At 28.7% G+C, this 922,746-nt stretch carries 979 protein-coding genes, 31 tRNA genes, 1 rRNA gene, 3 other RNA genes and 1 riboswitch (2 of these 1015 running past the window's edge); of the genes, 501 read left to right on the top strand and 513 right to left on the bottom strand.

What is annotated here, in order from left to right:
* Both CR143_RS06035 and CR143_RS06030 read left to right on the top strand, forming a co-directional pair.
* A protein-coding gene (locus CR143_RS06035; protein WP_099340924.1) for an FtsK/SpoIIIE family DNA translocase crosses the window boundary here: on the top strand, window positions 1-343 show its 3' end. 1,778 nt of this gene lie to the left of the window's left edge; the window shows 343 of its 2,121 coding nt (coding positions 1,779-2,121); its start codon lies off the left edge, out of view; it ends in the stop codon at window positions 341-343.
* Window positions 344-348: 5 nt separating this feature from the next.
* Complete coding sequence (locus tag CR143_RS06030) at window positions 349-900, top strand: LolA family protein (protein ID WP_099340923.1); 552 nt, start codon at window positions 349-351, stop codon at window positions 898-900.
* Between the two features lie 3 nt (window positions 901-903).
* Here CR143_RS06030 and CR143_RS06025 read toward each other — a convergent pair whose 3' ends face one another.
* The 9 genes from CR143_RS06025 to CR143_RS05985 all read right to left on the bottom strand — a co-directional run bounded on the left by CR143_RS06025 (window position 904) and on the right by CR143_RS05985 (window position 5,929).
* Window positions 904-1,422 (bottom strand): GNAT family N-acetyltransferase, encoded by a 519-nt coding sequence (locus CR143_RS06025; RefSeq protein WP_099340922.1) that lies wholly within the window; start codon window positions 1,420-1,422, stop codon window positions 904-906.
* 1 nt (window position 1,423) lies between these two features.
* The gene (locus CR143_RS06020; RefSeq protein ID WP_099340921.1) at window positions 1,424-1,780 is read right to left on the bottom strand and encodes a histidine triad nucleotide-binding protein; all 357 of its coding nucleotides are present in this window, start codon (window positions 1,778-1,780) and stop codon (window positions 1,424-1,426) included.
* Entirely contained in the window at window positions 1,770-2,096 is a 327-nt protein-coding gene (hisE, locus tag CR143_RS06015; RefSeq protein WP_099340920.1) for a phosphoribosyl-ATP diphosphatase, read from the bottom strand. Before hisE ends, CR143_RS06020 begins: the two co-directional genes overlap by 11 nt.
* Window positions 2,097-2,098: 2 nt before the next feature.
* Window positions 2,099-2,857, bottom strand: a complete 759-nt coding sequence (gene hisF, locus CR143_RS06010) for an imidazole glycerol phosphate synthase subunit HisF (protein ID WP_099340919.1) — start codon at window positions 2,855-2,857, stop codon at window positions 2,099-2,101.
* Between the two features lie 5 nt (window positions 2,858-2,862).
* Window positions 2,863-3,576: a 1-(5-phosphoribosyl)-5-[(5-phosphoribosylamino)methylideneamino]imidazole-4-carboxamide isomerase gene (hisA, locus tag CR143_RS06005; RefSeq protein WP_099340918.1), complete on the bottom strand. Its 714-nt coding sequence runs from the start codon at window positions 3,574-3,576 to the stop codon at window positions 2,863-2,865.
* Window positions 3,573-4,217: an imidazole glycerol phosphate synthase subunit HisH gene (hisH, locus tag CR143_RS06000; protein ID WP_099340917.1), complete on the bottom strand. Its 645-nt coding sequence runs from the start codon at window positions 4,215-4,217 to the stop codon at window positions 3,573-3,575. The genes hisA and hisH overlap by 4 nt, the downstream gene beginning before the upstream one ends.
* Window positions 4,218-4,228: 11 nt before the next feature.
* Window positions 4,229-4,816 (bottom strand): imidazoleglycerol-phosphate dehydratase HisB, encoded by a 588-nt coding sequence (gene hisB / locus CR143_RS05995; protein WP_099340916.1) that lies wholly within the window; start codon window positions 4,814-4,816, stop codon window positions 4,229-4,231.
* Window positions 4,817-4,890: 74 nt separating this feature from the next.
* Window positions 4,891-5,328 carry a Smr/MutS family protein gene (locus CR143_RS05990; RefSeq protein ID WP_099340915.1) on the bottom strand — a complete coding sequence of 146 codons (438 nt, stop codon included), beginning with the start codon at window positions 5,326-5,328 and terminating at the stop codon, window positions 4,891-4,893.
* Window positions 5,315-5,929 carry a Tim44/TimA family putative adaptor protein gene (locus CR143_RS05985; protein WP_099340914.1) on the bottom strand — a complete coding sequence of 205 codons (615 nt, stop codon included), beginning with the start codon at window positions 5,927-5,929 and terminating at the stop codon, window positions 5,315-5,317. Before CR143_RS05985 ends, CR143_RS05990 begins: the two co-directional genes overlap by 14 nt.
* Window positions 5,930-6,044: 115 nt before the next feature.
* Here CR143_RS05985 and CR143_RS05980 point away from each other — a divergent pair, with 115 nt between their 5' ends.
* Window positions 6,045-6,503 (top strand): protein-export chaperone SecB, encoded by a 459-nt coding sequence (locus CR143_RS05980; RefSeq protein WP_099340913.1) that lies wholly within the window; start codon window positions 6,045-6,047, stop codon window positions 6,501-6,503.
* Here the strand turns inward: CR143_RS05980 and dnaQ are convergent.
* From dnaQ to CR143_RS05955, 5 genes are read right to left on the bottom strand one after another with little or no spacing between them, the layout of a single operon-like run.
* The gene (gene dnaQ, locus CR143_RS05975; RefSeq protein WP_099340912.1) at window positions 6,481-7,152 is read right to left on the bottom strand and encodes a DNA polymerase III subunit epsilon; all 672 of its coding nucleotides are present in this window, start codon (window positions 7,150-7,152) and stop codon (window positions 6,481-6,483) included. The genes CR143_RS05980 and dnaQ overlap by 23 nt on opposite strands.
* A complete protein-coding gene (gene coaE / locus CR143_RS05970; protein WP_099340911.1) occupies window positions 7,145-7,729 on the bottom strand; it encodes a dephospho-CoA kinase in 585 nt (194 codons plus the stop codon). Before coaE ends, dnaQ begins: the two co-directional genes overlap by 8 nt.
* On the bottom strand, window positions 7,722-8,549 hold the full coding sequence (aroE, locus tag CR143_RS05965) for a shikimate dehydrogenase (protein ID WP_099340910.1): 828 nt from the start codon (window positions 8,547-8,549) through the stop codon (window positions 7,722-7,724). The genes coaE and aroE overlap by 8 nt, the downstream gene beginning before the upstream one ends.
* Window positions 8,539-9,126: a nucleoside triphosphate pyrophosphatase gene (locus CR143_RS05960; RefSeq protein ID WP_099340909.1), complete on the bottom strand. Its 588-nt coding sequence runs from the start codon at window positions 9,124-9,126 to the stop codon at window positions 8,539-8,541. The genes aroE and CR143_RS05960 overlap by 11 nt, the downstream gene beginning before the upstream one ends.
* Entirely contained in the window at window positions 9,126-9,941 is an 816-nt protein-coding gene (locus tag CR143_RS05955) for a pyruvate, water dikinase regulatory protein (RefSeq protein WP_099340908.1), read from the bottom strand. The genes CR143_RS05960 and CR143_RS05955 overlap by 1 nt, the downstream gene beginning before the upstream one ends.
* Window positions 9,942-10,217: 276 nt before the next feature.
* Here CR143_RS05955 and hemE point away from each other — a divergent pair, with 276 nt between their 5' ends.
* The 4 genes from hemE to rho all read left to right on the top strand — a co-directional run bounded on the left by hemE (window position 10,218) and on the right by rho (window position 14,010).
* Complete coding sequence (gene hemE, locus CR143_RS05950) at window positions 10,218-11,231, top strand: uroporphyrinogen decarboxylase (RefSeq protein ID WP_099340907.1); 1,014 nt, start codon at window positions 10,218-10,220, stop codon at window positions 11,229-11,231.
* Entirely contained in the window at window positions 11,228-12,241 is a 1,014-nt protein-coding gene (gene hemH / locus CR143_RS05945; protein WP_099340906.1) for a ferrochelatase, read from the top strand. The genes hemE and hemH overlap by 4 nt, the downstream gene beginning before the upstream one ends.
* Entirely contained in the window at window positions 12,241-12,672 is a 432-nt protein-coding gene (gene hemJ, locus CR143_RS05940; RefSeq protein ID WP_099340905.1) for a protoporphyrinogen oxidase HemJ, read from the top strand. The genes hemH and hemJ overlap by 1 nt, the downstream gene beginning before the upstream one ends.
* Window positions 12,673-12,738: 66 nt before the next feature.
* Window positions 12,739-14,010: a transcription termination factor Rho gene (rho, locus tag CR143_RS05935; RefSeq protein ID WP_099340904.1), complete on the top strand. Its 1,272-nt coding sequence runs from the start codon at window positions 12,739-12,741 to the stop codon at window positions 14,008-14,010.
* Window positions 14,011-14,017: 7 nt separating this feature from the next.
* Here rho and CR143_RS05930 read toward each other — a convergent pair whose 3' ends face one another.
* Window positions 14,018-14,671 (bottom strand): LON peptidase substrate-binding domain-containing protein, encoded by a 654-nt coding sequence (locus CR143_RS05930; RefSeq protein ID WP_099340903.1) that lies wholly within the window; start codon window positions 14,669-14,671, stop codon window positions 14,018-14,020.
* Window positions 14,672-14,762: 91 nt separating this feature from the next.
* Here CR143_RS05930 and CR143_RS05925 point away from each other — a divergent pair.
* The 4 genes from CR143_RS05925 (at window position 14,763) to CR143_RS05910 (ending at window position 16,784) form a co-directional block, all read left to right on the top strand.
* Window positions 14,763-14,837: transfer RNA gene (locus CR143_RS05925), tRNA-Gly, on the top strand.
* A 56-nt stretch (window positions 14,838-14,893) separates the two neighbouring features.
* Window positions 14,894-15,721 carry an FkbM family methyltransferase gene (locus CR143_RS05920; protein ID WP_204524600.1) on the top strand — a complete coding sequence of 276 codons (828 nt, stop codon included), beginning with the start codon at window positions 14,894-14,896 and terminating at the stop codon, window positions 15,719-15,721.
* Between the two features lie 3 nt (window positions 15,722-15,724).
* The gene (locus tag CR143_RS05915; RefSeq protein ID WP_099340902.1) at window positions 15,725-16,441 is read left to right on the top strand and encodes a hypothetical protein; all 717 of its coding nucleotides are present in this window, start codon (window positions 15,725-15,727) and stop codon (window positions 16,439-16,441) included.
* A 4-nt stretch (window positions 16,442-16,445) separates the two neighbouring features.
* Window positions 16,446-16,784, top strand: coding sequence for a 4a-hydroxytetrahydrobiopterin dehydratase (locus CR143_RS05910; RefSeq protein ID WP_099340901.1), 339 nt, complete (start codon window positions 16,446-16,448; stop codon window positions 16,782-16,784).
* Here the strand turns inward: CR143_RS05910 and purH are convergent.
* Genes purH through CR143_RS05880 form a run of 6 tightly spaced genes read right to left on the bottom strand, consistent with a single transcriptional unit; the run spans window position 16,774 to window position 23,198 of the window.
* Window positions 16,774-18,333, bottom strand: a complete 1,560-nt coding sequence (gene purH / locus CR143_RS05905) for a bifunctional phosphoribosylaminoimidazolecarboxamide formyltransferase/IMP cyclohydrolase (RefSeq protein ID WP_099340900.1) — start codon at window positions 18,331-18,333, stop codon at window positions 16,774-16,776. The two genes, CR143_RS05910 and purH, sit on opposite strands and share 11 nt — an antisense overlap.
* 24 nt (window positions 18,334-18,357) lie before the next feature.
* On the bottom strand, window positions 18,358-20,010 hold the full coding sequence (locus CR143_RS05900; RefSeq protein ID WP_099340899.1) for a heparinase II/III domain-containing protein: 1,653 nt from the start codon (window positions 20,008-20,010) through the stop codon (window positions 18,358-18,360).
* Entirely contained in the window at window positions 20,011-20,676 is a 666-nt protein-coding gene (gene rpe, locus CR143_RS05895; RefSeq protein ID WP_099340898.1) for a ribulose-phosphate 3-epimerase, read from the bottom strand.
* A gap of 19 nt (window positions 20,677-20,695) precedes the next feature.
* Entirely contained in the window at window positions 20,696-21,037 is a 342-nt protein-coding gene (locus tag CR143_RS05890) for a hypothetical protein (RefSeq protein ID WP_099340897.1), read from the bottom strand.
* Between the two features lie 53 nt (window positions 21,038-21,090).
* The gene (locus tag CR143_RS05885) at window positions 21,091-22,926 is read right to left on the bottom strand and encodes a sodium:solute symporter family protein (RefSeq protein ID WP_099340896.1); all 1,836 of its coding nucleotides are present in this window, start codon (window positions 22,924-22,926) and stop codon (window positions 21,091-21,093) included.
* A gap of 2 nt (window positions 22,927-22,928) precedes the next feature.
* Window positions 22,929-23,198: a DUF4212 domain-containing protein gene (locus CR143_RS05880; protein WP_099340895.1), complete on the bottom strand. Its 270-nt coding sequence runs from the start codon at window positions 23,196-23,198 to the stop codon at window positions 22,929-22,931.
* Between the two features lie 111 nt (window positions 23,199-23,309).
* On the opposite strand from CR143_RS05880, the gene CR143_RS05875 reads away from it, so the two are divergent.
* Both CR143_RS05875 and CR143_RS05870 read left to right on the top strand, forming a co-directional pair.
* The gene (locus CR143_RS05875; protein ID WP_099340894.1) at window positions 23,310-23,933 is read left to right on the top strand and encodes a hypothetical protein; all 624 of its coding nucleotides are present in this window, start codon (window positions 23,310-23,312) and stop codon (window positions 23,931-23,933) included.
* 3 nt (window positions 23,934-23,936) lie between these two features.
* Window positions 23,937-24,104, top strand: coding sequence for a DUF1674 domain-containing protein (locus CR143_RS05870; protein ID WP_099340893.1), 168 nt, complete (start codon window positions 23,937-23,939; stop codon window positions 24,102-24,104).
* Window position 24,105: 1 nt separating this feature from the next.
* On the opposite strand, the gene acs is transcribed toward CR143_RS05870, so the two are convergent.
* The 3 genes from acs to tsaD form a co-directional block, all read right to left on the bottom strand.
* Window positions 24,106-26,043, bottom strand: coding sequence for an acetate--CoA ligase (acs, locus tag CR143_RS05865; protein WP_099340892.1), 1,938 nt, complete (start codon window positions 26,041-26,043; stop codon window positions 24,106-24,108).
* Window positions 26,044-26,067: 24 nt separating this feature from the next.
* A complete protein-coding gene (locus tag CR143_RS05860) occupies window positions 26,068-26,481 on the bottom strand; it encodes an EVE domain-containing protein (RefSeq protein ID WP_099340891.1) in 414 nt (137 codons plus the stop codon).
* A gap of 97 nt (window positions 26,482-26,578) precedes the next feature.
* Window positions 26,579-27,652 (bottom strand): tRNA (adenosine(37)-N6)-threonylcarbamoyltransferase complex transferase subunit TsaD, encoded by a 1,074-nt coding sequence (tsaD, locus tag CR143_RS05855; RefSeq protein ID WP_099340890.1) that lies wholly within the window; start codon window positions 27,650-27,652, stop codon window positions 26,579-26,581.
* A gap of 76 nt (window positions 27,653-27,728) precedes the next feature.
* Between tsaD and hemC the strand changes: the two genes are divergently transcribed.
* From hemC to CR143_RS05840, 3 genes are read left to right on the top strand one after another with little or no spacing between them, the layout of a single operon-like run.
* Entirely contained in the window at window positions 27,729-28,700 is a 972-nt protein-coding gene (gene hemC / locus CR143_RS05850) for a hydroxymethylbilane synthase (RefSeq protein ID WP_099340889.1), read from the top strand.
* Entirely contained in the window at window positions 28,669-29,361 is a 693-nt protein-coding gene (locus tag CR143_RS05845) for a uroporphyrinogen-III synthase (RefSeq protein ID WP_204524599.1), read from the top strand. The genes hemC and CR143_RS05845 overlap by 32 nt, the downstream gene beginning before the upstream one ends.
* Window positions 29,362-29,371: 10 nt before the next feature.
* Window positions 29,372-30,238 carry a bifunctional 5,10-methylenetetrahydrofolate dehydrogenase/5,10-methenyltetrahydrofolate cyclohydrolase gene (locus CR143_RS05840; protein ID WP_099340887.1) on the top strand — a complete coding sequence of 289 codons (867 nt, stop codon included), beginning with the start codon at window positions 29,372-29,374 and terminating at the stop codon, window positions 30,236-30,238.
* Here CR143_RS05840 and CR143_RS05835 read toward each other — a convergent pair.
* Genes CR143_RS05835 through CR143_RS05825 form a run of 3 tightly spaced genes read right to left on the bottom strand, consistent with a single transcriptional unit; the run spans window position 30,224 to window position 32,970 of the window.
* The gene (locus CR143_RS05835) at window positions 30,224-31,414 is read right to left on the bottom strand and encodes an argininosuccinate synthase (RefSeq protein ID WP_099340886.1); all 1,191 of its coding nucleotides are present in this window, start codon (window positions 31,412-31,414) and stop codon (window positions 30,224-30,226) included. The genes CR143_RS05840 and CR143_RS05835 overlap by 15 nt on opposite strands.
* Window positions 31,415-31,417: 3 nt before the next feature.
* Window positions 31,418-31,930, bottom strand: a complete 513-nt coding sequence (locus tag CR143_RS05830) for an invasion associated locus B family protein (RefSeq protein WP_099340885.1) — start codon at window positions 31,928-31,930, stop codon at window positions 31,418-31,420.
* On the bottom strand, window positions 31,921-32,970 hold the full coding sequence (locus CR143_RS05825; protein WP_099340884.1) for an NADP(H)-dependent aldo-keto reductase: 1,050 nt from the start codon (window positions 32,968-32,970) through the stop codon (window positions 31,921-31,923). The genes CR143_RS05830 and CR143_RS05825 overlap by 10 nt, the downstream gene beginning before the upstream one ends.
* Window positions 32,971-33,079: 109 nt before the next feature.
* Here CR143_RS05825 and CR143_RS05820 point away from each other — a divergent pair, with 109 nt between their 5' ends.
* On the top strand, window positions 33,080-33,835 hold the full coding sequence (locus CR143_RS05820; protein ID WP_204524598.1) for a Bax inhibitor-1/YccA family protein: 756 nt from the start codon (window positions 33,080-33,082) through the stop codon (window positions 33,833-33,835).
* 44 nt (window positions 33,836-33,879) lie between these two features.
* Window positions 33,880-34,461: a peroxiredoxin gene (locus CR143_RS05815; protein ID WP_099340883.1), complete on the top strand. Its 582-nt coding sequence runs from the start codon at window positions 33,880-33,882 to the stop codon at window positions 34,459-34,461.
* On the opposite strand, the gene CR143_RS05810 is transcribed toward CR143_RS05815, so the two are convergent.
* From CR143_RS05810 to CR143_RS05800, 3 genes are read right to left on the bottom strand one after another with little or no spacing between them, the layout of a single operon-like run.
* On the bottom strand, window positions 34,458-34,586 hold the full coding sequence (locus CR143_RS05810) for a DUF2256 domain-containing protein (protein WP_099340882.1): 129 nt from the start codon (window positions 34,584-34,586) through the stop codon (window positions 34,458-34,460). The genes CR143_RS05815 and CR143_RS05810 overlap by 4 nt on opposite strands.
* Window position 34,587: 1 nt before the next feature.
* Entirely contained in the window at window positions 34,588-34,932 is a 345-nt protein-coding gene (locus CR143_RS05805) for a DUF2794 domain-containing protein (protein ID WP_099340881.1), read from the bottom strand.
* On the bottom strand, window positions 34,929-35,474 hold the full coding sequence (locus CR143_RS05800; protein WP_099340880.1) for a septation protein A: 546 nt from the start codon (window positions 35,472-35,474) through the stop codon (window positions 34,929-34,931). The genes CR143_RS05805 and CR143_RS05800 overlap by 4 nt, the downstream gene beginning before the upstream one ends.
* Between CR143_RS05800 and CR143_RS05795 the strand changes: the two genes are divergently transcribed.
* The 15 genes from CR143_RS05795 (at window position 35,458) to CR143_RS05725 (ending at window position 48,799) form a co-directional block, all read left to right on the top strand.
* Window positions 35,458-36,225 carry a DUF3108 domain-containing protein gene (locus tag CR143_RS05795; RefSeq protein WP_099340879.1) on the top strand — a complete coding sequence of 256 codons (768 nt, stop codon included), beginning with the start codon at window positions 35,458-35,460 and terminating at the stop codon, window positions 36,223-36,225. The genes CR143_RS05800 and CR143_RS05795 overlap by 17 nt on opposite strands.
* 40 nt (window positions 36,226-36,265) lie before the next feature.
* The gene (gene hspQ, locus CR143_RS05790; RefSeq protein ID WP_099340878.1) at window positions 36,266-36,595 is read left to right on the top strand and encodes a heat shock protein HspQ; all 330 of its coding nucleotides are present in this window, start codon (window positions 36,266-36,268) and stop codon (window positions 36,593-36,595) included.
* Between the two features lie 170 nt (window positions 36,596-36,765).
* The gene (gene ccmC / locus CR143_RS05785; RefSeq protein ID WP_099340877.1) at window positions 36,766-37,464 is read left to right on the top strand and encodes a heme ABC transporter permease CcmC; all 699 of its coding nucleotides are present in this window, start codon (window positions 36,766-36,768) and stop codon (window positions 37,462-37,464) included.
* Window positions 37,461-37,655 (top strand): heme exporter protein CcmD, encoded by a 195-nt coding sequence (gene ccmD, locus CR143_RS05780; RefSeq protein WP_099340876.1) that lies wholly within the window; start codon window positions 37,461-37,463, stop codon window positions 37,653-37,655. Before ccmC ends, ccmD begins: the two co-directional genes overlap by 4 nt.
* A gap of 56 nt (window positions 37,656-37,711) precedes the next feature.
* On the top strand, window positions 37,712-38,146 hold the full coding sequence (ccmE, locus tag CR143_RS05775) for a cytochrome c maturation protein CcmE (RefSeq protein WP_099340875.1): 435 nt from the start codon (window positions 37,712-37,714) through the stop codon (window positions 38,144-38,146).
* A gap of 4 nt (window positions 38,147-38,150) precedes the next feature.
* Entirely contained in the window at window positions 38,151-40,034 is a 1,884-nt protein-coding gene (locus CR143_RS05770) for a heme lyase CcmF/NrfE family subunit (protein WP_099340874.1), read from the top strand.
* Entirely contained in the window at window positions 40,024-40,542 is a 519-nt protein-coding gene (locus CR143_RS05765) for a DsbE family thiol:disulfide interchange protein (RefSeq protein WP_099341015.1), read from the top strand. The genes CR143_RS05770 and CR143_RS05765 overlap by 11 nt, the downstream gene beginning before the upstream one ends.
* Window positions 40,542-40,901, top strand: coding sequence for a cytochrome c-type biogenesis protein (locus tag CR143_RS05760; RefSeq protein WP_099340873.1), 360 nt, complete (start codon window positions 40,542-40,544; stop codon window positions 40,899-40,901). Before CR143_RS05765 ends, CR143_RS05760 begins: the two co-directional genes overlap by 1 nt.
* Before the next feature lie 48 nt (window positions 40,902-40,949).
* Window positions 40,950-41,450: an acyloxyacyl hydrolase gene (locus tag CR143_RS05755; protein WP_099340872.1), complete on the top strand. Its 501-nt coding sequence runs from the start codon at window positions 40,950-40,952 to the stop codon at window positions 41,448-41,450.
* A 9-nt stretch (window positions 41,451-41,459) separates the two neighbouring features.
* Window positions 41,460-42,614, top strand: a complete 1,155-nt coding sequence (locus CR143_RS05750; protein WP_099340871.1) for an alpha-hydroxy acid oxidase — start codon at window positions 41,460-41,462, stop codon at window positions 42,612-42,614.
* The gene (locus CR143_RS05745; RefSeq protein ID WP_099340870.1) at window positions 42,611-43,777 is read left to right on the top strand and encodes a pyridoxal phosphate-dependent aminotransferase; all 1,167 of its coding nucleotides are present in this window, start codon (window positions 42,611-42,613) and stop codon (window positions 43,775-43,777) included. The genes CR143_RS05750 and CR143_RS05745 overlap by 4 nt, the downstream gene beginning before the upstream one ends.
* A 75-nt stretch (window positions 43,778-43,852) precedes the next feature.
* A complete protein-coding gene (locus tag CR143_RS05740; RefSeq protein WP_099340869.1) occupies window positions 43,853-45,334 on the top strand; it encodes an FAD-linked oxidase C-terminal domain-containing protein in 1,482 nt (493 codons plus the stop codon).
* Window positions 45,334-46,548, top strand: coding sequence for an FAD-binding protein (locus CR143_RS05735; RefSeq protein ID WP_099340868.1), 1,215 nt, complete (start codon window positions 45,334-45,336; stop codon window positions 46,546-46,548). The genes CR143_RS05740 and CR143_RS05735 overlap by 1 nt, the downstream gene beginning before the upstream one ends.
* A complete protein-coding gene (gene glcF, locus CR143_RS05730; RefSeq protein ID WP_099340867.1) occupies window positions 46,548-47,846 on the top strand; it encodes a glycolate oxidase subunit GlcF in 1,299 nt (432 codons plus the stop codon). The genes CR143_RS05735 and glcF overlap by 1 nt, the downstream gene beginning before the upstream one ends.
* Complete coding sequence (locus tag CR143_RS05725; RefSeq protein ID WP_099340866.1) at window positions 47,843-48,799, top strand: 2-hydroxyacid dehydrogenase; 957 nt, start codon at window positions 47,843-47,845, stop codon at window positions 48,797-48,799. The genes glcF and CR143_RS05725 overlap by 4 nt, the downstream gene beginning before the upstream one ends.
* Before the next feature lie 6 nt (window positions 48,800-48,805).
* Here the strand turns inward: CR143_RS05725 and CR143_RS05720 are convergent, their stop codons facing one another.
* A complete protein-coding gene (locus tag CR143_RS05720) occupies window positions 48,806-49,399 on the bottom strand; it encodes a YjbE family putative metal transport protein (RefSeq protein WP_099340865.1) in 594 nt (197 codons plus the stop codon).
* Between the two features lie 175 nt (window positions 49,400-49,574).
* On the opposite strand from CR143_RS05720, the gene CR143_RS05715 reads away from it, so the two are divergent.
* The 8 genes from CR143_RS05715 (at window position 49,575) to CR143_RS05680 (ending at window position 56,920) form a co-directional block, all read left to right on the top strand.
* Entirely contained in the window at window positions 49,575-50,744 is a 1,170-nt protein-coding gene (locus CR143_RS05715; protein WP_099340864.1) for a TRAP transporter substrate-binding protein, read from the top strand.
* A 73-nt stretch (window positions 50,745-50,817) separates the two neighbouring features.
* Window positions 50,818-51,381, top strand: coding sequence for a TRAP transporter small permease subunit (locus CR143_RS05710; protein ID WP_099340863.1), 564 nt, complete (start codon window positions 50,818-50,820; stop codon window positions 51,379-51,381).
* A gap of 9 nt (window positions 51,382-51,390) precedes the next feature.
* The gene (locus CR143_RS05705; RefSeq protein WP_099340862.1) at window positions 51,391-52,779 is read left to right on the top strand and encodes a TRAP transporter large permease; all 1,389 of its coding nucleotides are present in this window, start codon (window positions 51,391-51,393) and stop codon (window positions 52,777-52,779) included.
* Window positions 52,780-52,795: 16 nt separating this feature from the next.
* Window positions 52,796-54,124: an amidase gene (locus tag CR143_RS05700; RefSeq protein ID WP_169696847.1), complete on the top strand. Its 1,329-nt coding sequence runs from the start codon at window positions 52,796-52,798 to the stop codon at window positions 54,122-54,124.
* Window positions 54,121-54,312, top strand: a complete 192-nt coding sequence (locus tag CR143_RS05695; RefSeq protein WP_099340860.1) for a hypothetical protein — start codon at window positions 54,121-54,123, stop codon at window positions 54,310-54,312. The genes CR143_RS05700 and CR143_RS05695 overlap by 4 nt, the downstream gene beginning before the upstream one ends.
* Before the next feature lie 18 nt (window positions 54,313-54,330).
* Window positions 54,331-55,236, top strand: coding sequence for a DMT family transporter (locus tag CR143_RS05690; RefSeq protein ID WP_239923097.1), 906 nt, complete (start codon window positions 54,331-54,333; stop codon window positions 55,234-55,236).
* Window positions 55,233-56,108 (top strand): NAD(P)-dependent oxidoreductase, encoded by an 876-nt coding sequence (locus tag CR143_RS05685; protein WP_099340858.1) that lies wholly within the window; start codon window positions 55,233-55,235, stop codon window positions 56,106-56,108. The genes CR143_RS05690 and CR143_RS05685 overlap by 4 nt, the downstream gene beginning before the upstream one ends.
* A complete protein-coding gene (locus CR143_RS05680; RefSeq protein WP_099340857.1) occupies window positions 56,108-56,920 on the top strand; it encodes an alpha/beta hydrolase in 813 nt (270 codons plus the stop codon). The genes CR143_RS05685 and CR143_RS05680 overlap by 1 nt, the downstream gene beginning before the upstream one ends.
* On the opposite strand, the gene ftsY is transcribed toward CR143_RS05680, so the two are convergent.
* Both ftsY and dapF read right to left on the bottom strand, forming a co-directional pair.
* Window positions 56,917-57,831 (bottom strand): signal recognition particle-docking protein FtsY, encoded by a 915-nt coding sequence (gene ftsY / locus CR143_RS05675; RefSeq protein WP_099340856.1) that lies wholly within the window; start codon window positions 57,829-57,831, stop codon window positions 56,917-56,919. The two genes, CR143_RS05680 and ftsY, sit on opposite strands and share 4 nt — an antisense overlap.
* A 6-nt stretch (window positions 57,832-57,837) precedes the next feature.
* Window positions 57,838-58,662, bottom strand: a complete 825-nt coding sequence (gene dapF, locus CR143_RS05670; protein ID WP_099340855.1) for a diaminopimelate epimerase — start codon at window positions 58,660-58,662, stop codon at window positions 57,838-57,840.
* A gap of 178 nt (window positions 58,663-58,840) precedes the next feature.
* Here dapF and ffh point away from each other — a divergent pair, with 178 nt between their 5' ends.
* From ffh to lpdA, 19 genes are read left to right on the top strand one after another with little or no spacing between them, the layout of a single operon-like run.
* The gene (gene ffh, locus CR143_RS05665) at window positions 58,841-60,202 is read left to right on the top strand and encodes a signal recognition particle protein (RefSeq protein WP_099340854.1); all 1,362 of its coding nucleotides are present in this window, start codon (window positions 58,841-58,843) and stop codon (window positions 60,200-60,202) included.
* A 10-nt stretch (window positions 60,203-60,212) separates the two neighbouring features.
* Window positions 60,213-60,665, top strand: a complete 453-nt coding sequence (rpsP, locus tag CR143_RS06440) for a 30S ribosomal protein S16 (RefSeq protein WP_099340853.1) — start codon at window positions 60,213-60,215, stop codon at window positions 60,663-60,665.
* Between the two features lie 5 nt (window positions 60,666-60,670).
* The gene (trmD, locus tag CR143_RS05655) at window positions 60,671-61,357 is read left to right on the top strand and encodes a tRNA (guanosine(37)-N1)-methyltransferase TrmD (RefSeq protein WP_099340852.1); all 687 of its coding nucleotides are present in this window, start codon (window positions 60,671-60,673) and stop codon (window positions 61,355-61,357) included.
* 10 nt (window positions 61,358-61,367) lie between these two features.
* The gene (gene rplS, locus CR143_RS05650; RefSeq protein WP_099340851.1) at window positions 61,368-61,886 is read left to right on the top strand and encodes a 50S ribosomal protein L19; all 519 of its coding nucleotides are present in this window, start codon (window positions 61,368-61,370) and stop codon (window positions 61,884-61,886) included.
* A 16-nt stretch (window positions 61,887-61,902) separates the two neighbouring features.
* Complete coding sequence (leuC, locus tag CR143_RS05645; protein ID WP_099340850.1) at window positions 61,903-63,303, top strand: 3-isopropylmalate dehydratase large subunit; 1,401 nt, start codon at window positions 61,903-61,905, stop codon at window positions 63,301-63,303.
* Complete coding sequence (gene leuD / locus CR143_RS05640; protein WP_099340849.1) at window positions 63,303-63,905, top strand: 3-isopropylmalate dehydratase small subunit; 603 nt, start codon at window positions 63,303-63,305, stop codon at window positions 63,903-63,905. The genes leuC and leuD overlap by 1 nt, the downstream gene beginning before the upstream one ends.
* Window positions 63,905-64,999, top strand: a complete 1,095-nt coding sequence (gene leuB, locus CR143_RS05635) for a 3-isopropylmalate dehydrogenase (RefSeq protein WP_204524597.1) — start codon at window positions 63,905-63,907, stop codon at window positions 64,997-64,999. Before leuD ends, leuB begins: the two co-directional genes overlap by 1 nt.
* Window positions 65,000-66,013 (top strand): aspartate-semialdehyde dehydrogenase, encoded by a 1,014-nt coding sequence (locus CR143_RS05630; protein WP_099340847.1) that lies wholly within the window; start codon window positions 65,000-65,002, stop codon window positions 66,011-66,013.
* A 9-nt stretch (window positions 66,014-66,022) separates the two neighbouring features.
* A complete protein-coding gene (sdhC, locus tag CR143_RS05625) occupies window positions 66,023-66,394 on the top strand; it encodes a succinate dehydrogenase, cytochrome b556 subunit (protein WP_099340846.1) in 372 nt (123 codons plus the stop codon).
* Window positions 66,394-66,726 carry a succinate dehydrogenase, hydrophobic membrane anchor protein gene (sdhD, locus tag CR143_RS05620; protein ID WP_099340845.1) on the top strand — a complete coding sequence of 111 codons (333 nt, stop codon included), beginning with the start codon at window positions 66,394-66,396 and terminating at the stop codon, window positions 66,724-66,726. The genes sdhC and sdhD overlap by 1 nt, the downstream gene beginning before the upstream one ends.
* Complete coding sequence (gene sdhA / locus CR143_RS05615; protein ID WP_099340844.1) at window positions 66,723-68,504, top strand: succinate dehydrogenase flavoprotein subunit; 1,782 nt, start codon at window positions 66,723-66,725, stop codon at window positions 68,502-68,504. The genes sdhD and sdhA overlap by 4 nt, the downstream gene beginning before the upstream one ends.
* Entirely contained in the window at window positions 68,504-69,295 is a 792-nt protein-coding gene (locus tag CR143_RS05610) for a succinate dehydrogenase iron-sulfur subunit (RefSeq protein ID WP_099340843.1), read from the top strand. Before sdhA ends, CR143_RS05610 begins: the two co-directional genes overlap by 1 nt.
* 59 nt (window positions 69,296-69,354) lie before the next feature.
* Window positions 69,355-70,851, top strand: coding sequence for a CoA-acylating methylmalonate-semialdehyde dehydrogenase (locus CR143_RS05605; RefSeq protein ID WP_099340842.1), 1,497 nt, complete (start codon window positions 69,355-69,357; stop codon window positions 70,849-70,851).
* Between the two features lie 4 nt (window positions 70,852-70,855).
* Window positions 70,856-71,842 (top strand): malate dehydrogenase, encoded by a 987-nt coding sequence (gene mdh / locus CR143_RS05600; RefSeq protein ID WP_099340841.1) that lies wholly within the window; start codon window positions 70,856-70,858, stop codon window positions 71,840-71,842.
* Window positions 71,843-71,848: 6 nt separating this feature from the next.
* Entirely contained in the window at window positions 71,849-73,009 is a 1,161-nt protein-coding gene (gene sucC / locus CR143_RS05595) for an ADP-forming succinate--CoA ligase subunit beta (RefSeq protein WP_099340840.1), read from the top strand.
* A gap of 1 nt (window position 73,010) precedes the next feature.
* The gene (sucD, locus tag CR143_RS05590; RefSeq protein WP_099340839.1) at window positions 73,011-73,886 is read left to right on the top strand and encodes a succinate--CoA ligase subunit alpha; all 876 of its coding nucleotides are present in this window, start codon (window positions 73,011-73,013) and stop codon (window positions 73,884-73,886) included.
* Window positions 73,887-73,911: 25 nt separating this feature from the next.
* Window positions 73,912-76,854 carry a 2-oxoglutarate dehydrogenase E1 component gene (locus CR143_RS05585; protein ID WP_099340838.1) on the top strand — a complete coding sequence of 981 codons (2,943 nt, stop codon included), beginning with the start codon at window positions 73,912-73,914 and terminating at the stop codon, window positions 76,852-76,854.
* A 4-nt stretch (window positions 76,855-76,858) separates the two neighbouring features.
* Complete coding sequence (gene odhB, locus CR143_RS05580; RefSeq protein WP_099340837.1) at window positions 76,859-78,034, top strand: 2-oxoglutarate dehydrogenase complex dihydrolipoyllysine-residue succinyltransferase; 1,176 nt, start codon at window positions 76,859-76,861, stop codon at window positions 78,032-78,034.
* 3 nt (window positions 78,035-78,037) lie between these two features.
* A complete protein-coding gene (gene lpdA, locus CR143_RS05575; protein WP_099340836.1) occupies window positions 78,038-79,435 on the top strand; it encodes a dihydrolipoyl dehydrogenase in 1,398 nt (465 codons plus the stop codon).
* A gap of 1 nt (window position 79,436) precedes the next feature.
* Here lpdA and fsa read toward each other — a convergent pair whose 3' ends face one another.
* Window positions 79,437-80,090, bottom strand: coding sequence for a fructose-6-phosphate aldolase (gene fsa / locus CR143_RS05570; protein WP_099340835.1), 654 nt, complete (start codon window positions 80,088-80,090; stop codon window positions 79,437-79,439).
* Window positions 80,091-80,144: 54 nt separating this feature from the next.
* Between fsa and priA the strand changes: the two genes are divergently transcribed.
* The 6 genes from priA (at window position 80,145) to atpC (ending at window position 86,986) form a co-directional block, all read left to right on the top strand.
* Window positions 80,145-82,112: a replication restart helicase PriA gene (gene priA, locus CR143_RS05565; RefSeq protein WP_099340834.1), complete on the top strand. Its 1,968-nt coding sequence runs from the start codon at window positions 80,145-80,147 to the stop codon at window positions 82,110-82,112.
* Window positions 82,113-82,203: 91 nt separating this feature from the next.
* Window positions 82,204-82,734: an ATP synthase F1 subunit delta gene (gene atpH, locus CR143_RS05560; protein ID WP_099340833.1), complete on the top strand. Its 531-nt coding sequence runs from the start codon at window positions 82,204-82,206 to the stop codon at window positions 82,732-82,734.
* A gap of 2 nt (window positions 82,735-82,736) precedes the next feature.
* Window positions 82,737-84,272 carry a F0F1 ATP synthase subunit alpha gene (gene atpA, locus CR143_RS05555; RefSeq protein ID WP_099340832.1) on the top strand — a complete coding sequence of 512 codons (1,536 nt, stop codon included), beginning with the start codon at window positions 82,737-82,739 and terminating at the stop codon, window positions 84,270-84,272.
* Window positions 84,272-85,156 carry a F0F1 ATP synthase subunit gamma gene (locus CR143_RS05550; RefSeq protein ID WP_099340831.1) on the top strand — a complete coding sequence of 295 codons (885 nt, stop codon included), beginning with the start codon at window positions 84,272-84,274 and terminating at the stop codon, window positions 85,154-85,156. Before atpA ends, CR143_RS05550 begins: the two co-directional genes overlap by 1 nt.
* Before the next feature lie 7 nt (window positions 85,157-85,163).
* Window positions 85,164-86,588 carry a F0F1 ATP synthase subunit beta gene (atpD, locus tag CR143_RS05545; RefSeq protein ID WP_099340830.1) on the top strand — a complete coding sequence of 475 codons (1,425 nt, stop codon included), beginning with the start codon at window positions 85,164-85,166 and terminating at the stop codon, window positions 86,586-86,588.
* Between the two features lie 5 nt (window positions 86,589-86,593).
* Window positions 86,594-86,986 carry an ATP synthase F1 subunit epsilon gene (atpC, locus tag CR143_RS05540; protein WP_099340829.1) on the top strand — a complete coding sequence of 131 codons (393 nt, stop codon included), beginning with the start codon at window positions 86,594-86,596 and terminating at the stop codon, window positions 86,984-86,986.
* Here atpC and CR143_RS05535 read toward each other — a convergent pair.
* From CR143_RS05535 to metW, 12 genes are all read right to left on the bottom strand, one after another.
* Window positions 86,983-87,450 (bottom strand): RNA pyrophosphohydrolase, encoded by a 468-nt coding sequence (locus CR143_RS05535; protein ID WP_099340828.1) that lies wholly within the window; start codon window positions 87,448-87,450, stop codon window positions 86,983-86,985. The genes atpC and CR143_RS05535 overlap by 4 nt on opposite strands.
* Window positions 87,447-88,592: a S41 family peptidase gene (locus tag CR143_RS05530; protein WP_099340827.1), complete on the bottom strand. Its 1,146-nt coding sequence runs from the start codon at window positions 88,590-88,592 to the stop codon at window positions 87,447-87,449. Before CR143_RS05530 ends, CR143_RS05535 begins: the two co-directional genes overlap by 4 nt.
* Before the next feature lie 2 nt (window positions 88,593-88,594).
* Entirely contained in the window at window positions 88,595-89,038 is a 444-nt protein-coding gene (locus tag CR143_RS05525; RefSeq protein WP_099340826.1) for a 23S rRNA (pseudouridine(1915)-N(3))-methyltransferase RlmH, read from the bottom strand.
* On the bottom strand, window positions 89,038-89,394 hold the full coding sequence (gene rsfS, locus CR143_RS05520; protein ID WP_099340825.1) for a ribosome silencing factor: 357 nt from the start codon (window positions 89,392-89,394) through the stop codon (window positions 89,038-89,040). Before rsfS ends, CR143_RS05525 begins: the two co-directional genes overlap by 1 nt.
* Entirely contained in the window at window positions 89,384-89,947 is a 564-nt protein-coding gene (gene nadD / locus CR143_RS05515) for a nicotinate (nicotinamide) nucleotide adenylyltransferase (RefSeq protein WP_099340824.1), read from the bottom strand. The genes rsfS and nadD overlap by 11 nt, the downstream gene beginning before the upstream one ends.
* A gap of 18 nt (window positions 89,948-89,965) precedes the next feature.
* Window positions 89,966-91,228 (bottom strand): glutamate-5-semialdehyde dehydrogenase, encoded by a 1,263-nt coding sequence (locus CR143_RS05510; protein WP_099340823.1) that lies wholly within the window; start codon window positions 91,226-91,228, stop codon window positions 89,966-89,968.
* Window positions 91,229-91,232: 4 nt separating this feature from the next.
* Window positions 91,233-92,345 (bottom strand): glutamate 5-kinase, encoded by a 1,113-nt coding sequence (proB, locus tag CR143_RS05505; RefSeq protein ID WP_099340822.1) that lies wholly within the window; start codon window positions 92,343-92,345, stop codon window positions 91,233-91,235.
* On the bottom strand, window positions 92,346-93,314 hold the full coding sequence (obgE, locus tag CR143_RS05500; RefSeq protein ID WP_099340821.1) for a GTPase ObgE: 969 nt from the start codon (window positions 93,312-93,314) through the stop codon (window positions 92,346-92,348).
* Window positions 93,315-93,367: 53 nt separating this feature from the next.
* Window positions 93,368-93,622 carry a 50S ribosomal protein L27 gene (rpmA, locus tag CR143_RS05495; RefSeq protein ID WP_017969825.1) on the bottom strand — a complete coding sequence of 85 codons (255 nt, stop codon included), beginning with the start codon at window positions 93,620-93,622 and terminating at the stop codon, window positions 93,368-93,370.
* A 10-nt stretch (window positions 93,623-93,632) separates the two neighbouring features.
* Window positions 93,633-94,040, bottom strand: coding sequence for a 50S ribosomal protein L21 (rplU, locus tag CR143_RS05490; protein WP_099340820.1), 408 nt, complete (start codon window positions 94,038-94,040; stop codon window positions 93,633-93,635).
* Window positions 94,041-94,122: 82 nt separating this feature from the next.
* Complete coding sequence (gene gloB / locus CR143_RS05485) at window positions 94,123-94,884, bottom strand: hydroxyacylglutathione hydrolase (protein ID WP_099340819.1); 762 nt, start codon at window positions 94,882-94,884, stop codon at window positions 94,123-94,125.
* A gap of 13 nt (window positions 94,885-94,897) precedes the next feature.
* Window positions 94,898-95,500, bottom strand: coding sequence for a methionine biosynthesis protein MetW (metW, locus tag CR143_RS05480; protein ID WP_099340818.1), 603 nt, complete (start codon window positions 95,498-95,500; stop codon window positions 94,898-94,900).
* Between the two features lie 218 nt (window positions 95,501-95,718).
* Here metW and hisC point away from each other — a divergent pair, with 218 nt between their 5' ends.
* The gene (hisC, locus tag CR143_RS05475; protein WP_099340817.1) at window positions 95,719-96,798 is read left to right on the top strand and encodes a histidinol-phosphate transaminase; all 1,080 of its coding nucleotides are present in this window, start codon (window positions 95,719-95,721) and stop codon (window positions 96,796-96,798) included.
* On the top strand, window positions 96,791-97,693 hold the full coding sequence (locus CR143_RS05470; RefSeq protein ID WP_099340816.1) for a prephenate/arogenate dehydrogenase family protein: 903 nt from the start codon (window positions 96,791-96,793) through the stop codon (window positions 97,691-97,693). Before hisC ends, CR143_RS05470 begins: the two co-directional genes overlap by 8 nt.
* Here the strand turns inward: CR143_RS05470 and CR143_RS05465 are convergent.
* From CR143_RS05465 to argH, 4 genes are read right to left on the bottom strand one after another with little or no spacing between them, the layout of a single operon-like run.
* Window positions 97,690-98,379, bottom strand: coding sequence for a lysophospholipid acyltransferase family protein (locus tag CR143_RS05465; RefSeq protein WP_099340815.1), 690 nt, complete (start codon window positions 98,377-98,379; stop codon window positions 97,690-97,692). The two genes, CR143_RS05470 and CR143_RS05465, sit on opposite strands and share 4 nt — an antisense overlap.
* Entirely contained in the window at window positions 98,380-99,615 is a 1,236-nt protein-coding gene (lysA, locus tag CR143_RS05460; protein ID WP_099340814.1) for a diaminopimelate decarboxylase, read from the bottom strand.
* Window positions 99,615-99,752, bottom strand: a complete 138-nt coding sequence (locus tag CR143_RS06380; protein WP_169696846.1) for a hypothetical protein — start codon at window positions 99,750-99,752, stop codon at window positions 99,615-99,617. The genes lysA and CR143_RS06380 overlap by 1 nt, the downstream gene beginning before the upstream one ends.
* The gene (gene argH / locus CR143_RS05455; RefSeq protein WP_099340813.1) at window positions 99,749-101,137 is read right to left on the bottom strand and encodes an argininosuccinate lyase; all 1,389 of its coding nucleotides are present in this window, start codon (window positions 101,135-101,137) and stop codon (window positions 99,749-99,751) included. The genes CR143_RS06380 and argH overlap by 4 nt, the downstream gene beginning before the upstream one ends.
* 27 nt (window positions 101,138-101,164) lie before the next feature.
* Here argH and CR143_RS05450 point away from each other — a divergent pair, with 27 nt between their 5' ends.
* Entirely contained in the window at window positions 101,165-101,716 is a 552-nt protein-coding gene (locus CR143_RS05450; protein ID WP_099340812.1) for a TlpA family protein disulfide reductase, read from the top strand.
* On the opposite strand, the gene CR143_RS05445 is transcribed toward CR143_RS05450, so the two are convergent.
* Complete coding sequence (locus tag CR143_RS05445; RefSeq protein ID WP_099340811.1) at window positions 101,713-101,913, bottom strand: twin transmembrane helix small protein; 201 nt, start codon at window positions 101,911-101,913, stop codon at window positions 101,713-101,715. The two genes, CR143_RS05450 and CR143_RS05445, sit on opposite strands and share 4 nt — an antisense overlap.
* Before the next feature lie 49 nt (window positions 101,914-101,962).
* Here CR143_RS05445 and CR143_RS05440 point away from each other — a divergent pair, with 49 nt between their 5' ends.
* Both CR143_RS05440 and CR143_RS05435 read left to right on the top strand, forming a co-directional pair.
* Window positions 101,963-102,628 (top strand): alpha/beta hydrolase, encoded by a 666-nt coding sequence (locus CR143_RS05440; RefSeq protein ID WP_099340810.1) that lies wholly within the window; start codon window positions 101,963-101,965, stop codon window positions 102,626-102,628.
* 44 nt (window positions 102,629-102,672) lie between these two features.
* On the top strand, window positions 102,673-103,242 hold the full coding sequence (locus CR143_RS05435) for an HNH endonuclease (protein ID WP_099340809.1): 570 nt from the start codon (window positions 102,673-102,675) through the stop codon (window positions 103,240-103,242).
* Here CR143_RS05435 and CR143_RS05430 read toward each other — a convergent pair.
* Genes CR143_RS05430 through CR143_RS05420 form a run of 3 tightly spaced genes read right to left on the bottom strand, consistent with a single transcriptional unit; the run spans window position 103,239 to window position 104,853 of the window.
* Window positions 103,239-103,778, bottom strand: a complete 540-nt coding sequence (locus tag CR143_RS05430) for a demethoxyubiquinone hydroxylase family protein (RefSeq protein ID WP_099340808.1) — start codon at window positions 103,776-103,778, stop codon at window positions 103,239-103,241. The genes CR143_RS05435 and CR143_RS05430 overlap by 4 nt on opposite strands.
* Window positions 103,757-104,236, bottom strand: a complete 480-nt coding sequence (locus CR143_RS05425; protein WP_099340807.1) for a disulfide bond formation protein B — start codon at window positions 104,234-104,236, stop codon at window positions 103,757-103,759. The genes CR143_RS05430 and CR143_RS05425 overlap by 22 nt, the downstream gene beginning before the upstream one ends.
* Window positions 104,233-104,853 carry a YqaA family protein gene (locus CR143_RS05420; protein WP_099340806.1) on the bottom strand — a complete coding sequence of 207 codons (621 nt, stop codon included), beginning with the start codon at window positions 104,851-104,853 and terminating at the stop codon, window positions 104,233-104,235. Before CR143_RS05420 ends, CR143_RS05425 begins: the two co-directional genes overlap by 4 nt.
* A 230-nt stretch (window positions 104,854-105,083) precedes the next feature.
* On the opposite strand from CR143_RS05420, the gene CR143_RS05410 reads away from it, so the two are divergent.
* Window positions 105,084-105,169, top strand: a tRNA-Leu gene (locus CR143_RS05410).
* Between the two features lies 1 nt (window position 105,170).
* Here CR143_RS05410 and CR143_RS05405 read toward each other — a convergent pair.
* On the bottom strand, window positions 105,171-105,752 hold the full coding sequence (locus tag CR143_RS05405; protein ID WP_099340805.1) for a YqaA family protein: 582 nt from the start codon (window positions 105,750-105,752) through the stop codon (window positions 105,171-105,173).
* Window positions 105,753-105,839: 87 nt separating this feature from the next.
* Between CR143_RS05405 and CR143_RS05400 the strand changes: the two genes are divergently transcribed.
* Window positions 105,840-107,573 carry an AMP-dependent synthetase/ligase gene (locus tag CR143_RS05400; protein WP_099340804.1) on the top strand — a complete coding sequence of 578 codons (1,734 nt, stop codon included), beginning with the start codon at window positions 105,840-105,842 and terminating at the stop codon, window positions 107,571-107,573.
* 2 nt (window positions 107,574-107,575) lie between these two features.
* Here CR143_RS05400 and CR143_RS05395 read toward each other — a convergent pair.
* The 8 genes from CR143_RS05395 to CR143_RS05360 form a co-directional block, all read right to left on the bottom strand.
* Window positions 107,576-107,652: transfer RNA gene (locus CR143_RS05395), tRNA-Arg, on the bottom strand.
* 363 nt (window positions 107,653-108,015) lie between these two features.
* On the bottom strand, window positions 108,016-108,822 hold the full coding sequence (locus CR143_RS05390) for a CarD family transcriptional regulator (protein WP_099340803.1): 807 nt from the start codon (window positions 108,820-108,822) through the stop codon (window positions 108,016-108,018).
* 44 nt (window positions 108,823-108,866) lie between these two features.
* Complete coding sequence (gene fdxA / locus CR143_RS05385) at window positions 108,867-109,208, bottom strand: ferredoxin FdxA (protein ID WP_099340802.1); 342 nt, start codon at window positions 109,206-109,208, stop codon at window positions 108,867-108,869.
* 76 nt (window positions 109,209-109,284) lie between these two features.
* Window positions 109,285-111,786 (bottom strand): helicase-related protein, encoded by a 2,502-nt coding sequence (locus CR143_RS05380; protein WP_099340801.1) that lies wholly within the window; start codon window positions 111,784-111,786, stop codon window positions 109,285-109,287.
* A gap of 118 nt (window positions 111,787-111,904) precedes the next feature.
* A complete protein-coding gene (locus CR143_RS05375; protein WP_099340800.1) occupies window positions 111,905-112,654 on the bottom strand; it encodes a C40 family peptidase in 750 nt (249 codons plus the stop codon).
* 63 nt (window positions 112,655-112,717) lie between these two features.
* Window positions 112,718-113,116 carry an EF-hand domain-containing protein gene (locus CR143_RS05370; RefSeq protein WP_099340799.1) on the bottom strand — a complete coding sequence of 133 codons (399 nt, stop codon included), beginning with the start codon at window positions 113,114-113,116 and terminating at the stop codon, window positions 112,718-112,720.
* Window positions 113,113-114,588 carry an AmpG family muropeptide MFS transporter gene (locus tag CR143_RS05365; RefSeq protein ID WP_099340798.1) on the bottom strand — a complete coding sequence of 492 codons (1,476 nt, stop codon included), beginning with the start codon at window positions 114,586-114,588 and terminating at the stop codon, window positions 113,113-113,115. The genes CR143_RS05370 and CR143_RS05365 overlap by 4 nt, the downstream gene beginning before the upstream one ends.
* Window positions 114,589-114,630: 42 nt before the next feature.
* Window positions 114,631-115,155 (bottom strand): c-type cytochrome, encoded by a 525-nt coding sequence (locus tag CR143_RS05360; protein WP_099340797.1) that lies wholly within the window; start codon window positions 115,153-115,155, stop codon window positions 114,631-114,633.
* Between the two features lie 106 nt (window positions 115,156-115,261).
* Between CR143_RS05360 and kdsB (CR143_RS05355) the strand changes: the two genes are divergently transcribed.
* From kdsB (CR143_RS05355) to truA, 9 genes are all read left to right on the top strand, one after another.
* Window positions 115,262-115,999: a 3-deoxy-manno-octulosonate cytidylyltransferase gene (kdsB, locus tag CR143_RS05355; RefSeq protein WP_099340796.1), complete on the top strand. Its 738-nt coding sequence runs from the start codon at window positions 115,262-115,264 to the stop codon at window positions 115,997-115,999.
* Entirely contained in the window at window positions 115,992-116,828 is an 837-nt protein-coding gene (locus CR143_RS05350; protein WP_099340795.1) for a prephenate dehydratase domain-containing protein, read from the top strand. The genes kdsB (CR143_RS05355) and CR143_RS05350 overlap by 8 nt, the downstream gene beginning before the upstream one ends.
* A 49-nt stretch (window positions 116,829-116,877) precedes the next feature.
* An RNA gene (ffs, locus tag CR143_RS05345) (signal recognition particle sRNA small type) lies at window positions 116,878-116,972 on the top strand.
* Window positions 116,973-116,977: 5 nt separating this feature from the next.
* A complete protein-coding gene (locus tag CR143_RS05340) occupies window positions 116,978-118,681 on the top strand; it encodes a DNA polymerase III subunit gamma/tau (protein WP_099340794.1) in 1,704 nt (567 codons plus the stop codon).
* Window positions 118,681-118,998 carry a YbaB/EbfC family nucleoid-associated protein gene (locus tag CR143_RS05335; protein WP_099340793.1) on the top strand — a complete coding sequence of 106 codons (318 nt, stop codon included), beginning with the start codon at window positions 118,681-118,683 and terminating at the stop codon, window positions 118,996-118,998. The genes CR143_RS05340 and CR143_RS05335 overlap by 1 nt, the downstream gene beginning before the upstream one ends.
* 2 nt (window positions 118,999-119,000) lie before the next feature.
* Window positions 119,001-119,609: a recombination mediator RecR gene (gene recR, locus CR143_RS05330; RefSeq protein ID WP_099340792.1), complete on the top strand. Its 609-nt coding sequence runs from the start codon at window positions 119,001-119,003 to the stop codon at window positions 119,607-119,609.
* Window positions 119,610-119,653: 44 nt separating this feature from the next.
* Window positions 119,654-120,184 carry a peptide deformylase gene (gene def, locus CR143_RS05325; protein WP_099340791.1) on the top strand — a complete coding sequence of 177 codons (531 nt, stop codon included), beginning with the start codon at window positions 119,654-119,656 and terminating at the stop codon, window positions 120,182-120,184.
* A 7-nt stretch (window positions 120,185-120,191) separates the two neighbouring features.
* Complete coding sequence (fmt, locus tag CR143_RS05320; RefSeq protein ID WP_204524596.1) at window positions 120,192-121,112, top strand: methionyl-tRNA formyltransferase; 921 nt, start codon at window positions 120,192-120,194, stop codon at window positions 121,110-121,112.
* Window positions 121,113-121,850 carry a tRNA pseudouridine(38-40) synthase TruA gene (gene truA, locus CR143_RS05315; protein WP_099340789.1) on the top strand — a complete coding sequence of 246 codons (738 nt, stop codon included), beginning with the start codon at window positions 121,113-121,115 and terminating at the stop codon, window positions 121,848-121,850.
* Window position 121,851: 1 nt separating this feature from the next.
* Here the strand turns inward: truA and CR143_RS05310 are convergent, their stop codons facing one another.
* Genes CR143_RS05310 through rpmH form a run of 9 tightly spaced genes read right to left on the bottom strand, consistent with a single transcriptional unit; the run spans window position 121,852 to window position 128,721 of the window.
* Window positions 121,852-122,778, bottom strand: coding sequence for a histone deacetylase family protein (locus tag CR143_RS05310; RefSeq protein WP_099340788.1), 927 nt, complete (start codon window positions 122,776-122,778; stop codon window positions 121,852-121,854).
* Complete coding sequence (dapE, locus tag CR143_RS05305) at window positions 122,775-123,935, bottom strand: succinyl-diaminopimelate desuccinylase (RefSeq protein ID WP_099340787.1); 1,161 nt, start codon at window positions 123,933-123,935, stop codon at window positions 122,775-122,777. Before dapE ends, CR143_RS05310 begins: the two co-directional genes overlap by 4 nt.
* 1 nt (window position 123,936) lies before the next feature.
* Window positions 123,937-124,755, bottom strand: a complete 819-nt coding sequence (gene dapD / locus CR143_RS05300; protein WP_099340786.1) for a 2,3,4,5-tetrahydropyridine-2,6-dicarboxylate N-succinyltransferase — start codon at window positions 124,753-124,755, stop codon at window positions 123,937-123,939.
* A complete protein-coding gene (locus CR143_RS05295) occupies window positions 124,755-125,423 on the bottom strand; it encodes a pyrimidine 5'-nucleotidase (RefSeq protein WP_099340785.1) in 669 nt (222 codons plus the stop codon). The genes dapD and CR143_RS05295 overlap by 1 nt, the downstream gene beginning before the upstream one ends.
* Window positions 125,423-126,277, bottom strand: a complete 855-nt coding sequence (argB, locus tag CR143_RS05290; RefSeq protein WP_099340784.1) for an acetylglutamate kinase — start codon at window positions 126,275-126,277, stop codon at window positions 125,423-125,425. Before argB ends, CR143_RS05295 begins: the two co-directional genes overlap by 1 nt.
* Window positions 126,277-127,971, bottom strand: coding sequence for a membrane protein insertase YidC (gene yidC / locus CR143_RS05285; RefSeq protein WP_099340783.1), 1,695 nt, complete (start codon window positions 127,969-127,971; stop codon window positions 126,277-126,279). Before yidC ends, argB begins: the two co-directional genes overlap by 1 nt.
* Window positions 127,961-128,230, bottom strand: a complete 270-nt coding sequence (yidD, locus tag CR143_RS05280; protein ID WP_099340782.1) for a membrane protein insertion efficiency factor YidD — start codon at window positions 128,228-128,230, stop codon at window positions 127,961-127,963. The genes yidC and yidD overlap by 11 nt, the downstream gene beginning before the upstream one ends.
* Entirely contained in the window at window positions 128,230-128,583 is a 354-nt protein-coding gene (rnpA, locus tag CR143_RS05275) for a ribonuclease P protein component (RefSeq protein WP_099340781.1), read from the bottom strand. Before rnpA ends, yidD begins: the two co-directional genes overlap by 1 nt.
* 3 nt (window positions 128,584-128,586) lie before the next feature.
* Entirely contained in the window at window positions 128,587-128,721 is a 135-nt protein-coding gene (rpmH, locus tag CR143_RS05270; protein ID WP_099340780.1) for a 50S ribosomal protein L34, read from the bottom strand.
* Between the two features lie 81 nt (window positions 128,722-128,802).
* Between rpmH and CR143_RS05265 the strand changes: the two genes are divergently transcribed.
* Window positions 128,803-129,519: a TVP38/TMEM64 family protein gene (locus CR143_RS05265; protein WP_099340779.1), complete on the top strand. Its 717-nt coding sequence runs from the start codon at window positions 128,803-128,805 to the stop codon at window positions 129,517-129,519.
* Window positions 129,516-130,460 (top strand): nucleoside recognition protein, encoded by a 945-nt coding sequence (locus CR143_RS05260; RefSeq protein ID WP_099340778.1) that lies wholly within the window; start codon window positions 129,516-129,518, stop codon window positions 130,458-130,460. Before CR143_RS05265 ends, CR143_RS05260 begins: the two co-directional genes overlap by 4 nt.
* Here CR143_RS05260 and CR143_RS05255 read toward each other — a convergent pair.
* Complete coding sequence (locus CR143_RS05255; protein WP_099340777.1) at window positions 130,450-131,652, bottom strand: MFS transporter; 1,203 nt, start codon at window positions 131,650-131,652, stop codon at window positions 130,450-130,452. The genes CR143_RS05260 and CR143_RS05255 overlap by 11 nt on opposite strands.
* Before the next feature lie 69 nt (window positions 131,653-131,721).
* Here CR143_RS05255 and CR143_RS05250 point away from each other — a divergent pair.
* The 9 genes from CR143_RS05250 (at window position 131,722) to phoB (ending at window position 139,696) form a co-directional block, all read left to right on the top strand.
* Window positions 131,722-131,798, top strand: a tRNA-Arg gene (locus tag CR143_RS05250).
* Window positions 131,799-131,855: 57 nt separating this feature from the next.
* Window positions 131,856-132,308, top strand: coding sequence for a DoxX family protein (locus CR143_RS05245; RefSeq protein WP_099340776.1), 453 nt, complete (start codon window positions 131,856-131,858; stop codon window positions 132,306-132,308).
* A gap of 148 nt (window positions 132,309-132,456) precedes the next feature.
* A complete protein-coding gene (locus CR143_RS05240; protein ID WP_099340775.1) occupies window positions 132,457-133,656 on the top strand; it encodes a sensor histidine kinase in 1,200 nt (399 codons plus the stop codon).
* Between the two features lie 132 nt (window positions 133,657-133,788).
* A complete protein-coding gene (locus CR143_RS05235) occupies window positions 133,789-134,793 on the top strand; it encodes a substrate-binding domain-containing protein (protein WP_169696845.1) in 1,005 nt (334 codons plus the stop codon).
* Window positions 134,794-134,890: 97 nt separating this feature from the next.
* A complete protein-coding gene (pstC, locus tag CR143_RS05230) occupies window positions 134,891-136,276 on the top strand; it encodes a phosphate ABC transporter permease subunit PstC (protein WP_099340774.1) in 1,386 nt (461 codons plus the stop codon).
* Window positions 136,269-137,540 carry a phosphate ABC transporter permease PstA gene (gene pstA, locus CR143_RS05225; protein ID WP_099340773.1) on the top strand — a complete coding sequence of 424 codons (1,272 nt, stop codon included), beginning with the start codon at window positions 136,269-136,271 and terminating at the stop codon, window positions 137,538-137,540. The genes pstC and pstA overlap by 8 nt, the downstream gene beginning before the upstream one ends.
* A 1-nt stretch (window position 137,541) precedes the next feature.
* Complete coding sequence (gene pstB, locus CR143_RS05220) at window positions 137,542-138,309, top strand: phosphate ABC transporter ATP-binding protein PstB (protein WP_099340772.1); 768 nt, start codon at window positions 137,542-137,544, stop codon at window positions 138,307-138,309.
* Window positions 138,310-139,011 carry a phosphate signaling complex protein PhoU gene (phoU, locus tag CR143_RS05215; RefSeq protein ID WP_099340771.1) on the top strand — a complete coding sequence of 234 codons (702 nt, stop codon included), beginning with the start codon at window positions 138,310-138,312 and terminating at the stop codon, window positions 139,009-139,011. It abuts the gene before it with no gap.
* Between the two features lies 1 nt (window position 139,012).
* Window positions 139,013-139,696 (top strand): phosphate regulon transcriptional regulator PhoB, encoded by a 684-nt coding sequence (gene phoB / locus CR143_RS05210; protein WP_099340770.1) that lies wholly within the window; start codon window positions 139,013-139,015, stop codon window positions 139,694-139,696.
* Between the two features lies 1 nt (window position 139,697).
* Here the strand turns inward: phoB and CR143_RS05205 are convergent, their stop codons facing one another.
* Entirely contained in the window at window positions 139,698-140,213 is a 516-nt protein-coding gene (locus CR143_RS05205; protein WP_099340769.1) for a GcrA family cell cycle regulator, read from the bottom strand.
* Window positions 140,214-140,358: 145 nt separating this feature from the next.
* Between CR143_RS05205 and CR143_RS05200 the strand changes: the two genes are divergently transcribed.
* Genes CR143_RS05200 through CR143_RS05185 form a run of 4 tightly spaced genes read left to right on the top strand, consistent with a single transcriptional unit; the run spans window position 140,359 to window position 143,970 of the window.
* Window positions 140,359-141,168 (top strand): ABC transporter permease, encoded by an 810-nt coding sequence (locus tag CR143_RS05200; RefSeq protein ID WP_099340768.1) that lies wholly within the window; start codon window positions 140,359-140,361, stop codon window positions 141,166-141,168.
* Between the two features lie 5 nt (window positions 141,169-141,173).
* The gene (locus CR143_RS05195) at window positions 141,174-142,337 is read left to right on the top strand and encodes an aspartate aminotransferase family protein (RefSeq protein ID WP_099340767.1); all 1,164 of its coding nucleotides are present in this window, start codon (window positions 141,174-141,176) and stop codon (window positions 142,335-142,337) included.
* Window positions 142,338-142,339: 2 nt separating this feature from the next.
* Window positions 142,340-143,269, top strand: a complete 930-nt coding sequence (gene argF, locus CR143_RS05190) for an ornithine carbamoyltransferase (RefSeq protein WP_099340766.1) — start codon at window positions 142,340-142,342, stop codon at window positions 143,267-143,269.
* Window positions 143,266-143,970, top strand: coding sequence for a sugar phosphate nucleotidyltransferase (locus tag CR143_RS05185; protein WP_099340765.1), 705 nt, complete (start codon window positions 143,266-143,268; stop codon window positions 143,968-143,970). Before argF ends, CR143_RS05185 begins: the two co-directional genes overlap by 4 nt.
* Here the strand turns inward: CR143_RS05185 and gpmA are convergent.
* Window positions 143,963-144,682: a 2,3-diphosphoglycerate-dependent phosphoglycerate mutase gene (gene gpmA, locus CR143_RS05180; protein WP_099340764.1), complete on the bottom strand. Its 720-nt coding sequence runs from the start codon at window positions 144,680-144,682 to the stop codon at window positions 143,963-143,965. The genes CR143_RS05185 and gpmA overlap by 8 nt on opposite strands.
* A gap of 33 nt (window positions 144,683-144,715) precedes the next feature.
* On the opposite strand from gpmA, the gene cutA reads away from it, so the two are divergent.
* On the top strand, window positions 144,716-145,036 hold the full coding sequence (gene cutA / locus CR143_RS05175) for a divalent-cation tolerance protein CutA (RefSeq protein WP_099340763.1): 321 nt from the start codon (window positions 144,716-144,718) through the stop codon (window positions 145,034-145,036).
* A gap of 25 nt (window positions 145,037-145,061) precedes the next feature.
* Window positions 145,062-145,664: a transglycosylase SLT domain-containing protein gene (locus CR143_RS05170; protein ID WP_099340762.1), complete on the top strand. Its 603-nt coding sequence runs from the start codon at window positions 145,062-145,064 to the stop codon at window positions 145,662-145,664.
* Here CR143_RS05170 and CR143_RS05165 read toward each other — a convergent pair.
* From CR143_RS05165 to msrA (CR143_RS05150), 4 genes are all read right to left on the bottom strand, one after another.
* Window positions 145,654-148,761 carry an efflux RND transporter permease subunit gene (locus CR143_RS05165; RefSeq protein ID WP_099340761.1) on the bottom strand — a complete coding sequence of 1,036 codons (3,108 nt, stop codon included), beginning with the start codon at window positions 148,759-148,761 and terminating at the stop codon, window positions 145,654-145,656. The genes CR143_RS05170 and CR143_RS05165 overlap by 11 nt on opposite strands.
* Window positions 148,762-148,768: 7 nt before the next feature.
* Complete coding sequence (locus CR143_RS05160; RefSeq protein ID WP_099340760.1) at window positions 148,769-149,641, bottom strand: efflux RND transporter periplasmic adaptor subunit; 873 nt, start codon at window positions 149,639-149,641, stop codon at window positions 148,769-148,771.
* 66 nt (window positions 149,642-149,707) lie between these two features.
* Entirely contained in the window at window positions 149,708-150,529 is an 822-nt protein-coding gene (locus CR143_RS05155; protein WP_099340759.1) for a rhodanese-like domain-containing protein, read from the bottom strand.
* Window positions 150,529-150,984: a peptide-methionine (S)-S-oxide reductase MsrA gene (gene msrA / locus CR143_RS05150; RefSeq protein ID WP_099340758.1), complete on the bottom strand. Its 456-nt coding sequence runs from the start codon at window positions 150,982-150,984 to the stop codon at window positions 150,529-150,531. The genes CR143_RS05155 and msrA (CR143_RS05150) overlap by 1 nt, the downstream gene beginning before the upstream one ends.
* Before the next feature lie 59 nt (window positions 150,985-151,043).
* On the opposite strand from msrA (CR143_RS05150), the gene CR143_RS05145 reads away from it, so the two are divergent.
* Together CR143_RS05145 and CR143_RS05140 are read left to right on the top strand one after the other, a co-directional pair.
* A complete protein-coding gene (locus tag CR143_RS05145) occupies window positions 151,044-151,913 on the top strand; it encodes a DMT family transporter (RefSeq protein WP_099340757.1) in 870 nt (289 codons plus the stop codon).
* Window positions 151,914-151,919: 6 nt separating this feature from the next.
* Window positions 151,920-152,546: a DNA-3-methyladenine glycosylase family protein gene (locus tag CR143_RS05140; protein ID WP_099340756.1), complete on the top strand. Its 627-nt coding sequence runs from the start codon at window positions 151,920-151,922 to the stop codon at window positions 152,544-152,546.
* On the opposite strand, the gene CR143_RS05135 is transcribed toward CR143_RS05140, so the two are convergent.
* Window positions 152,543-152,833 carry a DUF1330 domain-containing protein gene (locus CR143_RS05135; RefSeq protein ID WP_099340755.1) on the bottom strand — a complete coding sequence of 97 codons (291 nt, stop codon included), beginning with the start codon at window positions 152,831-152,833 and terminating at the stop codon, window positions 152,543-152,545. The two genes, CR143_RS05140 and CR143_RS05135, sit on opposite strands and share 4 nt — an antisense overlap.
* A gap of 14 nt (window positions 152,834-152,847) precedes the next feature.
* Window positions 152,848-153,738 carry a glycosyltransferase family 17 protein gene (locus CR143_RS05130; RefSeq protein ID WP_099340754.1) on the bottom strand — a complete coding sequence of 297 codons (891 nt, stop codon included), beginning with the start codon at window positions 153,736-153,738 and terminating at the stop codon, window positions 152,848-152,850.
* A gap of 88 nt (window positions 153,739-153,826) precedes the next feature.
* Here CR143_RS05130 and CR143_RS05125 point away from each other — a divergent pair, with 88 nt between their 5' ends.
* Together CR143_RS05125 and gshB are read left to right on the top strand one after the other, a co-directional pair.
* Window positions 153,827-155,167 (top strand): glutamate--cysteine ligase, encoded by a 1,341-nt coding sequence (locus tag CR143_RS05125; protein ID WP_099340753.1) that lies wholly within the window; start codon window positions 153,827-153,829, stop codon window positions 155,165-155,167.
* On the top strand, window positions 155,151-156,098 hold the full coding sequence (gshB, locus tag CR143_RS05120) for a glutathione synthase (protein ID WP_099340752.1): 948 nt from the start codon (window positions 155,151-155,153) through the stop codon (window positions 156,096-156,098). The genes CR143_RS05125 and gshB overlap by 17 nt, the downstream gene beginning before the upstream one ends.
* On the opposite strand, the gene CR143_RS05115 is transcribed toward gshB, so the two are convergent.
* The gene (locus CR143_RS05115; protein WP_099340751.1) at window positions 156,090-158,165 is read right to left on the bottom strand and encodes a S9 family peptidase; all 2,076 of its coding nucleotides are present in this window, start codon (window positions 158,163-158,165) and stop codon (window positions 156,090-156,092) included. The genes gshB and CR143_RS05115 overlap by 9 nt on opposite strands.
* 158 nt (window positions 158,166-158,323) lie before the next feature.
* Between CR143_RS05115 and CR143_RS05110 the strand changes: the two genes are divergently transcribed.
* Entirely contained in the window at window positions 158,324-159,106 is a 783-nt protein-coding gene (locus CR143_RS05110) for an AsmA family protein (RefSeq protein WP_099340750.1), read from the top strand.
* On the opposite strand, the gene CR143_RS05105 is transcribed toward CR143_RS05110, so the two are convergent.
* Window positions 159,099-160,028 (bottom strand): glycosyltransferase family 9 protein, encoded by a 930-nt coding sequence (locus CR143_RS05105; RefSeq protein ID WP_099340749.1) that lies wholly within the window; start codon window positions 160,026-160,028, stop codon window positions 159,099-159,101. The genes CR143_RS05110 and CR143_RS05105 overlap by 8 nt on opposite strands.
* 97 nt (window positions 160,029-160,125) lie before the next feature.
* Here CR143_RS05105 and CR143_RS05100 point away from each other — a divergent pair, with 97 nt between their 5' ends.
* The gene (locus CR143_RS05100; RefSeq protein ID WP_099340748.1) at window positions 160,126-160,998 is read left to right on the top strand and encodes a dihydrodipicolinate synthase family protein; all 873 of its coding nucleotides are present in this window, start codon (window positions 160,126-160,128) and stop codon (window positions 160,996-160,998) included.
* Window positions 160,999-161,079: 81 nt separating this feature from the next.
* The gene (locus CR143_RS05095) at window positions 161,080-162,330 is read left to right on the top strand and encodes a hypothetical protein (RefSeq protein ID WP_099340747.1); all 1,251 of its coding nucleotides are present in this window, start codon (window positions 161,080-161,082) and stop codon (window positions 162,328-162,330) included.
* A 49-nt stretch (window positions 162,331-162,379) separates the two neighbouring features.
* Here the strand turns inward: CR143_RS05095 and CR143_RS05090 are convergent, their stop codons facing one another.
* A complete protein-coding gene (locus CR143_RS05090) occupies window positions 162,380-163,075 on the bottom strand; it encodes an outer membrane beta-barrel protein (RefSeq protein ID WP_099340746.1) in 696 nt (231 codons plus the stop codon).
* 189 nt (window positions 163,076-163,264) lie between these two features.
* On the opposite strand from CR143_RS05090, the gene CR143_RS05085 reads away from it, so the two are divergent.
* Window positions 163,265-164,185, top strand: coding sequence for a DMT family transporter (locus CR143_RS05085; RefSeq protein ID WP_099340745.1), 921 nt, complete (start codon window positions 163,265-163,267; stop codon window positions 164,183-164,185).
* Window position 164,186: 1 nt separating this feature from the next.
* Here CR143_RS05085 and CR143_RS05080 read toward each other — a convergent pair whose 3' ends face one another.
* Genes CR143_RS05080 through CR143_RS05065 form a run of 4 tightly spaced genes read right to left on the bottom strand, consistent with a single transcriptional unit; the run spans window position 164,187 to window position 167,881 of the window.
* Complete coding sequence (locus tag CR143_RS05080) at window positions 164,187-164,963, bottom strand: 2-keto-4-pentenoate hydratase (RefSeq protein ID WP_099340744.1); 777 nt, start codon at window positions 164,961-164,963, stop codon at window positions 164,187-164,189.
* A 6-nt stretch (window positions 164,964-164,969) separates the two neighbouring features.
* Window positions 164,970-166,280, bottom strand: a complete 1,311-nt coding sequence (locus CR143_RS05075) for a TRAP transporter large permease (protein ID WP_099340743.1) — start codon at window positions 166,278-166,280, stop codon at window positions 164,970-164,972.
* On the bottom strand, window positions 166,277-166,819 hold the full coding sequence (locus CR143_RS05070) for a TRAP transporter small permease (protein WP_099340742.1): 543 nt from the start codon (window positions 166,817-166,819) through the stop codon (window positions 166,277-166,279). Before CR143_RS05070 ends, CR143_RS05075 begins: the two co-directional genes overlap by 4 nt.
* A gap of 54 nt (window positions 166,820-166,873) precedes the next feature.
* The gene (locus CR143_RS05065) at window positions 166,874-167,881 is read right to left on the bottom strand and encodes a TRAP transporter substrate-binding protein (protein WP_099340741.1); all 1,008 of its coding nucleotides are present in this window, start codon (window positions 167,879-167,881) and stop codon (window positions 166,874-166,876) included.
* Between the two features lie 152 nt (window positions 167,882-168,033).
* Between CR143_RS05065 and CR143_RS05060 the strand changes: the two genes are divergently transcribed.
* Together CR143_RS05060 and CR143_RS05055 are read left to right on the top strand one after the other, a co-directional pair.
* Complete coding sequence (locus CR143_RS05060) at window positions 168,034-169,482, top strand: NAD-dependent succinate-semialdehyde dehydrogenase (RefSeq protein WP_099340740.1); 1,449 nt, start codon at window positions 168,034-168,036, stop codon at window positions 169,480-169,482.
* A 4-nt stretch (window positions 169,483-169,486) separates the two neighbouring features.
* Entirely contained in the window at window positions 169,487-169,879 is a 393-nt protein-coding gene (locus tag CR143_RS05055) for a rhodanese-like domain-containing protein (protein WP_099340739.1), read from the top strand.
* Here the strand turns inward: CR143_RS05055 and CR143_RS05050 are convergent, their stop codons facing one another.
* The 4 genes from CR143_RS05050 to CR143_RS05035 all read right to left on the bottom strand — a co-directional run bounded on the left by CR143_RS05050 (window position 169,880) and on the right by CR143_RS05035 (window position 172,291).
* A complete protein-coding gene (locus tag CR143_RS05050) occupies window positions 169,880-170,329 on the bottom strand; it encodes a hypothetical protein (protein WP_099340738.1) in 450 nt (149 codons plus the stop codon).
* Window positions 170,330-170,473: 144 nt separating this feature from the next.
* Window positions 170,474-170,959 carry a YajQ family cyclic di-GMP-binding protein gene (locus CR143_RS05045; RefSeq protein WP_099340737.1) on the bottom strand — a complete coding sequence of 162 codons (486 nt, stop codon included), beginning with the start codon at window positions 170,957-170,959 and terminating at the stop codon, window positions 170,474-170,476.
* Window positions 170,960-171,146: 187 nt separating this feature from the next.
* Window positions 171,147-171,404 (bottom strand): hypothetical protein, encoded by a 258-nt coding sequence (locus CR143_RS05040; protein ID WP_099340736.1) that lies wholly within the window; start codon window positions 171,402-171,404, stop codon window positions 171,147-171,149.
* Window positions 171,404-172,291: a DMT family transporter gene (locus tag CR143_RS05035; RefSeq protein WP_099340735.1), complete on the bottom strand. Its 888-nt coding sequence runs from the start codon at window positions 172,289-172,291 to the stop codon at window positions 171,404-171,406. Before CR143_RS05035 ends, CR143_RS05040 begins: the two co-directional genes overlap by 1 nt.
* A 242-nt stretch (window positions 172,292-172,533) precedes the next feature.
* On the opposite strand from CR143_RS05035, the gene mgtE reads away from it, so the two are divergent.
* Complete coding sequence (gene mgtE / locus CR143_RS05030; RefSeq protein WP_099340734.1) at window positions 172,534-173,913, top strand: magnesium transporter; 1,380 nt, start codon at window positions 172,534-172,536, stop codon at window positions 173,911-173,913.
* On the opposite strand, the gene CR143_RS05025 is transcribed toward mgtE, so the two are convergent.
* Together CR143_RS05025 and CR143_RS05020 are read right to left on the bottom strand one after the other, a co-directional pair.
* A complete protein-coding gene (locus CR143_RS05025; protein ID WP_099340733.1) occupies window positions 173,910-174,746 on the bottom strand; it encodes a 23S rRNA (adenine(2030)-N(6))-methyltransferase RlmJ in 837 nt (278 codons plus the stop codon). The genes mgtE and CR143_RS05025 overlap by 4 nt on opposite strands.
* Before the next feature lies 1 nt (window position 174,747).
* The gene (locus tag CR143_RS05020) at window positions 174,748-175,143 is read right to left on the bottom strand and encodes an HIT domain-containing protein (protein ID WP_099340732.1); all 396 of its coding nucleotides are present in this window, start codon (window positions 175,141-175,143) and stop codon (window positions 174,748-174,750) included.
* Between the two features lie 27 nt (window positions 175,144-175,170).
* Between CR143_RS05020 and CR143_RS05015 the strand changes: the two genes are divergently transcribed.
* The 4 genes from CR143_RS05015 to CR143_RS05000 are packed head-to-tail and all read left to right on the top strand — an operon-like array spanning window position 175,171 to window position 177,955.
* Complete coding sequence (locus CR143_RS05015) at window positions 175,171-175,497, top strand: nucleotide pyrophosphohydrolase (protein WP_099340731.1); 327 nt, start codon at window positions 175,171-175,173, stop codon at window positions 175,495-175,497.
* Window positions 175,497-175,925, top strand: a complete 429-nt coding sequence (locus CR143_RS05010) for a DUF192 domain-containing protein (RefSeq protein ID WP_099340730.1) — start codon at window positions 175,497-175,499, stop codon at window positions 175,923-175,925. The genes CR143_RS05015 and CR143_RS05010 overlap by 1 nt, the downstream gene beginning before the upstream one ends.
* 43 nt (window positions 175,926-175,968) lie before the next feature.
* The gene (locus tag CR143_RS05005; RefSeq protein ID WP_099340729.1) at window positions 175,969-177,474 is read left to right on the top strand and encodes an MmgE/PrpD family protein; all 1,506 of its coding nucleotides are present in this window, start codon (window positions 175,969-175,971) and stop codon (window positions 177,472-177,474) included.
* 10 nt (window positions 177,475-177,484) lie between these two features.
* Complete coding sequence (locus CR143_RS05000; protein WP_099340728.1) at window positions 177,485-177,955, top strand: thermonuclease family protein; 471 nt, start codon at window positions 177,485-177,487, stop codon at window positions 177,953-177,955.
* Window positions 177,956-178,098: 143 nt separating this feature from the next.
* On the opposite strand, the gene lptB is transcribed toward CR143_RS05000, so the two are convergent.
* From lptB to CR143_RS04980, 4 genes are read right to left on the bottom strand one after another with little or no spacing between them, the layout of a single operon-like run.
* The gene (gene lptB / locus CR143_RS04995; protein ID WP_099340727.1) at window positions 178,099-179,142 is read right to left on the bottom strand and encodes an LPS export ABC transporter ATP-binding protein; all 1,044 of its coding nucleotides are present in this window, start codon (window positions 179,140-179,142) and stop codon (window positions 178,099-178,101) included.
* Entirely contained in the window at window positions 179,132-179,752 is a 621-nt protein-coding gene (lptC, locus tag CR143_RS04990) for an LPS export ABC transporter periplasmic protein LptC (RefSeq protein ID WP_099340726.1), read from the bottom strand. The genes lptB and lptC overlap by 11 nt, the downstream gene beginning before the upstream one ends.
* Window positions 179,752-180,711, bottom strand: coding sequence for a KpsF/GutQ family sugar-phosphate isomerase (locus CR143_RS04985; RefSeq protein ID WP_099340725.1), 960 nt, complete (start codon window positions 180,709-180,711; stop codon window positions 179,752-179,754). Before CR143_RS04985 ends, lptC begins: the two co-directional genes overlap by 1 nt.
* Window positions 180,712-181,323 carry a ribonuclease D gene (locus CR143_RS04980; protein ID WP_099340724.1) on the bottom strand — a complete coding sequence of 204 codons (612 nt, stop codon included), beginning with the start codon at window positions 181,321-181,323 and terminating at the stop codon, window positions 180,712-180,714.
* Window positions 181,324-181,370: 47 nt separating this feature from the next.
* Here CR143_RS04980 and CR143_RS04975 point away from each other — a divergent pair, with 47 nt between their 5' ends.
* Window positions 181,371-182,291, top strand: a complete 921-nt coding sequence (locus CR143_RS04975) for a complex I NDUFA9 subunit family protein (RefSeq protein WP_099340723.1) — start codon at window positions 181,371-181,373, stop codon at window positions 182,289-182,291.
* On the opposite strand, the gene CR143_RS04970 is transcribed toward CR143_RS04975, so the two are convergent.
* Complete coding sequence (locus CR143_RS04970) at window positions 182,288-183,052, bottom strand: undecaprenyl-diphosphate phosphatase (RefSeq protein ID WP_099340722.1); 765 nt, start codon at window positions 183,050-183,052, stop codon at window positions 182,288-182,290. The two genes, CR143_RS04975 and CR143_RS04970, sit on opposite strands and share 4 nt — an antisense overlap.
* A 220-nt stretch (window positions 183,053-183,272) precedes the next feature.
* Here CR143_RS04970 and CR143_RS04965 point away from each other — a divergent pair, with 220 nt between their 5' ends.
* From CR143_RS04965 to CR143_RS04955, 3 genes are read left to right on the top strand one after another with little or no spacing between them, the layout of a single operon-like run.
* Window positions 183,273-184,724 carry an NAD(P)-dependent oxidoreductase gene (locus CR143_RS04965; RefSeq protein WP_099340721.1) on the top strand — a complete coding sequence of 484 codons (1,452 nt, stop codon included), beginning with the start codon at window positions 183,273-183,275 and terminating at the stop codon, window positions 184,722-184,724.
* Window position 184,725: 1 nt separating this feature from the next.
* Window positions 184,726-189,240 carry a glutamate synthase large subunit gene (gene gltB / locus CR143_RS04960; RefSeq protein ID WP_099340720.1) on the top strand — a complete coding sequence of 1,505 codons (4,515 nt, stop codon included), beginning with the start codon at window positions 184,726-184,728 and terminating at the stop codon, window positions 189,238-189,240.
* Window positions 189,224-190,120 carry an NAD-dependent epimerase/dehydratase family protein gene (locus tag CR143_RS04955; protein ID WP_099340719.1) on the top strand — a complete coding sequence of 299 codons (897 nt, stop codon included), beginning with the start codon at window positions 189,224-189,226 and terminating at the stop codon, window positions 190,118-190,120. Before gltB ends, CR143_RS04955 begins: the two co-directional genes overlap by 17 nt.
* On the opposite strand, the gene CR143_RS04950 is transcribed toward CR143_RS04955, so the two are convergent.
* Window positions 190,097-190,849, bottom strand: coding sequence for an alpha/beta hydrolase (locus CR143_RS04950; RefSeq protein WP_099340718.1), 753 nt, complete (start codon window positions 190,847-190,849; stop codon window positions 190,097-190,099). The genes CR143_RS04955 and CR143_RS04950 overlap by 24 nt on opposite strands.
* Before the next feature lie 26 nt (window positions 190,850-190,875).
* On the opposite strand from CR143_RS04950, the gene CR143_RS04945 reads away from it, so the two are divergent.
* The 10 genes from CR143_RS04945 to CR143_RS04900 all read left to right on the top strand — a co-directional run bounded on the left by CR143_RS04945 (window position 190,876) and on the right by CR143_RS04900 (window position 201,992).
* Window positions 190,876-192,015: a glycosyltransferase gene (locus CR143_RS04945; protein WP_099340717.1), complete on the top strand. Its 1,140-nt coding sequence runs from the start codon at window positions 190,876-190,878 to the stop codon at window positions 192,013-192,015.
* A gap of 10 nt (window positions 192,016-192,025) precedes the next feature.
* Window positions 192,026-193,942, top strand: a complete 1,917-nt coding sequence (gene thrS / locus CR143_RS04940; RefSeq protein ID WP_099340716.1) for a threonine--tRNA ligase — start codon at window positions 192,026-192,028, stop codon at window positions 193,940-193,942.
* A gap of 10 nt (window positions 193,943-193,952) precedes the next feature.
* Window positions 193,953-194,513, top strand: coding sequence for a translation initiation factor IF-3 (infC, locus tag CR143_RS04935; protein WP_099340715.1), 561 nt, complete (start codon window positions 193,953-193,955; stop codon window positions 194,511-194,513).
* 69 nt (window positions 194,514-194,582) lie between these two features.
* Window positions 194,583-194,789, top strand: coding sequence for a 50S ribosomal protein L35 (rpmI, locus tag CR143_RS04930; RefSeq protein ID WP_099340714.1), 207 nt, complete (start codon window positions 194,583-194,585; stop codon window positions 194,787-194,789).
* A gap of 3 nt (window positions 194,790-194,792) precedes the next feature.
* Entirely contained in the window at window positions 194,793-195,149 is a 357-nt protein-coding gene (rplT, locus tag CR143_RS04925; protein WP_099340713.1) for a 50S ribosomal protein L20, read from the top strand.
* A gap of 30 nt (window positions 195,150-195,179) precedes the next feature.
* Complete coding sequence (gene pheS / locus CR143_RS04920) at window positions 195,180-196,247, top strand: phenylalanine--tRNA ligase subunit alpha (RefSeq protein WP_099340712.1); 1,068 nt, start codon at window positions 195,180-195,182, stop codon at window positions 196,245-196,247.
* Entirely contained in the window at window positions 196,244-198,637 is a 2,394-nt protein-coding gene (gene pheT / locus CR143_RS04915; protein ID WP_099340711.1) for a phenylalanine--tRNA ligase subunit beta, read from the top strand. Before pheS ends, pheT begins: the two co-directional genes overlap by 4 nt.
* Window positions 198,638-200,446, top strand: coding sequence for a translation elongation factor 4 (gene lepA / locus CR143_RS04910; RefSeq protein ID WP_099340710.1), 1,809 nt, complete (start codon window positions 198,638-198,640; stop codon window positions 200,444-200,446).
* 5 nt (window positions 200,447-200,451) lie between these two features.
* Window positions 200,452-201,240 (top strand): class I SAM-dependent methyltransferase, encoded by a 789-nt coding sequence (locus CR143_RS04905; protein WP_099340709.1) that lies wholly within the window; start codon window positions 200,452-200,454, stop codon window positions 201,238-201,240.
* Window positions 201,241-201,293: 53 nt separating this feature from the next.
* Window positions 201,294-201,992 (top strand): class I SAM-dependent methyltransferase, encoded by a 699-nt coding sequence (locus tag CR143_RS04900; RefSeq protein ID WP_099340708.1) that lies wholly within the window; start codon window positions 201,294-201,296, stop codon window positions 201,990-201,992.
* 7 nt (window positions 201,993-201,999) lie between these two features.
* Here CR143_RS04900 and CR143_RS04895 read toward each other — a convergent pair whose 3' ends face one another.
* A complete protein-coding gene (locus CR143_RS04895) occupies window positions 202,000-202,638 on the bottom strand; it encodes a CmcI family methyltransferase (protein WP_099340707.1) in 639 nt (212 codons plus the stop codon).
* A 73-nt stretch (window positions 202,639-202,711) separates the two neighbouring features.
* Between CR143_RS04895 and CR143_RS04890 the strand changes: the two genes are divergently transcribed.
* The 5 genes from CR143_RS04890 to CR143_RS04870 all read left to right on the top strand — a co-directional run bounded on the left by CR143_RS04890 (window position 202,712) and on the right by CR143_RS04870 (window position 206,451).
* Window positions 202,712-203,518 (top strand): glycosyltransferase family 17 protein, encoded by an 807-nt coding sequence (locus CR143_RS04890; protein ID WP_099340706.1) that lies wholly within the window; start codon window positions 202,712-202,714, stop codon window positions 203,516-203,518.
* A 44-nt stretch (window positions 203,519-203,562) separates the two neighbouring features.
* A tRNA-Ser gene (locus CR143_RS04885) sits at window positions 203,563-203,652 on the top strand.
* Between the two features lie 24 nt (window positions 203,653-203,676).
* Window positions 203,677-204,510, top strand: a complete 834-nt coding sequence (locus CR143_RS04880; protein ID WP_099340705.1) for a class I SAM-dependent methyltransferase — start codon at window positions 203,677-203,679, stop codon at window positions 204,508-204,510.
* 11 nt (window positions 204,511-204,521) lie between these two features.
* Window positions 204,522-205,379 carry a DUF4422 domain-containing protein gene (locus CR143_RS04875; protein WP_099340704.1) on the top strand — a complete coding sequence of 286 codons (858 nt, stop codon included), beginning with the start codon at window positions 204,522-204,524 and terminating at the stop codon, window positions 205,377-205,379.
* A 22-nt stretch (window positions 205,380-205,401) separates the two neighbouring features.
* Window positions 205,402-206,451 carry an NAD-dependent epimerase/dehydratase family protein gene (locus CR143_RS04870; protein WP_099340703.1) on the top strand — a complete coding sequence of 350 codons (1,050 nt, stop codon included), beginning with the start codon at window positions 205,402-205,404 and terminating at the stop codon, window positions 206,449-206,451.
* Window positions 206,452-206,475: 24 nt separating this feature from the next.
* Here the strand turns inward: CR143_RS04870 and rfbA are convergent, their stop codons facing one another.
* Both rfbA and rfbB read right to left on the bottom strand, forming a co-directional pair.
* Window positions 206,476-207,339 carry a glucose-1-phosphate thymidylyltransferase RfbA gene (rfbA, locus tag CR143_RS04865; RefSeq protein ID WP_099340702.1) on the bottom strand — a complete coding sequence of 288 codons (864 nt, stop codon included), beginning with the start codon at window positions 207,337-207,339 and terminating at the stop codon, window positions 206,476-206,478.
* Complete coding sequence (rfbB, locus tag CR143_RS04860) at window positions 207,336-208,343, bottom strand: dTDP-glucose 4,6-dehydratase (RefSeq protein WP_099340701.1); 1,008 nt, start codon at window positions 208,341-208,343, stop codon at window positions 207,336-207,338. Before rfbB ends, rfbA begins: the two co-directional genes overlap by 4 nt.
* Window positions 208,344-208,408: 65 nt before the next feature.
* Between rfbB and CR143_RS04855 the strand changes: the two genes are divergently transcribed.
* On the top strand, window positions 208,409-209,263 hold the full coding sequence (locus tag CR143_RS04855; RefSeq protein ID WP_099340700.1) for a glycosyltransferase family 2 protein: 855 nt from the start codon (window positions 208,409-208,411) through the stop codon (window positions 209,261-209,263).
* Here the strand turns inward: CR143_RS04855 and CR143_RS04850 are convergent.
* The 3 genes from CR143_RS04850 to aceE are packed head-to-tail and all read right to left on the bottom strand — an operon-like array spanning window position 209,260 to window position 214,982.
* Window positions 209,260-210,363: a serine hydrolase domain-containing protein gene (locus tag CR143_RS04850; RefSeq protein WP_099340699.1), complete on the bottom strand. Its 1,104-nt coding sequence runs from the start codon at window positions 210,361-210,363 to the stop codon at window positions 209,260-209,262. The two genes, CR143_RS04855 and CR143_RS04850, sit on opposite strands and share 4 nt — an antisense overlap.
* A 2-nt stretch (window positions 210,364-210,365) precedes the next feature.
* Window positions 210,366-211,907: a 2-oxo acid dehydrogenase subunit E2 gene (locus CR143_RS04845; RefSeq protein WP_099340698.1), complete on the bottom strand. Its 1,542-nt coding sequence runs from the start codon at window positions 211,905-211,907 to the stop codon at window positions 210,366-210,368.
* A gap of 6 nt (window positions 211,908-211,913) precedes the next feature.
* Complete coding sequence (aceE, locus tag CR143_RS04840; protein ID WP_099340697.1) at window positions 211,914-214,982, bottom strand: pyruvate dehydrogenase (acetyl-transferring), homodimeric type; 3,069 nt, start codon at window positions 214,980-214,982, stop codon at window positions 211,914-211,916.
* A gap of 135 nt (window positions 214,983-215,117) precedes the next feature.
* Between aceE and CR143_RS04835 the strand changes: the two genes are divergently transcribed.
* The gene (locus CR143_RS04835; protein WP_099340696.1) at window positions 215,118-215,975 is read left to right on the top strand and encodes a glycosyltransferase; all 858 of its coding nucleotides are present in this window, start codon (window positions 215,118-215,120) and stop codon (window positions 215,973-215,975) included.
* Here CR143_RS04835 and CR143_RS04830 read toward each other — a convergent pair.
* Both CR143_RS04830 and CR143_RS04825 read right to left on the bottom strand, forming a co-directional pair.
* Window positions 215,972-216,676: a class I SAM-dependent methyltransferase gene (locus CR143_RS04830; protein ID WP_099340695.1), complete on the bottom strand. Its 705-nt coding sequence runs from the start codon at window positions 216,674-216,676 to the stop codon at window positions 215,972-215,974. The genes CR143_RS04835 and CR143_RS04830 overlap by 4 nt on opposite strands.
* A 27-nt stretch (window positions 216,677-216,703) precedes the next feature.
* A tRNA-Thr gene (locus CR143_RS04825) sits at window positions 216,704-216,779 on the bottom strand.
* Between the two features lie 217 nt (window positions 216,780-216,996).
* Here CR143_RS04825 and CR143_RS04820 point away from each other — a divergent pair.
* The 14 genes from CR143_RS04820 to hisG all read left to right on the top strand — a co-directional run bounded on the left by CR143_RS04820 (window position 216,997) and on the right by hisG (window position 226,326).
* Window positions 216,997-217,206, top strand: a complete 210-nt coding sequence (locus CR143_RS04820) for a cold-shock protein (protein ID WP_017943717.1) — start codon at window positions 216,997-216,999, stop codon at window positions 217,204-217,206.
* Window positions 217,207-217,239: 33 nt separating this feature from the next.
* Complete coding sequence (locus tag CR143_RS04815; RefSeq protein ID WP_099340694.1) at window positions 217,240-217,431, top strand: hypothetical protein; 192 nt, start codon at window positions 217,240-217,242, stop codon at window positions 217,429-217,431.
* 123 nt (window positions 217,432-217,554) lie between these two features.
* Window positions 217,555-218,109, top strand: coding sequence for a dCTP deaminase (dcd, locus tag CR143_RS04810; protein WP_099340693.1), 555 nt, complete (start codon window positions 217,555-217,557; stop codon window positions 218,107-218,109).
* A 2-nt stretch (window positions 218,110-218,111) separates the two neighbouring features.
* Window positions 218,112-219,374, top strand: coding sequence for a UDP-N-acetylglucosamine 1-carboxyvinyltransferase (murA, locus tag CR143_RS04805; protein ID WP_099340692.1), 1,263 nt, complete (start codon window positions 218,112-218,114; stop codon window positions 219,372-219,374).
* Complete coding sequence (locus CR143_RS04800; protein ID WP_099340691.1) at window positions 219,367-219,813, top strand: DUF2948 family protein; 447 nt, start codon at window positions 219,367-219,369, stop codon at window positions 219,811-219,813. The genes murA and CR143_RS04800 overlap by 8 nt, the downstream gene beginning before the upstream one ends.
* 1 nt (window position 219,814) lies before the next feature.
* Window positions 219,815-221,101, top strand: coding sequence for a histidinol dehydrogenase (hisD, locus tag CR143_RS04795; RefSeq protein WP_099340690.1), 1,287 nt, complete (start codon window positions 219,815-219,817; stop codon window positions 221,099-221,101).
* Window positions 221,102-221,103: 2 nt separating this feature from the next.
* On the top strand, window positions 221,104-221,322 hold the full coding sequence (infA, locus tag CR143_RS04790; RefSeq protein WP_017943710.1) for a translation initiation factor IF-1: 219 nt from the start codon (window positions 221,104-221,106) through the stop codon (window positions 221,320-221,322).
* Window positions 221,322-221,903 (top strand): Maf family protein, encoded by a 582-nt coding sequence (locus CR143_RS04785; protein WP_099340689.1) that lies wholly within the window; start codon window positions 221,322-221,324, stop codon window positions 221,901-221,903. Before infA ends, CR143_RS04785 begins: the two co-directional genes overlap by 1 nt.
* 9 nt (window positions 221,904-221,912) lie before the next feature.
* Window positions 221,913-222,728, top strand: a complete 816-nt coding sequence (locus tag CR143_RS04780; protein WP_099340688.1) for a glycosyltransferase family 17 protein — start codon at window positions 221,913-221,915, stop codon at window positions 222,726-222,728.
* An 82-nt stretch (window positions 222,729-222,810) separates the two neighbouring features.
* Window positions 222,811-222,886, top strand: a tRNA-Phe gene (locus CR143_RS04775).
* 160 nt (window positions 222,887-223,046) lie between these two features.
* A tRNA-His gene (locus CR143_RS04770) sits at window positions 223,047-223,123 on the top strand.
* Window positions 223,124-223,128: 5 nt separating this feature from the next.
* On the top strand, window positions 223,129-224,565 hold the full coding sequence (gene hisS / locus CR143_RS04765; RefSeq protein ID WP_099340687.1) for a histidine--tRNA ligase: 1,437 nt from the start codon (window positions 223,129-223,131) through the stop codon (window positions 224,563-224,565).
* Window positions 224,565-225,653, top strand: coding sequence for an ATP phosphoribosyltransferase regulatory subunit (locus CR143_RS04760; RefSeq protein WP_099340686.1), 1,089 nt, complete (start codon window positions 224,565-224,567; stop codon window positions 225,651-225,653). Before hisS ends, CR143_RS04760 begins: the two co-directional genes overlap by 1 nt.
* Window positions 225,654-225,657: 4 nt before the next feature.
* On the top strand, window positions 225,658-226,326 hold the full coding sequence (gene hisG, locus CR143_RS04755; protein WP_099340685.1) for an ATP phosphoribosyltransferase: 669 nt from the start codon (window positions 225,658-225,660) through the stop codon (window positions 226,324-226,326).
* A gap of 73 nt (window positions 226,327-226,399) precedes the next feature.
* Here hisG and groL read toward each other — a convergent pair whose 3' ends face one another.
* Together groL and groES are read right to left on the bottom strand one after the other, a co-directional pair.
* Complete coding sequence (gene groL, locus CR143_RS04750) at window positions 226,400-228,070, bottom strand: chaperonin GroEL (protein ID WP_099340684.1); 1,671 nt, start codon at window positions 228,068-228,070, stop codon at window positions 226,400-226,402.
* A 26-nt stretch (window positions 228,071-228,096) separates the two neighbouring features.
* Complete coding sequence (gene groES / locus CR143_RS04745) at window positions 228,097-228,393, bottom strand: co-chaperone GroES (protein ID WP_017969980.1); 297 nt, start codon at window positions 228,391-228,393, stop codon at window positions 228,097-228,099.
* Window positions 228,394-228,595: 202 nt separating this feature from the next.
* On the opposite strand from groES, the gene aptA reads away from it, so the two are divergent.
* Genes aptA through CR143_RS04710 form a run of 7 tightly spaced genes read left to right on the top strand, consistent with a single transcriptional unit; the run spans window position 228,596 to window position 236,468 of the window.
* The gene (aptA, locus tag CR143_RS04740; protein ID WP_099340683.1) at window positions 228,596-229,960 is read left to right on the top strand and encodes an omega-aminotransferase AptA; all 1,365 of its coding nucleotides are present in this window, start codon (window positions 228,596-228,598) and stop codon (window positions 229,958-229,960) included.
* 10 nt (window positions 229,961-229,970) lie between these two features.
* Complete coding sequence (locus CR143_RS04735; protein ID WP_099340682.1) at window positions 229,971-230,825, top strand: TIGR01459 family HAD-type hydrolase; 855 nt, start codon at window positions 229,971-229,973, stop codon at window positions 230,823-230,825.
* Window positions 230,826-231,746, top strand: a complete 921-nt coding sequence (locus CR143_RS04730) for a bifunctional riboflavin kinase/FAD synthetase (protein WP_099340681.1) — start codon at window positions 230,826-230,828, stop codon at window positions 231,744-231,746.
* Window positions 231,746-234,490 (top strand): isoleucine--tRNA ligase, encoded by a 2,745-nt coding sequence (gene ileS, locus CR143_RS04725; protein ID WP_099340680.1) that lies wholly within the window; start codon window positions 231,746-231,748, stop codon window positions 234,488-234,490. The genes CR143_RS04730 and ileS overlap by 1 nt, the downstream gene beginning before the upstream one ends.
* 1 nt (window position 234,491) lies before the next feature.
* Complete coding sequence (gene lspA / locus CR143_RS04720; protein ID WP_099340679.1) at window positions 234,492-234,971, top strand: signal peptidase II; 480 nt, start codon at window positions 234,492-234,494, stop codon at window positions 234,969-234,971.
* Window positions 234,968-235,279 carry a DUF3035 domain-containing protein gene (locus CR143_RS04715; protein WP_099340678.1) on the top strand — a complete coding sequence of 104 codons (312 nt, stop codon included), beginning with the start codon at window positions 234,968-234,970 and terminating at the stop codon, window positions 235,277-235,279. The genes lspA and CR143_RS04715 overlap by 4 nt, the downstream gene beginning before the upstream one ends.
* A gap of 4 nt (window positions 235,280-235,283) precedes the next feature.
* Complete coding sequence (locus CR143_RS04710; protein WP_099340677.1) at window positions 235,284-236,468, top strand: phosphoglucose isomerase-related protein; 1,185 nt, start codon at window positions 235,284-235,286, stop codon at window positions 236,466-236,468.
* Here the strand turns inward: CR143_RS04710 and rsmD are convergent.
* Window positions 236,460-237,026 carry a 16S rRNA (guanine(966)-N(2))-methyltransferase RsmD gene (gene rsmD / locus CR143_RS04705; RefSeq protein ID WP_099340676.1) on the bottom strand — a complete coding sequence of 189 codons (567 nt, stop codon included), beginning with the start codon at window positions 237,024-237,026 and terminating at the stop codon, window positions 236,460-236,462. The two genes, CR143_RS04710 and rsmD, sit on opposite strands and share 9 nt — an antisense overlap.
* Window positions 237,001-237,741, bottom strand: a complete 741-nt coding sequence (locus tag CR143_RS04700; protein WP_099340675.1) for a pseudouridine synthase — start codon at window positions 237,739-237,741, stop codon at window positions 237,001-237,003. The genes rsmD and CR143_RS04700 overlap by 26 nt, the downstream gene beginning before the upstream one ends.
* 1 nt (window position 237,742) lies before the next feature.
* On the opposite strand from CR143_RS04700, the gene CR143_RS04695 reads away from it, so the two are divergent.
* Window positions 237,743-238,198, top strand: a complete 456-nt coding sequence (locus CR143_RS04695; protein WP_099341013.1) for a nucleoside deaminase — start codon at window positions 237,743-237,745, stop codon at window positions 238,196-238,198.
* Here CR143_RS04695 and purD read toward each other — a convergent pair.
* Entirely contained in the window at window positions 238,195-239,460 is a 1,266-nt protein-coding gene (gene purD, locus CR143_RS04690; protein WP_099340674.1) for a phosphoribosylamine--glycine ligase, read from the bottom strand. The two genes, CR143_RS04695 and purD, sit on opposite strands and share 4 nt — an antisense overlap.
* Window positions 239,461-239,487: 27 nt before the next feature.
* Between purD and xseA the strand changes: the two genes are divergently transcribed.
* Genes xseA through CR143_RS04675 form a run of 3 tightly spaced genes read left to right on the top strand, consistent with a single transcriptional unit; the run spans window position 239,488 to window position 241,670 of the window.
* Window positions 239,488-240,675 carry an exodeoxyribonuclease VII large subunit gene (xseA, locus tag CR143_RS04685; RefSeq protein WP_099340673.1) on the top strand — a complete coding sequence of 396 codons (1,188 nt, stop codon included), beginning with the start codon at window positions 239,488-239,490 and terminating at the stop codon, window positions 240,673-240,675.
* 11 nt (window positions 240,676-240,686) lie between these two features.
* Window positions 240,687-240,878: a DUF2093 domain-containing protein gene (locus CR143_RS04680; protein ID WP_099341012.1), complete on the top strand. Its 192-nt coding sequence runs from the start codon at window positions 240,687-240,689 to the stop codon at window positions 240,876-240,878.
* The gene (locus CR143_RS04675; protein WP_099340672.1) at window positions 240,879-241,670 is read left to right on the top strand and encodes a M23 family metallopeptidase; all 792 of its coding nucleotides are present in this window, start codon (window positions 240,879-240,881) and stop codon (window positions 241,668-241,670) included.
* 5 nt (window positions 241,671-241,675) lie between these two features.
* Here CR143_RS04675 and CR143_RS04670 read toward each other — a convergent pair whose 3' ends face one another.
* From CR143_RS04670 to ubiA, 6 genes are read right to left on the bottom strand one after another with little or no spacing between them, the layout of a single operon-like run.
* Entirely contained in the window at window positions 241,676-242,551 is an 876-nt protein-coding gene (locus CR143_RS04670; RefSeq protein ID WP_099340671.1) for a lysophospholipid acyltransferase family protein, read from the bottom strand.
* Entirely contained in the window at window positions 242,551-243,537 is a 987-nt protein-coding gene (gene lpxK, locus CR143_RS04665) for a tetraacyldisaccharide 4'-kinase (protein ID WP_099341011.1), read from the bottom strand. The genes CR143_RS04670 and lpxK overlap by 1 nt, the downstream gene beginning before the upstream one ends.
* Before the next feature lie 4 nt (window positions 243,538-243,541).
* Window positions 243,542-244,777, bottom strand: coding sequence for a 3-deoxy-D-manno-octulosonic acid transferase (locus CR143_RS04660; RefSeq protein ID WP_099340670.1), 1,236 nt, complete (start codon window positions 244,775-244,777; stop codon window positions 243,542-243,544).
* Complete coding sequence (locus CR143_RS04655; RefSeq protein WP_099340669.1) at window positions 244,777-246,510, bottom strand: ABC transporter ATP-binding protein; 1,734 nt, start codon at window positions 246,508-246,510, stop codon at window positions 244,777-244,779. Before CR143_RS04655 ends, CR143_RS04660 begins: the two co-directional genes overlap by 1 nt.
* Window positions 246,511-247,830 carry a TldD/PmbA family protein gene (locus tag CR143_RS04650; protein WP_099340668.1) on the bottom strand — a complete coding sequence of 440 codons (1,320 nt, stop codon included), beginning with the start codon at window positions 247,828-247,830 and terminating at the stop codon, window positions 246,511-246,513.
* Window positions 247,823-248,689: a 4-hydroxybenzoate octaprenyltransferase gene (gene ubiA, locus CR143_RS04645; RefSeq protein WP_099340667.1), complete on the bottom strand. Its 867-nt coding sequence runs from the start codon at window positions 248,687-248,689 to the stop codon at window positions 247,823-247,825. Before ubiA ends, CR143_RS04650 begins: the two co-directional genes overlap by 8 nt.
* 37 nt (window positions 248,690-248,726) lie before the next feature.
* Here ubiA and CR143_RS04640 point away from each other — a divergent pair, with 37 nt between their 5' ends.
* On the top strand, window positions 248,727-249,446 hold the full coding sequence (locus CR143_RS04640; protein WP_099340666.1) for an RsmE family RNA methyltransferase: 720 nt from the start codon (window positions 248,727-248,729) through the stop codon (window positions 249,444-249,446).
* Here CR143_RS04640 and tldD read toward each other — a convergent pair.
* Window positions 249,443-250,870, bottom strand: coding sequence for a metalloprotease TldD (tldD, locus tag CR143_RS04635; protein WP_099340665.1), 1,428 nt, complete (start codon window positions 250,868-250,870; stop codon window positions 249,443-249,445). The two genes, CR143_RS04640 and tldD, sit on opposite strands and share 4 nt — an antisense overlap.
* Window positions 250,871-250,997: 127 nt before the next feature.
* Between tldD and coxB the strand changes: the two genes are divergently transcribed.
* From coxB to thrC, 7 genes are all read left to right on the top strand, one after another.
* Window positions 250,998-251,789: a cytochrome c oxidase subunit II gene (coxB, locus tag CR143_RS04630; RefSeq protein WP_204524594.1), complete on the top strand. Its 792-nt coding sequence runs from the start codon at window positions 250,998-251,000 to the stop codon at window positions 251,787-251,789.
* Window positions 251,790-253,388 (top strand): cytochrome c oxidase subunit I, encoded by a 1,599-nt coding sequence (ctaD, locus tag CR143_RS04625; RefSeq protein WP_099340663.1) that lies wholly within the window; start codon window positions 251,790-251,792, stop codon window positions 253,386-253,388.
* 8 nt (window positions 253,389-253,396) lie between these two features.
* The gene (locus CR143_RS04620; protein WP_099340662.1) at window positions 253,397-254,314 is read left to right on the top strand and encodes a heme o synthase; all 918 of its coding nucleotides are present in this window, start codon (window positions 253,397-253,399) and stop codon (window positions 254,312-254,314) included.
* A 97-nt stretch (window positions 254,315-254,411) separates the two neighbouring features.
* Complete coding sequence (locus CR143_RS04615; protein ID WP_099340661.1) at window positions 254,412-254,960, top strand: cytochrome c oxidase assembly protein; 549 nt, start codon at window positions 254,412-254,414, stop codon at window positions 254,958-254,960.
* Window positions 254,960-255,754, top strand: coding sequence for a cytochrome c oxidase subunit 3 (locus CR143_RS04610; protein WP_099340660.1), 795 nt, complete (start codon window positions 254,960-254,962; stop codon window positions 255,752-255,754). The genes CR143_RS04615 and CR143_RS04610 overlap by 1 nt, the downstream gene beginning before the upstream one ends.
* Before the next feature lie 9 nt (window positions 255,755-255,763).
* Window positions 255,764-256,417 carry an SURF1 family protein gene (locus tag CR143_RS04605; RefSeq protein WP_099340659.1) on the top strand — a complete coding sequence of 218 codons (654 nt, stop codon included), beginning with the start codon at window positions 255,764-255,766 and terminating at the stop codon, window positions 256,415-256,417.
* Window positions 256,414-257,814: a threonine synthase gene (gene thrC / locus CR143_RS04600; protein ID WP_099340658.1), complete on the top strand. Its 1,401-nt coding sequence runs from the start codon at window positions 256,414-256,416 to the stop codon at window positions 257,812-257,814. Before CR143_RS04605 ends, thrC begins: the two co-directional genes overlap by 4 nt.
* On the opposite strand, the gene rnhA is transcribed toward thrC, so the two are convergent.
* From rnhA to ispH, 3 genes are read right to left on the bottom strand one after another with little or no spacing between them, the layout of a single operon-like run.
* Entirely contained in the window at window positions 257,798-258,232 is a 435-nt protein-coding gene (gene rnhA, locus CR143_RS04595; RefSeq protein ID WP_099340657.1) for a ribonuclease HI, read from the bottom strand. The genes thrC and rnhA overlap by 17 nt on opposite strands.
* Window positions 258,232-259,191: a homoserine kinase gene (locus CR143_RS04590; RefSeq protein ID WP_099340656.1), complete on the bottom strand. Its 960-nt coding sequence runs from the start codon at window positions 259,189-259,191 to the stop codon at window positions 258,232-258,234. Before CR143_RS04590 ends, rnhA begins: the two co-directional genes overlap by 1 nt.
* Window positions 259,191-260,141: a 4-hydroxy-3-methylbut-2-enyl diphosphate reductase gene (gene ispH / locus CR143_RS04585; protein WP_099341010.1), complete on the bottom strand. Its 951-nt coding sequence runs from the start codon at window positions 260,139-260,141 to the stop codon at window positions 259,191-259,193. The genes CR143_RS04590 and ispH overlap by 1 nt, the downstream gene beginning before the upstream one ends.
* Window positions 260,142-260,288: 147 nt before the next feature.
* Between ispH and CR143_RS04580 the strand changes: the two genes are divergently transcribed.
* Complete coding sequence (locus CR143_RS04580) at window positions 260,289-260,528, top strand: CDGSH iron-sulfur domain-containing protein (RefSeq protein WP_099340655.1); 240 nt, start codon at window positions 260,289-260,291, stop codon at window positions 260,526-260,528.
* On the opposite strand, the gene CR143_RS04575 is transcribed toward CR143_RS04580, so the two are convergent.
* Genes CR143_RS04575 through CR143_RS04540 form a run of 8 tightly spaced genes read right to left on the bottom strand, consistent with a single transcriptional unit; the run spans window position 260,525 to window position 266,588 of the window.
* Window positions 260,525-261,022, bottom strand: coding sequence for a F0F1 ATP synthase subunit B family protein (locus CR143_RS04575; RefSeq protein WP_099340654.1), 498 nt, complete (start codon window positions 261,020-261,022; stop codon window positions 260,525-260,527). The two genes, CR143_RS04580 and CR143_RS04575, sit on opposite strands and share 4 nt — an antisense overlap.
* Window positions 261,015-261,590, bottom strand: a complete 576-nt coding sequence (locus tag CR143_RS04570; protein WP_204524593.1) for a F0F1 ATP synthase subunit B — start codon at window positions 261,588-261,590, stop codon at window positions 261,015-261,017. Before CR143_RS04570 ends, CR143_RS04575 begins: the two co-directional genes overlap by 8 nt.
* 30 nt (window positions 261,591-261,620) lie before the next feature.
* Window positions 261,621-261,848, bottom strand: coding sequence for a F0F1 ATP synthase subunit C (locus CR143_RS04565; RefSeq protein WP_017943645.1), 228 nt, complete (start codon window positions 261,846-261,848; stop codon window positions 261,621-261,623).
* A 26-nt stretch (window positions 261,849-261,874) separates the two neighbouring features.
* Window positions 261,875-262,609, bottom strand: coding sequence for a F0F1 ATP synthase subunit A (locus CR143_RS04560; RefSeq protein ID WP_099340652.1), 735 nt, complete (start codon window positions 262,607-262,609; stop codon window positions 261,875-261,877).
* 4 nt (window positions 262,610-262,613) lie between these two features.
* Window positions 262,614-262,886 carry an AtpZ/AtpI family protein gene (locus tag CR143_RS04555; RefSeq protein WP_099340651.1) on the bottom strand — a complete coding sequence of 91 codons (273 nt, stop codon included), beginning with the start codon at window positions 262,884-262,886 and terminating at the stop codon, window positions 262,614-262,616.
* Between the two features lie 6 nt (window positions 262,887-262,892).
* On the bottom strand, window positions 262,893-265,535 hold the full coding sequence (locus tag CR143_RS04550; RefSeq protein ID WP_099340650.1) for a chromosome segregation SMC family protein: 2,643 nt from the start codon (window positions 265,533-265,535) through the stop codon (window positions 262,893-262,895).
* Window positions 265,532-266,137 carry a thioredoxin domain-containing protein gene (locus CR143_RS04545; RefSeq protein ID WP_099340649.1) on the bottom strand — a complete coding sequence of 202 codons (606 nt, stop codon included), beginning with the start codon at window positions 266,135-266,137 and terminating at the stop codon, window positions 265,532-265,534. Before CR143_RS04545 ends, CR143_RS04550 begins: the two co-directional genes overlap by 4 nt.
* Before the next feature lie 7 nt (window positions 266,138-266,144).
* The gene (locus CR143_RS04540) at window positions 266,145-266,588 is read right to left on the bottom strand and encodes a DciA family protein (RefSeq protein WP_099340648.1); all 444 of its coding nucleotides are present in this window, start codon (window positions 266,586-266,588) and stop codon (window positions 266,145-266,147) included.
* Between CR143_RS04540 and CR143_RS04535 the strand changes: the two genes are divergently transcribed.
* Window positions 266,587-267,633, top strand: coding sequence for an A/G-specific adenine glycosylase (locus CR143_RS04535; RefSeq protein ID WP_099340647.1), 1,047 nt, complete (start codon window positions 266,587-266,589; stop codon window positions 267,631-267,633). The genes CR143_RS04540 and CR143_RS04535 overlap by 2 nt on opposite strands.
* A complete protein-coding gene (locus tag CR143_RS04530) occupies window positions 267,626-268,825 on the top strand; it encodes an FAD-dependent monooxygenase (RefSeq protein ID WP_099340646.1) in 1,200 nt (399 codons plus the stop codon). Before CR143_RS04535 ends, CR143_RS04530 begins: the two co-directional genes overlap by 8 nt.
* On the opposite strand, the gene CR143_RS04525 is transcribed toward CR143_RS04530, so the two are convergent.
* The 3 genes from CR143_RS04525 to CR143_RS04515 form a co-directional block, all read right to left on the bottom strand.
* Complete coding sequence (locus tag CR143_RS04525) at window positions 268,809-269,879, bottom strand: site-specific DNA-methyltransferase (protein WP_099340645.1); 1,071 nt, start codon at window positions 269,877-269,879, stop codon at window positions 268,809-268,811. The genes CR143_RS04530 and CR143_RS04525 overlap by 17 nt on opposite strands.
* A gap of 76 nt (window positions 269,880-269,955) precedes the next feature.
* Window positions 269,956-270,546, bottom strand: a complete 591-nt coding sequence (locus CR143_RS04520; protein ID WP_099340644.1) for a ribonuclease HII — start codon at window positions 270,544-270,546, stop codon at window positions 269,956-269,958.
* Window positions 270,546-271,208 (bottom strand): uracil-DNA glycosylase, encoded by a 663-nt coding sequence (locus tag CR143_RS04515; RefSeq protein ID WP_099340643.1) that lies wholly within the window; start codon window positions 271,206-271,208, stop codon window positions 270,546-270,548. Before CR143_RS04515 ends, CR143_RS04520 begins: the two co-directional genes overlap by 1 nt.
* Before the next feature lie 3 nt (window positions 271,209-271,211).
* Between CR143_RS04515 and CR143_RS04510 the strand changes: the two genes are divergently transcribed.
* The 5 genes from CR143_RS04510 (at window position 271,212) to CR143_RS04490 (ending at window position 275,568) form a co-directional block, all read left to right on the top strand.
* Window positions 271,212-272,933, top strand: a complete 1,722-nt coding sequence (locus CR143_RS04510; RefSeq protein ID WP_099340642.1) for a tetratricopeptide repeat protein — start codon at window positions 271,212-271,214, stop codon at window positions 272,931-272,933.
* Window positions 272,911-273,786 carry a 4-(cytidine 5'-diphospho)-2-C-methyl-D-erythritol kinase gene (locus CR143_RS04505; protein WP_099340641.1) on the top strand — a complete coding sequence of 292 codons (876 nt, stop codon included), beginning with the start codon at window positions 272,911-272,913 and terminating at the stop codon, window positions 273,784-273,786. The genes CR143_RS04510 and CR143_RS04505 overlap by 23 nt, the downstream gene beginning before the upstream one ends.
* 21 nt (window positions 273,787-273,807) lie before the next feature.
* A tRNA-Gln gene (locus tag CR143_RS04500) sits at window positions 273,808-273,881 on the top strand.
* Window positions 273,882-273,898: 17 nt separating this feature from the next.
* On the top strand, window positions 273,899-274,369 hold the full coding sequence (locus CR143_RS04495; protein WP_157780310.1) for a GNAT family N-acetyltransferase: 471 nt from the start codon (window positions 273,899-273,901) through the stop codon (window positions 274,367-274,369).
* An 8-nt stretch (window positions 274,370-274,377) separates the two neighbouring features.
* Window positions 274,378-275,568: a tRNA nucleotidyltransferase/poly(A) polymerase family protein gene (locus CR143_RS04490; protein WP_099340639.1), complete on the top strand. Its 1,191-nt coding sequence runs from the start codon at window positions 274,378-274,380 to the stop codon at window positions 275,566-275,568.
* 7 nt (window positions 275,569-275,575) lie between these two features.
* On the opposite strand, the gene greA is transcribed toward CR143_RS04490, so the two are convergent.
* Genes greA through CR143_RS04475 form a run of 3 tightly spaced genes read right to left on the bottom strand, consistent with a single transcriptional unit; the run spans window position 275,576 to window position 277,361 of the window.
* Window positions 275,576-276,052, bottom strand: a complete 477-nt coding sequence (gene greA, locus CR143_RS04485) for a transcription elongation factor GreA (RefSeq protein WP_099340638.1) — start codon at window positions 276,050-276,052, stop codon at window positions 275,576-275,578.
* Window positions 276,053-276,060: 8 nt separating this feature from the next.
* Window positions 276,061-276,903 carry an oxygen-dependent coproporphyrinogen oxidase gene (hemF, locus tag CR143_RS04480; RefSeq protein ID WP_099341009.1) on the bottom strand — a complete coding sequence of 281 codons (843 nt, stop codon included), beginning with the start codon at window positions 276,901-276,903 and terminating at the stop codon, window positions 276,061-276,063.
* A gap of 2 nt (window positions 276,904-276,905) precedes the next feature.
* Window positions 276,906-277,361 (bottom strand): tRNA (cytidine(34)-2'-O)-methyltransferase, encoded by a 456-nt coding sequence (locus CR143_RS04475; RefSeq protein WP_099340637.1) that lies wholly within the window; start codon window positions 277,359-277,361, stop codon window positions 276,906-276,908.
* Between the two features lie 76 nt (window positions 277,362-277,437).
* Here CR143_RS04475 and petA point away from each other — a divergent pair, with 76 nt between their 5' ends.
* From petA to CR143_RS04460, 3 genes are read left to right on the top strand one after another with little or no spacing between them, the layout of a single operon-like run.
* Window positions 277,438-277,965: a ubiquinol-cytochrome c reductase iron-sulfur subunit gene (gene petA, locus CR143_RS04470; RefSeq protein ID WP_099340636.1), complete on the top strand. Its 528-nt coding sequence runs from the start codon at window positions 277,438-277,440 to the stop codon at window positions 277,963-277,965.
* 9 nt (window positions 277,966-277,974) lie between these two features.
* Complete coding sequence (locus CR143_RS04465) at window positions 277,975-279,276, top strand: cytochrome b (protein ID WP_099340635.1); 1,302 nt, start codon at window positions 277,975-277,977, stop codon at window positions 279,274-279,276.
* Window positions 279,276-280,058: a cytochrome c1 gene (locus CR143_RS04460; RefSeq protein WP_099340634.1), complete on the top strand. Its 783-nt coding sequence runs from the start codon at window positions 279,276-279,278 to the stop codon at window positions 280,056-280,058. Before CR143_RS04465 ends, CR143_RS04460 begins: the two co-directional genes overlap by 1 nt.
* Here the strand turns inward: CR143_RS04460 and ychF are convergent.
* Genes ychF through lgt form a run of 7 tightly spaced genes read right to left on the bottom strand, consistent with a single transcriptional unit; the run spans window position 280,035 to window position 286,083 of the window.
* A complete protein-coding gene (gene ychF, locus CR143_RS04455) occupies window positions 280,035-281,114 on the bottom strand; it encodes a redox-regulated ATPase YchF (RefSeq protein ID WP_099340633.1) in 1,080 nt (359 codons plus the stop codon). The genes CR143_RS04460 and ychF overlap by 24 nt on opposite strands.
* Before the next feature lie 6 nt (window positions 281,115-281,120).
* Complete coding sequence (gene pth, locus CR143_RS04450; RefSeq protein WP_099340632.1) at window positions 281,121-281,678, bottom strand: aminoacyl-tRNA hydrolase; 558 nt, start codon at window positions 281,676-281,678, stop codon at window positions 281,121-281,123.
* Window positions 281,679-281,685: 7 nt separating this feature from the next.
* Entirely contained in the window at window positions 281,686-282,447 is a 762-nt protein-coding gene (locus tag CR143_RS04445; protein WP_099340631.1) for a 50S ribosomal protein L25/general stress protein Ctc, read from the bottom strand.
* A gap of 56 nt (window positions 282,448-282,503) precedes the next feature.
* A complete protein-coding gene (locus CR143_RS04440; protein ID WP_099340630.1) occupies window positions 282,504-283,436 on the bottom strand; it encodes a ribose-phosphate pyrophosphokinase in 933 nt (310 codons plus the stop codon).
* A 37-nt stretch (window positions 283,437-283,473) separates the two neighbouring features.
* Window positions 283,474-284,238, bottom strand: a complete 765-nt coding sequence (pgeF, locus tag CR143_RS04435; RefSeq protein ID WP_099340629.1) for a peptidoglycan editing factor PgeF — start codon at window positions 284,236-284,238, stop codon at window positions 283,474-283,476.
* Window positions 284,238-285,308, bottom strand: coding sequence for a class I SAM-dependent methyltransferase (locus tag CR143_RS04430; protein WP_099340628.1), 1,071 nt, complete (start codon window positions 285,306-285,308; stop codon window positions 284,238-284,240). Before CR143_RS04430 ends, pgeF begins: the two co-directional genes overlap by 1 nt.
* Window positions 285,280-286,083: a prolipoprotein diacylglyceryl transferase gene (gene lgt / locus CR143_RS04425; protein ID WP_099340627.1), complete on the bottom strand. Its 804-nt coding sequence runs from the start codon at window positions 286,081-286,083 to the stop codon at window positions 285,280-285,282. Before lgt ends, CR143_RS04430 begins: the two co-directional genes overlap by 29 nt.
* A 47-nt stretch (window positions 286,084-286,130) precedes the next feature.
* Between lgt and CR143_RS04420 the strand changes: the two genes are divergently transcribed.
* Window positions 286,131-286,361, top strand: a complete 231-nt coding sequence (locus CR143_RS04420; protein ID WP_099340626.1) for a hypothetical protein — start codon at window positions 286,131-286,133, stop codon at window positions 286,359-286,361.
* Here the strand turns inward: CR143_RS04420 and CR143_RS04415 are convergent.
* The 3 genes from CR143_RS04415 to CR143_RS04405 are packed head-to-tail and all read right to left on the bottom strand — an operon-like array spanning window position 286,344 to window position 288,766.
* Complete coding sequence (locus CR143_RS04415; protein WP_099340625.1) at window positions 286,344-287,654, bottom strand: sensor histidine kinase; 1,311 nt, start codon at window positions 287,652-287,654, stop codon at window positions 286,344-286,346. The genes CR143_RS04420 and CR143_RS04415 overlap by 18 nt on opposite strands.
* Window position 287,655: 1 nt before the next feature.
* On the bottom strand, window positions 287,656-288,336 hold the full coding sequence (locus tag CR143_RS04410; RefSeq protein ID WP_099340624.1) for a response regulator transcription factor: 681 nt from the start codon (window positions 288,334-288,336) through the stop codon (window positions 287,656-287,658).
* Window positions 288,329-288,766, bottom strand: a complete 438-nt coding sequence (locus tag CR143_RS04405; RefSeq protein ID WP_099340623.1) for a MarR family winged helix-turn-helix transcriptional regulator — start codon at window positions 288,764-288,766, stop codon at window positions 288,329-288,331. Before CR143_RS04405 ends, CR143_RS04410 begins: the two co-directional genes overlap by 8 nt.
* Window positions 288,767-288,849: 83 nt before the next feature.
* Here CR143_RS04405 and CR143_RS04400 point away from each other — a divergent pair, with 83 nt between their 5' ends.
* Window positions 288,850-289,731 carry a branched-chain amino acid aminotransferase gene (locus tag CR143_RS04400; protein WP_099340622.1) on the top strand — a complete coding sequence of 294 codons (882 nt, stop codon included), beginning with the start codon at window positions 288,850-288,852 and terminating at the stop codon, window positions 289,729-289,731.
* 6 nt (window positions 289,732-289,737) lie between these two features.
* On the opposite strand, the gene pgsA is transcribed toward CR143_RS04400, so the two are convergent.
* The 5 genes from pgsA to uvrB are packed head-to-tail and all read right to left on the bottom strand — an operon-like array spanning window position 289,738 to window position 295,439.
* Complete coding sequence (gene pgsA / locus CR143_RS04395; protein WP_099340621.1) at window positions 289,738-290,289, bottom strand: CDP-diacylglycerol--glycerol-3-phosphate 3-phosphatidyltransferase; 552 nt, start codon at window positions 290,287-290,289, stop codon at window positions 289,738-289,740.
* On the bottom strand, window positions 290,286-292,136 hold the full coding sequence (uvrC, locus tag CR143_RS04390) for an excinuclease ABC subunit UvrC (protein ID WP_169696844.1): 1,851 nt from the start codon (window positions 292,134-292,136) through the stop codon (window positions 290,286-290,288). Before uvrC ends, pgsA begins: the two co-directional genes overlap by 4 nt.
* A complete protein-coding gene (locus tag CR143_RS04385; RefSeq protein ID WP_099340619.1) occupies window positions 292,123-292,539 on the bottom strand; it encodes a dihydroneopterin aldolase in 417 nt (138 codons plus the stop codon). Before CR143_RS04385 ends, uvrC begins: the two co-directional genes overlap by 14 nt.
* Window positions 292,532-293,287 carry an SDR family oxidoreductase gene (locus tag CR143_RS04380; protein WP_099340618.1) on the bottom strand — a complete coding sequence of 252 codons (756 nt, stop codon included), beginning with the start codon at window positions 293,285-293,287 and terminating at the stop codon, window positions 292,532-292,534. The genes CR143_RS04385 and CR143_RS04380 overlap by 8 nt, the downstream gene beginning before the upstream one ends.
* A 1-nt stretch (window position 293,288) precedes the next feature.
* Window positions 293,289-295,439, bottom strand: coding sequence for an excinuclease ABC subunit UvrB (gene uvrB, locus CR143_RS04375; protein ID WP_099340617.1), 2,151 nt, complete (start codon window positions 295,437-295,439; stop codon window positions 293,289-293,291).
* 23 nt (window positions 295,440-295,462) lie between these two features.
* On the opposite strand from uvrB, the gene CR143_RS04370 reads away from it, so the two are divergent.
* Window positions 295,463-296,683, top strand: a complete 1,221-nt coding sequence (locus tag CR143_RS04370; RefSeq protein WP_099340616.1) for a pyridoxal phosphate-dependent aminotransferase — start codon at window positions 295,463-295,465, stop codon at window positions 296,681-296,683.
* 2 nt (window positions 296,684-296,685) lie between these two features.
* On the opposite strand, the gene trxB is transcribed toward CR143_RS04370, so the two are convergent.
* Complete coding sequence (gene trxB, locus CR143_RS04365; protein ID WP_099340615.1) at window positions 296,686-297,627, bottom strand: thioredoxin-disulfide reductase; 942 nt, start codon at window positions 297,625-297,627, stop codon at window positions 296,686-296,688.
* Between the two features lie 47 nt (window positions 297,628-297,674).
* On the opposite strand from trxB, the gene CR143_RS04360 reads away from it, so the two are divergent.
* Together CR143_RS04360 and CR143_RS04355 are read left to right on the top strand one after the other, a co-directional pair.
* Window positions 297,675-298,619, top strand: coding sequence for a mitochondrial fission ELM1 family protein (locus CR143_RS04360; RefSeq protein WP_099340614.1), 945 nt, complete (start codon window positions 297,675-297,677; stop codon window positions 298,617-298,619).
* Between the two features lie 5 nt (window positions 298,620-298,624).
* Window positions 298,625-299,281 carry a hypothetical protein gene (locus CR143_RS04355; RefSeq protein ID WP_099340613.1) on the top strand — a complete coding sequence of 219 codons (657 nt, stop codon included), beginning with the start codon at window positions 298,625-298,627 and terminating at the stop codon, window positions 299,279-299,281.
* Here CR143_RS04355 and carB read toward each other — a convergent pair.
* Both carB and carA read right to left on the bottom strand, forming a co-directional pair.
* Window positions 299,278-302,493 (bottom strand): carbamoyl-phosphate synthase large subunit, encoded by a 3,216-nt coding sequence (carB, locus tag CR143_RS04350; RefSeq protein ID WP_099340612.1) that lies wholly within the window; start codon window positions 302,491-302,493, stop codon window positions 299,278-299,280. The two genes, CR143_RS04355 and carB, sit on opposite strands and share 4 nt — an antisense overlap.
* The gene (gene carA / locus CR143_RS04345) at window positions 302,486-303,679 is read right to left on the bottom strand and encodes a glutamine-hydrolyzing carbamoyl-phosphate synthase small subunit (RefSeq protein WP_099340611.1); all 1,194 of its coding nucleotides are present in this window, start codon (window positions 303,677-303,679) and stop codon (window positions 302,486-302,488) included. Before carA ends, carB begins: the two co-directional genes overlap by 8 nt.
* 129 nt (window positions 303,680-303,808) lie before the next feature.
* Between carA and CR143_RS04340 the strand changes: the two genes are divergently transcribed.
* The 4 genes from CR143_RS04340 (at window position 303,809) to CR143_RS04325 (ending at window position 308,080) form a co-directional block, all read left to right on the top strand.
* On the top strand, window positions 303,809-304,273 hold the full coding sequence (locus CR143_RS04340; protein ID WP_099340610.1) for a GatB/YqeY domain-containing protein: 465 nt from the start codon (window positions 303,809-303,811) through the stop codon (window positions 304,271-304,273).
* On the top strand, window positions 304,270-306,030 hold the full coding sequence (gene dnaG, locus CR143_RS04335) for a DNA primase (RefSeq protein ID WP_099340609.1): 1,761 nt from the start codon (window positions 304,270-304,272) through the stop codon (window positions 306,028-306,030). The genes CR143_RS04340 and dnaG overlap by 4 nt, the downstream gene beginning before the upstream one ends.
* 55 nt (window positions 306,031-306,085) lie before the next feature.
* The gene (gene rpoD / locus CR143_RS04330; RefSeq protein WP_099340608.1) at window positions 306,086-307,957 is read left to right on the top strand and encodes an RNA polymerase sigma factor RpoD; all 1,872 of its coding nucleotides are present in this window, start codon (window positions 306,086-306,088) and stop codon (window positions 307,955-307,957) included.
* Window positions 307,958-308,003: 46 nt separating this feature from the next.
* Window positions 308,004-308,080 (top strand) — tRNA-Ile (locus CR143_RS04325).
* Window positions 308,081-308,082: 2 nt separating this feature from the next.
* Here CR143_RS04325 and CR143_RS04320 read toward each other — a convergent pair.
* Together CR143_RS04320 and CR143_RS04315 are read right to left on the bottom strand one after the other, a co-directional pair.
* Window positions 308,083-308,682 carry an MlaC/ttg2D family ABC transporter substrate-binding protein gene (locus CR143_RS04320; protein WP_099340607.1) on the bottom strand — a complete coding sequence of 200 codons (600 nt, stop codon included), beginning with the start codon at window positions 308,680-308,682 and terminating at the stop codon, window positions 308,083-308,085.
* A gap of 18 nt (window positions 308,683-308,700) precedes the next feature.
* Window positions 308,701-309,456: an MlaA family lipoprotein gene (locus CR143_RS04315; RefSeq protein ID WP_099340606.1), complete on the bottom strand. Its 756-nt coding sequence runs from the start codon at window positions 309,454-309,456 to the stop codon at window positions 308,701-308,703.
* 96 nt (window positions 309,457-309,552) lie between these two features.
* On the opposite strand from CR143_RS04315, the gene CR143_RS04310 reads away from it, so the two are divergent.
* From CR143_RS04310 to ligA, 21 genes are all read left to right on the top strand, one after another.
* The gene (locus tag CR143_RS04310; protein WP_099340605.1) at window positions 309,553-310,275 is read left to right on the top strand and encodes an N-acetylmuramoyl-L-alanine amidase; all 723 of its coding nucleotides are present in this window, start codon (window positions 309,553-309,555) and stop codon (window positions 310,273-310,275) included.
* A 40-nt stretch (window positions 310,276-310,315) separates the two neighbouring features.
* An RNA gene (gene rnpB / locus CR143_RS04305) (RNase P RNA component class A) lies at window positions 310,316-310,679 on the top strand.
* Between the two features lie 221 nt (window positions 310,680-310,900).
* The gene (gene mraZ / locus CR143_RS04300) at window positions 310,901-311,341 is read left to right on the top strand and encodes a division/cell wall cluster transcriptional repressor MraZ (protein ID WP_099340604.1); all 441 of its coding nucleotides are present in this window, start codon (window positions 310,901-310,903) and stop codon (window positions 311,339-311,341) included.
* 35 nt (window positions 311,342-311,376) lie between these two features.
* A complete protein-coding gene (gene ftsZ, locus CR143_RS04295) occupies window positions 311,377-312,834 on the top strand; it encodes a cell division protein FtsZ (RefSeq protein ID WP_099340603.1) in 1,458 nt (485 codons plus the stop codon).
* A 27-nt stretch (window positions 312,835-312,861) separates the two neighbouring features.
* Window positions 312,862-313,884 (top strand): 16S rRNA (cytosine(1402)-N(4))-methyltransferase RsmH, encoded by a 1,023-nt coding sequence (rsmH, locus tag CR143_RS04290; protein ID WP_099340602.1) that lies wholly within the window; start codon window positions 312,862-312,864, stop codon window positions 313,882-313,884.
* Window positions 313,877-314,146, top strand: coding sequence for a cell division protein FtsL (locus tag CR143_RS04285; protein WP_099340601.1), 270 nt, complete (start codon window positions 313,877-313,879; stop codon window positions 314,144-314,146). The genes rsmH and CR143_RS04285 overlap by 8 nt, the downstream gene beginning before the upstream one ends.
* Complete coding sequence (locus CR143_RS04280) at window positions 314,136-315,836, top strand: peptidoglycan D,D-transpeptidase FtsI family protein (RefSeq protein ID WP_099340600.1); 1,701 nt, start codon at window positions 314,136-314,138, stop codon at window positions 315,834-315,836. The genes CR143_RS04285 and CR143_RS04280 overlap by 11 nt, the downstream gene beginning before the upstream one ends.
* On the top strand, window positions 315,826-317,226 hold the full coding sequence (locus CR143_RS04275) for a UDP-N-acetylmuramoyl-L-alanyl-D-glutamate--2,6-diaminopimelate ligase (protein ID WP_099340599.1): 1,401 nt from the start codon (window positions 315,826-315,828) through the stop codon (window positions 317,224-317,226). Before CR143_RS04280 ends, CR143_RS04275 begins: the two co-directional genes overlap by 11 nt.
* Before the next feature lies 1 nt (window position 317,227).
* Window positions 317,228-318,577 (top strand): UDP-N-acetylmuramoyl-tripeptide--D-alanyl-D-alanine ligase, encoded by a 1,350-nt coding sequence (locus CR143_RS04270; RefSeq protein ID WP_099340598.1) that lies wholly within the window; start codon window positions 317,228-317,230, stop codon window positions 318,575-318,577.
* Entirely contained in the window at window positions 318,577-319,665 is a 1,089-nt protein-coding gene (mraY, locus tag CR143_RS04265; RefSeq protein ID WP_099340597.1) for a phospho-N-acetylmuramoyl-pentapeptide-transferase, read from the top strand. Before CR143_RS04270 ends, mraY begins: the two co-directional genes overlap by 1 nt.
* Window positions 319,665-320,966: a UDP-N-acetylmuramoyl-L-alanine--D-glutamate ligase gene (gene murD, locus CR143_RS04260; protein ID WP_099340596.1), complete on the top strand. Its 1,302-nt coding sequence runs from the start codon at window positions 319,665-319,667 to the stop codon at window positions 320,964-320,966. The genes mraY and murD overlap by 1 nt, the downstream gene beginning before the upstream one ends.
* Window positions 320,963-322,087 (top strand): FtsW/RodA/SpoVE family cell cycle protein, encoded by a 1,125-nt coding sequence (locus CR143_RS04255; RefSeq protein WP_099340595.1) that lies wholly within the window; start codon window positions 320,963-320,965, stop codon window positions 322,085-322,087. Before murD ends, CR143_RS04255 begins: the two co-directional genes overlap by 4 nt.
* On the top strand, window positions 322,087-323,163 hold the full coding sequence (locus CR143_RS04250; protein ID WP_099340594.1) for a UDP-N-acetylglucosamine--N-acetylmuramyl-(pentapeptide) pyrophosphoryl-undecaprenol N-acetylglucosamine transferase: 1,077 nt from the start codon (window positions 322,087-322,089) through the stop codon (window positions 323,161-323,163). Before CR143_RS04255 ends, CR143_RS04250 begins: the two co-directional genes overlap by 1 nt.
* Window positions 323,163-324,569: a UDP-N-acetylmuramate--L-alanine ligase gene (gene murC, locus CR143_RS04245; protein ID WP_099340593.1), complete on the top strand. Its 1,407-nt coding sequence runs from the start codon at window positions 323,163-323,165 to the stop codon at window positions 324,567-324,569. The genes CR143_RS04250 and murC overlap by 1 nt, the downstream gene beginning before the upstream one ends.
* Entirely contained in the window at window positions 324,559-325,467 is a 909-nt protein-coding gene (murB, locus tag CR143_RS04240; protein ID WP_099340592.1) for a UDP-N-acetylmuramate dehydrogenase, read from the top strand. The genes murC and murB overlap by 11 nt, the downstream gene beginning before the upstream one ends.
* Window positions 325,464-326,384, top strand: coding sequence for a D-alanine--D-alanine ligase (locus CR143_RS04235; RefSeq protein ID WP_099340591.1), 921 nt, complete (start codon window positions 325,464-325,466; stop codon window positions 326,382-326,384). Before murB ends, CR143_RS04235 begins: the two co-directional genes overlap by 4 nt.
* Window positions 326,381-327,049, top strand: coding sequence for a cell division protein FtsQ/DivIB (locus CR143_RS04230; RefSeq protein ID WP_099340590.1), 669 nt, complete (start codon window positions 326,381-326,383; stop codon window positions 327,047-327,049). Before CR143_RS04235 ends, CR143_RS04230 begins: the two co-directional genes overlap by 4 nt.
* Before the next feature lie 3 nt (window positions 327,050-327,052).
* On the top strand, window positions 327,053-328,285 hold the full coding sequence (gene ftsA, locus CR143_RS04225; RefSeq protein WP_099340589.1) for a cell division protein FtsA: 1,233 nt from the start codon (window positions 327,053-327,055) through the stop codon (window positions 328,283-328,285).
* A gap of 65 nt (window positions 328,286-328,350) precedes the next feature.
* A complete protein-coding gene (gene lpxC / locus CR143_RS04220; protein WP_099340588.1) occupies window positions 328,351-329,268 on the top strand; it encodes a UDP-3-O-acyl-N-acetylglucosamine deacetylase in 918 nt (305 codons plus the stop codon).
* A 49-nt stretch (window positions 329,269-329,317) separates the two neighbouring features.
* Window positions 329,318-330,142, top strand: coding sequence for an outer membrane protein assembly factor BamD (locus CR143_RS04215; protein ID WP_099340587.1), 825 nt, complete (start codon window positions 329,318-329,320; stop codon window positions 330,140-330,142).
* A gap of 6 nt (window positions 330,143-330,148) precedes the next feature.
* Window positions 330,149-332,200, top strand: a complete 2,052-nt coding sequence (ligA, locus tag CR143_RS04210; RefSeq protein ID WP_099340586.1) for an NAD-dependent DNA ligase LigA — start codon at window positions 330,149-330,151, stop codon at window positions 332,198-332,200.
* On the opposite strand, the gene CR143_RS04205 is transcribed toward ligA, so the two are convergent.
* Together CR143_RS04205 and CR143_RS04200 are read right to left on the bottom strand one after the other, a co-directional pair.
* A complete protein-coding gene (locus CR143_RS04205) occupies window positions 332,171-333,904 on the bottom strand; it encodes an aminopeptidase P family protein (protein WP_099340585.1) in 1,734 nt (577 codons plus the stop codon). The two genes, ligA and CR143_RS04205, sit on opposite strands and share 30 nt — an antisense overlap.
* Complete coding sequence (locus tag CR143_RS04200; RefSeq protein ID WP_099340584.1) at window positions 333,897-336,137, bottom strand: ATP-dependent helicase; 2,241 nt, start codon at window positions 336,135-336,137, stop codon at window positions 333,897-333,899. Before CR143_RS04200 ends, CR143_RS04205 begins: the two co-directional genes overlap by 8 nt.
* 126 nt (window positions 336,138-336,263) lie before the next feature.
* On the opposite strand from CR143_RS04200, the gene CR143_RS04195 reads away from it, so the two are divergent.
* Window positions 336,264-337,670, top strand: coding sequence for an AsmA family protein (locus CR143_RS04195; protein WP_099340583.1), 1,407 nt, complete (start codon window positions 336,264-336,266; stop codon window positions 337,668-337,670).
* On the opposite strand, the gene fumC is transcribed toward CR143_RS04195, so the two are convergent.
* Window positions 337,667-339,055, bottom strand: coding sequence for a class II fumarate hydratase (fumC, locus tag CR143_RS04190; RefSeq protein WP_099340582.1), 1,389 nt, complete (start codon window positions 339,053-339,055; stop codon window positions 337,667-337,669). The two genes, CR143_RS04195 and fumC, sit on opposite strands and share 4 nt — an antisense overlap.
* A 60-nt stretch (window positions 339,056-339,115) precedes the next feature.
* Here fumC and CR143_RS04185 point away from each other — a divergent pair, with 60 nt between their 5' ends.
* Both CR143_RS04185 and CR143_RS04180 read left to right on the top strand, forming a co-directional pair.
* Window positions 339,116-339,868, top strand: a complete 753-nt coding sequence (locus CR143_RS04185) for an SDR family NAD(P)-dependent oxidoreductase (protein ID WP_099340581.1) — start codon at window positions 339,116-339,118, stop codon at window positions 339,866-339,868.
* Window positions 339,869-340,174 (top strand): (2Fe-2S) ferredoxin domain-containing protein, encoded by a 306-nt coding sequence (locus CR143_RS04180; RefSeq protein WP_099340580.1) that lies wholly within the window; start codon window positions 339,869-339,871, stop codon window positions 340,172-340,174. It begins immediately after the preceding gene.
* Window positions 340,175-340,177: 3 nt separating this feature from the next.
* Here CR143_RS04180 and metZ read toward each other — a convergent pair whose 3' ends face one another.
* The 3 genes from metZ to metF are packed head-to-tail and all read right to left on the bottom strand — an operon-like array spanning window position 340,178 to window position 344,516.
* Window positions 340,178-341,353: an O-succinylhomoserine sulfhydrylase gene (metZ, locus tag CR143_RS04175; RefSeq protein WP_099340579.1), complete on the bottom strand. Its 1,176-nt coding sequence runs from the start codon at window positions 341,351-341,353 to the stop codon at window positions 340,178-340,180.
* Window positions 341,350-343,632: a 5-methyltetrahydropteroyltriglutamate--homocysteine S-methyltransferase gene (gene metE / locus CR143_RS04170; protein WP_204524591.1), complete on the bottom strand. Its 2,283-nt coding sequence runs from the start codon at window positions 343,630-343,632 to the stop codon at window positions 341,350-341,352. The genes metZ and metE overlap by 4 nt, the downstream gene beginning before the upstream one ends.
* Entirely contained in the window at window positions 343,629-344,516 is an 888-nt protein-coding gene (gene metF, locus CR143_RS04165) for a methylenetetrahydrofolate reductase [NAD(P)H] (protein ID WP_099340578.1), read from the bottom strand. Before metF ends, metE begins: the two co-directional genes overlap by 4 nt.
* Window positions 344,517-344,697: 181 nt before the next feature.
* Between metF and CR143_RS04160 the strand changes: the two genes are divergently transcribed.
* From CR143_RS04160 to msrA (CR143_RS04140), 5 genes are read left to right on the top strand one after another with little or no spacing between them, the layout of a single operon-like run.
* Window positions 344,698-345,315 (top strand): LysE family translocator, encoded by a 618-nt coding sequence (locus CR143_RS04160; RefSeq protein WP_099340577.1) that lies wholly within the window; start codon window positions 344,698-344,700, stop codon window positions 345,313-345,315.
* On the top strand, window positions 345,312-346,007 hold the full coding sequence (locus CR143_RS04155; RefSeq protein ID WP_099340576.1) for an AzlC family ABC transporter permease: 696 nt from the start codon (window positions 345,312-345,314) through the stop codon (window positions 346,005-346,007). Before CR143_RS04160 ends, CR143_RS04155 begins: the two co-directional genes overlap by 4 nt.
* Window positions 346,008-346,010: 3 nt before the next feature.
* Window positions 346,011-346,340, top strand: coding sequence for an AzlD domain-containing protein (locus tag CR143_RS04150; protein WP_099340575.1), 330 nt, complete (start codon window positions 346,011-346,013; stop codon window positions 346,338-346,340).
* On the top strand, window positions 346,341-347,258 hold the full coding sequence (glaH, locus tag CR143_RS04145; protein WP_099340574.1) for a glutarate dioxygenase GlaH: 918 nt from the start codon (window positions 346,341-346,343) through the stop codon (window positions 347,256-347,258). It begins immediately after the preceding gene.
* Entirely contained in the window at window positions 347,255-347,824 is a 570-nt protein-coding gene (msrA, locus tag CR143_RS04140) for a peptide-methionine (S)-S-oxide reductase MsrA (protein ID WP_099340573.1), read from the top strand. The genes glaH and msrA (CR143_RS04140) overlap by 4 nt, the downstream gene beginning before the upstream one ends.
* Window position 347,825: 1 nt before the next feature.
* Here msrA (CR143_RS04140) and CR143_RS04135 read toward each other — a convergent pair whose 3' ends face one another.
* Window positions 347,826-348,218: a PaaI family thioesterase gene (locus tag CR143_RS04135; RefSeq protein ID WP_204524590.1), complete on the bottom strand. Its 393-nt coding sequence runs from the start codon at window positions 348,216-348,218 to the stop codon at window positions 347,826-347,828.
* Window positions 348,219-348,222: 4 nt separating this feature from the next.
* Entirely contained in the window at window positions 348,223-348,624 is a 402-nt protein-coding gene (gene msrB, locus CR143_RS04130) for a peptide-methionine (R)-S-oxide reductase MsrB (protein ID WP_099340571.1), read from the bottom strand.
* Between the two features lie 160 nt (window positions 348,625-348,784).
* Here msrB and CR143_RS04125 point away from each other — a divergent pair, with 160 nt between their 5' ends.
* Genes CR143_RS04125 through acnA form a run of 4 tightly spaced genes read left to right on the top strand, consistent with a single transcriptional unit; the run spans window position 348,785 to window position 354,897 of the window.
* Window positions 348,785-349,726: a TAXI family TRAP transporter solute-binding subunit gene (locus CR143_RS04125; protein ID WP_099340570.1), complete on the top strand. Its 942-nt coding sequence runs from the start codon at window positions 348,785-348,787 to the stop codon at window positions 349,724-349,726.
* A 19-nt stretch (window positions 349,727-349,745) separates the two neighbouring features.
* Entirely contained in the window at window positions 349,746-351,833 is a 2,088-nt protein-coding gene (locus CR143_RS04120; RefSeq protein ID WP_099340569.1) for a TRAP transporter permease, read from the top strand.
* A 43-nt stretch (window positions 351,834-351,876) separates the two neighbouring features.
* A complete protein-coding gene (locus CR143_RS04115; protein ID WP_204524589.1) occupies window positions 351,877-352,218 on the top strand; it encodes a DUF1850 domain-containing protein in 342 nt (113 codons plus the stop codon).
* A 15-nt stretch (window positions 352,219-352,233) separates the two neighbouring features.
* Entirely contained in the window at window positions 352,234-354,897 is a 2,664-nt protein-coding gene (gene acnA, locus CR143_RS04110) for an aconitate hydratase AcnA (RefSeq protein ID WP_099340567.1), read from the top strand.
* Between the two features lie 9 nt (window positions 354,898-354,906).
* On the opposite strand, the gene CR143_RS04105 is transcribed toward acnA, so the two are convergent.
* Both CR143_RS04105 and pxpB read right to left on the bottom strand, forming a co-directional pair.
* The gene (locus CR143_RS04105; protein ID WP_099340566.1) at window positions 354,907-355,863 is read right to left on the bottom strand and encodes a 5-oxoprolinase subunit C family protein; all 957 of its coding nucleotides are present in this window, start codon (window positions 355,861-355,863) and stop codon (window positions 354,907-354,909) included.
* Complete coding sequence (gene pxpB, locus CR143_RS04100) at window positions 355,863-356,540, bottom strand: 5-oxoprolinase subunit PxpB (protein ID WP_099340565.1); 678 nt, start codon at window positions 356,538-356,540, stop codon at window positions 355,863-355,865. The genes CR143_RS04105 and pxpB overlap by 1 nt, the downstream gene beginning before the upstream one ends.
* 50 nt (window positions 356,541-356,590) lie before the next feature.
* Here pxpB and CR143_RS04095 point away from each other — a divergent pair, with 50 nt between their 5' ends.
* Window positions 356,591-357,364 (top strand): LamB/YcsF family protein, encoded by a 774-nt coding sequence (locus CR143_RS04095; protein ID WP_099340564.1) that lies wholly within the window; start codon window positions 356,591-356,593, stop codon window positions 357,362-357,364.
* Between the two features lie 57 nt (window positions 357,365-357,421).
* On the opposite strand, the gene CR143_RS04090 is transcribed toward CR143_RS04095, so the two are convergent.
* Window positions 357,422-358,687, bottom strand: coding sequence for an ABC transporter substrate-binding protein (locus tag CR143_RS04090; RefSeq protein WP_099340563.1), 1,266 nt, complete (start codon window positions 358,685-358,687; stop codon window positions 357,422-357,424).
* A 64-nt stretch (window positions 358,688-358,751) separates the two neighbouring features.
* Between CR143_RS04090 and CR143_RS04085 the strand changes: the two genes are divergently transcribed.
* From CR143_RS04085 to CR143_RS04070, 4 genes are read left to right on the top strand one after another with little or no spacing between them, the layout of a single operon-like run.
* Entirely contained in the window at window positions 358,752-359,618 is an 867-nt protein-coding gene (locus CR143_RS04085; protein WP_099340562.1) for a branched-chain amino acid ABC transporter permease, read from the top strand.
* A gap of 3 nt (window positions 359,619-359,621) precedes the next feature.
* The gene (locus CR143_RS04080; protein ID WP_099340561.1) at window positions 359,622-360,644 is read left to right on the top strand and encodes a branched-chain amino acid ABC transporter permease; all 1,023 of its coding nucleotides are present in this window, start codon (window positions 359,622-359,624) and stop codon (window positions 360,642-360,644) included.
* Window positions 360,641-361,366 (top strand): ABC transporter ATP-binding protein, encoded by a 726-nt coding sequence (locus CR143_RS04075; protein ID WP_099340560.1) that lies wholly within the window; start codon window positions 360,641-360,643, stop codon window positions 361,364-361,366. Before CR143_RS04080 ends, CR143_RS04075 begins: the two co-directional genes overlap by 4 nt.
* Window positions 361,356-362,063, top strand: a complete 708-nt coding sequence (locus CR143_RS04070) for an ABC transporter ATP-binding protein (RefSeq protein WP_099341007.1) — start codon at window positions 361,356-361,358, stop codon at window positions 362,061-362,063. Before CR143_RS04075 ends, CR143_RS04070 begins: the two co-directional genes overlap by 11 nt.
* On the opposite strand, the gene CR143_RS04065 is transcribed toward CR143_RS04070, so the two are convergent.
* Window positions 362,060-362,848 carry a putative hydro-lyase gene (locus CR143_RS04065; RefSeq protein WP_099340559.1) on the bottom strand — a complete coding sequence of 263 codons (789 nt, stop codon included), beginning with the start codon at window positions 362,846-362,848 and terminating at the stop codon, window positions 362,060-362,062. The two genes, CR143_RS04070 and CR143_RS04065, sit on opposite strands and share 4 nt — an antisense overlap.
* Window positions 362,849-362,887: 39 nt before the next feature.
* Between CR143_RS04065 and CR143_RS04060 the strand changes: the two genes are divergently transcribed.
* Window positions 362,888-363,631, top strand: a complete 744-nt coding sequence (locus tag CR143_RS04060; protein ID WP_099340558.1) for an SDR family oxidoreductase — start codon at window positions 362,888-362,890, stop codon at window positions 363,629-363,631.
* 112 nt (window positions 363,632-363,743) lie between these two features.
* Here CR143_RS04060 and CR143_RS04055 read toward each other — a convergent pair whose 3' ends face one another.
* Both CR143_RS04055 and aroC read right to left on the bottom strand, forming a co-directional pair.
* Window positions 363,744-364,484, bottom strand: coding sequence for a rhomboid family intramembrane serine protease (locus CR143_RS04055; protein ID WP_099340557.1), 741 nt, complete (start codon window positions 364,482-364,484; stop codon window positions 363,744-363,746).
* 3 nt (window positions 364,485-364,487) lie between these two features.
* Window positions 364,488-365,573 (bottom strand): chorismate synthase, encoded by a 1,086-nt coding sequence (gene aroC / locus CR143_RS04050; RefSeq protein ID WP_099340556.1) that lies wholly within the window; start codon window positions 365,571-365,573, stop codon window positions 364,488-364,490.
* A 33-nt stretch (window positions 365,574-365,606) separates the two neighbouring features.
* On the opposite strand from aroC, the gene pdxH reads away from it, so the two are divergent.
* A complete protein-coding gene (gene pdxH / locus CR143_RS04045) occupies window positions 365,607-366,239 on the top strand; it encodes a pyridoxamine 5'-phosphate oxidase (protein ID WP_099340555.1) in 633 nt (210 codons plus the stop codon).
* Here the strand turns inward: pdxH and CR143_RS04040 are convergent.
* On the bottom strand, window positions 366,236-367,006 hold the full coding sequence (locus CR143_RS04040; protein ID WP_099340554.1) for an NAD(P)-binding domain-containing protein: 771 nt from the start codon (window positions 367,004-367,006) through the stop codon (window positions 366,236-366,238). The genes pdxH and CR143_RS04040 overlap by 4 nt on opposite strands.
* Before the next feature lie 133 nt (window positions 367,007-367,139).
* A riboswitch (glycine riboswitch) is annotated at window positions 367,140-367,224 on the top strand.
* A gap of 95 nt (window positions 367,225-367,319) precedes the next feature.
* Here CR143_RS04040 and gcvT point away from each other — a divergent pair.
* The 5 genes from gcvT to CR143_RS04020 are packed head-to-tail and all read left to right on the top strand — an operon-like array spanning window position 367,320 to window position 372,341.
* On the top strand, window positions 367,320-368,444 hold the full coding sequence (gene gcvT, locus CR143_RS04035; RefSeq protein WP_099340553.1) for a glycine cleavage system aminomethyltransferase GcvT: 1,125 nt from the start codon (window positions 367,320-367,322) through the stop codon (window positions 368,442-368,444).
* Window positions 368,445-368,446: 2 nt separating this feature from the next.
* Window positions 368,447-368,827, top strand: a complete 381-nt coding sequence (gene gcvH / locus CR143_RS04030) for a glycine cleavage system protein GcvH (protein WP_099340552.1) — start codon at window positions 368,447-368,449, stop codon at window positions 368,825-368,827.
* On the top strand, window positions 368,827-371,688 hold the full coding sequence (gene gcvP / locus CR143_RS04025) for an aminomethyl-transferring glycine dehydrogenase (RefSeq protein WP_099340551.1): 2,862 nt from the start codon (window positions 368,827-368,829) through the stop codon (window positions 371,686-371,688). The genes gcvH and gcvP overlap by 1 nt, the downstream gene beginning before the upstream one ends.
* Window positions 371,689-371,847 (top strand): hypothetical protein, encoded by a 159-nt coding sequence (locus CR143_RS06375; protein ID WP_017971456.1) that lies wholly within the window; start codon window positions 371,689-371,691, stop codon window positions 371,845-371,847.
* A gap of 2 nt (window positions 371,848-371,849) precedes the next feature.
* The gene (locus tag CR143_RS04020; RefSeq protein WP_099340550.1) at window positions 371,850-372,341 is read left to right on the top strand and encodes a TspO/MBR family protein; all 492 of its coding nucleotides are present in this window, start codon (window positions 371,850-371,852) and stop codon (window positions 372,339-372,341) included.
* Here CR143_RS04020 and CR143_RS04015 read toward each other — a convergent pair.
* Window positions 372,325-373,338 carry a polyprenyl synthetase family protein gene (locus CR143_RS04015; RefSeq protein ID WP_099340549.1) on the bottom strand — a complete coding sequence of 338 codons (1,014 nt, stop codon included), beginning with the start codon at window positions 373,336-373,338 and terminating at the stop codon, window positions 372,325-372,327. The genes CR143_RS04020 and CR143_RS04015 overlap by 17 nt on opposite strands.
* An 86-nt stretch (window positions 373,339-373,424) precedes the next feature.
* Here CR143_RS04015 and CR143_RS04010 point away from each other — a divergent pair, with 86 nt between their 5' ends.
* From CR143_RS04010 to CR143_RS03990, 5 genes are all read left to right on the top strand, one after another.
* Window positions 373,425-374,237 (top strand): S49 family peptidase, encoded by an 813-nt coding sequence (locus CR143_RS04010; RefSeq protein WP_099340548.1) that lies wholly within the window; start codon window positions 373,425-373,427, stop codon window positions 374,235-374,237.
* 2 nt (window positions 374,238-374,239) lie between these two features.
* Entirely contained in the window at window positions 374,240-375,169 is a 930-nt protein-coding gene (locus CR143_RS04005) for a glycine--tRNA ligase subunit alpha (protein WP_099340547.1), read from the top strand.
* Window positions 375,169-377,235 (top strand): glycine--tRNA ligase subunit beta, encoded by a 2,067-nt coding sequence (glyS, locus tag CR143_RS04000; protein WP_099340546.1) that lies wholly within the window; start codon window positions 375,169-375,171, stop codon window positions 377,233-377,235. Before CR143_RS04005 ends, glyS begins: the two co-directional genes overlap by 1 nt.
* Before the next feature lie 2 nt (window positions 377,236-377,237).
* Window positions 377,238-379,904: a pyruvate, phosphate dikinase gene (ppdK, locus tag CR143_RS03995; protein ID WP_099340545.1), complete on the top strand. Its 2,667-nt coding sequence runs from the start codon at window positions 377,238-377,240 to the stop codon at window positions 379,902-379,904.
* Between the two features lie 206 nt (window positions 379,905-380,110).
* A complete protein-coding gene (locus tag CR143_RS03990) occupies window positions 380,111-380,368 on the top strand; it encodes a hypothetical protein (protein ID WP_099340544.1) in 258 nt (85 codons plus the stop codon).
* Between the two features lie 72 nt (window positions 380,369-380,440).
* Here the strand turns inward: CR143_RS03990 and CR143_RS03985 are convergent, their stop codons facing one another.
* Genes CR143_RS03985 through CR143_RS03965 form a run of 5 tightly spaced genes read right to left on the bottom strand, consistent with a single transcriptional unit; the run spans window position 380,441 to window position 388,379 of the window.
* Window positions 380,441-381,676, bottom strand: a complete 1,236-nt coding sequence (locus CR143_RS03985) for an MFS transporter (protein ID WP_099340543.1) — start codon at window positions 381,674-381,676, stop codon at window positions 380,441-380,443.
* Window positions 381,677-381,710: 34 nt separating this feature from the next.
* Window positions 381,711-383,645, bottom strand: a complete 1,935-nt coding sequence (locus CR143_RS03980) for an acetoacetate--CoA ligase (RefSeq protein ID WP_239923093.1) — start codon at window positions 383,643-383,645, stop codon at window positions 381,711-381,713.
* Between the two features lie 9 nt (window positions 383,646-383,654).
* Window positions 383,655-386,300 carry a TRAP transporter large permease subunit gene (locus CR143_RS03975; RefSeq protein ID WP_099340541.1) on the bottom strand — a complete coding sequence of 882 codons (2,646 nt, stop codon included), beginning with the start codon at window positions 386,298-386,300 and terminating at the stop codon, window positions 383,655-383,657.
* Window positions 386,301-387,209 (bottom strand): TRAP transporter small permease subunit, encoded by a 909-nt coding sequence (locus CR143_RS03970; protein WP_099340540.1) that lies wholly within the window; start codon window positions 387,207-387,209, stop codon window positions 386,301-386,303.
* A gap of 48 nt (window positions 387,210-387,257) precedes the next feature.
* Window positions 387,258-388,379, bottom strand: coding sequence for a TRAP transporter substrate-binding protein (locus tag CR143_RS03965; RefSeq protein WP_157780309.1), 1,122 nt, complete (start codon window positions 388,377-388,379; stop codon window positions 387,258-387,260).
* A 139-nt stretch (window positions 388,380-388,518) separates the two neighbouring features.
* Between CR143_RS03965 and CR143_RS03960 the strand changes: the two genes are divergently transcribed.
* The gene (locus CR143_RS03960) at window positions 388,519-389,292 is read left to right on the top strand and encodes a 3-hydroxybutyrate dehydrogenase (protein WP_099340539.1); all 774 of its coding nucleotides are present in this window, start codon (window positions 388,519-388,521) and stop codon (window positions 389,290-389,292) included.
* On the opposite strand, the gene CR143_RS03955 is transcribed toward CR143_RS03960, so the two are convergent.
* Window positions 389,293-390,324, bottom strand: coding sequence for a methionine synthase (locus CR143_RS03955; protein ID WP_099340538.1), 1,032 nt, complete (start codon window positions 390,322-390,324; stop codon window positions 389,293-389,295).
* A gap of 91 nt (window positions 390,325-390,415) precedes the next feature.
* Between CR143_RS03955 and CR143_RS03950 the strand changes: the two genes are divergently transcribed.
* Window positions 390,416-391,669: a putative Na+/H+ antiporter gene (locus tag CR143_RS03950; RefSeq protein ID WP_099340537.1), complete on the top strand. Its 1,254-nt coding sequence runs from the start codon at window positions 390,416-390,418 to the stop codon at window positions 391,667-391,669.
* On the opposite strand, the gene CR143_RS03945 is transcribed toward CR143_RS03950, so the two are convergent.
* Window positions 391,662-392,504, bottom strand: coding sequence for a sulfite exporter TauE/SafE family protein (locus tag CR143_RS03945; protein WP_099340536.1), 843 nt, complete (start codon window positions 392,502-392,504; stop codon window positions 391,662-391,664). The genes CR143_RS03950 and CR143_RS03945 overlap by 8 nt on opposite strands.
* Before the next feature lie 46 nt (window positions 392,505-392,550).
* Between CR143_RS03945 and CR143_RS03940 the strand changes: the two genes are divergently transcribed.
* Window positions 392,551-393,759 (top strand): MFS transporter, encoded by a 1,209-nt coding sequence (locus CR143_RS03940; protein ID WP_099340535.1) that lies wholly within the window; start codon window positions 392,551-392,553, stop codon window positions 393,757-393,759.
* A gap of 221 nt (window positions 393,760-393,980) precedes the next feature.
* On the opposite strand, the gene CR143_RS03935 is transcribed toward CR143_RS03940, so the two are convergent.
* Together CR143_RS03935 and CR143_RS03930 are read right to left on the bottom strand one after the other, a co-directional pair.
* On the bottom strand, window positions 393,981-394,439 hold the full coding sequence (locus CR143_RS03935; protein WP_099340534.1) for an MJ0042-type zinc finger domain-containing protein: 459 nt from the start codon (window positions 394,437-394,439) through the stop codon (window positions 393,981-393,983).
* The gene (locus CR143_RS03930) at window positions 394,436-394,765 is read right to left on the bottom strand and encodes a hypothetical protein (protein ID WP_099340533.1); all 330 of its coding nucleotides are present in this window, start codon (window positions 394,763-394,765) and stop codon (window positions 394,436-394,438) included. The genes CR143_RS03935 and CR143_RS03930 overlap by 4 nt, the downstream gene beginning before the upstream one ends.
* A gap of 139 nt (window positions 394,766-394,904) precedes the next feature.
* Here CR143_RS03930 and CR143_RS03925 point away from each other — a divergent pair, with 139 nt between their 5' ends.
* From CR143_RS03925 to CR143_RS03915, 3 genes are read left to right on the top strand one after another with little or no spacing between them, the layout of a single operon-like run.
* Window positions 394,905-395,294, top strand: a complete 390-nt coding sequence (locus tag CR143_RS03925) for an SxtJ family membrane protein (RefSeq protein ID WP_099340532.1) — start codon at window positions 394,905-394,907, stop codon at window positions 395,292-395,294.
* On the top strand, window positions 395,294-395,446 hold the full coding sequence (locus tag CR143_RS06370) for a DUF5989 family protein (RefSeq protein WP_017969599.1): 153 nt from the start codon (window positions 395,294-395,296) through the stop codon (window positions 395,444-395,446). Before CR143_RS03925 ends, CR143_RS06370 begins: the two co-directional genes overlap by 1 nt.
* 7 nt (window positions 395,447-395,453) lie before the next feature.
* Window positions 395,454-397,289: a carbamoyltransferase family protein gene (locus tag CR143_RS03915; RefSeq protein WP_099340531.1), complete on the top strand. Its 1,836-nt coding sequence runs from the start codon at window positions 395,454-395,456 to the stop codon at window positions 397,287-397,289.
* On the opposite strand, the gene CR143_RS03910 is transcribed toward CR143_RS03915, so the two are convergent.
* Together CR143_RS03910 and CR143_RS03905 are read right to left on the bottom strand one after the other, a co-directional pair.
* The gene (locus tag CR143_RS03910) at window positions 397,290-398,444 is read right to left on the bottom strand and encodes an SGNH/GDSL hydrolase family protein (RefSeq protein ID WP_099340530.1); all 1,155 of its coding nucleotides are present in this window, start codon (window positions 398,442-398,444) and stop codon (window positions 397,290-397,292) included.
* An 18-nt stretch (window positions 398,445-398,462) separates the two neighbouring features.
* A complete protein-coding gene (locus tag CR143_RS03905) occupies window positions 398,463-398,990 on the bottom strand; it encodes a TIGR00645 family protein (protein WP_099340529.1) in 528 nt (175 codons plus the stop codon).
* A 215-nt stretch (window positions 398,991-399,205) separates the two neighbouring features.
* Here CR143_RS03905 and CR143_RS03900 point away from each other — a divergent pair, with 215 nt between their 5' ends.
* A complete protein-coding gene (locus tag CR143_RS03900; RefSeq protein ID WP_099340528.1) occupies window positions 399,206-400,693 on the top strand; it encodes a DEAD/DEAH box helicase in 1,488 nt (495 codons plus the stop codon).
* On the opposite strand, the gene nadC is transcribed toward CR143_RS03900, so the two are convergent.
* From nadC to nadA, 3 genes are read right to left on the bottom strand one after another with little or no spacing between them, the layout of a single operon-like run.
* A complete protein-coding gene (gene nadC / locus CR143_RS03895) occupies window positions 400,686-401,534 on the bottom strand; it encodes a carboxylating nicotinate-nucleotide diphosphorylase (protein WP_099340527.1) in 849 nt (282 codons plus the stop codon). The two genes, CR143_RS03900 and nadC, sit on opposite strands and share 8 nt — an antisense overlap.
* 3 nt (window positions 401,535-401,537) lie before the next feature.
* Entirely contained in the window at window positions 401,538-403,133 is a 1,596-nt protein-coding gene (locus tag CR143_RS03890) for an L-aspartate oxidase (RefSeq protein WP_099340526.1), read from the bottom strand.
* A complete protein-coding gene (nadA, locus tag CR143_RS03885) occupies window positions 403,133-404,149 on the bottom strand; it encodes a quinolinate synthase NadA (protein ID WP_099340525.1) in 1,017 nt (338 codons plus the stop codon). The genes CR143_RS03890 and nadA overlap by 1 nt, the downstream gene beginning before the upstream one ends.
* An 82-nt stretch (window positions 404,150-404,231) precedes the next feature.
* On the opposite strand from nadA, the gene CR143_RS03880 reads away from it, so the two are divergent.
* Window positions 404,232-404,317, top strand: a tRNA-Leu gene (locus CR143_RS03880).
* A 5-nt stretch (window positions 404,318-404,322) separates the two neighbouring features.
* On the opposite strand, the gene ygfZ is transcribed toward CR143_RS03880, so the two are convergent.
* A complete protein-coding gene (gene ygfZ / locus CR143_RS03875; RefSeq protein ID WP_099340524.1) occupies window positions 404,323-405,207 on the bottom strand; it encodes a CAF17-like 4Fe-4S cluster assembly/insertion protein YgfZ in 885 nt (294 codons plus the stop codon).
* Between the two features lie 39 nt (window positions 405,208-405,246).
* On the opposite strand from ygfZ, the gene CR143_RS03870 reads away from it, so the two are divergent.
* A complete protein-coding gene (locus CR143_RS03870) occupies window positions 405,247-406,560 on the top strand; it encodes a dihydroorotase (protein ID WP_099340523.1) in 1,314 nt (437 codons plus the stop codon).
* Here CR143_RS03870 and CR143_RS03865 read toward each other — a convergent pair.
* The 5 genes from CR143_RS03865 to crtI all read right to left on the bottom strand — a co-directional run bounded on the left by CR143_RS03865 (window position 406,557) and on the right by crtI (window position 412,915).
* The gene (locus tag CR143_RS03865) at window positions 406,557-408,452 is read right to left on the bottom strand and encodes a propionyl-CoA synthetase (RefSeq protein ID WP_099340522.1); all 1,896 of its coding nucleotides are present in this window, start codon (window positions 408,450-408,452) and stop codon (window positions 406,557-406,559) included. The two genes, CR143_RS03870 and CR143_RS03865, sit on opposite strands and share 4 nt — an antisense overlap.
* A gap of 89 nt (window positions 408,453-408,541) precedes the next feature.
* The gene (locus tag CR143_RS03860) at window positions 408,542-409,456 is read right to left on the bottom strand and encodes a Brp/Blh family beta-carotene 15,15'-dioxygenase (protein WP_204524588.1); all 915 of its coding nucleotides are present in this window, start codon (window positions 409,454-409,456) and stop codon (window positions 408,542-408,544) included.
* Window positions 409,457-409,472: 16 nt separating this feature from the next.
* Entirely contained in the window at window positions 409,473-410,603 is a 1,131-nt protein-coding gene (locus tag CR143_RS03855; protein WP_099340520.1) for a lycopene cyclase family protein, read from the bottom strand.
* A 6-nt stretch (window positions 410,604-410,609) separates the two neighbouring features.
* The gene (locus CR143_RS03850; RefSeq protein WP_099340519.1) at window positions 410,610-411,443 is read right to left on the bottom strand and encodes a phytoene/squalene synthase family protein; all 834 of its coding nucleotides are present in this window, start codon (window positions 411,441-411,443) and stop codon (window positions 410,610-410,612) included.
* Complete coding sequence (gene crtI, locus CR143_RS03845) at window positions 411,440-412,915, bottom strand: phytoene desaturase family protein (RefSeq protein ID WP_099340518.1); 1,476 nt, start codon at window positions 412,913-412,915, stop codon at window positions 411,440-411,442. Before crtI ends, CR143_RS03850 begins: the two co-directional genes overlap by 4 nt.
* Before the next feature lie 144 nt (window positions 412,916-413,059).
* Here crtI and CR143_RS03840 point away from each other — a divergent pair, with 144 nt between their 5' ends.
* The gene (locus tag CR143_RS03840; RefSeq protein ID WP_099340517.1) at window positions 413,060-413,761 is read left to right on the top strand and encodes a bacteriorhodopsin-like; all 702 of its coding nucleotides are present in this window, start codon (window positions 413,060-413,062) and stop codon (window positions 413,759-413,761) included.
* Window positions 413,762-413,771: 10 nt separating this feature from the next.
* On the opposite strand, the gene CR143_RS03835 is transcribed toward CR143_RS03840, so the two are convergent.
* Complete coding sequence (locus tag CR143_RS03835; protein ID WP_099340516.1) at window positions 413,772-414,773, bottom strand: enolase C-terminal domain-like protein; 1,002 nt, start codon at window positions 414,771-414,773, stop codon at window positions 413,772-413,774.
* Between the two features lie 36 nt (window positions 414,774-414,809).
* On the opposite strand from CR143_RS03835, the gene CR143_RS03830 reads away from it, so the two are divergent.
* On the top strand, window positions 414,810-415,130 hold the full coding sequence (locus tag CR143_RS03830) for a 2Fe-2S iron-sulfur cluster-binding protein (protein ID WP_099340515.1): 321 nt from the start codon (window positions 414,810-414,812) through the stop codon (window positions 415,128-415,130).
* Between the two features lies 1 nt (window position 415,131).
* The gene (locus tag CR143_RS03825; protein ID WP_099340514.1) at window positions 415,132-416,151 is read left to right on the top strand and encodes an NAD(P)/FAD-dependent oxidoreductase; all 1,020 of its coding nucleotides are present in this window, start codon (window positions 415,132-415,134) and stop codon (window positions 416,149-416,151) included.
* On the opposite strand, the gene CR143_RS03820 is transcribed toward CR143_RS03825, so the two are convergent.
* On the bottom strand, window positions 416,137-416,985 hold the full coding sequence (locus CR143_RS03820) for a glycosyltransferase (protein ID WP_099340513.1): 849 nt from the start codon (window positions 416,983-416,985) through the stop codon (window positions 416,137-416,139). The two genes, CR143_RS03825 and CR143_RS03820, sit on opposite strands and share 15 nt — an antisense overlap.
* Window positions 416,986-416,989: 4 nt before the next feature.
* On the bottom strand, window positions 416,990-418,363 hold the full coding sequence (locus tag CR143_RS03815) for a glycosyltransferase family 39 protein (RefSeq protein WP_099340512.1): 1,374 nt from the start codon (window positions 418,361-418,363) through the stop codon (window positions 416,990-416,992).
* 68 nt (window positions 418,364-418,431) lie between these two features.
* On the opposite strand from CR143_RS03815, the gene dksA reads away from it, so the two are divergent.
* The gene (dksA, locus tag CR143_RS03810) at window positions 418,432-418,848 is read left to right on the top strand and encodes an RNA polymerase-binding protein DksA (protein WP_099340511.1); all 417 of its coding nucleotides are present in this window, start codon (window positions 418,432-418,434) and stop codon (window positions 418,846-418,848) included.
* On the opposite strand, the gene CR143_RS03805 is transcribed toward dksA, so the two are convergent.
* Window positions 418,845-419,471 carry a glutathione S-transferase family protein gene (locus tag CR143_RS03805; RefSeq protein WP_099340510.1) on the bottom strand — a complete coding sequence of 209 codons (627 nt, stop codon included), beginning with the start codon at window positions 419,469-419,471 and terminating at the stop codon, window positions 418,845-418,847. The genes dksA and CR143_RS03805 overlap by 4 nt on opposite strands.
* 41 nt (window positions 419,472-419,512) lie before the next feature.
* Between CR143_RS03805 and CR143_RS03800 the strand changes: the two genes are divergently transcribed.
* The 5 genes from CR143_RS03800 to alaS all read left to right on the top strand — a co-directional run bounded on the left by CR143_RS03800 (window position 419,513) and on the right by alaS (window position 426,365).
* Window positions 419,513-420,112 (top strand): 2-hydroxychromene-2-carboxylate isomerase, encoded by a 600-nt coding sequence (locus CR143_RS03800; protein WP_099340509.1) that lies wholly within the window; start codon window positions 419,513-419,515, stop codon window positions 420,110-420,112.
* A gap of 10 nt (window positions 420,113-420,122) precedes the next feature.
* Complete coding sequence (locus tag CR143_RS03795) at window positions 420,123-421,031, top strand: hypothetical protein (protein WP_099340508.1); 909 nt, start codon at window positions 420,123-420,125, stop codon at window positions 421,029-421,031.
* On the top strand, window positions 421,032-422,378 hold the full coding sequence (locus tag CR143_RS03790; RefSeq protein WP_099340507.1) for a TolC family outer membrane protein: 1,347 nt from the start codon (window positions 421,032-421,034) through the stop codon (window positions 422,376-422,378).
* Window positions 422,379-422,489: 111 nt separating this feature from the next.
* The gene (recA, locus tag CR143_RS03785) at window positions 422,490-423,584 is read left to right on the top strand and encodes a recombinase RecA (protein WP_099340506.1); all 1,095 of its coding nucleotides are present in this window, start codon (window positions 422,490-422,492) and stop codon (window positions 423,582-423,584) included.
* Between the two features lie 102 nt (window positions 423,585-423,686).
* A complete protein-coding gene (gene alaS, locus CR143_RS03780; protein ID WP_099340505.1) occupies window positions 423,687-426,365 on the top strand; it encodes an alanine--tRNA ligase in 2,679 nt (892 codons plus the stop codon).
* Here the strand turns inward: alaS and CR143_RS03775 are convergent.
* Complete coding sequence (locus CR143_RS03775) at window positions 426,362-427,576, bottom strand: NADP-dependent isocitrate dehydrogenase (RefSeq protein ID WP_099340504.1); 1,215 nt, start codon at window positions 427,574-427,576, stop codon at window positions 426,362-426,364. The two genes, alaS and CR143_RS03775, sit on opposite strands and share 4 nt — an antisense overlap.
* Window positions 427,577-427,639: 63 nt before the next feature.
* On the opposite strand from CR143_RS03775, the gene CR143_RS03770 reads away from it, so the two are divergent.
* From CR143_RS03770 to CR143_RS03720, 11 genes are read left to right on the top strand one after another with little or no spacing between them, the layout of a single operon-like run.
* On the top strand, window positions 427,640-428,290 hold the full coding sequence (locus CR143_RS03770; RefSeq protein ID WP_099340503.1) for a phosphatidylserine decarboxylase: 651 nt from the start codon (window positions 427,640-427,642) through the stop codon (window positions 428,288-428,290).
* A gap of 14 nt (window positions 428,291-428,304) precedes the next feature.
* On the top strand, window positions 428,305-429,063 hold the full coding sequence (locus CR143_RS03765; RefSeq protein WP_099340502.1) for a CDP-alcohol phosphatidyltransferase family protein: 759 nt from the start codon (window positions 428,305-428,307) through the stop codon (window positions 429,061-429,063).
* A complete protein-coding gene (locus CR143_RS03760) occupies window positions 429,060-429,959 on the top strand; it encodes a glycosyltransferase (RefSeq protein ID WP_099340501.1) in 900 nt (299 codons plus the stop codon). The genes CR143_RS03765 and CR143_RS03760 overlap by 4 nt, the downstream gene beginning before the upstream one ends.
* 2 nt (window positions 429,960-429,961) lie before the next feature.
* On the top strand, window positions 429,962-430,600 hold the full coding sequence (locus tag CR143_RS03755; RefSeq protein WP_099340500.1) for an RlmE family RNA methyltransferase: 639 nt from the start codon (window positions 429,962-429,964) through the stop codon (window positions 430,598-430,600).
* Window positions 430,601-430,630: 30 nt separating this feature from the next.
* Window positions 430,631-432,085 carry an IMP dehydrogenase gene (gene guaB / locus CR143_RS03750; protein ID WP_099340499.1) on the top strand — a complete coding sequence of 485 codons (1,455 nt, stop codon included), beginning with the start codon at window positions 430,631-430,633 and terminating at the stop codon, window positions 432,083-432,085.
* Window positions 432,086-432,087: 2 nt separating this feature from the next.
* Window positions 432,088-432,513 carry a tetratricopeptide repeat protein gene (locus CR143_RS03745; protein WP_099340498.1) on the top strand — a complete coding sequence of 142 codons (426 nt, stop codon included), beginning with the start codon at window positions 432,088-432,090 and terminating at the stop codon, window positions 432,511-432,513.
* Window positions 432,513-434,075, top strand: coding sequence for a glutamine-hydrolyzing GMP synthase (gene guaA / locus CR143_RS03740; protein ID WP_099340497.1), 1,563 nt, complete (start codon window positions 432,513-432,515; stop codon window positions 434,073-434,075). The genes CR143_RS03745 and guaA overlap by 1 nt, the downstream gene beginning before the upstream one ends.
* The gene (gene panB, locus CR143_RS03735) at window positions 434,066-434,878 is read left to right on the top strand and encodes a 3-methyl-2-oxobutanoate hydroxymethyltransferase (RefSeq protein WP_099340496.1); all 813 of its coding nucleotides are present in this window, start codon (window positions 434,066-434,068) and stop codon (window positions 434,876-434,878) included. Before guaA ends, panB begins: the two co-directional genes overlap by 10 nt.
* Window positions 434,878-435,510 (top strand): tetratricopeptide repeat protein, encoded by a 633-nt coding sequence (locus CR143_RS03730; RefSeq protein ID WP_099340495.1) that lies wholly within the window; start codon window positions 434,878-434,880, stop codon window positions 435,508-435,510. Before panB ends, CR143_RS03730 begins: the two co-directional genes overlap by 1 nt.
* On the top strand, window positions 435,511-436,812 hold the full coding sequence (locus CR143_RS03725) for an outer membrane protein assembly factor BamB family protein (RefSeq protein WP_099340494.1): 1,302 nt from the start codon (window positions 435,511-435,513) through the stop codon (window positions 436,810-436,812).
* Window positions 436,812-437,645 (top strand): GTPase, encoded by an 834-nt coding sequence (locus CR143_RS03720; RefSeq protein ID WP_099340493.1) that lies wholly within the window; start codon window positions 436,812-436,814, stop codon window positions 437,643-437,645. The genes CR143_RS03725 and CR143_RS03720 overlap by 1 nt, the downstream gene beginning before the upstream one ends.
* A 1-nt stretch (window position 437,646) precedes the next feature.
* Here CR143_RS03720 and purF read toward each other — a convergent pair whose 3' ends face one another.
* The 8 genes from purF to rpsF form a co-directional block, all read right to left on the bottom strand.
* The gene (gene purF, locus CR143_RS03715; protein WP_099340492.1) at window positions 437,647-439,098 is read right to left on the bottom strand and encodes an amidophosphoribosyltransferase; all 1,452 of its coding nucleotides are present in this window, start codon (window positions 439,096-439,098) and stop codon (window positions 437,647-437,649) included.
* A 3-nt stretch (window positions 439,099-439,101) separates the two neighbouring features.
* Window positions 439,102-439,650 (bottom strand): CvpA family protein, encoded by a 549-nt coding sequence (locus CR143_RS03710; RefSeq protein ID WP_099340491.1) that lies wholly within the window; start codon window positions 439,648-439,650, stop codon window positions 439,102-439,104.
* Window positions 439,643-442,099, bottom strand: coding sequence for an efflux RND transporter permease subunit (locus tag CR143_RS03705; protein WP_099340490.1), 2,457 nt, complete (start codon window positions 442,097-442,099; stop codon window positions 439,643-439,645). Before CR143_RS03705 ends, CR143_RS03710 begins: the two co-directional genes overlap by 8 nt.
* A 1-nt stretch (window position 442,100) precedes the next feature.
* Entirely contained in the window at window positions 442,101-443,183 is a 1,083-nt protein-coding gene (gene alr / locus CR143_RS03700) for an alanine racemase (protein ID WP_099340489.1), read from the bottom strand.
* Between the two features lie 6 nt (window positions 443,184-443,189).
* Entirely contained in the window at window positions 443,190-444,629 is a 1,440-nt protein-coding gene (locus CR143_RS03695; protein WP_099340488.1) for a replicative DNA helicase, read from the bottom strand.
* Window positions 444,630-444,710: 81 nt separating this feature from the next.
* Window positions 444,711-445,169, bottom strand: a complete 459-nt coding sequence (gene rplI / locus CR143_RS03690) for a 50S ribosomal protein L9 (RefSeq protein ID WP_099340487.1) — start codon at window positions 445,167-445,169, stop codon at window positions 444,711-444,713.
* A 2-nt stretch (window positions 445,170-445,171) separates the two neighbouring features.
* Window positions 445,172-445,453 carry a 30S ribosomal protein S18 gene (gene rpsR, locus CR143_RS03685; RefSeq protein ID WP_099340486.1) on the bottom strand — a complete coding sequence of 94 codons (282 nt, stop codon included), beginning with the start codon at window positions 445,451-445,453 and terminating at the stop codon, window positions 445,172-445,174.
* Complete coding sequence (rpsF, locus tag CR143_RS03680; RefSeq protein ID WP_099340485.1) at window positions 445,453-445,785, bottom strand: 30S ribosomal protein S6; 333 nt, start codon at window positions 445,783-445,785, stop codon at window positions 445,453-445,455. The genes rpsR and rpsF overlap by 1 nt, the downstream gene beginning before the upstream one ends.
* A gap of 124 nt (window positions 445,786-445,909) precedes the next feature.
* Between rpsF and fabD the strand changes: the two genes are divergently transcribed.
* The 4 genes from fabD to gmk are packed head-to-tail and all read left to right on the top strand — an operon-like array spanning window position 445,910 to window position 448,470.
* Complete coding sequence (fabD, locus tag CR143_RS03675; RefSeq protein ID WP_099340484.1) at window positions 445,910-446,839, top strand: ACP S-malonyltransferase; 930 nt, start codon at window positions 445,910-445,912, stop codon at window positions 446,837-446,839.
* A complete protein-coding gene (gene fabG / locus CR143_RS03670) occupies window positions 446,826-447,566 on the top strand; it encodes a 3-oxoacyl-ACP reductase FabG (RefSeq protein WP_099340483.1) in 741 nt (246 codons plus the stop codon). Before fabD ends, fabG begins: the two co-directional genes overlap by 14 nt.
* 56 nt (window positions 447,567-447,622) lie before the next feature.
* Window positions 447,623-447,862 (top strand): acyl carrier protein, encoded by a 240-nt coding sequence (locus CR143_RS03665; protein WP_099340482.1) that lies wholly within the window; start codon window positions 447,623-447,625, stop codon window positions 447,860-447,862.
* Between the two features lie 5 nt (window positions 447,863-447,867).
* A complete protein-coding gene (gene gmk, locus CR143_RS03660) occupies window positions 447,868-448,470 on the top strand; it encodes a guanylate kinase (RefSeq protein WP_099340481.1) in 603 nt (200 codons plus the stop codon).
* Here the strand turns inward: gmk and rsmA are convergent.
* Genes rsmA through CR143_RS03630 form a run of 6 tightly spaced genes read right to left on the bottom strand, consistent with a single transcriptional unit; the run spans window position 448,441 to window position 455,294 of the window.
* Window positions 448,441-449,235 carry a 16S rRNA (adenine(1518)-N(6)/adenine(1519)-N(6))-dimethyltransferase RsmA gene (gene rsmA, locus CR143_RS03655; RefSeq protein WP_099340480.1) on the bottom strand — a complete coding sequence of 265 codons (795 nt, stop codon included), beginning with the start codon at window positions 449,233-449,235 and terminating at the stop codon, window positions 448,441-448,443. The two genes, gmk and rsmA, sit on opposite strands and share 30 nt — an antisense overlap.
* Window positions 449,228-450,196, bottom strand: a complete 969-nt coding sequence (locus CR143_RS03650) for a PdxA family dehydrogenase (RefSeq protein WP_099340479.1) — start codon at window positions 450,194-450,196, stop codon at window positions 449,228-449,230. The genes rsmA and CR143_RS03650 overlap by 8 nt, the downstream gene beginning before the upstream one ends.
* Window positions 450,193-450,807: a hypothetical protein gene (locus CR143_RS03645; protein ID WP_099340478.1), complete on the bottom strand. Its 615-nt coding sequence runs from the start codon at window positions 450,805-450,807 to the stop codon at window positions 450,193-450,195. Before CR143_RS03645 ends, CR143_RS03650 begins: the two co-directional genes overlap by 4 nt.
* Window positions 450,808-450,847: 40 nt before the next feature.
* Window positions 450,848-453,118 carry an LPS-assembly protein LptD gene (locus tag CR143_RS03640; RefSeq protein WP_099340477.1) on the bottom strand — a complete coding sequence of 757 codons (2,271 nt, stop codon included), beginning with the start codon at window positions 453,116-453,118 and terminating at the stop codon, window positions 450,848-450,850.
* Entirely contained in the window at window positions 453,108-454,202 is a 1,095-nt protein-coding gene (locus tag CR143_RS03635) for an LptF/LptG family permease (protein WP_099340476.1), read from the bottom strand. The genes CR143_RS03640 and CR143_RS03635 overlap by 11 nt, the downstream gene beginning before the upstream one ends.
* Window positions 454,203-455,294, bottom strand: coding sequence for an LptF/LptG family permease (locus CR143_RS03630; protein WP_099340475.1), 1,092 nt, complete (start codon window positions 455,292-455,294; stop codon window positions 454,203-454,205).
* A 28-nt stretch (window positions 455,295-455,322) separates the two neighbouring features.
* On the opposite strand from CR143_RS03630, the gene CR143_RS03625 reads away from it, so the two are divergent.
* Both CR143_RS03625 and ndk read left to right on the top strand, forming a co-directional pair.
* Entirely contained in the window at window positions 455,323-456,789 is a 1,467-nt protein-coding gene (locus tag CR143_RS03625) for a leucyl aminopeptidase (RefSeq protein ID WP_099340474.1), read from the top strand.
* A 1-nt stretch (window position 456,790) separates the two neighbouring features.
* Window positions 456,791-457,192, top strand: a complete 402-nt coding sequence (gene ndk / locus CR143_RS03620) for a nucleoside-diphosphate kinase (protein ID WP_099340473.1) — start codon at window positions 456,791-456,793, stop codon at window positions 457,190-457,192.
* 3 nt (window positions 457,193-457,195) lie between these two features.
* On the opposite strand, the gene purN is transcribed toward ndk, so the two are convergent.
* Window positions 457,196-457,774, bottom strand: coding sequence for a phosphoribosylglycinamide formyltransferase (purN, locus tag CR143_RS03615; RefSeq protein WP_099340472.1), 579 nt, complete (start codon window positions 457,772-457,774; stop codon window positions 457,196-457,198).
* On the bottom strand, window positions 457,749-458,801 hold the full coding sequence (gene purM / locus CR143_RS03610; RefSeq protein WP_099340471.1) for a phosphoribosylformylglycinamidine cyclo-ligase: 1,053 nt from the start codon (window positions 458,799-458,801) through the stop codon (window positions 457,749-457,751). Before purM ends, purN begins: the two co-directional genes overlap by 26 nt.
* A gap of 101 nt (window positions 458,802-458,902) precedes the next feature.
* On the opposite strand from purM, the gene CR143_RS03605 reads away from it, so the two are divergent.
* Complete coding sequence (locus tag CR143_RS03605; protein ID WP_099340470.1) at window positions 458,903-459,565, top strand: P-loop NTPase family protein; 663 nt, start codon at window positions 458,903-458,905, stop codon at window positions 459,563-459,565.
* Here CR143_RS03605 and CR143_RS03600 read toward each other — a convergent pair.
* The gene (locus tag CR143_RS03600) at window positions 459,558-460,418 is read right to left on the bottom strand and encodes a ribonuclease D (RefSeq protein WP_099340469.1); all 861 of its coding nucleotides are present in this window, start codon (window positions 460,416-460,418) and stop codon (window positions 459,558-459,560) included. The genes CR143_RS03605 and CR143_RS03600 overlap by 8 nt on opposite strands.
* 40 nt (window positions 460,419-460,458) lie before the next feature.
* Here CR143_RS03600 and aspS point away from each other — a divergent pair, with 40 nt between their 5' ends.
* Window positions 460,459-462,249, top strand: coding sequence for an aspartate--tRNA ligase (aspS, locus tag CR143_RS03595; protein ID WP_099340468.1), 1,791 nt, complete (start codon window positions 460,459-460,461; stop codon window positions 462,247-462,249).
* On the opposite strand, the gene CR143_RS03590 is transcribed toward aspS, so the two are convergent.
* A complete protein-coding gene (locus tag CR143_RS03590) occupies window positions 462,246-463,091 on the bottom strand; it encodes a TSCPD domain-containing protein (protein ID WP_099340467.1) in 846 nt (281 codons plus the stop codon). The two genes, aspS and CR143_RS03590, sit on opposite strands and share 4 nt — an antisense overlap.
* A 127-nt stretch (window positions 463,092-463,218) precedes the next feature.
* Between CR143_RS03590 and CR143_RS03585 the strand changes: the two genes are divergently transcribed.
* Entirely contained in the window at window positions 463,219-463,578 is a 360-nt protein-coding gene (locus CR143_RS03585; RefSeq protein WP_099340466.1) for an NADH:ubiquinone oxidoreductase subunit NDUFA12, read from the top strand.
* A gap of 2 nt (window positions 463,579-463,580) precedes the next feature.
* On the opposite strand, the gene accC is transcribed toward CR143_RS03585, so the two are convergent.
* The 3 genes from accC to aroQ are packed head-to-tail and all read right to left on the bottom strand — an operon-like array spanning window position 463,581 to window position 465,802.
* Entirely contained in the window at window positions 463,581-464,921 is a 1,341-nt protein-coding gene (gene accC, locus CR143_RS03580) for an acetyl-CoA carboxylase biotin carboxylase subunit (RefSeq protein WP_099340465.1), read from the bottom strand.
* Complete coding sequence (accB, locus tag CR143_RS03575; RefSeq protein ID WP_099340464.1) at window positions 464,922-465,362, bottom strand: acetyl-CoA carboxylase biotin carboxyl carrier protein; 441 nt, start codon at window positions 465,360-465,362, stop codon at window positions 464,922-464,924. It abuts the gene before it with no gap.
* A complete protein-coding gene (gene aroQ, locus CR143_RS03570; RefSeq protein ID WP_099341005.1) occupies window positions 465,362-465,802 on the bottom strand; it encodes a type II 3-dehydroquinate dehydratase in 441 nt (146 codons plus the stop codon). The genes accB and aroQ overlap by 1 nt, the downstream gene beginning before the upstream one ends.
* Before the next feature lie 45 nt (window positions 465,803-465,847).
* On the opposite strand from aroQ, the gene thiS reads away from it, so the two are divergent.
* Both thiS and CR143_RS03565 read left to right on the top strand, forming a co-directional pair.
* Window positions 465,848-466,051: a sulfur carrier protein ThiS gene (gene thiS / locus CR143_RS06390; protein WP_204524586.1), complete on the top strand. Its 204-nt coding sequence runs from the start codon at window positions 465,848-465,850 to the stop codon at window positions 466,049-466,051.
* The gene (locus CR143_RS03565; protein WP_204524585.1) at window positions 466,052-466,822 is read left to right on the top strand and encodes a thiazole synthase; all 771 of its coding nucleotides are present in this window, start codon (window positions 466,052-466,054) and stop codon (window positions 466,820-466,822) included.
* Here the strand turns inward: CR143_RS03565 and CR143_RS03560 are convergent, their stop codons facing one another.
* Window positions 466,823-468,742, bottom strand: a complete 1,920-nt coding sequence (locus tag CR143_RS03560; RefSeq protein ID WP_099340463.1) for an Rne/Rng family ribonuclease — start codon at window positions 468,740-468,742, stop codon at window positions 466,823-466,825.
* Window positions 468,743-468,920: 178 nt separating this feature from the next.
* Between CR143_RS03560 and prfB the strand changes: the two genes are divergently transcribed.
* Together prfB and CR143_RS03550 are read left to right on the top strand one after the other, a co-directional pair.
* Window positions 468,921-470,016, top strand: a protein-coding gene (gene prfB, locus CR143_RS03555) for a peptide chain release factor 2 (RefSeq protein ID WP_099340462.1) whose coding sequence is annotated in 2 segments (ribosomal slippage) — window positions 468,921-468,986 and window positions 468,988-470,016 — 1,095 coding nt in all. Because the reading frame shifts where the segments join, the coding sequence is not laid out codon by codon here.
* Window positions 470,016-472,316, top strand: coding sequence for a YhdP family protein (locus CR143_RS03550; RefSeq protein WP_099340461.1), 2,301 nt, complete (start codon window positions 470,016-470,018; stop codon window positions 472,314-472,316). Before prfB ends, CR143_RS03550 begins: the two co-directional genes overlap by 1 nt.
* On the opposite strand, the gene tyrS is transcribed toward CR143_RS03550, so the two are convergent.
* On the bottom strand, window positions 472,309-473,550 hold the full coding sequence (gene tyrS / locus CR143_RS03545; protein ID WP_099340460.1) for a tyrosine--tRNA ligase: 1,242 nt from the start codon (window positions 473,548-473,550) through the stop codon (window positions 472,309-472,311). The genes CR143_RS03550 and tyrS overlap by 8 nt on opposite strands.
* A gap of 48 nt (window positions 473,551-473,598) precedes the next feature.
* Here tyrS and CR143_RS03540 point away from each other — a divergent pair, with 48 nt between their 5' ends.
* Entirely contained in the window at window positions 473,599-474,693 is a 1,095-nt protein-coding gene (locus CR143_RS03540; protein ID WP_169696843.1) for an anhydro-N-acetylmuramic acid kinase, read from the top strand.
* Here the strand turns inward: CR143_RS03540 and CR143_RS03535 are convergent.
* A complete protein-coding gene (locus CR143_RS03535) occupies window positions 474,690-475,346 on the bottom strand; it encodes an alpha/beta hydrolase (protein WP_099340459.1) in 657 nt (218 codons plus the stop codon). The two genes, CR143_RS03540 and CR143_RS03535, sit on opposite strands and share 4 nt — an antisense overlap.
* A gap of 131 nt (window positions 475,347-475,477) precedes the next feature.
* Between CR143_RS03535 and CR143_RS03530 the strand changes: the two genes are divergently transcribed.
* The 9 genes from CR143_RS03530 to CR143_RS03490 are packed head-to-tail and all read left to right on the top strand — an operon-like array spanning window position 475,478 to window position 482,791.
* On the top strand, window positions 475,478-475,948 hold the full coding sequence (locus tag CR143_RS03530; RefSeq protein ID WP_099340458.1) for an Rrf2 family transcriptional regulator: 471 nt from the start codon (window positions 475,478-475,480) through the stop codon (window positions 475,946-475,948).
* A complete protein-coding gene (locus CR143_RS03525) occupies window positions 475,945-477,081 on the top strand; it encodes a cysteine desulfurase family protein (protein ID WP_099340457.1) in 1,137 nt (378 codons plus the stop codon). The genes CR143_RS03530 and CR143_RS03525 overlap by 4 nt, the downstream gene beginning before the upstream one ends.
* Window positions 477,071-478,513, top strand: coding sequence for a Fe-S cluster assembly protein SufB (gene sufB, locus CR143_RS03520; RefSeq protein WP_099340456.1), 1,443 nt, complete (start codon window positions 477,071-477,073; stop codon window positions 478,511-478,513). Before CR143_RS03525 ends, sufB begins: the two co-directional genes overlap by 11 nt.
* A complete protein-coding gene (sufC, locus tag CR143_RS03515; protein ID WP_099340455.1) occupies window positions 478,513-479,256 on the top strand; it encodes a Fe-S cluster assembly ATPase SufC in 744 nt (247 codons plus the stop codon). The genes sufB and sufC overlap by 1 nt, the downstream gene beginning before the upstream one ends.
* A 5-nt stretch (window positions 479,257-479,261) precedes the next feature.
* Window positions 479,262-480,485 (top strand): SufB/SufD family protein, encoded by a 1,224-nt coding sequence (locus tag CR143_RS03510; protein WP_099340454.1) that lies wholly within the window; start codon window positions 479,262-479,264, stop codon window positions 480,483-480,485.
* On the top strand, window positions 480,482-481,684 hold the full coding sequence (locus tag CR143_RS03505; protein WP_099340453.1) for an aminotransferase class V-fold PLP-dependent enzyme: 1,203 nt from the start codon (window positions 480,482-480,484) through the stop codon (window positions 481,682-481,684). The genes CR143_RS03510 and CR143_RS03505 overlap by 4 nt, the downstream gene beginning before the upstream one ends.
* Window positions 481,684-482,154: a Fe-S cluster assembly sulfur transfer protein SufU gene (gene sufU, locus CR143_RS03500; protein WP_099340452.1), complete on the top strand. Its 471-nt coding sequence runs from the start codon at window positions 481,684-481,686 to the stop codon at window positions 482,152-482,154. Before CR143_RS03505 ends, sufU begins: the two co-directional genes overlap by 1 nt.
* Window positions 482,154-482,459, top strand: coding sequence for an iron-sulfur cluster assembly protein (locus CR143_RS03495; RefSeq protein WP_099340451.1), 306 nt, complete (start codon window positions 482,154-482,156; stop codon window positions 482,457-482,459). Before sufU ends, CR143_RS03495 begins: the two co-directional genes overlap by 1 nt.
* Window positions 482,456-482,791 carry a HesB/IscA family protein gene (locus tag CR143_RS03490; protein WP_099340450.1) on the top strand — a complete coding sequence of 112 codons (336 nt, stop codon included), beginning with the start codon at window positions 482,456-482,458 and terminating at the stop codon, window positions 482,789-482,791. The genes CR143_RS03495 and CR143_RS03490 overlap by 4 nt, the downstream gene beginning before the upstream one ends.
* Here the strand turns inward: CR143_RS03490 and CR143_RS03485 are convergent.
* Window positions 482,781-483,554, bottom strand: coding sequence for an NAD kinase (locus CR143_RS03485; RefSeq protein WP_099340449.1), 774 nt, complete (start codon window positions 483,552-483,554; stop codon window positions 482,781-482,783). The genes CR143_RS03490 and CR143_RS03485 overlap by 11 nt on opposite strands.
* A 36-nt stretch (window positions 483,555-483,590) precedes the next feature.
* Between CR143_RS03485 and zapE the strand changes: the two genes are divergently transcribed.
* Window positions 483,591-484,646: a cell division protein ZapE gene (zapE, locus tag CR143_RS03480; RefSeq protein ID WP_099340448.1), complete on the top strand. Its 1,056-nt coding sequence runs from the start codon at window positions 483,591-483,593 to the stop codon at window positions 484,644-484,646.
* Window positions 484,647-484,662: 16 nt separating this feature from the next.
* A complete protein-coding gene (locus CR143_RS03475) occupies window positions 484,663-485,544 on the top strand; it encodes a DMT family transporter (protein WP_099340447.1) in 882 nt (293 codons plus the stop codon).
* 85 nt (window positions 485,545-485,629) lie between these two features.
* On the opposite strand, the gene CR143_RS03470 is transcribed toward CR143_RS03475, so the two are convergent.
* Window positions 485,630-486,160 (bottom strand): 5'-methylthioadenosine/S-adenosylhomocysteine nucleosidase family protein, encoded by a 531-nt coding sequence (locus tag CR143_RS03470; RefSeq protein WP_099340446.1) that lies wholly within the window; start codon window positions 486,158-486,160, stop codon window positions 485,630-485,632.
* 30 nt (window positions 486,161-486,190) lie between these two features.
* Here CR143_RS03470 and CR143_RS03465 point away from each other — a divergent pair, with 30 nt between their 5' ends.
* Together CR143_RS03465 and CR143_RS03460 are read left to right on the top strand one after the other, a co-directional pair.
* Window positions 486,191-486,718 (top strand): adenine phosphoribosyltransferase, encoded by a 528-nt coding sequence (locus CR143_RS03465; RefSeq protein ID WP_099340445.1) that lies wholly within the window; start codon window positions 486,191-486,193, stop codon window positions 486,716-486,718.
* A 253-nt stretch (window positions 486,719-486,971) separates the two neighbouring features.
* Window positions 486,972-487,382 carry a fasciclin domain-containing protein gene (locus CR143_RS03460; protein ID WP_099340444.1) on the top strand — a complete coding sequence of 137 codons (411 nt, stop codon included), beginning with the start codon at window positions 486,972-486,974 and terminating at the stop codon, window positions 487,380-487,382.
* Window positions 487,383-487,472: 90 nt separating this feature from the next.
* Here the strand turns inward: CR143_RS03460 and CR143_RS03455 are convergent, their stop codons facing one another.
* The 4 genes from CR143_RS03455 to CR143_RS03440 all read right to left on the bottom strand — a co-directional run bounded on the left by CR143_RS03455 (window position 487,473) and on the right by CR143_RS03440 (window position 490,862).
* Window positions 487,473-488,003: a hypothetical protein gene (locus tag CR143_RS03455; RefSeq protein WP_099340443.1), complete on the bottom strand. Its 531-nt coding sequence runs from the start codon at window positions 488,001-488,003 to the stop codon at window positions 487,473-487,475.
* On the bottom strand, window positions 487,975-488,562 hold the full coding sequence (locus CR143_RS03450) for a hypothetical protein (RefSeq protein ID WP_099340442.1): 588 nt from the start codon (window positions 488,560-488,562) through the stop codon (window positions 487,975-487,977). Before CR143_RS03450 ends, CR143_RS03455 begins: the two co-directional genes overlap by 29 nt.
* A 365-nt stretch (window positions 488,563-488,927) precedes the next feature.
* Window positions 488,928-490,061, bottom strand: a complete 1,134-nt coding sequence (locus CR143_RS03445) for a ligand-gated ion channel (RefSeq protein WP_099340441.1) — start codon at window positions 490,059-490,061, stop codon at window positions 488,928-488,930.
* Between the two features lie 189 nt (window positions 490,062-490,250).
* Complete coding sequence (locus tag CR143_RS03440; protein ID WP_099340440.1) at window positions 490,251-490,862, bottom strand: hypothetical protein; 612 nt, start codon at window positions 490,860-490,862, stop codon at window positions 490,251-490,253.
* 220 nt (window positions 490,863-491,082) lie between these two features.
* Between CR143_RS03440 and CR143_RS03435 the strand changes: the two genes are divergently transcribed.
* On the top strand, window positions 491,083-492,618 hold the full coding sequence (locus CR143_RS03435) for an MORN repeat-containing protein (protein ID WP_099340439.1): 1,536 nt from the start codon (window positions 491,083-491,085) through the stop codon (window positions 492,616-492,618).
* Between the two features lie 12 nt (window positions 492,619-492,630).
* On the opposite strand, the gene CR143_RS03430 is transcribed toward CR143_RS03435, so the two are convergent.
* Window positions 492,631-493,290 (bottom strand): PrsW family intramembrane metalloprotease, encoded by a 660-nt coding sequence (locus tag CR143_RS03430; RefSeq protein WP_099340438.1) that lies wholly within the window; start codon window positions 493,288-493,290, stop codon window positions 492,631-492,633.
* Between the two features lie 85 nt (window positions 493,291-493,375).
* On the opposite strand from CR143_RS03430, the gene CR143_RS03425 reads away from it, so the two are divergent.
* Entirely contained in the window at window positions 493,376-494,095 is a 720-nt protein-coding gene (locus CR143_RS03425; RefSeq protein WP_099340437.1) for a hypothetical protein, read from the top strand.
* A 15-nt stretch (window positions 494,096-494,110) separates the two neighbouring features.
* On the opposite strand, the gene CR143_RS03420 is transcribed toward CR143_RS03425, so the two are convergent.
* Complete coding sequence (locus CR143_RS03420; RefSeq protein WP_099340436.1) at window positions 494,111-494,845, bottom strand: surface-adhesin E family protein; 735 nt, start codon at window positions 494,843-494,845, stop codon at window positions 494,111-494,113.
* A 134-nt stretch (window positions 494,846-494,979) separates the two neighbouring features.
* On the opposite strand from CR143_RS03420, the gene CR143_RS03415 reads away from it, so the two are divergent.
* From CR143_RS03415 to CR143_RS03400, 4 genes are all read left to right on the top strand, one after another.
* Entirely contained in the window at window positions 494,980-495,354 is a 375-nt protein-coding gene (locus CR143_RS03415; RefSeq protein ID WP_099340435.1) for a hypothetical protein, read from the top strand.
* A 138-nt stretch (window positions 495,355-495,492) separates the two neighbouring features.
* Entirely contained in the window at window positions 495,493-495,939 is a 447-nt protein-coding gene (locus CR143_RS03410; protein ID WP_099340434.1) for a hypothetical protein, read from the top strand.
* Window positions 495,936-497,198 (top strand): S1C family serine protease, encoded by a 1,263-nt coding sequence (locus CR143_RS03405; protein ID WP_099340433.1) that lies wholly within the window; start codon window positions 495,936-495,938, stop codon window positions 497,196-497,198. Before CR143_RS03410 ends, CR143_RS03405 begins: the two co-directional genes overlap by 4 nt.
* Before the next feature lie 118 nt (window positions 497,199-497,316).
* Window positions 497,317-497,392: transfer RNA gene (locus tag CR143_RS03400), tRNA-Thr, on the top strand.
* On the opposite strand, the gene CR143_RS03395 is transcribed toward CR143_RS03400, so the two are convergent.
* Together CR143_RS03395 and CR143_RS03390 are read right to left on the bottom strand one after the other, a co-directional pair.
* Complete coding sequence (locus CR143_RS03395) at window positions 497,393-497,764, bottom strand: hypothetical protein (protein ID WP_099340432.1); 372 nt, start codon at window positions 497,762-497,764, stop codon at window positions 497,393-497,395.
* A 6-nt stretch (window positions 497,765-497,770) separates the two neighbouring features.
* Window positions 497,771-498,745: a quinone oxidoreductase family protein gene (locus CR143_RS03390; RefSeq protein ID WP_099340431.1), complete on the bottom strand. Its 975-nt coding sequence runs from the start codon at window positions 498,743-498,745 to the stop codon at window positions 497,771-497,773.
* 33 nt (window positions 498,746-498,778) lie between these two features.
* Here CR143_RS03390 and CR143_RS03385 point away from each other — a divergent pair, with 33 nt between their 5' ends.
* From CR143_RS03385 to lpxB, 35 genes are all read left to right on the top strand, one after another.
* Entirely contained in the window at window positions 498,779-499,231 is a 453-nt protein-coding gene (locus CR143_RS03385) for a tetratricopeptide repeat protein (RefSeq protein ID WP_099340430.1), read from the top strand.
* A gap of 111 nt (window positions 499,232-499,342) precedes the next feature.
* Window positions 499,343-499,711 (top strand): NADH-quinone oxidoreductase subunit A, encoded by a 369-nt coding sequence (locus CR143_RS03380; protein WP_099340429.1) that lies wholly within the window; start codon window positions 499,343-499,345, stop codon window positions 499,709-499,711.
* Window positions 499,708-500,226, top strand: coding sequence for a NuoB/complex I 20 kDa subunit family protein (locus CR143_RS03375; protein ID WP_099340428.1), 519 nt, complete (start codon window positions 499,708-499,710; stop codon window positions 500,224-500,226). The genes CR143_RS03380 and CR143_RS03375 overlap by 4 nt, the downstream gene beginning before the upstream one ends.
* A gap of 2 nt (window positions 500,227-500,228) precedes the next feature.
* Window positions 500,229-500,813: an NADH-quinone oxidoreductase subunit C gene (locus tag CR143_RS03370; RefSeq protein ID WP_099340427.1), complete on the top strand. Its 585-nt coding sequence runs from the start codon at window positions 500,229-500,231 to the stop codon at window positions 500,811-500,813.
* Entirely contained in the window at window positions 500,813-501,988 is a 1,176-nt protein-coding gene (locus tag CR143_RS03365; protein ID WP_099340426.1) for an NADH-quinone oxidoreductase subunit D, read from the top strand. Before CR143_RS03370 ends, CR143_RS03365 begins: the two co-directional genes overlap by 1 nt.
* On the top strand, window positions 501,985-502,581 hold the full coding sequence (gene nuoE, locus CR143_RS03360) for an NADH-quinone oxidoreductase subunit NuoE (RefSeq protein WP_099340425.1): 597 nt from the start codon (window positions 501,985-501,987) through the stop codon (window positions 502,579-502,581). Before CR143_RS03365 ends, nuoE begins: the two co-directional genes overlap by 4 nt.
* Window positions 502,582-503,853: an NADH-quinone oxidoreductase subunit NuoF gene (gene nuoF / locus CR143_RS03355; protein ID WP_099340424.1), complete on the top strand. Its 1,272-nt coding sequence runs from the start codon at window positions 502,582-502,584 to the stop codon at window positions 503,851-503,853. It begins immediately after the preceding gene.
* Window positions 503,854-505,890, top strand: a complete 2,037-nt coding sequence (gene nuoG / locus CR143_RS03350; protein ID WP_099340423.1) for an NADH-quinone oxidoreductase subunit NuoG — start codon at window positions 503,854-503,856, stop codon at window positions 505,888-505,890. It begins immediately after the preceding gene.
* Window positions 505,890-506,891, top strand: coding sequence for an NADH-quinone oxidoreductase subunit NuoH (gene nuoH / locus CR143_RS03345; protein ID WP_099340422.1), 1,002 nt, complete (start codon window positions 505,890-505,892; stop codon window positions 506,889-506,891). Before nuoG ends, nuoH begins: the two co-directional genes overlap by 1 nt.
* Complete coding sequence (gene nuoI / locus CR143_RS03340; RefSeq protein WP_099340421.1) at window positions 506,888-507,379, top strand: NADH-quinone oxidoreductase subunit NuoI; 492 nt, start codon at window positions 506,888-506,890, stop codon at window positions 507,377-507,379. Before nuoH ends, nuoI begins: the two co-directional genes overlap by 4 nt.
* The gene (locus tag CR143_RS03335; protein WP_099340420.1) at window positions 507,376-507,996 is read left to right on the top strand and encodes an NADH-quinone oxidoreductase subunit J; all 621 of its coding nucleotides are present in this window, start codon (window positions 507,376-507,378) and stop codon (window positions 507,994-507,996) included. The genes nuoI and CR143_RS03335 overlap by 4 nt, the downstream gene beginning before the upstream one ends.
* Window positions 507,989-508,300: an NADH-quinone oxidoreductase subunit NuoK gene (gene nuoK / locus CR143_RS03330; RefSeq protein WP_239923090.1), complete on the top strand. Its 312-nt coding sequence runs from the start codon at window positions 507,989-507,991 to the stop codon at window positions 508,298-508,300. Before CR143_RS03335 ends, nuoK begins: the two co-directional genes overlap by 8 nt.
* Window positions 508,301-510,205 (top strand): NADH-quinone oxidoreductase subunit L, encoded by a 1,905-nt coding sequence (gene nuoL, locus CR143_RS03325; RefSeq protein WP_099340419.1) that lies wholly within the window; start codon window positions 508,301-508,303, stop codon window positions 510,203-510,205. It begins immediately after the preceding gene.
* Window position 510,206: 1 nt separating this feature from the next.
* Complete coding sequence (locus CR143_RS03320; RefSeq protein WP_099340418.1) at window positions 510,207-511,685, top strand: NADH-quinone oxidoreductase subunit M; 1,479 nt, start codon at window positions 510,207-510,209, stop codon at window positions 511,683-511,685.
* On the top strand, window positions 511,682-513,091 hold the full coding sequence (gene nuoN / locus CR143_RS03315) for an NADH-quinone oxidoreductase subunit NuoN (RefSeq protein WP_099340417.1): 1,410 nt from the start codon (window positions 511,682-511,684) through the stop codon (window positions 513,089-513,091). The genes CR143_RS03320 and nuoN overlap by 4 nt, the downstream gene beginning before the upstream one ends.
* Complete coding sequence (locus tag CR143_RS03310) at window positions 513,092-513,790, top strand: biotin--[acetyl-CoA-carboxylase] ligase (protein WP_099340416.1); 699 nt, start codon at window positions 513,092-513,094, stop codon at window positions 513,788-513,790.
* A complete protein-coding gene (locus tag CR143_RS03305; protein WP_099340415.1) occupies window positions 513,787-514,548 on the top strand; it encodes a type III pantothenate kinase in 762 nt (253 codons plus the stop codon). Before CR143_RS03310 ends, CR143_RS03305 begins: the two co-directional genes overlap by 4 nt.
* Window positions 514,548-516,218, top strand: coding sequence for a ribonuclease J (locus CR143_RS03300; protein ID WP_099340414.1), 1,671 nt, complete (start codon window positions 514,548-514,550; stop codon window positions 516,216-516,218). Before CR143_RS03305 ends, CR143_RS03300 begins: the two co-directional genes overlap by 1 nt.
* A 12-nt stretch (window positions 516,219-516,230) precedes the next feature.
* A complete protein-coding gene (locus CR143_RS03295) occupies window positions 516,231-516,473 on the top strand; it encodes a DUF1467 family protein (RefSeq protein WP_204524584.1) in 243 nt (80 codons plus the stop codon).
* A complete protein-coding gene (gene proS / locus CR143_RS03290) occupies window positions 516,473-517,795 on the top strand; it encodes a proline--tRNA ligase (RefSeq protein ID WP_099340412.1) in 1,323 nt (440 codons plus the stop codon). Before CR143_RS03295 ends, proS begins: the two co-directional genes overlap by 1 nt.
* A 1-nt stretch (window position 517,796) precedes the next feature.
* Window positions 517,797-519,020 (top strand): lipoprotein-releasing ABC transporter permease subunit, encoded by a 1,224-nt coding sequence (locus tag CR143_RS03285; RefSeq protein ID WP_099340411.1) that lies wholly within the window; start codon window positions 517,797-517,799, stop codon window positions 519,018-519,020.
* Window positions 519,013-519,693: an ABC transporter ATP-binding protein gene (locus CR143_RS03280; RefSeq protein ID WP_099340410.1), complete on the top strand. Its 681-nt coding sequence runs from the start codon at window positions 519,013-519,015 to the stop codon at window positions 519,691-519,693. Before CR143_RS03285 ends, CR143_RS03280 begins: the two co-directional genes overlap by 8 nt.
* Window positions 519,694-519,697: 4 nt before the next feature.
* Window positions 519,698-523,123, top strand: a complete 3,426-nt coding sequence (gene dnaE / locus CR143_RS03275; RefSeq protein ID WP_099340409.1) for a DNA polymerase III subunit alpha — start codon at window positions 519,698-519,700, stop codon at window positions 523,121-523,123.
* 122 nt (window positions 523,124-523,245) lie between these two features.
* On the top strand, window positions 523,246-524,043 hold the full coding sequence (gene rpsB, locus CR143_RS03270) for a 30S ribosomal protein S2 (RefSeq protein ID WP_099340408.1): 798 nt from the start codon (window positions 523,246-523,248) through the stop codon (window positions 524,041-524,043).
* An 11-nt stretch (window positions 524,044-524,054) separates the two neighbouring features.
* Window positions 524,055-524,972, top strand: coding sequence for a translation elongation factor Ts (gene tsf, locus CR143_RS03265; protein ID WP_099340407.1), 918 nt, complete (start codon window positions 524,055-524,057; stop codon window positions 524,970-524,972).
* Between the two features lies 1 nt (window position 524,973).
* Window positions 524,974-525,522 carry a ribosome recycling factor gene (gene frr, locus CR143_RS03260; RefSeq protein WP_099340406.1) on the top strand — a complete coding sequence of 183 codons (549 nt, stop codon included), beginning with the start codon at window positions 524,974-524,976 and terminating at the stop codon, window positions 525,520-525,522.
* Window positions 525,519-526,211 (top strand): polyprenyl diphosphate synthase, encoded by a 693-nt coding sequence (gene uppS / locus CR143_RS03255; protein ID WP_099340405.1) that lies wholly within the window; start codon window positions 525,519-525,521, stop codon window positions 526,209-526,211. Before frr ends, uppS begins: the two co-directional genes overlap by 4 nt.
* Window positions 526,204-526,818, top strand: coding sequence for a phosphatidate cytidylyltransferase (locus CR143_RS03250; RefSeq protein ID WP_099340404.1), 615 nt, complete (start codon window positions 526,204-526,206; stop codon window positions 526,816-526,818). The genes uppS and CR143_RS03250 overlap by 8 nt, the downstream gene beginning before the upstream one ends.
* Window positions 526,815-527,954, top strand: a complete 1,140-nt coding sequence (locus tag CR143_RS03245; RefSeq protein ID WP_099341002.1) for a hypothetical protein — start codon at window positions 526,815-526,817, stop codon at window positions 527,952-527,954. Before CR143_RS03250 ends, CR143_RS03245 begins: the two co-directional genes overlap by 4 nt.
* A complete protein-coding gene (gene bamA, locus CR143_RS03240) occupies window positions 527,951-530,179 on the top strand; it encodes an outer membrane protein assembly factor BamA (RefSeq protein WP_099340403.1) in 2,229 nt (742 codons plus the stop codon). Before CR143_RS03245 ends, bamA begins: the two co-directional genes overlap by 4 nt.
* Before the next feature lie 18 nt (window positions 530,180-530,197).
* On the top strand, window positions 530,198-531,178 hold the full coding sequence (gene lpxD / locus CR143_RS03235; protein ID WP_099340402.1) for a UDP-3-O-(3-hydroxymyristoyl)glucosamine N-acyltransferase: 981 nt from the start codon (window positions 530,198-530,200) through the stop codon (window positions 531,176-531,178).
* A gap of 17 nt (window positions 531,179-531,195) precedes the next feature.
* Window positions 531,196-531,636 carry a 3-hydroxyacyl-ACP dehydratase FabZ gene (fabZ, locus tag CR143_RS03230; protein ID WP_169696852.1) on the top strand — a complete coding sequence of 147 codons (441 nt, stop codon included), beginning with the start codon at window positions 531,196-531,198 and terminating at the stop codon, window positions 531,634-531,636.
* The gene (gene lpxA / locus CR143_RS03225; RefSeq protein ID WP_099340400.1) at window positions 531,636-532,412 is read left to right on the top strand and encodes an acyl-ACP--UDP-N-acetylglucosamine O-acyltransferase; all 777 of its coding nucleotides are present in this window, start codon (window positions 531,636-531,638) and stop codon (window positions 532,410-532,412) included. The genes fabZ and lpxA overlap by 1 nt, the downstream gene beginning before the upstream one ends.
* Entirely contained in the window at window positions 532,413-533,219 is an 807-nt protein-coding gene (locus CR143_RS03220; protein ID WP_099340399.1) for an LpxI family protein, read from the top strand.
* Window position 533,220: 1 nt separating this feature from the next.
* Window positions 533,221-534,330 (top strand): lipid-A-disaccharide synthase, encoded by a 1,110-nt coding sequence (lpxB, locus tag CR143_RS03215; RefSeq protein ID WP_099340398.1) that lies wholly within the window; start codon window positions 533,221-533,223, stop codon window positions 534,328-534,330.
* Window positions 534,331-534,333: 3 nt separating this feature from the next.
* On the opposite strand, the gene gltA is transcribed toward lpxB, so the two are convergent.
* From gltA to CR143_RS03175, 8 genes are all read right to left on the bottom strand, one after another.
* Window positions 534,334-535,620, bottom strand: coding sequence for a citrate synthase (gene gltA / locus CR143_RS03210; protein WP_099340397.1), 1,287 nt, complete (start codon window positions 535,618-535,620; stop codon window positions 534,334-534,336).
* A 12-nt stretch (window positions 535,621-535,632) separates the two neighbouring features.
* The gene (gene gltX, locus CR143_RS03205; RefSeq protein WP_099340396.1) at window positions 535,633-537,051 is read right to left on the bottom strand and encodes a glutamate--tRNA ligase; all 1,419 of its coding nucleotides are present in this window, start codon (window positions 537,049-537,051) and stop codon (window positions 535,633-535,635) included.
* Window positions 537,052-537,098: 47 nt separating this feature from the next.
* Entirely contained in the window at window positions 537,099-537,776 is a 678-nt protein-coding gene (lexA, locus tag CR143_RS03200; RefSeq protein ID WP_099340395.1) for a transcriptional repressor LexA, read from the bottom strand.
* A gap of 83 nt (window positions 537,777-537,859) precedes the next feature.
* On the bottom strand, window positions 537,860-538,630 hold the full coding sequence (gene trpC, locus CR143_RS03195) for an indole-3-glycerol phosphate synthase TrpC (RefSeq protein ID WP_099340394.1): 771 nt from the start codon (window positions 538,628-538,630) through the stop codon (window positions 537,860-537,862).
* A complete protein-coding gene (gene trpD / locus CR143_RS03190; RefSeq protein WP_239923104.1) occupies window positions 538,630-539,625 on the bottom strand; it encodes an anthranilate phosphoribosyltransferase in 996 nt (331 codons plus the stop codon). The genes trpC and trpD overlap by 1 nt, the downstream gene beginning before the upstream one ends.
* Window positions 539,625-540,197 carry an anthranilate synthase component II gene (locus CR143_RS03185; RefSeq protein ID WP_099340392.1) on the bottom strand — a complete coding sequence of 191 codons (573 nt, stop codon included), beginning with the start codon at window positions 540,195-540,197 and terminating at the stop codon, window positions 539,625-539,627. Before CR143_RS03185 ends, trpD begins: the two co-directional genes overlap by 1 nt.
* A complete protein-coding gene (gene trpE, locus CR143_RS03180; protein ID WP_099340391.1) occupies window positions 540,198-541,658 on the bottom strand; it encodes an anthranilate synthase component I in 1,461 nt (486 codons plus the stop codon).
* Between the two features lie 2 nt (window positions 541,659-541,660).
* Entirely contained in the window at window positions 541,661-542,287 is a 627-nt protein-coding gene (locus CR143_RS03175) for a SurA N-terminal domain-containing protein (protein WP_099340390.1), read from the bottom strand.
* A gap of 45 nt (window positions 542,288-542,332) precedes the next feature.
* Between CR143_RS03175 and tpiA the strand changes: the two genes are divergently transcribed.
* The 8 genes from tpiA to CR143_RS03135 are packed head-to-tail and all read left to right on the top strand — an operon-like array spanning window position 542,333 to window position 548,848.
* Window positions 542,333-543,088 carry a triose-phosphate isomerase gene (gene tpiA, locus CR143_RS03170; protein ID WP_099340389.1) on the top strand — a complete coding sequence of 252 codons (756 nt, stop codon included), beginning with the start codon at window positions 542,333-542,335 and terminating at the stop codon, window positions 543,086-543,088.
* Between the two features lie 3 nt (window positions 543,089-543,091).
* Window positions 543,092-543,397 carry a preprotein translocase subunit SecG gene (gene secG, locus CR143_RS03165; protein WP_099340388.1) on the top strand — a complete coding sequence of 102 codons (306 nt, stop codon included), beginning with the start codon at window positions 543,092-543,094 and terminating at the stop codon, window positions 543,395-543,397.
* Window positions 543,398-543,451: 54 nt separating this feature from the next.
* A complete protein-coding gene (locus CR143_RS03160) occupies window positions 543,452-545,086 on the top strand; it encodes a CTP synthase (protein WP_099340387.1) in 1,635 nt (544 codons plus the stop codon).
* Entirely contained in the window at window positions 545,083-545,910 is an 828-nt protein-coding gene (kdsA, locus tag CR143_RS03155; protein ID WP_099340386.1) for a 3-deoxy-8-phosphooctulonate synthase, read from the top strand. The genes CR143_RS03160 and kdsA overlap by 4 nt, the downstream gene beginning before the upstream one ends.
* Before the next feature lie 2 nt (window positions 545,911-545,912).
* Window positions 545,913-547,175, top strand: coding sequence for a phosphopyruvate hydratase (gene eno / locus CR143_RS03150; RefSeq protein ID WP_099340385.1), 1,263 nt, complete (start codon window positions 545,913-545,915; stop codon window positions 547,173-547,175).
* Entirely contained in the window at window positions 547,172-547,477 is a 306-nt protein-coding gene (locus CR143_RS03145) for a hypothetical protein (RefSeq protein WP_099340384.1), read from the top strand. The genes eno and CR143_RS03145 overlap by 4 nt, the downstream gene beginning before the upstream one ends.
* On the top strand, window positions 547,474-548,397 hold the full coding sequence (lipA, locus tag CR143_RS03140) for a lipoyl synthase (protein ID WP_099340383.1): 924 nt from the start codon (window positions 547,474-547,476) through the stop codon (window positions 548,395-548,397). Before CR143_RS03145 ends, lipA begins: the two co-directional genes overlap by 4 nt.
* Window position 548,398: 1 nt before the next feature.
* The gene (locus CR143_RS03135; RefSeq protein ID WP_099340382.1) at window positions 548,399-548,848 is read left to right on the top strand and encodes a type II toxin-antitoxin system RatA family toxin; all 450 of its coding nucleotides are present in this window, start codon (window positions 548,399-548,401) and stop codon (window positions 548,846-548,848) included.
* Here CR143_RS03135 and CR143_RS03130 read toward each other — a convergent pair.
* The 3 genes from CR143_RS03130 to ispD are packed head-to-tail and all read right to left on the bottom strand — an operon-like array spanning window position 548,835 to window position 550,856.
* Window positions 548,835-549,323, bottom strand: a complete 489-nt coding sequence (locus CR143_RS03130) for a CinA family protein (protein WP_099340381.1) — start codon at window positions 549,321-549,323, stop codon at window positions 548,835-548,837. The two genes, CR143_RS03135 and CR143_RS03130, sit on opposite strands and share 14 nt — an antisense overlap.
* Window positions 549,314-549,691 carry a phosphatidylglycerophosphatase A family protein gene (locus CR143_RS03125; RefSeq protein ID WP_239923107.1) on the bottom strand — a complete coding sequence of 126 codons (378 nt, stop codon included), beginning with the start codon at window positions 549,689-549,691 and terminating at the stop codon, window positions 549,314-549,316. Before CR143_RS03125 ends, CR143_RS03130 begins: the two co-directional genes overlap by 10 nt.
* 58 nt (window positions 549,692-549,749) lie before the next feature.
* Window positions 549,750-550,856 carry a 2-C-methyl-D-erythritol 4-phosphate cytidylyltransferase gene (ispD, locus tag CR143_RS03120; protein ID WP_099340379.1) on the bottom strand — a complete coding sequence of 369 codons (1,107 nt, stop codon included), beginning with the start codon at window positions 550,854-550,856 and terminating at the stop codon, window positions 549,750-549,752.
* 5 nt (window positions 550,857-550,861) lie between these two features.
* On the opposite strand from ispD, the gene CR143_RS03115 reads away from it, so the two are divergent.
* The 11 genes from CR143_RS03115 (at window position 550,862) to CR143_RS03065 (ending at window position 561,266) form a co-directional block, all read left to right on the top strand.
* Window positions 550,862-552,634: a sensor histidine kinase NtrY-like gene (locus CR143_RS03115; protein WP_099340378.1), complete on the top strand. Its 1,773-nt coding sequence runs from the start codon at window positions 550,862-550,864 to the stop codon at window positions 552,632-552,634.
* A complete protein-coding gene (locus CR143_RS03110) occupies window positions 552,631-553,974 on the top strand; it encodes a sigma-54-dependent transcriptional regulator (RefSeq protein ID WP_099340377.1) in 1,344 nt (447 codons plus the stop codon). The genes CR143_RS03115 and CR143_RS03110 overlap by 4 nt, the downstream gene beginning before the upstream one ends.
* Window positions 553,975-553,976: 2 nt before the next feature.
* Entirely contained in the window at window positions 553,977-555,008 is a 1,032-nt protein-coding gene (gene gap, locus CR143_RS03105) for a type I glyceraldehyde-3-phosphate dehydrogenase (RefSeq protein WP_099340376.1), read from the top strand.
* A 56-nt stretch (window positions 555,009-555,064) separates the two neighbouring features.
* A tRNA-Arg gene (locus CR143_RS03100) sits at window positions 555,065-555,141 on the top strand.
* Window positions 555,142-555,153: 12 nt separating this feature from the next.
* The gene (locus CR143_RS03095; protein ID WP_099340375.1) at window positions 555,154-556,176 is read left to right on the top strand and encodes a glycerol-3-phosphate dehydrogenase; all 1,023 of its coding nucleotides are present in this window, start codon (window positions 555,154-555,156) and stop codon (window positions 556,174-556,176) included.
* Window positions 556,176-556,451, top strand: coding sequence for a GIY-YIG nuclease family protein (locus CR143_RS03090; protein ID WP_099340374.1), 276 nt, complete (start codon window positions 556,176-556,178; stop codon window positions 556,449-556,451). Before CR143_RS03095 ends, CR143_RS03090 begins: the two co-directional genes overlap by 1 nt.
* Window positions 556,452-556,525: 74 nt before the next feature.
* Window positions 556,526-557,557, top strand: coding sequence for an amino acid ABC transporter substrate-binding protein (locus tag CR143_RS03085; RefSeq protein WP_099340373.1), 1,032 nt, complete (start codon window positions 556,526-556,528; stop codon window positions 557,555-557,557).
* 58 nt (window positions 557,558-557,615) lie between these two features.
* Window positions 557,616-558,800, top strand: coding sequence for an amino acid ABC transporter permease (locus CR143_RS03080; protein ID WP_099340372.1), 1,185 nt, complete (start codon window positions 557,616-557,618; stop codon window positions 558,798-558,800).
* Window positions 558,801-558,805: 5 nt separating this feature from the next.
* Entirely contained in the window at window positions 558,806-559,852 is a 1,047-nt protein-coding gene (locus CR143_RS03075; RefSeq protein WP_099340371.1) for an amino acid ABC transporter permease, read from the top strand.
* Window positions 559,852-560,589: an amino acid ABC transporter ATP-binding protein gene (locus CR143_RS03070; protein ID WP_099340370.1), complete on the top strand. Its 738-nt coding sequence runs from the start codon at window positions 559,852-559,854 to the stop codon at window positions 560,587-560,589. Before CR143_RS03075 ends, CR143_RS03070 begins: the two co-directional genes overlap by 1 nt.
* Before the next feature lie 5 nt (window positions 560,590-560,594).
* Window positions 560,595-561,266, top strand: coding sequence for a DUF6134 family protein (locus CR143_RS03065; RefSeq protein ID WP_099340369.1), 672 nt, complete (start codon window positions 560,595-560,597; stop codon window positions 561,264-561,266).
* 1 nt (window position 561,267) lies between these two features.
* Here CR143_RS03065 and CR143_RS03060 read toward each other — a convergent pair whose 3' ends face one another.
* From CR143_RS03060 to CR143_RS03045, 4 genes are read right to left on the bottom strand one after another with little or no spacing between them, the layout of a single operon-like run.
* A complete protein-coding gene (locus CR143_RS03060) occupies window positions 561,268-562,452 on the bottom strand; it encodes an SAM-dependent methyltransferase (protein WP_099341001.1) in 1,185 nt (394 codons plus the stop codon).
* Window positions 562,445-563,209: a DUF1365 domain-containing protein gene (locus tag CR143_RS03055; RefSeq protein WP_099340368.1), complete on the bottom strand. Its 765-nt coding sequence runs from the start codon at window positions 563,207-563,209 to the stop codon at window positions 562,445-562,447. Before CR143_RS03055 ends, CR143_RS03060 begins: the two co-directional genes overlap by 8 nt.
* Window positions 563,209-564,438, bottom strand: coding sequence for an NAD(P)/FAD-dependent oxidoreductase (locus CR143_RS03050; protein ID WP_099340367.1), 1,230 nt, complete (start codon window positions 564,436-564,438; stop codon window positions 563,209-563,211). The genes CR143_RS03055 and CR143_RS03050 overlap by 1 nt, the downstream gene beginning before the upstream one ends.
* Window positions 564,435-565,859 carry a cryptochrome/photolyase family protein gene (locus CR143_RS03045; protein ID WP_169696842.1) on the bottom strand — a complete coding sequence of 475 codons (1,425 nt, stop codon included), beginning with the start codon at window positions 565,857-565,859 and terminating at the stop codon, window positions 564,435-564,437. The genes CR143_RS03050 and CR143_RS03045 overlap by 4 nt, the downstream gene beginning before the upstream one ends.
* 84 nt (window positions 565,860-565,943) lie before the next feature.
* On the opposite strand from CR143_RS03045, the gene CR143_RS03040 reads away from it, so the two are divergent.
* Window positions 565,944-566,294, top strand: a complete 351-nt coding sequence (locus tag CR143_RS03040; RefSeq protein ID WP_099340365.1) for a helix-turn-helix domain-containing protein — start codon at window positions 565,944-565,946, stop codon at window positions 566,292-566,294.
* Between the two features lie 7 nt (window positions 566,295-566,301).
* Here the strand turns inward: CR143_RS03040 and CR143_RS03035 are convergent.
* Both CR143_RS03035 and CR143_RS03030 read right to left on the bottom strand, forming a co-directional pair.
* A tRNA-Asn gene (locus CR143_RS03035) sits at window positions 566,302-566,377 on the bottom strand.
* Between the two features lie 45 nt (window positions 566,378-566,422).
* Window positions 566,423-566,496: transfer RNA gene (locus CR143_RS03030), tRNA-Cys, on the bottom strand.
* A 97-nt stretch (window positions 566,497-566,593) separates the two neighbouring features.
* Here CR143_RS03030 and CR143_RS03025 point away from each other — a divergent pair.
* From CR143_RS03025 to CR143_RS03005, 5 genes are read left to right on the top strand one after another with little or no spacing between them, the layout of a single operon-like run.
* Window positions 566,594-567,217: a protein-L-isoaspartate O-methyltransferase family protein gene (locus CR143_RS03025; protein ID WP_157780308.1), complete on the top strand. Its 624-nt coding sequence runs from the start codon at window positions 566,594-566,596 to the stop codon at window positions 567,215-567,217.
* Window positions 567,217-569,862, top strand: coding sequence for a valine--tRNA ligase (locus CR143_RS03020; RefSeq protein ID WP_099340363.1), 2,646 nt, complete (start codon window positions 567,217-567,219; stop codon window positions 569,860-569,862). Before CR143_RS03025 ends, CR143_RS03020 begins: the two co-directional genes overlap by 1 nt.
* A 2-nt stretch (window positions 569,863-569,864) precedes the next feature.
* Window positions 569,865-571,580, top strand: coding sequence for a dihydroxy-acid dehydratase (gene ilvD, locus CR143_RS03015; protein WP_099340362.1), 1,716 nt, complete (start codon window positions 569,865-569,867; stop codon window positions 571,578-571,580).
* Window positions 571,581-571,587: 7 nt separating this feature from the next.
* Window positions 571,588-572,463 (top strand): AEC family transporter, encoded by an 876-nt coding sequence (locus CR143_RS03010; protein WP_099340361.1) that lies wholly within the window; start codon window positions 571,588-571,590, stop codon window positions 572,461-572,463.
* Window positions 572,463-573,848 (top strand): mannose-1-phosphate guanylyltransferase/mannose-6-phosphate isomerase, encoded by a 1,386-nt coding sequence (locus tag CR143_RS03005; protein WP_099340360.1) that lies wholly within the window; start codon window positions 572,463-572,465, stop codon window positions 573,846-573,848. Before CR143_RS03010 ends, CR143_RS03005 begins: the two co-directional genes overlap by 1 nt.
* Here CR143_RS03005 and xth read toward each other — a convergent pair.
* Both xth and CR143_RS02995 read right to left on the bottom strand, forming a co-directional pair.
* Window positions 573,845-574,621 (bottom strand): exodeoxyribonuclease III, encoded by a 777-nt coding sequence (gene xth / locus CR143_RS03000; protein WP_099340359.1) that lies wholly within the window; start codon window positions 574,619-574,621, stop codon window positions 573,845-573,847. The genes CR143_RS03005 and xth overlap by 4 nt on opposite strands.
* Complete coding sequence (locus tag CR143_RS02995; RefSeq protein WP_099340358.1) at window positions 574,621-574,938, bottom strand: HesB/IscA family protein; 318 nt, start codon at window positions 574,936-574,938, stop codon at window positions 574,621-574,623. The genes xth and CR143_RS02995 overlap by 1 nt, the downstream gene beginning before the upstream one ends.
* Window positions 574,939-574,964: 26 nt before the next feature.
* Here CR143_RS02995 and CR143_RS02990 point away from each other — a divergent pair, with 26 nt between their 5' ends.
* The 12 genes from CR143_RS02990 (at window position 574,965) to secF (ending at window position 585,832) form a co-directional block, all read left to right on the top strand.
* The gene (locus tag CR143_RS02990; RefSeq protein WP_099340357.1) at window positions 574,965-576,107 is read left to right on the top strand and encodes a deoxyguanosinetriphosphate triphosphohydrolase; all 1,143 of its coding nucleotides are present in this window, start codon (window positions 574,965-574,967) and stop codon (window positions 576,105-576,107) included.
* Window positions 576,104-577,825 carry an arginine--tRNA ligase gene (argS, locus tag CR143_RS02985; protein WP_099340356.1) on the top strand — a complete coding sequence of 574 codons (1,722 nt, stop codon included), beginning with the start codon at window positions 576,104-576,106 and terminating at the stop codon, window positions 577,823-577,825. The genes CR143_RS02990 and argS overlap by 4 nt, the downstream gene beginning before the upstream one ends.
* A gap of 264 nt (window positions 577,826-578,089) precedes the next feature.
* A complete protein-coding gene (locus CR143_RS02975) occupies window positions 578,090-579,043 on the top strand; it encodes a glycoside hydrolase family 3 N-terminal domain-containing protein (protein ID WP_099340354.1) in 954 nt (317 codons plus the stop codon).
* Between the two features lie 21 nt (window positions 579,044-579,064).
* Window positions 579,065-579,829, top strand: a complete 765-nt coding sequence (locus CR143_RS02970; protein WP_099340353.1) for a segregation and condensation protein A — start codon at window positions 579,065-579,067, stop codon at window positions 579,827-579,829.
* Window positions 579,830-579,831: 2 nt separating this feature from the next.
* Window positions 579,832-580,488, top strand: coding sequence for an SMC-Scp complex subunit ScpB (gene scpB / locus CR143_RS02965; RefSeq protein ID WP_099340352.1), 657 nt, complete (start codon window positions 579,832-579,834; stop codon window positions 580,486-580,488).
* 41 nt (window positions 580,489-580,529) lie between these two features.
* Window positions 580,530-580,724 (top strand): twin-arginine translocase TatA/TatE family subunit, encoded by a 195-nt coding sequence (locus tag CR143_RS02960; protein WP_099340351.1) that lies wholly within the window; start codon window positions 580,530-580,532, stop codon window positions 580,722-580,724.
* 8 nt (window positions 580,725-580,732) lie between these two features.
* Entirely contained in the window at window positions 580,733-580,975 is a 243-nt protein-coding gene (tatB, locus tag CR143_RS02955; protein WP_099340350.1) for a Sec-independent protein translocase protein TatB, read from the top strand.
* Between the two features lie 11 nt (window positions 580,976-580,986).
* Window positions 580,987-581,760, top strand: coding sequence for a twin-arginine translocase subunit TatC (tatC, locus tag CR143_RS02950; protein WP_099340349.1), 774 nt, complete (start codon window positions 580,987-580,989; stop codon window positions 581,758-581,760).
* Window positions 581,747-583,021, top strand: coding sequence for a serine--tRNA ligase (gene serS, locus CR143_RS02945; RefSeq protein ID WP_099340348.1), 1,275 nt, complete (start codon window positions 581,747-581,749; stop codon window positions 583,019-583,021). Before tatC ends, serS begins: the two co-directional genes overlap by 14 nt.
* Before the next feature lie 64 nt (window positions 583,022-583,085).
* Window positions 583,086-583,367 carry a preprotein translocase subunit YajC gene (gene yajC / locus CR143_RS02940; RefSeq protein WP_099340347.1) on the top strand — a complete coding sequence of 94 codons (282 nt, stop codon included), beginning with the start codon at window positions 583,086-583,088 and terminating at the stop codon, window positions 583,365-583,367.
* A gap of 8 nt (window positions 583,368-583,375) precedes the next feature.
* Window positions 583,376-584,950, top strand: a complete 1,575-nt coding sequence (secD, locus tag CR143_RS02935) for a protein translocase subunit SecD (protein WP_099340346.1) — start codon at window positions 583,376-583,378, stop codon at window positions 584,948-584,950.
* The gene (gene secF, locus CR143_RS02930; RefSeq protein WP_099340345.1) at window positions 584,951-585,832 is read left to right on the top strand and encodes a protein translocase subunit SecF; all 882 of its coding nucleotides are present in this window, start codon (window positions 584,951-584,953) and stop codon (window positions 585,830-585,832) included.
* On the opposite strand, the gene CR143_RS02925 is transcribed toward secF, so the two are convergent.
* Both CR143_RS02925 and uvrA read right to left on the bottom strand, forming a co-directional pair.
* Window positions 585,829-586,428: a urate hydroxylase PuuD gene (locus CR143_RS02925; protein ID WP_099340344.1), complete on the bottom strand. Its 600-nt coding sequence runs from the start codon at window positions 586,426-586,428 to the stop codon at window positions 585,829-585,831. The two genes, secF and CR143_RS02925, sit on opposite strands and share 4 nt — an antisense overlap.
* Before the next feature lie 27 nt (window positions 586,429-586,455).
* Entirely contained in the window at window positions 586,456-589,344 is a 2,889-nt protein-coding gene (gene uvrA / locus CR143_RS02920; protein ID WP_099340343.1) for an excinuclease ABC subunit UvrA, read from the bottom strand.
* Between the two features lie 83 nt (window positions 589,345-589,427).
* On the opposite strand from uvrA, the gene ssb reads away from it, so the two are divergent.
* From ssb to CR143_RS02900, 4 genes are read left to right on the top strand one after another with little or no spacing between them, the layout of a single operon-like run.
* Window positions 589,428-589,880 (top strand): single-stranded DNA-binding protein, encoded by a 453-nt coding sequence (gene ssb / locus CR143_RS02915; RefSeq protein WP_099340342.1) that lies wholly within the window; start codon window positions 589,428-589,430, stop codon window positions 589,878-589,880.
* Between the two features lie 9 nt (window positions 589,881-589,889).
* On the top strand, window positions 589,890-592,577 hold the full coding sequence (gene gyrA, locus CR143_RS02910; protein ID WP_099340341.1) for a DNA gyrase subunit A: 2,688 nt from the start codon (window positions 589,890-589,892) through the stop codon (window positions 592,575-592,577).
* Window positions 592,577-592,867: an ETC complex I subunit gene (locus tag CR143_RS02905; RefSeq protein WP_099340340.1), complete on the top strand. Its 291-nt coding sequence runs from the start codon at window positions 592,577-592,579 to the stop codon at window positions 592,865-592,867. Before gyrA ends, CR143_RS02905 begins: the two co-directional genes overlap by 1 nt.
* Entirely contained in the window at window positions 592,860-593,831 is a 972-nt protein-coding gene (locus tag CR143_RS02900) for a putative transporter (RefSeq protein WP_099340339.1), read from the top strand. Before CR143_RS02905 ends, CR143_RS02900 begins: the two co-directional genes overlap by 8 nt.
* On the opposite strand, the gene CR143_RS02895 is transcribed toward CR143_RS02900, so the two are convergent.
* Window positions 593,828-595,897, bottom strand: a complete 2,070-nt coding sequence (locus CR143_RS02895; RefSeq protein WP_099340338.1) for an ATP-dependent DNA helicase RecG — start codon at window positions 595,895-595,897, stop codon at window positions 593,828-593,830. The genes CR143_RS02900 and CR143_RS02895 overlap by 4 nt on opposite strands.
* 37 nt (window positions 595,898-595,934) lie before the next feature.
* Between CR143_RS02895 and CR143_RS02890 the strand changes: the two genes are divergently transcribed.
* Window positions 595,935-596,186 (top strand): FAD assembly factor SdhE, encoded by a 252-nt coding sequence (locus CR143_RS02890; RefSeq protein WP_099340337.1) that lies wholly within the window; start codon window positions 595,935-595,937, stop codon window positions 596,184-596,186.
* A gap of 18 nt (window positions 596,187-596,204) precedes the next feature.
* Here the strand turns inward: CR143_RS02890 and CR143_RS02885 are convergent.
* A tRNA-Ser gene (locus CR143_RS02885) sits at window positions 596,205-596,294 on the bottom strand.
* Window positions 596,295-596,336: 42 nt separating this feature from the next.
* On the opposite strand from CR143_RS02885, the gene CR143_RS02880 reads away from it, so the two are divergent.
* From CR143_RS02880 to CR143_RS02835, 10 genes are read left to right on the top strand one after another with little or no spacing between them, the layout of a single operon-like run.
* Window positions 596,337-597,332, top strand: a complete 996-nt coding sequence (locus CR143_RS02880; RefSeq protein WP_099340336.1) for a lytic murein transglycosylase — start codon at window positions 596,337-596,339, stop codon at window positions 597,330-597,332.
* 1 nt (window position 597,333) lies between these two features.
* Window positions 597,334-598,005 (top strand): hypothetical protein, encoded by a 672-nt coding sequence (locus CR143_RS02875; protein WP_099340335.1) that lies wholly within the window; start codon window positions 597,334-597,336, stop codon window positions 598,003-598,005.
* On the top strand, window positions 598,005-599,162 hold the full coding sequence (locus CR143_RS02870) for a D-alanyl-D-alanine carboxypeptidase family protein (protein ID WP_204524612.1): 1,158 nt from the start codon (window positions 598,005-598,007) through the stop codon (window positions 599,160-599,162). Before CR143_RS02875 ends, CR143_RS02870 begins: the two co-directional genes overlap by 1 nt.
* On the top strand, window positions 599,159-599,794 hold the full coding sequence (gene tmk, locus CR143_RS02865) for a dTMP kinase (protein WP_099340333.1): 636 nt from the start codon (window positions 599,159-599,161) through the stop codon (window positions 599,792-599,794). The genes CR143_RS02870 and tmk overlap by 4 nt, the downstream gene beginning before the upstream one ends.
* Window positions 599,781-600,722 carry a DNA polymerase III delta subunit-related protein gene (locus tag CR143_RS02860; protein ID WP_099340332.1) on the top strand — a complete coding sequence of 314 codons (942 nt, stop codon included), beginning with the start codon at window positions 599,781-599,783 and terminating at the stop codon, window positions 600,720-600,722. The genes tmk and CR143_RS02860 overlap by 14 nt, the downstream gene beginning before the upstream one ends.
* Complete coding sequence (gene metG, locus CR143_RS02855; protein WP_099340331.1) at window positions 600,722-602,242, top strand: methionine--tRNA ligase; 1,521 nt, start codon at window positions 600,722-600,724, stop codon at window positions 602,240-602,242. Before CR143_RS02860 ends, metG begins: the two co-directional genes overlap by 1 nt.
* Window positions 602,239-603,009: a TatD family hydrolase gene (locus tag CR143_RS02850; protein ID WP_099340330.1), complete on the top strand. Its 771-nt coding sequence runs from the start codon at window positions 602,239-602,241 to the stop codon at window positions 603,007-603,009. Before metG ends, CR143_RS02850 begins: the two co-directional genes overlap by 4 nt.
* Window positions 602,996-603,781 (top strand): MBL fold metallo-hydrolase, encoded by a 786-nt coding sequence (locus CR143_RS02845; protein WP_099340329.1) that lies wholly within the window; start codon window positions 602,996-602,998, stop codon window positions 603,779-603,781. The genes CR143_RS02850 and CR143_RS02845 overlap by 14 nt, the downstream gene beginning before the upstream one ends.
* Window positions 603,781-605,892, top strand: a complete 2,112-nt coding sequence (locus tag CR143_RS02840; protein ID WP_099340328.1) for a glycosyltransferase — start codon at window positions 603,781-603,783, stop codon at window positions 605,890-605,892. Before CR143_RS02845 ends, CR143_RS02840 begins: the two co-directional genes overlap by 1 nt.
* A gap of 13 nt (window positions 605,893-605,905) precedes the next feature.
* Window positions 605,906-606,919 (top strand): glycosyltransferase family 4 protein, encoded by a 1,014-nt coding sequence (locus tag CR143_RS02835; protein WP_099340327.1) that lies wholly within the window; start codon window positions 605,906-605,908, stop codon window positions 606,917-606,919.
* 9 nt (window positions 606,920-606,928) lie between these two features.
* Here CR143_RS02835 and CR143_RS02830 read toward each other — a convergent pair whose 3' ends face one another.
* Entirely contained in the window at window positions 606,929-607,846 is a 918-nt protein-coding gene (locus CR143_RS02830) for a site-specific integrase (protein ID WP_099340326.1), read from the bottom strand.
* An 89-nt stretch (window positions 607,847-607,935) separates the two neighbouring features.
* Here CR143_RS02830 and CR143_RS02825 point away from each other — a divergent pair, with 89 nt between their 5' ends.
* Window positions 607,936-608,307 (top strand): cyclophilin-like family protein, encoded by a 372-nt coding sequence (locus CR143_RS02825; RefSeq protein WP_099340325.1) that lies wholly within the window; start codon window positions 607,936-607,938, stop codon window positions 608,305-608,307.
* Window positions 608,308-608,433: 126 nt separating this feature from the next.
* On the opposite strand, the gene CR143_RS06385 is transcribed toward CR143_RS02825, so the two are convergent.
* From CR143_RS06385 to CR143_RS02805, 4 genes are all read right to left on the bottom strand, one after another.
* Window positions 608,434-608,586, bottom strand: a complete 153-nt coding sequence (locus CR143_RS06385) for a hypothetical protein (protein ID WP_157780307.1) — start codon at window positions 608,584-608,586, stop codon at window positions 608,434-608,436.
* Window positions 608,587-608,876: 290 nt separating this feature from the next.
* Window positions 608,877-609,446 (bottom strand): hypothetical protein, encoded by a 570-nt coding sequence (locus tag CR143_RS02815; protein ID WP_099340323.1) that lies wholly within the window; start codon window positions 609,444-609,446, stop codon window positions 608,877-608,879.
* A gap of 84 nt (window positions 609,447-609,530) precedes the next feature.
* Window positions 609,531-609,929 (bottom strand): hypothetical protein, encoded by a 399-nt coding sequence (locus CR143_RS02810; protein ID WP_099340322.1) that lies wholly within the window; start codon window positions 609,927-609,929, stop codon window positions 609,531-609,533.
* A gap of 8 nt (window positions 609,930-609,937) precedes the next feature.
* Window positions 609,938-610,537: a DUF502 domain-containing protein gene (locus CR143_RS02805; RefSeq protein ID WP_099340321.1), complete on the bottom strand. Its 600-nt coding sequence runs from the start codon at window positions 610,535-610,537 to the stop codon at window positions 609,938-609,940.
* 62 nt (window positions 610,538-610,599) lie between these two features.
* Here CR143_RS02805 and CR143_RS02800 point away from each other — a divergent pair, with 62 nt between their 5' ends.
* Window positions 610,600-611,433 carry a M48 family metallopeptidase gene (locus CR143_RS02800; protein WP_099340320.1) on the top strand — a complete coding sequence of 278 codons (834 nt, stop codon included), beginning with the start codon at window positions 610,600-610,602 and terminating at the stop codon, window positions 611,431-611,433.
* 235 nt (window positions 611,434-611,668) lie between these two features.
* Here CR143_RS02800 and CR143_RS02795 read toward each other — a convergent pair.
* The 5 genes from CR143_RS02795 to CR143_RS02775 form a co-directional block, all read right to left on the bottom strand.
* Window positions 611,669-611,744: transfer RNA gene (locus CR143_RS02795), tRNA-Lys, on the bottom strand.
* A gap of 48 nt (window positions 611,745-611,792) precedes the next feature.
* Window positions 611,793-612,908, bottom strand: a complete 1,116-nt coding sequence (tgt, locus tag CR143_RS02790; protein ID WP_099340319.1) for a tRNA guanosine(34) transglycosylase Tgt — start codon at window positions 612,906-612,908, stop codon at window positions 611,793-611,795.
* Between the two features lie 11 nt (window positions 612,909-612,919).
* Window positions 612,920-613,483: a peptidylprolyl isomerase gene (locus CR143_RS02785; protein ID WP_099340318.1), complete on the bottom strand. Its 564-nt coding sequence runs from the start codon at window positions 613,481-613,483 to the stop codon at window positions 612,920-612,922.
* A complete protein-coding gene (gene coaD, locus CR143_RS02780; protein WP_099340317.1) occupies window positions 613,483-613,977 on the bottom strand; it encodes a pantetheine-phosphate adenylyltransferase in 495 nt (164 codons plus the stop codon). The genes CR143_RS02785 and coaD overlap by 1 nt, the downstream gene beginning before the upstream one ends.
* A gap of 7 nt (window positions 613,978-613,984) precedes the next feature.
* Window positions 613,985-614,061: transfer RNA gene (locus tag CR143_RS02775), tRNA-Pro, on the bottom strand.
* 128 nt (window positions 614,062-614,189) lie between these two features.
* Between CR143_RS02775 and CR143_RS02770 the strand changes: the two genes are divergently transcribed.
* On the top strand, window positions 614,190-614,582 hold the full coding sequence (locus CR143_RS02770; protein WP_099340316.1) for an iron-sulfur cluster assembly scaffold protein: 393 nt from the start codon (window positions 614,190-614,192) through the stop codon (window positions 614,580-614,582).
* A 3-nt stretch (window positions 614,583-614,585) separates the two neighbouring features.
* Entirely contained in the window at window positions 614,586-615,140 is a 555-nt protein-coding gene (locus CR143_RS02765) for a glutathione peroxidase (protein ID WP_239923103.1), read from the top strand.
* A 1-nt stretch (window position 615,141) separates the two neighbouring features.
* On the opposite strand, the gene CR143_RS02760 is transcribed toward CR143_RS02765, so the two are convergent.
* The 9 genes from CR143_RS02760 to CR143_RS02720 form a co-directional block, all read right to left on the bottom strand.
* Window positions 615,142-615,975, bottom strand: coding sequence for a fumarylacetoacetate hydrolase family protein (locus CR143_RS02760; RefSeq protein WP_099340315.1), 834 nt, complete (start codon window positions 615,973-615,975; stop codon window positions 615,142-615,144).
* A 9-nt stretch (window positions 615,976-615,984) separates the two neighbouring features.
* Window positions 615,985-616,059: transfer RNA gene (locus tag CR143_RS02755), tRNA-Glu, on the bottom strand.
* A gap of 78 nt (window positions 616,060-616,137) precedes the next feature.
* The gene (gene recJ / locus CR143_RS02750) at window positions 616,138-617,889 is read right to left on the bottom strand and encodes a single-stranded-DNA-specific exonuclease RecJ (RefSeq protein WP_099340314.1); all 1,752 of its coding nucleotides are present in this window, start codon (window positions 617,887-617,889) and stop codon (window positions 616,138-616,140) included.
* Window positions 617,886-618,833, bottom strand: coding sequence for a class II fructose-bisphosphatase (glpX, locus tag CR143_RS02745; RefSeq protein ID WP_099340313.1), 948 nt, complete (start codon window positions 618,831-618,833; stop codon window positions 617,886-617,888). The genes recJ and glpX overlap by 4 nt, the downstream gene beginning before the upstream one ends.
* A complete protein-coding gene (locus tag CR143_RS02740; RefSeq protein WP_099340312.1) occupies window positions 618,830-620,137 on the bottom strand; it encodes a homoserine dehydrogenase in 1,308 nt (435 codons plus the stop codon). Before CR143_RS02740 ends, glpX begins: the two co-directional genes overlap by 4 nt.
* Complete coding sequence (gene argC / locus CR143_RS02735) at window positions 620,137-621,168, bottom strand: N-acetyl-gamma-glutamyl-phosphate reductase (protein WP_099340311.1); 1,032 nt, start codon at window positions 621,166-621,168, stop codon at window positions 620,137-620,139. The genes CR143_RS02740 and argC overlap by 1 nt, the downstream gene beginning before the upstream one ends.
* 57 nt (window positions 621,169-621,225) lie before the next feature.
* Window positions 621,226-621,636: a 30S ribosomal protein S9 gene (gene rpsI / locus CR143_RS02730; RefSeq protein WP_099340310.1), complete on the bottom strand. Its 411-nt coding sequence runs from the start codon at window positions 621,634-621,636 to the stop codon at window positions 621,226-621,228.
* A 3-nt stretch (window positions 621,637-621,639) separates the two neighbouring features.
* Window positions 621,640-622,095 carry a 50S ribosomal protein L13 gene (rplM, locus tag CR143_RS02725; protein WP_099340309.1) on the bottom strand — a complete coding sequence of 152 codons (456 nt, stop codon included), beginning with the start codon at window positions 622,093-622,095 and terminating at the stop codon, window positions 621,640-621,642.
* Between the two features lie 60 nt (window positions 622,096-622,155).
* Window positions 622,156-623,181: a COX15/CtaA family protein gene (locus tag CR143_RS02720; protein ID WP_099340308.1), complete on the bottom strand. Its 1,026-nt coding sequence runs from the start codon at window positions 623,179-623,181 to the stop codon at window positions 622,156-622,158.
* Window positions 623,182-623,224: 43 nt separating this feature from the next.
* On the opposite strand from CR143_RS02720, the gene CR143_RS02715 reads away from it, so the two are divergent.
* Complete coding sequence (locus CR143_RS02715; RefSeq protein WP_099340307.1) at window positions 623,225-623,497, top strand: chorismate mutase; 273 nt, start codon at window positions 623,225-623,227, stop codon at window positions 623,495-623,497.
* Window positions 623,498-623,500: 3 nt separating this feature from the next.
* Here the strand turns inward: CR143_RS02715 and CR143_RS02710 are convergent, their stop codons facing one another.
* The 5 genes from CR143_RS02710 to rpmF are packed head-to-tail and all read right to left on the bottom strand — an operon-like array spanning window position 623,501 to window position 625,586.
* Entirely contained in the window at window positions 623,501-623,692 is a 192-nt protein-coding gene (locus CR143_RS02710) for a 50S ribosomal protein L33 (RefSeq protein ID WP_099340306.1), read from the bottom strand.
* 1 nt (window position 623,693) lies between these two features.
* Window positions 623,694-624,080 carry a MerR family transcriptional regulator gene (locus CR143_RS02705; protein WP_099340305.1) on the bottom strand — a complete coding sequence of 129 codons (387 nt, stop codon included), beginning with the start codon at window positions 624,078-624,080 and terminating at the stop codon, window positions 623,694-623,696.
* Complete coding sequence (locus CR143_RS02700) at window positions 624,061-624,372, bottom strand: integration host factor subunit alpha (protein WP_099340304.1); 312 nt, start codon at window positions 624,370-624,372, stop codon at window positions 624,061-624,063. Before CR143_RS02700 ends, CR143_RS02705 begins: the two co-directional genes overlap by 20 nt.
* Window positions 624,373-624,382: 10 nt before the next feature.
* On the bottom strand, window positions 624,383-625,381 hold the full coding sequence (plsX, locus tag CR143_RS02695) for a phosphate acyltransferase PlsX (protein ID WP_099340303.1): 999 nt from the start codon (window positions 625,379-625,381) through the stop codon (window positions 624,383-624,385).
* A 25-nt stretch (window positions 625,382-625,406) separates the two neighbouring features.
* The gene (gene rpmF, locus CR143_RS02690) at window positions 625,407-625,586 is read right to left on the bottom strand and encodes a 50S ribosomal protein L32 (protein WP_017970077.1); all 180 of its coding nucleotides are present in this window, start codon (window positions 625,584-625,586) and stop codon (window positions 625,407-625,409) included.
* A gap of 124 nt (window positions 625,587-625,710) precedes the next feature.
* Here rpmF and CR143_RS02685 point away from each other — a divergent pair, with 124 nt between their 5' ends.
* Complete coding sequence (locus tag CR143_RS02685; RefSeq protein WP_099340302.1) at window positions 625,711-626,157, top strand: hypothetical protein; 447 nt, start codon at window positions 625,711-625,713, stop codon at window positions 626,155-626,157.
* On the opposite strand, the gene CR143_RS02680 is transcribed toward CR143_RS02685, so the two are convergent.
* The 10 genes from CR143_RS02680 to hemA all read right to left on the bottom strand — a co-directional run bounded on the left by CR143_RS02680 (window position 626,154) and on the right by hemA (window position 635,408).
* The gene (locus CR143_RS02680) at window positions 626,154-628,256 is read right to left on the bottom strand and encodes a sodium-translocating pyrophosphatase (protein ID WP_169696841.1); all 2,103 of its coding nucleotides are present in this window, start codon (window positions 628,254-628,256) and stop codon (window positions 626,154-626,156) included. The genes CR143_RS02685 and CR143_RS02680 overlap by 4 nt on opposite strands.
* 115 nt (window positions 628,257-628,371) lie before the next feature.
* Window positions 628,372-628,752, bottom strand: a complete 381-nt coding sequence (locus CR143_RS02675) for a transcription antitermination protein NusB (RefSeq protein ID WP_099340300.1) — start codon at window positions 628,750-628,752, stop codon at window positions 628,372-628,374.
* On the bottom strand, window positions 628,752-629,174 hold the full coding sequence (ribH, locus tag CR143_RS02670) for a 6,7-dimethyl-8-ribityllumazine synthase (protein WP_099340299.1): 423 nt from the start codon (window positions 629,172-629,174) through the stop codon (window positions 628,752-628,754). Before ribH ends, CR143_RS02675 begins: the two co-directional genes overlap by 1 nt.
* Entirely contained in the window at window positions 629,171-630,226 is a 1,056-nt protein-coding gene (ribB, locus tag CR143_RS02665; protein WP_099340298.1) for a 3,4-dihydroxy-2-butanone-4-phosphate synthase, read from the bottom strand. Before ribB ends, ribH begins: the two co-directional genes overlap by 4 nt.
* A gap of 2 nt (window positions 630,227-630,228) precedes the next feature.
* On the bottom strand, window positions 630,229-630,822 hold the full coding sequence (locus CR143_RS02660; protein ID WP_099340297.1) for a riboflavin synthase: 594 nt from the start codon (window positions 630,820-630,822) through the stop codon (window positions 630,229-630,231).
* An 8-nt stretch (window positions 630,823-630,830) separates the two neighbouring features.
* Window positions 630,831-631,889 carry a bifunctional diaminohydroxyphosphoribosylaminopyrimidine deaminase/5-amino-6-(5-phosphoribosylamino)uracil reductase RibD gene (gene ribD / locus CR143_RS02655; protein ID WP_204524611.1) on the bottom strand — a complete coding sequence of 353 codons (1,059 nt, stop codon included), beginning with the start codon at window positions 631,887-631,889 and terminating at the stop codon, window positions 630,831-630,833.
* Window positions 631,890-631,914: 25 nt separating this feature from the next.
* Window positions 631,915-632,373, bottom strand: a complete 459-nt coding sequence (gene nrdR / locus CR143_RS02650) for a transcriptional regulator NrdR (protein ID WP_099340295.1) — start codon at window positions 632,371-632,373, stop codon at window positions 631,915-631,917.
* A gap of 5 nt (window positions 632,374-632,378) precedes the next feature.
* A complete protein-coding gene (glyA, locus tag CR143_RS02645; protein WP_099340294.1) occupies window positions 632,379-633,677 on the bottom strand; it encodes a serine hydroxymethyltransferase in 1,299 nt (432 codons plus the stop codon).
* A gap of 2 nt (window positions 633,678-633,679) precedes the next feature.
* Entirely contained in the window at window positions 633,680-634,123 is a 444-nt protein-coding gene (gene rpiB, locus CR143_RS02640; protein ID WP_099340293.1) for a ribose 5-phosphate isomerase B, read from the bottom strand.
* A gap of 64 nt (window positions 634,124-634,187) precedes the next feature.
* Complete coding sequence (gene hemA, locus CR143_RS02635; RefSeq protein ID WP_099340292.1) at window positions 634,188-635,408, bottom strand: 5-aminolevulinate synthase; 1,221 nt, start codon at window positions 635,406-635,408, stop codon at window positions 634,188-634,190.
* 78 nt (window positions 635,409-635,486) lie between these two features.
* Here hemA and hemB point away from each other — a divergent pair, with 78 nt between their 5' ends.
* Window positions 635,487-636,470, top strand: coding sequence for a porphobilinogen synthase (gene hemB, locus CR143_RS02630; protein WP_099340291.1), 984 nt, complete (start codon window positions 635,487-635,489; stop codon window positions 636,468-636,470).
* Here hemB and CR143_RS02625 read toward each other — a convergent pair.
* From CR143_RS02625 to dapA, 13 genes are read right to left on the bottom strand one after another with little or no spacing between them, the layout of a single operon-like run.
* Complete coding sequence (locus CR143_RS02625) at window positions 636,459-636,914, bottom strand: flavin reductase family protein (protein WP_204524610.1); 456 nt, start codon at window positions 636,912-636,914, stop codon at window positions 636,459-636,461. The genes hemB and CR143_RS02625 overlap by 12 nt on opposite strands.
* Window positions 636,915-636,918: 4 nt before the next feature.
* Entirely contained in the window at window positions 636,919-639,171 is a 2,253-nt protein-coding gene (gene parC, locus CR143_RS02620; RefSeq protein ID WP_099340289.1) for a DNA topoisomerase IV subunit A, read from the bottom strand.
* Entirely contained in the window at window positions 639,161-639,811 is a 651-nt protein-coding gene (gene recO, locus CR143_RS02615; protein ID WP_099340288.1) for a DNA repair protein RecO, read from the bottom strand. The genes parC and recO overlap by 11 nt, the downstream gene beginning before the upstream one ends.
* Window positions 639,808-640,641 (bottom strand): GTPase Era, encoded by an 834-nt coding sequence (gene era, locus CR143_RS02610; protein ID WP_099340287.1) that lies wholly within the window; start codon window positions 640,639-640,641, stop codon window positions 639,808-639,810. The genes recO and era overlap by 4 nt, the downstream gene beginning before the upstream one ends.
* Window positions 640,634-641,314: a ribonuclease III gene (rnc, locus tag CR143_RS02605; protein ID WP_099340286.1), complete on the bottom strand. Its 681-nt coding sequence runs from the start codon at window positions 641,312-641,314 to the stop codon at window positions 640,634-640,636. Before rnc ends, era begins: the two co-directional genes overlap by 8 nt.
* Window positions 641,311-642,036, bottom strand: coding sequence for a signal peptidase I (lepB, locus tag CR143_RS02600; RefSeq protein ID WP_099340285.1), 726 nt, complete (start codon window positions 642,034-642,036; stop codon window positions 641,311-641,313). The genes rnc and lepB overlap by 4 nt, the downstream gene beginning before the upstream one ends.
* Window positions 642,033-642,425, bottom strand: coding sequence for a holo-ACP synthase (acpS, locus tag CR143_RS02595; RefSeq protein ID WP_099340284.1), 393 nt, complete (start codon window positions 642,423-642,425; stop codon window positions 642,033-642,035). The genes lepB and acpS overlap by 4 nt, the downstream gene beginning before the upstream one ends.
* Window positions 642,422-643,156: a pyridoxine 5'-phosphate synthase gene (locus CR143_RS02590; protein WP_099340283.1), complete on the bottom strand. Its 735-nt coding sequence runs from the start codon at window positions 643,154-643,156 to the stop codon at window positions 642,422-642,424. Before CR143_RS02590 ends, acpS begins: the two co-directional genes overlap by 4 nt.
* Window positions 643,157-643,741, bottom strand: coding sequence for an orotate phosphoribosyltransferase (gene pyrE / locus CR143_RS02585; RefSeq protein ID WP_099340282.1), 585 nt, complete (start codon window positions 643,739-643,741; stop codon window positions 643,157-643,159). It lies immediately after the preceding gene.
* Complete coding sequence (locus CR143_RS02580) at window positions 643,719-645,437, bottom strand: bifunctional (p)ppGpp synthetase/guanosine-3',5'-bis(diphosphate) 3'-pyrophosphohydrolase (RefSeq protein WP_099340281.1); 1,719 nt, start codon at window positions 645,435-645,437, stop codon at window positions 643,719-643,721. Before CR143_RS02580 ends, pyrE begins: the two co-directional genes overlap by 23 nt.
* A gap of 21 nt (window positions 645,438-645,458) precedes the next feature.
* Entirely contained in the window at window positions 645,459-645,962 is a 504-nt protein-coding gene (gene folK / locus CR143_RS02575) for a 2-amino-4-hydroxy-6-hydroxymethyldihydropteridine diphosphokinase (RefSeq protein WP_099340280.1), read from the bottom strand.
* Between the two features lie 2 nt (window positions 645,963-645,964).
* The gene (gene smpB / locus CR143_RS02570; protein ID WP_099340279.1) at window positions 645,965-646,432 is read right to left on the bottom strand and encodes an SsrA-binding protein SmpB; all 468 of its coding nucleotides are present in this window, start codon (window positions 646,430-646,432) and stop codon (window positions 645,965-645,967) included.
* 3 nt (window positions 646,433-646,435) lie between these two features.
* The gene (gene dapA, locus CR143_RS02565) at window positions 646,436-647,320 is read right to left on the bottom strand and encodes a 4-hydroxy-tetrahydrodipicolinate synthase (protein WP_099340278.1); all 885 of its coding nucleotides are present in this window, start codon (window positions 647,318-647,320) and stop codon (window positions 646,436-646,438) included.
* Window positions 647,321-647,381: 61 nt separating this feature from the next.
* On the opposite strand from dapA, the gene CR143_RS02560 reads away from it, so the two are divergent.
* Window positions 647,382-649,700 (top strand): lytic transglycosylase domain-containing protein, encoded by a 2,319-nt coding sequence (locus CR143_RS02560; protein ID WP_099340277.1) that lies wholly within the window; start codon window positions 647,382-647,384, stop codon window positions 649,698-649,700.
* Here CR143_RS02560 and CR143_RS02555 read toward each other — a convergent pair whose 3' ends face one another.
* Window positions 649,701-650,444 (bottom strand): hypothetical protein, encoded by a 744-nt coding sequence (locus tag CR143_RS02555; RefSeq protein WP_099340276.1) that lies wholly within the window; start codon window positions 650,442-650,444, stop codon window positions 649,701-649,703. It abuts the gene before it with no gap.
* A gap of 5 nt (window positions 650,445-650,449) precedes the next feature.
* Window positions 650,450-650,544: transfer RNA gene (locus CR143_RS02550), tRNA-Ser, on the bottom strand.
* A gap of 150 nt (window positions 650,545-650,694) precedes the next feature.
* On the opposite strand from CR143_RS02550, the gene CR143_RS02545 reads away from it, so the two are divergent.
* Window positions 650,695-651,657, top strand: a complete 963-nt coding sequence (locus tag CR143_RS02545; protein WP_099340275.1) for an SDR family oxidoreductase — start codon at window positions 650,695-650,697, stop codon at window positions 651,655-651,657.
* Between the two features lie 149 nt (window positions 651,658-651,806).
* On the top strand, window positions 651,807-652,130 hold the full coding sequence (locus CR143_RS02540) for a DMT family transporter (RefSeq protein ID WP_099340274.1): 324 nt from the start codon (window positions 651,807-651,809) through the stop codon (window positions 652,128-652,130).
* A 4-nt stretch (window positions 652,131-652,134) separates the two neighbouring features.
* On the opposite strand, the gene CR143_RS02535 is transcribed toward CR143_RS02540, so the two are convergent.
* The 9 genes from CR143_RS02535 to gatC are packed head-to-tail and all read right to left on the bottom strand — an operon-like array spanning window position 652,135 to window position 660,281.
* Entirely contained in the window at window positions 652,135-652,836 is a 702-nt protein-coding gene (locus CR143_RS02535; protein WP_099340273.1) for a pirin family protein, read from the bottom strand.
* A gap of 6 nt (window positions 652,837-652,842) precedes the next feature.
* Complete coding sequence (typA, locus tag CR143_RS02530) at window positions 652,843-654,663, bottom strand: translational GTPase TypA (RefSeq protein ID WP_099340272.1); 1,821 nt, start codon at window positions 654,661-654,663, stop codon at window positions 652,843-652,845.
* A gap of 54 nt (window positions 654,664-654,717) precedes the next feature.
* Complete coding sequence (locus CR143_RS02525; RefSeq protein WP_099340271.1) at window positions 654,718-655,014, bottom strand: TIGR03643 family protein; 297 nt, start codon at window positions 655,012-655,014, stop codon at window positions 654,718-654,720.
* The gene (locus CR143_RS02520) at window positions 655,015-655,494 is read right to left on the bottom strand and encodes a peroxiredoxin (RefSeq protein ID WP_099340270.1); all 480 of its coding nucleotides are present in this window, start codon (window positions 655,492-655,494) and stop codon (window positions 655,015-655,017) included.
* A complete protein-coding gene (gene trhO, locus CR143_RS02515) occupies window positions 655,491-656,399 on the bottom strand; it encodes an oxygen-dependent tRNA uridine(34) hydroxylase TrhO (RefSeq protein ID WP_099340269.1) in 909 nt (302 codons plus the stop codon). The genes CR143_RS02520 and trhO overlap by 4 nt, the downstream gene beginning before the upstream one ends.
* A gap of 1 nt (window position 656,400) precedes the next feature.
* Window positions 656,401-657,060, bottom strand: coding sequence for an O-methyltransferase (locus tag CR143_RS02510; protein WP_099340268.1), 660 nt, complete (start codon window positions 657,058-657,060; stop codon window positions 656,401-656,403).
* A 1-nt stretch (window position 657,061) separates the two neighbouring features.
* Window positions 657,062-658,528, bottom strand: a complete 1,467-nt coding sequence (gatB, locus tag CR143_RS02505) for an Asp-tRNA(Asn)/Glu-tRNA(Gln) amidotransferase subunit GatB (RefSeq protein WP_099340267.1) — start codon at window positions 658,526-658,528, stop codon at window positions 657,062-657,064.
* The gene (gene gatA, locus CR143_RS02500) at window positions 658,525-659,991 is read right to left on the bottom strand and encodes an Asp-tRNA(Asn)/Glu-tRNA(Gln) amidotransferase subunit GatA (protein WP_099340266.1); all 1,467 of its coding nucleotides are present in this window, start codon (window positions 659,989-659,991) and stop codon (window positions 658,525-658,527) included. Before gatA ends, gatB begins: the two co-directional genes overlap by 4 nt.
* Window positions 659,992-659,993: 2 nt before the next feature.
* On the bottom strand, window positions 659,994-660,281 hold the full coding sequence (gene gatC, locus CR143_RS02495; protein WP_099340265.1) for an Asp-tRNA(Asn)/Glu-tRNA(Gln) amidotransferase subunit GatC: 288 nt from the start codon (window positions 660,279-660,281) through the stop codon (window positions 659,994-659,996).
* Between the two features lie 37 nt (window positions 660,282-660,318).
* Here gatC and ruvX point away from each other — a divergent pair, with 37 nt between their 5' ends.
* The 6 genes from ruvX to CR143_RS02465 all read left to right on the top strand — a co-directional run bounded on the left by ruvX (window position 660,319) and on the right by CR143_RS02465 (window position 666,757).
* A complete protein-coding gene (ruvX, locus tag CR143_RS02490) occupies window positions 660,319-660,798 on the top strand; it encodes a Holliday junction resolvase RuvX (RefSeq protein WP_099340264.1) in 480 nt (159 codons plus the stop codon).
* A gap of 57 nt (window positions 660,799-660,855) precedes the next feature.
* Window positions 660,856-661,803: an aspartate carbamoyltransferase catalytic subunit gene (locus CR143_RS02485; protein WP_099340999.1), complete on the top strand. Its 948-nt coding sequence runs from the start codon at window positions 660,856-660,858 to the stop codon at window positions 661,801-661,803.
* A complete protein-coding gene (gene pyrC, locus CR143_RS02480) occupies window positions 661,800-663,089 on the top strand; it encodes a dihydroorotase (protein ID WP_099340263.1) in 1,290 nt (429 codons plus the stop codon). Before CR143_RS02485 ends, pyrC begins: the two co-directional genes overlap by 4 nt.
* Window positions 663,089-663,649: a glycerol-3-phosphate 1-O-acyltransferase PlsY gene (gene plsY / locus CR143_RS02475; protein ID WP_099340262.1), complete on the top strand. Its 561-nt coding sequence runs from the start codon at window positions 663,089-663,091 to the stop codon at window positions 663,647-663,649. Before pyrC ends, plsY begins: the two co-directional genes overlap by 1 nt.
* An 86-nt stretch (window positions 663,650-663,735) precedes the next feature.
* Window positions 663,736-666,303 (top strand): type I DNA topoisomerase, encoded by a 2,568-nt coding sequence (gene topA, locus CR143_RS02470; protein WP_099340261.1) that lies wholly within the window; start codon window positions 663,736-663,738, stop codon window positions 666,301-666,303.
* Window positions 666,296-666,757: a RidA family protein gene (locus CR143_RS02465; RefSeq protein ID WP_099340998.1), complete on the top strand. Its 462-nt coding sequence runs from the start codon at window positions 666,296-666,298 to the stop codon at window positions 666,755-666,757. The genes topA and CR143_RS02465 overlap by 8 nt, the downstream gene beginning before the upstream one ends.
* Here CR143_RS02465 and CR143_RS02460 read toward each other — a convergent pair.
* From CR143_RS02460 to CR143_RS02440, 5 genes are read right to left on the bottom strand one after another with little or no spacing between them, the layout of a single operon-like run.
* On the bottom strand, window positions 666,754-667,077 hold the full coding sequence (locus CR143_RS02460; RefSeq protein WP_099340260.1) for a hypothetical protein: 324 nt from the start codon (window positions 667,075-667,077) through the stop codon (window positions 666,754-666,756). The genes CR143_RS02465 and CR143_RS02460 overlap by 4 nt on opposite strands.
* 2 nt (window positions 667,078-667,079) lie before the next feature.
* Window positions 667,080-669,374: an ATP-dependent Clp protease ATP-binding subunit ClpA gene (gene clpA / locus CR143_RS02455; RefSeq protein ID WP_099340259.1), complete on the bottom strand. Its 2,295-nt coding sequence runs from the start codon at window positions 669,372-669,374 to the stop codon at window positions 667,080-667,082.
* Window positions 669,375-669,683 carry an ATP-dependent Clp protease adapter ClpS gene (gene clpS, locus CR143_RS02450; protein ID WP_099340258.1) on the bottom strand — a complete coding sequence of 103 codons (309 nt, stop codon included), beginning with the start codon at window positions 669,681-669,683 and terminating at the stop codon, window positions 669,375-669,377.
* A complete protein-coding gene (locus CR143_RS02445; RefSeq protein WP_099340257.1) occupies window positions 669,676-670,992 on the bottom strand; it encodes a UDP-glucose dehydrogenase family protein in 1,317 nt (438 codons plus the stop codon). Before CR143_RS02445 ends, clpS begins: the two co-directional genes overlap by 8 nt.
* Entirely contained in the window at window positions 670,989-671,798 is an 810-nt protein-coding gene (locus CR143_RS02440; RefSeq protein ID WP_099340256.1) for a sugar phosphate nucleotidyltransferase, read from the bottom strand. The genes CR143_RS02445 and CR143_RS02440 overlap by 4 nt, the downstream gene beginning before the upstream one ends.
* Before the next feature lie 24 nt (window positions 671,799-671,822).
* Between CR143_RS02440 and panC the strand changes: the two genes are divergently transcribed.
* Together panC and lipB are read left to right on the top strand one after the other, a co-directional pair.
* Complete coding sequence (gene panC, locus CR143_RS02435) at window positions 671,823-672,632, top strand: pantoate--beta-alanine ligase (protein ID WP_099340255.1); 810 nt, start codon at window positions 671,823-671,825, stop codon at window positions 672,630-672,632.
* Complete coding sequence (gene lipB, locus CR143_RS02430) at window positions 672,632-673,252, top strand: lipoyl(octanoyl) transferase LipB (protein ID WP_099340254.1); 621 nt, start codon at window positions 672,632-672,634, stop codon at window positions 673,250-673,252. The genes panC and lipB overlap by 1 nt, the downstream gene beginning before the upstream one ends.
* On the opposite strand, the gene CR143_RS02425 is transcribed toward lipB, so the two are convergent.
* From CR143_RS02425 to CR143_RS02215, 43 genes are all read right to left on the bottom strand, one after another.
* Window positions 673,231-674,160 carry an RluA family pseudouridine synthase gene (locus tag CR143_RS02425; protein ID WP_099340253.1) on the bottom strand — a complete coding sequence of 310 codons (930 nt, stop codon included), beginning with the start codon at window positions 674,158-674,160 and terminating at the stop codon, window positions 673,231-673,233. The genes lipB and CR143_RS02425 overlap by 22 nt on opposite strands.
* Window positions 674,160-674,540, bottom strand: coding sequence for a fluoride efflux transporter CrcB (gene crcB / locus CR143_RS02420; protein ID WP_099340252.1), 381 nt, complete (start codon window positions 674,538-674,540; stop codon window positions 674,160-674,162). Before crcB ends, CR143_RS02425 begins: the two co-directional genes overlap by 1 nt.
* Window positions 674,541-674,547: 7 nt before the next feature.
* Window positions 674,548-674,988, bottom strand: a complete 441-nt coding sequence (gene rplQ / locus CR143_RS02415; protein ID WP_099340251.1) for a 50S ribosomal protein L17 — start codon at window positions 674,986-674,988, stop codon at window positions 674,548-674,550.
* A gap of 5 nt (window positions 674,989-674,993) precedes the next feature.
* A complete protein-coding gene (locus tag CR143_RS02410) occupies window positions 674,994-676,007 on the bottom strand; it encodes a DNA-directed RNA polymerase subunit alpha (protein WP_099340250.1) in 1,014 nt (337 codons plus the stop codon).
* A gap of 24 nt (window positions 676,008-676,031) precedes the next feature.
* Entirely contained in the window at window positions 676,032-676,508 is a 477-nt protein-coding gene (gene rpsK / locus CR143_RS02405) for a 30S ribosomal protein S11 (protein ID WP_099340249.1), read from the bottom strand.
* A 4-nt stretch (window positions 676,509-676,512) separates the two neighbouring features.
* Window positions 676,513-676,893, bottom strand: a complete 381-nt coding sequence (gene rpsM / locus CR143_RS02400) for a 30S ribosomal protein S13 (RefSeq protein ID WP_099340248.1) — start codon at window positions 676,891-676,893, stop codon at window positions 676,513-676,515.
* A gap of 54 nt (window positions 676,894-676,947) precedes the next feature.
* Window positions 676,948-677,601 (bottom strand): adenylate kinase, encoded by a 654-nt coding sequence (locus CR143_RS02395; protein WP_099340247.1) that lies wholly within the window; start codon window positions 677,599-677,601, stop codon window positions 676,948-676,950.
* On the bottom strand, window positions 677,601-678,911 hold the full coding sequence (secY, locus tag CR143_RS02390; protein ID WP_099340246.1) for a preprotein translocase subunit SecY: 1,311 nt from the start codon (window positions 678,909-678,911) through the stop codon (window positions 677,601-677,603). The genes CR143_RS02395 and secY overlap by 1 nt, the downstream gene beginning before the upstream one ends.
* An 8-nt stretch (window positions 678,912-678,919) precedes the next feature.
* Window positions 678,920-679,396, bottom strand: coding sequence for a 50S ribosomal protein L15 (gene rplO / locus CR143_RS02385; protein ID WP_099340245.1), 477 nt, complete (start codon window positions 679,394-679,396; stop codon window positions 678,920-678,922).
* A 3-nt stretch (window positions 679,397-679,399) separates the two neighbouring features.
* A complete protein-coding gene (gene rpsE / locus CR143_RS02380) occupies window positions 679,400-679,897 on the bottom strand; it encodes a 30S ribosomal protein S5 (protein ID WP_099340244.1) in 498 nt (165 codons plus the stop codon).
* A gap of 3 nt (window positions 679,898-679,900) precedes the next feature.
* Window positions 679,901-680,239, bottom strand: coding sequence for a 50S ribosomal protein L18 (rplR, locus tag CR143_RS02375; RefSeq protein WP_099340243.1), 339 nt, complete (start codon window positions 680,237-680,239; stop codon window positions 679,901-679,903).
* Window positions 680,240-680,241: 2 nt separating this feature from the next.
* Window positions 680,242-680,778 (bottom strand): 50S ribosomal protein L6, encoded by a 537-nt coding sequence (gene rplF, locus CR143_RS02370; protein ID WP_099340242.1) that lies wholly within the window; start codon window positions 680,776-680,778, stop codon window positions 680,242-680,244.
* A gap of 3 nt (window positions 680,779-680,781) precedes the next feature.
* Window positions 680,782-681,177, bottom strand: a complete 396-nt coding sequence (rpsH, locus tag CR143_RS02365; protein ID WP_017969421.1) for a 30S ribosomal protein S8 — start codon at window positions 681,175-681,177, stop codon at window positions 680,782-680,784.
* A 9-nt stretch (window positions 681,178-681,186) separates the two neighbouring features.
* On the bottom strand, window positions 681,187-681,492 hold the full coding sequence (gene rpsN / locus CR143_RS02360; protein WP_099340241.1) for a 30S ribosomal protein S14: 306 nt from the start codon (window positions 681,490-681,492) through the stop codon (window positions 681,187-681,189).
* A complete protein-coding gene (rplE, locus tag CR143_RS02355) occupies window positions 681,493-682,131 on the bottom strand; it encodes a 50S ribosomal protein L5 (protein ID WP_099340240.1) in 639 nt (212 codons plus the stop codon).
* Window positions 682,128-682,466, bottom strand: a complete 339-nt coding sequence (rplX, locus tag CR143_RS02350; protein ID WP_099340239.1) for a 50S ribosomal protein L24 — start codon at window positions 682,464-682,466, stop codon at window positions 682,128-682,130. Before rplX ends, rplE begins: the two co-directional genes overlap by 4 nt.
* Window positions 682,463-682,831: a 50S ribosomal protein L14 gene (gene rplN / locus CR143_RS02345; protein ID WP_017943915.1), complete on the bottom strand. Its 369-nt coding sequence runs from the start codon at window positions 682,829-682,831 to the stop codon at window positions 682,463-682,465. Before rplN ends, rplX begins: the two co-directional genes overlap by 4 nt.
* Window positions 682,832-683,068 carry a 30S ribosomal protein S17 gene (gene rpsQ / locus CR143_RS02340; protein WP_099340238.1) on the bottom strand — a complete coding sequence of 79 codons (237 nt, stop codon included), beginning with the start codon at window positions 683,066-683,068 and terminating at the stop codon, window positions 682,832-682,834.
* Complete coding sequence (gene rpmC, locus CR143_RS02335; protein WP_099340237.1) at window positions 683,068-683,259, bottom strand: 50S ribosomal protein L29; 192 nt, start codon at window positions 683,257-683,259, stop codon at window positions 683,068-683,070. The genes rpsQ and rpmC overlap by 1 nt, the downstream gene beginning before the upstream one ends.
* Complete coding sequence (gene rplP / locus CR143_RS02330) at window positions 683,259-683,675, bottom strand: 50S ribosomal protein L16 (protein ID WP_099340236.1); 417 nt, start codon at window positions 683,673-683,675, stop codon at window positions 683,259-683,261. Before rplP ends, rpmC begins: the two co-directional genes overlap by 1 nt.
* Window positions 683,659-684,357 (bottom strand): 30S ribosomal protein S3, encoded by a 699-nt coding sequence (gene rpsC / locus CR143_RS02325; RefSeq protein ID WP_099340235.1) that lies wholly within the window; start codon window positions 684,355-684,357, stop codon window positions 683,659-683,661. Before rpsC ends, rplP begins: the two co-directional genes overlap by 17 nt.
* A complete protein-coding gene (rplV, locus tag CR143_RS02320; protein ID WP_099340234.1) occupies window positions 684,357-684,737 on the bottom strand; it encodes a 50S ribosomal protein L22 in 381 nt (126 codons plus the stop codon). The genes rpsC and rplV overlap by 1 nt, the downstream gene beginning before the upstream one ends.
* The gene (gene rpsS / locus CR143_RS02315; RefSeq protein ID WP_099340233.1) at window positions 684,724-685,029 is read right to left on the bottom strand and encodes a 30S ribosomal protein S19; all 306 of its coding nucleotides are present in this window, start codon (window positions 685,027-685,029) and stop codon (window positions 684,724-684,726) included. Before rpsS ends, rplV begins: the two co-directional genes overlap by 14 nt.
* 2 nt (window positions 685,030-685,031) lie before the next feature.
* The gene (gene rplB, locus CR143_RS02310) at window positions 685,032-685,859 is read right to left on the bottom strand and encodes a 50S ribosomal protein L2 (RefSeq protein ID WP_099340232.1); all 828 of its coding nucleotides are present in this window, start codon (window positions 685,857-685,859) and stop codon (window positions 685,032-685,034) included.
* A gap of 2 nt (window positions 685,860-685,861) precedes the next feature.
* Entirely contained in the window at window positions 685,862-686,164 is a 303-nt protein-coding gene (gene rplW, locus CR143_RS02305; protein WP_099340231.1) for a 50S ribosomal protein L23, read from the bottom strand.
* Window positions 686,161-686,787: a 50S ribosomal protein L4 gene (gene rplD / locus CR143_RS02300; protein WP_029167800.1), complete on the bottom strand. Its 627-nt coding sequence runs from the start codon at window positions 686,785-686,787 to the stop codon at window positions 686,161-686,163. The genes rplW and rplD overlap by 4 nt, the downstream gene beginning before the upstream one ends.
* A 4-nt stretch (window positions 686,788-686,791) precedes the next feature.
* The gene (gene rplC / locus CR143_RS02295) at window positions 686,792-687,574 is read right to left on the bottom strand and encodes a 50S ribosomal protein L3 (RefSeq protein WP_099340230.1); all 783 of its coding nucleotides are present in this window, start codon (window positions 687,572-687,574) and stop codon (window positions 686,792-686,794) included.
* 3 nt (window positions 687,575-687,577) lie between these two features.
* Window positions 687,578-687,886 carry a 30S ribosomal protein S10 gene (rpsJ, locus tag CR143_RS02290; RefSeq protein WP_017943904.1) on the bottom strand — a complete coding sequence of 103 codons (309 nt, stop codon included), beginning with the start codon at window positions 687,884-687,886 and terminating at the stop codon, window positions 687,578-687,580.
* 3 nt (window positions 687,887-687,889) lie between these two features.
* A complete protein-coding gene (gene fusA / locus CR143_RS02285) occupies window positions 687,890-689,965 on the bottom strand; it encodes an elongation factor G (RefSeq protein WP_099340229.1) in 2,076 nt (691 codons plus the stop codon).
* A 4-nt stretch (window positions 689,966-689,969) separates the two neighbouring features.
* Window positions 689,970-690,440 carry a 30S ribosomal protein S7 gene (gene rpsG, locus CR143_RS02280; RefSeq protein ID WP_099340228.1) on the bottom strand — a complete coding sequence of 157 codons (471 nt, stop codon included), beginning with the start codon at window positions 690,438-690,440 and terminating at the stop codon, window positions 689,970-689,972.
* 2 nt (window positions 690,441-690,442) lie between these two features.
* Window positions 690,443-690,814 carry a 30S ribosomal protein S12 gene (gene rpsL / locus CR143_RS02275; RefSeq protein ID WP_099340227.1) on the bottom strand — a complete coding sequence of 124 codons (372 nt, stop codon included), beginning with the start codon at window positions 690,812-690,814 and terminating at the stop codon, window positions 690,443-690,445.
* A 192-nt stretch (window positions 690,815-691,006) separates the two neighbouring features.
* Window positions 691,007-695,167: a DNA-directed RNA polymerase subunit beta' gene (rpoC, locus tag CR143_RS02270; RefSeq protein ID WP_099340226.1), complete on the bottom strand. Its 4,161-nt coding sequence runs from the start codon at window positions 695,165-695,167 to the stop codon at window positions 691,007-691,009.
* Between the two features lie 3 nt (window positions 695,168-695,170).
* Complete coding sequence (gene rpoB / locus CR143_RS02265) at window positions 695,171-699,253, bottom strand: DNA-directed RNA polymerase subunit beta (protein WP_099340225.1); 4,083 nt, start codon at window positions 699,251-699,253, stop codon at window positions 695,171-695,173.
* Between the two features lie 49 nt (window positions 699,254-699,302).
* On the bottom strand, window positions 699,303-699,677 hold the full coding sequence (gene rplL, locus CR143_RS02260) for a 50S ribosomal protein L7/L12 (protein ID WP_099340224.1): 375 nt from the start codon (window positions 699,675-699,677) through the stop codon (window positions 699,303-699,305).
* A gap of 19 nt (window positions 699,678-699,696) precedes the next feature.
* On the bottom strand, window positions 699,697-700,206 hold the full coding sequence (gene rplJ / locus CR143_RS02255) for a 50S ribosomal protein L10 (protein WP_099340223.1): 510 nt from the start codon (window positions 700,204-700,206) through the stop codon (window positions 699,697-699,699).
* Window positions 700,206-700,898 (bottom strand): 50S ribosomal protein L1, encoded by a 693-nt coding sequence (gene rplA / locus CR143_RS02250; RefSeq protein WP_099340222.1) that lies wholly within the window; start codon window positions 700,896-700,898, stop codon window positions 700,206-700,208. The genes rplJ and rplA overlap by 1 nt, the downstream gene beginning before the upstream one ends.
* Entirely contained in the window at window positions 700,898-701,323 is a 426-nt protein-coding gene (gene rplK / locus CR143_RS02245; RefSeq protein ID WP_099340221.1) for a 50S ribosomal protein L11, read from the bottom strand. Before rplK ends, rplA begins: the two co-directional genes overlap by 1 nt.
* Window positions 701,324-701,325: 2 nt before the next feature.
* Entirely contained in the window at window positions 701,326-701,853 is a 528-nt protein-coding gene (gene nusG, locus CR143_RS02240) for a transcription termination/antitermination protein NusG (protein WP_169696840.1), read from the bottom strand.
* A gap of 3 nt (window positions 701,854-701,856) precedes the next feature.
* On the bottom strand, window positions 701,857-702,042 hold the full coding sequence (gene secE / locus CR143_RS02235; RefSeq protein ID WP_099340219.1) for a preprotein translocase subunit SecE: 186 nt from the start codon (window positions 702,040-702,042) through the stop codon (window positions 701,857-701,859).
* A 13-nt stretch (window positions 702,043-702,055) separates the two neighbouring features.
* Window positions 702,056-702,131: transfer RNA gene (locus tag CR143_RS02230), tRNA-Trp, on the bottom strand.
* A 5-nt stretch (window positions 702,132-702,136) separates the two neighbouring features.
* Window positions 702,137-703,324: an elongation factor Tu gene (gene tuf, locus CR143_RS02225; protein WP_099340218.1), complete on the bottom strand. Its 1,188-nt coding sequence runs from the start codon at window positions 703,322-703,324 to the stop codon at window positions 702,137-702,139.
* A gap of 42 nt (window positions 703,325-703,366) precedes the next feature.
* Window positions 703,367-703,440: transfer RNA gene (locus tag CR143_RS02220), tRNA-Gly, on the bottom strand.
* A gap of 65 nt (window positions 703,441-703,505) precedes the next feature.
* Window positions 703,506-703,591: transfer RNA gene (locus tag CR143_RS02215), tRNA-Tyr, on the bottom strand.
* A gap of 194 nt (window positions 703,592-703,785) precedes the next feature.
* On the opposite strand from CR143_RS02215, the gene rlmB reads away from it, so the two are divergent.
* Window positions 703,786-704,523 (top strand): 23S rRNA (guanosine(2251)-2'-O)-methyltransferase RlmB, encoded by a 738-nt coding sequence (gene rlmB, locus CR143_RS02210; protein WP_099340217.1) that lies wholly within the window; start codon window positions 703,786-703,788, stop codon window positions 704,521-704,523.
* On the opposite strand, the gene CR143_RS02205 is transcribed toward rlmB, so the two are convergent.
* The 5 genes from CR143_RS02205 to CR143_RS02185 form a co-directional block, all read right to left on the bottom strand.
* Window positions 704,520-705,146 carry a MarC family protein gene (locus tag CR143_RS02205; protein ID WP_099340216.1) on the bottom strand — a complete coding sequence of 209 codons (627 nt, stop codon included), beginning with the start codon at window positions 705,144-705,146 and terminating at the stop codon, window positions 704,520-704,522. The two genes, rlmB and CR143_RS02205, sit on opposite strands and share 4 nt — an antisense overlap.
* A gap of 17 nt (window positions 705,147-705,163) precedes the next feature.
* Window positions 705,164-705,241, bottom strand: a tRNA-Asp gene (locus CR143_RS02200).
* A 92-nt stretch (window positions 705,242-705,333) separates the two neighbouring features.
* Window positions 705,334-705,669: a gamma-glutamylcyclotransferase family protein gene (locus CR143_RS02195; RefSeq protein ID WP_099340215.1), complete on the bottom strand. Its 336-nt coding sequence runs from the start codon at window positions 705,667-705,669 to the stop codon at window positions 705,334-705,336.
* 7 nt (window positions 705,670-705,676) lie between these two features.
* Window positions 705,677-705,751: transfer RNA gene (locus CR143_RS02190), tRNA-Val, on the bottom strand.
* A gap of 13 nt (window positions 705,752-705,764) precedes the next feature.
* Window positions 705,765-705,840: transfer RNA gene (locus CR143_RS02185), tRNA-Val, on the bottom strand.
* 366 nt (window positions 705,841-706,206) lie between these two features.
* Here CR143_RS02185 and CR143_RS02175 point away from each other — a divergent pair.
* On the top strand, window positions 706,207-707,034 hold the full coding sequence (locus CR143_RS02175) for a sulfite exporter TauE/SafE family protein (protein WP_099340213.1): 828 nt from the start codon (window positions 706,207-706,209) through the stop codon (window positions 707,032-707,034).
* A 51-nt stretch (window positions 707,035-707,085) separates the two neighbouring features.
* Here the strand turns inward: CR143_RS02175 and CR143_RS02170 are convergent, their stop codons facing one another.
* From CR143_RS02170 to CR143_RS02155, 4 genes are all read right to left on the bottom strand, one after another.
* Window positions 707,086-708,594 (bottom strand): glycosyltransferase family 39 protein, encoded by a 1,509-nt coding sequence (locus CR143_RS02170; protein WP_157780306.1) that lies wholly within the window; start codon window positions 708,592-708,594, stop codon window positions 707,086-707,088.
* A 79-nt stretch (window positions 708,595-708,673) separates the two neighbouring features.
* Window positions 708,674-708,976, bottom strand: a complete 303-nt coding sequence (locus CR143_RS02165) for a hypothetical protein (protein WP_099340211.1) — start codon at window positions 708,974-708,976, stop codon at window positions 708,674-708,676.
* Window positions 708,973-710,232, bottom strand: a complete 1,260-nt coding sequence (locus CR143_RS02160; RefSeq protein WP_099340210.1) for a hypothetical protein — start codon at window positions 710,230-710,232, stop codon at window positions 708,973-708,975. Before CR143_RS02160 ends, CR143_RS02165 begins: the two co-directional genes overlap by 4 nt.
* A gap of 26 nt (window positions 710,233-710,258) precedes the next feature.
* Window positions 710,259-711,164 carry a GDP-mannose 4,6-dehydratase gene (locus tag CR143_RS02155; protein ID WP_099340209.1) on the bottom strand — a complete coding sequence of 302 codons (906 nt, stop codon included), beginning with the start codon at window positions 711,162-711,164 and terminating at the stop codon, window positions 710,259-710,261.
* 58 nt (window positions 711,165-711,222) lie between these two features.
* On the opposite strand from CR143_RS02155, the gene CR143_RS02150 reads away from it, so the two are divergent.
* Genes CR143_RS02150 through CR143_RS02140 form a run of 3 tightly spaced genes read left to right on the top strand, consistent with a single transcriptional unit; the run spans window position 711,223 to window position 713,944 of the window.
* A complete protein-coding gene (locus CR143_RS02150) occupies window positions 711,223-712,446 on the top strand; it encodes a class I SAM-dependent methyltransferase (RefSeq protein ID WP_099340208.1) in 1,224 nt (407 codons plus the stop codon).
* Window positions 712,446-713,171, top strand: a complete 726-nt coding sequence (locus CR143_RS02145; protein WP_099340207.1) for a glycosyltransferase — start codon at window positions 712,446-712,448, stop codon at window positions 713,169-713,171. The genes CR143_RS02150 and CR143_RS02145 overlap by 1 nt, the downstream gene beginning before the upstream one ends.
* On the top strand, window positions 713,171-713,944 hold the full coding sequence (locus CR143_RS02140) for an FkbM family methyltransferase (protein WP_099340206.1): 774 nt from the start codon (window positions 713,171-713,173) through the stop codon (window positions 713,942-713,944). Before CR143_RS02145 ends, CR143_RS02140 begins: the two co-directional genes overlap by 1 nt.
* A 4-nt stretch (window positions 713,945-713,948) precedes the next feature.
* Here the strand turns inward: CR143_RS02140 and CR143_RS02135 are convergent, their stop codons facing one another.
* The 6 genes from CR143_RS02135 to CR143_RS02110 form a co-directional block, all read right to left on the bottom strand.
* Complete coding sequence (locus tag CR143_RS02135) at window positions 713,949-715,187, bottom strand: hypothetical protein (RefSeq protein WP_099340205.1); 1,239 nt, start codon at window positions 715,185-715,187, stop codon at window positions 713,949-713,951.
* A 63-nt stretch (window positions 715,188-715,250) separates the two neighbouring features.
* Complete coding sequence (lon, locus tag CR143_RS02130) at window positions 715,251-717,662, bottom strand: endopeptidase La (RefSeq protein WP_099340204.1); 2,412 nt, start codon at window positions 717,660-717,662, stop codon at window positions 715,251-715,253.
* An 81-nt stretch (window positions 717,663-717,743) separates the two neighbouring features.
* Complete coding sequence (gene clpX, locus CR143_RS02125) at window positions 717,744-719,027, bottom strand: ATP-dependent Clp protease ATP-binding subunit ClpX (RefSeq protein ID WP_099340203.1); 1,284 nt, start codon at window positions 719,025-719,027, stop codon at window positions 717,744-717,746.
* Between the two features lie 111 nt (window positions 719,028-719,138).
* Entirely contained in the window at window positions 719,139-719,753 is a 615-nt protein-coding gene (locus CR143_RS02120) for an ATP-dependent Clp protease proteolytic subunit (protein ID WP_099340202.1), read from the bottom strand.
* Window positions 719,754-719,779: 26 nt separating this feature from the next.
* Entirely contained in the window at window positions 719,780-721,246 is a 1,467-nt protein-coding gene (gene tig, locus CR143_RS02115) for a trigger factor (RefSeq protein ID WP_099340201.1), read from the bottom strand.
* Between the two features lie 8 nt (window positions 721,247-721,254).
* A tRNA-Leu gene (locus tag CR143_RS02110) sits at window positions 721,255-721,338 on the bottom strand.
* A 123-nt stretch (window positions 721,339-721,461) separates the two neighbouring features.
* Between CR143_RS02110 and CR143_RS02105 the strand changes: the two genes are divergently transcribed.
* A complete protein-coding gene (locus CR143_RS02105) occupies window positions 721,462-722,085 on the top strand; it encodes a glutathione S-transferase (protein ID WP_099340200.1) in 624 nt (207 codons plus the stop codon).
* Window positions 722,082-722,324, top strand: a complete 243-nt coding sequence (locus CR143_RS06455) for a DUF6111 family protein (RefSeq protein ID WP_099340199.1) — start codon at window positions 722,082-722,084, stop codon at window positions 722,322-722,324. The genes CR143_RS02105 and CR143_RS06455 overlap by 4 nt, the downstream gene beginning before the upstream one ends.
* A gap of 2 nt (window positions 722,325-722,326) precedes the next feature.
* On the opposite strand, the gene CR143_RS02095 is transcribed toward CR143_RS06455, so the two are convergent.
* Window positions 722,327-723,814, bottom strand: a complete 1,488-nt coding sequence (locus CR143_RS02095) for an NAD(P)H-hydrate dehydratase (RefSeq protein ID WP_099340198.1) — start codon at window positions 723,812-723,814, stop codon at window positions 722,327-722,329.
* Window positions 723,815-723,964: 150 nt separating this feature from the next.
* Between CR143_RS02095 and glnA the strand changes: the two genes are divergently transcribed.
* Together glnA and CR143_RS02085 are read left to right on the top strand one after the other, a co-directional pair.
* A complete protein-coding gene (gene glnA / locus CR143_RS02090) occupies window positions 723,965-725,374 on the top strand; it encodes a type I glutamate--ammonia ligase (RefSeq protein ID WP_099340197.1) in 1,410 nt (469 codons plus the stop codon).
* Between the two features lie 108 nt (window positions 725,375-725,482).
* Window positions 725,483-727,420, top strand: a complete 1,938-nt coding sequence (locus CR143_RS02085) for a DNA gyrase/topoisomerase IV subunit B (protein WP_099340196.1) — start codon at window positions 725,483-725,485, stop codon at window positions 727,418-727,420.
* 1 nt (window position 727,421) lies between these two features.
* On the opposite strand, the gene CR143_RS02080 is transcribed toward CR143_RS02085, so the two are convergent.
* The 4 genes from CR143_RS02080 to CR143_RS02065 form a co-directional block, all read right to left on the bottom strand.
* Complete coding sequence (locus tag CR143_RS02080; RefSeq protein ID WP_099340195.1) at window positions 727,422-727,787, bottom strand: hypothetical protein; 366 nt, start codon at window positions 727,785-727,787, stop codon at window positions 727,422-727,424.
* A gap of 5 nt (window positions 727,788-727,792) precedes the next feature.
* A tRNA-Leu gene (locus CR143_RS02075) sits at window positions 727,793-727,879 on the bottom strand.
* Window positions 727,880-727,938: 59 nt separating this feature from the next.
* On the bottom strand, window positions 727,939-728,499 hold the full coding sequence (locus tag CR143_RS02070) for a uracil-DNA glycosylase (protein ID WP_099340194.1): 561 nt from the start codon (window positions 728,497-728,499) through the stop codon (window positions 727,939-727,941).
* Window positions 728,499-729,245 carry a competence/damage-inducible protein A gene (locus tag CR143_RS02065; RefSeq protein WP_099340193.1) on the bottom strand — a complete coding sequence of 249 codons (747 nt, stop codon included), beginning with the start codon at window positions 729,243-729,245 and terminating at the stop codon, window positions 728,499-728,501. The genes CR143_RS02070 and CR143_RS02065 overlap by 1 nt, the downstream gene beginning before the upstream one ends.
* Window positions 729,246-729,268: 23 nt before the next feature.
* Between CR143_RS02065 and sfsA the strand changes: the two genes are divergently transcribed.
* From sfsA to grxD, 9 genes are read left to right on the top strand one after another with little or no spacing between them, the layout of a single operon-like run.
* A complete protein-coding gene (gene sfsA, locus CR143_RS02060) occupies window positions 729,269-729,967 on the top strand; it encodes a DNA/RNA nuclease SfsA (protein WP_099340192.1) in 699 nt (232 codons plus the stop codon).
* Complete coding sequence (gene map, locus CR143_RS02055; RefSeq protein WP_099340191.1) at window positions 729,964-730,734, top strand: type I methionyl aminopeptidase; 771 nt, start codon at window positions 729,964-729,966, stop codon at window positions 730,732-730,734. Before sfsA ends, map begins: the two co-directional genes overlap by 4 nt.
* 33 nt (window positions 730,735-730,767) lie before the next feature.
* On the top strand, window positions 730,768-732,063 hold the full coding sequence (gene purB / locus CR143_RS02050; RefSeq protein WP_099340190.1) for an adenylosuccinate lyase: 1,296 nt from the start codon (window positions 730,768-730,770) through the stop codon (window positions 732,061-732,063).
* A complete protein-coding gene (gene purC, locus CR143_RS02045; RefSeq protein WP_099340189.1) occupies window positions 732,063-732,851 on the top strand; it encodes a phosphoribosylaminoimidazolesuccinocarboxamide synthase in 789 nt (262 codons plus the stop codon). The genes purB and purC overlap by 1 nt, the downstream gene beginning before the upstream one ends.
* Before the next feature lie 4 nt (window positions 732,852-732,855).
* Window positions 732,856-733,101 (top strand): phosphoribosylformylglycinamidine synthase subunit PurS, encoded by a 246-nt coding sequence (purS, locus tag CR143_RS02040; RefSeq protein ID WP_099340188.1) that lies wholly within the window; start codon window positions 732,856-732,858, stop codon window positions 733,099-733,101.
* Complete coding sequence (gene purQ, locus CR143_RS02035) at window positions 733,098-733,772, top strand: phosphoribosylformylglycinamidine synthase subunit PurQ (RefSeq protein WP_099340187.1); 675 nt, start codon at window positions 733,098-733,100, stop codon at window positions 733,770-733,772. The genes purS and purQ overlap by 4 nt, the downstream gene beginning before the upstream one ends.
* A 2-nt stretch (window positions 733,773-733,774) precedes the next feature.
* Window positions 733,775-735,967: a phosphoribosylformylglycinamidine synthase subunit PurL gene (purL, locus tag CR143_RS02030; RefSeq protein WP_099340186.1), complete on the top strand. Its 2,193-nt coding sequence runs from the start codon at window positions 733,775-733,777 to the stop codon at window positions 735,965-735,967.
* A gap of 2 nt (window positions 735,968-735,969) precedes the next feature.
* Window positions 735,970-736,200, top strand: coding sequence for a BolA/IbaG family iron-sulfur metabolism protein (locus CR143_RS02025; protein WP_099340185.1), 231 nt, complete (start codon window positions 735,970-735,972; stop codon window positions 736,198-736,200).
* A gap of 1 nt (window position 736,201) precedes the next feature.
* The gene (gene grxD, locus CR143_RS02020; RefSeq protein ID WP_099340184.1) at window positions 736,202-736,519 is read left to right on the top strand and encodes a Grx4 family monothiol glutaredoxin; all 318 of its coding nucleotides are present in this window, start codon (window positions 736,202-736,204) and stop codon (window positions 736,517-736,519) included.
* Here the strand turns inward: grxD and rpsD are convergent.
* Genes rpsD through CR143_RS01980 form a run of 8 tightly spaced genes read right to left on the bottom strand, consistent with a single transcriptional unit; the run spans window position 736,512 to window position 745,527 of the window.
* Complete coding sequence (gene rpsD, locus CR143_RS02015) at window positions 736,512-737,129, bottom strand: 30S ribosomal protein S4 (RefSeq protein ID WP_099340183.1); 618 nt, start codon at window positions 737,127-737,129, stop codon at window positions 736,512-736,514. The two genes, grxD and rpsD, sit on opposite strands and share 8 nt — an antisense overlap.
* Before the next feature lie 52 nt (window positions 737,130-737,181).
* A complete protein-coding gene (locus CR143_RS02010; protein ID WP_099340182.1) occupies window positions 737,182-737,913 on the bottom strand; it encodes an RNA methyltransferase in 732 nt (243 codons plus the stop codon).
* Window positions 737,913-739,517 carry a citramalate synthase gene (gene cimA / locus CR143_RS02005; RefSeq protein WP_099340181.1) on the bottom strand — a complete coding sequence of 535 codons (1,605 nt, stop codon included), beginning with the start codon at window positions 739,515-739,517 and terminating at the stop codon, window positions 737,913-737,915. The genes CR143_RS02010 and cimA overlap by 1 nt, the downstream gene beginning before the upstream one ends.
* On the bottom strand, window positions 739,517-740,866 hold the full coding sequence (gene cysS, locus CR143_RS02000; RefSeq protein WP_099340180.1) for a cysteine--tRNA ligase: 1,350 nt from the start codon (window positions 740,864-740,866) through the stop codon (window positions 739,517-739,519). Before cysS ends, cimA begins: the two co-directional genes overlap by 1 nt.
* A complete protein-coding gene (gene nadE / locus CR143_RS01995) occupies window positions 740,859-741,602 on the bottom strand; it encodes an NAD(+) synthase (RefSeq protein ID WP_099340179.1) in 744 nt (247 codons plus the stop codon). The genes cysS and nadE overlap by 8 nt, the downstream gene beginning before the upstream one ends.
* A gap of 57 nt (window positions 741,603-741,659) precedes the next feature.
* Complete coding sequence (locus tag CR143_RS01990) at window positions 741,660-743,036, bottom strand: class II 3-deoxy-7-phosphoheptulonate synthase (RefSeq protein WP_099340178.1); 1,377 nt, start codon at window positions 743,034-743,036, stop codon at window positions 741,660-741,662.
* Between the two features lie 49 nt (window positions 743,037-743,085).
* Complete coding sequence (gene glmS, locus CR143_RS01985) at window positions 743,086-744,906, bottom strand: glutamine--fructose-6-phosphate transaminase (isomerizing) (RefSeq protein WP_099340177.1); 1,821 nt, start codon at window positions 744,904-744,906, stop codon at window positions 743,086-743,088.
* A 9-nt stretch (window positions 744,907-744,915) separates the two neighbouring features.
* The gene (locus CR143_RS01980; RefSeq protein WP_099340176.1) at window positions 744,916-745,527 is read right to left on the bottom strand and encodes a DapH/DapD/GlmU-related protein; all 612 of its coding nucleotides are present in this window, start codon (window positions 745,525-745,527) and stop codon (window positions 744,916-744,918) included.
* Between the two features lie 131 nt (window positions 745,528-745,658).
* Between CR143_RS01980 and CR143_RS01975 the strand changes: the two genes are divergently transcribed.
* From CR143_RS01975 to CR143_RS01965, 3 genes are read left to right on the top strand one after another with little or no spacing between them, the layout of a single operon-like run.
* Window positions 745,659-746,330 (top strand): HAD family hydrolase, encoded by a 672-nt coding sequence (locus tag CR143_RS01975; protein WP_099340175.1) that lies wholly within the window; start codon window positions 745,659-745,661, stop codon window positions 746,328-746,330.
* Between the two features lie 2 nt (window positions 746,331-746,332).
* Window positions 746,333-747,238 (top strand): methylisocitrate lyase, encoded by a 906-nt coding sequence (gene prpB, locus CR143_RS01970; protein ID WP_099340174.1) that lies wholly within the window; start codon window positions 746,333-746,335, stop codon window positions 747,236-747,238.
* A 2-nt stretch (window positions 747,239-747,240) separates the two neighbouring features.
* Window positions 747,241-748,368, top strand: a complete 1,128-nt coding sequence (locus tag CR143_RS01965) for a bifunctional 2-methylcitrate synthase/citrate synthase (RefSeq protein ID WP_099340173.1) — start codon at window positions 747,241-747,243, stop codon at window positions 748,366-748,368.
* Window positions 748,369-748,375: 7 nt separating this feature from the next.
* Here CR143_RS01965 and CR143_RS01960 read toward each other — a convergent pair whose 3' ends face one another.
* Entirely contained in the window at window positions 748,376-749,404 is a 1,029-nt protein-coding gene (locus tag CR143_RS01960) for a ribonucleotide-diphosphate reductase subunit beta (RefSeq protein WP_169696839.1), read from the bottom strand.
* On the bottom strand, window positions 749,395-751,335 hold the full coding sequence (locus CR143_RS01955; RefSeq protein ID WP_099340171.1) for a ribonucleoside-diphosphate reductase subunit alpha: 1,941 nt from the start codon (window positions 751,333-751,335) through the stop codon (window positions 749,395-749,397). The genes CR143_RS01960 and CR143_RS01955 overlap by 10 nt, the downstream gene beginning before the upstream one ends.
* Window positions 751,336-751,509: 174 nt before the next feature.
* On the opposite strand from CR143_RS01955, the gene CR143_RS01950 reads away from it, so the two are divergent.
* Window positions 751,510-752,964, top strand: coding sequence for a phosphomannomutase/phosphoglucomutase (locus CR143_RS01950; protein WP_099340170.1), 1,455 nt, complete (start codon window positions 751,510-751,512; stop codon window positions 752,962-752,964).
* On the opposite strand, the gene CR143_RS01945 is transcribed toward CR143_RS01950, so the two are convergent.
* Together CR143_RS01945 and CR143_RS01940 are read right to left on the bottom strand one after the other, a co-directional pair.
* On the bottom strand, window positions 752,961-753,449 hold the full coding sequence (locus tag CR143_RS01945; RefSeq protein ID WP_099340169.1) for a hypothetical protein: 489 nt from the start codon (window positions 753,447-753,449) through the stop codon (window positions 752,961-752,963). The genes CR143_RS01950 and CR143_RS01945 overlap by 4 nt on opposite strands.
* A gap of 12 nt (window positions 753,450-753,461) precedes the next feature.
* Complete coding sequence (locus CR143_RS01940; RefSeq protein WP_099340168.1) at window positions 753,462-754,637, bottom strand: pyridoxal-phosphate-dependent aminotransferase family protein; 1,176 nt, start codon at window positions 754,635-754,637, stop codon at window positions 753,462-753,464.
* Between the two features lie 38 nt (window positions 754,638-754,675).
* Between CR143_RS01940 and CR143_RS01935 the strand changes: the two genes are divergently transcribed.
* Window positions 754,676-757,585, top strand: coding sequence for an FAD-binding and (Fe-S)-binding domain-containing protein (locus tag CR143_RS01935; protein ID WP_099340167.1), 2,910 nt, complete (start codon window positions 754,676-754,678; stop codon window positions 757,583-757,585).
* On the opposite strand, the gene dusA is transcribed toward CR143_RS01935, so the two are convergent.
* From dusA to dctP, 5 genes are read right to left on the bottom strand one after another with little or no spacing between them, the layout of a single operon-like run.
* Window positions 757,586-758,581: a tRNA dihydrouridine(20/20a) synthase DusA gene (gene dusA / locus CR143_RS01930; protein ID WP_099340166.1), complete on the bottom strand. Its 996-nt coding sequence runs from the start codon at window positions 758,579-758,581 to the stop codon at window positions 757,586-757,588. It lies immediately after the preceding gene.
* Entirely contained in the window at window positions 758,568-759,881 is a 1,314-nt protein-coding gene (locus CR143_RS01925; RefSeq protein ID WP_099340165.1) for a malonyl-CoA decarboxylase domain-containing protein, read from the bottom strand. The genes dusA and CR143_RS01925 overlap by 14 nt, the downstream gene beginning before the upstream one ends.
* A gap of 7 nt (window positions 759,882-759,888) precedes the next feature.
* Window positions 759,889-761,199 carry a TRAP transporter large permease gene (locus tag CR143_RS01920; RefSeq protein ID WP_099340164.1) on the bottom strand — a complete coding sequence of 437 codons (1,311 nt, stop codon included), beginning with the start codon at window positions 761,197-761,199 and terminating at the stop codon, window positions 759,889-759,891.
* 2 nt (window positions 761,200-761,201) lie between these two features.
* Window positions 761,202-761,702: a TRAP transporter small permease gene (locus CR143_RS01915; RefSeq protein ID WP_099340163.1), complete on the bottom strand. Its 501-nt coding sequence runs from the start codon at window positions 761,700-761,702 to the stop codon at window positions 761,202-761,204.
* A 49-nt stretch (window positions 761,703-761,751) separates the two neighbouring features.
* Entirely contained in the window at window positions 761,752-762,750 is a 999-nt protein-coding gene (dctP, locus tag CR143_RS01910) for a TRAP transporter substrate-binding protein DctP (RefSeq protein ID WP_099340162.1), read from the bottom strand.
* Window positions 762,751-762,830: 80 nt separating this feature from the next.
* Here dctP and CR143_RS01905 point away from each other — a divergent pair, with 80 nt between their 5' ends.
* A complete protein-coding gene (locus CR143_RS01905) occupies window positions 762,831-763,991 on the top strand; it encodes a CaiB/BaiF CoA transferase family protein (protein ID WP_099340161.1) in 1,161 nt (386 codons plus the stop codon).
* On the opposite strand, the gene rpoZ is transcribed toward CR143_RS01905, so the two are convergent.
* Complete coding sequence (gene rpoZ / locus CR143_RS01900) at window positions 763,992-764,456, bottom strand: DNA-directed RNA polymerase subunit omega (protein WP_099340160.1); 465 nt, start codon at window positions 764,454-764,456, stop codon at window positions 763,992-763,994.
* Window positions 764,457-764,565: 109 nt separating this feature from the next.
* Here rpoZ and CR143_RS01895 point away from each other — a divergent pair, with 109 nt between their 5' ends.
* On the top strand, window positions 764,566-765,435 hold the full coding sequence (locus CR143_RS01895; RefSeq protein ID WP_099340159.1) for an NAD(P)-dependent oxidoreductase: 870 nt from the start codon (window positions 764,566-764,568) through the stop codon (window positions 765,433-765,435).
* A 10-nt stretch (window positions 765,436-765,445) separates the two neighbouring features.
* Window positions 765,446-766,054: a pyridoxamine 5'-phosphate oxidase family protein gene (locus CR143_RS01890; RefSeq protein WP_099340158.1), complete on the top strand. Its 609-nt coding sequence runs from the start codon at window positions 765,446-765,448 to the stop codon at window positions 766,052-766,054.
* Here the strand turns inward: CR143_RS01890 and CR143_RS01885 are convergent.
* Window positions 766,051-766,569, bottom strand: a complete 519-nt coding sequence (locus tag CR143_RS01885) for a gamma carbonic anhydrase family protein (RefSeq protein WP_099340157.1) — start codon at window positions 766,567-766,569, stop codon at window positions 766,051-766,053. The two genes, CR143_RS01890 and CR143_RS01885, sit on opposite strands and share 4 nt — an antisense overlap.
* Before the next feature lie 41 nt (window positions 766,570-766,610).
* Between CR143_RS01885 and CR143_RS01880 the strand changes: the two genes are divergently transcribed.
* Window positions 766,611-767,165 carry a thioredoxin family protein gene (locus CR143_RS01880; RefSeq protein ID WP_099340156.1) on the top strand — a complete coding sequence of 185 codons (555 nt, stop codon included), beginning with the start codon at window positions 766,611-766,613 and terminating at the stop codon, window positions 767,163-767,165.
* Between the two features lie 4 nt (window positions 767,166-767,169).
* Window positions 767,170-768,267 (top strand): glycosyltransferase family 4 protein, encoded by a 1,098-nt coding sequence (locus tag CR143_RS01875; RefSeq protein ID WP_099340155.1) that lies wholly within the window; start codon window positions 767,170-767,172, stop codon window positions 768,265-768,267.
* Here CR143_RS01875 and CR143_RS01870 read toward each other — a convergent pair.
* Window positions 768,257-769,168 carry a glycosyltransferase family 9 protein gene (locus tag CR143_RS01870; protein ID WP_099340154.1) on the bottom strand — a complete coding sequence of 304 codons (912 nt, stop codon included), beginning with the start codon at window positions 769,166-769,168 and terminating at the stop codon, window positions 768,257-768,259. The two genes, CR143_RS01875 and CR143_RS01870, sit on opposite strands and share 11 nt — an antisense overlap.
* A 29-nt stretch (window positions 769,169-769,197) precedes the next feature.
* On the opposite strand from CR143_RS01870, the gene CR143_RS01865 reads away from it, so the two are divergent.
* On the top strand, window positions 769,198-769,596 hold the full coding sequence (locus tag CR143_RS01865) for a DUF6165 family protein (protein WP_099340153.1): 399 nt from the start codon (window positions 769,198-769,200) through the stop codon (window positions 769,594-769,596).
* Here CR143_RS01865 and CR143_RS01860 read toward each other — a convergent pair.
* The 5 genes from CR143_RS01860 to mnmA all read right to left on the bottom strand — a co-directional run bounded on the left by CR143_RS01860 (window position 769,593) and on the right by mnmA (window position 772,502).
* A complete protein-coding gene (locus CR143_RS01860) occupies window positions 769,593-770,390 on the bottom strand; it encodes a carbon-nitrogen hydrolase family protein (RefSeq protein ID WP_099340152.1) in 798 nt (265 codons plus the stop codon). The two genes, CR143_RS01865 and CR143_RS01860, sit on opposite strands and share 4 nt — an antisense overlap.
* A gap of 12 nt (window positions 770,391-770,402) precedes the next feature.
* Window positions 770,403-770,479: transfer RNA gene (locus CR143_RS01855), tRNA-Met, on the bottom strand.
* Between the two features lie 46 nt (window positions 770,480-770,525).
* Window positions 770,526-770,951, bottom strand: a complete 426-nt coding sequence (locus tag CR143_RS01850; RefSeq protein WP_099340151.1) for a secondary thiamine-phosphate synthase enzyme YjbQ — start codon at window positions 770,949-770,951, stop codon at window positions 770,526-770,528.
* A gap of 23 nt (window positions 770,952-770,974) precedes the next feature.
* Window positions 770,975-771,166 carry a hypothetical protein gene (locus tag CR143_RS01845; RefSeq protein ID WP_099340150.1) on the bottom strand — a complete coding sequence of 64 codons (192 nt, stop codon included), beginning with the start codon at window positions 771,164-771,166 and terminating at the stop codon, window positions 770,975-770,977.
* A gap of 199 nt (window positions 771,167-771,365) precedes the next feature.
* On the bottom strand, window positions 771,366-772,502 hold the full coding sequence (gene mnmA, locus CR143_RS01840) for a tRNA 2-thiouridine(34) synthase MnmA (RefSeq protein WP_099340149.1): 1,137 nt from the start codon (window positions 772,500-772,502) through the stop codon (window positions 771,366-771,368).
* Window positions 772,503-772,554: 52 nt separating this feature from the next.
* On the opposite strand from mnmA, the gene CR143_RS01835 reads away from it, so the two are divergent.
* The 5 genes from CR143_RS01835 to CR143_RS06360 all read left to right on the top strand — a co-directional run bounded on the left by CR143_RS01835 (window position 772,555) and on the right by CR143_RS06360 (window position 774,611).
* Entirely contained in the window at window positions 772,555-772,731 is a 177-nt protein-coding gene (locus CR143_RS01835) for a DUF3553 domain-containing protein (protein WP_099340148.1), read from the top strand.
* On the top strand, window positions 772,718-773,497 hold the full coding sequence (locus CR143_RS01830; RefSeq protein WP_099340147.1) for a 3'(2'),5'-bisphosphate nucleotidase CysQ family protein: 780 nt from the start codon (window positions 772,718-772,720) through the stop codon (window positions 773,495-773,497). Before CR143_RS01835 ends, CR143_RS01830 begins: the two co-directional genes overlap by 14 nt.
* Window positions 773,498-773,527: 30 nt before the next feature.
* Window positions 773,528-773,791: a hypothetical protein gene (locus CR143_RS01825; RefSeq protein WP_099340146.1), complete on the top strand. Its 264-nt coding sequence runs from the start codon at window positions 773,528-773,530 to the stop codon at window positions 773,789-773,791.
* A 200-nt stretch (window positions 773,792-773,991) separates the two neighbouring features.
* A complete protein-coding gene (locus CR143_RS01820; RefSeq protein ID WP_099340145.1) occupies window positions 773,992-774,441 on the top strand; it encodes a hypothetical protein in 450 nt (149 codons plus the stop codon).
* An 11-nt stretch (window positions 774,442-774,452) separates the two neighbouring features.
* Window positions 774,453-774,611 (top strand): hypothetical protein, encoded by a 159-nt coding sequence (locus tag CR143_RS06360; protein ID WP_169696838.1) that lies wholly within the window; start codon window positions 774,453-774,455, stop codon window positions 774,609-774,611.
* Here CR143_RS06360 and CR143_RS01815 read toward each other — a convergent pair.
* Window positions 774,586-775,146, bottom strand: coding sequence for a regulatory protein RecX (locus tag CR143_RS01815; protein WP_099340144.1), 561 nt, complete (start codon window positions 775,144-775,146; stop codon window positions 774,586-774,588). The two genes, CR143_RS06360 and CR143_RS01815, sit on opposite strands and share 26 nt — an antisense overlap.
* Window positions 775,147-775,166: 20 nt before the next feature.
* Here CR143_RS01815 and CR143_RS01810 point away from each other — a divergent pair, with 20 nt between their 5' ends.
* Entirely contained in the window at window positions 775,167-775,661 is a 495-nt protein-coding gene (locus tag CR143_RS01810) for an ABA4-like family protein (protein WP_099340143.1), read from the top strand.
* Window positions 775,662-775,702: 41 nt separating this feature from the next.
* On the top strand, window positions 775,703-776,287 hold the full coding sequence (locus CR143_RS01805; protein ID WP_099340142.1) for a 2-hydroxychromene-2-carboxylate isomerase: 585 nt from the start codon (window positions 775,703-775,705) through the stop codon (window positions 776,285-776,287).
* Here CR143_RS01805 and CR143_RS01800 read toward each other — a convergent pair whose 3' ends face one another.
* Window positions 776,288-776,680 carry a rhodanese-like domain-containing protein gene (locus CR143_RS01800; protein WP_099340141.1) on the bottom strand — a complete coding sequence of 131 codons (393 nt, stop codon included), beginning with the start codon at window positions 776,678-776,680 and terminating at the stop codon, window positions 776,288-776,290.
* 49 nt (window positions 776,681-776,729) lie between these two features.
* On the opposite strand from CR143_RS01800, the gene CR143_RS01795 reads away from it, so the two are divergent.
* Entirely contained in the window at window positions 776,730-777,188 is a 459-nt protein-coding gene (locus CR143_RS01795) for a peroxiredoxin (protein ID WP_099340140.1), read from the top strand.
* Here CR143_RS01795 and serB read toward each other — a convergent pair.
* The 11 genes from serB to folE all read right to left on the bottom strand — a co-directional run bounded on the left by serB (window position 777,181) and on the right by folE (window position 786,549).
* Complete coding sequence (gene serB, locus CR143_RS01790) at window positions 777,181-778,065, bottom strand: phosphoserine phosphatase SerB (RefSeq protein ID WP_099340139.1); 885 nt, start codon at window positions 778,063-778,065, stop codon at window positions 777,181-777,183. The two genes, CR143_RS01795 and serB, sit on opposite strands and share 8 nt — an antisense overlap.
* On the bottom strand, window positions 778,058-779,650 hold the full coding sequence (serA, locus tag CR143_RS01785; protein ID WP_099340138.1) for a phosphoglycerate dehydrogenase: 1,593 nt from the start codon (window positions 779,648-779,650) through the stop codon (window positions 778,058-778,060). The genes serB and serA overlap by 8 nt, the downstream gene beginning before the upstream one ends.
* On the bottom strand, window positions 779,643-780,803 hold the full coding sequence (locus CR143_RS01780; RefSeq protein ID WP_099340137.1) for a phosphoserine transaminase: 1,161 nt from the start codon (window positions 780,801-780,803) through the stop codon (window positions 779,643-779,645). The genes serA and CR143_RS01780 overlap by 8 nt, the downstream gene beginning before the upstream one ends.
* A gap of 73 nt (window positions 780,804-780,876) precedes the next feature.
* Window positions 780,877-781,548, bottom strand: coding sequence for a CADD family putative folate metabolism protein (locus CR143_RS01775; protein ID WP_099340136.1), 672 nt, complete (start codon window positions 781,546-781,548; stop codon window positions 780,877-780,879).
* 164 nt (window positions 781,549-781,712) lie between these two features.
* Window positions 781,713-781,988, bottom strand: a complete 276-nt coding sequence (locus CR143_RS01770; protein WP_099340135.1) for an HU family DNA-binding protein — start codon at window positions 781,986-781,988, stop codon at window positions 781,713-781,715.
* A 148-nt stretch (window positions 781,989-782,136) separates the two neighbouring features.
* A complete protein-coding gene (rseP, locus tag CR143_RS01765; protein WP_099340134.1) occupies window positions 782,137-783,243 on the bottom strand; it encodes an RIP metalloprotease RseP in 1,107 nt (368 codons plus the stop codon).
* Between the two features lie 3 nt (window positions 783,244-783,246).
* Window positions 783,247-783,867, bottom strand: a complete 621-nt coding sequence (locus CR143_RS01760; RefSeq protein WP_099340133.1) for a LysE family translocator — start codon at window positions 783,865-783,867, stop codon at window positions 783,247-783,249.
* 24 nt (window positions 783,868-783,891) lie between these two features.
* Window positions 783,892-784,782 carry a LysR family transcriptional regulator gene (locus CR143_RS01755; protein ID WP_099340132.1) on the bottom strand — a complete coding sequence of 297 codons (891 nt, stop codon included), beginning with the start codon at window positions 784,780-784,782 and terminating at the stop codon, window positions 783,892-783,894.
* A gap of 2 nt (window positions 784,783-784,784) precedes the next feature.
* Window positions 784,785-785,783: an MDR family oxidoreductase gene (locus CR143_RS01750; RefSeq protein ID WP_099340131.1), complete on the bottom strand. Its 999-nt coding sequence runs from the start codon at window positions 785,781-785,783 to the stop codon at window positions 784,785-784,787.
* Window positions 785,776-785,943 carry a zinc-finger domain-containing protein gene (locus CR143_RS01745; protein ID WP_099340130.1) on the bottom strand — a complete coding sequence of 56 codons (168 nt, stop codon included), beginning with the start codon at window positions 785,941-785,943 and terminating at the stop codon, window positions 785,776-785,778. Before CR143_RS01745 ends, CR143_RS01750 begins: the two co-directional genes overlap by 8 nt.
* Complete coding sequence (gene folE / locus CR143_RS01740) at window positions 785,944-786,549, bottom strand: GTP cyclohydrolase I FolE (RefSeq protein WP_099340129.1); 606 nt, start codon at window positions 786,547-786,549, stop codon at window positions 785,944-785,946. It lies immediately after the preceding gene.
* A gap of 71 nt (window positions 786,550-786,620) precedes the next feature.
* Between folE and hisI the strand changes: the two genes are divergently transcribed.
* Genes hisI through CR143_RS01725 form a run of 3 tightly spaced genes read left to right on the top strand, consistent with a single transcriptional unit; the run spans window position 786,621 to window position 788,087 of the window.
* Window positions 786,621-787,079 carry a phosphoribosyl-AMP cyclohydrolase gene (gene hisI, locus CR143_RS01735; protein WP_099340128.1) on the top strand — a complete coding sequence of 153 codons (459 nt, stop codon included), beginning with the start codon at window positions 786,621-786,623 and terminating at the stop codon, window positions 787,077-787,079.
* Complete coding sequence (locus CR143_RS01730; RefSeq protein ID WP_099340127.1) at window positions 787,079-787,714, top strand: putative 2OG-Fe(II) oxygenase; 636 nt, start codon at window positions 787,079-787,081, stop codon at window positions 787,712-787,714. The genes hisI and CR143_RS01730 overlap by 1 nt, the downstream gene beginning before the upstream one ends.
* Window positions 787,707-788,087: a DUF2237 family protein gene (locus tag CR143_RS01725; protein WP_099340126.1), complete on the top strand. Its 381-nt coding sequence runs from the start codon at window positions 787,707-787,709 to the stop codon at window positions 788,085-788,087. The genes CR143_RS01730 and CR143_RS01725 overlap by 8 nt, the downstream gene beginning before the upstream one ends.
* Window positions 788,088-788,182: 95 nt before the next feature.
* On the opposite strand, the gene dxs is transcribed toward CR143_RS01725, so the two are convergent.
* From dxs to CR143_RS01710, 3 genes are read right to left on the bottom strand one after another with little or no spacing between them, the layout of a single operon-like run.
* Window positions 788,183-790,093: a 1-deoxy-D-xylulose-5-phosphate synthase gene (gene dxs, locus CR143_RS01720; RefSeq protein WP_099340125.1), complete on the bottom strand. Its 1,911-nt coding sequence runs from the start codon at window positions 790,091-790,093 to the stop codon at window positions 788,183-788,185.
* Window positions 790,093-790,977 carry a polyprenyl synthetase family protein gene (locus CR143_RS01715; RefSeq protein WP_099340124.1) on the bottom strand — a complete coding sequence of 295 codons (885 nt, stop codon included), beginning with the start codon at window positions 790,975-790,977 and terminating at the stop codon, window positions 790,093-790,095. Before CR143_RS01715 ends, dxs begins: the two co-directional genes overlap by 1 nt.
* A 2-nt stretch (window positions 790,978-790,979) precedes the next feature.
* The gene (locus tag CR143_RS01710; RefSeq protein WP_099340123.1) at window positions 790,980-791,234 is read right to left on the bottom strand and encodes an exodeoxyribonuclease VII small subunit; all 255 of its coding nucleotides are present in this window, start codon (window positions 791,232-791,234) and stop codon (window positions 790,980-790,982) included.
* Between the two features lie 44 nt (window positions 791,235-791,278).
* Between CR143_RS01710 and CR143_RS01705 the strand changes: the two genes are divergently transcribed.
* The 3 genes from CR143_RS01705 to CR143_RS01695 are packed head-to-tail and all read left to right on the top strand — an operon-like array spanning window position 791,279 to window position 793,756.
* Window positions 791,279-792,235, top strand: coding sequence for an L-threonylcarbamoyladenylate synthase (locus CR143_RS01705; RefSeq protein ID WP_099340122.1), 957 nt, complete (start codon window positions 791,279-791,281; stop codon window positions 792,233-792,235).
* Entirely contained in the window at window positions 792,228-792,965 is a 738-nt protein-coding gene (locus CR143_RS01700) for an ABC transporter ATP-binding protein (RefSeq protein WP_099340121.1), read from the top strand. The genes CR143_RS01705 and CR143_RS01700 overlap by 8 nt, the downstream gene beginning before the upstream one ends.
* Window positions 792,962-793,756 (top strand): ABC transporter permease, encoded by a 795-nt coding sequence (locus CR143_RS01695; RefSeq protein WP_099340120.1) that lies wholly within the window; start codon window positions 792,962-792,964, stop codon window positions 793,754-793,756. The genes CR143_RS01700 and CR143_RS01695 overlap by 4 nt, the downstream gene beginning before the upstream one ends.
* A 5-nt stretch (window positions 793,757-793,761) precedes the next feature.
* Here CR143_RS01695 and CR143_RS01690 read toward each other — a convergent pair whose 3' ends face one another.
* The 3 genes from CR143_RS01690 to CR143_RS01680 are packed head-to-tail and all read right to left on the bottom strand — an operon-like array spanning window position 793,762 to window position 796,564.
* Window positions 793,762-795,165 carry an NAD(P)(+) transhydrogenase (Re/Si-specific) subunit beta gene (locus CR143_RS01690; protein ID WP_169696850.1) on the bottom strand — a complete coding sequence of 468 codons (1,404 nt, stop codon included), beginning with the start codon at window positions 795,163-795,165 and terminating at the stop codon, window positions 793,762-793,764.
* Entirely contained in the window at window positions 795,165-795,467 is a 303-nt protein-coding gene (locus CR143_RS01685) for a proton-translocating transhydrogenase family protein (protein WP_099340118.1), read from the bottom strand. Before CR143_RS01685 ends, CR143_RS01690 begins: the two co-directional genes overlap by 1 nt.
* Complete coding sequence (locus CR143_RS01680) at window positions 795,467-796,564, bottom strand: Re/Si-specific NAD(P)(+) transhydrogenase subunit alpha (RefSeq protein ID WP_099340117.1); 1,098 nt, start codon at window positions 796,562-796,564, stop codon at window positions 795,467-795,469. Before CR143_RS01680 ends, CR143_RS01685 begins: the two co-directional genes overlap by 1 nt.
* 188 nt (window positions 796,565-796,752) lie before the next feature.
* Between CR143_RS01680 and CR143_RS01675 the strand changes: the two genes are divergently transcribed.
* A complete protein-coding gene (locus tag CR143_RS01675) occupies window positions 796,753-798,423 on the top strand; it encodes a formate--tetrahydrofolate ligase (protein WP_099340997.1) in 1,671 nt (556 codons plus the stop codon).
* 6 nt (window positions 798,424-798,429) lie between these two features.
* On the opposite strand, the gene CR143_RS01670 is transcribed toward CR143_RS01675, so the two are convergent.
* The 11 genes from CR143_RS01670 to CR143_RS01620 all read right to left on the bottom strand — a co-directional run bounded on the left by CR143_RS01670 (window position 798,430) and on the right by CR143_RS01620 (window position 810,061).
* Window positions 798,430-798,741 carry a hypothetical protein gene (locus CR143_RS01670; protein ID WP_099340116.1) on the bottom strand — a complete coding sequence of 104 codons (312 nt, stop codon included), beginning with the start codon at window positions 798,739-798,741 and terminating at the stop codon, window positions 798,430-798,432.
* A complete protein-coding gene (locus tag CR143_RS01665; RefSeq protein WP_099340115.1) occupies window positions 798,699-799,727 on the bottom strand; it encodes a branched-chain amino acid ABC transporter permease in 1,029 nt (342 codons plus the stop codon). The genes CR143_RS01670 and CR143_RS01665 overlap by 43 nt, the downstream gene beginning before the upstream one ends.
* 3 nt (window positions 799,728-799,730) lie before the next feature.
* Window positions 799,731-800,636 (bottom strand): branched-chain amino acid ABC transporter permease, encoded by a 906-nt coding sequence (locus tag CR143_RS01660; protein ID WP_099340114.1) that lies wholly within the window; start codon window positions 800,634-800,636, stop codon window positions 799,731-799,733.
* Window positions 800,629-801,426 (bottom strand): ABC transporter ATP-binding protein, encoded by a 798-nt coding sequence (locus tag CR143_RS01655; RefSeq protein ID WP_099340113.1) that lies wholly within the window; start codon window positions 801,424-801,426, stop codon window positions 800,629-800,631. The genes CR143_RS01660 and CR143_RS01655 overlap by 8 nt, the downstream gene beginning before the upstream one ends.
* Window positions 801,427-801,448: 22 nt before the next feature.
* The gene (locus tag CR143_RS01650; RefSeq protein ID WP_099340112.1) at window positions 801,449-802,261 is read right to left on the bottom strand and encodes an ABC transporter ATP-binding protein; all 813 of its coding nucleotides are present in this window, start codon (window positions 802,259-802,261) and stop codon (window positions 801,449-801,451) included.
* 107 nt (window positions 802,262-802,368) lie between these two features.
* Window positions 802,369-803,718, bottom strand: a complete 1,350-nt coding sequence (locus CR143_RS01645; RefSeq protein ID WP_099340111.1) for an ABC transporter substrate-binding protein — start codon at window positions 803,716-803,718, stop codon at window positions 802,369-802,371.
* A 188-nt stretch (window positions 803,719-803,906) separates the two neighbouring features.
* The gene (gene fdhF / locus CR143_RS01640; RefSeq protein WP_099340110.1) at window positions 803,907-806,675 is read right to left on the bottom strand and encodes a formate dehydrogenase subunit alpha; all 2,769 of its coding nucleotides are present in this window, start codon (window positions 806,673-806,675) and stop codon (window positions 803,907-803,909) included.
* 6 nt (window positions 806,676-806,681) lie between these two features.
* Window positions 806,682-808,331, bottom strand: coding sequence for an NADH-ubiquinone oxidoreductase-F iron-sulfur binding region domain-containing protein (locus tag CR143_RS01635; RefSeq protein WP_099340109.1), 1,650 nt, complete (start codon window positions 808,329-808,331; stop codon window positions 806,682-806,684).
* Window positions 808,332-808,344: 13 nt separating this feature from the next.
* Complete coding sequence (gene fdhD, locus CR143_RS01630) at window positions 808,345-809,181, bottom strand: formate dehydrogenase accessory sulfurtransferase FdhD (RefSeq protein ID WP_099340108.1); 837 nt, start codon at window positions 809,179-809,181, stop codon at window positions 808,345-808,347.
* A 4-nt stretch (window positions 809,182-809,185) separates the two neighbouring features.
* Window positions 809,186-809,662 (bottom strand): HPP family protein, encoded by a 477-nt coding sequence (locus CR143_RS01625; protein ID WP_099340107.1) that lies wholly within the window; start codon window positions 809,660-809,662, stop codon window positions 809,186-809,188.
* Complete coding sequence (locus tag CR143_RS01620; RefSeq protein ID WP_099340106.1) at window positions 809,663-810,061, bottom strand: iron-sulfur cluster assembly scaffold protein; 399 nt, start codon at window positions 810,059-810,061, stop codon at window positions 809,663-809,665. It abuts the gene before it with no gap.
* Window positions 810,062-810,104: 43 nt separating this feature from the next.
* Here CR143_RS01620 and CR143_RS01615 point away from each other — a divergent pair, with 43 nt between their 5' ends.
* Together CR143_RS01615 and CR143_RS01610 are read left to right on the top strand one after the other, a co-directional pair.
* On the top strand, window positions 810,105-810,719 hold the full coding sequence (locus CR143_RS01615; protein WP_099340105.1) for a molybdenum cofactor guanylyltransferase: 615 nt from the start codon (window positions 810,105-810,107) through the stop codon (window positions 810,717-810,719).
* Window positions 810,712-811,953, top strand: a complete 1,242-nt coding sequence (locus CR143_RS01610; protein WP_099340104.1) for a molybdopterin molybdotransferase MoeA — start codon at window positions 810,712-810,714, stop codon at window positions 811,951-811,953. Before CR143_RS01615 ends, CR143_RS01610 begins: the two co-directional genes overlap by 8 nt.
* Before the next feature lie 2 nt (window positions 811,954-811,955).
* Here the strand turns inward: CR143_RS01610 and CR143_RS01605 are convergent, their stop codons facing one another.
* Window positions 811,956-812,480, bottom strand: a complete 525-nt coding sequence (locus CR143_RS01605) for a molybdenum cofactor synthesis domain-containing protein (protein WP_169696837.1) — start codon at window positions 812,478-812,480, stop codon at window positions 811,956-811,958.
* Window positions 812,481-812,515: 35 nt separating this feature from the next.
* On the opposite strand from CR143_RS01605, the gene CR143_RS01600 reads away from it, so the two are divergent.
* Complete coding sequence (locus CR143_RS01600) at window positions 812,516-813,256, top strand: sulfite exporter TauE/SafE family protein (RefSeq protein ID WP_099340103.1); 741 nt, start codon at window positions 812,516-812,518, stop codon at window positions 813,254-813,256.
* On the opposite strand, the gene CR143_RS01595 is transcribed toward CR143_RS01600, so the two are convergent.
* Both CR143_RS01595 and CR143_RS01590 read right to left on the bottom strand, forming a co-directional pair.
* Entirely contained in the window at window positions 813,257-813,499 is a 243-nt protein-coding gene (locus tag CR143_RS01595) for a c-type cytochrome (protein WP_157780305.1), read from the bottom strand.
* An 88-nt stretch (window positions 813,500-813,587) separates the two neighbouring features.
* Window positions 813,588-814,796 carry a sulfite oxidase gene (locus CR143_RS01590; protein WP_099340101.1) on the bottom strand — a complete coding sequence of 403 codons (1,209 nt, stop codon included), beginning with the start codon at window positions 814,794-814,796 and terminating at the stop codon, window positions 813,588-813,590.
* 124 nt (window positions 814,797-814,920) lie between these two features.
* Here CR143_RS01590 and moaA point away from each other — a divergent pair, with 124 nt between their 5' ends.
* Entirely contained in the window at window positions 814,921-815,910 is a 990-nt protein-coding gene (gene moaA / locus CR143_RS01585) for a GTP 3',8-cyclase MoaA (protein ID WP_099340100.1), read from the top strand.
* Window positions 815,910-816,455: a cyclic pyranopterin monophosphate synthase MoaC gene (gene moaC, locus CR143_RS01580; RefSeq protein WP_099340099.1), complete on the top strand. Its 546-nt coding sequence runs from the start codon at window positions 815,910-815,912 to the stop codon at window positions 816,453-816,455. The genes moaA and moaC overlap by 1 nt, the downstream gene beginning before the upstream one ends.
* Here the strand turns inward: moaC and CR143_RS06450 are convergent.
* Entirely contained in the window at window positions 816,447-816,578 is a 132-nt protein-coding gene (locus CR143_RS06450; protein ID WP_157780304.1) for a hypothetical protein, read from the bottom strand. The genes moaC and CR143_RS06450 overlap by 9 nt on opposite strands.
* Between CR143_RS06450 and CR143_RS06400 the strand changes: the two genes are divergently transcribed.
* The 5 genes from CR143_RS06400 (at window position 816,526) to rpoH (ending at window position 819,289) form a co-directional block, all read left to right on the top strand.
* Window positions 816,526-816,756, top strand: a complete 231-nt coding sequence (locus tag CR143_RS06400; RefSeq protein WP_420886325.1) for a hypothetical protein — start codon at window positions 816,526-816,528, stop codon at window positions 816,754-816,756. The two genes, CR143_RS06450 and CR143_RS06400, sit on opposite strands and share 53 nt — an antisense overlap.
* Window positions 816,756-817,196: a molybdopterin synthase catalytic subunit gene (locus tag CR143_RS01570; RefSeq protein ID WP_099340097.1), complete on the top strand. Its 441-nt coding sequence runs from the start codon at window positions 816,756-816,758 to the stop codon at window positions 817,194-817,196. Before CR143_RS06400 ends, CR143_RS01570 begins: the two co-directional genes overlap by 1 nt.
* Window positions 817,197-817,280: 84 nt before the next feature.
* A tRNA-Arg gene (locus tag CR143_RS01565) sits at window positions 817,281-817,355 on the top strand.
* Window positions 817,356-817,367: 12 nt separating this feature from the next.
* Entirely contained in the window at window positions 817,368-818,351 is a 984-nt protein-coding gene (locus tag CR143_RS01560; protein ID WP_099340096.1) for an RluA family pseudouridine synthase, read from the top strand.
* A gap of 38 nt (window positions 818,352-818,389) precedes the next feature.
* On the top strand, window positions 818,390-819,289 hold the full coding sequence (rpoH, locus tag CR143_RS01555) for an RNA polymerase sigma factor RpoH (protein ID WP_099340095.1): 900 nt from the start codon (window positions 818,390-818,392) through the stop codon (window positions 819,287-819,289).
* Here rpoH and CR143_RS01550 read toward each other — a convergent pair.
* From CR143_RS01550 to CR143_RS01460, 19 genes are all read right to left on the bottom strand, one after another.
* A complete protein-coding gene (locus CR143_RS01550) occupies window positions 819,279-820,568 on the bottom strand; it encodes an adenylosuccinate synthase (protein ID WP_099340094.1) in 1,290 nt (429 codons plus the stop codon). The two genes, rpoH and CR143_RS01550, sit on opposite strands and share 11 nt — an antisense overlap.
* A 38-nt stretch (window positions 820,569-820,606) precedes the next feature.
* Complete coding sequence (gene thiD, locus CR143_RS01545) at window positions 820,607-821,401, bottom strand: bifunctional hydroxymethylpyrimidine kinase/phosphomethylpyrimidine kinase (protein WP_099340093.1); 795 nt, start codon at window positions 821,399-821,401, stop codon at window positions 820,607-820,609.
* A 2-nt stretch (window positions 821,402-821,403) separates the two neighbouring features.
* On the bottom strand, window positions 821,404-822,741 hold the full coding sequence (glmM, locus tag CR143_RS01540) for a phosphoglucosamine mutase (RefSeq protein WP_099340092.1): 1,338 nt from the start codon (window positions 822,739-822,741) through the stop codon (window positions 821,404-821,406).
* Between the two features lie 2 nt (window positions 822,742-822,743).
* Complete coding sequence (gene folP, locus CR143_RS01535; protein WP_099340091.1) at window positions 822,744-823,808, bottom strand: dihydropteroate synthase; 1,065 nt, start codon at window positions 823,806-823,808, stop codon at window positions 822,744-822,746.
* 15 nt (window positions 823,809-823,823) lie between these two features.
* Window positions 823,824-825,722, bottom strand: a complete 1,899-nt coding sequence (gene ftsH, locus CR143_RS01530; RefSeq protein ID WP_099340090.1) for an ATP-dependent zinc metalloprotease FtsH — start codon at window positions 825,720-825,722, stop codon at window positions 823,824-823,826.
* A 43-nt stretch (window positions 825,723-825,765) separates the two neighbouring features.
* Window positions 825,766-827,100 carry a tRNA lysidine(34) synthetase TilS gene (gene tilS / locus CR143_RS01525; protein WP_099340995.1) on the bottom strand — a complete coding sequence of 445 codons (1,335 nt, stop codon included), beginning with the start codon at window positions 827,098-827,100 and terminating at the stop codon, window positions 825,766-825,768.
* On the bottom strand, window positions 827,072-828,031 hold the full coding sequence (ybgF, locus tag CR143_RS01520) for a tol-pal system protein YbgF (RefSeq protein ID WP_099340089.1): 960 nt from the start codon (window positions 828,029-828,031) through the stop codon (window positions 827,072-827,074). Before ybgF ends, tilS begins: the two co-directional genes overlap by 29 nt.
* Window positions 828,032-828,112: 81 nt before the next feature.
* Entirely contained in the window at window positions 828,113-828,595 is a 483-nt protein-coding gene (gene pal, locus CR143_RS01515; RefSeq protein WP_099340088.1) for a peptidoglycan-associated lipoprotein Pal, read from the bottom strand.
* Window positions 828,596-828,677: 82 nt separating this feature from the next.
* A complete protein-coding gene (gene tolB, locus CR143_RS01510) occupies window positions 828,678-830,018 on the bottom strand; it encodes a Tol-Pal system beta propeller repeat protein TolB (RefSeq protein ID WP_099340087.1) in 1,341 nt (446 codons plus the stop codon).
* 1 nt (window position 830,019) lies between these two features.
* Entirely contained in the window at window positions 830,020-830,826 is an 807-nt protein-coding gene (tolA, locus tag CR143_RS01505) for a cell envelope integrity protein TolA (RefSeq protein WP_099340086.1), read from the bottom strand.
* A gap of 4 nt (window positions 830,827-830,830) precedes the next feature.
* Window positions 830,831-831,265 (bottom strand): protein TolR, encoded by a 435-nt coding sequence (tolR, locus tag CR143_RS01500; protein WP_099340085.1) that lies wholly within the window; start codon window positions 831,263-831,265, stop codon window positions 830,831-830,833.
* Window positions 831,266-831,913 (bottom strand): protein TolQ, encoded by a 648-nt coding sequence (tolQ, locus tag CR143_RS01495; protein WP_099340084.1) that lies wholly within the window; start codon window positions 831,911-831,913, stop codon window positions 831,266-831,268.
* 80 nt (window positions 831,914-831,993) lie between these two features.
* Window positions 831,994-832,407 (bottom strand): YbgC/FadM family acyl-CoA thioesterase, encoded by a 414-nt coding sequence (locus CR143_RS01490; RefSeq protein WP_099340083.1) that lies wholly within the window; start codon window positions 832,405-832,407, stop codon window positions 831,994-831,996.
* Window positions 832,400-832,897: a RuvC family protein gene (locus CR143_RS01485; RefSeq protein WP_099340082.1), complete on the bottom strand. Its 498-nt coding sequence runs from the start codon at window positions 832,895-832,897 to the stop codon at window positions 832,400-832,402. The genes CR143_RS01490 and CR143_RS01485 overlap by 8 nt, the downstream gene beginning before the upstream one ends.
* Window positions 832,898-832,901: 4 nt before the next feature.
* Window positions 832,902-833,645 (bottom strand): YebC/PmpR family DNA-binding transcriptional regulator, encoded by a 744-nt coding sequence (locus CR143_RS01480; protein WP_099340081.1) that lies wholly within the window; start codon window positions 833,643-833,645, stop codon window positions 832,902-832,904.
* A gap of 4 nt (window positions 833,646-833,649) precedes the next feature.
* Window positions 833,650-834,459 carry a TIGR00282 family metallophosphoesterase gene (locus CR143_RS01475; protein WP_099340994.1) on the bottom strand — a complete coding sequence of 270 codons (810 nt, stop codon included), beginning with the start codon at window positions 834,457-834,459 and terminating at the stop codon, window positions 833,650-833,652.
* Entirely contained in the window at window positions 834,459-835,007 is a 549-nt protein-coding gene (locus CR143_RS01470) for a 5-formyltetrahydrofolate cyclo-ligase (protein WP_099340080.1), read from the bottom strand. Before CR143_RS01470 ends, CR143_RS01475 begins: the two co-directional genes overlap by 1 nt.
* 5 nt (window positions 835,008-835,012) lie before the next feature.
* Window positions 835,013-835,441 (bottom strand): cell division protein ZapA, encoded by a 429-nt coding sequence (locus CR143_RS01465; RefSeq protein ID WP_099340079.1) that lies wholly within the window; start codon window positions 835,439-835,441, stop codon window positions 835,013-835,015.
* Window positions 835,435-835,959, bottom strand: coding sequence for a hypothetical protein (locus CR143_RS01460; protein ID WP_099340078.1), 525 nt, complete (start codon window positions 835,957-835,959; stop codon window positions 835,435-835,437). Before CR143_RS01460 ends, CR143_RS01465 begins: the two co-directional genes overlap by 7 nt.
* Window positions 835,960-836,034: 75 nt before the next feature.
* On the opposite strand from CR143_RS01460, the gene tkt reads away from it, so the two are divergent.
* From tkt to CR143_RS01405, 11 genes are all read left to right on the top strand, one after another.
* Window positions 836,035-838,017: a transketolase gene (gene tkt / locus CR143_RS01455; RefSeq protein ID WP_099340077.1), complete on the top strand. Its 1,983-nt coding sequence runs from the start codon at window positions 836,035-836,037 to the stop codon at window positions 838,015-838,017.
* Window positions 838,018-838,029: 12 nt separating this feature from the next.
* The gene (locus tag CR143_RS01450) at window positions 838,030-839,217 is read left to right on the top strand and encodes a phosphoglycerate kinase (RefSeq protein WP_099340076.1); all 1,188 of its coding nucleotides are present in this window, start codon (window positions 838,030-838,032) and stop codon (window positions 839,215-839,217) included.
* A gap of 27 nt (window positions 839,218-839,244) precedes the next feature.
* Window positions 839,245-840,261 carry a class I fructose-bisphosphate aldolase gene (locus CR143_RS01445; protein WP_099340075.1) on the top strand — a complete coding sequence of 339 codons (1,017 nt, stop codon included), beginning with the start codon at window positions 839,245-839,247 and terminating at the stop codon, window positions 840,259-840,261.
* A gap of 4 nt (window positions 840,262-840,265) precedes the next feature.
* Complete coding sequence (thiE, locus tag CR143_RS01440; protein WP_099340074.1) at window positions 840,266-840,880, top strand: thiamine phosphate synthase; 615 nt, start codon at window positions 840,266-840,268, stop codon at window positions 840,878-840,880.
* A gap of 21 nt (window positions 840,881-840,901) precedes the next feature.
* Complete coding sequence (gene efp / locus CR143_RS01435; protein WP_099340073.1) at window positions 840,902-841,465, top strand: elongation factor P; 564 nt, start codon at window positions 840,902-840,904, stop codon at window positions 841,463-841,465.
* The gene (locus tag CR143_RS01430) at window positions 841,465-842,247 is read left to right on the top strand and encodes an inositol monophosphatase family protein (protein ID WP_099340072.1); all 783 of its coding nucleotides are present in this window, start codon (window positions 841,465-841,467) and stop codon (window positions 842,245-842,247) included. Before efp ends, CR143_RS01430 begins: the two co-directional genes overlap by 1 nt.
* 7 nt (window positions 842,248-842,254) lie before the next feature.
* The gene (locus tag CR143_RS01425) at window positions 842,255-843,421 is read left to right on the top strand and encodes an MFS transporter (protein WP_099340071.1); all 1,167 of its coding nucleotides are present in this window, start codon (window positions 842,255-842,257) and stop codon (window positions 843,419-843,421) included.
* Window positions 843,422-843,488: 67 nt separating this feature from the next.
* Window positions 843,489-843,722 carry a 50S ribosomal protein L31 gene (gene rpmE, locus CR143_RS01420; protein ID WP_099340070.1) on the top strand — a complete coding sequence of 78 codons (234 nt, stop codon included), beginning with the start codon at window positions 843,489-843,491 and terminating at the stop codon, window positions 843,720-843,722.
* Between the two features lie 6 nt (window positions 843,723-843,728).
* Window positions 843,729-844,298 carry a cell cycle transcriptional regulator TrcR gene (locus CR143_RS01415; protein ID WP_099340069.1) on the top strand — a complete coding sequence of 190 codons (570 nt, stop codon included), beginning with the start codon at window positions 843,729-843,731 and terminating at the stop codon, window positions 844,296-844,298.
* 22 nt (window positions 844,299-844,320) lie between these two features.
* A complete protein-coding gene (gene purE, locus CR143_RS01410; RefSeq protein WP_099340068.1) occupies window positions 844,321-844,821 on the top strand; it encodes a 5-(carboxyamino)imidazole ribonucleotide mutase in 501 nt (166 codons plus the stop codon).
* Entirely contained in the window at window positions 844,818-845,861 is a 1,044-nt protein-coding gene (locus tag CR143_RS01405) for a 5-(carboxyamino)imidazole ribonucleotide synthase (RefSeq protein ID WP_099340067.1), read from the top strand. Before purE ends, CR143_RS01405 begins: the two co-directional genes overlap by 4 nt.
* On the opposite strand, the gene CR143_RS01400 is transcribed toward CR143_RS01405, so the two are convergent.
* The 13 genes from CR143_RS01400 to hflK form a co-directional block, all read right to left on the bottom strand.
* Window positions 845,858-846,496, bottom strand: a complete 639-nt coding sequence (locus CR143_RS01400; protein ID WP_099340066.1) for a ubiquinone biosynthesis protein COQ9 — start codon at window positions 846,494-846,496, stop codon at window positions 845,858-845,860. The two genes, CR143_RS01405 and CR143_RS01400, sit on opposite strands and share 4 nt — an antisense overlap.
* A 4-nt stretch (window positions 846,497-846,500) precedes the next feature.
* Window positions 846,501-846,986 carry a rod shape-determining protein MreD gene (gene mreD / locus CR143_RS01395; RefSeq protein ID WP_099340065.1) on the bottom strand — a complete coding sequence of 162 codons (486 nt, stop codon included), beginning with the start codon at window positions 846,984-846,986 and terminating at the stop codon, window positions 846,501-846,503.
* On the bottom strand, window positions 846,986-847,846 hold the full coding sequence (gene mreC, locus CR143_RS01390) for a rod shape-determining protein MreC (protein WP_099340064.1): 861 nt from the start codon (window positions 847,844-847,846) through the stop codon (window positions 846,986-846,988). The genes mreD and mreC overlap by 1 nt, the downstream gene beginning before the upstream one ends.
* 19 nt (window positions 847,847-847,865) lie before the next feature.
* Entirely contained in the window at window positions 847,866-848,897 is a 1,032-nt protein-coding gene (locus tag CR143_RS01385; RefSeq protein ID WP_099340063.1) for a rod shape-determining protein, read from the bottom strand.
* A 13-nt stretch (window positions 848,898-848,910) separates the two neighbouring features.
* Window positions 848,911-850,470, bottom strand: coding sequence for a 2-isopropylmalate synthase (locus tag CR143_RS01380; protein ID WP_099340062.1), 1,560 nt, complete (start codon window positions 850,468-850,470; stop codon window positions 848,911-848,913).
* A gap of 106 nt (window positions 850,471-850,576) precedes the next feature.
* The gene (ilvC, locus tag CR143_RS01375) at window positions 850,577-851,596 is read right to left on the bottom strand and encodes a ketol-acid reductoisomerase (protein WP_099340061.1); all 1,020 of its coding nucleotides are present in this window, start codon (window positions 851,594-851,596) and stop codon (window positions 850,577-850,579) included.
* Window positions 851,593-852,159 (bottom strand): acetolactate synthase small subunit, encoded by a 567-nt coding sequence (gene ilvN / locus CR143_RS01370; protein ID WP_099340060.1) that lies wholly within the window; start codon window positions 852,157-852,159, stop codon window positions 851,593-851,595. The genes ilvC and ilvN overlap by 4 nt, the downstream gene beginning before the upstream one ends.
* Window positions 852,156-853,919: an acetolactate synthase 3 large subunit gene (locus CR143_RS01365; RefSeq protein ID WP_099340059.1), complete on the bottom strand. Its 1,764-nt coding sequence runs from the start codon at window positions 853,917-853,919 to the stop codon at window positions 852,156-852,158. The genes ilvN and CR143_RS01365 overlap by 4 nt, the downstream gene beginning before the upstream one ends.
* A gap of 43 nt (window positions 853,920-853,962) precedes the next feature.
* Window positions 853,963-854,877, bottom strand: a complete 915-nt coding sequence (miaA, locus tag CR143_RS01360; RefSeq protein ID WP_099340058.1) for a tRNA (adenosine(37)-N6)-dimethylallyltransferase MiaA — start codon at window positions 854,875-854,877, stop codon at window positions 853,963-853,965.
* Window positions 854,878-854,887: 10 nt separating this feature from the next.
* Window positions 854,888-856,315, bottom strand: coding sequence for a Do family serine endopeptidase (locus CR143_RS01355; protein WP_099340057.1), 1,428 nt, complete (start codon window positions 856,313-856,315; stop codon window positions 854,888-854,890).
* Window positions 856,312-856,503: a DUF2065 domain-containing protein gene (locus CR143_RS01350; protein ID WP_099340056.1), complete on the bottom strand. Its 192-nt coding sequence runs from the start codon at window positions 856,501-856,503 to the stop codon at window positions 856,312-856,314. The genes CR143_RS01355 and CR143_RS01350 overlap by 4 nt, the downstream gene beginning before the upstream one ends.
* 3 nt (window positions 856,504-856,506) lie before the next feature.
* On the bottom strand, window positions 856,507-857,394 hold the full coding sequence (hflC, locus tag CR143_RS01345) for a protease modulator HflC (RefSeq protein ID WP_099340055.1): 888 nt from the start codon (window positions 857,392-857,394) through the stop codon (window positions 856,507-856,509).
* On the bottom strand, window positions 857,394-858,533 hold the full coding sequence (hflK, locus tag CR143_RS01340) for an FtsH protease activity modulator HflK (protein ID WP_099340054.1): 1,140 nt from the start codon (window positions 858,531-858,533) through the stop codon (window positions 857,394-857,396). Before hflK ends, hflC begins: the two co-directional genes overlap by 1 nt.
* A gap of 70 nt (window positions 858,534-858,603) precedes the next feature.
* Here hflK and CR143_RS01335 point away from each other — a divergent pair, with 70 nt between their 5' ends.
* Window positions 858,604-859,434, top strand: a complete 831-nt coding sequence (locus tag CR143_RS01335; protein ID WP_099340053.1) for an Mrp/NBP35 family ATP-binding protein — start codon at window positions 858,604-858,606, stop codon at window positions 859,432-859,434.
* On the opposite strand, the gene thyX is transcribed toward CR143_RS01335, so the two are convergent.
* Window positions 859,427-860,377, bottom strand: a complete 951-nt coding sequence (thyX, locus tag CR143_RS01330; RefSeq protein ID WP_099340052.1) for an FAD-dependent thymidylate synthase — start codon at window positions 860,375-860,377, stop codon at window positions 859,427-859,429. The two genes, CR143_RS01335 and thyX, sit on opposite strands and share 8 nt — an antisense overlap.
* A 28-nt stretch (window positions 860,378-860,405) precedes the next feature.
* Between thyX and ssrA the strand changes: the two genes are divergently transcribed.
* From ssrA to CR143_RS01315, 3 genes are all read left to right on the top strand, one after another.
* Window positions 860,406-860,705: a transfer-messenger RNA gene (gene ssrA, locus CR143_RS01325) on the top strand.
* Between the two features lie 5 nt (window positions 860,706-860,710).
* Window positions 860,711-860,971 carry a glutaredoxin 3 gene (grxC, locus tag CR143_RS01320; protein ID WP_099340993.1) on the top strand — a complete coding sequence of 87 codons (261 nt, stop codon included), beginning with the start codon at window positions 860,711-860,713 and terminating at the stop codon, window positions 860,969-860,971.
* Window positions 860,972-860,977: 6 nt separating this feature from the next.
* Window positions 860,978-861,694 carry a cytochrome c biogenesis CcdA family protein gene (locus tag CR143_RS01315; protein ID WP_099340051.1) on the top strand — a complete coding sequence of 239 codons (717 nt, stop codon included), beginning with the start codon at window positions 860,978-860,980 and terminating at the stop codon, window positions 861,692-861,694.
* A 2-nt stretch (window positions 861,695-861,696) separates the two neighbouring features.
* Here the strand turns inward: CR143_RS01315 and CR143_RS01310 are convergent, their stop codons facing one another.
* Genes CR143_RS01310 through mrdA form a run of 5 tightly spaced genes read right to left on the bottom strand, consistent with a single transcriptional unit; the run spans window position 861,697 to window position 867,273 of the window.
* The gene (locus CR143_RS01310; RefSeq protein WP_099340050.1) at window positions 861,697-862,653 is read right to left on the bottom strand and encodes a D-2-hydroxyacid dehydrogenase family protein; all 957 of its coding nucleotides are present in this window, start codon (window positions 862,651-862,653) and stop codon (window positions 861,697-861,699) included.
* The gene (locus tag CR143_RS01305; protein WP_099340049.1) at window positions 862,653-863,546 is read right to left on the bottom strand and encodes a DMT family transporter; all 894 of its coding nucleotides are present in this window, start codon (window positions 863,544-863,546) and stop codon (window positions 862,653-862,655) included. The genes CR143_RS01310 and CR143_RS01305 overlap by 1 nt, the downstream gene beginning before the upstream one ends.
* Window positions 863,547-863,552: 6 nt before the next feature.
* Window positions 863,553-864,326: a YdcF family protein gene (locus tag CR143_RS01300; protein WP_099340048.1), complete on the bottom strand. Its 774-nt coding sequence runs from the start codon at window positions 864,324-864,326 to the stop codon at window positions 863,553-863,555.
* A 6-nt stretch (window positions 864,327-864,332) separates the two neighbouring features.
* Entirely contained in the window at window positions 864,333-865,451 is a 1,119-nt protein-coding gene (gene rodA / locus CR143_RS01295; protein WP_169696836.1) for a rod shape-determining protein RodA, read from the bottom strand.
* Complete coding sequence (gene mrdA / locus CR143_RS01290) at window positions 865,444-867,273, bottom strand: penicillin-binding protein 2 (RefSeq protein WP_099340046.1); 1,830 nt, start codon at window positions 867,271-867,273, stop codon at window positions 865,444-865,446. The genes rodA and mrdA overlap by 8 nt, the downstream gene beginning before the upstream one ends.
* 62 nt (window positions 867,274-867,335) lie before the next feature.
* Here mrdA and rpsU point away from each other — a divergent pair, with 62 nt between their 5' ends.
* Window positions 867,336-867,530, top strand: a complete 195-nt coding sequence (rpsU, locus tag CR143_RS01285; RefSeq protein WP_029207103.1) for a 30S ribosomal protein S21 — start codon at window positions 867,336-867,338, stop codon at window positions 867,528-867,530.
* Window positions 867,531-867,553: 23 nt separating this feature from the next.
* Here rpsU and CR143_RS01280 read toward each other — a convergent pair whose 3' ends face one another.
* From CR143_RS01280 to rrf, 4 genes are all read right to left on the bottom strand, one after another.
* Window positions 867,554-867,664, bottom strand: a complete 111-nt coding sequence (locus CR143_RS01280; RefSeq protein ID WP_099340045.1) for an aa3-type cytochrome c oxidase subunit IV — start codon at window positions 867,662-867,664, stop codon at window positions 867,554-867,556.
* 3 nt (window positions 867,665-867,667) lie between these two features.
* Complete coding sequence (gene ykgO, locus CR143_RS01275) at window positions 867,668-867,793, bottom strand: type B 50S ribosomal protein L36 (protein ID WP_017969707.1); 126 nt, start codon at window positions 867,791-867,793, stop codon at window positions 867,668-867,670.
* Between the two features lie 43 nt (window positions 867,794-867,836).
* Window positions 867,837-868,721, bottom strand: coding sequence for an NAD-dependent epimerase/dehydratase family protein (locus CR143_RS01270; RefSeq protein WP_099340044.1), 885 nt, complete (start codon window positions 868,719-868,721; stop codon window positions 867,837-867,839).
* A gap of 26 nt (window positions 868,722-868,747) precedes the next feature.
* Window positions 868,748-868,862, bottom strand: a 5S ribosomal RNA gene (rrf, locus tag CR143_RS01265).
* Between the two features lie 57 nt (window positions 868,863-868,919).
* Between rrf and wecB the strand changes: the two genes are divergently transcribed.
* Together wecB and CR143_RS01255 are read left to right on the top strand one after the other, a co-directional pair.
* The gene (gene wecB, locus CR143_RS01260; protein WP_315861504.1) at window positions 868,920-870,035 is read left to right on the top strand and encodes a non-hydrolyzing UDP-N-acetylglucosamine 2-epimerase; all 1,116 of its coding nucleotides are present in this window, start codon (window positions 868,920-868,922) and stop codon (window positions 870,033-870,035) included.
* Window positions 870,032-870,790, top strand: coding sequence for a glycosyltransferase family 2 protein (locus CR143_RS01255; protein WP_099340043.1), 759 nt, complete (start codon window positions 870,032-870,034; stop codon window positions 870,788-870,790). Before wecB ends, CR143_RS01255 begins: the two co-directional genes overlap by 4 nt.
* Here the strand turns inward: CR143_RS01255 and CR143_RS01250 are convergent.
* Together CR143_RS01250 and CR143_RS06335 are read right to left on the bottom strand one after the other, a co-directional pair.
* Window positions 870,766-871,449: a methyltransferase domain-containing protein gene (locus CR143_RS01250; protein WP_099340042.1), complete on the bottom strand. Its 684-nt coding sequence runs from the start codon at window positions 871,447-871,449 to the stop codon at window positions 870,766-870,768. The two genes, CR143_RS01255 and CR143_RS01250, sit on opposite strands and share 25 nt — an antisense overlap.
* Window positions 871,450-871,451: 2 nt before the next feature.
* Complete coding sequence (locus CR143_RS06335) at window positions 871,452-872,111, bottom strand: hypothetical protein (RefSeq protein ID WP_157780303.1); 660 nt, start codon at window positions 872,109-872,111, stop codon at window positions 871,452-871,454.
* Between the two features lie 64 nt (window positions 872,112-872,175).
* On the opposite strand from CR143_RS06335, the gene CR143_RS06330 reads away from it, so the two are divergent.
* Window positions 872,176-872,319, top strand: coding sequence for a hypothetical protein (locus tag CR143_RS06330; protein ID WP_157780302.1), 144 nt, complete (start codon window positions 872,176-872,178; stop codon window positions 872,317-872,319).
* A 336-nt stretch (window positions 872,320-872,655) separates the two neighbouring features.
* On the opposite strand, the gene CR143_RS01240 is transcribed toward CR143_RS06330, so the two are convergent.
* From CR143_RS01240 to CR143_RS01225, 4 genes are read right to left on the bottom strand one after another with little or no spacing between them, the layout of a single operon-like run.
* The gene (locus CR143_RS01240; RefSeq protein WP_099340040.1) at window positions 872,656-873,588 is read right to left on the bottom strand and encodes a GDP-L-fucose synthase family protein; all 933 of its coding nucleotides are present in this window, start codon (window positions 873,586-873,588) and stop codon (window positions 872,656-872,658) included.
* The gene (gene gmd, locus CR143_RS01235; protein WP_099340039.1) at window positions 873,582-874,628 is read right to left on the bottom strand and encodes a GDP-mannose 4,6-dehydratase; all 1,047 of its coding nucleotides are present in this window, start codon (window positions 874,626-874,628) and stop codon (window positions 873,582-873,584) included. The genes CR143_RS01240 and gmd overlap by 7 nt, the downstream gene beginning before the upstream one ends.
* An 11-nt stretch (window positions 874,629-874,639) precedes the next feature.
* Window positions 874,640-875,317 (bottom strand): glycosyltransferase, encoded by a 678-nt coding sequence (locus CR143_RS01230; RefSeq protein ID WP_099340038.1) that lies wholly within the window; start codon window positions 875,315-875,317, stop codon window positions 874,640-874,642.
* Between the two features lie 10 nt (window positions 875,318-875,327).
* Entirely contained in the window at window positions 875,328-876,599 is a 1,272-nt protein-coding gene (locus tag CR143_RS01225) for a hypothetical protein (protein ID WP_099340037.1), read from the bottom strand.
* Window positions 876,600-876,666: 67 nt separating this feature from the next.
* Between CR143_RS01225 and CR143_RS01220 the strand changes: the two genes are divergently transcribed.
* Window positions 876,667-877,404 (top strand): glycosyltransferase family 2 protein, encoded by a 738-nt coding sequence (locus tag CR143_RS01220; protein ID WP_157780300.1) that lies wholly within the window; start codon window positions 876,667-876,669, stop codon window positions 877,402-877,404.
* On the opposite strand, the gene CR143_RS01215 is transcribed toward CR143_RS01220, so the two are convergent.
* Together CR143_RS01215 and CR143_RS01210 are read right to left on the bottom strand one after the other, a co-directional pair.
* Window positions 877,385-878,119, bottom strand: a complete 735-nt coding sequence (locus CR143_RS01215) for an FkbM family methyltransferase (RefSeq protein WP_099340035.1) — start codon at window positions 878,117-878,119, stop codon at window positions 877,385-877,387. The genes CR143_RS01220 and CR143_RS01215 overlap by 20 nt on opposite strands.
* Window positions 878,116-879,804, bottom strand: coding sequence for an LIC_10190 family membrane protein (locus tag CR143_RS01210; RefSeq protein ID WP_099340034.1), 1,689 nt, complete (start codon window positions 879,802-879,804; stop codon window positions 878,116-878,118). The genes CR143_RS01215 and CR143_RS01210 overlap by 4 nt, the downstream gene beginning before the upstream one ends.
* A gap of 79 nt (window positions 879,805-879,883) precedes the next feature.
* Here CR143_RS01210 and CR143_RS01205 point away from each other — a divergent pair, with 79 nt between their 5' ends.
* Complete coding sequence (locus CR143_RS01205) at window positions 879,884-881,146, top strand: O-antigen ligase family protein (RefSeq protein ID WP_099340033.1); 1,263 nt, start codon at window positions 879,884-879,886, stop codon at window positions 881,144-881,146.
* 11 nt (window positions 881,147-881,157) lie between these two features.
* Here the strand turns inward: CR143_RS01205 and CR143_RS01200 are convergent, their stop codons facing one another.
* The 3 genes from CR143_RS01200 to CR143_RS01190 are packed head-to-tail and all read right to left on the bottom strand — an operon-like array spanning window position 881,158 to window position 884,481.
* On the bottom strand, window positions 881,158-882,168 hold the full coding sequence (locus tag CR143_RS01200) for an MraY family glycosyltransferase (protein ID WP_099340032.1): 1,011 nt from the start codon (window positions 882,166-882,168) through the stop codon (window positions 881,158-881,160).
* A 41-nt stretch (window positions 882,169-882,209) separates the two neighbouring features.
* Window positions 882,210-883,355, bottom strand: a complete 1,146-nt coding sequence (locus CR143_RS01195) for a glycosyltransferase (RefSeq protein WP_099340031.1) — start codon at window positions 883,353-883,355, stop codon at window positions 882,210-882,212.
* A 13-nt stretch (window positions 883,356-883,368) separates the two neighbouring features.
* Window positions 883,369-884,481, bottom strand: coding sequence for a glycosyltransferase (locus tag CR143_RS01190; protein ID WP_099340030.1), 1,113 nt, complete (start codon window positions 884,479-884,481; stop codon window positions 883,369-883,371).
* Window positions 884,482-884,555: 74 nt separating this feature from the next.
* Here CR143_RS01190 and CR143_RS01185 point away from each other — a divergent pair, with 74 nt between their 5' ends.
* From CR143_RS01185 to CR143_RS01175, 3 genes are read left to right on the top strand one after another with little or no spacing between them, the layout of a single operon-like run.
* On the top strand, window positions 884,556-885,686 hold the full coding sequence (locus tag CR143_RS01185) for a glycosyltransferase (protein ID WP_099340029.1): 1,131 nt from the start codon (window positions 884,556-884,558) through the stop codon (window positions 885,684-885,686).
* 12 nt (window positions 885,687-885,698) lie between these two features.
* The gene (locus CR143_RS01180) at window positions 885,699-886,478 is read left to right on the top strand and encodes a glycosyltransferase family 2 protein (protein WP_099340028.1); all 780 of its coding nucleotides are present in this window, start codon (window positions 885,699-885,701) and stop codon (window positions 886,476-886,478) included.
* A gap of 10 nt (window positions 886,479-886,488) precedes the next feature.
* Window positions 886,489-887,469: a glycosyltransferase family 2 protein gene (locus CR143_RS01175; protein WP_157780299.1), complete on the top strand. Its 981-nt coding sequence runs from the start codon at window positions 886,489-886,491 to the stop codon at window positions 887,467-887,469.
* 5 nt (window positions 887,470-887,474) lie between these two features.
* Here the strand turns inward: CR143_RS01175 and CR143_RS01170 are convergent, their stop codons facing one another.
* Genes CR143_RS01170 through CR143_RS01155 form a run of 4 tightly spaced genes read right to left on the bottom strand, consistent with a single transcriptional unit; the run spans window position 887,475 to window position 889,990 of the window.
* On the bottom strand, window positions 887,475-888,008 hold the full coding sequence (locus tag CR143_RS01170; RefSeq protein WP_275655709.1) for a TylF/MycF/NovP-related O-methyltransferase: 534 nt from the start codon (window positions 888,006-888,008) through the stop codon (window positions 887,475-887,477).
* 3 nt (window positions 888,009-888,011) lie between these two features.
* Complete coding sequence (locus tag CR143_RS01165; protein ID WP_099340025.1) at window positions 888,012-888,242, bottom strand: hypothetical protein; 231 nt, start codon at window positions 888,240-888,242, stop codon at window positions 888,012-888,014.
* Between the two features lie 8 nt (window positions 888,243-888,250).
* The gene (locus CR143_RS01160) at window positions 888,251-889,189 is read right to left on the bottom strand and encodes an NAD-dependent epimerase/dehydratase family protein (protein ID WP_099340024.1); all 939 of its coding nucleotides are present in this window, start codon (window positions 889,187-889,189) and stop codon (window positions 888,251-888,253) included.
* A complete protein-coding gene (locus CR143_RS01155; protein WP_099340023.1) occupies window positions 889,190-889,990 on the bottom strand; it encodes a glycosyltransferase family 2 protein in 801 nt (266 codons plus the stop codon).
* A gap of 52 nt (window positions 889,991-890,042) precedes the next feature.
* Here CR143_RS01155 and CR143_RS01150 point away from each other — a divergent pair, with 52 nt between their 5' ends.
* From CR143_RS01150 to CR143_RS01140, 3 genes are all read left to right on the top strand, one after another.
* A complete protein-coding gene (locus CR143_RS01150; protein ID WP_099340022.1) occupies window positions 890,043-890,795 on the top strand; it encodes a nucleotidyltransferase family protein in 753 nt (250 codons plus the stop codon).
* Window positions 890,796-891,776: an NAD-dependent epimerase/dehydratase family protein gene (locus tag CR143_RS01145; protein ID WP_099340021.1), complete on the top strand. Its 981-nt coding sequence runs from the start codon at window positions 890,796-890,798 to the stop codon at window positions 891,774-891,776.
* Between the two features lie 57 nt (window positions 891,777-891,833).
* Window positions 891,834-891,910: transfer RNA gene (locus CR143_RS01140), tRNA-Met, on the top strand.
* Window positions 891,911-891,942: 32 nt separating this feature from the next.
* On the opposite strand, the gene CR143_RS01135 is transcribed toward CR143_RS01140, so the two are convergent.
* Entirely contained in the window at window positions 891,943-892,701 is a 759-nt protein-coding gene (locus CR143_RS01135; RefSeq protein WP_099340020.1) for an FkbM family methyltransferase, read from the bottom strand.
* Between the two features lie 48 nt (window positions 892,702-892,749).
* Window positions 892,750-893,844: a DegT/DnrJ/EryC1/StrS family aminotransferase gene (locus CR143_RS01130; protein WP_099340019.1), complete on the bottom strand. Its 1,095-nt coding sequence runs from the start codon at window positions 893,842-893,844 to the stop codon at window positions 892,750-892,752.
* An 87-nt stretch (window positions 893,845-893,931) separates the two neighbouring features.
* Here CR143_RS01130 and CR143_RS01125 point away from each other — a divergent pair, with 87 nt between their 5' ends.
* The 9 genes from CR143_RS01125 (at window position 893,932) to CR143_RS01085 (ending at window position 901,518) form a co-directional block, all read left to right on the top strand.
* Entirely contained in the window at window positions 893,932-894,441 is a 510-nt protein-coding gene (locus tag CR143_RS01125; protein ID WP_099340018.1) for a dTDP-4-dehydrorhamnose 3,5-epimerase family protein, read from the top strand.
* A 126-nt stretch (window positions 894,442-894,567) separates the two neighbouring features.
* Window positions 894,568-895,344, top strand: a complete 777-nt coding sequence (locus CR143_RS01120; protein WP_099340017.1) for a hypothetical protein — start codon at window positions 894,568-894,570, stop codon at window positions 895,342-895,344.
* Window positions 895,345-895,519: 175 nt separating this feature from the next.
* A complete protein-coding gene (locus CR143_RS01115; RefSeq protein WP_099340016.1) occupies window positions 895,520-896,449 on the top strand; it encodes a glycosyltransferase family protein in 930 nt (309 codons plus the stop codon).
* 125 nt (window positions 896,450-896,574) lie between these two features.
* Window positions 896,575-896,979: a sugar 3,4-ketoisomerase gene (locus CR143_RS01110; protein WP_157780298.1), complete on the top strand. Its 405-nt coding sequence runs from the start codon at window positions 896,575-896,577 to the stop codon at window positions 896,977-896,979.
* Window positions 896,976-897,902 (top strand): SDR family oxidoreductase, encoded by a 927-nt coding sequence (locus tag CR143_RS01105; RefSeq protein ID WP_099340014.1) that lies wholly within the window; start codon window positions 896,976-896,978, stop codon window positions 897,900-897,902. The genes CR143_RS01110 and CR143_RS01105 overlap by 4 nt, the downstream gene beginning before the upstream one ends.
* Before the next feature lie 3 nt (window positions 897,903-897,905).
* Window positions 897,906-899,096 (top strand): class I SAM-dependent methyltransferase, encoded by a 1,191-nt coding sequence (locus tag CR143_RS01100; RefSeq protein ID WP_099340013.1) that lies wholly within the window; start codon window positions 897,906-897,908, stop codon window positions 899,094-899,096.
* 21 nt (window positions 899,097-899,117) lie between these two features.
* Window positions 899,118-899,924, top strand: coding sequence for an NAD-dependent epimerase/dehydratase family protein (locus CR143_RS01095; RefSeq protein WP_099340012.1), 807 nt, complete (start codon window positions 899,118-899,120; stop codon window positions 899,922-899,924).
* Window positions 899,924-900,790 carry a glycosyltransferase family 2 protein gene (locus CR143_RS01090; protein ID WP_099340011.1) on the top strand — a complete coding sequence of 289 codons (867 nt, stop codon included), beginning with the start codon at window positions 899,924-899,926 and terminating at the stop codon, window positions 900,788-900,790. Before CR143_RS01095 ends, CR143_RS01090 begins: the two co-directional genes overlap by 1 nt.
* Entirely contained in the window at window positions 900,769-901,518 is a 750-nt protein-coding gene (locus CR143_RS01085) for a sugar nucleotide-binding protein (RefSeq protein WP_099340010.1), read from the top strand. Before CR143_RS01090 ends, CR143_RS01085 begins: the two co-directional genes overlap by 22 nt.
* Window positions 901,519-901,679: 161 nt before the next feature.
* Here the strand turns inward: CR143_RS01085 and CR143_RS01080 are convergent, their stop codons facing one another.
* Window positions 901,680-902,699 carry a polysaccharide biosynthesis protein gene (locus CR143_RS01080; protein WP_099340009.1) on the bottom strand — a complete coding sequence of 340 codons (1,020 nt, stop codon included), beginning with the start codon at window positions 902,697-902,699 and terminating at the stop codon, window positions 901,680-901,682.
* Between the two features lie 52 nt (window positions 902,700-902,751).
* On the opposite strand from CR143_RS01080, the gene CR143_RS01075 reads away from it, so the two are divergent.
* The gene (locus CR143_RS01075; protein ID WP_157780297.1) at window positions 902,752-903,426 is read left to right on the top strand and encodes a hypothetical protein; all 675 of its coding nucleotides are present in this window, start codon (window positions 902,752-902,754) and stop codon (window positions 903,424-903,426) included.
* Window positions 903,413-904,120: a formyltransferase family protein gene (locus tag CR143_RS01070; RefSeq protein ID WP_099340007.1), complete on the top strand. Its 708-nt coding sequence runs from the start codon at window positions 903,413-903,415 to the stop codon at window positions 904,118-904,120. The genes CR143_RS01075 and CR143_RS01070 overlap by 14 nt, the downstream gene beginning before the upstream one ends.
* On the opposite strand, the gene CR143_RS01065 is transcribed toward CR143_RS01070, so the two are convergent.
* The 3 genes from CR143_RS01065 to CR143_RS01055 are packed head-to-tail and all read right to left on the bottom strand — an operon-like array spanning window position 904,106 to window position 906,976.
* On the bottom strand, window positions 904,106-905,215 hold the full coding sequence (locus tag CR143_RS01065; protein ID WP_099340006.1) for a DegT/DnrJ/EryC1/StrS family aminotransferase: 1,110 nt from the start codon (window positions 905,213-905,215) through the stop codon (window positions 904,106-904,108). The genes CR143_RS01070 and CR143_RS01065 overlap by 15 nt on opposite strands.
* Window positions 905,208-905,873, bottom strand: coding sequence for a formyltransferase family protein (locus tag CR143_RS01060; protein ID WP_099340005.1), 666 nt, complete (start codon window positions 905,871-905,873; stop codon window positions 905,208-905,210). Before CR143_RS01060 ends, CR143_RS01065 begins: the two co-directional genes overlap by 8 nt.
* On the bottom strand, window positions 905,870-906,976 hold the full coding sequence (locus tag CR143_RS01055; RefSeq protein ID WP_099340004.1) for a DegT/DnrJ/EryC1/StrS family aminotransferase: 1,107 nt from the start codon (window positions 906,974-906,976) through the stop codon (window positions 905,870-905,872). The genes CR143_RS01060 and CR143_RS01055 overlap by 4 nt, the downstream gene beginning before the upstream one ends.
* Before the next feature lie 60 nt (window positions 906,977-907,036).
* Here CR143_RS01055 and CR143_RS01050 point away from each other — a divergent pair, with 60 nt between their 5' ends.
* Entirely contained in the window at window positions 907,037-908,698 is a 1,662-nt protein-coding gene (locus CR143_RS01050; protein WP_099340003.1) for a class I SAM-dependent methyltransferase, read from the top strand.
* On the opposite strand, the gene CR143_RS01045 is transcribed toward CR143_RS01050, so the two are convergent.
* Window positions 908,695-910,434 (bottom strand): ATP-binding cassette domain-containing protein, encoded by a 1,740-nt coding sequence (locus CR143_RS01045; RefSeq protein WP_099340002.1) that lies wholly within the window; start codon window positions 910,432-910,434, stop codon window positions 908,695-908,697. The two genes, CR143_RS01050 and CR143_RS01045, sit on opposite strands and share 4 nt — an antisense overlap.
* Window positions 910,434-911,384: a hypothetical protein gene (locus tag CR143_RS01040; RefSeq protein ID WP_099340001.1), complete on the bottom strand. Its 951-nt coding sequence runs from the start codon at window positions 911,382-911,384 to the stop codon at window positions 910,434-910,436. The genes CR143_RS01045 and CR143_RS01040 overlap by 1 nt, the downstream gene beginning before the upstream one ends.
* 152 nt (window positions 911,385-911,536) lie before the next feature.
* On the opposite strand from CR143_RS01040, the gene CR143_RS01035 reads away from it, so the two are divergent.
* The 3 genes from CR143_RS01035 to CR143_RS01025 are packed head-to-tail and all read left to right on the top strand — an operon-like array spanning window position 911,537 to window position 914,136.
* Window positions 911,537-912,280: an SDR family NAD(P)-dependent oxidoreductase gene (locus CR143_RS01035; protein WP_099340000.1), complete on the top strand. Its 744-nt coding sequence runs from the start codon at window positions 911,537-911,539 to the stop codon at window positions 912,278-912,280.
* On the top strand, window positions 912,277-913,032 hold the full coding sequence (kdsB, locus tag CR143_RS01030) for a 3-deoxy-manno-octulosonate cytidylyltransferase (protein WP_099339999.1): 756 nt from the start codon (window positions 912,277-912,279) through the stop codon (window positions 913,030-913,032). Before CR143_RS01035 ends, kdsB (CR143_RS01030) begins: the two co-directional genes overlap by 4 nt.
* The gene (locus CR143_RS01025) at window positions 913,033-914,136 is read left to right on the top strand and encodes a 3-dehydroquinate synthase family protein (protein WP_099339998.1); all 1,104 of its coding nucleotides are present in this window, start codon (window positions 913,033-913,035) and stop codon (window positions 914,134-914,136) included.
* 32 nt (window positions 914,137-914,168) lie between these two features.
* Here CR143_RS01025 and CR143_RS01020 read toward each other — a convergent pair whose 3' ends face one another.
* The 8 genes from CR143_RS01020 to CR143_RS00985 all read right to left on the bottom strand — a co-directional run.
* On the bottom strand, window positions 914,169-914,948 hold the full coding sequence (locus CR143_RS01020; protein ID WP_099339997.1) for a hypothetical protein: 780 nt from the start codon (window positions 914,946-914,948) through the stop codon (window positions 914,169-914,171).
* Complete coding sequence (locus CR143_RS01015; RefSeq protein WP_099339996.1) at window positions 914,923-915,684, bottom strand: hypothetical protein; 762 nt, start codon at window positions 915,682-915,684, stop codon at window positions 914,923-914,925. Before CR143_RS01015 ends, CR143_RS01020 begins: the two co-directional genes overlap by 26 nt.
* Window positions 915,681-916,487 carry a class I SAM-dependent methyltransferase gene (locus CR143_RS01010; RefSeq protein WP_157780296.1) on the bottom strand — a complete coding sequence of 269 codons (807 nt, stop codon included), beginning with the start codon at window positions 916,485-916,487 and terminating at the stop codon, window positions 915,681-915,683. Before CR143_RS01010 ends, CR143_RS01015 begins: the two co-directional genes overlap by 4 nt.
* A gap of 17 nt (window positions 916,488-916,504) precedes the next feature.
* Window positions 916,505-917,569 carry a TIGR00180 family glycosyltransferase gene (locus CR143_RS01005; protein WP_099339994.1) on the bottom strand — a complete coding sequence of 355 codons (1,065 nt, stop codon included), beginning with the start codon at window positions 917,567-917,569 and terminating at the stop codon, window positions 916,505-916,507.
* A gap of 57 nt (window positions 917,570-917,626) precedes the next feature.
* Window positions 917,627-918,844, bottom strand: coding sequence for an SGNH/GDSL hydrolase family protein (locus tag CR143_RS01000; protein ID WP_157780295.1), 1,218 nt, complete (start codon window positions 918,842-918,844; stop codon window positions 917,627-917,629).
* A 162-nt stretch (window positions 918,845-919,006) separates the two neighbouring features.
* Complete coding sequence (locus tag CR143_RS00995; protein ID WP_099339992.1) at window positions 919,007-921,013, bottom strand: hypothetical protein; 2,007 nt, start codon at window positions 921,011-921,013, stop codon at window positions 919,007-919,009.
* Window positions 921,014-921,390: 377 nt separating this feature from the next.
* Window positions 921,391-922,335: a GDP-mannose 4,6-dehydratase gene (locus CR143_RS00990; protein WP_099339991.1), complete on the bottom strand. Its 945-nt coding sequence runs from the start codon at window positions 922,333-922,335 to the stop codon at window positions 921,391-921,393.
* A 6-nt stretch (window positions 922,336-922,341) separates the two neighbouring features.
* On the bottom strand, window positions 922,342-922,746 hold the final stretch of the coding sequence (locus tag CR143_RS00985; protein ID WP_099339990.1) for a glycosyltransferase family 4 protein. 690 nt of this gene lie beyond the right edge of the window; only the last 405 of its 1,095 coding nucleotides appear in the window; the start codon falls outside the window, past its right edge; its stop codon occupies window positions 922,342-922,344.

Here is a 922,746-nt window from a genome sequence, read left to right as displayed (position 1 = left end):
ATCAGCAAGTAGGATTATTAGAATTCATGGTCCTTATGTTTCTGAAAAAGAGATTGAACGAGTTTCAACATTCTTGAGACTGCAAGGAACACCAACTTATATTGAAGAGGTTACTAAAATTGAAGAACAGGAAAATGATGAAGTTGTTTTAAATGCTGATGGGAAAGATGAATTATATAACAAAGCAGTTGAAATAATTAAAAATGAAGGCAAGGCTTCTACTAGTTTTTTACAAAGAAAACTTGGAATTGGCTACAATAGAGCAGCTAGAATTATTGACCAAATGGAAGAAGAAAAAATTATAAGTCCAGCTAATCACGTAGGCAAAAGAGAAATTTATTAACTCAAATGAAACAATTAATTTGTGCTGTTTTAACAGTACTATTATTTTTGTGTAATCAATCAAATGCCTCAGAAAAGATTAAAATAATTGAAAATTTAAGAAAAATAAATTCTTTACAATTTAATTTTACGCAGCTTTCAAGTGATGGGCAGGAAAATGGAAGTTGCATTTTAATCTATCCAAAAAAAATGCGATGCATTTATGATGACCAAAAAAAAGAAATTATAGTTAATGATGATTATTTGTACTTAATCAATAAAGAAGAAAATAAAAATTATAATTACAGTATTAAAGATACTCCTTTAGGAGTTATGCTTGATAAAGAAAGTTTAATAGAAAAATTATCAAATATTGAAAAATTTAATATCACTAATAATTTTATTATTACCACCGTTGAAATAAGTTCTTCTGAAAGCGTTGATATTTATTTTGAGCCGAAAAATTTCACAATTCTTGGTTGGAGAATAAAAAATTATGACAAATCAACACTAGAATTTATGATGAAAAATATCAAAATAAACGTTATTTCTGATGAAAAATTTCAAATTCCAAATTAAAAATTATAAATTTTCAGGGTTAAAGAATATTTTTTCTGTTTTAAAAACAGTCATTCCCCTTGCAAGGTAATTTTTCAAAGCATTGGGATGGTCAAGAGTACAAGTATGCACCCATACTTTATTAATCTTTTCTTTAAAAGAGTTTAATATTGCATCGGTTAATAAATATCCGCCTATTCCTTTACCAAAAAACTCCTTAAATATGCCAAAATATGCGATTTCCATTGAAGGGTTGGTGGGATTGTAAAGTAACTCGTAATATCCAGCTAACTTATTATTGGATTTTAAAATATATAATTTAAAAAAATCCTGGCTTATATAATTGGTCCAATCTCCATCACTCCACTTTAATCTATCCCGCCAAAAAAAATCCTTTCCAATTTCTTTATAAAAAAATTTACAAAGATCGATGGTTGGTTTTTTTTCTAGTAAAATTTCTAAATTTTTTTCCTTACAATTGGATCTAATTAAATCTTTGTAATTAAGAAGATGAAGATAAAACCTATCTATGGACCTTTCCATATTACTTATGGATCATTCTTCCTAATTTTTCTCCACCAAAGATATGAAAATGCAAATGGGGCACTTCTTGACCACCATCTCTGCCATTATTTCCTAAATATCTATACCCCGTTGTAGATACCCCTAAAATATCTGCAACCTTTCCTAAAGCCCTGATTAGACCTTCAATCTCATCACTTTTAGCATTTGCTGCAAAATCGTTCATATCTACATAAGCTCCCTTTGGAATAACCAAAACATGAATTTTGGCCTGGGGGTTTATATCTTTAAAGGCAAGTGCAAATTTGTCTTCATAAATTTTATCACAAGGAATTTCACCTCTTAATATTTTTGCAAAAATATTATTCTTATCGTACATTTTTTTTCCTATTTTTTTTTTCTTGAATTCCAGAAATTTTTTGTCTTCTCTTCAACTCCTTCATAACTGAAGCCAGTGAAATTTTCTTAAATTCTAAAAGAACTAAAAAATGATATAATAAGTCTGCTGCCTCATGAATTATATTTTTTTTATTTGAATATTTTGCTGAAGTAGCAAGTTCCTTTGCTTCTTCCATAAATTTTTTTATACAAAATTTCTTTCCTTTTTTCATTAGGCTTGCTGTATAGGAAATTTTTGGATTTTTGTTCTTTTGTTTTTTTATCTTTTGAATAAGTTGTTCTAGATTTTTAAACATAATTAAATTCTTATTGGTATTCCCTTTTTAATTAAATAGTTTTTTGCATCCATTATTGAATATTCTCCATAATGAAATATTGAAGCAGCTAAAACTGCACTTGCTAAACCTTGATTAAACCCCTCATATAAATCTTCAAGGGTGCCAACCCCTCCTGATGCAATAACAGGAATAGAAACTAAGCTAGATATAGCCTTTGTTAGCTCAAGGTCGTAACCTGACTTTGTTCCATCCTTATCCATGGAAGTTAGAAGTATTTCGCCAGCCCCGCTTTTTTCTGCAATTTTTGCATAATCAATAACATCAATTCCTGTTGCATTTCTTCCACCGTGGGTGAAAATTTCCCATTTATTAGCCCCAACTTTTTTTGCATCAATTGCAATGACAATACACTGTGATCCAAATTTAATAGAACTTTCTTTTATAAAATTATGATTTTTTACTGCTGCAGTATTAATTGAAACTTTATCAGCTCCAGCAAGTAGTAAATTTTTAATATCTTCCACACTAGAAATTCCACCGCCAACGGTTAAAGGAACAAAACAACTTTTTGCAGTAGCGCTAACTTTATCTAATAAAATTTTTCTATTTTCATTGGATGCGGTAATATCTAAAAAGCATATTTCATCAGCTCCACCCTTATCATATATCTTTGCCTGCTCCACAGGATCTCCGGCATCTTTTAAATTTACAAAATTAATCCCTTTGACAACTCTGCCATCTTTAACGTCAAGGCACGGTATGATTCTTTTTTTAAGCATTTTTTTTAAACAAATTTTTTAAGTTCAGTTAAAGAAATTGATTTATCGTAAATTGCTTTACCAATAATAACACCATCAAATAAACCAAATTTATCTAATTGCTGGATATCTTTTATATTAGAAACTCCACCTGAAACGACTAAAGGAATATTTATCTTACTTATTATTTTTTTTAATTGAAGAAAATTGACACCTTGCTTTGTGCCATCTCTATTAATATCAGTGTATATAATTCTTGTTACACCAAAATCTTCTAATTTTTTTGAAAATTGCATTAATTTTATTTTTGTTTGTTTAACCCAGCCTTTCATAGCTAAAAAATTATTTCTAACATCTAACGCTACCGCAATCTGTCCTGGAAACAAAGTGCATGCTTTTTTTAATATTTTGGGATTTTGAATAGCCATGGTTCCAACAACTACAGTTGAAACCCCATTCTTAATCCAAAAAGATATTTGTTTTAATGTTCTAATGCCACCACCTAATTGCACATTTAAACGAGTATCCTTTATAATTTTAATTATAATTTTTTTATTTTTTGATTTTCCTTTCAAGGCTCCATCTAGGTCTACCAAGTGAAGATGGGTAAAACCTTTTTTCTGAAATTCTAAAGCTTGATTAAATGGAGAAGAATTGAAGATAGTTGTTTTATTAAAATCTCCTTTATAAAGTCTTACACACTTTCCATCTTTTAGGTCAATTGCTGGAAATATAATCATAATAAATTCCAATTTAAAAAATTAGATAATAACTTAATTCCATTACTTTGACTTTTCTCAGGATGAAATTGGGTTCCAAAAATATTTTCTTTTAAAATACCTGCAACTACTGGTTTTTCATAATCTGTTATACAAATTACATCTTCTTCATCTTTAGCCTTAAAAGCAAAACTATGCACAAAATAAAAATGGGATAAATTTTTAATATCTAAAAATAAATCATTTTTTTTTAAGACATTTACTTCATTCCACCCCATATGAGGTAATTTTAAATCTTTGTTATTTATTTCTATTTTTTTAACAGAACCTTTAATCCAACCAAATCCTTCTGTGACCTGTTCTTCATAACCTTGTTCTGAAAATAGCTGCATCCCAACACAAATTCCAAAGATTGGTTTTTTTTTAACTAGTACAAATTCATTAAGAGAATCCCATAAACCATTTATATTTTTAACTCCTAATGCACATTGTCTATAAGAACCCTGTCCAGGTAAAATAATTTTATCTGAATCTAAAATATCTTTAGGTTTATTTGATATTTTTATGTTTATTTTTTTACTTATTTGCTCTGCTGCAACCTCTAAAGCTTTTGATACAGAGTTAAGATTGCCGGTCCCATAATCAACGATTGATACATACATTTAAAAAATCTTTAAAGTATTCCTTTAGTTGAAGGCAAAGAATCTCCAGCTCTTGAATCTTTTTCTAATGCAAGACGTAATGCTCTTGCTAAACCTTTAAAACAAGACTCAATGATATGATGACTATTATCGCCATAAATATTTTCAACGTGTAAGGTAATACCAGCGCTTTGGGAAAATGCCTGAAACCATTCTTTAAATAATTCAGTGTCCATTTCTCCAAGTTTTTCCACTTTTAATTTTACATTCCAAATCAAATAGGGTCTGTTCGAAATATCCAAAGAAACTCTACTTAATGTTTCATCCATGGGGATATAAGCGTGTGCATATCGTTTAATACCCTTCTTATCTCCCAAAGCTTTAGCAATAGCCTCACCTATAACAATTCCAGAATCCTCAGTTGTGTGATGCAAATCAATATGCAAATCCCCTTTTGCTTTCAAATTTATATCTACCAAAGAGTGCTTTGATAACTGCTCCAACATGTGATTTAAAAAACCAATCCCTGTATCAATTTTATAAATACCTGTTCCATCTAGATTAATTTCTGCCTCAATGGATGTCTCTTTAGTTTTACGATTAACTTTTGCAATCCTCATATGAATGAATAACCTATATATAGAAAAACTAACCTTATCAATAAATTAGCTTTAATTATTAAAAAAATACTATTCTATAATCTTTTTTTTAATCTCAATAAAAAAGCACCAGATCCGCCTAAACTTTGATCTGGTTCATCCATAGAATTAATAATATCTGAAAAATTATCTTTTAAAAAATTTGGGATTGCATATTTTAATAAACTTAAATCCTCTGACAAATAAGGATTTTCTTTAACCTTGGATCTTAACCCTTTTCCAGTGATAATTAAAATATTTCTTAAATCTTTTTGGTAACAATTTTCAATAACACTTCTTATTTTTACAAATGACTCTTGCAAAGAATATCCGTGTAAATCTATTTTAAAATCAATTTGATCTTGTTTTTTATTTTCTTTAATAGGTTTTTTAAAAATTTCTCCCTTATCACCTTCTAAAAATTTTTTACCTTTAAAATCTTCCCAGGCTTTTATATCTTCAGGATTTAGTAGATCTTTATTATTCTTTGGCATGCACGTCCTGTGCAATTTCAGTTAAATGCCAAGTTGGGTCATCTGAATTTAAATCTTTTGAAAAACTCCAAACATCATTTACTGTTTGAATTTCATCTGGACTTCCTTCAATAATATTATTATCTGCATCTTTAACGCAGGATATAATCTCACTCACAAATCTAGTTTTCACAGTATAAAAACTATCTTTTTTATCAATATTTTCAATTTTTGCTTTTTTAATACCTATAAAAGTAAATTGATTAAGAAGTTTTTTATTTTTTCTATCATCAAGAACAGAAACAAAACTTTTGTAAACTTCAGGTGAAGTTAAATCTTTTAAAGTTTTTTTATCTGCAGATGCAAAAGCATTCACGATCATTTCATAAGCAGCTTGTGCTCCCTTTAAGAAAGTATCTTCTTTAAATTCCTTTGTATTAATATTTTCTTCAACTTTAGAAGATTTTACATCCTCAAATTGAGCATCAACAATCACTGATTTTTTTGCTCTAATTGCGCTATCTTCAGCGCCTTTACCAAGAACATTTCTAAGTCTTAAAATGATTATACCTGCAACGATTGCAAGTAAAACTATATCAATGTAGCCAAAATTATCGTTCATTTAATTATATTTTAGATTAAATATTTAAATATTAATACATTTAAATTTAGGTCAAAATAAATGATATTCAATATAGTAAAGTTATATTTTAATAGTAACAAATCAAACTTGAAAAATGGAAGAAAAAAATAAGGATAATCCTAAATATCAAATTATTGCAAACTACGTAAAGGATTTATCCTTTGAAATTCCATCACCCGATTGTTTTGTTGACGCAGCACAAAATCTTGGAAAATATGAGACAAAAGTTGATATTTCTAACAAGCCACTAAAAAGCGGGATGTTAGAACTTAATTGCAAACTTATTTTTGAAGCTCCAAAAGAGGTTATCAATAAAATTCATGCAGAGGCATGTTTAGCAGTTGTATTTAAAATAACTGATACAGCTTTAAAAGCAGAGGAAGTTAAGAGAATTATACTAGCTGAAATTCCAGATTTATATGCAAAAAAACTTACTGATCTTATTACCGAATTATTTCAAAAATCTGGTTTTAAAGAATTTAAATTTAAAAAAGAAATAAATTTTAATGAATTATATGAGCAACAATCTGCTAATCTAACGCAAAAGCATTAGGAACGTTCTTCTTTAAAAACTTTTTATACTCTTCAAATTTTTCAGGACTAATTGGTACAATAATTCCTTGTCTGTTTTCATTATTTAATCTCATTTGATGATTATCGCCTTTATTACTTAACTCCAGATCAAGGGTTAGTTCTTTTTTATCAATTAATTCAATGTAAACTTTGGATAATAGATGGCAATCCACCAACGCAGAATGCTTTTCTCGGGCCTCTACATTAATTTTATATCTTTTACATAAAGCATCTAAGCTATTACCAACGCCTGGAAATTTTGAACGGGCAATTTGCAATGTATCAACAACATCAGATTTTAAAATTGGTTTTACATTAAGCCTTCTTAATTCATTATTTAAAAAACCAAGATCAAAATCTGCATTATGGATAACAAGTTTTTTATCTTTTATAAAATCAAGAAAATTTTTAACAATTTCTTTAAATTTTGGTTTATTTAACAAAAATTCATCGGAGTAACCATGCACACTAAAAGCATCTGCTGAAACTTTTGTCTCAGGATTTATAAAAGTGTGAAAAATATTTTTTGTAGGAATATGATTACTTAATTCAATGCAGGCAATCTCAACGATTCTATCTTTATCAGCAGATAATCCTGTGGTTTCTGTATCTAAAATAACTTCAATCATTTAAGAGAATCTTATCAAGAATTTTTTTCACCTGCAATTTAACTTTATCTTTAGTGTAATTATCAACTGTAAAATCTGCATAACTTTTTTTTATTTTTTCGTCAGCCTGCTGATTTTCTAATAATTTTAAAAATTGCTTATCTAAATTTCTTCTTTTTTTTATTCTAATTTTAAAAGTATTAGGTTTGGTTTTAACAAAAATAAATATATCAACAAAGTTGAACATTTTATTCTCAATTAATAAAGGAATATCGAGAACTACTAACTTAGTTTTTTTATATTTAGATAGGAATAAAATTAATTTTTTTCTAACAATTGGATGAATAATTTTATTTAAGTATTTAAACTTTTTTGGGTTTTTTTTTAAGGTATCTCTAAGTTCATTTTTATTTATTTTGCCGCGATTAAGTTTTAATTTAAAAAAAATTGAAATCTTCTTATTTATATTTTTATTCCTTTCATAAATTTGGGAAACTACTTGATCCGCTGAAAAGATATTAAATCCTAACTCTTTAAAAATATTAGCAACAAAAGACTTTCCGCTGCCAACGCTTCCTAAGATACCGACTTTAATCATTAATTATTTTTCTAAGTTTTTTGTAAACGACATTGGTTACTTTTGGCTTTTTCTTATTCCAAATATAAAATGCCTTTTGGGCTTGATAAATAAACATATCTAGGCCTGAAAAAATTTTATGCCCGTTTTTGCGTGCATCCCTTAAAAATCTAGTATTTTCGGGGTTATAAACAATATCAACAACATTAATTTTCCTATCAAAAATACTAAAATCAAACTTTAAGTCTTTTTGTCCTTGCATACCTAAACTTGTGACATTGATTAAAATTTGAACTTCATTAAATACCTTTAAATAATCATTCCATTTAATTGGAAAGATCATACCCTTAAATTTTTGCTTTAGAACTTTTAGTTTAGAAAAAGTTCTATTAGTTATATAAATTTTTCTTACGCCTTTTTTAATTAAAGCAAGAATAATAGAAGAAGTTACGCCACCTGCACCAATTATTCCTGCTGCTTTTATTTTAGTCTTAATTTTTTTTAATATGCCAAAAGCAAACCCATAAACATCTGTGTTATCCCCAATTAATTTATTCTTTCTAAGATAAATTGTATTTACCGAGGATGTTTTTTTTGCATCTCCCTCTAAAATATCTAAATATTTAATTACAAGATTTTTAAAAGGAATTGTTACATTAATTCCCTCAATTTGCTTTTTTCTAATTTTATTTAAAATTTTTTTAATTTGCCTATGATCAATTTTTAATTTTTTGTACTCTGAATTAATTTTATTTTTATCAAACCAATATTGGTGAAGCTCGGGAGATAAAGAATGTTTAATAGGATTGCCAATTACTAAAAATTTTTTTTTATTTTTCATTTAATTCAAAATACCTAATTAATGGTTTTATTGGCATCCCCATAATAGAATAGTGGTCTCCCTTTATTTCTTCAAATAAATCCTTGCCCAATCCTTCAATTTGATAAACCCCATACTTCTTAATTGTTTCGAGACCTAATTTTTGTAAATAATCTTTAATATAATTGTCTGAAAATTTTTTCATCTTTAAAGTTACCTGCTCTGTATGCATCCAAATTGTTGAGCCATTTTTGCTTAGACAAATTGAGCTAAATAAAGAATGTAATTTACCATTTAGTTTTTTCATTAAATCAAGTGCCAGATCCATATTATTTGGCTTGCTAAATAGCCTTCCGTCAAAATCTAGAACTTGATCTGCTCCTAAAATAAGATGATTATATATTTTATTACTAATTTTTTTTGCCTTAGTTTCGGCAAGAGCTCTCGAGATATCAAAAGAAGTAAATTTTTCTGCTAATAAAGAATTTTTTATCTCTTCCTCATCAATGTTTGCGGTTTCAACTTTAACATTAAAACCAAAATCATTTAATATTTTTAACCTTATTCCGCTTGCGGATGCTAAAATTACATCTCTCATTAACTATTTTTTATCTCATGAATTTTAATTATGGACGCGGCTGTTTCTTCTACTGACTTTCTGGTTACATCAATTATTGGAATATTGTTTAATTTAAATATTTTTTTACTTTCTTCTAATTCTTCTTTAATTTTATCTAAATCAACATACGAAGTGTGTTTTTCTTCGCTTAATGTATTCAACCTATTTTTTCTAATATCGACCAACCTTTCTGGATCAGCAATCAAGCCAACGATTGTCTTCTTTTTATTTTTTAACACATCTTCGGATATTCTTTGATTGGGAATCATTGGGATATTTGCGGCTTTATATCCTCTATTTGCAAGATAGATGGTTGTTGGGGTTTTGCTAGTTCTGCTTATTCCCAAAATAATTATATCTGACTCTAAAATTGTTTCTAATTTTTGGCCATCATCATGTTCAATACTAAACTGCATAGCTGCAATTTTTCTATAATATTCCTTATTTAGAATATGCTGACCGCTTGGTTTTCGATTTGCTTTACGATTTAGAACTGTTTCAAATTTTGGAATTAAATAATCTAAAACTCCAAAACATGGAATTTTATATCGCTCTGTTTCTTGAGTTAAGAATGAAGTAATTGAAGATTCCACAAGCGTATATAAAACAATTGGGTTTTCTACTTTGTTACATTTTTCTAATAATGTTGTGATTTGCGCATCCGTTCTAACAAAAGAAAAATGGTGGAGAGAATTATTAAAGTTTTCAAATTGAGCTTTTAACGCAAGAAATATTCTATCTAAGGTTTCGCCGGTCGAGTCGGATACTAAAAAAACGTTATATTTTCTGTTCATAAGACTGTGGAAAAATCTTTATAATTATTCTTTATACATTTTTAACTTTAAAATTAGAAAGGGTTAACAGTTAATAAATTATTGTTATTTAATTAATAACATTAATAAGTTTGTTTGTGTTTATTTGAATATTGTTAATAACTTCGTATTACTGTTATAAATTAAAAGTTAGGTTGATATTTTTACTAACAAATTCTGTTAATAAACTGTTGATAAAAATATAAACACACTACTAACATAACCATATACTACTAATATTTTAACTAATATTTATTAATGAGTAGTTCTCTTCAGAAAAGCCTAATATTTAAAAAAAAAAATTTACCTATTTGGTTTATGAGGCAAGCAGGTAGATATTTGCCTGAATATAAAATAATTAGAAAAAAAAATAAAAATTTTATTAATTTTTGCTTAAATATTAAAAACGCAACGAAAGTCTCTTTACAACCTATAGAAAGATACAATTTAGATGCAGCAATTGTATTTTCGGATATTTTATTAATTTTAAAAGCAGCGGGACAAAATATAAAATTTAAAGAAAATATAGGCCCAGTTCTAGAAAATTATAAACCCGAGATATTTTATAATTTAAGCAAAGAAGATTTTATAAAAAAATTAAAAAATATTTATCAAATAATAAAAAATATAAGAAAAAAATTACCCAAAGAAAAATCTTTAATTGGATTTGCTGGAGCGCCGTGGACACTACTAGTTTATATGATTAATAAAAGTTCACCAAAAGGAAATAGGAAATTATTAGTAAATTTAAAAAAAGAGGAGATATTAAAAATATTAAAGAGATTAGAAAATTTAGTTTATATCCACTGTAAAGAGCAAATACTGGCCGGGGCAGACGTTATACAATTATTTGATAGTTGGTCGGGTCTAATAGATAAGAAAGATTTAAAACAATTTTGTATTAATCCAAATAAAAATATTGTTAAAAAAATTAAGAAAGAATTTCCTAGTAAGGGAGTTGTGTGTTTTCCAAAAGGAATAAAGAAGAATATTAACGCTTTTATAAGAGAGGTGGCCCCAGACGGTATTAATCTTGATTATGATATAAGTCTTAATGATTTAAATTTAAATAATAATGTAGTTTTTCAAGGCGGTTTAAACCCAAAATTTTTATTAGGAAGTCAGCAAAGAATGTTTAAAGAAGCAAAGAGATATTTAGATTTTTTTAAAAACAGGCCTTATATTTTTAATTTGGGCCATGGAATTTTGCCGCAAACAAATCCAGAAAATGTTAAAAAATTAGTTGAGTTCGTAAGGGGTTATAATTTATGAGTTTTGACTTAGATAAAATTAATCACCCAAAGGTAAAATTTGGAAAAACTGGCGTCTTGCTTGTTAATCTTGGGACTCCAGATTCGACTAGTTGGTGGGATATTAGAAGATATTTAAAAGAATTTTTATCAGACACCAGAGTCATAGAGGTTAATCCAATTCTTTGGCAAATAATTTTAAATTTATTTATATTAACCTTTAGACCAGCAAAAACAGCGCATGCTTATAAGCAAATTTGGATGAAAGAAACCAATGAATCTCCACTAAGATATTATACAAAAAGTCAAACCAACAAACTAAACAAAAGAATAGGCAACAATTTTATTCTTGTAGATTTTGCAATGCGTTATGGAAATCCGAGCATTAAAAGCAAGTTAGATCTTTTGCAAAAAGAAGGGTGCGAAAAAATTATTGTTTTTCCACTGTATCCACAGTATGCGGCAGCAACTACAGCAACTGTATGTGATGAAGTATACAGAAACTTAATCAAGATGAGGTGGCAACCTAGTTTACAAACTATCCCCCATTACGAATCTGAGCCCCTTTTTATTGATGCTCTTGTAAACAGTATAAAAAAGAAAATTTTAGAAATTAAATGGAAGCCAGATTTAATTTTAGCTTCTTACCACGGGATACCAAAAAAATATTTTACTAAAGGAGACCCATATCATTGCTATTGTCAAAAAACCACACGACTTATAAAGGAAAAATTTAAAGACATACCCATTGAGACCACTTTTCAATCTAGATTTGGACCAGAAGAATGGTTAACGCCTTATACGGATAAAACTTTAGAAGAACTTCCGTCGAAAGGCAAAAAAAATGTACTTATGATTTGTCCGGGCTTTTCATCAGATTGTGTTGAAACTTTAGAGGAAATAGCAATTCAGGGCAAAGAAAGCTTTTTAGAAAGTGGCGGAGAAAATTATGATGTTGTACCCTGCCTAAATGACAATGATGACCATATCCAAATGATGGAACATATTGTTAAAAAATATTTAATAAATTAATGAGTTTATATTTAATCCTTAAGGCCATTCATATCATCGCTGTAGTTTCTTGGATGGTTGGCCTTTTATATCTGCCAAGATTGTTTGTTTATCATGTTGAAAATAATAATGATCAAACATCAAAAGTTTTTAAAGTAATGGAAAAAAGGTTGATGAAAATAATTATGAATCCAGCCATGATTATTACTTGGATTACTGGCTTATCAATTTGGTGGATCTTAGGATTAGAAACTATTTTCTCTTTGTGGCTTTCGCTTAAGTTTATATTGGTGATTGCTTTATCGGGTTACCATGGTTTTTTATCAAAATGTTTGAAAGACTTTGAATTAGATCGAAATGTTAGAAGTTCAAAATTTTTTAGGTTTATAAATGAAATACCAACTATAATACTCATAATTGTTGTGTTTTTGGTTATTTTTAAACCCGCTTGAAATATAATTTATAATTGTTATATTCATCCCACTCTCAAAAGTTTCACAAGACAATCCCAAACATAAATGAACTTACAAGAATTAAAAAATAAGACCCCAGCAGATTTAATTTTAGAAGCAGAAAAACTTGGAATAGAAAACCCAAGCACAATGCGTAAACAAGAAATCTTGTTTGCCATTCTTAAAAAATTTGCCGAAAAAAACGAAAAAATTACTGGAAGCGGAGTTCTCGAGACTCTGCAAGATGGCTTTGGTTTTTTAAGAGCAACTGAGTCGAACTATTTACCCGGACCCGATGATATTTATGTAAGCCCAAGTCAAATTAGAAGATTTGGTCTTAGAAAAGGGGATACAGTCGAAGGAGAGATTAGAGCACCAAAAGATTCTGAAAGATATTTTGCGCTTTTACAAGTTAGCAAAATAAATTTCGAAGATCCTGAAAAATCTAGAAATAAAATTAACTTTGATAACTTAACACCATTATATCCTGACGAACGTATAAATTTAGAAGTAGAATCTAGTAAAGCAGATAAAAAACCAGATCTAACTGCACGATTAATTGATTTAGTAACTCCAATTGGAAAAGGTCAACGAGCTTTAATTGTATCTCCACCTCGAGCGGGTAAAACTGTAATTTTACAAAATATTGCGCACTCCATAACTGCAAATCATCCAGAGATTTATTTAATCGTTTTGCTTATTGATGAAAGACCAGAGGAAGTCACGGACATGCAACGATCGGTAAAAGGAGAAGTAGTCAGCTCAACCTTTGATGAGCCAGCAATGCGACATGTGCAAGTGGCTGAGATGGTAATCGAAAAAGCAAAAAGATTAGCTGAGCATAAAAAAGATGTGGTTATTTTATTAGACTCCATTACCCGATTAGGCAGAGCTTATAATGCTGTTGTTCCAAGTTCGGGAAAAGTATTAACAGGGGGTGTAGACGCAAATGCTTTACAAAGACCAAAAAGATTTTTTGGAGCAGCACGAAATATTGAAGAGGGTGGATCATTAACAATTATTTCAACGGCCTTAATTGAAACAGGATCTAGAATGGATGAGGTTATTTTTGAAGAATTTAAAGGAACGGGTAATGCTGAGGTGATATTAGATAGAAAAATTGCAGATAAGAGAATATTTCCAGCAATTGATATTACTAAATCTGGAACCCGAAAAGAGGATTTATTATTTAAAAAAGAAGATTTACAAAAGATGAATGTTCTAAGACGATTAATTGCCCCAATGGGAAATATGGAGGCAATAGAATTTTTAATTGGTAAATTAAGAGAGACAAAAAACAATGCTGAGTTTTTTGACTCGATGAATAAAACTGTTTAATTGATTTTTAGTGGATCTGTCTTTCAGATCCGGGATTATTTCCAATAATATAAAAATTTATTATTTGATTAATTAGTAAATTTCTCTCAAGTATTGTCTTTGCTTCGAGCAAGCCTTGTTTTTCACTGACAGAAAATGGACAAATCATCGATAATGAATTGATTAACTGATCGGGTTCAACTTTTTCAACAATTTTCCAATCCGTTGATAGTTGATGAATTTTAAAAAGTTTCCTTGCTTTATCGATAAGCTGCAAAACGTCGATCTTATCATTGAATTTTATTTTCTCTAGATCATCTAAAAACTCATCGTACGTTACTCTAAATTTTCTATAAGGAAGATCAGTTTCTGCCTCATCTAAAATTCTAAATCGGATTAAACCTTTTAAATTAATTAAATATCTCCCATCTGCAGTTTTGGTGTGATTTTCAATTTTACCAAGGCAACCAACGCTAAATACTTCAGGTTTTTTTAAATTATAGCTTTGTTTTGTTTGGATCATTCCAATCATCTTGTCTGATGATAAAGCATCTTCAACCATTTTTTTATATCTTGGCTCAAATATATTTAAAGGCAAAATTGTATTTGGAAAGAACACTGCATTTGCAAGTGGAAAAATAGATATTTGTTGAGGGATTTCTTTTTTATTTAAAGTTGTCATTAACAATCAATATAGTGTTTAATTTGCTTTATTCAATTTCACTTTTCAATTGATTAAAATTTATTTTCATTTAATTTCATCAAATTATTAAGCGGGTGTAGCTCAGTGGTAGAGCGAATCGTTGCCAACGATTAGGTCGTGGGTTCAATTCCCTTCACCCGCTCCAAAAATACAAGTAATCATTAATCTTTTATCAAATTATCTCTTTTTCATACTAGCTAATTGGTAAATAGTTTTTTAGTATTTGTAATAAAAACTTATCAAAAAATTGCAAATAAACAAAAATTGAAAATTTTTAACTTAAAGATACTTAAACGTTCAAATTATAATGAACTAATTGCTGAGAATGATAAATTAAAATTTGATTTATTGTTTACTAAACACTTCCCAAAAAAAGCTGGAGAAATATTACGGTACTTGCCTATTTCTAGATCCCAACTAAGGCAAGATTTGTTTGTATTATCACAATTAAATTTCAAAAAAAAAGGTTTTTTTGTCGAATTTGGTGCTGCTGATGGATTTAAATTATCAAATACTTATATTTTAGAAAAAAATTTCAAGTGGAAAGGTATCATATCTGAACCTGCAAAAATTTTTCATAAAAAATTAACCCTTAACCGACATTGTGTTATTGAAAAAAGAATTATTTGGAAAGTATCTAACCAAAATCTTCAATTTAAAGAAACATCTATCCCAGATTTATCTACAATTAGTAAATTTTCTAATTCTGACAATTGGTCCAAAAGAAGGAGCAAAAAGTATAGACAGTATAATCTAAATACAATTTCATTAATCGACTTATTAAAAAAATATAAAGCGCCAAAAATAATTGATTATTTATCGATTGATACTGAGGGAAGTGAATTTGAAATTTTAAAAAATTTTAATTTTAGCATGTTTACTTTTAAAATAATTACCTGTGAGCATAATTTTACTAAAAATAGACAAAAAATATTTAATTTATTAACCCAAAAAGGCTTTGTAAGAAAATTTAAAAATTTGAGTCAATTTGATGATTGGTACATAAATTCAAAATTTGATATTAATTAAAGAATGCAAGAAAAATTCTGCATCTCTTTAAGCAGTATTCCTTCGAGATTTCAAAGCGTAAAGGAAGTTATAAATTCTTTAAATAAACAAACAATAAGACCTGACAATATTTTTTTAAATATACCTTTTTCTTATGAAAGGTTTCCTGAAATTAAAGATGTAAATATCGATATTTTTAAAGACATAAAAGATGATAATTTTAAGATCATTAGATGTAAAGATTATGGCCCAGGCACAAAACTTCTAGGATCTATTAGTTTATTAAAAAATTTTGATTACGTAATATTAGTTGATGATGACCATATTTATCATCCAAGAATGTGTGAAATTTTGAATAAATATTTTAGATTTAATAAAGAACAAGCTTATAGTTTTTTTACCGTAAAAATTTATGATTTAGTAATGGGGCAAGGAGCTGATGGATTTTTAATAAATTCTAATCATTTAGAGGGAATTTTAGATTTTTATAATAAATACGTTAAAAATTATAAATATTGTTTTTTGAATGATGATTTTTGGATCTCCTTTTTTTTAAAAAAATTTAAAAATAAGCAAGTTTGCTCTTTAGAAGATGTTGTAATGAAAGAAATTGATGAAAAATATATATACAAAAAAATTAATTATGAGCAACCATTACATAAAATATATAATAGTATCTTCACAAGGCGTAATTATGCTAAATATGATTATTTAAGAATTCTATTTCAAAAATTTTTTTAAATCTATGAAACTACATCAAAAAAAATGTGTTCCTTGCAGAGGAGATATTCCTCCATTTACCAAAGATCAAATTGATGAATATTTAAATTTTTTATCTGATTGGAAAGCTTTAATTAATGAAAAAAAAGCATTTTATTTATCAAAGGCTTTCAAATTTAAAAATTTTGAAGAAAGTTTAGGATTTATTAATAAATTATCACAAATTGCTGAAGAAGAAGGACATCACCCAGATTTAAAATTTGGTTGGGGATATGCTGAGGTAAATATTTATACCCATGCAATTAAAGGCCTTTCTTTAAGTGATTTTATCTTAGCTTCTAAGATTGATATGATTAGTGTCTAAAATTTCTAATCCCAGTAAATACCATTGCAATTTGAGCTTTATCGGCTGCTGCAATTACTTCATCATCTTTAATTGATCCGCCTGGTTGGATTATACATTTAACACCAACTTTAATGAGTTCATTTAATCCGTCAGCGAATGGAAAAAAAGCATCGGATGCCGCAACACTTCCTTTAACTTTATCTTTGAAAAACTGGGTGGCATTTTCACAAGCAATTTTACTTGAAGCTAATCTATTAGTTTGTCCAGCACCAATCCCAAGGGTTTGATTATTTTTTGCAATAACAATAGCATTAGATTTTACAAATTTACAAACTTTGAATGCAAATATTAAATCATCTAAATCTTTATCACTTGGTTTAATTTTTGTTACAAATTTTAATTCTTTTTTATTAATCTCAATTTGATCTTTGTCTTGGAGTAAAAAATTATCACCTAAAAAAGTATAAGATAAATTATCTTGCTCATTAATATTTTCTAAAGAAATTAATCTTAAATTTTTTTTCTTCTCAAAAATCTCCAAGCTTTTTTTGCTGAAGTTTTTGGCAATAATGACTTCGTAAAATTTTTTGACAATTTCATTTGCTAGTTTTTCATCAACTTCCCGGTTAAAGCTGACAATCCCTCCAAAAGCACTAATAGGATCGCTCTGAAGGGCTAATTCGTAGGATTTAAGGGCATTTTCTGCCATGGCGCAGCCACATGGATTGTTGTGTTTTACAATAACGCAAGAACTGCCTTTTTCACCCAATTCCTTAGAGATAGATACGGCTGAATACATATCTAAATAATTATTATAGCTCAGCTCTTTGCCTTGGATTTGTTTTATTTTTGATAGAAAATCATTTTTATAATTAATTTTATAAACAGAGGCTTGTTGATGTGGGTTTTCTCCATATCTTAATTTATCTCTAAGTTGTCCTGATATTGTAATTTTTTTTGGAAATTTATTATCCCTTAAATTATTCATCCAGTTAGATATTACCGAGTCGTAATAAGCAGTTTCAAGAAAAGCATCGGTTGCAAGTATTTTTCTAAATTCAAAAGATGTAGATCCTTTATTATTTTTTAATTCATTAATTAAATCAGAGTACTGATCAATGCTTGATACCACCGTTGTAAATTTAAAATTTTTGGCAGACGATCTAACCATGGCAGGTCCACCAATGTCGATATTTTCAATCATTGTTTCAAAATCTGCCTTTTCAAGTAATTTTTTTTCAAAGGGATAAAGATTAACAATGAGTAAATTAATAAAATCTATGTCTTCTTTTTTTATCTGATCTTGATGTTCTTTATCATCTGCTTTTGCAAGAAGGCCGCCGTGAATTTTTGGATGAAGTGTTTTTAGTCTGCCGTCTAATATTTCAGGAAACTTTGTATATTCTGATATTTCGGTACATTGAAATCCAAGATCTTTAATGAATTTATAGCTTCCGCCAGTACTGATTATTTCAATATTATTTATTTTTAGGCATTCGAGAACTTCTTTTAGATTTGTTTTATCAGAGACAGAGATTAACGCTTTTTTTATTTTAATCAGTTGCATGAAGGAGCATTGGGTATACGATTTTTATTTGGCTTTTTCTAGATGCCAAATGATGTTTGTATTTTCATTCTCAATGTTACCTTCAAGCAGGATAAATGAGGATTCTCTAATATTATTTGGATTTCCAAAGTAGAGATTTTTTTCAATCTTAGTTGGAATTTGTGGACTTCTAAAGATCCATCCTTCGCCATTAGTTGAACTTAGGAGAATATCATTACCCATGGTTTTTGTGATGCGAATATCAGGATGGATATGAAATCGTACGCTAAAAGTTAAATTTTTATTTTCAAGATTTTTGCAATTTAAATTATCGATTCCTTCGATATGACTTTTGTTCTTAAATAAAGTTATTTGTCGCTCGTGTAATATTTTAAATCTTTCCTGATACCCATCGTGACCAACGATACATTGAACAAATTCTTTATCACTTTTAAATTCTTTTTTAAAAATCTTATGCTTTTCAATAAGAGAATTCCCAAAGTATTTTCTAATTAATTTATTTTTTTGGAATATGCATGATGAAGTATCATTAATAGTAACTGTTGAATGGGCTGCTGTGGAGGAGCTTAAATAGAATAATTCTTCCCCAAGATTTTTTCCTGATCCAGAATTACAAACAAATTTTACTCCATTAGATACAAGTTCAAAGGATAATGGACCTGCCTGATAATTTTTTGAGTGCAACATAGAAGGGGGATTATTGGCATCAATAAAGATTTCAACTTTTTTTGATTTTATTTTTGCATAACCACAAAAGATATTTTCCATATCTTCAAACTCATAACCTCGCGATTCCAAATATTCATAAAATCTTTCAGTGTTTATTTGATTAGCGCCATTAAAAAGAGGAAGATCTCCGTTTGAAAATTTTAAAAATTTAAAACAGATTCCAAGGGAATTAATATAAATATTGATAAAAGCAGGGGTTTGTTTTCTAGATAGTATTAACCATTCCTTAACAAGAACTAAGAAATATAAGGTCCAAAATAAATCCTCAGGATTTTTAGTTTTAATAAATCCATCTTTATTTATAAAATTTGAAATTTCATCCTCTAAATTTTTAAGTCCAAACTGAGTATATTCTTCATATTGCTCAAAGGAATTACCAACTAAAATTAAGGCAGCAAGGGATTTGATCTTTTCAATGCCAGTATTAATTAAATTAATATTTTTAAATAAATGTTTTGCTTGTTTGACAATATTATTAATAACTTTGCTTCTAAAGATAAGATCACTGTTTTTAAAAATAATATCATAACTTGATATCCAATTTATCAAACGTGCAGTTATAATATCCAAGGTCCAATATTTTTCATTATAATTTGAAAAATTATTGATCCATTGATCAACAATAAGACAGCCTAATTCTTTTTCTGTTTTAATATTTAGTGCTGGTAGCCAACTAAAATCATGAAGTTTTTTTGCTTTATCATTTTCTAAATTGGTAATTTTCCAAATATTAGTTGTAAATTTTCTAACGCTATTGAGTACGATTGGATCGTTATTAATTAGATCTTGAATTAAAAATATATTTGAAGACTCATAAATACGGTGAGGTTGAATGCCACCTAACGAAACATTGTAATTGGAACTTTTAAATTTTTTCTCTCTTAGTCGATCTTGAAAACTTTTTTTTAAGGATAAAAGATAAAGGTTAAATGTATTAATATTGGACACTTAAGCGCAATTTCTTAATTTTTGAATGTTATCTTTTAGGGAACCTGAAAAAATTGTAGTTCCTGATACCAAGATATTAGCACCTGCTTTTACTGCAAGAGGAGCTGTTTCAAAGTTAATTCCACCATCAATTTCAATGTCAATTTTAAGTTTTTTATCATTAATCATTCTTCTAAGTTCAGAAACTTTTGGCAAAACTTCACTCATAAAACTTTGTCCAGCAAATCCTGGGTTTACACTCATAATCAAAATAAGATCAATATCATTAATTACATCCATTAAAGCACTAATGGGTGTTTTAGGATTTAAGGACACACCTGCTTTTTTTCCACATGACCTTATAGTTTGAATGGCTCTTTTTAAGTTATCCGTTGCCTCAGGATGAAGGGTAATAATATCAGATCCTGCATCAGCAAAGGCTTTAATATATTTTTCAACAGGCGAGATCATCAAATGAACATCAAAGGGCAGTTTTGTACATTTTCTAATTGCCTTAATAATTGGAGGACCCATGGTAATATTTGGAACAAAGTGACCATCCATTACATCAACGTGAATTAAATCAGCTCCAGCTTTTTCTAAATTTTTAATTTCATCTCCTAAGATACTAAAATCAGCGGATAAAATAGAGGGTGATATTTTTATATTTTGTGCCACAGCACACAATTAAATGAATTTTAGAAATTTAAAACTGCTTTTTAAACAAGTTCATTAAAAAGTAAGTAAATTCACTTTCTAATGGAAACGAAAGCATACCCATCACTGAATAGCCAAGTACCCAAGGCATAAAGTAAAATCTAAACATATAGAAAAACCAAGCCACATACAAAGGTACAAAGATTGGAATTAGAAAACTTGGGGTTATTATTTTAAATATACGCAAAATAGGATCAGTAAGTTTTACGAATATTTTCATGAAAAAAAAATTAGAGTCTTCTTTTTGGAAAAGGGACATTGCGGATCTGCCAATTAATGTCCACATGATGGTTCCTAAAATATAATCAAAGTAATAAATCCAAGGTGACATTGATTTTTGAAAATGTCATGGGGCGAATAAATCGCCCCATGAATAAAAGATTTTTAACTATGCTTGATGATTGTTTTACCGCTAGGAATCCTAAGGTCGTCAACCATCTGCTGAACAGCAGCACTCTCAGGTTTTGTAAGTAAACTTACAACCACCATAGCAATCAAGCTCACGCTAGCACCGATAATTCCAAATCTTAAATTATCAATTCCTAACCATGGAGTTTGATTCATGAACGTAGGTCCTACGTATATTAGGTACCAAGTACCTGATATAAGTCCTGCTAACATTCCTGCTATTGCGCCTGAACGAGTTGCTCTCTTCCACCACACTCCTAAAACTAGTGGCCAGAATAAACCAGACATCGCAAAGTCGAACGCCCAAGCAACCGCTCCTAAGATACCCGTAAGTCTCATCGCAGCGATATAAGCAGCGGCAGCACCAATAACAACTAACAGTGCTCGCGCAACTGTTAATCTTGCTACAATGCTCGCTTTTGGATCGATCATTTTATAGTAGATGTCGTGTGAGATAGCATTTGCAATTGCAAGAAGTAGTCCATCCGCAGTTGACATAGCAGCAGCTAGTCCACCTGCAGCAACTAATCCAGAAATCACGTATGGTAATCCAGCAACTTCTGGAGTCGCTAATACCACCACGTCACCTCTCATGAACCATTCGTTCAATTGAAGGATGCCATCTTTGTTTAAGTCAGCAATAAATACTTGTTTTACCGCAGACCAGTTTTTAACCCACTCTATTGCCTGCACATCAACAATTTTTTTGCCGATAATTGCAGTAGGAAGAGTTGGATCAAGCAACTGAATCTTTGATAAAGTTGCAAGCATCGGAGCTGAGAAGTAAAGCAAGAAGATGAAAAACAACGACCAAGCCACTGATCTTCTAGCTGAAGTCACAGATGGAGTAGTGAAGTATCTCATTAAGATGTGTGGTAACGAAGCCGTTCCAACCATCATACAAATTGCAAGCGAAATATACTTCCATGCTTCCATTGCACCCGCAGGAACTCCCGAGTGAGGCGTTGACATTGAAGATAATCCAGCAGGTACTCCTGCCGCTTTTAAAACATCAGGTGAATTTTTTATCAATCCATACTGAGCTTCTAAAGCTGCTATTTTCTCAACCGTTCCTCCCATTGAAATGTGAGGGAAAATATGTCCTAATTTCCAGCTCATCCAGAATATTGGAATTAAATAAGCTATAATTAAAACAATGTACTGAGCCACTTGTGACCAAGTCACAGATCTCATTCCACCCAACATTGAACATAAAAGGATACTTATTAGACCAACCCAAACTCCAACTTCAAAAGGTACTGCTAATGCACGTGATGCAATTGTACCTGTTGCGTTGATTTGAGCTGTCACATAAGTGAACGATGCGATTAGTAGCACCAACACGGCACAGAATCTTGCAAAGTTTCCACCATATCGAGTTCCAATAAAATCTGGAACTGTATAGCAGCCGAACTTTCTAAGATACGGAGCCATTAGTGATGACACTAACACGTAACCCCCAGTCCAACCCACTAGGAAAGCCATGTAAGTATATCCACCAAAGTATATACCACCAGCCATTGCCACAAAGGATGCACCGGACATCCAGTCAGCAGCTGTTGCCATTCCGTTAAATACGGTTGGAACTTGCCTTCCAGCTAAATAGTATGCTTCCACCTGAGCTGTTCTAGAAAGCCAGCCGATGATTGCATATATCAGGATTGTAAAACTAACGAATAATATTCCGATAGTTTTTGCGCCCATACCTTGCGTTTCAAAGAATGCCATTAAGGCAAAAAATCCAAGGAAACCTAAAGTGTAGATTCCATAAATTTTTGGTAGGTCTTGTATAAATTTACTTTTTTGTGCCATATTTAATCATCCTCCCTGTCTTCATCGGAGAAACCAAATTCACGATCAATTTTTTCTTGTCTATTGTTAGACCAAAAAATCATGACAACAAACGCAACTAATGATCCTTGCGCAGTCATGTAATAGGCTAATGGATATCCAAGAACTTTGATGTGGTTTATTTGTTCACCGAAGGCGAAAACAACAGTTCCGAAGAAAAACCATAACAACATAGTTATGATCATAAGGCTTTTGGTCGCTGCCCAATGGGCTTCTTGTTTTGGCGATGCCATATGTTATCCCCCTTAGTTATTGTTAATATTAACTAAACAAATCCTAATTGAATTTTACCTCAATTAAAAGTTAATATTTCTCTTAAAAAGCATTATAAATATTAACTTTTTATGATTAAAGAATATATAAAACAACTAGAAGGTGTATCCTTTGACTTCTTACTAAACTCATTAAAAAGATTAGTTGTAGGCGACCGGAAGTTAACAAATTTAGAATTAATTAATGAGTTCATCCATAAAAGATCTGCTCATGTAACCCAAAATACATTGTATGGATATTTGCAAACTCGAATTGGAGGAAATTATATTAAAGCTTTTAAAGATGAAAATTATTTAAAATCGATCAATATCTCGAGATGGAATATTTTTGTTGTATCAGTTCAGGATATCTCTTTTTATATTTTTTCTTACCTTTATAAAAATCAAAATTATCAAAAATTTGAGGAGGCAAAAAAAATCTACCATAAAATTTTATTAAGTGAGAAAGAAAATGGTCTTAGTGATGATATTTACGATAATGCCGTTGAAGAGTTTGATAGAAGATTTAAAGAGATTAACTGGGCAACTTTTTGCAATTCAAATCCTTTTGATAAAAGTTCACAAGCACTAATTTATTGGTCACCAATTGCAGATGAATTAAAAAATCTTGATAAAGAAATTGTAGTCAATTCTATGATTAATAAATGGAATAATGTTTGTAGAGATTTTGAAAAGTTAATTCAAAAAATAGATTAATTTATGAAAGAAAAATTTAAAAAAATTGCTGAGCAATCTTTAAAAGAAGCAAATGAGAGAAAAAAAAATAATTATCAAATAAAAAAGAAAAAAGAAATTAATGGTCCAAAAGGATTAGAACCCACTCGTTATGGAGATTGGGAGACCAAAGGGATTACTTACGACTTTTAGATTATTTATTTAATCGATTATCAATTAAACTTTGCACTACCGTCGGATCAGCAAGAGTTGAGGTATCCCCTAAATTCTCAAATTGATTTTCGGCAACTTTTCTAAGAATCCTTCTCATAATTTTACCCGATCTAGTCTTTGGTAGACCTGGCGTGTAATGAATCAGATCAGGGGTTGCAAGAGGTCCAATAATTTTTCTAACTAAATCTTTTAACTCTTTTGTTAAAGACTCTGATCCAGTTTCACCAACTTTTAAAGTGACATAACAATATAAACCTTGCCCTTTAATATCGTGCGGATAGCCAACCACTGCCGCTTCAGCAACTTTTGGATGAGCAACAAATGCACTTTCTATTTCAGCGGTACCAAGATTATGACCTGATACAATGATGACATCATCTACTCGGCCTGTAATCCAATAGTATCCATCTTCGTCTCTTTTGCAGCCATCTCCGGTAAAATATTTCCCATCATGTTGTGAAAAATAAGTATCAATAAATCTTTGATGATCTCCATAAACTGTTCTCATTTGTCCAGGCCAAGAGTCCGACATACATAATCTACCTTCACAAGCACCTTTAAGTTCAACTCCTTTTTCATCAACAACAGATGGTTTTATTCCATAAAAAGGTTTTGTCGCTGAACCTGGTTTTAAATCAATGGCACCTGGCTGAGGTGCTATTAAAATTCCACCTGTTTCCGTTTGCCACCAAGTATCAACAATTGGGCAACGAGAGTCACCAACTACTTTATGATACCAAATCCAAGCCTCAGGATTAATTGGCTCGCCAACGGAGCCTAAAAGTTTAAGAGATTTTCTACTTGTCTTTTTAACCATTGCATCCCCTTCACGCATTAAAGCTCTAAGTGCAGTTGGCGCAGTGTAGAAAATATTTACTTTGTGTTTATCAATTACCTGCCAAAAACGACTTGCATCAGGATAACTTGGAACACCTTCAAAGACTAAAGTTGTTGCTCCATTAGATAGCGGACCGTAAACAATATAGCTGTGACCAGTCACCCAACCAATATCAGCAGTACACCAATAAATGTCTCCATCTTTGTAATCAAAAATATATTGGTGAGTCATCGAGGCATAAACTAAGTAACCGCCTGTTGTATGCAAAGCCCCTTTTGGTTTTCCAGTGGATCCTGAGGTGTAGAGAATAAATAACGGATCTTCTGCATTCATTTCTTCAGGCTTGCAAGTGGTTGACATTTTGGAAGTTAATTCGTGATACCAAACATCACGCTTTGAATCGAAAGGCACGTTGCCACCAGTTCTTTTAAGGACAATACACTTTTTAACATTTGGACATTTTTTTAACGCTTCATCAATATTTTTCTTTAAAGGTATAACTTTTTGACCTCTTAATCCTTCATCAGCAGTTATTACAAATTCCGATTTGCAATCTAAAATTCTGTTAACAATTGAGTCGGGCGAAAAGCCTCCAAATACTACAGAATGAATTGCTCCAATTCTTGTGCAGGCAAGCATTGCATACACACCTTCTGGAACCATGGGCATATAAATAGTAACCCGATCACCTCTTTTAACTCCAATTTCTTTTAATCCATTTGCAAGTTTACAAACTTCATCGCTTAACTCTTGATAAGTAATATTTTTAGATTCTTTTGGATCATCTCCTTCAAAAATAATTGCAGTGTGTTTTGCTCTTTTTGGAAGATGTCTATCAATACAATTATAAGAAACGTTTGTGGTACCATCATAGAACCATTTGATAGAAACTTTTTTTGTGCTGTAAATTACTTCTTTAGTTTTTGTATAGGGCTTGAACCAATGGATTCGCTTTCCCTCTTCTGCCCAGAATTTTTCATTATTATCAATGGAGTTTTTATATTTAGCCTCGTAGGATGATTGATTAATGTAGGAATTTTTGGCCCATTCTGCAGGTACTTTGAAAAGTTTGTCGCTCATGATCCCCTAATCTTTTTTTATTTTTTAAATTCTACCCATCTTGCATATTATTTTCCAGCATTTAGAATCTATTGGCATTACTGATAATCTGCTCTGTTTTATAAGAGGTAGATGTGAAATTTCTTTATTTTCTTTAATATCCATAAGAGAAACAGGCTCTATTAAATCTTTATGATATGCAACTTTAACAGCTACAAATTTTTTCTCTTTATCTGTTGGATCAATAAATGCCGATTTGATAACTTTAACTATTCCAATAATTTTCTTATCTTCATTGGAATGGTAAAAAAAACAATGATCTTCTAGTTTCATTTGTTTTAAATAATTTGCAGCCTGATAATTCCTTACCCCATCCCAAGTAGTTCCTTTAAAGCCTGCTTTTTTTTGATCATTAAATGACCATACCGAGGGCTCAGATTTTATTAACCAGTAGTTCATGTAATATTTTTTTAATTTTTAGGAGGTGTCCGTGTCAAAACAAAGCCAAACTTATTCATATAAATCAACAACTTTTTAAAATTAACAACGTTAAAAACTAATATTTTACCCCCGCTCCTTTTAAAAAAGGCGCCTTAGGATCTAAGGGCCATCTTGGTTTTGCAAGTACCTCAAGGTTGTCCTCAATACCATTTTTAAATCTTTCAATTCCAGCCCAAGCAATCATTGCGGCATTATCACTACAAAGTTCTGTGGGTGGAAAAAAATTTTCAAAGCCCATCTCTTTACTTAATTTATGTAAATTATTTCTAATACTTTTATTTGCCGCAACTCCTCCTGATATTACAAAAACTTTTTTACTTTTTTGGTGTCTAGAACTAAATTCATTCATCGCAGATTTGCATTTAACATTTAAAATTTCATTGATTGTTTTTTGAAAAGACGCCGCAAGATTTTCTCTATCTTTTTCTGATTTTATTTTTGATGATAATTGTAGAATTGCTGTTTTTAAACCTGCAAAAGATAAATTACATCCTGGATGATTCAGGATAGGTCTTGGTAAGACATAAGTATTTTCATTTCCATTTTCTGCAAGTTTTTCAATTTTAGGTCCTCCTGGAAACTCAAGACCAATCATTTTTGCCGTTTTGTCAAAGGTTTCACCAAGTGCATCATCAATGGTTGTTCCAATCCTTTTATATCTGCCAATGCCTTCAACAATTAAAAATTGCGTATGCCCTCCAGAGACTAACAACAGCAAGTAGGGAAATTCTATTTTATTAAAAATTCTTGGCGTCAAGGCATGTCCCTCTAAATGATTAACTGCAAGGAAAGGTTTTTTTAAAATTCCGGCAATACTTTTTCCAGCACTTAAGCCAACCATTAAACAAACTAACAGACCAGGACCTGCCGTTGCTGCAACTCCATCTAATTTTGTAAATTCACATTTACTATCTTCAATTGCTTTTTTAATAATAATATCAATTTTTTCGGCATGAGATCTTGCGGCGTTTTCAGGAACTACTCCTCCAAATTCTAAATGCTCATCAACTTGACTAGAGACCACATTGGATAATATTTTTACATTTCCATCACTATCTTCCCTGACAACTGCAGCAGCAGTTTCATCGCAACTAGTCTCGATTCCAAGGAATGTTAAATCTTTTTTCATAGAAGTATTGAGTGTGATCACCTGTCGCTATAAAAAGTAGCGCTAATATACAGCAAAATGCTATTAAATCAGCAAAATGTTAAGAAATAGAAATATTATCATAGGAACCAGAGGCAGCAGACTATCCCTTGCGCAAACTGAACATCTTCGAGACGAACTTTTGCTTGCTTATCCTGGAGTAAAAGCTGAGCAACTTATTATTAAAATTATAAAAACTTCAGGCGATAAATTTAAAACAGAAAATTTAGGAATGATGGGAGGTAAAGGACTTTTTGTTAAAGAGTTGGAAGAGTCTTTGTTAGAAAAATCAATTGATGTTGCTGTGCACTCATTAAAAGATGTACCAACTTTTTCATCAAATAAATTATCTCTTGCTTGTTTTTTAAAAAGAACAGATGAGCGAGATGCGTTTTTATCTCCAATTGCAAGTTCATTTGCCAACTTAAAATCAGGATCTACAGTTGGGACTTGTTCAGTGAGAAGATTTTCGCAATTAAAAAGACTTCGAAATGATCTAAAAATTGTTCCTATAAGAGGAAATATCGATACCAGAATTAATAAGATGAAAGAGGGAATTTATGACTCCATAGTGCTTGCAGCATCAGGATTAAAAAGATTAGGATTTCATACTGAAGTAAGGGAATATTTTGAGAAAGATGTAGTTATACCATCTGCTGGACAAGGAATAGTAACTGTCCAGTGTAGAGATGAAGACTTAGAATTAAAAGAAATTTTAAAAACCATAAATGATAGAGAAACACAAATTTTAGCTGAGGCGGAGCGTTCTTTATTAAAAACATTAAATGGAGCTTGTGATACTCCTGTTGGAGCAAATGCTATTATCAATGATGACGGCGAGTTATTTTTGCAAGCAGAATTGTTATCTTTGGATGGAAAAAAATCTTTCAGAGCTCATAAAACTGGAATTATAGAAAAAGCAAAAAGTATAGGAATCGATGTGGCTGAAGAGATTTTATCTAAAGCTGGGGAAAATTTTATTATTTCGGAGACAAAACTTGCACATACTATTCACAAAAAGTCAGAATAGTTCTGAGATTTTAATTAATAAATTAATTTTAAAAGGTCATAAGGTAACTAATTTTTCAATATTTAATATTAAACCCATTATAACTTCTGAGATTAATTTTAAAAAATTTACATCTATTATTTTTACAAGTTCCAACTCAATTTATAATTTAAAAAAACTTAGTAATATTGATCATCTTAAATGCTTTTGTGTTGGCGAACAGACAGCTGATACAGCAAAAAAAATTGGATTTAAAAATATACAAGTATGTGGAACAAATTATTTTGAACTGCGTGATTTTATTTTTAAAAACTTCGATAAAGATGAAGAGAAATTTATTTACATTAGAGGAGAATTTATCTCTAATGATTTAGAAAAAGATTTTAAAGAAAAGGGCTATTTCATAGAAAGCGTTATTAATTATACTACCGAACCAAATTTAAATATTGATCCACAATTAATAAAAGATTTAAAGAATAAGTTAGTAGATGTTATTTTTGTTTATTCAAAGAGAGCCGCCGATCAATTACTTAAGATAATTTTAAATAATAAAATTTCAAACGATTTAGATAATTGTATTTTGAATTGTATTAGCATTAACGTTGCAAATACTTTAAAAAGATTAAAGTGGAAAAAAATTAAAATTTTTTCTCCAGGTGAAGAAGAACTATCATTATTATAAAGGATTTTAAGTGATCATAGATGGTAAAAAATTTGCTAGAAAATTAAAACTTAAGATTAAAAAAGAAATTCAATCTATAAAAAAGAAAACAAGATTAACGCCCGGGCTTACTGTTATTCTAATAGGCAACCACGCTCCAAGTGAAATTTACGTTAGAAATAAGGCAATTTCAGCAAAAGAAGTTGGTATTAATTCTAAAGTTTTAAGATTTAAAAATTCTATCTCTGAGACAAAATTAATTTCAGTTATTCAAAAATTAAATAAAGATAAAAAAGTTCACGGAATATTAGTGCAGCTACCTTTGCCAGATCATATTCACGGTCATAAAATTATTGAAGAAATTGATCCTAGAAAAGATGTAGATGGTTTTCATCCAATTAATGTTGGCAACCTATCTTCAGGAAAAGACTCTTTAATTTCTTGCACTCCTCTTGGATGTTATTTGATGATTAAGAGTATTAGAAAAAATTTATCAGGACTTAATGCATTAATGATTGGTAGATCTAATTTAAATGGAAAACCCATGGTCCAGTTGTTATTAAAAGAAGATTGCACTGTTACAATTGGTCATTCTAAGACGAAAAATTTAAAAGAATTATGTAAAAAAGCTGACATTGTTGTTGTTGCGGCAGGCAGAGCAAATTTAGTAAAGGGAGACTGGATTAAAAAGGGAGCCATTGTAATTGATGTGGGAATTAATAGAGTTAAAAAGAAAAATGGTTACAAAATAATAGGAGATGTTGAATTTAAATCTGTAGTTAAAAAAACAAAAGCTATAACACCAGTTCCAGGCGGTGTTGGCCCTGTAACAATTGCGTGTCTTTTAAATAATACTCTAAAAGCTTTTAAGAATATTAATTATTTATCTTCTAAGTAGGCGAGCGTTTTTTTTAATAAAGTTTTCCACTCTTTTTTTATTAAATGTTTTATTTTCCTCAAAGGAAACATTTTTCATTGAATAGATACTTTTATTAGAAATTCTTGAAACAATACTTACGTTTCCCTTATAAATCTTTAATTTAACTGCTCCCTGAACTCGAGATCTTTTTTGGTCAATAATTTTTTGTAATCTTAATCTTTCATTTGAATACCAAAATCCATTGTAAATTAGTTCTGCAAATCTTGACATGACGGCATCTTTTTTATGCGCAGTCTCTTTGTCCAAAGTAAGAGATTCTATAGCTCGATGAGCAAACAAAAGAATAGTTCCCCCTGGTGTCTCATAAACGCCTCGAGATTTTATTCCAATAAATCTATTTTCAACAAGGTCTACTCTGCCAACACCATTTTTTCCGCCAATATTGTTTAGTAGTGTCAGTAATTTGCTTGGAGAACATTTTTTATTGTTAATACTTATTGCATCACCATTTTTAAAACCAATGGTCACATAGGATGGTTTATTTGGAGCTTTCTCTGGCGAAACTGTTCTTTGAAAAATAAACTCTGGCGCCTGTTTTGAGGGATCTTCAAGAATTTTACCTTCTGTAGAAGTATGAAATAAATTATCATCTACAGAGAATGGCGGAGCCCCTTTTTTATCAGATGGTACAGGAATATTATTTTTTTTAGCATATTTAATAAGGTCACTTCTTGATGAAAAATCCCAATCACGCCACGGAGCGATAATTTTAATTTTTGGATTAAAATAATAATAAGCTAGCTCAAATCTTACTTGATCATTCCCTTTGCCAGTTGAACCGTGGGATACAGCATCAGCTTTAAATTTTTTAGCAATCTGAATTTGACGTTTTGCAATAAGGGGTCGGGCAATAGAAGTTCCAAGTAAATAAATGCCTTCGTACAAAGCATTTCCTCTAATCATTGGAAAAATATAATCTTTTACAAAAACATCTTTTAAATCTTCAATAATAATATTTTTAACGCCAAGATTTTTTGCATTTTTAATTATTTTTTTTCTATCGATTTCTTGGCCAAGATCTGCTGTGTAAGCAATTACTTCAGCTTGATAGTTTTCTTGAAGCCAGCGTAAAATTACTGAAGTATCGAGACCCCCAGAATAAGCTAAAACAATTTTTTTAACTTTTTTTCCCATTATTTATGAACTGAAATTACATTTCTTTTTAGCGGCTTCGTATGCATCACTAAATCCATTTAATGAGAATGTATCGATTGTTTTTGTTCCTCTAACTGAGGTTGCGGTAACTTTAGCTTGCGTAGATTTTCTCATAAGTTCTATCAAAGAAATTTCATCTTCATATTTTGTAAGCCAAGCAAAATTATCTTCTGTTTCAAAGTTGAATTCCCTTTTCTCTATGGCAAGATTGACTTTAGATGAGGCTTTATAATTGTAACCACTCGTAACGCTTATTTCATTTTGAATTTTGTCGTTAGTTCTAAAACTTACAAAAATTCGAGACTCTGCCCTATTTAGATTTTTTGGATCAGAGGCTATGGGACTTGATACAGCGTAGCAAACTTGCTGACCATTAATATTAGTATTTTGAGCAGTCCAGTTTTTAAATTGTCCATCTAATTTGATTTGAGAAAATATTTTTTGTTCAAAAGACAAAAGACAAATTATGGAAAATAATAAAACTCTTAGGGACATGGGTTAGAATATTTTAATTGAACATTATTAATGTCTTTTATTACATCATTAGTAAGCGACAGATCAATACTATCAATATTCTTCTTTAGTTGATCCATAGATGTTGCGCCAATAATTGTTGATGTTACAAATTTTTGAATAATGCAAAATTGTATTGCCATCTGCGCAGGATCAATATTGTGTTTTTTAGCAACCTCGCAGTAAGCTTTAACTGCTGGCTCAGTATTTAAAGTTCTGTATCTATCAAATCTATTTCCCCATAAAACTTCTCTTGATCCAGCAGGTTTTTTTCCACCTAAATATTTTCCAGTCAAATGTCCACCACCTAAAGGAGAGTAGGCTAGCAATCCAATTTTTTCTCTAATTGAAATTTCTGAAAGTCCAACCTCATAACTTCTATTTAAAAGACTATAAGGATTTTGAATCGTAATTGGTTTTGGAATATTATGTTTTTCAGCAAGTTTGATATATTGACTTGTGCCCCAAGCAGTTTCATTGGATAATCCATAATATTTTATTTTTCCAGCCTTGATCAAAGACGCCATTGCCTCCATTGTTTCAAGGATTGGAACTACATCTTTAGTTTCAGTATGCTCATATTCAAGTCCACTGAATACATTTAAAGGTCGATCTGGCCAGTGCAATTGATAAATATCTATATGATCTATTTGTAAGTTTCTTAAACTATTTTCGATTGCAGAATTTATTTGTTTTTTATTAAGCCTTGTTTCTTGTTCACCAGGTCTTATCCAATTCATTCCAGATCTTCCAACAACTTTATCTGCAATGATAATTTGATCTCTCTTTTTTGTTTTTTTTAACCATCGACCAATAATTCTATTTGTTTCACCACACGTTTCCTTTGTAGGAGGTATTGAATATAATTCAGCAGTATCAAAAAAATTTATACCTTTAGAAAAAGCATAATCCATTTGCTCAAAACCATCCTGCTCGGTGTTTTGCATGGAGCCCCAAGTCATTGTACCAAGACAAATTTCGCTAACGTTTAAGTCAGTATTAGATATTTTATTAAATTTCATAATTTTTTATTTCAAAAAACCAATGGAATAGCCTTTTTTTAAGCTTCTTGAAAAGAACATATTTTAACATTATGTTTCTGGTCAAACAAACATATAGGTAAAAAAAAATATGAATTTAAAGTACGGTCAGACAAGAGCTACGACACGTGTAGAATCAGGTGCCATAGATCAGGGCCTTAGATCCTACATGTTGAAAATCTACAATTACATGGCATCAGGAGTTCTGGTGACAGGTTTTGTGGCGTTATTTTTATTTAAATATTCGGTAGTAACTAATGAAGCAGGTTCAATTACTGGCTTAACTAGCTTGGGTAATGCGATTTATAACTCTGCATTGATGTGGGTAATTGCTTTTGCTCCACTAGGTATTGTTATGTGGATGAGTTTTGGGCTTGCAAAAATGAGTGCATCAAAAGCGCAAACACTATTCTGGGTTTTTTCAGCTTTAATGGGCGCATCGCTTTCATCAATTTTTATGGTTTACGTTGGAGCAAGTATCGCTCGAGTGTTTTTCATAACAGCAGGAACTTTTGCTGCGATGAGCCTTTACGGATACACAACTAAATCTGATTTAAGCAAGCTTGGATCATTTTTGATGATGGGTTTAATTGGAATTATAATTGCATCAATTGTAAATATTTTTATTAAATCCACTCAGATGGAATTTATAATCTCAATACTTGGTGTTTTAATTTTTGTAGGTCTAACAGCGTATGATACACAAAAAATTAAAGACATGTATTACGATGGCGGAGACTCTGAAGTGATGGCAAAAAAATCTATAATGGGTGCTTTAACTCTTTATTTAGATTTTATTAATTTGTTCATTATGCTTCTTAGAGTATTCGGACAAAGACGAGACTAATTAATTTAATGTTTATAGCCCCAAATGATTGGGGTTATGAATAAATGAACCAATCTAATTTACATAAGCCTGACTGGTCAAAAATACCAGCTCCCGAATTAGACGTATCTCTAGAACACTTAAATAATTTTATAATTCCAGAAATAAAGCTTCTAAGCACAAGTGGAGATGAGATTGATTTATCAAAATTAAATGGACTTAGTATTATTTATGTTTACCCCATGACGGGTCAACCAAATATTGCTTTGCCTAAGGGATGGGATGAAATACCTGGGGCGAGAGGTTGTACACCGCAATCATGTAGTTTTAGAGATAATTTTTCAGAACTTAAAAAATTAAATATTGAAAATATTTTTGGACTTTCAAGTCAGACTACTAAATATCAAAAAGAAATGTCAGAAAGACTTCATCTTCCTTATCCTATTTTATCCGATGAAAAATTGTTGTTCGCGAATGCTTTAAAACTTCCCACCTTTAAAGTGGATAACATGAATTTAATTAAGAGAATTACTTTAATCACAAATAATAATAAAATTATAAAATATTTCTATCCAGTTTTTCCACCCGACCAAAATGTAAATGATGTAATCTTTTGGTTAAAAGAAAGCAAAGTTAATAAGATTTAATTACCAGAACATCGCTTAGAACAATACTTTACAAAGTTCCAATTTTTTTCCCATTTTTTTCTCCATATAAACTCTTTTTTACAACTAGCACAAATTTTTTTAGGTAGTTGATATTTTTTTTTCAAATTACTTAATAACTTTTAGATATTTTTTTGAATACTTTCTTGAAATAATTTTTAAAATAGAATTTAAGTTATCTGAACTTTTTATAACTAAACTACTTGCATCTTTTAGTTGATATTTATTTTTATCTTTTTGATTAAGTATTTTTAATATTTGAAACAAAGGATTTTCCGTTGCTTTTCTATAAATTTCAAAACTAATTATATTTTTACCCATGTAAATTCCATAATCCTTCCATTCGCCAGCTGATACCATGGATCCATATAAATTTAGAATTTCTTGCAGCTCTTTTTTATTGAAAAAATTTTCTTTGTTAAAATCTGTATTTTTAATAAGTCTTAGTTTCATTGATCAATTCTATATTTTTGAATTAACGACACTTGCATTATTGTAAATATTACAGTTATTGGAATTAACCCAAAAACTTTAAATTGTACCCAAAATTCTTCACTTTGTGTTCTCCAGATAATCTCATTTAACAATGCTAAAAAAATAAAAAAATATAGCCAACGCCTATTAAGTATATTCCAACCTTCATCAGTCATTTTTATTGAACCTTCAAATAAATTTTTAAGTAAAGGTTTTTTTAAAATAATTTCTCCATATAAAAGAATAACTGCAAAAATAAGATTCACAATTGTTGGTTTCATGTAAAAGAATATTTTATTATCAAAAAGTAACGTTAAACCACCAAATGCAGTAACGATGATCGCTCCTAACACTGGAATTGTAGGGATTTTCTTATCTATTCTGTAAACAAAAAATACCGATATAATAGTTGCAATAATTAATGGCATTATCGCATAGATCATTCCATGTTTTTTATAAAAATAAAAAAAAATTAATAGTGGACCTAAATCTAAAAAAAATTTTATGAGGCCTTTATTCATTAAGTTTTTAATAATTATTTATTTAATTATTTTAAACATTAATTCATCTTTGGCAAAAGAATTTAAGTACGATGTCCGCGCATATAATTTAAACGTTATGGATATAATTTTTAATATTGATGATGAAATAAATAATAAGATCACCTTTAGTGCCGAAAGTGTAGGGATTGTGGGTTTTTTTGTTAAAGTTTCCGCAAAGTCCAAAGTTGAATTTAATGATAAGGAAAAAAAAACTTGGAAATATGAGTATCGTTATGAAAAACCAACAAGGAATAAATATAGGCTAAATAAAATTAATTTTTCAAAAGAAAAAGTTATTAACTTTGAAACGGACCCACCTAGAAAAGAAGATTTATCAAAAAAAATTCCCTATAATAAAGAGGATTATTTTGGTGTGATTGATCCCATATTTGCAGTTAAAAAATTATTTTTAATTGATAAAAAAAACCTCGATTGTAATAAAAAAATCAAAGTTTTTGATGGTAATATTTTCTTCTATTTGGTGATGAAGAAAGAAAATACACAAATAGATTTTGACTCAGTTTTTTCTAATTATAAGGGAAAATTAAATAAGTGTATTTTAACTTATCAGCCAATATCCGGTCATATTCCAGGGGATCCAAATACCCCTGAACAATTTATAGTGGATCTTTATTTTGGAATTGTTGGGGATAACTATTTTCCAATTTATGCAACAACTAAAGGAAAAAAAGGAATTAGACTTAAGATGTATCTTGATACAATACAGTGACCTATTGAATTTTTTACAAGAATCACTACTTTAAATTTACATGTTAGAAAAAAAACTAAACAAAGCTAAATTCTCAATTGGAGAGGTGGTTAGACACCGTTTGTTTAATTTTAGAGGGGTGATTTATGATGTGGATTTTCAATTTAATAATTCAGAAGAGTGGTATCAATCAATTCCAAAAGCAGCTCGACCTAGAAAAGATCAGCCCTTTTACCACTTATTAGCTGAGAACGATGAGATCACCTACGAGGCTTATGTTTCAGAGCAAAATTTAGTAGGCGATGATCCAAATGAGCCTGTGAGACATCCTTTAGTTAATGAAATATTTAAGGGAAAAAGAGGAAATCTTTATTTTAAGCCATCTAATTAGTTCTACTTTTTACTGCCTTAATTAAAACAATTTTAACGCAAACCTTAGACAGATTAATTTATTAAATTATATTTAATACCTAACTGAGTTATTTTGATCCCCAATCTCCCTTATCTCAGTTAGGTAAACTTCTAATCTTCCCAAACTTGTAGTAAAAAAATTAATCTAGAATGTTTGGAATATTTAAACCAAGGACTTTTTTTAATTTAGCAAATAATAGTATTTTTTGGTTAAAAACAATTTTTGTCTTAACACTCATTGTAGGTTTAATTTTAGCATTAGTTCTTTCTCCAATCGATTATCTACAAAAAGATACGGTGAGAATTATGTATGTTCATGTACCTTCCTCGTGGATTGCTTTATTTATTTTTCTAATTATTGGAGTTTCATCATTTGTAAGTTTAATTTTTAAAATTAGAGTTTTTTCAGTTTATGCAAAAAGTCTAGCCCCTATTGGGTTAGTTTTTTCTCTTATTTCTATTGTGACAGGATCATTGTGGGGTTACCCAACGTGGGGAACTTTTTGGAGTTGGGATGGTAGATTAACCTCGATGTTTATTTTAGTTCTTAGTTATATTTTGTATGTATCGTTGTGGTCATTAATAAAAAATTATAATTTAGCTGAAAAAATTACTAATATTATAGGGATAGTAGGATTGATAAATATTCCTATTATTAAATTTTCAGTTGTATGGTGGAATACACTTCATCAACCGGCAAGCATTACACTAACTGCCGCACCCACCATTCATAGTTCAATGTTAGCTCCATTACTTATTATGTTTTTCTGTTTTTGCATCTTATCGTTAATTATTTTCTTGATTAGGTATAAGTATGAAATTATAAATTTTAGAGTTAATAAAAAATGATTTTAGAATTTTTAAATATGGGCGGTTACGGATTGTACATTTGGCTATCCTATGCATTTGCTACTTTTTCATTAATTTTTCTTTACTACGTTTCAGTTAAAAAATTAAATTCTATTAAGAATATTGAGCATCTTTATCAGACCGAAAAAGCTACCGAAGTTTCTGTTTCGCAGGAAGCTAATAGATTTTAGTTTAATATATAAATAAGTCCCGATATCCTCTAAAAAAAATTTGTTTAAATACGATTATGATTTTTAGCAAATCTTCGAAAATTAGATTGAAATTTTTTTTTGTTATTACACTTGTAGCGTCAATAGTATTTTATTTTGTTTATAGTAACCTGCAAAAAAATGTAATTTATTTTTATTCACCTCAAGAAATAAAAAATTTATCTACAAATCCCACTAATAAAATTAGAATTGGTGGATTAGTCAAAGAAGGCTCTCTAAAGAAAAATAAAAACACTTATTCTTTTGTAATTACTGATTTAAAAAATGAAATTTTTGTAGAATATACTGGTTTATTGCCAAATTTATTTATTGAAGGAAAAAGTGCTGTCACTGAGGGTATTCTAAAAGATAAAAAATATTTTGTCGCAAGCTCAATTCTTGCAAAACACGATGAGAATTATATGCCTCCAGAGGTTGCTAATAGTTTGAAAAAAAATAAATTAAACAAATAACATTATGGCTGGTGCTATAGGCAATTTAGCTTTGTTTTTTTCAGCATTATTTAATGTTTTACTAATTGTTTACCTAGTTAAAAGAATAAAGAATAATGATTTTAAAAATTTAAAAATCATTAATTTTTTTAATGACAGTATTTTTTTTCTTTTATTAATTTCATTTATAATTTTAGTATATTGCTTTGTTATTTCTGATTTTTCTAATGTGGCCGTTTATAAAAATTCACACACCACAAAACCTTTAATTTATAAAATATCCGGAGCTTGGGGCAACCATGAAGGCAGTATGGTATTATTTATTTTAATACTTTCATTATTCTCATTTATTTTTGCAAGAACAACTATCGATGACAAGTTAAAATTTTATACAGTTTTTTTTCAATCTATATTGATTTTTATTTTTCTAATTTTTTTAATTTTAACCTCCAATCCTTTCGATCAAATTGATCCAACACCATTACAGGGTCTTGGTCTAAATCCTATTCTGCAAGATCCATTACTTGCAATCCATCCACCATTTTTATATTTCGGTTATGTTGGTTTTTCCTTAGTTTTTAGTTTTGCTCTTGCAGGTTTGGCAACAAATAGTTTTGATAAATCATGGAGCAAGATTGCAAACTTTTGGATTATTCTTCCTTGGTCTTTACTTACAATTGGAATTGGCCTTGGATCTTTTTGGGCCTATTATGAATTAGGTTGGGGAGGATATTGGTTTTGGGATCCAGTCGAGAATGCATCATTAATGCCATGGCTTGCTGCAACTGCTTTAATTCATTCTAATATTGTAACTTATAAAAAAGATAAACTACATTCTTGGACAGCATTACTTTCTATATTTACTTTTATAATGAGTTTGCTTGGAACTTTTCTTGTCAGATCTGGAGCATTAAACTCAGTCCATGCTTTTGCAAATGATCCTTACAGAGGGGTTTATATCTTAAGTGCAATTTTACTAATTTCTTTTTATTCCTTAACTATTTTTATTATTAAATCTCCAAGAAAAAACTTTTATGGAGAATATTCATTTTTGCAAAAAGATAATTTCATCTTAATTAACAATTGCTTTTTAATTTTTTTTCTCTCAGTAGTTTTAGTCGGTACAGTTTATCCTATTATTTTAGATGCAATTAGTGGAAAAAGTATTTCAGTAGGTCCAGTTTATTACCATACTATTTTAGCTCCTTTTCTATTTGTCTTCTTATTTTTTATGTCCCATGGACCACTTCTAAGCTGGAATAAAGAAGATAAATTTTCACAAATAAAAAATTTTAAAATATTTTTTCCAACTTCAGTTGTGATTTGTTTAATAATTATTTTTTGGCTATTTGATTATAAGGATATAACTTTAATTTTGGGGTTATTATTTTCAATTTATTTAATAGTTTCCGTTATTTTTGATTGGATTTTTCAAAAAAAATTAAGTGTAAATCTTGGCAGATTAATCTCCCACCTTGGCTTTGGAGTATTAATTTTTTCAATATTCGTTAACGCCTATTTATCCAAAGAGATTAATACGGCTATGAAGGTTGGGGATGAAATTAAAATTGAAGAATTTCTAATTAAATTTAAAAGCATTAATAAAGTCAAAAAAGAAAATTATGACGAGGTTTTTGGTAATTTTTTAGTAACCTTGAACGATAAACAAGTAGAATTGTCTCCTTCTATCAGGAAATATGACCAACCTGTTCAATTTACCTCCGAGACAAGTATTAGATCAAACCTAATTACAGATTACTATTTTGCAATTAATTTATCTGAGTTTGAGAAAGATAAAATTATGGTCAGATTTTACTATAAGCCTTTAATGTTTTGGATTTGGCTTTCTATATTATTAATTGCATTTGGTGGAATTTATCAAACTTTTAGAATTAGAAATGAACAATAAATATAAAATTATAATTCTTGGAGTCACAATTGTTATAATTTTTATTCTTTTTTTAAAAGTTCTTAATTCTGACAAAACTTATCAACCCAATCAAATGATTGGAAAAAAACTTCCTGAATTTATTTTAGAGGATCTTTTTAATAATAATACAAAACTTGATACCAGTGTATGGGCTAATAAGGATTTTATTGTTTTAAATATTTGGGCATCATGGTGTGTTCCTTGTCAAATTGAGCATCCTTTCTTAATGAGCCTAAAGGATAAAAATAAAATTAATATTATTGGTCTTAATTATAAAGATGAAAGTAAAAATGCTAAAAATTTTTTAAAAAAATATGGAAATCCTTACAGTATAATTGGTGTTGATAAAAAAGGTGAATTTGCAATTCTATTAGGAGCCTATGGAGTTCCAGAGACCTACGTTGTAGAAAAAGGGAAAATAATTTTCAAGCATATTGGTCCAATCAATGAAGATGTCGTTAATAAAATTTTGCAATTAAAAAAATAATGAAAAAATTTTTTTTTGTAATTATATTATTTATTTTATCTTTGAATATTGTTCATGCAAATGAGGATCTTAAAAATAAAATCTATAAAAATATTAGATGTATCGTTTGTCAGGGACAATCAATTTATGAATCAAATTCTGATTTTGCAATTGATTTAAAAAAATTAATATCTAAGAAATTAGATAATGGAGAAAACGAAAAGCAGATTTACGAATTTTTAATAAGTCGATATGGAGAATGGATTGTCTATAATCCAAGGTTTAATTTTAATAGTCTAAGTTTGTGGTTATTGCCTTTTATTATCTTTATGATTGGTGGGTTTTTAATATTCAGATTGAATAATAATAAAAAAAAGTAAGAATCTTTATTGCATTTCCACTAATTTTATTAAATAAAGGCTCATAAAATGTATTCAAAATTTATTAAATTCTTATCAATAGTTACTTTATTGTTAATTTCTATTTCGACTGCTCGATCGGAAGGTTTTACTTACTCCATTGGAAATTTTGATCATAGTGATGATAAAAAAAAGGCTGCAATGTTTCAGTTAGATTATGATTCAGATAGAAAATTATTTGGCTCTCCAATTGGCGACTTTAAGCCTGTGATTGGATTTTTATTAACTGAAGATAAAGCAAAGTACGGATATGCTGGCGTTCGTATAGATTATAAACTAGCAAATAACTCTATTTTGATTAGCCCAAGCTTTACTCCTGGAGTTTATGGAAAAGGTGATGGAAAAGATTTAGGACATGCAATTGAATTTAAATCTCAAGTTAGAGCTGCTTTAAACCTAAGTCCAACAGCTAATATCGGAATTTCTTATAGTCATATTTCAAATGCTAGTTTAGGAAATAAAAACCCAGGCGCAAATAATTACAGTATCGGTTTTCAAAAAAATTTCTAAAAATTTATAATGTCATTAGCTAGATGTTTTAATGTTGATGATTTTAGAAAGTTAGCAAAAAAAAGACTCCCCTCGCCAATCTTTAATTACATTGATGGCGGCGCTGATGATGAGGTTACTCTAAAAAGAAATACTTCTGCATTTAATGATTGTGACTTAGTTCCAAGCGTTTTGAGGGATGTAAGTTCAGTTGATATGTCCACTACTGTTTTTGGACAAAAAATAGACATGCCACTGTTTCTTGCGCCAACGGCAATGCACAGATTATATCATCATGATGGAGAGAAGGCGACTTCAAGAGCCGCAGAGAAATTTGGTACATTTTTTGGAATGTCGACCATTGCAACCACTAGCATTGAAGAAGTAGGTAATTTAACTAGCGGTCCAAAATTATTTCAACTTTATATTCATAAAGATAGAGGTCTTACTGATAATTTAGTAGAGCGATGTCAACGAGCTAATTTTAAAGCACTATGTCTAACGGTGGATACAATTGTTGCAGGAAATAGAGAGCGTGATCATAGAACTGGTTTTACAACACCACCAAAATTAACTTTAGCAAGTTTGATAAGTTTTGCATTACATCCTGAATGGACTTTAAATTATTTAATGCGTGAAAGATTTAAGTTACCCAATCTTCCACATACTGAAAAAGATGGGCAATCCATAGAAACATCAGTGATTAATTATATTAACAGCCAATTTGATCCAACGATGAATTGGAAAGATGCAGAATATGTTGCAAAAAAATGGAAAGGAGCTTTTGCTATTAAAGGAATTGTCTCAGTTGAGGATGCAAAAAAAGCAGTAGATATAGGTGCCACTGCAATTATGATTTCAAATCATGGCGGAAGACAGCTAGATGCTTCGATGTCACCATTTGATGTTCTGGCAGATATCGTTGATGCTGTGGGCGATAAAGTGGATGTAATTTTAGATGGTGGAGTTAGAAGAGGTACTCACGTTTTAAAAGCTTTAGCTCTTGGGGCAAAAGCATGTTCATTCGGTAAGGGTTATCTATATGCGTTATCAGCCGGAGGCCAGGCTGGTGTCGAAGCAATACTTAAAATTATGCATGCTGAAATTAAAAGAGGAATGACTCTAATGGGTTGCAGAAGCGTAAAAGAAATTACCAGAGATAAAGTAATTTTCAGAAAAAAATGAAACTAGCAAATAGTCTTTTTAAACTAGGCACTGAAAATGCCTTTGTTGTTCTTGCAAAGGCTAAGGCTTTAGAAGCTCAAGGGAAAGAAATAATTAATCTAGGGATAGGTCAGCCTGACTTTAGAACTCCAAAACATATTGTTGATGCTGCAAAAAAAGCCTTAGACGATGGTTTTCATGGCTATACCCCAGCTAATGGTCTTCTAGAACTAAGACAAGGGGTATCCCGTCATATAAAAAAAATGTATGGCGCAAACGTTGATGCAGCAAGGGTAGTCATTATGCCAGGAGGAAAACCCACAATGTTTTTTGCAATGCTAATGTTTGGTCAACCAGGCACAGAAATTATTTATCCAGAACCTGGATTTCCAATCTATGAATCAATGATTAATTATTCAGGTGCAAAAGCAGTACCAATGTATCTAAATGAGAAAAATAATTTTTCTTTTAAAGCCGAAGAAGTTTTAAAATTAATAAATGATAAGACACGTTTAATTATTATTAATAATCCACAAAACCCTACAGGCGGTCTTATTGAAAGAGAGCAAATTGATAAACTTGTTGTTGGTTTAAAGAAATTTACAGACGTTGCAATTTTAAGCGATGAAATTTATAGCAGACAAATTTATGATAATAAAAAAATGCCTTCTTTTTTTAATTATCCAGAACTTTTTGACCGCTTAATTGTTTTAGATGGGTGGAGTAAAACGTACGCAATGACGGGTTGGCGTTTAGGCTGGAGTGTATGGCCAGAAAAAATAATTGAAGATATTACTAGATTATGTGTAAACGATCACTCATGCCCTTGTGCCTCAACTCAAATTGCAGGTCTTGCCGCATTAGATGGACCCCATGAATTTTTAGATGAAATGATGAGTCAGTTTAATAGAAGAAGAAAATTAATTGTGGATGGGTTGAATAGTATTAAAGGCATTACTTGTAATAATCCCGGCGGAGCTTTTTATGTATTTCCCAATATTAGTGGGACAGGAATGAATGGTAATGAGTTTGCGGATAAATGTTTAAATGAAGCGGGTGTTGCAATTATCCCAGGTGTCAGCTTTGGTAAATCTGCTAAAGATTTTGTTAGATTTAGTTTTGCTAATTCATATGAAAATATTGAAAAAGCTTTAGAAAAAATTAAAAAAACTGTTGTCAAATAAAGTTTTTTTTTAATTCGTAAATACCTATATATATCAACAAAAATAATATAAGTTTGAAGCATGTCCACCCTAACAATGCCTAAAATCGATCAATCAGTTTTAAATGATAAAGAAAGTATTGTTCGTGATTTAAAAAAATTTACAAATTCAATTAATATTATTTCAGATCCAGAGGGAATAACTCCCTATGAGACAGATGCATTAAGCGCTTATAAACAAAAACCAATGGCCGTTGTTCTTCCTGAAAACACAGCAGAAGTTAGTGATATTTTAAAATATTGTCATAAAAATAATATTAAGGTTGTTCCAAGAGGATCCGGCACAGGTCTTTCTGGTGGAGCATTGCCTTTAGCAGATTGCGTTTTGTTAGGTCTTAGTAAATTCAATAAAATTTTAGAAATTGATTTTGAAAATAGGTGTGTTGTTACTCAGCCTGGGGTTACCAATTTATCTCTAACAAAAGCTGTGGAGCATAATGGTTTTTATTATGCGCCAGATCCTTCAAGTCAAATCGCCTGTTCAATTGGAGGAAATATTGCGGAGAATTCTGGAGGAGTTCATTCATTAAAATATGGAACCACAACTAATAACGTTCTTGGCGTTGAAATTGTTCTGATGGATGGAACGATTATGAGATTTGGTGGAAAAAAATTAGAATCTGAAGGCTATGATCTGTTAGGTTTAATCACTGGGTCAGAGGGGTTACTTGGAGTTTTAACAGAAGTGACAGTTAAAATTTTAAAAAAACCGCAGTCAGTCAAAGCTCTGCTTTTAGGTTTTCAAAGCGTAGAAGATTCTGGTCAATGTGTTTCAGATATAATTTCAGGAGGGATTATCCCTGCAGGAATGGAAATAATGGACAAGCCTTTAATAAAAGCCACAGACAATTATGCCAAGGCTGGTTATCCGAAAGACGTAGAAGCAATTTTAATTGTTGAGTTAGATGGAACTGAAAGTGAAGTAAATATTTTAATAAAAAGAGTAGAAGAAATTGCTAAGAAAAATAAATCCACATATTTGCGTATAAGCAAAAATGATGAAGAAAGATTAAGGTTCTGGCTTGGACGAAAAGCAGCATTCCCTGCAATTGGTGATATGTCGCCTGATTATTTATGCATGGATGGAACAATTCCTAGAAAAAAATTAGCCGAAGTCCTGAAAGAAATTACTAAGCTTTCACAAAAACATGGCTTAAGAGTTGCAAATTGTTTTCATGCAGGGGATGGAAATTTACATCCTTTGATCATGTTTGACTCAAATGTTAAAAGTGAACTGAAGAGAGCTGAGAAATTTGGCGCAGATATTTTAAAATATTGTGTAAAAGTAGGGGGCGTATTAACTGGAGAGCATGGTGTTGGAATCGAGAAAAGAGATTTAATGTGTGAAATGTTTAACGATGAAGATATTCAGCAGCAACTAAATATTAAACAAGCATTTGATGAAAAATCTCTTTTGAATCCAGGTAAGGTATATCCAATTCTTCACCGTTGTGCAGAGGGTGGTAAAATGCATGTTCATAAAGGAGATACAAAGTTTAAAGATATCCCAAGATTTTAATGCCTGAAATTTATTCGCTATCAAGCGAACATGAGGTTGCCGATTTTATTAAAAATTGTAATTCTGAAGAAGTTCCTATTGAAATTACAGGACATAATTCGAAATCAATAGGCAGACTAATTCAGTGTTCTAAATCTTTGCATTTAAAAAATTTAAGTGGAATTATCGAATATTTTCCAGAAGAGCTGTACATTAAAGTAAAAGCAGGCACGCCCCTTGCCTTGGTTGAAATTGAGTTAGATAAAAAAAATCAAGAATTATCCTTTGAACCACCTGATATGGGTTTTTTATATACCGGGCAAAGTAACAAAGGATCTGTTGGCGGGGCTGTTGCTTGTAATTTATCAGGATCACGTAGATTTAGAGCGGGCGCTTTAAGAGATCATATTTTAGGATTTAGAGGAATAAATGGCAAAGGTGAAATTGTAAAATCAGGAGGGACCGTTGTTAAAAATGTAACAGGTTATGATGTGAGTAAACTTATAACTGGATCGTATGGAACTTTAGTTGCTTTGACTGAGATTGTACTGAAAGTTCAGCCAAAAAATGAAGAAAGCCAAACTTTATTGGTTAATAATATTAATTTAAAAAAAGCTTTAAATATTTTTTCAAAATCAATGCAAACTTCTGTTGAAATTTCTGGCGCATGTTTTTATCCAGCAAAAATGTCAAAATTTTTTAAATTAAACGATCTAGACACAACAACCTCCATTACAGCCATACGTCTTGAAGGACCAAAAATTTCAGTGGTTGAAAGAATTAATACTTTAAAAAAATTATTTGATGAATATAAAAAAACAATCTCAGTTCTTGAAAACTATCAATCAAGAATTTTTTGGAAAAATACAACAGATCTGCAATTTTTTAATAATAGTAAAAATATAGTTGCAAAAATAATTTTGCCACCAGTAAATACAGATCAGTTTATAAATAAATTTGAGAATGAAGAGTTAAAATATGTAATAGATTGGGCGGGTAATTTAATTTGGGCTGAAATACCAGAAAATGATAGCGTACTACTGAGACAACTAAGAACAGAAGTTACGAAACTAGCCGGGCACATGACAATTATTAAGGCACCTAATCATATGCGTATAAAAGAAGATTTTTTGACAACTGTCGATGAGAATATTAAAGTTTTGTCTTTAAAGATTAAAGAGAGTTTTGATCCAAAAAAGATTTTAAATCCAGGAAAAATGTATTCAGGAATATAATGCAAACAAATTTTACAAAAAAACAACTTCAAGATAGCAATATTACCTCTGCAGATGGAATTTTAAGAAAATGTGTGCATTGTGGATTTTGTAATGCAACTTGTCCAACCTATCAAATTGTAGGAGATGAGCTTGATGGTCCGCGTGGCCGAATTTACTTAATTAAAGATATGCTGGAGAATGATAAGCCAGCCAATGAAAAAATAGCAAAGCATATTGATCGATGTTTATCATGTTACTCTTGTATGACCACTTGTCCTTCAGGTGTTAATTATATGCATCTCGTAGATCATGCGCGAAATCATATAGAAAAAACTTTTGTTAGACCTTTTTTCGATAGATTTATTAGAAGTTTGCTTTCCAAAATTTTACCAAGCCCAACTTTATTTAGAATGGCTGGTTACTCGGCTAGATTATTTTATCCTTTTAGATTTTTATTCCCAAAAAAAATTAAAAATATGTTGAAATATATGCCAAATTCTTTTCCAAAATCTAAACAGGAAAATAAGGAAATATACTCACCAGTTGGAAAAACTTACGCAAGAATTGCCCTGCTTACAGGCTGTGTACAAAGAGTTATTTCTCCACAAATTAACGATGCAACAATTGAGATATTGAATAGGCATGGAGTTGAGGTGATTGTGCCAAAACAGGTTGATTGTTGTGGCTCACTAAACCATCATTTAGGCAAAGAAAATTTAGCTCATAAATCTTTTATAAATAATATTAATTCATGGTTTAAATGGTATGAAGAAAAGAGTCTTGATGCAATTTTAGTAACCACTTCAGGCTGTGGAACTACATTAAAAGATTACGGTTATATTTTTAGAGATCACCCAGATAAAGAACTTAGAAAAAAAGCAAAAATAGTTTCATCGCTTGCAAAGGATGTGACCGAATATTTAGGAAAAAATATTAAATTGAATTATATTAATCAGGAAAAAAAATTTAAAATTGCTTACCATTCAGCCTGTTCGATGCAGCATGGACAAAGAATTCATAAACAGCCAATGGATTTATTAAAAAAAACTGGTAATGAAATAGTTGAGATACCCGATGGTCATTTATGTTGTGGTTCAGCTGGGACCTATAATTTGCTACAAGATGAAATGGCCTCAGAGCTATTAAAAAGAAAAGTTTCAAATATTGATAAAGTAAAACCTGACTTTATTTCAACTGGAAATATTGGATGTATGACTCAAATTTCATCAGGAACAAAAATACCCATTGTACATACTATAGAAATTTTAAATTGGTACACAGGAGGAAGCAAACCTGTGGCAATAAATTTATTATGAAAAAAAAAGTTTTAGTTACAAAAAATTTATTAAAAGAAACCGAAGAGCGTGTTAAAAAATTATTTGATGTGAAGTTGAATAAAGAAGAAAAACCTTACACGACTGAAGATATTGTTGAGTTATCAAAAGACTGTGATGGTATTTTATGTTTTGGGACAAATAAAATAGATGCATCTGCAATTGATAAACTTTCAAATAAAGTAAAAATTATCGCAAACTATGCCGTTGGTTTTGGAAATATTGATATTGATGCTGCAGCAAAAAAAGGAATAGTTGTAACGAACACTCCAGAAGTTTTAACAGAGGCAACAGCTGATATTTCGATTTTACTTTTATTAGGAGCATCAAGAAGAGCTTATGAGGGAAGAAAATTTGCTGAAGAACAAAGTTGGTCATGGAAAACAGATTTTTTACTTGGAAAACAAATGTCTAATAGAAAATTAGGGATTCTTGGTATGGGAAGAATTGGTAGAGCAGTTGCAAAACGTGCACGAGGTTTTGGCATGGAAATTCATTATCATAACAGAACAAAATTAGCCGCTCACTTAGAAGAGGGAGCAATTTATCATGATAATATTAAGTCATTATTTAATAACAGTGAATTTTTATCAATTAATTGTCCAGCAACTAAAGAAACGACAAATTTAGTTAATGAACAATCAATTAATTATTTGCCTGACGGAGCTGTGGTTACAAATGCAGCGAGAGGAGATATCATTGATGATACTGCAATGATTAAGGCAATGAAGAGTGGAAAAGTTTTTGCCTTAGGTCTCGATGTTTATAATGGTGAACCTAAAATTAATCCTGAATATTTAAAATTAAATAATCTTTTTTTACTTCCTCATTTAGGAAGTGCGACTATTAGAACTAGAATTGATATGGGTAATAGAGCCATTGATAATTTAGAGAATTTTTTTCAAGGGAAAAAACCAAAAGATCAAGTGAATTAAGATTTTTTATAAAAAGAAATATTTATAATCTTGATAGAGCAAGTCAAAAGCAACCCATAGAATAGATAACAAACCAAGCCAACCAATCCACTTATATTTTTTAATATAAAGTGAAATAAAATTTGCTAATGTTATCATTAATACAATCGATAATATTAAACCAAATACTAATAATGTATAATGATCCCCAGCAGCTCCTGCTACAGCTATGACGTTGTCCAAACTTAATGAAAAATCTGCAAGTAGAATTGTAAAAATCGCTTTTCCTAATTTACTCTTTTCACTTTCTTGAATATTAAATTTATGTACATTTTCATTATTTTTTTTTTCTTGAAGAATATCGACATACAATTTGTAAACTACCCAAAATAGCATGAGTGCTCCTGCAGTTTTGATACCGTGAAATTTTAATAAAAAGGCCGTTAGTCCAGCAAATATAATTCTAAAAACAACCGCAGCAATTGTGCCGTAAATTAAAACCTTTTTTCTGATTTGATTATCAAATTGAGAAGCTGCCATTCCAATAATAATTGCGTTGTCAGCAGAAAGAACAAGGTCGATTAAAATTATCTTAACTAAAATGATAAGTTCGTTATTCATGAAAATTAAGGGTTTAATAGTTATTAAATTTATTTAAAGACAGATAAAAATTAATACAATCTAAAGTTGATTTACTGATTAATTTAAGCGTATATTTAGGTATTTTAATAAGAGACTCTTTTTAATTTTTTTGATTATATCTGCTCTAGTTAATTAACTAAATAAGGGAAAATAAATGACAAAACTAAAAGACAAAGTTACGTCATTGGAGTCTAAAAAAACTTCAAGACGTAAGTTTTTTAAAGCCGCTGCAGCCACAGGTGCTGTTGCCGCTGCGTCACTTGCTATGCCAAATATTTCAGTTGCGCAAAGTGCAGTGACTTTAAAAATGCAATCTGCATGGGGACCATCTGATGCAGATCCATTTTTTGAAATGAATAAGCAATATGCTAGAAAAGTTGAAGCAATGTCCGGTGGATCATTGAAAGTAGAAGTTCTACCAGTCAATGCTGTATTAAAAACTGCTGAGATAGCTGATGGTGTTAGCACAGGTGTTGTTGATGCTGGTCACACTGTTACAGCTTATTGGTATGGAAAAAACCCTGCCTCTTCATTGTTTGGAACAGGACCTTCTTATGGTTTCTCATCCCAAGAATTAATGGGATGGATTGAGTACGGCGGAGGAAGAGCTTTGTATGAAGAAACATTAAAAGCTACGAAATTAGATTACGTAGGTTTCTTTGCAATGCCGATGCCAGCTCAACCTTTTGGTTGGTTTAAAAAAGAACTTAAGTCTGTAGCCGACGTTAAAGGTATGAAATACCGAACTGTTGGTTTAGCGACTAACGTTCTTCAAGGCATGGGAATGACTGTTCTTCAATTACCAGGTGGAGAAATTCAACCTGCAATGAAAACAGGTCTTATTGATGCAGCAGAATTTAACAACCCTTCATCTGATAAAAACTTCGGAATGCAGGATGTTTCTAAATTCTACTCATTAGGAAGTTTCCATCAATCACAAGAAATGTTTGAGATAACTTTTAATACTAAAAAATTTAATAGCTTATCTAAACAACATCAGTCGATCTTAAGAATAGCAGCAGAAGCAGCGAATAGCGATAACTACTGGTACGCTCTTAAGAGATATTCTGACGATCTTAACAAACTTGTTAAAGAGTCAGGCGTTAAACCTTTTCCAACGCCAAAAGATATCTTGGCTGAACAGATGAAGTCTTGGGATAAAGTAGTTGCTGACTTTTCAGCAAAAGATCCTTTATTTAAGAGAATCGTTGAATCTCAAAAAGCATATGCAAAATCTGTCATGAAATATTTATTCATGAACCAACCAGATTATACAATTGCTTATAGACAATACTTTGGAGATCCATCTAAAGTAGTAGTTTAATAAAAATTAGATTGAATTCAAAAAGGGGTATGAAAGTACCCCTTTTTGTTTTAAGCTAATTAAGGGGGATTAATTGAGATCTTATATTTTAGCAGTTGATGAATTAAGCACTTGGATTGGAAAGGCATTTGGCTGGTGCACTTTTGCTTTAACTATCGCTGTTGGTTATGAGATTTTCGCAAGATATTTTTTTAACATGCCGACTTTATGGGCTTTTGATCTTTCAATCCAAATGTATGGTGCAGCTTTTATGATGGCAGGCGCTTATGCTCTTTCAGTTCAATCACACGTTAGAGCGGATATGTTATATAGAAAAACTTCAGTGAAATTTCAGGCGAGTTCAGATTTAATATTATATTTTTTATTTTTTTTTCCAGCTTGTATCGCCTTCACTTATACTGGTTATAATTATGCTGCCAAAGCATGGATTTTAAAAGAAACTAGCTGGAATAGTCCAGCGCAAATACAAGTTTATGCATTCAAAACTTTAATACCGCTAGCAGGAATACTTTTAGTTTTACAGGGTGTGGCTGAGGTTTTTAGATGCATTATAGCTCTAAAGGAAGGTCAGTGGCCGGTTAGAAATGTTGAAGAAGAAGAGTTAGAGAAAGTTTTAATAAAGAAAAAAAAAGCATAGAAATATAAAATGGAACAGACACTTTTAGGACTGACTAATCCACAAGTTGCATTAGTAATGATGTTCAGTTTTATTTTTATTGTCCTTTTAGGATTTCCTATTGCATTTACTCTTTTAGCACTTGGAATTTTTTTTGGATATTATGCCTATCTTGATCCTTCAAAAGTTGCTGAGGCTGGAATTTTTGCAAACAGAATTTTTGACTTAGTTGTTAAAAATACCCACTCCGTGATGGAAAACCACGTTTTGATCGCAGTACCTCTTTTTCTTTTCATGGGATATGTAGTTGAAAGATCTGGAATTATTACAAGACTGTTCGAGTCCATTAGAATGGCAACTGCAAAACTTCCAGCCTCCATGGCTGTTGCAGCATTAATAACTTGTGCCCTTTTTTCTACAGCGACAGGAATCGTTGGCGCAGTCGTAACTTTGATGGGACTTTTAGCTTGGCCCGCAATGATACGCGCAGGTTATAATAAAAAATTTGCATCAGGAGTTATATGTGCTGGAGGAACTCTGGGTATTTTGATTCCACCAAGCATCATGTTTATCGTTTATGCGGCCATGGCTTCTTTATCGCCAATTAGATTGTTTGCAGCTGCTTTTATTCCAGGAATGATATTAGCAGGACTTTATTGTGTTTATTGTATCGGGGTTGGAATTTTTTATCCGCATCTTGCTCCAAAACCTAAACTTTCAGAACTTCCTCCAAAATTAGTAATTTATAGAAATTTAATCAAAGATTTCATTCCTTTACTTATTTTAATTTTATTAGTTCTTGGAGTAATTCTTTTAGGTCTTGCAACGCCCGCAGAAGCTGCCGCTGCTGGAGCAATCGGGGCAATCCTACTTGCATTCTATTATAAAAATATGAATTGGAAAAATCTTAAAGAGTCAGTTTATTTAACAACACGTTCTTCTGCGATGATTATGTGGTTATTTGTTGGTTCTTGGACTTTTGCTTCAGTGTTTTCATATTTAGGGGGACACAAAGTTTTTGAAGAGTTTTTTGCAGGTCTTGGTTTAGAGCCATGGCAGTTTTTAATTTTAACTCAAATTATAATTTTTTTACTTGGATTTCCTTTAGAATGGACTGAGATATTAATTATCTTTGTTCCAATATTTTTACCTCTATTAAAATTATATGGGATTGATCCTTATTTCTTTGCAATTCTTGTTGGATTAAATTTACAAATGTCTTTCTTAACACCACCCATGGCCATGTCCGCCTATTATTTAAAAGGTGTTCAATCTAAAAATGTTTTATTATCTGAAATATTTATTGGAATGATACCGTTTCTTTTTGTTGTCATGTTGTCGATGGTTTTGCTTTATAATTTTGAGGGCCTTGCCACTTGGCTTCCAGATGTATTATTTGGTGCTGAGACCAAAAGATAATCTTTCAAATTAAATTATGGATTTATGTTTTCTTTCCGCTTTGGAAATAATTGAAAAAACAAAAAAAGGTGAAATTTCATCTGTTGAAGTTGCTAAAAGTTTTATTGATAGAATTGAAAAATTTGAAAACAAAATAAAAGCTTGGGCTTTCTTTGATAAAAAATTCTTTTTAGAAAAGGCTCAAGAAAAAGATGAATGGCGCCTTTCAGGAAAACCCCTAGGACCTCTGCATGGACTTCCCGTAGCTATAAAAGATATTTTTAAAACCGAAGATATGCCAACACAGTATGGCACACCTATTAGAGAAAATTATCAATCAAGGGATGATGCAAAAGTTGTAAGCATTTTAAGGTCTGCGGGAGCAATTATTATGGGTAAAACCGTAACCACTGAACTTGCATATTTTGATCCTGGAAAAACTACTAATCCTCATGACTATTCAAGAACTCCAGGGGGTTCTTCTAGTGGTTCAGCAGCAGCTGTTGCCTCTTTTATGGCCCCAATTGCAATAGGCTCACAAACTAACGGCTCAACCATACGTCCTGCTTCTTACTGTGGTGTTGTAGGTTATAAACCGACTTATGGTTTAGTTTCAAGAGATGGGGCCCTAGCACAATCTTTTCTTCTAGATCAAGTGGGTGTGATTGCAAGAAATGTTGAGGATGTTGCACTTTGTTCATCAGTGATTATCAAAAAAGACCTTCAGGATAAATCTACCATCTCTTATCCAACAGAAGATTTTTTAAACCGAGTTCAAGCAAAGCCTTTTTTTGAGCCACAATTGATTTTTATTGCAACTTCTAAATGGAAAAATTTAGACGAAGATGCAAAAAAAGATTTCGAAAAGTTTTTAAAAAAAATTGATAAACAAGTAACAGTTTATTCAAATCCTAGTTACTTTGAAAAGATTTTTGATTATCATAAAATAATTCATGAAACAGACATGGCTTATAATTTTTTATCTACTTATGAAAAGCATAAAAAAAAAATAGGAAAAAAAATGATCGAAGCTATTGAAAGAGGTCTTTCTTATAAAGCAAAGGATTATGCAGAGGCCGTTGATCAAATAGCAATTATTTATGATACTTTTAAAGAAGCCTTTCATCACTATCACGCGATCATTACTCCCGCAACCACAGGTTATGCACCAAAGGGACTTTCGTATACCGGTAGCCCAGAGTTTTGCACAACATGGACTTATTTAGGAATGCCAGCAATTACATTGCCATTAATTGAGGGTTCTGGTAAATTACCATTAGGAGTTCAGTTAGTTGGTGAGAAACTAGATGATGTTAGATTATTACAAACTGCTAATTGGCTTTTGAAAAAAAATAAAAAAAAATGATTAGAACTTTAAGTATCATTATCGGTATAGTTTCTGTTTCTTGGTTTTTTTATCAAATAGCAACGAGCATAACTAAGTCACCCATTATTACTTTTTCAGCATCAGTTCCAGTTTGGTTAGTTCTAATTTTAAGTTTAGGTTTTTTTTTATATGATGCTTATGATCATATCAAAAAAATAAAAAAATAAATTTTTCTTTAAATATCTTTGAAAAAAAAAGAAGTTTCGATTTTTGCTTTCTTTTTATTATTTGCTCAACCAATTTTTATGACTAGCAATTTAGCTATTGCAAGAGGTGCATCAGGTTTTATTCCTCCAGTATCCCTTGCTTTTTGGAGGTGGTTACTTGCGTTTTTAATTTTCCTTCCATTTGTTTTTCCATCAATTAGAAAAAATTTTAAAGATTTAATATCTGAGGCGCCAAAGCTTTTAATACTAGGTCTTACAGGATTTACTTTCTGCGGTGCATTTCCTTATATAAGTGGACTTACGACAACTGTAATTAATATGGGTATCATTTATTCGGCATCACCCATATTTATAATTCTAATTTCAGTAATATTTTATCGCGAAAAAATTACCAAACTTCAATTATTTGGAACTTTATGTTGCTTACTTGGAGTTCTTATAATTGTTTGTAATGGTCAATTTAGAAATTTAATTAATTTATCATTTACTAAGGGTGATTTGTGGATTTTAGGGGCAATGATAAGCTGGGCTGTATATTCTGTGTATTTAATGCATTGGAAAAGTAAGTTTGATTTATTTACTAAATTTACATTGATGGCCTTAGCAGGAACTATTTTTCTTGCCCCAATGTATTATATTGAGGAAAAATATTTTTATACAACTGAGTTTAATAAAGATTTCTATTTTTGGGTAATAGTTGCTGCTGTTTTTCCAGGAATTATTGCATTCCAAATGTATGCAAAATTACAAAAATATCTAGGCGCTAGCCTCACTGGCCTTACAGTTTATATGATGCCAATTTATAGTGCACTTTATGGTTATTTTTTATTTAATGAAAAATTATATAATTTTCACTGGTTTGGTGGATTTTTTGTTTTTATAGGAATATTTTTAGCAAATAAAAATTTATTTAAACTTCGATGACCCATTCAATCAAAACTGTAGGATTTATTGGCACTGGCTTAATGGGTCTGCCTATGGCCAAAAATATTTTAGCAAAAAAATTTAAATTAAATGTTTGGAATCGAACTTCCGGAAAAACTTTAGAGTTAAAAAAAAAAGGAGCAAAAGTTTTTTCTGATATAAAAGATTTAGTTCAAAATTCTAAAGTTATAGTTTCAATGCTAGCAAATGATGATGTTTGTAAAACAGTTCTTATAAAAAAGATTCAACCCTACTTAAAAAAAGGACAGATTGTAATTGATATGAGTTCAACAACTCAAACCACAGCTTTACAAATTGGTAATGCTTTAAAAAAAAAGAAAGTATTTTTTTTAGATGCCCCTGTTTCTGGAGGCACTATAGGCGCTGAAAAAGGAAATTTAGCTATTATGGTAGGAGGAGATAAAAAAATATTTAATGTCGTGATGCCATTATTTAAAAGTATGGGTACTGCAATTTATGTTGGTAAAACTGGATGTGGCCAAGTTGCAAAATTAGCAAATCAAACAATTGTAGGAATTAGTATCGGAGCTGTTTCAGAAGCATTAATTTTAGCAGAGGCAGCAGGAGCAGATCCAAAAGCTGTGAGAGAAATTATGTTACAAGGATTTGCAGGCGGTCCAATTCTTAAAAATCATGGTTTAAGAATATTAACCAAAAACTTTAAACCAGGCGGAAAAGCATCAACCCAGCTTAAGGATATGAACAACATCATTAGTACTGCAAAAAAATATAAATTAAATTTACCAATTGCTAAAAAAGTCCAAGAACTCTATGCAAAGACTGTAAAATCTGGAAGAGCAAATTTGGATCATAGTGCTTTGTATTTATTTATAAAAGCTTTAAGAAGATAATGAAATTAAGACGAATTTTCTTATACGTCTTTTTATCTTTTAGTATTCTTTATATTTCTGTTTGTACGTATATGTACATTTTTCAAAGAAATTTTTTATATCATCCCTATCAAAATAATTATTTACGTGGAGAAAAATTAAATCCAGAGGTCAAAGAAGTATTTGTACCATCTACAGAGGGTATAATTTTAAAATCATGGTTTTATAAAAATCCTAAAAATACATATACGGTATTATTTTTTCATGGAAATGCTGGCGAATTAGGAAATAGGATTTATAAATTAAACGAGTTAAAAAATTTAAATTTAAATTATTTAATTATTTCTTGGAGAGGATTTAGCGGTAATAGGGGCAGTCCAACAGAACAAGGATTGTATAGTGATGCACGAAGTGCAATAGACTGGTTGGAGAAGAATAATATTTTAAAGAATAAAATAATTTTGTACGGAGAGTCCTTAGGAACTGGTGTTGCTATTGAGGTTGCGCAAAATCAAAAATTTGCAGGAATAATTTTAGAGTCTCCCTATACCTCCATCGTTGATGCAGCTAAGATTTATTATCCTTATTTACCAGTGGATTTTATATTAAAAGATAAATACTTAAGTTTAAAAAAAATTAAAAACATTACCTCGCCTGTCCTAGTTATGCATGGAGGGGCTGATAGAATAATACCTATTGCCATGGGAAAAAAATTATTTGATGAAATTCAATCAAAAAAATATGGATATTTTCCTAAATTTGATCGTCACATGATGACTTATAATTTTGAATTAAAAACTGAACTAGATAAGTTTATAAAAACTTTAAATTAATTTTTAATAAAAGCTTGCACAAAGTCTTTTGCAATAAAGTTATCTAAGTCTTCCTCTTTCTCACCTATTCCGATTGCATAAATTGGGATTTTAAATTGTTTTGCAATAGCAACGAGAATTCCTCCTTTTGCTGTCCCATCTAATTTAGTCATAATAATTCCAGTGATTGGAGTAATTTTTTTAAATTCTTCAATTTGATTAATCGCATTTTGTCCGGTTGTTGCATCAAGAACTAAAATAGTCTCATGAGGTGCATCATTATCAATTTTTTTTAAAACTCTAATAATTTTAGAGAACTCTTCCATTAAATTTTTTTTATTTTGTAGTCGCCCCGCTGTATCAATCACACAATAATCAGCATTATTTTTTTTTGCATATTCAAAACTTTTAAATGCAACAGAGGCTGGATCGGAGCCAATATCTGACTTTACTATTTCAACACTAATCTTTTGGCACCAAAGTTCTAATTGATCGATGGCCGCAGCCCTAAAAGTATCAGCAGCTCCTACGATAATTTTATTACCTTGATCTTTGAGTTTTTTACATAATTTTCCAATAGTGGTTGTTTTTCCAACTCCATTCACACCGCAAATTAATACGACGGTTGGCTTATTATGCTTTGTTGAAAAAAAATCTTTTTGTAAAGGTATTAAAATCTCCTCTATTTCTTGTGCGATTGCTTGAAAGAAATTTTCTTTTGTTAATTCTTCTTTGCTATATTTTTTATTAGCTATATTTTTTCTAAACTCTTCTACAAAATTAATCCCAACATCTGCTTGAATGAGAATATCTTCAATATCCTGAAGAATTTCTGCTTGCGGTTTAGATTTATTAAAAACTTCATCAATTCCCTTTGTAAATTTTTCTGAAGTTTTTTTTAGACTTTCTTTAAGCTTTTTAAAAAAATTCATTAAGAATTATATTTTAAGGCTTATGTTATTAATATTTGAAACAGATCCGGTCATTATAATATGTTTATTTTTAGCCCATTCAATTTGAAGAGTTCCATTTTTAAAATGAATATTAACTTTTTTTCCAGTAAGTCCTAATTTATTTGCAGCTACTGCCGTAGCGCAAGCAGCAGTACCGCAAGCTAAAGTTAATCCTGCACCCCTTTCCCAAACTTTTACTGCTATATTTTTTTTATTCATAACCTCAGCAAAAGTGACATTACATCTTTGTGGAAAAAATTCATGATGTTCAATCTGCGGACCAATTTTTTTTAGCAGTTCAAATGTTATATTTTTAAAAAAAATAATATGGGGATTCCCAATACTCAATGTATATCCTGATAAAATTCCAAAAGTTTTAGTTTTAATCATAACTTTTGCGTGATTCATTTTTTTTGCTAAAGGAATTTTTTTCCAATCAAAATTGGGCATTCCCATATCAACAGATACTTCAGTTTTTCCCGTAAGTTTTGCATTTAAAATTCCGCTTTCAGTGTTAATTTTTGATTTATTTAATTTTTTTTCATTCATTAAGAAGTAAGAAATACATCTAGAGCCATTTCCGCATGCCCCTGTTTCCCCACCGTCAGAATTATAAAAAGTTATTTTAGCGTTTGTTTTTTTTTCTTTATCTTTATCTATAAGAATAACTTGATCACAACCTGGGCCTTGTTTTCTATTTGCAATATTTATGATTTGTTGTTTTGAGATATCAATTTTTTCTTTTCTTCTATCAATGATGATAAAGTCATTGCCGAGGCCATCCATTTTATAAGCTTGTATTTCGATCATCTGTTTCGCTGTTGTATCTTACAAATATTCTCAATTATTGACTTTTAAAATAGTAAAATATACTTTTAATAAAATTTTCCACAAAAATAAGCAGGTTTTGTGGTGTCCTTCTAATGAAGGAGATCAACACTAGTCAGCGATATTCGCCCACTAGTGCGATTGCTGCTGGAGAAAAAAAATGTTTGAAAATTTAACAAGTAAAATTGAGTCTGCTTTTTCTTTTTTTAGTAAAAGCACTCAATTAGATGAAAAACAAGTTGATGAAGGGTTAAGAAAAATTCGTCAGGCTCTTCTTGAGTCCGATGTAGCTCTTTCTGTTGCTAAAGAATTTATTGCAAATGTTAAGCCTAAAGCTATTGGGCAGGAAGTTCTTAAATCTATAACCCCAGGACAATTGCTTGTTAAAATTGTATATGATGAACTCGTTAAAATTTTAGGTAGTGAAAAATCAGAAATTAATCTCAATACAGTTCCGCCAGCAAAGATATTAGTAGTAGGTTTACAGGGTTCAGGAAAAACAACAACTTCAGCAAAAATTGCAAAATTTATTGAAAAGAATTTTAATAAAAAAGTAATGCTATCAAGCTTAGACGTTTATCGTCCTGCAGCTCAAAAACAATTAGAGTTACTTGGCAGTCAAAATAATATTCAAACTATTCCAATTATAGAAGGACAACTCCCTACAGAAATTACGCAAAGAACTTTAGCAGCTGCATCTCTATCGGGTTCAGATGTCATTATCTTTGATACTGCAGGACGCACGCAAATTGATAGTGTCATGATGAGTGAATTAAATAATCTTAAAAATATAATTAAGCCCATTGAGACTTTTCTAGTAGCTGACTCTCTAACGGGACAAGATGCCGTAAATATAGCAAGTGAATTTAAAAAAACAGTAGATTTGACTGGAATAATATTAACAAGAATAGATGGGGATGGAAAAGGTGGGGCCGCTCTTAGTATGAAGTCGGTTGCAAATTGTCCTATAAAATTTTTAGGGGTTGGTGAAAAAATAGATGATTTTGAAATATTTCATCCAGAAAGAATTGCAAATAGAATTTTAGGAATGGGAGATGTGGTATCTCTTGTTGAAAAAGTATCTGAAAATCTAAAAAAAGAGGAAGTTGAAGAGTTAGAAGAGAATTTTAAGAAAGGACAATTTACTTTTAATGATTATTTAAAACAGATTAGACAAATGAAAAAAATTGGTGGTATGGGGAAAGTCTTAGGAATGATCCCTGGTATTTCAAAAATAAAAAAACAAATAGACGAGGCTAATATTGATGAGGGACTTATTGGTAAGCAAGAAGCAATTATTTTATCAATGACTCCCAAAGAAAGAGATAATCCTAAGATTATTGATGGATCTAGAAAAAAAAGAATAGCGAATGGTTCAGGTACTGACATCGCTTTTGTAAACAAGCTTCTAAAACAACATAAAATGATGACAGGAATAATGAAAAGAATGTCTCAAGGTGGCGGAAGAAATTTTGGTGGTTTAGATGGAATACCTCCAGAGTTATTTAATAATCTAAAATAGAAAGGAAAAAATGTTAAAAATAAGACTATCTAGAGGGGGAACTAAAAAAAGACCCTTTTATCAAATCGTAGTTGCAGATTCTAGAAATCCAAGAGATGGAAAATTTATTGAAAAACTTGGATACTTCAATCCGTTGTTACCAAAAAGTAAACCAGAAAGATTAAGCTTAGAGTCAGAAAGAATAACTCATTGGATTAAAATGGGGGCTAAACCTACTTTAAGAGTTGCAAAATTTTTAGGTGCAGCAAATCTTGCTCCAGTTCCTGAAAAAAGAAATAATCCGATTAAAGGATTGCCTAAAAAGAAAGCACAAGAAAGATTAAAAGCTGCACAAGCTCCAAAAGAGGCGCCAGCAGCAGCTCCAGCGACAGAAGCAGCAGCCCCAGCAGCTGAACCAGCTCCAGTAGAAGCTCCAAAGACTGAAGAAAAAGCACCAGAAGCGGAGGCGCCAAAAGCTAACTAATTATTATGTGGTCTGCAAAAATATTCACTCTATATCCTGAATTTTTTCCAGGGATTTTAGATATCGGGCTTTATAAAAGAGCTAGAGAAAATAAAATCTGGTCTCTCGATGTCATAAACATCAGAGACTATGCTTTGGATAAGCATCGGAGTGTAGATGATTCTCCTTTTGGTGGAGGAAGTGGAATGGTAATGCGTGCAGACGTAATAGATAATTGTTTGGATAAAAATACAAAAAACTCTAAAAATGAACTTATTTATTTAAGTCCTAGAGGCGAATTATTAACCCAAAAAATTGCAAAGCAATTATCAAAAAAAAATGGAGTAGATCTTATTTGTGGACACTTTGAAGGAATTGATCAGAGAGTTATAGAAGAAAGAAAGATCAGAGAAATAAGCATTGGTGATTTTATTTTATCCGGAGGTGAAACAGCAGCGTTTGTTTTTTTAGACTCCATACTTAGATTATTGCCAGGCGTTCTTGGTAATTCTTCCTCTTTAAATGAAGAGAGTTTTGAAAATAATTTATTGGAATATCCTCAATATACAAAACCTCAAGAGTGGAAAGGAAGAGCTGTTCCGGAAGTACTTTTATCTGGAAATCATGCTAAAATTAAGGACTGGCGCTTAGCACAATCCGAGGATATAACACGTCGCCAGAGACAAGACTTATGGGAAAAATATCATAAATAACAAAATTTTAATGCAAATTTCTACAATGAGAATAGACGAATTAGATAAACTTCATATAAAGAAAATCGGTGAAAAAAAGTTACCAGAATTTTCTCCAGGAGATACTTTAAAAGTAAACGTGAGAATTATTGAAGGAAAAAGACAAAGAATACAAGCTTACGAAGGAGTTTGTATTGCTAAAAAAAATCGAGGAATTAACTCTACTTTTACAGTTAGAAAAATTTCTTTTGGAGAGGGTGTTGAAAGATTATTTCCAGTTCATAGTCCAAACGTGGAGTCCGTTGAAGTTATAAGAAGCGGAAAAGTAAGACGAGTAAAACTTTATTACTTAAGAGAAAGAACAGGTAAATCAGCTAGAATTACTGAAAAAATTAGAAAAAAAATAGGTGTAGATATTATTCAACCTTTACCAAAAAAAGAGGCAGTCCAAAATATTGAAGCCCAAGCAGATTTAGCTGCTGAGCAGGCTCCAAAAAATGCGGAAAAAGCTTCAGCGCCAAAGACAGAAGCTCAGAATAAAAAGAAGTAATACTAGTTTTTATTTAATGGCAAAGACACTTTACGACAAAATATGGGAGAGTCATTTAGTTGATGAACAAAGTGATGGAACATCACTTTTATATATTGATCGACATTTAGTTCATGAAGTTACAAGTCCACAAGCATTTGAAGGATTACGTTTATCCAATAGAAAAGTAAAATTACCAGGCTCAACATTAGCTGTTGTTGATCATAATGTTCCAACAACTGACAGATCAAAAGGAATTGCCGATAAAGAGTCTGCAATTCAAGTTGAGACACTTTCTAAAAATTGCAAAGATTTTGGTATAGAATTTTTTGGTTTAACAGATAAAAGACAAGGAATTGTTCACGTAATTGGTCCTGAACAAGGATTTACTCAGCCAGGAATGACGATCGTTTGTGGCGATAGCCATACTTCAACACACGGTGCCTTTGGCGCATTAGCTTTTGGAATTGGAACTTCAGAAGTAGAACATGTGCTTGCAACACAAACTTTGATTCAAAGTAGAGCAAAAAATTTCAAAATTAGTGTTGATGGAAAATTGCCATTAGGAGTTACTGCTAAAGATGTGATCTTATCTATTATTGGAAATATCGGAACAGCTGGTGGAACAGGTTACGTTATTGAATACTGTGGAGAAGTTTTTAGAAATTTTTCTATGGAAGAAAGAATGACCGTTTGCAATATGAGCATTGAAGCAGGCGCTAGAGCCGGACTTGTTGCTCCAGATCAAAAAACTTTTGATTATATTAAAGGTAGACCTCTAGCTCCAAAGGGAGAAAATTGGGAAAAAGCCCTAAAATATTGGAGCACTTTATACACCGACAAGGATGCAAAATTTGACAGAGAACTTTATTTACAAGGAAAAGATATTGAGCCAACGGTTACCTGGGGAACAAGCCCTCAAGATACAGCATCAATTAACGGTAAAGTTCCTGATCCTAATTTAGAAAAAAATGAGGATAGAAAAAAATCTATACTTAGATCGTTAGATTATATGGGTTTAGAACCCAATACTGCTATTCAAGATATTAAAATTGATAAGGTTTTTATAGGCTCTTGCACCAATGGAAGAATTGAGGATTTAAGAGAAGTTGCAAAAATAGTTAAAGGAAAAAAAGTAAATAAAAGTGTTGATGCAATTGTTGTTCCAGGTTCTGGACTTGTAAAATTACAAGCTGAAAAAGAGGGTTTAGATAAAATATTTAAAGATTCGGGATTTGATTGGAGAGAGCCTGGATGTTCAATGTGTCTTGGCATGAATCCAGACCAATTAAAACCAAAAGAAAGATGTGCTTCGACTTCGAATAGAAATTTTGAAGGACGACAAGGACGGGGTGGAAGAACACATTTAGTGAGTCCGGTAATGGCAGCAGCAGCTGCAATTGAAGGTAAATTTGTAGATATTAGAAAAATTATTTAATGGAAAAATTTACAAAACTTAAAAGTATTGCAGCCGATCTTCAAATTTCAAATATTGATACGGATATGATTATTCCTAAACAATTTTTAAAAACCATAAAAAGAACCGGTCTTGGCTCTGCTTTATTTTATGAAATGCGATATGATGAAAAAGGTAAAGAAATTAAAAATTTTATCTTGAATAATGTTCCTTATAATAAAGCGAAAATTTTAATTTCAGGAAAAAATTTTGGTTGTGGTTCATCAAGAGAGCATGCTCCATGGGCATTACTGGATTTTGGTATTCGATGTATTATTGCAGAAAGTTTTGCAGATATTTTTTACAACAATTGTTTTAAAAATGGAATTTTGCCAATTATTCTTCCTGAAAACCAAGTTAAGGAATTATCTGAGGCTGCAAAAAAAAATAAAGAAATAGAAATAGATTTGATTGATCAAAAAATTCATAAGGGAGATAATAGACCTTTTGACTTTGAAATTGAGTCATTTAGAAAAGAGTGTTTGTTAAATGGTTACGATGATATTGCTCTAACTTTAAAAAAAGACTCTAAAATTAATAGTTTTGAGCAAAGAAAAAAAAATCTAACTCCTTGGTTATATTAATGAAAAAAAAACTTCTTATCCTTGCGGGTGATGGAATAGGACCGGAGGTAATGAATGAGGTTAAAAAAATTATTGTTTGGTTTAATAAAAAAAAATCTGCCGACTTTGAGATTACTGAAGAATTAGCAGGAGGAATTTCCTTTGATAAACATGGCGAGCCAATTACTGACAAAGTAATGAAAATAGCCTTAGAGAGCGATGCAGTTTTGCTTGGAGCTGTTGGTGGTCCAAAATGGGATAAATTAGAATTTTCTAAAAAACCAGAAAGAGCTTTGCTAAGACTTAGAAAGGATTTGGAGTTATTTGCAAATTTAAGACCTGCAATTTGTTTTAAGGAACTTGCCAATGCATCAACTTTAAAGCCTGAGATTGTCTCTGATTTAGATATTATGATTGTCCGTGAACTTACAGGAGGAATTTATTTTGGTAGTCCAAGAGGAGTTGAAAAATTATCTAATGGTGAAAAAAAAGGAATAAATACACACACTTATACAACAAGTGAAATTCAAAGAGTTGCCAGAGTTGCTTTTGAACTCGCAAGGAAAAGAAATAATAAAGTTACTTCGTGCGAAAAATCTAACGTTATGGAAGCAGGTTTGTTGTGGAGAGAAGTGGTAGAAGAATTACACAAGAACGAATTTAAAGATGTAGAACTAAGTCACATGCTGGCGGATAATTGTGCTATGCAATTAGTTAGAAATCCTAAACAATTTGACGTGATTGTAACTGATAATTTATTTGGCGATATGCTTTCAGATGAAGCTGGAATGTTAACGGGTTCTCTTGGAATGTTACCCTCAGCCTCATTAAGTGGCAAAAATAAAGCTGGAAAATTTAAATCAATGTATGAACCTTGTCACGGTTCTGCACCTGATATAGCAGGTAAAAATATTGCAAATCCACTTGCATCAATATTAAGTTTTTCTATGGCTCTACGTTATTCATTTAATATGGATAAGGACGCTGACATGCTTGATAATGCAGTTAAAGATGTTCTAAGTGACGGACATCGAACAGCAGATATTATGGAGTCGGGTAAAAATAAAGTTTCAACTTCTCAAATGGGAGATTTGGTAATTACCAAATTAAAATAAATGAAAATTAATATAGCGATAGTAGGAAGCACAGGTAACGTTGGAAGAAAAACTGTTGAAGCTTTAGAGAGAAGAAAATTTCCAGTTAATAATTTATATTTATTATCATCAAAACGAAGCGCTGGTAGTTTTATCAAATTCAGAAATAAAAAAATTAGAGTTGAAAATTTAGAAAATTTCGATTTTAAAAAAGCCCATATTACTTTCTTTTGCGCAGGGTCAAAGCTTGCAAAAATTTTAGCTCCTAAAATTGCAAAATATTCAACGGTAATAGAACATTCTAAACATTTTAGAATGTTAAAAGATATTCCTTTGGTAATTCCAGAAGTTAACGAATATGCACTTAAAAATTATAAAAAAAAAAATATTATTTCAAATCCAAATTGTTCTACAACGCAACTGGTTTTAGCTCTCAAGCCTCTTCACGATAAATTTAAAGTAATTCGAGTGGTTACCTCAACTTATCAGTCCGTATCTGGAGCAGGAAAAGCTTCAATGGATGAGCTTATTTCTCAAACAAAAGATTATTTGGCCAAGAAAAAGATTAAGCCCGTAAAATTTACCAAACAAATAGCATTTAATGTTATTCCCCATATTGATGTTTTTATGAAAGATGGTTCTACAAAAGAAGAATGGAAAATGGAAAATGAAACTAAAAAAATCCTAGATAAAAATATTAAAGTAACAGCAACCTGCGTTCGCGTTCCGGTACTTATTTCACATTCTGAATCAGTAAATATTGAGCTAAAAAAAAGATTTAATATAAAGCAAATTAGATCTATTTTATCAAAAGCTGCTGGTTGCAAGGTTATTGATGAGCATAAAAATGGGGGCTATGCCACTCCCGCAGAGTGTGCTGGTAGTTTTTTAACTTACATTTCTAGAATCAGAAAGGATCCTACAAAAAATGCGATTAATTTATGGATAGTTTCGGATAATTTATTAAAAGGTGCGGCCTTTAATGGAGTGCAAATAGCGGAGGTTTTAGTTAAAAAGTATATAAAAAATAATTAAATATTTTTTATGGAAAAAAACTCTGGTCCGTTATCCCCACATATCCAGATTTATAAGTGGCAGTTTTCTTCTTTGCTCTCAATCACACATAGAATGACAGGCGTATTTAACGTTGCTGGGTTTTTTTTAATTATTTTATGGGTTTTATTTTTAGCAATAGGACCTGAATATTATAATTTTTATCAAAAATTTCTAAGAAGCTTATTGGGAAAATTTATTTTAGTCGGATTTACCTGGTCATTTGTTTATCACATGTTGAATGGTATTAGACATCTTGCTTGGGATTTTGGTTATGGTTATGAAATTAAAACTGCAAATCTTTCTGGAGTAGTGGTTTTACTTTCATCTATTTTAATAACATTTTTTATTTGGATTATTTAATGAAAAATCATGCTTTAAATAAATGGGTATTACAAAGGCTTAGTGCAATTGTATTAATACCTTTATTATTATTTTTATTATATTCCCTAGTAGATTTAGTTAATCAAGACTACACAGGTGCGCTAGATTTTTTTGATAGCCACTTATCAATAGCTATTTTTATTTTATTTTTAATATTTGCTGGCACTCATTTAAAATTAGGCTTAGGTGAAATTATCGAAGATTACATTCAAAATGAAAGTATGAAGGGTATTTTAAAAAAAATTATAATGTTAACCTCGGCTATACTTCCTCTTGTTGGCATTGTATCATTAATAATAATTATTTTATGAGCACTTATCCAATTATAGATCACGAATATGACGTTATCGTTGTGGGGGCTGGTGGCTCAGGATTAAGAGCGGCCGTAGGTTTAGCTGAAGCTGGACTTAAAACAGCATGTATTTCAAAAGTATTTCCAACCAGAAGTCATACCGCTGCGGCGCAAGGTGGAATTTCGGCTGCATTAGGAAACATGTCAGAGGATGATTGGCGTTGGCATATGTATGATACGGTAAAGGGAGCTGATTGGTTAGGCGATCAAGATGCTATTGAATATTTATGTAAAGAAGCTCCTAGGGCAGTTATTGAGCTCGAGAAATATGGCGTTCCTTTTAGTAGAACAGAAGAGGGAAAAATTTATCAAAGACCATTTGGAGGGATGACTGCAAATTATGGAAATGGCATTGCACAAAGAACTTGTGCTGCTGCTGATAGAACGGGACATGCAATTCTACATACACTTTACGGACAAGCACTTAAAAAAAATACTGAATTTTTTATAGAGTATTTCGCGTTAGATTTATTAATGCATGACGGAAAGTGTCATGGAGTTACTGCTTGGAATTTACAAGATGGTACCATTCATCGTTTCAGAGCTAATATGACAATTCTTGCAACGGGTGGTTATGGAAGAGCATATTTTTCAGCAACTTCCGCACACACTTGCACAGGAGATGGAAATGCAATGGTCTTAAGAGCAGGTTTACCATTACAAGATATGGAATTTATTCAATTTCATCCAACAGGTATTTATGGCGCTGGATGTTTAATTACTGAAGGTTCTAGAGGCGAGGGGGGATTTTTAGTTAATTCTGAGGGGGAAAGATTTATGGAAAGATATGCTCCTTCAGCAAAAGATCTTGCATCAAGAGATGTGGTTTCAAGATCTATGACAATTGAAATTAATGAAGGTCGGGGAGTTGGTAAAAATAAAGATCATATCTATCTTCATTTAAATCATTTAGATCCAAAAGTTTTACATGAAAGACTTCCTGGAATTTCTGAATCTGCAAAAATTTTTGCTGGAGTAGATGTAACAAAAGAACCAATACCAGTTGTACCTACAGTTCACTATAACATGGGAGGTATTCCAACTAATTATTATGGTGAAGTAATTTCAAAAACTGAAAATGACAAAGATATTATTGTGCCTGGTTTAATGGCAGTGGGTGAAGCAGCCTGCGTTTCTGTACATGGAGCAAATAGATTAGGATCTAATTCATTGATTGATCTTGTGGTATTTGGCAGAGCTGCCGCAATGCGAGCTGCAACAATAGTAAAACCAAATTCAAAACATGAAACAATTCCAGAAAGCGAAACCCAAAAATCAATTTCAAGATTTGATAAATTAAGAAATTCAAATGGTGGTACACCAACTTCTGTACTTAGAGATAAAATGCAACGAACAATGCAAAAAAACTGCGCAGTTTTCAGAGATGCTAAAATTTTAAAAGAAGGAATGGAAGAAATAAGAAAACCATGGATAGGAATGGATGATATTTCAGTTTCCGATAAATCTTTAATTTTTAATACAGATTTAATTGAAACATTAGAGTTTGATAACCTAATAAGACAATCACTCGTTACAATGGCTTCCGCTGAAAATAGAAAAGAAAGCAGAGGAGCACACTCTAGAGAAGATTTTAAGGAAAGAGACGACGATAATTGGATGAAGCATACACTTGCTTGGCAAGACGGCGAAAAAGTAAAAATAGATTATCGAAATGTTCATAATTTTACCTTATCTAATGAAGTGCAGTATTTTCCTCCGAAAGCGAGAGTATATTAATGGTTCAGTTTGCTTTACCCAAAGACTCTAAAATTGTTGAGGGTAAATATTTTAAAGACAAAACTAATGGTAAAAATTTAAAAAAAATAAAAGTTTACCGATGGGATCCTGAGACAAAAGAAAATCCAAGACTAGATACTTATGAAGTTAATATGGATGAGTGTGGGCCAATGGTTCTTGATGCCCTTATTAAAATTAAAAACGAAATTGATACTACATTAACTTTTAGAAGATCATGTAGAGAAGGTGTTTGTGGTTCTTGTGCCATGAATATTGATGGGGTTAATGGCCTTGCTTGCACAAAATCAGCAGTAGACATTAAAGATGAAATAAAAGTTTATCCCCTTCCTCATATGCCAGTAATTAAAGATTTAGTTCCAAATTTAAATCAACTTTATAAACAATATCAATCTATCGAACCTTGGTTGCAAGTTGAAAAAAAAAGTAATGGAAGTGACAAAGAGATATATCAATCAAAACAAGATAGAGAAAAATTAGATGGGCTTTACGAGTGTATAATGTGTGCATGCTGTTCAACATCATGCCCAAGTTATTGGTGGAATGGTGAGAAATATTTAGGGCCAGCTGTTTTGTTACAAGCTTACCGATGGATTATTGATAGTAGAGATCAGGAAAGAGTTAAAAGGTTAAAGAAAGTTGCAGATGAACTTAAACTTTTTAGATGTCATACAATTATGAACTGTACTAATGCATGTCCTAAGGGATTAAATCCAGCAAAGGCAATTGGCTCCATAAAAAAAATGCTAGTCCAGCATAGCAAAGATCTATAATTTTTTTACTTCATTATTTGACAGCTTAATTTTATCCTTATATTTTCATATTAATTTAAATGAAAATTATAGAGCACTTTGTTAACGGTAAATCATTTTCTGGTTCTTCAAAAAAAACCTCCGAAGTTTTTAATCCAGCAACAGGAGAAGTTTCAGCCAAAGTAAATCTCGCATCAAAAAAAGATGTTGATGATGTAGTTGCTATTGCAACTAAAGCATTTGCAACATGGTCACAAGTTCCTCCATTACAAAGAGCAAGAATTTTATTTAAGTTTAAAGAATTAATAGAGAAAAATTCAGATGAGTTAACAAAAATAATCGTTGCTGAGCATGGTAAAGTTTATGATGATGCGAAAGGATCATTAACAAGAGGTTTAGAAGTTGTTGAGTTTGCCTGTGGAATACCACATTTGTTAAAAGGTGAATTTACAGAAAATGTTGGAACTAATGTTGATAGTTGGTCTATAAGGCAACCCCTTGGAGTTTGTGCTGGAATTACTCCATTTAATTTTCCAGCAATGGTTCCAATGTGGATGTTTCCATTGGCTATAGCTTGTGGAAATACTTTTATTTTAAAACCTTCTGAAAAAGATCCAAGTTGCCCTTTAAGATTAGCAGAATTGTTAAAAGAAGCAGGTTTACCAGATGGAGTTTTTAATGTCGTAAATGGAGATAAAGAGTCCGTAGATGCCCTACTTTCAAATCCAAATGTTAGCGCAATTAGTTTTGTAGGTTCAACTCCAATAGCCAAATACATTTATGAAAATGCAGCAAAATTTGAAAAGAGAGTTCAGGCATTAGGAGGAGCTAAAAATCACTGTGTAGTAATGCCAGATGCAGATTTAGATCAGGCAGTTGCAGGACTTATGGGAGCAGCATATGGCTCAGCAGGAGAAAGATGTATGGCCCAATCGGTTGCAGTTGCCGTTGGAAACATTGGAGATGAATTAGTTAATAAACTTACTAAAGAAGTAAATAATTTAAGAGTTGGACCTGGACTTGATAAAGGAGTCGATATGGGTCCATTAGTTACCGCTCAACATTTAGAAAAAGTTACGAGTTATATTGATTTAGGGGTTAAAGAAGGTGCAAAATTAATTGTTGATGGAAGAAAAATTAAAAAGCCGCAAGGATACGAAAAAGGGTTTTATTTAGGAGGTTGTTTATTTGATCATGTAAAAGAAAATATGAGAATTTATAAAGAAGAAATATTTGGACCTGTTCTTTCGGTTGTAAGAGCAAAGAATTTTAATGAAGCCGCAGATTTAATTAATAGACATGAATTTGGTAATGGAGTTAGTATTTTTACTAGAGATGGTGACAGTGCTAGAACATTTTCAAGTCATATTAAAGTTGGAATGGTTGGTATAAATATCCCAATACCCGTACCAATGGCTTTTCATAGCTTTGGTGGTTGGAAAAGGTCATTGTTTGGTGATCAACACGTTCATGGCATGGAAGGAGTTAGATTTTATACTAAATTAAAAACTATTACTTCAAGATGGCCTTCTGGTATAAAGGCAACTTCAAATTTTACAATGCCAACAATGAATTAATAGTATGCGAAAAAAAATATCACTCATAGGATCAGGACAAATTGGTGGAACTTTGGCTCACTTAGTTTCTTTAAAAGAATTAGGCGATGTAGTTATTTTTGATATTGCAGCGGGTTTGCCAGAAGGAAAATCATTAGACATTGCTCAATCAGGCGCTGTTGAGCGATTTAACGCACATCTTAAAGGTACAACAAGTTATGCAGATATTGAAAATTCGGATGTAATTATTGTAACTGCTGGCGTTCCGAGAAAAGAAGGAATGAGCAGAGATGATCTTTTGGGAATTAATTCAAAAGTAATGAAACAAGTGGGTGAAGGAATTAAAAAATACTCTCCCAAAGCATTTGTAATTTGTATTACTAATCCTTTGGATGTTATGGTTTTAGCATTACAAAAGTATTCAGGTTTACCTGCTGAAAGAGTTGTTGGAATGGCAGGGGTTTTAGACTCTTCTCGTTTTAGATTATTTTTATCAGAAGAATTTAAAGTTTCTATTGAGGATGTAACTGCTTTTGTTTTAGGAGGCCATGGAGATACAATGGTTCCACTTGCTAGATATTCTACAGTTGCAGGAATACCAATTCCAGATCTTATAGATATGAAATGGTCTACTAAAGAAAGAATAGACAAAATTATTCAAAGAACTCGTGATGGCGGAGCTGAAATAGTAAAATTATTAAAAACAGGTTCTGCTTATTATGCTCCAGCTAGTTCAGCGATTGAAATGGCAGAGGCATTTTTAAAAGATAAAAAGAAAATTTTACCATGCGCAGTTTATTTAGATGGCGAGTATGGAGTTGATGATCTTTACGTTGGAGTACCAGTTATAATTGGTGCAAAGGGTGTTGAAAAAGTTATTGAGATTAAATTTAACCCTGAAGAAAAAGAGATGTTTTTAAAATCAGTTGACTCCGTTAAAAAACTAACTCAAGATCTTTTCAAGCTTGATCCAGAAGTAGCTAAAATTAAAACTATTAAGCCAAAGTATTAATTTTTAATGAATATTCACGAACATCAGGCAAAAGACTTAATAAAAAAATTTGGCGCGCCCGTTTCAAAGGGAGTTGTTATTTTTAATTTAAATGAAATTGATGAAAAAATTAAACAGTTAACTAGTAAAATGTATGTAGTTAAAGCCCAAATACATGCAGGAGGCAGAGGAAAAGCTGGAGGCGTAAAATTAGTTAAAAGTATCGATGAATTGAAACAAAAATGCAAAGATTTACTTGGAAAAGTTCTTGTAACCCATCAAACCGGATCACAAGGAAGAGAAGTTAAAAGATTATATATAGAGGAAGCCTCAGATATTAAAAAAGAATTTTATTTATCATGTTTAGTCGATAGGGCATCTTCAAAGATTGCATTTATTTCTAGTGCCGAGGGAGGAATGGATGTTGAAGAAGTTGCTGACAAAACTCCTGAAAAAATAATTACAACACGTGTTTCATTATCAGCAAAATTAAGAGAGGAAGATTTAGATTCAATTGTAAAACCTTACAATTTAAGTGGAGAACAAAAAAATCAGGCAAAAAAAGTTGCACAAGCTCTATACGATACTTTAGTAAACACTGATGCAAGTCTAATTGAGATTAATCCACTAATTCTTACAACTGAGGATCAAGTTAAATGCTTGGATGCAAAAATAAGTTTTGATGATAATGCACTTTTTAGGCATCCAGAAATTAAAGAACTTAGAGACTTGAATGAAGAAGACCCAATGGAAATTGAGGCTAGCAAATATGAGCTGGCTTATATTAAATTAGATGGAAAAATTGGTTGCATGGTTAATGGCGCAGGTCTTGCAATGGCAACCATGGATATCATAAAACTTTACGGTTCAGAGCCTGCAAATTTTTTAGATGTAGGTGGTGGAGCAACAAAAGAAAAAGTCTCTGCAGCATTTAAAATTATTTTATCAGATAAAAATGTTGAAGGTATTTTAATAAATATTTTTGGTGGAATTATGCGTTGCGATATTATTGCACAAGGTGTTATTGAGGCCGCAAAAGAAGTTGACCTTAAAGTTCCTCTTGTAGTTAGATTGGCAGGAACAAAAGTCGATGAAGGGAAAGAGATTTTAAAAAAATCAGGATTAACAATTATTTCTGCCGATAATTTATCCGATGCAGCAAAAAAAATTGTAGAGGCAACAAAATAGCATGTCAGTTTTAGTTAATAAAAAAACAAAAGTTATTTGTCAGGGCTTCACAGGAAAACATGGAACATTTCATTCTGAGCAAGCACTTGCGTATGGAACAAATTTAGTTGGAGGAATTACACCTAAAAAAGGTGGACAAACTCATTTGGGTCTTCCAGTTTTTAACACGGTTGCAGAAGCAGTCGATAAGGTAAAACCTGACGCAACTATGATTTATGTTCCAGCTCCCTATGCAGCGGCAGCTATTATTGAAGCATTAGACAGTAAAATTCCATTAATTGTTTGTATTACAGAGGGCATTCCAGTTTTAGATATGGTGAAGGTAAAAGAAAAATTAATTAAATCAAAAAGCAGATTAATAGGACCAAATTGTCCAGGAATTATTACCCCTGACGAATGTAAGATTGGAATTATGCCTGGACACATTCATAAAAAAGGATCAGTAGGAATTGTATCAAGATCAGGAACATTAACCTATGAAGCTGTAGCCCAAACCACAGCATTGGGATTGGGACAGTCTACTTGCATTGGAATTGGCGGAGATCCAATCAATGGAACCAATTTTATTGATTGTTTAGATTTATTTTTAAAAGATGAAGAAACTAAATCAATCATCATGATAGGAGAAATAGGTGGCAGCGCTGAAGAAGAAGGAGCTGAATTTATTAAATCTTCAAAAATTAAAAAACCAATTGTTGGATTTATCGCAGGAGTAACAGCACCCCCAGGAAGAAGGATGGGACACGCGGGGGCAATTATTTCTGGTGGCAAAGGTCTTGCTAAAGACAAGATAGAAACAATGAAATCTTGCGGTATAACAGTTGCAAATTCACCAGCTGATATTGGCAAAACTTTATTTGACAAACTTAAGACTTAATATTTTATTACGATTATAAAATTATATGTCGTCACAAGAAAATAATATTATTTTTCAAAAAACATCTTTTTTATCAGGAACTAACTCCTCTTATATTGAAAAGCTTTATGCTAAATATGTGGAGAATCCTTCCAGTATCCCAGATAGCTGGAGACAATTTTTTGATGGTTTGGGTGATCAAAAAAATAATATTATAGAAAATCAAGGACCTAGTTGGGCGCCATCAAATATTAAACATATCTCTAATGGAGACTTAGATATTTATGAAAAATATCTTCCTAAAAATTTAAATGGAAATTCCATAAAAGAAAAAATAATAGAAAAAAATAAGACCTTATCAAATGATGAAAGACTAGATGTAGAAAGATCTACTATTGATTCTATACGAGCCATCATGATGATTAGGGCATATAGAATTAGAGGACATTTAATTGCTGATTTAGATCCATTACAATTACAGGAAAAGAATTATCATCCTGAACTAAATCCAGAAACTTACGGTTTTAAAAAAGAGGATAGAAATAGAAAAATATTTTTAGATAAAGTTCTTGGCCTTGAATATGCAACTGTAAATGAAATTTTAGAAATTTTATTAAAAACCTATTGTGCAAAGATTGGTATAGAATTTATGCATATGTCGGATCCAGAAGAAAAAAAATGGATCCAAGAAAGAATTGAAGGTAAAGGTAAAGAAGCAAATTTTACTTTTGAAGGTAAAAAAGCAATTTTAAGAAAATTAGTTGAGGCAGAAGGATTTGAAAATTATTGTCACACTAAATTTGTAGGAACAAAAAGATTTGGCTTAGATGGTTGTGAGTCTTTAATTCCAGCACTAGAACAAATAATCAAAGTTGGAGGAAATTTAGGGGTAAAAGAGGTTAAGATTGGAATGCCTCATAGGGGCAGATTAAATATTCTTGCAAATGTCATTCAAAAACCTTTTAAAAAAATATTCAAAGAATTTTCTGGAGACCCAGGTCCTGAAGCAGCGGGTGTTTCTGGAGATGTTAAGTACCATTTAGGAGCATCAGCAGACAGAGATTTTAATGGTAACAATGTTCATGTGAGTTTAACTGCAAATCCCTCTCATTTAGAAGCTGTAAATCCTGTAGTATTAGGACAAACCAGAGCTAAACAATTTTTTCATAATGATCCAGAAAGAATAAAAGTAATCCCAATTCTTTTACATGGTGATGCCGCATTTGCAGGGCAAGGAATTGTTGCAGAATGTTTTGCTATGTCGGGTTTAAAAGGACATAATACAGGTGGAACAATTCATATTATTGTAAATAATCAGATTGGTTTTACAACTAGTCCTTCTTTTGCAAGATCTTCTCCTTATCCTTCAGAAGTCGCTAAAATGGTTCAGGCTCCAATATTTCATGTAAACGGAGATGATCCAGAATCTGTTGTTTATTGTGCGAGAATTGCAACAGAATACAGACAAAAATTTAAGCGAGATGTCGTTATAGATATTATTTGTTACCGAAGATTTGGTCATAATGAGGGAGACGAACCTTCATTTACTCAGCCCATCATGTATAAAAAGATTAGAAATCATGCTTCAACACTAACAATTTATGGAAATCAGCTTGTTCAGGAAGGTGTTTTAAGAAATGAGGAGTTTCAAGAAGAGAAAGATAATTTTAAAAAATTTTTAGACTCAGAATTTGAAACATCAAAGAATTATATTCCAAATCAAGTAGATTGGTTTACAGGAAGTTGGTCTAAGTTTACAACCGAAATTGGCTCTGATCGTAGAGGAGTCACAGGTGTTGATTTAGATTTAATTCATGAGGCAGGAGAAAAAATTTGTAAACTTCCAGATAATTTAAATTTTCATTCTACAATAAAAAGACTTTTTGAAGCAAAGAAAAAAATGTTTGAAACTGGAAAGGGTTTTGATTGGGCAACTGCTGAAAGTTTAGCGTTTGCAACATTGTTACTAGAGGGATATCCAGTAAGATTTGTAGGACAAGATTCATCACGAGGAACTTTTAGTCAGAGACATGCTAGTGTGCTTGATCAAGAAACAGGTGAAAAATATTATCCTTTAAAAAATCTTAGTACAAAACAAGCCCAATTTGAAATTATTGATAGTTTTCTATCAGAATTTGGCGTTTTAGGATTTGAATATGGTTATTCATTATCATCTCCAGAAACCCTAGTTTTATGGGAGGCGCAGTTTGGAGATTTTGCAAATGGCGCTCAAATTATTATTGATCAGTTTATAACATCAGGTGAAAAAAAATGGACTAGAGCAAGTGGTCTAGTAATGCTTCTTCCTCATGGATATGAGGGACAAGGCCCAGAACATTCCTCAGCTAGAATTGAAAGATATTTACAATCATGTGCACAGGAAAATTTACAAGTTGTCAATTGTACTACTCCAGCAAATTATTTTCATTTATTGAGAAGACAAATTCATAGAACTTTTAGAAAGCCACTTATAGTATTTTCTCCAAAATCATTGTTGAGACATAAGAAATGTGTCTCTGAAATTGAAGATTTTTTACCTGAGAATTCTTTTCATAGAATATTACCGGATCATGCAGATTTTCCAGAATATAATTTGATTAAATTAGTAAGAGATGAAGAAATTAAACGTGTCGTTCTTTGTTCTGGAAAAGTTTATTTTGATATTTCTGAAAAAAGAGAAACTATAAGAAACCCTAAAGTTCAATTATTAAGGATTGAGCAGTTATATCCATTTCCAGTTAAAAAATTAGCTAGTTTTTTAAAAAGATTTAAAAACGCTAATGAATTTATTTGGTGTCAGGAAGAACCTGAAAATATGGGGGCTTGGAGTTTTGTTGAAAAATATATCAATTGGACATTAGATTTAATCGACGCAAAATCTAAAAAAGTACAGTATGTTGGTAGAAAACCCTCAGCTTCAACGGCTACCGGTTATTTGAAAAAACATGTACAACAGCAGGACGAAATAATATCAAAAGTACTTTTATAGAATAATGGCAAAAGATTTAGTTGTACCAACTCTTGGAGAGTCAGTAACTGAAGCAACAGTTTCTAAGTGGCTAAAACAAGTTGGTGACTCAGTGAAAGCAGATGAACCAGTTGTTGAATTAGAAACAGATAAGGTTAGTGTATCCGTACCATCTCCAGAAACAGGTGTTTTATCCGAAATTAAAATTCAAGCCGGCAAAACAGTTAACGTAGGAACAGTGCTTGGTTCTATTGGATCAGGCAGCGCTGCAGTTCTAAAAAAAGAAGCCGTTAAAACAATAGAACCCTTAAAACCAAAAATTGTGGAGGCTCCTATAAATAAAAAAGAAATATTATCTCCAGCTGTTAAAAGAATTGTTGAAGAAAAAAGAATTGATATTAGCACAATTAGTGGATCAGGCCGAGATGGAAGAATTTTAAAAGGAGATTTATTAGAATCTATGGGCTTACCTTCTACTCCATCTTCAGCGAGATTGACCAAAGGTGATGAAGAGAGAGTTAAAATGACTCGTTTAAGATCAACTATCGCAAAAAGATTAAAAGAAGCCCAAAATAATGCAGCGATGCTGACAACATTTAATGAGATTGATATGTCGAGAATTATTGAAATGCGAGCTGAATATAAAGAAGGTTTTCAGAAAAGATATGGCGTGAAATTAGGGTTTATGTCATTTTTTGTAAGATCTTGTGTGGAAGCTTTAAAAGCTTTTCCAATTATAAATGCAGAAATTCAGCAAGATGAAATTGTTTATAAAAATTACTACAATATCGGAGTTGCTGTTGGTACAGAAAAGGGTCTGGTAGTACCAGTAGTTAGAGACGCAGATGAACTTTCATTTGCTGATATTGAAAAACAAATTATTGCTCTAGGTGAAAAAGCAAAGACAGGGCAATTATCTATAGAAGAACTTCAGGGTGGAACTTTTACAATTACAAATGGTGGGATTTACGGATCGATGTTATCAACTCCAATATTAAATCCTCCGCAATCAGGAGTTTTGGGTATGCATAATATAGTTCAGCGAGCCGTTGTCGTTGATGGAAAAGTTGAGGTTAGACCTATTATGTATTTGGCCTTATCCTATGATCATAGAATTATTGACGGAAAAGATGCAGTATCATTCTTAGTTAGAGTAAAAGAATATTTAGAAGATCCAAGAAGACTTTTTTTGAATTTATAATTAATGGAAGAATTTGATTTTTTAGTTATAGGGGGCGGACCAGGCGGTTATGTTGGAGCAATTAGAGCCGCACAACTAGGATTAAAAACTGCATGTATTGAGTCTAGAGGAACGCTGGGTGGCACTTGTCTCAATGTTGGATGCATACCATCTAAAGCTTTATTACATTCCTCTCATCTTTATAAAAAAGCAAAAACTGAATTTAAAAATATTGGAATTAATATTAATGAACCATCATTAGACCTTTCGAAAATGATGGGCCATAAAGCAAAAGGCGTAGAGGGACTCACAAAGGGAATAGAATTTTTATTTAAAAAAAACAAGGTTACTTACATCAAAGGTTTTGGAGCCTTTAAAGATAAGAATACAATATCAGTCACTGATGATGCTAATAATAAAAAAGATTATAAATTTAAAAATGCAATTATAGCAACTGGTTCTGTACCGGTTTCTCTTCCCAATATAGAAATTGACGAAAAAATAGTTGTATCTTCAACAGGAGCATTAAATTTAAACTCTGTACCTAAAAAACTAGTAGTTATTGGGGCTGGTTATATTGGGTTGGAGATGGGATCCGTGTGGCTAAGATTAGGTTCAGAAGTACAAGTTGTAGAATATTTAGATTATATAACGCCAGGGATGGATAGAGAGGTATCAGATGCTTTCTTAAAGATATTACAAAAGCAGGGTATGCAATTTAATTTATCAACAAAAGTAATTGGTGTTACAAAAAATAAAAAAGGAGCGACTGTTTCAGTTGAAAAAAATGGAACTAAAAGTGATATTGATTGCGATGTTGTTCTAATGTCAGTTGGAAGAAAGCCAAATACCGCAGGATTAAATCTTGATAAAATTGGAGTAAAATTAGACTCAAAAGGAAGAGTTGAAACAAATCATCAATATAAAACCAATTTAGATAATATTTATGCAATTGGAGATGTAATTGCAGGTCCAATGTTAGCACATAAAGCTGAAGAAGAGGGAATTGCAGTCGCTGAGTTTCTTAGCGGAAAATATGGACACGTAAATTATGATGTAATTCCAGGAGTTATTTATACAGCTCCAGAAGTAGCTTCGGTTGGTAAAACAGAAGAGCAATTAAAAGAGCAAAAAATATCTTATAAAGTTGGTAAATTTCCTTTTGCTGCAAATGCTAGAGCGAAAGTTAATGATGAAGGAGATGGATTTGTTAAAATTTTATCTGATGAAAAAACAGATAGGGTTTTAGGAGTGCATATGATTGGACCCGATGTTGGTAACATGATCGGGGAAATGTGCTTGGCTATGGAGTTTGGCGCAAGTTCAGAGGATATTGCAAGAACATGCCACGCTCATCCTACTTTGGCTGAAGCAATTAAAGAGGCTGCTTTAGCAGTTGATAAAAGAGCAATACACTTTTAAATTAAATTTTCATTCCTGATTTTTTCCAATCAGCGGTAAAAATATCAACGCCTTTATCAGTAAGATGATGTTTATAAAGTTCTTTAAAAATTTTAACTGGAACTGTCGCCACATCTGATCCAATACTTGCGACTGCGTTGAAATGATCAACGGATCTAATAGATGCTGATAAAATTTTTGTTTTTATATTTTTATAATTATTAAAAATTTTTTTAATATCTTCTATAAGTTGTATACCATTCTCTCCGATATCATCTAATCTTCCAATGAATGGTGAAATATAGGTAGCGCCAGCCTTTGCAGCTAGCAAAGCCTGTGAGGCCGAAAAACATAAAGTAACATTTACTTTAATTTTTTTTACAGAAAGTATATTGCATGCTTGCAAACCATTCCAAGTTAATGGAACTTTTATTACAATATTTTTTGCAATTTTTCTTAATACATCTGCTTCTTTAAGCATTGAAGGAACATCGGGCGCTGTAACCTCAGCACTTACAGGCCCTTTTATTTCATGACAAATTTCTTTTAACAAAATTTTAAAATCTGTACCTGCGCTTGCTAGCAAAGAAGGATTCGTCGTAACACCATCTATTAAATTAGCTTTGTTTAATCCTCTAATTTCTTTAATATCCGATGAGTCTAGAAAAATTTCCATGGATTTAGATTATAAAATTTATAGTAAGAAATAAACAAATAATAGAATTTTTTTATGACTTTAGATGTATTGTTACCGTTAAAATTTGATTATCCTTTCACATATAATGTACCAAAAGATATTAATGTAAAGGCCGGAGATTTTGTTTTAGTTCCCTTTCAAAACAAAGATATTATTGGGGTTGTCTGGGGAAAAGGTAGTCCAATTAAGAGCTCAATTAAGATTAAAGATATTAAAAAAAAATTTGATTTTGTATCTTTATCCAAAGAAACTTTAATTTTTTTAGACAGATTTTCTCGATATAATTTAGTTGATTTAGGAATAGCGTTAAAATTATTTATTTTTAAAAAAGCTTTTAAAGAGTTATCAAATAAAAAAAAAGATATATCAACTTACGAGTACTCATTAAAAAAAAATATTAAATTTGATGAGAGTCAGAAGAAAGCTATTAAAATACTGGATAATCAACTTTCCTTTGATAAATTCTCAACAGTATTACTCCATGGAATTACAGGCTCAGGTAAAACTTTAATATATTTTCAAAAAATAAAAGATTTCCTGGAAAAAGGTTATCAGGTTTTAGTATTGCTTCCGGAGATAGCATTAACAAATCAAATTAAAGAAAGGTTTAAGGAGTATTTCGGAAATTATCCTGCATTGTGGCATTCAGATATTTCTGAAAAGAATAAAAGATTGATTTGGAATGGAATTGTTAATCATAAAATTAATTTAGTTTTAGGTGCCAGATCATCTTTATTTCTTCCTTTTAAAAAATTGGGATTAATTATCATAGATGAAGAGCATGACCAGTCTTACAAACAAGAAGATCAAGTTATTTATAATGCTAGAGACATGGCTGTTTTAATGGCATCAATAAAAAAAATATCAGTCATTTTAGTTTCAGCCACTCCTTCTCTTGAAACCTACTACAATACAATTAACAAAAAATTTACATACATTAGTCTAGACAAAAGATATGGCGACGCTCAGCTGCCAGAAGTTAAATTTGTAAATTTAAAAAAAAATCCCCCTCCTAAATCTAAATTTATTTCACCGTCTATTATTACAGAACTTAAAAATATTTTAGAAAAAGGTAATCAAATTTTATTTTTTTTAAATAGACGTGGATATTCAACATTTGTTATTTGTACAAAGTGTGGATATCGTTTTAACTGCCCCAATTGTTCAGTTTCTTTAATTTATCATAAAGAAACTAATAAATTAATTTGTCACTATTGTAATCACGAAGCTTCTTTAGAAAGAAAATGTAAGGAAGGAGATAATTGTAAATTTTCTTTTTATGGACTAGGTGTTGAAAAAATATTTGAGGAGGTTAGAGAAATTTTTCCTAATAAACGAATAGAATTATTCTCTAGTGATTTTATTCATAACGACGATGCCACAAAAAATATTTTTGAAAGTATTCAGGATGGTAGAATTGATATTATTGTAGGAACTCAGTTAATTTCTAAAGGTTTCCATTTTCCAAAATTAAATTGCATCGTAATTGTTAATTCTGATATGAGTTTTTTAGGAAATGATATTCGCAGCTCCGAAAAAACATTTCAATTAATGAATCAGCTTAGTGGTAGAGCAGGAAGGGAGGTGAAAAATTCAACAGTATATCTTCAAACTTTTGAACCAGAAAACCAAACTTTAAAATCAATCTGCGATAAGAATATTTTGGCTTTTTATGAAAATGAAATTAAATTTCGTGAAAGATCTAATCTTCCACCATTTACAAAGCTTATTGCTTTTATTATTTCAGGAAAAAATAGATTTGATGTTGATGAGTGTGCAAGAAATTTAAAAAATAAAATTCCAAACATGAAAGATGTTTTATTGTTAGGCCCTGTAAGCGCTTCTATTTCGCTTATAAAGGGAAAATATCGATCTAGACTATTATTAAAATACCCCCAAGAAGCATTCCCACAAAAATTTTTAAAAGATTGGCTAAAAACTATTAAAATTAAAAAAAATATTTCACTAACTGTAGATGTTGATCCAATAAACTTTAAATAAAGTTAAAAAAGTGCAAAATATCACACTTGATTAGTGTAATTTCGCATGTTACGTGACGTTTTTTCTTTTAAAGTTAATAGTAAAGAAATCTATGAAAACTTTTAGTGAAACTCAAAGGTACGCTAAGGCAGTATATAAACTTGCTCATGAAGCTAAAAGTTTAGATGTTCTTGAAAAAGATTTTTTAAAGTTAAAAGAAGTATTAAATCAAAGTTCAGATTTAAAAAATTTTATTAAGAACCCAACACATAAATATTCAGTTATTAATAATGTAATTGATGCTTTGAGCAAGCATTTTACTTTTTCAGATTTATTCTCAAGATTTTTAAAAGTCCTTAATAAAAATAGAAGATTTTTTTATTTAGAAAAAATAGTAAACAATTTTTTTGATTTACTATTAAATGAAAGAGGTGAAGTTTTAGCTACGCTTAAATTATCTCATCCAATCTCAGATAGTGAGAAAGTTGATATAGCAAAAAAATTAGACGATATTTTGAAAAAAAAAATCAATATTTCTTTCTCAGTGGATCCGTCTTTATTAGTTGGTTCAATTTTGCAAATTGGCAGTAAAATGATTGATACTTCTGCGAAAACAAGATTAAATAATTTATTTAATAAATAAAAATGAAAATTAATCCTTCTGAAATTACTAATATTTTAAAAGATCAAATCAAAAATTTTGGGACTGAAGTTGAGGTTTCAGAAGTTGGTCAAGTTTTAACAGTAGGTGATGGAATAGCCAGAGTTTATGGATTAGATAACGTACAGGCTGGGGAGATGGTTCAGTTTTCTGAGGGTACAAAGGGAATGGCTTTAAACCTTGAAACTGAAAATGTTGGGGTAGTTATTTTTGGAGATGACTCAAAAATTAAAGAAGGCGATATAGTTAAGAGAACGGGTTCGATCGTTGACGTAGCAGTTGGAAAATCTTTATTAGGCCGAGTAGTTGATGGATTGGGAAATCCAATAGATGGAAAAGGCCCTATTGATAAAAATGCAGAGCGAAAAAGAGTCGAGATCAAAGCGCCAGGCATTATTCCAAGAAAATCAGTAAATGAGCCGATGCAAACAGGACTAAAAGCTATTGATAGTTTAATTCCTGTTGGAAGAGGACAACGCGAATTAATTATTGGGGACAGACAAACTGGAAAAACGGCAATTGCAATCGATACTATTATTAATCAAAAAGAAATTAATAAATCTAATGATGAAAGTAAAAAACTTTACTGTATTTATGTTGCTATTGGACAAAAAAGATCAAGTGTTGCTCAAATCGTAAAAACATTGGAGGAGGCTGGAGCAATGGAATATACAATCGTTGTTGCAGCAACAGCATCGGATCCAGCACCATTACAATTTTTAGCTCCATATACAGGATGCACAATGGGGGAATATTTCAGAGATAACGGAATGCACGCTCTTATCGTGTATGATGATTTATCGAAACAAGCAGTTGCTTATAGACAGATGTCATTACTTTTGCGTAGACCTCCAGGACGAGAGGCTTTTCCAGGGGATGTTTTTTATCTTCATAGTAGATTGCTTGAAAGAGCTGCAAAATTGAATGATAAATATGGTGGAGGATCGCTTACAGCATTACCAATTATTGAAACGCAAGCAAGTGATGTATCTGCTTATATTCCAACAAACGTTATTTCTATTACTGATGGACAAATATTTTTAGAAACAGAACTTTTTTATAAGGGCGTAAGACCTGCAGTTAATGTCGGTATATCAGTTTCTAGGGTTGGATCTGCAGCGCAAATTAAAGCAATGAAACAAGTTTCTGGTTCAATTAAACTTGAGCTTGCCCAATATCGTGAAATGGCCGCATTTGCTCAGTTCGGATCAGATTTAGATCTTGCCACTCAAAAATTATTAAATCGTGGATCAAAATTAACTGAATTATTAAAACAAGATCAGTACTCACCTTTAAAGGTAGAAGAGCAGGTCGTTTCAATTTTTTCAGGGGTGAAAGGATTCTTAGACGATGTTGAGCTTAATCAAATTAAATCTTTTGAGAAAAAACTTTTATCAAAAATAAAATCAGAAGCTCCAGATATATTAAATAATATTAAATCTTCAGGAAAAATTGATGAATCTAATGAAGAGAAGTTAAAATTATTTATTACTGAATTTAAGAAAGGTTTTCAAAAATAATGGCTAGCTTAAAGTTTTTAAGAAATAGAATTAGTAGCGTCAAATCTACACAAAAAATAACAAAGGCAATGAAAATGGTTGCTGCTGCTAAACTTAGAAAAGCCCAACAAAATGCAGAGAATGCAAGGCCTTATTTGGAGAAGTTAAATTCTATAATATCAAATTTAAAAAATTCGGTAACCGATATGGACTCAGCACCAAAATTATTAGTAGGCAATCAAAAGAATGAAACTCATCTTTGTGTAGTTTTAAGTTCTGATCGAGGATTATGTGGTGGTTTTAATACAAATATTTGCAGAAAAGCGAAAGTTTTTTTTGAAAAAATATTAAATGAAAGAAAAAATTTAAAAGTTATTGTTGTTGGAAGCAAAGCCAATGATCAATTGAAGAGAAAGTATAATCAATACATTATCGATAAAATATCTTTAAAGGATGAAAAAGTTATCTCTTTTGGGAAAGCACAAGAAATTACTGATAAAATATTAAATCTATTTGCTAGAAATGAATTTGATATTTGTACTTTGTTTTATAATCAATTTAAAAGTGTTATTTCTCAGATACCTCAAGCACAACAATTAATTCCAGTTTCAATTGAACAAAAATTAAATCAACAATCTTTAGCAAGTAATAGTGAATATGAGTATGAGCCAGATGAAAATGAAATTTTAGAAAACCTTTTACCAAAAAATATTGCAACGCAGATTTATGCAGCTTTTTTAGAAAATCAAGCCAGTGAGCAAGGCTCGAGAATGACTGCCATGGATAATGCAACTAGAAACGCTGGGGATTTAATTGCTAAACTTACAATTAATTATAACAGAACAAGACAAGCGGTGATTACTAAAGAGTTAATAGAAATTATTTCTGGAGCTGAATCTTTATAGGAGAATTATGGAAAATAAATTTGGAAAAATAGTTCAGGTTATTGGAGCGGTTGTCGACGTAAAATTTGATAAGGATTTACCTGAAATTTTAACTGCACTTGAGTGCGATAATAACGGATTAAGAGTAGTTTTAGAGGTTGCTCAACATCTTGGAGAAAATACAGTTAGAACTATTGCAATGGATACAACAGAGGGATTAAAAAGAGGTGATAAAGTTACAAACACTGGAAAACCAATTACTGTTCCTGTTGGTCCAGAAACATTAGGAAGAATTATTAATGTCATTGGCGAACCAATTGACCAAAAGGGTCCATTAAAAACAAAAGAAAATTGGCCAATTCATAGGTCAGCACCAGCCTATGTTGAGCAATCAACAGAAACAGAAGTTCTGGTCACAGGAATTAAAGTAGTTGATTTACTTGCACCGTATTCTCGAGGAGGAAAAATTGGATTGTTTGGTGGAGCTGGAGTTGGAAAAACAGTTTTGATTATGGAATTAATTAACAACGTTGCAAAAGCTCACGGTGGATATTCAGTATTTGCGGGAGTTGGAGAAAGAACAAGAGAAGGAAATGATTTGTATCACGAAATGATAGAGTCGGGCGTTATTAAAACTGATGGTCCAGGATCTAAGGCTGCATTAGTTTATGGACAAATGAACGAACCTCCTGGAGCAAGAGCTCGTGTTGCATTATCAGGATTAACACTTGCTGAATATTTTAGGGACAAAGAAGGTCAAGACGTTCTTTTCTTTGTAGATAATATTTTCAGATTCACACAGGCTGGATCAGAAGTTTCTGCTTTACTTGGTCGAATTCCTTCTGCTGTGGGATATCAGCCAACATTAGCAACAGACATGGGTAACCTACAAGAAAGAATTACTACAACAAGCAAAGGATCTATTACCTCCGTGCAGGCGATTTACGTTCCTGCGGATGACTTAACGGACCCTGCTCCAGCAACTTCGTTCTCACACCTAGATGCGACAACAGTTTTATCAAGACAAATTGCTGAGCTTGGAATTTATCCAGCAGTGGATCCTCTAGACTCAACATCAAGAATTCTCGATCCTAGAATTGTTGGTGAGGAACATTATCGAGTTGCAAGGGAGGTTCAAAAAATTTTACAAAACTATAAATCTTTACAAGATATTATAGCAATTTTGGGTATGGACGAGTTATCTGAAGAGGATAAATTAGTAGTATCAAGAGCAAGAAAGATCCAAAGATTTTTATCGCAACCCTTCTTTGTTGCGGAGGTCTTCACAGGTTCTCCAGGAAAATTAGTTGATCTTCAATCAACAATTAAAGGGTTTGATGCAATTTGCAAAGGCCAGTATGATCACTTGCCAGAGTCCGCATTTTATATGGTTGGAACAATTGAAGAGGCAGTAGCTAAAGCAGAAAAAATGGCAAAAGATGCTGCAGCTTAATTTAAATGGCAGATAATATTCATTTAGAAATCGTAACCCCGAAGCAAGTCGCCTATTCTAAAGCAGTTGATAGCGTTGTTGTTTCAGGAATAGAGGGGGATATGGAAATATTTAAAGATCATATTTCTTTAATAACCTTTCTTAAACCTGGAAAAATTATCGCAAAGAGTGGAAATGACTCAGATACATTTTTTTCAACTGGGGGTACTGTAGAATTTTCTAATAATAAACTAAGTATTTTATTAGATAATTTTTTTGATAGCACAGCATTTCAAAGTGAAGAGCTGCAAAAGTTAAAACAAAATGCAGAAAAGAAATTAAATAATAAAGAAATTTCTGATGAGGAAGTCTACTTAAATAATCAAATCATTGAACAGATTAATAATCTGAAGTCTTAAAGATAAGTTTTAAACTCTTCTATAACTTGTTCGTAAAGTTTTTTTTTAAAAGGAACTATTAATTTAGGAAGTTCCAAAGGATCAGTCCAACGCCAATCATAAAATTCTGCTTTTTTTTGCTTAATATTGATTTCACTTTGATCCCCTGTAAATTTTATAAGAAACCAAGTTTGTTTCTGTCCTTTATATTTCCCATCCCATATTTTTCCAAGCAGTTCATTGGGCAAATCATAAATAAATTCTTTTTCTGATTTTTTAATAATCTCTATTGATGTAATTCCTGTTTCTTCTTTAAGCTCTCTTTTAGCTGCACTTTCTATATCTTCTTTATGGTCAACACCACCTTGAGGCATTTGCCAAGCTTTTGTATTATCAATTCTTTTTCCAATAAAAACCTTAGCTTCTTGATTAAGTAACATTATCCCTACACCTTTTCTGTATGGAAGATTTTCTAAGCCTTTCATGAAACTTTTAAGAGCTTGAGAGCATAAATTAATTGATTATCGTTGATGGGATCATTAATTTTAAAATTATCTTTCTGTTGTTCAACTTTGATGTCTGGAAGAACACCAATTTCCTCAATTGTTTCACCACTTGGAAGATAGTATTTAGCTGTAGTTAATCTCAATCCACCTCCATTAGATAAAGGCATAATCGATTGCACAGAACCTTTGCCAAAAGATTTTTCACCAATAACAATTGCACGCTTATGATCTTTTAAAGCACCCGCAACTATCTCTGATGCAGAAGCTGAACCTTGGTTAATTAAAACAATAAGAGGCTTTCCGTTAGTTTCATCACCTTTTTTTGAATTATAAATTTTTATGTCTCGAGGATCTCTTCCTTTTGTAGAAACAATTTCTCCACTATCTAAAAATGCATCTGATATTTTAATTGCCTGCGATAGAAGACCGCCAGGGTTATTTCTTAAATCCAAAATGTATCCAGCAATATTTGTATTATTTCGTTTTATTTCTTTAATTTTATCTATTAATTCATCACCACTTTTTTCATTAAAAGATCTTAACCTTAAATAACCAATATTTTCTTTTACTTCAGAAATAACTGATTTAGTTTTAATTATTTCTCTAACTATCTTTACAGTTATTGGTTCACTAACATTTATTCTTCTAATAGTTAATGTGATGGAAGTTCCACTTTTGCCACGCATAGTATTTACTGCCTCGTCCAAAGTAAGGCCTTTGACTTGTTTATCGTCTAACTTAATAATGTAATCTCCAGATTTTATTCCTGCTTTGTCAGCCGGTGTATCATCAATTGGAGTTATTACTTTAACAAGCCCGCCTTCCATTGTAACTTCAATTCCAAGACCACCAAATTCACCTTTGGTTTCTGTATTCATATTCTTAAAAGTTTTAGGACTCATATATGAAGAGTAAGGATCTAGAGACTGCAGCATCCCATTTATTGCTCCATCGATTACTTCACCTTCATTAATTTGTTTAAAATATTCATTATTGATTGTTTCAAGAATATCTCCAAACAAATCTAATTTTTCATAGAGAGCATCTTTTTTTTGAGAAAAAGCGTTATGTGAAAATATATTTAAAAATAAAAATGTAAGTAGTATGGAAATTTTTTTCATTATTATTGTCTGTGGTAAGGATGGTTTACCATAATTGTAGCGGATCTGTAAATTTGTTCAGTTAGGATTACTCTGGCTAAAGAGTGTGTAAAAGTCAGTTTACTAAGGCATATTTCCTCAAAGTTTTCTTTATTTAAATTTTTTTTAAAACCTTCGGGCTCTCCAATAATAAATAGCGTTTCCTTAATGGAAGAACTGATTAATTTACTAAGTTTTTTACAAAAATTTTCAGTATTAAAATTTTGGCCATTTTCACTAAGAAATATAATTTTTTTTTGTTTTTTATCTTTAATTATATTTTCAAGTTCTTTTTTAGATATATGTTCAATTCCAAAACTAGTAATTCCGCTATTTTTTAAAGTTTTAAGTCTGCTCTCATACCTTTTGCATAACTCATTTTCCTCATTCTTGTTTAATCTGCCTAAACAAAGAATTTTTATTTTCATTAAACAAAAATTTTTTGATTTGGAATAATATCTTCCCACATTTTTTCTAATTCATAATTTTTTCTTTGCTCTTGGTGAAAAATATGAATTATGACATCTATTGCATCAATTAGTTTCCAGTTGTCACTATCTTTTCCTTCTATTTTACAACCTTTAATTCCCATTTTTTTAAGTTCTTCAATGGTATTTTCAGAAACAGACTGAATGTGTCTAGAAGACGTTCCGCTCGCAACAATCATATAGTCAGCAATAGAACTCTTATTTGCAAGATTAATAGTTACTATGTTTTTTGCTTTATTATCATCAAGAATTTTAATTATTTCTTTGAGAAGGACTTCTTTTTTTTTAACTTGCATTAATTGTTTTTTTTATTTTTGATGATGAAACATTCATACCTTTTGTACTTAAAAAATACCATCTATGTTGTTTATCTTTTGAAATTAGGTTTAAAGATTTATATTTTTCGAGCTTTTTTGCAGCTATTGAATTTAATGATTTTATTGAGAATTCAGGCCTATTAATGATGATGATAGATAGCTTATTTAAAATCTCATTATATTTTTTCCATTGATTAAATTTAATAAAACTATCAGCTCCCATTATAAAATAATATTTATGATTAAAGGATTTGTTGATTATATAGTTTATATTATCAAATAAAAAATTAGATTCTGTTTTTTCTTCAGTATATTGAACTTTAATTACATTCTTATTTTTTTTTATAAAATCATTGCATAATTTTATTCTGTGCAAAATATCGTTTGATGAATTGTTTTTTTTTAAAGGATTTTTTTTGGTAATAAGCCATATAACTTTATTTAAGTGAAATCTTTTAATTGCCTCTAGGGAAATATTTAAATGTCCAATATGGGGGGGATCAAAAGTTCCACCAAGAATACCAATTTTCATTATAATTTTACAAAAAGGTTAAGGTCTAATTTGTCCATTACCTTTTACTAGATATTTATAAGTTACTAGTTGCTCAAGTCCAACTGGTCCGCGAGGATGTAATTTGGTGGTGGATATTCCTACTTCTGCGCCAAAGCCAAATTCATTCCCATCTGCAAATTGAGTAGAAGCATTATGCAAAACTATTGCACTATTTACACTAGATAAAAATAATGAAGCATTTTTTTTATTATTTGTCACAATAGTATCTGTATGTTGAGTTCCGTATTTATTAATGTGAGTGATTGCTTCTTCAACTCCATTTACAATTTTTACTGAAATTAAAGAGTCAAGGTACTCTGTTTTCCAATCTTTTTCGGTTGCTAGATCAATATTAGAACCTATGTAATTTTTTTTAGTAATTTTATCGCCAATAATTCTACATCCACTAATACTCAATAATTGCAATATTGGATTTAAGTGAGTTTTTATACATGCCTTATCAATTAATAAAGTTTCTGCAGCCCCGCATATACTAGTATTTCTCATTTTAGCATTAAGGGTAATTTTTTTTGCCATGTTTAAATCAGCATATTTATCAATGTAGACATGACATAAACCTTCCAAATGACCAATAGTTGGAACATTGGAGGTGGTTTGAACTTTTTTTACTAAGTTTTTTCCTCCTCTTGGAATGATAACATCAATAAATTTATCCATACTTGAAAGCATGTAATCAACTAATTTTCTATTTGTATTATTAATTAATTGAACACAATTTTCATTAATTTTATTCTTCTTTAATGATTTTCTGAAACATTCAGAAATAACTTTATTTGTATGAATAGCTTCGCTACCACCTCTTAAAATCACTGCATTTCCAGATTTAAAACATAGAATTGCAATATCTGAAGTCACGTTAGGTCTAGATTCATATATTACTCCAATAACACCAATAGGTACCGTGTATTTACTAATAATCATTCCATTAGGTCTTTTCCATTTTGATATTATTTTTTGTGTTGGGTCTTTAAGTTTAATAACCTCCTGAATGGATCTAATTATATAATTAATTTTATTGTCATTAAGAATAAGTCGATCAATTAAATTTTTACCAAGGCCCTTTTTTTTCGCTTTTGATACATCAGATATATTTGCTTTTAAGATATCTTTTTTTTTTAATTTAAGATTTTTATAAAAATCTATAAGAACCTTGTTTTTCTTTTTTTCATTTAATAATGATAAATCTTTTGATGCCTTTAAGGCATTTAAACCAATCGTATTTAAATAATTATTAATCATAAATTTACTCAGCTTGATAAACTAAATTGTCTATGTGAACCATTTCACCCCGGCTAACGTAGCCTAATATTTCCTTAATTTTATCAGTTTTAAAACCAATAATTTTTTTAGCATCTAAACTTGAATAAGCACTAATACCTGTTGCAATACGCTTATTCTTAGAATTTATAATATAAACTGCATCACCACGGCTAAAATTCCCCTCTACCGCTGTTACTCCTATTGGCAAAAGGCTTTTTCCATTTTTTAATGCTTTTTCCGCACCATCATCAATCATAATTGATCCTTTGGTAGAAATTGAATTTAATATCCATTGTTTTTTTGCACTTAGAGTCGATGATTGAGACTCAAATAAAGTGAAATTTTTATTTTTTATAAGATTTTTTATTGGATTATTAATCACCCCGCTTGTTAAAATCATATCACAACCAGATTGAATACAAATTTTTGCAGCTTTAATTTTAGTAATCATTCCACCTGTTCCATAAGAACTTATACTTTCAGAAGCAAGTGCTTCAATAGATTTATCAATAGAAGTTACTTTTTTAATTATTTTAGCATCTTTATTTTTTTTTGGGTCTGCAGAATAAAGTCCATCTATGTCTGAAAGCATGATCAAGCAATCAGCATTACATATTTGAGCAACCCGAGCGGCTAGTCTGTCGTTATCACCGTATCTTATCTCAGAAGTTGCAACTGTATCGTTCTCATTAACAATTGGTATCACAGACATTCTTAATAAGTTATTGATTGTTTCTTTGGCATTTAATGATCTTCTTCTCTCTTCTGTGTCTTCTAAGGTGAGTAATATTTGAGAAATTTTAATCTTTTTTTTTTCAAATCCTTTTTTAAAAAGGTTAATTAATTCGATTTGACCAATAGCAGCTATTGCTTGAAATTGGCTTAATTTTGTATTTTTTTTATTTATTTTTAATAAATCACAACCAAGAGCTATTGCACCAGAAGATACAATAATAACTTGTTTATTTTTTTTTATTAAAAAATAGATATCCTCTATTAACTTATTGAACCAATTTTTTTTTATTTTATTTTTTCCATCAACAATCAGGCTCGAACCTATTTTTATTACAATTGTTTTATATTTCAAAATATCCATTTAGATAGCTCGCAATAAATTTTTTACATTAATGTTTCTTTCAACGGATATATCATAAACTTTTTTCTTAATTTTTTTAGTAAAATTCATTATTTTCTCTTTTTTTTCTTTTTCATCTATTAAATCAATCTTATTAAATACAATAAGTTCTCTCTTTTTTATTAAATCCGGATTGAATTCTTTAAGTTCATTTCTAATAATCTTATATTTTTCTACTAAATCATCTTCATTAATATCAATCATATGAATAATGCTTTTGCATCTTTCGATATGTTTTAAAAATTTATCACCTAAGCCTGAGCCACTATGAGCTCCTTCAATTAAACCTGGTATATCGGCAATAATTATTTCTTTATTATCAATAAAAACTACTCCAAGATTTGGGTTTAAAGTTGTAAAAGGATAATTAGCAATCTTTGGTCTAGCTCTTGTTGATATTGAGAGAAGACTAGATTTTCCGGCATTTGGAAAACCAATAATTCCAACATCAGCAATCAATTTTAATTCAAGCCAAACTATAAATTCTTCGCCTTTTTTTCCATAAGTAAATTTTCTTGGAGATCTATTGGTTGAACTTTTAAACTTTGAATTACCAAGTCCACCCTGACCACCTCTAGCTAAAACGTATTCTTGATCTTCTTTTACTAGATCAAAAAGTAATGTTTTTTGATCTTCCTCATATATTTGAGTTCCAACTGGTACTTTCAAAATCAAATCTTTTCCTGATAGTCCTCTTTTATTATTTCCAGAACCATTAAATCCATTTTGAGCCTTATGATGTTGAGCAAAACGATAATCAACCAAAGTATTTAAACCATTCACTGCTTTGACGATTATTGATCCTCCATCACCACCATCACCTCCGTATGGGCCACCAAATTCAATAAATTTTTCTCTTCGGAAGGCAACACAGCCATTTCCTCCATCACCGGCCTTTATCATAATTTTAACTTGATCTAAAAATTTCATACAAACATATTATTGATTATTAATAAAAATCTCAGTTTAAAAATAAACTGAGTTTATTGAGGGATTACTGAAATGTAAGTTCTACCGAGTTTTTTCGTCTCGAATTTTACTACGCCGTTAACTTTTGAAAAAATGGTATGATCTTTTCCCATACCAACATTATCACCAGGGAACATTTTTGTTCCTCTCTGTCTCATAATAATATTTCCTGCTATTACAGATTGACCACCAAATTTTTTAACGCCTAATCGCCTACCAGCGCTATCGCGTCCGTTTTTCGTCGATCCACCAGCTTTTTTTGTTGCCATTTTTTATTATCTATTTTTTAGCCGTAGTTTTATTTTCAACTTTTTTTTCTAAAGTTTTAGTTTCAGTATTTGTATTTTTAGCCTCAGCTAAAAGTTTACCACTTTTACCATAAATTTTTAAAATTTTCACTATTGAAACATGTTGTCTATGCCCACGTTTTCTTCTCGAATTTTGTCTTCTTCTTTTTTTAAAAATTATAACTTTGTCATTTCTTGCTTGTTTTAAAAGTTCTGCCTCAACATATGCTCCATCAATCATTGGAGAACCTATTTCAGTTGTCGTATTATCAGTGGTTAAAAGAACTTCTTTGAATTCAAATTTTTTACCAGCTTTATCATCTAGCTTCTCAATTCTAATAGTATCGTTAGCTGACACTTTATATTGTTTGCCGCCGGTTTTGATTACTGCAAAGGTCATATGTAATTTCTTTTAAGTCTGGGCAATATATATAGCCACCTTAGCTTGTCAAGATTGTGATTATGCTTAAGGGTATTGGTTTTTAGAAGTTATCTTTTAAATCTCTAATCTTCTTGAAAAAATCTACTTCATTAAGATCTTGAAATCCTAATTGCTTTTTAAACTTATAATCATCAAATTTTAAAAAAATATTTAAATTCATTTCATCACTTAAATCAGAAGGCACACTAGGTAATTTATTTTTTATATTATTACTTATTTGATTATACTTTTTTTTTAATTCAGCATTATTTTTATCTATTTCTATACAGAATTTTAAATTACTCATTGTATATTCATGTCCACAAAATATTTTAGTTTTAGATGGTAATGATTTAATTTTCTTTAAAGAATTTACCATCTCTAAATAAGAACCTTCAAATAATCTTCCGCATCCAAAAGAAAATAAAGTATCCCCAGTAAATGCTGCCTCTTCATTTTTAAAATAATAAAATATATGACCAGAGGTATGGCCAGGAACATGTTCTATTAAAACATCAGAGTTTTCAAAATTCCAAATTTGTCTATTTTTTAAAACAATATCAATTCCTGGTATTCTCTCCTTATCTTTTTCAAAACCTAATATTTTTGAATTAAATTCTTTTTTAAGTTCTAAGTTACCACCTACATGATCAGCATGATGGTGCGTATTTAAAATAAATTTTAGATTTAATTTATTTTTATTTAAGAAATCTTTAATAGGCGCACTTTCAGACGGATCAATTACACAGGCATTTTTAGTTTTTTTATTTTCCACAATATATGCATAATTATCTTTGAGGCATGGAATAATATGAATATCCATAATTAAATAAAAATTAATTTTTTTTACTAATTAAAAAAATACCAAATTCAGAATAGAGATTTTTAATCTCTAAATTAAAGCTTGAAATTTTGGAAGAACGATTTTGTGTAACTGCAATTGATTTAATTATATCAATCTCGTCAGAATTACATAAATCAAAAAAATCTTTAATAGTGCACATATGTAAATTAGGTGTGTCATGCCATGTGTTAGGTAAAGTTTTTGTAACTGGCATTCTTCCTTTAAGCAGTAAACTAAGTCTAACTTTCCAATATCCAAAATTTGGAATAGAGACAATTGCATTTTTGCCAATTCTCAAAAGTTCATGTAAAACTTTTCTAGGTTTATAAAAAGCTTGTAAAGTTTGAGTTAAAATTACGTAATCAAAAGATTGATCTGGATAGTTAATTAAATCTTTTTCAGCATCTCCCTCTACAACAGAAAGACCTTTACTTAAGCTTTCTTTGACCTTTTCGTGATCAATCTCAATCCCTCGAGCATCAATTTTTTTTTCTTTTTTTAAATGTAGAAGAATACTTCCATCTCCACAACCAACATCAAGAACTTTTGTGAATGGTTTTATAAAATCTATTACTATTTTTGACTCTAATTTCATCTAAATTAAAAAAACACTTTTAAGTGATTTTTTACCTCTTTAGCAGTTTATGTGCGCTCGCAATTCGGTAAATCAGCGCAAATGGTTTTTATCGTAGGCATAATTTATTGTCAATTTATTCGGTTTTGTTAATGATCTTTTTGCTAGTTTTAAAAATTTAATAAGATTTATTTTTATAAATAGTATCAACCATAATAGCATTGTGTTAATTAAAAAATATGAGTTTAAGATTTAAAAATTTTAGCAATTTAAAATATGTAGGTGGATTATCGCAAATTAAAAATATTAAAAATCCAATAAAATTATCCGCTAATGAATCTGCTTTAGGACCCTCAAAAAAAGCTATCTCTGCATTTGTTAAAAATAGTAAAAAGTTATCTAGGTATCCAGACGGTAACTCAAATATTTTGACTCAATCAATATCAAAAAATTTTAAACTAAATCCAAATAACATTATTATTGGTAATGGTTCTGATGAAATTATTAGCTTAGCTTGTCAATTATTTTTAAAACCAAATGATGAAGTGATAGTCACAGAATACAGTTTTTTAATGTACAGGATTTATGCGAAAATACACGGTGGTAAAGTGATTTCAGCACCAGAGGATAACTTTAAAGCAAATATAGATTCTATCTTAGCAAAGGTTACCGCTCGAACTAAAATTGTTTTTTTAGCTAATCCAAACAATCCAACAGGAACATATTTGGATAAAAACGAGATGTTGTTATTAAGAAAGAAGTTGCGTAGCAATATTTTATTAGTTGTAGATGATGCTTATTTTGAGTTTGTTATCAATAACGATTATGTTTCCGGTTTAAATTTGTTTAAAAATTTTAGTAATGTTCTTATTACTCGATCTTTCTCTAAAATACATGGTCTTGCTAGCTTAAGACTTGGTTGGGGTTATGGGCCAAAAAATATTATTTCAGGCATGAAACTTATAAAACCCCCCTTCAACGTTAATTCAGCAGCACAAGTAGCTGGCGTAGAAGCTTTGCGCGATAAAAAATGGTTACAAAAAAATATAGACCATAATCGTAAATGGGCAGATATTTTTTTTGAAAATTTTGTAAATTTAGGAATCCTAACAAATGTTCCTGTTGCAAATTTTTTTTTAATGCACTTTAACAATAAGCAAATAACTGCAGATCAGGTATTTGATAAATTTATTAAATCTAAAATTATATTAAGAAAAATGAAAGCTTATGGGTTGCCTAATTCATTAAGGGTGACTATTGGAAATAATTCAGAAAATAATCTATTTTTAAAAACTTTAAATAAAATTTTCGATGTTTAAAAAAATAACAATTATAGGCCTGGGTTTAATAGGATCATCAATTGCAAGAGCAATTAAAAAAAAAAATTTATGCAAAAATTTAATTGCTCACGATAAATCAGAGTCGGTTTTAAAGACAGTTTTAAAACTTAAAATAGCAAATCAAATTGAAAAAAATGTAAAAAAAAGTGTTGAGAATTCAGACTTGGTGATTATTTGCACTCCCTTAGGGACTTATAAAAATATTGTCTCTAATATAAAAAATAATTTAAAAAAAACGTGTATTTTAACAGATGTTGGTTCTGCAAAAATTTATGTTACTCAAGTTGTCAGCAAGTTAATTAATAGAAATACAATTTGGATTCCAGCCCACCCAATAGCAGGCACTGAGCAGAGTGGACCTAGAGCAGGTTTTGCTGACTTATTTAAAAATAGATGGTGCATTATTACTCCAACAAATAAAAAAAATTCTAGCTACATTAAAAAATTGAATAAATTTTGGAAGAGAATTGGATGTAAGGTTCAATATATGTCAGCAGAACATCACGATAAAGTTATGGCAATCACTAGTCATATCCCACATTTAATTGCATATAATATCGTTGGCACTGCAGCTAATCTTGAAAAGGATACAAAGTCAGAAGTTATTAAGTATAGCGCCAGTGGATTTAGAGACTTTACCAGAATTGCATCATCAGATCCAATAATGTGGAGAGATATCGCACTAAATAATCGTAAACAAATTCTTCATATGTTAGATAAATTTAATTCTGATTTAAAAAACTTAAAAGGGGCAATTTTAAGAAGAGATAAAAATAAATTATTTAAGTTATTTTCTAAAACTAGAAAGATTAGGCAGGCGATTGTTAAAGCGGGACAGGATATTAGCACCCCTAATTTTGGTAGAAAAAATTAATCATATATTTCTTTTTCAAGTTTATTCATAAAATCATTAGAGTTTAAACCTGGCTCAATTGGCTTTTTAAATTCAATGCAAATTTCTCCAGGAAATCTAAAAAAACTATCTTTTGGCCAAACATCACCTGTATTTAATTTAACAGGTATACAGGCTACGTTTGCTTTCTCATAAATTCTTGAAACACCTTTTTTTAAGGGGACTCTTTCATTATTTTTAATTCGAGTTCCTTGCGGAAAGATAATTAGAGGCGATGTTTCTTTGTTAATAGTTTCTGCAGTTTTTTCTAAAAAGACAAGGTGATCTTTGGTTACCTTTTCTCTATGAATTCCAATAAACCCTAATTTTTTTATACACCATCCATAAAAAGGTATTTTAAATAATTCAGCTTTAACAATAAAAATCGGAGCATTAAGAACAGCATTAAAAACAAAAGTTTCACAAATAGATTGGTGTGCAGATGCTATAAAAAATTTTCTATTTTTTGGAATATTGTCTAATCCTTTAAATATTATTTTTGTGTTAATAATAAATCTTACACAAAAGATAATATAGAAACCAAGCATACGAGCTAAATATTGCATTGCTGCCCTTGGCATCACTAAAGTAGGCAAAGCTAATAATGTTGAAAAAAAGGATCCGCAATAGGTTGCAAAATTGAAAACCAAGGACCTTAAAAAGTGCATTTAATTAATCAAAGATTCTAATTTTTGCCTTGGTCTAATGACTTTATATTTATTTTTGTTAATTAGAATTTCTGCGCAATAGGGCCTTGTATTATAATTTGAGGCTAAAGATCTTCCGTAAGCTCCAATATTATTAATGCAAACATAATCTCCCTCATTTAATTTTTGGTATTTATTATAAGAAATAAATGTATCAGAACTTTCACAGACAGGACCAACAAATTCAGTATACTTATTAATATTTGAATTATTTTTTAATAAAGGATGAATTTGATGTTTTGCACCATATAAAGCAGGTCTAATCAAATCATTCATTGCGGCATCAATAATTACAAATTTCTTTTTTAAAGTATCTTTTAGGTAAATTACTTTAGAAACCAATATTCCAGTATTTCCACAAATAGATCTTCCAGGTTCAAATATAATTTCCACATTATTTATTTTTTTGAAATTAAAAACAAGATCAGAGTATTTTTCTAAATTAAAATTCTTCTCATCATCTGAGTAAGGAATTCCAGTTCCCCCTCCTAAATCAATATATTTAAGATTGATACCAATTTGATTAATTTTTTTATTAAATTCCGAAAGTGCATTTAAAACCTTTTTAAAAGGATTAACCTCCATAATTTGTGAGCCAATATGTACACTAATGGCTTCAAATTTTATAAATTCATAATCATATTGATTATTGAATATTTGCAAACAAGTATTCATCGAAACTCCGAACTTGTTATCTTTATTTCCAGTGGATATTTTTTTATTAGTTTTTCCAGAAATATTAGGATTAATTCTTATTCCCACAGGAACAACTTTATTATTTTTTTTAGCAATTCTATTAATATTTATAATTTCAGCTTCGGACTCTGCATTAATTAAAAGAATTTTTTTTTTAATCGCGAAATCGATTTCCTCTTCTGTTTTACCAACTCCAGAAAATACTATTTTTTTTGGTGAAATACCTGCTTTTAAAGCAATTTTTAATTCACCAATTGAAACAACATCTGCACCAGAACCAAGTTTTTTTAATTCAGAAATTAGTTTTAAATTTGAATTTGATTTTACTGAAAAACAAATAATTGGGCTTATTTTTTTAAAAACTTTTTTGAAATTATTGAAATTAAATTTTAATTGGCCTAAGGAGTACAGATAAAAAGGAGTTTTAATTTTATTTGCTAATTTTGAGATAGCAATATTTTCATAAAATAATTTTTTATTTTTGAATTTTAGAAAATTCATTAAATAATTTTGATATCAATTTTAGTTTCTAAAGATGGTTTTTCAAAATTACTATTAAAAGTTTGATAAACAGGGTTATTTTTTACACCACAAGATGCGGTTAATAAAATTAGCAATATTAATAAAACTCTATTCATTTAAGCTCTTTTTGATATTTGTTAATCATTTTATTAACATTAAATGGTGATGTCCCGCCATAAGATTTTTTTGAATTTACTGAATTTTTTAAATCAAATATTTTTAAGACATCTTTTTCAACACTTTTTTCAACTTTTTTAATCGTTAAAAAATCTAATTCATCAAGTGTTAGATTATTTTTCTCAGCAATATTTACAAGCGTTGCAGATTTTTTATGAGCATCTCTAAAAGACATTCCTTTTTTTACTAAATAATCAGCAAAATCCGTTGCAGTGGTAAAACCTAGTTTTGCCGCAGCTAGCATTTTGGTTTTATTTGGCTTCATTCCGTTTACTAACTCTGTTGCAAGTTGAATATTTAACAAAAGACTATCATATGCATCAAATACACTTTCTTTATCTTCTTGCATGTCTTTGAAATATGCTAGTGGCAGACCCTTCATAGTAGTTAACATAGAAGATAATTGACCAAATATTCTTCCTGTTTTTCCTCTAATTAATTCTGCAGAGTCAGGATTCTTTTTTTGAGGCATAATTGAGGATCCTGTTAATAAATTATCTTCTAGGGTAATTAAATTAACTAGATCTGAATTCCAAATAATAATCTCTTCAGCTAATCTTGAAAGATGAACGGAGCATAAAGAGGCTATAAATAAAAACTCAATAACAAAATCTCTATCAGAGACAGAATCAATAGAGTTATCAGTTGGTTTCTTAAATCCAAGTTTCTTTGAGGTAAAGTGTCTATCAATATTATATGAAGTTCCAGCAAGAGCCGCCGATCCTAAAGGATTCTCATTAATATTTTCTAAAAAATTTTTAATTCTATTTTTATCTCTTTTAAACATTTCTACATAAGCTAATAAATAATGAGAAAAAAGTACTGGTTGAGCGTTTTTAAGATGTGTAAATCCAGGCATAATTACATCAATATTTTTTTTAGCTTTATTTAAAAAACTTTTAATAAGTAAAGTTAAATTTTTATCAATGTTATGCGCAGATTTTTTTATCCAAAGTTTAAAATCCGTTACAACTTGGTCATTTCTAGATCTTGCAGTATGAAGAAAACCAGCATGATCTCCTATAATTTCAAATAATCTTTTTTCAACATTAAGATGAATATCTTCATGTTCTTTTTTAAATTGAAATTTATTTTTTTGAATTTCTATTTTAATTTTTTTTAGGCCATAAATAATTTTTTTTGCAGAATCGTTTTTAATAATTTTTTGTTTTGATAGCATTTCACAATGTGCAATGGATGCATCAATATCTTCATTAAATAATCTTTTATCAATATCAATTGAGGAATTTATAGATTGTAAAAGTTTTGATGTAGGTTTTTTAACTCTTGTGCCCCACACTTTATTTTTATTTTCTTTAGTCATATCTTTAATAATATATAAAGCTAAACTATGTTTTTTTTGCGTAAATTTTTTAAATATTTAGTTTACTCAATTAGCTTATTGTTATTTATTACTAATCACTCTTTACCACAACCAATTAAAGATCTTCCCTTCAAGAATATCCTCGTTCATGAAATACCAAAAGAAATTACTGGCGAAGAATTTATAGATTTTTCTGGAAAAAAATTAAAATTTAATAAATTTGATCATCAAATTACTCTTGTTAATTTTTGGGCAACTTGGTGCGTTCCTTGCAAAGAAGAAATGCCTTCTATCGATAAATTAGTAGATATTTTAGGTAAAGATAAAATAAAAATATATGCAATTAATCTTGAGAAAATAAATAAAAAAAAAACTGATAAGTTTTTAAGTGATTTGAAAATTAAAAATTTTTCAACTTATTATGATCCAGAGTATGTTCTGGCGAATAGAATTGGACTTCGGGGTTTGCCGACTACTTTAATCATAGATCAAAATAGCAAAGAGTTAGCAAGAGTTATTGGATCAATAGACTTTGCCGATGAAAAATTTGTTTCTTGGTTAAAAAATTTACAGAATTAGTTCTTATAAAAATAAAATAAAGTCATTAAAATAACTATGGCAACAAACTGAGCGATAACTCTTAATTGCATTAATTTGTTACTTTTTCTTTTATCATCGATATTGCTTCCAAGGAAAAAGGATTTTAATCCACGTATAAGAATTACAGTTACTACTATCAAAGCAATTATAGCAATAATTCTACTTAAATCTGACATTGATAAATAGTTATCATAAAACAATTTAAATTATATAAAATAAATCTTAATGAAATTAATTGAAGAAAATATCTTTTTAAAAACAATCTCATTGCAACAAACATCCCCCGTTGCAAAATATTTAGTAGTTTTTTGCCATGGATATGGTGCTGATGGTAAAGATTTAATTAATATTGGAAATTATTGGCAAAGGTTTTTGCCAGATTTTTATTTTACTTCACCAAATGCCCCAAATATTTGTTCTGTGAACCCTGGGGGGTTTGAGTGGTTTGATTTAATGAGTCAGGATCAAAAAAAGATAAATTTTGAATTAGAAAATTCAATACATAAATTAACAGAATTTATTAATGCAAAACTCAAAGCACTAGTTTTAGATTGTTCAAAGCTTTTTCTTGTGGGTTTTAGTCAAGGAACAATGATGTCTTTACATTACTCATTGACAAATACTAATACAATTGGAGGGGTCGTTGGGTATTCGGGTAAAATTTATGATCCTATTTTATTAGAGAAGAATATAAAATCAAAACCTCCAATTTTTTTAATGCACGGTAATGATGATAATATTGTTCCATTAGAGGAAATGATGGAAGCAAAAAATTTTTTAATTAAAAATAAGATAAATTTAAAAACTAAAATTTTTAAAGGATGTGGTCACTCTATACCAACTCAAGGACTAAGTTTAGGTTTAGAATTTATTAACATTAATAAAAAATAAATATTTTGATTAAAAATAAAATTAATATATCAATTAGATATTAAATGATTATAAAAGAAATTAATTCAGTACCACTAGATAAGTGTCCAGCTCTTGTGCTGAATGCAGACTATAGGCCACTAAGTTATTACCCTTTATCATTATGGTGTTGGCAAGATGCTGTTCGGGATGTATTTTTAAATAGGGTGACTATAGTATCCGAATACGATCGTGAAATTAGAAGCCCTTCTTTTTCGATGAAATTACCGAGTGTAATTTCATTAAAAAAATATATCAAACCTTCCGAATTTCCAAATTTTACAAGATTTAATGTTTTTTTAAGAGATAGATTTTCCTGCCAGTATTGTGGAAGCAATAAAAATTTAACATTTGATCACGTGATACCAAGATCAAGGGGAGGAATAACCTGTTGGGAAAATGTGGTTTCTGCTTGTTGCACATGTAATGTAAAAAAAGGTGGTAAACTGCCAAGCGTGAGTGGAATGATTCCTAAAGTAAAACCCTATCGTCCTACGGTAGAAGAATTGCACGATAATGGGAAATTTTTTCCCCCAAATTTCTTACATCAAAGCTGGTTAGATTACCTATATTGGGACGTTAAATTAGAAAGTTAATATCTTTTTGATATTGCTATTGCAAATTTAGAGCTATTTTTTATTACAGTATCTAATAAAGAATACAACCCATCATTATTAGCTCCTAGCTGCTCAGCTTTATCTTTGTGTTCTAGTTCTTCTTCTCTAAATTTTTCAAATTTTTTTTTTAATTCTTTTTCTTCTTTAAATTTTTTAGACAAAATATCAATTTGTTCTCCATAATGCCCGCCAATGACTTCCTCCACTGAAGATGTGCATAATGTTGTGGCCTTTTTTCCTAGTAAAGCTGTACCAAAACCTAATGCTGTTCCTAATAGATCCCAAATTGGAAGAAGAACAGTAGGCCGAACCTGTCTTTCAATAATTTGCTCTTCAAAGAATTTAAGATGCTCTAATTCATGATCACGCATTTCTTTAATAATACCTTGAAGTTCTGGATCTTTATTTAAAAGTTGCAAGGCTTTTAATTGTCCTTCATAAATTTTTATTGCTCCACGTTCCCCCGCGTGGTTCACTCTTATCATTTCATCTATTAGGCGTTTTTTTTCATCCATAAATAAATCTTATAGTAAATAGTGGTTAAAATTAAAGATAAAATTATATTAATCGAGGCTAACGAGAAACCAAATAATTTAAAACTTACTTCTTTGCAAGACGAGGCCAAATTACTCTCTAGTTGCTTTAAAATTGCATCTTTAGATAAATTATTATTCAATGATGTCTTACAGCTTGTAGTCTCTTCTATTAAACCAGTTTCTATTCCTACATGGTAAGTAGATAATATTATACTTGCTAGCGAAGTTAAAATTATTAGTAAAATTAATAAAATTTTAAGATCTTTTTTCAAAAAATAAATTAAAGAAAGAAGTGCAATTATATAATAAGGGTAACGTTGGTAAATACACAGTATGCATGGTTTAATTTTTAAAAAAAATTCAATAAATAATGCAGATAAAATAACTAAAATGTTAACTAAAAGAATTGCTATGAAATAATTAGTAAATTTATTCAAGCAGCAAAATAATGTGGAAATTTAATATAAAATAAATACATCCCCGCTATTACAAATATAAAACTACCTACTACCCACAACATAAAATTAGTAAATCTTGTTTCAATTTGTTTTTGAATTTTAGGACCATACTTTGAAAATAAATAGGTTAATAAAAAATATCTTGTGCCCCTAGTGAATAGCGCGGTTAATGCAAAAAATATAATATTAAAATGAACAAAACCACTTGCTATTGCCAATAAATTAAAAGGTAAAGGAGTAAATCCGGAGATAAATAGTATGACAATAAATGCTATCATTGTACTTTTTTTATAAAAAATTGATAAAAATTTTTGCGGATCATCTACTCCAGAAAGTTCAAAAATATGAACTCCCACTTTATAAAACATAAAACTACCAATCCCATATGCTACAATTGCTCCAAGAAAAGCGAAAAATGTTGCGATAAAGAAAGTTTCTAACCATTTTTTTGGTTTAGAAATGGACATTGGGATAACAATTGCATCCGATGGAAAAGGAAAAAAAATATTTTCTAAAAAGCACCAGCCAGCAAGAATATACTTAGCAAATTTATGCCCTGCTAGTTTTATCAGTTTATTTAATATATTTTTTAACATTAACTTGTCATGTATATTTGAATTTTAATAATTAAAAAATGAAATTTAAATTTGAAATTACACAACTATTGATATCATTGATTGTATCTCCAGAAATTTTTATATTATTATTGGGATAGCTAAGCTTGCAGGAGCTACTTATAAAATAAGTCATGGTGATGCTTTTATTATTTGGTTACTTTTAGCAATTTTAGTTAGATTGAGTATTAGTAGTAAATAGTATTTTAACTGCGGAAGTGATGGAACGGTAGACATGATAGACTCAAAATCTATTGCTCGCAAGAGTGTGAGGGTTCAAATCCCTCCTTCCGCACCAATTAAAAATAATATTTCACAAAGATAAAAATTAGAATTAATAAAATTGCGGTTAATAAAGTAAGAATGTTTAAGTATTTTTCTATAAAATTTTTTATACTTTCTCCAAATTTCCAAATTAAAAAACTTATTGTTAAAAATCTGATCGCTCTTGAAATGAAGCTACCAACTATAAAAATCCAAAAATTAAATTGAACAAAGCCACTGCCAATAGTTAATAGTTTATAAGGAAAGGGCGTAAATGCATAAAAGAAAACGAACCAAAACTCCATTTCTTTTGTTATTGAATTGGTAAATTCTAAAAAAGAGTCTTGATAACCGTAAAGGCTAATTACTTTAGCGCCAATTGTGTCATAAAAAAAATAACCTAAATAATAACCTAAAGCGCCGCCTAGTACTGAAGTGACGGTGACTAAGAAACCAATAATCATAGCTCTATGTCTTTTGACTAGCTGAACTGGAATCATTAAAAAGACTATTGGAATTGGAAAAACGCTACTTTCAATAAAACTAATAAAATATAAAACTTTTTCAGACTGTTTCTTTAAGCAAAGCGCTAAAATTTTATTGTATAAAGATCTCATTGTAAAAAGCTTATATATTTAATTTTATTATTAGCATCTAAAATAACTCATATAGAATAAAATTTTTAAAAAAGTAGAATATTGTCTATGAAAATTTCAAATTTTAAAAATCTAAATGAAATTTCTTATTTTCAATTTCAAAAATTTAATAAAGAAGAACATCTTTATTTTAACAACCCAAATTTAAAAAAACTTGAAATATACACCTGGAGTGAAACTAGAAGTTATAGTTTAAAACTTGCTAAATATTTAAATGAGAAAAATGTTAATAAAGGTGATCGTGTTTTAATTGTTTCTGAGAATAGGCCAGAGTGGCTAATAGTTGATCTAGCGATACTATTTAATGGTGCAATCGCAGTTCCTAATTATACGACTTATACAATCAATGATTTTGCATTTACGATTAATGATTGTAAGCCAGTTGGACTAATAGTTTCAAATGATCAATTATTAAATACGGTTTTAGAAGCTTGTAAGAAAATAAATTATAAATTTAATTTTATAATATATTTAAATCAAAATAAATTTGAAGCAGCTCAAAATATTATTAATTTTTCCGATATAAAAAAAAATTCAATTGATGAAGAGGTAGTCTTATCTTTTTTTAAAGATAAAAATAAAGACTTATTAAGGATCGATCCAGCATGCATTATTTATACATCTGGAACACAAGGAACACCTAAAGGAGTTATCCTATCGCATGGTGGTATATTAAAAAATTGTGAAGGTGCTTTAGAATTTTTAGACTTTATAAAAAATTCAAGGAGTACTTTTTTAACTTGGTTGCCATTATCTCATTCATACGAACATACAGTTCAGTTCGTTCAATTAACTTTAGGCGCTAAAATATTTTATTCAGAAAGTTTAGATAAATTAATGAGCAATTTAAAAATTGCTAAACCAACAATAATGACCGCAGTTCCAAGATTTTATACCAATCTTGTAAATAAAATAAAAATTAATTTACAAAACCAAAGTCATTTAAAAAAAATTATTTTTCAAAAGACCTTACAATTAGGTGAAAAAAAAGTTCTGGGCATTCAGATGTCCTTTTTTGAAAAAATTATTAATTTTATTTTAGATTTAATTGTTAGAAAAAAAATTAAAAATCAATTTGGTGGAAAGATTAAGGCATTTATCTCTGGAGGAGGTCCTTTAGATTATAATGTTGGTCTTTTTTTGAACTCTTTAGGGTTGCCAACTTTACAAGGTTATGGCCTTACCGAAGCATCGCCAGTTGTAAGTTGCAATCCTATTAACAAAATAAAAATAGATACAGTTGGAAAGATTTTTAAAGATGTTTCTGTAAATATTGCAAGTGATGGGGAGATCTTAGTTAAAGGCGAAAATCTAATGTTAGGGTATTGGAATAATCAAATAGAAACTGAGAAAATTATAAAAAATGGCTGGTTATATACCGGCGATATCGGGGAGATAGATAATGAGGGCTACTTAAAAATTACAGATAGGAAAAAAGATATCATTGTTAATGCAGGAGGAGACAATATAGCGCCAAGTAAAATTGAAAATTTATTAGCAAATTATCCTGAAATTATTCAAAGTTATATTTATGGAGACAAAAAAAATTATTTAGTTGCTCTAATTGTTGTTAGTAAAGAATTAGAAGATAGAAAAAATAAAATTAGAATTATAATTGATAAAGTAAATCAAGAACTTAGTATCATTGAAAAAATAAAAAAATTTATAATTATTGATGATCCTTTCACTATCGAAAATCAAATGTTAACACCGACAATGAAAATAAGAAGACATCAAATAAAAAAAGTTTTTGGTGAACAATTAGAAAAACTTTATTTCTAATTTGGTGCACTCGAGAAGATTCGAACTTCTGACACCAAGTTTAGGAAACTTGTACTCTATCCAGCTGAGCTACGAGTGCAATTTAGTAAAATATAAATGATTTATAATTTAAAAAAAATATCAAAAAACTATTGTAAACCAATAAAATTTGAATCAAAAAAAAATTTTAGACTCAATTCAAAATTTTTTTGAAAAAATAACAATTTGACTTAGTAAACGATATGTTTTTAAGTATTTGATAATGCGAATCACTTAAATTATTTAAGTGATCATTAACGTAACGGGAGAAAAAAATGGCTAAAAAAAGAAAAAAAGCTAAGAAAACTTCTAAGAAGAGAAAAGCTTCTAGAAGAAAGCCAGCAAAGAAAGCAAAAAAAAGAAGAAGATAGTTTTTTGAGTTTTCAAGAAAAACGCTCTTCAAATTTTTTGAAGGGCGTTTTTTTTATATAGGCTCTGCAGTTACAGTTTCTTTTTTACCTAGAGCCTTATCCAATTTCTTTTTAGCGTCCTCATTACTAAGTTGCATTCCTATTGCCACTTCACCTAATAGACGGTCATATGCTTTTTCGAATAATTGTCTTTCACTATAAGATTGATCAACTGGAATTTCAGTATTTTTATTTAAATCTCTTACAACTTCAGCAATTTGATAGATTTCCCCAGAGTTAATTTTTTGGTCATATTCTTGTGCTCTTCTACTCCACATTGTTCTTCTAATTTTTGGTTTTCCTTTTAATATAGATATTGCTTTATTAATCTGATTGACACTTGATATAGGTCTCAAGTTGCCTTGTTGATTAACAGGAATTGTTAAAATCAATTTATCTTTAGTTACTTGAATTTTGTAATAAGTCATTTCGATATCTGCTATGACGCTGTTTTCAATGGCAACAATTTGACCTACACCATGCTTTGGATAAATAACGTAATCTTTAATTTTATAAATTTTCTTATCAGACTCTTGTTTTGCAACTTTGGTAATTACAATTTCAGCTGCTGCATTTTGTTGAGACGCAGTTAATGGTTTTTGTTCGGCGGCAGGCTGTTGGGTAATCTTTTTTGTTTCTGGGTTTTTAGGTCTTCCACGTTTTCCTTTAGGCTTGATTTCAATTGGTGGCTTTTCTTTTTTAGGAATTTCTTTTTTTAAGGGTTTTTTTTCTAATTTAATTTTTTTATTTTTTTTTATAGTTGGTTCTTTTTTTTTATTTTCTGATTTTTTACTTTTAATTATTTTTTTCAAAAATTCCATGGCGCTTAATATAGCATCTAGTTAGTTAATACAAGCTTAGAGGATTATTTATTACCAGCGCCTGGTTTATCGCTAAAGTATTTTTCAAGTTTGTTAGGCACATTTTTAAATTGATCAGCTTCAGGCAGCGGGTCTTTTTTTTTATTAATATTTGGCCATTTTGCTGACATCTCTTTATTTAATATTACTAATTTTTCAGTATTTTTATTTGTATCTGGCTCAATCGCATTGATAGGACATTCAGGTTCACAAACACCACAATCAATACATTCATCTGGATTAATTACTAACATGTTTTCACCTTCGTAAAAACAATCTACGGGACAAACTTCAACGCAATCAGTTAATTTACATTTAATACAATTTTCATTTACCACGTATGTCATGTTTAATTCTTATGAACTTTTAAGAGTTTAGTTTTTTTATAATATTATTATCTATTCTAAAAATACAGATCTTTATTTAATTATTTAAAGATAAATTTTTTAGAGTAGCAAATGGGTTATTAATATTTTTTTTAATACTATCGTTTTTTAATTTTGTCTTAACTTTTCGTTTAAAATCATAACTAAATATGTCTTTGTCTTTATCTATTTTCTTATAATTCATTAATTTTAGCAATTTTTCAAAATCATCTTTTCCACATCCTAGTAGATTAAGCATCTCAGCGGATACAGAAAATTGGTTGTTATTTGTTGAGCTTATGATTTTGATAAAAAGTTTTTCTAATATATCTACTCTAACTATATAATTTTCAAAGCTTTCAAACCCACATATAAGTAAAAATTCTTTATTTTTTGTTTCAAAATTTTTTAAAAAATTTAGTCCAAAGGTAGGGCACTTTTCTCTTTGAGTTTTATTATTAAAACAATTCCAGAAAATTATTTTTAAATTAACAGCTTTGGGTTTGATCATTAACGGTTGATAGATGTGGTATCTTCCAATTTTGATCCCAATTTTTTTAATATTAGCTCTTTGTTCTTTATCTAAGTTTTTTAGTAGATCTTCAGCATCTAATCTTTTTAATACTCCATGATTTTCAAATAATCTAAAACATAAGGCACGAGCATAACTATTCTCTAAATTAATTTTAGAGGTTTTTATTAGATCATTTAGGTGAAGATTTTTCTCTTTATCAATCCATTTTTCCAAATAATTTTTTAATTCACTCTGTTCATCTACATCTAAAGAATCATCAATTAATAATTTTATTCTAGGATTTAAATAATCTTTTCCTGGCACAATTGTTGCAATAGGGTTTTCTTTCCAGAATATTTTAAAATCCTGTTTTAATTGAAGAGCTGCTGTATCGATATCCTCTTTAATTATATTATTAATTCTTTTTTTTAATTCTTCCGCGACCCCTTGCCGAGCAGCTTTTTTCATAGACTTGATGTCTGATTGAAGTGCCGTGCTTGAAAAATCTAAGTTAAGTCGCAAACCTTTAATAGTGCCAATAAACTGTTTATCAATAATTACCTCATCTTTTTCTGAAATTTTAGTTTCTAGTTTTGCATCTTGTTTTAAGTGTTTAGAGAGAATGCTTATTCTTCTATCAATAAAACTTTTTGATAATTCCTCATGCAATTTTGCAGAAAGTTTGTCTTCAATATCTTTTGTTTTAGCAATCCAATAATCACTATTTTCGACCCAATTTTTTTTATATGAAACATAAGCCCATGTTCTTACATGTGAGATTCTATTCGCAATAGCGTCAATATTTCCAGAATCATTATCCAGACCATTTAATTGTGCGCGCATCCACTCGTTAGGTATTTTTCCTTTGTCAGAAACTAAGAATTCGAAGACTTTTTTTACAATATCAATGTGCTCGTTATAAGAACTCTTTGTAAAATCTGGTATTTGGCAACATTCCCATAAAATTGAAAGATTATTATTTTTATAATCAGTTTTAATATAATTATTTTTAACTATTAAAGTCCTCAATACATTTTCATCTAGCAAATCTTTATTTCGCAAAAGACTATAATCGTTAGGTTTTTGATCAAGGCTATTTAAAAGACTTTCAATATTTGAAAAATTTAAATTTGAATTTCTCCAATAAATATTAATGACACTATCAAATTTATGATTTTCTAATTTTTCTATTTGTTCAGGACTTAATTCATTACATTTTCCAGTAATACCAAATGTACCATCATTCATATACCGGCCAGCACGGCCAGCGATTTGTCCTATTTCTGTAAGACGAAGATGTCTATTTCGTCTTCCATCAAATTTATTAAGACTATTAAAACTAATGTTATCAATATCCATGTTAATCCCCATTCCGATGGCATCAGTTGCTACAAGAAAATCTACATCGCCAGATTGATATAATTGAACTTGAGCATTCCTTGTTTTAGGACTCAATGATCCCATTACGATTGCCGCCCCACCTCTTTGTCTTCGAACAAATTCTGCAAGGGCATAAACTTCATCAACTGAAAAAGCAATAATTGCTGTACGACCAGGAAGTCTTGATATTTTTTTATGACCAGCGTACGAAAGTTTAGAAAATCTTTCTTTAAATATAAATTCTACTTCCGGAATAAATTTTTCAATTATATTTTGCATTATGTTTGATCCAAGAAACATTGTTAATTTGTCTCCACGCATATTTAATAAACGATCGGTGAATATGTGACCTCGTTCAGGATCTGCGCACATTTGAATTTCATCTATTGCAATAAATTCAGCATTTATATCTAAAGGCATCGACTCCACTGTGCATAAAAAATAATCAGCATAAGGAGGTATAATTTTTTCCTCTCCGGTTATTAATGCAACTTTTTCAACACCAATTTTTTGAATACATTTTTCATAAACTTCTCTTGCTAGTAATCGAAGTGGAAAGCCAATAATTCCAGAGCCAAATTGCAACATTCTTTCGATTGCAAAATGAGTTTTGCCTGTATTGGTTGGTCCAAGAACAGCGATAATTTTTTTTTCTAATAAAGACATTTTTAGTATTAAATTTTTTTTAAGATACTACCTATTGTTATTGGCTAAGAACAAAGCAGGCATAAAAGATGACCGAATCATTGAAAAAAATGTTCTCATTTTAATAAATATTTTTTAATTACAATTTTTTAATACGCTTAACACACAATAGTGGCAATTTTGATTTTGAATATATTTTTTTAATTGTTTCTTTTATGCCCATGATAACTACTTTTTTTTTGGCACCAAAAGCATGCACTAATTTTTTATTACTTAATGCAATTGCGACATGTCCTTTCCAAAACAATAAATCACCTTTTTTAATATTTTGAATAGAAATTTTTCTTTTGAAAAATTTTTTTTGATCTTTAGAGTCTCTAGGACAATATATATTATTAAATTTTAATAGTTCTTGCACTAAAGCAGAACAGTCAAGTCCTTGAGGGCTATTTCCACCCCATAAATATTTTGTATTTAAATATAATTTTATATTATCGAGAAAGTGATTTGTTTTAAAATTAATAGGTTTAATGTTTTTTTTTAAAACCCATCCATTATTGGTTTGAATAAAGTTATTTTTATCATTAAAAATAGATATTTTTGAATTAAAAAAGATTTTTTTATTAAGCTTATATTTTTTATTTGGTTTTTTATATAAATTACATTCTCTAGAAATAATTTTATGAGTTTTTTTATTTTTGTCTAAGTATAAATCTTTAGCTTTAATAAAACCTTTATATTTATCGTAAGTTTTATATCCCTTGAAAAAATTACCAATTTTTTTTTGGCATTTAAAATCTTCTCCTAAAAGAATTTGAGTAACAATTTCAGAATTTCTATTATTTTTTTTATAAATATTCGCTACGGGATTTTTTACTGTAAGTAACATTTCTTTATACGTACCAAAAAGTATTATTTAATTTTTACTAAAAACTAAAATTTTTATATTAAATTATTGCTTTGGTGCTGGTGCTGGTACGTTTTTTTTCTGCTCAGCCTGTTTCTTTTTAGCATCCGCCTCTAATTTTTTTAATTTAGCTATAGCTGCATTTTCTTCATCTAAAGTAACGATTCCATCTTTATTAGCATCTGTATTATCAAATCTTGCCGTAGCTTCTTTTATAGGGTTTTCAAAAAATTCATCTTTTGAAATCATGCCATCTTTATTTTTATCAATATTATTAAAAATATTTTCTAATTCTTTTTTATTAAAATCTATGTAATCTTTTTTCTTCAGTGGGAAAGGAGAATTCTGAGCGAAAACTGAGTTGCAGAGTAAAACTAAAACTGTAGATAATAATATTTTTTTCACAAATGATGTATATGCCTCAGTATTATTTCTGTAAATCATCTTTTGCTAATTTTAACAGTTTTATTTATCCAGATAATTAGAAATAGAACTGGAACTCCAATGATTGCAGATAAAACAAAGAATGTTGGGTATCCAAATAAGTTTACAAAACTACCAGCATAACCTGCGATAAGTTTAGGTAAAAATAACATAGCCGAGCTAAAAAGAGCATATTGGGTGGCTGTAAATTTTATTGATGTTAAGGCCGAGAGATAAACTATAAAAGTTGCCCCAGCAAAACCACTTGCAATATTATCAGCGGTAATAACAAAAGCTAAAATTTTAACATCTGCTGTAATGATTGCTAACCAAGCAAATAATAAGTTACTTAAAGCTGAAATTAATGCGCCAATAAACAAAGATCTCATTACTCCTAAATGAACTGAAGCAAGACCACCTATAATTCCACCAACAATTGTTGCTATCGTTCCAAAAAATTTGGAATAGGTAGCAATTTCTGCAATTGAAAAACCCTTTTCTATATAAAAAACATTAGCCATTACACCTAAGACTACGTCCGAAATTCTATATAAGCCTATGAGTAGCAGAATAGATGTTGCTTTAGATCCGTATCTTTTTAAAAAATCTAAAACAGGTTTTGCATAGGCATTTTTTGCAGATTCTTTATTAATAAAATTTGTTTTTATTAGTAAATATATAATTAAGAAAAATATTAAAAAACAAAAAGTAATTTTAATAAATTCATTAATAAAATTTATTATAGGTTCCTTACTATTTATTAAATCTTTAAAATAAGAATAACATAAAATAAAACCAGCAAGAGAAAATAAAAAAGCAAAAAAGAATTTTATTTTTTGATTGTATTTTTTTTCAATATCTCTTTTAATTTTTGGCTCGGAAGAATAAAAAACAGTTATTACACCAAATAACATAAGTACGGCCATTATTTGATAAACTTGTTGCCATACTTTTTGATCATAGATTTCAGTTCCTAAGAATGATGCAATCCAAAGACTTCCAGCACCAGCAACAATCATTCCTATTCGGTAACCCGTTAAATACATTGATGATAGTGCTCCTTGCAAAATTTTTGGCGCAGACTCAATTCTGAAGGCATCCAAAACAATATCTTGGGTTGCACTTGAGAACGCAATAAATATTGCTCCAATAATTGTAAAGATTAAAGAATTTTTTGGATCGGTAAAAGAAATAAAAATTAATGAAAAAATAATCATTAATTGAGATAATATTAACCAGCTTCTTCTGTGTCCTAAGTTTCCTAATATTGGAATCTTTAAATTGTCCACAATCGGTGTCCAAATAAATTTAAAAGAGTAAGCAAAACCAACCCAACTAAATAAAGTAATAGTTGCTCTATTCACTCCTGCTTTAAATAACCAAACTGACAATGTAGAAAAAACTAGAAGGATAGGAAGACCAGCAGCAAAACCTAAAAAAAACATTCTTAGTGAATTGGGATTTAAAAGTGGACTCAAATAAGAGAGCGGCATTAAAAATTAATTTTATTTTTTTTATCTAAGATAGAAAGAAAACTATTTAAGAGTACTTAAATAAGCAATTAGATCTGCTCTTTCCTGATCTTTTGCAATACCCGCAAAAGCCATTTTAGTTCCTTTAATATAGCTAGCTGGTTTGTAAAGATATGCATTAAGTTCATCAACTGTCCAAGTTTTTCCAAAAGCAACTAAAGCAGAGGAATATTTAAAATCAGGATGTGAAGCTGATTTTTTTCCGACAATCCCCCACATTGGAGGTCCAATTTTTACAGCCCCACCGCTTACATTAGTATGACAAGCAGCACATTTTTTAAAAGTGTTTTCTCCAGCGGCAACATTTGCAGAAGCTAATAAAACTTTTATATCCGCAAGTTTTTCTTCTTTTTTATTTTCTTCTTTGCTAGCAGTTTTCGCCTCCTCAACCACTCCTTCAACTTTGTAGCCTGGAGTTTGAGGTTTTTTTACCTGATAAATAAAATCTGTAATTTGATTTAAACCAATTAATAATAAAGCAACAATTAGTACCGCTGCAGCAATTTTATTAAATTCAAAACTATCCATATTCTAGTGATTTTTATAAACTAAATTGTATAACATCATAATCTTTAAAGTAAAAAATTTTTTTTAAAATCTAATTTATGCGTCTTACGGTCGCATAATTTTAATTATGGACAACACAGTTATTTTAATACCAAGCCATTTACGAGCAACTAGATTACCCAATAAACCATTATTATTAATTAACAATAAACCTATGATCGTTCATTGCTGGCAACGAGCAGTAGAAAGTAAAGTCGGAGATGTATACGTTGCAACTGCAGACGAGGAGATTGCCAAAATTATAACAGCGGTTGGTGGCAAAAGTATTTTGACAAGCAAAGAGCACAAAACTGGCGCTGATAGAATTTATGAAGCTATAGAAAATAATTTTTCTAAAAAGCCAAAAAATATAATTAACCTCCAAGGAGACATGCCCAACATTGATCCTTTAGCAATAAAGTTGTTAGATAAATTTATTAAAAATAATTCTTATGAAATAGCAACGCTTGCCACAAAACTAAACTCTAAAAATGATTTAGAAAATAAAAATATTGTTAAAGTTGAAACTAAAAAAGAAATGCAAATTAATAATTTTTCTAATGCTTTAGATTTTTTTAGATTGAAAGATATTAATCAAAAAAATTTTTACTATCACCATGTTGGCATTTATGGCTATCAATATGAAACATTAAAAAAATTTATTTCTTTAAAAAGAAGCGATAATGAAATTGCTAGAAGCCTAGAACAAATGCGCGCTATGGATAATAATATTTCTTTAATTGTAGGACTGACAGATTCTTATCCTTTAGGCGTAGATACTATTGAAGATTTAGAAGAAATAAGAAATATTATGAAAAATGGGTAATAAAATAATTATACAAGGAGAACAGGGCGCTTATTCACATTTAGCGGCAGTCAAAATTTTTAAGAAACCCGAAATGTTATGTTGTAAAACTTTCGAAGATGCTTTTGCAAAAACTAAAAGTATAAAGAATAGTAAATTATTAATCCCTATAGAGAATTCTATTGCAGGCCGGGTTGCGGATATTCATTATTTGTTATCTTCTTCAAAGTTAAAAATAGAAGGTGAACACTTTCAAAAAGTTGAACACTGTTTATTGGGATTAAAAGAGGTTTCTATTAAACAAATAAAAACTGTAAGAAGCCATGCGCAAGCAATTGGTCAATGCAAAAAGAATATTAATAAATTGAAACTGCAGCCAATTGTTGCTGCTGATACGGCTGGTTCTGCAAAGTATATTTCCGAATATCAAATGGAGTCAGAGTCTGCCATTGCCTCAGCCCTTGCTGCAAAGATTTACGGATTGAAGATTTTAAAGAAAAATTTTGAAGATTTAAAAGGCAATGTGACAAGATTTTTAATCATGTCTGCTTCGGCAAGACCAAAGACATATAAAAAAAATAAAAAATATATTACTTCTTGTATTTTTCGCTTAAAAAGCGTGCCGTCAGCACTATACAAGGCACTAGGAGGATTTGCTGAAAATAAAGTTAATCTTACAAAACTTGAAAGTTTTTCAACTGGAAATTCTTTTAAGCAGGCAAGTTTTTATCTAGATATTGAAGGGCATATTGAAAATTTAGCAGTAAAAAAAGCTCTTTCTATTTTAAAAAAACATACTGAAAAATTAGATATTTTAGGTGTTTATTTTGCTAATTCATTTAGATATTAAAATTATTATAGCTGTCGTTTTTTTTTAATTATCTTGTTATAATATTTTGGGAGATTGGTGGCAGGTGGAGGTTACGCTAATCCGGTCAGGTCTGAAAAGAAGCAGCCGTAACGATAATTTTTCAGGTTGTCCTCAGTCTCCCGTTTTTTATGGAAAATAATCGTAAAGGTTTATCATTAAAGTATCGGCCACAAAGTTTTGATGAAGTCATAGGTCAAGATGTAATGGTTCAGATTATAAAAAATGCGATCAAGATGGATCGTATTCCTAATGCTTATTTATTAACAGGTATTAGGGGTGTTGGAAAAACAACAACTGCAAGAATAATTGCCAAAGCTATTAATTGTAAAAATTTAGAAAATTTAGAAAATTTAGAAAAAAAGTGCGATGGCTTTTGTCATTGTGAAGCAATAACAAATTCAAATCACATAGATGTTTTAGAGATGGATGCTGCTTCTAAAACAGGTATCGACGATATTAGAGAATTAATTGATTCAGCAAAATATTATCCAACAAGCGCTAAGTATAAAGTATTCATTATTGACGAAGTCCATATGTTATCAAAGCAAGCTTTTAATGGCTTGCTTAAAACTTTAGAGGAACCACCTCCTCATCTTAAATTTATTTTAGCAACCACGGAGGTTAAAAAAATACCACTAACCATTATTTCAAGATGCCAAAGATTTGATCTCAGAAGAATTAAACTTGAAGAAATGCTCTCTTTTTTAAAGAGAATTTCCGAGAAAGAAAAAGCAAAAATTAACGATAAGGCATTAATGTTAATTGCAAAAGCTTCAGAGGGTTCTGTAAGAGATGCTTTATCTATATTAGATCAGGCTATTTCAACATTTAATGTTTTAGGAGAAGAGATAACTGAAGTATCCGTTCGAACCATGTTGGGAATAGCAGATCGATCAAGAATAATTGATCTTGTACGCTTAATCATTGATGGCAAAAAAGAACAAGCTCTTGAAGAATCTCAAGAAATATTTGATTTAGGAGCAGATCCAAAGTTAGTCCTTCAAGATATGCTTGAAGTTATTTATTTAATTTCAAGAAGTAAAAGTTTTGGAAAAATTGAAAATGATCTGACAGTTTCAGAATCAGAGTCTGATCTTATCTTTAGTTTGTCTAAAGATATTGATTTTTCATATATCTCAATGATCTGGCAATTTATTCTTAAAGGAATTGAGGAGTTAAGTTTTGTTCCTAATTATTTTCTGTCTTTTCAAATGCTAATTATGAGATTGATACATTTAAAAGATTTACCAAGCCCAGAGCAACTTATTGATGATGTTTTAAGTTCAGACACTGTTGGAATATCAGAGTCTAATGAGCAAAAAGACGATTTTAATGAAATAAAACCTGGAACAATAATTAACAAACAAACATCAGCCAAGACACAAATTAAAAGCGTTACACAAGAAAAGACAGAGGAAATTGATCGAACTCCAAAAATTTTGGAAAAAAAGAAAGAATTAGAAAATTTCGAAATTATTAATTCATTTGAAAAGTTGGTAGAGATTACAAATCATAAAAAAGAAATAGAATTAAAATTTGATTTAGAAAGAAATGTTAGAGTTGTAAAATTTGAAAAGGGAAAAATTGATATTTCATTTAACGAAAAATTATCTAAAAACTTTGTCAGATCTTTAACAGAAAAACTTAAATTATGGACAGGTGAAAGATGGATTATTTCTTTATCGAAAGAAACAGGCAAAAGTACAATATTTGAAAATAAAGAAATTTATAAAAAAAAGTTATTACATGAAGCCCTTGAGAGTGAAGTTTATAAAAAAATCAAAGAAAATTTTCCAGATGCAGAACTAAGTGATGTAGAGGAGGTCAAATAATGGATTTTGGTGGGATGTTGAAAAAAGCCCAAGAGATGCAACAAAAAATGATGGAAGCAAAAGCCTCATTAAAGAACCTACAAGCTGAAGGAGTTGCAAATAACGGTGCGGTGAAAGTAATTTTGAATGGTGATCATGAAATGATCAAGATAGATATCGATCCAAAATTAATGACAGAAGATAAGGATGTTTTAGAGGATTTAATTATTATCGCGACTAATAATGCAAAAAAAGAAATTGATGCAAAGTCATCGGAGGAGATGTCAAAAATAACTGGTGGCTTAAAATTACCTCCTGGATTTAAACTTCCTTTTTAGTAATGAAAACTAATTCCCACCCAGATTTAGAAACACTAATGTTTCTAATTGCAAAATTACCAGGACTTGGACCTAAATCTGCAAGACGTATTGCTCTTTATCTTCTTAAAAATAGAGACAATATTATGAAACCGTTGTCAGGTGCTTTGGATAAAGTTTATCAAAATGTTGCGCGTTGTAATATTTGTGGAAATTTTAAAACTAATAAAATTGACTGTAATTGTAGTAACAAAAATAATTATGAGCAGATTTGTGTAGTAGAAAATGTAGCAGATATGTGGGCACTCGAGAGCACCAATGTTTATAGTGGCCAGTATCATATTTTAGGAGGAACTCTATCAGCTATAAATGGGATAAATCCTGAAGATCTTTTAATAGGTTCGTTAGTAAGCAGGATTAAAGCAAACTCAGTAAAAGAAGTGATCCTAGCAACAAGTGCAACAATCGAAGGGCAAACAACAGCTCATTATATTAAAGATAGTATTAAAAATCTAAATGTGAAAGTAACAAAGTTAGCTCACGGTTTGCCAGTGGGCGGAGAGATTGAATATTTGGATGATGGAACATTATTTTCAGCATTTAAATATCGCAGCTCTCTAAATAGTGATTAGTATCGAGTGCTTGATTAATTAAGTAGATTTAGTATTTTTTCATTATGACAATTAGGCAAATCTTAACAGAACCAGATCCACAACTGAGAATTAAATCAAAAACAGTTCAAAAAGTTGACGCTGAAATTAAAAATTTAATGAAAGATATGTTAGAGACAATGTATGCAGCTCCTGGCATTGGCCTTGCCGCTGTTCAAATTGGAGTTCACAAAAGAGTAATTGTTATAGATATCGCAAAAGACCCAGAACCAAATAATCCAATGTATTTTGTAAATCCAGAAATCGTCTGGACATCAGAAAAAAAATGTACTTTTGAAGAAGGGTGCCTTTCGTTACCTCAACAGTTTGCAGAAATTGAAAGACCAGAACAGTGTCATGTAAAATATTTAGACCAAAACGGAGAAGAACAGCTATTAAAAGCTAAGGGATTACTTGCAACTTGTATTCAACACGAGATTGATCATTTGAATGGAGTCTTGTTTATCGATTATTTATCGAAATTAAAAAAATCTTTCATTTTAAAAAAACTTACAAAAGCCAAAAAGGAAGCTGTTTCAGATCAGATCAATTTTTAGGTAATCCATGTCATTAAAAATAATTTTCATGGGAACACCAGAGTTCGCTGTTCCCGCATTAAAAGAATTAATTAGAGAAAAATTTGATATTGTTCATGTTTATACGCAGCCGCCAAAAAAATCTAACAGAGGCTTAAAAATTGAAAAGAAACCTATCCATGTAGAAGCAGAAAAAAATAATCTAAATATTCATCATCCAAGCTCATTAAAAAATGAGCAAGAATTAAATTTTTTTAGGAAAATTAATCCTGATTTGGTCATTGTTGTTGCGTATGGTCAAATTATTCCTGAAAATTTTTTAAGTTTATCTAAAAAAGGTTTTATTAATATTCATGCCTCTTTATTACCTCATTGGCGAGGTGCTGCGCCTATTCAAAGGTCAATTATGAATGGGGATCAATTTACTGGAGTCTCAATTATGAAAATTCAAAAAGGCTTAGATACGGGACCGGTTATGTTATCTGAAAAAGTAGAGATTAATCATAAATCTAATTATGGCTCATTAAGTGAACAATTATCTGTTTTAGGATCAAAACTAATTATTAAAGCAATTAATTTAATAAATGAAGATAAAGCTAAATTTGTAGAACAAGACCATACAAAGGCTACCCATGCTAAAAAAATTACACACGAAGATGAAGAGATTAATTGGAATAATGATGCAAAAAAAATTGTGCAACAGATCAATGCACTAAATCCAAGTCCAGGAGCTTTTTTCAAATTTAAAAATGAAAAGATTAAAATTTGGAGTGCAGTAGTTACAGATCAAAAAGGAAAAGTTGGCACAACTCTTAATGAAAATCTTTTAATTGCATGTAAAGATTACGCAATTCAAGTTTTAGAAATACAAAGACCTGGAAAAAAAATTCAAAAAGTAAAAGAATTTTTATTAGGATATAAAATTCCAAAAGCATCTCAACTATTATAAATGCCAAGATTAAAATGTATCGTTGAATATGATGGTACCCGATTTGTGGGCTGGCAAAGACAGTTGAATGGTCGGTCAATTCAAGAAGCAATTGAGCAAGCGATTGAAAAGATTGCTGAAAAAAAAATAACAATTTTTGGAGCAGGAAGAACAGATACAGGCGTCCATGCTGTGCATCAAGTTTTTCACTTTGATTTCAATAAAGACATTGATGCTAAAAAAATTACTGATGCTTTAAATTTTCATTTAAAAGATGACTCAATTAGCATTTTAAAAACTGAATTAATAAATGATGATTTTGATGCAAGACGAGATGCAAAATTGCGAATTTATAAATACGTTATTATTAATCGAGACTCACCACTTTCCATAGAAAAAGATCGAGCTTGGCAATTAAAAATAAAACTTAATGAAGAAAATATGAATGATGCTGCACAAATTTTAGTAGGCACTCATGATTTTACAACGTTTAGATCAACATCTTGTGGAGCAAAATCTCCAATAAAGACAATGAAGAAAATAAATATTTTTAGAAAAGAAGACTATATTTATAGCTATTTTGAGTCAGAGTCTTTTTTACAACATCAAGTTCGTTCAATGATGGGATGCATAAAGCTTGTAGGTGAAAATAAATGGACAAAAAAAGATTTACTTGATGTTTTAAATTCTAAAGATCGCTCTCAATGTGCTACTCCAGCGCCTGCAGCTGGATTGTATTTAGAAAATATTATTTATTAATTTAAACTTCTAATAAAGCCTCTACGTGATATTTAGCACTTTCTTGAATAGCTGAAAGATTATAGCCACCTTCGAGTATTGAAACTATTTTATTACTACAAATTTTTTTTGCAATTTTCATAATTTCTTTTGTTAGGATGTAATAGTCTCTAGACTCTAAATTTACATTGGCTAATGGATCATTCTTGTGAGCATCAAAACCCGCTGATAATAATATAAATTGCGGTCTAAACTCATTAAGTTTGTCATAAACTTTCTTATAATTATTAAAAAACTCTTCAGAAACCGTTCCCGCCTTTAGAGGAATATTTAAAATATTGTTAAATTTACCAATTTCATCCTTAGAACCTGTGCCAGGATAGAATGGAAATTGGTGGGATGAAATATATAAAACCTTCTTTTCATTATAAAAAATATCTTGAGTCCCATTTCCATGATGAACATCAAAATCAATGATTGCTACTTTATCTAGTTTATATTTTTCTAATAAATAAGTGGCACCCACTGCTACATTATTAAATATGCAAAATCCCATGGCCTGCTCTTTTTCAGCATGGTGGCCAGGAGGTCTTACAACACAAAAGGCATTATCAAATTCTTGATTCATTACGGCATCGATTGCGTTTATGATTGCTCCAACAGCATCGTAAGCCGCTTTTTTACTGCCCTTAGAGACAATTGTATCTCCATCAAGAAAAACTAGATCTTCTTTTGGAAATGATTGACTAATTTTTTCTAAATATTTTTTTGAATGGGTAAGCTCAATGTATTTCTCATCAAAAGACCCAATTTCTTTCCAGATTAATTTTTGTGATTGTATTTTTTTTAAACCAGTTAATATTGCTGGGATTCTTTCAGGACATTCTGGATGACCAGGGCCCGTGTCATGTTTAATGAAGGAATTCGATGTAAATATACAAGTTGTCACTTAAAATAATTAAAAAGAATGTCTCGATATATATTTTTTAATTTTTTTAAATCAGCAACCCTGGCCATTTCATCAACTTGGTGAATTGTCTTTGCAATTAAACCAAATTCAACACATGGAGATATTTTTTTTATAAAACGAGCGTCAGAGGTTCCTCCAGTTGTAGATAGTACAGGATTAATTTTAGTGCTTTTTTTTATAACATTTTTAATCATGTAAACTGTTTTATTAGGTTTTGTTAAAAATGATTCTCCAGAAACATGGTATCTAATTTTATAATTAGCTTTGAACTTTTTAGAAGTAGAAGAAAAAATTTTGTTTAGTTTTTTCTTAATAGAACTAGATGTGTGCAAATTATTAAATCTTATATTAAATGAGGCCTTTGCTTCAGCTGGGATGACATTATCTGCAGTATTATCAATATTAATTTTTGTAATTTCAAGATTTGATGGTTCGAAGTCTTTATTACCCTTGTCTAGTTTTAATTTTTTTATTTTATTTAAAATCTCAATGATAATTGTAGATGGGTTATTAGAACTATGTGGATATGCAACATGACCTTGAGTGCCAATTATTGTTAAATGACCAGTTATGCTTCCCCTTCTTCCAATTTTAATCATTTCTCCCAACTTATTTTCATTAGTAGGTTCTCCAACTATACAAAAATTAATTTTTTCTTTTTTTTGAATTAATTTCTCAATTACTTTTTTTGTGCCATTAACAGCTACAGTTTCTTCATCACCAGTTATAAGTAAACTTATTGATCCATTCATTTTTTTATTTTTTTTTAAAAATTCACTAACAGCTGCTATAAAACAGGCAATAGAGCCTTTCATGTCGCTAACTCCACGACCAATTAGTTTTTGATTTTTAATAACACCACCGAAAGGATTAACAGTCCATGATTTTAGATCTCCAACTGGAACAACATCAGTATGTCCGGCAAAGCAAAAGTTTGGAGAATTTTTTCCAACTTTTGCATATAAATTTTTAATTTGTGGAGTTCCTCTTTCTTTAAACTCCATAATTTGGCACTTAAAACCTAATTTTTTAAGATTTTTTGCAACAACATTAATTGCACCATCATCTTTTGGTGTTACGCTTTGGCATCTGACAAGATCTCTTGCTAAAGAAACTTCATTAATAGTCTTTAGCATATTAATCTCTTAGTAAGTCGTTTATTGAAGTTTTGCTTCTAGTTTTTTCATCGACTGTTTTTACGATAACAGCACAATACAAACTTGGTTTATTTTTATCTTCATTTGGAAGCGTTCCTGAAACAATCACCGAATAAGGAGGAACTTTTCCATAAATAATTTTATTTGTTTTTCTATCTATAATTTTAGTTGAAGCGCCAAGATAAACTCCCATAGAAATTACAGAGCCTTCGCCAACTATAACACCCTCGGCCACTTCTGATCTTGCTCCAATAAAACAATTATCTTCAATGATAACTGGATTTGCTTGAAGAGGTTCTAATACTCCACCTATACCAACGCCTCCAGAAATATGACAATTTTTTCCAATTTGTGCACACGAACCAACTGTTGACCAAGTATCGATCATTGTTCCATCATCAACATAAGCTCCTACATTTATAAAAGACGGCATTAGCACAACATTTTTTCCAATATACGCAGATTTTCTTATAACTCCATTTGGTACCGCTCGAAATCCAGCTTTGAGATGTTTTTTTTCATCCCAAAGAGTTGTCTTTCCCTCAATCTTATCAAACCATGCGGCGTAAGGACCTGATAAAACTTTATTATCTTGAATTTTAAAACTTAAAAGAATTGCTTTTTTTATCCATTGATGGGTATGCCATTCATTATTTTTTTTTTCACAAACTCGAATAGTGCCTGAGTCTAAGTTTTCTATAGTTTCATTAATTGCTGAAATAATTTTTTTATCAGAATTTTTATTTATTGAATTTCTATCTTCCCAGGCTTGTAAAATAATATTTTCAAAACTCATGATTATTTAATTAACAAATTACACTGTTCAAGAAAATGATCTAATTGCTTTATTTTAAAGTGAACATGGTCTTGATCATGACCTTCTTTTGCCCAATTATCCTCATTTATTACCCAACCTGTTTTCATACCGAGATCGTGCGCAGGTTTAAGATTTCTTGCAATATCCTCAAAAAAAATACTTTGTTCAGGTATAATTTCATACTTTTTAATAAGTCTTTCATAAGGAAATCTTTCTGGCTTTGGAATAAATTCACAATCTACAATATCAAATATTGAAAAAAGATTTTCATCCAGTTGTAAATTGCTCACCACATTTTTTGCATGTTTTCTAGAGCCATTGGTAAATATAATTTTTTTTCCAGGTAAATTTTTTATTTCGTTATTAAGTTTCTCATTCTTATTTAAAAAACTATAATCAATATTATGTACAAATTCTAAAAAGTGATGGGGATCAATATTATGATACTTCATTAACCCATTTAAAGTTGTACCGTGTTTTTTAAAATAATCGTTTTTTATTTGAATGGCTTCTTCATTACTCACATTTAAATTTTCAGTTATAAAACTTGCCATCAGTTTATCAATTTTTGAAAATAAATTTGTAGATGAAGGATAAAGAGTATTATCTAAATCAAAAATCCAAAATTTTACATTTTTTATTTCATTCATTATTTTACTATAAGCGTTCCAGCTCCAAGATTGGAGAATAATTCAAATAGAACAGCATGGGATTTTCTTCCATCAATAATAACAACACCATTTACGCCAGATTCAATTGCACTAATACATGTTTTTATTTTTGGGATCATTCCTCCGGTAATTGTTCCATCATTAATTAAATCAAGAGCTTGTTGTGTGGATAGCTGTGATATTAAATTTCCCTGCTTATCATTTACTCCCGGTACATCGGTCATAAGCAAAAGTCGTTCAGCCTTGATTTGATTGGCAATCGTTCCAGCAGTTGTATCTGCGTTAATATTATAAACTTGTCCTTTAGCATCCATTCCCATGGGCGCTATCACAGGAATAATTTTTTCTTTAAACAAGTTATTTAAGATTTTAATATCAATTTTCTTAGGTTCACCAACAAACCCCAACTGTTCATCAATCGCCTTATCAATGTGAATTATATTATTTTTTCTAACCGTTACGGACTCTGCTTTTCCACCATAATGATTTATAGCGTCTCTTAGATCAGGATTTATTTCATTTAATAAAACATCTTCAACAACTTTGATAACATTTTTATCAGTAACTCTTAGTCCTGAAATAAATTTGCTTTCTAGATTTTGAGCGTCTAACTTAGTCTTGATTTGTGGGCCTCCTCCGTGAATGACCGTTACATCAATATCTAATTTTCTTAAAATAGCTGCATCTTGTGCAAATGCTTTTGATAAACTTTGGTCAGACATTACTTGCCCACCGTATTTTAGAACTATTTTTTTATTTTTATATTTATTTAGATAAACCGAAGCTTCTTCAAGTGATGGACCAAGTTCTGGCCAAAAAGACTTTATGTCCATCAAACAGTCTTAACCGTAGTTTTTCTCATGATGTAATACTGCTGCGCCATTGTTAAAATATTACTAGCAGTCCAATAAATGACAAGTCCCGATGGAAAACTTGCCAACATAATTGTGATAATGAAAGGAAACCAGGCAAATATTTTAGCTTGAATTGGATCTGGAGGCGCTGGATTTAATTTTTGCTGAAGGTACATGGTGATGCCCATTAAAATTGGCCAAATCCCAATCATTAAGAATGTAGGCGGCTCCCAAGGAATTAGACCAAATAAATTAAAAATAGTTGTTGGATCGGCAGCTGATAAATCTTTGATCCAACCAAAAAAAGGCGCATGACGCATTTCAAGGGTTACAAAAAGCATTTTATACACAGCAAAAAATATTGGAATTTGTACTAAGATCGGCAGACACCCCGATAATGGATTAACTTTCTCTCTTTTATAAAGAGCCATTATCTCTTGCTGAGTTCTTCTTACATCATCTTTATAAAGTTCTTTTATTCTTAACATTTCTGGCTGAAGAACTTTCATTTTTGCCATGGACTTAAATGAGTAGTTAGAAAGGGGAAAGAAAACGCTTCTTACAAGCGCTGTTAATATAATAATAGCCACCCCAAAGTTTCCAACAACTTTAAAAATATAGTCTATTACGAAAAATAAAGGTTTAGTAATAAAGTAAAACCAACCCCAATCTATAGCTAAATCAAATCGGTCAATTTTTTCTTTTTCAGCATAACTGTCGATGGGATAAACTTCTTTAGCTCCAATAAAGATTTTGATATTTCCCGCGGCACTCTTTTGAGGGCTAATTGTATTAGGTTCTGATATTATAAAATTTGCTTTATAATTATTGGTAAAAGAGTACTCCCCTTTAAATGATTTACCGCTTTCTGGAATAATAGCTGACATCCAATATTTATCAGTAATTCCAAACCAACCACTTTTACCATTATAAGTTTTCTTTTCTTTTTCTACCGCTGAATAAGTTTCTTCTTTTAGGTTTTTATCAACAACACCAATTAGTCCTTCATGAAGAATATAAAAATTTTCTGTAGTAGGCTTTGCATTCTTAGTGATCTGTCCGTAATGGAATAAATCAACCGCTCTATTTTTATCATTTCTTACTGTTTCAGTAATTTTAAATAAATATTTGTCATCAATTTCAATTTTTTTTGAAAAAATTAATCCTTCTCTACTATTCCACTCTAAAGTAATTGGAGAATTTGGTGTTAATTTTTTACCCTCTTTAATTTGCCAAAGACTATTATTGTCTGGAACTTTGATATCAGATTTAGTGGTTGCCCAGCCCGACTCTACAAAATAACCTTGTTCATATTTTTTTGGACTAAGCAGAACAATAGGTTTGCTATTAGGATCTAATGTTTCTCTGTAATTTTTTAGAATAATGTCATCAATTAATGCGCCTCTTAAAGATATAGAGCCAGATAAATTCTTATTCTCGATTAATACTCTATCGCTTTCTTTTAAAGCTTCATTTCTAGAAATAGATTTGGCTGGATTTGCTTTTGAGGGTTGAGGCGCTTCTGGCTTTTGAATATTTGTTTGAGTTTCTGTTTTTCCCTGAATTTCGGCTCTTTTTCTTTGAGCCTCTTCAGGATTTTCAAAATAGAATGACCAACCAATTAAGATTGCAGTAGACAATATTACAGCTAGAAGAACGTTTTTATTTTCCATCTTTAATTTTTCTATTGATTACTGGATCATAACCAAATCCACCGCCTAAAAATTTAATAGGGTGACATCTTAAGATCCTAAGAATTCCTTTTAAACTTCCTTTGATAAATCCAAATTCTTTTAAAGATTGTATAAAATATTCTGAACAGGTTGGATCATAATGACATGCGTTATGAAAAAAGGGTGATATTAAAAATTTATAAAGTTTAATAAAGCCTGTTAGAATTAAAGAAAAAAGTTTATCAATTTTTTTTATCATTATTTTAACGAGCCAAATTTATATCCAAGTTCTTGAACTATTTTATTAAAATCAACATCATATATTTTTGATTTTGCAAAAACAGCATACTTATATTTATTGTTAAATGAATCAATCTCAGTAATCGCTTTACGTGCAGCCATTTTTAATCTTCTTCTAATTTTATTTCTTTTTACTGCATTTCCGAGCTTTTTAGCTGAAACAAAACTTATATGAATTTTATTTATTTCAGGAGCAGTTTCTTTGTTAGCATAATAAATAGTAAATAAATCAGAGCTTACTTTTTTTGCTGAAAGAATTTTTTTAAATTCAGAATTGCCTTTAAGACTTTCAAATTTTAGAGTCTTGGGCATGACTTAAGCGGATACAGATTTTCTTCCCTTAAATCTTCTTCGCGCAATAACTTTTCGACCACCTTTAGTTGCCATACGTGATCTAAAACCGTGTCTTCGTTTTCTTACTAATTTACTTGGCTGATAGGTTCTTTTCATTGTGATAATTAGAATTTGGCTATTTATAAGTAAATTGTTAAATCATGTACAGTAAAAGTTTTTATTTAATAAGTTTTAAAAATGACGCAATTATCAAAGCTTAAAATTATTTTAGGATTAATTTATCTTTTAATTGTAGCTTTCGTTACATACTTATTTTTTTATTATGAAATTTACAATTATGTAAGTTCTGATTTTATAAAGAATGATCGAAAAGTAATTATTACTTTTATTGAAAAAAATATTTTTACTTACTCTTTTTTATTTTTTTTATTTTCTTCTATTTGGTTTTTTTTACTTGGTTTCGGTTTTCCACTTGTAATTGCGGCGGGTTTTCTTTTTGGTTCGTTTTTAGGATCAGTGCTATTACTCATGGGTTTTGCTATCGGCTCAACAGCTTTATATATTTTTGCAAATCATTATTTCAAAGATTTAGTATTTAAGTATTTTTCAAGTAAATATAAAAGTTTAGATAGTCACTTTAAAAATAATGATTTTGCATATTTATTATTTTTAAGACTAGTTCCAGGTATCCCATCGCAAGCAGGAACACTGATTCCAATATTATTTAATATGAAACTTAAAAAAATATTTCTTTCAAATATTTTTGGAGTAGCGCCTAGTATTTTTATTTCTGTGAGTTTAGTCTCTGGAATTAGTTCTAAAATTGAGGAGGGGGCACAATTTAATTTAGATTTACTCTCGGATCCAAAAGTCTCAGTGCCCTTAACAGCTCTCGGTGTAATGGTTTTAGTGGTTAATTTTATAAAGCAGAAATTTTTTAAGAGTAAAATTTGAATACATTTTTTAAAAATAGTTTTTTAGACATTAAAGACATTTGTTTACCTTTATATAAAATATTAATTCCTTTTATTTTCATCATCAAAATTTTAGAAGAGATTGGAATTGTAAAAGTTATTTCAAATTTCTTTGAGCCCATTGTTCAATTAATGGGTCTACCTGCTGAGTTTGGTATTATTTGGGTCACAGCTATTATTGTAAATGTTTATGCTGCCATTATTTTATTTATCAATATTGTACCAACTTTAGATTTAACAGTTGCACAAGTTACAGTTTTAACTTTAATTATTTTAATTGCTCATAACATTTTAATTGAAAGTGCAATTTCAAGAGCTGCTGGAGTATCATTTTTTTATGCATCGTTTTTACGAATTGGGATTGCTTTTTTAGCAGGATTTATTCTTAATAAAATTTATTTTCATATAGGATATCTACAGGAAAAGTTTAGTTTAGTTTTGGAGCAGAGAACAATTGCAACAGATTATTATTCTTGGTTCTTAGGGCAAATTGAAAACCTTATTTATATATTTTTTATAATTTGTATTTTAGTTTTCTCGTTAAATATCTTAAAAAAAATTGGTGTTGAGCAATTTATAAAAAAAATCCTTGAAAACCCATTAAAGCTTATGGGCATAAGGTCTGGTGCTATTAATATAATTATTGTCGGTTTAACCATTGGTCTTCAATTTGGAGGCGGATTATTAATAAAGGAGGCAAAATCCGGTACTATTGATAAGCAGAGTATTTTACTTTCCTTGTCTTTATTAAATTTAATTCATGCAATTATTGAAGATACAATTTTAATGATGATTATTGGTGGACATATTTCAGGAGTTTTATTTTTTAGAATTATATTTTGTTTAATAATCGTTTTTTTAATTCTTTATTTATATAAAAAATTTAGTGGATTATTTAAATTTGTCTTTGTTAAGATTTAAATTTAGAGGCGCAAAAAGTAGCTATTAATCCTGCTATTCCTAAAAAAGAAAATGCTAAAATCCAATTTGTATTTTCTCCAATAGGTTCATGATTATTTGTAATATCAATAATAAATCCAAAAATAGCTGGAGTTGCCGATCCAAATCCAATTCCTAAAATTGAACGATAAGCAATAGTTCGGCCAACACAAAACTTTGGAGTACTTTCTGTTAAAGCTGCTGTTAATACACCAGAGTCTCCAATTGCAAAAAAACTATAAAGAATAGAAATGATAATAATAAAAAATATATTTAACTCTATTGTCCATCCAATTAAAAAAGATAATCCTGCACTTAGCAAAGAAAAAGACACTAATATTTTTTTTCTACCTAAGCTATCAGACAAATAACCTGCAATAACAGATGAAAAGACTCCTGATAAATGTATGGAAAAACCAATTAGAATACCCACGCTCAAAGCAGTCATAGACATCTTATTTACGATAATGATGCTTAAAAATACTGGCAGCCAAGACCAAAGCCCAAATAATTCTACAGCATGCGCTGTATATCCTGTTATTAAAAATTTTGTTTTTTTATTTTGATTTAGTAAAAATTTTTTATTTGATTGTGGAAATAAATATTTTTTAAAACAATCTTTATAAACTGCAATTAAAAGAAAAACCGCTCCTATTAGACTAATTAAAGAAGCACTTAAAAAACTAATTTTATATCCATAATTTGTTGTGACAATATAACTAAGCGTTAAAGATAAAGCATATCCAAATGATTGACTACCAAGCATAATTCCCATTGCTGTGCCTTTATTTTTTGATTTAAATTTTTCAGAAATTAAAAGTATAGAAGGCCCGTATATCCCTCCCTGCGCAAATCCTATAAAAAAGTTAATAATAGTCGCGCTCCAAAAATCTTTAGCAATTAAAAAAAATATAAAACTAGATAAAAAATTTATAATTAAATGAATGACTAGAATTCTATTTGAATTATAAAAATCAGAGCAGTAAGAGCTTATAAATAATGCTGCCGCAAAACCTATGACAAGTGAGGTTTGAATAAAACCTGCTTCTGTTGCGGATAATTTCCACAAGTCAATCAATTGCGTGATTGATCCTACGTACATGAAAAAAGTCAAAGCAGACAATACTCTGCCAATTGCAATAAATTTTAACCAACTCCAATTATTTGTTTGCATGAATAAAAGCCTATGATTATTTAATTAAAAAAATAAAATAAGATATCAAATTATTTTCTTTTCGCATAAGCGCCCGTAGTTCAATTGGATAGAATGCCAGACTACGAATCTGGAGGTTGGAAGTTCGACTCTTTCCGGGCGCACCAATCAATAGGTTATTTAACTTTGATATAAATAGGTTAATTTGATAAGAATTATCGACTATGAGAGTAAGTAGAAATTCAAAATACATAATTCCCTATTTGGAAAAATTTTATGAAGTGACTTCATACTATTCTTATTCACTCATTCGATTCGTAGCTGGCGCCATGATGGTGCCGCACGGATATAGTAAACTATTTGTTAATTTGAATGGCACAGTTGATTTTTTTAAAAGTGTTCAATTAGAGCCTGCTTACCCATTAGCAATCTATATTGGTATTTTAGAATTTTTTGGCGGAATATTTTTAGCATTAGGTTTTTTAACTCGATTTGTTGCAATTCAACTTATTGGTTTATTAGCAGTTGCAACTTTTTATATTCATTTAAAAAATGGCTTTCTCTGGATTAAAGGTGGATATGAGTATCCATTATTTTGGCTAGTCGTCATGATTGCAATATTTTTTAAAGGCGGAGACAGAGTTTCAATAGATAATTCTCTACCAAAAGAATTTTAATTTGTGTTTAGATATTTATATAATCTTCCTTTAAACCAAGCAGTCATTGCATTTTTAATTTTTATTGCAGTTATAATTTTATTAATCAGTTTGTGTGTTTAATTTATTTTTCAGCAAATAATTATTATTTAAAAGGCCATAAAGAAATATGATAAAAATATTATCAATTCTTGGCTTTACCAGTAGTTTTATATTATTTTATTTTGAAGCAATTCAAATTGAAGCACTAGTATTAATTAATATTTTTTTTGCAATTATTTTTTTTTATAAAACAGAGAATAATAGACCAAATAACATACCAATAATTTCTGGTTCAAAAAAAGAATTAAGCAAAGACGATTTGCAAAAAATTTTTATTGATGAATTAGAAGATATAATAATAATTTTAAATAAATTTAATATTATTGTTTATAATAATAAAGTAGCCATAGAAAACTTTGGTGCTGATTTAGAAGGCAAACACATTGGTAGCGAAATAAGAATTCCTGAATTACTAGAAGCAATTGATCAAATTAAAATTGATAAAAAACAAAAGAAATTAGAAGTCGAGTTAAATATACCGCTATTCAAATTTTATAAAGTCAGTCTTGCCATAATAAAATCTGATCAAATTTTAATTTTAATTAGAGATTTTACTGAAATGAGAAAAAGCCATAATATGCGTTCTGACTTTATTGCAAATGCCAGTCATGAATTAAGAACACCATTGGTATCATTAAAAGGATTTCTCGAGACTATTTCCGACTCAGCAAAAGATGATCCATTATCTCAAAAGAAATTTATAAATATAATGAAAGAGGAAGCAGGAAAAATGGAAAGATTATTAGATGATCTAATGTCTTTAAGTAGAATTGAGTTACAAGAACATATTCGCCCAAAAGATAAGGTTAATATAATAGAATTAATTGAAAATATTATTTTATTAAATTCAAATAAGGCTAAGGAAAAAAATATAATTATAAAATTTAAAATTAATGATAATGAAAAATTTGTTATTGGTGATAAAGAAAAATTATCTGCTGTTTTTCTAAATCTTTTAGATAATGCAATAAAATATAGTCATAATTCATCAATAGTTGAAATTAGAAATTCTGATAAGAAACCAATTTTTAATAATTATACTTCGATTTCTGTAATTGATAATGGAGTTGGAATAGCACAAGAGGACATTCACCGAGTTACTGAAAGATTTTTTAGGGCTGAAAATATAAAAAAATTAAAAATTAGCGGCACAGGGCTTGGGCTTGCCATAGTAAAACACATTGTTAATCAGCATAGAGGTGAATTTAAAATATACAGCAATTTGAATAAAGGCAGTGAATTTGAGGTGCAACTACCTCTTGCTTAAAGTTATAGTTGAAAAATATTAGATTTTTCAATCAAAAAGTTAGTTTTGTCACAAAACTGTAACCTAAATGTAATAATAAAATCATTTAAATAAACTACTTCCTTAATCAATTAAACAATTAAGGAAAATAAAATGATTAAAAACAAAATAATAATTCTCTCAGCTTTTGTGATGATGATTACTTCATATGCAAATGCAAGAGATCAAATAAAAATAGTTGGATCTTCAACCGTATATCCCTACACAACAGTAGTTGCAGAAAGATTTGGAAAGCAAGGAAAATTTAAAACACCAGTAGTTGAAAGCACAGGTACAGGCGGTGGCTTTAAATCTTTTTGTGGCGGCGTAGGCGTGCAACATCCTGATATGACAGGAGCATCTAGAGCAATTAAAAAAGATGAAATGGAACTTTGTGTTAAAAATGGTGTCACAGAAATTATTGAGCTACCTATCGGTAACGATGGTTTAACACTTGCTCATTCAATCAAAGGTAAAGATGCTAATTTTACAAAAGCTCAACTATGGAAAGCAATTGCACATGATGTAGTGATTGATGGTAAGCTTGTTAAAAATCCATATAAAAATTGGAATGAGATTGATAAATCCTTACCAGCTATAAAAATTGAAATTTTAGTTGCTCCACCAACATCTGGAACACGTGATGCGTGGGATGATTTGATAATGAGCAAGGGTTGTGACGAAGCTTTTAAAAAATTAACAGATCCAAAAAATTGTACAAAATACAGAGAGGATGCTGCTGTAATTGAAGCTGGCGAGAATGATACGTTAATCGTTCAAAAACTTGGCTCTTCTCCGAATGCTTTTGGTTATTTTGGATACAGTTACCTTGCTGCAAACAAAGATAAAATTAAGGCTGCAAAAATAGATGGAATTGCACCAACAATTGAAGGAATACAAAAGTATACTTATCCTGTCGCGAGGCCATTATTTTTGTATGCCAAAAAAGCTCACGCTACTGTAATTCCTGGATTTAGAGAATTCTTGGCTGAATACACAGGAAAAACAGCAGTTGGTGCAACGGGTTATCTTTTTAAAGTTGGTTTAGTTCCAAATGCTAAAGAAACAGAGGAAAAAGTTAGAGATGTTGCAACTAATTTAGTAGCGATGAAGAACTAAATTTTAGTTAATTAATTGAACTTGGAGCCGAAATTAATTTTTCGGCTCTAGGTTAAAAAAAGTTAAGGTTAAAGTTAAAAGAGAAAAAAAAGTTTATATGAATTTAGTTATTTTAACCTTAATAGTAATTTTTAGCTTTTCTTGTTATTTCTTTGGAAAATCAAAGATTTTAAATACCTCAAAAGTTAGTGGAAAAAAGTTTCATTCTTTGCCAGAATATTATGGCTACTATCTTGCAGCTTGGTGTGGAATTCCAGCTTTAATTATATTATTTTTTTGGTCTTTTTCAGAGTTATTCTTAGTTAAAATTTTTATATTAGCAGATTTTAAAATTGATCCTTTATTGGATGAAAATAAATTAAATTTAATATTTTCTGAAATTAAAGCAATTGCTGAAAAAAAATTTACAGGACCTATTCCTGAAAATTTAATTCCTTATTCTGAAAAATTTTTAAGTATAAATAGAATCTTAGAATTATCTAAATTAGCAGTTATTTTAAGTGCAATAATATTTTCATTAACTTTTGGATATTTACAAATTTTAAAAAATATAAAGGCAAGAGAAAGTATAGAGCAAGTAATAAAAGTTTTAATGTTTTTTTGTGCAGCGATTGCAGTATTTACAACTCTTGGAATTGTACTTTCTTTACTTTTTGAGAGTATTAAGTTTTTTACATCTGTTTCTATTTTTGACTTTATTACAGGTACAAACTGGGCTCCCGGACGTGCATTTGTTAGAGATGCATCTGTTCAGACTGCAGATGTTGAGAATGTTTTTGGTGCAGTACCATTATTTTGGGGAACTTTTTTTATTGCAATGATTGCAATGTCGGTTGCGGTTCCAATTGGATTATTTTCAGGAATATACATGGCTGAGTACTCTTCAAGAAAATTAAGAAAAATTATTAAACCACTAATAGAAATTTTAGCTGGAATTCCAACCGTAGTTTACGGGTTCTTTGCAGCACTTACTGTTGGTCCTTTTTTTAGACTTATTGGAGAAAATTTTGGCCTAGACGTTTCCTCAGAAAGTGCACTTGCAGCAGGTGTTGTAATGGGAATTATGATAATCCCTTATGTATCCTCATTAACTGATGATGTTATCAATGCAGTTCCAAAGTCCTTAAGGGAAGGATCTTTAGCAATCGGTGCAACAAAATCTGAGACGATAAAAAAAGTTGTTTTACCAGCAGCACTGCCAGGAATCGTTGGCTCTATATTGCTTGCAATCTCAAGGGCCATTGGAGAGACAATGATTGTAGTTATGGCAGCTGGTCTTGCAGCAAATTTAACCTTTAATCCTCTTGAGGCATCAACTACAATTACTACTCAAATTGTAACAATTTTAATTGGTGATCAATCTTTTAACAATCCAAAAACCCAGGCAGCCTTTGCTCTTGGAATTACATTATTTTTTTTCACACTAATAATAAATATTATCGCACTTAATATTGTTAAAAAATTTAGGGAGAAGTATGAATAACATTCAAAAAGAAGTGCTTCTTAAAAAACGTTACAACGCTGAAAAAAGATTTAAATTATATGGAATTTTATCAATATTTTTAGCAATTTCGTTTTTATTTATATTAATTTTTAATATTTTTAGCAAAGGCTCCGGTGCTTTTTTAAAAACAGAAATATTATTAAATGTAAACTTTGACCAAAAAAAATTAGGACTAAATAATAATTCTTCTGAGAAAGAAATTAGGGAAACTAGTTTTGATGAAATTTTAAAGGATGCTTTACTTGCTCTTGCTCCATCTGCCCCTGAATTAAAGCAAGCTGAATTAATAGATATTGTCAGTATTGATGCAGAACTTGAGATTAAAAAGTTTTTTTTAAACAATAGAGATGTTTTAAATAAAAGTTATGAAGTTTCTCTAACACTTTCTGATGATCTAGATCAGGTTTATAAGGGTAACTTTCCAAGGGATATTCCCGAGGACAGAAGGAGATTTTCAGATTTTCAACTAAAAATTTATGATGAATTAATTTCAAATAATAAGATTGTTTCAAAACTTAATTGGTCTTTTTTAACTAATGCAGATTCAAGAGAGCCAGAACTTGCTGGAGTGGCATCCTCATTGGTTGGGTCCTTTTTTACATTATTCGTATGTTTGCTTTTATCCTTCCCACTTGGAATTTTAGCGGCAATCTATTTAGAAGAATTTGCTCCTAAAAATAAGATAACTGAAATCATAGAGGTAAATGTTAATAATCTTGCAGCAGTTCCATCAATTGTATTTGGACTTTTGGGCCTTGGAGTATTTTTAAATTATTTTTATTTGCCAAGATCAACTCCATTAGTTGGAGGGATGGTGCTTGCTTTAATGACATTACCTAGAATAATTATTCCATGCCGCGCAGCTTTAAAAGCGGTTCCCCCATCAATTAGGGAGGGAGCACTTGCTCTTGGCGCCTCTAAGGTACAGACAGTGATGCATAATGTTGTGCCGCTTGCAATGCCAGGCACCTTATCTGGAACAATTATTGGCCTTAGTCAGGCTCTTGGAGAAACAGCTCCTTTACTTTTAATAGGAATGGTTGCTTTTATTAACGTTGTCCCTTCAACTCCACTAGACCCTTCAGCGGTATTGCCCGTTCAAGTTTACTTATGGTCAGAATCTGCAGAAAGAGGTTTTGTTGAAAAAACTTCAGCAACAATAATTATTTTGATATTCTTTTTGATAATAATGAACTCTTTTGCAATTTATTTAAGAAATAAATTTGAGAAAAAATGGTCATAGAATGAATAACGATAAAATTAAAATCTCAACTAGAAATTTAAATGTTTATTATGGAGCAAAACAGGCTCTCTTTAATATTAATTTGGACTTGATGGAAAAAAAAGTAACAGCATTAATTGGTCCCTCTGGTTGCGGAAAATCTACTTTTATACGTTGTCTTAATCGAATGAATGATGTGATTGATATTTGCAAAGTAGATGGGTCAATAAAAGTTGATGGAAGCGAAATAAATGAAAAAAATGTAGATGTTAATAAAATTCGAGAAAGAATAGGCATGGTATTTCAAAAACCAAATCCATTTCCAAAAAGTATATATGATAATATTGCATACGGCCCAAGAATTCATGGGCTAGCAGAAAGTCAGAATGTACTAGATGAGATTGTAGAGAATAGTTTAAAAAAGGCAGCCTTATGGGAAGAAGTTAAAGATCGATTAAATCAGCCAGGAACAAGTTTATCTGGAGGTCAACAACAAAGACTTTGTATAGCAAGAGCAATATCAATTAACCCTGAAGTTATTTTAATGGATGAACCTTGTTCAGCGTTAGATCCAATAGCAACTGCAAAAATTGAAGAATTAATTGATGAATTAAAAAAATCTTATACAATCGTTATAGTGACTCATTCTATGTCTCAAGCAGCTCGAGTTTCGCAAAATACAGGATTTTTTCATTTAGGTAAATTAATGGAATTTAACTTAACTGAAAAAATTTTTAAAAACCCAGATAATAAAATGACCCAAGATTACATAACAGGAAGGTTTGGTTAAATGACAGAGCACATTGTAAAATCATATGAAGGGCAGCTGCAAGAGTTAACAAATACAATTGTTAAAATGGGTGGATTGGCAGAAGGCCAATTTTCTAATTCAATGATTGCACTTCTAAAAAGAGATCAAGATCTTGCCGATAAAGTTTCTGGTAAAGATTTTTTAATGAATGAGTTTGATATAAAAATTGAAAATTTGGTAATTAACCTAATCGCCCTAAGACAGCCTATGGGGATTGATCTTCGAGAAACTGTGTCTTCAATGAGAATTTCATCTGAATTAGAAAGAATAGGAGATCTTTCAAAAAATATTGCAAAAAGAGTTAGGCATTTAAATTTCGATGTCCCTAATGAAATAGCTGATAGCTTTAGAAGAGCTGCAAATGTAGTTCAAAAAAATTTAAAAGATGTTTTAGATTCATATTCCAAAAGAACAAAAGATACGGCATTTAGGGTCTGGAATAGTGATTTAGAGGTGGATCAACTCGTAAATTTTGTAATGGATGAATTAATTAAATTTATGAAGGCTAATAAAAATAATTTAGAGATTTCTACACACTTACTCTTTGCAGCAAAACATATTGAAAGAATTGGAGATCACGTAACAAATATTTGTGAAAACGTTTACTTTTTAATAACAGGCGATCAAATAAAAGGAACAAGATCAAAAAAAGGAGATAAGTCTGCTTCATTAAATAAGTAGTATGGGAGCAAATATTTTTATTGTTGAAGATGAAAAGCCAATTATTACACTTCTTCAATACAATCTTGAAAAAGAAGGTTATAAAGTAAACTTTTCCGAAACTGGCGAAGAAGGAATTCAAAGCATAAAAAAAAATGTACCTGATCTAGTTATTTTAGATTGGATGTTACCTGATTTTTCCGGGATAGAAGTTTGCAAACAAATTAAAAAAATTAATAAATTAAAAAATATTCCAGTAATTATGCTTACAGCTAAAAGTGAAGAGGAGGATAAGGTTCGTGGTTTTGAGTCAGGTGTAGATGATTATGTTACAAAACCTTTTAGTTACAAAGAAATTTTATTAAGAGTTAAATCTTTGCTAAAGAGAACAAAACCTACTCTTGTAGAGGACATTTCAATTTTTCACGATTTAAAAGTTGATCGAATTACTAAAAGAATATTTAGGGGAGATAAGGAAATAAAAGTTGGGCCAACCGAATTTAGATTATTAGATTTTTTAATAAAAAGCCCAAAAAGAGTTTATTCAAGAGAGCAGCTATTAAATAATATTTGGGGTAATGAAATTAACGTAGAAGCTAGAACGGTAGATGTACATATTCGTAGACTTAGAAAAGCAATTAATATTGAAGGTTTGCCAGAGCTTATTAGAACTGTAAGGTCTTCTGGGTATTCTTTAGATATTTAAATTAAGCAGACTTAATTTTCTTTTCAAAAAACTCTGGAAGCTCTTCTGTTACTTTTGTATTCTTATCCTCTTCTTCATTTTTCCAACCTTTAGGTTGGTAAGCATGAAGAACGTGTAATTTACAATAAACTCTTTCTTCCATGGGATTTCTTCCGCAGAAGTAAAAATTAGCTTCATCAGGATGACCGATTGGCCATCTACAAGTTTTTTCGTTTAAATTTTCTAAGCTTGTTGGATTTTCAGGTTCAAAATCTTTTTCAATTACAATAGCTCTAAGACCTCGAGGTTTTCTTAATCTTTTTAATGGAACACTATTTTTGTGATGAAATTTATTTTCACTTTTTTGAATATAAATATTTCTAGAATGAGATCTGCTAGCAAGTCCTAAGCGGTGTGACTTTCCAATAACAGCATTTCTTGAAATTCCATCGCCAAGCATTGCAGCGATTTGACTTGCAGTATGCCCTTCGTTCCAAAGTTTTTTTAACTGCTCAGTTTTTTCTGGTGTCCATCCCATAAAGACGTGTTAAATACTATATGTAGTCTAAGCTAAAGTAAATTATACCATATATAGGTTAAAAAAGTGCAGAAGAATCAGTGATTTATTTAATTTACATAAATTTATCCACATTTATCTGTATATTTTAATAATACTTAAAAATATGAACGCAATTAAAGATTATAAAATTAGAGTTCCTAAGGCGATGTCCATAAATTGGATTGGTTTTTACACGCTCTATAAAAAAGAAATTTTAAGATTTTTAAATGTTTGGATACAAACAGTATTTTCTCCAATAGTTACTCTTGTACTTTTCTTAGCAGTTTTCACTGTGGCTCTAGGCCTAAATAGAAACAATGTTTTAGGTCATGATTACGGTGTATTTATATTACCGGGCCTTATCTGTATGCAGATATTGCAAAATGCTTTTGCAAATACTTCTTCTTCATTAATGATCGCTAAGATACAGGGAAATATTGTTGACATATTATATCCACCGTTAAGCGCAATGGAGGTAACATGTGCGATGTTGCTCGGCGCAATAACTAGAGGATTAATTATTGGATTATTTTCAATTTTAGTAATGATACCTTTTGCTCATATCCCGATTTATAACATCTTTATAATTATTTTATTTGCGTTACTTGGATCTTCAATGCTTGCATGTTTAGGATTTATTACAGGTTTGTGGGCACAAAAGTTTGATAATATGGCAACAATTACAAATTTTATTGTTGTTCCCCTATCTTTTTTGTCAGGTACTTTTTATTCTATACAAAATTTACATTCAGTATTTTATTTCATTAGTCATGTTAACCCTTTCTTTTATGCCATTGACGGATTTAGATATGGTTTTCTAGGCCAAGCTGATGGATCAGTTATATTAGGATTTTTTTATTTAACATTTATCAATTTAGCTTTATGGGTAATATGTTATATCCTTTTTAAAAAAGGCTATAGAATTAAAAGCTAATTTTCATGAGTTCAATATTAGGCACATATAAAAGGAGAGATGTTTCTTTTTCTGAAGGAAAGGGAGTTTACCTTACTTCAACTGCAGGTGAGAAATATTTAGATTTTGTATCGGGCATCGCAGTAAATTCATTGGGCCACTGTCATCCTTATTTAGTAGAAGCTATAAAAAAACAATCTGAGAAGTTGTGGCATGTATCAAATGTTTTTACAATTCCGGAACAGGAGAGATTAGCTAAAAGATTAACGGATAATAGTTTTGCAGATTTTGTTATTTTTGTAAATTCTGGAGCAGAGGCAACAGAGGCAAGTATAAAAGTGGCAAGAAAATATTTTTTTGAAATTGGCCAACCTGAAAGAAACAGAATTATTACTTTTGAAGGAGCCTTTCATGGAAGAACTTTAGCTGCATTATTTGCAGCCAATAATAAAGAGCATACTCTAGGATTTGGGCCTAGAGTGGATGGTTTTGATCAAGTTCCATTTGGTGATCATGAGGCTTTAAAAAAAGCCATTACAAAAAATACCGCCGCAATCATGCTTGAAACAGTTCAAGGCGAGGGTGGAGTTAGAGTTGTTCCGGATTATTGTCTAAAGCCTTTAAGAAAACTTTGTGATGATAGTGGAATTTTACTTATTTTAGATGAGGTTCAGTGTGGAATTGGAAGAACTGGAAAACTATTTGCATTTGAATGGGCAAATGTTGATCCAGATATTGTTCCTATCGCAAAAGGAATTGGTGGAGGTTTTCCTATAGGCGCATGTTTAGTAAATAAAAAAGTTGCAATTGGAATGAAACCTGGAACACACGGAAGTACTTTTGGAGGAAACCCTTTAGCAATGAGCATTGGTAATGCTGTGTTGGATATAATTTTAAAAAAAGGATTTTTAGAAAATGTTCAAGAAGTTGGTAATTATTTTGAAAAGGAATTAAAAGAGCTGCAAAAAAAATATAGTAATGTCATTGAACAGGTCAGAGGGATTGGTCTTTTAAGAGGAATTAAGTTAAAAATAGATAATAATAAGTTTTTAGATCATTTATTTCAAAATAAGATGCTAGCAGTTAAAGCTGGCGATAACGTTGTAAGATTATTACCCCCACTTATTGTTGAAAAAAAGGATATTGATAAAGCGATAAGAATAATCGCAAAAACTTGCTCTGAATTTTAATTATGAAACATTTTTTAGACTTAAGTTTGATTGAAAAAAAAGAATTAAGACAGATTGTTGAAAATTCTAAGACAAGAAAAAAGAATAGAAACAACAAAGGTAAAGTTCTAGTTGATAAAGATAATCCTTTAGAGGGAAAAATGTTACTTATGGTTTTTGAAAAACCATCAACAAGAACAAGACTTTCTTTCGATTTAGCAATGAGACAGTTAGGTGGTCAAACAATTGTTATTAATTCAGAAAATTTGCATGTGGGTATTGGTGGTGAGACCATCGAGGACACTGCAAGAATATTCTCTGTTTTTTCTGATATTATTATGCTTAGAACTTTTGAACATAATACTTTATTAAAATTTTCTAAACTTTTAACCGTTCCAATTATTAATGGGTTAACCAATGATAGTCATCCTTGTCAGATTTTAAGTGACGTTATGACTTTTGAAGAAATCAAAGGATCTATTGTAGGCAAAAAAATTGCTTGGGTTGGTGACGGTAATAACGTTACTAACTCTTTAATAGAAGCTGCTGCACAATTTGATTTTGAATTAAAAATTGCTTGTCCAAAAGGTTACATGCCTTCTAAAAAAGTTATAGCTTGGGCCAAAAAGAAAAAGGCAGATTTTGAAATATTACACGATGCAAAAGATGCAGCAGTTAATGCAGACTGTATTATGACGGATAAATGGATTTCCATGGGAGATAAGGGAAATTTAAGTAAAAAAAGAAAAGCTTTTAAACACTTTCAAGTTAATGAGAAATTAATGAAAGTTGCAAAGAAAGATGCAATTTTTATGCATGATTTACCTGCACAAAGAGGAGAAGAGGTAAGTGCTGGAGTGATTGATGGCAAACAATCAGTTGTTTGGCAGCAAGCTGAAAATAGACTGCACTGTCAAAAAGGAATTATTGAGTGGTGCCTAAAAGGTAAATGATTGAAAGAGCAATCGTTTTAGCTGCAGGCTTTGGAAAAAGAGTTCTTCCCCTTACTAATACTACGCCAAAACCACTACTAAAAATTAATAATGTAAGCTTACTTGCAAACACTTTAAATTTTCTAAAAAAATTTGGAGTTAAAAATTTTGCAATTAATACTCATCACCTTGGTGAACAAATAGAAAATTTTGCAGAAACTAATAAAGGTATTTACGATATTAAAATTTTTAAAGAAAAAGAAATCTTAGGGACAGGAGGCGGCATTAGAAATGCTTTATCATTTTTTTTAGACAAACCATTTATCTCTATTAATAGCGATACTATTTGGTCTGATGAATATTTATCACCTCTAAAAAATTTATATAAAAATTTTACTAAATTTAACGCAAATTCAGGTCTTTTAATGATTAAAAGAGAAAATAGTTTCGATGAAACTTTAAAGGGAGATTTTACCATAAAATCAAATCCTTTTTTGTTTAGACAAGCTGGCGATACTAATAATTTAATTTTTACAGGCTGTCAGATTATTAATCCTATTTTATTAAAAGATAAAAAGAATGAAAATTTTTCAATTCAACCTGTTTGGGATGAAGCAATTGTTGATAAGAAAATGGTTGGCGAAGTTGCACAAAATATATTTTATCACGTAACTGACTTAAATATTTACGAGAAGTTAAAAAAGTTAGATCTTATTAGTTAATTAAGATTTTTTTGGCTCGTTTTTGATCTAAATATAAATACTTTGATAAACTCATATCATCTTTAAATATAATATGAATTGGATTTCCTGTTGGAATTTCAAGTTCAATAATTGAGCTGTCTGTAATATTAAATATTTTTTTACAAAGAGATCTTAAGCTATTTCCATGAGCTGAGATAATTATATTTTTTTCTTTTTTTAAAACTGGCAAAATATTTTTTTCATAATAAGGAATAACTCTTTTAAAAGTATCCTTAAGGGACTCTGTGTCAGGAATTAAATTTTGATTAATATTTTTATAAATTGGGTAATGAATAGGGTGATTAGGATTGCTTTTATCCATGGGTGGAGGAGGGATATCATAACTTCTTCGCCAAATTTTTACTTGTTGTTCACCGTGTTTTTTTGCTGTTTCTTCCTTATTGAGCCCTTGTAAAGCTCCATAGTGTCTTTCATTTAATTCCCAAGCTTTAAATATATTTTTAATACTTAAATTAAGTTTTTTGTTTATTTCTTCCAGTGTTAAAATCGCTCTTTTTTGAAAAGAAGTGAAAGCAAAATTAAAATCAAGTTTGAGGTTTTTAATTAAAGAACCTGCTTGTTTAGCTTCCTCTACTCCTTGTTTAGTAAGTTCAGCGTCATACCATCCTGTAAATCTGTTTTCTAAATTCCATTGACTTTGACCGTGTCTTACTAAAATTAAATTATACATTTTTTATTTTTTAAATTGTGATACTAAAAAATTATGAGTGATTATAAATTATTTTATATGACTTGTAAGAATAAAGTTGAAGCAAATAAAATCGCTTATGCTCTAGTAAAAAAAGATCTAGTTGCCTGTGCAAATATTATCCCAAATATAAAATCTTATTTTAAATGGAATAATAAAGAAGTTAACATTATAAAAGAAAGCGTTCTTATTGGAAAAACCGTAAAAAAAAATATTAATAAAATTATTTTATATGTAAAAAAAATTAGCTCCTACGATTGTCCGTGCGTTGTCTTTGTAGATATTAAGAACGGTAATAAAGATTTTTTAAGTTGGATTAAAAGCTCTACCAAATAAAATTATTTAAACTAAGTTTAGTTTAATGATTCGAAATAGATTTAAATTTTTATTATATTTATCACTTCTTATTGTCACTTCTTGTATTTCAGCCCCAAGGGATACTTCTAATACATGCTTAATGTTTACTGATAATTATTTTTGGTACAAATTTGTAAAAAATTCAGAGAAAAAATGGGGAGCTCCAGTGGAGTTACAAATGGCAATTATTCAAAGAGAATCTGACTTTGATTGGTTAGCTGCACCAGAGTGGGATAAATTATTTAAAGTTATTCCCTATAAAAGAAAATCTAGTGCATTTGGATATTCGCAAGCAATTAATAAAACTTGGGAGCAATTTAAAACGGAAACTGATCAACCCCTTGCACTTAGAATAAGCTTTAACGACTCAGTAGATTTTATTGGTTGGTACATTAATAAAAGCAGTCAATTATTGAAAATACCAAAAGATGATTATTTTAAACAATACATTGCCTATCATGAGGGTTGGGGGAATTTTAAAAATTATAAAAAATCACCTAAAGTTATTCCTTATGCAAGAGAAGTTGATAGAGTTGCTAAAAAATATAAAGCACAACTCAACCAGTGTAAAAATCAGCTAACGACGAATAAGTATTTTATTTATTAGAACTTTCTTTTAGCTGCTTCTCAAGTTCAATTTCAACAGCATCTATTCTTTCTGTTTTTTGCCCAATAAGTAAATACATGGTTGGGATCACGTATAATGTAAAAAAAGTTGAAAATATAACGCCCATAAAAATAACTATTCCCACAGTTTCTCTACTTGCAGATCCAGCACCAGTTGCAATAACTAAAGGCACAACTCCCATTACTGTCGAGGCAGATGTCATTAGAATTGGTCTAAGTCGAACTTTACAAGAAGTAATAATTGCCTCTTTAATTTTCATTCCTTCAGCTCTAAGTTGATTTGCAAACTCAACTATCAAAATTCCATTTTTTGCAGCTAACCCAATAAGAACAATCAGTGCAATTTGACTGTAAATATTTAAAGAGCTACCAATTGTCCAAAGCCCAATAATTCCACCTAAGATAGCAAGCGGTACAGTTAACATAATTGTTAATGGGTGCCGCCAACTTTCAAATTGAGCAGCTAGAGAAAGGTATGCAGTAAATATTGCAAGCAAAAATATAAAATAAATATCTGAACTTGTATTTTTAAACTCCAAAGACTCTCCTTTGTAATCAATACCTGCATAAGAGGGTAATTTTTGTTTAACAATACTTTCTAAATATAGAAGAGCTTCATTAATGCTGTAACCTGAAGTAATTCTAGCACTTATAGTAACTGCTCTCTGTCTGTTGTATCTATTTAAACCGGTGTAAGTTGATTCAGGGATATAAGTAACCAAGTTTGCAAGTGGAACTAATTTACCAGTGTTAGATCTTACCGAGACTTTATTTAAATTTGATGGTTGCTGCCTATTACTAATGTCAGTTTGTAATATGACAGAATATTCTCTTCCATCACGCGTATACTTAGTAACTTCCTTTGAGCCAAATAATGTTTCTAAGCTTTTACCAATAGCATCAATTGGCACGCCTAAATCTGCTGCTTTATCTGTATTAACTTTAATTTTTAATTGTGGTTTAGTAAGATCAAGATCATCGTCCACATTTACAAAATTTTTGTTATTTATAATCTCAGCTTTAATAATTTCTTTCCATTTAATTAGCTCCTCATAGGTATTTCCTTTAAGAACGAATTGAACAGGTTTGTCCGCAGCTCCACCTCTTAAACTTTGAGGCATGATTGGAAAAGCTTTTACTGCTGGGAAAGAATTAAGTTTTTGGAATATTTCACCTAAATCTTGGCCACCAAATTTTTTTCTTTTAGCCCAATTTTCAAGCAGAACTATTATAAATCCGTTATTTACCTGATCAGGACCTGAACCAAACCCCGGAATCCTTGTCAAAACTTCTCGATAAGTGCCTTTACCTAATTCTGATAAGAATATTTTTTCAATATTTTCGCTCTGTTCCTTTGTATATTCAAAACCTGATCCATCGGGGGCTTGAATAATAACAAAAAAAACACCTCGATCTTCAGGGGGTATTAATTCTTTTGGAGTAATTTTAAATAAAACAATTACCGAAATAAGAACTGCACTTAAAAATATAATTACTTCTTTTTTTTTATAAAGAAGCAAAAGTAAACTTTCAAAATAAAAATTTGAGAACTTATCTAAATAATGATCAAATTTTTTTAAAAATTTTGGCTTTTCGTGAGTTACTTTTAAGTATTTTGACGCAAGCATCGGAGACAAAGTTAGAGCAACAAATGCAGAAATGATGACAGAAAAAGATAAAGTTAAAGCTAATTCTGTAAATAATTTTCCAACAATTCCTTTTATAAATATTAAGGGCACAAACACAGCCACTAAGACAACAGTCGTTGAGATAATTGCAAAAGAAACTTGACTCGCTCCTTTATATGAACCAACAAGAGCTGTTTCTCCTGTTTCCATCCTCCTATAAATATTTTCTAACATTACAATGGCATCATCAACAACGAGACCAATGGCTATGACTAATGCCATTAGAGTAAATAAATTTAAACTGAAGTTAGCAGCATAAATTAATAAAAAAGTAGAAATTATAGAAACAGGAATTGCAAGAGTTGGTATAATTACCGAAGTTAAATTTCCTAAAAAAAGATAAATAATTCCAACAACTAAGGCCACTGATAAAAAAAGAGCAATATAAACTTCTTTAACCGCCACTCTTATGTAGCTTGATCGGTCAAAGGCCACCTCTAACTGAATACCCTCCGGTAGACTTTTCTTAACTTCTTCTAATCTTTTTTTAACCCCATCCACAACTGCAATGGTATTAGCGTTAGATTGTTGATAAAGACCAATGCCGAGAACTGGAAATCCATTTCCTTTAAATAAAGTATTTACGTTTAAAGGGCCAAACTCAACCTTTGCAACATCTTTAAGTTTTGTGATAGATCCATCTCTTCCTTTTTTAATTACTAGATTTTTATAGTCCTCGAGATTTTTATAACTTTTGTCTAACTTTAATATTAGATCTATTTTTTTAGACTCTAATTTACCAGATGGAAATTCTATATTCTCTTTCAATAAGATATTTTCAATTTCACCAACCGTAACGTCCCTAGCTGCAAGAGCAGTAGGATTTAGCCATATTCTTAATGATAGTTCTTTTTCTCCAGATAAAATTATATTTCCAACGCCATCTACACTTGAAAAATAGTCCTTTAAATATCTTGATGCATAATCACTTAACTCTAGGGCGCTTAATCGTTCACTTCTTAATCTCAACCAAATAGCAACTTGATTTCCTTCAGAAGTTTTAAATATTTCTGGCCTAGTAGCATTATCTGGAAGATTATCTATTATTCTAGAAACTCTATCTCTAATATCATTTGCGGCTTCGTCCACTATCACACCCGGTTCAAATTCTACGGTTACCACTGATCTTCCGTCTTCACTTTTAGAGGAAATTGTTGCAAGACCCGGCGTTCCACCAACTATATCTTCAATTTTTTGTGTAATTTGCGAGTCTACAATTTCAGCAGAGGCACCTTTATAAAGAGTTCTAATTGTAACTATGCTCGGATCAATATCTGGAAGTTCTCTTACTGCAATTCTATTAAAAACAACAAGACCGAATATAACTAAAACGATGGACATCACAGTTGCAAAAACTGGACGTTTTATACTTATATCGGTTAGAAACATTTAAAAATTATTTACTAATTAATTTTATTTTCGATTTATCTCTAACTTTAGAAACACCTTGAACAACAATTTGGTCACCCTCTGTTAGTCCAGAAATAATTTGGACATACCCCAAGTTTCTGACACCTGTTTTAACTTCTGTTCTTGCAACTGTTTGATTATCGATTATTTTATAGACAATGGCAGTATTTCCTTGCTGCACCACAGACTCCTCTGGCACACCTAAAGAAGTAACTTCATTATAAATAATTTCTGTATTTAGAAGCATTCCAGGTGTTAGTTTATTATTAGAATTTTTAATTTTTATTTGTGCCAATACTGATCTTGAAGAAGGATCTACTCTTGAGCTAACAGTTTCTATACTCCCATCAAAAGTTTCATTAAGGTTTTCAGTTGTAACCCTTACTTTTAAATTTTTTTTTAAAATATTTAAATAAATCTCAGGAATTCTAACATCGATTTTAATTACAGAAATATCATCCAGTGTTGCTATGATTGAGTCTGCACCTTGCAAAATGCCTGGTGATATTTCTCTTATCCCTAATTTTCCAGAAAAGGGTGCAATAATTTTTTCATTTTTAAGTTGAGCTATAAGCTGTCCTTTTGTTACTAATAAATTTTTATCAAAGTCTAGTGAACTTATTAAATCCTCTTTTCTAATTCTTATTGAAAAAGACTGATTTGCTAGTGCGGTACCGAAAGTTTCGATTTTTTCATAAAACTCACTTTTCTTTACATTTATTGCAACAACTTCTGTTGGATTAACCTGATTAATTTTTTTTTGAATTACATTATTCAAAACTATTCGCCCCACAATAATTCCAACGACTAATAAAATTATAATTCCAAATACAAGGGCAATTTTTTTATATGTACTCATTGAGCAGATTTAATATCATGCTTTAATATTAAAAAAAAATTTATATTTTATACGATAATTGCTTATTTATTTTGGTTGACTAGCCCATTCTGTCCAAGAACCGTCGTAAATAGAAAAATTTTTTCCATCTATAATTTCAAAAGCTTTTGCAACAATACACGCGGTAACTCCTGATCCGCAAGAAAATGCAACTGTAGAACTTTTATTAATATTTATTTTTTCAAATTTTTTTTTAAGTTCTTCTTTAGATAAAAAACATTTGCTAATAGGATTAATACATTCCATCCATGGTAAATTACAGCTTTTAGGGATTGATCCGCTTTTTATATCTGGCCTTGGTTCATTTTCAGTGCCATCAAATCTCCCTTTACTTCTGGCATCTACTAATTCAAATTTTTTATTGTTAATATTTTCTTTTACCTGGGCAATGTTTACAAGCATTTCATTTTTTGTAGTACATTTAAATTGACTCTTTTGAGATATTTTTTCAGGTCCATTTTCTATTTTTTTATTTTCATTTTTCCACTTTATTAACCCTCCATCTAAAATAGATATTTTGTTATGCCCAAAGTAATTAAACATCCACCAAACCCTAGGTGCGCTGAAAATACCAAGACTATCATAAACAATAAGATGATCTGAATTTTTAATTCCAATTTCGGAACTTAGATTTTCAAATAAATCTGAAGTTGGAATAGTATGGGGAAATTTTGCCAAAGGATCAGAAAATTTGTCAATATCAAAAAAAATTGATCCTGGAATATGTTCTTTTAAAAATTCATCTTTGCCATTTCTTTTAGTATTTGGCATATGCCAAGAACAATCTAGAACTTTAATATTTTCATTTGTAAGATTTTTTTCTAACCAATCTGTTGTAACCAGAGACATTAATATTTTCCAAGTTTTTTTAGATATTTTTGATGGTATTCTTCCGCTAAATAAAATACATCAAATTTTGTAATTTCAGTCACAATATTATTATTAAAGATTGTTTCATTCATTTTTTTTTTAGACTCTTCAGCTTCAGTTCTTTGTTTCTCATCTAAATAAAATATTGCAGAGCGATATTGTTCACCAATATCAGGACCTTGTCTATTTAAAGTGGTGGGGTTATGACATGACCAAAAAACATTAAGTAGTTCTTTATAAGTTATAATTTTATCATCGAAATTTATTCTCACTGCCTCAGCATGACCCGTATCTTCATAACAAACCTGCTCATAAGTTGGATTTTGAGTTTTGCCACCTGTATATCCAACCTCAACTTTAGTTACGCCCTTTGTAAGATCAAATTTTTTTTCAACACCCCAAAAGCAACCAGCTGCAAAAATAGCAATATTCATAAAATGTTATACTAAAGTTATTTTTATATGTTATGAAAAGATTTAGGTAAAATATATTCATGCCATCATCTAATAGAACTGGTTCATATTATATGCTGTTGAGTGTTATCTGCTTTTCTATGATGGACATTTTAGTGAAATTAACAACTAAAGATTATCCAATTGGAGAAATTGCTTTTTTTAGAGGACTATTTGGATTGATACCTATTTTTTTTTTAATTCCTAAAAATAAAATTTTTACTTTTTTTAAAACTGATAAACCTACATTACATTTTGTTAGAGCTTTTGCTGGAACATTTGCAATGATTTCAACGTTTATTGGCGTAAAATATATGCAATTAGCAGACGTTGTTTCTATTGCTCAAGCAACACCAGTGTTTGTAACAATTTTTTCTATAATTTTTTTAAAAGAAGTTGTTGGATATCGAAGATGGTTATCAGTTATAGCTGGTTTAATCGGCGTTTTGTTTATTACAAAACCTGGAACAAGTGTTTTTAATGTATATAGCATTTTTCCAATTTTTTTCTGTATTGGCTTTAGTATTGTTGCAGTTTCAATAAAAAGATTATCAAAAACTGAACCAGATTATTTAATTGCTTTTTATTTTACTGCTCTATTAATAATTGTCAGTTCTACAGCTTTTTTTTTTGAAGAATGGAAGATGCCAAATATCTTAGATTTTTTTTATTTATTTATGATTGGCATTTGCGGATCTATTGCAAACTTATTTATGACTACAGCTTATAGAAAAGCTGACGCATCTTTAATAACTCCACTTAAATATTTAAGTGTACTATCCGCAATTGTTTTTGGTTATTTAATTTTTTATGAAATTCCATCGGTAACCACTATTATTGGAGCAATAATAATAATTATAAGTACTTTTGTTATATTTAAGCGTGAGCAAGTAAAAAATAAAAATTCCTAGTTTCTGATGAAAAAAACAAAACCGCCACATTATTGGCATGAAGCAAAGAAATTTTTATCAAAAAAAGATAAAAAATTAGCAAAAATTATTAATCAGTATGATGGATATTTAGTCTCAAGAGATGACCCTTTCTACTCATTATGCAGGTCTATTATAGGTCAGCAAATTTCAGTTAAAGCTGCAGATTCAATATGGTTAAAATTTGAAAAAATTATAAAAAAAATCAAACCTATTAATTTAATAAAATTACCAAAAGCAAAACTTGCATCAATAGGATTATCACGTCAAAAAATTTTATATTTAAAAATAATAGCAAAAGAATTTTTTAATAAAACGTTAGATATAAAAAATTTGCAAAAAATGTCAGATGATGAAGCCATTAAGAGCTTGGTGAGAATCAAAGGCATAGGAGTCTGGACTGCGCAAATGTTTCTTATTTTTAATCTTAAGCGTTCAAATATTTTTCCATTTTCAGATATTGGATTAATTAAAGCAATTTCTAAAAATTATAAAAAAGAATATCCGTTAAAAAAAGAGGAGTTAGATTATTTTAAAAATAAGTGGCACCCTTATTCAACGGTTGCTACTTGGTACATGTGGAGAAGTATAGATCCTGTACCAGTGGAATATTAGACTCCTTCAACAATCATAAGATCTCTAACAATGGTATTTTTTGCAAGATCCCAGGCCTCCTGATAATCCTTTGAATTATGACATTTTGTTGCAACATCAATATTTTCGAATTCCCAAATTACTGTTCTAATAAAATCTTCTCCCTCAAAAGTGATATATTTTCCTCCTCTTACTAATGATCTCCCCCCAAATGCTTCTATAACTTTTTTTGCTCTTTCGGCATATTTACCAAGGGCCTCAGGATCGTTGATTTTTTTATATTTTGCAATCCAATATGCTTTTTTCATTTTTTAGATAATTATTATTCTAACCAATCTAAATATTTTTCTTTGTTAGAACTTATATATTTTGGCAATAATTCTAAATCGATTTTTTCAAGTTTTTGTCCGCCTCCAAATTTATACCGAGTTTGATCAACTCTATGATCATAAATGACTGATTTGGAATTTATCAAATTTTGAATTTTTTCTATACCTATAGGTTCAATATCATACTCTCTATGATGTAGATAAGATCTTAATTTTTTTTCTATATCTTTAGGTTTTTTTACAAAAGAAAAATGCCAGCCTCCGTTTTCTACGAAAAATATATCATTATATTTTTTTTCCGAAAATAAAATATCTATCCTCCATTTAGGATAAATTTTATCTTTAATGTTTCTTAACCACTGAGGAGATTTTAAATGTTTTTTTCTACAAGCTTTTGTTCCAATCCATCTAAGTGTTTTAAGTTCTAAATTCAATTTATAGTAAAAAACTTTTTGCTTAAAAAAAATTATTTTATTCTTAATATTATTAAAATTTAATTTTGTTAGATCTGGTATTTCATCAAGATCTGATACAATAATCCAATCATTACTATCTGCATTTTTTAAACCATTAAAAATTGTATTTCGCTGTAGGTTTTCCCGCTTTAAAGCATTTAAAATTTCTTTTCTTGATATTTCACCTTCACTATCATGACTATTAATCACTTCTATCCCCTCTGGAGGGTCTTTTAAAATAATATAATTTATTTTTTCTTTGAATTTTGAGTATTTATTTATATCGAAAATTAGTTTTTTTTCTTTACCACTATGAGTATATGAACTTTCAACAATTACAAACTGATCTACAAATTTATCTAAAATATTTAATCTTAGATCTAAAAGCATTTCTTCATCAAAAAACATGAAGCAGTCAATTATTTTCATTAAATTTTATTAATTATTACTTTATAATTACGCTAACATAGATATTATTAATTTTAAATTAATTTTAGATCTAAATTAAAATATAAAATTGAAATATATAGAAAATAAAACCCAGCTAATAAATTATTTTATAGAAGGCTCAAAGTCAAAGACAGAATGGAGAATCGGGACGGAGCACGAAAAATTTTTATTTAATTTAAAAAATAAGAATTCCATTCCTTATGATGGTGATATTAGTATTTTAAAAATCTTTTCAGAGCTCATAAAAAATAATTGGACACCTATTAATGAAGGAAAAAATATTCTAGGATTAATTAAGGATAAAAAAAATATAACTTTAGAGCCTGGTTTACAGTTTGAATTATCAGGTGATGCAGTCAAAAATATTCATCAAACCTGTAATGAAATTAACTCCTATCTAAAAGAATTAAAAATTGTTTGTGCTAAATTGGGAATAGGGTTGCTTGGAAATGGATTTGCTCCTATTGCAAAATTAAATGATATTTTTAAATCCCCAAAAAAAAGATATGAAATTATGAGAAAGTATATGCCAAGTGTTGGAAAAAATGGACTTGATATGATGCATAGAACATGTGCTACCCAAGTAAATTTAGATTATTTAGATGAGGCTGATTATAAAAAAAAATCTAAATTAATAGCTGCAATCACTCCCGTAGCTGTTTCTTTATTTTCAAATTCACCATTTAAAGAAAAAGAATTGAATGGATATTTATCTTACAGAACTCATATTTGGCAAAATACTGACAAAAATAGATCTGGGATTCCTGAATTTTTTTTACAAGAGGAAAATAGTTTCGAACGGTATGTGGATTTTGCACTAAAAGTGCCGATGTATTTTATTATAAAAAATGATGAATATATTGATTGTGCCGGTGAAAGTTTTAATGATTTTATTTCTGGAAAATTAAAAAATTATCCAAATAAAAAACCAACCATCAAGGATTGGGAAAATCATGTATCAACAATTTTTACTGAATTAAGATTAAAAAAATACTTAGAAATTAGGTCAGCAGATTCATGTTCCTCTGCCGGCATATGTTCAATTCCTGCGTTTTGGACAGGACTATTGTATGACGAAAACTCCTTAGATCAGGCTTTAGAATATGTAAAAAACTGGAATTATAAAGATATTTATAATGGATATTTAGAAGTTCCAAAAAAAGGTTTTGATACTGAAATTAAAAATAAAAAAATATTTGAGCATGCTAAAAAATTAATAGAATTTTCAGCTTTGGGATTAAAGAATAGAAAGCAGTTAAACAGTAAAGGAATGGATGAAAATATTTTCCTTAAAGATATTCATAATTTTATTAAAGATAAAAAATCACCAGCTCAATCTCTTATAGAAAAGTATAATACTCGATGGAAACAGGATATATTTAAGATATTTGATGAAGAAGCATTTTAAGATAGCAATTCAAATGGATCCATTAGAATCCATCAATATTAAATCAGACAGCACTTATATTTTAGCTTTAGAAGCACAGAAAAGAGGATACTCTTTATTTCATTATTTACCCGAAAATTTGAACTACGAAAATGGAAGAGTATCTGCAATAGGCAATAGTTTTAAATTATTTCCGAGTCAAAAAAAATTTTTTAAAAAATCTAAAATGATCAAAATATTTCTTGAAGATTATGATGTTGTTTTAGTTAGGCAAGACCCGCCATTTAATATGAGTTATATTACAGCAACCTATCTACTAGAGATGGTTTCTAATAAAACACTGATTTTAAACGATCCAAGATCAATTAGAGATCATCCAGAAAAATTATCAATGTTTAATTTTAAAAATATTATACCGCCAACTGTTATTTCTAAAAACATTGAACAGTGTTTCAATTTTCAAAAAAAATATAAAAGAACAATTATTAAACCACTTTATGGTAATGGTGGGGAGGGAATTTCTAAGTTAGAAGGAACAAGTACTACTCTAAGTAAAAAAATTTTTAAATTAATAGATAAATACAAACAGCCAATAGTAGTACAAAAATACTTAAACGAAATTAAAGATGGGGATAGAAGAATTATTTTAATAGATGGAGAATATGTAGGTTCAGTTGCAAGAATACCAAAAAAAGGAAGCGTGACTGCTAATTTTCATACAGGTGGGATTGCTAAAAAAGTTGGTTTAGTTAGAAGAGATAAAAAGATTTGTAATACTTTAAAACCTTTCTTAAAAAAAAATAAATTATTTTTTTCAGGAATAGATGTGATTGGAAATTATTTAACGGAGATTAATGTAACTTCTCCTACTGGAATCCAAGAAATTAATAGATTAAATGGAGTAAGATTAGAAAAGTTTTTCTGGGACCGAGTTGAAAAAAAATTAAGATAATATTTTACAAATTTTCAAAATAAATCCATATTCCATTGCAATCTCTTTAAGATAATCAAACCTACCACTAGCACCACTGTGGCCGGCGGTCATATTCATATGAAGCAATAGTAGATTATTGTCTGTTTTATTTTCCCTTAGTTTTGCAACCCATTTCGTCATTTCCCAGTAGGTAACTCTTGGGTCAGAAATTCCTCCAGTAATTAACATGTGCGGATAGTCTTGTTTTTTTACGTTATCGTAAGGAGAGTAACTTTTTACGTAGAGAAAAGATTTTTTGTCATTCTTAATATCTCCCCATTCTGGAATTTCGGTAACTGTTAAGGGCAAATCTTCATCAAGCATTGTATTGCAAATATCAACGAAAGGTACTTGTGCAATTATTCCAAGAAATAAATCTGGTCGTTCATTTGCAATAAATCCCATTAATAACCCACCAGCAGAACCACCTTGAGCAATAATTTTTTTGTAAGATGTATATTTTTCTTCACATAATTTTTCTGCACAACTTATAAAATCTAAAAAAGTATTTTTTTTACTTAATAGTTTTCCATTTTCATACCACTCATATCCTTTTTCTTTACCCCCCCGTATATGAGCAATGGCATAGATAATTCCCCTATCAACTAAACTTAGTCGATTAGTGGAAAAACTACTTGGTATGGATATTCCATAAGATCCATATCCATAAAGTAATAAATAACTATTTGAGTCTAACTTAATTCCTTTTTTATAAAGAAGTGTAATTGGAATTTTTTCACCATCGTGAGCGACTGCAAATATTTTTTTACAAATATAATCATCCTTATTATGACCAGAGGGAACCTCTTGAGTTTTTTTTAATTCTTGCCTTTTTGATTTACAATCATAATCAAAAATACTTTTTGGCGTTGTAGGGGAGGAATAAGTATATCTAAATATATCTGTTTCGTATTCATAGCCATGATCTAATGAAAGATGATATGCCTCTTCATCAAAGGTAATCTTATGTTCAATATTACTATCTAGATTCAATATAATTATATTTTCACAGCCTTCTGTTCTTTCTAATCTAATTAGCCAGTCTTTTAACAAAATAAAATCTAGAATTAAGTTATTTTTTTTATATAAAATAAAGTCTTCCCATTTTTGAAAAGATTGCTCATGACTCTTCATTATTTTAAAATTTTTCGCAAAGTTTATGTTGGTGTGTATTAAAAAAAAATTTTCATGATGCTCTAGATCATATTCAATTTTTTTTTCTCTTTTCTTAAAAAGAGTTGGTATTGTTTCATTTAGCTTTAGATTGATAAAAAGATATTCCGAAGTTTCGTGATCTGCTGTTCTAATAAAAAGATATTTTTTTGTTTTAGATAAACTAAGTGAACAAAAAAAAGATGGATCTTTCTCCTCGTAAATCAAAAGATCATTCACATCACGTGTTCCAATTTTGTGCCTAAAAACTTTTGTAGGTCGATGATTTTGATCTAATCTAACGTAGAAAATATAATTATTATCTAAAGACCAAATAATATTTCCAGTAGTATTTTTTATCTCTGAACCTAGTATTTCTTTTGTTTCAATATTCTCAATATATATAGAAAAATACTCAGAGCCATTTGTATCAATATTATATGCGATATATTTATGATCGTGACTATGGGATATCGATCCCACATTAAAGTAAGAGTGTAATTTAGATTTTTTTTCACAATCTAAAATAATTTCCTCATAATTATTTTTAATGTTTTTTCTGTAATAGATGGGATATTCGCTATCTTTGTTATATTTATAAGCATAAAAATAACTTCCATCTTTTTTTGGAACTGAATTATCCTCATTTTTTATTTTAGATTTTAACTCTTGAAAAAGTTTATTTTCTATATTTTTGATGTCTTCTAGTTGATTTTCTTTATATAAATTTTCTTCATCTAAATATTTTTTAACTTCGGCGCTTAATTTTTTGGGATCTAATATTACTTCTTTCCAATTTTTTTGTTTTATCCAAGAGTAATTGTCAATTAATTCTTCGTTATGTATTTTTATTATTTTTGAAACTTTATTTAATTTTGGCCCTAATGAATTCATCTAAATGTGTATTGCTATAATTTTAATTTTATATATGGATATATTACAATGGTCATTAAAGATTTTTTAGAAGTAATAAAATATTTTTTTGTTAAGAATAAATTAATAGGCTTTATTTTGCTATTTCCTATAATTTTAATGATTTTATTTTTTACTTTATGAATAAAAAAAAAATAATTATTTTTTCTCTACTTTTTTTTGGAATAATATTTTTAATCTTTGATTTTTTAAGTTACAGAGTTAACAAAATAGTAAAAAATTTAATTATCAATCAAGGAAGTCAAACTTTAGGTCAACAAGTGTCTGTTGGGCAGATAGATACCAGTATATTGGGTTCGTCTGTTAAAATTAGTAATATTGAAATAAAAAATTTAGAGGGTTTTAAGAATAAGAATATTATTCAAATTAAAAATATTAATGCAGATTTTTTATTCACTAGTTTATTTAAAGATACTATCGTTATTAAGAATATAAATATTGAAGGCGCTACTTTGTATTATGAGGTGTTAATTAGTAATAGAGAGGTTAAGGATAATGTAAGTTCATTTAAACCTGCTACTAAAAATACAGTCTCTTCGTCAGTTAAAACATCAGATAGCAGTAAAGAACAAGAAAATAGCAAACAATCTCAGAAAAAAAATAAAGACTTTTTAGTTAATCAGCTAACTATCAATAATTCTACAATAAATGCTTCCTCTGAATTTTTAGATATTAAAAAAGATATTAATCTCAGCAAAATGTCATTTAATAATGTGGGTACTGTTGAGCAGGCAACAAAGTTCAAAGAAGTACTTCAGATGATTTTTTCAAATGTTTTGTTAAATATTAACAATGAAATTATACAGGGTGATTTGAAAAATAAGATAAAAGATAAACTAAAAAACTTAAGAAATAAAATCTCTTCAGAGTCTTTAAAAAAGTTAGAAAGAACTTTTAGATAAATTTTTTAACTTCTTTTAGGACTTGATCCACTGTTATTTGTTTCATGGCAAAAGAGTTGTGCCCCACAGTTTTAAAATTTTTTGGAATAATTGGAAAAATATTTTTATTATAATTTGCATAAGACAATGGCGTGTCTCCAAAAAGACCAATCGCTGGTATATCCAAACCGGCACTTAAATGCATAAATCCAGTATCATTCCCGACATATAACTTACTGGAATTAATAACCGGAATAATGTCCTCAATAGTTAAAGAACATAAAGATACAACTGAATTTTCTTTTATCTCGCAAATAATTTTATTAGCAATTTGATTTTCAATCTCATTATTTCCTCCAGCTAAAAAAAATTTTATGTTTTTATTATTAATTCTTTTTATTAGCTCAATATAGTTTTCTGTTGGCCATTTTTTGGTTGGACCCGAAGATCCTATCCCAATAATAATTTGATTATTATTTTTGTTATTATTATGTGGGTAAGCTATTTTCGTTTGACTAGATAGATTATTATTGTTTAACCATCGTTTATTTTGCTCTAGAGCATTTAAATAAATATCTACATTCTTTTTTATTATTCCATATTTATAAATATTTTTTATTCTTGATATTTTAGCTAATAAAAACCAAAAAAGACTAAAGTGCATAATATAAATTTTAGAAAAATTATTTTTTTTTATAAAACTGAGTAGTTTAAAAAAATTATTAATTTTTGATTTGGTTATTTCTAAAATTTCATCCTCCAAAAAAATAATATGTTTAATGGACTGTTCATATTTTAATATTTGTTTTGCTGCGGTTCTTTTTTTAGTGATCAAAGTAAACTCACAATCTTTATTATGTTCTTTAATTTGTTGTATGTATGGAAGAAACATACACAAATCTCCAATGCCTGGTCTGGTTTGAACTATTAAGCCTTTATTCATTAAATTTTTAAAAGATAAATTACTTGTTGATATTTATTTTAAATTATTGTTTTTTTATAGATAATATCTACAACCGTTCTAATTAAAAAATTATATTATGGAAAAAGCAGTTTATTCAGCAGTCTTGACCCCTTTTAAAAAGGATTTCAGTATCGATACTAAATTATTCATCTCGCATTGTGAATTTTTACTAAATAATAATATTAGTTTAGCGCCATTAGGAACAACAGGAGAAGCAAACTCTATTTCTGTATCTGAGAAGATAGATTTAATTAAAGTCTTAGCAAACAGTGATTTGCCCAAAGAAAAGGTAATTATTGGAACTGGAAATACTTCTTTTGTAGATGCCAGTTTACTTACTAAGGTTGCTGTAGAAAATGGAATATACTCAGTATTACTACTTCCACCATTTTACTATAAAAATGTTTCAGATGAAGGCGTTTATCAATATTACAAAGAGATTATCAGTGGAGTAAAATCAAAAAATCTTCGTATATTTCTTTATAATATTCCCCAAGTAAGTGGTGTAACTATTTCCATAGATCTTGTTAACAGACTTAAAAATGAGTTTTCAGATATTATTATGGGAATAAAAGATAGCTCAGGAAATTTCGAAAATACAAAAAAGTATAAAGAAATAAAAAATTTTATTGTTTACCCTGGAAGTGAAAAATTTCTTTACGATGGACTTCATATTGGCTGCTCTGGCTGCATTAGCGCTACTACCAATGTAAATATCGAAGCGTCAAAATTAATAAATTCTTTTGATAAACCAGAAGGACAAGTAATTAACAAAAAAATAAAAGCTGTCAGAGATGTTTTTGAAAAATATCCTGTAATTGCAGCTTTAAAAGCTACGAAAATTAAAGAACATATTAATTGGTCTAGCCTTAGACCACCTTTGGTTGCTCTCAGTGATCAGCAAAGATTAAATTTAACACAAGATCTGAAAGACGTAAATTTTTTGTAGATAATTAATTATCTATTATTTTTTCATTTTAATGTTAGTTATAATTATTCTTATTTGACATAATATTTTTGCTTATTAGTAATGAAAAAAAAGAAAAATAATAAAAAAGCGTCATCTAAAAAAAATAAAATAATTTCAAAAAAAAAGTTATTTAAAAAAAAAATATTTAGAAAAAAAATATCAAGAAAAAATAAACCTTTAAAAAAAAAAATAATTAAAAAATTTATCGTCAAGAAAAAATTTTATAAAAAAAAAATAATAAAAATTAAAAAAATAAATAAGAATAAAATAAAAAAAAAGATTTTTATTAAAAAACGTAAAACTAAAAAAACAAGAAAAAAAAGAAAATCTTTAAAAAAAATAAAAATTACTAAAAAAAGATTAAAAAATAAAAAAATAGTAAAATATAAAAATAATCTCCTAAATAAATTTAGCCTTTATATTAAAGATCAATTAAATAATTTTTTTGGATTAAAATCTTATTTTCAAAATAAGATTGTTTCTTGGAAAGAAAATAGACAAAAAAAACAACTTAAGATTGCCAAGCAACAGGCTATCTTGAGAAAGCGAGAGCTTGAATTATTAAAAAAAAAAAATTTACGTGAAATTATTGAGCTAAAAAAAAAGAAACATCAATTTAATAAGGAATTACTCAGAGCAAAGCAACTAGAGCTTCGTCATCTAGAAAGAGAACAGAAGGCTTTAGAAAAAAGAATTATTATTGAGCAAAAAGCATTAGAAAAACGATTAGATTTACAACTTAAGGATCATAAACGACAAGAAAAAGAAAAAATATATCAATTAAAAAATCAATTAAGAGGTATTGAAGAACGACTAAAAGTTTTTAGAGATAAAATAAAAGAGATTAAGCTTAAAAGAAGAGAAGCAAAGTTAGCAGAGCTCGAAATACAAAGAAGAACGAGAGAAGAGGCCAGAGCTATATTAGATGCACAAAAGCGAGAGAATGAAATTAAACAACAAGTTGTTGAACGATTAGAAAAATATTCTAGAAATATGAAATCAATTGTATTTCAAGTTAACAAAAGATACTTAACTAAAAAAAGACCACCACTCGCTTTTATTGACAATATTGCTGAAAGTGGTGAGTGTTTTATAAAAAATCAAGACACACCTGATAATGACTATTTATTTTTGCTTTATATCAAAGGAGAGAATGCATCAGAGCGTTTAATAAATGATATTACATTAGAAGATAGAACCGATACTGTTGAGACAAAAGTATTTAATCCAAAAAATGTTTTTGAGGCTTCTGATTATATTATTGATCGTTTAGCTTTATTATTTGAAAAGGAAAGATTAGTTAAGAAATAAAAAAGCCCCAGATAAAAAGTTATCTGAGGCTTTTATAAAATTTTTTTAATTAGAAACTCTTTCCAACCGAAATTTTTGCAGCATATAACTTTGGATCTGCAGTAAATCTTGTACCATTACTATTTGTATAAGTCACAGTATCGTAGTCAGTGTAGTTTGCTTCAAATCTAACAAAAGTACTTTTATCAATATTCTTTTGAACACCAACACCAACAAGGTAACCTTCTAGATCATCTTTCTTATTTAGAGTGGATCCTGTTGCAGCGTTATTCGATGTAACTTGCAAATCTGCATGAGAGTATCCAACTTTTCCAAAAACAGAAAGACCACCACCTAAACTATAAGTTGGTTGTAAATATAGTGTCGCGTGATTTTCTAATTCTAACTTTGCTTTTTTTGTAGAAGTTGTTGTAGGGTTACTTCCGCTACCAGCTCCACCACCGCCTAAATTTGTATCAGCTCTTGATGTATCTTCAATCTCAGTGCTAAGCGGGACATAATCCAAGCCAAGTACCATAGTCAAAGATTTATCAACTACTAAATTGTATTCTGCAAATATTGAAGCAAATGGGAAATTTGCATCTCCTGATTTTTTTGCTTTTGCAGTAACGTTAGTTTCTGTTCCTTCAGCATCCATTTTTCCGAATGCACCAGAAATACCCACATTAATATTTTGAGAATATGCAGCTGTGGAAAATGAAGTAGCTAGTATTGTTGTTGCCAACAAAGTTTTTGTTTTATTCATTATAATAACCTTATTAATTGTTTAATTAAACTTAAGAACCTTTATAATTAATATTGAGAAACTTACACCTTATATATACATATAAATGAAGTACGTTATTATTAGTTGTTTAAAAATACTGATTTTATTGAGTTTTATTGTTGCTTTTTTGTCACTTTTTTTTTTTTTTAAGATACAACTTACTGATTAATGCCTTTTAATAATTTTTTCCTCAATTTAAGTAATGAAAGTAGGGGATTTATTTATGGATTCGTTGGAATATTAATATTTTCAATTACTCCAGTTGCAACGAAAATTGCATTAGGACCAAGTAATAGCCAACTTTCTGCAGAATTTATTACCTTTGGAAGATCAACGCTTGCTGGTTTTTTATCACTCTTATATTTACTTACTTTAAAAAAAAAGATCCCTCAGAAAAAAGATCTACTAAATTTTTCTGTAATTGCTTTATGCCTGTCCGTTACGTTTCCTTTGACACTATCTTTTGGTTTAATTTATTCTACCTCAATTCACGCAGGTGTTATCTTAGCTTTCTTACCTCTTGCAACAGCGATTTTTGCATCATTTTATTTTAAACAAAAGGCATCTAAAAGTTTTTGGTTATGTGCTTTTTTTGGAAGTATTATTGTTGTTATTTACATCCTGCTTCATAACGAAAATTCAAATACTACATTTGAAATATCCCATTATGATATACTTTTTTGTATTGCTGTAATTGCTGCAGCTGTGGGTTATAATTTTGGAGCTAAACTTACTAAAGTTATGGCTGCACCAGAGGTTATTTCATGGGCGCTTGTTCTTGCCATGCCATTTCATTTCGGTTTTGCAATTTATTATTTTCCAAAAACTGAAATTAATATTATTTCATGGATTGGTTTTTTATATGTTGCAATATTTTCGCAGTGGATAGGATTTTTTGCCTGGTATAAGGGGCTGGATTTAGGAGGAGCTGTTCGTGTCAGTCAGATTCAGTTACTGATGCCTTTTTTTACTTTTGCATTTTCAATTTATATTCTTGGAGAAAATTTGGATTTCCTTACAATTATTTTTTCAGTTGCAATTATTTTGTTAATTTATCTTTCAAAAAAAACTGCAGTTTCTAAAAAATAATTTAACTTATTTTGACAGATACACTACCAAGACCTTTAATATTTCCGTAAAAAAGATCACCTTTTTTTATAGGAATAATAGGAGTAGATGATCCTGAAGTTACCCAAAAATCAAAACTTAATATCATATTATTTTTCTTAATCTCATTAAGAAGCCAAATTAGAGAATTAATTGGATTGCCAAGGACAATTTTTGTATTACCTGGGTAATTTTTTTTGGCAGTTTTATTTATTAAAGTAGTTGGGACTGAAGTTATTTTTTTTAAACTATATTTTTTTAATTTCCCAGCAACAAAGGCAACGTTTAAGCCAAAATCTGAAATCATTCGACCAAGACAATCTATTGCTTTTAATTTTTGTCTAAATCCTACAACTTCAATTGCAGGAGCTATCCCAATAATAAATTTACTTATGTTTGATTTAGTAATTTTTTTATTAAAATTAAAAACTTCATTCTTAATTTTAAAAGCAACCTCAAGTTCTGCTCCTAATAGGTTTTTTTGAAATGGCACTTTACCATTATTTTTGTATGTGCTTTCTTCATATAAATAAGAAAAGAAAGGTTTTTTTGCTTTTAATTTATTCCACATACTTTTATTTGTAGCTCCAGCTTTAAAACCAATTGGATTCCATAGTAATTCCATCTCAGCATCTCGACAGATTTGAGTTGCGGTATTAGGATTGCTAATTAAATTTTTAGAAATTTTTGGTAAAAAATTTTTTTTATATCTAGCGTAAGCTATTTTTTCAGAAATATTTTTTATTAGTTTTGCTTTCATTTTGAATTATCTTTGTTTTAAGATTATTTTATCCTGAGGCCCCATAATCATATCAGGAAGAATAGTTGATATTTTTGGAAAGTAAGTGATAATAACTAAAAAAACCAACAAAACACTTAGCCAAGGAAAAGCCGCTTTAACTACACTCAATAAAGGCATACCGGTTATGCCAGATGTTACAAAAAGGTTTAGCCCCACAGGCGGTGTAATCATTCCAATTTCCATATTAACCACCATTATAATTCCAAGATGAATTGGATCTATTCCTAGTGCGACTGCAATTGGAAAAAATATTGGTGCTAAAATTAATAAAATTGCTGTTGGTTCCATAAAATTACCAGCAACTAATAAAATAAGATTTACGATAATTAAAAATACTATAGGTGAAAGACCCATGCTTGTGATTTGTTCAGTTATGAGTTGTGGTATTCTTTCTGTAGTTAAAATATGTGCAAATAAAATAGCATTTGCAATTATAAACATCAGCATCACTGTTGTTTTGGATGCATCAACAAAAACGTGGGGAAGAGTTTTAAAAGTAATATCTTTGTAAATAAATAATGAAACGAGTACTGCATAAACGGCTGCAACGGCCGCTGCCTCTGTTGGTGTAAAAATTCCTCCATAAATTCCACCCATAATTATAAATAAAAGAAAAAATCCCCATACAGCATCTTTAGCACTATCGATAAGTTCTTTGGTTGATGCTTTAGGTTGAGAAGGCAAACCTATCATGCGCGCTCGTATATAGATTGCAAGCATTAGTGAACTTGCAAGTAATAATGCAGGAATAATTCCTGCTAAAAATAATCTTCCAACTGATTGTTCAGTGACTGCACAATATACAACCATCACAATAGATGGAGGCATTAAAATTCCAAGAGTTCCTGCATTGCACATCACTCCAGCCGCAAATTCTTTTGTATAACCAGCGCTAACCATACCCGCAATCATGATACTGCCTACAGCAACAACTGTTGCAGGCGAAGATCCTGATACTGCAGCAAAAAATGTACAAGCGAGAACTGCAGATATCGCAAGACCTCCTCTTATGTGTCCAACGCACGCAACAGCAAATCTAACTAGTCTTTTTGCAACTCCTCCAGTACTCATTAAAGCCCCTCCTAAAATAAAAAAAGGAATTGCCATTAAGGTGTAATGTTCTGAGGTATCAAAAAGTTTAAGTGATAAGGAGGCAAGAGAATCTTTACCAAATAATAATATTGCAATAAGACTTGATAAACCTAAAGAAACTGCGATTGGCACTCCAATAAGAATACAAACAAATAAAACTGAGAATAATGTTAATGTTGTCATTGTTTTGGATTGTTATTATCAAATTTAAAAGATTTTATAGCATCCTTTGCTTCATCTAATAAATTAAGGTTATCTTGTTTACCAAGAATAATTCTTATTAAAATTTCAACTAATCTAAAAATGATAAGGCCATATCCGATAGGCATAATTAATCTTGGCACCCACTGTGGTAACCATTTTATATCTTGCGAAAGAATTCCAATTGAGTAGATTTTTTCAACATAATTGTAACTGCCAATTAAAATTATAACTGCATATGTTAAACATAATAAAACAGCAAATAATGCAAATAATCTTTTAATTTTACTTGAAAATAAATTTACAAAAGACTCCATGCCAATATGAGCACCAATTCTAATGCCCCAACTTGCTCCAAAAAATATAAGCCAAGCAAACATGAAGATTTTTGCCTCCATTGCCCATGTAATATTTCCTTTTAGAACGTATCTTACAAAAACATTAACGACAGCTAAAAGTGTCATTCCAGCCAATAAACAAGCTACAAAATATTGTTCAAAGTTTTCGTAAAATTTTTTCATAAAGTATTAAAAAAAATCCAGCGCAGACTTTAGCTGCGCTGGATTAATAAAAAATTATTTTTTTAAACTATGACTTTGAGCAGCTTTGATTAAATCTGCCCCGATATCTTTTTCAAATTGAGCATAAACAGGCGCAACAGCTTTTCTCCATTCAGCCAATTGTGCATCAGTCAACTTAACTACTTTTGCTTTTCCAGAATCAACGATTAATTTTCTAGCCTCATCATTTTTCTGTTGACCAATTTGATTATTATAAATTGTTGCCTCTGCCATTGCTTCGGACAAACCTTTTTTGATATCAGCTGGCAAACTATTCCACCATTTAGCATTTACAACGACCATGTAATCTAAAATTCCATGATTTGTTTCAACTATTGTTTTTTGAACTTCATGGAATTTTTGTGAGTAGATGTTAGAAAAGGTATTTTCTTGACCATCAACTACTCCAGTTTGTAAGCCTTGATAAACTTCTGCAAATGCCATTTTTTGAGCACTGCCCCCAATTGATTTTATAAAAGATTCATAAACATCAGAAGGTTGAATTCTAAATTTTAAACCTTTGACATCAGCTGGAACTCTAAAATCTTTATTGGTAGAAAAATGTTTCATACCGTTATGCCAGTAAGCAAGTCCAATTAAACCTTTATCTTCCATCGATTTAAGTAAAGCTTGACCCTCTTTTGATTTTTGAAAATCTGCTGCCGCTTTAGCATCTTTAAATAAGAATGGTAAATCAAATACAGAAATTTTCTTTGTATAACGATCAAATTTTGAAAGTGAAGGATTTATAATTTGTACGTCATTCAGTAAAAGAGCCTCAAGTTCTTTAGCATCACCAAATAATTGTGAACTTGGAAACACTTGAACTTGTACTTTTCCAGGTAGTTTTTTTTCAGCAAGTTCTTTAAATTTTAAAGAAGCAAGACCTTTTGGTGTATTTTCAGCAACTACGTGACTCAATTTAATTACCATTGGAGTTTGAGCAGATGCAGATAAACCAAATAGTGAAGTTACAGCAATAAAAGTTATTGCAGTAAATAAACTTGTTATTTTTTTAAACATTTAGTTATTTCCCTTATTTTGTTAATTTAAAAGTATTTCAGTTTATATAGGCTAATAATATTGACAAGTTTAAATATACTAAGGTTTGAGTTTCAATTCGTTTGCATATAATATTAAAAAAAGCTCAATTTAAGCCCAAAATATACTTAAAAATGAATATAAAAAATCAAAGTTTGTTAATTTACAAATGCTACGTAAATGGGTCTTGGGTTGGTTTAGAAAAAAAAATAAAAATTATTAATCCTGCAACCGGTAAATTATTGGCGGAAGTTCCAAATTTTGGAAAGAAGGAAACATCAGATGCAATTAATGCTGCTGAAGTTGCATTTAGAAGTTGGTCAAAATTAACTGCTCATGAAAGATCAAAAATTTTAAAGAAGTGGTATGACTTGGTTATTGAAAACCAAGATGATCTTGCAATAATCATGACCACTGAACAAGGAAAACCTTTAAGTGAAGCAAAAGGTGAAATTGTTTATGCTGCAAATTTTATAGAATGGTTTGCTGAAGAAGCAAAAAGAGTTTACGGAGATGTTCTTCCGGATCCAATAAAAGATAAACGAATGATAACTCTTAAGCAGCCAATTGGAGTTTGTGCTGCTATTACACCTTGGAATTTTCCAGCAGCAATGATTACAAGAAAATGTGCGCCAGGACTTGCTGCGGGATGTACTTTTGTAATTAAACCTGCGGAACAAACTCCTCTTACAGCAATTGCATTCGTAGTCCTTGCTGAAAAAGCAGGTTTTCCAAAAGGGGTTATAAATATTATCACAGGTGATCCTGAAGAAATTGGAAAAGAAATTACTTCAAATCCAAAAGTTAGAAAAATCTCATTTACCGGAAGTACAGCAGTTGGAAGAATTTTAATGGAGCAAAGTGCAAGCACTGTAAAAAAGCTTTCATTAGAGCTTGGAGGAAATGCTCCATTTATCGTATTTGATGATTGCGATCTTGATGCTGCAGTTGAGGGATTAATGCTAGGGAAATTTAGAAACACAGGACAAGTCTGTGTTTCTCCAAATCGAATTTACGTTCAAGAAAAGATTTATGATGTTTTTGTAAAAAAAGTAGTTGATGTTGTTAAAAAATTAAAAATGGGAGATGGATTAAAAGGTGATACTCAACTTGGACCATTAATTGATGATGCGGCGATTGCAAAAGTTGAAGAGCATATTAAAGACGCTGTTCAAAAGGGAGCTAAAATTGAACTTGGTGGAAAACGTCATATGCTAGGTGGTAGATTTTACGAGCCCACAGTTTTAGCGAATGTTAATAAAAGTATGAAACTTGCAAACGAAGAAACATTTGGACCTGTGGCCCCTTTTTTTAAATTCAAAACGGAGGAGGAAGTTATTGAGTTTGCAAATAACACTGAGTTCGGGCTTGCCGCATATTTTTTTTCAAAGGATATTGCAAGAATTTGGAGAGTAGCAGAGGCTATTGAAGTTGGAATGGTTGGAATTAACACAGGAATTTTTGCAAGTGCCTATATGCCATTTGGAGGAATTAAACAGTCTGGAATTGGTAGAGAAGGTGCAAAATATGGAATGGAAGAATATTTAGAACTAAAAACTTTGTCATTTGGAAATATAAAATAATTTTATGACTGAGATTTTTAATATCCCATCTAAAAAAGTTAAAGATTTTTTAAACGACAATTCTAACAACATAGTTCTTGATGTAAGAACTGAAGAGGAGTGGAATAGTGTTGGAAAGCCTGATGCTGAATTATTAAATTCTAAAACATTATTTATCTCACTGTTAGTGGGGCCTGATAGAATAAAAAATGAGAATTTTATAAAAGAATTTCTTGATAAAAAAATTTCTAAAAAAGATAATATTTTAGTTATTTGTAGGTCTGGGGTGAGATCAATGGCTGCTGCAAAATTATTACAACAAGAGGGTTATAAAAACGTAATTAATATTTCAGATGGCTTTGAGGGAAATCCAGCAACAGGAGAAGGCTGGAAGAGATCGAATTTGCCTTGTAAATAATTATTTCTTATTATTATACCAATTACCAATATTTTCGTTTTTAATTGCACCAATTGCTTCAATAGGTCTTGAGTTTACTGCATATTCAGAGTGATCGTTTGCATTTAAAGTAGCTCTAATTTGATTAATTGGCTGAGTTAGTTTTTCATCTTCAACATGATACCATTCAGAATAAACTCTATTCTTAACTCCGTTAATATAAATATGTGCATGGCCTTCATTCATGACATTTTCTTTATTAATTTTTTCTGGAGTAAATTTAAAATTTTTAGTAATTAATTGAATATTGTAGCCTGACTTTGCGTCTTTAATAACTCTTATATCTACTGATGGATAAGGCATTTTAGCCTCAATACTTTTATGACTATGGTTTTTGGAGTCTTTATGTTGAGCTGATACTTGTGAAATAAATAAACAAAGTAATATTAAAAAAATATTTATATATTTCATTTTAAAAATTTATTGTTTAAATTATTATATTACTCCGTGACAAAATGACAAAACGATATAGTGGAAAATCATCAAAGGATCGTAGTTTTAAAAAGAAACCAAAATTTAGCAAAAAAATTAAGTCTTTAATCAAAAAGAGCAAGTTTAGTCTCTAAAATTTACAAATTCCATAGGCTGACCAATATCAATGGTTCTAATAGCCGCAATTGCCTCTTGTAAATCATCTCTCTTTTTGCCGTCTGCTCGCAACTCTTCTCCCTGAATTTTAACTTGAATTTTAAGTTTTAAACTTTTTACTTGCGCTATGATTTTTTTTGCACTCTCTTGATCAATTCCCTCTTTTAATTCACTTATTTGTCTAACGGTTCCACCTGTTGCAGTTTCTGAATTTTTTATTTTAATTACTCTTGGATCTACTTTTCGTCGAATTAAATGAGTTTGTAATAATTCATTCACTTGTTTAAGTTTTAAGTTATCTGGGGCAAGAGTTGTAATCGTTTTATCCTTTCTTTCAATTGATATTGCAAGTCCCTTAAAATCATAGCGTGTTCCAATTTCTCTTAAACAATTAGCTAGAGCATTATCAAACTCTTGATAATTTATTCTACTAACTACATCAAATGATGGCATATTTTTATAAAAAATTTATCTAACTATTTTATTTCTTTTAAAGATTTTTTTAGATTTTTATTTACGTGACAACTTTTTTTACAAGAAGCTAGCAGTAAACAAAATCCTCTCCAAGTTTTAAAAATGCACATTTTTATGATCTTAGTTCAAAACAACATATAAAATAAAATACAAAAATAAATATTTATTAATCTTCTAAATATCGCATTATTCTTGAATAATTTTTTTCTGAATAACTATCAATTGTATCTATTATCTTAAAACCTGTTCTTTTTGAATATTTTGCTTCAAATTTTCGACTAATTGTAATTCCTTCAAAATCTCCCTGATCTTTAACAACTCCAAAAAAATATTTTCCCTTCACAAATTCGATTAAATCTTCATCTTCAGAGGTCTTTTTGGCTTTTGATTTTAGTAAATCAACTAGAGTTTTTAAATTTTGCATTATTTAATTAGTCCAATTTTTTTTTGTCTAAAAATAATAAATATACCACTACTTATAATTAATATGGATCCAAAAATCATATTAATTGAAGGTGTTTCATTAAAAATAAAATATCCAAGAATAATTCCAAAAATAATTATTGTGTAGCGAAATGGAGAAGTTGTTGAAATATTCGCAACTTTAATAGTTAGTACTGAAAAATAATATCCAGCAGTCACAAATATTGCTGAGAGAAAAATAAAAATAAAAATTTCGAGATTTATTGGTTTGAAGTTTAATAACATTCCAAAGCTAAAAAAAATTGTAACAGACAACGAGGTTATAAAAACAACTTGAAGACTATCGAATTTTTCTAAATATTTTCTGGTTATAGTATCTCTTTGGGCTATAAAAATTGCCGAGATCAGGGGATAAATAAAGGCATATCCAAATTGTAAGTCGTGAGGTTTAATTACAATCATAACTCCAACAAAACCTAAAATTACTGCAGTCCACCTTCGCCAACCTACTTTTTCTCCTAATATAAAGGCACCTGATGCAGTTATTAATATCGGAGCTAAATTTAACAAAGAATAGAGTTCTCCAAATGGTAAATACATAAGCCCTAAAAAAAAGAATATCGCTGCAATTGACTCTATAGCTCCTCTGGCATGTAGAGGTTTTGATTTAATTATATCCAAAGTTAGTTTTTTTTTAGAATAAAGATATAAGCCTAAAATAAATGTAGAACAAAGCCCTCGTATAAAGATTACCTGTCCAAGCAAAGTAATGTCTTTATAAATTAATAGGATGTATTTTATAAAAGCATCGTTAATTGAAAAAAAAAGCATACATAAAAGCATGTATGTTATGCCTAAAAACTCTTTATTTTTGTTGTGTAAAAACATTTATCTAAGTTTTAGGGCTATTATCTGGGTAAATAATAAATTCAATAGAATTAATTTTAATTTAATATAGTTTATTTTTATTATGGGAAAAAGTCGCGATACAAGAAAAGAAAAGAAAAAACCTAAGAGCACAGGACCAAAAGAATCTAAATCTAGAAAACAATACTAGTAGCTCATTATTAGGCTTTTTTTTTAGTTTAATTCATTATAGGTAGTAGCTAAACCTATATGTGAGAAATTTCATGCCCCAAGAAGCTAATCAAACTTCTAAAGTTCGAACTGGGCATATTTTTACTGAAGAACAAATTAATTTACTAATTGAAAATGTTAAACAGAATAATTTCGTTTCTGTTCATCAATTATTAGATAAATATCATCCAGCAGACGTTGCTGATTTAATTAAAATATTACCAAATGAAGTTCAGATAAAATTATTTAGCCATAAATCGGCAGATTTAAATCCAGAGGTTGTGCTAGGATTATCTGATGTATTACAAAAAGAAATATTAGAACAGCTTACTCCAGATACAATATCTTCAATTGTAAAAGAATTAGAATCGGATGATGCTTTTCAAATTATCGAAAATGTTCCTGAAGAATTTCAGAATCAAATATTAAATAATCTTCCACAAAAAGATCAAAATTTTTTTAGATTAGGGTTAAAATATCCTAAAGATTCTGCTGCTAGAATTATGCAGAGAGAATTTGTTACTATCGATGTAGATTGGACCGTTGGTCAGACGATGGATTTTTTAAGGGACTCAACAGATTTACCTGAGCAATTTTTAGAAATTTTTGTTGTGGATCAAGATCGAAAGCCTATCGGTAATGCTTCTATTTCAAATATTTTAAGGTCAGATCCAAATATAAAAGTTAAAGATTTAGTTGCTGAAAATAAAACTTTCATTCCAGCAGATCTTGATAAAGAAAAAGTTGGTAATATTTTCACACAATATAATTTAGTGTCAGCTGGAGTAATTGATAAAGAGCAAAAATTAATCGGAGTTATTACCGGAGATGACGTTGTAACAATTGTAAAGGAAGAAGCAGTTGAGGATGCCTTAAGATTAGGAGGAATTAGTGCCGCAGAAGATATTAGCGATAATCCAGTAGAGACGACTAAAAATAGATTCTTATGGCTATTTTTAAATTTAGTTACTGCGGTACTAGCTTCATTTGTTATTGGAATTTTTGAAAGTACAATACAAAAAGTTGTTGCTCTTGCGGTCTTAATGCCAATTGTAGCATCTATGGGAGGAAATGCGGCAACACAAACGTTAACAGTTACAATTCAATTGATCGCATCCCAGCAGCTGAATGTAAAAAATGTAATGAAAATTATAAATAGAGAAATTGTAACTGGTTTATTAAATGGGATAATATTTGCAGTTATTACAGGGGTTTTTGTTTATTTTTGGTTTAATGATTTAAAAATTGCAATTCTTATTGGTGCTGCAATGATCGTTAATTTAACCGTTGCTGGCCTTGCCGGAATTGCTATTCCAGTCACTCTAAATAAAATGAAGATAGATCCAGCTATTTCTGCCACAGTTTTTGTAACAACTGTTACTGACGTTGTTGGTTTTTTCGCCTTTCTTGGAATTGCAAGTCTATTTGTTTAATTAATATTACTTGTAAAAGTAAATTTAGAAACATTATTATTTTTTTTTAAACAATCAAAAATAATTTCTAGACTATTTTTTATATCTTTTTCTATAGACCAGGGACAATTAAGTATAAATAAGCCACTACCTTGCATTCCGCTATTTAAATTATCCGTAATCATTTCTATGTGAGATAGATTTTTATAATTTCTCTTTAAAATATTTAAAGCAAATGAAACTGCTTTCTTACTTTTTAATATAGGATACCAAATAATATAAACTCCTAGAGGAAATTTTTTATAACAATCTGATAGCATTTTAAACACTTGATCATATTCATCTTTAAGTTCATACGAAGGATCTATTAAAATGACAGCCCGTTTTTCTTTTGGAGGAAGTAATTTGCTAAGCTTTTGATAACTGTCTTCATTCTCAATAATAATTCTAGAATCATTTTTGAAGTTTTTTTTAAGGTTTAAAAATTCTGTAGGATGTAACTCAAAAAAATGAAGGTTGTCATTGGGTCTTAAACTTCTTGCCGCAAGATAGCATGATCCTGGATATATTTTAAGATCAGAATTAAAATTTATAGATTTAATTAAGTCTAAATATTTTTTTAAAAAAATATTATCATTTTTTAGTTGTAATATTTTTTTGATACCTTGAAGGTATTCTTTATTTTTTTGCATGTAGGGATCAGAAATTAAATATTTTCCAGCTCCTGCATGTGAGTCTATAAAAATAAAACTTTTGTCCTTTTTTTTTATATAATCCAAAACATAAGTAAGTATAAAATGTTTTAGTACATCAGCTGCATTGCCAGCATGATATCCGTGCCTATAACTCAGCATATTAAATAAGTTTTTGTATCTTTTTTATTGTCTCACTTAAGTGAGTTTTTTTATAAGGTTTGCCTTTTACTACCCAAACCGAGAGTGGCCATGAACTATCTTTTTTTTTCCTTGCAATAATGTGAATGTGTAATTGGGGTATGATATTGCCAATTTTTTCTACATTTAAATTAAAAGCACCAAAAGCTTTTTTCATAACTCGACTACAATAATCAATTTCTTCCATAAGTTTTATTTGATCCTTTTTATTTAAATCTAATATTTGTTTAACATTTTTTCTTTTCGGAATAAGAATGAGCCAAGGAAATTTCGCGTTATACATTAATCTTGCTGTGCACAAATTTAGATTAGCTACAGAATGAGTAGTTTTGAGTAATTTTTTGTGTAATTTAAACATTAAATTAAATTAAATAGCTATTTTGTTATGGATTTAAAGAAAATTAATCAAAAAATTAAAAACTTTGTAAAAGAAAGAGACTGGGATCAATTTCACTCACCTAAAAATCTATCCATGGCTTTATCAGTAGAGGCTTCAGAATTAGTGGAGATTTTTCAATGGTTAAAAGAAAGTGATTTTAAAAAAGTAGATAAAGAGAAAGTAGCAGACGAAATTGCAGATATATTATTTTATCTATTAAGAATTTCACAAAAAATGAATATTAATATTGAGAAAAGTTTTTACGCTAAATTAAAAAAAAATGTTATAAAATATCCAGTATCTCTGTCTAAAGGAAGTAGTCAAAAAAGATAATGAAAAACATTATAAGAATATTAATTCTTACTTTTTTTTTAATCAATACTTCTTTTGCACAACTTTCTAAAGTTCAAATTGAAATCGGAACAAAAAAATTAATTGCAGAAATTGCAGAGACTGACGAGGAACAAAGTGAGGGTTTAATGAACCGTCAGGTTTTAGGAAAAGACAATGGTATGTTGTTTATTTTCGAAGAAGGCTCAACACCTTGTTTTTGGATGAAAGATACTCAGATACCATTATCGATCGCCTTTATTAGCAAGACAAACACAATAGTAAAAATAGCAGACATGCAACCTTTGTCTTTAACAGAGCATTGCTCTGGACAACCTATAGTATTGGCTCTTGAGGTTAATAAGGGTTGGTTTGAGCAGAATAATATAAAAGTTGGAGATAAAATATTAAGTATAAAAAGAATTAATTAAAAATTATTGTTATTTTATATTTTGAATATTATAAGAAATCACCTTGAAAGAATTTAAAGTTAAAGTCTATCCATCAAAAGTAAATTTACCAAAAGAAAATCAACTTGCTTATAGGATTGCAAAAGTTGCAAGTGATAACTCTCCTATCGATAATAAGGCAGCCGATATGGTGATTAATAGAATTATAGATAATGCTTCTGTTGCTATTGCATCTTTTTCAAGACAACCAGTTACAACCGCAAGAGAGATGGCATTAGCCCATCCAAGAGTAAATGGGGCCACAGTTTTTGGAATTAATTCTACTAAAAAATTTGATTGTGAATGGGCCGCTTGGGCAAACGGTACAGCAGTTCGAGAATTAGATTTTCATGATACTTTTTTGGCTGCAGACTATAGCCACCCAGGAGATAATATTCCCCCAATTTTAGCAGTGGCACAACAGAAAAAATCAACTGGTCTAGATTTAATAAAAGGTATTTTGACAGGTTATGAAATTCAAGTGAATTTAGTTAAAGGAATTTGTCTTCATGAACATAAAATTGATCATATTGCGCATTTAGGACCAAGTGTTGCAGCAGGATTAGGCACACTTTTAAAATTAGACACAGAAACTATTTATCAGGCTGTACAACAAGCCTTGCATACAACAATTTCAACAAGACAATCTAGAAAAGGTGACATTTCAAGTTGGAAAGCATTTGCTCCTGCTCACGCTGGTAAACTTGCAATTGAAGCCGTTGATCGTTGTATGAGAGGAGAGAGAGCTCCAAATCCAATATATGAGGGGGAAGATAGCGTAATTGCTAGAATTTTATCAGGACCCAATGCTGAATATTATGTTCCATTACCAGAAAAAGGTGAGCCTAAAAAAGCAATTCTTGAGACCTATACAAAAGAACATTCAGCAGAATATCAAGCGCAAGCTTTAATAGATTTGGCTCGCGATATGAGGAAAAAAATTAAAGATTTTTCTAAAATAGAAAGCATTGAAATTCACACTTCTCATCACACTCATTATGTAATCGGCACAGGTGCAAACGACCCACAAAAAATGGATCCAAACGCTAGTAGAGAAACCTTAGATCATTCTATTATGTATATTTTTGCAGTAGCCCTTGAAGATGGAAATTGGCATCACGAAGATTCATATAAACCGCAAAGGGCAAAAAAAGAAAGCACAGTAGCACTTTGGAAAAAAATTAAAACATTTGAAGATAAAAAGTGGACAAAAAAATATCATGATAAAGATCCAAAGAAAAAATGTTTTGGAGGCAGAGTAATTATCAAGATGAAAGATGGAATTAAGATTGAGGATGAGTTAGGAATTGCTGATGCAAATCCTTGGGGCAAACGACCCTTTGAAAGAAAGAATTATATAGAAAAATTTAGATCTTTAACTAAAGACTTTATTAGCAAATCTGAGTCAGAGCGTTTTTTAAAGGCTGTGCAAAATTTAAGAGATCTTAAGAGTAGTCAGTTAGACCAACTGAACATTGAAGTTCTTGATAAAATTCAAAAAATTCAAAGAAAAAAAATAGCAATTTTTTAAATAATTTTTTATGAAAAAAATTATTATTTTTTTTGGATTAATATTTTTCTTATCAGCAACTGTATCTGCGGATACAAAAAAAGTTAAAGTAATTGATGGTGATACTATTCATATAGGAACCATCAAATATCGCCTTTTTGGTATTGATGCTCCTGAAATAAAACAAATTTGTGAAAAAGATAATAAAAAAATTGAATGTGGTATTCTTGCAAAAAATTTTCTTAAAAATAAAATTGGCGATAAAATTCCCTCATGTATTACAAATGATAAAGACCGCTATCAAAGGTTTGTTGCAGAATGTTTTATTGGCAATGAAAGCTTATCAAGATTTATGGTTAGGGAAGGTTATGCAGTTGCATATAGCCAGTATTCGAAAGATTTTGTTGAGGATGAAAAATTTGCTAAGGAAAATAGGCTTGGTATTTGGGCAATGAGTTTTCAAATGCCCTCTGATTATAGAAAAGCTTCAAAAAATAAATAAATTTTATCAAAAGTATTTTTTAACTTTTTTTCTATTATATTTTTTTTTATCTTTAATAACTTTTTTTTTAAATTTTGGTGTTCGTAAAGCCTTAGCTATCGGATTTCTTTTCATCTTAAGTTTGTATATTGGTCAGTAGATAATTAAATTCTAAATTGAGAACCTAAATAAAGTTGTCTAGCTTTTTTATTTTCAACAATTTCTTGTGGGGATCCTTCAGCAATTAATTCTCCATTATTGATGATGTAAGCCCTATCAACAATGTCTAGAGTTTCTTTAACGTTATGGTCGGTAATAAAAATACTAATCCCTTTATCTTTTAAATGTCTAAGCATCTCCTTAAGTTCGATAATTGCAATAGGATCTAAAGCTGCAAATGGCTCATCTAATAATAACACTTTTGGTGAAGTTGTTAGACATCTTGCAATCTCAACCCTTCTTGCTTCTCCACCAGATAAACTTAGTGCCGAGGCTGTTCTAAGATGTGCAATTTTAAATTCATTAAGCAAGTGTTCTACTAACTCATCTTGTTTTTCCTCATCTTTAATTGCAACTTCTGCAACTGCTCTAATATTTTCTTCAACCGTTAACCCTCTAAATATAGATCTTGCTTGCGGAAGGTAGCTGATACCTTCTTTTGCTCGCATATGGATTGGAAGTTCATTAATTACTTTATTATTAAAAATAACTTTGCCTTGGGTTGGATTTAAAATTCCAAGTACCACAGAGAACATCGTCGTCTTACCTGCTCCATTTGGACCAAGTAAAGCAACAATTTCTTGAGGATTTACTGTAACACTGACATCCTTAAGAATAACTCTTTTTTTTATTATTTTAGTTAAATGACTAATTTCAAGCGTTGATGGCTCTCTATTATAATAATAGTCATCAGAGATAAGTTTAAAAATATTATTATTTAATTTTTTATTAATTTTTTTAACAACTGTAGGTTCTTTAATTTCTTCCGGCTCGGATTTTTTAATTGTTTCGCCTTTTTCTAAAATTATATTTTTTTCATTTACTATTTTATCTTTAGAGAGAATAAGAGGATTTTCTTCAATTATCTCTTTTTTTGACTCTTTAATTTGTTCGGTTGGATTTGAATTGTTAGAGTCAATTACTGCTGCAAACCTTTTGACTATTTTTTTGTTAGATATAACAGTAAATTTTTGATCTTTATCTTTCATTACTTAATGTACCTGTAACTTGTTTTCCTTTTTCTTCCATTACAACTTCAACGGTTTTTTTAAAGGTATCAATTATTACCTTATCTGCTTTAATTTGACTAGTACGCCGCTTTTTAGTTTTTGGGTCATTCTCAACAAAATCTGCAATTACATTACCACTTACAAATATATTATTTGATTTTACAAGATACTCAGCTCTATTTGCAGTAACCACTCCATCTCTTTGAGTAATTTTTACATTTTGCTCATATAAAATATCATTTGTTGTTTTATTAAACAAACCTGTTTTGCTTAAAATTTTTATAATGCTACCGTCTTTCAATAAAAAATCGCTGTCTACTTCTTTTAGACTTATAAGATCTTGATTATCTTTATCAATACTGGCAAGTTTTGCTCTAACATTATATTGTTTTCCACTTGCATCCACTCCGATGTAACTAATATTTTCAAATACATTACTTTCAGCTCCTTCAGTAGGTTTGATATTTTTTGATGTGAGTTTTAATCTATTAGTATTGAGAGTTGGATAAACAAAATAGACAATAAAAATTATTATAAGACCAACGCTTATAATTTTAAGCTGTTTTTTTCTGATCTCGTTGAGTTTCATTAAACTCCAAAACTAATTAGAGAATGTATATGAATTAATCCGTAATTATTATTTTTACCCTTGATAATAAGAGAGGTAATTTTTTTCTTATTCATTATATCAAGAGCCAGTCCCGCTAGAGTATTTTCTGAAATCATTTTTGGGTTTTTAGTCATAACTTCTTTTGCGGTCTTTTCTAAAAAATTCTTTTTATGTATAGAGCGTCTAATATCTCCGTCTGTTATGATTCCTGTAACTTTTTTGGATTTATTTATAACAAGTACGCAGCCATAAGTTTTTTTCGTAATTTGAATCACAGCGTTTTTTACGGACATATTTTCATTGATGAAAGGTACATCTCTTTTTTTAATCATAATATCTTTAACACGTGTAAGTTGTTTTCCTAATGCTCCAGAAGGGTGATAAACAGCAAATTTTTCTTTGCTGAATTTATTTAATTTCATAAGTGTGATTGCAACGCTATCCCCCCAAGCAAGCAACATTGAAGTAGAACTTGTTGGTACAATATCGAGCCCAGCTTCTTTTACTTTTGGAAGAACAATTTTAATTGTACTCGCATTAATCAAAGTTGAATTTTCTTTTGATGCTACGCCAATAATAGGCATTTTAAATTTATGTGCATAGTTTAAAATACTTTTCAATTCATCGGTATTTCCAGAATAAGACATAATCAAAAAACAATCTTGTTTTGGATTGCACGCACCAAGATCTCCATGGGCCGCTTCAGACGGATGTAGGTAAATAGATGGTACTCCCACAGAACTTAAGGTTGCAGAAATTTTTCTAATAATATGCCCTGATTTTCCCATGCCAACGCATATAACTTTACCTTTGCATTTTTGAATCAGGTCAATAGCTTTAATAAAATTACTATTATAAGACTTAGATAATTTTTTTAATGCATTAATCTCTTGAAAAATTACTTCTTTTGCAAATTTTATTTTTTGATTATGGATCATTTAATGCGCAAAAATATCTTGATTATTCCAACCAGCAAGATCTAAGGTTACTCGATGTTTTAAAAATTTAAAACAGTGATTAGCTAATTCCATTCGATTTTCTCTAATTAAAATTTTATCAAGTTCATCTTTAATTTTATGTAGATATAAAACATCGGACGCAGCATAATTTATTTGCTGTTCAGTTAAATTTTCGGCACCCCAGTCGGAACTTTGCATTTGTTTTGATAATTCAATATCTAGGAGTTCTTTACATAAATCTTTAAGACCGTGTTTATCAGTATAAGTTCTTCCAATTTTTGAGGCAATCTTTGTGCAGTAAATATTATTAATATCTGCTTTTAAATAATAATTTAAAACTGCAAGATCAAATCTTGCAAATTGAAAAATTTTTACAATATCATTATTTTCCAAAATTTTTTTTAGATTATCAGCTTTAAATGTTTTTCTATTAATTTGAATCAAATGTACTTCTTTATTACCCGAGGATATTTGAACAAGACAAAGAGGATCTCTTTTATAATCAAGACCCATAGTTTCGGTATCGATTGCGATAATTTTTCCTAGATTTAAATTGTTAGGTATGTCGTTTTTATGGATTTTGACTTTCATACTATTGTTAAATAAAAGGTATTATCGTTAATTATTATGATTAAACAATGGCAGAAAAAAAGACAATAACAGTCTTCGGCGGAACAGGGTTTATAGGTCGAAATCTAATAGCTAAGCTTGCAAAAAAAGGTTTTAAAATAATCGTCCCAACCCGAAATCCTTATCTTCATGGTTATCTAAAACCAATGGGAGAACCTGGTCAAATTGATGTTTTAAAATTTAATCCTTATAATTTTTCAAATCTTAATGAGTTTATCGATAGCTCAGAAATTGTAATTAATTGCATAGGAGTTTTATACGAAAAAAAAAATCAAAAATTCGATCATGCACATCATCTTTTTCCAAAATTTCTAACTAGTATCTTAAATAAAGATGTGACTAAAAAATTTATTCATATTTCAGCACTGGGTGCAAAAGAAAATTCTAATTCTTTATATATTAAATCAAAGTTTCAAGGTGAACAGGTTATTACTAGTAATTTTAAAAATTCCGTTATTTTACGGCCCAGCATTGTATTTGGAACTAACGATAATTTTTTTAATTTATTTAATAAATTAATAAATCTTTTGCCTATCATTCCGCTTGCTGGTGCCAAAACAAAATTTCAACCTTGCTATGTAGGAGATGTTACTGACGCAATTATTAAAATTATAGAAGATATCAATCCTGGTCAGGTTTATGAATTGGGAGGGCCTAAGGTTTATACGTTTAAAGAATTAATTGAGACCTTGCTGGTTTCTCTAAATAAAAAAAGATTAATAGTTGGACTTCCAGATTTTATTTCAAGAGTACAAGCAAAAATAATGCAATTATTTCCTAATCCTTTACTTACAGAAGATCAGCTTGAAATATTAAGATCAGATAATATTTGCTCTAATCACTACCCAGGTTTTTCAGAACTTGGCATATATACAAGAAGCGTTGAGATTATTTTACCTAATTATATTTTTAGCCAAACAAATCGTTAAATAAATAATAATATTATTACCCCGAGTATTATTCTGTAATAAACAAAAAGATTTAAATTAAATCTTGATATAAAAGATAAAAAATATTTTATTGTTAGATAAGATGAGATAAATGAAACTATAAATGCAACAATGGCAATATAGTTAAAATCTGTACTATCCATTTTTATCAAATCTAAGATCCCAAGAAAACAAGCTCCAGCTGTAGTGGGTATTGATAAAAAAAAGGAAAATTTTGCGGCATCGAGTCTTGAATACCCAAGAAAACGTCCAGCCGTTAATGTAATTCCAGATCTGCTCACTCCAGGAATTAAAGCTATCACCTGAAATAATCCAATTATAAAAGAATTCTTTGCGTTAAGGTCTGTGTATAGTTTTTTTGTAATTTTTATTTTGTCGCTAAAAAATAAAATAATTCCAAAAATAATTGTGGTTATCGCAATTATTTTAATGGGAAAATTTCCATAGTCTATAAGTCGAAATTTAAATATAAAATATCCAATAATAACCACTGGTAGAGTGGCAATAATGAGATTTAAAATTATTTTAGGTTTTTTTAATAATCCTAAAAGTTCTGAAAAAAAATATGAAATAATTGCAAATAAAGATCCTAAATGAAAAACAAGATTTAGTATTTCATTGTTATTTTGGAAATTTAATAATTGCTCCATTATTATTAAATGTGCATTGGAAGAAATGGGTAAAAATTCAGTAATACCTTGGACAATGCCTAGAATTATTATTTTTAGTAATTCGTCCATTAGGAAAGCTTTAGTCTAGGAGAATGTTATTATAAATTAGATAATTAGTTATAAACTGTTTACAATTTTAAATTGAAAAATACTAATTATCTTAGTTTTAATTGATTAATTAGTATTTCTAAAGAATTTGATCATAAATACTGACCTAATTAATCTTTTAAAATTTATGTTTTTGTGAAAATATTCATAAAAAACGAAAAAATACAGGTACTTTAAAATAATGTCAGAAAAAATGTTAAAGTTTGTGACAACTAAGGGGCAAACACCTGAAAAATCCAGCGTGGATGAGAGAGTAAAAAATTTCTCCGAAATATATAAAAACTATATTGCTCCAAAAGCTGAAGAACAATCAAGCAGATGCTCGCAGTGTGGGGTTCCGTATTGTCAAATTCATTGTCCATTATCAAATAACATTCCTGACTGGCTGAAACTAACTGCTGAAGGAAGATTGGAAGAAGCTTATGAAGTTTCTTCAGCAACAAATAATATGCCAGAGGTTTGTGGAAGAATATGTCCCCAAGATAGACTTTGTGAGGGCAATTGCGTAATTGAGAGAGCAGGACACGGGACAGTGACCATTGGATCAATTGAAAAATTTATAACGGATACCGCATTTGAGAATGGTTGGGTAAAACCAATTAAAGTTAAAAAAAGTTTAGGATACAGTATTGGAATAATTGGAGCGGGGCCCGCAGGTCTTGCAGCTGCAGAACAACTTAGAAAAATTGGATATGAAGTTACAGTTTATGATAAGTATGACAGGCCTGGTGGTTTGCTAATTTATGGAATTCCTAATTTTAAATTAGAAAAAAATATTGTTGAAAGAAGAACCAAGCTTTTAATTGAAGGTGGAATAAAATTTCACTTAAATTTTGTTGTCGGAAAAAATGCAACTTTATCTGATTTGAAAAAAAAACACGATGCAATACTCATTGCAACCGGCGTATACAAGGCAAGAGAAGTAGAAATTCCAGGATCAGACTTAAAAAATATTTATCCAGCAATGGAGTTTTTAACAGCATCAAATAAAAAAGGATTAGGAGACAAAGTAAAATTATTTGATGAGGGATATTTAAATGCTGAAGGAAAAGACGTAGTTGTAATAGGCGGCGGTGATACAGCAATGGATTGTGTTAGAACTTCAATAAGGCAGAATGCAAAATCAGTTAAGTGCTTATATAGAAGAGATAAAAAAAATATGCCAGGATCAGCAAGAGAGGTTAATAATGCCGAAGAAGAAGGCGTTGATTTTCAATGGTTAACAAATCCTAAAGAATTTATTGGAAAAAACGGTAACGTGAGTGAAGTTATAGTAACTAAAATGAAATTAGGAGAAACAGATGCAACTGGAAGACAAAAACCAGAAATCATTTCCGGATCCGAGGTTAAAATTAAAGCTGATATGGTAATTAAAGCATTGGGATTTGATCCAGAAGATATTCCAGTTATGTTTTCAGAACCTAAACTTGATGTATCAAAGTGGGGAACAATTAAAATTGATCTTAAAACAATGCAAACAAATATTGAGGGAGTTTTTGCAGCAGGAGATATTGTAAGAGGCGCGTCGCTAGTTGTATGGGCTATTAAGGATGGAAGAGATGCTGCGGAAGCAATTGATGTTTTTTTGAAAAATAAAGCTCTTAAATCAGTAAAAAAAAGAATGGTGGCATAAATTGAGAGATATCTTAAAAAAAAATTTAAAAAAGCTAATAAACGCTGGGGTTTATAATGCAGCAGATGAACATGATGCTTGTGGTGTTGGGTTCGTAGCTTCGATTGATGGAAAGCCTAGAAGAGAAGTGGTTGAAAATGGAATTGAAGCTTTAAAAGCTGTTTGGCACAGAGGTGCCGTTGATAAGGACGGAAAAACAGGAGATGGAGCCGGAATTCATATTGAACTATCTAAAGTTTTTTTTGAGGAGCAGATAAAAATTACAGGACATCATACTCATAAAAATGATCAATTATGTGTTGGCATGATCTTTTTGCCGAGAAATGATTATGGAGCTCAAGAAGCTTGTAGGACTATTGTAGAGCATGAATTGTTATCTAATAACTTTTACATTTTTGGATGGAGACATGTTCCGGTAAAAGCAAAAGTTCTTGGAATAAAAGCAAACGATACTAGACCAGAAATTGAGCAAATATTATTTTCTCCAATTAAAAAAACAGAGTCAGAGGAATTAGAAAAAAATATTTATATTGTAAGAAAAAAGATTGAAAGAAAAATTACTCAATCTCAATTAAAAGATTTTTATATTTCATCAATTAGTTCAAGATCAATTATTTATAAAGGAATGTTTCTTGCTGAGCATTTATCAGATTTTTATCCAGATTTATTAGATAAAAGATTTATTTCTAGATTCTCAATTTTTCATCAAAGATATTCAACAAATACTTTTCCAAGTTGGGAGCTTGCTCAACCCTTTAGAATTTTAGCACATAATGGTGAGATAAATACTTTAAAAGGAAATGTGAATTGGATGAAGACACATGAGCAGGGATTAGAGTCTGAATTATACGATAACATTGACGATTTAAAACCAATCTTAAAATCAGGAAGTTCTGATACAGCTTGTCTTGATGCTGTTTTTGAATTGTTAACAAGATCAGGAAGATTATTGCCTCTTGTTAAAATGATGTTGATGCCAGAGGCATGGTCTAAAAGAAGCAAAATTATCCCTCAAGCTTATAGAGACATGTATAATTACCTAAACTCAGTCATAGAGCCTTGGGATGGACCAGCAGCAATTGCCGCAACTGACGGTAATTGGATTTTAGCCGCGACAGATAGAAACGGTTTAAGGCCTTTAAGATATACTATTACAAAAGATAAAATTTTATTTGCAGGTTCAGAAACTGGAATGGTTCCAGTGCAAGAGGAAAATGTTATTTATAGAGGAAGAGTTGGACCTGGCCAAATGATTGCTGTTAATCTTGATGAGGGAACTTATTATAATGATAAAAAAATTAAAGATTTTTTATCTAGAAATCCTATATATAAAAAATTTAGTCAAAATTTAATAGAGATCAGTAAAAAGTTTAATAATTTACAAGAATTTAACTCTTTTGAAGGAGATAAGTTAAGACAAAAACAATATGCTGCTGGGATCTCCATTGAGGATTTAGAAATGATTTTACATCCAATGGTGGAGGATCAAAAAGAAGCTGTTGGTTCAATGGGGGATGACACTCCAGCAGCTGTTTTATCTGATATTTATAGGCCTTTATCTCACTTTTTTAGACAAAATTTTAGTCAAGTCACAAATCCACCAATAGACTCTCTAAGAGAAAATAGAGTGATGTCTCTTAATACAAGAATTGGAAACTTACAAAACATTTTAGGTGAAGATTTGTTTAATAAAAAAAGTTACCTTTTAGAAAGTCCAGTTTTATCCAATGCTCAATTTAAAAAGTTATTTGAGGTTTTAAATGAAGAATATAGAGAAATAGATTGTACATTTAATTCTGAAGATTCAGAAATTTCCTTAAAAGAAGAATTAAAACGAATTCAGAAAGAGTCCGAAATTGCAGTTAGAGAGGGCGCTAAGCATATTATTCTTACAGATGAAAAAATTTCAGAAACAAGAATTGGGATACCAATAATACTTGCAACAGGTGCAGTACAAAGTCATTTGGTCAATCATGGTCTTAGAAAATATGTTTCATTAAATGTTAAATCGGCAGAATGCTTAGATGTTCACTATTTTGCAGTTCTTATCGGTGTTGGTGCGACTACAGTTAATCCCTATTTAGCCTTTGATTGTATTTATCAGAGATATCAAAAAAAAATCTTTGGAAAATTAACTTTTACCGAATGCGTTAACAATTATATTAAAGCCGTTAATGATGGATTGTTAAAAGTGATGTCTAAATTAGGCATTTCCGTTATTAGCTCTTATAGGGGTGGTTTAAATTTTAGTGGTCTTGGATTAAGCAGAGCTCTTGTTGCTGAATATTTTCCTGGAATGTATTCAAAAATTTCTGGAATTGGTGTTTCTGGAATTGAACAAATGATCAGAACTCAACATCAAAAGGCATTTAGAGGTAATGTTATTAGTTTACCAATCGGTGGATTTTATAAATTTAGAAAAGGTGGGGAACAACACTCTAATCAGGCTATGACCATGCATATGTTACAAACTGCTGTTGCAACAGATTCCTATGATTTATATAAAAAATATTCAAAAATTATTAATGAGCAGCACCCTTTAAATCTTAGAGATCTTTTAGATTTTAATTTAATTAAAAAACCAATTTTAATTGAAGAGGTAGAGTCTATTACAAATATTAGAAAAAGATTTGGAAGCGGCAGCATGTCTTTAGGAGCTCTTTCTAAAGAGGCACACGAAACATTAGCAATTGCTATGAATAGAATTGGTGGCGCATCTTGTAGTGGAGAAGGAGGAGAGGATGCAAAAAGAGCAATACCTAAAGATAATGGTGATAATGCTAATTCAAGAGTAAAACAAATTGCATCGGCTAGATTTGGCGTAACTGCAGAATATTTAAATAATTGTGATGAAATAGAAATCAAAATATCTCAAGGGGCAAAACCTGGAGAAGGTGGCCAGTTACCTGGTTTTAAAGTTACAGCTGAAATTGCAACTTTAAGACATTCAACACCAGGAGTTACATTAATATCTCCACCACCTCATCATGATATTTATTCAATCGAAGATTTATCGCAGCTAATCTATGATTTAAAACAAATAAATCCCAAAGCAAAAATTGGAGTTAAATTAGTTTCCTCAACAGGAATAGGCACTATTGCTGCAGGAGTTGCAAAAGCAAAAGCAGATGTAATTCTAATTAGCGGACATTCAGGCGGAACAGGGGCTTCTCCATTAACAAGTGTAAAGTATGCAGGGCTTCCTTGGGAAATTGGACTAACAGAAGCTAATCAAATTTTAACTTTAAATGGTTTAAGACATGAGGTTATTTTAAGAACGGATGGAGGGATTAAAACAGGCAGAGATGTTGTTATGGCTGCAATGATGGGTGCAGATGATTTTGGAATAGCAACGACTTCTTTAATAGCAATGGGTTGTATAATGGTTAGACAATGTCATTCAAATACTTGTCCTGTTGGAATTTGTACTCAAGATGAAGAGCTTAGAAAAAAATTTACAGGCACACCTGAAAAAGTTGTTAATTTATTTTCATTTATAGCTGAGGAAGTAAGAGAAATTTTAGCAAGTCTTGGTTTTAAATCTTTAAATGAAATTGTTGGTAGAACAGATTTATTAAAACAAGTTAGTAGAGGATCTACCAACTTAGATGATTTAGATTTAAATCCTCTTTTAGTTCAAGCAGATCCAGGAGAAAATCCAAGATATTGTTTAAAAAGAGAAAGAAAAGAAGTTCCTGATAGTTTAGATAAGCAAATTATAAAAGACTCACTTTCTCTAATTGAAAAAGGACAAAAATTTCAATTAAGTTATGCAGTAAAAAATACTCATAGATCCGTTGGAACAAGATTAAGCTCGATTATTACAACACAGTTTAAAAATAAAAAATTATCGGAAGACCATATTTTAATTAAATTAAGAGGCTCAGCAGGACAGTCTCTAGGCGCATTTGCAGTTTCAGGAATTAAGCTAGAAATAACAGGTGATGCAAATGATTATGTTGGTAAAGGGTTATCTGGTGCAAAAATAATTATAAAACCAGCCTCTAACAGTAAATTACAAACCTCAAAAAATACAATTATTGGAAATACAGTTTTGTACGGAGCAACTTCAGGATTGTTGCTTGCAGCGGGACAAGCAGGAGAAAGGTTTGCAGTTAGAAATTCAGGGGCCACTGCAGTTATTGAAGGATGCGGAACAAATGGCTGTGAATATATGACAGGTGGCGCTGTTGTAATATTAGGAGAAGTTGGGGATAATTTTGCAGCAGGCATGACAGGTGGAATGGTATTTGTTTATGACCCAGAAAATAGTTTTGAAAATTATGTAAATCCATCATCAGTCATTTGGCAAAGAGTTGAGACGGACTATTGGAATGATTTTCTTTTAAATCTAATAAAATTACATGAAAAAGAAACTCAATCGTTGCACTCAAAAAAGATTATTCAACAGTGGAATAGTGAAAAAAATAACTTTTATCAAGTTTGCCCTAAAGAAATGTTAGATAAATTAAGACAACCATTATCGAATAAGGCAGTTCATGAAAAAGCTGTCTAAATCAATTACTTTAGTTTGTTTTGGTTTTGGCTTAGTAGCTAAGTACTTTGTAAAAGAGCTGTTAAGAAATAAGTATAAAATAAAATTAATCACAACTTCAAGATCTAAAAGTTCTAATAATAAATTCTTAAATATTAATTATAAAAATTTTTGTTTTGATAATAATAATTTTGATAAAAAAATTTTAAAATATATTTTAAATGCAAGTCATATATTAGTTTCGATACCTCCAAAAGATAGAAAAGACTTTGTTATCGAAAATTTTTATAATGAAATTTTATTAAATAAAAAAATCAAATGGCTGGCATATCTTTCGTCAACAAGTGTTTACGGAAATCATAATGGTAAGTGGGTTGATGAAAGAAGCAAATTATTAAGTAATAATGACACAGGAATAAATAGAATTGTAGCTGAAAATGAATGGTTAAAATTAAATCGCTACCACCTTGTTCCAACAAGAATATTTAGATTATCAGGAATTTATTCCCCGGAAAGAAACATATTTTTACGATTAGCAAGGGAGCAAGTTAGTTATGTTAAAAAAAGTAATCATATTTTTTCAAGAATTCATGTTGCTGATATAGCTCAAGTTTTATCTAAGTCTTTAATTTACTCAAAACCTGGTGAAATTTATAATGTAGCAGACAATTTCCCATGTTCTTATGATCAAACAATATCATATGCTTGTAATTTAATGGGAGTTAAAATTCCACCTTCTGAAAATTTTAAATCACCAAATAATAGTGACCTGAATAATTTTTATAAAGACTCAAAAAAAGTTAGTAACTTGAAAATTAAAAAAGATTTAAAAGTAAAATTACAATTTCCATCATACAAAGAAGGTTTTAAAAGTATTTTAAATAATATTTTTAATCGCTAAATCTAGTTTTTTTAAATCTTGAACTCTAGACAGGGAATGATCACCATCATCAATAATTGTTAATTTAAATTTTTTTGCTATTAGAGTTTTTGTTAAATTTATTGAATAAATCCAGGGAACAGATGAATCTCTAATTCCATGTAATAATTCAATTTTAAAATTGCACTTAATTTTTTTATTAAGAATTAAGTTTTTTTTTCCACTATATATAAAATTTTTAGTTATAGGGTAAAAATTATTGTGACTACTTTTTAATTTATAAATTTTATTTCTTCTTATATTATCTTTTTCAAAACTATTTAATTTTTTCCATATTAATTCTTCAGTAAAATCAGGGGCAGGAGCAATTCCGATAAAACCTTTAATTCTTTTATGAAAATGTTTAATTAGCATAATCCCAATCCAAGCACCCATGCCTGAGCCAATAAGGATTATTTTACCTTTTTTAACTAAATTTTTTATAATTGACCTTGAGTCTTCTATCCAATTCTTAATACTAAAATCTGTGAATTGTCCCGAGGATTTACCATGTCCACTATATTCAAATAACAATAAATTAATTTTATTTTTATTAGAAAATTTTTTTAAAAATTTTGCTTTTTTACTTTTAATATCAGACATTAATCCGTGGAGAAAAATAATTGTGATTAAACTTTTATTATTAATAAATTTGTAATGAATTTTTTGATTATTTTTTGTTAAAAAAAAATTTTGCTTTGTATTATTCATTTTTAAAAGTATAGCATATAAATTCAATGGATAAAAAAATTCGCTTGTTACAAGTTATTCCAAGATTAGATGTAGGTGGTGCAGAAACAGGTTGTAAGGATATTGCAAAATTTGTAGCCAATCAATCTTACTTTTCTGGAATTTTATGCTCTGGCGGTGAACAAATTAAAAAAATTGATCAATCAAAAGTTAAAATTTTTAGATTTCCTGTTCAAAGTAAAAACCTTTTTATAATTTTTTTTAATATATTTATAATTTTATTTATTATTCTTTTTTATAAAATTAATATCATTCATGTTAGAAGTCGCGCGCCAGCTTGGTCATGTTATTTTGCAAGTAAGATATTGAGAATTTCTTTAGTCTCTACTTTTCACGGCACTTATAATTTTAGTAATTCTTTAAAAAAATTTTATAATTCAGTAATGTTAAGAGGAGATGTTGTTATTGCAGGCTCAAAATTTATTTTCGATCACATAAAAATTAATTATAATTATAAAAAAACAATTTCTTTTATACCAAGGGGAATTGATACTAATTTCTTCAGTCCAAAAAATCCAAAAGTTGAACAGTCAAATATCGTAAGGAGTCGTTGGGATGTGTTAAATAGTGATTTTATAATATTACTTCCAGGAAGATTAACCTTTTGGAAAGGACAATTTTTTTTCTTAAATACCCTTTTGTTTTTAAAACAAGAGAAATTGTTAAATAATATTAAAGCAATTATAATCGGTGATGATCAAGGTCGAACTGAATATAAAGAGTACCTTTTAAATTTTATAAGACATCACCAATTAGATAATGATGTAAAAATTATCTCGCATGAAGTTTCTATGCCCTCAGCCTATAATGCCTGTGACTTAGTGTTGTCAGCTTCTATTGAGCCTGAAGCATTTGGCAGAGTAGCCGTTGAAGCCCAAGCAATGGAAAAGCCAATACTTGCAAGTAATATAGGCGGTTCTAATGAAACAATTATTGATGGGCAAACAGGCTTTTTATTTAAATCAGATGACGAAAAAGATTTAGCAAAAATGATTATTGAGATTTCAAAAAAAGATAAAAATTTTTTAAAAAAATTAGGAGAAAAAGGTAGGGTCAATGTTATTAATAATTATACTGTTGAGCAAATGTGCTCTAAAACACTAGAAATTTATAAATCCTTAGTTTAATAAGAAGAACATGCTCAACATCACGCTCTTAGATGGAAAAAAACTTAAATTTCCAGGAAAAGTTAATGGCCATGATATAGCAAAAACTATTAGTCCCTCACTTGCAAAAAAAGCTTTAGTAATAAAAGTAAATGACAGTTTTAAAGACTTAAGCACCATAATTGAAAAAGATTCTACAGTACAAATTATTACACTTGAGGATGATTACGGATTAGAGGTTATAAGACATGATACCGCACATGTTCTCGCCATGGCAGTTCAAGAATTATTTAAAGATACGCAAGTTACTATTGGTCCAGTTATCGAAAATGGTTTTTATTATGATTTTTCTAGAAAGAAACCTTTTACTGACGAAGATCTTTTAAAAATTGAAGAAAAAATGCGAGAAATTATAGATCGTGACGAACCTACTACAAGAGAGGTTTGGGATAGAGAAAAAGCCATAGAGCATTTTAAAAAAAAAGGTGAACTTTATAAAGCTGAAATAATAAAAAGTATTCCAACTAAAGAGGAAATTTCAATTTATTTCCATGGTAAGTGGCACGATCTATGTAGAGGACCACATTTAACTTCTACTGGAAAGATAGGAAAAGCATTTAAACTTACTAAACTTGCAGGAGCTTATTGGCGCGGAGATTCTAATAATGAGATGCTTCAAAGAATATATGGAACATGCTGGAGAAATAAAAAAGAATTAGATGATTATTTACACAGAATTGAAGAAGCTGAAAAAAGAGATCACCGCAAACTTGGAAAAGTTATGAACTTATTTCATTTTCAAGAAGAAAGTCCCGGGGCTGTTTTTTGGCATGAAGGAGGTTGGCAGTTATTTCAATCACTTATTGATTTTATGCGCGAACGACAAACAGAAGCTGGTTATCGAGAGGTAAATACACCTGATATTTTAGACAAAACATTATGGGAGAAATCTGGTCATTGGGAAAAGTTTCAAGAGCATATGTATACAACCAAAACTCCAGATGAGAGAGTTTTTGCAATTAAGCCTATGAATTGTCCTGGCTGTGTACAAATTTTTAATCAAGGATTAAAAAGTTATAGAGATTTACCATTAAAATTATCAGAATTTGGTAAAGTTCATCGTTATGAGAGTTCAGGATCTTTGCATGGATTAATGAGAGTTAGATCTTTTACACAAGATGATGCTCATATTTTTTGCACTGAAAATCAAATTACCGAGGAGTCTTTAAAAGTTACAAAGTTGATCTTAGATATTTATAAGGCTTTTGGTTTTGAGGATGTAATTTTAAAATATTCAGATCGTCCACTAAAGAGAGTTGGAGACGATAAGTTATGGGATAAAGCGGAGGCTGCATTACTAGAGGCTGTGAAAGCTTCAAAATTGGACTATTTAATCAATAAAGGTGAAGGTGCATTTTATGGACCTAAAATTGAATTTGTTTTAAGGGATACCATTGGTCGAGATTGGCAATGTGGAACTTTACAAGTTGATTTAAATTTACCAGGAAGATTAGGTGCAACGTATATTGACAAAGACGGAGTTAAAAAGAATCCAGTGATGTTACACAGAGCATTATTTGGCTCACTTGAAAGATTTATAGGTATTTTAATTGAACATTATGCAGGCAAACTTCCGTTGTGGCTATCTCCAAAACAAGTTGCAATACTTCCAATTTCACAAGAATTTGATGATTATGCAAAGAAAGTCTCAGCTGAACTTGATAAAAATAAAATAAGGAATATTATCGATCTCAAGAATGAAAAAATTAATTACAAAATTAGAGAACACTCATTGTCCAAAATTCCAATTTTAATGATTTGTGGATCAAAAGAACAAGAAAGTCAGTCAATTACCCTTCGAAGACTTGGCCAAGAAAAACAGGATACGTTACCTTTAAGAGAGGCTTTGAATTTATTAGTTAAAGAGTCTTCAGCACCAAAAATCTAGGAGTATAGTTATTAATCAAAATTTTCAAAACAATAGAAGTAATTTTAGATCTAATAGCTCTTCAAATCGTGGGCCAAAAGTAAACGATAGAATTAGAGCAACGGATGTTCAGTTAATTGGCAGTGATGGTCAAAATATTGGGATTGTTTCCTTAAATGATGCATTAATGACTGCAAAGGAGCAAGGTTTAGATTTAATCGAAATTGCTCCCAATGCAAAACCCCCTGTTTGTAAGATAACTGATTTTGGAAAATACAAATACGAGTTACAAAAAAAAGCTAGCCAAGCAAAAAAGAAACAAAAAGTTGTAACACTTAAAGAGATTAAAATGAGACCAGGAACAGATGTTCATGACTATAATTTTAAAATGAAGGCAACCGAGAAATTTTTAACTAAAGGGGACAAAGTCAAATTTACAATAAAATTTAAAGGAAGAGAGATGCAGCATCTAAAGCTAGCTCAAGATCTTGCGGATAGAATTGTAAATGATTTAAAGGTTACTGGTAAAGTTGAGCAAGCTCCTAAAATGGAAGGCAAGCAAATGACTTTCATTATTCAGCCGCTTAAATAGCAGTTTCTTTATATTCATACTTATTGTTTTTCACCTTTAATATTAGTATAACCCGCAGGTATTTATTTTATGTATAAGATTAAAACTAAGAGCTCAGCTAAAAAAAGATTTAGAATTACAGCAACAGGTAAAGTAAAAATGCCCCAAGCTGGCAAAAGACACGGCATGATCAAAAGATCCAATGCTCAGATCAGAAGGCAAAGAGGAATGGCAATTATGTCTAAACCTGACGCAAAGATAGTCAAATCATACATGCCTAACAGTTTAAGAGGATAATTTATGTCACGAGTTAAACGAGGAGTCACCAGTCACGCAAAACATAAAAAAGTTTTCAAAGCTGCTAAAGGTTTTTACGGAAGAAAAAAAAATACTATTAGAACTGCTAAACAATCAGTAGAAAAATCTTTTCAATATTCTTATAGAGATCGTAGACAAAAAAAAAGAAATTTTAGGTCACTTTGGATACAAAGAATTAATGCTGGCGTTAGAGAACAAGGTTTAACTTATTCTAAATTTATTAATGGTCTTAATAAAACTAAGATTTCTATTGATAGAAAAATTTTAGCAGATTTAGCTTATCAAAATCCAGAGGCTTTTAAATCCATCGTAAAAAAGGTACAGTCTAGCTTAAACTAGAAAAACTAGTTCCATCAATACTAGAATACCATGGATGAAATTTTACATTTAGAAAAAGAATTTAAATCTAAAATAGATCAATCCGATAATCTTCATAAAATTGAACAAGTAAAATCAGAAGCTTTTGGTAAAAATGGAAAGATAGGAGAACTTTTTAAAAAAATTACAACTCTTCAAGGAGAAGATAGAAAAAATTTTGCTTCAAACCTAAACAAATTAAAAGACAATATTAACAATCTTATTAATTCTAAAATAAGTCTATTTGAACAAGAAGAGATCAATAAAAAATTATCTGAAGATAGAATTGATGTTACCTTGCCAGGAAGACCTATTACTTTTGGAAAGATTCATCCAGTTACACAAGTTATTGATGAGGTAACAGCTATTTTTGGAGAAATAGGATTTTTAGTAGCAGAAGGACCTGACGTTGAGAATGAATATAATAATTTTACAGCCTTAAATACGCCACCACATCATCCAGCACGGGACATGCATGACACCTTTTACTTAGGTCAAAACAAAGAAATTTTATTAAGAACTCATACTTCGCCAGTGCAAATAAGAACAATGATGTCTGGAAAACCTCCATTTAAAATTATTGCGCCAGGCAGAACTTATAGATGCGATAGTGATCAAACCCATACTCCTATGTTTCATCAAGTGGAGGGTTTGCATATTGATAAAAATGTAAACATGGGACATCTAAAAGGGGTTCTTGATTATTTTATTAAAAAGTTTTTTGAGGTAGATAAAATTAAGATGAGATTTAGACCTAGTCACTTTCCTTTTACTGAACCGTCAGCAGAGGTTGATATTGGTTATGAATTAAAAGATGGAAAAATTGTAATTGGCGAGGGTGATAAATGGCTTGAAATATTAGGTTGTGGGATGGTTCATCCAAATGTTTTAAAAAACTGCAAAGTAAATACTTCAGTTTATCAAGGTTATGCTTTTGGTATCGGCATTGATCGTTTGGCAATGCTAAAATATGGGATAAATGATTTAAGATCTTTCTTTGAAACAGATGTTAGATGGCTTGAGCATTATGGATTTGATCCATTAGATATTCCTGCAAATTATAGAGGTTACAGCAGATGAAAATAACTTCTTCATGGTTAAAAGACCATTTAAAAACAAATGTGAACCTTGAAAAAATTATTTCAACTTTAAACAATATAGGACTTGAAGTTGAGAGTGTTGGAGCAGAAGATAAAAGTAATTTTTTTTTAGTAGCAAAAATTATTAAAGCAGAAAAGCATCCAAATGCTGATAAATTAAAATTATGTGATGTGGATATTGGATCTGGAAAAATACAAAAAGTAGTTTGCGGAGCGTCAAACGCGAGAGATGGTTTATTAACTGTTTATGCTGGACCGGGGGCTATTATTCCAAAAAATCAACTTAAGATTAAAGTTACAAATATTAGAGGAGTCGATTCTTATGGAATGCTTTGTTCAGAATCTGAATTAGGTTTATCAAATGAAAGCGAGGGTATTACTGAGTTAAATTCAAAAAAATTTAATGTTGGAAATAGTTATTTTAAAAATAACAGTGAGCCAGCTATCGATATATCTATAACTCCAAATAGATCTGATTGTTTAGGTATAAGAGGGATTGCAAGAGACTTATCTGCGGCAGGTCTTGGAAAATTAATTGATTTAGAAGAAATTAAATTAAAAACTAATATTAAAAATCCATTCAAAGTTGTTATTCAATCCAATTCCGGATGTTCTTCATTTGCACATTGCTACATTGAAGGAATTAAAAATACTGAAAGTCCAAAATGGTTAAAAGATAAATTAATTTCTGTCGGAATGAATCCAATCTCAACTGTTGTTGATATTACAAATTATATTATGCTCGATCTAAATAGACCTTTGCATGCGTACGATGCTGATAAAATTGATAAAAAAGTTATTGTACGCTCATCAAAAAAGGGAGAAAAATTTTTTGCACTTGATAAAAATAATTACCCGCTTGATGATGGTGCGTGTCTAATTACTAACGAGAAAGAAATTCTTGGCTTAGGAGGTGTAATTGGTGGAGCCAATTCTTCAATTTCTTTAGAATCCAAAAATATTTTTTTAGAGTCAGCTGTGTTTAATCCTGTAAAAATATCAAAAATTGCAAAAAAATTAGGAATTAATTCTGATGCTAAATTTAGATTTGAACGAGGAGTTGATCCAAATATTATGGAATATGGATTAAAACTTGCAGCAAAAATTATTCAAAAGTTATGTGGGGGCAAAATAAGTAATTTTGTTACTACTGGAGAAAGTAATTTTAAAAATAGGCAGATTAAATTTAGTGCAGAGAAATTTGAAAAAATTATAGGAAATAAAATTTCATCAACGAATATCAAAAAAATTTTGAATAATTTAGGATTTAATTTTAAAGAAATTAAAAATATATATTTAATAAAAGTTCCTACTTGGCGTCCTGATATTAATGAGGAAGTTGATGTTGTGGAGGAATTAATAAGAATCTTAGGATATGATAAAATTCAACTCATTAAGCCAGGAGTAGATAGTCCAAAAAATATTTTAACAGTAAAACAAAAATTACATCGATTTGCACAACGATCTATAGCTAACAAAGGCTATATGGAGACAATTACCTATTCTTTTACAAATTCAAAAATTGATACTCTATTTGGTCTTCATAATAAAAATTTATTAATTACCAACCCAATTTCAAATGACTTGGATACTTTACGGTCTTCTATTTTTTCTAATCTTTTAATTCATATTAAAAATAATATTCATAGAAACTTTGAAGATCAAAAAATCTTTGAATGCGGACCTGTTTTCTTTGGTTCAAAACCAGGAGAGCAAATCTCCGTAATTGGTGGAATTCAAATAGGAAAAATTTATAGAAAAAATTGGTTAGAAAAAGATAAAGATGTTGATATTTTTGAAATTAAAGACTGTGTTTATAAAACATTAATTGAGCTAGGAATAGATGAGCAGGAATTATCTATCATTCAAGAAGCTGAATCATGTTATCATCCAGGAAGATCAGGAAAATTTTATTTAAATTCAAATAAAGAATTACCGCTCGCTAATTTTGGAGAAATAAACCCTAAAATAATTAAAGATATTGATATTAAAAATGGACTAATTTTTGGTTTTCAAATTTTCTTAAATAATATTCCAGTTATTGATAAGAAAAATACAACAAAGAAGATTAAATATTTAGTTTCTAATTTTCAGAAAATTGAAAGAGATTTTGCATTTATCATTGATAAAAAATTTGAAGCAGAAAAGATTATTAACATTTTACTTAACGTTGATAGAAAATTAATTAAAAAAATAAGAATATTTGATGTTTTTCAAGGGGGGAATATTGAAAAGAATAAAAGGTCAATAGCTTTAAATTTATTAATTCAATCTCAAGATAAAACGTTGAATGATCAAGAGATTGAGGAATTAAGTAAAAAAATAATTCAAACCATGCAAAAGTCTTTTGATGCAACATTAAGATCTTAAATGTCTGCACAAGAAAATATAAGAAATTTTGCAATTATCGCTCATATAGATCACGGTAAATCTACCTTTGCTGATAGGTTAATTCAAAAATGTGGCGGTCTTACCGAACGTGAGATGACAACTCAAGTTCTAGACTCGATGGATTTAGAAAAAGAAAGAGGCATTACTATAAAAGCTCAAACAGTTAGATTAAATTATAAATCAAAAAAAGACGGTAAAAATTACATATTAAATATTATTGATACACCAGGGCATGTGGATTTTAGTTATGAGGTAAATAGGTCGCTTGCCTCATGTGAAGGATCATTACTTATTGTTGATAGTACCCAAGGTGTTGAAGCTCAAACCTTAGCGAATGTTTATCAGGCCATGGATAATCATCATGAAATTATAACAGTTTTAAATAAAATAGATTTACCAGCATCAGATGTTGATAGAGTAAAAAAACAAATTCAGGATGTTATAGGAATTGACACTTCAGATGCTTTAACAGCTTCTGGAAAAACAGGAGAAGGGGTAGACGAAATATTAGAAGCGATCGTTGAAAAGCTTCCTGCTCCAGAAGGAAATAAAGATTTACCTTTAAAAGCATTATTAGTTGATAGTTGGTATGATAGTTATTTAGGGGTAGTTATCTTGGTTAGGGTACTAGATGGTGTAATCAAAAAAGGAATGGAAATCCTCTTGATGTCTACAAATACAAGACATCCTGTTGAAAGAGTTGGTGTGTTTACTCCTAAAGCAGAAAATAAGGAATATTTAGGATCTGGAGAAATTGGTTTTATTGTAACAGGCATCAAGGATCTCTCGGATACAAAAATTGGAGATACGATAACTGATTATTCAAACCCTATAAAAGAGCCATTACCAGGATTTAAGCCAAGTAAACCAGTGGTATTTTGCGGATTATTTCCAGTTGATAGCACCGAATATAATCTATTAAGAGACAGTCTTGCAAAATTAAAACTAAACGACTCTAGTTTTGTTTATGAGCCTGAAAATTCTGCCGCCTTAGGACTGGGTTTTAGATGTGGTTTTTTAGGACTTCTTCATCTTGAAATTATTGTTCAAAGATTAGATCGTGAATATAATCTAAATTTAATTACCACAACGCCGGGTGTTGTTTATAAAATCTACAAACATGATGGCACGGTTATGGATCTTCAAAACCCAGCTAATATGCCAGAACCAAATTTTATTAAATCTATTAATGAACCTTGGATAAATGCAACAATAATTCTTCCAGATGAACATCTGGGCTCAATTATAAAATTATGTGAAGAAAAAAGAGGAAAGCAAAAAAGTTTAAGTTATTCAGGAAATCGTGCAGTACTATCTTATGAATTACCATTAAATGAAGTTGTTTTTGATTTTTACGATAAGATCAAATCTATTTCTAGCGGTTATGCAAGTTTTGATTATGAATTGAATGACTATAGAGAAGGTGATCTAATTAAATTATCCATATTAGTAAATGAGGAGATGGTTGATGCATTATCTATGATCATTCATAAAGATTTCGCTGTAAGACAAGGAAGATTAATGTGCGAAAGATTAAAAGACTTAATACCAAGGCACCAATTTCAGATACCAATCCAAGCTGCAATTGGCGGAAAAGTTATAGCAAGAGAAACAATCTCAGGTTATAGAAAAGATGTTATTAGTAGAATCCATGGCGGAGGCGCAAGAGATCGAAAGAAAAAACTTTTAGAGAAACAAAAAAAAGGAAAGGCCAGAATGAGACAGTTTGGTAGTGTAGATATACCACAAGAAGCATTTATAGAGGTATTAAAGATTAATAAAAGTTAATTATTATGGAAAACGCTCTAAAAAATTTAGCTAAAAAATATTGTACCGATAAAAATTCCTTACATAATTATATGGATATTTATAATTTATATTTTTTACCCTTTAAAGAAAGTAATATTAATTTACTTGAAATAGGTATCGGAGGAGAAAATAACTATAAAACTGGTGGAGCTTCATTAAAAATGTGGGAAGAATTTTTTCCAAATGGTAAAATTTATGGCATTGATATTTATGAAAAAAAATTTTGCGAAACAAAAAGAATTAAAACATTTCTTGGTTCACAATCTGATAATAAATTTCTTGAGAGCGTATTTAAAGTCACAGGTGAATTAGATTTTATTATTGATGATGGTTCTCATTTAAATAAAGATGTTATTAAAACATTTTTATTTTTATTTAAAAAATTAAAAAATGGAGGATATTATATAATAGAGGATACTCAAACTTCTTATATGTTAAATTATGGAGGTGATGGTTTTTATTTAAATAACAAAAATAATCACATTAATTTTTTTAAAACATTAGTGGATAAGATAAACTATCAAGAAATAGAAAACCCTTTTTTTAATAAAGATTATTTCTGCGAAAATATTACTGAAATACATTTTTATCATAATCTAATTGTTGTAAAAAAAATGACAAATTGCGAACCAAGTAATATTTTAGTAAATAACTTTAAGCCAATAAAAGGTAAAACCTTTCTAAATTTAAGAAAAAAAATAAAATTTATTAAATATTTTATTTATTATTTCAGGTCGGTAATTTACAAATTTTTAGATTTATTAAAAATATAATAATATTTTTTATTAGAAAAATATATAATTGTAAAATTTAAATTAATAAATTAATGAGATTTATAAGAAATTTTTTTAGAAAATTAAAATATAAAATTCGTTTTCTAGGAAAGAATAATCAAAAGCTAGTGAATTATTTTGTATCCTCAAATATTACAAATAAAAAATTAACTGAACTAATGAATTATTATGGTAGTGATAAAGGAGGTGTTAATAAAGATCATAATTTTAGTGATTACTATTCAGAAATTTTTTTTCATAAAAAAAATGATGAAATTATATTATTGGAAGTTGGTTTAGGAAGTAATAATTTAACAATTCCAAGTAACATGGGAGCGGATGGAAGCCCTTTAGCTTCTTTACGCGCATGGAGAGATTATTTTAAAAATGGAAAGATTTACGGGGCCGATATTGATAAGAATATTTTAAAGAATGAAGAGAGAATAAAAACTTATTTTGTTGATCAAAGAGAGCAAGAATCTATAAACAATTTGTTTAAAAATATAAACGAAAAAAAATTTGATATCATAATTGATGATGGATTACATGAGTACAGTGCCAATATATGTCTATTAGAAAATTCGTTTAAATATCTAAATAGTAAAGGGATTTATATAATTGAGGATGTTTTTTTTAAAGATAAAAATAAATTTTTAAATTATCTTAATAAAAAAAATTATAACTTTTCAATTATTGATATCTACCATGAATATAATATTTCGAATAATTGTTTAATTACTATTTATAAATAAAATTACATCAAATTTTTGACGCAATAAATATATCATGTTCAATAGTCCACTTTAAATTATTAGACTTGCAAAAATCAACTAACAAATTGAGTGAGGGATAGTTATGAAAACTAGATCCAAATAACCTGATATCATCTATAAAGATTTTAATATTATTAAATTTTTTTATATATAAATTTAATATTTTTAATTCTTCGGATATACAAGTACTATTTTCTTCTTCTCCGAATGTTGGAGAATTATTAATGTGATCATAACAAAGATGAGCATCTAAATATATACATATATTTTGATTTGAATTTTCTGTAGCAAGAATTTGATTTAAAATTAGTTGGCTTGTTGAATTTATTATTTCAACATTAGTAGAACGACTAAATTTTATTTTAGCTAAAGAATATAATCTTGGATCGGCTTCGATAGATATTACTTTTTTAGCTATTTTAGATAGATAAGCTGTTGTTTCACCATAAAATGTTCCAGTTTCAATCCACAATGCGTTTTTTATATTATAATTGAATAATATCTTAAGTTTTATAAATGTAGGCGAAGGGCTGGTAAAATTTCGTTTATACCAATTTTTTAAAGATCTTTTATTTTTGAAGATCCATATTTTTTTTTCAATAAAATTTTTAATAAGAGAAAACATCTTGTATATAATTTTTACACATATTTTATAATAAGTTATATAGATATAATTAAAATTTAATTAAAAAATATTAATGAAAATATACGACTGTATAACTTTTTATAATGAAAATTTTTTAACAAATGCAAGATTTGAAATTTTAAATGATGTAGTTGATTATTTTATTGTAAGCGAGTCTAAGTATGATCATTCAGGAAAAAAAAAAAAAAAAAATTTTTATTTAATTAATCAAAAATTTAAAAATAAAGTAAGATATATTTTAATTAAAGATAATTTTCCAAATACTAGAGATCCCTGGAGTAGCGAATCTTACCAAAGAGAAAGAATTTTTGATGGACTATATGATGCTTTGCCTGATGATTTAATTATGTATTCGGATTCTGATGAAATTCCTGATCCAAATGTATTAAAAAATATAACATTAAATAAAAAATTTGGAATTTTTATGATGAAATTTTTTTCATATAAAATTAATATTTTTAATAAATATAATTCGCCATGGGAGGGAACTAAAATTTGCAAAAGAAAAGATTTAACATCTTTTACTTTTTTAAGAAAAAAAATAAGAAAAGATAATTTAAAAAAACCATTTTGGAAATTTTATATCGAAAAAAATATCGAGCTTTTCAACAAAGCTGGTTGGCATTTTAACAATTTATATACGCCTGCTATTATATCTAGTAAGCTTAAAGCATTTCCTCATACTGAATTTTCCGGGAATGAATTCTCATCAGTTAAAGTTATAAAAAAAAAGATTCAAACTTATCAAGATCTTTTTAATAGAAATCATATGTATAATAAGATTAAAATTAATAACGATTATCCGAAATTTATAATTAATAATTTAAAAAAGTTTAAAAAATATATCGAACCATATTAATATGTTTTTTTTAAAATATTATTTTAAGATTAATAAAAGCAAGAGGAGAGATGGCCGAGTGGTTGAAGGCGCCCGCTTGGAAAGCGTGTATACTGTTAAAGGTATCAAGGGTTCGAATCCCTTTCTCTCCGCCAACTAGATAGTGATTTTAAATTAATATGAAGTTAAGAACTTTTTATAAAATTTATTATGAGCATAGATTTAAAAAAGCTAATTTTATACTAAAATTTTATATAATAATTGTTATTTTATTTAAATATGTAATTACAAATTATCCAAAAAAAATTAATTTGGATTCATTTTCGAAAAATCACAAAGAACTATTCAATAGAGATTTTGATTATTTATGTAAAAATTTCAATACTGATAAAGGATCTTATTTTATTGATCAATTCTCAAAAAATAATTCTACAAAAAAAATAGCAGGTCATAATTATTCAACATTTTATGAAAATATTTTTTTTAATATTAAAGATAATATTAAAAGTATCTTAGAGATTGGTTCTTTCAAAGGTAATGCTATTGCGGTTTTCTATTTTTATTTTAAAAATTCAAAAATTATTTCAACTGATTTATATCCAGATCTGTTTTTATACGAATCTAATAGAATTAGAAATTTTTTATTAGACGCCAGTTCTGAGATTTCTATAAGTACTTTTAAAGAAAAATTAATAAATTTTGATTTGATAATTGACGATGCTAGTCATTATTTAAAAGATCAGATTATCTCTTTATTTTTATTATTTAATAGACTTAATTCTGGTGGATATTTTATAATTGAAGAGCTTGATTTTCCAGATACTCGACATGATATGAATATTAATAATGAAGCCCCAAGTTTGCGAGAAATTTTGATTTCCATTAAAAATAATAAAGATTTTAATTCTAAATTTATTTCTAGTGAAGATAAAAAATATTTATTAAATAATTATGATTCAATAAGTATATTAAAGGGAAGATTTAATGAAATTGCTTTTATTAAAAAAAAATAGCTTGAATTTTTATGACAAATTTAGAAATTTACTGTATTACTCACAAAAAATTAGATTTAATAGAAAAATTAGAACTCATACCCTTTGGAGTTGGTAACTTTTCTTATCCTTCAAATTATTTAAGTGATAACTCTGGCATTAATATTGCAAATAAAAATATTAATTATGGGGATATGACCTTTCATTATTGGTATTGGAAGAATAGAAATCCGAAATCCATTAATAAATGGATTGGTGTTTCACAATATAGGCGTTTTTTTACTAAATTAGAATTTAGAGAGAGAATTATTAACTCTAATCTTAATTTTAATATTTTTCCGGAAGAACTGAATAATATCTTAATTAAAAAGTTACCTTTAGAATGGGATAATTTTGATGTTGTATTATGCGATCCAATTGATCTTTCAAATGTTAAATTTTCTAAACTTTTTAAAAGAGGTTTTAGATCAATAGTTAAAGATCCGAGTATTATTTTTAATAAAAATAAACGAACATTGAAATTACATTTTGATATGCATTGTGGGCATGGAAACTTAGCTGAGGCCGCTAAATTGTTAAATAATAATGATAGAAATGATTTTATCGAATATTGCGATAATGAAACATCATTTGTTGGAGCAAATAGCTGTTTTTTTGTTCGAGAAAAAATTTTAGATCATTTGTATCCAGTCTTATTTCAATGGTTATTTAGATGTGAAGAAGAAATTTTTAAATATAAAGATATTAATAATGAATATGGTCTCAAGAGAATATATACATTTTTAGCAGAGAGGTTTATTCCTTTTTGGTTTAGAAAATATTATAAAACAATTACTTGGCCTTGGATTTACTACGATTTAAGTTTAGAGAATTTTTCACGTAATAAGTAACAATAAAAAAGAATTATTTAATATGGGTGTAGCATTAATAACAGGTTCTTCAGGTTTGGTGGGCTCAGAAGCTGTTAGTTTTTTATCAAATAACGGATTAGATGTTGTTGGCATAGATAATAATTTTAGAAGTTATTTTTTTGGAAAAAAAGCCAGTACTAACAAAAATAAGATTAAGTTAATTAAAAAATTTAAAGAATATAAGCATTATAATTATGATATTAGAAATTATACAAAATTAACAAGCATTTTTTCTAAGTTTAAAAAAAATATTAGATTAATAATTCATGCTGCTGCTCAACCTTCACATGATTGGGCAGTTAAGCAGCCTCATGTAGACTTTTCCATTAATGCAGTTGGAACTTTGAATATGTTAGAATTAACAAAACTATATTGTCCCGATGCAGTTTTTATTTTTGTTTCTACAAATAAAGTATATGGAGATACGCCAAATAAAATTAACCTAAAAGAAAAAAATTTGAGATGGGATTTAGAAAAAAATCATAAATTTTATGAGGGAATTAACGAAAGTATGACAATAGATAATTCGTTACATAGTTTATTTGGCGTTTCAAAATGTTCTGGTGATTTATTAGTACAGGAGTATGGTAAAAATATAGGTTTAAAAACGGGAGTCTTTCGAGCCGGATGTATTACAGGTCCGCAACAATCGGGAGCAGAACTTCATGGTTTTTTGAATTATTTAGTTAAAGTTAATTTATCAAAATCTGTTTACAACATTTTTGGTTTTAAGGGCAAACAAGTTAGAGACAATATTCATAGTTATGATTTAGTAAATTGTTTTTGGCATTTTTTCAATAACCCAAAAAAAGGTGAAGTTTATAATATTGGCGGCACTAGAAAAAATAGTTGTTCAATATTAGAAGCTATAGAAAAAGTTCAGAAAATTTCTAATATTGACTTCAAATATATTGTAAACAAAGAATCAAGAGTTGGTGATCATAAATGGTACATTACTGATATCAAAAAATTTAAAGCAGACTATAAAAACTTTAAATTTAAGTATTCTCTAGAAAAAATCTTAGAGGAAATAATTGATTATAGTTCTTAAAAAAATTTTTTAAGTTAAAATATGTTAAATTAACTTTTTTAGATATCTTGAGTATTCGCAATTCCCATAAAAATTAATTTGTTTTTTAATTGAAGATCTCGATATCCATTTCTTATTTAGAGCTATTTCTTCCAAGCAAGCAATTTTTTGACCTTGCCTCTTTTCTATGCTCGAGATGAATTGCGATGTTTCGAAAAGTCCATCAATACTGCCAGTATCCATCCATGCGCTACCTCTTCCAATTTCCTCTACTTTAAGTTTTTTATTTTTTAAATAGATTTTTATTAAATCAACTATTTCTAATTCATTTCTTTTTGAAGGTTTTAATTTTTTTGAAAAATTTACAACATTGCTATCAAAAAAATATAGACCAGTTATTGCTTGTTTAGATGATGTTTTTTTTGGTTTTTCTTTGATATTTAATATTTTATTTCTATGAGTTTCTACAATACCGTAGTCTTTTGGATTGTTTACAGAATAAGTAAAAATTGTTGATCCAAAATTATTTTTTGCAAAATTTTTAAGTCTTTTAGAAAAACCCTGTCCATAAAAAAAATTGTCTCCAAGTATTAAAGCTACGCTTTCTTTTTTTATAAATTCTTCACCTACTATAAAAGCTTCTGGTAAACCGTTTGGCTTATCCTGTATTTTATACTGAATTTTTATTCCAAAACCTGATCCATCTCCTAATATTTTTCTGAAATTACTTTCATCATTTGGATTATGAATAATTAATATATTTCTTATTTCAGTAAGCATTAAAATTGATAGTGGATAAAATATTAATGGTTTATCATACAAAGGTAGAAGTTGCTTATTAACTATCTTGGTCAATGGACTTAATCTTGAACCGCTTCCGCCAGCTAATATTATTCCTTTTTTAATCATATTTTAAGTCCCGTGCGGTATTTGAAATCATCATTCTTAAAATGGTTAGTTTTAAATTTATTTATATACCACACAATTGTTTCGTTAATTCTCTCTTTAAAACTTGATTTGCACTCCCATTTTAACTGATTTTTTATTTTAGTGGAATTTAAAGAATATCGTAGATCGTGACCCGGTCTATCCCGAACAAGTTTTATTTTACTTATAATATTTGAGTGATGGATTATTTTTTTAATGGCAAATATTATTTTTTTTGCAATATCAATATTATTTAATAGGACTCCGCTACCAATATTATAATTTTCTCCAATAATTCCATCTTCTGCAATTCTGATAAGAGCATCACAATGATCTTCAACATAAATCCACTCTCTTATATTCTGTCCTTTTCCATAAATAGGAATAGGTTTTTGATTTAATATATTATAAATTATTGTTGGTATAAGTTTTTCTGGATATTGGTTTGGTCCAAAGTTATTACAACAATTAGTTATTATAGCTGGAATTTTATACGTCCGAATATAAGATTTTATCAAAAGATCACCACTTGCTTTGGTGGCAGAATAAGGTGAACTAGGTCTATACGCATCCTCTTCTTTTGATTTATAATTTTTTTTAACATCTCCATATACTTCATCAGTTGAGATATGTATTAATTTGATTTTTTTTTGGTAATTTCTAATTGACTCAAGAAGATTAAAAACACCGAGAATATTACTTTTTATGAACTTTTCAGGTCCGTCAATTGATCTATCAACATGAGTTTCGGCAGCAAGATTAAAAATTATAGATGGGTTATACTTTTTTAAAATATTTTTTATAAAAATTTTATCGTTAATATCTGCTTTATAAAATCTATAGTTTTTTATGTAGGGATTAATATTATTAAAATTTGAAGCATAAGTTACTTTATCTATGTTAATAATAAAATATTTATTTTTAAGAATATTAATAAGATTACTGCCTATAAATCCTAATCCTCCAGTTATAATAACTTTTTTCATTTTTTAAATTTAACGTTTATAAATATTTTATATATTTATTGTAAAATACTTTATACCTTAAATTAATGAATAATTTTGAAAAAAATATAACCTTTGTTATAGTTTGTTTTAAAAGTGGTCATGTAATAGAAAAGTGTATTAAAAGTATTAATTCTAGCATAAAGATTATTGTTGTTGAAAATTCAGACAATAGCAATTTCAAAAATTATCTAGAAAATAAGTTTTTAAATGTTGAAGTTGTAATTGCTAAAGAAAATTTAGGTTATGGAAAAGGTAATAATCTAGGAATATCCAAAGTAAATACGAAATATGTTTTCATATTAAATCCAGATGTGCGTTTACAAGAAAATACTTTAAAAGAGCTATATAATGCTCAGCTTATACTACAGGATAATTTTTCAGTTTTAGCACCTAATACTTTCGATAATTACGGTTTTTTTTCAGAGCAAAATAATAATTATCATGACGAAATTATAGAAGTAGATTATGTCAAGGGTTTTGCAATGTTAATAAATTTAAAAAAAGTTATATTTGAAAAAATATTTGATGAGAATTTCTTTCTCTTCTTAGAAGAAATAGATCTTTGTAAAAGAATAAAAAATAGTGGTGGAAAAATTTTTCTTGTCAAGAAATCAAAAGTTCAACATTTTGCTAAGCAGGCAACAGAAAATAATTTAAATATTGAGCTGTGTAGAAATTGGCATTGGATGTGGTCCTTGTTTTATTTTAATTATAAACATTTCGGATTTTTTATTGCATATAAAGTCATTTTTAATAAATTCTTGTCATCATTATTTAAATTATTTATTGGGTTATTATTTTTCAATAAAAAAAAAATTTTAATTCATTATTATAGACTTAATGGTTTATTTAATGCTTTTTTAAGGAAGCGTTCTTGGCTTAGGCCAGACAATATTTAATGCAATTTATAAAATTCTTTAAGTAAATTAATAATTCGTAAATCAGAACCCATAGTGGGATTAATTTTATTTGTAGTGTAAGCAACACCAATTCCTAAATTTGGATCAGCAAACCCTAATGATCCGCCCCAACCATTATGACCAAAGGACTCCTTATACTTCCCAAATAACCACCCACCACGAAGTATTAATCCCACATTAGACCATCTAATTGGCATCATTAAACTTCCGTCAATTCTACTAATGCTTTCGGTTAAACATTTTTTAATTGAGGATTTTGATAATAAAATATTTTTCTCTAATATTAGATCATTTACAAAAATATCATAAATTTTAGCAATAGATCTAGCATTTCCATGTCCATTCATTGAAGGAATTTCTGCCATCTGCCAATCTTCTTTATTATAAAAATTTATTTCGTGCCCAGGATTATTAAATGCATTAAATTCAGATAATAATTTTTTTTCAGTTTTTTCCTCGTAGAGAAAGGCAATATTCGATAGTTTTTTTTGTGGAGTTCCAATAAAAAAATCCAATTTTAGTTTTTTAGACAATAATTCAAAAATTAATTCTCCTAAGGTTTTTCCTGTTGTTTTTTTTATAATTTCGCCAATTAAAAATCCGTGTGTTTTTGCATGATAGTAAGTTTTTTCTCCACATGGATGATCTGGCTCCTGATTTTCTAATATAGTTATGATTTTATTCCAGTCTAATAGATCTTTTTGTGTAATTTTTTTTTTAAATCTATACAGTCCTGATTGATGAGATAGAATATGTTTTAGTTTAATTTCTCTTTTATTACTTTCTTTAAAAGCAGTCCAATAATAACTAACAGATTTTTCTAAATCTAAAATGTTTTGATCAATTAGAATTGAAACAATAATTTCGTAAATACCTTTTGTGGCTGAAAATATATTTACAATAGTATTTTCTTCCCAACTCTTATTATTTTTATTTTTAAGACCACCATATAAATCTATTAATGGTTTGCCTTCTTTATAAATTGCAAAAGAAGCCCCTATTTCCCTTTCTTTTAAAAAATAATCTTCAAATATTTTTTTTACAGGATAGTATTTTTCTAAACAATAGCCATTTATCATTTCTAAAATGATAAATTAAAAGCAAAGTTTTTTCCAAGACTATGTTTCAGATCTTGACAAAATCTAGCAGCTTCCGCGCCATCAATTATTCTATGATCGTAAGATAGTGATATTGGCATCATTGCTCTTGGTATGAATTTTCCATCAATAAATATTTGTTTTGTTTCTGTTTTTCCTATTCCTATAATTGCAACCTCTGGACTGTTTATAATCGGAGTAAAAAAACTCCCCCCAATTCCACCAAGACTTGATATCGTCATTGATCCTCCAAAAAATTCTTTTTTATCGATTTTAAGTTCCTTACTTAATTTACTAATTTTTCTAAGTTCATTGCTTAAGGTTAGTAGATCTTTTTGATCAATGTTTCTAATTTTTGGAACCATTAGACCATGCGGAGTGTCAACAGCAATTCCAATGTGATAATATTTTTTATAAATAATATTCTCACTAGATGGCTCAAGTGAGCAATTAAAATTAGGATATTTTTTCATCCCGTTAACTAGTGCTTTCATAATAAAAGCAAGGGGAGTAATAGTAATTTTCTCTTTTGTATTAAGATCAATTAAATTTTTTCTAAAGTGCTCCATATCCGTTACATCAATTTCATCAAATTGGGTAACATGTGGGATTTCATTCCAGGCCTTTACTAAATGTGGTCCTGAAAGCCTTTTAATTCTTGGTATTTTTTGTATATCAATTTCACCAAATTCCCCGTGCTCATAGGGAAGTCTTTCTTCTTTTATTTCTATTTTTTTTACTACTTCTTCTTTAATATTTTTATTACTTAAAGATCCTTTAATAAATTTTTTAATATCTTCCTCAAGAATTCTACCTTTTCTTGCGCTTCCCTCAACTAACTGAATATCTACACCTAGTTCTCTTGCAAATTTTCTAATTTTTGGACTTGCGCTTTTTATGTTTTGATATTGATTATTATTTGAAATAATATTTTCAATAATAGGTTTACTTTTTATTTCTGTTTTTAAATTCTGATTTACGATTTCTGCAATTGAGTCACCAACTCTAATTTTTTCTCCTTCTTTAAGCGTTATATTCTTTACAATTCCTGATATTGGTGATGGAATTTCGTAAGCGTTTTCTTCATCTTCAATGAGTAATACAATGTCATCAATTTTAACAAGCTGATCTTTTTTAATAAGAATTTCAGTAACAAATAAGTCTTTTCCAGAGCCAAGATTTGGAATTTTTAAAAAAGAGGTATCATTGTCTTTGTAGGATTTATTTTCCTCTTGTATTTTAATTTCTTTACTGACAGATTCCTGCTCATGAGTCATCTCATCAGAAGTTATTTCTATCTCTCCAATTTTATCTCCTTCAGAAATTTTATCTCCAATTTTAACTTTGATCGTTTTAATTTTACCTGAAAACTGAGAGGGAACTTCAACACTTGATTTGTCACTTTCCAAAGTAATTATTCCATCATTTTTTTTTATATTTTGGTTTTCTGATATAAGAATTTCTATAATTTCTACATTTTTAAAATCACCAATATTAGGAACAACTAAATCAACAATTTTAGCCATTTTGAACTATAGTTTAGTTGGGATAGGTTTTTTAGGATCTATATTATATTTTTTCATCGCATCAGTGGCTACTTTTGATGCAATTTTTTGTTCTTTTACTAAAGTGCTTAATGTTGAATAAACAATAAATTCTTTATTAACCTCAAAAAATTTTCTTAAATTTTTTCTCGTATCGCTTCTTCCAAATCCATCTGTTCCCAAAGTTACATAAGTTCCTGGTACGTAGTTTCTAATTCCCTCTGATAATGTTCTAATATAGTCTGTTGCTGCTATAAAAGGTCCCGTTCTCTTTTCAAAACATTTTTCTATATAAGTTTTTTCTGGTTTTTTATCTGGGTTTAGTAAATTTTTTCTTTCAATTTCTATTGCATCTTTTCTTAATTCATTAAAACTAGTTACACTCCAAATATCAGAGTCAATTCCAAAATCAGAGCTTAATATTTCTGCTGCTCTTATTACCTCGTTTAATATTGCTCCAGATCCAAGTAATTGAACTTTAGTTTTTCCTTTATTATTAATCTCTTTAAATAAATACATACCTTTTAAGATGTCCTCTTTTTTCACACCCTTTGGCATAGCCGGATGTTTATAATTTTCATTTAAAGTTGTTATGTAATAAAAAACATTTTCTTGTTTCTCATGCATTCTTTTTAATCCATCCTCAAATATAACTGCTAACTCATATGAAAAAGTTGGATCATAACTTACACAATTTGGAATAGTAGAAGCCATAATTAAACTGTGTCCATCTTGGTGTTGTAATCCTTCACCAGCTAGAGTGGTTCTTCCAGACGTAGCTCCAATTAAAAATCCTCTACATTGGGCATCACCTGCTGCCCAAGCAAAGTCACCAATTCTTTGAAAACCAAACATTGAATAAAAAAGATATATAGGAATCATTTCAATATTATGATTTGAGTAAGATGTTCCTGCGGCTATCCACGAAGACATAGCGCCTGCTTCTGTGATCCCTTCTTCTAATACCTGCCCGCTCTTATCCTCACGATATGAACTTAATTGTTCAGAGTCCACGGGCTCATATTTTTGGCCTTCATGAGCATAAATTCCAATTTTTTGAAAAAATCCCTCCATTCCAAAAGTTCTAGCTTCATCTGGAATTATAGGAACTAATCTTGATGAATACTCTTTGTCTCTTAAAATTTTAGTAAGTATACTTACAAGCGCCATAGTTGTTGATAATTCTCTATCTCCAGAATCTAGATATGAAGATTCAAAAAATTCATTTGCTGGAGTTTTTAGAGCTTTTGTTTTAGTTCTTCTCGTTGGTATAAAACCCCCAAGCTGTTTTCTTCTTTCTTTAATGTATTGAATTTCCTCTGATTTTTCATCAGGTTTATAAAATTCCAAGTTTTCAACTTGTTTATCTGTAATTGGAATATTAAATCGATCCCTAAAATAGTACATATCATTGACATCTAATTTTTTTTGTTGGTGTGTCGTGTTTATACTTTCGCCACTTTTACCCATTCCATAACCTTTAATGGTTTTAGCTATAATTACTGTTGGAGATCCTTTATGATTTTGGGCTGCATGATACGCCGCATATACTTTATGAGGATCGTGACCTCCTCTGTTAAGTTTCCAAATATCCTCATCTGTCATATTTGAAACTAATTCTCTTAATTCAGGGTATTTTCCAAAGAAATGGCTTCTAACATAAGCTCCCCCTTTTGCTTTGAATGCTTGATATTCACCATCAACACATTCTTCCATTCTTTTTAATAAAAGACCTGTTTTATCTTTTGCAAGAAGAGGATCCCAATAAGATCCCCAAATAACTTTTATTACATTCCAGCCGGCTCCCCTAAATAATCCTTCCATTTCTTGAATTATTTTTCCATTTCCTCTCACAGGCCCATCTAGTCTTTGAAGATTGCAATTTATTACAAATATTAAGTTATCTAATTTTTCTCTAGCAGCTAAACTAATGGCTCCCGTTGACTCAGGCTCATCCATTTCTCCATCTCCTAAAAAAGCCCAGACTTTTCTATTTTGATCTTCTATTAAAGATCTATTTTGCAAATATTTCATAAATCTAGCTTGATAAATTGACATAATAGGGCCAAGACCCATAGATACAGTTGGAAATTGCCAGTAGTTCGGCATTAACCATGGGTGAGGATAGGAAGATAATCCTCCACCATCAACTTCTTGTCTAAAATTTTCTAATTGTTTTGTTGTTATTCTCCCTTCGAGGAAAGATCTCGCATAAATTCCTGGAGAACAGTGACCTTGAAAATAAATTAAGTCTCCTAAGTTTTTCTCATTTTGAGCTTTCCAAAAATGATTAAACCCGACATCATACAAAGTTGCTGCAGAGGCAAAGGTTGCAATATGTCCGCCAAGTTCTGGAAGCTTTTTGTTAGCGCGCACAACCATACATGCAGCGTTCCATCTAATTAGAGATCTAATTTTATTTTCTATAACCTGATCTCCAGGAGACTTTACTTCCATTTCTCTGGGGATTGTATTTATATAAGGTGTTTTTTGATTATAGGGTAAATTTGAACCGGAAATATAAGCTTGGTTAATTAATTTACCTAAAAGATAATTAGCTCTTTTTGGTCCGTCTCTTTCAACAACACCATTTAATGAGTCAATCCATTCAATAGTTTCCTGAGGATCTACATCGCCGATATTATCTTGTTCATTGGAATAATTAGTAAATTTTTTGAACTCAACTTTTGTCTTAAAATTTTGCCTTAGTTCCTCTTTAATAATTTTTTTTTCAGGATCTATTTTTTTTAAAGCTTTTTCAGCTTCTTGAATGATTTTTTCTGTCTCTGGTAATATAGATTTTTCTTGAGGTATATTTGAGGATACGCCATTACTAAGTGTTGCAATTAATGATCCTTGTGAAACTTTATCCCCAACTTTTACTTTTAAACTAGCAATTTTTCCATCAAACGGAGATGGTACCTCTACACTAGATTTATCGCTTTCTAGTGTTAGAATAGGATCATTCTTTTTAATCTGATCACCTTCTTTTACTAAGACTTCAATAATTTCAACATTTTTAAAATCACCAATGTCAGGAACTTTTATTTCAATCATTTGCAATGAAATTTATACTGTTTTTAATTTTATAAAACAATAACTCACAACTATTTATTGAAGTATAAATAATTGATATTTTAACTATCTTAATAAAATAGACATCTATATATGAGAGGGTATTTTTAATTTAAAATGCTGACAATAGTTTTTCTTTCTTTCCACAGTGAGCATCACATTAAAAGACATATTTTAGAGATTGATAAAAAATTTCCTATCATAATTGTTGATAACGCTAGAAATTTTGAGTTTAAAAAAGAAATTGAGGAAAAATACTCGCATGTAAAAATTATAATACCAAAAGAAAATTTAGGCTGGGCCGCAGGTATGAATTTAGGAATTAAAGACTCAAAAACCGACTATGTGATGATTAACTCACCTGATATTAATATTACTAATCATAGTATCGATAAGTTATATATCGAAGCAAAAAAAATCAAAAACTTTGCCTTGTTTGCACCAACTTATTTAGATGAAACAATCCATAAAAATTTCTATAAAAAATTAGACGAAACAGATGGTTTTAAAAATATATTAGAAGTTGAGTGGATTGATAATAGTTTTATTATTAATAAAAAAGAAATCGAAAATATAGGTTATTTTGATGAAAATTTTTTTATGTACTTTGAAAATTTAGACTTTTGTAAAAGAATTTTTGATAACAAAAAAAAAATGTTAGTATCTAAAAATATTAAGTTTACTCATGAAGGCACTTGTTCTGTAAATAAATCTTTTTCGTTGGAAGTTACTTTGTCAAGAAATTGGCATTACAGTTGGTCTAAATTTTTTTTTTTTAAAAAACATTATGGTTTTTTTTTTGCTTTAAGAAAAATATTTCCAAATTTTTTAAGAAGTGTCAAAAAAATTATCATTTATAAATTTTTATTAAGAGATAGTTTGAAATTTCAGTTTGCTTTAGCTGAGTTCAAAGGAATTTTAAATTCAGTATTATCTAAACCTTCAAATTTTAGACCATTCGAAAAAATAAATTAAAATAAATTTATAAATTCTTCATATTCAATAATGTTCATCCAGTTTTTATAATTATAAAAAAAATCTTTAAATTTTAATTTTTTAAAGTTTGTTTCATTTATTTTAATTAAATTTTGATTTTTTTTTTTTAAAATAACTCCAATTCCATAGTCAGCATTTATTACATAAGTCTGAAAGTCTTCTTTTGTTCTCATTTCAACGATAGCTTTCCATACGTCTCCATTCCAAATATAAGTGCTCCTAGGAACATTTTGCTCATACACATTATTTGGTAGGCAGTCGTGTATAAGTATAATTCCATTTTCATTAACACAATTAATCGAGTTAACGATATCTTTTTTAACTTGTTCATAAGTATGCAATCCATCTATAAATATGCAATCATATTTTTTTTTATTATTTTTAAAAAATTCATCACTTTTCAATTTTATATTTCCACCTTTAAATGGGTCAACACCAGTTTTATTAATATTAATATGATTAAAAAGTTGATTATCAAAACAACCAATTTCTAAGTAAGTGCTAAATTTTTTCTTTTTAATTATTTCTAAAACTATTTCTAATCTTGAAGGTTTATTTGAAAAGTCAAATCCTATGTTGCCGATATTTACTTCTCCAAATAGTTTATGATAATAAAATATTATTTTAAGAATTTTTTTACTACTCAAAAATCTATTTATTTTTTGATTTATAAGATTCATTCGTTGATAATTTATATATCTTATAATTGGCGCCCACAGCCAGAATCGAACTGGCTACCTCTTCCTTACCATGGAAGTGCTCTACCAACTAAGCTATGTGGGCGTAATAAAATTGTAAATAAATATCTAATTTATACCTGTTTTTATGTAAAATTTTTTAGTTAAATAACTTCATTAAAATTGTCAGGAAATTAGCCAGAAAAATAAGCTATATCTTGGAATCTTGACAACGGACTATTATACCTATTAAACACAAGTCTCACTTTGAATAATAGTGTTCAAATTGAACAACATAATAAAGAAAGTAAATATAAAGCAAGATGAGTAGTATAAAAGGTAAAGTAAAGTGGTTCAACGGTAGCAAAGGCTACGGTTTTATTGAGAGAGACGACAAACAAAAAGACGTATTCGTTCATATGTCGGCTGTTAAAGATGCAGGAATTGATTATCTTGATGAAGGAGATGTTCTTACATTTGATATCGAGGATGGAAAAAAAGGTCCATCTGCTGTAAATTTAAAAAAAGTTTAAAATCTAGATTTTTTTGATGGAGGAGGCTCACCCATGGGTATTCATTATGATTACAAGTCTAAACGTGGAGAAAGAGCTATGCTTAAAGAAGCGAAGAGAAAAGAACGTCTTGCCTTAAGAAAAGCCAAAAGAGCCTCAACCATACCTACAAAAGAACCAGAACAAGAAATGCACGATATTAATAAGCCTATTACTTTGGATGATCTAACAAATCCAAATAAATAGTTCGCGTTTGATTTTGATGATTAATAATCAAAAAGATTTAAAGAAAGAACGTCTTTCACACGCCCTTCGAGAAAATTTAAAAAAAAGAAAAGAGTTTTTAAAAAAAATTAAAGAAAGAAAATCATGAGTGTTTTATCTGATCATTGGATAAAAAAAATGTCCTTAGAAAAAAAAATGATAAGTCCTTTTGTTAAAAATCAACAAAGAAAAAATAAAATTTCCTATGGACTTTCATCTTATGGATATGATGCAAGGGTTTCTAATGAGTTCAAGATATTTACAAATATAGACTCTGCATTAGTTGATCCTAAAAAATTCTCAAAAAATAGTTTTGTAACAAGAAAAACTGATGTTTGCATAATACCACCCAATTCATTTGCGCTCGCTAGAACAGTTGAATATTTTAAGATCCCTAGAGATGTTTTGGTAATTTGTCTTGGCAAAAGTACTTATGCGAGATGCGGAATAATTGTCAATGTTACTCCTTTAGAACCAGAGTGGGAAGGGCATGTAACTCTTGAATTTTCAAATACAACAACATTGCCTGCAAAAATTTATGCTAACGAAGGAGCTTGCCAGTTTATTTTTTTAAAAGGTGATCAAGAACCAGAAACTTCATATGCTGATAAAAAAGGAAAATATATGAAGCAAAAAGGTGTTACTCTTCCAAAAATCTAAATATGCAGAAACTATTAATTAAGGGAGGAAAAAAACTCTCTGGTGAAGTAGTTATTTCAGGCTCTAAAAACGCAAGTCTTCCTATTATTATATCGTCATTATTATTTGATGACTTAGTTCATTTTGAGAATGTTCCTAAAGTTAGGGATATCTTCACTTTAATTAATTTAATAAAAGTTTTAGGAAGAGAAGTTGAATTTAACGAAGAAAAAGAAATATTAAAAATATCAAATAAAAATAAAAATAAATATTTTGCTCCATATTCGATTATGAGAACTATGAGGGCTGGTGTTTTAGTTTTAGCTCCATTATTAGCAAAATTTGGTAAAGCTAGAGTTTCTTTACCAGGTGGATGCTCAATAGGAGCAAGACCTGTGAATTTGCATTTGGAAGCTTTAAAAAAACTTGGTGCAAAAATTAATGTTAAAAATGGTTATATTGATGCAATTGCTCCAAAAGGTTTATCAGGTTCTAATATAAAATTTCCTTCAATTTCGGTTGGTGCAACAGAAAGCATTATTATTGCAGCTGTTCTTGCTAAAGGAATAACTAAAATCAGTAATGCTGCAATAGAGCCAGAGATTATAGATTTAATTAATTTTTTAAATAAATGTGGAGCAGATATTGAATATAATTCTCAAAGAAAAATTATTATAAAAGGAGTAAAATTTTTATATCCAGTAAGATACAGAATTATTCCAGATAGAATAGAAGCAGCAACCTATGCAGTTGCAGCACTGATAACTAATGGTAAGTTATTAATTAAAAAAGTTAATAATGAACATTTAAAAAATATATTTAATGTTTTAAAAAAAATAGGGGCAAATATAAAAATTTTTAAAGATTCTTTTGTTATTTTTAGAAAACGTAAATTAAAACCATTTAAAATTATCACAAAACCTTATCCTGGATTTCCAACGGATATGCAGGCTCAGTTTATGGCTCTAGCTACTCAAATTAAAGGATCATCAGTCATAAATGAAGAGATATTTGAAAATAGATTTCTTCATGTTTCAGAATTAATGAGAATGGGAGCGGATATTAAAATAAAAAAACAAAAGGCCGTAATTAATGGGATTAAAAATTTAAATAGCGCAGAAGTAATGGCAACAGATTTAAGAGCTTCTGTAAGTTTAGTTTTGGCCGCTTTATCTGCAACTGGTACCACAACAATTAATAGAATTTACCATTTAGATAGAGGCTACAGTAAACTAGAAAAAAAACTTAATTTATGTGGTGCTAACATTAAAAGAGTAAATGACTAAAGAAAATATTACTAAGCTTAAATTGTTGGCAGAAGATGTGCATGATTTAAATGTTTTTTCAGCTTATCTGCAAGATTCAGTAATTGTTGCAAATGATATAAAATTTTTACCTAAAACTAAAAAACTCATTTGCGTATTTAATCGTTTTATGTGGGAAGACGCTGAAAAAGGTATTTTTAGAGGAAATAAAAGAATACGTAGCGCTCTAGTTTTTGACAATGTTTTGATGGTTAAATCAAAAGGAATAAATCCAAAAAAAAAGACTAAGATACTTGAGTTTCTTGCAATCAAAACAGAGATTAAAAATAATTATTTTGATATAAGATTAATTTTTTCTGGAGATAGTATTTTGTTAGTTAAAGCTGAAGAAGTAGAGTCTTCTCTAGAGGACTTTGGAAAAACATGGGAGACCAATTATAAACCAAAGCACAAGATTTAATATGAAAGTTATAAAGTTTAACAAGAAAAGTTTTTTAAAAGATTTAGATTTTGTTTCTCGGAATAGAAAATCTAACTTTTCTAATAAAGTAAATATTGTTAAAAAAATTCTTAAAGATGTTAAAACTAGGGGGGATGATGCCATTATATATTATCAAAAGAAATTTGATAAAAGTTTAGTGTCAAAGAAAAATATAATTTTAAGTGATAAAGAAATTAATAAAGTTATAAGAAATTTAGATCCATCAGTAAAAAGTTCTATTAAACTTGCGTTCGAAAGGGTCAAGGACTTTCACGTAAAACAATCAATTAAAAGTTACAAATATTTTGATAAATACCAAAATGAATTAGCTTATAGAGTTTCTCCATTAAATAGAGTTGGAATATATATTCCAGGAGGAACAGCTAGCTACCCAAGCTCGGTTATAATGAATGCTATTCCAGCAATTGTTGCAGGCGTAAAAAATATAACCTTATGTATGCCAACGCCTAATAATAAAATTAACGCTGGTGTTGTTTATGCTGCTAAAATATGCGGTATTAAAAAAATTTATAAAATAGGTGGGGCTCAAGCAATTGGAGCCTTTACTTATGGAACAAATACTGTTTCCAAAGTGGATAAAATTGTAGGACCTGGTAATATTTTTGTAACCGCAGCTAAAAAAGAAGTTTTTGGTGAGGTAGGCATAGACATGGTCGCTGGACCTTCTGAAATTACAGTGGTTGCAAATGAGGATAATAACTCAACATTAACAGCTATAGATTTATTATCACAAGCCGAACATGATGAATTATCTCAAGCAATATTAGTTACAACAAATTTGAAATTCGGCCTTGAAGTTAAAAATAAGATTTATAAATTTTTAGACGTTTTACCGAGAAAACAAATAGCTAAAAAAGCAATCGATAATAATAGTGCAATTATAGTTTGTAAAAATTTTAAAGAAGTCATTAGTGTTGTAAATGAGATAGCACCTGAACATCTTGAGATTAAAACTAAGAATAATTCAACCTTGGCGAAACAAATTAAAAACGCTGGATCAATTTTTTTAGGAGAAAATTCGCCTGAAGCCATAGGAGATTATTTAGCTGGACCAAATCATGTTTTACCAACGGCTGGATCAGCAAGATTTGCTTCAGGTTTATCTGTGTATGATTTTTATAAAAAAACCTCAGTTATTAAAATGAGTAAACAAGGCCTTGAAAAAATAGGAAGATCAGCTATACAGCTAGCAAATTATGAGGGTTTATTTGCTCACTCTCAATCAATTAGAATTAGAATTAGTTAAATATGGCAAAAGAAGAGATGTTGGAATTCAAGGGTTTGGTAACTGAGTTGTTACCTAATGCTATGTTTAGAGTAAAATTAGAAAATAATCACGAAGTGTTAGCTCATACAGCCGGAAAAATGAGAAAAAACAGGATCAGAGTTTTAGCTGGAGATGAAGTTATGGTTGAAGTTACGCCATATGATTTAACTAAAGGCAGGATTATTTTTAGATTTAAGTAATGAATGAAACAAAACATAGTTTTGTTTTAGCCTCTGCATCTCCAAGAAGAATAGAACTTCTTAAGAATATAAAAATTTTCCCAAAAATAACTTACTCTTCAGAAATTAATGAAGATATAATTAGTAAAGAGAATCCTAAAAAATATTGCATTAGAATTGCAAAAAATAAAGCTCTTAAAGCTTTAGAAAAATATCCAGAAGAATTTATTTTGTCAGCTGATACTATTGTTTTTTGTAGTAATAAAATATTTTTAAAACCAAAGGATAAAGAGGAGGCTAAAAAATTTTTAGCTTTCTTTTCAGGAAGAAAGCATAACGTTTTGACGTGTGTATGTTTGGCAAAAAAAAACTTAATCAAAATTAAAAAAGTTTTAACAAAAGTTACTTTTAAAAGATTAGACCCTCAAGAGATTGAGGAATATTTATCAACTAATGAGTGGAATGATAAAGCGGGGGGTTATGCCATACAAGGTTATGCTGAAAAATTTATCAAAAGAATTAACGGTTCATATTCGAATGTTGTTGGTTTGCCTTTATTTGAAACTTATAATTTACTTAATTCAGAAAATATAATTATTTAGACTCTGTAAATGATTTTTGATTGCTTTACATATTTTAATGAAGATTTAATTTTGGATTTAAGACTTAATATATTAAATGATTTTGTTGATAAATTTGTTATTGTTGAAGCAACAAAAGATCATGCTGGTAGAGAGAAAAAATTAAATTTTGATATAAATAATTTTTCTAAATTTAAGAATAAGATTAATTATGTAGTAGTTGAAGATATGCCAGTCAAAGTAAATTCTTTTATTAAAGAAAAAGTAAAATATCATGAAAATTTTGTTAGAGAGAATTATCAAAGAAATCAAATTACAAGAGGTATTCACGAGGCATCTGAAAATGATTTAATTATAGTCTCAGATGTAGATGAAATACCTAATTTAAAAAAACTAAAAAATTTTAATGCAAATAAATGTACAATCTTTTATCAAAAATTTTATCAATACAAGTTAAATTTACAGACAGGAATCAATTGGCCCGGCTCTAGAATTATCAAAAAAAAATTTTTAAACTCTCCACAAGAATTAAGATATAAAACTATAAAAAGAATTAAGTTTTGGCAGGTACATAGATTCTTTACTAACCCAGATTTTATTAAAGATGGAGGTTGGCATTTTTCATATTTGATGAGTCCTGAAAAGATTAAGCTTAAAGTAGAAAGTTTCGCTCACGGAGAGTTTAATAAACAGCAAATTACTGATTTAGAGACAATCAAAAATAATATTAATAATAATAAAGATATTTTTAATAGAAATATTTTTTTTCAAAAAGTGCAACTAGATAGCAGTTTTCCAGAATATATACTAAAGAATAAAGAAAAATTTTCTGAATTTATTATTTAGGGTTATTTTAACAGTTAACTTAAAATTTTTTCAATAATTTTAATTGATTAATAAATTGTTTTGTGAAAAAAGAATGTCCCGTGGTCTGGTAGCTCAGTTGGTAGAGCAGAGCCCTGAAAAGGCTTGTGTCGCTGGTTCAATTCCAGCTCAGACCACCATTTTTTATTTGCAATTTCATTATCAGATTGATAATCAACCCCTAATTGAAATGATAAAAAAATATATATCTACTCACAGACATCATCCTCATGCTGAGCATGCGCTTAGCTATTAGAATTATATATTTAAAAACAAAATAATATTATAAACAAAAAACATGCAGCTGTAGCTCAGTTGGTTAGAGCGCTGGTTTGTGGAACCAGATGTCGGTGGTTCGAATCCACCCAGCTGTACCAAATTAATGAATAAAAAAACTTTTAAACCTAGCAGTGAGTTACCAGCAGGTTTTATAGACAGGCAAGAAGAGGAGTTATTAGCTAGAGATCTTTTAATTTTTAATATTAAAAAGGTCATGGTTAAATACGGCTTTCAATATCTTGAAACGCCTAGTTTCGAATTTACCGATAGTATTGGTAAATTTTTGCCTGATAAAGATAGACCATCGGAGGGAGTTTTTTCTTTCGAAGATGATAAAAAATGGCTCTCTTTACGATATGACTTAACAGCTCCATTAGCTAGATATGCAGCTAAAAATTTTAATAACCTTCCAAGACCTTTTAAAAGGTATCAACTAGGAACAGTTTGGAGAAATGAAAAGCCGGGCCCTGGAAGACTTAGAGAGTTTATACAATTTGATGCAGACTATATAGGAACAAATAATTTATTTGCTGATGCAGAATTATGTTGTTTGATCTCTGAGATCTTAATTGGTTGCGGTTTAACAAAAAAAGAATTTATAATTAAAATTTCTAACCGCAAATTAACCAAAGGATTACTAGAAAAGCTAAATATTAAAGATGAAGATAAACAGTCAATAGCACTAAGAGCGATTGATAAGCTAGATAGAGTTGGGTTAGAGGGTGTTCAATATCTTTTAGGAAAGGGTAGAAAAGATAAATCTGGGGATTTTACTAAAGGGGCCGAGTTAGATGAAACTCAAATTAGAGAAATAATTGATTTTTTAAGTATAAAAAATCTTTCTGATGATAATTTTGCAAGAATACAAAAAATCGCTGCAAATAATCAAACTATACTAGATGGAGTAAATGAACTTACTTTAATAAAAAAATATTTTTCATTACTAAAATTTGATAATTTTATTTTCGATCCGACTGTTGTTAGAGGACTTGAGTATTATACAGGCCCAATTTTTGAGGCCAATCTTACATTTGGTATTAAAAATAACAAAGGAGAAGAGATTGAATTTGGTTCAATAGGTGGCGGTGGTAGATATGATGATCTTGTAAAACGTTTTAACAACCAAGAGTGTCCCTCCACAGGTATTTCAGTTGGTCTTGATCGGTTAATTTATGTAATTCTCCAAAAAAATAAAATTAAAGTTGAAAAAAAAACTCCAATCTTAATATGTGTTTTTGATGAAAAATACATGGATTATTATGTGAATATTTTAAATTTACTAAGAACAAAAAATATTAGTGCTGAAATTTATTCAGGAAGCGCAAATATAAAATCACAATTAAAGTATGCAGACAAACGAGGATGTAATTATGTCATTCTGTGTGGTGATGATGAAGTAAGTAAGAATTTAGTTACAATTAAAAACTTAGAAATTGGCAAGCAAATGTCTGACTCTCTTAAAGATAGAGATGATTGGAAAGATTACTCTGGATCACAAAAAACAGTAGCTTTAGATAAACTTTTGAATGAGATTGTATAATGAAACAGGGTTTAGAAAAAAAAAAATTAAAGGAGGAACTTTCTAAAAAAATATTAAATTATTTTAAAAAAAATAAATTTAATTTTACAGATTTAGACCTTTTAATTGATACTAGTTTGTTAACTGAGCGATCAGGAGAACAATTTAAAAAATTCACATTAACTTATAAAGATTTATTTGGAAAAGAAATAAGTTTACGTCCTGATTTAACAGTATCAACAGCATTAAAATATATTCAGGAAAAAAAAAATAAAGAAGAAAAGTATTGTTACTATGGCAGTGCTTATAGACTAGATAAAGATGGAGATCTAAAAGTTTTTGATCAAATAGGATGTGAAATCATAAATTCTAATAACAATAAATCAGAAAATATTTTAATTAACTCTATATTAGAACCACTAAAAAAAATTAAAAATTTAGAAGTGATTTTAGGCGACGTTGGCTTATTTAAAATTTTAATAGAATCTTTAGAACTTCCAGCTAGATGGAAATTAAGATTAGTAAAAAATTTTTCTAGAAGAGAATATTTTGAAGATATGCTCAAAAGATTAGAGACAAATTACGATCTAGATCAGCAAGCAATTAAATTAGATACAAAAAGACTTAAAGATTTAGAAAAACTTGATCAGAGTAGTTTAATTGGAGGAAGAGCAGTTTCTGAGATTATCAAACGTTTCAATAAAAAAATTAAAGACCCCAGAGATGATTATAAAGGTAAAAGAAATGTTAAAATTATTAGAGATTTTTTAAACATCAACACCTCAATTAAGAAAGCAGAAAGTATAATATCATCTTTTTTTTCAAAAAATAAATTAAGCAACTTATCTATTAAGAATTATTTAAAGAAAATTAGCGCAATAGATAAAGATATAGGAAAGAAATACTCTATTAATTTTAAAACTAATTTTGGAAGAAACACAGATTATTATACAGGCGTAGTTTTTTTAGCTTATGTAAAAAGAAATTCTAAAATTATCGAATTAGCAAGAGGAGGAGAATATAACGGTTTGCTTAGAACTCTTGGTTACAAGAAGGATATACCAGCTATTGGCGGAGCAATTAATTTAAATGAATTAATTAATTTATAAAGATATGTCAAAAATAAAAATTGGTTTGCCAAGTAAAGGAAGGTTAAAAGATGAAACTTTAGCTTTTCTAAAAAGTAAAAATTTAGAGGTAATAAATTCTTTTGGGGAAAGAAATTATTTTTTTAATATTAAAAATAATAATGAATTAGACGGGATTTTTTTACACGCTAGAGAAATAATAGAAAGAGTAAATGATGGCACTTTAGACATTGGTATTTCAGGACTTGATATATTAAAAGAGTTACCCGATGTTTACTCTAAAAATGTAAAAATTTTTAAAAAACTTAATTTTGGTTTTGCAGATTTAGTAGTTGCCGTACCAAAAGATTGGTTAGACGTTCAGAATATGGCCGATTTAGAAGAAGTTAGTTTTGAATTTAGAGAAAAATATGGACGTCGAATGCGAGTTGCAACAAAATATCCCAATTTGACCGAGTCTTTCTTTTTATCAAAGGGTGTAAGTCAGTTTAGAGTTGTTCCAAGTTCAGGAGCAACAGAGTCCTACCCATTCACTGGTTCTTCCGAATTGATCACCGATATAACTTCTACAGGCTCAACTTTAAAAGCTAATAATTTAAGGATTATAAATGATGGAATTATACTAAAGAGTTCTGCTTGTATTTTTGTTTCTAGAAAAATTAAAAAAAATAAATTTTTAAATCTTCTAAAATAATCAAAAAAAACCCCGGATTTTCGGTCCGGGGTTTTTTCAAATCTTTTAAGAAAGTTTATTTAACAAAATGGAATTACATTCCCATTCCGCCCATACCGCCCATTCCGCCCATTCCGCCCATTCCACCTGGCATTCCACCGCCACCAGAATTAGAGTTCTTATCTTCAGGCTTGTCAGCAATCATTGCTTCAGTTGTAATTAGAAGTCCTGCAATTGAAGCTGCATCTTGAAGAGCGGTTCTAACAACTTTAGTTGGGTCGATAATACCTTTTGCAAACATATCACAATATTCACCTGTTTGAGCATCATAACCTTGAGAAGGTTTTTTTGCCTCTAACAGTTTTCCAACAATTACTGAACCATCAACCCCAGCATTGCTAGTGATTTGTCTGATTGGGTATTGCAAAGCTTTTCTGATTATTTCAACACCAGCTTTTTGGTCATCACCTTTTGGCTTTAAATTATTTAGAGCTTCAGAGGCATATAGTAAAGCACATCCGCCACCAACAACTACACCCTCTTGTACAGCTGCTCTAGTAGCATTAAGCGCATCTTCTACTCTATCTTTTCGCTCCTTAACTTCAACTTCAGTAGCGCCACCAACTTTAATAATAGCAACACCACCAGCAAGTTTAGCTAATCTTTCTTGTAACTTTTCTTTATCATAATCAGAGGTAGTTTCTTCAATTTGTTTTCTGATTTGACCACATCTTGCTTCTATATCGGATTTTTTACCTGCACCATCAACGATAGTTGTATTATCTTTATCAACTCTGATTTTTTTACACTGACCAAGATCTTTCAACTTAACGTTTTCAAGCTTTATTCCAAGATCGTCAGATATTACCTGTCCACCTGTTAAGATAGCAATATCTTCTAGCATTGATTTTCTTCTATCACCAAAGCCAGGAGCTTTAACCGCTACTACTTTTAAACCACCTCTCAATTTATTCACAACAAGAGTTGCAAGAGCTTCGCCCTCAACATCTTCAGCAATAATTAAGAATGGTCTGCTAGATTGTACAACCGATTCTAGTAATGGAACCATTGGCTGTAGATTTGTTAATTTTTTTTCTGTGATAAAAATTAGTGGATCTTCTAATTCTGCAATCATTTTATCAGCATTAGTAATAAAGTATGGAGATAGATAACCTCTATCAAATTGCATACCTTCTACTACATCAAGTTCTGTTGAGAGACCTTTTGCTTCTTCAACTGTGATAACACCTTCGTTACCAACTTTTTGCATTGCTTTTGCAATCATGTCTCCAATTTCTTTTTCACCGTTTGCGGAAATAGTTCCAACTTGTGCAATTTCTTCACTAGTTTTTACTTTTTTTGAACTCTCTTTAATTTTTGTAATTACAGCTTCTACCGCTAAATCGAGTCCTCTTTTTAAATCCATTGGATTCATTCCAGCAGCAACATATTTGCAGCCTTCTCTGGCTATCGCTTGTGCTAGCACGGTTGCAGTTGTAGTTCCATCACCAGCCTCTTCATTCGTTTTGCTGGCAACTTCTTTAACCATTTGAGCTCCCATGTTTTCAAATTTATCTTCAAGCTCAATTTCTTTAGCAACAGTAACTCCATCTTTAGTTATTCTAGGAGCGCCAAATGATTTATCTATAACGACATTTCTTCCCTTTGGTCCTAAAGTTACCTTTACAGCATTTGCAAGTATATCAACGCCTTTTAGCATCGCATTTCTTGCATCTGTATCAAATCTTACAATTTTACCTGCCATTTTTTTTCTCCTTTTTTATATTTTATTTATTTTTTCTTAGACATAATGCCCATGATGTCAGACTCTTTCATGATGCTATATTCTACGCCATCAATTTTTACTTCAGTTCCTGACCATTTTCCAAATAGAACAAGATCTCCAACTTTAACTTCCATAGGTAAAATTTTTCCATCTTCAGTTTTTGCTCCAGGTCCAACAGCTATCACTTTTCCTTCAGAAGGTTTTTCTTTTGCTGTATCTGGTATAATTATTCCGCCTGCCGTTTTTTCTTCTCCATCTAAAGGCTGAACAAGAACACGGTCGTGTAAAGGTCTAAAGTTCATTAATTTATTTCTCCGTAAAATTAGTTGTTAATCAAAATTTAACTTCGTACACTGATGTACCCGATGCTATATGATGATTGTGCTATAAAATTTCAAGGGGCTCATAGTACAGCAAAATGATTAAAAGACTATATTTTACTTGTTTTTTTTAATCTAATTTAGGTAGAAGATATAAAATTATACTTTATAAAGTACTGGTCTTATGGATTTAAACAAAAACTTCATTAATAAAGACCCAAAACATAAATCTAATTACAAGCCTAATGACCTAGAGGCTTTTTGGATGCCCTTTACTGCAAATCAGGATTTTAAGGTAGATCCAAGGATAATATCCAAATCCAAAGGCATGTACTATTACACTCCAAATGGAGATAAAATTTTAGATGCAGTTGCAGGTTTATGGTGTTGCAATGCAGGACATAATAGAGATGAAATTGTTAAAGCAATTCAAGAGCAAGCAGCTGAATTAGATTTTGTTCCATCTTTCCAAATGGGCCATTATAAAGCCTTTGAATTAAGTAATAAATTAACAGCTATTTCCCCAGAAAATCTAAATCATGTATTTTATAGTAATTCTGGATCAGAAGCAGTTGAGACAGCTTTAAAGATCGCCTTAGCTTACTTTAGAATAATTGGAAAACCATCAAAAAAAATTCTTATAGGACGTGAAAGAGGTTATCATGGAACAGGATTTGGTGGGTTATCAGTTGGTGGGATAGTAAATAATAAAAAACAAATTGAAAGATTTTTACCGGATGTCTATCATCTTCCGCATACACATAATCTTGAGCATAATTCCTATTCTAAAGGGCAACCTAAGTGGGGAGCGCATCTAGCAGATGATTTGTTACAAAAAATAGAAAAACATGGCGCATCTAATATTGCAGCAGTTATTGTTGAACCGGTCGCCGGTTCAACAGGAGTCCTTATACCACCAGTTGGTTACTTAGAAAAATTAAGAAAAATTTGTACTGATAATGAAATACTTTTAATATTTGATGAAGTTATTACTGGTTTTGGAAGATTAGGAAAACCATTCGCTGCAGATTTTTTTAATATTGAGCCTGATTTAATGGCTATAGCAAAAGGATTAACGAGCGGAACCGTTCCGATGGCTGCAACTTTTGTTTCTGATAAAATTTATAAAACTTTTATGAACGGAGACCCAAAGATTATTGATTTTTTTCATGGCTACACATATTCAGCCCATCCTTTGGCGTGTGCAGCAGCAATTGCCTCTCTAGCTGTTTATCAAAAAGATAATTTATTAAATAGAGTTGCTGAAATTGCAACATACTGGGAAGATGCTTTGCATTCATTAAAAGGAACTAAACACATAATTGATATAAGAAATCTCGGATTAATAGGAGCAGTCGAGTTAGAGTCTATTTCAGACAAACCTTCTCGAAGAGCTTACAATGTTCTTTGTGAAGCTTTTAGAGATCAAAAATTATTTGTAAGAGTAACTGGAGATATTATTGCTTTATCTCCACCTTTAATTATTCAAAAACAGGAAATAGATTTAATCGTAGAAAAACTAAAGAAGACAATAAGTTCTACACAATAATTCTAAACTTATGAATAATCCTGTTTTTTTAAGCGGGCTAAGTAAGATTTATACAAAATTTGATATTTTTTTTGTGGATCTTTGGGGGGTAATTCATAACGGTATCGAATGTTACTCGGATGCCCTAAAAGTATTAAAAAATTTAAAAAAAACTAAGAAAATTATTTTAATTTCGAATGCTCCAAGACCCAGTTCAAGTGTCCAAAAATTTTTGAATCAAATAAATTTTAATAAGAATTTTTATCATTTTTTAATCACTTCAGGAGATTTGACGCGTTATTATCTTAAAAATTTTAGTAAGAATGAAAATTTTTATCATTTAGGACCAGATAGAGACAACAGCTTATTTTTTAATCTTACGTTAAAAAAGACATCATTAAAAAATGCAAACTTTGTTATTTGTACAGGAGTAAATAATAACAACGACAATCTGAATAAATATTTCTCAATTTTAAAGAAAATAAAAAAAAGAAATTTAAAAATAATATGTGCAAATCCTGATTTAATTGTTCATAGAGGTGATCGAGCTGAATATTGCGCAGGCTCAATTGCAAAGTTATATGAAAAAATGGGTGGTAATGTGGAGTATTTTGGAAAGCCCTATAGAAATATCTATGAATATGTTTTTAGAATTTTAAAAAAAAATAGCAAAAAAAAAATACATAAAAGCAAAGTTCTTATTATTGGAGATAATTTAAATACTGATATTTCTGGTGCAAATAATTTTAATGTTAAAAATTTATTTATAGCAGGAGGCATTCATAAACCTGAATGGAGTAAAAAAAATATTAGCTTAGCTAATTTTGTAATTGAAAAAAATAAATATTTTAAGATTAATTATTTTCAAAATGAATTAATTTGGTAAATGAGAATTTATAACAATACTAATCTTATAAACAAAAAATTTCTTAACGCTGTTATTGCAATAGGAAATTTTGACGGAGTTCACTTAGGTCATCAAGAACTTTTGAATAAGGCCTACATTTTTTCACGAAAACTCAGAAAAAAATTTGGTGTATTTACTTTTGACCCTTTGCCTAAAGACTTTTTCAATGGGACTGATAATAAAATTTTAAATATTAGAGAAAAAGTAGATATTGTAAAAAAATTTGGAGCAGATTTTTTCATTAAGCAAATTTTCAATCGTAATTTTTCTAAAATAAGTCACGAAGATTTTGTTAACAAAATTCTTTTTAAGAAATTAAAAGCACATAGTATTTTTATTGGTAAAGATTTTAGATTTGGTTTTAAACGAAAAGGTAATGTCTCTTTTTTAAAAAAATTAGCAAAAAATAATAATATTAAAATTTTTGTAATTAATTTTAAAAAATTTAATAATTATAAAATTTCTTCATCAAAAATTAGAAATCTAATTCAAACTGGTAAAGTTAATTTAGTTAATAAAATTATGGGGAGACCATGGTCAATTTCTGGTAGAGTTATAAAAGGTAAAAAATTTGGAAGAAAAATAGGTTTTCCTACAGCAAATATTAAAATTTTAAATCAAATCAAGCCTTTATTTGGAGTATACTCTGTCAAAATTATTTTTAATAAAAAGACCTATAAAGGTATTGCTAATTTTGGTGTAAGGCCAACATTTGGAAAATCTCGTCCTGTTTTAGAAGTCAATTTTTTTGGAAAAAACTATAATTTTTATAACAAAAATATCAAAGTATTGTTCATTGATTTTATTAGAAAAGAGAAAAAATTTAAAAATAGTACAATGCTAGCAAGACAGATTAAGAAAGATATTAAAGTTGCCAAAATTAGTTTAAACAAAAAATAATGTCAGAAATTAAAATAAATCTTCCCTCAACTTCTTTTCCCATGAAAGCTAATTTGCCTGCAAAGGAGCCAGAAATAATTAAATTTTGGGAAGAGATTAATCTTTATCAAGAATTAAGATCTAAAAGCAAAGGTAGAGATAAATTTATTTTACACGATGGACCTCCTTATGCAAACGGGCATATTCATATAGGTACGGCATTAAATAAAATTTTAAAAGACATCGTTGTAAGGTTTAACCAAATGATGGGCAAAGATGCTCCATATGTGCCAGGATGGGATTGTCATGGGTTGCCAATAGAATGGAAAGTGGAGGAAGAATATAAAAAGAAAGGAAAAAATAAAGATACTATTCCAGTAAACGAATTTAGAGAAGAATGCCGACAATTTGCAGCAAGTTGGATCGAAATTCAAAAAAAGGAATTTAATAGATTAGGAGTAAATGGAGATTGGAAAAACCATTATACGACTATGAGCAAGTCGTCAGAAGCTCAAATAGCTAGAGAGATAAGTAAATTCATAATAAATGGTGGGTTATATAGAGGATTTAAACCAGTTCTATGGTCGGTTGTTGAAACTACAGCCTTAGCTGATGCTGAGGTTGAATATTATGACCACACTTCTAATACTATTTATACAAAATTTTTAATTAAGTCTGGTCCAGAAAAGTTCATGAACTCCAGTGTTGTTATTTGGACAACAACTCCATGGACTATTCCATGTAATAGAGCCTTAGCCTTCAATAATAAAATTAATTATTCTATTATTAAAATAAATAATAATGAAAAAATCATTATTGCAGAAAAATTAGTAGATAAAGTTTTAGTAGATTGTAAAATTACAAATTTTGAAATTGTTGAAAGTTTTTCAGGATCGGAACTAAAAAATATTATTTGCAACCATCCCTTTAAAGAAATTGGTTATACCTTTGATGTTCCTATGCTTGATGGTAATTTTGTTAATTTGGAGCAGGGAACAGGAATTGTTCATTGTGCACCTAGCCATGGACCAGATGATTATTATTTATGTTTAAATAACAATATACAAGCTTTTGATACAATAGATGACAAAGGTCATTATACAAAAAATATTATTAAATTTGCTGGTACCCACATTTTTAAAGCAGACGATATAATTATTAATGAGTTGACGAATTCAAATAGTTTATTAGGTAAAGGCAAATTAAAGCATAGTTATCCGCATTCATGGAGATCCAAAGCGCCTCTGGTTCATAGAGCTACACCTCAATGGTTTATATCTATGGAAACAAATAAATTAAGACAAAAATCATTAACAGCAATTGGAAATACGAAATTCTATCCAGCCGTTGGTCAAAATAGATTGAGATCAATGATAGAAACGAGACCTGACTGGTGTGTTTCTCGTCAAAGAGTTTGGGGCGTGCCTTTACCAATATTTATATCAAAAAAAACAGGAAAACCTCTAGCCGATGAAAAAGTTTTAGAGGGTATTGCAAAAATTTTTGAAGAAGAAGGAAGTGACTCTTGGTTTATAAGAAAACCTCAGGATTTCTTAGGTAAGGATTATAATGCTAAAGATTACGAACAAGTTAGAGATATTGTGGAAGTTTGGTTCGATAGCGGCTCTACTCATAGTTATGTTTTAGATAAGCGACCAGAGCTTACTTGGCCAGCAAATCTTTATTTAGAAGGATCGGATCAGCATAGGGGTTGGTTTCATTCTTCTTTGCTTGAGTCTTGCGGAACAAAAGGAACTGCGCCATTTCAAAACATTTTATGCCATGGATTTGTTGTAGATGGTAAAGGACAAAAAATGTCAAAATCCCTAGGAAATGTGGTTATGCCAGAAGAAGTAATTAAAAATTTTGGAGCAGATATACTTAGATTGTGGGTTGTGGCTTCTGATTATTCTGAAGATTTGAAGATTGATAAGGCAATTCTAAATCAACACGCTGAGTCTTATAGAAGAATTAGAAATACTCTTCGATTTTTATTAGGAAATTTAAATGACAAATTATTAAATGATGATTTTACAAAGATAGATTATTTAAATTTATCATCCTTGGAGAAATATATTTTATTACAGGTATATGAGCTTGATTTAAGATTTCGAGATTATATTAACTCATATAATTTTCACAAAATATATGTAGAACTTTTAAATTTTTGCACTTTAGATCTTTCTGCTTTTTATTTTGATATAAAAAAAGATATCCTTTATTGTGATAGTGAAAATAGTCTAAGAAGAAATAAATGCTTAGAAGTATTAAATGTTCTTACTAATTTTTTATTAAAATGGTTTTCACCAATTTTAGCCTTTACATCAGAAGAGGCCTATCAAGTAATTCAAAATAAAAATTACAAGAGTATTCATTTACAAGATTTTCCAATTATACCTTCGACTTGGAATAACTCTGAAGTCAAAAATAAGTGGATTGGCATTAAGAAAGTAAAGCAAGTTGTTAATGCAGCTATCGAAGATATTAGAAGTACGAAAATTATTGGGTCTAGCTTAGAAGCAAATGTTATTGTTTATTTAAAAGAAGAATATTTAAATCTTATAAAAGAAGAAGATCTTAGTGAAATCTTTATCTGCTCAGAAGCAAAAGCAGAGCCTCTAATTAATCAAAGCAATCTATTCTCCTTAAAAGATATTGAGGGTGTTGCTGTGAAAATAGTAAAAGCTAAAGGACAAAAATGTCCTCGTTGTTGGAAGATTTTGGAAAAAACATGCAGCAGAGATGTTTGTGGTTTAAAAAATTAAAATGATAAATAAAAAAAAAATATATTTATTTGTAATTATAATTATTTTTTTTTTAATAGACAGAGTTTCAAAAATTTTAATTTTAAAAAGTTTTTTAAATAATTCATTATCTGAAATTTATATTAACTCTTTTTTAAACCTTTCTTTAGTTTGGAACAGCGGAATTGGTTTTGGACTTTTACAAATAGAACCTAATATTTTTTATTCAACTGTCTCCATCATAATAGCTGCTATTAATTTAATTTTAATATATTGGATGATAACTACATCGAATTACTTAGAGTCTATTTTTATTTCTATAATTTTAGGAGGTTCGCTCGGCAATTTATTTGATAGATTTTATTATAATTCTGTCCCAGATTTTATAGATCTTCATTATAAGAGTTTTCACTGGTTTACCTTTAATATTGCTGATATTTTTATCACAATTGGAATTATTGGATTAATAATTATTGATCTTTTTAAAATAAAAAAAACATGAAAAAAATTATAAGTTTATTAGTTTTATTATTTTTATTATCATCATGTGAAAATGTTCAAAAAGGATTAGGGATGAAAAAAGATGTTCCTAATGAGTTTTTGATAGAGAAAAGAAACCCTTTAACTATGCCACCCAATTTTGATTTACTTCCACCGGATTCAGTAAACCAAAATAATCAAAAAGATGAAAAAGATAATTTAAAAGAAATTTTTAATAAAAATTTAGGCAAAGATAAACAAGATAGTGGAATTAATAAAGGAACAGATTCTGGTTCATTAGAAAAAAGTATTCTTGAAAAAATAAAATAGTTTGATGAAAATTGATTCTTTTACTTTTGTAAAAAGTAATTCAACGCTTTACAGAAAAAATTTTGGAAAGTGTTCTAAGATATTTAAAAATTTACTTAATAGTAGAGAAAATTTTTTTTTTGATACATTAAGTGAACAGTATCAGAAAAATCTTTTTTTAAAAAAAAATTTACTAAAAAAAAAATTACATAAAAAAATTTTAGTTATAGGTATGGGGGGTTCTGTTCTTGGATCAAAAATGATTTCATCATTTTTTGGTTTAGATAAAAATTATTATTTTTTAGATAATTTAAATAATATTGCAATTAATGATTTGATTAAAAAAGATCTAAGTATGTTTACTATTTTTGTTATATCTAAATCTGGACAAACTCTAGAGACTTTAACAAATTGTAATATTATTTTAAGTCATTTTAAGAAAAGAAAAAAAAATTTATCTAAGAATTTTATAATTATTTCAGAAAAAAATAATGCACTTTTTAATTTTGCAAAAAAAAATAGTATTCTATTCTTTGAACACAATACGAACCTTAGTGGTCGATACTCAGTTTTATCAGATCCAGGTTTACTAATGTTTAATATTGATTATAAAAAAATTATCCTTGGAATTAATTCTGTCCTAAAAGGAAATTTAAAAAAAGATCTTATTAAAAATACAGCGACTATTTTATCTCTGATGAAAAAGTCTAAAATAGATACCTATGTATCTCTAATCTATTCTAATAATTTATTAAATTATGGTTATTGGCATCAGCAATTGTTAGCAGAGAGTATAGGTAAAAATGGTAAAGATCTTACGCCAATTATATCAGAGTGTCCTAAAGATCATCACAGTATTATGCAGCTTTTTTTGGATGGAAATAGAAATAAATTTTTCACTTTTTTCAAAATAGCCAACAAGAAAATTGATAGGTCAATTAAAGATCATTTTAATCAAAAATTTAGGAGCAATTCTTTAAATAATATTATAAATGCTCAATTTAATGCAACAATTAGTGTCTTTAAAAAAAATTTCATACCTTTTCGAGTAATCTTGATTGATCCAAAAAAATCTACTCAAAACCTCATTTCTTTACTTGTTTATTCAATGATGGAAACAGTAATTTTATGCAAAGCTTTAGATTTAAATCCCTTTAATCAACCAGCCGTAGAAGCAATTAAGAAAGAGACTTATTTAAAATTAAGTTAAGTTTAATTTTGCAAAATAGATTTTAGAAACACCATAAACTCTCTCTTCAATAAAATTAAGTTCTTTATTATAAATATTGTTTTCAGAATTTGTATGAATAACTAATATATTCTTCCTATTAATAATTTTTTTTAAGTCGTTTATTATGCTGTTAATATTTTTTATTACAAAAGGAGGATCTAAAAATATTAAATTTGGTTTAATTTGATCCAATAATTTATTATTAAGAATTAAAGAAACATCATCATTAATAGCAATAGCATTCTCGCTTAGTATATTGAGTGTATTAAGATTTTTTTTTAGAATAGAAAAAGCTTCTAAGTTTTTTTCAAAAAAAATTACTTTACTCACATCTCTTGATAAACATTCTAATCCAAAAGATCCAGAACCTGAAAAAAGATCTAAGACTATTGAATTTTTAAATTCAAATTGGATTTTATTCGAGTGCTGCAATATATTAAATATATTTTCTTTAACTCTGTCTCTAAGAGGCCTAGTAATTGATTTTTTTGGAAAAAGTATTTTTTTTCCTTTATATTTTCCCGATATAATCCTCATACAATCTCATTTCTTTTTCTTCTGCTTTTTCTACTTTTCCAGGTAATAAGTTTTTAAGTTTAAAGGGTCCATATTCTATCCTAATAAGTCTATTAACTTTAAGATGTATAGCAGCACATAAATTTCTAATTTCATTATTTTTTCCTTCATGCATTTGAAATTCTAACCAAGAATTTGCGTTTCCTTTTTTTAATAATTTATACTCAAAAGGAGCGTATCGAATATTATTAATTTTTGCGCCATTACTGATTTTATCTAGTGAATTTTCGTTTATGTATCCATAGACTCTAATTTTATATTTTCTGATAAATTTATTTTTAGGCAACTCAAGATTTCTTATTATTTCACCATCATCTGTTAACAATAAAAGTCCTTCAGAATTGATATCTAACCTGCCAACAGTTTTAATTTTTTTTAGATTAAAAGGTAATAGATCATATATAATTGGTCTATCGTCTTGTTTATTTCGCGACGTTATATAATTTAATGGTTTGTAAAATTTCCATACATCTAGTTTTTTTTGAAGATTAATTTTTTTATTATTTATAACTATTTCATCGTCATTATTAACGAAAGTAATAGGAGATGAAATAATTTCTTTATTTACAATAATTTTATTTTTTAAAATTAATTTCTCTATTTCACGCCTGGAGCCGTATCCCTTACTTGATAAAAATTTAGCTATTCTAATTTTTTTTTGGTAATTATTATTCATGATCAATAATCAGATTAACATTTATACTGATTTACTTTTAAAATTATCTAAAAAAGCCCTTAGTTTGGGAGAACTTCCTGTTAGTGCAATTATAGTAGATCCTGTTACTAAAAAAGTTGTATCGGCATGTATTAATCACACTAAAAAAAATCCAATTTTTCATGCTGAGATTAACGCTATTTTAAAAGCATTGAAATTAACAAATTTAGAAAGATTAGATAAGTTTGATATTTATTGCTCCCTAGAGCCATGCCCCATGTGTACCTCTGCAATTTCTATCTCTAGGATCAGGAGAGTTTATTTTTGTCTAGAGGATAAAAAGTCAGGAGGTTTTATAAATGGTCCAAAATTGATTTATTCTAAAAATTTACATCATAAGCCTAAGTTTTATTATGGCTTTAAAGAAAATGTTTTTCTAAACTTAATGAAAAATTTTTTTAAGAAAAAACGTAATTAACTATTTATAACTCTCCAGCCAATATCTTTTCTAAAGTATTTATCTTTCCAATTAATTTTTTTTAACATGTCTATGCATGTGTTTCGGCCTGATCTTAAATTTTTATTTACGGCAGTAGCATTTAAAACTCTACCGCCTGATGTAAAAATCCTATTATTTTTATTAAATGTGCTTGCGTGAAATAAATATTGATTATTATTTAGTAAGATTTTATTTGTATTCTTTATTTCTGATACTTTACTTTGCTTACTAGGGTATCCTTTAGATGAAGCAACAATTGTTATCGCTTTTTTATTACTCCATTTGATTGCTAATTTATTAATTTGTTTTTTTTTACAAGCAATTATAATTTTTAATAGATCAGTTTTTAATCTCATCATCAAGACTTGGCACTCTGGATCTCCAAGTCTAATATTATATTCAATAAGTTTTGGTTGATTGTCCTTTATAATTAAGCCAGCATAAAGAATTCCGACAAAGGGACATCCTAATATTTTTAGTCCTTTTAAAGTCGGTTCAATAATTTCTTTTTTTATTTTTTCTTCAACTTTATTTGTAATAATATTAGAAGGAGAGTAGGCGCCCATTCCTCCCGTATTAGGGCCAGTATCACCTTCGCCTATTCTTTTATGATCTTGTGCAGTTCCAAAAAATTTATAATTTTTTCCATCGGACAGTATAAAGTAACTTGCCTCTTCCCCAGATAAAAACTCTTCAATTACAAATTTTCTAGAGCTTTTAAATTTTCCTTCATTAATTTCTTTGCATTTTTTAAATGCTATATTTTTGTTATTACAAATATAAACACCTTTACCAGAAGCTAAACCATCGGCTTTAATCACAATTGGGGTATTCATATTTTTTATATAATCCCTTACTCCTTTCATACTACTAAAAGATTTATACTGTGCCGTAGGTATTTTATATTTTTTGCAGAGTTTTTTTGTAAAAGATTTGGATTTTTCTAATCTTGAAGCTGCTTTAGATGGACCAAATACAAAAAAACTTTTTTTTTCTAGGTAGTCTTTAATTCCATTAACCAAAGGTATTTCAGGCCCAACAAATACTACTTTTATATTATTATTTTTTAAGAAATTAGAAATATTTTTAAAATCAAGAATATCTATATTAATATTCTCTGCAACTTTGTTTGTGCCGGCATTTCCAGGAATACAAAAAATTTTATTTATATGCTTTGATTGTTTTAGTTTAAAGCAAATAGAATGTTCTCTGCCACCGCTTCCTATAACAGCTATGTTCATATAATAATATAGGTATATAAATTGATAATGAAAAACATACCAGAATTTTCTGTTTCAGAAATCACATCTTTGACAAAAAATATTTTAGAAGAAAATTTTGAAAGAGTGAGAATTAGAGGCGAAGTTTCCAAAATAAAAGAAAATAAAGGTCATTTGTATTTTTCACTAAAGGACGAAAATTTTATTTTAAATGCTATATGCTGGTCAAGCGCAGTGCCACTTTTGCAAGTTTTTCCAGAAGAAGGTATGGAGGTTGTTGCTGAAGGAAAGATTACAACATATGCAAAAAGTAGTATTTCAAGTTATCAGATCAAAGTAGATCAGATCGAGCTTCAAGGCGAAGGAGCTTTGTTAAAATTAGTTGAACAAAGAAAGAAAAAATTACAAGCTGAAGGCTATTTTAATGAAGAAAATAAAAAATCTATTTCATTTATTCCTAATAAAATTGGAATAATTACTTCACCAACAGGCGCGGTAATAATGGATATTATCAACAGAGTGCAAGATAGATATCCAACTCATTTATTAATTTATCCAATTTCTGTTCAGGGAAATAAATCAGCAGGAGAAATAATTAAAGGAATAGAATTTTTTAATAAAAGAATTAATGTAGATACGATTATAATAGCTAGAGGAGGCGGTGGAGCTGAAGATTTATTATCGTTTAATGACGAAAATGTAGTTAAATCTGCATTTGTAAGTAAAATACCAATTATTTCCGCGATCGGACATGAGACTGATTTTACATTACTAGATTTAGTAGCAGATTATAGAGCCTCAACTCCAACTGCGGCTGCAGAGAAAGCTGTTCCAGAAAAAACTGTTTTAATTGAGAAAATTTTTGCATTTAATAAACAGTTAATTTCTAATTTTAATTTATTTTTAAGAGAAAAAGATAAAAATGTTTACCAATTAATAAAATCATTAAATATTAATAATTTAAAAAATTTTATTAAAGAGAAGAAAGATAAAATTAAAATTTATGATAAATCACTTACCAATTTACTAAAAGATAAATTTAAATATTTTCAATTAAATTTAAATAGTATTTTTTCTAGATTAGAAAGTTTAGATACAAAAAAAATTCTAAAAAGAGGTTTTTCAATTATTAGAGATTTAAATAATAATATTATTTATAAAAAAAATCATACTCTCAAAAATAATGATGTTATTATTGAATTATCAGATGGAAAAATTAAAGCTAAAATTGGTTGAAAAAATTTTTTATGAAAGAAGCAAAATTAAAATTTAAACCTGGAAATTTCGAAATTATTAGTTCTGGAGACTACGTAATTTGTAAAGTTTCAGGAAAAAAAATAAGTTTATCAGAATTAAAATACTGGAATGTTGAGCTGCAAGAGGCTTACTTTTCTTACTTTGAAGCAAATGAAAGATTTAAACAATTAAATAAAAAATAAATGCGCTTCTTAATTATTTTTTTTTTATTATTCAATTCAAGTCTAGCATATTCATTTGAAATTAATGGAGAAATTATTCAAGGAGCACTTATTATTGGAAAGGAGCATCCTGATAAAACTATATATATTAATAAACAACAAATAAAATTATCAAAAAATGGAATTTTCGTTTTTGGAATAAATTACAACCAAACAGGAGATATTGTTATAGAGTCAGTTGATAAAAATAATCAAAAAATTTCAAAAACATATAAAATTAAAAAGAGACAATATAAAATTCAAAAAATTGATGGGCTAAATGAAAAAATGGTTACACCCGATCAGGACTCTTTAGAAATAATAAAAAAAGAAAATGATCTAATTAAAAATGCTCAATTAATTAATTCTGATTTTGAATTTTTTTTTTCAGGATTTAATAAGCCTGTTGATGGTGTAATTTCAGGAATTTATGGAAGCCAAAGGATATTAAATGGCAAGCCTCGTTCACCACATTTAGGTATAGATTACGCAGTACCTAAAGGAACGGAGATTAAGTCTCCAGCAGATGGTTATGTATCTCTTGCCGAGAGAGGTTTTTATTTCACAGGTGATAGTATAATTTTAGATCATGGGCATGGAGTTTCCACAATTTATGCTCATTTAGATGAAATTTTGGTAAAAAAAGGAGATTTTATAAAAAAAGGGCAAATAATTGGAAAAGTTGGATCAACGGGCAGAGCTACCGGACCTCATTTGCATTTTGGAATGAATTGGTTAGGCACTAAGATTGATCCTGAGTTAATTCTAAAATAATTTTTTTATTTCCACCTGTCATGGGACCATAACCAGCTAGTAGGATCAACTTTTATAAATTCTTCAATTTTTTTATTCATGATTTCAGTGATATTAAAAATATCTTTTTCATAATCATTTGTTTTTTTGACCACTAAAGGTTCTTCAATAAAAAATTCATAATTAGTATTTTTTAATCTTTTTAAAAATACAGGAACAAGTAATGCATCATATTTGATTGATAATTGAGCAGGGGTTGTCGTGGTAGTTGCTGGTTGACTAAAAAAAGGTACACGAATACTGGATGATAATCTTTGGTCAATCATTAATGCTAGAGGATTTTTAGTAGAAATATGCTTTATTAGTTTTTTAGTACCAGAAGGACCTTTTTCTATTTGAATTGGGCATATATATTTTTTTCTAATAAACTCCATAATTGGATTTAAAAAAATATTATTAAGTGGTCTATAAATTGCACCAATATTAAACTGCAATTCTCTTAAACATTTTGCCATTAATTCAAAATTTGCAAAATGGCCAGAAAAGAAGATTATAGGTTTATTATTGTTCATTAAGATTTGTAAATTATTTTTATTTATAAATACAATTTTATTCATTTCATTATCTAAAAGACTAAATTTATTTATATGGATATATTCTCCAAATATTCTTCCTATATTTTTCCACATACCATCAATGATTTGATTAATTGATTTTTCATCAATATTTGGGAATGCTATTAAAATATTTTTTTTTACTATTATTTTTTTTCTAAATAGAGGACCAAAATATTTTCCAATTATTTCCCCTAATTTGGAGGATAGTTTAAGACCTATAATTTTGAATATTAAAAAAAAAGATATTACTAAAGTAAATTCTAAAAAATATCTAATAATTTTCATTAAAATAATTTTTTAAGTTCTTTTTCTAAAATTTCTTTGCCAATTAACTTAGTACTTAATTTAGTATAGTAAATTTTATTTTTAAATTTATCGTTAATTCTTACATGATCTTTTTCTGTTGTTATTAAATTACAATTTCTTTTTTCTGCCTCTTCAAACAAATTTTTGTAATTTTTTTCAGTAAATTGAAAATGATCTGGGTAGATAATTTGTTTTAAAATTTTTATTTCATTATTTAATAATGTATTAAAAAAACTATAAGGATTGCCAATTCCTGTGAATGCTATAAAATTTTTATTTCTTAAAGTTTCAATGTTTTCAACTTTATTTTCAGTGTAAATAATTTCAATATTTGGACATATAATTTTTATTTCTTTTTCAATGAATTGATTTTTTTCACCTTTGATAACTATAAAATTAGCTAATTTAATTGATGTTAGTGGTTCTCTTAATGGTCCTGAGGGTATCAGGTTACCATTTCCAATCCAATTTGTTGAGTCAAAGCATAAAAGATTTAAGTTTTTAAATATTTTATGATCTTGAAATCCATCGTCAAAGATAATTGCGTCATATCCTAATTTAATAATTTTTTTTATCGCCGCCACTCTGTTATTTGAAATATACACATGCCCAAATTTGTTTAATAATAATGGTTCATCACCTGTATCTTCTGTATTTTGATTAGGGGTATTTATCTCACTTAAATAAATATCTTCATTACTTTTTCTTCCATATCCTTTTGTTAAAAAACAGACTTTTTTAAATCCATTTAATATTTTAAATATCTCTATAGCGGTAGAAGTTTTCCCTGTTCCTCCAATATAAATATTTCCAATACAAATTATAGGTATCTCAAATTTTTCTACTAAGGATATTTTTTTTTTTAAAATATTAGCAAGATAATAGATAATTGATAATGGGTATAATAACGTTGATAAAAAAGTATTACTTTTTTTATCCCAAAATTTTGGTTTTATAAAATACATTTTATTAATTACCAATATATTGGTCTAATTTTTTAATTGTAGATAATAGAATTTCGTTACCAATTTTAACTATTCTTTCATTGATATTAATATTTTGAGGTGTCTTAATTTTTTTTTCTAATTGCTCAATTAGTTCTTTTTCAGATTTCACTTCAAAAGCAATATTTTCATTACGTAAAAAATTATACATCTCAGTAAAATTATGTATATAGGGACCATGAAAGATAAAAGAATTATTATAAGCAACTTCTATTGGATTTTGCCCACCGTGATTAATTAAAGAACCACCAATAAAAATAAATTTTGATAGTTTTAAAAAATTTTCTGTGTTTCCATATGAACTAACAATTAAAATATCTGTTTCATTTTTAATATTAGATAAAGAATTTTCTGTTAAGAAATTTAAATTATAGCTTTTTACCATTTTTTCTATTTCTATAATTCTATTAATATGTCTTGGAATAATTATAGTTAATAAATTTGGATATTTTTTTTTTAAAGAAAGATGAGTTTTTACACACAACTCCTCCTCGGTATTATGGGTGCTCAAAGCAATAAATTTTATTCTATTTTGTAGATTATAATTGTCTATATTTTTTAAATTAGGATTTTTAGAGACTATGAATTTAAGATTTCCAATAACTTCTGCATGATTAGCTTCAAAATAATTAAAATGATCCTTACTTAAATTGCTATGGCATAAAATTAATTTAAAACATTTCAATATTTCATGCATAGTTTTCTTAAATAATTTCCACTTAGCAAATGATTTTTTAGAAATCCTCCCATTAAGTAAAATTATTGGTATATTATTGTTTTTTGCGTAAAAAATTTGATTTGGCCACAATTCTGAGTCTGTAAAAAAAATAATATTCGGTTGCCATTTTTTAAAAAATTTTTGTACTATTTGTGGGCTATCAATTGGTGAAAATTGATGAATAATATTTTCATTATCGTTATATTTTTTATAGAAAATTTCACTAGAACTTAGAGTAGAAGTGGTAACCAAAATTTTATTTTTTTTTATGTAGTAATCAATAATCGGAAATATACTTTTTAATTCCCCTATACTCGCACAATGAAACCATATTAGATATCCTTCAAATCTTTGTGCATTTGTTATTCCTAATTTTTCTTTAAATCGAATTGAGCATTCTTTTTTTTTAAGAATTCTAATGTAGAGATAGGGTCGTATTAAATAGTGTAACAATAATGTTACAAAATAATAAATAACTCTCATTAATTTATAATTTGTTTTTCATATAATTTTTTGTAAGTTAATGAATTATTTACTAAAAACTCATGTTTACCCTCCTCAATAATTTTCCCGTTTTCAAAAACTAAAATTTTATCACAATTCATTACCGTAGATAATCTATGCGCAATAATAATAGTTGTTTTATTTTTAGTTAAGTTTTCTATGGCTTTTTGAATAACTGATTCAGACTCAGAATCTAAAGATGACGTAGCCTCATCTAATAATATTATAGAAGAATTTTTTAATATAGCTCTTGCAATAGATAATCTTTGTTTTTGGCCACCAGATAATTTAATACCATTTTCTCCAATTATAGTTTCATATTTATTTGGAAGTTTTTCAACAAAATCTTGTGCAGCCGCAAACTTACATGCTTTTATGATTTCTTCATTTGAGGCTAGTGCATTTCCATATAAAATATTTGCCTTAATAGTGTCATCAAAAAGTATTACATCTTGACTAACTAGAGATATTTCTTTTCTAAGAGAATTTAAGTTAATGTCATTAATGTTCTGGTTATCAATAAATATTGAACCGTTTTTTAAGTGAAAAAACCTGGGTATTAAGTTTAAAAATGTAGTTTTTCCAGAGCCACTAACGCCAACAAGACCAACTTTAGTTCCGCCTTCTATTTTTGCAGAAAGATTTTTTAAAGCTTGAGTTCCGTCTGGGTAAGTAAAACTAATATTTTTAAACTCTATGCTTGCGTTAATTAATTTTAAAGATGGAGCATTTTCATCGTGATAAATTTCATTTTTTTGATCTATTAATTCATAAATTCTTTTTGCAGCAGAAATTCCTTCTTGTATTCCAATATTTATACCAGCAAGTGCTCTCACTGGCTGATATGCCAGCATCAAAGCTGCAAGAAAGGATACAAATTCACCAAGTGTTATCGCCCCTTGCATACTTCTGTATCCTGCAAAAAAAACAACCACAGCAATTGCTATTGCAGAGATTACTTCCATAATGGGTCCAGCCCCAAGTCTAGTTTGTTCAACTTTTCTTATAGCTTTAAAACGTTCATCAATAATCATACTAATTCTTTTTAGTTCTTCTTCCTCTTTTTGATATATTTTTATTAACCAGGAGCCTTTAATTATTTCACTTAAGAATTTCAAAAATTTATCCGAAGCCTCTAAACTTATATTAACTTTTTTTCCCATTTTTTTCCCAAGATTTTTTGAGGAAATAGCTGCTATAGGAATCATTATTATTGCAAGCAGACTTAACTGCCAGTCATGATAAAACATTAGCCCAAGCAAGGCGATAAGTGTAAAACTTTCTTTAAATAAAGTAACAACTACTCCTGTTAAAACACCAAAAAGGATTCCAGTGTCATTAGTAAAATGTGATAAATATTTACCAGAATGTTTTTTTGTAATATGCGAAATATCTGATAATAAAAATTTTTTAGCCATTAAAGTTTGAATATTTTTAATTATTTTTATTCCAACTTTTATAGTTACAATTCTTGTTCCATAAACTGCAAAAGCTTTAATAATAAAAGTAAGTATGATTGCTATTGGAATAATATAAAGCATTTTCGTATTTTTATTTTCGAAAATTTCTTTAATGGCAGGATCAAGTAGCCATGCAGTTGCTGCTGTAGTAAGTGAAGTTAGAATAATAAATAAAAAAGTTAGACTTAATTCTGGAATATATCTTTTGACTTGCGTTTTAAAAATTCTTTTTACTAAATCTAGTTTATTCATTTACTTGCCTGCTATACTTATATTATTAATTCTAATTGTTGGAGAATTTATTCGGGATCTAAACTCTAAGTCATTAGCAAGTTCAATTTCTCTGAACATATTTTTAATATTCCCAGCAACTGTTATTTCGCTAATTGGATAAGTTATTTCTCCATTTTCAATTAAGAAACCGGAACCTCCTTTGCTAAAATCTCCGGTTACACTGTTAAATCCTGAGCCAAATAATTCTGTAATATAAACTCCTTTTTGAATATCTTTTATTAAATCTTTTTTTGTTAACTTTCCATTTTCGAAATAACAATTTGTAGTACCACCACATCTTCCGTTAGACTTTTTATTTAACATTCTACTGGAATAGCAGTCTAAAATAATTTCGTTTAGTCTACCTTTTTTAATAAGTTCTAATTTTTCACAAATCACACCTTCGGAGTCAAAGTTTCTTGATCCTAGTCCTTTTTTTATTAAGGGATCGTCAATAACATTAATATTTTCTTTAAACAAAATTTCTCCAATATCTCCATTAATAAAACTCACTTTTCTAGCTAAATTGTGTCCAGAAATAGACGATATTAAATGAGATAAAAAGCTTGATGCTACTCTTGGTTCAAACACTGCAGGACCGTTAAATGAGTCTATTTTTTTTGGACTTAACCTAGCAGCCGCTCTTTCAGCTGCTATTTTTCCAATTAATCTCGGTTTCATTAAATCACAAAAAAATCTTTTTGATGAATATTCATAGTCTCTTTCCATGCTTTCCTTTTCTTTAGCAACAACATCGCATGAAATACTAAAGATCGATGATTTTTGCCCATTAGAAAAGCCATTTGAATTTTTCAATACAAAATTTGATTTTGCCTCGGTAAAAGATACTCCATTGGAATTAACTATTTTTTTTTGAGCCAATGCTTCTGCTTCGCATTGAGAAATATAATCTTTTTTAGTTTCAAAAGAGATTGTTGAATTATCAAATAAATTTAAATCAACTTGATTTTTTTCAGTATTACAGCTTTCTGGTAAACCGCAATATTTGTCTTCAGGAGTATTTTTTGCCATTTCATAACATCTAACAATAGCCTGTTTAATATTATTTTTTGTTAAATTAGAAATCGAGGTAGAGGATTTTTTTTTACCTATATATGCAGTTAAGCCGATGCTAATATCTTCAGATCTTGTAACTTCTTCAATCTTTCCATTTCTTTGCAGCATATCATCAGAGATTGAATGAGCTACAATAACTTCTGAACTTGTTGACCCAATTTTCTTTAATTCGTCAATACAATATTCACCAAGATTATTTAAGAAAAAATCATCTTTAACCATAATAGATTTCTAAAAAAAAAATTAAAAATATTAAAAGTCCAAATGAATTATTACTATTAAAAACTTTTTGAATTTTATCTTTATTATTAGATTTTATTTTTTGAATTATTATAACTTGAAATGCTAAATGTAATGCAGCAAATGCAATTAATATGAAATATATAAAAGATCTTCCTGTCAAAAATCCTAAGGCAACAAGAAGAGTTATTGATGAAATATAACAAAAAAATAAAAAATTTTTTATATCATGTCTAAATTTGATTGCTGTAGATTTAACTTTTATTTTCAAATCGTCGACTTTGTCTTGTAATGCATAAATCGTGTCATATCCTAAAGTCCAAAAAACTCCTGTCATGTAAAGGATTATAGTTTCTAAAGTTATATTTTCAAAAAATACTGACCAACCAAGTAATACACCCCAATTAAAAGTAAACCCAAGAAATAATTGAGGCCAAAATGTTATTCTTTTCATAAAAGGATAAGTGATAATTAGCAAACCAGAAGATAGGCCTAATATTTTCGAAAAGTTATTGAACTGAAATAATATTATTAACGCAGGTATAATAAGAAATGAAATACTTAACCAAGCAGTTGTAACTGATATTTTTCCCGAAGCTATTAAACGTTTTTTTGTTCTTTGAACTCTAAAATCTATTTTTTTATCAACTATATCATTATAGACGCAGCCAGCACTTCTCATAATTATAGATCCAATAAAAAAAAGAATTAGGTATTTAATAAATAGATAATTGTTAACAACAAACCATTGAGCCATCGTTAAACTCCATGCGCACGGCCAGAATAATAAAAAAATTCCAATTGGTTTATTAAGTCTTAGTAGGCTAAAAAATTGGTACATTTTGTAAAAATTAGATAATTTAGTTACAATAACAGTTATGTCTTTAAAAGTAAGAATTTATTTAGATAAAAAATTAGATCTAGACTCAAATTTAATTTTAGAAAGGGAGGATGCCCATTATTTGATAAATGTAATGCGACTTGGGGAAGGGGATAATCTTTTTATATTTAATTCTAAGGACGGAGAATTTAAAGCAGAAATTATTAGTTTTGATAAAAAAAATGTAAAAGTAAAATTAATTTCAAAAATTGAAAATATAAATAAACCAAGTAAAATATCTTTAATATTTTCATTAATTAAAAGTTCAAAACTAGATTATTTAATTCAAAAATGCACTGAAATAGGAGTTAATAGTTTTATACCTATAATTTCAGAAAAATCTGTTGTAAAAAATTTAAATATTAAACGGGCAAAAAAAATCATAAAGGAGTCTTGTGAACAGTCCAATCAGTTGTATTTGCCAAATATTTATGAAGTTCAGAAACTAGAAAAAAAACTTAAATTTATTAACAAGAATTCTATAATTTTTTTTGCAGATACTAATTCATCAAATAAAAAAATAAGCGAAGAAGTTAAAAATAATAAAAGTCATGAGTTTTATTTATTAATAGGTCCAGAGGGTGATTTCTCATTAAAAGAAAGAGAAATATTAAATAGTATGAAAAATTGCATTCCTTTCTCATTAGGACAGAATATTTTAAGGTCAGAAACCGCTGCCGTTGTAGGTCTTACTTTGTTAAACTCTGAGATTAATTAATTTTGAGTTCCGCCTACAGTAATGCCGTCAATTAAAATTGTTGGCTGACCGACACCAACCGGTACCCACTGTCCATTTTTTCCACAAGTTCCAACTCCAGCATCTAATTCCATATCATTGCCGACCATTTTAACCTTTGTTAGAACATCGGGGCCATTGCCAATGAGTGTTGCACCTTTTAATGGTCTTTGAATTTTTCCATTCTTAATTTCGTAAGCTTCAGTGCAAGAGAAAACAAATTTGCCATTTGTGATATCTACTTGCCCACCGCCAAAAGCAACTGCATAAATTCCATTATCTACTGATTTAATTATTTCATCGGGGTGATATTTTCCTGAAAGCATATATGTATTAGTCATACGAGGCATTGGCATGTGCTCAAAACTTTCTCTTCTACCATTGCCTGTGGGTTGGACATTCATCAATCTTGCGTTCAATCTGTCTTGTATATAATTTTTTAATATTCCTTTCTCAATTAGAACAGTTTTATTAGCTGGAGTACCTTCATCATCAATAGTAATTGATCCTCTTCTATTTTCAATCGTTCCATCATCCACCACTGTTACTTGCTCATCAGCTATTTTTTGTCCCATCAAATTTGAAAATGCAGAAGTTTTTTTTCTGTTAAAATCTCCTTCTAGGCCATGTCCGATTGCCTCATGAAGAAGTATTCCAGGCCAGCCAGGTCCCAAAACTACCTTCATTTCTCCAGCAGGGGCAGCAATACTTTCAAGGTTAATCAATGCTTGTTTTAATGCAATGTCACAAACTTTTTTCCAATTTAATTCAGTAATATATTCGTCTAATATTTTTCTACCGCCCGTTCCATAACTTCCAGTTTCTTTTCTTCCGTTTTTTTCAGCAACCACTGAAACATTAAATCTAACCAAAGGTCTTTTATCAGAGTAACTTTGATTATCAGGTCTAATAATTTCTATTTGTTGATATTCAGAAAATATTGAACTTGAAACTTGTTTAACATATGGACTTTTATTTCTTAAATACTTATCAATTTTATTTAATAACTCTATTTTTTCTGAAAAATTTTTTGCTTCAATTGGATTAACATCGGTATAAAGATATTTATTATTTTTTTTTGGTCCTAAATTTATTTTTCCAGAATAATTTTTATTCGCATCTATAATTATTTTTGCAGATTGTTTTAGAGACTCCTCCGTTAATTCATTTGAGTGGGAGTAAGTAGTGACATCATTATTAACTGACCTTAAGCCATAACCTTTGCTAGAATCATAACTAGTATTTTTGATTTTTCCATCATCTAATAATAATGACTCCGAAACAGTAGATTCTAGAAACAATTCACCATCATCACACTTAAAAAGAGTATTATTAACTATTGTTTCTGCTGACTTTCTTGAAATTGAATTTTCCTTTGAAAAAAATTCATTTAAATTTGAATGCATTTTTAGATAAATTGTCGCAAATTTTTTGTATATATTTGTGTTATTAATATAGCTAAATAACTATATTTACATAGCATATCTTTTATTGATGATAAAAAAATTAATTTATAAGTTTTTTGTTTTTTTTATGTTTTTTAGTTCAGCAAGCTCTTCCTTTGCCAGCGTTAATTGGCAAATGGGTTTTAACGAGTCAGTAACCACTGTTATGAACGATATCGTTCATCTTCATGATCGTATATTGCTGCCAATAATAGTTGCAATATCAGTTTTTGTACTTTTTTTATTACTCTACTCTATTTTTAAATTTAGAGCTTCAAAAAATCCAATACCTTCAAAAACTTCTCACAATACTTTTATAGAAGTTATGTGGACAGTTATCCCTTGTTTAATTTTAATAGTGATTGCAATTCCATCATTCAGATTATTGTATAAACAAGATATTATACCTAAAGCCGATGTAACTATTAAAGCTATAGGCTACCAATGGTATTGGGGATATGAATACCCAGACCAAAATATTGCATTTGATGCGAACATGATTGAGACAAAAAATTTAAAACCCAATCAACCAAGACTTCTTGAAACTGACAACCATGTAGTTGTTCCGGTTAATAAAGTCGTTAAAGTTTTAATAACCGCAAATGATGTATTGCATGCTTGGGCAGTTCCATCCTTTGGGGTTAAAAGAGATGCCGTTCCGGGAAGAATTAATGAAACTTGGTTTAAAGCTGAAAAAGAAGGAGTGTATTATGGTCAATGTTCAGAGTTATGTGGATCTAGACATGCATTCATGCCAATCACTGTAAGAGTGGTTTCTGACAAACAATATACTGAATGGTTAAAAGAAGCTAAAATTAAGTTTGCAAAATATCCTGAGAATAATCTTGTTGTGAAAAATTTAATTAAGGAAAAAAAATAAATGGCTAATTCAAGTTCTGAACATTCCCATTATCCTGGTTTTTGGACTAGATGGTTGTTTTCAACAAATCATAAAGACATAGGAACTTTATATTTAATTTTTGCAATTATAGCAGGAATTATTGGTACAGCTTTTTCAGTTCTAATGAGAATGGAACTTATGTATCCGGGCGATGGAATTCTAAGAGGTGACTATCACCTTTATAATGTTTTAGTAACAGGACACGGTTTAATCATGGTTTTCTTTATGGTGATGCCTGCAATGATTGGAGGATTTGGAAATTGGTTTGTTCCTTTAATGATTGGTGCTCCAGACATGGCTTTTCCTAGAATGAACAACGTTTCTTTCTGGTTATTACCTGCCGCATTCATTTTATTAATTGCATCTATTTTTGTTGAAGGTCCGCCAGGCGGATCAGGTGTTGGTGGCGGTTGGACGATCTACCCTCCGTTATCATCAAAGGCTGGACAACCTGGTCCTGCGATGGATCTTGCAATATTAAGTTTGCACCTTGCGGGAGCATCCTCAATTCTTGGAGCTATAAATTTCATTACAACTATTTTCAATATGAGAGCACCAGGAATGACAATGCATAAAATGCCTTTATTTGCTTGGTCTATTCTTGTAACTGCTTTTTTACTATTGTTATCTTTGCCAGTGCTTGCAGGTGCAATTACAATGTTATTAACGGATAGAAATTTTGGCACTGCTTTCTTTGAACCTAAGGGCGGAGGAGATCCGGTTTTATTTCAGCATTTATTTTGGTTTTTTGGACACCCAGAAGTTTACATTATGATCTTACCAGGATTTGGAATGGTAAGTCACATCATCTCAACTTTTTCAAAAAAGCCGATTTTTGGTTATTTAGGAATGGCTTATGCGATGGTATCTATTGGCGTTGTAGGTTTCGTGGTTTGGGCTCATCACATGTACACCGTTGGAATGGGCGTTGATACGAAGGCTTACTTTGTTTTTGCAACCATGATTATTGCCGTTCCTACAGGCATCAAAGTCTTCTCATGGATAGCTACCATGTGGGGAGGGTCCATTACTATGAAAACCCCGATGCTTTGGGCGGTAGGTTTTATATTTTTATTTACTGTGGGTGGAGTTACCGGAGTAGTTTTAGCAAACGCGGGAGTAGATACAGCTTTTCATGACACATATTATGTCGTTGCTCATTTTCATTACGTGCTTTCTCTTGGAGCCGTATTTTCAATATTTGCAGGATTTTATTATTGGTTTGGAAAAATGTCAGGATATGAATATTCAGAACTTTTAGGAAAAATTCATTTTTGGTTAACGTTTATAGGAGTTAATTTAATTTTCTTTCCTCAGCATTTTTTAGGATTAGCAGGAATGCCAAGAAGATATGCAGATTACCCAGATGCTTATGCAGGCTGGAATTATATTTCTTCTGTAGGCTCGTACATTTCAGCTTTTGGAGTATTAGTATTTTTAGTTTTAGTAGCCCATGCATTTATAAGAGGAAAACGAGTAGCTGATAATCAATGGGGTGAAGGAGCAACAACGCTAGAATGGACTTTGAGTTCGCCACCACCATTCCATCAGTTCAATGAACTTCCGAAAATTAAGTAATTAAACAAATGTACAAAACAGCTTCTATCAACTATCACAAAAGTAAAAATATTTTACTAGTTAAAAATTTTTACAATTTAATGAAGCCAAGAGTCATGTCTCTTGTAGTATTTACTGCTCTCGTTGGTTTAGTTATTTCAAAAAACCAAATTGATTTTGTAAGTTCTGTCTTAGCTTTATTTTTTGTTGCAGCTGGAGCCGGCGCAGCTGGAGCATTAAATATGTGGTATGACTCAGAAATAGACGCAATAATGTCACGAACATGTTTAAGGCCAATTCCTCTTGGTAAAATTTCAAATAACCAAGCATTGTATTTTGGAATTTTTTTAACTTTAGTATCTGTTATCGGCTTATATTTTGTTTCAAATATTTTATCTGCTTCAATCTTAGCTCTAACTATCGGCTTTTATATTTTTGTTTATACAATTTGGTTAAAAAGAAGAAGCGTTCAAAATATTGTGATAGGTGGGGCAGCAGGAGCATTCCCCCCGGTTATCGGTTGGACTATTTCAAATAATAGTTTGTCAATCGAACCTATAGTTTTATTTTTAATTATATTTTTTTGGACACCATCTCATTTTTGGTCTTTGTCTCTTTATAAATCGGATGACTATAAAAAAGCTGATATTCCAATGCTTCCAGTTGTATCCGGAGTAGAGTTTACAAAGAAAAATATTTTTATTTATGCATTAATATTATTTCCGATCACAATACTTCCATTTTATTTTAATTTTGCCGGTTTGATTTATTTAATTCCAGCCTTGATTTTAGGACTAACTTATATTTTTTTAACTTATCAATTATTAAAAGCTAAAAATAAGATAAATGAAGAGAAATACTCAAAAAAAATATTTGCATTTTCTATTCTATACTTATTTTTAATTTTCAGTTTATTATTAATTGAAAGTTTTTTTAAAATTTTTTAATGAAAAAAAATTATATTACTGCTGTTATATTAATATTACTAGTAATCTTCTTTTTTGTTTTTTCAGTTTATAACATGGGAATTTATACTAGACCTTTATGAGTGAAAAAGTTAAAAATAATATAAACCCGATTTATTTAGTTCTTATATTTTTTATAATGCTTGGTCTCTCTTATGCTTCAGTTCCTCTTTATGAATTATTTTGTAAGGTCACTGGATTTGGAGGTACTCCAAAGACTTCTAAACAAGCTCCAAATGTTGTTATTGATCATAATATCGTTACTCGTTTTGATACTAATGTATCTAAGGGTTTGTTTTGGGAGTTTAAAGCAGAAAAAAATAAAGAAAATATTAAGGTAGGACAAGTTTCTACGATTAAATTTACTGTTAAAAATTTAGGCAATGAAACTTCGACTGCAGTTTCCACTTTTAATGTTGTGCCAGATAGTGCTGGTAAGTATTTTAATAAAATTAGTTGTTTCTGTTTTGAACAACAAACTTTAAAACCAAAAGAATCGATGGATTTTGTTATGGCATATTTTATTGATCCCAAAATAGTTGAAGATTTATCCTCAAAAGAAATCAAAGATATCACTTTGTCTTATACTTTTTTTGATGTAGCTAATTATAAAAAGGTAAATAACTAATGTCAGACACTCATAAAAAAGGTCACGATTATCATTTGGTGGACCCAAGTGTTTGGCCCATAGCAATATCTTTTTCAGCTTTAGTTTTAGCAATTGGTGCCGTTTATTTTATGCACTCGAAATCTTTGTGGTTACTTCTTATTGGATTGGCTCTAACACTTTATTGTATGTTTATGTGGTTTAGGGATGTGGTCATTGAGGGTGAACATAAAGGCGATCATACTCCGGTGGTTCAAATCGGTCTCAGGTACGGCATGACACTCTTTATAATTTCAGAGGTAATGTTTTTTGTTGCTTGGTTTTGGGCTTATTTTGATTCCAGTCTATTTCCCGATGCAGTGATAGGTGGTGTTTGGCCGCCAAAAGATATTAAGACCTTAGACCCTTGGCATATACCATTAATTAATACTTTAATATTACTTTTATCAGGAACCACAGTAACTTGGGCGCATCACTCTTTACTAGAGAATGATAGAAAAGGACTATTGAATGGATTGTTGTTAACTGTAATTTTAGGACTTATTTTTACTTCTTTTCAGGCTTATGAATATTTTGTTGCTGACTTTAAATTAAGTTCTGGAATTTACGGTGCAACTTTTTATATGGCGACGGGATTTCATGGCTTTCACGTGCTTGTAGGCACAATATTCCTAGCAGTTTGTTATTTTAGGGCAAAAGCTGGACATTATAAACCTGATCATCATTTCGGATTTGAAGCTGCAGCTTGGTATTGGCACTTTGTTGATGTGGTTTGGCTATTTTTATTTGCCTCAATATATATTTGGGGAAGCTAATAGTTACTTTTGTTTAAAATTAAATCTTTAGATATTTTTTTTATATTTTTCGTATTAGTAATTTTTTTATTGGGAACTTGGCAAATTTTAAGATTAAATTCAAAAAAAAATTTAATTTCTCAATTAGAAGTAAATTTAAAAAAAAATTCTACATCTTTTAATAAAGATATAAATAAAGAGTATACCAAAGTTAAATTTAAAAAAAATAAATCAAATCCCGCAATTTTTTTATATCAACTTAAAAAAGGGGAGATAGGTTTTAAAGTTATCGTACCCTATGATATTGATAATTCCTCTGTAGTTTTGATAGACAAAGGCTGGGTTAGAAAAAAAAATATTAATTTAATTAAAAATACTTCATTTAAGGATGATCTTATTGAAGGATACACAAAAAAAATAACACCAGTAAATTTATTCACACCAAAAAACAGTTTTACCGAGGACTTTGTTTATTCAATCGATATTGAATATTTAAAAAAAACCTTAAATAAGGATATTTATCCTTTATTAATTATTCAAACCTCCCCAAATAACAAAGATATTATTTCTAACGATTATGAAATTCATATAACAAATAATCATTTGCAATATGCTATAACTTGGTATGGCTTGGCCTTATTTACTATAATTTTTTTTTTATATTATAAGAGAAGATCGCAATGAAATATATTAGTACAAGAGATAATAAAAAAACTTATAATTTTATTGATACTTTTTTAAATGGCCTTGCTCATGATGGTGGATTGTATATTCCCAGGGTAATTCCTAGATTATCAAATGATACTCTAAAAAAATTTTCTAAATTAAATTATAGTAATTTAGCCTATGAAATTATCAAAATTTATACAGATAATACTTTTTCAAAAAAAGAGTTAAAAAAAATCATAAAAAACTCTTATAAAAAATTTGATAGCAAAAATGTGGTAAAATTTTCTAGAGTAAAAAAATTTAATTTAATAGAACTATATCATGGACCTACATTAGCTTTTAAGGATATTGCTATGCAAGTTATAGGTAATATGTACGAAACCATTCTTTCAAAAAATAGAAAAAAAATTAATCTTGTAACTGCAACATCAGGAGATACTGGGGCCGCAGCTATAGATGCTGTAAAAAATAAAAAAAATTTAAGAATTTTTGTTTTACATCCTAAAGGCAAAGTTTCTGTAACTCAGAGAAAAATTATGACTACAGTTAATTCTAAAAATGTTTTTAATATTGCTGTTAAAGGGTCATTTGATGATTGTCAGAGATTAGTTAAATCAATGTTTAATGACCGCAGCTTTAGGCAATCTATTAATATGTCAGGAGTTAATTCTATAAATTGGGCGAGAATTGTCGTTCAAATAGTTTATTATTTTTATTCGCACTTCCAATTATCTAAAAAAAATAAGAAAAGTGTTTTCTCAGTGCCGACAGGAAACTTTGGCGACATCTACGCTGGTTATATTGCTTACAAGATGGGACTGCCTATATCCAAATTAATTATCGCAACAAATGAAAACGACCTTTTGCATAAATTTTTAATGAATGGAATTTATAAGCCCTCAAAAGTAAGATTTAGTATTTCCCCAAGCATGGATATACAAGTTGCAAGTAATTTTGAAAGACTAATTTCTTCTTATTATAATAATAATTCAAAAAAAATATCTAAATTAATGATGGAACTTAATAGTAAGGGTTTTTATAAAGTTGATAAAAATATTTTAAAAAATATTAAAAATATTTTTTATTCAAATTCTATAAATGCAAAAAATACGAAAAAAACTATTAAATCAGTATACGAATATAATAACAAAATATTAGATCCTCATTCCTCAGTTGGATTAAAGGCTTTAGAGAACTACTACTTAAATAATGATAAAAAATCAGAAAACTTATTTTGTTTAGAAACTGCCCATCCTGCAAAATTTGGAGAAACTGTTTATAAAATATTAAGAAAAAATCCTAAACTACCGATTGAGATAAGTAAAAATATTAAAAAAAAAGAATTTTATAAAGTAATGCCGAACAATTTAGCTAAAATTAAAAATTATATTTTAACTAATCGTTTGCACTAGCGGCTTTCCTTGCAAGTATATCAACTTTATTATTGTATTCGTTAATCGAATGAGCCTTAACCCATTCCCAGGAAATTTGCTTTTTATTAATAAGGCTGTCTAATTTTGTCCAAAGATCTTTATTTTTAACATCTTTTTTATTTGCATTTTTCCAATTATTATTTTTCCAATTATTTATCCATTTTTCAATACCGTCTTTAAGATATTTAGAGTCAGTGTAGATTTTAATTTTTTCATTTTCCTTAGTTTTTAACAAAGCATTAATAGCTGCAGTTAATTCCATTCTATTATTTGTGGAGTTTTTTTCAGAACCAAATATTATTTCCTCTTGATTATTCTTAATAATTACAGCCGCCCATCCTCCTTTACCAGGATTACCAAGACAAGAACCATCTGTGTAAACTATTGTCTCGGTCATTAAATAAAATATTCGTTAAAATTTTTAATAGATGAATGAAACTCAATTTTTTTAAAATATTCAAATGGATCTTTAATTTTAACATCTGCTTTATTATCAGTATTATAAAAATCATATAGTCTTGTTAAAAAAAATCTCATAGCAGCCCCCATACATAGAATAGGTAAATATTTTTTTTCATCATTACTTAATATTCTTATTGATGAATAACCATCTATAAGATTTTTAGCTTTAGTCATATTAAAGGTAGAATTGTTATCAAAGCAAATAGAGTTAAAGCAAATTGCAATCTCATATGCAAAAAAATCATTACAAGCGAAATAAAAATCTATTATCCCAGAAACTTTATTAGTAGTAAAAAATATATTGTCTGGGAATAAGTCTGCATGAATGATTCCTTGTGGCAAATTTTTAGGCCAATTGTTTTCTAAAAAAGATAAGTAATCTTTAGTTTTTTTTATAGTAGTTTCATCTAAATCTATTTTTTCTTTTATAGTTTTTTCAAAAATACTTTTCCAATTTTCAATAGATAAATTATTTTTTCTACTAAGTTTAAGTTGTTTAGTTAATTCATGTAATTGAGCGGCAATTTTACCAATTTGAAAGCAGTCTTCGCTAGTTATCTTATTCTTTGATTTTCCACTTAAAAAAGTTACTAGAGCTGCATTTTTATTTTTAATTTTATTAATTTTTTCATTATTTTTATTAGCAATAGGTTTTGGGCAAGGAAATCTTTTTTCGGATAAAATAGATAGTAGTTTTATGAAGAATGGTAAATCATTTTCAGCAACTCTTTTTTCATAAATAGTAAGAATATAGTCCTGCTCTGATGTTCTAATAAAATAATTAGTATTTTCTACTCCTTCGGTTATTCCTTTGTAGTCTTTAAAATTATAAATATTGTATTGTTGTAAGAAATTTGAAATTTCTTGTGGCTCTAATTTAGTATAAACGGCCATTATTTTATTAGCATTGTAGGAAGTTTGAAGGAAACTTTTTCAACCGAAGTAATTACTTCTTCAACTCTAATATTTATAATACTTTTTATTTCTTTAATTAAATTTTCAACTAATATTTCAGGAGCTGAAGCACCTGATGTGACACCTATATTGTTTGAATTTTTAATTTTTTCAATTGGTAATTTTTGATCTGAGTGCATTAAAATACTTTCTTTACAGCCAAATTTTTTTGCAACTTCTACTAATCTTTGTGAATTAGAAGAGCTTCTACTCCCAATGATTAGAAATAAATCACATTTTTTTGCAATTTTTTTAACAGCCTCTTGTCGATTTGTAGTTGCGTAGCAAATATCACTTTTTATTGGCTCTTTTATTGAAGGATATTTTTTTTTTAATACTGATATGATTTCTAAAGTATCATCCAATGAAAGTGTAGTTTGGGTGATATAGGCAAATTTATTATTGTTAATTTTAGGAGAATAATTTTCTACATCTTTCTTATTTTCAACTAGTGAAATAAATTTTTCATCTATTTGTCCCATAGTCCCAATTACCTCTGGATGATTTCTATGGCCTATGAAAATAATGTTAAACTCTTCTTTAGCTAATGCTTCTGCTTCTCTATGAACCTTAGTCACTAATGGACAAGTAGCATCTATATAAATAATGTTATTTAATTTTGCCTCATCAATTACTTTTTTAGGAACTCCGTGCGCTGAGAATATCACAGGTCTAGATTTATTTTTAATTTCAGAAAGTTCATCAATAAATATAGCTCCCTGTGATCTTAGATTTTCAACGACAAATTTATTATGAACTATTTCATGTCTTACATAAACCGGGGAACCAAATTTATTAATTGTTTTTTTTACTATTTCAACCGCTCTATCTACGCCAGCGCAAAATCCTCTTGGACTTGCTAGAAAGACATTTACAATTTTTTGTTCCATAGGAATTTTAAAGTATTGTTTTATATTATATGAGGAGGCTCTTGTAGAGCCCAAACAATAAATAAATAGCTTCTAAAGATTAATATTTAACAACTGTAGTCTTTTGCAAATTAAAATAAGTTAAGATACAATTCATCAATATCCAATATGCAAGAAAAAAATACTAAAGTTAATAATCCGCTTAAAGTTCACTTACAAAAAGGAAAAGATTATTTTTGGTGCGTTTGCGGATTGTCTAAAGACAAAACTTTCTGTGACGGTTCTCACAAAAGTACAAATCTGGCGCCCCTGAAATTTTCAGTACAAGAAGATAAATATTATTTTTTATGCGGTTGCAAAAAAACTAATAAAAGGCCCTTTTGCGATGGGACACATTCAAAAAGTTAAGAAGCTTTAGTATTAGTCAAATTAATAAAAATCTTTTCTAAATTTTTTTGGTTAATTACTTTCATTTTTTCATCGTTTGCAGAGTTTGATATTATTTTTTTTACTGTTTCTAGAGCAATTTTATTGGAAATATTCTGTATATCCTTAATTGCTTTTACTTTCATCTGATCTAATTTTTGTTCTAATGATTTTTTTTTATTAAGAATTAATTGCTCAAATTTATTCTCTGACTCTTGAATAAAAATTTCAGTTTCTTTTTTTTCACTATTTAAAATTTGACTTCTCTCCATGTGAGCATCCTCTATTTTTTTTTTATATTTTTTGAGTAATTGCTCACTTTCGTTTTTTAAATTTTTTGCATTATCTATTTCTGATTTAATTTCATTAATTTTATTATCTAGTAAATTATTAATTACTTGAGGTATTTTTTTATAAACAATTATTAAACAAAAAATTACAAAGGATATAGCTACCCAAAATGTGGCATCAAACATATTGTGATTTCTTTTCTTTGTTAGATATTTCCATAATTACTTCATTAAGACTGCTATTATTTGGAGCTGTTCCAGTAATTTTTTCAATTAATTCTTTAGAAAAATCGCCAGCTATGCTTTGAATATTTTCTAATGCTTTTTTCTTAAAATTATTTACTTCCTCTTCAGTTTTTAGTGTTTCAGAATTTAAAAAGTTTTCAAATTCTTTCCTTTTTATAGAAATTTTATCATTTAAATCACTTTTAAGTTTTGCAGATATTTTTTTTGACTCAATTTTGGCTTCAGTAATTATTAGATTGTATTCATCTTCTAATTTTTGGATTTGATTTTTACAAACCTCTGCCTCTTCTAATAATGATTTAATAAAATTAGTTCTTGTATCAATTAATGCAAATAATTTAGGACTAAAAAATTTTTGAATTAAAAAATATAGCAATGCAAAAACTATTGTAAGCCATACAATTTGGGATAACCAAAACTTGGTATTAAGTTGTGGCATACCTTCCTTAGCAAATGCTATTTCGTGTAAAAATAGCAAAAAGACTATAGTGCCTAAATTTATTTTCACGATTGCTTATTATTAATTTAATTTTAATAATTAAAATGCAAAAAGTATTAAAAGTGCAATAACTAAAGCAAATAAACCTATAGCTTCTGTAAGAGCAAATCCCAATAATAAAGTCGGAAATTGCTTTTGTGCCGCTGAAGGATTTCTAATCGCTGCAGATAAATAATTACCAAATATTGTACCCATCCCAACGCCTACTCCAGCCAAAGCTATTGCCGCTAATCCAGCTCCTATCATTTTTGCTGCCGCTAGTTCCATTTTTTTTCTCCTTTTTTGTTAGTTGTTTAATGATGCATATTTAAAGCATCATTTAAGTAAATACACGATAAAACTGCAAAAACATAAGCTTGTAAAAAAGCAACTAATATTTCTAAAGCTGTTAAAGCAACAGAAAAACTTAAGGGTAACCAACCCCCAACAATACCTAGACTTACAACAAATCCCCCAAAAACTTTAAGCATTGTGTGTCCAGCAAGCATATTTGCAAACAAACGAACTGATAGACTTACAGGTCTACTTAAAAAGGATATAATTTCAATTGCAACTATTATGGGAAATAAAAAAATAGGTACTCCTGATGGGGCAAATATTTTTAAAAAACCAACTCCATTTTTTATAAAGCCAATAATTGTTACTCCAACAAATATTACAATCGCAAGAAAAAATGTGATAATTATTTGACTTGTAACCGTGAAGGCGTACGGCAAGAGACCAACCATATTTAGAGTTAGAATAAATAAGAAAATAGTTAAGATAAATGGAAAATAAGGTCTAGCATTTGGACCGGCTGTTTCATTAATCATTTTAGAGATAAAATTGAATACTAATTCATTAAGTAATTGAATCTTACTAGGAACTATATTTACTTTTCTAGTTCCAACTATAAAAAAAATTATAATTAATATTGAACTAATTAGCATAAAAAGACTTGAGTTTGTGAATGAAAGATCTGTTCCGTTCAAAGATAGGTGCGGGCCTATTCTATGAACTTCAAACTGTTGCATTGGATTAGTTGCCATAAATTTAGCCTTTATTAATCATTTTTGCAGATCGCACAACATTAAATATTCCCGCCGCAACACCAACTATAAATAGAATTATTATGAAAATTGGCTTAGTTCCTAACCATTTATCTAAGTAATAACCAATAAAAGTTGCGACAAAAACTGCCGCCACAAGTTCGGTGCTTATCCTAAGAGTGAGTCCTACTGTATTGTTATTATTTTTAGATAAATTAACTTTGCTTTTATTTTTAGTTAATTCAATTTTTTTTTTAAGATTGTCAAATTCTGACATCTATTTTTAAGCTACCATCTCTTCGGCTTTTTCAAGATCAACAGCAACTAATTGACTAACACCTCTCTCAGCCATTGTTACTCCATACAATCTATTCATTCTAGACATTGTCAAAGCATGGTGGGTGATAACTATGAATTTTGTTTCGGTAATTTTAGTTAGCTCCTCTATTAACGAACAGAATCTTGTAACGTTTGCATCATCCAAAGGAGCATCTACCTCATCCAAAATACAGATAGGAGCAGGGTTAATTAAGAATACAGCAAATATTAAAGCCATAGCAGTTAAGGCTTGCTCACCACCTGACAATAAAGTTATTGATTGTAATTTTTTCCCAGGCGGACTAACTAAAAGTTCTAAACCAGCTTCTAAAGGGTCGTCAGATTCTATTAATTCAAGTCTAGCATTTCCACCTCCAAATAATTTCGTATACACATCATTAAATTTGCGACCAACTTTATCATAGGCATCAATGAGTTTTTCTCTTCCTTTTTGATTTAATTCGTTAATACTAGACTTTAATTTTAATATTCCAGCCATAAGATCTTTTCTATCTTCCATCATTTTGTTTATTTGATTTTCAAGATTTTTAGTTTCATCATCTGCTCTTAAATTTACCGCACCCATATTATCTCTCTCATCTTTAAGATTTTTTAGTAAAGTTTCAATTTCTTCAATATTTGTTTTTTCAATAGATAATTTGTCTTCTTCGTTTAAAAGATCGTCGATTGAACATTTAAAATCTTCCTTAACTTTATTTTCTAATTCATTAATTTTTAACTTATGGTTATCAATAAGAGTTTCAAAACGTACTTTTTTCTCACGTGCTTCAAGAACCTTTTCGGTAATAGTTGTTAATACTTTATTAATTTCTGTGATTTTATTTTCTGCAATTTCAATTTCTGAATTGATTTTTGATCTAGCCTCTTCGGTATTTTTGATATTTTCTTGATAAAATCCTTTTTGTTCTCCAATTTCACTTGGTTTTATTTGAATTTTTACTAATTCTTTCTCTAAAATTTTTAGTCTGGATAAAAGATTTTCTGACTTTGTTTTTGAGTTTTGTTCTAAATTACGCCAGTTATCTATTTCGGTATCAATACTTTTAATTCTTTCTTTTCTTTTTATAGAGTCATTTTTTAATGTTTCGTATTTACTTAAAAATATTGCATATTTTTCCTGTAAAGCTTTAAGTAAAAAAGTCTTCTCAGTAAATTCATTCTTCGCCTCTTCTTTATTAAAAGATAATAATTGTTCATTATCTTTTCTGATAACATCTTGTAAATTTTCAATTTTTCTGGAATTTTCATTAAATGCATTTAGTATACTTCTTAAATTTTCTTTAATATTATTAGGCCTAATATTTTCAAAATTATTTATAGTGTCATTTAATATTTTAGATTGATCTTCATTAAAATTTTTGAAATATTTTAGGTAATTATTAATTTCTTCTTTTGTTTCTAAATTTCTAATATTTGCAAATATTTTTTCCGAAAGTGTTTCTAGTGCTTTTTGTTCATTATTTAATTCATCTGAAATTTTTTTAAAATCATCGTTAGTTTTGTCTTCAATCTGGCTATAAGTTTTTTCAAATTCTAGTATTCCAGTTTTTTCTTCAGTTAATCGTTTGATATTAGAATTTGCATTATTGATATTAATATTCTCACTTTGTAGATCATCATTAGTATTTTTTAAATCAACTCTAAGTTTTTCTGCTTCTTCTTTAGTTCTTTGCTCTTGTTTGAATAAATCCTCATACTCTAAATTTAGTCTTTGTAGTTTACTTGTTATTTCTGCGAAATCGTTTCTTAGGGGCTTAATTCTTTTATTTTCATTGTCTAATAGTTCAGTACTATAATTTTTTTCAATTGTTACGGCACTAATGTCATCATCAATTTCATTTAATCCTTCCTGACTTTCTTTTAGTTCTTTATTAATTTCTTGAATTTTTAGAAAAGTCAGCAATGCTTCATTTTTTTTAATATCATTAGATATTGTTTTGTATCTAGAAGCTTCTTCTGCTTGTTTTAATAAATTTTTTAACTGAAGTTCGATTTGTTTCATTATATCGTCTGCTTTTTTAAGATTATTTTCAGCTGCGGTTAATCTTAACTCAGCCTCGTGTCTTCTAGCGTGCAGTCCTCCAATGCCAGCCGCTTCCTCAAGTATAGCTCGTCTATCTGTTGGCTTAGCAGTAATTAATGAACCGACTTTTCCTTGACTTACCATTGACGGCGAATGAGCTCCAGTAGAAAGGTCTGCAAATAATATTTGCACGTCTCTTGCTCTAACTTCTTTTCCATTAATGAAGTAACTTGATCCTTTATCCTTTTCTATTCTTCTCCTAACTTCTATTTCAGGGGTATCTCTGAATTGAGAAATATTTTCATTATTTTCTAAAAGAATATTAACTTCAGCAATATTTTTAGAGGGACGGTTTGACGTTCCTGAGAAGATTACATCTTCCATTCCACTGCCTCTAAGACTTTTTGCGGAAGTTTCGCCCATACACCATCTTAATGCCTCTACAATATTTGATTTTCCGCAGCCGTTTGGCCCAACAATTCCTGTCAGCCCGTTTTCAATTAATAAATGAGTTTTGTCAGCAAATGATTTAAAACCAACTATTTCTAGTTTTTTAAATTTCATTTCAATTTTTTTGATATTTCTTTTGATAAATTTTCAAAAGTAGCATTTCCTTCAAATTTTTTTTCATTAATGACAATTGTAGGAGTAGAGTTAATAGAGTATTTTTTTTGACCATCAATTCTATCATTTAATATTTTATCCTCCAGTTTTTGATCTTGCAAACAGCTTGAAAGTTTTTCATTAGATAAATTAAATTTATTAGCGATTAAAAATAATTTTTTATTAATCTCTTGTATCTTATCTCCAGCGGACCAGTTATTTTGATTTTTATAAATTTCATCAATTAACAAGATACTCGATTCTTTTGTTGAGCATCTAACAATTTTTGATGCATTTAACGCAGCTATATCAAGAGGAAAGTCCATAAAGATAATCTTTACTAGATCTTTTTTAACATATTCCTCCACTAATTTTGGATAGGTATTTTTATGAAAGTTAGCACAATGAGGACATGTAAATGAACTGTAAATTTTAATTTCTACTTTTGCATTTTTATTTCCAATAAATATTTCATCTTTATTTTGTCCATAAGACAAAGAACTAATTATTAAAAAACAAAAAAATACTAAAATTTTCGTTACATAATTTTTAATTGTAATCATAATGAATTTATTTATTAAGTTTGAGAAATATTTCTTTTAAATTTTTATTTTTAATTTCATTAATTTTTTTTAAAATATTATCACTTAGTGTAAATCTTTTTTTTATTTTAAAAGACGTATCTATAGAGTTAATTTGTATTTTATGAATTGCATTAAATCCAAGATAGCCATTAATTTTCTCAATAATTTGATCTCTGGAATATTCAATCTCTATCATTACATTTTTATTAACATTTATTGAGAGAATATTTTCATTATTAATCTTTTTAATTTTTACAGGAGAGACATCTTTAAACATTTTTTCTCCAACAATATTTTTCCAATTTTTAATTATTTCAAAATATACAAAGCCATCTTTTTTAAGTATTTTTTTAACATTTTCTGATAATAAACTTTGCAAAGGCCTTAAACCCTGAGCAAATGCTTTATTTGAAGATTTATCTAGCACCATGAAAAATGTATTATCAAATAAAATTCTTGCTTGGTACGATAATCATAAAAGAGATTTGCCATGGCGAAGTTATCAAGGTTTTCAAGATAAAATTTACAAAGTTTTAGTCAGCGAGTTTATGCTTCAACAAACTCAAGTTAAAACAGTGATTCCTTTTTTTACAAATTTTATAGAAGTCTTTCCAAATTTTAAAAAATTATCAAAAGCAAAATTAGAAAAGGTGTATAAACTTTGGCAAGGTCTTGGATATTATTCTAGAGCAAAAAATTTACTTAAAACAGCAAAGATAGTTCAATCTAAATATAATGGAAGATTGCCCGCTGATTTTGAAATTTTAAAGAGTTTTCCTGGTATTGGCGACTATACTGCATCAGCTATAATGGCTATAGCTTTTAATAAAGATTATATTGGCATAGATGGAAATGTAGAAAGATTTATAGCTAGATTATTTGGTTATAAAAATAATAAAAAAAAATTTAAAAATAGTATTTTATTAAAATTAAAGGAGATTAAATCAAAAAAAAACTTCTCTTTATTTGCCCAAGCATTAATGGAGATTGGAGCTTTAATATGTACACCGCAAAACCCAAGATGTAGTATTTGCCCTGCAAACAAAAATTGTATTTCCTTTAAAAAAAAAGATTTTAATTACAAAATTCTAAAAAAAAAAGTTAATATTAAAAGATACTATTTATTATATGCTAAACAAAAAAATAAAATTTTATTTTTAAAAAGTAAAAAAAAATTATTACAAGATTTTGTGAACCTTCCGTTAATTGAATACAAAAAAAATTTATTTAATATAGATTTTAAAAAGAATTATTTTTTTTTTGAAGGAAAACCAAAAATAATGAACAGGGATTTTGTTCATAATATTTCTAATATTAAAATGTTAATTAAAATTGTTTTTTTTAAAAGAATCTCAAAAATAAATGATAATCAATTTTACTGGATACATTTCAAAAAAATAGATAATTTTTTATTATCAAATTTTTCAAAAAAATTTATAAAATTAGTTAGAACGGAAAATATCAAATATGTTTAAAAAAATTATTATTGTTGGTGGAGGCATTGCTGGATTAACTTTAGCTAATTTTCTTAAAAAAAATAATTTTAATAATTTTAGAATATATGAAAGTTTTGAAAAAAAGCTAACAAGACCTACAGGAATACAATTAACTCCAAATGCAGTGAGAATTTTAGATTTTTTGGATTCTAGATTTTTTTTAAATAATAATTTTCATAAAATTAATTATTTAAGTATTAACTCACTAAATTCCAGATATTTTAATAGCAAATCAGAAGTAAGAATTAATCTTCAAAATATTGTTAGTGATAAAATGCCCTATCTAACTTGTGACAGAAATATTTTAATTAAGTTTTTAGAAAAAAATTTATCTTCAAAAGAAATTTTTTATAATAAACAAGTTGTGCAAACTATTAAGGATCATAATATTATTAGAGTAAAATTTAATGATGGATCAGAAGATTATTGTGATCTACTAGTTTCAGCAGACGGAATGTTTTCAAGATCCAGGTTAGATAGTAATATTATTTCAAAAACAAATTTTTATGCTTACAGAGGAGTGCTAAAGAATTTTTATTCAAAATATTCCTTAGAGAATGATGTTATTCGTCTGTGGTTAAACGATAATAAACATTTAGTGTCTTATTTTATTAATAATCAGAATGACCTAAGCTTTACAGGAATTAGTAAATCGTCAGAAAAAACAATATTAGCAAGTGGCGAAACTAATTATTCAATTCCATTTCCAGTGGATCAATTTAGAACTTTATTTTCGTCAAAAAATAAAATTTTAAGAGAAATGCTAGATACACTTCATGAAGTATACCGCTGGCCAATATTTTCTTTAAAAAAAAGAGTTTTTTACAGAGATAATCAAATTTTCATAGGAGACTCTTCTCATGGCACAGTCCCGTTTCAAGCGCAGGGTGCAGCATTAGCAATAGAAGACTCCTATGTTTTATATGAGCAAATTAATAAGAATATTACTAGTAATCTTGGAGTATTTTACTTTAATAAGCGAAATAACAGAGTTAGACGAATAATTCTTAGATCGCATTTAAATGTTTTTTTATTTCATCTAAAAAATCCGTTTTTTGTTTTTCTAAGAGGGATTGTTTTCAAATTAATAGGAAAGTCTTTTTTTGCAAAAAAACTTATGTTTGGGTGGATCTTTAATTATAATCCAAGAAGTTCTAGTTATTTTTTCTGATTTTCTCTCTTAAATGATCAAGGGGATATAGTTTATTTTCCATTTTTATATGCCAAAAAGACCAGCCATTACAGCTTTCGGTTCCTTGGGCTTTAGCACCAACGCTATGAATAGATCCTGTAATATCTTTATATAGAATACTGCCATCCGCCATTACATGTGCTTGAATTTTATTTTTAGCATCAACTAATTTTAATCCAGGTTCTATTACTCCGCTTTCTATTAAATACCCAAATGGTATTCTTTTTTCGTTTCTTTTATTTTCTATAGTTTTTAGAAAATTGTCATCAATTTTTTTTATTTTTTTTATTCTAGTTTCAGCAGTTTGAAAATATTGTTTATTACTTTCTATTCCATAGTAATTTCGTCCTAGTTTCTTAGCAACAGCACCCGTTGTTCCCGTTCCAAAAAAAGGGTCTAATATGAAATCGTCTTTTTTAGTCGATGATAGGATAACTCTGTACAATAAACTTTCTGGTTTTTGAGTTGAGTGAATTTTATCTCCTTCATTATTTTTAATTCTTTCGTTCCCAGTACAAAGAGCCAATTCCCAATCTGATCTCATTTGTTTGTCATCGTTAAAACACTTTAATGATTTGTAGTTAAAGGTATATTTTGATTTTTTACTTTTAGCAGCCCATATTAATGTTTCATGAGCGTTAGTAAATCTTGTTCCTTTAAAGTTAGGCATAGGATTTTTTTTATTCCATATTATGTCATTGAGAATCCAAAAATTTTTATCTTGTATTATTTTACCTAATCTAAAAATGTTATGATAAGTGCCAATTATCCATATTGTTCCATTAGGCTTTAAAATTCTTTTACATTCATTGATCCAAGAGTTAGAAAATTCATCATATTTTTTTAAATTATCAAATTTATCCCACTCATCATTTACAGCTTTAACTTTGGAATGATCAGGTCTTTCCAAACTATTTTGTAATTGAAGATTGTAAGGTGGGTCTGCAAAAATACAGTCGAAGGTTTCGCTAGGTATTTTCTTCAATTCTTTTATTGAGTCCCCAAGAACGATAGTATCTCTAATTATTGTCATACAACTAAGAAGAGAAAATAATCTTAGAAGAGTCCCTCAGTCAACTTTTGTCTTCATATTAATTGTGTCTTAATTTTTAGTTTATCAATAGGTTGTGTATTGGAGAAAAAGTCTTCCTATGATGTTCTGTTATACCAAATTCTTTAATTGCTTCTAAGTGTTTTTTAGTTCCGTAACCACAGTTTTTTTCCCAATTATAATTTGGAAATTTTATAGATAATTTTGCCATAAATAAATCTCTAGAAACTTTTGCTATTATAGATGCTGCTGCAATAGATATGCATTTTTGATCACCTTTAACAATTGTCTTAATATTTTTATTTTTATCCGGAGAAAAATTTCCATCAACAAGAATAATATGATCTTTAATATTAATTTTTTTTAAAGCTCGGTTCATTGCAAGTAAAGAAGATTGTAAAATATTAAATTTTTCAATTTCTTTAACAGAAGCGATGCCAATGCTGTATTCACATTTTTTTGTAAGTTCTTTAAATATCTTCATTCTTTGAAGTATACTGAGTTTTTTAGAGTCATTAATTTCTTTGGGAAAGTTATCTTGATCTAATCTGATAGCAGCAGCAAAAACGGGTCCAGCAAGACACCCTCTACCGACCTCGTCTACGCCGATTATGTTATTACCAAATTTTAGATCAAAAGAAAAATTCATTAATTATTAAATATTTCATTCCTAAATTTTTTAAGATCTTCCCATGATAATTTTTTATTTTCAGGTTTTTTTAATAATATTTCAGGGTCAAAAGTAGCAAATGTATTAATTTTATTATTATTAATAATAATTGAACCCCATTTTCCCCTGATATCTAATATTAATTGGTTGGAATTATTAAAAAAATTAGCGGCAGTTTCACCAAGAAATAAAATATATTTTGGTTGAATAATTTTTATATGTTTGATCAAAATATCTTTATAAAAATTATACTTACTTATTTTATCATTATGTTTTTCAAAATAAATATTTGATAAATAGTATTTTTCTTTCTCAAGGGATATTGAAGATAACATTTTGTTTAAGAGTTCACCTCTAGGTCCTGAAAAAATTTCTTGATTTTTAATATCCTCATCATTTGGACAATCGCCTAGTATCATAATCTTGGAATTTAGATTTCCTTTGTAAAAAAAACTATTAATTTTTTTTATGTTTAGTTGGACACCAATTTGTTTAAACAACTCAAAAATGTATTGTTCTTTATTAATTAATAATTGTTTCTTAGATTTTATTGCTGTATCAGAAAATAAATTAGTAATATTTAATATTGAATAGTATTCTAGGAGGTTTATAGTTTTGCTACTCAAATTTTTTTTATACATTATATGAATAAAAAGACTTATTTATTAATTATTTTATTGTTATTTATAGTAAATAATTCTGATTTGAATGCAAATATTTTAGATAATAAAAAAGAGTTAATAAAAAATTCAAATTATTTTTCTAATTATTTATCTGGCAACATATCATTACAAAAAAATGATTCTCAAAAAGCCTACAGTTTTTTTGGTAATATTGAAAATTTAGGTCATTATCATTCAGATTTTAATCTTAAGTACGTTGAAGCACTTGTTAATAATGGCAAGATTGAAGAAGCCTATATATTTATAAAAAAGTTAGATAAATCCTATCAATCATTATATCCGTATAATTTTATATTATTTGTTCATGATTTTAAAAAAGAGAGATATTCAAAATTAAAGAATTATATTTCTTTACCGAAGCAAAATCTAAGCGATCCGTTATTAATTGATTTATATCAGTTTCTTAATATATGGGCAGATTTACCTAATAAAAACACAAATGATATTAATGAAAAGATCAATCGATTAAATTCAAGTTTTAAAAATATTTCTCTAACACAAAAAATTTTAATAAATTTATATCTAGATAATCAAAAAAATATTGAATTGTACCATGATGAGATACTTAATAAAAAAGAACTAGGCAGATACAACTATTTTTATTTGTCTTATTATTTAGAAAAAAATAAAAAAGAAAAAATTAAAGAAATAATAGATCAAAACATTGAGATTGGGTCAGAAAATTTGCTATTTAAGCAGCTTTTTTTAGATGTCCGTGAAAATAAATTTCATAAAATAGATAGATTTTATAAAAGAAAAAATATTAACCATGGTTTAGCTGAATTATTTTATTTGTTTTCAAATTTTTATCAAAACTATGAACAAGTGCAAATTTCAAATTTTTATTTAAATTTAAGTGAATATTTGAACCCCAACTTTTTATCAAACAAAGTCCTTAAAATTGAAAATCTTATTTTGTTAAAAAATTTTGAAGAGTCAGAAAAGGAAATCCAAGTCATTGAACAATTAGGAAAAGAATTTTATTGGTATGCTAATTTTACAAGATTAAAATTTTTAACAAATACTAGCTCAGACAAGCAAATTAATTTACTTGAGAACTTTTTAAATAAAAATGATTTTTTTATGTCTGAAAAATATTTTGAACTCGCAAATTTTTTAAGAGGAAATAAAAATTATATAAAATCAATAGTATTATATGAAAAATCAATTGAACTACTAAATGCTAAAAAAAACAGTGATTGGAATTATTACTATAACTTGGCCATAAGCCAAGAGCGAGCGGGTGACTGGGATAATGCTGAAAAAAATTTTTATAAAGCTCTTAAAATTTCACCTAAGCAGGCTGAGGTTTTAAATTATTTGGCATATAGTTGGTTAGAAAAAAAAATTAATTTAGATCAAGCAAAAGAAATGTTAATTGAAGCCGTTAGTATTAGTAAAGGTCAGGGATATATTTTAGACTCATTAGGTTGGGCATATTTTTTATTAAAAGATTTTGATAAGGCTGAAGAACTTTTACAAATAGCTTATGAGAAAGAACCTTCTGAAGCAGTGATTTATGATCATTACGGAGATGTTCTTTGGACTAATGGAAAAGAGATACAAGCTAGATATGTTTGGCAAAATGCAATTAAGTTAAAAAATATTGAAAAAGATTTAAAAGAAGCCATTTATAATAAAATAATTTTTGGATTAGAAAATGTTTATAAAAACAAGTCTTAAAGCTTATGGTAAAATTAATTTATATTTAAAAGTAATTAAAAAATTAAAAAATAAGTATCATCAAATAGAAACATTATTTTGTTTTTTTGATATTTACGACGAAATTTTAATATCTTCTAGTAACACAAATAATCAGATAATTTTTACAGGCAAATTTTCAAAAGGAATAAGCGCCACTCATAATTCAGTATTAAAATTATTAAATATATTAAAAAAATATCCAAAATTTAATGCGCATAAATTTACAATAAAAATTATAAAAAATTTGCCACTAGGCTCTGGATTGGGAGGGGGGTCAGCGGATGCTTCTGCCTTACTTAATTTTTTTAATAAACGATTAAAATTAAATCTAAAAAAAAGAACAATTTCCTCAATATGTAATAAAATAGGAGCTGATGTAGAGCCATGTTTAAATACTAATTTTAAGCTTCTTTACGGAGCAAGTAATAAAATTTTTACATTTAATAAGAAGCCAAAACTTAATTTGTTACTAATTTACCCAAATTGTCTTAACCCTACGAAAAAAATTTACCTTTCCAATAAAATATTTTCAAAAAGTAATAATTATAAAATTTCACTATTAAAGAAGAATATTTTAAATTTAAATTATTTATTTAAATTCTTAAATTATGAAGGAAATGATTTAGAACAAAGTGCTTTTAAAAATAATAGTGTCATATTAAAATTACTAATTTCACTAAAGAAATTAAAAGGTTGTAAATTAGCAAGAATGACTGGCAGTGGATCAGCCTGCTTTGCTATTTTTCAAAATAACGCACAACTAGCTAAAGCTATTTTTGTTCTAAAAAAACATTATAAAAGTTATTGGATAAAGAAAGCAAAAATAATATAACCTTATCTCTAAAATAAATATTGGGGCTTAGCCAAGCGGTAAGGCAGCGGGTTTTGATCCCGCCATCCCAGGTTCGAATCCTGGAGCCCCAGCCAAGCCTTAAACAAATATAGTGATTAGAGAAGAAAAAAAATTAGATAACAAAAAAATTCTTTTACTTGAAGAAAATGTTTTGGGTCCAGGAAGATATGCCAGACCAAGTTTTAGATTAAGAGATGGCCTTATACCCAATATAAAGTATTCAAAAGTTTATTATAAAGGTAATAAAATAATAGGAAGTATTAGATATTTTAATTGCAAAATAAAAGACCAGAGTGGTTTGATGTTGGGACCTTTAATAGTTGACCAAATATATAAGGGAAGAGGAATAGGTCGAGAATTAATGAACAAAAGTATAAGTGATATTAATTCAAAAAATATTAATTTTATTATCCTAATTGGAGAATTAAATTATTATGGGCAATTTGGTTTTGAGATTAATAATAATATATATTTTGCAATAAATGTAAGAAAAGAAAAAATTTTATTTAAAAAATTATTGGAAAAAAATAATATAATCTCTGGCAAAATAGAATTATACTAATATTTTTAATGAAAAAAACATTTTTATTTTCAAAAGAAAATAAAAAAATAATTTCGATTTTAAACCCATCTAGTCAAAAAGTTCACACGCAGTTTGTCGGTGGCTGTGTAAGAAAAGCATTAGAAGGTGAACTTACAACAGATATTGATTTAGCCACTACTTATAAGCCACAAATAGTTAAAAAAATATTACTCAAAAATAAATATAAAGTTTTAGATTTAGCAATTAAATATGGGTCGATTACAGCTTTATCTAAAAATTATAAATATGAAATTACATCATTAAGAAAAGATATAAATTCTGATGGTAGACATACAGAAATAAAGCTTACTAAGAATTGGTTAGAAGATTCTTTGAGAAGAGATTTTACAATTAATGCAATTTATTGTGATAAATCTGGTAAAATCTTTGATCCTGTAAATGGATTAAAAGATTTAAAAAATAAAAAAATTAATTTTATTGGTAATCCAGAATCAAGAATTAAAGAGGATTATTTAAGAATTATAAGGTTTATAAGATTTTCACTAGTTTATAATTATAATATTAATGATCGAAATATTATAAAAATTATTAATAAAAATATTAAGTTTTTAAAATTAATTTCAAGAGAAAGATTATTTATAGAGTTAAAAAAAATTTTAGAGAATCAAAATTTTTTTAATATTATCAATAATAATTATTTTAAAAATATTATTCATAAAGTATACAAACTAAAATTTTTTAATAGATTAAATAAAGTTAAAGTCTTAAATAAAAAACTACGATTAAATCTTGGTTATATACAACTAATTTCAATATTATTAATTGGAAAAGATAAAACAATATCACATTTTTTGAGAGAATTTAAGTTATCTAATAAGGATAAACATTATCTAAATTTAATTTGTAAAGAATTTAAAATTCTAAAAAAAAAACCTTACAATTACCAAATTATTAAGCGACAAATATATTTTTATAAAAAAGATTTAGCTTTAGACTTTTTAAATTTTATTTTTTGTCTAAAAAAAGAGATGAACATAAATACTTTAAAAAAATATAGGAAATTTATCAAAAGATTTAAGGTTCCAAGATTTCCTATTACTGGAAATTTTTTAATGAAAAAGGGATTTAAACAAGGATTAGAACTTGGAAAAAAATTAGATTTTCTTAAAAATTATTGGATTAAAAATAACTTTAAATTAAACTTAAAAAATATTTAACTCGAGATTAGATATATTTAACTTCAATAATTTCATAGTTTTTTTCTCCCGCTGGAGTTTTGACAGAAACAAAGTCACCAGTATGTTTTGAGACTAGTTCTAAAGCAATTGGAGATTTATAGAACAATAGACCTTCCTTTGCATTTGCTTCATCTTTACCTACAATTTTGTACTTTTTTTTTTCATTAGTTTCCATATCTAGCAAAAAAATTGTTGCTCCAAATATTACTTTGTTATCATTTTTAATTTTTGTAACATCTACAATATTAGCTGTTGCAATTGTTGTTTCGATTTCTTGAATTCTTCTTTCATTGTGTCCTTGCTCCTCTTTTGCTGCATGATACTCAGCATTCTCCTTAAGATCACCATGAGCCCTTGCTTCAGAAATAGCATTGACAATTTTTGGTCTAATTACAGAAATTCTTTCTTGTAATTCAATTTTAATCTTTTCCAAGCCCTGAGGAGTAATTGGTTCTTTTTCCATTTATAATTTTACCATTTTGCAATTGGAGGAAGCGACATAAAAATAGCATTAATATTACCATTGGTATTTAAACCAAATTTTGTACCTCGATCATATAGCAAATTAAATTCAACATATCTTCCTCTTTTAATTAATTGCTTTTCTTTATCTTTATCATTCCATTTTAGAAACATTTTTTTTTGAATTATTCTAGAAGATATTTTTAAAAAAGTTATTCCAACATCTTTTGTATAATTAAAATCTTTAATCCAATTCTTGGAATTAAGATAATCGTAAAATATTCCGCCATCTCCTCTAGGTTCATTTCTATGAGGTAAATAAAAATATTGATCGCAATTTTTCTTATGTTGAGAGTAATAATTTTTATCATGAAGATTGCACATTTTTTTAATTTCTTGATGAAAATACTTTTTTTGTTTTAAGTCTTTAATTGAAGGCGTCATATCCATTCCACCACCAAACCAAGATTTTGAAGTAACTATAAATCTTGTATTAAAATGAAATGCAGGAACTTTTGGATTTTTCATGTGAGCTACAACAGATATTCCGGAGGCCCAAAAATTAGGATTATTTAAAGCGCCAGGAATTTTTTTCCTAAATTGTTTATGAAATTTTCCTGAGATTGTCGAAATATTAACTCCTACCTTTTCAAAAACAGATCCATTTTCAATTAATGCGAAAGTACCTCCGCCTTTTGAATTTCCTCCAGCTTTCCAGTTATTTTTTTTAAAAATTTTTTTTTTTTTAGATTTTAGGTACTCAATTTTTTCAAATTCTGCACAAATAGAATTTCTAAGATTTTTAAACCAATTTTCAGCTGCAATTTTTTTTTCTTCAAAATTTAAATTTATCATTAAATATTAGAGTAATTATTTTGCCTTAGCGCTTCAGATAACACAATAGAAACAGAAGTGACAACATTCAAAGACCTAGTATCTTTAGAGATAGGAATTTTTAATCTTTCATTAACAATTTTATGTACAGAGTCTGGAACCCCGGCACTTTCTCTTCCAAATAAAATTGTGTCATCCCTCTTAAATTGAAAATTATAATAAATTTTTTTTGCTTTAGTTGTTAATAAAATTATTCTTTTATTATTTTTAGTTTCAATAAAATCTTCAAATGATAAATGTCTTATAATTTTGCATTTTTCATAATAATCCATGTAAATGCTTTTTAGTTTTTTTTCATTAAATTGAAATCCACAGGGTTCAATTATTTCTAGAGTAACATTTAAACATGCACACAATCTTATGGTTGCAGCTGTATTTTGAGGAATATCCGGTTGAAATAATGCAATATTATACATAGAAGAAATTTATTATTTATGCGTCATTCTGGCTATGGAAAAGAAAATAGTTTAGAAATAATTAAATTAAATAGTTATGTCAGAAAATAACAATAATTCAGAGAAAAAAAATAGAAGAGATTTCTTAACCGTTGCAACAACTGCTGTTGGTGCAGTTGGAGTGGGAGCAGCGGTTTGGCCAATTGTAAATCAAATGAATCCAGACGCATCAGTAAAAGCACTTGCTTCTATTGAAGTAGATTTATCTAAAATTAAAGAGGGGCAAGAAATAACTGTTTTATGGAGAGGAAAACCAGTTTTTGTAAAAAGAAGAACCAAAGAAGAAATTTTAAATGCCGAAAAGGTTGATCTTAAGGAACTTAAAGATCCTCAACCTGATAATAAAAGAGTAAAAAAATCTGAATGGTTAGTTCTTGTCGGCGTATGTACTCATTTAGGATGTGTCCCTATAAGTGGAAAGGGAGAATATGCAGGTGGATGGTTCTGTCCTTGTCATGGTTCACATTATGATAGTTCAGGCAGAATCAGAAAAGGTCCTGCACCAACAAATTTAGAGGTTCCAAACTATGAATTTGTTGGAGATAATAAGATTAAATTAGGATAGTTAAAAATAATGAGTGATAAAAATTTAGAAAATACTAACGCTGAATATAAACCAGTTCATACAAATAAAGTAGGTGGGTCTCCATTTAAAGGAGTTGTCGGTTGGATAGATAATCGTCTTCCAATATTTAGAATGTTTAAATACGAATATTTAGATTTTCAGGTCCCTAAAAATTTAAGTTATCTTTGGAGTTTGGGCGGAATTCTAATGATCTGTTTAATTTTTTTAATAGTTACAGGTCTAGTCTTAGGTATGCACTATAAACCCTCATCTTCAGAGGCATTTGAGTCAGTAGAAAAAATTATGAGAGATGTAAATTTTGGTTGGTTAATAAGGTACATGCATATGAATTTTGCCTCCTTTTTTTTCATAGCAGTTTATATTCATATCTTTAGAGGGTTGTATTACGGTTCATATAAAGAACCCAGACAGTTGATGTGGCTAATTGGAATTGTAATATTTTTCTTAATGATGGCTACAGCTTTTCTTGGTTACACATTGCCATGGGGTCAAATGAGCTATTGGGGAGCAACAGTTATAACAAATTTATTTTCAGCAGTACCTTTCGTTGGAGAGTCCATAGTAACTTGGTTATGGGGTGACTATGCTGTGGGGGATGCTACCTTAAATCGTTTTTATGTTCTTCATTGGTTAATTGCTTTTGGAATATTAGGAATTGTCATTTTTCACGTTATCGCTTTACATATAGTTGGCTCAAATAATCCTTCTGGTATTGAGCCAAAAGATACAAGGGACACAGTAAGTTTTGCTCCTTTCACGACTAGCAAAGATTTATTTGCAATGTTAATTTTTTTGTTCGCATTCGTAATTATAACAATGTACGCACCAAACTATCTTGGTCATCCTGATAATTATATTCCAGCAGATCCATTGGTAACTCCAGCGCATATTGTACCTGAGTGGTATTTTTTGCCTTTTTATGCAATTTTAAGAAGCATTCCAGATAAATTAATGGGAGTCATTGCGATGGTAAGCAGCATTGCGATTTTAGGTTTATTGCCTTGGCTAGATTTATCAAAAATTAGATCTTCAGTTTTTAGACCAATATGGAAACAATTTGTTTTTTTATTTGTTTTGGATTTTTTTATATTAATGTATGTCGGAGGTATGCCTGCTGAAGGAATATATCTTCTTATTGGCAGAGTTGGGACTGCATATTGGTTTCTATTTTTCTTGATTATAGCACCTTTAGTTTCTTTAATTGAAAAACCTTTGCCTATGCCAAATAGTATTCATGAGTTTGAACAATGGAAAAAACAAGGCAAAATTAAAACTTTTAAGCTTTTTTAATGTTTTTGAAGAAGTTAATTTTATCTTTTTTGCTGTTAAGTTTTATTACTAACGGTTCATTTTCAGCTGAGAAACAAGAAAAACTTTTGACACAAAATTGGTCTTTTAACGGGTTCTTTGGAAAATTTGACAGAGCCTCACTTCAAAGAGGCTACCAAGTATACACAGAAGTTTGTGCATCCTGTCACTCAATGAATCTTTTAAGTTATCGTAATTTATCTGAAGTTGGCGGCCCTAGTTTTTCAGAGGAAGAGGTAAAGGCTATAGCATCAAAAGTTGAAGTTTTAGACGGACCTAACGATAACGGAGAAATGTTTAAAAGGCCGGGAAAACCATCTGATAAATTTGTCAGCCCTTTCGCTAATGAAAAAGCCGCAAGAGCTGCAAACGGCGGTGCATATCCTCCGGATATGTCAGTTTTAGTGAAAGCTCGAGCAGGGGGGGCAGATTATATTTATTCTGTTCTAATGGGTTATGACGATAAGCCTCCTAAAAATGTAAAACTCGAGGACGGGGTTTATTATAATAAATATATGCCAGGCAATAAAATTAAAATGGCAAAACCATTAAATAAGGACTCTGTAAATTATTCAGACGGAACCGTAGCAACGGAAGAGCAACTTGCAAAAGATGTAACAACCTTTTTAACTTGGGCTTCAGAACCCCATTTAGAAGCTAGAAAGAGACTTGGCTTTAAAACTGTAATTTATTTATTAATTCTTACTGTTTTAGTTTATCTTGTTAAGAAAAAGATTTGGTCACGTGTTGAACCTAAAGTGTAAGACATCTCCGTCAGCAACCTCATAGTCCTTACCTTCAATTTTTAATTTTCCATTATCGCGAGCACCAACTTCCCCTGCGTACTGAATATAGTCTATGTAGGATATAACCTCAGCTTTAATAAATCCTTTTTTAAAATCGGAATGAATAACTTCAGCAGCATCTGGAGCTTTGCAGTTTTTTTCAATTGTCCATGCATGAGTTTCTTTAGGACCTACGGTAAAATAGGTAGTTAAATTTAGAATTTTATATCCAGCTTTTATTATTTGATCTAATCCAGACTCTTTAATTCCAATCTCTTTCATAAATTCATTTGCCTCTAAATCTTTAAGTTCAGTAATTTGTTGTTCTATTTCAGCAGAAACAATAACTACTGTATCATTCTTGAATTTTTCTTTAATTTTTTGTGAGTAAGAATTTCCTGAGCTCACACTTTCCTCGTCCACATTACAAACTAAAATTCTAGGTTTAGTTGATAGAATTCCTAAATTTTTAACTAGCTTTTTATCAAATTTTTCCTCTAATTTCTCTGGACGAATTCCTTTTTTTAAAGACTCATAAACATGTTCTAAGATATCAAAAGTGTCTTTATTTATATCATTATTTTTATTTTTTTTTTGAGATAGCCTTTTTTCAACAGATTCTAAATCTGAAATCATCATTTCAGTTTCTACTGTTTCTAAATCTCTTATAGGATCAACTGTTTTATTAACATTTTGTATTTCACTTGAGTCAAAACATCTCAGCATGTGTATTACAGCATCAACTTCTCTAATGTTCGCAAGAAATTTATTGCCTAAACCTTCACCCTTTGATGCGCCAGCTACTAGCCCAGCAATATCCACAAATGTGATGTAAGTGGGAATGATTTTTTCAGATTTTGCAATATTTGAAAGTTTTTCTAACCTCTCGTCAGGAACTGTTACAACTCCAATATTTGGCTCAATTGTGCAAAAAGGAAAATTAGCTGCTTGGGCATTTTTAGATTTTGTTAATGCATTAAATAGAGTTGATTTACCAACATTAGGTAAACCTACAATTCCACATTTAAAACTCATATAGACTTACTGATTACTTTTAGAAGTGAAATCGTCTAATTTTTTTTCTATGAGAAGATTTATATTTTTAAATATTTTTTTGATAACCTGATCTATTATTATCTTTTCTTCTTCTGTAAAATCATTAAGCACATGTTTGTCTACTAATTCTTTATCTCCAGGATGACCTATTCCAATCCTAATACGATTGTAATCTGTTCCTATAGAGTCATCTATGGACTTAATGCCGTTATGACCGCCGCTAGATCCTCCATTTTTCGTTTTTATTTTTCCAATTTCTATGTCCATATCATCATGAAATACAAAAATATTATTAGTTTTAATTCTGTGATAATCAGTTATTTCTCTAATACACATTCCTGAATTATTCATAAAAGTTAATGGCTTGACTACTATAACTTTGTTATCTTGAACTTGACCATTAGTTAGTAGGCCTTTAAATTTTGGTTTTTGTTTTGAAAGTCCAAAATTTTTATTTAAAGCATCAATAAGTTTGAAGCCTACATTATGTCTGTTGTTTGCATGCTTTGGATCTGGATTTCCTAACCCCGCAAATAATAACATTTAGATGTTATTTCTTTTTATCTGCAGGTGCAGCAGCTGCAGGTTTTTTCGCAGCCTCAGGAGTTTTTGCTGTTTCTCCTGGTTTAGTTTTTCCATCAGCAGGTTTAGCATCACCTGCAGCAGTAGCTCCGCCCTCAGCAGTAGTTGCCGCATCTCCTGCAGCAGCATCGCCCGCAGCAGCGGCAGCTGGTTCAGGTTCTTTAACAACTGTAGGGGCAGCTATAGTTGCTATAGTAAAGTCTCTATCGCTAATTACTGGTTTTGCACCATCAGGTAATTTTACAGAAGATATGTGAATACTTTCATTCATTTCCTTATTAGCTAAGTCAACTACAATTTCAGCAGGAATATTTTCAGCAGCACATCTTAATTCTATTTTTCTTCTTACAATGTTTAAAACCCCGCCCATTTTCAATCCTGGACAATTTTCATTATTAATAAATTTTACAGGAATATTGACAGTTACCTTCGTACCAGGCTTAATTTTTTGAAAATCTATGTGTATTGGTTCATTATTTAAAGGATGAAAATTAATATCTTTAGTTAAAACTTTATGTTTTGATCCACCTATACTCATTTCAATTACAGAGCTCATAAAGTTTGAGGATTCTAACATTTTTTTAATTAATATTTTTTTTACTGCTAAAGGTAGGTTTTTTTCTTTATCACCATATAAAATGCCTGGTAGAAAACCCTCTAATCTTAATTTTTTAAGATCACCTTTTGTATTAATTTTTCTTTCTGATGCTTCGATCTTTAAATTTTCCATATTATCAAGACGGCTTGTTTTATATTAAGTTATAAAAAAAAACAAGTTATTGTTATTTATTTGAATAAGCTAGAAACCGAAGTTGATTGAGATATTCGCTTGATAGCTTCAGCAATCAGCGGAGCAATACTTACAACCTCTATTTTAGAAACTCCTTTTACTTTTTTTGTATTGTCAATTGTGTCAGTGATAACAATTTTTTTTATTTTAGATTTTTTAATTTTATCAATACAAGAGCCTGTAAGAACGCCATGAACTACGTAACAATAAACTTCTTTTGCACCCTTTTCTATTAAAGCATCAGCAGCGTTACAGATTGTTCCTCCGCTATCAATTAAATCATCAATTATAATGCAAGATTTATTTTTGATTTCTCCAATAACATTCATAACTTCGGATTGTCCTGGACGCTCTCTTCTTTTATCAATAATCGCTAAGCCAGCGTTCAATCGTTTTCCAATAGCTCTCGCTCTTTCTACACCCCCAACATCTGGCGCAACACAAACAATATTTTTTGTTCCAATATTTTTTAATATATGTTTTAAAAGAACTGGAGCTGCATATAAATTATCAACGGGAATATCAAAAAAACCTTGAATTTGATTTGCATGAAGGTCCATTGTTAGAACTCTGTTTGCTCCAGCATTTGTAATTAAGTTTGCAACTAATTTTGCACTTATAGGAGATCTAGGTACAACTTTTCTATCTTGTCTTGCGTAACCAAAGTAAGGGATGACTGCGGTTATATTTTTTGCAGAAGATCTTCGTAACGAATCTATACATATTAGTAACTCCATAATATTGTCGTTAGCAGGGTATGAAGTTGATTGAATTAAGTATACATCGTTACCTCTCATATTTTCTTTGATCTCGACGTAGACCTCTGAGTCTGCAAATCTTTTAATATCTCTTTGCGTTGGTTTTGTTTTTAAATATTTACAAATTTGATCACTTAGGGAGATACTACTCGTTCCAGATACAATCTTCATGAGATCTTTTTATATAATTTTATAATTATTTAATCAATTAATATCTACAAATTGCAGAAATACATCTTCCGTAATCTGACTCATTATTATGTAAAGATCTTCGGTAGCTAAAAAAATTTTTATAATCACCATAGGTATCCTTATTGATATGTTCAATATTATTTTTTAGAACTCCTAATCTTAAAAATTTATCATTAACAAATAATCGTAAATTAAAATAAATTTTTTTATTATTATTTGTAAAATATTTTTTAAAATTTTTATTTTTTAATTTAATTTTATTAACAAAATCTTTTTGTACTTCATAATTTTTTTTTGCAATACAAGGTCCAATCGCAACGATTAGATTTGAAATTTTTGATTTCTTCTCTTTAAATTTTTTAATTAAGTTTTCAATAATTCCAGAATTTGCGCCCTTCCATCCAGAGTGTATAGCTGCAATTATTTTATTTTCTTTATCCGCGACTAAAATTGGCACACAATCTGCAGTTAAAATTCCGAGTGAAAATTTTGGAACTGAAGTAATAATTCCATCGGCTTTGTATCTCTTTTTTATTAAAAAATTGTCAAAATTAATTATTTTATTACTATGATATTGTCTAAGCAAAATTAGATTACTAAATTTAGAGTTAATTTTTTTTGCAACTATTTTAATATTATTTATAACATTTTTTTTTTTATCATTAGATCCTATTCCGCAGTTTAAACTTTTATAAATTCCTTTTGATCGTCCATTGTTCCTTGAGAAAAAAAAACTCTTAATGCCTTTTATTTTGTTAATTTTTCTGGAATAAAAAATCATTAGATAAAACCAAGATTAAATTTACAATCTTTATTGCAAAAAGCTAATGCTTGAAAAGTGCTACCCATTTCTTTCGGATTTATAAGTTTATTTATACTTAAAATTAAATCTTTGCTGTCATTAACATTCTGCTTTTTTATTATTTGTGTTGCCCTTTCCATAATGCCGAGTTTTTGTAAAAAAAAATTTTGAGATACAGTTCCAATATGCCTAATGTTATTTTTTTTAAAAATATTTTTTAATATATTAAAATTAACATCAAAAGTAATATCGCAATCAGTATATTCTTTAAGCAAATTAACAATTTTATGTTTTTTTATTGCTCGCAAAGTATTTTTCCCGATACTATCAGAGTAGCCATAATCAAAAGTCAAAAAGACTCCATTATTTTTTTTTAAAATTTTGGAAATTGAATTTATATAATTTTCAATTTTCACTGGATACTCAATGACTCTACTTTTATTAATATTAAAAAATTTTGAATATTTCTTAAGATAATTGTTATTAATCTTATTTTTATAATAAATAATTCTTTTTATATTATTTTTAAAAGAAATGCATTGTTCATGCCACTTAGTATTGATTTTGAAAAATTGTTTTATTGGAAAAGCATCAAAAAATTCATTTGCTATAATGATTGTAGGATATTGCTTAATTTCATTAATATTTTTAGTCCAGATTATATTTTTAAAAATATTTAAATTTTTTTTTTGAACTTTAACTAATGACTCACTTTTTTCATGTAAATAAATAGTGAATTTAGCATCAAAAGTTTTAATTTTTTTTAATGAATTTATTATTTGATTAATCATTAACCCATTTCCTGGTCCTAACTCTAAAATATTTATTTGTTTTGGTTTTTTTAAATAAATCCAATAGGATACAATCCATATCGATATCATTTCTGAAAAAATACTAGAGATTAAAGGAGATGTTATAAAATCTCCATCGCGGCTAAATATTTTTTTAGTTTGGTAGTAGCCTAATTGCTTGTTATATAAGGCAATATCTATGAATTTATCAAGCGTGATAACTTTTTTTTTATAAATTAGTTTTTCTAAAAGATTCATTTTTAATTATCTTAAATGCAATTATTCCAAAAATTAAAAAGCTAAAACTTATAATCGTTCCTAAGGATATATTGAAAATTATATATCCAATATGTTTGTCCGGCTCTCTAAATAATTCTGATATAATTCTAAATATTGAATAAAAGATTAAAAAATAACAAGATAACTCACCGTTAAATAATTTTTTTTTGAATTTTAATATAATATTAAGTAAAAAAAATAATATTAAACCTTCAAGAATTGCCTCATAAAGTTGTGAGGGATGTCTTGGTTCCATATCAATTTTGGGAAAAATAACGCCATAATCTGAAAACGTTTTTTTTCCATACAACTCTCCGTTTATAAAATTAGCAATTCTTCCAAGGAATATACCAATTGGCGTTGCGCAGACGACTATGTCAGTTAAAACCAGTATTTTTACATTATTCTTCTTTGCAAAAATTAATGAGGCAATCAAAACACCTATAACGCCACCGTGAAAAGACATTCCTCCTCGCCATAAAAATAATATTTCAAGGGGATTTTGATAGTAATAATTAAAATTATAAAATAAAATATATCCTAATCTTCCTCCTAAAATAATTCCTAAAATTAAATAAATTAAAAAATTATCTAGAACTTGGACATTAATATTTTCTTTGTACCAGAATTTTTTAATTAAATATTTTGCATAGTAAAAACCCAAAAATATGCCAAAAATATAGGCTAAAGAGTACCAGCGTATTTCTAGGAAACCAAAATTAATTATGATGGGATCTAGATTGTGAATATACATTTAAATAATCTTAAAATTATTTATAACTATATTATTAAAAAGAATATATGATTAATTATAAAAAAATTATTAATAATTTAACTAACTTATTTCAATTAAGTCTTTTAACAACAAAAGATATCAAACAAGAAATAAAAAATCTTATTCAGTTTAAAAAAGAAAAAACTATGAATGAATTAAATAATTCACATAGTCGTGATTTAGAAGAATTAAAAAATAAAATTAATAGTCTAAAACTTGAAATACAAAAATTAAAAAAATTAGTTGGGAAAAGATAATAAAACTCGCAAGCCCTTACCTTTTGGATTGTTAAATAATTTTACAGTCCCACCGTGTGAATTAACTATATCTTCAACAATGGAAAGACCTAATCCAAAATTACTATCTTTAAAAGATTTAGATTGGTCGATCCTATAAAATGGCCTAAATACTTTATCCTTGTGCTCATCTGCAATTCCAGGTCCGTCATCATCAATAGTAATTTGAGTAGTATTTTTGATTTTTTTGCAAGTAATTAATATATTTTCAGCATATTTTTGAGAGTTATTTATGATATTAGCAATACATCTTCTGATAAGATTTTTTCTTCCTGTAAATATTAAATTTTTAGGACTAATTATTTTAATATTTTTTTTAAAACTCTTTTCAATTAAATTTTGAATTAATTGATAAATATTAAATTTTTCTAAAGCTTGTGAATATTGATTACTTGCAAAATCAAGATATTCATTGATCATTTTTTCCATTTCATTAATTTCTTCTTTTAAAGAATTTAACTTTTGATTTTTATTTAAAAGCTCAATTTGTAACTTTAATCGTGTGAGAGGGGTTTTTAAATCATGGCTAATACCCGACAACATTGCTGTTCTTTGACTAATGTGTTTTAAAATTCTTCTTTTCATTCTTTCAAATTCATAAGAAGCCTGTCTAATTTCTAGAGCACCAGAAATTTTAAAATCACTATCAAATTGCCCTTTGCCAAATTTTTCTGCAGCTCGAGACAGGTGAACAATCGGCCTTATTTGATTGCGCAAAAATATTATTGAAATAATTAAAAATATAAATGATGGTATAGTAATCCAAAGTGCAAATATTCTTCCCGATGTTGATCTTATTTTTGATTTGGCTATTAAAAATTCAATAATTTCATTCTTATTAAACATTATTAAAACCTGAACATTCGAACTATCAAATCTCACGTTATGCCAATATGGATTTTTTAATTTGTCTGAGAACTCCTCTACAACAATTTTATCGTACAGACTGTACCATTTGACTGTTTCTGTAGATGGTAGTTCTCGAATTTCTTTTTTGATTGAGATTATGAGTCCGCTATTATTCTTGAAAGTGTTAATTAATTCACTAACTTTATTTTTTTGTTTAAATTCAGGGTAGAGTTCTAAGAATGTATTAATTTCATTTGTGGTAGCTCTTACTAAGCCTCTGTTGGTTTTATACCAAATACTATCAAAAAAAACTGCTCCAATTACAACCTGTATAAGTATAATTGGTACTACTATAATTAATAGAGATCTAAAAAGTAAAGTTCGAGGAAATATTTTTCTTAACATTTCAATCTAGCCACAGAACATATCCAGTTCCTCTGACCGTTTGGAGATATTTTGGATTTTTTGGATCAGGTTCAATTTTTTGCCTAAGTCTGGTTACCAATACATCTATACTTCTTTCTTGAGTTAGATTTGTAATTTTTGATATCTCTTCTCTGGAAAATATTTTTCCTGCAGAACCAATCATATTCTCTAGAAGAATTTTTTCACTAGCATTTATTTTAATTACTTTTTTTTCTTTTTGAATTTCCATTTTCTTCATATTAATACTTGCTTTTCCTATTTTAATTGAAGTTATTACATATTTATTTTTTCTTATTCTTTTAATTACATTTTTAATTCTTAATAAAAGTTCTTTAGGTTCAAAGGGTTTTGGCAAATAATCTTCTGCCCCCAATTCTAATCCTCGGACTCTATCTTCAGGCTCACCTTTTGCGGTTAGAAGAATAATAGGAAGGTCTATTTTTTCCCTAATTTCTTTTGTAAGTTGCAAACCGTCTTTACCAGGCATCATTATATCAATAATTGCTAAATCAAATTTTATAATTTTTAACTTTTCTTCAGCATCAGAAGCGTTGATTGCCGTAGATACGAAAAAATTATTATTTTTTAAATATTGTTTAAGTAAATCTCTAATCTTTTCATCATCATCAATAATTAAAATATGTATCTTTGAATTATCCATAAATTATCTTTTTCATTATTGACTTAAAATTAGAAACTTCATCAGAAGTTGAATTTTTAAGCGCATTAATTATTCTTTTTTTTTGTTTATTATAAATTTCATGGCAAAGCTTAATTCCTTTTTCAGTTAATACTAATTCTCTTTGTCTACCGTCCTTTGTGCCTTTTTTTTGTGATATAATATTTTTTTTTATTAGATCTTGAAGAACTCTACTTAAACTTTGTTTAGTAATTTTCAATTTTCTTAATATATCAGCAATAGTGATATTAGGACTTCCTTCTATAATACAAAGTAACCTGTGATGCGCTCTACCAAAAGAATTTTTTTTTAATACTTCATTTGGATCAGAATAAGAGTCTATGTAAGCTTGAAAAATGAGTTCTAAAATTTCTTTTAAACTTTTTTCTCTTAAATATAAAAGATCTTTCATTTTAAAATTTTATTGTACGTCAGTTTTATTGACATATCTACTTTACTTATTTACCAATACAATTTTAATTATTATTTACTCTAATGGAACCAGTCCCTTTTGATAAAAGATCAGGAAAAATTTGGTACAATGGTAAATTAGTTGATTGGAAAGAAGCTAATTTACACATTCTAAGTCATGGACTTCATTATGCTAGCTGCGTGTTTGAAGGCGAAAGGGTTTACAATGGGGGAATTTTTAAGTTAAGAGAGCATACAAATAGATTGATTTATTCAGCAGAGAGAATGGGCATGAAGATTCCTTACTCGGCTGAACAAATAGATAAAGCCTGTAAAGAAATAATTTCTGTACAAAATGTCAAAAATGGCTACGTGAGGCCAGTGGTGTGGAGAGGAAGTGAAATGATGGCGATATCTGCTCAAAAAAGTCAGATTCATTTTGCTATAGCAACATGGGAATGGGGTTCTTATTTTGATCCACAAATTAAAATTAAAGGAATTAGATTAGATATTTCTAAATGGAAAAAGCCACCGCCAGATTGCATACCATGGGATACAAAAGCTTCAGGCCTTTATATGATTTCAACTCTATCCAAACATGAGGCAGAAAAAAAAAAATATCATGATGCTTTAATGATGGATTATCAAGGAAATATAGCAGAAGCTACAGGTGCAAATATTTTTTTTACCAAAACTAATAGCAATGAGATTCACACCCCAATAGCAGACTCTTTTTTAGACGGAATTACCAGAAGATCAATTATAGAAATTGCTAAACAACTTCAGATCAAAGTTTTAGAAAGAAAAATAAAACTCGAGGAACTTAATAAATTTGATGGGTGTTTTTTAACTGGAACTGCAGCCGAGGTAACACCAGTATCTCAAATAGGAGATATTAATTTTGCTGTTGTTGATATGATTAAAAAATTAGACGATAATTATTCAAAATTAGTAAATAAAAATTAATAATAATTAATCAATAAGATCTATTCCTTTTCTTAAGTATGCGTAACCTGTCCAAAGCGTTAATATAGCAGACATCCAAAGCAAATATATTCCTAACTCAATTCCATAATCAAATAAAAATTTATCACCGCTATTACCTGCTAATAAAATAGAAATAGCAGTCATTTGTATTACTGTCTTACCCTTAGATAAATTCGTTACAGGAATATAAATTTGTGCTTTTGCTAAAAACTCTCTTAATCCCGAAATTAAAATTTCTCTTGTTATTATTATAATTGCTGCCACTACATGAGGACCTTTTATAGTTTGACTCATTATTAAAAGTGCAAGGGCTGTTGCAACTAAAACTTTATCTGCAATTGGATCTAGCAATTCACCAAACTTAGATTGTTGCTTATATAATCTTGCAAAAAATCCGTCTAGATAATCTGTAAAAGCGGCTATTACAAATATAATGCAGGATAACCAATCACTTAATTCTCCAGATAAATAATAGATAACTACTAATATTGGAGCAATTAGAATTCTGCCAATGGTTAGGATGTTAGGTATTTTCATTTTTTTGAAACTAAATTATTTTTATTAAAAAAATTATAAATTTTACTTGCAACAAAATCACTTATTCCGTTTATTTTTTTCATATCTTCGATACTTGCGCTCTCTATTAATTTTACAGATCCAAAGTGATTTAAAAGCATTTTTTTTCTTGTTTTTCCTATCCCTTCAATATTATCAAGCGCAGATTGGGTAAATGTATTTTTTCTTTTAGCTCTATGTGAAAAAATTGCAAATCTATGAGCTTCATCGCGTAATCTTTGTAAAAAAAATAACAATACATTATTATTAATTTTTATTTCTTTTTTATTATGATAAAAAGTCTCATCTCCTTGATTTCTTCTTTCACTTTTTGCAATCGCTATCATATTTAGATTAAAATACCCGAGTTCATCTAAAATTTTTCTAGCTACGTTATAATGACCCTTGCCACCGTCAATTATGATTAAATCAGGAATTTCATCATCATTATTTGACTTAATTTTAGCAAATCTTCTAGAAAGAACTTCTTTTAACATTCCGTAATCATCCCCGGGATTAATATTTGTTTTTGCTATATTAAATTTTCTATATTTTCTTTTGATAAATCCATTTTTTCCGAATACAACAAAAGACCCGACAGCATTTAATCCTTGAATATGACTATTATCGTAAACTTCAATTAACGTTGGATTAAAGCCCAAATCAAACTCTTTATTAATTAATGATAAAAAATGATCATTATTTTTATTCTCCAAAAGCTTTTTGTCCAAAGCTAATTGAGCATTTTTAATAGCTAATTTTATTGAAAGTGTTTCATTATTATTTTGTGCAGTTTTTATATTAATTTTTTTATTATATTTTTTTTCTAAAGCTGCCTTTATTAGTGCTAAATCTTTAATTTTTTCACTTAAAATAATTTCTTCTGGCGGGATTTTATTTTCATAAAATTGAATTAAAAATGAATAAAAAATATCATCTATATCATCGTCTTTGTCATGTTTTGGAAAAAAAGCTTGGTTGCCCCAATTTTGTTTTGATCTATAAAAAAATACCTCAATGCACGTAATATTATTTTTTTGAAATAAAACAATTAAATCTGCATTATTAAAATTATTTTTATTTATTTGCTGAGATGATTGAATTTGAGTTAATGCTTTAATTCTATCTCTAATTGTTGCCGCTTTTTCGTAATTAAATTTTTTGCTTTCAACTTCCATTTCTTTAGAAAGTTTTTTTTGTATAAGAGCAGATTTTCCATTTAAAAAACTAATACTGTCCATGACAAGTTTATTATAATCTTCTTCGCTGATTTCATTTGTACATGGAGCAGAGCATCTTTTGATTTGATATAAAATACATGGTCTTTTTCTATTGTGAAAAATTGAGTCATCGCAAACCCTCAATAGAAATACTTTTTGTAGAGTTTTTATTGCCCATCCCGCCGCTCCAGATGATGCAAAGGGGCCAAAAAAAATATCATTTTTATTTTGTTTGCCCCTAAATTTTGTTAATTGAGGAAATTTATGAGATTTTGTAAGCTGAATATAAGGAAAAGATTTATCATCCTTTAATAATATATTATATCGAGGCTGATTTTTTTTTATTAGATTAGCTTCTAGTAGTAGCGCCTCAGCTTCATTTTGTGTTGAAATAAATTCTAGATTTTTTGTATTAGAAATCATTCTTTCTGTTCTGATAGGTAAATAAGAAGATGAAATGTAACTATTTATTCTATTAGGCAGGTTCTTAGCTTTTCCTACATAAATAATGACCTTTTTATCATCTAGCATTTTGTAAACACCGGGGCCATTAGGCAAAAATTGAATTGTGTTTTTTATGATTTGTTTACCTTGTTCAAAGCTTTTCATAATCATTTCTTGTCTTAGTGAATTCTATTCCAACAGACTCAGTGTTTTTAATTATATTTAGTTTTTCAATTTTTATTTTTATATTTAGGATATTTTGATTTAGAAAAATTTCATTAATTAAATCATTCGCAAAAGATTCCAAAAAATTATATTTTTTTTTTAGAAAAAAATTTATTTTGTTAATGATTTCTTCATAATTAATGACTGAATTAAGATTTCCATCAATTACTTTTTTTTTTTTACTTAAGACTTCAACATTAAATCTCAATTTTTGCGGCTTTACCTTTTCAAAGGCATGATAGCCTATAATTGCTTTACAAGTATAGTTTTTAACAAAGATTATTTCTTTAGATTTTATTTTTTTTTTATGCTCGAAAATTTTTATAATATTTGTCTTATTCATTGGTTCCAATGATATCTGGAGTTTTCCAATTTAGACTTTGGCCGCTATCCACCGCAATTACTTGACCAGTAATTGTTTTGCTATTTGCTAAAAGATAGGCAGTTTCACATATATCTTCAATTTTAACAGATTTACCAAGCAGCGTATTTTTTGATTGTTTATTAAAGTGTTTTTGAGTTTGTCTTATATTTTTAAAGACGGGGCCAGGAGCTATTGCATTCACTCTAATTTTAGGTGCTAATTTCATGGCTGTAGTTTTTGTTAGTATATGCAATCCAGTTTTGCTTATAGTATATGAAAAAAAATATGGAGTTAGTTTAAATATTCTTTGATCAAGTATGTTTATAATAGATTTATTTTGAGATGAATTTTTAATTTTAGAAAATTCTTTAATAAAAGTAGCAGGAGCAAAAAGATTAATTTTTATATGTTCATTCCAGCTTTTTTCACTAAAATTTAAAATACTATCGTTATTAAAAATAGAAGCATTGTTAATTATACAATCAATATTACCTAACTTTTTTTTTATGGAAGCAATTAAACCCTTTATTATTTTTGCATTTAAAAGATTACCTTGGATATGAACACATTTTACACCGTATTGTTCTATTTCTTTTTTAAGAACTTCAGCTTGTTTTTTTGATTTATTAAAATGAATAGCAATATTCCATCCCTTTTTTGCAAAATATAAACATAGTGCTTTACCAATTCTTTGTGAAGATCCAGTAATTAAAATATTCTTATTCATTTTATCTTTTCTTTTTTACAACCATTCCAGCCCTACCTTGGGTCGATCGTCCTATTAATTCTGTTTTTACATCATTGTTATAAACTTTAATTTTACTACTCATATTAATTTCTAACTCAATTTCTTGAAGTTTTCTTATTTCATCTCTTATTTTTGCTGCTTGCTCAAATTCTAAATTATCGGCAGCTTTTTTCATTTCTTTTTCTAGCATTTTTAGGTGTTTTTTAAGATTATCACCGATTGGGATATCATTATTAAAAGTAACGTAATCTTTTTCAAATACTCCCTCTAAAATGTCATTAATTTTTGATTTAATAGATTGGGCAGTTATTTTATTTTTTTTATTATATTCTATTTGCTTAGTTCTTCTTCTATTAGTTTCATTGATAGCCTTTTTAATACTTTCTGTTTCTTTATCTGCATATAAAATCACTTTACCATCAATATTCCTTGCCGCTCTTCCGATGGTTTGTATTAAGGATCTTTCAGATCTTAAGAAGCCTTCTTTATCAGCATCTAAAATCGCAACAAGAGCACACTCTGGTATATCCAATCCTTCTCTTAAAAGATTAATACCAATTAAAACATCAAATATACCTAGCCTTAAATCTCTTATTATTTCTATTCTTTCTAGCGTATCAATATCAGAATGCATGTAACGAACTTTAATTCCATTTTCATCAAGGTATTCTGTTAAATCCTCAGCCATTTTTTTTGTAAGAGTAGTGACTAGTATTCTTTGATTATTTTTAGAAACTGTAATGCATTCATTTAATAAGTCATCTACCTGATTTTTAGCAGGTCGAATAAAAATTTGAGGATCTATAAGTCCAGTGGGTCTTATAATTTGTTCTGCAAAAACTCCTTTGCTTTGTTTTAATTCCCATTCACTTGGAGTTGCGGAAACAAAAATTGTTTGAGGTCTCATCATATCCCATTCTTCAAATTTTAAAGGTCTATTATCCATACAAGAAGGGAGTCTAAAACCGTAATCAGATAAAGTTTTTTTTCTGGTATAATCTCCTTTGTACATACCGTTTAATTGAGGAATTGTGACGTGGCTTTCATCAACAAATACTAAACAATTATCAGGAAGATATTCAAATAATGTTGGCGGCGGTTCACCAGGATTTCTACCAGATAAGAATCTAGAATAATTTTCTATTCCAGCACAACTTCCTGTGGCCTCTATCATTTCAAGATCGTATCTAGTTCTTTCTTCTAGTCTTTGTGCTTCTAAAAGTTTTTTTTCATTTCTAAATTTTTCTAAAGTAATAATTAATTCTTTTTTTATTTCTTTGATTGCTTTTTCTACTGTTGGTCTTGGAGTAATGTAGTGACTATTTCCGTACAATTTTATTAAATTTATTTCTTTATTGTCGGTTCCAGTTAACGGATCAAATGACTTTATCTGTACTATTTTATTATCTTCAATTGTAATTCTCCATGCTTCATCCTCATAATGAGATGGGAAAACTTCTATATTTTCACCCCGAACTCTAAAAGTTCCTCTATAAAAATTTTGATCATTTCTTTTGTACTGAAGTTCAACTAGTCCTTTAATAATCTTTTCTCTTTCATAGCTCTCATTTTTTTTAAAAACCAAAGTCATTTTACTATAAGAGTCGACAGATCCTAATCCGTAAATACACGAGACACTTGAAACAATAATCACATCATCTCTTTCTAAGAGTGACCTAGTTGCTGAATGTCTCATTCTATCTATTTGTTCATTTATAGAAGCTTCTTTTTCAATATAGGTGTCTGATCTTGGAACATAAGCTTCTGGAGTGTAGTAATCATAATAAGAAACAAAATATTCAACTGCGTTATTAGGAAAAAAATTTTTCATTTCACCATACAATTGGGCAGCTAAAGTTTTATTTGGAGCGAGGATTAAGGCTGGACGATTTAATTCTTCAATGATTTTAGCCATTGTAAAAGTTTTTCCAGAACCTGTGACTCCAAGTAAAACTTGATTTTTTTTTTGGTTTAATATTTCTGTTTTTAAAAAAGAGATAGCTTTTGGTTGGTCACCAGCAGGAGTGTATTCAGTTATTAGTTGAAATTTTTTTCCTCCTTCTAATTTTTTTAAAGAAAGTGCTTTAGTATTTGTTTTATCTAATATATTAGTTTCCGAAAGATTTTGCATATTCCAAAATATAATTAATTTAGATGTCTATACTATCAACTTCTTTATCGAGAATAAAAGAATCTCCTACAATTGCAATTACTCAGAAAGCTAGACTCTTAAAAGAAAGTGGAAAAGAAGTAATAGCGCTGGCATCCGGAGAACCGGATTTTGATACCCCTGATAATATAAAAGCAGCGGCAATTAAAGCAATAAAGGAAGGTCAAACAAAATATACGCCCGTTGATGGGACTACAGAGTTGAAAAAAGCAATAGTAAACAAATTTAAAAAAGAAAATAATTTAAGTTTTGAAGTTGACAATATTACTGTTGGCACCGGAGGTAAGCAGGTAATTTATAACTGTATTCTTGCAACAATTAATCCTGGAGATGAAGTTATTATTCCAGCACCTTATTGGGTTTCATATCCTGATATGGTTTTATTAGCTGGAGGAACTCCAAAATTTGTAGAATGTGATGAACAAAGTGATTTTAAAATTTCTGCTAATCAACTTGATAAATTAATAACAAATAAAACAAAGTGGTTTATTTTAAATTCACCAGGAAATCCAACTGGAATGTGTTATTCAAGATCGGAACTAATAGAAATAGTTAAAGTTTTAAAAAAATATAAACATGTAAATATTTTAACAGACGATATTTACGAACATATTCTTTACCAAGATAAGAAGGGTGCAAATGACTCAAGATTTGTAAATATTTTAGAAATAGACGATTCTTTAAAAGACAGAACCTTAGTTGTAAATGGTGTGAGCAAAGCTTATGCTATGACTGGTTGGAGAATTGGTTATGCCGCAGGTCCAAAATCTTTAATAAAAGCAATACAAAAAATTCAATCTCAATCAACAACCAATCCATCCTCTATTAGCCAGGCTGCTGCTGTTGAAGCTCTTAATGGCGACCAAAGCTTTATTCATTCTAGGGCTTTAGAATTTAAAAAGAGAAGAGATTTTGTTGTTAAGGCTTTAAATAGTACTAACGGATTAACCTGTGTTAATCCACAGGGGGCATTTTATGTTTTTCCAAATTGTAAGAAATTAATGAATAAAAAAACTACTAGTGGAAAAATTATTAAAAATGATACAGATTTTGCCTCTTACCTATTAGAAGAGACTGGAGTTGCAATTGTTCAAGGGTCAGCATTTGGACTTGAGGGTTATTTTAGAATTTCCTACGCAACTTCTATGCAAATTTTAGAAAAAGCTTTAATGAAAATTAAAACTTTCTGCGAGAGTCTCAAATAGTTTTAGTGATTAGACAAATGTTTTTCGGCTTCAAGGGCAGCCATACATCCCATCCCCGCTGCCGTAACAGCTTGTCTATATAATTTATCTTTTACATCTCCAGCCGCAAATACCCCTGGAATATTAGTTTTTGTAGAGTCAGGCTGAGTTATTATGTAACCACTATTATCCATATTAATTTGTCCTTTAAACAAAGCAGTTGCAGGATCATGTCCAATTGCAACAAAAAGTCCGTGCGTTTGTAATTCTGTGATTTTGTTTGTTTTAATATTTTTTAATTTAACAGCAGTTACTCCCTTAGGATTTTCTGTTCCAATAATTTCTGAGACAACGCTATCCCAAATTACGCTGATTTTAGGATGTGAAAATAATTTCTTTTGTAATAATTTTTCTGCTTTTAATTCACTTTTTCTATGAATGAGTGTTATTTTTTTTGCAAAATTTGTAAGAAACAAAGACTCTTCAACTGCAGAGTTTCCACCTCCTACAACAACAACATCCTTGTTTTTATAAAAAAAACCGTCACAAGTTGCACAAGCAGAAACACCAAATCCTTTATATTTTTCCTCTGAGGGCAAATTTAACCATCTTGCCTGTGCGCCGGTTGAAATAATGACGCTTTCAGTAAAGTAATGTGTTCCTGAGTCTCCAATTATCTCAAAGGGTTTTTTATTAAAATTAACTGTAGAAATATGATCTTCAATAAATTTTGTTCCAACTTTTAGCGCTTGTTCTTTCATTTGTTCCATTAGCCAAGGACCCTGAATCACATCTGCAAATCCTGGAAAATTTTCAACATCAGTCGTGATCGTTAGTTGACCACCTGGTTGGGAACCAGCAATTAAAATTGGTTCAAGCATCGCTCTTGCAGCGTAAATTGCAGCTGTGTATCCGGCAGGACCAGATCCAATAATAATTAGTTTATTTATCTTATCGACATTCATTGTAGATTTTAATTAATAATACTTATAATTAATTATCATTTTAAACAATGAGATATTTTAAAGCATTATTATTAACTGAGGGTGCCCATGGCATGGTGAGTCAAGTAGAAGGCTTAGCCAAAGCTTTAAAATTAGATTTTAATCATTGTTTTGTAAATTTAAAAAGACCGTGGAGATATTTTCCTATAAATTTAGTTCCTATTAGTAAGTCTGTAATAGATGGAAAGATTCCAGATCAAATAGAAAATCAACTACTTATTTCATGTGGTAAAAATAGTATTATTTCCTCTTTATTTTTAAAAAGAAATAATAAGAATTTATTTAATATTCATATCCAAAATCCTAAAGTTAACTTTTCAAATTTTGATTTAATTGTTGCACCAGAACATGACCAAATAATAGGTAGTAACGTGCTAAGCACATTTGGAGCTCTTCATTATATTACAAAACAAGAGGTGGAAAGTAGTAATAATTTTTTTTCAAAATATAATTTATCAGAAGAAAATAAGATTGTTTCTTTAATCTTAGGTGGCCCTAACAGATATTATGATTTTAATGAGATCGATCTAGGAAATATTTTTTTATTAATAAAAGATATTTTTTTAGACAAAGGTTTTAAACTAATTCTTATTAGATCAAGAAGAACGCCTGAAAATATTATTGATTTTGCTAAAAAGTTTTTTTTAAATTCAGCAGTTATCATTGATTTTGTGAGTAAAGAATTTTATTTATCAGCTCTAAAAATATCCAAAACAATCATCGTAACTTGCGATTCTACTTCGATGATTTCCGAGTGTGCTATCACACAAAAGCCTATATTTGTGGCTAAAATGAAGGCTAAGAGAAGAAATAAAAGATTTGAGTATTTTCTTAACAGTTTTAAAGAAAAAGGAATTATCAGATTTCTTGGAGAAAGTACTGATTATTGGAAATACCCAGCTCTAGATGAGACAAATCGGATTGCAACAATAATAAAAGAAAGGTTAAATTAAATTTAATGAGTTTTTTAAAATCATTTCAAAATAATTCAGTACACTCTAGTTATCCATTTGATCATTGGGAGTTAACAGAGCCATTAACAGACCAACAAATAAGAGAAATTTGTGAGGCAAAAGTTCCAGAAGTTAAAATTGATTTTGATGGTACTAGAGCAGTTGATGGAGGTGCAGGCACATATAGATCCGGTGACCCCACGGGCGGTAAAGCAGGAAAGATTAGAGAATTTGTGACAAAAGATAATTATAAAGAATATCCCTACCTAAAAAAATTTATTGATGAATTATGTAAAATGGAAACAGCAAAATACATCGGTTCAAAAATTAAAAAAGATTTGACCAAAGCTTATGTGCGCGTTGAGATTATTGCTGACAGGGTTGGTTTTTGGCTTAAGCCCCATTGTGATATTAAAGAAAAATTGATGTCCTGCCTATTATTTGCAAATCCAGATAATTATGAGTCCGAAGAATTAGGTACAGATTTTTATGACAAGAATTTGAAGTTAGTAAAAACAGTTCCTTATAAAAATAATTATGGCTACGTTTTTACAAGCGGTCCTGACACTTGGCATGGATTAGAAAAAAAAGAAATCAAAAGAGACAGAAGATGTCTCCAGGTAAACTATGTAACGTTCGAAACTGATTGGAAAGTTAATTAATTTATATCTTGCAAAGCAAGAACTTCAAATTTAGAATTTTTTAAAGACTTAATAGCTTCAGTAATTGCATTAGCTCCAGCTATAGTTGTGTAGTAGGGGGTGCCACTTGTAAGCGCTGCTCTTCTAAGTGAAAAAGAGTCTTTTATGGATTGCTTACCTTGAGATGTATTTATAACTAAAGAAATTTTTTTTTCATTTAAAGATTCCTCAATATGAGGTTTTCCTTCCATAACTTTATTTATTTTTTTACATTCAACTCCTGATGAATTTAAAAAATCAGAAGTCCCTGAAGTTCCAAGAATACTAAATCCTGATTTTTTAAGTTCTTGTGCAATTTTTAAAATATGTTTTCTATCATCTTTCTTTACCGATAAGAAAGCAACTCCAGATTTTGGAATTTTATTACCCGTTGCAAATTGACTTTTAGCAAATGCAAGACCAAAGCTTTTATCTATACCCATAACTTCTCCTGTTGATTTCATCTCAGGGCCCAACAAGGTGTCCACATTTGGAAACTTGTTAAAAGGAAATACAGCTTCTTTTACAGAATATAATTTATGATTTTTTTTATTTAAATTTAGATCTTTTAATTTTAATCCTGTCATTACTTTAGTTGCAATTTTTGCAACAGGAACTCCAATAGATTTAGCCACAAATGGAACTGTTCTGCTGGCTCTTGGATTTACTTCTAAAACATAAACTCGATCATCTTTTATAGCAAATTGAATGTTTAAAAGTCCTAAAACTTTTAAACCAAAGGCAATTTTTTTTGTTTGTTTAGATATTTCTTCAATAATATTATTTTTTAATGAATATGGAGGGATGCAGCATGCAGAATCTCCAGAATGAATTCCTGCTTCTTCAATATGTTCCATTATCCCTGCAATAAAAACATCTGTGCCATCACAAATAGCATCAACATCAACTTCAATTGCATCGTTAATGAACTTATCTATCAAAACAGGATCTTTTCCTGAAACTTTAACTGCCTCTTTTATATATTTTTTAAGATGATCTTCATCGTAAACAATTTCCATCGCTCTACCACCTAAAACATAAGAAGGCCTAATTACAATTGGAAAATTTATTTTTTTTGCGATTTCAATTGCCTCTGCCTCTGATCTTGCAAGACCACTTTCAGCTTGAAGCAATTCTTCTTTGATTACAAAATTTTTAAATTTTTCTCTATCCTCAGCAAGATCAATAGATTCAAGTTGTGTGCCTAAAATTGGAATACTATTTTCATGAATAAATTTTGCAAGTTTTAATGGAGTCTGGCCTCCAAATTGAACTATAACACCAAAAAGGGAACCGTTACTTTTTTCTTTATTAATTATTTCAATGACGTGCTCTTCAGTCAAAGGTTCAAAATACAATCTATCACTTGTATCATAATCTGTTGAAACTGTTTCTGGATTGCAGTTAATCATGATAGTCTCATAATTAATTTCTTTTAAAGCATAACTTGCTTGGCAGCAGCAGTAATCAAACTCTACTCCTTGTCCTATTCTATTTGGTCCACTTCCTAGAATAATAACTTTTTTCTTATTCGTTGGTTCAGATTCGCAACCACTCAGGTCGTTGCTTGCATAAGTGGAGTACATGTAAGGAGTTTTAGAATCAAACTCTCCAGCGCATGTATCAATTTTTTTATATATAGGATGAATTTTAAATTTATTTCTAGCAGTCCTGACTTCATTACTTTTTATTTTTAAAATCTTTGCAATTTTTTTATCAGAAAAACCTATCGATTTAATATATTGAAGTTTTTCTTTATTATTTAAAACGTCCTCATCTTTAATATTATTTTCTACAATAATCAGTTGTTGAATTTGCTCTAAAAACCACTTATCTATTTTTGTCATTTCGTAAATTTCGTCGAGTCTTAAGTCTCTTCTAAAAGCCTCTGCTACATAAAGTATCTTTTGAGGAGTCCTTTCTATAAGTTTTTTTTTTAAATCTTGAAGATCTATTGCTTCATATTGATCAAAACCATCAAGTCCAATTTCCAATGAACACAATGCTTTTTGAACGGACTCTTTAAAGTTTGCTCCTATAGACATTACTTCACCAACAGATTTCATTGCTGTTCCTAATATTGCTTCGGTATTTTTGAATTTTTCAAATGCAAATCTTGGAATTTTAGTTACCACATAGTCAATTGTAGGCTCGAATGAAGCAGGTGTTGTTCCCGTGATTTCATTTTTTAATTCATCTAAAGTATAGCCAACAGCAAGTTTTGCGGCCACTTTTGCTATTGGAAATCCTGTTGCTTTAGAAGCTAATGCAGAAGATCTTGAAACTCTTGGATTCATTTCAATAATAATCATCCTTCCATTTTTTGGATTGATTGCAAATTGAACATTCGACCCTCCTGTTTCAACTCCAATTTTTCTAATACATTTAAAAGAAGCGTCTCTCATAATCTGATATTCTTTATCAGTTAATGTTAATGCCGGAGCTACAGTAATTGAGTCGCCAGTATGAATTCCCATTGGATCAACATTTTCTATTGAGCAAATAATTATGCAGTTATCGTTTTTATCTCTAACTACTTCCATTTCAAACTCTTTCCACCCTAATAAGGACTCTTCAATTAGAACCTCTTTTGTTGGAGAAAGATCGAGACCATTTGCAATAATTTTTAAATACTCTTCCTCCGTATAAGCAATTCCACCACCGGATCCGCCAAGTGTAAAAGAAGGTCTAATGATTGCAGGCAGTCCAATCAATTTTAAACTTTTTTTTGCATCTTCAATTGATCTGCAAATCATAGACTTTGCACATTCAAGACCAATATCGGTCATATTTTTTTTAAACTTTTCTCGATCCTCAGCATTCTCTATTGCCTCAGAGTTTGCTCCTATTAATTCAATATTATATTTTTTTAAAATTCCCTCTTTTTTTAGAGCCATTGCTGCATTAAGAGCAGTTTGTCCACCCATAGTTGGTAATATTGCATCGGGTTTTTCTTTTTTTATAATTTCTTCAATAATTTCAGTGGTGATGGGTTCAATATAAGTTTTATCAGCAACATCAGGATCAGTCATAATAGTTGCTGGGTTTGAATTGATTAGGATAATTCTATATCCATCAGACCTTAATGCTTTACATGCTTGCGTTCCTGAATAATCAAATTCACATGCTTGACCAATAACAATTGGTCCAGCACCTATTACTAAGATTGATTTTATATCTTTTCTTTTAGGCATTAATTTTATTTTTTTCTATTAAATTTATAAAATCTTTAAAAAGATAATTGCTATCATGCGGTCCAGGAGAAGCTTCCGGATGGTACTGCACAGAAAATACAGGTTTGATTTTTGATTTTATACCTTCAATTGAAGTATCAAAAAGAGATACATGAGTAACCTCAACATCTTTAGGCAAACTATCTTTTGTAACTTCAAATCCATGATTTTGACTTGTGATTTCTACTTTATTACTCGTCAAATTTTTAACAGGATGGTTTGCGCCTCTGTGCCCTTGATGCATCCTTTTTGTTTTTGCACCAAGGCTTAATGCTAGTAATTGATGACCAAGGCATATTCCAAATACTGGAATATTTGCAGATATTATTTCTTGAATTGTTTTAACTGCATATCTTCCTGTAAGATCAGGATCTCCAGGGCCATTAGATAAAAAAACTCCATCTGGTTTTAAAGCAAGTATATCCTTAGAAGGAGTTATAGAAGGTACAACAGTTACCTTGCAACCCAGTTCAGAAAAATTTCTTAAAATATTAGTTTTTATCCCGTAATCAATTGCGACAATATTATATTTTTGATTTTTTTGGATTTCATATCCTTTAGTATTCCATAATTTATTACCAACCCATTGATAGGATTTTTTGCAGGTAACTTCTTGAGTAAGGTCTAAGTTTTCTAAACTTGGCAATTTTTTTGTAATATCTAAAAGATGTGTTAAGTCATGATTATTATTTTTATTAAAAGCTACTGTTGCTTTTTTGGGTCCAAATTTTCTTATCTTTAAAGTAAGTTTTCTAGTATCAATCCCATAAATTGCTGTAATATTATTTCTTTTTAACCATTCATCTAAATTTTCTAAAGCACGATAGTTTGACGAATGAGATACTTCCGCACTAAATATTGCTCCTTTAACCCAGGTTTTTTCAGCTTCAAAATCTTCATTATTAGTACCTACGTTACCGATATGAGGAAAAGTAAAATTTATAATTTGCCCAGAATAAGAGGGGTCGGTTAATATTTCTTGGTAGCCAGTAATTGAGGTATTAAAACATATTTCACCAGAAGAAATTCCGTACGCACCAATTCCAAATCCACGAAATTGCTCTCCATCTTCAAGAATTAAAATAGCATTAGTATCAATTGAATTTTTAATTTTGTATTTATTTTCTAAATTATTTTCTTTAGACAAATACAACCCATGAGTTAAGAGCTTTTAAGTTATTTAAAAGTTGGCGAACATTATGAAAAAGTTAAACACCAGTCAAGTTGCTAATATTTTCTTTTGAGCAATTGAATTATTTAGAGTAATTTAAAACTTATGAATTTATTAGATAAGATAAATGCTCAATTAAAAGAATCGGCACTTAAACAAGACAAAGATAAGGTTCTTACTTTAAGACTTATTATATCTGCTCTTAAAGATAAAGAGATTGAAAAAAGAGGAGCAGGGTTAAAAGATACTTCAATTAAAGATGAAGATGTAATTGCAGTTTTTAATAAAATGCTAAAACAGAGAAGAGAGTCATTAGAAATTTATAAAAAAGCTTCTAGAAATGATTTGGCTGAAAAAGAGAACAAGGAAATAAATATTATTCAAGAATTTCTTCCAAAACAATTAGATGACAATGACACCAAGAAAGTTTGTGAAAGTGCAATCAAGGAAGTAGGGGCCGTTTCAATCAAAGACATGGGAAAAGCGATGGCAATTTTAAAGTCTAAATATTCTGGGAGTATAGACTTTTCTAAAGCAGGAGCTTTTTTAAAAGAATTATTAAGTAAATGAAATTTCCAAAAGAGTATTTAGAAGAGATAAAGCAAAGAGTAAAAGTTTCCGACATAGTAGGCGCTACAGTTCAATTAAAAAGAAGAGGTAGAGAATTTGTTGGCTTATCTCCTTTTTCCAAAGAAAAAACGCCATCATTTACTATTAATGATGAAAAAGGATTTTACCATTGTTTTAGTTCAGGGGAGCATGGAAATATTTTTGATTTTTTAGTTAAAGTTGAAAAATTAAACTTTGGTGATGCTGTTCGAAAATTAGCAGCCAAAGCGGGAATGCCAGTATTCAAATTTACGAAAGAGAATATTGAAGTAGAAAATAAAAGAAAAAAATATGATGAAATATTAACCATTGCCTTACAGCATTATCAAAAAAATTTTTTTGATAATGAAATTGTTAAAAAATATGCTTTTGATAGAGGCTTAACCCAAGAAATTTTGTCCACATTCAAAATAGGATATTCTGGAGATTATGGTTTGAATGTTTCGTTATTTAGTAATTTTAATCAAAAAGAACTTATTGAGAGTGGTATTTTTTTTCACGATGAAAAGAATAATAAACTTGTAGATAGATTCAAAAATAGACTAATGTTTCCAATTTTTGATTACAATAACAAAGTGATTGGATTTGGAGGAAGAGCTTTAGGTCAAAATTATTTAGCAAAATATATTAATTCACCAGAAACTGAATTTTTTAAGAAAGGTTTTAATTTATATAACTTAAATAATGCAAAAACTGAAAACAAACAAAGTAGTATAGTTTTTGTAGTTGAGGGTTACATGGATGCGATAAGTCTTTACCAGGCTGGCTTTAAAAATGTAGTTGCAACACTTGGTACTGCAATGACAGAGTCTCATTTAAATTTAGTGTGGCGCTATTTTAATGATCCATTGGTTTGTTTTGATGGTGATAGAAGTGGACAAAATGCAGCCCAAAAAATTTCTGAAAAGCTAATTGCTTACATGAAGCCTAATTATTCATTATCATTTTTAATTTTACCAAATGGTTTTGATCCAGATTCTTTTATAAGAAAAAATGGAAGAAATAATTTTGAAATTTTATTAGATCAAAAAATTGATATTGGTAATTTTATTTTTGAAAATAATTTACAAAATTTACAATCGACGCAACCAGAAGAAAGAGCAGGATTTGAAAAAAGATTAATGGATACATGTTTGTTAATACAAGACTCAACTGTAAAAAAACACTATATAAGTTTTTTTAAAAATAGAATTTTTGAACAGTTTTCAAATAAAAAAAATAAAAATATTAAGCCACTAAATAAAACAAAAGAACTTACAAGAAAAATTACAAGATACTCTTCTTTTGAACTTAAAGAATTTTCATTAATGTATCTTTTTTTAAATAATTTTTTAATTTTGAGAAATCAATTTGATAAGCTTTCATTAATCAATTTTCATAATAAAAATTTAGAAGAGTTAAGAAAAGTTTTGGTAAATATTTTAGAAAAGATTGAGACTTTTAAAGATTTTAATTTACTAAAACACTTAGAAGAAAATAATTTTAGTCAAATAATTAAAGATATAAATGAATTTTCTTCTATAAAAGGAATCTCAGAAAATTTAAATGATGAAAAATTTGATAATTTTTTAAACGATTTAATTGAACAAGTTAATAATTTGAAACTTCAGAGTAAATTGAACGATGCTGAAGAATCATTGTCTAAGAATATGAATGAGGCCCACTATAATGAACTTTTATCTTTAAAAGATCAGATTGTGGCTTCAAAAAAAGTCTAGTAATTTTGCATCCTAGTAAATATATATACTGCTTCAATAAACAGATATTTATAAAGTGAAAGCAGACAAGCTTATTTCAAAATCATTTGAAAAATTACTTGAGCGTGGAAAAGCTCGAGGATTTATTACTCACGAAGAATTAAAAAAATCTTTAGGAAAAAGAAATAGTAATCCTGAAAGTTTAGAGAAAGCAGTTTTAAATATTTTTGATAATCTTATAACGTTAGTAAAGCAAAAATCTGACTTTAAAGTTAAGACGAAAGAAGAAGCCCCAAAGGCTGAAAAAACTTCTGAAAGAAGCGACGATCCAATTAGAATGTATCTTAGAGAGATGGGAGGGGTTGAGCTTCTATCTAGGGAAGGCGAAATTGCAATTGCTAAGAGAATAGAGTCTGGAAAATATGTAATGGTTTCTGCATTGGCAGAAAGTCCATTGATGGCAAAAAAAATCTTTGAATGGAAAGATAAGTTAAATGCTAACGAAATGTTAGTTAGAGATATTATTGATCTTGATAGTAATTACTTAGAAGATGAAAACTTTACAAAAGCTTTAGCTGCCAAGACTTTAGAAAAAACGGTTAAAGAAACTAAATCAAAAAAAGATAAGGAAGAAGATCCGGATAATAAAAGTGTAGAGGCCATTGAAGAAGAGAACGATGAATATAATATCTCTTTAGCTGCTCTTGAAATAGAGCTTAAGCCAAAAATTTTAAAAACTTTTGAAAAACTATCTAAGAATTATAAAAAACTAATTTCTTATCAAAGAGAAAAGCTCGATACTGTACTTGCAAGATCAAAGTTTAGCCCAAGCAAAGAAAAAAATTACCAATCAATCAAAGAAGAGATTAGTCAGGATATTTTACAATTACAATTAAACCCAGCAACCCAAGAAGAATTAGTACAACTTAACTATGTAGAAAATAAAAAATTAATTAATTTTGATGGAGAACTTTTAAGACTTTCTTCTAAGCACGGAATTCCTAGAGAAGAGTTTATTAAATTTTATGTAGGAAACGAAATTAATCCTAATTTTGAAAGTTTTTTAGGAGAAAATAAAAAGTGGCATAATTTTTTTACAAAGGAAAAGAAAGAATACGAGAATATCAAAACTAAATTAATCCAGATTAGTAAAGATATAGGATTACCAGTATCAGATTTTAAAATTTTAGTTAATAAAATTAAAAAAGGTGAGAGAGAGTCTAGAATTGCAAAGAAAGAAATGATCGAGGCAAATTTAAGATTAGTTATTTCAATTGCTAAAAAATATACAAACAGAGGACTTCAATTTTTAGATTTGATTCAAGAGGGCAATATTGGTCTTATGAAGGCGGTTGATAAATTTGAGTATAGAAGAGGTTATAAATTTTCAACTTATGCCACTTGGTGGATTAGACAAGCTATTACAAGATCAATAGCTGACCAGGCTAGAACTATAAGAATACCTGTTCACATGATCGAAACAATCAACAAAATTGTGAGAACATCTAGACAAATGCTGAGTGAGTTTGGAAGGGAACCTACCCCTGAGGAATTGGCTAAAAAATTAGCTATGCCGTTAGATAAAGTTAGAAAAGTATTAAAAATTGCAAAGGAGCCTGTTTCTTTGGAAACGCCTGTAGGAGATGAAGAGGATAGTAACTTAGGAGATTTTATAGAAGATAAAAATGCACTAATTCCAGTTGATGCTGCAATTCAAAGTGGACTTAGAAATACAACTACAAAAATTCTTGCAACATTAACACCAAGAGAAGAAAGAGTGTTAAGAATGCGTTTTGGAATAGGAATGAATACCGATCATACTTTAGAAGAAGTGGGTCAGCAGTTTTCAGTGACTCGAGAAAGAATAAGACAAATTGAAGCCAAGGCTTTAAGAAAATTAAAACATCCTAGTAGATCAAGACAATTAAAAAGTTTCTTCGATAGTTAGAATTTAGTTAATAAACTAAACATTTAATGTTATATCCCTTTAAAAAGGGCCTGTAGCTCAGCTGGTTAGAGCCCCCCGCTCATAACGGGGTTGTCCGGGGTTCAAATCCCTGCGGGCCCACCAATCTAATTTGATTTATTAAAATTCTCTAAAGCGCTAATTACGCCTACAAAACCTTTGCTAGCTATAATCGATGCAAATTCTTCTTTTTGAGTTCTTGCTAAACTTAATCCCTCAACAACTAGATCTCGAGCAAGAAATTTGGAGTCTTTTGTGTAAATTCTCCAATCAACATTAATTTCTTGGGCATCTTTTTTTGAAAATATTTTAGTGCTAACAATAATATTATTTTCATTGATTTTTTTTGAGTCTAAAATTTTAAGTTCTTGATCTGCAAAATCATTTAATTTTGAAGACATATTTTTTATAAAGTATTCTCTAAATAATTTATTGAAATTATCTCTTTCAGAAGCCGTTGCTTTATCACGGTAATCACCCAGTGTATAACCAGCAAGCGCATCTAGATCTAAATAACTCTGTGAAAGATTATTAAGTTTTTTTAGTCTAGCTTCTACGTTAAGAGATTTATCATTAAATATTAGTTTTGCTTCATTGGTCAATTTAAGAACGAAAGCTTCAGCATTAGGTTCTGCTGAATATGAATTTGACGAAATTATTAGAATAAAACTTAAATAAAAAAAAATTTTTTTAAGAAAAGTAGTCATTATTTTTAATTAGAAGTACTATCTAATTTTTTTCCACTCGTCTTCACTTGCTCCGTACTGAGTTTCTGATCTTTTAACATTCTTAACTAAGTTTTCTCTTCTTTGTAAATACAAACTTTTATATGCGGAATAAAGATCAAGAGAATTTTTTTCTAAATTTTCCGAACTTTTAATATTTTGTGATCTAAAGTTAACTATTTCAGTACCCTTTGTTGACCAGTAAACTGTATCGCCAAGATTTTCACCAAATGCCGTCCTATCTCCAGCAGATATCATATAGAAGTAGTCTCCATAAACTCCAAGAATTCTTCCAACTAAATCTCTAGGACTTGTTGGCCCAAGGAATGGTGCTACAGCATAACAACCATGATCAACTCCCCAAACAGCTAAAGTTTGACCAAAGTCCTCTCTATTTGTTTTTTCAATTCCAAGAGCTGTTGCTGGATCAAATAATCCAAGAATTCCAACAGTAGAATTTATTGCAAATCTTGAAAGAGATACTACTGCCTCACCTAAGTTTCCTTGTAAAATTTGATTTGGTACTGAAAGAGTAGAGTCTATATTTAACAAAGCATTATTTATTCCGCTTCTTACTTCAACTGGCAAAACATTATAAACTTCAGCAACAGGTTTAAAAAAATATTTGTCGACCGTCATATTAAAACTAAAAATAGATCTATTAATATTTTCGTTACAATCTGGCAGATTAGACGCGTAAATAGTTTTTGAATTAAATAGAACTAAAAAAGTGATAGCTAATAATGTTTTTTTCATATTATTAAAATTGTCTATATATACATATTTTCAATAATTATATATTAAAAATACTCAATAAATTTGATGTTTTTAACCCTGTTTTTATAAATACTGATGAGAATTAACTACTTAAAGTCAGAAAACTATACATCCTACGGAACAAAAAAAAGAAGAATTCAGGCTGTTGTTATCCATTATACAGGAATGAGAACTTTACAATCAGCAGTAGAAAGACTTTTATATAGTAAATATAAAGTAAGCAGTCATTATGTGATTAGTCGAAATGGAAAAATTCTACAATTAGTTAAAGATAATAATATTGCTTGGCATGCAGGAATTTCAAATTGGTTTAATTTTAAAAATTTGAATAAAAATTCTATTGGCATCGAGCTTGAAAACAAAGGACACCAACATGGATATCAAAATTTTACAAATAAACAAATAATGCAACTTATGAAAATATTAAGAATATTAAAAAGAAAATTTAAAATTCAAAATATTAATATTATTGGTCATTCAGATATTGCGCCAAGTAGAAAAAAAGATCCTGGAGAAAAGTTTCCTTGGAATAAACTTCATAAAAATCAACTAGCAATTTGGCATTCGCTAAACGAAAAATTTATAAGCAATTTTAGATCAAAAAAATTAATCAATTTTAATAAGGAAAATATGCTAAAAATGATAAAAAAATTAGGATATTCCAAGGTTTTTTCAATAAATTCTTTAGATAAAAACTTTATTAAGGCTTTTCAAAGAAGATATAGGCAGCAGTTGATTAATGGTAATTTTGATCAAGAATGTTATCTGATATTGAAAAATTTACAAAAATTCATTTAATAGTTGAATTTCAATTTACTCTATTATAATATTTTTAATGCCAGTTAGTTGAATGGTAGCTTTGATATTTTCAAAGAGGAAAGTCTGGGCTCCACAAGATAACAGTGCCAGCTAATAGCTGGCGAGGGTAACCTCAGGGATAGTGCCACAGAAAATAAACCGCCTTATCAAGGCAAGGGTGAAAAGGTGTGGTAAGAGCGCACCGGGTTTTTGGCAACAAAAACCGCATGGAAAACCCCACTGGGAGCAAGACCAAATAGAAGTAACATGATTTAAATTTATTTAAATCTAGCCTAATCTTGGGTGAGTTGCTTGGGTTGGTTGCTCGAGTTTATTGGCGACAGTAGACCTAGATAAATTACCATTTTCAATGACAGAACCCAGCTTACAGACTAACTGGCAATTATCTAATTTTCCCTAAAATTTTATCTAATTATTGTAATTAATATTTAATAATTTTTTTTAGAACAAAATAAGAACAAATATATTTAATTAATTATATTTTTTTAACGTTTCTCCATTGACTTACTATTATATACCATGCTATCCCATGATAACCCATAAATGATAAATACTAACTATTTTATGAATAAATTTAGTGGGAATTTTTTTTTAAAAAAAACAAATGTTCATATCTACTTACGAAAACAAATTAGACAAGAAAGGCAGAGTATCTGTGCCTGCTAGTTTTAGAGCTCATTTATCATCCTTAGGATATAACAGTGTTGTTTGTTACCCTTCATTTACAAATTCATCAATTGAATTTTGCCCTCAAAGTAGAATTGAAAAATTAAGCGATAGTATCGATAGCCTTAGTCCATTTGAAGAAAATAGAGATACATTTGCAACCTCAATTCTTGCAGACAGTTTTCAATTAAATTTTGACTCTGATGGAAGAGTGGTTCTTCCAAAAAAACTTTTAGATCATTCTGGAATTAAAGAAACGGTTGTCTTTGTAGGACAAGGAAAAACATTTCAAATGTGGGAACCTCAAAAGTTCTCAAAATTTAGAAACGAGGCAAGAAAAAAAGCTAAGACATTAAGATCAGATTTAAAATGGTCATAATGAAAATAAATAAATAACATTAAAGGGAGAAATAAATGGCAATAAAAATAAATGTACCAGAGTTGAGAGAGTTAAAACCTAGAATAGTTGTTTTAGGTGTTGGAGGAGCAGGTGGCAATGCTATTAATAATATGATCGATTACGGAATTCAAGGAGTTGAGTTTGTGGCAGCAAATACTGATGCACAAGCTCTAAGATTTAATAAAGCTGGATGCAAAATTCAACTTGGAACAAACTTAACAAGAGGTCTTGGCGCTGGAGCAAAATCAGATATTGGACAAGCTGCAGCAGAAGAAACTTTAAATGAATTAATAAATCTTTTGCAAGGCGCAAACATGGTTTTTATCACTGCTGGTATGGGTGGTGGTACAGGAACAGGAGCAGCACCTGTTATTGCGCGTGCAGCTAAAGATTTAAATTTATTAACAGTAGCTGTTGTTACAAAGCCTTTTATTTTTGAAGGACCTGGAAGATTAAAAGTTGCTGAAAGAGGTTTGGAAGAATTAAAAAAATATGTTGATACAAGTATTATAATTCCTAACCAAAATTTATTTAAAGTTGCTAATGAAAAGACAACTTTCCCACAAGCATTTAAGATGGCTGATAATGTTTTAATGCAGGGAGTAAGAGGGGTAACAGATTTAATTGTTAAGCCGGGTCTTATTAATTTAGATTTTGCCGATATAGAGACAGTAATGAAGGGCATGGGCAAAGCTATGATGGGTACTGGAGAAGCAGAAGGAGATAAAAGAGCGGTAATGTCTGCTGAGGCAGCTTTATCTAATCCTTTGATTGATGACTACTCATTAAAAGGAGCCAAAGGTCTTTTGATAAACATTACTGGTGGTAATGATATTACTTTATTTGAAGTGGATGAAGCGGCAAATAAAATTAGGGCAGAAGTTGATCCTTCAGCTGAAATTTTAGTTGGTTCTACATTTGAAGAGTCTTTAGGTGGGAAAATGAGAGTCTCTATTGTTGCAACTGGTTTAGGTGGTGAAGCCGCTATAAATAATAAGCCTGTAGTTAGCATGATGAGACATATTAATAATAGAAACAACGGATATAGCACTATTTACAACAGGCCAAATCAGTCTTTTGTTCCAAATTATGTAACTCAGTCAGCACCTCAGGCGATGACTAATGGGGCAACAGCACTTGATATGTTTCAAGAAACTTCACATGTTAATGAAGTAAACAATCAAACATTAAATCACATGAGCGTTCAAGAAGAGGTTGTGAATTCAAATCTTTCTCAAGAACAAAAAATTTCTTCTGAAGATTTAAGTTTATTGAGTCAAAAAGAAAATACACAAATAGTTGAAGAGGTAGCGTCCTTTCCAAAATTATTTTCTGAAGATGAAAGCTTGAAAGATATTTCTAGTAATAAAGAAGGCTCATCACAGTTTTTTAAAGATTTAGGACATGATCTTACCGATGAAGAAAAAGTAGATCTTGAAATTCCTGCCTTTTTAAGACGTCAAACTAATTAGAGATCAATTAAAGAAAAATTTCTTCTTATGTCACTGGAATTTAATCACATTCCAGTGATGTTGGAAGAAATTGATAGAATATTAACTCCATATAAATCAGGACTATATGTTGATTGCACCTTTGGTGGAGGTGGAATTACAAAAAAAATATTATCTAAAAAAAATACGAAAGTTCTATCTCTAGATCGAGATAATTTTGTAGAACCATTTTCCAAAGTAATAAGCAAACAGTACAATAAAAGGTTCGAATTTATTAATGATAAATTTAGTAATTTACAAAATATTTTAAGCGAAAGAAATTTCCAAAAAACTCCTGTTGCTATAATCTTTGATCTTGGTCTTTCTTCGTTTCAAATTGATAATCCTGAAAGAGGCTTTTCTTATCGACAAGATGGACTATTAAAAATGACTATGGGAAAAAATAATATTTCAGCCCATGATATTGTAAATAAACTTGATCAAAAAAATTTAAAAAATATTTTTAATTTATTTGGGGAAGATAGGGATTCAGGATTAATAGCAAAATTGATAGTGCAAAAACGGCAAGATAAAGAAATAACGTCAACGCAAGAATTGGTAGAGATTATTTTGAGAGCAAAAAGATATAAAAATAATAAATATAATAAAGTCGACTCTTGTGCAAAAATATTTCAGTCAATTAGAATGATTGTTAACAAAGAATTAACCGAGCTTTACGAGGGTTTGATTTTTGGCATAAAAAATTTATCTATTGATGGAAAGATTGTTGTTATTACTTTTCATTCTTTAGAGGACAAATTAGTTAAAAAAGTTTTTGATTTTTTTTCAAATAAAAAAAAGGGAACCTCTAGGTATTTGCCTGAAAATAACCAAAATGAAAATTTTAATATATTAAATATTGTAAGTAGAAAACCTGTTGTTGCTTCTGAAAAAGAGGTAAAAAAAAATAATAGAGCACGGTCTGCAAAATTGCGTTATGCAATAAAAATCAAAGATAATTCATTTGAATTTAAAAGATCTTCTTTAAATCTTGAAAAATATTTTCAGCTGGAGGAAGCAATATATGCGTAAAAAAATAGGGCTAATATTATTTATTGTTATTTTTGGAACAGTTTGCGTCTCTTATATGAAGAATAAAACCCGAGATATTGAAAAAGAAATATTAAAATTAAAGCAAGAACAGGCAGATTTAGTTGAAAAATTAAAGAATGAAAAATTAGAGAATAATTACCTCGCTTCACCAGAAAGAGTAAAAAAGTTAGCTAAATTGCACTTATCTCAAGACTATATCGAAATGGATAAAAATAATTTTAGGTATTTAAATGAAAAATAAAATTAATAATTTACAAAAAAATTTTTATTATCAAAATTTAGTTGATGAAGATAAGACAAGCCTAAATAATAGTCATTCATTATTTAATACAAGGGCAAATTTCGTATTTAAAATATTTTTCTTAGTTTTTTTGATAATTTTATTAAAACTTTTTTATCTTGGTTTAAACAAAAGTAATGAAATTAATTTTGAAGACTCAATTATTGATAAAGATTATAATCAAAGAAAAGATATTTATGATAGAGCAAATTTATTAATAGCAAAAAATATTGATATTTATGATCTTGTTTTAAAAGTTGATAAGACAAATAATTTACCCGGGCTTCTAATTAAATTGAAGTCTCAATTTCCAAGTTTAAACATTAATGAAATTCAAAGAGAGAGTGTAGATAAAAAAAGATTAGTTCTTAAGAAAAAACTTGATCATATTGAATATAAAAAAGCAATTATGTTAGGAGAGCCCGCAATAGAATTAAGTAGAAGGCAAGTTAGAATTTACCCACAAAGAAATTTATTTAGTCATGTATTAGGTCAAACAGATGAAGATAATAAAGGAGTTTCAGGAATTGAGAATTATTTTAATAATCAAATTTTAAATAATAAATTTTCACAAAGTTCATTCCAAATTTCACTTGATACTTTGGTACAATCGCAAATTAGAGATTCTTTGGAAAAAGCAATTGAAGATTATTCAGCAAAAGGGGCCGCTTCATTATTAATGAATGTTAATTCAGGAGAAATACTTTCATTAGTTTCCCTGCCTGATTTTGATATTAATAGAAGAACATTAGTAAATGATGAGAAATATCTGAATAAGATTACACTTGGCGTTTATGAATTAGGCTCTGTATTTAAAACCTTTACTATTGCAAATGCATTAGAGCTTAAACTTATTGATGAAAACACACTATTTAAGAATCTTGAAAAACAAGTTTATAATTGTGGCACTTCACAGCCTATTGATGAGCATGATAAAAATTTAAAAAGGGATTTAACTACTTCAGAAATTTTAGTCAAATCATCAAACATTGGAACAATAAAAATAATAGAAAAGATTGGAATTGAAAATTATAAAAATTTTTTAACTAAACTAGGTATATTTGAAAAAACATCTATTGAACTTCCAGAAAAGGGAAAATCTTTACCAATGAAATGGGATAATTGTACTTTAGCAACGGCCTCTTATGGACATGGTGTTAGCACTACCCCAATTCAATTGGCTTCTGCTTATGCAACTTTAGTAAATGGCGGATACAAAATTTATCCAACTTTAGTTAAACAAGGTCAAAATACAAAAAAAGAAAGAGTTATTAGCGAGGAAACAAGTAAAAAAATGGTAAAAATGCTTAGGAAAGTAGTAGATAAAGACGATCCTATGCAAGGGACTGCCAAAAAAGCAGATATTGGCGGCTATGGGGTTATTGGAAAAACTGGAACTGCTATTAAGGCCTCAAAAACATCAAAAGGTTACTCTAAAGAAGTGATGACTGTTTTTGTATCTGCATATCCAGAGGAAAAACCAGAATATTTATTATTAGTAATGATTGATGAACCTAAAGTTATTCCAAGTAAGGGTCTTTATAGATCAGACTCGGGGTGGAATGCTGTTCCTACTGCAGGAACTATTATAAAAAGAATTGGACCTATTTTAGCTTCAAAGAATTATAATATTGCTTTTAATGCTAAGTAAAAAAATAAAATCTTTAAAATATCAAAATAGAAATTTCTCTATAAATTCTAAAAAAATAAAAAGAAATGATATTTTTTTTGCAATTGATGGCTTAACACAATCAGGAAATTCTTTTATCTCGGAAGCAATAGCTAATGGCGCTTCTGCAGTTGTGACAAGTAGCAGTATTAAAAATCAAAGATATTTGAGGGTTCATAATGTGAGAAAATTTTTAGCAGAAGCTTGTTCTATAAAATATAAAAAAAAACCAAAAAATATAATTGCAGTAACTGGGACAAATGGAAAATCTTCTGTTGCTAATTTTTATTATCAGATTTTAAAAAATCTTAAGATTAATTCAGCAGCAATTGGCACGATTGGTATTCATTATAAAAATAAATTTAAAAAGACTTACCTTACGACGCCCGATACTATTACAATTCATAAAGAATTAAATTTTTTGAAAAAAAATGGAATTGAAAATGTATGTTTAGAAGCATCTAGTCATGGACTTCATCAACATCGATTAGATAATATTAATATTAATGCAGGAATTTTTACTAATTTTACACAAGATCATCTAGATTATCATAAAAATTTAAAAAATTATTTAAAAGCTAAACTCTATCTTTTTAAAAACTTGTTAAAGAAAAATTCGTTTGCGATTATTGATACAGATATTCCGCAATATTCATTATTAAAAAAAATTTGTAATAGAAGAAAAATAAAAATTCTATCCTTTGGATCCAAGGGAAATACGATTAAATTAATTTCACATTATTTTTTAGAAAGACAGCAAATTATAAAAATTAATTTTTTAAATAAAATATATAATGTTAGCGTTAATCTAATAGGAGACTTTCAAATTAAAAATTTATTTGCTGCAATTATAGCCGTATATTTATCTTTTAAAGATAAGGATAAAATTATTAAAACTTCGACCAAAATAAATACCGCAACTGGACGTATGCAGTATGTGGGTAATAAAAAAAAATCTACTGTTGTAGTTGATTATGCGCATACACCCGATGCTTTAAAAAAAAGTCTTCAAACACTGGCAAAACAGTTTAATAAAAAAGTAGATGTTGTATTTGGTTGCGGTGGTGATCGAGATCAAGGAAAAAGATTTAAAATGGGCAAAATAGCTGATCAATTTGCTTCAAAAATATATTTAACAAATGATAATCCTAGATATGAAAATCCTATTTCAATTATTAAACAAATTAAAAAAGGATGCCCAAGATCAAAGGTTATATTAGATAGAAAAATAGCAATTAAATTGGCTATTAAAAATCTTAAAATGGATAGTATTTTATTGATTGCTGGAAAGGGGCATGAAAATTATCAGATTATAAATAATAAAAAAAAATATTTTTCTGATCAAAAAGTTGCCAAATTTTTTTTAAAATAAAATGTCAAAAAAGCTTTATACAAGCGGTGAAATAAATGCAGTTTTCAATTCAAATAATAATAAAAATTTATTTTTTAATAAGGTCGAAATCGATAGCAGGCAATTATCAAATAGAACAATTTTTTTTGCAATAAAAGGGGTGAATGATGACGGCCATAGATATGTTAAAGCTGTATTAAAAAATAAGAATAATTTAGCCATTATTAGTGAAAAGCCTAATAATTTAAGATCAATAAGAACCAAAAACACTCTAGAGGGTTTAAGAAATTTAGCATCTTATGCTAGACAAAGAAGTAACTCTAAAATTATAGCTATAACTGGTAGCTGTGGAAAAACCTCATTAAAAAATTTATTAAATATTTCATTAAGTAAGTTTGGAAAGACACACTCCTCACCAAAATCTTTTAATAATCATTATGGAGTTCCTTACTCATTAGCAAATTTAAGTTCTGATAATAAATATGGAGTTTTTGAACTGGGAATGAGTTTTAAAGGTGAAATTGATAAACTTGTTAATTTAGTAAAACCACATATCGCAATTATAACAAATATTGGTCCAGCGCATTTAGAAAATTTTAAAAACATTAATGGTATCTGTAAGGCAAAAGCAGAAATTATGAATGGCATCTGCCAGAATGGAATTATTATTTTGAACAAAGATGACAAATTTTTCTATTCTTTAAAAAAAATTGCAGATCATAAAAATATTAAAGTATTAACATTTGGTTATTCAAAATCAGATATTCAGATCATAAAAAAATCAGCAAAAGTGTTCTTTAAAATTAAGAATAAAATATTTAAACTAAAAATAAAAAACTTTAATAAATCTTTTTTATATAATGTTGCGGCCACCTTATGTGTTCATTATTATCTAAATCACAATATTAATTTATTAAAAAATAACTTTAATAATTTTAAAATTCCAGAAGGAAGAGGAAATGAAAAAAAAATTCAAATTAGAAATAAAAAAATTCTTTTAATAAATGACAGTTATAATTCAAATCCCGTATCTCTTAATGAGGCGATCTATAATTTTTCATCAAGAAAAAAAAATAAATGTAGAAAAATCTTAATAATGGGCGATATGTTAGAACTTGGTAAAAAGTCAAAGTATTACCATCAGCAAGCAGCAAAAATATTAAACAAAACTAATATAGACAAAGTTTTTTGTGTAGGCTCGGAGGTTAGGCATACCTATCAAAAGCTAAATCAAACTAAAAAAGGGTTATTGATTAAAAATATTAGTTTTCTCAAAGAAAATATTTTTAGTATTTTAGAGAATAATGATATTTTGTTAGTCAAATCATCTAATAGAATTGGTTTATTCAATTTTTTTAATAAATTTCAGTAATGCTTTATTTTTTTTTTAAATATTTTTCTTCAGATGTCAGTATTTTTAATGTTTTTAAATATATTACTTTTAGAACTGGTATTTCAGTTGCCACCTCATTAATATTTATACTTTTTATTGGAGAAAGTTTAATAGCTAAGTTAAAGACATTTCAAAGATATGGTCAGCCCATTCGCGATGATGGTCCTTTATCTCATATCATAAAAAAATCAGGAACACCTACAATGGGAGGATTAATAATTATTTTAAGCATTTTATTTTCAACTTTGTTGTGGGCCGATCTTACAAATAAATATGTTCTGATATTAATTTTTTGTTTATTAAGTTTTGGAACAATAGGTTTTGTTGATGATTATCTGAAAGTTATAAAAAATAATTCTAAGGGTATAAGTGCAAAATTAAAATTATTTCTGCAAATTTTAAGCGGTATAATTGTAATATATTTAATAATTTTAAATACTGAACCAGAGCTAAATTATAAAATTTACTTTCCATTGTTTAAGAATTTTATCTTAAATGTTGGAATTTTTTATTTTATATTTGGCCTAGTAGTTATTGTAGGAACTTCTAACGCTGTCAATTTAACTGATGGGCTTGATGGACTTGCGATTGTTCCAGTTATTCTTGTCGCGTTAACTTTTGCATTTATTGCTTACGTTTCAGGTAATATTATTTTTTCAAAATACCTTCAGTTAGCTTATATTAAAAATACTGGTGAAATTTGTATTTTTCTAGGAGCAATGATCGGGGCTGGTTTAGGATTTTTATGGTTTAATTCTCCTCCAGCAAAAGTTTTCATGGGAGACACTGGTTCTTTATCTTTAGGAGCAGCACTTGGTGCTATTGGAATTATAACGAAACACGAAATAGTTTTAGCAATCGTAAGTGGACTTTTTGTATTAGAAGCTTTGTCAGTTATTATACAAGTTATGTCTTTTAAATTAACAGGAAAAAGAGTTTTTCAAATGGCACCCTTACATCATCATTTTGAAAAAAAAGGTTGGAGCGAGTCTACCGTTGTAATTCGTTTTTGGATTATAGCGATAGTTTTTGCTTTAATAGGTCTTGCATCTCTTAAATTAAGATAATGCTTTCATTAGAACAGTGTAGCCAAAAAAAATTTTTAGTTTTTGGTCTTGGTATAAGTGGTAACGCAACTTTATCGCAGTTAAAAAAAAATAAAGCTTTTATTGAATGCTGGGATGATAATAAAAAGTTAAGAGAAAAGTTTAAAAAGAATTATCGAGTAAACAAGAATTGGTTTAATTGTAATTATGATTTTATAGTTTTATCACCAGGAATTAATATCTACACACACCCCAAAAAAACTTTTTTTAAAGAAAATAACGATAAAATTATTACAGACTTAGATTTATTTTGTAGTTCTATTACAAATCAAAAAGTCATTATGGTTACAGGCACAAATGGCAAGTCCACGATGTGCAAATTAATTTATGAATTATTTAAAAATTCAAAGAAGGATGTTTATATTGGAGGAAATTATGGAACGCCTGTCTTAGATTTGCCGTATAAAAAAAAGTCTGCAATTTTTGTACTTGAGTTATCCTCTTATCAACTTGATTATTCCTCTCGGTTACCAAGTGTAGTTTCAATTTTACTAAATGTTAGTCCTGATCATCTTGAAAGACATAAAACTTTTAATAAATATATTTCGGCTAAACTAAAGATCTTTAAAGGATTATCCAATAACGGAGTTGGTTTTTTAGATTTAAGTAACGATAAACAATCTAGAATATTAAAAATTTTAAAACAAGAAAAATATAATATAAGAAATGTTGAGTTAATTAAAAAAAAATTTCACAATCACTTTAGTGCTAATTTTATTAGCAGTTCACTTAAAGGTACTCATTTTAAAAATTGTCTTTATATTTTATCAAAAATTGCAAAACAATTTAAAATTTCAAATAATATTTTTTTAAATACAATAAAAAATTTTAAAGGCCTTCCACATAGACAGGAAATTATTAAGATAAAAAATAACTTAACTTTTATAAATGACTCAAAAGCAACAAATTTTTCATCAACACAGGTTGCTTTAAATAATTATAAAAACATTCATTGGATTTTAGGAGGACTTGCTAAAGCTAATGATAAAATAATTACTACGAATTTTAAAAATTCTATTTTAAAAGCTTATATTATAGGAAAAAATATAAAATCTTTTTTAATTCAAATTAAAAACAGTATAAAATATGAAACATGTCGTTCTCTTAAAAATGCCCTGCTATCAGCTTTAAGTGAAGCAAAAAAAAATCCTAATCTTAAGCAGGTTATATTATTAAGTCCTTCAGCTGCTTCCTTTGATCAATTTAAAAATTTTGAGCATCGGGGTGATGTTTTTAAAAAATTAGTAAAGAAATATGCATGATTAATTTTGGCAGAACTAATGCGGATCGACTTGCGTTATGGTGGAGAAATATTGATAAACTTCTTTTTATATCAATAATTTTTTTAATGTTTCTAGGTATATTTTTTGCTTATACTTCAACTTCTAATATTGCTTCAGAAAGAATATATAAAACAGATCATTTTTTAATCATTAAGCATATTTTTTTTGCATTAATCAGCTTTTTAATTCTATCTTCATTATCTTTATTAGACGCTAAACAAATAGAGAAATATTGCATTTTAGGTTTTATTATTACAGCTTTTTTATTGTTATTAGTTTTAATATTTGGAGTTGAAGTTAAAGGCTCCAAGAGATGGATTAATTTAATTTTTTTTAGATTTCAACCTGTCGAAGTTTATAAACCTTTTTTTGTATTACTCTGTTCTCTAATTATTTCTAATTCACAAATAGGTGACCTCAAATTAAGAATTTTTTATTCTTTTTGCGTACTATTTTTCTCTTTATTATTATTACTCAACCAGCCTGATGTTGGTCAAAGTTTATTAATTTTTTCTGTTTGGTTAATTTTAATATTTGTTTCTGGTATTAGTATTGCTCTTCTTATTTCTTTAGGTCTAGCTATTTTTGTAGGCATATCATCAACATTACTATTATTTAATGAGAGATTTTCATATATTTTTAGAAGATTAAAAACTTTTATTGATCCTAGTAAGGGAGATAATTTACAAACTCAAAAGGCTTTAGAGTCAATAAAACAAGGTGGGTTTACAGGAAGGGGCATAGGAGAAGGAGTATTAAAAGAAAGAGTTCCTGAGGCACATACAGATTTTGTTCTAGCGGTCATAGGAGAAGAGTTTGGAATCTTGATGATATTAATAATTTTTCTAACAATGACTTTTATTTTTTTACGTGTTTTTACGCAATTTAGCATGGAAAATAATTCTTTTAGAAAATTAGTTTTAGTGGGATTATCATGCCTGGTTTATTTGCAATCTATAATTAATTTAGGAGTCACATTAAATATTCTTCCAAATAAAGGAATGACATTTCCTTTTATAAGTTATGGAGGATCATCCATGATTGGCTGTGCAATAATATTTGGAATATTACTTTGTTTTACTAAAAGAAAATTATCTTAATGAAGAAAATTTTAATTTGCACCGGAGGAACAGGTGGGCATATATTTCCGGTTATTGCGCTTACAGAGTATCTTAAAAAAAAAAACTTTGATATTGAACTTATAACTGATTTTAGAGCAAAAAAATTTATAAATAATACAAGTTCTAAATATTTTACTTTTATTAATGTCAAAACACCTACAGGTAAGAAAGGATTAGAATTAATTTATTCACTTTTTTTAATATTACTTTCATTTTTATATTCAATTTTTCTCATTATATCAAAAAAGCCACAACTAATTATAGGCTCTGGAGGCTATGTTTCCTTTCCAGTTTTATTAGCCGCAAGATTACTCAATAAAAAATTTATTATTTATGAAACAAATTCTGTAATTGGGAGAGTAAATAAATTTTTCTTGAATAGTTCGACAAAAATATTAACGGGATATCCTTTAAAAAATATCAATATCAATGAGGACAAAAATATCTTTGTGGGTCAGTTGGTTAGAGAGCAAATTTATGAAGCTAAAAATAATAATTATTTTGAAAAAGATGATAATTTTGACTTTACTTTACTTGTTATTGGTGGAAGTCAAGGCGCTGAGATTTTTAGTCAGCAACTGCCAAGGTCATTAAATAAATTATTTAAATTAAATAAAAAAATAAGGATTATTCATCAAGTTGGAAATAGAGAGCAAGAATTGAAAGTAGATCCTTTTTATAAAAACAATTCAAATGTTTATATTTTTAATTTTGAACCAAATATTGAAAAATATATGATGATATCAGATTTAGTTATTACAAGGGCCGGTTCCTCTACATTAGCAGAATTAGCATTTCTTCAGATACCATTTATAGCAATCCCATTTAAAGATTCCTTGGATAATCATCAATTTTATAATGCAAATTTTTTTTTTAAAATGAATGCTTGTTGGCTTATTGATCAACAAGATCTAAATAGTGAAAAATTGTTTAATTTAGTAAATGAACTAATCGTTAATAAAGAAAAATTACTTGAAAAAAAGGTCAAATTAAAAGAACTAATTAAGACAAACGTTAATGAGAATTTTGAAAAAGAAATTAATAATATTTTATAATGACTTTTAAAATCACGACTAGCGATCAGGTTCACTTTGTAGGCATTGGAGGAATAGGAATGAGTGGTATCGCTGAAATTATGCACAATATTGGTTTTAAAGTCCAAGGTAGCGACACTTCAAGAAATAACAAAAATATAAAAAGATTACAAAAGCAAGGATTAAAGATTTTTTATAATCATAAAAAAAAAAATATCGGCAACTCAAAATTAGTTGTGTTTTCATCAGCTATAAATAAAGGGAACCCAGAATTACGAGAGGCAAAAAGAAAAAAAATACCAGTAATACAGAGGGTAGAGATGCTTTCTGAGATTGTTAGGTTAAAAAAAAATATAGTTATAAGTGGAGCTCATGGCAAAACTACAATTACTTCATTAATATCAACTCTGTTATCTAAAGCAAAACTAGATCCCATGATTATCAATGGGGGGATATTGAACTCCATTAATTCAAATGCGTTATTTGGAAAAGGAGATTGGGCAGTTGTGGAAGCAGATGAGTCTGATGGTAGTTTTTTAAAAATACCAATTACTTATTCAGTTGTCAGTAATATTGATAAAGAGCACTTAGATTATTATAAAAATTTTAATAATTTATATAAAAGTTTTGAAATTTTTATAAATAGAACACCTTTAATTGGAAAATCATTTGTTTGTATTGACGATAAATTTTTAAAAAAAATTTTAAAAAAAAAAAACAAATCAAACATAATTACTTATGGTTTTAAAAATGGATCAGATCTTCATCCTTATAATGTAAAAAACCAAGAAAAAATGATGAGCTTTGATATCTCTATAAAACTTAATGATAAAGTTGAGCATATTAAAAATATTAAATTGAATTTATTAGGAAGACACAATGTACTTAATGCAACTGCTGCAATAGGAGTTGCTAAAAGTTTAGGAGTTAAAAATAATATTATCAAAGCAACATTAAAAAATTTTTTGGGAGTGCAAAGAAGATTAACTAAAATTAGTAATTTTAGAGGCAGTATAATCTATGACGATTACGCTCATCATCCAACAGAAATTATTTCAGTTTTAAATGCAATTAAATCCAGCTTTGAGAACAAGAAAATTGTAACAGTGTTTCAGCCCCATAGATATTCAAGAGTTGCTTTACTAAAAAAAGAATTTGCGAATGCCTTTATAGACAGCGATTTAGTTGTTTTATGTCCAATTTATGCGGCAAGTGAAAAACCAATTAAAAATATAAATCATTATGAATTGGCGAAGCTTATTAAGAAGAATTCCAAAAAAGAAGTTATATGCATAGAAAATCAATTTGATTTGGAAAGATTTATAAAACTTCATGCCTATGGAAATGAAATTATTGTTTGCATGGGGGCTGGAAGTATTAGTAGTTGGATTAGAGATATTGCTGTTAATTTAAAAAATGAGCATTAATTTTTATTCACAACTTAAAAAAAATCTTCAAGGAGAGTTAAGAGAAAATTTTGATTTATCCAAATCTAATTGGCTTGGAATTGGAGGAAAAGCAAATTTTTTTTTTAAACCAAAAGATTTAAATGATTTGCAAATTTTTTTAAGAAATAATAATCAACATTTTCCAATTATTGTAATTGGATCTGGCTCAAATTTATTGATCAGAGACAAAGGTTTTGAAGGAGTGGTTATAAAATTTGGAAAAAATTTTGATTATATAAAAATTAATAATGAAATCATAAATTGTGGTCCAGCAACGCAAAAAACACTTTTAGCAGAAACTGCAGCTAATAATAATTTAACTGGTTTTGAATTTTTATATTGTATTCCAGGAACAATTGCAGGCGGGATTGTTATGAATTCAGGTTGTTATGGAAGCGATATATCAAAAATTGTGCTGAGTATCTCAGTCATTGACATGAATGGAGAAATTAAAATTATAAATAACAAAGATATTAATTTTTCTTATAGAAAAAGCTCACTCACAAAAAATCAAATTATAACTAATATTGAAATGAAAGGATCTTTTCTAAAAAAAGAGAAAGTTATTGAAATAATGAGAAATTTAAAAAATAAAAAAGACTTTGAACAACCGCAGAAAATTAAAACAGGGGGCAGTACTTTTAAAAATCCAAGGGATTCAGATAAAAAAGCTTGGGAATTAATTAAAGAGTCTGGTTGCGCTGATTTACGAGTTGGTGGGATTAAACTATCTAAATTACATTGTAATTTTTTAGAAAATTTAGATGGAGCAACTTCAGAAGACGCTGAAAATCTAATTGAAAATATAAAACAACAAGTTTTTAAAAAAACTAATATAAACTTAGAACTTGAATTAGAAGTTGTAGGAAAAAAATGAAAAGAGAAAAAGTTACAGTTTTAATGGGCGGAACTTCAGCCGAAAGAGACGTTAGCTTAGATAGTGGAAAAGCCTGCGCAAGAGCACTTGCAGAAATTGGGTTTGATGTGACCAGTTTAGATGCAAAAGATAATTTTATTGAAAAGTTAATTAAAAATAAACCAGATAAAGTCTTTAATGCTCTGCATGGAAGATTTGGTGAGGATGGTTCTATTCAGGGTTTATTAGAACATTTAAAAATACCCTATACTCATTCTGGAATCTTATCTTCAGCAATTGCCATGGATAAACTAATTTCAAAAAAAATTTTTAAGAGTGCTAAAATTAGATCTCCAGATTACCTAGTGGTTACAAGTTTGCAAGATTTCAAAAATTCAAATATTGGCTATCCTTGCGTTATTAAACCAAATAATGAAGGGTCAAGTGTGGGGGTTTCTATTTTTACTAAACCTAAAAAATCTGATGAAGAAATAGTAATTTCTTTATTAAAAAAATATAAATTATTAATTCTAGAAAAATACATCCCAGGTAGAGAAGTACAGGTTGCGGTAATGGGCTCTAAGGCTTTAGGGGCGATAGAGATTGTGCCAACAAGATCATTTTACGATTACGAGGCCAAATATTCAGCCAAAGCTAATACAAAACATATTATTCCTGTAAAAATAAATGAAACTGATTATAAAAAAATTTTAGACATGGCTTTGCAGGCCCACAATATTTTAGGTTGTAGGGGAATAACAAGATCAGACTTTAGATACAATGAGACTGAAAAAATTAATAAAATTTATATTCTTGAAGTAAATACACAACCAGGTATGACAAGTTTATCATTGGTTCCAGAGATTGCCAATTATTATGGAATATCTTTTAATGAATTAGTTAAATGGATAATTAATGATGCTTCTATTAATAGATGAACAAAACAAAGAGATATATTTTTCTCGCATTACTTATTTTTCTAACAACATTTAATCCTGAGCTACCTTTATTAAAACTTGGTTTTTTTATCATTAAGACAGTTCATGTTTCTGGCTCAAAAAACACTGATCTAGAAAAACTTAAAAAGCAATTTAATATTTTAGTTAACTCTAGCATCTTAAGCATCGATGATAAAAAGTTGAATGAAATTATTAGACAAAATGAGTGGATATACTTTGTAAATATTTATAAAAAATTTCCATCAACAATTAATATAGAAGTGGTTGAGCATGAACCTTTTATAATTTGGAGAAAAGGTAATAATAATTTAATAATCACCAAGGAATTTACATTAATAGAAAAATATAATTCAAATAATCTTTCTAATCTAATAACTGCAAAAGGAAATTTTAATATTGAGGATTTAAGAGAGCTTTATAAGGCCTTAAATAATAATAATTTTGACTTATCAAACATTACTAGTTTTGAGTTTATAAATTCAGATAGATGGGACTTATTTTTAAAAGGTAATAAAAAAATTATGCTTGGTAGACATGATTACAATCAACAGATTAGTAATTTAACTAAATTACTTATTCAGTCAAAAGATGAAAAATATACTTATGTAGATTTAAGACTTAAGAATAAAATATTTATTAAATAAATAATGAATCAAAAAAAAGAATTAATTGCCTCAATTGATATTGGTTCTTCAAAAATAAAGTGCCTAATTACAAAATTAAAAAATAATAAAATTGAAATTTTAGGAAAATCTATTGTTGCATCAAAAGGAATTGATAAAGGATTAGTCACGAATTTTCATGATGCAAATTTAGCTGTTCGTGAATGTCTAGAAATCGCTGAAAAACAGGCTAATATTTCTTTAGAAAATATTATTGTAAACGCAGAATTTGAAAATATTTTTAGTAATTTATTAACAGAATATAAAAGTGTACAGGGCGATCAGGTAGAAAACGAGAAAGATATTCAGGGTTTGATTCATATCGCTGTAGATGAAATCATCAAGAATAATAAAGACAAGGGAATTTTACATATTTTTACATCTAATTATAAGATCGATAAAAAAATAAATGTTGAAAATCCTGTTGGTTTTAAGGCAAATACATTTTCAGTAGATGTTCATGCTGTTTTAGCAGATCACACAGCAATTAATAATTTGAAAAATATTATAAATTCTTGCGAATTGTCAGTGGAAAATTATGTTTTTGGCACATATGCTTTAGCTTTATCTTTTGTAACTTTAGAGGACTTAAATGAAGATTTCATTTGTATAGATTTTGGCAAAGACAAAACAAGTTTTGCTATCCTTGAAAATAGTACACTCACATATATTGGTGTTATTCCTTATGGTTCAAATCAGATCTCAAAAGATTTAGCTAAAGTCTTAGATATTAAAATGGATGTAGCAGAAAGAATTAAAGTTGAAAGTGGGGAGTGCGTATTAAATGATAATATTAAAGATAAGATTGAATATTTACCAGTGCATTTATTTCCAGATGATGATTTTAGAAAGATTTCTAAAACGTTGGTTAATACTATTATTAATTCCAGAATTGAAGAAATTTTGCAATTAATTTACAAAAAAATTAAATCTTATAGTTTAATAGATATAAAAAGTAAAAAAATTTATATTTCAGGTAGAGGATCTAATTTAGTTGGTCTAATAAATTTAATAAAAAAATATTTTTCACCAAGAACGGAACTTATTTTACAAAAAAAACATGAAGATCAGAACTTAGTTAATAATTTATCACAAGATTTTCTTGTTTGTTATGGAATGGTTAAAAATTATTTTTATGGGCTTCCCTCAGAAGCACTGCCAATTAAATTTAAAAATACTGGCTTTTTCTCAAGAATTTTATCAATTTTTCAAAAGTAGAAATCGTAACAAAAGGTGATTAGCTATTGTCATGAATTTTACTAAATATTTGATGCATCGTAATTATGTATCAAAAGACTTTAAAGTCAAAAATCAATTTTAAAGGCATAGGTTTGCATAGCGGATTAGTTGCTAATCTTTTAATTAAGCCATCATCGCCTAATTCTGGAATAAATTTTGTAAGAACGGATTACAAAGGTAAAGAAAAAATTATCAAAGCCCATATTAGTAATGCCTTGCCAGCAAAATTGTGCACAACTATTTCTAATAAATATGTTTCAGTTTCTACTATTGAGCATTTAATGTCCGCTTTATCAGGAATGGGCATTGATAACGCAATAGTCGAGGTTGATGGACAGGAGTTGCCGATTTTAGATGGAAGTTCAAAAGAGTTTGTGATTGCTATTCAAGATTCTGGAATTACGGTTCAAAGCTGCGAGAAGAAATATATTAAAATTTTAAAAAAAATTATTGTTAAAGAAAAAGAAAAATCAATTTCAATTGAACCGACAAATAAAAATAAATTAGAAATTGATTATGAAATTGATTTTCATGATCGCGTTATTAAAAAACAAAGTAAAAAAATAGATTTAGAAAAAAATGGATTTATGGAAGTTTATGACTCTAGAACATTTTGCCTACAAAAAGATCTTGAAAATATATTTAAGATGGGACTTGCAAAAGGTGGTTCTTTAGACAACGCAATTGTTGTTTCTGAAGATAAAGTTTTAAATCAAGATGGATTAAGACATAAAGATGAATTTGTGAGACATAAAATTCTAGACTGTATAGGTGATTTATATTTAGCGGGTTACTCTCTTATTGGAAAAGTAAACTGTTATCAAGGAGGCCATGATATGACACGTAAACTATTAGAAGCCTTAATAAAAAATAAAAGCTCCTGGAATTTAACTTCTCTGAAATCAAAAAATTTATCGCCTGTTAGTTCTTATTTATCAAATCAACTTGTAGTGAATTTATAGTTTTAGTGATAAAACTTAATTAAAAGAAATAATAAAACTTTTAATTTTAATGTTTAAACTAAAAAGAATATTTTCAATTTTATTAGTTTTTTTACTTATTTTAAGCTGTTCATCATCAAACGATAAGCCCTTAGTTCCGCCACCTAAAGAGAAAATTAGTCTGCCAAAGTTATGGGGCTTTGCTATGGATGATTTTAATAATGGTAACGCTGAAGGAGCAATCGAAAAATTTAAAATGGTAGAAAAAGATTATTCCTACACTGAGTGGGCTCCAAAATCTTTATTAATGATGGCATATGTTTATTATGAGGCAAATCGCTGTTCAGATACACTGTCTATACTCGAACGATATGTAAAATTTTATCCAAGTAATCCTGAGAGAGTTTACGTAGAATATTTAAAAGGCGTTTGTTACTTTGAGGAAGTTAGTGAATTTTCAAAAGATCAAGAAAAAACTGTTAAAGCAATAAATCAATTTAAATCTTTAATAAATACTTATCCAAACACTGAATATGCAGATGACGCTAAATATAAATTAGATCTGCTGAATGACTTGATGGCAGGAAAAGAGATGTACGTTGCAAGATATTATATGAATAAACGAAAATGGGCAGCGGCTATCGGGAGATTAAAAACAATTGTAGATAAATATCAAACTACAATTTATATCGAAGAGGCTTTATATAGACTGGTTGAAATTTATCATAAATTAGGATTAGAAGAAGATGCTAGCAAAGCTGCAGCAATTTTAGGCTATAATTTTAATTCAAGTGAGTGGTATAAAAAAAGTTATTTATTAGTATCAACAAATCAGACAACTTTACCTAAAAAAGATAAATCTCTTCTAGATGGTTTTAAAAAAATACTCAATTAACTTTTAATGAAGTCGTTATCTTTAAAAGAGTACAAGGAAAAAATTGCGTTAATTGAAAAACTAAATAAAGCTTACTATCATAATGATAAACCATTAGTTTCAGATGCAGAGTATGACAGAATCAAAAATGATATTCTAAATTTTGAAAAAAAAAATCCTAAAATTATAGATAAAAATTCCCCAACAAAAAAAGTAGGTTTTACTCCTTCAGAAAAATTTTCTAAAGTTAAACATCTTGTACCTATGTTATCCTTAGATAATGCCTTTACAAAAGATGATGTAGAGGACTTTTTAAAAAAAATTAGAAACTATCTAAACTTTGAAAAAGATTATCCTATAGAATTAACAGCAGAACCTAAGATTGATGGAATTTCAGCATCTTTAATTTATAAGAATAATAAGATTATTCGTGGACTTTCGAGAGGAGACGGCGAATACGGCGAAGATATAACAGAAAATTTATTAACGATTAAAGATATTCCGCAAATACTTCAAGGGGAGAGCATAGATAAAGAATTTGAAATTAGAGGCGAAGTTTACATTGGAAAAAAAGATTTTGAAAAAATTAAAAACGATTTTGCAAACCCAAGAAATGCAGCAGGAGGATCGTTAAGACAAAAAGATTCAAAAAAAACAGCTTCAATACCATTAAAATTTTTTGCTCATAGTGTTGGTGATATTGATGAAAAAAAATTTAAAACCCATGTTAATTTTTTAAATTTTTGCAAGAAAATCGGTTTTAAAATAAATCCCCTTACGCAAACTTTTAGTTCAATAGATGAGTTAATTAAAGGCTATCATCATATAGAAGAAATTAGATCTTCATTGGATTATGATATTGATGGAATAGTTTATAAAGTGAATGACTTAGCACTTCAAAAGAGACTTGGAAGTTTATCATCATCACCAAGATGGGCTATTGCTCATAAATTTTCCTCTGAAAAAGCTATAACTGTCGTTCGAAAAATTGAAATTCAAGTTGGACGAACAGGAGCACTTACCCCAGTTGCAAAATTAGATCCGGTGAATGTAGGTGGAGTATTAGTATCAAATGCGACATTACATAACCAAGATGAAATTATTAGAAAAGATATCAGATTAAACGATACAGTTATCATACAAAGAGCAGGAGATGTTATTCCGCAAGTAGTAGAAGTTATTAAATCTAAAAGAGATAAAAATAGTAAAAAATTTATATTTCCGGAAAAATGCCTATGCGGCCGACCTGCAGTTAATGATTTTAACGAAACTTCAAAAAAATTAGATGCAGTTAAAAGATGCACAGATACAGGATTTAATTGTGAATTTATGGCAAGAGAAAAAATTAAACATTTTGTATCTAAAGAAGCTCTGGATATTGAAGGTTTTGGAAAAAAAATCGTAGAAGATTTTTGGTTGTTAAATTTTATACGTTTACCACAAGATATTTTTACTCTTGATTATAAAAAAATTGAAAAACTGGAAGGTTGGGGAGAATTGTCAGTTAATAATTTGAAGACAGCAATTGATAAAAGCAAAGATATAAGTCTTATAAAATTTATTTATAGTCTTGGTATACGACATATCGGCTTAGAAAATGCCAAAAATTTATCACGGTACTTTATTTCTATAAAAAATTTTTTAAAGCTTTGTAATTCAGATCTTTTAATGAATGAAATTAACAATTTAAACGAAATTGATGGAATAGGTGAAACTCAAATTGAATCTTTGGTAAACTTTTTTAAGGATAAGAAAAATAACAAAGTAGTTTATGAATTGAGTAAAATTTTAAATATTCAAGATTTTGTAGAAAAGAAAATTGATAGTTTTTTTTCTGGAAAAAATATTATGTTTACAGGAGGATTTTCTACCATGAGCAGGTCTGAGGCTAAGTCATTAGCAGAGACTTTGGGAGCAAAAATATTAAGTTCTGTTAATAAAAAATTAGATTATTTAGTTATTGGTTTAACCAAACCAACAAAAAACAAAGTTGATAAAGCTAAAGAATTAGGCGTTAAAATTATTGAAGAAAAAGAGTGGTTAAAGTTATCAAGAAATAGCCGAACAAGCTTCAGTTAGTAATTTAAGTTCAGTATTATTCATAAAAGGTTTCAGAATATAAAAGATTTTTTGATGATAGTTATTAATCCAATTTATTTCATTTTTATTAAAAAGCTTATTGTTAATACAATCTTTATCAATTGGAACCATTGTTAGATTTATAAATTTTGAATGGCTATTATTAATTTTTTTACAATAAATTAAATTTTCAATTCTTATTCCAAAATTATTTTCTTTATAAAATCCAGGTTCGTTTGACAGGATCATACCTGGTAGTATTTTATGATTATTAAAAGGGGATAGTCCTTGCGGCCCTTCATGCACATTTAAAAAATAACCAACTCCATGACCTGTCCCATGTGAATAGTTGTAGCCAAATTTTAATAAGGGAACTCTTGCAATCTTGTCTATATGCTTTCCTAGTGTTGATTTTTTTAATTTATATGAGGCAACCGCAATATGACTTTTAAGAACGTACGAATAAATTTTTTTTTGAAAGCTTGATAAGTTGCCAATAGCTATTGTTCGAGTTACGTCAGTGGTCCCATAAAAATACTGACTACCAGAATCTAAAAGATATAAATTATTACCTTTTATTTCTTTATTGGTTTTATTATTAGATCTGTAATGAACTATTGCTCCATTTCCACCAAATCCTGAAATGGTATTAAAACTTGGATATAAATAATTTTTGTTCTGTTTTTTATATTTTTCTAATTTATTCTGAGCCGATACTTCTGTTATCTTCGTTTTTCTATAATTATTTTTTAGCCAAAAAATAAATTTAGTTAAAGCGATTCCATCAAATAAATGAGCAATTTTTGCATTACTGATCTCTGTTTTATTTTTAATAGCTTTTAATAAATATATAGGGTCCTCGATATCAATAAGTTTATTCGAAGAATGGATATTTTTTTCATAATAAAAACTACATGTTTTTTTATCTATTAAAATTTTTGAATTTTTAATCTTTTTTAAGTAGTTAATAAATAATTCTTCTTTAATAAAAATTACTTTCTTTCCAAGAGCTTTTTTAATTTGAGGTGTAATTTTTTTAATATTAGTAAAAAATATTATTTTACCATTTTTATTAAATAAGATTTTTCCATTTGTGAGTGGACTAGATGATCCATCAGATCCCCTAATATTTAATAACCATGAAATATTTTCGACAGCCGTTGTAAGTAAATAATGAATATCTTTAAACTTCAAAAATTTACTTACTTTACTAATTTTATTTAAAAAGCTTTCCCCATGATATTTCTCTTCTAAAATATAAAATTTATTATTGTTAACTTTTGTCTTATTTTTCCAAATTGTATCAATTAAGTTATTATTTATAGGTTTTATTTTAATTAAACTATTTGAAATAATATTTTTTAACGTATTTGAAGTAAAAAGTTTTGGATCAAACCCTAAAGTAATTTCTTTATTTAGGTTTTTTAGAATATAATAAGGTTTAATTTTTGGAATTTCGCAAATTTTAAAATCTTTACAAATTTCTTTTTTTGCTTGCAGTGTGTAACGACCATCAACAAATAAATAAGATTTATTTTTTAAAATTAAGGCAAGTCCTGTTGAGCCAGTAAATCCAGTTATGAATTTTAATCTATCTTTATTTTTAGGTACGTACTCTCCAAAATATTCATCATTCTTTGGAATTATATAAGCATCGCAGTTTTGTTTATTTAAAATATTTCTTAATTGATTAATTTTATCCATTACTTTTTTTTATAAATTTATCAATTATTTTTTTTTCCCCATATTTTTTAAAAATAATAATAAGTTTATTATCTTCTATATGAATTACTTTTCCATTGCCAAAATCATCATGAGTTACACTTTCGCCAACTTTAAAGATTGTATTATTATTACTGTAGCTAATTTTATTAAAATTATTTATATTTTTTTTTGCTTGTTTTAGTCTTTCCCAGCCAGGACTTCTCGATGGTTTGTCGTAGTCAATCTCTTGATTAAAATCAAAATCACTTTTCTGATACTCTGTAAAATGATTTTTAATGTTGATATTGTCTTTAGGAAGTTCCTCAATAAAACGAGAAGGAAGTGTTGGCATCCAGTCTATGTCCCTATCTCTCTTACCTCCATAAATTCTTCTATTGTTTACAAAAGAGATAAATAATTTCTTCTTTGCTCTAGTTATTGCGACGTAAGCAAGTCTTCTTTCCTCCTCTATTGCTTGATGTCCTTTTTCATCAATTGATTTTTGGTGAGGAAACAATCCCTCTTCCCAGCCTGGCAAAAAAACTACATCAAATTCAAGTCCTTTAGCGGCATGCATAGTCATTAAATTTATTTTTTCACCTTTCCAATCCTCATCTATTGAGGTTTGTAATGAGATATTTTCAAGAAAATCTTGAAGGCTACTATAATTTTTCATTGATAATATTAATTCCTTTAAGTTCTCTAATTTACTGTCAGCCTCTGGCGTTTTCTCATTCATAAGCATTTGGGAATAGCCAGATTCATCCAAGACTCTTTCCGTTAGTTCATAATGAGTTATTTCTTTTGATAATTTTCTCCATAACTGAATGTCGGTAATAATTTTTTTCAAACTTAGAATAGTTTTTCCGGTTGAGTTTTCTTGTTCGCAATATATGAGTGACGCTTGTTCTAAATTAATATTTTTCTCCTTAGCAATTTTATGAATTTCTTTTAGAGTAGCATCTCCAATTGCACGTTTTGGAGTATTGATAATTCTTTCAAAAGCAAGATCATCATTTTCTTGGTAAATAATTCTAATATAACTAATAGCATCTTTTATTTCAGCACGATCATAAAATTTTAATCCTCCAATAACCCTATAAGGTAAATTAATTTTTATAAATCGGTCCTCAAACTCTCTTGTTTGAAAAGCAGCTCGAACTAGTATGGATACTTGATTAAGAGAATGTTCTTTTGATATATTTTTTTCGATTTCATCTGCTACGGCAATCGCTTCATCATATCCATTGTTGTAGCAATTCACTTCTATCAAATCTCCTTTAGAATTTTCAGACCATAGTTTTTTACCAAGTCTATCTTCATTATTAGAAATTAAAGAAGAGGCAGTATCTAAAATATTTTGTGTTGATCTGTAATTTTGCTCTAACTTTATAACTTTTGTATTTGCATTTAGTTTATCAAAATTTAAAATATTTTTAACTTCAGCACCGCGCCAACTATAGATAGATTGGTCATCATCTCCTACACAGCATAAATTGTTATTTTTTTTTGATAATAAATTTAACCAAATATTTTGAATAAAGTTTGTATCCTGATATTCATCTACAAGAATATATTTAAAATTATTATGATATAATTCTAGTATCTCAGGCATAGTTTTAAATATTGTTACACAATGCAAGATTAGATCACCAAAATCTACGCAGTTCATAATCTTTAATCGCTGCTGATAAATTCTATATAATTTTAACGCTGTATCTTTAATATAGTTTTCATTATTAACTTTAACTTCACTTGGAATGAGACCTTTATTTTTCCAGTCATCTATAAAAGCAGCTACTAATTTTGGTGGTATTTTTTTTATATCAATGTTTTCTGATTCAATTATATTTTTTATTAACCTTAATTGATCAAGAGTATCTAAAATCGTGAAATTTGATTTTAAACCAACAGCTTCTGCATGACGTCTTAAGATCTTATTACTAATAGAGTGAAAGGTTCCAAGCCAAGGTAGAGAAGAAGATTGAGCGCTAAGAAGTTTTAATATTCGTTCCCGCATTTCATTTGCAGCTTTGTTGGTAAAAGTTACGCAAAGAATTTGATTGGCCCAGCATTTTTTTGTCTCGATAAGATGAACAACTCGAGTGGTTAGAACTTTAGTCTTTCCCGAGCCTGCTCCTGCTAAAATTAACAGAGGACCATCTGAGTGAATAACAGCTTCTTTTTGTTGATTATTAAGGTTTAATAAGTAATTTTGGCTAGTAGAATTCATAAAATCAATTAGATCAAGTAGTTAACATAATATAGCAAAAATTAAATGATTCTTAGGAAATTAAACTCGTTAAATTTATTAAACTCTCTTAAGTCATTTTATAATCACAAAATCTACAGCATAGCGATGGTAGCTTTTGCTATTGTAGTATTTATTATTTTTTTATTACCATTTTTTATAGATCTTAATCGATATAAACCTGAGATAGAAAATAAAATTCAAGAGAATTTTTTTGTTAAAATTAAAATTAATGAGAGTATTTCTTATAAACCGTTTTTAAAACCTCACATTGAATTATTTTCGGTTGATATTTTTGAAAATAATAAAAAAGAAGATGTTTATATTGGTAATATTTACAAAATTAAGCTTCCTATAAATATTTTTAATATAGTTTTTAGAAATTTTAATATTACCAATATTGAGTTGGTTGATGGAATTATTGAATTAGAAAATAATTATTTTGATAACTTTTTCAAAAACATTGATGCTATTAAAAATATTAAATTAATTAGAATTCATAATTTAGATTTAAAATATTCTTCAAATAAAAATTTTATCGAGATAAGTGATATAAATAGCGACATTATTTTTGACAAAGGAAATCTAAGTAAATTTAATTTGACTGGAAGTCTTTTTAACTTACCTTTTGTAAGTACTTTTCAAGGGTCAAGGAATAAAAATAAAAGTATTGGCACTTTATCAATAAATTCTAATGATCTAAAGTTTTATTTTGATGCAGATCTAACTGATATTAATTTTTTAAAAAATGAGTTTTTAGGAAATGCGAAAATTAGATTTGCAAATACTTTAAGTACAATTGGTCTAAATAATTTAACTTTGCAATTTAATTTTAACCTAAGAGATGAAAATGTAGATTTAAAAAATATTTTAGTAAATTCTTTTCTTTATAAAGGAGAAGGTTCAGCTAAAATTGATTTTAAACCTAGACTCACATTTGTTAGCGAGTTTAATTTCATAGATACAAATTTTAAAAAATTACCCAATAGTGATCTTAAAGACTATTTAGTGAATAATAAGTTATTTAATATTCACGAAGATTTTTATGGTATTTTTAAATTAAATTTTAAAAATTTGATTACAAATCATAATCTTTTTTCTGATGCTAACACCATTATTGTTGTTGAAGGTGGAGATGTGAATATTAAAGAATTAAATTTGATTTCAAAATTTAATGATCTTTTAAAAATAAATGGTCGTTTTATTACTCAGAATAGAGAAACGATATTTTTTTTTAATTCGCAAATTGATCTCGTAAATATTAAAAATTTTTATAAAAATACAAATGGTGCAAGGGAAAAGATTGCACTTTTACCAAATGATAGTTTTTCTGGAAAAATGAAGGGGGATTTGAATATGAGACAGGGAAGACTAGTGGTGAACGAAATTATTGGAAATAATAACAAAAAATTTAGCAAAAAAAATTTAAATACAGTTCAGGAAGAAATGAATCTACGCTTAAACAAAAATATTATGAATATTTTAGATCCAAGAGTTTATAGTTTTCTATTCTAATTTGGGTGTGTCATTTTTCTTGGGTTAATTAATTGATCGTATTCTTTTTCATCAACTAACCCACTTTTTAAAGCTTCCTCTTTTAAAGAAGTTCCGTTCTTGTGTGCTTTTTTTGCAATCATTGAAGCATTGTCGTAACCAATTTTTGGAGCCAAAGCCGTTACTAACATTAATGAGCTATTTAATAATTGAGAAATTCTTTTTGTGTCTGCTTTAATACCTTTAAGGCAATATTTTACGAAACATTCAATTGAGTCTGAAAGTAATTCAATAGATTGAATCATACTGTGACCAATTACAGGCTTAAATACATTTAATTCAAAATGTCCGTTTGATGCAGCGATAGTAATTGTTGTATGATTTCCAATAACTCTGGTGCATACCATTGTAACAGCCTCACACTGTGTTGGGTTTACTTTACCAGGCATGATTGATGATCCTGGCTCATTTTCTGGAAGAATAAGTTCTGCATAGCCAGCTCTTGGTCCAGATCCAAGAAATCTTATATCATTTGAAATTTTCATCAATGCAACAGCTAGCGTGTTAAATGTGCCAGATAAATTTACTATTGGTTCATGACTTGCAAGTGCTTCAAATTTATTTGGAGCAGTTCTAAAGGGTAGTTTAGTAATTTTTTTAATCTCTAATGCAATTTTTTTATCAAAACCTTTTTTAGTATTAATACCAGTACCAACAGCAGTGCCTCCTTGAGCAAGAAAATACATTTCTTTTAAAGCAATCTCTATACGCATAATGCAATTTTTAATTTGCATGTGATAGCCTGAAAATTGTTGTCCCAAAGTTAATGGAGTTGCATCTTGAAGGTGTGTTCTTCCAATCTTAACAATATTTTTAAATTTTTTTACTTTAACAGCTAATTCTCTCTCTAATAATTGCAGAGTCGGAAGAAGTCTTTTTTTTACGTCAATAGCAACAGCTATATGAATAGCGCTTGGATAAGTATCATTTGTAGATTGAGATTTATTTACGTGATCATTTGGATGAACAGGTTTTTTTGATCCTATTTTTCCCCCTAAAATTTCTATTGCTCGATTAGAAATAACTTCATTAACATTCATATTAGTTTGAGTTCCAGAACCCGTTTGCCAAACTTTAAGTGGGAAATGATTATTAAATTTTCCTTTAATTACTTCATCAGAGGCTTTTATAATTGCTTGTGAAATTTTTTTATCTAAGGACTTTGATTTAAAATTGACAATAGCTGCTGCTTTCTTAATTATTGCAATAGCTCTTATTATTTCAAGCGGAACTAATATTTTTCCAATTTTGAAGTATTTTAATGAACGTTCTGTTTGGGCTCCCCAATATTTATCAGCTGGGACTTTAATTTTACCAAAACTGTCAGATTCAATTCTTGATGCCATAACGGTATTATCTTATATCACTGATGATAATTTTTAATAAGTGATAATCAAGCATAATTTATGAATGTACTAATTATAGGAGCTACTTTTGGTATAGGTTATGAACTTGGCAAAAAATACTTAGATCAATGTGATAATTTAATTTTACTAGGCAGAACTCAAGAAAAATTAAAAAATCTAAAATTAGAATTTAATTCAAAAACAACAAAAATATCTACATTTTCATTAGATGTTACAGATAAAATAAATTGTCAGAAAATTATTAATGAAATAATTAAAGAATTTAAAACTATTGATCTAGCTGTTTATTGTTCAGGTTATTACGAACCTCATGATACTTTTGATATTAAATTAGAATTATTTGAAAAAACCTTTGCGGTAAATTTTTTTGGGATGATTAACTGTTTTTCAATTTTACTACCCCATTTTAAATCGCAACAATTTGGTCATCTTGCAGCTATTAGCTCACTTGCAGGATTTGGAGGACTTCCAAATTCTTCATCTTATGGACCTTCAAAGGCTGCAATGATTAATTATTTTGAATCTATTAAGATTGATTGTGATAAAAATAATATTTCTCTAAGTATAATTAATCCAGGTTTCGTTAAATCCAGATTAACTGAGAAAAATACATTTGATATGCCATTTATTATGGAGGCTGACAAAGCTGCTGAGATTATTTTTGAAGGACTATTAGGCAAAAAATACGATATTACTTTTCCAATTCAGATGAAAATTGTTTTTAAAATTTTACAAGTTTTACCAAGACCTATTTATTTTTTTTTAGTCAGAATCATAACTAAAAATATTTAAATGTTTTTTGAAAAACATATCTTTTGTTGTATTAATAAAAGACCTGACTCTAATCCAAAAGGGTGTTGTAGTTTAAAAAATTCAGAAAAATTACACACAGAATTAAAATTAAAAATTAAAGATTTAAAACTTAATAAAAAAATTAGAATTAATAAGTCTGGTTGTCTTGATCGATGTGAACTTGGGCCGGTAATGGTGATTTATCCAGAAGGGGTTTGGTATTCTTTTAAGAATTCAGAAGATATTGACGAGATTTTAAATTCTCACTTATTAAAAAATAAGATTGTTGAAAGATTAAAAATATAGTTTTTATTTTAACGCTGCAGTAATATCTTTTTTAAGATCAGAAACTGTTTCTAAGCCAATAGAAAGTCTTATTAAATTTTCAGTAATACCAAGAGATAATCTATCTTTTTCACTTAAAACACGATGGGTAGTTGTAGTTGGATGAGTTACAATAGATTTTGTGTCACCTAAATTATTAGAGATATCAAATATTCTTAATTTATTAATAAATTTAAAGGCTTCTTTCTTTTTACCTTGAATTTTAAAACTTAAAATTGTTCCGCCAAGGGTTTGTTGTTTTCTAGCAAGGGAGTATTGAGAAAAGTTTTTTAAAAATGGATAAAATACTTTTTCAATCTTAGAATGTTTATTTAAGAATTCTGCAATTTCTAAAGCAGCATTTGATTGTGCCTCTACTCTAATTTTGACAGTTTCCAAACCCTTTAACAAAACCCAGGCATTAAAAGGACTAATAGATGGACCGGTATGTCTCAAAAAAGGCTTAAGTACATTTTCCTTAAACTTTTTTGAGGATAATATAGCCCCACCAAGTACTCTTCCTTGCCCATCAATATGTTTTGTACCGGAATATACAATAATATCTGCACCCAGTGAAACTGGCTTTTGCAGAACAGGACTTGCAAAAATGTTATCTACAACAGTTTTAATTCTATGTTTTTTAGCAATATTGCAAACTGCTTTAATATCAACTAATTCTAAAAGTGGATTTGAAGGAGTTTCAAAGAAAAAAATTTTTGTATTTTTTTTTATAGCTTTTTTCCATTCATTTAAATTTTTTCCATCCACAAATGTTACTTCAATACCATATCGAGGGAGAATATTTTTTACGATTTCTTTGCAAGACCCAAATAAAGCAGCGGATGAAACTAAATGATCTCCAGCTCTTAATTGACACATTAATGAAAAGAATACAGCAGCCATTCCACTTGCTGTTGCAAAACAATCTTCAGAACCATCGAGTAGTGCTAACCTTTTTTCAAAAGTTTCAACGGTAGGATTTGAGTAACGAGTATACTGAAAACCTTTCTTACTACCTTTAAAAATAGCTTCAGCTTGCTCAGCGCTATCATAAACAAATCCTGATGTTAGAAATAACGCTTCAGAGGTCTCATTAAATTGACTTCTATTTAATCCTCCGCGAATTAAATTTGTGTTAGTTCCAAGTTTTGTTTTCTTCATTTTTCAGTTCTTAATTCCTTAGCCGCCTGAACCATTGTTTCAAGTGCAGCTATTGTTTCCGGCCAGCCTCTAGTTTTAAGTCCGCAATCTGGATTTACCCAAATTCTTTTCTTATCGATTAACTTTGATGCTTTTTGAATCAGTTCTTTCATCTCATTTTTATTCGGAACCCTAGGAGAATGGATGTCATAAACACCAGGCCCCACTTCATTTGGATATTTAAACTTTTCAAATGTTTTTAATAATTCCATTCTCGATCTTGATGTTTCTATGGAGATAACATCAGCATCTAAGGCAGCAATTGCATCAATAATATCTTCAAATTCAGCGTAACACATATGTGTGTGTATTTGAGTTTCATCTTTAGCAACAGCGGCAGAAATTTGGAAAGCTTTAACAGCCCAATCTAAGTATTGTTTCCAATCATTTTTCTTTAGAGGCAAACCTTCTCTCAAAGCAGGTTCGTCAATTTGAATCATATTAATTCCATTTTTTTCAAGATCTTCAACCTCATCTCTTATTGCAAAAGCAATTTGTAATGCTGTATCTTTTCTTGGCTGATCATCTCTAACAAAAGACCATTGTAAAATTGTTATTGGACCAGTTAACATGCCTTTAACAATTTTATTGGTTTGCTCTTGAGCAAATTTCGACCATTGCACTGTCATAGACTCTGGACGAGAAACATCTCCAAAAATAATTGGTGGTTTTACACATCTTGAACCATAACTTTGAACCCAGCCACTAGATGTAAAAGTAAATCCCTTAAGTTGTTCACCAAAGTATTCAACCATGTCATTTCTTTCAAATTCTCCATGGACAATAACGTCAATATCAATTTGTTCTTGTTTTTTAATGGCATCGATTGTTTTTGTTTTAAGAAAATCTTCATATTCTTTTAAGCTTAATTCATTTTTCTTAAATTTAGCTCTGGCATTTCTTACGTCGGACGTTTGAGGAAAAGATCCAATAGTTGTTGTGGGATACAAAGGTAATTTAAACAGATTAGTTTGTATTTCAGATCTTTTAATAAAGTTGGATTTTCTATTTAAAATCTGTGTTGTAATATTTTTAGCTCTCTGTTTAACTTTATCATCATGAATTAACTCAGATGTTACTCTACTTGCGATATCCTTCTTATTCTCATCTAAGTAATTTTTGATTTCATTATTACCTTTGTTTAATGAAATTTTAATATGATTAAGTTCGATTAGTTTTTGTTTAGAAAATGAAAGCCACTTCCTAATTTTTTCTGGAACTTTAGTCTCTAATCCTAAGTCATAAGGAGTATGCAATAATGGACAAGAAGAGGAGATCCATAAATTTTTAATAAATTTTGAATACTCTAGTACTTGCTCAATTTTTTTATTAACATCCGATTTCCAAATATTTCTTCCATCAATAATTCCAATAGAAATTGTTTTATTAATATCTCTTAAAGAATTTATATTTGAGATTTTTCCACGAATTAAATCAAGATGAATTCCATCTACATCGCTTTCTAAAATTTCTTTTTCAATTTCAGAGTCTAGTTTTTCAAAGTAAGTTGTTAAGATAATTTTAGATGAACCTGCAAACTTTTTTAATTGATTTAAAGTTTTTTTTATTAGTTTAGTAAAATCAGCATTTTGATTTTTTACTAAAATAGGCTCATCTATTTGTATCCATTCAGCACCTTTCTTATTTAAGACAGATAAGATTTCTGCATAAACTGGAAGTAAATTGTCTAATAAATCAATACTTTTGAAAGTCTCATCTGTAGTTTTTCCAAGACTTAAAAAAGTAAGAGGTCCTAAAATAATTGGCTTTGTATTAAAGCCTAATTTTTTAGCCTCATCAAATTCATCAAAGGGTTTATTTGAACTCAACTTAAATTTTTGATTTTTTGAAAATTCTGGCACCAAGTAATGATAATTAGTGTCAAACCATTTTGTCATTTCAAGCGCAGGAACATCCAAATCTTTTGTTTGAGAGCCACGTGCCATCGCAAAATAAGTTTTAAAAGAAACTTCATGGTCTTTATGTTTATATCTTTCAGGAATTGAACCTACTAAGCAAATTGTATCTAAAACTTGATCGTAAAATGAAAAATCATTTGAACAAATATAATCAACCCCATTATCTTTTTGTGTTTGCCAGTTATTTTTTTTTAATTCACTAGCGCACTTTAATAAATCGCCCTCAGAAATTTCAGATTTCCAATATTTTTCTAAAGCATTCTTTAATTCTCTTTTCGGTCCTATTCTTGGATATCCAATACAATTAACTTTAATTGTCATACGTTTAACTCCTTAAGTTGGTTAATTTTTATTTTTGTTTTATCTGCAATCAATCTTTTGCATACTGCGTAGCTAAGCTCATATTTATTAAGTGTATAAAAATGAAATTCATTAACACCTTCTAATTGTAATTTTTTAACTAAGTCACACGCAATGCTTGCCCCTACAATTTTTTGAACTTCATTATCATTCTCTAAGCCAGCAAATTCTTCTTCAACCCAAATTGGAATTGAAGTTCCACATTTTTTACTAAAATTCTTTATTTTTTCAAAATTATCTATTGGAAGAATACCTGGAATGATTGGGATTTTAATTCCTAGAGATATTGCTTTATCTCTAAATTTTAAAAATTTTTCATCATTAAAAAAAAACTGAGTAATAATCTTATCAGCTCCTTGATCAACTTTATTCTTTAAATTTTCCAGGTCTTTAGTTTCATTTTCTGAGTCCGGATGCTTTTCTGGATATCCTGCAACTGCAATGTGAAAATTACCTAATTTTTTTAATCCGTTCACCATATCCGCTGCATTTTCATAACCATTCTTATGGGGCATATATTTTGAATCTTTTTTTCTAACATCCCCGCGTAAGGCGACAATTTTATTTATTCCATTGTTTAACCAATCAAGTGCAATTGAGTTGATTTCATTCTTACTCATATCAACACAAGTAAGATGCCCCGCAACTGGAGTATTTGATTTTTTACTTATTTTCTTAACTAGGAAATCACTTTTATCCCTTTCACCTCCGCCAGCACCAAAAGTAACTGAGACAAATTTAGGTGAAAATTGCTCAAGCTTTTCGAGACTGTGCCATAGATTTTCGTGGCCAGCTTCATCTTTAGCAGGGAAAAATTCAAAACTAATATTTAAATCTTTGTTCATAATCTTTTTTTAAACAAAGGTTTTTTTGAAATTTTTTCTAAAAAAACCACCAGATAAAGCGGCGGTTATTAATGCTTCGCTTTAGCTGGATTTATAAAGCGCTCGCAAGTAGAAATAACTCAGCGCTAAATATTAAATAACTTTATTAAGATAAATAGTCAATATAGATCTCAATTTACAAATGATTCCAAATAATTATCTACTTTTTGTTCAATTAATTACTATTTTATTTATCACGCCAGGACCACAAAGAATTTTAATTATAACTAATTCTATGAATTATGGTTTTCCAAAAAGTCTATGGACTGGCTTGGGAGATGTATCGGCGAATGCAATTCAGATGATTTTAGCAACATTTGGAGTTTATGCTTTGATGAAGCCTAATCCACAAATTTTAGATATTTTTAAATGGATAGGCGGATTATATTTAATTTACTTAGCAATAAAGTTTTTAATAAGAAAAACCAGCGTTACTATTGATAAGACATTTGGAACTCGATCAGCTTTTGATTTGTTTAAAGATGGATTTATTTCTGCTTTATTTAGCCCAGGAGCAATTGTTTTTTTTGTTGTAATGTTCCCAACTTTTTTAAATCCAGATAATAATTTTATACTTCATTTTGTTATTTTAATGACAACACACGTATTTTTAGATTTTTTTTTTTTAACAATTTATGCTGGGGTTTCAAGTCGAATAGCAATTTTTTTAAAAAATTATCCAAATTTAATAAGTAGATTATCAGGATGTGCCCTATTATTTCTTGCCTATAAAATTTTAAGTACCAAAATTAATTTATGAATAATACCTTTGATAATAATTTTAAAAAGGGGTGTTTCGCAGCGCTTGGTATCCCAGGAATTAGTCTTGCGGCAAGTTTTTTTGCTTTAGGTGCTCTCTTTAAAAATTCTGGACTAAACGCAATACAAAGTTTTTTATCGACTTTGATTGGTTTTGCTTTACCTGGCCAGGTAGTCATGGCTGAAACTTTAATAGTAAATGGGACTTTACTAAATATTTTAATAGCAGTTTTTTTGACGAATGCCAGATTGTATCCCATGACAGTAAACCTTGTTCCAGTGATTAGACAAAAAAGTAGACCGAGATGGCATTATTATTTTTTGGCACATTTTATTGCTGTCACTAGTTGGGTTTATATGCTTTCTAATTATGATAAAATTACAAAGGAAAGCCGTTTTAGTTTTTTTTTAGGTCTTGGATCGACGCTTTGGATTTTATCTACACTTGCTACTGTTATAGGATTTTATGCCGCTGGTATTTTAAGTGCTAAAGTTTTTGTTGCTTTAATATTTTTAAATCCAATTTATTTTATGTGCATGATTGTTTCGGTTTTAAATAAATCACATATTGTAGCTACTGTTTTTTTATCAGTTATTTTGGCACCAATTCTTTTTTTAATAACCCCAGATTGGTCAGTATTACTTGCTGGAACTATTTCTGGAATAATTTCCTATTTTATTTTTATAAGGTAAATAATGCCTGAAACTTATATTTATTTAGCAATTCTTTTAACAGCATTTGCAACTTATTTACCAAGATTTTTAGGAGTTTTTTCATCAGATTTTGTCAACGAAGAAGGAAAATTATTTAAATTTGTATCATGTGTTTCTTATGGAATTTTAGCTGCGCTGATTGCGCGAATATTTATTCACCCAGTTGGTGCGTTGGAGCAAACATCTACTACAATAAGACTTTTAGCAGCAGGAATAACAATTGTTATTCTATTTGTTAGTAAAAAAAATGTGCTTTTTTCCTCTTTATTTGGTGTAATTTTATTTGGTATACTTAATTTATATTTTAATTAAATGTCATTCGAAAATATAAAAGGATTAGAAATCACATCACATCCGCAAAGCAAAAGATTAATTTCAATAAATATTTCACAAGCTGCCATTGATGAACTTATAAAAAAATTTTCATCGATCGATGTTCAGGATCTAGAACTTAAACCATTTTTGAGATTTTTTGTTGCTGATGAATGTAATAAAATTTTTGAAAATAAAATTAAAAATCTTTTTAAAGAAATATTAACCGATAGAAATCGAGGTGCATTTGTAGTTGGGCCTAAAAAGTTTAACCCAGAGGTAACTGATGATAAATTTTTAGTTAAACTTTCCACAGCCTTCACTCACTTGGTGGGACTTCCAAATTTTGACGCGATGACAGGCAAATACTATGCTCGATTTGAAGTGAAGCATGTTGATAGTAGCGACTCATATTTAAGGAAAGCTTATAAGAGGTTAGATCTTCATACCGATGGAACTTACGTCAAAGAAAAAACAGATTGGCTTTTAATGACCAAGATAATGGAAAAAAATGTCCAAGGTGGCGAAAGTGTATTACTTCACTTAGATGATTGGGAAGAATGTAATAAATTTTTTAATCATCCAGTTGGACAAATGAATTTTATTTGGGGCTCACCAAAAAGTAAGAATGTAGATTATAAAGTAACTCACCCTGTATTCTTTAAAGATAAGGATGGTAAGCCAATCATTTCTTACATTGATCAATTCCCTGAACCGCAAAGTTTAGAACAAGGTTTATTTCTAAATAATCTCTCTCAATCTTTAGAAAGTAGTAAAAATAAGATTATTTTTAAATTACCACCAGGATGCTCAATTTTCTCAAATAATTATTTTATGTTACATGGAAGACAACCATTTATTGAAAATAAAGAATTACAGCGAGAACTTATGCGTCAGCGTGGAGTTTTTTATAATTGAAAAAATTATTTTTAATATTTTTTTTACTTTTTTTTAATCAAAGTATTTATTCCAAAGAAAAATTTGCATATTTTGCTGGTGGTTGTTTTTGGTGTATGGAGCCAGTATTTGATAAATTAGAGGGAGTAAATTTTGTAATTTCTGGATATAGCGGTGGAAAAGTCCCAAATCCTACTTACCAACAAGTTATTACTGGTCGCACAGGTCACATAGAGACAGTAAAAGTTTCTTATGATCCTAAAAAAATAACTTATTCAGAACTACTTAAAAATTTCTGGGTAAATATCGACCCGTATGATGGTTATGGTCAATTTTGTGATCGAGGTAAATCCTATGCCTCCGCTATATTTTATCAAGACGATCAAGAAAGAAAATTAATTGATCAGTCAATTAAAGAGTTAAAATCAATTAAAATTAATAAAATTAAAACCTCTTTCACAGAATTTAAAAATTTTTATCCAGCTGAAGACTATCATCAGCAGTATTACAAAAAAAATCCATCAGATTATTTTGCTTATGTAATTGGTTGCAGAAGAATGGAGAGACTAAAAGAAGTTTGGAGGTAATTTATTTTAAGATTTTCCAAATTCCACATGCAGTTGCAATAACTTGTTCAGAATTAAACAATTTTGCCTCTACAAAAATCAGAGATTGAGTTTTTTTACTAATAACTACTTTACCAATCAAGATATCATTTTCTTTAGAAGTACCAATAAATTTTATATCTAGAGAAATAGTCACGCATCTTTTTCCTTCATCAATTATCTTATGCGCAGCAGAACCCATCCCACTGTCTAGAATTGAAGCTAAATAACCACCATGACTTATACCAGAGGAGTTTAAATTAAATTTTTGAACTTTTGATATAAACTCAAAATTATTTTCCGAAATTTTTTTAAATTCAATACCGCCAATATATTTTATAAAACCTTTTTTGCTTACTTCAGATGATATACTCATATAACTAATCTACCTTTTCCGGAACAAACTTTAGAGCAGTTCCATTATTGCAGTATCTTTTATTTGTGGGTTCTGGACCGTCATCAAATAAATGTCCATGATGACCACCACATCTAGCGCAATGATATTCAGTTCTAGGATAAATTAATTTATAATCTGTGCTTGTATCAAAAACATTCTTATACGATTCAAAAAAAGATGGCCAACCTGTACCGCTGTCAAATTTCATTTTAGAGCTAAATAATTTTGAATTGCAGCCTTTACAATAATAATTACCATCTCTATTTTCATTACAAAGCATATTTGTAAATGCACGTTCCGTTCCTTCTTGACGAAGAATCTTGTATTCACTTTCAGACAAAATGTTTTGCCATTCGGTTTCAGATTTATTAATTTTATATTTCATAAAATTTGAAATTAATTCTTAATTAAAATTTAATAATTTAATAGTTATGCGAATAATCTTTTGATTTATTTTTTATACTACTCCAAGTTGAACAAAAAGTAATTGTCTTTTAGTAATTTTTATAATCTAATAACTTCACAAACTAATTTAAAGGTCAGATATGTTAAAAAAAATATCTTCTATTTTATGTGCACTTTTAATGACTGTTAGCACTTCAAATTCTGCCGAATTTATTAATATTTTAACGGGTGGAACTTCAGGTGTTTATTATCCATTAGGTGTAAGTTTACAAAAAATCTATGGCGATAAAATAAAAAATTCAAAAACACAAGTACAAGCTACAAAAGCTTCCGTTGAAAATTTAAATTTACTTCAAGACGGAAAAGGTGAGATAGCTTTTGTTCTTGGGGACTCCTTAAAATTTGCTTGGGAAGGAAATGAAGAAGTCGGATTTAAAGGTAAGTTAGATAAATTAAGAGGTATCGCTGCTATTTACCCAAATTATGTTCAAATAGTTGCGGCTAAAGGTTCAAATATTAAATCAATAGCTGATTTAAAGGGCAAAAGAGTTTCTGTAGGAGCGCCAAAATCTGGAACAGAACTAAATGCAAGAGCGATATTAACTGCTGCAGGCATGAGTTACAAAGATCTTGCTAAAACAGAATATCTTCCTTTTGCTGAGTCAGTTGAGTTAATTAAAAACAGACAACTTGACGCTACACTTCAATCTGCTGGACTTGGCGTGGCATCCTTAAAAGATTTAGCAAATTCTGTGGATGTAGTGGTAGTTTCTGTCTCCCCTGATATAATTAAAAAAATAGGATCTCCATATATTACGGGAGTGATTCCGGCGAATACTTACAAAGGTCAAGCAGAAAATGTTTCAACAGCTGCTATTGGTAATTTTTTAGTTACACATAAAGATGTTTCAACAGAAACAGTTTATCAAATGACAAAATTAGTATTTGAAAGTTTACCTGAATTAGTCGCCGCACATGCTGCTGCAAAAGATATTGATATAAAAAAGGCAACAGTTGGAATGCCAGTTCCGTTACATCCTGGGGCTCAGAAATATTTTAAAGAAAAAGGAATAATAAAATAAACTAAAAATTTTTTAGTTTATGGATAAAAAAATTAACTCTACTGGTAATAATCTTTCAGTAGAGTTAATTGATCCGCTTATAGAAAAATTTCCACTCAATCTAGAAGGAAAGATATTATTTTATATAGCAATTGCTTTTTCTAGTTTTCAATTATTAACTGCAGCACATATTATAGATGTTCCTAGTCAAATTTTAAGATCAGTGCATGTTGGTTTTTTAGGACTTTTAGGATTCCCTCTTGTTTTAGCAATAAAAAAAAAAAATATATTTTTTAAAATTATTGGCTGGTGTATTGCACTAGTTAGTGTTGCTGTGGCGACCTATCAAATTATTGAGTATAAACCACTTATTCTTCGCTCAGGAGATCCAATACCAATGGATATTGTATTTGGAGTTCTTGCGTTAGTAGTCGTATTCGGAGTTTCTTGGGTCATAATGGGCATTGCATTACCAATTATCTGCGGAGTTTTTTTACTTTATTGTTTATTTGGCAATAATCTTTCGGGGCTTTTTCAACATAGAGGCTATGATTTTAAAACAGTAATTGAACATATGACTTATGGAACAGAAGGTATTTATGGAGTTCCAACTTATGTTTCTTCAACTTTTATTTTTTTGTTTATTTTATTTGGTTCTTTTTTAGAGAGAGCTGGAATGATAAAATTATTTACTGACGTTTCTCTTGGTACTGTAGGCCATACCACAGGAGGACCTGCTAAAGTTTCAATTGTTTCATCTGGATTAATGGGAACAATTTCGGGCTCTGGAGTTGCAAATGTTGTAACTACTGGTCAATTTACAATTCCTTTAATGAAAAAATTTGGATATCGCTCCGCATTTGCTGGAGGAGTCGAGGCCACAGCGTCAATGGGTGGACAAATAATGCCCCCTGTTATGGGCGCTGTTGCATTCATAATGGCCGAAACTTTAGGTGTTGAATATTTCGAAATTGTAAAAGCTGCAATAATTCCAGCTCTACTATATTATTTTTCGGCGTTTTGGATGGTTCACTTAGAAGCTTCAAAAAGAAATCTTATAGGACTTCCAAAAAATGAATTACCATCTGCAATTAAAGCAATAAAAGAAAAATGGTTTTTAGTTTTACCTTTATTGGTTTTAATTTATTTACTATTTGCAGGTTATACACCACTTTACTCAGGTAGCATTGGACTTATATTAACTGCTTTTCTTATTTTAGGTAGTTCAATTGCATTAGGATTTTCATCAAAAATAATAAAAATAATATTTTGGATAATCTTAGGTTTTACAGCCTCATTATTCTTTAAGTTAGGAGCGGATGTTATAAAAATTATTTTAGTAATTTTACTTCTTTGGAATTTTTTTTCAAAAGGTGGAAGGGAAACACTTTTGTCTTGTAGAGACGCACTTGCAGAAGGAGCAAAAACTGCACTTCCAGTTGGAGTCGCTTGTGCAGTAGTTGGAATAATAATTGGCACTCTTACTTTAACAGGAATTGCAAGTAGTATTGCTGGATTAGTAATAGATGTTGGAAAAACTAGTATCTTTTTATCACTAGTTCTTACAATGTTTATAAGTCTTATACTTGGAATGGGAATACCAACGATCCCAAATTATATCATTACATCCGCAGTGGTAGCTCCAGCATTATTAAAATTAGGCGTGCCTTTAATAGTTAGTCATATGTTTGTATTTTATTTTGGAATAATGGCTGACCTAACACCACCTGTTGCTCTTGCATGTTTTGCTGCAGCGCCAATTGCAAAGGAAAGCGGACTTAAAATTTCATTCGAAGCAATCAAAGTTGCAATGGCAGGATTTGTCATTCCTTATATGGCAGTTTATTCTCCAGAATTAATGCTACAAGGTTACGATGGAAACAATTTATTAAACTATATTTTTTCAGTTTTTTATATTTGCATTAAAGTCATACTTGCAATTTTATTTTGGGGAATAACAGTTATTGGTTACTATCATAAAGATTTAAATTTTTTTGAAAGGTTTGTAACTTTTTTAGTTCCTTTTCTTTTAGTTATAACATTGCCTTTGACTGATCAAATTGCATTTTTTTTAATTGCAGTTATTTTAATTTATTGCTGGTTTAATAAAAAAAAAATAAATACTTAATAATTTATAATTATAATACGTGTCCCTTTGTGTTGCATCGAGTTTGAAAATAGCCAGCTATGCAGTTTCATTATTCACTCTAAGTTGGTCCCATTCTGTTGAAAAAGTTCAATGGCAAGAAGACTGGAAGATTGTAAATAATAAATTTGAAATTATAGAGGCCAGAATAAAAGGATCGGGCGCAGGAATGGAACCACCCGAAAATTCCAAATTAGTTAACGGTTGGTGGGTTTATAAACCAAAAAATATTCAACAAAATGAGATTATTCTTGCCACATCTAGTGCTAACATAGAGAATTGGAAAATATGTTTTAAGGGAGAATGTTTTGAGCTACCTAACAATAAAAATAATCCGTTGAAGTTATATGTTTGTGATAGTAAATAATGTGCGAATTTATTTATGAGCAAAGTTAATTCTTTTAAATCAAAAAAAACAATCAAAGTTAATGGAAAAGATTATGTAATTTACAGCCTTACAGAGGCTGAGAAGAATGGACTTAAAGATATAAGTAAACTACCAAAGTCTCTTAAAGTTTTATTAGAAAATTTACTCCGTTATGAAGATAACAGCACAGTAGATAAAACACAGATTAATGCTATTCAAAGTTGGTTAAATAATAAAACTTCAGATACTGAAATTGCATATCGTCCCGCTCGAGTTTTAATGCAGGATTATACAGGAATTCCAGCAGTTGCAGATCTAGCGGCAATGCGTGATGCAGTTAAGGCAAAGAATAAAGATCCAAAAAAAATTAATCCATTATCACAAGTAGACTTAGTAATAGACCATTCTGTGATGGTTGATAATTATGCCAATAAAGATTCATTTGATTTAAATGTTGAAAAAGAATTTTCAAGAAATGGGGAAAGATATTCTTTTTTAAAATGGGGACAGCAAGCATTTGATAATTTTAAAGTGGTACCTCCAGGCACAGGAATTTGTCATCAAGTTAATTTAGAATATTTATCAAAAGTAGTCTGGTCATCTGAAATGAATGGAGAATTGACTGCTTATCCAGATACTTTAGTGGGCACTGATAGTCACACAACAATGGTAAATGGTCTTTCTGTTTTAGGTTGGGGAGTTGGAGGAATTGAAGCTGAGGCTGTAATGTTGGGACAGCCTATTTCTATGTTAATTCCTGAGGTTGTTGGATTTGAAGTTAAAGGAAAATTACCAGAAGGCACAACTGCAACAGATTTAGTTTTAACAGTTACACAAATGTTAAGAAAAAAAGGCGTAGTTGGAAAATTTGTCGAGTTTTATGGCGAGGGTTTAAAAAATTTATCTTTAGCAGATAGAGCAACTATAGCAAACATGGCTCCGGAATACGGTGCGACTTGTGGATTTTTTCCAATTGATGAAGAGACATTAAAATATTTAGAATTTACTGGAAGAGATAAAGATTTAATTAAACTTATAGAAGTTTATGCAAAAGAGCAGGGACTATGGACTAGTTCTGGCATGGTATTTACTGATACTTTAAGCCTAGATGTGAGCACAGTGGCGCCAACAATTGCAGGACCAAAACGCCCTCAGGATAAAGTGTTATTAACAGATGCTGCAAAAGATTTTGATAAAAATTTTAAAGAAACTATAAAAAGAACAGCTTTAAAAGAATATCCAGTTGAAAATGCAAATTATAAATTAAAAGATGGAAATATTGTCATTGCCGCAATCACATCTTGTACAAATACTTCTAACCCTAGCGTTTTAATTGCTGCAGGACTTCTTGCTAAAAAAGCAATTGAAAAAGGATTGTCTTCTAAGCCTTGGGTTAAAACCTCACTTGCGCCAGGTTCAAAAGTAGTTACAGATTATTTAGAAAAAGCTGGACTTGATACCTATCTAAATCAATTAGGTTTTAATTTAGTTGGCTATGGTTGTACGACTTGTATTGGAAATTCTGGACCATTGAATGATAATATTAGTAATTCAATTATAAAAGGTGAATTATATGTTGCCTCAGTTCTATCAGGAAATAGAAATTTTGAAGGAAGAGTTCATCCACAAGTAAAAGCAAATTATTTAGCATCACCTCCTTTAGTTGTGGCTTATGCTATTGCAGGCTCGATGATGGTTGATCTTTATAAGGATGCACTTGGCAAAGATAAAAATGGCAAAGATGTATTTTTAAAAGATATTTGGCCTTCAAATAAAGAAATTGCAGATAAAATCTTAACTTCAATCACGGCGCAGATGTATAGATCGAGGTATGATAATGTTTCAGAAGGACCAGCTAGTTGGCAGAAAATTAAAACAGTTGCGAGTAGTATTTATGATTGGGATCAAAAATCAACCTATGTTAAGCGACCTCCATTTTTTGAAAATTTACCTGACAAACCGGAGGGATTTAAAGCAATTAAGAACGCAAGGCCTCTTTTAATTTTAGCAGATTCAATAACAACGGATCATATTTCTCCAGCAGGATCTATTCAAAAATCTGGACCCACAGGAGATTATTTTATGGAGCATCAAGTACTTCAAAAAGATTTCAACTCTTATGGAGCAAGAAGAGGAAATCATGAAGTAATGATGAGAGGAACTTTTGCTAATATCAGAATTAAAAATGAAATGGCGCCAGGTACAGAAGGAGGAGTGACTATGCTTCATCCTGATAAAAAAGTAATGCCAGTATTTGACGCTTCTATGGAATACCAAAAAAGGAAAGTGGACCTTGTTGTAATTGCAGGTAAAGAATATGGAACAGGATCATCTCGTGACTGGGCTGCAAAAGGCACCAAACTTTTAGGGGTTAAAGCAGTGATTGCTGAAAGCTTTGAAAGAATTCATAGATCTAATTTAGTTGGCATGGGAATTTTACCTCTTCAATTTAAAGAGGGATATTCGAGAAAGACCTTAAATTTAAAAGGATCTGAAATTATAAATATTCTAAATGTTGAAAAAGGCCTAAAACCTAGAGAAGAAGTAACTGTAGAGTTCTTATTTGAAGACGGAAGTTCTAAAAAAATTAATGTTCTTTCAAGAATCGATACTGATAATGAAACTGAATATTATAAACATGGTGGCATTCTTCAGTACGTTTTAAGAAATATGGCTTAAATTTTTTAATTATATCTTTTCGATATTTGCAATCTTTCTTTTTATTTTTTCTACATATAGTGCAAATTGTTGCTCTGCAGCTTCTAATGTTACAAGTTGGAAGAAAATTTCTTTATTTGAATTTTGTTGTATTAAGTCATCATAATCAGAAGAAATAATTGAACCAACTTTTGGGTATCCACCCGTTGTTGGATGATCAGATAGAAGTATAATTGGATTTCCATCTCCTGGAACTTGAATTGCTCCTTTTATAATACCTTCGGAAGGAATATTGGAATTAACTAAGTTTTCTAAACTTTTTCCCAAAACTCTCATTCCCATTCTGTCAGTTTGTTTAGTGATTAAATAGGGTGTTGAAAAAAATTCTTTTTTAGAAGCCGCACTAAAGTAATGAAATTGTGGGCCAGGAAGCACGCTAAATATTTTTTTTTCTTCAAATTTAATATTTCTTATTATTTTATTTTCTTTAGTTTCGGAGTTTTTAATAATTAAGATTTTATCTTTTAATTCAATTTTTTTTCCATCGTTAGGACCAATAAATGCTCGAGGTTGAGATGAAACGGATCCGCAAAATTTATTTAATTTAAAACCTCCTTCAATACTTAAATACCCATAAACAGAGGATTTTGTTGCAAGAATGTCTAATTGATCACCTTCATTTAGATCATACGTGCGGTAAGTTTCACCAATTACTTCTCCTTTTTGAGAATATATTTTAAAAAAAACATTTCCCGTAATTGCAATTTTAGTTTTACCTTTTATTAATTTTAGCAAAGGACCTTGGTAAGCAAATTCTATTGTTCCAGTATTTTTTTCATTGTTTAATAAAACATTAGAAAGCAGAAAAGATTGGTAATCCATAGCGCCACCTGGAGCTAGCCCCATATACTGCACACCAAATCTTCCTCTATCTTGAAATGTTGAATTAATGCCTGGTCTTAAAACTTCAAAATAACTTTGTTCCATTATTTTAATTCTGATTTATTAACTTTTTTAAATTTTATTGTGTCTCCGGGTGAAAACAAACATGGGTTTGTAAGATTTTTAGTATCAAATAACTTAACAGAAGTTCTGCCAATAATGTTCCATCCTCCAGGACTAAGATAAGGGTAAACGATGCAAAATTTTTCTGCAATCGCAACAGAGCCAATGGGTACTTGAACTCTGGGTGACTGAAGTCGGCCGGTAAATAATTTTTTATCAAGATCACCCATATAGGGATGACCTGGCATAAAACCTATCATGTATACATAAAATTCAGTTTCCAGATGAGATTTAATAATTTCCTCCTTAGATAATTTTAGCGAGTTAGTTAAATTCTCTAAATCAAGCGCAAATTCATCATCATAACAAACAGGAATAGTCCAGTTTTTGCCTGATTGAGTTGTGTTTAATTTTTTAAGATCAATAGTTGAAATTATTTCTTTAATTTTATGAGAGTTATTTATTTCCAAATCAAAATGTACAACTAGTTTATTGTAGGATGGAATAATATTGTAGATACCTTTAATTTCGTTTTTATTACTTTTTTCTTTAAGATAGTTAAAAAGGTTAATAACTTTTTTATTAATATCTTTATTTACCTCTTCACCAAAATCACAAATGATCCCTTGATCGCTGATATTAGTTATTTTTTTTATCATGGATATTGTATAAACTTTAAGAAATTTTAAATTAGCAAAAGCGAAATATAATGGAAGTAAATATTAATAGTGATCTTGGTGAAAGTTCAAAGTTTCATTCTACAGAAAATGATCCTGCCTTATTAAAAATAGTAAATTCTGCAAATATTGCTTGCGGTTATCACGCAGGAGATGAAGAAACGATGAAAAAGACAATTAGAATATCTAAAGATAATGGTGTTAGTATTGGATCGCACCCATCTTACTTGGATAGAGAAAATTTTGGCAGAAAGAGAATGAATATTTCTTCAGAGGAAGTTACTAAACTTATTATCGATCAATGTGAAATTTTAAGTATAGCTGCTGATAAGTTAAAAATGAAAGTAACCCACGTAAAACCCCATGGAGCTCTAAGTAATACTGCCTGCGAGAATTATGAATTGTCAATGACTATTGCAAAAGCAATTAGACAATTTGATCCAAATATTATTTTTTTAGTTAATGCACATACAGAAATGGAAAAAGCTGGGAGAGACTTAAAGTTAAGAATTGCATGCGAGGTATTTGCGGACAGAAACTACGAAGATAATGGTTATCTTGTTTCAAGATCAAAACCTAATGCAATGATCTTAGATAGAGAAGAATCTGCAAAACATGTTCTTAAGATGTTAGAAAATCAGGCTTTAAATTGCTATTCTGGAAAACAGATCAAATGTGACATTGATTCAATTTGTGTTCACGGCGATGAAAAAACTGCAGTAGATAATGCTAGGTATTTGCGTGACATCTTAATTAAAAACGGTTTTCAATTGAAATCTTTGGATAAATTAAAAAAAATAAACTGATCAAAAAAAAAGGGACGGTTAATTAAAACCGCCCCTTAATTTATTAAAAATAATTAATTATTTTTTTTGTGCCCAAGTTGGCATTGGGTATTTCACTTCGCAGGCTGCAAATGTGAATGGATAAATTGTACAATATTTACCATTTTGTACTTGCATCAAAATACCTCTTTGAAGTTCATTTTGACCTTTTGCATCGAATCTAACTCCTTCGTAAGGAACAATCAGATCCTTTGCAGGGATATTTGTTTTAATTAATGCATCTCTAATTTTATCAGGATTAGTTGATCCAGCTCTGTTAATTGCATCTGCTAAAACCATAAATGCAGTAAATTCTCTAGCTGGAACATCTGATAAATCTCGTCCATTAGATTTTTTCTTAAAAAGCTCATTTACCTTGGATAGATTTGGGATTCTTTTTGCAAGGTCATCATTGTATGGTGATCTTGTAATAGCTCCTTCAGCATCTTTTCCTGCAGTAGAGACAAATGCAGGGTCTGTGTAACCAGCATTTTGTGCTAAAAGCATTTTAGGATTATAATCTAATTCCTTAGCTGTTTTTAAAAACAAATAAGTATCAGCAGTATATGATGATGGTAACAAAAGGTCCGCATTAGATGCTTTTAACTTTTGTACTTCAGAACTTAATGAAGTTGCTTTGGCATTATATGTAATTTTGTCTAATAACTTATATTTCTTATCGTTAATAAACTTTTCTTGTGTCGTTGCACTGTCTGTACCAAAAGCTGAATCTTCATGAAGAATACTTGCTGAAGATATTTTTATATTCTTTTTCTTTTGAAATTCATCTAAGAAATCAAACATTAACTTGGTAAACTGGCCGTCATGCGGACTTACTCTAAAGAAATATTTAAGACCTCTCTCTGTTAAAGCAGGAGAAGATGATGAGCCATTAACAAATGGTATTCCAGCTCTCTCAGCCACAAGACTTGAAGTTGCTGTTACACCTGAAAAATAAGCACCAAAAAGCGCATGTACTTTTTCGTTATTAATTAATCTTTCAGCTTCGCCTTGGCCTATCTCAGGTTTTCCTTGGTGATCGACAATTACAACTTTAATTTTTGCACCTTTAAGTCCTGGTAAACCTTCAGTTTTTGCTAGCGGAATGTTAAGATCAGTTTTATTGTTTATAATATCAACCGCAGTTTCGATAGCAGCTTTTGCATCAAGACCAATTTGTGCAACTGGTCCTGTTAGCGGAAGAAGTACTCCAATTTTAACTTCATTTGCTTTTACAATATTTGCAAATAATGAACTGAATGCAAAAATTGAAGCAAATAAAAAACTTGTTATTTTTATTTTCATAGATTTCCTTTATTATTTTAATTAAGTTAACCACTTATTTTAAATTAAGTAAATAAAATCATAAATGACTTCACAAGTAATATTTCAAGCAATTATAAGTGGAATTTTAATGGGTTTAATTTACGCATTAATTGCTGCGGGGCTAAGTTTAATTTTCGGATTAATGGAAATTGTAAATTTTGCTCACGGAGATCATTTAATGCTTTCAATGTTTTCAACATTTTGGTTTTGGATGTTATTTGGAATTGATCCAATATTTTCAATACCACTGACTATTATTTTAATGGCTTTTTTAGGAGTATTTACTCACTATTTTATTATTCGAAAAATTTTGAATTCAACTATGTTAATCCAAATTTGTGCAACCTTTGGACTTGCTGTAACAATAAGAGCTTTAGCGCAATTTTTTTTTACACCTGACTTTAGAACAATAAAAAATCCAATCATTCAAGGAAAGTTTGAAGTCTACGGAGTTTTTATTGGTTACCCTCAATTATTTGCAAGTTTTGTCTGCTTATTTGCATTTATTTTATTATATTTATTTGTAACTAAAACTGAAACAGGAACTGCCTTACAAGCAACTTCTCAAGATAGACAAGCTGCAGAAATTTTAGGAATACCCTCAAATAAAATGTTCGCATTGGGTTGGGCTATTGGTCTAAGTTGTGTAGCAGTTGCTGGTTCGATGTTGTCAAATTATTATTATGTTTTTCCAGATGTAGGAGTGAATTTTTCTTTATTTGCCTTTGTTGCTGTAGCTTTAGGAGGTTTTGGAAGTATCAATGGAAGTTTGATTGCAGGAGTAATAATTGGAATTGTTGAGTCTGTGGGAGGTTTATTGATCGATCCCTCTTATAAACTACTCTATGTTTTTGCCGTTTATTTATTAGTAGTAATATTAAGACCACAAGGAATCTTTGGAAGATATTAAAATATGAACTTAATTTCCAAAGAGTTGTTGCAAGCTAAAAATGAACCTTTAAATTATTTTAACAAAAATTCACTAATAATAATTGGTATAGTCGTTTTAGGGTTATTTTTATATCCTTTCATTTCCCCATCTAAATTTGCTCTTCATCTATTGATGATGATTTTTATGCACGCGGTTATGTCCCAATCATGGAATGTACTTGCTGGATTTTCTGGACAAATTAGTCTTGGGCATGCAATCTTTTTTGGTATTGGCGCTTATGCATCTGGATATTTTTATACAAAATTTCAAATTACGCCTTGGTTTGGAATTATAATTGGAATTGCAATTTCTGCATTCATTGCATTGTTAATTGGAGTGCCGATGTTAAGATTAAAAGGACATTATTTTGCAATAGCAACTTTATTAATTGGAATAAGTTTTCAAGTTATTTTTCAAAGGTGGCCTGAAGTTGGTGCATCCGCAGGTTTATATGTACCTATAAACCGAGATAGTCCTTGGCTTTCAATGCAATTTCATAAAAATAAAGTTGCATACTATTACATCACTTTGGTTTTTTTTATCATAACCTTCTTTTTAGTTTGGTTACTGAACCGATCAAAACTTGGTTATCGACTTAAAGCTATCAGAGATCAATCAGAAGCAGCATCAAGCTTAGGTATTCATGTATCTAAGTATAAGGTGATTGCTTTTATAATTTCTGCAATGATCATGGCTCCAATGGGAAGTATATATGCGCAATATGTTCTTATCATAGATCCTAATAATACTTTTAGTGCTGATATATCTATTTTAGTATTATTAATTTCAGTCATGGGTGGGGTTGGAAATATTTGGGGGCCTATTATCGGTTCATCAATTTTAATTCCTATTTCTGAATTTTCTAGAATTTATTTTGGCGGTACCGGACGATCTATAGATTTAATTATTTATGGAATTTTAATTATTTTAATTTGTATATTTAGACCCTCAGGAATTGTTTCATTAATTCCAAGATCTTTTAGAGAAAGAGAAAAGGTAAAATGAGTAATTTACTAAAAGTTGAAAATCTGAGTAGATCATTTGGGGGAATTCATGCAAATAGCGATATTACATTTGATGTTAACGAAGGAGAGATTTTAGGAGTTATTGGTCCAAATGGAGCAGGTAAATCTACCTTATTCGATCTTATTACTGGATTTACAAAATCAGACAAAGGTCAGGTTATATTAAGAGATAAAAATATAACAAATATTAGACCGGATCTAATTTGTAGATTAGGAGTCGGTCGAACTTTTCAAAAACTAAAACCTTTTGCTGATCAGACTTTATTAGAAAATGTAATTGTCGGCGCGTTAGTAAAAGAAAAAAATTTAAAAGTTGCGCGCGACAAAGCTTTAGAAATTATTGATTTTGTTGATTTAATTGAAAAAAGACACCATTACGCAAAAGAACTTTCAACCGGACAACGTAAACGTTTAGAACTTGCAAGAGCTTTGGCAACAGATCCTAAATTATTACTTATGGATGAGGTTACTGGAGGAGTTGATCAAAGAACTATTCCTGGTCTTGTTGAATTAGTTCTAAAATTAAAAAAAAATGGAATAACTGTTGTAACGATTGAGCATAACATGAAAATTATCATGGATATTTCAGATAGAATTCTTGCTCTCAATCAGGGAAAAAGAATTGCATTTGATACGCCAAAAAATATTAGTCAAAATACACAAGTAATAGATGCTTACCTAGGAACTATTGATGCTGCTTAATATAAAAAATATTGATGTTGCGTATGATGATTACCAAGTCATTTGGAATGTTTCTTTAAATGTAAAAGAGGGTGAAATAGTAGCATTGCTTGGCCCTAATGGATCAGGAAAAAGTACTATCCTCAATAGTATTAGTGGTTTGATAAAAATAAAAAGTGGAGAAATAAATTTTAATAAAATTCAAATTAATAAATATGAAACTTATCAAAGAGTTGGTGTTGGAATTTCACACGTCTTAGAAAGACGAAGAGTGTTTCCGTATTTAACAGTTTTGCAAAATTTATTACTTGGCGCTTATCATGAAAAAGCAAAGACTGAAAGAGAAAAATCATTACAAGATATTTACAATTTTTTTCCAAAATTAAAGGATCGTTCAAATCAAATTGCAAATACTATGTCCGGGGGTGAACAACAAATGTTAGCGATTGGTAGAGGATTGATGGGAATGCCAAAATTACTTATGGTCGACGAGCCTTTCCTTGGACTTGCTCCATTAGTTATTGAAGATTTAAAGTTAATTTTTAAAAAAATCGCAGAGCGAGGAATTTCTATTTTATTTGTAGAACAAAATGTAAGATTAGCTTTAAGTATGGCGCAAAGGGGCTATGTTCTTGAAAGCGGAAGGCTTGTAATTGATGGAGCCTCAAATGACCTAATTAATAGCAAAGAATTAAAAAGAGTTTTTTTAGGGTCCTAGTTTATTGCCGCAAGACTGCTATTTAATTTATCAGTAATTAACATTGCTCCTGGTTTGTGAGTTATACAAAATTCAGGCTTACAATTTTCAACTACGGACTGGGGAGTAACTCCACATGCCCAAAATACTGGAATTTCATTATTTTTAATTGCCCTAGGCGGGTCACCATACTCGGGTTTCATAATATTTTTTATTCCTATTTGACCAGGCTCACCTAAGTGCACAGGCGCTCCATGAACAGCTGGAAATCTTGATGAAATTTGAATTGCTTTGATCGTATCTTCTGCATTTAAAGGTCTCATCGAAACAACTAGTTTTCCTTTAAAAGGACCTGCTGGTTCGCAATCTATATTCGTTTTATACATAGGCACAGTTGTGTTGTTTTTTATATGCTGCATTTCAATTCCAGCTTCCATTAAAGGTAATTCAAATGACATAGAGCAACCTAAAACAAAGACAACTAGATCGTCATTCCAATATTTTTTAATGTTACAAGGTTCATCAATAATTTCACCATTTTTCCAAATTCTGTATTTTGGCACATCAGTTCTAATATCAATATCACCTAGATCTTTTAAATAAGGATTTCCTTTAGTTCCAAAACCAATTAGCGGACATGGTTTAGGATTTTTCTGACAAAAGGCTGCAAAGTCGATTGCGTATTTACTTGGCAAGATACAGAGATTTCCTTGTACATATTTCCCGGCGATACCAGCAGTTTGTTTATCATATTTATCAGCTCTTATAATTTTTCTTGCTTCGACGGGATCTGTGATATTTAACATTTAATTTTATAAAAAAATTTAATTACAAGTTTAATTTAGATGAAAAGATTAGAAAATAAAAGTGTAATTATAACTGCAGCTGGTCAAGGGATTGGGAGGGAAACAGCTATTCGTTTTTTAAATGAAGGTGCTAATGTTATTGCAACTGATATAAATAGAAGTCATAAACTAGAAGAGCTTTCTAAACAGTATCCTAAAATAAAAATTCATACACTAGACTCAACAAATGCCAACGATGTGAAGAAATTTTGTAATAATATTTCAAAAATTGATATTCTTTTTAATTGTGTTGGTTTTGTACATAACGGAACTATACTTGAGTGTGAAGAAAAAGATTGGGATTTTTCTTTCAATGTTAATGTCCGATCAATGTATTTAATGATTAAAGGTATTATCCCAAAAATGATTGATCAAAAGTCTGGAGTTATAATAAATATGGCATCTGTTGTATCAAGTATTAAAGGAGTAAAAGATCGATTTGTATATGGAGCGACCAAAGCTGCTGTTATAGGTCTTACAAAATCAATAGCAGTTGATTTTTTAAAATATAACATTAGATGCAATGCGATCGCCCCAGGAACTGTTCATACCCCCTCTTGGGAAGATCGAGTGAATGCATTCAAAGATCCAGTCAAAGCTAGAAAAGACTTTATTGATAGACAGCCGATGGGAAGATTAGGAAAGCCAGAAGAGGTAGCTGCACTCGCGGCTTATTTAGCGAGCGATGAGTCTGCATTCTCTACAGGGGTTGTATATTCATTAGACGGTGGAATGACCATTTAACTAAAGTATTCACATACACCCTTAAAAGTAGAAAATTTGATTCAAAATGGAATCAAAAGGGAATCAAAACGAGAACATCTAAGTAATTTTATCTTTAATTTATGTGGATAATTTAATCCTGAATCCAGGGATTTTTTTTCTTATCATCCTCTTCAGTTAAAGCTTTAAAGAATGCTTTTTTGGGAATTAAAAAATTTCCAAAGAAAAACATTACTGCAGCACCAAATACAAATCCTCCTATATGGGCGCCATATGCAACTCCACCTCCTTCTCCAGTGCTACCAGCTGAACTAATGAATTGTAAAATAAACCAAAATCCTAAAACAAAAAGAGCAGGAATTCTTAAAAGTTGGGTGAAAACGCCAAGAGGAATTAATACTAAAATTTTATTACGAGGATAACGGATCATATAAGCTCCTAAGACCCCACTTATTGCTCCGCTAGCACCCACCATGGGTACAGTTGAATTTACGTTGAGATAAACTTGTGTAAGTGCAGCTGCAATACCTGAAGCTATGTAGAATAAAATAAATTTTACTTTTCCAAGATCATCTTCAATGTTGTCGGCAAATATCCACATATAAAGCATATTTCCAATTAAATGCATCCATCCCCCATGCATAAACATAGAGGTAATTAATGTGAGATAAGGATCAATTTTTTCTAAATCACCCGGTAATGATTCTATTCCAAGCAAAGATGCCGGTACAACACCATAAGAGTAAAATAAATTTCCACTTGTATATCCAGGCGAACTTATTTGTATTAAAAAAACTACAATACAACTTGCAATAATTGAATAACTTAATATTGGAGTTGAAAGTGTAACGTTTTCGTCTTTTAATGGGATCACAGATTAGTTACCGCATTGTGCTCGGTGCATCATTAAATGATCAAGCAAAATACACGCAAGCATAGCTTCTCCAATTGGAACAGCCCTAATTCCAACACAAGGATCATGTCTTCCACGAACAGAAATTTTTGTATTTTTTCCATTCTTATCAATAGTATTACGAGTATTTAAAATTGAGGATGTTGGCTTAACTGCAAATGATGCAACAATTTCTTGGCCCGTAGAAATTCCACCCAATATTCCACCTGCATGATTAGAAAGAAATTTTGCTTTTCCTTCACTAGATCTTATTTCATCAGAATTAGTTTCGCCGGTTAAACTTGCAGCATTCATGCCAGCTCCAATGTTTACACCTTTAACCGCATTAATACTCATAAGCCCTGCTGCAATATCTTGATCAAGTTTTGAGTAAATAGGAGCACCCAAACCAACAGGAACTCCCTTCGCTCTAAGTTCAATAATTGCACCACATGAACTTCCAGATTTTCTAATATCTAATAAATATTGCTCCCAGACAGGAACAGTTTCTTTATCAGGACAAAAGAAAGGATTTCTTCTAATTTCTTTATCATTCCAAAGATTTCGATCAATCATCAGTGGACCAATTTGTATAACTCCACCAATAATGGAGAATTTTTTTCCAAGTAACTTTTGTAAAACAATTTTAGCAATTGCTCCTGCTGCAACTCTTGAAGCAGTTTCTCTAGCAGATTGTCTGCCTCCCCCTCTAAAGTCACGGTTTCCATACTTCATAAAGTAAGTAAAATCAGCGTGTCCAGGTCTAAATTTATTTTTAATACTTTCATAATCCCTAGACTTTGTATCTTCATTAAAGATGATCATTGATATTGGAGTTCCAGTTGTTTTTCCTTGAAATACTCCAGATAATATTTGCACCTGATCTTTTTCTTTTCTTTGAGTTACAAACTTTGACTGACCTGGTCTTCTTTTATTTAATTCAATTTGAATATCTTTTTCAGAAACAGCTATATTAGGAGGGCAGCCATCCACAACACAGCCGATTGCCGGACCATGAGATTCTCCCCATGTAGTAAATCTAAATAGCTTTCCAAAAGTGTTAAATGACATTAAATATATTTTATAAGGTATTTTTGCTTATTTATGAATCGAAAAAAAAAATTAAATAAACTAGGTCTCCATGACTGTTTTATGGATAAAAAGAATCCCTTTGAGCTTTTCAAAGTTTGGATGTCAAAAGCTGAAAAAACAGAAATAAACGATCCAAATGCATTAGCGTTAGCAACGGTTAACTCAAAAAAACAACCTTCCGTTCGAATGGTTCTTTTAAAAGGTATAACAAATAAAGAGTTCATCTTTTATACAAACCTAAATAGTCGCAAAAGCAGTGAGCTAAAAGCGAACCCTCGAGCTTCCATGTGTTTCCATTGGAAAACTTTAAGAAGGCAAATAAGAATTGATGGGTCTATAAGTAAGGTACCTAGTAAAGTTGCTAATCAATATTTTAATTCAAGACCCTATGGAAGTAGAATTGGAGCTTGGGCATCAATTCAGTCAACACCAATGATTTCACGATTAGATCTAATTAAAAGAATTGAATATTTTAAAAAAAAATATCCTAATTCAAAAAAAGTTCCTAGACCACCTTATTGGTCAGGATGGGCTCTTAAAGCAAATGAGATTGAATTTTGGTTAGATGGAGATAATCGAATACATCAAAGATTAAAATATAAAAAAATAGGATCGAAATGGAAAAAAGAGATTTTATATCCTTAATTTTTTTTTATTCGTGCATATATTTTTTCAAAACTTTTATTTAAATTTTTAAATACACCTAATCTTTTAACCCTTAATAATAATTCCTCATTAATTCCACCCTTAGTTTGAAAGTCTTTAACTAGTTTATCATTATTAAGTTTGGAATTTACTAATAGTTCATGATTTAAACCTTTAAACAAATTACTTAAATATTTTATAGATCTCATTTTATTAATATTTTTATTTTGTAGCCATTTTGAAACTGTATTAAAAATTTCAAGATATGTTGCCATAAATGAAGTCATGACCCACAATTTTTTATTTTCCTTTTCATCATTTGTTGAAAATACCTCACCGAGACTATTAAAAAATTTTTCTACTTTTTTATTTTTTGGATAGATAATTATTGGTCCAAGATTATATTTAATCATAGGAAGAGGGGCTACTTTAAATACTTTTTTAGCAGGAAATATTATTCTTTTTAGCTCTGAATTATGAATAGTAGATATAAAATTTAAGACCATATGATTTTTATTAAATTTTAATTTTTTTAATATTTGTCTTCCAACTTTTGGAGTTATAGATAATACGACCCAATTTGATTTATTTAGTACCTCTTGATTAGACTTTGCAATTATAATTTTTTTAAATTTGTTTTTTAATAACTTGCTATTTGTATTATTTTTTGGTGAGAGAATAATTTCTTTAATATTTATTTTGGCTTTAAAAATTCCTTCAATGACGCAAGTTGCAATTTTTCCAACACCAACAAAACCTAATTTCATATTCTTACAAAACTAATTATTTAGATATACTAACAATAAGTATAATTAAAACATTAGTAAAACTTTTGTTTTCCACAGTATTAAACTGATTAACCTGATTCAAATTGACTTTTAACATTGTATAAACGATTATTAGATTCGTAAGGAAGAGACCTAACGTAGGCACCGAAGGAGCAACAGCCCAGGAAACTCTCAGGTAAAAGGACCTTACAATTATATAACTCTGGAAAGAAAGTTTAAACTTCACCGAAGGAGCAACACTCTCAGGTAAATATACAGATGGGCCGCTTTAAACAGGAGTTATATAATATTTATGAGTACGGCTAATACAGAATTAAAAAAAACTAGCAAAACTTCGCTATACGAATTTCATAAAAATTCTGGCGCTAAACTTGTAAATTTTGCAGGTTATGAAATGCCCATTCAATATCAAGATGGGATTATTCAAGAACATATACATACAAGAAATTCTATAGGAATTTTTGACGTTTCGCACATGGGTCAACTAAAGATAGAATGTAGTAGCAGCATTTTTCCTTATCTTGAAAAAATAATTCCATTAGACTTTTCATCAATTGAAAACAATCAATCTAAATATTCATTTCTACTAAACGACAAAGGTGGAATCGAAGATGATTTAATTGTAACCAAGGTTGATACAGGAATTAAGATTGTACTGAATGCAGCATGCAAAGATAATGACGCTAAAATTATCAAAGATTCAATAGGTGAGGGTTTTACTGCCGTTCTAAGGGATGACCTGTCGTTAATTGCAATTCAAGGACCCAGAGCAGTAGATGCTATGAAAAAAATTTTTAAAGATATTTCAAAAATTAATTTTATGTACGGCAATTATTTTGAATATAATAAGAAAAAAATTTTTATAACAAGATCAGGATATACAGGCGAGGATGGCTTTGAAGTTTCTATAAAAAACGAGGATGTTCAAGAATTAATCCAAGATATTATGAGAGTGTCTGATGCTAAACTTATAGGACTTGGCGCAAGGGACTCATTAAGATTAGAAGCCGGACTTTGTTTATATGGTCATGATATTAATACAAATACCACTCCGGTTGAAGGTGCTTTGTCGTGGGCAATTCCTAAAACTAAAAAAGAAAAGGGTGGATTTTTAGGAGATAAAATAATTTTAGATCAAATTAAAAATAAGCCTAAAAAAATTAGGGTTGGAATAAAACCCGAAGGTAAAATTATTGCAAGAGAGGGTACAAGGATTTTCTCAAATGATCAAAAAGAAATAGGACATGTGACTAGTGGAGGTTTTGGCCCAAGTGTGAAAGGACCGGTTGCCATGGGATATGTTGATTATGAACAGTCGAAAGAGGGCACAAAAGTAATTCTGAAAGTTAGAGAAAATATGGTGCAAGGAGTTGTTAGCAAACTTCCTTTTTATAAAAAAAATTACGTAAAAAATTAAACATGATTGAAAAAAAATATTCAAAAAAACATGAATGGTTAGAAGTAAATGGTAATATTGCAACTGTTGGAATTACAGCTCATGCAGCAGCTCAATTAGGTGACATTGTATTTGCAGAAGTTCCAGCGGCTGGAAAATCTTTTAAAAAAGATGAAGCAGCTGCAGTTGTAGAGTCCGTAAAAGCTGCAAGTGATGTTTATTCACCACTTACAGGAGATATCAAAGAATCAAACCAGGCAATTGTTTCAGATCCATCACTTGTAAATAAAGATCCAGAGAATTCAGGTTGGTTTTTTAAAATTACGATCAAAGATCAAAATGAGCTTAAAGATCTAATGAATAAGATTGATTACGAAAAATATGCAACGGATAATCCAAATTAATGAAAGATTTAACTAATTCTAAAGAGTTTATTAGACGTCATATAGGTCCATCAGACGAGCATATCAAAACTATGCTTTCATATTTACATGTTCAATCACTAGAAGAGCTTATTCAAAAAATAGTTCCAGATAAAATTTTAGAAAAAGAAGAGTTGAAATTAGACGATGCTATTTCAGAAGATAAAGCTCTTAAATTGTTAAAACAAATTGTTCAAAAGAATAAAATTTATAAAAATTATTTAGGAGCTGGGTACTATGGAACTATTACCCCAAATGTTATTTTAAGAAATATTTTAGAAAATCCAGGTTGGTATACAGCCTATACCCCTTATCAGCCAGAAGTTGCTCAAGGAAGATTAGAGATGTTATTAAATTTTCAACAGATGATTATTGATCTTACTAAAATGGATATTGCAAATGCTTCACTACTTGATGAAGCAACTGCAGCCGCTGAAGCTGTTGCTTTGTGTCAAAGAATTAATCCAGAAAATTTAAATAAAATTTTTATTTCTAATAGATGCAATCTTCAAACAATCGATGTTGTAAAAACTAGAGTAGAACCATTTGGTCTTGAAATTATTGTAGGAGATAATGATGAGGGTCTTCCAAAATTAGATAATTTGCTATGTGCAATTGTTCAGTATCCAGACTCACTTGGCGCTATTTACGACTTGAAGCAAATTATCGATATTATTCATAATAAAAAAGGCAAAGCGATTGTTGTAACTGATTTGCTTGCCTTAACTTTAATTAAGCCACCAGGAGAAATGGGCGCTGATATTGTAGTTGGAAATTCACAAAGGTTTGGTGTCCCCATGGGTTATGGAGGTCCACACGCTGCATTTTTTGCAACTAAAGATGAATTTAAAAGAGCGATGCCTGGAAGAATTATTGGCGTGTCCGTTGATAGAAAAAATAAACAAGCTTTAAGAATGGCTCTGCAAACACGTGAGCAACATATTAGAAGAGAAAAAGCAACTAGCAACATTTGTACCGCTCAAGCTCTACTTTCTATTATGGCTGCAGCATTCGGTATTTATCATGGACCAGAAGGTATAAAAAAAATAGCAGAACGTACGGCTGGAATTTCAAATTTATTTGCAGAAGCAATGCAGAAAAATAATTTTAAGATAATCTCTCAACATTACTTTGATACTGTAACTATATTTACTGGAGATGAAACAGAAGACTTTTATAAAAAAGCTTTAGCTAAAAAAATTAATATTAGAAAATTAGAAGATTCAATTAGCATTTCTTTTGATGAAACTTCGGAAATTAGCGATCTAAAAGATTTATTTGAAGTATTTGGTATTAACGAAAAAATATCTAGCGAAACTAAAATTGATCAGATTTCAAAAGAATTTTTAAGAACATCAAAATATTTAACTCATGAAGTGTTTAATTCTTATCATTCAGAAACCGAAATGCTTCGTTACTTAAAACGTCTAGAGGATAAAGATATTGCATTAAATAGATCAATGATTGCTTTAGGTTCTTGTACTATGAAGTTAAATGCAGTTGCAGAGATGATACCAGTAACTTGGCCTGAATTTGGAGCAATGCATCCATTTGCTCCAGTTGATCAAGCAGAAGGTTATCATTTTATGTTTAATGACTTATCAAAAATGCTTTCTGAAATAACTGGCTTTAGCGGAATTTCTCTTCAACCTAATGCTGGTGCACAAGGGGAGTATGCTGGTCTAATGGTTATTAGAAAATATCATTTATCTAGAGGCGATAAAAATAGAAACGTTTGCCTTATTCCAAGTTCAGCACATGGTACAAATCCAGCAAGCGCACAAATGGCTGGAATGAAAGTTATAGTGATTAATTGTGATAAAGATGGCAATGTTGATTTTGAAGATCTGAAAAAAAAAGCAAATGATTACTCAAAAGATTTAGCGGCTTTAATGGTAACATATCCATCAACACACGGAGTGTTCGAAGAAAAAATTACTGATATTTGTAAAATTATCCATGATAATGGCGGCCAGGTTTATATGGATGGAGCAAATCTAAATGCTCTTGTTGGAATTGCAAAACCTGGAAAATTTGGGCCTGATGTTTGTCACATGAATTTGCACAAAACATTTTGTATTCCTCATGGTGGTGGTGGTCCAGGAATGGGGCCTATAGGAGTCTCTCAACATTTAGAAAAATTTTTACCAAATCACCAGATTATAAAACAAAATTCAGGACCGAGCACGGGCATGGGCGCAGTTTCGGCTGCACCGTGGGGAAGCGCTAGCATTCTTCCAATCTCATGGATGTATATAAAAATGATGGGAGCAGCAGGTCTTAAAAAAGCAACACAAGTTGCAATTTTAAATGCAAATTACATGTCAAAAAAATTGTCAGAACAATTCAGTACTTTATATAAAGGAAAAAATGGATTTGTTGCTCATGAATGCATTATTGATTTAAGATCTATTAAGGTAGAAACAGGCGTGAGCGAAGAGGATATTGCTAAAAGATTAATTGACTATGGTTTCCATGCTCCAACGATGTCTTGGCCAGTTGCTGGTACTTTGATGATTGAACCTACCGAAAGTGAAAGTCTAAATGAATTAAATAGATTTTGTGATGCATTAATTAATATTAAAAAAGAAATTAATATGGTTAAAAATAAAGTATTCGATACAAACGATAATCCACTTAAAAACGCTCCGCATCCATTTCTTGAGCTTTCAGCAGATATTTGGGAGCATAAGTATACAAGGGAACAAGCGGCATTTCCGCTACAGTATTTAAAAACAAATAAATATTGGTCTCCAGTTTCAAGAGTAGATAACGTTTATGGAGATAGAAATCTTGTTTGCAGTTGTCCAAGTTTAGATAGTTATAGAGAGGAAGCTGCCTAATTGAAGTTAGAATTACTTTACAATCCTGGCAATGTTCTTTGTGATTTTCTTAAGATTAAAGATGATCATAAATTTATTTTAAGAGTTTTTGTTAATTTAACTTATTATGGACATATATTAGCGGCCCTTGCGTTAATTTATGTTAAAGCAACAAGTTAATAATGAAAAGTTATAAATCAAAATCACCAGAGTATTTAAGTTTATTTGTAATTATTTTAGCCACTTTTTTAATAACTTTTCCATCAGGGTTTGTAACAAAGGCAGCATTAGATCCTTGGTATTTTAATTTAGTAAAACCAGCATATAATCCTCCTAATTGGATTTTTGGACCGGTCTGGACATTGCTTTATGCAATGATGTCAGTTGCAGCTTGGCTTGCTTATAAAAAAAGCAAAAATTCAAATAAAATTTTAGCAGTATATTTTATTCACTTGTTAATTAATGCAAGTTGGAGTTATGTATTTTTTTATTATAAACAAATTTTTCTTGCAAGTTTTGTAATTTCGATAATTATTTTTTTTATTTTATATTTAATGGTTTTATATTCAAAGTATAGCAAACCATCCGTTGTATTAATGCTACCATATTTTGCATGGTCAACTTATGCATTGTACTTAAATAGTACAATTTACATTCTTAATTCGTCCTATTAATTAAATAAAAAGATAAATCTTGAAGATTTTTTTTAATATCAGAATTTTTAAATATATTTAGAGAGTCCGAAGAAACATTTGAGAAATATTCGGCTCTTTTTTTGCATACATTAATTACATCATGTTTTTTTATTAATGATAAAATATTGCCTAATTGTTTTTCAGTTCTTGTATCATTAATAAAATATTTTTTAATTTCTTCTCTTTCATTTTCATTTGATTTTTGAAATAAAATAATTATTGGTAAAGTAATTTTTCCCTCATAAAAATCATTACCGATATCTTTGCCAAATGTTTTAGTAGAATTGTAATCTAAGATGTCGTCACTAATTTGAAAAACGATACCTAGATTTACACCATAAGATTGCAAAGCTTTTTTTTCATTTTCTGATTTATTTGCAAGACAACCACCCACTTTCATAGCAGCACCAAACAACGAAGCTGTTTTTTGTGTAATAATATTTAAATAAACTTGCTCAGTTATATCTACTTCTTTTTTATGCTGAAGTTGCAATACCTCACCCTGAGCAATCTCTGCGGATATGTTGGATAATAATTTCAAAATTTCTAGAGAACCAACATCAACCATAATTTCAAAACATCGACTTAAGAAATAATCGCCAACCAATATAGATGTTTGGTTCCCCCAAATTACGTTTGAAGTTTTTTTGCCACGTCTCACTAAACTATTATCGATAACATCGTCATGAAGTAAAGTAGCACTATGAATAAGCTCAACACAGGCAGCTAAATGAATATTGTGCTCACCATTATATTCGTTAATATTGGAGCTTGCTAAAGTTAATATAGATCTTAATCTTTTTCCTCCTGAACCTAATTGGTAACTAGCCATTTTTCCAATCAGATCTACTTCGCTTGATAATTTTAATTTAGTAAATTCTTCTACTTTGTTTAAGTCCTCATTAAATATTTCTTTAAGAGAATCGTAAGGAGTTTTTTTTTGAAACTTTTCTAGTTGTACGATATTATTTTTCACGTAGCTTTTGTAGCATTAATAAACCTAAAGTATTATTAAATTTTTACTCTGGAATACTAATAATAAAAGTTTAAAAGATACTAATTATGTTTTCATTTTTTAAATCAAAACCAACGGTTTCTTTAATAAGATTAAATGGTGTTATAGGAAATGTAGGCAGATTTAGCCAAGGAATGAGTTACGCTAGTCAAAGCGATACTATTAAAAAAGCCTTTGCTTTAAAGAATATTAAAGCAGTAGTGATCTCCATTAATTCTCCTGGAGGATCACCAGTTCAGTCTAATCTTTTATATGATCTTATTCGTTCTGAGGCAGATGATAAAAAAGTTAAAGTAATTACATATGCTGAGGATGTCGCGGCATCAGGTGGATATATGCTGATGTGTGCTGGAGATGAAATTTATGCAAACACTAATTCAATTGTAGGATCAATCGGAGTTATTTATTCAGGATTTGGATTTCAAGAGTTAATAAAAAAAATTGGTGTACAAAGAAGAGTACATACAGCAGGTGAAAGTAAAAGTATTTTAGATCCATTTTTAGAAGAAAAAAAAGAGGATATAGAAAAATTAAAATCATTACAAAAAGACTTGCACGAAGAATTTATTAATTTGGTTAAAAATAGTAGAAAAGATAAAATTAAATCTGAAAATTATTCAATGTTGTTTTCTGGGGAATTTTGGTCTGGAAAAAAATCTTTACAACTTGGTTTAATTGACGGAGTTGGAACTCTACAGGTAATTTTAAAAGATAAATTTGGCAAAGATCTTAAAGTCAAAAAATTTGAAGCAACCCAAAGTTGGTTAAAACGAAAACTTTCCTCACAATTATCAGGCTCATATTCAGAAGTTATAAATGAACTAGAAGTAAGATCAATCTGGAACAAATATGGCTTATAAAAATGGTATCTAAAAAAAAAATAAATTTAAAAAAAGGCATAACCAAAAAAAAAATTCTAATTAAAAGTAAATCAAAACCACAAGATTTATCTTTTCAAGAAGTTATATTTAAATTGCAAAAATTCTGGTCTGATTATGGTTGTGTCGTGATGCAACCTTACGATATAGAAGTTGGAGCTGGCACTTTTCATCCTGCAACAACATTAAGATCTCTAGGACCAAAGCCTTGGAAAGCAGCTTATGTTCAGCCATCTAGAAGACCAACCGATGGTCGTTATGGAGATAATCCAAATAGACTTCAGCATTATTATCAATTTCAAGTTTTAATCAAACCATCGCCAGAAAATGTGCAAAGTCTTTATCTTAAAAGCTTAAGCATTCTTGGAATAAATTATAAAGAGCATGATATTCGTTTTGTAGAGGATGATTGGGAAAGTCCAACTTTAGGAGCCTCCGGACTTGGATGGGAAGTATGGTGTGATGGAATGGAGATTACTCAATTTACTTATTTTCAACAGATGGCAGGATTTGAATGCAAACCAGTATCAGCAGAAATTACTTATGGTCTTGAAAGGATTACAATGTTCATTCAAGGAGTAGATAGTGTTTTTGATATTAGATGGAATAATGAAGGAATTAAATACGGAGATGTTTATAAGCGTAATGAAAAAGAATTTTCAGCATATAATTTTGAGTTTGCAAACGCTGATAATCTTTTAAAAGCATTTGCGATGACAGAAGGCGAATGTCAGCATTTATTATCTAAGAATTTAGCTCTTCCCGCTTATGATCAATGTTTAAAAGCCAGTCACATCTTTAATACTCTAGACGCAAGAGGAGTTATATCGGTTACAGAAAGGGCTGGATTTATTAACAAAATTAGAACTCTCGTTAAGAATACAGCAGAAGTTTGGTTAAAGAACTCTGATTAATGTCTGATTTATTATTAGAATTATATTCTGAGGAAATACCACCTACATTACAAGAAGATGCAAAGAATAATATTTCCGCAAACTTCATATCATTTTTCGAGAAACATAATTTTAAAAAAGTTATAAGTGAAATATACTCAACTCCCAAAAGATTAATCTTTTACTATAGTAATTTACCAATAAATATTAAAACTGAAGCAAAAATTTTAAGAGGTCCAAAAGTTGGAGCTCCAGAACAAGCTATACAGGGATTTGTTAAATCAAATAATTTAGATCCAAAAGATATTTATGAAGAAGAAATAGACAAAGGAAAGTTTATTTTTGCAAAAACACAAAAAAAAGAAATACCTGTTATTGAAGAAATTAAAAAAAATATCCCTAATTTTTTAAATGGTCTGCAATGGAGAAAAAAAATGCGTTGGGGCAGTTATGATCTTTCTTGGGGTCGACCTTTAAAGTCAATTTTGTGCTTATTTGATAAAAATACCATTCCATTTAATTTTTTCCATTTAACAGCAAGAAATATTACATATGTCGATGGACCATTAGAGGATAAAGCGGTTGTTGTTAAAGATTATTCTCATTTTAAAAAAATATTAGCTGATAAAAGAATTATTTTTGATAATGCAGAAAGAGAAAAATTAATTACTAAAAATATTATTTCATTTTTAAAAAAAAATGATTGCGAATTAGAAATTAACAATAAATTACTTAAACAAGTTATTAACTTAGTTGAAGATCCGATAGTGCTAAAGGGGTCATTTTTAAAAGATTTTTTAAAATTGCCAGAGGAATTGCTTATTTTAACAATGCAGCATCACCAAAGATATTTTCCAATGCGTTCTATTAATAATCATAAACTTATAAATAATTTCATTGTAGTTGCAAATAAAGAGGATGTACAAAAAAAAATTATAAAAGGAAACGAGAGAGTTCTTGCAGCTCGCTTAACCGATGCAAAATTTTTCTGGGAAAAAAATAAAAGTCAAAATTTAGTAAAGCAAGTAAGTAAACTCAAAGGGATTATATTTTATAAAGGACTTGGTTCACTTTATGATAAAACACAAAGAATAAGAGTTTTAGCATCATTTATTGCAGATATTATTAATTGTAAAAAAGATGACGCTGAAATAGCAGCGTCAATTTGTAAGGCAGATTTAGTTTCAGATTTAGTAGGCGAATATCCAGAGTTACAGGGCGTACTTGGAAAATATTTTGCAGTTGAACAAGGTTTTAGTTTAGAAATTGCTAACGCAATTTCTGATCACTATTTACCAATTGGACCAGAAGATAAAATCCCAAAAGAAAAAATTTCTATTGCTATTGCGTTGGCCGATAAGATTGATAATTTAGTTGGTTTCTTTGGTATTAATGAAAAGCCTACAAGCTCTAAAGATCCATACGCATTAAGAAGATCAGCTCTTGGTATCCTAAGAATAATAATTGAAAACAGAGTTTATATTTCGTTAAAGGAATTAATTAATAATTCAAAAAATTCATATCTTGCTCAAAATGTAAACATACAAAACCCTAAGTTTACTGAAGAAATTTTATTTTTTATTACCGAGCGTTTCAAAAATTTACTTAAAGACAATAAAATTAGGCCTGATGTTATTGAGTCTGTTTTATTTAATAGTCGATCAGATGACTATTTTTCATTGTTTGCTAAAATCAAAAATTTAAACAAAGTAGTTAAAACTGATGATGGGGCTAATGTTATTGCAGTTTATAAAAGATGCACAAATATTTTAGAGCAATCAAAAAAAGATTTTAGGCAAGAGCTATTTGGAGACCCAGACGCCGTTTTATTCAAACATAATGAGGAGAATTTTTTATTAGAAAAAATAAATGAAATAAGAGAACATTATACAACTCCTGCACGATTAAGAACCGTAGAGCAAACTATGGGTTTATTAGCTGGAACAAAAAGTTTTGTTGATAAGTTTTTTGATAATGTAAAAGTAAATGATGAAAACGAACAGATTAAAAAAAACAGGTTAGAGTTACTATTCCTATTGTGTAAAACTTTTGATAGTTTTGCAGACTTTTCAAAATTTGAGGTTTAATAATGCCAAAGTGGGTTTATCAGTTTAATAGTTCAAACTGCGAAGGAACCGTTTCGCAAAAACCTCTTTTGGGTGGAAAAGGGGCAAATTTAGCTGAAATGGGAAAATTAGGTCTTCCCGTTCCTCCTGGATTTACAATCACAACCGAAGTTTGTAATGAGTTTTATAAAAATAATCAAAAATATCCAGATGATCTCAAAGTTCAAGTTGAAGACGCTATTACAAACATAGAAAAAATTTTAGGTAAAAATTTTGGCGATTTTAATAATCCTTTATTAGTATCCGTTAGATCAGGAGCAAGAGTTTCTATGCCTGGAATGATGGATACAGTCTTAAATTTAGGATTGAATGATAAAACAGTTTTAGGATTAATTAAAAAAACTAATAACGCAACTTTTGCTTATGATAGTTACAGACGCTTTATTCAAATGTATAGTAATGTTGTCCTTGATGTAGATCATCATAATTTTGAAGATTTGCTTGATAATTATAAACTTACTAAAGGTGTGTTGTCAGATACGGATCTTAAAGCTGAAGATTGGAGAACAATTGTAGGAAACTATAAAGATATTGTAAAAAAAAATACTAAAAAAGATTTTCCACAAGACTCTCATGAGCAATTGTGGGGGGCAATTAGCGCAGTATTTAAGTCTTGGCAAAATCAAAGAGCAAAAACATATAGAAGATTAAACAATATTCCTGAAGAATGGGGAACGGCAGTTAATATTCAATCTATGGTATTTGGCAATATGGGTAATGATTGTGCAACAGGAGTTGCGTTTACTAGAAACCCATCAACAGGAGAAAATAGTTTTTATGGTGAATACTTAATTAATGCTCAAGGAGAAGATGTTGTTGCAGGTATTCGAACTCCAAGAAATATTACAAAAAAAGCAAGACTTGAGTCGTCATCAGAAGATCTCTCATTGGAAGAGATAATGCCAGAGGCATTTAACGAGCTTACAAAAATTTATAAAAAATTAGAAAGCCACTACCGTGATATGCAAGATATTGAATTTACCATTGAGAATAAAAAACTTTGGATGTTACAAACAAGATCTGGAAAAAGAACTGCAAAAGCGTCAATAAAGATAGCAGTAGATATGGTTAGTGAAAAATTGATTACTAAAGATGAGGCTTTATTAAGAATTGACCCAAAAATTTTAGACACGCTTTTACATCCTACCTTAGATCCAAAAGCTAAAAAGAATGTAATAGCAAAAGGGCTGCCAGCTTCACCTGGTGCTGCAACTGGTAAAGTTACATTTAATGCTGATGATGCTGAGCAAATGAAAGCTAATAATCAGAATACTATTTTAGTCCGAGTTGAGACATCACCAGAAGATATACATGGAATGCATGCGGCCGTTGGAATTTTAACGTGCAGAGGCGGAATGACAAGTCACGCTGCTGTTGTTGCAAGAGGAATGGGTAGAGCCTGTGTTTCAGGGGCTGGAAATATAAAAATAGATTATGCAGCTAAACTTTTCAAAGTAGACAACACAGAGGTGAAAGAGGGCGATATCATAACAATTGATGGATCAACAGGTGAAGTTATGCTTGGTGAAGTTAAAACAATTAATCCAGATATCTCAGGTGATTTTTCTGAGATGATGAAGTGGGCAGATGAAGTTAGAACTTTAAAAATTAGGGCAAATGCCGAAACTCCTTTAGATTCTAGAACCGCTCGAGGTTTTGGCGCAGAGGGAATCGGACTTTGTAGAACTGAACATATGTTTTTTGATGAAGAAAGAATTTTGTATGTGAGACAAATGATTCTTTCAAAAACTAAAGAAGATCGCTTAAAGGCTTTAGATAAAATTTTACCATTCCAAAGAAAAGATTTTGAGGAAATTTTTACAATTATGAAAGGCCTTCCTGTTACCGTTAGATTATTAGATCCTCCATTACATGAATTTTTACCTAAAACAGAAAAAGAAATTGATATTGTAGCAAAATCTTTAAAAATTCATTCAAGCGAAATTAAAAATAGAATTAATTATTTACATGAAGAAAATCCTATGCTCGGGCACAGAGGTTGTCGTCTAGCAATTTCTTTTCCTGAAATTTATGAAATGCAATGTAGAGCAATATTTGAAGCTTTATTCGAGTTACAAAAACAAAAAGTTGAAGCAGTCATTCCTGAAATTATGATTCCGCTTGTTGCAACAGAAAGAGAAATAGAAATTTTAAGAACATTAGTTGATCGTATCGCACAAGAAGTTCAAAAGAAAAATAATTTTAAAGTAGATTATTTAGTAGGTACTATGATTGAACTTCCAAGAGCTGCTTTAAGTGCAAAGAATATTGCAAAACATGCAGACTTTTTTAGTTTCGGTACAAATGATTTAACGCAAACAACACTCGGTATATCAAGAGATGACTCTGGTAAATTTTTAGATGATTATGTTGAAAATAAGATATTTAAAATTGATCCATTTGTAAGTATTGATCAAGATGGAGTAGGCGAGCTTATAAAACTGGCATGTTCAAGGGGGCTTGAGTCAAAAAAAAATATAAAATTTGGAATTTGCGGAGAGCATGGTGGAGATCCAGACTCTATAGATTTTTGTCATAGAGCTGGATTAAATTACGTATCTTGTTCGCCTTATAGAGTGCCCATAGCTAGATTATCTGCCGCTCAAGCAAGCATAAGATCAAAAAAATAAAAATTTAAGCGAATTTATTCTAATTAACTTGCAGTAATAAATAGTTATAAACTAATTTATTGGTCGTAGATTTAAAAATATTGATTTATTTGAGTTATTTAACAATTTTTATTAAGAAACTAGTCTTTTTAGTGTCAAAATAACATTTACAAAAAACTACTTATTAAATAAATTCCGCCATCATTAACTTAATAGAAAGTAAAAAAATGAAAGCAATACTAGCAACTATCGTAGGTATGTTCTTATTCGTATCTTTTGCAAATGCTCAAGCTAAATCTTGCGCTGATTTAATTAAAGGTTACGATGCAGCAGTAAAAACTGCAAAATTAGATGCAGCAAATACAAAAAAAGCTGCTGATCTAAGAAAAGCAGCTGGTGATGCACTAGCAGCTAAAAAAGAAGCTGATTGTGTTAAATCAATCAATGCGGCTTCTGCTCTTTTAGCTCCTGCTAAGAAGAAGTAAGCATTTTTTTTAAAGTGCTAGCTTTTGGTTAGCACTTTAAATCTCCCTTCCCTTATAATCCTAAACTTAAAATTAAGAGTAATTTTTTTTTAAATGATCTTTGTGGTGAATAACAAAATATAAATATGAGAGTATGCAACAAATAGTAAATATAGATAAAGCCAGTTGATAGGCTATCAAGGTAGCATAACCAAAAGATTTAAATAAATCTATAAATATTCCAATAGCCCACTGGACAGAAAATGTTCCAAGGAATAAAATTAAATTATAACTTGATAGAGCTTTGCCAGCAATTGTATTTGAAAAAATCATACCGACTGCAGGCTGAGCAAGTGAAACAAATACGCTAGAAATTAAAAAAAGCGTAAAGTGAAAACCACTTACATTTTCTCCTGAATAAATAATAAATCCAAGAGCTAAAAAACTAAATGGGACTCCATAAATAATAATTTTATCTGTAGAAATACCTTTTTTATAGAAGTAAGGATTAATAAATCCCCAAATAAAAAATGTTACGAGCATAGATAGATTTAACCAAAATAAATTTAAGGCAGCTTGAGTTGCTGTAAATCCACTCACATTTGTCATCCAGGGTCCAGCCCATAGAGTTTGAATTGCTTGCAACCCTCCATAATTAAAAAAACCAAGCGGAACTAAACTTAAAAAATATGGATGCTTCCAAATAACTTTGTAACTTGAAAATCCTTCATCCTTTATTTGTGTATCAGTTTTGCCCCAAGAAGGAATTATTATAACTATAAGTATAATTGTAATAAAAATTAAACCAGAAAGTAGTAAAAAAATATTCCTCCAACCTATTTCTGGTAATAATAATTGTATAGGAACAGTTGATGCTAACATCCCTAATGCTCCTGCCATCAACATCCAAGCATTTGCTCTTTGCTGTTTATCAAACGGAAGCCATTTTCTATATCCTGTAAGAGGGGCCATTAAACATACAGAAACACCTACTCCAATTAAAATTCTAGAGACTAAAAGACTAAAAAAATTTTCAGAATTTGAAAAAGCAATTGTACTAAGAAATGCAATTATCAAGAAAAATAGAATAATTTTTTTTGGGCCGTATTTATCTAAAAAATATCCATTAGGAAGTTGCATAGCAGCAAATCCTAAAAAATACCCTCCAGCCAAAAGTCCAAGATCTGCAGCTTTTAGTCCAAGCTCTTGTGAAAAAACGGGTGACAAAGTTGCAGTACTTGCCCTTATCAATGTTGATATGAAGTAACCTAAAGCAAATACTAAAAATACAAAAATTGCCCTATTTTTTGTAAGTAAGGTTTTACTCAATCTAAATTCCTATAAATTATATCTATTACTATCATTAATTATCAATTTTTAATTTTTTAAAAAATTCTAAAGACTCAGGATTAGCTAGGGCTTCAAGATTGTCAATTTTATCTCCATTAATTATTTTTCTTACCGCAATTTCTACAATCTTATTAGATTTTGTTCTAGGAATATCAGGACAAACAATAATTTTAGATGGAATATGTCTAGGACTGCAGTTTGTTCTAATTTTTTTTTTTATTTTATCTTCTAGCTCTTTTGAAAATATACTTCCAGATACTAGTTTTATAAAAAGAATTATTCTTATATCATCTTGATAATTTTGACCAACAACAATCGACTCTAAAATTTCATCAAATGATTCTACTTGTCTATAAATCTCTGAAGTTCCAATTCGAACTCCGCCTGGTTTTAAAGTAGAATCGGATCTTCCATAAATAATGTAACCACCATTTTTAGTTTTTTGAATGTAATCTCCATGATGCCAAATATTTTTATATTTTTTAAAATAGGCTTTTAAAATTTTGTCTTCAGATTTATCATTCCAGAACATCACAGGCATAGATGGGAATGGTTTTTTAATTACTAGTTCACCATTCTCACCTACTTTTGTAGGTTTACCATTTTCATCAAATACATCAACATCGATGCCAAGACTGGGGCATTGAATTTCTCCAGCATAAATATTACTAAAAGGATTGCAAATATTGATTACGCCCACGACATCAGTTCCTCCAGAAATTGATCCTAAATGAACATCTTTTTTAATTCTCTCGTAAACATATACAAAACTTTCTTTTACAAGAGGACTTCCTGTTGAGGTAATTATTTTTAAATTTTCTAAATTATAATTCTTTGCATCGAATTTTTCTTTTTTTAAAAAATCAATATATTTAGCTGAAACTCCAAATAAAGAAAACTGATGTTGTTCACAGTATTTAATTAGACAATCAGTATTATTATAAAATGGAAAACCGTCGTAAAGATAAATACTAGATTTGCAGGCAAGACCCGCAACAAGCCAATTCCACATCATCCAACCAGTAGAAGTAAAATAAAAAAGTTTGTCGTTTTCTTTTATATCGCAATGAAGAATAAGTTCTTTCATTTGCTCCAATAATGCGTTTCCAGCACCATGAACTATACATTTTGGGTAGCCCGTAGTTCCGCTTGAATATAGAATATAAATTGGTTGAGAAAATGGAAACTCTTCAAATGTTTCATCTAATTCATTATTTTTAAAAATATTATCTAATGAATAATATTTATGCTCAATATGATCATTATCGTAATCGAATATAACCACATGTTTAATAGATGGAATTTTATCAATAATTTCAGGAATTTTATCAAGAAGAGATATTTTTTTGCCGTTATAGAAATAATAATTTGCACTAATCAAAACTTTTGGCTCTATTTGCAAAAATCTTTCAACAACACCTTGAATTCCAAAATCTGGTGAGCACGATGACCAAATTCCTCCAATTTTAGCCGTGCCTAAAAATGCAATAATTGGTTCTATAGTGTTTGGAACATAAGCAGCAATTCTATCATTTTTTTTTATACCAATTTTTTTTAAAAAAGCCGAAAATTTACAAGTTTTTTTATATAATTCCTCCCAAGTTATTTTTTTTTCAAATCCGTTTTCAGATCTAAAAAAAACAGAAATTTCATTATTTTTTTTTGTTAATAAGTTTTTTGAAAAGTTTAAAGTTGAATTAGGGAAAAATTGTGTTTTATGAAAAATTTTATGTCTATTTATAATTTGTTTTTTTTTTGTTCCTTGTAATTTAAAAAAATCCCAACATTCAGACCAAAAATCCTCATCGTATTTTACTGACCACTCCCACAATAAATTATAGTTCAATCCAAATGAAATATTATATTTTTTTTCTATTAACTTTTTAAATTTAAAAAGATTAGAGTTTTCAATTTTAGATTTATTAGGAGACCAAAGAAGTTCGCTCACAATATTTTATTAGAAATTTAAAGATATATCTTCATGACTTGCTATACATTTTGAAACATAAAGCGCATGTTTTCTTGGGATTCTTTCTTGTTTTCTTACACCAATCGTATCCATTATCTCTTTGTTATAAGTTTCAAACTTTACTAATAATTCTTTTGCAGACCTATCTCTAAGAGTTAATTCTTTTTGTAATAGTTTTTGTATATCTTGCGCTTTTCTTAAAATTTCTTTTTTGTTCCAATTTTCTTTCATATTCTCAGTTGTTTCGTAAATAATATCTTTAATTTCATCTCCACCTGAAGTTTTGTCCATTATTTCAAGTATTTCTAAAAAGGATCTTATAGATTTTTCTTTATTATCTTTTTGTATTAATTCTATTCCAATTTTAAGCTCTTCTTGAGCAAGTTTAATTTTCTCAACATCTTTAATTTCCTTAAAAATTTTAAAAAAGTTATCATATCCTTGGTCTACCGTCTTATAATAAATATCTAAAGAATTTTTATAATCTTTAGATAATTCTTTATATTTTTTATTTTTTTCTTCAAAATCTTTAGGTATTGTAGTTATGATTTTATCCCTTTCTAAATTAAATTTATCAATTTGTTTTCTTAAAATATTTTTCTTATTTTCATCTTTTAATCTTTCCAAATCTTTTTGAAGATCAATAATCTTTTTATTAATATCATTAGCTTGAATTCTAATTTTTTTAACCTCGTTATGAAGTTCCAAATAAGATTTACTATAATCATCAAGTATATTTTTTTTATTTTCAGCTATTTTTATTTGATCAATTGCAAGCAAAGATTTATTAAAATGATCATTCATTAATGATCTTTGATCTGATGAGAGTATATCTATCTTATATGTTTTGGCATCAGCTATGGCTTTCCTTATTTTGCCTTCATCATTTTTATATAAAGTATAAGTGTAATCTATCAAACACCTTTCCAATTTTGGATTAGTTGATGGCGGAGCTAGATCTGATGTTAAATAGGATCGAAATGGTATGTAGTTTGATAAACTCGGATACAAACCAACAATCAAAAGTCCACAAAGCTGAAGAAGTATAAATGGTGAAGCTCCCTTCCAAATACCTGTTGTTGTAATTGATTTTGGTGCAACGCTTCTTAAATAAAATAAAGCAAAACCAAATGGTGGTGTTAAAAAAGATGTTTGCATATTAATCCCAACCATTACACCAAGCCAAATTGCAGTTATATTTGCTGATGGATCGGCAAGAAGTATTGGTGCAACAATAGGAAGAACTACAACTATGATTTCTATATAATCTATAAAAAAACCTAAAATAAAAATGATTAACATTACTACAAAAAACTGCGTCCAAAATCCTCCAGGAAGATTTTTTAAGTAATCTCTTATTAAATCTTCACCACCAAGACCCCTAAATGCTGCTGTAAGTAGTGCTGCACCAATTAAAATAATAAAAACCATAGTGCTAGTAAGGGTAGTTTCAGTTGAAACTTCTTTAAGAACATTTTTAATTTTAAAAACTCTCCAAAAGCTCCAAGTAATAGAAAACAAAAGTGCAAATACTAGTACAGTTCCAATTAAAATCCAGAGCCAATCATTATCATTTTCAATATTTTTTATATTTAGACCTATCGTGTAATGCATAATTAAAATTATTATGCTTGAGCTAGTTGCAATTATGGTTGGAGTATATTTGTGTTTTTGGCCATTATATAATTTGTATCCAGCCATTATTATTGCGCCGACAGCACCCACGGCTCCAGCTTGATTAACTGTTGCAACACCATAAAGAATTGATCCAAGCACAAGCACAATCAATAAAATTGGAGGCAATAATGACGAAGTAACCTCAATTGCAAATCTTTTATCAAAACCAGTTTTACTGGGAACAGGAGGTGCTAATTTAGGATTTATAATTGCTCGTATAAAAACGTATCCAACATATAGAAGCACTAGAATTAGTCCTGGCAAAATTGCGCCTAAAAATAACTCTCCAGCACTTGTTGATGTAACATTATAAGCTCCTGGCATTGTACTTTCGCCTGTTAAGAATTTATAATTTTCTAATCTAATGTTTTGTGCAGCATCTGCGGCGTTTGAAATTTGATCTGCAACAATAATTAATACAATTGAAGGGGGGATGATTTGACCAAGAGTTCCTGATGCTGAAATAATTCCTGTCGCTAAGTTTTTATCATAATTATTTTTGAGCATAGCAGGAAGGGAAATTAATCCCATGGCAATAACTGTTGCCCCAACAATTCCTGTGGTAGCAGCGAGTAACCCACCAACGAGCACAACTGAGATTCCAAGTCCACCAGGGGCTCTTCCAAAAAGTTTACCCATTGTCATTAGTAGGTCCTCTGCAATTCTAGAACGTTGCAATATTAATCCCATAAAAATAAAAAGTGGGATTGCGATCAACGTATCTCTGTCATTATCCCAGTAAGTTCCTCTAAAATTTGTAATACCTGCATTAATCCACTCAATAGGACCACCGTATGCAAAATAAGCATTTGCGTTTCCTTCAAAAATAATTCCTGCAACACCGGCTAAAAATAATGAAATAATCGCAGCTCCAGGAAGTGCAAAACCCACTGGAAATCCTATTCCAAGGGAAGCCATCATAATCAAAATAAAAATAAATATAACTAAGACTTCCATTTATTTTTTTGATTTATAGATATTATTTGCATTTGAAAGAATATAGGCAGAAAATTGTATAATCATTGTGATTGCAAATATCGCTAAAAAGCCAGCCATCATGTATTTAACGTATAGTCCGGCAATTCCTTGTTGTGTTACCTCAAAATTTGTAAGTGGAGCATTGATTGTGCTTTGCTTACCTTGCATTCCGTAAAATAAAATTAGTCCACAAAGCGGAATTCCAAAAAATAAGGATCCAATAATATTTGCAATTGCTTTATTTTTTGGTTTGAATTTATTATATAAAATGTCTACACGAACATGACCTTCATTAACGAGAGTGTGTGCGCTAGAAAAAAGAAAAAGTGCACCATACCAATATCTGACTAAATCACCCATAAAAGTTTGTTCATATGAGTAAACAAATCTGGAGATAACGATTAAGATTTCAGCAATAACAACCAAAGTTGAAAGCCATATAAAGCCCAGTGTTTTAAAATAATAAGCGCAATAAAAACCAACAACAACCAAAGGCAAATGTATAAACAAAATTCTAGATCTTGGAGATGACAAAAATAACTGAATTTCTTTTCCAAATAAAAATTCAACAAATTTTTCACTTACTAAAAAAGAAATAATAAAGTCCGTAATACCTATAGTAAAGACGATCCAAAAAGCAGCTTTTGCAATATATAAAGATATTGAAGTCAACAAATTTGAGTCTTGTAATAATGTTCTTTTATTAAAATAAAAAATTACAATAAATGGAAGAATAAAAGAAAAACCGTAGATAATTAGATTAAAAATTTTACTATTAATATTAAAAAAATTTATAAAAATATTATTTATGAGAAATCCAAAAGTAACTAGAACAACTATGTAGGAGAGTAAACGAATAAAATTAGGTTGAGATATAAATTTTGTCATAAATTTTATTTACATACGGGGCATTTTTATGCCCCGTATGTAATAAAATTATATACCTAAAACTCTATTTCTTTGTTGCAAGTAGGCTTGTGTAGATATTTTATTCCATCCGCCAACTTCTCGTCGCGCTTTAAAAAAACTTTGAATGGTTCTTTTTGCAATATCACTACTTGCTTCATTTTCTTTATGAACCTCCTCTGCGGCTTTTCCAAAAGCATCATAAACACGATTATTAAATTGCATTAATTTAACACCATGATTTTTAATCAATCTATCCAGAGCCACACCATTATTTCTTTGAAACTCAGCAAACATTATTTCATTTTCAGCTGTTGCGCAGGTTTCAAGAATTAATTGGTCAGTTTTTGAAAGTTTTTCAAACCAAGATTTGTTAACACCAAGACTCAACATCGAACCTGGCTCATGCATACCTGGATAATAATAAAACTTTGCAGCCTCATAAAACTTTAAGAACTCATCATTCCATGGACCAACCCATTCAGTAGCATCAATTGCACCAGACATAAGTTGTTCGTAAATTTGTCCTCCAGGAACGTTAATTACTGAAACTCCAAGTTTTGTCATCACTTGTCCTCCAGCTCCAGGAATTCTCATTTTTAAACCTTTAAGATCATCTGGAGACTTTATTTCTTTTCTAAACCAGCCTCCCATTTGAACTCCAGTATTGCCACACATAAAAGGCTTTATTCCAAATTTAGCAGAAAGTTCGTCCCAAAGTTGCTGACCGCCTCCAAATCTTATCCATGCATTATATTCTTCGTATGTTAAGCCCATAGGAACTGAACAAAAATATCCATATGCTTTTTCTTTTCCAACCCAGTAATATTCTGCACCGTGATACAATTGCGCATCACCTTTTCCAACTACATCAAATACATCAAAGGCTCCAACTCTTTCACCGGCATTAAAAAAATTTATTTTAATTCGTCCATCAGTTAAAGATTCCAATCTTTTTGCAAATCTCTCAGCTCCTGTTCCAAGACCAGGTAGACCTTTTGGCCAAGTTGTCACCATAACAGCCTCAATTCTTGATTGAGCAATTGCTGGCGCCGCTAAAGAAGAGGCCGCCATTGCCAACCCCGTTGTAGCAACAGCTCCCTTGATAAACTTTCTTCTTGATGATGTTTTTATTTTTTTATTATTAGACATTTATCCCCTCATTATTTTATAATTTATACAGCATTATTTAATCACGAAAAAAAATAACTTACAATGTTTCCGCTTATGTAAGATATAACTTAGAAGTTATAATAGTTATTAGCACAATTATAGATTGTACTTATTTAAAATGAATTTTCAAAAAACCATTATTGTTACAGGCTCAACGAGCGGCATTGGACTTTCAATTATTGAAAAATTTTATGAAGAAAATTTTAATTGTGTAATTGTTGGAAAAGCAAAATCATTAGATATAAAAAAATTAAAAAATAAATTTGATACAGAGCGGACGCTAATTTTAAATTTAGATCTTACAAAAATTAATAATGTTAAAAAATTAATAATTTTAGCTACAAAGAAATTTAAAAAAATTGATGTACTTGTAAATTGTGCAGGCATGCAAGTTGTTGAATCATTAGAAAAATATAATGAAAGTATTTGGAAAAAATTATTAGATATTAATCTAAATGCAGCTTTTTATATGACAAAATATACTTTACCAGTAATGCGTAAAAATAATTGGGGAAGAATAATTAATATTGCATCAACTCATGGTTTAATAGCATCAATTAATAAATCTGCCTATACAGCTTCCAAACATGGAATAGTAGGACTTACAAAAGTAACAGCCTTAGAGACGGCTAAAGAAAAAATTACTTGCAATTCTATTTGTCCAGGTTTTGTATTAACTGAATTAATTCAAGATCAAATTGATGTTCTTGCAAAAAAATTTAAACTTTCTAATGCTAAAGCGCAAATTAAACTTTTAAAAGACAAACAACCCTCTCTAAGGTTTGTGCAAAAATCACATATTGCAGATTTAATTTATTTTTTATGCTCTAATAGCGCTTCAGAAATTACAGGCGCTAATATTCCAATTGATGGTGGTTGGACTGCTCAATAGCTATTCAAAGCCAAGTTCTTGATTTAATATTTTTGCACCAAGGGCCAATGCTTGCATTTTAGCATTTGCAATTTCTTGGGAAAAAGTAACCAAGCCACAATTTGTGCATCCTAAAATATTTTTTGGCTCTGCATATTTTGTAGCTTCTCTTAAAATATCAGCCACTTGTTCAGGTGTTTCAACTTTTTTTGATGCAACGTCAATTGCTCCTACTAAAATTTTTTTTCCTCTTAAGAGATCTATTAAATTCATTGGAACTCTTGAGTTTTGACATTCTAAACTCACCTGATCAATTTTACTTTTTTTAAGAAGAGGAAATACATTTTCATATTGTCTCCATTCTTCTCCAAGACTATTTTTCCAATTGATATTGGCCTCTATTCCATAACCATAGCAAATATGGACAATTGTTTTTGCTTTAAGATTACTTGCTGCTTTTTCCAATATATTAATGCCCCAATCTTTTACCTCATCAAAAAATACATTGAAGGCAGGTTCATCAAATTGAATATAATCAACCCCGGCATCTACAAGTTCTTTTGCTTCTTTATTTAAAACTTCTGCAAATTTTTCAGCAAGTTTTTCTCTGCTTTTGTAGTAATCATCATAAAGTGTATCCACCATAGTCATTGGACCTGGTAGCGTATATTTAATAGGTAAATTTGTGAGAGATCTTAGATATTTTGCATCTTCAACGAAAACTGATTTTTCTCTAAAAATATTATCTATAACTACCGGAACTTTTGCATCATATCGATCTCTAATTCGTACAGTTTTTTTATTTTTAAAATCCACACCACTCAAGTGTTCAATAAAAGTTGTAACAAAATGCTGTCTAGTTTGTTCACCATCACCAATTATAGATAATCCAGAATTTAATTGATTATTAACTGCTATTTTTATGGCTTCTTTTTTTCCTTTAACAAGCTCCTCTCCTTCGAGTAACCAAGGAGACCATAGGCTCTCAGGTTCTGCGAGCCAACTTGGTTTTGGAAGACTACCTGAAATTGTAGTCAATATTTTATGATTCATTAATAACTTAATAACTTAAAATGAGATTTAAAAAAATTTAAATTAAACAAAAGATAGTTTTTTTAAAAAAATTTATATAAACACTTAATAAATGACAGCAAGTTTAATTCAATTAGTTGCCTCTATAATATTTGCAATTGCTATTTTGCATACTTTTTCAGTAAAATTTTTTAAAAAATTAGCTCATAAATATCCAAGGCATGAAAATATTTTTCATATGCTGGGGGAGGTAGAAGTTGTATTCGGTTTTTGGGCAATAATTCTTATAACAATTTTTTTATTAATTTCAGGCAAAGCTGAAACCGTAAATTATTTAAATAATCAAAGCTACATAGAACCGCTATTTGTTTTTGTAATAATGATTATAGCCGCAAGCAAGCCTATTTTAGATTTTTCACTTACTTGTGTAAGGCAGATTTCAAAACTATTGCCAATTAATAAATCTTTAAGTCTTTTCTTTGTAACTATGACATTTGTGCCTTTGTTAGGTTCTTTTATTACGGAGCCTGCCGCAATGACTTTAGCCGCGCTAATATTAAAAGAACATTTTTATTCAAAAGATATTTCAAGTAAATTTAAATATGCAATAATTGGAACGTTATTTGTGAATGTAAGCATAGGTGGAGCAATGACACCTTTTGCAGCTCCTCCAATATTAATGGTTGCAGCTAAATGGAACTGGGATTTAGCATTTATGTTAACCAACTTTGGTTGGCGTACTGCTGCTGCTGTTCTTACAAATAGTTTAATTTTAACTTTTATTTTCAGAAAAGAATTAATTAGTTTAAAAGACTCAATTTTTAATGAAGATTCGGTACCTACATTAGTGTTAGTTGTTCATTTTATTTTATTATTGGGTGTCATAATTTTTAATCATGATTTAATAATTTTTTTAGGAATTTTTATAATTTTTTTGGGAGTTGCAAATTCCTATAATCAATTTCAAAATAAACTTATTATAAAAGAGTCCTTTTTAGTTTCTTTATTCTTAGCAGGTTTAGTTATTTTAGGTGGATTACAAAAGTGGTGGTTACAACCCTTTTTAACTTCCCTAAGTCCTAATCAAATTTATTATGCAGCAACTGCCTTAACCGCAATTACTGATAATGCAGCCTTGACCTATCTCGGCTCACTTGTTGATGGGCTGTCTAATGAATTTAAATATGCTTTAGCAGCAGGGGCAATAAGTGGAGGAGGACTGACTGTTATTGCAAATGCTCCAAATCCTGCTGGTTATTCCATTTTAAGTAAAAATTTTGAAAATAATGTTGTTAGCCCTCTATATTTATTCCTAGCAGCTTTGGCACCAACTGTGGTTGCAATAATTTTTTATAAACTTATATAAAAAATAAGAATATTTTTCTTAAACTAAGAAAAATTATTAATAGTCCAATAATAATTAACATCAATTTTATACTTATTTTCCTTGTAACTTTTGCTGTAAAAGGAGCAATTAAAAATCCACCTAATATCAAACCCGCAAGGGCTTCCCAGTCAGTAATTTTAATTAATAATAATAGGGCTATTGCTGATGTTAAATTAATGAAAAATTCAGAAGCATTCACTGTTCCAATGACTTTTCTTGGTTCCATTTTACTACTAAGTAAAGTCGTCGTGACTACGGGTCCCCAGCCACCTCCGCCCGCTGCATCTATGAACCCTCCCGTAGCAGCAAGTGGAATAATGCTGGAGTTCTTTTGTTTAAAATAAACTTTAATTTTTCTAAAAGCTTTTATTAGCAGGAATATCCCCATAAATAATAAGTAAAAACTCAAAATCATTGATAAGTATGGAATTTTAACTTTACTAATTATCAACGCTCCTATTAAAGCACCAAATATTCCAGGAACTAAAAGTTTTTTAAATAATTTATAATTAACATTACCTTCCTTCCAGTGACTTAATCCAGTTGATCCTGAAACGAAGATTTCTGCAATATGAATGTAAGCAACTGCTTTAACGGGTGAAATTCCATATCCCAATAAAAAAGCAGTTCCAGCAACACCATAAGCCATACCTAAACTACCATCAATTGCTGCAATAATTATTCCTACAAATAAACACCAAAAAAATAAATTACCATTGAAGGACGTTCGATCTATATCACGAAGATAAGATAATAATGCAATTGCTGAAATAAATAGCAGAGCAAATAAGATACGAAATTTTATGTTACTCATTAATTAAATGCATTTTTTTATTAAATGATGTTATTAGTAATTTATTATGTTTCAAGCGTTTGATAAATTTAGAAAACCAATATTAATATTAATTGCAGGTTCTATTCTACTTGCACTTGCATTTGGTATTAGACACTCCTTTGGAATTTTTTTAATTCCGATAAGCGAAAAAAATCAGTGGGGAAGAGAAGTATTTGCAATGGGTCTTGCTTTTCAAAATTTAATGTGGGGAATTTGGCAACCCTTTGCTGGTAGAATTTCAGATAAAATAGGAGCGGGCATAGTCGTATTAATCGGCAGCATTCTTTATTCTTTAGGTTTGTTCTTGATGGGATTTCTTTCAACTAAGACAGGATTTATAATTGCATCAGGAATTTTAGGAATTGGAATATCAGGAGTAACATTTCCAATCTTTGGAGCTATTAGTAGATCTGTAACGCTAGAGAAAAGAAGTATTTCAATTGGAATTGCAATGTCGAGTGCATCACTTGGACAATTTATAATGTTACCCGCGTCATTAGCATTATTGCAAAACTTTGGTCCAGCTTTAGCATTTGGTATTTTATCTGTACTTACACTTATAATGTTAGTTCTTGCAGTACCTATGTTTGAAAAACCAATTCAACAGACAACTGTTCAAGATTTATCATTAAAAGAAATATTAACGGAGGCCTTTAGCCATAAAGGTTTCTGGTTATTATGCTTTGGTTTCTTTGTATGTGGTTTTCATATTCTTTTTATTATGACACATGCTCCTGCATTCTTAATTGATAGAGGTCTATCACCTCAAATTGGAACGATTGTATTAGCTTTAATAGGATTATTTAATATTTTTGGAACTTATTATGCAGGTTTTTTAGGATCTAAAATTAGAAAACCTTTAATCTTAAGTTTTATTTATGCTTCTCGCGCAGTTATTATTTTAATCTTTATTTTATTTCCTGTCTCAAATTTAACAGCTTATGTATTTGCATCTTTAATGGGAATACTTTGGCTTTCAACAATTCCACCTACTCAAGGAACAATCACAACAGTTTTTGGTGTTAAAAATATGAGCATGCTTTATGGAATTGCTTTTCTATTTCATCAAATTGGAGCTTTTCTAGGAGGTTGGTTAGGGGGTAAAGTTTATGATGTGACAGGCTCTTACGACATTGTTTGGTATATTTCAATTGTACTTGGAGCATTTGGTGCAATTATCAATTATCCAATTGAAGAAAAAACAATCACAAGACTAGAAAGACAAACGGTATGAAAAAATCAGTAATTTTTTTATGGTTAGGTTTTGCTTTATTTCTTCTAGCGATTGCTTATTCTTATCAAACAAAAGGAATGGAGCTTTATTTTTTAATTTCTAAACTTTGTTCTTAATTATTTTTTATTATTTTCAACCCAAGACAAAAATATAAAGAATAGAATAGTTCCAATTATTCCAACAATAAAAAGTATTAAACCAGTAATTAAACTCATAAAATTTTATTTTTGTTTAGGTGTAAATGCCTCAATTATATCTAAATAATATTGTTTTAAATATTCCACAAACTCTTCTAAAAGACTAAAAAAATCAGCAAGTTCAGGATTTTTACTGAGTATATATTCTCTATTTTCAAAGCTGATCGTTATACCAATTGTAGAAATAATCAGAATTGTTAAAAAGATTTTAGTATAATTTATTTTACTTTTATTTTCATATTTAATCGGAACATAGTTTTTTCCAGATTTTTCTTTTATTGGTTTTTGATTTTTAGCTTTTTCTTTTTTTTCCTCCTCTTCTTTAATGTGAATTTCTTTTAAAACTTTAAATTCTTCTGAACTGGCTGGTTCTTGAAACCACTTTTGATCACAAACCCCACACTGAACTACTCGACCATTGATTCCAATTTCTTCAGCTTTAACTGCAAACTTATATTTTTTACAAGCGCACTCAACAATCATTTAAAAATAATACGGTTTAATATCAAAATATCTTTAGCATTGTTTACTATTAATAAATCATATTTTTTTTTCATTTCATTTTCTTTTTTTTGACTTTGATTATTTATTATTTTTTTTACATCATCTTTTTTGATAGCAATTTCTTTTATAATTTTTTTTACTGGTTCTTGAATAGGTTTAACCTTTAAAATATTATCAACAGCACTTAAAATATCTTTTACAGGAATTTCGTTTGCAATTTTTTTACTTGATTGTTGGGTAGGTTTAGCTTTTAAAATATCATCTACTGCATTTAAGATGTCATTTACTGAGTAATCTTGCTTCATAAATATACTGTAATTAAATCTCATTAATCTTCAAGAATCTTTTATTGAATTGTTATTATTTGAAGATAATTAGCTATAAGATTTGTGTTTGAAGATTATTTTTTACTATTTTTAGTATATTTAAGTTAAAATATTAGTCATGAAAAATTTAGTTAATATTAAGCCTAAGGATAATATTACTTTTGGAATATTATTTTTAATTTTCTTTCTTATTATAGGCTTATACCCGTTAAAATCAGGTGGAGTTATTAGAATTTGGTCTCTTATATTATCTTTAATATTTTTAATAATAACCATTATTAGACCAAATTTATTTACATTTTTAAATAGATTGTGGATCAAATTTGGAATGTTACTTGGAAAAATAATATCACCCATTGTAATGAGTTTAGTTTTTTTCTTTGTAGTAACTCTTATAGGAATACTTGTTAGAATATTAAAAAAAGATGTTATGGGTTTAAAAAGGGGCGCTCCTTCCTATTGGATTAATAGAGAAGATAAAATTCAAAGTATGAAGAAACAATTTTAATGATTGAATTTTTAAAAGAGTTTTGGGATTTTTTAAAAGTTAGAAAGAAGTACTGGCTTCTTCCAATTCTTATTGTTCTTGTTTTATTTGGAGCATTAATCGTGCTTAGTCAGGGTACAGCAGTCGCTCCATTTATTTATACTATATTTTAATTTTTAAGTGACTTCCGTTCTTGGAATTTCAGCATTTTATCATGATAGTGCTGCAGCAATTATTGTAGATGGTAAAATTATTGCAGCAGCACAAGAAGAAAGATTTACAAGAAAAAAACATGACGCGAGTTATCCAAAACATGCAATCAATTACGTCCTAAAAGAAGCTGGTTTAAAATTAAGTGAAGTTGATCATGTGGTATTTTATGAAAAGCCTTTTTTAAAATTTGAAAGATTACTTGAAACTTATGTTGGTTTTTCTCCAAGTGGATTTAAATCCTTTTCTAAATCTATGCCATTGTGGCTTAGTGAAAAGTTGTTTCAAAAGAAAATGCTTTTTGATGCGTTAAAAGAACAAGATAGTAATTTTAATGATATTAAAAAAATAAACTTTTCAGAACATCACTTGAGCCATGCAGCAAGTGCTTTTTTTTCAAGTCCTTATGACGAGGCAATTATCTTAACATTAGATGGAGTAGGTGAGTGGGCAACAACGACTATATCTTTAGGAAAAAATAATAAAATCAGTATTTTAAAGGAAATACACTTTCCTCATTCTTTGGGTCTTTTGTATTCAGCTTTTACTTATTTTTTAGGATTTAAAGTTAACAGCGGAGAGTACAAAGTGATGGGACTTGCTCCTTATGGAGTACCTAAATTCAAAGATATTATTTTAGACAAATTGATCGATGTTAAAGAAGACGGCTCTTTTAGACTAAATATGGATTATTTTAATTATGCAACAGGTCTGACAATGACTAATAGTAAGTTTGCAAAATTATTTAAAATAGAAAGACGTGAACCAGAAAACAATTTATCCCAAGTTCATATGGATATAGCAGCTTCAATTCAAGCCGCAACAGAGGAGATTGTTTTAAAAATTACAAGATTTTTATCAAAAGAATATAAATTAGAAAATTTATGTATGGCTGGAGGTGTGGCCTTAAACTGTGTTGCAAATGGTAAAATTTTAAAAGAAAGTTTATTTAAGAATATTTGGATTCAGCCTGCATCAGGCGATGCTGGAGGAGCACTAGGAGCGGCTCAAGCGTTTTATTATCAAGAACTAAATAATAAACGTCAGATTTTAAAAACTGATTCAATGAACGGATCTTATTTAGGACCTCAATTTACAGAGAACCAAGTTGAAAATGAACTGAAAAGTTGTGGTGCAAATTACAAAAAGTTAACTCTAGATCAAATTATAAATGATACAGCAAAGGCGCTATCCGAAGAAAAAGCCGTTGGCTGGTTCCAAGGCAGGATGGAATTTGGTCCTAGATCTTTAGGTAACAGATCTATTATTGCAGATCCAAGATCTGAGAATATGCAAAAAAATTTAAATCTAAAAGTTAAATATAGAGAAAGCTTTCGTCCTTTTGCTCCAGCTGTTTTATTTGAAAAAGTTTCAGAGTGGTTTGAGATAAATTCAGAAAGTCCTTATATGTTATTAGTGGCTGATGTTAAAAAATCAAAACAACTTGAAATGACAAATGAACAAAAGAATTTATTTGGTATCGATAAATTAAATGTAAAAAGATCTAGCATTCCATCAGTAACTCACGTCGATTATTCAGCTAGAATTCAAACAGTTCACAAAGAAACCAATCCCATATTTTACAAATTAATAGAAGAATTTGAAAAAATTACAAAATATCCAATTTTAGTTAATACTTCTTTTAATGTTAGGGGAGAGCCGATCGTCTGTACTGCTACTGATGCCTTTAATTGTTTTATGGGAACAGATTTAGATGTTTTAGTTTGTAATAACTTTATTTTATATAAAAATGATCAAGACAGAGATTTAATTAAGGATTATAAGAATAAATACGAGCTAGATTAATTAAAACTTAAACTTTTTCATAAAGTCTTCAGCAATAGCTTTATTTCCTTCAGCGTTAAAATGAATATCACCTAATTGATAATATTTTCTAATAATTGTATATTTCTTTTGTTCATCATCTTTTTCGTTCATGAATAAAGGGTAATGATTTATAAAGTTAGCACATCTTCTTTTGCAAAATTCTTCCCAAATTTTAACATGCTTATTATAGGGAACATCATATAAGATCGTTTGTGGCCATGGATATACCGCAACAGAAAGCTTTATTTTTCTGTCAGCTAAATAATCATAAATCATGTCCATAGTTCTTAGCTGTTCTTCTATCCCTTGATCAATTCCATAATCGTATCCTTTGATTTTTTTTTCTTTTGAATATGTCCATGCAGATCGTAAATTCATTTTTTTATCATAGACATTTTTTAAATCATCATCTCCGATTTGTTTTGAATCGCTATAAATTTTAGTAGGAGTAAAAATTGTCTCACCTGTTCGATATCTATTACTTTTTGACAGTCTAAAAATTAATTGATCTAGCATTGGAAAATATGCATTTATGAACCATTCAATCCTTTTTCCCAATCTTTTATCTCGAACTTTTCCATCAGGATATAATTTATATGAGTTTATATCGTCAATGAGATCAGAAACATCAACAAAAATTATTACATGTTTGAATTTAAAACCTTGTTCAATAAAATATTTTAATTTTGAATAATATATTTTAGGAGAGTAAGAAGAAACTCCTAAATTTGCAATTTCAGGGGTAGTTTTAAAATTAATTATACCTGCAAAAGTTTCTTCATAAGGTATGCCAAGACCTTCGACAAATGAGTCACCAATAATAGCAAGTGTATAGCTTTTTTTAGATTTAGTTCCGCATTTATATTTTAAACCCCACTCATCTGTACATAATCTGTAAGTTTTTGGACCCCATCCTGTTTTTTTATAGTCGATATTAGGCGCAAGAGTGTGATGATAATATGAATGTCTTATTCTTTGTTTTTTATGATAAATCGGGTTGTCTTTGATACTTTCAATATATTTATCAACAAAAGTTTTACCATATAAATAATCAATAGTGAGAAATAAAATTAAACTTATAAAAATTATAAGTAAAAATTTTAAAAAAAAATTAAAAATATTTTTTATATACATTTATTGATTATATATGAGCTACTTTTTAGACTTTAAATGTTTGCTCACGCTTCTATTCATAATATAATCCATAAGTGCCAAAAGTACTCCGCTGATAACAAACGTCAAATGAACAACAACGTATAAGATAATAGTATCCTTTGAATATTTGTCCAAATTCATAAATATTTTGAGTAAATGAATTCCTGAAATAGCAACGATTGAAGAAATTAATTTAATCTTTAAGTCTGTAAAATCTACATGCCCCATCCATTCAGGTTTATCCTCATGATCTTTAATATGAATTTTAGATACAAAATTTTCATATCCTGAAAAAATAACAATAATTAATAAATTAGCTGCTAAGGAAATATCAACAAGGCTTAGTATAAAAAGTAAAACACCAGCTATATCGGTTTCGTGAATAATTTTAAAAAAGTGAATTATTTCTCTACCAAATTCGTATAACAAAACTAAAAGACTTAATGAAAGACCGAGATAAAAGGGCGCTAAAATCCAACGTGATGCAAAGATTGTTTTTTCTAACAATATTTCGATTTTTTTCATATTAGTGAGGTATCTTCTATAAAATTTTTTTCTAAAACTAAAGTTTTATTTCAAATTTGTTTAATCATATTGTCTATTTGAGCAAATTATTACTATGATAAAAGACTTAATTACTCTTCCAATTAAGCTTTAAATAAAATTTATAACTGATAAAGATTACGCTTTACATTAAACAATTTTATTAAATCTTTACTTATAAATTTCCCAAAAATTAAATGATTAACTTTGAAGGCTTTAGCCTTTCCCAAAATTTAAAGAATTCTTTGGTAAGAATGAATTTTACAACACCTACCCCAATCCAAATAAGCTCTATACCGATAGCCCTAGAGGGAAGAGATATTTTAGGTTCAGCGCAAACTGGAACTGGAAAAACTGCAGCTTTTAGTATTCCGTTAGTTGAATTATTAAGTAGATCAAAGCATGGCTCAGCTTTAGTTTTAACTCCAACACGTGAACTTGCAAATCAAGTTATCGCAGTAATTATTCAACTACTTGGCAAAAATAACCCAATCAAAGCTGCATGCTTGATAGGTGGAGAGTCAATGTACAAACAATTAGGTCAACTTAAATCACGTCCAAGAATTATTGTTGGAACTCCAGGAAGAATTAATGACCATTTAGATAGAAAATCCTTAAAATTATCAGACACTGGTTTTTTAGTTTTAGACGAAACAGATCGTATGCTCGATATGGGTTTTGGAGTTCAAATCGATAGAATTTTAAAACACCTACCGTTAAAAAAACAAACATTATTGTTTTCAGCAACACTCCCTGATGAGATTGTTAGAATGTCCTCTAAATATTTAAAAAACCCAGAAAGAGTTTCAATGGGACCAACAAATGTATTATCAATAAAAATTAAGCAAGAAGTTGTTCATATTCAGCAAGAGCAAAAATATAACGAACTAATTAAGCAATTACAACAAAGAACAGGTTCAGTTTTGGTATTTGTAAAAACAAAACATAATTCAAAAAATTTAGCCGCTAAATTATGTAAAGAAAAATTTAAAGCAGACGCTTTGCATGGAAATCTAAGACAAAGCAAAAGAACTACCGTGATGAGTACTTTTAGAAATAAGAAATTTACTATACTTGTTGCAACAGATATTGCTGCAAGAGGACTTGATGTTCCTCACATTGAACATGTTATTAATTACGATCTCCCGCAAGTTGCTGAAGATTATATTCACCGCATGGGTAGAACGGCCAGAGCAGGAGCAGAGGGTTCTTCTTTATCTTTTATTACTAGCAATGACAGAGAAAAATGGAATGCTATCGAGCGATTATTAGATCCAACTAAAAAGAAAGAAAATTTTTCTAAAAGTAGAAGTGGTGGTGGCTTCCAAAGAGATTATAAAAATAAAAGAAGAGGTGGTGCAAGAGATAGAAATAGAGGAGGTAGATCAAATTTTGAAAACAGTAGATCGTCGGAGGGATATTGGGGAAATAAATCAGTGGATAAATCTAGAGAAAATAACCCTTTTAATAGATTTAAATCAAATATTAATTCAGAAGGTTATAAAGCTCAAAAAATTGAAGGTTTTAAAGAAAATAAATCAAAAGAAGGTAATGAAAAAGATTACAGAAGAAAAAGTGATAGAGAAAAGCCAAAATTTTTTACTAAAAAATCTAAAGATTTTAAAGTTAGAAATTTTAACGCAGGTAATAGAAAAAAATATAAAAATAAAGAGTCTTTTAATTAAAATTTAAAGAAATATCTAAATTTTGAGGACTGTGGGTTAGTCTACCAATTGAAATTCTATTCACTCCTGTTTTTGCATAATCAATAATATTTTTTTCTGTAATATTTCCAGAAGCCTCAGTTTCATATTTATTACCAATCATATTTAAAGCTTTTTTAATTTCATCTGGTTTCATATTGTCTAATAATAATCTATTAAAGTTGAGTGATTGGATTGTTTCTAATTGGGTTAAATTATCTACTTCAACCGTTATAATCTTTCCACTTCTGTTTAATCTTAAAGCATTTTGGACAAGATCAAATATGTTTTGAGAGGCAGAGATATGATTATCTTTGATAAATATCTCATCAAATAAATTAAACCTGTTATTAAGTCCTCCGCCGAGTGTGACAGCATATTTTTGAATAACTCTAAGTGTTGGTAAAGTCTTCCTAGTACAACAAATTTTTGTTTTATATTCTTTAACTAGATTAACATAATAATTAGTTTTAGTTGCTATACCTGATATCAATCCTAAAAAATTTATTGCTGTACGTTCTGATTTTAGAATAGAACCTGTTAAGCCCTTTATCTCAGCGATAATTTCTCCCTTTTTTATAGAAGACCCTTCTTGAATTTTTTTTTTAAATTTTGTTTTTTTATCAATTTGTTTAAAAGATTCTTCTGCAAAATCTAAACCACCAATAATTCCATCTTCGTTAGCTACAATTTTTGCTGAGGTTATAGAATTTTTATTTACTAGAAGTTCAGTCGTAATATCCTTTTGTGCTTGATCTTCAAATAACGAGGCTCCAACAATACTTTTGATATACCCACTAGTGATAAGTTTAGATTTTGACATTATTTAAGCAACTTTTTCTATATATTCTCTTTTATTTAAGAAATCTTGCATTTCTATTATAGTAATTTTTTTTCTAAATAAAAATTTATTATCAGATTTTGGGTAATCACTTCTAAAGTGAGCTCCTCTGCTTTCTTTTCTTAAGTATGCTGAGTAGGTAATTAATCTTGATACCAAAATCATATCTTTAAGTTTTGCTGATAAATCTTTTGCTTCTCTTTCTATTCTATCGATCTCAATAAATGCTTTTTTAAGTTTTTGCTCATTTCGATAAACACCCACTAAATCACTCATAATGTTTCTAAGCTGCCATATATATTTTTTTGCTCTAATTCTTGATGATGTTCTCTCTTTTGGTAAATATTTTTTAAAATTAATATTTTCATCTTTAATGTTATTCAGTACTTGAGAATTAATAGAGTTAGCTATTCTTTTTCCAAAAACAAAAGCTTCTAGTAGAGAATTTGAGGCAAGTCTATTTGCTCCATGCGCCCCAGTCGAAGAAACTTCGCCACATGCCCACAGACCATTTATAGATGATTTTCCATTTTCATCCACAAGAACCCCGCCCATATGATAGTGAGCTACTGGAGTTACAGGGATTTTTTCTTTGGTAAAATCAATATTAGCTTTTTTTAAAAAATTATAAGCACTTGGGAATAATGTTTGCAGTTGCTTCTCTGAAAACTTTCTACAATCTAGAAATGTTGAATGTCCTAAATCTTTTAATTTTTGTAGTTCACGAGCAACAATATCTCGAGGAGCAAGATCTCCGCTTGGATGAACTAATTTCATAAATTGATTATCATTCTCATCAACCAATTTAGCTCCATCTCCTCTAAGGGCCTCAGTTAATAAAGGGGTAGGATCTAATCCAATATCCATTCCTGTTGGATGAAATTGAACAAATTCCATATCAGAAAGAATAGCCCCAGCGCGTGCTGCCATTGCAATCCCTTCGCCATAGATATCCCTTGGATTTGTTGTATGTTCATAAATACTTCCAAGACCTCCTGTTGCAAGAACAACATTGGGTGCTTTAAAAAATGTAAAGTTATCAACTATATTTTTACCAATATGACGACCGATTAAGCCAATAACATTATTATTTTCCGTAATAATTTCATCAATTGTTACATCTTCTAAAATGGTAATATTTTCTAATTTTTGAATATTATTTATTAGCGTTTTTATAATTTCTTTTCCTGAACTATCGCCGTTTACTTTTAATACTCTTCGTCGAGTATGTGCAGCTTCTTGTGACATTAAAAAATTTTTAAGATGATCTTTATCAAAATCAACTCCTTTTTCTTCTAGAAATTTAATAATAGAAGCAGCTTCATCAGTTATAATTTTAACAATTTTTTCATCACTTAAACCAGAACTTGCTTTAATAGTATCTTCGAAATGAATTTTAGGACTATCATCATTTCCAATAGCCGCAGCAATTCCTCCTTGAGCCCAGGCACTTGAGGATGCCTCACCTAATTTTTTTTTTGAGATTAAAGTAACTTTTCTTGGATATAGAGAAATAGCAGTCATTAGTCCGGAAATCCCAGATCCAATCACAATTACATCCGTTGTATGCAAACTTTCCATTAGGAAAGACTAGATTGACGTCCAATTTTGATCATTCGTTCAATTGGAACTCTTGCTTTTTTTAAAATGGATTTATCAATTAAAACTTCATTTGTTTCATTGATTAAACAATCATAGATTTTTGGCAGTTGTATTTTTTTCATATGAGGACACAAATTGCATGGTCTAATAAAATTTGTTGTTGGATTTTCTACCTGCACGTTGTCACTCATTGAACACTCTGTAACTAAAAAGACATTTTTTGGTTTTTTATTTCGCACGTATTGTATCATTCCAGAAGTTGAGCCTGTAAAATCGGAAGATTGAATAACATCAGGAGGGCACTCTGGATGAGAAACAATTATTAAATCAGGATAATTTTTTCTAAGTTGATTTAATTCTTCAGCTGTAAACTGATCGTGAACCATACATTTTCCATGCCAAGAAATAATTTTTACTTTAGTTTGTGAGGCAACATATTTTGCAAGATAAATATCCGGTAAAAATATGACCTCTTTTACCCCTAAAGACTCAACAACTTTTACTCCATTAGCTGAAGTACAACAGACATCTGTTTCAGCTTTAACCTCAGCAGAAGTATTAACATAGGTAACTACTGGTAAGCCTGGGTATTTTTTTTTTAATTTTCTAACATCTTCTGCGGTAATAGATTCTGCTAATGAGCATCCTGCATTAATATCTGGAATGAGAACTTTTTTATTTGGAGACATTATTTTTGCAGTCTCTGCCATAAAATGAACTCCTGCCATAATAATAATATCTGCTTTAGTTTTTTCAGCTTCTATTGCCAAAGTTAAAGAGTCACCAATAATATCAGCAACTCCGTAATAGATTTCTGGCGTCTGATAATTATGTGCTAAAATAACAGCGTTCTTATTTTTTTTAAGTTCATTAATTTTATAAATATAAGGAGCGTGCAGGGGCCATTCCACTTCTGGCACAACTGACTTTATTTTTTGATAAATACCTGCGGTATTTTTTTCAATTTCTTTAGTAAACTCTAGTTGAATGCTCATAAATTCATATAATTGATTAATGATAATTGACTAATTTATTATAGTAAAATTAATATTTAAATTAGCTAAAACAGCGCTATTTGCGGTCATGTTGGAATTGGTAGACAAGCTTGGTTGAGGGCCAAGTGGAGTAATCCATTGAGAGTTCAAGTCTCTCTGACCGCACCATTAAATTAGATTACCATCCAGTTTGGAATGTTAATTTTTATAATCGCAGTATCGGTCTTTAACTCTTTATTAATTATTAAATTTTTATTGTCTCTATTAATTTTGATTAATGCAAAAGGAAATAAATCATCAATTAAAACCTTTCCAATCTCTTCATTATCCAGTGTTATTTTTTGTCCTTCTTTAATTATTCCACTAATAGTTTGAAGTGCGAATAATCTCTTATTAACCTTATTTTTTAAATACATTCGCGCAGTATTTTCCTGACCAATGTAACATCCTTTTTTTTGATCAATTCCATTTAATTCGAGAAAGTTAGCTTCAAGAGAAAATATTTGATTTTGTAACTTTATAATATCTTTAGATGGAATTCCTAAATCAAAAAGTTTTTTTTCTAATAGATATTTTTCATTTGATAATTCAATATTTAAATCATTTAAGAATTCTTTAATTTTAGATTTTTCTACAACTGCTCTTGCTAGTGTATTTTTTATTCTTGGATCTTCAAAAATTATATAATTTTTATAATTAATTACATTAAATTTATTAATATTTAGATTTTCAAATTTTATAAAAGGGATATCGATACTTATTAGATCATTTTCAACTTGAATTTCAACTTTAGATCTTAATTTATAATTTAAGAGTTTATTAAATAATTCTTTTATTAATTCAGTATTGCATTCGATCAAAAAATAATTATTTATTTTAAGAATCATAAATTCAAATAAAAACTTTCCTTGCGGAGTTAATAATGATGAAAATATACAATTATTATCTGTTACTTTTTTAATATTATTAGAAATAATATTTTGAATAAAATCAATACTACCCTCTCCTTTGATGCTAATAAAACCTTTTAAAGTTATATAAGCTTTATTTGTTTCCATTATTGTACCTTTGTTTACTTTGGTGTATTAAATTTTTAGATGTCTATTATATATGATGTAATTATAAAAAACGGCAATTGTTTTATAAATAACAGTCTTACGCAAACTGATATTGGAATTAAAGATAATCAAATTATTAAAATAGGGGCTATCAATGAGAGTGGAAATAAAGTTCTTGAAGCTAAAAACCTTACAATTATTCCAGGCGCTATAGATACACAGGTTCATTTCAGAGAACCCGGTAATCCTGACAAAGAAGATTTAGAAAGTGGAAGTAAAGCCGCAATTTTAGGAGGGATTACTTCTGTTTTTGAAATGCCAAATACTAATCCAGCAACTGATAATTTTGAAAGATTTCAAGATAAGCTAAATCGAGCAAAAAATAGAATGTATTGTAATTATGCATTTTATTTTGGAGCCACAGAAAATAATTTTGAGTTTATAAAACAAACTACAGATTTAGAAGGATGCTGTGGGATAAAAATGTTTATTGGTTCATCAACTGGAACATTACTTGTTAAAAAAGACGAGGCTATAGAAGAAGTTATTAGAATAAGTCCAAGAGTTGTTTCAATACATTCAGAAGATGATGATTTATTGCAAAAGAAAAAGATTTTAATAGAAAAAGGAAATGTAAAAACCCATCCTATTTGGCGAGATTCTGAAGTTGCGTTAACGTCTACCAAAAAAGTAGTTAATTTTGCAAATAAACATAAGAAAAGAATACATATTTTACATGTGTCCTCTAAAGAAGAGATAGATTTTTTATCAACTAATAAAAATTATGTAACTGTTGAAACAACTCCTCAGTTCTTAACCTTATTTGCACCAGATTGTTATGAAGAACTTGGAACCTTGGCACAAATGAATCCTCCAATAAGAACAAAAGATCATCAGATTATTTTATGGAAGCGTTTATTAGATGGAACTATCGATGTTCTTGGATCAGATCATGCTCCGCATACATTAAAAGAAAAGCAAAAAACTTATCCTGAAAGTCCATCTGGTTTAACAGGTGTTCAGACTATGCTTCCAATCATGTTAGATCATGTAAGTAATAAAAAACTTTCATTCCAAAGATTAGTCGAATTATTAAGTATAAATCCTTGTAAAATTTTTAACATAAAAAAAAGAGGAGAAATCAAAGAGGGTTATTTTGCAGATCTAACTATAATTGATATGACTTTAGATTTTAAAATTACTAATGATTGGATTGCAAGTAGATGTGGATGGACACCTTTTCACAATAAGACAGTGAGAGGATTTCCAGTTGGAACTATTGTAAATGGCAAAATTGCTTCTTGGGATAAGAAAATTATTGATACTAAATTTGGAAAGCCTTTAGAATTTTAATTTTTAATTATTCCAGCAGTAATCAAGGAAGATTTGATTTCATCTAAAATAGCAGGATCATCAATAGTTGCTGGCATTTTATAAGGAACCTGATCTGCAATCTTACTTACAGTTCCTCTTAAAATTTTTCCAGATCTTGTTTTTGGAAGTCTTCTCACAATAACTATATTTTTAAATGCAGCTACCGGTCCAATTTTTTTTCTAACCATTTGTATACATTCTTTTGTAATTTCCTCTGGTTTTTTTGAAACTCCAGATTTTAAAACAATTAATCCAAGAGGTATTTGACCTTTTAAATTGTCTGCAATTCCAAGTACTGCACACTCTGCAACGCTATTATTTTCAGATAAAATTTCTTCCATTGAACCCGTCGAAAGTCTATGTCCTGCAACATTAATAATGTCATCGGTTCTTGACATTATCCAAATATAACCTTCCTCATCAATATGCCCTGCATCATAGGTTTTATAGTAACCTTGATAGGGATCCATGTAGTTTTCTTTATATCTTTTATCTGCGTTCCAAAGTGTTGGAAAAGTTCCTGGTGGCAGTGGTAATTTTATAACCACATCTCCCATCTCAGAAGTCTTTGCTTGTGTGCCATCTGGTTTAAGGATTTGAATATTGTATCCTGGGACAGCTTTTCCAGCAGAGCCATATTTAGTTTTAAATAAACCAAGACCTGCAAAGTTTGAACTAATGGCCCAGCCCGTCTCAGTCTGCCACCAATGATCAATGACAGGTTTTTTTAGTAGGTTTTCTGCCCATTTAATCGTATCTGGGTCCGCTCTTTCTCCAGCTAAAAACAGACTTTCAAAATTAGATAAATCGTATTTTTTAAAAAATTTTCCCTCAGGGTCTTCTTTTTTAATAGCTCTAAAAGCGGTTGGAGCAGTAAATAATGTTTTAACCTTGTGTTCAGATATTACTCTCCAGAAAGATCCAGCATCAGGAGTTCCAACAGGTTTTCCTTCGTAAATTATTGTTGTGCATCCATGAAATAATGGAGCGTAAACTATATAAGAATGTCCAACAACCCAACCAATATCACTCGCTGACCACCAGACATCTCCAGGATTAATATTATAAATATTTTTCATAGACCATTTTAATGCTACGATGTGACCGCCCGTATCTCTTACGATACCTTTTGGTGTTCCAGTTGTTCCAGAGGTATAAAGTATATAGGCAGGATCATTTGAATTCATAGGCTCACAGTCAGCCTCGTTGGAATTTTTAATAAATTCGCTCCAACTGATATCATTTGCTCCCAACTCTACAAAATTATTTTCCCTTTGAAATATGATGCATTTTTTTGGTTTAATTTTAGCAAGTTTAATTGCCTCATCTAAAAGAGGTTTGTATTGAATCGTTCTTCCCGGCTCAAAGCCACAAGATGCAGAAATTATTAGTTTAGCTTCAGAATCATTTATTCTTGCCGCAAGTTCATTTGCAGCAAATCCTCCAAACACAACTGAATGGACTGCACCAATTCTTGCGCATGCAAGCATTGCAAAAACAGCCTCAGGGATCATTGGCATGTAAATTATTATTCTATCGCCTTTATTTATTCCGAAATTTTTAAGTGCGCCTGCAAAAGTAGAAATTATTTTTTTTGCTTCTAAATAATTAAATGATTTTTTTTTAGAAGTTACTGGACTGTCGTATAGAATAGCAGTTCGTGATCCATTTCCTTCTTCAACATGTCTATCAATCGCATTATAGCAGGAATTAATTACTCCATCAGGAAACCATCGATAAAAGGGTGGGTTAGATCGATCTAAAATTTTTTTATATGGCTTAAACCATTTAACATCTTTAGCAGCCTCATCCCAAAATTTTTCTGTATTTTCAAGGGAAGCTTTATATAAGTTTTCGTAACGACTGATCAATTTTTGACCCCCTATTATGATAGTAAATTAAATACTAAACAAAAAAAAAGACAATAGTTAATTTCCTAAAAATAATTAAAAAATGCTAATTATCTATCTATAAAATAATGAAGAACAATGTGAGGCAAAGTTAAAGACGCAAGTCCTATAAATATAGTTTTTTGAATTACTTCTTCTAATGGCTCAATACTTGTAAGCACAAATAAACTTAGAAATAATAATAAAAATGTGGTGATAGTTATGGGCAAAGATTTTAATAAAAAACTTCTAAATCCAAGGTAAATATTGGAGTTTAGTTCGTTTGAAATTGCAATTATATTTTTAAGTGAATGTATAAAACAAAAGTAAAGTGTAAATGCAGTTATAATACTAAATAAATAAAAAATAATTATTATTAAAAAAATCTCAGAAAAAATAATTAAAAAATCTTTATATAAAATATTTCTTTTTATCAAAATATAAATATAAAAAAAAAACTGAAGTAACAAATTTAAAGGTAGAAGTAATTTTACAAAGATACTTGGAATCAAAGTTGAAGATTGTAAAAAAAGTATACTATTAAAAATTTCATTTGTTTCATCATATTTAAAATAGAGCGGTAATAAGATAATTAGTGACCCTTTTAAAAAAAAGATAAAGACTCTAAATCTAAATATCTTAGTTATGTAAATTTCCAAATCTTCTTTGCCAAAATGAAAGGAAGATAAAATTAAGAAAACAATTAAAGAGATTTTTGGATTTAAATACCAAAAAAAGAAAACAAATAAAACAAGACTTATATAGGTAAAATAAAATAATAATTTTGGAAAATTAATTTTTTCTTTTAGAAACACTAGCCCTTTATGACCATCATAAGCCCCGTGTGAAATTCCAATTGTCGCAATTAAAAAAAAACAAATGATATATTTAGTTGTTATGGTTAAATCGACTTTACTTTGAATTAGTAGCAAAAATATTACCAAGGCAACAAAAAAATAATTTATATTAACAAAATATTTTTTCACAACTTTACACATGTAATTATAAATTTAATAATTTTTTAATAAAAATTAACTTAGGCATTGATAGAATTATCCTTAAATCCTCAAACCAATTACTTGTATTTGATAAAAACTTCACGATATCCTTTGTCTTATTTTTTTTAAAAAGGTCAAAAAAAACTTCATACATACTTCCTTTTTTTTCTAAGAGAACTTTTATGAATATATTATCAAGGTAGTTATATTTTAAACTTACACTTGATTCTTTTATACTCTGTTTCTTTGAAATATTAATAACTATTTGTTTTACTGATTTTTGAATATTTAAAAAAGTATATCCAGTACTTTTGCGCGTGAGGTTACCAGCAGTACCAATATTAATTATTTTTTTATATTTCATATTGTTTTTGAAATGAAACATAGGAATTGATCCTATTTCTGAGTAATTAGTTTTGTATTTTTTTTTATAATTAAGATTATTTTGAATATAATAATTTATTTCAGCGATATATCGTTCAAATGCAAAGCTTTTTTCATTTGATATCCATGTGTTTTCAATAAAAATTTTATTTTTACCCATCGGCAATGTGTAAAAAAAATGAACCCAACTATCTTGGTTACAGTTAAAATCCATTATAATTGGATATTCTGGTAAATTTACATTTTCATCAAAAACAACTTCACAGCCGTAGAAGTGTTGAAAAAGCTCACTTTCTTTAGTCGTCTTATTATCCAATGAGCTGTTAAATATTATATCTGTCCTAAAGATTTCATCACTACATTGTACAATTGCTTCATCTTTATTTTCATAAATTTTATCGACAGACTTATTTAAGATTAATTTTATATTTTTATTTGAATTTAAATTGTCTAAAATTTTTTTATAAAACTTTTGACTATCAATTGATTGATATTGAAAATTTTCACAATCTAAAATTATCTCATTTTGATTTTTTTTTACACAAAACTTATCCCATTTATTTATTAAACAATCATAAAAAGAATGTTCGTAAATATTCCAGTATGACCATATTTTATCTCTGTTAAATTCCTTTCTTTTATCAATTATAGCGCATGTTTTATCATTAAAAAGATTTTTAACATTCATCTCATAAGCTAGAGAAAGACCTGAGCAGCCAGCGCCAACTATAATATAATTAAATTTTTTCATTATATTTTAATTTTTGTAACCATTATTAACAATAAAGAAAAAATAAAATGACTTAAAAGTTATAATAATTTTTTCCATGAAATTTAAATAAGTTCTATCTAAAAAGTATCTATTGTAACTTGAACTAAAAATTTTTTTTCCAATACCTCTGTATAATGAGCTTGCTAAAAAAATTGGAAATTTAACTTTCTTTGGAAGATATTTAATTCCGATATTTCCGCTATCATAATATTTTTCTGATAAAAATATTATTTTTTTAATTACTAAGAATAAATGTTTTTTATTAAATTTTTTTTTTATAATATCTTTAGCTGTAATTTCCTCATTTAACATATTTTTAGGCAGATAAATTCTATTTAAATAAGCATCTTTTAATACGTCCCTTGAAATATTTGTAAGCTGCATTGCTATTCCAAGATTTATTGCATGTTTTATGGCTTGGGGTTTTGAAGTTTGAAAAATATAAGACATCATTGCTCCAACTGTTCCAGCTACATAATAGGAATATTTAATAATTTCTTTTGTTGATTTTATTTTGACAGTTTTTGTGTCCAAATTTATTCCATAAAATAAGTCGTTAATATATTTTTTTGGAATTTGATACTTCGTCTCAATTTTTTTGAATTCTTTATTAACTTGAATTTTAGAATTTTGACTTTGGTAGTCTTTTATAAACTTTTTTACATTTGTCTTTGAATTTGATTTTTTATCAACTAAATTATCTATAACTCTGCAAAAAGCATAAAGGGTTGAACAATCTTCAAAAACTTCTTTTTCTAAAAATTTACCAGCCCAATAAAAAGATTTTCCATAAAATCGAATATAATTCTCTATTTTCATTGAACTTTAGGAACAATTTTATCTAAAATTTTAGCTGATGATAAAACTCCAGGAATCCCAGCTCCCGGGTGAGTTCCAGCACCAGCAAAGTATAAGCCTTTGTAAATCTCAGATTCATTATGAAATCTAAAATACGCAGATTGTGTGAATTTTGGCTGAATTGAAAAACCTGATCCATAAAGTGTCTTAAGTTCTGTTTCGAAATAATCAGGAGTTATATAGAAGTCTTCTTCAATAAATTTTTCTATTTCAGGCAATAAAGTAGAGCTTAATTTTTTAATAATTACTTTTTTAAATCGCTCACCCTCTTCACTCCATTTTATATTAGATAAATTATTGGGCACAGGCACTAAAACATAAAAACAATCTCTATCAGGCGGGGCCATGGTTGGATCAGTTGCCGTAGGTCGGTGAAGGTAATAACTTATGTCATCATTTAGTATTTTTTTATTAAATATTTGATCTAACAATTCTTTATAAGTATCTCCGAAATAGATACTATGATGCTCTACGTTGTGATATTTTTTTTTAGATCCAAAATAGTAAACAAATAAACCCATAGAATAGTTCATACGTTTTACTTTAGTTTTAAATAAAAAATTATGCTGTTTTTCATCTAACAAATTTTTATAAACAAAGGGGGGGTCCGCATTACAAATGATAATTTTTGAATTAATAATTTTATTATTTTTAGTTATTATACCTGTAACTCTTTCTTTTTCTGTAGTAATTTTTATAACTTCATCATTTTTTATAATTTTAATTCCAATTTCATTCATAAGTTTTTCTAATGATGAAATAATTTTTCCAGTACCACCTAATGCATAATGCACTCCCCATTTTTTTTCTAAAAATAAAATTAAAGTGTAAATTGAGGTTGTAGAAAATGGGTTTCCCCCAACTAAAAGTGGATGAACACTAAAAATTTTTCTTAATTTTTCATTCTTTAGAAATCTAGACACTAATTTAAAAACAGACAGATAACTTTTAAGTAATAATAAAGAAGGAATTTGCTTTAGCATGAAAGAAAGTTTTGAAAAAGGTGTGTCTGATAATTCTAAATAGCCTTTATTAAATATTCTTTCTGAAAATTTTAATAATTCCTCAAATCCTTGAATATCATTTGTATTAAATTTAGAAATTTCTTTTAAATTTTCATTATGATTTCCAGTGTAATTAAACTTTGATAAATCGCTAAATATAAACTGGTACCAAATTTTTAATGGAATAATTTTTACATAATCTTTTATGTCTTTTTTAAATAGAGTAAATAATTCATCAAGTAGATAAGGAGCGGTGATAACGGTAGGTCCAGCATCAAAAGTGTAGCCGTTTTTATAAAAAGTTCTAGCTCTACCTCCTAAATCAGAATTTTTTTCGATCAAGGTGACGTTATAATTCATCGCTCTTAACCTTATTGCGGAGGCAATTCCTCCAAAACCCGCACCAATTACAACAGCGCTGTCTGGCATCTAATAATTTTTGAATTTAACCATAAGTTGTAACTTATTAAAAATCCTTATAAATCAATACTTTTTGTAAATTTAAATTTCTTTCAAATATTATCAAATTCATTTAGTTTTCTCTCACTTAAATAAACAATAGGGGATTAATAAATGAAAACTACACTATTGCAATCCAGCGATTTAACTGGAATTACGTTCTGGCTAATATCAATGGCCTTGCTAGCTACTACAGTTTTTTTCTTTATCGAAAGAAACTCTGTAAAAGCTTCTTGGAGAACTTCAATTACTTTATCAGGATTAGTAACTGGTATTGCTTTTGTACACTACATGTACATGAGAGAAGTTTGGGTAAGCACAGGAACATCACCAACAGTATTTAGATATATTGATTGGCTATTAACTGTTCCTTTATTAATGGTTGAATTCTATTTTATTCTTTCAGCTGTTAAAAAAGTTTCAACAGGCATTTTCTGGCGATTATTACTTGGAACACTAGTTATGTTAATTGGTGGTTATCTAGGTGAAGCTGGATATATGAATATTAATGCTGGTTTTATTATCGGTATGGCTGGTTGGATCTTCATTTTATATGAAGTTTTCTCAGGCGAAGCTGGTAGAGAAGCAGCTAGATTATCTGGTCCTGCAAAAGAATGTTTCGAATTTTGCAAATGGATTGTAACAATTGGTTGGTCAGTTTATCCATTAGGTTATCTATTTGGATATATGACTGGATCAGCAAATGAAGTTACATTAAATCTTATTTATAACTTAGCTGATTTTATTAATAAAATATTATTCGGTTTAGTTATTTATAAAACTGCTGCAAGTTTAACACCAGCAGGATCTAAGTAATTAATTAAGATTAATTTTTAAAAAGGCCCTGAAGACTTTCTTCGGGGCCTTTTTTATTTAGCCAAATAAAATTTTTATTTAACATTAAGTTACCATTTTTGTAAGAAACTCCATTTATAAAATCATTTTTTAAAAAATAAGGACCATCTAAATCAAGAAAAGTGCAATATTTAGCAATTGTTAATGCAGGCACAATTGATAACGAGGAACTAACCATACAGCCAAGAAGTATTTTTTTATTTTTTTTTCTTAAAAATTTGATGATGTTAAGACTTTTATTTAAGCCGCCAAATTTATCTAATTTAATATTTATTAATTGATAGTATTTTAGAACTTTGTTTTTATTATTTAAATGAAAAGATTCATCAGCACAGAATAGTATTTTAGTTTTTATATACTTCAGCTTATAGTCTAATCCATATTTAAATGGTTGCTCTATAATAATTACATTTAATATTTCTAAATTTTTAATAATCTTTTTTAATAAATTGAAATTTAAGCCCTCATTGGCATCAATTATAATTTTTGATTTAGGACAATTTTTATTAATAAATTTAATAGTTTTTAAAATGTTTTTTTTATTAACTTTAACTTTAATAAAATTAACATTTTTAAACTTGTATATAATTTTTTTGATCTTTTTTTGACTAAATATAGGAATAGTAATGAAGGTTGGGTATTTTTTTTTTAAATAATATCTATTTTCTTTATTAATATTCAGATGCTTTAAGGCCAATTCTAGCGCCGTTCTTAAGGATAAATATTTAATTTTTTCAAGTTTATTATGTCTTATTAATTTTAGAATTTTACTTTGATTATTGGTTAAATATGAAAATATCTTTTTTTGACTTTCTCCATATCTTTTATATGGCACACACTCAGCAAATCCACACTTATCGTTTTCAGTAAGTTTTATTATTATTAGATTTAAAATTTTTTTATTTTCCCTTGATATTCGGAATGAATCTTTTAAAAAAAATTTTTTTTTAACAAATTGTAATTTTAAAAACATAAATTCACTGTTATATAACTTTAAGTTTTTAATTTAATGCCAAAAATTACTTATATAGAACACAACGGTAAAGAACATCAAATTGAAATGCCACTTGGATTTTCAATAATGGAAGGAGCTATAAAGAATTCTATTCCTGGAATCGATGCTGATTGCGGCGGATCCTGCGCCTGTGCGACATGTCATGTTTATGTAGATGAAAAATTTTTGCACAAAATTCCTGAAGCAGAAGAGGCAGAAAAAGATATGTTAGATTTTGTACAAGATGCCGATAAATCAAGTAGATTAAGTTGCCAAATTATAATTTCAAATGAAATTGATGGTATAAGAGTTAGAATGCCAAAAAAACAAAGTTAAAATGACAATCAAAACTGATGCGGTTATTATAGGAGCTGGTCCTGTTGGTTTATTTTCTGTTTTCGAACTTGGCATTTTAGGACTTAATACTCATGTGATTGATAATTTAGATAAAATAGGCGGACAGTGCATTGAGCTTTATCCCGATAAACCTATTTATGATATTCCAGGAGTTCCAAATTGCACAGGAGAACTTTTAATTAGAAATTTACTTGATCAAATAAAACCATTTAAGCCAGAATTTCACCTTAACCAAAGAGTCAATGAAATAAAAAAAAATGATAAATTATGGAGAGTAATTACAAGTGAAAATAAAATTTTCGAAACACCTAATATTATTATAGCTGGTGGAGTTGGATCTTTTGAGCCTAGAAAAGTAGATATTAAAAATGCTGAAAAATTTGAAGGAAAAGGTTTTTATTATTCTGTTAAAGATAAATCTAAATTTAAAGATCAAATAATTGCAATATTTGGCGGAGGGGACTCCGCATTAGATTGGACTCTAGAATTGTCAAATATAGCAAAAAAAATTTATTTAATTCACAGAAGAGAAGATTTTAAAGGAGCTCCGCATACCTTAAACAAAATTAAAGAAATTGCAAAAACAGGAAAAATTGAAATCAAAACTTTTTATAAATTAACGGATGTTAATGGTGATTTAAAATTAAATAATATTCAAATTCAAAAAAATAATGAAACTAAAGAAGTTTTAAATATAGATTCAGTAATCGCTTTCTTTGGACTTAAGATGGAACTTGGTCCTATTGCTAACTGGGGATTAAATTTAGAAGAAAAATGTATTTTAGTTAATACAAAAAACTTTCAAACTAATGAGGATGGTATTTTTGCAATAGGAGATATTTGTACTTATCCAGGTAAATTAAAACTAATTCTTTCTGGCTTTCATGAAGGTGCCTTGGCAGCAAGAGAGTGTTTTGCTAGATCAAGACCAAATGAAAATTACGTTTTTCAATACACAACATCATCTACTCAGATCCATAAACGTTTAGGAATTAAGTAGATTAAAATTGGAATTTTTTCGGTAAAGAAAAAAAATAATAAAAATAGTTAATATACTTATTAAAGCTACTGGCAACACTAACAAGATAAACAACTCTTTTAAGAAATAAAATACTAAGATTGAATATATTAAAAATAATACTGCTAATCTAATAGCTGCCGCTTTTCTAAATATAGAGATGATTAGAAGAGAATGTCTAATGAGTTTTAAAAAACTCATTTTAGTTGGTCCATGATACCTAATTCCTCTAATCGAGGGTATGAAGGTTTTATTTTTAAAAAATTTTGCAACAGTTCCGGAAAAACTCACTGCAAGATCGTTATTACCAACTATTAAGTTTAAATCTTGTTTAGGAATGCACATAAAATTTCCAAATCGAATTGAGTATCCGGTTAAAATGAGAGTTAAGGTTTTGTGTAAAATATAAGAAAATTTAAAGAATATATTTTCAGAGCGCTTAACACGATCAGCAGTTATTGTTTTTGAGGGGATTTCTATAGATTTTATTATTAATTCTTTAACCTCTTCAGGTCTATCCTCACCATCTCCATCCATAACAATCAAGTAATCAAAGTCATTTTTATTAATTAAATAATTAATCCCACGCGCAATACTTTTGCCATGTCCAATGTTTTTAGAATTTTTTATAATTTCTACATCTTGAAATGAACTAAATTGAATTTTTTTATTTAATATTTCAGTGGAACAATCATCAACTATTAAGACTTTTATATGAGCAAGATTATCAATTTTTAAAATGTGAATTTTATTTAAAAGACTTAAAAGAGAATCCCAATCATTAAAAACTGGGATTAGAATTTTATAAGTTTTCATTTATTTAGAAAACAAAACATACATCATGATTATATATTTTTTTATATAATATATTTTTAATATTTATATTTTCTCTTTTACATAGATTTGGGCCAACATCTTTTGCAATAATAACAGCTGGTTTTTTATAAAATTCACTATTCTCCTCTAAAAAAACCTTTGGTCTATTAGCTAATTGATAGGAAAGATTTCCTGCATACCACTCTGAAAAACCAACATTAGATATGTTAACTTTAGAAATAGTTTTCCATTCTTTTTCAATTTCTGAAGCTATTATTTTTCCTTCATAACCAGTTCTGCTATCAAAATATATTGATCTTAAGGAATATAGAGCTGGCGATAAAATTAAGAATATAATTAGTAAAATTTTAAAATTTTTTAATTTTTTTAAATTTATATAGTCTTCATATAAATAGATGAAAAAAATTCCGATTAAAGAATAAAACGGAATCATCCACATAGTTCTTATTCGTGAGCCAGTAATTATAGAAGTTGCCAGAATTAAAAAAAATGGAAGTAAAAAAGAAAACAGTAAAAAAATAAATTTTTCATTCTTTAAAGGCAGTCTAATTTTTATTTTTTTTATCAAAAGACAAATTAATAAAAAAAAAGGGAACGAGATTATGATTTGTGTTATTAAAAATTTTAAGGGATTTAAAAAGTGATTGTAAATATTAGGTTCATTTAACCCCCCGCGTTTTAGAGCGTAATTAATGGTAGAAAAATCATTTTGAGATAACCATTGTAAATGTGGATATATTATTAATAAAAAAGTTAATAAAGAATAAAAAAAATTAAAATAAAATTTTTTATTTTTAATTAAAATGAAGACTAGATAAAAAAATAATGAAGTTAACAAATATAAAAATATATACTTTGTCAAAAATCCAAACGCAGAGAAGATGCCTAAAAAAATCCAATCAGAAATTTTGTTATTTTTAATTGATTTAAGAAAAAAATAGATAGTTCCAATCCAAAGTGGTAACTGACAGATATTAACGTTAAATTGAGGTGTTTCAAATGTAAAAAAAGCAATACCTTCAATTGAAAGCAAAGATAAAAGAACGTAAATTTTTTTTTTAAAAAAAAGTGATGCAAGTTTCCATATAAATATAAAAGAAACGATTATAAAAATTTGACTTAATAAATAATAAACCCAATCTTTGTTTCCGAAAAATTTAAAAAGCATTCCAGGAATCCAGCCACTTAATGGTGGATGTTTTGTATATCCTAAATCAAAATTTTGTCCCCAGGCCAATGCTTCAATGACATCTAAAGGCAAATTTTTATTAGATAGGTATGGTATGATCGTCCAGATAATTAGATGATAGAGACACAATAAATAAAAAATTTTTTTTTCTTTATTGGGTTGTGTCATTAATCAAGATTTAATTGATTCAATGCAACTTGACACTATAAAAAAGCCTCATATATTCCCCAATCCTAATGGCTACAAAATTACCTAAAAACTATACGCCCAGTGCTAAAGAAAAGTATATGTGCGCCAAACACAAAGAATATTTTAGAAGAACTTTAGAAGATTGGAAAAAAGAATTAGCCTTACAGAATGATAAAATACTTTTTAATGAGCTCGACGATAATGATACCTCGGCTGATGTTGTTGACCAAGCAACCTCGCAAACTGGCAAAGCTATTGAAATGAGAACAGTTAATAGAAATAAAAAACTTATTTCTAAGATAGATAGTGCAATTAAAAGAATTAAAGATGATACCTACGGTTACTGTGAAGAAACAGGTGAGGAAATAGGTTTAAAAAGATTAATGGCTAGACCAATAGCAACCTTGACTGTTGAAGCTCAAGAACGACACGAGAGAGAAGAGAAAATTTTTGCAGATAATTAAGACACCATAGGAATTTTTTCTCCTAAATTTTCAGGATCATAACCTTTTATAACTGCCGGTCTTTTAGAAATTTCTTCATACCATCTTGATAAATTTTTATATTTTTTAATTCCAATTCCATGCCACTCATGTCGACATAGCCATGGAAAAGTTGCGATATCTGCAATTGTATATTCATTGCAAGCTAGGTATTTATTTTTACTTAGTTGAATATCTAAATATTCGTAAATCTTTTTTGCAAGGTCTAAAAATCTATTTTCAGCATATTCACTTTTACCCTTATTAAATTTATAAAAGAAATGAAGTTGTCCTAACATAGGTCCAACAAAACTGACCTGAACCATTAACCATTCATTAATATTAATTTCATATTTTTGATTATAAAATCTAAAATTATTTTTTTTAGCTAAATAAATTAATATTGCACCTGACTCAAAAACAATCTCTTTATTATCGATTATAACTGGAATTTTATTTAATGGACTGATTTTTGAAAAATTCTCTGAAAATTGCTCATTTTTAGTAATATCAATCTTAGTTAGTTTATACTTTAATTCTAGCTCTTCTAATAAAATTGAAATTTTTCTACCATTAGGTGTTGGGTGATAAAATAGTTCAATCATATAAACTGTTTATTTTATTTAAACCGTTTATATAAGTATATATGAAAAAAATTTTATATTTTTACAGCGTTGCTTCTCCTTGGTCGTATCTTGGAATTAAAAGGTTAAAAGAAATTTCTAAAAAATATTCTGCGCAAATTATTGAAAAACCAATCGATTTAGTTGGAAAAGTTTTTGTTGCTACAGGCGGAACTCCTGTACCACAAAGACATATTTCAAGACAAAATTATAGATTATTAGAATTAAAAAGGTGGGGAGAGTTTTTAAATATAAAAATTAATCAAAAACCAAAATTTTTTCCTCCCAAAGATCCTCATTTGCCTGCTCTTTTTTGTTTAGCAAGTATAGATATGGGAATTAATATGGACTTCAGTTCAAAAGTGTTAGAGCATTTATGGGTAAAAGAAAATGACATTTCAAATATAGACACTCTAAAATTAATAGCAGATGATCTAAAAATTAGTTTTGAAGAATTAAATAAATTAGCTACATCTGATAAAATTAAAAAAATTTATGAGGCTAATACGCAAGAAGCTATCAATATGAATATATTCGGAGTTCCAAGTTATGTTTATAATAATGAAATTTTTTGGGGACAGGATAGATTAGAACTATTAGAGTATTCATTGAAAAAAAATTAAATTTCTTTTCATGAAAGAAAGTTTAGTTAATAAGCTTAATAAATTAAAAAATTCCTTTTTTATAAAAGAAAATTTAAGTAAAAGTTTCAATTTAATTTATTTAAAAATTTCAGAGTTAATTTTTTTAAAAAAAGTTCTTTTAGGAAAGCCTTTAATTATTGGTTTAGCAGGTGGGCAAGGATCAGGCAAAACAACATTCGCACATTTTTTAAAATTAATTCTAGAAAATAAATATAATTTAAAAACGGCTGCAATCTCTATTGATGATATTTATAAGACAAAAAAAGAAAGATTTAGAATATCAAAAAAAATAAATAAACTATTTATTACAAGGGGAGTTCCAGGAACGCATGATGTTAAATTTTTAAATATCTTTTTTAAAATACTTAAGAATAATAAATTTAATAAATCTTATTTAATTCCAAAATTTGATAAATCTATTGATGACAGACTTCCGAAAAGTAAATGGCATTATTTGCAAAAAAAAGTTGATATCTTTATATTAGAAGGGTGGTGCGTCGGAGCAAGACCTGAAAAAAATTTAGATAATTTAAATAAACCAATTAATAAATTAGAAGCAATAGAAGATAAAAATTGCAAATGGAGACTTAAAGTGAATCAGCATTTAAAGACTGATTACAAAGAATTATTTTCATTCATTGATTTAATGATTTACTTAAAAGTGCCTAATTTCAACAAAGTTTTGGCATGGAGAGGTTTACAAGAGAAAAAATTAGCTTATTCAAAAAAAAATATGTCTCAAAATAAATTAAAAATAATGACAGAGAGTGAAATTAAAAGATTTATAATGTTTTATGAGAGAATAACTAAAAAGATGCTCATAGATATGCCTAAATTTGCTGATATAATTGTGCCTATTAGTTCAAATCATCAACCTAAAAAAATTATATTAAATTAGATGGGTTTTTTTAAAAAATTTTGTTTATTAATTTTTTTTATAAGTACAAGTGCTTATTCTGCTGAAAATATTAACAAGTCTTTGATATCAGCTTATCTAAATAATCCAAAACTTAATGCAGAAAGAGAAAGAACCAAGGCTGTTGATGAAAATCTAGTACAAGCATTTAGTGCATTTAAACCGACTGTAACAATATCAGCCTATAAAAGTGATACCGATAGTTCTAAAATAACAACTTCAACAGGATCACCTTCTCCCTCTACTAACGCACAAACTACAGCTAAATCAATTACAATTGAACAAAAGCTATTTAATTTTGATGATATGTATAATTATCAAAAAGAAAAAAATTCAGTAGAAATTGCTAGATATACTTTAAAAAAAGTTGAACAAGATATTCTTCTTGAAGCTGTCGAAGCCTATGCTTCAACGTTACTTGCTCAAAAAAAATTAATTTTTAACAAAGAAAATTTAGATCTTTCCGAAAAACAAGTTGAATTAGACAAAAGTAGATTGGAACGTGGGATAATTACAATTTCAGATTTAGCACAATCAGAGAGTTCATTAGCAGCAGCACAGTCTAACCTATTAAATGCCGAAAATGAATTGTTAATAGCTAAAAAAAATTTTAAGAATGTAATTGGATATGATCCCGTAGATTTACAGGAAATAAATAATCTAAATTTAAACTTACCTAAGTCTTTGGAAGAAACTTCGGTATCAGCACAAAAAGATAATCCTATTTTAAAAATTTCAGAGTTTTCTCTAAAAAAAGCAGAAGACGAGCATAAAATAGCTATAGCTGAACTTTCTCCAACTTTTAGTTTGTCATTAGGAATTACTGATTATGATGGCTACAGTTCAAGCGTAGATAAAACAAAGCAATCAGTTGCAAAAGCTCAAGCTTCAATTCCTCTTTATCAAGGAGGAAAACAGACTTCATTAATCATTCAAAAGAAATCTTTATTAGATAGTGCTGAATTAGATCTGCAAAATTCTAAAAATGTTGTGGACAGAGACTCTTATTCGGCATGGTCAAATTATAGACTTTCCATAAGTAATGCTGAGCTAACAAAGTTAAGAGTAAAAGCATCCGAGATTGCTTATGAGGGAATTATTCAAGAGTATGAATCTGGATCAAGATCTACATTAGATGTTATTACTTCGCGATCGACACTACTTGAATCAAGGGTAAATAATGCAATCTCAGATAAAGATAGAATTGTTTCTCAATTTAAACTTTTATCTTCCACAGGTGGGCTGACAGCAAAAAATTTAGCTTTAGAGACAAAATTATATGATCCTAACGATTATCCAAATAAGAGCTGGATAAGACATATTTTTTAGTAAAAAAACCATATATTTCATATACTTAATAATATAATTGAATAAAAGAACAAAATGTGTACATTTATTTTATTGAGTCGTTAGACAATAAATAAATTAAAAAGGAAAAAAATGACTAAAAATACTCTAAAAGTTGTAAATACTGAAAAGACTGAAGATAAAAAAGAAAAGCAAAAAGCTTTAGACGCTGCGATAAGTCAAATAGATCAAAATTACGGAAAAGGTTCTGTAATGAGATTAGGGCAGTCTAGAGTCCTAGATATAGAATCTATATCAACTGGATCATTAGGATTAGATCTTGCACTTGGAATTGGAGGACTTCCAAAAAGTAGAATTGTAGAAATTTATGGACCGGAGTCATCAGGAAAAACTACGTTGTCTTTACAAGTTATTGCTGAGGCACAAAAAAAAGGTGGAATATGTGCATTTATAGATGCGGAGCACGCTCTTGACCCTGTTTACGCGAAAAAATTAGGGGTTAACACTACTGAATTATTAATTTCTCAACCAGATACAGGGGAACAAGCCCTTGAGATCGCAGATACTTTAGTTAGATCAGGATCTATTTCTGTTCTAGTTGTAGATTCTGTCGCCGCTTTAACTCCAAGAGCAGAGTTAGAAGGAGAGATGGGTGATCATCATATGGGTTTACAAGCACGATTAATGAGTCAGGCCTTAAGAAAATTGACTGGATCTGTTTCTAAAACAAACACTATGATCATTTTTATAAATCAAATAAGAATGAAGATAGGAGTTATGTTCGGTAGTCCAGAAACAACTGCCGGAGGAAATGCACTTAAATTTTATTCATCTGTAAGACTTGATATTAGAAGAATAGGAGCAATAAAGGATAAAGAAGAAATAATTGGCAACCAAACACGAGTTAAGGTTGTAAAAAATAAAGTTGCTCCTCCATTTAAAGTAGTAGAGTTTGATATCATGTATGGAGAAGGTATTAGCAAAATGGGAGAGGTTGTGGATTTAGCGGCAAAAGCAAATATTATAGAAAAAGCTGGAGCTTGGTATTCCTACAAAGGAGAAAAAATAGGACAAGGAAGGGACAATGTTAAACAATACCTAAAGTTAAATCCAAAGATTGCAGCTGAGATTGAAATGGCAGTCAGAACAAATGCTAAACTGATTTCTGAAAAATTAAGTGATCACTCTGAAAATCTTCCAGAAGAAAAAGAAGACAACCAAGTTTAGTAAATTTAAATATAAATATTCCTAATACGTTAAAAAGGCGCTTTTAAAAAAAGCGCCTTAGCATTCTAGACATATATATAAAAAGTTGTATCTATAAGTGTAATGGGTACAAAAACAGTTTCAGAATGCAGAAGTGCGTTTAAGAATTTTTTTTTAAAAAATTCGCATCAAATCGTCGATTCTAGTCCTTTAGTTCCCCAAAACGATCCAACATTAATGTTTACAAATTCAGGAATGGTTCAGTTTAAAAATGTTTTTACAGGTTTAGAAAAGGTTCCTTTTAAAAGAGCAACAACATCTCAGAAGTGTGTGAGGGCTGGAGGGAAACATAATGATTTAGAAAATGTCGGATACACTCCAAGACATCATACTTTTTTTGAGATGTTAGGAAATTTTTCATTTGGGGATTATTTTAAGGAAACAGCAATCAAATTTGCATGGGAATTGATCACAAAAGATTATGGAATTTCAAAAGAAAAATTAACAGTCACGGTTTTTCATGAAGATGATGAAGCATTTAATTTTTGGAAAAAAATCTCTGGGTTACACGATAGTCGAATTATAAGAATTAAAACTAATGATAATTTCTGGTCAATGGGTGACACAGGACCATGTGGTCCATGTTCTGAGATTTTTTATGATCATGGGGATCATCTTAAAGGGGGTCCACCAGGCTCCATAGATCAAGATGGAAATAGATTTGTAGAAATCTGGAATCTTGTTTTTATGCAATTTGAACAAATTTCTAAAGATAGAAGAGTAAATTTACCTAAACCATCTGTGGATACAGGAATGGGACTTGAAAGAATTGCAGCAGTTCTACAAGGCACACATGATAATTATCAGATAGATTTATTTAAAAATATAATAAAGTCGGCAGAAAATTTTATTAATAAAAAAGTTTCAGATAAAAATATTTCAAGTTATCGAGTAATAGCTGATCATTTGAGAGCAACTGCATTTTTAATTGCAGATGGAGTTTTGCCATCAAACGAGGGCAGGGGATATGTACTTAGAAGAATCATGCGCAGAGCTATGCGACATGCATTTACTTTAGGTTCAGATTTGCCTGTTCTTTATAAAATTCTTCCAACGCTTATATCGGAAATGAGTTCAGAGTACTCTGAACTTAAAAGAGCTGATTCTTTAATAACTGAAAATTTAAAGTTAGAGGAGGAAAGATTTTCTATAATGCTAAAAAATGGAATGAAAATTCTAAATACAGAAATTAATAAAGTAACAAATAATAAGCTTTCAGGAGATATAGCCTTTAAATTATATGATACCTATGGCTTTCCTTTGGATCTTACCCAAGATTTTTTAAAAGATAAAAAAATATCTGTTGATGAAATTAAGTTTAACTGTTTAATGGCTGAGAGTAAAAAAATTGCAAGAGCCTCATGGAAAGGTTCTGGCTCTGACCAGACATCAAAAATATGGTTTGAACTAAAAGAAAAATACGGTCCCACTGAATTTTTAGGTTACAATTCAGAAAATTCACAAGGAGTAATTTTATCTATTGTTAGTCATGATAAAGAAATTGAAAGTTCAAGTAAAAATTCTGAATTAGCTCTTATTTTAAACCAAACGCCATTCTATGGTGAGTCTGGAGGTCAAGTAGGAGATAAAGGAATTATATCAAATAAAAATTTTATATTTGAAGTAATCGACACTAAAAAAATGTTTGGTGATTTTTATATACATTTTGGAAAACTCATTTCTGGAGAAATAAAAAAAGGTGATAATGTAAATCTTAAAATAGACTCATTAAAAAGACAAAATATACGCGCCTATCATTCAGCAACACATTTGCTTCATGAGTCGTTAAGAAGAACCCTTGGGAAGCATGTTGTTCAAAAGGGATCATACGTTGGTCCAGATAGATTACGTTTTGATTTTAGTCATAATAAACCAATTTCTGATGATGAAATGATCAATATCAATAATTGCGTAAATAAAATTATTGAACAAAAATCAGATGTTCAAACAAGACTTATGACACCAAAAGCAGCAGTGGCAGAAGGAGCACTGGCATTATTTGGAGAAAAATATGGCGAGGAGGTTAGAGTTTTAACCATGGGTACAGACGGCAATAAAGTTTTTTCAATAGAACTATGTGGTGGAACACATGTAAAAAATACAAAAGAGATCGGAAAATTTTTAGTCGTAAGTCAGTCAGCCGTTGCAGCCGGTGTAAGGAGAGTTGAGGCTTTAAGAGACCAGCAATTAGCAGAATATTTGAAAAACAAAGAAAATGAGCAAGATGAGTTTAATAAAAATAAATTAGATCAAGTTAATGAATTAGAAATAAAGATAAAAGGATTAGGGGGTAATATTAAAGAAGTTAAAGAGGAAAATATTTTAACAAGAATTAGTATTTTAAAAAAAATTTTAGAGGATTTAGAGGTTAAAAATATTTTATTAGATAAAAGTAAAAATATAATCAAAGATATTCATCACTATAAAATTAGCATTAGGTTTCAAAAAATATTTAATTATCCTGTAAAAAGAATTCAAAATTTAATTGAAGATCAAAAAAAACAATTAAATAAAAAAATTATAATTTTATATTCCATAAATAATGAAAAAATTACAGTTGCAGTAGGAATTACCAATGATTTAGTAAATGAATATGATGCTTCAAAAATAGCTAAGGAAATAGGATTAATTTTAGGTAGCAAAGGTGGTGGAGGACGAAAAGATTTTGCTCAAGCTAGCGGTGGCTCTGATATATCAAAAATTGAAAGTTCTTTCGAAGAAATTTTAAAAAAAATTAATTAATTTAATTTCTTTTTTAAATTTGAATTTATAGTTTCTAAAAATTCAGTTGTTGTTTGAAATTTTGCGTCTTTATTAATTAATATAGCAAGATCTTTTGTCATATATCCATTTTCAACACTCTCAATACAAACTTTTTCTAGAGTGTTAGAAAACTTTATTAATTCATTATTATCATCTAACTTTCCTCTGTGGGAAAGTCCCCGAGTCCAAGCAAAGATAGAAGCTATTGGGTTAGTAGAAGTTTGTTTACCTTTTTGATGTTCTCTAAAGTGCCTTGTCACAGTTCCGTGAGCTGCTTCTGCTTCAACAGTTTTACCATCAGGAGTCATTAATACACTTGTCATTAACCCCAAAGATCCAAAGCCTTGTGCAACAGTATCAGATTGAACATCGCCATCATAATTTTTGCAAGCCCATACATATTTTCCACTCCATTTCATTGCACAAGCAACCATGTCATCGATTAATCTATGCTCATATGTAATTCCTATTTCGTTAAACTTGGTTTTAAATTCTTTTTCATATACCTCTTGGAATAAATCTTTAAATCTTCCATCATAGACCTTTAGAATTGTATTTTTTGTAGATAAATAAACTGGCCATTTACGTAAAATTCCATAATTCATACATGCCCTTGCAAAATCTTTTATTGAATCGTCTAAATTATACATAGCGAGAGCTACACCAGGACTTGTAAAATTAAAAACTTCATGTTCGATGGTTTGTTTATTATCTTCTGATATCCATTGAATCTTAAGTTTACCTTTGCCAGGAATTTTAAAGTCAGTCGCTTTATATTGGTCACCAAAAGAATGTCTTCCTATTACAATTGGGTCTGTCCATGAAGGAACTAACTTTGGAATATTTTTACAAATAATTGGTTCCCTGAATATGGTTCCGCCTAATATGTTTCTGATAGTTCCATTTGGGGATCTCCACATTTTTTTAAGTTTAAATTCTTTAACCCTTTCTTCATCTGGGGTGATTGTTGCGCATTTAACTCCAACACCATATTTTTTTATTGCATTAGCAGAATCAATTGTAATTTGATCATCAGTTTTATCTCTACTTTCCATACCTAAATCAAAATACTTAAGTTCAATATCAAGGTAGGGAAGAATTAGTTTTTGTTTAATAAAATCCCAGATAATCCTTGTCATTTCATCGCCATCAAGCTCGACAACTGGATTTTTTACTTTGATTTTCGACATTAGTTTTTTTGATATAAATAAAAAATGTTTTTATATAGTATGTTTTTAACTAATTAAATATTTATGTTTGATATTATTTTTCCTCCATTACACAAAGAAGGCTACAGAATGCTAGCAATAGCAGCAATAGTTACAATGCTGCTAATTTTAGTTAACAAAATTTTAGGTGCTATAGGTTTTATTTTAACAATCTGGGTTTACTATTTTTTTAGAGATCCAGAAAGATATCCAATTAATGATGATACTTTTTTAGTTAGTCCAGCTGATGGAGTTATAAGCTTGATAACAAATGTTAGGGGTCCTAAAGAACTTAATATGGAAAATAAAGAATACCAAAGGGTTAGTGTTTTTATGAACGTTTTTAATTGCCATGTAAATAGAGTCCCTATTTCAGGAAAAATAGATGAAATATTTTATAAGCCAGGAAAATTTATTGATGCATCTTTAGACAAGGCTAGTGAGGACAATGAAAGAAATTTAATTAAATACTCTAATAGTTCAGGAAAAACTTTCGCCATAGTACAGATTGCTGGGTTAATAGCTCGAAGAATTATTTGTGAAGTTAAGCAAGGTCAGAATTTAAATCAGGGAGATAGAATTGGAATTATAAGATTTGGTAGTAGAGTTGATCTTTATTTTGATAATGATTATAAACTTTTAGCAAAACAAGGTCAGACTGTTGTTGCTGGAGAAAGTTTGCTCGCAAAAATTTAAATATTATTTTCAAAATGATTCACCCAAGATATGTAATACCCAGTATTATAAGTATTCTAGGTTTATGCGTAGGCCTTAGTTCAATTAAGTTTGCTCTAAATTCGCAGTTTGAGCATGCGGTGATTGCCATTACTATTGCCTCAATCATTGACACAATTGATGGAAGAATTGCAAGATTAATAAAAGGTACTTCAAAATTTGGGGCTGAATTAGATTCTTTAATTGACTTTATTAACTTTGGAGTTGCTCCAGCAATTACAGTTTATATTTGGATTTTAAAAGATTTGGGAAATATTGGTTGGCTTTTAGTTTTATTTCATTCGGTTGCATGCTGTTTAAGGCTAGCTAGATTTAATTTGGGATCAAAAATGAATAATGAAAAATGGAGAGAAAATTTTTTTACTGGTGTTCCTTCACCAGCAGGTGCAGGAATATTACTTTTGCCATTAATTTTATTGTTAAGTGATTTTTCATCTAATTATGACTATAGAACATTAGCGATAATTTTTATAATAGCTTCGACTTTTTTAATGATTAGCAAAATTCCAACCTATTCCTTAAAAGGAATAAAAGTTAGTCGGCCATTCTTGATATTTCTTTTGCTATTAATAGCTACTTATTTTGGTTTTCTAATTCATTATCCATTTAATACTCTTTTATTTACAGGATGCTTATATTTATTGTTAATACCAATCAGTTTTATTCATTTTAAAATTATAAAAAAAAGATCTTCAAAAGCCTCTGATAGCTTAATTTCTGAAGATTTTATATGAAAGATAGAGCAATTATATCCTTAGCTGACTCTAAATATTTTGAACTTTTAAATGAGTTAATTGACTCTATTTTAAGTTTTGAAGAGAGCAAAAGTGTATCGATTTGTATATTAGATGCAGGACTTCAGTTAGATCAAATTAAGATTTTAGAAAAAAAAGTTTATAAAATTGTTAAAGCTAAATGGGATATTGAAGTTCCAGAATATAAAATTAAAGGTAGAGAGTGGCTTAAGAGTCAAGTTTCTCGGGCATTTTTGCCAGAATATTTTCCTGGTTTTAAAAAATATCTTTGGATTGATGCCGATGCATGGGTAAATGACTGGTCGTCTGTTGAACTTTATTTTAAGGGAAGTGATAATAAAACTTTATCAATATCATCTTCAGCAGATCGAGCTTATGGTCGAGTTTTAAGAGCTGATTGGATTTTTAGTAACATTGCATTTATAAGATCTCAAAATTACAAACATTCTAAAAGTTCAGGATTTTCAAATAAAATCTGTAGAGAAGTTGCACTTAAGCCTCATTTAAATATTGGTGTATTTTGTTTAGAAAATGATGCTCCACATTGGTTAGTATGGCAAACAAATTTAAAGCAAGCATTAAAAAAAGGAAGAATTTTTGGTTCAGAGCAGATAGCAATGAATATAAGCGTTTATTGTAATCAAATGAAAGTTCAAATACTACCGACTTACTGCAATTGGTTTTTAATTGAAAATATTAAATTTGATGAAATTAAAAATACTTTTGTAGAGCCATATCTTCCCCATCATAAGATAGGAATTATTCATTTAGCCGGAAAAAAATATGATGAATTTAGATTTGATAAGAATAAATTATTAGATGTTCAATCATTAAATAATAATTGGATTAAAAAGAATATTAGATTTACAAAGTAGTTTTGAAAAAATTTAAAAATAAAAATTTAACAGCAAGTTCTAAAAAATGGATTACCCGACAATTTAACGATCCTTACACTAAGTTAGCTAAACAGAAGGGATATAGATCTCGATCAGCTTTTAAACTTATAGAAATTAATAATAAGTTTAAATTTTTAAAAAATAATTTAAATATTTTAGACCTAGGAAGTGCTCCGGGCGGTTGGTCGCAAGTTTGTGCTGATATAAATAAAAATGGTAAAAATTTATCAATAGATATTCTGAATATGGAAATAATTGATAATATTTTTTTTTATAAAAAAGATTTTAATGATTCTGATTTTTTGGATTTTATAAATGATTTTTTTAAACGGAATAAAGTTGATATTGTGTTGTCTGATATGGCTGTTAATACAACAGGTAATAAAGATTTAGATGCAATCAAAACAAACGCTATAGCCTTGGATGTGGTAAATTTATCTAAGTTAATTTTAAAGACAAAATCCGCATTATTAGTAAAAATTTTTAGTGGTAAAGACGAAAATATATTAATTAAAAATGCTAAAGAATTATTTAAGAAAATTGAAAGAATCAAACCAGATTCAAGTAGAAAAGAATCTCGTGAAATGTATTTATTATGTAGAGATTTAAAAATTATTTGACTTTGAGATTTTTATATAATAAATTTATATATGGAAATCCCCGAAGCTTTAACTTTTGATGATGTCTTGCTCGAGCCTAGACATTCTTCAGTCCTACCCAAAGAAACTTTAGTTTCAACTAAATTATCAGATTCAGTAACACTTGGTATCCCTCTTATTGCTTCTGCAATGGACACAGTTTCAGAATATAAATTAGCAATCGCAATGGCTCAATCTGGAGGCATGGCATGTATACATAAAAATATGAGTGTAGAGGATCAGGTCAATCAAATTAAATTAGTTAAAAGATTTGAGTCAGGAATGGTCATTGATCCAATTACCATTGATGCCGAGGCATCTTTGTTTGAGGCGACAGTATTAATGAAAAATCATAAAATATCAGGGATTTTAGTTGTTAATAAAAATCTAAAATTAGTCGGAATACTTACAAATAGAGACGTTAGATTTGTTACGGATAAGAAAATTAAAGTTAAAGATTTAATGACTAAAGAGTTAGTTACAGCAAAAGTTGGCACATCAATAACAGAAGCGAAAAAAATATTATTTAAAAATAAAATAGAAAAATTAATTATTGTAGATAGTAATTTTAAATGTAAGGGCCTAATTACTGTAAAAGATATTCAAAAGTCACAAATTTACCCAGAAGCAGCAAAAGATAAAAAAGGTTCATTAATTGTAGCTGCTGCAGTTGGCGCCGGTAAAGAAAATATTATTAGAGCCGAGCAATTGGCAAATGCTGGTGCTGACGTGATAATTTTAGATACAGCCCATGGGCATTCAATATCTGTATTAAAAACATTAGAGAGTATTAAAAAAAATATTAAAGTAACAATTGTAGCAGGAAATATAGCGACAGCTGAAGGTGCAAGAGCATTAGTTGATTACGGAGCTGATGCAATAAAAGTTGGTATAGGTCCAGGTTCAATTTGTACTACAAGAATCGTAGCGGGTGTAGGAGTTCCGCAGTTTTCAGCAATATATAATGTTGCAAAATCGATAAAAAATAAAAAAATTAAAATTATAGCTGATGGTGGTATTAGGTATTCTGGAGATATTGCTAAAGCAATTGGAGCTGGAGCTGATGCTGTTATGATCGGATCATTATTTGCCGGAACAGAGGAAAGTCCAGGAGATATTTTTTATTATCAGGGCAGAAGTTATAAATCTTATAGAGGCATGGGTTCAATTGGCGCAATGTCTAGAGGATCAGCCGATAGATATTTCCAAGAAGAAATTAATAATTCACTAAAACTAGTGCCAGAGGGAATTGAAGGTAGAGTTCCATATAAAGGTCCTGTTAGAGCAGTTATCCATCAACTTATTGGTGGATTAAAAGCATCTATGGGATATGTGGGTGCAAAAAATATTTTAGAATTAAAAGAAAAAGCAAAGTTTGTTAAAATAACAAATTCAGGATTAAAGGAAAGTCATGTGCACGATATACAAATTACAAAACAGTCACCAAATTATCCATTTGAAAGTTAATAATGAAAAAATATTTTAAAAATTTTCTGATATTATTTTTAGTAATTTTACCATTCAAGGTTTTGGGTAATAATATTAGTTATTATAATCAAGGTTTAAAATTTTTTAATGAAAAAGACTATAAAGAAGCTAAGTATTACTTTGAAAAGGATATAGTATTTAATACTAAGAATGAAAAATCTTATTTATATTTGTCAAAAATATCAGCTATTAATAAAGATAGTATTCAGCAAAAGATTTATTTAGACACAATCTTAGTTCTAAACCCCAAAAATGAAGAAGCATTATATTTAAAGATTTTATTAATTATAGAAGAAGGCGATTTTAAAAAAGCGCAAGAAAGTAATTTAATTTTTGCAAAAGTTTGTAAAGAATTATGTTCAAAAAAAAATGATTTATCAAAAATGATTATAATCGATAAGAGATAATGAAAGATATTTCTTATGTAGATAAAATAGTCATAGTAGATTTTGGATCGCAAACCACACAACTAATTGCAAGAAGAATTAGAGAATTTGGCGTATATTGTGAAATTATTAGTTGTTACAAAACTGATAATTTTACAAATGAAATCAATATAAAAGGAATTATTTTATCAGGTGGTCCTCTATCAATTACCAAAACTTCTTATTTAGGCATCCCAAAAAAAATTTTAAATTTTAATATACCAATACTTGGAATTTGCTATGGACATCAATTATTAGCAAAACAATTAGGGGGAGTTGTAAAAAATTATAAAAAAAGTGAGTTTGGAAGATGTGAAATTTTTAGTGATAAGACATCGATACTAACAAAAAATTTTTTTAACAAAAATAAGAAAACTCAAGTATGGATGAATCATAACGATGTAGTAACTAAAATACCGAAAGGATTTGAAGGAATTGCTTCAAGCGATGACTATAAATATACAATTATACAAAATAAAAAAAAAAAAATATTTGGAGTTCAGTTTCATCCAGAGGTAATTCATACAATTAATGGAGATATTTTATTTAAAAATTTTTTATTCAATATTTGTAAATTAAAAAAAAATTGGAATTCTAAAAATCAAATAAACTACTTAATAAAAAATATAAAATCAGAGGTAAGAGACGAGAGCGTTTTGTGTGCCTTATCAGGAGGAGTTGATAGTAGTGTATTAGCAGCTTTGTTATACAGGGCTATTGGAAAAAAATTGCACTGTTTTTTTATAAATACTGGGTTACTTAGAAAAAATGAAGAACAAGAGGTAATAAATGTTTTTAAAAAAAATTATAAAGTTAAATTAAATTATGTAGATGCTTCCAGTATTTTTTTAAAGGCTTTGAAAAATATTTCTGACCCTGAAACTAAAAGAAAAATTATTGGAAAAATATTTATAAAAATTTTCGAAAGAGAATCAAAAAAATTTAAAAATATTAAATATTTAGCACAGGGAACTTTGTATCCTGATGTTATTGAAAGCCAAAGTCACCATGGAGGACCTTCATCCGTAATTAAATCGCATCACAACGTGGGTGGATTACCAAAAAAAATGAAATTTAAACTAGTAGAGCCATTTAGAGAATTGTTTAAAGATGAGGTAAGAAAAATTGGTATTACTTTAAAATTATCAAAAGAAATAGTTTTTAGACATCCCTTTCCAGGCCCTGGGTTAGCAATAAGAATTCCAGGAAAAGTTGATAAGACAAAAATTAAAATTTTGCAGGATGCGGATAGTATTTTTATTAATGAATTAAAATTAAGAAATCTTTATAAAAAAATTTGGCAAGCATTTTCTGTTTTATTACCAATAAAAACAGTAGGTGTTATGGGAGATTCTAAAACTTATGAATTTGTATGTTCCTTAAGAGCAGTTACATCTCAAGATGGAATGACTGCTGATTTTTATAATTTTAAGAACAAAGATTTAGCTGAAATATCTAATAAAATTATTAATAACGTAAAGGGTATTAATAGAGTTGTTTATGATATTACATCAAAACCCCCAGCAACAATTGAGTGGGAATAAAATTTATGAAAAAAAAATTAACAATTAATAATATCAAAAAAAAAAAATTTAATAAGCCTCTTGTTTGTTTAACAGCATATACAACGCCGATGGCACAAATTTTAGACAAATATTGTGATGTAATATTAGTTGGAGATTCATTAGGTATGGTATTACATGGAATGAAATCTACTAGAGATGTTACTCTGGAGATGATGATTATGCATGGAAAGGCAGTAAGGAGAGGGATCGAAAATAGTTTATTAGTTGTTGATATGCCAATTGGAACGTATGAAAAAAATCCTAAAATGGCTTTAAGAAATGCTAGAAAAATTATGAAAGAGACACTTTGTGATGCTGTAAAAGTTGAAGGGGGGATTAAAGTCTATGAAACAATAAAATGTTTAGTAAATAATAATATTCCTGTAATGGGGCATGTAGGATTATTGCCACAAAGTGTTAAAAAAAAGTCAGACTATAGAGTTAAAGGAAAAGATCATTTAAGTTTTAATCAAATTATTAAAGACTCTATTTCTGCTGAAAAAGCAGGCGCATTTTCATTAGTTGTAGAGTGCGTTATTAAGGATTTAGCAGATAAAATAAATCAAAGTGTAAATATTCCAACAATAGGAATTGGAGCATCAAATAAATGTGACGGACAAATTTTAGTAACAGAAGATTTATTAGGGTATTCAGAAAAACCCCCTAAATTTGTTAAAATGTATGATAATTTTAAACAGAGAACTGAGATTTGCATTAAAAAATTTGTAAAAGACTTAAAGAATAATAATTTTCCTAACTTTAAAAATATGTACCAGATTTAATGAGTCAAATTTTTAATGAAATTGAAGAAGATTTAAAACAAGATAAGCTTATAAATTTTCTTAAGAAATATAAATTTATATTAATCATTATATTTTCTTTAATTCTAATATTAATTTTTTTTGTAGTAAGCAAAAATATCATTTTTGAAAATAGAGCAAAAAAATATACGCATGAGTACGTTATAATCTTAAACCTTATTAATAATAAAAAAATTGACGAGGCTAAAAAAAAACTTGAAATTTTAAAGACTTCTAAAATTAATATTTATAAGGTTTTAGCCATTTCTAAATTGTTAGAACTATCGAAAGAAAATAAAAATGAGCAAATATCTATTCTAGATTACGCAATTAACTCTAACATTGAGAAAAATGATAAAGATCTATTTAAAATTAAGAAAGCTTTATTAGCTTTTGAAAATTTAGATGAAACACAATTTTTAAATTTGTTAAATCCAAGCGATTTTAAAGAATCTCCATGGAGAGTTTTGGCATTAGAGATATTAGGCGATTTTTATTTAAGCAAAGGACAAAAGATTAAAGCAAAAGATATATACGACCAAGCAATTAAGATTATAGATATTCCCGAGATCTTTAAAAAAGATTTAGAAAAAAAAATTAAAGAATTAAAATAAATGAGATATTTTTTTATCTTTCTTTTACCCCTGTTTATCTATTCATGTTCGTCCGATAAAGATAAAAAAGTAGATTTAGAAGTTTTCAAGAGGCAAGGAGAAAAAATTAATGTTTTTGAAGCAAATAATATCTTTGATAAAGAAATCAGTTCTAAATCACCACTACAATTGAGTCCTGTTAAGCTTAATAAAGATTGGGTTTACGAACATTTTTCTTCTAATAATTTTTACGAACATTTTGTTTACGAGGGTAAATTTCAGGATATTTTTAAAAAAAGTATTGGAGATTATATAAATAAAAATAATGATAGTGGCTCATTATTAGTTAGTGGTGAATTTGTTTTTTTTAGCGATGAAAAAGGAAGAGTCTATAAATTTGATATAAAAAAAGAAAAAATTATTTGGGAATTAAAAATATATGAAAGTTCTCTCAATAATTATCCTAAAAACATAGCTTTATTTTTAAACTCAAATATTTTATATGCTGCTGACAATTTAGGATTTCTTTATTCTGTCGATACTGAAACTGGAAAGTTAATTTGGCAACAAAACTACGGTATTCCATTTTCTTCACATCTGAATTTTCATAAAGGCATTTTATACGTCGTAAATCAAAACAGTCGACTTTATGCTTTTAACCCAACCGATGGAGAAAAAATATGGAGTTTTGAGTCTCTTTCAGGTTTAATAAAACCCTCTAGATCTAGTAATATTTCAATATTTGATGATAAGTTATTATTTACAAATGATGTTGGAGATATAACCGCAATAGATTTAAATCAGCAGGTAATTGCTTGGACAAGGAATATTTTATCTCAAAATACTATTTCTAATAATTTAATTTTTAAAACATCTAATATTTTAATTGATAAGAAAGATGTTTTTGTTTCATCTAATAACGGAGACTTATTTAATTTTAATATCGATACGGGTGAAATTAAGTGGTCTCAAAATATATCCTCTATCCAAAATCATATTAGTACAGACAAATATATATTCGTCCTTACTGAGAATGGATTTATTGTTGTTTTTAATAAAATAAATGGAACAATATTATGGAGTTTAAATCTTGCAAAGTTTTCAAAAGATAGCAAAACTGTGCCAAGTTATTATGGTCTATTGCTAGCATCTAATAGTTTGTATGCTACGTCCTCAAATGGAGATATTTATAAAATATCAGCAAATGACGGAAAGTATATTGCTCATAAAAAAATAAATAACGATTTATCAAGAGCTCCAATTATAGCTGATAACAAAATATTTATACTTAATCGTTCATCAGAGTTAATAATACTTAATTAATGAATAGCACATCACCAGGAGTTATTACTCTTGCAATAGTTGGAAAACCAAATGTTGGAAAGTCAACTTTTTTTAATAAAGTTTTAAATAAGGATTTATCACCTGTAAGTGAAATACCGGGAACGACGAAAGATTTATTTATAGATAACGTAATTTATAAAAATAGAAATTTTAAATTAATCGATTCTGGAGGGTTAAAGAGGAAAGGAAAATCTAAATCTGATGAGCAGCAGTATATAACAAAAGAAAGTTTAAAAGCAATTTACCTAGCTGATGTGGTTTTATTTATGATTGAGGCTGATAAGGAATTTACTAAAACAGATAAACAAATTTGTAGATTGGTATTAGATAAAGGCAAAGGTTTAATCTTTGCTATAAATAAAATTGACTTAGTAGATGAGTTAAAGGCAATCAAAAACGAGTATATATATTATATAAAAAATCTTTTTTCAGATGCTTTATTAGCTGAACCCTTTAGTATTTGTTCATTAAAATTAGAATTTCCAAAGAAAATATTTGATGAAGTAATTAGTATTCATTCTCGCTTAAGAAAAAATTACGATAATAAAGACTTAAATAAAGCTTTGCAGGATGCAATTAATAAAAATAAAATCCCAGTTTATTCAAAATTTCGCCCTAAAATAAAGTATATTAAGCAAGTAAGTACGAGACCAATTATTTTTAAAATCTTTGGAAATCAGGCGAATAAACTTTCATTAGATTATCAAAAGTACCTTGCTAAAAGTTTAAGTAAAAAATTTAATATTAAAGGTTTTAAAATTTTCTTAAAATTTGTTAGCGCAGAAAATCCTTTTAAATCAAAAAAATATTAAATTATCTAATATTACTTAACAGTGATAACTGATTGTCTTTTACACTTCTATTTGATTGATCAAGGGGAGGTATTGGATAATCTCCAGTAAAATAATGATCTGTAAATTCAGGACTTAAATTATTACGTTTCTGATAACCCATAGCTTTATAAATGCCATCAATAGATAAGAAACTCAAAGTTTTAACACCAATAAATTTAGTCATTTCATCCAAAGACATGTTGTGCGCTAAAAGCTGATCTTTATCTGGTGTATCGATTCCATAGTAGTCTGGATACATAATAGGAGGACAAGATATTCTCATATGAACCTCTTTAGCTCCTGCGTCATACATCATCTGAACTATTTTTTTTGATGTATTTCCTCTTACTATAGAGTCATCTATTAAAATTATTCTTTTATTTTTAACTAAAGATGAGTTTGCGTTATGCTTTAATTTAACTCCTAATTGTCTAATTTGTTGAGTAGGTTCAATAAAAGTTCTTCCTACATAGTGATTTCTAATTAATCCAAGCTCAAAAGGAATCTTAGATTGTGTTGAGTATCCAATAGCAGCGGGAACGCCAGAATCTGGAACAGCTGAAACAATATCAGCGTCTACATGAGATTCTTTTGCTAATTGCTCTCCAAAATTTTTTCTAAATTCATAAACACTTTTTCCAGACATTAAACTGTCGGGTCTTGCAAAGTATATATATTCGAATATGCATGGACGTGCTTTTATTTTAGGGAATGGTTTAATACTTTCTACACCATCATTTGTAATCACAACAATTTCACCATTTTCGATTTCACGAACGAAAGTTGCTCCAATAATATCTAATGCACATGTTTCAGATGCAAGAACATATGATTTTTTTAATTTACCAAGAACCAAAGGTCTTATTCCGTAAGGATCTCTAACGCCAATAAGTTTTTTATTAGTTAACATGACAAGGGCATAACCTCCTTGAATTTGGAATAAAGAGTCTATAATTTTATCAATAGTTTTTAATCTTTTTGAGCGTGCTATTAACTGAACTATTGTTTCGGTATCAGAAGTTGTTTGAAATATTGCGCCATCTTTAATCATTTTTTCTCTTAACATAATTGAATTTGTAAGATTTCCATTATGAGCAATACTAATTCCACCAGTATATAAATCTGCAAAAAAAGGTTGGATGTTTCTTAATACGGGGGCGCCGGTCGTTGAATATCGATTATGACCTATTGCAAAATTTCCAGGTAACTTTTGGATAGTTGTTTCTTTTGTAAAGTTATCACCTACTAAACCTAATCTTCTTTCAGAAAAGAAGTTTTTGCCATCATAAGAAACGATACCACAAGACTCTTGACCCCTATGTTGTAATGAATGCAGTCCTAAAGCAGTTAAGGCAGAAGCGTCAATATGATCAAAGATACCAAATACACCACATTCTTCTTTTAATTTATCAGAATTGAGATCGGGTAGCATAAATTATTTTTTTAATTTATCTTTTGTTTCATCAAGATATTCGTTGCTAAATAAAATTTTTTCGTCGAATATTTTTCTTCCATATTCAATCGTATTGTATGACAAGCCGTTTTTAAGAAACACTGGCCATTTATCATAAACGTAAATGTAATTTGATAGACTCAATAATATAACACAAAATAAATAACCAGTAATCCCACCAAATATAAAACCAAATAATTTATCAATCCCACCTAAACCTACCCATTTCATTGATTTTCCTATGGCTTTGCCTAAGACAATTATAAGGAAAAGACTTAATAAAAACACAGTTACACCAGAAACTACTCTGGCTGTTGTCTCATTTTTTATTATTTCATTAATATAAGGAACAACATAAGGAATTGAAAATTTTGCAATTACAAAGGCTATAATCCATTTTAAAAAAGATATAACGCTTAATACAAAACCTTTTTTTGTTGAAGATATAATATTAAATAGAACTATTACGGATACAATAACATCAAATGTATTTATTTTAATAGATTCAAAAAAACTTATAAAACTATCCATTTTTAAATGGTTTAATAATTGAAATTAATTGCGGCATTAAAGTTAAAACAAGTGTCATCGCAGTTATCATTGCTAGACCTGTAAAAATACCAAAGTAAATAGATGGAATAAAATTTGAAAATATCAATATTGAAAATCCAAAAACAATTGTTAAAGACGCATTAACGATTGCCTTACCGACAGTTCTGCTACAAATTTGAACAGTTTTTTTATAATCTTTATTGACTTTAAATTCTTCTCTAAAACGATAAATGTAATGAATGCTATTATCAATTGCTATACCAACTGTAATTGATGCAATAGTAATTGTCATCATGTCTAGGGGAATATTAAACAAACCTAAGGTACCTAAAATAAAAAGTGCAGCAAGAAAATTAGGTAAAGCAGCAACGATTGACCACGATAAAGATTTAAATAGAATTAAAAGTAAAATAAATATTCCTCCAAACGTTATCCCTAAAGTTTTAATTTGTGAGTCAAATAGACTTTGTAATAAATTATTAAATATTACTAATATTCCAGTAATTTTAAATTCTTCTTTTTTTAATTGTAATTTTTCCTCAAGATCTTTTTGAATTTTAATTAGCAACTCTTTTCTATTAAGTTCTGGGTTTGAGTCTATAATTCTTAAAGAAATTCGCGCTTCGTTATCATCTATAGAAATATAGGGCGTGATTATATTTTTTTTAATATCCTCTGGTAATTTACTGTGTAAAATAGCCATTTCTAAGGGCCCTAATTTTTTATTATCGTTTAGTTTCTCTCCTAATTGTAAGACTGAATAAAAAGATAAAACTTTCCCTATTTCAGGCAAGGTTTCTAGGTACTGATGGACATTAACGATATTGTTAATTCTAAAGCTGGTAAACCAGTAGCTGTCTTTATATTCATCAGAGGATGAACCTTCAAAAAAATCATCATCAGCTGATGTTGATTTAGAATCGGTTTCTTTAAATTTTAAAATAATATCTAGAGGAGTAGTTCCACCTAATTTTTCATCGATAAGCTTCATTCCTTTATATATTTCAGTGTTTTTATCGAAATAATTAATAAAACTATTTTCAACTTTTAGTTTTGTGATTCCGTAAATACTTAGGATCAAAATAATGGTTGAAATTGCAAGAACTAGAAATTTTTGATTAATCGCAATCGAACATAATGTTTCAGCAATTTTAGAATTTTTACTTTTATGAGCATATGTTAATTTTGGTTTGAACTTTACTATAAGGTAAGGAAGTAAAAGTATTGATACAAACATCGATATAAATAATCCAAGTGACATCATCCAGCCAAAATCAATAACAGGTTTAATATTGCTAAAAATAAATGATAAAAAAGCTAAAGCCGTTGTTAAAACTGCATAAAAGATAGGTGTAATAATTTTAGTAGTTGTTAAATATGATAAGTAACTTGGCTTTTTTTTGGGAAATTCTGCCTGCAATTGTCTGTATCTTTCTACATAATGAATATTTATTTCCATTGTAAGAATAAGCATTAAAGAAATAAAGTTAGAAGATATAACGGTTACTTTCCAGTTAAGATATCCCAGCATTCCAGTCATTATTGCAATAGATAAGAAACAACTTAAAAGAGGAAATATTACCCATCTAATATCTCTAAAAATAAACCACAGGGTAGTTAAAATAAAAATAAAAACACCCGAACCAAAAACAATTATATCTTTTTTAACAAAGGAAATTAAGTCATCGGCTATCATTGGAATCCCAGAAAGATTAATGTCAGCGATATTTTTGTATTTTGAAATATGAGATCTAATTTCTATATTATATAATTCTAAATTTTTGTTTTGTTCTTTTTTAAGCTGTTCTAAAACTAATTTGTGTTTTTCAAATTCTTTTAAATCTTTATCAGAAAGTTTATTATTTTTTTGTTTATCTAGAAAATTTTTGTTTATCTCTAAAGCTGATAAATATTTTTTATTATCTTTAATATAAACAACAACGCCAAAAGTTGTAGCATCATCGTTTATTATTAATCTCTTATAAACAGGACTATTTTTTAATTCATTTAAAGCTCTATTAACTTCAATTCCAGGAGTAGTGATATATTGAATATTATTTATCTTTTCTATTAAGGGCTGATCAGAACTTTCAAATAATGGAGCATTTAATATACTTATTGTTTTACTTACCCATTGAATATTATCAATTTCACTGACAAATTTTTTTAATTCTTGGATTACCTCATCATTAATTTTTTTTTTTGGTGAATATGTAATTACAAAAAAATCCTCAGAGGAATAACGTTCATTTACTGATCTTAAATAATTCAAATCAGGATCGTTTTCTAATAGCAATGAGTCAGCAGATGCATCTAATTGAAAATTTTTCGCGTTATAGACAGAAAAGGAGAATACTAAAACTAGTAAAAAAAGTATAAATTTAGGTTTTTCTAATAGCTTTTTATATATTTGATTAATAAAATTCATTTTAATTTAAATAAACTCTTTCACATCTTTCGGAAACAGAGGTGATAATATCATACGGAGAAGTTTGAGAAACTCTTGCAAAACCATCTAAATTTAAATTTTTTCCAAATACTTCTAAATGATCTCCTATTTTTATTTTATTTTTGACCTTAGTAACATCGACGATCATTAAATCCATTGAGATCCTACCAATCATAGGTAGTTTTATATCTTTATAAAATACATAACCAATGTTTGAAATTTTAATTTTCACCCCGTCAGCATATCCAAGTGGAATAGTAGCGGTTACAATATTTCTCTTTGCTTTATAGCTTTGGTTGTATCCTGCGGTTTCCCCTTTTTTAAGACGATTTATTTGAATTATTGGTGAGACTAAAGAGACAACATTTTTCAATTGTTTGTTAAAAAAAAGTTTTCCACCATATAAAGCAATCCCAGGTCTTACCATATCAAAATGATAATCTTTTCCTAAAAATATTCCTCCAGATGCAGCTAAACTAAATTTGCAATTTGGATAATTAAACATTGATTGTATTTTTAAAAATCTATTTTTTTGAACGACATTATATTGACTTTTTTTTTCATCAGCACTTGCAAGGTGTGTAAGTATAATTACTTCTTTAAATTTTCTAATTATTGATCTTTCATTATATACTTTCAAAATATCTTCATGTTGCATCCCAGATCTGCACATTCCCGTATCAACTTGAATAACTAGTTTATTAGGTAATTTTTTTTGAATTAAATAGTTTGTCCATTTTTGGAATTGTTCATATGTATTAAGTACAGGAATAAATTTATTTTGAAAAAAAATTTTTTCTTCATTTTTATTCAAACCATTGGCAACATAAATATTTATATTTGAAATATTCTTATTTATTTTTAAAGCTTCAGAAATATTTGCTACCCAAAAATCTTTGCATTTATTTTTAATTAAAAATTTTGCGATTTCAACGTCGCCAAGACCATACGCATTAGCTTTGATAACTGGACAAATAGTGTTTTTAGAAAATTTCTTTATAATATTAAGATTATTTTTAATATTTTTTAGATTGATAATTAGTTTTGAATGCGAATATTGCATCCATGGTTAATTATCAAATTTTATATTATTTGCATCTTTAAATTTAGTATAAGCGCTCTCAAATTCTAAATTAATTATACCTGTAGGGCCATGTCGTTGTTTCCCAATTATTACTAGTGCCTGGTTATGAACTTGGCTCATTTTTTCTTGCCATGTGATGTGCTCAGCTGTTCCAGCCTGTGGTTCACTTTTTTCTAAATAATATTCTGGTCGATATACAAACATAACAACATCGGCGTCTTGTTCGATAGAACCAGACTCTCTCAAATCTGACAATTGAGGTCGCTTATCATCTCGTTGTTCTACAGCTCGTGATAATTGAGATAATGCTAAAACAGGAACGCTTAGTTCTTTAGCTAAAGCTTTTAAGCCTTGTGTTATTTCTCCAATCTCCTGAACTCTACCTTCATATTTAAAATTTCCAGTAGTCATTAATTGTATATAGTCGACTACAATCAAATCTAATCCATGAAGTCTTTTTATTCTTCTCGCTCTATTTGCTAGTGTAGAAATTTTAATTGCAGGAGTTTCATCAATATAAAAAGGTAGATCATTTATATTTTTCGAAGCTTCAATAAATTTTTCTAAATCTTCCTGGGTGATTTTACCTCTTCTTATATCATTAGATCTAATTCTCGATTGTTCAGCTAATATTCTCGTAGATAATTGTTCAGAGGACATTTCTAATGAAAAAAACGCAACAGAAGATTTTCCCTGTTTATTATCCATAATTTTTTTTGCAGCATAAAAAGCGATATTAGTTGCAAGAGCTGTTTTTCCCATCGAAGGTCTTCCTGCAATAATTATTAAATCTCCTTTATGCATGCCACCAAGTCTTTCATCAAGATCACGAAGACCCGTTGGCACTCCGACTATACCTTCGTCATTTTTAAAAGCCCGCATAGCCATATCAACAGTCTCACCGAGGGCCTTTTCAAATGACATATATGATCTGTCAAATTTACCTCTTTCAGCAAGATCAAAAAGTTTTTTTTCTGTCCCTTCAATTAGTTGTTCTGCGGTATGCTCTAAATTTTTATTATTAGCTTCCGTTAATGTATTTTCTGATAATTCAATTAGCTTTCTTCTCAAATGAAGATCGTAAATCACTTTTGCATAATCTTTACTTTGAAAAGCAGAAGTAGATAATCTTGTAAGTTTTGCAATATATTCATTACCGCCCAGTTCTTTTAATGATTGGTCATTTTCTAAATAATTTTTTAGAGTAATGGGACTTGCTAACAAACCTTTGCTGATTAATTTATTTAAATAATGAAATATTTTTTGATGAATGGGATCAAAAAAGATATTTTCATTAACAATAGTGGAAATTTCGTCAAATATTTCGTTATTTACTAAAATTGAGCCTAATATTATTTGTTCGGCCTCTATGTTATTAGGTAATTCTTTTGTTGTATTTAAAATTCTAATATTTTCCGCACTCATGCAAATATTTAAATTTATTTAAGATATGAGTATAGAAAATTTTAGACTTAATTTGATGTGGATAAGTTAATAACTTTTTATTTAAACTATTTTTTCAACTGAAACGACTTTTACTTTTATTGAGGCTTGAACATCGGCATGTAAATTTATAATTACTGTATAGTCCCCAATTTTTTTAATTTGTTCCTTTAGTTCAATCATATTTGCTGAGATATTTTTAAAATTATGCAATTCTAAATTTTGGATTATCTCTTTAATAGTTAAAGATCCATAAAGTGCGCCACCTTCCATAGAATTCTTAGTAATTTTCAATTCAAATTTATCTATTTCTTTTTGAATTTTGACAGCCTCGTTTTTTAGTTCATTATTTTTTTTATTTAACTCTTCTCTTCGTTTTTCAAAAATAGCTAAATTTTCTTTAGAGGCTACTAAAGCTTTATTATTCTTTAAGAGATAGTTTCTAGCAAAACCATTTGCAACTTTTACTTTGCTGCCAATTTTTCCTAATTTTTTAATATTTTCTAAAAGAATAACTTCCATAATTAATCCGCCACAAATGGTAATAAAGCTAGTATTCTAGCTTTTTTTATTTCGTTAGATAACTCTTTTTGTTTTGCGTAGCAAACAGAAGTTATTCTACTTGGTAACATTTTTCCAGTTTCAGATATATATTTTTGAAGTAATTTTAAATTTTTATAATTAATTGCAGGAGCATCTTTTCCACTTAAAGGACAGTCTCTTGTAAATTTAGTAGTTGCTTTTTGAAAAAGCATTAAATTTGAATTATTATTTTTCTTCGTCTTTTTAATATTTTTTCTTTTCATTATTTATTATCTTCCTTTAAGACTAGTTCTGAATTTTCCTCTGGTACATTCTTTATTTTAATAGTCATAAACCTTAAAATATTTGCATCAATTCTCTCAATCTTTTCAAGTTCCTGAACAATTACTGGCTCACCAGAAAAATATAAATTTGTGTAGTATCCTTTTTTAAAATTTTTAATTGGGTAAGCTAGTTGTCTTAAACCCCAATTCTCTTTTTTTTCAATTTTACCTTTATTTTTTTTTATGAGATCTTCAATTTTTTGATGAAGATCAGATAAATCTTTATTATTTAAACTTTGAGAAGCAATATACGTGTGTTCGTAATAATTCATTTTTTCTTTTGGTTGCTTTTAATTAGCATCCCAACTTTAACATTAAAGTCGAGAAAGACTGGCAATATATAATTTTTTTTTTTTAATACAACAGTATTAATTTTGTTATAACTATTACTAAATTATGAAAGCAATCGTATTTCCAGGGCAGGGATCTCAGTATGTTGGCATGGGAAGAGATTTTTATGATACGTTTAGCGAGGCAAAGGAAGTCTTTCATGAAGTCGATGACGCTTTAGAATTTAAATTATCTGATATTATTCTAAATGGACCAATTGAAAGTTTAAATCTAACAGAAAATACTCAACCAGCTATAATGACTGTAGGTGTTGCAATTTATAGAACTTTAAGAAAACAAAAAATAAATGAATTAAAAGACTATAGTTTTTTTGCCGGACATTCATTAGGAGAATATACATCTTTGATCTGTTCAAATTCGTTAACTTTAGGAGATGGCGCTAAAATTTTGAAAGAAAGAGGTAAGTCAATGCAAGAGGCGGTCCCTGTAAATGTTGGCGCCATGGCAGCTGTTTTAGGAGCAGAAATTGACTTAATTAATGAAGTGATAAATAAAAATAATTCAATTACAGGAATTGCTGAAATTTCAAATGATAATTGCCCAGGCCAAATAGTAATAAGTGGTAATAAGGATAAAATTAATAAAATAGTAGAGGATCTAAAAAACATACATGGTAAAAAAGCAATATTACTACCGGTAAGCGCGCCCTTTCATTGTTCATTAATGCAGCCCTCTGCGGATAAAATGAATCAAATTTTAATAAAAACAAATTTTTTAAAACCAATAATAAATATTGTTTCAAATGTTTCAGCCAAGACAATTGATAATTTTAAAGAAATACCTTTTTTACTTACTAAGCAAATTACCCATCATGTTAAATGGAGAGAATCAGTAGATTTTATGAAAACAAATGGTGTAAAACATTTTATTGAAATAGGACCAGGAAAAGCTTTAACGGGCATGATAAAAAGAATAGGAAAAGAACTTACAACAACTACAATTGATAATATAACCCAATTTAATGAATTTAATTAATTTAAAAAATAAAAAAGTCTTTATCACAGGAGGTACTTCTGGAATTGGACTCTCTATTTTAGAAAATTTTTATAAATTAGAAGCTGATATATTTACGATTGGAACGAATGTTGAAAATCTTAAGACTATTCAAAATAATTTTCCTAAGATTAAAACCTCGAATTTTAATTTAGAAAATCATCAAAAGATTGAAGAGTTAGTAAAAGAAGCCAAAGAAAAATTAGGTGGATTAGACATAGTTATAAATAACGCTGGTATCACGAAAGACAATCTTGCAATTAGAATGTCAGATGAGGAATGGAATAAAGTAATTAATATTAATTTAACAGCTGTTTTTTTGATTTGTAAGTATTCAATTAAAGTAATGATGAAACAAGATTCAGGATCTATAATTAATATTAGCTCAATTGTAGGACATACTGGAAATTTTGGCCAAGCTAACTATTCCAGCGCCAAGGCAGGGATAATTGCAATGTCCAAAAGTCTTGCAAAAGAGTACGCTAAAAAAAATATTAGAGTAAATTGTATTTCACCAGGGTTTATTGATACAAAAATGACCAAAAGTATCAATGAGGAATTTAAAAAGAAACTTATAGAAAATATTCCTATGGGAAAATTAGGCAACGGTAATGATATTGCCAATTGCGCTATTTTCTTAGCATCTGATCTTTCTAGTTATATTACAGGAGAAACCATCCATGTTAATGGTGGTATGTATATGTCTTGATTTATTTAATTTATTCATTTATTGAAAGAATCATTAATAATTAAGGGAGTTTAAAAATGAGTGATGTTGCTGCTAAAGTTAAAAAAATTATCGTAGAACACTTAGGTGTTGATGAAGCTAAGGTTACAGAAGAAGCCAGTTTCATTGATGACCTAGGAGCAGATAGTTTAGATACAGTAGAATTGGTAATGGCATTTGAAGAAGAATTTGGTTCTGAAATTTCAGACTCAGAAGCAGAAAAAATCCTAACAGTTGGTGATGCAATAAGATTTATCGAAAATAATCCCGCAAAGTAGTTCTTTTGATTTTAAAATCAAAGAGAGGTTTAATTTTAATTTTATCCTCCCCTTCAGGGGCTGGTAAAACCACACTTGCTAAAAAAATTGAATTAAGTGATAGAAATTTTAAAATTTCAGTCTCTTATACCACAAGAACTCCAAGAACTAATGAAGTCGATGGAGTTGATTATAATTTTGTAACTATTGAAAAATTTCAAGAATTAGCCAGTCAGGATAAATTTTTGGAGCAGGCAAAAGTATTTGGAAATTATTATGCTACTTTAAAAGGACCAATAGAAGATAACTTAGCAAAAGGAATTGATTATTTGTTTGATATTGATTGGCAAGGAACCGAGCAAGTCAAAAAAATTATGCCATCAGATATTGTATCTGTATTTATTTTACCGCCTAGTATTGATGATTTAGAAAGTAGACTAAAAAAACGTGAAGAAAAAAATAAAGAGTTAATCAATCAAAGAATGAAAATGGCCAAGGATGAGATTAAACATTGGAAGGATTATAAATATATTGTTGTAAATAAAGATGTAGAAAATTGCTTTGAGCAAATTACTAAAATAATTAAAATAGAAAGAGAATTAAGATCTACATTTAATCAAATCAACTAGTTTATAATAAAAATTAAAATCTAGATTTTCAGCCCTTAAATTTTTTATGTTATCAAAATCTATAATTTGAAGTTCTTTTTCATTAAGTATTTTCTTAAGTGCTTTTGAAACCATCTTTCTTTTTGTATTAAATATATTTTTAGTTAATTCTGATAAAATATTTAAATCATCTAATTTTAAATTATTTTTTTTTTTTGGAGTAAAAGAAAGTACCGTAGAGTCTACTTTTGGTTCAGGGTTAAATTCCTTTTTAGAAATATTAAAATGAAATTTAATGTTTAATCTTGCATCTGATAGTATTGATATTCTGCCATATTTTTTATTATTTGAGGTTGCCATAATTCTTTCTGCAACTTCCTTTTGAAACATTAAAACCATTTGATTGTAAAATGGGGGCCATGGTTCAGAATAAATCCATTTTATTAGTAATTTTAATGAAATGTTGTAGGGAAGGTTACCAAAAATAATTACATTTTTTTTAAAAATTTTTCTTTCATCAAATGTTAAAGCGTTAGAGATTATATAGTCAAAATTATTAAAATTGTTTTTTATTTTTTCTAGTTCAGGTTTTAAATCTTTATCAAACTCTATGGCAAAAATTTTCTTTGCGTCCTTTTTAATTAATTCTTGAGTAAGAACACCTGTTCCGGGACCTACTTCTAAGATGTTACTGTCTTTATTAATAAGCCCAATTTCTGCTATTTTTTTTGTAATGTTTTTATTAATTAAAAAATTTTGTCCAAGGTGTTTTTTATGTTTAAACATTATATTTACTAAAGAACTTTATTGCATTCTTAAAACTTTTTGGATTTGCAATCCCTCTTCCAATAATATCTGTGCCAATACCATGATCAGGAGAAATTCTTATAAAGGGTAGTCCGATTGTAATATTTATAGCATTCAGATCAAATTGATTTTTAAAAGCTGTTAAAACTTGGTCGTGATAATGGCCTATTAAAACATCAATCTTAAATTTATTTCTTTGTAAAAAGCTCGTATCAGGTGACAACGGACCTATTATTAAATATTTTTTTTTAAGCTTTTTAATTGAAGGTGTTATAATTTTTTTTTCTTCAGTGCCTATATATCCATTTTCACCATTATGTGGATTTAGACCGAGTATACCAATTTTTATTTTCTTTTTTTTAAGAATTTTAGAATAAAAATAATAAATATTTTTGCATGCTTTTTCAATTTTTTTAAATGAAATTTCTTTATGGACATTTTTTAACGGAATGTGAGTTGTTAGGGGAAGAACTGAGAAATTTTCATTATATAATAACATATTTTCCTTATTCTTGTTGCTAGTTTTATCTGCAATATATTCAGTTATTCCTTTATACTTATTTTTGGTAAATTTTGATTTGTTTATTGGAAGATTAATAATTCCATTAGCTAATTTTTTCTTAATTAATGTTAAAGCAGTCTCAAAACTTTTTTTTATGAAAATATCTGATTTAATAGATCTAAGATCGAAGGGTTTTAATTGATTATGTTCAATATTTATAAAATTAAATTTTCTATCATTTAAATTATTAATATCTGTCAAATGGAAATTAATATTTATTTTTAGATCTAAATACTTAGCTTGTTTTTTTAGTAGGATATAATTTCCGATAATTATAAATTTAAGTTTAGTTTTATTAATATACTTTAAAGATTTCAAAAAAATTTCAGATGAAATACTATTAGGTTCACCTAAAATAATTATAATTTTTTTTTTCACAAAAATTTAATTAAATATTTTTTTTTACTTTTTTCAAGATGTATAGCTGCAAACTTATTTAAAAGTTTATTTTGTTCGATAATAATTAGTTGGTTCTTAAATTTTTCATTATCTTCAATATTTCTTTTTTCTTGTTCTATCTGTTTATTAACTTCAGTTAAATTTACATTGAGTCTACTTTCGTACATTTGTCTAATTAATTTTGACCATTTAAGATCAATATTTATTACATTTTTTAAATAGTCTTTTTCAATTTCATTTTTGTTGTAAAACGAGTTGAGCATTTCACTAGTAATTTTTATTTTTTCTAAGTAGTTGTATAAGGTATTTTCTATTTCTTTCTCCGAAACATCGACTTTATAATAATTTGTTTCTATATCTTTAATTTTTCTATCAATTAAACTATTAATAATTTCCTTTTTAAAAAGTTCTGAAGTGCTCGTTGTTTGATCTTTATTAATAAACTTTAAAAAATTAATTTCTTTATTAACGTCTAGTTCTGTAATTATTGAATTATCAATTGAAACCAAAACTTTATTACTTAATTGTGTAGCTTTTGCAGCAAATGTAAATATTGTAAATATTAAGAAAAAAATTATTTTTTTATTCATTTAAAAAACTTTTATATGAATTTTTAATTACTTTTGTAATTTATTTGTCACCAAAAGGAAGTAAAGTTATTCCAAAGAAAATGCTAGTTGCAGGCTTTAAGTCTTTATCTGAAGCATAATTTCTCTGAAAATAAATTCCGTATCTTATGCATTCGTTTTCATTTTCTATACCTAGTTTATGAGAGTTGGTCATGTCAGTTTTTAAATTTCTATCAGTTTCAATTTTTATTTTTGTACCATCTGTTATAAATGATGACAAATTAGCTTTTGCAAATCTTTCACTTCCGATATGACTATTTTTTTCATAAAAATTAAAATTAACTTCCCCTTGTCTTAAAAATGTTTTTAAGGTTACATCATTATAGTATGCATGGTTTAAGTTATTATCTAAAGTATTTTTCATCGTAAAATCAAAATTACCCGGACTTAAATAAGTTGTTTTTGTAACCAAATCTGAATTTTTATTTTGTAATGAGGATTTTGTAGGCATATCTAAGTCATTATTGAATTTTATAACTTGTCCAACTGATAAACCAGCTTCACTAGGTTTAGTTTGATCTAATTTTTTTTCTTTCCAAAGCCAGTCTAGTCCTATGTTTAATGAAAAATCTTTTTCAATTAAATCATCAGAATTCATTCTATTTATTGAAAAAAGATTATCAGTATTTAGAGTGATATCATTTGATTTTGCGTTTTGCATTTTTCCTGGAGCATAGCGCGTTAAAATTCTAGGTATTATGTATTGTTCAGATTCTTTAGATATTTTCCCAAGTGGTAAAGATGTATCTAATGCAACTATAGGATTAATTTGTGAGTTCAAATTTTCCTTTGGATTTTTATGATCTGCATAATAGTTAATATTATTAATTTTTGTTAAAAATTTATATCCAATTCCAAGATTAGAATTATAAGACTCAGAAGTTGAGTGATCTATATTATTTGTAAAACTTGTTTTGTTTTGGTTTGTATTAGTATTTAAACTTCTAAAGCTAGAATTTAAATTTAAATTATTATTTAAAAAATTATATTTAGAATAAATAATTTCTGGCGCAACATACTCGTATTGATCTGATTTTTTTATAGTGGTTATATTTTGATATGCTGTAGCTTTTAGATTTAAAGTTTCATTTTTTCCAAAAGAATTTAAAGAAACTTCATTTGTTAACTTTGTATCATTCTCTCTTACAAGATTTTTTTTAAATCCATCGTTAGTAGAGTTAATTTTATTAACTCTTAAGTAGGTTGGGTCGCTTACACGCTGTATTTTAGTTGAAAATTGGCTTTCATCCAAAATTTTATCTTTAAAATTTAAATTTATATTACCATACAAATGGTTTCTTGAGCCGCCTGTTTGTGTTGAGGTTATTTTTTGGTATCCTTGTGTATATCCACCCTCAATCACAAAATCTCCGTTTTTAAATCTCTCTCTGTATTCGCCTAGTAATAACGGATGTTGTTTAAAATAGTAAACCGGATTTAGTGTAAAATCCGCGGATTCTGACAAGGGGTAAAAATATGGTATTTTGATTGTCGAGCCTAAGTTATCTCCCAAAGAAGTAAATGATGGCGCTAAAAATCCTTCTTTTCTTTTTACCGTTGGATCTGGATGCGAAAAATATGGGACATATATTACAGGAATGCTATTTAGATCTAATAAAGCATTTTTATATGTTAGTTTTTTTTGCTCTTTATCATGTATAAGTTGACCTGCCTCTAAATTCCAGTAGGTACATCCACTAGTTTCATTACTTTTTTTACATGTTGTAAATTTTGCGTCTTGAACAATTGTTATGTTATTTCTAAGAGTTGCTGATTTTCCACTAAATCTTGGTTCAATAAATTCATTAAATTTATCTCCAGATTTTAGAGCTTCTTTATTTAGCTCCACATTTATATCTGTCCCTATAATCTCTTTAAATTTATCATCAGAGTTTAATTTTGAAAAATAATAAGTATTTTTATCCTTATCTACAAATTTTACTTTTTCTTCAGCTGTAATTGACTGTTTATCTAAATTATATTCAAATCTTTCAGCATATAATGTTCCAATTTTATTATCAGTAAAAGTTGAGTTTCCAAAAGTACTTAAGTGTTGTTTTGCTCTATTATAAATTATTTTATCGGAGGATATTTGCTTACCCTCATTATTTTTTGCAACTACATTTCCTAGAGCTTCTATAATGTTGTTATCTTGAGAATAAGTTATTTTATTAGCTGAAAAATTATATATGTCTTTTTGTTGAGAGTAACTGATACTAGTATCAAAAGGAAATAAAATTAAATAAAATATAAAAAAAAATTTACTTTGCATTAACCTGTGTAATTCCAACTAAGTTTATTAAAATTATTAGAAATATAGGTATCCATACTGAAAAATCTACAGCTATTATTTCAGATTTTGCCATTGTAATAGATAAGTCATTTAAAAAGTATAATATTACACTTATTAATACTCCATAACTTCCATATTTTATATAATTTGAAGTCTTTCCCAAATTAATGATCATGAGTCCAGAAAGAATAGACATCGATAATAAATATATTGGGAATGATATTAATTTTTGATATCTGATTTTAAGATCTATAGTAGAGTATCCTTTATCCTCTAATATTGATATTTCTCTAGTAATATTTAATAAAGAGGTTGTTTCTGCATTTTTGTAAATGTTACGCAATTCATTAATTTTTATATTAGTTTTGTAATTATAAATATTTAAGTAATTTTCTTTAACACTCTTGTTATTTATAAAAATAACTTTTGCTTTATTTAATTGCCAATTATTATCATTAATTTCTCCATCTTGAGCATCTATTCTTTTTATAAAGTTATTATTTAGATCATAATTATAAATTGTAATATCGTTTATTACTGAAAAATTTTTATCAATTTTTTTAATTCGAATAATGTTTTTTTCTTTTATACTTTTATCTATAATCCATACTCCAGTTTGATTAAGAAATATAATATTTTTATTTTGGTCATAATTAGATTTTAGTTCTTCAGAATATTTCAATAATGAAGAAGAAAAAGGAACTACTAGAAAAATAATTAAGTAACCAATAAAAAAACATGCTAATGCCGGTATTAATAAAATTTGAAGGTTAGAGTATCCCATTACTCTTAAAGATATAATTTCGTTATAATTATAAATTTTTAAAAAAAAAACAATTCCAGAAAATAAAATTACAAAAGGAAATAGCGTAAATATAAAATTTGGAATTTTAAAAAAAGTAATAAATATAAAATGAATCAATTTCATATCTCGGTTTGCTTTAAAAAAAGAAAATTCATCAAGTAAAGTTATGAGCAAAATTACAAAAAAAATTATTGTCGTTACTACTAATAAACTTTTTAAAAATTCTTTAATTATATATTGGTTAATTGATTTAAGCATTTAGGATTTATTTTTTTGATATATGAGAAAATAATTTAATAATAATTTATTAATAACTAGAAATAAAAATGGACTAAAAAATAAAAATAAATTTATGTGATTTATTTTTGAGCTTAAATTTAGCAAGATTTCTCCTGTAAATATAGTAAAAATTCCACTTAAAAAAATTATAATTTTTATTAAATTACTATTAATCAACTCTTTATTTATTGCTATTAAAAAAAATCCAAGGAAAACTAAAGAGGGAATAAATAGTGGAATGATAATTCTAAAACTTAATTCATTAATTATATCTTTTTTGCGAATATCTGTATCCTCTAAAAGTTTTTGAATTAATTCTAATGAAAACATTTCATGAAATTTAAAATAATCGTTAGTTTTTTTATTATATTGTTGTAAATCAAGTGTTATCTTATCGAAATCTATAATAGATATTTTTCCATTTTTATCTTTTTCTTGAATACTGCCATCAACCAGTACTATTAAATTTTTATTATTCTCTTTAACTATAACTCCAGATTTTGCAATTATCGTTTTATTTCTTTCTTCGTTATTTTCGAATAATATAATTTCATCAATTTCATTAATTTGATTTTTTTTCTCAACATAAACTGTAACTTCCTTTAGTGGATTATTAAAATTATTTTCTTTTATTAATGGAGCTATTGATCCTACTTCTGAATATAATAGTAAATTTCTTGAATAATTTGAAAAATATGGAACTATAAACAACCTTATTAAAATTATTATAAATGTAAGCAGAATAGAGTATTTTACTAAATAGTTTATAAATTTCTTTTTATTTAATCCACTGAACCATATAGCTTTAAGTTCATTGTTATTTTCAAATCTAGATATTGTTACCATAAGAGATATAAAAAAAATTATTATTGATATTCTTGAAATAATTTTCGGCAAGGTTGATATTATATATAAAAAATAAGTACGTATTGAGTTTCCGTCCTCTGAAATCAAGTCAAGAAGTCTCACTGCTTGTGTGATCCAAATAATTATTCCGAATGCAAATAGTATAGAAAGATAATTTTTTAGAAATTCTTTAATAAAATAGTTTCCTAACTTGTTTTTTTTCATTTTGATATGTATATGATCTTATACCATCATGTTAGATTTAAAGATAATCCCAAATACCAATAACAATTCAGATTTTTATATTTTTTTTTGTGAAAAAAATTTTTCATTTAATCCAGAAAAATTAACATTTACCAATATAAATTATAAAGAAATCAATTCTATTTTATTAAAAAATAAAAATGAGGATTATTTTGTGTTTAATTATCACAGCACAAGACCTAAAAAGATTATTTTTATAAACCAAAATGAATATCAAAATAATTTTGAGAATCAAAATATTGGCAGTAAAGTTATTAATGAAATCAAGTCGGCAAAAGAAATTAATGTAATTTTTTCTAAGGAAGACAAATCACTAGAAAGTTTTTATTTTAATTTCTTTTTAGGAAGCTTTTTAAAAAAATACTCTTTTAATAAGTATAAAACACTCTTTAAGAAAAATGAAAATATTAATGAAAAAATAAATTTGTTAATTAGTACTAAAAACAAAAATTTTTTTTCTAAGATTAAAAATAATATTAATAATATTGTTAGTGGAGTTTTTTTAACAAGAGATTTGGTTTCTGAGCCTCCAAATTACTTAAATCCTCAAGCGTTCGTTAATGAAATTAAAAAACTTTCTAAATTAGGACTTAAAGTTGAAGTTTTTGATCATTCTAAATTGAAAAAAATTGGAATGAATGCTTTGCTTGGTGTTGCCCAAGGTAGCAAAAATTTACCTTATTTTGTGACAATTAAATGGAAACCAACTAATTCTAAAAATAAGAAACCACTTTCTTTTATTGGTAAAGGCGTTTGCTTTGATACGGGTGGCATTTCTTTAAAACCAGCAAAATTCATGGAGGATATGAAATATGATATGGCTGGAGCTGGTGCAGTTGTTGGACTAATGAAAACTTTGGCATTAAGAAAATCCAAGTCTTACGTTATTGGCACTGTAGCACTAGTTGAGAATATGCCTGGTGGTTCAGCTCAAAGACCAGGAGATATTGTGAAATCTTATTCTGGAAAAACAATTGAAGTTTTAAATACTGATGCTGAAGGAAGATTAATTCTTGCTGATGCAATTTATTATATAGATGAACAATATAATCCAGAATTTATAATTGATTTAGCAACTTTAACTGGGGCAATAGTTGTTTCTTTAGGTAACGAATACGCAGGCCTATTTTCAAATGATGATAAATTATCAGAAAAATTAATTAATGCAGGAGAGATAGAAAATGAAAAATTGTGGAGATTTCCACTTCATAAAAACTATGACAAATTAATGGATTCTAAAATTGCTGATATTCAAAATATTAATTATTCTGGAGGAGCCGGATCCATTACCGCAGCTCAATTTTTACAAAGATTTTTAAAAAATAAAACACCTTGGGCTCATTTAGATATTGCTGGTATGGCTTGGACAAAAAAAGATTTAGATATTATCCCAACAGGAGCTACTGGTTTTGGGGTTAAATTATTAAATAAATTTGTAGAAAAATATTACGAGTAGTATGGAAAAAACTTTATCAATAATAAAGCCAGATGCAGTTGAAAGAAATCTAGTTGGTCAAATACTCAGTATTTTTGAAAAAAATTCATTAAAAATTTACTCAATCAAAAAAATTAAATTATCTAAAAAAATGGCAGAAGATTTTTATTTTGTTCATAAAAATAGACCCTTTTTTAACGATCTCTGCACATACATGAGCTCAAGTCCTGTAGTGGTTTCGGTACTAGAAGGTGATAATGCAGTTGCTAAAAATAGAGAGATTATGGGTGCGACAAATCCAAAAGATGCAGCTAAAGGCACTATTAGAAACTTATATGGGATTTCTTTGGATAAAAATTCTGTTCATGGCTCTGATAGTAAAGAAAATGCTAAAATTGAAATTGATTTTTTCTTTAAAGAATAATTTTTAAATTATTTTTTTACAAACAATATCTACTGCTTTTGGATAAATCTGATGTTCTGCTTTTAAAACTCTTTTAGCGAGAGTATTAGGATTATCTGCCTTAAAAATTTTAACTTTTGTTTGTAAAATTTTTTTACCAGAATCAAGTTTTGCTGTTACATAATGAACTGTAGATCCTGCGTATTTATCACCTGCTTTTATTGCCCTTTCATGAGTATTTAAGCCTTTATATTTTGGCAGTAGTGAAGGATGAATATTAATAATTTTAAATTTACATTTTTTAATAAATTCATTTGATAAAATTCTCATAAATCCTGCTAAACATAATAAATTAATTTTATTTTTTTTTAAGATACTTAAAGATTTTTTTTCAAATTCAGGCTTCTTTTTTTCTATTGCGTAATTTTGAATTTTATTTTTTTTTGCATAAATCAAACCTTTAGCTTCCTTTTTATTCGAGATAACTAATTTAATTTTCCAATTAGTATTATTTTTTTTTGAGTACCTGATTAATTCTTTTAAATTAGAACCTCTACCAGAAATAAAAACACCAATATTAATATTTCCAGTTAATTTTTTCATTTAATATAATTTTTTTATTAATATTACTTTTTATAATAGTTCCAATTTCATAAGGGACTGAAGATTTGTCAAAAACTTTCTTGATTTTTTGATAGTTCTTTTTATGTGCAATTATACAGAAACCAACACCACAGTTAAATGTTTTAAGCATTTCATGATCATTAACACCATTTGATTTTATCCATTTTGTAATTTTATTAGGTTTTATTTTAGAAAGGTTTATTTTAGCACTATAGTTATTTGGAATAACTCTGGGTAAGTTCTCAACAATCCCTCCACCTGTGATATGTGCGCAGCCATTTATTAACTTCATTTTATGAAGTTTTAATATTTCCTTAACGTAAATTTTAGTTGGAGTTAAAAGATCTTTGTATAATTTTTTATTATTCTTAAATTTAATTTTTTTATCTTTTAAAATTTTTCTTATCAAAGAATATCCATTAGAATGAGCTCCTGATGAAGGCACTGCCAATATTATATCACCTTTTTTAATTGAATTTCCTGTAAGGACATCTTTTTTTCCTACGATACCAACGGCAAAGCCAGCTAAATCAAAAGAATTTCCAGTATATATCCCCGGCATTTCTGCAGTTTCACCACCGGATAAAGAACAGCCGGCAATTCTACAACCTTTTGCTATACCAGATAAGATCTGCTTATATTTTTTTTCTATAACTTTTGGAATTGCAATATAGTCTAAAAAGACAACAGGTTTTGCGCCTTGTACAATTAAATCATTTACGCACATTGCAACCAAATCAATGCCAATTGTTCTAAAGTCATTTAAATGATTTGCTATTTCTAGCTTAGTTCCAACCCCATCAGTTGAGGTGACAATTAAAGGATTTTTAATTTTATATTGTCCTATATCAAATACAGATCCAAAACCTCCTATATTTTTAAAGTTTTTAATTTCACTTCCTTTAATTCTCGTCGATTTTGACAATTTGGAAATAAATTTAACAAGATTAGTAGTTTTTTCGATATCAACACCACTTTTAAGATAAGTAAAATTTGAATTATTCATTAAAAAAATATTAACACTTGAGCAATACACTTGTTTTCTTATTTTACAATCGGTTTTTAAATAAGTTTTTTTGTAAAAATAATGTAGTTTTATGTTTTTTTATGAAAAATCAAATAGTTTTTAAATTTCCAGATAAAAGTTTTTATTATGAGGAAGATTTTTGTGTGGGAGAAAATAATTATGAAGCTTATAAGTTAATTAAAGAATGGCCAAATTGGAGTTTCAAGGGAATTAATATTTATGGTCCTAAAAAATCTGGAAAATCTTATCTAACAAAAATTTTTTCCGATAAAGCTAAATCCAAAATTTTTGATAGTAAAAATATTAATAAAAATAATTTAGACTTAATATTATCTCAAAATGTTTTAATTATAGAAGATATAGATTTTTTTAGTGATGAAGTTTTTTTTCAAACAATTTTAAACGACTTTATAAGTAAAAATAAATTTATTTACTTAACTTCTAATAAATTATCAGGAAGCATTTCATTTAAATTAAAAGATTTAGTTTCACGTTTAAACTCATTAGTTACAGTTGCAATCACTAATCCCTCTGATGAATTATTTAACCAAATTTTAACAAAGATGCTCTCCGATAAACAAATCAATATTACAAAAAAAGAAGTCGATTTTGTTTTAAAAAATATTGAGAGAAGTTATGAGGCTGCTTCAAAATTTGTTAAGAATTTAGATGAATTATCTTTATTATATAAAAAAAAAATAAATACAAAAATTATTAATCAAGCAATAAATAATATTAGTTAATTTTATTAAAGTTTTTTTTAAAATTCACAATTAGTTTCGTTAAAATTTTAATATTATTTTTATTTAAATTTTTTGAGATGATAGAAATTTTTTCATTCTTTAGACTCCTTATAATTTCTTTATCAGAAAATACCCAATTTTTTGGAAGATTAATTTTTTTTGCTATTTTATTTCTTAAACTTATAATTTTAATAAACTTTTTGTTATTTAAAATATTATTACCTAATTTTTTTTTAAAAATAATAGGATAATCTTCGTGAGATATTTTATATATTTCTTTTTTTATTAATTTATTAAACAATTTTAATTTATTATTTTTTATCAATTTATAATTTAATTTATTAAAAATTATTTTTAGATAATAAACATCGTTAATTAAGTAATTAATTTTCTCTTCACTAATTGGTCTTTTTAGCCAATTTTCTTTTTGTAATGACTTATCAATATTAATCTTGCAAAAATCTTGGACTAACTTCTTATAAGACGGTGTTTCGTTATAACCATTAAACAACGCTGCTATTTGTGTATCAAAAACAGTAAATAAAATTTTTTTAACAATTGTTAAAAATATTTCTAAATCCTGCCTAGAAGAATGAATTATTAGTGTATTTTTTTTTTTATTTAAGAATTTAAATATTTTTTTAAAATTTATTTTTTTTTCTAAACAATCAATAATTCCAATATTTTTCCCGTCGAAAATTACTACAATTGATAGAACCGCTTTGTATGTAGATCTTCTTTCAAATTCTGTATCAAAATAAAATTTTTTTTTATTTTTAATTTTTGTAATAAAGTGATCTAGTTCTTTGTTGTTTCTAATAAATGAGAAATTATGATTGTTTTTTTTGAACATTAACTGTATTTCAATTTATTATTAAAAAGGTTGATTTGATTTGAATAAATATAGAACTCACAATTGCGCTGAACTTACAATTAATAATATTGGTAAGCAAATTATTCTATCTGGATGGATTCATAAAAAACGTGATCATGGTAATTTATTGTTTATTGATTTACGAGACCATTATGGAATGACCCAGTGCGTCATTGATAATAAAAATGAATATTTTTCAGCATTAGAAAAAATTAAATTAGAAACTGTTATTCGAATAGAAGGGGAGGTTATTGCTAGAACTCCAGAAACTATTAATAAAGAATTAGCAACAGGCTCCATTGAAGTATCAATAAAAAATTTTTATGTTTTAGGTTCAACAAAAGAACTTCCGCTACCAGTTTTTAGCGATCAAGAATATTCAGAAGAAATAAGATTAAAATATCGTTATTTAGATTTAAGAAGAAAAAAATTACATCAAAATATTATATTAAGATCTAAGGTTATCTCATTTATTAGAAAAAAAATGGAAAGTCTTGGTTTTTTGGAATATCAAACACCAATTTTAACTTCTTCTAGTCCTGAAGGAGCAAGAGATTTTCTAGTGCCAAGTAGATTAAATCCAGGAAAGTTTTACGCTCTTCCCCAAGCGCCTCAGCAATTTAAACAATTAATTATGATGTCTGGTTTTGATAGATATTTTCAAATCGCACCATGTTTTAGAGATGAAGATGCAAGAGCAGATAGAAGCCCAGGTGAGTTTTACCAATTAGATATTGAGATGTCTTTTGTTGAACAAGAAGATGTTTTTCAAGTAGTAGAACCATTGCTACATGAAGTTTTTACAAAATTCAGTAAAGGTTATTCAATTAGCAAAACCCCTTTTAAAAGATTTAAATATAAAGATGCAATGTTAAAGTTTGGGACAGATAAACCAGATTTAAGAAATCCAATTGAAATTAGCGATGTAACTGAAATTTTTGAGAGAGAAGATGTTAAATTAGAAATATTTAAAAAATTAATTCAAAAAAAATCCGTAGTTAGATGTGTTGTCGCAAAAAATGTATCTTCAAAGCCGAGAAGTTTTTTTGATAATTTGGATAAAGGTTCAAAAGCTGAAGGGGCTTCAGGACTAGGTTATATTATTCTTGAAAATAACAATGGTATGTTAGAGGGAAAAGGACCAATTGCTAAATTCTTCTCTAATGATGCAATAAATACTTTGTGTAAAAAAGTAAATGCTGTAGGCGGAGATGCTATTTTTTTTATATGCGATATTAAGAAAAATGCTGAAAAATTTTCAGCTTGGGCTAGAACTGAAATTGCAAAAAATTTAGAGTTAATAAAAGAAAATGTTTTTGAATTTTGTTGGGTCACTGATTATCCAATGTTTGAATACAATGAAATTGATAAGAAGATTGATTTTAGTCACAACCCTTTTTCTATGCCACAAACACCTATGGATTTGATTGATAAAACAGACCCATTAGAATTATTAGCTTACCAGTATGATATTGTTTGTAACGGAATTGAATTGTCATCTGGGGCAATTAGAAATCACATTCCAGAATTAATGTATAAGTTATTTAAAATCGCAGGTTATTCAAAAGAGGAAGTTGATAATAAGTTTAGTGGAATGATTAATGCTTTATCTTATGGCGCACCACCGCATGGAGGAATAGCTCCAGGAATTGATCGTATTATCATGTTATTGGCTGGTGAGAAGAATATTAGAGAAGTTACTATGTTTCCATTAAATCAAAATGCACAAGATTTAATGATGAATGCACCCTCAGATGTTTCTGAAAAACAATTAAAAGAGTTAAATATTAAACTAGTTAAAAAAGACTAATTTATTTTTTTACTTTTAATATTTAGTCTGATGTTACTAAGATCTACTAATTTTTCTTTATACTGATTTCTTAAGAAACCTTTGCTTGTAATATTTTTAAGAACGTCAATAAGTTGAGCATTTTCTTCAGAGTCTTCTGCTTGGTCTGTTTTCTTTATAGAAGGAGTATGCGCAAGATCTTCTCTTCCAAGGTACGAAATTGCAAGTTCTCTAAATAAATAATCTAGAATTGAAGATGCTGATAAAATTCTGTCATTTCCCTTAACTTTTCCAGAAGGCTCGAACTTAGTATTGATGAAAGCATCAACATATTCTTCTAGTGGAACACCATATTGAAGGCCTAGTGATATTGCGATTGCAAAGTTATTCATTAATGATCTTACAAGTTCACCTTCTTTATTCGTATCAATAAAAATTTCACCAACTCTACCATCATCATATTCCCCAATGTGTAAGTAAACTTTGTGATCTCCAATCATTGCTTTTTGTATATAGCCCTTTCTACGATCAGGCATTTTTCTTCTTTCACTAAAGGCCTTGTTTTCGATTGTTAAAGAAGAAGCTTTGTTATCTTGAATATTATTAAAAATTGATGAGGTAATGTTTTCACTTATTTTTTGGCTGGAAATCTCTTTAACTTCTTGTTCTTTACTTTGTGGTTTATTGGCTTGAATTTCAGCTAATGAACGAGTCTTTCTTTTATTGAATTTAACATCTAAAACCTCAACTTTTCCATCTTTTCTGCTATCTATTTCTTGAAGGGCTTCGTTAGTTAACTCTTGTAAGTTATGAGTAATTTTAAATAAACAAGTGTAAAAACTTTCAGCAATATATTTAGACATTTTTGATTCTTAAAAATTTAATGATTTTAAATCACTATTTTAATCTGTAATAAGTGTCTAGTTAAAAAAATAGACAACTTGAAATAGAAAACTTTTGTGGATATCTTAAGAAACTTAAATTCATTCGATGATTAAATTTTTTAAAATTATTTTTACATGGTGGAATGGTCAGACTCTTGGAACATTTTTAAATACACTTTTTTTTGGAAAATTAGTTGGCATTGATGAGTCTAAAAACAAATATTACGTAGATAGTAATGATAGAAGATGGGTTATTTTTAATTCAGAAGTGGAAGCTACAAAAATCCCACCAGAATGGCATGCTTGGATACACCATTTAATTAAAGAGGTTCCAACGCAAAAAGAGTTTTCTAAATATAAGTGGCAAAAAGACCATCAAGAAAATAAAACTGGAACTAAAGAAGCTTATAATCCCAATAAATATAAGCCGCAGATAAAAGCTGATTATGAAAGTTGGCGTCCTTAGAACTAATAAAATTTAGTTTTTGAAAGCCAATTCACATCATATTTAGAACTAATAAAATCTTCATTTCTTAATATTTTTTTATGAAGATCTATTGTTGAACTTACTCCCTCAATTACAAATTCGTCTAAAGATCTTTTTAGTCTTGAAATAGCTGAGGTTCGATCTTTTCCATGACAAATAAGTTTTGCAACTAAACTGTCATAATAGGGTGGAATTTTACACCCTTGAAATACGCAACTATCTACTCTTGTTCCTGGTCCTGAGGGTTGATTATAAGTCTTTATTGTTCCAGCGCTTGGTAAAAAATCTTTACTAGGATCTTCCGCATTTATTCTACATTCGATTGCGTGACCAAAAAATGTAATATCTTTTTGTTGTAAACTTAATTTTCCAGTGGATGCTATTTCAATTTGTCGTTTAACAAGATCGATACCAGTTACTTCTTCTGTCACAGGATGTTCAACTTGTAATCGTGTATTCATTTCTAAAAAATAAAATTTTCCTTTATCATAAATAAATTCTAAAGTTCCAGCTCCCTCATAACCAAGTTTTGAAATAGCATTTACCGAGACATCTAATAAATATTTTCTCTGCTCATCACTAATAACCGGGCAAGGACTTTCTTCTATAATTTTTTGATATCTCCTTTGTACAGAACAATCTCGCTCTCCTAAATGAACCGTATTATCTTTGCCATCGGATAAAATTTGAACTTCAATATGTCTTGGATTTTCAAAAAACTTTTCAATAAAAACCTCCTCATTATTAAAAAATTTCTTAGCCTCCGTTTGAGCAATTTTAATATTTTCCTCTAATTTGTCTTCAGAATGAACAATTCTCATGCCTTTACCACCACCACCACCTGCAGCTTTGATAAGTATGGGAAAACCAATTTGTTTAGATATTTTTATTGCTTCACCAATATCTTTTATTCCTGTCTCAGAGCCTGATACAATTGGAAGACCTAAACTTTTTGCTATTTTCTTTGCCTCGATTTTATCGCCCATCTTTCTAATAAGCTCAGAACTAGGACCTATAAACTTAACTTTGTGTTGTTCTAAAATTTCTGCAAATTTATAGTTTTCAGAAAGAAATCCATATCCAGGATGTACTGCGTCAGCCCCCGTAATTTCAATTGCAGATATTAAGGATGGTATATTTAAATAACTATCTTGAGCTTTTTGAGATCCAATACAAATACTTTCATCAGCTAGTCTGACGTGCATAGATTCGTTATCAGCCGTTGAGTGTACAGCAACAGTTGCTATCTCAAGTTCCTTGCAAGCTCGTATCACTCGTACGGCTATCTCGCCCCTATTAGCTATAAGTATTTTTTTTATCATTTATTCGACTAGGATTAGGTCCTGATCAAATTCTACTGCTTCGCCATCGGTTACTAATATTTTTTTAACCACGCCATCTTTAGTGGATGGAACATGGTTCATTGTTTTCATTGCTTCAATAATAATAATTGTTTGACCTTTTTTAATATTAGCGCCAACTGTTACGAAGGGTTTTGCCCCCGGTTCTGGTGCTAAATAAGCAGTTCCAACCATTGGTGACTTAACAATATTAGCTTTATTGATATTTTCAGAAGCAATAGTTGATGCAGCTGATGAAGGCTTAGATTGATTGTTAGTTGAAACTATTTGTTCACGTACAACGCCTTTACTAGATTTGCTAACTTTATACTTTACGTTATTTTCAGAATATTCAATCTCAGTCAGATTAAATTCATCTAAATAATCTGAAAGTTCTTTAATAATTTTTTTGTCAATTTTCATTATTTATTATCTTTAATTATTTTTTTAATTGCGTCTATTGCTAAAATATAACCTTGTGATCCTAAACCACAAATTAGACCATTAACAGCACTACTAATTAATGATTTGTGTCTAAATTCTTCTCTGTGAAAAATATTTGAAATATGAACTTCTATTTTAGGTATTTTTACAAGATTCAAAGCATCTAATATTGCAACAGATGTATGTGTAAAAGCTGCGGCATTAATTATTAAACCATCAAATTTATCTCTAGATTTTTGAATTTTAGTTACAATTTCTCCTTCAATATTAGATTGAAAAAAATCAACTTTAATTTTATTTTTTTTAGCATGTTCTTTACATTTTTTTTCAATCGATTTGAGAGTTTCTTTGCCGTAAATCTTTGGTTCTCTCTCACCTAGTAGATTAAGATTTGGACCGTTAATAATTACTATATTCATATAAAAAAATGATATGTTATAATTTAAAAATAGCTTAAATCCAACATGATACAAATCATTTTGAATGGAAAACCACATAATATAAAAGAAAAAACTAATATAATTTCTTTATTAGAGACTTTGTCTCTTTCAGAAAAAAAAGTAGCTGTAGAAATTAATGAAGAAGTAGTGCCAAGAGATAGTTATGCTAAAAAATTTTTATCATCAAAAGATCGAGTTGAGATAGTTCATTTTATTGGAGGAGGATAATTGGAAGATTTTATAATTTCTGGAAAAAAATATAAGTCACGTCTTATCCTTGGTACAGGAAAGTATAAAAGTTTCGAAGAAACTGCAAAAGCAATTAATGCTGCGGAGGTGGAGATTGTAACAGTGGCTGTTAGAAGGGTAAATGTTACAAATCCTAAGGAGCCAATGTTAGTTGATTTTTTAGATCCAAAAAAAATTACTTATCTTCCAAATACAGCAGGCTGCTATACGGCTGAAGAGGCTTTGCGAACATTAAGGTTAGCAAGAGATGCTGGGGGGTGGAATCTTGTAAAATTAGAAGTGTTGGGTGATAAAGAAACTTTATATCCAAATATGATTGAAACTATTGATGCATTAAAAGTTTTAAAAAAGGAAAATTTTGATGTTATGGTTTATTCATCGGACGATCCCATACTTTGTAAACAATTAGAGGATATGGGTGCTGCAGCTATTATGCCCCTAGGATCTTTAATAGGATCGGGTAGGGGAATTCAGAATAGATTTAATATCTCAATTATTAAAAACCAGGCAAAAGTGCCGGTAATTGTTGATGCGGGGATTGGCTGTGCTTCTGATGCTGCAATTGCAATGGAATTAGGTTGTGACGGCGTCTTAATTAATACCGCAGTAGCTGAGGCTAAAAATCCAATATTAATGGCTGAAGCAATGAAGGATGCTGTAATTGCAGGAAGAAAATCTTTTATTGCTGGTAGAATTAAGAAAAAAGTATCTGCAAATCCATCAAGTCCATTTGAAGGATTGATTGAATGATTAGTTTACTTCTTTAACTGCTTCTGGTTCCTTTTTTTTAGATTTTTTATTATCCTTAAATCTATTTTTATTGAAGAATCTTTTTCTTTTCCCTTTATAATTATTCTGCTTTTCATCAGAAACTTCTTCCTTATTTTCTGAGTTATTAGCTACAACTTGCTCAGTAGAATTTTCGATAATATCTTTTGAAGAAGGTTCTTTAACTTCAGTACCATTAAATTCGCTTATTAATTTCTTTTTAGAATCAAAAAAACTAAACAAAAATTCCTGACTTAAAAATTCTGAATTTTGAACTAAATTAATTTTGAATTTATATTTATCTTTAAAGAATTTAAGTTCTGTTGAGTAATTATTATTTAAAATATCAATTATTTTTTTAGATAAACTTACATTTATAATTCTAATCTTTGAGTCACTAAATGCTCGCTCTTCTAACAATTTTAGTACTTTTAGAGCAAATGAATCAACAGATAGCTGAATTTCCCATTTAATTGAACTTTCCCTTAATCTTTGTCTTGTCATTTCAAGAAGACCAAAATTACTTATTCTTCCAAATTGAATTCTTGCTTTATCATTTTTTAAAGACTCTCTTAATTTTCTCTCAACCAGTCTTTTATTTGAATAATTTTCCATATCGATAAAATCGATAACGATTAGGCCGGCTAAATCTCTTAATTTAACTTGTCTTGCGATCTCTTCTGCTGCTTCTAGATTATTTGTTAGAGCAGTTTTTTCAACATTTCTTTCTCTAGTTGATCTTCCTGAGTTAATATCAATTGAAACTAAAGCTTCAGTTGGACTTATAATTATGTAACCGCCTGATTTTAATTCTATTCTAGGTTCGAAAATTGAATTTAAATATTTTTCAATATTATAGTGATGAAATATTGGAATTTTACCTTTATATTTTACAACGTTCTTTGAATGAGCACTGGAGATTTTTTTTGCATATTTTTTTGCAGCCTCAAATGCTTTATCACCGTCAACAATAATTCTATCAATATCTCTACTATAGAAATCTCTAATAGCTCTAGCAATTAAATCTTCCTCTTCATATATTGTACTTGGGGCAATGGACTTTAGTGTTTTCATCCTAATTTCTTCCCATGTGCTTAATAAATTTGTCAAATCATCCTTAATTTCATTTTTAGTTTTGTTTGCACCAGCAGTTCTGACTATTAATCCCATTGTTTTTGGAAGTTCTAGGTCATTGATAATTTCTTTCATTTTTTTTCTATCGCTAGAGCTATAAATTTTTCGAGAGATCCCACCGCCTTTTGCAGTATTTGGCATTAACACAATATATTTTCCAGCAAGGGATATAAAAGTTGTCAGAGCAGCACCTTTTTTTCCTCTTTCTTCTTTTACGATTTGAATTAGAACTATTTGACCAGGTTTGATTACTTCTTGAATTCGATATCTCTTAAACCTGTAAAAACTTCTGTTATTTTTAGGTTTATCTTCAACAAGATTTTCGTCTTGTGAGTCAATACTGCCATTTGTTACTTTGTTACCGATATTTTCCTCATCCTGATCACCATTGGATGAATTTTTATCTTGTAAATTAATCTCTTCATTTTGTTCGGCATGTTCAACAATTTCTTTATCATTTTCTTCTAAAAGTTTTGCTCTAGCCTCTTCTTCTTCTTTTTTAATACGATCTTTGTCAGCCTGAGGAATTTGGTAATAGTCTGACTGAATATCGTTAAATGCTAAAAAGCCATGTCTTTCGTTTCCGAAATCTACAAATGCGGCTTGTAACGAGGGTTCTATTCTACTTACTTTACCTAAGTAGATATTTCCTTTTAGATTTTTGCGATGAATATTTTCATATTCATATTCTTCAATTCCACGATCGGACTTGATAGCAATTCTAGTTTCTTCTGGATGCGAAGCATCGATAAGTAATTCCTTAGACATGATAATAAATTCCTAAATTTTTGATTAATTTTTAATGACATAAAATTCATTTGTTTTCTTAGCTATTATAATAAACATCTATGCTAAAATATCTATTTAAATCTTAATAATTTAAGCAAATCAATGTAGAACTTGTTTGATTATTTAATAAATAAACCATTAAAATTGATTTTTTAAAATGATCGAAGTTAAAAATATTGCAGAAAAAGTAGGCAAATCCCTAGATAACATAAGGGGGTATCTTTGATAAAAATCAGGTCGATAAAAGAATCTCAGATCTAACAGCGCAAACAGAACTCCAGGATTTTTGGAGTAATCAAAAAAATGCAGAAAAAGTAATAAAAGATAGAAATTTTTTATTAGAAATTAAAAACAACTATGATTTTATTTTCAAAGAGCATTTAGATAACAAAGATCTTTTAGACATTGCTTTTAAAGAAAACGATGAAGTTTTAGCCAAAGACCTAAATAAATCATTTGAAAGCAATTTAGAAAAATTAAAAAAAATAGAACTTCTTTGTTTTTTATCAAATGAAAATGATGCTTTGGATGCCTATGTTGAAATCCATGCTGGTGCCGGAGGTACTGAAAGTCAGGATTGGGCTGAGATGCTAAGAAGAATGTATTCAAGATGGGCAGAAAAAAATAATTTTAGAGTTGAGCTTATTCATGAAAGTAGAGGAGAAGAAGCTGGAATAAAATCATCAACAATTAAAATATCAGGCCAATTTGTTTACGGCTGGTTAAAAGGAGAATCTGGAGTTCATCGTTTAGTTAGAATATCTCCATTTGACTCAGGAGCAAGAAGGCACACTAGTTTTGCAAGTGCCTGGGTTTATCCTGTTGTCAATGAAGATATCAACATTCAAATTTTAGACAAAGATATTCGAATAGACACTTATCGATCTAGCGGAGCAGGTGGTCAGCACGTAAATACCACAGACAGTGCAGTTAGAATAACTCACATTGCAACTGGCATTGTAGTGCAGTGTCAAAATGAAAGATCACAACATAAAAATAAAGAAACTGCGATGAATATGTTAAAAGCAAGACTTTATGAACTTGAGATGCAAAAAAAACAAAAAGACTCAGATAATTTAGAAAATTCCAAAAAAGAAATTGGTTGGGGAAGTCAAATTAGAAATTATGTCTTACAACCCTATCAGTTAGTTAAAGACAATAGGACTAATATTGAAATGACAAATCCAGAGAAAGTATTAGATGGAGATATAACAGTGTTTTTAGAAGCGTCCGTATATCAAGGAATTCACTAATGATAAAAAAATTTAAAATTTTATTTATAATTATTGGAGTTTTTGCATCTATAATAATTTTTTTGTCCTATGGTTTTCAAACATCAAATTTTAATGAATTAATTCAAAAAAAATTTAATGAACAATATAAAAAAATTAAATTAGAATTTAAGAATATTAGGGTCAGTTTAGACATTAAAGATTTTGCAATAAAATTCAGCCTCAATGAACCAAAACTTTCTCATAAAGGTGATCTAACAAATATTTACCAAACTAATTTTGGGGTTAGTCTTTTTTCAGTTATTAAAGGAAATTTTGAGCCAAAATTTATTGAAGTAAAGTTTTCAGAAAATTCATTTGAGAAAAGTATAGAACTAGTAAGAGATGTATTTCTAGAAGATGATCAAAAAGGTTATTTTGCAAACAAAGTTAAAAAAGGCCTCATTAAAGGTGATCTTAAGATTTACAATGAAGAGGCAATAAAAATTGAATTTTTGGGCAGCATTAAAGATGCATTTTTTTCAATCACTAATGATTTACCAGAGTTTCAAAATATTAATGCTAATATTGAATTTAAGGGGAGTGAATTAAACCTTAATATTTTATCAGGTTCAGCAGCGGGTCTAAATTTTGATAAATCGAAAATAATTTTAAATGAACTATCGGACAGTTATAAAGTTGCTCTTGATTTAAATTTAGCTGGAAAATTCAATTCACTAAAAGAGTTTAAGAATTTAAAAGTTCCAATTTTTGAAGAGATTTCAAAAGACTTTGAAAAGTTATCATTTTCTACAACAGCAACTAATAAGATAGATCTAGAATTTGATAAAAAAGGAAATCTTTTAAACACTTCCGTTAAAGGTAAAGCCGATATTTCAAATCTAGAACTAGATTTAGTTCAAAATGCTTTTCCTAATATTCTTGATGAAAAAAATAGAAAATTCAAGAATGGTAAGTTAAAAGCTGAATTTGATAAAAAAAGTATATTTATTGATGGAATTATTTTTAATCAGAATGATACTTTAGATTTTAAGATAAATACCGATCTTGCAAAAAAAACATCAAAAATTAATATTATCTCAGAGGTAAATTTTGTTAACTGGCAAAAAATTTTTAAACCTGAGTATATAAAAGGATCTTCTAAATTTTACATTCAGTTAAATATTAATAAAGATCAATACTTATTTGATACAAGAGTTGATATTAAAAAAAGTTTAATAAGTTTTTCTCCAATTAATTTTAATAAATTATTAGACGATGAAGGTCAGATTCTTTTAAAAGGAGAGATTAAAAAAAGTATCACAGAACTTGATAAAGTTTCTATCACAGCAGGTAAAAATAAAATTGAAATATTTGACTTAAACCTAGATGAGAATTTTTCTATAACATCTGTTAATAATATTACCGTTAATACTGATAAGAGTAATTTTAAAATTACCTCATCCAAAAAAAATAACCTCAATCATATAGATATTTCTGGAAAACGACTGGATGCAAAATATATTATTGACAGTTTAACAAGTTCAAAACCATCAACTTTAGTATCAAAAAAATTTAATGGAACGATTAGTGCAAACATTGGCACTTTAGATACTGGAACTAACGATGATGTTAGAGATTTTGTTTTAAATGGAACAATTTTAAAAGGTCAATTTACAAAATTAGATGCAAATGGAGTTTTTTCTAATAAAGAAAAAATTACAATAAAAATAAGTAGAAATAAAAATGGTAACATCGCAACCTACATGCTCTCAGATAGGGCAAGACCCTTTATTGCAAGCTTTAACTTTATAAAAGGATTTGAAAAAGGAAAATTAGAGTTTAGTTCTGAAGACTTAAGTCCAACGTCATCAAAGGGAAAAATAATTATTACTGATTTTAAAATTAGAGAAATACCTGTTCTTGCGCAAATACTCTCCTTAGCTTCTATTACTGGAATTTTAGATACTTTGAAGGGCGATGGTATTCGTTTTGATAATGCTGTGATTGTTTATGAAAATGATGAAAAATTTTTCACCTTTAAAGATTTTTATGGAACTGGCCCATCCCTTGGTTTTATTGTTGAGGGCAGGATTAATAATGCTGATAATTTTGTAAGTGTGGACGGTAATTTAATCCCTGCTTATGAAGTTAATCGCCTTTTATCTAATATTCCAATTTTAGGTCAGATTTTAACTGGTAAAAGTGGTGATGGAGTATTTGGTGTTAGCTTTAAAATTAAGGGAAAAGATAATAATTTTGAGACAACCATTAACCCTATTAGAACTTTAACACCAAGATTTGTGCAGAGATTTATAGAAATATTTAAATCAGCTAAATAGCCTCTATTAAAACGTGCTGTTTCTTCCCAAATGAAATTTTGATAATTTTTTCACCTTTAAAATCATCTTGGGTGACAATTTTTTTTTCATCTAAAACAATTTCATTATTTATTCGATAACCCTTATTTGAAATATTTCTTCTAAATTCACCATTTGATTTTGCAAAATTGATTTTAATAATCAATTCGTTAAAAGATATTCCTTTATGAAATTCTGATTTTTTAATTTCAATTTTTGGCAAATCATCGCCAAAAGATTTATCTTCAAATGTTTTTTTAGAGGTAGCCTCAGCATTGGAAGAGGCTTTTTCACCATGGAGTATTTTAGTTGCCTCATTTGCAAGAATTATCTTAAAATCATTAATATTTCTTGATTTATCATTTTCAAATTCAGCGATCTTATTAATTGGTAACTCTGTAAATAATCTTAAATATTTAAATACATCCGCATCATTTACATTTCGCCAAAATTGCCAGTATTCATAAGGACTAGTTTGTTTTTCATCTAGCCACACAGCTCCCTTTTCCGTTTTACCCATTTTAGCACCGGAACTTGTAGTAATGAGTGGTGTTGTTAAACCATAAGATTCCTTTCCGTTAACTCGTCTTATTAATTCAATACCGTTGACGATATTTCCCCATTGATCAGAGCCGCCTATTTGTAAGACACATTCATTTTTTTTATTCAGTTCAAGAAAGTCATAGGCTTGTAGAATCATATAATTAAATTCTAAAAAACTTAAGGATTGCTCTCTGTCTAACCTCAGTTTTACACTATCAAAAGTTAGCATTTTATTAATTGTAAAATGTTTTCCATAATCTCTTAAAAAATTAATATAATTAATTTTAGTCAGCCATTTTTCATTATTTAAAAAAATAAATTTATTATTTCCTTTATTATTTAAAAATTTATTAAAAACTTTTTTAATACCTGAGGTATTTTTTTTAATTTCTACACTTGTTAAAATTTTTCTGCTTTCTTCTTTACCAGAAGGATCCCCAACCATTGTTGTGCCACCTCCCAATAATACAATTGGTGTATGACCAAAATTTTGAAATAATCTAAGACACATAATCTGTACTAGGCTGCCAACATGTAGACTTGGTGCAGTGCAGTCAAAACCAATATATAATTTAATCTTTTTATTATTTAGAAGTTTAGCTAGATTATCTAAATCAGTGCACTGATTGAAATATCCTCTTTCTTGAAAGGTTTTGATAAGATTCTGATTCATTCAATAAGATAGTATTATACAAAATTAAATAATATTAAATCTATATAAATGAATAATTACATTTCCCTAGGAACTATGAGTGGTACTTCTATGGACGGAATTGATCTTTCAATTATTAATTCTGATGGTGAAAATAATACTTCTATAGTTGATAATTTTTTTTTCGAATATAGTTCGGATTTTAAGTTGGAATTAATAAATATTAGAAAAGAAGTTTTACAAAAAAACGATTTAATATCAAAAAAACCAATTATTAATGACTTATCTAGAAAGATTACACTTCTTCATGTTGAAGCGATTAATAAAATTTTAAAAAAAAATCCTTTAACAAAATTAGATTTGATAGGTTATCACGGTCATACCCTAATCCATAAACCTGAACAGGCATTTACGTTTCAATTAGGAAATCCTGAGCTTATGGCACAACTTTTAAAGACTAAAGTTATTTTTAATTTTAGAGATAACGATATTAAAAATAAAGGACAGGGAGCGCCATTAGTAACTCTTTATCATGGTCAAATATTAAAACATTTAAACCTAATAAATAATGGCGTCATCATAAATATTGGCGGAATTGCAAACGGAAGTTATTTCGAAAATTCCATTATTCATTCCAATGATATTGGACCTGGCAATTGTTTATTGGATCAATGGATTAGAATAAATTCAAAGGATTTGGAATTTGATAGGGAGGGAAAAATTTCAGAAAAAGGCGAGGTGAATAGTTTAATGCAAGAGGATTTTTTAAATCACTATAGTTATCACGATAAAAAAAAATCATTAGATATTACTGATTTTAATATTGCTCAATTTCGTGGTCTTAAATTAGAAGATGGTGCTGCAACCTTAGTAAGTGTTACTGCAAATTTAATTGCCGATTTTATAAAAAATATTAAAGAAAAGAAAAATAAAATTATTTTAGCAGGTGGCGGTAGAAAAAATAAAACCTTAATTAAATTTTTGTCAAAAATTTTAAATGTCAATGTTGAACCCATTGATCAATACAAGTTTGCAGGCGATTTTATTGAATCCCAGGCTTTTGCTTATCTTGCAATAAGAAGTTTTGAAAAAAAATTTTTATCTTTACCAACTACTACGGGAGTTATTAAGCCTGTTACAGGCGGAATAGTTTATTCTAATTAAAATCTAGATTCTTTTTTAATATATTTTTCTATGGCAGAATTAAATTCTTTATCTTTGCCTGCAAAAAAATGATTGGCACCTTCTATTTTAACAAAATCTACATTAATACTCTTTTGATTTTTAAGTTTAGTCTCTAATGCTTTTGTTGCATCCTGTGGAACGAGTTGATCATTGGATGCATATAGAACCATGCCTGATGATGGGCAAGGTGCTAAAAAATTAAAATCATAAATATTAGGTTGAGGACAGATCGCTATAAATCTATAAATTTCAGGTCTTCGCATTAGCAATTGCATACAAATTAATGAACCGAAGGAAAATCCAACAATCCAACTTTCATTAGTAGTTGGATTTTGTCGTTGTATCCAATCTAATACAGCTGCTGCATCTGATAATTCTCCCTGACCATTATCAAATTTCCCCTCACTTTTACCAACTCCTCTAAAATTAAAACGACAAACAGAAAATCCATTTTTAAGAAATGTGTGAAAAGCATTATAGACAACTTTATTATTCATGGTTCCACCATACTCTGGATGTGGATGAAGAATTAAAACAGTGGGAGCAGTTGAATTTTTTCCTTGAACGTATTTTGCCTCAAGTTTTCCATCGGGTCCGTTTATAAAAGTTCCTGCTGGATTAACTATACTCATAGAATTTTGTTGAATTATTATTTTAACAAGGCGCTCTTATACCATAAAAGCAATTGAGTTTTGGTTTTTTTTTAAAGTTGACTAAATTAGTAGGAATAGATAAATCTACGTGAATTAATCATTAATTTACTATGAAATTAACAGCTAAAGGAAGATACGCTGTAATGGCGATGGCTGACCTTGCCAATTTTAACAAGCAGCAAAAACCAGTCAGCTTGAATGATATATCCATACGTCAGGGTATTTCTCTCTCCTTTTTAGAACAGTTATTTTTAAAATTAAAAAAAAAAGATTTAGTCACTAGTGTTAGAGGAAATTTAGGTGGATATAGACTCTCAAAGGAGCCAAGCAAAATTCATCTTTCATCAATCATTGAAGCAGTTAATGAAGATATCAAAACGACTAAGTGTAAACTAAAGTCTAAAAAAGGGTGCACAGGAAAATCAACAAAATGTATAACGCACAATCTTTGGGATGGATTGTCACGTCACATTAGTAATTATTTTACTTCAGTGACATTAATGGACGTTTTAGAAAATAAAATTCCAAGAAGTACACCTATGGAAAATTCAGCAAGTCAATCACAGGGAATGAGTCGATGATTTACTTAGATTATAACGCAACTGCACCGTTACATAAAAATGTAATAAAAAAAATTCAAAATTTAAAATTTGAAGAATTTGGCAATCCTTCTTCTGTTCATAAAATTGGTAGAAATTCAAAAAAAATTGTTGAAGAAGTCAGAAGAAACATTTTATCCGCTTTAAAAGCAAAAAATTATGATCTTATTTTTACAAGTGGAGCAACTGAGTCAAATAATTTAGCTATTAAAGGTTTTATAAAAAAAAATAATATTAAAACTATTTTTTCTCTACAAACAGAACATGCATCAGTGATTGATGTTGTAAAAAATTTAGATATTGAAAAAAAATTCTTTAATATCAATTCAAATGGCAATATTAATTTAAAAGAAATAGAGGAATTACTTTCAAAACAGACCAGTTCTTTTTTAGTTAGTATTATGTTTGCAAATAATGAGTCCGGAATTATTCACCCTATTAATGAAATTGCAAAAATAGTTAGAAAATATAAAGGAATTATTCACTGTGACGGTGTTCAAGGTCTTGGAAAAATTGAAATAGATTTAGATAGTTTAGATGTGGATTTATTTTCAATTTCATCTCATAAAATTGGCGGGCCTACAGGAGTTGGCGCTTTATTAATAAATACTAGAAATAATATTTCCCCAGAAATTACAGGGGGAGGGCAAGAGAAAAATTTAAGATCTGGTACGGAAAACTTTTTAGGAATTGTAGGCTTTGGTGAGGCAATCAATGAAGTTAATAATTTAGCTAAAATTTGCAATTCTGAAATAAAAAACAATAGAGATTTATTAGAAGCAAATTTAAAAAAACTTTCTAATGAAATTAAAATTTTTGGCGAAGATACAAATCGATTGGCAAATACTTGCTATTTTGCATATCCATCAATGACTTCTGAAAACCAAGTGATTGCCCTTGATCAAAAAGGAATTTGTGTCAGTTCTGGTGCGGCTTGTTCCTCTGGTAAAGTTGAACCGTCCCACGTTTTAAAGGCAATGCAAGTAGATGAAAAATATATTCACTCTGCAATTAGAGTAAGTTTGGGCTGGGATTCTACTAAAGAGCAAATTGAAACCTTCTTTAATATTTGGAAGTCAGATTGTTTTAAAAATGGAGCATTAAATGTCAGATAATTTTATTCAAGAGCAAATTAAACAGGATTATGCCTACGGTTTTGTAACCGATGTGGAGTCCGTTAGAGCTCCAAAAGGACTGAATAAAGAGGTTATTCAGTTTATTTCAAAACAAAAAAATGAACCTGAATGGTTGTTGGCTTGGAGATTAAAAGCCTTTGATCGATTACAATTAATGACGGAGCCAAACTGGCAAAAACCTCAATATCCTAAAATTGACTACCAGGCTTTATATTATTACTCAGCGCCAAAGAGTTTTAAAGAAGGACCTAAGTCATTAGATGAAATTGATCCTGAGATTAAAAAAACTTATGAAAAATTAGGAATTCCTCTTAATGAACAAAAAAGATTAGCAGGAGTTGCGGTGGATGCCGTATTTGACTCTGTATCCGTTGCTACAACATTTAAAAAAAAATTAGAAGATATTGGAATAATTTTTTGTTCAATTTCTGAAGCTGTACAAAAACATCCAGATTTAGTTAAAAAATATTTAGGTTCAGTTATTCCTTTAACGGACCATTATTTTGCGACATTAAATTCTGCAGTCTTTACCGATGGTTCTTTTGTTTACATTCCAGAGGGAGTGAGATGTCCCATGGAGCTTTCAACATATTTTAGAATTAATGCATCAAACACAGGCCAATTTGAAAGAACTTTAATTATTGCAGATAAGGGAAGTTATGTAAGTTATTTAGAAGGATGTACTGCTCCAATGCGTGATGAAAATCAACTTCATGCCGCAAATGTAGAGTTAGTTGCATTAGATGATGCTGAAATTAAATATTCAACTGTTCAAAATTGGTATCCAGGCGATAAAGAGGGAAAAGGTGGAATTTATAACTTTGTAACAAAACGAGGAATTTGTAAGGGTAAAAATTCTAAAATTTCTTGGACACAAGTTGAAACAGGATCTGCAATTACTTGGAAGTACCCAAGCTGTATTTTACAAGGCGATAATTCATCGGGTGAATTTTACTCAATTGCTATTACTAATAATTATCAAAAAGCAGATACCGGAACTAAAATGATCCACCTTGGTAAAAATACTAAGAGTAGAATTATTTCTAAGGGTATTTCCGCAGGTCACGCTGATAATACTTATAGAGGCCTTGTCAGCATTCATCCAAAGGCAAGTAATGCCAAAAATTATACACAGTGCGATTCATTATTAGTTGGAAATTTATGTGGTGCACATACGGTTCCATATATTGATAATAAAAACTCGACTTCAACCACAGAGCATGAAGCAACAACCTCTAAAATAAGTGAAGAGCAGTTATTTTATTGTAAACAAAGAGGCTTAAATCAAGAAGAGGCAGTAAGTTTAATTGTAAATGGATTTTGTAAAGAGGTTTTGCAACAACTACCCATGGAGTTTGCAGTAGAGGCGCAAAAGTTAGTGAGCATTAGTTTAGAAGGAAGTGTTGGTTAATGTTAAGTATTGAAAAATTAAATGTAAGTGTGGGTGATAAAAAAATCTTAAAGGATTTTAATCTTAAGATTGGTAAAGGCGAAGTGCATGCCATTATGGGACCCAATGGATCTGGGAAAAGTACACTTTCCTATGTATTAGCTGGCAAAAGTGGATATGAAGTTGATGGAAAAATTTTATTTAAAGATGAAAATATTATTGAACTTGAAGCAGATGAAAGAGCACAGAAGGGAATATTTTTAGCATTTCAGTACCCCATAGAAATTCCAGGAGTTTTTATGAATAATTTTTTAAAAACTTCCTTAAATGCAATTAAAAAAGCAAAAGGGCAGAAGGAAGTTGATGTTGTTGAATTTTTATCCCTTGTAAAACAGCACGCAAAAAAACTTGGAATTAAAGATGAGCAATTAGGTCGAGCTTTAAATGTTGGTTTTTCTGGTGGAGAAAAAAAACGTAATGAAGTTTTGCAAATGTCATTATTAGAACCAGATCTTGCAATTTTAGATGAAACTGATTCAGGATTAGATATTGATGCTCTAAAAATAGTTGCAGATGGAGTGAACGCTCTAAGATCTAAAAATAGATCTTTTTTAATTATTACCCATTACCAAAGATTATTAGATTATATCAAACCTGACTTTGTCCATGTGATGGTAAATGGTTCAATTGTAAAAACGGGTTGTTCAAAACTTGCGCAAGAACTTGATAAGATTGGCTATAAGGAATTTCAAAAGGCAGTTTAAATATAATGAACACTATTTCTGAAATTAAAGAAGTAAATGAATTAAGAACATTAAGTTTAAACCTTTTCAATAAACATGGCTTTCCAACTAAAAAAGATGAAGATTGGAAACAATCTACATTAAATTACTTTTTAGAAAGTAATAAAAACCTTGAGATTTATAAGCCAAATAAAGAGGTTATTAATGAAAAGGTTGTTGAAAAATTTAAACACAATAAAATTTTTATCGTTAATGGATTGGTTCAAAAAACGGAATTTGAGGGAAAAGATAAGGACAAGTTAATTATCACTTCAATTGATGAATATTATAATAAAAATAATAAACATTTATCAAAATTATTTAGTAATAAAAAAAATCCACTGATTGCTGCAAATAATGGCTTAGCAACAATCGGTTATTATTTAGAAGTAAAAGATAATTTAGATTTGCCAATAATTATTTATTATCAGTTTAATTCTAAAGCTGATCAAAAACAAATACATCAAAAAAATTATATTTTACTAAATAAAAACTCTAAAGCTGTAATCTTTGAAAAATTTTTAAATGATAATAAAAAAACATTCATTACGATTAATACCAATATTGATGTTGAGAAAAACTCCCATTTTAAAAATTATATTTTAAATTCAAATAATACAGAAAACTGTATTTATAGGTTTAAGAAAGTAAATATTGCAACAAGTGCAAATTATGAAAGCTTTATATTTTCAAATATTACAAAAACAATCAGAGATGAAGTAGAGATTAATCTCAATGAATCTTTGTCTGAATGTTATTTATATTACACGCAGTTTCTAAAAAATAACGAAGAGCACGAGATTAAAGTTAAAATTAATCATTTAGCTGAAAATACAAAGAGTTATCAGTTTTCAAAAAGTATTATGGATGGAACGGCTAAGGGAGTTTACCAAGGAAAAATATTTGTTGATCAAATCGCACAAAAAACCAATGGTTATCAATTAATTAAAAGTGTTCTTTTATCCGATCAGTGCACCTTTCATTCAAAGCCCGAACTTGAAATCTACGCCGATGACGTAAAATGTAGCCATGGTTCATCATCCACCTCACTTAATAAGGATGAATTATTTTATTTAATGGCAAGGGGCATTCCAGAAAATCAGGCAAAACGATTAATCGTTCAAGGTTTTTTATCGGAAGTGGTTGAGAAAATTTCAGATGAAAATTTTAAGAATTATTTTTTAAAGAAAACCGAGGATATGTTGGCATGAATTTAAAAGATATTAAGAGTCAATTTCCAATATTTAAATCAAATAAAAATTTAATTTATTTTGACACTGCTAATTCTGCACAAAAACCAATTCAAGTGATTAATGCATTAGATGATTTTTATAAAAATCATTATGCAAATATTGGCAGAGCCGTTTACGGTCTTGCAGCCCGTGCAACAGCTAATTATGACAATACAAGAGAGACTATTAAAGAATTTGTAAATGGCAGTGACGGAGAGATTATATTTACAAAAAACTCAACAGAATCTTTAAATTTAGTCGCCCATTGTTTTGGCAAATTTTTAAAAGAAGGTGATGAAATTATATTAACTGAGGCAGAGCATCATTCGAATTACGTGCCATGGCATTTTTTAAGAAAGAAAAAAGTTAATATAAAATTTATTCCAATTAATGAAGAAGGCGAAGTTCAGGTTGATCAATTAACCTCATTAATTACCAACAAGACGAAAATGATTAGTATTATCCATGTATCCAACGTTACGGGACTTACAACAAATGTTAAAAAAGTAATCAGTATTGCAAGAGCTAAAAAAATACCCGTTTGTATCGATGGCACGCAAGCAGTCACTCACAGTCATGTGGATCTTAAAGAATTAGATTGCGATTTTTATGCATTTTCAGCTCATAAAATTTATGGGCCAACAGGAGTTGGAATATTGTTCATGAAAAATAAATGGGTTGAGCAATTTGAGCCCTTCAATGGTGGTGGTGGAATGATTCAAAATGTTGATACTAAAAATATTACCTATGCATCAGGAGTTAGTAAATTTGAAGCTGGCTCATTGGCATCAGCTGAAGTGATTGCATTAAAGCATGCAATTAAATTTGTTAAAGATATTAAAATTAAAAATATTGTAAGCCATGAGCAAAGTTTAGCTACTTACGCTTTAGATAAAATTAGCAAATTTAATGATATTGAGTTTGTAGGAAGACCCTCAGATAAAGGAAGCGTTTTTTCCTTTAATATTAAGGGTGTTCATGCCCATGATGCATCAACAGTTTTTGATGAAGATGACATTGCAGTAAGGGCAGGTCATCACTGTTGTCAGATCCTTCATAAAAAATTGAAAATTGGATCATCCTTAAGGGTTTCCTTTGGAGTTTATAATAATAAACAAGATATTGATGCTTTATGTGAGAGCATTAAAAAATGTAAAAAAATATTTAAATTAAAGTAATGGATCTAACAGAACTTTATCAGGATCTCATCTTAGACCACGGTAAAAAGCCTAGAAATTTTGGCAAATGTAATAAATTTAATCATGATGCCGAAGGGCACAATCCTTTATGCGGGGATAATATCCATGTGTACTTAATTTTAGATAAAGACAAAAAAGTAACGGATATCTCATTTGAAGGATCAGGCTGCGCCATCTCCGTTGCATCCTCCTCAATTATGACTGAAATTGTTAAGGGTAGATCTAAAAAACAAGCTCGTGAATTATTAAATTCATTCTTTAAAATGATTAAAGAGGGACAAGAAATTAAAAAAGCAGGTTTAACCGAGGATGAACATATTAAATTTTCATCCCTTGCAGGAGTTGGTAAATTTCCAATGCGAGTAAAATGTGCAACTTTATCTTGGCATACTTTAAAAGCAGCACTGGATAATGAAAAAAAACCAATTAACTCAGAAATTATAGACTAATGGATCATTCACAAAAAATTGAGGAAATAAAAGATAAATTAAAGACCATTTTTGACCCTGAGATACCCGTTGATATTTACGAGTTAGGTCTTATTTATGATGTAAGGCTTAAGGATAAGAATTGCGAAATTGATATGACGCTTACTTCACCAAATTGTCCAGAAGCACAAAGCATTCCTAACAATGTTAGAAAGGCTGTTGAAAGTTTAGGACATTACGATGAGGTGGTGGTGAAAATAGTTTGGGATCCGCCTTGGGATAAGAGTAAGATGTCGGAGGTTGCAAAACTGGCTTTAAACGTATGACAAAACAATTAATTACAATTTCAGATAATGCTGCAAAGCGTATCAAAGAAATATTAAGTAATGCTGAAACTGGCGTCAAAGGTGTTCGTGTTTCTGTAAAATCAGGCGGATGTGCGGGCATGGAATATGAGATGACTTATCTGAAAGAAACCATTCCAAATGATGAAGTGGTAAAAGATAATGGAGTTGAAGTATTTATTGATCCAAAAGCTATTATGTATTTGCTTGGAACAAAAATGGATTACAAAGAAGATAAATTTTCTTCATCCTTTGTATTTAATAATCCAAATGAAACTGAACGTTGTGGCTGCGGAGAATCCTTTAAAATTTAAATTGTTCAGCTAAATTTCTCTCTTTAAGACCATATTTTTTATCGTACAAAAGTCTAAAGGTTTTATTTTTATTTAAATAAACATTTACAGTTAAAACATGACGAAACTCTACGTTGTCAGCAACAACGCTAACGGGTCTTTTTTTTGGATCTAAATTTTTAATAGAAACTTTTGCATTACTATTTATTGTAGCACCACGCCATCCCCTTGGTTTAAAGGGTGAAATAGGGGTTAGAGCTAATAAATTTGACTCTAAATCTAACACAGGTCCTCGAGCTGATAAGTTGTAAGCAGTGCTGCCCGCAGGTGTTGCAACAAGGGTGCCATCACATACAATTTCCCTCATTCTTACTTTATTATCTATTTTAATTTCAAGTTTTGCAGCCTGGCGTGTTTCTCTAAAAACTGACACTTCATTAATTGCAATAGCCGTTTTAATTTTGCCATTATTATTTTTTGCATACATTTCAAGGGGATGAAGTTCAGCAATGTCAGCTTTATTAATTTTATTAATTAAATTTTTCTCATCAAATTTATTTAGTAAAAAACCGCGATTTCCTTTATTCATACCGTAAAATGGCAGTTTATATTTCTGATATTTTTTTAAAGAGCTAAGCATAAAACCATCACCACCCAAAACTACCAAGACATCCGAATCATTAATTGAATGATTTTTATATTTTTCTGTAATCAATTTTTTCGCAGACTGTGCCGTTGGAGTTGCATCAGCAATAATATGTATTTTTGAATAGGAAATAGCCATTTGCGATAAATTAAAAATCAATTAATAACATAATAAATGTACCATTTAAAAATAGACCAAGCATTTAAAAAATTTTCAAAAAAACAAGGCCTTATTCCAAACCCCGCTCAACTAGAGTTAGTTAAAAATTTAGAAAACTTAATTGAGGATACAAAACCCTCTCTGCTTAGTTCGTTAGGAAATATTTTTGCAAATAAAAAAACAAAGGGATTTTATTTATATGGTGAGGTGGGTTCTGGCAAAACTATGATTATAAATTTATTTCTTGATCAATTTAAAAATCTTCGCGTTTACAGAGCTCATTTTAACAAATTTATGGTGGATGTTCATAACCGTCTTCATAAAAAAAAGAATGAAAGTAGCGTTATTCCAAATATTGTAAAAAATTTAAAGGCTGAATATGACATTATTTTTCTAGATGAGTTTCAAGTTACTAATATTGCAGATGCAATGATTTTAGGAAAATTACTTGAACAATTTTATAGTAAAAATATTTTTATTATAACAACCTCCAATGTTCGCCCTGATAATCTGTATTTAGGTGGACTTCAGCGTGGTCAGTTCTTGACCTATATTGAGATGATCAAACAGAATAGCACTATCTATTCTTTAGATACTGGTGCTGATTATCGTCAATTATTTTTAAATAAAAAAAATAAATTTTTTCCACTTACAAATCCGCAAGCTAAAAAAATGTTCAATGATGTCTTACTTGGAACTTTAAATGGTAAAAAATTTTCAACTACCACTTTAACGGTTAAAGGAAGGAAAGTGGTTATTAAAAATTTTGTCTCCAATATTGCAAAATTTGATTTTAAAGATTTATTTTTTGAAAGTTATTCTGCTGAGGATTATATTGAGATGAGCAAAATTATAAAAATATTTTTTATTGAAAACATTCCAAATTTTAATGAAGATTTAATTAATGAACAGTACCGTTTTGTTAATTTTATTGATGTAATCTATGATAATAAATTAAAACTTGTTGCAACGGCTGCCACAGAAATTAATAATCTTACAAGTAGTTCTAAGGTTCAAAAAATCTTTTCAAGAACCCTTAGTCGATTGAAAGAATTAACTGCAGTTCGATAGTCTTTAATAAAAATTTATGAATAATCTTATACTTTTTATAAGTACATTAATTTGCTGGTCGCCAACTTGGTATTTAATTAAATTTCAATTTGGTGTTGTTGATCCTTTAATTTCAATTTTCTATCGTTTTCTTATAGCAAGTGCCATTGTCTTTATTTTTTTAATACTTTTTAAAAAAAAATTATTATTTAATCTTCATCAACATTTTTGGTTTTTACTTTTAGGGGTAACTTTATTTTCTCTCAATTACATATTTTTCTATCTAGCAAATACCTATTTAATTAGTGGAATTGTCACCATCGCTTTTTCAACAATTTTAATAATGAATATATTAGGCGAGAGAATTTATTTTAATATTAAAAGCTCAAAACAAACATTAATTGCAGCAGGATTTGGAATTATAGGAATTTTAATTATTTTTGAAAAAGAATTATTAAATTTTAAAGTTGAAGACAAAACCCATATTGGAATTATTTTATCATTTATAGCAACCTTTTGGGCATCCACCGGCAACCTAATTCATCAAAAAAATTTTAAGGATAAAATTCCATTTATTCAATCCATTGCCTATGGAATGTTTTATGGATCTGTATTTACTTTAATTGTTGCAAAATTTAGAGGAGCAGAACTTATTTTTGATTATTCATTTTCTTACATTTCATCTCTTTTATATTTAGCCATTATCGGCTCAGTGGTTGCTTTTTATTTATATTTAAAATTATTAGAAAGCATTGGTTCAGCTCGGGCAGGGTATATGGGTGTGGTTATGCCAATTATTGCACTAATTATTTCAACAATTTTTGAAGGTCTACAATGGACTAATAATTTAATTTTTGGACTACCGGTGCTCATCTTTGGATGCGTGCTTATTCTTAATCAAAAATCAAAAAATATTTAAAAATAAATAGCTTTATTTTGCTAAAAAAAATAGAGCGAAGCAAGGTCCCGCTTCGACTCATAAGCCTCAGATGTTTTATTTTAATTTAAACTAAAGATAATTTTTTTGCTTGTTCTAAAAATAGAGTTGCGCCTTTTTTGCAATTTTCAATCCAATCTATTTTTGCGTTCTCATTTGCTTCGTCTGAAATAAATTTAAAACATCTAAATTTTACATTTTCTTTTTGACAAACTTTAGCAATTGCATAAGCTTCCATATCAACAACATCAACATTCATCTCAATTCTTGATGTGACAAAGCTATCTCCGGACCCACAAGAATAGCCATTATTTGATAAAATAATTTCTTTAATGTCATCAAAAGGAGTTTCTCCTAACGCAAAGTTTAAGCCTCTAGCATCCATGTCTCTTTGATAAAACTTTGTACATTCTATTAGCCCATTCAAATCTTTTCTTAATGATCCAGCACTACCAAAATTAATAACCTCGAGTGGCTTATATTTAATAATTAATTTTGTAACATGATAGGCTGCATTAATTTTTCCTGCACCAGTATAATTAAAAAAATTTAGCCCTGGAGTTTCTTCTTTCAATGCAGCAATAAATAATCTTTTCATATTTAATGTATAGTATATCAATAATTTTTAATGAATTTAAAAAAATTTGTAAGATCTATTCCTAACTATCCTAAAAAAGGAATTTTATTTAGGGATATTACTTCATTAATTGAAGACTCAAACGCATTTAGTTATGTATTAAAAAAAATGCATAAAATCTCCGAAAAAATAAAACATAATAAAATAGTAGGCATCGAATCCAGAGGTTTTATTTTTGCCTCAGCTTTAGCTTATTTGAATAAAAAACCTTTAGTTCTTATTAGAAAAAAGAATAAATTACCTGGAAAAAAAATCTCTCAAAAATTTAATTTAGAGTATGGAACTGACACAATTGAAGTTCACAAATCTTCTTTAAATAAAAACGACAAAGTAATTGTTATAGATGATTTAATAGCAACCGGTGGTACAGCTATTGCCTCGGCTAAACTAGTTGAAAAATGCAAAGCAAATGTAGTGGCTTTTATATTTCTGATTGATTTGTATGATTTACAGGGAAATAGAAAACTTAAATCTAAAAATTATAAAACTTTTAAACTAATAGATTTTCCAGGACATTAATCCTTTTCGATCGCTATAATTTATTTTTTGGACCACTATTGCTCATTTTTCGATTTGTGCTCATTCTTTATCAAGTATCAAAAAATATTTAAAAATAAAACACCTTTATTTGGCGTTAAAAGGTGAAAAATTTTTTTAAAAAAAATATTTTTACTAAATTTTTTTTAAATACGTATAGCGACCGAATACTCCTTGCTATGCATGTCTATGTGACATACGCATCGGCCTCGATCAATCAAACAAAAAAGGAAATATGCACAACATTATTGATACAGCTGTAGAAGCTGGATCTTTTAAAACACTAGCAGCTGCAGTAACTGCGGCAGGTTTAGTGGATACATTAAAAGGCACAGGTCCATTTACAGTTTTTGCACCTACAGATGATGCATTTGCAAAATTACCTGCTGGCACATTAGAATCTTTACTTGCTGATGTTCCAAAACTTAAATCTATTCTTACATATCACGTTGTTGCTGGCAAAGTGATGGCAGCAGATGTAATGGGTTTAAATGGTAAATCTGCAAAAACTGTAAATGGTGCTGATGTAAAAATTAGTACAGATGATGGCGTTAAATTAAACGGAACATCTAAAGTTACAAAAACAGATATCGAATGTACGAATGGCGTTATTCATATTATCGATACTGTAATTCTTCCAGCCTAAGTATTTTACAAAAAAATAGTTAAATATTAAACATCCAGCTGTAAAGCTGGGTGTCGCTGCCACAAACCATCTTCAATAAAAATCTAAATTTTAATAATAACCTTTAAAATTTGGATCATTAAATTTATTAGGCTTACTCTCCTTTTTTATAATAATTTCATTAGGATCGCAGGGTCTAATTTTGTGCCAATTTTTTTTAATTTCCTCTGGAGTCAGCCCATCATTATAAGGAATACAATTTTTATTAGTCACTGGAGGACTAGTTTTAATGACAGGAGCAGGTTGTTCTGGTTTTTTTTCCTCAGCATTAATAGCTGTTTTATTTAACTCCTCTTTTATCTCCTTATTATAAATTGGTTTAATTGTTTCTTCATAAAATTTATCCCCAAACTCTTTTCTTCCAAAACATTCAATTAAAACTTTTGCTAGTTCTTCACTATAGGGTTCTTTTGGATAGGGTGTGTATTTTATAAGTAATTTAAACATATTTTTATAAAAATGTTCATTACTATCCCTATAAGATAAATCGGTTTGAGATAAATTATTATAAAGAGAATCTGCTTTTTCTTTAGTAGATTTAATTTTTTTATCCCTAGCCGTTAGAAACTTGTTTTTGTTCATATAGCTCCTTTCCAAATCTATCTAATTTATAATAATCATAGATTTTTATATATTTTGCATGAATTGAAGTTTCTAATCTTGAAAGTTTTTCAAATGCATTTACACCTATACAATCTCTTGCATAGACCATACCCATCACTTCTGATTTTTTATTAAGATCATTGAGCTCTTTTTCAATCTCATATTTATTTAAGATTTGAGTATCTTCAATGTTAAAGGCTTTTTCTAATAGAATACGTGTTTCGGCATTCATTAAGCCATTTCGTATTAAATTTATTCGCTTTAAATCCCAGCCATGTTTTATGATCATAAATGCAAGATCTACTTGAACCACTGTTTTTGGATCTAATTGATCAATCATTGAATTTCGGTAACGATCAAATTCACGTTTATCTTCACCAAAAATAATAAATTTATCTGAGCTAAAACCACTCTTGATCTTACTTTTTGATATTAAATATTTGGTTTTTTCTGTTTTTCGAGGTGGAAAATTTTTCTCCAAAACCTCTTTGAAGGATATCTTCGACTCCATCTGATCGTTTTTTTTGTTCTTTTTCATTTTCTTTTGTAAATTAAATTAATTTTCTGACACGCAGCACAATTGCTGGGTCAGCCGCACATTTTTTCTTTCTAAATTCTTTCTGATTGTGGTCCCGACGATCAACTTTGATGCGGGGCATAGTTAGAAGCAACTATGAAACTATTACAAAATAAATTCTGTAATGATTAATAATACTTTATGCAACTACCGATTGTCAAGAATGCTAAAAAGTTAATATTAGTAATGATTATTTAAAAAATTGTATAAGATTTTACAGGATAAATTTTCATTTTTTTAGCATCAAGTTTACTTTGATATATTTGTCATCAAAAGTTTAGCGAGCTAATTTAGCCATGAAATACGGCTCTTTCATTTGTAAAATTTTATATATATAAAAATATTGCTAATAAATTAATTAGAACATAGCTTATTGGTCCAAATCTTCTTGCGTAGTAACCAACAATATTCTGATCTTTTTTTGAAATTAAATATTTCCAATGGGAATATATACAAAGAATAGTTGCTGTGCCTGCAAAAAAATATGAAACTAAAATAAAAACATCTAAATATGTAACGTAACTAAGTTTTGGAATATCCTGTTCAAAAATAAAATTATAAGCTATTAAAGCTAATAAAGTTACAACTGTCACATTCACTTTTGCTTGTAGTTCAGAAACTTTAATCCAAAAAACAGACCAAGTTATTACGATCAAAAAAATTACAGGAATCATAATCTTAAAAATATAATATCCAAAATTTCTTTCAGCAGTAATTTCAACAACAAATCCTGAATATTCATATTTATCTTCTTTTGTTATTATATTTTTAAAATGAACATCTTTGACTTTCCAGCCAGGAATATTTAACCCATCTTCGCCGTCTGCTTTGTAAAGTTCCTTTTTATGTGTATTCATTTTTTTATTTGGAATAAACTCTACAAAATTAATTGGAAATTCTGAAAATATGTGAAATGAAAATGTTTGTTTATCAAAAGGGAATTTTGAAAAATCTAATTCTTTTGTTCTAAACTCGGAGCTTGTTCTTACTCTTGCTTGAATTGTTCCATTGCTGAAAATTTCAATCCAATCAAATCTTTCTGAATATTTTGGAGTTTTTTTTTGATTATAAATTTCTACAACTGGATCAAATAACTTTCTTTTTGCTCCCCAAATTGAACTTACTTCATAATCACATAAATATGTAGGTTCATTTGTTTTTTCATATTTTCCTAATTTTTTTAATAATTCAATTACTCTATCATCAGTCCAATAGATCCAAAGAGTATATACAGCGTCAAAGCTAAAAGATTTCCCATCAACATTATTAATTTCTTCTACTAAAAGCTCTGTGTCAATTTTCAAAGGGGTTTTATTAGGTAAATTGGGAAAATTCAAATTATCATATAATGTATTACAAAACTCAGCTCTAAGACTATCTTTTGAATATTTAAATTGATTAATTGAAAATGCAGTGGATTGATAAAATATAAATAAAAAAAGAAAAATAAATTTTTTCACAAAAATTAATAATTATTTTTGTATAAATTTTCATTCATTATAAGCCTATCAAAAATTAATTACAATTTATTATTAAAGATAATAAAATAATGAGGTTATATTTATTAATTTTAACGAAAATTATATAAGCTATTAAATTTAAATAAATATAATTTTATTAATCTTATGGATTTATTAAAATTAGCAATACTATCTAATTGATCTAATCATTTGAGATACGTAGCTGTTCATCAATTCGCAAGTTCTAGAATTTTTGCAAGTTGCTGTGAAAGTTGTAAAACCAGCACTTGTTTGAAGTTGATATTGAACTAGGTATCCTTCTTTCGAACTCACACTATCATGAATCAAAAACACCGCTTGTTTAAATTTAGGACTAAATTTATTTGTAAGTTCACAAGTATACTGTTCGAGATTTTTTTTAAATACTTTGGAATATTCTTTCTTGTATAAAGGACAAAGGTCCCGCATAGGGATTGAAAGGATATCTCTTTTAAAATCACCCGATGTGTCATTTACTATATTAATAGTATGACTGCCGGGATCTTCCATCTCTGGTGAAAAAAAATACTCTATATTCATATTTTGTTTAGAAGATCCGGCCATTAAATCATTAAAAGCATCTTTATCGATTTTAGAACCTTTATATTTTCTGAGTAAATCATCTAAATTCTGATTTTGAATAGCGATAAAATTTGATGGGACAGTAATATAAAAACCGAATCTAGACCTAATCTCTTCTTTAGCAAGTATTACTGAGTTCCAAAAAAATAATGTAAATATTATAATTAAAATTTTTTTCATTTAATTAACTTATACGAGGATTTTAACTTATTCCATTTGTTTGAAATTAAGGAGTTTTTTTTCTAGTCTAACTAGTATAAATAAAGCTTTAAAAACATTGACATAATCATCCTAAACATCAACTTTGAAGATGTTATGAAATTAATAATATTTTTGAAGTAATAAAAAAATTTTTAATCTTAGAAGTTATTAAAAAAAAGTATAATATTGATCAATAATAATGAATAAAATATTTTTATTTTTATTTTTTTTAGCATTAACTATTTTTCCAGAAAGAACATTTGCACTTATTTATGATAATAAAACAAATAAAGGACTAAGTGTTGGTGAAAAAAGTGATGCTGGATACACTAATGAGCAGGGTTATTTTGGAATAAATAATTCATACTTTGAAAATTGTAAGAAATTAAATGCTAATGTAAATGGTCTTAAGCAAGGAAAAAAAATTCATTATGATAAATCAAATAGACTTATAGCAATAGAAAACGGTATTTTTGATTGCGCATATAATATTAATAATCAAATTACTTTTTACTTACAAGAAGGCTTAATAGAATATCATGATAGAGACTCAATTGTACTTCATTACAGGATTGAGGGTGACAAACAATATATTTATGAAAAAACTAATGGTGTTTGGCTATCATATACAAAACCTAGAAATTATCCCGCCCCAGGACCTGTAAATTATAAACAGGCCACGACAGTTGAGATTAAGAATGCCGAAAAGCTATTTATTTTTTACAAAAATTTAGATTTTTCAAGCCGCTCTGCAAAAATTTACGGAGATAAAATCTTTAATACCGAAACTTCAAATATATCAAATACAAGCAAAACATCCGCATCTTCAGTAAATCAGTCAAAATTACCAAATTGCGTTGGTAGTTATAATAAAAAGACCTGGACAAATTGCTACGGAATTTACAAGTGGTCTGATCCTGCCGATAGATATGAGGGAGAATATTTAAATGGAGATAGACATGGATTTGGAACATATATTTATGCCAATGGAAATAAATATTCTGGAGAATACAAGAATGATCGTCCAAACGGCAGAGGAACTATAACTTTTTCATCAGGAGATAAGTATATAGGTGAGGTAAAAAATGGAAAGCGACACGGTACAGGGACTTATTTTTTTTCTGACGGCGAAAGATTGACAGGAACATGGAATGAGAATGAGTATGCTGATGCAAAGAATTATAGAAAAGTAGAAAATGAAAATTCAAATTTCACAAAAAAAACAAAATCTACAGAGAGCGCAAAATTAAAAACAAGTAGTAGTATAAAAGAATATTGGTGGGTATTGATATTACTAATAGGAGTAATTTTCTTTGTATATACACAAACAAAAAAAGATTTAAATCTTAACTCGGAAAGATCTTTTAAACCTAGAGTAAGAGAAGGTAAAAATTTTATTATAAGCTTTTTTAATGGTCAAGAATCTTTAGGTTTTTCATTTTGGATAATGTATTCACTATTAACTTTAATAAATTTTTTTTTATTTTCAATTTTAGATGATTATAGTTCAAAACAAAATCTTGATTCATTGATACCAGGGATTTTTGCATGGATAGTTGTAGGTTGCTATGTTTTTTCAAGTATAGGAACTTGGAGAAGCGCTACTAATTATAAATTACAAAAAATTAGAATTAGAGAAACTTTTGGCTGGGCAAACGTAATTTATGTAGTAATAGTTGCTACATCTATTCTTTTTGGAATTGGATTTATCCAAGGAATGTTAGAAGGTATTTAATTTTTTTTTATTTTACCTGTAGGAAGTTTCGATCTTGCTAACTATTTTATATAGTTGATAGGATAAAAAAATCATAATTATTACAATAATTTTTTCAACGTGCGGAAAGTCTACGCCTAATAAAAAATTATAACTACCATGCAAAATTATAGGGACTAAGATTGAGTAGCCTAAAAACTTTATATTTTTACTATATTTATAAAATGCAAAGAAACACCCCATAATAACACCATTGAAAATATGCATTGGTACCGCAGAGTAGATTCTGACTAGGGATACATAAAGTTGGTATCCCTTATCTTTATTTGTAAACACATATGTATAATTTTCGTGTATAGCGAAACCTAAGGATACAATCATTCCAAAAATTAAAATATAAGTTGGCTTAACTATTTTATTATGCTCAAGAACAAAAAAATATAAAACAGAAAATTTTAATAATTCTTCAACTAATCCGCCAGCAAAAAAACCAGTTAATAATGCATTATTGACTGGATTGTTATTTGAAAAATTTTCTAAAATATAAGAGTTAAACTCACCAGCTGGAAAAGCTATGAATAAACCAATTACAAATACTTGAAAAATAAGCGAATGAATATTTTTGTACTCAGTGGCGAAATAAAAATATAAAAAAATGAGTATGGCGGGCAAAATTGTAAGATAAAGTATCATTTTTTTTTAAATTATTTATTTTCAATGTATTAAATGCATATATACTCGTAAATATATTTAAATTTTATCATAATATTTTTACTTTATGTCACAAAAAAAAGAGTTAGAAAAAAAAATATCAAAAATAGTTAAATCGGAATTAGATAAAAATAATTATGAAGATACGGCTTGGTTGAAAGCTTTTAAAGAGGCAAGAGGTGATAAAAATGAAGCTCGAGCAATTTATATTGAAATCAGAACAAGAGATTTAGAAGATGAATTTTATGAGGAGCAAGAAAGGATAGAGGCTGAACGAATTGAGAGAGAAAATAAAATTGAGCAAGAAAGAATCGATAAAGAAAATAGAATTTATGAGTTGCGTGCTAAACGAGATGAGTTAAGAGAAAATAGAAGAGTTAAAAATTTAGAGAAATCTTACTCTAAGAAGGAAAGTAATTTAAGAAGTTCATCTCAGAATGAAAATAGTTTTATTGAAACAAAAATTAAACCTTTTATTCGAGGTGAGGAGTCTTTAGCTTATAGTTATTGGGGCATCGGCGTTTTATTGGCAATTATTTTAGCATTGCCATTGTTTATATTTGAAAATCTTAAATCAGATTCTGCGGCTATTATTTTAGGTCTTTATGCCCTTGCCTATATTATTTTTACAATTTTTGTATCTATTGGAATTTGGCGAAGTGCAGGATTTTATGTTATTGAAAAAAATAAAAAAAAAGAAAATGGGTTCTGGGGTTATGCCGCAAGAGTATCTGTCGTACTTGCAATAATAAGATTTTTTGTAGAGATAGTAAAAGAACTTAAATAATATTCTTAAATTAAACTAACTTTTACAAACATAACTTAAAAGTATATCACCAGCTGTTTTTTTTTCATCCATTGTTGTCCATTCAGGATTTTTTATATCAAATTCGTCTAATTTTTTTCCCTCACCTTTCTGTCCGTCATACATTATCATTTTTAACAATTGAAATTTAAAGTCTCCACAATCAACTTTATTGTAAGTAATAACTGACCTAACTTTATCACCATCTTTTTTTAAATAATCTGCTAGCACCCAATAATATTTATAATACTTTTCTGTTTTAATAGATGAAGTGTCCACATAAAAATGTGTATCGTCATTTATGGTTCTTGAAATTCTTTTCCAGTTATTTTTCAACCCTTTTTTATATTGAGAAGAATTATCAGTTGGTAATTTTGTATTTTTTAACTCTAAAGCTTTTGCTTCAGCATTTTTTAACTCTAAAGCTTTTGCCTCAGCTTGCTGCCATTGAGTTAATCTTATAACTTTGTCATTTTCTTTTGTAATTATACAATCTCTAAAACCAGCTTTAATACAAAATTCTATAGCAATTTGATTCGCTCTAAGCTGTGTATTTCCTGCCCCATAAGCTCCTCTGTCGTATAAATGTCTAATATTATCTGATTTAGCTTCTGCACTATAATAAAAACCTTTTAGTAAAGATTGTCTTCTAAAATCATCATAATTTGTTGCATCAATTATGGTTGTGCAACTCACCAAAAAAAATAAAATTAAATAAAAAAAATAATTCATCTACATAGTTTATATTTAGATTTAACATTAAATTCCAATACTAGAAATTTATCTAATAAAAAAACATAAAAAATAGCTTAAATTATCATTTTTTACTTATCGTTAATAAAGACATCATAAGATATATTTTAAAAATGAGTATTAGTTTTGTAGCAATAATCTTAATTTTACTATTAATTTTAACTAGTTACTTTGGTATTTATTTTTCAAAAAAGCAAAAATTTTTAAGAGATATCTCCTCTACAAGAAATACTTTGGTATTAATAGGTATTTTAATAATCATTGTATTCATTATTCAATTAAAACTAGAACAAGATATTCCTTATTCAATTGGTTTTGCTTTAGGTTTTGTTTTGCCTTTACCATTTTTTATGGGTCTTCTTGGAATAATTACTATGAAAATATTTTCTAAAAATTATATAGCTACAAAAGAAGACTATTGGTCATCATGTTTTTTTTCACTTATTTGGTCTTTTTTTTCTTTAATTTTATTTATTCAAGATTTTTAAAAAAAAATGATTAAAAAATAATAATCTAATAACTACAATCTCAATTAATAGATTAAATTACTCCACAGCCACAATAGGTATTAAGCTTTAATTTCTTTATAATTTCTAGCAATTTAGAATCATTTTAATCATAGTTTTATGAAAGCTATAGTCATTCATTTTGAGAAAGCTCGAAAGAAAATAAGAGATAATAGACGCCATCGATATAATGCTCGTGATGCTTACATTCATTTTCTATATCAGAAGAAATATAAAATAAATTCAGAATTAAGTGATTTATATATGAAATATCTAGGTGAACTTAAAACTTGGATAGAGTTTAAAGAAGCTTTACCCAAGCTTGAACCAGAGTTACTACATTATTCAGTAGTTCATTACTTCTTTGCCTGGCATCGATGTATGGGGCAATTATTTGATACAAGTATGTTTCAAAAACTTGGATTTTATTATCAATTTAGATATTCGAAGGAAAAATATAGAAAGATCTTCTACTATATAAATCATCCACGTATAGTGAAATCAGGAGATAAGATTGATCAGTATAAACTTTTTAATCTTATAAATGAGTTAAAAGTAATTAAATGAAAAAAATAATATTTATTATATTAGCTTTAACATCAAGTGTTTATGCTAATGAACTAGAAAGAATTCTAGATCAGGCGAATAAGTATACTGTTAAAATTTATAATTCAACTGACACACCATTTCTTGAGGACTCTTATACCCCAAGTGCTGGCTCGGGGTTTTTAATTGATAAGGCAAATGGGATTATAATTACAAATGCTCATGTTGCATCTTATTCGCCTGCATTAAATCGAGTTAACTTTAAATATTCAAATCCCGTCCAATCCAAACAAGCTTATATCGATCCTGAATTGGATCTTGCATTTTTAAAGATTGATCCAAAATCTATTCCAAATAATGCAGTTGAGGCAAAGCTACATTGTAAAAATAATTATAATCAAGGACAGGAAGTTGTTGCCTTCGGCCATCCAGCGGGAAAAGATTTTACTATTACAAGAGGAATTATTTCAGCCGTAAGGTTTGAAAGTGATTTTTTTGAGTCCATTCAAACTGATGCTGCAATAAATAGAGGAAATTCTGGAGGTGCACTTATAGATGTAAAATCAGGACTTGTTGTTGGAATTAATTCATTTGGGATTCAAGAGAATGAAGGACTTAATTTTGCATTACCATCATATACAGTCTGCAAAGTTATTGATTTATTTAAGAATAAAAAAGATCCATCCCCATTAAATTTTAATGTGATCTTTGCAAACAATAAAGAACAAGGAAAATTCTTGAAAGTGTCTGAAGTTTTAACAAACGATAATCAATTAAAAGTGGGTGATGAGATAATACAGATTGATGGAATAAAGATTGAAAATCCAACACAGCTTTCCCATGAAACAAGGGGAAAAACTAATGTTAATTTAAAAATTATCAGAGATAATAAAGAGCAAGAACTTAAATTAACCTTAAAATCAAAAGGCAGTATCACAGACAGAGTTGGTCTGATTTTTTCTAATGTAATAATCTCTGATAAAGCATCCTCAACAAGACTTGCAATCAATCAGAGGATGGCAAATCCAAAAGGAAATTTAGTTGTACAAAATTTAAGAAGTGGCCCTGCATCAGGAAAACTTCGAAAGTTTGATGTTATTATGTATGTGGATGGAAAAGAGTTTAAAAATGTTCAGTCATTACATGATTACTTAAAAGACAAGAGAGAGATTGAAATATTCTTTAGAAGGCCGGCACTCAATGAACAAGAAAAAGTTAATTACACAGACTTTCATGATAAAATAGAAGTCAGGGATGTAAAAATGCTGAGGTTTGAATAGTAGTTAAAATTATAAATTTAATTTTTGCTCAAAATACAGAGTTTATTGATTTAATATAATCAAAATAATGTTTGTTTTTATATTTTAGATTATGTACTAAAATCTCTTTTTACTAAATGCCCTAATAGCTCAATTGGTAGAGCAACTGATTTGTAATCAGTAGGTTTGCGGTTCAAGTCCGTATTAGGGCACCATCACTGGTTTTTAAAGGTTGATCGGATTGCAATTCTAAAAAAAAAAGTTCCTAAAATTATTCCACCATAAACTATAAGCAGTGGATAAAAATCATGGTTTGCTAATGCAGCATACCAAGGAGCAAGGGTTAGAATAAATGGAAAAAAAATTAATCCTAAAAAAGCAATAATTGGACCAAAAACATCTTTCACCACTGCAAAACAAATAAACAATCCCCAAATTCCACTGATTATATAAATTAAGATGGAAATGAGAAAAAGGGGACTTAAACGTATTCTTTTAAATCTTGGGCGAAAAGTTTCTTCACGGTTAATTCTTTCAGCCTCAACCTCTTTAACTTCTATAATTTCTTTTTGTTTATCTTCAGACAATTTTAATTACGGAACTAAAATCGAAGGGCCCGTTAATTTTCTAGCCTCTAATTCTTCGTGAGCTAGTACTGCATCTTTAAGTGCAAATTTTTTAAATATTTTAACTTTAAATTTACCTGTTTTGATTGCATCAAATACAGTGTTTGTACTATTAACTAATTCTTCCCTTGTTACCGTATAATGTGCAATTGAAGGACGAGTAAAAAATAATCCCTTTGGTGCGATATGTTTTTTAGGATCAACCTTTTCAACTAGTCCTGATGCATTACCAAAGGAAACCATGGTTCCGCGGATTGCTAAACATTCAATGGACTCTTCAAATGTTTTAGCGCCCACACCATCGTAAACCACATCAAGCATTTTTCCATTTGTAATTTCTTTTACCTTTTGCGAAAAACTTTCCTTTGAATAATTAATGACAAAATCACAGCCATTTTCCTTTGCAATTTTAACCTTATCTTCTGAACCAACGGTGCCAATAACTTTGCATCCTAAAGATTTTGCCCACTGACATAACACTTGGCCAACTCCACCTGCGGCAGCATGATATAAAATAAATTGATCTTTTTTAACTTTATAAGCTCGGTGTAATAAATATTCAGAGGTAATTCCCTTAAGCATAATGCATGAGGCAATTTCATCTGAAATGTAATCTGGAATTTTTACTAATTTTTCTTGCGGATAAACTTGTTTTTCTGAATACGATCCTGGAGGTGCAGCAGCATGGGCAACACGGTCACCAACTTTAAATTCTTTTACATCTGATCCAACCTCTTCAATTACTCCAGCAGCCTCAAGGCCGATCCCTGTTGGAAGGGGTAAAGGGTAGGTCCCTGCACGGTGATAAACATCGATATAATTTAATCCAATTGCTTTATTTCTTATTAAGACTTCATTGGGTGCTAGCTTTTTAAGCTCCACATCTACAAACTTCATCACGTTTGTATTACCAGTCTCTGTAATTCTAATTGCTTTAACCATTTTTTGTAATTATGATTAAAACATATTTTAGTTATGATAAAAACTATTTTTCTTACAGTTTTACTTGCATTTTCACTTAGCACTTTAGATCTAAAGGCTGCAGACTCTGGTCCGTCTCCAGAAATTATTAAAAAAACTAACCCAACTTACGCTGAGGCAAAAACTTTAGTTAAAAGTAAAAAGTTTGATAAGGCAGCTGTAATGTTAGAAGAACTATTAAAAGATAGTAAAAATGCAAGCAATCCTGACATTTTAAATGACTACGCTTATTCACTTAGAAATCTAAAACAGTTTGAAAAGGCAGAAAAATTTTACTTAGCAGCTCTTAAAATTAATCCAAAGCATCCTGGTGCAAATGAGTATTTAGGTGAACTTTATCTTCAAACAAAGCGACCTGCCGAAGCTAAGAAAATTTTAGAAGTTTTAAAGACTTGTAACTGCGAAGAATACAAAGAATTGAAAGAAAAAGTAGAAAAGTATAAATAATTTCCTCTAAATAACCCCTTTAAATACAATAACTTTTTTAAGAAAATCTATTCACAGTTGTGTCAAATTGAATGTTTGGTTGTCTTTATTCTTATTATATAAGAATGACCAATGTTCTTTGAATACTTACAAAACTATCTTACTATTTTAATATTTTTGTTCGTCGCCATCGGAGTTGGAATAGCCTTTATTGTTGTTAATTTTCTGTGCGCTCCAAGCAAACCCGATGCTGAAAAACTATCAGCTTATGAGTGCGGATTTGAGCCTTTTGGAGATTCAAGAATGAAGTTTGATGTGCGTTTTTATTTAGTATCTATTCTTTTTATTATTTTTGACCTTGAGGTTGCTTTCCTTTTTCCATGGGCAATCACCTTAGGTCAGATCGGCTCTTTGGGGTTTTGGTCCATGATGATTTTCCTTGGAACTTTAACTGTTGGTTTTATTTATGAGTGGAGAAAAGGAGCTTTGGATTGGGAATGATACAAAATAAATTAGACCAAGTTCCAGAAGAATTTAAAGAGCTCGCAAAAGAGTTTACTGAAAAAGGTTTTATAACAACTTCCAGTGAAAATTTAATCAATTGGGCAAGAACAGGCTCTTTACATTGGATGACCTTTGGACTTGCTTGTTGTGCAGTTGAGATGATGCAAACGTCCATGCCACGATATGATCTTGAAAGATTTGGAGCAGCTCCTCGAGCATCCCCAAGACAATCCGATGTGATGATTGTTGCTGGAACTTTAACAAATAAAATGGCTCCAGCACTTCGTAAAGTTTATGATCAAATGCCAGAGCCTCGTTATGTAATTTCCATGGGTAGCTGTGCTAATGGTGGTGGCTACTATCATTATTCATATGCTGTAGTTAGAGGTTGTGACCGGGTTGTTCCTGTTGATATTTATGTTCCAGGCTGCCCTCCATCTGCAGAAGCTTTGCTCTATGGAATATTGCAATTACAGAAAAAAATTAGAAGAGAAGGCACAATCGAAAGATAATTATGCAAAAAGTAAACTTAGATCCAAATTTAAAAAGTGAGTTTAAATCTTTAGTAATTAGTGAAAATTTTTCAGAACCAGTTCTTGAAATTTCAACGGAGGAGTTGCCAAAGTTATTAATTTATCTTCGTGATAGTAAAAGTTTAAGATTTAGACAGTTAGTTGATATTTTAGGTGTGGATTATCCAAAACGAGCTAACCGATTTGATGTTATCTATTTATTATTAAGTCACGAATTTAATAATCGTATTACCGTTAAGACTTCAGTTAAATTAGATGAAGCTCTACCAAGTGTGGTGCCAATATTTCCGGTTGCAAATTGGTTTGAAAGAGAAGCTTTTGATATGTACGGAATTAAATTCACCAACCATCCAGATCTTCGACGAATTTTAACGGATTACGAATTTGAAGGTTATCCGCTTAGGAAGGATTTTCCATTATCGGGTCATACAGAGGTTAGATATGATGATGAGCTTAAAAAAGTAGTGTATGAGCCAGTAAAACTAGCTCAAGCTTACAGAGATTTTGACTTTGAGTCCCCATGGGAGGGAACCAAATACATTAAAAAAGAACAGGACAAGAGATAATGGCTAAAGAAACAAAAACAATGAATCTTAACTTTGGTCCGCAGCACCCTGCTGCGCACGGAGTATTAAGATTAATTCTTGAACTGGATGGTGAAGTAATTGAAAGAGCAGATCCACATATTGGATTGCTTCATAGAGGAACGGAAAAATTAATTGAAAACAAAACATACACCCAAGCAGTACCGTATTTTGATCGACTGGATTATGTTGCACCAATGAACCAGGAGCATGCCTTTGCTCTTGCCATTGAAAAATTATTAGAAATTAATGTTCCTGCACGAGGCAGTTATATTCGAGTTATATTTTGTGAGATTGGAAGAATTTTAAGTCATATTTTAAATATTACAACGCAAGCATTGGATGTTGGTGCATTAACACCTTCTCTTTGGGGTTTTGAAGAGAGAGAAAAGTTAATGGTATTTTATGAGCGAGTTTCAGGTTCACGGTTGCATGCAAATTATTTTAGACCGGGTGGAGTTCATCAAGATTTTCCAGTTGGACTTAAAGAAGATATTTTAGAATTTTGTAAAAATTTTCCAAAAGTTATCGATGATTTAGAAAATTTATTAACAGATAATAGAATTTTTAAACAAAGAAATGTGGATATTGGTGTTGTCAGTCCGCAAGATGCAGTGGCCCATGGATTTTCTGGAGTGATGTTAAGGGGCTCTGGTATTCCTTGGGATTTAAGACGATCGCAGCCGTATGAAGTATATGACAAATTTAAATTTAAAATTCCAATTGGAAAAAATGGTGATTGTTATGATCGATATCTTTGTAGAATTGAGGAAATGAGAGAAAGTACAAAAATTATTGTGGACGCTTTAAACACTATTCCAGATGGACCTGTGATGACAACCGATGGAAAAGTATCACCACCTTCAAGAGCTGCTATGAAAAAATCAATGGAAGCTTTAATTCACCACTTTAAATTATTCACTGAAGGTTATCATGTTCCAAAAGGAGAAGTGTACGCTTGTGTTGAAGCACCTAAGGGTGAGTTTGGAGTTTATTTAATTGCAGACGGTTCTAACAAACCTTACCGATGCAAAATTAAAGCGCCGGGCTTTGCACATTTACAAGCAATGGATTATGTCGTTAAAGGTCATATGTTGGCAGATGTTCCAGCTGTACTAGGTTCAATGGATATTGTTTTTGGAGAAATTGATCGATGAGTGGAAAACATGTTGCAAAAGATCAACCCGCTACATTTGAATTTAATGCAAATAATCAAAAACGTATTCAGGAGATTTTAAAAAAATACCCAACAGAGCGAAAAAAGAGTGCAGTTATGCCACTTTTAGATCTAGCGCAAAGACAGCATGACAATTGGATTCCAAATGCTGCAATAAGAAAAATCGGTGAGATTTTGGAAGTTCCTTACATAAACGTTTATGAAGTTGCAACTTTTTACACCATGTACAATCTGGCGCCCGTTGGAAAATATTTCGTACAAGTCTGTACCACTTCTCCATGCATGATTAGAGGCTCTGGTAAAATTGTTAATCTTTGTAAAAAACATATTTCTGAAAATGAAGGAAAATTGAGTAGTGATAAAAAAGCTTCATGGATTGAAGTGGAGTGTTTAGGCGCATGCGTAAGTGCACCTATGATGCAAATCAACGATGACTTTTACGAAGATTTAACTGAGGAGACTGCAACTAAAATTTTTCAAGGAATAAAAAACGATAAGTTACCAAAACCAGGATCGCAAAAAGGGCGGGTGGGTTTTGAGCCAAGTAAACGATTATCATTGGTAAAAAATTAAATGCTGCAGGATAAAGATAGAATATTTACAAATTTATATGGTGACTTTGGTAGAGATATTAAATCTGCAAAAGCTCGAGGGGATTGGAAAGATACAAAAGATATTATCGCTAAGGGAAAAGATTGGATTATTAATGAAGTTAAACTTTCAGAACTTCGTGGTCGAGGTGGCGCTGGATTTCCAACGGGAGTTAAATGGTCCTTTGCGCCAAAGGAAGTCAAACCAGGTCGACCTCATTATTTAGTTATCAATGCCGATGAGTCTGAACCTGGAACTTGTAAAGACAGAGATATTTTAAGATTTGAACCTCAAAAATTAATTGAGGGATGTTTAATTGCATCTTATGCAGTGAATGCAAACACCTGTTATATTTATATTCGTGGTGAATATATTGCTGAAAGTAAAATTTTACAGGAAGCAATCGATGAAGCTTATAAAGAAGGATTAATTGGAAAAAATGCTTGTGGTACCGGATTTAATTTAGATATTTATATTCATCTTGGAGCTGGTGCATATATTTGTGGAGAAGAAACGGCATTACTTGAAAGCTTAGAAGGAAATAAAGGTCAGCCAAGATTAAAACCACCTTTCCCAGCTTTAATTGGTCTTTATGGATGTCCAACCATTGTAAACAATGTTGAAACCATTGCGGTGGTGCCAACCATATTAAGAAGAGGTGGAAAATGGTTTGCAGGATTTGGACGAACTAAAAATACAGGAACAAAAATTTTCTGTATTTCTGGAAATGTAAATAACCCATGTAATGTGGAAGAAGAAATGGGAATTCCCCTTAAAGATTTAATTGAAAAACATGCAGGTGGAGTAATTGGTGGCTGGGATAATTTACAAGCAGTTATTCCAGGTGGATCTTCAATGCCGTTATTAAGTAAAAAAATTTGCGATACCATAAAAATGGATTTTGATGCATTAGTTGAGGCTAAAAGTGGCCTTGGAACTGCTGGAATTGTCGTAATCGATAAGTCGCAAGATATAGTTAAAGTCATAGCCAGAATTGCTAGATTTTATAAGCATGAAAGTTGTGGTCAGTGCACTCCGTGCCGTGAAGGCTCTGGTTGGATGTGGAGAATGTTAGAGAGAATTGCAAAAGGGGATGCTGAGGTTCATGAATTAGACATGTTAATGGATGTGACCAAACAAATCGAAGGTCACACTATTTGTGCATTCGGTGAAGGATCCTCTTGGCCAATTCAGGGTTTGCTAAGACATTTTAGAACTGAAATGGAAGATAGATTAACAAATAAAAATATATAGATGCCAAAAGTTAAAGTAGATGGAATTGAAGTAGAAGTGCCACAGGGCGCAACGGTTTTGCAGGCATGTGAAGTTGCTGGAAAAGAAATTCCAAGATTTTGTTATCACGAAAGATTATCCATCGCTGGAAATTGTAGAATGTGTTTAGTGGAGATGGAAAAATCTCCAAAACCCGTTGCTTCATGTGCAATGCCAGTGGCTGACGGCCAAGTAATTTACACCAATACTGAAATGGTTAAAAAAGCAAGACAAGGTGTAATGGAGTTCTTGCTTATCAATCACCCTCTAGATTGTCCTATTTGTGATCAAGGTGGAGAGTGTGATCTACAAGATCAATCGATGAAATATGGAGTTGATAAATCTCGATATGAATTAAATAAAAGATCAGTAAAAGAAAAATATATGGGACCGTTAATAAAAACGGTCATGACAAGATGTATTCATTGCACTCGTTGCATTCGTTTTGCATCTGAAGTTGCTGGTGTACCAGATCTTGGTGCAATTAACCGTGGTGAAAATATGGAAGTGACAACATATTTAGAAAAAACCATTGACTCAGAATTATCAGCAAACGTTATAGATCTTTGCCCAGTTGGCGCCTTAACATCAAAGCCTTATGCTTTTGAAGCAAGACCTTGGGAGTTAACTAAGACAGAAAGCATCGATGTTATGGATGCAGTTGGATCAAATATTCGTGTGGATACTAAAGGTTGGGAAGTTAAAAGAATTTTGCCAAGATTAAATGATGAAATTAATGAAGAGTGGATTAGTGACAAATCTCGTTATGCTTGCGATGGATTATTGAAAAACCGATTAGATACTCCTTTCATTAAAGTTGATGGAAAACTTAAAGCATGTAGCTGGGATGAGGCTTTTAAATTTATTTTAGATAACACAAAGGGTTTCACAGGAGATAAAGTTTTTGGAGCAGTTGGAGATTTAGTAGATGTTGAAAGTATGTATATGTTTAAGAAATTTTTTAAAGATGTTTTATCTTCAGACAATATTGATTTCAGACCAACCAATTATCACATCGATACATCTCATAAGGCTAATTATCTTTTCAACACATCCATTGCACGTTTAGAAGAAGCGGATTTAGTAGTTTTAGTTGGGACTAATCCAAGGCTTGAAGCAACTATTTTAAATGCTCGTATTCGAAAGGCTTATTTGGCTAGAAAAACCAAGGTTTATTCAATTGGTGATGTAGGGGAACTTACTTATCCCTATGAAAATGTCGGTTCTTCATTTTCTGCAATAGGTGAAATTTTAGCAAAAAATGGAAAAATTTATAACAGTCTTAAATCTGTAAAGAAGCCAGTATTTATAATTGGCGAGTCAGGACTGAGCTCAAATGGTGAATATGTATTAGAGTCAGTTAAAAAGATTTTAAAAGAAAATAATTTTATAAACAATGACTGGAATGGTTTAAATATTTTACATCAAAACGCATCTAGTGTTGGTGCAATTTATTTAAATTTAATCAAACCTAATTTTTTAGATAAATTGAATGATGATATTTTAAAAGTAGTTTATCTTTTAGGTGCAGACCAGATTAAGATTAATACTAAAAATAAATTTATAATTTACCAAGGATCACATGGTGGATTGAATAGTAAAATTGCAGATGTAATTTTACCAGGTGCGGCCTACACAGAAAAACAAGGTTTATATGTTAATACCGAAGGCAGAGTTCAAAATGCGAATAAAGCGAGTTTCCCTCCAGGCGATGCTAAAGAGGATTGGAAAATATTTAGAGCTTTGTCTGAGGTTTATAAAAAAACAATTGATATTAACACCCATGAAATTTTAAGAGAAAATTTATTTAAAGATTTTCCAATCTTTAAAGATATAGATCAATTACCAACTTTATCTTTAGAAACTTTAACATATAAAAATATTACTCCGATAAATGGCAATATTAAAATTGCTGATTTTGATTTTTATTCTTCAAACATCATTGCAGCTTCCTCTAAGACTATGGATGAATGCAAAAAAGCAAAACAAGTTTTGCAAAAAACGGGAACGGATAACTAATGTTGTTTGAATATTTAAATATTGTTCTCTACGATCTTTTAAAGATTACCGCACTACTTGTTCCAGTTTTAATTGCTGTAGCAATGATTGTTTGGGTAGATCGAAGAGTATGGGGAGCAGTGCAACTTAGAAAAGGACCTAACGTTGTTGGACCCTTTGGATTGTTACAAACTGCTGCCGATGCACTTAAATATATTTTTAAAGAAGTAATTATTCCAATCCATGCAAATAAAGTTATTTTTATAATTGCACCTATTGTGACCATGTCCTTAGCACTAATCGCTTGGGCAGTTATTCCATTTAGTGAAACTTTAGTACTTGCAAATATTAATGTTGGAATTTTATATATTTTTGCAGTCTCTTCCCTTGGTGTTTATGGAATTATCATGGCAGGATGGGCATCAAATTCTAAGTATCCATTCTTAGGAGCACTTAGATCTGCTGCGCAGATGGTTTCTTACGAAGTCTCCATTGGATTTATTATTATAACCGTTTTGCTATGTGCAGGTTCTTTAAACCTAGTAGATATCGTCCTTGCACAGAAGAATATTTGGTATGCCATCCCATTATTCCCAATGTTTGTTATCTTTTTTATCTCTGCACTTGCAGAAACCAATAGACCTCCCTTTGATCTACCAGAGGCTGAAGCTGAATTAGTTGCTGGATATCAAACTGAATATTCAGGAATGATGTATGCTCTATTCTGGTTAGGTGAATATGCAAATATTTTACTTTTATGTGGCCTTGGTTCAGTTTTATTTTTAGGTGGATGGTTATCTCCAATAGATGCTTATCCGTTTAATGCAATTCCAGCCCCACTTTGGTTAATATTTAAAATATTATTTTTATTTATCTTATTTGCTTTGGTGAAAGCCATAGTGCCTCGATATCGATATGATCAATTAATGAGACTAGGTTGGAAAGTGTTTTTACCATTCTCATTATTCTGGGTGGTGTTAACAGCGGCTTTTTTATATTTTTTTAACTTATTACCAAAATGAAATTAAAATTTTCTAGAATATTAAAAATTATCTTTTTGTCTGAATTTGTTAAGGGACTTTATATTGCTTTCATTTATATGTTCAAAAGAAGAGCAACTTTAAATTATCCTTTTGAAAAAGGTTCAATCAGTCCAAGATTTAGAGGAGAGCATGCATTACGACGTTATCCAGATGGAGAAGAAAGATGCATTGCTTGCAAACTTTGTGAAGCAGTTTGTCCAGCTCAAGCTATTACCATTGAAGCAGAACCTCGTGAGGATGGATCTAGAAGAACCACACGATACGACATTGATATGTTGAAATGTATCTACTGTGGTCTTTGCCAAGAGTCTTGTCCTGTGGATGCAATTGTTCAAGGACCTAATTTTGAATTCGCAACAGAAACTAGAGAAGAGTTGTATTACAATAAAGAAAAACTTTTAGAAAATGGTGATCGTTGGGAAAAAGAATTAGCTCATAACATTAAGGTAGATAAGTCGTTTCGATGATTGCGCACGCGTTAATTTTTTACCTGTTGTCCTCAATAACTATTCTCTCAAGTATTATGGTTATTTCTTCAAAAAATACCGTTCATTCAGTTTTCTTTTTAATTTTAGCCTTTGTAAATGTTTCCTGCTTATTCATTATGATCGGAGCTGAGTTTGTTGGAATGATTTTATTAATTGTTTATGTGGGCGCTGTTGCAGTTTTATTTTTATTTGTGGTGATGATGTTAGAGGGAAATTTTATAAAAATTAAACAAGGCTTTTTACAGTACATGCCCTTTGGATTATTAATTGCAGCAGTTATATTTTTTGAATTAATAATTATTATTGGCAGCTGGCAGTATAGACCTGAATTTATAAAGACCGCTAAAATTGCATACGATGCCAATGAGACCAACACTGAGCAAATTGGAAAATTACTTTACACCGATTATTTCTTACCCTTCCAGTTATCTGGAGTGGTTTTGTTAGTGGCTATGATAGGGGCTATTTTATTAACTTTTAGACGTAGAGATAACATTAAAAGACAGGATATTTTAAAGCAGTCATCTCGTGAAAGGGAGGACTCCATTGAGCTTGCAGATCCTGAGAGCAACAAGGGAGTGAAGATCAATGATTGAAGTTACATTAGCCCATTATCTTTTTTTATCAGCAATTATTTTCACACTTGGTGTTTTTGGAATATTTGTAAATCGTAAAAACGTGATCGTTATTTTAATGTCCATTGAATTAATTTTACTTTCGGTAAATATTAACCTTGTTGCCTTCTCCGTTTATTTACAAAATATTACAGGACAAATTTTTACTCTTTTTATTTTAACTGTTGCAGCTGCAGAGGCTGCAATTGGACTTGCGATACTTGTTGTCTTTTTTAGAAACAAAGGATCGATTCAAGTTGAAGATATCAACTCGATGAAAGGTTAAATGCTATATTTAATTTTATTTTTACCATTACTTGGATCTTTTATTTCTGCTTTTTTTTACAAAAAGATTGGAGATAAAACATGTCAGATCTTAACATCTGCATTCATTGTTATCGGTGCAATACTTTCTTCTATAATTTTATTAGATACTATTAAAACCGGAAAAACTTATGAGTATCCAATTTTTAATTGGATAACCTCTGGAACGTTAAAACTTCATTGGTCTATTTATGTGGACTCACTCACAGCTGTGATGCTTGTTGTTGTAAATTCTGTATCTGCACTAGTTCATATTTATTCAATTGGTTACATGAGTCATGATCCGCATAAGCCAAGATTTATGTCTTATCTTTCTCTTTTTACTTTCATGATGTTGTCCTTAATTACAGCTGATAATTTTTTACAATTATTTTTTGGTTGGGAAGGTGTTGGACTTGCATCTTACTTATTAATTGGTTTTTGGTTTAAGAAAGAAAGTGCAAACAATGCTTCAATGAAAGCTTTTATAGTAAACCGTGTCGGAGATCTTGGTTTACTAATTGCAATGTTTTTAATTTTTAAAACTTTTGGAACTTTAACATTTAGCGAAGTATTCACTCAAGCTGCAGAGCAATCAAAAAACACTATAAAAATTTTTGGAGGTGAATTTAATTTAATTACAACTATTTGTGTATTTTTATTCATTGGTGCCATGGGAAAATCTGCACAAATTATTTTACACACCTGGCTTCCAGATGCTATGGAAGGACCAACACCAGTTTCTGCATTAATCCACGCTGCAACCATGGTAACTGCTGGAGTATTTTTAGTTGCAAGATGTTCACCATTATTTGAGTACTCACAATATGCTTTAAATTTAGTTGCATTTGTTGGGGCAACCACTGCGATTTTTGCAGCAACCGTTGCCATCGTTCAAACTGATATAAAAAGAATTATCGCCTATTCAACGTGTAGCCAATTAGGTTACATGTTTTTTGCAGCAGGAATGGGGGCTTATAATATTGCTATATTTCACTTATTTACCCATGCTTTTTTTAAGGCTCTTCTTTTCTTAGGAGCAGGTTCAGTCATTCATGCATTCCATGATGAACAGAACATAGAAAAAATGGGTGGAGTTTGGAAAAAAATTCCAATGACTTATGCGTTAATGGTAATTGGAACTTTAGCATTAACAGGATTTCCATTACTTGCAGGATTTTATTCAAAGGATGCAATTATAGAGTCAGCTTATTTTTCTAAAAGTTTATTTGCAGGTTATGCATTTGTCATAGGCTTAACCACAGCTTTTATTACTTCAGTTTATTCTTGGCGATTAATTTTTAAAACTTTCCATGGCAAATATAATAATGCCATGAGCTTTGATAAAGTTCACGAATCCGGACTTGTTATGATTATTCCATTAGTTGTTCTTGCAATTGGTGCAATATTTTCAGGGTATGTTTTTCATGAAATATTTATTGGTGAGAATACAAAATTCTGGGGTAAGGCAATATTTTTCTTAAAGCAAACTGCACATGGTCATCCACCGTTATGGTTGCTAATTTTAATTCCAACTTTAGTAATTTCCGCAATACCTTTATCATTTATTTTATTTTTAAAGAGAAAAGATATTGTTGAAAATTTTATTAATAGTCAAAAACCCTTGTATAATTTTTTGGTTAAAAAATGGTACTTCGATGAATTATACGATTTTATTTTTGTAAGACCCTTTAGAAGTATTGGTAATTTTTTATGGCAAAGAGGGGATGTTAAAACCATAGATGCTTACGGTCCTGATGGAATAGCAAGAGTTGTAAAAAATTTATCTGATCGAGCAAGTAGTATGCAGTCTGGTTATTTATATCATTATGCAACAATTTTATTAATTGGTTTAATCATCATTGTTACGTTTTTAATTATTATTTAATATGAGCTTTCCAATTTTAACTTTTTTAACTTTCTTTCCATTAGTCGGAGTAATTTATATTTTACTTAGACGTGGAACCGATGAAGTTGTTGAACGCTCTTCTAAAAATATTTCAATATTAGTTTCACTGGTCAATTTTATTGTTTCATTATTTTTATGGAGCAAATTTGACACAACAAATCCCGGCTTTCAATTTGTAGAAGAGTCGGCTTGGATTAAAAATTTTGTTTCATATAAAATGGGTGTTGATGGTGTTTCAATATTTTTAGTTTTACTTACAACTTTTATTTCTCCCCTTTGTATTTTTGCTGCGATCAATAGTTTAAAGAAAAGAATTAAAGAATTTTTAATTGCAATCTTGATCATGCAGACATTTATGATCGGGGTATTCTGTGCATTAGATTTATTCTTATTCTTTTTATTCTTTGAAGGCGGACTAATTCCAATGTTTTTAATTATTGGAATTTGGGGTGGTGAAAGACGGGTTTATTCTGCATTAAAGTTCTTTTTATATACGTTTTTAGGGTCAATTTTCATGCTGATTGCAATTATTGCCATCTATTGGAACATGAACACATTAGATCTTGTTAAGTTAATGGGAGCCAAAATTCCTGAAAACTTGCAATACTGGATGTGGTTAGGTTTTTTTATTTCATTGGCTGTAAAACTTCCAATGTGGCCATTTCATACTTGGTTACCCGATGCCCACGTTGAAGCACCAACGCCAGGATCTGTAATCCTTGCTGCCATCTTACTTAAAATATCTGGCTATGGATTTATAAGATTTTCTCTCGGTCTATTTCCAATTGCCTCTCACTATTTTGCAAATTTTGTATTTGTACTAAGTGTTATTGCAATTATTTATGCATCTTTTGTTGCGCTTATGCAAAAAGACATGAAAAAGTTGATTGCATATTCCTCAGTTGCTCACATGGGATATGTCACCATTGGAATTTTTTCATTTACCAAACAAGGAATAGATGGGGCAATTTTTCAAATGATTAGTCATGGATTAATTTCTTCATCATTGTTCTTATGTGTTGGAGTTCTTTATGACCGAGTGCACAGTCGATTAATTGAAGATTATTCAGGTGTTGTAAATATTATGCCAAAATTTGCTTTAGTTTTTGTATTTTCATCCCTTGCAAATGTAGGTCTGCCAGGCACTAGTGGATTTGTTGGTGAGTTTTTAACTTTAATTGGAACTTTTAAAGTAAATTATATCGTATCCATACTTGCAGCAACGGGAGTTATTTTATCAGCTGCCTATTCATTATGGTTATGCAAGCGTGTTGTGTTTGGCGAATTTAAAGTTAACAATCACGGTGAAAAATTATTAGATTTAGATGCTACAGAATTTGTTATTTTATTTTTATTGATGATTTTAACAATTATATTTGGTGTATACCCAAACTTAATTTTAGAACCCATTTCATCATCAGTTGATTTAATTGTTAAAAATATGGGAGCTATTAAATGATAAATATTATTCCAGAAATATTTTTATTATTAAGCTCATTCACTCTATTAGTCATTGGTGTTTTTTCAAAAACTTTTAATAAATTTTTAAATTATATTATGCTGGTATTACTCGCTGGCTTAATTTTTGTTATTTATTTTAATTTCTCAGGATCTGCCACTCTATTTTCAAACAGTTACACCATTGATCCTTTATCTAACTTTATGAAAATTTTAGTTCTTGTTTCTGTTCTATTTACAGTTTTAATTTCAAACTCTTATTTAGAAAGATTAAATATTGCTAAATTTGAATATCCAATCATTTTATTACTTTCAACACTTGGAATGTTTGTAATGATTAGTGCAAACAACCTAATTGTTTTTTATTTAGGATTAGAACTTCAATCATTATGTCTTTATGTTCTTGCTGCAATTAACACTAAGTCTCTTAAATCATCGGAAGCAGGCTTAAAATACTTCGTTTTAGGCTCATTATCCTCTGGTCTCTTATTATATGGTTGTTCATTAGTTTATGGATTTACAGGCTCTGTTGACTATTCTGCAATTGCTAAAGTTGCATCAGAACAAAGTGGAGCTTTAAAATTCGGGTTAGTTTTTATTCTTTGCGGAATAGCATTTAAAATATCAGCGGTGCCATTTCATATGTGGGCTCCAGATGTTTATGAAGGGTCGCCTACATCAGTTACAACTTTCTTTGCCATGGCTCCTAAAGTTGCAGCCATAGCAGCATTGATAAAATTTTTAAATGTTCCTTACGTAAACTTTATTAATGAATGGAAGACTATTATTATTATTTTATCCATTGCCTCCATGTTTCTTGGAGCGGTCGCAGCAATTGGTCAAAATAATTTAAAAAGACTTATGGCCTACAGTTCCATAGGTCATGTTGGTTTCATCCTTGCAGGTCTTGCCATAGCAACCCCGCAGTCTTTGAGCGCAGTTTTAGTTTATATTGTCATATACGTATTTATGAATATCGGCGTTTTCGCCTGCATCATGTGTTTAAATAGAAATGGTGTTTATTTTGAAAATATTTCTGATCTTTCTGGTCTTTCAAAGCATCATCCGCTCATTGCCGTTTGTTTAACTATTCTTACTTTTTCATTAGCAGGAATCCCGCCGCTTGCTGGTTTTTTTGCAAAATTTTATATTTTCTTCGCAATTATTCAGCAAAAAATTTACTACCTTGCAGTTATAGGATTGTTGTCTGCTGTCATTGCAGCCTTTTATTATCTTCGAATTATTAAAGTTATTTATTTTGATCCAGCTAAAGAAAGTTATGATAAAAAAATTAGTTATGGTTTAAAATTTTCATTAATCGTTTCAACCGTAGTTGTATTGTTTTATTTTATTGATCCATCCACATTAAATACCATTGTAGAAAATATTACGAAAAATATAAAATAAATGAGTTTGCCTATTTTTAATTTTACAAAAATAGAGAGCACTAATGATTTTGCTCGAACATTAATTACAGAACATAAAATTAGTAAAGGAATAGTTACAGCTGATGAGCAAACAAAAGGGCGTGGAAGGTTTGGAAATCAATGGTCATCCCCTAAAGGAAATTTATATTTTACTATTTTTTTTCCAATTCTAAGATCTAATTTAAAAAAAATTCAATTTTTAGTTCAATTACAGATTAGAAATATTTTAAAAAAATATCGTATTAAAAATCTTTCATTAAAATGGCCCAATGATCTTTATATTAATAATAAAAAAGTCTGTGGAATACTTCAGGAAAGTATTGTTTTCAAAAAGTTTTTTTTAATTATTGGCATTGGAATTAATATTCAATCCTCACCTAAAATTAAGAAATACCCAACCACATATTTAAATAAAGAGGCTAAAAAGAAAATAAATCTCAATGAATTGGTTGAAAAACTTAAGGCAGCTTTTATTAGTAATATTATCAACAAAAAACATTCATTTAAAAATATTTTAAAAGAATGGAATAAATATGCTTTTAACAAAAATAAGTTTATAAATTTCAAGACAAAAAATAAGATTTATAGAGGTATTTTTAGAGGTATTAACAATAACGGTGCTTTAATTTTAGAGCACAATAATCGCAAAGATTATTTTAGCCATGGTAGTTTAATTTGAATTATTTAATCATTGATATCGGTAATACTAATATAGATTTTACTAATTTTAATAAAATTACAAATAAATTTTTTAACCAATTTACCGTTGATACTTCTGATATTTTAAAAGGTCGTCTCGGCAGTGTTAATAAAAAAATTAAAAAGAATTTTTATAAAGGCGCAATGTGTTCAAGCGTTGTTCCAAAGGCATTTAATAAATTAAAAAAATTACTAAAGGGAAAAAATATTAATCTAAATGAAGTCAAAGATAGAAATATAAATTTACCTATTAAAATTAAAATTAATAAACCAAACCAAGTAGGTTCCGACCGAGTAGTTAATTCTATTGCAGCTTATAAAATTTATAAAAAAAATTCAATTATCATTGATTTTGGAACGGCGACTACCTTTGATGTTATTATTAAAGATACTTATGTGGGCGGAATGATTACCCCTGGTATTAATCTGTCCTTAAAGGTCTTAAAAGAAGCAACTGCTAAACTTCCTCTTATAAAATTAAAGAAAACTAGCAAATTCATAGGAAAAGATACTGTGAGCGCCATGAATAACGGTATGTATTGGGGCTATATTGGTTTAATTAAAGAGCTAGTGCAAAAAATTATTATAGAAACAAAGAAAAAATATTTAGTTATTTTTACTGGTGGACTTGCAAATATTTTCTATTCTTCATTTCCATTTAAAGACAAAGTCATTGATCAGCAAATAACCTTAAGAGGTATAGCTGAAACTCTAAAATTTAATTTAAAAAATATTTAATGGTTAAAGGTGGACAAGAGTTAGTTTATTGCTCGCTGGGTGGAGCAGGTGAAATTGGAATGAATTTGAACTTATTTGGCTACGGTAAGCCAGGTGAGTACAAATGGATTATCGTTGATATCGGCGTTACTTTTTCAGATGATAATATTCCAGGAATTGAAGTCATTTTGCCTAATCCAGAATTTATTGCAGATCAGAAAGAAAATTTATTAGGAATTGTTTTAACCCATGCCCATGAAGACCACGTTGGCGCAATCGCACATTTATGGCCTATGCTCGAGTGCCCAATTTATGCAACTCCATTTACCGCAGCAATTGTAAGAGAAAAGTTTAAAGAACTAAAAATTAATATCGGCAGCCATTTAAAAATTGTTAAGTTAGGCGGCAACGTTAAACTTGGAGCCTTTGATATTGATTACGTAACACTTACCCATTCTATTTTAGAACCCAACGGACTTGCAATCACAACACCAGAAGGCGTTGTTTTACACACCGCAGATTGGAAGATTGATGATGATCCTTTAATTGGCGAAAAAACCGACATTAAGAAATTAACGGAAATTGGAAAAAAAGGTGTTCTCGCAATGGTTTGCGATTCAACTAATATTTTTAATTTAGGATCTTCTGGTTCAGAAAGTTTAGTAAGAACTGGACTTTTTACTGTTTTAGAAAAAATGAAAAACAGAATCGTTATTACATCCTTTGCCTCAAATGTTGCAAGAATGGAAACGGTATTTAAAGTTGCAGAAAAAATTGGCCGACAAGTTTGCTTAGTTGGAAGATCTATGAATAGAATTTATCAACTGGCAAGACAATGTAATTATTTACAAGATATAAAAGTCCCAATTGATGTTAGAGATTCAAAAAAAATTCCAAAAAATAAAATTGTTTTTCTTTGTACTGGCTCACAAGGAGAACAACGCGCAGCATTAGCAAGAATTGCAAATGGAACGCATCCAGATCTTCAACTTGAAAAAGATGATAATGTTATTTTTTCATCTCGAATAATTCCAGGAAATGAGAAAAAATTATTTAAAATTTTTAACGATTTTTCTAAAAATGATATTAATGTTTTATCAGAAGAAAACTCTATGATCCACGTATCAGGACATCCTGCCCGAGAGGATCTTAAAAAAATGTATAATTGGATAAAACCAAAAATTTTAATCCCAGTTCACGGCGAACAAAGACATATGGCTGAGCATATAAATTTTGCAAAAGAAATGGGCGTTAAGTTTCCAATTAAAGTAAGCAATGGTGAAATTATAAGACTTTCACCAGGTGAGCCCAAGGTAGTTGATAAAGTGACTTGGGGTAGAGTTTATTTAGATGGAAAAGTTTTAATTGATAATGACTCGCCCGTTTTAAAAGAGAGAAGAAATATGGCAGCTAACGGCTATATGGAGATTACTGTTTTAATTTCTAAAAATGGGCAAATAAAAAACAATCCAGTGATTACCTTAAAAGGAATCCCCTTAATCGATGAAGATGCAAGTGAGATAGAATATGATTTAGAGGATATCGTAATGGATACTTGCAAAACTTTTAATTTAAATAATTCAAAACAAGAAAAGAATTTAATCGATACTTTAAAAGGAAACTGTAGAAAATTAATTAACGATAAATCTGGAAAAAAACCCTTAGTAAATATTAATTTAGTTAGACTTTAGTGTATGTCGATAATGGGTGGAGTTATTATTTATGTAAATCTATGGATGGTTATTTTGTTCATGGTTTTGCCTTTTGGCATTAAAAATCAAGTTGATTCTGCAAATTATCAAAAAGGTACTGACCCTGGGGCACCTGTTGAATCTAAAATGAAAAAAAAGATTTTAATTACCACACTTATAACAACCGTTATTTTTTCTTTAATCTTTGCAGCAGACAAATTAGATTTGTTTAATATTAGAAAGTTATTATTTTAATGCTGATTTCAAAATTATTTTTTCCAGTTCTTAGAGAAGTTTCAGCTGATGCTAAATTAAAATCTCATCAATTAATGCTTAAAGCTGGAATGATCAGACAAAGTGCAGCAGGAATTTATTCTTGGCTGCCATTAGGACTTAAAGTTTTAAAGAAAATTGAACAGGTGGTCAGAGAAGAGCAAGATAATGTTGGTGCTCAAGAAATGTTAATGCCAACAATTCAATCAGCAGATATTTGGAAAGAAAGTGGTCGATATGATGATTACGGACAAGAAATGCTTAGAATTAAAGATCGAAGTGATCGAGAGTTATTGTACGGACCAACTAATGAAGAGCTTATTACTGAAATTTTTAGGGACAATGTAAAATCATATAAATCCTTACCTTTAATACTTTATCATATTCAGTGGAAATTTAGAGATGAGATTAGACCAAGATTTGGAGTTATGCGTTGTAGAGAATTTTTAATGAAAGATTCCTATTCTTTTGATCTAACAAAAGAGGACGCTCTTAAATCTTATAATAAAATGTTTTATGCATATCTTAGAACATTTACTAGATTAGAATTAAAAGCATTACCTCTTCGAGCAAGTTCAGGTCCCATTGGCGGAGATAACTCCCATGAATTTATTATTTTAGCAGATACTGGAGAGAGCCAAGTTTATTTAGATAAATCATTGTTAAATATCGACATTCATAGTTTTGATAATTCTGAAGCATCAATTAATAAAATGATTTCAGCATTTTCCACTCCTTATAGCGCGACCGATGAAAAACATTCTGAAAAAGAATTTAATGAAAAAGTTTCTAAAGCTAATCAGGTGGTTACCAAAGGAATAGAAGTAGGTCACATCTTTTATTTTGGAAATAAATATTCAAAACCAATGAAGGCAAATGTTTTAAATAAAGAGGGAAAAAATGTGCATGTGGAAATGGGCTCTTATGGAATTGGAGTTTCAAGACTGGTTGCAGCAGTTATAGAGGCAAAATGTGTGCAAGGGGTTATGAAATGGCCTTTAGTAATCTCTCCATTTGATATTGCAATAATACCTCTCAATAATAAATCAGATACAGCGCCTTTAGATAAAGCTAGAAAGATTTACGAAACTTTAAAAGCTAATTCAATTGATGTCATACTAGATGACACTTTAGAAAGCCCATCAAGCAAATTTAAAAATTTTGATTTAATAGGAGTTCCTTTTCAAATTATTATTGGCTCAAAAAGTAGTGAAGATAAATTTGAATTTAAAGAGTTAAATGCAAAAACTGAAATGTTATCAATTGATGAAATAATAAAAAAAATTAAAAAATTAAAAGGTTAAATTGATTTCTTCTGCTGAGTTATTAATCATTAAAAGTTACATTCGATCAAAGAAAAAAGATAGTTTTTTAAAAATTATTTCTGTTTTTTCTTTTCTTGGCATTGCCATAGGTGTTGCAACTCTCATTATTGTAATGTCTGTTATGAATGGTTTTCGTGCTGAATTATTTGATAAATTATTAAAATTTAATCCTCATATTATTGTTCAATCCATAAGTAATGAAGAATTAAGCATTCCTAAAATTACTGAGTTTTTTAATGAAAGAAAAATTGAGGTTAAAAGTATTAGAAAAGTTATTAAAGCTCAGGGGTTATTAGTAACTGAACGGAGCAATTCTGGGATAGGAATTATTGGGATTAATAAAGAGGATTTAGCTAAAGAAGAATTTATCAAAGAGTTTTCTGGTTATGAAAAAGGATCAGTCATTATAGGCTCTGCCTTAGCGGATAAACTTGGAATTAAGCAAAATAGTAAAATAAGTGTGTTGTCAGCCAATAATATCTCAACTCCCTTTGGAAAAGTTCCTCAACAATTTACATTTAAAGTAGCCTCCACTTTTTCAAGCGGGGTATCGGAGTTAGATTATAATTATATTTTCATTCCTTATAATGATGCTTTGGATTTTATAAAAAAAAATAAAAATCTTATTTCTGTAGATATTAAAATTAAGGATGTAAATAATGTTGATCTTTATAAAAAAGAATTAGAGAAAAATTTTCAAAATTATTATTTTACCACTTGGATTGATAACAATAAAACATTTTTTGATGCCTTGTTAGTTGAGCGTAATGTGATGTTTATTATTTTAACTCTCATAATTATCGTTGCAGCATTTAATATTGTAACTGGTATGACAATTTTAGTTAAAAATAAAACAAAAGAGATTGCAATTTTTAACACCCTTGGCATGTCGAAGTTTTCAATTTCAAAAATATTTTTTATTATGGGTTCATTTATTGGAATTACTGGAACTATATTTGGAGTAGTTCTTGGCATAGTTTTTGCTCATAACATTGAGGCCATTAGACAGTTTGTAAGCTATGTTTTTCAGGTTAGAGTTTTTCCTCCAGAAATATATTTCTTAAGTAAAATGCCTTCGCTTATTGATTATAAGTCAGTGCTTATTATCTGCTTTTTTTCAGTATTAATTACATTTTTTGCAAGTTTATATCCTGCAATTTCAGCATCAAAACTTAATCCAATCAAAGGGTTAAAATATGACTGATAGTTTCTTAAAGTTAAATAATATTCAAAAGAAATATCTCGATGCTAGTAAAAATATTCAAGTTTTAAATGGAGTTAATTTATCCTTTAATAAAAATAATATTGTTTCATTAGTCGGTCCATCTGGATCAGGAAAATCAACATTGCTTCATATTTTAGGTTTACTAGAGATCGTCGATCAAGGTGAATACTTCTTTAATGATGTTAATTTAATTAACCTAAAAGATGATCAAAAAACTATTTATAGAAGGAAAAATATTTCAATCGTTTATCAATTTAATAATTTAATTTCTGATCTTCGTGCAATTGATAATGTTGTTCTGCCTTTGTTAATTAATAAATTAGATAAGAATGATTCTTTTAAAAAAGCTGAAAGTTTACTTGATAAACTTGGTTTAAAAGAAAGACTAAATCATTACCCCCATGAATTATCTGGAGGAGAACAGCAACGTGTTGCTATTGCTAGAGCATTAATTAATGAACCTGAACTAATTTTAGCAGATGAGCCAACGGGTAATTTAGATAGTAAAACTGCAAATGAAGTCTTTGAAATACTTTTAAGTTTAAAATCAAAAGAAAGATTAATTATTTTTGCAACTCATAATAGAGAATTATCTGATAAAGCAGATATTCAGTTAGCTATTCAAGATTCTAATGTTAGAATTTTGAATTAGAAAAATGAGTCTCAAAGATATTACTTTTAACCACTTTAAAATTCACACGCAGTATTCAATTTGCGAAGGAGCAGTTAAAATTGAAGAACTAGCAAAGTTTGCAAAACTTTCTAGATTTTTGTCCCTTGGTATTTCAGATTCTTATAATTTGAGCGGTGCTTTGGAATTTTCTGAGGAGATATCAAAAGCAGGAGTTCATCCAATTATTGGAACTCAATTAAACATAAAGACTGATAATATTATTGGTAAAGTCTCACTTATTGCAAAAAATGTTGATGGTTATAAAAATTTATTAAAATTATCATCAAAATCCTATCTTGATATCAACGCAACTGAAGCACCGCATTGCGCTATGAAAGATTTGCTTCAATATAGTAATGGTATTTTAGTTTTATTAGGAGGCAATCACACTTTAACTTCTCAACTTATTCTTAATAATCAGGATAAAATTTTTCTAAACAATGTTAGTCAACTTAAATCCGTATTTAAAGATAATTTATTTTTTGAAATTCAAAGACACAATGAGGTTAATGAGGACAGAATAGAAAATTTTTTAATTAGTAATGCAAAGTCTTTAAAAATACCCATTATTGCATCCCATGAAGTATTTTATATTCATCAAGACATGCATGAAGCGCATGATGCATATATTTGTATTGGTCAAAAGGCATATGTAGAGGATAAAAATAGAATTAGTTATTCAAATCAGCATTATCTTAAAACTAATGAAGAAATGGTTAAATTATTTGCTGATTTACCAGATGCCTTAGAAAATAATCACAATTTGAAATATCAATGCCTATTTCGACCCTTACTTAGCAAACCTTTACTTCCAAACTTTACTACATCATCTTCAAAAGAAAAGAATATTGAAATTGTTCTGCAAGAACTAGCGCAAGCTGGTTTAGAGAAAAGATTAAATGAAGTTGTTCTTAAAAATATAACTGATCCAAAACAGAGTGAAGAAAAAAAAAAAATTTATATAGAACGATTAAATTATGAAGTGAAAATGATTAACCAGATGAAATTTTCTGGTTATTTCTTGATTGTCTCTGATTACATACTTTGGGCGAAAAATAATAATATACCCGTTGGACCGGGTAGGGGATCTGGCGCTGGATCATTAGTTGCTTGGGCATTATCCATCACTGAATTAGATCCAATTAAATTTGGATTAATTTTCGAACGTTTTTTAAATCCTGATCGAATTTCAATTCCAGATTTTGATATCGATTTTTGCCAAGAGGATCGTGATAAAGTTATTAATTATGTAAAAAATAAATACAAAGGCGGCGTTGCCCAAATTATCACATTTGGAAAACTTCAGGCAAGAATGGCAATTCGTGATATTGGTCGTGTTATTGGTCTTCCTTATAGCGTTGTAGATTCACTTTCAAAAATGATCCCATTTGATCCTTCAAGACCTCTTTCATTACAAGAGTCTGTTGCGCTCGAGCCTAGAATTCAAGAAGCACAAAAGAATGATGTTAAAATTAATAAATTAATTAATTTAGCAATAAAACTTGAGGGGCTTTATAGAAATATTGCAACCCATGCAGCAGGAATTGTTATTGCTGACCGACAGATAGAAGAAATTGTTCCTTTATATAAAGATTTTGATTCAGATCACGATATTCCTGTAACTCAGTTTGATATGAAATGGTCCGAAAATGCTGGACTTGTGAAGTTTGATTTTCTTGGTCTTAAAACGCTCACCGTCATTAAAAAAACCGTAAATTCACTTAAAGAAAATAATATCAACGTTAATTTAAAAAACCTTCCACTTGATGATCCCAAAACTTTTGAACTTTTATGTTCTGGCGAAACAATGGGCGTGTTCCAGTTAGAAAGCGCTGGAATGAGAGAAGTTTTAAAGCAAATGAAGCCAAATAAATTTGAAGATATCATTGCACTTGTTGCCCTTTTTAGACCAGGTCCGATGCAAAATATTTCAAAGTACAACAACTGTAAGCATGGAATAGAAAAACCAGATTATCTTCACCCAAAAATTGAGCATATTTTAAAAGAGACATACGGAGTAATTATTTACCAAGAGCAAGTGATGCAAATTGCTCAATCTCTTTCAGGGTTTTCAGCTGGTAAGGCTGACATATTAAGAAAAGCCATGGGTAAGAAAAAATCTGCCGAAATGGAAAGACAGAAGAAAGATTTTATAGAAGGAGCCGTAAAAAATGGAATTACTAAAGATCAGGCAGTTTACATATTCCAGTTAGTTGAAAAATTTGCACAATATGGATTTAATAAAAGTCACGCCGCAGCTTATGCATTAATTGCTTATCAAACAGCATATTTAAAAACACACTATCCAATTTATTTTATCGCAGCTTCTATGAATTTAGACCTAGCTAATACTGATAAGTTAAATGAATTTTATGAAGAATTAAAACGATTAAAAATTGATGTAGTATTACCTTCAATTAATCAGTCATTTGCAGATTTTGTCGTTAAAGAAAATAAACTTTATTACGCTTTAGCTGCTATTAAAGCTGTTGGATTTGAATCTGTTAATCAAATTATAGCTAATCGTAAAGTTAACGGACCCTTTAAATCTTTAGAAGATTTTATTTTAAGAATTGATTCTAAATTAATTAATAAACTTCAAATGGAAGGTTTAATCAAATCCGGAGCCTTTGATTGTTTAGAAACAAACCGTAAATTTTTATTTGATGTTGTTCCTGAAATTATAAAAATATCTAAAAATTATAAAGACTCCAATCTTTTGCAGAATAATTTATTTGATAGTGACAAAACGGGTAAACTTCCGTCATTAGAAAATTTTGTAAGTAAAAAAGACACCTGGAATCAAAATGAAAAAATGAAGAATGAATTTGAGTCTATTGGATTTTTTATAAGTGAACATCCGCTTTTAAATTATGAAAAAATTTTAAAGACTTATAATGTAAAGAAATTTTCTGATATTGGAGATAATGATTTAAACAAAGAATTTGTTCTCTCAGGCACTTTAATGGCCATTCAAGAAAAAAAGACTGCAAAGGGACAACCTTTTGCAATAATTAAATTGAGTGATTTAAGCAGGATGTATGAGCTATTTATTTTTTCAGAAATTTTACTTGCTAATAGAGATAAAATGCTTGCAGGGAATTCCTTTTTAATAAATATTGTTAAAGAAAAAATGACAAATGGCACAACAAGATTAACTGTTAGAAAACTAACTGAGATTAACTCAATTAAGGAAGCTAAGATTAGCAAAGCTGAAATTATTATAAAAGATTTAGAAAGTATTAATGAACTTAAAAAAATATTAAAAGATAATGGTGACACTAAAGTTTTAATTAGAATGAATTCCAAAGATAAAAATTACGTATTTAATCTAAAAACAAACAAACTAATTGATGCTTCAGTAGTTAATATTTTAAATAGCTCAGGTTTTGACTGTAAAATTCACTAGTATTCACTTGTTTTTTTTCTAATTTTCAATATAAAACTCTAAAAATTCGCACACAGTTGTGGGTAGTAATACCCCCCGGTCCAATTTAGGCAGAAACTGTGGTGGAAATAACCGGAGAAAAAATGAACATACCTACTGCGTCCGTAAAAGAGCTTTTAGAAGCTGGAGTACATTTAGGACATAAGACTTTTAGATGGAATCCAAAAATGAAGAAATTTATTTTTGGAGAAAAAAATTCAATTCATATTATTGATTTACTGCAAACAGTAAAATTAATGAATAATGCAATGCTAGAAATGCACAAATGTGTAGCTTCTGGCGGTAAAATATTATTCGTTTCAACAAAAAAACAAGCAAGTGAGTTAATTGCAGAAGTTGCTAAAGAAACAGGACAGTTTTTCGTCAATCACAGATGGCCTGGTGGAATGTTGACAAACTGGAAGACTATAAGCAATTCAATTCGAAGATTAAAAAAATTAACTGAAGAGCTTAATAAGGAAAACAAAGGTTTTACAAAAAAAGAACTTATTAAGATGAGTCTTGAGCGTGACAAACTTAATAGATCATTAGGAGGAATTGCAGACATGCGAGGCGTTCCTAATATGTTGTTCGTTATTGATACTAACATCGAGTCTTTAGCTATTGCAGAAGCTAAAAAGTTAAAAATTCCAATTGTTGCAGTTGTAGATAGTAATTCAAATCCTGAAGATATTGATTATCCAATTCCAGGAAATGATGATGCTAGAAGATCTATTAATCTTTATTGTGATTTAGCTAAAAAAACTATTTTAGATGCAAAACAAAATATTAAAATAGTTGAGCCTATTGAAGAAGAAAAGCCTAAAAAAGTTACTAAAGAAACTTCAAAAGTTAAAATAAAAAAAGATTCTGAAAACAAAGAAGAAGCTTTAAAGAATTAAAAGTTTATTCAATGTCTGATAATTTAGCAAAAGTTAAAGAACTTAGAGAATTAACGGGAGCAGGGATACAGGACTGCAAAACAGCTTTATCAGAAAATAATTTTGATATCGAAAAATCTATTGAATATTTAAGGAAAAAAGGGATTACAAAGGCTGCAAAGAAATCATCACGAGATGCGGCTGAAGGCCTAGCAGTTATCGCATCCAATAATTCAAAAGCTTGTATATTAGAAGTAAACTCAGAAACAGATTTCGTAGCAAAAAATAATGAGTTTATAAATTTTTGCTCAGAAATTTCAAAAATAGCTTTAGCTAATAATTATAATTTAGAAACTCTTTTAAATGCTAAAATTAATAGTAGTTTAATAAAAGATGAGTTAGTTAATTTAATAGCTAAAATTGGTGAGAATATAAAAATTAGAAGAATTGCTTATCTAGAAAATGCAAACGGGATTGTAGCAAACTACATTCATAATCAACAAAATGAAAATATGGGTAAAATTGGGGTTATTATTTCAATTGATTGCCAAAACAAAAATAAAGAAGTTTTAGATTTTTCAAGAAAAGTTTGCATGCATATTGCGGCCATGTCTCCTATGTCTTTAGCTGAGAAAGATTTAAGTGTTGATTTTATTAATAAAGAAAAAGAAATTTTAAAGGAAGAACTTAAAAATCAGGGCAAAAAAGATGACATGATTGATAAAATTTTAGTTGGAAAATTAAAAAAAGTTATATCGGATAATACATTAATGGGTCAAAAATGGATCCACAATCAAGACATTTCAGTCGAGCAAGCTGTTAATGATTTTGGTAAAGAAATTAAGCAGAATTTGATAATTAAATCTTTTATAAAATATAAAGTTGGTGAAGGAATTGAAGTTAAAAAAACTGATTTTAATGAAGAAGTAAAATCATTAGCAGGGGCTTAATATGATTATTAAAAAAATTGAAGAAAGAATGAATTTGTCCTTAAGTTCGTATGGAAAAGAGTTATCTACCGTTAGAACTGGTAGGGCCAATCCTAAGATGTTGGACGGCGTAAGAGTTGAGGTGTACGGGCAAAAAATGCCAATTAGTCAGCTAGCTACAGTTTCGATTCCAGAGCCGCAAATGATTAATGTTCAGGTTTGGGATAAGACAAATGTTTCAGCAGTAGATCAAGCAATAAGAACGTCAGATTTAAATTTAAATCCGCTTGTTGATGGCCAATTATTAAGAATTGCAATACCAAAACTAACAGAAGAAAGAAGAAAAGAGCTAATCAAAGTTTTAAAAACCATAGCTGAAAAAGCTAAAGTTGCCATAAGAAATATTAGAAGAGACTCATTAGAGGAGCTAAAAAAAGAACAGAAAGATAAAAATTTAAGTGAGGATGATCTAAAAAAAAATTCCAATGAGGTTCAAAAAATTACTGACCTTAAAATTGCAGAGATTGATAAAAAATTAAGCGAAAAAGAAGTTGAAATATTAAAAGTATGATCTCGCCATCCCATATCGCCATCATAATGGATGGTAATGGTCGTTGGGGTTTAAAAAAATATAACAATAGAAACAAAGGTCATTACTACGGACTACTAAACATAAATAAAGTTATTGAGCATTGTATTAAAATAAAAATTAAGTATTTAACTCTTTATACGTTCTCGACGGAAAATTGGAATAGACCTAAAAAAGAAATCGATTACCTTTTTTTTTTATTTAAATATTTTTATAAAAAAAATTTTAATAAATTAAATAAAAATAATATTAAAATTAAATTTATTGGCGATTTAAAAAATATTCCAAAAGATTTAAAAATTATTATAAAAAAAATCGAAGATAAGACTAAAAATAATGACGCTATAACTGTAATTTTTGCATTTAATTATGGGGCGAAATCAGAATTAGTAAATGCTTTTAAAAATATAATAAAGAATAAAACTAAAGTTAATGAAATTAATGAAGAATTAATCAATAATTATTTATATACAAATAATATCCCTGATCCTGATATTCTTATACGAACTGGCGGAGAAAAAAGGCTGAGCAATTTTTTATTATGGCAACTTTCGTATGCAGAACTATTTTTTATCAATAAAAATTGGCCAGATTTTAATTTTTTTGATTTAAAAAAAGTAATTAAGGCTTTTGGAGTTACTAAAAGAAAATTTGGCGGATTAAATGAGTAATTTTACTAAAAGATTTATTATTTCTTTATTAGCTTTTCCACTAATTTACATTCTTCTTTATCAAAAATATTTATTTAACATATTAATTATTGTTACATTTTTGTTTTGTATTTATGAGTGGGTAAATCTCTTTAGTAAAAAAGGTCTTCTTTTTATTTTTGGTCTAATTATTTTATCAATTTTTCTTATCTCCATATTAAGGATTTATAATTTTAGTGAATTTAATCTAAAATTTTTATGGTTAATCCTTATTACTTGGTTGACTGATATTGGTGGATATATTTTTGGAAAATTATTTGGCGGCCCTAAGCTAATTAAAATTAGCCCAAATAAGACCTGGTCCGGATTAATTGGGTCAATTATTTTAAGTCAATTTGCATTTTTAATTTTTTTTTTAGATCCTAATTACAAATTTAGTATTTCAATATTATTAGCACAATTTATTTTATCAATAGCAGGACAAGTGGGAGATATAATGATGTCCTACGTTAAACGTATAAATAATAAAAAGGATACGTCTAATTTTATTCCTGGCCATGGTGGTTTTTTAGATAGGGTTGATGGATTAATTTGGATAATAATATTTGGAAATTTTTTATTTCAATGAAAAAAAAAATTTGTATTTTAGGTTCTACAGGCAGCATTGGTATTTCTACTTTAGAAATTTTATCTAAAGATAAAAAGAATTTTGAAGTCGTATTATTGAGCGCTAACCAAAATTTTAAATTATTATTAAAACAAGCAAAAGAATTTAAACCGAAATATATTTACACAAATAATATTTTTTTGGAAAATAAAATTAAATATTTTTGCAAAATTAATAAAATTATAATTATTAATGACCTTAACTTATTAAAAAAAATTAAATTTGATATTACAGTATCGGCTATTTCAGGAATTGCTGGCTTATTACCAACAATTAATATTATTAAATTTTCAAAAAAAATACTAATAGCTAATAAAGAAAGTATTATTTGTGGATGGAAATTTATTTCAAAGGAACTTAAAAAGTATAATTGCAATTTCATACCAATAGACTCTGAGCACTTTTCGATTGCAAAATTAATTGAAAATAAAAATAAAAATTTAATAAAAAAAATCTATTTATTAGCATCAGGCGGTCCTTTCTTTAAAAAATCTATTAATTTAAAAAAAGTTACACCTACTCAAGCTACAAAACATCCAAATTGGAAAATGGGTAAAAAGATATCAATTGATTCTGCAAACTTAATGAATAAAGTACTTGAGGTTATAGAAGCATCTTTAATTTTTAAACTCCCACTAAATAATTTCAAAATAATGATTCATCCACAATCATTAATTCATGCAATTGTTGAATTTCAAAATGGACTTACCACAATGCTTTATCATAAAAACGATATGAAAATTCCAATAGGCAATTCTTTATATGAAAATCCATTTTTAAGTAAGCAGCTAGATAAAAATATTTTCTTAAAAAAAGATTTTTCTTTTTACGAACCTAACAATAAAAATTTTCCTGCGATCAAAATCTTAAAATTAACTAATGTTCTAAATGAAACGGGTTTTATTATTATTAATATCCTAAATGAAATTTTAGTAGAAAAGTTCTTGAATAAAAGGATACTTTTTACTGATATAGTGTATAAATTGCTTAGTATTTTAAATTCAAAAGCTATTAAAAATTACTTAAAAAATAACAGGATTCAACATATAAATGACGTTTTTAAAGCATATAATTTTTGTAGGAGTTTAGTAATTTGATTAGATTTTTTGTACTATTTTTTTTTATATTAACGACAATTTCTTTTGCTGAAATAAAAAAAGTTAATATTGTTGGAAACTCTAGAGTTAACTCTAATACCATTGAAACATTAGTAGATAAAAAAATAACTAATGTTGATTCAATTTTTATTAATAATTTAACAAAAAAAATTTATGATACAGAATTTTTCTCTGATGTAAAAATTTCTTATAACCAAGATACTTTAACAATAACAGTCGTAGAAAATCCAATTGTAAATTTTTTTTACATTAACGGGGTTAAAGACTCCGATCTAGATCAGATTAATAAAATTATAACTCTTAAAGAAAATAGTATTTTTTCAACTTCAAAATTAAAAAAGAATATTGAAGACACTAGAGAGTTTTTAAATGCTTCAGGCTACTATCAAGCGACAATTGTACCTGAAGTTATAAAAATTGATAATAACCAAGTTAATTTAATAATTAATATTGATAAAAAAGATATTTCTAAAATTAAAAATATTTATTTTATTGGTAATAAATATTTTAGTAATAGCCAATTACTTGATGTCATTACTTCAAAAGAGGATTCGTGGTGGAAGCTTTTTACTTCCTCTGCTCTGAGTGAGCAAAGAGTTGAATATGATAAGCAACTTTTAAAAGATTTTTATAAAAATAAAGGATTTTTTGAAGCTCAAATTGAAAGTGCCTTTGCTAGTGTAGATAAAAGTAATAACTTTTCCTTAACTTTTTCTATTAACTCAGGAAAAAAACACAAATTTGGAGATTTTGAAATTAAAACATCAGCCGCAACATTTAAGGATCAAGATGTTAATGAGATTAAAGCATTTTCAAGTAAATTATTAAAAAATGAGATCTATTCAAACGACATAGTGAATAAATTAAATAAACAAGTTACAAGTTACCTAGAGTCAAAAAAATACAGTAATTTTGAGATTAACATTCAAGAATTAAAAAAAAGTGATGATTTAATTAGTATTGCTTTGCAACTTAGTGAGGGTCAAAAAGTACTTATAGATAAAATTAACATTCAAGGAAATACTATTACAGAAGAAAAAGTAATTAGAGATAGCTTAGTATTAGCAGAAGGGGATTATTTAAATTCAACCAAAGTTAAAAAATCAGTAGATAATATTAAATCAAGACAACTTTTTAGTAAGGTTGACTATAAAGTCGTTGATTCTGAGAAGAAAAATTTTAAAGATTTTAATTTATTTGTAAAAGAACAGCCTACTGGCAGCATAAGTGCTGGAGTTGGTTATGGAAGTAACGGTGGATTATTCGAAGCATCTATAAATGAAAGAAACTTTCTTGGACAAGGAATAAATCTTAATTTTACTGGAACACTAGCAACCGAGGAAATTAAAGGCGAGTTTTCTTATGTAGATCCAAATTTTAAGCAGTCAGAAAAGGAATTAGCAGCATCTCTTTTTTCAATAAGAGATGATTATAGTAATTCTGGTTATCAAAACACAAGAGCAGGTACTAAATTTGCAACCAAATATGAAATTTATGAAGATTTATACTTTAGACCTAATGTTAGAATTCAGTACGACAAGCTAGAAATTACAGGAGCAGCATCAAATTTGTTAAGAAGTAGAGCTGGAAATTTTACAACTTCTTCAGTTGGTTATAATTTTTTAATTGATAAAAGAGACTCAAAATTTAACCCAACCTCTGGATCTTTGTTTTATTTTGATCAAAATATAGCAACTTTTATTAGTGATATTCCAACTTTGCAAACAGGCGTTGGTACAACTTTATATAAAGAACTTTTTAGTGAAAAGTTTATCGGATCAGCTAAAGCAAAATTAGCTAATGTTACAGCTTTTGATAATAAGGACGCTAAATTATCCGATCGTATATTTACATCTACTAGCGATCTACGAGGTTTCGAGCCTAGAGGAGTAGGACCCGTGGATAGCAGGGATCACGTTGGAGGAAATAATTTAGCTACACTGAGTTTAAAATCTACCTTTCCAAATCCAATTCCTGAAAGTTTAAGAGCAAACTCGTTTCTTTTCTTGGATGTCGGAAATGTTTGGGGAGTTGATTATTCTAGCTTAATTTCTGATAGTTCAAAAATTCGATCGTCAACTGGGATAGCCCTTGATATAGTTAGTCCTATTGGTCCATTAAGTTTTACTTATAGTATTCCTTTATCAAAAGCATCGACGGATAAAGAGCAAAATTTTACATTTAATATCGGTTCAAGTTTTTAAATTTATTTTAAATTTGTAATGAAGGATTTTTTTTTTAAAAAAGTAAAAAAGTATATTTTGCTTAAAGAAGTATTCAGTATCTGTAAAAACCCAAAAACTATAAATTCAGATAAAAAAATTTCAGGAGTTAATAATTTAGTTGAAGCAAATGAAAATGAAATTACTTTTTTTAATAATCTTAATTACGAAAAACAAGCGCAGAAATGTAGAGCATCCGCATGCATAGTTACTTCAAAAACTGAAAAATATTTAAATAAAAATGTAATTCCAATTATTTCAAGCAATCCTTTGATTGATTTTTACAAAGTAGTTAGTCTTTTTTATCCAAGTTCCTCTTTAGATAGTGAAGAAGTAAATCCTCAAACTAATATAAGTAAATTTAAAAAAAGAAATATTTCTGTAGGAAAGAACTGCCTAATCGATAAAACTGCCGTAATTGGTGAGAATACTATCATTGGTAACAATGTTATTATTAAATCTAATGTTCATATTGGACGAAATTGTAAAATTGGTTCTAATATTATTATTGAGAATTCATTGCTTGGTGACAATATAATTATAAAATCCGGAACTTTAATTGGACAAACAGGCTTTGGTTTTAGTTTTGAAAACAATAAAAGAATTAAATTCCCTCATATTGGAAGAGTTATTATTGAAAATAATGTTCAGATAGGATCCTTTTGTACTATAGATAGAGGATCATTGTCAGACACTGTGATTGGCGAATTTAGTTCTGTTGATAACCAAGTGCAAATTGCTCATAATGTTAAAATTGGAAACTTTTGTATGATTGCTGCTCAATCAGGAATTGCTGGTAGCACAACAGTTGGAAATAATGTTCAGATAGGGGGGCAAGCTGGCATTTCTGGACATTTAATTATTGGTAACAATGTTAAGATCGGAGGAAAAAGCGGTGTGGTTGACCATATTAAAGATGGTCAAGTAGTTATGGGATACCCAGCTAGAAGTATACGAGATTTTATAAAGGATAAAAAATGAAAAATTTAAAAAAAGAAATTAATACAGAGGAAATTGAAAATTTAATACCACATAGAAAACCATTTCTTTTAATTGATAAATTAATTGAAATTGTTCCGATGATTTCTGCAACTGGCGTAATGAATATAAAAAAAAATGATTTTTTTTTTAATGGTCATTTCCCAGGTCAACCGGTGATGCCAGGTGTATTAATAGTAGAGGCATTTGGTCAAAGCGCAGCAGCGTTAACAGCTTACAGTATAGATCCTGAAATTGTAAAAAATAAACTTGTTTATTTAATGACAGTGAATAATGCCAGATTTAGAAACCCTGTAATGCCGGATTGTCAATTGATGCTTAAAGTTGAGGCAATACGATCGAAAGGGAAGGTATGGAAGTACAAAGGCGTTGCCATGGTAGGAGATAAAATTATGGCTGACTCAGAATGGATGGCTACAATAGTTGAAAGAAAAGAATAATGATAAGCGATAAAGCAATTATTGATAAAAATTTTAAAATTGAAAGTTCAATAGAAGTTGGTTCATTTTCTGTAATTGGCAAAGATGTAAAAATTGGCAGAAATACAAAAATACATTCTCATGTCGTTATAACAGGAGATACTAATATTTCTGAAGACTGTGAAATTTATTCTTTCGCTTCAATTGGAAGCAATCCTCAAGATCTTAAATTTAAAGGTGAAAAAACTAAATTAGTCATTGGAAAAAAAAACAAAATTCGAGAATACGTTACTATCAACCCAGGCACTGCTCACGGAGGTGGTTTAACAACGATTGGGGACAATTGTTTATTTATGATCTCTTCACATGTTGCTCATGATTGCAAAATTGGAAATAATGTTATCCTCGCAAACAATGTAGCTCTAGCTGGGCATGTAGAAATAGATGACAATGTGATAATAGGTGGGAATTCTGCTGTTCAACAATTTACCAGAATTGGCAAATTTGCAATGATTGGCGGGATGACTGGAGTTGAAAAAGATATAATTCCTTTCGGACTTGCAACTGGCAACAGATCTCATTTGGAAGGAATAAATATTATTGGTTTAAAACGTGCAGGTTACTCAAATGATGAGATTAATGCATTAAATGAGGCTGTTAAATTGATTTTTTCTAATGATATTTTAAAAAATGGTATTGAAAATGCAAAGAAATTAGCAAATTTTAGAACGGTAAACGAAGTAATAAAATTTTTAGAGAAAAGTGATAAAAGACCAATTTGCAGACCATTAAAATAAATGCTTGGAATAATAGCTGGCGAAACTAGTTTACCTAAATATTTAATAAATAAATTAATTAAAAATAATTCTAAATTCTTAATTTTAGATTTAACAAAATCAAATAATTTTAAAAAATATGCTAACTCATATAGTTTAAAAATAACTCAACTCGGTAAAGCAATATCTATTTTAAATAAGAATAATTGTAAAAAAATTATTTTTATTGGAAAAGTTAAAAGACCTGAAATTTCTTTATTAAAATTTGACAAAAAAGCTTTTTTTTATTTACCTAGATTATACTCTGCGTTTAAGAAAGGTGATGGAAGTATATTAAAAGAGATAATTAAAATTTTTAATGAAAACAAAATTAAAGTTATGAATAGTATGAAATTTACTCCAGAATTAGTTTTTAATGAAAAAAATATTAACAATATAAAAGTTAGTAACTTAGATAAAACAAGTATTAATAAAGGAATTCAAATTATTAAAACTTTAAGTAAGTTTGATATTGGGCAGTCCGTTATTCTTAATAACGGTTATGTTCTTGCAATAGAAGGACCGGAAGGCACAGATGAAATGATTAAAAGATCAGGCTATTTATCAAAAAAATTGAAATTAAAGAATAAGTCAATCTTGATTAAATTTCCAAAAGCTAATCAAGATTTAAGGGTTGATCTACCAACCTTAGGTTTAGATACTGTAAAAAATTGTATCAAAGCAAATATAAAAGGCATTGCAGTTAAAAGATCTCAAAATATTATCTTAGAAAGAGATAAAATTTTTAATTTAACTAAAAAAAATAATTTCTTTATTATTTCTTTATAATTTGCAAAAAAAAATATTTATTATTACAGGCGAATCTTCAGGCGATAAAATCGCCTCATATATAATTAATCATATCAAAAAAAAAAAATCTAATATTGAATTTTTAGCTATTGGTGGTGAAAATGTTAAATCTCAAGGAGTTAATTGCATATTCGATATTAAAGATATCGCTTTTATGGGCTTTGTTGATGTTTTAAAAAATATTTTTTTTATAAAAAAAAAATTTGATTTTACAGTAAAAAAAATTCTTGAATTTAAACCTGATATAATTTTTTCAATTGATAGTCCTGATTTTTCATTCCGTGTCTTAAAAAGAATAAAAAATACTAATTCTAATATTAAAACAATACATTTAGTTGCTCCACAAGTATGGGCTTGGAGAGAGAATAGAAAAAATTTTTTACATGAGTTTATTGATCATTTACTCTTACTTTTTCCATTTGAAAAAAAATATTTTGAAGGGGTTGTAAAAAACTCATTCGTTGGACATCCTTTTTTTGATTTTTCTGTTTTTAAAACAAATGAAATAAAACAATCAAATAATAAGTACTTTACACTTTGCCCAGGTAGTCGAAATTCAGAATTAAAAATATTTATGCCTATATTTATTGAAGTAATGAGAAAAATAAATTTAAATTCTAATTTTATTTTTCATATTCCAACTACTGAAAATAATAAAAATTTAATTAGTAATTATTTACAAAAATCCGGGATTAGTAACTTTATAATTACTACAACTGAAGGTGATAAAAATTTTTATATCCAAAATTCAATTTTAAGTGTTTCTAAATCAGGAACAATTACACTTGATATTTGTAAAAATAAATGTCCATTGGTTGTTATCTATAAAACATCTTGGTTGAACTATTTATTAATTAAACCTTTTATTAAGACAAAATTTGGTAATATTTTAAATATTATTGCTCAGAAAGAAATAATACCTGAATTAATTCAAGAAAAATGTAATTCAGATGTTATTTACCAAAAAGTTAAAGAATTTGTAGATGATGAATCATTAAGAAATGAAGTAGTCGCGCAATATACTAAAATTTTAGAGACAATAATTGTTCCTGATAGTCTTGAAAAAATATCAAATTATATTGTTGAGTAATATTTATCTTTTATTGATATCTAAAAAGTCTCTTTTAGTTGATCCGGCGTATAATTGCCGAGGTCTATTTAATTTATTGCTTGGATCAGAGTACATTTCTTTCCAATGAGCAATCCATCCAGACGTCCTTGCAACAGCAAATAGAACAACAAACATTTCAGTTGGAAAACCCATGGCACTAAGTGTTATTCCAGAATAAAAATCTATATTAGGGTATAGTTTTTTTTGAACAAAATAATCATCATTTAGAGCAATTTTTTCAAGTTCTATAGCTATTTTTAATAACTCATCATCTTTTTTTCCTAAAGCCTCAAGCACTTCATGACAAGCTTTTTGCATAACCTTAGCTCTAGGATCATAGTTTTTATACACTCTGTGTCCAAATCCCATCAATCTAAAATTGTCATTAGGATCCTTTGCTCGCTTTATATATTCGGGAATATTTTTGACACTTCCAATCTTTTTTAACATGTTTAATGCTGCCTCATTAGCACCGCCATGTAACGGCCCCCAAAGTGCAGAAAAACCAACAGCAACAGATGCAAATGGATTAACAGCTGAAGAAGCAGCTAGTCTTACAGTTGAAGTAGATGCGTTTTGCTCATGATCCGCATGAAGTATAAATATTTTTTCTAGTGCATTAGCTACTACTTTATTTATTTTATATTTTTGTGCTGGAACAGAAAAACACATATTTAAGAAATTCTCGCAATAATTAAATTCATTATCAGGATATACAAATGGTTGACCAATTGAGTATTTGTAAGCCATAGCAGCCAAAGTTGGAACTTTAGCTATCATTCTTCTGGATGATATTTCTCTTTCTTTTGGATCGTTTACATTGGCGGAGTCTGCATAAAAAGCAGATAAAGCACCTACAACACCTAACATCATAGCCATTGGATGACTGCCGCGTCTAAATCCATTGTAAAAAGATCTAATTTGTTCATGAACCATAGTATGGTTTTTAATAGCACTAGAAAATTCGGTGAATTGATCTTTTGTAGGAAGTTCACCTTTAATTAAAAGATAGGCAACTTCCAAAAATGAACTTTTTTCAGATAGTTGTTCAATTTCATATCCTCTATATAAAAGAGTTCCTTTATCACCATCAATAAAACAAATATTTGATTGACAACTTGCAGTGGAGGTAAAACCTGGATCAAAAGTAAAATGACCGGTATTTTTATAAAAATCCCGAACATCGACGACTGAAGGACCAATGGTACCTTTTTTGACTGGTAATTCGTATTTTTTACCGTCTATTTCTATGAAACATTTATCTGACATAAAATTTAGTTATCAGTTTTTAATATTTTTGTCTATTTTAGTAATAAATAGTTCTAATCGGTTTATAAACTCTTCTAAACCTAAAGAATTGGCTATATCGTAGATAGCTGGACCATACTCAGAACCAGTTAATATAATTCTTAATGGCTGCCCTAAATCTTTAAAGTTAATTTTTTCAGTTTCAATAATTTTATCAAAAATATTTTTTAAATAATCTTTACTTATATTATTTTCTTTTTTTACAAGAGAATAAATATTTTTTATAATATTTAATTTAGATTTATCTATTTTTTGTATCTGTTCTTCCTTTAGTTCATAAGAAAATATGTATTTAGAGTTATTATATATGTCCTCCAATGACTTTGATTTATTTTTTAAGAATGATAAATTTATTTTAATAGACTCGTGAAATTGTTTAGGAATTTTTTCTTTATACAGTTCAGCATAGTATACTAATTTTTTTAGTAAACTTTCATCCTCAGTGGATTTTATATAAAATTCATTCATAGATTTAATTCTATCAAAATCTAACTTAGATGGAGATTTTCCAATATTTTTTAAATTAAAAAATTCTATACTTTCATTTTCTGAAAAAATTTCTTTATCTTTATAAGACCATCCTAACCTTAATAAATAATTTCTTAATGCTTCTGGTAAAATGCCTATTTTTTTATAATCTTCAACAGTAGATGCATCATCTCTTTTTGATAATTTTTTTCCTTCCCTCGAATGGATTAAAGGTATGTGCGCATACTCAGGTATTTTCCATTTCATACTTTCAAATATTTGAATTTGTTTAAAAGCATTTATTTTATGATCATCTCCTCTAATTACATGAGAGATTTTCATCTGATAATCATCGACAGCTGCTGATAAATTATAGGTGGGTTTGTTATCTTTTCTTAAAATAACAAAATCTTCTATTGTTCTATTATTTATTTCAACATCCCCTTGTACTAAATCTTTGAGAATAGTTTTTCCTTCTATCTTTGATTTAAATCTAATTACAAAAGGTTTATCACCAATGGGTTCTATTAAATCTCTACATTTTTTACTATAAGTATAAGGAATTTTTTTTTTTAAATATAACTTTTTTTCTTCCTCTAATTCTTTTTCAGTACAATAACATTTATACGCATGTCCATTTTTTAGCAGCGTGTTTGCTACATTTACATGAGATTCTATATTTTTTGATTGAATATATGGTTCTTCATCCCAATATATTTCTAACCATTTAAGAGTTGAGACAATTTGATCATAATATTCATCTTTTGATCTTTGAATATCTGTATCTTCTATTCTTAATAAAAATTTTCCTTTTTTATTTTTAGAAAATAACCAATTGAATAAAGCAGTTCTTGCTCCTCCAATATGTAAATTTCCGGTAGGAGATGGCGCAAAACGCGTAATAACTTGTTGAGTAGAATCCATTAGTTCTTAAGGATACAGAACTAATATTATTTGTTTAAATTAGTAAATTAAAATTTTCTATACAAAGAAGCTAAAACACCCTGTATTTTCACTCTTTCAGTATTATAAATTTTTGTCTCATAAGCAGGGTTAGCGCTTTCTAAAGCAATAGATGGTCCTTTTTTTCGCATTCTTTTTAGAGTTGCTTCATGATCATCAATCAAAGCCACGACTATTTTACCGCTTTCTGCGATATTTGTTTTTTTAATAATTACATAATCTCCAGTATTAATTCCTGCATTGATCATTGAGTCTCCTTCAACTTTTAAAGCAAAATACTCATTTGATCCTAAAAAACTTTTTGATAAGGGTAAACTTTCACTTTGATTTTCTAATGCTTCTATAGGAGAGCCCGCTGCTATTTTACCAAGAACAGGTACAAAAATCTCTTCTTCATCTATTTTGTTAAGATCCAAGCCACCTTTGATAATTTTTGGAGAAAAATTATTATACAAGTCTTGAGCTCCTGCATTCTCAGGAAGTTTAATAACCTCCAGAGCTCTAGCTTTGTGAGGTAGTCTCTTAATAAATCCTCTTTCTTCAAGTGCAGAAATAAGTCTATGTATTCCAGATTTAGATTTAAGGTTTAATGAAACGCGCATCTCATCGTAAGAAGGCGAAATGCCAGTACGCTTTAATTTTTCATTAATAAAAATTAATAAATTTTTTTGTTTTTTAGTTAGCATAGAACAAAACCTAAACAGTTATCGTTCTATTTAAGTTCTTATTAATATACAACGCTGATAAAGTACTGAAATATATGTATATTTTATAAAAAAGAGCTTATTTTTTTTTTAATATTGTTAGATTTTATTAATGATTCGCCAATCAAGAATGTTCTAATACTTGTTTTTCTGGATATATGAAGAATATCTTTTTTAGAATGAAAGCCACTTTCAGAAACAACTATGCGATTTTTAAATTTAAATTTTTTAAATAAATTAATCGAATTATTTATATTTGTTACAAATGTTTTTAAATTTCTATTATTAATTCCAATTATGCTTTTTTTTAAACTTAAGGCAAAGGCCATTTCTTTTTCATTATGAACTTCAACTATTGTGTCTAATCCACATTTATTAGCTACATCATATAATTCTTTAGCTAATTTTTCTTTTATGGCAGATAATAATATTAAAATGCAATCTGCGCCATAAGATTTTGCCTCATAAATTTGAAATGGATCAATAAAAAAATCTTTAGCTAGTATTGGAATATTATATTTTTTTTTAATTTGTTTTATATAATTTTTATTTCCTAAAAAAAATTTATCCTCAGTCAAAACTGACAAACATGTAGCACCCCCATCAATATATTGCTTAGCTATACTAATAGGGTCAAATTTTTTTTTCAAAATTCCTTTTGAGGGACTAGCTTTTTTTATTTCAGCTATAATTGAAATTTTATTTTTTTTGATATTATTTACCAATTTTAATTTAAAAAAAGATTTTTTTTTTAAATTTAAAAATATTTTATTATTTTTTTTTTCAAAAATAATACTTTTTTTTTTATAATTAATAATTTCTTTTAGAATATTCATTATTTGATCAATTGGTTAATTTTTTCAATAGCATTACCAGATAACAAATAACTTTTGGTCTTATAGTAAGCTTTTTTTAAATTACTCTCTTTTTCAGAGATTACTAAACCAGCCGCAGCATTTAAAGCAACAATTTCTAAAAACGCATTGTGCTTACCATTAAAAATTTCAACTATTTTTTTACTATTGTATTCAGCATCTTTTCCAAGAATTGATTTAAAATTATATTTTTTTTTAATTATAGATTTTGGATTTATAATAAAACTCTTAATTTTTTTATTATTTAATTCGTAAACTTTAGTTTTATTAAAAATAGATATTTCATCCAAACCTTCATTACTATGAAATACCCATACTTTTTTATGTCCTAAGCTTTTTAAAACATTTATGTAAGGAACTAATAATTTTTTGTCAAAGATTCCAATGATTTGTCTCTTGATCAAACCAGGGTTTATGAGAGGACCTAAAAGATTAAAAATTGTTTTAAATGGAAGATTTTTCCTTACGTTAGCAACGTTTTTCATTGTTAAATGATAATTTGGAGCAAATAAAAAAATAAATTTATCTTTTTTGATTTTCTTCTCTAAATTTTTTTTATTATCCAGTATATTAATTCCAAGCTTTTCTAATACATCAGCTGACCCGCATTTTGATGTAATTGATCTATTTCCGTGCTTTACTACATTAACCCCCAATCCAGCCAATACAATAGCAGCTGCTGTTGAGACATTTAGAGTATGTTTGCCATCACCACCGGTACCGCATGTATCTATTGAATTTTTTGGAACTTTAACCTTTATTAATTTCTTTCTTAAAATTTTTGATGCTACTAGAATATTCTTATAGTTATATCCGTTTCTAGATATTAAAGTTAAAATTGCCGAGATTAAATTCTCGTTAATTTCTGCGTTAATAATTTTATTAAATAAAAAATTTAGTTCCAAATTCGATAAATCTTTATTAAGAATTAGTTTTGAAATTATATTTTTTAACATCATTTAATTTTTAAAAAGTTTTTAAAGATTGCTTTTCCAAAATTTGTTTTAATACTTTCAGGGTGAAATTGAATGCCATATAGATGATATTTTTTATGATTAATGCCCATAATAATATTATCTACCGTTTTTGCTGAGATTTCAAAATCATCATTAAGAGTTTTTATATCAATTATAAGACTATGATATCTTGTTGCATAAATATTTTTAGGAATTTTTTTAAAAAGTTTTGATCCATTGTGAATAATTTTACTTAATTTTCCGTGCATAATTATTCTTGCTCTTTTTATCACTGAGCCAAAAGCAGCACCTATAATTTGATGTCCAAGACATATTCCTAAGATAGGGATTTTTTTATAAAAATTTTTAACTAGATTTATGCAAATCCCAGAGCTATCAGGATGACCTGGGCCTGGTGATATGACAATTTTATCAAATTTTTTTTTTGATATTTCTTTTAATGATATTTTATCATTTCTGAAAACTTCAACTTTTGCACCTAATTCTGAGAGCGAATGAAAAATATTATAGGTAAAACTATCATAGTTATCTATTAACAGTATTTTTTTCATTTAGTTAGCAGCCTCAAATAACGCTTTTGCTTTATTTACTGTCTCTTTGTACTCTTTTATAGGAACGCTATCAGCCACAATGCCAGCTCCTGATTGTACATAGATTTTATTATTAATAATTAGAGCAGTTCTTAAGGCTATGCATGTATCCATTTCATTATTAGGAGTGAAATATCCAATACCACCAGCATACAATTTTCTTTTAGTTAATTCTAAGTCATCAATAATTTCCATAGCTCTTATTTTAGGCGCACCAGAAACAGTACCGGCAGGAAAACCGGAAAATAAAGTATCTAAAAGTGTATTTTTTTTATCAAAATTTCCAACTACATTTGAAACTATATGCATAACATGTGAATATTTTTCAACTTTAAATTTTTGGTCAACCTTTACGCTTCCAATTTTTGAAACTTTTCCAACATCGTTACGTCCTAGATCAAGTAACATTAAATGCTCAGAAATTTCTTTTTTATCATTTAGAAGCTCTTTTTTAAATTTATTATCCTCTTTAAGATTTTTTCCTCTAGGCCTTGTTCCTGCAATGGGTCTAATAGTAATTTTATTATTTCTTACTCTAACTAAGATCTCAGGGCTACTTCCTGATATCTTAAAATTATTAAAATTAAAAAAGAACATAAAAGGAGAGGGATTTATAATTCTTAATTTTTTATAAAAATTAATTGGGGTTTTATTTAATTTACTTTTAAATCTTTGACTTAAAACAACCTGAAATATCTCACCGTTATTAATTAATTTTTTAGCCTTGATTATGGATTTTAAAAAATTATTTTTTGAAATATTGCTTTCAATTTTACTTCTAGATTTATTAATTGTTGGATAATTACTAAAAAAGCAAACGTCATTTATTCTTGCAATAAACTTATTTATTTCTTCACACTTTAATAAATATATTTTTTTTAAATTTGATGCTTTTTGTGTTCGGTAAACATTTTGTATGAAAAATAATTTATTTTTTTCATTATCATGAATGATAACTAATTTTGGACGAATTAATTTTACATCAGGAATTCTTATATCATTTTTACAATTATTTGGAATTTTTTCCTTTAATCTAATAATGTCATAGCCAAAATAACCTGCTAACATTGCAGACATTAATGGAAGTTTTTTTGAAGTTTTGAGTGAAAAACTTTTAATTAAATTATTTAAATAATCATAGGGGTTTTTCTTAATTATTTTTTTTTTACCATTTTCAATTTTAATTACATTATTATTATGTACTTCGATTATTTGATCAGGGTTAAAACCAAATATTGTATAACGCCCTCTAATTTTAACTTTTTCTACAGACTCAAATACAAAACTATCTTTATTAATTGCAACCAATTCAATTAACTTATCAATAGTTTCTAATTTGGGATTATTTTTTATATAATAAACTTGTGAGAAATTTTTTTTTTTATAATTTTTTTTAAATTCATCAAAAGTAGAAAATATCATTTTTAAAAATTCTTAAGATAACTATTTAATTGTTTTTCATTAATAATAATTTTATATTTTTTTCTTAAAAAATCCTCGTATAGTATATTTATTTTAGTACTTAGAACTGTTTCTGAAATTTTTTTGCTATTAGGAATGTATCCATTCAATGAATTTGTAATTATTTTTCTTTTAAGATTTCTATCGATTTCTTCTTCAAGAATTTTTGAATTTATGTTTCTTTCTAATAAAAATTTTTCATACTTTGTTCTTGAAAAAATTTCTTTATCTTTAAATTCATTATTATTTTTTATTTCTATTGCTATTACTGTATCATCGGTAAGAATTCCCAAATTTTTTGTATGAATTTTCAAAAGTTTTTCGGATATGATATTGGATATAGCAATTATATGAATATTTTTTTCAATTGCTAATTTTTGCGATTGAATATTGTTATTTCTAATTATTTTACTGTACTCTTTAGTAAATTCATTAAATGATATTTCATCACCATTAATTTCTGCTATAGCATTGTTATAACTAGACTTATAAAAGTCGTTTATTCCCCAAAACACAAAACTTAAAGCTATTAATGCTATAAAAATTTTAGCAGTTAGCGTTTCTGAGAATTTTCTTAAAGATGATAGCATTTAATATTTTAAAAAAGATTATTATAGTTTAGATATAACTTATTTATGGCCAAGACTATATATTTCATCGGTAACTGGAAAATGAACGGCAATTATGATTCTATCAAAGAAATTGAAACAGTTAATAATTTTTTAAAAAAAAAGTCTATTTCAAAATTAAAAAAAATTATATTTTGTCCTCCTTCTAATTTATTAATGTCCTTTAGTAAAAAAATTAACACAAAATTATTAGACTATGGCGCCCAAGACATTAGTAAAATTAATTTAAATAACGGCCCTTATACAGGTCAGTTAAGTGCCAAGATGATTAAGGAGTCAGGAGCAAATTATGTTATTGTTGGTCATTCAGAAAAAAGATTACTAGACGAAGATTGTAAAACTATAAAAAAAAAAATTAGTATAGCTATAGAAAATAAACTTAAAGTTATTTTTTGTATTGGTGAAAATTTATTTCAAAAAAAAAAAAATTTATCATTTAAAATTTTAAAAAAACAAATTTTAAATTCTATAGATAAAAAAATTAATTTTGATAATTTGATTATTGCATATGAGCCAATTTGGTCCATAGGAACTGGTATAGTTCCCTCAAATAATTATTTAGATCAAATTTATACGAAGTTAAAAAAATTTTTGAGGGAGAAATACAAAGTCAATTCACCCATTTTGATATATGGAGGGTCTGTTACTCCAGATAATGTTGTAACTTTGGGCGAGAATAGTTTAATATCAGGTTTTTTAATTGGTGGAGCTTCTTTAAAAAGTAAAAGCTTTATTGAGATTATAAAAAATTATTTTAGATAATTAATGCAAACTTTATTATTAATAGTTCATATTATTTTAGCTATTCTTTTAATTGGATCTGTTTTACTCCAAAAATCAGACGGCGGAGCTTTGGGAATAGGGGGTAATAGTGATAATTTAATGTCATCAAGATCAGCTGGAAATTTTTTAACTAAATTTACTGCAGTTCTTGCATTTTTATTTATTATAACAAGTATTTCTCTAACTCTTATTAATAAAAAGGATACTTCACAAAAATCTATTATTGATAAAATTGAGCAGCTAGACAAAAATACTAATACTCAACCAAAGATTCCTAGTTCAAAATAATTTTTTTTATTATTTTCTTGGTATTAATTGCTAAATAATCTATAGTGATCTTCCATGGTCCGTTATATTTTTGTTACCGGCGGCGTGGTTTCATCTCTTGGTAAAGGTATTGCTTCTGCTTCAATAGCTACTTTACTGCAATCTAGAGGATATAAGGTCAGAATCAGAAAATTGGATCCATATTTAAACATAGATCCTGGCACCATGAATCCCTACGAGCATGGGGAAGTTTATGTTACGGAAGATGGCGCCGAAACTGATCTTGATCTTGGGCACTACGAAAGATTTACTGAAATAAATACAAAAAAATCAGACAACATTACTACAGGTAAAATTTACCAGAATATAATTACTAAAGAGAGAAACGGATTTTATAAAGGATCAACAGTTCAAATTATTCCGCATGTCACAGATGAAATAAAAAAATTTATTACAAGTGATTTAACTAATGAAGATTTTGTAATTTGCGAAATTGGAGGAACGGTCGGAGATATTGAAAGTCTACCATTTTTAGAAGCTATAAGACAATATTCTAATGAAGCTGGAGCTGAAAAATGTTTATTTATTCATCTTACATTAGTTCCGTATATTAAAAGTGCTGCAGAATTAAAAACAAAACCAACACAACATTCAGTAAAAGAATTAAGAAGTATTGGTATTCAACCCGATATGATTCTATGTCGGTCAGAAAGTTTAATTCCTAATGAGGAAAAAGATAAAATTGCATTATTTTGTAATGTAAAAAAATCAAATGTATTTCAATCTATAGACGTAAGATCAATTTATGAAGTTCCTATTAAATACCAAGAAGAAGGATTAGATAGAAAAATATTAGATCATTTTGGAATTGCTAGTAAAAAAAATCCAAAATTAGATAATTGGAAATCGTTTAATAAAAAACTTAATGCTAAGAAAAATAAAGTTAATATTTCTATCGTTGGCAAATATACCCATTTGAAAGACGCTTATAAATCTTTGCACGAAGCTTTAATCCATGCATCAGTTTATAATAATGTTGACCTAGATTTAGATTGGATTGAGTCTTCAGATATTAAAAATTCAAAAGATTTGGAAAATAAACTTGGAAGAACTAACGGAATATTAATACCAGGAGGTTTTGGTAAACGGGGTGTTGATGGTAAAATTTTATCTGTACAATTTGCTAGAACTAAAAAAATTCCTTTTTTTGGAATTTGTTTTGGAATGCAAATATCTGTTATTGAACTTGCGAAAAATTTATTAGGTTTGAAGGATTCAAATTCTACAGAGTTATCTAAAACTAAAAATCCAGTTGTTTGTCTGATAGAAGAGTGGACACAAGGAAAAAAAATTTTAAAAGGAGAAAAATACAAAATTGGTGGATCAATGAGACTAGGTTCATATCCAGCAAAAGTTAAAAAAGACTCATTACTCTATAAGATTTATGGAAATAAAAGCCTAATCCATGAAAGACATAGGCATAGATATGAAGTAAATAGTACATATAAATCAATGTTAGAAAAAAAAGGAGTTGTGTTTTCAGCAAATTCTCCAGATGGTAAATTACCGGAAGCTATAGAGCTTAATAACCATCCTTGGTTTTTAGGAGTTCAGTTTCACCCCGAATTAAAATCAAGACCATTTGCTCCTCATAAAATATTTATTTCTTTCATTCAAGCCGCTATTAAAAATAAAAATTTAAATTTATGAAAAATAAAATTATTAAAATTAAAAAATTAAGTTTGGGAAATAATCTTCCTCTTACCTTAATTGCTGGACCGTGCCAAATTGAAAGCAAAGATCATTGTCATATGATAGCTGCAAAAATTAAAGAAATTACTAATAAATTAAAAATTGGTTTAATTTTTAAAAGTTCTTTTGATAAAGCGAATAGAACAAGTTTGAAATCTAAAAGAGGAGTCGGTCTTGAAAAATCTTTATCTATCTTTGATTTTATTTCAAAAGACTTAGATATTCCTATTCTTACCGATGTGCACAATGAAGAACAATGTAAAATAGTTTCTGAAGTTGTTGATGTTATTCAAATACCTGCTTTTTTATGCAGACAAACAGACTTGTTAGTAGCTGCAGCTAAAACAAATAAAGTTATTAATGTTAAAAAAGGTCAATTTTTAGCGCCATGGGATATGAAAAATGTTATTAAAAAAATTGAAGATACTGGTAATGACAAAATACTACTTACCGAAAGGGGAGTAAGTTTTGGCTATAATACATTAGTTTCAGATATGCGATCATTGCCAATTTTGTCTGATTTTGGATACCCAGTAGTTTTTGATGCTACTCATTCTGTCCAACAGCCTGGTGGCAAAGGTGATAGTAGTGGAGGGGAAAGAAAATTTATTAGTTCATTATCAAGAGCTGCCGTTGCAGTTGGGATTTCAACAATTTTTTTAGAAACACATGACAATCCTGACAAAGCACCATCTGATGGAGCCAATATGATTCCATTAAAAGATCTGGAGCATTTACTTAAAAATTTAATAGAAATAGATAGGTTAATTAAGTCAAAATAATAATGTCAGTTATTAAAAAGGTTAAAGCTAGACAAGTCTTTGATAGTAGAGGTTTTCCGACAGTAGAAGCTGAAGTAATATTAGCCGATGGGTCCGTAGGTCAGTCAATTGTTCCCTCAGGGGCTTCCACAGGCTCCTACGAAGCTCATGAGCTTAGAGATAAAAGTAACGAGTACCTTAATAAAGGAGTTTTGAGCGCAGTAGAGAATATAAATTCTGAAATAAATAATACGGTAAATGGTTTATCTACTTTTGAACAAAAAAAAATTGATAATTTATTAATTAAACTTGATGGTACTGATAATAAAAAAAGATTAGGGGCAAACGCTATTTTGGCAGTATCTATAGCAAATGCTAAAGCAGCGGCTAATTCTGATAAAACCTCACTATTCAAATACCTTGGTGGTAATAATAAAAATAAATTACCATTTCCAATGTTAAATATAATTAATGGAGGTGCGCACGCAAATAACTCACTGCAAATACAAGAGTTTATGATTAGACCTGACGGAGGAAAATCATTTTATGATTGTTTGAGAATGTCATTTTTAGTTATTCAAAATTTAAAAGATGAATTAAAATTAAAAAAATTCAACACAAATCTCGGTGATGAGGGAGGCTTTGCTCCTTCTTTTAACAGTGATGAAATAGCAATCGAATATATAATTAAAGCAATTAAAAAAGCTGGATTAAAAATTAGCAGAGATATTAATATTTGTTTAGATGTTGCTGCAAATGAACTTTATGTTTCTGGAAAGTATAAAATTAAAGAAAATAATAAACCAGTAACTGCAGATGAATTAATTAATTATTATAAAGGTTTATGTAATAAATACCCTATTGTTTCTATAGAGGATCCCGTCTTTGAAGATGACTGGAATGTTTGGAAAAAATTGACCAGAGAATTGGGAAAAAAGGTTCAAATTGTAGGCGACGACTTATTTGTGACAAATTTAAAGCGGCTAAAAAAAGGTGTTAAGGAATTAGCTGCCAATGCAATTTTAATCAAACCAAACCAAATTGGAACTGTTACAGAAACTCTTGAAGTAATTAATTTTGCAAAAATGAATAAATTTAACACAATTATTTCTCATCGATCTGGTGATAGCGAAGATACTTTTATTGCTGATTTAGCTGTTGCAACAGAGTCTTCACAGATTAAAACTGGTTCGTTAGCTAGATCAGAAAGAGTCTCAAAATATAATAGATTATTAAGAATTGAGGAAGAAATAGGAAAAAAATCTGAAATGGTAAAATTAATATGAAATTTTTTTCTGACTCTACCTCTGAAAAAAAATTTTCATTAATAATTCTTATAATAGTTTTATATATATTTTATAATTTTTTCGGTGGGGATAGAGGACTCATTGAATATTTTAAAAAAAAAATACTTTTAAAAGAATTTGAACAAAAAAATTTAGAAATAAAAAATGAGATTATTTTTTTTGCAAAAAAAAATGATTTTTTATCAGCAAATATAAATCGGGATTATTTAGATGAAGTATATAGAGATTATTTTGTATTGGGAAAAAAAGGAGAAAAGATTTATATTATTAACAAAAAATGACAGTCAGGCACCCTGAAAAAATTAATAATATTGAAAGTCCAATTCAAAAAAAACCTGCTTGGATAAGAGTAAAAGCTAATTATTCGCAAGATATTGTAGAAACTAAAAACATTCTAAAAAAAAATAATCTCATTACAGTTTGCGAGGAAGCCTCTTGCCCAAATATTAATGAATGTTGGAGCAAAAAACATGCAACCTTTATGATTATGGGTGATACATGCACTAGAGCTTGTGCTTTTTGTAATGTTAAAACTGGGATACCCAATGTATTAGATTTACAAGAACCAAAAAAAATCGCCCAAAGTGTTAAAGATTTAAATTTATTACATGTAGTTATAACTTCAGTAGATAGAGATGATTTAGCAGATGGTGGTGCAAAACATTTTGCAGATGTAATTTCTGAAATAAAAAAAATAAATACTAATACAACCGTTGAAGTTTTAACTCCAGATTTTTTAAGAAAAGGAGATGTCTATAAAATAGTAGTTGATGCAAAACCCGATGTTTTTAATCATAATTTAGAAACCATTCCCCGTCTTTACTTAAGGGTGAGACCAGGATCTAGATACTTTCAGTCATTAGATTTGTTAAGAAAAGTTAAAGATTATAATTCATCGATTTTTACCAAATCAGGTCTAATGGTTGGTTTGGGTGAAACAAAAGAAGAGATTATGCAAGTCATGGATGATTTAAGAGTTGCTGGTGTTGATTTTTTAACAATTGGTCAGTATTTGCAACCTAGTACCAAGCATTATCCTATAAAAAATTTTATAACTCCAGAAGAATTTGAAAATTACAAATTGATAGCAGAAGGAAAAGGATTTTTATTAGTTTCTTCAAGCCCATTAACCCGATCCTCTTACCATGCCTCAGAGGATTTTGAGATTTTAAAAAGTAAAAGAATTAACAAATTAATTTAAATTGCCAGTAAAAAAAATTATAAAAAAATTCAATTATTCAAAAAAAGATCTTATAGGATTAGTCTTAAAAATTGACGATTATAAAAATTTTTTACCTTGGTGTGTAGACTCAAAGATTCTTTCGATTAGTAAAAATAAAAAAAATCAAGAAATTATAGCTGACTTAGAAATAGGTTTTAAGTCATTTAGAGATATTTACACAAGTAAAGTTCTTTATGATGATCAAAATTCCAAAATCGAAGTAACTTCTATTAATGGTAATATTAAAAAGTTACTTAATATTTGGGAATTTAAAGAGATTAATAAAAATTCGTGTAATGTAATTTTTTTTATAGATATAGAACTAAAAAATCCTATTATTAATATTTTGTTTAAAAAATTTTTTAATTATGGCTTTGAAAAAATTTTAAAATCTTTTGAAGAACAAGCAAGAGAAACTATAAAATGCTAATATGATCATTAATAATTTTTAATGTAGATTTTAGAACCTCTTTTTGAATGTCAACCCTTGATAATTTTTTATTATAAATAAACTTATTGATCTCAATTTTTTTTTTACTAGCTATTCCTATGTAAACAAGCCCAACGGGCTTTTTAACTGTACCTCCACCGGGCCCAGCTATACCAGTAATTGATACAGCAATATTAGATTTTGAAATTTTAAGTAAATTTTTACACATTTGTTTGCAAGTCTCTATGCTTACAGCTCCATATTTTAATAATTTTTTTTTTTTTAGTTTAAGAAATTTAATTTTTGATTCATTTGAATAACAGACAACTCCCATTATAAAGGATTTTGATGACCCAGGTAATTTTGTTAAATTGTAACTAATTAGTCCACCAGAACAAGATTCGGCTATTGAGATTTTTAATTTTTTTTTTTTAAGCCTTTCGTTTATGATTTTAATTTGATGATTTATACCCATAAATAAATTAGAAAGAATGTGTATAATCCAGCGATAATATCATCCATTAATACACCGTTTGCACTTTTAACTTTTAAATCAAAATAGCTCGCTGGCCAAGGTTTCGTAATATCAAATAAGCGAAATAGTAAAAAAGATAATATTATTAAAAAAAAATTGTTTTCACATAATATTAGTGGAATTGATTGACCAATAAATTCATCTATTACAATTTCTTTTGGGTCAGATGATGAAAAGGATTGTTTTAATGACTTATTTAAAAAAAAAATTGAATAAAAAAAAATAAAAATAATAAAAAAAATAAAACTTAAAAGACTGAGGTAATTGTAAAATATATAATAAAAAAATATAGCCACTAGTGACCCCATAGTTCCAGAAATTGGTAAAAAACCTATCCCAAACAAAGTAAAAATTTTTTTATTCAATTTAAACATTGGATACAGTTGTAATTACCTCACAAGCAATTGATTTATTTTTACCGATGTTGCCAAGTCTATCGGTCGTTTTTGCTTTAACGCTTACTTTTTTACTAGCAATATTACAAATTTTAGCAAGATTATCAGATATAATCTTTTTATAATTTTTTAGATTTGGTTTTTGTAAAATAATATTAATATCAATATTGTTAATTACATATTTTTTCTCTTTAAATAATTTAATTATTTTTTTTAAAAAAAAAGTTGATTTTTTATTTTTAAATTTTTGATTATTTGGAAATAAAGTTCCAATATCACCTAATTTTTTAGATCCCAATAAAGCATCAACCAATGCATGGATTACAGGGTCCCCATCTGAGTGTCCAACAGTTCCCATAGGGTGCGGAATTTTAATCCCTCCTAAGTATAATTTATAATTTTTTTCTAATCTATGGATATCATAACCGATACCATAAGAAATTTGGTTATCAAAATTATAATCTTTTTTTAAAGTTATTTTAATATTGTCATGATCACCTTTTATTATTTTTACTTTTAAATTTTTAAAAAAAAATAAAGAGGATTCATCGCTAAATTTATTATTTATAAATTCTTTATGTAGTAAAAATATTTTTTTATAAGAAAAACATTGTGGAGTTTGGATAGAAAGTACTTTTTTTCTATCTAAAATTTTATTTTTATAAACTATCGTGTCAGTATTTGATATGCATGGTATTATTGCTTCATGTTTTTTTGATAATTTAATAATTTTATCAATAAGTTCTTTTTTAAGAAAAGGTCTTGCCGCATCGTGAATTATAATTTTTTTATAATTACTATTTTTTATTTTATTAAGAGCATGAAATACTGAGTTCTTTCTTTCTTTTCCTCCTTGAACTATTTCAATTTTTTTATTTTTAAAAATTTGAGTTCTAAATTTATTAAAATCGGGCTTATTAACTACTAAAATAATCTTTTTTATTGAATTTATTTCAGAAAATATTTTAAGAGAGTGATTTATTATTAACTCATTATCAAGTACTGTGTATTGCTTTGGTATAGTTTTTAAAAATCTATGACCTTTGCCAGCTGCTAAAATAATAGCGCAATAATTCATATATTATGATTATAAAAATATTAAGTTCAAATTTAGTTTTATACGTTAGCACTTTTCTTTCAATCATTTTTGGAATTTTCACTCTATACACTTTTTCTGGCACAAGTTTTGTTGAGTTAAATGAAAATAATATTCAAATCTTATTAGTAATAAACGTTATTATTATATGTTTATTGTTTTTTTTAATAATTAGAAAACTTATTGTTTTTTTTTACAAATCTAAAATACTTACAGGTCTAAGTACTAATTTAAATTTTATAAAATATTTTATTTTTGTAACAGCAATTCCAGCAATTTTTATAGCAGTTTTTTCTTTAATGCTTTTTAATCTTGGTATTGAAAAGTGGTTTGATAAGAAAGTAAACGATGTTGTAAATAATTCAGTAGAAGTTGCTAGAAATTATCTTGAAGAAAATCAAAATTCCATTAAGGGAGAAATTTTGGCAATGGCAAACGATCTTAATAGAAATTTAAATTTATATACAGATAATAAAATATTATTCCAAAATTATTTTGATCAACAATCGAGATTTCGTAAAATTGAAGAGTCCTACTTGATTAATAATGATGGAGTTCTTTTATTATCAACATCTTTCACTAACAAAAATAATTTTGTACCGCCATTAAAAACATTTATTGATATGGCCAATAACGGACAAACAATACTAATTTCTGATGCAAATAAAAATCAAACTAACGCTTTGATAAAATTAAATGAAAATATTCTTTTATATGCAATTCGATATGTTGATGCTGAAACAGTAAATTTTTTAAAAAATACTGGTGAAGCTTCTACTTTTTATTATAAATTAAAATCTAATAAACTCGGGCTTCAAATAACTTTTGCAGGAGTTTATATTGTAATAGTTAGCTCGTTAATTTTAATCTCTGCAGTTTATGCAATAAATATTGCAAATAAAATTTCAAAGCCAATTATCAAATTAATATACGCAGCTAAAGAAGTTTCTAGCGGAAATTTGAATGTGAAATTAAAAGATGAAAAAGAAGATGATGATTTTAAAAAATTATACAATACCTTTAATATAATGACTCAAGAAATTAAGATTCAAAAAAATAAAATTGCTTTAACAGAAAGATATCAAGCTTGGGAAATGGTAGCAAAAAAACTTGCCCATGAAATTAAAAACCCATTAACACCAATTACACTTTCTTTGGAGAGAATTAAAGATAAATACCTTAAACAAATAAACATTGATAAGCAGGACTTTGAAAATTATTTAAATATTATATCAAGACAAGTTCAAGATATCGGAAATTTAGCTAACGAGTTTTCAGATTTTGCAAGAATGCCTGTTCCTATAAAAAAAATAAATAATTTAAAAAAACTAATAGAAGATAATATTAATTTATATAATTTATCAGAAAAAAATGTGACATTTCATTTAGAATATAAAAGTGAAAGAGTTTTTATAGAGTTTGATTTAGATCAAATTTCAAGAGTTTTCGTAAATATTATTAAAAACTCGATAGAGTCTATAAATGAAAAGCAAGAAGTAGATAAAAATTTTCAAGGTCTAATTAAAATAGAGGTTAAAGATGATAACGAGTTTATAAACATTATTATTGATGACAATGGGGTTGGTTTTAAATCTACCCCCAAAGATTTAGTAGCACCACTGACCACAACTAAAAAGCACGGATCAGGTCTTGGATTATCAATTGCTTCTAAGATTTTATTTGAACACGGTGGAGATTTAAAATTTTTTGAAAAGAATGATGGAGCAAAAATTATACTAAGCATTAAAAGCAATCAATGACTAGTGAAATTTTATTAATTGATGATGAAAAAGATATAAGATTTGCTGTTCATGAGATCTTGAATGAAAACAATTTTTTTGTCCGCGAAGCCGATACGGTTGAAAAAGCTTTATCAGAAATTAAAAAAAAATTACCTGATTTAGTAATTCTAGATGTTTTACTGGATGAAAAAAAAAGAGATGGAATACATATATTAAAATTTATCAAGTCACTAGACGCTGATCTTCCAGTTATAATGATCTCGGGACATGCAAATATTCAAATTGCCGTAGATTCTATAAAACATGGTGCCTTTGAATTTTTAGAAAAACCATTTAATAAAGATAGATTACTGAACTTTGTTAATAGAGCACTTGAAAATTCATCTTTAAAAAAAGAAAATAAGTCTTTAAAAAAAAATTTATATTTATCCAATGAATTAATTGGAAATTCATCGACGCTTGTAAAATTGCGAAACTCTATAGAAAAGTTTTCAAAAACTGATAGCCGAATTTTAATTTTTGGTCCTGCAGGATCTGGAAAAGAATTAGTAGGAAGACTTATTCATGAAGCCTCATCAAGATCTAATAATTCTTTTAAAGTCGTGAATGGCGCTATTTTAGATCCTAATCATTTTGATTTTGAATTATTTGGATCTGAAAATAACGATAAAATTATTTCAGGTATTTTTGAAAAAAGTAATAATGGCACTTTATTAATTGATAACATTTCAGATGTACCTCTACAAACACAAGGAAAAATTTTACGAGTATTATCAGATCAAAAATTTCATCGAGTAAATGGTGCAAATGAAATTAGTGTTAATATTCGAGTTATGTGTTCTACCAGCAAAAATTTAAAAGAAGAGATTGTAAGTGGAAATTTTAGAGAGGATCTTTTTCATAGAATAAATGTAATTCCAATACAAACCCCTTATCTAAAAGATGTAAAGGAAGACATTCCATTATTGGTCGATTATTTTATTAAACGAATCTCTGATACTAATGGTTTAAAACCTATTTCTATTAACTCAAAAAATGCAGTTTTTTACGATTATGACTGGCCTGGCAACGTTAGGGAACTTAGAAATCTAATTGAAAGAGTTGTTATTTTAGCGTCTGGTAAAAATGAGGATGTAGATAAAATTTTATCTGAGTCATTAAAAATTTCATCAGTAAGGGAAAATAAAACTGAAGATGCTTTTCAATTTCCTCTTAAGGAAGCAAGAGAAAAGTTTGAAAAAAATTATCTTGAAATTCAACTTAACAGACATAATGGAAATGTTTCTAAAACCGCAGATTATATTGGAATGGAAAGAAGTGCTTTACATAGAAAACTAAAATCTTTAGGTATTAATTAATTATGAAAATTAAAGTCGCAATTAATGGATTTGGTAGAATTGGCAGAACAATTCTAAGAGCTCATTATGAAAATAAAAAAAAACATGATTTAGAAATCATTGCCATTAATGGATCTGGTAATGCTGAAGATAATGCGCATTTATTAAAATATGACTCTACACACGGTAAATTTAATGAAGAAGTAAAATCTATGGAGAATTATATTTTTATTAATAAAGATAAAATTGAAGTTTTAAATAAGAAAGATCCAAAAAATTTACCATCATGGAAAAAATTAGGAGTTGATTTAGTTTTAGAATGTACCGGTCGTTTTACTTCAAGAGATGATGCGCAATTACATATTAATGCTGGAGCAAAGAAAGTTTTAATTTCTGGTCCTGGATATTCACCTGGTACAGGAAAAGAAGTTGATGCAACTATAGTCTATGGAGTAAATCATAAAATTTTAAAAAAAACACACACAATTATTTCAAATGCCTCTTGTACTACTAATTGCTTAGCTCCAATTGCTAAAGTGTTAAATGATAGTTTGGGTATTGAAACTGGCATTATGAATACGATTCATGCTTATACAAATGACCAGGTGCTAAATGATGCTTATCATAATGATTTAAGAAGAGCGCGGGCTGCAGCTTTGTCAATGATACCAACAAAGACTGGCGCTGCAAATTCTATTGGACTGGTAATACCAGAGTTAGCTGGTAAATTAGATGGACTTTCCGTGAGAGTTCCAACCAATAATGTTTCTTTGGTTGATCTGACATTTGTGGCAAAGAAAAAAACATCTACTAAAGATATTAATGAAATTATTAAATCTTCAGCAAAAAGCAGTTACGCAAATATTATCCAGTACAACACCGAACCATTAGTATCTATTGATTTTAATCATAACCCTTATTCTTGTATTTTTGACTCAACTCAAACAAGAGTATCAAGCGACGGAAGGCTGGTTAAGGTATTAGCTTGGTATGATAATGAGTGGGGTTTTTCTAATCGAATGCTTGATACATCTATTGCTATAATGAGAGCCTAAATTATTAACAAATTGATTAAAAAAAAATAATTGTTAAAACTGGTCTAAATTTAGTTGCGCCCTTAGCTCAGCTGGATAGAGCATCGGTTTTCTAAACCGAGGGTCAGAGGTTCGAATCCTTTAGGGCGCGCCAATTTTATATATTATGGCAAATATTTTAATTTTAGGAGCAGGTTCAATGAGTACTGCTTTTGCCTTTCCTTGTAGTGATAATAATCATCAGGTTTCAATTGTAGGTACTCATTTAGAGGATAATTTTATTGATATTTTTAAATCTAACAAATTCGTTCATCCAGTATTAAAATCTAAAATACCAAAAAATGTAAAACTTTATAAATTTCAAAGCTTTAGCATTTTGCTTAAGAAGGCAGATTTAATAGTTCTTGGAATAAGTTCTCAAGGATTCAAATGGGCATGTGATCAACTCACAAAAATTAAAAAAAATCAGCAAATTTTAATTTTAACTAAAGGATTAGGAATCGATAAAAATAAATATGAGGTGTATCCGGAAGTAATTAAAAATTTTTTATTAAAAAAAAAAATTAAAAATATAAAAATTTCAGTTGCAGCAGGACCATGTTTAGCCGCTGAATTATCAAAAAGAGTTTTTACAAATGTTGTCTTTGCAAATAGAGATATTTCAGTAGTTAAAAATTTATCAAAAATGATAAGTACTTCTTACTATAAAATTAAATGTTCAAGTGATTTAATTGGTGTTGCTGCTTGTGGTGGAGTTAAAAACATTTACTCAATGATAGTTGGAACATCTATGGGTATGAATTTAAAAAATATAAAGGATAATAAAAATCTAAATACTGCTGCAGCATTATTTAATCAATCCATAAAAGAGATGCGTTATTTTATAAAAAAAATAGGAGGTCAAGAGTCTACTGTAATGGATTTAGCTGGTATTGGTGATTTATATGTAAGCTGCACTGGTGGAAGAAATTCAAAAATGGGTAAATTTATTGGGATGGGATTAACTTATAGAAATGCAAAAAAAAATAAAATGCCAAATGAAACAGTTGAAGGCGCAGATTTAATTTTTGATATTGGAAAAAAAATTATTAATGATTTTACCAGTAAAGAACTTCCTCTAATAAGCTCTTTTATAAAAGCTTTAATTCACAATACTAAATTTAAAATTGAAAAAAAATTTTTCTTATAGTGAAAGAGAATTTTTTTGTTTATTTAATTTTAAATATAAAAAATCGTAAAACTATGAGTTACGTAGGTTGGACAAATAATTTAAGAAAAAGACTTCAACTTCATAATTCTGGTAAAGGCGCTAAATTTACGAGGGGAAGAAAATGGATTTTAATTTATAAAAAAAAATTAAAATCAAAAAAGAGCGCTATGCAATTTGAATATAATTTAAAAAAAAATAGAAAAATTAGAAAACAATTGATTGAAAAGTTTATTAGCACAACTATAGATTGTTAATGAGAAAAATAGGCTTTTAACTAGTTTTTAATTTAAGTATAAAACAACGACTAAACTTAACTAAAAATAAAAAAATGAAAAAAATTACAATTAATTCATTTGCTATTTTAGCTTTTGTTGCAACTTTTATATTTGCAACTTTTAGCGCTAATGCAAATCAAACTAGAGAAAACGTTGTAAAACGTGGTTCTCTAAATTGCGGTGTATCACAAGGTGTGCCAGGATTTTCTAATGCTGATGCATCAGGAAAATGGACTGGTATAGACGTTGACGTTTGTAGAGCTATCGCAGCCGCTGTTCTTGGAGATGCAACTAAAGTTAAATATACACCTTTAAGTGCAAAAGACAGATTTGAAGTTTTAAAAGCTGGTGATATCGATGTTCTAGCTAGAAATACAACTTGGACATTATCAAGAGATGGTGGACTTGCTTTAGAGTTTCCTGCAACTAATTTTTATGATGGACAAGGTTTCATGATTAGAAAAGCTGCAAACATTAACTCAGCAAAAAAATTAAATAACGTAAAAGTTTGTGTTGAAACTGGCACTACTACAGAACTGAACCTTAGAGATTATTTTAAGGCAAATAAATTAAAGTACGAACCAGTTGCTTTTACAAAAGCTGATGAAGCGGTAGCAGCATATGATGCGGGTCGTTGCGATGTTTATACAACTGATAAATCTGGTTTAGCAGCAAATAGAACAAAAACTAAAAATCCTGCTGATCACATAATTTTGCCAGAAACTATTTCTAAAGAACCACTAGGACCAGTTGTTCGTGGAAATGATGAAAATTGGGCAAACATTGTAAGATGGACTTTAAACGTAATGATAGAGGCAGAGGAGTACGGAATTACTCAGGCTAATATCGACTCTCTAAAAACGACAGAGGATCCAGCAATTAAACGATTGTTAGGTCTTGAAGGTGAAACTGGAAAAAATCTTAGTTTAGGAAATACTTGGAGTTATAATATCATCAAACAAGTTGGAAATTATGGTGAAAGTTATGAAGCCAATGTTGGACCAAAAACACCTGTGGGTTTAGCTAGAGGCCTGAACGCTTCTTGGAGAAAAGGTGGAATCTTATACGCTCCTCCTGTAAGATAATTTTTTAAAATTATTTAATTAAAGGGCCGATTTATTCGGCCCTTTAAAAATCATCAGCATGTTTTTAACGTCCCAGTTTAAAACAACTTTAAAAAAAAATTTACAGCCACTAAACCTATTACCTCAAGTTTTTTTAATTTTATTAATTATTTATATTGTTTATTTTTTTTCCAAAAATACTGAAATAAATCTAGACTCAAGAAATTTAAATTTTGGATTTGATTTTTTAAGTAATAATGCAGGTTTTGATATTCAGTTTAGTTTGATTAATTACGATGGATCTTCTAGCTATGCAAAATCTTATCTAGTTGGGTTATTAAACACATTATTGGTGGCATTTTTTGGAATAATTTTTGCAACAATTTTAGGCTTTATTGTTGGCATATCCAGATTATCAACAAATTGGATGCTAAATAAATTGTCTTTAATTTACGTTGAGTTATTTAGAAATTTACCGCTTATTCTGCAGATTTTTTTTTGGTATTTCGTTGTTATTAGATCTCTGCCAAGTACTGAAAAAAGCGTAATTATTTTAAATTTTTTAATAATAAATCTTCAAGGTTTTTATATCCCAAAATTTATTTTTAGTAACTTCGTTTTTATATTTTACGGTTTTATTTTAGCCTTAGCTGTCACTTTTTTTTTAAGATACTATGCTACAAAAGTTTTCTATGAAAGCGCTAAAGTAATACCGGTATTTAAAATTTTTTTACTTTTAGTTATTATTTTTCCAATAATATTTGCCTTATTAGGAGACGTAAAAATAACAATTGAGTATCCTAAATTAGTTAAAAATTTTGGAATATTCAATTATTTAGGTGGAGTTAAACTAGTTCCTGAATTTTTAGCTCTATTATTTTCCTTGTCATTATATACATCCGCATTCATAGCAGAAAATGTTAGAGCTGGAATTTTAGCCATTAGTAAAGGTCAAAAGGAGGCATCAAAATCTCTAGGTTTTAATAATTCACAAACTTTAAAATTAATTGTTATACCACAAGCTCTGAGAGTTATTATTCCGCCAACCACTAATCAGTATTTAAATTTAACAAAAAATTCTTCATTAGCTGCTGCTATTGGGTATCCGGACCTTACAGGTGTTTTTGCAGGCACAGCTTTATCTCAAACAGGCAAAGCAATTGAAATAATTTTTATAGTCATGATGACTTATCTGACTATCAGTTTGATAATTTCTATTATTTTAAATTGGTATAATAAAAAAATAGCTTTAGTTGAAAGATAAAAAAAATGGAAAATATAAAAATTTGGCTTAAAAAAAATTTATTTTCAAATTGGTACTATTCACTAATAACCATTTTTATTTTATATGTTCTTTTTTCAACTATTCCTACTTTTCTTGATTGGGCTTTTTTTAAAGCAACTTTCATAGGTAATACTAAATCTGACTGTAAGTCTGGTGGAGCTTGCTGGGTTTTTATTAAAGTTTGGTTTGATAAACTTATTTATGGTTTTTATCCCGAAAAAGATTTGTGGAGGGTTAATCTAACTTTTTTAATTTTAATTTTTAGTGTTGCTCTTGCTTTCTTTGTTAAAGATAAATTTAAAATTTATATTTTATTTTTTATAATATTTATTTTTCCGTTTATAGGTTTTATTTTAATAAGGGGAGGTTTTGGACTTGATCAAGTAGAGACAAGAGTGTGGGGCGGACTAGCTTTAACGTTTATGCTTACTTTTTTTGGTATAATTTTTGCATTTCCTCTTGGAGTATTACTTGCTTTAGGAAGAAGATCTGAGCTTCCGGTTTTTAGATATTTTTGTATTGCTTTTATTGAATTTTGGAGAGGAATTCCCTTAATTACTGTAATTTTTGCTGCAGCAATTATGTTTCCTTTATTTATCCCTGCAAATGCTAATGTAGATAAGTTATTAAGAGTAGCTATTGGAATAAGTATTTTTGAATCTGCTTATATTGCTGAAGTTGTTAGAGGTGGATTGCAATCATTACCTAAAGGTCAATATGAAGCTGCAAAATCATTAGGCATGGGTTATTGGAAGATGAATTTTTTAATTATTCTACCACAAGCAATAAAAACTGTAATTCCAGGAATTACCAATACATTTATTGCTTTATTTAAGGATACTCCTTTAATTATTTTAGTAGGCCTGCTGGAACTATTAGGAATGGTAAATTTAGCTAAGTCGAATTCTTATTGGTTAGGTTTTGCAGTGGAGGGTTATGTGTTTGTTGGAATTATTTTCTGGGTTTTCTCTTATTTATTAAGTAGATACACTCAAAGTTTAGAAAAAAAATATAGTACGGAAAAACACTAATGAGTGAAAAAGTAATTGAATTTAAAAATGTAAATAAGTGGTATGGTAAATTTCACGTTCTTAAAGACATAAATCTTCACGTAAATAAAAGTGAAAAAATAATTATTTGCGGACCTTCTGGATCAGGAAAATCTACATTAATAAGATGTATCAATGGCCTTGAGCAACATCAAGATGGAAATATTATTGTTCAAGGCAATGAGTTAGACAAAACTTTAAAAAATGTTGAAAAAATAAGAGGAGAAGTAGGTATGGTTTTTCAACAATTTAATTTATTTCCTCATTTAACTATTTTAGATAATTGCGCCTTAGCTCCTGCATGGGTAAAAAAAATACCTAAAAAAAGAGCAGATGAAATTGCAATGGAATATTTAACAAAAGTTAAAATTTCAGAACAAGCAAAAAAATATCCAGGACAGTTATCAGGTGGACAACAACAAAGAGCAGCAATAGCTAGAGCTTTATGCATGGAGCCAAAAATTATGTTGTTTGATGAGCCAACTTCAGCACTAGACGCTGAAATGATAAAAGAAGTTCTTGAAATTATGATTGATCTTGCAAAAGCTGGTATGACAATGGTTGTAGTGTCTCATGAGATGGGTTTTGCAAAAACGGTTGCTGATAGAGTAATTTTCATGGACGAAGGAAAAATTATTGAAATGCAAAAAACAAAAGATTTTTTTGAAAAACCGCAAAGTGACAGAACAAAACTTTTTTTAAGCCAAATTCTTCGATAGATTTAATGTTTCGTTACTTAATTTTTTTTATAAATTTCATCTTATTTCCTACAATTGCTAGCTCCCATGTCCAGCATTATAAAAATTTACAGCGTGTTGAATTTGATATTTATAGAAATAATGATCTGGTTGGATATCACAAAGTGAATATTAAAAAAAAAGGTGATAATACAAAAGAGGTAATTACAGATATATTAATTGAAGTTAAAATCCTTGGAATAAAGGTTCATACTTATAAATCTTATGGGGTTGAGACTTATAAAGGTAATGAGTTAATAGAATTTAAATCAAAAACACAAGATGGTAGCGATAACGATTATTGTAATATTAAAAAAATTTCAGATGGAAAGTATTCATTTGATGGAATGACAGAAAATAAAAAATACGTTTACGAATTAAGTGATAAATTTTATCCAGCGCTTTGGTGGAATCATGAGTCTTTGTTAAATAATAATTATGTTTTGGGGCAGGGTTGCAGAAATTTAAAAACACAAATAACTTTTTTAAAAAAAGAAACTAAAAAAATTAATGAAAAAAATGAACTAGTAAATTTTTATAATATAAAAGGTGATAATCTTGACATAAATATTGGTTATACTGAAAAAGACCTTAAATGGGTTGATATGAAATTTACACTTAAAGGGGATTGGGAGTATAAATTAAAGAATTTAAATTAATTTACGCGACTTTTTTTACAAAAAATTGGCTAACGTCAGTATGACCAGTTGCAAATCCAGTTTCACAATAACTTAAGTAGTAATTCCATAAATTTTTAAATTTGTTATCAAAATTTAGTTTTGAAATTTTTTCCCAAGACCTATTAAAGCTTTCTTTCCATAGCTTTAATGTTTTTGCATAATCGTGACCAAACGATTTTTCTTCGTATAAATCAAAATTATTATCTTTGAAAAGTTTATATAAAATTTTTTTTGATGGCAGGACACCACCTGGGAAAATATATTTTTGAATAAAATCAACTTGATTTATGTAATTTTCATATTCTTTATCATCAATGGTTATAACTTGAAAACATGCTTTGCCATTTTTTTTTAAAGCATTATTTAATATTTTAAAATATATATCCCAATACTTTTTTCCCACCGCTTCAAACATTTCGATTGAAACTATTTTGTCGTAAGTATTGCTTAAATTAAGTTTTCGATAATCTTTAAGAAAAATTTTGGAACTATTACTTAATTCTTTTTGATTAATTAAATTTTCAATGTAATTATATTGTTGTTGACTTATAGTCAGCCCTTCGATGTTAGACTTAACAGTTTGAGAATTTCTTTCTATAAAGCCACCCCAGCCTGAACCAACCTCTAAAACAATATCAGAAGTTTCAATATTTAAATTTTTTATTATATTATCGTACTTATTAATTTGAGATGTAAAAAGGTCATCATTCTTGTTGTTAAAAATTCCAGACGAATAGGTCATAGATTTATCTAACCAAAATGAGTAAAATTTATTACCTAGATCGTAATGGTAATAAATATTTTTCTTTGCTTGGTTTATAGAATTAGATTTTAAAAAAAATTTAAACTTCTCAATCAATAAAGATAAGTAATTATCTGCCCAATTTTTTTTCTTTATTTGTTGATTTTTAAGTAATATTTTTAAAAGATTGGTTAAGTTAGATGTTTCCCACTTATTACTAATGTATGATTCAGCAAATCCAAGTTCACCTTTTAAGAATATATCACTAAAAAAAGTATTATCCTTGATTACAATATTGGATGCCAAATCACCTTGATTTGCTTTAAAAACTTTTTCATAAGTGTTTTTAAAATTTACTCTAATTTCTCCCCATTTAATTTGTTGAAACTTAAAATTTAAATATTTTTTTAATAAACTATCCATAAAAAGATATTGTATCATGTTTCTTTTCAGGTTTAGAAAAAAAAAATTTTTGTTTTTTAAAAATTTTTATTGCTTGATAATGTATTAAAATCATAATTTTTTGTGAAAAAAATAAATTTTTTAGAAGTTCATAAATTAATGATATATTTGTTAAAGCTTTTGATTTGGAATTAATTCCAGTTTTTAGAATCAGTTGATTCTTTTTGTAAACGTCTACATTAAGTGAAAAATTATTTTTATTATTAGCTAAAGCAAATTTATATTTTAACCGCATTTGTAAAAACGGCGATACATAAAATTTTTTATTTAGTTTTGAGTAGATTTTATTCTCATATTTTTTATTTATTTTTAGAAAATAAGAATGTTGCTCATGATGAGTATTTTTTACTTCGTAACAAATATATTTAATTTGATTTTTTGAATTTTTACATAAGTAAACAGATATAGGGTTAAATACATAACCAAGAAATCTAGGGGTGCAGTATAAATAAATCGAATATTTCTTATTATCTTTAAATTTACTAGAAATTTTTTCTTTAATAAAATCTTTTGGATTACTACTTTCAATTCTCTTTCCATGATCTTTAAAATGAAAGCTAAAGAGATTTGATGAATTAACTGAAAAAAAAGGTAATTTATTAATAACCTCTAATTCATCCAAGTTAATTAATACAGAAAGGGTTCTATATTTAAAATTATAATTAATTGCATTTATTCTTTGATGAAAAACTACACCTGGATGAAGAGTACTGTCCATTAAATTAAATATTTTGCAACATTTTTCGCTGATACAACTCCGTCTTCATGAAAACCATAGCCGCACCAAGCTCCACAATAAAAAATATTATTTACTCCCTGTATTTCTTGTAATTTTTTAAAAATAAATTCTTTATTATATTTAAAAACCGGATGACTATATTTAATTTTTTTTATTATTTTTTTTTGATTTATCAATGTACTAGAATTTATTGATACAAAATAATCTTTTTTACTTTTTAAATTTTGCAGATAGTTCATCCAATAGGTAAGTCTTGGAATATTGTCATTTGAATTTATGAAATTCCAACTTGACCAATTAAATTTATTCTTTGGCATTAGGCTATTATCCGTATGAATACAGGCTTCGTTCTTTTGATAGTTAACCAAAGATAAAATTTTTTTTTGTTTTTTAAAACCTTTTGGCAATATTTTTTTAATTTCATCAGTATGATTAGAAAAAATTATAAAATCATAATTTAACGTTTTTCGATTACTTTTTATAAAAATCTTATTTTTATTAATTTTTATTGAATTCACATTATGATTTAATAAAAATTTAATTTTAAAATTTTTTATAATTCTTTTTACGTATTGATTACTTCCATTTTTTATTACCTTCCACTGAGGCCGAAAAAAAATATTTACAAGACCGTGATTAATAAAAAATTTTATTAAAAAATGCGTTTTATAATGTTTTATTTTATTAATTGGATTAGACCATATTGATGAGCACATTGGATATAAATAATATTTTATGAATTCACTACTAAAATTATATCTCTTAAGAAATTTATCTATGGTCAATTCATTGAATAGTTGGTTGTTTTTTTTTGCTAATATATTAAATTTTATAATTCCTATTATTATTTTATAAAATTTAATTGAAAAAAAATTCTTATTTTTAAAAATTAAACTATTAATATCTTTTCCTGACCATTCAAAATTTTCGTCGGGATAATTTACTGAAAAACTCATATTTGTATTTTGTTCATTTACTTTTAATTTTTTAATCATTTCAATAAAGTTGGGATAAGTTTTGTTATTAAAAACAATGAAACCACTATCAATTAAAAATTTTTTTTTTCCTTCGAAAATTTCATGAGTATGAGTATGTCCTCCAAGATATGAATTTTTTTCATAGACGTGTACTTCATATTTTTTTTGTAATTCTAGTGCAGCAGTTAAACCAGATATTCCACTTCCTATGATTGCAATTTTTTTTTTCACTTTTTAAGATCTTGAAAAGCTTTTAAAGCTGAATTCCTTGCTTGTTGATGATCTACAATTGGAAATGGATATGTCTTTCCAATGATAATATTTTTTTCATTTTGTAATGCATCGGGCATCTCCCATGGCTTATGTAAATAATCATCTGGTATATTTATTAATTCCGGGCACCATTTTTTTACGTATTCTCCTTTTTTATCAAATTTTTCGCCCTGCAAAATAGGATTAAAGATTCTAAAATAAGGAGCTGCATCCGCACCAGTGCCCGCAACCCATTGCCAACCAGAAACATTATTTGCTGTATTAAAATCGAGTAAGGTGTTCCTAAAATATTTTTCGCCCTCCAACCAATGAATTCTCAAATGCTTTACTAAAAATGATGCTGTTATCATTCTTACTCTATTGTGCATCCATCCAGTTTCATAAAGCTCGCGCATACCTGCATCTACAATAGGGTAGCCTGTAAGTCCTTTTTTCCATTTTGAAAATAGTTTTTCATCTTTATTCCATTTAAAGTTGTTAAATTCTTTTCTAAGGTTACATTTTTCCATTTCAGGAAAATTATAAAGAAGTGAGTGACTAAATTCACGCCAACCTATTTCATTAATATATTTTCTGTATCCAATTTTCTTATTTTTAATTTCTAGTAGTTTTCGCATTATATGTTGTACTGAAATTTGTCCAAATTTTAAGTAGGGAGACAATTTTGATGTACCATTAACTGAAGGTATATCTCTATTAACTGCATATTTTTCAATACTATTTTTAATAAAATTGTTTAATATTTTTTCCGCATTTTCTTCACTGGGTACCCAATATTTTTCAAATTTTTTGTGCCAATTTTTTTTGGGATATATGGCTAGAATATTTTTGTCTTTTGATAAATTTTGATATGAATTTTTAAGTATTTTATAATTATGTTTATAATTATCTTCGTAATTATCCTTTAAATAGATTTGCTCAGCTTTTTTCCAATAATGAGTGAATACTTTAAACGGTGTTCCATCATCTTTCTTAATTTTTTGAATAGGGTTAAGTAAATTAGCGTCGAATTCTTTGAAAAAAATATTGTTATTATTTAAAATTTTTTTTATGTCCTCTTCAACTTTATTCTCGTTTATATGACAGGATTTATTCCAGTAAACTCGATTAAAAAATTTATCTTCAATTAGTTTTTTAAATATTTTTGGCGTTTTTTCATGAATTACGTCAAGAGAAATTTTTAAATTTTTTAATTTTTCTTTGAATATTTCTAAAGATTTGGCAAGCCACCAACGTTGCGCTTCTGAATAATTATAAAAATCATTTTCATATATATAAATTGCATTTTTTTTAGTGTTTTGATCTTCAATTAGGGCCGATAATGCTTGATTATTTGATACTCTAAGATCATCTTTTAACCAAACTAAAGAACATGGCATTATATTATTTTTTTTTATTTTATAACTTGATTTTGTTCTTAAAAATAAGTTTAATCAGATTTTATTATTTAAATAAAGGGATCAATGTCACTAGAATTAAATCAACATTTAGGTAAACAGTTAAGAGCAAGAAGGTCTGCTCTTGGTCTTACACAAACACAAGTAGCAAGAGCAATTAATGTTACATTTCAGCAAATACAAAAATATGAAAAAGGAACTAATGGAGTTAGTTCTAGCAGATTATTACAATTAGCTAATTTTTTGAAAGTTCCTGTGAAGTATTTTTTTGAAGAATTTAAAGATTTTCAAAATTTAGAGTCACAAGCTAAAAATGATAACTCATTAGAAGCTTTTGTTGGAAAATTGACAGAAGTTGAAAAAGAGAAACTCTTAAATATTTTAAATTCAAATAAGAAACTATCAAAGACTGCGTAAATTTTTTTGGCTCCCCGAGCAGGACTCGAACCTGCGACCAATTGATTAACAGTCAACTGCTCTACCAGCTGAGCTATCGGGGAATAAAAAACACAATACGATTTTTTTTTTTAAAAACAATATTTATTTGGAGGCCACGCCCAGAATCGAACTGGGATACAAGGATTTGCAGTCCTCTGCGTAACCATTCCGCCACGTGGCCATATTTTTTCTGTGTTATTTTCTAATCGCTATCGTGTATATATATTTAGTTTTCAAGACTCGCAAATATTATGCAACATACTACTCGCAAATTAAACATGATTGATAGCCAATTAAAGCCTAATAATATAATAGATGAAAATTTAATTGCTGCATTTTACAAAGTGCCTCAAGAAGATTTTTTACCCGATGCTTTAAAAAATTTATCTTATATAGACGATCATATAAAATTTTCTAAACATAGTTTTATTTTAAAACCACTTATCTTTGCAAAATTCTTAAATATTATAAAACCGAAGCTGCCTGATACTATTTTAGAGATTGGTTCTGGAGGAGGTTACACAACTTCTGTGTTAGCTAATTTGGTAAATTTTGTTTATTCAATTGAACAAGACAAAAGTATATTCGATCTAACAATAAAAAACATTAAAAGTAAAAACTATGTAAATATTAATGTTTTATTTTCAAATTATAGAAAACTTGATGATCTAGATGTTAAATTTAATAAAATTATCATCAATGGCACTGTCAATGCCGATCCGCTTAATTTATTAGAAAAATTGAATGTTGATGGAAAATTAGTTTGTATATTAAAAGAGAAATTTTCCTCTAGCATTTATCTTTATAATAAAAAAATAAGTGGATATGAAAAATTGAAAATTATGAATGCGAGTGCACCGATAATTATTAATTATATCGATAAAGAAGAATTTAATTTTTAATGTTAGAGGACAACTATAATCATTTAGAAATAGAAGATAAAATTTATAATTTTTGGGAAAGTAATAGATTATTTGAACCCAAAAAGAATAGTAATAAAAAAAAATATTTTTCTATCGTAATACCCCCTCCCAATGTCACTGGGAATCTTCATATGGGACATGCTCTAAATAATTCAATTCAAGATTTATTAGTTAGATTTTATAGATTAAGAGGTTATGAAACTTTATGGCAACCTGGGACTGATCACGCCGGAATAGCAACCGAACTTGTTGTTGAAAAAAAACTTAATGAAAAAAAACAAACAAAAAATATTTTAGGCAGAGAGAAATTTCTTAAAGAAGTTTGGAACTGGAAAGAGCAGTCTGGAAACATAATAATAAATCAACTTAAAAAATTAGGATCTTCATGTGATTGGTCTCAAACTAGATTTACTATGGATAAAAATATGTCCGAAGCAGTAACTAAAGTTTTTTCAGAATTATATAAAAAAAAACTTATTTATAAAGATTTTAAACTATCTAACTGGGACCCAGTATTAAAAACTGCAATATCCGATCTAGAAGTAGTGCAAAAAGAAATAGAGGGTAAACTTTATTATATTAAATATTTTATTGATAAAAATGATTTTATATCAATAGCAACTACTAGGCCAGAAACTATATTTGCTGATAGTGCAATTGCAGTTAATCCCAAAGATAAAAGATATAAAAAACTAATTAGCAAAAAAGCAAAAATTCCTATCATAGATAAACAAATTAAAATAATAGCTGATGATTATGCAGATCCAAACCAAGGATCTGGAGCGGTAAAAATTACTCCTGCACATGATTTTAACGATTATGAAGTTGGATTAAGACATGATTTGGAAAAAATTAATATTTTAGAAGCTGATGGAAGACTTAATGAAAATTGTCCTAAAAAATATCAAGGACTTGATAGATTTGAAGCAAGAAAATTAATTATAGATGATTTGAAATCAATTAATGCTTTAGAGAAAGAAGAAATAATAAAACATAACGTTCCTTACGGTGATAGATCAAATTCTATAATCGAGCCCTATCTCACCGAACAATGGTTTTTGAATGTTAAAAAAATGTCCAGAGAAGCGTTAAAAGCTGTAAAAAATAAAAAAACAATTTTTTTTCCTGAGGCATGGACAAAAAATTACAATTTATGGCTAAAAGATATTCGACCATGGTGTATTTCTAGACAGATTTGGTGGGGTCATCAAATTCCTATCTGGTATGGGAATGATGGAAAAGTTTTTTCAGCAAAAGATCAAATAGACGCTCAAAAACAAGCTGACAAATATTATAAAAAAAAAAACTCACCAATTAATCAAGACAAGGACGTTTTAGATACTTGGTTCTCATCAGCATTATGGCCATTTGCAAGTCTAGGTTGGCCAAAAAAAACTTACAATCTTAAAAGATTTTATAAAACATCAGTTTTGGTAACTGGATTTGATATTTTATTTTTTTGGGTAGCCAGAATGATGATGATGGGACTATTTTTTACCAATAAAGTTCCTTTTGATAAAGTTTATATACACGCATTAGTTAGAGATATTCATGGTCAAAAAATGTCTAAGTCAAAAGGCAACGTAATTGATCCTTTAGATTTAATAAAAAAATATGGCGCAGATGCTTTAAGATTTACTTTAATGTCCATGGCATCACCCGGAAGAGATGTCAAACTTTCAGAGGAGAGAGTAAAGGGTTATAGAAATTTTTTAACTAAAATTTGGAATGTTTCTAAATTCTGTGAGTTTAATAAATGTAACCAAGATATTCAAATTGATAACAAAGATATAAAATTAGAAGTTAACCAATGGATTATAAATGAATTTATTTATACTAAAAACAATATTGATAACCATATAAAAAATTTTAGATTTGATGAAGCTTCTAAAGAAATTTATAATTTTGTATGGAATGTATTTTGTGACTGGTATTTAGAATTTTCAAAATCGATTTTTTATTCAAATAATCACAGTCAAATAAAGGAAACAAAAAAAATTTTCGGATTTATATTTTCAAAAATTCTTTTAATTCTTCACCCTTTTATTCCTTTTGTTACAGAAGAGCTTTGGAGTAAGTTAAAGTTTTTAGAAATACATAGAAGTCCTTTAATTAATTTTAATTCAAATAAAGAAATAAAAATAATTAAAAATAATAATATTCAACTGATTAATTGGTTGATCAAATTAGTTAGTTTAATACGTTCTACGAAAGTTATTTTGCAAGTTCCCCCTGGTAGTTTTGTAGACATTTGTCTCGATTATTTACCTAAAGATAAACAAAATTTTTTAGATAGAAATTTTTTAATTTTTAAAAAAGCCGCTCGTATTGAAAATTATTTTAAAAAAGATGAAAAAAATGAGAACATATTGTCAGTTTATTTAGACGGAGATATCATTCTTATAAAATTTACCACAGAAATCTCTCTAAATGATCAAATTATTAGAGTAAAAGAAAAGATAGATTTAATAAAAAACAGTATCACTCATGCCAAAAATAAACTTTCTAATAAATCCTTCGTGAATAAAGCTCCAAAAGATGTAGTGGATAAAGAAAAGGATATTTTAAAGAAATTAGTAAATGATTTAAATCAATTAGAAAGTATAATATCTATTAAAAATTAAGTATGAAATTTGATAAATCAAAATTACCCAGTCGTCATACTACAGTGGGGCCCGATAGAGCTCCACACAGATCCTTTTATTATGCCATGGATTTAAAAAAAAGTGATATTGCAAAGCCATTTGTTGGAGTTGTTTCTACATGGAATGAAGCAGCTCCGTGTAATATTGCTTTAATGAGACAGGCTCAATCTGCAAAAAAAGGTGTTTCTGATAATAGTGGAACACCGAGGGAATTTTGTACGATTACAGTTACAGATGGAATTGCAATGGGGCATGAAGGAATGAAGTCATCATTAATATCTAGAGAAATAATTGCAGATTCAACAGAACTAACAGTTAGAGGTCATTGTTACGATGCATTAGTTGGTTTAGCTGGATGTGATAAATCTTTACCAGGATTAATGATGGCCATGTGTAGATTAAATGTGCCTAGCGTTTTTATTTATGGTGGATCTATATTACCAGGAAAATTTAAAGGAAAAGACGTAACAGTTGTTGATGTTTTTGAAGCTGTTGGAAAACATTCTAACAAACAAATGTCAGATGAGGATTTAGAAGAATTAGAAATCAGTGCATGTCCAAGTGCAGGAGCCTGCGGAGGTCAATTCACTGCAAATACAATGGCATGTGTATCAGAAGCTATAGGCTTGGCGTTACCATATTCATCAGGAACTCCTGCGCCGTATGAGGAAAGAGATAAATACGCTTATGCTAGTGGGCAAGCAGTAATGTCTTTATTAAAGAAAAATATTAGACCAAGAGATATCGTTACACTCAAATCATTACAAAACGCTGCAACTATTGTAGCCGCTACCGGCGGATCTACAAATGCCGCTCTTCATCTTCCTGCAATTGCAAATGAATGTGGAATCAAATTTGATCTTATGGATGTTGCTAAAATTTTTAAAAAAACTCCTTATTTAGCAGATTTAAAACCTGGTGGAAAATATGTTGCAAAAGATATGTTTGAGGCTGGTGGAGTGCCAATGCTTCTTAAAACATTATTGGACGGGGGTTATTTGCATGGAGATTGTTTGACTGTCACTGGCGAAACTATGAAAAAAAATTTAGAAAATGTTAAGTTTAATAACAATCAAGATGTAATGAGGCCTTATAACAAACCACTATCAAAAACAGGAGGAGTTGTTGGTCTACAGGGAAATTTAGCTCCTGAGGGCGCAATCGTTAAAGTCGCTGGAATGAAAACTTTGAAGTTTATAGGAAAAGCTTTGTGTTTTAATAGTGAAGAAGAGGCTTTTAAAGCAGTTCAAAAACGAAAATATAAAGAAGGGGACGTTATAGTTATTAGATATGAAGGACCAAGAGGAGGTCCTGGAATGAGAGAAATGCTTTCAACTACTGCAGCTATTTATGGACAAGGAATGGGCGAAAAAGTTGCATTGATTACCGATGGAAGATTTTCAGGAGCAACTAGAGGTTTTTGCGTTGGACACGTTGCACCAGAAGCATTTAATGGTGGTCCGATTGCATTATTAAAAAATGGCGATACAATAATTATCGATGCTAATAAAGGTACTATTGAAGTTAAAATTTCAAATTCTGAATTACAAAAACGAAAAAAATCTTGGAAAAATATAAAACCTAATTTTACATCAGGAACCCTTTGGAAATATGCTCAGTCTGTTGGATCTTCAAAATATGGCGCAGTAACTCACCCAGGTGGCTCTAAAGAAAAAAAATGTTACGCGGACATTTGAGGAATAATTGTTTCTTACAATTTTAAATATAATACTCCCAGTTATTTTTGTAATATTTATTGGATATCTGTGGAATATCTATAACAAAGATTTTAATATTGTTGCTGTTACAAAACTTGTTTCAAATATTGCTCTACCATGTCTGATTTATGATTCAATAACTAGAGCAAATTTAACTATAAATATTTTTTTTGAAATTTTTGTTTCAGCTTTTTTAGTTTTAACTTTTGGTTTTTTATTTGGATATATATTTATAAAAATTTTTAAACTTCCATCTATTAAATTAACAACGCCAATAATGCATCCTAACAGTGGCAACATGGGTCTACCACTTGCTTTATTAACTTTTGGGAGCGAAGGTCTCGCATTAGCTGCTGGATTTGCCTCTATTGTGATGGTAAGTCATTTTACAGCCAACTCTGCAATTTCATCAGGAAACTATTCTTTAAAAAAAATATTACTAAGTCCTGTTTTGTTAGCATTAATAGCTTCTTTATTTATTTTATTTTACAAAATTGAAATGCCAAGTTTTATTAATAGTTTTGCAAAAATTTTATCAGGACTCGTTATACCTTTAGTTTTGCTAGCATTAGGAATGTCACTCAGCAAAATTAATACTAAAAATTTAAAAATAGGTTTATTGCTTGGTATATTTAAAATTATTATTGGTCCGATTATTGGATTGCTGGTAGTTTATTTATTAAATCTTGATGGTATTGTAGCCAAAGTTGTAATATTACAATCAACAATGCCGGCTGCCATATTGACATATTTGATAGCTTCAGAAAATAATTCATATGATCAAGAAATTGGCGCAGCTGTTTTTGTGTCCACTGTTGCTTCTATTATTTCAATACCAGTTATTTTATTTTTTTTAATATAATGAAAATTAAGCCAATTATTTTATGTGGTGGAGAAGGTACTAGATTATGGCCAGAATCTAGAAAAAAACATCCTAAGCAATTTATTAAAATTAATGGAAAGAGTTTATTAAAACACGCAATTGATAGAGTCACAGGTGTAAATTTTGACTCTATTACGATTTGTTCTAATGCCAATTTTTTAGACCAAATCAAAGAAGAAACAAAAAATATAAATTGCAAAATCTTTGTTGAGCCAGATAAAAAAAACACTGCAGCTGCAATTCTTGCAGCAATTAATGATGATGATTTAATATTTTATCAGCCTGTAATAATTATTTCTTCTGATCATATAATTGAAAAAAAATTAGTTTTTCAGAAACAAATTAAAAAATTTTGTAACTATTTAGATAAGAATAAAATTTTTATTTTTGGCATTAAGCCTGATTATCCGGAGACGGGCTATGGTTATTTATATTCAAAAAGAGTTAATAAAAATTTTAACAAAGTTATTAAATTCGTTGAGAAACCAAATTTATCTTTAGCAAAAAAACTTATTAAAAACAGCAATTACCTTTGGAACTCAGGAATATTTTTTTCAAACAAATCAGCATTATTAAATGAATTTTCAGTTTTACAAACCAAACTGGCGGTACAAGTATGTGATTCTTATATAAATGCAAAACTTACAAATAACATTGTGACATTAGATAATAAATATTATTCAAAAATTAATTCTATCTCTTTTGATCATGCTATTTTAGAAAAATCTAAAAATGTTTATTCTTCAAAACTTTTAAGTGACTGGAAAGATGTAGGTAGTTGGATGCAAAAATGGCAAATCGAAAAAAAAGATAAAGATAATAATTTTATAAGAGGTAATATATTCAAGAGCAATATCAAAAATTCTTATATTTCATCTACCAGAACTGTTGTTGCTAGTAATTTAAAAAATATACTTGCAGTTGATAATAATGATGTTCTTTACCTTTCGGATCTAAATAATAATAACCTTAAAGAAATTTATCCTTTAATTAGTAAAAAATTTCCAAAAATTATAGATCAACACACAACTACACAAAGACCTTGGGGTCAATTTACAAACATATTTGTTGGAAAAAATTTTCAAGTAAAAGAACTAGTTGTTAACCCCGGAGCAGTTCTTAGTCTACAGAAACATAAATATAGATCTGAGAATTGGGTTGTAGTTGAAGGAAAAGCTAATGTTACGTTAAATAAAAAGAATATATTATTAGATAAATCAGATTCTATTTTTATTCCCCAAGGCGCAGTTCACCGAATTGAAAACAAACAAAAAAATTTGTTAAAAATTATTGAAGTTCAAACTGGCAGTTATTTAGGGGAAGATGATATTATTCGTATTAAAGATATTTACGGTAGAGCTTAGTTTAAAGTTAATCTTATAGGTACGTGATCGGAAGGTCTTTCTAGAGTTCTCAAATATTTATCAATAGTTACGTCGTTAATTAAATGGCTAATATTTTTTGACAATAAAAAATGATCAATTCTTAATCCTTTATTTTTATCGAATGATCTTTGTTGATAATCCCAGAATGTATAGTTATTTGGCTCCTTATTTACTAATCTAAAAGAATCTTCATAACCTTCGTTTAATATTTTTCTAAAAATTTTTCTTATTTCAATTCTAAATAAAGCATCATTCTCCCAATCTTCTGGATTATAAACATCCTCTTCGTTAGGAATAATATTAAAATCTCCACCGATTATTAATTTATTTTTTAATTTACTCTGATTAATTAAAAATGTTTCAAAAGATTTAAGCCATTTTAATTTGTATTGATATTTATCAGTATCTACAGGATTTCCATTAGGAACATAAACAGAAATAATTTTGATTAATTGATTCTTATAATTCACATCAACTGCGATGGTTCGTGATTGTTTTTGCTCATCATTAATAACATTGAAATTTATATTACTTATTTTTTTATTATAAATAATTGCCACGCCATTGTATGATTTTTGTCCATTAACCTCACTATCATACCCAATTTGTTTTATCTCTGAGAATGGAAAATTTTTACTTTCAGTTTTTATTTCTTGAAGAAGTAAAAAGTTCGGCTTATTTTTTTTTAGGTATTGAATAATATGATTTAATCTTACTCGTACAGAATTAACATTCCAACTACTTATTATCATTAAATAGCAAAAGAACTTCCGCATCCACATGAGGATGTAGCTTTAGGATTTACTATTTTAAAAGTATTTTCAATTAATTTTTCTGAAAAATCAAGAATTGAACCTTCTATTAAAGCGAAAGATGATTTGTCGATTAAAACATTTTCAAAAACTAGATCATCCTCATTTACTTTCATATCTGTTGTGAAGTTGTATTTATAACCAGAACAACCACCACCTTTGACCTCTATCCTAAAAAACTTATTAATATTTTCTTTTTCTAAAAGATTTCCTATCTTTTTTTTTGCTTTATCTGTAATGGTAAAATTATTAGTCATTCAATTTATATGTTAATTATTAATATATGTCTGGGGTTGAGAATTACAATAAGTTATTAATTAAATTTTCCTCTAATAATTCAAATTATTTGGGAAGACAATTTGGTGATAAAAAAAACCTCTATAGATCATTTTATCAAAGGGATCGTGATAGAATTATACATTCAACTTCATTTAGAAGGTTAAAATATAAAACACAAGTTTTTGTGTATGACGAGGGAGATCATTATAGAACAAGACTTACGCATACCTTGGAAGTGTCACAAATATCAAGATCAATTTCAAGATATTTGAAATTAAATGAAGATTTATCAGAGGCTATTAGTTTAGCCCATGATTTGGGTCATCCACCATTTGGTCATGCGGGAGAAAAAATTTTAGATTATTGTATAAGAGATCATGGTGGTTTTAATCATAACATTCATTCAATACGTCTAGTTACAGAATTAGAAAAGGCTTATCAAAATTTTGATGGCTTAAATTTATCTATTAATACAATAGACGGAATTGTTAAACATAATGGTCCAAATTATTTAATAAAACAAAACCTAGATTTACTACCTAATTTAAATAAGATTAAAAAAATTAATTTTTATAATCAATCTTCTTTAGAAGCACAAATAAGTGCTTTATCTGACGATATTGCTTATAATAATCATGATATTGATGATGGCATCAGAGCCGGATTATTTTCAATTAATGATATTAAAGATTTGCCAATTATTGGAGAGATTATAAAAAAAAAAAATAAGCAGTTTAAAAATAAAAAATTACTTAGAAACGAAATTATTAGATCAATAATTAATTTTATGGTCACCGATTTGATTTTACATACAAAAAAAAATTTAAAGAAATACAAAATCAAAACAATTGACGATGTTTATAATTCCAAAAAATTTATAGTAAGTTTTTCACCAAAATTAATTAAGGCAAATAACCAAATTCGAGAATTTTTAAAATTAAATATGTATGAAAATAAATCCGTCAAAGAAATGACCGACAAAGCTGAAAAAATTATAAAAACTTTATATATATATTTAATTAAAAATAATAAAAAATTTTTACCTTCAGATATAAAAAACAAGTGGGGACTAGAAAGATCAGTTTCAGATTTTATTGCCGGGATGACAGATAAGTTTGCAATTGATTTATATAATAAAATTAGATGAATATCTTTACTAATTATAAAATTAAATTGATTGATTTTTTTAAAGTATTAGAAAAAAATAAACTTATTAAGTTGCCTGAAAAATTAGATAATTTTTCAGTAGAAATTCCAAAAATAAAAACCCATGGTGATTTGAGTACCAATGCTCCAATGATTTTTGCTAAAGAAAATAATCTAAGTCCAGTTGAGCTTGCTGCTATTATTAAAAAACATTTGGATAGTAAATTTAAAGAGATTATAAAAATTGAAGTAGCTAAACCTGGATTTTTAAATTTTTTTTTTAATAAGGATTTTTGGTACAATTTTTTAAAAGCAACAGACATAAATTTTGGAAAAAGCGATAATTTCGTACCTAAAAAAATTTTAATCGAATACGTATCTGCAAATCCAACTGGTCCTTTGCATGTAGGCCATTGTAGAGGAGCTGTTTTTGGGGATATATTAGCAAATCTATTGAGTTTTGTTGGAAATAAAGTTGTTAAAGAATATTATATTAACGATTACGGCAATCAAATTAATCAATTTGTAAAATCTGTTTATTATAGAATATTAGAAATAAAAAATAAAACTTTATTCCCCGAGGACCAGGATCTATACCCAGGTGAGTATGTAATTGATATAGCAAAAAATATTTTAAAAAAAAATAATCTCAGTAATTTTGAAAATTATAATTTAATTTTTAATGATCTTAAAAAAGTTTGTATAGAAGAAGCGATGAATTTAATAAAAAATGACTTAAAACAACTTGGAATTGTTCATAATAATTTTATTTCTGAAAATGATATTGTTAATCAAAATTTAGTTGAAAGGGCTTTAGACATATTAAAGAAAAAAAATTATGTCTATGAGGGAATTTTAGCAAAACCAAAAGGAAATGAAGTTGATGATTGGGAACCTAGAAAGCAAATTTTATTTCAATCTACTAAATTTGGGGATGACTCCGACAGAGCATTAAAAAAATCAGATGGCACTTGGACTTATTTTGCAAATGATGTTGCTTATCACCTTAATAAAATAGATAGAAAGTTTGATTTGCTTATAAACGTTCTTGGAGCAGATCATGCCGGTTATTTAAAAAGACAAGCCTCTTGTGTATCCGCTTTATCTGAAAATCAACAACAAATGATTTCCAAAGTTTGTCAGCTAGTTAAACTATTTAAATCAGGAAATCAGTTAAAAATGTCAAAAAGAGCAGGGGATTTCATAACTGCAAGCGATCTTATAAATGAAGTTGGCAAAGATTCCGTAAGATTTATGATGATATATCGAAGTAATGACTCACAATTAGATTTTGACTTTGATTTAGTTACTGATCATTCCAAAGAAAATCCAGTATTTTATGTTCAGTATGCTCATGCTAGAATTTGTTCCTTATTTAGAAAAACTAAATATGAAATCAGCAATGAAAAAAAATTAAATTTAAGTTTTCTTAATCAAGAAATAGAGATTGATATAATAAAAAAAATAGCTGAGTGGCCTAAGTGCTTAGAGTTATCAGCATATCATTTAGAACCACATAGAGTTCCGTTTTATTTATATGAATTAGCAAGTTTATTTCATACTTACTGGAACTCTGGAAATGAAAATGATAACTTAAAAATTTTGAATGAGAATAATCCTGAAATTCAGTCGGCACGGTTATTCTTAATTAAAAAAATACAATTAGTTATAAAAACTGGATTAGATATTCTTAATGTTACTGCTCCAGTTGAAATGTAATTAATGAAAAAAAATTTATATAATATAATAGCTTTTTTTCTCGTTTTCTCTTTTTTAATACTTTGTTTATTTTACTATAATTCCAATTTATTTATTAAAAATGCAGACAAAAAAAGATTAGATTATTTAGTCTTTTTAAATTCACATATTGAAAAATTAGATAAAATTAGCTCATCCTCTGATTTTAAAAAAAGAATCGATAACAATGATTTCTTTAAAAATATTTATAAGCAAAAACAATATTGGGAGTTAATAAAATAAATTTTGAAAACGCACGCAATTATTTTTGGAATTGATAGTTTTAAGTTAAATTTAAATGAAATTACTTTTTTTAAAAAATATAAACCTTGGGGAATTATTTTATTTTCTAGAAATATAAAAAATCTAGAACAAGTTAAAAATCTAACAACCAGTATAAAAGATCTTTTTAAGGATAAAAATTTTCCAATATTAATTGATCAAGAAGGAGGAATGGTAAACCGTTTTAAAAACATTATAAATCTTGAAAATTACAACGCAAAATATTTTGGAGATATTTACAATAATGATCCTAAATTTTATTCAAAATTCGATAAATTTCTTAAAATAAATATTTCAATATTAAAATATTGTGGAATTAATATAAATACAGTTCCTGTTCTTGATTTATTTAATGCAGATAAAAAAAACGTTATTGGAAATAGATCTTTTTCAACAAATTATAAAATCGTTGTAAAATTATCAAAATACTTAATAAAATCTTATAAAAAATCAGGACTTGAAACTGTTATTAAGCATATACCTGGGCACGGCTGCACTAGCATAGACTCCCACTTTGCGTTACCGCAAGTAAACCTTTCCTTGGATTACTTAAAAAATAATGATTTCAGAACATTTAAAAAAGTTAATAGTTATTTAGCAATGTCTGCACATATTTTGTATAAAAACATTGATCCAACAAGATGTGCAACACAATCAAAAAAAATAATTAATGACATTATAAGAAAGTATCTTAGTTTTAGAGGAATATTAATGTCAGACGATATTTGCATGAAAGCATTGTCTGGCAGTATATTGAAAAATGCTAAATTAACCCTAGATGCTGGTTGTAATGTTTTGTTACATTGCAATGGAAACTTGGATCAAATGAAGAAACTTTCCTTAATCGTGCCAGAAATTGATAATTTTACAAATAAATTAACAAAAAAAATTAAGGCAAATTTTTATAAATTTAACTAAAGAATCAGTTAAATAAATTACATGAGCAGTATTGTTGAATTAAAACCTTCTATTCAAGAGAAACAAGAAGATGAATTTAATCTAAATATTGATAATTATGAAGGACCTCTAGAGCTACTTTTGGATTTAGCTAAATCTCAAAAAGTAGATCTTATGAAAATTTCTATTGTTCAGTTAGCTGACGAATATTTAAAATTTATCAATAATATAAAAAAGAATTTAGAACTAGCAGCTGATTTTTTGGTCATGGCAACATGGCTCGCATATTTAAAATCTAGATTATTATTACCAGATGATTATGAAGATGATTTTTCAGCTCTTCAAATGGCTGAAAAGTTAAAATTACAATTAAGAAAGTTAGAAGCAATAAGATTTCTCTCTGATAAACTTGTGTCACAAAAACAGCTAGGAAGAGATATTTTTACAAAAGGTATTCGAGAGGGAATTAAATCTATTTCGACATCAAAATATGCTGTATCACTTTATGAGCTTATTAAATCTTATGCTGAAATAAAAAGAAAACAAAATTTTTCCATTATGAATATTTCAAAATTACCAGTTTATACAATGGAGGAAGCAATAAAAAAAATTACGAGTTTACTAAAAGAATTAACAGAGTGGAGAGATATAAAAGATGTTGTTCCCGGATCTTTTTCTGGTTCTAAAAATTTACAAAAATCAGGATTAGCAGGAACTTTTGCTGGAAGCCTAGAGCTAGTTAGAGAAGGAAAATTGTCTATTATGCAAAAAAAAATTTTTGATAAAATATTAATAAAAGCTACATAAAAATGTTGAATAAAAATAAAGATGCCAAAAGACTAGTTGAAGCGATCTTATTTGCTGCTGATGAACCTTTGGATATAGAAACAATTAAATCGAAAATTGAACTAAATGTTGATGTTTTAAAAATTTTAAAAGAATTACAATCTGAATTTATAGATCGAGGTATAAATCTTTATGAAATTTCTAATAAATGGTCTTTTAGAACAGCAGATAATTTATCAAAAAAAATTGCAAGTGAAGTTGTTCAGCAAAGAAAGTTATCGAAAGCTACAATAGAAACTTTAGCTATTATAGCTTATCATCAACCCGTAACCCGCTCTGAAATTGAGGAGATTAGAGGAGTATCATTTAGTACTGGAACTTTAGAAATATTATTTGAGCTCGGATGGGTTAAACCCAATGGGAGAAAAGAAATACCTGGTAAGCCGTTATTATATGTAACAACGGATACTTTTTTAAGTCATTTTAATTTAAAATCTTTATCAGATTTACCAAATTCTGAAGAGCTTGCATCGGCCGGACTGATAGATAGTCGCCTCGATAGATCAATTTTTGGAACAAACAAGTTTGCACAAGATGACCTTGAAAAAGTATCTAAAGAAGACATTTTTTCAAATATTGACGACATGCTTTCTGGAACATTAAACAAAAAAGACAACTAATTATTTGTATTAAAATATTAATTAATATATAGGTTTTATATATGGGTCTTAGTTTTTGGCATATAATTATTGTTGTTATAGTAATTGTTCTCTTGTTTGGCAGAGGCAAAATATCTGATTTAATGGGAGATGTAGCTAAAGGAATAAAAAGTTTTAAAAAGGGTATGTCTGATGATCAATCAGCAGATAAAAAAGATCCAAACGATAAAGATCAAAATTCAAAGTCAAATCACTAAAATAATTTATGCCACAAATAGGGTGGTCAGAAATTTTAGTCATAATCCTAGTTGCTATATTAGTTATAGGACCCAAGGACCTTCCTGTTGTTATTAGAAAATTTATCCAAATAAAAAATGGAATAAAGAATTATGTTAATTCCTTTCAAAAAGGAATTGATGATATTGTTCAAGAACAAGAAAAAGATATAAAAAAAATTGTTAATATTGATTTAGAAGAAGAAAATAAAAAAAAAAAAGATAAATCTTAATTTTTATTTTTATGAATATTAATAATGATCAAAATCAATCAACTATATCAGAACATTTATTAGAACTCCGATCACGGATTATAAAAAGTCTAATCTTTTTTGTATTAGCTTTTATTATTTCTTATATGAATGCGGATAAAATTTATGATTTTTTACTACAGCCATATGTAAAAGCTTTGGGAGAAGGTGGGATTGGTAATAAAAGATTAATTTTTACCGCATTACAAGAAACATTTATTACTTATTTAAAGTTATCCTTTTTCTCAGCCTTATTTTTTTCGTTTCCAATTTTTTTAATTCAAATTTGGAAATTTATAGCGCCAGGATTATATTCAAACGAGAAGAAAGCTATTTTACCATTTATGATAGCAACTCCAGTTCTTTTTCTACTTGGGGCGTTTTTGGCCTATTATTTCATAATGCCATTAGCAATTAAGTTTTTTTTATCATTTGAATCTCTTAAATCCCAAACAAGTATGCCTATTCAATTAGAGGCAAGAGTAAGCGAATATCTTTCTTTAATAATGATTTTTATGCTCGCGTTTGGGCTTAGTTTTGAGTTACCAGTTTTACTAATTTTATTAGCAACTGTTGGCTTTATTGACTCTAAATATTTATCAGAAAGAAGACGGTATATTATAGTAATTATATTTATTGTAGCTGCAATTATTACCCCTCCAGATCCAATAAGCCAGATTGGGTTAGCAATTCCATTAATGCTCTTATATGAAATATCTATTTTAATAATTAAATATTTAGAAAAAAATAAGAATGATAATACTTAAACATATAAGAGAAAAACCAGTTATTTGTAAAAAAAAGTATATTGAGAGATTTATTGAAAACTCAGATACAATAATTGATGAGATTATTTTATTAGACTCAAGCTTAAGACAAAACTTAGAAAAACAGCAAAAACTTCAAGAGGAAAGAAATAAAATTTCAAAAACTCTTTCAACATATAAAGATAAAAAAAGTAAAGATTTCTTATCACTGTCTGAAAAAGTATCATTAATGAAAATTGATATTGAAAATTTTGAAAAAAAAATAACTGAACAAAAAGAAAAAATTAACAAAATTCTCCTGAATCTACCTAATATCCACTTGGATGATGTGCCCATTGGAAAAGATAGTTCAAGTAATAAAGAATTAAGAAAATTTGGTAATATTAGAAGTTTTGACTTTAAAATTAAGTCGCATGATGAAATAGGTTTAGAAAAAGATTTAATGGACTTTGAAACAGCAGTTAAAATTTCTGGTTCGAGATTTGTAATTACAAAGGGAAATATTGCAAAATTAGAGAGAGCATTAATTAATTTTATGATTGATATCCATGTTAAAGAATTTGACTATCTAGAGATGAATGTCCCTATAATCGTTAATGAAAAATCTATGTATTCAACTGGACAATTGCCAAAATTTGCAAAAGAACAATTTTCTTTAGAAAATGGTTTATGGTTAATACCTACAGCCGAAGTATCGCTAACAAATATTGTTAGAGATAAAATATTAAATTATGAGGATTTGCCATTGCGGTATGTGGCTGCTACACCTTGTTTTAGAGCTGAAGCTGGAGCAGCTGGCAAAGATACTAAAGGTATGATGAGACAGCATCAATTTCAAAAAGTTGAACTAGTAAGTATTGTTAGACCAGAGGAAAATAATAACGAACTTGAGAGATTAACAAATTGTGCAGAAACAATTCTTAAAAAACTTGAATTACCTTTTAGAGTTATGTTGCTTTCGTCTGGAGACATGGGCTTTTCAGCAGAAAAAACCTATGATATTGAGGTTTGGATACCATCACAAAATAGCTATAGAGAAATATCTAGCTGCTCTTCTTGTGGGCAATTTCAATCAAGTAGAATGCTAGCACGTTATAAAGATTTAAATAAAAAAATTGACTATGTAACAACATTAAATGGGTCAGGCCTTGCTATCGGCAGAACTTTAATTGCAATACTCGAAAATCATCAAAACAAAGATGGCTCTGTTAGTATACCTATTGCTCTTCAAAGTTATATGAATGGTTTAAAAAAAATTTAAAAAATACGTAAAATTATTAAATAAAATATTGTATTTAAAGATCTTCTAGTATATTCACCACATTATGTCAGCTTCCGGTTTTGCACAATTTATTCCATTAATATTAATTTTTGTAATTTTCTATTTTCTTTTAATTCGTCCACAACAAAAAAGAGTTGCTGAGCATAAATTAATGATAACTAAATTAACAAGAGGTGACACTGTTGTCACAGCAGGTGGTATTGTTGGAAAGATTACGAGAATTATAGATGATGAAAAAGCAGATTTAGAAATCGCTGAAAATATAAATGTTAAAATTATAAAATCTACTATCTCACAAGTCTTATCTAAATCAGAAACAAAATAATTTAAGTAGTGTTAAATTTTTCCAGATTCAAAATTGGACTTATTCTAATTTCTCTATTAATTTTTTTTTATATATTTATTGGAAATTTTAATTTTACTAATAAATATAAAATTTTTTTAGATAAAAAAGTAAATCTTGGGCTAGATCTTCAGGGGGGCTCATATTTATTGTTAGAGATTGATATTAATCCCTTACTTATTAAGAAAACTCAAGAAAAATATAACGATATAAAAAAAATTTTTGATGAAAAAAAATTTGATTATAAAAACTTAACTTTTTCAAATAACAAAATACAGTTTGAGTTAAAAAATTTATCCCAAAAAGATGATGCTATAAATTTAATTAATCGAGCTGGCAGAGAAAATATATTTCTTAATAACAATTTAGAAAACTTAAAAAAAGATTTTGTTTATAAAATTGATAAAAATTTAATTATCTTACAGTTTTCTGATGATTATATTAAAAATTTAAAAAAAGATACAATTAATCAATCTATTGAAATTGTTAGAAAAAGAGTAGATCAACTTGGTACAAAAGAACCTTCTATTCAGCAAAAGGGAGATAATAGAATTATTGTTGAGCTGCCTGGCTTGTCCGATCCATCTAATTTTAAAAATATTCTTGGCAAAACTGCTCAACTTAATTTTAAGTTTTTAAAATCAAGTTCTGTTGATAAAGATAATATTGGGTTTGAAAAAATTAAAAACAAAGCAGATGGTTCTTTTATTGAAGTTGAAAAAAAATTAATTGTTTCTGGAGAAAATTTAATTGACGCACAGCCTGGTTTCGAAAGGGATACTAATCAATCAATTGTAAGTTTTAAATTCGATAGTATAGGAGCTAAAAAGTTTGCAAATGCCACTAAAGATAATGTGGGTAGACCACTTGCCATTATATTGGATAATGAAATTTTAAGCTCTCCGGTTATTAGAGAACCAATACTTACAGGAAGTGGACAAATTTCTGGAGGTTTTACAGTAGAGGAGGCAAATCAATTAGCAGTTTTATTAAGAGCAGGGGCATTACCAGCGCCAATGAAAATAATAGAGGAAAGAACTGTTGGTGCAGATCTTGGTGAAGATTCAATACGTTATGGCCTGATATCATTCATTGCAGGTTTTTTGCTCGCTTTTATTTACATGATTTATGCTTACAAGTTACTGGGTTTTTTTGCAAATATTTCACTTTTACTAAATGTTGTAATTCTAATTTCAATATTAACTTTATTTGGATCTACTCTCACTTTGCCGGGAATAGCTGGAATAATCCTAACTGTTGGAATGGCAATAGATACAAATGTTATTATTTTTGAACGTGCCAAGGAAGAATTAAAGATTGAAAAATCTAATATCATTGCCTTTGATTTGGCTTACAAGAAATCATTATTAACGATTATCGATTCTAATTTAACTACATTTATTGCCGGTGTAATTTTATTCTATTTAGGAAGTGGACCTGTAAAAGGTTTTGCAGTCACATTATGCGTTGGTCTTGCAACCTCTTTCTTTACAGCTTTTACTGTAAATAGGTTAATGGTTGGAAAATACATTAAGAATAATAAAGATAAATTAATAAGTTTTTAAATGACCAATTTTGATTTCTTAAAATATAAAAAATTTTTTATTTTAGTATCAGCCTCTCTTGTTTTTTTCTCTTTCATTTTGATATTTTCAAAAGGTTTAAATTTAGGTGTAGATTTTAAAGGCGGCACAACTATTGAAATAAGATTAGAAAAAAAGATGGATATTGAAAAAATCAGAAATTCACTTTCAAAATCTAAAATTAATAATTTTTCTGTAAAAGAATTTGGAACTGCAAATGATTTATTAATTTATACAGATAATTCTATCTCTCCCAACGATATTAAAAATATTTTAGAAAAAGATTTAAAAGAAAAGATAACAATTAGAAAAATTGAAACTGTAGGACCAAAAGTTGGCTCAGAATTAATAAAGTCTGCGATTTACTCTGTTTTATTATGTTTGATCGCAATCTTCTTATATCTATGGTTTCGTTTTGAGTGGCAATTTAGTCTTGGAGGCATCGTTGCTCTCCTTCACGATTTAATTATTACCGTTGGTGTTTTTGCACTTCTGGGTTTACAATTTGATCTTTCTATAATTGCAGCTTTATTAACTATTTTAGGTTACTCAATTAATGATACGGTTATTATTTATGACAGAATTAGGGAAAATTTAAAAAAAGATAGCTCATCAGAATTATCAATTTTAATAAATGAATCATTGAATAATACTCTTTCAAGAACATTAAAAACGTCAGGAACAACACTTTTATGTATTGTAGCGGTGTTAATCTTTGGTGGAGAGGTTTTAAGAGGTTTTGCTTTTGCTATAACTTTTGGAATTATCGTAGGCACATATTCTTCTATTTATATTGCAGCGCCAATTTTAATATTTTTTAAAGTAAAAAGAGATTGGTCTATAAAAATTGATAATACGCCTTAATATAGATTTTGTGCAGCTACCATTGTTAATAGCATCGGAATTGACAAAAAAGTATTCACTCTAGATACTAATAGAGCTGTTCTTGCAGATTTAGCTTTCACTTCGGGATCACATTCAACGATGCCCAAAGCCCTTTTTTGATTTGGCCAAATAATAAACCAAACATTAATGGCCATAATTATTCCAAGCCACATTCCAATGCCTATTGTTATGTTTTTAGCTCCACCTTTAAATCCTAAAGCTTCATGAACATAACCGTTTAAGTAAGCAGTTATTAATCCTGTAATTATTGTCAAAAGTGCAGCCCAACGAAACCAAAATAAAGCCGTTGGTGCAATTACTTTTCCAATAGCAGGTTTTTGTTCATCGGGAATTTTTGGCATACTAGGAATTTGAACAAAATTAAAATACCAAAGTAATCCTATCCACATAATTCCAGATAATACGTGGAAGTATCTAAATATAGCGCTCCAAAAATATCTATCATTAGCCCATCCATCATTAATATAAAATAAGATTGAAAAAAAAATTAAAGTAGCAATGACAGAACTTAATAACGTTTTTGGGAGAGACAAAAGAATATTACTGATTCTCATAATATTAAATTACCATAAAAATTATTTTTAAGCACTCTTTCTTGAAATATTCTTAGATAGAATTTTTTTTAAAAATTCTCCAGTATAACTTCCCTTTGTTAACGAAACATCCTCTGGAGTTCCTTCAGAAATAATTTTTCCACCTTTTACTCCACCTTCAGGACCCATATCAATAATCCAATCAGCAGTTTTTATCACATCTAAATTATGCTCAATTACAATAACTGTATTTCCTTTATTTACGAATGTATGTAGAACCTCTAATAATTTTTTTACATCATGAACATGCAAACCTGTGGTTGGTTCATCAAGAATATAAATAGTCCTTCCGGTTGCTCTTTTTGACAATTCTTTTGCAAGTTTTATTCTTTGAGCTTCCCCACCAGATAGAGTGGTAGCTTGTTGACCAATTTTTATATAACCAAGTCCAACTTTTTGAAGCGTTAAAAGCTTATCTCGTATTGATGAAATATTTTCAAAAAAGATGACGCCTTCATCAACAGTCATATTTAAGACATCGGCAATATTTTTGTCCTTAAATCTTATTTCAAGAGTTTCCCTATTATATCTATTCCCTTTGCACACATCGCATTGAACATAAACATCTGGTAAAAAATGCATTTCATAAGTTATAACTCCATCCCCCTCACAAGCTTCACATCTTCCTCCCTTTACGTTAAAAGAAAATCTTCCTGGTTTATAACCTCTTGCTTTTGAATCAGGTAAATTAACGAACCATTCTCTTATTACTGTAAAAGCTCCAGAGTAGGTTGCGGGATTTGACCTTGGAGTTCTGCCAATTGGAGATTGGTCAATATCAATTATTTTATCCAAATATTCATAGCCCTGAATACCTTTAAAAGGTTTTGGCATATTTTTAGTTATAGTTTTATTAATCATTAAATTTAATGCTCGATAGAGTGTGTGAAGGACAAAGGTAGATTTTCCGCTACCAGAAACGCCTGTTACCGCTGTAAAAGTGCCAAGTGGTATCTTGGTTGAAACATTTTGCAAATTATTTCCAGTTGCTCCACTTAAACTTAAATATCTTCCATCTTTTGCTTTTCTTCTTATCTGAGGAATAGAAATATATTTTTTTCCAGATAAATATTGTCCAGTAATGCTATGCTCATTTTCTTTAATTTCCGAAGGTGATCCCATAGCAATAATTTTTCCTCCTTCTGTTCCAGCTCCTGGACCAAGATCAATTATATAATCAGAATTAAGCATTGCCTCTTCATCATGCTCAACAACTATTACTGTATTTCCTAGATCTCTTAATCTTTTAAGAGCATTTAATAATTTAATGTTATCTTTTTGATGCAGTCCTATGGAGGGCTCGTCCAAAACATATAAAACACCAGTAAGTCCTGAGCCAATTTGTGATGCCAATCTTATTCTTTGCGACTCTCCGCCTGATAAAGTTCCAGATGATCTTGATAAGTTCAAATAATCAAGTCCAACATTTATTAAGAAACTTAATCTTTCGTTAATTTCTTTTAAAATATGCACTGAAATTTTATTTTCTTTTTCAGTTAAATAATTTGGGAGGCTTGAAAACCATTCATAAGCACTCTGGATAGACATTTTTGAAACTTCACTAATATTTAATTCTTTTATTTTAACAGAAAGAGCTTCTTCTTTTAGGCGCATACCTTTGCATCTGTCACATTCCGTTTCATTTTGAAATTGAGATATTTCATCTCTTTTCCAATCGCTATCGGTTTCTAAATACTTTCTTTCCAAATTATTAACAACACCTTCAAATGTTTTTTTGTTTGAATATTTTTCATACCCATCATCATAAGAAAATTTTATTTCTTCCTCATCTGATCCATACAAAATTATATCTTGAATTTTTTTGGGTAGATCTTTCCATGGGGTTTCAAGTGAAAAATCATAATGTTTAGCAAGAGAAGATAAAGTTTGAGCGTAATACAAAGTTGAACTTGATGACCATGGTACGATTGCACCATCAATTAAAGATTTTTTTTCATTAGGAATTACTAATTTTGGATCTATATAAAGATCAACACCAATCCCTTCACATTCAGGGCAGGCTCCATACGGGCTATTGAAAGAAAATAGTCTAGGTTCTATTTCCTCTATAGTAAAACCACTCTCTGGACATGCAAATTTTGAAGAAAAAACTATTTTTTCACTTTTTTTAAATTCTTTAGGAAGATTTTCATTTATAAAATCTACATAAACTAAACCGTCAGATAATGATAAAGTTGTCTCAATACTCTCTGCTATTCGTTGCTGTTCTTTTTTATCATTTATGAATCCGTCTATGTAAATATCTATATCGTGTTTTATGTTTTTATTTAAAGTGGGTGACTCATCTATCTCATAAATTTTTCCATCAATTCTAGTTTTCTGAAAGCCTCTTTTTTTGTAACCTAATAACTCTTTTTTATATTCTCCTTTTCTTCCTCTTACTATTGGAGCAAAGATTTGAATTTTAGATTGTTTTGGCAGATTTAATATACGATCTACCATTTCCGAGACGGTTTGAGATTTTATGGGTTTTCCTGTGAATGGTGAATAGGGAATTCCAATACGAGCGTATAAAACACGCATATAATCATAAATTTCAGTTACCGTTGCAACGATTGATCTTGGATTTTTTGAAGTCGTTTTTTGCTCAATTGAAATTGCTGGAGACAAACCTTCTATCAAATCAACATCAGGTTTTCTCATTCGATCTAAAAATTGTCTTGCGTAGGCAGATAAACTCTCGACATATCTTCTTTGTCCCTCTGCATAGATCGTATCAAAAGCTAACGATGATTTACCAGAGCCAGACAATCCTGTTATTGTTATTAATTTATCTCTTGGAATCTCCAGTGAAATATTTTTTAAATTATGTTCTCTTGCCCCTTTAATAACGATTTTTTTGACAGTATTACTCATCTTTTCTAGTAAATTTTATTCTTTTAATTTGATTAGTCTGATATAATAAACATTAAATTCTTAGCACAAAAAAGATCTATATTATGGCAGGTAGCTTAAATAAAGTTTTATTAATTGGCAGACTTGGAAATGATCCAGAAATTAAGCAAATGCAAAATGGCAAAAGCGTTGCACGTTTAAGTGTTGCAACTTCTGAAAGCTGGAAAGACAAAAATACAGGAGAACGAAAAGAAAAAACAGAATGGCACCGTGTTGTAATTTTTAACGAAGGTTTAGTTAATGTTGTTCAAAAATATCTTAAAAAGGGAGCTCAAGTTTATATTGAAGGTCAATTAAATACAAATAAATACACTGACAGCAATGGTCAAGAAAAGTACAGTACGCAAGTAGTTTTGCAAGGCTATAATTCGAGTCTTACCATGTTGGATGGAAAAAATTCATTATCCGGTGATAGTAAAAAAATAGATAATAGCCAATTACCTTCGGATGATATGCCTGACATTTCGCAGGACCCTGACGATAAAGTTCCTTTTTAAAGCTACTTCATGAGTGAAGATTCAAATCAAGATATTTCAAAGATAAAAAAATATAATTCAGTTCAAATCGTTGATGAGATGAAAACCTCATACTTGTCTTACGCAATGAGTGTTATAATAAGTAGAGCGTTACCGGATGCAAGAGATGGACTAAAACCTGTTCATAGAAGAATAATTTACGCTATGTACAAAGGTGGATATGATTGGTCCAAACAATTTAGAAAATCAGCAAGAGTAGTCGGTGATGTAATAGGTAAATATCATCCCCATGGTGATCAAGCGGTTTATGATGCCTTGGTAAGATTGGCTCAAGATTTCTCAATGAGTGTTAAATTGCTTGATGGGCAAGGAAATTTTGGATCAATGGACGGGGATAGAGCAGCTGCAATGCGTTATACTGAAACAAGATTAGCAAAAATTGCCGAATATTTAGTTGCAGATATTGAAAAAAATACAATTGATTATCAAAATAACTATGACGATACTGAATTAGAACCAACTGTACTTCCAGCTCAATTTCCTAATTTATTAGTAAATGGTGCGGGCGGTATAGCCGTTGGAATGGCGACAAATATTCCACCACATAATCTAGGTGAGATTATTGATGGAACACTCGCTTATATAGACAATAATGAAATTTCAATTGATGAACTTATTAAATTAATTCCAGGTCCTGATTTTCCAACAGGGGGTTTAATTATTGGTAAAGATGCAATTAAAACTGGATATAAGACTGGAAGAGGTTCTATAAAAATAAGAGGAGAGATAGAAACAGAAGAAGAAAAAAAAGATAAAACGTTAGTAGTAATTAAATCTGTACCATTTCAAACCAACAAGTCGTTACTGATAGAAAAAATTGCCATGTTAGTAAGGGAAAAAAAGATTGAAGGAATTTCAGACATTAGAGATGAATCTAATAAAGAAGGTGTAAGAATCGTTATTGATTTAAAAAGAGGTGTTTCAAGCGAAATTATTATAAATCAACTTTATAAATATTCTCCAATAGAGTCATCATTTGGATTTAACACTCTTGCAATACTTAACGGAAAACCTGAGCTATTAAATTTAAAACAATTCATAAAAATTTTTGTCGAATTTAGAGAAAAAATTTTAATTAAAAGAACTTTATTTGATCTAAAAAAAGCAAAAGACAGAGTTCATATATTAATTGGTCTATTTGTAGCTATAGAAAATATTGATGAAATAATTGCCATTATTCGCAAATCAAAGAATCCAAATGATGCAAAAACAATATTACAAAGTAAACAATGGAACTTTAAAAAGTCAAAAATTAATAAGGATATTTTAGATGTTAGTGATTTATCTAATAAGGAACAATATTATTTATCTGACTATCAAGTTAGAGCAATTCTTGAATTAAGACTTCAAAAACTTACAGCAATTGGTCATGAAGAAATAAATCAAGAAATTTCAGATCTATATAAACTCATAATCAAATATAAACAAATTCTTAACGATAGGAACGCGTTGCTAACGCAAATTAAAAATGAGCTTAAAGATATAAAAAGTAAATTCGCAAACGCCAGAAAAACGAAAATTATAAATAAAATTGATAATTTCGATATAGAAGATGTTGTTCAAAAAGAGGATGTAATTATTACAATAACTAATAAAGGTTACATCAAACGTAGTCCTTTAAGTTCAATACGCGTACAAAAAAGAGGTGGCAAAGGTAAGACTGGGATTACTACTCGAGATGAAGATTTTGTAAGTCAAATATTTACCGCTAACACACTCACGCCTATTCTCTTCTTTTCATCAAAGGGAATTGTTTACAAATTAAAAGCTTGGAAAATTCCTGAAGGTTCAAATCAGTCAAAAGGAAAAGCGCTTCAAAGCATTCTTCCTTTGAAAGAGGGACATGTGATTACTTCTATAATGCCTCTTCCTAGTGATGAAGCAACATGGGCAAAAATGAAAATTATGTTTGCAACTGCTAAAGGTAAAGTAAGAAAGAATAGTCTATTAGACTTTGAAAATATTCAATCTAGCGGAAAAATTGCAATGAAATTAGAAGAAAATGACACAATAGTTGGTATAAAAATTATAGAAGACGACGATGATTTTCTACTAAGTACAGAAAAAGGCAAATCACTAAGAGTTCAATCTACAAAGTTAAGACTTTTTAAAGGGAGATCTTCTAAAGGAATAAAAGGAATATCTCTAAAAAAAGATGATAAGATTATTTCTCTTTCTATTTTAAAAAGTGTAAAAATTTCATCAGATGAAGCAAGAGCATATATAAAAGCATCTAGATTAGAAAAAGATATAGATGAACCTTTAGAAGATGAATCTGAAAAAACCAAACTAGTAAAATTATCTAAAAAACAAATTGATGATTTTAAAAATAAAGAACAATACATTTTAACAATAACTGAAAATGGTTTTGGAAAACGTTCTTCAGCTTACGAGTATAGAGTAAGCGGAAGGGGTGGTCAGGGTATTATTAATATTATAACTTCAGAAAGAAATGGATTAGTTGCATCCACGTTTACTATAAACCATGAAGATCAAATCATGTTAATTACTGATAAAGGACAGGCGATTAGATGTAATGTAAAAGATATAAGAATTACTGGAAGAAACACACAAGGCGTTAGAGTCTTTAGTCTTGCAAAAGATGAAAAAGTTGTTTCTGCCGCCAGAATTGAAGACGCAACAGAAGAAAATAGCTAATGATTGAAAAAGCAAAGATTTATCAGCCTGTAAAAACAGCAATGCAATCTGGTAAAGCTAGAACGAAATTTTGGATTTTAGAATTTAATAAAAATAATTTTAATAAAGACTTTGTGATGGGATGGGTATCATCGTCAAACACAAATGAACAAGTGAAATTAAAATTTGAGACAAAAGATCAAGCTATCGCTTATGCAAAAGAAAATAACATTCAATTTGACTTAATAACTCCTAAAAAAAATAAATTAATTATCAAATCGTATGCAGATAACTTTTTAAACAATGTTTAAAAGTTTTTTTTTAAATAAAAGATGGGTATTGTGGGCCTGGGGTGGAGCTATTTTATTAATTTTATCTTTATTAATTCAAGTATCTATCACTGTTAAAATTAATGAGTGGTATAAAGGGTTTTATGATTTATTACAAAACGCAGCTAAAAGTAATATATCTGAATTTTGGGAAAAGATTTATGTATTTAGCTATTTAGCATTCCCGTATGTTTTGCTAGCAACGTTTACTAGTTTTTTTACAAGAGTTTTTGCTTTACGTTGGCGAGAGGCAATAACTTTTGATTATCTTCCATTTTGGAAAAGTAGTGATGCTAGTGTTGAAGGTGCATCACAGCGAATTCAAGAAGATGCGAGTAGATTTGCTAAAATTGTCGAAAGTTTAGGTCTTCAAGTTGTAAGAGCTATAATGACATTAATTGCTTTTATTCCAATACTCTGGGGACTCTCAACTGGAATTGAAATAGAATTTTTAAAACAACTACCCGGATCTTTAGTTTGGGTTTCATTATTTGTTAGTTTAGGTGGATTATTGATAAGTTGGTTTGTTGGAATAAGATTACCTGGTCTAGAATATAATAATCAGAAAGTTGAAGCCTCATTTAGAAAAGAACTTGTTTATGGGGAAGATGATAGAATTAAATATGCAAAACCAGATACTGTTGTTGAATTGTTTTCTGGAATAAAATTTAATTATCATAGGCTTTTTTATAATTACGGTTATTTTGATATATGGGTAAATTTATACGATCAATTCATGGTAATCGTTCCATATTTAGTTATGGCCCCAAGTTTATTCAGTGGTTTAATTACCCTTGGTGTTATAGTTCAAGTATCAAACGCCTTTCAAAGAGTTCATAATAGTTTTTCATTGTTTATTCATCAATGGACAACAATAACTGAATTAAGATCTATTCATAAAAGGTTAGACGAGTTTGAGATGGCAATTGGTTATAAAACGATTTAACCGCTATCTATAATATTTAATATCTTATCTTTTTTAAAAAACTTAAGGAGCACATTAAATTTTTCTATAGGAAGGTTAGCTTGTGTATAAAAATCAGTTTCTTGTTTTGCTAGTTCAAAAAGATGAGAATGAAACATAGGATCTGCTACAATAAAATCTTTCTGACCACTTTGTTTGTATCCAATAATATCTCCAAATCCACGTAATTTTAGATCTTGTTCGGATATGTAAAATCCATCATTAGACTCTTTTAGTATTTTAAGCCTCTTTTTCCCATTTTCACTTATTGATTTTGAATATACTAAAATACATTCACCATTTTCAATACCTCTTCCAACTCTTCCTCTTAGTTGGTGCAATTGAGCAAGCCCAAATCTTTCTGAATTCTCAATAATAATTGTATTTGCATTTGGATTATCAACCCCAACCTCAACTACCGTTGTAGAAATTAGGATTGAAAATTTTTTTTTAAGAAAATTTTTCATTACAATATTTTTTTCATCATTTTTTAAATTCCCATGCATCACTGCAGCATTTTCAGGAAAAAATTTTGTTATAAATTTAAATCTTTCTAAAACAGGCGTTAAATTTACTTTTGTACTTTCCTCAATTAATGGACAAATCCAATAAATTTGCTGCTCTGATTCAATTTTTTTTTTTATCAAATTAATTAGATCCGGTATTTTCTTTTCAGGAATAATATTTGTTGCAATTGTAGTCTTTTTAAATGGTTTTTCTTTTAGTGTAGAAATATCCATATCTCCATAAGTTGATAAAATTAAAGTTCTTGGAATTGGGGTTGCGCTCATTAATAAAACATCACAATTTACCCCGCCTTTATCAGAAAGATTTATTCTTTGTCTAACTCCAAATTTATGTTGTTCATCTATAATAATTAATCCCAAATTTGAGAAAGATACTGTTTCTTGGAACAGTGAATGCGTTCCTATTAAAAAATTTATTTTCCCCTCAACTAGTTCTTTTTTAATTTCGATCTGTCTTTTTTTATTGATACCGCTACTCAGAATTTCTACATTAATGTCCTGTCCTTTAGTTAATGATCTAATTAAATTTAAATGTTGAGTGGCTAATATTTCCGTAGGGCACATTAATGCTACTTGGTAGCCAGCAGCCACAACATTTAGGCCAGTAATTATTGAAATTATAGTTTTTCCTGAACCGACATCACCCTGAAGCAGCCTAATCATTTTTTTATCACTTTTTAAACTATCATCAATTTCTTTGATGATTGTTTCTTGATCTTTAGTCAGAGTGAAGGGAAGATTTTTTATTAACTTTAATTTTTGATCTGAGGAAAAAAGTTTAGGTTTTTTGTAAATTGTTGCAATTTTTTTTTTAATTTGCGCAAATATTAACAAATTTGAAAATATTTCATCAAAAGATATTCTCTCATACGTTAAAGAATTTTTATCTAAATCTTCAATTTTTTTTGGATTATGAAGTTGAATTAATGATTCTTTAAAACTAAACCATTTATTATTTTTTATTATATGATCTCTATGCCATTCTGGAACATCAGGAATTTCTTTAATAATATTTTCATAAATTTTATTAATAGTTTTGTTAGAAATGCCTTTTAGTGATGCATAGGTAGGCATTATTTTTGTAACTTTTTCTTCGTTATTTATTGAGGTTACGTAATCTGGATTTGTTATCTGATACTTATTTTTATAAAAATTAACTTTTCCCGAAATAATGACCTCACTATTGATGGGAAGAATTTCTTTAATGTAGTTTTCCCTTGAATTAAAAAAAACGATATTTATCTCACCGGTTTCATCAAAGCATTGAACGGTATTAGGTAGTCTCCTAATTCTTGGAAAATTATGTTTTCTCACTTTAACAAAAATTGTAGAGATTTTACCAATTTCAAGATTGTTTAACTTTGGACAGTGCGTTCTATCAATTAGTCCATATGGAAAATTAAAAATGAGATCTATATTAGTGTCTATTTTTTTTTCATTAAATAATTTCTTTATTTTTGGTCCTATACCTTTTACCTTAGAGACTGGATTAAAAAAAAAATTAAAATCTTTTTCTATCATTTAAAAACTGATTTAAATTAAGATATATATATTAAATATGAGTGATTTAATTAAAAAACTTATTTACCGCTCGAATCATAGAGGAACTAAAGAAATGGATTTATTGATCGGTGGTTTTGCTAATAATAACTTGCAGAGTTTAACACTGGAAGAGTTGAAGGAATTTGAAATTTTATTAAATTTTACAGATAAAGAATTAAGCTCATGGTTGGTTGACAATAAAAAAAATATTGAAATTGAAAAATTTTCCATTTCACAGAAAATAAAAGAATTTAAACTAAAATTCTAAAAATAATTAAATTAATAATGGCGGAGAGGGTGGGATTTGAACCCACGAACGAGTTGCCCCGTTGCTAGTTTTCAAGACTAGTGCTTTCAACCGCTCAGCCACCTCTCCTTGATTAATGACTTTAATTGTTAGCTATGTTAAAAAAAAGTAATGGATATTTACCTTAAATTAAAAATATTTCTAATTATTTGTTTATTTACAATATTTAATTCTAGTATTTCTTTATCAAATGAAAAATTTAATGAATGGTTGATCGAATTCAAGGGCAGGGCAATTAATCAGGGCGTTTCAAAAGATACAGTTGATAATGCTTTAAAAAATGCAAAATTTCTGGAAAGAATTGTTGCATTAGATAGAAAACAGCCAGAATTTTTTGAAAAAACTTACGAATATTTAGATAAGAGAGTCAACGAAGCTCGAATACGGGAAGCAAAAAAACTGTTAAGTGAAAATTCTATTCTTCTTCAAAAAGTTAATGCTAAATTTAAAGTGAATAATGAAATTTTAGTAGCATTATGGGGAATTGAAACTAATTTTGGAGTTAATAAAGGAAAAGTTGATATAATTTCAGCTCTCTCAACCCTTTCATTTGATAATCGAAGATCTGAATATTTTGAAAAAGAATTAATTATACTTCTAAAATTAATTGATAAAAAAATTGTTAAATATGAAAGTTTGTATGGTTCATGGGCAGGAGCGATTGGAAACTTTCAATTCATGCCATCTACAATACAAAATTATGCACTAAATTTCGACGAGAATTCAGATATTGACCTGATTAACTCTTTTCAGGACTCTCTGGCATCAGCTGCTAACTACTTAAAAACAATTGGATGGAATGAAAAAGATATTTGGGGCTTTGAGATTCAAACTGATAAAGAATTTGATAAAAATTTAATTAGTCCAGATTCTAGAAATTTTAAAAATAAAATAACTATTGCGCAGCTAAAATTACTAGGTTTTAAAAATAAAAATGGAAGTGAAATCTCAATTACAGATAAAAAAGAGGGTTGGTTAATAAGACCAGACGGAGAAGATGGTCCAATCTATATAGTGTTTGATAATTTTTTAAGATTATTAGAATGGAATAGATCATTGCGTTTTGCAATAACTGTAGGGACTCTTTCAGATAAAATAAAAATTTAAAATGAGAAATAAAATATTTATTTTATTTTTTCTTTTTATTACATCTTGTCAAAATCTTCCAACTTATGAGAGTGCTCAAATTTATGAAAAAATAGGTTTTGCTGAAATATCGAATGATAATCAAATTGCTCATCATACAATAGCTCCTAATAGACAAATTAGGATTACAAATTTATTAAATAAAAAAAATATTATTGTAAATGTTGATAAGAATTTAAACTATAAAAAACAAAGAGAAATTATACTCCCCAATAAATATTCCGATTTATTAGAATTAAATTCAACTTTACCTTTAGTGAAAATTGAAACTTTAAGGACAAATAAAACATTCAAGGCAAACATTGGGAAAATTTTTGAGGAAGAGAAACAAGTAGTGCAAAATGTAGATGTTAAAAATGTTGATATTGTTGATTTATCAAAAAATAAAAAGAGTACAGATATCAAATTAAAAAAAATTGAAATTTTTTATGGTGATTTCATTTACAAAAATTCAGCACTAGATATGGTTAGCTTGCTAAAAAAAGAAATTTCGAATGTTAATCCAGTAATTGTCCAAGTTAATAAAAAATATAGAGTAAAAGCAAAAACCATAAATGATATCAATGATTTTGATATTTTTTTTGACAAAATTGTTAACACTAAGTTTGAAAATTATAATATAAGCGTTGATTGATGTTTAAAAAAAATTCTTTACTTATTGCATATATTTTTTTTTTTAATTCTATTGCTTATTCTCAAATAATTATTCCAGATAAAGTTAGACAAGGTATTGTCATTGAACATTTTAATGGAAATGTTTTGGCGGAAAAAAATGCAGATCAAAAAATATCTCCTGCTTCAATGACTAAAATCATGTCAGCCATTATTGTATTTGATCAACTAAAAAATAAAAAAATTAAGCTTACAGATCAATTTGTAGTTTCCAAAAATGCTAGAAACGCAACTAGATCTGGTGAATCAAGTATGTTTTTAGTTCCAGGTGATAAGGTGTCTGTTGAAGAATTGCTAAGGGGTCTAATTATTACATCGGGTGTAGATGCTTCTATTGTTTTAGCTGAAGGGATAGCAGGTAGCGAGGAGCAGTTTACAAATCTAATGAATGAAAAAGCTCAAATAATTAATATGGCCAACACAAAGTTTAGTAATTCTTCGGGAACATTTAGCCCAGATAATTATTCAACAGTAAGAGATATTGCATTGTTATCATCTTATTTGATTAATAATTACCCTCAGTATTATAAATATTTTAAAGAGAAAGATTTTTTATGGATAAGAACTGGTGGCAATCCAATTAAGCAAGAAAATAGAAATACATTACTTTTTACTGATCAAGAAGTTGATGGAATAAAAACAGGACATTTAAAAGATAGTAAGTATTCAATTGCGGTAACAAAAAAGAAAGATAATAGAAGAATAATAGTTGTTATCAGCGGTCTACCAACAATGTCTTCAAGAGCTGAGTCTTCAAGATTATTACTAAACAATTCTTTAAGTAAAATTGATCTTTTCAAAATACCTTATGATAAAGATAAATTTAAAATAAAAATTTGGAATGGAAGTTCAAACTACTTAGATGTTCGTGGAACAAATAAAGATGCTATCTTCATTAATTTGCCAAAAAATTTGAAGAATCCAAAAATTAGGACAGAATTAGTATATGAATACCCTTTGCAAATCCCAATTAAAAAATTTGAAAAAGTTGCGATCCTTAAAATTTATAACAATAAAGATCTAATCGATACTCAGGAATTATTCGCTCAAAAAGATATAACAAATAAAAATATATTTTTTAAAGGTATTCAAAATATTAGCCATTATATACTGCAATGAAAAAACCTTTTTTTATCTGTTTTGAGGGGGTAGAGGGCTCAGGAAAGTCAACTCAGGCAAAGCTATTATATAAATTTATTAAAAATAACATCACTAAAAAAGTAATATTAACCAGAGAACCCGGTGGAACGGCATTTGCTGAAAAAATTCGAAATATATTGCTAGATAACAAAATTAAAAACAGTCCTTTAACCGAGTTTTTTCTATTGATGGCTGCCAGAAACGATCATGTAGTAAATAAAATTAATTACTATCTTAAAAAAAAATTTATTATTATTTGCGATAGATTTTTTTATTCTACACTGGCATATCAACATTATTTAGAAGGAATGGATAAAAACTTTATATACAACATCCAAAAAAAAATTTTTGCTAATATTCATCCAGATATTACTTTTTTAATTGATTTAGACAAAAAAGAATCAAAAAAAAGAATAAATAACAGAACAAAGAAAAAAAATAAATTTGATAAACTTTCTACCTATCATTTTAATAAGATTAGAAATGGATTCCTTAAAATTTCAAAGATTTATAAAAATAAAATTACTTTAATCAATGGCAGTAAATCATTAAATGAAATTCAAAATGAGATAAATAAAAAAACTTTAAAAGTATTAAATGTCAGACATTAACTTTCAAAATATTGAAACACAAAATAGGTATCAAAAATTTTTATATGGCTATGAGTACATATTTAATAATCTAGTTACCCTTTATAAAAAAAATAAATTACCTAATAAAATTATATTTAACGGAAGTGACGGTATAGGAAAGGCAACATTAGTGTATCATTTGACTAATTTTATATTGTCAAATAATGAAAGTAATCCTTACGATGTTGATGCTAAAGAAATACAACAAAATAATAAAAGTTACTTAGATTTAGTTAATAATTCAAACTTTAATTTTAAACATTTAAAAGTCGATGATTATAAAAAAATAATCAGCATTGAAGAAACAAGAGAAATTATCAATTTTTTTAACAAGTCATCCATAAATAGTAAACCTAAAATATTTTTTTTAGAAGGTGCTGAAAGTCTAAATAAAAATTCATCAAATTCCATTTTAAAAATTTTAGAGGAACTTCCTGATAATAATTATTTTTTTTTATCATATCTTGAAAATAAATTCTTACTTGATACGATTAAATCAAGATGCTTTAATTACAGACTTTTTTTAAGTTCAAAGGAAACTCGTTTAATCAAAGAAAAACTAATTACACAATACGAGACAAATAAAACAATTATTAGAGATTTGACTCCCGGAACAAATATTAAAATGAATATACTGTTTGATGAGTTAAACATTTACGAAAAAAATTTTTCTGAAAAAATTTTAACAATGCAAAATTTTTATTTAGATGAAAAATATAGTAAAATATTAGATTTAATTCATATTTATATTGAAAATTACTTTGCAAAAAATTTAGAAAAAAATAATTTTTTTAAAAGCTTTAGAATAAGAAAAAAAATTAATAATATTATTCACAACATCAAATCAATTAATAACGATATAAAAAGTAGTTTTTATGAAATTAATCTTTTACTTGGTATTAGATAATGAAAAACTTTTATTTAACCACACCGATTTATTATCCATCAGCAAAACCTCATATGGGGCATGCTTATTCAAGTATATCTGCTGACGTTATCGCCAGATTTAAAAGAATTGAAGGGTATAATGTTAATTTCTTAACCGGAACAGATGAACATGGCCTTAAAATTCAAAGAGCAGCTGAAAAGCAACAAAAAGATCCAAAAAACTTTTGCGATGAAATATCAAGAAATTTTATTGATCTTGCAAAAAAATTAAATCTTACAAATACCGATTTTATTAGGACTACCGAAGACAGACATAAGAAAACTGTATCAAAATTATGGAATGTTCTTGAAGAGAAAAAAGAAATTTATATTTCAAAATACTCTGGCTGGTATTCTGTATCTGATGAAGCTTTTTATAATGAAGATGAAATTGAGACCAAGGCTGATGGTAAAGTTTCTAAAGTATCAGGATCTAAAGTTGAATGGATGGAAGAAGAGTCATATTTTTTTAGACTTTCAAAATGGCAGGAGCCTTTATTAAAGTATTATGAAGATAACCCAGACTTTATCGCTCCAATTAGTAGAAAAAATGAAGTTATAAGTTTTGTTAAAAGTGGACTTAAAGACCTATCAATCAGTCGAACCTCTTTTAAATGGGGCATACCAGTTCCTAATAATAACAAACATGTAATTTATGTGTGGTTAGATGCTCTTACCAATTACATAAGTGCATTAGACTATTTTGAAAAAAAGAATAAAAATCAATTTTGGCCGGCAGACATTCATATTATCGGTAAAGATATTATAAGGTTCCATTGTGTTTATTGGCCAGCTTTTTTATTAGCAGCTAGGATAAAATCTCCAAAAAAAGTTTTTGCTCATGGCTGGATCCTTTCCGGGGAAGAGAAAATGTCAAAATCAAAAGGAAATATTTTAGATCCTTTAGAAATTATTGAAAATTATGGATTAGATGAAATTAGATATTACTTAATGAAAGAGGTTATTTATGGTGAAGATGGGAAAATAACACCAGAAAATTTAATTAATTGCATAAATAGTGATTTGGCTAACAATATTGGAAATTTATATCAAAGAATAACTTCAATTGTTCATAATAAGTTAAATTCTTCAATCCCATTATGCAAACCAAAAGACAATTCAGATTTAAAAATATTAAATTTAGTTGAAGATAATTTAGATTTATTAATTAAAACTTTTAATAAATATGAAATTCATAACTATTTAAAAGACATTATTCAATTATGTTCGGAAGTTAATAAATATTTGAATGACTCAGCGCCATGGTCTTTAAAAAATGATAATTTAGAAAAAAGAAATATTATTATATATACCGTTTTAGAATTTATAAGAAAAATTTCTATATTACTTCAACCAATTATTCCTGAAAAAACCAAGATAATATTAGACTCTTTAAATGTTAAAGAAGATGAAAGATTTATAAAAAATATTAATAAAAATTTTTCTATCAAACCTGAGTCTAAAATTCAAAAAATAAATATTCTTTTTAAAAAACAATGATTATAGACTCTCATTGTCATCTCGATTACGAGCCTTTAATTAATGATATTAATCAAGTTTTGCTAAATGCAAAAAATAATAATATTTCTCATTTATTAACGATTGGAACAGGCTTAGATAGTTCTAAAAAAGTTTATGAAATTGTTGAGAAATATGAAAATATTTACGGTTCAATTGGTATTCACCCTAATTCGACCACTAATAATTTGGCAGACCTAAATGAACTTCTAACTATTAAAAAAAAAAGTAAAAAAATAATTGCTTTTGGCGAAACAGGTCTTGATTATTTTTATAAAAGAAGTGAAAAAAAGGATCAGTTATATTCATTTGAAAAACATATTGAACTTGCAATTTCCGAAATAGTGCCCATTATTGTTCACACAAGAGATGCTGATGAGGACACTCTTGCAGTTATCAAAAGTCACCATTTAAAAACAAAATTTTTAATTCACTGTTTTACTGGCGGTTTAGAATTTGCCAAAAAGCTATTAGATCTTGGATGTTTTATTTCATTTAGTGGCATTATAACATTTAAAAAATCCTCTGATCTTAGAAATGTAGTAAAATATGTTCCTATTGAAAAAATGTTAATTGAAACGGATTCTCCTTATCTTAGCCCAGATCCATTCAGAGGCAAAAGTAATGAACCGGCAAACGTTAAAATTGTAGCTGAAAATGTCGCCTTAATTAAAGATATTTCTTTTGAAGCTGTTGCAAATATAACTACAAGAAATTTTAAAAATTTTTTTTTTAATGAAAAAAACTGAAATAATTTTACTAGGATGTGGAAGTTCATTAGGCGTACCAAGAATTGATGGTTATTGGGGAAAAGCTAAAAAAAAAAATAAAAAAAACTACAGAACTAGATGCTCTTTATTTATTAAATACGGAAATATAAATATATTAATTGACACTTCTCCAGATATAAAAAATCAACTGTTAAATAATAAAATTAAAAAAATTGATTTTGTTGTTTATACTCATGATCACGCTGATCAAACTCATGGTATTAATGAACTTAGGCCATTTTTTTGGATTAATAAAAAAAAGATTCCAATTTATGCAGACAAAAAGACTTCAAGCCATTTATTAAAGTCCTTTAAATATTTATTTGTTAGAGAAAGTAAATATTATGTACCAATTTTAAAAATGAATATTATTAAAGATTTTTTTGCTCTTAAAAAAAATAATGATACAATTAAATTAGAAGCAATCAAAGTTAAACACGGTGATATAGATTGTAACGGATATTTGTTTAATCAAATAGCTTATTTAAGCGATTGCAGTTCAATATCTAAAAAATCTTTAGATAAATTAAAAAATTTAAAATTGTTAATTATAGATTGTTTAAAATTTCAAAGTCATAAAACACATTTAAATTTTAAACAATGTTTGAACTATATAAAGATTTTAAAACCAAAAAATACTATATTAACAAATTTACACAGTGATATTGATTATTCATTACTAAAAAAAAAACTACTAAAAATGTCCGAGAATGTAATTCCTGGGCATGATGGATTAAAGATTGTTATTTGATGAAAGATAAAAAAGAAATTGCAGTGCTACTACCCAATAAAGAAGACTTCTCTACAAATAATGCGGCTGCAGCTTCAATTTGGGTAAGAGATTTTAACAGGGGTGAAATTATTAACAAACAAATAGTTTTTGGTATCGCGACGTCTTCTCCTTTAACTAAAAATTTTATAAATTTAAAAAAAACAAATTTAATAGATAATAGTTATTTTTATCTTAAGAATTTTATTAAAAAGTTAACAAATTCTATTAAAATTATCGAAATTCATAATAGACCTCATTTCTTCTTTTTTCTTAAAAAAAAATTTCCAAAATATAAATTTATTTTAATATTTCATAACGACCCAAATACTTTAAGAGGATCAAAAACTATTGAAGATAAAATTGAAATTTTAGAAAGATGTGATGAAATTGTATTTGTAAGTAATTATGTTAAACAAAGATTTTACCACAACATTTATAGTTATATACCAGTTAAAGGGCATATTATTTATCCTGCTACTAATTATTTCAATCATAATTTTAAAAAAAAATTAAAAAAAAAGAAAACTATTATTTTTGTTGGTAAACTTAATTCATCCAAAGGTTATAATGTATTTGGTAATGCAGTTATTGATATATTGAATAAATATAAAGATTGGCATGTTATTGCTGCTGGCAATGAAAAAAGAGAATCTTATATTTTTAATCATAAACGATTTAAAATTTTGAATTGGTCATCTCATAAAAAAATTATTAATCTATATAAAAGTACATCTATTTCTATAGTACCTTCACAGTGGCATGAGCCATTTGGGCGAACTGCAATGGAGTCATCTGATTTAGGCAATGCTTTAATAACTAGTGGTAAAGGTGGATTGTTGGAGACCGCTAACAATCCTATTGTTCTTAAAAAAGTTAATAAAAAGAACATTGTAAAAGAAGTTGAAAAGTTAATTAAATCACCAATCTTATTAAAAAAAATTCAAAAATTTAATTACAAAAATAGAAGAATTAATTTCAAAGATAATTTAAAAAAATTAAACGGTCTTAAGCTCCACATGATTAAGGACCATGATTATAATTTTAATATAAAAAAAAATATTATAAGAGTTTTGCATATATCAAATTTTAGTGAAAGAAGTGATTATAGGTTATTAAATATTAATTTAGCTAATAAGATTTCAAATGGATTAAATAATGAATATGTACAAGCTATTAATTTTAGTGATAGAGCTTTTTCTAAACTAAATAATTTTTCTTCAATTGATAATAAAATTTTTAGAATAGTTGCAAATTTAAGACCTAATTTAGTATTATTAGGTCATACTAATTCGCTCAAAGTTGAAACTCTTAAAAATATAAAAGATAAATTTTCAGATACAAAATTTGCATTCTGGTACGAAGACTCAATTAATAAAAAAGGTCCAGATTTCAATAAAAATAAAATATTTATTGAGAAATACAAAGATTATATTGATAATTTTTTTATAACAACTGACATAAATAATGTTGAAGCCTCCATACCAAAAAATAAATTAAATTATATTCCAATACCTTGCGATAAATTCACTGAAAATTTAAATTTATCTAAAATAACAAATCATATGTATGATATTTTTTTTGCTGTTAGCCATGGGGTTAATCGAGGAATTCTTAAAAAAGATAAGATTGATAGTAGAGAAGGGTTTGTAAGAAATATATTAACCAAATCTGTTGATATTTCTTTTAATATTTTTGGCTTTAATAATATCCAACCTACATGGGGAGATAAATTTAATTATGAAATGTCTAAATGTAGATTTGGTTTAAATCTAAGTAGGGGGGAGCCCATTAAATATTACTCAAGTAATAGAATAGCTTCATACATAGCAAATGGTTTGCCAACATTAATTGATGAAAAAGTTAAGTTTAATGATTTCTTTACAAGTAATGAAATGATTTTTTATAAAGATGTTGAAGATTTAATCGATAAAGTTAACTTTTATAAAAAAAATGAAAGATTAAGAGCCAGAATTGGATTAAATGGTAAAAAGAAATATTTCAAAATTTTTAACAATGTAATTATAGGAGATTATATTTTGTCAAAAACCCTTGGTTTAAAACCATCTTATAAATTTGCTTGGGATAAATAATATTTTTTATTAAATGAAATTACTATTTGTTAATAATAGTTTAATTAATTTAAACAATAAAAATATAAATAAAGTTGGTGGAATTGAGCATTGTAATTTCGAACTAGCGCAAGGATTGTCGCGTTTAGGACATGAAGTTACTCTTGTAAGTAAAATAAAAAATAAGCAAAAAGTTAACAATATTACTAATCTTCCTTTTAATTATCTAACTTTAATCGAAAATAATAATCTTTACGATATTGTAGTTAGTTCAAACTATTCACAGGTTTTTAAATTTAAACAAAAATCAATTAAAGTTCTTTGGATGCACAATGAATTACAAATAGAAAAATCATTAAGAAAAAAAGAATTTTTACCAATAATTTTTCATAGGCCTCATGTTGTTTTTGTAAGTAACTATTTGAAGGAATTAACTACATCTTTTTATCCATTTAAAAGTAAAACTATCATTCCAAATGGGTGCTCCGAGTTATTTCTTAATAATAAAAGAAATAAAAATATTAAACCAATTTTTATATGGACTGTAAAAAGGGATATGGGACTAGATGAAATTATTGATATTTGGTGCCAAATAATTTTTAAAAAATTGCCCCTTGCTGAATTACATGTACACGGCCTAAATGTTCCTAAAAAGCAAAAAATAAATATTGATTATGATAAATTTAATATTAAATTTTTTGGAGTTGTTAGTAGAGATTTTTTAGCAAATAAATACAAGTATAGTACTGCTATGCTTCATCCAGGATATGATGAAACTTTTTGTATATCGGCATTGGAAGCTTTAGCTAGCGGCTTGCCAGTTATAACCTTTAATCGAACAGCTTTAGCTGAACGTGTTGTTAATAATGTAAATGGTTATGTAGTAAAAACTTTTGAGGATATGGCAGCAAAAGCTATAAATTTAGTTGCAAATAAATCTCAATTAACTAAATTAAGCAATAACGCTAGCAAGTCTTCAAAAAAATTTTGCTGGAACAATATAGCTCTTACATGGAATAAATATTTAAATAATCTTAAACTAATCTAAATATAATATTTATAAATCTATTTTATTTAAAGCATTATTTTTAAATAAATTTGACTCTTTGATATATCGTCTTACCATTTGAGTAGTTTTATGACCAGTCATTGTCATTATGCTTTTTTCATCTGCACCTGAACTAGCCGCAGTTGTTGCAAATCCAGATCTTAAACTATGTCCAGAATATTTTTTTGGATCAAATCCAGCTGCTAATAAATATTTTTTTATTAAAATTGCAACCATTTTATCTGAAATGTTAAAAACAAAACCTTTATTTACTTTACAAATCTCAATCCAATTTTTTAAATAAGTAACTGGACAAAAATTTTTTTCTTTAAAATAGGGTATAGCTTTTATCATTCCTTCTCCGGATTGATCAGTTTTAGATCGTTTAATAAAAATTTTGACACCTTCTATTGTAAATTCCAAATCTTCAAAATCAATATTTACCAGTTCCGACCTTCTAAAACCTCCTGAAAATCCAATTAATATTAAAGCTTTATTTCTAGTTTTTTTTAGAATATTTTTTTCTGACTTATCTATAACATTGATAATTTCTTTTAATTCATTAATTAAAATCGGATTTTTGGATTTTTGAAATACACCCTTCTTTCTTTGTATACCCATTAAATTTTCAATTATTAGTGGATGCTTAATGTCTATATAGTGTCCTTTTAGTTTGTGAATTACACTAATAGAGGCCAATCGACGTTTTAACGTACTTACTTTTGAATTTGACGATAGGTCAGTTAGATAAAATGAAACAATTTTTGGATCCGCTGGCAAAGATATAAAATTATTTTTTTTACAAAAATTTATAAAATGATTAAAATCAGATTTATAAGCTCTTAAAGTATTAACTGATTTTGAAGATCTGATATTATTTAAAGTCTCTAATTCAATAGAAATAAGATCCTTAACTAGATTTGACATAAATTTCCGATAACCATTAATTATCGGAAATATTAATACAACTATAAATTGATGTCAATATCATCAAAAATAGCTATTTATCATTATCAATGCTCCTTAAATTCGATGACTTTGAGATTAAACTAAACCTAAATAACTCTCAAACAGCGCTCAAATTGGCCAAATTAAGCTCATTTAAGGCCCAAATAAACACTTGGGGAGAGGAAATATACTTCGAGACAGCTAATCTAGGCATTAAGCCAGATAAAAACGCTAGAGATGTAGTCACTTTTGGCGAAGTTGCTTATTGGTGTGATGGTCATTCAATAGCTATTGGCTTTGGAAAAACACCAGTTTCAATAGAAAATGAGATTAGATTAGTTTCAAAAGTCAATGTTTTCGCTACTTTTATCACTTCAACAAAAATACTCAATAATCTGAAGAAATTAGATAATAATCATAGAGTTAGTATTATAATTTAAATACTTAAATTTATATAAAAAATATTATATTACAATAATATATATATAATATTTAAAGTATTACTTTAGTATTAAGTAAATAATAGTTTACATTTAATAGTAGCTCCTTTCTAGTTTATTTATTCTCTAATTCTGAGTGCTGCCAAGTTTGTCCTTATTAATGGGTTCAAATGGATTGCACCAATAAACAAGACGACTGGTATCCCTTCTATATGGCTCCGTCTTAAATATGATTGGATCTTTAGCTTCAGGCTCCTCTTTTTTAACAATCTTTTCCATAATAACAGCTGGAGCAACTACTTCCTCTACTGTTTTATCAACAATATCTGTTGGTTTTTCATAAAGTTTAATAAGTTCCAGTAAATCTTCCTTCTCATGTTTATCTTTGGTTTTCTTAAGTTGCCTTTTAAAATCACTAATATACCTTTTTTAATCTTATTGATTTTATTATCTATTAATGGGTTTGTTTCTCCAAAATAGCACCCTTTATAATAATCATCTTTATTAGAAAAGAAATTGAAAAACCTTTTTTCTCTTTCATTAAAGTATTTATTTTTCATAAAATCTCCTTAATTAATTTTATTTTTATTAGAATTTCTTCTTGCAAAATAATTATCAATTAATTTTTGACGACAAACTAATGTTCGAATGTACATCGTATTTAATTTGATATTGGCATTTTCCTCTTTGCAATCTCTTCTAAAAGAGAGTCCCTGAAGCTCTGGAATTTGATCTAATTCTTTAGCAACTTCTTCAAAATCAGATCTTTTAAGCAAATTAACACCAATATTATTAATGCTAGTTTTAATTTGTTGAACAATATCTTGATTAAAAAGACCAGTTTCTACAACAGAAAACCTTCTTAATTTCCAGCCTAATACTATTATTTGAATACAATCATCGACTTCAATAGCATCTTTAGGATCATAAAATCTAATCTGTGATGTTCTATATTCTTGAAACTCTTTTACATCTTCACCAATTATTAAATGACGTCTTGCTTCAAGTCCGTGCTTTAATGAATTGCGTGATGATCTGAATTTTCCAGCAGAAGTTTTGGGTCCTGTTGAATGTTTTGCATTTCTTCTATTGGCTTCTATTCTTTTAATAGAAACCACATTTGTTTTTTCTTTTGACATAACTATCCTCCATATTTGGTTTATTTTAAGAGGATTTTATCAGATAAAAAATAACAAGGGGTTGCCTGTATTAATCAAGGTAAACTAATCCATCATAGAGGCTTGTTTATTGATTTCTTTAGGAAAGCGTTTGTATAAATTTTCATATTTTTGTCTTACAGATTTGTAAAAATCAGGGTCATCTTTCCACTGTCTTTTGATCTTATGATTGTGTTTAAATAAATCTAAATCTGCACGAATTGCATAATGAATATCTTGCTCCCCTTCTCTTCTTCTGACTAAATTTCCATAAATATCTCTTAGAGGTTTGCCAGACTTTTTAATTAAATTTTTTCTAATTACAGAAAATATCAATATCTCTTTAAATTTAGGTTGCTTATGATGCTTTGCTCTCCAAATAATGTCGCAGACTTCAAAACAGCTAAAACCTATTTGGTTTGCTAATTTTCTGACTCCACCCCACCCAAAATATTCTTGTTTCATACATAATATTATTTAGCATTCTCTTCGATTGTCCCTGCTGACATAATAAATTTTGTAGCGCTCTCAAAACTCATATTTACGTAGATTAAATCTTTTTTAGGAACAATTATCAAAAAACCACTTGTTGGATTAGGAGTTGTTGGAATAAATACATTTATCATTCCTTCTAACTCAACCATCTTATTTTCGTTTGTAGCAAAACCAACAGACCATACGCCTGTTCTTGGAAATTGAACTAGAACAACTTTTTTAGTATTTGAACTATCATCATTTCCACCAAAACTTTTGGTTAACTGGTTTACTCCAGTATAAATAGTCCTAAGTACAGGAATTTTTTCTAATAAAGCCTCTCCTACTATTAGAAATTTTTTTCCAAGATATGAGACTGAAATCAAGCCAATGAATGTTATCAGCACCACCGAAATTAAAATTTCTAAACCCGGTATATTATAAGGTAGATATGTGTTGGGATTTAAAGATTTCGGTACAAGTTTAGCTAATATTTCCATTATAAAAATAACAAAATAAGCAGTTATAAAAATTGGAATAAGCGTAAAAACTCCTGCTAAAAAATAGTTTCTAAGCTTTGTAAATATTGATGATTTCATGATAAACTAATTAGAAATAACATTTTGTTGTCTAAATTCACAGTTAAAATATTTAAAATTTGATGAAAATTAATAGAAGAGATTTCTTATCATTAACTACTTGTTGTTGTGGTGGTTTCTTACTTTCAAGTTGCGCTACCGCTCCTATTACAGGAAGGCAACAATTAACGCTTCTTCCTGAGTCTATGATAAATAGCCAAGCTATTGGTGCTTATAAAAAAGTTAAAGAAAAGGCGAAGTTAGTTGAAGATAAAGATCAATTAGAACCAATCATTACTGTTGGAAAGAGAATCGAAAAGGCAATTAAATATTATTTTAAGAGTAAAAATTTAAAAGATCCTACAGAAAATTATGATTGGGAATATATTTTAATTAATGATCCTAAAACTTTAAATGCTTGGTGTATGCCTGGTGGCAAAATTGCTTTTTACACGGGTATCCTTGAAGTAACCAAAGATGAAAATGGATTAGCTGCTGTCATGGGACATGAAATTGCGCATGCCGTTGCAAGGCACTCTCTTGAGCGAGCTAGTGCGGCACTTGCTATAAATGTTGGAACCATGGCTGCAGATATTGCCTTAGGTGGTGCAATTTCTAGAACGAGAAATACTGTTGGTCAAACAACTGGAATGGATATTATCCAGCTTGGAATTTTTAATCCATTTAGCAGATATCAAGAGTCAGAAGCTGATTATCTTGGCATAATTTTTGCAAATTTAAGTGGTTATGATCCTGCTGGAGCAATCCAACTATGGGAGCGAATGCAGGAAAAAATGAAAGGAAAAGAGCCTCCACAATTTTTAAGCACCCACCCTTCTTCTGGGAACAGGATAAATGATTTAAGATTATTAATACCGAAGGTTAAAATCGAGTATCCTAAAATTCAAAATCTTTAATTTATGATAAATTTAATAATGAGTTATTTATTATGGATTATTTACTTTTCAATTTTTTCAATTTTTATTCTATCTATTTTGATTTCAATTTTAAAAAAGATCAATTTTATTAATGAAAAAAATGTACTGGTTAGGTATTTGGAATATAATAAAAACGACAATTCCAACGTTAAACTACTTTTAATATTTATTATATTTTTACTTATTTGGTCTTTGGTATTTGTAATACAATAAATGGTGAGCCCGACAAGATTTGAACTTGTGACCCATTCCTTAAAAGGGAATTGCTCTACCAACTGAGCTACGGGCCCATTAATGCAAGGTTTTATATAGTTTAAACCGCCCCTGAAAGCAATTTTTTAATTAGCTTCATTAAACAATTCAAAGTGTTTTTTATAGAATGCGTCAAATTTATTTTCTTTAATTGCACTTCTAATCTTCTTCATTAGGTCCTGGTAAAAGGCGATATTATGCCAAGTGAGAAGCATGGATCCTAGAATTTCGTTGGAGTTTACTAAATGATTTAAATAATTTTTAGAATATAAGTTTGATGCAGGACAATCGATAGATTTATCCAAAGGATCCTCGTCCTTAGCATATTTTGCATTTCTGATATTTATTTTTCCATTCCAAGTAAAAGCAAGCCCTGTCCTACCTGAACGTGTCGGTAAAACACAATCAAACATATCTATACCTCTTTTAACTGCCCCTAAAATATCTTGAGGCATACCAACGCCCATTAAATAATGAGGTTTGTCTTTTGGTACAATATCTTTAACCGCATCAACAGCATCAAACATTTCAGATTGATTTTCACCAACCGCAAGTCCTCCTAAAGCATATCCATCAAAACCAATATCTATTAACTTTTTTAAACATTCTTTTCTAAGATCTGGAAATATTCCACCTTGGGTTATTCCAAAAAGCCATTTTGACTCTTGTTTGCCAAATTTTTTTTTACATCGTTCAGCCCATCTAAGGGATAAATCCATGGATTTTTTAATTAAATTTTTTTCAGATGAATATTTAGGACATTCATCAAATACCATTACAATGTCTGAGTTTAAGTCTAATTGAACTTGAATGCTTTCTTCAGGCGTTAAGAAAAATTTTTTACCATCTATATGGGAACTAAACTCAACTCCATCCTCGCTTACTTTAGATATTTTTGACAAAGACATAACTTGAAAACCGCCAGAGTCAGTAAGTATTGGCATTGGACAATTCATGAAATTATGAAGACCGCCTGCCTGTTTTATTCGCTCAACTCCAGGCCTTAACATTAAATGATAGGTGTTTCCTAAAATAATTTGAGAACCGCAGCTTTTAACTTGATCAATATACATCGCTTTAACGGTTCCTGCTGTTCCAACAGGCATAAAAGCTGGTGTATCAATTACTCCTCTAGGTGTTGTAATTTTTCCTAGTCGAGCACCATGACTTTCATTTAATAAATTAAATGAAATAGATTTCATTTTTGACTTTATTATTTTGCTGATCTTAGACTTATAATTATATCAGGATTTTCAACAACGCCCGAACCTGGAGCGCCCTTTTTAATTTTATCAACAAATTCCATCCCACTGACTACTCTACCAAAAGCAGTATAGTTTCGATCTAAATGCGGATGAGAGTCAAAACAGATAAAAAATTGACTATTCGCGCTATCAGGACTTTGTGATCTTGCCATGGATAAAACTCCTCGTTGATGAGGAATATTATTAAATTCTGCTTTTAAATCTGGAAACTCAGAACCACCTGTACCAACCATTTGTGCATTAAAATCTAATTTTGTATTACCAAATTTTACATCTCCAGTTTGTGCCATAAAACCATCGATGACTCGATGAAAAGCAACACCATCATATTTTCCAGAATCAGCTAATGTTTTAATTCTTTTTGCATGATTAGGAGCTACATCATCAAAAAGTTCAATTTTAACTTCACCAAACTTTAATTTCATTATCATAGTAGATCTTTCTTTAGATTGAATATTACTTGAAAAGGAAAATAGAAATAAAGTTAAAACGAAAATTAATTTTTTAAACATTATTTAAATTTAGTTTTCAGAGCTTTAATAACAATGTTTGGAACAAATTGCACCAAATCTCCTTTTAATGCGGCAATTTCTTTAACGAAATTTGATGAAATAATTTGATTTTCTATCTCTGCCATTAAAAAGACCGTCTCGAAGTTTTTATTTAATTTGTGATTCATACCCGCCAATTGAAATTCATATTCGAAGTCTGATGCAACTCGCAAACCTCTAAAAATAATATTAGCAGAAATTTTTTTACAATAATTTGTAGTTAATCCTGAAAAAGAAACCACTTTAATTTTCTTCTTAATATTTTCAGGAAATGAAGAGATAACTTTTTTAATTAAAGAAACTCTCTCAGCTGTTGAAAAAATAGTTTTTTTCTTATTACTTAATGGAGTTCCAATATAAAGATAATCAACAATACTTGCTGCTCTCTTAATAATATCAATATGTCCAAAGGTTATTGGATCAAATGTGCCAGGATATAAACCAATTCTTTTCATTTTATAATGGTCGGGGCAGCAAGATTCGAACTTGCGACCCTCTGGTCCCAAACCAGATGCGCTACCAGACTGCGCTATGCCCCGAAACTCAGCTGTTATACAACTTAATTAATTTATTTAAAAGGAATACTAGTTAATAAAACTTTCAAATTCATTAGTAATACTTTACTTTTTTAATACGTGAATCAAATAATAATTTTAAATTAATAGTCATGAATACATTGCTACTTAAACATACTGGAGATTTAAAAAATTATGGAATGCTTAAAAATTTTACACACAAATGTATTTATAAAAATCATACGTGTGGTGATAAAGTAATATTATATCTTAAAATTAATAAGCAAATTATTAAGAAAATATCATACAAAACTGAATCTTGTTTAATATGCCAAGCTTCATGCAGTATTTTTTCTGATTGTGTAAAAAATAAAAATCTAATAGCGGTTAAAAATTTTACTAAATTATTTATTAATTCTATTTTTAAGAAAAAAATAAATTTATTAGGAAAATGGAAAAAATTTAGTTTCCTTTTAAATAAAAATTATTTTGCAAGAAAAGGCTGTATATTAGTGCCTTTTAATGCTTTAATAAAAATAAGATAAGTAATGAAAAAAAATATTTTTTATTTTATTATAATTAGCATGTTTTTCTTTAGCAAAAATATCAACGCCAATGACAAACGAACATTGCATGAATTTAGTTTTACTGATGTTGATGGTAAAAAATATTTATTATCACAACACAAGGATAAGGTGGTTTTACTAGTCAATGTTGCAAGTCAATGTGGCTTTACTAAACAATACACCGATCTACAAACTTTGTGGGATAAATATAAAAGCAAAAATTTTGTAGTTATTGGTGTACCATCCAATGATTTTGGTAATCAAGAACCAGGTTCAAATGCTGAAATAAAAAATTTCTGTGAGACTAATTTTAATATTAATTTTCCAATTATGGAAAAAGTGTCTGTTAAAGGTAAAAATGCACACCCTGTATATTTATGGGCTAAAGAAAGTTATGGAAGTGCAGCAGAGCCTAAATGGAATTTTCATAAGATATTGATTGATAAAAAGGGACAAATTAATGACACTTTTATCTCCACAACTAATCCGCAAAGTGAAAAAGTTGTTAAGAAAATTGAAGAATTAATTAGTAATTAATTTATACAACTGAATGCTTTTGACTACCTAATTGGTCAATACTTAGAGTTACAACTTCACCTTTTTTTAAATATTTTGGAGGCTTCATGCTATCGCCAACCCCTGGAGGCGTTCCTGTTGTAATGATGTCCCCTGGCAATAATGTCATAAATTCACTTGCATAGGATGTTAAAAAATTCATCTTATGAATCATTTTAGAGGTATTACCTGTTTGCATTCTTTTGCCATTAACATCTAAACTCATATTTAAATTATATACATCCTTAATCTCATCCTTAGTGACTATATAAGGACCAACTGGGCCAAAAGTTTCTGATGATTTTCCTTTCACCCACTGACCGCTTCTTTTTTTTTGCCATTCTCTTTCACTAAAATCACAAACCAAGCAGTAGCCAAAAATATAACTTTCTGCCTCAGCTAATGAAATATTTTTTCCTTTTTTTCCAATAACAAAAGCAATTTCTACTTCCCAATCTGTTTTTTCAGAATTTTTTGGAATAATTAAATCATCATTAGGCCCACATATCGATGAGGTTGCTTTTGAGAATATAATAGGCTCTTTGGGAAGTTCTAAATTTTGCTCCAATGCATGATCAAGAAAATTTAAGCCAATACCAAGAAAATTACTTGGATTAGAAACGCTCGCTCCTATTCGGAAATTATTATTAAGTTGCGGAAGTTTAGAAATATCTAATTTCTTAATAGTGTTGATTAGGTCATCCCCTATAGTTGTTCTATCGATATCTTTAATGACTGAGGATAAATCTCTTATGATACCGTTATCAAGTATTGCTGGCTTTTCAGCTCCTAAATTACCAACTCTTAAAAGTTTCATAAAAGTTTTTGGCGGTCCCTAGGGGAATCGAACCCCTCTTTCATGGATGAAAACCACGTGTCCTAACCGATAGACGAAGGGACCTTGAAAGTAAAGTTATTTAGATTGTTTAATAATAATAATCAACAATTATATAATTAACTATATTAATCTCTGTAATTGCTAGTGAGTTAAAGAAATATCTTCAATAATAAATTCAATTACTCTTTGTTTATTCCAATCGTTACAACTTAATTTTCCAGCTATATGAAATTTATGATTTTTAAAATTTTTAATATAATCAACTACTTTTTCTTTATTATTTTTAAAACAAATTCCATGAAGATATAAACCGCTGCTATTTTTAAATAATACTTTTATTAAAAAATCATTTTCAAAATTTATTTTAATTAATGATAAATTCTCAACAATAAATTTAGGCTCAGAATTTCCTGATCCAAAAGGACCCAATTTACTTATCTCCTCATAGGTTTTTTCATTAACTGCATTGGCTGACAGAATACCATCGATTTCTATAAAGTTATTTTGAGTAAAATTTGGCTTTGCTGATTTAAATTTAGATATTAAGAAATTTTTTAAATCATCGATTTTATTTTCTTCAATACTAAAGCCTGCTGCCATTTTATGGCCACCCCCCTTTACAACAATTCCATTTTGTTTAGCTGCTAAAATAGCAAGACCAATATCAAAACCAAAAATAGATCTGCAAGAGCCTTTTGCAATATTTTTAGTAGAAGAAATGACAATTGTTGGTTTTGAAAATCTTTCCTTAATTCTGCTCGCAATAATGCCTATTATTCCTTCATGCCAAAATTTATTTGCAACTAGTATTATTTCATTACTTTTTTCTTTTTCTGCTAATAAATAAGCTTCATTTAAAATATCTTCTTCAATTAATTTTCTTTTTTTATTTAATGAATCTAAGGTTGTTGCTATTTCGTAGCTTTTCTTTGGATCTTGAGTGGTAAGCAAGTTTGCGCCAAGATCAGATTGCCCAATCCTGCCACCTGCATTTATCCTTGGTCCCAATAAAAAACCGATATGATAAGTATCTGGACTTTCTTTAATGTCAGCCACGTCAATTAAAGTTTTAATCCCAATATTTTTTCTCTTCTTTAATATTTGTATTCCTTGATAAACAAAGGCTCGGTTTAAATCTATCAGTGGTACAACATCACAAATTGTACCCAAGGCAACTAAATCTAAATAATCATATAAATCTGGTTCGTTAATGTTTTTATCATTATAAAATTTACCCTCTCTAAGAGAGCGATTTAAAGCGACAATAAATAAAAAGGAAACTCCAGCTGCACATAAATAACCAAGATTAGATTTATCATCTATTTGATTTGGGTTTACTAACGCTTTACATTTTGGAAGTTTAATTTCTGCTTGATGATGATCAATAACTAAAACATCAATATTATTTTGATTAGCATAATCTAAAGCTTCAAAGGATGTAGTACCGCAATCAACAGTTATTAAAAATTCACCCTTTTTTTCAATGATATTCTTTAATGAACTAACGGATGGACCGTAGCCATCAATTTGTCGATCGGGAATATAAATAAAAAAATTTGAGTATATATTTTTTAAAAAATTTACAATAATTGCTGTTGAAGATGCACCATCCACATCGTAGTCTCCTAAAATACAAATTCTTTTATTGTCTTTGATAGCTTTAATTAATGTATCTACTGCAAGATCCATGTCCTTTAGGACACTTGGATTTGGCATAAATTCTTTGATCTTTGGATTTAAATACGAATTGCAGTTATCAGCTGTAATTTTTCTTATAGATAAAAGCTTAGATAAAAAATAATCGATTCCTAACTTTTGAGAGATTTCTAGAGCTAAGTTTTCGTTGTAATTGGATAAAATCCATTCTTTACCAGTTACCGACTGGTATTTCATATTTTAAATTTATTAATAATTTTTTTATTAAGCTTAGATCCATGGTGCAAAACAAAGGTTTCTGATTGATAAAAACCATTATCTAAAATTTTAATTCCTTGAAGTAAATCTCCACCTGTTACGCCCGTAGCACAAAACAAAACATCATCTTTTACAATGTCGTTAATAAAATATTTCTTTTTTAAATCTTTAATTCCCATTTTTTTTGCTTTATCGACTTCATGATCATTACTTAAAACTAATCTTGCCTGAAATTGACCTCCCAAACATTTAATTGCTGCTGCAGCAAGTACACCTTCAGGAGCTCCACCGATTCCTAAATATATATCCACATTAAAATCTTCAATGCCTGCATAAATAGCACCCGCTACATCACCATCTGAAATAAATTTTATTTTAGTGCCAAGTTGTATAGCATCTTTGACTATGTGATCATGTCTTTCTCTTTCTAAAAGACATATTGTTAATTTATCGGGCGTTGTATTTTTAAAATCAGCTAAATTTTTCAAATTCTTTACTATTCCAAAATCAAGATCGATAACACCCTCTTTAATATTTTTTCCAACAGCAATTTTCTCCATATAAGTATCTGGAGCATGCAATAGATTATCTTTTTTAGATACTGCAAGAACTGACATTGCATTTGGTAAGTTTTTTGCAGTTAAATTTGTTCCTTCTAACGGATCAACGGCTATATCTAATTCTTCTCCGACACCCGTTCCTACCATTTCATTTATGTAAAGCATGGGCGCCTCATCCATCTCACCTTCGCCTATGACAATCTTTCCTTTCATGGGAATATTATTGAGAAATAATCTCATCTTATCCACGGCCGCCTGATCGGCTGCAATTTTATCTCCTTTACCTTTTAATAATGATGATGCGTAAGCAGCTTCGCTAGTAGTTTTTACAAATAAATCTACAAATCCATTGTTGATGATCATAATTTTTTTTCATTTCTTATTCTGATCATTGTAATTTTTTTAGCCATAAATTTTTCTTTAGAAATTTTATTTAAAGTAAATCTCATATCTTTTTCTCTGGCACTATGAGTTATAATAACTAAATTGGCATTTTTAGGATTATCTAAAGGTTCTTGTAAAACACTTTGAATTGAAATCTTATGTTTAGATAAGATAGATGTAATTTTAGATAATACTCCTGGCTTATCCTTAACGACTAATCTTAAATAAAATTTACAAACATGATTATCAAAGTCGAACATTTTAAATTCTTTTGCATCAGAGTAATTAAATCCAAAAGGCAAAGTTACATTCCCTTTTAGAATTGAATTTAAATCTGAAATAATTGATGAAGTTGTTGGACCTTTTCCAGCACCAAGTCCTTGATAGACTATTTTTCCAACTGGATTTCCTTCAACCATAATTGCATTATTTGCTCCATTAATCTTAGCAAGATCAGAATCTTTTGAAATTAAACAAGGATGAACTCTTTGTTTGATTTTATTATCAATTATCTCAGAAATACCAAGTAGCTTAATCTTATATTTAAACTGATGTGCATACTCGACATCTTCGAGATCAATTCGTTCAATTCCTTCAGTTAAAAAGCTTTTATTAATTATTTTATTTTTAAAACAAAGCGCACTTAATATTGCTATTTTTGATTTAGCATCGTCCCCATTAAGATCGAGTTTTGGATTAGTTTCTGCATATCCAAGTTTTTGAGCAGTCGATAAAATTTCTTTAAAACTTTTTTTAGTTCTTTCTATTTCAGTTAAAATAAAATTTGTTGTCCCATTTAATATTCCATAAATATGGAATAATTTATTTCCAACTAAACTCTCTTTTATTGATTTGATAATAGGTATTCCCCCACCAACGGAAGCTTCAAATAGAAGATTGACAGAATTTTTTTCGGCAATTTTTGCAAGTTCATTACCATGCTTAAATATTAAAGCTTTGTTTGCTGTAATTACGTGTTTGTTATTTTTTAAAGCCGCAAATACTAACTTTTTTGCAACTCCCTCTGAACCACCTATTAATTCAATAATTATATCAACATCATCTTTTTTAACTAAAGCTAAGGGGTTCTTAACCCACATTTTCTTTGGAATGCTAAAACTTCTTTTTTTACCAATCGTTTTAGCGGATATATATTTTATTTGAAAAGTAGAATTTGTATTGATTTCAATAGAGCGTTTGTTCTTAACTAAATGCTTGTAAACTTCAGAACCAACATTTCCGAGTCCAACAATTGCAATATTATAATTATCTCTTAAATTCATTATTCTAAACCTAAAGTTTCTTTTAAACCTAATCTTATATTCATATTTTGAACTGCCTGCCCTGCTGCACCCTTAATCAGATTATCAATGGAGCTTACAATAATTAATTGATTTTTATATCTTCCTGAAAAAATATTTATATTACAATTATTAGTATTATTAACATTATTCGTATTTACAAACTTTCCATAAGGTAAAATTTTTACAAAATTATTATTTTTATAAAATTTACTTAAATATTGATGAATTTTTTTTACACTCATATTCTTGTTAAGATCAGCATATATTGTAGTTAATATTCCTCTAAAAGTTGGAATTAAATGAGGAGTAAATTCAATCTTTAAATTTCCTTTTACTTTAGCAAACAATTTTAACCCCTGGTCAATTTCAGGCATATGTCTATGATTGCCAACTCCGTAAACAGCAATATTTTTATTAATGTTTGGGTAAAGTTTTTTATCAGCAGTTTTTTTTCCAGCACCCGAATAACCTGACTTAGAATCAATAATGATTTTTGAAGTTTTAATTATTTTATTTAACAGTAAAGGAATAAGCGGTAACTGAACTGATGTTGGATAACATCCAGGACAAGAGATTATATTACTTTTTTCAATGTCTCTTTTTGCAAACTCAGAAAGTCCATAAACTGCGAATTTTTGATTACTGACCGCATAATGTTTCAGTCCGTACCATTTTTCGTAAACTTTAGTGTCTGAAAATCTAAAATCAGCTGATAGATCTATTAAAATATGATGTGGAGAAATATTATTGGATAGTAATTGTGCTTCACCATGGGGCAAAGCTGAGAAAATTATATCAACATCATTAAAATCCGCTTTGTTAATATCAGATATGAGCGGTAATTTTTTTTTAATTTTATTTTTTAAAAACGAATTAATAGATTTTCCAATGGATCCTCTTGAGCATAAATATTTGAGATTTATAAATTTGTGATTACTTAATAATTTAATAAGTTCCAAACCAACAAAACCCGAAGCTCCATTAATTAAAACGTTATATTTGTCAGACATGCTCTGTATTTATAAGAAGTTGTAAATGACTTAAAGACTAAAATTAGTCTAAGTAGATTATCGTTTAGAAAACTGAAATCTTCTTCTAGCTTTTTTCTGTCCGTATTTTTTTCTTTCAACTTTTCTTGAATCTCTCGTTAATAATTTTTCTTTTTTTAATGTTTTTCTTAATGTTCCGTCTAATACAAATAAAGCTTTGGATATCCCTAAAGACACAGCGCCCGCTTGTCCGGTTAAACCACCGCCTTTAACAGTGCACATAACATCATAACTATTATTTTTATTTACAACATTAAATGGCTTCTCAATGCTAAGTTGTAGAACAGGGCGTTTAAAATATTCATTGTATTTTTTTCCATTTACTAAAATATTTCCAGATCCAACCTTAAGCCAAACTCTAGCTATCGAACTTTTTCTTTTTCCAGTTGCGTAAAATCTATTGTCTGAAACAGCTAAACTTTGAACCATATTTTAATTTAATGAATTTTTTTTGTTGATAGATTTAAAATCAAAATCTACAGCTTTTTGAGTTTCATGAGGATGTTTATCATCATTATAAACTTTTAAATTTCCAAGTTGTTTTCTACCAAGCGGACCTCTCGGTAACATTCTCTTAACTGCTAATTTAATAATTCTAGACGGGTCTTTTTCAAGAATTTTATTTGGCGTTGTTTCCTTAATTCCACCTGGAAATCCAGTATGTTTGTAATAAATCTTTTTAGAAAACTTTTTTCCAGTAAATTTTATTTTTCTAGCATTTGTAACTATGACAAAATCTCCATCATCCATATTTGGAGTGAAGCTAGTTTTTTTCTTTCCTCTTAAAATCTTTGTAATTTCAGAAGCTAATCTGCCAACAATTAAATTTGTTGCATCAATCTTATACCAATTTTTTTTAACTTCTTTCTTTTTAATAAATTCAGTCATAAAGGAACGGAATAAATATATTTTGCCTTTAATTATGTCAAATGGATTAAGGTAAATTTATTATTTTTGAGAGATTGATACTTGGTAAAACAGATAAATTATCGAAAAAACTAAAAAAATCGAACCCAACTGATGAAGACTTGCTAAATAAATTTTATAACCGCTTATCAAAACAAAAATACCAAGAAGTATTTGAAAAGTTATAGCAAATAATACGATCAATAAATATTTAGAATTAACAATTTTATTTTTAAGTAATAGATAAAAAATAAAAACAAAAATAAAAGCTGTAAAATATGCAACAACCCTGTGCAAAAATTGTACATGAGAAGCGCTAGAATAAGATTCTGAATTTAAAAATTCTTTAATAAAAACATCTTCAGGAACAAAGTATCCATTCATTAAGGGCCAGGTTTGATATAATTTTGCAGCATCTAGACCTGAAACAAAAGCTCCAATTACAATCTGAAAAAAAACAATTATTAAAAAAGATAAAACTAAATAAGAATAAAAATTCAAATAAATCTTATTAACATTCCTAAATAAAATTGAGTAAAATATTAATGCCAATATGATTTGACCCCCCAACAAATGAGTCGATAATCTAAAATGGCTAACATCGGTATTTGTAACTAATCCGCTTTTCACCATATACCATCCTAAAAACCCTTGAAAAAAAAATAACAAAGAAATTATTGAATAAAGAACTATTTGCTTAAAACTAAAAAATTTTTTTACAAGGAAATATATAAACGGCAAAACAAATGCTAAAGCAGCTAACCTTGCTAATAATCGATGAATATATTCCCACCAAAAAATATATTTAAATTCAGCCATAGACATTCCTAAATTAATTTCTTTGTATTGTGGTATCTGTTTATAAAGTGAAAAATAGTTTTGCCATTGTTTCTCATTGAGCGGTGGTAAAATTCCACTAAATAATTCCCAACTAGTAATAGAAAGACCAGATTCTGTTAAACGAGTGAGACCACCAATAAAAATTAATAAAAAAACTAGAAATAAAGATAAATACAACCAAATAGTAATATAAGTATTTTTTCTATTTAGATTAATTGTGTTTGCCATTATAAATTCATAATTAACTTATCTATATTTTAAAAACGTTTTAATGTCGCAAAGAAACATTCAAAGAATACGCTCCAGCATCGACACAATAGATAAAAAAATAATTGAACTTCTTGGTCTAAGAAAAAAACAAGTTTTAAAAATTGCAAAATATAAAAATAAAAAAACGATTGTTGATAAAAAACGAATTAATCAAATAATGAAAAGAATAAAATCTGAGGCAAAAAGAAATAAAATTGATTACGTTTTAGTTAAGAATTTTTGGAATAAACTTATTCAGTATTCTATAAAACTTGAAAGAAAAATAGTTAAATAACTACTACTTGCTATGTGGAGGAAGTTTTTTTTCCACAAACCATTCATGTTTACGCGTTGATGGATTATATTTTTTTACTCTCAACTTTACTTTAGCTTTTTCACCTGCAGATGGTTTTTTAACATAATAATTAAAAGCACTGTCAGGTTTTAATTCAGGAACTAATCTTACTTTAACCGATGTTTTTTTAGCCATTTTATGAAAGATTTTTTATTTCAGTTATAATTTTTTTAATTCTAATTAGCTTTTCTTTTTTATCTAATAAATCGTTAGTGCTTATATCTTTTCTTGTAAAATCGTCAACTTCAATATCATTAAAATTATTTTCAATTATTTTTTTTGCTCCTTTTATTGTTAGACCCTTGTCCTTTAAAAGATATTGAATTTTTTTTAAAAGTTTAACATTTTCAGGTGTATAATATCTTCTTCCTTTTGCTCTTAATTTTGGTCTTAGTTGGGGAAACTCTTTTTCCCAAAACCTTAAGATATAAGTTTTTACTTTTCCTGTTTCTAAATCGATAAGATTTAAATCTTTAGCTACCTCGCCTATGGTTTTAAGAGCCTCAGCTGTCTTCACTGGCATCTAAATTTTTATTAATTTTATTTTTTAAAATTTTAGAAGGCTTAAAAGTCACAACAGTTCTACTAGAAATAACCTTTTGTTCTTTTGTTCTTGGGTTTCTGCCAATTCTTTCATTTTTATGGCGAATATTGAAAGAGCCGAAATTTGCAATTTTTACTTTATTCTTTTTTTCAAGTTGGAGTGTAATAAATTCAAAAATATCATCTATAAACTTTGAAGCTTCAACTTTTGAAATTCCTAATTCTTTGTAAACTAAATCTGACAAATATTGTCTTGTGATTGTTTCTGTCACAATTAATTATTTATAAATTTTTTTGTATTTGTTCTTGCAAATTACCATTTAAAATATCATAGCACAATTTAATAGAGTGATAAAAACCAATGTAATCTGTGCCTCCATGACTTTTTACAACCGGTGATGTAAGTCCCAAAAATATTCCACCATTATATTTTCTTGGATCTAAATCGTTTTTAATACTGTTAAAAATTTTAAATGACAAAAGATAAATAAATTTAGAGTACCAAGAGCGTAAAAACTTTTCCTTAACAAGTGCTGCAATATATTTTGCAGTCCCTTCTGCTGTTTTTAAAGCTATATTTCCTGAAAAACCGTCTGTTACTATAACGTCTATATTTCCATCTTTAATGTGATTGCCTTCTATAAAACCATTGAATGAAAAGCTAACAGTATTAATCTTTCTCAATTCTTGCAAACTTTTCTTTAATAAATCACTGCCTTTACTATCTTCACTTCCGATATTTAATAATGCAACGGTTGGTTTTTCTTTTTTAAATACAGCTCTGTATAAAGCTGCACCTAATTTAGAAAAATCTACTAAATTTTTTATACTACAATCAATATTTGCACCCAAATCTAAAACCACACTTAATCCTTTATGGGATGGCCACATCGAGGCTAAAGCTGGCTTATCAATTCCACTTATTGTCTCTAAAATTAATCTAGACATAACAAGTAAAGCTGCCGTGTTTCCTGCAGATATTGCTATATCAGCATTCTTATTTTTTAAGGCTGTGAGTGCAAGCCACATGCTAGAATTTTTTCCATTCTTAACTGCTTCTAATGGAGACTCATTGTCTGATACCTTTTCATTAGTATGAACAATTGTACTTGAGGTTCCAACTAATGGATATTTTTCTATAATAGGATTTATTAAATCTCTGTTACCAAAAATTAAAAATTTTAAGTCCTGATTATTTTGTAAAAAAAGATCTAAACCTTTAATAACTTTTAACGGAGATTCATCACCACCCATTGCATCAACTGCAACTGTAAATTTCATTTAATTTGATTGATAATTAATTAAATTAAGCTTTAGGCTTAAAAATTTGTTTTCCATTATACATTCCGGTCTTTTCATCTACATGATGCGGAAGTCTGTATTCACCACTTTTTTTATCTTCTATAACATTAGCAAATGAAACAGCATGATGTGATCTTCTTAAATTTCTTCTTGCTTTCGATGTTTTACGCTTAGGTACTGCCATTTGAATATTATAAAAGTTTAAAAATAAGCACACTCAATATCATTTAACGCTAATAAATCAACCTAGTTAATAATCGTTGATTAGATAGCAAAATTTTATAATTATATGATAGTGATTTTATCAAATGAGATTTAGTTTCTATAAATATATTCTAGTATTTTTTTTTATAGTTAGTTGCACCACAATCGATGAATTACACGGAATCGATAATTTAAAAATTAAATCTGAGTCCTTACAGGTCAACAATACAAACACCAATGATGTCTTAAATCTTATTGGTCCACCTCAAAATATCGGAATAAATAATAATAACATTTGGTTTTACCATGAGGTTCATCAAACAAGAAATAAGTATGGAACGAAAGTAATTACTGACAATAATACTTTAAGGTTAGAATTTGATGATCTAGGAATTCTAAAAAAAATTAATTTTTTAGACAAAAAGGCTTTAAGCAAAAACCCTTTTGACGAAGCAAATACCATTAGTCTAGGTAAAGACTCCAGCTTTCTATCGAGTTTCTTAGCTAGTATGAGACAACGAGCTAAAAACTTTGGTAAGACTAACGACTAACGAGCAATAATTGCTAGCAATAACAAAGCTACAATATTTGTAATCTTAATCATTGGGTTAACAGCAGGTCCTGCAGTGTCTTTATAAGGATCTCCGACCGTATCTCCTGTTACAGCAGCTTTATGAGCGTCTGATCCTTTTCCACCATAATGACCATCTTCAATATATTTTTTTGCGTTATCCCATGCTCCGCCACCAGCTGTCATTGATACTGCTAAGAAAAATCCAGTAACAATAACACCTAACAACATCGCTCCTAAAGCAGATAAGGCTGAAGATGTTCCGGCTATGTAATAAATTATAACGTAAAGAACTATTGGAGATAAAACTGGCAATAAAGAAGGAATGATCATTTCTTTGATTGCAGCTTTAGTTAAAATATCTACAGCATTTCTATAGTCTGGTTTTTGTTTGTTCTTCATAATACCAGGCCATTTTTTAAACTGTCTTCTAACTTCAATAACTACAGCTCCGCCTGCTCTACCAACTGCTTGCATTCCCATAGAAGCAAACAGATAAGGAAGCAAACCTCCAATTAATAAACCAATAACAACATATGGATTTGATAAATCAAAATTTACTACAATTCCTTTTAATGCTGAACCTGAAGTTTTTGAAAAATGTTTAATATCTTCTGTGTATGCAGCAAATAAAACTAAAGCTCCAAGACCTGCAGAACCAATTGCATATCCTTTTGTAATAGCCTTTGTAGTATTTCCAACTGCATCAAGAGCATCAGTAACTTTTCTGACACTTGCAGGTAAATTGCTCATTTGCGCTATTCCACCAGCATTATCAGTCACTGGTCCATAAGCATCTAAAGCAACAACCATTCCTGTTAATGCCAACATTGTAGTAACTGCAATTGCAATTCCGTATAATCCTGCAATTAAATAAGTTGATAAAATTCCAGCTACAATAATTAACGCTGGCAATGCAGTTGCTTCCATGGAAATAGCTAAACCTTGAATAACATTTGTTCCATGTCCAGTTGTTGAAGATTTAGCGATGGATTTGACAGGATTATAAGCTGTGCTTGTGTAGTATTCTGTAACCCAAATTAATAATCCAGTAATTACAAGACCTGTTACTCCGCAATAATATAATTTAAGTCCTGTAAAGCTAAGTGCTCCAACTTTATATACTTTAGTAAATCCAACTACATATTCAGTGACTGGGTATAGAACGATTAAAGATAAAACTGCAGAAACTATAAAGCCTTTATACAAAGCGCCCATAATACTTTTACTAGCGCCTAATCTTACAAAGTATGTTCCAATAATAGATGTAATCAAACAACTGCCAGCGATTGCTAATGGATAAATTAACATGTTTAAATTTCCAGAGAAAAATATGGAAGCTAAAACCATAGTAGCAACAATTGTAACTGCATAAGTTTCAAATAAATCTGCAGCCATTCCAGCGCAATCTCCTACGTTATCTCCTACGTTATCAGCGATAACAGCAGGGTTTCTTGGATCATCTTCCGGAATTCCAGCTTCAACTTTTCCAACTAAGTCAGCTCCAACATCCGCACCTTTAGTAAAAATTCCTCCACCTAATCTTGCAAAAATTGAAATTAAAGAAGCACCAAATCCTAGCGCAACTAAAGCATTAGAAATTTCTCTTTCTTCAATTTTTAATTCTAAAAGTACCCAATAATAAACAGCAATGGCAAGTAATGCTAAACCAGCAACTAACATTCCTGTTAAAGCACCTGATTTAAAAGAAATTTTTAATCCTTCTGCTAAACTTTTTCTCGATGCTTCAGCAGTCCTTACATTCGCTTGCACAGAAATTAACATTCCAGCATAACCCGCAATACCTGATAAAAAGGCACCAATGAAATAACCAAGTCCAACCCAAATATTAAATAAAAAAATTACAGCAATAAGAACAACTACTCCAACTATTGAAATGGTTTTATATTGACGATTTAAATATGCTCTTGCTCCTATTTGAATTGCTCCTGCAATTTCTTTCATTCTAGCATTGCCAGAACTTGCTGATAAAATTTGAACGCCGGAAATATAAGCAAAAATAATTGATAAAATTCCGCAAAGAATTACTAAATTTAAAACTAAACTTGGATTAAGCATAATATGGATATTTTGGTTGTTTGGTTAACAAGGACTACGTAAATGCCAAATTACCTTTATAAAATCAACCTTTTTAATCAAATGACATTTAAAACAAATGAAAAACTGCAAAAAACTAGATACTTTTTGCAATTTTATCTAGCACAGCGTTAATAATATTTTTCTGCTTATCGTTTAGAAACATTTTTGTAACTTTTAGATATTCATCGATGACTACCTTAAAAGGCGTTTTTTTATAAAAAAAAATCTCATAAATTGCAGACTTTAATATAATAGAAAATATTATTTCAAAATTTTTAAGATCAAATTTTTTATCTAAAAAGTTTATTAACTTTTCTTCTAATAAAGAATTGTTTTCAATAACACCGTTACAAATCTTTTTAATAAATCTTTTATAAGGATTTTTAAAATCAAATAATAATTTTTCTTGATTTAAATAATAACTATATAAAAGCTGAACTATTATTAATCTTGAATTATTTTTAACAATTGTCATTAAAGTTTATAAATAGAATTATAAACACTTAATGCAGCGCGTACAGCTTCTCCACCTTTGTTCTTTAATTTAGGATCACATCTGACTTCAGCTTGTTTTGTATTATTACAATTCAGCACGCCATTAGAAACTGGAACATTATGTTTTATTGAAATTTCTAATAATTTATCAGATACGGACTGACTAATGATATCAAAATGTGGTGTTTCTCCTTTAATAATACAGCCCAATGCTATGCAAAAAGCATATTTATTTTTCTTTAATAAAATATTTAGCAATTGAGGAATCTCATATGCTCCTGAAACAGAAAAATGATTAACTGAAAATAATTTTTTATTTATTTCGTTAAAAGCGCCCGATAGAAGTTTTTTTTCTAAATTTTTATAAAAAGAAGAACTAACTATTAATATTTTTTTTTTCATTTAATAAACTCTTGTTTTGCAATTTTTATACCAAAACCATCAAGACCTATAATATTTTTCTTAGATTTAGATATTAAAATCATTTTTCTTACATTCAAACTTCGCAAAATCTGAGCACCAATACCATAATTTCGCAAACTGCTTTCTTTTTTATTATCTAGATTAGTTTTAACCAATTCATCTCTGATTATAATTAAAATACAATTCTTAAATTTTTTGTAATAATTAAGTGTTTTATTAATAGATAGGTTTTCTTTATTTTTTGATAAAAAGCTTGTTACAATATTTGATGATATAACTCTAACTCTTGGAGTAATCTTTTTATCCTGAGTTTTGATTAACGCGATATGCTCTTTTCCATCTAATTTATTCTCATAAATTTTAACTTGATACACATCATCCTTGCCAATCTTTACTTGCTCAATTCTTTTAAGCTTTATTAAACTTTCTTTTTTTAATCGGTAAGAAATTAAATCTTCAATTCGTGCGATGTTTAAATTGAATTTTTTAGCATAATTTATAAGGTGTCTTCCCTTTGCCATTGAACCATCTGTATTCATTATTTCACAGATGACACCGCTTGGACCACATCCAGCAAGTTTGGCTATGTCAACCGATGCCTCTGTGTGACCAGCTCTTTCTAGTACGCCCCCATCCTTTGCAATTAATGGAAAAATATGACCAGGCGTTGATATATCTTTTGCTGTAACATTTTTTTTAATTGCCGTTTTAATAGTATGAGCTCTATCTTTTGCAGAAATTCCAGTTGTAACTCCCTTTCTTGCTTCAATTGAAATAGTGAATGCAGTTTGTAATCGCGAAGAGTTCCTGCTCGGCATTAAAGATAGATTTAAAGCTTTAGCTTTATTTTTATCAATAGCTAAACAAATTAAACCCCTACCATGAGTTGCCATAAAGTTAATTTTTTTATGATCAATCTTTGAAGCGGGAATGACAAGATCTCCCTCATTTTCTCTATTTTTATCATCGACTAAAATAAAAATTTTTCCTCTCTTTGCATCTTGAATAATTTTTTTTACTGAAGAAAACATGATTATTTTTTTAATAAAGTTTTAGCTATCAAATCAATCTCAACGTTAACGTAATTATTTTTCTGCAGTTTTAATAGATTTGTATTTTGCAATGTATGAGGAATAATCACAACTTTAAATTTATTATTTAAAATTTTTGCAATAGTTAAAGATATTCCATTGATTGCTATGGACCCTTTCTCAATTAAAAACTTTTTAAACTTTTTAGGTATATTAAAAAATATAATCCAACTTTTTTTATTACTAGAATCGACACTTAAAACTTTAATTGTGGTGTCTACATGTCCTTGCACAAAATGACCTGCAAACTCATCACCATATTTCATGGATTTTTCTAAATTTATAATGTCTCCAGAGCTTAAATACTTAAATGCCGAGGTTAAAACTGTGTGTTTTGACAAATAAAAGAATAATTCATTTTTACTCTTATATTTTTTAATTTTTGTTAGGGTTAAGCAAACTCCAGAGCATGAAATGGAGGTTCCAATATCTTTTTTGGTAAATTGTAATTTTGAAATAACAGTTAGGTAATAACCATTAGTTTTTTTTTTAAATTGTTTAACAATTCCAATATTTTTTATTATTCCAGTGAACATCTAATTAATTATTTCTTAAATACAGTTAAGGTGTTATTTTTCAAATAAACCTGTTGTAATTTTTTTTGGTATTTAAAGTTTTTTTGTAAAGTCATATAAATCCTCTTAAATGAATGGGACATCTTTTTATTTATAAATTCATTGTTTTTAAAAAAATAAAAAAAATCTATCAAATTATGATCAATAAATTTTTCAATAGTACTATAACCCCCTTCTATTAATACATTCTTGTAACCCAACAAACCGATAGTAACTAGGATTTGTTTGCAATCTACCTCGTTTTTTTTAACAAAAGGTAAATAAATTAAGAAAATATTTTTCTTCTTGAGATATTCGATTTTATTTTTATTTTTAGATGAATAAAAAATATAAGTTTTTATTTTTTTTGCAGATAAAATTAATTTTGAATTTTTTTTAATTCTAAGATTTGGATCAATTATAAAACGAGCGGGACACAATCGTTCCAAACCATTTATACGACAATTTAGTAATGGATTGTCTTTATTATGCGTATTAACTCCTATTAAAATTGCATTAATTTCTGAACGTAAAATATGGGTTAGTTTTTTAGAATAAATATTTGTAATTTGCGGTCTATCTTTAACAAAAGAGTAATAATTTTTTGTGGTTGCTATTTTTGCATAAACTTTTGGTATAAAATTTTTATTAAAATCATTATAAAATTTATAAAAATTATCTTTATAAGTATTATTAATTTTACTAATCCTTACTCTATTATTTTGTAAAAATTCAAGTCCTTTGCCCTGAACTCTAGGATCATCATCGGTTTCTGAATAATAAAGATTTGTAATTTTTTTATTAATTATAGACTTTGTGCACGGTGGATTTTTTCCTTGATGGTGGCAAGGTTCTAAGGAAACAAAACAATTTAAATTATTTGTTTTTTTTAAATTAGTTAAAGCGGAATATTCAGCATGTGGACCGCCGCCAATACCTGTTACTCCATAGGATAATATTCTATTTTTTTTGCAAACTAGACAACCTACAGAAGGATTAATTCCGGTCATATTACGATGAAGGTTGGCTAAATTAAAAGCCAGCTTCATAAAATAAGAATTAATAAATTTAGTATTATTTTTTTGAAGGAACATTAAGTTGGTCTACAAATTGCTCAAAATCTTTTGCCTCTTTAAAATTGGTATATACTGAAGCAAAACGAACATAGGCAACTGGATCAAGATCTTTTAAACCTTCCATTACATATTTTCCAATTGTACTAGATAATATTTCGGCCTGGCCTAAGTCTTCTAAATTTCTGTAAATTTTCGAGATAAATTTTTCTATTGTATCGCTATCTACAGGTCTTTTTCTAAGTGCAATATTAATTGATTTAGCTAATTTTTCTCTATCAAAAGTAGATTTTCTTCCATTTTTTTTAACAACAATTAACTCTCTAAGCTGAACTCTTTCAAAAGTGGTGAATCTTTGCTTGCAACTACATTCTCTTCTACGTCTGATAACAGTTCCATCTTCGGTGGGCCTTGAATCAATTACTGAAGTTTCTTTTTCTTTACAAAATGGACAAATCACAAAAATTAAAAATTATAAATTGGGAAAGCTCCGCACAAATTTTTTACTTTTTCTTGAACTTCTTTTTCAACTTTATCACTATTTTTATTAATTAACCCTTTTAAAACTTGATCAATTAAAATTCCAACTGTTTTAAATTCGTTTAAAGAAAATCCCCTAGTCGTGCACGCTGGTGTTCCAAGTCTAATTCCAGATGTAATCCAAGGTTTTTGATCATCGTAAGGAATACCGTTTTTATTACACGTTATATTTGCCCTTCCTAATGAGTCTGAAGCATCTTTTCCTGTTAGTTTAAAAGGTCTTAAATCTATAAGAATTAAATGAGTGTCAGTTCCTCCTGAAAAAATCGTATAGCCTAAATTCTTTAATGTTTCTGAAAGTACCTTTGCATTGGCTACTACTGATTTTGTGTAAGATTTAAAATCCTCTGACAAAGCCTCTTTAAAACAAACAGCTTTAGCAGCAATCACATGCATCAATGGTCCTCCTTGCAAGCCAGGAAAAACAGCTGAATTAAATTTTTTTGCTAACTCTTCATTATTAGTCAAAATTATTCCGCCTCTTGGTCCTCTTAACACTTTGTGAGTAGTGGATGTAACTACATCTGCATATTCAATGGGATTTGGATATACTCCTCCAGCAACTAAACCAGAGAAATGGGCCATATCAACTAACAAATAGGCACCAACTTGTTTTGCGATATCTTTAAAAATTTTAAAATCAATTATTCTTGAATAAGCACTACCACCTGCAATGATTAGTTTTGGTTTGTGTTTAATTGCTAAATCTTTAACTGAGTCATAATCAATTAATCCATTATCTTTTCTAACTCCATAAGCAATTGCATTAAACCACTTACCAGACATTGCCGGAGGCGCTCCATGGGTGAGATGACCTCCCTGATCAATTCCCATTCCTAAAATTGTATCACCAGGTTTTAATAGAGCTAAAAATACTGCTCCATTTGCTTGTGCACCTGAGTGGGGCTGAACATTTGCAAAATTACACTTAAATAATTTCTTTGCTCTTTCAATTGCCAAGTCTTCTGCAATATCAACAAATTCGCAACCACCATAATATCTTTTGCCACTGTAACCTTCGGCATATTTATTCGTTAAAACTGATCCTTGAGTTTCTAATACTGCTCTTGAAACAATATTCTCTGATGCAATTAACTCAATATGATTTTGTTGACGGGAAAATTCTTTTTGAATTGATTCATAAATATCTGGATCTGAAGTCTTTAAACTATGATTAAAAAAATCTTCTATATTTTTCTTATCAACATTACTGGCTGTACTCATATTTATTTATCTAATTTTTTAACTCTAGTTAAATGCCTGCCTTTTTCAAATTTTGTACTAATGAAAGTATTTACAATTGTTTTAATGTTTTTAAAATCAATTAATCTAGCGCCAAGACACAATACATTTGCATTATTATGTTTTCTAGCTAAAGAGGCTGATTTTTTGTTGTAGCAAACAGCTGCTCTTATTTTTTTAATCCTATTTGCCGCAATAGAAACCCCAATGCCAGAGCCACAAATCAATATCCCAAATACAGTTTTATTTTTTACAGCTAATGCTAATTTTTTCCCATAATCTGGATAATCAACTCTTTCTTCTGAGAAAGTTCCAATATCTAATAATTTAATATTAGCTTTCTTTAAAAAAATTTTAATTTTCTCCTTAACTAAGAAACCGGCATGATCAGAGCCAATAATAATTGATTTTGTTAGTGATTTAGACACAGCTGTTAATTACCAACTTCAAAATCCCTTGTATATTAAAAAAACTAATTAATAATTTTATATATTAGGCCGCTCTTGAAAGTTTTAATTCTCTCCAAATTTTATCAAGAGCATTTACAAGGAACTCTAACTTAGAATCATCGTGTAAAGGAGTTGGAGTAAATCTAAGTCTTTCTAAACCTCTTGGAACCGTCGGATAGTTAATAGGCTGCACATATATTGAGTATTCATTTAATAAAATATCTGAAATTTCTTTACATCTCACCGGATCTTTAACTAACAGTGGTACTATGTGGCTATTATTTTTTATAATTGGTAAGTTCTTAGCAAGCATTAATTTTTTTAATTTTTCTGCCCTCTCGTAAAGAGCTTCCCTTAAACTATAATTGTTTTTAACATATCGAATGCTAGCAACTGCTGCTGCTGCTAAACTAGGAGGTAAGGAAGTTGTAAAAATAAATCCTGGAGCAAACGATCTAATAACATCAATAATATTATATTTAGCTGTAATGTAGCCGCCCATCAAACCAAAGCCTTTAGCTAATGTTCCTTCTATAATGTCTATCTCCGAAGTTAGCCCAAGTTGTTCAGATAAACCCCCACCATTTTTTCCATAAAGTCCAACTCCATGAACCTCATCTAAATAAGTAAGTGCATTATATTTTTTTGAGACTTCAATAATTTTTTTAATCGGAGCGAAATCACCATCCATTGAATAAACAGATTCAAAGGCTACAATTTTTGGATGATCTTTATTAGAATTTTTTAAAAGATACTCAAGATGATCAACATCATTATGTTTCCAGATAAATTTGTCAGAATTACCTTTTCTGATACCCTCAATCATTGACGCATGATTATTTTCATCAGAAAAAATAATACAATTTGGTAAAAATTTAGCTAACGTACTTAAAGCGCATTCATTTGCAATGTAGCCAGAGGTAAAAATTAAAGCTCCATCTTTATTATGAAATTTTGCCAACTCATTTTCTAACTCAACATGGTAATTTGATGTACCTGAAATATTTCTTGTTCCGCCAGCACCAGCGCCTACTAAATTTACTGCATTTACGAATGCATCGACAACAAGAGGATTCTGCCCCATTCCTAAATAATCATTACTACACCAAATAGTTACGTCAGATTTAATTCCGTATTGATTATTATAAACTGCTTTTGGAAACTCACCTTTTTTTCGAGTAATATTATTAAAAATTCTATAACGACCTTCTTGTCTTAGATCTTTTAATGCACTGTTAAAAATAAGATCGTAATCTATGCTCATAGCTAATATTACCCTATAGAAAATACTTTTTTCAAATATATACTTTTACTGTATTGTCGCATTAAATATAAAATTCTAATGAAATTCCCTAGCACTAGATTAAGAAGAAATAGAAAGTCAGAATGGTCTAGAAGACTAATAAATGACACTTATCTTGATAAATCTGATTTTATATTACCTGTTTTTGTTTGTGAGGGTAAGAACAAGAAACAAGAAATTAAATCTATGCCAGGAATTTTTAGATATTCCATAGATAGATTGGATGAAATTATTTCTAGAGCATCAAAAAATAAAATACCTGCTGTTGCTATTTTTCCATTAATTGAAAATTCAAAAAAAAATAATAAGGGAACCGAAGCTATTAATAAAAATAATGTAGTTTGTAATGCAATATCGCAGGTTAAAAAATTAAATAAGAATATTGGGGTTATGTGTGATGTAGCTCTTGATCCTTACACGTCTCATGGTCATGACGGTCTTATTATAAATAATGAAATTCATAATGATGAAACAAATAAAATCTTAATTAAACAAGCCTTAGTCCAAGCACAAGCTGGATGCGATATCATTGCCCCATCAGACATGATGGATGGAAGAATTGGCTTAATAAGAAATGCTTTGGAAAAAAATAAATTTTTTAATATTCAAATATTGTCCTATGCAGTTAAGTATGCCTCTAACTTCTACTCTCCTTTTAGAGATGCTGTTGGCACATCCTCAACTCTTAAATCTGACAAAAAAACTTACCAAATGGATTATAAGAATTCAGATGAAGCGCTACTTGAGGTTAAATTAGATCTGGATGAAGGAGCAGATTTTGTAATGGTTAAACCAGCTTTAGCTTATCTTGATATTATTTATAAAATTAAACAAAAATTTAACGTACCTGTTTTTGCTTACAACGTTTCAGGTGAATACAGCTTAATTAAAAATGGAATTAAATCATCATTAGCAAAAGAAGATATTATTCTTGAAGTAATTTATAGTTTTAAAAGAGCTGGCGCTAATGCAATTGTTTCTTACTTTGCTAACGAAGTAATAGAAAAATACCTATCCAAATAATTTTTTATATTTACTTGAAAAATAGATAAGGGGTTTTTTTTCTTTTTTTAATTTAAATTGCAAAACTTTTGCAACAAAAAATAAATGATCACCAATATTAATTTTTTTTACTGTTTTACAATAAAGTTCTGCCAGATTATTTTTTAATAAATTTTTCACAATAATTGAGTTTTTTTGTATTTCATTTCTAGAGGAAAAATAATTTGAAACATTAGTTTGTTTTTCAGATAAAATATAAATATTTAAAAATTTTAAATTATAAAATTTTTTATAACTTGAAGTTGTTTTGTCTAAGCTCCATGAAATATATGCGGGCTTTAAAGATATTGAGACAAAGGAATTAACAGTAATTCCTGTAATTAAACTATTTTTACTTTTTTTTGTTATAACTGTTATTCCAGTTGCATATTTTGACAAAATTTTCTTATATCTGGAAATATTCATCGTATTATAAATGACATCTAATGTTATTTTCAAAATTTCTATTCATAATCTGATTTTTATAATTCTTAATAATCTTTCCAGATTGAGCTCTCTTTGCAAAATTGTCCTCTATTGCAGATTTATCAAACAGAGTTTTATCCATTTGATCTTTTATAACCGACTTTGAATTAAATACTGTAGCATTAATAACCTTTAGCGATTTTCCTTTAACTAAAATAACACCTCTGCCCTTATCTAATTTTGGAAGTTCGTTAATGTTAAAAGCAAGCATCTTATTTTTCTTGTCAGCCTCACAAATGACTGCAACGGCATCATAATCTTTAATTACTCTAGAAACTCCAATAACCCTATCATCACCCTTAACATTCATCACTTTTTTTCCGGTTTTTTTATTAGTTTCAAGGTTTTTTTCTAAAGCAACAAAACCATATCCTTCTCTAGTGTAGATAAAAATTTCACCTTCATTATCAAATTTAAAGCCATCAATAATTTTTTCATTGTCAGTAAGGGATAAGTATGAAGAAATTGGCCTTCCTGTTGATGATCCAGTTAAGATGTTATCAGCCTCAATTGTATAAAATTTACCAAAATTTGAAGCTAATATAACTTTATCGTTGGAGCGAGCATGAATTAATAAAGAGCTACTTTCATTTCCAATTTGTTCTTCCAAATTTTTAACAAAAGATTTTTGTGATTTAATAAAACCATTTTTAAGAATGGTAATTGTAAGAGGATGATCAGATTTAATCTCATTATCAAAGTCTTCTTCATTAACACTTCCAAATTTATCTAATTGAGTTCTTCTTTTGCCTAATAATGGATTATCTTTAAATTTTTTAATCAAAAAATCTATTTCACTATCTATTTCTTTTTTTTGTAAAGATTTAGAAGATAATAATTTTGTTAAAAAGTTTTTTTCAGATAATAAATCTTTATATTCTTGCTTAATTTCTTTTTCTTCTAATTTTCTAAGATTTCTTAAACGCATATCCAAAATTGCATTTACTTGATTTTGTGTGAACTTAAATTTTTTTACCAGTTGTAGTTTTGGATCATCTGCATTTCTTATAATTTTAATAATTTTATCTAAATTGTGATAAACTTTAATAAATCCAATTAAAATTTCTATTCTGTTTTTGATATTCTTTAATCTAAATTCTGATTTTCTTATTAAAACTTCATAACGATGGGATAAAAAATTTACTAAAACTTCTTTTATCGACATTACTTTTGGCTGTAACTTTGAATTTAAAACGTTCATGTTTAATGGAATTCTTACCTGTAAATCGGTTTGTCTGAACAAACTTTCCATCAATACTTCAGGTTTAACATTTCTGTTTTTTGGACGGATAATGATGCGAACTAATTGATCTGACTCATCTATAACATTATCAATTAATTTATTTTTTTTACTTATAATTAGATCTGCAATCTTTTCTATTAAAGTCGATTTACTTACTTGATAGGGAATTTCATGTATTGATATTTGATATTGACCTCTGCCTAAATCCTCAATTTTATAAGAAGACCTTAGTTCAAAAAAACCTCTTCCACTTGTGTAGGCTTTTAATATTTCTGACTTATTATTATTTAAAATACCACCCGTTGGAAAATCAGGACCTGGAAGAACTTTTAATAATTCTTTTATAGAAACATTTTTGTCATGATTGACAATTTTTAAACCTTCGCAAATTTCGACAATATTATGTGGTGGTATGCTTGTTGCCATTCCAACAGCAATTCCAGATGCTCCATTTGCTAATAAATTTGGAAATTTGGCAGGAAATACTAAAGGCTCTTGTAAATCACCATCATAAGTACTTTTAAAATCCACCGTTTCTTCATCTATATTTTCTAGCAAAAGTTCGGAAATTTCAGTGAGTTTTGCCTCCGTGTATCTCATGGCAGCAGCATTATCGCCGTCAATATTTCCAAAATTACCCTGACCGTTTACTAATGGGTAACGAATTGAAAAATCTTGAGCTAATCTCACTAATGCATCGTAAACAGACTGGTCTCCATGAGGATGAAATTTACCGATAACATCCCCAACTACTCTTGCAGATTTCTTAGGTTGTAATTTTGATCCTAAATTTAAAAGATACATGGCGTAAAGCAGTCGGCGGTGAACTGGTTTTAAACCATCTCTAACATCAGGTAGTGCTCTATGCGTAATCGTTGATAATGCATAGGCTAAATACTTTTGGCTAAACTCAGTTGCTAAGGATGCATTTAAAATATTATCTTTATTTTTCATTGAAGAAATTTTCTAATTTTATTCTATAAAAAGGAAATTTAACTTTATTTGGTTCAAAAATATAATTTAATAATTGGTGCTTGTTAATTAACAACCCGTTGTAAATGTCTTTATCAGTAAAGGATGCTGAATTATCATTAAAATATTGTGGATAACTTAAATTTTTATTAAATAATTTTAAAGTTTCTTTACTTTCTAAATGAAGATTGTAGCCGAGCTCCGATAACAAAAATCTCTCCCATAAAACGTATTTTTTAAAAAAATCATTAGAATTTAATGATTTAAATAAATCCTCAAAAGAGTTGTAAACAGTTAAATATACATTTCTTTCAGGCAATATTTTTAGACAGATACTTGTGGCTGATAATATAGCTGTTAATTTTTTATCATTATCAAAATATTTTGGAGCTATTGCATCCATCAATTCAAAATTATAGTAACCGATTGCATCCTCTGATTTTGACTTCCAAGTAACTTTAATTTTATTACCAATGTGAATTAATTTTTTTAATTTAGAAGAAGTTCCTCCATAAATTATTCCTTTATGATGACCATGATCCTTTGAAAGAATGCTTATAATAGAGGAATTTTCACCGTAAATATTAACTCCAAGTATGTATCCCTCATCACTCCAAGTCATTGCTTAGATGTTTGTACGTCTAAAAATAAACTAACTTTGTGTTTAAATAATTTTTCAATTTCTTTTCTAGCTGCTATACCAATTTTTTTAATAACACTCCCATTTTTTCCTAAAATAATTTTTTTATGATTATTATTTTTTACATAAATATATTGGTAAATTTTATAATTCCTATTTTCTTTTTCAAATTTATAAGTTTTTACATAAATCTGGTATGGCAACTCTTGGTTTAAATATTTAAATACTGCCTCGCGTGTAAGTTCAGAAAAAAAAACATCTTTAGATATATTTGTTTCAAAATTAATAGAATTTTCAAAATCACCCTCAGGAAGTTTTGAAACAATCCCATCTAAAAGATTATTAATATTTTTGTTTTTTAGAGCTGAAACGTAATAAATTTCATCAAAATTTTTAACAAAATTAGATTTATTAACCTGCTCGATTGCAAATTCCTGTGAAACTTTATCAATTTTATTAAATACTAATATTTTTGGTTTTTTTATATTTTTAATAATTTTTTCAAGAATTTCTTCATAAAATAAATGAATAGAAATATCTAAAATTATAACGATTACATCTGATCTTTTAACTTCAATATTTACGTCATTTAAAAAGTTAGTATTATTTTTTTTATTATAAAGACCAGGAGTATCTACAAAAATAATCTTGTTATCCTTGTGATATTTAACAACCTCTATTGCAAAATTTGTTGTTTGAACTTTATGAGAAACAATTGAGATTTTTTTTTTAAAAATTGTGTTTAGTAAAGTTGATTTGCCTGCATTTGTTGGTCCGATTAAACAGGCATATCCTATTCTTTTTTTATTCATTATCTAAACTATCTAATAATGATTGAGCTGCTTTTTGTTCAGCATTTCTTTTTGAGGAACCTTCGCCAATAAACGATTTGGACTTTTTAATATTAACTGAAACTTTAAAAATCGGCTTATGCGCAGGTCCAGAGGTTGATAAGTCTTTGTATTTTGGAAGCTCTTTATAAAGTTTTAAAGATAATTCTTGCAGCTTTGTTTTTGCATCAATTTTAATTTCACTTGATTGCTTTAGTTGATCTTTCCATAAATCAAAAATAAATTTTTCGACAACTTCAAATCCTCTATCAATATATATTGCTCCTATAAGAGACTCACACAAATCTCCTAAAATTTTTAGGTTTCCTGTTTTAATTTTCTTTTGCCCTTTGCTTATTGATATGAATTTTAATAAATCATATTTTTCTATTACTTTTGCACAAACTTTTTTATTAATTAGTGAGGCTAATTTTTTATCAAGCTGTCCTTCTTTATCGTTGGGGTACAAATTGATTAATTTTTTAGCAAGTACCAATCCTAAAACTCTATCACCTAAAAATTCTAAAATTTCATTATTAGAGGAATTGTCATTGGAAAAACTTTTATGAACTAAAGCTTGTGATAAGAATTTTTTGTTTGAAAATTTTACACCAATAATTTTTTCTACATCACTGATCTTATTATCAGAAATCATTTAATAAATTTTAAGATTCTATTAAATCTTATGGATTTATGCCATTTCCAAAAAGTAAATAAATTTCCTATTTCTTCGTTATTTGAAAAAAATAAAATTTGCGCCTTACCTACCAAATTAATTTTATCTACATATCCAACGCTAGAAAGATATCTGCTATCTTGCGAACAATCTCTGTTATCACCCATAAAAAAAAATTTATTTTGAGGTATTAAATAAACATCAGTGTCTTTTGATGAATTTTTTTCAGAGTAAGCGGCTAAATAAGTTTTTCCATTTGGTAATGTTTCTTGGTAAAAATTTGACTTAATTTTAGTCCCACCACATAGTACGAAGTCATTTTTAATAAATTCTCTCTTTATCGGTTTATTGTTAATATTTAGCACACCATTGAGCATTTGAATTTTATCACCGGGCAATCCTATTAAACGCTTAATATAATCTGTATCGTTATCCTCTGGAGTTTTAAAAACAATTACATCCCCTCTTTCAGGAGAAGAGAATAAAATTCTTTTGTCGGAAATATTTGGGCTAAAAGGTAAAGAATGTTTACTATAACCGTAAGTAAATTTAGTAACAAACAGCCTATCTCCTACAAGTAAACTTTCCTCCATAGATGATGATGGAATATAAAAGGGCTGGAAAAAAAAAGTTCTTATAAATAATGCAATTAGAAAAGCAAAAATGAGTGTTTTTGCATTATCAATGATAATTTTTTTCATTCAGAAGTAATTAGAGCCGTTGCAACAGCCCACGGTTTATCATCGGATAGAGTTAAAAAAATATTATATTTCTTAGATATTTTATTAACTATGGTCTTGGCTTTGCCATTTAAATTAGCATAAGGCTTGCCGCTCTCATCATTGTATATTTCTATATCCTTAAAATGGATGCCATTTGAAAAACCATATCCAATTGCTTTTGAGATAGCTTCTTTAGCAGCAAATCTTTTAGCAATTGTTGAAACATTCTTAAATCTAGATAGTTTTTTTTCAGATTTTTTTTCAGACTCGGTCAAAATTTTATTTAAAAACTGGTTACCATATTTAGAATAAATTTTTTTTATTCTATTAATATTTACAATATCCGTCCCCAAGCCAATTACATTCATCGATTTAAAATTTTATTAAACTTTTTTAGGACATTAGCTATACCAAAAAATATCGACTCTGATATAAAAAAATGTCCGATATTCAACTCTGAAATTTCAGTTATTTGTGAAATTTTTTTTGCAGTTATAAAATTTAAGCCATGACCCGCATGAACTCCTAAGTTTAATTTATTACCAAGTTTTGCAGCTTCTTTTATTCTCAAAAACTCTTTTCTAGTATTTAGATTATTACCCTGTCTAAAAAATCTACAATATTTTCCAGTATGTAATTCAATATTATCTGAGCCCATTTTTTTTGCCATAACAACACTTTTTAGGCTTGGTTCTATAAATAAGGAAACTTGAATATTTTTATTTTTTAATAAGCGTATAACTTTTTTCAAATAATTGGTTTTATAATTTAAATTTAACCCGCCTTCAGTGGTGACTTCTTCTCTTCTTTCAGGAACAATACATACAAACTTAGGTTTTAATTTTAATGCAATTTTAAGCATTTCAGGCGTTAAAGCCATTTCTAAATTTATTGGAATTTTAATTTTTTTTTTTAATTCTATTAAGTCTTGATCCTGAATATGTCTTCGATCTTCTCTTAAATGAACTGTGATAGAGTCAGCTCCATGATTTTGAGCTATTAGCGCGGCCCTAGATGGCGATGGATAATCATCACCTCTTGCATTTCTTACTGTAGCCACATGATCAATGTTAAAACCTAATCTAATTCTTTTTCTCATTTAAATTAAATTCCTACTTCCAGGCTTAATTGCTGGAATTGATTTTAATTTAGAAGGAATTTCGTTTGCCTTAAAAACGGGAATATCAAACGTGATTTGTGAAACAATTTCTAAATTAATAGAACTTTGTTTATTTGAGCGGTCTACAATACATGCAAATCCTATAACATTTCCTTTTAATTTTTTTACAACCTGGGCACACTCCATACTTGATTTACCTGTTGTAATAACATCCTCAACAATCAACACTTTTGCACCTGGCTTAATTTCAAAGCCACGTCTTAATTGAAATTCTCCAGAGACGCGTTCAGTAAAAACTGAAGGCAATTTTAAATGTCTTGCAACCTCATATCCGACAATAATTCCTCCCATAGCGGGCGCAACAATTAAATCTATTTTTTTAAAAACTTTTCTTATTTTTTTTGATAAGGATTTACATACTGACTCAGAATATTTTGGATGCATTAATAATTTAGCGCATTGTAAATAATATTCACTGTGTAATCCTGAGGATAAAATAAAGTGACCTTGTAATAAGGCTTTCGTATCTAAAAAAATTTTCTTAGTTTGTTTTTCTGTTAGCATCTACTTTTCTATTTCTAATAATTTTAAAATTTATTCCTTGTTGTTTGATTTCAGAAATTAAGTTCGTAAAATCTTTTAAATTTTTAATCTCTAGGTCAAAAATAAAACTTATAAAATCATCTTTTTTATCAACAAGCTCAACATTTGAGATATTACATTTGTGTTTTCCAATCATGGTACAAACCTCTCCTAAAGTTCCTGCCTTATGACTTAAAAGAACCCATAAACTAGTATCGTAAGCTTTTTCCTCTGAATTATTAGTTTTTCTCAAACTCCAATATCTTCTTACTGCAGCCCTAGCTTTTCCTGTTTTAGCTATGGATGACCAGTACATTGAAGGTGATGGTTTAGAAGAAGTGATAATTTGAACTTCATCACCATTATTTAGGATACTTTGCAAAGGTGACTCTTTACCGTTAATTTTACAACCAATACATTTGTCGCCAATTTCAGTATGAACTGCGTAAGCAAAATCTATCGGGGTAGCATTTGCTGGTAAGCGAATAAGTGCTCCTTTAGGAGTAAAACAAAATACTTGATCTTGAAACAGTTGAAGTTTTGTATACTCAAAAAAATGTTCTGGATTTTCTCCACTTTCTAACATCTCAACTAAATCTTTTAACCAATTATAATCTTTTAGAGTTTTATCACTTACCTTTTCGTTAGTTTTGTAATTCCAATGAGCAGCTACTCCTCTTTCTGCGAACTCATGCATTTCATGAGTTCTAATCTGAATTTCAATTTTTTGTCGTTTAGGTCCAATTACAGATGTGTGAATTGATTTATAACTATTAGATTTTGGAACTGAAATATAATCTTTAAATCTTCCTGGAACCATTGACCATTCAGTATGAAAGACGCCAAGAGTTTGATAACACAAATCAACATTATCCAAAATAACTCTAAAACCTACAATATCCGTAATTTGTTCTAAGGAAATTCTCTTATTTTGTATTTTTCTCCAAATGGAAAAAGGAGTTTTTTCTCTGCCGGTAACTTTAGCTTTAATACCTTTTTCTTCTAATAATTTTAATATTTTTTTTGAAATTTCAGAAAAGGTTACTCCTAAACTTTCTTTGTTAAGAATTAAGCGATCTGTAATTAATTTTCTTGCCTCAGGATTTAAAACATTAAATGCTAAATCTTCAAGCTCATCACGAAAATTATGCATTCCCATTCTCTCTGCTAATGGAGAATAAATTTCCATGGTCTCTTTTGCTATTCTTAATTTTTTTTCTGGATCAACAATATTATTAATTGTTCGCATGTTATGAAGTCTGTCTGCTAATTTGACTAATAAAACTCTAATATCTTTTGAGGTTGCTAATATTAGTTTTCTAAAATTTTCAGCAACAGAGTATTCTTTAGACTTATCTTCTAATCTTGAAATTTTTGTAACACCCTCAACAAGATCGGCAATTTCTTTGCCGAATAATTTATTAACTTCAAGGTATGTTGCCTCTGTATCTTCAATCGTGTCATGTAGTAAGGCTGTAGTAATAGTGGCTGTGTCTACTTTTAAGTCACACAAAATAGCAGCAACTGCAATGGGATGAGTTATGTAAGGATCGCCTGATAGTCTCTTTTGATTTCTATGAACATTAAATGCAAAGTTATAAGCTTTTTTAACAACATTTTCGTCAATATAATTGTTATAAATCTTAACTTTATCTAGAAGTTCTTGCTGATTAAGCATGAACAAAAATATATCAAAGTTTTATATAATTGTAATGTTCTTCTTGGATTCTATGTCTAAATTTTCAATCAATTGATCAATTTTTTTTCCAGACAAAGGGCTTTTCCAATTTTTGTCAATTTCTCTAATTGGAAATAAAACAAAACTTCTTTGTTCTAAACGTGGATGTGGAATTTTTAATGAAATATTCTTATTAGAAATATTTATTATTTGCCCATTAAAATCTATAATATCAATATCACATGTTCGTGGAGCGTTAATTAGATCTCGTTTTCGATGAAATTCTTTCTCTACTTTAAAAATGTATTGTATCAGCTCCTCTGCTGAAAATTTTGTCTCAATGGAAATTACACTATTAATAAATTTAGGATCTAATTTATTTGGTACAGCAACACTTTCATAAAAACTGGATTTTTTTAATATTTTAACCTCATCATTATTAAAAAATTCATAACATTTTAGCAAAGTTTGTTTACTGTCACCAAATTTAGATGGCAGATTTGATCCGAGTGAGAGAAGTATCATAGTTAGTTTTTTCTAAAAACTCTCGATTTTTCTCTTTCCCAATCTCTAGTTTTTTTTGTATGTCGCTTATCGTGTTGTTTTTTTCCTTTAGCAATAGCAATTTGTACTTTGGCAATTCCTTTGTGATTAAAATACATTCTGACTGGAACAACCGTTAAGCCTTCTTGATTAATCTTTCCAATTATTTTATTAATTTGTTTTTTGCTTAATAATAATTTTCTAAGCCTTCTTGGATCATGATTATTATATGAGGATTGATTATATTCAGGAATATAAGAATTTTGTAAAAAAAGTTCTCCGCTAATATCAACAGCATAAGATTCTGCGATATTGCCCTTACCTAATCGTAAAGATTTAACTTCAGATCCTAACAAAGCTATTCCAGCTTCAATTAATTCTAAAAGAAAATAATTAAAACTAGCTTTTCTATTGTTTGCAACTACCTGATAATTGCCCTCATCTTTTTTCATTAATTAAATTAATGAAAGTTTTTTTAATAAATTCTTAATTCTGATTTGATTTTTTTTAGCAATAGTTACCATTGGTAAACGTAAATCTTTTGAACATAACTTTAATAAACTAACAGCAAACTTTACTGGGGCAGGATTTGTTTCCACAAACATCAAATCGTGTAATGGTTTTAACATTTTATTGATTTCTTTAGCTCTTTGAAAAATTAATTTGTCAGTTTTATAATCTAACAAAATTTGCATTTCAGAACAAAGTTTAGGAGCAACATTAGCAGTGACAGATATACAGCCTACTCCCCCTCTTAATTTAAATTCAAATGCATTGGAATCTTCTCCAGTGAATTGAATAAAATCTTTTCCTAATTTTTTTCGTTGTTGAACGACCCTATTGAGATCTCCAGTCGCATCCTTTACTCCAGCAATATTTTTTAATTCAAATAAACGAGCCATTGTATCGACGCTCATATCAATTACTGATCGACCTGGAATGTTATAAATAAAAATGGGTATACCGCATCGATTATTAATTGCCTTATAATGTTGGTACAAACCTTCCTGCGTTGGTTTATTATAATAAGGTGTTACAATTAATGCTGCACTTGCTCCCGCTTTCTCTGCAAATCTTGTTAGATCAATAGCCTCTTCAGTAGAATTAGATCCCGTTCCAGCCATAATTGGAATTCTATCTTTTGACTCACGAACACAAATTTTAATAATCTCCCTATGTTCGGCATGACTTAATGTTGGAGATTCTCCGGTAGTTCCACCAGGCACTAATCCATTAGTGCCATTATCAATTTGATGATGAATTAATTTAATAAAAGCATTCTTATCCAATCGATTGTTTTTAAATGGTGTTATTAATGCAGTAAATGATCCTTTAAACATTATATAAATATCTATAAAAATTCGTTTTTATAATACACTATTTTTAAAATAATAAAATTAAATGAACTTTAGATTTGTTATAATTATTAATTTATTTTTGCTGATAGGTTTAACTTTTCCAGCTTATGCAAAAAATATTCCTCCAAAATTAAAACCAGAAAAATTTATAGATAAATCAGTTTCTTCATCAAAAACATCGAAGATGTTTGATAATATAACAAAGAATAAAAAAAAAGATCAAGTAGCTATAACACCTAAAAATGATCTTCCTAAAGAAGAGGAATTAAATCAAAAAAAAGAAATTAAAAAAGATATTAAAGAGCCTAAACAAAAAAAAACTGCAGAAAAAGAAATTGTAAAATCAAAAGAGACAAAAGAAATTAAAAAAAATGATGAGGCAAAAGAAATTGTTCCAAAAATAAAGCCACAAGATTTTAAGAGTTTTTCTCCTGAACACAAAGGTCCTTTAGAAACAAAAACACTTAATAATAGAGATTTTGAAATTTCAAAAGTTGTCTTTGATTACGTAGACCGTAAGCAATGGAAACTGGCCTTATCAGATGCCCAAAAGATGCAAGACAAAACAATTTATAACCTTGTAAATTGGATGTACTTGATAGATCCACAGAGCGGAGCTAGTTTTAATGAGTATTTTATATTCATAAAAAATAATAAAGATTGGCCAAGAATTAATCGTATAAAATATTTAGCCGAGCATAAAATTAATTTTGATAATAATTCACCCTCTTCAATTATTGAATATTTTAACAATAACCCCCCTTTAAGCGGCTTTGGAAGATTGCGATTAGCGGAGGCATTTTTAGAAAATAATCAATCTGAAAAAGCTAAAAACTTAGTAAAAGATGGCTTCAAAGATGCTGAATTAAGTAAAAATGACCTAAGATATTTTTCAAAAATTTTTAAAAAATTTTTAACACAGCAAGATTATGTATTAAGAGCGGATTATTTTGCATATGAAGCAAAATATCAAGATTTAAGAGATACAATTGAATACTTAAATGCTGACTATCAAAAACTATATAATGCAAGAGCTGCATTATTTACTAAAAGATCAGCTGATAATTTAATTGCGCAAGTACCTCAATATTTAAAAGAAGATCCAGGTTTAATTTACGATAGAATTAAATGGCGAAGGAAAAAATCAAGATTTGATGAGGCGTTAACACTAATAAATCTAAGTGCTTCAGACTCATTGGAAAGAAATCAATACCTAGCAAAAGAAAGACTATCGATTGCTAGAGATAAAATTCAAGATAAAGAATTTAAAACAGCATATGAAATTCTTAAAGACCATAGATTAAAAGATGGGTCTGATTATGCTGAAATTGAATGGCATCTTGGTTGGTTAGCCTTAAGCTTTATGAATCAACCAGATTTAGCCTTAGGCCATTTTTTAAGAATGAATGCAGCAGTTTCTTATCCGATCTCTAAAGCGCGAGCAGCATTTTGGATTGGAAAAACTTACAAAAAATTAGGACAAACAAACCAAGCAAATACTTGGTTTAAAACCGGCTCACAATACGGAACAACTTTTTACGGTCAATTGTCCCATAAAGAAATAGATGAAAAGAAATTCTTAATAAATAATAGTTTCAAATTCAGCGAAGAAAAGTATGAAGAATTTAAAAAAAATAATCCGCTTGCTAAATCCGTCGTTGTATTAAAGGAACTTAATAGAACTAAATATACAAAGGATATATTAAGACATCTCGGCGATGTTGATCAGAACAAAACTGCTGAGGAAATCTCAATGGCTGGAGTTTTGGCTCAAGAGATTGAAAGATATGATTTTGCAATTCAAATTGCAAAAAACGCTTCATACAAAAATTTAAATTTTTTAGAAATTAGCTATCCAAGAATTGAAGTTCCTCAACAAATTAAAGATCAAAAAATACTAGATAGCTCTGTAATTTTAGCTTTAATAAGACAAGAAAGTGAGTTTGACACCTCCGCAACCTCAAGAGTTGGTGCAAAGGGTTTAATGCAAATAATGCCAGCAACCGCAAGATTACTAAGTAAAGTAACAAATATTGATTTTTCGAGGGAAAAATTAACTAGAGATAAAGATTATAATTTAGCGTTAGGTTCTTATTATATTTCAGATTTAGATGATCTTTTTGGCTCACACTATCTAGCTTTTGCAGCCTATAACGCAGGTCCTAACCGTGTGGAAAAATGGATTAAAACATTTGGAGATCCCAGAAGAAAACAAATTGATGCCATTGATTTTATTGAACTTATACCATTTCACGAGACAAGAAATTATGTACAAAGAGTAAGTGAAAATATAAATGTCTATGAATATTTAAAAGATCCTAACAACGCAACAAATAAAATTGAAAAAATTTTATACCGATAATTAATTATTATTTTTTTTATAAGAATAAGATATAGCTGCAAAGACTACTGTGTAATTCAAATACGAAATAAAAAAAGATATAAAATCAAAAAAAGGCTTTATAAATTTATAAAATTCCTGGGAGTTCTCTACAAAATAAATTTGTATTGCAAAAACTAAATAGGTTGGCAAAATAAAAGCTGCAGTGATAATTAAAAATATTAAAAATAATTTTCCTGAATAATTATTAAATTCTTTTCCGTTAAAAATATTAGTCGTTTGATTTAACGATATTTTAGGCAGAACGAGAATTATTTTAAATGTTAAGTAAATTGTTGGAATTAGTAATAACACTACAAATCTACTATCAATACCAAAAAATTGACTGATATTATTTACGTCTAAGTAATATTTTAGAAAAACAGGACTTAGTGCAAAAGAAAAAATTAAAGCACTATAAAAAAAATATCTTAAATTCGTATAATCAAATATTTTTAATAATGGATTATATATAGTTTGATTTACCAAGATTTCTCTATGTGTTTTATAAGCAATTGTACTTATAACAAGGCCCATTAATGAAAAAAAAATAAGAAACGTAAATTTCGTTGCAATATTTTTTAATACTAAAAAATACAGCCCATTAAAAATTATTGTAAGTAGTAATACTGTAAAAAAACTTTCACTAAATTTTTTTTTTATATCGCTGAACGTGTAAGAGAATGATTTTGTAATTATTTCATTTATACTAAGATTATCATTCATATTTTTGGCGGAGAGAGAGGGATTCGAACCCTCGATACGACTTTTCAATCGTATAACGGTTTAGCAAACCGCCGCCTTCAGCCATCTCGGCCACCTCTCCAATCTAAATTTAATAATATATAATGGTACATAAAAGATAATTTAAAGAAAATGATCATATGTCAACATTAAATTTACATTTACTATATTTTCTTTAATTTTATATTAAATTAAAAAATCGAATTTATTATAATTTAAAAAATAGTTTATAATGATCTTAATTACAGGTGGAGATGGTTTCATTGGAAAAGAATTATTAGATATTCTTAAGACAAAAAAAATTATTTTATTACTTAAAAAAAAAAATAAAAAGATTAATCTAAAAAAGTATCATATTGTTATTGGAAACTTAATGAGAGAAAAAACATTAAGAAAATTAAAAAAAAAGAAAATTCATACTGTCATTCATTTAGCATCAAATGTTGATACTTCACTCAAAAATCATGATATAAATACTATTGGTACTAAAAACTTAATTGAATGTTTAAATCTCAAAAAAATTAAAAAATTTATCTACGCAAGTTCTATTGCAACAATGGATAATTTATGTAAAAAAAAATTTAGTTATAAATCTTATAGTACAGAAAATGACATTACTCTAGAACCAAATCACATTTATGGTCAAAAAAAATTAGAAACTGAATGTTATCTTAAAAAAAAGTTTAATAAATCAAATATAAAATTAGTTATTTTAAGAATAAGTGCGGTATTTGGCAAAAACACAATAAAAAAGGGTCTTTTTTCAGTATTTAAAATAAATGTTAAAAAAAATAATTTTTTTTCAAAGATAAAATTTCCAGGAAAAATATCTCTTATCTATGTAAAAGATTTGGCTAAAATAATTTATTTATTAACAAATAAAAAAAAAATAAAAAAAATTACGACAATTATTTGTTCAACACATACTAGAACTTTTTATGAATTATTAGATACTTTTAAAATTAAGTATAAAAATAAGAGTAAGTATATACTCGAAAACAAATTTTATTTTTTAATTATAGAAATTTTTTTAAAAAAAATTTTTTTTTTCAAAAAAATTATACCTCACTTTATATTTAATAAGTTATGGCAACTTAATCTATTAATTAGTAATGATTATAATTTCAAATCATTATATACTAACAAGTTTCTTAAAAATAAATATACCTCTTTTGAGAATTGGGTTTTAAATTAATTATATTTATTTTTACTTTCAGTGAATTACATTATTATACAATAAAATAATCAAATAAATAATTATCAAAAGAAAATTACTTCAGCCATCTCGGCCACCTCTCCTAATTTTGATAATTTTTATAAATAAGGATATATCTGCTTTGATATATGACTACAACTCACTGGTTTTATCTAATTGCTGCTGGACTTTTTGAAATTGGATGGCCGCTTGGATTAAAGCTTTCAGCGATACCTTCCTATAAAATACTAGGACCAATTATTGCTGTTATTTCAATGGCAATTAGCGGTATTTTATTATGGCTTTCTCTTAAGGGAATATCTATTGGCACTGCATACGCAGTTTGGACTGGTATTGGAGCTACTGGAACTTTTATTATTGGCGTTTTATTTTTTAATGATCCATCAATTCTCTTAAGATGGATTGGAGTATCTTTAATAATTCTTGGCGTTATATTTCTTAAAGTTGCTTAATTTTTTATTTTGGAGCATCAATTACTAATACTTCAGAATTATCATTTGCTTTTATTTTAAATTCTTTAATATTTGTAATTTCAGCAGCATCCCCCTTTTCCAAAATTTTATCATTTATAAAAATTTTTCCATACGAACATAATAAATATACCTGATGTTTAATATTATAATTAACTTCGGTACCTTTATTTATTTTCCCACCAGAAATATAAGCGTCTTGATAAATTCCTAATGTTCCATCTTTATAATTTTTTCCAAATCCAGAAATAAGAAGATTAAGATTATTTTTAACAGGATCTTTTGGAAATTCTTTTGCTTCCCATCTTGGTTTAACGCTAGTTTTATTTGGAATAATCCAAATTTGATAAATATTTGTTTCTTGATCCTCTAAATTATATTCTGAATGAATAACGCCTGTGCCTGCGCTCATAACTTGAATATCGCCAGCTACTGTTCTGCCTTTATTACCTTGATTATCTGTATGAGTTATTGCGCCAGATCTAACATAAGTAATAATTTCCATATCGTTATGTTGGTGAGGATCAAAACCTTTTTTGGCCTTAATAATATCGTCATTAATTACTCGAATTGAGCCAAAACTCATTCGTTTAGGGTTATAATATGATGCAAAACTAAAATGATGTTTTGCCTTTAACCATCCATGGTCAGCTCCGCCTAGATCCTTGTACTTAACAATATTAATCATTATTTTTTATGATTTTTGAGCTCTTTTTCGTTCGTGTTCAAGTAAGAATTTTTTTCTTATTCGAATTGATTTTGGTGTTACTTCAACAAGTTCATCATCATTAATAAACTGCAGAGAATATTCTAAAGTTGTTTTAATAGGAGGTATAATAACTAATGCTTCATCAGCAGTAACAGATCTTACATTTGATACTTTTTTTCCAATTAATGGATTAACTACTAAGTCATTGTCTCTATTATGTATTCCAATAACCTGACCTCCATAAACTTCATCGCCATGGGATATAAAAAAACGGCCACGATCTTGAAGATGAAATATTGCATAAGTTACAGCTTTGCCTTGATCTTTTGAAATCAGAACTCCATTATTTCTCTCACCTAATGCCTGATTAATTTTTGGACCATAATGATCGAAGGAGTGGTACATTAGACCTGTTCCTGAAGTAGTTGATAAAAAGTCAGAACGAAAACCAATCAAACCTCTTGTTGGAATAATATAATCTAGTCTAACTCTACCCCTACTATCAGAGACCATATTTTTTAAATCTCCTTTTCTTTCACCAAGTTTTTCCATGATCTTACCTTGATGCTGCTCTTCAATATCAATAGTTAAAGCTTCAAAAGGTTCCTGATCTTGCCCATCAACTTTTTTAATAATCACCTCGGGTCTAGAAATTGCAAGTTCATAGCCCTCTCTTCTCATATTCTCTATTAAAATTGATAAATGAAGTTCCCCTCTTCCAGACACTCTATATTTATCCGGACTTTCAGTTTCTGAAACTCGTAGCGCAACATTGTGAATAAGTTCTTTATCTAGTCTATCTTTAATATTTCTTGTGGTTACATACTTACCTTCTTTGCCTGCAAAGGGAGATGTATTGACTTGGAAAGTCATGCTAATTGTTGGCTCATCAACAACAAGTGGTGGCAACGCCTCAACTTGTTTTGGATCGCAAACTGTATCTGAAATTTTAACCCCATCAATACCAGAGAACATTATTATTTCTCCAGCAGATGCTTCTTGTTTTTCAACCCTTGCTAAACCTAGAAATCCCAAAATTTGTAAAATTTTTCCATTTTTTATTTTTCCCTCTTTATTAATAATTGAAACATTGTCATTCAATTTAACAGTTCCTCTTTGAATTCTACCAACTCCAATAACACCTACATAACTTGAATAATCTAAAGCACTTACTTGCATTCTAAAAGGTCCATCAAGATCAACTTTTGGATGTGGAACGTTATCAACAATACATTGAAATAAAACGCTCATATTGTGATCAGCCTTTTTTGGCTCTTTTGCTGCCCAACCTTGAATTGCTGATGTATAAACAATTGGAAAATCTAATTGCTCTGAGCTAGCTCCTAATTTATCAAATAAATCAAAAGTTTGATCTAATGCCCAATCGGGTCTTGCTCCATCCCTGTCTACTTTATTAATTACTACAATAGGACGTAGTCCAAGTTTTAGAGCTTTAGATGTTACAAATCTGGTTTGTGGCATCGGTCCATCCACCGCATCAACAAGTAACAAAACTGAATCCACCATAGAAAGGCCCCGTTCTACTTCACCACCAAAATCAGCGTGACCAGGCGTATCAATGATATTTATTTGATAACCATTCCAAGTTAAGGACGTATTTTTTGCAAGAATTGTAATACCTCTTTCTTTTTCAATTTCATTAGAATCCATCACGCGCTCTTGTGACATTTCAGAAGCTTTCAAGGTTCCTGAGTCTCTTAATAATTTATCTAAAAGAGTTGTTTTGCCGTGATCGACGTGCGCAATAATTGCGATGTTGCGGATTTTTTTTATATCTGTCGCCATGAAGAGTGACTATCTAAACTAGAATTGTATTTATTCAACTAAAATGTCGAGATTTTAATCATCATCAGAAAAGTAAATTCTTTGTTTTAGTTGTTTTCTGGAGTTCTCAAATTTTTTTCTATGTTTAATACTTTGATTATGTGTCCTCTTTCTCCACAATCTAAATGAACTCTCACTCAAATTTCTTCTCATTATTTTAATAACTTCTGATTCAGAGCGGCCAGTTGTTTCTTTTATATCTTCAAAGGTAATTCGATCAGCCCAAGCAGCCCAAATAATCCAAGAAATTGAATTTTTATCTTCTGGTTCAGGATTTGCAGATCGTGTGATAGGTCGAAGACCTTTTTTCATTTATTTAAGGGATTTTAAAAAACTAATCATAGTATTTGAATCACTTACATCAAATTTACCATCCTCATCGACAAACATTTTTTCAATGACTTTATTTTTAATATAAATTGAATATCTTTTAGAACGCTGCCCCATACCAGATGCTGATCGATCTGTAAGCATTCCCATGGCTTTGGTAAATTCTAAATTAGCATCTGGTAACATTTTAACTTTTTTAAGATCTAAATTTTTTGCCCAGGCTTTCATTACAAATGGATCATTAGCACTTAAACAATAAATTTCATCTACACCTAATTTTTTTAGTTCATCATAATTTAATTCATAACCTGGTAGATGATAATCATTGCAAGTTGGTGTGAAAGCCCCAGGAAGAGCGAATAGGACAATATTCTTACCTTTAAAAACATCATCTGAAGTTATTGTAAGAAACTCTTTTTCAGGTCGAATTACAAATTTAACGTTTGGTACTTGTTTAATCATACTGATGCTCTATGCAATAAATTTGTTTTTAATTTACCATTTAACTTTTGTGAAGCTCTCATTCTAAATCTATACTTTTGCTTTTCTGTTAATTTATCAAAACACTTTGGGCAGCTTACATCTTTTTCATATTTGGGTGATTGAATATCTTTTTTGCTTATTGGCGTTCTACAACCAGCGCACATAAGATAATTTCCTATCTTTGAATTATTAACTACAGTAATTCTTTCATCAAAAACGAAGCATTCCCCATTCCATAAAGATTTTTTTGAAGGAATTTTATTTAGATAATTTAAAATTCCACCTTTAAGTTGGTAAACATTTTTAAACCCTCTTTTAAATAAATAACTTGCTGCTTTTTCACAACGAATTCCACCTGTGCAAAACATTGCAATTTTTTTATCTTTATCACTTGAAAGTTTTTCAAAATATTCAGGGAATTTTCTAAAATCATTAATTTTTGGATTGATTGCTTTTTCAAAAGTACCTATTTCACTTTCAAAGGATTTTCTTACATCAACAACCGTTACATCATTTGACAATATTAATTTGTTCCAATCTTCTGGTTCAACCCTATTCTGAAATTTATATTTATTATCGTTAAATAATTCATTTAATGGGACTACTTCTTTTTTTATTTTAATTTTTGCTTTTTTAAATGGGATAAAATCAACATCACATTCATTTATATTATCGAACTCATCAAATAAAAATTTCTTTTTTAAAAAATTACTTAATATTTCAATATTTGATTGTTTACCCGCAATACTGCCATTAATTCCTTCAAAAGAAAAAATAATACTACCTTTTAATTTATTATCGATAAGAAATTTTTTAAAAATTAATTTATTATCTATAGGATTTAAAATTTTAACAAATTTATAAAAACTAATTAACTTTAACATTTTATAATTTTCTACAAATAGTCATACCATCTGCGATAGGTAATATCATACTATCAGTGCCCTTAAAATCTCTTACGAAACTATTAAATTCTCTAATAGAATTTGTCTGATCGTCCGTGATATTTAAATCAAACACTTTTCCTTTCCAAAGTGTATTATCAATAATAATAATTCCATCTTTTTCCAAAAGCTCAAGAGATTTTAAAAAATAGTTTTTGTAATTTTTTTTATCTGCATCAATAAAAATTAAATCAAACATTTTATCTTGATTAATAAATTCCTCCATCGTCTCTAGCGCTGGAGCTAAAATGAAATCAATTTTTTTTCCAACACTATGTTTGCTCCAATATTTTTTTGCAATATCGGTGTTTACTTTATCGATATCTAAACTAACAATTGATCCGTTTTCAGGAAGAGCCAACGCCATGGTTAAAGCGCTGTAACCTGTAAAAGTTCCAATCTCTAAGCAGTTTTGAATATTTGAACTTTTGATAATAAATTGTAGCAAGGCTCCTTGGTCTGGACTGATTTGCATTATTGCGGAATTACCAAGATTTTTTTCTGTATATTCTCTAATTTCTTTCTGCAAAGGATGTTCATTAACACCATAAGTAAAAATATACTTCTGTAGTTCAGCTGAATTTTCAATCGACTTAAACACTTTATGAAAGTTTTTTCTTTAAAATATCATTAACTAAAGCAGGATTAGCTTTACCTTTAGACTCTTTAATTACAGAACCTACGAAAAATCCAAATAATTTATCTTTGCCAGACTTATATTCTGCAACTTTTTCAGAGTTATCTTTTAATACTTTTTCAATAATTTTTTCTAATTCATCAACATTACTTTCTTGAACAAGTCCCTTTTCTTCAACGATAACTTTTGGATCTCTATTATCATTAATCATTAATTCAAAAACTTCTTTGGCAATTCTTCCAGAAATTGTATTGTTTTTTATCAATTGGATTAACTTTGATAAATTTTTAGATGAAATAGGAGACTCTTTAATAGATTTTCCAATCTTATTTAAAGCTGCAAACAGGTCACCAATTACCCAGTTAATTGCAAGTTTTACATCTGAATTTTTTGCAACATCTTCAAAATAATCAGAAGTATCCTTATCTGATATTAAAACTCCGGCCTCATAATTTGAAAGTTTATAAACTTTAATTAAACGTTCTTTTTTATCATCTGGTAACTCAGGTAAGTTTTTCTTTATTTGATCTACAAAAGTTTGCTCAAATTTTAATGGTGGAAGATCTGGATCTGGAAAATATCTATAATCATGAGCATCTTCTTTGCTACGCATCTGTCGCGTTTCATTTTTTTTAGTATCAAACAATCTTGTTTCCTGATCAATTTTTTTTCCATCCTCTAGAAGTTCTACCTGTCTTTTTGCTTCATATTGAATGGCTTGTTGCATAAACTTGATGGAGTTTACGTTCTTAATCTCACAACGTGTCCCAAATTCTTTGCTTCCAATTTTTCTAACAGATACATTCACATCTGCCCTAAGGGAACCTTCCTCCATATTTCCATCGCAAGTACCTAAATAACGCATAATAGATCTCAATTTTTTGATATATTCTGCAACTTCCTCGGGTGATCTTAAATCTGGTTTGCTTACAATTTCCATTAAGGCAACACCTGATCTATTTAAATCAATAAAGGTTTTTGTTGGATCTTGATCGTGCAAACTTTTACCTGCATCTTGCTCAAGATGAAGTCTTTCAATTCCAATTTTTTTAGTTCCATAAGGCATATCAAGGATCACTTCCCCTTCTCCAACAATTGGATGTTTAAATTGAGAAATTTGATAACCTTGGGGTAAGTCTGCGTAAAAGTAGTTTTTTCTATCAAAAATAGAAAGTAAATTAATTTTAGCTTTCAACCCAAGTCCTGTTCTAACAGCTTGTTCAACACAAAATTTATTAATCACCGGTAACATTCCAGGCATTGCAGCATCAATTAAACTTACCTGTGAATTTGGCTCTGATCCAAATTTAGTTGAAGAGGATGAAAATAATTTAGCATTTGAACTTACTTGTGCATGAACTTCAAGACCTATTACAACTTCCCATTTTCCAGTTTCACCAGAAATATAATAATTAAATTCTTTATCGCTCATAACATCCACCAATCTTTTACTTGTGATTTAAAATTAACTTGTTGTTCTATAAAATAGGCAGTGTTTAATAATGTTTGTTCATCAAAAGACTTTCCAAATAATTGTAAAGCCAAAGGTAGTCCGTCTTTATTATGTTTTATTGGTAATGATATCGCAGGAAGGCCTGCTAAGTTTGCAGTAACTGTAAATATATCATTTAAATACATAGCAATTGGATCGTCTGCATTTTCTCCAAATTTAAAAGCTGGTGTCGGTGTTGTTGGTGTTAAAATTACATCAACATCTTTATAAGCATTATCAAAATCTATTTTGATTAAATTTCTAACCTTCTGGGCTTTTAAATAATAAGCATCATAATAACCTGAGGATAAAACGTAAGTGCCAATCATAATTCTTCTTTTAACTTCAGCCCCGAAACCTTCGGATCTAGTATTTTCATACATTTCGGTTAAATCTTTTCCTTCCGCTCTAAATCCATATCTAACTCCATCGTATCTTGCCAAATTTGATGAAGCTTCAGCAGGCGCTATAATATAATAAGTAGGAAGAGCATATTTTGTATGCGGTAATGAAATATCTTTAATAATAGCCCCATTATCTTTTAAAATTTTTATTCCTTCTTTCCATAAATCATCTACTTCCTTTGGCATATTATCAACGCGGTATTCTTTTGGAACTCCAACCCTTAAACCTTTAACATTATTTTTAATTGAGCTTAGAAATGAACTCTTTGGTTTTTTTGCAGATGTTGAATCTTTTTCATCATAACCTGAAATAACATCAAGCATTAAGGCAGCATCTTTGACATCTTTGGTCATGGGGCCTGCTTGATCTAGAGAAGATGCAAAAGCAACTATTCCCCATCTAGAACAACGACCATAAGTAGGCTTTAAACCGACAATGCCCGTAAATGCAGCTGGTTGACGAATACTTCCACCAGTATCTGTTCCAATAGTAGCACTCGTTAAGTCAGCAGCAACTGCACTTGCGCAACCTCCTGAAGATCCTCCAGGAACAAGATTTTGATTATTTAAACGATATGGATTTAAAACATTACCAAAATTACTAGTCTCATTTGATGAACCCATTGCAAATTCATCTGAGTTTAATTTTCCAATTAAAATAGCATCTTCATTCCAAAGTTTTTCTGTAACGGTAGACTCATAAGTTGGAATAAAATTTGATAAAATTTTACTAGAAGCAGTTGTTTTAACACCTTTGGTGCAAAATAAGTCTTTAACAGCAATGGGAGCTCCAACTAAAGCTTTATCTAATTTCCGATTAGTATCTATTTTCTTTGCTTTACTATGAGCATTTTCTAAATCCTTAGTATTAAAACAGTTTAATTTATCTGATTTTTCTATTCTTTTAATATATGCGCCAACTAGTTCTGAGGCGCTGCATTTTTTTTCTTTAACATACTTAATGCTTTCAACTAAAGTTAATTTTGCAAGATCGGTCATGTTTATTCGATAACCTTTGGAACAATATAATAATTAGTATTTTTATCAGGGGCATTTTGTAAAATTTCTTTTTTTTCATTAATTTTTTTAACCTCATCCTCGCTCATTGTAAGAGGTTGATCAGATACCGAGGCGATCGGTGCAATTTTATCAGTATTAAGCTCTTTTAATTGTTCAACAAATTTTAAAATGGAATTTAAATCTTTCTCAAGTCTATCAGTCTCTTCGTTGGTTACTGATATCCTAGCTAGCTTTGATATTTTCTTAATAGTATCTTTGTTAATTGACATTAGACTTAATGGTAAATCCAGTTAAATTAACATTTTAATGAAAACTTACAACCTATTAGAGAACGATAAATTTGCAGAAATAATAAATAAACAATCCAGATTAATTGGAATTGATCATGGAAAAAAAAATATAGGCATCTCCATTTGTGATGAAAATCATAATATTGCAACTCCTTTAACTACAATTGAGTTTACACAACTTAAATTTTTCATAATTGAATTAAGAAATATAATTAAAGAAAATAATGTAGAGGGCATTGTAGTTGGCAACCCTATTAATATGGATGGTTCACTTGGTCCAAGAGCGCAGTCTGCAAGAGACTTTTCTAAAAGTTTAACTGAACAACTTTCTATTCCAGTAACTCTTTGGGATGAAAGACTCTCTAGTGAGGGTGCTTACAAAGGTATGTCAAAATTATCAATTAACGTAACAAAGAAGCAGAAAAAACTAGATGAAAATTCTGCCGCCTTTATTTTGCAAGGCTTTATTGATTATTATAAAAATCTAATAAAATAAGTGATTTAAATTTAATGCTTGCAAGCTTTATAGTTTGCAAGTATAGAGTTGATTTTAATGGCTATACAAAAAGAAGCTGTTAAATTCAGACACAAACACCTCTTAGGCATTCAATCTCTATCTATTCCCGAAATAAATTACATTCTTGATGAGTCAATGCAATTTGTTGACTTTAACAAAAGGGAACAAAAAAAATTAAATATCTTAACCGGCAAAACTCAAATTAATTTATTTTTTGAGTCTTCTACTAGAACTTTAAGTTCATTTGAACTTGCAGGAAAAAGATTAGGCGCTGATGTGATGAATATGAATGTATCAAACTCCGCAATCAAAAAAGGTGAAACCTTAATTGATACAGCAATGACCTTGAATGCAATGCATCCTGATGTTTTGATTATAAGACATCAAGATTCAGGAGCTGCAAATCTTTTAGCGCAAAAAGTAAATTGTTCAGTCATTAATGCAGGCGATGGTTGGAGAGAACATCCAACACAAGCATTACTTGATGCTCTCACAATTAAAATTAAAAAAGCAAAAATTGAAGGTTTGAGAATTTCAATTTGTGGCGACATAATGCACTCTAGAGTTGCACGATCAAATATCTACTTACTTAATATGTTGGGGGCTGAAGTAAGAGTGATTGCCCCTCCTACCTTAATGCCAAAAAATATTGAAAGTCTTGGAGTTAAAGCATTCACAGATATGAACAAGGGCCTTGAAGGATCTGACATCGTAATGATGCTACGACTTCAAACCGAACGTATGCAAGGATCCTACGTTCCTTCAACCAGGGAATATTATGAATTTTACGGTCTAGATTATAAAAAAATTACCAAAGCTCATCCAAACGCATTGATAATGCATCCAGGTCCAATGAATAGAGGGGTTGAAATTGACACAACTTTAGCTGACGACATCAACCGAAGTATTATCAAAGAGCAAGTTGAGATGGGAGTTGCGGTTAGAATGGCTTGTTTAAAAATTATATGCGGTAATAACAAATGAAAACGAAGCTATTAATTAATACAAGAATAATAGATCCACAAAATAATATTGATGAAGTAGGTGGAATTTTAATCGATGATAATGGAAAAATAAAAGCAATTGGAAAAAATGTAACTAAAAATAATGTTCCAAAAGATTGTGAAATTATAGATTGTAAAGGCAATATCTCAATTCCAGGAATTGTTGATATGAGAGTTTTTGTTGGAGAGCCAGGCTTTGAATATAAAGAAAATTTCAGAACTTTAAGTGAAGCAGCTCTATCAGGCGGAGTTACTTCTGTTGTAACAATGCCAAATACTATGCCAGTTATTGACAATGGCTCTATATTAGATTTCACAAAAAGAAGAGCAAAAGATAAGTCGCAAATTAAAATTTATCCCCTTGCAACTCTTACAAAAAATCTTGAGGGCAATGAAATGTCGGAGTTTGGTTTGCTTGGAATTATTGGCGCTATAGGTTTTACGGATGGAATTAAGTGCGTTCAAAACAACAGAGTAATGGATAAAATATTTAATTATTCAAAAAATCTAAATAGTTTAATTATTCAATTTCCTCAAGACAACGAACTATCAACCAACGGTTCAGTTAATGAGGGCGAGGTATCTACAAGATTAGGACTAAAAGGGATTCCAGATATAGCAGAAAAAATTATTATAGAAAGAGATTTAAGCTTATTAGAACTTTATAAAAACAGATACCATATATCCACTATATCCTCAAAAGCATCTCTTCCAGTAATCGAAACTTATAAAAATAAAGGGTTAGAATTTACAACTGGTGTTTCAATAAATAATTTATCATTAAATGAAAATGATATTGGAGATTTTAGAACTTTCTTAAAATTATCCCCTCCTCTTAGAACTGAAAATGATCGCCTAGCTTTAATTGATGCTATTAAAAAAGGGATAATCGATGTTATCGTTTCAGATCATAAACCTGAAGATGAAGAATCAAAACGTTTACCATTTCAACAAGCAGCAACTGGAGCTTCTGGAATTGAAACTTTATTATCTCTAACTTTGGAGCTTTATCACAATCAATCTTGTGATCTCAAAACACTTATAAAAACTTTAACTTGTAATCCTGCAAAAATATTAAATATCAACGCAGGAAATTTATCAATTGGTAGTGACGCTGATATAGCAGTTGTTAATCTTGATAAGCCTTGGGTTGTTGAAAAGGAAAAAATCAAATCAAAATCAAAAAATACCGCCATTGAGAAAAGAAGAATGCAAGGTAAGGTTGAAAAAACATTTATAAACGGAAATTTAGTATTTGAGGGATAATGGACGTACTTATAGTTACTTTCTACTCTTATATATTAGGCTCCATACCTTTTGGATTAATCCTCACAAAAATTGCTGGTTTAGGTGATGTTAGAAAAATTGGGTCCGGAAACATTGGAGCAACAAATGTATTAAGGACAGGTAATAAATTTATTGCTGCTCTAACTCTTCTACTTGACGGACTCAAAGGTACTTTATCAGTTTTGATAACAACAGAGTATTACAATGAACTAACTTATTACTCAGCAGTAATTGTTTTTCTTGCTCATATTTTTCCAGTGTGGCTAAAATTTAAAGGAGGAAAAGGAGTTGCAACATTTATCGGTAGCTTATTAGTAATTAATTTTTATTTGTCGGTTATTTTTATTAGTGCATGGTTAATTATGCTTTCAATTTTTAGAATATCGGCTGTTTCAGCATTATTAGGATATTTAGTTGTAACACTTACAGCTTTTATTTTCTTTGATCAAAAAATTTTTATATTAATTTTGTTTTATTTTGTATTTTCAATTTTCACTCATAGACAAAACATTGCTTCCTTAATAAAAGAAAAATTCTAAGCAATTATAGACTTTTTTATACAATTTTTTTTCGAAATTTGACAAAGATACAAAATTTTGACAGTTCTTCCTTTTACTTAAAACTTATGAATTTAGTTATCGTTGAAAGTCCTGCTAAAGCAAAAACAATTAATAAATATTTAGGTTCTGATTATAAAGTCTTAGCAAGCTACGGACACGTTAGAGATCTTCCATCAAAAAATGGATCTGTTGACACGGAGCATGATTTTAAGATGATTTGGGAAATTGATCCTGGATCAAAAAAACATTTAAAAGAAATTACCGATTATGCAATTGATGCGGATAGAATTATTTTAGCAACAGATCCAGATCGCGAAGGGGAAGCTATTGCTTGGCATTTAAAATGTATTTTAGAAGAAAATAAAAAAATTAAAGATAAAAAATTTGAAAGAGTCGTATTTAATGAGATCACAAAGAAGGCAGTAGAAAATGGTATTAGCAATCCCAGAGATATTAATCCTGAGCTTGTTAATGCCTATATGGCTAGACGAGCTTTAGATTATTTAGTTGGTTTTAATATCTCCCCTATTCTATGGACAAAACTTCCAGGGTCAAAATCAGCTGGTAGAGTTCAGTCTGTTGCTCTTAGACTTATTGTTGATAGAGAGCATGATATTGAATTATTTAAGCCCCAAGAATATTGGACTTTTGCTTGTACTTTTTTAACTCAACAAAAAAAAGAATTAAACGCAAGACTTTATTCTTTTAAAGGAAATAAAATTGAAAAATTTTCATTCAAAAATGAACAGGAAATAAAAAATGTCTTAGAGCAAATTAAAAAAGAAAGTTTCAATATTGCAAGTATTGATAAGAAGCCATACCGAAGAAGTCCATATGCTCCTTTTACAACCTCTACTATGCAACAAGAGGCTTCAAAAAAATTAGGATTTTCAGCTTCAAGAACGATGCAAATTGCACAAAGACTTTATCAAGGAATCGATTTTGAAGGAGATACCGTTGGCTTAATTACTTATATGAGAACTGATGGAACTAATATTTCTCAAGATGCTGTAAAAGAATGTAGAAATTACATAGATAAAGTAATTGGTAAGAAGTACTTACCAAGCGAAGCTAGAAATTATTCAGGAAAAAAAGCAAAAAATGCCCAAGAGGCACATGAAGCAATTAGACCTACCGATATTCTAAGAACACCTGAAAAAATGAGATCTATTTTAGATAAAGATCAGGCAAGATTATACGAGCTTATTTGGAATAGAACACTTGCCTCTCAAATGGAAAATGCTGAATATGAAAGATGTACATTGGAGATATTAAATCCATCAAAATCTATAACTTTTAGAGCAACAGGATCTGTTCAAGTATTCGATGGTTTTTTAAAATTATACCAAGATGTGAAGGAAGAAGATGAGGTCGATAAAGATGAAGAAAATGATCAAAAAATATTACCAGAAGTAAAAATAAATGAAAAACTAGAAAATCCAAAATTTAATACTGAGCAACATTTTACTGAGCCGCCACCAAGATTTTCTGAGGCAAGTTTGGTTAAAAAATTAGAGGAATTGGGAATAGGAAGACCTTCCACTTATGCTAGTATTATTTCAGTATTATCAGCTAGAAACTATGTTGAGCTTATTACAAAACGTTTTATTCCTACAGATAGAGGCAAGCTTATAACAGCTTTCTTAGATAAATTATTTACTAAATATGTTGATTATAATTTTACCGCAACCCTTGAAGATAGCTTAGATGAAATTACAACAGGTAAAATTGAATATCTTAAAGTTTTAGAAAATTTTTGGAAAGAATTTTACAAAAATATTAATGAAGTTAAAGAATTAAGAACAAGAGCAGTGCTCGATTTATTAAATGAAAGCTTAGGAGATATTATTTTTGATAAAGACGCTGATGGAAAGATCTCTAAAAAATGTAAAAACTGTAATAATGGTGAACTTAGTTTAAAAAACGGGAGATTTGGAGCATTTATTGGCTGTTCAAACTATCCTGAATGTAAATTTACAAGACCTTTATCAAGAGCGAAAGCAGCTGAACAAGATTTTCTAGCTGAGCCAAAAGTATTTGGTGAAACTGATAATAAAGAAAAAATCGTTTTAAAAAAAGGAAGATTCGGCCCTTATCTACAAATTGGAAATGACGAAAAAAATCTTAGAAATGTGTCCATACCTAAAGGTATCTCTTTGGACTCATTGGATTTAGATAAATGTAAATTTTTAGCATCACTTCCGAAAGTACTAGGTCAATATCCAGAAAATTCACAGGATATTACTTTAAACGTAGGAAGATTTGGGCCATACGTAAAATGCGAAAATAAATCTGCTTCATTGGAAAACCCAGAGGATATTTTTTCTTTAGGATTAAATAGAGCAATTACTTTAATTGCCGAAGCAAAACCAGGTAGAAGAACTTCAAATGAGATCAAAAATCTAGGCGAACACCCTGAGGATAAAAAACCTGTTAAGATCATGAAAGGACAATATGGTCCTTATATTAAATATAAAACTATAAATGCTACAATTCCTGATGATAAAGATCCCGAAAATATTTCTATGGAGGAAGCTTTAGTACTGATTGCAGCAAGAATTGCTTACGATGAGACTAAGGGTGGTAAAAAAACTAGAAAGAAAAGCAAAAAAAATAAAAGTGAAGATGAGTAAAATTGAAGAAATTTTAAAAAAATTAAATATTGATATACCATCGCCTCCTAAGCCAGTTGGTAATTATGCTGCCTTTAGTAAATACGAAAAACTCATTTATATATCTGGTCAGTTACCTATTGGAGCTGATGGAAAAATAATAACTGGCAAAGTCATAAAAGATGTCTCTTTGGAACAGGCACAAAAAGCTGCTGAAATTTCAATTTTAAATGCTGTCGGACAGTTAAAAATTGCATGCAAAGGTGATCTAAATAAAGTTAAAAGCTGCATTCGAATAAGTGGTTATGTAAATTGTTTAGAAAATTTCTCAGATCATGCAAAAGTTATTAATGGAGCATCTGACCTAATTGCAAAAATATTTTCATTTAATCTTCACTCTAGAATTGCAATAGGCTGCAATTCTTTACCTTTAAATGCCTGCGTTGAAATTGAAAGTATCTTTGAGATTAATTAAGCTTTTATTTTAACTTTAACTTTATATTCAATTAAAATTTTATCTAAAATTTTTTGTTCTGTTTTAGACAAAACGTACTCGGATTCCTTATATTTATTGGATAATTTTCGAATAAATTCATCTAAATAGGCTTTTCCTTTTTTTTCTTCCAATTCATTATAGAGAGAATTTAGTTCTTTAGTTTTGGTTATGTGCAAGTTTTTATAATTATTTTCGTTTGGATAAATAATAATATTCTTTTGAATACTTGCTATTTCTGTTGCAAGTATTGATAACTTTTCTTCTATTTTATTAACCTTATTTGAAAAGAATCCAAACATATTTACTGAACTGTTTTACTAATTGTTTTTTTTGATGTTTTTTCAATTTTATTAATCTCAAAAACAAGAATATCATCTTTGGCATCAACTAAAACATGACCGCCGTTTATTAATTTTCCATGAATAAGTTCATCAGCTAAGGGTTTTTTAATTTTTTCATCGATAACTCTATTTAGTGGTCTAGCTCCCATTTTTTCATCAAATCCTAACTTGGAAATTAAATTACTTGCTTTATCAGTTAAATTTATAATCACATCTCTCTCACCCAGTTGTATTTCAAGTTCTATCACAAACTTTTCAACAATTTTTTTAACAGTATCTTTGTTTAAAACGTTAAATTGAACAATAGAATCCAATCTATTTCTAAATTCAGGTGAAAATATTTTATTAATAGATTCTAAATCTCCATCTTTATTAACGCTTTTGTTAAATCCTATCTGAGATTTCTGCAAATCCTCTGCTCCGGCGTTAGTTGTCATAATTAATATGATATTTCTAAAATCTATTTTTTTTCCATTTTGGTCTGTTAATTTTCCATAATCCATAATTTGCAACAAAACATTATAAACATCTGGATGAGCCTTTTCTATTTCATCGATTAAAAGAACTGCATAAGGATTTTTATCAACTTTTTCAGAAAGTAATCCCCCTTGATCAAAACCAACGTATCCTGGAGGGGCACCGATTAATTTTGAGACTGAATGTCTTTCCATATATTCTGACATATCAAATCGAATAAGTTCAATACCAAGTACTTTTGCAAGTTGTTTTGCAAGTTCTGTTTTTCCAACTCCTGTCTGCCCTGAAAACATATAATTTCCAATAGTACGATTACTATCTCGTAGACCAGATCTTGATAATTTGATTGAGGATACTAGACTATCAATTGCAAGGTCTTGTCCGAAAATAACTCTTTTTAAATTTTTATCTAAATCTTTTAAATACATCCTATCGTTAACAGAAATATTCTTTTCAGGAATTTTTGTAATTTGAGAAACTATTCTTTCGATATCTTCAATATCTAATATTTTTTTTCTTTGGGTTTCAGATTTTAAAACTTCTGAGGAACCTAATTCATCAATAATATCAATTGATTTATCAGGTAACTTTTTATTACCAATATATTTGCTCGATAAATCTACGGAGGCTTTGATTGCAGCGTCGGTAAATTTAACATTATGGAATTTTTCATACTTTGATCGAATTCCATACATAATTTTGTAAGCCTCATCTATTGTAGGCTCTGGTACATCTATTTTTTGGAATCTTCTCTGCAGTGCTCTGTCTTTTTCAAAAAATAATCTGTACTCATTATAAGTTGTAGATCCAATACACCTTATATTTCCGGCCTGTAAAGCAGGCTTAAGCATATTAGAAGCATCCATGGAACTTCCTGAAGTTGAGCCAGCTCCAACCAATGTATGGATTTCATCAATAAATAAAATATAGTTTTTATTTTTTTCTATTTCCTTAATAATTAATTTAAGACGCTCCTCAAAATCTCCTCTGTATCTTGTGCCAGCAATTAATGTTCCCATATCAAGTGAAAAAATTACATGTGATTTTAAAATTTCAGGTACTTCATTATTAAAGATTTTTAACGCAAGTCCTTCAACGATTGCTGTTTTTCCAACGCCGGGATCACCTACTAACAAAGGATTATTTTTAGTTCTTCTGCATAAAATTTGAGCTAAACGATCTACTTCAACGCCCCGTCCTATTAAACGATCTATTTTATTTTGTTCAGCTTTTTTATTTAAATTAATACAGTAGGTTTCTAATGGAGAATTAGTTGCTGCTTTATTATTATTTTGAGATGATGAATTATCAAAAGAACCTCCGTATGCAAAATTATCAACTTTTGTAATTCCATGGGAAATAAAATTAACTACATCATAACGTGTAACTTCTTGTTCTTGTAAAAAGAATGTAGCATGACTTTCTCTTTCAGCAAATAAAGCAACTAATATATTAGCGCCTGTAACTTCATTTTTTCCTGAAGACTGGACATGAACAATCGATCTTTGAATAACTCTTTGAAAACTTGCTGTGGGCTGAGGCTCTAACTTAGTATCTGAAGTAACTATATTATCCAACTCATTATCAATATAAAATTCTAAATTTTCATTTAGTAAATCAACATCTACGTTACACGCCTTCATAACATTACGAGCATCGGTCTCGTCAGTTAAAGCAAGTAGCAAATGCTCTAAAGTTACATACTGATGTTTTTTTTCAGTTGCAAATTTGAAGGCTTGAGAAATTGCCTGTTCTAAAGATTTAGTAAATGTAGCCATCTAAATAGATTTTTTCATAATACATTTTAAAGGGTACTGATTTTGTTTTGCAAAATTTATAACTTGCAAAACTTTAGTCTCTGCAACTTCATATGGATAAATACCACAAACGGCACTGCCTTCATTATGAATTTTAAGCATTATTTTATTTGCTGTTAACTTAGTCATATTAAAAAATAATTGTAAAACTTTAACAACAAATTCCATGGTTGTAAAATCATCATTTAAAAGGATAACTTCATAAAAATTAGGTTTTTTTATTTTAACCTGAGTCTTATTTTTTTTTATCTTTGTAAGTAATTTAGGCATTGAATGGTCTACCAATAGAATAATATGAAATATTGTTTTTATTAATAAATGACCTGTTATCGTATAAATTTCTTAAATCATATATAATAACTTTTTTGTCATTATTCTTAATCTTGGAAAAATTTAAATTTTTAAATTCATCCCACTCTGTGTGAATAATGATTAAATCAACTTTTTTTACAGCTAAATACAAATCATCAAAATATTTTACGTTTTTATGCTTATCTAAAATTTCTTTACTTCCTGTTGGCTCGTAATAGTTAATTTTTGCGCCCTTTTTAACAAATTTTGATATCAAATTGATTGCTGAAGAATCTCTTAAATCATCAGTGTTAGCTTTAAACGTGACTCCTAAAAAACAAATTATCTTATTTTTAATCTTATTATGTAAAATTTTATAAATATTATTTTCAATATCTTTTTTTCTTTTTTCGTTAAAATTAATTACTGAATTAACAATAGATAATGGCGAATTGTAATTCTTGCCTACTTTTGCTAAAGCCTTAGTGTCTTTAGGAAAACAAGATCCACCATAGGCAGGTCCAGCTCTTAAAAATCTCGAACCAATTCTTTTATCAAGTCCAATTCCAACCGATACATCATCAATATTGACATGAACTTTTTCACATAAATTTGCAATTTCGTTTATAAAGCTTATTTTTGTTGCTAAAAAAGCATTTGATGCATATTTTATAAGTTCTGCAGCTCTTCTTGAGCAAGAAACAAAGGCTGCTCCTTTATTAATTATTGGTCGATATAACTCATTAAATATTTTAATAACTCTTTTATCATTTGTGCCAATGACTACACGATCTGGATACTTAAAATCTTTTATAGCCTCTCCTTCCCTTAGAAACTCTGGGTTTGATATAATTGTGAATAATCCTTTTTTTTTATTTTTATTTAAAATTTTTTCAATTTTATCACCAGTGCCAATAGGTACAGTAGATTTTGTAACTATAATTTTATGAGATTTTATTCTTTTTGAAATTAATTTAGCAACAGTGAATACTTGCGAAAGATCTGCTGAAACCCCATCTTTAGCTGTTGGTGTGCCTACAGCTATAAAAACAATATCTGATTTTTTAATAGAGCCAATTAAATCGTCAGAAAAACTAAGTCTACCGGCATCTAAATTTTTTCGTACTAACTCAGATAAACCAGGTTCAAATATTGGAATATCTCCATTTTCAAGTTGGGTTAATTTTTCTCTATCTTTATCAATGCAGATAACGCTATTGCCAAGATCGGAGAAACATACCCCAGATACCAAACCAACATAACCGGTGCCAATGAAGCAAATTTTCATATTAGAATTTTTTTAAGTGAATTATTATATCCGTTAATAGTTCCGCAGTCTAAATATGTTCCAGAAAATATATGTGCTAAGAATTTATTATCATTATAAATTAAATGGTTCATTGCATCAGTAATTTGAACTTCTCCTAGGGAACCTTTTTTAGTATTTTGTAATGAAGAAAATATTTTAGTTGGTAAAATATATCTCCCTATAATTGCATAATTTGATGGAGAATTTTTCGAACTAGGTTTTTCAATTAGACTTTTAACTATTAAATTATTATTAATTTTTTTTGTGTACTTAATAATACCATACCTTGAAATTTCAGAATTTTTTACTTTTTTGGAAGCTATAACAGAAGATAGATATTTATTATGAATATTTATCATTTTTTTTGAACAATTTTCTTTAATAATTATGTCATCTGGCAAAACTAAAAGAAAAAATTTTTCTTTAATTGCTGACTTAGCTTCTAATACTGCATCACCTAGACCTTTCGGTGAGTTTTGATAAATAAATTTAATTTTATTTTTATAACGTTCTAAATTTTTTAATTTACGAATTGATTTATTATCTTTCTTTTTTTTTAAATAATTAATTAAATAAGGGTCGGGGTAAAGATAGTCTTTAATAATTTTTTTTTTTTTAGAAATAACTAAAAAAATTTTTTTAATACCCGCATCTAAACATTCATCTAAAATATGCTCTAAAATAGTTTTATTTCCTAAGGGCAACAGTTCTTTTGGAAGTATTTTGCTAAATGGTAGAAGTCTTGTGCCTAAACCAGCTAATGGTATTATCGCTTCTTTTATCATTAAATATTATATCTAATTTCTTAAATGAAAATAATTAAAACAGCAAATAAAATAGCTTTCGAGTTACAAAATAAAAAAAAAATTGGCTTTATCCCAACGATGGGATGCTTGCACAAAGGTCACGTTTCGTTAATAAAAAAATCTAAAAAGAAAAAATTATTAACTGTAGTAAGTATATTTGTAAATCCACTTCAGTTTAATAATAAAAAAGACTTTATAAAATATCCAAAAACTATCTCAACTGACTTAAAAATTTGCAAAAAAAATAAAGTAGACTTTGTGTATTTACCTCAAAAAAAAGAAATTTATCCAGAAAAAAAAATTATTATTAAAAATAAAATTCATTTTTTCAAAAAATATATGGAAGGAAAATTTAGACCAGGACATTTTGAAGGGGTTATAGAAGTTGTAAAAAGATTACTTAAACATATAAAAACAAACTACCTATTCCTTGGAAAGAAGGATTATCAACAGTTAATTATTATTAAAGAGTATTTAAGAAGTATTAACTCTAAAATAATAGTTGTCCCTTGTGATACAATTAGAGCTAAGAACGGTATTGCTTTATCTTCTAGGAATAAACTTTTAGATCAAAAATCATTGAATACAGCCGGAAAAATAATTAATTTTCTAAAAAACAATAAAAATAAAATTATTAAATCCAAAGATAATTCATTATTCTTAAAAAAAATCAAAGAATTTGGTGTTAAAAAAATAGATTATTTAACTGCCTTTGATTTAAAAAAATTAAAAAAAACTAATAAATCAACAGTAAACACGAGGGTATTTATTGCTTATTATTTAAATGGTGTAAGATTAATTGATAATTTTTAATGCGAATTAAAATATCAAAAAAGTCTGTTGCTTATAAAGAAGCCTTAGATTTTTTAGAAAAAAGAGTAGAAAAAGTTCATGCTAATTTAGATGATGAACTTATCTGGATACTAGAACATGATTCCGTTTATACTAAAGGTATAAGTGCAACTGATAAAGATTTGTTAATCCCTGACTTGTTTCCGGTAATCGAAACAAATCGCGGTGGAAAATTTACATATCATGGACCAGGACAAAAAATTGTTTATTTTGTTATTAATCTTAATAAACGTGAGAAAGAAATTAAAAAATTTGTACGTAATGTAGAAAAATGGATTATAGCAATTCTTAATGATTTTAATATCTCATCATATGCTGATCCCAAAAATATTGGCATTTGGGTTAAAAAAAATAATGAAGAAAATAAAATTGCCGCGATCGGTATCAAAGTTAAGAAATGGATTGCCTATCATGGCTTCTCTATAAATATTAATGTTAACAAGTCGGACTATCGAGGAATAATACCCTGTGGAATATCCAATAAAGGAATTATTAATATTTCGGATTTATGCAAAGTTCCAAATGATGAAAGAATTAATAAATCTATAAAAGAAAATTTTTATAAATTATTTAAATCGTGAGATAATCCTTTTTCCTTACATAAACTTTTAAAATATAATGGAAGCTCTGCATTATGTATTATTTTTTTACTATTTATTAAAAATTCAACTTTATAAGCATGAAGCATTAAATGAAGCTCTTTAGATTTATTTAAGCCCTTATTTGTATACTTTTTTTCTCCTAGAATAGGATGTTTTATAAAGCTTAACTGTCTTCTCAACTGGTGTTTTCTACCTGTATCAGGATTTAATAATAACAATGAGTAGTCGTTTGATTCCGAAACAACTTTATAATTAGTAATTGATAAATATAATTTTTCTTTATTATTTTCAACATAACTAAGTTCATTTCTTAATGTACCAATTTTATCATTTAAAACACCCTCCACTACAGCTAAATAACTTTTTTTTATAGTTTGATTTTTAAATAAATCAGAAAAAAATTTAGCACTTTTATGTGTTTTGCTTATAATTAAAATTCCAGTAGTTTCAGCGTCTAATCTATGAACTAAATAAGGGGTCGGATATTCCGTCTCTGAATAATTCTTTAATATATCAAAAATATTTTTTCCTGTTTTAGTTCCCGATTGAACAGCTAAGTTATAAGGCTTGTTTAAAACTAAATAGTACTCATTCTCAAATAAAATATTATTTTTAATTAATTCGTAATCTTTCTTTGCAGGTAAATATGAAAATTTTTTTTTTATTATCTTTTCATCATTATCAATGTCCGCAAACACTTTAATTTCATCATTTATTTGTATTTTATATGAACTTTTAACTTTTTTACCGTTAACTAGAATTTTGCCTTTTCTTAACGTTCTTTCAATTAGTGACTGAGGTAAGGCTTTTACTTTTTTTTTAAACCATTTATCGAAACGAATATTCTCAAAATCTTCTTCAATTTTAAAAATATGCTTCGGCTCCATTATGAAATGATATGAATAAACTTATCTCCTAAATAAAACATCATTAATCCAAAAAAAACTGAAATAAAAATATAACTAAAAGCAAATAAATAATTCGAACTATTAATAAGATTAAAAAAGTCTTGAGAAAAAGATGAAAATGTTGTGAAACCTCCTAAAAATCCAATAGTAATATAATTTTTAAAATTCTCATCAATTGTTAAAAACTTTGTATCTAATATTCCGGAAACTAAACCAATTAAAAAACAACCTAATAAATTTACTGTGAGAGTTCCAATTGGAAAGATAGTTTGAAAAATTTTTGGAGTAATTTGTATAACTGAATATCTTGCTAAAGTTCCAAAGGCACCAAATAAAGCAATTAATAAATAAGACTTCATTAATTGTTTACTTGCTTAACTGTTGAGCTTCTTCCTTTGGTTGCTCAGGTTTTTTTTGAACTGGACCTGAATCTTGTCCTTTTGCATTAAAATCTTTATCTACTAATTCGATATATGCCATTGTTGAATTGTCACCAAAACGATTTCTTGTTCTAACAATTCTAGAATAGCCACCTTTTCTATTTTCATATCTCTTAGATAAAACTGTAATTAATTTTTCTGCTGAGTCTTCATCTTGTAATTTTGAAATTAAAGATCTTCTAGCTGATAAATCTTTCTTTTTACCAATAGTAATAACTTTATCAATTAATGGCTTTAACTCTTTTGCTTTTGGTAAAGTTGTTTTAATTTGCTCATGCTTAATCAAAGAATTAAGCATATTTTTAAACAAAGCTTTACGGTGCTCTGACGTTCTGTTTAACTTTCTATGAGCAATTTTGTGTCTCATTATTATTAATAGTTATCTTCTAATTTTTTAGAAAGTTCAGCAATATTTTCTGGTGGCCAATTTGGAACTTCCATACCAAGATATAATGACATCGTTGTAAGAACTTCTTTAATTTCATTCAATGATTTTCTTCCAAAATTGGGAGTTCTTAGCATTTCGCTTTCGCTCTTTTGAACTAAATCTCCAATGTAAATAATATTATCATTTTTAAGACAATTCATTGATCTTACGGATAGTTCTAATTCATCAACTCTTCTAAGCAAGTTTCTATTAAACTCAGGTTCAGAAGTTTTTTTCTCTTGTATTGTTGCAACTGGTTCATCAAAGTTAACAAACATAGCCAATTGATCTTGTAAAATTCTTGCTGCAAACGCAACTGCATCCTCAGCTGTTACTGAACCATTTGTTTCAACTTCCATTGTTAATTTGTCATAATCCAAGGTTAGTCCTTCTCTTGCGTTCGATACATTGTAAGAAACTCTCTTAACTGGGCTAAAAACAGCATCTATTGCTATTAATCCTAATGGAGAATTGCTAGCTTTATTTCTATCTGCAGGAACGTAACCCTTTCCAGTATTAACTGTTAATTCCATATGAAATTTAGTTTTTTCATCTAAGTTACAAATTACTAAATCTGGGTTTAATATTTCAATGTCAGGGTTTGAAGTAATCATTTTTGCTTTAATCTCACCAGGACCTTTTGCATCTAAAATTAATTTTTTTGGTCCTGAAGTTTTTAAATTCAAAGCTAAAGCTTTAACATTAAGAACAATATCAGTGACGTCTTCTCTAACACCGTCGATTGAGGAGAATTCATGTAGTACTCCATCAATTTGAATAGCTGTTACAGCAGTACCTTGAACTGAAGATAATAAAACTCTTCTTAATGCATTTCCTAGGGTTAAAGCGTATCCTTTTTCCAAAGGTTCAGCGATAATTTTAGCATGTTTTTTATCATCACTTTGAGTAATGTTTAATTTAGATGGTTTTATAAGTTCTTTCCAATTTTTATCTATCAAGTTACTTCTCCTATTTAGTTATTATTAAACTCGTCTTTTTTTTGGAGGCCTACAACCATTATGTGGCATCGGACTCATATCCTTAATAGAGGTAATTTTAAAACCTCTTGCTTGTAACGCTCTAAGAGCAGTTTCACGCCCTGAACCAGGTCCTTTAACCTCAACTGTAATATTTTTTAAACCATGCTCTAAGGCTTTACCGGCAGCATCGTCTGCCGCTACTTGAGCTGCGTATGGTGTAGATTTTCTGGATCCTTTAAAACCTTTAGATCCTGCAGATGACCATGAAATTACATTGCCCTGCTTGTCTGTAATCGTTACGATTGTGTTATTAAAAGTTGCGTTTACATAAACATTTCCGTTTATGACATTTTTCTTTTCTTTTTTCTTAACTTTTAATTTTTTTTTAATCCCACCAGCTTCTTGTTTGGCATCTTTTGCCGGTGCTGCAGCAGTATCAGTTTTTGGTTTTTTGTCTTTAATATTTTTATCTTCAGCCATTAAATTATTTCATACTAGTTAATTTTTTTCCTGCAATTGCGATAGCTTTACCTTTTCTTGTTCTTGCGTTGGAATGTGTTCTCTGTCCTCTAACCGGAAGTCTTTTTCTATGTCTTGATCCTCTGTAGGTTCCAAGATCTTTTAATCTTTTAATATCTAATGACACATTTCTTCTAAGATCCCCTTCAACGGAGTATTTGCTATCAATAAATTCTCTAATTTTTAAAACCTCATCATCTGTTAAAGCACTTGTTCTTTTATTTTTATCAATTTTTAATTCTGTGCAAATATCATTTGCAGTTTTGTCTCCAATACCGTGAATATAAGTAAGAGCAGTTTTGACAACTTTATTTTGAGGAATATTCACCCCAGCTATACGAGCCATAAATTAAAAAATTAATTTTGAAAAAATGCGATTATATGAATCAAGCTATCAAAGTCAACCACGTATGGCACGGATTAACGTGAATAATTGATCACTAATTGCATTAATTTCTTGCATACCATCTATATTTTTCATTATTCCTTTCTTTAAGTAGTAGTCTAGGACTGGAAAAGTTTTTTCATCATAAGTTTTTAATCTTTTTGCAATTGTTTCTTCATTATCATCCGATCTAGTAACAAGATTTTTTTGATCACAATTTTTAAGATCACATTTTTTTGGCGGGTCAAAAAAAGTATTAAATGTTTTATTGCATATTGAACAAGTGACTCTTCCAGTAATTCTTTTAATTAAAATTTGGTTATCTACTTTTAAATTAAGAGCCAAACTCATTTGTTGATTATATTTTTTTAATAAATTGTCTAAACTTCTGGCCTGTTCAAGATTTCTTGGAAATCCATCAAAAATAATTCTATTCTTATACTGAGAATTTGAAATTTTATTTTCGATTAAGTTATTAATAATTTCATCAGAAACTAAACCGCCGGATTTCATAATTTCTTCAATTTTATTTCCAAAATCAGTTTTTTTACTAACTTCATCTCTAAGTAAATCACCCGTTGATAATTGAAATAAATTAAATTCTTTAACTAGTTTTGCTGATTGCGTTCCTTTTCCTGCTCCGGGTGGCCCAAAAATAACAAGATTCATTAACGATTAAATTTTGTTTTTTTAATTAAACTTTCGTATTGTTGACTCATTAATCTTGTTTGTACTTGAGCAACTGTATCCATTGCAACAACTGCTACTATAAGAAGTGATGTTCCTCCTAAATAAAATGGTATTGGATAATTAGCAATTATAAATTCTGGTAATAAACATATTAGTACCAAGTATAAAGAGCCGATTGCAGTTAATTTAAATAGTAATTGATCTATAAATTGTTCAGTCTGTTCACCGGGTCTAATTCCTGGAACAAAACCTCCATATTTTCTTAAATTTTCTGCTGTTTCTTTTGGATTAAAAATTATTGAAGTATAAAAAAAAGAAAAAAATATTATTCCAGCTGCATATATTATCATATACAGGGGTTTTCCTTGCCCAAGCATAGATGTGATTCCAACAACAATTTCATTTGAAGAAGATGCAAAGTTAGAAATTGTAATCGGCAAAATCAAAAGAGCAGATGCAAAAATTGCTGGAATTACACCTGCGGTATTAACTTTTAGTGGAAGATGAGAAGCATCTCCCCCATATAATTTATTTCCTATTTGTCTTTTAGGATAATGAATCAAAATTTTTCTTTGAGCACGTTCTACAAAAACTATAAAATATATAGCTCCAATTAAAATTGCTATAATTACTAGTAATACTCCGGCAGAAATTGCTCCCGTTCTACCTAATTCAAAAGTAGAAGCTAATGCGCCTGGAATTTCTGCAACAATACCTGCAAAAATAATTATTGAAATACCATTACCTATACCTCGTGCGGTAATTTGTTCTCCAAGCCACATTAAAAACATTGTCCCTGTTAGCAAAGTAATTGTTGTAACTAATCTAAAGTAAAAACCTGCTTCTAAAACAATTCCTTGTGAATTTTCTAAACTAACTGCAACTCCATATCCCTGAACTAGGGCTAAAAGAACTGTTCCATATCTAGTGTATTGAGTAATTTTTCTTCTGCCTATTTCTCCAGAGTTTTTAAGATTTTTAAAATAATCTGTAACTCCAGTTAATAATTGAATGATAATTGATGAAGAAATGTATGGCATAATACCTAAAGCAAAAATTGCCATTCTAGATACAGCTCCTCCAGCAAATAGATTGAACATACCGAGAAGCGACCTTTGATTATCAGATATTAGACCCTTTAAAGCTTGTGCATCTATACCTGGCAGAGGAACATAGGTACAAAATCTATAAATAATTAGAATAAATAAAGTATAAAAAATCCTTTTTTTAAGATCGTCTAATGATGAATTCGACTTTAATGTGTCAACTGACGCAAAAGAACTAGACATAAAAAAAACTATTTAGCCGCTGCTTGTTTCAATAAATTAACGCTACCGCCTGCTTTTTCAATCTTATTTTTAGCGGATGCGCTGATTTGATGTGCCTCTATTTGTATTTTTGATTTAATTTCACCATTTCCTAAAATTTTTAATTTTTTAAAATTATTTTTGATATTTTTAACTTTTCTAAGACTATCTAATGTAACTTTAGATCCTATATCTAGCTTCTTTTTTTCTATTAAATGTTGAATATCATTTAAATTTATAATCATCTGATCATAAGAATGTTTCTTTATAATTGCATTAAAACCTCTTTTAGGAAGTCTTCTATAAAGGGGCATTTGACCCCCTTCAAAACTCTTAATCGACACACCAGATCTTGCTTTTTGTCCTTTAACACCTCGACCTGCAGTCTTCCCTTTTCCAGAGCCTATTCCTCTACCATATCTTTTTCCTTTTTTATAAAGAGATACGTTTAATGTATTTAGTTTCATATTTTATCTTCTTGCTACTACTTCGCTAATTTTTTTTCCTCGCAGAATAGAAATATCCTTAGGAGATCTTTGTTTAGATAATGCAAACATACATGCTCTAACAACATTGTAAGGATTTGATGATCCAATTGATTTTGCAACAATATCTTGCATACCTAGCATTTCGCAAATTGCTCTAATAGCACCTCCGGCAATAATTCCAGTACCCGCGGGTGCGCTTCTAAGAAGAACTTTTCCAGATCCACTTTTACCATAAGTATCATGATGGATTGTTCTTCCTTCTCTTAACGGAATCTTTACCAATGAACTTTTGGCTTCTTCTGAAGCTTTTTTAATAGCATCTGGAACTTGTTTTGCTTTGCCATGTCCATATCCTACTAAACCTTTTTGATTTCCAACAACAACCAATGCTGCAAAACCGAATCTTCTTCCACCTTTTACAACTTTAGTAATTCGATTTATTGCTACTAATTTTTCTTTAAGTTCTGATTGCGTATTCATAAATTAAAATTTTAAACCTTCTTTTCTTGCGCAGTCTGCTAATACTTTAATGCGACCATGGTACTTATATCTTCCCCTGTCAAAGTACACTTCTTTTATTCCTTTCTCTAAAGCTCTTTTTGCTACTAATTTTCCAACTTCGACTGATAATTCCATCTTTTTCTTTTTGTCCATAGCTTTTTCAACTGAGGATGCGGAAACAAGAGTTTGATTTTTAGCATCATCGATAACTTGAGCGTAAATATTTTTTAAAGATCTAAAAACAGTAAGTCGCAATCCTGTAGGATTATACTTTTTCATTTTACCTCTAATTCTATTCTGTCTTTTTATATCACTAGCCATGATTATTTCTTTTTACCCTCTTTTCTTAGAACAAATTGATCAGATGATGTTATTCCTTTTCCTTTGTATGGTTCAACCGGTTTTAAAAATTTAATGTCAGCGCATACTTTACCTACTAACTCCTTGTCAATTCCTTTAACTTTTATTGCTGTTTGTTTATCTATCGCTACTTCAATGCCTTCTGGAATATTGTAATGAACGTCATGACTAAATCCTAATTGGAAAACAATTTTTTTTCCTTGTAATGTTGCTCGAAAACCAACGCCTGTAAGCTTTAAATCTTTTTCAAATCCTTTTGACACACCAATAATACCATTATTAATTAAACTTCTATGTAACCCCCAAGTGAGTTTATTTGCATTTTTTTTATCCACAGGTTCTAGGGATACTTTGTTATCAGCGACGGTTACTTTTAAAACGCTTAGGTCAATAATTAGCTCTTTTTTACTTTTGGCGCCTTGAATAATAACTTTATTATTCTCAACTTTAACAGTAACTCCGGCTGGTAATGAAATAGGTGTTTTTCCAATTTTAGACATATTTTATGAAACCTTACAAAGGACCTCCCCGCCAAGTTTTTTTTCTCTAGCTTCATTATCAGAAAAAATTCCTTTTGAAGTAGAAATAATCGAAATTCCTAAACCATTTTGAATTTTTTGAATACTGTCAGATCTAGAATAAATTCTTCTTCCTGGTCTTGAAACTCTTTCAATCTCCTTAATAACGGGGTCTCCATACATATATTTTAAATTAATTTCTATTGTTTCAAAACTTTTATCTTTTGAAACAGTATATTCTTGAATAAATCCTTCTTTTTGTAAAACATCTAAAACTGCTTTTCTTAATTTAGAACCGGGTACTGAAACTTTTTTTAAACCACGCATTTGACCATTTCTTATTCTTGTAATCATATCACCAATTGGATCTGTAATTTTCATATTTCCTCCTTACCAGCTAGCTTTCGTCATGCCTGGAATTTTTCCACTTGAAGCAAATTTTCTAAGTGCAATTCTGGACATTCTTAATTTTCTATAATAACCGCGTGATCTACCAGTTATTTCACATCTATTTTTAACTCTGCTTTTTGCTGAATTTCTTGGAACTTTTGAAAGTTTTAAACTTGCTAAAAATCTTTCATTTAAAGATATAGTTTTATTCATAATAATTTTTTTGAGCTTGGATCTTTTATTTTCAAATCTTTTAGCCATTTTTACTCTTTTTAAATTTCTCTCAATAGAACTTCGTTTTGCCATTTAGTTTAGCTCCTTATTTTTTTCTTTACCTTTATCTTTTTCGTTATCTGCATCTTTTTTTACTTTCTTCTTATCTGCGGAAAAAATTCCCACTTTAGCAAATGGGAAATTAAAACTATCGAGTAACATTCTTGCTTGTTCTTTAGTCTTAGCAGTCGTTACAATAGTAATATCCAGGCCTCTTATTTTGTCTACTTTGTCAAAATTTACTTCAGGAAAAATAATATGCTCTTTGACCCCAAAACTATAATTAGCTTCACTATCAAAGCTATTAGGATTCAATCCTCTAAAATCTTTAATTCTTGGCAACGCAATATTTACTAAACGATCTAAAAAGAAATACATTTGGTTTTTTCTTAGAGTAACTTTTAATCCCAACGGGATACCTACTCTAGTTTTAAAATTAGATATAGATTTTCTAGATTTTGTAACTTGTGCCTTTTGACCTGCAATAGCAGATAAATCATCCTCTGCACTTTTTAGGATCTTACTATCAGTTCCATCTAAGCCAAGACCCATATTTAAAACAATCTTAAGTAATCTAGGCGCTTGCATTTTATTATTAAAAGAAAGACTCTTGCATAAGTTAGGTACTATCTCTTTTATGTATTTTTCTTTTAATCTAGGTACTAATTTCATTTTTTACTCTTTGTTTTTGTTTTTTCTGCTTTTGCAGTTTTCTTTTCTTCTATTTTTTTTTCGACTTTTTTCTGCTCCAATTTATTTTCTATCTTTTTTTCTACTTTTGCATCAGACAATTTTACAACATTTGATATATCAATTGGTCTTTCAATAGTAATAATTCCACCTTTTTTCTCTTTTGTTGGCTTTTGATGCTTTTTCTTTTCATTAACTCCTTTTACTAAAATTTTTCTAATTTCAGGAAAAACTTTAATAACATTTCCTGTTTTACCTTTATCATCTCCAGTAATAATTTTTACGTTATCCCCTTTTTTAATTTTTAATTTAATCATAATACCTCTGGCGCTAAAGAAATTATTTTCATAAAATTTTTATTTCTTAATTCTCTTGTTACAGGTCCGAAAATCCTTGTTCCGATAGGCTCACCATTTGGCTGAACTAAAACTGCTGCATTAGCATCGAATTTTATTGATGTTCCGTCTAATCTCTTGATTTCTTTTCTTGTTCTAACAATTACTGCTTTATGAACGTCACCCTTTTTAACTTTTCCTTTTGGAATAGCGTCTTTAATTGACACAACTATGATATCACCTATTGTTGCATATCTTCTTTTAGATCCACCTAATACTTTTATACACTCTACTTTTCGAGCCCCTGTATTGTCAGCAACAAATAGTTCTGTTTGTACTTGGATCATTTATTTGTCGCCTCCAACAACTGTCCAACGTTTAAGTTTAGAAATCGGTTTGCTTTCAATTATAGAAACTACATCTCCAATTTTAGAGTTATTTTTTTCATTATGAGCATGATATTTTTTATAAGTAGTCATCACTTTTTTATACTTTTGGTGAACAAACCTTCTGCTAACTTCAACGACAACCGTTTTGTTACTTTTATCGCTCACTACTTTCCCTTTTAAAATTCTTTTGACCATTATTTTACTCTATTTAAGTTGATAAAAGTTTTAACTTTTGCAATAGTACGTCTATTAGTTTTAATAGAAGCAGTATTTGTTACTTGTCCATTCTTTTTTTTGAAACGGATATTAAATTGCTCTTTCTTTAATTTTTCTAATTCGGAGAATAACTGATCCTGCGTTAACTTTTTAATTTCTTTAGTTTTCATTATTGTGTCCCTAATCTTTTAACCATTCTAGTTTTTATAGACAATTTTGCTTTAGCTCTTTCAAATGCTTCTTTAGCTACAATTTCATCAACACCATCAACTTCAAAAATAATTCTTCCTGGTTTCACTCTAAATACGTAATATTCTAGACCGCCTTTACCTTTACCCATCCTAACTTCGATTGGTTTTTTTGTTACAGGAATATTTGGAAAAATTCTAAGCCAAACTCTTCCAGCTCTTTTCATGTGTCTAGTTAAAGCAACTCTTGCTGCCTCTATTTCTTTCGAGGTTACTCTGTTAGGTTCAATTGCTTTTAATCCAAATGATCCAAAATTAAGTTCAGACCCACGTGTTGCAACACCATGTATTTTTCCCTTAAAAGCTTTTCTAAATTTTGTTCTAGCTGGTTGTAACATTTTCTTTCTCGTTCATATTTTTAGTTTCAGTATCTTCATTCTTTTTTTTTTCTTTTTCAAACACGATGCCTTTATAAATCCAAACTTTTACTCCGATAATTCCGTAAGTAGTTTCTGCTTCTGCTTCTCCATAATCAACATCAGCTCTTAATGTGTGAAGTGGAATACTTCCTTCTCTTAACCACTCTGTTCTTGCAATCTCTGTGCCAGCTAAACGTCCAGCAACAGTTATTTTGATTCCTTTAGCTCCCAGTCTTAGAGTAGATTGCATGGCTCTTTTCATTGCTTTTCTATATGCGATCCGCTTCTCAAGCTGTTGAGCTACATTTTCTGCAACTAAATATGCATCTAACTCTGGTTTTCTAATTTCTTTTATATTCACTGAAACATCTGAACTGGAGATTTTATTAAGATTGTTTTTTATCTTATCAATATCAGAGCCTTTTTTACCAATTACGAAACCAGGTCTTGATGTAAAGATTGTTACAATACATTTCTTAGTTGGTCTTTCGATAAAAATTTTTGAAATTCCAGAATTTTTAAGATTTTTATGAATGTATTCTCTAATTTTAAAGTCTTCAATTAAATATTGCCCATACTCTTTTTTCTTAGCAAACCACATTGAATCCCAATTTTTATTAATACTTAATCTAAAACTAATTGGATTTACTTTCTGTCCCATTATTTACTGGCCTCCACCGGAGCTTTTTTGCTTTCTGAAACAATGATTGTTAAATTAGAAAAATGTTTTTTAATTCCAGCAGATCTTCCTCTTGCTCTAGGCATAAAACGTTTTAGTGTAATTCCTTTTCCAACGTACGCTTCTTTTACAATCAAATTATCAATATCTAATTGATTATTATTCTCTGCATTGGCGATTGCTGATTTTAATGTTTTTTTAATTTCATTTGCTACTCTTTTGTCCGTAAATTCTAAGTCTCTCATAGCTACATTAGCATTTTTTCCTCTAATACTTTTTAAAATATTATTAATTTTACGAGGACTAGATCTTAAGTTCCTATAAATTGCTTTAACTTGATTTAAATCTTTATTTTTTATCATCTTTTTTATCAGTTGCTGGAGCAGTTTTTTTATCTGCTGGTGTGTGTCCGAAGAATTGTCTTGTTGCCGAAAACTCTCCTAATTTATGACCAATCATTTCATCTGTAATAGTTACTGGAAAGAATTTTTTTCCATTATGAACTTCAAAAGTCATTCCAATAAATTCCGGGATAATTGTAGATTTTCTTGACCAAGTTTTTATTGGTTTTTTAATATTTTGATCTTTATGTTTTTGTACTTTTTTCATTAAACTTAATTCTACAAAAGGACCTTTCCAAACTGATCTGCTCATAATTAATTAATACCTCTCTTCTTTTTTCTTGAGATAATATATTTATCAGTATTTTTATTTTTTCTAGTTTTTTTTCCTTTAGTTTTGATGCCCCAAGGAGTAACAGGGTGTCTTCCTCCATTAGTTCTTCCGCCATGCGGATGGTCTACTGGGTTCATTGCTATACCTCTTGTTTGTGGTCTAATACCTAGCCATCTGCTTCTACCAGCTTTACCAATTTTAATATTTTTTTGATCTGGGTTGGATACCGCGCCGATAGTTGCTTTACATAAACTTTGTACTTTTCTTACTTCACCAGAAGCTAATTTTAATGTTGTATAACCTTGATCGTGACTCATAATTTGCACAGAAGTACCGGCTGATCTTGCTAATACTCCGCCGTTTCCAGGAGTCATTTCAACGTTATGAACCACTGTTGCAGGAGGAATATCAATTAATGGCATACAATTACCGATTTCTATGTCTTTTTTTCTTCCAGAGTAAATTTTACTCCCTACTTTAATATCTTGTGGAGCGATTAGATAACTTTGGGTCTTGTCCTCATATTCAACAAGCATAATATTAGATGTTCTATACGGATCATACTCAAAACGAATTACTGTTGCTGGCATATCAAACTTATTTCTTTTAAAATCTACAAATCTATATTTTTTTTTATGTCCTGCTGAACGATGTCTTGATGTAATTCTTCCTAAATTATTTCTTCCATAAGAACCATTAATTCCTGCGGTAAGAGATTTAACTGGTTTCCCTTTCCAAAGTCCTGTTCTATCTAAAATAATTGTGCCTCTGGTAGATTTTGTATAAGGTTTATATGTTTTTAATGTCATTATTAAATTCCAGTTGTAATATCGATTGATTGTCCTTTTTTTAAAGTAACAATAGCTTTTTTATACCCTGGGGTTTTAGCAATTCTACCCCTTACCATTTTAAATCTTGGGTGGAGATTAATAGTGTTCACTTTTATAACGCTCACTTTAAAAAGTTTCTCAACACTTTTTTTAATACTTGCTTTTGTTGCAAATGGAGCAACTTTAAATACAACTTTATTTAATGAGCTTAAATTCGTAGACTTTTCAGTAACAACTGGCTCCAGAATAATATCGTATGAGAAATTATCAGCTCTTTTTTTCATTTTAATAATCTTTCTTGTAGTTTTTTAATTGAAGAATGAGTGAATAAGACATTTTGATATTTTAAAATATCATAAACATTTGTTCCGATCTCCGGAATATTTTTAATATTCTTAATATTTTTTACATTATTTAATAAAACTTCATTTTCGTTGTCATAAATTAACAATGCGCTCTTTGAATTAATTTTTGACAAAAATTTACTGAAATCTTTAGTTTTGAAATTTTTAAAATCTTTATCTGATAAAATATTAATTTTGTTATCCAATACTTTACTTGATAAAGCGTGTTTTAATCCTAGTTTTCTAACTTTTTTATTTAATCTTTTAACTCTATGCTTTCCTTTTGCCTTTGGTCCATGAGCAATACCGCCGCCAACAAATATTGGAGCTGTGATATTACCATGTCTCGCTCCTCCAGATCCTTTTTGTGGTCCAATCTTTTTTCTAGATCCAGCAACCTCTCCCCTAGTTTTTGTATAGCCAGTTTTTTTTGAGTGACGACTTATTTGCCAATCTACGACCATTTTTATAATGTCTTTTCTAGGTTTTAATGAAAATATATTGTCAGAAACCTCAATGTTTCCAACATCTTTTCCGTCAATTCCTAATTCTTTTATTTTCATATAATTACTTCTTCTCCGCTACAGGCGCTACTGCAGGCTTTGCATCTTTTTTATTTGTTTCTGCGCTTTTTTCTTTTTTATTTGATTTTTCTTTTAATCCTTCAGCAAGATCATCTTTGAAAGCTTGAATGGTATCTTTCATAGTTCTTTTGTTTCTTTCTTTGACAGCTTTATTAATCTCAACTACGGCGTTTTTTGCACCTGGCACTGATCCTTTAACAAATAATAAGTTATTTTCTAAATCTGTTTCGATAATCTCTAATCTTTCAACTGTTCTAAATTTGTCACCCATATGACCGGCCATTTTTTTACCCTTAAACACTCTACCTGGATCTTGTCTTTGTCCTGTGGAACCATGAGATCTGTGAGAAACTGAAACACCGTGTGTTGCTCTTAATCCCGCAAAATTATGTCTTTTCATAACTCCTGCAAAGCCTCTTCCAATTGTTTTTGATCTAATATCTACAAAATTTATATCTTTGAAAATATTTAAATCTACGTCTGACCCTAATTTCAAATCACTGTCTTTTTCTACTCTAAACTCTTTTAAAATTTTTTTAGGCTCCAAAGATTTTTTTGCAAAGACTCCTTTCATTTGCTTCGTTACTTTTGAATTTTTAATATGTCCAAAACCAACTAACACAGCGCTGTAACCACGTTTATCTTTAGTGATAACGTCAACAACTTTGCCTGGCTCAACATGAAGAACTGTAACAGGAACAGATTGGCCGTTTTCATAAAATCTTCTTGTCATACCAATTTTTTTACCTATTAAACCTAAAGTCATAATTTAAATCTTAATTTCCACATCTACGCCTGAAGCTAGATCTAATTTCATTAACGCCTCGACTGTTTGAGGTGTTGGATCTAGAATATCTATCATTCGTTTATGTGTTCTAGTTTCAAATTGTTCTCTACTTTTTTTATCTATATGAGGCGATCTTAATACTGTAAAAATTTCTTTACGTGTAGGAAGTGGAATTGGCCCTCTAACTTGAGCTCCGGTTCTTTTTGCTGTATTTACAATCTCAATTGTCGACTGATCTAAAACTTTATGATCATACGCTCTTAATTTAATTCTAATATTCTGTTTGTCCATAATTTAAGCCATCTTCTTTGTAACTTCGTCCTGAACGTTTTGAGGAACACGATCATAATGATCAAATTGCATTGTGTACTGTGCTCTGCCTTGCGACATTGATCTTAAAGTGTTTACGTAACCAAACATATTTGCAAGAGGGACCATCGCATTAATAACAGCAGCATTACCTCTTTTATCGGTTGATCCAACTTGACCTCTCCTGCTGTTTAAATCTCCAATAACATCACCCATGTAGTCTTCTGGTGTCACTACCTCAACTTTCATAATTGGTTCTAAAAGTTTTGGATGAGCTTGCAGACACATTTCTCTGAAACAATATCTCGCTGCCAATTCGAATGCTAATGGACTTGAGTCTACCTCATGATGTAATCCGTCTAAAATTTGCACTTTATAATCTAATAATGGAAATCCAGCTAATACTCCTGAGTCCGCAACGCTTAAAATTCCTTTTTCGACACCTGGAATAAACTCTCTTGGAATAGATCCACCTTTGATTAAATTTTCAACAATTCTTCCTTCTCCTTGAGCAAGAGGCTCAACTGCTAATTTAACTTTAGCAAATTGACCAGCTCCCCCACTTTGTTTTTTATGTGTGTATTCAAGTTTTGCAGGCGAAGTAATTGTCTCTCTATAGGCAACTTGCGGCGCTCCAATATTAGCTTCAACTTTAAATTCTCTTTTCATTCTATCTACAATAATTTCAAGGTGTAATTCTCCCATTCCTTTAATAATGGTTTGACCAGATTCATTGTCTGAGGAAACTCTAAATGAAGGATCTTCTTTTGCTAGACGATTAAGTGCTTCTCCCATTTTTTCTTGGTCATTTTTTGTTTTAGGCTCAACTGCAATTTCAATAACTGGTTCAGGAAAATCCATAGACTCTAATACAATTGGATTATTTTTGTCACAAAGAGTATGTCCTGTAATTGTATTTTTAAGACCAGCTAAAGCGACGATATCCCCTGCACTTGCGCTCTTAATATCTTCTCTATTATTTGCATGCATCAACAACATACGACCAATTCTTTCTTCCTTACCTGTTGAGGCATTAAGTACCCCTGTGCCTGTAGATAAAGTACCTGAATAAATTCTAATAAAAGTTAATGATCCGACAAACGGATCGTTTGCTATTTTAAAAGCCAAAGCAGAAAACGGCTCAGCATCATTACATTTTCTAACTAGCTCTTCATCTGAGTCTGGTTTAGTTCCTTTAACTTGACCGACGTCTTTTGGGCTCGGTAAGTAATCAACTACTGCATCTAAAATTAATTGAACACCTTTGTTTTTAAAAGCAGCTCCGCAAACTATTGGAACAAAAGCAAAAGAAATTGTACCTTTTCTAATACATGCTTTTAATTCAGCCTCAGATGGATCTTTACCGTTTAGATAATTTTCCATTACTTTCTCATCTTGTTCTACTGCTAATTCTACTAATTCTTTTCTATATTTAGTTGCTTGTTCTTTAAGATCTGTTGGTATTTCAACATAATCAAATTTTGCTCCTAAACTTTCATCTTGCCAAACAACACCTTTCATTGCCACAAGATCAACAACACCTTTAAATGTACTTTCAATACCAATCGGAAGCTGAAGAACCATAGGAGTCGCCCCTAAGCGCTCTTTAATCATGTCAACACACATGAAAAAATTGGCTCCAGTTCTGTCTAATTTGTTGACAAAACAAATTCTTGGAACTTTATACTTATCTGCTTGTCTCCATACTGTTTCGGACTGTGGTTCAACACCCGCAACTCCATCAAAACAAGCAACGGCTCCGTCTAAAACTTTTAATGATCTTTCAACTTCAATAGTAAAATCTACATGTCCAGGTGTATCAATAATATTAATTCTGTGATTCTTCCAAAAACAAGTAGTTGCAGCAGAAGTGATAGTAATTCCTCTTTCTTGTTCTTGTTCCATCCAATCCATGGTTGCTGCGCCATCATGCACTTCACCAATTTTATGTGCTTTACCGGTATAATATAAAATTCTTTCTGTGGTCGTAGTTTTGCCGGCGTCTATATGAGCAGCAATTCCTATATTTCTATATTTATCTATTGGATATTTTTCGCTCATAAATTTACCATCTAAAATGGGCAAAAGCTTTATTGGCTTCTGCCATTTTGTGAGTGTCTTCTCTTTTTTTGATTGCTGACCCTTTGTTAGATGCAGCATCTAATAATTCTTTGACTAGTTTTTCTTGCATGCTTTTATCTGATCTTTTTCTTGAGGCATCTATTAACCAACGAATTGCTAATGCCTGTGCTCTATCTGCTCTTACATCTACAGGAACTTGATAAGTTGCTCCTCCAACTCTTCTTGATTTAACTTCTAAATTTGGTTTCACATTCTTTAATGCATCATTAAAAACTTTTAATGGGTCGTCATTAGTTTTTGTTTTTATTAATTCAAAAGTTTTGTATAAAATTTTTTCAGCAACTGTTTTTTTTCCTTGATACATTAATGAATTCATAAATTTTGTAACAACTTTAGATTTGTAGACTGGATCAGGACTTACATCTCTCTTTGTTTGTTTTCTTCTTCGTGACATAATTATTTAGGTCTCTTAGCTCCGTATTTAGATCTTTGTTGTTTCATTTTAGTAACCCCTTGGGTATCAAGAACTCCTCGAATAGTATGATAACGAACTCCTGGTAAATCTTTTACCCTTCCTCCTCTAATCATAACTACAGAGTGCTCTTGTAAATTATGACCTTCTCCTGGAATATAACTTGTAACTTCATAACCATTGGACAAACGAACTCTTGCAACTTTACGTAAGGCAGAATTAGGTTTTTTTGGTGTCGTTGTATAAACCCGAGTGCACACACCTCTTTTTTGAGGCGATGCCTCTAGCGCAGGAACTTTATTCCTTACTTTTGGCTTAACTCTTCCTTGTTTAACGAGTTGATTAATCGTTGGCATAAATTAATTTAAAATTAAATAATTTAAGGATAGAAAATAAGGTCAAAACCTAAAATCTGGTAGGAGTTTAAGTGCTCTAGAGCCTTACTTACTACCTTAAAAAGTGTGGGCATAATACTTAAATTAAACCAAAGGTCAAATTGTAGTTGTATTAAAAAACGTGTGATTATTATTGAAATACTTAGCTTATTACTACTTTGTAACCTCTAATTGCTCTGGTGCTTTTGCTTTATTATTTTGAAGCTCCATGTCTCTTTCACGAGCAATTTTAGAGTATTTAAATGTACTATCACCAGTTCCAGCAGGTATCAGTCTTCCGACGATTACGTTTTCTTTTAAGCCATGAAGCACATCAATTTTACCTTTAATCGCCGCTTCAGTTAGAACTCTTGTTGTTTCTTGGAAAGAGGCTGCGGAAATAAAAGATTTAGTTTGTAAAGAAGCTTTTGTAATACCTAATAATACTGGATCAACTTTTGCAGGAGACTTTCCTTCAGAAACTAATTTTTTATTTAATTCATCTAAATCTATTTTATCAACTAATTCTCCGACCAAGAAAGATGTATCGCCGGAAGCTTTGATTTCGACTTTTCTAAGCATTTGTCTTACAATAACTTCTATGTGTTTGTCGTTAATTATAACACCTTGTAATCTGTAAACCTCTTGAACTTCGTCTATAAAATAATTTGCTAGAGCTTCTACACCTAAAATTCTTAAAATATCATGCGGCGCTGGACTACCGTCTAATAAATATTCTCCTTTTTTAATTTCCTCACCTGGATTGAAGTTTACTTGTTTTCCTTTTGGAATTAAATAAGAAGACTCAATTCCTGCTTTTGATTTAATTGTAATTTTAAGTTTTCCTCTAACTTCTTTTCCAAATTCAATTTTACCATCATTTTCTGCAATGATCGCTCCTTCTTTTGGTTTTCTTGCTTCAAATAATTCAGCAACTCTTGGTAATCCACCAGTGATGTCTTTTGTTTTAGAAGTTGCTTTAGGTAGTCTAGCTAATACATCTCCAGCATTAACTTTATCGCCATCTTCAACTGATAAAATAGTTTCTGGAACTAAATAATATCTTGCCTCATTGTCATCTGCTTTTTTAACAACTTTTCCTTTACTATCTCTTAAAGTAATTCTTGGTTTTAGATCAAGATTCTTTGATTGACCTCTCCAATCTAAAACAACTTTAGAAGAAATTCCTGTAGCTTCATCTGTAGCATCAGTAATGGAGGCTCCATCGATCAAATCTACAAAATTAACAATACCGTCTGTTTCTGAAATAACTGGCAAAGTATATGGATCCCATTCACAAATTTTTTGACCTTTTTTAACTGGCTGATCAGGTTTTACAAAAAGTTTTGATCCATATGGGATTTTATACATTGCAACATTGGTTCCATTTTTTTCAATAATAATTTCAGTATTTCGTCCCATGACTATTAATTCTTTTTTAGAATCTTCAATTAAGTTTTGATTAGAGACTTTTAATACTCCCTCAGATGGTGCAGTAATCGATGACTCTTGTTTAATTTGAGCTGTTCCTCCAACGTGGAATGTTCTCATAGTAAGCTGCGTTCCAGGCTCTCCAATTGATTGAGCAGCGATCATTCCAACACATTCTCCAATAGATACTAATCTTCCTCTAGCTAAATCTCTTCCATAACAAGTTGAACAAATTCCATCTTTTGCTTCACAGGTAATTGGCGAATAAACATCAATTGATTTTACTCCTGCAGCATCCATTAATTCACACTGTTTTTCCTCAATTAATTGTTTGGCTTTTACAATAACGTCACCTGTATTTGGAGCCTTTATGTCTTTAGCAGCAATTCTACCTAATGATCTTTCTGTTAAAGATACAATTATATTACCACCTTCTATTATCTCGCTAATGTTAATGTGTTTTTTAGTTCCGCAGAATTTAAGTCTTACAATTACATCTTGAGATACATCACAAAGTCTTCTTGTTAGATATCCAGAATTTGCAGTCTTCAAAGCGGTGTCAGCCAAACCTTTTCTTGCCCCGTGTGTAGATGTAAAATACTCTAGAACTGTTAAGCCCTCTTTAAAGTTTGAAATAATTGGCGTCTCAATAATTTCACCTGACGGTTTTGCCATAAGACCTCTCATGCCTGCTAACTGCTTCATCTGAGCTGCTGAACCTCTTGCGCCAGAATCAGCCATCATAAATATTGAGTTAGTTGTTATGGAGCCATCTTCTTTGTTAACTTTTGATGCCGATATATTCTTCATCATCTCGCTTGCAATTTTATCAGTACATTTTGACCACTGATCCACAACTTTGTTGTATTTTTCGCCTTTAGTAATTAAGCCTTCAGAATATTGAGTTTCATATTCTTCAACCATTTTTTTAGCATCAGTTATAATTTTTTCTTTAGATTCTGGAATAACTAAATCATCTTTTCCAAAGGATATCCCTGCTTTAAATGCATTATGAAATCCAATTCCCATTAATTTGTCACAGAAAATTACTGTTTCTTTTTGTCCACAGTATCTAAAAATTATATCTATTAGTTCTGATATTTGTTTTTTTGTTAATAATTTATTAACTAAATCAAAAGAAATCTTGTGATGCTTTGGAAGAATGTCTGCTAATAAAAATCTACCAACACTACTTTGATATGTTTTGAAAACAGGCTTGCCTTTTTCATCTACAGTTTCAAATCTAGAGACAATTTTAGAATGAACATTTATAGATTTATTTTCAAGTCCTTGTGCAATTTCATCTAAATTTAAAAAATAACCAACTGGCTTAGTATCTTGATCCCCAAAAAATTGAGACATGTAGTAAATTCCTAAAACCATATCTTGGGATGGAACAATTATAGGTTTTCCATTAGATGGACTTAAAATATTATTAGTCGACATCATTAATACTCTCGCTTCTAATTGAGCTTCTAAACTTAAAGGAACGTGAACGGCCATTTGGTCACCGTCGAAGTCTGCGTTAAAAGCTGCTGTTACTAGTGGATGTAACTGAATTGCTTTACCTTCAATCAATAAAGGTTCAAAAGCCTGGATTCCTAATCTATGTAGTGTTGGTGCTCGGTTTAAAAGAACTGGATGCTCTCTAACAACTTCTTCTAAAATATCCCAAACTTCTGATTTTTCTTTTTCTACTATCTTTTTTGCTTGTTTAATTGTGGTAGCTAATCCTAATTTATCTAATTTTGCATAAATAAACGGCTTAAACAATTCTAAGGCCATTTTTTTTGGTAGACCACACTGATGTAATTTTAATTCTGGTCCTACAACAATTACAGATCTTCCTGAATAATCAACTCGTTTTCCTAATAAGTTTTGTCTAAAACGACCCTGTTTACCTTTGAGCATATCTGCTAAAGATTTAAGAGGTCTTTTTCCAGTTCCTGTTATAACTCTTCCTCTTCGACCATTATCAAATAGAGCATCGACTGCTTCTTGCAACATACGCTTCTCATTTCTTACAATGATGTCAGGAGCTCTTAATTCCATTAATCTTTTTAATCGATTATTTCTATTAATCACTCTTCGATACAGATCATTAAGATCAGACGTTGCAAACCTTCCACCATCAAGAGGAACTAAAGGTCTAAGTTCAGGAGGAATTACCGGTATGACAGTTAAGATCATCCATTCTGGTTTATTTCCAGAGTTAATAAAATTTTCAACTAATTTTAGTCTTTTAATAGTTCTTTCTTCAGCAACTTTAGAAGTTGTGTTTTTTAATATTTCTCTTAATCTCTCTCTCTCCGCAGGTAAATCAATTGCAGCTAAAACTTCTCTTATAGCTTCAGCACCAATTCCTGCTGAAAATTGATCCTCACCATATTTTTCTTGGGCTTTTAATAATTCTTCTTCTGTAATTAATTGATTTTTTTTGAATTCTGTAAGACCTGGCTCAATAATAATAAAATTTTCAAAATATAAAACTTTCTCAAGATCTTTAAGTTTCATGTCCATTGCAAGAGCTATTCTGCTAGGTAATGATTTTAAAAACCAAATGTGAGAAACTGGTGTAGAGAGTTCTACGTGACCCATACGTTCACGTCTTACATTTGCTTTTGTAACTTCCACACCGCATTTTTCGCAGATAATCCCTCTAAACTTCATACGCTTATATTTACCGCACAAACATTCGTAATCTTTTACCGGTCCAAATATTCTAGAACAAAATAGTCCATCTTTTTCGGGTTTGAATGTTCTATAATTAATTGTTTCTGGTTTTTTAATTTCACCAAATGACCAAGACTTAATCTTTTCAGGACTTGCTAAAGAAATTTTAATATTATTAAAGTTTTCTTTATTAATATTTTTTTTAAATAAATTTGTTAATTCTTTGCTCATAATCTAATTTGTTAATTCGATATTTAGGCCTAAAGATCTTATTTCTTTTATTAAAACGTTAAATGACTCAGGCACCCCTGATTCAAAATCATCGTCTCCTTTAACAATAGTTTCGTAAACTTTTGTTCTACCAGCTACGTCATCTGATTTAATTGTTAAAATTTCTTGTAATGTATAAGCGGCTCCATAAGCTTCTAATGCCCAGACTTCCATCTCTCCAAATCTTTGGCCACCAAATTGAGCTTTTCCACCCAAAGGTTGCTGTGTAACTAAGCTGTAAGGACCGGTAGAACGAGCATGAATCTTATCATCAACCATGTGGGCTAATTTCAACATGTAAATAATACCAACTGTAACTTGACGATCTATTTTTTCACCAGTTCTGCCGTCAAATAAATCAGTTTGTCCAGACTCCGGTAAGCCGCAAAATTTTAGCATTTCAGTAACATCGTTTACACTTGCTCCATCAAAAACTGGTGTAGCTATAGGAACTCCACTAGATAAATTATAACTTAATTCGTTAAGCTCTGAATCGGATAAATTTTTAATTTCATCTGCTATTTCACCTTTATAAATTTTTCCAAGATAACTTTTTAACTCGTCTTTTTTTGAAGCGCTTTTTTGCACATCTTCAATTAATTTTTTAATTTTTTCACCCATCTCCGAACAAGCCCATCCTAAATGGGTTTCTAAAATTTGACCTACGTTCATACGACTAGGAACACCCAATGGATTTAAAACAATATCGACTGGCTTACCGTCTTTCATGTAAGGCATATCTTCTACTGGTACAATTCGACTGATAACACCTTTATTACCATGTCTTCCTGCCATTTTATCACCAGCTTGAAGTTTTCTTTTCATAGCTACGAAAACCTTAACCATTTTCATAACCCCTGGTAATAAATCATCGCCTTTTTGAATTTTATCCACTTGGTCTTCAAATCTAGTTTGAATATCTTTTTTTGCCTTAATAAACTGTTCTTTTAAAATTACTAAATTTGATTGAACTTTTTTATCTTCAATAACTAATTTAAATAGTTCATTTGCTGTTAGTTCTGAAAGATTATCCTCTGATAAAACTGTACCTTTTTTTATAGATTTATAATCTTCTTCAAGTTTATTTGAAACTAAAGTACTTTTAACTCTAGCTATAATATTGGACTCTAATATTTCCTCTTCAGCATTTTTATCATTTTGAACTGACTCGATTTCAGCTCTCTCGATTGAAATTGCTCTCTCATCTTTTTCAATTCCATGTCTGTTAAATACTCGCACTTCAACCACTACCCCATTTGTTCCAGAAGGCATTTTTAATGATGTGTCTCTTACATCAATTGCTTTTTCTCCAAAGATTGCTCTTAATAACTTTTCCTCTGCATTTACTGGCGAGTCTCCTTTTGGAGTAACTTTTCCAACCAATATGTCTCCAGGTTTAACTTCTGCGCCAACATAAACAACTCCAGACTCATCTAAATTAATTAGGTTTTCTTCAGCTGTATTAGGTATATCTCTTGTGATTTCTTCAGGCCCTAGTTTAGTATCTCTTGCCATAACGCTATATTCTTCAATGTGAATTGATGTAAAAACATCGTCAGTAACGCATCTTTCAGAAATTAATATAGAGTCCTCAAAGTTGTAACCTCGCCAAGGCATGAATGCTACCATCACATTTTTACCTAAAGCTAATTCACCAAATTGAGTTGAAGGACCATCAGCAATAACATCACCTTTTCTAATTTTATCACCAACTTTAACTAAAGGTCTTTGGTTGATGCATGTGTTCTGATTTGACCTTTGAAATTTACTTAAGTTATAAATATCAACACCAGATTTTGTAAGATCTTTTTCAGTCGTTACTCTAACAACTATTCTTTTTCCATCAATTTTGTCAACAACGCCATCTCGTTTTGCAACTAATGTAGCTCCAGAATCTACTGCAACATCTTTTTCTATTCCTGTTCCAACTAATGGAGATTCATTTTTAATTAAAGGAACGGCTTGTCTCATCATATTCGATCCCATTAACGCTCTATTAGCATCATCATTTTCTAAAAATGGAATTAAAGCAGCAGCAACTGACACAACTTGTTTTGGAGACACGTCCATAAAATCTACGTTCTCAGGTTTAGCCAACTCAAATCCTAAAGATTTTCTGCATGAAACTAAGTCATCAACAAAAGTATTTTCCTTACTTAAAGGCGAGTTCGCTTGCGCAATTGTGTACTTACCTTCTTCCATTGCAGATAAATAATGAATTTCTTTTGTAACTTTACCATTCACAACTTTTCTGTACGGACTTTCTATAAAACCATATTTATTTATTCTTGAATAAGTTGCTAAACTATTAATTAATCCAATATTTGGTCCCTCTGGTGTTTCAATTGGACATATCCTTCCATAATGGGTTGGATGCACATCTCGAACTTCAAATCCTGCTCTCTCTCTATTTAATCCTCCAGGTCCAAGAGCTGATACTCTTCTTTTATGGGTAATTTCCGCGAGTGGATTAGTTTGGTCCATAAATTGAGATAATGGTGATGTTCCAAAAAATTCCTTGAGACAAGCGGCAATCGGTTTTGCATTAATCAAATCTTGTGGCATAACCGAATCAATTTCAACTGAAGCCATTTTTTCCTTAATAGCTCTCTCCATTCTTATAAGTCCAATTCTAAATTGATTTTCTACAAGTTCACCAACTGATCTAAGTCTACGATTTCCTAGATGATCAATATCATCTACTTCACCTTTTCCATCTTTCAAATCCAACATGTGTTTAACAATTGTAACAATGTCTTCTTTCCTAAGAACAGTTAATTTAGGATCGCAATCTAGATCCATTCTGGCATTCATCTTAACTCGACCTGTTTCTGAAAGATCGTATCGTGTATGATTAAAGAACAGATTACCGAATAAATTTTTAGCTGTTTCAATTGTTGGCGGTTCACCGGGTCTTAGAACACGGTAAATATCCATACTAGCCTCATCTTGATTAAGATTTTTATCAATAGTTAAGGTATTCCTTAAAAACGGACCTCTATTTACGCCATCTATATCAAGTAAATAAATTGTTTTTGTCTTAAGATCTGTAAGTTTAGAAATTAAATCATTTGTAATTTCATCACCAGATTCTGCAATTACTTCGCCTGTTTTCTCATTAATAATATCGTTAGCTAAATATTTTCCAAATAAGTCTGGAGTTTTGACTAAATAACTATTTAACCCTTCTTTTTTTAATTTTAATGCTAATGGATAGAGAATTTTAGTATCTTTTTTTATAACAACTTTTTTAGTTTCTGCATTGATCAGGTCATTTCTTAATTTGTAATTTCTAAAATTTTCTGGGGTAAATTTTGTTTTCCATTCATCTTCTGAAGTTAAATCATATCTAATATTTTCATAAAAAAGACTAAGAATATCATCTCTGTTATAACCAAGCGCCATTAGTAAAGTTGTTACTGGAAGTTTTCTTTTTCTATCGATTCTAAAATTTAAAATATCTTTTGTATCATATTCAAAATCTAACCATGATCCTCTGTAAGGAATGACTCTGCAACTAAATAATAATTTACCACTTGCATGTGTTTTGCCTTTATCATGATCGAAAAAAACTCCCGGACTTCTGTGCATTTGGTTTACACAAACCCTTTCAATTCCGTTTACAACAAATGTTCCTCTTGGGGTCATTAAAGGAATATCACTCATATAAACTTCTTGCTCTTTTGCAGACAAAACTTGTTTGGTTTGTTTTTCCTCATTAATATCGTAAGCGACTAATCTAAGTGTTGCCTTTAACGCCGCTGAGTATGTTAGGCCTCGCTGATTACACTCTTGAACAGTATATTTCGGCTTTTCAAATCGATAAGAAATGTATTCAATTGTTGCCAGTCCTGAAAATTCTTCTATTGGAAAAATATCTTTAAAAACTTTAGTAATACCAGAATCAATTTTATGTTCTGTATTTGCTTCTAAAAAGTTTTTATAGGAATTAACTTGGACTTCTATTAAATCTGGTATGTTAAGTATATTTTCTAATTTGCCAAAACTTTTTCTAACTTTTTTTTTATCTGTAAAAGATAATAACATAGTTTATTAACCGAATATTTTATTATCCGGCTTTAAAAAAAATTTAAATTTACTTAAGTTCTACTTTTGCGCCAACTGCTTCAAGTTTCTTTTTAACATCGTCAGCATCTTTTTTGCTAACGCCAGCTTTAAGTTGTTTTGGTGCACCTTCAACTAAATCTTTAGCTTCTTTTAAACCTAAACCAGTAAACGCTCTTACTTCTTTAATCACACCAATCTTATTGTCGCCTGATGAAACAAGATTTACTACGAAATCATTTTTTTCTTCTGCTGCTGCACCGCCTGCCGCCGCCGCTGGTGCTGCTGCTGCAACTGGTGCTGCTGCTGAAACTCCCCATTTTTCCTCTAAAGTTTTTGAAAGTTCTGCTGCCTCAACAACAGTCAGTTTTGATAATTCCTCTACAATTTTATTTAAATCTGGCATTTTGAATATCCTAGTGGGTTTAATTTTTTAAATTTTTAGCGTGCATCAAATTAACTATTTTTGCGCTTGGTGCAAGCAAAATACTTACAATTTTTTGAGCTGGGGCAGCTAAAATACCAACAATTTTAGCTCGTGCTTCATTAAGCGTAGGCAAAGTAGCTATATGAGCGACGTCAGATGGTTCTAAAAGCTTCTCATCCATCAATCCACCAAGGATTTTTAATTTTTCATTAGATTTTGAAAAGTTAACTAACGTCTTTGCAAGGGTAATGGGGTCTTTAGAACATGCGATTGCTGTTGGTCCTTTAAAAAATTTTTCCAACTTTTCTGCTTTAGAACCTTTGAGTGCGATTTTTGTAATTCTATTTTTTGTAATTTTTAAAAAAGCACCACTTTCTCTCATTTTAGTTCGAAGACTTTCTAGGTCTTTAACAGTAATACCTTCATAGTGATAAACTAAAATGCCTTCATTGGCTGCAATAACAGATTTTAGATCATTTACGTAAGTGGTTTTTTGTTCTCTGTTCATTATATACTAGAAAGTTGAAGTTTAACTGAAGGTCCCATTGTTGTAGATAAATATATTGAATTTATAAAATTACCTTTAATACCCGTTGGTTTTTCTTTTGATACAACTTCATAAACACTTTTAAAATTTTCAGAGAGTTCTTTATCAGAAAATTTTACTTTGCCGATTGACAAACCTAAATTTCCATCTTTATCACATTTAATTTCTATTCTACCTTTTTTTATTGCATCAACAGTAGACTTAATATCTTTTGCAACAGTACCTAATTTTGGATTTGGCATTAAACCCTTAGGCCCTAAAACTTTTCCTAGCTTACCAACTTTTGCCATCATGTCAGGTGTTGAAATTAATACATCAAAATTAATTTTTCCTGAATTGATTTCATTAATTAAATCCTCTGATCCAGAAATCTCAGCACCAGAAGATTTAGCTTCATTTAATTTGTCATTACCACAAATTACAGCAACTTTAACTTTTCTACCGTTGCCATTTGGCAAATCTACAACAGTTCTTAAATTTTGATCAGTTTTTGCTTTATCGATATTTAAAAAGAAAGTAGCCTCCATGGACTCAGTGAATTTCGTGTTTGATTTTGTTTTTAGTAATTTTATAGCTTCAGGCAAAGCAAGTTCTTTATTCTTGTCATGACCTTTAATTAAAGCTGAATATCTTTTTGAATGTTTTTTTGCCATTAGTCTTTAACCTCAACTCCCATAGATCTTGCTGAACCTGCAATAATTTTAATCGCTTGCTCAATATCAAATGCATTTAAATCTTTCATTTTTATCTCAGCGATTTTCTTAAGTTGAGCTTTGGTAATTGATCCTACAATGTTTCTACCTGGTTCCTTTGAGCCACTCTTAAGTTTAATAGCTTCCTTAATTAAAAAAGAAGCAGGAGGAGTTTTGATTATAAAATCAAATTTTTTATCTTTATAAATTGTAATAACTACCGGAACCGGCTGACCCATTAAAGATTTAGTCTTATCGTTAAAAGATTTACAAAATTCCATTATATTAACTCCCCTTTGTCCAAGAGCTGGTCCAACTGGAGGAGCGGGATTAGCTTGTCCGCCTTTAATTTGTAACTTTAATATTCCAGAAACTTCTTTAGCCATACTTAAATTTTTTCTACCTGCCCATATTCTAACTCTACAGGTGTGGGCCTACCAAATATCGAAACGGAAACCTTTAGTCTAGACTTTTCTTCATCAACTCCCTCTACAAGGCCACTAAATGAAGCAAAAGGTCCATCACAAACTCTAACTTGTTCACCGATATCAAAACTTATACTAGTTGAAGGCTTGAGAGCTCCATCTTCAATTTTTCCCATAATTTTTGTAACTTCGGCTTCTGATATTGGAGTAGGTTTTCCAGGTACTCCCAAAAATCCAGTTATTCTTTTTATAGATTTAATTAAATGATAAACTTGATCGTTCATATCTAGCTTGGCTAAAAAATAACCTGGAAAGTATTTTTTTTCAGAAGTAGTTCTTTTTCCTTTTTTTACTTCTGTAACTTCATGAGTTGGAACTAAAGTTTGTTCAAAATGATGCGCTAATCCCTCTTTCTCAAGTTTTTCAGGTATAAGACTGGCTACTTTTTTTTCTGCGCCTGAATGCGCCTGGATAATGTACCATTTCATCATAAGTTAAATTCCAAGTAAATAATTTAGACCGAATTTAAAAATCTGATCTAATAACAAAAAAAACAAAGCTGCAATTACTGACATCACAAAGACTGTTAATGCACCAATAGTAGTTTCTTTTCTTGTTGGCCAAGATATTTTTAAAGCCTCCTGCTTAACAGATCTTAAAAATTGAATAGGATTAAACATATTTAACAATCTGTGGCAGGAGTGGAGGGACTTGAACCCGCAACCTCCGGTTTTGGAGACCGGCGCTCTACCAATTGAGCTACACTCCTAAGATTTATTCTATAATCTTAGTTACTACTCCAGCTCCTACGGTTCTTCCTCCTTCTCTAATTGCAAATTTTAAATTATTGTCCATTGCAATTGGAGTGATTAAAGTAACAGTCATTTTTGCATCATCACCAGGCATAATCATCTCAACACCAGCTGGTAACGCAACCTCACCTGTAACATCAGTAGTTCTAAAATAAAACTGAGGACGATATTTAGTAAAAAATGGAGTGTGTCTTCCGCCTTCCTCTTTTTTTAATATGTAGGCTTGAGCCTCAAATTTAGTGTGCGGTTTTATTGATCCTGGCTTAGCCAAAACTTGTCCTCTTTCAACTTGATCACGTTCAATACCTCTTAAAAGAATACCAACGTTATCACCTGCTTCACCCGAGTCTAAAAGTTTTCTAAACATCTCTACACCTGTACAAACAGATTTTTGAGTTGCTTTAATTCCAATGATTTCCATTTCTTCACCAGTTTTAATTGCTCCTGACTCAATTCTGCCTGTAACAACTGTTCCACGACCAGAAATCGAAAATACATCTTCGATTGGCATTAAGAATGGTTTGTCTTTTGGTCTATTTGGTTGTGGAATAAAAGTATCAACCGCTTCCATCAAAGCTAGAATTGGTTTATCTCCAAGTTCAACATCACCTTCTATTGCTTTTAAAGCTGAACCTTTGATGATTGGAGTTTTGTCTCCAGGATATCCATAAGAAGTTAATAATTCTCTGATCTCCATTTCAACAAGATCTAAAAGTTCTTTATCATTTACAGTGTCAACTTTATTTAAAAAAACAACTAGAGCCGGAACACCAACTTGTCTCGCTAAAAGAATATGTTCTCTAGTTTGTGGCATAGGACCATCCGCTGCATTCACAACTAAAATAGCTCCATCCATTTGTGCGGCACCTGTAATCATATTTTTTACGTAGTCAGCGTGTCCTGGACAGTCGACGTGCGCATAATGACGTTTTGCTGTTTCGTATTCAACGTGAGCTGTAGAAATAGTAATACCCCTTGCTTTTTCTTCAGGTGTTTTGTCAATCTGATCGTAAGCTACAAATTTTGCTCCACCAGCTTTTGCAAGAACTTTTGTGATCGCGGCTGTTAAAGTTGTTTTACCATGATCGACGTGACCAATAGTACCAATGTTACAATGTGGTTTCGTTCTTTGAAATTTTTCCTTAGACATTTACTTTTTCTACACCTCTCAGTTTATTATTAATTTTTAATCTGGAGCGGGTGAAGAGAATCGAACTCTCACAACCAGCTTGGAAGGCTGGAGTTCTACCATTGAACTACACCCGCGTAACCAAACCTTACTCCTAATTTTATTTTGTTGCCAACAATTCTTTTCTTTAAACACTCCCTCTTGGTGGAGGGGGAAGGATTCGAACCTTCGTAGGCCGGAGCCAACGGTTTTACAGACCGTCACCTTTAACCACTCGGTCACCCCTCCAATTTTTCACAAAACGACGGAGGTTTTGTTTTGAGTAGCTTTCAAGTGTTCTAAAAAAGAAAAAATTTACAACACAACTTCCTAACCACACTATTGCGATTATGAAGCTTAAAATTAGGCGGAATATAATTAGAGAGTAATATTAATGCAATACATTTTTAACTCAAATTAAGATAGTTATATCAATTAAATCAATGAAAACAGGTGCATTTTGGATAGGCGGCAAACACGCAGTTTTATCTGCTATCAAAAACCCTAAAAGAAAAATAAATAAACTTATTATTACGGAAGAAAATCAGAAAGATTTTAATCTTAAAAATTTCAATAAAAAAATTTTAATTGAAACAAAAGATAAAAAAGAGATAGATAAAATTTTTATTAGTGAAAATATTGTACATCAAGGTGTAGCTGCTGAGATAGAAAGTATTCCAACAGTAGAGTTAAAAGAGTATTTAAAAAGTAAAAGTAATTCAAAAAATACATTAGTTGTACTAGACGATATTACAGATCAAAGAAATATAGGCTCAATAATAAGATCATGCAGCGCTTTTAATATTGATGCTGTTATTCTTTTAGAAAAAAATTATAACCCTAAAAACAAGATGATGTACAAGAGTGCTAGTGGGGCAATGGAACTTGTAAACATTATTCCAGTATCAAATATTACAAATGCACTTGAAGTTTTAAAGAAAAATAATTATTGGGTATATGGACTGGATGGTAATGCAAAAGAAAATATTGAAGATCAAAAATGGTCCAACCAGAATGTTTTTGTGTTTGGATCGGAAGGAGATGGTCTTAGAAGGTTAGTAAAAGAAAACTGTGATCATCTTATTAAAATTCAAATTAACAAAGAAATTGAGAGTTTGAATGTTTCTAATGCAGTCTCAACAACTTTGGGTATTTTTAGATTACTTGAGAGAAAAAATTAAAATCCAAAACTAGATTTTATTCCATCTACAATAAATTGAATTGCGAGAGATGCCAAAATTAAAGCTATTACTCGTGAAAATACATTGAGAATATTTTTACTTGTATAGTTTGCAAGAATTGCAGAAAATATCATATGAAAAAAAGTTACTATCATTACTGCAGTTAAAGCAATATAGACCATTATTAATCTTTCTGGATCTTTTGAATTTGCATTTACTAAAAGTAAAACAGAAGTTAACGCAGCAGGCCCAGCAATCAAAGGAATTGCGAGTGGAAAAATTGAAATTTCTTCTATAGTTTTTTCACTTAAAACTTTATTAGCGCTCTCTTCTCTTCTTAATCTTCTTTTGTCTAAAAGCATTTCAATTGAAATAATAAACAAAATTATCCCCCCCGCAATTTTAAGAGAATTTATTGATACCCCAATCCAGTTAAAAAAAAATTTACCTCCGTATGCAAAAATAATTAATACAATAAAAGCAATTAGAGACGATTTAATTGCAATCTTAAATCTTTGCTCTCTTGTTGCTCCTTCAGTTAATAATAAAAATAAGGGTCCAATTCCTGCTGCATCTATAGCAACAAATAAAACTGCAAAAGAATTAAAAAAAGTTGAACTCATATTTTAAGTATTTATTCTGGCGGGAGTGACGGGACTCGAACCCGCGGCCTCCTGCGTGACAGGCAGGCGCTCTAACCAAGCTGAGCTACACCCCCTAAAAAAGCAGTGCAGCCAAAATTATGCTGTCACCACAATTTAAAATTACCGAGTAAATTTATACACAGAATTATTCAAAAAGTCTTATAAATTATAACTCAGAAATTTTAAGAGAATAAATATAGGCTTTTGTTTTTTGGTTATTCTTTAAATACACATCAGTAATTACTCTTTGATAACGTTTTCCTTCATAACAATCTAATTTTTTCCATAAATACTTAAGACTAAATGAGGTTAATAAATAACCATTAATTTTATCTACTTTTGAATTAGGAATAATTGCATCATATTCAAAATCTTTTTCTAACCTTATTTTCTTAACAGAACCAAAGGTGAATGCTTTTTGCCAATTTCCTAAAATATTTTTTAAAATAAAAAAATTTTTATTATTTGGCATCAAAGTTCCGTAAACAAACAGTTTATCCATATCCTTATGGTGGGCATCGTAAGAATCGAACTTACCACCCCTTGCGTGTCGAGCAAGTGTTCTACCACTGAACTAGATGCCCTAAAAATAAATAATGGTGGGCGATGAGAGACTCGAACTCCCGACCCTCTCGGTGTAAACGAGATGCTCTACCAACTGAGCTAATCGCCCCTTAAATTTGAAAAACTTGTATAACAGTAAATAACCAAAGTTAAAATAATAATTAGTTGGGTAAATACTTTTTAAATGCTGTAGTTTTTGAGAACACTTTACCCTTTAAAAGATTAAACGTATTTTGATCCTCTTTTTTAATCTTTGAACAAGTGATTAGACCATACTGATCTGCAAATTGATTTTTATAGAATGTTTGTTTATTTTTAAAATCACTGACACAATTCTTTAAGTAGTCGCTAGGATAAAAAAACCAAATAATAAATAATAGAGGAATTATATACCAATATTTTTTAATTATTTTCATGTTTTATTATTAACTACTATTTATTAACTAAAAATATATAAGTTAAGAATAATTTTCTCATGGATTGGATACAAATTTTTAATCTTTTAATTGTAATGATGATGGCGGCTTCGGTTGCCGGCTTTATGGCGGGTCTCCTTGGTGTTGGTGGTGGTTTAGTAATGGTTCCTGCTCTCTATTACGCATTTACAGTCCTAGACTTTGAAATGGCAACTAAAATGCATTTAGCTTTAGGAACCTCTTTAGCAATTATTATACCCACATCAATTATGTCTACTAGAACTCATATGAAATTTAATGCTGTTGATTTTGGTCTAATAAAATCTTTTGGGATTTATATTGTATTGGGAGTTATAATTGGAACTTTATTGGCATCAAATCTTAAAACAGCAAATTTAGTATTATTTTTCTCAATTTTTGCATTTTTGGTGGGTTTATTTTTCTTATTTTTAAAATCAAAATTAGAAGAAACAGAAAGAAATATTCCAAAGATTTATAAAATTATTATTGGAAATTTTATAGGTTTTATTTCAGTGCCTTTGGGTATTGGTGGTGGATCATTATCGGTGCCTTTTATGAGATTATTCGGCTATGATATGAGAAAGGCTATTGGAACATCTGCGGCTATTGGAATTTTGATTGCAATTTCAGGAACTATCAGCATGATTTCAAGTGGAGCTATATTTGCTACAGTTAATTCTCCATTAAGTTTTGGTTATTTTAACCTTGCGGGTTTTTTAGTTTTTGTTCCAGTTACTATGCTTATGGCTCCTCTTGGAGCAAAAGTCGTACACAAGGTTAGTAGAAGTTTAATTACAAAAATTTTTGGAATTTATTTAATTCTAATTTCTTTAAGAAGTTTTATCGAATATTTAAAAATTAAATAAAAAAAATTGGTTATTTTTAAAAATTTATATATTTGGAACATAATAGAAGAATTATTTAGATATAAAAGACAGACTAAGATTATTACGATCAACAGTTAACAACTGCTCCTTAAAAAATTTTTTATAACACGTGCTAACATCATCAATAGATTGATTAGCAGTTCCTGTATTTCTATTAATAAAAACTATAAAATCATAGTCCTTATTAGTATCAACCGTTCTGTATTTAAAATTATCTAGTTTATTTAGATAATATTGAGCTACTTTTTCATTAAGACCACAAAAAGCTACTTTATAGATTTTATCTCTCTCATTTAAAAAAAGTTTTTTTTTATTAATATCTAAAATTAATTCCTTTAAGCTAATGCCCCAATAGTCATTTTCAAATTTGTGAATATTTTCAGAGTATTTGCCATTCAAAAAATTAATATAACTATATTGATAAGGAGTTAAAATAAAAAATATATATATTTCAAAAAGAAATAAACAAATAAAAAAAAATTTAAGAGGTAATAGGTAAATTTTTTTATAGCTAAAAATTAAATATAAAAGAATACAAAAAAATAAAACAATATATGGGATGATATATAAAAAATACCTAATACCGTCGTTTAAACTTACGCTAAAAGAAAAAACTAAAATCAAGGGTATTAAAAATTGCATTGAAATATATAAAAATTTAATTAAAAAAATTTTTTTTTTCCAAAAATTTTTTAAGAAATAAAAAAAGGGTAATAAAAAAAAGGCTAAAATAATATACGTAGGCATTTTATAAAGTAACATTATAAAAATATAAGAGTTCGGAGTATTAGAAGTTGAATAAATATGACCATTTAAAATGCCAAAAGGAAGTGAAAATGAGCTACTAAAAAAATTATTAAAATAGTTTTTAACAAAGACAAAAGGTAGAGAAAAAATGTCTTTATGAGTATCAGGCCAGAATAGTAAAGTAATTGATACGGAAATTAAAAAAAAAATTAATAAATCAAATAAAATACTTTTTTGAAATGAAATTTTTTTTAAAAATATTCTAAAAATTAAGAAATCTAGTATCAAAATAATAAAAATCGGAAAAAGTGAAAATATAAAAGTTAATCTAATGCTAAGGCCTAGAGAAAAAATAAAGGCTAATAAAAAAACTAAATTAGTTCTTTTTAAATTATTATTTAGATTTTCAAAATACTTAATAAGAATATAAAAAAACCAAACATGCGAAAAAGCTACAATCGTATCTTTAGAATTTATTGAAAAATGTCCAAAAAAAATTGGATTAAAAAATAAGAAAATAAAAGATAATTTAGCAATTTCTTTATTAAAAAAAAATTTTGATAATTTATAAATTCCAAATACTGTTCCTAATGAAAAAGAAAGATTTATAAGATGATGGGATTCAATAATATATTTTGACGAAAAATTTTTTGTAATTAAAGTAGAAAAAAAATCATAAAACCCAAAATGGAATGGAAAGTTTGCACTTTCATATGAGAGCTTTCCGAAAGAAAAAATATATTTATAAATATTTTCTCCATTTCTATAATGATAGGGCTCATCCCAAGACATACCAACTATTAAAGAACAGTAAATTGAAAAGGAAAGGATTATTGCTAAAAATAAAAGCTCTTTTTTTTTATTAATAAATTTACTTAATTTTACTATCAATTGAATTAAATTCTGATTTAAGTTTTATATAATATTTGTATAATAAAATTTTATCTTCTTCAGATAACAAATTATCTTTTTCTAAACCTTTTAATAATTCAATTCTAATTTTATCTTTAATTTCTGATCTATTTTTGGCTTTATTTATCGATAACAACTTATCAATTTTCTCGAGTCTTTCAGCTAATAATAGGTTAAATAAAAAATTAATAATAAAAATGAAAGCAAACGTAATAGAGATTAGTTTAATAAAGAAAACTTTTAATTCGTTATTTTTTTTCATAAAGTAATTTTAATCCTATATAAAATGTCAGATATAGCGACAAAATAATAAACTACACAAGATAAAAAAAGCAAAATTGTACTTTTACTTTCGTTTATAAATATTTTTCTATAGTTTGTTTTCATTAGTAAAAAAAAAAGAAAATAAAACATTGGTTCAAAATATTTTTGTATCACAACGGATCCAGCAAAAACAAATATTATTAAAAATATAACTAAAAAATCGATCTTATATTCTACAATTAACAAAGCAAATGTAATTCCTAAAATAACTGTAATATAAAATAAAAAAAAATTACCTAATATATTTTTTGAAATAACGAAAAAAGCACCAAGAGAAAGCGTATTTTCGTAATCTAATTTATTTTCCAGTAAAATAAAAATAAATAAAGAGAAAAAAAAAGTGTAAAAAATTTTTTTTGAATTAACAATATTATTCTTAATTTTTATAAAATTAAAAAAAAAAATAGGTAGTGTATAAACAAATAAAGCGGAAAAGTTTCCAAAAATATTATTATAAATATTCACTGTAAAAGAAAGTTGTTTAAAAAGACCTGGAAATTTATATAGAATGAAAAAACCTGGTAACGAAATAATAAAACAAAAAATTAAGACTTTTAAAAAATTGTATAATGTTAAATTTTTATAAAAAATATAAAAAAAAATGAAAAAAAAAATTACATAATATTGCCTACTGTAACAAGTTAAAGCCAGGAAAAAAGTACTATAAAAAACATAAATGATCCTCCTTTGTCTTAATGCATGAGGTAATTTTGACCATTTTAGTAAAAAAATAATTGATATTAAAAAAGAAATGCTTGCTGTTATATGATCATTTGCCCATATCGCTGAATATCTAAAACCAGGAACAAAAAAAATAGTAGACGAAAGAATTAAATAATTAGATTTATAATAATTTCCAAATTTAATTTTTAAACATTTATAAAACAAAATTGGAACTGAAATAGAAAGAAAACAGAAAAATAATCTAGTAAGTGTTGTTTGATTTAGAAATGAATCGACAATTGAAAATAAAATATAATGTAGTGGAAAATGAAGTGTCCAGGGAGTTGGATCGACGAGTAAATCTTTTTTTAGTTCTATTATATATGGTAAGGTATCTCTAAAATCACCAGATAATGCTAATCCGGTTCCATCTTCATTATAATAAAATCCTATAAAAAGTGTTAAGGCTGAAAAAAAAAAAATAATTAAACCATAATTTATTTTTAAATACTCATTATTAAAACTATTCATTTTTTTACTACTGAAATTTATTAATCTTATATTTTAAATTTTTTTTCAATTAATTCATTAATTAAATAATAAATATTTAATTTTGGCTTATAATTTATAAATTTTCTTGCAAAAGAATTATTACCTAAAATAATTTGATGTTTTTTTTTAGTTTGGTCACTTAAAAATAAATTAAAGTACTTATTAAGATAAATAATTATATCATTTACGTAAATCTTACTAAAAGAAGATAATATTATTTTATCTGGTAATTTTTTTTTAAACATTAATTTATAAATAGCAAAACAAAAGTCTTTAGCATGAGAATAATCATGCACTATATTAGATTTGTATATTCTATTAATTAATAGTTTTTTTTTATTTACAAAATATTTAATAAGTCTACGTATTAAAAATTTCTCATTCTTATAATAAGAGTCATGACTAAAAAATATTATTGTTGAACCATCAATTTTTTTTATTTTTTTAAAACGCATAAAATACTTATGTACATCTGTTTTGTACATTGCGTAATAATTAATTGGAAAAAAGGGGGAACTTTCATTTATAATTTTATTATTATAGCCATCGTACATTTGAGAGGAGGCAGCAAAAAAAAATTTTGTTTTTAAATTTAAAGAAATTATTGCATCAATAATATTTATACTAATTCTGTAATTATAAAAATAATCTCTTTTATAGTTCAATTTTTTTTTTTTATTATTGGAATAATTTTTAGCTGCAAAGTGAAAAATAAACTTTGGATTATGTTTAATTAAAAAATTTTTAAGTTCTAAACTATCTAAAAGGTTAATTTTATAGATATTTTTTATTTTGCTTTTTTTATTGTGAATCCCAAAAACGTTAAATTTTTTTGTATTAAGCAATATATTAGTTAACAAAATTCCATCTTGTCCTAGCGCACCAGTAATTATTACATTTTTTTTTTTCATTTGCGTTTTGCTAAATAAGATAAATAATATAATTCATAATATTAATTTATAAATTTAAATGATTAAAATTATTAAATGTAGATCTTGCAAAAGTAAAAGCTTAATAAATGTTTTTAACCTAGGATCTCAACATCTTACGGGTGTGTTTCCTAAAAAAAAAAATATTAAAATTTCAAAAGGGGAGCTTAATTTATGTTTGTGCAAAAGTTGTTCTTTACTACAACTTAGAAATAATTTCGACCATAATGAAATGTATGGAGAAGATTACGGATACATGTCCTCATTAAATTCCTCAATGAGATTTCACCTTAAAAAAAAAAGTAAAAATTTAATTAAAAAATATTCGTTAAAAAAAAAAGATCTAATAATCGACATCGGTAGTAATGATGGAACATTTTTATCATATTTTTCTAAAGATTTTAATTTAATTGGAATTGATCCCACTATAAAAAAATTTGGAGAAAAATATCGTAATGATATAATTAAAATATCAGATTTTTTTTCTGAAAAATCTATTAAAAATAAAACTAATAAAAAAGCAAAACTAATATCATCAATTGCTATGTTCTATGATCTTGAAGATCCAGAGATATTTGTAGATAGTATTTATAATTTATTAGAAAAAAATGGGATATGGCATTTAGAGTTAAGCTACATGCCTTCAATGATTAAAAATTTGTCATACGACACTATATGCCATGAACATCTAGAATATTATTCTCTTCGTTCAATTAAAAACTTATTTGATAGACATAAACTTAAAATTATTGATATCGAATTTAATGCAATTAATGGCGGAAGTTTTGCTCTTGACGTTGCAAAAAAAGAATCAACTCTAAAGGAGAACAAAAGAATAATTAAATGGGTTCTTCATAAAGAGAAAATTTTCAAATCTAATGATTTTAAAACAATTAAAAATTTTTACTTAAATTGTCAAAAACATAAATTTTTATTAAAAAAATTAATATCAAATCTTATTAAAGAGAAAAAAACTATATTTGGTTATGGAGCTTCGACAAAGGGTAATGTCATACTTCAATACTGTAATTTAACTGAAAAAAATATTCCCTACATAGCTGAGATAAATAAATCTAAATTTAACAAATATACACCTGGAACAAATATAAAAATAATTTCTGAGAAACAGGCAAAATTAAAAAAACCTGATTATTTTTTGGTCCTTCCTTGGCATTTTAGGGACAATATAATTCACAGAGAAACCGACTATCTAAATTCTGGTGGTAAAATGATATTTCCTCTGCCAGAAATTGAGATAATATAATGCTTAATAAAAATAAAATTTGCGTTCTAATCCCGACATTAAACGAAGAAGATAATATAATAAGAATTATTGAAAAAATAAAAAAAACTAAAATAAAATTAGATATACTTTTTATAGACGATAATTCTACTGATAATACGCAAAAAATTATAAATATAATAAAAAAAAAGAATAAAAATATTTACGCGATATTCAGAAATAAAAAAGGAATAGGCTCAGCACATAAAGAAGGACTTATGTGGTGTTATAAAAATAAATATTCCAAAATAATAAGCATGGATTGTGACGGAACTCACGACCCAAAATACTTTAAAAAAATGCTAAATTTATCAAAAAATTATGATTTAGTATCAACTAGTAGATTTATAAAAAAAGGATCAATATCTGACTGGCCGAGAACAAGAAAATTGATAACCATTTTAAGACACATCCTGCTAAAATTTTTTCTTAATTTACATTATGATGCTTCTGGAGCATTTAGATGCATTAATATTAATAAAATTAATATCAAAAATTTTACACAAATAAAAAGCAATGGTTACACCTTTTTTTGGGAGTCTTTATTTTATCTTAATAAAAAAAAATTTCGAATAACAGAGATTCCTGTTAAACTTTATTTCCGGAAGATAGGTTCATCGAAAATGAGAATGAAAGATATTTTTTATTCAGCATTTTATTTAATAAAACTATCATTCAATAGATTTTTAATTATAAAAAATTTTTAATGATAAAAAAGTCATTTACACAAGTTGGTTTTTTTTATTTTTTTGAAAAAATTGTAAGATCAAATATTTATTTCTATGTAATTTTTAGACAACTAGCTAAATTTTTTCGAATTTTTGAGAACGATTTCAATTACCTAAAATTTTATTTTAAGAACAAGAAGATTAATATTATAGATGTTGGGGCTAGCGATGGTATTTCTGTAATTTTTTTTTTGAAAATATTAAATATAAAAAAAATATTTTGTTATGAGCCACATTCTATTTATGTAGAAAAATTAAAACAGTTGAAAAATTTAAAAAAAATTAAAATTTTTAATTACGGTTTATCGAATAAATCATTAAAAAAGAAAGTTTTTTACCCTGTTTTTAAATTCTTTTTTTTTAAAATACCATTATTATCCTACACTTTTTATTCTAAAAAAAATTTACAAAATCAACTTAGATTAGATTTCAAACAAAAATTACAAATTGAAAATTCAAATATAAATCTTAAAAAATTTAAATTATTAAATCAAAAGATTGATTTTATTAAAATTGATACAAATGGACATGAATTAAGTGTAATAAAAACTTTACTTTCACAAATTAATAGAGACAAACCTCTTATAATAATTGAAAATAATAATGATCAAAATAAAATATTCAATTTACTAAAAAAAAATTACAATAAATACTTTTATATGAACAAAATTTTAAAAATTCATAAAAAAGAAGAATGCGTCAATTTATTTTATATAAGGAAATCAGTAAAAAAATTTAATATTAAATATTAGTAAATTATTTTAAATACATTGATCTGGTAGGGTAATTCCAAATTTTAATTTTATAATTATTGTCATTTCTCCATTTAAGAATTTCTTCTTTCCAATTTGGACAATCAAAACAATCTAAAAACTCAGGATAAATAGCTTTGTATTTATATTGATAGGCACCAGCTGTAAGTGAAAAGATAACGAGTATAATAGATAACTTTTTAATAAAATTATCGCTTATTTGATATATTCTGTACACTATAGTCATTAGTAAAAAGCTTGGAACTACTGCATATCTACCTTGCACTTGGTTAAACTTTGATCCAAAAAAAGCCAATAAACTTTCTGCGATAAAAAATATTAATAATAAAATAAATATTCTGTCATTCTTAAATTTTTTAATAAAAAAAAATAGTGCTAATAAAATAAAAAAAATAATTAATATAGAGAGAATAATTAAATTTTCTTTTTTATAAAAATACGAAAAAAATAAATGAACAAAGTCTCTTCCAAAAAAATTTTTAAAAATAACGTTGTAAACAAAATTAATAAATTTTTCATTTGAAATATTATATCTTAGGCTCTCTTCAAAAAATTCATAATATTTAGAATATAAATATATAAAAAACTGAAAAAGTGTTGAAATAAAAATAATTAAAAAATTTATTAAGTTAATTCTACTTTTATTATGTTTGTATTTGTAAAAAAAAAAGGGTGTTAAAATATTAGTTGTAATTGTTGATAGTCCTGCAACCAAAATACTTGCATAAGAAGTAATTTCCCATAAAACACTTTTTGTTTCCTCTTGGAAAAATATTAATATAACTAAAATTGTTAAATATACTTGAGACGCCAAAGTATTAAGCCAGACCTCTTCAACCATAAATGGTGAAATTAAAACCAATAAACAAATTATATATTTATCTTGGTCTCGGACTAAAAATTTAGATTTATGAAAAATTATAAAAATGTATAAAAATAACTGTACAAAAAATGCACAATATACCGTTATTAGAGGCGCATATTCTAAATTCGGTATTAATGCCAAAACTGAAGAAATATTTGCCCACAAATTAAAATAACCACTTCCAAAGTATACTTGAGTCAAACCAAATAAGGGCCCTTCTACAAATGAATTTCTAAACCAAAACTCTCCTTCTTCAGCAACAAATCTTCCAAATTTAAAAATATATGGGCTACGTAAATAAGCTATAATTAAAATAAAAAAAATAAAGTAAATCTTAAATAATTTTTTACTTAGCATTTATAAAAATTAATAATTTTTAAATAAATTTGATTGAGATATTTATTTTCGAATTAGCAAAAATTAATTAACAGGTCTTTCACTTGAAATGTCTTTTGTCTTTTGCGTTTGCGACATATCAATTTCGACCCAATCAATTGGCGTTAAAGATTTGGTTAAAGCTACTTTTAACACTTCATCTACTGTTTTTACTGGAATAATTTTTAGACCTTCAATAACATTTTTAGGTATTTCAGCTAAGTCTTTCTCGTTTTCATCTGGTATCAAAACAGTTTTAATACCTCCTCTGAGTGCTGCCAATAATTTTTCTTTTAAACCACCAATTGGAAGTACTCTTCCTCTTAAGGTTACTTCTCCTGTCATGGCGACTTCTCTTCTAACTGGGATACCTGTCAAAGATGATACAATTGAAGTTACCATTGCAATACCAGCTGACGGCCCATCTTTAGGCGTTGCTCCTTCAGGCACATGAATATGAATGTCCTTTTTTTCGAAAACAGGGGGAATGATACCATATTCTATGCACCTAGATCTAACAAAAGATTTTGCAGCTTTAACGGATTCCTGCATAACCTCTCCTAGTTTTCCAGTTATTTCCATCTTACCTTTCCCTGGCATTATTACAGACTCAATTGTTAATAGTTCACCACCTACTTCAGTCCAAGCAAGTCCGGTAACAATTCCTGTTCCATCTTTATTTTCAATTTCACCATATTTAAATTTTTTGACACCAAGATAGTCATTAAGATTTTTTTCATCAATTTTAATTGTGTCTTTTGTCTTAGTAACAATATCTTTAACTCCTTTCCTTGCAAGTTTTGAAATCTCTCTCTCTAAACTTCTAACCCCAGACTCCCTGGTATAGTATCTAATGATATATTTTAATGCTTCATCGGAGACAATCCATTCCCCTGTTTTTAATCCGTTCTCTTTAATTTGTTTAGGCAGAAGATATTTTTTTGCAATTTCCATTTTTTCATCTTCTGTGTAACCAGATATTCTAATCACTTCCATTCTATCTAATAATGGACCGGGTATATTTAAAGTATTTGCGGTAGTAACAAACATTACATTGGACAAATCATAATCCACTTCTAGATAATGATCATTAAATGTTGTATTTTGCTCTGGATCCAGTGCCTCTAATAACGCTGATGAGGGATCTCCCCTATAGTCATTTCCGATTTTATCAATTTCATCTAATAAAATTAAAGGATTATTTTTTCCTGACTTTTTCATCATTTGAATTATTTTTCCTGGTAAAGATCCAATGTATGTTCTTCTATGACCTCTAATCTCAGCTTCATCTCTAATGCCGCCTAAAGACATTCTTACAAACTCTCTTCCGGTAGCTTTAGCTATAGATTTACCTAAAGATGTTTTTCCAACTCCGGGCGCTCCTACTAGACAAAGAATTGGCCCTTTAATTTTATTAATTCTACTTTGCACTGCCAAAAATTCTAAGATTCTATCTTTTACTTTTTCTAACCCATAGTGATCTTCATCAAGAATTTTTTTTGCATTATTTATATCAGTGTTTACTTTTGAAATTTTTCCCCATGGTAACGAAACCATCCAATCTAAATAATTTCTAACTACAGTAGATTCAGCTGACATCGGACTCATTGATTTTAATTTTTTTAATTCTGCTAATGATTTATCTTCAGCTTCTTTAGTCATTTTAGCTTTCTTAATTGCTTCTTCTAAATTCTGAATTTCATCTTTTCCATCTTCTGTTTCACCTAATTCTTTTTGAATAGCTTTTAATTGTTCATTTAAATAATATTCTCTTTGAGTTTTTTCCATTTGGTTTTTAACTCTACCTCTAATTTTTTTCTCAACTGATAAAACTTCAATTTCACTTTCGATAAAAGTTAAAAGAGATTCTAATCTATTTTGAACAGATAAATTCTCTAAAATTTTTTGCTTTTCAACTAAACTAATTTGTAATTGATTAGCAACTGCATCTGCAATTTTTGATGGTTCTTTTGTGTCTTTAATTGTCTCAAGACCCTCTTCTGATACTTTTTTTGAAACTTTAACTAATTTATCGAATTTATTTAAAACTGCTTTTGATAGTAAAGATAAATCTTCTTTGCCAAGATCATCGGCTAAGGTTGAGCATGAAGCTAATAAAAAATTCTTTTCTTCATTATGATATTGATTTATTTTTACTCTTTCTTTTCCTTCGACTAAAATTTTAACTGTTCCATCTGGAAGTTTTAACAACTGTAATATTTCACCTAAGCAACCGACTTGGTAAATTTCATTATCCTTAGGATCATCTACATCATGGCTTTTTTGAGCAGCAAGTATAATTTTCTTATACTTATCCATGACATTATTTAAGGCATTAATAGACTTTTCTCTTCCAACAAAAAGCGGAACCACCATTCCAGGAAAAACAACAATATCTCTTAGGGGTAATACCGGATATTGAGCCTGATTATTTTTTTGCGATTCTTTAACTTCCATAAATCAATAATATTAATTGTTATATTTATAACAAGGTTAACGTTATATGGGGACGTTTAATGTAAATTCAACTGTGAATAACTAGCCTATTTTGCTCTCTTTATTATTAATTGATGTGCCGGAGGTCTGATTGTTTTTCTTTGAATAAGTTAGTAATGGCTTAATTTTTCCTTCTACAACATCCTTATTGATTACTACCTCGCTAATATTTGATTGAGAAGGAAGTTCAAACATTGTCTCAAGTAAAATATCTTCTAAAATTGATCTAAGACCTCTTGCTCCTGTTTTTCTAATTAGAGCTTTTTTAGCGATAGCTGACAAAGAGTCTTTAGTAAAAGTAAGCTTTGCCCCTTCTATTTCAAAAAGTTTAGCATATTGTTTTAAAAGCGCATTTTTTGGTTCTTGTAAAATTTTAATTAGCGCTTCTTCATGTAAATCGTCTAATGTAGCAACAATTGGCAGTCTTCCTATAAACTCAGGTATTAGCCCGAATTTTAATAAATCTTCTGGCTCTAATTCTTTTAATATCTGTCCTGTATTCTTATTATCGTGTTCTCTGATTGTTGCACCAAAGCCCATAGCAGTCCCTTTGCTTCTTAATGATACAATTTTTTCCAATCCACCAAATGCTCCTCCACAAATAAATAGAATATTAGTTGTATTAACTTGTAAAAATTCTTGTTGAGGATGCTTTCTTCCCCCTTGTGGTGGAACGCTTGCGACTGTTCCTTCCATAATTTTTAAAAGAGCTTGCTGAACTCCTTCTCCAGAAACGTCTCTTGTAATAGAGGGGTTTTCTGTTTTTCTGCTAATTTTATCAACTTCATCAATATAAACAATTCCTCTTTGCGCTTTTTCAACATTATAATCAGCGGCTTGTAATAATTTTAGAATAATGTTCTCAACATCTTCTCCAACATAGCCTGCCTCGGTCAATGTAGTAGCATCAGCCATAGTAAATGGAACATCTAGAATTTTTGCAAGAGTTTGTGCTAATAAAGTTTTTCCACAACCTGTCGGACCTATAAGCAAAACGTTAGACTTTGAAATTTCGACATCTTTGCTACTTTTAGAGTCTTGATTTAATCTTTTGTAGTGATTGTGAACTGCAACAGATAAAACTTTTTTTGCTTTATCTTGACCAATTACATACTCATCCAAAACTTTACAAATTTCTTTTGGCGTTGGAACCCCAGCATCATCTTTAACAAAATTACTTTTGTTCTCTTCTTTGATGATATCCATACAAAGTTCGACACACTCATCACATATAAAAACTGTAGGACCGGCTATAAGTTTTCTAACTTCGTGCTGACTTTTTCCGCAGAAAGAGCAATAAAGAGTATTTTTATTATCTTTGGCCATGTTTAAAATGATCGAATCAGTAAGACTTTATAAAACAATGACTTGTCACTAAAAGCAAGTCTAAGTTGAATCTAATCGATATATTGTGTGTAAATTATATATAAAAACGAACTAATCAGTTTTTTTCTCTACAACTTTGTCAATTATCCCAAAGTCTTTAGCTTCTTCCGGACTCATAAATTTATCTCTCTCTAAAGCTTCTTGAATTGATTTTACATCTTTGCCGGTATGCTTTGAGTAAATTTCATTAAGTCGTTTTTTAACATAAGAAATTTCATTAGCATGAATCTGGATATCTGTTGCTTGTCCTTGAAAACCTGCTGAAGGTTGGTGAACCATTATACGTGCATTAGGTAAAGAAAATCTGTGACCCTTCTCACCCGCTGCTAACAAGAACGAACCCATGGAAGCTGCTTGTCCAATGCAAATTGTTGAAACAGGTGATTTAACATATTGCATGGTATCATAAATTCCAAGTCCATCAGTAACAATACCTCCAGGACTGTTTATATATAAAAAAATTTCTTTTTTTGGATTCTCGGACTCTAAAAAAAGTAATTGAGCACAAACTAAACTTGCAACATGAGAGTTTACTGGTCCCACTAAAAAAATAATTCTCTCTTTTAATAGCCTAGAATATATATCATAAGCTCTTTCTCCTCTGCTGGTTTGTTCAACCACCATTGGAATAAGAGTATTCATTTGGATATCAATCTGATCGTTCATAGAGAATCAGATTCTACAAGCTTTACTTATTTTTTACTAATCTTTTTTGAGGATTTTGATTTATTCTCTGATTTTGTATATTTTTTTGATTTGTCATCACCACTCGTTGCTGACTTTGTTGCTGATTTAGACTTAAGATTAGATGATAAATCTTTTACAAGTTCCTCTAACTCTTTTTTATTTACCTCTTTTAACGTAACCTTAGCCTTAGACTTAACAAGCTCAACAATTTTATCTTCATAAATAGGACCTCTAAGTCTTGTAATTTCAGAAGGATTTTTTTGATAATAATCTCTTATTTGTTTTTCCTGCCCAGGATACATACTCATTTGTTTTTGCAATTCTTGTTGCAACTCTTGTGTAGTGACTTGAATTTTAAAATCTTCCCCGATTTGATTTAATACTAAAGCAAGTTTAACTCTTCGTTTAGAAATATCTAAAATATCATCCTCTTCTTCTTTAGTTAGTTTTATATCTGAATGGTCGTGCCCATGTTTATGATCGTCATGGGGTTCATTCTTATGAGCTTTTTCGTGAATAAAACTATGTTTAACAATTTCTTGCTCATTTTTTACTAAATCTTCTGGTAAATCAAACTTACAATTTTTATCTAGATAATCTAAAATTTCTTTTCTAATAATTGTTTCTGTAATTGAAGATTGTTCTTTAGATAATTGTTTTTCTAATAAAACTTTCAAATCATTTAAATCTTTTGCACCCAAATTTTTTGCAAATTGATCATCGATTGCTACAGGCTGTGATTTTTTAACTTCTAAAATTTTACAATTGAATAGTGCGGTCTTACTCGCTAGTTGTTTATTTGGATAATTTTCTGGTAAATTAATTTTAACATCTTTTTTATCTCCCGGTTTACATTGTAATAATTTCTCATCAAAACCCTTAATAAAAAGTTCTTTTCCTAAAATAATTTGAACTTTTTCCCCTTTATTTCCCTCAAAAGATTTTCCATCAACACTTGCTTCAAAATCAAAAACTACTAGATCACCTTTAACTGAACTTTCGCCTTCTTTTTTATTAACATATTTTTTTTGTCCCTCTGCTAATAAATTTATTCTTTCGTCTAAATCTTTTTTTTCTATTTTTAATTTATAATCAGTAAGATTTATTTTTTCTAATTCAATTTTTTTGATATCTGGAGTTTTTTCTACAGAAATTGTGTACTCTAAATCTTTATCTTCGCCAGAGGATTTGATCTCAATTTTAGGTTGGCTAGCAGGCTTAATTTTATTTTCAGATAAAGCTTGATAAGTATTATCTTGCAAAATTTTTTCCAAAACTTCTCCATACAACGCTTGGGCAAATTGTTTTTTTAATAGATCTACCGGAGCTTTTCCTGGTCGAAAACCTTTAATGTTTATAGTTTTCTGTAGTTCAATAACTCTCTCTTCAATTTTTTTATCAATCTCTTGTTTTTTTACTAAAACATTAAGATTGGTCTTTAAACCTTTAGTTTCCGATACTGTTACTTTCATATTCTTCATGGTGCGGGAGAAAGGACTTGAACCTTCACATCTTTCGATACCAGTTCCTAAGACTGGCGTGTCTACCGTTCCACCACTCCCGCTTTATTATTAATTAAATTTCGAATGGCGAATATAGCTATATTATCTAATGCTTTCTAGGATTTAATTATAAAATATGAGTTTTAAAATAATACGATTTGCTTATATAAAAAGCACATTTAATTATGAAATTTAAACTTGCTATAGGTGACAAAATTTATTCTACATGGTCATTAAGACCGTGGTTAGTGTTAAAATATTTTAATATTCCATTTGATGAACTTAAAATTAAGCTAAGAAATAAAGATACTAAAAAAAAAATATTAAGAATTTCACCTTCAGGAAAGGTTCCTTGTTTAATTTACGGGAAGATAAAAATATGGGACTCTTTGTCAATTTGTGAATTTTTAGCAGAAAAATTTAAAAATAAAAATTTATGGCCAAAAAATAACCATGATAAAATATTGGCAAGAAACCTTTCTTCAGAAATGCATAGTGGTTTTGCTAATTTAAGAAAAAACTTAAGTATGAATTTTCTTAAAAAAAATCTTAAATTCAAAAAAAATAGAGAAACTTTAGCTGAAATAACTAGAGCAAAGAATATAATTGAAAATTGTTTAAAAAAATCTAAAGGACCATTTATGTTTAAAAAATTTTCTATTGTAGACGCTATGTATGCACCTGTAATGTTTAGATTTAAAATTTATAATGTAAAATTATCTAAATTATTAGAAAGATATCTTAAAACTTTATTAAATATGAAGGAAATTAAACTCTGGCTTTTAGAGGCAAGAAAGGAACTAAAATGATACGCTACATAATAATTATCAGCGCAATTATTCTTCCCTTTGTGATTTATTATTTACTTGTTCGTTTTACTAAAAAGATTAATAAAAAATTTCCAATAATTACTTTATCATTTATAAGCCTTTTATTGTTAATTTGTTCTTTAGTGTATTTGAGGTTTACAAGCGCAGAACCCACTGGTCTAAAATATATCCCACCAAAATATGAAAATAATAAGGTTGTACCCTCAAAAATAAAATAAGATTAATTATACTTTTTATCTAGATACTCTAATGCTTTGGGCAAATTTTTAATAATATCTTCAGCTATTAATCCTTTTTTAGAAAATTTTGCTGCATAAGAATGCAACCAAACCCCAGCGCAAGCTCCATTAAATGCTGACATTTTATTTTTTCCTATTAAACTTACAATTATTCCACTCAATACATCTCCGGTGCCAATCACTGCTAATTCCTCAGTTGAAACAGTATTTACGCAAACCTTTCCATCTGGGGAAGCTATAATTGTATCTGGGCCTTTTAATACCAAAACACAATTTGCTTTTTTTGAGGCTTTTAATGTTTTTTCAATTTTATTGTTAATATTTTTAAAGTCTGGAAAAATTCTATTAAATTCTCCTTCGTGAGGTGTAATAATTTTATTTTTATCCAAAATTAAAAATAATTGTTTAGGGTTTTTTGAGAATGAGGTTAGTGCATCTGCATCTATAACCATATTATTAACAAACTTAGATATTAGCTTAGTATTTTCAATAGTTTTTTGATTAACACCAGCACCTGGTCCTATAAGTAATGAGGTAATTATATTCTTTTTTAAAAAAAATTTAAGTTCATCTATGGAGTTAATTTCAATCTTCAATAATGAAAAAAATTTTTGATTATACTTATCTATAGTGTCTTTATTAGCAATTACTGTAACAGATCCTACTCCACAACGAATTGCTGCACTTGATGACAATAAAGATGCTCCTATATAATTTTTTAATGATCCATAAACATACGCTCTTCCCCTAGAATACTTGTGCGAGTTATATTTCTTCCAGGGAAATTTTTTGTTAATCCATAAACTTGGATTATTTTCCTGAATTTTATTATTAACAAATTTATTTAAAGATTTTTTAATTCCAATATTTAAAATCTTTATTAGGCCAGAAAAATAAGTGCCAGGAAAAAGTATATGCCCCAATTTTTTACAATGAAGAGCTAAAGTAAAGTTAGCCTTAATAGCTTCTCCCATAACTTTTCCATTATCACTATTAATTCCTGTTGGAATATCTATTGAAAATACAATGGTCTTCTTTTTATTAATCGCTTTTATTGTATTTATAATATTAGAATTTAACTTTCTATTTAAACCAACTCCAAAGATGCAGTCGATAATAATAGGTCTTGTTTTTCTTTTAAGTTCCTTATGTAAATCTTTTAAACAAAAAACTTCACAATTAAGTTTATTGAAAGCTTTATAGTTATCTTTTTTTTTATTCTTTATTGGTAATATTAGAAAAATCTTAACTTTATAACCTTTATTAATAAGACAATTACCAATTATAAATCCATCACCTCCATTATTACCTGGACCACAAATGACTAATATTTCATCATTTTTTGAAATCTTTGATGATATATAATCTGAGCATCTTTCTCCCGCTGATTGCATTAAAGAGAATGAATTTTTTCTAAGTTTAAATTCTTCTTTCTCAACAGCTTTAATTTCTATCGAGTTTAAAATCATTTATAAAAAACAATCTACAGTTTAATTTTTACTAACACTATTATGCATACCTGACATAACTAAAAAACAATGGAATTTATTGCTTATAATTATAGTACATCTACAATAAAAATTAAAAATAAGATTAATATTTAATAAAGGGAGAAATTAATGAGCGCCGCATCAGACATACTAAAATTAATTAAAGAAAAGGAAATAGAGTTTGTAGATTTAAGATTTACAGACCCTAGAGGAAAGCTTCAGCATATGACTCAGGACTTAACAACAATTGATGAAGATTTTTTAAACGATGGAACTTTTTTTGATGGTTCATCAATTGCAGGCTGGAAAGCAATTAATGAGTCTGACATGATCTTAAAACCAGATTTATCAAGAACATTTGTTGATCCTTTTACCTCACATAATACTCTTGTTATTTTCTGCGATGTAATGGACCCTATAAAAAAAGATTTCTACGAGAGAGACCCTAGATCCATAGCAAAAAAAGCTGAAGCATATTTAAAAACAACTGGAATTGGTGACACTATTTATTTTGGGCCAGAGCCTGAGTTTTTTATATTTGATGATGTTAAAATATCGAACACTATGCAGAAAGTTTCATTTCAGGTGGACAGTAACGAAGGTCCTTATAACGGCGATAAAGAATATCCAAATGGGAACATGGGTCATAGACCAGTTGTCAAAGGTGGTTATTTTCCTGTACCTCCAGTTGATAGTTGCCAGGACTTAAGAGCAGAAGCTTTAAAAGCAATGAAAGATATGGGCGTTAAAGTTGAGAAACATCATCATGAAGTTGCCCCATCTCAACATGAATTAGGTACGATGTTTGATACAATGGTACGTAATGCAGATAATATGCAGATTTACAAATATGCGGTGCAGATGGTTGCTCACTCATTTGGAAAAACTGCAACCTTTATGGCAAAACCAATCAAAGGAGACAATGGATCAGGTATGCATTGTCACCAATCTATTTGGAAAGCTGGTAAACCACTTTTTGCTGGAGATAAATATGCAGGACTTTCACAAGAGTGTCTTTATTATATAGGCGGAATTATTAAACATGCAAAAGCTCTAAATGCTTTTACTAATTCAACTACTAACAGTTACAAAAGATTAATTCCTGGATTTGAAGCTCCAGTAATTCTTGCTTACTCTGCAAGAAATAGATCTGCTAGCTGCAGGATACCTTTTAGTTCTAGTCCAAAAGGAAAAAGAGTTGAGGTAAGATTCCCAGACGCTGCTGGAAATCCATATCTAACTTTTGCTTCTATGTTAATGGCTGGAATTGATGGAATTAAAAATAAAATTGATCCAGGAAAACCATTTGATAAAGACTTATATACCTTATCAGCAGAAGAACTTAAAGGTGTTCCTCAAGTTTGCGGTTCATTAAGAGAAGCTTTAGAGAACTTAGATAAAGATAGAGCTTTTTTAACTTCTGGTGGAGTATTCACTGATGATCAAATTGATGCCTACATCGAATTAAAGATGACTGAAGTGTACAATATGGAGCACACTCCTCACCCAGTTGAATATCAAATGTATTACAGCTGTTAATTATAATTTTTTAAAATTAAAAACCCCGTACCTAAAAATACGGGGTTTTTTTTGCTTAAAATAAATTTACGTCTGTATTTTTTCAAAAATTAATCTAATGCTTGGCGTGTGGTAAAAAATAGTAATTATTCTGCAAAAGATATTGAAATTCTAGAAGGTTTAGAACCTGTTAGAAAAAGACCAGGGATGTACATAGGTGGTACAGATGAGACTGCCTTTCATCACCTTGCGACCGAAATTATTGATAACTCTATGGATGAAGTTACGGCAGGATATGCAAAAAATATCCATGTAAAATTAAATAAAGATAAATCGTTAACAGTTACAGACGATGGTAGAGGAATCCCATTGGATAAACATCCAAAGAAAAATAAAACCGCACTTGAAATAGTAATGACAACGTTACATTCCGGTGGAAAATTTAAAGAAGGAACCTACTCTACCTCAGCTGGTTTGCATGGAGTGGGTCTTTCTGTTGTAAATGCATTATCTGAAAAACTAAAAATAGAGGTCTTTAAAAACTCCACTATATTTGAGCAGAATTATTCCAAAGGAAAACCTTTAAATAAATTATCTAAAAAAGGAAAATCTAAAATTAAAAATGGAACCCAAGTTACATTTATTCCTGATAAGGAAATTTTTGGAAAAGATCTAAATTTCGTTCCAAATAAATTATATAATCTTTGCAAAAGTAAGGCCTATTTAGTTAAAGGTATTACAATACATTGGGAATGCGATAGAACTTTAATAAATAGAAAAGACGACACCCCCAATAGCGCAAAACTTTTTTTTCCAGATGGTATTAATGAGTATTTAGATAGTGAAACTAAAAACTTTACAAAAATTAATGATAAAATATGTCATCATAAAAACAATTTTGATGATGATAAGGGAAAGTTTGAATTTGCAATTCAATGGCATAATGAAATATCAGAATTTAAAATTTCATTTTGTAACTCAGTATTAACTACTAATGGAGGAACACATGAACAAGGTTTTAGAACTGGAGTAGCAAAATCTATAAGAAAAATTGCAAAATTTAAAAATAATAAACTGGTGGCCAGTGCTACGGCCGACGAAATACTATCAAATGCAAGTTACATTCTATCTGTTTTTATTAATAATCCAGAATTTGAAGGACAAACTAAATCTAGACTATCCTCTTCTTATATTCAAAAATATTGCGATGTCTCCATAGCAAAATCTGTCGAGGAATGGTTTAATCAACATCCAAAAGCATCAAATTCAATTCTCTCTTTTATTGAAGGGAAAATAAGAGAAAAAAATTTATTAGATCAAAATCTTGACGTTGGAAGACAAAGTGCAACAAGAAAAATACGTTTGCCGGGAAAACTTGCGGACTGCACAAGTTCAAAAGTGGAAGGAACTGAATTATTTATAGTTGAGGGAGATTCTGCTGGAGGCTCAGCAAAACAAGCTCGTGATAGAAATTTTCAAGCAATTCTACCTTTAAGAGGAAAAATATTGAATGTAAAAAATTCTAATACAGCGAAGATATTAGCGAATACTGAAATATCAAATCTACTTCAAGCGCTAGGATGTCAAAGGAGAGAAAAGTACGTTGATAAAGATTTAAGATACGAAAAAGTAATTATTATGACTGATGCTGATGTTGATGGTGACCATATAGCAAGTTTACTTTTAACTTTCTTTTTCTGCGAAATGCCGAATTTAATTAAAAATGGACATTTGTATCTTGCTGTACCACCCCTTTATAAACTTAATATATCTAATCAAATTTATTATGTACGTAATGATATTGAAAAAGATAAATTATTAAAAAATCTAAAAAAAGGATCTAAAATAGAAATAAGTAGATTTAAAGGATTGGGCGAAATGATGGCTCAACAATTGAAAGAGACTACAATGGACATTAATACTCGATCCCTAATTAGAGTTATGGTTCCTACAAGCGATTATAAAAAAACAAATAAATTAATATCGAACATTATGGGAAAAAATGCAGATCTAAGACTAAAATTTATAGAGGAAAATGCTCCTAAAGCAAAAAACTTAGACTTATAAATTATTTATAAAAATTAATTTTTCTTAAATCTCCGCAATTAATACCGTTAAAATCAACTGTAGTGTTAACAATTTCGTTAGGTTTTGATTTTTTTTCAACAACAAAAGCTTCAAATTTTTTATCGGCAAAAGAGAAAGCTTCGATTGAAAATGAATTTCTTTTTTCTTCTTTAGAAATATTTTTAATCTCTAGAGACATTTTGCAAACGTCATTTTTTTGTGAAATAGATTTTATTAAAGTATAGATAATATCAAATTCATTTTCGATAATAACATTTACTGTCTTTGTAAGATCTTTGTTTACAAATGGGACTTTTACATCCTTAGAACATGATACTAGAAAAAGAAGAATAAAAAATATTCGCATAATTGTGGTGCCCTCGGCCGGACTTGAACCGGCACTCCCAAAAAGGGCAAGGATTTTAAGTCCTTTGTGTCTACCAATTCCACCACGAGGGCTTTAGTGTTGTAATGCTTATAATGAAATTACATGGGGTTGTTAAGTAGAAATAAATAACTTAACTACTTAATTTTCTTTTAAACTCATATAAATCTTCCAATGTAGATTTTTTTCGAGCAGGCTGTCTTAATAAAAATGCAGGATGAAAAGTAGTTAAAATATCAAAATAAGAATTAATAATTTTTATATTTTTCCACTTACCTCTTACTTCACTTAACGGACCAATGTGATTTAGGACTGCTGCTGCTGCTGTCGCTCCAAGTAATAAAATGCATTTAGGACTTATAATCTCTATGTGTTTTAACAATAATCTTTTAAATTCATTTATTTCCTCGGGTGTGGGTTTTCTATTCTTATCGGGTCTATAATTTACAACATTTGTAATATAAACCTTTGTACGATCAAGATGAATACGGTTAAGAAGCTCATCTAAAAGTTTACCTGCTCTTCCGACAAAAGGTTTTTTTAATTTATCCTCTGTTTTTCCGGGAGCCTCTCCTATTATCATTACCTGTGAATTTTTATTGCCGTCTGCAAATACCAAATTTTTTTTTGGAAAATTCTTATTAAGTTTTAATATTTTTTTTTTTAATTTGGATAATTCTTTATCTTTATCCATTAAAATTTTTCAATTTTATTAACTAAGTTTTGTAAAACTTTTTTACATTGTAAAATCCTTTTTTTTGAATAACCCCTTATGACCAAAGCGACACCAATCTTGCCTGCTTGAAAGAATGGATAACTGCCGAGACTTAAATCTTTAAATTTTTTTTGCAACTTTCCAAATTGCTCACCAATTTTACTCTCGGGCATTTTTCCAGTAACAGTTTCACTAAAAACTTTTTGCCCCCCTTTAATTAACTGTTCTATTGAATGCATCATCGATTGCAAAATCACCGGAACTCCTGGTAATACAAAAACATTTTTTAGATAAAAACCTGGTGCTGAACTGGAAGGATTATAAATTAATCCTGCCCCCCTTGGCATTTTTGCCATTTTTTTTCTTGCATCATTCAAATAGGAATTTTTGTAATGAGTTTCTAAAATTTTAAGCGCCTCTTTATTGTACTCATATCTTTTTTTAAAAACTTTTGAGATTGCTAAGGCAGTAATATCGTCGTGTGTAGGTCCAATTCCACCTGTGGTAAAAACATAATCATATTTTTTTCTTAATATATTGACGTTATTTATTATAGTTCTTAATTGATCTGGAATAATTCTGACCTCTTTTAATTGTATACCTCTTTCATTTAACCATTTTGCTAAAAAGGATGTATTAGCGTCTTGAGTTCTGCCAGATAAGATTTCATCTCCTATAATTAAAATTGCAGCAAAAAATCTTCTTTTTTCATTACGCATAGACATCTAAATGATAATAATACTTTAAAATGAAATTTGACACCTCTTTAATTAAAACAAAATTCATAAAGAGATACAAAAGATTTTTTGTTGATGTGAGTTTAAATAATCAGATTCTAACCGCACATTGTCCTAATTCTGGATCTATGCTGGGACTATTGAACGAAGGTGAAGTGGCCTGGATTTCCCAATCAAAAAATAAAGAAAGAAAATTGAAATACACATTAGAGATATTAGAACATAACAATCAAATGATTGGCATTAATACTCATTTAACAAATAAAATAGTAGAGGAAGCCTTAATAGATAAAAAAATAAAAGAACTTGAAAAATTTAATGAAATTAAAAGAGAAGTAAAATTTAATGATGCTACTAGATTTGATTTTTTTATTTCAAATAAAAAAGATCAAGCATTTGTAGAGGTCAAAAACGTCACTTTAAAAAGAAACAAAGATTTTGCTGAGTTTCCAGATGCTCCAACCGCAAGAGGGCAAAAACATCTGCTAGAGCTAATCAGTGCTAAAAAAAAAGGGTATCAGGCTTTTTTGATTTTTCTAATACAAAGAGAAGACTGTAATTCTTTTAAGATATCTAAAGACATTGATAAAAAATACTATGAAAATTTTATAGAAGCCAAAAAAAAAGGTGTTAATTTTTTATGTTATTCAAGTAAAGTATCGAACAAAGAAATAAACCTTAAAAAAAAAATTGAGATAAAATTTGAATGAAAACTAAAACAGAAGAAACTTCATCTATCAAAATATATAGCGAGGATGATTTTAAGGGTTTAAAAAAAGCAGGTAGCCTTGCTGCAAGGACATTAGAATATATTGAAAAACTCATTAAACCTGGAGTAAAAACTAATTTTATAGATGAGGTTGCAAATAAATTTCTAAACGACCATGGAGCTTTCTCTGCTCCTTTGTTTTATAGAGGTTATACAAAATCTATTTGCACCTCTATTAATCACGTTGTTTGCCATGGAATTCCAAGTGACCAAACTTTAAAAGAAGGAGATATTATTAATATTGATATTACATCAATTTTAAATGGCTACTATGGCGATACTAGTAAAACATTTTCTGTTGGAAATGTTTCTATAGAGGCTAAAAAATTAATACAACTAACCTACGAAAGTATGATGGAGGGTATTAAAATTTTAAAACCAGGCATTACTTTAGGTGACATTGGTTTTGCGATTCAATCCTTTGCCGAATCTAACAATTGCTCTGTTGTAAGAGATTTTTGCGGACATGGAGTTGGCAAAACTTTTCATGAAGAACCCAATATTTTACATTATGGAAAAAAAGGAGAAGGATTAACAATAAAAAAAGGTATGGTTTTTACAATCGAACCTATGATCAATTTAGGGGAATATCATACAAAAGTTTTATCTGATGGGTGGACAGCAGTTACAAAAGATAAATCTTTATCAGCACAATTTGAACACACAGTTGGTATAATTGATAATGGATACGAAATTTTTACTTTATAATATAATAGTGCTAATCAATTATAACGTATCTAAATGATCCAGAGATATTCTCGCGAACAAATTACTAAAATCTGGCAACCTGAAAATAAATATAAAATTTGGTTAGACATTGAAATATATGCGGCTGAAGCAATGGAAAAATTTAAAATTATTCCAAAAGGCATTGCAAAAGAAATAAGAAAAAAAGCTAAAATTAATCCTGATAGAATTGATCAAATAGAAAAAAGAGTAAAACACGATGTTATTGCTTTTCTCACTTCGATTACAGAAAAAGTAGGACAAAAAGCAAAATTTCTACATCAGGGCATGACTTCCTCTGATGTACTAGATACTTGTTTTAATATTCAACTCCATCAATCTGGAAAAATTATTTTAAAAGACTTGGAGGATCTTTTAAAAATTTTAAAAACTAAATCTATAAAATATAAAAAAACAGTTTGTGTTGGTAGGAGTCATGGAATTCATGCTGAGCCTGTTACTTTTGGATTAAAACTGCTTACATATTATGCTGAGTTTAAAAGAAACAAAAAAAGAATGGAACAGGCTATCAATGAAATTTCAACATGCGCAATTTCTGGAGCTGTTGGAACTTTTGCTCACATCAATCCAGGAATTGAACAGTATGTTGCAAAAAAATTAAAATTTAAAATTGAACCCATTTCAACTCAAGTTATTCCAAGAGATCGCCATGCTTATTTTTTTAGCGTTCTTGCAATAATAGCATCTTCGGCTGAAAGATTAGCCACTGAAATAAGACACCTTCAAAGAACTGAAGTTTTAGAAGTTGAGGAGTTTTTTTCAGCTGGACAGAAGGGCTCATCAGCTATGCCACATAAAAGAAATCCAGTTTTATCTGAAAATATTACAGGACTTGCAAGGCTAATTAGAAGTTACGCTTATCCTGCATTGGAAAATGTAGTTTTGTGGCATGAGAGAGATATTAGCCATTCAAGTGTTGAAAGAAACATAGGGCCTGACGCAACAGTTACATTAGATTTTGTTTTAACAAGACTGAGTAGAATAATTAAAAATTTAATTGTTTACCCAAAAAATATGCAAAAAAATTTAGAAAAATTTAATGGACTTATTTTTTCTCAGAGTGTTTTGCTAAAACTAACCCAAAAAGGAATGACTAGAGAACTTGCTTATAAAGTTGTTCAAAAAAATGCTATGAAAACATGGTCGGCAAATGAAAGTTTCTTTGATAATTTAAATAATGATAAACAAATTAAATCTAAATTATCCACAGAAGATCTTAAAAAACTATTCAACATGAATTCCCATTTAAGATACATTAATACTATCTACGGAAGAGTATTTAAAAGCTGATGGCTAAAGGAAAACAAATTTACGAGGGAAAAGCTAAAATATTGTACGAAGGTCCTGAAAAAGGAACTTTGATTCAATATTTCAAAGACGATGCCACAGCCTTTAATAATAAAAAGAAAGCGATTATTGATGGCAAAGGTGTTTTAAATAATAGAATTTCAGAATTTTTATTATCCCAATTAAATCAAATAGGAATTAAAACGCATTTTATTAAAAGATTAAATATGCGCGAACAGCTCATTAAATCTTTAGAAATCATTCCTATTGAAGTTGTTATTAGAAATATAGCAGCTGGAACTTTTTCAAATAGACTTGGAATTAGTGAAGGAACAGATCTTAGTAAACCTATTTTAGAATTTTATTATAAAAATGATGAGCTTGGAGATCCATTAGTTAATGAGGAGCACATTCTTGCATTAAATTGGGCAACTCAAAGTGAATTAATGCACATCTCTGAACAGGCCTTAAGAATAAATGATTTTCTAGTGGGTTTATTTAGAGGAATTGGAATTAAGCTTGTTGATTTCAAATTAGAATTTGGAAGACAATGGAATGGTGATGAAGTTGAAATTTTTTTAGCTGATGAGATTAGTCCAGACACATGCAGATTATGGGATGTAAAAGATGAAAGAAAATTAGATAAAGATAGATTCAGAAGAGATCTTGGCGGGTTAGTCGAAGCTTATCAAGAAGTTGCCCGTAGACTTGGAATCATGCCAGAAGGTTCAAATATTAAAGAAATTAAAACAGGTGTCTCAAAAAATTTAACCGCATTAAAAAAAAAATAAAAGTTTGAAACTACAGGTTATTGTCACATTAAAAAAGGATGTTTTAGATCCTCAAGGTTCTGCAATAAAAAGTTCATTATCAAATATGGGCTTTAAAAATATTGAAAGTTTAAGGCAAGGAAAAACTTTTGAAATAATTGTAAAAGAAAAAGATGAAAAAGTTGCTCTTTCTAAAGCTAAAGAAATGTGTGAAAAACTTTTAGCAAATCTGACGATTGAGGACTATTCAGTAAGAACTATTAAAGAATGAAAGCCAGTGTAATTGTTTTTCCTGGTTCTAATTGCGATCGTGATATAAAAATTTCTCTTGAAAAATTTGGTATAAAAACTTCAATGATATGGCATGCAGATGCCAAACTCCCAAAATCTGATCTTGTTGTCCTTCCAGGTGGTTTTTCATATGGAGATTATTTGAGATGTGGAAGTATCGCATCTAAATCAAGAATTATGAAAGAAGTTATAACTCACTCCAAAAAAGGTGGTTTGGTAATGGGTATCTGCAATGGTTTCCAAGTTCTTGTTGAATCTCAACTTTTGCCTGGTGTTTTAATAAGAAATATTAATCTTAAATTTATATGTAAAAATATAACTGTAAAAGTAACTAATAATAAAACAAGTTTTACATCTAAAACCAATAGAAATACTGTTCTTGAAATTCCTATCGCTCATAACGAAGGAAATTATTTTGCAAATAAAGATTTGATTAATGAACTAGAGGATAATAATCAAATTGTACTTCAGTATTGTGACAGCGCAGGGAACATTACAGAACAATGCAATCCTAATGGTTCAATAAAAAATATCGCAGGAATTATAAATAAAAAAGGAAATGTATTTGGTCTTATGCCTCATCCAGAAAGAGCATCTGATAAATTATTAGGTGGTATGGATGGTTCGATCATTTTCAAATCTTTAAAATAATTATGCAAAAAGTTGATCAAGAACTCGCTATAAAACATGGTCTAACTGCCGAAGAATATAATAAAATTATTAAATTAATAGGAAGAAATCCAAATTTAGTAGAGCTTGGAATTTTTTCAGCCATGTGGAATGAGCACTGTTCTTATAAATCCTCAAGAATTTGGCTACAAACTTTGCCAACAAAAAACAAATATGTAATTCAAGGACCTGGAGAAAATGCAGGAGTTGTTGATTTTGGTGATGGTGATGTTGTAATTTTTAAAATTGAAAGTCACAACCACCCTTCTTATATCGAGCCTTATCAAGGGGCAGCAACTGGAGTTGGTGGAATATTAAGAGATGTTTTTACAATGGGCGCAAGACCTGTTGCTAATTTAAATTCTATAAGATTTGGCTCACCTAATCATGAAAAAACAAAATATTTATTAAACGGAGTAGTTTCTGGTATTGGCGGATATGGAAATTGTATTGGTGTTCCAACTGTGGGGGGTGAGACTGAATTTGATGAATGTTACAACGGTAATATATTAGTTAATGCTATGAACATTGGCATTGCTAAAAAAAATAAAGTTTTTTATTCAATTGCAAGCGGTATTGGTAATCCTGTTGTTTATGTAGGATCAAAAACAGGTAGAGATGGAATCCATGGTGCAACAATGGCATCTGCAGAATTTGATGAAGACTCAGAGTCAAAAAAACCAACTGTACAAGTTGGAGACCCATTTACTGAAAAATTGCTTTTAGAAGCTTGTTTAGAGTTAATGCAAAAAAAATCTATAGTTTCCATACAAGATATGGGTGCGGCAGGCCTTACTTCTTCTTCTATAGAAATGGCATCAAAGGGTGACCTTGGAATTAAAATTAATTTAAATTTAATCCCTTGTAGAGAAAATAATATGACGCCCTATGAAATTATGCTTTCTGAAAGTCAGGAAAGAATGTTAATGGTTTTAAAAAAAGGAAAAGAAAAAGAAGCTCAAAAAATATTTGAAAAATGGGGATTAGATTTTGCAATTATAGGAAAATTAACAAATTCAAAAAAACTTGAACTTGAATTTAATAAAAAGAATGTATGTAGTATTCCAATACATTCATTAGGAGACAATGCGCCTAAATATAAAAGAGATTACATAACTTACAATTATCCAAAAATAATTAATCATGACTCAGATATTGAGAAATTGGATATTAAAGATTCATTAATTAAAATTTTATCCCATCACAATTACTCAAAAAAATCATGGGTATGGGAACAGTACGATCATATGGTAATGGCAGATACAATCCAAAAACCAGGTGGTGACTCTGCTGTAGTTAGATATCATGGAAAAAATAAGGGTATAGCTGCTACAGTTGATTGTATTCCAAGATATTGTAAAGCCCATCCAAAATCTGGAGCTATGCAGGCTGTATGTGAAACTTGGAGAAATTTAATTTCGGTTGGCGCTCAGCCCATTGCTATTACTAATTGTTTAAATTTTGGAAATCCTGAAAAAAAAGAAATTATGGGTCAGTTTGTAGATAGTATCAATGGAATGAAAGAGGCCTGTGAAGCTTTAAATTATCCAGTGATATCTGGGAATGTGTCTTTATATAATGAAACAAATGGTATTGCTATTTACCCAACTCCAACAATTGGCGGAGTTGGTCTTTTAAAAAATATAAATAATATGATGACTTTTAATTTTAAAAACACTGACAATATTATTGCAGTTATAGGCGAAACGTCAGGTCACTTAAGCCAAAGCGCATTAATTTATGATGTTATTGGAGATAAAAAAGGCCCTCCTCCTCAAATTAATTTAAAAGAAGAGAAGAAGAATGGTTTTTTTGTTAGTAACTTAATCAAAAGCAAATTAGTAACTTCAGTTCATGATATTTCTCACGGTGGAATTATCGTCACATTAGCTGAAATGTGTATGGCCTCTAATATTGGTGCAAAGATTAAAGTTTCAGGATCTAATAATGAAAAGATTAAATATTTATTTTCAGAAGATCAGGCTAGGTATTTAATAGAGATTAATAGAAAAAACTTTGAAAAAGTAAAAAAAATTGCAAAAAATAAAAGTATTAAAATAGATATTATTGGCGAAACCCAAAGTGAAATATTTGAAATAGAAAATAATTTCAAAATTAGTGTTAAAGAGTTAAAGACAAAAAATGAAAGTTGGTTTAAAAATTATAATAAAAATTAATTATGGCTATTAAACAAGAAGAAATTCATAAATTATTAAAAGAAGGTTTTCCAGATGCTGATATTGAAATCAATGATCTAGCTGGTGATGATAATCATTATGCTGCTAAAATTAGATCTTCACAATTTAAAGGAAAGACTAGAGTTCAGCAGCATCAAATGGTATATGCATCTTTAAAAGGTAAAATGGGTAATGAATTACATGCATTGGCTTTAACAACAGAAGAAAAATAATATGACAAACGTAAATGAAAAAATAAAAGATATTATAAATAATAATAATGTAGTTTTATTCATGAAAGGTACACCTGAGATGCCACAATGTGGATTTTCAATGACCGTTAGTAATATTTTAAAAAAACTTAATGTAAAATTTAGCGGTATTGACGTTTTAGCTGACCCTGAAATAAGACAAGGAATTAAAGATTTTAGTAATTGGCCGACTGTTCCTCAACTATACATTAAAGGAGAATTTATTGGTGGCTGCGATATTGCAAAAGAAATGTACGAAAAAGGTGAATTACAAAAAATTCTAAAATTAAGTATTATCTAGAATAGTATTCCACAACTAGTTTAGGTTCCATTTGTACAGGATAAGGGATCTGATCATATTTTGGAACTTTATTAAATTTTGCAGTCATTTTTTTGTGATCAGCAATAATATATTCTGGAACTTCTCTTTCTTTACTTTGTGTTGCTCCTATAATTGGAATCGATTGTTTGAATGAGTCTTTAATTTCTATTTCATCATTTTCAGAAACTAAGTAACTTGAAATATTAACTTTCTTTCCATTCACTTTTACTTTTCCATGATTAATCATTTGTCTTGCTGCAAAAACAGTGATTGCAAATTTCGCTCTGTAGATAACAGCATCTAGTCTTCTTTCTAATAGACCAACTAAATTTTCTCCTGTGTCACCTTTTTTCTTATAAGCTTTTCTAAAAAGATTTCTAAACTGTCGTTCACTCATATTGCCATAATAACTTTTTAATTTTTGCTTAGCTTGTAATTGAACATTGTAATCCGAAGGTTTGCCTTTACTTCTCTGCCCATGTTGTCCTGGACGATAGGCTCTAGTATTAAAGGGACTTTTTGGTCTGCCCCAAAGATTTACCCCTAGGCGTCTGTCCACTTTATGAGTAGAATTTATTCTTTTTGTCATATTTTAAAGTGCCCTCTTATAATAACCCTCATTCTTTTAGTCAATGTTACTCTCATCCCTTATATTTAATTAAAGAACTGATAACTCCTGATAAAGTTCTAATTTCCTGTGTGGAAAGAGAGCTTCGATGAAAAATATTTTTAACACTTCTAATCATTTGTTGTTTTTTTTCAACTGGCTTCAAAAAACCCACCTTATCTAAATGGGATATCATAAAATCTAAAAAAGCATTAACTTCATTCTTTTTTGCATCTTCACTTCTATATAAATTCTTAACAATAGGTTCAAATTTTTTTTGAGAAATAAATAATTCAAAAGCAAAAATAGTCACTGCATGTGATAAATTTAATGATTTAAATTTATTGCTTGTTGGAATGTTAACTAAATAATTAGCATTAATAAGATCGTCATTACTTAATCCTGACGCTTCTGGCCCAAAAAAAATTCCAGTTTTTTTATTGGATATACTTAGTTTTTTTATAATCTTTACAGCTTTAGATAAATCTACAATCTTTTTATTAACTGATCTACTTCTTGAAGTTGTTGCAAAAACACAATCTAAATCTGCAATTGCCTGATCAGTATTTAAAAAAACTTTTGCTTTATGAATAATATCTTTTGCTTCTACTGCAGTATATATTGCGCTTTTATTTGGCCAACTATCACGTGGTGAAATTAATCTTAAATTTTCAAAATTAAAATTTTTTAATGATCTTGCGGCAGCTCCTATGTTTTCTCCAAGTTGAGGTCTAACTAAAATAAAGTGAATATTTTTAAATAACATTAAAAGTTTGCTGGGGCCTTATCTTTATACAACTTGTAATCAATACTATCTATCAGCGCTCTAAAAGATGCTTCAATTATATTTGGCGATACTCCAATGGTAAACCATACATCTCCAGTATTATCTGTGCTCTCAATAGAAACACGGGTAATTGCATTGGTTCCTGTATTTAAAATTCTGACTTTATAATCTACTAACCGCAAATCTTTTAAATACTCGCTATATTTTCTAATTTTATTTACGTTAGATCTAATCGCATTATCAATTGCGTTAACTGGTCCATTACCTGATCCTTCACAAGTAATCTCTTTTTTATCAACTTCTAATACAACTGTTGCATAAGAGTTTATAAGATCATTATCAGTACTTTTGCTAACTTTTACTTCGTATTTTTTAATATTTAAATAATTGGGAATATCCCCTAATAATCTTCGAGTTAATAATTCAAATGAGGCATCGGCACCATCATAAGCATAACCAATAAATTCTCTATCTTTGACTTGTTCTAATAATTTTTGAACTTTAGGATCATCTTTATTAATTTTAATATTTAACTTTTCTAATCTCGACAAAATATTAGATCTTCCTGACTGATCAGAAACAACAATATTTCTTTTATTACCAACAGAATCTGGAATAATATGTTCGTATGTTTTTGGATTTTTTTCTACAGCAGAAACATGAAGCCCCCCTTTATGAGCAAAAGCCGAAGCCCCAACATAAGCAGCATGATTATTAGGTTTTCTATTTAAAATTTCATCTAATAATCTAGAACATTCGGTTAAATATTTAACTTTTGTTTCTTCTACTGAAATATCAAATTTATCCCTAAAATATTTCTTAAATAACAATGTTGGAATAATCGATACAATATTTGCGTTACCACATCTTTCTCCTAAGCCATTTAAAGTTCCTTGAACCTGTCTTGCGCCTGATCTGATAGCAGCAAGAGTGTTTGCTACAGCGTTTTCAGTATCATTATGGGTGTGTATACCTAAATTTTTTCCAGGAATAACTTTTGCAACATCATGTACTATTTCTTCAATCTCAAATGGCAAAGTTCCTCCATTTGTATCACATAAAACAATCCATCTTGCTCCATTATCATAAGCTGAGCGGACACATTCTAATGCATACTTTTGATTATTTTTGTACCCATCAAAAAAATGTTCAGCATCAAACATATATTCTCTATTATTTTTTACAAAATGCTTCGTTGTGTCGACAATATTTTCTAAATTTTCTTCTTTTGAAATTCCTAAGGCTACATCTACGTGAAAATCCCATGTTTTTCCAACGATACAAACGGACTTGGTATTTGAATTTATAATAGCAGATAAACCAGGATCATTTTCAGCACTCCTACCGGATTTTTTGGTCATTCCAAATGCAACTAAGGTTGAATTGGATAATTTTGGAGGTTTATTAAAAAAATTTGTATCTAATGGATTTGCCCCAGGCCATCCGGCCTCAATGTAGTCAACTCCTAATTTAGATAATGCGTTTGCAATTCTATTTTTTTCATTCATTGAGAAATTCACACCTTGTGTTTGTGCTCCATCTCTCAAAGTAGTATCAAATATGTAAATTTTTTCTTTACTCATTACTTATATTTCCAATGCGTTTTATCATTAAGATCCTCTATTAAAATTCCATTATTTTCAAGATCTAGTCTAATTTTATCGGCTTTTTTAAAATCTTTATTTTTTCTCGCAAGATTTCTAAGGTCTATAAGATTTTCAATTTGACCTACATCAAGATTTGATTTTTTTCTTAAACTATTAAATTGTTCTTCACTTTGATTAAATAAACCAATAAACTTTAGTGCAGAATTTAAATCTTTTTTAGCTGTGTTATCGCCAGTTTTAGCTTTGTTATAAAGACTGTGAATGTTTGTTATAAATTTTGGTGTATTTAGATCATCCAATAAAATATTTAGTAATTCATCATTAATTTCCTCATTTTCAGAAGAATAAAAAGTATACCAATTTTCTAATATTTTTTTGTTTGTTTCTAAAATTTTTAGATTCCAATCCAATGGTTGTCTGTAGTGAGTGCCCAAAACAGATAATCTAACAATCTGCCCATTAAAATTATTTTTTAAATTATTAATAGTGACAAAATTTCCCTCAGATTTTGACATTTTTTTTCCATTAACAGTTAAATAACCATTGTGCATCCAATATTTTGCAAGAATATTAGAGTCATTTGCACAAATTGATTGGGCTATCTCATTTTCATGATGAGGAAAAATAAGATCTAATCCACCGCAGTGTAAATCAAATTCTTTACCTAAATACTTTTGTGCCATTGCAGAACACTCTATATGCCAACCTGGTCTACCTTTTCCCCAAGGTGAATCCCAAGAAGGTTCTTTATCTTTTGAAGGTTTCCACAAGACAAAATCTAAAGGATTATTTTTTAATTCCGAGATTTCAACTCTTGATCCAGAAATTAATTCTTTTGGATTTTTATTTGATAATTTTCCATAATCTTTAAATTTATTTACATTAAAATAAACATTACCATTTTTTACGTATGCAATTTGTTTAGTAATTAAATTTTCAGTCATTTTAATCATGGCTGATATATTTTCAGTTGCTTTAGGTTGGTAATTAGGAACTAGACAATTCAAATATTTACAATCATCAAAAAAAATATCAGTTATATTTTTTGTTAGTTCATTAATATCAATTTTTAACTCACTTGCTCTTTGAATAATCTTGTCATCAATGTCAGTAATGTTTCTAACATAATTAACTTTATCTTTTCCAAAGTTCTTAATTAAGATTCTATATACAAGATCAAAAATAATTAATGGTCGAGCATTGCCAATATGAGGCTCATCATAAACGGTTGGGCCACAGACATACATTCCAACTGATTCTTTGCTTAGGGGAATAAAATCTTCTTTTTCTCTTTTTAAAGTATTGTAAATTTTTAAACTATTCATCTTTTTTAAATTTACAAATTGGAATTTGATTGATTTTATGAAGATTTCTTTTTCTAATTTTCAAATATTTTTCGTAATTTTTATCTTCTGGATTAAGCATAGCTTTTTCTAAATCTTCATAGGACATTCCTAATTGACGTTCATCTGTTCTTCCATCTGCCCACAAACCATCCGTTGGTGGAGCTTTAATAATACTCTCCAATATCTTTAACTCTTTTCCCATCTCCCACACTTGTGTTTTGAGACAATCTGCTATTGGGGAAATATCAACTCCACCATCGCCATATTTTGTATAAAAACCTACTCCAAAATCTTCAACTTTATTTCCGGTGCCAACAACAATTCCATTATTTGCTCCTGCTACTTGGTATAAAGTTGTCATTCGTAATCTTGCGCGTGAATTTGCAAAAGCATGTTCATCATTAAAATCTTTTAAAGACTTTTCAAAATTATTGAAAACTTCATCTAAATTAATAATAACCTCATCTACATTAGAAAATTTACTCTTTAACCATTTTAAATGCGCCCTACTTAAATCATCTTGAAATTTTAGTTGTCTTATCGGCATTGATAGTGCCTTAACTCTCATTTCCGTCATTGCTGAAATGGTACTTACAACTGCTGAGTCAATCCCACCAGAAACCCCTACAACTAAACAATCAGGTTTCTTCTCCATCGAATTGCAATAGTTTTTAATCCAGTTTTTAATAAATTGAATTCTATCTGCTGCTGTCATCATAATATTTTTACTTTTTTTTTAGTTTGAAGCAAAAAAATTATTAAAAAATAATTTTTAAGAAGCTTTTCTAATGGAGTTTATTGAATATTTAGAATTTTTCTTAATTTCCTCTGAAATAAGAAATGCTAACTCAATCGCTTGATTTGCATTCAATCTAGGGTCGCAGTGTGTATGGTATCTACTAGATAAATCTTTATCTGTAATATTCTGCGCACCTCCAATACATTCGGTGACGTTTTTTCCAGTCATTTCAATGTGCAATCCGCCGGCATAGGTTCCTTCCCCTTGATGAATATCAAAAAAACTCTTAACTTCTGAAATTATATCTTTAAATGGTCTAGTCTTAAATCCAGTGGTAGATTTAATTGTATTGCCATGCATCGGGTCACAAGACCAAATTACTTTCTTATTTGATTTTTTTACGGCTTGAATAAGTTTTGGTAAAAATTTTTCAACTTTATCGTGACCGAATCTAGCTATTAAAGTTATTCTTCCAGCTTCATCCTCTGGATTTAAAACCTCAATTAACTTAATTAATTCTTTTGCGTCTAAACTTGGACCACATTTAATTCCTATTGGATTTTTAATTCCTCTACAAAACTCTACATGCGCTCCATCTATCTGCCTAGTACGATCTCCAATCCATAAAAAATGTGCTGAGGTATCATGGTATTCGCCTGTAGTTGAATCCACTCTTGTCATCGCTTCCTCATAAGGAAGATGCAAAGCCTCGTGACTCGTATAAAAATTTACAGTTCTTAATCTTCTATTTTGCTCAATGGTAATACCACAGGCATGCATGAAGTTTAAAGCATCCATAACTTTATTTTGAATTTCTTTAAATTTTTTATCAGCGCTCTTGTTAACAAAGTCCATATTCCATAGATGTACTTTGCTCAAATCAGCAAACCCTCCTTGAGAAAATGCTCGTAATAAATTTAATGTTGCAGCAGATTGTGAGTAAGATTTTAATAATCTTATAGGATCAGGCTTTCGAGACTGCTCATCGAATTTCATTCCATTAATATTGTCACCTAAATAACTTGGAAGCTCTTTTCCATTTATAATCTCTGTTGAAGAGCTTCTTGGTTTAGAAAATTGACCCGCAACCCTACCTATTTTTACTATTGGTAAGTGAGATGAAACTGTAAGTATTAAAGAAACCTGCAAAATAACCTTAAATAAATCCCTAATATTATCTGGATGAAATTCCTCAAAACTCTCAGCGCAATCTCCTCCTTGAAATAAAAAAGCTTTTCCTTCACTCACATCTCCGAGTATTTGTTTAAGTGTTCGAGACTCGCCAGCGAAAACAAGTGGAGGGAATTTAGAAATTTCTTTCAAAACCTCGTTTAATTTGGCTTCGTTTTCATAAACGGGTAAATGTTTTCCAGTTTTTGTTCTCCAGGAATTAGGTTTCCAATTTTTCATATTCAACCTACAGTATATATATAGAGTGTTCTAAGCCTACAAGAATAAATTATTCTACCGTAACAGATTTAGCTAAATTTCTTGGCTTATCTATGTCGTTACCTTTTTTTAAGGCAACATAATATGCAAGTAGTTGCAAAGGGATAGTACTTAAAAAAGGAGAAAGAAATTTATGAATTTGTGGAAGTCTAATTTCTGACCAAACATTTTCGCTTGTTGTAATTTCCTCTGCATGATCTGAAATTAATAAAATTTTTCCACCCCTTGCAATAACTTCCTGCATATTAGAAATTGTTTTATCATAAAATCTGTCTTTTGGAGCAATAACTATAACTGGCATCCCATTTTCAACTAGCGCTAAAGGTCCGTGCTTCATCTCACCGGCTGGATAACCTTCAGCATGTAAATATGTTAACTCTTTGAATTTAAGAGCACCCTCTAATGCAATTGGATAGGAAAGTCCTCTCCCTAAAAACATTGAACCTTTTATATTTATAAAATCCTCAGCAAGTTCTTCTATCGATTTTTTATTATTTAAAATTAATGTCACATGGGAATGAACATTTTCTAAATCTTTAATAATATTTGAGTATTCATCAGCTTTGATCTCATTTCTAATTTTTGCAATTTTTAAAATAAATAATAAAAGAACCAAAATCTGACCCGTGAAAGCTTTTGTCGAAGCCACACCGATTTCTGCGCCAACATGAATAGGTAAAACTAAATCTGATAATCTTGACAATGAACTTTCGGTAACATTAACAATTGCACACGTTTTTGCTCCCTCTTTTTTACAAAATTCTAATGCTGCAATTGTATCTGCGGTTTCACCAGATTGCGAGACAAAGATATACAGCTCATTTTCTTTTATTTTATTATTTCTATACCTAAATTCTGAAGCAACATCTACGTTCACATCTATATTGGTAAATTCTTCAAACCAATACTTTCCAACTATACAAGCATGATAAGCTGTCCCACAGGCTATTAAATTAACTTTTGAAATCTTTTTAGGATCAATAGGAAAATTAACAATATTAATTTCTTTTCTAATTTTATCTAAATATTCATTAATACATTTTTTAATAACTTCTGGTTGCTCAGAAATTTCCTTGGACATAAAATCTTTAAAATTTCCTTTACTATAACTTTCTTTTTCTTGAGTTAATTTATGGACTTTTTTTTCAATCTTTTTCTTATTTTTATCAAAAAAATCAATTTTATCTTTGGTTAGTACGCATATGTCCCCGTCATCGAGATAGGAAACTTCTTTAGTCATGGAATTTAACGCATAAGAATCTGAACCTAAATATTTTTCTTTGTCTGCATAACCAACGGCAAGTGGACTTCCTCTTCTTGCTCCAACAATTAAATTATTAAATTTTTTAAAAATAATTCCTAATGCAAAACTTCCTTCTAATTTCTTTAGAGTTTCAAATACGGAATCTAAATAATTCATTTTTTTTAAATTTTCAGTAATGAGATGTGTAATAACCTCAGTATCTGTCTGAGATTTAAAAACATGCCCTTTTTCTACAAGTTCTTTTTTAATAATTGATGAATTTTCAATAATGCCGTTATGAACAACAGATACCTCATCTGAGGAATGTGGATGGGCATTTATTTGATTTGGAGCTCCATGAGTTGCCCAACGAACATGACCAATTCCAATATTGCCTGATAATGATGTTTTCTTAATTAATTTTTCCAAGTCCGAAACTTTACCAGCGCACTTATTCTCTACTATTTCTCCATTATTTATTGTTGAAATGCCTGCAGAGTCATAACCTCGATATTCGAGTTTTTTTAAAGAAGCTAAAATTTCTTTTGAAATATCTTTAAAACTGGCAATACCAATAATACCGCACATAAACTTTTTCTATTTTTTTTTCTTTTTTAATTCTCTTTGAGAAGTTCTGCTTAAGGCAAGCGTATTATCTTTTACATTTTTTGTAATCGTAGAACCTGCACCAATCAAAGTATTCTTTCCAATCTTTACCGGCGCAACTAAAGATGTGTTAGATCCTATAAAAGCATTATCTAAAATTTTAGTTTTATATTTATTTTTTCCATCATAATTGCAAGTAATTGTTCCTGCACCAATATTAACATTTTTTCCTAAAACTGAGTCGCCAATATAGCTTAAATGGTTAACTTTAGAATTTTTTCCAATTTTAGATTTTTTAATTTCAACAAAATTGCCAATTCTTGAATTATTTTCTAAAATTGTATCTGGTCTTAATCTTGCAAACGGTCCAACGGTTACATTATCTCCAATTTTAGCTTTCTCTATATAAGAAAAACTCAAAATTTTTACATTATTTCCAATTTTTACACCTTCGCCAATTACAACGTAAGGTTCTATTAAAACATTTTTTCCAAATTTCGTATCCGAAGATAAATAAATTGATTCAGGAGAAATTAATTTAACTCCCTTTTTAATTGCTAATTCTTTAATTTTATTTTGTAATAATTTTTTAGACTCAATCATAATGAAATTATAAATAACTTTAATTCAGCTTTATGATTTATTGCTATTTGAGCAATGTTACTATAGTAATGATTTTAATAATTTAACTCACAAATTATTTCTTTTAACTACTAATTTTTTTCAACTAATTTATGAGCAAAGCAATAGTGTTTGATCTAGATGGAACGCTTGTAGATTCTGCGCCAGATTTAATGGATGCTCATAATTATGTAATGAAAAAATTTGGTTATGATCAAAAACCGCTAACAGATATTCGTCGTCTAGCTGGAAGAGGTGCAGCTAATATGATTTTAAGTTCTTTAAAAAAAGAAGAAAAAATGTTCGATCAAAATATACATAAAAAAATGACTGAGGATTTTATTAATTATTATCGAGAGAATATCTCAAAAAAATCACAAATTATCAAAGGAGTTAATGATTTTCTTGTTTGGGGAAAATCACAAAAAATTAATTTTGCAATTTGTACAAATAAAATGGAGTCTTTAGCAAAAAAACTTCTTAAAGAAATTAATCTTATTGAGTTTTTTGATTATATTGCAGGTGTTGATACCTTTGAATATAGAAAACCGGATCCAAGACATTTAACAAATATATTAGAAATTTTAGATATAAAAAAAGAAGATAGTATTATGGTTGGAGATAGCGAAACAGATGCTGAAACAGCAAGAATAGCAAAGGTGAAATTCATTCTTGTAAAGGACGGTTATACCGAAAAGGATCACACAAGTATTTATCATGATTATTTTATTAATGACTTTACTGAAATGAATGGAATATTATCTAAAATGAAATTTTTAAATTAATTATGTATTTTGTTAAAAAAACACCTTTGGAAAAAAGATTAGACTTACAAAAAAAATTAAAAACAGGAAAACTTATTCGCTTTCCTGGAGCATATAATCCCTTAGTTGCAAAATTAATTGAAGAGATTGGTTATGACGGGATTTATATATCAGGAGCAGTGATGGCCAATGATTTAGGGCTGCCTGATATCGGACTGACAACTTTGACAGAGGTTTCTTATAGAGCTGAACAAATTGCAAGGGTTACTAATTTACCTTCAATTGTAGATGCTGATACTGGGTTTGGAGAACCTATGAACTGCGCACGTACAATTGAAACATTTGAAAATTATGGAATTTCAGGTTGCCACATTGAAGATCAAATTAATCCAAAAAGATGCGGACACTTAGATAATAAAGATGTTGTTAGCGTAAGTGAAATGGTGAAAAAAATTAAATCTGCAACAAAAGCTAGAAAAGATAAAAATTTTTTAATTATAGCAAGAACAGATGCCAATGCTGTTGAGGGCTTAGATAAAACAATCTCAAGGATAAAAGCTTACGTAGATGCTGGGGCAGATATGATTTTTCCTGAAGCTTTAAGAGATGAAAAAGAATTTGAAAAAATTAGAAAAGCCACAAAAGCTTATTTGCTTGCTAATATGACTGAATTTGGAAAGTCCAAATTACTTTCTGTCAAAGAACTTAATAACCTTGGATATAATTTAGTCATTTATCCAGTAACAACACAAAGATTGGCGCTAAAAAATGTTGAGGATGGTTTAAGACAAATATTTAAAGATGGCCACCAAAATAATGTAATTGATAAAATGCAAACCAGAAAGAGATTATACGAACTAGTTGATTATGAAAAATATAGTGAATTTGACAGCTCTATATTTAAATTTTCCAAAAAAGGACATGAATAATCATGGCTGAAATTGAGATTAAGAAAGGACTAGTCGGCGTTATTGCTGATGAAACTAAAGTCTCAGAAGTAATGCCGGATATCAATTCTTTAACCTATAGAGGCTATGCAGTTCAAGATCTTGCAGATGTGTGTGCATTTGAAGAAGTTGCTTACTTATTGTTAAAAGGCGAACTTCCGAATAAATCTCAATTAAGTAAATTTCAAGAAGATGAGAGAAACAATAGAAAGATTAGCGAAAATTTAAAAAAAGTTATCCAAAACTATCCAAAAAAAGCTCATCCTATGGATACAACACGAACTTCAGTTAGTCATTTAGGCTTGGAAGATAGCGAAACCTCCACAAATACTATTGAAGCTAATTATAATAAATTTATAAAAATTTTTGCAAAAACCCCAACAGCAATTGCAGCAAATTTTAGAACTAGAAAAGGATTGGATATTATAGATCCAAAAATAGATTTAAGTTTTAGTGAAAATTTTTTTCATATGTGCTTTGGCAAGGTTCCAAGCAAAGATGTTGTTAAAGCATTTGATGTTTCTCTAATTTTATACGCTGAACATAGTTTTAATGCTTCAACTTTTGCATCGCGGGTCGTAACAAGTACCCTTGCTGATATCCATAGTGCAATCGTTGCAGGAATTAGTGCCTTAAAGGGTCCTTTACATGGTGGGGCAAATGAGGCTGTTATGGAAATGTTTTTAGATATTAAAGAACCGGAAAATACTGAAAAATATATTTTAAATAAAATTAAAAGTAAGGATTTGATTATTGGATTTGGTCATCGTGTTTATAAAAAAGGAGATTCTAGAGTTCCTACAATGACTAAATATTATTATAAAACTGCAGAATTTTATAAAAACGATAAGTTTCCAAAAATTTCTAAAATATTAGAACAAACAATGATTAAAGAAAAAAATATATTTCCAAATCTAGATTTTCCATCAGGTCCTACTTATTATTTAATGGGATTTGATATTGATTTTTTTACGCCAATTTTTGTAATGTCTAGAATTACAGGTTGGGCAGCACACATAAATGAACAATTAAAAGACAATAAACTAATTAGACCCCTTTCAAAATATACAGGGTCGGCTCATCGAAAAGTCCAATCAATAGATAAAAGATAACTCTGAATTATTTTGTAAACTCAAAGGCCTCAACCCAGGAACCCTTTGTAGATGCTTTAGAATATTCTGTTGCTCTACCCTCAAAAAAGTTCATGTGTTCAACACCATTTAACATGTCATCTAACCAGGTTAATGGGTTTTCTTTAACTTCATAAATCTCCTTTAAACGAAGTTGAGATAATCTACGATTTGCAATCCATCTGATATAAGTTTTTACTTGTTCAGCAGTTAAGCCTTCGATATTTCCCATTTCAAATGCTAAATCAATAAAAGCATCCTCGTGGTGAACGATTGTTCTGCAGGCATCATAAATTTCTTTTTTTAAACTCTCATCTAATAATCCAGGATTTTCATCACAAAAAGTGTTAAAAATTTTAATCATTGAATTACAATGAAGAGTTTCATCTCTTACAGACCAAGTAACTATTTGACCCATACCTTTCATTTTATTGAATCTTGGAAAATTTAATAAAATTGCAAAACTTGCAAACAATTGTAGTCCTTCTGTAAATGCACTAAATACTGCTACTGTTTTAGCAATCTCACGTTTGTTGCTTGTGTTAAAGTTTTGCATGTAGTCATACTTATCTTTCATTTCTTTATATTTTAGAAATGCGGAATACTCTGAATCTGGCATTCCAATTGTGTCTAACAAATGAGAGTAAGCAGCAATATGAACAGTTTCCATTGATGAAAAAGCTGTCATCATCATTAAAACTTCGGTAGGTTTAAAAACACTAGTGTAATGTCTTAAATAACAATTATTAACCTCAACATCTGCTTGAGTAAAAAATCTAAAGATTTGTGTTAATAAATTTTTTTCACTCTGCGTTAATTTTTTTTGCCAATCTCTAATATCTTCAGATAAAGGAACTTCTTCAGGTAACCAATGAATTCTTTGTTGAGTTAACCATGCATCGTAGCACCATGGATAACGAAAAGGTTTATATACAGGATTGTCTTTTAACAAACCTTGTGTGTCACAATAATTCTTATCGATAATTTTTTCTGGTACTTTAATTGCTGCTACTGACATGATAAACATTCCTCATAATTAGTTGTTTGGTTAGTTTCTTTTTTTTCTGCTGAACTTTCAACAAAACTTTTACTCACAACTTCTGCTCTCTGTATAGATTTCGACCTACAGTAGTAAAGACTCTTAAGTCCTTTTTTCCATGCTTGAAAGTGAATTTGATGAAGATCTCTTTTGTGAACATCTGCTGGAATAAATACATTCAAAGATTGTGCTTGGGATATATAAGGAGTTCTATCTGCTGAAAGATCAATCAACCATCTTTGATCAAGCTCGAATGCAGTTTTAAAAACATCTTTTTCTTCCTGTGTTAAAAAATTTAAATGCTGAATAGATCCTTGATTTGTTGTGATAGAAGACCAAACATCACTATTATTTTTTCCATATTTTTCTAAAAGCTCTTCTAAAAATTTATTTCTGACATTAAATGAACCTGATAATGTCTTATGAGTGTAGCTATTTGCGGCTATCGGCTCAATTCCTGGAGAAGACCCACCACAAATAATAGAAATAGAAGCGGTTGGAGCTATTGCTGTTTTATTCGAAAATCTTTCCATAATTCCATATTCTGCAGCATCAGGACATGCACCTCTTTCTTCTGCTAATTTTTTTGAAGCTTTGTTAACTTCTTGATCGATATATTTAAAAATTTTCGTATTCCAAACTTTAGCCATAACAGATTCAAAAGGGATCATATTTTTTTGTAAAAAAGAATGAAATCCCATTACTCCAAGTCCAACACTTCTTTCACGATGTGCTGAATATTTTGCATCTTTGAAAGAATCTGGAGCTTTTTCAATGAATTCACTTAAAATATTATCTAAAAATCTCATCACATCCTCTAAGAAATTTTTATCATCTTTCCATTCATCATATGTTTCTAAATTTAACGATGACAAACAACAAACAGCTGTTCTATCTTTGCCATTTTTGTCGATTCCTGTTGGCAAAGTAATTTCTGAACAAAGATTTGAAGTTTTAACTGTTAAACCTGCTAGCTTATGATGCTGTGGTATCATTCTGTTTACTGTGTCTATAAAAATAATATAAGGCTCACCCGTCTCAACTCTTGCTGTTAACAGTCTAATCCATAAATTTCTTGCTGAGATGGTTGCTTGAACTACACCATCATAAGGACTTTTTAATGCCCATTGCTCATCAAGCTCGACCGCTCTCATGAAAGCATCTGTAACTAAAACTCCGTGATGTAAATTTAGAGCTTTTCTATTTGGATCTCCTCCTGTTGGTCTTCTCATTTCTATAAACTCTTCAATTTCAGGGTGATCAATTTGTAAATAACATGCAGCCGATCCCCTTCTTAATGATCCTTGACTGATTGCTAAAGTTAATGAGTCCATAACTTTGATGAATGGAATAATTCCAGAAGTTTTTCCAACTCTGCCTATTTTTTCTCCAATTGATCTTAAATTACCCCAGTAGCTTCCAATTCCACCACCTCTTGCTGCAAGCCAAACGTTTTCAGACCAAAGATCTAAAATACCATCTAGACTATCTGTGGCTTCATTTAAAAAACAAGATATTGGCAAACCTCTATCTGTTCCTGCGTTTGACAAAACAGGTGTTGCTGGCATGAACCAAAGGTTGCTTATGTAATTATAAATTCTTTGTGCGTGTAAATTGTTATCAGCATAATTGGCTGCAACACGAGCAAATAAATCCTGGTAAGATTCTCCGTCAGCTAAATATCTGTCGTCTAATGTTGCTCTTCCAAAATTTGTTAATTTTGAGTCTTTGGATCGATCAATTTTAATTGTAATCCCTTTTTCGTTTTGAAATAATTCTGTTTCTTTAGTTAGAGAAAAAAGATCTGGTTTTTTTAGTTCCTGAACATTAGATTTTGGAGCTGATGTTGGAATATCGATTCCTTTATCCAAAACGAGATTCTTGATGGCTAAAGCCAAATTATCTTGCATAACTCTATATTTTATTAGATTTTTATGGTAAAACAACTACATGTTGTGTTACAAAATCATGAATATACTATTAATAAGTATACTACAATAGAACATTAATAGAACATAGCAAAAAAGTCAAATAAAAAAATTTAATTTTGATAAACCATTAAAAAATAACATTTAATTTTTTTAATGAATTTTAAAAATATTAACATAAATAAAAACGGTTTTAGAGAATACGACGCGAGATGGTTGTATCCAAAGGACATAAACTTAGAAGGCATTAAAAGTTTAGGAATAGGCCTTGGAACACAAATCACAAATAGAACTAAAAAAAATCCAAGAGTAATTGTTGGACATGATTATAGGTCTTACAGTGAAGAAATAAAAAGATCACTAACAAATGGACTAATAGAAGCTGGATGCAAAGTTGAGGATGTGGGTCTATCACTCTCTCCAATGGTATATTTTGCTCAATTTGAATTAAATGCCGATGCAGTAGCCATGGTTACAGCTAGTCATAATGAAAATGGCTGGACTGGAGTTAAAATGGGAATCGAAAAAGGATTAACTCATGCTCCTGAAGAAATGAACGAACTAAAAGATATTGTTCTTAATCAAAAATTTAACTTTGACAAAGGTTCTTATAAAGAAATTAAAGGATTTAAAGAGATATATATCAATAATTTAATATCAAAAAATAAAATAAAAAAAAAAATTAAAGCTGTTGTTGCATGCGGAAATGGAACTGCTGGAGTATTTGCGCCTCAAATCCTAAAGGGAATTGGTTGTGAGGTTGTAGAACTAGATTGTAATTTAGATTTTACTTTTCCTAAATATAACCCCAATCCTGAAGACTTAGAAATGTTACATGCTATCGCAAAAGCTGTAAGAGAAAATAATGCAGACGTTGGTTTTGGATTTGATGGAGATGGAGATAGAGTTGGAGTAATTGATAATAAGGGAGAAGAAATTTTTTCAGATAAAATCGGACTTTTAATAGCTCGAAACCTTGCTCCAAAATATAAAGGATCAAAGTTTATTGTAGATGTTAAATCAACTGGCTTATTTGCAAAAGATAAAATTTTAAAAGAAAATAACTGTGAAACTATATATTGGAAAACAGGACATTCTCATATTAAAAGAAAAGTAAATCAAACTAAAGCGCTTGCTGGATTTGAGAAAAGTGGTCACTTTTTTTTCAATAACCCTTTAGGGTATGGTTATGATGATGGAATAAATTCTGCCCTTCAGGTCTGCCATTTACTAAATGATCAAAATAAAAAAATGAATGAAATAATTAATGATCTACCCAAGACTTATCAAACTCCAACTATGGCGCCATTTTGTAAAGATGAGGAAAAATATTTAGTAGTTGAAGATTTAATTAAACAAGTAGAGTTATTAAAAATTAAAAATACTAAAATAGATAATCAAGCTATTACAGATATATTAACAGTTAATGGGGTTCGTTTTTCATTGGATGATGGATCATGGGGATTAATAAGAGCATCATCTAATAAACCTTCATTAGTTGTGGTAACTGAAAGCCCAACATCTAATGAACGTAAGAAAAAAATATTTGATTTTATTGATAATTTGCTTCAAAAAACTGGAAAAATTGGCGAATACGACCAGAAAATCTAATTTCCTTTAGTCCAATATCCGTAAACACACCGTGTACCATTTCTAGAACAATCAAAGATATCGTTGAGAACACCATCAATGACAACTGTTAAATGCTTTGAGCAAGATACAATGAGTGTACCCATGGGAAGTTCTTCTTTCTTTAAATGAACTTTGCAACCTTGTCCTACAAACATAGTCGGGGTCCACTTCCATCCTAGTTTTTCTAAATATTTATTTAATACTACTCTGTGAGTACCAGATCTTGGACTATCATTTCTCTGCTTTAAACTTCTAGCTAGTTTAGTTCTTGATGTATTTCTAAATTCTTGATTAGCTTTAAATAAATCATCGTAAACTTTTTGGTACGGCATGCCAGTTGCAATAGCGATGGATCTAACTACACAGTCTCCTGCTTGACCTTTAAAACCAGCAGCTGCTCTACCACCATCATTAATTTTTAATTCTAAATTACTTCTTGAAAATAATCTTTTAAAAAACATCAAGAAATATATTATTTACTTAGAAAGGTAATCGATAGCAGACATAAGGCCACCAGATTTATATGGAATTTTATTTTTTTTAAGACCCATTTCTACTCCAGCTAAAACTCCAGCTAACATTAAATCATTAAAATCTCCCAAATGACCAATTCTAAAAACTTTTCCTTTTATTTTATTTAAGCCCATACCTAATGACATGTTAAAATCATCTAATATCATTTTTCTTAAATTATCTGCATCATAGCCATCGGGCAAAAGTACAGCTGTAATTGTATTAGAATACTCCTCTGGATTTTTTGCTAAAATCTCTAAGCCCCAAGCTTTTACTGCAATTCTTGTCGCTTCTGCTAATCTTGCATGCCGTTTAAAAATATTTTCCAACCCTTCCTCCATAAGAATATTTAATGCCTCATCCAAACCGAAAATTAAATTTGTTGAAGGTGTATATGGAAAAAAACCATTTTTATTATTTTCTAACATTGGCTTCCAGTCCCAATATGCTTTTTGCATAGTCGATTTTGAATAAGCATCTAAAGCTTTTTGACTGATAGCATTAAAAGAAAGTCCTGGCGGTAACAAAAGTCCTTTTTGAGATCCGGCAATAGTGACGTCTACTTTCCATTCATCGTGGCGATAATCAATGGAAGCTAATGATGATATTGTATCGACTAATAAAAGAGCAGGATGTTTAGCACTATCCATTGCTTTTCTTATTTTCCCTATATTACTTACAATACCCGTGGCTGTTTCATTATGAAGAACAAGTAATGCTTTAATTTTATGTCCTTTGTCTTCACTTAATTTTTGTTCAACTATTTTAGGATCTGCCCCATGTCGCCAATCTCCTGGAACAAAATCAACTACTAATGAAAATTTTTTTGCTTGTTCTGCCCACAAATAAGAGAATTGGCCTGTTTCAAACATTAAAATTTTATCACCCGGATTAAGAGTATTAACAATTGCTGCTTCCCATGCTCCAGTTCCAGATGCTGGATACATAACAACCGGTTGTGTTGTTTTAAAAATTCTTTTTATTCTATCTAAAACTCTTTTAGCAATTTCAGCAAAATCTGGACCACGATGATCAATCGTAGGGTAACTCATTGCACGCAAAACTCTATCAGGAATATTAGTTGGTCCAGGAATTTGTAAAAAATGCTTGCCAGGTTTGAAAGAGTTCGATTTTGACATGAAGCTATATATAATTAATTTTTAAAAACTGATTAAATATGAAATTAAATCAAAGTTCAATTTCAAAAATAGGAAGAGAACTTCAATCTCTAGTTAAAGGGGAAGTTTTGTTTGATGAGTTTTCAAGGGGAAGATACAGCACTGATGCTTCAATTTATCAAATAACTCCCATTGCCATTATAATTCCAAAGGATACAGACGATGTATTAAGAGTTCTTGAATATTGTAAATTAAATGAACTTCCGATTTTACCAAGGGGTGCTGGCAGTTCACAATGTGGTCAAAGTATTGGTGAGTGTGTTGTTCTTGATTATTCAAAATTTCAAAATCAAATCTTAGATATAAATTTAGATGAAAAAACAGCTTGGGTACAACCTGGATTAGTACTTGATCAATTAAATGCACATTTAAAAAAATACGATTTATGCTTTCCAGTTGACGTCTCGACTAGTAGTCGAGCGACTATTGGAGGAATGACAGGCAACAATAGTTGTGGTTCAAGATCGCTTTATTATGGCAACATGGTTCATAATGTAGAAGCCGTTGAAGCTATTTTAGATGATGGCTCTCTTTATATATTTGAAAATATAAAAAAAGATTATCTCATCACTAAAAATAATAAGAATAGACAGTATAAAATTATAGAAGAACTCATAAAAATTTATCTAAATAATAAACAAGAAATAAATGAAAATTTTCCTAAAACCCAAAGACGTGTAGGTGGATACAATCTAGATCTTATTAATCCAAATGGTTTTAATACCTCAAATATTTTAGTAGGTTCAGAGGGAACGCTGTCTTTATTTAATAAAGTAAAAATAAAACTTTCTCCTATTCCAAAACAAAAAATGCTGGGACTTTGTGCATTTCAAAACTTCAGACAGGCCATGGAAATTACCAAAGAAATTGTAAAACTAAAACCCACTGCTGTTGAGTTAATGGATGACAATCTTTTAAATCTTGCAAAATTGATTCCAATGTTCCAAGGATCAATAAAAAAATACTTCAAAGGCAATCCTGAGGCAGTATTAATGGTTGAATTTATTGATGATAATTTAAATGAAGTAAAACATAAGATTAAAAACTTAGAGTCTTTAATTCTCTCTCAAAATAAAAATAATTTCTTTTCGTTTTATGAAAATTTAACAGATCAAAAAGAAATATTTGAGATGAGAAAAGCTGGCCTTAATATTTTAATGTCACTTAAAGGTGATAAAAAACCTGTTGCTTTTATTGAAGATTGTGCTGTTTCACTTGATCATCTTGCAGATTACACAACTAGATTAAATGAAGTGTTTAAAAAATATAATACAAGCGGTATGTTTTATGCGCACGCTTCTGTTGGCACATTACATGTACGACCTATTATTAATATGAAATCAGAACAAGATATTAAAAATATGCGAAGTATTACAGAAGAAGCATTTCAGATGGTAAAAGAATATAAAGGTGCTCACTCAGGAGAGCATGGGGATGGTATTTTGCGTTCAGAATTTCATGAAATGATGTTTGGTAAAAAATTGGTCAACGCTTTTGAAAGCGTGAAAGATTTATTTGATCATAAAAGTATCTTTAACCCTCATAAAATAGTCAGATCTTACAAACAAAATGACAGATCATTAATGCGTTACAAGGCAGATTATAAAGCTGAAAAAATTAATACTCATTATGATTGGTCAAATTGGGGAGAATTTTCTGATGCAGTGGAAATGTGCAATAACAATGGTGCCTGCAGAAAATTAGATTCAGGCGTAATGTGCCCTTCCTATAGAGTTACCAAAGATGAAAAAGACTTAGTAAGAGGTAGAGCAAACACATTACGTTTAGCACTTTCTAATCAATTACCAAAAGACGCTTTTGTTTCAAAAGAAATGTTTGAAACTATGGAATTGTGTGTAGGCTGCAAAGCTTGTCAAAGAGAATGCCCTATGAGTGTAGATATTTCAAAAATGAAAAGTGAATTTTTATTTCATTACTACAAAAAATTCTCAATGAAGTTAAAAGACAAAATCATTTCAAATATGCCGCAAAACATATGGTTGATTAAATTAATGGCACCTATTTTTAACAATATTAAAAATATTCCTATATTAAATAAAGTTATCGAATGGCTATTTAATTTTTCAACAAAACGAACTATGCCAGAGGTACAAAATATTAACCCACTTAAAGATATTTATTATTCTCAGAAAAACTTTAATAATAAAGTAATTTTGCTTGCAGATACATTTAATATTAATTTTGAAATTCACAATTTAATTTATGCAATCAAAGTTTTAAATAAATTTGATTATAAAGCCATTATTCCAAATTTTGACGATGATTCTTTAGAAAGACCTTTGTGCTGTGGAAGAACTTACATTTCGTACGGTCAACTGGATAAGGCACGAGCTGAAATGCAACGTTTTACAAATTATATCATTAATAATAACTACACTTCAACGCCTGTTGTGGGTATTGAGCCTTCTTGTTTGTTAACTTTTAATGATGAATATAACTCGTTAAAAAATATTGAAAATAAAGAAAAAATTAAAAATAAATTTTATTTAATTGAAGAATTTATATTAGAAAAAATTAAAGATGGTAAAAAAGTATCAACCAATAAATTTTCAAATAACGTATTAGTGCATGGACATTGTCATCAAAAATCGCAAGATAGATTAAAAGGATTATTAGAATTATTAACAACTTTGAATATAAAACATAAACCAATTGAAACGAGTTGTTGTGGGATGGCTGGATCTTTCGGGTATGATGCAAAAAATTATGATATTTCAAAAAAAATGGCACACCTAACTTTGATTCCAACAATTAAAAAGGAATTTAAATACGATGATATAATTGTAGCAAACGGAACTAGTTGCAGAAGTCAGATCTTTGATTTTTCAGATCAAAAACCTCAACATGTATCTCAATTATTATTTAAAATTTTTGAAACAATAAATTAGTTAATTTTTTTCAATTATATTTATTGAATTATGTTTTACTATGTCTAGCATGTAATTTACTTTGCTAACATCGGCATCTCTTACAAGCATATTATCACTTAAATATCTTTTCCAAAAATTAGCTCCATTAATTCCATGAAATAATCCAACCGTATGCCGCATTACTTGGTTAACTCTTGTTCCTTTTTTAACTTCAGTTAGACAATATTCTACAATTTTTTTTACAATTTCTTCCCTTGAAGGAACGTTATTGTTGTTAAATATCTCTCTTTCAATATCTGCTAAAAAATAAGGCGAATGATAAATGGATCTACCAATCATCACTCCATCGACATTGTTTAAATGTTCTTTGATTTGTTCTGTAGTCGTAATTCCACCGTTAATGATTATTTCTAAACTAGGATTGTTATCCTTTATTTGTTTTACAATTTTGTAATTTAATTTTGGTATTCTTAAATTATCTCTTGGGCTTAATCCCTTTAAAATAGCTTTTCTTGCATGCAAAATAATCGTTTTAACGCCTGTGCTAGCTATTTTTTTTATAAATTTATCTAAATATTCAAAATTCTCTACATCATCAAAACCTATTCTAGTTTTAACTGTCACTGGAAGTTTTGTTGAGTTCACCATTCCTAAAAGACACTCTGCAACTAATTCAGGCTCTTTGATTAAACAAGCTCCAAACTTATTCTTTTGAACTTTTTTACTAGGGCAACCTAAATTTAAATTTATCTCATCATAATTATAATCCTCAGCAATCTTTGATACCTCGGATAACTCTTTTACTGAAGAACCGCCCACCTGAAGAGCCACTGGCTTTTCGAATTCACTGAATTCTAGAACGTTTTTTTGCTTACCTTTTAGTATAGCTCCAGTAGCTATCATCTCAGAATATAGCATTACATTTTTACTGATTAATCTTAAAAAATAGCGATCATGCCTGTCTGTGCAGTCCATCATCGGAGCAACGCAAACTTTTCTATTAACTTTTGACATGCTCTTTTAAATTATTCATTATTGAAATTTTACCCTTATTAACAAAATCTTCATGATTTTTAACTATTTTTTCAAGCTCGTAATAGTAATTAACCATTATCCCAAAAGATTCTTTGTATCCATTGGAGGATAAATCAGCATTTATCACAATATCATAAATCGATGCGCCATTATTTAAATGAAAGTTTGCAACTCCGTTTAAAGGTCGATCATTAAATTTTTCTTCTGTTAAGTAATAATAAGTAATTTTTTTTAATGCTTCTTTATTATCTTCAAGTTTTTTATGATTGAAAGAATCAATATTTTCATCTTTTAGAAAATATAATTGACTAGAATTATAATTTTTTAAAATATTTTTTATTTTTACTTCCGGTTGTTTTAAAAACCACGTAGCAAGTCCAGGTATTGGAGATAAAGTATAAAATTGTTTTACCTTTGGAAATTCTTGCTGAATTTCAAAAACAACCCTTTTGATTAGAAAATTTCCAAGTGTTATTTGCTGAAGACCCTTATTTGAATTACTTATTGAGTAAAAAGTAACAGAGTCATAATCATCAACATTACTTAAGTCTCCTTCAGTAATAGCTTGTATAGAATTTCCAACTCCTTTTGTAAAAGCAACTTGAACAAAAATTAAAGGTTCTTTATCTAAAATTGGATGAAAATAGGCATAAAACAATCTATCGTTTTCTAATCTTCTATAAAGGGCCTCTATATTTTTTATTTCATGAACTCTCTCATTCTTAATAATTTTTTGAAGTATATCTGGATCAGTATCTTTCTTTATGCGTGTTAGCTTTAAAAAACCCGGATTGAACCAAGATCTAAATAAATGTCTAAAATCTTTATCTAAACTTTTAAGTTCAGGATGTTTATTTAAAAAATAAATTAAATCCTCTCTCATTTTAACTAAATATTGAGTACCATTAGGAGCAAGATTTAATCGTCTTATTAATTCCTGTCTTTTTCCCTCTGTTGCTTCATTTAATATTTCTAAATTAGTTTCATTATTTTTATCTATGAAAACTTTACAAGCTTTAACAATTATTGAATAATTTGGTTTATATTTCTTATCTATCTGTAAGAAAAAAACTTCTTTTTCTTCTAAACTTAACTTTTCATACAACTGCCAAATTTCTCGAGCAATAGTAATGCCAGAGACCACTCCATCTTCAGATATTAATTGATCGCATAAATCAGTTAGATGTGAAGTTGAGTCTTTTTTTTTTGTAAATAGATTTAAAAAAAGACCTTTACTTCTATCTGCAATAAAATTTAAGAATTTTTTTAAACCCAACATGGGTTTATTATTTCATTACAGTGCTTGGAAGCCAAGTTGCAATTTCAGGAAAAATGCAAAGCAAAACTATTTGTAAAATCATCAATAAAACAAATGGAAATGAACCTTTTAAAATTTTATTAATTGAAATATCTGGTGCAATGCCCTTAATAACAAACAAATTAAGTCCAACTGGGGGCGTGATAAGCCCTATTTCCATATTAATTGTCATAATAACTCCAAACCAGATGGGATCAAATCCTGCTGCTGTAATAATTGGATAGAGAATAGGTGCAGTCATTAATATAATTGCAACTGGTGGTAAGAAACATCCAGCGATTAGTAAAAATATATTTATATAAAGCAATAAAATCCACTTATTAGCTGCAATCTCAACCATTTCTTTTGCTAAAGTTTGAGTAATATAAAGATTAGAAAGAATAAAACTAAAAAGAAATGAGGCGGCTATAATTAGCATAAGCATTACGCTTTCCTTCATTGATTCTTCAAGGATTGCCCAGATATCCTTAAACTTATACATTTTATAAATCACAGCAACCAAGATCACACTAATTAATGCCCCAACCGCTGAAGCTTCATTGGGAGTTGCTATGCCGCCATACAATACATAAAGAACACCAACAACTAATAAAAAAAACGGAATAATTTTTGGTAAAATTTCAAATCGTTGTTTCCAAGAATATTGAATTACCTCAACTTTTTCTGAACCCTCTCTATTAATTCTAGCATAAAATATTGCCCAAATCATAAACAACGCTGTAAGCATAATTCCTGGAATAATTCCTGCTATAAATAGTTTACCAATTGAGGTTCCGGTGGAGATTCCATAAATAATCATAGTGATGCTTGGCGGAATCAAAATTCCAAGTGTACCACCAGCACAAATCGTTCCTGTTGCAAGCTCTGGAGAATATCCACGTTTTCTCATTTCGGGAATTCCCATTTTACCAATTGCAGCACAAGTAGCTGGAGAAGATCCACATAAAGCTGCAAAAATAGAACAGGCGCCTAAATTTGATACAATTAAACCACCTGGAACTTTATTTAACCATCGATCAAGAGCCGAATATAAATCTTTTCCAGCAGGCGAAGCAGCAACTGCAATACCCATAAGTAAAAACATTGGAATAGTAACAATACCAAAGTCTTGCAGACCATTCCAAAACTGCTCAGCTAAAAGCGGAACCCTTCCAAATCCCTCGATGGCTAAAAAAAAAACTGAAGAAACTAATGCTAAACCAAATGCTATTGGTATACCTGTTGCAAGTACTGCTAAAGTTGCAACTACAATCCATAAAGCAAGTGTTAATGGTTCCATTCTTATTTTTTTTCTTGAGTTTCGAATTTATAAATTACTGAAAAAATATCAGCTAAGTATTGTAAAATTAAAATACCCATCCCAAGAGGCAAAAATATATACACTTTCCACATAGGCAAAGCCCATATTGTTGGTGTTTTAATATTTTTTGCCCAAGAATGAGAAAATAATTGAAGGCTTGAATAAAATAAAAAAACTAAAAAAATTAATGATAGGATCGCTGCAATTACCGCTAGGATATTTTTACCTTTTTCACTTAAATAATAAGGAATAAGATCAACATTTACATGACCTTTTTTAAGCAAAACATAAGGTGCACCGATAAATGTAGCAGCTGCTAGAGAAAAAATTACGTATTCAGTTTGCCAAACAGTATTCATTTTAAAAAAATATCTTACAACTACCATTTGAGTTGTCACTAAAACTGCAGACCCAATGAGAATTGTAGAAATTATTCCACAAATTTTTGATAATGAATGAATAAATTTTATAAAGGCGAACATTAAAATATGATTTACTGGCAGATCTTTTGATCTGCCAGTAAATTTAAATTTACTTAACTGCTAATGCTTTTGCGATTAATTGATCGCCACCTTTAACTTTTTCAGCAAACTTCTTATAAGAAGTCTTTTTAGCTAGTGCAATCCAAGCATTAAAGTCGGCTTCAGTCATTTGATGGATCTGAACTCCTTTTTCTTTAAATACTTTTTCCATTTCACTGTCTAATTTTGCTGACTCTTTTGTTATATATTGCTCAGCTTTTTTCCCAGCAGCTAAAATTGCTTCTTTTTGTTTTGGATTTAATTTATCAAATGATTTTTTTGACATTAGAACCGGTTGATACATAAACCAAAGCGCATATTTTCCTGGAGGTGTAATACATTTAACTTGTTCAAATAATTTAAATGATACAAAGCTTTGTGAACTTGTGTTCACAGCGTTTAATACTCCTGTTTGTAAACCTTGATAAACTTCAGAACTAGCCATTGAAGAAATTGAAGCGCCAGCTCCGACTAGCATTTCTTCAAACATAGGGCCAGCTGCTCTAGTTACTTGACCTTTCATTGAGTCAGGATTTGTTACGCATGTTTTTTTTGATGCAAACCCGCCAGCAAACCAAGCATCAGCTAAAACTATTGCGCCCTGATCATTAATCATTTTTTTAATATCCTTCATAAATGGAGAAGCATTAATTCTTTGTGCGTGCTCATGATTTTTTACTAATCCCGGCATTAAAGTAATACTAAACTCTGGAACAAAACCAGCAGCGTAATCTAATGGTAAAGAAACGAGATCCAGTTGACCTTCAACTAAAGGCTTGTATTGCTCCATTGCTTTATAAAGTGACTGACCAGGATAAACTTGAATCTTTACTCCAACATTTGCTTTTTCAACTTCTTTTGCAAGCAGGTTCATCATTTCATCTCGCGCATCACCTTTTCCGCCTGGAAATTGATGAGAAGCTTTTAAAGTAATTTGTGCAAATGAATTGCTAGCTGTAAGTATAAAAAAAATACTAAACAGCGTTGTAAATATACTCTTAATTTTCACGTGTCCCCCCTTATTAATTAATTTTTAATACCTTCTATTGTGATTTGAAAATTGGCTAAGGTCAATATAAGATAAAATTAATGAAGAATAACTCGGGACCATTAAAAGGCATTATTGTTCTTGATTTAACAAGGGTTTTAGTCGGTCCCTACTGTACCATGGTTCTATCCGACCTTGGTGCTCGAATAATAAAAGTAGAAGCTCCCGAAACTGGAGATGATAGTAGAAGTTTTGGTCCATTTATTAAAGATTACTCAGCTTATTTTATGTCTCTCAACAGAGGTAAGGAAAGTATTGCTCTAAATTTAAAAAATAAAGAAGATAAAAAAATATTTGAAAAGATTTTAGCTAAAGCAGATGTATTAGTTGAAAATTTTAGACCCGGCACATTAGATAAATGGGGATACTCCTGGGATATTTTAAAAAAAAAATATCCAAGGTTAATTTATGCTTCAGCTTCAGGATTTGGACAAACAGGACCTTTAAAAAATTTACCTGCTTACGATATGGTTGTTCAAGGAATGGGTGGACTTATGAGTGTAACAGGACAACCTGATGGAAAACCAACAAGAGTTGGAACATCTATAGGTGATATTACAGCAGGACTTTTTACAACAATTGGAATTAATGCAGCTTTATTTGATAGAGAAAAAACAGGCAAAGGTACAAAAATTGATGTGTCAATGCTTGATTGTCAAATTGCAATTTTAGAAAACGCAATTGCAAGATATTTTAGTAGTGGTGAAATTCCAAAACCAATGGGTTCACGCCATCCCTCTATAACTCCCTTTGAAGCTTATAAAACAAAAGACAGCTTTATTATTATAGCAGCAGGAAATGATAAATTATTTGAAAATCTTTGTAATGCTCTAGATTGTAAAGAGTATGTAAAAGATAAAAGATTTATAAATAATAAACTAAGAAATGCAAACGCTGAGGATTTAAAAGTAATTTTAGAAAAATATTTAATTAATGAAGTAACTGATCACTGGATTAAATTATTCACTAAAATGAGTATTCCTTGTGGCCCTATTTATAATATTAAACAAGCAGTAGAAAATCCACAAATTGCATTTAGAAATATGATTGTAAGTTCAGATCATAAAAAAGTTGGAAAATTTAAAATGGCTGGTAATCCAATCAAAATGTCTAATTATAAAGATCCAAAAACGCGCGGTGAAATTCCTGAGCTTGATCAGCACAGAAAAAAAATTTTGAAAGATTTTAAAATTAAGATTTAATTAAGCTTTATCTTCTGTGGCTTCTTTTTCAGGGGTTGCATCTAAAGCTATGTCATCATCAAGATCATCGTCATCTGCTTCAATGGCTTCATTTTCTGATCCAGCTTTAGGTTCTGGAATTTTTCTAGATCTTTTAGATGGAAGTATTGCTTGCCCTGACTTTGAAACTTCGCCTTGATATAAATCTTCAAAAGAATCTCCGTCTGGACTGTCAAAATCCTCTTGTTCAACGGCATCATCGGGATGATCTCTCATTCGATCAATTGTTGACTCTTCTAGTTCTTTTACTGAAACTTTTTTTTCAGCGATTTCTCTTAAAGCTAAAACTGTTCGTTTATCATTATCTACTGGGACCTGTGGAGCATCGCCCACTCCTAATTGCAAAGTTCTCTCTTTTGCTAAAATAACCAAATCGTATTGATTATCAACTTGCTGTAAACAGTCCTCAACAGTTACTCTGGCCATAATTTGAATTGACCCTTTTAATCTTAAAGCTTAAATAAATCAAGTTTTATAAAGATTTAAGAGCGTTATATTAAGTGATCAATTTAACAAACGATTAATAGGAGCGTAAATGGCTAAAGTTACTTTTTTAGGTCTTGGTGTAATGGGTTATCCAATGGCACGTCACATAGCAAAGGCAGGTCATGATGTTACAGTTTATAACCGAACAACTGCAAAAGCTGAAAAATGGGTTAAAGAATTTGGCGGAAAATTTGCAAAAACTCCAAAGGATGCAAGTAAAGATTCTGATTTTATATTTTGCTGTGTTGGAAATGACAATGATTTAAAAGAAGTGACCTTAGGTTATGAAGGAGCATTTCATTCGGTAAAAAAAGGTGCTGTGTTTATTGATAACACAACTGCATCTGCAAAAATTGCGCGAGAATTATTTAAGGCTGCAAAAGAAAAAAGTTTTGGATTTTTAGATGCGCCAGTTTCTGGCGGGCAAGCCGGTGCAGAAAACGGCCAATTAACTGTTATGATTGGTGGAGAAAATAAAGATTTTGAAAAAGCTCAAGATGTTATCAAATGTTATAGTAAAAAAATGAAAGTATTAGGTCCAGCTGGAAGTGGTCAGCTTGCTAAGATGGTTAATCAAATATGTATTGTTGGACTAGTTCAGGGTTTATCTGAAGGAATCCGGTTTGGTCAAAACGCAGGATTAAATATGGAAGATGTAATTGAGGTTATATCCAAAGGTGCTGCCCAATCTTGGCAAATGGAAAATAGATATAAAACTATGATTCAAGATAAGTTTGATTTTGGCTTTGCAGTTGATTGGATGAGAAAAGATTTGGGAATTGCCATGGAAGAAGCAAAAAATAATGGTTCTGACCTTCCAATAACTAAAATCATCGATGGTTATTACGCTGATGTACAGAAAAATGGTGGCAATCGATTTGATACATCAAGCTTGATTACTCGACTTAAAAAAAAATAAATTAGTAAGAGTGATAAAGGATATTCCTGATTATTATAATAATATTAATTTAATATTAGATGAAATCTGGACTCTCTTACAAAGAGGTGTAGTCGATAGAAATGAAGATTTTAGATTACCCGTTGTCATTGCTAACTCTGATGAAGGTGCAGATGGTAGAATTGTTGTGTTACGGGGAGCTTTTAAAGATAAAAATATCTTAAGATTTCATACAGATTATCGATCACCAAAAATTGAATATCTAAAAAAAAATAAAAAAATTTATTTTGTATTTTATAGTAAAAAAAGAAAAATACAGGTTCGTGCTGAAGGAACTGCCACCATTCATAAAGATAATGAAATTGCAAAGCAAGCATGGACTAAAACGCAAATGATGAGCAGAAAATGTTATCTATCGCCACAGGCTCCTGGAGATTTAATTAGTGAGTCTGCCTCTGATTTATCAAAAGATATGGGTGGCAATGTTCCAACCTTAGAACAAAGCGAAATTGGGTATAAAAATTTTTGTGTAGTTGAGAGTAAAATTAAAAGTTTTGAATGGCTATATTTAGCCTCTCAAGGTCATCGCCGAGCTAAATTTTTAATTGATGAAAATAAAAATACTTGGCTAGTTCCTTAAATTTTTTTTAAATCTTTTACGTATCTCTTCCAATTGTCTATATAATGCTGAGCATTTTCAGTAATCGCTTTTTTTTCTTCCTCTGTGACTTGTCTAATTACTTTTCCGGGACTACCCATAACTAAAGAATTATCCGGAATTTTTTTTCCTTCAGTAATTAAGCTATTAGCGCCGATAATACAGTTATTCCCAATGACACTATTATTTAAAATTGTTGAACCAATACCAATCAAACTATTATCCATAATAGTACAGCCATGTAGCATCACCAAGTGACCAACTGTTACCATCTTGCCAATTTTTAAAGGGAAACCTTTATCAGTATGCAGAACACAATTGTCTTGAATATTACTGCCCTCACCTACAGTGATATTTTCAATGTCTCCCCTGAGAACTGCGTTAAACCAAACACTTGAGTCATTTTTTAAAGTTACATCACCAATTATATTTGCAGTTGGAGAAACCCAATATTTTCCATCACCTTTTAATCTTTTATTACCCAGTTCAAAAATCATGTTATATTCATAACAAATATTCCAAATAGTAAAATAAAATTATGTCTCTAACAGAAACGCCGGTATGTAATTTTGGAGAAAAAATAAAAGATTTTAAATTAATATCGACTGAAGATACATTTATTTCACTTAAAGATATCAAAGGTCAAAATGGGACCTTAATTATGTTTATTTGTAACCACTGTCCTTATGTAAAAGCGATAATAAGAGAATTAGTCGACATAACTAATAAACTAGCAAAAATTGACATTAATTCAGTGGCAATAATGTCGAATGATGTAAATAATTATCCTGAGGATAGTTTTGAGAATATGAAAAAATTTGCAAAAATAAATAATTTTAAATTTCCATATTTATATGATGAAACTCAAAACATTGCTCAAAATTTTGGAGCGGTATGTACTCCAGATTTTTTTGGATATAATAAAAATAATGAACTGCAATATCGCGGTAGATTTACAGAAATGAAAAATCTCAAACCAGTATTAGATAAAAAAAATGATCTTTTAAATGCAATGGAATTAATTGCTGAAACTTCAAATGGTCCTAAGCAACAGTTTCCTAGTATGGGCTGCAATATAAAATGGAAAAGATAATTAAATGATTGTTATAACAACAAGAAGTTATCCCCCAAAACTTGGCGGCATGCAAAGTTTAATGGGAGGTCTTGCGATACATTTAAACAATCTTCATCCAATTAAAGTTTTAGCAGACTCATTCTCTGGCGATCAAGACTATGACATAAAAAATAATTTTGAAACTAATAGAATGGGGGGTCTTAAAATATTAAAAAAATATAGAAAATTTAATCTTTTAAAGGAAATTATTAAAAATAATCCAGTTAAAGCTATAATTGCTGATCATTGGAAGAGTATTGAATTAATTACTGAGGATATATCACATAAAATTCCAATTTTATGTCTTATCCACGGCAAGGAAATTAATCATCCAACTAACTCATCTATAAACAGAAGGTCCATAAATGCCCTAGCAAAAACAAAACATATTATTGCAAATTCAGAATTTACAAAAAGTTTAGCAACTGAAAAAGGTTCTGATGGAAGTAAAATCCACGTGATAAATCCTGGGATTAATGAACCACAAACCATTAGCTCAGAAGCAAATCAACAAGCTGAGACAATATTTAAAAATTGCGATATTAAAATCATCACTGTCTCTAGATTTGATAAAAGAAAAGGAATTGATTTTTCCTTATTAGCTCTAAAAAATATTCAATCAATCTATCCAAATTTTAAATATGTAATCGTTGGTAGTGGAGATGAGGAGGAAAATTTAAAGAAAACCACTGAAAATTTAAATTTAGAAAACAACGTCACATTTCTTAAAAATATAAGTTCAGAATTAAAGAATGCTCTAATTAAAAATTCTAATATTTTTTTAATGCCTGCAAGAATTGAGGGAACCTCGGTTGAAGGTTTTGGAATTAGTTATATTGAAGCTGCAAGTTATGGAATTCCATCCATTGCTGGAAAAGATGGTGGAGCCCCCGATGCAGTCAAACATAATCAAACTGGTTTATTATGTAATGGATATGATCACTCTGAAATTTATGATGCTTTAAAAAATATAATTCAAAATAAAAAATATTTAGAATTAGGAAAAAATGCAAAAGAATTTGCTAAGCAATTTTACTGGAAAGAAATAATTAAAAAATACGCAGATCTTCTTAATTTGTAATAGAACTTTTAATTAAAGCATAAACTCTATCAGCAAAAAGTGATTTTAAATCCATGGTCTGAAGCGCAATAAACTTTTCTCTCTCAATTGAAACTTTTTCAGGGGTTGTGTGAGGACCAAACAATGCAAAGCCTCTAGCACCAAGATGAGCTGTCATATGAGCTGGTCCTGTATCATTTGCAATAACAAGATGTGATTTTTTTATTAATGAGGCAAGTTCAAAAAAATTTAACGCTGAATTATTATTCAAAGCTATTTTAATATTAAAACTTTTAGCTTCAACTATTTCATCTGGTCCAGGCGCAACAACCAATTCAAATTCTGAGTGATTTTTTTTTATTAAATTTATTAGCTCAGAAAAATACGGCCATCGTTTATGAATTAAATCTTTAGAACAGAAGGGAAAAAATAAAATATATTTTTTATCAGTATCAAGATTATAATTATTAGCCTTCTCCGCTGCCCAGCTAAAATCTGGCTTTAAAGTATAACGAGTTTGAATATTTGATTTTCTTAACTGTTCATCAAACCTTTGTAAAACTGAACTATTATATTTGCTTTCTGGAATGTCTTTAGAAGAAGACCAATCACCAATATTAAAAATAAATTTTCTATAAAAATTTGTCCTATTTGAATTTTGTAAATCGTAAACTTTTGTAAAATTTAGAGAGTTTATAAGTTTTCTTAATTTTAAAAGATAAAATATATTATATCTAGGAAGTCTTTCATCTTCCAAACAAGAATCAACATAGGGACAATTTTTAAATAAATTTAAATATTTAGAAGTGGTTAAAATTGTAATTTTTTCATTCTTATGATGCTCTCTTATGTCTTTTAGAGCTCCAGAAATTTGAACAACGTCTCCAAGAGAACCAAGTTTTATAATTAAAATATTTGACATATATTATAAAAGAACATTATTGATTAATTATGAAAATTACAAAAAAAATTTACTCTGAAATATCCGCTGGTGAGTTATTCGATAAAATCTCAATTCTTGAGATAAAAAAAAATAAAATCAAAGACAAAAACAAAAGGAATATTATCTTAAAAGAACTTAGTTCGTTACAAGAAACTGCATCTAAAAATATTAAAAAATCAAAATCAATTATAAAATTATATAAAAAACTTAAATCTATTAACCTTAAATTGTGGAAAATTGAGGACGATATTAGAGATTGTGAAAGAAAAAATAATTTTGATAGTAAATTTATAAAACTTGCAAGAGCAGTATATTTTACTAACGATGAAAGATCACGCGTCAAAAATAAGATTAATAGCCTAACAAAATCTAATATTTCTGAAGTAAAAAGCTACAAGAAATATTAATTTGATTTTAGACTTGGTATTTTAGCTCTTAATTTATTTGGAAGATTTTCATCTATTCTTGCAATAATAAAACCTTCTCCTTTTTCTTTTTCTTTTAATATTTCACCATCTGGAGAAATAATTAAAGAATGACCATAAGTTAATCTATCGTTGTAATGTTTTCCTGTTTGCGCTGCTGCAAAAACATAGGAAAAATTTTCAATAGCTCTAGCTTTTAATAAAGTATGCCAATGTTTTTCGCCTGTTGTTTTTGTAAAAGCTGAAGGAACCGTTATAAAAATTGCACCTTTTTTTGCAAGGTCTCTATATAAATTTGGAAAGCGAACATCATAACAAATACTAAAACCTAACAAACCCCAAGGTAATTTAGCTAATACTTTTTTTTTGCCAGCTAAAAATTTTTTTGACTCCTCATATTTTTCTTTATTTGAAAGTTTAACATCAAACATATGAATTTTATCATAGTAATTTGCAATTTTTCCATTTGAATTAAAAAGTACAGATCTGTTGGCTAGTAATTTTTTAGATAACTTTATTGGCAACGATCCAATCAAAATCCATTTTTTATAACTTTTTGAAATTCTACTTATAGATTCTAAAAAAAAATTATTGTTCATCTGTTCTGCCTTTTCTAAAAGCTCACTGTGATCTAATGTAAATAATGAAGTATTTTCTGGAGTAATAATTAAATCAGCTTTCTTCTTAATAGAATTTATTATTAAATCTGTTGTTTTTTCTAAATTAGAAAAAACGTTATTATCTGATGTGAGTTGAATACATGAAACGTTAAACATAAATTTACTATTTGGTAGCGGGAAGTGGGATCGAACCACCGACCTCAGGCTTATGAGTCCTGCGCTCTAACCAACTGAGCTACCCCGCCATAACTGGTTTCTACCAATAAACATTTCATCCAGCAAGTTTACAATCTACTTTTCTCCAATAATATGCAAAAAAACTTTTCTTATCTGCTGTTCAATTCTGTGTTCAAATAAATATATCCCCTGCCAAGTTCCAAGGACTAATTTATTATTATTTATACTCAAAGTTAAATTACTATTAGTCAATGAAGACTTGATATGTGCGGGCATATCATCTTTTCCTTCTGTATTGTGGATATATAAATCTTCATCCATTGGCACTAATTTTTCATAAAAATTTAAAATATCTTTTTGGACATCTTCATCAGCATTTTCTTGAATAATTAATGAAGCACTTGTATGTAAAATTGATATATTTAAAATTCCATTTGCGATCTTAGATCGATTTATAAAATTTAATATTTTTTCTGTAATTTTAATTAATTTAATACCATTTGTTTTAATACTTAATTCCTCAAAGGATTGAGTAAACATTTGATGTTTATTAGAATTTAGGATTATTTTATTAACGCTAAAGCTAATCCAACAACAAGACAAAAAATTAAAGCTACAATAATTCTATTGTGAATTTTTTTATCGTATTTATCTCTTGAATTTTTTTCAAGAACCAAAGTTCTAATATCTGCTTTATTCTTTTTATCAAAATCAGATCGGTAAAAAACTTCTGAATTATCTTTAAAAATCCCCATGACCGCTGTTAAATCATAACTGTTAAAAAAATCAAATTTTATCTAAAAACGCTCTTGTCTTTGCTTTTGGTTTTGGTAATTAATTTGGATACAAACTTTAAATAAAAACATGGGATACCCAAAAAAACATAGAGGCCGAAGAAAAGTTGGCTCAAAAATAAGAAGAAATAGAAGAAGAAATAAAAAGAAATAGTTTCTTTTACTCTGTAGCTCTTATCCAGCCACCTCCAAGAACTCTTACGCCTAATTGGTTGGGTTTATAAAAAACACATGCCTGACCTGGAGATACTCCATACTCACTCTTTTCAAAAGAGACCATGCCAGTATTAACATCAAGCTTTGACTCTATAAGTTTTCCAGTGGATCTAACTTTAACAAATATTTTTTCATTAAAATCACTATTCTTATCTGAGAGATAATTAATATCTTCAACTTTTAATCTTTTTATTTCTAATTCTTCTTTCTTTCCAATTATCACTTCTTTTGTTTTTGGATTAATTTTAATTACATAGTAAGGAATTTCTCCAGAAATTTTTATTCCTTTTCTTTGTCCTATAGTAAAATTAATAATTCCCTCATGTTTTCCTAAAATATTTCCCTTGGTGTCAATAATATTTCCAGATTCATGCGCCTCTGGTCTTAAACGTTCGATAACAGAGACATAATTACCATTAGGCACAAAGCAAATGTCTTGGCTATCAGGTTTATCAGCAACTTCTAAATTTAGTTTTTTTGCAATATTCCGTGTCTCTTCTTTTGGCAGATCGCCAAGGGGAAAATGTAAGTAATTAAGTTGCTCTTGCGTTGTTGCGAATAAGAAATAGGTTTGATCGCGGTTTAAATCCTTTGGTCTGTACATTTTAGATATTTTATTATCTATAATTTTTTTTACATAATGACCGGTAATTAATGCATCAGCTTTCAAATTCTTAGCTGATTCAAATAAATCTCTAAACTTAACGGTTTGATTACAATTTACACAAGGAATAGGCGTTTCGCCTCTCAAATAAGAATCTGCAAATTTTTCAATAACTTCGTTTTTAAATTTACTTTCGTAATTTAAAACATAATGATCAATATCTAATTTTTCTGAAACTCTTTTTGCATCGTAAATATCTTGACCAGCGCAACAAGTTCCTGGCTTTTTATTAATTTGCGCATAATCATAAAGTTGCAAAGTCATACCAATTACCTGATAACCATTCATTTTCATCAAGCCTGCAACAACGGATGAGTCAACACCACCAGACATAGCAACAACAACTTTTGTCTCATTTGGTGGTTTGTCCAATCCTAATAAATTATTATTAGATTTTGTTTTAAGTAAAGTTGTCATAGTAATATTTTGAAACTATTACATTATAGAAATAAATAAGTATAAATAAAAAATGATTTTTGATTATGAACCAGGAGACTATGTTATCAATCCTAAAAATAAAGAATGGGGAACTGGTCAAATCCAATCTATTATTAAAAACGTTGTCACAGTAAACTTCGAAAACGCTGGAAAAAAAACAATTATTGCAGACAAAGTTTTGTTAGAAAAAATAAATGTTAAGAATTAATTTAAAAAAAATAACAGAAGATCTAATTCCAAGTTTTTATTTAGCTGGAAAAGAAAGCATTAAACTTTCAGGAAAAAATCTAAAAATTACAATAAAAAAAGACAATACCCCTGTTACAAATGGTGACTTAGCAGTAGATAAAATATTACAAGATAAAATATCTAAACTAACCCCAAATATTCAAATAGTTTCTGAGGAAAATGTTAATGAAATTAAGAAATTTGATAATAACAATTTTTGGCTGATTGACCCAATTGATGGAACTCGTGAATATATTAAAAATAAAAATGAATATACTTTAAATGCTGCATTAATTTTAAATAAAAAACCTGTAATTGGAATAATTTATGCGCCAAAACTTAAAAGATTATTTTATTCATATGGAAAAAATTATGCTTTTGAAATTAATAAAGATTTAAAAAAAAAGTTAAATTGTAAAAAATTATCTAAAAAAAATGAAATTTTGGCTTTATCTAATAGTCTAACGCCCTCTGATATTATTTTAAATATTCACCAAAAATATGATGTTACAAAATTTGTAAAATGCTCAAGTTCATTAAAATTTTGTCTTATAGCAGCTGGCGAGTTTGATATTTACGCAGCAAGAGCTAGAGCAAAAGAGTGGGATATAGCTGCAGGACATGCAATTGCTGAACATGCCGGGGCTATACTGACTACCTTTTCTGGAAAAAAAATTATTTATGGAAAAAAAGATTTTGCAAATCCAGCTTTGATATTAAGAAGGTCAGAAAATTTGCTAGTTTGATATTATTTAATATATTAAGATTTAAATTTAATGAAATTTATATATATAATTTTTTTATTATTTTTATACTCTTGTGGTCAACTAATTAGTGCAAATACTATAGCCACAACATTAATTGATTATAGAATTCAACAACAAACAGGAAAGAAAATTTCAGAACATGCTCTATCATTTGCTACTGGCCAGGATTGCAAAATAGATTTAAATATTCAGGAAATTTGCAAAGATGAAAATTTCTTAAAAAATAATATTAAAAATTTAATACTAGAAAAATTAAAAAATCAAAGTTATTAAGAGTCTAATAAAATAAAAACTTTAGTTATAAAGAAATTTTTTAATGAACAATATTTTTACAAATAGTTTTTTTTTGAGAAATTAGATGTTGTAAAAATAATATTGATCTAAATATCATTACATTCTTCTTAAAAAGTTTAATAATCTTATTAAATATATATTCCCTTTTAAAGCGAATTTGCATAAATTAATATTTTAATATGAAAAACTTTTTTCTAATAATTTTACTTTTGCTATTGAATTCATGTGGAAGTTTGATTTCTGCAAGTTTAACTGAAACATTATTTAATCCAACTTCAATTGCTTCAAGTCTTATTGATTATGGAATAAAAAAACATACTGGAAAGAAAATGTCTGAACATGCACTCTCAAAAATAACTGACAAAGATTGCGAATTTTACATTGAAAATTTAAGTAACCCTAAATCATTCTGCAAAGATAAAGAGGTTGTGGAAAATAATAATGTTTTAACAAAATCTAAATTTGCCTCACTAAGACAAAGCAATAAATCCTCTTTAATTTCAATTGCCCCAAAATTAAAAACTATACCTGTTGAAAAAACTTTAAAATCAAATGAAGTCTATTTACTAACTTTAAATCAAGTATTAAATAAAGACTTTAATTCTTTAGGACTTAGAAGAATTAATTAATTAAATTTTAAATGAAAACTGATGTAGCGCTAATAATTATTAGTTTTACATCTTTATTTGGAGTTATTATCTTTTTTCTTGTTTCGAATATTCTTAAAAAAAAGATTGATGAATTAGTTTTAAGTGAAAAATTAAAAAAAAAATCTAAATCTTCTTCTCGAAAATCTTAAGTTCCTTTTTATCTAAACCTAAGACATTCTTGGAAGTGGCATAACTAAATCCGGCTCTGGCAAGAACACCTGTATCTTTAGTATAAAAAATCTCCCTATTTGCATCTGGCCGATAAGGTCCTATTCTTCTTCTTCGACAAACTCTTATTGCTGCGTAAAAATCAGGATCGACATTGTCTTTTTGAATATCATTCATTGTTTTCTTCAATAAATCTCCATCAATCCCCTTTTGAGCTAAATTCATTCTAATTTTGTTTAATGAATAGCCTTTTTTCAAATAATTCTTTGATTTAATCTCAGAATAAATTGTATCATTTATGACGCCCATACTTTCAAGATTGGCGATGACCATATCAATTTCCTGAAGAATACTTTCTTTGTCTTTATTTAAATAATCTGTATCTAGGACTTTTCTATACAAATAAAATCTAAGATCTTTTTTTGAAGGCTGGTATTTATCAAGATATTTTAACGACAACTCTTTAATATCTTCTCTATTGTTTATTGATTGTTTTGCAGATTTATTAAATCTCATATAATAATCGTTACTAACACATGCTTAACACTTTAAAAGATTTTTTTACCCTTGAAATGATTTATCATTTCACAAATATTGGTGTCATTCCAATGTGGATTCTTTTAGCATTTTTGCCAGGTTGGAACGGAACCAAAATTTTAATAAATAGTATATTAGTTCCATTAATACTGGGCCTTACTTATTTTTATGTTTTGTATATTTATATAAATACATCGGAAGGAATTTTTTCTAATATTCTTGATAAAGGGAAAATATTTGAACTTTATATGGGAATTGATCAGCTTAAAAAAATATTTAGTGATAAAAACGTTTTGTTACTATTTTGGATCCATTTCTTAACTGCAAATCTTATACTGGGCGCTTGGATTGCAACGGATGCTGCTAAGAATAAAGCCCTACAATTCATAGTCTTGGTCCCACTAGTCCTTACTTATTTTGCAGGACCCCTTGGCCTTGGAGTTTATTTAATTTTAAGACTTCTAGCTGCGCAAAAATTTAAATTATTTGATTAAGTCTTTATAGCTTATAATTTATTTCAGAGTTATAAATACTCATGAAAAAAATAGATTTCTATTTTGATTTTGGAAGTCCTTATTCATATCTAGCTCACACCCAAATAAAAAAATTTGAAAAAGAAACTGGCGAAAAAGTAAATTATATACCTGTTTTGGTCGGAGGTCTTCATAAATTAGCCGGGATTACAGCTCCAGCATTTATTCCACTCAAAGCTAAATACTTAATCAAAGACTGCAAACTTTGGGCTGACAAATATAAAGTTAAGTATCAATTCAACAGATACTTTCCTATAAAATCTCTTAATCTAATGAGAGCAGCGCTGGTTGCTCAGAAAGATAATTTTTTTAGATCCTTTATAGACAAAGCATTTAATGCAATTTGGGTGGACTCAATGAATATGAATGATGAGGAGGTTTTTTTAAAATTTATTAAAAGCCAAGACATAAATTCTGATTTGTTTTCTTTAAAGTATAATGACCCTGTAATAAAGAATGATCTTGTTAAAAGAACCAATGACTCTTTTGAACTAGGTGTATTTGGAGTTCCTAGTTTTATAGTAAATGGAAAAATGTTTTGGGGACAAGACCGATTAGAGTTTGCACTTAATGAAGCAAAAAAATAATTATTTTTTCTTAACTTCTACAATTTTAAAATTAGATTTCTTTAATGCCTCAAACCCGCCCTTAACATGGGCAACATTCGTAAAACCCATATCTTTTAAAGTTTTAGTAGCAAGAGCTGATCTCATTCCCTGAGCACAAAACAATATCTTTCTTTTCTCAATAGAAAATTCTTCTTTATAATAATGACTACTTGGATCAAGCCAAAATTCTAACATTCCTCTTGGTATATGTTTGGAGTTCTCAATGGTTCCTTCTCTCCACAATTCTCTTATATCTCTAATATCTATCAAAATAATATTGTCATCTAATTTTAATTTAACGTCCTCAGGAGTTAAATTTTCAATTTCCAAACTCGCCTCTTCTACTAATTGCTTATGTGATTTAATCTTCATTTAAAATATTTTATAAAGTATTTTTCATTTTTTTAATATAATATTAGCAATGGATAAAAAATCAGCTCCTGACTTTAAAATTCCTTCATCTAACAATAGTGAATTTCAACTCAAAAAGAGTAAAAATCAATTTATAGTTATTTATTTTTATCCAAAAGATAATACGCCAGGCTGCACTAATGAAGCTAAAGATTTTACAAAATTATATAAACAATTTAAAAAATCAAACTGTGAGATTGTAGGAATTTCAAAGGACAGTATTGAAAGTCATAAAAAATTTATCAATAAATTTAAAATTCCATTTCAACTGTTATCAGATGAAAAAATGATAGCTCTTAAGAAATATGGAGCTTGGGGAGAAAAAAGTATGTATGGAAAAAAATTTATGGGAATTAAAAGAACAACTGTTTTAATTAACCCTAAGGGAAAAATTATAAAAATATGGAATAACGTTAAAGTCAAAGATCACGCTAAAGAAGTATTAAACTTTTTAAAAGAAGTTATTTAGAAAATTCTTTTTCAGTAAAACCCAAATAAAATAAAATTGTTTTTAGATCAGTAAATTGGATATTGTTATCGACTGTTTTTTTTACAATTGAATGCGGATAATAACCTATACCAAGACCAGAATTTTGTAACATACCAAGATCATTTGCTCCATCGCCCACACAAATAGTATCTTTGAATTTATTTAATTTTTTTTGCTTACAAATCTCATTTAAATAAACCAATTTTGAATTCTGCTTGCCGGTAATTGGAATATATTTACCTGTAAATTTATTATTTTTTATTACAAATCTATTACTAATCACTTTTTTAAATCCTAAAAATTTTCCAACATAAGTGGAGATTGGCTGAAACCCACCAGTGACTAAACTCGTATGATAACCATTTTTATTAAGAGTTTTTAATAAAACCTTCGACCCTTCATTAAATCTAATTTTATTAATTACTTGTTTGATAAGATTTGCACTTTTACCTTTTAAATAACTAACTCTAAATTTTAATGTATCTCTTAGACTAATTTTTCCATCCATTGCAAGTTTACTTAATTTATCAATATCTACTTTTATTCCAGCAAATTTTACAAGATTATCTAAAGTTTCATCTTTGATCATTGTGGCATCCATGTCTGCTAGAAATATTTTCTTCTTTCTCCATTTTGCTAGCTGAATGCAAATATCAATTTTATTTTTAAAACAAAAATTTCTAAGTCTATCTCTTTTTTTTTTACCTATATCATCACAATAAAGATCGAGAGCTTTATTGGAAAGTATTTTGTAATCATTAGTATTTTGAATTTTTGAGAAAAAATTTATTATTCTTTTATGATTTAATTTATTCTTGGCTACGAAAGTACAGACTAGCTCAGAAGAACTATTCATTCTCTTTGTCTTTAAATTGAATATATTTTGCCTGTATTACTAATGGAATTTTTTTTATACTTTCAACAACTGAATTTTCAATCTTATTATCTGTTGAAATAATAGCAATCGCCTCCCCGCCACTGCTTAATCTACCTAAATGAAAAGTAGCTATATTAATTTTATTATCAGCTAAAATTTTTGATAAGTCTTTAATAAAACCAGGTTTATCTTGATTTGAGACATATAAGTTATGCTCTGATAGATCTGCCTCTATTTTAATTCCTTTAACTTCAACAATTCTTGCTTTACCACCAAAAATAGTTCCGGACACAGAGCGAGTTTGTTTATCTGTTGTGACAGTTAATTTAATCAACGATTGATAATCATTTTCTTTTTGATGTTTAACTTCTGAAATTGAAATCGATTTACTTTTTGCAACTAAAACAGAGTTAATAACATTAACACTTTCTGTTGTTGGTTTTAATAAACTGTAAATAATAGTTTGTGTAATCGGGGTGCTATTTACATTTGTTGCTGTTCCTTCAAATTCTATTTGAACAGATCTAATAGCGTTTTCAGTTAATTGACCAGCAAAGCCTCCTAACAAACTTGATAACTTTAAGAATGGTTTAACAGATTGATATTCTTTTGCTGTTAAAGAAAAAGTGTTAACTGCATTGGTGATTGCGCCTGTTTTTAAATAATCTGATATTTGCTCTGCAATTTGTACAGCAACTTTTTCTTGAGCTTCTGTTGTGGATGCTCCTAAATGTGGCGTTAAAATTAAGTTTTTAGTTCCTAATAAAGGACTTCCTTTTGGTGGTTCTTCCACAAATACATCTAGAGCAGCGCTTGCAACATGTCCGCTTTCTAAATTTTCTTTTAAAGCAGCTTCATCAATAAGTCCTCCGCGTGCACAATTAACAATACGAACTCCCTTTTTCATTTTTTTAAAGGAGTCTTTGCTTACGATATTTTTTGTTTTTTCATTAAGGGGTGTATGAAGTGTTATAAAATCTGATCTTTTGAACAAATCATCTAATGTTACTTTTTCTACTCCAAGCTCTAAAGCTCTTTTATCTTGAAGGAATGGATCAAACACAATTACTTTAAACTGCAAACCTAATGCACGTTGAGCAACAATTGTTCCAATATTACCGCAGCCAATAATTCCTAAAATTTTACCAGTAACCTCAACCCCTTTAATAGTAGATTTTTCCCATTTACCTTCATGGGTGGTTTTGTCTGCATAAGGAATTTGTCTTGCAGTAGATAAAAGCAATGTAATTGCATGCTCAGCTGTTGTAATTGAATTTCCAAATGGAGTATTCATTACAACTTTGCCATTACTTGTTGCAGCATCAAGATCTACATTATCAACTCCAATTCCTGCTCTACCGATGACTTTAAGTTTCTTGCATGACTCTATTACTTCTTTAGTTGCTTTTGTTGCAGATCTTACAACTAAAGCATCACAATCTTGTAATTCTTTTATTAATGATTTTGCATCAAGATCAGTTTTAGTAATAGCTTCAATTCCATTTTCTTTAAAAATGGCTAACGCCTCATTACTAAGTTTGTCTGCTATTAAAACTTTATACATTTAAATTTGTCAAATAAGCCCACTTGATCCAAGGAAGTAATTTTTCAATGTCAGTAGACTCAACCGTTGCACCACCCCAGATTCTAAAGCCTGCAGGTGCAGTTCTATAAGAATTTATATCATAAGCAATATTTTCTTTCTCTAATATTTGATTAATAGTCTTTAATTTTGCAGCCTGTTCATCTTTGCTTAATTTTTTAAATTTTGGATCAGTAATCTTTAAACAAATACTGGTTGATGAAATTGTATTTTCTTTCTCTGCTAAAAAATCAATCCAATCTTTATTTTCTTTAACAAAAAACTTAACTTCTTCTAAATTTTTCTTCGATCTTTTTATTGCTCCTTCAGATCCACCGATAGACTCAATCCATAATAATGCATCTATACAGTCTTCAACGCAAAGCATTGATGGAGTATTGATTGTCTCGCCTTCAAAAACTCCCTCTAATATTTTTTTATCCTCAGCAAGTCTAAATATTTTAGGAATTGGCCAACTAGGTTGATAGGTTTTTAATCTCTCTAAAGCTTTAGGGGATAATGCAATCATTCCATGGGCAGCCTCGCCTCCTAACACCTTCTGCCATGACCAGGTAATTACGTCTAATTTTGTCCAATCCATTGGCATTGCAAAAACGGATGATGTTGCATCACATAGTGTAAGGCCCTTTCGGTCTTCTTTTATCCAATTTGCATCAGGTAGACACACTCCAGAACTTGTTCCATTCCATGTAAATATAACATCATTATTAAAATCGACTTTTGTTAAATCAGGTAGCTTTCCATAATCTGCTTTATGCACATTTAAATTTTTTATTTTTAGTTGGCTGACTGCATCTTTAACCCAATCATTACCAAAATTTTCCCATCCTAAAACATCAACTCCCGTTGCTCCAAGCAAACTCCACATTGCCATTTCAATCGCACCCGTATCTGAACCGGCAACTATTCCAACTTTATAATCGCTTGGAAGTTTTAATAATGATTTTGATGAAGTAATTAATTCTTTTAATTTCTCTTTTGCAATTTTTGATCGATGCGATCTACCTAATGTAAATGTTGGGATATTAGAAATTGACCAACCAGGTCTTTTTGCGCAAGGACCTGATGAAAAAAAAGCTCTATCGGGTTTTGAATTGGGTCTTTCGACTGTCATAATTAATATTTTAAACTAAATGCAAAAATATCCTGTGGCTTAATTTGCCACAGGATATTTAAAAAAAACTTAATTAGGCCGCTGCTTGAACGTTTAGATTATGTTTTTGAGCTACGCCTGAAAGAAAATTCCAGAGATATTTTGCAGTTGAAAGAGCTGCTTTCTCAGCTTTTGCTTGATCTTCTTTAGAAAGATTATCAAGTAACACTTCGCACTCTTGTCTATGATAAACATCAGCTTTTTTATGAGTTTCAAAAAATGCAAGTCCAGATTCTGAATTTACACCGTAAAATTTTTTAAGACCTTCAATCTTAACATCGGCGATCTCAGGAATTTGCCTTTCATAAGTGTATAAAGAAGCAAGTCCTTCAGCATATGTTGATCTTCCTTGTTTAAAGAAATTATCAATCATCTCAGATGTGAATTTTTCTAATTTTACTTTTTCGATTTCATTTTCATCAGCTCCTAAAGCTACCGCAAATTGTTTCCATAGTTTAGGGTGATCGTTATTTTTATCTTCCTCATCATTTAAATTTTCTAATAGAATTTTTCTATCAGCAATGTTTTCGCAAATTGAGTGAGTTGCACTAATGTAGCGAGGAAATGCTTTTACGTGATGATAATATTGCTCAGCGTAATCTTTAATAATTTCTCTTGATAATTTACCTTCATTCCATGCTTGATAGAATGGATGTTTTAGAAGATGAAATTCATCTAATTTTGCATTTAGTTCTTTAGAAAACATGTTTTTCTCCAAATTGTTTATTTAAGTTATAAATTAATTAAATTTATATACAAACAAGTTAAGGTTGAAAAAAAATTTAAAAAAAAGACTAAATTAATTGAAAAATATAAGGAGAATTTAATTTAATAACTCAGCCGGTGATGGCTGAGTTATTAAAAACAGAATTACTTATTGAACATCTCCTTTAAAGCTTTTGCTGGCAAAAACTTAACTTTTTGAGAAGCTGCGATTTGGATACTTTCTCCTGTTCTTGGATTTCTTCCAGTTCTAGCTTTTCTTTTTGCAACTTTATACGTACCAAAACCTGCGATTTTTACAGTTTCATCATTCTTCAGTGAGTCAAGAATGATATCTTGTATTTTATCAAAGGTTTTTTCGGCATCACTTTTGCCCATATTGCAAGCAGTAGCTATTTTAGCCACTAATTGTTTTTTGTTCATTTTTAACCCTTTTGATTCGTTAATATTTAAATAATGTTTAAAAAACCTAGGAAATCAACATAAATGTAGTATTTGCTTATTTTTCGAACACTACATGTTGATATGATTTTTAAGGCTTTTGGGTTAAAACGCTGTTTTATATGACTTTTTAAAAAAGACCCAGACCTTTAAGGTCATTATAAGTGGAAAAAAACATTAAAGTTAAAAGTACAAATAAACCGAATTTAAAGAAGTAAGTTTGCATTTTTTCACTTAAGGGTTTGCCTCTAACAAACTCATAAAAGTAAAATAATAAATGACCTCCATCTAATAATGGAATTGGAAATAGATTAATTAACCCCAAGCTGATGGAAATGTAAGCCATGATGGATAAGAAAGGAATAATTCCAAGTTCAGCAACTTGTCCGGAGATTTGTGCAATTTTAATTGGTCCACCAAGTTGGTCAGCTTTTTCAGTACCAACAATCATTTTACCGATATAGCTCATGGTTGTTGAGATAGTAAACCAAATTTCTTTCAAAGAGTGGTAAATAGCCTTTGAAGGTCCTAATCTTTGTCTATTGATTTCATTATTTAATGGAACAATTTGAATACCAATCATTTTACGATTGATATTATTTCCTAAATTATCTTTTCCTTCTTGAACAATTGCTTGAATTTGAAAATCGAATTCTTTTTTATCTCGCAAGACTGTAATTTTAATTAAATTAGTATCAGATAAAGAAATTGATTGGGAAACTTCTGTAATACTATTAATAGTCTTATCATTAATAGAGGTAATTTGGTCGCCTTTTTTTAAACCAGCTTTATAAGCAGGGCTGTCTACTTTTACATCTTGAATTACTGGAACGGAAAAATCTTTACCAAAAAACATATATACACATGCAAAAATTACTAACGCTAAAATGAAATTGGCAATTGGTCCTGCAGATACAATGATTGCTCGTTGATATAATTTTTTAGTTGAAAGTAAGTAAGTTTTTTCTTCATCGGAAAACTTAGATAATTGGTCAGGCTGACTAGCTGGATTAACGTCTCCAAAAAATTTTACATAACCACCTAGGGGAATTAAACATAATTTCCAACGTGTTCCATGTTTGTCTGTCCAACCAAATAATTCTTTTCCAAAACCAATTGAAAAATCTGTTACTTTAACACCATATTTTCTAGCATAATAATAATGGCCATACTCATGGACGAATACCACGATAGAAATTAAAATGATAAAAGGGATAATAATATTTAAAAAACCCATAAATTAATTATTACCAAGGGTTGATAAAATTACAAGTACACCAAAACCCAAGATTACAAATCCTGAAATAATATTAGATCGTTTTATAAAAGTAGAATTTACTTTATTTTTTAAGAATCTTGCAAACTCAATTAAAATTAACCACCAAATTAACGAACCCACCAAGGCACCCAGAGAAAAATTTAAAACTAATTGTGAGTTAAAATTTCTAAATACTAAATGCATATAAGATAATAAGGCTATAAAACCAATATAAGTTAAAGGATTGCTAAGCGTGATAACAAATCCTGAAATAATATCCTGTGGCCATTTACTGTAGGAAACTTCTTTTGTTTCAATAACAACTGGACCACTAAATATCATTCGAATTGATATAAAGATTAAGCAAAGACCACCAATAATTCTCATAATCTCTTGATTTTGCAGAAAGATATTTGAAATAGTCGTTAAGCTGTAAATTGCAATGAGTGCATAAAATGCATCTGCAAAAGCTGCACCTAAGCCAACAGCAAGTCCAGATTTAAATCCAAATTGTAATGTTTTATTTATACACATCAATGCAACGACACCAACAGGCAAAGCAAGACAAAATCCTGATAAAACTCCAATAAGAAAAGTTAACATTTATTTAAATTAAAAATTTTAAAATTAAAAACGCCACTCATTTACTTTATCAAAGATAAAGTCTCTAAAACTTTTAACACGTGCTACATTTTTTAATGATTGAGGATAGACGAAATGTGCTTCATATTTTGGGCCATCCACATTTGGTAAAACTTTTATAAGTGTACTTTTCTCTTGAACCATATAATCAGGCAGCGCTGCTAAACCTACTCCGCTTTCAACAGCAAGCAATAAAGAATAAATATTATTCACTCGCATTACAGGTTTTCTTTTTGATGAATCTTTTTTACCAACTTTTAAAATCCAATCCGTCTGTGATAACGGAGATGGAGTTCCTTTACCGTAAACAATAAATTTATGTTTATCTAAATCTTTAACATTATTTGGATAACCATTTTCTTCCAAATATTTTGGCGATCCGTAAATGTGATAATTTATATCGATTAATTTTTTTTGAATGTAGCTTAACTGAGTGGGTTGTCTCATCCAAACCGCAACATCAGCCTCACGTGTGCTTAAATCTAATTCTTTATCTGTTACAATCACTTCAACTTCCATTTCAGGATACTTATCCATAAACTCTTTAATTCTAGGTGTTAACCAGATACTTCCAAAGCCAACAACGGTTGTAACGATTAACTTTCCTGATGGTTTATTTTTTTTCTCCATTAAAGACGTCTCAACATCTTTTAAATGCACGATGACTTCATTTGCTGTTTTAAATAAAGTTTCACCATCTTCAGTTAAAGAAAGACCTCTTGCATGTCTTTCAAATAATGATGTTTTTAACGTTTGCTCTAAAGATTGAATTTGACGACTTATGGCAGATTGACTTAAATTTAAAGTTCCTGATGCTTCAGTAAAACTTCCGGCCTGGGCAACTACATGAAAAATTTTAAGTTTATCCCAATCCATAATTATTGATTTACATCGATGACTACTCGACCTGCAACTTCTCCTTTTAATATTTTATCATATGAATCAATCAACTTTGATAAACTCCAGATTTGAGTAATTTCATCTAACTTTTTCATATCTATTAAATTTGCAGCTTGCGACCACACAAATTCTCTTCTTTTCATTGGAGTATCCACTGAATTAATTCCCCATAATTTAACGCCTCGAATAATAAAAGGCATAACAGTTGTCTCTAATTTAAAACTATTGGTAAGTCCGCAGGCAGCAACAATTCCTGTGGGCTTAGTATGCGTTAAAGCTTTAGCTAAAACTTTTCCACCAACCGTATCCACAACACAGTCAAAAAGGCCTTTATCTAATGGCCTTGTTTCCCCTTCTAATTCCGATCGATCTAAAACAGCGCTAGCGCCAAGTTTTTTTAAAAAATCAGTTTTATCTTTTTTTCCTGTAAGGGCATGAACTTTGTAACCCATCTTAGATAAAATCATCACCGCCACACTTCCAACTCCACCTGTTGCACCAGTTACAAGGACATCATTTACTTTTTCACCCAAAAGAATTGTCTCCCTTGCTTGAACGGCAAAGGAACATAATAAAGCGGTAAAACCTGCGGTACCAATTGCCATTGCATGTTTTGTTGAAATTTCTTTTGGAGCTTTGACTAAAAAATTTGCATCAACTTTTGCATACTGAGAGTAACCCCCATAATAAATTTCACCAACTCGCCAGCCGGTTAATATAACTTTATCGCCGGTTTTAAATTTATCGCTTTTACTTTCTTCAACGGTGCCTGCAAAATCTATTCCTGGAATGTGGGGATAATCTTTAACTAAACTTCCGCCATTTTTTAAAATCATTCCATCTTTATAATTAAAGTCTGAATAATCTACTTTAACTAAAACATCACCGTGTATTAAAAAACTTTTATCAACACTTTTTACTTCACGTGTAAATTGTTCACCTGTTTTATTAAGAACGATTGCTTTAAAATTACTCATGATTATTTTTTTTCTTTAAAAATTTTTTTCCACAATACCCACAAACAACTTCAGATTTTTCTCCAAAATTATAATATACGGTCGGGTGGCCCACATCATCATCGCCACCATTACAAGAAACAGATTCTATATCAGCATCAACAACGACTTGATCTAACATTTATTTCTGACCAATATAATGAAGGAAACGATTTTGAAGATTATGACTTTCTTTAAAGATTCCAGTGAAATAATTAGTAACTGTAGTCGCCTCATGCTTTTTAATTCCGCGAGAAGTCATACAGTGATGAACAGCATCAATACTCACAGCAGCCCCGTGGGCTTTTAAACCCTTAAATATTGTATTTGCAATTTCCATAGTTAATCGCTCTTGGGTTTGTAATCTTCTCGAGTACGCCTCAACTACCCTTGCAAGTTTACTAAGTCCTACAACTTTTTCATGGGGAAGATAAGCAACATGAGCCACACCTACGATAGGTGCCATATGATGTTCACAGTGACTATAAATTGAAATATTTTTTTGGATCACCATGTCATCATATCCTTCAACATCACCAAAGGTTTTTTCTAAATCTTTATAGGGGTCGATTAAATAGCCTGAAAAATATTCTTCAAATGCTTTGATCACCCGCTTTGGAGTATCTAGTAAACCCTCTCTTTTTGGATTCTCCCCTGCCCAAGCAAGTAAAACTTTAATAGCAGCTTCCGCTTGTTCTCTAGTGACAGTTTTTTCTAACTTCTTTTTTATTAATTCAGTAACGTTCATTAAAAGTGATTATATTTTTTGTTAAGTTATAATATATACTAAATGCTTAGAACAAATTAATTTTCTCATAAATGTTTAAAAAAAGAACCTCAATTAAGCAAGTGGAAGAAGGCAAGTATTTAAGCCCTAAATTCAACAAAGATGGCTTAATTCCAGTGATCACTACAGATTACAAAACTAAAGAAGTTCTTATGCACGGATTTATGAACAAACTTGCATTAAAGAAGACAATTGAAACTGGCGAAGCTTTTTACTGGAGCAGATCAAGAAAAGCTTTATGGCACAAAGGAGCCACCAGTGGCTTTGTGCAAAAAGTAAAAGATATTAGGATTGATGATGATCAAGATGCAGTATGGATCTCAGTTGATATTGGCCAAGGCGCAAGCTGTCATGTGGGTTATAGGTCTTGTTTTTATAGATCGATACCTTCAAAAACTAAAAAGAATATTAAATTAAAATTTAAAGAAAAAAGAAAAAAATTTAATCCAAATATAGTCTATAAAGGACAACCTAATCCTACAAAATTATAATGACTAATAATGTAAATGTCTTGGCTCCCTTTGGTCCAAGAATTGCAAAATTAAAAATTCCAAAAAATCTTATAAATAAAATAAATAAAGAAATCGATAAAATTGTTGATAATCAAAATCTTTCAAAAAGATTTGATTATAGCAAAGAGTTAGTTGGACAAGTTAGTCAAGAATTACAACTTCCAAAAGTATTTATTAATAAATATTTAAAAAATTTTTTACACAAAGCAACGAAAAGTTATGTTGAAAAATCTACAAATAAAAAAATAACTAAATTTAACATTAAAAATGTTTGGGTCGTTCGCCAATTTGAAAATGAATACAATCCTATTCATTATCACGATGGTCATATATCTGGGGTTGGTTATCTTAAAGTTCCAAAATCTCTAAATGAAGATAAAAGAACTCATAAACACAATTTAAAAACCCATGGCACAATTGATTTTATTCATGGATCAAGAAATTTTTTAAATAAAAGTATTTATAATCATATGCCAAAAGTTGGTGATATGATCTTATTTCCAAACTACTTAATGCACACTGCTTACCCTTTTCAATCGGGTGATGAACGAAGATCATTCTCATTTAATGCAACCATTGATGAAAAAATAGCAAACGTTTTTAAACATGAATAAAATTCCAAAACAAAAAAACGTACTAGGTGAAGATATTGAGCCTTGTTCTATGAATCCAGTAACCGGTTGGTTTAGAGATGGTTCGTGCAACACAGACAAAACAGATGTTGGAATGCATTGTGTATGTGCAAAAGTAACGGATGATTTTTTAATTTGGTGTAAGGAAAATGGTAATGATTTAATTACTCCTCATCCTGAATTTGGATTTGAGGGATTAAAAGATGGAGATAATTGGTGCGTTTGTGCAATTTGGGTAAAACGCGCAATCGATGCTGGCCATGGATGCAAAATTTATCTCAGAAGAACTCATTTAAAGACCTTGGAAGTCATACCCATGGACACTTTAAAGAAGTTTGCTGTGGATATCTCATAATTCAAAGTTCAGATGTTCTCGTTTTGATTCCCTTTTGATTCCATTTTGAATCAAATTTTCAACTTTTAAGGGTGTATGTGGATATTTATTTAAATTTACTTAATGACTCTTATTCCGTCTTTACTAAAAAACACTTCTAAAACCTTTTGAGAAATATGCTTGGCATTCAATCCTGCAACATCATACATTTTCTCTGGTGTATCTTGATCAATAAAAACATCTGGAAGTATCATTGATCTAAATTTTAATCCCTTATCAAAAATTCCATTCTCAGCTAATAAATTTGCAACGTGTGAGCCAAATCCACCAATGGAACCTTCTTCAATAGTGATTAATACTTCATGAGTATTTGCAGATTTTAAAATTAATTCTTTATCTAAAGGTTTTGCAAATCGTGCATCAATAATCGTTGTTGTTATTCCTTTATTTTTTAATTCACTAGCTGCAATTTTACACTCTTCTAATCTTGTGCCCAAACTTAATAAGCAAATTTGTTTTCCTTCTTGAATAATTCTTGCTTTTCCAATTTCAATGGTCTCTTTAATACTTGGCAACTCTACTCCATAACCATTTCCCCTTGGATATCTAAAGGCGCAAGGTCTATCGTTTATTGTCACTGCAGTATTAATCATTCGAACAAGCTCAGCCTCATCACTTGCAGCCATCACTATAAAATTTGGAAGAGTTGCAAGATAAGTAATATCAAATGAACCTGCATGCGTTGGCCCATCTGCGCCAACTAACCCTGCTCGATCAATTGCAAATCGAACCGGTAGATTTTGAATGGCTACATCATGAACTACTTGATCATAGGCTCTTTGTAAAAATGTAGAATAAATTGTTGCAAAGGGTTTATACCCCTCTGTTGCAAGTCCTGCTGCAAAAGTTACTGCATGTTGTTCTGCAATTCCAACATCAAAGGTTCGTTTTGGAAATTTTTTTGAAAATATATCAACGCCTGTTCCTGATGGCATTGCTCCTGTGATTGCAATAATTTTGCTATCAATTTCTGCATGCTTAGCAAGAGTATCGCCATAAACTTTAGTATAGGTTGGAGTGTTGGCTGTTGATTTTACCTGCGCACCAGTGATCACATCAAATTTATTAACACCATGATATTTATCATCTGAACTTTCTGCAGGTTTATAACCTTTTCCTTTTTGAGTAATCGCATGGACTAAGAAGGGCCCTTTGTGAGATGAGTCTCTCACATTTTTTAAAACTGGAATGAGTTGATCAAAATCGTGACCATTAATTGTTCCAACATAATAAAAACCTAATTCATCAAATAAAGTTCCCCCCACAGCAAGGCCTCTAAAATATTCTTCAAATCTTGCAGCTCTAGTTTTTATCGATCTTGGAAATAGAGATGCAATTTTCTTTAAAAATCCTCTAAATCCTATGTAAGTTTTTCCTGACAATAATTTTGCAAGATATGATCTCATGGCACCAACAGGTGGAGCGATGGACATATCATTATCATTTAAGATAACGATTAATCTTGATTTCATTGAGCCTGCATTATTCATGGCTTCATAGGCCATCCCTGCGCTCATGGCACCATCGCCTATAACGGCAATAACATTATTATTTCTATCATCTAAATCTCTTGCAACTGCCATTCCAAGTGAAGCCGATATTGAAGTTGAGCTGTGAGCTGCGCCAAATGGATCGTAAATACTTTCAGATCTTTTAGTAAATCCAGATAATCCTCCACCTTTTCTCAAAGTTCTAATTCTATCTCTTCGCTCTGTTAAAATTTTATGTGGATACGCTTGATGACCTACATCCCAAACTAACCGGTCTTTTGGAGTATCGAATAGATAATGAAGAGCGATGGTTAATTCTACCACGCCAAGACCAGCGCCAAGGTGACCGCCTGTGACTGAAACAGCATCAATTAACTCTAGTCTTAATTCGTCAGCTAAAGTTTTAAGCTCAGAAATTTGAAGTTTCTTTAAATCTTGAGGGTTTTTAATTTTATCTAATAATGGTGTATGTGGCATTAATGGTCTCTTCTAAGTAAAAAGTTTACAGAATCTACCAAGCTATTAGCCCTTGATCCATATTTATTTTCTAATTTATCAGTGATGTTATCTAATAGCTCATAACAAAATTCTATGGTTTTATTAATGCCAAGACTTTTTATAACTGTAGCCTTGCCCTTTTGTTTATCTCTTCTTGTAGGTTTGCCAGTTTTATTTTTATCTCCATATAAATCTAAAAGATCATCGGTAATTTGAAAAAGCAAACCTATATCTAGACCAATTCTTTTTAAAAGTTTTCTGTGTGAATTTTTATTAGCCATAATTGCAGCACTTTCAGTACAAAAACTAATTAGCTCTCCCGTTTTTTTATTTTGCATATCAATAATTAAATTTTTATTTACTCTCATTTTTTCAAATTTAAGATCTAAGTATTGACCGCCTGCAATACCTGAATGACCTGCTGAAGATGCTAAAGCATTTATAAGATTAATTTTAGATTTAGCATTTATATTAATATTATTTGAGCTTAATATTTCAAAAGCTAAAGTCAGTAATGAGTTACCGGCTAGTATTGCTGTGGCTTCACCAAAAACTTTATGAGTACTTTTTTTTCCTCTTCTAAAATCATCATCATCCATACTAGGAAGATCATCATGAATTAATGAATAAGAGTGCATACATTCGACTGCAGCTCCTATAGCAATTAGTTGTTTATAATTTAGATTAAAAAGTTTTCCTGAAGTAACTATTAAATAGGATCTAAATTTTTTTCCGCCAGAAAATAATCCGTACTTTAAAGCATTGAACAGTTTGGTATTTTCAGTTCTTTTTTTTAGGTAATTTTTAAGAAAAATATCAACGTGACTTGCAACTTTTACAATCTTTTTCTCAGTATCCAACATTGTTAGGAATTTTTAATAAATTCCTTTGTTGAAAATTTACCATCTTTATCAATTGTAATTTGTTCAACTTTTAAAGTAGCCTCTTTTAATTTAGTCTCGCAATGATTTTTAAGATGGACGCCACGAGTATATTCTGCAATGGACTCTTCAAGATTAATAGAACCGTCTTCTAACTTACTTACAATTTCTTCCAGTTGCTCTAGGGCTTCTTCGAAGGATAACTTGGTAATATCTGGAGAATTGTTAGATTTTTTCATATAAGTATCATTTTTAAAAAATACTCTTTTATATTAATTAATTAATGAAAAATATCTATTCAAATATTTATAAACCTACAAATAATAATTTAACCAAAGCAAAGATTATTGTTGATAACGGTGGTGTAGTAGCTGTTCCAACTGAAACCGTTTATGGACTTGCTGCAAATGCTTATAATAACAAAGCAATTCAAAAAATTTATAGTTTAAAAAGACGCCCAAGCCGTAATCCATTAATTGTTCACTTTAAAAATATTGAAAGTATAAAAAAAGAAGCGTTCATTAATAAAAATTTTTTAAAACTTGTAAAAAAGTTTTCACCTGGACCATTAACTTATATCTTAAAAAAGAAAAAAATTTCTAAAATCTCAAAACTTGCAAACAAAGGTCTTGATACCATTGCAGTAAGAATCCCAAAGGAAAAAAATATCATAAAATTATTAAGTATTTTAAAATATCCACTCGCAGCTCCTAGTGCCAATAAATCAAAATCCTTAAGCCCAACTACAGCAAAACATGTTGCCGAAGAATTTGGCAAATCTGTAAAGATGATCATTGATGGAGGAGTTTGCAAAATTGGAATAGAGTCTACGGTGATTGATTTAACTACGACGCCTAAAATTTTAAGAGAAGGAGGGCTTTCCTCTAAAATTATAGAAAAATTTTTAAAGGTAAAATTAACTGAATATAAAAGTAAAATTGTAAAATCCCCAGGGCAGATTGGTCTACATTATTCTCCGGGCATTCCCATTTATATGAATAGAGAAAAAGCTACCCAAGGTGGTGCTTTGATTGTTTTTGGCAAAAAAAATTACAATAATCATAATATATTTAATTTAAGTATTAATGGAAAATTAAAGGATGCTGCTAAGAACTTTTTTAATATTTTAAGAATAATAAAAAATAAAAAATTTGAATCGATTAGTGTAAATAAAATTCCAAATAAAGATTTAGGTAAAGCAATAAATGAAAGGTTAAAAAGAGCATCCTTTTATGAATGAAAATATTATTGAAGTTAGAAATTTATCGAAAAAATTTACCAATCATCAAGCAGTTAAAAATATTTCCTTTGATTTAAAAAGAGGAGAAATAAAAGGAATCTTGGGTGCTAACGGAGCTGGCAAAACTACAACTATTACAATGTTATTGGGTTTGTTAACTCCAACATCAGGAAGTATTAAAATATTATCTCATGACATTTCAAAGAATAGATACAAAATTTTAAATAAAATAAATTTTTCATCCCCTTATGTTGATCTTCCAAAAAAATTAACAGTTAGGCAGAATTTATTTGTTTATGGAATGCTGTATGGAGTTGCTAATATAAATAAAAAAATTAAAAGTATTGCAAAGGAATTAGGTTTTGAAAACTTACTTGATATTAAGGTAGGTGAATTATCTTCGGGTCAAAAAACTAGAGTAAGCCTTGGAAAAGCAATCATTAATGATCCTGAAATACTATTTCTCGATGAACCAACGGCCTCTTTAGATCCTGATACAGCAGATAGAATAAGAACTTTTTTTGAAAATTTTTGTAAAAAACATAACACCGCTATCATTCTTGCAAGCCACAATATGGAAGAAGTGACAAGACTTTGTGACAGCGTAATCATGATGAAGAATGGAGAGATTACGGATCAAGGATCTCCTTCTAGTCTTTTAAAAAAATATGGGAAGAAAAAATTAGAAGATGTCTTTCTTAAAATTGCAAGAGGAGAAGGAAATAGATGAAATCACTAGCTAGAATTTTTGCACTTGTAATAAGATATTTTTATTTAATCAAAACATCTTTTCCAAGAATTCTAGAGCTTATGTATTGGCCAACATTTCAAATGATATTGTGGGGACTGATTGCTAAATACCTAACTTACTCTAACGATACCGCACTACAGATTGGCGGTGTTTTGATCGCTGGAGTATTGTTATGGGATGTATTATTTAGAAGTCAATTAGGATTTTCTTTATCTTTTCTTGAAGAAATCTGGTCAAGAAATTTGGGACAATTATTTGTAAGCCCATTAAAGCCCTTAGAGATGGTCTTATCATTAATGACTATAAGTTTGATTAGAACAGTGATTGCAATTATTCCTGCAGCGCTGCTTGCAATTCCTCTTTATTCATTTTCTCTATTCCAAATGGGTTTTAGTTTAATGCTTTTCTTTTCAAGTTTACTTATTACGGGTTGGATTCTTGGTATTTTTATTATTGCAGCAATTATTCGCTTTGGTGTTTCCGCTGAAAGTTTAGCATGGGGTGCAATTTTTACATTAGCTCCATTAAGTGCAATTTATTACCCAATTGAAACTTTACCAGAATGGATAAGATGGCTTTCATTATCATTTCCACAAACTTATGTTTTTGAGGGAATGAGAGAGGTTCTTTTTAATAATAATTTTAATACAGTTTATTTTATAAAATCGTTAATACTAAATTTAGTTTACGCCTTATTAGCTATTGTTGTATTTTTAGTATCATTTGAAGGAGCTAGAAAACGAGGCGGACTGATTAATACTGGAGAATAATTTAATTAATCTAAATTTTTAATTATCTCTTCAACCATCTTTTTTGCATCAGAAAAAAGCATTAGCGTATTATCTTTATAAAAAAGCTCATTATCTACGCCAGCATATCCTGCTGCCATACCTCGTTTAACAAATAGAACTGACTTTGATTTTTCAACATCTAAAATCGGCATTCCAAAAATAGGGCTTTTGGGATCAGTTTTAGCTGCAGGATTAGTCACATCATTTGCTCCAATGACAAAAGAAACATCGGTGTTAGAAAAATCATTATTAATATTTTCAAGTTCAAAAACTTCATCATAAGGCACATTTGCCTCAGCTAATAAAACATTCATATGTCCTGGCATTCTTCCAGCAACGGGGTGAATTGCGTAAGAAACTTTTACACCTAATTTTTTTAATTTATCTGCCATCTCACGAAGAGCATGTTGGGCTTGAGCTACTGCCATTCCATAACCTGGTACAATAATAACCGATGAAGCATTTTTCATTAAAAAAGCCGCATCGTCTGCTCCTCCTTGCTTAACAGGTTTGGTATTTTTCTGAACAGTTGAAGCTGAAGTGTCGCCACCAAAGCCACCAAGAATAACATTAAACAGTGATCGATTCATTCCTTTACACATGATGTACGAAAGAATGGCCCCAGAAGAGCCTACTAATGCTCCAGTGATAATTAATGCAATATTTTCTAAAGTAAAACCAATACCAGCGGCAGCCCAACCTGAATAAGAATTTAACATGGAAACCACAACGGGCATATCTGCTCCGCCGATTGGAATAATAATTAAAAAACCTATGAGTGTTGAAATAATAATGATTGCCCAAAATAAATTTTCAGATTGTAATTTTGTAAATGAAAATATTAAAAAAATTATTAACAATCCTATAAATAAATTTATTAAATGTTGTCCTTTAAATGTAATTGGATTTCCTGACATAAGTCCCTGAAGTTTTAAAAAAGCAATACAAGAACCTGAAAAAGTTATAGCGCCAATTGCAACTCCCAACGACATTTCAACCAATGATAAGATTTTAATATTTCCAACTTGTCCTATTCCAAAGGAAGCAGGATTATAAAATGCAACAATACCAACTAACACTGCTGAAAGACCAACTAAACTATGAAAACCAGCAACAAGTTGCGGCATTGCTGTCATTGAAACTCTAAATGCAATTATTCCACCAACTAAACCTCCAATAATAATTGGAATTAAAATATAGAAAATATTTTCTTTTATTTGATTAATATCACCAAGCGATAATAACGTGACAATAACCGCAAGTCCCATTCCTAAAATTCCTAAAAAATTTCCAGTTCTTGAAGTTTCGGGAGATGAAAGACCTCTTAGGGCCATAATGAATAATATGCCGGTAACTAAATATAATGAGGCTGTAATATTAGCTGAGATCATTTCTTTTTATTTTTTTTGTACATTTTCAGCATTCTTTGTGTAACTAAAAAACCTCCAAAAATATTTATGGAAGCAAGTAGAATGCCAAGTATTCCTGGAAATTTTCCAAAAAATCCTTGAGTAATTGGAGATAAACCTACAGCAACTAAAGCTCCAACAATAATGACCGATGAAATAGCATTGGTCACTGACATTAAAGGCGTATGTAAAGCAGGAGTAACACTCCACACCACGTAATAACCTACAAAAATAGATAATATAAAAATAGCAAATCTAAATATAATTGGATCAATTTCCATTAATGAATCTCCTTATTTATATAAACTGCTTTAATAATTTCATCATTCTCATCAATTTTTATCTTCTTACCAACTTTATCGTAGATAATTTCTAAAAAGTTTAAGATATTTTTTGCGAACAAAATAGACGCACTTTCTGAAATTCTACTAGGAAAATTTTTATATCCTATAATTTTTACCCCATTTACAATTGAAATTTTTCCTGGCTCTGAAAAAGCAGAATTTCCACCCTGCTCAACGGCTAAATCGCAAATAACCGAACCACTCTTCATTGATTTGACCATTTCTTCGGTCACAATTCTTGGAGCTTTTTTACCTGGAATTAAAGCAGTACAAATCACAATGTCTTGATTTTTTATTGTAGTTTTTAATAATTCTTCTTGTTTTTTTTTATCATCTTCATCTAGCTCTTTTGCGTAGCCTCCACTAGTTTCTAAATTCTTTGTACTTTCAACAAATACAAATTTTCCCCCTAAACTTTCAACTTGCTCTTTTGAAGCGGCTCTTACATCTGTTGCAGATACAACTCCACCTAATCTTTTTGCAGTTGCAATAGCTTGTAATCCCGCAACACCTGCTCCGATAACAAAAAATTTTGCAGGAGTTATTGTGCCTGCGGCAGTCATCATCATTGGCACTGCTTTATTAAATTCATAAACTGAATCTATAACTGCTTTGTATCCTGCTAGATTTGCCTGTGAGGATAAAATATCCATTGATTGAGCTCTGGTAATTCTTGGAAGTAACTCTAAAGAAAATATTTTAATATTTTTTTTTAAGAGTTTATTTATTTTATCTTTGTTTAAATGAGGAAAAAAACTACCAATTAATATAGCGCCTTCTTTTATTAAAGAAATTTCAGTTTCATTTGGACAGTTAATTTTAATAATAATATCAGAAGTTTTATAAACTTCTTCTTTAGTTAATATTTTTGCTCCTAACTTTTGCAGTTCACTATCATTAATATTTGAGTTTTTTCCAAAATCTTTTTCTAATTGAACAGAAAATCCGTTAGAAATATATTTTTTAATTGTATCTAAAGAAATGGCTATGCGCTTTTCATTTATATCACTATCAATTACTGATCCTAATATCATTCTGGATAACTTTTGATTTATTAAAATTAATTAAAAAATTATTGAACCAGTTTATTATCAAATATAAATTTGAAATAATAGAAGAGAAAATAATACACGCAATAATTGCTATTAGTTTTTCTGGTATCTTTTAAAGAAACTTATAAATACTGTATTTGATTAATGATCAAAAACTATCAAAACTAATTATGCCTAGTGACATTGAAATAGCTCAAAAAGCTAAAATGCGAAAAATAGCTGATGTGGCAAGAGAGCGTTTGGGCATCCATGAAGATGATCTTGAAAATTATGGACGCTATAAAGCAAAAGTTTCATTCTCTTATTTAAATAAATTAAAAAATGATAAAGACGGAAAACTAATCTTGGTTACAGCCATAAGTCCAACTCCAGCAGGTGAGGGAAAAACTACAACCACAGTGGGATTAGGTGATGCTCTAAATTGTATTGGTAAAAAAACAATGATTTGTTTACGTGAACCTTCTTTAGGACCTGTCTTTGGAATTAAAGGGGGTGCTGCAGGTGGAGGGCTTGCGCAAATTGTTCCAATGGAAGATATCAATTTGCATTTTACCGGCGATTTTGCTGCGATTGCAGCAGCTCATAATTTATTAGCAGCAGTACTAGATAATCATATTTATCACGGAAATGAATTAGGAATTGATATTAAAACTATTCAATGGAAACGCACTGTAGATATGAATGACCGTGCGCTTCGTAAAATAACTTTAGGAATAAATGAAAAGAAAGAAGGGTTCCCTCATGAAGGAGGTTTTGAAATTGTAGCTGCCTCTGAAATCATGGCGATCTTTTGTTTATCAACTTCCATTGAAGATTTAAAAAAACGTATAGGACAAATTGTTGTAGCTTATAATAAAAAAAAACAACCAATTCTTGCAAAGGATTTGAAAGTGGTTGGCGCAATGACTGCGCTTTTGAAAGATGCGTTAGCACCAAATTTAGTACAAACATTAGAAAATAATCCAGCATTTGTTCATGGCGGACCATTTGCAAATATAGCTCACGGTTGTAATTCTGTAATCTCTACAAAAGCTGCATTAAAAATTGCAGACTATGTTGTTACTGAAGCTGGCTTTGGCGCTGATTTAGGTGCTGAAAAATTTATAGATATAAAGTGTAGAAAATCCAATCTTCAGCCATCAGCAACCGTATTAGTTGCAACTATTCGAGCAATAAAATATCACGGCGGCGCTGAGCTTTCTAACTTAACCAAAGAAGATGTTGTAGCTGTTGATAAAGGACTTGTTAATTTAGAGCGACATGTAGAGAACATGACTAAAGTTTTTAATTTACCATGTGTCGTAGCTATTAATAAATTTACAAGTGATACGCCTGCAGAAATTCAATTAATTTTTGATAGAATGAAAAAATTAAATGTTAAAACTGTACTTGCCTCACATTGGAGTGATGGTGGTAAAGGAGCAGTTGATCTTGCAAAAATTGTTGTTGAATTATGTGAGAATTCTAATCAAAAAATGCAATATGTCTATGAAGACAAAGACACATTAATAGAAAAAATTAATAAAATTGCAAAGAAAATTTATAGAGCAAGTGAAGTTACTATGGATGATAAAGTCAAAGAACAAATTCAAAATTTACAGAATGCAGGATATGGACATATGCCAATTTGTATTGCAAAAACTCAAAGTTCTTTTTCAACTGATCCAAAATTAAGAGGGGCGCCTTCAAATCACAGTATTGCAGTTCGTGAAATTCGATTTTCTGCTGGAGCTGAATTTATTGTTATAATTTGTGGGAATATAATGACAATGCCAGGATTATCTAAAAAACCATCTGCAGAAAATATTGATTATGTTGGTGGAAAAATTGTTGGTTTATAAACTTTATTATTTTCCCCACTTTTCCTCAAATTTTTCCGGATACTGCTTTTGACTTTGATCGCAAATTGAAAATAATTTTACATAAGGAAAATCTTTAAAAGTCTTAATATCACTCATTTTTTCTTTAAAACCTCTATTTATATATGCTTTATTTTGTTCACCCCAAATATAAATATGACCAGCATCAGCGCATCTTTCCAATGGAGATTTACGCGTTGCAAATAATATTATTATTAAAACAATAACCGTGATGACGATTGCTATAATAAAATAAATTAAGATTTTATTCTTGTTACTTTTTGTTTTAATGTTTCCCATAATTTTGCAAATCCAAGTGGTTCAAAAATCATTAAAGTTATGATTAATCCACCAAATACAATTTGCTCAATGGAACTTATGATTGTCGCATCAATCATACCGTGAAAAAGATTATTGCCAATTGCATTAAGCACTACTGGAAAAAGCAAAATAAAGGCCGCACCTATAAATGCTCCAGAAATTGTACCAAGCCCCCCAATGATTGCCATAAACATAATTTTAAAAGATAAACTAATATTGAAAGCAGCAAATGGTTCTACTGTTTTTAAATATGTGTAAGTATAAAGTGCGCCGGCTATACCGCATAAGAAAGCATTAATTGCAAAAGCTTGTAATTTAGTTTTTAAGAGTGAAACGCCCATGGACTCTGCGGCAATATCCATGTCTCTTACTGCCATCCAGTTTCTACCCGTGGAACCTCTCGCCATGTTAATTGCAAGAATAGTTATAATAACGACAATTATTGCAACTAGAAGATACATCATATATCCACTGTGAAAAGGTACTCCGTTGATGTCTATTTTCTGAAATGTCGTTGATCCAGAAACGTCATAGTTCTTAAACCAACCAAATTTATCTATTACCCAAACAATAAAAAATTGTGATGCTAAAGTTGCAACCATTAAATAAATTCCTCTAATTCGAAGACTTGGCAAACCAAATATAATTCCAAGACCAGCTGCAATTAATCCTGATAAAACTAATGCTCCTAAAAAAGGCATATCTTGTATTCGCAGCATCATGTTGTAACATGCATATGCTCCTGCACACATAAAACCTGCAGCACCCAAAGATAATTGTCCTGTATACCCCATCACAATATTTTGCCCTAAAGCTGCAATAGTCAAACAAAGCCAAGGTATTAAAATGGACGTATACCAATAATCAGATTTAATAACATTTGGTATGACCAAAAACCCTAGTACAAGCAAAACAATAAAATTTATAATATCGTTTTTTGTATATCTCATAAAAACAGGTTTCATAAATTAAACTCTCCTAATTATTTTTTCTCCAAATAAACCTTCTGGTCTATAAAGTAGAAATAATATTGATAACATATAAGGTGCCCAAGCCTCGATACCACCTTTAAAAAATGGCCCTATGTAAACTTCTAAAATTTTTTCAACTGCACCAACAAGTAAACCCCCAACAATTGCTCCTGGAATTGATGAAAATCCTCCAATAATTAAAACTGGCAAGGCTTTTAATGCCAGTTCAATTAGAGCGAACTGAACACCTGCCCTTGCTCCCCACATCATTCCAGCAACTAAAGCAACAACGCCGGCTGTGGACCAAACCAGTAGCATAATATGCTTTAGAGGAATTCCAATAGAACTTGCAGCTCCAGCATCATCCGCAACTGCTCTCAATCCAAGTCCAATTTTTGTGAACTTGAATAAAAGAGTAAGAAGAACAATCATACCTAAAGCAACTACACCAGCTGTTAAATCAAGTGCACTAATAAATAATTTTAAATTATCCGCAATCCACGGAATAGGAAAATCTCCAATTCCAAGACTTAGTTTTCTAACTTCAACGCCCCATTTTGCTTGTGCAAGACCCTCTAAAACAAATCCAAGTCCAATTGTTGCCATTAAAACAGTATCTTCGCTTTGATTCATTAAAGGGCGAAGTACCAATCTTTCTGTAAGCATTCCAACTAATATCATTAAAAAAACAGTTGCGACAAAAGCTACTGCGAATGGCATTCCATATTCCATAAATCCTACGAATGAAAGGACTGCAAAGAATACCATGGCCCCCTGTGCAAAATTAAATGTAGCGGAGGCTTTGTAAATAAGAACAAAACCTAATGCAACTAGGGAATACATTGTTCCTGACAATAATCCGCCAACTAAAACTTCAAAGAAAAATAAAATCGACTCAGTCATGGGCAACTCCTAGGTATGCATCAATTACTTTTTGATCGGCTCTAACCACATCAGGAATATCATCTCCGATAACTTTTCCATAGTCTAAAACGACAACACGATCTGAAATATCCATAACTACTCCCATATCATGTTCTATTAAAACTATAGTTGTTCCAAGTTCATCATTTATTTTTAAAATAAATCTGCACATATCTCTTTTTTCTTCAACATTCATGCCCGCCATTGGTTCATCTAAAAGTAATATGGGAGCCTCAGTTGCAAGAGCACGACCAAGTTCTACTTTTTTTTGCAGTCCATAGGGAAGTTTTCCAACTTCTGTATTTTTAATATTTTCAATTTCTAAAAACTTTACAATCTCCTCAGATTTTTCTCTGTTTATTTTTTCTTCTCTAGTCGCCCTTGGGAGTTGCAAGGCTACTTCAAGAAAACTAGATTTTGTATGAAGCTTTCTTCCAACTAAAATATTATCTAAGACGGACATTCTTTTAAAAAGAGCAAGATTTTGAAATGTTCTAGAAATTCCTTTTTGTGCCATAATATTTGGTGTAATGGGTTTTACTTCTTCCCCATTAAAAAGCACTTTTCCTTCCTGAGGTTTATAAATTCCATTAATGCAATTGAGCATTGAGCTTTTACCAGCTCCATTAGGTCCGATAATCGCCCTTATTTCATGCTCTAAGACGTTAAAAGAAATGTTGGTAATAGCCTTAACTCCACCGAAGCTTAAAGAAATATTTTTTACTTCCAGTATCGGTTTGCCAATTTTAAATTTTCTTTTATCAACCATATTAAACTTTTAAATTATTCCTTTAATTTGTTTTCTTTCTTTGACTGTCTCTTATTGCATCTTTAAAATTCAAACGTTTCCCTTTGGAGATACCTAAATATAATTCTTTTACCTTTTCATTATTTAATAAACTTTTTGCAGATCCTTCTAACATCACATTTCCTGTTTCGATAATATATGCATAGTCAGCATTTTTAAGTGCAATATTAGTATTTTGTTCAGCAAGTAATATACTTACACCTTCTTTTTCATTTAAATCTTTTACAATATGAAATATTTCAGCAACTAACTGGGGTGCTAAGCCCATGGAAGGCTCATCAAGTAAAAGCATTTTTGGTTTTGCCATCATTGCTCGTGCCACCGCAATCATTTGTTGCTCACCACCTGAGGTAAATCCAGCTTGACTTTTTCTTCTCTCTTTTAATCGTTTAAAATAACTATAAATTTTTTCAACTTCAGCATTCAAGTCGCTTCTCGATAATTTTCGTGAATAAGCTCCGGAAATAATATTTTCTTCAACGGTTAAATGTCCAAAACATCTTCTACCTTCTAAAACTTGAACCATCCCAAGTCTAACCATCTCAGAAGGTGTTTGTTTTTTTATTTCAGTACCATCATAACTAATTGTGCCTTTAGTCACTTCTCCTCTTTCAGAGGCAAGCATCGTAGATATTGATTTAAGTGTGGTACTTTTTCCAGCGCCGTTTGCACCAAGTAATGCAACTATTTTTCCCTTTGGAACAATTAAAGATACATCGTGAAGTGCCAAAATAACTTTATTGTAAGCAACTTCGATGTTTTTAATTTCTAAAATATTACTAACGCTAGCCCCCACCTAATTCCCCTTAATTTTATTTACGCAAGTTATTAAATACTAAGGGGAGTGTAAACATTAATTTTTATTTACACTCCCCTAAATTGGATAAATTAATCTAAAAAAAATTAACTACATTTTTTTGGAGTAATTTTATTTTCTTGAGCGTACTTAGCTGCCGACTCTACGATTTGAGCTCTTATAGCAACTGGATCATTAGGTCCTGTCCAGTCTCTAACTTTTTTAAAAGCTTGAGCTTTTCCATCCCATTGCATTAAAGCAAATTTACCTGCGCCCTCATGCTGAGAACAAGAAAGTTGAAATGGAGCTAACATCCCTTCAATACCAAGTTCTTTCATTCTAGCGTCGGTCAAATTGATCATTTCGTATCCATCTCTAAACTCTTCACCAGTTACTGGTTGACCAATTTTGTTATATTTTTTTTGTGCATTTCTCAATGCTTCAACCCATAAAATAGAAGCTCCTAAACCTCTATTATAATAAGCAGTGCCTACACGTTTTGGATCAGCCAAATTTCCTTTTCCAGCTTTGTAGACTTTTTCCTGAATATTCTTAATCAAAGGATAATTTTTTCCAGGTAAAGCATTTGAAACAACGTAAGTTCCATTAGCAGAGTCACCAGCAGGGATCATATCCTCTTCCGCTCCACCAAAGGTTACATACATCATTTTTGTTCTTGGAAAATTAATTCTAGCAGCATTTGTCATCGCTGTTGAATTCATTCCAGAACCTGCGCCCCAAAAAGTAACCCAATCAGGTTTTTCCTGTCTAATTTGTAACCACTGAGATTGCTGTTCTAATCCTGGAGGAGCAATAGCAATTTCTACTAATGTAAATCCCCATTCCTTAGAAAGTCTTCTCATAGTTGGAAGCGGCTCACGTCCGTAAGCAGTATCAATGTGTAGATGAACTATTTTTTTACCCTTTAATTTCTCTGGGCCACCACCTTCAAGTTCTGCCATCCATCGAAGCTTAACTGCAATTTGTGACCAGTAGCTACTTGCAGCATTAAATACCCAAGGCCAAACTGTGCCATCAGCAGCATCTGTTCTTCCATACCCGTACTGAGCTAGAACAACTTTGTCTTCTGCCATTCGATTGATAACTGCGTAAGCACCTGGCGTTCCAAGTGTGTCAAATACGACCATCTTCTGACCATCTTTAGTCATAAGTCTTTGGTAGCACTCTACAGTTTTTGCAGCGTTATATTCTGTTTCGCACTCTTGCCAAGTCAACATAACTCCATTAACGCCACCTGTTGCATTAACGTAATTCATGTAATCAATTTGTGCGCCGTAATAACCAGTACCCATTGCTGAGTATGGTCCTACTCGACTGCTTGGTATCGGAAAATATTGCGTCTTGGCTTGTGCAAATAAATTCTGAGGTAGCAGTGATAAAGAAAAAATTGCAGCAAAAAAAATTGCTGATATTTTTTTTATTAAATGTTTGAACATTTAGTCTCCCCCCTTTTAATTTATAATTTGAAAAATATATGTCTAAAAAAAATTACATACAATTAATATATTTTATGTATTAATATTGATTTTGACTATCAATTTACAACCTCTAAGAGAATAGTGTTATAAATTTAGTTATTTTAAAAAAGGACTAAATAAATATCTGGAAAATATAAATTCAGTAATTATTTAACTTGAACTTGATGTTCTTTTTCTTTTTCTTTGGGTTCAAAACGATTTGAAATTTTCTTAACATCCACTGAGGAAACTTTATATTCTGCACACATTGTTTCTTCATCTTTTCCATGACCAGTTACCATATTGACCATGTGTTCTGGAAAATGAAACGTAGTAAATACAACCCCTTTTTTTACTTTATCAGTAACTTCTACTTTAAGATCAACTTTGCCTCTTCCGGAATATAATCTACCAAAGTCTCCTGTTATTAAATCTCTCTCAGCAGCATCTATTGGGTGAATTAATAGAATATCTTCATCCATAATATCGATATTGCTTGTTCTTCTCGTCATTGTTCCACAATTATAATGTTGTAATGCACGGCTTGTTGTTAATATTAATGGATATTCTTTTTGATTGGTTTCTATTTCAGTAGATTCTTTCCAATCAAAGTTTTTAAGTTGGCCTTTTCCAAGTTTGAAAGTTTCTTTATATAAAATTTTTGTATCTGTTCCATCTTCATCCACAGGCCACTGTAAACCATATGCACCCAGTCTTTCTCTTGTAACGCCTTTAAAGAACGGAACTACATCTGCAATTTCTTTTAGCACTTGATCTGCATTATAATCTGGTTGTTTAAATCCAAATCTTTGCATCATTTCAGCAACTATAACTCCATCTGGTTTAGTTCCTGGTAAAGGAGGTGCAGCTCTATTAACTCTTTGAATTCTTCTTTCTGTATTTGTAAATGTGCCGTCTTTTTCTAAGAAAGTTGTTCCTGGTAAAACTACAGTTGCAAGTTTTGCAGTTTCGCTCATGAATATTTCCTGAACAACTAAAAATTCTAACGACTCCATAGCCTCAATAACATGAGCACTATTAGGATCAGTTTGAACGATATCCTCACCAATTATCCAAACTGCTTTAAGTTCTTTATTAATTGCAGCATCAAACATTTGAGGAATTTTTAAACCAGGTTTAGTTGGGTGAGTTACTCCGTATTTTTCACTGTAGTATTGTTGAACTTTTTGATCTGCAACATTAAAGTAACCAGCTCCTTGATGTGGTTGACATCCCATATCTGCGGCACCTTGAACATTATTTTGTCCTCGAAGAGGATTTACACCAACGCCTTTTCTTCCAATATTTCCTGTGATCATTGCAAGGTCAGCAATTAGCATAACTGTTTTTGAACCTTGCTCATGCTCCGTAACTCCCAATCCATGAAATTCCATAGAATTGCCCGCAGTGGCATAGGCGATAGCTGCTTCTTTGACTAACTGTTTATCAACACCAGCAACTTTTGCTAATTGATCAACGTCTTGTCTTTCGATTTCTTTAATAAATTTTTCAAAACCTTCAGTTCGATCTCTAATAAAATCAGCGTTATATAATTTAGCTTTGACGATAAAATGTAACATCATATTTAGAACAGCAACATTCGTTCCTGGTCTTAATTTAATGTGATAATTAGCAAGATTTGCAAGTTCTGTAGTTACTGGGTCTAAAACAATTAGTTTTTTACCTTTCATTACTTGTTGTTTAATTTTAGCTCCAGTTACTGGGTGGGCAGTAGTTGGATTTGCTCCGATCACTAAGAATAAATCTGCATGATAAATATCGTCTGTAGAGTTAGTGGCGGCCCCCATACCAAAAGTTTGTTGCATACCCCAAGCTGTGGGTGAGTGACAAATTCGTGCGCAGCAATCAACACTATTAGTGCCAACAACTGCTCTAATCATTTTTTGAAATAAATAATTTTCCTCGTTAGTACACCTTGCTGAAGAAATACCAGCAATCGCATCAGGTCCGTGATTTTTTATAATTCTATTAAATTCACTTTTAATTAAATCATAAGCTTCATCCCAAGAAGCCTTTTCAAATTTTCCATTTCTTTTTATTAACGGAGTTCTTAGTCTGTCAGGGTGATCATAAAAACCAAATGCATATCTACCTTTAATACAAGTATGACCTGCATTCACTTCTGTCTCTTTAGGAGTGTCGATGGATACTACTTTATTATTTTTAATTGATGCCTCAAGGTTACATCCAACTCCACAATAAGAACAAGTCGTTCTAACTTTTTTGTCTACGTCTGCAGATTTAGATTTAAAGATATCTGAAATTGCATCTGTTGGACAAGTGTGAGCACATGCTCCACAAGAAACACATGAAGAGTCCCCAAATAACATATCGTTGTCGGTAGTAATTCTTGACTCAAAGCCTCGACCAGACATTGTTAAAACAAAAGAGCCTTGAATTTCATCACAAGCTCGCACGCATCTTCCGCAATTAATACAGTGGTCTAAATTCATTCTCATATACGGATGAGAAGTATCTTTAGGAATGCCTTTGTGTTGTTTTGGATTATTATAACGGTGATCAGAAATTCCTAAATTATTAGCAACTTTTTGAAGTTCGCAATTATTATTTACTTCGCAGGTTCCACAAGTCATTGGATGGTCAGTTAAAACAAGTTCAACAATATTTTTTCTAAGATTTTGAAGATTGTCGTTATTAGTAAATATATGCTGACCTTCAACAACTGGTGTATGACAGGAAGCAACTACTTTAGTTGGCCCATCTTTAATTAATGCAACTTCAACAGAACAAACTCGACAAGCGCCATATGGTGCTAGGTTTGGATCGTCACAGAGAGTTGGAACTTTATCATCTCCTAAATAACCTTTAACAAATTTTAGTATAGACGTGTGATGACCACCAATTTCATATGGCTTTCCATCAATATAAGCTATTTTTCTTTTTTCTGAGCTCATGGATAATTAAGAAACTGTATCACTTTTTATTTCATCCATAAAGTATTTCAGGATATTACCAACAGGAGTTGGTATCGCACCACAAAGAGTGCAAAGACAACCTTTTTGCATAGTAACTAATAAATCATTTAATAATTTTAGTGGAATTTTAGCGGTTTTTTTTAAAACCTGATCAAACATTTCTTTTCCTCTATAAGACCCAAGTCTTCCTGGAAAACATTTGCCACATGATTCTTCTGCAGAAAATTCAAATAAATGATGAATATATTCAACCATTGGAAAACTTTTAGGAATACTTACAACACTAGCATGTCCCAACATAAATCCTTTAGCACTAAATTCCTGAAAATCTAAATTTAGATTATCGATCTCACTTAAAGGCACCACACCTCCTAATGGACCTCCAATTTGAAAGGCTTTTACGGGCTCTTTATATCCTCCACCAATTTCGTTAAATATTTTTTTCATGGGTGTACCCATGTCAATCTCATACACCCCTGGTCTTTTAAAAAAGCTATCAAGACAAACTAATTTTGTACCAGCAGATTTTTTATTGCCAATAGCGGCAAACTTTTCAGCACCATTTATTAAAATTCCACTAGCCGCAGCTAAAGTTTCAACGTTATTAACCACCGTTGGCTTTTTATATAATCCTTCAGTTACTGGATAAGGAGGTCTTACATCAACCTCTGCTCTTCTACCTTCGATAGATGCGATCAACGCTGTCTCTTCTCCACAAATATAAGCACCTTGTCCAATACAAATATTTAGATCAAAAGAAAAATTAGTTCCTAAAATATTTTTTCCTAATAATTTTGCCTTTTTTAATTCATTAATAGATCCATTGAGCGCCTCGATAGATTTAGGGTACTCTCCTCTAATATATAATACTCCTTCATCACTTCCTATAACGTAACCACAAATCATCATTCCAAACAAAACTTTAAGTGGTTGATCTTCTAATAAATATCTATCTGAGAAAGCACCAGAGTCACCCTCGTCAGCATTGCAAATAACATATTTTTTATTTGATGGTACTTTGCTGCAAGCATCCCATTTCAATCCTGTAGGAAAACCAGCGCCACCTCTTCCTGACAAATTAGAATCGGATAATGATTTAATAATTAAATTTTTTTCTGTTTTAAGAAATTTATCTAGCAAATCTTTTACTTGTGAAATTGTTGACAACTTATCATCCATTAAAAAACTAGTCGTGGCATAACTTTTTGCAAAAAATTTATCCTGTGTAATTTTTTCACCCTTTATAATTTGATCAATTTTTTCAATATCTTTTCCTGCATAATTTTCACCCTCATAATGAAAAGCATTGTTTTCATAACAATGTCCTAAACAAAACATTTTACCCACTTTATCGTTGCCTAATTTTGCTTTTAAAGTCTTTTCTAATTTCTCCTGTGTGCCAGCACACATGCAAGCGCTACCATTGCATACGAATGCTTTTTTTTCACGATGTGCAGGTCTTAAGAATTCGTAAAAACTTTCTGCGCCATGAATCGTTGAAACTCCTAAATTATATTCTTTAGCAATCTCTTTAATATCCTTTGGTGAACCTTTAAGAACGTTTTCTGAGATCTTTTTAAATAAATTATCTTTTAAACCAACTCTTCCAGATAAATTGCTAATATTTCGGGACATAATTTTTTATCTTTTATATGATTATTTTTTGTTTATTTGAATAAATATTAAAACTATCTTTTTTTACAAACCCGACTAAAGTCATGTTGTATTTATTGGCTAAATCAATAGCGAGGCTTGTAGGAGCGCCTACACCGATCATAATTCCAATATTAGTCATCAAAACTTTTTGTACTAATTCAAAATTAAGTCGACCAGAACAGGCAATAAATTGTTTTTTTGGATTAAGGTTTTTCTTCTTTAAAATTCTTCCGACCAATTTATCAAGAGCGTTATGTCGACCTACATCCTCTCGAATTTCAACTAATTTACCATTATCTAAAAATAAGCCGCTTGCATGAATACCCCCTGTTTTAGAAAATTCTGACTGATTATCTCTTAAAATATCCGGCGATTGCAAAACTACTTTTTTAGATATTTTTGGTTCCGCTAATGATGGTTTCTTTGTTTTTATAATTTCCAATGCATCTAGAGAAGATTTACCACAAACGCCACAAGAAGAATTTGTTAAAAAATCTCTTTTAATTTTAGTGATATTTATATTTTTTGAATTATTTAATGTTGCTAATATTTTATTCTGAATTTTATACTGGCCAACTTTTGCTCCAAAACTTTTTATAGATTGAATGTGCTTAACATCCTGAACAATTTGCTCATTGAATAAAAAACCCCTTACCAAATCTTCATCATGGCCAGGGGTTCTCATGGTAATTGATAAGATTTGCGTAACCCAATTATCGTTATTTTTATATTTAATAGATATTTCTAGTGGTTCTTCAATTGAAACTAGATCATCAACATTTTTAAAATTATTAGATTTAAATTTTAAAACTTTGTATTTAGAATTCATTCAATTATTTTATAGGGTAATTCTTCTTTAATAAGAATTTATTTGTTAAAATTGCAAAAATTAAAATTATTAAACTACCAAAAATAATTGGATTAATTAAATATTGGTAAGAAACGTTTCCTATAATTACAATTATAGGATTCCCTCCTGCAGGTGGATGAACCACGTTAAAAAGTATCATAAAAAAAACTCCAAATCCGACGGCCAGAGCAATATTAATATAAATGGGCAATGGTATATGTTTTAAAAAAACTATTCCTGTTAAGGCTGTTAAAAAATGTCCAAAAAAAACATTCTTGGGTTGAGAAAAAGGACTCTCAGGAAACCCAAATAATAAAACCATCGAAGATCCAAAAGAGGCAATTAAAAAAACTCCTAAAGTAGTTTCGTAAGTTAACAGTGTTAAAGTTCCAATGGTCAAAATTGAAAACAAACCTGCGATGAAAGCTTTTACTAAATTAGATTTGTTTATTTTAATCATTTATATTTTTAGCGCTTTTGCAACGGTTCTTAAAGGTAGAAGCAAACATTCTTTTCTAGCTAAATTTTTTTTATTAAATATTTCTACAAATCCATTCCATTTTTTTTGAATATTTAAATTATTGTCGGTAAACATTTTTTCTGCAAACTGAAAAAAGTCTTTAAATGTATCAATACTTTGATCTTTAATTGTTCTTGAAAGTAAACTAACAGAAGCCTGGCAATATACACAAGATTTACAATTGTAAGCCATATCCTCAATGATATTTTTTTTTACAACTAAACTAATTTCCATTTCGTCTCCACAAATCGGATTTTTGTTTTTTGAGGAATGGGTAGGATTGCTAAGTTCTTTTTTATTTTCAGCGTGAGAAGCAATTTCTAAAATTTTTAAATCCATTATATATCTTTAATTGGTGTTTTAATGATTTATATTAAGAATAATGGATTATAACAGCATTTTAGGAGTTGTACTAGCAGGAGGGCAATCCAAGAGATTTGGCCAAGATAAATCTCAAGTTCAATTAGAAAGTAAAATATTAATTGATTATATTCTTCTAGAAATTTTGAATGAGTTTAATGAAATTTTAATTATTGCAAATAACGATATCAAGTTTTTTAATTCAAAAAAAATTAATAAAATTGAAGATTATAAAAAAAATTTAGGTCCATTAGGTGGTGTTTTAAGTGCTATGAAATGGATTAAAGAAAATAATAAGAAATATAAATGGATTTCAACCTTTCCTTCTGACACGCCTTTTTTTAAAAAAAAACACCTACATGATTTCCTAAATAATATTAACGAAAAACAGAGCAAACTTTTTTTTATTAAATCTAATGATAAAAGGCACAATATATTCGGGCTATGGTCGCTAGAACTATTAAATAGATTAGAGGATGATTTAGTTAACAAAGGAGAGCGAAAAGTTGAGGACTGGGCTAATAAAGTTGGGGTTAAGACGATTAACTTAGAATTTAAAAATAACGATCCTTTTTTTAATATTAATACTAAAGAAGACTTAGAAAAAGCAAAAGAGATAATAAAAAGTAATGATTAGTTATAAACGCTCTCAACAAATTTTAAAAAAAGCACCCATTAAAATTGGAGATGAAATTATTAATTGTGAAAATGCTTTAAATAGAGTTTTGTCTTTAAATATATTTTCAAATTATAATTATCCAGCTGCAAATAATGCGGCCTTTGATGGCTTTGCAGTAAACTCTAAAGACACTAAATTTTTAAATAAAAATTCGCCTCAAAAATTTAGAATTATAGGTTCAATGATTGCAGGAACAAAACCTATTACTAAAAAAATCAAAAAATTTGAAACTATTGAAATAATGACAGGTGGAATTGTTCCTAAGGGATTTGATACTATTATTCCAATTGAACAAATTGTGTTTTATCCAAATAAAGACAATCCAAAATATATAATTGTTGATAAGAGAATTAACAAAAATCAACACGTCAGATTTTTAGGATCAGATTATAAAAAAAATAATCTAATTATTAAAAAAGGAGCAATTATTCACTCTAATCATATTTTAGCTTTAAAAACCTTAGGAATTAAAAAAATTAAAGTTAAAAAAAAACCAAATATACTATTTTTTTCAACCGGTAATGAGATCTCAAATAGTGAGAATATTCCAGCATGGAAAGTTAGAAATTCAAATGGTCCCTATATTAAGTCGTTAAATGAAAACTTTTTGTTTAATTTCATTAACGGAGGAATTTTAAGAGATAATCATGCATCTATTTTTAAAAATCAGATCAATAAAATGTTAAAATCTAAGATAGATATAATTATTACATCAGGCGCAATTTCAGCTGGTAAATTTGATTTTATTCCAAGCATTGTAAAAACTTTTAAACTTTCAAATTATTTTAAAGGCGTTGAAATCAAACCTGGAAAACCAGTGTTATTTGCAAAAATTAAAGATAAGGCAATCTTTGGACTACCGGGCAATCCTATTTCAACAGCTGCTTGCTACAGATTTTTTGTAAATCCTTATTTGCTAAATATTTTAGGGGTTGAGACTGAAAGGCCAATTAAAGCAATTTTAAAAAATACTTATTTCAAAAAGAAAAATATGACTCATTTTGTCAAAGCCAAATTGAGTACTTCAAGTTCAGGCACCCTCCATCTTGAGGCTTTGAAAGGACAGGATTCATTTAGAATAAAACCTTTTGTTCAGTCTAATATTTGGGCTGCTTTTCCAGCAGGTAAACAAAGCTTTAAAAAAGGAGATATAATTGATTGTTTTTTTCCAAACTATACAAATTCAATTTAATATTACTTTTCTTTTAGGCGTGGAATAATATTAATAAAATTACAAGGTTGAAAACGAGAGTCTAATTGAAATTTTAAAATTCCCTCCCAAGCATCGGTAACTGCTCCAGAAGATCCTGGTAAGGCAAATATATATTTTCCTTTGCATATAATTCCTTGAGCGCGAGATTGAATGGTAGAAGTGCCAATTGTTTTGTAACTAAGCATTCTAAATATTTCACCAAATCCTGGAATATCTTTATCTTTAATTTCATCTAAGGCTTCAATGGTTATATCCCGACCTGTTAAACCAGTGCCACCTGTACTAATAATTATATCAACTGCTTCGTCGCACCATGCAAGAATAGTTTTTTTAATATCTGTTTTATCATCTTTTAAAATTTTTTTACTAACAACGGTATGTCCTAATTCTTTAATTTTAGTAACTAAAATATTACCCGATGTATCATTTGACTCATTTCTAGTATCTGAAATAGTTAAGACAGCAATATTAACGGGTATAAATTTTTTTGTACTATCAGTTTTCATAATTATGTATCATTAATACCTATAGATTAAAAAATATGCTATCCATAATTTTTTTTTTAGTTGCAGCTATCTACGCAAGTGTTGGTTTTGCAGGAGGAACTTCATATTTAGCATTACTTACAATTTATGACGTAGAATATTTGCTAATTCCAATTATAGCATTAACTTGCAATATTATTGTCGCAAGCGGAAATTGTTTTAACTATATAAGAGCTGGAAATTTAGATATAAAATTTTTAACTCCATATTTTTTAGGCTCAATACCTCTTGCTTATATTGGAGGAAAATTTCAAATAACAAAAGATTTTTTTCAAATTTTATTATTTTTTTGCCTAACGATAAGCAGTCTTTTACTTTTAATACAGACAAGACAATATAAATTAACAAATCAAATTATAAAAAAAATTCCATTTTTTTCTGCTGTTTTTATTGGGGCAATAATTGGCTTAGTGTCTGGAATTGTTGGAATTGGCGGAGGAATTTTACTTTCCCCTATACTATTTAATTTAAAAGCTGCTCAGCCTAATAAGATTGTTATGGCTGCGTCTTTATTTATTTTAATTAACTCTATTGCAGGATTTTTAGGACAAATTCAAAAATTTAATAATATTTCTCAACTACAACCTTATTTATATTTGCCTTTAGCTGTACTATTAGGAGGTCAACTTGGAAATTTTCTTAATATAAAAATATTAAAGTCACACATTCTTGCTTTATTAACTGCGGTTCTAGTTCTTATTGTTGCAATTCGTTTAGGTTTAAAAATATTCTTTTAATTATTTAGTTGCTTTTTCTACATAGAAAGAAACTGCATCAATTTCTTGAGGAGTTAAAATTTTATCGTTCCCAAAAGCCGGCATTATTCCAATACCATTAATAACTGCTTGTTTTACTTGTGCTTGCGTTGGCTTAAGATCATCTAAGCTTGGCCCAATATTTCCTTCAGACTTTGCATTTGTTAATTGATGACAACTTGCACAATTTCCTTTTTCATTAAATATTTTAAGACCTAAGATCATTTTATCTTGATCTGCTTTTGCGCTTACTTGAATAAAAAAAAATAGAATTAGAAAATTTAAGAAAATTTTCGAAAATTTAATTAAAAATTTATGCAACTGTAATTTTAACACTATGATCTAACCAACCATTGTGAGAATAGCCCTCATTATTCTCAAATCTTAACTTTGGTTGCGATCCTTTTTCATCAGTTGCTCTAGATGAAACTGTATAATTACCTTTTTCTAAATTTGCTTCAAACTGAAATTGTCTCCAAGCAAATTTCCCGAGATTAGGTCCAACAAATTTTGCATTCTTCCAAGTTTTTCCTTCATCAATAGACAGAGCAACACTTTTTAAAGGAGTACCATTACTAAATGCAACACCAGTAAAAACAACTTTTCCTGATTTTGCTGTGGTAAGTGGTGAAGTAATCCAACTTTTAACATTCATCTCCCAACAAGTGCCATCATTAGGTGTTGGCTTATCGCCAATCTTGTAAACTCGATAACGATTAGACATCATTTTAAAATCAGACTCTTTATCAGCAAAAACTAATTTATTAATATGTTTAACGTTATTTATTCCATAATACCCAGGCACAACTAATCTTAGTGGTCCTCCATGTGCATTTGGAATTGGAACCCCATTAATTTCCCAGGCTAACAAGCAATCTTCATAAGTAGAAATTGGCACTGATCTTTCAACAGCACCTTCTTTAGGATCAATATCTTTTGGTGCATCAGCTCCTGTTCCGGTTATGAATTTAACGCTAGGAGTAAGTCCCCCACATAATTCTGCTAAATATTTAACTGAAACTCCTGAAAAAGTAACGCAGGCTGCGCTACCAGTGTCCCACTTGGTTCCGCTTGGACCATGAGCAAAAAATTTACGACCATTTCCTGAACATTGAAGAACCATGGGAGTAATCTTTAGAGGCATTTTTTGTAGCTCTGCTAATGTAAATGTTCTAGGCTTTTGAACGCCTTGTACGTCTAACTTCCACTCAGATCTAACTCCTATTTGCTCATCAGTTAAAGATTTAACATTATTTCTAATGTACATATTTTCTATTGGAGTAATGATTCCATTTCCAATCATATCTCGGTGAGTTTCTACAGTTCCTTCTGTATGAATAATTAGCGCGTTTCTGTTTTTCCACTTAATATACTCTGGGGTAGCTTTTGGAGTTGCGCTAGAATGATCTGCCTTTGCAATATTGATGCCAAGATTTGTAAATGATGAAATAGCGGCTACTCCTGCGATAGCTGCCGAGCCAGTTAAAAAAGATCTTCTGTTAGAATTTGAAATTTTTTTCATATTTAGTGACTCAAAGCTTAATTTATTAAAATATTATATGCCCTTTAGTTTCAAGATAACTCACTTTTTGGTTGTAAAAAAATCTTTTGACTATCTTACTATTATAGATTGTAATCTCTAATTGATGGTTCATTTAAAAGATAATTTTGGAAGAACTTTTCCATATTTTAGAATTTCAATTACTGACGTGTGTAATTTTAAATGTGGCTATTGCTTACCCGATGGTTATCAAAAACCAAAAAATAAAAAAACTTTTTTAACTCTTGATGAAATTAGAAGAATTGGAATTGCCTTATCTGAACTTGGGGTTTGCAAAATTAGATTAACAGGTGGTGAGCCTACTGTGCGAAAAGATTTTTTAGACATTGTTAAAAATCTAAAATCTCTTCCAGGTATTAAAAAAGTAGTAATGACAACAAACGGTTACAACTTAAAGCAAATTGCAAGACCATTAATAGAAAATAAAATTGATGGAATTAATATTAGTATCGACAGTTTAGATAAAGAAAAATTCAAATTTATTACTGGAATGGATAAACTTGAAGATATCCTAGCAGGTCTTAAAATTTTGCAAGAAAATAATTTTAAAAAAATTAAAATTAATGCAGTTTTACTTAAGGGCGTAAACGATAGTGAGGAAGATTTTAATAATTGGCAACAATTTATAAAATCTAACTATGTAGACTTTCGTTATATTGAATTGATGCAAACAGGGGATAATTTAGATTACTTTAAAAAATATCATATCTCTGCAAATATATTTAGAGATTATTTAGTAAAGAACGACTGGATTCATCAAACTGCAGGTTTTGATTCAGGGCCAGCCAAAAGTTATATTCGTAAAGATTTTAGTGGAAAATTTGGAATTATAGCCCCGTATTCTAAAGACTTCTGTAAAAGCTGTAATCGCTTGAGAATTACTGCCCAAGGAGATTTGAGACTATGTTTATTTGGAGAAACTGGAATATCTCTTCGAGCACTATTGCAAAATGATAATCAAATTACTGAACTAAAAAATTTAATTAATAATCAACTGAATTTTAAAAAAGAATCTCATTATTTAGAGTTAGGAAATACTGGACTAACTCCTCACCTAGCTAGTATTGGAGGATAATGACAAATCTTAAAATTGTAGACACGGCTATTTTGAAAGATTGGGCAAAAGAAATTTTTACCAACAATAATTTTCACATGGTAGACGTTTCTCAAAAACAAAATACCCACCGCAAAGCATTAGCTATGGGAAAAATATATGTAGGTGAAAAAACATTTAAATTAATTCAAAACAAACAAATGCCTAAAGGTGATCCTATATCTCTAGCCGAAGTTGCTGCCCTTCTTGGCGTAAAAAAAACTAGTGAAATTATTCCACTATGCCATCCTCTAACCGTTGACTACAGTTCAACAAAAATTATTCAAAACTCCAATGACTTTTCACTGGAAACGTACTGTGTGGTTGCAGCATTTGCAAAAACAGGCGTTGAAATGGAGGCAATTATGGGAGTGAATGCGGCACTAGTTACTATTTATGATTTATGTAAAATTGTAAATCCTGATCTTAAAATTGATGGAGTTCGTTTGCTTATTAAACAAGGCGGCAAGTCAGGAACTTGGATAAATCCAAACGGACTACCTGAATTTTTACAAGATTTATTCTAAAAATTTTAGCAAGTTATGAAACTCATCTGTTATGAAAATTAAAGTAAAACTATTTGGAAATTGTAAAGATATTTTTAAAAATTCAGCATTACACTTAAATTTTAATAAAAAAATAAAAGTCAAAGATATCAGAAATAAATTAATAGAGATTATTGAAATAAAACATTCCACAAATAAATCTTATAAAGATCTAATAAAAAAATCAGCGTTTTGTTCAGAACAGGATGAAATTGTAAATGACTCTTACGTTTTAAAAAAAGATAAAATCATTTCAATTATACCTCCTATCGGAGGTGGTTAATGTTACACGTAGCGATTGTTGATACAAAAAAAATTAATATTATAAGAGCAGAAAAATTTGTAAAAAATTTTGCTGCTGGGGCAAGTATATTTTTTGTAGGAAATATTAGAAAAAACAATAACAACAAAAATGTAACAGGAATTACCTATGACTCTTTTAATAAACTTGTAATAAAAATATTTAAAAAGATTTATGGCGAGGGAATAAAGAAATTTAGATTAAAAAAAGCAAAAGTATTTATTGAACATGCTAAAGGGTATGTTCCATTAGGCAAGCCTTCAATTATAATTGCAGTATCTTGCAAACATCGATCAGAAGCTTATCAATTATCGAGATATCTTATTGAACAAATTAAAATTAGAGCCCCTATTTGGAAAAAAGAATATTATAAAAATCAAAAATCAGAGTGGCTCAAAGGAACTTCAATTAAAGTTAAATAGTATTTAATTATATAAAAAATCAAAATTAGATACTTCTCTTTAAACCTTTAAAACGTTTAAAATAAATAGTACTACTGCCATCACGGTCTTGTAGTGAAATGGATATCATCCTAGTCTTCGAAACTAGAGTTCTAGGTTCAAGTCCTAGCAAGACCACCAAAAATACTAATCATGTCTGCTAACGAATATAAATTTGAAATTACAGAAGAGAAAAATAATGCACGTTTAGACTCTACGCTTGCAGTTTTGATTCCAAATATAAGCAGAACAAGAATTAAAAATATTATTAATGAGGGTTTTGTTAAAATTAATAAAACTCAAATAACCCAAGCTTCTATTAAAGTTCACTCTTCTGACATTATAGAAGTATCAATTCCAGAATCTAAAGAAGTTAATATTTCAGCAAAGAACATTAAATTAGATATTCGCTATGAGGATAAAGATTTATTAATCGTTAATAAATCTCCTGAAATGGTTGTTCATCCGGGTGCTGGAAACTTTGATAACACTTTAGTAAACGCCCTTATGTTTCATTGTAAAAACAAACTTTCAACCATCGGTGGAGAGTTAAGACCGGGCATAGTTCATAGAATTGATAAAGGAACCAGTGGCCTGTTGGTGGTTGCAAAGAATGATCAGGCCCATATTTTTTTATCAAAACAGTTTGCAGAACATACAATCAAAAGAGTTTATGAAGTTCTTGTTTATGGAAGAATGAAACCAAGTTCTGGACAAATTTCATCTATGATTGGCAGAAGCAAATTCAATAGAAAAAAAATGAGTATAAATACTTCAAGAGGAAAGGATGCTGTTACCAATTATAAAACTCTAGAATTTTTTTCAGGAAAAAAAATTCCTGATATGAGTTTTCTTGAATGTAGACTAGAAACAGGAAGAACTCATCAAATTAGAGTGCATCTCTCCTCCAACGGTAATCCAATTATCGGTGATCAAATTTATGGAAAACAAAATAAATTTATCAGAGATATTGATCCTGAATTTAAAGAACTATTGGAGGGATTTAAAAGACAAGCTTTGCATGCAAGATCTATTGGATTTATTCACCCAACTTCAAAGAAAGAAATGGAATTTGAATGTGAAAAGCCAAAAGATTTTGAAAACTTAATAAAAATAATCAAAAAGCTTAAGTTTTAATATCTTGTCATAGAAGTTATAATGCTTACATAAGCAATATGGAAAAAATTGAAAAAAATTCTAATCTTCCAATCCTTTCGCCCGAAGGAAGTTTAAATTCTTATTTATTAAAAATTAGAAAATTTCCAATGTTAGAGCCTGAGCAAGAATATATTCTTGCAAAAAATTGGCGCGAGAAAGGCGATAGGGAGTCAGCTCACACTTTAGTTACCAGTCATTTAAGATTAGTTGCAAAAATAGCAATGGGATACCGAGGCTATGGTTTGCCTGTTGGGGAATTAATATCTGAAGGAAATATTGGCTTGATGCAGGCGGTTAAAAAATTTGATCCTGAGAGAGGATTTAGACTTGCCACCTATGCTATGTGGTGGATTAAAGCTGCAATCCAAGAATATATATTAAGATCCTGGAGCTTAGTTAAAATTGGAACAACTGCTGCTCAAAAAAAATTATTTTTTAATCTTAGAAAATTAAAAAATCAAATTTTTGCAATTGAAAGTGGCGACATGACTAATGCCCATGTTAAAGAAATAGCAAATCGGTTAGATGTAAATGAAGATGAAGTAATTTCAATGAATAGGCGTATGGCAGGACAAGAGCAATCATTGAATGCTAAAATTTCAGACGAAGAACAAGGTGGTCAGTGGCAAGATTGGATAGTAGATGAAAATGCTGATCAAGAATTGTTAATTTCTCAACGCCAGGAATTAGATCAGAAACATGCATTGTTACAAACAGCTTTGAAAGTCTTAGATCAAAGAGAAAAAGAAATTTTATATGATAGAAAACTTATTGATGAGCCAAAAACTTTAGAAGAACTTAGTCAGAAATATAAAATTAGCAGAGAAAGAGTTAGACAAATCGAAAACAGGGCTTTTGAAAAAGTTCAAAAAGCAATGCTAGAGAATATTAAAACAAAACCTTTCATTACGCATTAAAGGGATCTTCAATAAAAATCGTATCATCTCTCTCTGGACTTGTTGAAATACTTCCAATCTTAACGCCTATGAAATCTTCAATGGCTGCAATATAAACTTTGGCCTTCTCAGGTAATTCTTTATAATTTCTTATTCCCTTTGTCTCTGACTTCCAACCCTCAAAAGTTTTGTAGATAGGCTCTACTGCAAATTGATCCTCTGAAGCACTAGGAAAAAAATCAATTTCTTTACCTCGTAATTTATAACCTATACAAAATTTGATCTCTTCTAGTGTGTCTAGAACATCTAACTTGGTGAGAGCGATACCAGTAATTCCTGATATAGTTGCAGATTGTTTAACAAGAACTCCATCAAACCAACCACATCTTCTTTTTCTATTCGTTACAGTTCCAAATTCATGACCTCTTTGACCAATCAATTCTCCTGTTGCGTCTTTAAGTTCTGTTGGAAAAGGACCCTCTCCTACTCTTGTTGTATAGGCCTTGGTAATTCCAAGAACATAATCAATAGTTTTTGGTCCACATCCTGTACCAACCGAGGCTGTACCTGCGACTGTATTGGATGAGGTCACATAAGGATAGGTTCCATGATCAACATCAAGCAATATTCCCTGTGCACCTTCGAATAATATTTTTTTGTTTAATTTTTGAAATTCAGCAATCTTTTTCCATACGGGTTGAGAAAATTTTAATATTTTCGGAGCAATCTTTAACAACTCATTAATTAACTCTTCAGATTTATATATCTTTTTTTTTAAGCCTTTTCTGATTGCATTATGATGTTCTAAAATAACTTCTAGTCTTTGCTCTAAATTTGTCTTCGAACGCAAATCCATAACTCGAATTGAACGTCTACCAATCTTATCTTCGTAAGCTGGTCCTATACCTCTTCTTGTGGTTCCAATTTTAGATTTTGCAGCATCCTCCCTAATCTCATCCATTTCTTTATGAAAAGGTAAAATTAAAGTTGCTGTATCTGAAATAATTAAATTACTTTCATTAACATCAACCCCTTTTTTTTTAATTTCTTCAATTTCTTCTAATAATGCCCAAGGATCAATAACAACTCCGTTTCCAATAATTGAAATTTTATCTCCTCTAACAATTCCTGAAGGAAGTAATTTTAATTTAAAAACTTTTCCATTAATGACTAAAGTGTGGCCTGCATTATGACCGCCTTGAAATCTAATGACAACGTCGGCTTGCTCCGAAAGCCAATCCACAATCTTCCCTTTGCCCTCATCTCCCCACTGAGAGCCTACAACTACAACGTTTGTCATAAGTAAGTTTTTAAGATGTCTATAAGGATTTAAATTATTTAATTTAATAAAGCCATATGATTAATTGGCCCATGTCCTCGTCCAAATTTTGGGTTTAACAAAATTGCTTTATGTACATATTGAATAGATCGTCTGCATGATTCGTTCATATTATAATTTCTTGAAATAAAAGAGGCGATTGCACTAGATAAAGTACAACCAGTGCCATGTGTATTTTTGGTTTTTATTTTTTTATTTTTAAAAATTTTAATATTATTTTTTGAAATTAATACGTCTTCAATAATAGATTTATTAATATGCCCTCCCTTTATAAGAACAAATTTTGGTCCAAATTTTAAAATTTGTTTTCCAGCTTTAATTATATCGTCCAAAGTTTTAATTTTTTTATTTATTAAGGCTTCGGCTTCTGGAATATTTGGAGTTACTAATAATGCGTAAGGAAATAATTTTTCTCTTAAAAAATTAATAGAACTGTTGCTAATTAATCTTTGACCTCCTTTTGCAACCATCACAGGATCAATTACAATATTTTTTAACTTATGTTTTTTAATAGCTTTAATTACTTCTTTGATTACACACACATTATGCAACATCCCAATTTTTACAGAACTAGGTTTTATATCCTGAACTGAAAATGAAATTTGCTTAAAAATTTCTCTAGGCGGAATAGAAACGATTGATTTTACTCCCGTTGTATTTTGGGCAGTAATAGCTGTAATTGCTGTCATTGCATAAACGCCAAGTGCTGTTGCGGTTTTGATATCTGCTTGAATTCCAGCGCCCCCGCTGGAGTCTGACCCTGCAATAATTAATAATTTAGACTTTAGTTTCAATTTCAGGCGTAATTGAGTATTAATTTTTTAACTTCATTGACAGTATCTTTGATTAATTTTTTATCAGAACTTTCAACCATTATTCTAATCAAATTTTCTGTTCCTGACTTTCTAACCAGTAATCTACCCTCTTGTTTTAAATTTTTATTAATCTGATTAATTTTTGCACTAAGAGATTTATTTTCAATAATATTTTTATTTTTAACTTTTATATTTTCTAAAATTTGAGGAATCTTTTTAAAAACTGAAAATACCTTACTTGCTTTAACATTATTTTTTAAAGAACTTAAAACCTCTAAAGCAACTAATAAACCATCTCCAGTAGTTGCTAAATTTCCAAGAATAATATGGCCTGATTGTTCACCTCCTAAATTATACTTTAAAGTATTCATTTTTTCTTTAACATATCGATCACCAACATTAGCTCTGTAAAATTTAATATCATTACTTCTAAAATAATTTTCCAGTCCTAAATTTGTCATCAAGGTACCAACTACTCCCCCTTTTAAAATTTTTTTCTTTTTCCAATTTTTTGCAATCATTGCAATAATTTGGTCACCATCAATAATTTCCCCTTTTTCATCGCACATAATAACTCGATCAGCATCACCATCAAACGCAATGCCAATATCTGCTTTATGAGTTTTTACAGATTGCTGAATAAGTTCTGGATGTGTTGATCCACAATTTTTATTTATATTAAATCCATCTGGATTAATGCCTATTGCCACAACATCAGCTCCTAATTCTCTAAGTAAAGCAGGCGCTGATTTATATGCGGCACCATTTGCACAATCTAAAAATATTTTAATTCCAGATAAATTAAATGATTTTGGAAAAATATTTTTTAATATACTTATATAATTTTCTGTTGCATCCTCTAATCTTTTGGCTCTGCCTAATTCATTTGGTTTTACAAAGTATTTTTCAACTTTATCATCAATTAATTTTTCAATTTGCTTTTCAACCTTATCCGATAATTTCATTCCATCAGGTCCAAAAAGTTTTAGTCCATTATCAGTATGAGGATTGTGAGAAGCTGTTAACATAATTCCAAGATCTGCTTTCATAGACTTTGTTAACATGGCAAGACCATTGGTTGGTAAAGGTCCTAGTAAAAAAACATCCATACCAGATGAAATAAGTCCCGATACTAAAGCTGGCTCAAGCATGTAGCCAGATAGCCGAGTATCCTTTGCAATAATTGCCTTATGGCGTTCTTTATTTTGATTAGAAAAATATGTTCCGGCAGCAAGACCAAATCTAAAGAACATTTCTCCAGTTATATTGCCCTTATTCACTTCTCCTCTAATACCGTCAGTTCCAAAATACTTTTTCATTGTTATTGCTTTAAAAATTGAGAATAAACTTTAAGAGCTTCGTTCGTTTCTTGTATATCATGAACTCTAAATAGCTGAATACCTTGCAAATATGAATATAAAATTGAAGCAATTGTGCCTCCTAATCTTTGCGGATTATCTTTTTCACCCATAATTTTACCTATAAAACTTTTTCGTGAAGGGCCCACCATAATTGGATAGCCTAAACTATGAAATAAGGAAATTTTAGAAATGATTTCTAAATTATGTTCTAAAGTTTTTCCAAATCCAATTCCTGGATCAATAATAATTTGCTCATCCTTTATTCCATTATTTTTCAAAAATTTTATTTTATTTTCAAAATAATCAAAAATATCCAATAATACATTTTCGTACGTTGGATTATTTTGCATATTCTCAGGTATACCCTGTGAATGATTTAAAATAATTGGTTTTCCTGAATCTTTTACAACTAAATAAGATTGTGGATCAAAATCTAGTGCAGAAACATCATTTAATATATCAACTCCTATGTCTATCCCATGTTTCATCACCATAGACTTTCTCGTATCTAAGGAGATTATTTGGTTCGGAAATTTATTTTTTATTAATTGTATGGTCTCTGATATTCTTTTTATTTCATCTAGCTCACTAACAGATTTTGCACCTGGTCTTGTGGACTCTCCTCCTACATCAATAATATGAGCTCCATAATTAATCATACTTCTTACGTGATCAAGAGCTCTATACGTGGTATTATATTTTCCTCCATCTGAAAAACTGTCTGGGGTAACATTTAAAACGGCCATTAAAATAGGATTTGTAAAATCTAAATTAAAAATATTTTTTCTTTTTGAAGTTATGTTGTTTAAATCGTCTTCAATTTCATTTTTAAAATCTAATTTTTCGATCTCTAAAACACTATATTCCTCTACTGTATTTCCGTCAGACTGTCTTTTTAAGATCTCAAGAGATAAAAAACCAACATTTTCAAGTCCACAAAGACTTTTTGCACTTTTTTCTTGAATAAAATAATTCGCCTTTTGGCCAAAGACAATATTTGTTGGCCTTATATAAATACTCTTCATGAATGAAAAGTTAGATTAACTTTGTGGATTTGGCTTTAATCCAATTGCACCTAAAGCGCTACCTAGCTTCTTTTTAGTGGTACTAAATTCTTCTTTGCCGGATAATCGTTTTGGATAAATATTTTCAAATACTATTTTTTTAATTTCTTCACCAGATAAAGTCTCATAAGTTAATAACGCTTTTGCTACCTTATGAAGATCATCAACTTTATCAGCTAATATTTTTTTAGCTCTAGCATAACCGGACTCAACAATTTTTTTAACTTCAGCATCAATCTTTTTAGCAGTTTCTTCTGAAACATTTTGTGTTCTAGAAACAGATCTTCCTAAAAATACTTCTTCTTCATTTTCTTGATAAGCAATAGGGCCTAATTGATCGCTCATACCGTATCGAGTAACCATATTTTTAGCCATTTTTGTTACCATTTCGATATCCGAAGAAGCGCCTGATGTTACTTTGTCGTAACCAAAAATCATCTCCTCCGCAATTCTACCTCCCATAGCAACAGAAATATCTCCAAACATTTTTTCTCTTGTTACAGATAATTGATCTCTTTCCGGAAGTCTCATAACCATACCTAAAGCTCTTCCTCTTGGAATAATAGTTGCTTTATGAATTGGATCTGAAGTTTGTTCATACAATGCAACAACCGCATGTCCTCCCTCATGGTAAGCTGTTAAAGTTTTTTCCTCTTCATTCATCACCATAGATCTTCTTTCAGCGCCCATCATTACTTTATCTTTTGCTTCTTCAAGGTCAGACATAGTGACAATTCTCTTATTTTTTCTTGCAGCAAGTAATGCAGACTCATTCACAATATTTGCAAGATCGGCACCAGAAAAACCAGGTGTTCCTCTTGCAATAACTTTTGGATTTACATCTGGTCCCGTTGTAATTTTTTTAAGATGCACATTTAAAATTGCTTCTCTGCCAATAATGTCTGGATTTGACACAACAACTTGTCTGTCAAAACGACCTGGTCTTAATAAAGCAGGATCTAATACATCTGGTCTGTTTGTTGCTGCGATTAAAATGACACCTTCATTAGTTTCAAATCCATCCATTTCAACAAGCAACTGATTTAATGTTTGTTCTCTCTCATCATTACCGCCACCTAATCCAGCGCCTCTACTTCTTCCAACTGCATCAATCTCATCTATAAATATAATACAAGGAGCACTTTTTTTACCTTGTTCAAACATATCTCTAACTCTTGAAGCACCAACCCCAACAAACATCTCAACAAAATCTGATCCTGAAATAGTAAAGAAAGGAACATTTGCCTCCCCAGCAATTGCCCTTGCTAATAAAGTTTTTCCTGTGCCCGGAGGTCCGACAAGCAAAGCTCCTTTTGGAATTCTTCCTCCTAATTTTTGAAACTTTCTAGGGTCTTTTAAAAAATGTACTATCTCTTCTAATTCTTCTTTGGCTTCTTCAACTCCAGCAACATCTTGAAATGTCACTCGACCTTGTGCTTCATTAAGTAATTTTGCTTTTGATCTTCCAAATCCCATGGCACCACCTTTGCCACCTTGCATTTGACGCATAAAAAATATCCATACTCCAATAAGAAGTAACATAGGAAACCAAGATAATATTACGCCCCATAACGAAGGGCCCTTCTCTTCTCGAGGACCAGCAGTAATTGAAACTCCCTTTGCAGTTAATTTTTCAACTAGATTTGGGTAATTAGGAGAGTAAGTTTTAAAGCCTTTGCCATCTCTAAAAGTTCCAGAAATTTCGCTTCCTCGAATATCAACGGACGCAACATTTCCTTTATCTACTTCAGTTAAAAAAGTAGAAAATGGCATTTCAGTCTTTCCGGTAATAGAGCCTGGATTCTGAAATAGATTGTATAAACCTAAAACGAGCAGGACAATTACGCCCCACATCATTAAATTGCGCAAATTCATAGTTTAAAAGTAATCATTATTATAGATTAAACAAGTGCTATTCTCAAATAAATCTAAGATATCGCACAGCAAAACTGTCATTTTTAATATTGTATTTCTTATTCTTAAAATTGATAAAAGGGACAAACATCAGCTCTCCTTTATGGTTCCAAAATGAAGGCAAAGTCTTTTTTGCCTGAACTGGAATCTTATCTAAAGAAGAAATAAATTTATTTTTTTTCAAATAATCAATTCCTGAATTACCTAATTTTTTAACGATAAATTTTTGTTGATTATCAAAATTTTTATAAACTAAAAAACGATCATCCCAATTTTTAGTTTGTCTTATTTTATCTAATATTTCACTAGCAAGATTTCTATCCTCTCTAAAAAAAGAGATCATGTTAGAATTTTTTTCAATTAAACAACCTCCTAAAGTTGAAGATTTAAACTTCTTTGATGAAAAATTTTTAATTAAAATTTTTAAACTGTCAGATCTTGGTGGATAATATTCACCTGATACAAAATGTATCGCTTTAATAATAACCCTAAAAATTACTTCAGGAGCCTCATTTTTAAATATAATAGATTTTAAAGTTGCATAGCCTTCTTTAAAAAAATTTAAGTATTTCTTTTCAGATTTTAAAATATAAAAATCTAATGAATTTTTAGCAGTATTTAAATTTTCAATTGTTTTTAAAACTCGTTTAGGATCAAAGCCTTCTTTCTGTAACCTAGATTGCATTTTTCTAATTCGGACTCTTAAAAATTTTTCATTAAGATTTGACGGATCTTCAATCCAAGTAGAAAAGATTTTCTTGGTTAAGTTCAAAAGTTCTTCTTTTTTAAAATGAAGCAGAGGTCGTAAAAGGTAAAAATCTTTATTGAGTTCAGATACGTTTTGTAAAGAAGTTAACCCTTTGATGCCACTGCCTCTAATTAATCGAATATAAAAATTCTCAATTAAATCATCTTGATGATGAGCTAGGATAAGAAATCTTATTTTATTTTTTTTGCAATATTTTTGAAATAGATCATATCGTAAATCTCTTGCTTTCTTTTGAATATTAGATGTAAATTTTGAACCACGGTAAGTTAAAATTTCTGCTTTAATATTATTTTTTTTTAAATTTTTAAATGTTTGTTTTGCTTCATTGGCAGACTCTTTTCTTAATCCATGATCAACAATTAAAGTTGCAAAATCACTTGATTGTTCAAGTGAATATAATTTAGCAAGAATACTTAAGGCTAGACTATCGCTTCCACCAGATACAGCAATTGCAAATTTTTCTTTACCAACAACAGGTAAAATATTTTCTCTAAATCGAAAATAAATTTGATTATTTTTTTTATCTTCTAATAATTTAAAATTAAGCGCAGTTAAATCTCTTCTTTTCATAAGATGATTTTTGTAAAATTGAAGCATCGGTCTTTGGGTAAGCTTTTTTTAAATTTGTAATCATCTTACAACCCTGTTCAGTTTCACCTAATTCAGCAAGGGTTACTCCAAGTTTCAATAAGTTTTCAGGGGCTTTGGGACTATTTGGATATTTTTGATAACCATCTAGAAAAGCAACCGCCGCATCTTCGTAAAGTTGCCTAATATAAAAGGTTTCCCCATACCAAAATTGAGCACTACCAGCTAACTCATGCTTTGCATGAGCATCAACAAATTCTTTAAAAGCAATTTCAGCTTTTTCAAAATCACCACTTTTCATAATATTCATAGCAAACTTGTATCGTTCAGCGACAGAAGCTTTGGGTAAAATTTTAGCTTTAGCTTTATTAGGTTTTTCTTTTAATTTAATACTTTCAGTATTTACTGACTTGTCTTTTAAAGAATTATCTTCATCATCGCTAATTTCATCTACTTCTTCTTTATTTAAAATATTTTTATCATTCATTTTTGGAGGTGATATCTTTTTTTCTTCAATAACTTCTTTTGGTGAGCTTACTTTATCGCTTGCAAATTTATTATTCTCTAATTGTTGTAATCTTAATTGGTTATCATTGGACACTTTATTTAATTTATCGGATAATTGCTGAAGTTGATAACTGTTCTCCTCATACCTCTGTGTCATTTCTTGAATTTGTTTTTCTAATTCAGAAATTTTAGTTAGCTGTCTCGTTAAAGCTTCATTTAAAGAAATATTATCAGAAGGTAAATTTGGGTTCTTGGTATAAACTGCTTTTTCAAGGGTTTGAATATCCTTTTGAATTTTATCTAATTTATCTAACAACTCATTCATTTTATCTTGTTGTGCAAAACTAATGTTTGCAAAAAAAATAAAGATTAAAAATTGTATTAAAAATTTATTTTTAATTAACATTTTTTTATTTTATTTTATTTCAATGATAAAAAAAAGACCCTAATGAAATTCACATTAGGGTCTTTTAAAATGTATCTAGTACTAATTAGTTTTAACTGTTACAGCTCGTCTATTTTGAGACCAAGCTAAAGCATTCGATGCTGGATTTACCGGTTTTTCTTTACCGTAACTAATCACTTTAATTCTATTTGCTGCTATACCATTACTTATTAAATAGTTTTTTGCAGCTGTAGCTCTTCGTTCACCAAGTGCTAAGTTATATTCTCTTGTTCCTCTTTCATCTGCATGACCTTCAAGAACAACACTTAAAGTTGGATTTGCTTTTAAATATGTTGCTTGTTTTGCCAGAGTTGCACTTGCTGCGGTGGTTAAGTCTGATTTATTTGTAGCAAAAAATACTCTATCTGGAACGCCATCTGCTAGAAATTTTACTGTTTCTGTTCCTGTATAAGCATCATCTGATGGTCCTGTTGGAGTTGTTGCTTTTTGTTGTGTAGCGCAAGCACCTAAAAAAAGGGTCATTACTAGCGCTAAGATAATTTTATTAACTTTATTTTGTAACATTTATCGTCTTTCGTTGTTTATTTTTGAAAGTTTTAAATATTTTAAAAAAACAATTAATGCAACCTAAAGTTTTATGTTTTTACTATTTTGCTGATAATAATCCGGACCAAGAAGGGTCGGAAGCATCGGTTTCGGTTGGGATCAATCTTTCATTATACCCTGTTAGATCAATAGACCATAATTTTGCTCCACCTCCTCTACCTGCAGTGTCAGAAGCAGTTTCACGATAAAAAATTAGTACTCTTCCATTGGGCGCCCAAGAAGGAGCCTCTTGATAATAATTTTCAGTTAATAATCTCTCACCTGATCCATCTGATCTCATAACGCCGATATAGAATTTATTGCGATATAATTTAGTAAAAGCAATAAGATCGCCGCGCGGCGACCAAACTGGAGTACCATATAAACCATCACCAAAAGAAATTCTTTTTACATTAGTTCCATCACTTTTCATTGTGTAAATTTGCTGAAAACCACTCCGATCAGAATTAAAGGCAATTTGAGTTCCATCAGGAGAATAGGAAGGCGAAGTGTCTATGGAGGGATGATCAGTTAATTTTTCAACAACTCTAGTTTTAATATCCATAGTATAAATATCAGAGTTGCCTTCTTGTGCAAAACTCATAATAATTTTTTTTCCGTCCGATGAAAAACGTGGTGCAAAAGTCATACCTGGAAAATCTCCAACTAAATCTTGCAATCCAGTTTCAATATTTAATAGGTAAACTCTTGGTAAATTTTTGTAATAGGACATATATGTGACAAGTTGATTTGTTGGACTAAATCTTGGGGTTAAAACAATTTCATTTCCTAAAGTTAAATATTTAACTCCAAAACCATCTTGATCCATTACAGCTAATCTTTTTTTTCTATTTACTTTGGGACCTGTTTCAGCAACATAAATAATTCTTGTATCAAAATAACCTTTTTCACCAGTTAGTCTTTCGTAAATTTTATCAGAAATTAAATGTGCTACTCTTCTCCAGTTGTCCGGCGCTGTATAAAAAGCTAATGCAGATAATTCTGTTGCAGATACCACATCCCATAATTTAAATTCAACTTTGAGTCTTCCATCTTTTTCTAAAGAAATTTTACCAGTTACAAGAACCTGTGCCTTAATAAACGACCAATCCTCAAATCTTGGTTTATTATGAGCTACTTCTGGTTTTTGAATAAAAGATTTCTTATCTAAAGCAAAAAATAAACCTGATCGAGTAAGATTATTTTGAACTAATTCTGGTATTTTATTTTCAATATTTGTTTTTTTTAAATTGTTATCAATATTTACATCAAAATAAAAATTTGAAATTGCAACTGGTAGCGGATCTAAATTACCTCTGGTAATATCTACAGAAACAAGGGCAAATGATTTTGAGGTAATTAAAAAAAATAAAAAAACTATTTTATAAATACAATTCTTCATACTAACCTCTTAACATTTCTTTAGCATCAAAGTTGAGTTGCATCTCTTTCCATTTTTCATATTCAGTTGGCGGGACTTTTAAAGGGTTGCACAATTTAACAGCTCTTAATGCACTTTCTGCTAATATTTTATAATAAGTTTGTCCACCTGCATTCATTCTTGATTGATCTAAAATCTCACTACTTATCAACGATCCGTCTGGATTAAGCTTTATTCTCACTTTTACAGTTAAATTTTCATTATATGGAAGTCCAATAGGAATATTCCAGCACTTAAATATTTGAGCTTTGATTGCATCCTCTTGCGTTATAGTGAGTTTAGAAACAACTACATTTTTTTGCTGGCTCTGTGTGGCTTCTAAACTTGTTTTCTTTTCTATTTCAGCGTTATCTTTTTTTGATTTATCAATTAGAGCTGAAATTTTATTAGGATCAAAGATTTCTTTTTTTTCAAATTCTGAAGTCTGCTTATCAAGATTTTCTACTTTAACCGGATTTTGCCTTTTCTCTAATAACTCTTTAATTTGTTTAATATTTTCAGGCAAAGGAACAGCATCTGGTTTTTCTTTAGGCACAATTTTAGGCGGCGCTTGGTTTGTTACAACTCTATCTTTTGTTTTTTTATCCGTTTTTTCTCCGTCTAGAACTTTTGGCGCATAGGGGATGTTTGTTCTATCCCCAATTTGAACAAGATCTACCGAAATAACAAGTGGGGCTTGCACTTTCCCCATTAAAAAAGGCAAAGTTATACTACTGATAAAAAGAATAACAAAATGACCTATAAAAGAAATTTTAAGGCTTTTTTGCATTGCATTATTTTTTACTTTTTGAAATAGGAGGGCCTGATATTAAAGCAACTTTAGTAAAACCTGCCCTTGAAAGTAATCCCATTACTTCCATTACTCGTCCATAGTCGATTGCTTTATCTCCTCTTACATAAATTCTAGTATCTGTTCTATTTTTAGACATTGCCAAAATTTTTGGAACTAATTGACCCATCTCAACTTGGGTTTCTTGAATAAAAGTTTCGCCCTTAGCATTAATACTTAAAGTTAAAGGCTCCTTATCATCTGGTAATGAATTTGCTGAACTGTCTGGTAGGTTAACTGCTACCCCTGCTGTTAACATTGGTGCAGTAACCATAAAAATAATCAATAACACTAACATTACATCAACGAAAGGAGTGACATTTATCTCACTCATAGGTTCTCGTTTTCGAGATCTATTATTCTGAATTTTGAAACCCATTTATATAATCGAAATAAATGATTGGCTAAAATTTTCTAAACGCGTTGAATACTTTCTAGAGTCACTAGTAAATTTATTATAAGCAACCACTGCAGGAATTGCCGCTAATAATCCTAGTGCAGTTGCAAACAATGCCTCCGCTATACCAGGTGCCACGATAGCTAAACTTGTGTTTTTTGAAATAGCGATAGATTGAAAAGAATTCATAATACCCCACACTGTTCCAAATAAACCAATAAAAGGAGTTGTTGATCCAACGGTTGCTAAAAAAGTTAATTTTTTTTCAACAATTTCCATCTCTTTATCTATAGCGCCACTCAATGCTTGTTGAATTCTCTCTTGTACAGATGAAGCTCTAGATTTATTTTTAATCATAAATTCCATCCCAGCCTTAAATACATTAGCCATTGGATCTTCATTGTAATCCTCTAATTTCTTATAAAGACTATCGGCTGATTTTGAAGACCAAAACTGATCCTCAAAAAAATTGGAAGAACCATTAATTCTTTTAAACAATTTATATTTTTCAATAATTATCGCCCAGGAGTAAATCGATGCAGCAATTAAAATAATAATTACAAGTTTTACAACAAGATCGGCTTTGAAGAATAATGAGATAAAAGAAAAATTACTTGCAGCAAAATTCATAATTTTTTATTTTGTATGGTTTTTATATAATTCTTAACCTTGTCATTTATTTGTCTTTGCGCAAAAGATCTACTGCTTTATTATATGTAAGAGCTTAATTTTGCCTTTAATTCCTCAGGAATTATTTTTGGCTTTCCAAAATTATCAATAGTAACTAGTTCAACCATCGCTTCTGCTAAAACTTCATCGTCTCTTAAAATATTTTGAGCCATTTCAATTCTCAAGTTTGAAACATTTTTTACAAAACTCTCAACAATAATCTTATCTTCAAATAATATTGGTTTTTTATAGGTAATAGTAAATTTATGGACAACAATTTTGATTTCTAATTTATCATTTAATTCTTTATGATTATAGCCAATAGAATAAATAAGTTCAGTTCTCGCTCTTTCAAAATACTTTAAATAATTTGCGTAATAAACAATTCCTCCCGCATCTGTGTCCTCGTAATAAACTTTAGTTTCAAAAAAAAATTTCTTTATTGCACTAACCATGAAAACTATCGTTTTTATAATTATCTATAAAATATTTCCCAATTAAAATTGCATCCGCTTTATTAGAATCTTTTTTTCTAGCTATCTTGGGAGACATAGTTGGATAAATTTCTATAACTTTGGTTCTGCTAGCATCTTTTACTGAACCAATTAGATTGAAATGTTTTTTCCATTTTGCAGGTCTTACAAAATATATTGGAAAGCTTAAAGCCGCACATATTCCTTTTATAATTCCAAAGGACTGCCCAAAATTAAACATACTGGTTACGCCTTGGCCAGGCATTGCATTAACTTGTTCAACAATTACTGAAACTTTGTCACCCTCTTTTACAAAACTTTTGAATATATGAGTTACTTGCGCAGAATTAATTTGTCTTTTATTTTTTTTTCCATCAACCATTGTTGGAACATCATATATATCTAAAATATCCTTATTTTTAAAAACACAAATTGCTCCGCTCACACCAGGATCAATAGAAAAAACTAACAATTTTTTAATTCGCCCCTTCTAATAATTTTTCATCAACTTCAAAATTAGTAAAAACATTTTGAACATCATCATCATCTTCTATCTGCTCTAAAAAATTTACAATTTTAGTAAATGTTTCTTTGTCTAAATTAACTTTATTTAAAGGATTCCAAATAAGACCTGCAAAACTCAAATCTTTGATTTTTTTTTCTATTTTTTCTCTAACAAAATTAAATTCTTCTTTTTTACAATTAATTTCATGATAGAAATCAGTTGTAACGCAATCTTCTGCTCCTGCATTAATTGCCAGCTCTAAAGCGTCATTTGCATTCATCAAATCTTTCTTTATCTTGATTTGCCCTATCTGTTCAAATTGATAACTGACTGATCCTGTTTCGCCCAAGGTTCCGCCAAATTTTTGAAATATTGTTCTGATATTTGATACTGCACGATTTTTATTATCAGTTAATACTTCAATGATAACGCCTGTTCTTCCTGGTCCAAATCCCTCATATCTTGAAAATTCATAACTATTATCAATATTTCCCTGTGATTTTTTAATAGCTCTTTCGATATTATCCTTAGGCATATTTGCAGCTCTTGCAGCTTGAACAGCCGCTCGCAGCCTTGGATTCATTTCAGGATCAGGCGTTCCAAGTTTTGCTGAAACAGTTATTTCTCTTGAAAGCTTAGTAAATAGTTTAGATCGTATTTTATCTGCACGTCCTTTCCTGTGCATCATATTTTTAAAATGCGAATGACCTGCCATGCTTTTAAAATGATCTTTGATTAAAATGAGCGCCAATTGTGATGGGTTTTATATCTTTTGCAAGACCCGTTTTGTCGTCGGCCAATACTTTAATTCCAGATAAAGTTCCTTTACCTAATGCAGGAGATAAACGTTCTAAATTTGGCTGTTTTAAAAATTTTTTTAATGCTGCATCTTTATCCATTCCTATGACTGAATCATAATCTCCACACATGCCAGCATCAGTTTGATATGCAGTTCCATTATTTAAAATTCTAAAATCATAAGTAGGTACATGACTATGCGTTCCTACAACTAATGTAACTAGACCATCAAGATAATGACCCATGGCTATTTTTTCACTAGTTATTTCAGCATGAATATCAACGATAATAAAATCTACATCTTTGCTTAATTTTAAAGATTGTAATTTTAGAGAAATACAATTGAAAACATCATTTGCTTTTTTCATATAAACGTTTCCCATAATATTAATTACAGCAACTTTCTTATTATTTTTTAAAGAATAAATCTCACAACCTGATCCTGGTGTACCCTCCATAAAATTCAAGGGTCGCAACAATCTCTTTTCCGTAGATATAAAATCTGCTGTTTCTTTTTGATCCCAAATATGATTTCCAGAGGTAATTACATCAACCCCAACTGAAAATAGCTCATCGCAAATTTTTTTTGTAATTCCATAACCACCTGCAGCATTTTCTCCATTCACAATAACAAAGTCTATTTCTTCGTTAGTTTTTAACTTTGGTAATTCAGATAAAACTATATCTCTTCCGGATCTTCCAACAATATCCCCTAAAAATAAGAAATTCATTAAATTTTTAAAAATCCTTTTTCTGTAAAAACAGCATCTAAACAAAAGTCCGTTTTAAATACTTTTAATTTATCTTTTTTTTGAAATGAAAAACCAATTCCAATTGTTCTAAATTTTTTTTTATTTAAATTTAACATATTAAAATATTTGTCGTAATATCCTGAACCGTAGCCGAGCCTATTACCATATTTATCAAAAGCTAACAGTGGAACTAAAAAAATATCAGGTATTAAAGTTTTAGATTTTATAAAAGTTTGTGGTATTCCATATTTATTTAATTGCAAAACATCGTTTGAATTCCATTTTTTAAACTCCATTAATTTATTATCTTTGTGAATAAACGGTAATGTCAACGAGAGTCCTTTTTTAAATAACAACATATTTAAAATTTTTAAATCTAATTCAAAGTTTATAGAATAATAAGACCCGATGATTTTTTTTTTGGATCGTATAATCTCTGAAAATAATGGACTAAAATCTTGTTCTTTTAAATTAAAATATTTATTTTTTCTTAAGGAAAAAAAATACTTCCTTAACTTTTCTTTCATTAAATTTAATTAATTTTTTCTAAAAAATTATTTATTGAATTTGAAACTTTTTCGATAGACTCTGAATAATTTTTTTCATTATCTAAGATTTTGCCTTTAAGTTCTTGCAATTCTGATTGTAGACTTTGAATTTCTTTTTCTTTATCTTCTTTATATAGAATTGATAAATTTTTAATTTCTTTAAATTTATCTAGTAAAGTTTTGTTTTGATTTTTAAGCTTTTCTATAGACTCTTTGATGGTAAACATTTCATCAATCACTTGAATAGAGCTAATTAATAAAAGTTTACTTTCGCCTATATTTCCAAGATCACTTTTAAGCTTTTCAAATTTTTCATTTAAATGTAAGGATAATTTTTCTAATTCCTGCTCCTGCCCATCTTCGCATGAAAGAATATAATCTCGATTGTTAAATTTAACAGTAACATTTACCATTTATCAAATTCTCCTAACATGGCATCTGTCTCTTGGCTTAATTCGTCAATTTTTTTCACAAACATTTTTTTATTTTTTAATATTTGTTCCAATTGTTCTTTTGTTGACTGCAATTCAGTTTGGACAGAATTAACTTCTTCTTTTAAATTTTTGTTAATATTTTCAGTTTCCTCAATTTTATATCTTGACTCTTTTAATTCTTCTTCCATTTTAGCTAATTCATCTTTTATTGTTTGATTTTCTTTTTCTATAAGATCAATTTTATTTAATAATTCATAATTTCCTGCATCTTGATTATTTAGTTTTTCTTCAAAAACTTTTAGCTCATTGATGATATTATTTTTTTCTTGTTCTAAATTTTTTGACTTCTGATGCAATTCTTCTTTTTCTTTTTCTAACTGATGGCTTAATTTTTTTAGATAGCTGCTTTCTTCTTTTGAGGTTTTAATTAAATCTGCGATTGAATCTAGTTTGTTTAAACTTTCGAATAGCTGTGTTTCTTTATTTTTTAAATTCATTAAACTGAAAAAAAATGTTTAATTTGCATCTTAAACATAATAATAATTCCTGCAATCCAAGTCTATCTATGTTTCATGACAAAAAATAATTACTCAGATCTAGCTAATGCAATAAGATTTTTGTCAATTGACGCAGTTCAAAAAGCAAACTCTGGTCATCCTGGTATGCCCATGGGAATGGCTGATGTAACAACGATTCTTTTTAATAAATTTTTAAGATTTAATCCTCATAATCCATCTTGGTTTAATAGAGATAGATTTGTTTTGTCAGCAGGTCATGGGTCAATGTTGCTTTATTCTGCTTTATACTTATCTGGTTATAAAAGTATTACTATTGAAGATATAAAAAATTTTAGACAATTAGATTCTATTTGCGCTGGGCATCCTGAATATGAAAAAGATTCTGGAATAGAAACGACCACTGGCCCCTTAGGACAAGGCATAGCTAATGCTGTTGGTTTTGCTTTAGCCGAAGAAATTAATAGAGAAAAATTTGGTAATAAGATTTGCAATCATAAAACTTATGTAATTGCAGGTGATGGTTGTTTAATGGAAGGTATAAGTCATGAAGCAATGAGTCTAGCCGGACACTTAAAACTTAAAAACTTAATATTATTTTTTGATAACAACTCTATTTCTATAGATGGAAATACAAATCTTAGTATTTCTGACGATTATAGAAAAAGATTTTCTTCTTATAACTGGGATTTGATTGAGATTAATGGTCATAATCATAATCAAATTTCAAAAGCCATTAGTAAAGTACAAACAGCAAAAAAACCAACGGTTATATCTTGCAAAACTATTATTGGTTATGGTTCGCCAAACAAAAGTAATACTGCCTCGGTTCATGGAAGTCCTTTGGGAGGCCCAGAGATTGAATTGGTTAGAAAAAAATTAAAATGGTCATATCCTCCATTTGAGATACCTGAAAAAATTTTAAAAGAGTGGAGAAAATTAATTATTACTGGAAAAAAACATGAAGAAAATTGGAAAAAGAATTTTGATAAATTAGAAAAAAATAAAAAAGAAGAGATTTTGAGAATTAATTCTGGCAACTTACCAAAAAACTTTAATGAAAAAATTAATCAAATTAAAGATAAATTTTTTGAAAATTTAAAGCCCACTGCTACAAGAAAATCTTCAGAAGCATGTCTTGAGTCAATTACAACATTTATTCCAGAGCTTATAGGCGGCTCTGCAGATTTAACAGGTTCTAATAATACAAAATCATCATCTCAAAAAATAATAAAAGCTAGTAATTTTAATGGTACATATATTCACTACGGAATAAGAGAACATGGTATGTGCGGCGTAATGAATGGTTTGGCTTTAGATCAAAGTATCATTCCATACGGTGGAACGTTTTTAATATTTTCAGATTATTGCAAGCCATCAATTAGATTGGCCGCATTAATGAAACAAAGAGTCATATATGTATTAACACATGACTCAATTGGTCTTGGTGAAGATGGGCCGACGCATCAACCCGTGGAACAGTTATTTAGTTTAAGATCAATTCCAAATTTAAATGTATTTAGACCAGCAGACTCCATTGAAACTTTAGAGGCCTGGGAATTAGCTTTAAAATCAAAATCATCACCTAGCGTTCTTGCTCTTACAAGACAAGATTTGCCAATGGTAAGAAAAAAAGAATCTAAAGAAAATTTAACTCAATATGGAGGCTACATATTGAGTGATTCTAAAAAAGATAATTGCAATCTAACAATAATTGCAACTGGATCTGAAGTAGAGATTGCGTTGGATGTGCAAAAAAAATTAAATGATCAAAATATAGAATCAAAAGTTATTTCTATGCCTTGTTTAGAATTATTTGAGAAACAATCTCAAGAATATAAAAATAAAATTTTAGGAAAAAACTCCTTTAGAGTAACTATAGAAGCTGGAGTTACAACGGGTTGGGAAAAATATACATCTAATGGAATTTCTTTTGGTATCAATTCATTTGGAAAGAGTGCGCCTTATAAACAAATATATAAACATTTTGGTCTTACATCTGAAAATATTACCTCTGAGATCAGGAAAAATTACAAATAATCAAGCTTATACATGAATAATCTAAATACGCTTTCTAGCAATGAGGATATTAAAGGCAAAATTATTTTTTTAAGAGTTGATTTTAATATTCCAATAAAAGATGGAAAGGTAATTGACGATACGAAAATCGTTAAAATGAAAGATATCATTAATAAGTTATTATCTAAAAAAGCTAAAATTATCTTATGTTCTCATTTAGGAAGACCTCAAAAAAATGGAAAAGAAGGATTATCTCTAGATCAGGTTAAAAATAAATTAGAAAATATTTTTAAAAAAGACATAGTCTTCTTAAATAATTATTTGAATAATGAAACTAAGAACAGTATTAGACAGTCAGATAAAGAGTTGTTTCTTTTAGAAAATATTAGATTTCACAAAGAAGAAGAACAAAATGATCTTGAATTTTCTCAACAATTAGCAAATCTTGCAGATATTTATATAAATGAAGCATTTTCATGCTCTCATCGAGCACACGCGTCAGTAACCGGAATAACGAAATTTATAAAATCTTATGCGGGAGAAACAATTTTTAATGAATTAAATTCTTTAGAAAAAATTTTTAATAAATCTAATAAACCTATTACTTGTATTATTGGTGGTTCAAAAATATCTACAAAAATTGATTTAATTTCAAATTTAATTAAAAAAGTCGATTTTATGATTATTGGTGGTGCCATGGCCAATAATTTTATAAAATATAATAATTTTCAGATTGGTAAATCTTTGTTTGAGCCTAATAAAGAAGAAACCATAAAGAAAATTATTTCCATAGCTAAAGAATATAACTGCAAACTAATAATTCCAAAAGATGTTGTTGTCTCAACTAGTGAAAACACCTCTGGTAAAAATAAAAATTTATCTGAGATAGAGGCTAATGATATTATTTTTGATATTGGTATTAATACTATAAAAAGTATTAGTGAAATTATTAATTTATCAAAAACTCTACTATGGAATGGTCCGCTAGGATTTTTTGAAAAAGATCTATTTGCTAATGGCAGTAATGAAGTTGCAAAATTAATTAAAATTAATACACAAAAAAAATTATTAACATCCATAGCTGGCGGTGGTGATACTGCTGCAGCAATTAAAAAAGCAAAAGCTGAAGATGGTTTTAGTTATATCTCAACTGCAGGTGGTGCTTTTTTAGAATGGCTTGAGGGAAAAATACTTCCTGGGCTAAAAGTCCTTGAAAAATAATTTTTAAATAACTAAAAGATTAGTTCTATGAACAGTATCGAGTCTATTGCACTTGCAATGGTGCAAAAAGGCAAAGGAATTTTAGCCGCTGACGAAAGTAATAGCACAATGACTAAAAGGTTAGATTCTATAAAAATTCCCTCCACAGAAGAAAATCGATTAAATTTTCGAGAAACTCTTTTCACATCCAAAAAAATTAAAGATTTTATAAGTGGAGTAATCTTGTTTGACGAAACAATAAAACAAACTGCATCCAATGGTAGAACTATTTCAAAAATACTTAGTGACCAAGGAATTATTCCTGGAATTAAAGTTGATAGAGGGGTGAAACCACTTGCTCTTTCAAATGATGAAAAAATTACTGAAGGACTGGATGGTCTAAAAGAAAGATTAATTGAATATTATAAATTAGGAGCAAGATTTACTAAATGGAGAGCTGTCTATGAAATATCAAATATCTATCCATCGAAAACTTCAATAGTTGCAAACGCCCATGCACTTGCAAGATACGCTGCCATTGTTCAAGACACAAATATGGTTCCAATTGTTGAACCTGAAGTTTTAATGGACGGTAACCATGATATTAAAAAATGTTATGAAGTAACTTCTGCAGTATTAAATGAATGTTTTCATCAACTCGCTATTCACAAAGTAAATTTGAAAGGAATAGTGTTAAAACCTAATATGATATTAAATGGTTCTGAGTCTGGAAAAAAAAATATAACTGGAGAAGTTGCTGAGAAAACTCTTGATTGTCTTAAAAGAAATGTTCCAAAAGAAGTTCCTGGAATAGCTTTTCTTTCAGGTGGGCAAAGTGAAATTGAAGCAACTGAGAACCTTAACTCTATTAATAAAATTAATGATACAAATTTTGCTTTTACATTTTCATACGGTAGAGCGCTACAGCAAAGTGCATTAAAAACTTGGGCAAAAAATATTAATGATAGGGTTACTGTTCAAGCAGTTTTTGATGTAAGATCTGAAATGAATAGTCTTGCCTCAATCGGTAAATGGAAATTAGATTTAGAAAAAAAAGCAGCTTAATTTATTGAGTAAATTTCTTTACTTAATTTCTCCTGAAAGAATTACAAATCATAAAATATTTCTTAAAAAACTGGAACTTGTTTTTACAAGTAACATTATAAAATTTTTTCAACTTAGAGTTAAGAATCAAAAAAGAAAGCAGATTATATTTCTTGGAAAAAAAATAATAAAACTTACTAGAAAATATAAAGTTAATTTTATTATCAATGATGATCCATATATTGCAAAAATATTAAACGCTGATGGCTGCCATCTTGGTCAACAAGATATGTCTATTAATTTTGCAAAAAAAGTATTGAAAAAAAATTCAATTATTGGAATAACTTGTCACAATTCTAAAATACTTGCTTCAAAAGCTATTACTAATAAAGCTAGTTATGTGGCTTTTGGTGCTTTTTATCCTACAAAAACTAAGAAAGTAAAATATAGAGCTAAATTGAGTTTGATTAGATGGGCGAAAGAAAGTTTTAAAAAACCTATTGTTGCCATAGGAGGAATTAATCAAAAAAATTATAAAAAAATATTAAATGCTGGCGCAAATTACATAGCCTGCTCAGCCAGTATATGGAAAAGTAACATGAAAAACCCATTAACTGCTGTAAACATGTTTAAAAAATAGATATATGTTCTCAGAATAAATATGAAAATTTTAGGATCAGACATCAGGGTTGGCAACATCATTGAATATAAAAATGATCTTTGGAAATGCCTTAAAAACCAAACATCAAATCGTGGCAATCTACGATCACACAATCAAGTAGAACTTAAAAGTATTACTAAGGGTACAAAATTGAATGAAAGATTTAGAGCAGACGAAACAGTGGAAAGAGCAAGTCTTGAAGAAAAAAAATTTCAATTTTTATATTCAGCTAACGATGAGTTCTTTTTTATGGATAGTGCAAATTTTGAACAAATATCAATCAATAAATCTATTATTGAGGATTGCGAAAAATTTTTAAAAGAAAACTTAGAAGTTACTATTGAATTTTATCAAGACAAGCCTTTGAACATTATTTTACCAAGGTCCGTAGAATATGAAGTTCTTGAAACAGAATCTGTTGTAAAAGGACAAACTGCTTCTGGCTCTTTTAAACCTGCAACGATACAAAATGGGCTTAAGATAATGGTGCCAGCATTTATAAATCAAGGTGATAAAATAATTGTAGATACAGAAACGCAAGAGTATTTAAAAAAAGTAAGCTAATGCCTTTACTGTCGGCAAATCTCAATGTCATGGAGAAGGCTTGCAAAAAAGCATCCAAACTATTAATTCGCGACTTTGGTGAAATAGAAAAGTTACAAGTATCAAAAAAAGGTCCTGGAGATTTTGTTACCAATTCAGACAAGAGAACTGAAAAGATAATTATAAACGAATTGTCTCTTGCGAGACCTGATTATTCATTTTTGGCTGAAGAAAGCGGTTCGTCCGGAAAAAATATAGAGTTTCGATGGATTATTGATCCAATCGATGGAACTACAAATTTTTTACATGGCGTTCCTTACTTTGCAATCTCTATAGGTCTGGAAAAAAATAAAGAAATTATATGCGGTATGATTTTTAATCCTATAACTAATGAAATGTTTTATGCTGAAAAAGGTAAAGGCGCATACTTAAATAATTCAAGAATACGTGTTTCTTCAAGAAAAAATATAGACGAATGTGTTATTCTAACAGGCGGACCTATTCTCTCTTATAAAAATAAAGAAATTTTTTTTAAAGAGTATGAAACTGTCAGCAAAAAAGTAGCAGCAACTAGAAAATTTGGTAGTTCAGCGTTAGATCTTGCCTATCTCGCAAGCGGTAGGTGTGATGGAGTGTGGGAGAGAAACCTAAATTATTGGGATATTGCTGCTGGAGTTATAATTGTTAAAGAAGCCGGTGGCACAGTCACTGATTTTAAAGGTGGAGATAAATATATTGAAGATAAAAATCTGCTAGCTACAAATTCAAAAATCGATAAAGACCTTATTGCGTTACTTGCGTAAATTTTAAATGCTAAAAATTCTAACTTTTTTATTTATTGATGTCCTTGCATTTAGTGGAGTTTTAATTTCAACATTACCATTTCTAATTTATGAGTATGGTGGAAATATTCTCTTAATAACAATAATTTTTGGATCTTTTTCTTTTTTTCAATTTTTTACCTCTCCACTTTGGGGTAGCTTGTCTGATAGGTTCGGAAGAAAACCACTTATCATCTTAAATTGTTTTGCAGAGATTTTTGCAAATTTAATATTAGCAATTAGTGGAAGTTTATTGATGATATTTTTATCAAGAATTATTGCTGGTTTATTTAAGAATAACGTTTCCGTTGGAACAGCTTATATTGCTGACATTACCACTAAGAAAAATCGAGCTAAAGGTATGGGCTTATTTGGAGTTGCTTTTGGTTTAGGGTTTACTGTGGGGCCATTACTTGGCGGATTAGTTGCCGGATCAAATTTTACTATCATGACACTTTCAAATGTTGCTTGGATTGCCTGTTTAATTAATATTTTTAATTTATTATTTGTAACTTTTTTTTTAAAAGAATCTAAAAAAACTTTTAATAATTTTTCAATAAAAACTTCATTTACTAAAATCTACTTGCAATTTAGATTAATGAAAAAAAAAATCTTACTTCCATTTTTTTTAATTATTTTCATAGTTTATTTTGGTTTTTCTGGAATGGAGGGTATTTTTGCAATCTGGATAAAAGAAACTTTTGTATGGGGCCCAAGAGAAGTTGGGATAGTTATGTTGTATGCTGGTTTAAGCCAAATTATAGTTCAGGGATTTATTTTAAGGGCGCTACTAAAATTTTTTAACGAAATACAGTTAATAAAAAGTGGAATTTTATTTTTAATTTTTGGTTTTTTATTAATCCCAACCTCAAATATTTATTTAGTTCCAGTTGCAATATTTTTTCTTTGTTATGGAATTGGTGTTACAAACCCTTGTTTGAATAGCTTAGTATCCAAAAAATGTTCTAAAAATGAAAAAGGATTTGCTTTAGGTGCTGCTTATTCTGCTCAATCAATATCTAGATTTATTGGCCAACCTACCGCTGGTGTTTTGTTTTTATTTTTTGGAAAAGACATGCCTTTTTACGTAAACTCAACAATTCTTGTACTAACAATAATATTTTATTTATGTTTAGTTAAAAAAGTTAATAAATGATCAGTTTATTCGCTAACAAGTGTTGTCTATTTATCTAGTTTTGCTATAAAAACTTTCTTCTAAATTTATGAAAGAAAAAATACACCCAAAAACACATAAGATAAAAGTTGTAATGACTGATGGGACCCAGTTTGAAACTTTATCCACTTGGGGAAAAGAAAACGACGTGATGAAATTAGATATTGATCCGATATCTCATCCTGCTTGGACAGGCGGTTCACAAAAAATTATTGATAAAGGAAGAGTTAGTAAATTTAATAAAAAATTTGAAAATCTTACAACTAAAACCGTTAAAAAATAAATACCTATGTTAGACAAACCCTTAATGCCAAAAGCGACGGCAGTATGGCTACTTGAAAATACAAGTCTCACTTTCAAACAAATAGCAGATTTTTGTCAGCTTCATGAACTTGAAATTAAAGGTATTGCAGATGGTGACGTTGCTGTTGGAATAAAAGCATATAATCCAATACTTGCAAATCAATTAACAAGAGAAGAAATTGAAGAGTGTAGCAAAGATCCTAACAGATCATTGTCTATTAATAAAAAAGTTTTGGATTACGAAATTAAAACTGTTGTAGGGCCAAAATATACTCCTCTTTCAAAAAGACAGGATAGACCAGATGCTATTGCTTGGTTGATTAAAAATTATCCCCAATTATCAGAAGGACAGATTTCAAAACTTGTTGGTACGACTACAAGTACTGTGGATTCTGTTAAAAGTAGAAAGCATTGGAATATTGCAAATATAACACCAAAAGATCCTGTGGCCTTAAACTTATGTACTCAAAATGATCTACAAAAAGCAGTGGAAAAAGCAAATAGAAGAGTTGAGAGCCAAAAAAAAGCAAAATTAAAATTAGAAGCTAATAAGTAATTTAACTTATTTTATAACTAATATGTCTTTTAAGATAAAAAATAAATCTATTGTTTCTATAGTTATGGGAAGCAAATCAGACTGGTCAACGCTTAAAAAGTCTGCAGAGATTTTAAAAAAATTAAAAATCCAATACATTGTAAAAATTGTATCAGCACATAGAACACCTATGAGGTTAGTAGATTTTGCTAAGTCTGCAAAAAAAAATAATTTAGCAGTTATCATTGCCGGAGCTGGTGGCTCCGCGCATTTACCAGGTATGATTGCTGCAATTACAGATTTGCCTGTCATTGGGGTTCCAATGGAAACAAAATCATTAAAAGGACTAGACAGTTTATTATCAATCGTTCAGATGCCATTTGGTATTCCTGTTGGAACAGTTGCAATAGGAGAAACAGGAGCGAAAAATGCAGCTCTTTATGCTGCCTCAATCTTAAGTCTTAATAATAAAAAAATTGCAAATAATTTACGAATATGGAGAAACAAGCAAACTTTATCGGTAAAACATAGTCCCAAGAAATGAATAAAAAAACCTTTACCCTTGGGATATTTGGGGGTGGTCAGTTAGGAAAATTTTTAGTTCAATCAGCAAAAAAACTTAATATTAGAACCTTTGTTTTTACTGATAGTTTTGACTCTCCTGCAATCTATCACAGTGATGATTTTATTATCTCAAATTACAAAAATAAAAAAAAATTAGATTTTTTTATTAAGAATATTGATTTAGCGACATTTGAATTTGAAAATATACCATTTCAAACCTTGGACTATGTTGAAAAAAAAATTACAGTGTCTCCAAAACCTTCTATAATAAGAATTCTTCAAGACAGGTTAAAAGAAAAAAATTTTTTAAATTCAATAGGAATAAAAACAACTGAATTTTATTACTTAAAAAAAGTTAATAAAAGAAAAATAAATAACAGTTTTTTTCCTGCATTTGTAAAAACAACACGTTTTGGATATGATGGCAAAGGACAGATATTTTTCAAGGATAAAAAAAATTTTTTAAAATATTCTTTTAAAAATAATGAATATATAATTGAAAAATTAGTTAATTTTAAAAAAGAAATTTCTATGGTTATTTCTAGAAATAAATCAAAAACTGTAGCCTTTGATGCTTTTGAAAACCTTCATAAACATCAAATACTTGAAAAATCTAAAATTCCAGCAAACATTAGTAGGAAATTAAATAATGAGGCAAGAGAAATCTCAAAAAAAATAATAAATAAATTAAACTATATTGGAACTATGTGTGTTGAATTTTTTGTAACTAAAGAAAACAAATTATTAGTTAATGAAATTGCTCCTAGAGTTCACAATTCGGGACATTTAACATTGAATGCTTATAATGTTAGTCAGTTTGAAAACCACATAAGAGCTGTTTGTAATCTTAAATTAAAAAAACCAAAAAGAATTTATAAAGCGACTATGTATAACATACTAGGATTTGATATTGAAAAATATAGATCAAAAAACATTACAAAGAAGGAATTCTTTTATGATTATGGAAAAAAAGAAATTAAAGATAAAAGAAAAATGGGACATATAACTAAAATAATTTAAAAACCACGACCAGCTTTTTGAATAGAAAAAAAGCTAAAAAATTCTTTGACATTTTTTAAAAAATTAAACTTTATTTTAAATTGAGATAATAATTTTATATGCTCTAAAGATTTCTGGATTTCTAATTCAATATCTTTCTCGGTTAAATTATCTCTATAAAAAATTAAGATCAAAATTTTTAAATAAACAGATGATAGTATTAATCTTTTTGTATAATAATTAAAATCAACAGATCGATCGCTAGAGATCTTCCAGATAATGTCGGCAACAGAATAAATGTAATTTAATACCTTATTTGAGTTATTATTTTTTATTAAATGTATAAAAATTTTCTTAATTAAATTCTTATTTCTCGCCTCCAATTGAAATCTTTTATTTAATAAAAAAGAAATTTTATCATTAGTTTTTGTAATCTTATTTATATTAGATTTAGTTTCTTTTAAAAAATTCTTGTCTAAATCCTCAAATACTAGACTACTAACTGCAAGTAATAATTCTTCTTTTTCAAAAAAATTTAGCCCAGTATTTTTTTTAAAGAAATCATCCTTATCAATATTATCAAAATTAATATTTTGATAATTTTTATAAAGATATTTTAAGATTTTTTCTTTTTCTAATTTAGTTAGATTAAGCATGAAATTAGTAATGATAAAAAACTTTAAGCAAAGTCCTTATAACTGGATAAAAGACAAGACTTACGATGAAGTTGATTGCTAATAATAGATACTCAAAAGGAACTGGTGAAAAGTAATTTAGAATTATAACCGATACAACCTGTGTAACGAACAACGATATAGCAAAAGCAATAAATTCATTTTGAAAATTTATCTGTGTTCTTCTCTGTTTCAAATATGCAGCTAATATACTTAAAAGAATGAAGCATATAGATGTCATTCCAAAAGGCATTCCTTGTAACGAGTCAAAGATTAATCCAACGAGAAAAAGAAATGTAATTGAAAAACGTCCTTTATCAAAAAAAGAAAAATAAAAAACAAGTATATATTTAATATTTATAATTGGACCAGGCGCAATCCAGGTATTAATAAAAATACTATCATTAATACAAATTAAGATGAAAATAATATGAGCAGAATAAAATTTAATTTTTTCTAAAATAGAACTCATTATTTTTTAACTTTTAAAACTGAAACATAATTTAATTGATGCTCTTTGAAACCAAGATCGACGGAATATTTTCTTTTCTTAATATCTTTTTTATTATCAGTAACTATTTTTCCAATATACAGACCCTCTTTTATAACCCCGTCTGAACCTGAGGTGTAAATTTGATCATTATTTTCTAATACGGCATTTTGTGGAAGGAAAAGTAGTTGTGACCCTGCTAGACCATTTCCTTTTAAAATTGCATTAACGCCCCTTGACGGAATAACAACTGGAACTCTACTATTTAAATCCGTAACAACCATAGCCTTTGAACTAAATAAATTAACTTCTGAAATTTTTCCAAGATAAACATTATTAAGCACAATTGCTTGTCCTAACTGTACCCCGTCGTTAGATCCTATTGATAGAATTATATTTTTAGCAAACTCATTAGTATCTTCATGAATTATTTTTGCATAAATAGATACATAATCATCTTTATTTTTAATTCCTAAAACTCTTTTTAAATTATCATTCTCATTTTTAAAAAATTGTAATTCTCTTTTTTCAGCATTTAATTGTTCAATTTGATCTTTTAGTTTTTTATTTTCTAAAACAATATTAAAATTTAAATACTGTCGGGCAGACCTGCTTAGGTCAGAGATAAGATTAATTGGTGTATTAACAACATAAACACTATAGGTAATTCCATCATTAATTAATGCTTTTAAAAATCTTATTGCCTTAAAATCACTTTTTTCTGAAAATAAAAATAAAAAGGAAACTATAATATAAAAAGGAAGTAGAAATTTTTTGCTGATAGTTTTTTGTAGTGCGGAAACGCCTGGAGTTGAGCTTCTTGCAAGCCTATTTTGACTCATATTATATTTATATAACTTTTTAATATGAAGTTAGCATAGAAGAAAATATTCCTTCTTGCTCTAAAGCCTTGCCAGTTCCAATTGCAACACATGATAATGCATCTTCTGCAATAGTAACTGGTAATCCAGTCTCTTTTTTAATAAGTTTGTCTAAATTTTTTAAATATGCACCACCTCCTGCTAATACCATTCCAGAATCAACTAAATCTGAAGATAATTCTGGTGGAGTATTTTCTAAAGCATGTTTAACAGCATTAACAATCTGACTCACAACTCCTTCTAAAGCTTCAGCAGTATCTTTTTCTGTTAAAATAACTTCTTTAGGAGTTCCAGTTCTAATATCTCTTCCTTTCATTAAAAAAGTTTTTTCAGAGCCTGTTGGAATCGCAGATCCTATTTCTTTTTTAATTTTTTCTGCCGTTGAGTCTCCAATCAATAAATTAAATTTTTTCTTCATAAAATTAATAATTGCTGTGTCCATTGCATCACCAGCAATTCTTAAAGAATGAGAGTAAACAATTCCACCTAAAGACATGACTGCAATCTCAGTTGTTCCGCCACCTATATCAACAATCATAGATGCCTGAGGCTCTGATATTGGAAGACCCGCTCCGATAGCTGCTGCCACCGGTTCTTCTATAAGTTGTACTTTACGTGCTCCAGCTGCATAACCAGCTTCTTGAATGGCTCTTCTTTCAACTGGTGTTGATCCTGTTGGTACACAAATAATAATTCTAGGATTTGCAAAAGCATTTCTCTTATGAATTTTTCTAATAAAATGTTTGATCATTTCTTCTGTAACAATAAAATCTGCGATCACACCATCTTTCATAGGTCTAATTGCTGTAATATTTCCAGGTGTTCGTCCCAACATTTGTTTTGCCTCTTCACCAACAGCCAAAACTTCATTTCTTCCATTTCTAGAAATAACAGCAACGACAGATGGTTCATTAAGCACGATTCCTTTTCCACGAACATAAACTAATGTGTTCGCTGTTCCTAAATCAATTGCCATGTCTGTTGACCAAAATCCAAATAGTTTATCAAACATATTTTTTTCCTAATTAAGCAGAGGCACTCAAGTCTGGGCTTGGTGCAGTTCTTTTTCTCTTAATAATTAATTTATTTAGTGCGTTTATATACGCTTTTGCTGAAGCGACAAGAGTATCCGTATCTGCGGCCTGGCCCACAGAAATCTTGCCTTTTTCCTCAATTCTCACACTGACCGTTGCTTGCGCATCAGTTCCCTCTGTTACTGCCTGCACCTGATAAAGCTGAAGATTGACATTATGAGGATAGATTTTTTTTATTGCTTTAAATATTGCATCCACAGGTCCATCACCTTCAGTCTCTGTTTTTTTAATTTCATCATAAATCATAAGTTCGATTTTTGCTTTTTGAGGCCCTTTAGTACCCGCAATAACTTCCAAAGATGATAAACTAATTGCATTATTATGTTTCATTAAATCATCATCTATTAATGCAATAATATCTTCATCGAAAACATGTTTTTTTTTATCAGCTAAATCTTTAAATTTTTTAAAAGTATTATTTACTAATTCTTCATTTAAATCTGGATAACCTAATTCTGCAGCTTTATCTTTAAATGCATTTCTTCCAGAATGCTTTCCCATAACTAAAGAAGATTTTGTAACTCCAACACTTTCTGGTGTCATGATTTCATAAGTTTTTTTATTTTTTAACATTCCATCCTGATGAATTCCTGACTCATGAGCAAAAGCATTTTTTCCAACAATTGCTTTATTAAATTGAACTGGGAAACCTGTGACATTTGCTACCAATTTTGAACAGCTGCTAATTTTTTTAGTATTAATATTTGTTTTATATGGCATTAAATCACTTCGAGTTTTGATTGCCATTACAATTTCTTCTAAGGCAGCATTTCCTGCTCTTTCGCCAATACCATTAATTGTACATTCAATTTGTCGTGCACCAGCTTTTACTCCTGCTAATGAATTTGCAACAGCAAGTCCAAGATCATTATGACAATGGGTTGAAACGATCGCTTTGTCTATATTTGGAACCTTATCAAATAATAATTTAATTGTTTTGTAGTACTCATCTGGGATTGTATAACCTACAGTATCAGGAATATTAATTGTTTTCGCTCCACATTTAATTGCAAGCTCTACAGTTTTACATAAAAAATCTGGTGTAGTTCTAGTTCCATCCTCTGGTGACCACTCAACATCATCGGTGAATCTTCTGGCTAAAGAAACGCTATCTTTAATTAATTCCAAAACTTCCTTTGGTGTTTTTTTTAATTTATGCTTCATATGTAAAGGACTTGTAGAAAGAAATGTATGAATCCTAAAACGCTTTGAATGTTTTAATGCATCTTTGCATTTTTCTATATCTGCTTTGACAGCTCTAGCTAATCCACAGGGAATAGTTTTTTTTAAAATTTTTGCAATTTCAGATACGGCTTCAAAATCACCATTAGAGGCAGCTGGAAAACCAGCCTCCATAACATCAACGCCTAAATCTTCAAATGCATGAGCAATTTGTACTTTTTCTTCAAGACTCATTGAAGCGCCAGGAGATTGTTCTCCATCTCTTAATGTCGTGTCAAAAATAATGATTTGATTATTACTTTTTGCCATATTTTTTAAACTTAATTTAGCTAAAATTAAAAATCTACTGATATATATTTTTCAAGATTTCGTCGATTTTTTAACAAGTAAGTAAGCTTAATTTTATTAAATAATCTTAATTCTTGCTTTTATCAACGAGCTTATTTTTACCAATCCAAGGCATCATGGCTCTTAGTTTTTCACCAACTTTTTCTATAGGATGCTCTGATAATTCTTTTCTCATTCTTAAAAAATTTTTCTGGCCTATCTTATTTTCATCCATCCAAAGTTTAGTAAATTTTCCAGATTGAATATCTTTTAATACTTCTCTCATTCTATCTTTTGTCTTGTCATCTATAATTTTAGGTCCTGAAATATATTCTCCATATTCAGCAGTATTTGAAATTGAATAATTCATATTAGCAATTCCCCCTTCATAAATTAAATCAACAATTAATTTTACTTCATGTAAACATTCAAAATATGCCATCTCTGGCGTGTATCCAGCTTCAACTAAAGTTTCATAACCTTTTTTAATTAGTTCAACTAAACCTCCACACAAAACTGCTTGCTCTCCAAATAAATCTGTTTCGCACTCTTCTCTAAATGTTGTCTCTATGATTCCAGATTTTCCACCACCAATAGCACTTGCATAAGATAATGCGAGCTCTCTCGCTTTTCCTGATCCGTCCTGGTGAACAGCCATTAGGCATGGTACCCCACCCCCTTTTTGAAATTCACTTCTAACTAAATGACCTGGTCCTTTAGGAGCAATCATAAAAACATCTAAATCTTTTCGTGCACTAATAAGATCAAAATGAATATTTAAGCCATGGGCAAAAGCTAAAGTTGTTCCTTGTCTCATTCTTTGTTCAATATGATTTTTATAAATTTGCGATTGCAATTCATCAGGTGTCAAAATCATTGCAACATCAGCCCATTCTGCAGCATCTGACAAACTCATAACTTTTAATCCACTTGCTTCTGCTTTTTTACGACTTGGAGAATCTTCTCTTAAAGCAACAACTAATTCTTTAACTCCACTATCTTTTAAATTTAAAGCATGCGCATGTCCTTGGCTTCCAAAACCAAAAATTGCAACTTTTTTATCCTTAATTAAATTTTGATTAGCGTCTTTTTCATAAAAAATTTTCATATAACTTTTCCTTTGTTTGCCTCAGTTATTTCTGCTCCCTTTGCCATTGCTAAAGGACCAGTTCTTGCAACGCTTGCGATTCCATAAGGTTTTAATTCCTTAATGAAACGATCTATTTCTCGTCTTGTTGAATGAAATTCTACAATAAAAGAAGTATTGGTTGTATCAAGATATTGCGCTTTGTAAGAATTACAAATTTCTTTGGCTTTTTCAAGATTTTTTTTATCAGCTATAATTTTTACTAAAGCTAACTCTCTAAAAATTGACTTATCATCCACTGGGAAAGAGGCAACTTTGTAAACAGGAATAAGTTTTAGTAATTGAGCTTTTATTTGTTCTATAACAGAATTTGTTCCATTCGTTGCGATAGTAATTCTAGATATATTTTTTTCATCATCTACCTGCGCAACTGCTAATGACTCAATGTTATAACCTCGGCCAGAAAATAGCCCTGAAACTCTTGCTAATACTCCAGCTTCATTATCCACCCAAACAACCATGATATGTCTTTCAGTTTGCTCTGTTTTTATAGAGTCCGGATATGCTGATAAGGGCTTTTTCATACCAATACCTTTCCTGCTTTAGAAATTTTATTTTCTTTCTCATCTGCTGGATTTAAAATCATTTCATTATGTGCTTTTCCTGAAGGTATCATTGGAAAACAGTTTTCAACTTTATCTACAACACAATCAAAAAGAACTGGTTTATCTGATTTAATCATTTGTTTAATTTTTAAATCTAACTCTTCAGGCGTAGTTGCTCTAATCCCAATAGCCCCATAAGCTTCTGCAAGTTTGACAAAATCTGGCAAAGCCTCTGTATAGCTTTCTGCATAATTTTTTTCATGCAATAACTCTTGCCATTGTCTAACCATTCCCATGTATTGATTATTTATGATAAATATTTTAACTGGAAGTCTATACTGAACTGCAGTGGACAATTCTTGAATATTCATCAAAATTGAAGCCTCGCCAGCAATATCAACAACTAATTTTCCAGGATTTGCAAGTTGAACACCAATTGCAGCGGGAAGACCAAATCCCATAGTTCCAAGACCCCCTGAAGTCATCCATCTTTTTGGTTTTTTAAATTTATAATATTGGGCAGCCCACATTTGATGCTGGCCTACTTCGGTTGTAATAAAAGTGTCTTGATTTTTTGTTAGTTCATATAATCTTTCAATTGCATATTGTGGTTTAATAGTTTTTTTTCCTTGAACAAATGCTAAACAATTTTTTTCTCTCCATTTGTTAATTTGCTTCCACCATTGACTAATATTTTCTTTATTTGAATTTTTGAAATTAGGATATTTTTTCTTAAAAACTGTAATCAGTTTATTTAAAACATTTTCAACATCACCAACAACTGCATGATCAACTTTTATAATTTTATTAATAGATGACGGATCAATATCAATATGAATTTTTTTAGATCCTGGTGAAAATTTATCTATTTTACCTGTGATCCGATCATCAAAACGAGCGCCAATATTTATCATCAAATCACAGTCATGCATGGCATTATTTGCCTCGTACGTTCCATGCATCCCTAGCATCCCAATAAATTGTTGGTCGTCTCCTGGAAATGCTCCTAACCCTTGCAAAGTTGAAGTTATAGGAAAACCAGTCATACGAACTAAATCCTCCAGTAAGGCTGAAGCTTTATCTCCAGAATTTACAACTCCGCCACCAGAGTAAATGATTGGTTTTTTTGATTTATAAATTAAATCGATAATTTTATCTAATTCAGAAGAGTCAATCTCAGTTACAACTTTATTAATTTTTTGGATTACATCTTCTTTTTTTACATATTCTGTTTTTTGAAATTGAATATCTTTTGGAATATCAACTAAAACTGGCCCTGGTCTTCCACTAGTCGCTATATGAAAAGCTTTGTGCATAATTATTGGCAGATCTTTAATATCTTTCACTAACCAATTATGCTTTGTGCACGGCCGTGTAATGCCAGTGGTATCACACTCTTGAAATGCATCTGTTCCAATCAAATGAGTTGGAACTTGACCAGTGACACAAACTAATGGGATTGAGTCCATGTAAGCATCTGTTAACGCTGTCACCATATTTGTTGCGCCTGGACCTGAAGTAACCAAAACAACTCCGGGCTTACCTGATGATCTTGCATAACCCTCTGCTGCATGTCCCGCTCCTTGCTCGTGTCTGACAAGAATATGTTTAATTTTTTTATGATTTTTTAATTCATCATATAATGGAAGAATAGCACCACCTGGATAACCAAAAATATATTCAACGCCGTGATCGGCAAAAGCTTTGAAAACTATTTCTGCTCCAGTTATTTGTGACATATAAATTTTCCGAAAATTCAATCTAAACTAGTTAATTTAACGGTCAAGATGAAGTAACTAATTTTACAATTTTTTTTGTTAAAATATCAAAATTAGGGTGAAAAATACTAATCCAGTCTTTCATATGTCCTCTAAACCAAGTTCTTTGTCTTTTTACATATCTTCTTGTTCTTATAAAAGTTTCTTCAAATGCTTGCTCTATGGAAATTTTTTTATCCAAGTATTTCTTAATCTCTTCTATTCCTAAAATTTTATTAGCAGGTAAAGTTTTGTTTATTTTTAGTTTGTAAAACTTTTTTACTTCATCAATTGCATTTAATTCGAACATTTTTTTAAGACGCAACCTAAGTAAGTTGTGTAGATAATTATTTTCAGGATTAATATATATTTTTATAAATCTATAATTACCAAATTCGTTTTTATTATTTTTTTGCCACTCAATTAAGGATTTTTTTGTAAAAACTATAACTTCATAAGCTCTAATTAACCTATGTGTATCATTTTGTTTTATCCTATTCTCAACTAGAGGATCTAATTTTATAAGTAAGTTATAAAATTTATCATTACCTAATTTCTTATTTAATCTTCTTGCTTTTACTCTAATAGAATCTGTAATTTTTGGAATATTAGAAATACCTTCAGTCAATAATTTAAAATATAATCCTGTACCACCAACAAAAATCGGTATCTTTTTTTTATTTAAGATTTTTCTTAAATTTAATTTAACTTTCTTTAACCATTCGCCAGCTGAAAAATTATTTTTTACAGAAACATTGCCATAAAGATAATGCGTAACATTAAGAATTTTTTCTGGTCTTGCTGATAAAGTTTTAATTTCTTTATAAACTTGCATGCTATCAGCATTAATAATTTCACCATCTACTTCTTTAGCAAGTCTTAATGCAATTTCTGATTTACCAGAACCTGTTGGTCCTGCGATAAGAATAATTTTTTGCATTGGTAAAAAATTATTTAATTTTTACACCAATAAATTTACTTTGGTTGTTGCTATCAAAAATTGTCAATAAAATAGAATTTGTATTTTTTTTAATTTCTTTTTTAAATTGATCTTCAAAATTTTTTATATCGAAAACAGGATTATTGCCAACTGCAGTAATCACTTCACCCTCTTGAATAGGAAGTAATGCAAGCGGACCATCTCCTCTTATTTCTATAATCAAGACACCTTTTTTATCTTTCAAGGCAGGTCTTTTTTCAACGTCTTCGTTAGTAATATTTCTAATTTTAACTCCAAGTTCTTTAATGGATACTGAGGTTGGAGTTGATTGCCTATTATTGTCTCTCCTACTTTCAACTGTCTCTTCAAGTCTTGCAACTTTTATATTTCTTGTAATTATTTGCTTATTTCTCCAAATTTTTACATCAACATTTTTTCCAATTGGCGTTTCTGCTACAATTTTTTGAAGTCTTCTATAGTTTTCAACTTTAATATTATTAAACTCAAGTATTACGTCTCCTGCAAGAATACCTGCTTTATTTGCAGGTCCATCAGTTGCAGCGCTCGAAATTAATGCCCCTTCGACATTTTTTAGGCCAAGACTATCTGCGATCTCTTTTGTAACTTCCTGTATTCTAACTCCAATATATCCTCTCTTAATTTCTCCGGTATTAATTATTTGATCAATTACATTTTTTGCAAGATTGGATGGAATAGCAAAACCTATTCCAACTGATCCACCTGAATTAGATAATATTGCACTATTTATTCCAACAACTTCACCTTTTAAATTAAATAAGGGTCCTCCTGAATTTCCAACATTTATTGCAGCATCTGTTTGAATAAAATCATCATATCTACCAAGACTTATGTCCCTATTTCGAGCCGAAATAATTCCAGCGGTCACTGTTCCACCTAATCCAAAAGGGTTTCCAATTGCAACCACCCAATCTCCAACTCTTGCTTTATCAGAATCTCCAAAGGAAACTGATTTTAAAGTATCTTTAGTTGTTATTTTAATGACAGCAATATCGCTTGTAGGATCAGTTCCTAAAACTTTTGCCTCATATTCTTTGCCATTTGTTAACTTTACAAAAATTCCCTCAGCACTTTGTATGACATGATTATTTGTAATTATAATTCCCGCTTTATCAATTATAAAACCAGAACCTAAAGCCTGTGATTTTCTTTTTTGCGGACTGCCTCCTCTATCAAAATCTTTAAATAAATCTTCAAAAGGATGCCCTGGCGGAAATTGAAATGGAAATGGATTTTGACTTCTTGTCTCTACTACTCTGGTCGCTGAAATATTAACAACGGATGGGGTTAATTTTTCTACTAAATCAGCAAAAGAATCAGGAACTTCTTTTGAGTTTAAATTTGAAATTAATAAAATATTAAAAAATATAATTAGTAAGAAACTTTTAAAATTTTTCATAGAAATTTTTTAATATAAGCCACTATTATAAATCCTATAATGGCAAAAATAAGCCCTCCAACCCTTAATTTTTGCTCAGATAAATCCTTCATAGAATTTAGCATTTTTTTCATTCCACCTGGAAAAATTGTATAAAGTAATCCTTCGATAAACAGCAACAAACCAATTGCTGTAAAAATCTCGTTCATTCTTTATTTTTTTAAAATCTTATTTAAGCCAGACTCTCCAAAATATCTAAAAAACTCACTATCAGGAGATAACACTAGCGATGTTTCACTGCCACTTATTAAAGATTTTTCATAAGATTGCATGGCTCTATAAAAACTAAAAAATTCTGGATCTCTACCAAAGGCATCTGCAAATATTTTATTTCTTTGTCCATCGCCCTCTCCTCTAAGAATTTGAGATTTTTTTCTAGCTTCAGCTAGTATAATTGTAACTTCTTTGTCAGCTTTAGATTTTATAGTTTGACCTAATTCAAAACCCTCAGCTCTAAATTCTTTTGCTTCTCTTGTTCTTTCGGTTTGCATTCTCTTAAATATAGCCTCACTATTTGCAGCGGGAAGATCGGCTCTTTTAATACGAACATCAATAACGTTAATGCCGAAATCCTTAGCTTCTTCTGCTACGTCCTTTGTAATTTGGCTCATTAATTTTACTCTATTTGTTGAGATTAAATTTACTAAATTTTCTTTACCCAAAACACCTCTGATTTTTGCATTAATAATTGAAGATAACCTTGATTGAGCAACTCTTTCATTTCCAACAGAAATATAAAATTTTAATGGATCGACAATTATAAATTTAGCGTAAGCGTCAACGATTATTCTTTTTTGGTCTAATGCAATAACTTCTTCTGATGGAGCATCAATATCTAAAACTCTTTTATCAAGCATTTGAACATTCTGTAGTAACGGAATTTTCCAATAAAGGCCGGCTTCTTTATATACCTTCTTGGGATTACCTAATTGCAAAACAATTGCTTGGTGTGTTTCTTTTACAATAAAAAAAGTTGAGTAAATTAAAAGTCCCAATAAAACTAATATAAAAATTCCTATTTTAAATATCTTATCTGACATTAATTCTTCACCTCTGATTTTTTTAATTGAAGTTCTTGATTCTTCTTCAGTTCTGGCAAAGGTAGATATGGCACTACGCCTGAGCCGGATTGTTTATCAATGATAATTTTATTAACACCTGACAAAACTTTCTCCATAGTTTCTAGATACATTCGCTCCTGTGTAACAGTTTTAGCTTTTGCGTACTCATTGTAGATTGCAATAAACCTACTTGCTTCTCCTTCAGCTTGAGCAACAACTTCTCTCTTATAAGCTTCAGCATCCTGAACTATTTTGGCAGCTTCTCCTCTAGCTCGTGGAATTACATCATTGGCATATGCTTGCGCCTCATTTTGTAAACGCTCTTTATCGGCTTTAGCAGCCTGAACATCCCTAAAAGAATCTATTACTTGTGCAGGAGGGTCAGATTTTTGTGCTTGAACTTGGGTAATTTCAATTCCGGCATTATATGAATCAAGAATTTGCTGCATAATTTTTTGCGCTTCGTTTTCAATTTCTGCTCTACCTTGTGTTAGAATTACTTGTATTTTTTTTCTTGCAATAATTTCACGCATTGCAGTTTCGGCAACTGTTTTAATAGTATCTATTGGGTTTTGAATATTGAAAAGATATTTGCTTGCATCTTTAATAACCCAAAAAACAGAATAATTTATATCAACAATATTTTCATCGCCCGTTAACATAGCGCTTTCATCTCTAATATCACTTACTGAACCTCTGGCGCTATCACCAGAAGATCTAAAGCCAACATCAACTCTATTTACTCGCGTAACCTTTGGAGTCATCACTGACTCAATTGGATAAGGTAAATGATAATTTAATCCAGGCTGAGTCATGCTGGTATATTTTCCAAATCTTAAAACAACACCTTGTTCATCGGCATCAACTCTGTAAAACCCACTTAATGCCCAAACGGCAATAGCACCAATTATAAAAAGAGCGATTGGTTTTTTTGCATCTGGTGTTTTTGATGAACCTCCAAATATATTTTTAAGTCCATCTTGAAACTTTTTAGCTAAATCCTCCATATCTACTGAAGAATTATCGGGCCCAGGCTGATTATTTTTTTTTGAAGGTGAACCCCATGGAGATTCTTTCTTTAAAATATCTTTGTTATTATTAGTCTTAATTAATGACATATTATTTTTAAAATTTGGCTAATTAATATAGGTTTAAATGGGTATTTAAAAGTAAATTACAATAGATGATATGAGTGAAAAAGACGCAAATTTAAGCAAAAAATTTATGGATCAGATTACGCCGAAAACTCCATTCAAAAAAAATAAAATAAATGGAGTAAAAAAAATTATTGCTATCTCTAGTGGAAAAGGTGGCGTTGGAAAATCAACAATTGCTGTAAATCTTGCAATCGCACTTAAGAATTTAAATTATAATGTTGGTATTTTAGATGCTGATATTTATGGCCCATCTATTCCTAAAATGATGGGGATCTTTGAAAAACCTAAAAGTGAGGATGGAATAAATTTAATTCCAATTAGTAAATTTAATATTCAATGTATGTCCATTGGCTTTATGGTTTCAGAAGATACTCCCATGATCTGGAGAGGCCCGATGGTTGCAAGTACTATCAAAACTTTTACCGGAAAAGTTTTGTGGGAAAATATTGATTTTTTAATTATCGATATGCCTCCTGGAACTGGAGATGCTCTGTTAACTTTTTCACAAGAAATAGATATTGATGGGGCAGTAATTATTACAACTCCTCAAGACATTGCAATAATTGATGTGAAAAAAGGGATTGAAATGTTTAAAAGAACTAATGTTAAAATACTTGGAATTGTTGAAAATATGACAAGCTTTACCTCAGATGATGGAATTGAACATTTTATATTTGGAAAAGATGGAGGAAAAAATATAGCAAGTAAATTTAATGTAGAACTTTTAGGACAAATTCCAATTGATATTAATCTTAGAAAAAACTCAGATGAGGGTTTACCCTTTGTAGATCAATTTAAAGATCATAAAGTTTCAAAGCTGTTCTTAGAAATTGCAAATAAAATTACAAAAATAATTAACTAACTATAAGATTTTTTTTATCTATTACTTCCATTAATTCATTCCACTCTCTTTTACTAAGTCCAGAGTCTTCATAGCTAACTTTATTTCCATTGATCATAGATTTTACAATTTTTAATCCTTTAGATGATAAATGAGCAGCACCAACTCTATAGTCTAAAAATGCTGCATGGGTAATTGGAACCCATTTCTTTACTGTATCCAACATTTTTTCAGCATAAACTCTAATTTCATACTGAGCATGACTATCTCCTCTTAAAAATAAAAAATTCATGAGATTTAAAAGATCAGTTTTCCAGTACCACTGAGTATAAGAATTTAATGTTAAATTCATTCTTGCAAGTTCTCTTGCTAGACCAGATTTTTTTTCATCAATGACTGTTCCATCAAATCTTTCATTCAACATTTTTTCATAATTGTCATAAGTTCTAACCGCATCATCTTTTAAAATTTTTAAAACTTCATCAGCTTGTTCACCCGTAATCAAATCACCTCTACCTTGACGATTGTTAGTTGCTTGTGCTGATAATTGCTCTTTTGCTGGAATATAAAACTCTTTATCTAATATAGAGTATCTTGCTGAATACTCGTTTACATTGGCTGTTCTGTGTCTAATCCATTGTCTTGCTATAAAAATTGGAAGTTTTACATGATACTTAATCTCGCACATTTCAAATGGAGTGCTATGCCAATGCCTCATTAAATATCTTATGAGACCTTCATCTGTTGAAACTTTTTTTGTTCCTTTTCCATAGGAAACTCTAGCAGATTGAACAATAGAACTATCATCCCCCATATAATCTATGACTCTTATAAACCCATGGTCCAACACTGGAATTGCTTCATAAAGAACTTTTTCAAGTTCAGGTGAAGTTACCCTTTTAGTAGAATTATTCTGTGATTGTTGTTCTTGAATTTCTTTTTTTTGTTCAGAAGTTAGTTCCATTGTCTTAGAAATACAGAAATTTTAAATATATCTTTAATTTAACGATTCAAAGTCTTATATTATTAGTGTTGGTTTTCCAACTATGACGATAAACGAGATTCGGAATAAACATTGAGGACCAGGGGGCGGTACCCTGCACCTCCACCAATTTCAACTTACGGGGGTGAAATAGAATCGACTAGTGTCTAAAGGCTTTTCTTTCGTCCGGTATAGTACCACCGCAAAGGACTAAAATATAAACGCAAATGATAAATTTGCTCTCGCTGCCTAATTAATTTATTAATTAGATAAGCACGGTCTGGGGCACCGGGTAACAGAACGCCCCACTTTTTTATGAAAAAAATTGAAATTTATACTACAAATTTTTGTCCATTTTGCGTAAAAGCAAAATCATTATTAAAGAAAAAAAATATAAAATTTTCTGAAATTGATGTGTCTAATGATGAAGCATTAAGAGAAAAAATGACAACAATGGCAAATGGAGCAAGATCTGTTCCACAAATATTTGCTGATAATGTTCACATTGGTGATTGTGATAAGATTTATAAATTAGACCAAGAAAAAAAATTAGATAAATTATTAGGACTTGAATAAATCTTAATGGTCGTCTCTCTTTCTATTGCTTTTTTTGCAGGCTTTATAAGCTTTATATCTCCTTGTGTACTTCCTTTAATCCCAGGCTATGTATCTTTTATTTGCGGTACTACTCTTAATGAACTAGATAATAAATCTAAAAATTTTATTTTAAAAAAATCTATATTCTTTTCACTAGGATTTTCATTAGTATTTATTTCTCTTGGAGCAACTGCAACTTTTATTGGAAGTTTTTTATTACAAAATTCAAAAATCTTATCTATTGGATCTGGAGTTATAATTATTTTTTTTGGTATGTATTTATTGGAGCTCATTAAAATAAATTTTTTAAATAAAAGTTTTGGAAATTTTAATATTAAATACTCAAATAATTTATTATTTCCATTTATTGTAGGTATTGGTTTTGGCTTTGGCTGGACGCCCTGCATTGGACCAATTCTAGGATCCATTCTAGCTTTCGCATCAATGGAAGACTCGATTTACAAAGGAATTTTACTATTAAGTCTTTACTCCCTAGGTCTTGCGGTTCCCTTTGTACTTTCAAGTCTATTGATCAAAAAGTTCTTAATTTTTTCAAAAAGTGCGAAAAATTATTTAATTAATATAAAAAAGATCTCAGGGATTATTTTAATTATAACTGGAATTTTAATTGTTACTGGAAAATTACAAATTTTAGGATTTTATTTAATTGAGTATTTTCCAATTCTTCAAAAGCTAGGCTAAAATTAATTTAGCATCTGGATCACTCTAATAGGTTTTCCTTCTTTAAATGCTAGTAAATTTTCAGCCATTTGAGTGTAAAAAACTTCATAATTTTCTTTAGTAACGTACCCTAGGTGAGGTAATAACAATGCGTTAGGTAAAAATCTTAGTTTATGATTTTCAGGTAATGGCTCAATATCATAAACATCCAAACCTGCGCCCATTATTATATTTTTTTCAAGCGCCTCAACAAGATCAAATTCATTTACAATTGGACCTCTTGAAGTATTGATTAAAAAAGCTGAATCTTTCATTAATTTAAAATCTTTTTTAGTAATTAAATTTTTTGTTCTCTCACTTAATACGGTATGAATTGTAACAATATCTGATTTTTCTAATAATTCTTCTTTGGTTACTGCTAATACTTTATTTTCATTTGCTATTGAAATTTTAAGGTTTTCGCTCCATGCAATGACGTTCATTCCAAAAGCTAAAGCAACTCTAGAAACTTGAATGCCAATTTTGCCAAGTCCAATAATTCCTAAAGTTTTTCCTTTCAACTCAAATCCCAAGGTAGTCTGCCAATAACCTTGGTACATATTTTCTGATTCTTCCCTTAAATTTCTAACAAGCCCCAAAATTAATGCCCATGTTAATTCTGCAGTAGAATTAGAACTTGATTCAGTTCCACAAATTAAAACTTTTCTATCTTTTGCTGCTAAAAAATCTATAGATTTATTTCTCATTCCACTGGTTATAATAAGTTTTAAATTTTTTAAATTTGAAATTATTTTTTTAGTGATTGGAGTTCGCTCTCTCATTACAAGTAAAGCTTCAAAATCTTTTAATTGTTCTATGGCATGATTTTCATTTTCAAATGGCTGATTAAATACTTGAAAATTAAAATCTTTTTTTAGTTTTTCAAAATTTCCTAAAATCATGGAAACATTTTGGTAATCATCTAAAATTGCTACTTTCATTAAAGGGTTGTTTTTTTAGATGATAAATAAATTCCTAAAATAATTGCAATAGCTCCAAAAATATGAAAATTCATAAACTTTTCATTTAATAAAAATATAGCCATAAAAGAACTAAATACAGGCATTAAGTGTAAAAATATTCCAGCTCTACTAGGCCCTACAATTAAAACAGCTTTATTCCAAAAAATATAAGCACCAAGTCCTGCAAATAAAACCACATAACTAATGATTAAAATAAATGCAAAATTAAATTTTATTAACTCTTCATTTTTAAGTTCAAATAAAAATTGTGGAAATAAAAAAATTAGTCCAAGTGTTACAATTACTGAAATAAAAGTAAGATAATTTAAACCAGTTTTATGCGTTTTAAGCATAGTTGAATAAATAGCCCATGATAACATTGCAACTAATAACCAAAGATCACCCTTATTAAGATCTAAATGAATTAGCCTTGAAAATTCCAATTGAGTAATAATTATAACCACACCAGTTATTGATAAAATAAGCCCCAATACTTGATTAAGATTTATTTTCTCAACTCTAAAAATAAACGAAATAAATATTATTAACACTGGAATTGTTGAGATCATCAATGCTCCATTTAAAACTTGAGTAAAATTTAATGAATAATAAACAACAGAATTAAAAATACTAATACTGGTAATCGACATTAGTAATATTGAATAAAATTTTTCTTTTACAATTTTAATATTTATTAAAATATCCTTAGCGGTAAATGGAATTAAGATAATCCAAACAATTAACCATCTAAAAAAATTAAGTGTTAAGGGAGGTACTTGATAAAGAGTTGCAAATTTTCCAACAATAAAATTACCTGACCAAAAAAAAGCACAAAGCGTTAGCATTAAATATGCTTTAAAATTAGAATTCATTTTATATTAAATTTTATCAGTTATTTTATAATAAAAAATTCCAACTACTTCGTGTAAGATGATATTCCAATTTTCAAGGCCTTTTTTAATATCAAAATTTATCCAAAAAATAGAGCTTGTTCCTGTTCTGTAATCAACACTTATTGGCTCTAAAATTAATCCTTGTCTTTTGAAACCAAAATATGATCTTGGCATATGACTAGCTGAAGTAACAAGTCCCCAGGTCCCTTTATTTGTTCTAATAATATCTTTAGAATAAATTATATTTTCAAATGTATTTCTAGATTTGTTTTCAAATATTAAATTTTCTAATCTCACCCCCTGCTCTAAAAAAAACTTTTTCGCCATATCAGATTCGCTCCAACCTTTAGGTTTTAATTCATTAGAAAATCCCGTAAATAAAATTAAAACTTTTGGATTTTTATTATAAATTTCTAACACTTTTGTTAATCTTTCTGCAGAAGAGTTTAGAGATACCTCATTTCTTTCTTTTGGTTCAAGTCCAATATGGAAACTTCCTCCAAGCACTATAACTCCTTTCAATTGTTGAACTGGATATTTAGATGGTTTTATGAAATCTTCAATTTTATTAAGTAAAAAATTACTTAAGGGTGTGTAACCAAAAAATAAAAATAACAATAATAAAAATTTTGCAGAAAGAATAGTTAGTTTCTTATAATTTGTAAAAAGTAAAAAAAAAATTAAAGTTATTAAGAAAAATGATAAAATATAAATAGGTTCTAACAAATAGTTAGCAACCCTTGCTATATAAAACTCCATAAAATTTTAAATAAAATCTTCGTTATATAATTTTGCACTTAAAACTATTCCAAATCCAATCATATTTGTCAGCATTGCAGTACCCCCGTATGATAAAATGGGCAAAGGCACTCCTACGACAGGTAGTAGTCCTGTTACCATTCCAAGATTTATTGCAATGTAAAGAAAAAAGTTAAAGGCAAAAGCATAGCAAAATATTTTTGAAAAATTATTTTTACTTTGATCACCAATAAACGTTATTTTTTTAATAATTGAAAAAAATAACCACAATAATAATAAAGAACCAATTAGACCAAATTCTTCAGAAAAATGCGAAAAGACAAAGTCTGTGTGGTTTTCTGGAACAAAGTCTAGAGAGCTTTGTGAGCCCTTCATATAACCTTTGCCAAATATTCCACCCGATCCTATACCAATTTTAGATTGAATAACTTGGTAATTTGCCCCCAACGGATCTCTTTCGGTATTAAAAAAATTAACTACTCTTTGTTTTTGATATGGTTTTAAATTTGCGAAAATAAAAGGAAGAGACAACAATACAATTATAAAACCTGAGATAAAAATTTTTCTATCTAAGCCCACAATCCATAAAATTCCCAACGCTGCTCCTAATATTAATGTAGCGGTACCAAGATCGGGCTGTCTTAATACTAGTAAAAATGGAATTAAGATTAAAATAGCTGCTACAAGAAGTGAAAATAATTTATTAGTATTTTCAACCTTCACAGCGTTATAAAATTTTGCAAGTACTAATATAATTGCAAGTTTAGCAATTTCTGAAGGTTGTACATGAAAAAAACCAAAATCTAACCAACGCTGTGCTCCTTTAGCGGTGACCCCTACAAATTTTAAGATGATTAAAAGGAATAATATGAAAAAATATAAGTGATATGCATAACGATGCCAAAAATTTATATGCTTGAAAGCAACAATTATTAAAATTAAAAACGCAAATGTAAATCTTATTGCATGCTTTGCATAAATACTCCCTTGTCCTTTATCAATTGAATAGAGGGATAAAATACTAATAAATCCTAATAATAAAATCATATAAATTAGACCCCGATCTAATTTTTGAAATTTTTCAATGAGTAAAAAAAATTTTGAAACTTTTATAACCTCAGGCATCGGATATTCTCTTTTTAAATAAAAAATCAAACATACTACTTGCAATAGGCGCTGCAACTCTTGAGCCTGGACCAGAGTGTTCTGCTACAACAGCAACTGCATACTTGGGTTCTTCTACTGGACCATAACCTGCAAATAAAGAATGATCTCTATATTTATATTCTCTAACATTAGGATTTGCATTGTCTTCTCTATCTTTAATATTTAATTTTGTAACTTGCGAAGTACCAGTTTTACCAGCAAACTTCAGTTTTCCAGTTAATCTTGACCCATAAGCAGTTCCGCCAGGTTCATTAGTTGCCGCAACTAAAGAGTCGTTAATTATTTTTATATTTTCATTTTCAAAATCCATTCGAGTTAATTTTGATTTTTCATCTAAATAAAAAGTTGGATTAACCTCATAACCTCCATTTGCAAATTGTGCCATTGATTTACAAATTTGCATAGGGGTTGCTAAAATATAACCTTGTCCAATTCCTGTAATTAATGTCTCGCCTAGTAGCCAAGGTTTACCTACTACGTTTTTTTTCCATTTTGTATCAGGTACTAAACCTTTTTTTTCTTCATCAAATTCTTTAAAAGTTAACTGACCAAAATTAAATTTTCTAATTGTCTCTGCTATACGATCAACTCCTAGCAACCTTGCAATCTCATAAATATAAATATCGCAAGATTTTTTGATTGCATCTCTTAAATTAACTTTTCCATGCCCTCCATCTTTCCAGCAATAAAATTCTTGTCCGTATAACTCGATTTTTCCACCACAAAAATGAGTATAATCTTGATCAACAATTTTATTCTCTAAAGCAGATAATGCTATGATAGGTTTTACTACAGAACCCGGTGAATACTGACCTGATAAAAATTTATTTACCAATGGCTTTCTTTCATTTTTTAACAACTCATTTAATTCTGGCTGGGTGATTCCAAATGCAAATTTATTAGTATCAAAGGATGGTGTTGAAACGCAGGCTAAAACTTGCCCTGTTTTTATATCCATTGCAACAGCAGATCCTGCAATACCCCTAAGTTTGCTATAAGTTAATTTTTGTAGTTCTAAATCAAGGGAAGTTTTTAAAGGGTTTCCACTTACTCCATCTACAAATTCTACCGTTCTAACAGCTCTTCCTGCTGCATTAACTTCAAAACGTGTATAACCTGGGATCCCAATCAATTCTCTATTTAATATTTTCTCAATTCCAAGTTTTCCAATTTTAATGCCAGGCGTTCTAAACAAATCATCCTTTTGATTTTGTAAATCATTTTCATTTGGGGCCCCTACGTAACCTAAAACATGGGCAAATTCGTAAGGGTAATTATAATGGCGTTCCATTGAAATAAAAGGCTGCACCCCATTTAAAATAAATAAATTACTATTTATTTTTGAAAATTCTGACCATGTTAAATTTTTACCTATGACATAAGGCTGAAATTTTCTAAGTTTAGTAAAATCAGCTCTAGTTTTTTCAATAATTTCATTATCTAATCTTAAAAATTTATTAAGTGTGCTTAAAACGAAGTCAAGATCAGTAATGTCCCCTTTAATAAGTGCAATTCTGTAAAGCTGACGATTTTCAGCAATCTTGTTATTAAATCGATCTAAAATTAATCCTCGCTCTGCTGCAATCTTCCATTCTTTAAACCGATTGCGATCGGATAAAACTGAATATTTATTTTTTTGAAATACTTGTAGCCATAATAATCTAAGACCTATTAAACCAAAAAAAGTATATTTAACTGTTGTTAAAATTGCTTTTCTTCTATTTATTATACTTGGTTTTGTTTGATAACCCTCTTTTGGTCTATGTTTGAAAAGCTTCATAAAAATATAGACAATATAACATCAAAATGTTAATTCAGCACACTTTTTGGAGGTAAGCAAATATTAAAATTGAAGTTAAAAATGACAATCTAGAGCAAGCTCTTCGAGCTCTCAAAAAAAAATTACAAAGAGAAGGAGTATTTCGCTTACTTAAAATCAAAAGTCACTTTGAAAAACCCTCCGAAAGAAAAAAAAGAGAAAAAGACGAAAATACCAGAAGAGTTAAAAAATTTAAAAAATTGAAGGCTCGTTATTGAGCTTGAAGCCAAAAAGTAAAATCTTAAAGTAGAAAAATAGCCATCAACACTAGTAACACCACTATTGCGACAGAAGTATAAGTAGTTAATTTTATAAAATTAGACCAAGTTTTTCTTTGTGGATCAATATCCATAAACTAACCCTGTCGTGCTTTAAATTTTGGGTTTTTTTTGTTAATTACGTAAAGTTTCCCTCGTCTTCGAACCACTTTGCAATTAATATCTCTTTTTTTTAGAGATTTTAAGGAACTCACAACTTTCATAAGGGGTTTAAATATATATTAATTTAAGATTTGTAAAGATAAGTTAACGTTTATTCTTTAAAAAATTATTAATGTAATCTTTTAATCTTATTTTAGCTGATAATCTTATAATCTTATTATTCAAGTTCATTCTTGTTAAAGCAGAGGCATAGCGTTCCCCTTCTCTTCTTGGTAAATACCTAATTTTACTTTTAAACATCTTTGCAAGTTGAATAATGCTATAAGATTCTTTACTTGCAATCGAATAATGTTTGCATTTATTTTTTTTCCAAGCAAAAATACAAGCTTTGATCGTATCAAAAACGTGAGTAAATCTTCTTACTTGTGTACCTGGTTTTACTATAGGTAATTTTTTGCCTCTTAAAAAATGATTTTCAAATATTCCAACAACTGTTGCCATGTCTCCTTCACAAATTTGTTTTTCTCCATAAACATTATAAAAATAAATAACTTCGTACCGAAATCTAAACCACTTCCTTAAATTTTCCAATAACTCTAAATTCTTAGCCTTTGAAAAAGCATAAGGTGATAAGTTCATATCTTCTCCTTTGTTTCCTAAGCTTGCAGAGGTCGCGGAATAAATTAGTCTAATTTTATTCTTTAATGAAAAATTAAATACATTTGAACTTCCTTCAATATTAGAACTAAAACATTCATTTATCTTATTAAAACTTTGATAAATTCTCGCAAATTCTCCAAAATGAAAAATAGTGTTAATTTTAGTAATATATTTCTTTAATAAAATTTCAATATTTTTAGTACTACCCTTTAAATACTTAACTCGTTTGTTATTGATATGATTTTTAATTAGACCAGAAGAGTAATCATCGATACTTAAAATATAAAATTTTTTAAATTTTAATAACTCAGAAATTAAGTTGGAGCCTATAAACCCAGCTCCCCCAGTAACCACTAATATATTTCTCATTAAAATTTAAGAAGGATTTAAATAAAGCCTGGCAACGACCTACTCTTCCGTGCCTTAAGACAAAGTACCATTGGCGCTAAAGGGCTTAACTGCCGAGTTCGGAATGGGATCGGGTGTTACTCCTTTGCAATAATCACCAGGCAAATAACTAATATTACATATATATTTTAAAGTAAACATTAATTGAAAAAACAATTAATGTCATTTTTTATTATGAAAACTGCTTTTATTTTTGGTACGCGTCCCGAAATAATAAAACTATCCCCTATAATTAAATTGTTTGAGAGTAAAGGGATAAAATTTTTTATAATTCATAGTGGGCAACATAAAGACTATAATATGAATCGAATATTTATTAATCAACTAAAAATACCCAAGCCAAAATATTACTTACTTCATAAAAAAAATACTAGTTTTATTAAAAAAACAGTCAAATCTATTAAAAGAATTCTTATTTTGGAAAAACCGACTTTTGTAATTGTCCAGGGTGATACGGATACAGTTCTAGCTGGTGCGGTAGCTTGTAATATTCTTTATCAAAAAGAAAATAATAAAAAAAAAAAATATTACAATTTAGTTCATGTTGAGGCTGGATTGAGATCTTTTGATAAAAAAATGCCAGAAGAAATTAATAGAATTATTACTGATAATATAAGCCAAATATTATTAGCGCCAACAAAAATTGCTAAAAAGAACATTGAAGAGGAAAAAATTAGTCTAGGAAAAGTCTTAGATGTCGGAAATACAATAGTTGATGTTGTTAAAAAATTCAGAAAAAAATTAGATAACAATATTCTTAATAAATTTAATCTACAAAAAAATAAATTTATAATTTTAACGCTTCATAGAAGAGAAACTGTTGACCAAAAAAAAAGACTTAAGTTAATTATTAATACTATTAAAAATAATATAAATTTAAAAAATTTTAAAATAGTTTTTCCAATACATCCCAGAACTGAATCTAAATTAGAAAAAAAAATTTTTTCCAAAAATTTTATAATACTGAAGCCCTTAGATTATTTTAGTTTTTTAAGTTTATTAATAAATTGTAAATTAATTATTACAGACTCTGGTGGCGTACAAGAGGAGGCATGCATACTCATGAAACCATGTATTACAACAAGATTAAATACTGAAAGACCTGAAACTATTATTATTGGGGCAAACATATTAACAGGCTATAACTCAAAAAAAATAAATAGTTCAATAAATTTTTTTTTAAAAAAAAAAAGATATTGGAAAAATCCTTTTGGAAAAGAGGGTGTTAGTAAAAGAATTATGAACAGCCTAAAAAAATTTTATCAATCACTATGATTTTTTTTTTATTACCAGCCTACAATGAAGAAAAAAATATAAAAATTTTATTAAGTGACATTTCTAATTTTTATAAAAAAAAAAATATTTTATTACATATTGTAGTTATAAATGATGGATCCTCTGATGATACTTATAAAAATATTAAAATAACTAAAAAAAAAATTTTTCATAAATTAACTGTTATAAATCATAAAATAAATATGGGACTAGGTTTAACTTTAAAAACTGGCTTCAATCACATTTTAAAAATAGCAAAACCTGACGATATTATAATTACAATGGACTCAGACAATTCTCACACTCCGAAAAATAGTTACCTACTTATCAAAAAAATAAATGAAGGATATGATGTAGTTATAGCATCAAGATATAGCAAATTATCGAAAACTTATGGACTAAGTTATTTAAGAAAAATTTTAAGTTTTATATCGTGTATTATTTTTAAAATTTTTTTTCCCATCAAAAATGTCACTGATTATACCTGTGGTTTTAGAGCGTTTAAGATTAAAAAATTAAGAAATATTATGTTAAATAAAGATTTTTTTAGTGAAAATGGCTTTTCTGTATCTGCTGACATAATATTAAAATTGAAATTATCTAAAATGAAAATTTATTTTGCTGAAATTCCTCTGCAACTTCGTTACGATTTAAAAAGGGGGGAAAGCAAAATGAAAATTACAAAAACAATAATTCAAACTATAAAATTAATGGTATTAAGAAGATTTTTTTATTTTGTTAAAGTTAAATTATAAAATAAATTTAAATCTAGAGATTTTAAAAATTTAAAGGGCAAAAACTCCTCACAAATAATATTATTTTTAAAATGATACCTAAGTATCGATATAAGATTAAATATTGAATTTACATGTTCTGTGGCAATCATATAATCATATTCACTATTATTTAAATTTAACTTATTTTTTACATTAAAAAGTTTTTGATAAAATCGACCTAACCTCCATAAAAAACCAGGATCTGTAGGAAGTGATATTGATAAATTTCCTCCTTTTTTCAATTTGGTTAATACATTAAATAAAAAAATCTCAGGTTCAATAACATGTTCCAAAACATGGGACATAATAATTCTATCGAAATAGTCATTCTTAAAAGGAATCTTGGAGTTAATTGATCTTTTTATTATTATTTTTTTATTTTTGTTAAATTTCATTTTTAGAAAATTAATAGTAAATAAAGAAGAGTCTAACATATAATATTTATCAAAATTTCCGTTCAAATAATTTATATGCGGTGAAGTTCCTGGACCAATTTCTAAAACAAAACCATTCTTTTTTATAAATTTATTTTCAAGACTTTTATGACAGCTATCCATCAAATATCCGACTAATCCTGTATTTTGGTATTTTGAATAGTTTTTAGATAAATTTTTTTCAAAAAGCTTATTTCTATACATTGTTATTTAACAAATTTATTTTTAAAAAAGACATAATTTTTAATTACATATCCATATGTATAACTTAGATATGTTAATAAGATTAATTTGCAAAAATAAACAAATGAAACATTTATATAATAAGTTAGCGAATACTTGTATCCTTTTTCAAAAAATAAACTATTTAAGCTAATAAATAGACAAAATAAAAAAATTACTTTATTTTTTCCTTGATAGTAATTTAATACATAAGGCAATACTAAAAATAAAAAAATTAGTCTATAATCAGCATTTGATCCAAATATAAAAGTAAATATAAAAACTGAAGATCCTAATAAAAATAATTGATGATTTTTTATCAAATGTAGATCTTTATAACCGTTCTTTTTTAATTTTGTATTAAAAAAAGATAAACAAAAAATAAAAAAAACAAAAAATAAAAATGTAAGAATTATTAGATTCTTAAAAAAGTTATAATCTTCAATAACAAAGTAATTATTTTGATTTAAATAAAGAAATATACCTTTTGAAATTGACCTAGAGCCGTATCCAAATACTCTCGAGAACTCTACAATATTTTTATTTATATATGCTATGTCGTCTCTTAAAAAGAAAAATCCTAAAATACTAATCAAAATAGCTATAAAAAAAAATTTTTTATCATTAGAAAAAAAAGGTAACACAAACAAAGGGTAAACTTTTAATAATATCGCAAACAAAAACAAAAAATATTTATAGAAAAATCTAATGTTAAATATAAGCGAAAATATAAGTAAAAATATAATACAATCGGTTGCAAATCTTTCAACTAATAATAAATTTGAAGTAGATAAGGTGGCTAATAAAAAAATTATTTTATCCTTAAAACTTAAAATAAATTTCGATAAATAAAATAAGCAACTAAAATAGAATATTAATAAAAAAAAAATTAATAAATTAAAATTAAAAAGATTTTTTAAATTTAAGAGTTCAAATATTTTTATCCACAAACTTGGATGGGAATTATATGTAGAGTGCCCTTTTGTTATTTCAAAACAACTCTCATATAAAGCCAAACCTGATTCTTTACATTTTAAAAATCTGATATGTGCCTCAAAATCAGAAAAAGCTGGAATTTGTGGTGGTACTGACAAAAACCCAAAAAAATTTATCCAATAATTAGGATAAAATGATAGAGCAATAAAAAAAAAAGATAGGATAATGCTGATGAAAATAGCTAGTAAATTTCTATTTAGCATTTTTTAAAAAGGCACTGTAAGTCAAATCAAAGCCTTTGCTGAGACCAATCTTAGGTTTCCAACCATAAGATAGAGCTATGCTAATATCCAATAATTTTCTTTTTGTTCCATCGGGTTTTGTTTTATCAAAATATATTTTTCCTTTTACTTTCAATTTTTTTTGAATGAAGTTTAAGTAATACTTAATTTTATAATCTTGCCCAGACCCTATATTAATTAGAGTTTCTTTGGTTTTTTTCTTTAAAAAAAAAATACAAGCATCAGCAATATCATCTACATAAATTAACTCCCGTTTCGAATTTCCTGTTCCCCATATTATAATTTTTTTTACTTTTTTATTTTTATAATCATGAACTTTTTTAATTAATGCTGGCAAAAAATGAGATGTATTTAAATTATAATTATCATTAGGACCGTAAGTATTAGTTGGCATTAAACATTTGTAATTAGTTTTATATTGGTAATTATAACTTTCACACATCTTTATACCCGCAATTTTAGCAACTGCATAAGGTTCATTTGTTTTTTCTAATTCACCAGACAAAAGATAAGATTCTTTTATTGGTTGCTTAGAATTTTTTGGATAGACACAACTAGATCCTAAAAAAATTATATTTTTTATATTATTTAAATATGCAGAATGAATTATATTATTTTGGATACATAAATTTTCGTAAATAAATTCTGCTTTGTAATCGTTATTTGCTAAAATGCCGCCTACTCTAGCTGCAGCCATAATGATGGCTTTAGGTTTATTTTTTTTTAAAAAATTAAAAACTTTTTTTTGATCAAATAAATCTAGTTTGTATCTTGATGCAATTAGAATATTTTTATAACCTTTAAATATTAGTCTTCTCAAAATCGAGGATCCTACAAGACCATTGTGTCCAGCTAAGAATATCTTTGTATGCTTATCTAACATTTATTAACTAAGAGAGCCATTTCTCTTTCAACCATTTCTTTAGCTAGATTTTTAATATCAATTTTAGGTCTCCATTTTAAAATTTTTCTAGCTTTTTTTGCATCGCCTAAAAGGGTATCTACCTCTAGAGGTCTAAAATAATTTGAGTCACATTCAATTATACAATTACCTTTTTGATCGTACCCTTTTTCATTGATATCTTTGCCTTTCCAAGTGATGTTTATTTTTAGCTCATTTGCGACAAAATATATAAAATCTTTAACACTATATTGGCGACCCGTAGCGATAACATAATCGTCTGGCTTTTTTTGCTGAAGCATTTTCCACATGGCTACTACATATTCTTTAGCATGACCCCAATCTCTTTTTGCATGAAGATTTCCTATAAATAGTTTTTTTTGTAAATTTAATTTAATCTTACAAAGCGCTATTACTATTTTTCTAGTAACAAAAGTTTCACCTCTCACAGGACTTTCGTGATTAAATAATATACCATTGCAGGCAAAAATCTTATATGCTTCTCGATAATTTACGGTAACCCAGTGAGCATATAGCTTAGCGACGCCATAGGGACTTCTAGGATAAAATGATGTTTTTTCGTTTTGAGGTATCTGTTGAACTTTTCCAAACATTTCTGATGTGCCTGCCTGATAAAACTTTGTTTTTTTAATAAGTTTGTGAAATTTAATTGCTTCCAATATTCTCAAGGCACCCAAAGCGTCAGCATTAGCTGTATACTCCGGAACTTCAAAGGAAACGGACACATGGGACTGTGCCGCTAAATTATATATTTCATCTGGTTGTACTAATTTTATAATTGTTGAAACTGAGGAAGAGTCTGTAATATCTCCATAATGTAAAATAAAATTTCTATTTTTTACATGCGGGTCTTGATACAAATGATCTACTCTCATTGTATTAATAGAAGAAGATCTTCTTTTAACGCCATGAACCACATAACCTTTTTTAATTAAAAAATCTGAAAGGTAAGAGCCATCTTGTCCTGTAACTCCAAAAATTAGCGCTGACTTTGATTTCATAAATATTAAAATTATTTTTCTTTATGATTAAAAAAAAGTTTAATCATATAAACAAGAATAATAAAACCGTCCCGTAATGCGTTTACCTTCTTTTTTCCACCAATTCTAGGTCTTTCATAACTAGGCAAAGATAAGAAAATCATATTATTTCGTCTAGCTTTTATGGGAATTTCAACACATAATCTAAAATCTTGCGATTTAAGATTTAATTTTTTTAAAGAGTTAGTCTTAGCAAGAATATATGTAAATAAAATATCAGAAATTTTTAAAGAAAAAAATAAATTACCTAAAAAAGAAAAAACTTTATTACCAAATAAAGTAATAAAATTATCATCGTCGCTTCCACTTTCTTTACCTAAATATCTAGATGCAAAAACCATATCTTTGTCAGAGCATAATTTTAGCATAATTTCTAAATACTTTGGATCCATCGAGCCATCAGCATTAATAATACAACAAAACTCATTCTTGGTAGAGTTAATACCCTCAATAATAGCGTTTCCATATCCTGTTCCCTTTTGAAATAAAATTCTACATCTAAAATTTCGAATAGAATTTATTGTTTCGATATCTTCTTTTTTTAATATCACTATTTTTTCGCATGGGTATTTTTGTATTTCTTTTAAAAAAAAAGGGAGTGACTCACTCTCATATTTTGCTGGTATAATTAATGTTAAATTATTCATCATTAATAATTTACTAAGAAATCAAACTTCTTTTTGAGATACTTAAAATAAAAAAAATTATGGCTACGGAATATAAATAAAATATATTTTTTTTACTATTAAAATACTTTTTAAAATCGACTTTAGTCTCAAATAATAAAAGAAATATTATTAAAATTAGAGGCTCATAGTACTTATGATATACAGAAAGCTGAATATTAGAAATTATTAAAATTACAAATAATAAAAAATTATTAAAACTTTTTAAAATAAAAGAAAAGATAAATAACAATGAAAAAAATAAAAAAAAATATAATAAATAATTATTTTTAAAAAAAAAATAAGACATATGAAAGAAAATACCACCACCTGTGAAATCTGGGGTATAATTAAAATTATAAATCAGTATAGTCTGAAATAATATTAGTAGTAATAAATATTTTTTTTGATTTAAGAAAAATTTTAATTTATTAAAAATACTTTTTTCTAAAATAAAGTTAATTAAATGGAAAAAAATTATGGTAGAAATCAGTATAATTTTATTCGCAAAATTAAAATCAAAAGCAGTTCCAGCTCCATCAAATCCAGGTGTCTTCCCGGAACTTAAAAAAAATATTTTTAAAATAAACAAATAATAAAATGCTGGAAAGGCTAAACACAAATTAACAAAAATAATTATGAATATACGTTTGTAGTCAAATTTTTGAAAATAATGATAAAAAAAATATATAGAAAAAACTGAAAAATTAGGACTAATGTATGATGACAATGATAAAAATAAAATATTTAATAAACAATAATAAAAATTTTTTTTTTTACTCTCTTTAAATTTTAAAAAATAAAGCAATGATAAAACAAAAAATAATAAACCAAATAATCTGCTATCTGGCCAAATAGCTAAAGATCTAAAAGTTGGTGAAATAAAAATTATGGAGGCTATTATTGCTCCAATATTATTATTTAGAAATTTAAACCTAATTTTTAATGAATGAAAAAAAAATAAAATAAGAAATAATGACAAGTGTAAGTGAATTAGTCTTACAATAAAATCGTATTCAAAAATTCGAAAAAGAAACGCTAAAAATATTATTAAAATAGGCGAATGCCTCTGACCATATTGATCATATTTTAAAAAAGTTTCATGAAAATTATTTGAAAATCTTTCTATTATAGGTTTATAGGCATAATTATAATCATGCGCCGCACCGCCATTAAGATCTTCTCCAATAACAAAACCAAAAATTATCGATAAATACAAAAAAAATAATAATATAATGGAAAAATTTTTCTTAAGAGAGAAATACATTTAATATCTTATAATGTTTATATTATGATTAATAAATAAAAAAACCATGACGAACGTAAGCATCATAATGCCCTATTTCAGAAAAAAAAATTACATAATTAAGTCTGTTAACTCGGTATTAAAACAATCATACAAAAATTTTGAATTAATAATAATTTATGACGATAATAATAAAAATGATCTTCATTTAATCAATGAAATTAAAAAAAAGGATAAAAGAATTAAATTAATAATCAATAAAAAAAACTTAGGAGCTGGATTTTCAAGAAATATTGGAGTCAAAAAATCTAAAGGTGAATTTATAGCATTTTTAGATAGCGATGATTTATGGAAAAAAAATAAACTTAAAAAGCAATTAAATTTTATGAAAAAAAATAAATATAATTTTAGTCATACATCGTATGACATTGTTAGTAATAATATTTTAAGTAGTAAAAAGCAAATAGCAAAAGATCTTACATATCATGAATTAATTAAATCTTGTGATATAGGTCTTTCAACGGTGATTGTTAAAAAAAAACTAATTGAAAATAATCTTTTCCCCAAACTAAAAACTAAAGAGGATTTAGTAGTTTGGTTAAAAATTGTAAAACAAATAAAAATACTTAAAGGACTTAGAGAAACTTTAAGTTCTTGGCAAAGTACGGATAATTCTTTATCTAATTCTACTGTCCAAAAAATACTAGATGCCTTTAGAGTGTATAAATTTTATGAAAAATTTAACACTCTCAAATCGATATATCTAGTTTTGATACTTTCTATAAATTATTTGAATAAAAAATATTTTAAGTTAGTGCTTTATTAACATAAATGTATTCAAAAACTTTTCTAAAGCTCATTTTATATTTGAATACTTTAAAGAAATTTTTTTTTAGTAAATAAGTATTAATATCAGAAAATGTATATTTTTTTAAAATCATATTATCGTAATGATGTTCAAAATATAAGACTTTAACTCTTTTTATTTTATCTTTTGCGCCTTTAATAATATTAAACTCTGAACCCTCGGTATCAATTTTTAACAAATCAATAGTTTTAATATTTTTGGACGTAATGAAATTCTGCAATGTATTTACATTAACATTGATTTTCTTAAATGCTTTTTTCTTTTGAGTAAAAGGATTTAAATACTTGTTTTTTTTTTTATAATAATTTGAAGTGAAATTAATATTATGCACTGTTGAAGATGAACTTTCATTTCCTGAATAAAAATTAATTTTACTTTTTTTTTTTCCTAAAGCATAATTAAATAACTCTATCTTAAATTGCAAATTTTCTTCAAGTGATAACTTATATTTTTTTAAAAAAAAAAAACTAGTTGGATTTGGTTCAAAACAATAAATTTTATCATATGAAAAAAAATTAGAAAAATAATCAATAGTTTCTCCTTTATGAGCACCAACATCTATAATAGTTCTAATTTTATCATTATTAAAAATATTTTTTAAAATATAAGTTACCTTTTTTTTTTGATAGTTGTCAAAAATATTTAAAATAAAAGTAGTAAAATTCAATATCATCTATCCTTATAAATAATCATATAACCTCTAAAATTTTTAATTTTTGGATTCATTATTAAACAATCATTATTGTTTTTTTGATTACAATTATTATAGTTTATAATAAGAGTTTTAATCTGTTTATCAAATCTAAAGACATTTTCGTCTACAGGAAAAAACGGCTTCACTAATGGACTGTATCCATATTTGATTATTTCAGAATTAATTCTCTTTATATTTCTTCCATAAAAGATCAGAGAAGTAATAATTATTAATAATATTATCGTTTTAAGTTTTGAGGAATAATTGTTCTTGAAATTTTGCATATAAATACTTAAAGGGATAAAAATAATAAAAGCTACTAAATGGTAACCTCCATATCTAAGTGCAGGATGTTTAAAAAACCATACAAGAAATAAAATTATTATTATTAAATATACAGACTTATAATTAGGTCTATTTACAGATTTTTTTTTAAAATTATAAAATGCACTAAAAAATATTATACATATTGTTATTATGCCTAACAAAGTGTCACTTACTTTATTAAAAAAATACTCTTTTATCCAATTAGAAATCCAATTGATTCCTGAAATATAAACATCTGGATTTTCTATTCTGTAATTTGGAGAAGCGCCTGCTTTAGACCACAATTCATACCAGTTATTTGCAGAAATAATTTCATTTTTATTTAGGGCCCAAGAAAAATTTTCAATACATAAAAAATTAATTGGATATATGAAGCAGCCAGAGGAAGATAAATTGGAAATAATTAAAAATATTATTGTTAAAAGAGAAATGGTAAATATTTTTATATTAAATACTACATTCCAAAAAAAATTTTTTTTGAAAAAAAACAAAACTAAGAATATAATAAATATTGAATATAATATAAAATAAGTTTTAATAGTTATTATCAAAAGCAAGAGTAAAAATATTTGCTTTAGATTTTCTGATTTATTTTTTATTTTACTTTCGAAATTGTTAATAATTTCAAAAATTTTAATAAATAATATCAATGACAATATTTGACCAGAAAGATCAGCGCCATGCTCAGATAGCCTGTAAAAAAAAATATTAATAAAAATGAATGTTAAAAAATTTAAATAATAAATAAAATCAAATTGTTTTTTCTTATCAAAGATAAATATTTTTCTTAATAGAATAATATTTGAAAATCCTAATACTAAAATTGGACCAATATGAAAAAGATAATATTCAATAAAAGGTAAATAAAACAAAGAATGCAAATAAAATAAAGATGAAGGTGTTCTCCATCCGTGTCCTAGGTTGCCCATTCCAAAAATAATTTTATTTTGTGTTAAATGATACGCAAAAGGAAAATGATAATATGAAAAATCATCATGATTTTTATAAACAAAGATAGCAATAGATAAGATAAAAAAAATTAATATTAAATATAAAAAATCCTTTTTAAAAAAATTTTTTTTAATAAAAATAAAATAAATTAAACCTATTAATAATAATATTGAATTAAATATTTTATTATGAGGAAAAAAAAAATTGGTAAAATATGATATTAAAATTAAAAAAAATAAACCTGATAATCCTACAATGCCAATATTAATTTCTACTACTTGTGATGCACCATTTAATTTTAAAAAATTTGTTAAAAAAAAATATCCATATCCCAATGTTGAAAAAATAATTAAATAATAAAAAATGTTAATTAATATAAATTCCATTACAGATAAAATTTTGTTTTGTATTATTTAATTATTAAACTTTCTTATTAGAGAACATAATATATAAAAGCAAATTGTAATGATTAATAATATTTTTTTAAAATATTTTCCAATTAATGAAAAAAAAATAAATAAAATTATTCTTTTTTTTGTATATTTATTTCCAATTTCTTTAATATCGACCTCTGCTATTAATAACATATTCATTCTTATCATTGATATTTTTTTCGTAATTATATTTTTTAAAGAAAAAAATTATAAATTAATAAATAATAAATCATCTATAGTTTTACTCTTTTTTTGGGTTTATATTTTAATGAACCTTTTTTCTTCTATCGATTTAAATAACTCATTACTGAGAAGCATTGGCGTTATTAGATTTATTATTTTAGCACTTGCCATACAATATTGTTTCAGTCTTGAAAATAATAAATATCAAGGAAAAATTTTAAGTATTTGGACAATAATTTTTTTTATTGTAAGCTTTGATCTTATATTTGAGTCTATATTTGGATTTAATACAGTCGGGTTTAGTTCTTATATGCCTGGTCGACTGGCCAGCTTCTTAAACGCAGAACTCAAAATTGGAAATTTTTATTTTGGCTTTCTTTTTATTATTGCAGCATATGTTTGTGAAAAATATAAAACAGTGTTCTTTTTTTTATCTCTTATAACTTTTGTATCTATAAGTTTATTAATCGGAGAAAGATCTAACTTTGCTAAAGTTATAATCTCCTTATTAATTTTTTTATTTTTTTTTGATAAAAAATTATTTGAACTTAAAAAAATCATTACTTTTATTTTAATATTAGTTATTTGCTCAATAATTATATTAAATTCTGAAAGTAGATTCAGTAGATTTTATGGTCAATTTTTTAATTACATTAAAAAAAATGGATTTAGCCAATATCTTAATATTAGTCAAAATTATGCGCACAATATAACTGCTTATAGAATATTTCTTAATTATCCCCTAGTCGGAGTGGGGGTTAAAAACTTCTACACTGAATGTGTTAAAGATTTATATAATGATGAAAAATTGAATTATAATTTAGCAAGGTGCTCAACCCATCCACATCAATATTATTTCGAAATACTTTCTGAGACTGGAGTTATTGGTTTAATAACTTTTGTTTTAACATTTTTTTATCTACTTTATACAGGTTTCGTAACTTATTTTAAAAAAAGAAATCTTATATTATTAGGATCACTATCATTTCTAACTTCTAGTTTAATACCATTCATACCCTCTGGTAGCTTTTTTACGACTTATGGCGCATCCATTTTTTGGTTAAATATAGGAATAATTCTTTCCTGCACGAATTTTAAAAAAAATAATTGAAATTTAATTAATTAAAAATCTTTTAGAGCCAAATTTTTTATCTTTTTATTTAAATAATGATAAATAAAAAAATAAAAAATAATATTTGTTATAATTAATAAAATGATAAATTTTGTTTTATAAATAAATTTAATTGAAAACATAATAGATAAAAAATTATAAAAATTAATAATAAAAGCAGAAATTATATTTGCCCAAATATTTTTGGTATTAAAAATATTTTTAATAAAAATAAAAATTAAATGATGTAAATGTTTATTGTCCGCATTTAACGTTGGGGCAAATTTATTTTTTCTTCTAAAAATTGAAAATAAATTTTCAAAACATGGATACCATAATAGTAATACTATATAAAAAGGAGACAAATAAGGATTATTGTTTGCTAAATCTATCAATAAATATCCTGAAAACAGAGCTAATATATAAGACCCTGAATCTCCTAAGTACAAAACATTAAATAAATTTAATAAATATAAAATCATTATTATAAATAAAAAATCTTTAATTAGATCTTTATTAAAATTTAAACTAGGTAAAATAAAATAGATAATTAAAAAAATAATTAGAATATAGCCAATTAATAAAGTATTTAACCCATCAATAAAATTACATCCATTTATCAAAACTAATAAACAAAAAGATGTAAAAATAATATTAAACAAATTATTATTAAGTGCAAAATCTAAAATAAAAAAATTAGTTTTAAATATTTTTATTTTTAAGAAAAAAACAAATAAGATTATTAAAATTATCTGGATTAAAATTCTCTTTATTGGATTTGACAAATAATTAATATCCGAGAACAATCCTAACAAAAAAAATGGAATAAACCAAAAATAGTTATTAAGATTAAATTTAAGTAACAAAAAAATTAAAAATAAAGTCCCTCCTAATATTGAAACTTTAGAATGAGAAGTTAAACTTTTGTGTGGTAGATTTTTTTTGTGAATTAGAAAATTAAGTCTTCTTGATAAAAAAATTAAAATTAAACTAAAAATTATATAAGAGAAATAAAAGACCATTTACGATTTTCAATAAACTTAATTAAATAATATTTAAACAATTAATTTAATAATTGTGAAAATGCCTTATAATGTCTAAATCTTGTAAATGCATTTGCGTTTCTTTTTGCAGAAATTTTTTTTTTTATTATTTTATCTTTACTATCTGTCATAAAATTATCAAATGTGTCTAGAAAATTTTGTTGATCATTTGTTTTAAATAAATAGCCAGCGCTATTATTATCAATAAACTCTTTTGGACCACTTGGGCAATCACTAGAAATAATTACCGTATTTGTAGCTGCAGACTCTATCATAACAAAACCAGGGTCTTCCCATAAGGAAACTATGACAACACAAATTGATTTGCTTATAAACTGATAAATATTTTCTTGGTATTCAAGTAAAGTGGCTTGCTCATTCAAATTTAAATCTTTTAGTAATTTTTGATATTTTTCTTTTAACTCTCCTTTGCCAATTATTACCAGTTTAACACTAGGATACTTTTTCGAAATTTCAGAAAAAGATTTAATTAAAAATTCAAAATTCTTTTGTTTTGTAAACCTTCCTACAGATAAGATATATTGAGAGTTTTTATTTATTATATCTTTAATTTGCAAAGATTTTTTTTTATTTATAATATTAATATCTAATACCGGATCATAAACAACCAACATTTTATTGATATCAAAAATTTTTAGTTTAACAAATAATTTATAAGTTTCTTTTGTTGGAAAAGTTATTTTATAAATTTTTTTTGATAATAATTTCCAAAAAATTTTTCTAATAAAATTAAGTTTCGGATAACCAGAAATTCTTAAAATAAACTTAGTTTTAAAATTAAACAAAGCTAACAATGTAAGCGGTAGAGAGGTAATTAGATGTATTACTAAAAAATTTGGTTCATCTTTTTTTAGAATTTTTAATAGTAAAAAAAAATAATAAAAATAAATAAAAATATAGCTTAGTCTACTACGTATAAAACCGGTGCAAAATAAAAATTTTCTAAAATCAAACTTCGAAAGATATATTAATTTAATATTTTTATTTTTAATATTCTCAACATAATCATTCCATTCTCCAAAAACATTTATAATATGCGATTTGATTTTATTATTAGAAAATTTTTGTAAAGACTCTGCAGAATTTATTACTGCTGTAATTGTGGCAACTTTTGAAGTAAATGGTGACCAATAAAATACTTTCATATTTATATTTTAACTAATTTAATAAATATTTATTAATTATAAACAAATATTTTTTAAGGTTGTTATTATAATCAAATCTCTTTAAGTTTTTATAAGCAAAAAAAATTTTTTTCTTCAATTTTTTTTTATGCGAAGAATAAAAAATAATTCTCTTTGCCAAATTTTTATAGTCTCCAACTCTAAATAGAAAACCACCTTTGCCATTTAGAAGTATCTCCCTAGGACCTGTAGGACAATCAGATGAAATAATAAATTTTTTTAAACTAATTGCCTCTAGTAAAACATTAGGCAAACCCTCATATAAAGATGTAAGAATGAATAATTCTGATCTTTTAATAAATTTGAAAGGATTTCTATTGTAATTTATTAACTTAATTTTTTTTTGTAAATTATTTTTATTTATATAATTTTGTAATTTATTTTTATTTGAGCCGCTTCCTAAAATTATTAATCTAAAATTTAATTTTTCTTTAATTGTATTTAACGCCTTAAGCAAAGTTAAATGATCTTTTTGATCTGTTAATCTAGCGACATTTATAATTTTTAATATTTTATCTCTAACATTAAAAAAATTTGATGAAATTTTATCTCTAGCAAGTTTTCTTACCTCATATTTATTTAATGGATTATAGATGCAAGTACTTTTTAAATTAAATTTTTTAATAAATTCATTTTTTAAGGCGTAACTATTAACAATCACCTTTTCTGATTTTTTTAAAAAAAATTTAAAAATAAAATTTTTAAGGATATTACTAGACCAACCTTTGGTTGAGCTATTTGATCTAACTACAATTTTAACGCCTAAAATTTTACATAAAATAATAGCATAAATATTTGCTTGAAAAGATAACACTACTATTTTTTTATTTTTAAGAAAAAAAAGTAATAATAAAATTAATGATATAAAATATTTTATTAATCGCGAATTAATTTCTGGTATCTTAAACTTGGAGCTGACTACTTTGACATTTTTGCTAAAAAAATCTGTATTCTTTTTATCGGCTGTAATTACATAAACTTCGTTCTTAAGTTTGCTTGATAAATAATTAGAAATTACATAAAGATTTTTTTCAACACCACCACCTTCTATAGAAGGAATAAATATTACTAATTTTGCCCTATTCATAAATTTAAAAATTGATTATTAAAAATAATCGACTAATATTTTATATATATCAATCATTTTAAAAAAAAAATTTTTTGATCAAAAAACATCTCATATTCTTTCATCCATATTCTAATATTGGAGGAGCTGATAATTCATTAGCAAGATTGATTTCAAGTCTTGATTATAAAAAATATAAATTTACTTTTATCTCATTAAACAAAAGTATACTGCCAAAAATTATAAAAAAAAAGGTTAAGATAAAATTTATCAAATTAAATTCAACAAGAACTTTATTTTCAATTTTTAAATTAAGAAATATTATTAATAATATCTTAAAAAAAAATTATAATGCCAAAAATATCATTATATCTAATCAAAATTTTGCAAATATAATTATTTATTTTGCATTATATAAAATTGAAAAAATTAAAATTATATTTATCGAGCGTAATCATTTAGATGAACTAAAATTCTTTAATAATTTTAAAGACTTCATTAAAAAAAAAATTATCTATTACCTGATTAAGTTTATTTATAAAAAAGTAGATCTTGTAATTGGCATTTCCAAAAAATTATGTTTTGATTTAAAACTATATACTAATGCTAAAATAAAATTAATTTACAATCCTGCATTTGATAAAAATATTATTAAAAGATCCAATTTTTTTTATCCAAGTTTTTTTAATAAAAATAGTAAATTTATAATAAATGTAGGAAGATTCACAAAAAGAAAAAATCAAATTTTTTTAATAAGGGCGTTTGAACAGGTTATAAAAAAATTTGATAATATAAAATTAATTTTGATTGGTTACGGGGATGAACTAACTAAAATAAAAAAATATATAGCCTTAAAACAACTTGAAAATGATATTATAATTATAAGTAAATGTTTAAATCCCTATCCATACATAAAGAATTCAGATTTATTTGTATTAACATCTAAATATGAGGGTTTCGCTAATGTTATTGTTGAATCTGTTGTTTTAAATACTCCTGTAATTTCAGCAAATTGCAATTCTGGCCCTAGCGAGATACTTCTAAATGGCAAAGGTGGTGACTTATATAAACCAAATTCTATTATTGATTTAATAAAAAAAATTAATAATTTTTTTAATAACCCAAAAATATTAAAATCTAAAACAACTCTAGCAAAAAAATCACTTTATAGATTTGACAAAATACATAGTTCTAAAATCTATAATAAAGTTTTTGATAAAATATAAGTAAAATTTCTTATGATAATTAGAAAAGGAGGCCTTCGCCTTAAAAATAAAATTAAAAAAAATGATAAATTTTTCCCACTCGTTTCGATTATTACAGTAGTTCGTAATGGAGAAAAGTATCTAGAGCAAACTATTAAAAGCGTACTAAATCAATCTTATAAAAATATTGAATATTTAATAATAGATGGTGATTCAAAAGACAAAACTTTAAAAATAATTAAAAAATATAATAATAAAATAGACTATTGGGTAAGTCAAAAAGACAATGGACTATGGGAGGCTATGAATAAAGGTATAAAATTGGCTAAAGGATCAATAATTGGAATTATTAATTCAGATGATACCTATAATAAAAATGCTGTTAAAATTGCTGTAAAATATTTAAAAAAAAATTTTGATTTTGTATTTGGAAGTGTCCAAAAATATAAGCTATTATATGGATATAACCCATGGAAAATAAAATTTAGTTTTGGATTTTATACTTCTCATTCCGTCGGTTTCTTTATAAAAACTAAAGCTCAAAAAAAAGTTGGATTATACGACCCTAAATTTTTAAGTGCTGATTTAGATTTTTTCTATAAAATGATTGTTAATCATAAATTAATTGGCACTGCCTCAAAAAAAGAGGAGGTATTTGGTAAATTTAGACCAGGTGGTTTTTCATCAAAGATAAAATATATCGATCATTTAAAGGATTTAAATAAAATAAGAATTAATAATAATCAAAATAAAATTTTTGTTTATTTATTGTTTTTATATAAAATTATTAAAAATTTTAAAAAAATATTTTAATAAAAATTATATGCAAATTACTAAAAAAGTCGGGATTGTTGTTTTAACTTGGAACGATTCAAAAAACACAATTGAATGTTTAAAAAGCATACTAAAAAGTGATTATAATAAATACGATATAATTTTGGTTAATAATAATTCTTCAAAAAATCATATTTTACAAATCAAAAAATGGGGATCTAAAAGAATATTAGAAATAACTAAGAACTATAAGATTACTAATACAGGTCAAAAAAAATTATATTTATTAAATAGTAATAAAATTAAAAATCAAAAATGGGCTTTTAATCTGGGTTGTACCGCAGGTTTAAATTTGGGATATAAATTTTGTCTAAATCAAAATTATGATTTTATTGCCAGAATAGATTGTGATTTTATCATAACTAAAAACTACCTATCGGGAATGATAAAATCATTAACAACCGATGAAAGTATTGTCGCAATATCTCCTAAAATTCTTCATGAAGCTCACCGATGGAATGTTTTGTGGCATAACTTTAAATTTAAATGGAACTTTTTAAAATTTCAAAAAACAATGAATTTAAAAAAATATAGATTAATTGACAATAAAAATTTAAGTGGACAAAAAGAAGTTGATGCCATTTGCGGCTGCTGTTCAGTTTATAGAGCTAGTGTTTTAAAAAAAAATGGCTTAGGTGATGAAGACTTCTTCTTTGGTCCCGAGGATATAGAGCTATCTTTTAGATTGAAAAAATTTGGTAAACTAATAGCTAATCTAAATTACAAAACTTATCACAAAGTAGCTAGCAGCATTAACGTATCTGGAATTAGACAACGAGCATACTTTGAGGCTATTGGATGGCTGTTACTAATTAAAAAAATTGGCAATCTATCTGATAAATTTATAGGATATTCTTATTTTTTTTTACGGGTACCTTATTATTTAATGTTAAGCATTTTTAAAAAAAATAACAAAGAAAGATATTATGGTTTTTGCGAAGGAACATTGGAGTTTTTTAAAAAATATTAAATAAATTAATTTTTAATTAATAATCTTGTAGAGTAATCTACTCTATGAAACCAAGCTTTTTTTTCAGAAAAGAATTCATCAACTGCTTTTTTTGCTCCCATAAAATGTCCGTAGTCATCGACTATCAAAATTCCATTTTTTTCTAATAACGGGAATAAAATATTTAGTTCAATTTTTGTGGAACTGTAAAAATCTGTGTCTAATCTTAATAATGAGATCTTTTTTGGTAAATTGTTAATATCTAATAATGTTTCTTCAACTTTTCCTTTAATAAAATTAATATTTTTTAAATAGTTTATATTAAATTTTTTAATATTATTTTTTACATCTTGTATATTACAATAACACCACTGACTACCTTCCTTCTCAGAATTTTTGAGTTCTAGAAACTTATCAATGCTGCTATTTCCGCGTAAATCTAAATCATCTTTTCCAGGCAATGGCATACCCTCAAAGGTATCATAGGCAAAAATATTTTTTTCTACTTTATGCTCCTCTAGCAATTTAGACATAAGAATAATATTTCCTCCACGAAATATTCCTTATTCAACAAAACTTCCTTCAACATTATTTCTAATAACATGCTTAATAGACTGCAGTAAAGACCACTGACTTGGAATACTTGTCATTGTATATTCTTTAATATCATTCAATATTGCAGATTCATTTGCTGATATTTCCGCAACATAATTTTCGTTTTTTCTTAACCAATCATTTTTGGAAATAATTTCATACCCAAATAATTTAATTATTTTTTTTATAAAATTTTTCATAAAGTATTCTATTGTGAATATATAATATTTCTTAAACCTTTGGTGATATCAGTAAATTTTTTTACTTTAAAAATTCTTTTTAAAAGTGCATTTGAGCCATGAGTTTTATCTATCTCTCCTTTTCTACTATTTCTAAACTGTATTCTAATTTTTTTTTTTAAAAGTTTTCCGATAGTATTAGTAATTTTTAAAATATTTATTGGATTAGAAGAGCAAATATTAATGATAGGGTTGTTACTAATTTTTTTTGAAATTGATTTAATAAATGCTTTAACCACATCATCTATATAAGTAAAATCTCTTAAACTTTTTCCATGGTTATATAAAGTAATCAGTTTACTTTTATTTATTTTTTTTACGGCAGAATAAATAAACATATCAGGTCTCCCCATAGGTCCATACACTGTAAATAATCTAAAAATAATGTAAGGAATTTTTAATTCTTTAAGTTTTTTTCTAATTAAGTTCTCACACTTTAATTTTGTAACTGCATAATAATTAATAGGATTTAATTTAAAATTTTCTTTAATCGGAAATTTTTTTTGCTCACCATAAACTGAACTTGATGAAGAAAATATAAATTTTTTAACTTTAATAAGTCTTATAATTTTTAATAAATTTTTAGTAGCTAGAATATTGTTATTCTTATAACTGACGGGGTCCTTGAATGAATATATTACTCCAGGTTGTCCTGCTAAATGAAATATAAAATTTGGTTTTATTTCCAAAATAATTTTTTTAGATAAATTATAATTACATAAATTAATATTTAAAAATTTAAAATTTTTTTTTTTTTTTAGTATATTTGTTCTTTTTTTTTTAAGACTAATTGAATAATATTTATTTAAAGAATCGAGACCATAAACCTTATTTTTTGGATTCCTCAATAACTCATTAGCAAGATGAAAACCTATAAATCCACTGGAGCCTGTTAATAAATATATCATTTATTTGGATTTAAACTTTATAATAAAAGAAAAAAGTTTGTTAATTAAATAGTTTAAATTTAGTTTATAAGTGAAAAAATGTTCTTGAAAAACAGTTTGCTCAACTCTTCTATTCCAAAAATTTAAAGAAAAAAAACTTTTGTAGTTTTTACTTAGGTTATCATTATTAATACTTTTATAAGTGAGATAATAAGGAAAAATTTTTATTTGATAAAAGCTCATCGCAAATAGCATTAATTTTATATCAATAGCAAGTGTACAATATTTTAATATATCAATTCTTTTAAAAAATTCTTTCAAAATGTTCCTATGAAAAAATAAACTGCTAGTCCCAGAAATAAAAGGCCAATCATTAATTAAGTATTTATAAAAAAAATATTTTTTATAAAATGGAAATGATATTATTTTTTTTTTTTTATTGGATTCAAAATAATTATAAGAAAAATTTTGATATAAATTATTTTTAATACCACTTTTAATATTTATAATATTTTTTAGTTTATCTTTACTGAAAAAATCATCACCATCCAATAAGCAAATAATTTCACCCTTGGAAGCCAATAAAAGTTTTTTAATTTTAATAATTTGATTTAACTCAGGAATTTTTGAAAAACTTTTTGCATAAAAATATTTAATATTTTTATGTTTTAAATAACTATTAATTTTTATATTTTTTTTGTTTGAGGTATCAAATATTAAAATTTCAAAACTTCTTGAATATGTCTGTTTTAAACATGAATCTATACATCTAAAAATATATTTTTCTTGATTATGAGTATTAATGAGAATTGAAAATTGCATCAAATTAAATAATTAAGTATCTATAGATATTTTACATAATTAAATTATAAAAATGAATAATATACCAATTATTTTACTTGTTGGCGGAAAAGGTGAAAGGTTTGATTATAAAGAAAATATTCCAAAGCATCTAGTTAAAATTAATAATAAACCATTCTTAATAATACTTTTAGATTATTATTTTTCTAATAATTTCAAAATATTTCTATTACCATTAGGGTATAAAATGAATCAATATTTAAAATTTTTTAAAAATGCTAAAAATTTAAAAAATTATAATCTTAATATTTTAAATAAGAAATTATCTAATTTTAATCCAAATAAAAAAAATATATTTTTATTTAATGCTAAAAAAAATTCTAATAAACTACAAAGAATATTAAAAACGCTTAAATATATTAAAAATAATCCAATTATTGGTGCATGTTACGGAGATACAATAGCTGATATTAACTTTAAAAAAAATTTAGCTCTTTTAAAAAAAAAGCAAAATCAAGCAAGCTTGGTTTGTTATAAAACTAGATCTCCTTATGGAATTATTAAAATAAAAGATAAATATGTGAAAAAATTTATAGAAAAACCTATAATGAAAGATCCAATTAATATTGGTTTTTATTTTTTTAAAAAAGAGATTTTTAAAAAAAAATTTAATACTACTAAAGATTTAGAGACTTTTTTATTGCCCAAATTAGCCAAAAATAAAAATTTAATTTCGTTTCTCCATAAGAAAAAACATTATACTGTTAATAACCAAAAAGATTTAATTTTTTTAAAAAATCAAGTTAAAAATAGAAAAATATTTTAAATGTCAAAAAAAAATATCCTCATTACTGGTGGGTTTGGACTTCTTGGAAGAAATCTTTTTAAACTTTTAAACTCAAATAAGTATAATGTATTTATACTAGATAAAAAAAAAAATTTTTTTAAAAAATTAGAATTAAATATTAGAAAAAAAAATATCATTATTGGAAATTACTTAAATAAAAAATTAATTACTGATGTTATTAAAAAAAAAAAAATTAATACTATTTTCCATACAGGTGCTACGACACAAGTTTTAGAAGCTCTAGATAATCCTAAAAAAACCTATACCAATAATATTTTTGGAACAATCAAATTATTAGAAGCAATAAAAGATATTGACAAAAAAATAATTTTTATTTTTTCTTCTTCAGACAAAGCTTATGGTGAAGTTAAATCTAAATCATATAAAGAAAATACCAGTCTAAACGCAATTTTTCCTTACGATTTATCAAAAACATGTGCAGATTTGATATGCCAGTCTTACTCTAAAGTTTACAATCTTAAAGTTGGCATTCTTAGATGTGGAAATTTGTACGGACCCGGTGATCTAAACATGAGGAGAATTGTGCCTGAAACTATAATTTCTGCTTTGATGAATAAAAATATTATTATTAGATCTAATGGAAAACTTGTCAGAGATTATCTGCACGTTAGTGATGCTGCTAATGCTTATTTTTTACTTATGAAAAAACTATTAAATGCAAAACAAAATTTACAAATATATAATGTTGGATCAAAATATAATTTATCAGTTCTAGAACTTGTTAAAAAGATACTAAATATAATTAATAACCAAAAAACTAAAATTATAATTAAAAACTTTTCAAAAAATGAAATTAAATTTCAAAAATTAAACTTTAATAAAATAACTAAAGAATTGAAATGGAAACAAAAAATAAATATGGATGAAGGTCTTAAAAATACTATTGACTGGTATAAACAACACTTTAATTCACTAAAGCAAAAGATTAATATAAACTAAATTAAAAAACTATTATAAATTTGATTTTATTAAAATTAACCTTAAGATAAAAAAAATCGCGGGGTGGAGCAGTCTGGTAGCTCGTCAGGCTCATAACCTGAAGGTCCTTGGTTCAAATCCAAGCCCCGCAACCAATTTATTTAGATTAACTCTTAAAATAACTTAATTAGCTATTAACTAAATAATTGTCTTTTACAAAAATTATATCTAACTGATAAGTCTCCCCTGTGTTTACATCGCCCATAACTCTTTCAACGGACCAAATTACAAAATTTCTCTCTTTCAAAAAATTAATAATATCTAACCAATCTGGTTGTTTCTCATATAACTTTACTAATGACACCTCAACAACTAATGCTGCGATTAATTCCAAAGTTCTTTCTGCACCTTTTAAAACTTCCAATTCATAACCCTGCGTATCTATTTTTAGAAAAATATTTCTATCTAATTTTTTTATATAGTCATAAAAATTATCTAATTTTTTTATATTTATTCTTTCGGCGGATATTGTTTTGGATAAAGGTTTTAAATTTGTATGTTTTGGAAGAATCCTTAATAGACTACTGCTTTCTGAATGTTGTGAAATAAATATATCATTAGAAAAATCTTTTGCTCCTAGTCCACATTTTTCAGCAACGTACCAAGAAATTTTTTGTTTATTTTTCTCTGCGTTTATTAATAATTTTTCATAAGCTTTAGCTATCGGCTCAAAACTTATAACATTTCCTTTAAAATTTTGTTTAAGCAATCTTAATATAAACTGCCCCTCATTTGCTCCTACATCAATTATGCTTTTTATTCTAAAAAAATTAATTGAATTTATTAAATTTATCTCACTACTATGGATATATTTTAATCTAGAAATCTTATAACCAGTGAATGAAATTATTTTATTAATAAATAATTTAAATGAGTTAATCAACATAAATTTATTGTATATTAGTTCTATTTTTCTATTCTATAAATTATTAAATTATTTATTAAAAAATAATTTAATTAATTTACAAACGTGATTTATTTCTTTTACAGAATGTTCTTCGGAAATTGGTAAGCTTAGTATTTTTTTTCCAAGCATATTGCAATTACTTAATTTTTTTTTATAATTAAAAAAAGATAACTCATTAAGCATATATGGATAGTGTATCATCGTTTCTACATTTTTTTTTTTTAGAAATGACTGCAATTCATCTCTATCCCTGTCTAATCTAATTACAAATTGATGATAAGAATAACTAAAATTCTTTTGATAATTATATAATTTTAAATTTTTTATTAATTTTAAATTTTTATGGTATATTTTAGCTAGCGTTTTTCGTTTTTTTAATACCTGAGAATATTTTTTCATTTTTTCTCTAATTAAACAAGAATTTATACAATCCAATCTAGAGTTTCTGCCTATAAATTTATGATCATACTTTTGTATTGCGCCATGATTTCTGTATCTTGAGCAGAAATCAAAGATTTTTTTATTTTTGGTTACAATTGCACCTCCGTCACCTATGCCTCCAATATTTTTGCTTGGGAAAAAACTAAATGTTCCAATATCTCCAAATGTTCCTACATGCCTTCCATTAATAAAACTTCCTTGTGCTTGCGCACAATCTTCAATTATTTTTATATTTCTTTTTCCAATAATTTTTTTAATTGAAAGCATATGCGCAGGATTTCCATATAGATGAACTGGTATAATACAGGAAGTTTTTTTATTAATCTTTTTTTTTAAATCTGAAAGACAAATTGTATAATCATCTAAATTAACATCGCATAAAATCAGTTTTAAATCATTTGCTACTACTGCTGCAGCTGTTGATATCCATGTGTTCGCCGGCACTATAATTTCTGAATTTTTTTTAAGTTTTAAACTTTTTATTGCAATCTCTAGAGCGTCCGTTCCGTTTGCAACGGCTATTGTAAATTTAGAATTAACAAATCTTGAAAATTCCTTCTGAAAATTATCTATTTCTTTACCTCCGACAAGTTGATTATTCCTTAATAAATTATTTATTTTATAAAAAAGTAATTTTTTATTAGGTATTAATTTATATAAATTGGTAAAATTAATATTCATAATGTAAATTATATTATAATTTTGATTTAATAATATAAGAAAATTTAATTAATAAAATTAATAAATAAAAATATTTATAATTAAAAAATGAAACCAACTTTGATAGATAAAAAAAAATATAAAGACAATAGAGGATATTTTCAGGAAATTTTTAAAAAAAACGAAATTCAAATTAATACACAAATAAAATTTACCGCAATGTCTTATTCTACTCAAAATGTTATTAGGGGCTTGCATTTTCAAAAGCAAAATGCCCAACTAAAAATAATAACAGTAATCAAAGGAAAGATATTAGACGTATGTGTGAATTTAAAAAGTAATTCGAGATATTTTAAAAATGTGTATAAGTTTTTATTAACACCAGGTAAAATTTTAATTATACCCAACTATTATGCGCATGGCTTTGAATGCTTAAGTAGAGAAGCCTATGTATTTTATCATATAGATAAATACCGAGACAAAAAAAATGAAAGCGGCATTTTATATAATGACAAAGAATTAAAAATTAAATGGAAAACAAGAAATCCTATTTTATCTGATAGAGATAAAAATTTAATTTCACTAAAAGATTTTGAAAATACAATTGGATCGCTTTGAAGTTTCAAAAATTTTATTCTAAATTGTTAAAACAATGTATAATAAAAAAGTTAATAGAAACTGCTTATAAATTAATATAATTATAAAAAAATCTTTTTATAAATTTAATCATTAAATTATAATTTTATGCTTCCTAAAATATTACGACCAATTAAAGTTAACGATTTAATTAGAATAGGAAATAAATTTGATGGCGGGTATGTAATTACTAAATCAATTTTTAAAAAAATAAAACAATTAGTAACTTTTGGTTTATTTGACGAATTTTCCTTCGAACAAGATTTAAAAAAAAAAATACCAAAACTGGAGATTTTTGTTTTTGATCACACTGTAAATATAAATTTTTGGATTAAAAATACCTTTAGGTGGCTTTTTCATTTTTTAATAAATGGAAAAAATTTTTCAAGAATATTTAGATGCCTTAAGTATTATATTTTTTTTAATAAGAAAAAAATTATTCATATTAAAAAAAAAATTGTTTCCTCAAAAAGAAGGGAGCCAAACTCAATATCAATCAATGAAATTATCAAAAATTATAATATTGTTAGTGAAAATTGCATAATAAAGATTGATATAGACCTTGATGAATATAGAATATTAGATGATTTAATTAAATTTAATTTTCTAATTATAATAATAGAGTTTTCTCATATCGATCTGCATTTAGACAAGGTTATAAATTTTATAAAAAAAAATAAAAAAATGTCTATTATTCACTTACATGGGAATAATTTTGATTGGCCTGATGAAAATCAAAATCCAATACATTTAGAAATTACATTTTTAAATAATCGATTGTGTAAAGTTGGGAAAAAAAAATCAAATCAATTCTACCCTATTAAAGGTCTCGATTATCCAAATGATTTTAAAAAACCAGAAATAAACTTAAAATTTAGCAAATAAATTCTAAAAAAGACTATGTTAACAATACGTTTATATAAATCATTTTTAGATAAGCATATTGTCAAATATGTTAATTTATATTTAGCTTCGTCTTGGATTTTCTGTAAAAGTAAATTGGTCTATGAAATTAAGAAGAGTGCATTCTTTAATAAAATCATAAACGTTTCATAAAAAAATGAAAAGTTTAGCACCAATAGTAATTTTTTCATACAAGAGAAGAGAAACGATAGAGAAATTAATAATTTCTTTACTAAAAAATAAAGAAAGCAAAAATAGTAATTTATATATATTTCAAGATAATCACAAAAATATTTATGATAAAAATAGAGTAGAGGATGTTAAGAGCTATATCCGAAATATAAATGGTTTCAAAAAAAAAAAAATTTATTATAGATCGATAAATTTTGGATTAAGCAAAAATATTATCGAAGGAATAAAATTAGTTTTTTCTAAATACAATAAAGCAATTTTTTTAGAGGATGATCTTATAGTTTCTGATCAATTTCTTAAATTTATGAATAAATGTCTAAATTTTTATTATAAAAAAAAAAAGATTTGGCATATTTCTGGATGGAATTATGACATCAATATTAAAAATAATAAATATGACGCTTTTATAATTAGAAATACAAATAGCTGGGGATGGGCAACTTGGAAAGATAGATGGAAATATTTTTCAAAAGATCCTGAAAAAATAGTTAAAACATGGAAATCAAATAATATTGCAAAGTTTAATTTGGATAATGTTTATGATTTTTTTTTGCAAATAAAAAAAAATTATTTAAGAATTTCAGATACCTGGGGAATTTTTTGGTACGCAACAGTTTTTGTAAATAGAGGGTTATGTATTTATCCAAAAAAATCCTTGGTAAAAAATATAGGTTTTGACGAATTTGCCACAAATACAAAAGTAAAACAGTTTTTTTTTGATAACACTATTGATTACAAAAAAAAGAACATTATGTTACCAATAAAACTAAAAGAGAATAAATTATTTTTAGAAGCAATAAAAAATTTAATTTTAAAACAAAGATCTCTTTTATATAAAATTTATATGATTATTAAAAAATATCAGAAAAATATTATTAAATATTTTTGTTATTAAAAAATTACTTTTAAAATTATTTAGCTCTAATTATTAAACTAATCAATAAATTTGCTATATTTATATTCTTTTTATTTTTAATATTAAATCATAAATTATTTAAAAATCGGATATAAATTACAACTGTGAATAAAAAAATAAAATATATTTTATACAAAAACTATAAAGAGACAAATGGATCTTTAACACCATTTTATATTAATAGAAATTTTCCCATAAAAATAAAACGTTTTTTTTTAATTAAGGGTAAGAAAGGCCAAACCAGAGGTAAGCATGCTCATAAAATTTGCAATCAGCTTTTTGTTCCTGTTGCCGGTAAGGTAAAATTAAGCATCTTATCTCCAAAAAAAAAAATTATTTATTTAGATTCAAATAAAAATCTGGGACTTTTTGTTCCAAAACTGCATTGGTGCGAAATAACATTTAAATCAAATATTACTGCTTTGTTAGTTTTGTGCGATTATAAATATAAAAAAACTGAATATATAACAAATATAGAAAAGTTTCATTCTATGTTTAAAAAAAAATGAACATACTTATTACTGGATCTTTAGGCCATATAGGTTCCTTTTTCTTAAAAAAAATTACTCGTAATCGTAAAATTAAAAAAATTTATATTATTGATAATAATAAATCTGAGAAAATAAATATTTTATTCAATTTAAAATCAAAAAATAAAATTTTTTTTAGACTTGGAGATCTGACAATTAAAAAAACATTAAATAATATTAAAAATATTAAAACTGTTATTCATTTTGCCTCTCTAACTAATGCGGAGGAAAGTGTAAAATTTAAAAAAGAAATTTCCTCAAATAATTTTTTATCTTTTTTGAACATTGTAAATTTTTGTATAAATAATAAATCTAATTTAATTCATATTTCTTCAACAAGCGTATATGGATCTCAAGATGCTATTGTCGATGAGAACTGTAAGCAACTTAAACCCCAAAGTCCTTACGCTGAAATTAAATTAAAAGAAGAGAAATATTTAAAAAAATTAAAAAACAAACTAAAATTTATTACATTAAGATTTGCGACTATTGCAGGTGTTTCTAATGGAATGAGATTTCACACGGCTGTTAATAAATTTTGTCATAATGCAATCATGAATAAACCAATTACCGTTTGGAAAACAGCTATGAATCAATATAGACCATATTTATCTCTAAATGACGCCTATAAAGCTATTCTTTTTATTTTAAAAAAAAATTTATTTGATAAGTCAATTTATAATATAGTAACTACTAATCTTACTGTAGGCCAAATACTAAAAAAAATTAAAAAAATTAAAAAAGATATTAAAATTAAATATACTAATTCAGAAATAATGAACCAACTGTCTTACCATGTTCTTTCAAACAAAATAAAAAACAAAGGATTAAATTTAGGAAAAAGTATTGATAAAGACATTGAAGATACTTTTAAAATATTTAAATCCATAAAAAACTATTAAAAAATGAGTTTTTGCAAAATCACTAAAAAAAAATTAAAACCTTTCATGAGTTTCGGCCAAATGCCTTTAGCTAATGGATTTTTATTAAAGAAAGATTTTAATAAAGAATTTTTTTATAATTTAGAAACTTCATTTAGCGAGGAAATCTCTTTGTTTCAAATTAATGATCATCCAAAACCAAAACAAATGTTTAATAAGCATTATCCTTTTTTTACATCAAGTTCAAAATTTATGATTAAACATTTTAAAAAATATTCGGAATGGGTAAAAAAATTTCTGAGTAATAATTCTAGATTAATAGAAATAGGATCTAATGATGGAACATTTCTAGAAAATTTCAAAAAACTTGATATTGAATATATAGGATTTGAGCCATCATATAATGTGTTTAAAATAGCACGTCAAAAAAAAATTAATACCATAAACAAATTTTTTTCTACTCAACACATATATAATTTAGAAAATTTTAAAAAGAAAACCGATGTAATTGTTGGTTCAAATGTAGTTTGTCATATACCTGATCTTGTCGATTTTATAAAAACAGTAGATTTGTTGTTAAGTTCTAATGGAACTCTAGTCTTTGAGGAACCATATCTAGGCTCAATGTATGAAAAAGTTTCTTACGATCAAATTTATGATGAGCATATTTTTTTATTCTCTATAACTTCTATTTCTAAAATTTTTAGAAGTTTTGATTTCGACCTTGTCGACGTCATTCCTCAAATAACACACGGAGGATCTATGCGATATATTTTGAAAAGAAAAAAGAATAGAAATGACCTTGGAAAAGTAAAAAGATTTATTGAAAAAGAAAAAAAATTAAAGATTGACAGTCTTGAAGGATGTTTACAATTCAAAAAAAATTGTGAAATGTCTAAAAATAAATTAAATGAGACGCTATACAAAATAAAAAAATCTAATCAAAAAATATGTGGTTATGGAGCGACCTCCAAAAGCACAACAATATTAAATTATTGTAATATTGGTCCAGAATTAATTGATTGTATTTTTGACACCACAAAAGAAAAGATAGGAAAATTTTCACCTGGTATGCACATACCTATATATAATTACAAATTATTTAGAAAATCTAATTATAATAATGTTTTTTTATTTGCATGGAATCATAAGAAAGAAATTCAACTAAAAGAAAAAAAGTTAAAAAATATTAATTGGATTACCCATTTAATTTAGCACAAGTTGTAAAAAAAACTAATGTTAAAAAAAACTTATACAATCTTTGGCCATACTGGTTTTATAGGTTCGGCGCTTAAGAACAAACTTAAAACCCAAAATTTAATTCTTCCAGAAAAAAAAGAATTAAATTTTAAAAAAAACCTTGGAAATATTATTTATTGTATAGGAAGCGACCTGTGGAAAAAAGATATTTACAATTCATACTATGCTAACTTAGGTCTTATACCAGATATTATCAAAAAAAATAAATTTTCAACATTCACTTTTTTGTCCAGTATTAGAATTTATAATAATTCTAAATCATCTAAAGAAGAGAGCAATTTATATATCAATCCAAATTACCATAACGATTATTATAATATAAAAAAAATATGCGCGGAATCATATTTATTAAGCTCAAAAAAAAAAATAAAAATTATAAGACTTACAAATCTTTATGGTGAAAATTATTATGCACCCATTGTGCTTCCTACTTTTATAAGAAGCGCCATTAAAAAAGGGGAGATTCTAATAAGTATTAATAAAAATTCCTTAAAAGATTATTTAAGTATTGATGACGCTATAAATATAATATTGAAAATCATTCAATCAGGTAAAGAAAATATTTATAATGTTGCTTCTGGTAAAAGAATTTCTCTAATTTCTATAGCAAATGAAATTAAAAAAATAACTAACTGCAAAATAATTTTTGCAAATCAAGGTGAGAAAATAAATGAAAAATTAATTAATATTTCTAAAATCAAAAAAGAATTTAATTTTAAACCATCAACCTCTCTTCTTAAAGATTTAAATCATCTTGTTAAAAAATTTTCTAATAATCTATAATGAGTTTTTTTTACAATAAACTAACTATTTTTATGATTGCTTATCATTCAGATTATAGTTTTGAGCGTATAATAAAAAAAATTAATCCTAAAATAAAAATTATAATTATTGAAAACTCTAATTTAAGTGAAACTAAGACATATTTTGAAAGAAAATATAAAAACGTTAATGTTATTCTATGCAGGAAAAATTTGGGTGTTACAGGCGCGATGAATCTAGCATTTAAAATTATAAAAACTAAATTTTCTATTTATCTAGACATGGACATAGATTTTAAAAGAGGAACTATAGAAAAATTTATAATGCATGCAAATCAAATTAAAAATTTTTCTTTTTTAGTGCCAAATCTTTATAATTCAACTTACCCACAGAACTTTTATCTGGATAATTTAAATAGTAAAGAAAAGAGAAATAATTACGTCAAAATGAAATTAGCGCATTTTCACTTTGTTCTTTTTAACATGTATGCAGTAAAAAAAATAGGTCTTTATGACACAAAAATTTTTTTTTACTATGATGAAACTGACTATTGCTTAAGAGCTTTAAAAAAGAATTTTTACATTTATCTAATAAAAAATATAAAAGTAAAACATTTTGAAGGAAAATCATACAATAAAAATATTAAAAATAAATTTGAAAACCTTCGACAATGGCATTTAATGTGGAGTAAGTTTTATTTTCACAGAAAACACTATGGGTTAATAAGTGCCTTCTATCAAACCTACAAAGATTTATTTTCTAGCTTTTTAAAAATGATTATCTTTTTTTTATTAAGTAGAAATAAATTCCAAATCCATCAACATAGATTATCTGGTTTAATTAATAGTATGCTTGGAAAAAAATCATGGAAAAGAGTTCAGATATAAAAAAAATAATTCTTGTTACGGGAAAGAATAGTAGGTTTTGTTTTTTTTTAAAGAAAGATTTAAAAAAATTTAAAACTTATTTTACTTCCAAAAATAATTTTAATTTACTTAATTTTAACCAAATGAAAAAATTTATTAAAAATAAAAAAATTACACACTTAATTCATGTTGCTGGACTATCAAGACCTATGGATTTACATGAAAAAGATATTAATTTAAGTATAGATTTAAATGTTATTGGAACTGCCAACATTGTAAAATTATGTAATTTATTTAAAATTAAATTAGTATATTTTTCAACTAACTACGTGTATCCAGGAAAAACTGGAAATTACAAAGAAACCAGCAAGCTACTTCCGTTTAATAATTATGCTTGGTCAAAACTTGGCGGAGAAACATCTGTCCATCTTTACAAAAACTCATTAATTTTAAGATTGTGTATGACAGACTTTCCATTTACGCATAAAAAAGCAATTAAAGGAGCAAAAACAAGTTTTATTTTTAATAAAGATGTTTCTAAAATTATGCCATTTCTATTAGATGAATCTGGAATTTTAAATATTGGCGGAAAAAAAAGAGATATATATGAATTTGCAAAAAAATTTAAAAAAAAAATAAAATTTATTGAATATAAAAAAATTAAAAATTTTCCAAGAGATAGTTCACTAAATATCCAAAAACTTAAAAATATTTTAAAAAAAAAAACATTTAATTTTAAAAATATTTAATAAGAATTATAAAAAACTACTTTTTTTAATTTTAAAAACTATAATTAAAAATAAAAAAATTTAAGATATTTAAATAAATACTAATTTAAGATTTTAATATTAAAATTTTTAATTATAATTAAAAGTAAATGCCTGCAGCATAATAAAAAATAAAATATTAGTTATTTTTGCAGATAATTTTTTATATATTTATTTCGCTTCAATAATTTAAATAACTCTTTTATCTTTAACATTTTAGTATTTTCAGAATTATAATCATCATACTTATTTGCATTTATATCGCCGGTAGACTCGTATAGGTCATAATTTAAATCTCTATTATCAGTTAAAATTCTGTAATATTTTCCCAGATCTATTGCCTTGGACATTTCTTCTCTTGATACTAACGTTTCATGTAATTTTTCTCCATGTCTAATACCACTAATTTTTATATCACACTTTGATTTTAAAATTTTTTTAATACAATTTGCTAAATCTAAAATTTTACATGCGGGTGATTTTTTAACAAATATATCTCCTTGCTCTCCATGCTTAAAAGCATAAAAAACCAAATCAATTGACTCATCAAGTGACATTAAAAATCTTGTCATTAAAGGATGGGTAACCGTTAAATTTTCACTTTTTTTTATACATTCTAAAAATCTAGGTATGACAGATGCTCTTGATCCCATAACATTTCCATATCTAGTAATGCAAAGTTTCGTTTCAGATTTTGAAGATATTCTAGCTTTAGCTAAAAGTATTTTTTCTGCCATAGCTTTTGATATGCCCATGGCATTAATTGGATAAACGGCTTTATCTGTGCTGAGCAAAACTAATTTTTTAATTTTATTATCCTTTGCGGCATTAATTGTATTTTCTGTACCAATAATATTTGTTTGAACGGCCTCAAAAGGATTAAAATCACAAGATGGAACTTGTTTTAAGGCAGCTGCATGAAAAACATAGTCAACATTCTTCATAGCATGGTACACACTAGTATAATTCCTAACGTCGCCTAAAATAAATTTTACCTTTGAATTTCTTGTTATTAACCTAATATCTTCTTGTTTTTTTTCATCTCTACTAAAAATAATTATTTTTTTTATATCTGTAGCTAACAATTTTTTTAGGACAGCTGAACCAAATGAACCTGTGCCTCCTGTAATTAAAATACTTTTATCTCTAAAAAAACTTTTCATAATTTAATTTACTCTACTATAAACTTATATAGGATAACACATGATATCTGAAATGAAAAAAGAAAAGTTTACATATAACTATTTAATAAAAATAATTAAAAAAGCAAAAAATAAAAAATATAAATTTATATCTTTAAAAGATTACAATAAATATAAAAATAAAAAAAAATTTCTTTTAAGACTAGATTTAGATTTTTATCCGAAAAGTCTTTCTGGTATCCTAGAAATTGCAAAAAAATTTAAAATTCCTCTCACAATTTATATAAGGGTAGCTGGCCCATATAACATATTCTGGTATGAAAATTATACAATCATAAAAAATGCTATTGATCAGGGTCACACTATTGGACTGCATTCCAATTTTATTGAGAGAGCAAAGCTTATAAAAAAAAGTATAACAAAATGTATTGATGACGAAATAACAGTCTTAAAAAAACTTTTTGGAAATATTATTACTTTGGCACCACATCGAGACATTAATTATATTGAAAATAGTCTACCGTGGATAGAAAAAAATTGGTCAAAAATAAAAAAAAAACATAATTTCAAATTTCATGCTTATGAAAAAAAATTCTTTTTGAATTTTGAATACATAAATGAGGGTTTAAATCCTCATCTTTGCTGGAGAAATATTACACCAGAAACTGCTATGAAGAAGAACAAAAATATTTATATGCTAATACATCCCCATTGGTGGTTTAATAAAAATCCCTATGAACATTATTAATAATAAAAAATCTATAGTTTTACTTGGTACACGACCACTATCATTAAAAATATATAAATTATTTAAAAAACAAATTGTTGGAGTTGTAAAAACTACAGAAAAAAGAAAGTGGTGGAAAAATGATATAAATAATACAAAGAAAATTAAATATTTAAAATTAAACCAATTAAAAAATTTAAATTATGATTTAGGATTATCAGTAAATTATAATAAAAAAATTAAAAAAAATATACTTAAAACTGCTAAAATTGGTTTTTTAAACATTCATTACTCATACAAAAATTATTACAGAGGAAGAAATATAATGTTTATGTCGATAATTAACTATCCAACTCAAATGGCTGGATTTACAATACATTGGATGGATCAAAACTTTGATTCGGGTAAAATTTTATACACTAAAAAAGTAATAATTAATAAAAAAGATACGAGCGAGACGCTGTATATTAAAATTGAAAAAGAGTTAGTTTATTTTTTAAAAAATAATTTTATAAAAAATTTTGATAAATTTATGATTTTAAAGCCTAAATTACCATTAAAAAAATATTTATATTTTAAAAAAAAAAAATTTCGACCTTTTATTGAAAAATACTTAAAAAAAAATAATAATAAAGATAATAAAATAAGAATAATAAGAGCTTTAACTTTCAAAAATTATAATAAAAAATTAATTTCTAAATTAAATCGTATTTAAAATCTTTATTATTTTTAAAATTTTTTTTTTACTTATCGACGAATTGCAAGGTAACGCTATTAAATCTTTCCAAAAAGATAGGGTATTTTTACATTCATTTTTATTATTTAAGCTAGAAAATTTCTTATATAGGTGATTTGGAAAATGAAGTTTAGTACATTCGATATTTCTTTTTTTTAAATAATTAATAATGTAATTAGATTTTTTTGACTTTATGAAATATACCCAACAGTTAGATTTCGAATTTTTATAAAAATTAATTTTAGTATAAAGTTTATTACTTAGTAAATTATCTTGATACAAATTTAAATTCCTTGATACCAAATTAAAATTTCTTTTGAAATTCTTTAACTCATGATTCAATATGGATGCACACAAATCTGACATTTCGAAAAAAAAACCAATTTCATTTAGTTGAAAGTTTTCATTAATTTCACCGTTTTTTTTTCTAAAATTATTTTTTTCTATTCCATACTTTCTCATCTTAATTAATTTTTTGGTAATTTTATTATTTGATGAAATTATTGCTGCTCCATTTATTGAGGATATTTGTCTGTTCGGATAAAAACTTAGAATTGAATAATCTGAATTATCACCTACTCGAATACCATTTATCTCACTACCAAAACTATTATTAATATCCTCAATAAATATTATTTTATTATTTTTGCAAAAATTTTTAAATTTTTTAGTTTCGGTAGGATATCCCGCTACGTGATAAAGAATTAAAGCTTTTGTTCTACTATTAATTTTTTTTTCACAATCACTTAAATTCATTTCAGGGTAATTCTTATTCAAATCTATCCAAACTGGTTTTGCGCCTAAATTAATAATTGGGGTAGTAGAAGATAAACAATTAAATGATAATACTAATATTTCATCATCCTTTTTTATATTACAGGCCTTTAATAGTAAAAAAGTTGCATTACTTAAATCAGACAAAGCTACGACTTTTTTATTTTTTTTAAAATAACGTGAAAGATTATTTTCTAACTTTTTGACTTCAATTCCACTATAAAATTTTCCTGACAAAAAGATTTTTTTCGTTGATATAAATGATGAATTGTTTAATTTTGTGTTAAATAATTTAATCAATTTTTTTAAATCTCACTTTTTCAAAATATAATCTATTTCCACTTTTGTCCTGAATATATGCATTAGGGTATGGAAAAGTTAAGCATCTAATTTTATTGTAAATAAACTTTAGACCTTTATTTTTGAAATCATTTATTGAAATTTTGCTTTGATAAGGACATCTTCTTTTAAAATAACTCCCTTTAATTTTTTTTTTTAATGGTTTGATTTTTGGGTATTTTTTTAAAAAATTTTTAATTAACTCAAAGCTGGCAGTTTCTAAATTATTAAAAATAACACTCATTGAATCTCCTTTGAGAGATAGTTTTTTTTTCAAATACACATCTCCATCATCAATTTTTGATGTTAATTTATAAATACTTACTTTTGTATTAATTATATTATTTAATATTTGATTTTGAATTGGACTACCACCTCTATAGTTAGGTAAATCAGACGGGTGAACGCCATAGCACTCAAACTTATTTACAATCTTTTTACTTAAAATATTACTCCAGCCAATAGCTAAAATTAGCGATTTTTTATTGCTTAATTTAGTCAATTTATAAAATTGATTACTCTTTTCAATAATTAAAATATTTTTTTTGTGTAAATATATTTTTAGTCTTTCTGCAACTTTCAACGCCCAATCTCTATAAGCTAAAATTATGATTTTCATTTAAAATTCTTCAGAATATTTATAATTATATTTCTTTTACTTTTTTTCAACCACCAACCACATGGGATATGTAATATTTTTTTATAAAACTCTTCACAACCCTTTAAATTTAATTTGTTTGAATTGAAAATTGGATGAATGTTATTCAGCACGTGAACTTTGGAAGCTTCTATTCCAAAATAATTAAGTTTTTTAATTAATCTTAGACTATTCTTAGTTAATACATTAAAAAGCCAATAAACAGATTTATTATTTTTAGCAATTGGAGAATTTTGCAAATTCGGGTTACTTTTGATAGCTTTTTCAAATAATCTCGCATTTTTAATGCTTATAGAGTTTAGCTTATTAATTTGTTTCAATTGAAGTTTTCCTATAACAGCAGTTATATTGTTCATATTATATTTATATCCTAGATCTTTAATTCTATTTTTTGACCTAGCTAAGCTCTTCGTTAAACCAAACCATCTGATTCTTTTTGCTTTTTTATAAAATTTTTTATTTTTTATTAATAAAATACCGCCATCAATAGTTGTAATTTGTTTTACTGCTTGAAATGAAAATATTGAGAAGTCTCCAAAACTTCCTACAAACTTATTTGAAATTTTTGCACCCAATGCGTGAGCACAATCTTCAATTAAGTATAATTTATATTTTTTTGCAATTTTTTTTATTTTATCTACTTCAGCTGGATATCCTCCATAATGGACTATGCAAATTGCTCTTGTATTTTTATTAATATTTTTTTCTACGCTTTTTGGATCTAAATTTCCTGTTAAAGGATTCACATCTGCAAATCTAACTCTTCCGCCTGCATGTAAGATTGCAATATTGGTTGGTTCTGCTGTAACTGGAGAGGAGATGATTTCATCACCTTTTTTAATTTTGCATAACATATATGCAATATGCAAAGCTGCTGTACCACTATTTACAGCTAACACATTATAATTGATATAATTAAATTTCTTTTGAAAATTTTTTTCAAATTCGTAAACTATTTTTCCTTCTGCAATATTTCCAGAATATAAAGTTTTTGATAATTTAGATATTAATATTTTTTTTTTAGGTAATGATACTTTTAATAAGGGTATTTTATTTTTAAACATTTATATTTTAATATATAATTAATAATACATACTGATAAAAATAAAAAAACAAAGATTAATATGAAAGCTGCAAAAGTAATAGCCACATGTTTTAAACCGAAAGAAGTTATTGAAAAAACGAGATTAACAGGAAATCCGTTGGGCTATTTTTATCATAGTCAAAATTGTACTTCGGTTTCCGATATTATTCAACTTTTGGAGCTTAATATTGCTACTGAAAAAAATTTAAATGCGGGTTTTGCTAGAGATCTAATAATTGTGAATGCAGATGTTAATTCTGAAGAAGGTAATAAATATATAGAAAAAATTTCAGGAACTAAAATCAACGGTGGTAAAATAATAGCATTTACGCGCAAGAATATTGGATTAAGTTTTGGCAGTTATAATGATGCATTTATGAAATTTAAAAACAATTATGAATATTTTTTATTTACCGAAGATGATTGGCTAATATTTGGAGAAAATTATTTAAAAATAGGAATTGATCTATTAAACAAAGTAGAACGATGCGGGATGGTATCCTATGTTGGTGTTACTAAGATTCATAAAAAACATTGGAAATCTCTTAATCTAAACAAAAATAATGCCTATGGGTGCCATGGAAGTATCGGACTTTCTAGTACTAAAATTTTAAATGAAATAGTTAAAGAAAATAATTGTCTACCCCATTATAATGGTGATGATTATGCAATGGGAGTTAGATATGGAGAATTGGGTTTTGCAAATAGTTTTATAAAACTAAACTACAAAATTATAGATCTTCCAAAAGATAAAATCTTAGGCATGCCTGCTTATGATTTCATGAGAGGTATAAAATATAAAAAATATCCAAATTTACTGGAAACAATATATCTGTATTATTTTAAAATAATTTTTAAAAAAATTATTACAAATTGTATATGGAGGGTTGTATCGAAAACAAATTTAACGAAAGAATTATACTTAAAGTTTATTTTAAAATTAAAAAAAATATTCTATTTTTCAAAATCTAAAATTAAGTTCAGATATGCATTTAAAGGGAAATTTAATAGTTATGAAGAAGCAATACAAAATCAAAGATTGAATGAATTAAATTATTCTAAATTTTTAGATGAATATTATGCCAAAAGAACAAAAAAATTTAGAGATCATAACGAGGTCAATAATTATGGCAGATTTCTCTTTACAACGGATTTTATTAAAACAATTAAAAAAGATAAAATAAAAATATTTGAGATTGGAGGTGGAAATAACCCTATAATCTCATACTTAAAATTAGTTTGTCAAAAAAAATTTTTTTCCTATATTCTTGAAATCGAACGATTCGTAAAATATATACAAAACAAAATTCCAAATTCATACATTGAGGATACTAAATATATTTTTAATTACAAAAATATAAATATAAATAATTTTGACATAGCTTATTTTGGAAGTTCACTACAATATGTTTGTAAGTTAGAGGAACTTTTAAAATTTATTTTTACTAGTAATATAAGGTACATAATAGTGACAGACATATTTTTAACTTTGGAAGAAAAAAATTTTTTTGTCTTAGGTTATGCCGACGAACCCTTAGTAATGCCAAATCAATTTATACCGTATAAGATTTTTATTGAAAAATTTAGGAAAAATAAATATTCAGTTATTAAAGAGATTAAAAAATCAGCAAAAGAATATACTCACTTGTCTATAAATAATAAAACATATCATTTATATGACTTTATTTTTATAAAACGTTAAATAAGTATTATTTTATTATCTTTTATTTCAAAAATTTTATCACTTATATTTAAAACTGCGTCTGAATGAGAAATATTAATTATAATTTTATTATTTTTAATTTTTTTTTGAATTTCACAAAAATCATCAACTCCTTTTTTATCTAAATTTGATGTAGCCTCGTCAAAAATTATTAAATCTACATTCTTGTAAAGTACTCGAGCTATAGCAATTTTTTGTTTTTGGCCTCCTGATAAATTCTTTCCCAAATCTAATAAGACGGTATTGTCGCCAGTAATTAAAGAGTCGAAAAAGATATTTAATCCTGTCACTTCAATTACAAAATTATATAATTTATTATCAATCTTAGTTTTATTGCTAAAATTTAATACAATATTATTTTTTATTGTATCATTAAACAAAAAGAATGATTGAGATAAATAAGCAATATTAGATTTCCAGTTTTTAACTGTTTTAATATTTATATTATTCACACAAACCATTCCTTTGTCTGGTTCCAACAATCCAGTAAGAAGGTCAGCAAGTGTACTTTTTCCGGTTCCATTTGCACCTTTAATTCCATAAATATTTCCATTTTGAAATTTAACATTAAGATCTTTAAAAACTTTTCTAGTATTATTATAGTCAAAGCTTACATTTTTCAGTTCAATAGTATTAATATTTTTGAAACTAATATTAGATAAAGAATCATGTGTATTTTGTGTTTTTTCCCTGATAAATTTACTTTCATAAACTATTTTATCTAAAATAACCTGAGTTTGATTAATTTGTGATTGATGTAGTTGTAATGATGAAAATGAAATTAATATATTAGAAATCAATGGTTGGGTTCTGAACAAAATAAAAGCAAAGGCTCCTGCAAAAGGTATTTTATTTTTAATGTCGCTTAAATTTAAAATTACTAATGTAATAATTGATATAAGAATTAGGAATTCTACTAACATTTTGGGTATAATTACCGCTAACTTTCGTTGAATTTCAATTTTTGTAAATCGAACTTCATTTTGATAATATTTATTTATGTAAAAATTAAGTAACTGAAGAATTTTTAACTCTCTTAATCCGCTAATTAACTGTCCTATAAACTCATATCTAAACTCTGTAATATCGGAATTATATTTAGAAATTTCTTGCAATTTATTTTTTGAAATATTTTTAATTGCAATAAAAAATAAAACAGTGATGATTACAATATACACTACTATTGCACCTTTATTATAGATTAAAAAACAAAATAGCAAAGCAAGTATCAGCAGGCTTTTTGTTAAATCTAAAACTAATAAAATACCAGAACTTACATAAACACCTATATCAGAAAGTAAAAGTTTATTAATTTTTTTATTTTCAAATAATAATAAATCTTTCCATGGCGTGTTAAATTGTAATTTTAAAACTCTATTAATTAAATCAGTCTCGATAGCTCTGGTATATTTTACAATTTTTATTTCAACTATTAATCCAATAATGTAACGAAAAAAAATAACTATTAAAAATATAATTAAGAAATATACACCTATCTGAACATTAATTTTTTTTGAAAAAAAATTAAAACCAAAAAAATTTTTATATTCTATATATTTATCTGGATTTAAAACTACAGATATTGCAGGCATAATAAGTGATATTCCCAATAGTTCGAAAGCCATAGAAATAAAAATTAATATAAAAAGAAATAGAAACTTAGCTTTTTGAAGTTTAAAAGAGGTTTTAATAATTTTAAGAATTAAGTATTTCATTATAAATTTACATTTTGAATATTTTTACTATTAAAAATTTTTTTAAACTCTTCAAAATTTTTTTTGTGATAAGTTGTATTATATACATCATCGCTCAACGACAAATTTAAAATTTTAATATTTTTTAAAATGATACTGAAATTTATCAACGCCATGCTATAAAAACCAGCTATTATTTCTGGCAAAAAAGGAAGGTCTGCTAAAAAAAGTTCCACAGGCCTATCAATAGTTTGGACTTTAATGTTTTTAAAAAGAACATCTTTATTAAAATCTTTTTCATTACGGTGAGGTATATAAAAAATTTCAAATTCAATATTTTTTTCTGCAAAAGAATTTATTTTTTTTATATAGAAATCTTTATTTAATATATCTTCAAAACTAGATAAATGAGTACCAAGAATAAAAATTGTTTTAATTTTTACAACTTTATCTTTAAATTTTTTTTTAAGATATGCATATTCATTTAAATTATTGTTATCTTTTACCAAATGCGAAAAAACTGAAAAAAGCTCAAAATTTTTATTCCCAGAGTACATATTATCAAAAGTTAACAAACTTATTCCTTCATCTAAAAATATTATATTTTTAGAATTTCTGTATATAGGTTTAAATAAATAATATTTATAATCACCAACAATTATTATGCTTTTTTGTTTACCAAACATTTTAAAAAAATTTAATATTATTAAAAAAATATTTTCATTGAAAATTTTTGCGAGAAAAAAAAAATTACCGACGTAATAATAATTTTTAATTAAGTGTTTAATTTGATCTTGACTACTTTTACTACAATAGCCTATGTAAATTGATAATTCCTTTTCATTAATTTTTTTTTTTTCAATTAATTCTACTAATGAAAAATATTGTTGAGGAGCATTAATAAGGCAAATGATTTTTTTTTTAAAAAAAAAATCAATTAAAAAATTAATAATATTTGAAATATTTTGCATATAATTATCGTAATATAAAATAATTTATGTATTAAATAATATATTCTGAACCAAAACTAGACTAAAATGTTATTGTCATCAAAAAACAACAATAATTCTTTATAGACAATGAATAATAATTTATAAAAGCGAATATTAATCTACAATTTATAATGTTAAAAAATAAAAATATTTTAATCACTGGAATAGGAAAAGGCATTGGTAAGGAATTATTTTTTGAATGCATCAAACTAGAAGCTAATGTGTACGCCGTTTGTAAAAATAAAAAAGATTTACAAGAATTCAAATTTAATAAAAAAAAAATAAAAATTTTTTTTGGAGATGTTACGAATAATAAATTTGTATCTAAAATATTTGATTACTTTTTAAAAAAAAAAATAAAATTAGATGGATTAGTAAATAATGCCGGTCAAAGACAAAGGTTGCCGTTTGAAAAAATAGATCGTGAACGTCTAGATCATATAATGAACGTTAATTTTTTTTCTATATTTTTTATAATACAAAAATTTATAAAAACTATAAATAAAAACAAGGAGAGCTCTATTGTAAATATAGGATCTATTGTGGGCAACAAAGGCTTTGAAGAACTTTCTGGTTACGCTTCCAGCAAGTCTGCTCTTGAAGGATTAACAAAATGTTTAGCTGTAGAACTGACCCCCAAATTTAAAAAATTAAGGATCAATAATGTAAATCCAGGTTTTACTCGAACTTCATTTTATAGTAAATTTAAAAATGAAAAAAAATCTTTATATAATTGGACTTTAAAAAAAATCCCTATTGGAAGATGGGGTGAAGCTAAAGAAATATCAAAATTGATAATTTTTCTGTTATCTAATAATTCAACTTATATTAACGGTCAATCAATAAATATTGATGGTGGTTGGACGGCTTCATGAAAAAAAAAATTATAGGATTAATACCAACTAGACTGAACTCATCTAGATTACCTAATAAAGCTCTTCTGGAGATTCAGAACATTCCTTTAATAATCCATACATACAAAAGAGCTAGGCTTTCAAAGAAAATTGATGATGTTTATATTTGTTGTGATGATGAAAAAATTTATAATGTAGCAAAAAAATATAAAGCAAAGTGCATCATCACTTCGAGACATCATGCTAATGGGACAGAAAGAATAGGTGAAGCTTATAAATCTCTTAATCAAAAATACGATTTAATTGTTGACATACAGGGTGACGAACCACTTATTAGCCCAATGCACATTGATCAAGTAATTAAAGAACATCTTAAAAATTATGATCAAACTGATATAATCTTGCCGACATTATTAAGCAGCCAAAAAAATAATACAAATATAGTAAAAGTGGTATGTGATAAAAAAAATTACGTACTTTATTTATCAAGATCGAACATACCCTTTGAATTTAAAAAAAACGAAAAAAAATTTAGAAAGCATTTATCAATAATTTCATTCAAGCCTAATGCTTTAGAAATATTTTGTAAATCTGAAAAAACAACACTTGAGTCTATTGAGGATATTGAGTTGCTGAGAGCTTTAGAACTTGGTTTAAAAATAAAAACTATAAATCTCAAAGGAGATAGTTTTTCTGTTGATGTTAAAGAAGATTATATTAAAGCATCAAAATTTATTTTATCCGACAAATATCTCAAGTTATATAAAATATAGATGGAAATTAATTATAAAATTAATGGTAATATAAATAAAATTTATATTAAGCAGAATATCATACCTTCTATTTATAAAAGTATTAAGAATTTAGATTCTGATAGAAAAATGCTTCTAGTCTATGATCCAAATATAGATCATTCTTTAATTGAAAAAATAAAAAATAATTTGAAGATTCTTGGCACAAAAATTTTTTTGATGCCGCTAAAAGGTTTAAAAAAAGAAAAAAATGAAAAAAATCTTTTTAAAATTATTGATTTTTTAATTAAAAATGATTTCACAAAAAAATCAATACTTATTTCATGTTGTGGAGGAGTCATAGGTGACTTAAGTGGATTGGCAGCAAGTTTATATTTGAGGGGACTAATATATTTTCATATACCTTCAACAATGACATCAATCGTTGATAGTTGCATTGGAGGAAAGACTGCAATAAATTACAAAAATATAACTAATTCTGTTGGCAATTATTATCACCCAAAATCAATTTTCATATCATATGAAATAATTAATAAAATGCCTGAAAGAGAGTATAAATCAGGAATAGCAGAAATAATAAAATGTGGTCTAATTAGAGATAATAAAATTATTAAAATATTAGAAACGCAAGAAAAAAAAATTAAAAATAAAGATTTTAAAACAATTTCGTCTGTTATAGCCCTTACCCTTCAAACAAAAATTTTTTTTGTTAAAAACGATATTCATGAAAATAATAAAAGGTTATCACTCAATTTTGGACATACATTTGCTCATGCAATAGAAATGGCAACAGAAAAAATTTTTAAAAAAGAAATTTTAAGACATGGAGAAGCTGTTGGAATTGGAATATTGGCGGAAATATATTATGCAAAAAAAGGTATATCTAAAATTTACAAGGCTGTTGAGAAATTATTAAAAATTTATAATCTTCCAGTAAAAATACAATGTTCAAAAAAATTACTTCTTAATATACAAAACCAAATTTATACAAATTTGTTCTTGGACAAAAAAAGAATAAATTCCATACCAAGATATATAAAGTTAAACCAATTAGGAAACGTAGCTATTGATGATCTTAAAGATGATACTCTTATAAATGAAACCATTTATTATCACATAAATTAATTTTTTTAAAATAATTAATTCTTGTATTTTTCCTACGAATGGTAAACATCCAGGTAGTTATTTTTGTAATTAAAAACAATTGGTCTTAGCCAATAACAATTTGTTTTTATTTCTATAATCTTGCTTTTGCCAAATTTTATTATTTGAGACTCATTTTTATTCAAATAATAATTCTTATTTTCAATTGAAAAAATGACTTTTTTACTTGTAGGATTAACAAAAAAAAGTTCAGTAAAATCAAAATCTTCGAATGAATTTTGTATTATATATCTTTGATTTTTAAAAAATGAAATATTTACAAAGTTATTAAGTTCATTTCTTAAATTAAAATTTTTAGATATTGAATATGTATTGCCGTGAACAAAAGATGGATTATTTTTTTTTTTTGAAAACCCTAAATAACATCTATTGCTAAATACTATTTTTTCTTTATAAAAAAAATCTTTATTTTCAAAAAAAATATTAAAATAACCATAACTTTTTAGTCCATTTAAATAATTGCAATTAATTAAAATCTTATTTGATAAATTTAAATTATTTATTTTTTTTTCAATTATAAAATTACTATTTTTATCATAAAATAAAATTCTAGCTGATGTTTCTTTTTTGTATAAAAATACTCTCAGAATATCAGAAAACTTAAATATTGTTTCATAATCATCATCAGTTCTCCATATAAATGAATCTGAAATAATTGAGCTTTCATTAATCTTCGATGTATCTATAAAAATTGGATTATAATTGAATTTATTCCTTAAATACTTAGAAAAGCGATTATTTTTAATTTTATCTATTAACAATTTTTTGTACATTCTCTTTAAGTTCTCTAATTATTTTATATTTATTTTCACTTAAAATATATGTTTGCAAAGGATGAGTATGTTCTAAAGAAATCATTTTATCTTTTTCGTTATAATAAATTGGAATACCCAAATAATCAGATGTATAAAAAAAATTATTTTCATTTATGTATTCAGAATTAATATCCCAAAAATTTAAAGTATTGGTATAAAACTCCTTTTCTAATAAAATCTTTTTTTCTAAAATATCTAAAATATAAACTTTAAAAGGAATTTTTTTAGGTTCAAAATATATATTCTGGAATATTAAAATATTTTTGGAACTCTTATCATTATTAAATAAGGACGAGATTTGTGATAAAATACTACCTTTTTTATCCACCATTCTTCCTGGGTATTCTGATTGATATGAGGAAAAGGCGCCTGATAAATTTTGTATTCTTAGATTGCATCTATAGGCAGGAAGAGTAGACAAAAAATCATTTTTAAGATTAAGTGTTTCTAAATATTTATTATTTAAATCTTCATTTGATAAAAAATAAATTAAATTTTCTTGGTTTATACTTTTATTAATATAAAAAAAATTTTCATCCTGATGGCAATCCTCTTGTTTTGCTAAAAATTTACTATTTGAAATTTTGATAGAAAAAATTTTTTGCTTTTTATTGTACTGGCCTCTATTTTGGAATTTAGGAACAGTCAATTTGCAACTTAAAAAGTTACTTGTAATTGTAAAAAAATAATTCATAGTTTTATGGAGTATGAAATAAATTTTTTTAGAAATATATTAGAAAATCTTATTCTTTTAACTATATACCAATTCTTTACTTTATGTTGTTTTTCCAAATTATTAAGTAATTTGTAAGAATCATCTGAAATATACTTTGATTTGTATTTTTTCATAACAATATCATCACAACAAATAATGGAATTTGGATTTATTAATTTAATACAATTTAGTATATCATTCGAAACTTGCGGGTTCAAATGATCGCCATCTATCCATACTAAATCAAACTTTTCATTGCAAAATTGTTTAGCAACATTATTGCTATTAATTTGAAAAAAATTTATATTATCATTATCAATATTGTTTGCTCTTTTTTTTTTAATTTTATCAAACACAAATTTATTTTGCCTATTATAGGTGTTTAAATATTTTTTATTATTATCTGGCAAATCCAGGGTGAATATTTTTGAGCCTGGAAAAATCTTAGATAAAAAATTTGCAAAACTTCCGTCATAGGTTCCTATTTCTAAAATTTTTATTTTATGAAATTTTTGAGATAACCCTGCAAATAAATGATAATGCCAAGATAAATTATAATCATAATAATCCAAACCGTTAATATTTAATTTTTTTTTAATTTCTGGTATGCTGAAATTATTTTGATAAAAAAAATTTTCATTAAAGTTATAATCATTTTTTGAAAGGTAAAAAAAATTAAAAATTTTTTCTTTATTTTTTTTATAAAAAAAAAGTATATTTTTTAGTTTTTTTTGAGTGTTATGATTTAAAAGCTTTTTTAATAATTTTTTTAAAAAATTCATATCAATTTTGTTTTTTATCAAAATTTTTTTAAAAATAAAAAAATATTTACTATTTCTTTTTTAAGAGAATTATTTTTATATAATGAAGAAAATTTATCAAAATGATTATTCCTAAAACTAAAAGAAAGATAGACAAACGGTTTGTATAATTTTTTTAGTAAATACTTCCACTGATCAAAATTATAAAAAAATAAATTATTATTTTTAGTTTTTAGAGGTTTATTTAATAATTTTTTTCTTTCCAAAATTTCAAAATATTTTTTTAAATAACTAAAAATTTTTTCATTGCCAAATATTTTATTAAAATTTTTATAAAAAATTTTTTTCTCAATGCAAAAAATTTTATTATCAATAACGTCATAAATACTCTCTTTTACACCATAACTATCCTGATGAGATTGATGAAAAGCAAACGGTAAATTAAGTTTTATTATTTTTCCGTTATAATAATTCACTGCATCAGCTAAAATAAAATAAAAATATAAATAATTAAATTTGAATTTTTGGATTACTGAATAAGTTTTTCTCAAATATTTAGTTCGAAAAATGTCATTATATGTATTAATATCATTTTTTATAAAATAGTTTCTTAATCGTTTATATTTATCATTAGAATTATAATAATTTCCATATTTCATTTTCGCAAAATTAATCATGTGACCTTTGTGCTGATAATTTTTTTTTAAATGCTGCATTAATTGAAAATTGATTAAATAACCTCCACAAGCACTTAAATATTTATTTTTTTCTAATTTTAAGAGACACCTATTTATTGTAAATTTTATGGGTATATCGTCATTATCGAAAAGCATAACATACTTTGTAGTTACTAAGTTTAGAGATATTGAGATTTTTTTTATAAAAGTTTCTAAATTCTTGTCATATCGAAATTTTTTATAGGTAAATTTTACTTTTTCTTTTTTTAATATTTTTAGATCTTCGTTGAATATTGATTTTTTTCCTCCGTCCGCAAAAAATAAATCATATTTTAAATTTTCTTTTATAAAAAAATTTATTAATCTTTTTGTAAAATAAGGTCTTTCTTTTAATAAAACTAATACTGTTAACTTATCTTCAATCATTATATTTTACATTTAAAGAAATTTAAAAATGTTATAAGTTTTTTAATTTACTGAAAATTATCTTTCATTAATTTTTTCAGCAATTTTTTTAGCAATAAGGGCGTACCCTTCGGGTGTATAATGAGGCTGCTGTTGATCTGGAAAAAGTCTAGTGGGATCCTTTTTTTTATCAAAGATTTCTACATGCATATCTATTAATGATATATTTAACTCTTTTGCTATTTCTTTAATCATTTCATAGTTATAAAGATCGTAAAATCTAGGTTCTTTATATCTTTTCAATTCTGGAAGGTAAATTAAATAAAATTTACTATTTCTTTTTTCACTCTCCTTAATAATTAATTTTAGAATATTTTTATATTCTTCAAAAATGTTGTCTGGCAAGTTATCTTTTTGATAATAGTTAGCTAATTTAGGTTTTGTTAGTTTTGACCTCAGTGAGTTAAGCTTAATAAATTTCAATATTTCCGAATATATTGTATTTTTTTTGTATACAGTTTTTTTTTCCCATTTTTGCAGTTCTAATTGTATTATATTCTCCAAGAAAATATCAACTTCATTCTGCCTAAATACTAAATTTTGAGAAAAATTTGTGTCCAGATATTTTTTTAAAATTGGATCTTGTAACTCTTGTGATAAATCTAAAAGGTCATTTCCTTCATAGTAAAAATACAAAATATTTTCTACATTTTTAGGCAAATATTCTCTTAAAATTGCATACTGAATTAACGGTCCACTAGATGTAATACCTAAATTTAATAACACTTTGTCATTAGTTATCGATTTATTATTTTTTTCGTTAATTATAATTTCTAATTGTGAAGAGATATTCTCAGAATTCTTAACACATGCTCCTTGTATAAAGGAATCACCTATCAAAACATAATTAATTTCATTTATATCGTATTTATTCTTAGAATTATTAAACCCATATTTGTCAGAATAAAATTCAGCGTAATAACCAAGTTCATTGCAAAAAATTGTTTTTTTATTTGAAATACCTGCAAGCGGATAGATGCTTTTATCAGGAATTCCTAGTGAGACACCCGCATGGTAAGAAATTGTAATATCATTATTTAATTTTTTTGAGTCTGTATAAATTTCATATCTATTTCTAGTATCATTTTTTTTTTTAAAAGAAATTGTTTGAAAAATTAAAAATGCTTCTAAAAGATATAAAGAAAAAAAAAATGAATAAATTATAATAAATGTATATTTAAAAAAATTTTTATTTCTAAAATTTTCTGCAAATTTAAAAAATATAAAAATGCACAAAAATATTAATATATATTTATAATAATACTCTCTAACAGAACCATTATAAATATATTCTGATTTATAAATTAAATATATTAATATACTTAATGAAATATATCTGGTTATTTTTAAATAATTTTTTAAAAAAAAATTTAACAATTTTATTGTTTTATATTTATTTTAAAATTTAATTTTATTTTTTTTATATATTAAAATAAAAAAAATTAATATGCTGATAGTTATAATTGATATTAATTTTAAAACAAATCTAAGATTGTCCCAATAATAAATTAATTCATTAGAATTGGTATTCTTATACAACATAACAAAGTTACTTACATTTAGTATATTATTTTTGGGCTTCCAGTTTTCATCATAAACAAATGGAAGGACAATTAGCTTATCTTGTAAATTATAAATTTTAAATTTAGCATTATTTATTCTTAATATTTCATGTTTACTTTTTACAAAGTGCTTTTGATTTTCAATTAGACATAAAATTTCTTTATCTAATTCTTTCATGCACTTATCAAAATCAATTCTGAATTCATCAAGATTTTTAATTGCTAAATTAATAATATTTCTTCGTAGTAAATATAAAAATTGTCCATTAGATAGTTGTACTTTCTTTAAATAGATCCAATCTGAATTTTTTAAATTAATTAACTCCTCTTCAAAAATTATTAAATATTTAATATGAAAAAAATTTAAAAAAAAATTATTATTAATAAATTTAAAATGAGATTCAATTTTTCCATACATCAATCTATTTTGATCTCCAAAACCTTTTAATGATATATTTTTAAATAAACCCTGAAAGGGAGATAAATTATAATCAATTAAATCCACGGATGAAAACAAACCATCTTTTTTAAATGTAAATCTATTTTTGAAAAATTCCGGACTCAAATATATTCGAGAATAATCTTTTTTATCTATGTTTAAATTTTTTAAAGTTTTGATTAAATCAGTAGAATGATATTTATTTATAATAAAATTATTTAAATTATTATTTTTAATATAATTAATATTAATTATAAAAAGATTAAAAGTATAAAATAAAATACAAAGTATGAGAAAATATTTTATAATTTTTTTTTTTATTATATTAAAATTATAAAAAAATATTATTAATGATAAATAAAAAAAAACATCTCTAGCTATATTAGGTCCAGAACCTACTCTTGTTAAAACAATAACTTCTGTTAAACTTATAATTATGAATACAAAAAATAAAATATTTATTTTTGAAATAAATGATAAATTATTTTTTATATTTTTGAAAAAATATTTAATTGACTTATAAAATTTTGCTAAAATTACTATTAAACAATACCATAAAATTACTGGATTCCCTGGGCCTCGATTATCAGAAGTTTGCCAGTTTGAAATGTTAATAAAAAAAATATCAAAAAATTCTTTTATCTCGTATGGTCTGCCAAAAGATTTCCAATGAATATCAAATAATATTTTTTCTCTAATTAAAAAAAAAATATATTCGGCAGACATTAAAGCAAAATACAATAGAAATAAAAAAATACTTTTGTTAAAAATTTGTTCTTTTGTTCTTATTGTTAAAAAGAAATAACCTATTAGAAATAATATAAATGCTGTTAGATGACCTGGATGAGAATTTATAAGCCATATAAAGGAAAATAGTGATAATTTAGCTACGTTTATAGTGTTAGAACAGTTGAGAAACTTTATAAAATAATAAAATACTAATGGAAAAAAAGTGTAACCAAAAAAAAGTGAAATAAAATCATCAGAATACAAATAATGTAAGTGAGGAATTGAAAATATAATTAAAATTAACAGCAGAATATTATTAAAAATAATATTAAATTTTTTTAAAATTTTTTTTAAATAACAAATTTGTATTGCAGTTTGAAAGTAAATATAAATTATATAATAAGTTCTAAGATCAAAATAAAAAAAATTTACAAAGTGAAAAAATGGTCCCTGGCCAATTGGAAACCTTATTCCCGGTCCGTAAAAATCATAAAAAAAAAGAAATGGATTTTTTTCTTCCCAGATAATTTTTATCGAACGAAGACCGATTTCATATTCTTCTGTGTCTTGAGGCCCAAAATAAATTAGAGGATAAACAAAAACGAATATTAAACCTATAATTAAAAGATTAGAAAAAATCTTTTTGCTAGGCTTAATCACATTTTTACTAATCATTAATAATCCGAGAATAAAGTATTTAAAAAATACAATATAGTTATTGATTATTTACTATTGGTACTATTAAAAAATTTTTTAAAGAATAAATCAAGCTAATTTAACTATTAGTAACGGCAAACTTAATATTTTACTTCGCTTATGAACCTCCAGTATCAAGTCATAGTCCACTACTTCTACGTAGGAAGAAATAGTTTTATGAAGATATTCTTTTCCACATTTGACTGCCAAATAAAATATTTATTACACCTTAAATTCATAACTATGGAACTTTTTTTATACGGCATTAAATCTTCGATGCAAAATCTATTTTTATTATAATTTAACATAAGCGTCTTTTACTTTTTTATTATTTTTTAATTTTATATTTATTGAATTTATAAATGATTTTTATACATTAGGTCTAAAATTTTTTTATAATCAAAGACTGGTTTCCATTTCAAAATTTTTTTAAGTCTAGATATATCCGCATAACTCTCTATAATTTCATTTCTTCTAAAATTTTTTGATGAAATTTTAATATATTTTTTCCAATTTAATTTATATTTTTTAAATAAATAATTAATTATTTCTTTTAATGAGGTTGTCTTACCTGTTGCAATAATTAGGTCTTCAAGTTTTTTTATTTGCAACATTTTATAGCAACCAAAAACATATTCTGGGGCCCAACCCCAGTCACGTTTAATATTTATATTACCTAAATAAAAATATTTAATTTTATTATTCTGAATTTTTTTAAAATTAGTAATAATTTTTTTTATAACATATTTTTCTTTCCTCAATGAAGATTCATGATTAAAAAAAATAGCTGTACAGACTGGTAAATTAAATCTCTCTCTATAAAATTTAATTAAAGAGAAAGTAAGACTCTTAGAAAGACCATAAGGATTATTGGGATTTTGCAAACTGTTTTCTCTAATTTTTCCTTTGCAATGACCAAATATCTCTGAAGATCCAGCAAAAAGAAGTTTTGTTTTTTTCGTTTTTTGTTTATTTATAAAATTTAATATTATTTTTATTGGTTCAAAATGACTGTCGATAGAATCCTCTAAATTAATATAGGATTCGGTTATACTTGAGTTGCCCGCAAAAAAATAAATTTCATTAAAATTTTTTTTTAAAACTTTTATTAATTCATTCTTATTATTTTTTTTAATAATATTAATTTTAATCTTATTAAAAATTTTTAGTTTTTTTAAATTACCAACATTCGCTCCTCTGCTAACCCCTTCCACCCTGTAGCCCTTAGAAATTAACAACTTAGATATATAAGATCCATCTTGACCAGTTACCCCAAAAATAAGAGCAGTTTTTTTCTTCATAGTATCCTAAATTAATATTTTATTATAAACTTCTAGTGTTTCTTTTGCGCACTTATCCCAAGAAAATATTTTCAGTCTTTGAAAACCTAAATTAATTAATTTATTTTTATAATTTTCTTTATACAAAATTTTTTTTATTGATTCTAATAAAGACTCACAATCAAACGGATTAAAATATTCTACGGCATCTCCTCCTACTTCTGGCATTGATGCTACTTGGCTACAAATAACTGGGCATCTATATTTCATTGCCTCAAGTATAGGCAGTCCAAATCCTTCGTATAGAGACGGATAAACTAGACAAACCGCCTGTTCATATATTGATGCCAAAAAATCTTCATTATTACCGAGATGTCGAACATTGAGTTGGTTTATTTTATTTTGTATAAAAAATGACTTTTCCTCTTTAGT

The organism is Candidatus Fonsibacter ubiquis (genome assembly GCF_002688585.1).
GTDB lineage: Bacteria > Pseudomonadota > Alphaproteobacteria > Pelagibacterales > Pelagibacteraceae > Fontibacterium > Fontibacterium commune.
This window is presented reverse-complemented; position numbering and strand designations above follow the sequence as displayed.

What these genes read in the sequence shown, in the direction of transcription:
- CR143_RS06030 (WP_099340923.1), top strand. Translation starts at nt 349, where the DNA reads ATGAAACAATTAATTTGTGCTGTTTTAACAGTACTATTATTTTTGTGT.
- CR143_RS06025 (WP_099340922.1), bottom strand. Translation starts at nt 1,422, where the DNA reads ATGGAAAGGTCCATAGATAGGTTTTATCTTCATCTTCTTAATTACAAA.
- CR143_RS06020 (WP_099340921.1), bottom strand. Translation starts at nt 1,780, where the DNA reads ATGTACGATAAGAATAATATTTTTGCAAAAATATTAAGAGGTGAAATT.
- hisE (WP_099340920.1), bottom strand. Translation starts at nt 2,096, where the DNA reads ATGTTTAAAAATCTAGAACAACTTATTCAAAAGATAAAAAAACAAAAG.
- hisF (WP_099340919.1), bottom strand. Translation starts at nt 2,857, where the DNA reads ATGCTTAAAAAAAGAATCATACCGTGCCTTGACGTTAAAGATGGCAGA.
- hisA (WP_099340918.1), bottom strand. Translation starts at nt 3,576, where the DNA reads ATGATTATATTTCCAGCAATTGACCTAAAAGATGGAAAGTGTGTAAGA.
- hisH (WP_099340917.1), bottom strand. Translation starts at nt 4,217, where the DNA reads ATGTATGTATCAATCGTTGATTATGGGACCGGCAATCTTAACTCTGTA.
- hisB (WP_099340916.1), bottom strand. Translation starts at nt 4,816, where the DNA reads ATGAGGATTGCAAAAGTTAATCGTAAAACTAAAGAGACATCCATTGAG.
- CR143_RS05990 (WP_099340915.1), bottom strand. Translation starts at nt 5,328, where the DNA reads ATGCCAAAGAATAATAAAGATCTACTAAATCCTGAAGATATAAAAGCC.
- CR143_RS05985 (WP_099340914.1), bottom strand. Translation starts at nt 5,929, where the DNA reads ATGAACGATAATTTTGGCTACATTGATATAGTTTTACTTGCAATCGTT.
- CR143_RS05980 (WP_099340913.1), top strand. Translation starts at nt 6,045, where the DNA reads ATGGAAGAAAAAAATAAGGATAATCCTAAATATCAAATTATTGCAAAC.
- dnaQ (WP_099340912.1), bottom strand. Translation starts at nt 7,152, where the DNA reads ATGATTGAAGTTATTTTAGATACAGAAACCACAGGATTATCTGCTGAT.
- coaE (WP_099340911.1), bottom strand. Translation starts at nt 7,729, where the DNA reads ATGATTAAAGTCGGTATCTTAGGAAGCGTTGGCAGCGGAAAGTCTTTT.
- aroE (WP_099340910.1), bottom strand. Translation starts at nt 8,549, where the DNA reads ATGAAAAATAAAAAAAAATTTTTAGTAATTGGCAATCCTATTAAACAT.
- CR143_RS05960 (WP_099340909.1), bottom strand. Translation starts at nt 9,126, where the DNA reads ATGAGAGATGTAATTTTAGCATCCGCAAGCGGAATAAGGTTAAAAATA.
- CR143_RS05955 (WP_099340908.1), bottom strand. Translation starts at nt 9,941, where the DNA reads ATGAACAGAAAATATAACGTTTTTTTAGTATCCGACTCGACCGGCGAA.
- hemE (WP_099340907.1), top strand. Translation starts at nt 10,218, where the DNA reads ATGAGTAGTTCTCTTCAGAAAAGCCTAATATTTAAAAAAAAAAATTTA.
- hemH (WP_099340906.1), top strand. Translation starts at nt 11,228, where the DNA reads ATGAGTTTTGACTTAGATAAAATTAATCACCCAAAGGTAAAATTTGGA.
- hemJ (WP_099340905.1), top strand. Translation starts at nt 12,241, where the DNA reads ATGAGTTTATATTTAATCCTTAAGGCCATTCATATCATCGCTGTAGTT.
- rho (WP_099340904.1), top strand. Translation starts at nt 12,739, where the DNA reads ATGAACTTACAAGAATTAAAAAATAAGACCCCAGCAGATTTAATTTTA.
- CR143_RS05930 (WP_099340903.1), bottom strand. Translation starts at nt 14,671, where the DNA reads ATGACAACTTTAAATAAAAAAGAAATCCCTCAACAAATATCTATTTTT.
- CR143_RS05915 (WP_099340902.1), top strand. Translation starts at nt 15,725, where the DNA reads ATGCAAGAAAAATTCTGCATCTCTTTAAGCAGTATTCCTTCGAGATTT.
- CR143_RS05910 (WP_099340901.1), top strand. Translation starts at nt 16,446, where the DNA reads ATGAAACTACATCAAAAAAAATGTGTTCCTTGCAGAGGAGATATTCCT.
- purH (WP_099340900.1), bottom strand. Translation starts at nt 18,333, where the DNA reads ATGCAACTGATTAAAATAAAAAAAGCGTTAATCTCTGTCTCTGATAAA.
- CR143_RS05890 (WP_099340897.1), bottom strand. Translation starts at nt 21,037, where the DNA reads ATGTCACCTTGGATTTATTACTTTGATTATATTTTAGGAACCATCATG.
- CR143_RS05885 (WP_099340896.1), bottom strand. Translation starts at nt 22,926, where the DNA reads ATGGCACAAAAAAGTAAATTTATACAAGACCTACCAAAAATTTATGGA.
- CR143_RS05880 (WP_099340895.1), bottom strand. Translation starts at nt 23,198, where the DNA reads ATGGCATCGCCAAAACAAGAAGCCCATTGGGCAGCGACCAAAAGCCTT.
- CR143_RS05875 (WP_099340894.1), top strand. Translation starts at nt 23,310, where the DNA reads ATGATTAAAGAATATATAAAACAACTAGAAGGTGTATCCTTTGACTTC.
- CR143_RS05870 (WP_099340893.1), top strand. Translation starts at nt 23,937, where the DNA reads ATGAAAGAAAAATTTAAAAAAATTGCTGAGCAATCTTTAAAAGAAGCA.
- acs (WP_099340892.1), bottom strand. Translation starts at nt 26,043, where the DNA reads ATGAGCGACAAACTTTTCAAAGTACCTGCAGAATGGGCCAAAAATTCC.
- CR143_RS05860 (WP_099340891.1), bottom strand. Translation starts at nt 26,481, where the DNA reads ATGAACTACTGGTTAATAAAATCTGAGCCCTCGGTATGGTCATTTAAT.
- tsaD (WP_099340890.1), bottom strand. Translation starts at nt 27,652, where the DNA reads ATGAAAAAAGATTTAACATTCCTTGGAATCGAGACTAGTTGCGATGAA.
- hemC (WP_099340889.1), top strand. Translation starts at nt 27,729, where the DNA reads ATGTTAAGAAATAGAAATATTATCATAGGAACCAGAGGCAGCAGACTA.
- CR143_RS05835 (WP_099340886.1), bottom strand. Translation starts at nt 31,414, where the DNA reads ATGGGAAAAAAAGTTAAAAAAATTGTTTTAGCTTATTCTGGGGGTCTC.
- CR143_RS05830 (WP_099340885.1), bottom strand. Translation starts at nt 31,930, where the DNA reads ATGTCCCTAAGAGTTTTATTATTTTCCATAATTTGTCTTTTGTCTTTT.
- CR143_RS05825 (WP_099340884.1), bottom strand. Translation starts at nt 32,970, where the DNA reads ATGAAATTTAATAAAATATCTAATACTGACTTAAACGTTAGCGAAATT.
- CR143_RS05820 (WP_204524598.1), top strand. Translation starts at nt 33,080, where the DNA reads ATGAATTTAAAGTACGGTCAGACAAGAGCTACGACACGTGTAGAATCA.
- CR143_RS05815 (WP_099340883.1), top strand. Translation starts at nt 33,880, where the DNA reads ATGAACCAATCTAATTTACATAAGCCTGACTGGTCAAAAATACCAGCT.
- CR143_RS05805 (WP_099340881.1), bottom strand. Translation starts at nt 34,932, where the DNA reads ATGAAACTAAGACTTATTAAAAATACAGATTTTAACAAAGAAAATTTT.
- CR143_RS05795 (WP_099340879.1), top strand. Translation starts at nt 35,458, where the DNA reads ATGAGGCCTTTATTCATTAAGTTTTTAATAATTATTTATTTAATTATT.
- CR143_RS05800 (WP_099340880.1), bottom strand. Translation starts at nt 35,474, where the DNA reads ATGAATAAAGGCCTCATAAAATTTTTTTTAGATTTAGGTCCACTATTA.
- hspQ (WP_099340878.1), top strand. Translation starts at nt 36,266, where the DNA reads ATGTTAGAAAAAAAACTAAACAAAGCTAAATTCTCAATTGGAGAGGTG.
- ccmC (WP_099340877.1), top strand. Translation starts at nt 36,766, where the DNA reads ATGTTTGGAATATTTAAACCAAGGACTTTTTTTAATTTAGCAAATAAT.
- ccmD (WP_099340876.1), top strand. Translation starts at nt 37,461, where the DNA reads ATGATTTTAGAATTTTTAAATATGGGCGGTTACGGATTGTACATTTGG.
- ccmE (WP_099340875.1), top strand. Translation starts at nt 37,712, where the DNA reads ATGATTTTTAGCAAATCTTCGAAAATTAGATTGAAATTTTTTTTTGTT.
- CR143_RS05770 (WP_099340874.1), top strand. Translation starts at nt 38,151, where the DNA reads ATGGCTGGTGCTATAGGCAATTTAGCTTTGTTTTTTTCAGCATTATTT.
- CR143_RS05765 (WP_099341015.1), top strand. Translation starts at nt 40,024, where the DNA reads ATGAACAATAAATATAAAATTATAATTCTTGGAGTCACAATTGTTATA.
- CR143_RS05760 (WP_099340873.1), top strand. Translation starts at nt 40,542, where the DNA reads ATGAAAAAATTTTTTTTTGTAATTATATTATTTATTTTATCTTTGAAT.
- CR143_RS05755 (WP_099340872.1), top strand. Translation starts at nt 40,950, where the DNA reads ATGTATTCAAAATTTATTAAATTCTTATCAATAGTTACTTTATTGTTA.
- CR143_RS05750 (WP_099340871.1), top strand. Translation starts at nt 41,460, where the DNA reads ATGTCATTAGCTAGATGTTTTAATGTTGATGATTTTAGAAAGTTAGCA.
- CR143_RS05745 (WP_099340870.1), top strand. Translation starts at nt 42,611, where the DNA reads ATGAAACTAGCAAATAGTCTTTTTAAACTAGGCACTGAAAATGCCTTT.
- CR143_RS05740 (WP_099340869.1), top strand. Translation starts at nt 43,853, where the DNA reads ATGCCTAAAATCGATCAATCAGTTTTAAATGATAAAGAAAGTATTGTT.
- CR143_RS05735 (WP_099340868.1), top strand. Translation starts at nt 45,334, where the DNA reads ATGCCTGAAATTTATTCGCTATCAAGCGAACATGAGGTTGCCGATTTT.
- glcF (WP_099340867.1), top strand. Translation starts at nt 46,548, where the DNA reads ATGCAAACAAATTTTACAAAAAAACAACTTCAAGATAGCAATATTACC.
- CR143_RS05725 (WP_099340866.1), top strand. Translation starts at nt 47,843, where the DNA reads ATGAAAAAAAAAGTTTTAGTTACAAAAAATTTATTAAAAGAAACCGAA.
- CR143_RS05720 (WP_099340865.1), bottom strand. Translation starts at nt 49,399, where the DNA reads ATGAATAACGAACTTATCATTTTAGTTAAGATAATTTTAATCGACCTT.
- CR143_RS05715 (WP_099340864.1), top strand. Translation starts at nt 49,575, where the DNA reads ATGACAAAACTAAAAGACAAAGTTACGTCATTGGAGTCTAAAAAAACT.
- CR143_RS05705 (WP_099340862.1), top strand. Translation starts at nt 51,391, where the DNA reads ATGGAACAGACACTTTTAGGACTGACTAATCCACAAGTTGCATTAGTA.
- CR143_RS05700 (WP_169696847.1), top strand. Translation starts at nt 52,796, where the DNA reads ATGGATTTATGTTTTCTTTCCGCTTTGGAAATAATTGAAAAAACAAAA.
- CR143_RS05695 (WP_099340860.1), top strand. Translation starts at nt 54,121, where the DNA reads ATGATTAGAACTTTAAGTATCATTATCGGTATAGTTTCTGTTTCTTGG.
- CR143_RS05685 (WP_099340858.1), top strand. Translation starts at nt 55,233, where the DNA reads ATGACCCATTCAATCAAAACTGTAGGATTTATTGGCACTGGCTTAATG.
- CR143_RS05680 (WP_099340857.1), top strand. Translation starts at nt 56,108, where the DNA reads ATGAAATTAAGACGAATTTTCTTATACGTCTTTTTATCTTTTAGTATT.
- ftsY (WP_099340856.1), bottom strand. Translation starts at nt 57,831, where the DNA reads ATGAATTTTTTTAAAAAGCTTAAAGAAAGTCTAAAAAAAACTTCAGAA.
- dapF (WP_099340855.1), bottom strand. Translation starts at nt 58,662, where the DNA reads ATGATCGAAATACAAGCTTATAAAATGGATGGCCTCGGCAATGACTTT.
- ffh (WP_099340854.1), top strand. Translation starts at nt 58,841, where the DNA reads ATGTTTGAAAATTTAACAAGTAAAATTGAGTCTGCTTTTTCTTTTTTT.
- rpsP (WP_099340853.1), top strand. Translation starts at nt 60,213, where the DNA reads ATGTTAAAAATAAGACTATCTAGAGGGGGAACTAAAAAAAGACCCTTT.
- trmD (WP_099340852.1), top strand. Translation starts at nt 60,671, where the DNA reads ATGTGGTCTGCAAAAATATTCACTCTATATCCTGAATTTTTTCCAGGG.
- rplS (WP_099340851.1), top strand. Translation starts at nt 61,368, where the DNA reads ATGCAAATTTCTACAATGAGAATAGACGAATTAGATAAACTTCATATA.
- leuC (WP_099340850.1), top strand. Translation starts at nt 61,903, where the DNA reads ATGGCAAAGACACTTTACGACAAAATATGGGAGAGTCATTTAGTTGAT.
- leuD (WP_099340849.1), top strand. Translation starts at nt 63,303, where the DNA reads ATGGAAAAATTTACAAAACTTAAAAGTATTGCAGCCGATCTTCAAATT.
- leuB (WP_204524597.1), top strand. Translation starts at nt 63,905, where the DNA reads ATGAAAAAAAAACTTCTTATCCTTGCGGGTGATGGAATAGGACCGGAG.
- CR143_RS05630 (WP_099340847.1), top strand. Translation starts at nt 65,000, where the DNA reads ATGAAAATTAATATAGCGATAGTAGGAAGCACAGGTAACGTTGGAAGA.
- sdhC (WP_099340846.1), top strand. Translation starts at nt 66,023, where the DNA reads ATGGAAAAAAACTCTGGTCCGTTATCCCCACATATCCAGATTTATAAG.
- sdhD (WP_099340845.1), top strand. Translation starts at nt 66,394, where the DNA reads ATGAAAAATCATGCTTTAAATAAATGGGTATTACAAAGGCTTAGTGCA.
- sdhA (WP_099340844.1), top strand. Translation starts at nt 66,723, where the DNA reads ATGAGCACTTATCCAATTATAGATCACGAATATGACGTTATCGTTGTG.
- CR143_RS05610 (WP_099340843.1), top strand. Translation starts at nt 68,504, where the DNA reads ATGGTTCAGTTTGCTTTACCCAAAGACTCTAAAATTGTTGAGGGTAAA.
- CR143_RS05605 (WP_099340842.1), top strand. Translation starts at nt 69,355, where the DNA reads ATGAAAATTATAGAGCACTTTGTTAACGGTAAATCATTTTCTGGTTCT.
- mdh (WP_099340841.1), top strand. Translation starts at nt 70,856, where the DNA reads ATGCGAAAAAAAATATCACTCATAGGATCAGGACAAATTGGTGGAACT.
- sucC (WP_099340840.1), top strand. Translation starts at nt 71,849, where the DNA reads ATGAATATTCACGAACATCAGGCAAAAGACTTAATAAAAAAATTTGGC.
- sucD (WP_099340839.1), top strand. Translation starts at nt 73,011, where the DNA reads ATGTCAGTTTTAGTTAATAAAAAAACAAAAGTTATTTGTCAGGGCTTC.
- CR143_RS05585 (WP_099340838.1), top strand. Translation starts at nt 73,912, where the DNA reads ATGTCGTCACAAGAAAATAATATTATTTTTCAAAAAACATCTTTTTTA.
- odhB (WP_099340837.1), top strand. Translation starts at nt 76,859, where the DNA reads ATGGCAAAAGATTTAGTTGTACCAACTCTTGGAGAGTCAGTAACTGAA.
- lpdA (WP_099340836.1), top strand. Translation starts at nt 78,038, where the DNA reads ATGGAAGAATTTGATTTTTTAGTTATAGGGGGCGGACCAGGCGGTTAT.
- fsa (WP_099340835.1), bottom strand. Translation starts at nt 80,090, where the DNA reads ATGGAAATTTTTCTAGACTCATCGGATATTAAAGAAATTAGAGGATTA.
- priA (WP_099340834.1), top strand. Translation starts at nt 80,145, where the DNA reads ATGACTTTAGATGTATTGTTACCGTTAAAATTTGATTATCCTTTCACA.
- atpH (WP_099340833.1), top strand. Translation starts at nt 82,204, where the DNA reads ATGAAAACTTTTAGTGAAACTCAAAGGTACGCTAAGGCAGTATATAAA.
- atpA (WP_099340832.1), top strand. Translation starts at nt 82,737, where the DNA reads ATGAAAATTAATCCTTCTGAAATTACTAATATTTTAAAAGATCAAATC.
- CR143_RS05550 (WP_099340831.1), top strand. Translation starts at nt 84,272, where the DNA reads ATGGCTAGCTTAAAGTTTTTAAGAAATAGAATTAGTAGCGTCAAATCT.
- atpD (WP_099340830.1), top strand. Translation starts at nt 85,164, where the DNA reads ATGGAAAATAAATTTGGAAAAATAGTTCAGGTTATTGGAGCGGTTGTC.
- atpC (WP_099340829.1), top strand. Translation starts at nt 86,594, where the DNA reads ATGGCAGATAATATTCATTTAGAAATCGTAACCCCGAAGCAAGTCGCC.
- CR143_RS05535 (WP_099340828.1), bottom strand. Translation starts at nt 87,450, where the DNA reads ATGAAAGGCTTAGAAAATCTTCCATACAGAAAAGGTGTAGGGATAATG.
- CR143_RS05530 (WP_099340827.1), bottom strand. Translation starts at nt 88,592, where the DNA reads ATGAAAAAAATTTCCATACTACTTACATTTTTATTTTTAAATATATTT.
- CR143_RS05525 (WP_099340826.1), bottom strand. Translation starts at nt 89,038, where the DNA reads ATGAAAATAAAAATTCTTTGTTTAGGCAGATTAAACAAGAATGAGGAA.
- rsfS (WP_099340825.1), bottom strand. Translation starts at nt 89,394, where the DNA reads ATGCAAGTTAAAAAAAAAGAAGTCCTTCTCAAAGAAATAATTAAAATT.
- nadD (WP_099340824.1), bottom strand. Translation starts at nt 89,947, where the DNA reads ATGAAAATTGGTATTCTTGGTGGAACTTTTGATCCCCCCCATATTGGA.
- CR143_RS05510 (WP_099340823.1), bottom strand. Translation starts at nt 91,228, where the DNA reads ATGATTAATAATTATTTAAATACGATTGGTTTAAATGCCTTAAAGGCA.
- proB (WP_099340822.1), bottom strand. Translation starts at nt 92,345, where the DNA reads ATGGATATTTTGAAATATAAAACAATTGTAATAAAAATAGGTTCGAGC.
- obgE (WP_099340821.1), bottom strand. Translation starts at nt 93,314, where the DNA reads ATGAAATTTTTAGATCAAGTTAAAATTATGATAAAGGCCGGTGATGGA.
- rpmA (WP_017969825.1), bottom strand. Translation starts at nt 93,622, where the DNA reads ATGGCAACAAAAAAAGCTGGTGGATCGACGAAAAACGGACGCGATAGC.
- rplU (WP_099340820.1), bottom strand. Translation starts at nt 94,040, where the DNA reads ATGACCTTTGCAGTAATCAAAACCGGCGGCAAACAATATAAAGTGTCA.
- gloB (WP_099340819.1), bottom strand. Translation starts at nt 94,884, where the DNA reads ATGGATATTCATATTATTCCATGCCTCAAAGATAATTATGCATATATT.
- metW (WP_099340818.1), bottom strand. Translation starts at nt 95,500, where the DNA reads ATGAAATTAGAGTCAAAAATAGTAATAGATTTTATAAAACCATTCACA.
- hisC (WP_099340817.1), top strand. Translation starts at nt 95,719, where the DNA reads ATGAGTTTAAGATTTAAAAATTTTAGCAATTTAAAATATGTAGGTGGA.
- CR143_RS05470 (WP_099340816.1), top strand. Translation starts at nt 96,791, where the DNA reads ATGTTTAAAAAAATAACAATTATAGGCCTGGGTTTAATAGGATCATCA.
- CR143_RS05465 (WP_099340815.1), bottom strand. Translation starts at nt 98,379, where the DNA reads ATGCACTTTTTAAGGTCCTTGGTTTTCAATTTTGCAACCTATTGCGGA.
- lysA (WP_099340814.1), bottom strand. Translation starts at nt 99,615, where the DNA reads ATGAATTTTCTAAAATTCAAAAATAAAAAATTATTTTATGAAAATATT.
- CR143_RS06380 (WP_169696846.1), bottom strand. Translation starts at nt 99,752, where the DNA reads ATGAATAGAGTTTTATTAATATTGCTAATTTTATTAACCGCATCTTGT.
- argH (WP_099340813.1), bottom strand. Translation starts at nt 101,137, where the DNA reads ATGACTAAAGAAAATAAAAATAAAGTGTGGGGCACAAGAGTTAAAAAA.
- CR143_RS05450 (WP_099340812.1), top strand. Translation starts at nt 101,165, where the DNA reads ATGTTTTTTTTGCGTAAATTTTTTAAATATTTAGTTTACTCAATTAGC.
- CR143_RS05445 (WP_099340811.1), bottom strand. Translation starts at nt 101,913, where the DNA reads ATGTCAGATTTAAGTAGAATTATTGCTATAATTGCTTTGATAGTAGTA.
- CR143_RS05440 (WP_099340810.1), top strand. Translation starts at nt 101,963, where the DNA reads ATGAAATTAATTGAAGAAAATATCTTTTTAAAAACAATCTCATTGCAA.
- CR143_RS05435 (WP_099340809.1), top strand. Translation starts at nt 102,673, where the DNA reads ATGATTATAAAAGAAATTAATTCAGTACCACTAGATAAGTGTCCAGCT.
- CR143_RS05430 (WP_099340808.1), bottom strand. Translation starts at nt 103,778, where the DNA reads ATGGATGAAAAAAAACGCCTAATAGATGAAATGATAAGAGTGAACCAC.
- CR143_RS05420 (WP_099340806.1), bottom strand. Translation starts at nt 104,853, where the DNA reads ATGTTAAAAAATATATTAAATAAACTGATAAAACTAGCAGGGCATAAA.
- CR143_RS05405 (WP_099340805.1), bottom strand. Translation starts at nt 105,752, where the DNA reads ATGAGATCTTTATACAATAAAATTTTAGCGCTTTGCTTAAAGAAACAG.
- CR143_RS05400 (WP_099340804.1), top strand. Translation starts at nt 105,840, where the DNA reads ATGAAAATTTCAAATTTTAAAAATCTAAATGAAATTTCTTATTTTCAA.
- CR143_RS05390 (WP_099340803.1), bottom strand. Translation starts at nt 108,822, where the DNA reads ATGGAATTTTTGAAAAAAATAATTAAAAGTAAAAAATCAGAAAATAAA.
- fdxA (WP_099340802.1), bottom strand. Translation starts at nt 109,208, where the DNA reads ATGACATACGTGGTAAATGAAAATTGTATTAAATGTAAATTAACTGAT.
- CR143_RS05380 (WP_099340801.1), bottom strand. Translation starts at nt 111,786, where the DNA reads ATGTCTTTATTAGAAAAAAAAATTATCGCTGTTCTTGGACCAACCAAT.
- CR143_RS05375 (WP_099340800.1), bottom strand. Translation starts at nt 112,654, where the DNA reads ATGTTACTTACAGTAAAAAATCCCGTAGCGAATATTTATAAAAAAAAT.
- CR143_RS05370 (WP_099340799.1), bottom strand. Translation starts at nt 113,116, where the DNA reads ATGATTTACAGAAATAATACTGAGGCATATACATCATTTGTGAAAAAA.
- CR143_RS05365 (WP_099340798.1), bottom strand. Translation starts at nt 114,588, where the DNA reads ATGCCGCTCTCTTATTTGAGTCCACTTTTAAATCCCAATTCACTAAGA.
- CR143_RS05360 (WP_099340797.1), bottom strand. Translation starts at nt 115,155, where the DNA reads ATGGATAGTTTTGAATTTAATAAAATTGCTGCAGCGGTACTAATTGTT.
- kdsB (WP_099340796.1), top strand. Translation starts at nt 115,262, where the DNA reads ATGGACAACACAGTTATTTTAATACCAAGCCATTTACGAGCAACTAGA.
- CR143_RS05350 (WP_099340795.1), top strand. Translation starts at nt 115,992, where the DNA reads ATGGGTAATAAAATAATTATACAAGGAGAACAGGGCGCTTATTCACAT.
- CR143_RS05340 (WP_099340794.1), top strand. Translation starts at nt 116,978, where the DNA reads ATGGAAAATAATCGTAAAGGTTTATCATTAAAGTATCGGCCACAAAGT.
- CR143_RS05335 (WP_099340793.1), top strand. Translation starts at nt 118,681, where the DNA reads ATGGATTTTGGTGGGATGTTGAAAAAAGCCCAAGAGATGCAACAAAAA.
- recR (WP_099340792.1), top strand. Translation starts at nt 119,001, where the DNA reads ATGAAAACTAATTCCCACCCAGATTTAGAAACACTAATGTTTCTAATT.
- def (WP_099340791.1), top strand. Translation starts at nt 119,654, where the DNA reads ATGACAATTAGGCAAATCTTAACAGAACCAGATCCACAACTGAGAATT.
- fmt (WP_204524596.1), top strand. Translation starts at nt 120,192, where the DNA reads ATGTCATTAAAAATAATTTTCATGGGAACACCAGAGTTCGCTGTTCCC.
- truA (WP_099340789.1), top strand. Translation starts at nt 121,113, where the DNA reads ATGCCAAGATTAAAATGTATCGTTGAATATGATGGTACCCGATTTGTG.
- dapE (WP_099340787.1), bottom strand. Translation starts at nt 123,935, where the DNA reads ATGCTAAAGACTATTAATGAAGTTTCTTTAGCAAGAGATCTTGTCAGA.
- CR143_RS05295 (WP_099340785.1), bottom strand. Translation starts at nt 125,423, where the DNA reads ATGAATGAAATAAAAAATGTAAAATTTTGGATTTTTGATTTAGATAAT.
- argB (WP_099340784.1), bottom strand. Translation starts at nt 126,277, where the DNA reads ATGGACATAAAGTCTTTTTGGCCAGAACTTGGTCCATCACTTGAAGAA.
- yidC (WP_099340783.1), bottom strand. Translation starts at nt 127,971, where the DNA reads ATGGAAAATAAAAACGTTCTTCTAGCTGTAATATTGTCTACTGCAATC.
- yidD (WP_099340782.1), bottom strand. Translation starts at nt 128,230, where the DNA reads ATGATAAAAAAAATTGATAAACTTTTTTCTTTAATTCTAACAGGCTTT.
- rnpA (WP_099340781.1), bottom strand. Translation starts at nt 128,583, where the DNA reads ATGCCCAAGACTCTAAAATTTGAAAGTCTTAAAGGCAATTCTGAATTT.
- rpmH (WP_099340780.1), bottom strand. Translation starts at nt 128,721, where the DNA reads ATGAAAAGAACCTATCAGCCAAGTAAATTAGTAAGAAAACGAAGACAC.
- CR143_RS05265 (WP_099340779.1), top strand. Translation starts at nt 128,803, where the DNA reads ATGACGCAATTATCAAAGCTTAAAATTATTTTAGGATTAATTTATCTT.
- CR143_RS05255 (WP_099340777.1), bottom strand. Translation starts at nt 131,652, where the DNA reads ATGCAAACAAATAATTGGAGTTGGTTAAAATTTATTGCAATTGGCAGA.
- CR143_RS05245 (WP_099340776.1), top strand. Translation starts at nt 131,856, where the DNA reads ATGAGAGTAAGTAGAAATTCAAAATACATAATTCCCTATTTGGAAAAA.
- CR143_RS05240 (WP_099340775.1), top strand. Translation starts at nt 132,457, where the DNA reads ATGATAAAAATATTATCAATTCTTGGCTTTACCAGTAGTTTTATATTA.
- CR143_RS05235 (WP_169696845.1), top strand. Translation starts at nt 133,789, where the DNA reads ATGATTAAAAACAAAATAATAATTCTCTCAGCTTTTGTGATGATGATT.
- pstC (WP_099340774.1), top strand. Translation starts at nt 134,891, where the DNA reads ATGAATTTAGTTATTTTAACCTTAATAGTAATTTTTAGCTTTTCTTGT.
- pstA (WP_099340773.1), top strand. Translation starts at nt 136,269, where the DNA reads ATGAATAACATTCAAAAAGAAGTGCTTCTTAAAAAACGTTACAACGCT.
- pstB (WP_099340772.1), top strand. Translation starts at nt 137,542, where the DNA reads ATGAATAACGATAAAATTAAAATCTCAACTAGAAATTTAAATGTTTAT.
- phoU (WP_099340771.1), top strand. Translation starts at nt 138,310, where the DNA reads ATGACAGAGCACATTGTAAAATCATATGAAGGGCAGCTGCAAGAGTTA.
- phoB (WP_099340770.1), top strand. Translation starts at nt 139,013, where the DNA reads ATGGGAGCAAATATTTTTATTGTTGAAGATGAAAAGCCAATTATTACA.
- CR143_RS05205 (WP_099340769.1), bottom strand. Translation starts at nt 140,213, where the DNA reads ATGGGATGGACACCAGAAAAAACTGAGCAGTTAAAAAAACTTTGGAAC.
- CR143_RS05200 (WP_099340768.1), top strand. Translation starts at nt 140,359, where the DNA reads ATGAACGCAATTAAAGATTATAAAATTAGAGTTCCTAAGGCGATGTCC.
- CR143_RS05195 (WP_099340767.1), top strand. Translation starts at nt 141,174, where the DNA reads ATGAGTTCAATATTAGGCACATATAAAAGGAGAGATGTTTCTTTTTCT.
- argF (WP_099340766.1), top strand. Translation starts at nt 142,340, where the DNA reads ATGAAACATTTTTTAGACTTAAGTTTGATTGAAAAAAAAGAATTAAGA.
- CR143_RS05185 (WP_099340765.1), top strand. Translation starts at nt 143,266, where the DNA reads ATGATTGAAAGAGCAATCGTTTTAGCTGCAGGCTTTGGAAAAAGAGTT.
- gpmA (WP_099340764.1), bottom strand. Translation starts at nt 144,682, where the DNA reads ATGTATAATTTAATTTTAGTAAGACACGGTCAAAGTCAATGGAATTTA.
- cutA (WP_099340763.1), top strand. Translation starts at nt 144,716, where the DNA reads ATGAGTGATTATAAATTATTTTATATGACTTGTAAGAATAAAGTTGAA.
- CR143_RS05170 (WP_099340762.1), top strand. Translation starts at nt 145,062, where the DNA reads ATGATTCGAAATAGATTTAAATTTTTATTATATTTATCACTTCTTATT.
- CR143_RS05165 (WP_099340761.1), bottom strand. Translation starts at nt 148,761, where the DNA reads ATGTTTCTAACCGATATAAGTATAAAACGTCCAGTTTTTGCAACTGTG.
- CR143_RS05160 (WP_099340760.1), bottom strand. Translation starts at nt 149,641, where the DNA reads ATGAGTACATATAAAAAAATTGCCCTTGTATTTGGAATTATAATTTTA.
- CR143_RS05155 (WP_099340759.1), bottom strand. Translation starts at nt 150,529, where the DNA reads ATGTCTCTGGTTACAACAGATTGGTTAGAAAAAAATCTTACAAATGAA.
- msrA (WP_099340758.1), bottom strand. Translation starts at nt 150,984, where the DNA reads ATGAATATTGCTATTTTTGCAGCTGGTTGCTTTTGGGGTGTTGAAAAA.
- CR143_RS05145 (WP_099340757.1), top strand. Translation starts at nt 151,044, where the DNA reads ATGCCATCATCTAATAGAACTGGTTCATATTATATGCTGTTGAGTGTT.
- CR143_RS05140 (WP_099340756.1), top strand. Translation starts at nt 151,920, where the DNA reads ATGAAAAAAACAAAACCGCCACATTATTGGCATGAAGCAAAGAAATTT.
- CR143_RS05135 (WP_099340755.1), bottom strand. Translation starts at nt 152,833, where the DNA reads ATGAAAAAAGCATATTGGATTGCAAAATATAAAAAAATCAACGATCCT.
- CR143_RS05130 (WP_099340754.1), bottom strand. Translation starts at nt 153,738, where the DNA reads ATGAAAATAATTGACTGCTTCATGTTTTTTGATGAAGAAATGCTTTTA.
- gshB (WP_099340752.1), top strand. Translation starts at nt 155,151, where the DNA reads ATGAAGAAGCATTTTAAGATAGCAATTCAAATGGATCCATTAGAATCC.
- CR143_RS05115 (WP_099340751.1), bottom strand. Translation starts at nt 158,165, where the DNA reads ATGAATTCATTAGGGCCAAAATTAAATAAAGTTTCAAAAATAATAAAA.
- CR143_RS05110 (WP_099340750.1), top strand. Translation starts at nt 158,324, where the DNA reads ATGAATAAAAAAAAAATAATTATTTTTTCTCTACTTTTTTTTGGAATA.
- CR143_RS05105 (WP_099340749.1), bottom strand. Translation starts at nt 160,028, where the DNA reads ATGAATAAAGGCTTAATAGTTCAAACCAGACCAGGCATTGGAGATTTG.
- CR143_RS05100 (WP_099340748.1), top strand. Translation starts at nt 160,126, where the DNA reads ATGGAAAAAGCAGTTTATTCAGCAGTCTTGACCCCTTTTAAAAAGGAT.
- CR143_RS05095 (WP_099340747.1), top strand. Translation starts at nt 161,080, where the DNA reads ATGAAAAAAAAGAAAAATAATAAAAAAGCGTCATCTAAAAAAAATAAA.
- CR143_RS05090 (WP_099340746.1), bottom strand. Translation starts at nt 163,075, where the DNA reads ATGAATAAAACAAAAACTTTGTTGGCAACAACAATACTAGCTACTTCA.
- CR143_RS05085 (WP_099340745.1), top strand. Translation starts at nt 163,265, where the DNA reads ATGCCTTTTAATAATTTTTTCCTCAATTTAAGTAATGAAAGTAGGGGA.
- CR143_RS05080 (WP_099340744.1), bottom strand. Translation starts at nt 164,963, where the DNA reads ATGAAAGCAAAACTAATAAAAAATATTTCTGAAAAAATAGCTTACGCT.
- CR143_RS05075 (WP_099340743.1), bottom strand. Translation starts at nt 166,280, where the DNA reads ATGACAACATTAACATTATTCTCAGTTTTATTTGTTTGTATTCTTATT.
- CR143_RS05070 (WP_099340742.1), bottom strand. Translation starts at nt 166,819, where the DNA reads ATGAAAAAATTTTACGAAAACTTTGAACAATATTTTGTAGCTTGTTTA.
- CR143_RS05065 (WP_099340741.1), bottom strand. Translation starts at nt 167,881, where the DNA reads ATGTTTAAAAAAATAACAAGTTTATTTACTGCAATAACTTTTATTGCT.
- CR143_RS05060 (WP_099340740.1), top strand. Translation starts at nt 168,034, where the DNA reads ATGAATATAAAAAATCAAAGTTTGTTAATTTACAAATGCTACGTAAAT.
- CR143_RS05055 (WP_099340739.1), top strand. Translation starts at nt 169,487, where the DNA reads ATGACTGAGATTTTTAATATCCCATCTAAAAAAGTTAAAGATTTTTTA.
- CR143_RS05050 (WP_099340738.1), bottom strand. Translation starts at nt 170,329, where the DNA reads ATGAAATATATAAATATTTTTTTAATATTACTTTGTTTATTTATTTCA.
- CR143_RS05045 (WP_099340737.1), bottom strand. Translation starts at nt 170,959, where the DNA reads ATGCCATCATTTGATGTAGTTAGTAGAATAAATTATCAAGAGTTTGAT.
- CR143_RS05040 (WP_099340736.1), bottom strand. Translation starts at nt 171,404, where the DNA reads ATGCAAAATTTAAAAACTCTAGTTGATTTACTAAAATCAAAAGCCAAA.
- CR143_RS05035 (WP_099340735.1), bottom strand. Translation starts at nt 172,291, where the DNA reads ATGTTTTTACACAACAAAAATAAAGAGTTTTTAGGCATAACATACATG.
- mgtE (WP_099340734.1), top strand. Translation starts at nt 172,534, where the DNA reads ATGCCCCAAGAAGCTAATCAAACTTCTAAAGTTCGAACTGGGCATATT.
- CR143_RS05025 (WP_099340733.1), bottom strand. Translation starts at nt 174,746, where the DNA reads ATGCTGAGTTATAGGCACGGATATCATGCTGGCAATGCAGCTGATGTA.
- CR143_RS05020 (WP_099340732.1), bottom strand. Translation starts at nt 175,143, where the DNA reads ATGTTTAAATTACACAAAAAATTACTCAAAACTACTCATTCTGTAGCT.
- CR143_RS05015 (WP_099340731.1), top strand. Translation starts at nt 175,171, where the DNA reads ATGGATTTAAAGAAAATTAATCAAAAAATTAAAAACTTTGTAAAAGAA.
- CR143_RS05010 (WP_099340730.1), top strand. Translation starts at nt 175,497, where the DNA reads ATGAAAAACATTATAAGAATATTAATTCTTACTTTTTTTTTAATCAAT.
- CR143_RS05000 (WP_099340728.1), top strand. Translation starts at nt 177,485, where the DNA reads ATGAAAAAAATTATTATTTTTTTTGGATTAATATTTTTCTTATCAGCA.
- lptB (WP_099340727.1), bottom strand. Translation starts at nt 179,142, where the DNA reads ATGAAAGATAAAGATCAAAAATTTACTGTTATATCTAACAAAAAAATA.
- lptC (WP_099340726.1), bottom strand. Translation starts at nt 179,752, where the DNA reads ATGAAACTCAACGAGATCAGAAAAAAACAGCTTAAAATTATAAGCGTT.
- CR143_RS04985 (WP_099340725.1), bottom strand. Translation starts at nt 180,711, where the DNA reads ATGATCCATAATCAAAAAATAAAATTTGCAAAAGAAGTAATTTTTCAA.
- CR143_RS04980 (WP_099340724.1), bottom strand. Translation starts at nt 181,323, where the DNA reads ATGAAAGTCAAAATCCATAAAAACGACATACCTAACAATTTAAATCTA.
- CR143_RS04975 (WP_099340723.1), top strand. Translation starts at nt 181,371, where the DNA reads ATGGCAGAAAAAAAGACAATAACAGTCTTCGGCGGAACAGGGTTTATA.
- CR143_RS04970 (WP_099340722.1), bottom strand. Translation starts at nt 183,052, where the DNA reads ATGGACGAATTACTAAAAATAATAATTCTAGGCATTGTCCAAGGTATT.
- CR143_RS04965 (WP_099340721.1), top strand. Translation starts at nt 183,273, where the DNA reads ATGTCAGAAAAAATGTTAAAGTTTGTGACAACTAAGGGGCAAACACCT.
- CR143_RS04955 (WP_099340719.1), top strand. Translation starts at nt 189,224, where the DNA reads ATGAAAAAGCTGTCTAAATCAATTACTTTAGTTTGTTTTGGTTTTGGC.
- CR143_RS04950 (WP_099340718.1), bottom strand. Translation starts at nt 190,849, where the DNA reads ATGAATAATACAAAGCAAAATTTTTTTTTAACAAAAAATAATCAAAAA.
- CR143_RS04945 (WP_099340717.1), top strand. Translation starts at nt 190,876, where the DNA reads ATGGATAAAAAAATTCGCTTGTTACAAGTTATTCCAAGATTAGATGTA.
- thrS (WP_099340716.1), top strand. Translation starts at nt 192,026, where the DNA reads ATGCTCAACATCACGCTCTTAGATGGAAAAAAACTTAAATTTCCAGGA.
- rpmI (WP_099340714.1), top strand. Translation starts at nt 194,583, where the DNA reads ATGTATAAGATTAAAACTAAGAGCTCAGCTAAAAAAAGATTTAGAATT.
- rplT (WP_099340713.1), top strand. Translation starts at nt 194,793, where the DNA reads ATGTCACGAGTTAAACGAGGAGTCACCAGTCACGCAAAACATAAAAAA.
- pheS (WP_099340712.1), top strand. Translation starts at nt 195,180, where the DNA reads ATGGATGAAATTTTACATTTAGAAAAAGAATTTAAATCTAAAATAGAT.
- pheT (WP_099340711.1), top strand. Translation starts at nt 196,244, where the DNA reads ATGAAAATAACTTCTTCATGGTTAAAAGACCATTTAAAAACAAATGTG.
- lepA (WP_099340710.1), top strand. Translation starts at nt 198,638, where the DNA reads ATGTCTGCACAAGAAAATATAAGAAATTTTGCAATTATCGCTCATATA.
- CR143_RS04905 (WP_099340709.1), top strand. Translation starts at nt 200,452, where the DNA reads ATGGAAAACGCTCTAAAAAATTTAGCTAAAAAATATTGTACCGATAAA.
- CR143_RS04900 (WP_099340708.1), top strand. Translation starts at nt 201,294, where the DNA reads ATGAGATTTATAAGAAATTTTTTTAGAAAATTAAAATATAAAATTCGT.
- CR143_RS04895 (WP_099340707.1), bottom strand. Translation starts at nt 202,638, where the DNA reads ATGTTTTCTCTTATTAAAAATTTTATTGAAAAAAAAATATGGATCTTC.
- CR143_RS04890 (WP_099340706.1), top strand. Translation starts at nt 202,712, where the DNA reads ATGAAAATATACGACTGTATAACTTTTTATAATGAAAATTTTTTAACA.
- CR143_RS04880 (WP_099340705.1), top strand. Translation starts at nt 203,677, where the DNA reads ATGAAGTTAAGAACTTTTTATAAAATTTATTATGAGCATAGATTTAAA.
- CR143_RS04875 (WP_099340704.1), top strand. Translation starts at nt 204,522, where the DNA reads ATGACAAATTTAGAAATTTACTGTATTACTCACAAAAAATTAGATTTA.
- CR143_RS04870 (WP_099340703.1), top strand. Translation starts at nt 205,402, where the DNA reads ATGGGTGTAGCATTAATAACAGGTTCTTCAGGTTTGGTGGGCTCAGAA.
- rfbA (WP_099340702.1), bottom strand. Translation starts at nt 207,339, where the DNA reads ATGATTAAAAAAGGAATAATATTAGCTGGCGGAAGCGGTTCAAGATTA.
- rfbB (WP_099340701.1), bottom strand. Translation starts at nt 208,343, where the DNA reads ATGAAAAAAGTTATTATAACTGGAGGATTAGGATTTATAGGCAGTAAT.
- CR143_RS04855 (WP_099340700.1), top strand. Translation starts at nt 208,409, where the DNA reads ATGAATAATTTTGAAAAAAATATAACCTTTGTTATAGTTTGTTTTAAA.
- CR143_RS04850 (WP_099340699.1), bottom strand. Translation starts at nt 210,363, where the DNA reads ATGATAAATGGCTATTGTTTAGAAAAATACTATCCTGTAAAAAAAATA.
- CR143_RS04845 (WP_099340698.1), bottom strand. Translation starts at nt 211,907, where the DNA reads ATGGCTAAAATTGTTGATTTAGTTGTTCCTAATATTGGTGATTTTAAA.
- aceE (WP_099340697.1), bottom strand. Translation starts at nt 214,982, where the DNA reads ATGATTGAAATAAAAGTTCCTGACATTGGTGATTTTAAAAATGTTGAA.
- CR143_RS04835 (WP_099340696.1), top strand. Translation starts at nt 215,118, where the DNA reads ATGCTGACAATAGTTTTTCTTTCTTTCCACAGTGAGCATCACATTAAA.
- CR143_RS04830 (WP_099340695.1), bottom strand. Translation starts at nt 216,676, where the DNA reads ATGAATCTTATAAATCAAAAAATAAATAGATTTTTGAGTAGTAAAAAA.
- CR143_RS04820 (WP_017943717.1), top strand. Translation starts at nt 216,997, where the DNA reads ATGAGTAGTATAAAAGGTAAAGTAAAGTGGTTCAACGGTAGCAAAGGC.
- CR143_RS04815 (WP_099340694.1), top strand. Translation starts at nt 217,240, where the DNA reads ATGGGTATTCATTATGATTACAAGTCTAAACGTGGAGAAAGAGCTATG.
- dcd (WP_099340693.1), top strand. Translation starts at nt 217,555, where the DNA reads ATGAGTGTTTTATCTGATCATTGGATAAAAAAAATGTCCTTAGAAAAA.
- murA (WP_099340692.1), top strand. Translation starts at nt 218,112, where the DNA reads ATGCAGAAACTATTAATTAAGGGAGGAAAAAAACTCTCTGGTGAAGTA.
- CR143_RS04800 (WP_099340691.1), top strand. Translation starts at nt 219,367, where the DNA reads ATGACTAAAGAAAATATTACTAAGCTTAAATTGTTGGCAGAAGATGTG.
- hisD (WP_099340690.1), top strand. Translation starts at nt 219,815, where the DNA reads ATGAAAGTTATAAAGTTTAACAAGAAAAGTTTTTTAAAAGATTTAGAT.
- infA (WP_017943710.1), top strand. Translation starts at nt 221,104, where the DNA reads ATGGCAAAAGAAGAGATGTTGGAATTCAAGGGTTTGGTAACTGAGTTG.
- CR143_RS04785 (WP_099340689.1), top strand. Translation starts at nt 221,322, where the DNA reads ATGAATGAAACAAAACATAGTTTTGTTTTAGCCTCTGCATCTCCAAGA.
- CR143_RS04780 (WP_099340688.1), top strand. Translation starts at nt 221,913, where the DNA reads ATGATTTTTGATTGCTTTACATATTTTAATGAAGATTTAATTTTGGAT.
- hisS (WP_099340687.1), top strand. Translation starts at nt 223,129, where the DNA reads ATGAATAAAAAAACTTTTAAACCTAGCAGTGAGTTACCAGCAGGTTTT.
- CR143_RS04760 (WP_099340686.1), top strand. Translation starts at nt 224,565, where the DNA reads ATGAAACAGGGTTTAGAAAAAAAAAAATTAAAGGAGGAACTTTCTAAA.
- hisG (WP_099340685.1), top strand. Translation starts at nt 225,658, where the DNA reads ATGTCAAAAATAAAAATTGGTTTGCCAAGTAAAGGAAGGTTAAAAGAT.
- groL (WP_099340684.1), bottom strand. Translation starts at nt 228,070, where the DNA reads ATGGCAGGTAAAATTGTAAGATTTGATACAGATGCAAGAAATGCGATG.
- groES (WP_017969980.1), bottom strand. Translation starts at nt 228,393, where the DNA reads ATGAACTTTAGACCTTTACACGACCGTGTTCTTGTTCAGCCTTTAGAT.
- aptA (WP_099340683.1), top strand. Translation starts at nt 228,596, where the DNA reads ATGGATTTAAACAAAAACTTCATTAATAAAGACCCAAAACATAAATCT.
- CR143_RS04735 (WP_099340682.1), top strand. Translation starts at nt 229,971, where the DNA reads ATGAATAATCCTGTTTTTTTAAGCGGGCTAAGTAAGATTTATACAAAA.
- CR143_RS04730 (WP_099340681.1), top strand. Translation starts at nt 230,826, where the DNA reads ATGAGAATTTATAACAATACTAATCTTATAAACAAAAAATTTCTTAAC.
- ileS (WP_099340680.1), top strand. Translation starts at nt 231,746, where the DNA reads ATGTCAGAAATTAAAATAAATCTTCCCTCAACTTCTTTTCCCATGAAA.
- lspA (WP_099340679.1), top strand. Translation starts at nt 234,492, where the DNA reads ATGATAAATAAAAAAAAAATATATTTATTTGTAATTATAATTATTTTT.
- CR143_RS04715 (WP_099340678.1), top strand. Translation starts at nt 234,968, where the DNA reads ATGAAAAAAATTATAAGTTTATTAGTTTTATTATTTTTATTATCATCA.
- CR143_RS04710 (WP_099340677.1), top strand. Translation starts at nt 235,284, where the DNA reads ATGAAAATTGATTCTTTTACTTTTGTAAAAAGTAATTCAACGCTTTAC.
- rsmD (WP_099340676.1), bottom strand. Translation starts at nt 237,026, where the DNA reads ATGAGGATTATATCGGGAAAATATAAAGGAAAAAAAATACTTTTTCCA.
- CR143_RS04700 (WP_099340675.1), bottom strand. Translation starts at nt 237,741, where the DNA reads ATGAATAATAATTACCAAAAAAAAATTAGAATAGCTAAATTTTTATCA.
- purD (WP_099340674.1), bottom strand. Translation starts at nt 239,460, where the DNA reads ATGAACATAGCTGTTATAGGAAGCGGTGGCAGAGAACATTCTATTTGC.
- xseA (WP_099340673.1), top strand. Translation starts at nt 239,488, where the DNA reads ATGAAAAACATACCAGAATTTTCTGTTTCAGAAATCACATCTTTGACA.
- CR143_RS04680 (WP_099341012.1), top strand. Translation starts at nt 240,687, where the DNA reads ATGAAAGAAGCAAAATTAAAATTTAAACCTGGAAATTTCGAAATTATT.
- CR143_RS04675 (WP_099340672.1), top strand. Translation starts at nt 240,879, where the DNA reads ATGCGCTTCTTAATTATTTTTTTTTTATTATTCAATTCAAGTCTAGCA.
- CR143_RS04670 (WP_099340671.1), bottom strand. Translation starts at nt 242,551, where the DNA reads ATGAAAATTATTAGATATTTTTTAGAATTTACTTTAGTAATATCTTTT.
- lpxK (WP_099341011.1), bottom strand. Translation starts at nt 243,537, where the DNA reads ATGTATTTTATAAAACCAAAATTTTGGGATAAAAAAAGTAATACTTTT.
- CR143_RS04660 (WP_099340670.1), bottom strand. Translation starts at nt 244,777, where the DNA reads ATGAGAGTTATTTATTATTTTGTAACATTATTGTTACACTATTTAATA.
- CR143_RS04655 (WP_099340669.1), bottom strand. Translation starts at nt 246,510, where the DNA reads ATGAATAAACTAGATTTAGTAAAAAGAATTTTTAAAACGCAAGTCAAA.
- CR143_RS04650 (WP_099340668.1), bottom strand. Translation starts at nt 247,830, where the DNA reads ATGGTTAAAGATGATTTTTTCTTAAATAATCTTGGTGAATATTGTATT.
- ubiA (WP_099340667.1), bottom strand. Translation starts at nt 248,689, where the DNA reads ATGTACCAATTTTTTAGCCTACTAAGACTTAATAAACCAATTGGAATT.
- CR143_RS04640 (WP_099340666.1), top strand. Translation starts at nt 248,727, where the DNA reads ATGTCTTTAAAAGTAAGAATTTATTTAGATAAAAAATTAGATCTAGAC.
- tldD (WP_099340665.1), bottom strand. Translation starts at nt 250,870, where the DNA reads ATGCATTCAAATTTAAATGAATTTTTTTCAAAGGAAAATTCAATTTCA.
- coxB (WP_204524594.1), top strand. Translation starts at nt 250,998, where the DNA reads ATGTTTTTTAGTTCAGCAAGCTCTTCCTTTGCCAGCGTTAATTGGCAA.
- ctaD (WP_099340663.1), top strand. Translation starts at nt 251,790, where the DNA reads ATGGCTAATTCAAGTTCTGAACATTCCCATTATCCTGGTTTTTGGACT.
- CR143_RS04620 (WP_099340662.1), top strand. Translation starts at nt 253,397, where the DNA reads ATGTACAAAACAGCTTCTATCAACTATCACAAAAGTAAAAATATTTTA.
- CR143_RS04615 (WP_099340661.1), top strand. Translation starts at nt 254,412, where the DNA reads ATGAGTGAAAAAGTTAAAAATAATATAAACCCGATTTATTTAGTTCTT.
- CR143_RS04610 (WP_099340660.1), top strand. Translation starts at nt 254,960, where the DNA reads ATGTCAGACACTCATAAAAAAGGTCACGATTATCATTTGGTGGACCCA.
- thrC (WP_099340658.1), top strand. Translation starts at nt 256,414, where the DNA reads ATGAAATATATTAGTACAAGAGATAATAAAAAAACTTATAATTTTATT.
- rnhA (WP_099340657.1), bottom strand. Translation starts at nt 258,232, where the DNA reads ATGACCGAGACAATAGTTTACACAGATGGTTCTTGTCTTGGTAATCCT.
- CR143_RS04590 (WP_099340656.1), bottom strand. Translation starts at nt 259,191, where the DNA reads ATGGCCGTTTATACTAAATTAGAGCCACAAGAAATTTCAAATTTCTTA.
- ispH (WP_099341010.1), bottom strand. Translation starts at nt 260,141, where the DNA reads ATGGAACAAAAAATTGTAAATGTCTTTCTAGCAAGTCCAAGAGGATTT.
- CR143_RS04580 (WP_099340655.1), top strand. Translation starts at nt 260,289, where the DNA reads ATGCAAGAAAAAAATACTAAAGTTAATAATCCGCTTAAAGTTCACTTA.
- CR143_RS04575 (WP_099340654.1), bottom strand. Translation starts at nt 261,022, where the DNA reads ATGTTTGATGCCACATTTTGGGTAGCTATATCCTTTGTAATTTTTTGT.
- CR143_RS04565 (WP_017943645.1), bottom strand. Translation starts at nt 261,848, where the DNA reads ATGGAACTAGCGGCAGCAAAAATGATAGGAGCTGGATTAGCGGCAATA.
- CR143_RS04560 (WP_099340652.1), bottom strand. Translation starts at nt 262,609, where the DNA reads ATGGCAACTAATCCAATGCAACAGTTTGAAGTTCATAGAATAGGCCCG.
- CR143_RS04555 (WP_099340651.1), bottom strand. Translation starts at nt 262,886, where the DNA reads ATGTCAGAATTTGACAATCTTAAAAAAAAAATTGAATTAACTAAAAAT.
- CR143_RS04550 (WP_099340650.1), bottom strand. Translation starts at nt 265,535, where the DNA reads ATGAAATTTAAAAAACTAGAAATAGTTGGTTTTAAATCATTTGCTGAC.
- CR143_RS04545 (WP_099340649.1), bottom strand. Translation starts at nt 266,137, where the DNA reads ATGATTACAATTAAAAATTATGTAACGAAAATTTTAGTATTTTTTTGT.
- CR143_RS04535 (WP_099340647.1), top strand. Translation starts at nt 266,587, where the DNA reads ATGAAAAATGTATTATCAAATAAAATTCTTGCTTGGTACGATAATCAT.
- CR143_RS04540 (WP_099340648.1), bottom strand. Translation starts at nt 266,588, where the DNA reads ATGGTGCTAGATAAATCTTCAAATAAAGCATTTGCTCAGGGTTTAAGG.
- CR143_RS04530 (WP_099340646.1), top strand. Translation starts at nt 267,626, where the DNA reads ATGTTTAAAAAAATTATTATTGTTGGTGGAGGCATTGCTGGATTAACT.
- CR143_RS04525 (WP_099340645.1), bottom strand. Translation starts at nt 269,879, where the DNA reads ATGACAATAATTAGAGATACTATCGTTCTTGGGGACTCAATAAAAGAA.
- CR143_RS04520 (WP_099340644.1), bottom strand. Translation starts at nt 270,546, where the DNA reads ATGAATTTTTCTTTTGATCTAAAATTTGGTAATAACATAATCGGCGTA.
- CR143_RS04515 (WP_099340643.1), bottom strand. Translation starts at nt 271,208, where the DNA reads ATGTATAAAAAAAATTTGAGTAGCAAAACTATAAACCTCCTAGAATAC.
- CR143_RS04510 (WP_099340642.1), top strand. Translation starts at nt 271,212, where the DNA reads ATGAATAAAAAGACTTATTTATTAATTATTTTATTGTTATTTATAGTA.
- CR143_RS04505 (WP_099340641.1), top strand. Translation starts at nt 272,911, where the DNA reads ATGTTTATAAAAACAAGTCTTAAAGCTTATGGTAAAATTAATTTATAT.
- CR143_RS04490 (WP_099340639.1), top strand. Translation starts at nt 274,378, where the DNA reads ATGAAAAAAACATTTTTATTTTCAAAAGAAAATAAAAAAATAATTTCG.
- greA (WP_099340638.1), bottom strand. Translation starts at nt 276,052, where the DNA reads ATGGAAAAAGAACCAATTACTCCTCAGGGCTTGGAAAAGATTAAAATT.
- CR143_RS04475 (WP_099340637.1), bottom strand. Translation starts at nt 277,361, where the DNA reads ATGTATAATATTGCATTATTTCAACCGGATATTCCTCAAAATACAGCT.
- petA (WP_099340636.1), top strand. Translation starts at nt 277,438, where the DNA reads ATGTCAGAAAATAACAATAATTCAGAGAAAAAAAATAGAAGAGATTTC.
- CR143_RS04465 (WP_099340635.1), top strand. Translation starts at nt 277,975, where the DNA reads ATGAGTGATAAAAATTTAGAAAATACTAACGCTGAATATAAACCAGTT.
- CR143_RS04460 (WP_099340634.1), top strand. Translation starts at nt 279,276, where the DNA reads ATGTTTTTGAAGAAGTTAATTTTATCTTTTTTGCTGTTAAGTTTTATT.
- ychF (WP_099340633.1), bottom strand. Translation starts at nt 281,114, where the DNA reads ATGAGTTTTAAATGTGGAATTGTAGGTTTACCTAATGTTGGTAAATCA.
- pth (WP_099340632.1), bottom strand. Translation starts at nt 281,678, where the DNA reads ATGTTATTATTTGCGGGGTTAGGAAATCCAGATCCAAAGCATGCAAAC.
- CR143_RS04445 (WP_099340631.1), bottom strand. Translation starts at nt 282,447, where the DNA reads ATGGAAAATTTAAAGATCGAAGCATCAGAAAGAAAAATTAATACAAAA.
- CR143_RS04440 (WP_099340630.1), bottom strand. Translation starts at nt 283,436, where the DNA reads ATGAAGATTGTATCTGGAACGAGTAGTATCTCCCTAAGTGATCAAATT.
- pgeF (WP_099340629.1), bottom strand. Translation starts at nt 284,238, where the DNA reads ATGATTTTTTATTCCAGAAAAATTAACAAAATAAAAGGCATTAAGAGT.
- CR143_RS04430 (WP_099340628.1), bottom strand. Translation starts at nt 285,308, where the DNA reads ATGAATCTTTTAGAAAAACTAATTTATAAAAAAAAAGTTATCACGCTT.
- lgt (WP_099340627.1), bottom strand. Translation starts at nt 286,083, where the DNA reads ATGTATATTCACAATCTAGATCCCATCATAATTAATTTTGGTTTCCTA.
- CR143_RS04420 (WP_099340626.1), top strand. Translation starts at nt 286,131, where the DNA reads ATGATTAATTATAAAAAAATTATTAATAATTTAACTAACTTATTTCAA.
- CR143_RS04415 (WP_099340625.1), bottom strand. Translation starts at nt 287,654, where the DNA reads ATGTTAAGAAAAATATTTCCTCGAACTTTACTTTTTAGATCTCTATTA.
- CR143_RS04410 (WP_099340624.1), bottom strand. Translation starts at nt 288,336, where the DNA reads ATGGATAATTCAAAGATACATATTTTAATTATTGATGATGATGAAAAG.
- CR143_RS04405 (WP_099340623.1), bottom strand. Translation starts at nt 288,766, where the DNA reads ATGAAAGATCTTTTATATTTAAGAGAAAAAAGTTTAAAAGAAATTTTA.
- CR143_RS04400 (WP_099340622.1), top strand. Translation starts at nt 288,850, where the DNA reads ATGGAACCAGTCCCTTTTGATAAAAGATCAGGAAAAATTTGGTACAAT.
- pgsA (WP_099340621.1), bottom strand. Translation starts at nt 290,289, where the DNA reads ATGAAAATACCTAACATCCTAACCATTGGCAGAATTCTAATTGCTCCA.
- uvrC (WP_169696844.1), bottom strand. Translation starts at nt 292,136, where the DNA reads ATGAAAAGCTTTGAACAAGGTAAACAAATCATAAAAAACACAATTCAA.
- CR143_RS04385 (WP_099340619.1), bottom strand. Translation starts at nt 292,539, where the DNA reads ATGAATAAGACAAATATTATAAAAATTTTCGAGCATAAAAAAAAAATA.
- CR143_RS04380 (WP_099340618.1), bottom strand. Translation starts at nt 293,287, where the DNA reads ATGAATAAGAATATTTTAATTACTGGATCTTCACAAAGAATTGGTAAA.
- uvrB (WP_099340617.1), bottom strand. Translation starts at nt 295,439, where the DNA reads ATGCAAAATCTTTCGGAAACTAATATATTAGATAAAACAAATACTAAA.
- CR143_RS04370 (WP_099340616.1), top strand. Translation starts at nt 295,463, where the DNA reads ATGTCTATACTATCAACTTCTTTATCGAGAATAAAAGAATCTCCTACA.
- trxB (WP_099340615.1), bottom strand. Translation starts at nt 297,627, where the DNA reads ATGAATGTCGATAAGATAAATAAACTAATTATTATTGGATCTGGTCCT.
- CR143_RS04360 (WP_099340614.1), top strand. Translation starts at nt 297,675, where the DNA reads ATGAGATATTTTAAAGCATTATTATTAACTGAGGGTGCCCATGGCATG.
- CR143_RS04355 (WP_099340613.1), top strand. Translation starts at nt 298,625, where the DNA reads ATGAGTTTTTTAAAATCATTTCAAAATAATTCAGTACACTCTAGTTAT.
- carB (WP_099340612.1), bottom strand. Translation starts at nt 302,493, where the DNA reads ATGCCTAAAAGAAAAGATATAAAATCAATCTTAGTAATAGGTGCTGGA.
- CR143_RS04340 (WP_099340610.1), top strand. Translation starts at nt 303,809, where the DNA reads ATGAATTTATTAGATAAGATAAATGCTCAATTAAAAGAATCGGCACTT.
- dnaG (WP_099340609.1), top strand. Translation starts at nt 304,270, where the DNA reads ATGAAATTTCCAAAAGAGTATTTAGAAGAGATAAAGCAAAGAGTAAAA.
- CR143_RS04320 (WP_099340607.1), bottom strand. Translation starts at nt 308,682, where the DNA reads ATGACTACTTTTCTTAAAAAAATTTTTTTTTATTTAAGTTTTATTCTA.
- CR143_RS04315 (WP_099340606.1), bottom strand. Translation starts at nt 309,456, where the DNA reads ATGAAAAAAACATTATTAGCTATCACTTTTTTAGTTCTATTTAATTCA.
- CR143_RS04310 (WP_099340605.1), top strand. Translation starts at nt 309,553, where the DNA reads ATGAGAATTAACTACTTAAAGTCAGAAAACTATACATCCTACGGAACA.
- mraZ (WP_099340604.1), top strand. Translation starts at nt 310,901, where the DNA reads ATGTTCATATCTACTTACGAAAACAAATTAGACAAGAAAGGCAGAGTA.
- ftsZ (WP_099340603.1), top strand. Translation starts at nt 311,377, where the DNA reads ATGGCAATAAAAATAAATGTACCAGAGTTGAGAGAGTTAAAACCTAGA.
- rsmH (WP_099340602.1), top strand. Translation starts at nt 312,862, where the DNA reads ATGTCACTGGAATTTAATCACATTCCAGTGATGTTGGAAGAAATTGAT.
- CR143_RS04285 (WP_099340601.1), top strand. Translation starts at nt 313,877, where the DNA reads ATGCGTAAAAAAATAGGGCTAATATTATTTATTGTTATTTTTGGAACA.
- CR143_RS04280 (WP_099340600.1), top strand. Translation starts at nt 314,136, where the DNA reads ATGAAAAATAAAATTAATAATTTACAAAAAAATTTTTATTATCAAAAT.
- CR143_RS04275 (WP_099340599.1), top strand. Translation starts at nt 315,826, where the DNA reads ATGCTAAGTAAAAAAATAAAATCTTTAAAATATCAAAATAGAAATTTC.
- CR143_RS04270 (WP_099340598.1), top strand. Translation starts at nt 317,228, where the DNA reads ATGTCAAAAAAGCTTTATACAAGCGGTGAAATAAATGCAGTTTTCAAT.
- mraY (WP_099340597.1), top strand. Translation starts at nt 318,577, where the DNA reads ATGCTTTATTTTTTTTTTAAATATTTTTCTTCAGATGTCAGTATTTTT.
- murD (WP_099340596.1), top strand. Translation starts at nt 319,665, where the DNA reads ATGCTTTCATTAGAACAGTGTAGCCAAAAAAAATTTTTAGTTTTTGGT.
- CR143_RS04255 (WP_099340595.1), top strand. Translation starts at nt 320,963, where the DNA reads ATGATTAATTTTGGCAGAACTAATGCGGATCGACTTGCGTTATGGTGG.
- CR143_RS04250 (WP_099340594.1), top strand. Translation starts at nt 322,087, where the DNA reads ATGAAGAAAATTTTAATTTGCACCGGAGGAACAGGTGGGCATATATTT.
- murC (WP_099340593.1), top strand. Translation starts at nt 323,163, where the DNA reads ATGACTTTTAAAATCACGACTAGCGATCAGGTTCACTTTGTAGGCATT.
- murB (WP_099340592.1), top strand. Translation starts at nt 324,559, where the DNA reads ATGAGCATTAATTTTTATTCACAACTTAAAAAAAATCTTCAAGGAGAG.
- CR143_RS04235 (WP_099340591.1), top strand. Translation starts at nt 325,464, where the DNA reads ATGAAAAGAGAAAAAGTTACAGTTTTAATGGGCGGAACTTCAGCCGAA.
- CR143_RS04230 (WP_099340590.1), top strand. Translation starts at nt 326,381, where the DNA reads ATGAACAAAACAAAGAGATATATTTTTCTCGCATTACTTATTTTTCTA.
- ftsA (WP_099340589.1), top strand. Translation starts at nt 327,053, where the DNA reads ATGAATCAAAAAAAAGAATTAATTGCCTCAATTGATATTGGTTCTTCA.
- lpxC (WP_099340588.1), top strand. Translation starts at nt 328,351, where the DNA reads ATGTATCAAAAGACTTTAAAGTCAAAAATCAATTTTAAAGGCATAGGT.
- CR143_RS04215 (WP_099340587.1), top strand. Translation starts at nt 329,318, where the DNA reads ATGTTTAAACTAAAAAGAATATTTTCAATTTTATTAGTTTTTTTACTT.
- ligA (WP_099340586.1), top strand. Translation starts at nt 330,149, where the DNA reads ATGAAGTCGTTATCTTTAAAAGAGTACAAGGAAAAAATTGCGTTAATT.
- CR143_RS04205 (WP_099340585.1), bottom strand. Translation starts at nt 333,904, where the DNA reads ATGGATAAAATTAATCAATTAAGAAATATTTTAAATAAACAAAACTGC.
- CR143_RS04200 (WP_099340584.1), bottom strand. Translation starts at nt 336,137, where the DNA reads ATGAATTCTACTAGCCAAAATTACTTATTAAACCTTAATAATCAACAA.
- CR143_RS04195 (WP_099340583.1), top strand. Translation starts at nt 336,264, where the DNA reads ATGGTAGCTTTTGCTATTGTAGTATTTATTATTTTTTTATTACCATTT.
- fumC (WP_099340582.1), bottom strand. Translation starts at nt 339,055, where the DNA reads ATGGCATCAAGAATTGAATCTGACAGTTTTGGTAAAATTAAAGTCCCA.
- CR143_RS04185 (WP_099340581.1), top strand. Translation starts at nt 339,116, where the DNA reads ATGAATGTACTAATTATAGGAGCTACTTTTGGTATAGGTTATGAACTT.
- CR143_RS04180 (WP_099340580.1), top strand. Translation starts at nt 339,869, where the DNA reads ATGTTTTTTGAAAAACATATCTTTTGTTGTATTAATAAAAGACCTGAC.
- metZ (WP_099340579.1), bottom strand. Translation starts at nt 341,353, where the DNA reads ATGAAGAAAACAAAACTTGGAACTAACACAAATTTAATTCGCGGAGGA.
- metE (WP_204524591.1), bottom strand. Translation starts at nt 343,632, where the DNA reads ATGACAATTAAAGTTAATTGTATTGGATATCCAAGAATAGGACCGAAA.
- metF (WP_099340578.1), bottom strand. Translation starts at nt 344,516, where the DNA reads ATGAACAAAGATTTAAATATTAGTTTTGAATTTTTCCCTGCTAAAGAT.
- CR143_RS04160 (WP_099340577.1), top strand. Translation starts at nt 344,698, where the DNA reads ATGATTCCAAATAATTATCTACTTTTTGTTCAATTAATTACTATTTTA.
- CR143_RS04155 (WP_099340576.1), top strand. Translation starts at nt 345,312, where the DNA reads ATGAATAATACCTTTGATAATAATTTTAAAAAGGGGTGTTTCGCAGCG.
- CR143_RS04150 (WP_099340575.1), top strand. Translation starts at nt 346,011, where the DNA reads ATGCCTGAAACTTATATTTATTTAGCAATTCTTTTAACAGCATTTGCA.
- glaH (WP_099340574.1), top strand. Translation starts at nt 346,341, where the DNA reads ATGTCATTCGAAAATATAAAAGGATTAGAAATCACATCACATCCGCAA.
- CR143_RS04135 (WP_204524590.1), bottom strand. Translation starts at nt 348,218, where the DNA reads ATGAGTATATCATCTGAAGTAAGCAAAAAAGGTTTTATAAAATATATT.
- msrB (WP_099340571.1), bottom strand. Translation starts at nt 348,624, where the DNA reads ATGAAATATAAAATTAATAAATCTGAAACCGAATGGCAAAACATTTTG.
- CR143_RS04125 (WP_099340570.1), top strand. Translation starts at nt 348,785, where the DNA reads ATGTTAAAAAAAATATCTTCTATTTTATGTGCACTTTTAATGACTGTT.
- CR143_RS04120 (WP_099340569.1), top strand. Translation starts at nt 349,746, where the DNA reads ATGGATAAAAAAATTAACTCTACTGGTAATAATCTTTCAGTAGAGTTA.
- acnA (WP_099340567.1), top strand. Translation starts at nt 352,234, where the DNA reads ATGAGCAAAGTTAATTCTTTTAAATCAAAAAAAACAATCAAAGTTAAT.
- CR143_RS04105 (WP_099340566.1), bottom strand. Translation starts at nt 355,863, where the DNA reads ATGGAACAAAGTTATTTTGAAGTTTTAAGACCAGGCATTAATTCAACA.
- pxpB (WP_099340565.1), bottom strand. Translation starts at nt 356,540, where the DNA reads ATGATAAAAAAAATAACTAATATCAGCGATCAAGGGATCATTTGTGAT.
- CR143_RS04095 (WP_099340564.1), top strand. Translation starts at nt 356,591, where the DNA reads ATGGAAGTAAATATTAATAGTGATCTTGGTGAAAGTTCAAAGTTTCAT.
- CR143_RS04090 (WP_099340563.1), bottom strand. Translation starts at nt 358,687, where the DNA reads ATGAAAATAAAAATAACAAGTTTTTTATTTGCTTCAATTTTTGCATTC.
- CR143_RS04085 (WP_099340562.1), top strand. Translation starts at nt 358,752, where the DNA reads ATGACTTCACAAGTAATATTTCAAGCAATTATAAGTGGAATTTTAATG.
- CR143_RS04080 (WP_099340561.1), top strand. Translation starts at nt 359,622, where the DNA reads ATGAACTTAATTTCCAAAGAGTTGTTGCAAGCTAAAAATGAACCTTTA.
- CR143_RS04075 (WP_099340560.1), top strand. Translation starts at nt 360,641, where the DNA reads ATGAGTAATTTACTAAAAGTTGAAAATCTGAGTAGATCATTTGGGGGA.
- CR143_RS04070 (WP_099341007.1), top strand. Translation starts at nt 361,356, where the DNA reads ATGCTGCTTAATATAAAAAATATTGATGTTGCGTATGATGATTACCAA.
- CR143_RS04065 (WP_099340559.1), bottom strand. Translation starts at nt 362,848, where the DNA reads ATGTTAAATATCACAGATCCCGTCGAAGCAAGAAAAATTATAAGAGCT.
- CR143_RS04060 (WP_099340558.1), top strand. Translation starts at nt 362,888, where the DNA reads ATGAAAAGATTAGAAAATAAAAGTGTAATTATAACTGCAGCTGGTCAA.
- aroC (WP_099340556.1), bottom strand. Translation starts at nt 365,573, where the DNA reads ATGTCATTTAACACTTTTGGAAAGCTATTTAGATTTACTACATGGGGA.
- pdxH (WP_099340555.1), top strand. Translation starts at nt 365,607, where the DNA reads ATGAATCGAAAAAAAAAATTAAATAAACTAGGTCTCCATGACTGTTTT.
- CR143_RS04040 (WP_099340554.1), bottom strand. Translation starts at nt 367,006, where the DNA reads ATGAAATTAGGTTTTGTTGGTGTTGGAAAAATTGCAACTTGCGTCATT.
- gcvT (WP_099340553.1), top strand. Translation starts at nt 367,320, where the DNA reads ATGAGTACGGCTAATACAGAATTAAAAAAAACTAGCAAAACTTCGCTA.
- gcvH (WP_099340552.1), top strand. Translation starts at nt 368,447, where the DNA reads ATGATTGAAAAAAAATATTCAAAAAAACATGAATGGTTAGAAGTAAAT.
- gcvP (WP_099340551.1), top strand. Translation starts at nt 368,827, where the DNA reads ATGAAAGATTTAACTAATTCTAAAGAGTTTATTAGACGTCATATAGGT.
- CR143_RS04020 (WP_099340550.1), top strand. Translation starts at nt 371,850, where the DNA reads ATGAAAAGTTATAAATCAAAATCACCAGAGTATTTAAGTTTATTTGTA.
- CR143_RS04010 (WP_099340548.1), top strand. Translation starts at nt 373,425, where the DNA reads ATGTTTTCATTTTTTAAATCAAAACCAACGGTTTCTTTAATAAGATTA.
- CR143_RS04005 (WP_099340547.1), top strand. Translation starts at nt 374,240, where the DNA reads ATGGTATCTAAAAAAAAAATAAATTTAAAAAAAGGCATAACCAAAAAA.
- glyS (WP_099340546.1), top strand. Translation starts at nt 375,169, where the DNA reads ATGTCTGATTTATTATTAGAATTATATTCTGAGGAAATACCACCTACA.
- ppdK (WP_099340545.1), top strand. Translation starts at nt 377,238, where the DNA reads ATGCCAAAGTGGGTTTATCAGTTTAATAGTTCAAACTGCGAAGGAACC.
- CR143_RS03990 (WP_099340544.1), top strand. Translation starts at nt 380,111, where the DNA reads ATGAAAGCAATACTAGCAACTATCGTAGGTATGTTCTTATTCGTATCT.
- CR143_RS03975 (WP_099340541.1), bottom strand. Translation starts at nt 386,300, where the DNA reads ATGGAAGTCTTAGTTATATTTATTTTTATTTTGATTATGATGGCTTCC.
- CR143_RS03970 (WP_099340540.1), bottom strand. Translation starts at nt 387,209, where the DNA reads ATGACAAAATTTATATCTCAACCTAATTTTATTCGTTTACTCTCCTAC.
- CR143_RS03965 (WP_157780309.1), bottom strand. Translation starts at nt 388,379, where the DNA reads ATGTCTAATAATAAAAAAATAAAAACATCATCAAGAAGAAAGTTTATC.
- CR143_RS03960 (WP_099340539.1), top strand. Translation starts at nt 388,519, where the DNA reads ATGAATTTTCAAAAAACCATTATTGTTACAGGCTCAACGAGCGGCATT.
- CR143_RS03955 (WP_099340538.1), bottom strand. Translation starts at nt 390,324, where the DNA reads ATGAATCATAAAATATTGACTACAATTTCAGGTAGTCTTCCAAAACCA.
- CR143_RS03950 (WP_099340537.1), top strand. Translation starts at nt 390,416, where the DNA reads ATGACAGCAAGTTTAATTCAATTAGTTGCCTCTATAATATTTGCAATT.
- CR143_RS03945 (WP_099340536.1), bottom strand. Translation starts at nt 392,504, where the DNA reads ATGAGTAACATAAAATTTCGTATCTTATTTGCTCTGCTATTTATTTCA.
- CR143_RS03940 (WP_099340535.1), top strand. Translation starts at nt 392,551, where the DNA reads ATGTTTCAAGCGTTTGATAAATTTAGAAAACCAATATTAATATTAATT.
- CR143_RS03935 (WP_099340534.1), bottom strand. Translation starts at nt 394,439, where the DNA reads ATGATTGTTGAGTGCGCTTGTAAAAAATATAAGTTTGCAGTTAAAGCT.
- CR143_RS03930 (WP_099340533.1), bottom strand. Translation starts at nt 394,765, where the DNA reads ATGAAGCAAGATTACTCAGTAAATGACATCTTAAATGCAGTAGATGAT.
- CR143_RS03925 (WP_099340532.1), top strand. Translation starts at nt 394,905, where the DNA reads ATGAAAAATTTAGTTAATATTAAGCCTAAGGATAATATTACTTTTGGA.
- CR143_RS06370 (WP_017969599.1), top strand. Translation starts at nt 395,294, where the DNA reads ATGATTGAATTTTTAAAAGAGTTTTGGGATTTTTTAAAAGTTAGAAAG.
- CR143_RS03910 (WP_099340530.1), bottom strand. Translation starts at nt 398,444, where the DNA reads ATGTATATAAAAAATATTTTTAATTTTTTTTTAAAATTTTTACTTATA.
- CR143_RS03905 (WP_099340529.1), bottom strand. Translation starts at nt 398,990, where the DNA reads ATGAAAAAAATCGAAATATTGTTAGAAAAAACAATCTTTGCATCACGT.
- CR143_RS03900 (WP_099340528.1), top strand. Translation starts at nt 399,206, where the DNA reads ATGATTAACTTTGAAGGCTTTAGCCTTTCCCAAAATTTAAAGAATTCT.
- nadC (WP_099340527.1), bottom strand. Translation starts at nt 401,534, where the DNA reads ATGTCAAAATCTAAACTTATCACTAGTGGGTATATCAAAAGTATTGTT.
- CR143_RS03890 (WP_099340526.1), bottom strand. Translation starts at nt 403,133, where the DNA reads ATGGAAAGTTTGCATACAACGGATGTAATTGTGATTGGATCTGGGATT.
- nadA (WP_099340525.1), bottom strand. Translation starts at nt 404,149, where the DNA reads ATGAGCATTCAACTAGAGTTTACTAAAGAAATTGAAAAAAATACCGCA.
- ygfZ (WP_099340524.1), bottom strand. Translation starts at nt 405,207, where the DNA reads ATGGAAACAAATAAAGCTTATATAACTTTAAAAGGTTTTATTAGCATC.
- CR143_RS03870 (WP_099340523.1), top strand. Translation starts at nt 405,247, where the DNA reads ATGTCTATTATATATGATGTAATTATAAAAAACGGCAATTGTTTTATA.
- CR143_RS03855 (WP_099340520.1), bottom strand. Translation starts at nt 410,603, where the DNA reads ATGAAAAAATTTAATTATATTATAGTTGGCGCTGGCTGCTCAGGTCTT.
- CR143_RS03850 (WP_099340519.1), bottom strand. Translation starts at nt 411,443, where the DNA reads ATGAAAATAGAGAATTATATTCGATTTTATGGAAAATCTTTTTATTGG.
- crtI (WP_099340518.1), bottom strand. Translation starts at nt 412,915, where the DNA reads ATGCCAGACAGCGCTGTTGTAATTGGTGCGGGTTTTGGAGGAATTGCC.
- CR143_RS03840 (WP_099340517.1), top strand. Translation starts at nt 413,060, where the DNA reads ATGAAAACTACACTATTGCAATCCAGCGATTTAACTGGAATTACGTTC.
- CR143_RS03835 (WP_099340516.1), bottom strand. Translation starts at nt 414,773, where the DNA reads ATGTTTTTAAAATTACAATTTGTTAAAAAAAAATTTTTTTTAAAAGAT.
- CR143_RS03830 (WP_099340515.1), top strand. Translation starts at nt 414,810, where the DNA reads ATGCCAAAAATTACTTATATAGAACACAACGGTAAAGAACATCAAATT.
- CR143_RS03825 (WP_099340514.1), top strand. Translation starts at nt 415,132, where the DNA reads ATGACAATCAAAACTGATGCGGTTATTATAGGAGCTGGTCCTGTTGGT.
- CR143_RS03820 (WP_099340513.1), bottom strand. Translation starts at nt 416,985, where the DNA reads ATGAAAACTTATAAAATTCTAATCCCAGTTTTTAATGATTGGGATTCT.
- CR143_RS03815 (WP_099340512.1), bottom strand. Translation starts at nt 418,363, where the DNA reads ATGACACAACCCAATAAAGAAAAAAAAATTTTTTATTTATTGTGTCTC.
- dksA (WP_099340511.1), top strand. Translation starts at nt 418,432, where the DNA reads ATGGCTACAAAATTACCTAAAAACTATACGCCCAGTGCTAAAGAAAAG.
- CR143_RS03805 (WP_099340510.1), bottom strand. Translation starts at nt 419,471, where the DNA reads ATGATTGAACTATTTTATCACCCAACACCTAATGGTAGAAAAATTTCA.
- CR143_RS03800 (WP_099340509.1), top strand. Translation starts at nt 419,513, where the DNA reads ATGAAAAAAATTTTATATTTTTACAGCGTTGCTTCTCCTTGGTCGTAT.
- CR143_RS03795 (WP_099340508.1), top strand. Translation starts at nt 420,123, where the DNA reads ATGAAAGAAAGTTTAGTTAATAAGCTTAATAAATTAAAAAATTCCTTT.
- CR143_RS03790 (WP_099340507.1), top strand. Translation starts at nt 421,032, where the DNA reads ATGGGTTTTTTTAAAAAATTTTGTTTATTAATTTTTTTTATAAGTACA.
- recA (WP_099340506.1), top strand. Translation starts at nt 422,490, where the DNA reads ATGACTAAAAATACTCTAAAAGTTGTAAATACTGAAAAGACTGAAGAT.
- alaS (WP_099340505.1), top strand. Translation starts at nt 423,687, where the DNA reads ATGGGTACAAAAACAGTTTCAGAATGCAGAAGTGCGTTTAAGAATTTT.
- CR143_RS03775 (WP_099340504.1), bottom strand. Translation starts at nt 427,576, where the DNA reads ATGTCGAAAATCAAAGTAAAAAATCCAGTTGTCGAGCTTGATGGCGAT.
- CR143_RS03770 (WP_099340503.1), top strand. Translation starts at nt 427,640, where the DNA reads ATGTTTGATATTATTTTTCCTCCATTACACAAAGAAGGCTACAGAATG.
- CR143_RS03765 (WP_099340502.1), top strand. Translation starts at nt 428,305, where the DNA reads ATGATTCACCCAAGATATGTAATACCCAGTATTATAAGTATTCTAGGT.
- CR143_RS03760 (WP_099340501.1), top strand. Translation starts at nt 429,060, where the DNA reads ATGAAAGATAGAGCAATTATATCCTTAGCTGACTCTAAATATTTTGAA.
- guaB (WP_099340499.1), top strand. Translation starts at nt 430,631, where the DNA reads ATGGAAATCCCCGAAGCTTTAACTTTTGATGATGTCTTGCTCGAGCCT.
- CR143_RS03745 (WP_099340498.1), top strand. Translation starts at nt 432,088, where the DNA reads ATGAAAAAATATTTTAAAAATTTTCTGATATTATTTTTAGTAATTTTA.
- guaA (WP_099340497.1), top strand. Translation starts at nt 432,513, where the DNA reads ATGAAAGATATTTCTTATGTAGATAAAATAGTCATAGTAGATTTTGGA.
- CR143_RS03730 (WP_099340495.1), top strand. Translation starts at nt 434,878, where the DNA reads ATGAGTCAAATTTTTAATGAAATTGAAGAAGATTTAAAACAAGATAAG.
- CR143_RS03725 (WP_099340494.1), top strand. Translation starts at nt 435,511, where the DNA reads ATGAGATATTTTTTTATCTTTCTTTTACCCCTGTTTATCTATTCATGT.
- CR143_RS03720 (WP_099340493.1), top strand. Translation starts at nt 436,812, where the DNA reads ATGAATAGCACATCACCAGGAGTTATTACTCTTGCAATAGTTGGAAAA.
- purF (WP_099340492.1), bottom strand. Translation starts at nt 439,098, where the DNA reads ATGCTACCCGATCTCAATTCTGATAAATTAAAAGAAGAATGTGGTGTA.
- CR143_RS03710 (WP_099340491.1), bottom strand. Translation starts at nt 439,650, where the DNA reads ATGGATAGTTTTATAAGTTTTTTTGAATCTATTAAAATAAATACATTT.
- CR143_RS03705 (WP_099340490.1), bottom strand. Translation starts at nt 442,099, where the DNA reads ATGAATTTTATTAATCAAATATATAAAAAGCTATTAGAAAAACCTAAA.
- alr (WP_099340489.1), bottom strand. Translation starts at nt 443,183, where the DNA reads ATGCAATATTCGCATTCAAAACTAATTATCAATCTAAAAAATATTAAA.
- CR143_RS03695 (WP_099340488.1), bottom strand. Translation starts at nt 444,629, where the DNA reads ATGAGTGCGGAAAATATTAGAATTTTAAATACAACAAAAGAATTACCT.
- rplI (WP_099340487.1), bottom strand. Translation starts at nt 445,169, where the DNA reads ATGGAAGTTATTCTTTTAGAAAATATTAAAAAATTAGGAAAAATTGGC.
- rpsR (WP_099340486.1), bottom strand. Translation starts at nt 445,453, where the DNA reads ATGAAAAGAAAAAATATTAAAAAGACGAAGAAAAATAATAATTCAAAT.
- rpsF (WP_099340485.1), bottom strand. Translation starts at nt 445,785, where the DNA reads ATGAATTATTACGAACACACGTATATTGCTTCTCAAAGTTTAAATAAT.
- fabD (WP_099340484.1), top strand. Translation starts at nt 445,910, where the DNA reads ATGAAAGCAATCGTATTTCCAGGGCAGGGATCTCAGTATGTTGGCATG.
- fabG (WP_099340483.1), top strand. Translation starts at nt 446,826, where the DNA reads ATGAATTTAATTAATTTAAAAAATAAAAAAGTCTTTATCACAGGAGGT.
- CR143_RS03665 (WP_099340482.1), top strand. Translation starts at nt 447,623, where the DNA reads ATGAGTGATGTTGCTGCTAAAGTTAAAAAAATTATCGTAGAACACTTA.
- rsmA (WP_099340480.1), bottom strand. Translation starts at nt 449,235, where the DNA reads ATGTTTAAACATAAAAAACACCTTGGACAAAATTTTTTAATTAATAAA.
- CR143_RS03645 (WP_099340478.1), bottom strand. Translation starts at nt 450,807, where the DNA reads ATGAATAAAAAAATAATTTTTTTCTTAATATTTACAATATTTACATTT.
- CR143_RS03640 (WP_099340477.1), bottom strand. Translation starts at nt 453,118, where the DNA reads ATGCAAAGTAAATTTTTTTTTATATTTTATTTAATTTTATTTCCTTTT.
- CR143_RS03635 (WP_099340476.1), bottom strand. Translation starts at nt 454,202, where the DNA reads ATGCTTAAATCAATTAACCAATATATAATTAAAGAATTTTTAAAAAGT.
- CR143_RS03630 (WP_099340475.1), bottom strand. Translation starts at nt 455,294, where the DNA reads ATGAAAAAAAACAAGTTAGGAAACTATTTTATTAAAGAATTTCTAAAA.
- CR143_RS03625 (WP_099340474.1), top strand. Translation starts at nt 455,323, where the DNA reads ATGTTAGATTTAAAGATAATCCCAAATACCAATAACAATTCAGATTTT.
- ndk (WP_099340473.1), top strand. Translation starts at nt 456,791, where the DNA reads ATGGAAAAAACTTTATCAATAATAAAGCCAGATGCAGTTGAAAGAAAT.
- purN (WP_099340472.1), bottom strand. Translation starts at nt 457,774, where the DNA reads ATGAAAAAATTAACTGGAAATATTAATATTGGTGTTTTTATTTCTGGT.
- purM (WP_099340471.1), bottom strand. Translation starts at nt 458,801, where the DNA reads ATGAATAATTCAAATTTTACTTATCTTAAAAGTGGTGTTGATATCGAA.
- CR143_RS03605 (WP_099340470.1), top strand. Translation starts at nt 458,903, where the DNA reads ATGAAAAATCAAATAGTTTTTAAATTTCCAGATAAAAGTTTTTATTAT.
- CR143_RS03600 (WP_099340469.1), bottom strand. Translation starts at nt 460,418, where the DNA reads ATGTTCAAAAAAAACAATCATAATTTCTCATTTATTAGAAACAACAAA.
- CR143_RS03590 (WP_099340467.1), bottom strand. Translation starts at nt 463,091, where the DNA reads ATGTCTAAATATATTGCTGAAAGTTTTTACACTTGTTTATTTAAAATT.
- CR143_RS03585 (WP_099340466.1), top strand. Translation starts at nt 463,219, where the DNA reads ATGATTAAATTTTTTAAAATTATTTTTACATGGTGGAATGGTCAGACT.
- accC (WP_099340465.1), bottom strand. Translation starts at nt 464,921, where the DNA reads ATGATAAAAAAAATACTTATAGCTAATAGGGGCGAGATAGCCGTACGA.
- accB (WP_099340464.1), bottom strand. Translation starts at nt 465,362, where the DNA reads ATGAAAATTGACAAAAAAATTATTAAAGAACTTTCAGATTATTTAGAT.
- aroQ (WP_099341005.1), bottom strand. Translation starts at nt 465,802, where the DNA reads ATGAATATAGTAATTATTAACGGTCCAAATCTTAATCTACTAGGTGAG.
- thiS (WP_204524586.1), top strand. Translation starts at nt 465,848, where the DNA reads ATGATACAAATCATTTTGAATGGAAAACCACATAATATAAAAGAAAAA.
- CR143_RS03560 (WP_099340463.1), bottom strand. Translation starts at nt 468,742, where the DNA reads ATGTCTAAGGAATTACTTATCGATGCTTCGCATCCAGAAGAAACTAGA.
- CR143_RS03550 (WP_099340461.1), top strand. Translation starts at nt 470,016, where the DNA reads ATGATAAAAAAATTTAAAATTTTATTTATAATTATTGGAGTTTTTGCA.
- tyrS (WP_099340460.1), bottom strand. Translation starts at nt 473,550, where the DNA reads ATGAATCAGAATCTTATCAAAACCTTTCAAGAAAGAGGATATTTCAAT.
- CR143_RS03540 (WP_169696843.1), top strand. Translation starts at nt 473,599, where the DNA reads ATGAATAATTACATTTCCCTAGGAACTATGAGTGGTACTTCTATGGAC.
- CR143_RS03535 (WP_099340459.1), bottom strand. Translation starts at nt 475,346, where the DNA reads ATGAGTATAGTTAATCCAGCAGGAACTTTTATAAACGGACCCGATGGA.
- CR143_RS03530 (WP_099340458.1), top strand. Translation starts at nt 475,478, where the DNA reads ATGAAATTAACAGCTAAAGGAAGATACGCTGTAATGGCGATGGCTGAC.
- CR143_RS03525 (WP_099340457.1), top strand. Translation starts at nt 475,945, where the DNA reads ATGATTTACTTAGATTATAACGCAACTGCACCGTTACATAAAAATGTA.
- sufB (WP_099340456.1), top strand. Translation starts at nt 477,071, where the DNA reads ATGTCAGATAATTTTATTCAAGAGCAAATTAAACAGGATTATGCCTAC.
- sufC (WP_099340455.1), top strand. Translation starts at nt 478,513, where the DNA reads ATGTTAAGTATTGAAAAATTAAATGTAAGTGTGGGTGATAAAAAAATC.
- CR143_RS03510 (WP_099340454.1), top strand. Translation starts at nt 479,262, where the DNA reads ATGAACACTATTTCTGAAATTAAAGAAGTAAATGAATTAAGAACATTA.
- CR143_RS03505 (WP_099340453.1), top strand. Translation starts at nt 480,482, where the DNA reads ATGAATTTAAAAGATATTAAGAGTCAATTTCCAATATTTAAATCAAAT.
- sufU (WP_099340452.1), top strand. Translation starts at nt 481,684, where the DNA reads ATGGATCTAACAGAACTTTATCAGGATCTCATCTTAGACCACGGTAAA.
- CR143_RS03495 (WP_099340451.1), top strand. Translation starts at nt 482,154, where the DNA reads ATGGATCATTCACAAAAAATTGAGGAAATAAAAGATAAATTAAAGACC.
- CR143_RS03490 (WP_099340450.1), top strand. Translation starts at nt 482,456, where the DNA reads ATGACAAAACAATTAATTACAATTTCAGATAATGCTGCAAAGCGTATC.
- CR143_RS03485 (WP_099340449.1), bottom strand. Translation starts at nt 483,554, where the DNA reads ATGGCTATTTCCTATTCAAAAATACATATTATTGCTGATGCAACTCCA.
- zapE (WP_099340448.1), top strand. Translation starts at nt 483,591, where the DNA reads ATGTACCATTTAAAAATAGACCAAGCATTTAAAAAATTTTCAAAAAAA.
- CR143_RS03475 (WP_099340447.1), top strand. Translation starts at nt 484,663, where the DNA reads ATGAATAATCTTATACTTTTTATAAGTACATTAATTTGCTGGTCGCCA.
- CR143_RS03470 (WP_099340446.1), bottom strand. Translation starts at nt 486,160, where the DNA reads ATGAAAAGATTATTTATTGCTGCATTGAAAGAAGAAACTCCAGGGCTA.
- CR143_RS03465 (WP_099340445.1), top strand. Translation starts at nt 486,191, where the DNA reads ATGAATTTAAAAAAATTTGTAAGATCTATTCCTAACTATCCTAAAAAA.
- CR143_RS03460 (WP_099340444.1), top strand. Translation starts at nt 486,972, where the DNA reads ATGCACAACATTATTGATACAGCTGTAGAAGCTGGATCTTTTAAAACA.
- CR143_RS03455 (WP_099340443.1), bottom strand. Translation starts at nt 488,003, where the DNA reads ATGAACAAAAACAAGTTTCTAACGGCTAGGGATAAAAAAATTAAATCT.
- CR143_RS03450 (WP_099340442.1), bottom strand. Translation starts at nt 488,562, where the DNA reads ATGAAAAAGAACAAAAAAAACGATCAGATGGAGTCGAAGATATCCTTC.
- CR143_RS03440 (WP_099340440.1), bottom strand. Translation starts at nt 490,862, where the DNA reads ATGAAAAAAATTTTAATTATAATATTTACATTATTTTTTTGGAACTCA.
- CR143_RS03435 (WP_099340439.1), top strand. Translation starts at nt 491,083, where the DNA reads ATGAATAAAATATTTTTATTTTTATTTTTTTTAGCATTAACTATTTTT.
- CR143_RS03430 (WP_099340438.1), bottom strand. Translation starts at nt 493,290, where the DNA reads ATGATACTTTATCTTACAATTTTGCCCGCCATACTCATTTTTTTATAT.
- CR143_RS03425 (WP_099340437.1), top strand. Translation starts at nt 493,376, where the DNA reads ATGTCACAAAAAAAAGAGTTAGAAAAAAAAATATCAAAAATAGTTAAA.
- CR143_RS03420 (WP_099340436.1), bottom strand. Translation starts at nt 494,845, where the DNA reads ATGAATTATTTTTTTTATTTAATTTTATTTTTTTTGGTGAGTTGCACA.
- CR143_RS03415 (WP_099340435.1), top strand. Translation starts at nt 494,980, where the DNA reads ATGAGTATTAGTTTTGTAGCAATAATCTTAATTTTACTATTAATTTTA.
- CR143_RS03410 (WP_099340434.1), top strand. Translation starts at nt 495,493, where the DNA reads ATGAAAGCTATAGTCATTCATTTTGAGAAAGCTCGAAAGAAAATAAGA.
- CR143_RS03405 (WP_099340433.1), top strand. Translation starts at nt 495,936, where the DNA reads ATGAAAAAAATAATATTTATTATATTAGCTTTAACATCAAGTGTTTAT.
- CR143_RS03390 (WP_099340431.1), bottom strand. Translation starts at nt 498,745, where the DNA reads ATGGTTAAAGCAATTAGAATTACAGAGACTGGTAATACAAACGTGATG.
- CR143_RS03385 (WP_099340430.1), top strand. Translation starts at nt 498,779, where the DNA reads ATGATAAAAACTATTTTTCTTACAGTTTTACTTGCATTTTCACTTAGC.
- CR143_RS03380 (WP_099340429.1), top strand. Translation starts at nt 499,343, where the DNA reads ATGTTCTTTGAATACTTACAAAACTATCTTACTATTTTAATATTTTTG.
- CR143_RS03375 (WP_099340428.1), top strand. Translation starts at nt 499,708, where the DNA reads ATGATACAAAATAAATTAGACCAAGTTCCAGAAGAATTTAAAGAGCTC.
- CR143_RS03370 (WP_099340427.1), top strand. Translation starts at nt 500,229, where the DNA reads ATGCAAAAAGTAAACTTAGATCCAAATTTAAAAAGTGAGTTTAAATCT.
- CR143_RS03365 (WP_099340426.1), top strand. Translation starts at nt 500,813, where the DNA reads ATGGCTAAAGAAACAAAAACAATGAATCTTAACTTTGGTCCGCAGCAC.
- nuoE (WP_099340425.1), top strand. Translation starts at nt 501,985, where the DNA reads ATGAGTGGAAAACATGTTGCAAAAGATCAACCCGCTACATTTGAATTT.
- nuoF (WP_099340424.1), top strand. Translation starts at nt 502,582, where the DNA reads ATGCTGCAGGATAAAGATAGAATATTTACAAATTTATATGGTGACTTT.
- nuoG (WP_099340423.1), top strand. Translation starts at nt 503,854, where the DNA reads ATGCCAAAAGTTAAAGTAGATGGAATTGAAGTAGAAGTGCCACAGGGC.
- nuoH (WP_099340422.1), top strand. Translation starts at nt 505,890, where the DNA reads ATGTTGTTTGAATATTTAAATATTGTTCTCTACGATCTTTTAAAGATT.
- nuoI (WP_099340421.1), top strand. Translation starts at nt 506,888, where the DNA reads ATGAAATTAAAATTTTCTAGAATATTAAAAATTATCTTTTTGTCTGAA.
- CR143_RS03335 (WP_099340420.1), top strand. Translation starts at nt 507,376, where the DNA reads ATGATTGCGCACGCGTTAATTTTTTACCTGTTGTCCTCAATAACTATT.
- nuoK (WP_239923090.1), top strand. Translation starts at nt 507,989, where the DNA reads ATGATTGAAGTTACATTAGCCCATTATCTTTTTTTATCAGCAATTATT.
- nuoL (WP_099340419.1), top strand. Translation starts at nt 508,301, where the DNA reads ATGCTATATTTAATTTTATTTTTACCATTACTTGGATCTTTTATTTCT.
- CR143_RS03320 (WP_099340418.1), top strand. Translation starts at nt 510,207, where the DNA reads ATGAGCTTTCCAATTTTAACTTTTTTAACTTTCTTTCCATTAGTCGGA.
- nuoN (WP_099340417.1), top strand. Translation starts at nt 511,682, where the DNA reads ATGATAAATATTATTCCAGAAATATTTTTATTATTAAGCTCATTCACT.
- CR143_RS03310 (WP_099340416.1), top strand. Translation starts at nt 513,092, where the DNA reads ATGAGTTTGCCTATTTTTAATTTTACAAAAATAGAGAGCACTAATGAT.
- CR143_RS03300 (WP_099340414.1), top strand. Translation starts at nt 514,548, where the DNA reads ATGGTTAAAGGTGGACAAGAGTTAGTTTATTGCTCGCTGGGTGGAGCA.
- CR143_RS03295 (WP_204524584.1), top strand. Translation starts at nt 516,231, where the DNA reads ATGGGTGGAGTTATTATTTATGTAAATCTATGGATGGTTATTTTGTTC.
- proS (WP_099340412.1), top strand. Translation starts at nt 516,473, where the DNA reads ATGCTGATTTCAAAATTATTTTTTCCAGTTCTTAGAGAAGTTTCAGCT.
- CR143_RS03280 (WP_099340410.1), top strand. Translation starts at nt 519,013, where the DNA reads ATGACTGATAGTTTCTTAAAGTTAAATAATATTCAAAAGAAATATCTC.
- dnaE (WP_099340409.1), top strand. Translation starts at nt 519,698, where the DNA reads ATGAGTCTCAAAGATATTACTTTTAACCACTTTAAAATTCACACGCAG.
- rpsB (WP_099340408.1), top strand. Translation starts at nt 523,246, where the DNA reads ATGAACATACCTACTGCGTCCGTAAAAGAGCTTTTAGAAGCTGGAGTA.
- tsf (WP_099340407.1), top strand. Translation starts at nt 524,055, where the DNA reads ATGTCTGATAATTTAGCAAAAGTTAAAGAACTTAGAGAATTAACGGGA.
- frr (WP_099340406.1), top strand. Translation starts at nt 524,974, where the DNA reads ATGATTATTAAAAAAATTGAAGAAAGAATGAATTTGTCCTTAAGTTCG.
- uppS (WP_099340405.1), top strand. Translation starts at nt 525,519, where the DNA reads ATGATCTCGCCATCCCATATCGCCATCATAATGGATGGTAATGGTCGT.
- CR143_RS03250 (WP_099340404.1), top strand. Translation starts at nt 526,204, where the DNA reads ATGAGTAATTTTACTAAAAGATTTATTATTTCTTTATTAGCTTTTCCA.
- CR143_RS03245 (WP_099341002.1), top strand. Translation starts at nt 526,815, where the DNA reads ATGAAAAAAAAAATTTGTATTTTAGGTTCTACAGGCAGCATTGGTATT.
- lpxD (WP_099340402.1), top strand. Translation starts at nt 530,198, where the DNA reads ATGAAGGATTTTTTTTTTAAAAAAGTAAAAAAGTATATTTTGCTTAAA.
- lpxA (WP_099340400.1), top strand. Translation starts at nt 531,636, where the DNA reads ATGATAAGCGATAAAGCAATTATTGATAAAAATTTTAAAATTGAAAGT.
- CR143_RS03220 (WP_099340399.1), top strand. Translation starts at nt 532,413, where the DNA reads ATGCTTGGAATAATAGCTGGCGAAACTAGTTTACCTAAATATTTAATA.
- gltA (WP_099340397.1), bottom strand. Translation starts at nt 535,620, where the DNA reads ATGTCAGATAAATGTTTCATAGAAATAGACGGTAAAAAATACGAATTA.
- gltX (WP_099340396.1), bottom strand. Translation starts at nt 537,051, where the DNA reads ATGGATTCTACTCAACAAGTTATTACGCGTTTTGCGCCATCTCCTACC.
- lexA (WP_099340395.1), bottom strand. Translation starts at nt 537,776, where the DNA reads ATGCTAACTAAAAAACAAAAAAATTTATTAATTTTTATTAATGAAAAA.
- trpC (WP_099340394.1), bottom strand. Translation starts at nt 538,630, where the DNA reads ATGAATATTCTAAAAGAAATTATTAATTATAAAAAAAAAAGTATTATT.
- trpD (WP_239923104.1), bottom strand. Translation starts at nt 539,625, where the DNA reads ATGTTAAAAAATATAATTTCAAAACTAATTCTTAATAAAGATTTATCG.
- CR143_RS03185 (WP_099340392.1), bottom strand. Translation starts at nt 540,197, where the DNA reads ATGAAAAAAATACTGTTAATAGATAACTATGATAGTTTTACCTATAAT.
- trpE (WP_099340391.1), bottom strand. Translation starts at nt 541,658, where the DNA reads ATGATATTTTCTACTTTTGATGAATTTAAAAAAAATTATAAAAAAAAA.
- CR143_RS03175 (WP_099340390.1), bottom strand. Translation starts at nt 542,287, where the DNA reads ATGCTATCATCTTTAAGAAAATTCTCAGAAACGCTAACTGCTAAAATT.
- tpiA (WP_099340389.1), top strand. Translation starts at nt 542,333, where the DNA reads ATGGCCAAGACTATATATTTCATCGGTAACTGGAAAATGAACGGCAAT.
- secG (WP_099340388.1), top strand. Translation starts at nt 543,092, where the DNA reads ATGCAAACTTTATTATTAATAGTTCATATTATTTTAGCTATTCTTTTA.
- CR143_RS03160 (WP_099340387.1), top strand. Translation starts at nt 543,452, where the DNA reads ATGGTCCGTTATATTTTTGTTACCGGCGGCGTGGTTTCATCTCTTGGT.
- kdsA (WP_099340386.1), top strand. Translation starts at nt 545,083, where the DNA reads ATGAAAAATAAAATTATTAAAATTAAAAAATTAAGTTTGGGAAATAAT.
- eno (WP_099340385.1), top strand. Translation starts at nt 545,913, where the DNA reads ATGTCAGTTATTAAAAAGGTTAAAGCTAGACAAGTCTTTGATAGTAGA.
- CR143_RS03145 (WP_099340384.1), top strand. Translation starts at nt 547,172, where the DNA reads ATGAAATTTTTTTCTGACTCTACCTCTGAAAAAAAATTTTCATTAATA.
- lipA (WP_099340383.1), top strand. Translation starts at nt 547,474, where the DNA reads ATGACAGTCAGGCACCCTGAAAAAATTAATAATATTGAAAGTCCAATT.
- CR143_RS03130 (WP_099340381.1), bottom strand. Translation starts at nt 549,323, where the DNA reads ATGGGTATAAATCATCAAATTAAAATCATAAACGAAAGGCTTAAAAAA.
- CR143_RS03125 (WP_239923107.1), bottom strand. Translation starts at nt 549,691, where the DNA reads ATGGGGTCACTAGTGGCTATATTTTTTTATTATATATTTTACAATTAC.
- ispD (WP_099340379.1), bottom strand. Translation starts at nt 550,856, where the DNA reads ATGAATTATTGCGCTATTATTTTAGCAGCTGGCAAAGGTCATAGATTT.
- CR143_RS03115 (WP_099340378.1), top strand. Translation starts at nt 550,862, where the DNA reads ATGATTATAAAAATATTAAGTTCAAATTTAGTTTTATACGTTAGCACT.
- CR143_RS03110 (WP_099340377.1), top strand. Translation starts at nt 552,631, where the DNA reads ATGACTAGTGAAATTTTATTAATTGATGATGAAAAAGATATAAGATTT.
- gap (WP_099340376.1), top strand. Translation starts at nt 553,977, where the DNA reads ATGAAAATTAAAGTCGCAATTAATGGATTTGGTAGAATTGGCAGAACA.
- CR143_RS03095 (WP_099340375.1), top strand. Translation starts at nt 555,154, where the DNA reads ATGGCAAATATTTTAATTTTAGGAGCAGGTTCAATGAGTACTGCTTTT.
- CR143_RS03085 (WP_099340373.1), top strand. Translation starts at nt 556,526, where the DNA reads ATGAAAAAAATTACAATTAATTCATTTGCTATTTTAGCTTTTGTTGCA.
- CR143_RS03080 (WP_099340372.1), top strand. Translation starts at nt 557,616, where the DNA reads ATGTTTTTAACGTCCCAGTTTAAAACAACTTTAAAAAAAAATTTACAG.
- CR143_RS03075 (WP_099340371.1), top strand. Translation starts at nt 558,806, where the DNA reads ATGGAAAATATAAAAATTTGGCTTAAAAAAAATTTATTTTCAAATTGG.
- CR143_RS03070 (WP_099340370.1), top strand. Translation starts at nt 559,852, where the DNA reads ATGAGTGAAAAAGTAATTGAATTTAAAAATGTAAATAAGTGGTATGGT.
- CR143_RS03065 (WP_099340369.1), top strand. Translation starts at nt 560,595, where the DNA reads ATGTTTCGTTACTTAATTTTTTTTATAAATTTCATCTTATTTCCTACA.
- CR143_RS03060 (WP_099341001.1), bottom strand. Translation starts at nt 562,452, where the DNA reads ATGGATAGTTTATTAAAAAAATATTTAAATTTTAAGTTTCAACAAATT.
- CR143_RS03055 (WP_099340368.1), bottom strand. Translation starts at nt 563,209, where the DNA reads ATGGACAGTACTCTTCATCCAGGTGTAGTTTTTCATCAAAGAATAAAT.
- CR143_RS03045 (WP_169696842.1), bottom strand. Translation starts at nt 565,859, where the DNA reads ATGCCATGTTCTTTAGTTTGGTTAAAAGATGATCTTAGAGTATCAAAT.
- CR143_RS03040 (WP_099340365.1), top strand. Translation starts at nt 565,944, where the DNA reads ATGTCACTAGAATTAAATCAACATTTAGGTAAACAGTTAAGAGCAAGA.
- CR143_RS03025 (WP_157780308.1), top strand. Translation starts at nt 566,594, where the DNA reads ATGATTGATAGCCAATTAAAGCCTAATAATATAATAGATGAAAATTTA.
- CR143_RS03020 (WP_099340363.1), top strand. Translation starts at nt 567,217, where the DNA reads ATGTTAGAGGACAACTATAATCATTTAGAAATAGAAGATAAAATTTAT.
- ilvD (WP_099340362.1), top strand. Translation starts at nt 569,865, where the DNA reads ATGAAATTTGATAAATCAAAATTACCCAGTCGTCATACTACAGTGGGG.
- CR143_RS03005 (WP_099340360.1), top strand. Translation starts at nt 572,463, where the DNA reads ATGAAAATTAAGCCAATTATTTTATGTGGTGGAGAAGGTACTAGATTA.
- xth (WP_099340359.1), bottom strand. Translation starts at nt 574,621, where the DNA reads ATGATAATAAGTAGTTGGAATGTTAATTCTGTACGAGTAAGATTAAAT.
- CR143_RS02995 (WP_099340358.1), bottom strand. Translation starts at nt 574,938, where the DNA reads ATGACTAATAATTTTACCATTACAGATAAAGCAAAAAAAAAGATAGGA.
- CR143_RS02990 (WP_099340357.1), top strand. Translation starts at nt 574,965, where the DNA reads ATGTCTGGGGTTGAGAATTACAATAAGTTATTAATTAAATTTTCCTCT.
- argS (WP_099340356.1), top strand. Translation starts at nt 576,104, where the DNA reads ATGAATATCTTTACTAATTATAAAATTAAATTGATTGATTTTTTTAAA.
- CR143_RS02970 (WP_099340353.1), top strand. Translation starts at nt 579,065, where the DNA reads ATGAGCAGTATTGTTGAATTAAAACCTTCTATTCAAGAGAAACAAGAA.
- scpB (WP_099340352.1), top strand. Translation starts at nt 579,832, where the DNA reads ATGTTGAATAAAAATAAAGATGCCAAAAGACTAGTTGAAGCGATCTTA.
- CR143_RS02960 (WP_099340351.1), top strand. Translation starts at nt 580,530, where the DNA reads ATGGGTCTTAGTTTTTGGCATATAATTATTGTTGTTATAGTAATTGTT.
- tatB (WP_099340350.1), top strand. Translation starts at nt 580,733, where the DNA reads ATGCCACAAATAGGGTGGTCAGAAATTTTAGTCATAATCCTAGTTGCT.
- tatC (WP_099340349.1), top strand. Translation starts at nt 580,987, where the DNA reads ATGAATATTAATAATGATCAAAATCAATCAACTATATCAGAACATTTA.
- serS (WP_099340348.1), top strand. Translation starts at nt 581,747, where the DNA reads ATGATAATACTTAAACATATAAGAGAAAAACCAGTTATTTGTAAAAAA.
- yajC (WP_099340347.1), top strand. Translation starts at nt 583,086, where the DNA reads ATGTCAGCTTCCGGTTTTGCACAATTTATTCCATTAATATTAATTTTT.
- secF (WP_099340345.1), top strand. Translation starts at nt 584,951, where the DNA reads ATGACCAATTTTGATTTCTTAAAATATAAAAAATTTTTTATTTTAGTA.
- CR143_RS02925 (WP_099340344.1), bottom strand. Translation starts at nt 586,428, where the DNA reads ATGAGAATCAGTAATATTCTTTTGTCTCTCCCAAAAACGTTATTAAGT.
- uvrA (WP_099340343.1), bottom strand. Translation starts at nt 589,344, where the DNA reads ATGAGTAATACTGTCAAAAAAATCGTTATTAAAGGGGCAAGAGAACAT.
- ssb (WP_099340342.1), top strand. Translation starts at nt 589,428, where the DNA reads ATGGCAGGTAGCTTAAATAAAGTTTTATTAATTGGCAGACTTGGAAAT.
- gyrA (WP_099340341.1), top strand. Translation starts at nt 589,890, where the DNA reads ATGAGTGAAGATTCAAATCAAGATATTTCAAAGATAAAAAAATATAAT.
- CR143_RS02905 (WP_099340340.1), top strand. Translation starts at nt 592,577, where the DNA reads ATGATTGAAAAAGCAAAGATTTATCAGCCTGTAAAAACAGCAATGCAA.
- CR143_RS02900 (WP_099340339.1), top strand. Translation starts at nt 592,860, where the DNA reads ATGTTTAAAAGTTTTTTTTTAAATAAAAGATGGGTATTGTGGGCCTGG.
- CR143_RS02895 (WP_099340338.1), bottom strand. Translation starts at nt 595,897, where the DNA reads ATGATAGAAAAAGATTTTAATTTTTTTTTTAATCCAGTCTCTAAGGTA.
- CR143_RS02890 (WP_099340337.1), top strand. Translation starts at nt 595,935, where the DNA reads ATGAGTGATTTAATTAAAAAACTTATTTACCGCTCGAATCATAGAGGA.
- CR143_RS02880 (WP_099340336.1), top strand. Translation starts at nt 596,337, where the DNA reads ATGGATATTTACCTTAAATTAAAAATATTTCTAATTATTTGTTTATTT.
- CR143_RS02875 (WP_099340335.1), top strand. Translation starts at nt 597,334, where the DNA reads ATGAGAAATAAAATATTTATTTTATTTTTTCTTTTTATTACATCTTGT.
- CR143_RS02870 (WP_204524612.1), top strand. Translation starts at nt 598,005, where the DNA reads ATGTTTAAAAAAAATTCTTTACTTATTGCATATATTTTTTTTTTTAAT.
- tmk (WP_099340333.1), top strand. Translation starts at nt 599,159, where the DNA reads ATGAAAAAACCTTTTTTTATCTGTTTTGAGGGGGTAGAGGGCTCAGGA.
- CR143_RS02860 (WP_099340332.1), top strand. Translation starts at nt 599,781, where the DNA reads ATGTCAGACATTAACTTTCAAAATATTGAAACACAAAATAGGTATCAA.
- metG (WP_099340331.1), top strand. Translation starts at nt 600,722, where the DNA reads ATGAAAAACTTTTATTTAACCACACCGATTTATTATCCATCAGCAAAA.
- CR143_RS02850 (WP_099340330.1), top strand. Translation starts at nt 602,239, where the DNA reads ATGATTATAGACTCTCATTGTCATCTCGATTACGAGCCTTTAATTAAT.
- CR143_RS02845 (WP_099340329.1), top strand. Translation starts at nt 602,996, where the DNA reads ATGAAAAAAACTGAAATAATTTTACTAGGATGTGGAAGTTCATTAGGC.
- CR143_RS02840 (WP_099340328.1), top strand. Translation starts at nt 603,781, where the DNA reads ATGAAAGATAAAAAAGAAATTGCAGTGCTACTACCCAATAAAGAAGAC.
- CR143_RS02835 (WP_099340327.1), top strand. Translation starts at nt 605,906, where the DNA reads ATGAAATTACTATTTGTTAATAATAGTTTAATTAATTTAAACAATAAA.
- CR143_RS02830 (WP_099340326.1), bottom strand. Translation starts at nt 607,846, where the DNA reads ATGTCAAATCTAGTTAAGGATCTTATTTCTATTGAATTAGAGACTTTA.
- CR143_RS02825 (WP_099340325.1), top strand. Translation starts at nt 607,936, where the DNA reads ATGCTCCTTAAATTCGATGACTTTGAGATTAAACTAAACCTAAATAAC.
- CR143_RS06385 (WP_157780307.1), bottom strand. Translation starts at nt 608,586, where the DNA reads ATGGAAAAGATTGTTAAAAAAGAGGAGCCTGAAGCTAAAGATCCAATC.
- CR143_RS02815 (WP_099340323.1), bottom strand. Translation starts at nt 609,446, where the DNA reads ATGTCAAAAGAAAAAACAAATGTGGTTTCTATTAAAAGAATAGAAGCC.
- CR143_RS02810 (WP_099340322.1), bottom strand. Translation starts at nt 609,929, where the DNA reads ATGAAACAAGAATATTTTGGGTGGGGTGGAGTCAGAAAATTAGCAAAC.
- CR143_RS02805 (WP_099340321.1), bottom strand. Translation starts at nt 610,537, where the DNA reads ATGAAATCATCAATATTTACAAAGCTTAGAAACTATTTTTTAGCAGGA.
- CR143_RS02800 (WP_099340320.1), top strand. Translation starts at nt 610,600, where the DNA reads ATGAAAATTAATAGAAGAGATTTCTTATCATTAACTACTTGTTGTTGT.
- tgt (WP_099340319.1), bottom strand. Translation starts at nt 612,908, where the DNA reads ATGAAATCTATTTCATTTAATTTATTAAATGAAAGTCATGGTGCTCGA.
- CR143_RS02785 (WP_099340318.1), bottom strand. Translation starts at nt 613,483, where the DNA reads ATGTTTAAAAAATTAATTTTCGTTTTAACTTTATTTCTATTTTCCTTT.
- coaD (WP_099340317.1), bottom strand. Translation starts at nt 613,977, where the DNA reads ATGAAAAGAATTGGTTTATATCCTGGCACATTTGATCCAATAACCTTT.
- CR143_RS02770 (WP_099340316.1), top strand. Translation starts at nt 614,190, where the DNA reads ATGAATACATTGCTACTTAAACATACTGGAGATTTAAAAAATTATGGA.
- CR143_RS02765 (WP_239923103.1), top strand. Translation starts at nt 614,586, where the DNA reads ATGAAAAAAAATATTTTTTATTTTATTATAATTAGCATGTTTTTCTTT.
- CR143_RS02760 (WP_099340315.1), bottom strand. Translation starts at nt 615,975, where the DNA reads ATGAAACTTTTAAGAGTTGGTAATTTAGGAGCTGAAAAGCCAGCAATA.
- recJ (WP_099340314.1), bottom strand. Translation starts at nt 617,889, where the DNA reads ATGAAATACCAGTCGGTAACTGGTAAAGAATGGATTTTATCCAATTAC.
- glpX (WP_099340313.1), bottom strand. Translation starts at nt 618,833, where the DNA reads ATGATCATCAACAATGGATTTGTAGATTTATTTGTAAAAACTACTAGC.
- CR143_RS02740 (WP_099340312.1), bottom strand. Translation starts at nt 620,137, where the DNA reads ATGAATTTAAGAGATAATTATAATATTGCAATTGTTGGACTCGGAAAT.
- argC (WP_099340311.1), bottom strand. Translation starts at nt 621,168, where the DNA reads ATGTCTGACAAATATAACGTTTTAATTAATGGAGCTTCGGGTTTTGTT.
- rpsI (WP_099340310.1), bottom strand. Translation starts at nt 621,636, where the DNA reads ATGGTTCAAAGTTTAGCTGTTTCAGACAATAGATTTTACGCAACTGGA.
- rplM (WP_099340309.1), bottom strand. Translation starts at nt 622,095, where the DNA reads ATGACTGAATTTATTAAAAAGAAAGAAGTTAAAAAAAATTGGTATAAG.
- CR143_RS02720 (WP_099340308.1), bottom strand. Translation starts at nt 623,181, where the DNA reads ATGGCAAACACAATTAATCTAAATAGAAAAAATACTTATATTACTATT.
- CR143_RS02715 (WP_099340307.1), top strand. Translation starts at nt 623,225, where the DNA reads ATGTCGCAAAGAAACATTCAAAGAATACGCTCCAGCATCGACACAATA.
- CR143_RS02710 (WP_099340306.1), bottom strand. Translation starts at nt 623,692, where the DNA reads ATGGCTAAAAAAACATCGGTTAAAGTAAGATTAGTTCCTGAATTAAAA.
- CR143_RS02705 (WP_099340305.1), bottom strand. Translation starts at nt 624,080, where the DNA reads ATGCCAGTGAAGACAGCTGAGGCTCTTAAAACCATAGGCGAGGTAGCT.
- plsX (WP_099340303.1), bottom strand. Translation starts at nt 625,381, where the DNA reads ATGAAATTTACAGTTGCAGTTGATGCAATGGGTGGTGATGAATCTCCG.
- rpmF (WP_017970077.1), bottom strand. Translation starts at nt 625,586, where the DNA reads ATGGCAGTACCTAAGCGTAAAACATCGAAAGCAAGAAGAAATTTAAGA.
- CR143_RS02685 (WP_099340302.1), top strand. Translation starts at nt 625,711, where the DNA reads ATGAGATTTAGTTTCTATAAATATATTCTAGTATTTTTTTTTATAGTT.
- CR143_RS02680 (WP_169696841.1), bottom strand. Translation starts at nt 628,256, where the DNA reads ATGCTTAATCCAAGTTTAGTTTTAAATTTAGTAATTCTTTGCGGAATT.
- CR143_RS02675 (WP_099340300.1), bottom strand. Translation starts at nt 628,752, where the DNA reads ATGACAATTGTTAAAAATAATTCAAGATTAATAATAGTTCAGCTTTTA.
- ribH (WP_099340299.1), bottom strand. Translation starts at nt 629,174, where the DNA reads ATGAAAAAAAAAATATTAATAGTTAGTTCTTCTTTTTATAAAAATTTA.
- ribB (WP_099340298.1), bottom strand. Translation starts at nt 630,226, where the DNA reads ATGTTTTCTTCAGTAAAAAAAATTATTCAAGATGCAAAGAGAGGAAAA.
- CR143_RS02660 (WP_099340297.1), bottom strand. Translation starts at nt 630,822, where the DNA reads ATGTTCACTGGAATAATAAAAAATATTGGAATTGTTAAACAATTTAAA.
- ribD (WP_204524611.1), bottom strand. Translation starts at nt 631,889, where the DNA reads ATGAAGCTGGCTTTTAATTTAGCCAACCTTCATCGTAATATGACCGGA.
- glyA (WP_099340294.1), bottom strand. Translation starts at nt 633,677, where the DNA reads ATGAGTACAGCCAGTAATGTTGATAAGAAAAATATAGAAGATTTTTTT.
- hemA (WP_099340292.1), bottom strand. Translation starts at nt 635,408, where the DNA reads ATGAGCATAGATTACGATCTTATTTTTAACAGTGCATTAAAAGATCTA.
- hemB (WP_099340291.1), top strand. Translation starts at nt 635,487, where the DNA reads ATGAAATTCCCTAGCACTAGATTAAGAAGAAATAGAAAGTCAGAATGG.
- CR143_RS02625 (WP_204524610.1), bottom strand. Translation starts at nt 636,914, where the DNA reads ATGAATATTTCCAGATATAAGAAAATTTTGTCAAAATATGCAACTGGA.
- parC (WP_099340289.1), bottom strand. Translation starts at nt 639,171, where the DNA reads ATGAAAAATAAAGATAATATTTTAAATGCATCCTTAGCAACTGAGTTT.
- recO (WP_099340288.1), bottom strand. Translation starts at nt 639,811, where the DNA reads ATGACTTGGAGTGATGAGGGATACATACTTGGAGTTAATATTTACGGT.
- era (WP_099340287.1), bottom strand. Translation starts at nt 640,641, where the DNA reads ATGAATAAAAAAAGAATAGGATATGCCTGTTTAATCGGACCAACAAAT.
- rnc (WP_099340286.1), bottom strand. Translation starts at nt 641,314, where the DNA reads ATGATTTCTGATAATAAGATCAGTGATGTAGAAAAAATTATTGGTGTA.
- lepB (WP_099340285.1), bottom strand. Translation starts at nt 642,036, where the DNA reads ATGAAAAAAATTATCATTGATAATGCAAAAACACTCATTTTTGCTTTT.
- acpS (WP_099340284.1), bottom strand. Translation starts at nt 642,425, where the DNA reads ATGAATGTAATTGGCTTGGGGACGGATATTGTAAATATTAATAGAATA.
- CR143_RS02590 (WP_099340283.1), bottom strand. Translation starts at nt 643,156, where the DNA reads ATGAGAAAAAGAATTAGATTAGGTTTTAACATTGATCATGTGGCTACA.
- pyrE (WP_099340282.1), bottom strand. Translation starts at nt 643,741, where the DNA reads ATGCTAACAGAAAAACAAACTAAGAAAATTTTTTTAGATACGAAAGCC.
- CR143_RS02580 (WP_099340281.1), bottom strand. Translation starts at nt 645,437, where the DNA reads ATGCTTAATCAGCAAGAACTTCTAGATAAAGTTAAGATTTATAACAAT.
- folK (WP_099340280.1), bottom strand. Translation starts at nt 645,962, where the DNA reads ATGATACTTCTCTCACTCGGATCAAATCTGCCATCTAAATTTGGTGAC.
- smpB (WP_099340279.1), bottom strand. Translation starts at nt 646,432, where the DNA reads ATGAAAAAAGATGAGGGCAATTATCAGGTAGTTGCAAACAATAGAAAA.
- dapA (WP_099340278.1), bottom strand. Translation starts at nt 647,320, where the DNA reads ATGTTTAAAGGATCATTTACTGCATTAATAACACCATTTAAAAACAAT.
- CR143_RS02560 (WP_099340277.1), top strand. Translation starts at nt 647,382, where the DNA reads ATGAACTTTAGATTTGTTATAATTATTAATTTATTTTTGCTGATAGGT.
- CR143_RS02555 (WP_099340276.1), bottom strand. Translation starts at nt 650,444, where the DNA reads ATGAATGATAATCTTAGTATAAATGAAATAATTACAAAATCATTCTCT.
- CR143_RS02545 (WP_099340275.1), top strand. Translation starts at nt 650,695, where the DNA reads ATGATCTTAATTACAGGTGGAGATGGTTTCATTGGAAAAGAATTATTA.
- CR143_RS02540 (WP_099340274.1), top strand. Translation starts at nt 651,807, where the DNA reads ATGACTACAACTCACTGGTTTTATCTAATTGCTGCTGGACTTTTTGAA.
- CR143_RS02535 (WP_099340273.1), bottom strand. Translation starts at nt 652,836, where the DNA reads ATGATTAATATTGTTAAGTACAAGGATCTAGGCGGAGCTGACCATGGA.
- typA (WP_099340272.1), bottom strand. Translation starts at nt 654,663, where the DNA reads ATGGCGACAGATATAAAAAAAATCCGCAACATCGCAATTATTGCGCAC.
- CR143_RS02525 (WP_099340271.1), bottom strand. Translation starts at nt 655,014, where the DNA reads ATGAAAAAAGGTCTTCGACCTATCACACGATCTGCAAATCCTGAACCA.
- CR143_RS02520 (WP_099340270.1), bottom strand. Translation starts at nt 655,494, where the DNA reads ATGATTAAACAAGTACCAAACGTTAAATTTGTAATTCGACCTGAAAAA.
- trhO (WP_099340269.1), bottom strand. Translation starts at nt 656,399, where the DNA reads ATGTTAAAGTTAATTAGTTTTTATAAATTTGTTAAAATTTTAAATCCT.
- gatB (WP_099340267.1), bottom strand. Translation starts at nt 658,528, where the DNA reads ATGAGCGATAAAGAATTTAATTATTATATTTCTGGTGAAACTGGAAAA.
- gatA (WP_099340266.1), bottom strand. Translation starts at nt 659,991, where the DNA reads ATGACCGATCTTGCAAAATTAACTTTAGTTGAAAGCATTAAGTATGTT.
- gatC (WP_099340265.1), bottom strand. Translation starts at nt 660,281, where the DNA reads ATGTCAATTAACAAAGATACTATTAAGAAAATATCAAAGCTAGCTAGG.
- ruvX (WP_099340264.1), top strand. Translation starts at nt 660,319, where the DNA reads ATGAAAACTTACAACCTATTAGAGAACGATAAATTTGCAGAAATAATA.
- CR143_RS02485 (WP_099340999.1), top strand. Translation starts at nt 660,856, where the DNA reads ATGGCTATACAAAAAGAAGCTGTTAAATTCAGACACAAACACCTCTTA.
- pyrC (WP_099340263.1), top strand. Translation starts at nt 661,800, where the DNA reads ATGAAAACGAAGCTATTAATTAATACAAGAATAATAGATCCACAAAAT.
- plsY (WP_099340262.1), top strand. Translation starts at nt 663,089, where the DNA reads ATGGACGTACTTATAGTTACTTTCTACTCTTATATATTAGGCTCCATA.
- topA (WP_099340261.1), top strand. Translation starts at nt 663,736, where the DNA reads ATGAATTTAGTTATCGTTGAAAGTCCTGCTAAAGCAAAAACAATTAAT.
- CR143_RS02465 (WP_099340998.1), top strand. Translation starts at nt 666,296, where the DNA reads ATGAGTAAAATTGAAGAAATTTTAAAAAAATTAAATATTGATATACCA.
- CR143_RS02460 (WP_099340260.1), bottom strand. Translation starts at nt 667,077, where the DNA reads ATGTTTGGATTCTTTTCAAATAAGGTTAATAAAATAGAAGAAAAGTTA.
- clpA (WP_099340259.1), bottom strand. Translation starts at nt 669,374, where the DNA reads ATGGCTACATTTACTAAATCTTTAGAACAGGCAATTTCTCAAGCCTTC.
- clpS (WP_099340258.1), bottom strand. Translation starts at nt 669,683, where the DNA reads ATGCCTAAATTACTTACAAAGATAAAAAAAAATAAGACTCAGGTTAAA.
- CR143_RS02445 (WP_099340257.1), bottom strand. Translation starts at nt 670,992, where the DNA reads ATGAAAATTTGCTTCATTGGCACCGGTTATGTTGGTTTGGTATCTGGG.
- CR143_RS02440 (WP_099340256.1), bottom strand. Translation starts at nt 671,798, where the DNA reads ATGATAAAAGAAGCGATAATACCATTAGCTGGTTTAGGCACAAGACTT.
- panC (WP_099340255.1), top strand. Translation starts at nt 671,823, where the DNA reads ATGAAAATAATTAAAACAGCAAATAAAATAGCTTTCGAGTTACAAAAT.
- lipB (WP_099340254.1), top strand. Translation starts at nt 672,632, where the DNA reads ATGCGAATTAAAATATCAAAAAAGTCTGTTGCTTATAAAGAAGCCTTA.
- CR143_RS02425 (WP_099340253.1), bottom strand. Translation starts at nt 674,160, where the DNA reads ATGGAGCCGAAGCATATTTTTAAAATTGAAGAAGATTTTGAGAATATT.
- crcB (WP_099340252.1), bottom strand. Translation starts at nt 674,540, where the DNA reads ATGAAGTCTTATTTATTAATTGCTTTATTTGGTGCCTTTGGAACTTTA.
- rplQ (WP_099340251.1), bottom strand. Translation starts at nt 674,988, where the DNA reads ATGAGACACAAAATTGCTCATAGAAAGTTAAACAGAACGTCAGAGCAC.
- rpsK (WP_099340249.1), bottom strand. Translation starts at nt 676,508, where the DNA reads ATGGCTGAAGATAAAAATATTAAAGACAAAAAACCAAAAACTGATACT.
- rpsM (WP_099340248.1), bottom strand. Translation starts at nt 676,893, where the DNA reads ATGGCTCGTATAGCTGGGGTGAATATTCCTCAAAATAAAGTTGTCAAA.
- CR143_RS02395 (WP_099340247.1), bottom strand. Translation starts at nt 677,601, where the DNA reads ATGAATCTTGTTATTTTTGGGCCACCCGGAGCAGGAAAAGGAACGCAA.
- secY (WP_099340246.1), bottom strand. Translation starts at nt 678,911, where the DNA reads ATGTCTAGTTCTTTTGCGTCAGTTGACACATTAAAGTCGAATTCATCA.
- rplO (WP_099340245.1), bottom strand. Translation starts at nt 679,396, where the DNA reads ATGAAACTAAATACATTAAACGTATCTCTTTATAAAAAAGGAAAAAGA.
- rpsE (WP_099340244.1), bottom strand. Translation starts at nt 679,897, where the DNA reads ATGAATACGCAATCAGAACTTAAAGAAAAATTAGTAGCAATAAATCGA.
- rplR (WP_099340243.1), bottom strand. Translation starts at nt 680,239, where the DNA reads ATGGCTAGTGATATAAAAAGACAGAATAGAATTAGAGGTAAAATGAAA.
- rplF (WP_099340242.1), bottom strand. Translation starts at nt 680,778, where the DNA reads ATGTCTAAAATTGGAAAAACACCTATTTCATTACCAGCCGGAGTTACT.
- rpsH (WP_017969421.1), bottom strand. Translation starts at nt 681,177, where the DNA reads ATGAAAATTACAGATCCAATTGGTGATATGATTACAAGAATAAGAAAT.
- rpsN (WP_099340241.1), bottom strand. Translation starts at nt 681,492, where the DNA reads ATGGCAAAACGAAGTTCTATTGAGAGAAATTTAAAAAGAGTAAAAATG.
- rplE (WP_099340240.1), bottom strand. Translation starts at nt 682,131, where the DNA reads ATGAAATTAGTACCTAGATTAAAAGAAAAATACATAAAAGAGATAGTA.
- rplX (WP_099340239.1), bottom strand. Translation starts at nt 682,466, where the DNA reads ATGATTAAATTAAAAATTAAAAAAGGGGATAACGTAAAAATTATTACT.
- rplN (WP_017943915.1), bottom strand. Translation starts at nt 682,831, where the DNA reads ATGATCCAAGTACAAACAGAACTATTTGTTGCTGACAATACAGGGGCT.
- rpsQ (WP_099340238.1), bottom strand. Translation starts at nt 683,068, where the DNA reads ATGGTCAAAAGAATTTTAAAAGGGAAAGTAGTGAGCGATAAAAGTAAC.
- rpmC (WP_099340237.1), bottom strand. Translation starts at nt 683,259, where the DNA reads ATGAAAACTAAAGAAATTAAAAAGTTAACGCAGGATCAGTTATTCTCC.
- rplP (WP_099340236.1), bottom strand. Translation starts at nt 683,675, where the DNA reads ATGTTACAACCAGCTAGAACAAAATTTAGAAAAGCTTTTAAGGGAAAA.
- rpsC (WP_099340235.1), bottom strand. Translation starts at nt 684,357, where the DNA reads ATGGGACAGAAAGTAAATCCAATTAGTTTTAGATTAAGTATTAATAAA.
- rplV (WP_099340234.1), bottom strand. Translation starts at nt 684,737, where the DNA reads ATGATAAAAAATAAAGATTTAAATCAAGTTAAAGCAATTTATAGGAAC.
- rpsS (WP_099340233.1), bottom strand. Translation starts at nt 685,029, where the DNA reads ATGAGCAGATCAGTTTGGAAAGGTCCTTTTGTAGAATTAAGTTTAATG.
- rplB (WP_099340232.1), bottom strand. Translation starts at nt 685,859, where the DNA reads ATGACATTAAAAACATATAAACCTTATACAAAATCTACCAGAGGCACA.
- rplW (WP_099340231.1), bottom strand. Translation starts at nt 686,164, where the DNA reads ATGAAAAAAAGAGCTGATAATTTCTCATACGATATTATTCTGGAGCCA.
- rplD (WP_029167800.1), bottom strand. Translation starts at nt 686,787, where the DNA reads ATGAAAATAAAAGAATTAGGAATTGACGGAAAAGATGTTGGAAACATT.
- rplC (WP_099340230.1), bottom strand. Translation starts at nt 687,574, where the DNA reads ATGACTTTAGGTTTAATAGGTAAAAAAATTGGTATGACAAGAAGATTT.
- rpsJ (WP_017943904.1), bottom strand. Translation starts at nt 687,886, where the DNA reads ATGGACAAACAGAATATTAGAATTAAATTAAGAGCGTATGATCATAAA.
- fusA (WP_099340229.1), bottom strand. Translation starts at nt 689,965, where the DNA reads ATGAGCGAAAAATATCCAATAGATAAATATAGAAATATAGGAATTGCT.
- rpsG (WP_099340228.1), bottom strand. Translation starts at nt 690,440, where the DNA reads ATGTCACGAAGAAGAAAACAAACAAAGAGAGATGTAAGTCCTGATCCA.
- rpsL (WP_099340227.1), bottom strand. Translation starts at nt 690,814, where the DNA reads ATGCCAACGATTAATCAACTCGTTAAACAAGGAAGAGTTAAGCCAAAA.
- rpoC (WP_099340226.1), bottom strand. Translation starts at nt 695,167, where the DNA reads ATGAGCAAAGAATTAACAAATTTATTTAAAAAAAATATTAATAAAGAA.
- rpoB (WP_099340225.1), bottom strand. Translation starts at nt 699,253, where the DNA reads ATGTTATTATCTTTTACAGATAAAAAAAAAGTTAGAAAAAGTTTTGGC.
- rplL (WP_099340224.1), bottom strand. Translation starts at nt 699,677, where the DNA reads ATGCCAGATTTAAATAAAATTGTAGAGGAATTATCAAAACTGACTGTT.
- rplJ (WP_099340223.1), bottom strand. Translation starts at nt 700,206, where the DNA reads ATGAACAGAGAACAAAAAACCACTTACGTAAATGATCTAAAATCTGTT.
- rplA (WP_099340222.1), bottom strand. Translation starts at nt 700,898, where the DNA reads ATGGCAAAAAAACATTCAAAAAGATATTCAGCTTTAATTAAAGGTCAT.
- rplK (WP_099340221.1), bottom strand. Translation starts at nt 701,323, where the DNA reads ATGGCTAAAGAAGTTTCTGGAATATTAAAGTTACAAATTAAAGGCGGA.
- nusG (WP_169696840.1), bottom strand. Translation starts at nt 701,853, where the DNA reads ATGATGAAATGGTACATTATCCAGGCGCATTCAGGCGCAGAAAAAAAA.
- secE (WP_099340219.1), bottom strand. Translation starts at nt 702,042, where the DNA reads ATGTTTAATCCTATTCAATTTTTAAGATCTGTTAAGCAGGAGGCTTTA.
- tuf (WP_099340218.1), bottom strand. Translation starts at nt 703,324, where the DNA reads ATGTCTAAGGAAAAATTTCAAAGAACGAAACCACATTGTAACATTGGT.
- rlmB (WP_099340217.1), top strand. Translation starts at nt 703,786, where the DNA reads ATGAAAACAGGTGCATTTTGGATAGGCGGCAAACACGCAGTTTTATCT.
- CR143_RS02205 (WP_099340216.1), bottom strand. Translation starts at nt 705,146, where the DNA reads ATGAGTTCAACTTTTTTTAATTCTTTTGCAGTTTTATTTGTTGCTATA.
- CR143_RS02195 (WP_099340215.1), bottom strand. Translation starts at nt 705,669, where the DNA reads ATGGATAAACTGTTTGTTTACGGAACTTTGATGCCAAATAATAAAAAT.
- CR143_RS02175 (WP_099340213.1), top strand. Translation starts at nt 706,207, where the DNA reads ATGGATTGGATACAAATTTTTAATCTTTTAATTGTAATGATGATGGCG.
- CR143_RS02170 (WP_157780306.1), bottom strand. Translation starts at nt 708,594, where the DNA reads ATGTCTTGGGATGAGCCCTATCATTATAGAAATGGAGAAAATATTTAT.
- CR143_RS02165 (WP_099340211.1), bottom strand. Translation starts at nt 708,976, where the DNA reads ATGAAAAAAAATAACGAATTAAAAGTTTTCTTTATTAAACTAATCTCT.
- CR143_RS02160 (WP_099340210.1), bottom strand. Translation starts at nt 710,232, where the DNA reads ATGAATAGTTTTAATAATGAGTATTTAAAAATAAATTATGGTTTAATT.
- CR143_RS02155 (WP_099340209.1), bottom strand. Translation starts at nt 711,164, where the DNA reads ATGAAAAAAAAAAATGTAATAATTACTGGTGCGCTAGGACAAGATGGA.
- CR143_RS02150 (WP_099340208.1), top strand. Translation starts at nt 711,223, where the DNA reads ATGATTAAAATTATTAAATGTAGATCTTGCAAAAGTAAAAGCTTAATA.
- CR143_RS02145 (WP_099340207.1), top strand. Translation starts at nt 712,446, where the DNA reads ATGCTTAATAAAAATAAAATTTGCGTTCTAATCCCGACATTAAACGAA.
- CR143_RS02140 (WP_099340206.1), top strand. Translation starts at nt 713,171, where the DNA reads ATGATAAAAAAGTCATTTACACAAGTTGGTTTTTTTTATTTTTTTGAA.
- CR143_RS02135 (WP_099340205.1), bottom strand. Translation starts at nt 715,187, where the DNA reads ATGCTAAGTAAAAAATTATTTAAGATTTACTTTATTTTTTTTATTTTA.
- lon (WP_099340204.1), bottom strand. Translation starts at nt 717,662, where the DNA reads ATGGAAGTTAAAGAATCGCAAAAAAATAATCAGGCTCAATATCCGGTA.
- clpX (WP_099340203.1), bottom strand. Translation starts at nt 719,027, where the DNA reads ATGGCCAAAGATAATAAAAATACTCTTTATTGCTCTTTCTGCGGAAAA.
- CR143_RS02120 (WP_099340202.1), bottom strand. Translation starts at nt 719,753, where the DNA reads ATGAACGATCAGATTGATATCCAAATGAATACTCTTATTCCAATGGTG.
- tig (WP_099340201.1), bottom strand. Translation starts at nt 721,246, where the DNA reads ATGAAAGTAACAGTATCGGAAACTAAAGGTTTAAAGACCAATCTTAAT.
- CR143_RS02105 (WP_099340200.1), top strand. Translation starts at nt 721,462, where the DNA reads ATGAAATTTAAACTTGCTATAGGTGACAAAATTTATTCTACATGGTCA.
- CR143_RS06455 (WP_099340199.1), top strand. Translation starts at nt 722,082, where the DNA reads ATGATACGCTACATAATAATTATCAGCGCAATTATTCTTCCCTTTGTG.
- CR143_RS02095 (WP_099340198.1), bottom strand. Translation starts at nt 723,814, where the DNA reads ATGATTTTAAACTCGATAGAAATTAAAGCTGTTGAGAAAGAAGAATTT.
- glnA (WP_099340197.1), top strand. Translation starts at nt 723,965, where the DNA reads ATGAGCGCCGCATCAGACATACTAAAATTAATTAAAGAAAAGGAAATA.
- CR143_RS02080 (WP_099340195.1), bottom strand. Translation starts at nt 727,787, where the DNA reads ATGCGAATATTTTTTATTCTTCTTTTTCTAGTATCATGTTCTAAGGAT.
- CR143_RS02070 (WP_099340194.1), bottom strand. Translation starts at nt 728,499, where the DNA reads ATGGATAAAGATAAAGAATTATCCAAATTAAAAAAAAAAATATTAAAA.
- CR143_RS02065 (WP_099340193.1), bottom strand. Translation starts at nt 729,245, where the DNA reads ATGTCTATGCGTAATGAAAAAAGAAGATTTTTTGCTGCAATTTTAATT.
- sfsA (WP_099340192.1), top strand. Translation starts at nt 729,269, where the DNA reads ATGAAATTTGACACCTCTTTAATTAAAACAAAATTCATAAAGAGATAC.
- map (WP_099340191.1), top strand. Translation starts at nt 729,964, where the DNA reads ATGAAAACTAAAACAGAAGAAACTTCATCTATCAAAATATATAGCGAG.
- purB (WP_099340190.1), top strand. Translation starts at nt 730,768, where the DNA reads ATGATCCAGAGATATTCTCGCGAACAAATTACTAAAATCTGGCAACCT.
- purC (WP_099340189.1), top strand. Translation starts at nt 732,063, where the DNA reads ATGGCTAAAGGAAAACAAATTTACGAGGGAAAAGCTAAAATATTGTAC.
- purQ (WP_099340187.1), top strand. Translation starts at nt 733,098, where the DNA reads ATGAAAGCCAGTGTAATTGTTTTTCCTGGTTCTAATTGCGATCGTGAT.
- purL (WP_099340186.1), top strand. Translation starts at nt 733,775, where the DNA reads ATGCAAAAAGTTGATCAAGAACTCGCTATAAAACATGGTCTAACTGCC.
- CR143_RS02025 (WP_099340185.1), top strand. Translation starts at nt 735,970, where the DNA reads ATGGCTATTAAACAAGAAGAAATTCATAAATTATTAAAAGAAGGTTTT.
- grxD (WP_099340184.1), top strand. Translation starts at nt 736,202, where the DNA reads ATGACAAACGTAAATGAAAAAATAAAAGATATTATAAATAATAATAAT.
- rpsD (WP_099340183.1), bottom strand. Translation starts at nt 737,129, where the DNA reads ATGACAAAAAGAATAAATTCTACTCATAAAGTGGACAGACGCCTAGGG.
- CR143_RS02010 (WP_099340182.1), bottom strand. Translation starts at nt 737,913, where the DNA reads ATGTTATTTAAAAATATTCACTTTATTTTAGTTAGACCTCAACTTGGA.
- cimA (WP_099340181.1), bottom strand. Translation starts at nt 739,517, where the DNA reads ATGAGTAAAGAAAAAATTTACATATTTGATACTACTTTGAGAGATGGA.
- cysS (WP_099340180.1), bottom strand. Translation starts at nt 740,866, where the DNA reads ATGAATAGTTTAAAAATTTACAATACTTTAAAAAGAGAAAAAGAAGAT.
- nadE (WP_099340179.1), bottom strand. Translation starts at nt 741,602, where the DNA reads ATGACAGCAGCAGATAGAATTCAATTTATTAAAAACTGGATTAAAAAC.
- CR143_RS01990 (WP_099340178.1), bottom strand. Translation starts at nt 743,036, where the DNA reads ATGAAAAATTGGAAACCTAATTCCTGGAGAACAAAAACTGGAAAACAT.
- glmS (WP_099340177.1), bottom strand. Translation starts at nt 744,906, where the DNA reads ATGTGCGGTATTATTGGTATTGCCAGTTTTAAAGATATTTCAAAAGAA.
- CR143_RS01980 (WP_099340176.1), bottom strand. Translation starts at nt 745,527, where the DNA reads ATGATTGAGTCTAAAAAATTATTACAAAATAAAATTAAAGAATTAGCA.
- CR143_RS01975 (WP_099340175.1), top strand. Translation starts at nt 745,659, where the DNA reads ATGAGCAAAGCAATAGTGTTTGATCTAGATGGAACGCTTGTAGATTCT.
- prpB (WP_099340174.1), top strand. Translation starts at nt 746,333, where the DNA reads ATGTATTTTGTTAAAAAAACACCTTTGGAAAAAAGATTAGACTTACAA.
- CR143_RS01965 (WP_099340173.1), top strand. Translation starts at nt 747,241, where the DNA reads ATGGCTGAAATTGAGATTAAGAAAGGACTAGTCGGCGTTATTGCTGAT.
- CR143_RS01960 (WP_169696839.1), bottom strand. Translation starts at nt 749,404, where the DNA reads ATGTCAGTAGCAGCAATTAAAGTACCAGAAAAAATTATCGATAAGAAT.
- CR143_RS01955 (WP_099340171.1), bottom strand. Translation starts at nt 751,335, where the DNA reads ATGCAAGATAATTTGGCTTTAGCCATCAAGAATCTCGTTTTGGATAAA.
- CR143_RS01950 (WP_099340170.1), top strand. Translation starts at nt 751,510, where the DNA reads ATGAATTTTAAAAATATTAACATAAATAAAAACGGTTTTAGAGAATAC.
- CR143_RS01940 (WP_099340168.1), bottom strand. Translation starts at nt 754,637, where the DNA reads ATGTCAAAATCGAACTCTTTCAAACCTGGCAAGCATTTTTTACAAATT.
- CR143_RS01935 (WP_099340167.1), top strand. Translation starts at nt 754,676, where the DNA reads ATGAAATTAAATCAAAGTTCAATTTCAAAAATAGGAAGAGAACTTCAA.
- dusA (WP_099340166.1), bottom strand. Translation starts at nt 758,581, where the DNA reads ATGTCAAAAGTTAATAGAAAAGTTTGCGTTGCTCCGATGATGGACTGC.
- CR143_RS01925 (WP_099340165.1), bottom strand. Translation starts at nt 759,881, where the DNA reads ATGTTGGGTTTAAAAAAATTCTTAAATTTTATTGCAGATAGAAGTAAA.
- CR143_RS01920 (WP_099340164.1), bottom strand. Translation starts at nt 761,199, where the DNA reads ATGGAACCATTAACACTTGCTTTATGGATTGTAGTTGCAACTTTAGCA.
- CR143_RS01915 (WP_099340163.1), bottom strand. Translation starts at nt 761,702, where the DNA reads ATGTTCGCCTTTATAAAATTTATTCATTCATTATCAAAAATTTGTGGA.
- CR143_RS01905 (WP_099340161.1), top strand. Translation starts at nt 762,831, where the DNA reads ATGAAGAATAACTCGGGACCATTAAAAGGCATTATTGTTCTTGATTTA.
- rpoZ (WP_099340160.1), bottom strand. Translation starts at nt 764,456, where the DNA reads ATGGCCAGAGTAACTGTTGAGGACTGTTTACAGCAAGTTGATAATCAA.
- CR143_RS01895 (WP_099340159.1), top strand. Translation starts at nt 764,566, where the DNA reads ATGGCTAAAGTTACTTTTTTAGGTCTTGGTGTAATGGGTTATCCAATG.
- CR143_RS01885 (WP_099340157.1), bottom strand. Translation starts at nt 766,569, where the DNA reads ATGATTTTTGAACTGGGTAATAAAAGATTAAAAGGTGATGGAAAATAT.
- CR143_RS01880 (WP_099340156.1), top strand. Translation starts at nt 766,611, where the DNA reads ATGTCTCTAACAGAAACGCCGGTATGTAATTTTGGAGAAAAAATAAAA.
- CR143_RS01875 (WP_099340155.1), top strand. Translation starts at nt 767,170, where the DNA reads ATGATTGTTATAACAACAAGAAGTTATCCCCCAAAACTTGGCGGCATG.
- CR143_RS01870 (WP_099340154.1), bottom strand. Translation starts at nt 769,168, where the DNA reads ATGTCAAATATTTTAATTATAAAACTTGGTTCTCTTGGAGACGTTGTT.
- CR143_RS01865 (WP_099340153.1), top strand. Translation starts at nt 769,198, where the DNA reads ATGAAAATTACAAAAAAAATTTACTCTGAAATATCCGCTGGTGAGTTA.
- CR143_RS01860 (WP_099340152.1), bottom strand. Translation starts at nt 770,390, where the DNA reads ATGTTTAACGTTTCATGTATTCAACTCACATCAGATAATAACGTTTTT.
- CR143_RS01850 (WP_099340151.1), bottom strand. Translation starts at nt 770,951, where the DNA reads ATGTTTACTCAATCCTTTGAGGAATTAAGTATTAAAACAAATGGTATT.
- CR143_RS01845 (WP_099340150.1), bottom strand. Translation starts at nt 771,166, where the DNA reads ATGGGGATTTTTAAAGATAATTCAGAAGTTTTTTACCGATCTGATTTT.
- mnmA (WP_099340149.1), bottom strand. Translation starts at nt 772,502, where the DNA reads ATGACAACTTTACTTAAAACAAAATCTAATAATAATTTATTAGGATTG.
- CR143_RS01835 (WP_099340148.1), top strand. Translation starts at nt 772,555, where the DNA reads ATGATTTTTGATTATGAACCAGGAGACTATGTTATCAATCCTAAAAAT.
- CR143_RS01830 (WP_099340147.1), top strand. Translation starts at nt 772,718, where the DNA reads ATGTTAAGAATTAATTTAAAAAAAATAACAGAAGATCTAATTCCAAGT.
- CR143_RS01825 (WP_099340146.1), top strand. Translation starts at nt 773,528, where the DNA reads ATGAAATTTATATATATAATTTTTTTATTATTTTTATACTCTTGTGGT.
- CR143_RS01820 (WP_099340145.1), top strand. Translation starts at nt 773,992, where the DNA reads ATGAAAAACTTTTTTCTAATAATTTTACTTTTGCTATTGAATTCATGT.
- CR143_RS06360 (WP_169696838.1), top strand. Translation starts at nt 774,453, where the DNA reads ATGAAAACTGATGTAGCGCTAATAATTATTAGTTTTACATCTTTATTT.
- CR143_RS01815 (WP_099340144.1), bottom strand. Translation starts at nt 775,146, where the DNA reads ATGAGATTTAATAAATCTGCAAAACAATCAATAAACAATAGAGAAGAT.
- CR143_RS01810 (WP_099340143.1), top strand. Translation starts at nt 775,167, where the DNA reads ATGCTTAACACTTTAAAAGATTTTTTTACCCTTGAAATGATTTATCAT.
- CR143_RS01805 (WP_099340142.1), top strand. Translation starts at nt 775,703, where the DNA reads ATGAAAAAAATAGATTTCTATTTTGATTTTGGAAGTCCTTATTCATAT.
- CR143_RS01800 (WP_099340141.1), bottom strand. Translation starts at nt 776,680, where the DNA reads ATGAAGATTAAATCACATAAGCAATTAGTAGAAGAGGCGAGTTTGGAA.
- CR143_RS01795 (WP_099340140.1), top strand. Translation starts at nt 776,730, where the DNA reads ATGGATAAAAAATCAGCTCCTGACTTTAAAATTCCTTCATCTAACAAT.
- serB (WP_099340139.1), bottom strand. Translation starts at nt 778,065, where the DNA reads ATGAATAGTTCTTCTGAGCTAGTCTGTACTTTCGTAGCCAAGAATAAA.
- serA (WP_099340138.1), bottom strand. Translation starts at nt 779,650, where the DNA reads ATGTATAAAGTTTTAATAGCAGACAAACTTAGTAATGAGGCGTTAGCC.
- CR143_RS01780 (WP_099340137.1), bottom strand. Translation starts at nt 780,803, where the DNA reads ATGACAGTCGAAAGACCCAATTCAAAACCCGATAGAGCTTTTTTTTCA.
- CR143_RS01775 (WP_099340136.1), bottom strand. Translation starts at nt 781,548, where the DNA reads ATGTTTTCTAAAGAACTAAATGCAAAATTAGATGAATTTCATCTTCTA.
- CR143_RS01770 (WP_099340135.1), bottom strand. Translation starts at nt 781,988, where the DNA reads ATGAACAAAAAACAATTAGTGGCTAAAATAGCTACTGCTTGCAATATG.
- rseP (WP_099340134.1), bottom strand. Translation starts at nt 783,243, where the DNA reads ATGGGTTTTTTAAATATTATTATCCCTTTTATCATTTTAATTTCTATC.
- CR143_RS01760 (WP_099340133.1), bottom strand. Translation starts at nt 783,867, where the DNA reads ATGTTAACTTTTCTTATTGGAGTTTTATCAGGATTTTGTCTTGCTTTG.
- CR143_RS01755 (WP_099340132.1), bottom strand. Translation starts at nt 784,782, where the DNA reads ATGGATTGGGATAAACTTAAAATTTTTCATGTAGTTGCCCAGGCCGGA.
- CR143_RS01750 (WP_099340131.1), bottom strand. Translation starts at nt 785,783, where the DNA reads ATGAGTAATTTTAAAGCAATCGTTCTTAATAAAACAGGTGAACAATTT.
- CR143_RS01745 (WP_099340130.1), bottom strand. Translation starts at nt 785,943, where the DNA reads ATGTTAGATCAAGTCGTTGTTGATGCTGATATAGAATCTGTTTCTTGT.
- folE (WP_099340129.1), bottom strand. Translation starts at nt 786,549, where the DNA reads ATGAACGTTACTGAATTAATAAAAAAGAAGTTAGAAAAAACTGTCACT.
- hisI (WP_099340128.1), top strand. Translation starts at nt 786,621, where the DNA reads ATGTTTAAAAAAAGAACCTCAATTAAGCAAGTGGAAGAAGGCAAGTAT.
- CR143_RS01730 (WP_099340127.1), top strand. Translation starts at nt 787,079, where the DNA reads ATGACTAATAATGTAAATGTCTTGGCTCCCTTTGGTCCAAGAATTGCA.
- CR143_RS01725 (WP_099340126.1), top strand. Translation starts at nt 787,707, where the DNA reads ATGAATAAAATTCCAAAACAAAAAAACGTACTAGGTGAAGATATTGAG.
- dxs (WP_099340125.1), bottom strand. Translation starts at nt 790,093, where the DNA reads ATGCCACATACACCATTATTAGATAAAATTAAAAACCCTCAAGATTTA.
- CR143_RS01715 (WP_099340124.1), bottom strand. Translation starts at nt 790,977, where the DNA reads ATGTTGGATACTGAGAAAAAGATTGTAAAAGTTGCAAGTCACGTTGAT.
- CR143_RS01710 (WP_099340123.1), bottom strand. Translation starts at nt 791,234, where the DNA reads ATGAAAAAATCTAACAATTCTCCAGATATTACCAAGTTATCCTTCGAA.
- CR143_RS01705 (WP_099340122.1), top strand. Translation starts at nt 791,279, where the DNA reads ATGAAAAATATCTATTCAAATATTTATAAACCTACAAATAATAATTTA.
- CR143_RS01700 (WP_099340121.1), top strand. Translation starts at nt 792,228, where the DNA reads ATGAATGAAAATATTATTGAAGTTAGAAATTTATCGAAAAAATTTACC.
- CR143_RS01695 (WP_099340120.1), top strand. Translation starts at nt 792,962, where the DNA reads ATGAAATCACTAGCTAGAATTTTTGCACTTGTAATAAGATATTTTTAT.
- CR143_RS01685 (WP_099340118.1), bottom strand. Translation starts at nt 795,467, where the DNA reads ATGGAAATTGATCCAATTATATTTAGATTTGCTATTTTTATATTATCT.
- CR143_RS01680 (WP_099340117.1), bottom strand. Translation starts at nt 796,564, where the DNA reads ATGATATTAGGATCAGTAATTGATAGTGATATAAATGAAAAGCGCATA.
- CR143_RS01675 (WP_099340997.1), top strand. Translation starts at nt 796,753, where the DNA reads ATGCCTAGTGACATTGAAATAGCTCAAAAAGCTAAAATGCGAAAAATA.
- CR143_RS01670 (WP_099340116.1), bottom strand. Translation starts at nt 798,741, where the DNA reads ATGGGAAACATTAAAACAAAAAGTAACAAGAATAAAATCTTAATTTAT.
- CR143_RS01665 (WP_099340115.1), bottom strand. Translation starts at nt 799,727, where the DNA reads ATGAAACCTGTTTTTATGAGATATACAAAAAACGATATTATAAATTTT.
- CR143_RS01660 (WP_099340114.1), bottom strand. Translation starts at nt 800,636, where the DNA reads ATGACTGAGTCGATTTTATTTTTCTTTGAAGTTTTAGTTGGCGGATTA.
- CR143_RS01655 (WP_099340113.1), bottom strand. Translation starts at nt 801,426, where the DNA reads ATGGTTGATAAAAGAAAATTTAAAATTGGCAAACCGATACTGGAAGTA.
- CR143_RS01645 (WP_099340111.1), bottom strand. Translation starts at nt 803,718, where the DNA reads ATGTTCAAACATTTAATAAAAAAAATATCAGCAATTTTTTTTGCTGCA.
- fdhF (WP_099340110.1), bottom strand. Translation starts at nt 806,675, where the DNA reads ATGAGCTCAGAAAAAAGAAAAATAGCTTATATTGATGGAAAGCCATAT.
- CR143_RS01635 (WP_099340109.1), bottom strand. Translation starts at nt 808,331, where the DNA reads ATGTCCCGAAATATTAGCAATTTATCTGGAAGAGTTGGTTTAAAAGAT.
- fdhD (WP_099340108.1), bottom strand. Translation starts at nt 809,181, where the DNA reads ATGAATTCTAAATACAAAGTTTTAAAATTTAAATCTAATAATTTTAAA.
- CR143_RS01625 (WP_099340107.1), bottom strand. Translation starts at nt 809,662, where the DNA reads ATGATTAAAATAAACAAATCTAATTTAGTAAAAGCTTTCATCGCAGGT.
- CR143_RS01620 (WP_099340106.1), bottom strand. Translation starts at nt 810,061, where the DNA reads ATGGATTTAAAAATTTTAGAAATTGCTTCTCACGCTGAAAATAAAAAA.
- CR143_RS01615 (WP_099340105.1), top strand. Translation starts at nt 810,105, where the DNA reads ATGGATTATAACAGCATTTTAGGAGTTGTACTAGCAGGAGGGCAATCC.
- CR143_RS01610 (WP_099340104.1), top strand. Translation starts at nt 810,712, where the DNA reads ATGATTAGTTATAAACGCTCTCAACAAATTTTAAAAAAAGCACCCATT.
- CR143_RS01605 (WP_169696837.1), bottom strand. Translation starts at nt 812,480, where the DNA reads ATGAAAACTGATAGTACAAAAAAATTTATACCCGTTAATATTGCTGTC.
- CR143_RS01600 (WP_099340103.1), top strand. Translation starts at nt 812,516, where the DNA reads ATGCTATCCATAATTTTTTTTTTAGTTGCAGCTATCTACGCAAGTGTT.
- CR143_RS01595 (WP_157780305.1), bottom strand. Translation starts at nt 813,499, where the DNA reads ATGATCTTAGGTCTTAAAATATTTAATGAAAAAGGAAATTGTGCAAGT.
- CR143_RS01590 (WP_099340101.1), bottom strand. Translation starts at nt 814,796, where the DNA reads ATGAAAAAAATTTCAAATTCTAACAGAAGATCTTTTTTAACTGGCTCG.
- moaA (WP_099340100.1), top strand. Translation starts at nt 814,921, where the DNA reads ATGGTTCATTTAAAAGATAATTTTGGAAGAACTTTTCCATATTTTAGA.
- moaC (WP_099340099.1), top strand. Translation starts at nt 815,910, where the DNA reads ATGACAAATCTTAAAATTGTAGACACGGCTATTTTGAAAGATTGGGCA.
- CR143_RS01570 (WP_099340097.1), top strand. Translation starts at nt 816,756, where the DNA reads ATGTTACACGTAGCGATTGTTGATACAAAAAAAATTAATATTATAAGA.
- CR143_RS01560 (WP_099340096.1), top strand. Translation starts at nt 817,368, where the DNA reads ATGTCTGCTAACGAATATAAATTTGAAATTACAGAAGAGAAAAATAAT.
- rpoH (WP_099340095.1), top strand. Translation starts at nt 818,390, where the DNA reads ATGGAAAAAATTGAAAAAAATTCTAATCTTCCAATCCTTTCGCCCGAA.
- CR143_RS01550 (WP_099340094.1), bottom strand. Translation starts at nt 820,568, where the DNA reads ATGACAAACGTTGTAGTTGTAGGCTCTCAGTGGGGAGATGAGGGCAAA.
- glmM (WP_099340092.1), bottom strand. Translation starts at nt 822,741, where the DNA reads ATGAAAAAGTATTTTGGAACTGACGGTATTAGAGGAGAAGTGAATAAG.
- folP (WP_099340091.1), bottom strand. Translation starts at nt 823,808, where the DNA reads ATGAAGAGTATTTATATAAGGCCAACAAATATTGTCTTTGGCCAAAAG.
- ftsH (WP_099340090.1), bottom strand. Translation starts at nt 825,722, where the DNA reads ATGAATTTGCGCAATTTAATGATGTGGGGCGTAATTGTCCTGCTCGTT.
- tilS (WP_099340995.1), bottom strand. Translation starts at nt 827,100, where the DNA reads ATGAAAAGAAGAGATTTAACTGCGCTTAATTTTAAATTATTAGAAGAT.
- ybgF (WP_099340089.1), bottom strand. Translation starts at nt 828,031, where the DNA reads ATGTTAATTAAAAATAAATTTTTAATACAATTTTTAATCTTTATTTTT.
- pal (WP_099340088.1), bottom strand. Translation starts at nt 828,595, where the DNA reads ATGTTACAAAATAAAGTTAATAAAATTATCTTAGCGCTAGTAATGACC.
- tolB (WP_099340087.1), bottom strand. Translation starts at nt 830,018, where the DNA reads ATGAAGAATTGTATTTATAAAATAGTTTTTTTATTTTTTTTAATTACC.
- tolA (WP_099340086.1), bottom strand. Translation starts at nt 830,826, where the DNA reads ATGCAAAAAAGCCTTAAAATTTCTTTTATAGGTCATTTTGTTATTCTT.
- tolR (WP_099340085.1), bottom strand. Translation starts at nt 831,265, where the DNA reads ATGGGTTTCAAAATTCAGAATAATAGATCTCGAAAACGAGAACCTATG.
- tolQ (WP_099340084.1), bottom strand. Translation starts at nt 831,913, where the DNA reads ATGAATTTTGCTGCAAGTAATTTTTCTTTTATCTCATTATTCTTCAAA.
- CR143_RS01490 (WP_099340083.1), bottom strand. Translation starts at nt 832,407, where the DNA reads ATGGTTAGTGCAATAAAGAAATTTTTTTTTGAAACTAAAGTTTATTAC.
- CR143_RS01480 (WP_099340081.1), bottom strand. Translation starts at nt 833,645, where the DNA reads ATGGCAGGTCATTCGCATTTTAAAAATATGATGCACAGGAAAGGACGT.
- CR143_RS01475 (WP_099340994.1), bottom strand. Translation starts at nt 834,459, where the DNA reads ATGAATTTCTTATTTTTAGGGGATATTGTTGGAAGATCCGGAAGAGAT.
- CR143_RS01470 (WP_099340080.1), bottom strand. Translation starts at nt 835,007, where the DNA reads ATGAAAGAAAAGTTAAGGAAGTATTTTTTTTCCTTAAGAAAAAATAAA.
- CR143_RS01465 (WP_099340079.1), bottom strand. Translation starts at nt 835,441, where the DNA reads ATGGTAAATGTTACTGTTAAATTTAACAATCGAGATTATATTCTTTCA.
- CR143_RS01460 (WP_099340078.1), bottom strand. Translation starts at nt 835,959, where the DNA reads ATGAATTTAAAAAATAAAGAAACACAGCTATTCGAAAGTTTAAACAAA.
- tkt (WP_099340077.1), top strand. Translation starts at nt 836,035, where the DNA reads ATGACAAAAAATAATTACTCAGATCTAGCTAATGCAATAAGATTTTTG.
- CR143_RS01450 (WP_099340076.1), top strand. Translation starts at nt 838,030, where the DNA reads ATGAATAATCTAAATACGCTTTCTAGCAATGAGGATATTAAAGGCAAA.
- CR143_RS01445 (WP_099340075.1), top strand. Translation starts at nt 839,245, where the DNA reads ATGAACAGTATCGAGTCTATTGCACTTGCAATGGTGCAAAAAGGCAAA.
- efp (WP_099340073.1), top strand. Translation starts at nt 840,902, where the DNA reads ATGAAAATTTTAGGATCAGACATCAGGGTTGGCAACATCATTGAATAT.
- CR143_RS01430 (WP_099340072.1), top strand. Translation starts at nt 841,465, where the DNA reads ATGCCTTTACTGTCGGCAAATCTCAATGTCATGGAGAAGGCTTGCAAA.
- CR143_RS01425 (WP_099340071.1), top strand. Translation starts at nt 842,255, where the DNA reads ATGCTAAAAATTCTAACTTTTTTATTTATTGATGTCCTTGCATTTAGT.
- rpmE (WP_099340070.1), top strand. Translation starts at nt 843,489, where the DNA reads ATGAAAGAAAAAATACACCCAAAAACACATAAGATAAAAGTTGTAATG.
- CR143_RS01415 (WP_099340069.1), top strand. Translation starts at nt 843,729, where the DNA reads ATGTTAGACAAACCCTTAATGCCAAAAGCGACGGCAGTATGGCTACTT.
- purE (WP_099340068.1), top strand. Translation starts at nt 844,321, where the DNA reads ATGTCTTTTAAGATAAAAAATAAATCTATTGTTTCTATAGTTATGGGA.
- CR143_RS01405 (WP_099340067.1), top strand. Translation starts at nt 844,818, where the DNA reads ATGAATAAAAAAACCTTTACCCTTGGGATATTTGGGGGTGGTCAGTTA.
- CR143_RS01400 (WP_099340066.1), bottom strand. Translation starts at nt 846,496, where the DNA reads ATGCTTAATCTAACTAAATTAGAAAAAGAAAAAATCTTAAAATATCTT.
- mreD (WP_099340065.1), bottom strand. Translation starts at nt 846,986, where the DNA reads ATGAGTTCTATTTTAGAAAAAATTAAATTTTATTCTGCTCATATTATT.
- mreC (WP_099340064.1), bottom strand. Translation starts at nt 847,846, where the DNA reads ATGAGTCAAAATAGGCTTGCAAGAAGCTCAACTCCAGGCGTTTCCGCA.
- CR143_RS01385 (WP_099340063.1), bottom strand. Translation starts at nt 848,897, where the DNA reads ATGTTTGATAAACTATTTGGATTTTGGTCAACAGACATGGCAATTGAT.
- CR143_RS01380 (WP_099340062.1), bottom strand. Translation starts at nt 850,470, where the DNA reads ATGGCAAAAAGTAATAATCAAATCATTATTTTTGACACGACATTAAGA.
- ilvC (WP_099340061.1), bottom strand. Translation starts at nt 851,596, where the DNA reads ATGAAAATTTTTTATGAAAAAGACGCTAATCAAAATTTAATTAAGGAT.
- ilvN (WP_099340060.1), bottom strand. Translation starts at nt 852,159, where the DNA reads ATGAAAAAGCCCTTATCAGCATATCCGGACTCTATAAAAACAGAGCAA.
- CR143_RS01365 (WP_099340059.1), bottom strand. Translation starts at nt 853,919, where the DNA reads ATGTCACAAATAACTGGAGCAGAAATAGTTTTCAAAGCTTTTGCCGAT.
- miaA (WP_099340058.1), bottom strand. Translation starts at nt 854,877, where the DNA reads ATGCAAAAAATTATTCTTATCGCAGGACCAACAGGTTCTGGTAAATCA.
- CR143_RS01355 (WP_099340057.1), bottom strand. Translation starts at nt 856,315, where the DNA reads ATGAAAAATTTTAAAAGTTTCTTACTAATTATATTTTTTAATATTTTA.
- CR143_RS01350 (WP_099340056.1), bottom strand. Translation starts at nt 856,503, where the DNA reads ATGAACGAGATTTTTACAGCAATTGGTTTGTTGCTGTTTATCGAAGGA.
- hflC (WP_099340055.1), bottom strand. Translation starts at nt 857,394, where the DNA reads ATGTCAGATAAGATATTTAAAATAGGAATTTTTATATTAGTTTTATTG.
- hflK (WP_099340054.1), bottom strand. Translation starts at nt 858,533, where the DNA reads ATGTCATTAATTAAGACTAATAATAACAAAGATATTTTAAAGAAAGAA.
- CR143_RS01335 (WP_099340053.1), top strand. Translation starts at nt 858,604, where the DNA reads ATGAGTGAAAAAGACGCAAATTTAAGCAAAAAATTTATGGATCAGATT.
- thyX (WP_099340052.1), bottom strand. Translation starts at nt 860,377, where the DNA reads ATGGAACTAACTTCTGAACAAAAAAAAGAAATTCAAGAACAACAATCA.
- grxC (WP_099340993.1), top strand. Translation starts at nt 860,711, where the DNA reads ATGAAAAAAATTGAAATTTATACTACAAATTTTTGTCCATTTTGCGTA.
- CR143_RS01315 (WP_099340051.1), top strand. Translation starts at nt 860,978, where the DNA reads ATGGTCGTCTCTCTTTCTATTGCTTTTTTTGCAGGCTTTATAAGCTTT.
- CR143_RS01310 (WP_099340050.1), bottom strand. Translation starts at nt 862,653, where the DNA reads ATGAAAGTAGCAATTTTAGATGATTACCAAAATGTTTCCATGATTTTA.
- CR143_RS01305 (WP_099340049.1), bottom strand. Translation starts at nt 863,546, where the DNA reads ATGAATTCTAATTTTAAAGCATATTTAATGCTAACGCTTTGTGCTTTT.
- CR143_RS01300 (WP_099340048.1), bottom strand. Translation starts at nt 864,326, where the DNA reads ATGGAGTTTTATATAGCAAGGGTTGCTAACTATTTGTTAGAACCTATT.
- rodA (WP_169696836.1), bottom strand. Translation starts at nt 865,451, where the DNA reads ATGCCTGAGGTTATAAAAGTTTCAAAATTTTTTTTACTCATTGAAAAA.
- mrdA (WP_099340046.1), bottom strand. Translation starts at nt 867,273, where the DNA reads ATGAAGCTTTTCAAACATAGACCAAAAGAGGGTTATCAAACAAAACCA.
- CR143_RS01280 (WP_099340045.1), bottom strand. Translation starts at nt 867,664, where the DNA reads ATGGATATTGATCCACAAAGAAAAACTTGGTCTAATTTTATAAAATTA.
- ykgO (WP_017969707.1), bottom strand. Translation starts at nt 867,793, where the DNA reads ATGAAAGTTGTGAGTTCCTTAAAATCTCTAAAAAAAAGAGATATTAAT.
- CR143_RS01270 (WP_099340044.1), bottom strand. Translation starts at nt 868,721, where the DNA reads ATGAGAAATATATTAGTGGTTACTGGGGGAGCTGGGTTTATAGGCTCC.
- wecB (WP_315861504.1), top strand. Translation starts at nt 868,920, where the DNA reads ATGTCATTTTTTATTATGAAAACTGCTTTTATTTTTGGTACGCGTCCC.
- CR143_RS01255 (WP_099340043.1), top strand. Translation starts at nt 870,032, where the DNA reads ATGATTTTTTTTTTATTACCAGCCTACAATGAAGAAAAAAATATAAAA.
- CR143_RS01250 (WP_099340042.1), bottom strand. Translation starts at nt 871,449, where the DNA reads ATGTATAGAAATAAGCTTTTTGAAAAAAATTTATCTAAAAACTATTCA.
- CR143_RS06330 (WP_157780302.1), top strand. Translation starts at nt 872,176, where the DNA reads ATGTTAAATATAAGCGAAAATATAAGTAAAAATATAATACAATCGGTT.
- CR143_RS01240 (WP_099340040.1), bottom strand. Translation starts at nt 873,588, where the DNA reads ATGTTAGATAAGCATACAAAGATATTCTTAGCTGGACACAATGGTCTT.
- gmd (WP_099340039.1), bottom strand. Translation starts at nt 874,628, where the DNA reads ATGAAATCAAAGTCAGCGCTAATTTTTGGAGTTACAGGACAAGATGGC.
- CR143_RS01230 (WP_099340038.1), bottom strand. Translation starts at nt 875,317, where the DNA reads ATGATGAATAATTTAACATTAATTATACCAGCAAAATATGAGAGTGAG.
- CR143_RS01225 (WP_099340037.1), bottom strand. Translation starts at nt 876,599, where the DNA reads ATGTATTTCTCTCTTAAGAAAAATTTTTCCATTATATTATTATTTTTT.
- CR143_RS01220 (WP_157780300.1), top strand. Translation starts at nt 876,667, where the DNA reads ATGCCCTATTTCAGAAAAAAAAATTACATAATTAAGTCTGTTAACTCG.
- CR143_RS01215 (WP_099340035.1), bottom strand. Translation starts at nt 878,119, where the DNA reads ATGATATTGAATTTTACTACTTTTATTTTAAATATTTTTGACAACTAT.
- CR143_RS01210 (WP_099340034.1), bottom strand. Translation starts at nt 879,804, where the DNA reads ATGGAATTTATATTAATTAACATTTTTTATTATTTAATTATTTTTTCA.
- CR143_RS01205 (WP_099340033.1), top strand. Translation starts at nt 879,884, where the DNA reads ATGATTAATAATATTTTTTTAAAATATTTTCCAATTAATGAAAAAAAA.
- CR143_RS01200 (WP_099340032.1), bottom strand. Translation starts at nt 882,168, where the DNA reads ATGGTCTTTTATTTCTCTTATATAATTTTTAGTTTAATTTTAATTTTT.
- CR143_RS01195 (WP_099340031.1), bottom strand. Translation starts at nt 883,355, where the DNA reads ATGAAAGTATTTTATTGGTCACCATTTACTTCAAAAGTTGCCACAATT.
- CR143_RS01190 (WP_099340030.1), bottom strand. Translation starts at nt 884,481, where the DNA reads ATGAATAGGGCAAAATTAGTAATATTTATTCCTTCTATAGAAGGTGGT.
- CR143_RS01180 (WP_099340028.1), top strand. Translation starts at nt 885,699, where the DNA reads ATGATAATTAGAAAAGGAGGCCTTCGCCTTAAAAATAAAATTAAAAAA.
- CR143_RS01175 (WP_157780299.1), top strand. Translation starts at nt 886,489, where the DNA reads ATGCAAATTACTAAAAAAGTCGGGATTGTTGTTTTAACTTGGAACGAT.
- CR143_RS01165 (WP_099340025.1), bottom strand. Translation starts at nt 888,242, where the DNA reads ATGAAAAATTTTATAAAAAAAATAATTAAATTATTTGGGTATGAAATT.
- CR143_RS01160 (WP_099340024.1), bottom strand. Translation starts at nt 889,189, where the DNA reads ATGATATATTTATTAACAGGCTCCAGTGGATTTATAGGTTTTCATCTT.
- CR143_RS01155 (WP_099340023.1), bottom strand. Translation starts at nt 889,990, where the DNA reads ATGCAATTTTCAATTCTCATTAATACTCATAATCAAGAAAAATATATT.
- CR143_RS01150 (WP_099340022.1), top strand. Translation starts at nt 890,043, where the DNA reads ATGAATAATATACCAATTATTTTACTTGTTGGCGGAAAAGGTGAAAGG.
- CR143_RS01145 (WP_099340021.1), top strand. Translation starts at nt 890,796, where the DNA reads ATGTCAAAAAAAAATATCCTCATTACTGGTGGGTTTGGACTTCTTGGA.
- CR143_RS01135 (WP_099340020.1), bottom strand. Translation starts at nt 892,701, where the DNA reads ATGTTGATTAACTCATTTAAATTATTTATTAATAAAATAATTTCATTC.
- CR143_RS01130 (WP_099340019.1), bottom strand. Translation starts at nt 893,844, where the DNA reads ATGAATATTAATTTTACCAATTTATATAAATTAATACCTAATAAAAAA.
- CR143_RS01125 (WP_099340018.1), top strand. Translation starts at nt 893,932, where the DNA reads ATGAAACCAACTTTGATAGATAAAAAAAAATATAAAGACAATAGAGGA.
- CR143_RS01120 (WP_099340017.1), top strand. Translation starts at nt 894,568, where the DNA reads ATGCTTCCTAAAATATTACGACCAATTAAAGTTAACGATTTAATTAGA.
- CR143_RS01115 (WP_099340016.1), top strand. Translation starts at nt 895,520, where the DNA reads ATGAAAAGTTTAGCACCAATAGTAATTTTTTCATACAAGAGAAGAGAA.
- CR143_RS01105 (WP_099340014.1), top strand. Translation starts at nt 896,976, where the DNA reads ATGAACATACTTATTACTGGATCTTTAGGCCATATAGGTTCCTTTTTC.
- CR143_RS01100 (WP_099340013.1), top strand. Translation starts at nt 897,906, where the DNA reads ATGAGTTTTTGCAAAATCACTAAAAAAAAATTAAAACCTTTCATGAGT.
- CR143_RS01095 (WP_099340012.1), top strand. Translation starts at nt 899,118, where the DNA reads ATGTTAAAAAAAACTTATACAATCTTTGGCCATACTGGTTTTATAGGT.
- CR143_RS01090 (WP_099340011.1), top strand. Translation starts at nt 899,924, where the DNA reads ATGAGTTTTTTTTACAATAAACTAACTATTTTTATGATTGCTTATCAT.
- CR143_RS01085 (WP_099340010.1), top strand. Translation starts at nt 900,769, where the DNA reads ATGGAAAAGAGTTCAGATATAAAAAAAATAATTCTTGTTACGGGAAAG.
- CR143_RS01080 (WP_099340009.1), bottom strand. Translation starts at nt 902,699, where the DNA reads ATGAAAAGTTTTTTTAGAGATAAAAGTATTTTAATTACAGGAGGCACA.
- CR143_RS01075 (WP_157780297.1), top strand. Translation starts at nt 902,752, where the DNA reads ATGAAAAAAGAAAAGTTTACATATAACTATTTAATAAAAATAATTAAA.
- CR143_RS01070 (WP_099340007.1), top strand. Translation starts at nt 903,413, where the DNA reads ATGAACATTATTAATAATAAAAAATCTATAGTTTTACTTGGTACACGA.
- CR143_RS01060 (WP_099340005.1), bottom strand. Translation starts at nt 905,873, where the DNA reads ATGAAAATCATAATTTTAGCTTATAGAGATTGGGCGTTGAAAGTTGCA.
- CR143_RS01055 (WP_099340004.1), bottom strand. Translation starts at nt 906,976, where the DNA reads ATGTTTAAAAATAAAATACCCTTATTAAAAGTATCATTACCTAAAAAA.
- CR143_RS01050 (WP_099340003.1), top strand. Translation starts at nt 907,037, where the DNA reads ATGAAAGCTGCAAAAGTAATAGCCACATGTTTTAAACCGAAAGAAGTT.
- CR143_RS01045 (WP_099340002.1), bottom strand. Translation starts at nt 910,434, where the DNA reads ATGAAATACTTAATTCTTAAAATTATTAAAACCTCTTTTAAACTTCAA.
- CR143_RS01040 (WP_099340001.1), bottom strand. Translation starts at nt 911,384, where the DNA reads ATGCAAAATATTTCAAATATTATTAATTTTTTAATTGATTTTTTTTTT.
- CR143_RS01035 (WP_099340000.1), top strand. Translation starts at nt 911,537, where the DNA reads ATGTTAAAAAATAAAAATATTTTAATCACTGGAATAGGAAAAGGCATT.
- kdsB (WP_099339999.1), top strand. Translation starts at nt 912,277, where the DNA reads ATGAAAAAAAAAATTATAGGATTAATACCAACTAGACTGAACTCATCT.
- CR143_RS01025 (WP_099339998.1), top strand. Translation starts at nt 913,033, where the DNA reads ATGGAAATTAATTATAAAATTAATGGTAATATAAATAAAATTTATATT.
- CR143_RS01020 (WP_099339997.1), bottom strand. Translation starts at nt 914,948, where the DNA reads ATGTACAAAAAATTGTTAATAGATAAAATTAAAAATAATCGCTTTTCT.
- CR143_RS01015 (WP_099339996.1), bottom strand. Translation starts at nt 915,684, where the DNA reads ATGAATTATTTTTTTACAATTACAAGTAACTTTTTAAGTTGCAAATTG.
- CR143_RS01010 (WP_157780296.1), bottom strand. Translation starts at nt 916,487, where the DNA reads ATGAATTTTTTAAAAAAATTATTAAAAAAGCTTTTAAATCATAACACT.
- CR143_RS01005 (WP_099339994.1), bottom strand. Translation starts at nt 917,569, where the DNA reads ATGATTGAAGATAAGTTAACAGTATTAGTTTTATTAAAAGAAAGACCT.
- CR143_RS00995 (WP_099339992.1), bottom strand. Translation starts at nt 921,013, where the DNA reads ATGATTAGTAAAAATGTGATTAAGCCTAGCAAAAAGATTTTTTCTAAT.
- CR143_RS00990 (WP_099339991.1), bottom strand. Translation starts at nt 922,335, where the DNA reads ATGAAGAAAAAAACTGCTCTTATTTTTGGGGTAACTGGTCAAGATGGA.